Here is a 922,746-nt window from a genome sequence, read left to right as displayed (position 1 = left end):
GTCGGCGCCGACTCCCCGGCGCTCGCCCTCGACGATGATGCGTGCCTGACGGGGGTGGAGGGGAAAGCGCAGCAGGCGCTGGCCGATGTCGGTCACCTTGCCCTTGGGGTCCACGGCGCCCAGGCGGCGCAGCAGCGTCTCCGCGGCCTCGAGCGAGGCGGCCGGAGGGGCCTCGAAGAAGGGGAAGGCGCCGAGGTCCTGGATGCCGGCGGCGCGCAGGGAAAGCACGGTCTCGGCCAGGTCCATGCGGCGGATTTCGGGGGCGTCCTGCTCGGGACGGCCGTCGAAGTCGTGCTGGGTGTAGAGGCGCAGGCAGTGGCCGGAGCGGGTGCGGCCGGCGCGGCCGGCGCGCTGGGTGGCGGAGGCGCGGCTCACCTTGGCGAGCTTGAGGATGGGCAGACCGGACCAGGGCGAGTGCGAGGCCACGCGCGCGAGGCCACTGTCGATGACGGCGGCGACACCGTCGATGGTGACGGAGGTCTCCGCCACGTTGGTGGAGAGGATGATCTTCCGGCGCGAGCTGCGGCGCACGGCGCGATCCTGCTCGGCGGGGGGCAGGTCGCCGTGCAGGGGGAGCAGCTCCATGTCGTGGCGCTCGGCGAACTCGGCGCAGGTGTCGCGGGCGCGGCGGATTTCCCCGGCGCCGGGGAGGAACACGAGCACGTCGCCGTCGAGGCCGTTGGCGTGCAGCCGCTTGATGCCGGAGAGCACCTGGGCATCGAGGTAGCGCTCGTCGGGGGTGGGGAGGTACTCGACGCTGACGTCGAAGCGGCGGCCCTCGGAGCGCAGGGTGGGGCACTGGCCGAGGTAGGCGCTGATGGGGGCGGCCTCGAGCGTGGCGGACATCACCACGATCTTCAGGTCGGGCCGGGGGCCGAGCTGGAGCCGGCGCAGCAGGGCGAGGGAAATATCGGCGGAGAGGTGGCGCTCGTGGAACTCGTCGAGCACGACCACGGAGACATCGCGCAGGGTGGGATCGGACAGGAGGCGGCGGCCGAGGACGCCCTCGGTGACGAAGGACAGCCGGGTCTTGGCGCCGCGCACGTCCTCGAAGCGCACCTGGTAGCCGACGGTCTCGCCCACGCGCTCGCCGATCTCCTCGGACACGCGCTGGGCGGCGAGCCGGGTGGGGAGGCGGCGGGGTTGGAGGACGACGATCTCCTTGCCCTGGCCGATGCCGGCCTCGAGCAGGGCACGGGGCACGCGGGTCGTCTTGCCCGCGCCTGGAGGGGCCTCCAGCACGAGCGAGGAGGCAGCGCGCAGGGTGGTGACGAGCTGGGGCAGGAGCGGATCGATGGGAAGGGCGACGTCGGCCATGGCCAGTTCCTCGATAACGGGGCCCGGGGCCACCGCGCTTCGGGTCTACTCCGGAGTGGGCGCCTTGGACTCGGCCTTCTTGCGGCCGCGCTTGGTGGGTGGCTTGGCGGCCTTCGGCTCGGGAGCGGGCGGGCTCTCGGCCTCGGGCGGCGCGGCGACCTCAGCCGCCGGGGCGGGAGGCTCGGCGGCCAGGGGAGCGGCGGGAGGCTCGGGCTCTGGAGGGTTGGGGGGCGGCGGTGGGACGGGCTCGGCGGACAGGGCCGGTTCCGGGGCGGAGCCGGAGAGCGCCGCGAGTTCGGCCAGTTCGGCGGCACTGGGCTCCTCGGAGTCCGGCTCGCGGGGAGGTGCCTCGCTGAGTTCGATGACCGGTTCCTGGGCTTCGGACGCTGGCAGCTCACCGGACTCCACGAGCGGCAGTCCACGTGCGGCGCGCCTGCGCGGCTTGGCGGCGAGGCCGGAGTTCTCGAAGGCGTCGGGGAGGGGGGCGAGGGCGGCCTCGGCGAGGCAGCGGGCCTGGCGCAGGGCGAGGTCGAGCCGCTTGCCGAGCGCGATGAGCTCGGCGCGCAGGGGGGCGGCCTGCTCGTGGGGAAGCTGCACGGGGGCGAAGCACGACTGCCACTGCGCGTAGGCGGAGGCCACCTGCTCCAGCACGGGGCGCACGAAGGCGAAGTCGTCGCGGGCGAGGATGCGCGAGACGTAGGAGGACTTCAGCCGGCGCTCGTAGCCCGCGACGAACTCCTGGAGGGCGTCGCGGGAGGCGCGGCGCAGCTGGGGGAACTTGAGGTGGGGGAAGAGCGCCTCGATGACGGGGGCGCGGCTGCTCGCGCAGAAGGTGATGCCGGCGTGGACCTTCTCCAGGGTATCGACCCAGGCGTTCTGGAGGGTGTAGGCGAACTCCTCGCGCACCTCTTCCAACTCGGGCAGGTCGCGCACCTTCTCGAGCACGGCCTGGGCGGGGGCGCGCTCGGTGCGGACGATCTGGAGGGCGGTGGAGAGCCACTCCTTCTCGCGCTCCAGGCCCGAGCGGCCCGCGAGCAGCTCGTCGGCGGAGGCGAGGCGCGAGTCGAAGGCCTCGGCGAAACGGACGAGATCGTAGGCTTCGAGGGTGGACAGCGACATGGGGGAGGGGCCTCCAGCGGTACCCGGGCGGGGGGCGGAGATACCACACCCGGGCAGAGGGGGGGCTGGAAGTACCGGGGGCTCAGGGGCCGTCGAGCAGGGTGGCGAGGGCTTCGCGCGCGGTGAAATCGGCGTAGGCGTGATCGGCGCCCGCGGCGAGCAGGTCCTCGGGGGAGAAGTTGCCGGTGCCCACGCCGATGCAGCGGGCGCCGATGCCCTTGGCGGCGTCGACGTCCTTGGGCGTGTCCCCGATGACGACGACCCGGCACGCCTCGAGCGGGACGCCGAGCCGGGCGGCCCCGCTCCGGGCGCCATGCCGGATGAGCTCGACGCGGTTCTCGTGGTCGCAGCCGAAGCCGCCGAAGGAGAAGCGATCATGGATGCCCACGCGGCTGAGCTTGATGCGGGCGCCCTCGCGCACGTTGCCCGTTCCGAGCCCCACGGCGACCCCGGGGCGGGACAGGGCGGCGTCCACGGCCTCGCGCATGCCGGGGTGGAGGCGGTAGTCGCGGTCATCGACGCGGAGGACCTGCTCGGCGAGGTGCTGGAGGTAGGAGTCGATGACGGCGGAGATGGCCTCGGGGGTGGCCTCCACTCCGATGGCGGTGAGCGCCTTGCGCACGATGGCCTGATCCGTCATCCCGGACAGGCTGAAGGAGTCACAGGCATCGCGGCGCTGATAGAGCGCGTGGAAGGCCAGTTCCAGGGAGCGGCGGCCCGAGCCCCCGCTGGTGATGAGGGTGCCGTCGATATCGAAGAGGAGCACGGTGGGGCGCATGGCCTCCATCTAATGAATGCAGGGGCGCGCGGGAAGCGAGGATCACCTCCGGGTGCGTTGTCGCACAGTCCTGGCGGGAGGGCGCCCGGAGGCACGGGTGCTTTTCGAGGACACCGTGCGAGGGAGGGAAACCCGGCGAGAGGCGGGCGGCCGGACGGCCTCGCTGCACTCCGCGTCCCACGAGTGGGGGCGTGCCGCTATTGTTCCGCGGCCATGGCTGGACGCGTCTTCTTCTTCTTGCAGCACGCCACGTATGAGCCTGCGTTCCAGGCCGCCTCGATGGGAGTCACCGCGGCGGCCCAGGGGGACGAGGTGTACTTCGTCTTCGCTTTCGACGCCCTGCGCGCGCTGATGAGGGGCCGCTTCGGCTTGCCGCACAGCGAGCGGGAGCAGGTGGAGAGCGAGCGAGCGGAGAGCCTCGGAGTGCCTGGGCCCGAGCGGATGCTCGCGGAGGCGCGCGAGCTGGGAGCTCGCCTGCTGGCATGTGACACCACGGTAAGAATCTGTGGTTACACGCCCGAGGAGTTGCGGGGGACGCTGGACGAGGTGCTGGAGCTGGCGTCGTTGTGGAAGCTGACGGACGGAGCACGCACCCTCACCCTTTAGGGAGGCGGTGCGTTGAGGCTGGCCGTGCGAACCTGGGAGAGGGTATTGTGGGGCCCATTTCGTGGCCGGACACTTCCAGGCGCGGGGTTCTCTCGCGTCCGCCTTCCGAGGAGCGGTTTCAACAATATGCGCGCCAAGCTGACCTTTTTGCGAGCGCTGGTGGTGGGCACCCTGAGCGGTGTGCTCACCTCGGCCTGCCAGACCTATGACTTCGAGCCGGTGGAGCCGGTCGCCATCGTGCAGACGACGGAGACGCGGAGCATCGAGGCGCGGGCTCGCAAGCCCAACCTGATGCTGCTGGTGGACACGTCCGGCTCCATGACCGCGCCGGTGAACCCCAGCTTGCCGGCGTGCAAGGTCAACGGTGCGACCTGTGGCTCATCGGAAAATCCCTGCGACACCACCAAGTGCCCCACGCGCTGGAGCGATCTGCAGGATGCGATGTCGTCCTTCCTCGATCAGAGTGGGACGATCGCGCGCATTGGCCTTGCCACCTATCCAGACCCGAACGACCCGGAAGGCCTCGGCTGCAAGGCGTCCACCAGCCTCAAGGTGTCCTTGCCACCGGGCGATGTGGAGGACAATGCCTCGCTGGATACGAACGCCAAGAAGGTGAAGGCCGAACTGCTGGCCATCAAGAACTCCGGAGGCGCATTGAAGCCGACGGGCGGTACGCCCACCAGTGAGAGCTTGAAGTACCTGGCGAGGTTGCAGGAACTGCAGGGGGAGGATCGCGCTGACTTCGTGGTGCTTCTCACGGACGGTCTGCCCAACTGCAACTCGAACTACCCATCCCCCTTCGGGTCGCCGGGTTCGACCTGTTTCTGCATCCTGACGGGCGGTTGTTCGGACGACTTCGCGCGGGCGATCGGCTGCCTCGACACGGATGCCTCCGTGGCCGCGGTGAAGGCGCTGCGCAATCCGCAGAACGAGAAGCAGGACATCAGGACCATCGTCATCGGCTTCGGCACGGACTTCAAGGCCAGCACCGATGCGGGACGCCGGGGCGCGGCGACGCTCCAGGGCATGGCCGTGGAGGGTGGATTCGATCGCCAGTGCTCGACGAACGCGGATTGCGGCGCGGACGACACCTGCACCGCCGGCAGGTGCAACCGCCGCTTCTTCCAGGCGGAGAACAAGACGCAGCTGTCGGAAGCGCTCCGGGCGATTGCCGAGAAGGTCATCGCCGAGGCGCCGTGCGAGCTGCGCATCGACCCCTCCGAGCGGCCCACCACCGAGGAGCTGGTGGTGGTCTACCTCAACGGGGAGCGGCTGTCGCCCGGGCCGGACACGTGGGTGTTGAAGGAGGATCTGGGCATCGTGTTCCAGGGCTCCACGTGTGCGCAGATCGAGGCGTCCTCTCCGTCGAATCGCGCGAACATCGAGGTTCGCGCCGTCCAGAAGCGGTAGTTCCCAGGGGTGGCTTTACGTGGTGAGGGGGCGGGGCTATGTCTGCGCCGCCTCCGCCCCGGCCCCCCATGAAGATCACCGTCCTCTCGCGCTCCGCCTCCATTTCATCCACCAAGCGTCTGGTCGAGGCCGGACGCGCGAGAGGGCATCAGGTGCGTGTGCTCAACCCGGTGCGGGTGGAGATGCACCTGGATGGGCGGCGCGCCAACCTGTACTACCGGCGCCGCAAGCTGTCGCCCTGCGACGTGGTCATTCCGCGCATCGCGCAGTCCATCAACAACTATGGCCTGGCGGTGGTGAACCAGTTCGCGATGGGCGGGGTTCCGCTGGTGAACACGGCGCGCGCCATCTCCGAGTCGCGCAACAAGATGCGCTCGCTGCAGTTGTTGTCGGCCAACGGCATCGACATCCCGGCGACGGTGATGGCGCGGGACGCGGCGGACCTGAAGGCCATGGTGGGACTGGTGGGAGGGGTGCCGGTCCTGGTGAAGCTGCTGCAGGGCCAGGAGAAGCGCGGGGTGATGGTGTGCGAGAGCCTCCAGTCGCTGGAAGCGGCGCTCGAGGCCATCCTGGGCCTGGGACACAACCTCATCGTCCAGCAGTACGTGCAGCACTCGGGCAAGGACGTGCGGGTGCTGGTGGTGGGGGGACGGGCGGTGGCGGCGGTGCGGCGCCGGCCGCGGGTGGGGCGGCTGTCCTACACGCTCAACCGGGGCGCGCGGCTGGAGGCGCTGCAATTGACCGAGTCCCAGCGGGTGGCGGCGGAGCGGACGGCCATGCTGGTGGGGCTGGAGGTCGCGGCGGTGGATCTGCTCGACGTGCCGGAGGGCCCGCCCAAGGTGTTCGAGGTCAACAGCTCGCCGGCCCTCGCGGAGATGGAGTCGGCCACGGGGCTGGATCTGGCCCGCATCATCATCGAGCGCGCCGAGCAACTGGAGGCCGGGAGCCCCGGGGTGGAGTCCTCCGAGGCGTGGCCGACGGCCGTGCCGCGGCGCAAGCGGGCCTCCAAGGCCGAGGGGTGAGCCGTAAAGAGGCCTGCGAGCGGGGGAGGGTGGGTGATATAGGGGCGGCGCTGGACAGCCCAGGAGACCGTGCCATGCCGCACATCCGACCCCTCAGCACCCTGGCCGCCGCGGTGGTGGCCCTTGCCTGCACCCAGGGCCACGCCGAAGCCCCCGTGGATCCCGCCACGCTCTACGAGGTGAGCACCGCGGGCACGTCCACGCAGCTCAAGACAGGCGGGCAGGGCACGTTCGTGCTGAGCATCAAGAGCAAGCCGGGCGCGCATGTGTCCGACGAGGCGCCGCTGAAGCTGGAGCTCACGGGGGCGCAGCTCTCCTTCAGCCGGGAGACGCTCGCGTTGAAGGACTCGGTGGCGAAGAAGGCCGAGGGACAGGCCTTCGTGGATCCCCGCTTCGAGGTGCCGTTCACGGCGACGGCCGCCGGCAAGGGCACGGTGGAGGCCAGGCTCACCTTCTTCATCTGCACGGAGCAGTTGTGTGCCCGGCAGAAGAAGACGCTCTCCGTGCCCGTCGAGGTTCTCTAGCCCGTGGTGCGCCAGCGTCCGTCGTCGAGGGGTAGTGAGCGGGGAGCAGAGCGCGAGCGCGCCGAGCAGCGCTACGTCTACGGGGTGAATCCAGTCCTCGAGTCGCTTCGTGCCCATGCACAGCGGGTGGAGCGGCTCTTCATCACCGAGGGGCAGGTGGCGGCGAAGGCCGCGGCGGAGATCCTCAGCCGCGCCAGGGAGGAGGGGATCCGGGTGGAGCGGGTGCCGCGCGAGCGCCTGGCGGCGATGGCCGAGGGGGGCGTGCACCAGGGCGTGGTGGCCGAGCTCAAGGGGTTCGAGTACGCGGAGTTCTCCGAGCTGCTCGAGGCGGCCGCCCAGAGCGAGCGTCCGCCCCTGTGGGTGGTGTTGGACGGCATCCAGGATCCACACAACTTCGGGGCCATCATCCGCTCGGCGCACGCGCTGGGGGCGCATGCCGTGGTCATCGCGAAGGACCGGGCGGTTCCCGTGACGGGGGTGGTGGCCAAGGCGTCCGCGGGGGCGGTGGAGCACTGTCCCATCGCGCGGGTGGTCAATCTGTCGCGGACCCTGGAGGAGTTGAAGGAGGCGGGCGTGTGGATTGCCGCGGCCGACCCTCACTCGAAGGTCCCCTTGTGGAGCGCGCGGCTGGATGGGCCCTTGGCGGTCGTGGTGGGGGCCGAAGGGGCGGGAGTTCGCCCCGGAGTCCTGGAGCATTGCGACTTCCGCCTGCAGATTCCGATGCTGGGTCAGGTGGGCTCACTGAATGCGTCGGTTTCGGCGGCGATTCTGCTATATGAGGCCGCCCGGCAACGGGGCAGTGCGCGTCCGGGTGCCACGAAGTGAACCCCCTGGCGCAAACTGCTTGACTTGGATGGCAGGGGCCTCTACAAGGGCGCCCCTCGACGGGGACGGCAGGTGGCTCCCCGGCGAACGGACGGGCGGGTTGGGGAAGCAGCCGGGCAGTGCAGGATGCCGGTGTAGCTCAGTCGGTAGAGCAACTGATTTGTAATCAGTAGGTCGCGGGTTCAAATCCCGCCGCCGGCCAGGGATGAGGGCCGCGGGTGAGGGCCCGGAAGCGAAGAAAGCAGTAGGAAGAAACAGCGGTTGTGCGGTAGTTGAAGAGCGGTACGGAGGGGTACCCAAGCGGCCAAAGGGAGCAGACTGTAAATCTGCCGGTTCACGCCTTCGTTGGTTCGAATCCAACCCCCTCCATCAGAATCGCGGGAATAGCTCAGTTGGTAGAGCGTCAGCCTTCCAAGCTGAATGTCGTGGGTTCGAATCCCATTTCCCGCTCCAGTTGTTGCAGTCGCAAATACAAGCCCTGATAGCTCAGTTGGCAGAGCGCATCCTTGGTAAGGATGAGGTCACCAGTTCAATCCTGGTTCAGGGCTCCATTTTTCGAGGTGCGTTATGTCCAAGGAAAAGTTCGACAGAAGCTTGCCGCACGTCAACATCGGCACCATCGGCCACGTTGACCACGGCAAGACGTCCCTCACGGCGGCCATCACCAAGGTGCTGGCGAAGACGGGCGGCGCGACGTTCCTCGCGTACGACCAGATCGACAAGGCCCCCGAGGAGCGCGAGCGCGGCATCACCATCTCCACGGCGCACGTGGAGTACAAGACGAAGAACCGGCACTACGCGCACGTGGACTGCCCGGGACACGCCGACTACGTCAAGAACATGATCACGGGCGCGGCGCAGATGGACGGTGCCATCCTGGTGGTGTCGGCCGCGGACGGCCCGATGCCCCAGACGCGCGAGCACATCCTGCTCGCCCGCCAGGTGGGCGTGCCCTACATCGTGGTCTTCCTGAACAAGGTGGACCTGCTGGACGACCCCGAGCTGCGCGAGCTCGTGGAGATGGAAGTGCGCGACCTGCTCAAGAAGTACGAGTTCCCGGGCGACACCATTCCGATCGTGCCCGGCAGCGCCGTCAAGGCGCTCGAGGGTGATACCTCGGAGATTGGCGAGCCGGCCATCCTGAAGCTGATGGAGGCGGTGGACAGCTACATCCCCACCCCCCCAGCGCGCCACGGACAAGCCCTTCCTGATGCCGGTGGAAGACGTGTTCTCCATCGCCGGCCGTGGAACGGTGGCCACCGGCCGCGTCGAGCGCGGCATCATCAAGGTGGGCGAGGAAGTGGAAGTGGTGGGTCTGCGCGCCACGCAGAAGACGGTGGTGACGGGCGTGGAGATGTTCCGCAAGCTGCTGGACGAGGGCCGGGCGGGCGACAACATCGGTGCGCTGGTGCGTGGTCTGAAGCGCGAGGACATGGAGCGTGGACAGGTGCTGGCCAAGCCGGGCAGCATCACGCCGCACACCAAGTTCAAGGCGCAGATCTACGTGCTGAGCAAGGAAGAGGGTGGTCGCCACACCCCGTTCTTCAAGGGCTACCGTCCCCAGTTCTACTTCCGCACCACGGACGTGACGGGCACGGTGAAGCTGCCGGACAACGTGGAGATGGTGATGCCGGGCGACAACATCGCGATCGAGGTGGAGCTCATCACCCCGGTGGCGATGGAGAAGGAGCTGCGCTTCGCGGTTCGCGAGGGTGGCCGCACGGTGGGCGCCGGCGTCGTCGCCGAGATCATCGCCTAGTTGGCTGGTGGGCTTCCTGCCTGCCTCTCCAGTGAGTCAACTCCGAGGGAAAGCTGTTTTAAGCAGCTTTCCCTCGTGTTCATCGAGTCCAAGCCATGCCCAAGGGTAACCGCAGCATCATTTCGCTCGAGTGCACGACCTGCAAGGAGCGGAACTACTACACGACCAAGAACAAGCGGAAGAGCCAGGACAAGCTCGAGCTGAGCAAGTACTGCCCCCGCGAGCGCAAGCATACCGTCCATAAGGAAGGTAAAGTCTAGGTCGGCTGTTTCGGTCGAGTGTTCTCTAGGCCAGTAGCTCCAACGGTAGAGCAGCGGTCTCCAAATCCGCGTGTTGGGGGTTCGAATCCCTCCTGGCCTGCCAGTTGTTTAGTTGCAGGGACCCCCGGTACCCACGTACCGGGGGTTCCTGTGTTTTTCGATATCCAGTCGCACTCAGTCAGCGAGGAATCATGGCAGCGGCATCAGAGGCCAGCCAGCAGGCCAACCGTTCGGGAATGGATCCGAAGCGGCTCGTGGTCATCTTCTTCCTCATCGCGGGTCTCATCTTCGCGTTCTTCCTGGAGCACGTCTGCGGCCTCATCTGGGCGCGCCTGGGGTGGAGCGATCCCGTCATCATCGAGGGTCTCGACTGGACGGTCTCGACGCTCCTGGGCTTCGTGATCGCCGCGGGGCTCGTGGTGGGGGCCTACGTGTACCCCAAGACGCACACGCTCTCGCTGGAGGTCGCCTCGGAGTTGATGAAGGTGACCTGGCCGTCCTGGGAGGAGACCAAGGCGTCGACCATGGCCGTCATCGTCGCGTCGATCGTCGCGGCGATCCTCCTCTTCGGCATCGACACCCTCGCCTACAACCTCATGGTCGAGTGGATTCCTGCCATCTGGGGGAAGTTGTAATGGCGATGAAATGGTACGTGGTCCACACCTACTCCAACTTCGAGAACCAGGCGAAGAAGAGCCTGGAAGAGCGTATCCGCCTCGAGAACCTGCAGGACCTGTTCGGCGAGATCCTGATCCCCATGGAGCAGGTCGTCGAGATGGTGAAGGGCGAGAAGAAGACCTCGCGGCGCAAGTTCTTCCCGGGCTACATCTTCGTGCAGATGGAGCTGAATGATCGCTCCTGGCACCTGGTGAAGAACACCCCGAAGATCACGGGCTTCCCCGGCGCGGCGCAGAACGAGCAGCCCACCCCCATCTCGGATGCCGAGGTGGCCCGGCTCACCTCGCAGATCTCCGAGGGCACGCTCAAGCCCAAGCCCAAGATGCAGTTCTCCGATGGCGACACCGTGCGCGTCATCGACGGCCCCTTCGCCAACTTCAATGGCACCGTGGAAGAGGTCAACGCCGAGAAGGGCCGCGTGAAGGTGCTGGTCAGCATCTTCGGCCGCGCCACGCCGGTGGAGCTGGATTTCATGCAGGTGGAGAAGACCACCGGCTAGTCTCAGTCTTCCCCGGTCGCTCACGCACCGGGGATCCCCAGGGTGGGAGGCCCGCCTGTCAAGCGGGCCGCCACAACCACCCATTCGAAAGGCAGTCGTCAGCCGATGAAGAAGGTCACAGGACAGGTCAAGCTGCAGATTCCCGCCGGCAAGGCGAACCCCGCTCCGCCGATCGGCCCCGCGCTCGGTCAGCAGGGCGTGAACATCATGGAGTTCTGCAAGCAGTTCAACGCCAAGACGCAGGCGGAGGCCAAGGAAGGTCTGATCATCCCGGTCATCATCACCGTGTATCAGGACCGCTCCTTCACCTTCATCCTGAAGACGCCTCCGGCGGCCGTGCTCATCAAGAAGGCGGCGGGCCTGCACACCGAGAAGAAGAAGGGCTCGGGCGCCAAGAAGCCGGGCAAGGAGAAGGTGGGGCAGATCACCCAGAAGCAGCTGGAGGAGATCGCCAAGAAGAAGCTCGAGGACACCACGGCCGGTTCTCTGGAGGCCTGCCAGCGCACCATCGCCGGCACCGCGCGCTCCATGGGCATCGAGATCGTCTAGTTCCCGCCACCTTCACCCTTTTGAATCAAGAGGATTTTCCCCATGCCTCAGTCCGGTAAGAAGTTCCGCGCCGCCGCCGAGAAGGTGGACCGCAACAAGCGTTACAACATCGCCGAGGGCTTCCAGGCCCTGAAGGAGACCACCACTCTCCGCGGCACCAAGTTCGATCAGACCGTCGAGGTCGCGCTCAACCTGGGCGTGGACCCGAAGCACGCGGACCAGATGGTCCGTGGCGCCGTGGTCCTTCCCCACGGCACGGGCGCCACCGTGCGCGTGGCCGTGTTCGCCAAGGGCGAGCGCGCCACCGACGCGGAGACCGCCGGTGCCGACGTGGTGGGCGGCGACGACCTCGCCAAGCGCATCGAGGGCGGCTTCCTCGATTTCGACACCGTCATCGCCACCCCGGACATGATGGGCGTGGTCGGCCGGCTCGGTAAGGTGCTCGGTCCCCGCGGCCTCATGCCCAACCCCAAGGTGGGCACGGTGACCATGGACGTGGCCAAGGCCGTGCGCGATGCCAAGGGCGGTAAGGTGGAGTTCCGCGCCGAGAAGGCGGGCATCATCCACGCCAAGCTCGGCAAGGCCTCGTTCCCCGCGGAGAAGCTCCAGGAGAACTTCAACACCCTGGTGGACCTGGTCATGAAGCTCAAGCCGGCCACCGCCAAGGGCGTCTACCTCAAGGGCGTGGCCATCTCCGCCACCATGAGCCCGGGCATCAAGATCGACACCACCGAGATCCTCGCCCGTCACCGGTAGTCAAGGGTAGGCGAGGGTGGTTGCGGAGTCCTGACGAGGGGGCGTGGCTTCGGTTCACGAAGTCCGCCCCGTTGGTTCGCGACCATCCCCATCACAATTTGCTGGACGTTTTGCGAAGCCGCGGGTATAGCGCCCCGGCTTTTGCAATTGAAGCGCCACGTCGATGAGACGACGCGCTTCAGACATCCCTGGTCCCAGACAGCAGGGATCCGGAGCGGGGTTCGTGCTCTCCGTTGGCAACCGGGCAACCGGTCGGAGGCGCGGGCAGTCCACCGGGTTCAAACGGCTCACCCCGAGCCACCCTGCCGAGACTGGAGGTGCGGTGTGGTGCCTTCCGAGGCTCCTCTCGCTCTGCCACCCTGCGTGGCCCAGGTAATCCAGCCCACCCTCGGGTGGGCGTCGTGAGGAGGTGAAACCAAGTGATCAAGAGCGAGAAGGAAGAACTCATCAAGGAACTCAACGAGAAGTTTTCGCGGGCCCAGACCGCGATCGTCGCTGAGTTTTCCAAGCTGAACGTGGAGACGGTCACCAAGCTGCGCAAGAAGTTCCGCGACGGCAAGGTGGACTACAAGGTCCTGAAGAACACGCTGGCCAAGCGCGCCGCGAAGGGTACCCCGGTGGAGGTCATCGCCGAGGACTTCGTGGGTCCCGTGGCCATCGCCATCAGCTACGACGATGTCGTGGCCCCGGCGAAGATCCTCACGGACTTCATCAAGGATCTCGAGACCATCAAGGTCCGCAGCGCGTCCGTGCAGGGCCGCCGCGTCAACGCCGAGGGTGTCAAGGCCCTGGCGAAGATGCCCGGTCTGCCCGAGCTCCGCGCCCAGCTGCTCGGCATGCTCAACCAGCCGGCTGGCAAGCTCGTTCGCACCATCGCGGCCCCCGGCTCCCAGCTGGCCCGCGTGCTCCAGGCGAACGTGGACAAGCAGCAGCCCAAGTAACCGATTCCAGTAGCAAACCCACCGCACACCTCTGGTCCCGCTCGTTCCGGAAGGAAGAGGGGCCGTTACAAGTTGAAAGAAGGACATTCACATGGCTGACCTGAACACGATCATCGACCAGCTCTCCTCCCTGACGGTCATGGAGGCCGCCGAGCTCGTGAAGAAGCTCGAGGAGAAGTGGGGCGTTTCCGCCGCCGCCGTCGCCGTCGCCGCTGGCCCGGCCGCTGGCGCCGCCGCCGCCGCTCCCGCCGAGGAGAAGACGGAGTTCAACGTCGTGCTGGCCAACGCCGGCGCGAACAAGATCAACGTCATCAAGGAGATCCGCGCGATCACCGGCCTGGGCCTGAAGGAGGCCAAGGACCTGGTCGAGGGCGCTCCCAAGACCGTCAAGGAGGGCGTCAACAAGGACGACGCCAAGAAGATCAAGGACCAGCTCGTCGCCGCTGGTGCCACTGTCGAGATCAAGTAGTTCGTTCTCGGGCAGGCGCCGGGTTTCGGGAAATTCCCGGCGCCTCCTGACCGGTTGAGCAGGCCGGCGTGCCCGGAAAGGGTGCGCCGGCTTTGCCCTTTCCGTATCTCTAAATTTCCCGCTGCCGCTGCGCGTTATCCAAGCTCGTCCCGCCCGAGCTTGCTCGCCCCGGAGTTTGAATGCCGACGCAGATCCAGAACAACTTCCGCGTGCGGAAGACCTTCGCGAAGATCGCGAAGACCATCGACATTCCCAATCTCATCAACATCCAGAAGCAGTCCTACGAGAAGTTCCTCCAGGCGGATATTCCGCCCGAGAAGCGTGAGGACCTCGGACTGCAGGGAGTTTTCAAGTCGGTCTTCCCGATCCGCGACTTCAACGAGACGTCCTCGCTGGAGTTCGTCAGCTACCACCTCGAGAAGCCCAAGTACGACGTGGATGAGTGCCACCAGCGTGGCATGACCTATTCGGCGCCCATCAAGGTCGTCGTGCGCCTGGTCGTTTGGGACAAGGACGAGGAGACCGGCGCCCAGTCCATCCGGGACGTGAAGGAGCAGGAGGTCTACTTCGGCGAAATCCCGCTGATGACCCAGAACGGCACCTTCATCATCAACGGCACCGAGCGCGTGGTCGTCAGCCAGCTGCACCGCAGCCCGGGTGCCTTCTTCGACCACGACAAGGGCAAGAGCCACTCGTCCGGCAAGCTGCTCTACAACGCCCGCATCATCCCGTACCGCGGCTCGTGGATCGACTTCGAGTTCGACCACAAGGACATCCTGTACGTCCGCATCGACCGGCGCCGCAAGCTGCCGGCCACGGTGCTCATCCGCGCCCTGGGCGCGGTGCCCGACACGGCCAAGAAGAATCCTCTGGAGTTCCGCGGCTCCACCGAGGAGATGCTCAACTACTACTACGCCACGGAGACCATCTACCTCCAGGGCAACACCGAGTTCGAGAAGTCGGTGGAGCTGGAGCTGTTGCCCGGTCAGCGCGCCACGCGCGACATCAAGACCAAGACGGGCGACATCATCGTCAAGAAGAACCGCAAGTTCACCCGCGCCGCCATCAAGAAGCTCGAGGCGGCCAAGATGAAGACGCTCCCCATCGACGCGGACGAGCTCTTCACCAAGGTGTCCGCCTACGACGTGGTGGACGAGAACACCGGCGAGGTCATCCTCGAGTGCAACGAGGAGGTCTCCCAGGAGAAGGTGGACGAGCTCCTCAAGCGCGACATCAAGGAGTTCAAGGTCCTCTTCATCGACAACCTCAACGTGGGTCCCTACCTGCGTGAGACGTTGATGATGGACAAGATCGAGACCCCCGAGCAGGCGATCATGGAGATCTACCGCCGCCTGCGCCCGGGCGATCCTCCGACGCCCGAGACGGCCACCAACCTCTTCAGCAACCTGTTCTTCAACCCCGAGCGCTACGACCTGTCCAAGGTCGGCCGCCTCAAGCTGAACTTCAAGTTCGGCCTCGAGGAGCCGCTCGACGGGCAGATCCTCACCAAGCGCGACATCCTCGAGGTCATCCGCTACCTGGTGGACCTCAAGAACGGCAAGGGTGTGATCGACGACATCGATCACCTCGGCAACCGGCGAGTGCGCGCGGTGGGCGAGCTCTTGGAGAACCAGTACCGCATCGGTCTGGTGCGCATGGAGCGGGCGATCAAGGAGCGCATGAGCCTCCAGGAGATCGAGACGCTCATGCCGCACGATCTCATCAACGCCAAGCCCGTGACGGCCGTCATCAAGGAGTTCTTCGGGTCCAGCCAGCTGTCGCAGTTCATGGACCAGACGAACCCCCTGTCCGAGGTCACGCACAAGCGGCGTCTGTCCGCCCTCGGGCCCGGCGGCCTCACCCGCGAGCGCGCGGGCTTCGAGGTGCGCGACGTGCACCCGACGCACTACGGCCGCATCTGCCCCATCGAGACGCCGGAAGGCCCGAACATCGGCCTCATCGCGTCGCTGTCCACCTACGCCCGCGTCAACGAGTTCGGCTTCGTCGAGACGCCGTACAAGAAGGTGGAGGCCGGCTCGGTGACCGGCGACGTGGCCTTCTACTCCGCGCTCGAGGAGGAGAAGCACACCATCGCCCAGGCCAACGCGGAGACGGACCCCAAGGGCAAGTTCATCAACGCCCTCGTGTCCTCGCGCCGCGGCGGTGAGTTCGTCCAGGCCAAGGCCGAGGACGTGGACCTGATGGACGTGTCGCCCAACCAGCTCGTGTCGGTGGCCGCCTCGCTCATCCCGTTCCTGGAGAACGACGACGCCAACCGCGCCCTCATGGGCTCGAACATGCAGCGTCAGGCCGTGCCGCTCTTGCGCACCGCCGCTCCGCTCGTGGGCACCGGCATCGAGGCGATCGTCGCCCGCGACTCCGGCGTCACCTGCGTGGCCCGCCGTGATGGCATCGTGGAGAGCGTGGACGCCGGCCGCATCGTGGTGAAGGCCGACTCCGCCGCGGGCGCCTTCGACATCTCCAGCGAGGTCGACATCTACAACCTCCTGAAGTACCAGCGCTCCAACCAGAACACGTGCCTCAACCAGAAGCCCATCGTCCGCAAGGGCGACAAGGTGAAGAAGGGCGACGTGATCGCGGACGGACCCGCCACCGAGACGGGTGAGCTCGCGCTGGGCCAGAACGTGGTCGTCGCGTTCATGCCGTGGCAGGGCTACAACTTCGAGGACTCCATCCTCATCTCCGAGCGCATCCTCAAGGAGGACGTCTTCACGTCCATCCACATCGAGGAGTTCGAGTGCATCGCGCGCGACACCAAGCTCGGCAAGGAGGAGATCACCCGCGACATCCCGAACGTGGGTGAGGAGGCCCTCAAGGACCTCGACGAGAGCGGCATCATCCGCATCGGCGCCGAGGTGAAGCCCGGCGACGTGCTGGTGGGCAAGATCACTCCCAAGGGCGAGACCCAGCTCTCCCCCGAGGAGAAGCTGCTGCGCGCCATCTTCGGTGAGAAGGCCGGCGACGTGCGCGACAGCTCGCTGCGCGTGCCCCCGGGCGTCGTGGGCACCGTCATCAACGCCAAGGTCTTCAGCCGCAAGGGCGTGGAGAAGGACGAGCGCGCCAAGCAGATCGAGTCGATGGAGGAGGCCAAGCTCCTCAAGGACCAGAACGACGAAATCAAGGTCCTGCGTGACAGCGCCTACAACCGCATCCGCACCATGCTCCGGACGAAGGAAGTCCAGGGCAAGCTCGTGGATGACAAGGGCAAGATCCTGCTGAAGAAGGGCGACATCGTCTCCGACGAGCTGCTCGCCACCGTGCCCTACAAGTACTGGACGGAGATCTCCGTCGGTGACCCGCTCGACGGCAAGCTGCGCGACATCCTGCGCAACCTCGAGGAGACCACCGAGGCCGTGAAGCTGGCCTTCGGTGAGAAGATCGCCCGCATCAAGAAGGGCGACGAGCTCCCGCCGGGCGTCATCAAGATGGTGAAGGTGTACGTCGCCATCAAGCGCAAGCTGGCCGTGGGCGACAAGATGGCCGGCCGCCACGGAAACAAGGGCGTGGTGTCGCGCGTGCTCCCCGAGGAGGATCTGCCCTTCCTCGAGGACGGCCGTCCCGTGGACATCGTGCTCAACCCGCTGGGCGTGCCCTCGCGCATGAACATCGGGCAGATCCTCGAGACGCACCTGGGCTGGGCCGCCAAGGGCGTGGGCGAGCAGCTGCAGCGTCACATCGACGAGAACTACAGCGGCGAGGCCCTCAAGAAGCAGCTCAAGACGGTCTACGACGACGCGGCCTTCGGCCGGTTCGTGGACGGCCTGGACGACGACGAGGTGCAGAGCCTCGCCCGCCGCCTGAAGAAGGGCATTCATGTCGCCACGCCGGTGTTCGACGGCGCGCGCGAGACGGAGATCCACTCGCTCTTCGACGAGGCCCGTCTGCCGCGCACCGGCCAGATGGTGCTCTTCGACGGCCGCACCGGTGAGCCGTTCGACCAGAACGTCACCGTGGGCGTCATGTACATGCTCAAGCTGCACCACCTGGTGGACGAGAAGATCCACGCCCGCTCCATCGGGCCCTACTCGCTCGTCACCCAGCAGCCCCTGGGCGGCAAGGCGCAGTTCGGCGGTCAGCGTCTGGGAGAGATGGAAGTCTGGGCCATGGAGGCCTACGGCGCCGCGTACACGCTCCAGGAGTTCCTCACCGTCAAGTCCGACGACGTGGTGGGCCGCACGCGCATGTACGAGGCGATCGTCAAGGGCGACAACGTCCTCGAGTCCGGCCTGCCCGAGTCGTTCAACGTGCTCCTCAAGGAGCTCCAGTCGCTCGCCCTGGATGTGGAGCTGCTGGAGAGCGCCCCGCCCGAGCGGCAGCGCTCGTTCTCGGGGGACTTCGGCGGCGGCGATAGCGACGACCGCGTGAAGACCGGTACCGAGGCCTAGTTCAGCGTGCCTTCCCCCCGGCGCCCGCTCCCCGAGCGGGCGGGCGCTGGCGGGTGGGCGAAACGAATAAGCGCTCACGCGCTCCAAAGAAGTTCGGAGGCAACGTGAAGGACATTTTCAACTTCTTCGAGAAGCCGAAGGATCCGCTCTCGTTCAACGCCATCCGCATCGCGCTGGCGTCGCCGGACAAGATCCGCCAGTGGTCGCATGGCGAGGTGAAGAAGCCCGAGACGATCAACTACCGCACCTTCAAGCCGGAGCGGGACGGACTGTTCTGCGCCCGCATCTTCGGACCGGTGAAGGACTACGAGTGCAACTGCGGCAAGTACAAGCGCATGAAGCACCGCGGCGTCGTGTGCGAGAAGTGCGGCGTGGAGGTCATCCAGTCCAAGGTGCGCCGTGAGCGCCTGGGCCACATCACGCTCGCCACGCCCGTGGCGCATATCTGGTTCCTCAAGTCGCTGCCCTCGCGCATCGGCAACCTGCTCGACATCACGCTCAAGGAGCTCGAGAAGGTCCTGTACTGCGAGAGCTACATCATCATCGACCCCAAGGCGACGCCCCTGCAGAAGGGCGAGCTCGTCAGCGAGGAGAAGCTCCACCGGCTCTACGAGGAGCACGGCGAGGAGTCCTTCAGCGCGGGCATGGGCGGTGAGGCCGTGCGCGAGATGCTCAAGGCCCTGGACGTCATCCGGCTGTCCGAGGACCTGCGCCGCGACATGCGCGAGACCAACTCGGAGGCCAAGAAGAAGAAGTACGCCAAGCGCCTCAAGGTCGCCGAGGCCTTCCGCATGTCGGGCAACAAGCCCGAGTGGATGATGCTCGACGTCATCCCCGTGATTCCGCCCGATCTGCGCCCCCTGGTGCCGCTCGATGGTGGCCGCTTCGCGACGTCGGACCTCAACGACCTGTACCGCCGCGTCATCAACCGCAACAACCGCCTCAAGCGGCTGCAGGAGCTCAACGCCCCGGACATCATCATCCGCAACGAGAAGCGGATGCTCCAGGAGGCCGTGGACGCCCTGTTCGACAACGGCCGCCGCGGCAAGACGATCACCGGCCCGAACAAGCGGCCGCTCAAGTCGCTCTCCGACATGCTCAAGGGCAAGCAGGGCCGGTTCCGTCAGAACCTGCTCGGCAAGCGCGTGGACTACTCGGGCCGCTCCGTCATCGTGGTGGGCCCCGAGCTGCGCCTGCACCAGTGCGGTCTGCCCAAGATCATGGCGCTCGAGCTCTTCAAGCCGTTCATCTACAACAAGCTCGAAGAGAAGGGCTACGTCACCACCATCAAGAGCGCCAAGAAGATGGTGGAGAAGGAGCGTCCCGAGGTCTGGGACATCCTCGAGGACGTGATCCGCGAGCACCCGGTGCTCCTCAACCGCGCCCCCACGTTGCACCGTCTGGGCATGCAGGCCTTCGAGCCCGTGCTCATCGAGGGCAAGGCCATCCAGCTGCACCCGCTCGTGTGCGCCGCGTTCAACGCGGACTTCGACGGTGACCAGATGGCCGTCCACGTGCCGCTGTCCATCGAGGCCCAGATGGAGGCGCGCGTGCTGATGATGTCGACGAACAACATCCTCAGCCCCGCCAACGGCAAGCCCATCATCGTCCCCACGCAGGACATGGTGCTCGGCATCTACTACATGACGCGCGCGCGTGAGTTCGCCCACGGCGAGGGCCGCGTGTTCGCCTCGCCCGACGAGGTGCGTGCCGCATACGACCACGGCGAGGTGCACCTGCAGGCGAAGATCGTCTGCCGCATCCTCGGCAAGCGCAAGGAGACCACCGTCGGCCGCGTCCTGCTCTGGGACATCGTGCCGCGCAAGGTGGGCTTCGACGCCATCAACAAGGTGCTCGACAAGAAGTCGCTCGGCGGCCTCATCGACCTCTGCTACCGCCTCACCGGCGAGAAGGAGACGGTGCTCCTGGCCGATCGCATCCGGAGCCTCGGGTACACCAACGCCACGCGCGCTGGTATCTCCATCGCGCTCAAGGACATGATCATCCCCGCCAAGAAGCAGACCTTCCTGGAGTACGCGGGCAAGGAAGTGGCGGAGATCGAGAACCAGTACCTCGAGGGCCTCATCACCGACGGCGAGCGCTACAACAAGGTCATCGATATCTGGGCGGAGATCACCGAGAAGGTGGCAGCCGAGATGATGCAGCAGATCTCCCAGGAAGAGGCCGTGGGCGACAAGGACGGCAAGCGCGAGACGCGCAAGCAGCCCTCCTTCAACCCCATCTACATCATGGCCGACTCGGGTGCCCGCGGCAGCGCGCAGCAGATCCGCCAGCTCGCCGGTATGCGCGGCCTCATGGCCAAGCCCTCCGGTGAAATCATCGAGACGCCCATCACGGCCAACTTCCGTGAAGGCCTCTCCGTGCTCCAGTACTTCATCTCCACCCACGGCGCCCGCAAGGGTCTGGCGGACACGGCCCTCAAGACGGCCAACTCCGGCTACCTCACCCGCCGTCTCGTCGACGTGGCCCAGGACGCCATCATCAACGAGTACGACTGCGGCACCATGGACGGCCTGTTCATCGGCGCCCTCGTCGAGGGCGGGGAAATCATCGAGGCGCTCGGCGAGCGCATCCTCGGCCGCGTGGCCCTGGACGACATCCTCGATCCGGTGACCAACGACGTGCTCGTGCGCGCCAACGAGGAGATCGACGAGGACCGCGTCAAGAAGATCGAGAACAGCGGGTTGGATCGCGTGAAGATCCGCTCGGTGCTCACGTGCCAGGCCAAGCGCGGCATCTGCGTGGAGTGCTACGGCCGTGACCTGGCGCGCGGCCGCAAGGTGGCCGTGGGCGAGGCGGTGGGCGTCATCGCGGCGCAGTCCATCGGTGAGCCGGGTACCCAGCTCACGATGCGCACCTTCCACATCGGTGGTGCGGCGCAGCGGCGCGCCGAGCAGTCCAGCCTCGAGAACCGCAACTCGGGTACGGTGAAGTTCTCCGGCCTCAACACGGTGCAGAGGAAGGACGGCAGCCTCGTCGCGATGAACCGCAACGGCGAGCTCGTCATCGTCGACGAGAGCGGCCGCGAGCGCGAGCGCTACCAGGTCATCTACGGCGCGCGCATCCTCGTGAAGGAAGGCCAGAAGCTCGAGGCCAGCACGCTCCTGGCCGAGTGGGATCCGTTCGCCATTCCGCTGCTCACCGAGGTGGGCGGCACCGTGCGCTTCGAGGACATCATCGAAGGCGTCACGATGAACGAGTCGCTCGACGAGGTGACGGGCCTCACCCGCAAGACGGTCATCGAGTCCAAGGACCCCGACGCCCGTCCGCACATCACGCTGCGCGACGAGAACGGCAACCTCAAGGACCTGGTGTCCTCCAAGGGCCAGGCGAGCTACTTCCTGCCGCAGGGCTCCATCATCACCGTCAACGACGGCGATGAGATCCACGCGGGTGAAGTCATCGCCAAGGTGCCTCGCGAGACCACCAAGACGAAGGACATCACGGGTGGTCTGCCGCGCGTCGCCGAGCTGTTCGAGGCGCGCAAGCCCAAGGACGCCGCGTCCATCGCCGAGATCGACGGCGTGGTCTCCTTCGGCAAGGACACCAAGGGCAAGCGCAAGCTCATCATCACCCCCGAGGTGGGCGGCGAGCTGCGCACGGACCTGGCCAAGGAGTACCTGATCTCCAAGGGCAAGAACATCAGCGTGCACGCCGGCGACCGCGTCAAGGCCGGCGAGGCGCTCATGGACGGCTCGGCCAATCCGCACGACATCCTCAAGGTGCTCGGCGAGAAGGCGCTCGCGGGCTACCTCGTGGATGAGGTGCAGGAGGTCTACCGGCTGCAGGGCGTGAAGATCAACGACAAGCACATCGAGGTGATCGTCCGGCAGATGCTGCGCCGCGTGCGCGTCACCGACGTGGGCGACACCAGCTTCCTCGTCGACGAGCAGGTCGAGAAGTGGGTGTTCGAGGAGGAGAACGAGAAGGTCATGGCCAACGGTCAGCGTCCGGGCGTCGGTGAGCCCCTGCTGCTCGGCATCACCAAGGCCTCGCTCTCCACCGAGTCGTTCATCTCCGCGTCCTCCTTCCAGGAGACCACCAAGGTGCTCACCGAGGCCGCCATCAACGGCAAGGTGGACTACCTGCGCGGCCTCAAGGAGAACGTCATCATGGGCCGCCTCATCCCCGCCGGCACGGGTCTGCCCAACTACAAGCACCTCGACATCGAGGTGGAGAGCCCCGCCGACGAGATCTCCGAGATGGAGGCCGCCCTGGCCGCCACCCACGGGGACGACCTGGTGCCGCCGATGTCCTCCGGCAGCCGGTCCGAGGGCTCCCAGAGCAGCGGAGCGGCCTAGCCCTCGCTCCTCGTCTCACTGAAGGAAGTTCGAAGCCGCCACTCCCGTTTTCCCTGGGAGTGGCGGTTTTTTTATGACTCTCAACAGTTTTACAGCTTGACCCGGGTAAGCTGGTTGCACTAACTCGTAAAAACGATGGAGATCGACCCGTGCGCTATCCGGGCGAACATCCAGCAGTGGTCGCAGCGAGCAGCTCGGCGAGCGTGAGCGGTGTTTCACACGATCGAGTGCCTGTTGGCTCGATCGCTCCTTACCCCCCCGCCGTCCTGGCCCCGGCTCGGGACGGCCATGCTGGAGAGTGTGTCATGGACAACGTGGAAATCCCCCAGAAGTACCACCTGGCGGAGACGTTCGAGCGCGTGTGGAGCCAGGCCCTGCTGGCCGTATCTACCGCCGAGGACGAGGCCACGCGCTGTGCGCAGCGAGTGGCGGACCTGGCGGGCTGGAGCCAGGACGAGGTGGTGCGCCAGGGGAGGCTCTTGACGGACCGGCTGACGGGCCACCGCAAGGATCTCGAGCACAACGTGGAGGAGGGAGTTCGGCGCGCTCTGTCGGGCTTCATGATTCCGCGCCGCGATCAGATCCAGGACATCGAGAGCCGGCTCATCCGACTGGCCGAGCGCATCGACGCCATGGGGCAGAGCAAGTGATGCCCACCCCCTCGACCCGTCAGCGTTGGGCCGAGGGGCTGTTCCGCGGTTTGCACGCGCTGGGCGCCGGGTGTGGAAAGCTCCCCCTGGTGGCCGGGGTCGCCCTGGTGTTGTCCGCCCGCGCGGTGCCGCTGTTCACCCCTCCGGAGGCGCCCCGTACGGCCGAGTCCTCCCGCTTCGAAGCAGCGCCTCCCGACGCGGCGCTCATCGACGCGGTGCTCGCCAAGCGTGCTCCGGAGTTGGGTCTCACCCTGCGGCGGCAGCTCGTCCACGCCATCGCCGAGGAGGCGGGCCAGGCGGGGTATGATCCGCTGCTCATCCTGGCGCTCATCGACGTGGAGTCGGACTTCACGGAAGAGGCCGTCTCCGACAAGGGGGCGCGGGGGCTGATGCAGATCAAGCCCAGCACGCTGCACTTCCTCGCGGAGAAGCAGGGGCTGCGGCTGTCGCGCGAGGAGGTGGCCGCGGATCCCGCCCTGGGCGTGCGTCTGGGCATCCGCTACCTGCGCACGCTGCATGATCGCTTCGGGGACCTGGATCTGGCCCTCATGGCCTACAATGCCGGCCCCACGCGCATCTGGTTGGCGAAGAAGGCGGGCGAGCTGGACACCTTCCGCCGCTATCCTCGTCTGGTCCGCCGTGACTTCAGGCGTTTCCGGGAAGGGGAGGGGCTGGGCGGCGATTGGGCCATGGCCCAGAGGGAGCTCGAGGAGCCCTCTCCCGAGGTGAAGGGTCCTTAGCGCGCGTGGAGGGGGCGCGTGCTTGTCCGTCCCGGATGGGTGCGCTATCGCTCTGTTCCAGGAGGAGTCCATCACCTCATGCGCCGCGTCATCTCCGCTCTCATCCTCTCGGTCTTGTTGCCCCTGCCGGCCCTCGCCTCGGTGTTCCTCAACGGGGTGCGCATCGACGGCCTGACGAACCAGACCTTCGACAAGGTCTCCTCCGTCCGCATCGATGATCAGGGCAACATCCACATCGTCGCCCCGGGCTACTCCGTCAAGACGATGGAAGTGCCCGCGCCGGCCCCTGCTCCCGCGGCTCCTCCGGCGGCTCCCGCCGCTCCGGCTCCCACGGCCGCCGCTCCCACGGCCGCTCCGGTGGCTCCCACCGCCCCGCAGACTGCGGCGCCCACCGCTCCCACCCGCATCACCCAGCGCTACTGGCTGGTGACGGAGCAGTCCGCCCAGGGCAAGACGGAGTACGACATCGACCTGTTCATCAACTCCGCGTGGGTGCGCAAGCTGCGCAATGGCGAGGGGCAGGTCATCACGGAGCTCACCCGCTACCTGCGGCCCGGAAGGAACACCGTGCGGATGATGGCGTCCAAGGTGCTCACCGGTCCGCGGCGCAGCCAGTCCGCCGAGCACACCTTCCAGGTCATCATCGGCGAGGGCAACGAGGGCGGTGGCCGGGTGATGATCGACAAGCCCCTCATCCGCTTCCAGCGCACCGCCGCGCAGACCGAGGACGTGACCGAGGAGTTCGTCCTCACCACGCGCTAGCGCGGGAGAGGGTGCCCAAACATGTTCGTCATCGACGACAGATTCCGGGGTCTGCCCGCGGCGCGGGAGCAGGTGCTGCTGGTGCACCAGTCCATCAACTCGCCCCACCTGGCCATTCCCGGCAAGCCCGCGGGGCCCGCGCAGGCCTTCGTGGTGGGCCTGCGCGGCGCGAGCGGCTTCGCCGTCTTCATCTACCTGTTCCTGTCCGAGGCCAGGGATTGCGCGGTGTATGCTCCCTCGCGTCGCGGCACGCGCCTCGAGGAAACCCAACAGCATGAGGCCGAGGCGCTCGCCTTCGTGGAGTCCATGGGCTTCATGATGGACAACGCGCACTACGCTTCCCTGTCCACCGCCCAGCAGGATGAGTTGTTGAAGAGCTTGCCCGTCTTCTACAAGGACCCCAAGCTGGCGCCGGGCACCCGGACTCGGGCCGACGAGAAGCGCACGGCCTCGACGAACCTCGGCCGCCTGCTGGCCTCCTTCTGATTTCCCCTTCCGTGACGAGATTCCCCCCAATGCTCTCCCGCGCTTCCTCCCTCTGGTTCCTCGCGCTCCTGCTGGTGGGCTGCAAGCATGTCCCCACCGACAAGGAGCGCGAGGGCGCCGAGATCCACTACGAGCTGGCCCTGCAGGCCCAGCGCATGGGCAACGTGCAGGATGCCTACAAGTCCCTCCAGAAGTCGTTGGAGCTCAATCCGGACTACCCGGAGGCGCACCACGTCATCGGCATCCTCCTGCACCTGTCGTTCAACCGCCCCGAGGAGGCCATCGAGCACTACCAGAAGGCGCTGGCGCTGCGGCCGAACTTCTCCGAGGCGAAGACGAACCTGGCCAATGTCTATCTGTCCCAGGCGCGCTATGACGAGGCCATCACCCTGTACGAGCAGGCACTCAACGACATGCTCTACCCCACGCCCTTCATCGCGCAGAGCAACCTGGGGTGGGCCCTGTACAAGAAGGGCGACAAGGAGCGGGCGGTGCAGAACATCAAGGCGGCGGTGACGGTCAATCCCAGCTTCTGTCTGGGCTACCGCAACCTGGGCACCATCTACGAGGAAAGCGGCGAGCTTTCCGAGGCATGCCGCTACCTGGGGCGTTATCGTGAGGCCTGCCCGGATGTGGCGGACGCCCACCTGCGTGAGGGCGCCTGCCTGGCGAAGCAGGGGAAGGTGGAGGAGGCGCGCCAGAGCTTCACCACATGCGAGGCCAAGGCGACGAGCCAGAACCTCAAGGACGATTGCCACCGCCTGCTCGAGGCCTTGTAACCAGCGAGTCCCATCCCCGTGGATTACGTCGAATTCGGCAGATATCTGTCCCAGCAACGTGAGCTGCGCGGCCTGTCCCGTGACGAGGTGTCGCGGGTGACGAAGATTTCCCCGAGCCTGATCGCCGCCCTGGAAGAAGGGCAGATCGAGCGGCTGCCCAATCGGGTCTTCATCGTCAACTACATCCGCTCCTACGCCACCGTCATCGGACTGGCGCCCGAGGAGGCCATCCTCCGCTACGAGGAGGTGGACAAGGCGGCTCCCGAGCCCAGTCCGGTGACGCTGGAGCGCGAACGGCGCCGGCGCGCCTGGTTGATTCTCGCGGTGGTGTTGCTGGTGCTCGCCGCTGGCGTGTTCGCGGCCCTGGTGGTGACTGGAAAGGTGGCGCTGCCTCAGCCCCGCCCCTGACGCATGGATCGATACACTGACGAGGCGCTGGTCCTCTCCACCGTGGACTATGGGGAAGCGGACCGGCTGGTCACGCTCCTCACGCGCGAGCACGGCAAGCTGACGGCCTTCGCCGCCGGGGCGCGCAAGAGCAAACGCCGCTTCGCCGGCGCGCTGGAGCCCTACATGCGCCTGCGCGTGCAGCTCGTGGAGACGCGCGGCGCCACGGTGCGCCTGGACTCGGCCGACATCGTCGCGGGCTACTACGCGGCCCGCGCGGATCTCCCCCTCATCGCCCGGGCCCTCTACGCCGTGGAGCTGTGCCGCGAGCTGACGCGCGACCACGAGCCCCACCCGGAGCTCTTCGCGCTGCTCGAGGGCTACCTGCACAAGCTCGATGCGAAGGAGGCGGGCCCCACCTCGCTCTTGGCCTTCGAGCTGTCGGCGCTGGCCCACGCGGGCCTCATGCCGCGCTTCGACTCGTGCTCGCTGTGCGGCGGCGCTCCGGGAGCGCGGCCCCGCTTCGATCAAGCCCATGGCGGCGCGGTGTGCGAGGCGTGCGCGGGCCGGGCGCGCGACGCGGTGGCCATCTCCCCGGAGCTGCTCTCCGGCCTCCGGGCGCTCCAGGACGGCGAGCGCACCCCCTTGCCCGCGGAGCTCCGGGCCCGGGCGCGCGCGCTGCTCAACCTCTTCATCTCCCATCACCTGGGCCGCCGCCTCAAGAGCGTGGACTTCATGGATCAGGTGGGGCTGGACTGACGGCGGGCAGGAGGCGGTACATGGCGCAGGACGAGGCGGCCCCGTTCGACGTGGTGTGTGTGGGCGAGTGCCTGGTGGACTTCCTCCCCACGCGGGCCGGTGAGCGCGTGCGGGACGTGGCCTCCTGGACCCCGGGCATCGGTGGCTCGCTGGCCAACGTGGCCGTGGGCGTGGCGCGCCTGGGAGGCCGCTCGGCCAGCGTGGGCGTGGTGGGCGAGGACGAGTTCGGCCACCTGCTGCGCGAGCGCCTGGCCGCCGAGGGCGTGGACGTGAGCCGCCTGCGCCAGACGGCCGAGGGCCGCACGGGGCTCGTCTTCATCTCGCTCGACGCGCGGGGCGAGCGCAGCTTCTGCTACTTCCGCACGCGCTCGGCCGAGTTCCTCCTCTCCGAGCGGGACGTGGACCCCGCCTTCCTCGCCCGCGCGCGGGTGATGCACCTGGGCACCAACTCCCTGGCGCTGCCCGAGGCGCGCGCGGCGATGTTGCGCGGCGTGGAGGCCGCCCGGGCGGCGGGGCGCATCGTGAGTTGCGATCCCAACATCCGCATCCATGCCTGGGAGGACCCCCAGGTGCTGCGCGAGCTGCTCGGGCGGCTGCTGCCGCGCTGCACGCTGGTGAAGCTGTCCGAGGAGGAGGTGGCCTTCGCCACGGGTCAGCCGGGGCCCGTGGAGGCCCTGCATCACCTGGCGGGCCAGGGGGTGCCGCTGCCCGTGGTGACCCTGGGCGAGGCGGGCGCCGTCTTCCTGTGGAAGGGCCGGGTGGTGCACGTGGAGGCCCCCCGGGCGCGCGTGGTGGACACCACCGGGGCGGGGGATGGGTTCACCTCGGGCCTGCTCCGGGGGCTGTCACGGCGCTACCCGGACGCGGCGGCGCTGGAGCGGGCGTCCCTCGAGGACCTGACCGCCCTGGTCCGCTTCTCGTGCGTGGTGGGCTCGCGCGTGGTGGAGCACCTGGGGGCCGTGGCGGGCCTGCCCACCAGGGCCGAGGTGGCCTCCGCCATGCCCGAGTGGCTGCGCGAGCCGTCTTCCTGAGCCGCCCCCCGCTTTTGGATAGGACACGGAGCACGCGGGCCGTTCTTGACGCTCCTGGACCCCATCACTAGGGTCCGCGGCGCCATGTACTTCCAGGATTTGATCCTCACGCTCCAGAACCACTGGGCCAAGCAGGGTTGCATCATCAACCAGCCCTATGATCTCGAGGTGGGCGCGGGCACCATGCACCCGTCCACCTTCCTCCGTGCCCTGGGCCCCGAGCCCTGGAACGTGGCCTACGTGCAGCCCTCGCGGCGTCCCGCCGATGGCCGCTTCGGCGAGAACCCCAACCGCCTGTTCCAGCACCACCAGTTCCAGGTCATCCTCAAGCCCGCGCCCAAGAACGTCCAGCAGCTCTACCTGGACTCGCTGCGCGCCATCGGCATGGATCCGCTCGACCACGACATCCGCTTCGTCGAGGACGACTGGGAGTCCCCCACGCTGGGCGCCTGGGGCCTGGGCTGGGAGGTGTGGTGTGACGGCATGGAAGTCACCCAGTTCACCTACTTCCAGCAGTGCGGCGGCTTCGAGTGCAAGCCCGTGGCGGCGGAGCTCACATACGGCCTCGAGCGGCTGACCATGTACCTGCAGAACGTCGAGAACGTCTACGACATCGAGTGGGTCAAGGGCGTGAAGTACCGCGAGGTCTTCCACCCGAACGAGGTGGAGATGAGCCGCTACGCGCTCCAGGAGTCGGACGCGCAGATGCTCTTCGCGCTCTTCGACTCCTACGAGAAGGAGTGCAAGCGCCTCATCGAGCGCGAGCTGCCGCTGCCCGCGTATGACTACGCGCTCAAGTGCTCGCACGCCTTCAACCTGCTGGACGCGCGCGGCGCCATCTCGGTGACCGAGCGCGCCAACTTCATCAAGCGCGTGCGCGACAACGCGCGCCTGTGCGCCGAGGGTTACCTGAAGATGCGTGAGAAGCTCGGCTACCCGCTGCTCAAGACGCCCTGGACCGTGGGCGAGCAGCCGCCGGTGCTCGAGGGCAAGCCGGCCAGCGACTACTGGAAGACGGTGACGCTCAACAAGCCCGAGCAGGCGGAGGTGGCCCGTGGCCAGTGAACTGTTGCTGGAGATCGGCGCCGAGGAGATTCCCGCCTCGTTCATCCTCCCCGCGCTGGAGGATCTCAAGCGCATCATCACCGAGCGCGCCGCCGAGGCCCGGCTCCAGCTCGGCGAGGTGCGCACCTACGGCACGCCGCGCCGGCTCGCGGTGTGGGTGAAGGGCGTGGCGGAGCGGGGCGAGGACATCACCCGCGAGGTGCTCGGCCCCAGCGTCAAGGCGGCCTTCGACAAGGACGGCAAGCCCACCAAGGCGGCGGAGAAGTTCGCCGAGAGCCAGAAGGTGGCGGTGGACGCCCTCTTGCGCGTGCAGACGCCCAAGGGCGAATACCTGGGCGCCAAGGTGGAGGAGAAGGGCCGCCCGGCGGCGGACATCCTCAAGGACATCCTCCACGCGGCGGTGCACGGCATCAGCTTCCGCAAGACGATGCGCTGGGGCGACGTGGACCAGGCCTTCGCGCGGCCCGTGCAGTGGGTGGTGGCGCTGCTGGGTGGCGAGGTGCTGCCGGTGGTGCTCGGTGACGTGAGGAGCGGCCGCACCACCTACGGCCACCGCTTCCTGTCGCCCGCGGCCATCGAGCTCGCCCGGCCCTCGGACTACGAGGCCGCCCTGGAGAAGGCGAACGTGGTGCCGGACTTCTCCAAGCGCCGCGCCTCGGTGCTAGAGAAGGTGCGCGCGGCGGCCCAGCAGGCCGGTGGCAAGCTCCTGGAGGACGACTCCCTGGTGGATCAGGTGACCAACCTCGTGGAGCTGCCCAACCCCGTGGTGGGCTCCTTCGAGGAGCGGCACCTGGACTTGCCCCCCGAGGTGCTGGTGCAGGAAATGAAGAGCCACCAGCGCTACTTCTCCGTGGTGGATGCCAACGGCAAGCTGATGCCGCGCTTCATCGCCGTGTCCAACACGCCGGTGCGCGACGTGAACCTGTCCCTGCGCGGCTACCAGCGAGTGCTGCGCTCGCGTCTGGCCGACGGGCGCTTCTTCTTCGACGAGGATCGCAAGACGCCGCTCGAGGCGCGCACGGAGAAGCTGGCGCGCGTGGTGTGGCAGGGCCAGCTCGGCAGCTACGCGGAGAAGGTGGCGCGCATGCGCTCGCTGGCCGTGAAGCTGGCGGAGTCGACGGGCCATGGCGCCCTCAAGTCCACCATCGAGCGCGCCGCCACCCTGTCCAAGGCGGACCTCGTCACCGGCATGGTGGGCGAGTTCCCCGAGCTGCAGGGCGTCATGGGCCGCGAGTACGCCCGCGCGAGCGGTGAGCCGGAGGCGGTGGCCCTGGCCATCTTCGAGCACTACCTGCCGCGCTCGGCCGAGGACTCCCTGCCCACCCAGGACGCCGGAGCCCTGGTGGGTCTGGCCGACCGGTTGGACACCCTGAGCGGCATCTTCGCCATCGGCAAGGGGCCGAGCGGCGCGGCGGATCCGTTCGCCCTGCGGCGCGCGTGCCTCACCACCATCCGCATCGTGCTGGATCGGGGCTACCGCTTCTCGCTGTCCCAGGCGGTGGACGCGGCGCTCGAGCAGCTCGCGCCCAAGCTCGCCAACGTCAAGCGCAAGGCCGGCGAGCCCGCCCCGCGTGAGCAGGTGCTCGAGTTCTTCCGTGGCCGCCTCAAGGCGCTGTGGACGGAGCAGTACCGCACGGACGTGGTGGAGGCGGTGCTCGCCGCCGGCTACGACGATCTCGTGTCCGCCCACAAGCGCCTCCAGGCGCTCGCCAGCATCGTGGGGCAGGCGGACTTCGCCCCCCTGGCGGTGGCCTTCAAGCGCGTGGTCAACATCGTCGAGAAGCAGGGCAAGGACGTGAGCCGCGGCGGCGTGGACTCCCAGCGCTTCACTGACGACGCCGAGCGCCAGCTCCACTCGGCCTTCGTCCAGGCGCGCACCCGCGTGGGTGATCGGGTCAAGGCCGATGACTTCTCCGGAGCCCTCCAGGAGATCACCGGCCTCAAGCCCACCGTGGACACCTTCTTCGACAAGGTCATGGTGATGGCCGAGGACCGCGACCTGCGCGAGAACCGCATCCGGCTGCTCACCGAGGTCGGCACGCTGTTCAACCAGGTGGCCGACTTCTCGAAGATCCAGTCCGAGGCCTGACGGCCGCCGGGCAGGGGAGGAGGGGCCCACCCCGGGCCCACTCGGGGCCCACCCGCCCCGAGGGGCCGGAATAGGCCGGCCCCTTTGTAGTTGCTCGAAGGGAGGGGGGTTCCTACACTCCGCCCCCCTTCCGACATGCGCATCCTCCTCCCCAGCCTCGCGCTCTTCCTCGTCGCGTGCTCCGAAGTCGAGCCGCGACCCCCGCCCACGGATCGCTTCGTCTACCCGAGCGGCATCCATTACCGCTCCGTGGCCGGTTCCACGCGGGGCATCCTCTACGTGTCGAGCGCCAACTTCGACCGGTGCTTCGATCAAGGCACCGTCATGGCGGTCGATCTGGATCGCGTGGGCACGGAGGGCAACCGGCTGCCGCTGCTGAGCGAGTCGGGCGCCAATCCCGCCGCCCCCGTGGTGACGATCGAGCAGCTCAACGTGCCGTCCGAATCCCTGGTCTACATCCAGAGCTATGCCGGGGAGCTGGCCTACTGGGAGCGCACGGACGCGGCGCCTCGCCTCTTCGTGCCGGCGCGCGCCGACGGCGACTTCCTCCACTACATCGACGTGCCGGAGCCGACGCGTCTTGCCTGCGTGGGCAGCTCGGGCAACAACTGCCTCGAGGGCGCGCTGTCGCTCACCCAGCTTCCGGGCCAGACGCAGGATCTGCCCCGCGCGCCCGCGCCCTTCGGCGTGGACGTGGGGGCCGAGGGCGACGTGTGGGTGACTCACCTGAGCGCCGCGGACTCTCCGGCCGGGTCGGCCTCAACGGGTGGCGCCGTCTTCCAGTCCTACGTGGTGCGCCTGCCGGGCGATGAGCCCCGGGTGACCACGTCGGACTTCTTCTCGCTGTCCATTCCGGATCTCCCCCAGGGGGGCAGCAACTCGGTGCTCGTCGACGAGCGCTACGTGTTCGTCTCCGGCCGGTTCGACGGGTATGTGACGAGCAGCTCGGCGGCCCGCCGGTTCCTGCTGCGTGTGCTGGACAAGACCAACCCCTCGCGGCTGCTCGACCCCGGGTTGGATTTGAGCTTCGCGGCGAACGACTCCCGAGGGCTCGCGCTGACGGCGAGGCCCGCGGTGTCGGGGGCGGCCAGCCGCCGGCTCTACATGGCCGTGCGCGGACCGGACTCGCTGCTGATCGTCAACGTGGAGGGCAGTGAAGGGGATTCGCCCCGCCTGACGGTGGTGGGCTCGGTGCCCCTGCCGCTCGGACCCACGGAAGTGAAGCTGGTGCCCCGAGGGGCCGGGCGGGCGGAACTGGTGCTCATCTCCTGCAGCGACGCGGGCGTGGTGGCCATCTATGACCCGGACGTGGGACAGGTCGTGGCCCAGGTGACGGTGGGGCAGATCCGCGGCACCGAGTCGCCCCGGCCCTTCGGCCTCGACGTGCAGCGAGAGGGCAACTCGGCGCGGATCTTCGCCAGCAACTTCGGCGATGGACGCATCTCGGTGATCGACATCCCCAACCTCGACAGTCCCCAGGACGCGCGGCTCGTGGCCTATCTCGGCGCCCGTCAGGACGTGGGGCAGTCCGCGACGTGCAGGGAGGTGCAGCAGTGAAGCGCTTCATGGTGTCTCTGGTACTGGGCCTGGGCGTGCTGCTGTGCGCGTGCACGCAGCAGGCTCCGGTGGCCCTGCCCGCGGGTCTTCAGGGGACGTACGACCTGGTCCTGGTCAATGATCTGCTGTTCGTCACGTCGACGGACCGCAATGAGCTGCGCGTGCTCGAGCTGACGGAGGACGCGATGAAGCGGGGGTATGTGCGCGCCCCCAATCCGCTGGAGCCGCTCGCCATTCCGGTGCTGCCCCGGCCCCAGGCGCTCGCGCGCGACGTGCGCTACGACGCCGAGGGCAATGAGCGCACGGGTTCCTATGTGTACGCGCGCAGCAATGGCTCGGCCATCGTCTCCGTCGTGGACTCCGCCGCAGACAAGCTGCACGAGGTGGCCCGGCTCGACACGCGGCTGCTGACGGGCGTGTCCTCGGGGCCGGTGACGGCCTTCGCGGCGCTCGCCACCGAGCAGGAGGGCGGCTCGAGCACGCTCTACTTCGCCACCCAGGAGACCGCCGGGGCGCGGCTGTGGCGTGCCTCGCTCACCACGGACACCCAGGCCCTGGCCTCCCCCCCGGCGCCCCTCACCGCGGAGCTGCTCCTGGAGCTGGCTTCCGACGAGGCGGTGAGTTCCCTGCTCGTGCTGCCCGATCCCAACCTGCTCGCGGTGTCCACGCGCCGGGGCCAGTCCGGCAACCCGGGAACGAGCTTCATCCTGGAGGTGAACACGAAGGCGCGGCGCACGACGCTCGACTTCGGAGGCGCCCAGGTGCTCCAGCTCGTCACCCACGGCCGGGTGCCCGGAGAGGACACGCAGCCGGAGCGCCGGGCCCCGGGCGCGCGCATCTTCGGCGTGTTGGATCCCTCCAACTGCACCCAGCCCGCCGCCCCCGCTCCGGCCGTCGCATGCCAGTCGGGCATCCTGGCGGCGGACTCCACCACGGGCGCGCTGGCCAAGGACTTCACCGGCTACCCCATGCTGCCCATCAACTCGGGCTCGGGGCTGCCCATGGGCCTGTCGCTGTCCACGAACACCCTGCTGAGCGTGCAGGGCGGCGAGACGCGCGAGGCCGCGGTTCCGCTGCTGGGAATCGTGCCGCTGTCCACGGGCGCCATCCTCTTCTTCGATGCCCTGAACCTCGTCCACCTCAACGTGGGCGCGGCCTGGTTGGCCTCGGAGACGCCGAACACGGCCACCGCCACCATCTCCCTGCTGGATGTCGTGGGCAACAACGTGGATCCCTCCACCCCCGACCGCCGGGCGGACATCGCCTTCGCGGGCACGTTCGGCGTCACCCGGGACGAGGCGTACGTGCTCACCTCCGAGCGCGTGTTGCCCAACGCCTCCCGGTTGGAGCGCGATCCGGCCACCACCACCTTCACGGTCCCCGTCATCGACGCCCTGGAGGATGGGATCGCGCGGCCGAGCGTGCGTCCGGGAGATCTGATCGTGTTGCTTCCCGAGAACACGTCCCTGCCGGCCTGTGCCGAGTCCGTGCTCGTGGGGGAGGTGCAACGCGAGCCCGCGGCCCCCACGGCGAGGCTGGTGCCCGCGGGAGCCCTGCCGGCGGCCTGCGCGGACTACCCGCGCTTCGAGGTCCGCGCCGGGGGTGAGCGCCCGCTCGTGCTCACCGATGCCGCGGGCAACTACCTCCAGCGCATGGGCACGGGCAGTACCTACTCCCGTACCGACACCTTCTTCTTCCACCCCCCGGGCTACGCGGGGCAGGCCACCGGCACGGCCGTGTCCCTGACGGTCACGCGCGACCTGCGCCAGAGCCCCGTGGGCCGGGATCAGAGCTTCGTGGTGACCACCGCGTCCCACTTCTTCCCGTACATCCTCTCGGTGGACCTCGTGAACTACGATGCGCTCCGCGGCTTCCGCCTGCCTGGTCCCGTGGTGAGGGCGAGGGTGGGGGGCACGGACTTCGCCTACATCGTCTATCCCTCCGCCAACGCCATCCTGCAGATGAACCTGTCCACCGTCGTCGCCGGAGCGGCGAACAACCTGTCCTTGGTGCCCTTCCGCTGATTTCGCGTCCCGGGAACGCTCTGTTATCGTCCGGCGCTCCTGGATGAGTGAGTCAAACCGATGATTGACCAGAATTCCCGTCCTGCCCGCAAGGTCGGCATCGCCGACCACCTGTGGGAGACCTACGAAGACATGGCCCAGCAGATGGGCTCGGACCGCGACGCGCTCATCAATCAAGCGTTGTTCATGTTCGCGCGTCTCAATGGCTTCCTCGAGGTGCGCCCGAGCCGCTCCGAGGCGCCCGCCGAGATGGCCTCCGCCGCCCCGGCCACGGCCGCCGCGCGGCCCTCCGCCCCGGCCGCCGCCCGGTCCGCTCCGCCCGTGTTGCAGCCGGTGAGCGGAGGCGGCGCCAAGACGCCCCAGCCGCCGCCCCGCGAGGACACGCCGCTGCCGGCGCCCGCCCCGCAGCGGGCCTCCCCCCGCATCGAGGAGCGCCCCTCGGCCAACACCCTGGACAACGATCCGGCCCGCCGCGAGGTGGCCGAGCGCGTGCTGGAGACCGCCGCCGAGCTCGAGCGCCTCATCAAGGGCAAGAGCAACGAGCCTCGCGAGGAGCTGGACGAGGAGCCCCTGGCCGACGAGCACGACTCGGATCTGGGCCTGCCCGAGGACGAGCCGCTGCCCGAGGACGAGCCGCTGCCCGAGGACGAGGCGCCGCCCGAGGACGAGCCCATGGACCAGGCGGTGGGCGGGCTCTTGCTGTCCATGGACAACGCCGAGCCGCAGAGCATCACCAAGGAGCGCTTCGTGATCGGCCGCGGCAAGCACTGCGACCTGGTCATCAACTCCGGCAAGGTGTCGCGCGAGCACGCCGTCATCGTCCGCGAGGGCGACGACTTCTTCATCGAGGACCTGGGCTCGTCCAACGGCACCTGGTTCAACAAGCAGCGCATCAAGCGCCGCAAGGTCGAGGACGGCGACGAGTACTTCATCTGCAGCGAGCGCGTCCGGCTCACCTATCAGTAGACGCACCGGAAGAAGCTCCGGAGAATCACCAGGAGCGCTGTCTTTTCAGGAAGTTGGGCCGTTGCCTGATTGACGGATGACGGTCTTCCCTGGTTTAGTTGGCCGCCTCCTCCCATCCCCCCGGGGGAGGCGGCCCGCCTTCGATGACGCCTTCTCACATCGCGCTGTGGATCGTCCTGGGCATGGCGCTGGTGATCTCCGTGGTGACGGACGTGCTCCGCCGCCGGATCCTCGACGTCGTCACCTATCCCCTGATGGTGGTGGCCCTGGGCGTGCGCCTGGCGAGCGAGGGGGTGGGTGGGCTGGAGACGGGGCTGGTGAGTGGGGTGGTGTCCGGGGCGGGATTGGCGCTGGTGCTGGTGCCGGCGGCGCTGCGCGGGCGCATGGGGTGGGGGGATGTGAAGTTGATGGCGGGCGTGGGCGCGGTGTTGGGCTTTCCCGCGGTGATGGCCGCGGCGGCCTTCATCTCCCTGGTGGGAGCCCTGCAGGCGGTGGTGACGCTGCTGTGGCACGGCGCCGTCTGGGAGACGTTGGGCGACCTGGTGCGGCGTTGGGCCGTGCGGGTGAGATGGATGCAAGAGGGCGCGGTGGACGCGCCGCGACGCCATATCCCGTATGGCGTGGCGATCGCGCTGGGGACTTTCTGGGCCATGTGGTGGCAGCACGACAGATTGGGGTAGCTCGGATGCGACGCGAAGGAACTCACACGATGCTTGGACGCTTCACCCAGGCCGCCATGATCGGCCTCCTGTTGACCGTGCTGGTCGCCGCGAGCGCGCAGGCCCAGGACAGCTCGCTCATCAACCTGGGCATCGGCGCCCAGAAGGTGCTCTCCATCCCCGGCATGACGCGCATCTCCATCGGCGACCCCGGAGTCGCCGAGGTGAAGGCGCTCGGTCCGGGCCAGGTGCTGGTGCTCGGCCAGGGCGAGGGCAAGACGACGCTGCTCGTGTGGAAGGGCAACGGCCAGCGCGTCACCTACAACATCGCGGTGCGCAAGCAGGATCCCAACGAGGTCAGCTCCGACATCAAGAAGCTGCTCGGGGAGATTGAAGGCGTCAGCATCCGCATCGTGGGGGATCGCATCTTCCTGGACGGCCAGGCGTACACGTCCGCGGACGCCGCGCGCATCGAGGAGGTGGCGGCGCTCTACCCGAACGTGAAGAGCTTCGTGAAGGTGGCGCCCAACGCCAAGAAGCTCGTGGCGCAGAACCTCACCGCCGCCTTCCAGAAGGCGGGCCTGCGCAACGTGCAGGTCAACCCCCAGGGCTCCACCATCTTCCTGGAGGGCTCGGTGGAGAGCCAGCAGGAGATGCAGAAGGCGGAGCTGCTCGTCAAGGCGCTGGGCGAGAAGGTGGAGAACCTGCTCGTCGTGGGCATCAAGAAGATGATCATCTCCGAGGTGCAGTTCGTGGAGATCCGCCGCAACTCGCGCGACCGCTACGGCATCAAGTACCCCACGGACATCGCCGGCACCGTGTCCGCCACGGCCACCATCAACCAGGCGCTCTTCCCGGGCTCCTTCGGCTCGGGCGCGGGCATGGCGTCGCTGGCGGCCGGCGCGGAGTTCGCCGTGGGCTTCCAGGGCAATGACGGCTACGGCCGGCTCCTGGCCCAGCCCAAGCTGGTGTGCGCCAGCGGCGAGAAGGCCGAGTTCCTCGCGGGCGGCGAGGTGCCCATCCCCCTCATCACCCAGAACCAGTTCTCCGTGGAGTACAAGCCCTACGGCGTCATCCTCAACCTGCGCCCCACCGCGGACAGCAACGGCAACATCCAGACGGAGATCGAGGCGGAGGCGAGCGAGCTGGACACCTCGGTGGCCGTCTCCATCGGTGGCTCGGCGGCCATCCCCGGCTTCCGCACCCGCAAGGTGAAGACGAACGTCACCGTGCGCCACGGCGAGACGATCGTCCTGTCCGGCGTGTTCAGCCACGACGAGCAGAAGGCCGTCAGCAAGCTGCCGGGCCTGGGCCACATCCCCATCATCGGGGAGATCTTCAAGAACCGCGCGTTCGACTCCACCAAGCGCGAGCTCGTCATCTTCGTGACCCCGCGCATCGTCACGCCCGACTCGGACAAGATCCACACCCTCATCGAGGACGTGAAGAGCCGCTACAAGCAGGCGCGCTCCGAGGTCACCTTCAACATCTTCGACTGAGCTGCCCGTCGAGGCTCCCCGCCCGCTGTCCGGGCGGCCCGAGGCCGGTCTCCATCCTCCGCGAGGGAGGGGAGCCCGGCCTCGGCGCGTTCAGGGGGGCGGGCGGGCGCGTGGCGGCGCGTCATGTCCCCTTGGTGCCGCACGGGGACGCTTGGTAGCATCCGCGCCCATGTTTCTGATTACGCTCGAGGAGAAGGGTGGCGGCACCGAGCAGATCGAGTTCGAGAAGAACGAGATCACCATCGGTCGCCTGGATGGCAACGACATCCGTCTCGCCAAGGGCAATGTCTCCAAGTACCACTCGAAGATCATTGCCAAGGACGGCAAGTTCATCGTCGTGGACATGAAGTCCACGAACGGCACCTTCGTGAACGGCAAGAAGATCGCCGGGCCGCAGGTGGTCAAGCCGACCGATCAGATCTCCATCGGCGACTACATCCTCAACGTGGAGGCGCTCGAGCTGGAGGCCTCCCAGACGCGCACGGCGCCTCCCGAGGAGGAGTACTACGACGAGGAGCCCGTCGAGGAGGAGCCCTACGAGGAGGAGCCGCCCGCGCAGGAAGCCAACGCGCGCATGCCCGCCTCGCTCGCCTCGGCGCTCGCCAAGAACAGGAAGCGGGTGGATCCCCGGGTGGAGGCCTATACCCGGCTGCAGAAGGAGATCCACGACCGGCTCATCGAGTACCTCGACCTGCGCCGCATGGACATGGACCGGCTCGGGGACGACGAGCTGTGGCGGCGCACCGAGAAGGCCATCAGCGACATCATCGATCAGATGGAGGCGGACGGAGAGCTGCCTCCCGAGGTGGACCGCGAGGATCTGCTCACCGACGTCATCAACGAGGCGCTGGGCCTGGGGCCCCTCGAGGCGTTCCTCGCGTCGGATGAGATCAGCGAGATCATGGTCAACCACGCCAACCAGATCTACATCGAGCGCAAGGGCAAGCTCGTGCTGAGCGAGAAGACGTTCAGCTCGAACCAGGCGGTGCTCGGGGTCATCGAGCGCATTGTCGCGCCCATCGGCCGGCGCATCGACGAGTCCAGCCCCCTGGTGGACGCGCGCCTCAAGGACGGCAGCCGCGTCAACGCCATCATCCCGCCGCTGGCGCTCAAGGGCCCCTGCATCACCATCCGCAAGTTCAAGAAGGACTCGCTGAAGATCCAGGATCTCATCAAGTTCAAGACCGTCACGGCGCAGATGGCCGAGTTCCTGGAGATGTGCGTCAAGGCGCGCAAGAACATCGTCATCTCCGGCGGCACGGGCTCGGGCAAGACGACGACGCTCAACATCATCAGCTCCTTCATCCCCGAGGACGAGCGCATCGTCACGGTGGAGGACGCCGCCGAGCTGCAACTGCCGCAGGATCACTGGGTGCAGCTGGAGAGCCGTCCGCCCAACCTGGAAGGCAAGGGCGCCATCACCATTCGCGATCTGGTGAAGAACTGCCTGCGCATGCGGCCCGACCGCATCGTGGTGGGCGAGTGCCGCGCGGGCGAGACGCTGGACATGCTCCAGGCGATGAACACGGGCCACGACGGCTCGCTCACCACGCTGCACGCCAACACGCCGCGCGACGCCATCGCCCGGCTGGAGACGATGGTGCTGATGAGCGGCATGGAGCTGCCGGTGAAGGCCATCCGCGAGCAGATCGCCAGCGCCGTGCACATCATCGTGCAGCAGACGCGCTTCTCCGACGGCACGCGCAAGATCTGCTTCATCACGGAGATCGCCGGCATGGAGGTGGACATCGTCACCCTCCAGGACATCTTCTATTACAAGCAGGAAGGCTTCACGGACGAGGGCAAGGTGCGTGGCCGCTACGTGGCCAGCGGCTTCGTGCCCAAGTTCTACGATGACCTGCAGCGCAAGGGCATCCCCGTCAACATGAGCATCTTCCGCGAGGACTGACCCCGTCATGCCTACCCTGGTCATCCGTCATCCCGACGGCAGCGAGAGTGAGCAGGAACTGACTGGCGAGCTGAGGGTCGGCCGCCAGGAAGGCACCAACGATTTGATCCTCGCCGAGGGCGGAGTGTCGCGCCGCCACGCCCGCTTCTTCGAGGAAGACGGCGAGGTGAGGGTGGAGGACGTGGGGAGTGCCAATGGCACCTTCGTGGATGGCCAGCGCATCACCGGCCCCACGGCGCTCACGCCCACGTCGGAGGTGGTGCTGGGCGACTATGCCCTGCGGCTCAAGGCACCCGCCCGGCCCGCCGGGGTGCGCCGGAGCGCGAAGCCCGCGGGTGAGGCGGGCGCGGCGCCCGGAGGCGCGAGGCCGGCGCCCACCCGCTCCATCCCCGCCGGAAAGCGGCCTCCCTCGGCGCTCGCCAGGCGCCCTCCGTCCGCCGTGGTGCCTCCCCCCGAGGACCGCGCGGATGGGGAGAAGGAGGACGAGGGCGGGTTCGTTCTCAAGGGCCTCACCGGTCCCTGGGCCAACCAGAAGTACCCGCTCCAGAGCAAGCTCGTCGTGGGCCGGCAGGCGCCCGCCACGGTGCTGCTCGACGACGACTCGGTGAGCCGCCGGCATGCCGAGGTGGAGCTCGGCCCGGACGGGCCGGTGCTGCGCGACCTGGGCAGTGCCAACGGCACGCTGCTCAATGGCGAGCGGGTGGCTCCCCAGGAGCCCATGGATTTGCGGCCCGGTGACGTCATCACCTTCGGCATGGTGGAGGTGGTGGTCGAGCGCACCGGCTCCGCGCCGGCCAGGAAGGGCCGCGCCTCGCGCGCCGAGGCGGCGGGCTCGGAAGTGGCGCCCGCGGCGGCCTCGCGCAAGCGGTTGCTCATCGTGGCCGCCAGCGTGGTGGGCGTGCTGCTGGTGGCGGGAATCATCAAGAGCACCACGGGGGGCTCGGAGGAGGGTGGCTCGGGGGCCCTGGCCGCCCAGGGCTCGCCCGCCGCGGATCCCACCGAGCAGATCCAGGAGTTGCTCAGCCAGTGCCGTTCCTACTCCTCCATGGAGATGGGCGGCGAGCCGGATTGGGGCAGGGCGCAGACGGCCTGTTCGAAGGTGCTCAACCTCGATCCCATCAACTCCGAGGCCGTCTCCCTCATGAAGCGCATCACGCTGGAGAAGGATGCCTCGGAGCAGTTCGCCCAGGGCATCAAGTCGCTCCAGCGCGGCAAGGACGAGGAGGCGCTGGATCTCTTCAAGAAGATTCCCAAGGAGAGCACCTACTTCCGCCGGGCCAAGCCCAAGGTGCAGGAGGCGGTGCTCCAGGTGATGAAGCGCTCCGAGGACGACTGCAAGCGCTACGTGCGCGACTCCCAGTGGAGCGCGGCGGTGCCCCGGTGCGAGCGCTACATGGGCTTCGCCTGCCAGAAGATGTCGCGCGAGGAGCTGGAGCCGCCCATCGGCTTCACCCTGGTGATCGACTCGCGCCGGCGCCTGGGCCGCACCGAGTGGCGGCCGAAGAACAAGCTCTACGTGGACTTCCTCAACGCCCGGCAGAAGTTGGATCCCACCGCCGAGCCCTGGCACTGCCCCGTGTCGGACATCTTCATGGATGACGACGCGGCGCCCAATCCTCGCAAGGTGGTGGAGGAGGCCTTCAAGCAGCGCTACCCCAACAAGTACATGTCCGAGGCGATGCTGGACTACTGGGGTGGACGCGGCAACGAGGCCGTCGCCACGCTGCAGCGGCTGCGCAACAACTACGAGATGGCCCAGTACCACGCGGACGCGGACAAGATGATCGCGGACGTGAACAACGTGGATCAGCTCTTCAAGATCGGCCAGGGCCACCTGCAGAGCGAGGACGTGGAGAAGGCCGCCGAGGCGCTCCATGAGGCGCTGGACGTGGACAAGCGGCTGATGGACAACCTGTTCGAGTCGCGTCCGTCCTTCTACCGCCGCAACATCCAGCAGGACATGGCCGCCAAGGCCATCACCCGCGGCAAGTACTGGGACGAGCGCGGCGACGGGCGCCGGGCCTGCCGCATCTGGAAGCTGGGCTTCAGCTTCTACGCGGGCAACACGGACCTCAACTCGGAGGTGGGCCGGTGCTCCACGCGCGCCCTCAAGGCCTTCAAGACCGCCCAGTCGTGCCAGGACCTGGACCTCGTCCTGGAATACGCCGTGCCCAACGACGGCATGGCGGAGAAGGTCGCCGAGCAGAAGAAGCAGGGCGGGTGTTGACGGGTAGCGCGTGAGCTTCCTACCAACGTGGACAGAGGGGCGTGGGCTCGGTTAAGGCCGGGTCCATGGTCCCCCCTCCCTCGAATGGCGCGCCCCGCCTCGTCCTGATCGACGCCTCCAGCTTCATCTTCCGCGCCTATCACGCCATTCCTCCCCTGACGACCCGCCAGGGGATTCCCACCAACGCCACCCTGGGCTTCACCCGCCAGGTGCTCAAGGCGCTCCGGGAACTCGAGCCCTCCCACGTGGCGCTCGCCTTCGACAAGGAGAGCCGCGCCGAGCGCCAGAAGATCGATCCCAACTACAAGGCCAACCGCAAGGAGACGCCGGAGGATCTGTCCCAGCAGTTCCCCTACATCCGCCGCGTGGTGGAGGGGCTCGCGCTGCCCATCCTGGAGGTGGCCGGCTGGGAGGCGGACGACGTCATCGGCACCCTGGCCCAGCGCGCCGTCGCCGAGGGCTTCGACGTGCTCGTCGTCACCGGGGACAAGGACTTCGTGCAGATCGTCTCCGAGCGCGTGCACCTCTATGATCCGCAGAACGAGCGCTACACCACTCCCTCCGAGGTGAAGGAGCGCCTGGGCATCGAGCCCGCGCAGATGCGCGACTACCTGGCGCTCATCGGGGATGCCATCGACAACGTGCCCAAGGTGCCGGGCATCGGCCCCAAGAGCGCGGTGGAGCTGCTCACCCAGTTCGGGGGCGTGGACGCGCTGCTCTCGCGGCTCACCGAGGTGAAGAAGCCGAAGATGCGCGCGGCCCTGGAGGCGCACCGCGACAGCCTCCTGCTCGCGCGCGACCTGGTGACGTTCCGCACGGACCTGAAGCTGGACGTGAGCATCGCCCAGCTCGTGCGCCAGCCCCTGCGCGAGGAGATTCTGCGCCCGCTCTTCACCGAGCTGGAGTTCTCCGCGCTGCTCAAGGAGCTGCCCGCGCGCGAGCCCACGAAGCTCGAGACGCAGACGGAGCAGGTCACCACGAAGGAGGCACTCGAGGCGCTCGCCACGGCCATCCGTCAGGCGGGGCGGGTGACGCTCTTTCCCGCCTACGAGGGCCTGCCCCTGTCCGCCACGCTGGTGGGGCTCGGGGTGGCGCTGCCGGATGGCACCACGCGCTACGTGCCCCTGCACCACGAGGGGCTGGGCGTGGAGCAGGTGAAGCCCCCGGACTTCAAGCGCGCGCTCGTGGGCGTGCTGGAGGACGAGGGGGTGAAGAAGGGCGGGCATGATCTCAAGGCGCTGTGGCTGCTGCTCGCGCGCGAGGGCATCCAGCTCAGGGGCGGGGAGGAGGACGTCGAGCTGCTGAGCTACCTGCTGGATGCGTCGCGGCGCGATCACACCCTGGAGTTCCTCGCCCGCGAGCGGATGCAGGTGGACCTGCCCGCGCTGCCCTCCACGGGCGGGCGCAAGCCGCGGCCCCTGAAGGAGTTCTCGCCCGCGGAAGTGGCGGTGGCGTACGCGGTGCGCGCGGACGTGGCGCGGCGGCTCGTGCCCGGGCTCCAGGAGGAGCTGGAGCCCCTGGGCCTCAACCGGCTCGCCAAGGAGCTGGAGGTGCCGCTCGTGCCCATCCTCGCGCGCATGGAGGAGCGGGGCGTGAAGGTGGACGTGGCGGCGCTGCGGAAGATCTCCGACAAGGTGGGCGCCGAGTGCGACGCCAAGGTGAAGGAGATCCACCAGCTCGCGGGCACCGAGTTCAACGTGGGCTCCAACCCCCAGCTCGCGGAGGTGCTCTACAAGAAGCTGGAGCTGCCGGTGCTCAAGCGTGGCAAGACGGGCCCGTCCACGGACCAGGAGGTGCTGGAGAAGCTCGCCGAGAAGCACGCGCTGCCGCGCGCCATCATCGAGTACCGCTCGCTGTCCAAGCTCAAGAGCACCTACCTGGACACGCTGCCGGAGCTGGTGACGAAGGACGGGCGCCTGCACACCACCTTCCACCAGGCGGCCACGGCCACGGGGCGTCTGTCCTCGTCGGATCCGAACCTGCAGAACATCCCCATCCGCACCGAGCTGGGCATGGAGATCCGCCGCGCCTTCATCGCCGACGAGGGCCACCAGCTCGTCTCCGCGGACTACAGCCAGATCGAGCTGCGGCTGCTCGCGCACATCGCCGAGGACGAGGTGCTGCTGGACGCCTTCTCCCGGGACGAGGACATCCACAGCCGCACTGCGGCGGAGGTCTTCGGCGTGCCGCAGGCGGAGGTGACGAAGGATCAGCGCCGGGTGGCGAAGATGGTCAACTTCGGCATCGCCTACGGCCTGTCGCCCTACGGCCTGTCCACGCGCCTGAACATCCCCGAGGAGGAGGCGCGCGACATCATCGAGCGCTACTTCACGCGCTACGCCGGCATCAAGCGCTACCTGGACGAGACGGTGCGGGTGGCGCGCGAGCGGGGCTACGTGGAGACGCTCTTCGGACGGCGTCGGCCCATGGGGGACCTGAGCGCGAAGAACCGCCAGGTGGTGCAGGCCGCCGAGCGCGCCGCCATCAACATGCCGATTCAAGGCACGGCGGCCGACCTCATGAAGAAGGCGATGCTGGAGGTGGACGCGGAGCTGGCCCGAAAGAAGCTGCGCACGCGGATGCTGCTGCAGGTGCACGACGAATTGCTCTTCGAGGCACCCGACGACGAGGTGGAGGCCGTGAAGGAGCTGTCGCGCCGGTGCATGGGCGCGGTGATGACGCTCAAGGTGCCGCTCAAGGTGGAAGTGGGGGCTGGAAACACGTGGGCGGACGCGCACTGACGTACGCGCCCGCCCGGAAAAAGTGTCGACCCGTCCGGCCGTCAGAAAGGCTCGCGTGGACCCCCGCCCACGCGGCTTTCAGCGGCCATACCGTGCGCGTTCTCCGAACCCCCGTACGGGAACGCGCCCCGTGAGCGCCTCGGGCCCCCCATGGCCCGTCAGCGCAGCCCCCTTCAACCGCCGGCCCCGGACACCGCCCCCCAAGCGGGGGAGGCGTCAAGCCGGACGGGTCGACCAACCCTTCGAAAAAACTCAGTGCGCCGGTGCGTGCTTCTCCCCGGAGTGCGTCTTCTCGCGCCCCCGGGCGGGCTTCTCGAAGCACTGCACGACGAGCCCCGCGAATGGCACCCGCGGCTTGGGCGCGAAGGGGTTGGCCAGGTGCTCCACCAGCTCCTGCGTCGAGCTGACCGCCTCGTCCAGCGCCTGGTTCACCACCGCGCGCTCCGCGTCCCCTCCGCCGAGCGTCTCCACCGCGTCCAGCATGCAGCGGCGCAGCGCCACGAACTCGTCATTCAGCACCCGCGAGCCGCGCTGGGACGACAGCCGCAGCACCGCGCGCGTCCGGCTCCAGGCGCTGCCCCCCACGCCCTCCAGCGTGCGGCCCACCTCGCGGATGAAGGGCTCCACCACGCTCTCCAATTGGTTGTGGGGAGGAGAGCCGTCCTTGCGGGCCTCCGCGAAGCGCATCCGGCGCCATGCCGCCGCGAGCCGCTCGGGCTGCCCCACGAACACCCTCGCCACCCCTGCCCTTCGCCGTGCGTGCTCCGCCATGACGCCTCTCCTCCCCACTGATGCACGGGGCTTAAGCAAGGCGCTGGCCAACGGCTTCACGCGGCCAATGGACAATGAATTCAGCCACTTGGCGCGGCGCACCGGGGCACCGCCGCGCCCGGTTCTGTAGATTCTACCCGGGGAGAGGGGAACTCAGTGCACGGTGGGCTTCGCCGGACGGGGCAGCGTGTCCTCGTCCTCATCGCGCTCCGCGCCGGGCGGGGAGGCCGGCTCGTACCACTCGGGGATTTCCAATGTCTCGGGCGCGGCCGGGGAGGCGGCCAGGTCCGGGGGCACCAGGGCGGCGCGCTGCTGGGCGAGCTCCGCCTCGAGCGCCTCGCGCATGGCGGCTTCCTCGGCGGCCTCGCGCGCGTCCATCTCGATGAGCCGCTGCTCCTTGATGGCGCGCAGCCTCAGGTACGCCCCCGCGCTGAGCACGATGATGAGCAGCCACAAGAGGGAGGTGCTCGTGGTGAGCGGGAGCCAGCCGTAGCGGGCCGCCAGTCCCTCGCGCCAGGCCTGCTCCTCCACCCACAGCGAGGTGTGGAAGGCCTTGCCGAAGGCCTGCTCGAAGGGCTGGCCCGTGGCGACCTCGTCCACCAGCCGGCCCATGCCCTCGGGGCCGTAGTGCGACGAGAGCCACGCCACGAAGGCCGCGCTCTGCGCGTAGGCGATCTCCACGTCCGTGGGGAGATCCGGCCACTCCTCGGCCAGGTGCTCGAAGCGGAACACCTTCTCCTGCGCCACCGCGCTGAAGAGGGCCGCGTAGTGCGTCATGGACAGGTTCTCCCCGGTGAGGTGCTGCGCGAGCCCCTCCTGGAACCAGCGCGGCCAGCGCGGCGCGAGCTGCCCGAGCGCCACGTGCGCCAGCTCGTGCCGCAGCGTCACCTGGCCCTCGGGGCCCGCGAGCGTCTGGGCGTTGAGCAGGATGATGCGGTGGGCGGGGTAGGCGAGCGCCACCGCCCAGCCGGGCGGCTCTCCTCCGGGCAGCGCGAGCGCCTCGAACTCCTCGCGCCCCATGCCCACGCGCACCTCCGTCGTCCCGGGCCAGTCGCGCCCCAGCACGCTCACGAAGGCGTCGCGGATGGACTCGATGCCGAGGGCGAGCTGGCGCGAGGACTCCTGGGAGCGGGCGGTGTAGAGGATGTGGAAGCGGGGCGTGTCCACCGCGCCGACCACCAGCCCTGGCGGGGCCGTGGGCACCAGGGCGGGCTCCACGTGGCCCTGGGCATGGCCCGCTTCAAGCCGCGGACCGGCGATCTCTTCCTGGGCCCACCCCCGGGGCGAGAGCAACAGCAGCAGCAGCAGGAGCAGGTGGCGCATGGGCGGGCCTCACGTGCCCGAAGACATAGCAGCCTGGGCCCACGCCGCGCCAAGCTCTGTGCCATCCCTTGCTCGCGACGCGTGGCGTCACACGGGGGACTACTCGCCGCTCTGCGCCTTCTTCTGGGTGAGGTAGGCCACGTTGTCCTCGACGCGCGCGTAGTCCTTGTCCGCGAAGGTGCGCCCGCTGAACGTCTCGAGCAGCTTCTGGTGCGCCTCCACCACGGACTTCACCTGGGACTCGAACTGGGTGCGCTGGCGCTTGAGCTCGTTGATGTCCTCCACCACCTGCACCAGCCGCTGGTGCGCGCCGTGGACGATCTTCTCCGCCTGGTGCTCGGCGTCCGCGAGGATGATCTCCGCTTCCTTCTTGGCCGCGCCCTTCATGTCCTCGCTGATGCGCTGGGCGGTGACCATCGTCTCCTGAAGGGTGCGCTCGCGCTCGAGGTGCTGCTCCAGCCGCAGCTGGGTGCGCTTGAGCTCCTCCTTCAGGCCGATGTTCTCCTTGACCACTTCCTCGAACTCACCCGCGATGAGCTCCAGGAAGGCCTCCACCTCTCGCTTGGAGAAGCCGCGCAGGGCGGTCTCGAAGCGCTTCTGCCGGATGTCGAGCGGGGTGAGCTTCATGACCCCGAGTATAGGCCAGCCCTAGGACTTCTCCAGGAACTGCTCCCCGAGCTCCTTCGAGCGGCGCGTGGCCGCCTCCACGGCGTTGATGAGCGTGGTGCGCAGCCCGCCTGCCTCCAGGGTATGCAGGCCAGCGATCGCCGTGCCGCCGGGGCTCGTCACCTGATCCTTGAGCTGGCCGGGGTGCGTGTTGGTCTCGATGAGCAGCTGGGCGCTGCCGAGCACCGTCTGCGCGGCGAGCTTCTGGGCGGTGTAGCGCGGCAGGCCCACCTTCACGCCCGCGTCCGAGAGCGCCTCGATGATGAGGAAGATGTAGGCGGGGCCGCTGCCGGACAGGCCGGTGACGGCGTCCAGGAGGTTCTCCTCCACCACGGTGGTGATGCCCACGGACTGGAAGACGCGGCTGGCCACGGCCATGTCCTCCTCGCTCGCGTGCTCCCCGGGGGCGAGCGCGCACGCGCCCATGCCCACCAGCGAGGGGGTGTTGGGCATGGTGCGGATGACGCGCATGCCCTGGCCCAGCCGCCGCTCCATCACGGAGATGGGCACGCCGGCCGCCACGGAGACGAAGAGCTTCTTCGTGTCCGCCGCGGGCGCCACCTGGCGGAGCACCTTGTCCAGGGCCTGGGGCTTGACGGCGAGCACCACCACGTCCGCCTCGCGCACCGCGGCGACGTTGTCCACGGTGGTGCGCACCCCGTAGGTGCGCCGCAGGCCGTCCAGCCGCTCCTCGCGGCGTCCGGTGGCGATGATGGAGTCGGGCCGCGCGGTGCCGGCGCGCAACAGCCCCTTGATGAGCGCCTCGGCCATGTTGCCGGCGCCGATGAAGGCGATGGTCCGTTCGAGCATCCGCCGGTTCTAGCGCGGAATGGCCCCGGCCGGACGCCGGGTGTGAGCGGATTTTTCCACCGCTCCCCCCGCTCATTTTTTTTGACAGGGGATCCGATCGTGAGACCTTGCGCCCGCTACGAACCTGTAGCGCCTGGACACACACCGAGGTGGACACACCCATGAGCGCGGCGGTTGGGACGAGCTGGAACTGGCGGACCCTGGAGAACGTGGAGGTCGAGTGCACCTATTGCGGTGTGCGCATGGCCCGTCACGAGGGACCGAGCATCAAGTACTTCCGCTGCGGCTCGTGCCACCGTTGGGTGTCGAGTACCTACACGGACGTGTTCCGCGCGGACGCGAAGATGCGTACCCACCCGGTGAAGGACAACACGGAAGGGGACGCGCGCTTCCTGGCGGCCAAGAGCAAGCTGGAGGCGTGGCTGGCGGCGCTGGACGAGCAGGATCCGCACCAGGTGCTGGGCGTGTCGCCGTCGGATCCCATCGAGGTGGTGCGGGCGCGCTTCCGCGAGCTGGCGCTGGCGCAGCACCCGGACCGCGGCGGCTGCGAGGCGAAGATGCGGGAGCTGAACGTGGCGTACGAGAAGATCCTCGGCCACCGCCAGCGCGCGCGCACGCCGGTGCGTCAGCCGGCCGCGGCGCCCGCGCGGGGCCCGGCACTGCCGGCGCGCAGCAGGTAGCCCCAGAAGAGCGCCCCCAGCGCGAGCCCCAGCGAGGCCTTCACCCACCACGGGAAGAAGTCGCCCGGGGAGATGAAGCCCTCCACCACGGCGATGAGGGCGAGGAAGGGGGCGCACCCGAGCACGAGCTTCACGGACTCGCGCCCGCGCAGCACCAGGGCCTGGCCCCGGGGCAGCTCGCCGGGATCGATGAGCGTCTGGCCCACGCGCAGCCCCGCGCCCCCGGCGATGACGATGATGGACAGCTCCACGGGCCCATGGGCGGCGATGAAGTCGAACAGCCTGGCGCCCAGCCCCTCGTGCACGCACAGGGCGGCCACCGAGCCCAGGTGCACGCCGTTGTTGAGGAGCATGAACACCGTGCCCAGGCCGAGCAGCAGCCCCGAGGCGAAGGTGGCGATGGTGACGGTGAGGTTGTTGGTGGCGATGCCCGAGGCCACCGCGCCCGGCGGGGCCACGGACAAGAGGCCGTCCGTCCACAGCTGCTTGCGCGAGATGTAGTCGCGCAGGTTCTCGGGGACGAGCAGCTCCGCGCCCCGGGGCTCGAGCAGCACCACCACCGCGCCCAGGAGGATGCCCAGCAGGAACAGGCCGGCGCTCACGGCCACGAAGGCGCCGTGGGCGCGCAGGGTGCGCGGGAAGTCCTGGCGGAAGAAGGCGAGCAGGGCCGCCCAGCGCTCGCGCGGGGGCTGGTAGATGGCGGCGTAGGCCCGGGCGCACAACTGGTTGAGGAAGCGGTGGACGTCGGTGCCCGGGTGGAAGGTCTGCGCGTGGGCGAGGTCCGCCGCCGCCCGCCGGTAGAGCACGTCGAGCGTGCGCAACTCCTCGAGGCGCAGGGTGCCCGCGCGCTGGCGTGTGAGCAGCGCCTCGAGTGACTCCCAATCCGGACGGCGGCGGGCGACGAAGGCGGGCAGCGAGGAGGCCACGTCAGCGCTCCGCCTGGACGCGCGCGCGCAGGAAGGACTCGGCGCCCCCGGGCATGGCGAGCAGCGTGGCGCGTTGTTGCGCGTCGAGCCCGCCATAGCGCTCCACCAGGCGCGCGCCCAGGCGGGTGCGCGCGGCCGGCTCGAGCCAGGGCGCCCGCGCGAGGAAGGACAGGATGAGCTCCACGTCCCCCGAGGCGAGTCTCGCCGTGGCGCCGGCGGGCGGGAGCGCGGCAGCGGGCGCGGGCGCGGCGGTGTACTTGTCCAGGTCGATGCGCTCCTCGCGCACCAGCAGGGTGCCGGCGAGCAGATCTCCCAGCCGCCGGTGCTGGCGCGTGAGCAGCACGCTCAGGCACCCGACGGCGTAGATGAGCGGGAAGGAGTCCACCACGCGCACGAGGTTGCGCACCGCGCTCTCCAGCACGCCCACGGGCGAGCCATCCACGCGCACCACGCGGATGCCGACGAGCCGCTTGCCGGGCGTCTGGCCCCCCATGAGCACCTCGCACAATGTCCAGTACACCCACTGGGTGGCGAACACGCCCAGCACCATCAGTGTGCGCACCAGGCCGGACAGGCCCTGGAAGAAGCCGACGACGTCACTCACCAGCAGGGTGAAGACGAAGTAGGTGAGCACCCAGAAGGCGAAGAGCAGGGCCAGGTCCACCAGGTAGGCCAGACACCGATAGCCGATGCCGGCCACGGGGAGGGAGAGCGACACGCGCTCGGGCGTGGCGACGTCCAGGCTGGGGGAAGCGGGGGATCTCATGTGTTGGGAAGATTACCTGGAATGGCCACCCTGGCGTGGCTTCTCGTTCCCCGGGAACGGAGGGTTGTCCTGTTCGGACACGCTCCACGGAAGGGGGCCAGTGCCCGCCGCCCAACATCTTCCCGGGCCCATGGGTTCGCCCGTGCACAGTCGCGCGGCACGCGCACTCCGCCGTGGCTGGACAGCGAGACGAGGGATGGCCATTCGTCATGTCGTTGGTCGAGAAGGACCACGGTCGTATCGCGGTCGTCCGGGTGGTGGTTTCATCCCGGTGGTAGTTTGGGAGTAAAGTCGTCCGGGTGACGACAGCAGCACGCAGCACGCAGTCGCAGTGTCGACGGTCGGGCCGGACATCCTCGCGAGCCACAACGCGCACGATTCATCTCGAGATCGCCAGGATGTGGGCCGGACCCTGAGTTTGGTTGGTTTCACTAAAAAAATGGGCAGTACGCCATGATGGCTGGGGGGCCCTCACATGGCAGCGAATCAAGCGGATGTGCGCGTTGGCTTGTTGGAAGGACCTTGGGCGGCCTGGCAGGGTTTGGCCGATGGGTTGAAGGGTGAAGGTCTCAACCTGCTGTGGGTGACGCGCGATGCGCGCACGCTCCTGGATGGGATCGGCACGGATCCTCCGCAGGTGGCCATCCTGGACGTGGAGCCGGGTGGAGACTCGGGCATGGGGTGCTCGAGCATGGAGGGGCTCAACCTCCTGCGCGAGGCGCGCAAGCGCCGGCTGGAGGTGCGGATGCTGGTGTTGTCCTCGGCCAACGCCCAGGACTTCATCTCCCAGTGCTTCGATGAGGGGGCCTCGGGGTATCTCTTCCGGCAGAGCCTCACGTCGAACGCGGTGTGCACGGCCGTCAACGCCCTGGTGCGCGGGGAGCGGCTCTTTCCGGTGCAGCTGTTGCGCAACGACTTCGAGCATTCTCCGGTGACCACCGCCACCGCGAGTGTGCTGCTCACGCTCACGCAGCGCGAGCGCGAGGTGCTCGCCTACGTGGCCGGCGGCGCGGACAACCTGAAGATCGCCGCGCACCTGCAGATCGCCGAGCGCACGGTGAAATCCCACGTGACCCAGCTCTACCGGAAGCTGGGCGCGGAGAACCGCACCCAGCTCGCGTTGCGCGCCTGCCACCTGGGCGTCCGGCCACCGCCGGATCTGTAGCGTTGGACGAATCCGGCCGGGGCGAACACGTCACACACTTGTCAGCCACCGGAGCCGAGAACGTCAGACTCCCCTGGCAGATCAGGGCTCGCGACACCACTGTGTCGTTCCCTTGAGGGCGTCAGGAGGAGGCGGGTCATGCGTGGGGTGATGAGGCTGGTGACGGCACGGGCTGGGCTCGTTCCGTCCAGGCCCTGGCGGTTCGACAAGAGCCCCGCGGGCGGCTTGCCGCGGGTGCGCATCGGACACGTCCCCCTGGACCTGGGCCGCCTGGATGAGGTGCTCCGGGCCGTCGAGGGACTCGTCACGGGCGGACAGGGGGGACGTATCCTCCTGCCGGACGTGGAGCAGGTGGTGCGCGCTGAACGCGACGAGGTGTTGCGCTCGGCGCTCGCCACTGCGGAGTTGTCGCTGGCGGGAGGCCCCGAGATGATCCGCGCCGCCGGGCGCCTGGGGGTGCCCGCGCTCGCCCTGGAGCCGCGAGCGGGCGCGCAGTGGTTGCCGCCGCTGGCGGCCCTGGCGCGGGAGCGGGCCTGGCGTGTCGTCGTGGTGGCCGAGCGTCCGAAGCTCTCGGAGTGGGCGGCGGGCGCGCTGCGCGATCGCTACGGGCTCCTGGCGGTGGGCGTGGCCGCGCCGGACGTGCCGGACAATGGCCGGGGGCCGTGGGTGGACACCTTGATCGATCGCATGGAACTCACGCGGCCCGATCTGGTGTGGGTGTCCATGGACACGCCCAAGCAGGAGCTGTTCTGCCAGCACGCGGCCCAGCGGCTGCACGGGGCGGTGCTGCTGGGAGTGGGCTCGGCGATGGAGTCCCTGCTGGACGGGCGCGGCGGGGCGCGTGCCCGCGGTGTGTTGCGCTCGCCGTGGCGGTGGCTGCTCCAGCGGCTGGCGTTCCAGCGGGTCCTCGCCCACGCTCGCGCCACCTGAGCGCGGCCGGGCGCTGGGGGGTGCTCACGGGCGGGGAACGAGCCGCACGGCGGGCGCCTTGAAGGAGGCGGTGACGGCGCGTCCCTCGGCGAGCCCCAGCTCCTCGCGCGACAGCCGCGTCACCCGGGCCACCAGGGGCACGCCCGCGTCGAGCGTCACGCGCACCAGGGCGCCCTCGGGCACGAGCGAGACCACGGTGCACGCCAGCCGGTTGCGCGCGCTGGTGGGCGTGGCCTCGGGCGGGCCGAGGGTGATGTCCTCCGCGCGCAGGCAGACGAAGACGGCGTCCCCTCCGGGTGTGGACTCCAGGGCGAGCAGGCAGTGGGGGCCCACCTCCACCGTGGCCAGCCCCGCCTCGCGCCGCACCACCCGGCCCGGCAGCACGGTCTCAATCCCCGTCATCCGCGCCACCGCGAGCTCGGCCGGGTGGTTGAACACGTCGGCCACCGGCCCCACCTGGCACACCCGGCCCTGCTCCATGGCGACGAGATCGTCTCCCAACGCGAGCGCCTCGAGCCGATCATGCGTCACCACCACCGTGGGCACGCCCAGTTCGCGCAGCAGCCGCCGCAGCTCGCCCCGGAGTCCCTCGCGCGAGGGTGCGTCCAGCGCCGACAGGGGCTCGTCCAGCAGCAGCAGGCGCGGGCGGATGGCGAGCGCCCGCGCCAGGGCCACCCGTTGCTGCTGGCCCCCGGACAGCTCGCGCGCGCCCCGGCGCTCCAGTCCTTCCAGGTGCAGGAGCGAGAAGAGGGCGCGCGAGCGCTCCTGTCGCTCGGCCACGGGCAGGTGCGCGAGGCCGAATTGCACGTTCTGCTCCGCGCTGAGGTGGGGGAAGAGCGCGTAGTCCTGGAAGAGAAAGCCGATGCGCCGCGCCTGGGGAGGCAGGAAGACGCGGGTGCTCGAGTCGCACCACGTCTCCCCGTGGAAGAGGATGCGGCCGTGCTCGGGCCGGGCCAGCCCCGCCAGGGCGCGCAGCACCGTGGTCTTCCCCGCGCCCGAGGGGCCGAAGAGCACCGCGACCCGGCCCGGCGTGGCGGGCAGCGTCAGGTGGGCCTGGATGGTGGGGCCGTCCCGGAAGCGCTGCTCGAAGTCGATCAGGAGCGCCGCGTCCATGCGCCCTCCCTCCCGCGGCGCAGCCCCTGGGTGAGGGCCAGCACGACGAACGACACGATGAGCAGCACGAGCGACATCCTCCCCGCCGCGTCATAGTCCAGCGCCTGCACCGCGTCGTAGATGGCGATGGAGGCCGTGCGCGTGTGGCCCGGGAGGTTGCCGCCCACCATCAGCACCACGCCGAACTCCCCCAGCGCGTGCGCGAACGTGAGCACCATGCCGGAGAGGATGCCCGTGGCCGCCAGGGGCAGCACCACCCGGAAGAACGTGCGCGCGCGGGACACGCCCAGGCACCACGAGGCCTCGATGAGGCGGGGATCCACGCCCGCGAGCGCGGCCGTGAAGGGCTGCACGGAGAAGGGCAGGCTGGAGATGACGGAGGCGAGCAGCAGGCCCTCGAAACTGAAGGGCAGGGGGTGTCCGGAGAGGGCCTCGAAGGCGGGCCCCAGCGGACCCCGGGGGCCCATGGCCCGCAGCAGGTAGAAGCCGAGCACCGTGGGGGGCAGCACCAGCGGAAGCGCCACCAGGGCCTCGAGCAGGAACTTCCACCGCCACCGCGAACGGGCGAGCCACCAGGCGATGGGCAACCCCAGTGGAAGCAGCAGCATCGTCGTCCAGCCCGCGAGGCGCAGGCTCAACAGCAGGGCGGTCGGGTCCACGCGTCCTCTCGTTCCCGGGGTCCGGACGTCTTATCCGCGAGTGGCCGTCAAGGCCCCGGTTTTCGACCGTCTCGGACCCCACACTGTCCCTCGCGGCATCCGCGTCCCGGCACTCCGGGCCCGAGGGACGGCGACAGGCCTCCGGCCGGGGGACTCTGGAGTTTCTTCCGGACTGTTCGGGAGTGTCCCGGTAAGAAGTTCCACGTTGCGCTGGGGGTGCTCGTCGGGGTTGCATTGACGCGGAGAGTCTTCAACCCGGACAGACCGGGCAACCTTCCGTTTTCCCGAAAGAAAGGAGGGGCCCGGGAAGAGGACCTCACGAGGGGTGTGGGCCCTCCGGGTCCGGCACGCTTCTGGCTTTGAGGCGGGGCATGGCAACCACCTCCAAGCACAGTCATGTCAGGCCGGCCGTCTGGACGACGTGGGCCCCGTCGATGGGTGTTCTGTGCGTGGTCGGCGCACACCTCGTGGCCGCCATGCTGGGTCTGTACACCTCGGCACCCAATGTCACGGTCCTCCAGCCCACGGGCGATGCGTTCCAGGGCCACCTGGAGATCTCCGTCCAGGCGAGTGATGGCCCCACGAGCGCGGGGGTGCGCCGGGTGGAGTACCAGTTCGACTCTTCCTCGGGGGCCTGGACGCCGCTGCGGCTGGAGAAGGAGACGATGACCTACAAGGGTCGCTACGATCTCTCCGCCGTGAAGGGCGGCGGTCATTCCCTGTACCTGCGCGCCGCGGACTTCGCGGGCAACCTGCGCGTCGTGTCCGTCCCGGTGACGGTGAGCCCGGTGGAGGGCGCGGGGCCCACCATGGCGGACGCGAAGCGAGGGCCGCGGGCCGACAAGGGCCCCGCCCAGGGCTGGCCTTCGGAGACTACTGCATCTGGAGTTTCACGTTGAAGGTGTAGATCGCGTTGACCGGCTTGCCCTGGAAGGTCACCGGGCGGTAGCGGCGGCTCTCGAGTGACTCGAGCACCGCCTGATCCATGAAGGGCAGGCCCTTGAGGACGCGGCAGTCGTTCACCTGTCCGTCACGGGTGATGGTGCACTTGGCGATGAGCAGCCCACGCACCCCCGCCTGGAGCGCATCGGACGTGTAGCGCACGGGCACGCCCTCGGAGAGCAGTTGTGGGGGCGTCATGCCGGCGCCGAAGAGAACCACCTCCTCGCCCGTGCCCTGGAGCGAGGGCCCCGGGGGGCAATTCAGGCACGCGGTATCCCCGATCACCTTGCCGATGGCGCTTCCCAGGGGCGAATCCGTGGCCTCGCTGCTCGCCTCCACGTCCGAGGGCGTGGGCTCCACCGGCTCGGGCTCCACCGGTTGGGGCTCGATCGCGGGTGGGGGCGGGATGAGCGAGGGCTGGCGCAGCGTCTTCCGGGGCGCCGGGGGCTTCTTGGCGGCGGGCGCCCTGGGCGGTGGGGGCTTCTGCTCGAGCCGGGGGGGCGTCGTCTGGGGAGGGCCTGCGGGGAGGTGTTGAAAGATCAAGACGTCCGGCTCCTTCGGGGGAGCGACTTCCTGGGCGGCTCCCGACACGAGCAGCGCTCCGCCGAGCACGCCCGCGTGCACCAACAGGGAAACCCAGACGCCCGTGCCGAACCGACCCCTGCCCGCTGCCGACTGCTGGATGACCGACTGAAACATGTGACGCCCTCCGTGGCTGACACACAACAACCTACGGAGTCGCGTGGACGGCGTGGCCTTGGGCCGTCCATGCCTTCGTCATGGTTTCGTCATGGTTTCCAGCTCCAGCCGGTAGCCCACTCCCCGGAGGGTGTGGATGGTGAAGGCGGAGGTGCTCGTCCAGCCGAGCTTCTTCTTCAGGCTGGAGACGAAGTTGTCCACGGTGCGCGGATCCACCACGACGTCGCCCCACACGGCATCGAGGATCTCCGTCCGGGTGAGGGCCCGGTCGCGGTGCTTGAGCAGGAAGGCGAGCAGCTCGAACTCGGTGCGGGTGAGTTCAATCTCCCCGCCCTCGGCGCGGCGCAGCGAGCGCTTGCCCAGGTCCAGGTGGAAGCCCGCGAAGGAGATGACCTGGGGAGGCTCGCCGCCGGAGCGCCGCACCAGGGCGCCCACACGCGCGAGCAGCTCGCGCAGGCGGTAGGGCTTGGTGAGGTAGTCCTGGGCGCCCACCTCGAAGCCCCGCACGATGTCGTCCTCCAGCGAGCGCGCCGTCAGCATCATCACCGGAGTGCGCACGCCGTTCGCGCGCAGGCGCCGGCAGAAGGTGTAGCCGTCCTCGCCCGGCAGCATGACGTCGAGCAGGATGAGTTCGAAGGAGCGCGTGCTCAGCAGGGGCTCGGCCTCGCGGGCGCTCGTGGCCACCACCACCTCGTAGCCCTCGTCCCGGAGGTTGTCACACAGGCCAAGCCGCAGGTTCGCGTCGTCCTCGACGATGAGCACGGAAGGGGAGTTCATGTTCGGGATTCGGGGAAGAGCAGACAGAACGTCGTGCCCTCGGGGCTGGAGTTCTCCACGGAGATGCGGCCTGCGTGCAGGGTCATGATCTTGCGGCACAGCGCGAGCCCGAGGCCACTGCCATGCACCTCGGGACCGTTGGACTCCAACCGGTGGAAGTCGCGGAAGACGTTCTCCCACTCGCCCGGGGGAATGCCGATGCCATTGTCGGAGAACATCACCACGCAGCCGTTGTGCCCGGAAGGGTAGGCGCGCAGGGACAGCTCCACCGGGGTGCGGCGGTTGTAGGCGCAGGCGTTGCGCGCGAGGTTGGCCAGCAGCAGGCGGATGAGCGAGGGGTCCGCCTCGATCTGGGCCTCGCCCACGTCCGCGGTGAGCCGGACGGGGACGGACACCGAGTCCCTCAAGTCCGAGCGGAGCATGCCGACGAGCTCCTCCAGCGTCACGAGGGTGATGCGCGGCTGCCAGCGCCCCTTGTCGATGCGGTTGAACGACAGGATGTTCTCCACGAGGAAGCTCAAGCCGTCGGCGGCCTGGAGGATGCGCTCGGGGTAGGCGCGCGTGTCGGGCGGGGCCTGGGCGAGCTTGCGCTCGAGCGTCTCGGCCATGAGGCGGATGGAGGCCAGCGGGGTGCGCAGCTCATGGGAGACGGTGGCCACGAAGTCGCTCTTGAGCTCCACGTAGCGGTAGCGCCCGCGCTGGGCCACCACGGCGAGCACCCCGATGGCCACCGCGAGCGCGCCGCAGGTGGCCACCAGCAGCGTCTTGAGTCCATGGCGTTGCTCGATGGCCTCCTCGGCCGCGCGCCACTGGGGCACGGACACCTCCAGCCGCAGGGTGTCCAGGGGCAGCACCCAGTCCGAGGAGCTGAGCAGCACCCGTCCATCCGGGCCGAAGTGGCCCCGCGCACGCAGCTCCGTGGCCAGCTCGTCGAGCAGCGGCTCGAGCTCCACGGCGATGCCACGCACGACCACGTCCTGTTGCTGGGGCAGGAGGGTGGGCTCCACGTACCAGCGCTCGCCCAGGAGCGTGGGGCCGGTGAGTCCCTCGGGGAGGATGATGAGGCCCGCGTCGGCCTCGCGCGCGCGGGCCAGGAAGTCGTCGGTGGGCTCGCCCAGGGCGGTGCTCACCTTCACGGTGCGCACGAGCAGGAAGGCGAAGTCGGGCGAGGTGAAGCGCTCGCGCTCGCGCAGCAGATCCCTCTGGAGACCCGCGGAGCGTTGGATGCCACCGAAGTCCTCGGGGAGCCCCTCGCGCAGGAGCGCGCGGACCAGGGGAGGGGTGGCCGCTCCCCGCTGGAGCCGCTCGAGCAGCAGCAGCACGAAGGGCAGCTCCTGCTCGGCGGGCAGCGGGTGCTCCGCGTGATGGCGCAGCAACTCCTCGACGAGCGCGTTGGCGCGCGGGGTCTGCTGGCGCTCGAGGGCCGCCTCCACGTCCCGCAGCCGTGTCAGCCGCTCGCGCCAGGGCTCGGGCATGGCGCCCGAGGTGAGCGCGTGGACGAGCGCGCGGTAATTGCGCCGGGCGGGCGTGTCCGTGCCGGGGGCCGAGTGGGTGGCACGGGGCAGGAACTGCTGCCCGCGGAAGCGCAGATAGTAGCCCTCGCCGGGAGCGAGGGGATTGCCCATGGCGGCATGCAGGGCGGGCAGCTCGCGCTCCAACCGGTGGGCGAGCCGGTGGCGCAGGGACTGGGTGGCGGACTCCTCGAGGGCCTCGCGGCTGGTGCGCAGCTGGGCCCGGGCATCCTCCCGCTCCTGGGAGAAGATCCGTTGCAGGCTCACCAGCCCCCAGAAGAGGGCCAGCAGGCCACAGACGAGGGCGGCGAGGGTGGGGAGGAGCCGGCGCAGCATGCGGAGGCGGGATGCTCCTCAGTTCTTCTTCTTCGCCGCGGGCACGGGGAAGCCGCGCTTGCGCATCAGCGCGTCGATGCCCGCGTCCTTGCCGCGGAAGGAGCGGTAGCCCTCGGCCGGGTCCACCGTGTTGCCCACCGAGAAGACATGCTTCTTCAGCCGGCTGGCCACGTCCCGATCATAGGGGCCCTTGGCCTCGGTGAAGGCCTCGAAGGCGTCGGCGGTGAGCGTGTCCGACCAGAGGTAGCTGTAGTAGCCCGCCGAGTAGCCGTCCCCCGCGAAGACGTGGCCGAACTGGGGCGTGCGGTGGCGCATGACGATCTCCTTGGGCATGCCGAGCCCCTGGAGCGTGTCGCGCTCGAACGCGTCCGGATCGATCTTCTTCGTGCCCGCCAGGTGCAGCTTCATGTCCACGAGCGCGCTCGACAGGTACTCCACCGTGGCGAAGCCCTGGTTGAAGGTGGCCGCCTTGGCGATCTTCGCGACGAGCTCGGGAGGAATGGGCTTTCCCGTCTGGTAGTGCAGGGCGTAGGTGTTGAGCACCTCGGGCGTGTCCAGCCAGTGCTCGAGCAGCTGCGAGGGGAACTCCACGTAGTCACGCACCACGTTGGTGCCCGACAGCGCGGGGTAGTTCACGTCGGAGCTCAGGCCGTGCAGCGCATGGCCGAACTCGTGGAACAGCGTCTCCGCGTCGCTCCAGCTGATGAGGACGGGCTCGCCCGGCTGGCCCTTCACGAAGTTGGCGTTGTTGGAGACGATGGTGGTGATCTCCCCCCGGAAGCGCTCCTGCGAGCGATAGGCGTTCATCCACGCCCCGGAGCGCTTGCCCGGCCGGGCATAGGGATCGAAGTACCACAGGCCCACGTGCTTGCCCTGGGCCTTGTCCTTCACCTCCCAGACGCGCACGTCCGGGTGGTACACGGGCACGTCGTTCACCGGGGTGAAGGTGAAGCCGAACAGCTCGCCGGCCACCCAGAACATCGCCTCGCGCAGCTTCTCCAGCTGCAGGTAGGGCTTCACCTCATTCTGGTCCAGGTCGTACTTCGCCTTGCGCACCTTCTCGGCGTAGTAGCGGTAGTCCCAGGGCTCGATGGTGATCTTGTCGCCCTCCTTCGTGGCGAGCGCCTGCATGTCGGCGACCTCCTGGCGCACGCGCGCGACGGCGGGCTTCCAGACGGCCTCCATCAGCGCCATGGCACGCTCGGGCGTGCGGGCCATGGTGTTCTCCAGCCGCCAGTGGGCATGGGTGGCGTAGCCCAGGAGCTGGGCCCGCTCGGCACGCAGCTGGAGGATCTCGGTGATGATCGCGTTGTTGTCGTGCGTGTCCCCGTTGTCACCCCGGTTGACGTAGTGGCGCCAGACCTTCTCGCGCAGATCCCTGCGGCGCGAGTACGTCAGGAAGGGCTCCATGGACGAGCGCGTGTTGGTGATGGCCCACTTGCCCGCCAGCCCCCGCGACGAGGCCGCCGCCGCCGCGCCCGCGCGCACCGAGTCGGGCAGTCCGTCGAGGTCCTTCTCCGACTCGAGCACCACGGCGTAGCCCTCCTCGTCGGCCAGCACGTTCTGGCCGAAGCTCGTGTAGAGCGACGCGAGGCGCTGGTTGAGCGCCGACAATTGCTTCTTCTTCTCCGCGTCGAGCCGCGCCCCCGAGCGCACGAAGCGCGTGTAGTGGTGCCACACCAGGCGCTGCTGCTCGGGCGTCAGCTTCGCCTTGTCGGGCGACTCGTAGACGGCCGCGATGCGCTGGAACAGCCGCTCGTTCTGGATGATCTCGTCGGAGAGCGCCGCGAGCCGGGGAGCCATCTCCCGCTCGATGATCTGGAACTCCGGCCCGTTGAGCGACGAGCTCCAGATGCCATAGAGGGTGCTCACCTCCTCGAAGCGCTGCCCGAGCCGCTCGAACGCGGCGATCGTGTTCTCGAAGGTCGGCGCCGCCGGCTCGTTCGCCAGGCCGGCGATCTCCCGGCGGTACTCGTTCATCGACGTCTCGAGCGCGGGCCGGAAGTGCTCGATGCGGATTCGATTGAAGGCCGGCACGCCGCCATAGGGTCCGGACCATTGATCCAACAGCGGGTTCGTCTGGGACGACGTCGTTTCCGAGGAAGGAGACATGGTGGGCGCTGGGGGGGTTGCGGGAACGGTGGGGTCGGCCCCACGCCCCTCGTGGGATGTCGCCGTGCAGGCGGCGGAGGCGAGCACCAGGATGCCCGCGCCGGTGAAGAAGAGCTGACGCATGGATGGGTTCTCCGGAGGGGTGGGAGAGGAGGCACCAGAGCTAACACGCCGGCCCGCTGGAGTCGGAAGCCGCCTGATTCTCGTCTCATCGCGTCATGGGGGGTTGACGGCCCTAACGCGACGCGTTAGCACTGGGGTACTTACCCTTGCGGAGGTTTCAAACACATGGCGAAGCACCACAAGCACTCGAAATCCCATCAGTCGCACGCTCCCCAGGCCGCCGAGCCCGCACAGCCGGTGAAGGACGTGGAGGAGAAGGTGGAGGCCGCGGCGCAGACGGCGGCCGAGACGGTGAGTGAGGCGGCCCAGACGGTGAGTGAGACGGCGGTTGCGGCGGAGGCCGCGGCGCAGACGGCGGCCGTGGTGGCGGAGAACGCGGCGCAGACGGCCGCGGGCCGAGTGGAGGCCGCGGCGCAGAAGGCCGTCGAGAAGGCGGAGGCCGTGACGCAGAAGGCGGCGGAGAAGGTGGAGGCCGTGGCGCAGAAGGCGGCGGAGAAGGTGGAGGCCGTGGCGCAGAAGGCGGCCCAGACGGTGGCCGAGGCCGCGGGCAAGGCCGAGGCGGCCGCGGGCAAGGCGGCCGAGGCGGCCAAGGCCGAGGCGGCCAAGGCCGAGACGGCGGTGACCGAGGCGGCGGGTCAGGTGGCGTCCTTCGTGAAGGTGCGCCTGGAGCAGGCCCAGAAGCAGCTGGGGCAGATCGAGGCGGATGCGCAGAAGGCGCTGCAGACGCTGGCGACGATCGGCCGGGAGTCGCGCCGCGAGGTGCTGGGGATGCTGAACGTGAACGATCTGCGCGCCAACCCCACCGTGCAGAAGCTGGAGAAGCAGGCGAGCTGGGTGGGCGGTGAGGTGCGTCAGCGGCTGACGGGGCTGCGCAGCCAGATGATCCAGGTGGTGGGCGGGGTGGCGAGCCAGTCCCAGGTGAGCGCGATCAACCGCGAGCTGGATCGGCTGACGAGCCGGCTGGATTCGCTCGTGTCGCCCGCGAAGCCGGCGGAGCCGAAGCAGCAGGAGACGCCCAAGGCGTAAGCTGCGAATCCCCCGTTGGAGACGAAGCCGCCCGGTGGCCCTCGTTGGGGCTCCCGGGCGTTCGTGTTTTCAGGGCCGGGCCAGTTAGAGGCGTAGGTGGTGAACGGCGCTTGCTGGCACGGTTCCTCGCGATGGATAGTCGTCGTCTGGGCACACATGAGTGGGGACTTCGGGGGAACGCGACGCGTGAATACTTTTGAGTGTCGTAGCTGCAAGCGTCAGTTCCAGAATCGGATACCCATCTGCCCATCCAATTCGGCTCACCTCGTGACACTGCTCAAGACCGCGCAGCCTCAGCTCCTTCCCGCACAGACTCGCCTTGCGAAGAACATGTCGCTGCGCAAGGTGGAGGGCCCGAGCCTATCCAGCAGCACACCGTCCTCTCCAGGAGACTGGACGGAAAGCGATCGGGTGAATCGCACTCAACGCTGGCAGGATGCATGCCTCTACAACCTGAAGGCGAACAACTTCCGTCGCTACACGCGCATCATTGAGCGACGGGATTTCTATCTCTGGTTCTACAAATACTCGGTCGACCAGGGGTGCGAGGCGCGGTGGGCGCTCGCTGCGTCCATCGTGGCCACAGGTGCGCATGAAGTCGCCATCATGAACGCGGCCATAGAGGACCTGGGCCATATGGCTGGGACTGTCGGCAATGAGCTTCAGGGGATGATGCGCGAGGGCAATCAGGTCATCTTCGACAACGTCTTTCCCAAACTGCATGAACTCGTGGCGCGCCAGCTTCAAGGCCGTCCCGCCTTTGAGTGGGACATGCGCACCCTCTCCGAGGAGCAGACCCTCATCCAACCGCTCTACGATGGGGTCTCCCAAGCCACGCGCACCCAGCTCAACCGGATTGCTCGCCTTCAAGGGCTGCCTGGTGCCGTCGCGCACGTCTCACCTGGCGCCGAGGTGAAGGAAGAGCTGCCTTATGTCCGGGGAGGCCGCGTCCCCGCCTTCACGGGCACCGCGCTTACTTCCATTGATGATCGCTGGCACTACGGAATGACCCTGGGCAATCTGTTCACCCCTGGCGGCACGGGCTACAACCCGGCGGTCGACAAGCGCCCAACGGTCTCGGCCGGTTACAAGAGTGGCACCGAGCTGAGCCGAGTGCGCACTCGTCCCAACCTCCACCGGCTCGATGCCGCGCTCGATGGTGGCGGCGTTGGCGCGAGGTGGCTCGGTGAACAAGTTGATGCGCTCCTGCGGCGGCTGACGACCGCCGAACAGGCCGAACTCCTACGGGATCGGAGACCCGATGGGGACCGTTACTCCGTGCGTTGCCGTCTCGGCTCCCGTTCAGTCGTGTTCTCCCTTCTGAGCACTTGGCGCATCAGCCTTGAGGCACAGATGCGTTTCCTGAGCGGATACATTGGTGGGGAAAACAATGGGCCGTGGATTGGCCTACGGTACAGCGAGCTCGCCCCCATCATCCGCCCCTTCAGTCAGGCCGAGAAGAACAGGCTTCATACTCCGGAATGGCAGCGGATCTTCACCCTCGTCTGTGACGATGACACCATCCTGGAGGCCGTTAGGGATCTGGGGCTGCCCGAGCCGCTGCGCACGCAGTGGGTTACCAAGGAGCGGAGTTGGTTTTAGTGGGCACAACGGTTCCCAAGAACGACGTCCCCGGGACACTTGGATGGAGGGTGGCACTGGCTGCCCTGGGGCTGCTGATCGCGGCGCTCCTCTTCTGGTCTCGGACGAGCGCGGTGCTTCCTCCGACGATAGGACACGATGACCTGGATTGGGCGCGAGAAGTCGAGCGGCGCAACAGCACTGGACACGAGTCGGCCGAGGGGATCGTCGCGACCGGAAGCGGATTCTCCGTGGTCGGCCACACCAACTCCCGTCAACCCGGGGTTCGGCAAGCCTGGGTGCTCCACTTCAATAAGGCTCCGCCCCCCCGCTGGGAGAAGGTCTATGGAACGAGAGCACTCGGCACCGCCACCCTGGGCCGAGCCATCGCCTTGCTGCCAGGAGGGGGGCTCGTCGTCGCGGGAGAGGAGCAGGTCGCGGTAGGCCGATTCCGAGGATGGCTTCTCGCGCTCTCCCCGGACGGAGAGACGCTCTGGGAGCGAACCCCGGGCCACGAAGGCCTCAACGGATTCAATGCCGTCTCGGTGCTCGAGGATGGATCCATTGTCGCGGGCGGAGACCAGGACGGAGCGGGCTGGGTGGTGCGGGTGAGCACCCAGGGCGAGCTGCTCTGGGAAGTGAATCTTCCACGGCTCGAGCACATCACCGCCCTGGTGTCGCTCCCCGCTCAGCGTGTGGCCGTCATGGGAACGGCGGAGACCTCGACCACCGGATTGGGAATCTCGAGGCTGTTGCTGCTGCAATCCGATGGCCGGGCCACCGCGGAGCAGCAACTGCCGGTCGAGGGCCAGGGAGAGCTGAACGCGCTCGCCTTGCTGCCGGATGGAGGGCTCGTCGCGACAGGTCGACGGAGCCGTCCGGACTCTCCGGATGGGTCGCTCTGGGTCGTCCGCATGGATCCTCGAGGCACGCTTCTCTGGGATTACGTTCCCGATGATCCCCAGGCGGAGGCAGGCCGGGCCTTGACCGTCTTGCCCGATGGGGGAATCGCCGTGACGGGCTACTCCTGGAAGGAACTGCTGGTCGACCGGGAGGCCAAGGTCTGGCGTTTCTCCGCGGACGGCCACCTGCTCTGGCAGCGGACCTATGAGGGAGATGGAAACGACATGGGCAACGGCATCGCGCGCCTGGCGGATGAGAGCCTCGTGGTCGTGGGCGTGACGAACTCCAAGGGGGCGGGCAAAACGGACCTGTGGACCTTCGGGCTGTCCCCCGAGGGGCAGCAGCTTTGGGAGGATACGTTCGGAGCCCCTTGAATGGAGGAGGAGGGGAGGCACGATGGGAGCGAACGTGGACTGGCGACTCGCGAAGGGCGTGACGCGCATGGTGCTGGTGCGGCACGGGCAGCCGGTGGAGGAAGCGCGGGGCCGGTGCTACGGGCGGCTGGACGTGGGGCTGTCCTCCTCGGGCCGGGTGCAGGCCGAGCACGCCGCGCGGTTCCTGGCCGAGGCCCCCCTGTCACGCGTCTACGCGAGCCCGCTGCGGCGCGCGGTGGAGAGCGCGGCCCCGCTGGCGCAACTCAAGGGGCTGGCGGTGGACACGGAGGCGGCGTTCCAGGAACTCGACTTCGGTCTGCTCGAGGGCCTCACCTATGAAGAGGTGGAGAAGCGCTACCCCGAGGTCTTCGCGGAGTGGATGGCGTATCCCACGCGGGTGCGCTTCCCGGAGGGCGAGAGCTACCCGGAGCTGCGCGAGCGGGTGTCGTCGGCGGCCCGGGCGCTGCGCTCGCGGCAAGCGGGAGAGACGTTCGTGCTGGTGTCGCACGGCGGCGTGAACCGGACGTTGCTCGCCGAGGCGCTGGGCCTGCCGGACGCCCACCTGTTCCGGCTGGAGCAGGGGTACTCGGCGGTGAACATCATCGACTTCCACGGGGACGTGCCCATCGTGAAGTTGATGAACATGACGTTCGGCTGAGCCGCCGGGCAGGGCGAGCGGTGGTATGGAGCGCCGCGAGAAAGGGCTTGCCAGGGGCTTGACGATTCATGACGAAACACCGCTTTTCTCCCGCGGAACGAGAAGCCGTCTACCGCGCGATCAGCGAACGCCGGGACATGCGCCACTTCCGGTCCGATCCCATCGCTCAGGAGATCATGGCGCGGCTGCTCCATGCGGCGCATCTCGGGCCGAGCGTCGGCTTCATGCAACCGTGGCGTTTCATTCGCATCACGGATGCGCGGCTGCGCGGTGACATCGCCGCGCTGGTCGAGCAGGAGCGCGCGCGTACCGCCGAGGCGTTGGGCGCTCGGGGCGAGGAGTTCCTGCGGCTCAAGGTCGAGGGCATCAAGGAATGTCCCGAGCTCTGGGTCGTGGCGCTGATGGATCAACGCGAGCGTTACGTGTTCGGCAGGCGCACCATGCCGAACATGGACCTCGCCTCCGCGAGCTGCGCCATCCAGAACCTCTGGCTCGCCGCACGGGCCGAGGGGATTGGCATGGGCTGGGTGTCACTCTTCGAGCCCACCCGGCTGGCGGAGTTGTTGAGGGCACCGGAAGGCAGTGAGCCGATCGCCATCCTGTGCCTGGGCCATGTCGATGCCTTCTATGAGCGGCCGATGTTGGAACTGGAAGGTTGGGACTCGCGCCGGACGCTGGACGAGCTGATCTGGGAGAACCAGTGGTGGAATGCTTAGTCCTTGAGAAAAAGGGGGGGCGCATTCCGTTGACAGAAGCGCGCCGCCTCCGGTACTTGGCCCCCGACAATTGAATCCATAGCCAGGGGTGCCCGCTATCACGGGCATAACAGGGAAGCCGGTGTGAGTCCGGCGCGGTCCCGCCACTGTCAGTGGGGAGCTACCTCCGAAGTCACCACTCGATGCCTCGGCGTCGGGGAAGGTGGAGGTGGCGCTGAACGCCGTCAGGCGCTCTGAATCCACGAGCCAGGAGACCTACCCAGGGCTGTTCGACCCATCTCTCCGTGGATTGAGAGCGAGGTTGCCATGCCGGGTTTCTCCGGGCGTGGGTGTGGTGCCGTCCTCCGGCATTGCGTCCAGGCCTGCCTTCAATCAGCACCTCTCCCTCCGAGCGCGGGGCTCGCGGCACTCGTCCTGTTGCTGCTGCCTCATCCCGCGCATGCCATGCACCTGGCGGAGGGCATCCTTCCCTTCGGGTGGGCCGCGGGCTGGACGCTCTCCGTGCTGCCCTTGCTCGCGCTGGGCGTCACGCGGTTGCGCCAGCGCATGGCCCAGAGCCCGCTCTATTCGCCCTTCGTGGCGATGCTCGCCGCCGCGGTCTTCGTCGTCTCCTGCATGCCCGTGCCGGTTCCCATCATCGGCACCTGCTCGCACCCGTGTGGCACGGGGCTCGCCGCCGTGCTCATCGGCCCGGTGATGACCGTGCTGGTGACGTTCGTGGCGCTGTTGCTGCAAGCGCTCTTCCTCGCCCACGGAGGGCTCACCACCCTGGGCGCCGACATCTGGTCCATGGGCGTGGTGGGCGGCTTCGTCGGCTACGCCATCTTCCACGGACTGCGCTCCCTGCGCGCCTCGCTCGGAGTGGCGGCCTTCGCCGCGGGCATGTTCTCCGACTGGGCCACCTACGCCATGACGTCCTTCGAGCTGGCCTCGGCGCTGCACGGCGCCCAACCGCTGAGCACCACGCTGGGCACCCTGCTGCTCTCCTTCCTCCCCACCCAGCTTCCGCTCGGATTGCTCGAGGGGGCCTTCACCGCCGGCGCCGTCGTCTTCATCTCCCGCCGCCGGCCCGCCCTCTTGAAGTTCCACGCGCTTCCCGCCGCACCCGCCACGCCATGAAGCCGCTCCTCGCCGAGGCCTCGGGCTGGCCGGGTGTCGACGAGCACGTCGTGCTCCCGTTCGCCGAGGCCGCGGGACGCTCTCCTCAGCCGCCCCTGATTCCGCTGGAAGGGGATGTCCTCCTCTTCGCCTTCCTGTGTGCCGGGCTCGTGGGGGGATTCTTGCTTGGCTATCTCTACCGCTCCCTGTTCGTCGAGACGGGAGAGCGGGCGTGAGCCGCGTGGCCCTGCGCGAGCGGGTGGCCGGGCTGGATGCCCGCCTCAAGCTGGGGGGCGCGTTGTTCGCGCTCCTGGTGGCGCTCGCCGGGCCCGCCCCGTACACCGCCTCGGCGGTGGCTACGCTGGCCCTCCTCGCCTCGCTCGCGGTGGGCGAGCGGGCAGGGGTGTTGTTCCGCCGCCTCGGAGTGGCCCTCTTCTCGGGGCTGGCGCTCTGGGCCCTGCACGGGCTTTTGCGGCCGGAGGCGAGTGGAGCCTGGAGACTCGGGCTGGTGCTGGGGACGCGGGTCGCCGCGGGGGCCACCGTCTTCGGCCTCCTCATCGCGCTCACTCCGCCCTGGGCGCTGGTGGGCGCGCTGCGCGCGTGGCGGGTGCCGGCCCCGCTCGCCGAGGTGCTCGCGCTCGCGGTGCGCTACGCCACCGTCCTCGAGCGGGCGGCCCACACCGCGCGCGAGGCGCAGATCCTCCGCCTCGGCTACCGGGGCGTGCGCCGCGGCGTGCATTCGCTTGGGGCGCTCGGCGGGCTCACCCTGGTCCGCGCGTTCGACCAGGCCCACGCCACCGCCGAGGCGATGGCCGCCCGGGGCTGCCGTGGTGCCCACCTCCCGTCCCCGGGAGAGCGGCCGTGAAGGCGGCGCTCGCACTCGAGGCGCTCGCGGTGGGAAACCCCGGCGGCCCCGCCATCCTCTCCGGCCTGACGCTCGAGGTGCGGCCGGGAGAGGTGGTCGCGCTGCTCGGCGCCAACGGGTGCGGCAAGACGACGTTGCTGCGCGGCCTCGCGGGGCTGGTTCCGGAGCGTGCCGGCAAGGTGTGGCTGCGCGGACAGGTGGCCCCGCGTGGAGCGGTGGCCCGGACCGAAGCGGGCCTGGCGCTCGCCTTCCAGAATCCGGATGACCAGCTGTTCGGCACCACGGTCGGCGAGGACGTGGCCATCGGGCCGATGCATCAGGGCCTCGCCCCGGACGCGGTGCGGGCCCGGGTGGACGAGGCGCTCGCGGCCACCGGGCTGGCCCAGCTGGCGGAGCGCCCCATCGAGGCGCTCAGCTTCGGGGAGAAGAAGCGGGCGTGTCTCGCGGGCGTGCTGGCGATGCATCCGGCGGTGCTGCTGCTCGATGAGCCCACCGCCGGGTTGGATCCGGTGGGCGAGCGCGAGACGGCGGGACTGCTGCGGCGGCTGGCGCGCGAGCGCGACGTGGCCCTGGTCGTCTCCACCCATGCCACCGACGAAGTGCCCTTCTTCGCCGACCGGGTGGCCATTCTCGGCGAGGGGCGGCTGCTCGCCTTCGGTGCTCCCGCGGAGGTCTTCCGGGACGCGGCGCTGCTGGCGCGGGCGCATCTGCGCGCACCGGCCGTCGCCGAGTTGTGGGCCCAGCTCGCTCCCTTCCTTCCCGGGTCGGGGGAGGCCCCGCCGCCCCTCACGGTCGCCGAGGCCGCCCGGCGCCTTCTCCCCCTCCTCGTCCCCACCAGCCAGGAAGCGCACCCGTGAGCACTCCTCGTTCCCACCACGGCATCCTCTTCGTCGGACACGGCAGCCGCGATGCGCAGGCCATCGCCGAGGTGCACCGTTTCGTGGACGCCTACCGCGAGGCCCATCCGGAGCGGCGCGTGGGCCTGGGCTTCGTGGAGCTCACCGAGCCGGCCCTCCCCGAGGCGCTGGACGCCATCGCCTCCGAGGTGCCGGAGGTGCTCGTCGTCCCGCTCTTCCTCTTCACCGCGAAGCACGTGAAGAACGACATTCCGCTGGCGCTTGCCACGGCGCGCGAGAATCACCCGGGCGTGCGCTTCCTCGCGGTGAAGGCCTTCGGCGTCCATCCGGACCTCGCGCAACTGGCCTTCGAGCGCACCCAGGCCCGCACCGGACCGCTCTCGCCCCAGGACGCGGCGCGCACGGTGGTGGTGATGCTGGGGCGTGGCTCGTCGGACCCGGACGCCAATGGCGACTTCTACAAGCTGACCCGCCTCTACGCGGAGGGCAGGGGCTTCGCCCAGGTGCAACCGGCCTTCGTCGGTATCGCGAAGCCCTCGCTGGAAGAGGCGCTGGAGTGGATGGCCCGGGCCCGGCCGGAGCGCATCCTGGTGGCGCCCTACCTCCTCTTCACCGGGGTGCTGCTGCAGAAGATCCATGCCCAGGTGGCCCTCTTCGCCGAGCGTTACCCGTGGCTGCGCGCCGAGGTGGCTCCGCACCTGGCGGACGGGAGCATGGCGCCGCTCGTGCAACACGTGGACCGGCGCATCGAGGAGGCGCTCGCGGGCGGGGTGCCGCTGCCGTGCGATGGCTGCCAGTACCGCGTGCCGCTCGCGGGCCTCCAGAAGAACGTCGGTGGGCTCAAGGCGCTGCTCTGGAGCATCCGCCACCGCGAGACGCACACCCAGGCGGCGCCCCATCCGCACGCCCACCGCGCCATGGAGAAACACGTGCTGGTCTGCGGCAACGCCGACTGCGCCGAGCGCGGCAGCGTGGCGCTGATCGAGGCCCTGCGCCGCAAGCTCAAGGAAGTGGGCAAGGGGCGCACGGTGCGCATCACCCGGACGGCCTGCATGGGCCGCTGTGGCGAGGGGCCCACCGTGGCCGTCTATCCGGATGGCATCTGGTATCGCGGTGTCACCGAGGCGGATGCCCAGGAGCTCGTGGAGGAGCACCTGGTGGGGGATCGCCTCGTGTCCCGCCTGGTCGACAACATCATGCAGTAGTGAGGAGAGCACACATGGCCTGTCATGAGCTGGCGGCGTTGCGGTTGTCGCTGATGAACATCCTGGGAGTGGACGATGACACCGAGCGCCAGCACGAGCTGGCCGAGCTGGGCAGCGCGGCGGAGAAGCCGGGGCCGGTGCGCTCGCTGATGCAGGCGCGCGACATGGCGGGCATGCTGCGCTTCTTCGATGCCTCCCTGGTGGAGTTGCAGGAGAAGGTCTCCGCGACCCGGGCGGATGATCCGAAGATGCCCTACCTGCGCTCGCTCCTCGTGCTGACCAAGTCGGTGGAGCTGGAGCTGAAGCGCCAGAACGAGTCGCTCCATCGGCTGTGGCGCGACCTCGAGGAGGTGCACGACTTCACCCACGAAATCTACCCGAGGGACTAGCACCATGGCCGTCTCCCGCACCGCTCGCATCCTCTCCTCCGCGCCCGTGGGCGAGCGCGGGAGGCTCCTCCACCTGCAACTGCGGGGCGAGGAGGAACTCGGCTTCACCGGAGGCCAGTACCTCATCTTCAACACCGGCGTGCCACGCGCGGATGGCAAGGCGCACAAGCGTGCCTACTCGCTGGTGTCGAGCGACGCGGATCAGCGCACCTTCCGCATCTGTGTCTATCGGCTCGCCGAGGGCTCTGGCTCGGCGATGTTGCACGAGGCACCGGTGGGCGCGGAGCTGCCGTTCAGCGGACCGTGGGGCAGCTTCCTTCCGGATGACTCCACGCCTCGGAACACGCTGGTGGTGGCCACCGACAGTGGCATCACCGCCGCGCTGGGGCTGGTGCACGGCCGCGCCTTCGCCCCGCAGCGCGAGCGGACGCGGCTGCTGTGGTTCTCCGAGTCGCCCACGGTGTTCCTGCCCGCGGAGCAGGCCCGCGAGGAAGTGGAGGCGCTGGGCTGCCGCTTCCAGCACCAGGACTGCCCGCCGCCGGGCCATCCGGAGCGCATCGCGCACATCCAGGCGTTGGCCCTGGAGGCCGCGCGCGCCCATGCGCCCGAGCGCGTCTACCTCGTCGGGGATGGGGCGGTGTTGAGCCCGCTGCGGCAGGCCCTGGTGGAGTCCGGACTGACGATGGAGGCCATCCGGATGGAGTCCTTCTTCAACAATCCCTCCAAGAAGGCCGCGGGATGAGCGAAGCGCCTCCTCCTCGGGACAAGCGCGGCTCACGCACCGGTTTCACCACCGGGGCCTGTGCCGCCGCTGCCGCCAAGGCGGCCACTCGCGTGCTGGCGCGTGGCGAGCGTCTCACTCACGTGGAGACGACGCTGCCCAACCGGCAGACGGTGACGTTCGCCCTGCACCGTTGCGAGTGGGACGGGGAGAAGGCCCTTTGCAGTGTCATCAAGGACGCCGGGGATGATCCGGACTGCACCCACGGCGCGGAGCTGGTCGCCGAGGTGCGGCTGACGGACGACGAAGGCCGGGTGGTGCTCGAGCGGGGCGAGGGCGTGGGGCTTGTCACCAAGGAGGGGTTGGGGCTCGAGGTGGGCAGTCCGGCCATCAACCCGGTGCCGCGCCGCAACATCACCGACATGGTGCTGGAGGAGCTGCCCGAGGGGCGGGGCGCCATCGTCACCATTCACGTCCCTCGAGGTGAGGAGATGGCCCTGCAGACGCTCAACGCGCGCCTGGGCATCCTCGGTGGCATCTCCATCCTCGGCACCAGCGGCATCGTCCGGCCGTACTCCACGTCCGCCTACAAGGCGAGCGTGGTGCAGGCCATCGACGTGGCCCGGACGCGCGGCAACACCGAGCTCGTCTTCACCACGGGAGGCAAGTCGGAGAAGTACGCCATGGGCCTCCTGCCCCACCTGCCGGAGGAGACCTTCATCCAGGTGGGCGACTTCATCGGCGTGGCCATCCGCCATGCCGCCCGGCGTCAGGCGGCGTGCGTCCACATCGTGGGGATGATGGGCAAGCTGTCCAAGATGGCCGATGGGCGCATGCAGACGCACGCGGCCGGCTCCGAGGTGAACATGGAGCTGCTGGCCACCCTGGCCGCCGAGGCGGGGGCGCCGGAGACGCTGGTGGCCGACATCCGGGCCGCCAACACCGCCCGCCACGTGCTCGAGCTGTGCGCGGCCAACGGCCTCACCCACATCACAAGGCTGGTGTGCCAGCGCGTCGTCGAGCAGTGCACCCGTCACGCGGGGGGACCGCTCGAGGTTCGCGCCGTCCTCGTGGATTTCAACGGCACCTTGCTCGGGCAATACCCCGAGAGGAGACACGCGGCATGAACGACATGCGGCAGATGACGACGCTCGGGCGTCGCATCGAAGACGAGAGCTTTTCCATCATCGACAACGAGGCCGGTCCTCATTCCTACTCGCCGGGCGAGTGGCAGGTGGTGCGGCGCATCATCCACGCCACCGCGGACTTCGAGTTCAAGGAGCTGGCCCGCTTCTCTCCCGATGCCATCGCCGAGGGCATTCGCGCCCTGCGTGCCGGCAGCCCGGTGCTGGCCGACGTGAAGATGATCCTCGCCGGCCTCAACGAGGAGCGGCTCGCCTCCTATGGCTGCCGGACGCACTGCTTCATCTCGGATGAGGACGTCATCGCCGCGGCGCGCGAGGCGGGTTCCACCCGGGCCATCGAGTCCATGCGCAAGGCGCACCGGCTGGGGCTGCTCACGGGCGCCATCGTGGCGGTGGGCAACGCGCCGACCGCGCTGCTGGAGGTGGCCCGGCTGGTGAAGGAGGAGGGGGCTCGTCCGGCGCTGGTGATTGGCGTGCCGGTGGGCTTCGTGTCGGCGGCGGAGTCCAAGGAGGCGGTGCTCGAGTTGTCCGTGCCGCACATCGCGGTGCGTGGCCGCAAGGGGGGCAGCACCATCGCCGTGTCCATCATCCACGCGCTGCTGATGCTCAGCGCGGATGGGGTGAAGGCATGAAGCCGGTGGTGGTGGTGGGCATTGGAGACGACGGTTGTCTGGGTTTGTCGGCGCGCGCGGCCAACGCGGTGGCGCAGGCCCGGGTGCTGGTCGGCGGCAAGCGTCACCTGGAGTTCTTCCCCCAGTTCTCCGGGGAGCGCCTCTCCTTCAGTGGCGGCATCGGCCCGACGCTGGAGCGGGTGGCCGAGCTCGCCCTGGAGAATCAGGTGTGTGTGCTCGCCTCGGGGGATCCGCTCTTCTTCGGGATCGGCGCGCAGGTCGCCCGGAAGGTGGGCGCCGAGCACGTGGAGTTCATTCCCCATCCGTCCTCGGTGCAGCTCGCCTTCGGGCGCATCGGCGTGTCCTGGGAGGATGCCGAGGTCATCTCCGTGCACGGCCGCCCGCGCGAGGGGCTGTGCACGCGGCTGCGTCTGCTGGCCAAGGTGGCCCTGCTCACCGACGGTGAGAACTCGCCCCCGGCGCTGGCCCGCCACCTGCTGGAGCACGGCGTGCGCGGCTTCACGGCCTGGGTCTGCGAGAGCCTCGGCAATCCGGAGGAGCGCATCCGCTGCTTCATGTTGGAGTCGCTCGCGGAGTGCACGGACATCGGGCCCCTCAACGTGCTCGTCCTCCTGCGCACGGATCCGAGCTGGCGCCCACCGCCGCGCATGTCCTTCCTCCACGAGGACGCCTTCGCCAAGCGCATGCCCAAGAAGGGGCTCATCACCAAGCGCGAGGTGCGCCTGTTGTCCCTGGCCCAGTTGGAGATCCGCCCCGACAGCGTGGTGTGGGACATCGGCGCGGGCTCGGGCTCGGTGGGCATCGAGGCGGCGATGCTCGCTCCCAAGGGGCGGGTCTTCGCCATCGAGGTGGACCCGGAGGGTGTGAGCTTGTGCCGGGAAAACGCGCTCGCCCATGGGGTGGACAACGTGCGCGTCATCGCGGGGCGCGCCCCGGAGGCCCTCGAGGGACTGGATGCGCCGGATGCCGTCTTCGTCGGCGGCAGCAAGGGCAGCATGCGCGACATCATCGACGTGGCCTTCAAGCGCCTGCGCGAGGGCGGCCGGCTGGTGGTCAACGCCATCACCCTGGACAACGTGGCCGAGGCCTACGCGGCCTTCCGCTCGTACGGAATCACTCCGGACGTGACGATGCTCAACGTGTCCCGCGGCGAGCCGCTCGCGCACTACCTCCGTTACGAGGCGCAAAACCCCATCCACATCTTCGCGGCCACCCGGCCCGCGGCAGCACAGGGAGAAGAGGCATGAGTGGCGTGTTGATTGGCGTGGGAGTGGGGCCGGGGGCGCCGGATCTGATGACGCTCCGGGCGGTGAACACGCTCCGCTCGGCGGACGTCATCGCCATCCCCCGGCGCTCGGTCTACGACGAGTCGCTCGCCTGGCGCATCGCCAAGGAGAACGTGGGCGAGGTGCCCGGCCAGGAGCGGCTCTTCCTCACCTTCCCGATGACGAAGGATCCCGAGCGGTTGCGTCCCGCCTGGGAGGAAGCCTACGCGCAGCTCGCCCCTCGGCTGGCCGCGGGCAAGAAGGTGGCCTTCATCACGGAAGGGGATCCGCTCGTCTACAGCACCTTCATCTACCTCCTGGCGGAGGTGCCCCAGCGCTTCCCCGGGACGCGCACCGAGGTGGTGCCCGCGGTCTCCTCGATCACCGCCGTGCCCGCGGCGGTGCAGGTGCCGGTGGCCGATGGCCAGGAGCGCATCGCCGTCCTGCCGGCCACCTATGGGGTGGAGGACCTCACCCGCGTGCTGCGCGACTTCGACACCGTGCTGCTGATGAAGGTGAGCTCGGTCATGCCCCAGGTGGTGGAGGCACTCGAGCGTGAGGGCTTGCTCGATCGCGCCGTCTACGTGTCGCGGGCTTCCACCGGGCAGGAGAAGGTGGTGCGCGACCTGCGCAGCATCCGCAACGACAAGTGCGATTACTTCTCCATGGTGATGGTGGCGAAGAAGGATCGCAGCGGCGTGCTCGCCGGTCGCTTCGCCCAGACGGCGGAGGTGGCTCGGTGAGCCTGCCCCCGGCACGCAAGCCCTACGCCGTCTACGCCATCACCCTGCACGGGTTGGGCATCGCCCAGCGGCTCCTCGCGGGGTTGCCGGGCGCGGAGCTGTACGTCTCCGAGAAGCTCATGGCCAAGGCCCCCGCGGGCGCCCTGCCGATGCCCCTGCCCATGGGGCCCACCCTGTCGCGCACCTTCACCGCCTACGACTGCCACATCTTCATCATCAGCGTGGGCGCGGTGGTGCGCATGATTGCTCCGCTCCTCGAGGACAAGAAGGTGGATCCGGCGGTGGTGTGCGTCGATGACGCCGCGCGCTTCTCCATCTGCGTGCTGTCGGGACACGTGGGCCGGGGCAATGCCTTCACCGAGCGGGTGGCCGGCGTGCTCGGCTCCACCCCGGTGGTCACCACCGCCTCGGACGTGCGGGGCACCCTCACGGTGGACATCCTCGGGCGGGAGCTCGGCTGGCGGCTGGATGATCTGGAGCGCAACGTCACCCGGGGCTGCGCCGCCGTGGTGAACGAGGCCCCGGTGCTCTTCGTCCAGGAGGCGGGCGAGCCCTCCTGGTGGCCCGAGGACAAGCCGCTGCCTCCGGGCGTGCGCTACACGCGCTCTCTCGATGGGGTGGATCCGGCGGCGTGGGAGATGCTCCTCATCGCCACCGATCGCGACATCCGCGAGACGCACCGCGCCCAATGGGAGAAGGCCGTCATCTACCGGCCCCGCAGTCTGGTGTTGGGCATCGGCTGTGACCGGGGCACCCCGGAGGAGCTGGTGGAGCGGGGCGTGACCCAACTGCTCGCCCAGGCCCTGCTGTCTCCCGCCTCGGTGAAGGCGGTGGCCACCGTGGACTTGAAGGCCGATGAGCCCGCGCTGCTGGCGCTGTGCCAGAAACATGGCTGGGCGCTCCAGACGTACCCGGCCGCCGAGCTGGACGCGGTGCCCGTTCCCACGCCGTCGGAGACGGTGAAGCGGCACGTGGGCACCCGCGGCGTGGCCGAGCCGTCGGCGTTGCTCGCCGCTGGAGCCTCCGAGTTGCTCGTCCGCAAGCAGATCTACACCGAGCCCGGCGCCGGACGCTCCATGACGTTCGCCGTCGCGCGCATTCCTCATTCCCCTCGAAAGGAGCCCGCCCATGGCTGAGGGAGGCATCCTGTCTGTCGTTGGAATTGGCCCGGGCGATGGCGCCCACGTCACCCCCGCCGCCCTGGAGGCCATCCACAAGGCCCAGGTGGTGGTGGGCTACCGCACCTATATCAAGCTCGTGCACCACCTCCTCGAGGGCAAGGAAGTGGTGCAAACGGGCATGACGGAGGAGATCGGCCGGGCCCGCTCCGCGGTGGAGCGTGCTCGGGCCGGTGCCAACGTGGTGCTCGTCTCCTCCGGGGATGCGGGCGTCTACGGCATGGCGGGGCTCGTCTTCGAGGTGCTGCGGGAGATCGGTTGGAAGCGCGGGGATTCCCCCACGCTCAACCTGGTGCCCGGCATCACCGCCGCCAACTCCTGTGCCTCGCGCGTGGGGGCTCCACTGGTCCACGACAGCTGCACCATTTCCCTGTCGGATCTGCTCACGCCGTGGGCCGTCATCGCCAAACGCATCGAGGCCGCCGCGTCGTCCGACTTCGTCATCTCGCTCTACAACCCCGCGAGCGGGCGGCGCACCCGGCAGATCGTGGAGGCCCACTCCATCATCCGCCGCTACCGCGAGGGCTCCACTCCCGTGGCGCTGGTGAAGGGCGCCTACCGCGAGGGGGAGAAGGTGGTGATGAGCGACCTCGATCACTTCCTGGACTACGAGATCGGCATGCTGACCACGGTCATCGTGGGCAACTCCCACACCTTCTTCTTCGAGGGCTACATGGTGACGCCTCGAGGCTACACGCGGAAGTACACCCTCGAGGGAGATGTGCTCCCGGGGCAGCAGCCGGGCCGTTCACTCGTCGTTCGCGAAGAGGAGGTTTGAACCATGGCACGCGTGGGACGTCTGGCGGGTGCGTTGCTCGCCTCCACCGAGGGAGCGTTCTTCCTGGTGGGAGATCTCAAGGAGCCGTGTGACTGGGCCGCGGCGGGCTTCGAGCCGCCCGCTCAGCTTCCCGGGGTGGAGCTGCCCTACGTGCGGCTCTCGCCGGTGCGCCCGGTGGAGGTGGCCGCGCCGCTGCTGGTGATGGAGCTCGAGGGGGAGGCCCTGGCGCGGCTGCTCTTCGAGCGGCTGGTCATCCGCCGCAACGGCTCGGTGTCGGAGCGGCTGTGGCGGCTCGTCACCGAGCACGAGGCCCGGCCGGAAACGGACGCCCGCTGGCTGGGGCTCGTGCCCGGACACGTCTGGGACCTGGTGCGCGACTCCGTCCTGCGCTGCTCGTGAGGAGAAGAGAATGAAGGTCTACATCATCGGTGCCGGACCCGGAGATCCGAAGCTCATCACCGTGCGCGGGGCCGAGCTCGTCGAGCAGTGCCCCGTGGTGCTCTACACCGGCTCGCTCGTCCCGCAGGCGGTCATCGCCCGGGCCCGGCCGGATGCGCGGGTGCTCGACTCCTCGTCCATGACGCTCGAGCAGATCATCGACGTCCTCAAGGAGGCCCATGCCGCGGATCAGGACGTAGCCCGCGTGCACACGGGAGATCCGTCCATCTTCGGCTCCACCGCGGAGCAGATGCGCAGGCTCGTCGAGCTCGGCATTCCCTACGAGATCATCCCGGGGGTGTCCTCCTTCACCGCCGCGGCTGCGGTGCTGGGCAAGGAGCTGACGCTGCCCGAGCTGTCGCAGACGGTCATCGTCACCCGCGCCGAGGGACGCACCCTCATGCCGGAGGGAGAGAAGCTGGAGGATCTGGCGCGCCACCGTGCCACCCTGGCGCTCTTCCTCAGCGCGGGCCTCATCCGTGACGTGGTGGAGAAGCTGCTGCCCTCCTACGGGCCGGACTGTCCCGTCGCGGTGGTGCAGAAGGCCACCTGGCCGGATCAGAAGGTGGTGCGCGGCACGCTGGCGGACATTGGCGACAAGGTGCGCGCCGAGCGCATCAACGCGACCGCGATGATCCTGGTGGGCGAGGTGCTGGAGGCGAAGGACTTCGCCAACTCGCGCCTGTACGACCCGACCTTCACCCATCGCTTCCGGAAGGGGACGGAAGATGCGCCCTGAGCGGCCGTGGCGCATTGCCATCACCGGCGCGGCCGGGGTGGGGAAGACGACGCTCGTGAACGCGCTGGCGAGCCGCCTCGGGCTGCCCCTTGTCCCCGAGGAGACGCGGGAGTTCGTCCTGCGCACCGGCACGCGCCTGGCGCAGTTGCCCGTGCCCGAGCGCGCGCGGGTGCTCCGGGAATTGTGGTCCGTGCGCCGGCGGCGCGAGGAGGAGCGGCACGAGGGCTTCGTGGCGGACAACTGCGCCACGGACTTCGCCGCCTATGCGCTCCAGCACGGGTGCGCGGAGCTCATCCCGGAGTTCTTCGAGTCTCCAGCGCCCGGGGGCCACTACGACGCCGTCTTCGTCCTTCCCTGGGGCGTCATCCCCTATGAGCGGGACGGCGTCCGGAGTGACAGCCCGATGGACGAGATGCGCTACCAGCTCGTCCTCGAGTCGCTCCTGCGCCGCTCCGTCTCAGCCTCGCGGTTGCACTTCGTTCCGGACTCGAGCGCCTCGCTGGAGGAGCGGGTGCGCTTCTGCGAGGAGGCGCTCGGGCGTGGGCGGGACGAGCGCCGGGGCGGCTTCGTGTCCCTGGTGGGCGCGGGGCCGGGCGATCCGGGACTGCTCACCGTGAGGGCGCGCACCCTGCTGCAACAGGCGGAGGTGGTGGCCTACGACGCCCTCATCCCCCCGGCGGTGCTCGCGGAGATCGGCCCCCAGGCGGAACGCATCCTCGTGGGCCACCGCAACCAGGGCTCCACCCAGGCGGGCTACCGGCTGCACCCGGCGGTGCTCGAGCGGGCCCGCGCCGGGCGGCACGTGGTGCGCTTGAAGCAGGGAGATCCGTTCATCTTCGGGCGAGGCGGTGAGGAGGCGGAGGAGTTGCTCGAGGCGGGCATTGCCTACGAGGTGGTGCCCGGCATCTCGGCCGCGCTCGGAGCCGCCGCCTGCGCCGGCATCCCGCTCACCCACCGGCAGTACGCCTCCGACGTCTCCTTCGTCACGGGGCACGACCTCGAGGGGCCTCGCAGCCTCACGAACTGGGAGAAGCTGGGCGTGGCCGCGGGCACGCTGGTGCTCTTCATGGCCACCCGGAAGCTCGCGGCCAACCTGGCCCGGCTGGTGGAGTGTGGACGCAGCCCCCAGACGCCCGCGGCCTACATCGCCGCGGCCACCTCGCCCGAGCAGGTGGTGGTGGTGGGCACCCTGGAGACGCTCGCCGAGCGGGTGCGGGAGCAGAACGTGCTGGGGCCGCCGGCCCTGGTGGTGGTGGGCGAGGTGGTGCGGCTGCGCGAGCGCCTCTCGTGGTTCGAACGACAGGAGCGTGGGACATGAACGCGAGACCGACGAAGGGACTGCTGGTCGTCTACACGGGAGATGGCAAGGGGAAGACCACGGCCGCGCTCGGCGTGGTGTTCCGCGCGCTCGGCCGGGGGATGAAGCCCGCGGTGGTGCAGTTCATCAAGGGCAAGTGGAAGACGGGCGAGCGCACCTACGCGGAGAGCATTCCCGGGCTCGTCTTCCTCACCATGGGACGGGGCTTCACCTGGGAGAGCGAGGACATCTCCCGGGACAAGCGGGCCGCCCAGGAGGCGTGGGCCGAGGCCCGGCGGTTGATGACGAGCGGCGAGCACGAGGTGGTGGTGCTCGATGAGCTGACGTACGTGCTCAACTACGGCTTCGTCCCCGTGGACGAGGTGATGGAGGCGCTGGCGGCACGCCCCTCCCACGTGCATGTGATCATCACCGGGCGCTCCGCTCCGGAGCCCCTGGTGGCGGCGGCGGAGCTCGTCACCGAGATGCGCAACGTGCGCCATCCCTTCGAGAAGGGCATTCCCGCGCAGGTGGGGCTCGACTTCTGATGGACGGCGCCCTCCTGATTCCCCGGCTGGTGGTGGCGGGCACGTCCAGCGGCGTGGGCAAGACGACCGTCATGGTGGCGCTCACCCGGGCGCTCCAGGCGCGCGGCCTGAAGGTGGCCACCTTCAAGTGCGGTCCGGACTACCTCGATCCGAGCTACCACGCGCGCACCTCCGGGGCGCCGTGCCACAACCTCGATGGCTGGCTGATGGGCCGCGATGCCGTCGTCTCCACCTTCCGGCACGCCAGCCAGGGCCACGACGTGGCGCTCATCGAGGGGGTGATGGGGCTCTATGACGGGGCCTCGCCGGACTCGGAGGAGGGCTCGGCGGCGCAGGTGGCCAAGTGGCTGGCGGCGCCCGTTCTCGCGGTGGTGGATGTCTCGGGCATGGCGCGCACCATCGCCGCCATCGGCACCGGGCTGGCGGCCTTTGATCCGGAGTTGAAGGTGGCGGGCCTCTTCGCCAACCGCGTGGGCAGCCGCAGCCACCTGGAGCTGCTCCAGCGCGCGGCGCGTGGCACGGCGGTGCCCGTGGTGGGGGGACTGCCCGCCCAGGAGTCACTCGCCTTCCCCGAGCGCCACCTGGGCCTGCTCACCGCTTCCGAGGAGAGCATCCCCACGCGCAACCTCGATGCCTGGGGCACGCTGCTCGCCGAATGGAATGATCCGGAGGCCTTCCTTCGCCTCGCGCGAGAGGCTCCGGCCTTGCCAGAGGCACCAGCGGAAGACCGCTCCGAGGCCCCCGTCACCTGCCGCATCGCGGTGGCCCAGGATGCCGCCTTCCATTTCTATTACGCGGACAACCTGCGGCGGCTCGAGCGGCTCGGCGCCCAGTGCGTGCCCTTCTCGCCGCTGGCGGACGAGGCACTTCCTCCGGACGTGCACGCCGTCTATCTCGGAGGCGGCTACCCGGAACTGCATGCGCGGCGGCTGGCCGACAACCAGTCCCTGCGGCGTGCCCTCTCCGACTTCGCCGCGCGCGGTGGCCCCATCTACGCCGAGTGCGGCGGGATGATGTACCTCAGCCAGGGCATCCGCACCCTCGATGGCCGGGACTTCCCCATGGTCGGGCTGGTGCCCGGAGTGGCGGTGATGGCGCCCAAGCTCCAGGCGCTCGGCTACGTGGAGGTGGAGACGACGGTGCGCACCGTGCTGGGCGGAGCAGGGCTGCGCTTCCGCGGGCACCAGTTCCGCTACTCCACGCTGGAGGGCGTCCCCGAGCAGGGGGGAGTGCTGCGCATCCGCAAGCGTCGTGGCGGCACCATCCATACCGAGGGCTTCGGCCCGCCCAACGTGCTGGCCTCCTACGTCCACGCCCACTGGGCCTCCAACCCCCTGGTCGCCGAGGGACTCGTGGCTTCGGCACGCGCCTTCAAGGAGCAACGGACATGACGGCCGCCCTCGCCACGCCGGAGGGGGAAGCGCCCTCCCTGGAGCAAGGCGGGCGGGTGCTCGTGGTGCGCTTCGCCCGTCCGCACGCCGTCCTCTCGTGGGCTCTCCTCAACGGAGGCCGCCGGCGTGCCCGGGCGGTGGTGTGGCGGCAGGTGCGTGACGACGATCTCGTCCCGGGCGTGGATCCGCTGGCGCTCCTCACGGCCAGCCTCGGCGAGGAGCCGCCGGAGGAGACGGTGGGTCTGCTCACCTCGCGCGACGTGTCCACCTTCGATGACGTGCACCTCGCTTCGGGGGCGCTCTCGGCGCGCTGCGTGGCCACCGTGGGGCTGGGCAACGCGTTGGCGGCCGGGGATGAGCCCGGGCCCCTGCGGAGCGTGGGCACCATCAACCTGCTGTGCCAGGTGTCCCATCCGCTCTCGGAGAGCGCGCTGGTGGAGGCCCTGGCGCTCGGGGCGGAGGCGCGGACGGCGGCCCTCATGGAGGCGCGAGTGCCCAGCCGCCGCTCCCTGCGGGTGGCCACCGGGACGGGCACCGACTGCATCGTGGTGGCGGCTCCGGAAGGGCCTGGAGGAGAGCAGTACATGGGCAAGCACACCCGGCTCGGCAGCCTGCTGGGCGGGGCGGTGCGAGAGGCCACCGCGCGCGGGGTGCGCCGTTGGCTGGAAGAGCGAGGGATGCGGTGAGCGGGAAGATCGTCCTGGTGGGCGGTGGCGTGCGCTGTGGCAAGAGCCGCTTCGCGCTCGAGCTGGCCCAGAAGTTGGGAACGCGGCGCACCTTCATCGCCACCTCCGAGCCCTTCGACGACGAGATGCGCGAGCGCGCGCGGCGCCACCGCGAGGAGCGGGTCGGCCTCTTCGAGACGGTGGAGGAGCCGCGCCGGCTGTGCGAGGTGTTGGAAGCGGACACGGCGGACGTGGCGGTGGTGGACTGCGTGACGCTGTGGCTGTCCAACCTCCTGCTTCGGGGGGATGAGGCGGAGAGCATCCTCGGCGAGGTGGATCGGCTGGTGGGGGTGCTCCAGCGGCGGCGGAGCGCCACCCTCCTGGTGACCAACGAGGTCGGCATGGGGCTCGTCCCCGAGACGCCGCTGGGACGCACCTTCCGTGACGTGAGTGGGGGAGCGCACCAGCGCCTGGCGGCCGCGGCGGACGAGGTGTACTTCGGCGCGCTCGGGCTGCTGCTGCGGATCAAACCGGGCCACTGGGTGGTGGGGGCGGGCGGATGATGGACGGGGGACTGCATGCGGTCCTGGTGCTGGTGGCCGCGCTCGGGGTGGACCTCGCCTGGGGCGAGCCTCCCACGGTGCTGCACCCCGTGGTGTGGATGGGACGCCTGCAACGGCGCCTGCGCCGGCTGGCGCCCCGTGCGCCCGTGCCCGCTTTCCTCCACGGCCTGGTGATGGCGGTGACGGGTCCCGCCGTCTTCGGACTCGGAGCGTGGGCCCTGCTGCGCCTCGTCTCCTCCTGGCCCCTCGTGCAGCTCGCGCTCGAGGTGTACCTCCTCAAGAGCGCCTTCGCGGTGCGGGCCCTCGCCGAGGCGGGCCTGGCCGTCTTCCGCGCGCTGAGCGAGGGGGATGCGCCCGCGGCCCGCTTCGCCTTGCGCAGCCTCGTGTCGCGTGACACCTCGGGCCTCGAGCCCCCGCTGTTGGCGGCGGCGGCGGTGGAGTCGGTGGCGGAGAACACCTCGGACTCGGTGGTGGCGCCGCTGCTCTTCTACGCGGTGGCGGGCGTCCCCGGAGCGCTCGCGTACCGGGCGGCCAACACCCTGGATGCGATGATTGGCTACCGTGGAGAGCTGGAGTGGTTGGGCAAGGCCGCCGCCCGGTTGGACGACGTCCTCAACCTGGTGCCCGCGCGCCTGTCCGCCGCGCTCCTCGTGCTGGCGTGCGCGCTGTGTGGTGCCTCTCCGGCCCGGGCGGTGATCTCCTGGTGGCGCGACGGCGCCGCCACCGAGAGCCCCAACGCGGGCCGCCCCATGGCCGCGGTGGCCGGAGGGCTGGGGGTGGAGCTGGAGAAGGTGGGGCACTACCGGTTGGGCGCCGGAGGACGCCAGCCGGGCGCGGAGGACATCCGCCGGGCGGTCTTCCTCATGGTGGCGGCTTCGTTGCTGGCCGCGGCGCTGACGGCCGCCTATGTCTATGGGGAGGGGTTCCGTGTTGCCCTCGCCTCGCCCTGAGCTGCACGACCTGACGCCCACTCCGCACGGGGGGGACGCGGCGCCCGGGTGCGTGGACTTCAGCACGGGTGTCTCCCCGCTGCCTCCCCCGGAAGCGGTGCTCGAGGCCTTCCGTGCCGCGGACGTGCGGCGCTACCCGCATCCCACCGGGCTTCCCCTGCGCGAGCGCGTGGCCGGGCTGCATGGGCTGCCGCTCGATGGGGTGGTGGTGGGCAATGGCTCGGTGGAGCTCATCTGGGCCCTGGCTCGTGCCTTCGCCGGACCGGGACGGAGCGCGGTGGTGCTCACCCCCGCCTTCGCGGAGTACGCCCAGGCGGTGCGCGCCAGCGGAGCCACGGTGGAATGCCTCGCCGCCGAGGGGCCGCCCTTCGGGTGGAACCTCGAGGCGCTGCTCTCCATGCTCCGCCGCCACACGCCGTCACTGCTCTTCGTGTGCCGGCCGAGCAATCCCTGCCTCGCCGTCTTCCCGATGGAGGCGGTGCGGGCCGCGGCGGAGGCCTCGCCCGGGACGCTGGTGGTGGTGGACGAGGCCTACCAGCCGCTCTTCGAGGGCGTGCCGCCCATGAGCCCGGGAGGCAATGTCGTGGTGCTGCGCTCCCTCACCAAGGTGTTCGCCCTGCCGGGACTGCGGCTCGGCTACCTGCTGGGAGAGCCACGGCTGCTTCGCGCGGTGCAGGCGTCCCTTCCGCCCTGGAACGTGTCGGCGCCGGCGCTGGCGGCGGGCCGGGTGGCGCTCGACTGTCTCGGGCAGGTGGACGCGGTGAGGGCGGAGGTGGCCCGGCTGCGGAGCGCGCAGCACTCGCTCCTGACCGAGGCCGGTGCCTGGGTGGACGCCTCCGGGGGCACGTTCCTCCTGTGCCGGGTGCCCGAGGCTCGCGCCTTCTCCACGGCCGCGGCCCAGGCCGGCATCCGGGTGCGGGACTGCACCAGCCTCGGCCTTCCGCATCACATCCGCCTCGGCGTGAGACTCGAGGCGGACCATCCCCTTCTGCGCGCCGCCTGGCGGCGTGTCCGGGAGTCGCTCGAATGAAGGCCCGTACCCTGATGATCCAAGGCACCGCCTCCAGCGTGGGCAAGAGCCTGCTGGTGACGGCCCTCTGCCGCATCTACGCGCGGCGGGGCTTCAAGGTGGCGCCCTTCAAGTCGCAGAACATGGCCCTCAACTCCGCGGTGACACCGGATGGAGCGGAGATTGGCCGGGCCCAGTACGCCCAGGCGGAGGCGGCGCGAGCGGTGCCGTGCGCGGAGATGAATCCCATCCTCCTCAAACCGGAGACGACGTCGGGCTCCCAGGTGGTGGTGATGGGCCGGGTGCTGGGGAGCATGCACTTCCGCGACTACCACCGGCGCAAGCCCGAGCTGCGCGAGGTGGTGGGACAGGCCTTGGACGCCCTGCGCGAGCGCCATGAGCTGGTCATCATCGAGGGGGCGGGCAGCCCGGCGGAGGTGAACCTCAAGGATCGGGATCTCGTGAACATGTGGGTGGCCGAGCGAGCCGACGCCCCGGTGGCCCTGGTGACGGACATCGAGCGGGGAGGGGCGCTGGCGGCGCTGGTGGGGACGCTGGAGCTGCTGGAGCCCTCGGAGCGGGAGCGGGTGCGGGCGCTGGTGGTGAACAAGTTCCGCGGCGACCCGGCCCTGTTCGAGGGAGGGGTGCGCTTTCTGGAGAAGCGGTGCGGCATCCGCGTGGCCGGAGTCATCCCCCACTTGGGAGACACGGGCATCGCCAGTGAGGACTCGCTGGACTTGCGCAAGGGAGAGCCGGAGGCGCGGGGTGGGGCGCTGGTGTGCATCCTGAGACTGCCGCGCCTGTCCAACTTCGATGAGTTCGAGCCGCTGGCGCGCGAGCCGGGAGTGGAGGTGCGCTGGTGCGAGCGGCCCGAGGAGCTGGAGGGAGCGCGGCTCGTCATCATCCCGGGCACCAAGTGCACGGCGAACGATCTGGGGTGGCTGCGGCGCACGGGCCTGGCGGGAGCGCTGGTGCGGCGGGTGCACGAGGGCCAACCGGTGCTGGGCATCTGTGGCGGCTACCAGATGATGGGCGAGCGCATCCTCGATCCGTTGGGCGTGGAGTCGTCGGAGCCGGATGTGGCGGGGCTGGGCCTGCTGCCGGTGGTGACGCGCTTCGAGAAGGAGAAGTCCACCGCGCCGGTGTCCTTGCGGCTCGGGGAGGGGCTGCCGGGGATGCGCGCCGCGGGAGGCGCCGAGGTGCGGGGCTACGAAATCCATTGTGGGCAGGTGACGGTGGCGCCGGGCGCACAACCCTTCGGCATGCGGGTGCGGCCTGGAGAGGGCCAGGAGCCCGAGGGGTGCGTGGCACGGGAAGGGAAGGTAGCGGGGACTCTCGTGCACGGCCTCTTCGAGAACGTGCCGGTGCGGCGGGCGCTGCTGTCGGAACTCGGTGTGGTGACGGCGGGTTTCTCACCGGCCGACCCTTACGAGGTGCTCGCCGATCACTTCGCGAGTGCATTGGACCTTACGTACATTGACCAGTTGGTGGGGTTGTGAGCCCCAGGGGGAACGAAATGAGCACGTGGACGGTGGAGACGAAGCGAGGACAGTGGAGCATTCCGACGTCGGACACGGCAGCGGCCAACAGCGCACGAGACAGACAGTCCCGTCTCACCAAGCCCCCGGGCAGCCTGGGGGCGCTGGAGGAGGTGGCGGTGAAGCTGGCCGCCCTCCAAGGCACGACACTGCCTCGGAGCCGGCCCGCGGCGGCCCTGCTCTTCGCGTCGGATCATGCCGTCACCCGTCATGGCGTCTCGCCCTATCCCCAGGCCGTCACCGGGGCCATGGTGGAGAACTTCCTTCGGGGTGGAGCGGCCTCCAGTGTCCTGTGCCGGCACCTGGGCGTGCCGCTGCGCGTGGTGGACGTGGGCGTGATGCGGCCGCTCTCGCCGCCTTCCGTCGAGGGGGTCTCCTTCCGGCGCGATCCGGTGGCGGACGAGCCGGGGGGTGACCTGCGGGTGGAGGACGCGATGAGCGAGGCCACCTTCCAGCGTGCGCTGGCGGCGGGAGCTGCGGAGGTGGACAAGCTTCCGGACGATGTCCGCGTGGTGGTGCTGGGAGAGATGGGCATTGGCAACACCACCGTGGCGGCCGCGGTGGCGGCGCTGCTGCTCGGGCGGGAGGCGGAGGAGGTGGTGGGCAGGGGCACGGGCGTGGACGAGGCGGGCCTGGCGCGCAAGGTGGAGGTGGTGCGGGATGCGGTGCGGCGGCTTCGGGGCGTGAGTCCCGAGCAGGCCGTGCGCTCCGCTGGCGGACGGGACATCGCCGCCCTGATCGGCGCGGCGGCGCGGGCCATCGAGCTGCGCAAGGCCGTGCTGGTGGACGGCTTCATCGTGTCGGTGGCCATGCTGGCGCTGGAGCGGATGGCCCCGGGAGCGCGGGAGTGGATGCTGTTCGCCCACCGTTCGGCGGAGGCGGGCCACCGGCATGTGCTGGAGGCGCTCGGCGCGAGGCCGCTGCTCGAGCTGGGGATGCGGCTGGGGGAGGGCAGTGGCGCGCTGACGGCACTGCCGCTGGTGGACGCCGCGTGCGCGCTTCACGCGGGCATGGCCACCTTCGAGGAGGCCGGGGTTCCAGACAAGGGGCAGGGCTGATGCAACTGCCTCCCATGGTGCGGGGAGCCCGTGCGGCCTTCGCCTTCTATACCCGCATTCCCGTGGGAGGCTTTCCCTACACCCCGGCGGACTGGCAGTGGGCCTCGGGCTGGTTTCCGCTGGTGGGCGCGAGCCTCGGTGGGCTGCTGGCGTTGCTCTGGCTGGCTGTCGAGCGCGCGGGGCCCCTGGTGGCCGCCGCGTTGGTGGTGGGCGTGGGGATGCTGCTCACGGGCGCGCTTCACGAGGACGGCCTGGCCGACACCGCTGACGCGCTCGGGGGCGCGTATGACCGCGCGCGCCTCTTCGAGATCCTCAAGGACAGCCGCATCGGCTCCTTCGGCGCGGCGGCGCTGTGCGTCGTGCTGGTGCTGCGCATCGCGCTGCTGGCGAGGCTCGATGAGACCGCGCCCCTGGCCCTCGTGTTGAGCCAATGCCTGGCACGCACCCCTCCCATCTGGCTGATGGTGAGCCTGCCCTACGTGTCGAGCAATGCGACCTCACGCAGTCAGAGCATGGTGCGCGTGTCCGGAGCCCAGGCGATGCTGGCCACCGCCTGTCCCGTCCTGCTGATGGGTGCGCTGCTCTGGAGGGGAGGGTTGGAGGTGGCCACCGCGTGGGCCCTGCTGGCGGCCGCTGGCCTCACCGCGCTCGTGTGTGGCTGGCGCTTCCGGGTGCGCGCGGGGGGCATCACTGGGGACTTTCTCGGGGCCACGCAGCAGGTGGGGGAGTGCGCCCTCCTGCTCGTCCTGGCGCTGTCACGCGGCGAGATGGCCTGACGACGGGCGTCCCTCCCTCTTCAGGCAATCGCCTGAGTCATTGGGAAGACATTTCTGGATGGGGTAGCCATGGATCACTCCTTCGAGTGATTCGGGAGGATTCGGGAATGATTAGGGTGGCGGTTTGAAAGGAAACATCCATGAACACCCAGACGGATTCCCTCACCGCTCACGCGGGCAAGATCTCTGGCAGCTATCTCACGACCCGGGACGGCACCCAGATCTACTTCAAGGATTGGGGCCCGAAGAATGGCAAGCCCATCGTGTTCTCTCATGGCTGGCCGCTCACCGCGGACGCCTGGGAGGATCAGATGCTGTTCCTGTCGGCGCAGGGCTACCGCACCATCGCCCACGATCGCCGCGGTCATGGCCGCTCGTCACAGCCGTGGGACGGCCACGACATGGACACCTATGCCGATGATCTCGCCCAGCTGACCGCCGCGCTCGGTCTCGAGAAGGCCGTGCATGTCGGCCACTCGACCGGGGGTGGTGAGGTCACGCGCTATATCGGCCGTCACGGGACCTCGCGCGTCGCCAAGGCGGTGCTCATTGGCGCCGTGCCGCCGATCATGCTCAAGACCGACTGGCACCCGAATGGCCTGCCCATGGACGTGTTCGACGGTATCCGGGCCGGGGTGCGCGGTGACCGCTCGAGCTTCATCAAGGAGCTGAGCATTGCGTTCTACGGCTTCAATCGCCCGGGCGTGAAGGTCTCGGAGGGTCTGCGCGACAGCTTCTGGATGCAGGGCATGATGGGTGGGCTGAAGGCCGAATACGACTGCATCAAGGCCTTCTCGGAGACGGACTTCCGCGCTGATCTCGCCAGGTTCGACGTACCGACCCTGGTGATGCACGGCGACGACGATCAGATCGTGCCGATCGACGGCGCGGCGAAGCTCACGGTCTCGCTGGTCAAGGGCGCGCGGCTCAAGAGCTACCCGGGCTTCAGCCACGGCATGTGCTCGATCAACAAGGACGTCATCAACCGCGACCTGCTGGCCTTCATCCAGGAGTAGGGCGAGGAGGAGGGCACGTCCCCCGCCTGTTCGACGGGCCGCGCGGGTTTCCGGATGCGATGGAGCCCACTCTTCCATCGCATGGACCTCTTTGGTTCACTTCTGGGGCACATGAACCTGGACCGTCAGATCCGGCGTATCTTCGGACTCGAGAAGTCCTCGAGTCCTCCGCCGAAGCATCCCCTGGCCGACGAGGATGCAACCCTGGCCTACGCGGGCTATCCCATGTTGCGTCAGGCGGACTGGTTCTTGACCCTCCCCGTATTGGAGTGTTGGCGGGCGGAGCGCACACTTACATTTCCACCAGACTGCTGCGTCTGCTCACGAGCAGCGCATCGGTATCTTCCGGCCCATGCCCATCCAGGCTGGCTGGGTTTTCTCCGCCGCGACCAGGTTCTCACACGGATTCCTCATTGCGAGGAGCATGGGCGTGGCGATGAGGCGCGGCTTCTGGTCGTGGTGAAGTCTTGGAGCGAGTGGGTCTGCCATCTCTCCCTGATTGGACTGAACGAAGTCTTTCTCTCGGAGACTCGGAAACTCAATCAAGCGGGAGACATGCCGCCTCCCTGGCGAGCGTTTCCTGGGTATGGGCCCGTCTCTTCGGGATGGCGGCAGGGCAATGGAGAGGCGTGGTTGCTTCACGCATGGTCCCCATTCTGGAGGAGCTTGCCCGAGGAGGAGCGGGAGCAATACCGACGGCGCTGGGATACTCCCACGGAGTGGCGATTCTGGGTGGTGGACTCCGAGTGAAGGGCACGGGTCGCCGCATGTCCCCTCCGTCCACGCTCCACCGAAGCGCGGGCCCCGCCTGTGCGCTAGAGGGGGTTCTTCCTGGCGCACGGCGTGCTCTCACCTGAGGATCTCGTACTGCACGGGGATGACGCCGAGGTCGGTATTGGCGATCTGCGTGAACGCTCCGTAGGTGAGGTCCAGGCACGTCGCGCCGCCAAAGCCTCCGCGATCATTGATGGTCACGGTGACGGACCGGCCCTGGTAGGACACCTTGACCCGGGTGCCGAACGGCAGGGAGTTGTGCGCGGCCTTGAGCGCCATTCGGTGGAAGGGCTCACCGCTGGCGGTCGGCCATCCCTCGGGGATTTCGCCCACCGCTCCGTACCAGGTGGCGTTGCAGGTGGCGAGGGTGCTCACCTGCGATGCATTGGCGGACGGCACGACCAGGGAGCCCATCAGGCCGAGCAGGCCCATGACGGTCACGGCAATGGTGGTTCGACGGACGATAGTCTTGTTCATGATGGCCTTCCTGTCTTGCTGCCGGGAATCGGGGTAGGTCGCGTCTTCCTGCTTCGGCGGGGACGTGATGCCGCCTAGGAGCAATCGGCTCATTTTTTCGGGTTTAAGCGCGCGTCCCCATGACAGCGTGACGCAAAATTCCAACCTCCCGCGACGGTGACGTCATTCGTGTCCAGTAGTCGCCGTTGACATGAACTCCCTCTTGTCTTTTTCCGCCCGTCCACCTCGCGGTGGCTGTGGATGAGCTTGCTGGCCTCCGTCACGGGCTGCGTCAACACCGAACCCCGGCAGCTCGACGTCGAGCAGTTTCTGGACATCTTCTCTGGTCATGCCCCGAGGGCTTGGCCAACCTGCGCGAGCACCACCCGGACGTGTGCGTCTACACCGCCGCGATGGACGAGAAACTCAACGAGTACAGCTTACCCAGCCGAACCTGGGCGACACGGGAGATCGGCTCTTCGGCACGAGGTAGCGCGAGGCCGTTTGGGCATGCATGCTGCCGGGCATGAGAACCCGCTCCTGGCGGCACGTCGTCATGGCCCTGTCGCTCGTCCTATCTGTTTCGTGTACCACGTCCCCGGAGAAGATTTCCCCGCGACCTCCGATGCAGCCGAAAGTGGTGCGGACGAGCACATTACCCGGGGGCGCACTGAAGATCCGTTTCGAGCAAGTGTCACCGGACCCGGTACTGGAGCGACTTCGAGTAGCGGATGCACGGGTAGTGCTCGCGGACTTCCATGAGTCCTTCCCGAGGCAGGAAGGACGTCGGTTCCGGCTTGTACGGGCCTCCACGAAGCCGGGTTCAGCGGAGTGGGAACTGCGGCTACGCGAGGAGTTCCTCTCCCGTTATGGCCCGTCGCGGCTACCCCTGCCCTCGTCACTGGAGGCGAGCCGCCTCTTCATGGCCCTGAAACTCTCCATCCCCTACATGGGCGACGGAGTGCGCGAAGCAGCATGGGCGCTGTTCAGCTCGCCCCTGTTCCTCTCCAGCGTGACGCTATCTGTCTTCATTTACTTCGCGGCGTGGCTGGCGCCCGAGCCTGTTTTCACCAAGGCCTTCGTGGCGGCACTGACGCTCCGGCTGACACTGGCAGTGGGCGCGTGGGAACTCACCCGGGTTGCTCGGGCCTGCATCCAGCTGTATCAAGAGGCGGAAGCTGCGAGAAGTGTGCAGGACCTCGAAGCAGCGGCCGAGCGCTTCGGCAAGGCGATGGGCGGCACTGGGCTGCGGGTGCTGATGCTGGTGGCCAGTATGGGAGTGGCCAGGGGCTTGCCCGAGGTCCCCACGGGAGGACTCGGAGCGTTGCTGAGTGCGCCCCGGTTCTCGTTGCCCGGAGGGATGACGATGGGCGGCGCGTTGACAGTGCAGATGGCGGCCGACGGCACCGTCATCGTCACGGGAGTGGCAGCGGGCACGGCAGCCGCCACCGTGGGCAGCGTCTGCATGGATGGCTCCGAGAGCCAGGACGGCTACCACTGGCACCACCTCGCCACGAACAAGAACGAAGTCTCCACGCTGAACGGAGGACCCTGGACGCCACTGTTCGAGGAGTTCTTCGCGCTGGCTGGGATGAGCCTTGATGCGGCTGAGAACCTCGTCTATCTCAAGGGCCACAAAGGTCCGCATCCAGCGGAGTATCATCAAGAGGTATACAAGAGGCTCGGCGCGGCGACTGAAGACTGTGGAACCGCCTCTCAATGTAGGAGGAAATTGCAAGCGGCGCTCAGGATGATCGCTGAAGAGGTATGCACCCCGGGGTCACTGCTCCACCGGCTGGCGACGAAATCTCAAGACTGAGGCTGGAGTGGAAGACATGTCCAGGTACTACGAGTTGATGGATGACAGGTATCACCCGGGGCGCTGGCACTTGAGAAGTCCCGTGGATGAGAGGGGTGAGCAGATCAATCCCTGGCAATTCTTCAAGGGAAAACAAATTGAGCTTCAGAGGTCGATCCGGTTCCCCGTGAATCCTGATGGTATGGCGTTGGACTTCTGCTGGGCCGCTTTCTCCATTCCCGTGGTCCACGCTCGATTCGTCCAGCTCTTCGAGCGCCTGGACATCCAGGGCGTGCAGTTCATCCCCGCCCAGGTGGAGGGGCACGCGGGACCCTTTTTCATCCTCAACACGCTGCGCGCGATTCGCTGCATCGACGATGCCCGGTGTGAGGAGGTGCATTACTGGAAGCCCGAGGACGGTCAACCCGAGAAGGTGGGAATGTATCGGGTTGTCGCGGGCTTGCGCATCGACCCGTCGAAAGTGGGGGACGCGCGCATCTTCCGCACCTGGGGATGGTCCCAGGGACTCATCATCTCCGAGGACCTCAAGCAGGCCATGGAGGCGGAGGGTTTCAGCGGCACGCGGTTCGCCGAGGTGTGAATCCTCGGTCCAGGAAGGGTCTTGTCCCGCGCTCTTCGCCCGAGGTGTTGTCCCCCTGGCCCTTCGAGGACTTCCCCAACGCGCGTGGGCGATGTAGCAAAGCACGTCGCGGCGTACAGGCCACACGGGAGGTGGAGTTGAAGAACTCTTCTCATGCAACGACCGGCTTCGCTGTCTCGGAGACCTTCTGGGATGGCTACCTCCGCGCTCACCCGCTGAGCAGGCCCGCGGTGGTACGGCGTCCCTTCCCCGCGCCCCTCACGACACCGGAGGCACTCTTCCAGGGCCTCACCCTGGCCGCGGCGGATGCACGCGCGGGGAGGCCGAATGAACTCCGGCTCTACCTCGGGGACCCGAAGATGGTCTACCGGCACACCTCCGAGTACCTGGGAGACAGGTACTGGGAGCTGCTGCCCCGGGCGGAGGATGGCTCGCTCGGAGGGTATGCGGAGCGGCTCCGCGCGCGGCACGGCTACACCTGCTTCGCGCTGATGCTCAACAACTGCCAGACGGTCGTGCCGGGGCTCTGGTCCCGTCTGCGCGACTTCTACAGTGGCCTCTTCGAGCGCACCGGCTTCCTCCAGGGGGGCACGGACTGCAATCTGTTCGCGGGGAACTACCGGGCGACGCCGTTCGGTGCCCACACGGACGACCAGGATGTCTTCACGGTCATCATCGAAGGGCGCAAGCGGTTCCTGGCTTGGCCACCGAAGGTCTTCCAGGGGATGGAGCAGCCGCTAAACGAGAACCCTCACAACTACCAGCGCCACCGCTCGCGCGCGCGTGTCCTGGAGGGGAAGGCGGGGGACCTCCTCTACTGGCCCCGAGAGTACGGCCATGTCGCGGAGTCGGTGGATGAGGGGCTGGTGACGACGCTCTCCCTGGGGCTGGATCGCGGCTCGACGGCGGCCTCCTGGGTGCAGGCCGCCCTGTCCGAGGTCATCGGCGAAGCCCTGTCCGTGGAGCGACAGGCCGCGCCGCTGCCCTTCGGCAAGAGCGAGCGCTCCAGGGCCGCACGCGCGCTCCCTCGTGACTTCTCCGTGGCGCTCGAGGCCGCCCGGAGCCCGAAGGCGGCACCTCGGCTCGAGCGTGCGCTCCGCCTGCGCTGGCTGGGATGGGTGACGGGCCTGGGGCTGAAGCCGCCGCCTGAAGGTCCCGCCCCGGAACTCGCGAAGAACGACCGTGTACGGGCGGACGCGGGCCACCCCATCCTCTGTGTCCCATGGCATGACGAGCTGCACATCGCCGCCAACGGGTTCTCGGTGGCATTTCCCGGCACGAAGGGGCACGCGGCGTTGATCCGCGCGCTGAACCGAGGCAAGCCGCTCGCCGTGGGGGACGCGCTCGAGCGCTTCTCGGAGCGCGCGACGCGCGCGAGCACGCGGCTGCTGCTGCGCAGGCTGCTGGCCTTCCGCGCCATCGAGAAGCTGCCCGCCGGAGAATGAGCGCGCGCGCCGCCCTTCAATCCGTGGTGTGTGTCTCCAGTGGCTCCATGCCCACGCGGAGTTCCCGGCCGCTCCAGGAGTACGTCAGGCGCTGGCCCACCTCCTTCCAGTCGAAGGACACCGCTCCGCGCCGCGCGTCCCGCAGCTCCATGCGGACGCCCCGGCGCGGATCCTCCGCGATGCGATGGCGAACATCCTGGAGGACGAAGGTGACGGCGTCGCGAACGGCCACGCCGAGGTGGGCCAGGGTGATCTGCCCCCCGTCCAGCACACGCTTCGAAGGGGGAGGGTGGGGCTCGAGGAACCGCTGCCGTCCCGCTCGCATCCGCCCGAACGGCTCGGGCGGTGGTGCCAGGTGGAGCAAGGGTCCCCCCTGGGCCTGCCGGAAGAAATACGGCACGTCGAACCGGTGGAGTTGCGTCCACTCCTCTCGGCTGAACCGGCTCCGGCCTCGCGCATGCCCGGCCGGCGAGCGCCCGGGAGACAGGAACAGCCGATCCAACTCCTCGACGTACACGGCCGTGGGCTTGACCAGGACACGGACGAAGCGCCGCCGAGAGGTGCGCTTCAGGAACCGGACAACCTTCGACTGCTCGAGCAGCAGCAGCGTCCAGAGGTCGAACATGCCGCGGAGGTAGGGGAGGAGATAGGCGCCGTAGCCAATGTTTCCTTCCGTATCGGCCACGACGGAGCGAGCCTCCTCACGGGCCCAGGGCTGTGTCCGTCGTCGCAGGCTCAGCCCGCCACCCCGCGACGGGAAGAAGCACGCCAGCGGGCCTCCGGCGGTACACCACCGCGCCAGACGCTCGAACCCCACATGGTGGTTGCCACGCTCGCGCGCGTCCGAGATCAGCCCCGTCTCCGTGAGCCTGCCAATCGGAGCGAAGAAGAGTTCCAGGTCCACCGGGTAGGGCAAGGGCTGTCGTGTCCCCCGCCGGGTGCCCACCAGGACGTTGCCCGCGTGGAGATCCGTGGCTCCCAGGGCGAAGCACGCGGCGGTGAGTGAGCCGGCGTGGTGCCAGAAGCGCTCGGCTTCGGGGGGGGTGAGCCGGCAGCCCTCGAGCCGAACGCTCCCGGATTGCCGGAGGATCCCCCACTGGCGGGGCTGGGGAATCCATTCCTGCCAACTATAGGCGGACCGGTCGCGGCCCTTGCCCTCGAGGATGCGCATCGTGGGAAGGCGGATGGTGCCGGACGCGGCGGGCAGACGGTTGAGCCACTCGAAGAGCGAGCACGCGGCTCTACCGCGGCCTTCCTGGAGGAAGAGGGCCTCCCCGCTGGCGGGGCGGGGCTTGTAGGCCAGTGCACCTCCCTTGCGAAAGCGCAGCCGCAGCACGCTCTGCCGCCCGTTGTGCGTCTCCTCGGGGTGGGCCCACAGGCCGACCAGGGGCCCGAGCAAGCCTTCCCGACGGAACACTCCCGCGCGCTCGTCGCGGGCGAGCCGCTCGAGGAAGAGCGAGAAGAACGCCTGGAAGCCTTCCAGCAACGTTCGCAGGCCTGGATGGGGACGGCCTTCGTCGGCCGCGGCGCACAAGATGAAGGCGTCCGAGATCAGCGGACCGAACAACTCCCCGTTGGTGACGGTGAGCAGGCGCGGCGCGAGCAACTCCGGGTGCCGTCGCGCCGTGCGCCGACACCAACCGCCGAGCTCCTCGAGGAACTCTCTCAGCGGACGAAAGCGGGGCAGTGCCAGGGTGGAGCGGAGGAGCCGGGCGTCCTCCTCGCCCTGAAGGAGCCTCGCGGCCCGAAGCACTCCCTCCGGACCGCGTTGGGCCACGGGAGGGAAGAAGGAAGTAGCACGGCCCTTTCTCACGGCCTCCACCAGACGGCGGGATTGCGGAGGCAGGGAAAGGGCCGGCCCTGAATGCGACGTCGGAAGCTCCAGCAGCAGGTCGGCCTTCCGGGCCCTCGAGCGACTGGGCTCCACGCGCCGTGTCAGACGCAGTACATCCGAGCGCAGGACCCACGTGCCGTCTTGGACGAAGGCTGCTTCGTCGTCGTCTTCTCCACCTCGCGCATCATCTCAACGAGCTTCTGCTTGGCCTGCTTCGACGACCGGGGGGCCTTCACCTTCGCATGAGCCTTGGGCATGTCAGTCTCCGTGGGACCGCGAGTTGGAGCAGCAAGCATGTTCTCCTTCGTGCGCTTCCGTCAAGCGGGCCACGCCGCTAGCGCGCGGCGCCACGTCCGAGTCGGATCAGCGCCCGAAACCCCTGGAGCCTCTCCAGTACGGCTCTCATGTCATCGCGCGTCATGCCCCTCACGCGAGCACGAAACGGCCGCAGAAGCTCGCCGACACGAACCTCGTGTCCCGAGTTCAATGTCTCGAATAGCCGAGCCACGGCCTTCGCGCTTCCCGCTTCGAGCAGCGCATGCCCGTTGCCGGAGCAGATCCAATGCCTTGCATCCACCTGCTCGAAGAGGATCGGAAACCGCGGGTCCACACGGATGCGGTCTTCATCCTCCAGCCGCCGCCCGTGCAGAGGGGGAGGCACGGGCTCGAAGCCGCCCGCGGTGAGGCGCTTGAGCCAGATGGCCTGGATGTGCCTGCGCGTCTCCCGGGGCCGGCTCACGTCGCGAAACGCGTCCACGGCCTCGCGGAGCGCGCGCGGTAGCTCGGGCGAGAGGGGCCCCGCGCGCGTGAGCACGCCGCGCGCCAGGGGTGAGGCGCTCACCTTCGCCAGACGGGTGTTGCGCCACTCCTGCTCGGAGAGTGAGAGCTCGTCGATGGTGCCACGCAGCAGATCGTCGACGTAGTAGACCGTGGGGTGCTCCGTGCGAGGGATGCCAACGTTCACGCTGGTGGCCACTTCCTCTCCCGCGCTCTCCCCCACGTGGTAGTAGCTCGAGGGCCAATACAGGATGTCCCCGGGCTCCACCTCGGCGACGAACGACTCCTTCAGGTAGGGCGCGTAGTCGAGGACCGTGCTCACCGGCGCGCTCCAGGGCTTCTTCGGCCAGAACCGCATCCGCTTGCGTCCCTTCAGCGCGAAGAGAAAGGTCGTGAAGCGGTCCAGATGGACGCCTACCGGGCTGTGCTCATAGTTGCCGTGGAAGAGCGTCGTGATGGCACCGGACAGCGGCATGCCGACGCGCCGCCACAGCTCCGAGAAGAAGGCCCGCTCCTTGGACCAGAGGCCAAATCCGGAGGAATACAGGCTCGCGATGATGAGGGCGTACTTCCGCGAGCCCAACCGCCCGAGGACGCGGGCCTCATAGGACTCCAGGGAGCCGTCGGACGCACGTGGGAGCCAGGGCTCGAGGAAGAGTTGCTGCTCGCGGTCGATCGTGAATTGGAGGTTCGAGCGCGAGTCCGTGGAGTAGCTCTGCTTCAAGTAGCTCCGGGTCGCACCGGCTGCCGCGTCGAAGACATCCGCGGACTCGAACGGTGACGCGGATGTCCCCTTGTAGAGCACCGGGCGCTTGTTCCAGTAGCGCCGCACGAAGGTATCCCAGTCGAACCTTCTCGTGATCTCGATCCGCGGCATCCGTCAGGCCCCTGTCTCGGACACGAGTTCGATTCCGCGGAGCGCGAGGAGCGTCTCCAGAAGCTCGCGGAGCTCCGTACGCCGGGCCCCTCGCCGCGCCACCCGGCAGAGTTCGCCCACCCGCCGCGCGGCTCCAGACTCCAGCGCCTCGAGCACCTGGATGGCTTCGGTGCTGCCCGAGCCGGGGAATACGTGGCCGTTGACGGCCCAGATCCATTGCCCCGAGCTGTCCAGCATCCGCACGATGTGGCCGCGTGGCGCTCCTCGAACGAGGGAGGAGTCGTCCAGGGGCAGCAACTCCCGGGGAGGAGGAGCCGGCTCAAGCCCACAGGCGCTGACGCGACGGGCCCAGATGATGCGCAGTGCTTGCGGAAGATCCGGGCTGCGCGCCACCTCCTCGAATGCACGGGCCGCGCGTTCCAGGGGCTCGACAGGGGAGCGGGTCCCCTTGCGGCGGCGTCCCGGGTAGTCGAGATAGGGAACCGTGTGATCATGCTCGAGCCGCTGGTCCATGAGCTTCGTGAGGAGCTCCTTGACCACATGGGTCGGGCGGCTGCCCCGCGCGGGAATCCACAGCCGCAAGGCCATGCACTTCTCCCTGCACTCCTCGAGATGGAAGGAGCGCGAGGGCACGTACAGGATGTCTCCCGCCTGGGCCTCCAGCGTCGTCGCTTCGCAGAGGTGACGGTCGAAGCCGACGGTCTCGTTCGGTGGAGCGCCCCAGAGCTTGTCCCAGACACGGATTCGCATCCGACCGTGGAGGACCAGGATGAAGACCGAGTGATGGAGTCGCTTCGCGACGCCCTGCGGTGAACGGGCGAAGTTGCCCACGAGCAAGTCACTGACGATGGGGAGCACGGGGACGCCGACGCGCTCCAGCAGGCCCCGGACGAAGTCCCGGACGTCATTCCAGAGGGAGAAGTCGAGCAGGAGCGGCTGCTCGACGAGGAGCTGGAACCCCTTCTGCCCCAGCAGGGCGGAGGCTCGGCGGATGTAGCCGTCCACGTCCCGCTCCCGGGCTCCGGGGAGGAGCGTGCCAGGGGAGCGCAGTTGCGCGTTCTCGACGAAGAACCGCACGTCGGGCAGGGCCCTGAAGCGTGTGCCATGCCGGAAAGGCTCGCTCGCCGTGATGAGGCTCCGGAAGGCCCGTGCCGACGGGACGACGGGAAGGGCAAGGGGGAGGTGCGCGGGAGCCTTCTCCCAGTGGCGCCGCACGAACGTCTCCCAATCGGGTCCGCTGCTCATTGCTGCCTCGTGGGTGACAGCAGGTAGGTCCGCTCGAGCCGGCGAGCGTATGCGCGCAGCGGCTCGAGTTCCATCTGTTTGCGTCGCTCGTCGACCTGGGACTCCTTCTCGATGGGATACGGGACGAGCCTGCCCTCGTGCTTGCGGAACTTCGTCCCGAAGAGCTGCTTTCTGCCTGTCCGCATGCGCAGCACGTCGGTGAGATAGGCCACGTGCCGAGGGGGAACATCACCTCTCGCCGCGGCGTCCTTGAGCAGGCGCAGACACCGTTGCTGGAAGGCCAGGGAGCAGTCGGCATGCTGGATGAGCCGGCTCGCGGCATCCGCCGCTGCTTTCCCCACCAGGCTTCGCCCGGGCCACCCGTGGAGTGCGATCACCTCGCGCAGCCAGTCGATCGCCGTGGTGTTCAGCGCCTCGAGCTTGCGCTCGAGCGCGCGATCCTTGAAGTCGGTCGCGACCCAACGGGAACGCAGGACGCTGTCGATGCGGTCGAGCCGCAGCAACTGCGCACGCACCTCGCGGTTCAGTCCGCCGTTTTCCTCGCGTGGCTTGCTGGCACCTCCCGGCGGCCGGTGCCGTTTCGCCGCGACGCTGCGCATCCCGTGCCTCCGTCATCACCCATGGGCCAGAAGAAGATAGCCCACGCGTCTCCCATGTGGATGCCTGCCCGGTCCCCGAGTCACCGCCGTGGCACGCATGGCCAGGCACACTGGAGCAAGTCACGACGGAGGTCGGCGAGAATGGACGAAGCGCACGGCCTCCACCACGACCTCGGGCTCCGTGAGCTGCGGGAAGTGTCCGCTCCGGCTGGCGATGATCTGCTTCCCCTGGGGTGACAGTGCGGCGAGGCCCCGCTGGTGTTCCGCCCGTGCGGCGAGGGCTTGCGCCGGGGTGGCCCATGCCATGGCGGGTCTGCCTCCCGTCACGACGACGAGTGGGACGTCTGGGAAGGAGCCCGCGCGCTGGATGAGGTCGACGGTGCGTGAAACGTGTTCCGTCTCTCCGAGTTCATCCTTCCCGAGGATCGCATCGAGCGTGCGCTGGGCGAAACGCTGAAAGCCGCCCTGATGCCTGGCCATGACGCTGACGTCCTCGGGAGCGGTGGCCTCGAGCAGCACCACGCCCGACACCTCCTCTGGGAATGTCCGGGCGAAGAGGTTGACGGCGAGGCCACCGAGCGAATGACCCACCAGGAGGTAGGGCGGAGCCAGGTGGGCGTGACTCAGGAGCGCACGAAGTGACTCGACGATGACCTCTCCGGTCTGCGGGACCACCGGCTTGCCGCTGCCGCCAATACCTGGGCGGTTGTACGCGAAGACGGTCCCCAGCGTGGACAGCGGCTCCAGGACCCTGAACCATCCCTCGATGGGGCCACCGGAACCATTGACGAGCACGAGCGTGGGGGAGCCCTGACCCGCGATGATGTACTCGAGGGTCTGTCCGTTGATGCGGGCGCTCTGCTTCGGGGGAAGAGGCTTCATGATGGGAGGGTGCCATCGATCCGGGCCATGGAGGAACTCTTCGCGATTGTCCTCCAGCCTCCCTATTCCCCCTGGATTCTGTTGAAGGCGCGTCCCGATGCGTTAGACACCTCCGTCTGGAACTGGAGGTGGCGCATGGCCGTGCAAGCTGTCGACATCAAGACCCCCGAGGGAACGCTGGACGCCAGGCTGTACCACCCTGACGGAGAGGGACAGTGGCCGGCGGTGCTCCTGGTCACCGACGCCATGGGCATCCGTCCCGCGTTCGAGGCCATGGCGAACCGGCTGGTGGCGGCGGGCTACGTCGTGCTGCTGCCCAACGTCTACTACCGGGAAGGCCGCGCGCCGCTGCCCGGCCTGACGGAGGGCTCGTTCGAGGACGAGGCGTTCCGCAAGCGCATCTTTGGACTCATTTCCTCGCTCACGCCCGAGCGCATCAAGACCGATGCCGCCGCGCAGCTCGACTTCCTCGCCGCCCAGCCCCAGGTGAAGGGGTCTCGCGTGGGCGTGGTGGGCTACTGCATGGGGGGCGCCATCGCCGTGCGTGTGATGGCCGACTTCCCGGAGCGAATCGTCGCGGCGGCCTCGTACCATGGCGGGCGGTTGGCCACGGATGAGCCTTCCAGTCCCCACCTCCTCGCCAGCAAGCTCAAGGGCGAGGTCTATTTCGGCCATGCCGATCAGGACTTCTTCATGCCCGCCGAGGCCATCGCGCGGCTGGAGGCGGCCCTGAAGTCGGCGGGCGTCAAGCATCAATCCGAGCTCTACGTCGGCGCCCGCCATGGCTTCGCGGTGGAGGGCACGCCCGTCTACGACAAGGATGCCTCCGAGCGGCACTGGCAGACGCTGCTCGCGTTGTTCGGCCGGACGCTCAAGGGCTGAGGCGCTCGACCCCAGGCGCTCGTACCTCGGCTCGCGGGGTCTGGTCCCGCGCCGGGTGGCTATGGCTGCCGTGGCTGCGCGCGTACACCTGGGTGAACTCGGCCCCGAGGAAGAGGATCTGCGCGGAGTAGTAGACCCAGAGCAGCACCACCGCCAGCGAGCCCGCCGCGCCGTAGCTCGACGCCACGGCGCTGCGGCCCAGGTACAGCCCGATGAGGAACTTGCCCAGGCTGAAGAGCAGCGACGTCACGGCTGCCCCCAGCCACACGTCCCGCCAGGACACGTGGGTGTCGGGCAGCAGCTTGTACATCATCGCGAAGAGCACGGTAATGACGCCAAAGGAGATGAGCAGGTTGACGCCCTGCCACATCACCGTCCAGCCGGGCAGCAGGTTGGAGAACCAGGCGCCCAGCGCCGCCAGCACGGCGCTCACCACCAGCGACACCAGCAGCAGGAAGCCAATCACCAGCACCATGGCGAAGGACAGGAAGCGGCTGCGCAGGAAGGCGATGACGCCGTTGCGCGGCTTGGGCTTCACGTTCCAGATGTGGTTGAGCGAGTCCTGCAACTGCACGAACACGCCCGTGGCGCCGAAGATGAGGGCGACGAGACCAATGGTGGTGGCCAGGATGCCCGTGCCCGGCTTGCGCGCGCTGATCATCATCTGCCCGATGACCTCGGCGCTGCTGCGGCCCACCAGATCATCCAGCTGTGCCTGGATCTGCCCCCGCGCGGCTTCCTCGCCAAACACCATGCCCGCCACGCTCACGGCGATGACCAGCACCGGGGCGATGGAGAAGAGGGTGTAGTAGGAGAGCGAGGCGGCGAACATCGGAGCGTTGTCGTCACTCCACTCCGAGACCGCCTGCTTGCCGAGCTTGAGGATGTTCCGGGCACGACGCGCGATCGTCATGCCCAGGCGTTCAGCACATCGTGTGCCAACACCCGGTGCGCCAGTCCGGCCCTCGCGTCCGAGGGAAGCCCCGCCCCCGGGTCCGAGGACTCCCCCACGGGGCCGTAATTCTTTCAGGCCTCTTCCAACACCTCGACGGGATCGCCCACGCGCAACACGCCCCCGTGACGCGGGATGACGTTCTGGCCGAACAGCACCTTGTTGTCGCGGTTGCGGTACGTGGCGAGGGTGCGCAGGGGCTGCTGGTTGGGATCGGCCCGGGCCGTGCTCGCATCCACGTTGATGAAGGTGCAGCGGGAGCACGGCTTGACGAGCCGCATCTCCACCTCGCCGATGCGCAGCCGCTTCCAGCGGTCCTCGGCGAAGGGCTCGCAGCCGCTCACCACGAGGTTGGGGCGGAAGCGTTTCATCTCCACGGGCTGGGGCAGACGCGTGTTGAGGTCGGCGAGCGAGGCCTCGGAGATGAGCAGGATCGGATAGCCGTCGGCGAAGCCGACCCGGTCCTCGGGCGCGGCGTACTTGGGATCCACGGGGCGCTGCATGCGCGCGTCCACGTACACCAGCCGCGCGGGCTCGCGCAGGTACGCGGAGAGCCACCGATCCGCGTCGTCCCCGGCCCAGGCGACCGAGCAGGAGTCTCGCCAGAGGGTGATGTCGAGGCGGGGCGCGTCGGCCGGAGGCACGGCCACCACGAGCTCGGGCATGCCGGGCGCCGACAGGCGGAGGCCCTCGGGTACCGGCACGGCTCGCAGGTGCACGAAGCGGGGCTGCTCGCGTCCCGTCATGAAGGAGCCGTCCGGCCGCACCGCCATCCAGCGGCGATCATGTTGCAGCCCGAGGGGCTCCACCGTGGCGTGGGTCAGCGGCAGCTCCGCGCAGGACTTGAGCGGGTAGATGGACAGGGCGGAAAGCGTGGGCACCTGGCCTTTGTGCCTGATTTCATGCCCCCGCGCACCTGGGCGCCTCCTGGGCAGGAAGGCAGGAGGAGACCGTCCGTCATATTGGCGTTCCCTCCACCTTGACGGAGAAAGGGCCGGGCGGTAATTACCGCTCTACTCATGCTGTAGCGCGCTTCGCTGGCCGCCGAGGACCGGGGGCGCGGTGAGAAATCTCGCCGGGGGCAGTCGGTCCAACGGGGCCGTTGTCCGGCGACACGTACGGCCCGGCCTCGCTCGAGGGGCGGGCCGTTCTTTTTTCCGTCGGGGTCAGCCATGTCCGCGTCTTCCTTGTCATCGCCCGCGTTTTCGCCCGAGGAACTGCGTGCCACCTCCGAGGAGCTGCTCGACGCCCCCGCCGAGCGGGTGCTCGCGTGGGTGGAGCGGCGCTTCGGGGCCCGTGCGGTCATCGCCTCGAGCTTTGGGGCGGAGGACATGGTCCTCATCGATCTGGCGCGAGCCCACGCGCCGAGCGTGCGCCTGTTCACGTTGGATACGGGACGGCTGCCGCCGGAGACCTACGAGGTGATGGACGTGGTGCGCCGCCGCTATGGCGTGGAGATCGAAACGTTCTTCCCCGAGCGCGCGCGGGTGGAGGCGCTGGAGTCCACCAAGGGGTACTTCTCGTTCAAGCAGAGCATCGAGGAGCGCAAGGAGTGTTGTGGCGTGCGCAAGGTGGAGCCGCTCAAGCGCGCGCTGTCGGGGCGGGAGGCGTGGGTGACGGGGTTGCGGCGCGAGCAGTCCGTCACGCGCACGGAGGTCCAGGCGCTCGAGGCGGATGTGACGCATGGCCTGCTCAAGGTGAACCCGCTCGCTCGGTGGACGTCCCGGGAAGTGTGGGCGTACATCAAGGCCCACGGAGTCCCCTACAACGCGCTGCATGATCGCGGCTACCCTTCCATCGGCTGCGCGCCCTGCACGCGCGCGGTGAAGCCGTATGAGGACGAGCGTGCGGGCCGCTGGTGGTGGGAATCGCCCGACAACCGTGAGTGCGGCCTGCACGTGAAGCGCTGAATGAAATCCAGGATCCAGTTCCGAGTGATGGTCTCATGAGCACGCCCGTGGACTTTCCCGTCTGCCTTCGTCTGGAGGGCCGGCGGGTGCTTCTGGTCGGAGCCGGCACCATCGCCGAGGAGCGGAGCCGGCAGCTCGTCGAGGCGGGAGCCCGGCTGCGCGTGGTGGCGCCGGTGGTGGGCCGTGGCATCCGCCAGCTCGCGGACGCGGGCCGTCTGGAGTTGCTCGAGCGCGCCTGGGAGCCCGGAGACACCCGGGGGCAGGAATTGGTGTTCGTGGCCACGGACGACTCGCGGGTGAGCGAGGCCGTGGCGGCCGAGGCCCGCGCGAGCGGCGTGTGGCTCAACACGGCGGACGTGCCGGAGCTGTGTGACTTCACGCTGCCGTCGGTGGGCCGGCGCGGGCCCATCGTCGTGGCGGTGTCCACCTCGGGCCAGGCGCCCGCGCTGGCGCGGCTGCTGCGCAAGCGGTTCCTGGAGCAGGTGCAGCCCGGGCACGTGCGGCTCGCGCGGCTGATGGGGTGGCTGCGCAAGCGTCTGCCGCAGGGGCCCGCGCGGATGCGGCTGCTCAAGGAGCTGGTGGAGGGCGAGGCGGGGGAGCTGCTGGTGAGCGGACGGCGCCGGGAAGCCTGGGCCCGGGTGCGCGCCGCGCTGAAGAACTTTGGAGAGACGACATGAGTCAACACGTCGAGGGCATCGTGTACCTGGTGGGGGCGGGCCCGGGAGATCCCGGCCTGCTCACGCTGCGCGCGGCCCGGCTGCTCGCGAGCGCGGACACGGTGGTGTACGACCGCCTCATCCACCCGGAAGTCCTCACGCATGCCCGGCCCCACGCGCGGCTGGTGTTCGTGGGCAAGGAGGGCGGGGGCGAGTCGGTGGCGCAGGAGGAGATCCACGCGCTGCTCATCGCCCAGGCGCGGCTGGGCCGCTCGGTGGTGCGGCTCAAGGGGGGAGACCCCTTCGTGTTCGGCCGGGGTGGGGAGGAGGCGCTCGCGCTGGAGGCGGCGGGCATCGCCTACGAGGTCGTCCCGGGCGTCTCCAGTGGCCTGGCGGCTCCGGCGGCGGCGGCCATTCCCGTCACCCACCGGGGGGTGTCGGGCTCGGTGACGTTCGCCACCGCGCACCGCACGGGCCAGGCGCCGGACTGGGCGCACCTGGCGGGCGCGGAGACGCTGGTGCTCTTCATGGCGGGCCGCCGGTTGGAGGAGGTGACGCTCGCGCTCATCGCCGCGGGCCGCGCGCCGTCCACCCCGGCGGCGATCGTGGAGGCGGGCACCTGGGCGCACCAGCGCGTGCTCGAGGCGCCGCTGGCGTCCGTCGCCGCGCGGGCCCGGGAGGAGGCGGTGGGTTCTCCCGCCCTGCTGGTGGTGGGCGAGGTCGTTTCCCTCCGGGCCCAACTGCCCACGCTGGCCAGGACGCGGCCGGGCATGGCCGGGCCGGAGCAATTTCTCAAGGTCGAGGCGGGACATGAGTGAGACGTTGGCGGCGAGGCACTCGCACCTCTCGGTGCTCGAGGCGGAGAGCATCCACATCCTCCGGGAGACGGCGGCGGAGTTCGCCCGTCCGGTGATGCTCTACAGCATTGGCAAGGACTCGCAGGTGCTCTTGCACCTGGCGCGCAAGGCGTTCCATCCGGCGCCCCTGCCGTTTCCCCTGCTCCACGTGGACACCACGTGGAAGTTCCGGGAGATGTACAGGTTCCGGGACGAGTTCACGGCGCGCCACGGGTTGAACCTCCTGGTGCACCAGAACAAGAAGGCGCTCGCCGAGGGCATCAACCCCTTCGACCATGGCAGCCAGAAGTACACGCACGCCATGAAGACGCAGTCGTTGCTCGAGGCGCTCGCGCTGCACGGCTTCGACGCGGCCTTCGGCGGCGCCCGCCGCGACGAGGAGAAGTCCCGGGCCAAGGAGCGCGTGTATTCCTTCCGCGACCGGCACGGGCAATGGGAGCCGCGCAAGCAGCGGCCCGAGCTGTGGAACCTCTACAACGGCCGCATCGACGCGGGCGAGAGCATGCGCGTCTTCCCGCTGTCCAACTGGACCGAGCTGGACGTGTGGCACTACATCCTCAAGGAGCGCATCCCCGTGGTCCCGCTGTACTTCGCCGCCGAGCGCCCGGTGGTGAGCCGCAACGGCCAGTGGATCATGGTGGATGACGAGCGCATGCGGCTGCGGCCGGGCGAGAAGCCCGTGAACAAGCGGGTGCGCTTCCGCACCCTGGGCTGCTATCCGCTCAGTGGCGCCGTGGAGTCCTCGGCGGCGTCCGTCGAGGACATCATCACGGAGATGGTGGAGTCCCGCGTGTCCGAGCGGCAGGGCCGGCTCATCGATCACGACGAGGAAGGCTCGATGGAGCTCAAGAAGCGCGAGGGGTATTTCTAAGATGAGCGCCGAGACTCAGGTTCAAGGTAGGACGGACGTCCAGGGCTTCCTCGCCGAGCACGCCGAGAAGGAATTGTTGCGCCTGGCGGTGGTGGGCTCGGTGGACGATGGCAAGTCCACGCTCATCGGCCGGCTGCTCTACGAGTGCAACGGGCTCTTCGAGGATCAGGTGGCGGCGGTGAAGCGCGCGAGCGCGGGCGGGGAGATCGACTTCTCGCTCTTCACCGACGGGCTGCGCGCCGAGCGCGAGCAGGGCATCACCATCGACGTGGCCTACCGCTACTTCTCCACGAAGCGGCGCAAGGTGATCGTCGCGGACACGCCGGGACACCTCCAGTACACGCGCAACATGGCCACCGGGGCCTCCACGGCCGACGCGGCCGTCATCCTGGTGGACGCGCGCCTGGGCATCCTCCCGCAGACGCGGCGGCACGCGTACATCGCCTCGCTGCTGGGCATTCCCTACCTGGCGGTGGCCATCAACAAGATGGACCTGATGGACTTCGATCAGGCGGTGTACGAGCGCCTGACCACGGAGTTCGAGGACTTCTCCCGCACGCTCGGCTTCGAGCAGGTGCGCTTCTTCCCCATCAGCGCGCGCACGGGTGACAACATCACCCAGCCGAGTGCCCGCACCCCCTGGCACGACGGCGAGACGCTGCTCGGGTGGCTGGAGACGCTGCCGCACGAGCGCCGGCAGGAGGACGCGGCCTTCCGCTTCCCCGTGCAGTACGTGCTGCGCCCGGACCTGGACTACCGCGGCTTCGCCGGGCAGATCGTCTCCGGCAAGGTGCGCCTGGGGGACGAGGTCGTCGTGTATCCCTCCCGGCGGCGCACGCACATCGCGTCCATCGACACCTTCGATGGCCGCCTGGAGGAAGCCAGCGCGCCCGCCTCGGTGACGCTGCGCCTGACGGACGAGGTGGACATCAGCCGGGGAGATCTGATCGCCCACGCCGAGCAGCCCCCGCGGGTGCTCCAGGACATGGAGGCCATGCTGGTCTGGTTCGGCGAGGAGCGCCTGGACACCTCGCGCCGCTACCTCGTGAAGCACACCTCCAAGTACGTCCCCGCCCACATCGAGCAGGTGCTCTGGCGCAAGGAGTTGGAGGACTTGTCCGAGCAGCCCGCCCCGACGCTCGGGCTCAATGACATCGCGAAGGTGCGGCTCGTCTGCAAGCGGCCGGTGGTGTGCGATCCCTACCGGGACAACCGCCGCACGGGTGCCTTCATCGTCGTGGATCCGCTCACCAACGACACCGTCGCCGCGGGGATGATCCTCGGCGGCGCGGGCGGGCAGGGCGCCGGCGAGACGCGCTCCCTCGTCTCCGCCAGCGAGCGGCGCGAGCGCCTGGGCCAGTCCGGAGCGGTCCTCCTGCTCACGGGCACCCCCGAGGTGCGTGACGCCGCGCTCCGCCTGGAGCGTGCCCTCTTCGCTCAGGGCCGGCACACCGCCACCGTGCGTGGGGACGCGGAGAACGCCCTCGCGCTGGCCGAGGCGGGACTGCTCGCCATTCTCTACACCCCGGTTCCCCAGGCGCGTCTGGTCTTGAAGGAACAGCTTCGTGGCGCCGGCGTCCCCTGGCTCGAGTTGGAGCCCTCGGAGGACGTGGACACGCAGGTCAAGCGCGTGCTCGACGCGCAGGAGAAGACGTCTTGAGTGCCTCCGTGAATGCATCCTCCATCGCCACCCTGGCCACGCCGCTGGGCGCGGACAAGGGCGCGCTGCTGCAGCGCCTCGTCGAGGGGCTCGATGCCTCGGCGCTCAACTGGCTGAGCGGGTACTTCGCCGGGCTCGCCGCCCGGTCCCTGCCGGTGTCCGCGCCCCAGTCCCAGCCGACGGCCGTGCCCCAGGCCACGCCCCAGACGCCGGTGACCGTGGTCTACGGCACCCAGACGGGCAACAGCCGGCAGCTCGCCGAGCGCCTCAAGCAGCGCCTGGAGTCCGCCGGGGTCGCCGTGCGTATCTTCCGCGCCGGGGAGTACCCCACGCGCGAGCTGAAGAACGAGCGGGTGTTGTACGTGGTCATCAGCACCCAGGGGGATGGCGATCCCCCGGATGACGCGCGCGGCTTCTTCGATTTCGTGATGGGCAAGCGCGCCCCGGCGCTCAACCAGCTCCAGTTCTCGGTGCTGTCGCTCGGGGACTCGAGCTACGCCAGGTTCTGCGAGGTCGGCCGCGTGCTCGACGAGCGCTTCGCGCAGTTGGGCGCCGCGCGGCTGTTCTCTCGCGCCGACTGCGACGTGGACTTCGAGCCGGTCGCCGAGCCCTGGCTGGGACAGGCCCTGGAGCGTGCGCGCACGGAGCTGGGCGCTCCCGTCGCCACCGTGACGCAACTGCCCACCGCGTCCATGGCGCCCACCTTCAGCCGGGAGAATCCCTATCCCGCCCAGGTGCTGGCCAACCAGCGCATCACCGGCCGCGGGGCCCTCAAGGACGTGCGCCACGTGGAGCTGTCGCTCGAGGGCTCGGGTCTGCGCTACGAGCCGGGAGACGCGCTCGGGGTGGTGCCGCGCAATCCCCCCGAGCTGGTGGACGCGGTGCTCTCCACGCTGAAGCTCGATGGCGCCACCGAGGTGTCTCGAGACGGCCGCGCGCTGCCGCTGCACCGCTGGCTGTCCGAGGGACTGGAGATCACCCGCCTGAGCCGGCCCTTCCTGACGAGCCATGCCGAGCGCACCGGTGACGCGGAGCTGAAGCGGCTGCTCGCCCCCGAGAACGCCGCGGGCCTGCGCAAGCTGCTCGACAGCCATCAGGTCATCGATCTGCTCCGGGCCCATCCCGCCGAGTGGAACGCGAAGGAGCTGGTGGGCGCGCTGCGCCGTCTGACGCCGCGGCTCTACTCCATCGCCTCCAGCCAGAAGCGGGTGGGGGACGAGGTGCACCTGACGGTGGCCCGGGTGGACTACGAGGCCTTCGGCACCCGGCACTTCGGCGCCGCCTCCTCCTATCTCTCGACGCGTACGGCGGAGGAGGACGTGGTGGAGGTGTTCATCGAGTCCAACGAGCGCTTCCGCCTGCCGGCGGATCCCTCGCGGGACATCCTGATGATCGGCCCGGGTACGGGCGTGGCGCCATTCCGCGCCTTCGTGCAGGAGCGGGCCGAGACCGGAGCGAGTGGCCGCAACTGGCTCTTCTTCGGCGAGCAGCACTTCCGCAGCCAGTTCCTCTACCAGGTGGAGTGGCAGGAGGCGGTGAAGAAGGGCGAGCTGCACCGGCTGGACGTGGCGTTCTCGCGGGACCAGGGCCAGAAGGTCTACGTCCAGCACCGCCTGCGCGAGAAGGGGCGTGACGTGCACGCTTGGCTGGAAGGCGGCGCCTCGCTCTACGTCTGCGGCGAGGCCCAGCGCATGGCCCCGGACGTCCACGAGGCCCTGATCGACATCTACGTGGCCCATGGCGGCAAGAGCCGGGAAGACGCCCGGGCCCATCTCGAAACCCTGCGCGAGCAGCAGCGCTACCTGCGCGACGTCTACTGAGGCGAGGTCATCCCATGAGCAAGAATCCGACGTCCGCCCCCCTGGCCGAGGTGGAGCACATCAAGGCGCGCAGCCGGCACCTGCGCGGCACGCTGGCGGAGAGCCTGGCCGATCCGCTCACGGGCGCCATCGCCCCGGCCGACACCCAGCTCATCAAGTTCCACGGCAGCTACCAGCAGGACGACCGGGACATCCGCGAGGAGCGCCGGCAGCAGAAGCTGGAGCCCGCCTACAGCTTCATGCTCCGCACCCGCCTGCCCGGCGGGGTGTGTACCCCCAAGCAGTGGCTCGTGCTGGACGAACTGGCGCGCACCCACGCCAACGGGACGCTGCGGATGACCACGCGTCAGGCGTTCCAGCTCCACGGCGTGCTCAAGGGCGATCTCAAGCCCACCATCGCGGCCATGAAAGCCACGCTGCTCGACACCATCGCCGCCTGCGGCGACGTCAACCGCAACGTGATGTGCAATCCCAATCCGGTGGACTCGCGCGCGCACGCGCTGGTGCAGCAGTGGACCCAGCGCCTCTCCGAGCACCTGCTGCCCAAGACGCGCGCCTACTACGAGATCTGGCTGGACGAGGAGAAGGTCGAGGGGGGCGAGGAGGAGCCCATCTATGGCTCCACCTATCTGCCGCGCAAGTTCAAGACGGCCGTCGTGGTGCCGCCCCTCAACGACGTGGACGTCTTCTCCCAGGACCTGGGCTTCATCGCCATCCTGGAGGCGGGGGAGCTGGTGGGCTTCAACGTCGTGGTGGGCGGCGGCATGGGCGCCACGCACGGCGACAACGCGACCTTCCCCCGGCTCGCGGACGTGATTGGCTTTGTCCCGCCCGAGCGGCTGCTCGTGGTGGCCGAGAACGTGGTGAAGGTCCAGCGTGACTACGGGGACCGGACCAACCGCAAGCACGCGCGGCTCAAGTACACCATCGAGGATCGCGGCATCGCCTGGTTCGTGGGCGAGCTGGAGCAGCGGCTCGGCTTCAAGCTGGAGGCCGCGCGCCCCTTCAAGTTCGACCACAACGGGGACCGCTTCGGCTGGACCGAGGGGTACGACGGCAAGTGGAACCTCACGCTCTTTATCGAGAGCGGCCGGGTGGCGGACCGCGAGGGGAGCACGCACCTGACGGGCCTGCGGGAGATCGCCCGGGTGCACCGGGGTGACTTCCGGCTCACGCCCAACCAGAACCTCATCATCGCGGGCATCGCCTCCGAGGACCGGCCGGCCATCGAGTCCCTGGTGGCGGCGCATGGCCTCGCGGGCTACCAGCGCGCGAGCCCCCTGCGGCGCAACGCGCTGGCCTGCGTGGCGCTGCCGACGTGCGCCCTGGCGATGGCGGAAGCCGAGCGCTACCTGCCCGACCTCGTGGGCCTGCTGGAGACGCGCATGGCGGCGCACGGGTTGGAGAAGGACAACATCCACCTGCGCATCACCGGCTGCCCCAACGGGTGTGCCCGGCCCTACCTCGCGGAGCTCGCGCTCGTGGGCAAGGCGCCGGGCCGCTACAACTTGTTCCTCGGCGGAGACGTGCGCGGGCAGCGCCTCAATCGGCTGTACCGCGAGAACATCGACGAGGCGGGCCTGCTGGAGGCGCTCGAGCCGGTGTTCGCCGCGTACGCGAAGGACAGGCGGCCGGGTGAAGGCTTCGGCGACTTCACCGTGCGCTCGGGGCTCGTCGCCAGCCCGGGCTCCTCCCGGGAGGTGAGCGGGTAGAGCAGGGTGCCCGGCATGGCTGGGAGCGCTGCTACCGATGCCAGCGGCGCTCTCTCTTGACGAATTCGTACCACTGTTCCAGTCGACCTGGCCCTCCTCGAGGAGAAGGACACATGCGCTGGCGAGGAGTGCTCACGTTCACGGCATGGATGGCGATGGGGACGGGGTGTTTAGAGACGTGGCGGGAAGGTGGCACCATCGACCGGGCGATGGCGAAGGACCTCTCGGAGGAGATGCACCGGCACGACTGCCACTTGAGTGAGGAGGAGTGGAAGAAGCGATGTCGAGTTCCCCCTGAGGAGTGGAATCAGTCCGGGTGCCCGCATGCGTGTCAGTTCAGGGTCGACCCGTGATGCGTTGGCGTACGCTCCTTGCTGTTCTGCCAGGTATCTTCCTGGTCCTGCCATTGGCATGGGTCATCTATACGGCCATGCTGGGAGGATTTCGGTCGGCTCCCGCGGCGAGGCTTGTCCCGATGCTCTCTCCCGGAGAGCGCCAGAGCCTGATGACCTACGAGCGCCCCTGCGCGGACCGCAAGGACTGTGAGCCACCGCTCGCTTGCTTCTTCAATGCACGGTCCATGTGGACGTACTGCACCGACAGCCGGTGCATGACGGATCAGCAATGCGCAGAGGACATGGTGTGCCGCACGGTGGAGACAGTAAAGGGAGGGCCTCGACTCCGCCAGTGCACGCTCGTGGGTGAGCGAAAGGAGGGGGAGCCCTGCTTGGACATGTCCGATTCACGTGAAGCCTCATGCGAACGAGGCTTCCTCTGCCAGAACCGCCGGTGTGGTCGGCCGTGCCGGGTGGAAGAGCCCGGGAGCTGTCCGGAGGGATTCTTCTGCCGCGAGGGCCTCGATGGGCCTTCCTGCCTGCCCACGTGTGAGGGCCGTACGTGTCCCGAGGGTCAGGACTGCATCCGGCCCAACAGCGAGGAGGGCGTGTCGGTCTGCACGCAGGTGTATGGCCAGAACTGCCAGGAGACCCCCTGTCCCGAGGGCCAGAAGTGCCAGGTGTGGAATACCTACAGCCGCCCCCGCGAAGCCTGGGGAACGTGTCTCATCCGTTGTGGTGAGGAGCACACGCCTGCCTGCCCCGAGGGCTTCGTCTGTCAGATGAGCTATTGCAGGAAGGCCTGTGACCCGGCCGTCCCCGAGGACTGCGGCCCTCATTACAAATGTGACCGTTACTACGAGAAGTTCGCCTGGACGTGCGAGCCGGACATGTGAGGCGCGCGAGGACAGCCCTCTACTGGCGCTGGAGACGGTGTCCCGGAGACGGTGTCATGAACGCCTCCCCGCCCTTTCCGCCTTTCTCCTTCCCGCTGCGGGTGGTGCCAGGTCGCGTCGCTCGAGTTCTTTGACACCCGGATCGGACCAACCGCAAGCACGCGCGGCTCAAGTACACCATCGAGGATCGCGGCATCGCCTGGTTCGTGGGCGAGCTGGAGCAGCGGCTTGGCTTCAAGCTGGAGGCCGCGCGCCCCTTCAAGTTCGACCACAACGGGGACCGCTTCGGCTGGACCGAGGGGTACGACGGGAAGTGGAACCTCACGCTCTTCATCGAGAGCGGCCGGGTGGCGGACCGCGAGGCCGCTTTTGTGGACATACCTCGTAAGTCGGCTACACGGACAGTCGCCGCACATACGGCAGCCCGCGAGTGCATGCGGAGTTGCGCGCCCAGCCCATAGCGCCCAATGTGCTCGCGAGGGATTTCTCTCCCGCGCAACCCAACACCACCTGGGCGACGGACATCACCTACGTGGGCACGCGCGAGGGGTGGCTGTACCTGGCAGAAGTTGGCAGCATAACCCCACTGTCCACGTCAGCGGATCAAGCCCACTCTCGGGCCGTGGTTCCGCCTCAGGCTCCGGGCCGCGCCTGCTTTCGGACCTGCTCCCAGGCCTCGATGATGCGGCGCGTCTCCTCCTGGGCCAGCACCTGCAGCTTGGGCCCGAGCTGAGCGACCTTGTCGGGATGGTACTGCGCCACCAGGGCCAGATAGGCTCGCTTCACCTCCGCCAGCGGCGCTCCGGGCACGACGCCGAGCACCTCCCACGGCGAGGGCGGTGGTGCTTCCGGCGGAGCCTCCTCGCGCGGCTCGGGCTCGGCCTCGGCCTCCACCTCGGGCTCGACCTCCTCGTCATCCGCCTCGTCGGCCGGCGCGAAGTCCGCTCCACACTCGGAGCACAGCAGCCGCTCGTGTCGCTCCCCGGACTCCGCCGGGACAGCGCGAAGGTCACAGCAGTCTCCGCACACGAGGTGGTGACACTGCTCGCAGCGGGCGGCGGAGGAGGCCTCGTCCAGCCCCAACCCACACCGGGGACAGTCGTCGGGGAGCGGTGCCTCCTCGCCACAGCGCACGCAGAAGGCCCACGCCCGGTCGAGGCGGCTCTCGCACTCCACGCACTCCAGGTCGCCAGCCTCCGCGTGCTCCCAGCGCTTCGCCTCGCCACACCACGGACAGTGCGGCATGAGCCACGCCAGCTTCCCCGTGCACTCGCTGGAGTCACAGTCGAACTCCAGCCGGTACCCCCGCGCGACAGGGGAGGGCTCGTTCTCCTCGTCGAACGACTCGCCGCAGGCCCAGCAGCAGTTGAAGCGCTGATGCGAGGGCGCGCCGCAGCCCGCACAGGAAGGGTTGCCGTGCTCGGCCTTCCACGGGACCTCGTCACCACAGGCGGGGCAGAAGCCCATGCACGGCTTCACGTCCGGGTGGGCGCAGGCCTCCCGCGCGGCCCGAGCGGCGCGCTCGCGTTGTCCCCGAGGCGCGGCAAAAGGCGGCGTCTCGCCCCGGTCCGTCAGGACTTCCCACAGGCAGGATCGGCACACCCGTCCCTTCACGTGCCCGCGCTCCTGTCCGGACATGCCCGCGCGCTTGCGGAGGACGCCGGCCTCCAGCACGTGGAGGCCCAGGCACGCCTGGCAGACGGCGTCGCCACATGCCTCGCAGTGCCCGGCGAGGCGCCGGCCCCCGAACCGCAGGATGCCGGGCGTCAGCATCTCCATGCAGCATGGACAGGCTCGCATGCACTTCCTTCGTCGGGTGGGGCCCCGTCCCTGGAGCCGGTGAGTGGAGTCCTCCGGCATGCCTGAATCAGCGTCCGGGGTCCAGAAAGCAGCCGGTCCCGTTCCGGCGGGGTGCCTCCGCCACCGGCCGGATGACTTCAGTGACATCGTCCACTGCCGCGAGCGCCTCGTGGAGCGTGACGGCGGGTGCCTGCTCCCCCTCCGAGCTGACAATCTATACATGTTTTACATGCTCTTTTTGAATCACGGAGAGCTCATGTATTTTCCGTTGCTACGGACCTCCTTCCGGACGCGTCCCAAGCATCGCCCAAACCCCGCCTGTCCCGGAGTCATATCCATGTTCCAATTCCCCACGCGCCTGCTCTCCCGTTCCCTGCTCACCGTCTCCATCGCCCTCGCGGGATGTGGTGGCACCGAGATGGACGAGATGGACGACGCGGAGCAAGTGTCCGACGCCCAGCAGGAGGACCTCGCCCAGGTTGAGTCCGCGGCCTGTGGCCACTGCAACAACTGCGTGCTGCACGCGCGGTGTCTGGCACCCCGTCTGCCCTACGGCCTCAACACCTGGAGCGACAAGGTTGCCATCATCAACAGCAGCACCGCCCGCAAGGGCTGCGTGGCGATGATCCCCTCCTCCCAGTCGGCCGGCCACGTGGCCTACGTGTCGAGCGTGAGCGGCAGCACCATCCGTCTGAACGAGGCGAACTGGAAGGCCGGCACTTGCTCCACTCGCTCCGGCACCAAGTCCAGCCTGAACATCCGCGGCTTCTGGTGCCCCTGAGCGTCCAGCGCTGAGAAAGTGTCAGACGATTTGTACCTGCTGCCCCTGAGCGCCGTCGCGGTGCAGGGGCAGGCTCCCTCTGGTGCTCTACCCGGCCTGAACACAGCACCGCGCCGATCCCCGCCCCTACCAGGGCCAGCGCCGACAAGCGCCACTGCCCCCCTGGTTGCAGCCACACCCCGGCGGCCAGCGCCACCACCGTCACCAACGCGCGGGCTCCACCCACGCGCAACGAGGGAGGCTTCCCTCCGCGCGGCGCCGTGGGCACCTTCTGGACCGATGGAAGGCCCCTCCACCCTCATCGGCTGTGCCGGATGGAGCCTCGCGAGCGCGGTCGCGGGGTTCTTCCCCGACGGGGGCAGCCACCTGGAGCGCTATGCCCAGGTGCTCCCCGCGGTGGAGATCAACTCGTCCTTCTACCGCTCGCACCGGCCGGCCACCTACGCGCGCTGGCGCGACAGCGTGCCCGCCGCCTTCCGCTTCGCGGTGAAGGTGCCCAAGGTCATCACCCACGAGCGTCGGTTATGCGACGCGGAGGAGCCTCTCGCGCGCTTCCTCGAGGAAGTGGGCCACCTGGACGAGAAGCTGGGCTGCCTCCTGGTGCAACTGCCGCCGAGCCTGCGTTTCGAGCGGGCGGTGGCCGGAGCCTTCTTCGAGGCGCTGCGTGCGCGCACGCGGGGGGATGTGGTGTGCGAGCCGCGCCACGAGACCTGGTGCTCGGAGGAGGCACAGCGGCTGCTCGCGGACGTGCGCGTGGGGATGGTGCGCGCCGACCCACAGGTGGTGCCCGAAGTGCCCGTACGGGGCGAGGTCGCGTACTACCGGCTGCATGGCTCTCCCAGAATCTATCATTCGGACTACTCCGAGCCGTACCTGGACGCGCTCGCCCGCGAGTTGTCGGCGCACCAGCGGGTGGGCCGGCGCACCTGGTGCATCTTCGACAACACGGCGAGCTTCGCGGCCGTGCCCAACGCGCTCTCGCTGCTGCGGCGCTAACGCGAAGAGGCGCCCGGAAGCCGCCCGGAGCGCGGGCCGTCACGTCGGACCATGCCAGGTTCACAGCCATTCGTATGCAAGGGTCAGTGGAGAACGCCACGTCGCGCGTTTCTCTCCTCCGAGGTCTCGATGCGTCCTCTCCGTCGACTCGCGGTCAGGCCTCAGCCGCTGATTGGCGAGAGTTGCAAGCTTTGGTCAGCGCTGGAGCGCTTCCGGCACCGGCCGGATGACTTCAGTGGCATCGTCTCTCACGTTCACGGCATGGATGGCGATGGGGACGGGGTGTTTAGAGACGTGGCGGGAAGGCGGAACCATCGACCGGGCGATGGCGAAGGACCTCTCGGAGGAGATGCACCGGCACGACTGCCACTTGAGTGAGGAGGAGTGGAAGAAGCGATGTCGAGTTCCCCCTGAGGAGTGGATGCAGTCCGGGTGCCCTCATGCGTGTCAGTTCAGGGCCGACCCGTGATGCGTTGGCGTATGCTCCTCGCCGTTCTGCCAGTCTCATCCATTGTGGTGAGGAGCACACGCCTGCCTGCCCCGAGGGCTTCGTCTGCCAGATGAGTTACTGCAGGAAGGCCTGTGACCCGGCCGTCCCCGAGGTCTGCGGCCCTCATTACAAATGTGACCGTTACTACGAGAAGTTCGCCTGGACGTGCGAGCCGGACATGTGAGGCGCGCGAGGGCAGCCCTCTACTCGTTGAGGATGTTCCAGGATGCGGGTGTCTAAATGGAGGAGGCAGGGCGGCGACGGCGGCCGCCCTGCCCGGGATGCACTAATGCGACGCGTTGAGGAGGACGCTGCCGCTACCGCCGGTGTAGTTCGCGGTGACGATGTCGCGCTTGCCGTCGCCGTTGAGGTCGCCCACCGCCATGTAGAAGGGGCCGGTGCCCACGGCGAAGTTGCTGGCGGACTGGAGCGTTCCGTCGCCGTTGCCAAGGAGCACGCCCACGGCGTTGGAGCCGTAGAGGGTCCCGGCGATGTCGGCTCGGCCGTCGCCGTTGAAGTCGGCGATCTTCAGATCGCCAGCACCGTTGGCCACGGGGTAGTCGATGGCGGACTGGAACGTGCCGTCGCCGTTGCCGATGAGCACGCTCACGAGCTTGTCGTTGAAGAGGCTGGCGGCGACGTCGGGCTTGCCGTCGCCGTTGAGATCGCCCACCGCCGCGGCCTGCACGAACCTGCCCCCCAGTGAGATGATGATCGTCACTGCCGGCTGGAACGTGCCGTCACCGTTGCCGAGCAGCACGCCCACGTTCCTGCCGTTGTAGTTGCCCGTGACGAGGTCGAGCTTGCCGTCGCCGTTGAGGTCGGCCGCGGCCACGGAGTTGGGAGTGCCAAGCATGAGATAGGTGACGGCAGACTGGAACGTGCCATCGCCGTTGCCGAGCAGGATGCTGACCGTGCTGCCGACGAAGTTGGCGGTGGCGATGTCGAGCTTGCCGTCGCCGTTGAAGTCCGCCACCGCCGCGCCGCTCGGGTCGAAGCTGTTCACGTTGTAGTTGGCGCGGCCCTGGAACGTGCCGTCACCATTGCCGAGCAGGATGCTGACGTAGTGCGTCGCGACGGTGCCGCCGCTCACGGCGAGGTCGGCGTTGCCATCGCCGTTGAAGTCGGCGATCTCCACGAACTTGGGGTTGCTGCCCACCGCGAACGTGCTGGCGGCCCCGAACGTGCCGTCGCCGTTGCCGAGCTGCACGCTCACGAGGTCGGAAGTGATGAGGGTGAAGGCGACGTCCGGCTTGCCGTCGTTGTTGACGTCGCCCACCGCCACGCCGAAGGGCCGGGTGCCGGCGGGGAAGTCCTGGTGGGTCTGGAAGTCGAGGACCGGCGCGCGGCAGGTGTAGCTGCTCGGGGTCTGGGAGCAGATTGTGCCGGTCGCGCAGAGGTTCGGAGCGCAGTGGCACTTGCCGGCCGTGCCGGCATCATAGATGCCGGCGATCTGCGCGGCCGTGAGCTCGGCACCCCAGACAGCCGGCTCGTCGATGAGGCCCGTGAAGAAGCGACCCGAGACCGTGTTCTCGCTGCCGATGGTTAGCGGCAAGGTGCTGTCGCCCAATGCGCTGTTGGGGGCGCTCGTGGAGGTCGCGTCGAGGACGCCGTTGATGTAGAGCTTCACCACGTTGGCGTTGCGGGTGGCGGCCACGTGCGTCCACGTGTTGGCGGGCAGCGTGGTGGTGCTCGAGAGCGTGAAGTTGGTGCCGTTGTTGAAACCGAAACCCAGCTTGCCGCCGCTGATGCCGAAGTTGTACCCGGTCCCGCCGTTCGCGCGGTTCTTGCTGACGATGATCTGCAGCGGGTTGACGTTGGTGGGGTTGATCCAGGCTTCGACCGTCAACGTGGTGGGGAAGGTCAGCGAGGGAGAGTCGGGGATCTTGATGTCATTGGCGCCGTTGAAGACGAAGGCCTGGCCGACCTTGCCGGAGGCGAAGGTGACCCCGCTGCCCAGCGTCCCGTTGAGCGCACCATACACGTCGTCGGCGTTGTCGGCGCCCGCCCAGAAGCCCGTGGGCTGGGGGTGGCCCCCGTAGCAGACGGGGGTCTCGAGGGGCTGCGCGACCCCGCCGATGGGGTCGTCGGTGCGGCTGTCGGTCGTGTCCAGCGTACGACTACAGCCGCCAGCGAGCAGCGCGACGGGCACGGCGAGGCCGAGTGTCGCAAGGAAGCGTACGTGTCTCATGCGGGTCTCCTTATTCGGCCGGGGAGAGCGTGGCGAAGTGGATCGCCATGCGGGCCGGCCCGAGCGGGTGGAAAGTAAAAGATTGCTGCTGACCACGGACTACGGGTTGCTCTCGCTTCACCCGTAGAGTGAGAAGTTATAGCCTTCATGGCAATTTCGACAAACACTACCTCGTGACCGCGGTCGGATTCCTGCCGATTTGGCACAATGACTGCGGTTTTCGCACAACGAAGGCTCGTGCATTTTCCGGCGCGAACCCATCACGTTCGACGTGGAGCCGGACGCGCGTCGGCGGCGACGAATGATCTGTGTATGAAATGAATGGAGCGGTGGGGCTCAGCAGGCTCTGGGGGAGCGCTTCGTCGTCGGCCCCGCGGGCCCGCGCGAGGCTGCGAGGGTATCCGACGGGCTCTCGTCGAAGAGCCTCTTGTATTCGACGCTGAATCGCCCGCCGGACACGAAGCCGAGCGAGGCCGCGACGCCGGCGACGGTCGTCCCCGGCGCGCCTGCGAGCAGCCTTTGTCGCGCAATCTCGAAGCGACGGCGGCGGAGGAACGCACCCGGCGGCATCCCCCGAGCCGCGATGAACGCAGCGCGAAGCGAGCGCTCCGGCACCCCGGCGGCAGCGACGATATCGGCCAGGGAGATGGGCTCGCGGAGCGGGGCGGCAGTCCGTTCCTCCCTGAGGTCGAGCAGTCCCTGCGCGCGAAGAAGGGCCTTTGACTGTACGTCGCGCGCGCCCGCTCCTGCGCCGCCGCCTGGCCTCGCGCTATTCGCGGTTCGCGGCGGCGCGGGCCGCGAGGTCCAGCGCGGGCTCTTCGACACCAGGCCGTTGTTCAGCCGGGCGCTTCCACAATCCAGCGTTCTTGATGCCGAGCTTGTCGGGGTCGAACACCGGCTCGAGCCCGGCCTCCCTCTGGGCCTCATAGTCCTTCAGCGCCACCAGCGCGGGCTTCTGGATGATGAGGATGGCGATGATGTTGAGCCAGGCCATGAGACCCACGCCGACGTCACCCAGATCCCAGGCAACTCCCGCGCTCTTCACCGAACCGTAGGCCACTGACGCCATCATGGTGATGCGCAACACCATGAACATCCATGGCCGGTGCGCCTGACGGTTGATGTAGGTGATGTTGGTCTCGGCCATGTAGTAATAGGCCACGATGGTGGTGAAGGCGAAGAACAGCAGCGCCAGCGCCACGAAGCTCGCACCGTAGCCGGGCAGTACCTGCTCGAAGGAAGCCTGCGCATAGGCGGGGCCCGCACCGACGCCAGGCAGGTTCTCCACGATCGCTTTGCCGCCCGGATCCACCACGTTGTACATGCCGGTCGACAGCAGCAGGAAGGCGGTCGCCGAGCACACGAAGAGCGTGTCGACGTAGACCGAGAACGCCTGTACGTAGCCCTGGCTGGCCGGGTGGGACACCTCGGCGGCCGCCGCCGGATGCGGGCCACTGCCCTGGCCGGCCTCGTTGGAGTACACGCCGCGCTTGACTCCCCACTCCACCGCCAGGCCCAGCACCGCACCGAACGCCGCCTCCATGCCGAAGGCGCTCTTGAAGATGAGCGCGATCATGCTGGGGATCTTGCCGGCGTTGAGGAACATGACCACCAGCGCCACCATGATGTAGGCGAGCGCCATGAACGGCACCACGACCTCGGCGAAGTGGGCAATGCGCTTGACGCCACCAAAAATGATGAACCCGAGCGCCACCACGAGGGCGGCTGCAGTGACGCTGGTTGGCACCTTCCAGGCGTTCTCGACCGCGGCGGCGATGCCGTTGGCCTGCACGCCGGGGAGCAACAGGCCCATGGCCACCACCGTGGCGACGGCGAAGAGCCACGCGTACCACCTCTGCCCCATGGCCTTCTCGATGTAGTAGGCCGGGCCGCCGCGGTACTGGCCCTTCTCGTCGACCTCCTTGTAGATCTGTGCCAGCGTCGACTCGACGTAGGCGGTGGAGGCGCCGAGGAAGGCCGTCATCCACATCCAGAAGACGGCGCCAGGGCCACCGAAGGTGATGGCGGTGGCCACGCCCGCGATGTTGCCGGTGCCCACGCGGCCAGCCAGTGCCATGGTGAGCGCCTGAAACGACGACACGCCGGCCTGCGACTTCTGGCTCTTGAACATCAGCCGCATCATCTCGCCCAGACCACGCACCTGCATGAATCGGGTACGGAGCGAGAAGTACAGCCCCACGCCCAGGCACAGGTAGATCAGCGGACGGCTCCAGACGATGTCGTTGAGCTGTCGGATGAGGTCGGTCATGCGTGCTCCTCTTTCGGGATGGCGGCCGGTGGCGAAGCCGACGGGCGCCGGACCCTAACCCAGGGGAGCGTCGAGAAGGCTGAGAAGGTGTCAGACGATTTGTGCCTGAGGCGGAGGGTCGGGCCGTGCTCGCTCCTGGATGGAGCCTCTGCTCGATTCCACGTCGCGGAGTGATGAGGGCCGCTTCTGACTCGAGGAAGCGCCCCTGAAGTTCTACCCGGCCTGAGCACTGACGGGCTCGGGCCTCGCGCGCCCCCAACTCCGGCGGCCACCGGGGTCTAGACCGAAGAGTGGCCGCAATTGGATGCCCATCCAGCTGCCCGCCAAGGCCAGCGCCGCCCAAGCCCAACCCGACAGGCTGCCCACGGAGATGGCGCTGAAATAAGCACCGATGTTGCAGCCATTGGACAACCGCGCGCCGAAGCCCATGGCCACGCCGCCCAGGAGCGCGCCGGCCCAGGCGCGAAGATCTCCGCCCCAACGCGGGCGGAACACGCCGGACCCCGCGGCGGCCAGGGTCGCCCCCAGCAGGATCGCCACGTCCATGATGCTGGTGATGTCCAGCGAGGTCGCGCGATCCAACTGCGTATTGAAGCCAGGACGCCGCCAGTACGCCCACGAATGGGCATCGATGCCGGCGGCGGTGAACAGCTTCGAACCCCAGAGCGCGAAGGCGGACGTCTCGCCCCAGGGCTTGCCCGCCAGCAGCAGCGTGAGGGCGTTCAACAGCGCCAGGGCCAGTCCGCCCGCCACGAGCAGCCGGGAGGGCGCCTTGACGCCACGACCCAGACGCCAGATCAACCCCAGCACGGCCAGTTGCAGGACGAGCGCCGGGCCGAAGCCGATCAGCCCCTGCAGCGTCACGCCGGGCAGGGTGGGCAGTGACCACCAGAACCCCATGCTCCAGGCGCCGAGCGCCGAACCCAGCACGAACCCCAGCAAGGTGCCGAGCAGCCTGGCGTTGCCGCCGCCCAGCGAATACAGCGTGCCCGACGCGCAGCCTCCGCCCACCTGCATGCCGGCCCCGAACAGCAGCGCGCCGACGGCGAAGCCGATGCCCACCGGCGTCGCGTCCCCGCGCATCGCCTGACCGAAGAGGTGACCCTGGGCCAGCATCGGCAGCATCAGCAGACTGGCCAACGCCAGCATGGCGGCATGAGCCCGGAAGCCGCTGGCATCCCGTTCCTGGATCAGCGCGCGGAAGGCGCCAGCGAAGCCGAAGCTGGTGCGCAGCAGCACCGCGCCGATCCCCGCCCCCACCAGGGCCAGCGCCGACAAGCGCCACTGCCCCCCTGGTTGCAGCCACACCCCGGCGGCCAGCACCACCAGGGCGACGATGCAAGTGGCGGAGATGAGTCGATTGAGCCCGAGCCCCGTGGACACCACGGGCTGGGCAGGCAAGGCGGGGCGACGAAGTGATGAGAGCATGGGCGGGTCCCGGCGAACGGAGCGGCGATACTGCCATGTGGGACGGCAGTGAGCACGGGGTCCCGAGTGGACTGGGCTATAAGTCAGGAGTGGGGACGAGGCGCCGTCCGGTCGGAGCCCACCAGTCGCGCCACGCGCGGGAGACACGTCATGTCCAATCGGGAGCTCATCGTCCTCGGGACCGCCAGCCAGGTGCCGACGCGTCACCGCAACCACAACGCCTACTTCCTGCGCTGGGAGGACGAGGGAATCCTCTTCGATCCGGGAGAGGGCACACAGCGGCAGATGCTGCACGCGGGGCTCTCGGCGAGCCATGTGACGCGCATCTGCATCACCCACTTCCATGGAGACCATGCGCTCGGGCTGCCCGGCATCATCCAGCGCCTCTCATTGGACACGGTGTCCCACTGCGTCGAGGTCTACTACCCGGCCTCGGGGCAGGCCTACTTCGAGCGGCTGCGGCACGCGACCATCTTCGCGGACAAGGCGACCATCGCGCCCAGGCCCATCACGGAGGATGGCCGGCTCGTGGAGACGAAGGGCTTCACGCTCTCGGCGGCGCGGCTGGAGCACTCGGTGGACACCTTCGGCTTCCGGCTGGAGGAGCACGCGCGCGTGCAGCTCATCGCGAGCCGGCTCCAGGAGCACGGGCTGTCGGGGCCCATCGTCGGGGAGCTCCAGCGCAAGGGAGTGGTGGAGGTGGGAGGCCGCACCGTGCGCCTGGAGGACGTGGGCGAGAAGCGCGAGGGACAGGCGTTCGCGTTCATCATGGACACGCGCCCGTGCGCGAACGCGGCGCGGCTGGCGGAGGGCGTGGACCTGCTGGTGTGCGAGTCGACGTACCTCGAGAGCGAGCACCAGGAAGCGCACGACCACTTCCACATGACGGCGAAGCAGGCGGCGGAGCTGGCGCGGGACGCGAAGGTGCGGCGGCTCGCGCTCGCGCACTTCTCGCAGCGCTACGAGGACACGGACGCGTTCGTGCGGGAGGCGCGGACGGTGGTGGAGGACGTGGTGGCGGTACGGGACCTGGACCACGTCGAGGTGCCGAAGCGCGTCCGGGTGTCCTGAGCCACCGCCCGGGCCCTCCGCCCATGTTCGCATCGCTCGAGTTCTTTGACACCCTCTCGCTCGAGGGCGAGCCCTTCCGCCAGGGGATGGTGGCCCTCATGACGCAGATAAGGTTTTTCACTGGAATTCAAGTAATAGCTGGAAGCATAATCTTCCTCGAACCCCCGTCGCCACCTGCTTCGAGGAGAACGACATGTCGCTGCCCCCGCTGCGCGCCCTCGCGCTCACGCTTCCACTGGCTCTCACCGCCGCCACTTCCGCCCCCGCGGCCTCGGGCGCATGGGAAAGCCAGACCTACAACGGAAATGCACCAGGACTCGAGTCCAATCCCCTCAAGGGCTTCGTTCCGTTCGGAGCGGCCACCAATGGCTTCCCGTACAGCATGGAGTGGTATTATCTGCCATTGAATTCACTGATGACGGGAGGCAACTCTTCGTCGGGAACCTACTCGTATAACTGGGCCGGGCTCGACAGTGCGATGGCCGCGGCGGCCAGCCGGGGCAATCAGATCGCCTTTCGCATCTACCTCGACTACCCGGGCCAGGCCGTGGCCACGCCCCAGTTCCTCATCAACGAGGGCCTGCCCATGCGGTCCTACTCGGACTATGGGAACTCGAGCAGCAAGGCGCCGGATTGGAATAACGGCAATCTGATCAAGGCGCTGGAAGCCTTCATCGGCGCGCTCGGCCAACACATCGACGGGGATGCGCGGGTCGCCTACGTGACGGCGGGCCTGTATGGGTACTGGGGCGAGTGGCACACCTATCCGCAGGACTCGGACACGTCCGATGGCAAGCCGAACTGGGAGATGTCCCAGGCGAACAAGGATCGGCTGCTGGCTCGGTACAAGTCCGCCTTCACCCGGACTCACGTGCTGGTGCGCGACCCATTGGCCAGCCAGACCTACAAGAATGACTTCGGCTACCACGATGACTCGTTCGCCTATGAGACGCTGCCAGGCGTGAGCTGGCACTTCTGGCCCAAGATGCAGAGCGCCGGCCTCACGGAGAACTGGCGCAGCCGGCCCATGGGGGGAGAGCAGCGGCCGGAGATGCAGCCCACGATGTGGAACAGCTGGCCCAACCCGGTGGAGTACTACTACGGCACGCCCACCGAGAACGAAGAGACCGCGATCAAGACCACGCATGCCACGTGGCTGCTCAACAACTGGATGTTCAACAACACCCTGAGCTCCACGCAGAGGAACAATGCCCTCCGGGCGCAGAAGCTGCTGGGATACGAGCTGTTCGTCTCCTCCGTCCGGCTGCCCAATCCCACGAAATCCACCCCTCTGTCCGTGGACATCAACCTCGAGAACCGGGGAGTGGCTCCCTTCTATTATGACTGGAAGTTGGAGTTCGTCGTCTTGAACGCGTCCAACACCTGGCTGAAGACCCTGGGGACGACCCAGGTGAACCTGCCCGGGATCCAGCCTGGAAGCGCGGCCTCCACGAAGAGCTTCAGTGCGACCCACGGGCTGAGCGCGGGCACCGGCTACAAGCTGCTCATGCGGGTCGTGAATCCGCTGACCAATGGCAAGTCCGTCAGCTTCGCCAATGCGAAGCAGGGCCAGGACTGGGGGGGCTGGTTGACGCTGGGCTCCTTCGACGTGACGAACTGACGACGGGAGCCGGAACTCGGGACCCCCACCCGAATGCGCCCCTCGTGACCTGGAGCCGGGCCTATAGTGGATCTCTTCGATGAGGGAGGTGAAGGGATGCATGCTTACGTGCTCGGTTTCCAGGAGGTCGACCGCACCCAAATCATGGTTGTCGGGGGGAAAGGGGCGAGCCTGGGGGAGCTTTCCAGGTTGGAAGGGATCCACGTGCCGGATGGCTTCTGCGTTTCGACCGAAGCCTTCAAGCGGATCCTGGGAGAAGCGCCGGCGCTGGGCGAATGGCTCGATCGGTTGTCACGTCTGAAGGCGGAAGATCGGGATGGAATCCGGGAGCTCAGCGCGGAGATCCGCACGCTCATCGAAGGGATGGCCATCCCTGAAGACGTGCAGGAAGCGATCACCCGCATCCTTTCCAGGCTCGGCGAGCAAGCTGCCTATGCCGTCCGGTCCAGCGCGACAGCGGAGGATTTGCCGACGGCTTCCTTCGCGGGCCAGCAGGACACGTACCTGAACGTCATCGGGAAGCCGGCGATCCTGGCGCACGTCAGCCGGTGCTGGGCGTCGCTCTTCACCGAGCGGGCGGTCATCTACCGCCTTCGACACGGCTTCGACCACCGCAAGGTCCACATGGCGGTGGTGGTGCAGAAGATGGTCGCCCCACAGGCGGCCGGAACCTTGTTCACGGCCGATCCAGTGACCTCGAACCGGAAGGTGTCATCCATCGAGGCTGGCTTCGGCCTCGGTGAGGCCTTGGTCTCCGGCCTGGTGAACGCCGATGGCTACAAGGTGCGCAACGGCCAGGTCACCGAGAAGACGGTCGCCACCAAGAAACTGGCGACCTGGGCCTTGGCGGATGGCGGTACGCAGGAACGGGTGCTCGAGCCCGAGCGGCAGAACAGCCCCGTGCTGACGGATGAGCAGATCGTGCGGCTCGAGCGCCTGGGCCGGCGGATCGAAGGGCATTTCGGTCATCCCCAGGACATCGAATGGTGCCTGGCCGACGACGCGTTCTACATCGTCCAGAGCCGGCCCATCACGACCCTGTACCCCATCCCGGATGTGGGGGATCGAGGCAACCACGTCTTCATCTCCGTCGGCCATCAACAAATGATGACCGACCCGATGAAGCCCTTGGGGCTGTCCTTGTGGCAGTTGACCGCCGCTCGTCCCATGTATGCGGCGGGTGGGCGGTTGTTCGTCGATGTCATGAAGGAGCTGGCTTCACCGGCCAGCCGGGGCGTCCTGATGGATGCCCTGGGCCGAGCCGATCCGCTCCTCAAGGACGCCCTCATGACCCTCATCGAGCGGGGCGATTTCATCGAACCGTCGCCCGCGGCTCCACCAGCACCGGGTCCCGCTCAAGGCAAGCCAGGTATGTCGCCCGGGGGTTCCCACCCGCCCATCGACGACGATCCGGCGATCGTCGCCGAGTTGATCGCGAGCAGCCAGACGTCGATCGAAGCGCTGAAGCGGAACATCCAAACGAAATCCGGAGTGGAATTACTGGATTTCATCCTGGAAGACGTTCAGCACTTGAAGAAGAGCTTGTTTGAACCGCGGAGCGTCAGCGTGATCATGGCCGCCATGAACGCTTCGTCTTGGATCAACGAGAAGATGATGGCGTGGTTGGGCGAGAAGAACGCCGCGGACACGCTTTCTCAGTCCGTGCCGAACAACATCACCTCGGAAATGGGGCTGGCGCTCCTGGACGTCGCGGACGCGATCCGGCCTCATCCGGAGGTGATCGAATACCTGAAAAATGCCAGGGATGAAGGCTTCTTGGAGGGTCTGACCCGGTTGGAGGGTGGACAGGCAGCCCACGACGCCCTCTCCGCCTACCTCGACAAATTCGGCATGCGATGCGTCGGGGAAATCGATGTGACGAGGACGCGTTGGCGCGAAAAACCCACGACCCTCGTTCCCTTGCTCCTCGGCAACATCAAGACCTTCGAGCCCGGGGCCGGCAGCCGGAAGTTCGAGCAGGGACGGCAGGAGGCCTTGAAGAAGGAGCAGGAACTCCTGGCGCGATTGAAGCAATCGCCGGATGGGGAGCAAAAAGCCGGAGAAGCGCAACGGATGATCCGTCGGCTCCGGAACTTCATCGGCTACCGTGAATACCCGAAATACGGCATCGTCAATCGATACTTCCTCTACAAGCAGGCCTTGCTGAAGGAAGCCGATCAGCTCGTGCGGGCCCACGTGCTCCATGAAAAGGAAGATATCGGCTATCTCACCTTGCAGGAGCTTCGCGAAGTCATGCGCACGAACCAGCTGGATGGCCAGCTCGTCAGCCGGCGAAAGGACGAACACGAACGATACCGGAAGCTGACGCCACCGCGGGTCATCACGTCCGAGGGTGAGATCGTCGCAGGTGCGTACAAACGAGCGGATCTCCCCGCCGGAGCCCTCGTCGGTCTAGCGGTCTCCTCGGGCGTGGTGGAGGGACGAGCCCGCGTCCTCCTGGACATGGCGGACGCCAACCTGGCAGAGGGGGATATCCTGGTCACCTCCTTCACGGACCCGAGCTGGACGCCCTTGTTCGTGTCCATCAAGGGACTGGTGACCGAGGTGGGGGGACTGATGACCCATGGCGCGGTGATCGCCCGGGAATACGGTCTGCCGGCTGTCGTCGGCGTGGAGCAGGCGACCAGGCTGATCCAGGATGGGCAACGCATCCGCGTGCATGGAACGGAAGGGTACGTCGAGATCCTGCCCTAGCATCCCGTTGGCCGGGGCGTAAACGATTTGTTATCAAGCCGCATGTCACGAGAGCCCCAACCGTACACACACCTCCCCGGCGCGCGGTTTCAACCCCTGGCAACCGCGCTTGGCCTCGAGCGTTACAATCTGCTCGAGGTCAGCGACGATTCGGTCAACTACGAGGATCTCTTCGGCGGCAACGAGGTCGCCTTTGTGGTCCACGAGGGCACGCTCAAGCTGAGCGGACCGACCTACGTTGGCAATGTGGACCCGATGGTGTGCGTCATCGAAGGCGACCTGATCGTCGATGGGCCGCTGGTCATCCGCGACCTCGATCTCTACGTGCCGCTGTGGATCAAAGGCTCGCTGAGCGCGCGTGATCTGTTGCTCAGCGCCGACGCCCAGGTGTTCATCGAGGGCGACCTCGAGCTGACCGGCAACCTCATCACGGATGGCACGGACGCGACCCACCTGGTCGTCCACGGCGAGGCGCGGGTCGGCGCCTGGCTGCGGCCAGGTCACCGCGGTGCGATCTATCTCCCGGCATCGGTGCCCGACCCGATCGAAGGCGATACCCTGGCAGCGCGGCTCGCCACCACGCTCGTCTCGCACGCAAACCGCTCCCTCACCTTGTGCGAGCACGTGCTGGCGGGCCAGCCGCTGCTGCGCGACTGACGCGCGCGTGACCCATTCGAGAAGGCGGCGTTGGGCCCGCTCGCGGTCATGTCATGATGGCTTTGGCCGCGTCCCACGAGCTGGGCGCCGCCTGTGCGCGAGTCCCGCGAGAACGGCCAGACACAGCCCCAGGCCCGAGGGATCCGCGCCCGCCGCGGCACACGGGCCTCCGCGCTCCTCGGGCTGCGGCGGCGCGGGCTGGACTTCTATGCTCACCGTGGCGACCTCGGACTCGAGCAGGCCGTCGGACACCTTGAACCGCAGGGTGTCCGTTCCGACGAAGTCGCTGGTAGGCGTGTAGGTGAGCACTGGAGGCGTCCCCGCGAGCGTGCCGTGCTGGGGAGGCTCGACCAACGTGTACGTCAGCGAGTCCCCGTCGGGATCGCCCGCCTCCAGTCTCACCTCGAGGCGCGAGCCCTGCCTCGTCTGGAGCGCCTGCGTAGAGGCCGCGGGGCCTCGCTCGGCGTAGAGCTCCGCGGGGGCCACGTCGTCCGTGTGGTACCCGCCGGCGACGAGCACCACGCCCGAGTCGAGCCGCACCGCCACGGCCTCACTCCGGCGCAACGCGGCCTGCGGCCCCTGTGTCCACTTGCCGGTCTCCGGGTGGTAGAGCGCCGTCTCCGACAGGACCTGGCAGGAGTTCGTGGTGTCCGAGTCGGACCTGCACGAGTTCCCGCCCGCCACCAGCACCTTGCCCGAGGGGAGCAGGGTGGCGGTGTGCGCGTCCCGCGAGCGCGCGAGCGGCTCGCCCGTGCTCCAGGTCCCACTCGCCGGGTCGTACAACTCCGTGCTGGCGAGGGACACTTTGTTCTTCCCGCCCACGACGAGCACCTTCCCGGAGTCCAGCAGCGTCACCGAGTAGTCGTACTCGCGGTAGACCGAGAGCCCTCCTGTCGGCGTCCACCTGTCCGCGTCGGGGTCGTAGAGTTCGGCCGACGTGGATGCCGCGTCGCCAGGAGCCGCGCCACCGATGACGAGCACCTTGCCTGTCTTGAGCAGCGTCGCAACCGGACGCCACCGCGCGGTCGCCATGCTGGCGGCCGCTGTCCAGACACCGGTCCGCGGGTCGTAGAGTTCGGCGCTCGCGAGCCGCACGGATGACGAGAGTTTGGTCATCCCGCCGACGACGAGCACCTTTCCGGAGGGGAGCCGCACCGCGGTATGCCCAAGCCGCGGCGTGAGGAGGCTGTCCGTCGGGCTCCAGGTGCCGCTCACCGGGTCATACAACTCGGCGCTGGCCACGGCGGTAAAGGAGGGTGGAGGTCCGCCACCCGCGACCAGAACGCGCCCGTCGGGCAGCAGGCTCACCGAAGGGAGCGCGCGCGCCGTGGCGAGGCTCCCGGTCGGGCTCCAGGTGCCCGTGGCCGGGTCATACAGCGCCGCGGTGGTTGAGTACGTCTCCAACAACCCGCCCACGACGAGCACCTTCCCAGAAGGGAGCAAGACCGCGCTGGGCGCCAGACGCCGCGCGAAACTGCCCGTGGTCGACCAACCCGGAGGAGCCGCGAGCGAAGAGCGGAGAGCGGACGACTCGCCCGCCTCATCGAGCGAAGGCGTCGCGGAAGGACTGCCACACCCTGGCAGCAGTGCAACGAACAGGACGAGCAGCGGCATGGTGGAGCGCATGCGCGGACCATAGCGCGGCACTTCGATGCCTCCACAATGCGCCTGCGATGCACACGGCCCCGCACTGTCTGCTCATGTGGGAACGCCTGCCCCCATGACTCACGAGGTCAGCGGCCGCACGAAGTCCAGATCTGGCCCGACCGTCGACGGTGATCGCGCTATGAAGACACGATGAGTCCAGCACGAGGAGAAGGTGTGGGGTTTGTCGGCGACTGGTCCACGCGAATCGTCACCCTCGCCCTGCCGCGTCCGAGCGTGGAGCGGATGCTCGCCCGCGAGCCGCGCCTGGGGCGTGATCTGGAGTTGCTGCCCCAAGGACTGACTCCCGAGGGGAGCCACCCCGTGCTGTTCTCATTCGGCACGCTCCACCGGTCGCGCATGAGCTGGTCTTCCGCGTCCGCCTCCTCCCTGACGTACGAGGAGATGGCCGTGGTGGTGCCCTTCGTGGCCTCGCGGCGGCGGTCGGCGCGCACGGGCACGCCGCTCCCGCGGGTGTATCTGCCCCGGCTGTTCCTCAATGCCTCCATGCCCACGGTGGGGGGCTGGCTGTGCTGGGGCTTCAACAAGGTCCTGGCGCGCATCGGCGACACCCAGGAGGATCCGGGGCGCTATGACGTCCGCTCGCTCGTGGCCGGAACGCCCCTGCTCTCCTTGCAGTGGGAGGCACCCGCGGAGCCCTACCATCCCGTCTCCGAGGTGCCTTCCTTCCAGGCCATGCGGGAGATCCACGAGCAGTCCCTGCTCGGCACGGTGGGTCCGCTGCTGACGTCCGCGCCGTGGACGAAGGATTGGAGCCAGGGCACCGTTCGCGGCCTGTCGGCGGAGTTGCGGCTCTCCGCTCCGTTCGTCCCCGGACTCGAGCCGGGACACCACACCTGTGCGCCGTTGGGACCGGACCACGTCCTGGGTGCCTACCAATTGCGCGTCCCCTTCGTGCTCTCCCTGCCCCGGCTGGAGTGACCGGGGCTCGTTCGTTTCCAACGGGAAGCGGGTTGGGGTGAGGGCATGGGCTTATTCCGGGACGGCCCCCAATACCGGCGTCAAATCCGGCTCGGCCTTCTGCATCGCCCGACGATAAGCCGGCCGCGCGCCGATGCGTTGCAGATAGGCCAGGATGTTCGGCCAGGGCGAGAGATCATACGGCTTGAACAGCCGCATCGTGGTCAACGAGAACACGGTCATGATGTCCGCCGCGGTCAACTCTTCGCCGGCCAGATAGGGCGCCTCCCCCAGCCGCTTCTCCAAGGTCGAGAAGATCAGCTTGAACCGGTCCTTGGCCGTCTGTAGCGGCGCGTTCTTGTCCGAAGGATCGACGCGCTCCAGACTCCTCACCTGCAAGACGACCGGTTGCAGCGTCCCGTTGGCGAAGTGGAACCAGTAGAGATAGTCGGTGAAACCAGGTTCGCCGCGCTTCACGGCGAGCCGGCCATTGCCATGGGTCTGGATCAAATACTCGCAGATCGCCCCGGATTCCCCGAGGACGAGGTCGCCGTCGGTGAGGATCGGCGCCGTGCCCATCGGATGAAGCGCTTTGTACTCCGGCGGGGCCATTCGGTTGTCGGCCCGGCGCTGATAGCGTTTCAGCTCATAGTCGAGCCCGAGCTCCTCACAGAGCCAGACGATCCGCTCCGATTGTGAACGTCCGAGATGATGCAGCGTCAGCATACGAACTCCGTTCTGAACTCCCTTGCCCGACGCATTGTCGTGGTCATGAGCGAACTGTAGGCTGCACGAGTCAGTTGGAAAAGGCGTGCCCGCATACCGGTATGGCGACTACCACCCTCCCCGAATTTCTCCGTGCTCACCGCGAGCGGCTTCACCCCGAATCGACCGAGCGGCGTCGCACTCCCGGACTTCGTCGCGAGGAAGTCGCGGCGCGCGCCGGCGTGAGCGTCACCTGGTACACGTGGCTCGAACAAGGTCGCGGCGGCGTGCCGTCCGACGACGTGCTCGAACGCCTCGCTCGCGCACTCGAACTCGACGACACGAATCGCGAGATGCTGTTCCTGCTCGCTCACGATCGCCCGCCACCGCGCCGCCACACGCCGCCCGCCGAGGTCACGCCGGCGTTGCAGCGCGTGCTCGACAACCTGCACGTGCCCGCGTTCGTGAAGACGCCGACGTTTCAGATCGTCGCGTGGAATCGCGCCGCCGTGGCGGTGATTGGCGATTACGCCGCGATTCCCGAGCGCGACCGCAACATGCTGCGCCGGGTCTTTCATCCCGAAGCCGCCACGTTCCTGCCGCATGCCGATGACATGCGGCGCACGTGCCTCGCCGCGTTTCGCGTCGACATCGCGCGTGCGGGAGCCTCGGAAGAAGCTGCCGCGCTCGTCGACGAGTTGATGGAGACGAGCGCGGACTTTCGCCGGCTGTGGGCCGAGAATGAGCTGCGCACGCACGGTGTGAGGTACAGGCGACTCGTCCGGCCGGATGTCGGCGAGCTCGTGTTCGAGACGTCGGTGTTTTCCGTCGACGACAGCGACGGCCTCAGCATGTTTGTCCTCTCACCGGCGGATGACGTTTCCGCGCGTGGGGTCGAACAGCTGCTCCGCGAGCTTGCCGGGTAGCGGCCTCACACCGGCTTGAGCTCCAGCCTCGAGCACAAGCTGGGCTGGAGCAGTGCCTCGCGCTTCTGCCTCCAGACGGCGCGCGGGGTGGGCTACCGCCTGGTGGAGGTTGCTGAGCTTGGGGAGCTTCTCGTACTTGACGCCGGCTTTCGAGGTGTACGAAGCGGACGGGACCGCCACGGCGCCAGCGCCGCCGCCGGCCTCAGTGAGCTGCCCCTGGACGAGTGCCTCCGCGGGGCCTCAGCGCTGGTTCGCCGCCTTCCATGCCTCCAGCGCCTCGAGGTTGTCTCCCGCCCGGGCGATGGCGAACTGGTAGATGTCCCAACTGGTGACCTTCACCCCATGGTAGTGGGCTCGCGCGCGCGCTTCGGTCTTCAGCCGGAGGATCAGATCGCGATCGCAGGTGGCGAGCTGCGCGCGGAGCGCGGCCTCACGTGCCCGCCGCACGGCGTGGTCGGCCGGTGCCCAGCCCCACAGGTCGATCTTCCAGGGATTGCCGACGAAGTCCTTGAAGTGGAGACCCCAGTAGAGGCCGGCGCCGAGTGGATGCGGATCCACATAGTCGTTGACGTAGTCGGCCTTGTGGAGTCCGAGCCCGATGCCGTGGAACCGCCGGGCGAGTATTCCTCCCAGGGCCATCCATTCCGGCCAGCGTTCGGCTTCGACCGCGAGGTGGATGTCGATGTCGCGCCAGACCATCAGGTCGTACCCGGTGCTGCCCGTCACGCTCGGCTCGCCAAAGGTGTCGCGCAGCAGGGGAAGGAGGCCGGTGTCCGAGAGCAAGGCGTGCGCTTCCTCCCTCAGGGCTCTGGCGGTCTTCGCCCGTTGCTCGGCGGTATCCATACGAGTCTCTTCCCTGAAGAAACGAACCAAGGGCATCGCTTCCGTTTCCGTTCGTGGATGCCTACTCCAGAACCCTGCTATCGTCAGCCTCCCACGCTGGCCGACGGGCGGACGCTCAGTGCTCGCGCGGCCAGAGAGGTCAACTCCTCCCGCGAGGCCCCGAGCCAGGGCAGGATGCCCGGTATGGCACGGATCGCCGTACTGGGAGCGGGTGGAGTGGGCAGCGCGGTGGCGCGGTTCCTCGCTCGCGAGGGACACGCCGTCACCGTCGTGGAGCAGTTCTCGCCCGACCATGATCAGGGCAGCTCGTATGGCTCCTCGCGCATCATCCGCAAGACGTACCCGGATGGCTTCTACACGTCGCTGATGGGCGAGGCCTACCCGCTCTGGGCGGAGCTGGAGCGCGAGGCGGGGGAGCAGCTCTTCGCGCGCACGGGTGGCCTGTTCTTCGCCCCGGTGGGGCACCCGGACCTGACCGCCATCCACCAGGCGCTCGTGGACAACCAGGTTCCCTTCGAGGAATTGGACCCCGTCGCGTGCACGCGGAAGTTCCCCGGCTTCCGGCTGAGGGAAGGGGAGGCGGGGGTGTTCGAGCCCGAGGCGGGCTTCCTCCGGGCCTCCGCGTGCGTGCGCGCGCAGCTCCGCCTCGCGTCGGCGCATGGGGCTCGGGTGCTCGCGGGCACGCGGGTGGAGGCCCTCGAGTCCCGGACGGAGAGCGTCGCCCTCGTGCTCGCGGGGGGCGAGGTGCTCGAGTTCGATCGGGTGGTGGTCTGCGCGGGGCCGTGGACGGCCCGCCTGCTGGCGAGGGTGGTGCCACTGCCGTTCACGGTGACGCGGCAGGTGTACTGCCACTTCGAGCCGACGGAGCCGCTCGAGCGGTTCAGCGCGGAGCGCTTCCCGGTGTGGATCGACTTCGGCACGAACTTCTACGGCTTCCCTCACGACGAACACCTGCCCGGCGTGAAGGTGGCGCTGCACGAGCCGGGCTCGCCCACCGAGCCCCACCGGGTGGACCGGGAGATCCACGAGTCGGACCGCGAGCCCCTGCGCCGGGCCTGCGCGGAGCACCTGCCCGGGTTGTCGCCGCGCGTGGCGTTCGAGAAGGTGTGCCTCTACACGATGACGCCGGACCACGACTTCGTGGTGGACAGGCTGCCCGGAGAGCCCCGGGTGACGGTGGTGGGGGGACTGAGCGGGCACGGCTTCAAGTTCACCGTGCTGCTCGGCCGGATCGCGGCCTGGATGGCCACGGACCAGCGGGTGCCCTGGGAGCTGTCGCGCTTCGCCCTGGCCCGCTTCGCGTGAGCCCTCGGGTGGGATGGGACTACGGCGTCTTCTTCTCGGGCATGGGCGCGGGCGAGGGTTTGCTCGCCGAGGTCGCATCCACGCTGACGAGCTGCCGCCACTGACGCACGCGCGGGCTCCCTCTGCCTGGGCGCAGCCCGGGGGGCTTGTGCCGCCCACGTTGACACCACTGCCCAGTGGTGTTACTTATATTGACACCACTGAGCAGTGGTGCCGAGCCGGGAGAGTCGGCGACAACGTCCGGGAGCGACCGCGGTGAAAACAGGGACAGAGGTGGAGGCTTCGAGCACGGACCTGGCGAGTCTCGGGCTCAACGCCTACGAGAGCGGCGTCTACCTCGCGTTGCTCTCCCGGAGCGGTCAGGGCTCCACGGAACTCGCCGAGCGGGCGCGGGTGCCGCGGCAGCGCATCTACGACGTGCTCCGCTCGCTGGAGGCCAAGGGCCTGTGCGTCGCGCGTGACACCACCCCGCGCACGTTCTTCCCCACGGATCCCGCGACGGCCCTGCCCGCGCTCAGCGCGAAGCGAGCCATGGAGCTCGAGCGCGAGCGCGAGCGGACGGCCGCGGTGGCCCTGGAACTGGCGGCGCAGCTCGGCCCGCTCTTCCAATCGGGGAAGGGGGAGAACGATCCGCTGCAGTACGTCGAGGCCCTGGCCGACCCCGCGCGCATCGCCGCGCAGGCCTTCGCGCTCGCGAGCGCGGCGAAGCACCACGTCCACGCGCTCATCAAGCGCCCCCTCATCCTCTCCTCGGAGCAGAACCGCCGCTTCCTGGAGGTCCCGCTCGAGCGAGGCGTGCGCTACCGCGCGCTCTATGAGCGAGAGGCCCTGGACGATCCGGAGCTGCGCGAGTGGATGGGCTCTCTGAGCAAGAAGGGGCAGCGGATCCGGGTCGTCCACACCCTGCCGGTGAAGATGCAAGTCTTTGACGACGAGGTCGCGCTGCTGTCGATGCAGGACCCGGTGGGTGGCCCGCCCAGCTTCACCGCCGTCGCCCTGCGCCACCGGGGCGCCGTCGCCCTGCTGAACCTCGCCTTCGAGCGGCTCTGGGAAGAGGGCACCCCCTACGAGGACCTATGAGCACCCCCATGGGAGATGAGCACATGACAACCGAGCACGTTAGTACCGCGTACATGGGACCCGAGTACATTGAAGGCTATCGACCGGGTCTCCTGGGCAGGATCGCCGAGTTGCACGGCATCTACTACGCCAAGGTCTGGGGCTCGGGCGTCGAGTTCGAGGGAATGATGGCGCAGGAGCTGCACGAGTTCCTCGCGCACTACCAGGTTGGCCGCGACCTCCTGTTGACGGCCCACGTCGACGGCCGGTTCGTCGGTTCCATCGCCGTCGCGGGCTCGAAGACGGATCAACCGGGGGCGCGCTTGCGCTGGGTCATCGTCGAGGAGGCGTACCACGGCCGGGGCATCGGCAAGGAGCTCCTGCGGCGCGCACTGGAGTTCTGCCGCACCACGGGCTACTCGCGCGTCTATCTCTGGACGGTCGAGGGGCTGCCGCAGTCGCTCGGGCTGTACCTGAACGCGGGCTTCCGTATCGTCGACCGCTTCCCCGACGACCGCTACAGCGTGCCGCGCGTGAACCTGCTGCTGGATCGCGACCTGCCCTGAATGCCGGGCCCAGGGAGGAGAGCTGGCGTCGCCGGGTGGGGTTGCCCGGCGAGCCTGGGTGGAGGGCCTCAGGGAGCGGGCCGGTAGCCCTGGAGGACGGAGGCGTCCGCGGGGTTGAAGGCGTCCGCGGGGGTTCCCGTCCAATCGGCGCGGGGGGCCCGGAGCGGCACCGGGGTCGCGGCCGCCCCGTCACAGATCCGGCTGTTGACCCACTCCAGGGTGGTGCCGCCCTCCTTGGTGGCCACGCTTCCACAGGCCGTGGCGTCCGAGGCGATGGAGTTCACGATCTTCACGCGCGCCGCGGGGGTGGCGTTGTTCTCGAGCAGGATCTCACTGCCCGCGTTCGCGTAGAACGTGGAGTCGTACACCTCCACGTAGCCCTGGGACCACAGGCCCGCGGTCGAGTAGCTGTCGTGCTTCTGGGCGTACGCGCTCAGCACGTTGTTCAACGTCGTGGGCTGGGCGCTGTCATTCCAGAGGCGGAAGTTGCGCTTGTTGCGCAGCGCCACGCAGTTCTCGTAGTAGGCCGCCTGGGACTTGTCATCCCAGCCGCCGTCGGTGTTGTCGAGCGCGGCCGAGTTCAAGAAGGAGATGCCGAAGGCCGAGCGCTCCAACGAGAAGCCGTCCCCGTTCTGGTAGTCACCCGCGGTCGCGGTCGTGAACGTGTTGTTCCGGGCGGTGACGCGGTTGAACACCACGTCATGAGAGGGCAGGGTGGGATCCGTGGGATTCTCGATGGAGACGCCGAAGGGGTAGGCCTCCGTCGGCCAGGTGGCGTCTCCCAGCGTGGCATCCGCGACGAAGTCCTCCACGAGCAGGCCGGACACGTCCTCGATGAAGCGGATTCCCCGCTTGGTGTACTTCCGGGCGTCGGATCGCGACACCTTCGAATCCGAGACGTGGCTCAAGGCGAGACCTTCTCGCACCTGGCTCAGGTGCAGCTCGCTGAGCTGGAGGTGGGACGAGGTGTCGGCCCGGACGCCGTAGTAGTAGTTCTCGGCGCTCAGCCGCTCGATGTCCCAGTAGTGCGCGCCCGTGAACCGCAGGAACGCATAGCTCTTGCCGGAGGCGCCCGGATTGGCCGGATTCCACAGCCCCTTGAAGACGGGCAGCCCCTGACCCAGGTCCACGCCCACCACCTTCTTGTGCAGCGTGTCCGTTCCGCTCGTCGTGAGCGAGAAGGAGAAGGGCGTACTGCTCTGGTAGACGCCTCCCGCCACGTACAGCGTGTCCCCGGGCTGCAGCGTCTGGTTCAGGGTGGTCTGGAGCTGCTCCGCCGAGAACGCCTGGCTCCAGCTGGATCCGTCCTTGGCACCAGCACCCGAGCGGCTCAGGTAGAAGGCCCGGCCGGCGAGCCGCGCCGAGCTGAGCTGCCTCACGTAGAGGTCTCCTCCGGCGAACGTCAGGCGCAGCACGTGTGTGCCCTGGGGGATGTCGACGGGCACCGGCACCTTGTAGCTCTGGAAGGTCCCGTGGCCGCCCGTGGCCGGAAGGGTGACGGGGACTTCGTTCGCACCATCCCAACCGATGCGGACCTCTCCCGTGCCGCTCGGGAGCGAGTAGGAGAGGGCGAACTCGTAGCGTCCGCCCTGCGCCACGTTGACCGTGTACTCCAGCCATTCACCCGGAGAGGCGCGGACCTCGTAGGTGCCCGAGCCCCGGATGCCGATGTCCACCGCCTCGTCCGGCCGGTAATACGTATAGGAATTGACCGCGTCGGAGTCGTGATAGGCCACGCCTTCTCCGCCCTGGTCGAAGTCCTGGGCCTTGATCACTCCTGGAATGCCATTGGCTCCAAACGGCGTCTGGCTCTGCGCGGCGCTCGTCGCCCCGGACAGACACAGACACAGCGCAAGCAAGCGGGGGCGGGCCCCCGGATGAACGCTCCTCGAGATGAATGGCATGGAAGACCCTTTTACACTCCGTGAAATCCAGGAACTCCGTGACAGAAGTTCGTTCCCGTATTAAGCGGAGTACCATGGCTTCTGGCTGAAGGGGAATCTTCTTATACAGACGTCATCTAGAACGGAGGGGGTGGCTCGTCCGCCGAGCTATCGATGATCTTCTTCGCCAGGGCGAAGGAGAAGCCCGCGCGGGCCATGGCGGCGAGGTCCCGCTGCCGGTTGTCCGGCCGGGTCTTCAGGTCGCGCCGGAAGGGCCCCAGCCGTTTCTTGCGCGCCCAGATGCGCGCGGCCTCTTCCTCGGACACCTCCGCGGAGGCCTCGGCCACCTTCTGCTCGACGACCTCCTTGGCCACGCCCTTGAGCTTGAGCTTCTGGGCGATCACCCGGGCGCTGCGGCCCGAGGCGCGCAGCGAATGGGCCTTCGTCTCCGCGTAGGCCTGGTCGTTGACGAGCCCGTTGCGCACGAGCTTCTCCACGAGCGCGTTCACCCAACCGAGCGCCTCGGTGCGCTCGCCGCCGTGGAAGCGCAGGGATCTGTCCACCCTGCGCATGAGCACGGTCTTGAGCTGGCTCACCGTCGCCGAGTACCGCTTGAGGTAGTGCAGCGCGGCGTTCTCCAGGTAGCGCGGAGACACCTTCCGGGGCTGCTTCTTCTTCCCCTGGAGCTGGCCCCGCTCTCTTCCCGTCGACTCATCCATGAGGGGGATGTAACACCCCGGTCCGACCCTGGGTATGGCTCGTTCGCCCGGCGTCCTGGCGTGCGGCTACTCGTAGAAGTCCGGGGCCCTGGGGCGTGGGTGCACGTCGTTGGGGTCATGGAAGAGGACGAGGTCGCCCCCCGTGGCATCGCGAAGCGCCTTGAGCTTGCGGATGGAGGCGATGCCCTGCGCGGGGTCCGGACATTCTCCCGGAGCCAGCTCCTGCTCGAAGTTCTCCCGCAGGTCCCCCGCGTCGGCGACGAGGAGCTTGGTGCCACCGCGGGGTAGCTCGACGAGCAGGGATTGATGCCCCGGCATGTGGCCGGCGGTCAGGATGCCGCGCACGCCGGGCATCAGCTCCCAGTCCCCGTCGACGAGCCGCCACTCCCTTCCGGGCAGCCGCAGATCATCGTCGAACACGGCCGGGTTCCCATGCGCCCCCATGGCGTGCTCGTACTCGAGCCGCTGCATGTAGAGGGCGGCGCGGGTGAAGTGTTTGACGTGGCCGGTGTGGTCGTAGTGGGTGTGGCTGAGAATGACGGCGTGGACGTCCTCCGGTGCGACACCCAGGCGCGCGAGCTGCGGCAGCAGCTCATGTTCCGGCAGGACGATGGGGGCCGCCACCGCGCCCGGTGAACTCAGGAATCGCCGTTCGCGCTGGAGCGGATCCTTCAAACGCGAGGAATCAATCCCCGCATCGAAGAGCACCCATCCGCGCGCCGTCTCCAGGAGATAGGCACAGACCGGCTCGCACATGAGGAGCGAGGGATTCGCCCCCCGCACGGAGACCGATTTCGGGAGGATCTCGTAGCCGCACAGCAGGATGTAGAGTCGGCGGACGTCGGTCATCGGCCTCTTGCCCCGGGGTTCTCATCAAGGGTTGACCTCCGGGCACGCGGGCACAAGCGGGGGCCTTCCCGAGGCAAAGCAGACGGCCGGTCAAACGCTCCCGAGCCCCCGCCCCCTTGGGTGCTCTCGCTTGTCCGCGCCTGTCGGTGACCCAACATTGAGCGCGCTGCATGACACCCTGACAACGGAGAGAAGGCCATGGCCAAAGTCGACAAGGCGGGGACTCGTCCCCTGGCGGTCGTGACGGGTGCCTCGAGCGGGATTGGTTACGAACTCGCCAGGCAGTTCGCCCAGAATGGATTTGATCTGCTGGTCGCCTCGCAGGGGGCGGGCATCGAGGAGGCCGCTCGGGAGTTCGAGCGCCTGGGTGCCCGGGTGTGGAGCGTGCAGGTGGACCTCGCCCAGTACGAGGGCGTGGAGACGCTGTACACGCGGATCCAGGAAGTAGGCCGTCCGGTGGAGGCGATCGCCATCAACGCCGGAGTGGGGGTGGGCGGTGACTTCGTCCGGGACACGGACCTGAAGGCGGAGCTCAACCTCATCAACCTCAACATCACGTCCTCGGTGCACCTGGCCAAGCGCGTGCTCAAGGACATGGTGGCGCGGGGCGCGGGCCGCGTCCTGTTCACCTCGTCCATCGCCGCCGTCATGCCGGGACCCTTCGAGGCCGTGTATGCCGCCTCCAAGTCCTTCCTGCTGTCGTTCTCCGAGTCCCTGCGCAACGAGCTCAAGGACACCGGTGTGACGATCACCGCGCTCATGCCAGGCCCGACCGAAACCAACTTCTTCCACCGCGCGGACATGGATGACACGCGCGTTGGCACGGAGAAGAAGGACAGCGCGGAGCTCGTCGCGCGTCAGGGCTTCGAGGCCCTGATGGCGGGCGAGGACAAGGTGGTCGCGGGCTCGGTGAAGAACAAGGCGATGGCCGCGGTGGCCTCGGTGCTGCCTCAGCCCGCCTCGGCGCAGCTCCACCGGGGCCTGTCGGAGCCGGGCTCGGGCCGCCGGCACTGAGCCCCCGAAGAGGGACGCTGACGGGGAGCGAGCCGGGTGGAGCCTATCGGCTCGCTTCCGTCAGGGTCTTCCACGTCTTCATGGCGAGCCGGGCCATGGCCTGCAGGTCCTCTCGAGTCGCACCATCACGGGCCTGGATGGACATCGCCTGCTGGACGCCCGCGTAGAACCGGGCGATGGGCAGCGGCTCCACGTTCCGTGAAAGCTCCCCCTCGGCCACGGCTCGCTTGAGGCGCTCATGGATGCGCTGGAGGGTATGGGCGCGTTGCTCCACGAGGAGCGCCTTCAGTCCGGCATGTCCCTCATCCCCCACGGAGGCGAGCGTCACCATGCATCCCAGGGGTTTGTCGGGCCTGGGCAGGGCCTCGGCGGAGCAGAGCAGCAAGGACTCGATCGCGTCGCGCGCGGTCGGCGCCTCGGAGAACCCGCCCCAGACCAGGGGACCATGTGCCTCCTGGTACTGCCGGATGGCCGCCTCATAGAGGGCTTCCTTGCTACCGAACGCCGCATAGAGGCTGGGGGAGTTGATGCCCATGGCGGCGCACAGCTCCGCGATGGACGTCGCGGTGAAGCCCTTGCGCCAGAACAACTCCATCGCGGCGCACAGTGCCGCCTCCCGGTCGAACTCTCTTGGGCGGCCACGCTTGGGCGCCCTCTTCTCTTTTTCTGTAGTGGCCGGCACAGAAACCTCTTGACGCTCGTACCTTCATCGAGCATTTTGTGTCGACCATCACAAAAAGGGAACACCATGTCGAAGCTTGCCGGCAAGAAGGCGCTCGTCACCGGAGGCAGTCGTGGAATCGGTGCGGCGATCGTGCGAAGGCTCGCGGCGGAGGGCGCGGACGTCGCCTTCACCTATCAGCGCTCGGCCGAAACAGCCCAGGCGCTCGCGCGAGAGCTCGAGGGGCTTGGGAGGAAGGTCATCGCGCTCCAGGCCGATAGCGCCGAGCCCGCGGCTGTTCAGCATTCCGTCTCGGCGACGGTCGAACGGTTGGGCGGGCTGGACATCCTCGTCAACAACGCGGGCATCGCCCGGGGGGGTCCGCTCGAGGAGATGGCGCTCGAGGACATCGACGCGCTCTTGAACGTGAACATCCGGGCCGTGGTGCTGGCCTCGCGGGCGGCGATCCCGCACCTGCCTCGCGGCGGTCGCATCATCAACATCGGCAGCAATCTCGGCGAGCGCGTGGCCTACGGTGGCGTCACGGTGTACTCCATGACCAAGTCGGCGTTGGTTTCGCTGACCAAGGGCCTGTCTCGGGACCTGGGGCCGCGGGGGATCGCCGTGACCCTGGTCAACCCAGGCTCGACCGACACCGACATGAACCCGGCGAACGGACCGAGAGCCGAGAAGCAGCGCGGGCTCATCTCCTTGGGGCACTACGGCAAGGCGGAGGACATCGCGGCCGCGGTCGCGTTCCTCTCCGGGCCGGACGCCGCTCATGTGACGGGGACCAGCATCACGGTGGACGGGGGACAGAACGCCTGAACCGGCGGGCGCCCCCGTGCGTGGCCCCATCGAGCCCGTTGCTGACCGCGCAACTGGACCGCGTCAGCGAGCCGCCTCCATTCGTTCCAGGCGAGGTGGCCGGCTGGCGTCGACGAGTGCCGCCAGTTCCGCGGGCGTACAGGTGTAGCTGGGCTTGCCGGGTCTCCCGAACGCGACCGGCTCATTCCGGTCATAGAGGGTTCCCTTGGGGACTAGGTCTACCCATACCTGGACGCCATGGTCTCGCCGTAGCTGTTCCAGGAGCCCTGGCTGGATTTGATCCCCGTCCCGCTCCTTCTCCACGATGAAGCGCAGCCTTCGCGGCTCAGCGGCTGCCTTCCAGAACCGGCGGCTCGGGAGCTTGGACACGATCGCTTGCAGTTCCCAGAGGTCGAACGGCTTGCCCTGGACCCACAGGATGTCGTCCGCCCGGCCGCGGACCTGCAGCGTGGTGTTCTGGCCACACGCACAGGGTTGCGTCAGAAGCCTCACCCTGTCGCCGGTCACGTACCGGATCATAGGGGTGGCCTCGGCGGTCAGGGACGTGACGACCAGGTTTCCCGTCTCCCCCTGCGCCACCTCCTGCTCCAGACGATCATCCAGAACCTCCATCCAGAAGTCGCCCCAGGGGTGCAGCCCGTGCCGCGCGCAGTCCATGGCCTGGGGTCCCGTCTCGGTCATTCCATAGTTGTCATACACGGGGACTCCCCAGATTTCGTGTAGGAGCTGACGGCGGTAGGGGGTCAGGGGCTCTCCGCCACAGCAGATGGCACGCAGGTGGGGGAAGTCGCGGCGAGTGTCGAGGCCCGCCATCTCCGCCGCTTCGGCGATCACCACTGCCTGTAGCGACAAGGTGGCCAGGACGCTCACCTGCAGCTTGCGCAGCAACTGGACCACGCGCGGCAGGGGGGTGATCGGGGTCCCGGTGTCCGCGGCAATCACACACGCCCGCTTGCGATGGACCGCCGCCTGGACGAAGTGCGCGATGGAGGAGAGCGCATACGGAAACCGGATGAGCACCCGATCCTCTTCATTGAAGCCGACTCCCCATTCCGCCAGCTGCGTGTGGATCCGCGCCATGCTCTCGCCGCTGTACCAGACGGACACCGGCTCTCCCGTCGTCGCGGAGGTCTCGTGGTACTGCAGGACTTTCTGGCGCGGAACGCATACCAGTCCCTCCGGTGATTGCTGGCGCAGGTCTTCCTTCTTCAAGAAGGGGAGCCGTTTGAAGTCTTCCCAGGACTGGAGCCGCGTGCTCGGCAGATGGTTCCTGTAGAAGGGAGAATTGCGTGCATGCCGCAAGACCAGATTGATGGTTTCCAGTGGGTAGAGTGATGCCATGTTCCCGCTCTCTGGGTGGATGTTCATTCGAGGCGAAGCAGCTCGCGGATGTTCTCGCCGAGGATCCTCTCGCGCTCCGGTTCGGAGATGGGAAGCAGGAGGATCTTCTTGAGCTCCACGGCTGGGTGGGACAGGGGGTACTCGGACCCGAAGAGCACCTTGTGGGCTCCGGCCTTCTTCACCGATTCGTGGATGTGTAGATAGGTGCCGAGCGAGGTCTCCAGGAAGAAGTTGTCCAGCTCGGAGGCGGCGGCCGTCGCCTCCTGGTCGGCCGGTCCATGTCCCATGTGCTCCAGGACGAAGTTCGTGTGAGGGAAGCGCCTGGCCAGCTCGGCGAACCGGGCTGTATCCACCCCCGGGCGCGGCACGACATGCGAGTAGACAGGTACCCCGCGCTCGCCGCAGAGCAGCACCAGGCCGGCGACTGCTTCGCTGTCGAACGACAGCGCGTGAATCAGGGGCGCCAGCTTCAAGCCTCGAAACCCGTTCTTCAGATACTGCTCCAGCTTCTGCACTGCCCGCGGCTCGAGTGGATCCACACAGGCGAGCCCATGGAGCTGGGAGTGGGTGTGGAAGGACTGCTCCACATAGTCGTTGGGTGGAGGCTGGTTGAACGGCTCGGCCTTGCCAGTCAGGTAGTCGCTCATCCGCCTGATATCCAGCATGCCTCCTGGGCCGATGACGCCTTGCTGGATGTCGCTCTGTTCGAGCTGTTCTAGATATTCCTTTGTCTCTCCAAAGAGGGTGGGAGAGACGTGGGCATGTGCATCAATCACCATGGAAGTGCTCAAGAGAAGAGGGAGGGCCGGGAGTGGCTGCTCCCTTCTGTCATTCGGGTTGGAGGCGCGCCGGAAGGGATGTGACGGGCACGAGCCCATCGCTCCAGCAGCCACGCCAACCCCTTGCCTACCCGTCCGAGGCCGTCCCATCACATCGACCTCCTGGCGACTCAGGTACAGGGATCGCGTGGCTCGCTCACACGGGCATGAATCCAGCATGTGCGCACGCGGCCAGCGCGGTCATGAGGGCAGACTGGCTTCTTGAAAACCAGGGGAGATCACAAATGAGACAAAACGAGACGGGCATTCCGCAGGCGGGAGTTGGCGTGCGAGGAGGGAGAGGGCTGCACACCTTCCGTTCCTTGAAGGACATGCTCCTGCGTGGGTGGGATCGTGGGCCCGGACACGAGCATGGACACGGACACGAGCACGGGGGCATCTGGGAAAGGCAACCCTCGTTGGAGCTGTACCACGAGCTGACGGTTGCCTATGCCACCCACAAGATCCGCCGCGTGCTCGATGATGGTCACGAGCAGGTGGATGAGGTCCGGCTGCGTTCCTACAATGGGCAACTGGTGGGACCCACCCTCGAGGTGCGTCCAGGGGACACGTTGAGAGTCCTCCTGAGGAACCAGCTCCCCTTCAAGGAGGAGCTGGTGGGCGATCATCCGCACGTCGGCCCGCATGGTGCCAACGTCACCAACCTCCACTTCCACGGGATGCACGTCTCTCCCGCGGGAAATTCGGACAACGTCCTGCTCGCGATCGGACCCAACCAGGAGCTCGAGTACGAGGTCAAGATACCGGAAGATCACCCCGCCGGCACCCACTGGTACCACGCCCACAAGCATGGCGCGGTGAGCATCCAGCTCGGCAGCGGCATGGCGGGCCCGTTGATCGTGCGTGGCGACATCGACCAGCTCGAGGGCATCCGCGAAGCCAGGGAGCGCATCATCGTCCTCCAGCAGATTCCCTACGGGCGGGTCACGGATCCCTACGACAACACCCGGCAGGCGAACATGGTGGAGGAGTTCTCGCAGCTCTTCGAGATCACCTGGCAGCGTGATCTGGTACCCCAGGGGCGGCGTGTCACCCTCAATGGAGAGATCCTACCGACCTTCCGGATGCGGCCTGGAGAAGTGGAGCGCTGGCGGTTCATCCACGCGGGCATCCACTTCCCGTTCCGGCTCCGGCTGGTCCGCGAGGGCGGCAACCCGGCCACCGAGAGCATTCCCTACTACCTGATCGCCATGGATGGCATCACGACGGGTCGCCTCGACCGGGTGGACGTGACCGAGATGCATCCCGGATACCGCGAGGACGTGCTGGTTCATGCGGTGGGCAGGGATGGCAGGCCTCTGGCGCGGGGAACCTACCTGCTCGTGGACGAGGTGGAGCAGAATCCCGGGGCCCGGGTCCTGGCCCGCGTCGTCGTGGAGGGCCCGCCGAAGATGATGAGGCTGCCCAGGCCGGAGGCGTTGGCCGCGCTGGCTCCGTTCGAACCCATCGGGGACGAGGAACTCACCAGCACGACGCCCCAGGAGGCTCGCTTCGAGGTCCAGATCGTCAAACCGCCTCCAGCTCCGGAGTTCAGGTTCCTGCTCAATGGCAAGGAGTTCAGCCCCCATGATCCCCCGCGCCAGCTCACGCTGGGTGCGGTGGAGGAGTGGGTCGTCTCCAGCGTGGGTGCCGCCGAGTTCTTCCCGGGCCACCCCTTCCACATCCATACCAATCCGTTCCAGCTCCAGGATGCACAGGGAAGAGCCATCTGGAAGGACACGATCTTCGTGCCCGTCGGCCAGCAGGTCCGGTTGCGCACCCGTTACCGGCGCTACATCGGCCAGTTCATGCTGCACTGCCACATCGTGACGCACGAGGATGAGGGCATGATGCAGTTGCTGGAGATCGTCCCGCCCAGACAGGACGCGGGGGGGACGCCCGGTGGTGGTTCGGGCTCGCATCATTAGAGCCCTCTGAAGCGCTCCGCTTCGGCGAGCGCGTCGTGCTCGTACAACCAGTCCATCCGGTGTGCGAGCACGTCGGGCCGGAACCGCTGGGTGAGCCGGAGCCGGGTGTTGCGCTTGAGCACCTGGAGCGGTCGGTCCAGGTGGAACAGTTGCGCACTGCCCCGGGAGGTCATCTGGACCTGGTGGGTCCGGGGCTTGCGCAGCCGCTCGTATTCCTCCAGCGCCTCCTGGGGCCGTCCGGCATGCCGTGTCAGGCAACTCGTCAACACCACCGCGTCCTCGATGGCCTGGGCCCCCCCCTGCGCCTGGAAGGGGAGCATGGGGTGGGCGGCATCCCCCAGGAGCGTGACGCGCCCGCGGCTCCACCGGGGCAGCGGGTCGCGGTCATACAGGGCCCACTTGAACACCCGGTCCGTGGCGCGGATCAACTCCTGGAGGACCGGGTGCCAGCCCTGGAACTCCGAGAGGAGTTCTTCCCGGCTCCCCTCGACCGACCATGACTCCAGGTGCCACGTCCGGGTGGGAACGACCGCGACATAGTTGAGCTGGCGCCCTCCGGAAATGAAGTAGTGCACGAAGTGCCGTCCCGGGCCCCACCAGGACGTCAGGTCACGCTGGAGCCGGAGGCCTTGAATGCGCTCGGCCGGGAGCACGGCGCGGAAGGCCATGTAACCCGAGAAGCGAGGTTGCTCCGGCCCGAAGGCGGCGGTGCGGATGCTCGAATGGATGCCATCGGCGCCGATGAGCATGTCCCCCCACGCGTGGGAGCCGTCCTCGAGTTCCACGCGCACGCCGCCCTCCTCCTCGACGAAGCCGGTACATCGGGCGCCCAGGTGGAGCGGCTCCGGCCCGAGCTCCTTCAGGAGCACCGCGTGCAGGTCGGCCCGGTGGACATGGTAGTAGGGTGCCCCGTAATCCTGGAGACAGCGCGTACCCAGAGGTGTGGAGAAGATGTTCCTGCCGGTGCGCCAACTTTTCACATGGAGCGACCCCGGGGCCACGGCGACGTCGCGCAGCGCCTCCCCGCACCCGAGCTGGACGAGGGTCCGCGTTGCATTCGGGCTCAGCTGGATGCCGGCCCCGACGGGCTGGAGGCGGGGGGCCTGCTCGAACACTCGTGGCTCGAACCCGGCCCGTTGCAGTGCCAGTGCCGCCGCCAGTCCGCCAATGCCGCCGCCGGCGATGAGGATGCGTGGACGGCTCACCATGAGGCCTCCTCCGCGCTCATGGGGCGCGTTTCCGGGGCCTCGGCGCGTGCGAGCTCGAAGGTCTCATGCAGGATGCGCAGGGCCTCGTCCGCCCGACGCGCTTCCACCAACCCGCTGATGCGCAGCTCGTTCACGGCCAGGTCCGACATGGGGATGCCATGCTGGGCGAGGCTGCGGCACACGCGGGCGGCGACCCATGGATCCGAGCGGACGCCGATGCCCACCAGTGACACCTTGCTCAGACCCGTCGAGACCTGGATGGCGGAGGCACCCAGGTAGTCCACGAGCCGTTCCAGCGAGGGTTTCGCACGGAGCAGCTCCCCCTCGGGGAGGGTGAAGGAGATGCTCTCCCGGGTTCCCTCCTGGCGGTGGCGCAGCAGGTCCACGCTCGTGTTCAGCTCGGCCAGCAATTCCAGCAGCTCCGCCATCCGCTCGGGGTGGTGCTCCAGACCCGACAGCTCCACCCGAGCCTGATGGCGCTCACAGGCCAGCCCCGCCAGCACCCGGGCCTCGAACGCCAGCTCCCGGGACACCAGCCACGTGCCTTCTTCCTGCGTGAACGTGCTGCGCACGTGAACCGGAACCTCGTATTTCATGGCGATCTCCACGCTGCGCACCTGGAGGACCTTGGCTCCCAGGGATGCCAGCTCGAGCATTTCCTCGTAAGAGATGGACTTCAGCTTGCGGCCGGAAGGACAGACGCGGGGGTCGGCCGTGTAGATGCCCTCCACGTCCGTGTAGATTTCACAGACGTCCGCGCCCAGTGCGGCCGCCAGGGCCACCGCCGTGGTGTCCGAGCCTCCACGCCCCAGGGTGGTGATGTTGTCGTTGGAGTCCACGCCCTGGAACCCGGCGACCACGGCGATCCGGCCGCACGTCAGGGCCTCGCGGATGCGCTCCTGCTCCACCTGGAGGATGCGAGCCCGGGTGAAGGCGCTGTTGGTGCGCAGCGGGAGCTGATGGCCGAGGAAGGAACAGGCCTGCCCGCCCTCGGCTTGGATGGCCAGGGCGGTCAGCGCGGTGGAGACCTGCTCCCCCGTGGCGGCAATCACATCCAGCTCCCGGGCATCCGGGAGCGGGAGCACCTGGTGGGCCAGACCCAGCAGACGGTTCGTTTCCCCGCTCATGGCACTGACCACCACCACCACGTCGTTGCCCGCCTGCTGACTCGCGAGCGCCAGCCGCGCGACCTCGCGGATGCGCTCGATGTCCGCCACGGACGTGCCACCGAACTTCTTCACGAGCAGGGGACGCCGGCTCCCCGGGTTCTTCTCAGGTGCGCTCATGGGTTGTCTCTCAGGTCTCGATGATGTGCTCGTCGACCTTGATGCCCACGTGCCGTCCAGGCAGGGCCATCTGGCCGAGCAGCTTGTCCCCGGGACGCAGCTCGGTGATGTTCAGTGGCCTGGCTTCGTCCGAGAAGATCCGGACGTGCCAGTCGTCCTGCATGATGACGTTGATGCGCTCGCCGCTCTGGAACTCGGCCTCGATGAGGCGCAAGGGACGCATCTCCGTCTTCATCCGGCCGACGCTGGAGCGGCGCGTGGTCCCGGTGCGGTCGACGATCATCACCGGTGAGCCCGCGCGCAGCTCGCTCATGTAGTCCGTGCGGTTGCCGAAGTTGTAGACGTAGCTGTGCACGGCTCCGGCGTTCACCCGGAAGGGACGCAGCTCCATGTACGGCAGGAAGAAGACCTCGGGGCAGCACAGCAGCCCACCCTGGGAGGTGGAGCCCACCAGGATGCCTTCCGTCGGAGAGAAGAGCGTGGTGGTGTCGATGCAACTGCGGTAGCCCATCCCGATGGGGACGGTGCGCACCAGGGTGGCCACTTCCAGCTTCACCGACGTGCGCTCCAGCCGGCCCAGACGCGAGACGAACTCGCTCAGCGCGCCGTGCGAGCGCGGCGAGAACATGACCCCGTCCGCCCCCACCTCCATCACCCCCAGCGTGACGATGGCGTCGTCCACGTCCGAGGGGGCGCTGATCTCCTTGATGAGCACGGTGTTCGTGGCCTGCAGCGAGGCGATCACCAGCTCCAGCGGGATGTTGGTGGGATCCCGGAAGCGGATCATCAGGTAGTCATGGTGGCTGCCCTCCCGGATGGACTGGTGCAGACTCTCTCCATCGTCCACGTACGCCCGGTAGCACGTCTTCCGTCCCAGCTCCGCCGCCCTGGCCAGCACCTGCGCGTCCGGGCTGGTCACCACGAAGTCCTGGCCGCCCTGGGGCAGGGAGGCGAGTCGCTCCAAATCCTCGGCGTGCTCGGCGTGGAAGACCTTGCGGACGCGCGCCGGGATGACGGGCGCGAGCGCGGACAGGTTGTCCGGGTAGAGGATGAGGCCGGTATACGACAGGTTGAGCACCCGCTCGAGCAGGCCTTCATTGTCTTGGGGGGTGGACAGTCCGGCCGAGTCGAACCAGACGATGAGGGAGCTGGTCTCCTCCGAGCGGTTGCGGTCGCCCTCGAGCCGCTCGAGTCGGATGCGCTCGCGCTTCTGCATGGTGACGACTTCGCTCATGTTGATGATGGTCTCTGGGCTGCTCATGATGATTCCTGTGTGGGAGGATGCCGCGCGGTCCGGACTGCTCGTCGCGCGGCGGCTCTTCAGGAAGAGAGGGGAGAGCGCGAACGTGACGCGCTGCTCACTTCACGGCCTCATCGAAGCTCTGGGCCAGGAAGTGGGCGGCCCCCTGGCTGCTTGTACCGCTCGCCCGCCGGGCGAAGGGAACCGGTGCTTCCGGCACCTCTCCGGAGTCCTCCCGCATGAGTTCCCACAGTTGGTCGAGGAGGGTGGTGGGGGACTCGCGTTGAAAGACATTGCGTCCGACGCACAGCCCGGTGGCGCCGCGGCCCACCGCCTCCCGGGCGAGCGCGAGGAACTCCTCGTCCGAGCACTTCGAGCCACCCGCGAAGAAGACGGAGGTGTGCTCCTGGATGCCATCCAGCAGCACTGGCAGCAGCGCGAGCCTGGCGGGCGCGGCGATCTTGAGCGCATCCGAGCCCAATTCGACGCAGGCGCGCATGAGGTGCCGCATCCGCAGCAGGCGCGGCTCCTCCCGGGCGGTCTCGACCTTGTCGTAGACCATGGTCATCACCGGCAGCCCGTAGTCATGGGCCTCGTCCACCACCCGGCCCAGCATCACCAGGTTGGAGGCGTCGTTCGTCCCGTCGAAGTTGAGCTGCACGGAGACCGCGTCCGCGCCGAGGCGGATGGCTCTCTCCACCGAGGTCAGCATCTCCTTGCGGTTCGGCGAGGCGGACAGCGAGGTCATTCCATTGAGGTGGACCATCACCCCCTGGCCTCGGAGCAGCCCCTGGCAGCCGAGTCGCTCCACCAGTCCCTTGTGGGCGAGGATCCCGGTGATGACCGGATGATGGATCCATCGTCCGATCTGCTCCATCCGCTCCAAGCCCTGGATGGGGCCCATGGTGAGACCATGGTCGATGGGGACAATCACTCCCAGGTTGGACTGCTCGTGCAGGAAACGTGACCAGCGGATCTTCTTCGCAACGCCATCCATGGAGTGCGGCCTCTCGAGTGGGGCCGGAGCTGCACGGATCGGCAACGTTCTCCGGCTCTCGGAGATGGAGGGCGTGAGGGCGGGATGTGATGGGGCCGGGCTCCTGGCAGCCAGGGGGCGGGCCGTTCTCCGGCCGCTGCCACAGCGCGCCTCCAGGCTCCAACGCACGCAATCCAGGCGTCAGCCGGTGCTGACCTCTTCGGCCACGCCCGGTCGCTTGCAGCCCGGCTTCATGCAGGGCTCCACCGCGACCGAGGTCCCGTCCTCTTCAGAAACTGTAGCCCACGCCGAACTGAACGCTGCGCGGCGGTCCCACCAGGCTCGTGGGCCTGCCGAAATTCGGGTTCGCGGGCTCGGTCCCCGGAGGAATGTACCCGTCGTATCCGCCGAAGTTCCTGGTGTTGAGGAGGTTGAAGCACTCGGCGAAGGCGCTGAGCCGGTGGCCTCCCTTGGCGAGCGTGAAGTCCTTGGCCAGCCGGACATCCACCTGGCTGAACTGGAGGAGGCCCCGCGCCCGGCCTCCATTGGTGAGGAGCAAGAACTCGGTGGGACCGTAGCCCCTGGAGGCATCGGTGACGGTGTAGGGCAGGCCGCTGCCCAGGGTGATCAGCGTGGACAGCTTGAAGTCCAGGGGCAGCCCCACGATGCCAGAGAGCACGAGCCGATGGCGCTCGTCATTCCAGGTGGGGGTGACGGGGCTGTCCTTGACGGTCGGATAGTCGAAGTTGAAGTCCGACCCACGCTCCCGGGCGACCCCAAAGGTGTAGGCCAGGGAGGCCCCCCACTGAAAGCCTCCCGCCGAGAGCTCGCTCGAATAGGGCTTCTCCGCCGAGACCTGCACGCTGCTGAAGTCGGCGGTCCGGTCGTCGACCGAGATCATGACAGTGCCGAATCCGCCCGGCACGGGGAGGTAGTCGCGGGTGCCTGTCGACAGACGGTTGGCGGGATAGAAGCCGAGGCCATTCTGGCTACGGATGTGCGTGACCGTCATCGAGGTGTTGACCGGGCCCACCTGTTGCCGGACACCCGCGCTGAACTGGTCACTGAACTGCGGTTTGGTGTCGTTCTCGAGCAGGTAGATTTCCGGGGCGGGGGCCACGCCGCTGCTGATCAGCGAGTTGAGACCCTCCCGGCTCATGTACTCGGGCCGCCAGGCGATGGTCGGCAGCCCGTTGCGGGGGGCGCCGTCCGCCGAGAAAAAGAACGTGCGGACCTGGTACTGAAGGCGAAACCGCTCGTCCACGCCGCTGTTGAACAGGGTGCGATCGTAGTAGCGCCCGGCGCCAGCGAAGAGAACCGTGTGGCCGTTGCCCATCATGTCGAAGGCCGCGCCGAGCCGCGGCTGCACCGCGCCCAGGAAGACAGGGCGCTGCTTGCCGTTGGTCAGGTAGTTCTCGACGCGGAAGAAGTCGGGCCCATTCGTCTGTGCGACGGTCTTCGCGAGCTCCTCCACCGCCGCGCGGACCTCCGCGGGTGTCACGTAGTCGTTGTTCAGGGGGTTGGTCTCGACATCCCAGCGCAGGCCCACGTTCAGGGTCAGCCGCTTGGCGATCTCCCAATCGTCCTGGAGGTACACACCCACCTGCGTGTTGTTGGCCGCCGCCCTCGGGTCACCGACGCCATAGGCGGCCTCGGCCGGGAAGTCGTAGCTGAGGCCGTTCTCGGCATCCTGACGGAAGCGGAACACGGGGTTGCCGAACTGCGTGCGCTCGATCTGGTAGTGCTGGAAGGCGAGCTTGGCGCCCGCCTTCACCACGTGCTGGCCGGCCCAATCGAAGTTCGCGAACGTCGTGTCGTTGCGCAACGTGAAGGACTGCTGGCGGATGTCCTGGCTGGTATCTTGGCCGCCGAGCCGGATGACGCCCTCGTAGTCCTGCCCGACCGCGCCAGAGGACGTGGCGGTCGGGTGCCAGCGCGAGTCGAGGTACTGAAGCGTGGCCTCGTTCGTCAGCGAGCCCAGCCGCAGCTGATGCCGGGCCGTGGCGGTGAGGACATCGTTTCGCACGTCCTCGGCGCTCTCGAAGCTCCGCTGGCCACCGAAGTTGCGGACGTCGGTCTCCCGCCTGAGGCTGGCGCTGACATCCACGGTCTGGTTGTCCGCCGGCCTCCAGGTCAGCTTCCCGAAGCCGAGGTGCTCCCGGAAGGGGCTGGTGAAGCTGCCCTGGAACTGGCCGAACCGGCTCAGGTTCTCCTCCGTCGGATTGCCGAGCGTCACCACGTTCACGCGGTTCTGCACGTTGCCTTCATAGGTCGCGAAGAAGTGCAGCTTGTCCTTCACCACGGGGCCCCCCAACGCCGCCCCGAACTGGGAGCGAAGCTCGTTGGGCCGCACCAGCTCGCCACGCTGCACGGCGAAGTAATCCCGCGCCATCAGCGCCTGGTTCTGGAAATTGAAGAGGAGGTCGCCGTGGAATTCGTTGCCGCCCGAGCGCGTGATCGCGGAGATGATCGCCGAGTTGGCCTGCTCGTACTCGGCCTTGTAGTTCTGCGTGATCACGCGGAACCCGCTGACCGCGAGCTGGGGGAAGGGGTTTCCGCGGCTCGAGTCCTGACCGACCAACCCGCCTTGGATGACGTTGTTCTTGAGACTCACGCCATCCACGAACACGTTGGTGCTGCTCGCCGCGAGCGCGCCAGACGAGAAGTTCTTGTTGAACTCATCGTTGGAGACGCGGACGCCGGGCGCGAGGGCCGCGAAGTTGAGGAAGTTGCGGTTGCTCTGGGGCAGGTTCGCGATCTGTTCGCGGCTGACGTTGGTGGCGACCTCGGAGCTCGAGCTCTCGGGGGTCCTGCCTTGGACGAACAGGGTCTCGCCCTGGCCGAGATCCAGTGCCGCCTCCTCCTCGACGTTGATGTTCAGGTCCACCGTCTGGCCGACCTGGACGGTGACCGTCCGATAGGTTTCCTTGCCATCGGGCTGGGTGACGGTGATGACATACTCACCGGGCGCCAGGCCGGTCAGGTAGAAAGAGCCATCCGCGCGCGCGATCCCCTTCGTCGCGAAGCCGTTCTGGGTGTTCACCGCGAGCACGGTCACGCCGGTGGCCGGCCCGCGGAGCGCGCTGAGGCCAACCCGGATGTCCGCCGTCGTCCTCTGCGCGAGCGCTGGCGCGGCCGTGAGCAAGACGGCGAGGCCCCACACGCTCCGGATGCGCATGACTCGCGACACCCGCGCATTGGAGTCGCGGGCATTGCGAGTCATGTCCTTGATGCTGTCCTCTGAGTGGTCCCGCGAGATTCTGGTCATTCTGCTGCGCCATGTAGACGCATCCCCGCTGGGTGTAAACGGCTTCACGGTGAGGAATGTCCCCTCAGGGTGAAGCAGTGTGAGCTTTGACGCAGTGTGCTCAAGTTGGGACCCCTAGGAGCCGGGCCGGACCCGGCCCGAGGCCGGGGATGGGCCCGGCGAACCGCTACCGCTTCTCCGGTAGGAGGGTGTAGTCGGGGAAGTTGCCGAAGAGGCGCTCGCCAGGAGGGCCCTGCGTCACGGCCTGCACGAGGTAGGCGCCTCCCACGAAGCAGCCCTGCCAGGACTGGCCGATGCCACCGAAGGCCTCCTCCCGGTCGCCGCGGGAGCGGGTGGTGTTGTAGCCCACCTTGAAGGCGCGCAGCTCGGAGGCGATGCGGCGGGCCGTCTCGGGCTCATCGCAGGCCAGCGAGGCCACGAGCGCTCCGTTGGAGACGTTCATCTCCGTGACGAGCTCCTCCTCCGTGTCCACGACGACGATGGAGTCCACCGGGCCGAACGGCTCGTTGTGATAGAGGCGACAGTTCCTCGGCACGTGGAGGAAGGCGCAGGGACCGAGGTAGGCCGACACGTCCTGGTCCGGCAGGAACAGGTCTGGCTCCAGTCGGCCCTTGTACAGGGGAACGGCTCCCTTGGCCTCGGCCTCGCTCATCATGGCGTGCAGCTCCTCGACCTTGCGGCTGTTGATGAGCGGACCGAAGTCCACCGAGGGGGGCTGTGCCGCCGGCGTCTCCCCGAGCAGCGGGTGGCCCACCTTCAGTGACGTGAGCACCGGCAGGTACATCTCGAGGAAGCGGGGCACCAGGCCGCGCTCCACCACGAACCGTGGGTAGGCCGTGCAGCGCTGCTTGCCATACTCGAAGCCCTTCTTGAGCTGCTTCGCCAGTTGATCCCAGTCACTGAAGCGCCAGATGCCGTAGGTGTTGACCCCCTCCATCTCCAGCATGTAGCGCTTCTTGCGATCATAGAGGCTCGCGGCGATGTCGCGCCCGTTGACCTTGCCGCCCACGAAGGACAGGCAGGCGATGTGGGGGTCTCGCACCAGGGCCTCGCTGAGCTTGCCTCCCGAGCCGCTCACGAACGACATCGGGAGCCCGCAGCGGCGGGCGAAGGCCATCGCGAGGGTGAGGGCCAGGAGGCCTCCATCCGTGGGCGACTTGGCGATGACGGCGTTGCCCGCGAGCACCTGGACCAGCGCGGCGTGCATCAACACCGACATGGGGTAGTTCCACGAGGCGATGTTGGAAATGAGCCCGAGCGGCTCGCGGCCCGTCATCATCGAATCGATGTTCTCCACGTACCACTTCACGCCGGAGATGCACCGCTCCACGCTGACGCGCGACTGGGGCACGGGCTTGCCGATCTCCCACGAGAGAAGCAGGGCGAGCAGCTCATGGTTCTCGCGCAGCAGGTCCAGACAGGCGCTCACACGCGCCTTGCGCGTGTCGAGGTCCACCCGGGCCCACTCCTCGGCCTCCTCGGCCGCGGAGGCCACCCCGTGCGTGGCGGTGGTCAGGTCGATCATGGGCAGCAATCCCAGTTGGGAGCCGTCCACCGGAGAGAGATAGGGCTTGCCGTGGCCTGGATTGCCCCACTCGCGGGCAATCAGGTTGAGCACGCGGCCCTGGCTGTCGAAAGCCTCGGGGGCGAGCGCGCGCATGCGAGACAGCAGGAGGGACCACTCAGCGGAAGCAATCAAGGACTTGGGCACAGGGCACCTCCAGGACGCGGCGCGATCGTGACGAATGGCTCCACGCACAGTCCGACGTCGTGCGTCAGAGTTGTGACGTGTGTGCATTCGTCGCAAGGCGCCCCCATGGACGATGGCAGCCGAGGCCCGTCACGAAGGGAGGGCCGGCCTCTCACACCGTGCTCGAGGGGGCCAACCAGGGTGGCGGATGCGCTCTTGGCCGCGCGTGGGCCCGGTGGCTCGGGGGTGGAGCCGCTTCAGGTGAGGCGCCCGTGCTGCTCGAGGTGACTCACCAGTCCCATCAACCCCAGCACATAGCTCTGCTTTCCAAACCCGCCGACCTGTCCGATACACACCGGCGCGATCACCGTGTGTCCGCGGAACTCCTCTCGGGCGTGGATGTTGGACAGGTGGACCTCGACGGTGGGCAGGGCCACCGCGCTCAAGGCGTCCCGGATGGCGATGCTGTAGTGGGTGAAGCCCCCCGGGTTGATGAGGATGCCCCGGGCGGTCTCCATCGCCCCCTGGATCTTGTCGATGAGGGCGCCCTCGTGGTTGCTCTGGAAGAACTCCAGCTCGACCTCGTGCCGCCGCGCGACCTCCGTCAGCACTCGGTTGATTTCCGCCAGGGTGTCCGAGCCGTAGATGTCCCGCTCCCGTCTTCCGAGCAGGTTCAGGTTCGGACCATGGATGACCAGGATTCGCGCCACGGTGTCTCCTTCTCGAGGACCCGTGGATGCCGTACTACGGCGACACCGGGAGGAACCATTGCCCCTGGGGCGGAGGGACTCGTCCGCTCAGCGGGGCGACCGGACCTTGCGGGCACGCACGGCTTCCGTGCCCCCGAGGGAGTCGAGCGCGCGCGCCAGGAGCTTGCGCGCCTCCTCCACCGCGCGGCTCCCATGGTCCCGTCGCAGACGCTCCTCGAGCCCGGCCCGCGCCGCACGGCTCTTGTCGACGGCGGCCTGTCCACGTGAGGACAGGCGCACCCGCCGCACGCGTGCGTCCTCGGACCGCGTCTCCTCGACGTAGCCCAGCTTCTCGAGCTCGGCGATCGTCTTCGACGCGGCCTGCTGGGTCACCTCGAGCAGCGCCGCGAGCTCGCTGATGGATCGGGCACCTCCCAGCAGGTGCTGGAAGACGAACCCATGCGCGTGGCGCAGGCCCGTGAAGCCCGCCGCGTGGATCTCCTCGAGCACGAGGTCGTTCACCCTCATGCCCACGAAGAGGGCGAGGTGTCCCAGATCCAGGGACTCGGGCTGCACGGGGGCGGCTTGCTGGCGGCGTGGCATGGGGAGACCCTTGCATCCACAACCCAGGTTGTGCAATCTGGGTTGTACAACCTGGGTTGTGAAAATGAAGGGAGAACACGCATGTCCACGACGAATCTCGACTTCGCGCGCCGCTACCTCCGTGCCATCGAGGAGGGGGCGACCGGAGAGGCGCTGAGCGCCTTCTTCCACCCCGAGGTGACGCAGCGGGAGTACCCCAACCGGCTCGTCCCTCAGGGGGCGACGAGGGACCTGAGGGCCCTGCTCGAGGCCGGGGAGCGGGGCCAGAAGGTGATGTCCGCCCAACGCTACGAGGTGAAGAACGCGTTGGCCCTGGGGGACCAGGTGGCCCTCGAGCTCGAATGGAGCGGCACACTCAAGGTGCCGGTGGGCTCGCTGCCAGCGGGAGGAACGATGCGCGCATCGTTCGCCGTGTTCCTCACCTTCCGTGACCACCGCATCTACTCGCAGCACAACTACGACTGCTTCGAGCCGTTCTGAGTGTCCACGGAGTCATGGGCCGCTCGCGTCCCGGGAGGGCCTGCCGGAGTGGCGCGCTCGCGGCTCAACCGCCTGTCGCGGTGGGACCCGAGCCGCCCGGCGGGGCCGGCTCCCGAGCGAGCAGCGCCGACAGCTCGTACCCTTCATGCCCCGCGCCGTGCTTCCCGGAGAGGGAGCGCGGGCGCTCCGCGGAGCGCACGCTGTAGCGCGAGGAGGGCGGTTGCGCCGGCAAGAGCGGGGGGCGGGGAGGGAGGATGAAGTCGGAGAGCGAGCGGATGCCCCCCGTGAGGACCGCGCACGCCAGGCGCAGGAAGCCCACCGGGGCAAGTCCTCGTGCATGCACCGCCGCGGAGAGGCCCAGGGAGAAGCTCACGGTCAGGTTGAACACTCCGACCAGGAGGATGCCCGTCACCGCCCAGAGGAAGGACGGCTCCAGGAGCCGCTCGGCACCCAGCGTCACGCCGGCGAAGGCGAGCGTGCCGGCACTGAGCGTGACGTGCCGCACGTCCATGGGCAGGCCGAAGAACCGGCACACCGCGGGGGTCATGCCCAGCAGCAGGCCGAGGCTGACATTGGCGCCCAGGCCGCACGCGTGGTGCGCGATGGCCCTACCCAGCCGCTGGGCCCGATCCTCACCCAGCCAGGCGCGCAGCCCGTGGTGGCGCGCGAGTGCCTCGGGCAGGCGCCGGTAGTGCACCCAGTTCTCCAGCCAGCCGCCGAAGACGCTCGAGCACCACAACAGCACGCCCGTGAAGGCGGCGAAGAGGAGCGTGGCGCTCTTGAATGGGTGGAGCGAGCGCACCACGTACTCCGCCTCGTGCACCTCCAGCAGGGGCCGGCCCCGGATCGCCTGGAGCACCCACCCCACGAGGGTGACGGTGGTCACCACCGCGCCGATGTTGCCGAAGACCGCGGCCAGCTGGGAGCGGGTGATACAGGCGAGCTGCTTCACCAGGCTGTGCATCCCCTTGTCGCCCGCCTTCACGTCCATGGAGGCCGCGAAGGCCGCGGCGGTCATGGACGGTTGCTTGGTGGCCAGGGCGAAGCCGAGCAGTTGGATGAGCAGGAAGCAGACCGCGTAGTTGGTGGCGGCGGCCAGTCCCTCGAAGAAGAGGGGCAGCGCCGCGAAGGTGATGGCCAGCTTGAGCGCGGCGGTGCCCGCGGTGAGCAATCCTCCGCCCGCCGCCGCGCTCACCATCCGGTGGTACTCGTCCTGGGTGGTGGTGATGTAGTGCCGGCCCACCTTGCCCGTGTGCTCGAAGATGCGCCGCGAGATGCTGCGCACGCCGCTGCGGAAGAGCTCCACCACGCCGCGCTCCCGGGTGTGAGCCTGAAGCAGGGAAGAGAGCAGCCGGGTGGCGGCGCGGGGCAGGGAGCGGGGCTCCTCGGGGGCGAGCAGCCAGAGCAACGACTCCAGCCGATCGATCGTGTGGCCCAGTTGCTCGAGCCGGTAGACGAGATCGATACACACCGCGTGTTCATCCATGTGGCACAGCACCTGCCGCGCGGCGGCCCGGCAGCCGGCGATGGCCTCGGCGCAGGCCCTCCGTCTGGCTTCCACCGTGGAGGCCTCCGCGCCCGCTCGCACCGCCATGCGCAGCGCCTCGCACGCGCGCGGCAGGTGGACGAAGGGAGACTGCTCGAGGGACACGGGAGCGAGCCGCGACAGCACGTCGCTCGCCAGCCCGCGGGCACTCACGCGCGCGGCGAGGATGACCACCGCGTCCTCCACCGCCGCCTTCAACGGAGCGAAGGACTCCGCCCCCAGCAGGGAGCAGAGGGCCTCCACGTGCTCCGCGGACAGCTCGTCCAGCCAGGCTTGCCCCTTCTCACCCGGGAGCAGGTTCCACACCAGCGGCGCCAGATCCCGCTCGTCCGGTGCGAGGGGCAGCAGCCGTTGTCCGAGCCGCGTCAGGGCGTCCTCCATGAGGCCCCGGCCCGCGGACAGGCCCGGATCGGTGAGCAGCCGCAGCATCGACGTCTCCGAGAGGACCGAGGCGAAGACACCGCGTACGGCCTTGCTCCACGCGGAGGACTCACCGAGCACCTCCAACAACAACCGCAGACGTGCCGAGCCGGCGGACTCCACGGGGGCCAGCCGGCCGCGCCGTGGCGGCGGGGCGCCTGGCGCCTGGAGCCAGCCGGCCAGCTCCTCCAACCAGGCCATGCGCGTCGCGAGCGGCGCCTGGGGACGGGCAGACGTCAGCAGCGCATGCAACTCGCGCAGCCTTTGATTCGTCTCGGAGTTGCTCGGGTAGTGGGCGAGCAATTGCTCCACTGACGGCGAGGTGAGAACAGACGCGGGGGTCGAGGCGTGAACGGGATATGCGAGCATTGTGGGTTTTGAACTCTGTCATTGGATCAACAGAATGTGAAACAGCGCGCTCGTGCCTGCCTGTTGTCCGGACGTTCTTGGCCGCGAATGAGCTTGCCCCGGTGACGTGAGCGGTAGAGTTCCGCTATCAACCTCCGGGGTGAAGCTCCCAACTCGAAACCCAGTGAACTGGCCGCGTCTTGATCCGCCATCGTCCAGGCGATGGCCTCACAGAGCGGCTGGGAAGGTCTCCTCGCCGTCCGTGGCATGTCAGGGGGTCGTCGTAGTCTCCGCCACGCCTCGCGAGGCGCGGGGCTCGATCCGGGAAGGGTGTATTCAAAGACATGGAAAGTCTGTCTGTGCGTCAATGAGCGCGACGTGAGCAGTGTGCGGAGAAACCAAGACAATTCGAGGGTGGGTGTCACGGGCAGCACTCGTTTCCAAGGAGAGAGCACATGTCGAAGCAAGGCATTCTTCGCGTGGCGGTGTCGGGTGCCACGCTGTGGTGGGTGGGTTGTGGTGACGTGTCCGAGCGGGCGGAGGAGGTGGTGCCGGTCTCCCGGGCGGTAGCGACGCGGGCGGACGTGCCCTCCAGTCCACTGCGGCTGCGGACGCTGGATGACGCGTTGCTCGAGGTGGATGCCGCGGTCCCCGGCTTCGGAGGCATGTACTACGACGAGAAAGGTCAGCTCGTCGTGCGCCTGGTTCACGCTTCCGCGGCTCCGGCCGCCTCACGGGCCATCGCCGCGGTGTTCGGGCAGGAGAAGATCCCGGCGGAGGGTGTGGTGACGGAGCCAGCGGCCCGCACCTTCTCCCAGCTCAAGGCGCTGCACGCGCGCATCACCCCCAGCGTTCTGTCCCAGGCCGGTGTCGTGCTCACGGACGTGGATGAGAAGACGAATCGCGTCGCCATTGGCATCGAGCGGGCCGAGGTGCGCTCGGGCCTCGAGAAGATCATCGAGCGGCTGGGGGTGGCGCGCGACGCCATCGACATCGTCGAGGTGGGCCCCATCCTCCCAACGAACGTGCAGGGCGGCTGGCGGCCCATCAACGGAGGAATCCAGATCGAGACGCCCGGCAAGTACTGCACGCTCGGCTTCCCCGCGCTCCAGGGCGGCACGCTCGGCTTCGTCACCAACTCGCACTGCACCCAGACGCAGGGCGGCGTCGAGTCCACACCCGCCTATCAGGCCGTCTATCCGGACCTGGCTGGCACGGAGACCACCGATCCCGTCTACAGCGGTGGGGGCAACTGCCCCGCGGGGCGCATCTGCCGCGACAGTGACAGCGCCTTCTTCAGCGCCAGTACCCCCGTCAACCCGCTCGTGGCGATGACGCCCGGCGCCTTCAACCTGTCCATCTCCAGCTGGCTGGATGTGCCCGGCAAGGTGCTCTATCCCTCGCAGGGACAGGTCGTCTACAAGACGGGCCGCTCCAGTGGCACCACGAGCGGCACCATCCAGTGGGCGTGTGCCACCGTCAACTCGGGCGGTACGCCACACACCTACTTCTGCAACTACATCGCCACCAGCCCCCAGCAGAACGGCGCGCCGGGTGACAGTGGCTCGCCGGTGTACTTCCTGTCCGGAAACACCGCCCAGTTGACGGGTCTGATGTGGGGCTCGGGCGCCGAGCCGTGGAACTTCGCGTTCGCCCCGCTGGGCTCCATCCAGAACGAGCTGGGCATCGTTCCCTACTGCCAGGGCTTCGTGGGCTGCTGAGCGCCTCGCGATGAAGCGAGTCAGTCAAGCGCACACGGACTGCGCGCGGAATGGTTGCATTGACAATGAATGCGTGTATACTCCAATCACCGGGCGTCTGGGTCAAACCAGACTTCATTTCCCGCGGGACTGTCTGAGTTGAGGACAGTCGTGGTGCGCTGGCGAAAATATTTGGAATCAGGCTGTTTTTCGCCGCCAATGCAAAATTCCCATACATCTTGGAGCGGGGCCGGTGAGACATCCATGCTCCACTCGGCCATGGGGAAAAACCCTCATGGCAGGGATTCCAATGAGTTATGGGTTGGCCCGATAACTGCTTATGTGTCCTGCGTCCAACAGCACCCCGCAGTTGGACAGGAGGACCGCCCCTTGGTTCGCACCCGATTCCTTGCCGCCGCGCTGCTCGCCCTTCCCCTCGCCGCCTGCGAGGTCGACAACTCGCAGCTGCCCGACGGCGCCCAGAAGTTCGACGAGGCCGCTGAGTCCCTTGGTGATGTGCAGGCCTCGCTCGCGGCGCTGCCCTCCGCCAGGGTTGTCGGCGCGGAGAATGACTTTCCCTTCATGATCAGCGGCAAGCTGGGCACCGCCAGTAGCGCCGTGCAGGGACTCGCGGTACGTGACGCGCACAGCCGTGTGAGCGGCGCGCTGCCTGGCATTGCCGCCGTGTTCCGTCTGAATGCCTCGGACCTCGTGGCGAAGCGCTCGCGCGTGGACGAGCAGGGCGTCACCCACATCCGCTACGGCCAGATGATGAATGGCCTGCGGGTGGTGAACGAGGAGCTGCTCCTGCACGTGGCGCCGGACGGCACCATCACCAGCGCCAACGGGACGGCGCGCGGCGGGGAAATCGTCTCCTCCAAGCCGGGCATCTCCGCGGAGGCCGCCGGGTTCGCCGCCGTGAACAACACCGAGGGCAGCCACCTGTCCGCCGGGCGCGCCGAGCTGGTGTACGTGCGCTCCGAGGGCAAGCTGCGTCTGGCCTACGAGGTGGCGCTCAAGGGCGAGGGCCGTGAGCTGCCCATCGACGAGCTGACGTACGTGGACGCGTACCAGGGCACCATCCTGCGGCGCGACTCGAAGATCCACACCGCGCTCAACCGCAAGCTGTACTCGGCCAACAACGGCACCAGCACCCCGGGCACGCTCAAGCGCTCCGAGGGCCAGGCGGCCATTGGCGACACCCACGTCGATCAGAACTACGACAAGCTGGGTGGCACCTACAATTGCTACAAGAACAACTTCGGCCGCGACTCGTACAACAACGCGGGTGCCACGCTCACCAGCACGGTGCACTACAGCACCAACTACGTGAACGCCTACTGGAACGGCACCCAGATGGTGTACGGCGATGGCGACGGCGTGAACTCGACCATGCTCGGTCTGTCCGCGGACGTGACCACGCACGAGCTCACCCACGCGGTGACCTCGAGCGAGTCCAACCTCACCTACTCGGGTGAGTCCGGCGGCCTCAACGAGGCGATGAGCGACATCTTCGGCGCCTACTGCGAGAGCTACGCCTCGGGCACCTGGGCCACCACCAACGCGGTGTTCATGGTGGGCGACGACATCTGGACCCCGGCCACCCCGGGTGACGCGCTCCGCTACATGTACGACCCGGCCAAGGACGGCGCCTCGTTGGACTACTGGACCAGCAGCGCGGGCAGCGTGGACGTGCACTACAGCTCGGGCATCGCCAACCTGGCCTTCACGCTGCTCTCCAAGGGCGGCACGCACCCGCGTAGCAAGTCGACCATCAACGTGACGGGCATCGGCGTGCAGAAGGCGGGCGCCATCTTCTACAAGGCCAACGTGGACCTGATGACGCCCAGCACCACCTTCGCCCAGGCGAAGACGTACACCGAGCAGGCCGCCACGGCGCTCGGCTACTCCACGGCGGACGTCGCGTCCGTCACGGCGGCCTGGAACGCGGTGGGCGTGGGCGTGGTGGTGCCTCCCCCGACGTCCTCCCCGCTGACCAACGGCGTGGCCGTCACCGGCCTCTCGGCCTCCACCGGCGCGGCGAAGTACTACTACCTGGACGTTCCGGCCAGCAGGGCGTCGACCTTCGCCATCAGCGGCGGCACGGGTGACGCGGACCTGTACGTGAAGGCGGGCTCCACGCCGACCACGTCCTCGTACGACTGCCGTCCGTACCTGTCCGGCAACGCCGAGACGTGCAACATCACGGCGAAGAGCGTGGCCACCCGCATCTACGTCATGGTGTACGCGTACTCCTCGTACGCGAGTGTTTCGCTCAAGGGCTCCTACACGCCCTGAGCCTGACCCTGGCCCGGGCGGGGGAGGGCGCCTCCTTCGAGGAATCCTCCCGCCGCTCGGAGCAGTGCAGTGGCGGGCCCCTCACCGGGCGGTGAACCAGGCCAGCGCCTCGCGGGCGATGTCCTCCGGGACGGTGTGGGGTCCGTCGAATTCGCGGTAGAGCACCGAGTAGCCCGCTCCCTGCACTCGCGGGACGATGCGCCGGCTGCACGGTCCGATGCGCAGCACCTCGTCCTTCACCCCGTGGGAGATGAAGATCCGCGGCTCGCCACGCTGCGCCGCCGGGGCGAGGAAGCCCGGTGAGAACGCCACCACGTGGGTGAACAGCTCCCCGTTGGTGATTCCCAGGGACAGGGCATACGACGCCCCATCGGAGAAGCCCTCGAGGGCGAGGTGCCTCGGGTCCACCGCGTAGCGCTCGAAGACGTACGCCAGCGCCCGGTCGATGAAGGCCACGTCCTGCCCGTAGTCGTCCTCGGCGATGATGTCCCAGGTCGGGCCCCGGGACTCCGGCGCGAGCAGCAGGAGGCCCGCCTCGTCCGCGAGCTTCTGCCAGGGGCTGAGTGCGTGGCGCGCATTGCCTCCCGCGCCGTGCAGCATCACCACCAGGGGCGCGGGCTGATCCTCCCGGTACCCCTTGGGCACGTAGAGAAGCCCGTCGCGTCTGGCGCCGAGCCCCAGTGGCCTCAGGCCCCGCTCGGGCGCCTCCACCGTGGGCGGATGGGGGCGCGCGCGCAACTGGCCGGTCTTCGCTTCGTCATGCGGGGCTCGCGCCCGCGTTTCATTGCCTGGCATGTCCTTCGATTCCTTCGAGAAGCTGACTCCACACGCGAGCAGCAGCACGGCTCCGGCTCCGCCCATCCAGGCGAAGACGGCCCGAGCCCCTCTCCGCGCGATACGGGTAGGGGGGGTCATGTCGTCCCTGTCTTCGTCATCCCGCCTCACCGGCGCGACCTGAACTCTGGGCAACACCCCCGCCCCGCGCCTTGCTCCCGTACTGGAGGGGCTCTCTGGCTGGGGAAGCGGCCGGACGAGCGGACCACTGGATGACATGCGCGAGGGGGAGACCGCACCTTGGAGCAGGAGGTGTTCACCATGGCCGACGAACCCATCGACAGGCAGCACCAGCGCGAGCGGGAGCAGGAGCGCCAGCGGTTGCGCGAGCAGGAGGAGAAGGATTTGAAGGTGGAGGCCCACCGGGGGTCACGCCCGCTGGAGGGCTTCGCGGGAGGACACACCACGTGGACGGGAGCGCAGGACGACGAGGCCGCCGCGCGGGTGCACGCGGGAGATGCCGAGGCGTCCTGGCGGGCCAGTGAGCGTCAAGCGCGCCTGGAGCCCGAGCCCGAACGTCGCGACGAAGACGAGGACGCGTAGGGGGCGGGCTGGGGTGATGGTGTCACCGCATTGTCCCGTGCATGGAACAGTGTGTGCAGGGGTTCCGGCTTATGGGTGAAGTGTTGGAGATGTATATCCACTTCACCGGTCGCTGACCGGGGGGCCAGTCCAGCGGGCCAGCCCCTCTCCATCGGGGTTTCGTACACCCCGCCCAACCCTTTCTTTGACGCCATCACCGCGCATCAAGCGCACACCGAGGACAAGATCATGAGCAAGCCCTACAGCCGTCTCGACATCAACAACGCGGCGGTTCTGCTGGTGGACCATCAGGCCGGTCTGCTGTCGCTGGTCCGTGATTTCAGCCCGGACCAGTTCAAGAACAACGTGCTCGCCCTGGCCGACCTCGCGGCCTATTTCAAGCTTCCCACCATCCTGACGACCAGCTTCGAGGACGGCCCCAACGGTCCGCTGATGCCGGAGCTGAAGGAGAAGTTCCCCAAGGCGCCCTTCATTCCGCGCCCCGGGCAGATCAACGCCTGGGACAATGAGGACTTCGTCAAGGCGGTGAAGGCCACCGGACGCAAGCAGCTCATCATCGCGGGCGTCGTGACGGAGGTGTGCGTCGCCTTCCCGACGCTGTCGGCCATCGCGGAGGGCTTCGAGGTGTTCGTCGTGACCGATGCCTCCGGCACGTTCAACGAGGTGGTGCGCCACTCCGCGTGGAACCGGATGTCCGAGGCGGGCGCGCAGCTCATGACGTGGTTTGGCGTCGCCTGCGAGCTGCACCGCGACTGGCGCCGTGACGTCGAGGGTCTGGGGACCCTGTTCTCGAATCACATCCCCGACTACCGCAACCTGATCACCAGCTACAACACGTTCAAGGCGGTCAATGCCGCGCCCAAGGCCATGCCTTGAGGAGGAGGCCCGGAGTCAGGGCGTGGGAGCGGGGGGCTCGGTGGCCCGAGGGGGCTGGATCAGGGGCCAGGCCCGCTTGAGGGTCACGGCGGCGGAGGCGGCGAAGGCCGCCTTCACGCAGTCCCCGGGGAGGAAGAGCAGGGAGCCCCACGCGGCCTTGGGGAGCGGCAGCCCCGCGGAGGCCGCCAGCCAGGGGATGCCCACGGCGTAGATGACGCCGATTCCCCCCAGCACGTTGATGGCGAAGGCGAGCGGCACGGACAGCCGGTGCCAGGCGCGCTCGGTGAGCCAGCCGATGACGAAGGCCGCGGGGACGAAGCCCACGAAGAAGCCGCCCGTGGGTCCCGGGTAGACGGCGAGCCCGCCATGGCCTCCAGCGAGCAGGGGCAGCCCCGCGGCCACGAGCAGGTGGAAGAGCAGCAGGGACAGGCCCGCCTTGCGCGCCCCCAGCGTGGAGCCGGCGAGCATCACGCCCAGCGTCTGCGCGGTGATGGGCACGGGGATGACGGGCAGGGTCAGCGGGGGCAGCAGCCCCAGCGCGGCCATGAGGGCGGCGAACAGGGCGACATGGACGAGATCACGGGTCTTCACGGAGGATCCTCGGCGTCGAAGCAGCGCGCGTCGATGGCCTCGGCGAGCGCGTCGGCGGTGCGCAGGGTCTTGACGAGCAGCGGAACGAGCACGGCCAGCGGGTGGTGCTCCAGGCCGCGAGCACGCTGGGCCTCGCGCACCTCGTGCACCCAGGTGGCCACCAGGGGGATGAAGCGCAGGGTGAGGGCGAGCAGCAGGCCCAGGCGCGCGGGACTCACGCCGAAGCGGGCCAGGGGCCGCAGGGCGCGCTGGAGCGTGTCGAGCTGATCCGAGGCGCGCGTCGTGAGGGAGACGAGCATCGCGAGCAGCACCAGCACCGCGAGCCGCAACACCGCCCGGGTGGCGGTGTCCCAGCCGGACAGCACGCCTTGCAGCACGAAGAGCGGCAGGAGCACCCAGGCGGACAGGGGGAGGACGAAGGCGAGCTCGCGCGGGCCCAGGCGCGCGAGCGCGTAGAGGCCGAGGGTGGTGGCGAGCGCCGCCGCGAGCACGGGCGGCGAGGAGAAGAGCAGCAGGGCGATGGCCGCCCCGAGCAGGCCGAGCATCTTGGCGCCCGCGGGGGTGGCATGCACGGGGGAGGCGCGGTGGACGTAGAGGCCGAGGCTCATGCCATGCTCCGCACGTAGGCGTCGAGCGCGGTGGCGGGCACGTCGTCGTGGACGATCCGGCCCTCGTCGAAGACGAGCACGCGCTCGAAGTCGCGCAGCAGCTCCAGATCATGGGAGACGACGATGGTTGTCTGGGGCAGCTCGTGGATGGCCTGGGCGAAGCGGCGCCGGTTGCGCAGGTCCAGCAGCGTGGTGGGCTCGTCGAAGACGATGTAGCGCGGCGCCATGACGAGCACTCCGGACAGGGCGAGCAACTGCTTCTGGCCGCCACTGAGCAGGTGGGCCGGATGGTGGCGCAGCGCCTCCAGATCGTAGCGCCGCAGGGCGGTGGTGACGCGCTCGGCGATGTCGGCGGGGGACAGCTTCAGGTTCTTCAGCCCGAAGGCGAGATCCTCCTCGACGGTGGGCAGGACGATCTGATGGTCCGGATTCTGGAAGACGAAGCCCACCTGGCGGCGCACGGCGCGCGCGTGCGTGCGGGTGTCGAGCCCGTCCACGAGCACACGGCCACGCTCGGGTACCAGCAGGCCATTGAGCAGCCGCGCGAAGGTGCTCTTGCCGGAGCCGTTGCCGCCCACCACGCCGATGCGGCGCTCGGACAGGGTGAGGTCGAGGCCCCGGAGCACGGGGCGCTCGCCGAAGTGGTGGTGGACGGCGTGAAGCTGGATCATCGCGGCGACGGAAGGCCGCACTCTATAGCGCCTTTTGGGCGCCAGGAGGGGAAGAGGCAGGGGCTCAGGTGGGCGAGGAAGCGAGCCGCACGACCATCTTGCCCGTGTTCTGCCCACGCAGCAGGCCGATGAAGGCCTCGGGGGCCTGCTCGATGCCGTCCACCACGGTCTCCTCCAGGCTCACCTTGCCCTCGCGCAGCCAGCCGGACATGTCGCGCAGGAAGGTGGGGAACTGGTCGCGGTGGTCGGAGACGATGAAGCCGCGCAGCGTCAGGCGCTTGGTCACGGCGAGAAAGAGGTTGCGCGGGCCAGGGGGAGGCGTGGTGGCGTTGTACTGGGAGATGGCTCCGCACAGGGCGATGCGCCCGAAGTTGTTCATCTTCCCGATGGCCGCCTCGAGCTGCTCGCCGCCCACGTTGTCGAAGTAGATGTCGATGCCCTCGGGGCAGGTGCGCTCCAGGGCCTCGGCGGTGGGCCCGGACTTGTAGTTGAAGGCCTCGTCGAACCCGAGCTTCTCGCGCAGGTGCTTCACCTTCTCGTCCGAGCCGGCGCTGCCCACCACACGGCAGCCCTTGAGCCTGGCGAGCTGCCCGACGAGCCCGCCCACCGCTCCCGCCGCGGCGGACACGAACACCGTCTCCCCCTTCACGGGCTTGCCGATGTCGAGCAGGCCCACGTAGGCCGTGTGGCCCGGCATGCCGAGCACCCCGAGGTAGGCCTGGAGCGGCGCCAGCTTGGGGTCCACCTTGGCGTAGCCCTTCGCGTCGCCCACGTTGTACTCACACCAGCCACCACTGCCGACGACGAAGTCGCCTTCCTTGAAGTCGGGCGAGCGCGAGTGCAGCACCTGGCCAACGGTGCCTCCACCCAGGGCCTGTCCGAGCTGGAAGGGCGGAGCGTAGGACTTCGCGTCGTTCATCCGGCCCCTCATGTACGGGTCCACGGACATGAAGTGGTTGCGCACCAGGAGCTGACCCTCCGCGGGCTCGGGGATGCTCACCTCCGTCAGCTCGAAGTTGGCCCGCGTGGGCTCGCCCTGGGGGCGGGACTTCAAGCGGATCTCTCGTCCCTTGTACGCCTTGGTCATTGCTGTTCCTCGCTGTGTGGGTTTCCGTCCGCGTGCCCGATGCCTGGCCCGGGACGCGGGCGGTTGGATGCCCCACGGCGTGGGATGGCTCGCGGAAATGCCACTCAAGTGAGCAGTAGTGGGCAGTTGGAGGCAGGGGGATGCCCGTGCGCCCCCGCGTCATTGCATGTTCCAGACTTGAACCGTCCATCAGGTGCGCTGAGGTCGAGTGCCGATGGAGCGTCTTGGTGAAGGGTCGAACCCGTGACTTCACGCTGCTCGCCGCTCACTCTGGGTGTAGCCTCTCTAGAAATGCCGGTGGACGAGCGCCAACGCCTCGAAGCCCTGACCCGCTCGGGGCTTCTCGATACTGCTCCCGAGCCCGATTTCGATGACATCGTGCGGCTCGCCGCCGAGTCGTGTGGAACGCCCATCGCCCTCATCAGCCTGTTGGACCGGGAGCGGCAGTGGTTCAAGGCGAACGTGGGCCTGGAGGGGGTGGAGGAGACGGATCGGAACATCTCCTTCTGCACCCATGCCATCGAGGGGGAGAGCCTCTTTCTCGTCGAGGACGCGCGGGCGGATGTGCGCTTCGCCACCAACCCGCTCGTCCAGGGGTTTCCCTTCATCCGCTTCTATGCGGGCGCCCCCATCCAGACGGAGGATGGCTACAACCTGGGCACCCTGTGCGTCATTGATCCGCGGCCCCGGACGCTCAGTGACTCCCAGCGTCACATCCTGCTCGGGCTCAAGCGGCAGGTGGAGTTGTTGCTGCGCCTGCGTGCCCAGATGCAGAAGATGAGGGAGCACAACGAGGAGCTGGAGCGGACCCAGGAGAAGATGCGCCTGCTCAACGCGACGCTCGAGGCGGAGATGCGCGAGCGCCAGCGCGTCGAGACCCGGCTGCGCGAGAAGCAGGCCCTGCTGCGCAGCATCCTCACCCACATTCCGTACTCGGTGTTCTGGAAGGACCGCAACAGCGCCTACCTGGGCGCCAACCCGCAGTTCGCGCGGGACATGGGCGTGGCGTCTCCCGCGGAGCTCCTCGGGAAGACGGACCTCGAGCTGCCCCTGCCGCGCGAGCTGGCCGAGAAGTACCGCCAGGATGACGCCGCGGTGATGGAGTCCGGCGTGCCCCGGCTGTCCTTCGAGGAGCCCCTGCGGCTGCTTGGCGCGAAGGAGGATTCCTGGGTGCTCACCAGCAAGGTGCCACTCAAGAACGAGGATGGCTCCGTGCGGGGCATGGTGGGCATCTACGCCGACATCAGCGAGCGCCGGCGCCAGGAGGCGGCGCTGCGCGAGGCCAAGTCGCTGCTGGAGCGCTACGCCGCGAGCCTGGAAGCCCAGGTGCGCGAGGCGCACGAGCGCAACAACTACCTGATGGAGAACTCGGGCGAGGCCGTCTTCATGCTGCACGAGGACGGGCGCGTGCTGCACGTCAACCCCGTGGCGGAGCGGCTGTTGGGCATTTCCGAGGAGCGTCTGCGGGGCACGGTGCTCGAATCGCTGTGCCTGGAGAACGAGCGCGAGACCCTGCGCCAGGCCCTGAGGGAGCTGCTCGCCTGCGGCACGGTGCGCCTGGAGAACCAGGGCCTGCGCTCGGCCACGGGCGAGCGTGTGGTCCTGAGCATCACCGCCTCGCTCCAGGTGACGGGAACGCAGCGGCGGATGCTGCTCGTGGGCCGGGACGTCACCGAGAAGTGGCGGCTGGAGCAGCAGTTCATCCAGAACGAGCGGCTCGCGTCCATGGGCGCGCTGGCGGCGGGCATCGCCCATGAGATCAACAACCCGACGGCCTACGTGCTCTCCAACCTCACCTATCTCCAGGAGTGCCGTGACGAGCTGGAGGCGACCCTGTCGGCGATGCCGGGACTGCCGCCGCGCGTGGGGGAGACGCTCGCGGAGGTGAAGGACATCCTCTCCGAGTCCCTGACCGGAGGCCGGCGCATCCGGGACATCGTGCGCGACATGCGCTTCTTCTCCCATACGGCGGGCGAGGAGGTGGCGCCCGTGGACCTGCATGCGTGTCTGGACGTCGTGCTGCGCATGGCCCACGCCGAGTTGAAGCACACGGCGCGGGTGGAGAAGCACTACGCGAGCGTGCTGCCGCTCGTCCCCGCCAGCGAGGGCCGGCTGAGCCAGGTCTTGCTCAACCTGGTCATCAACGCCGCGCACGCCATGCGCTCCGGGACGCCGGAGCACAACCACCTCCGGGTGAGCACCGGGGTGGAGGGGGATTGGGTGCGCATCGACATCGCCGACACCGGCACGGGCATCCCCCCCGAGGTGCTGCCCCACATCTTCGAGCCCTTCTTCACCACCAAGCCCGCGGGCGCGGGCACGGGGCTCGGGCTGTCCATCAGCCAGTCCATCATCCAGAAGATGGGGGGGGAGATCCGGGTGCGCAGCGAGCTGGGCCGGGGCACCACCTTCGTTCTGCTCCTGCCGGTGAATGGCCGGGGCACGAGCGAGCCCGTGCACGACTGAGGAGGCCGGGTGTCCGCCAGGAACATGGTGTTGCTGCTCTTCACGGCCGTCTGCTTCGCGGGGGGCGGCATCTTCATGAAGCTCTCGGAGGGGGTCTCCCGCCCCCTGCCGACGCTGGCCTTCCTGGGGCTCTTCGTGTTGGGGGCGGTGCTCCAGGCGTTCGCGCTGCGCCAGGCGGACCTGGGCGTCGTGTACGTGGCGGTGCTCGGACTGGAGGCGGCCCTGACGCTCGTCTTCAGCGTGGCGCTCTTCCACGAGAGCCTGTCGCCCAGGCGGCTGCTCGCCGTGCTGCTCATCCTCTGCGGCGTGGCGTTGCTGCGCGGTGACTAGGGGGCGTGGTAGAGGGGCGCCCGTCCCATGTCCGAGCACAAACCCCTGCGTCTGCGCCAGCTCTCCGCTTCCGTCTTCTCCACCATGGACGAGGCGCGCCAGCGCAAGCTCGCCACCGGCGCCGACGTCCTCAACCTGTCCATCGGCAGTCCGGATCTGCCTCCCGCTCCCCATGTCATCGAGGCCCTCGCACGGGCGGTGCGGGAACCGGGCCATTACGGCTACCCGCTCAAGGATCTGCCCGCCTTCCGGGAAGCGGTGGCGTTCGCCTATCAGCGCCGCTTCGGCGTGACGTTGGATCCTGGCACCGAGGTGCTGGGGTTGACCGGCTCACAGGAGGGCCTGGCCCACCTCACCCAGGCGTTCACGGATCCCGGAGATCTCGTGCTGGTGCCGGATCCGGGCTACCCCATCTACACGGCGGGGCCCGTGCTGGCGGGGGCTCAGTTGTATCCGGTGCCCTTGAAGGCCGAGCACGGCCACCTGCCGGACCTGGAGGCGCTGCCGGAGGACGTCAAGCGGCGGGCCCGGCTGTTGCTGCTCAACTACCCGAGCAACCCGCTCGCGGCCATCGTCCAGCCGGGGTTCTTCGAGAAGGTGGTGGCCTTCGCGCGCCGCTACGGCACGGTGGTGTTGCATGACGCGGCCTACAGCGAGCTGGCCTTCGACGGGTACCGGCCGCCGAGCTTCCTGGAGACGCCGGGCGCGCGGGAAGTGGGCCTGGAGTTCAACTCCCTGTCCAAGACGTACAACCTGGCGGGAGCGCGCATCGCGTACGCGGTGGGCAACGCGAGGCTGCTCGGACTGCTCGCGGAGGTGAAGGCCCACCTGGACTACGGGCTGTTCCGTCCCATCCAACTGGCCGCGGTGGCTGCCCTGACGGGGCCGCAGGAGAGCGTGGTCGAACTGGCGGCCACCTACCAGCGGCGCCGGGACGTGCTGGTGGACGGGCTCGTGCGCGTGGGCTGGAGCGTCCCCAAGCCCCGGGCCACCATGTTCTGCTGGGCCCCCATTCCCCGGGGATTCGAGTCCAGTCTCGCCTTCTCCATGGCCCTGCTGGAGCGGGCGGGGGTCACCGTGGTGCCCGGCAGTGGCTTTGGCGCGATGGGCGAGGGGTATGTGCGGCTCGCGCTCGTGCAGGGCGAGGATCGCCTGGCGGAGGCCGTCGAGCGGGTGGCGCGCTCGGGCCTGCTGGCTCACGCGAGCATGTAGCGGTAGAGCCCCTCGGCGACGCAGGCCGGCTTGGGCTCGCCCTCGATCTCGATGGTGGCGATCATCAGGGCCTCGACCCCCTTGGGCAGGTCCTTGAGTTCCTTCAATTCGAGCGCCAGCCGGTAGCGGGCGCCGGACTTGAGGGGGGCGGGGAAGCGCACCTTGTTGAGGCCGTAGTTGAGCACGAGCGAGAAGCCGCGCACCTCGAGGACCTCGAAGAACAGGCCGGCGATGCGCGAGACGGTGTAGTAGCCATGGGCCACGGGCACGCCGAAGGGCGACTCGCGCGCGCAGCGCTCGCGGTCCAGGTGGATCCACTGGAAGTCGCCCGTGGCCTCGGCGAAGCGCGCGATGTCCGCATCCGTGAGCGTCTTCCACTCGGAGTGGCCGAGCTTGCGCCCCACCGCCGCTCGCAGCGCTTCGAGTCCCTCGATGATGGTCTTGTCCGACATGGGCCGTGATTCCTTTCCGTGCACTCGGGTGGATACAAAGCAGAGATGGACGCTTCAGGCGCCGCTATTTTCTGAAGGAGTGTCCTGGCGTCTGGTTTGCGGCTGGATGGGTAGCTCGAGGATGAACGTGGCGCCCTGACCGGGTCCCTGGCTGCGAGCCACCAGCGAGCCACTCATCTCCTGGGCGGCCAGGGCGCTGGAGTGCAGACCGAAGCCGTGTCCACCTTCCCGGGTGGTGAAGCCATGTTGGAAGATGCGCGTGAGCATCTCGGGCGGGATTCCCACCCCATTGTCCTGCACGGAGAGTTGGATCCGCTCGGCGTCGAGGCGTCGCAGGCGCACGGTCACACACCGCTCCTCCTCGGGCACGGACTCCACGGCGTACTTGGCGTTGCTGATGAGGTTGACGAGGATCATCAACACCTTGTGCTTCTCGAGCATCACCGGGGGGAGTGCTTCGAACTGGCGTTCCACCCGGACGGAATGCCGGCCGAGCGCGGCCTGGTTGATGCGCAGGGCATCCTCCAGCAATTCCGCCAGGTCGACCGACTCGTAGAGGTGCTGGGGAGTCCGGGCGTACTGCTGCTGCAACTTGACGATGGCGCCGATGTGCTCGGTGTACCGGTTGACGTCGTTGAGCAGGGTATGGATTTCCTGGCGCTCCTCCTGCATGTGCTTGCCCAGCCGACTGAGGAAGGGCAGCACGCCGCGGCCGCGCTCGTCCTGGGTGAGGAAGGTCGCGAGATCTTGCTGATGCGCCTCGAACAGGCCCACCACGCGCTCCACGCTCTCGACCTTCAGTCCCGCGAGCCGCTCACGGGCCATCAGCGCCGAGGTGTGCACGCTGTTGAGCACGTTGCCCACGTTGTGCAGGACGTTGGTGGCGACCTCGGCCCGGCCCACCTGCCGCGCGGTGTCGACCAGTTGCCGGTGGACCGCTTGCAGCTCCCGGGTGCGCGACTCCACGCGCTGTTCCAGCCCCTCGTTGGCCTGCCGCAAGGCCTCCTCCCGCCGTTGGAGCTCACTGGCCATGCGCTGGAACGCCTGGGCGAGCCGTCCCAGCTCGTCGCCGCGGGAGAGATCCAAGCCGACCTGGAAGTCACCGCCCGCCAGCCGGTCGGTGGCCTGGGTGAAGGCCAACAGGGGGCGGGAGATCTGCTGCTTGAGCACCCAGTACATGATGCCGAGCTCTAGGAGCAGCGACAGCACGCCGAACGCCAGGATGTAGCGTGCCACGCCCAGGGCGGTCGAGGAGACGGCCTGTTCGGGCAGGATCGTCACGAAGATCCACCCGGGCCCCTTGAGCGGGGCCGTGGCGGCGTACTCATTGGATTGGGGCAGTTTCTTGATGACCTGCTCGGGCGAGCGTCGGATGGCCTCCAGGATGGCGTTCACGTGCTGCTGGTAGGGGGTGGGGTTGAACTCGGCGAGCGAGATGCCTGACGCGCCGGTGTTCATCTTCATCGCGGGGTGGGCGAGCAGCTCCCCATTGTCACGCAGGAGCATGTTGTAGGCGCTCGGCAGGTGCTCGTTGATGGTGCGCTCGAGCAACTGCTCGATGAGGATGTCGTGGGTGAGGGTCGCGATGTGCTGGCCGTCCAGATCGACGGGCGTGGAGGCGGAGACGGACCACGTGTGGGCGACGGGGTCCGCGATGATGCCGGTCCAGACGGTCTGGCGGAGTGGATCCTTCTCGGGCGTGCTGAGGGCGTAGAAATCGAACTCGTTGACGTTGAACGAGGGCGTGGCGTCATGGCACCAGGTGGGCTGGGCGGGCCAGTAGAGGACGATCGCGCCGCCGGGAAACGAGATGTACGTGTCCGTGAAGCGCACGTGGAAGGCGGGGCCATACTGCGAGAGCACGTCGTAGGCGGCCAGGAGTGAGCGCTGCAACTGCGCGTCGACGTTCAATCCCCGGGGGAGGAAGAGACAGGGCATCCGGGTGCCATCGAAGCCCTCGAGCCGGCTGCGGGTGGATCCATCGGGCAACTGGACGAACAGCCGGTCGAACGGTGCGCGGGGATCCTCCTGGCGCCAGAAGCGGACCCGTTCCTCGAAGACCTGCTTGAGCAGGGCGTGGTTGTCCTGGGCGAGCACGAAGATGGCCTGTTCGCGCTGCACGCGCTCGAGGACGCCGCGCTCCAATTGGACGAGCGTTTCGGTGCGCAGGGCATTGAAGATGTGGAGGTAGCTGAAGAAGGTGGTCAGCGCGATGATGATCGCGATGCGCACGCCCATGTGGATGAGCGTCGAGCGGGCCAGAGAGGAGGGCGGGGGGGCGGAGGGCGGCGGGGGCATGGAAGAGGATGGGCGTTACCCCCAGGGGGGTGCAGCTGTGGGGAGTTCCGCCGGGCGTCGAGGCCTGGCGGCTCCCGGGTGTGGCTTAGGGCTCGTCGCCGTCGAGAACCCCATTGAGGTTCCGGTCAATCCCGATGCGCTGCCCGGAACCGGGAGGGACACAGGTATAGGTGAGGGCGCCACGGGTGATGGAGACGAGCTGGCGGAGGGCTGCTTCGGAGAGTGGCGGCAGGGCCGCGTGGTCGGGCTTGAACCCGCCGTTGCGCAGGTAGAGGAAGCCCACGGGTCTGGAGGCCAGTTGTCCCTTGGCGACCAGATCGCACTCTCCCACATGGGCGCGCGCCATCAGCAGGTGGAGGCGGGAGAGCGCCTCGGCTGGGGAGGCGTCCGTGAGGGTCACCTGCTGGCCGACGATGGGAGCGAGGTTGCTCTCGAAGGCGAGCATGTACAGCTCCATGTTCGCCTTGGCGGCGAGCCCCTCGGGCGTGTTGGGGATGCCGGAGGGGTTGTCTGGGATGACATCGAAGCTGCTGTTGAAGCGGAACAGGGTGGGGATGGCACCATCGCTGTTGAAGCCGAAGCCGCGGATCTGCTCCCCGAGGAAGGGATCCGCGGGCTGGAGACCGAAGGGGAAGCCGGCGCCGAACATGCCGACGCGCTGGTAGAGGTTGCGCAGGTGGGGCACCTTGGGGAACAGCGGCTCGGCGTCGAAGGACGAGCTGCCGTTGGTGCCGAAGAAGCCGGCGAAGGCGCCTTCCTGGGGGTTGGCGGTGGGGTCGAGCTGGTGGCAGCTGCCGCACGGACCATGGAAGAAGCTGGTGGTGTTGAAGAAGAAGTCGCTTCCCGCCTGCTGCTGGGGGGTGAGGGAGTTGTCCAGGTTGCGGATGGGGTTGGGCGGGTAGGTGATCTGAAGGACGAAGTCGGAGAACTGTTGCATCTCCGCCGGGGAGAGCTGGGCGGAGCGTCCGAGCAGGTCCATGAAGGCGGGGTTGAACTGCTTGAATGCCGCGGCCTCGTCGAGCGCACCGCCATTGGGCTGGGCGTTGGGGGCGTCGTTGCCGCCGGTACGGTCGCCGCGCCAGTGCATGGGTCCGTGGTTTGCCATGCCGCGCAGGCTCTGGGTGAGCAGGGGGCCCTTGAGCGGATGGAAGCCAGGATCCTGACCGAAGGTGGGATCGGTGCCGAACTCAGGCAGCACGGGGACGATGGGGTTGGGGTTGTTCGCCACGGCGGCATCCGGGTTGCCGAGATCCCAGGCGAGGCTGTCGAAGTCGCCGAAGATGTGGCAGCTCGCGCAGGACGAGTCGCCATGGCTGGAGCTCCTCCTGGCGTCGTAGAGGAAGGGGCGGCCGGCCACCACGCTCGGCGGCTCGGGGTTGAACAGGGGCAGGTGGGCGATTTCCCGCTTCGTGGCGGTGTTGACGACGGAGATGGCGTTGTCGAAGCGCGTCAGCACGTACATGCGCCCGCGCGCCTCATCGAGCACCAGGCCCGTGGGGCCGCCGCCGCTCAAGGGGATCTGGTGGGCGGTGTCGGGCACGAAGGTGTCGGCCTCGAGCGCGGCGGTGGAATAGACGCCGAGCTTCGAGGAGCCGAACGCGGCCACGTACAGGGTGGTGCCGTTGGAGCTCACCGCCATGCCAAGCGGCTGGGCGAGGCTCTTGTCGTTCTCGGTGTTGGGGAGGGCGGCGCAGCAGGCGGCGTAGTTGATGTGCTTGTTGAGGTGCCTGGGCGCGACGCCCGAGGCGCTGAGCACCGAGATGCGGCTCTCGTGCAGGTGGCCGCGCAGGCTGGTGCCGGCGAAGGTGCCGGGCCCCTCGAAGCGCAGCTCATTGCGGGCCTCGGTGTTGCTCACGTACACCTTGCCGCTCACCGGGTTGACGGCCATGTTGAACAGGATGGTGCCCACGCCGGAGTAGAAGCCGGACGAGCCCGCGAGCTGTGCCGGGGGATTGGCGGTGGCATCGATGACGAACACGTCCTTGTCCGGCAGGGAGAAGCGCACCTTGTCCGTCCAGGTACGGTTGAGCACGTCGCGCCAGTCCGTGCCGTCGAACTTCACGAGGACGGAGACCTCGGGCCCCCGCAGCCCCTGGGAGTTGACGTTGGGTCCGGGAACGCCGCCCACCGACTCACCGCCATTGGGAACGAGGCTCTCGTGAATGACCGAGCTGCGGTTGCCTGAGTGGAAGACGGCGGCGTAGACGCGCGAGCCATCGGGAGTCACCGCGAGCGCGCGGGGCGTATCGCCAAAGAGGGTGAGGAGGGTGAGGGGGTCGCCACCGAGCGAGGCGCCTGTCCTGTTGGCATCGAAGACCCAGACATCGGCCCGGCCGACGCCCGGCGTGGTGAACTGAGGGTCGAAGGGCACGTTCTGGCCGCGGTGGGCGGCGGTGATGAAGGCGCGGCTCTTGTCCGGTCCGGCGAAGACGATGTCGCGAGGCTCGTCACCGACGAGCAGGGTGCGCACCACGGCGCCGCGGGTGTTCCTGTCGTCGAGCTTCACGATGCTCACGCTGTCGGACAGGTGGTTGACGACCCACACCTCATCATCGCTTCGAGCGGCGACCGCGACCGGCTCGAGGCCGACGGGAATCGACACGAGCGGCACGAGGCCCGATGGCTTGATCTGGAAGACCTCGAGGCGGTTGTCGGGGGTATTGACGGCGTAGAGGAACCGGCCGCTGGGTGACAAGGCGAGGGGTCGCACCTGCCCGCTCTCGAAGAGGGTGAATGGCGCGGCGAAGGCTCCGGTGCTTGCCGCCATGAACAGAAGCCACGTCACGGCGAGGGCTGCTTGGGACACGACCGGAGGAACAGCCTTGATGCGAGCTACCATGCGGCCACCTCGCGGGGAGCGAACCGTAGGATTCCGGGGACGGTGAAAAGACGAAGATACACTGATTCAACGAGCGCTCGATTCCACGGCAGGTCAGCGAGGGAGGGTGAAGCGCCTTGAGCCGGTGGTCGCTGTGCCCTAATGATGATGGCCGTCGCGGCTTCGAAGGACCTTCCCCTCGAGACGTTCGACCCACGAGCGCACCATGCATCGCACCGTGCTGATCATCTTCTTTTCGCTGTGGGTCCTGTCGCCGGGGATGGCGCGAGCGGAGGACGACGTCCTGACGCGGTTCCGGGATTGGTTCTCGGGCATTGGCAAGCCGAAGCCACCGGTGGAAGAGGACCTGGGGGCGCGCAATACCTTCACCATCAATCCCCTGGCGCTCTCGCACTCACAACTTGGGATCGAGTACGAGCGGGCCTTTGGCCGCGGCTTCTCGTTGTACGTGGCGCCGGAGTTCGCTTACGGCCGCACACCGGAAACCTGGAGTCTGGGTTTGTCGGGGACTCTGGGTATCCGGCTCTTCGTGTTGGGCACTGCGCCGAGTGGCATCTACTTTGGCCCCGAGCTGAGTGCGAACTACCAACTTCGCTCACAGGAGCGGGTGCGACGCAGGGGGATTGGGGTGGGGCTGGGCGGGAGCGTGGGCTGGACGCTGGTGTTGTTCAATCGGTTCACGCTCGCCGCGGGCTTCTCGGCCCAGTACCGCTCCATTCCCGACCTGGAGTCCCCGGCGGGGGAGGGTGCACTCCGGGTGGAGATCGTGCCCACGCCTCGTCTGGCCTTTGGCGTGGCGTTCTGAGGCCGCTCACGCGTTGCGTACGAGCTTGCCGAAGGGAGCGAGGGCGAGCAGAGCGAGCTTCACGTGCTGGATGGCGAAGGGGATTCCGATGAGGGTCACGGCGAGCCCCAGGGCGAGCCCGATGTGACTCAAGAAGATCCACACGCCAGCGGCGACGATCCAGAAGACGTTGAGCACACAGCCCAGGGAGCTGGCGCCTGGCACGTCGACGATGTCCTTGCCGAAGGGAAACAAACCGAGTCCGGCGAGCTTGAAGCACTGCACTCCAAAGGGGATGCCGACGATGGTGAGGCAGAGCAGGAGCCCACCGAGCAGGTACTCGAGCGCGATGATGAATCCACCACCGAGTACGACCCACAGGAGATTGAGGAGCAGTCGCATGGAGTGGGAGCTTATCGCGTGGGTGCACACCGAGCGATGGTGGTGCACATGGAAGCGCGAACCCTACAAGCGCTCGTCTCTCTGCCTGCAGCGAGGATGAGCCCGGAACGTTCGAGATGCTGTGTTCCCCAACCACCTTCCCGATGCGCGGGTGGAGTTGACTCCTCGAACGAAGCTGTTAGATACATCAGCCCCTCGGCAAGACGACGTCGCGCAAGCCACATCGCGGTGACGACTTGGCGAGAAAGACGAAATAGGGAGTCGACGAAACACTGTTGACTCAAGACGCGGCGGTGGTAGAAGCCGCGCCCCCACGAACCGGCGACGTCACGCAGGCGACAGAAGGCGGAGAGCGGGGAAGAGGAAGTCGACGAAGGTGGTTGACTCCTCTGGGGCGAAGCGATAGAAGCCGCGCCCCCTCGGAAAGAAAGGCGAAGCCGCACTGGCGGTGGGAGCCTCTGGCCGAGCGAAGCACAACAGAGCGAAATAAGAAGTCGACGAAGCGGTGTTGACTCGAAACGCGGTGGTGGTAGAAGCCGCCTCCCCCCAAGCCGAAGAAGTCACGCAGGTGACGAAAGCGGCGGGCGGGAAAAAAACGAGTCGACGAAGCGAGTTGACACGAGGAGCGGAAAGGCAGTAGGTTCCGCACCCCCGACGAAAGAGAAAAGCAGCTCTCCTTCGCGGTGAACCGAAAAAGCGAGGCGGCAACGGCCGCTTGACAGCGAAAACGGTTCAGAATACAACAGCCGCCCCGCTGGTTGAAAGCGGTGAAGCTGAGAAACACGGTAGCACAGCAGGACAGCCGGAAGCAAGCGGCTCGGTCTTTGAAAACCAGATAGCAAACCCAAAGAAGACAGATTGCGGAAACCGCAGTCAATTCTTGAGACGGGTTCCGCAGCGAGTCGGCGTGAGTCGATTGGCAGGAGCCCTGATGAACACAGCGAAGTCAGGTAACCCCTTAGCCGGGACCTGGCCTAGCCGGTTCAACCCTTCAAAAAATTCAATTGGAGAGTTTGATCCTGGCTCAGAACGAACGCTGGCGGCGTGCCTAACACATGCAAGTCGAGCGCGAATGGAGCAATCCTAGTAGAGCGGCGCACGGGTGCGTAACACGTGGATAATCTGCCTGGGTGTCTGGGATAACCAGTCGAAAGATTGGCTAATACCGGATAAGCCCCCGGGAGCTTCGGCTCTTGAGGGAAAAGGTGGCCTCTGTATACAAGCTATCACATCCAGATGAGTCCGCGGCCCATCAGCTAGTTGGCGGGGTAATGGCCCACCAAGGCGACGACGGGTAGCTGGTCTGAGAGGACGATCAGCCACACTGGAACTGAGACACGGTCCAGACTCCTACGGGAGGCAGCAGTGGGGAATTTTGCGCAATGGGCGAAAGCCTGACGCAGCAACGCCGCGTGTGTGATGAAGGTCTTTGGATTGTAAAGCACTTTCGACCGGGACGAAAACCCGTTGGCTAACATCCAACGGCTTGACGGTACCGGGAGAAGAAGCACCGGCTAACTCTGTGCCAGCAGCCGCGGTAATACAGAGGGTGCAAGCGTTGTTCGGAATTATTGGGCGTAAAGCGCGTGTAGGCGGCTTTGCAAGTCGGATGTGAAAGCCCTCGGCTCAACCGAGGAAGTGCGTTCGAAACTGCAGAGCTTGAGTACCGGAGAGGGTGGCGGAATTCCCCAAGTAGAGGTGAAATTCGTAGATATGGGGAGGAACACCGGTGGCGAAGGCGGCCACCTGGACGGTCACTGACGCTGAGACGCGAAAGCGTGGGTAGCAAACAGGATTAGATACCCTGGTAGTCCACGCCGTAAACGATGAGAACTAGGTGTCGTGGGTGTTGACCCCCGCGGTGCCGTAGCTAACGCATTAAGTTCTCCGCCTGGGAAGTACGGTCGCAAGACTAAAACTCAAAGGAATTGACGGGGGCCCGCACAAGCGGTGGAGCATGTGGTTTAATTCGACGCAACGCGCAGAACCTTACCTGGTCTTGACATCCTCGGAATGCCTCAGAGATGAGGCGGTGCCCGCAAGGGAACCGAGAGACAGGTGCTGCATGGCTGTCGTCAGCTCGTGTCGTGAGATGTTGGGTTAAGTCCCGCAACGAGCGCAACCCTCGCCTTTAGTTGCCGCGCAAGCGGATCTCTAGAGGGACTGCCGGTGTTAAACCGGAGGAAGGTGGGGATGACGTCAAGTCCTCATGGCCTTTATGACCAGGGCTACACACGTGCTACAATGGCCGGTACAAAGCGTTGCCAACTCGCGAGAGGGAGCTAATCGCATAAAACCGGTCTCAGTTCAGATTGGAGTCTGCAACTCGACTCCATGAAGGCGGAATCGCTAGTAATCGCAGATCAGCACGCTGCGGTGAATACGTTCCCGGGCCTTGTACACACCGCCCGTCACACCATGGGAGTCGATTGCTCCAGAAGTCATCTCACCAAGAGGTGCCCAAGGAGTGGTCGGTAACTGGGGTGAAGTCGTAACAAGGTAGCCGTAGGGGAACCTGCGGCTGGATCACCTCCTTTCTAAGGAGACCGGGTGCACGGTCGACGCTTCGGCGCGACAGGGTGCACCAGCGGCGCAAGCCGCCATAGGTCAACCAGGTCAACGTTTCTGCAACTGTCGAGGGTTTGCTGTCTGGTTTTGAGAGGCCGAGCGAAGAGGCTCGGTTCTTTGAAAGAGACGGTAGCTGGAAATCCACTGGGCCTATAGCTCAGCTGGCTAGAGCGCGCGCCTGATAAGCGCGAGGTCGGTGGTTCAAGTCCACCTAGGCCCACCAGTTTCCCACCGGGGAGATTGGGGACGCGACGACAGCCGGCAGGTGGAGGGACAGCGACACATTCAGGGGCTGTAGCTCAGTTGGGAGAGCGCCAGCTTTGCAAGCTGGATGTCGTCGGTTCGATCCCGTCCAGCTCCACAGTTTTCCGACACGCGTCGGAGACGTTCTTTGACAAGTTCATACGAAGGGTAGAAATCAATTTCTGCTGAGAAGTTCTCAGCGTCGATTGAGGTGACAGCCCGGCTGCGATAGCGGCCTGGCGGTGACACGACGACGCATCAAGTGAATTCTTTCGGGTCCGCGGCGAAGAGCCGGGGCCTGGACCTTGGTCTCGAGTTTCAATGCAACCCGCCGGGAGGCGGGCTGATGAGGGATTAAGGTAAGTAAGCTACTAAGGGCGTGCGGTGGATGCCTAGGTGCCAAGAGGCGATGAAGGACGTGGGTGGCTGCGAAAAGCTCCGGGGAGTTGCCAACCGAACGTTGAGCCGGAGATGTCCGAATGGGGAAACCCAGTGAGGTGAAAGCCTCATTACCTCAGTCTGAATCCATAGGGCTGAAGGAGCGAACCAGGGGAAGTGAAACATCTCAGTACCCTGAGGAGAAGAAAACAACGAGTGATTCCCAGAGTAGCGGCGAGCGAAATGGGAGGAGCCTAAACCGGTGTCATGAAAATGGCATCGGGGTTGCGGGTCCGCGGTAGGACTCTGGTTTGTTAGCGGAACCATCTGGAAAGGTGGACCAAAGGGCGTGACAGTCGCGTACGCGAAAACGAACTGGAGCCGAGCGGGGTACCCAAGTAGGGCGGGACACGTGCAATCCTGCCTGAATCCGCCGGGACCATCCGGTAAGGCTAAATACTCCTTGGCGACCGATAGTGAACTAGTACCGCGAGGGAAAGGTGAAAAGAACCCCAGTGAGGGGAGTCCAAAGAACCTGAAACCGCATGTCTACAAGCAGTCCGAGCACTACGGGGCAACCCAGTGCGAGGGCGTACCTTTTGCATCATGATTCGGCGACTTAATGTACGTAGCGAGGCTAAGCCGATAGGTGGAGCCGGAGCGAAAGCGAGTCCGAAACGGGCGACACAGTTGCGTGCATTATAACCCGAAGCGGGGTGATCTACACATGGCCAGGTTGAAGTGAGGGTAACACCTCATGGAGGACCGAACTCATGAAAGTTGAAAATTTCTGGGATGAGCTGTGTGTAGGGGTGAAAGGCCAATCAAACTCCGTGATAGCTGGTTCTCCCCGAAAGATATTTAGGTATCGTCTCGAGTAATTCAATGCTGGAGGTAGAGCACTGGAACGGCTAGGGGTCTCACCAGATTACCAAACCGTACCAAACTCCGAATGCCAGCAATTGTTAGCTCGGGAAGCAGTCAGTGGGTGATAACGTCCATTGGCAAGAGGGGAATAACCCAGACCGACAGCTAAGGCCCCCAAGTCTAGTCTAAGTGAACACTAGAAAGGATGTGGCAAGTCATTGACAACCAGGAGGTTGGCTTAGAAGCAGCCATCCTTTAAAGAAAGCGTAATAGCTCACTGGTCGAGACAGGCCGCGCCGAAAATGTAACGGGGCTCAAGACTAGCGCCGAAGCTTCGGATTGCATGCACCCGGTGCATGCAGTGGTAGGGGAGCGTTGCAACAGCTGAGAAGCTAGACCGCAAGGGCTGGTGGAGCGGTTGCGAGTGCTGATGCCGAAATGAGTAGCGATAAAGGGGGTGGGAAACCCCCTCGCCGTAAACCCAAGGTTTCCTGGGTCAAGTTAATCTTCCCAGGGTTAGCCGGGACCTAAGCCGAGGCCGAAAGGCGTAGGTGATGGCAAGCAGGTTAATATTCCTGCGCCATCTTGTAGACGTTGAACCGAGGAAGGACGGAGAAAGCTAGGCGAGCTGACCGGTGGTTGTGTCAGTCCAAAGGCGTAGGGGTGTCGCGTACGAATAAAGGCGCGGCAGCTATCCCCGAGACCCCATGGCCCCCCTCACGGGGCAAGTCGCTGATGCTCGGCTTCCAAGAAAAGTTCCGCGGGGAGTCTACAGGGTGTCCGTACCGCAAACCGACACAGGTGGGTGAGGAGAAAATCCTAAGGCGCTTGAGAGAACTCTCCTCCAAGGAACTAGGCAAATTTCCACCGTAACTTCGGAAGAAGGTGGGCCTCTGACAGGTGTAGGCGTACAGCCGAAGCCGAGAGAGGTTGCAGAGAAATGGCGGTAGCGACTGTTTACCAAAAACACAGGACTCTGCGAAGGCAAGAAGCCGACGTATAGGGTCTGACTCCTGCCCGGTGCTGGAAGGTTAAGGGGATTCGTCAGCCGCAAGGTGAAGCGATGATCCGAAGCCCCAGTAAACGGCGGCCGTAACTATAACGGTCCTAAGGTAGCGAAATTCCTTGTCGGGTAAGTTCCGACCTGCACGAATGGAGTAACGACTTCCGCGCTGTCTCGGAGAGGGACTCAGCGAAATTGAAATAGCTGTGCCGATGCAGTTTACCCGCAGCAAGACGGAAAGACCCCGTGAACCTTTACTACAACTTGACAGTGACACTAGGGTTCGACTGTGTAGGATAGGTGGGAGCCTTTGAAGCCGGGCCGCTAGGTTCGGTGGAGGCAACGGTGAAATACCACCCTGTCGGATTCTGGTGTCTAACCATGCTCCCTCACCGGGAGTTGGAACACTGTCTGGTGGGTAGTTTGACTGGGGCGGTCGCCTCCCAAAACGTAACGGAGGCGCGCGATGGTTCCCTCAGCCCGATTGGAAACCGGGCGGCGAGTGCAATGGCATAAGGGAGCTTGACTGCGAGACGGACACGTCGAGCAGGTGCGAAAGCAGGTCATAGTGATCCGGTGGTCCTGAATGGAAGGGCCATCGCTCAACGGATAAAAGGTACTCCGGGGATAACAGGCTTATCTCCCCCAAGAGTTCACATCGACGGGGAGGTTTGGCACCTCGATGTCGGCTCATCGCATCCTGGGGCTGGAGCAGGTCCCAAGGGTTTGGCTGTTCGCCAATTAAAGCGGTACGCGAGCTGGGTTCAAAACGTCGTGAGACAGTTTGGTCCCTATCTGCTGTGGGCGTAGGATACTTGAGAGGCTCTGACCTTAGTACGAGAGGACCGGGTTGGAGACACCGCTGGTGTACCAGTTGTCTCGCCAGAGGCATCGCTGGGTAGCCATGTGTCGATTGGATAACCGCTGAAAGCATCTAAGCGGGAAACCGACCTCAAGAACAGGTATCCCGGGCGCAAGCCCCCGAAGACCCGTCGAAGACGACGACGTTGATAGGCCGGGTGTGTAAGCGCGGTAACGCGTTGAGCTAACCGGTACTAATAGGTCGAGAGGCTTACTTTACCTCAATCTCTCAGCAGCCCCACCTCAAGGGGGTGCACGAGACACGAGGCCAAGGTCGAGGCCCCGAGCGAGCGCGAGAGCGCGGCGCCGGGCCCGGAAGAAGGCACGAGAGCTTCGCAGTGGAAGTTGATTTCCCTACCCTTTGTATGAACTGTCCTGTTTTTCCGGTGGCAATGTCGGAGGGGTCCCACCCGTTCCCATCCCGAACACGGAAGTTAAGCCCTCCAGAGCCGATGGTACTCCGCGGGAAACCGCGCGGGAGAGTAGGTCGCTGCCGGATTTTTTTTGAAGGCCCCGAGTCCACACCCCTGGTGTCGACTCGGGGCCTTCGCCTTTGCGGGCTTCGGCAGACCCGACTTCTTCAGCTTCCTCTTTTGGGTCCCATTCTCCAGGCTTCTCGCTGGACGGCCTGGCGGGCCCAATCGCCGTCCGAGGCGAGCCGTCGGCGCCAAGTGGCTGGAACTCTTAGAGAATCGCCGTCGGGAGGAGTTTGACTCCCTCTTCGCGCTCCGTCTAAAGTCCCCGTCTCGTCCGTTTTTCACCCACCGTTTCCCCCTTCAACGGAGCAGTGGCCTCGCAGGGCGGGCGAAACCACGCAATGAAGAAGCCGACCCTATTTGGGAAGTACCTCCTCCTCGAGCGCATCAACGTTGGCGGCATGGCGGAGGTTTTCACGGCCAAGGCCTTCGGCGTCGAAGGGTTCGAGCGCATCCTCGCCATCAAGAAGATCCTCCCGACGATGGCGGAGGACGATGAGTTCATCACGATGTTCATCGACGAGGCGCGGATCAGCGTGCAGCTGAACCACGCCAACATCGTGCACATCCACGAGCTGGGCAAGCACGAGGACACCTACTTCATCGCCATGGAGTACGTGCCCGGGCGTGACCTGCGCACCATTCTCGAGCGCTACCGTCGGCGCAAGGAGATCATGCCCACGGCCCAGGCCGTCTTCCTGGCCTCGAAAATCTGCGAGGGCCTCGATTACGCGCACCGCAAGAAGGACGCCCGCGGCCAGGACCTGAACATCATCCACCGCGACATCTCTCCGCAGAACATCCTCATTTCGTACGAGGGAGAGGTGAAGCTCATCGACTTCGGTATCGCCAAGGCGGCGAACCGGTCGCAGAAGACGCAAGCCGGCATCCTCAAGGGGAAGTTCGGGTACATGAGCCCGGAGCAGGTCCGCGGCCTCCCCATCGACCGGCGCAGTGACATCTTCGCGGTGGGCGTCATCCTCTACGAGATGTTGACGGGAGAGCGGTTGTTCGTCGGTGAGTCCGACTTCTCCACCCTGGAGAAGGTGCGCAACGCCGAAGTGCCCGCTCCGCGGCAGTTCAACCCGAACATCCCCGCCGGACTCGAGAAGGTGTTGATGAAGGCCCTCTCCGGAGAGGCCGATACCCGGTACCAGTGGGGCTCGGACCTGCAGGAGGACCTGATGCGCTTCCTCCTCGCGGGCGATGCCATCTACTCGTCCAAGCACCTCTCGGCCTACATGAAGGAGGCCTTCGCCGAAGACATCCTGCGCGAAGCCGAGAAGATGGAGCGCTATGCCTCCATCGAGCGCCCAGAGCAGATCGAGGCCACCGGCGTCACCGGCGACATGTTGCGTGCTGCCCGCAAGCCGCAGGCGGGCCCCTCCCTGCCGGCGTCTACTCGTTCCGCGCCCTCCTCGGCTCCACCCTCCGCGCGCGCGGAGTATGAATCTCCGTCCGAGGAGGATGAGGAGCCACAGGACGAGGAGATTGGTGCGGGAGACAAAACGCAGATCGTCGATTCCTCCTCCTTTGTTTTTCGAGGACAGGAAGAACGAGAGAGCAAGCGGCCCGCCACCGTCCCCTCCGGGCCTTCGGATAGCGTGCTGGTCGATGACAGCCTGACGGGTGAAACGGCGTACATCGCCGATTCGGAATCCACGTTGGCGCCCTTGGCCCGCAACAGCGGCAAACCCCAGGTGGTCATCGGGGAGGGCGAAGGCTATGCCGGGGCGACGGTCATCGGCCCCGCGCCCACCTCCCGGCCGGAGCCGGAAGAGATGGAGGCCCCCAACGCCACCCGGGTGGGCCCTCCGGGCTCGCGCAGCACCATGTTGAGTCCGGCGCTCACGGGCGAGCGGCCACGGCTGGACGACGAGGATCCCGACACCTACGACGACCCGTCCGAGGATGAACGCACGGACGCCGGGAGAGATCCTCGGGAAGAGGAGATGACGGGACCCATTCACGTCCCGGAAATGGAGCAGGAGGAGCCGCCCGAGAAGGTCGCTCCACTCCCCAAGAAGACGCCCAAGCCCGCCGTCCAGAGCGGCCGGAAGCCGCCGCCCAAGGTGCTCATCGCCAGCGCCGCGGCCGCCGTTGTGCTGCTGCTCGTCGTTCTCGGGGCCGTGTTGTTCTCCGGACCCAGCACGGGCAGCTTGATGATCTCCGTTCAACCCCCGGGCGCCGAGGTCCAGATCGATGGGCAGGCCTACCCCCAGAACAAGGTCATTGAACTGCCGGAAGGCGTCCATTCGCTGACCGCGTCCTCCCCCGGCCACCTGTCGGCTGTTCAAGAAATTCGCGTCACCCCGGGACAGCAGCCTCAGCTCATCTCGCTCGTGCTGAAGCAGGAGCCCTCGGCGCCTGCCACTCCTCCCGCTGATGACCAGGCGGTGGCGGCCACGGGCACCGGGACTCCTTCCTCCAATCCTCCATCCGAGCCGCAGGCTCCCGCCTCCGCTCCGGGCGAAACCGTCGCGGGCACGGGGACCGGTACCACGGCGCCCCCGCCTGCCGCGGAGGAGCCGCCCAAGCCGGCTCTGTTCTCGGCGGTGTTCGTGGGGGAGCCGGGCGGCGCAGAGGTCGAGGTGGGTGGCAAGCGCGTGGGAAAGACGCCCGATGCCACGCTCGCCAATCTCACCGTGGGTAAGACCTACACCTTCGTGGCCACCCGTGCCGGCTACCAGTCCTACTCGGGTGAGTTCCGCTCCAATGGCGAAGAGCAGGTCAAGGTCTCCTTCGTCCTCAAGAAGGAGGAGCCTCCGCCCACGGTCGCCGAGCGTCCCTCGACGCCCAAGCCCGCCGTCGATCGCCCCGCGGCCAAGCCCGCCGCGGCGAAGGTCGCCGCCGCCAAGCCCCAGGCCGTCGCCAAGGGCAAGCTCGCTTGCAGCTCGCGTCCGCTCGGCGCCCAGATCTGGGTGGATGGCAAGTACTCGGGCCGCGATACTCCCGCCGCGCTCGGCAACCCCCTCGTGCTTCCCGTGGGCAGCCATACCATCGTCTTCAAGCTCGGCTCCCAACAGAGCAAGCCCCAGAAGGTGAACATCACCGAAGGGGACATGGCCAAGCTCGTCAACGTGCAGCTCGAGTAGCCTCTCCTGGCAGGCGCTCCCTCCAGTGTTCTCCCCTGGAGGGGGGTCCTCCGCGCCCCCTGTTTCCCGGCCTTGGTTCCGCTAAGGTAAGACCATCATGACGACGACGCCCATTCGCGGAAAGGCCGCCTCGGCCGGCCCCGCTCAGCAGCCTTTCTCCTATCCGCTTCGCCGTGAGTTCGTGGAGCCCGATTGGAAGCGCCTGCCCGGGTACAAGGACGTGACCCAGGCCGAATGGGAAAGCTCCGTCTGGCAGCGCAAGCACACCGTCAAGAACCTCAAGGAACTCCAGGCCGTCCTCGGCTCCCACCTGCCGCAGGAGCTCCTGGCCAGCCTGGAGCGCGATCAGCGTGAGCGCGCGACGATGTCCATCCTCGTGCCGCCCCAGATGATCAACACGATGGATGAGACGGACCTGTGGAACGATCCGGTCCGCCGCTACATGCTGCCCGCCTTCGACGACCGGCACCCCGACTGGCCCAACCACCCCAAGGCCAGCCGCGACAGCCTCCACGAGGCGGAGATGTGGGCCGTCGAGGGTCTCACCCATCGCTACCCCACCAAGGTGCTGGCGGAGATGCTCCCCACCTGCCCCCAGTACTGCGGCCACTGCACCCGCATGGACCTGGTGGGCAATGACGTGCCCCAGGTCCAGAAGCACCGCTTCCACCTCGGCCAGAAGGAACGCTACGAGCAGATGCTCGACTACCTGCGCCGCACTCCCACCGTGCGCGACGTGGTCGTCAGTGGCGGCGACATCGCCAACCTGCCCATCCAGGCGCTCGAGCCCTTCGTCAGCGCCCTGCTCGACATCCCCAACATCCGGGACATCCGCCTGGCCAGCAAGGGCCTCATGGCCATCCCCCAGCACTTCCTCCAGGACTCCGTCCTCCAGGGCCTGGAGCGCCTCGCCAAGAAGGCCAACGAGCGCGGCGTGGACCTCGCGCTCCACACCCACGTCAACAACGCACGCCAGCTCACCCCGCTGGTCGGCAAGGCCGTGCGCAAGCTGCTCGACATGGGCTTCCGCGACGTGCGCAACCAGGGCGTGCTCCTGCGCGGCATCAACGGCACCCCCAAGGAGCTGCTCGAGCTGTGCTTCACCCTGCTCGATCACGCGAAGATCCTGCCGTACTACTTCTACATGTGCGACATGATCCCCAACTCGGAGCACTGGCGGCTGAGCGTGGCCGAGGCCCAGCAGCTCCAGCACGACATCATGGGCTACATGCCCGGCTTCGCCACCCCGCGCATCGTGTGTGACGTGCCCTTCGTGGGCAAGCGCTGGGTCCATCAGGTCGCCGAGTACGACCGCGAGCGCGGCATCTCGTACTGGACCAAGAACTACCGCACCGGCATCGAAGGAGATGACGCCGCGGCGCTCACCCGCAAGTACGAGTACTTCGATCCCATCTACACGCTGCCCGAGTCCGGACAGCAGTGGTGGCGTGATCAGGCCCAGGCGGCGTGATGTCCTCCTCGCTCCCGCCCTCCAAGGGCGCTCCCGCGCGGCCCGCCTCCCAGGCCGGCCGCGCGGTGCTGTTTCCCGAGGCCACCGACGCGCAGTGGGCCGACTGGCGCTGGCACCAGCGCAACGCCGTGCGCAACCTCGCGCAGCTCGAGAAGGTCATCCCCCTCACGCCCGATGAGCGCGCCGGCGTGCAGGAAACCTCCTCGCTCTTCCGCGTGGGCATCAGCCCCTACTACCTGTCGCTCATCGACCGGGACCATCCCCTCTGTCCCATCCGCATGCAGTCCATCCCCGTGCGCGCCGAGGCCCGCGTGCGCCCCGGGGAGCTCGCGGATCCGCTCGGCGAGGACAAGACCCGGCCCGAGGAGGCCATCGTCCACAAGTACCCGGACCGCGTCCTCTTCCTCGCGCTCGACACCTGCTCCGTCTACTGCCGCCACTGCACCCGCCGCCGCATCACCAAGGGCGGCGAGGCGGAGCTCTCCAAGGAGCAGATGCGGCGCGGCATCGAGTACATCCGCCGCCACCCCGAGGTGCGCGACGTGCTCATCTCCGGCGGAGATCCCTTCCTCCTCACCGAGGAGCGACTCGAGGAGTTGCTCGCGCCCCTGTACGACATCCCCCACGTGGAGATGGTGCGCATCGGCACGCGCGTGCCCGTGTGTCTGCCCATGCGCGTCACCGACTCGCTCGCCCGGCTGCTGCGCCGCTACGCCCCCGTCTACGTCGTCACCCACTTCAACCATCCGAAGGAAGTGACTCCCGAGGCGCGCGAGGCCTGCGAGCGGCTCGTGGACCATGGCGTCCCCGTGGAGAACCAGGCCGTGCTCATGCGGCGGCTCAACTCGGACGCGCGCATCATCCAGGAGCTGTCCCACGCGCTGCTGCGCATCCGCGTGCGCCCCTACTACCTCCACCAGATGGATGTGGCCGAGGGCTGCGAGCACCTGCGCACCCCCATCGCCAAGGGCGTGGAGATCCTCCAGCAGCTGCGCGGCCATACCTCCGGACTCGCCGTGCCCCACCTCGCCGTGGACCTGCCCGGCGGCGGCGGCAAGGTGACGCTCCAGCCGGACTACGTGGTGGAGCGCGGCGCGCACGAGACCGTGTTCCGCAACTACAAGGGCGAGCGCTACGTCTACCCCGAGCCGGAAGAGCTCGACTGCTCCTGCCCCTACGACGCCGTGTGGCGCGAGCGGCGCTGGGGGTAGGGCAGGGCGCTCACGGCTCCCCGGCCGGCACCGGTTCGCCCTCGGGCGCTCCGGCCTCGTCCACGGCGGGCATTTCCCCTCCCTCGATCGGCACCTGCTCCTCCGAGGGCAGCCCCGGCTCCACGATGGGCATGGCGCCCTCCGCGCCCTCCTGCTCCACCTGTTGGTCGCTCCCCCAGCCCCGCTCGATCGGAATCTCCCCGGGCGACGACGCCTCCGCGCCCTGCTTGCGCGCTTCCAGCGCCTTCTCCGCGGCATCCACCTGGGCGTTCTGCTTCGGCCCCATCCGGGCCGTCTGCCGCGCGTAGTCCTTGTTCGACACGCCGTGCTTGTCCAGCACCCCCTGCAGGGCCTGCTGCTGCTCCTCGATGATCTGCCGGCGCTCGGCGGTGTTCATCTCGGAGGACTTCTTGCCTCCATGCGCCGCGTTCACCTTCTCCAGCGCTTCCTTCTCGTCACGGCGGATGCGCGCGAGCTTCTCGGGCGGGAGATCCTCCGCGAGCGCGAGCACGGGCACGCTCAGCCAGGTGGACAGCAGCAGGACACTCAGACGGCGGGACATGGAAACTCCTGATCGAACGGGGCTCACCGCTTACCAGCGCTCCCCCGGGTGCTCTGTTTCAGCCGGGCCTTCACCTTGACCATCTCATCCCGGGGGCAGGTCGTCCGGTGGGTCGTGCTCTCGAAGCCACGCCGGGAGAACGTGATGACCACCGGTTCGCCCGGCTCGCATTCGAGTCCCACCATGACCGGGGTTTCCCCCTGATCCTTGCCATTGACCTCGACGGTGGCTTCCTCGGGCTGGGACTCGAGCGAGAGGATGGCCCCCTCGAAGGCGGAGCGCGACTCCTGGATGGGATTGTCGGTGGGCGCCACCTCCCCTTTCACTTCCTCCCTGGCCTCCGTCTCCTCGTCCTCGGAGGTGATGGGCGTCAGGGTGATGTCGCGCGGCCCGGTGCGCACCTCTCCTCGAACGAGGGGCAGGATCAGCAATCCGGCGGCGGCCATCGCGCACAAGGCGGAGCCGAACTTCAACACCGCGGCGACCTTCTGGCTGGCGTGCTCCTGTTGGCTCACGGGTTCTTCCTCCCCAGTCCCGGCTTCATCCGACCACCCGGAAGACTTCCTTCAGCGTCGTGGCGCCGGCGTGCACGCGCTCCAGACCCGCCGCGAGCAGGGACACCATGCCCTCCTTCACCGCCATGTCATGGGTCTGGGAGGTGGGCACCTTGGTGTTGATGCACTCGCGAATGGTCGGAGTCACACGGAGGACCTCGTAGAGCGCGGTGCGTCCCAGGAAGCCCGAGTCCCCACAGCGCTCGCAGCCCGTGGACCCATAGAAAGGACCCGAGGTGGGCAGGCCCGCCGCGTGCAACCGCGCCACCTCCTCGTGCTCCGGTTGGAAGGGCACGCGGCAGTGGGGGCACAGCGAGCGCACGAGCCGCTGCGAGATGCTGGCCACCGAGGCGGACGCGAGCAGGAAGGGCTCGACGCCCATCTCGATGAGCCGGTTGAAGACGCCCGCCGCCGAGTTCGCATGCACCGTCGTCAACAGCAGGTGTCCGCTCAGCCCGGCCTGGATCGCCGTGCGCGCCGTCTCCGCGTCCCGGATCTCTCCCACCATGATGACGTTGGGATCCTGGCGCAGCACCGAGCGCAGCCCTTGCGCGAAGGTGAAGCCCTGCTCGGTGTTCACCTGCGTCTGGGAGAAGAGCGGGACGTCGTACTCGATCGGATCCTCGATGGTGGCGATCCGCGTCATGTCGCCGCGCGTCTCCTTGATGTAGCCGAGCGAGGCGTACAGCGTCGTCGTCTTGCCACTGCCGGTGGCGCCAGCGACGAAGATGACGCCCTGGGGCAGATCGAGCACGCGCTGGAACGGCGCGAGCAACGGCTGGGGAAAGCCCAGGTTGGACAGCCGGGGCAGCCGCACGCTGCTGCGCGCGATGCGCAGGGCCACCGACTCCCCGTGGTTGGTGGGCAACAAGGACACCCGGATGTCCGCGGGGCCCTCGGGGGTTTGAATGGAGAAGTGGCCGTCCTGGGGCCGATCCGTCCGGAAGAGCACCACCTTGGAGAGCACCTTCAAGCGGTTGATGAGGCGTGGGTGGTTCTCCCGGGAGAGCATCATCACCTCCTCGAGCACGCCGTGGACGCGGAAGGCGATGCGCGTGCCCATCTCCAGCGGGTGCACGTGCACGTCGCTGGCTCCCACCCGGATGGCCCCATCGAGCAGGCTATCCACGAAGGCGATCATGTCGGGCTCGGCGCGCAGCACGTAGCGGCGCAGCGTGGCGTTCAGCTCGGCGAGCAGCTCGCGCACGGCGACCGCCACCTCCGCGTTCACCACCTCCAGCGGCGACAGGACCGGGCGTTGCTCGCGGGCCTGGGCCGAGCGGAGGCTCCGGCGCTCCAGCCACCCTCCGCCCACGCCCAGCACCAGCGACAGGCCCAGCAATCCCAGCGGAAGGGTGGAGCGTTCGCGCAGGTGTCCACCCAGCGCCTGGAGGGTCGTCATGTCCCGTGTGGGGTTCTTCACCAGCCAGAGGCTCAGCCCGCCGGCGAGAATCAGCAGCGAGACCACCCAGATGCCTCGCGAGAGGGTGCGCAGGAAGTCGGTCATTCGTGCGCCCAGCCTAGCAAGGCGGAGCAGGAGCGTCGCGGTGGTGTCTACCTCACGGAGCGCTTTCCTCCCGCTTGTGCGGCAACGGGGTGGCTTGTAGAGGCCCGTCCGTGGACTCTTCCTCTCGCCTGCGCCCGGGCCTCGTCTGGTTGATGGCCCTCGCCTCGGGCCTCGCGGTCGCCAACCTCTACTACCACCAGCCCCTGCTCGGAGACATCGGCCGGACGTTCCAGGCCTCGGATCGGGCGGTGGGCCTCGTCGCCACGGTGTCCCAGGTGGGCTACGCCCTGGGGCTGTTGCTCATCGTCCCCCTTGGGGACAGCCTCGAGCGGCGCCGCGTCATCGTCCTCATGACGCTGCTGGTGGGTCTCGCGCTGACGGGCGTGGCCCTGGCCCCCAACCTGCCCACGTTGGTGCTCGCCAGCGGCCTGGTGGGCGTGACCACGGTGGTGCCCCAGTTGCTCGTGCCCTTCGCCGCGCACCTGGCCGCCCCGGAGCAGCGCGGACGCGTGGTGGGGCAGGTGATGAGCGGCTTGCTCATCGGCATCCTCCTGTCGCGCACGGCGGCGGGCCTCGTTGGCGTGCAGTTCGGCTGGCGCTCCATGTTCTGGTTCGCCGCGGGCTTGATGCTGGTGCTCGCCGGGGGGCTGCGGCTCACGCTCCCCCATCAGCCCGCGAGCACCTCCTGGTCCTACCCGGCCTTGTTGCGCTCGCTGGTGGTGCTGGTGCGCGAGGAGCCCGTGCTCCGGCTCCACTCCCTGCTGGGCGCGCTCACCTTCGGGGCCTTCAGCGCCTTCTGGAGCACGCTGGCGCTCCACCTGCACGCCCTGCCTCAGCACTACGGTGCGCGCGTGGCGGGGCTGTTCGGCGTCGTGGGCGTGGCCGGAGCCATCGCCGCGCCCCTGGTGGGCCGCTACAGCGACACCCGCGGGGATCGCCGCATCAACGCCTTCTCCCTGGGCGTCCTGCTCGTCTCCTTCGTCGTGCTCGGCGTGGCGGGCCAGTGGCTGTGGGGCATCGCCCTGGGCGTCATCCTGTTGGACCTGGGCGCCCAGGCCAACCACATCTCCAACCAGGCGCGCGTCTACGCCCTCCGCCCCGAGGCCCGCAGCCGCCTCAACACCGTCTACATGGTGACGTACTTCGTGGGCGGGGCGCTCGGTGCCTGGCTGGGCAGTCTGGCCTGGAGCAACCTGGGGTGGACAGGCGTGTGCGCCGTGGGCGGGTTGCTGCCGCTCGTGGGCTTGCTGATCCTGGGGGCCGCCGCTCCACCGCGCCAGGTGGAGCAGCCCCGGGCGTAGGGCTCGGCCTGGGCTCCCTCGTCCCTCGCCAGTCACTGGGCTCGGCGTGACGTGTCGCCCTGGTCCTGCCCGGTGTTCGTCGCTCCGCCGCTGCCCTGGGTTCCCGTACCCTGGGTGCCCGTGCCCGGTGTCGGCGTGCCGCTTCCCTGGACGTCGCCGGTGTCCGTGCTTCCCGCGCCCACTCCGCCGCCGCCCGTCCCGCCCCGCGAGCTGTCCTCCGGCTTCGGCAGGTTGTCGTGGCCCCTGGCTCCCGAGCCTCCCGTTCCTTGCTGCTTTGTCGCGTCACCAGCGCCGCCCGTTCCCTGTCCCTTCGGGGCCGAGCTCTCGTAGTGATCGGCTCTGCACCCCGCGGTCAGCAGCAGGGCCGCCGTCATGGCGCCAACGAGCGCCACCTTGATTTGCCTCATGGTCGTCTCTCCCTCCCCATATGGGGATGTCCCTTCAAGGGGGAAGCTGGGCGCTGCCGGGAAGGACGACATCACCCCGGGAAACACGCGTCCTCCCGGTGGGTCGCTCACGTGGGAAGGGAGTTGCGGCGCTCAGCGCTGGATCGAAGGCGGAGGATTGGGACGCTTCGGCGGTTCCTCCACGGGGCGGGTGAAGTACAGCCAGGCCGTGAGCGCCAGCAGTGCGAGCACCGCCAGGCGCCGCAGCAAGTCCTCCCGCCGTCTCCTGGGGGAGTCCTCCTCCTCGCGCTCGGCGGCCTGGAGCGCTTGCGTCACCTCGTCGCCCTGTGCGCGCATCCGCCGGCACAGCGCCAGCGTCGCCGCCAGGGCAGGAGGCACTCCCCCGGTGTCCTGCTCGAGCGCCCCAGCCAGGGCCCGTGCCCAGACATCCTCTTCCGCGTCGTTCTCCGGTGGCCGGCAGGGCACGGACGCCGCCCGGGACAACCCCAGCGCCGCGCGCAGGAAGTGGACGGAGAAGGCCTCCGGGGAGATGCCGTAGAAGGCCGCGCTCTCCTCCTGGGAGCGGCCCTGGGTCAGCCGCGTGAGCAGGAAGGCGGCCTCCCGGTAGGGCAGGGCTCGGAGCGCCGCGAGCAGTTGCGCGGTCGAGAAATGGGAGGCGTCGGGGGCAGGGGACACGGGCGCGGCATTCTCCGACATCCGGCGGCTGATTTCTTGAGCCGTGATCAGCCCCCCCTACACTGGCGTCCATGTGGCGACCTGTTGCACTGATGCTGCTCCTGCTCGTGCCCCTGCGCGCGCCCGCCGTGGAGACCATGCGCATCGCCATGGGTGACGCCCAGGGCGAGGTGCGCGTGAGTGGCAAGGGCCTGTCCTTCGGCTCCGATACCGAGGACGCCTCCTTCACTCCCCTCCAGCAGGACGGGGTCGTCGTGCGGCGGCGGGGCTCGCGCCTGGAGCTCAACGGGGCGCCCGTCATCGGCTCCGCGGTGCGCTTCCGCGCCGGAGTGGAGTCGTCGGACGCGGGCACGCCGGGCGACTCGGCCATCCGCGCCGGGGACATGGAGGTGCGCGGCGACGTCGTGGTGCGCCTGTACAAGGACGGGCTCCAGCTCATCAACGTCATCGCCCTGGAGGACTACCTCGCCGCCGTGCTCGGCAGCGAGATGCCCGTGTCCTTCCCCCCCGAGGCCCTCAAGGCCCAGGCCGTGGCGGCCCGCACCTACGCCCTGCAGAAGAAGCTGGAGACCTACGGCGCCCCCTTCCACATGGGCAGCAGCGTGCTCCACCAGGTGTATGGCGGACTCAACCGGGAGGATGCCCGCACCCGCGCGGCCGTGGAGGCCACCCGCGGAGAGGTGTTGACGTACGAGCTCGCCCCCATTGAAGCCTACTTCCATGCCTCCTGTGGCGGCCGCACCGAGTCCGGCTGGGATTCGCTCCAGCGGGACCTGCCCTACCTGAAGGCCGTGGACTGCCCGTGTGGCCGCCTGCCCGCCAGCCGCTGGAGCGCCACCGTCTCCGATGCCGAGCTGCGTGCCGCCCTGGGCCAGTCCACCGAGGGCTTCCGGGTGACGAGCCGCACGTCCACGCACCGGGTGAACCGGGTCAGCGCGGCCGGCGGGGCCTCGGTCGATGGGGTCCAGTTCCGGCGCAAGCTCGGCTACACGAAGCTCAAGAGCCTGGACTTCGACGTGGAGCACACCCAGGGCAAGTGGCACTTCACCGGCCGTGGCTATGGCCATGGGGCGGGCCTCTGCCAGTGGGGGGCCAAGGCGCTGGCCGACAGCGGCAAGTCCTACCGGGACATCCTCCTGCACTACTACCCGGAGACCGAGCTGCAGCAGCTCTACTGAAGCTCCGCCGACACATCCCGTTTCGTCCGAGGCGCCCGGGCTGTTACAAGCGGCTCCCGCCGTGTCCTCCCTGCTCTCCGATTACGACTTCGCGCTCCCCGAGGCGCAGATCGCCCAGGCCCCCCTGGCCGCCCGGGATGCCTCGCGCCTCATGGTGGTGAGCCGCGCCTCGGGCGCGTGGAGCCACCGCCACTTCGCCGAGCTGCCCGAGCTGCTGCGCGAGGGCGATCTGCTCGTGGTCAACGACGCCCGCGTCATCCCCGCCCGGCTGCTGGGCTCCAAGGTGGGCACGGGCGGCCGGGTCGAGCTGCTCGTGGTGCGTCCCGCCGCCGCCACGCTCACCTCCCAGGCGCTTGGCGGTGCCCCCGAGGCGCTCGAGTGGATCTGCCTCGGCCAGGCATCCAAGGGCCTCAAGCCCGGGGCACGCGTGTCCTTCGCCGGTGGCCTGGAGGCCGAGGTGCTGGAGGCGCTCGGGGGAGGGGAGTACCGGGTGCGCTTCCATGCGGCGCCGGGCGCGTCGCTCGCGCGGCTGCTGGACACGGCGGGCCGCCTGCCGCTGCCCCCCTACATCACCCGGCCTCCCGAGGACGCCGACGCCGAGCGCTACCAGACGGTGTACGCGCGGGCCTCGGGCGCCGTGGCCGCGCCCACCGCGGGGCTGCACTTCACCGAGGCCACCTTCGCGGCGCTCGCCGCCCGGGGCATCCAGCGGGTGGAGGTGACGCTGGACGTGGGGCCCGGCACCTTCCTGCCCGTGCGCGAGGAGAACCTGGAGAAGCACCACATGCACCCGGAGCGCTACACCGTCCCCGAGGCCACCGCCCGGGCGGTGAACGCCGCCAAGGCCGAGGGCCGCCGGGTGGTGGCGGTGGGCACCACGGTGGTGCGCACGCTGGAGTCGGCGTGGGATGCCGCGGCCGGAGGGCTGCGCGAGGGTCCGGGAGAGACGTCCATCTTCATCCGCCCCGGCTTCACCTTCCGCGCGGTGGACGTGCTCATCACCAACTTCCACCTGCCGCGCTCCACTTTGGTGGTGCTGGTGAGCGCGCTGCTCGGGCGCGAGCGCACCCTGGCGGCCTACCGGGAGGCGGTCGCCGCCGGCTACCGGTTCTTCTCGTACGGCGACGCGATGTTGGTGACGGAGTAGGGAGACGACAGACGCCATGGCAGAGCCGCGCAAGGAGAAGGGGGACACCCGGGTCGCACCGGGTCTGGTGCGCTACGAGCTGTTGCACGAGGACGCCTCGGGCACCCGCGCGCGCCGGGGACGGCTGCACACACCGCACGGCCCCGTGGAGACGCCCATCTTCATGCCCGTGGGCACCGTGGGCAGCGTCAAGGGCGTGGGGCCGGATGATCTGCTCACGCTCGACGCGCAGATCATCCTCGGCAACACCTACCACCTGATGCTCCGGCCGGGAGACGACCTGGTGGGGCACATGGGGGGCCTGCACCGCTTCATCTCCTGGGAGAGGCCCATGCTCACCGACAGCGGGGGCTTCCAGGTGTTCAGCCTCTCGGAGAAGCGGAAGATCACCGAGGAGGGCGCCGCCTTCCAGTCCCACCTGGACGGGCGCCACCTGATGCTCTCACCCGAGCGCTCCATCGAGATCCAGGAGACGCTCGGCGCGGACATCATCATGGCGTTCGACGAGTGCCCGCCGTCCACCGAGAGCCGGGCCTACCTGGAGAAGTCCCTGGCGCGCACCACGCGCTGGCTGCACCGGTGCGTGAAGGCCTGGAGCCGCGAGCGCTCCTCGCTCTTCGGCATCGTCCAGGGCGGGTTGGATCAGGAGCTGCGCAAGCGGCACACCGAGGAGGTGTGCGCGGTGGACCTGCCAGGCTACGCGCTCGGGGGCTACGCGGTGGGTGAGACGCCCGAGGCCATGTACGAGGGGGTGGCGTACTCCGCGCCGCTGCTGCCCCGGGACAAGCCGCGCTACCTCATGGGGGTGGGCACGCCCGTGGACCTGGTCACCTGCGTGGAGCACGGGGTGGACATGTTCGACTGCGTGCTGCCCACGCGCTGCGCGCGCAACGGCCTGCTCTTCACCTCCGAGGGCAAGCTCGTCATCCGCAACGCCACCTGGGCGAGGGACGAGCGGCCGGCGGACCCGGCGTGCTCCTGCTACACCTGCCGCAACTTCAGCCGGGCCTACCTGCGCCACCTCTTCGTGGCGGGGGAGATCCTGGCCATGCGGCTCAACAGCCTGCACAACCTGCACTACTTCCTCACCCTCATGAAGCAGGTGCGCGAGGCCATCGCCCAGGACCGCTACGCCCAGTTCGCCCGGGACTTCCGGGAGCGGGCCCGGGCCCAGGAGACCGAGCGGACTCGGACGAAGTAGGGCCCCGGGAGGCCGCCGGGAAGGGCGCCCCTGGCCGCCTGCCCGACGAGAATGACGCGGGGCGGAAGTGTCCGGTTTCCTCGGTTTGCTTGCCGGGGGCGTGGGGCTGCTGCTAAGAGGCCCCCCTTTCGGACTTATTCGCCGACCGTGAAAATCAGGGGCGGCGACCCGGTACAAATTTCATCCAGCGACGAGGCGGTTCGTGGCAGACAGCATTCCAATCCTGGCTCAGGCGGCGGGCGGTCCCAGCGGGATGATGAACATCGTCTTCATCATCGGGCTGTTCGCCATCATGTACTTCGTGATGATCCGCCCGCAGCAGAAGCAGCTCAAGAAGCACCAGGAGCTCATCTCCAGCCTGAAGAAGGGCGATGAGGTCGTCACCCAGGGTGGCCTCATCGGGCGCATCCAGAACGTTCTGGAGCGCGAGGTGACGCTCGAGGTGGCCAGCGGAACGCGCATCCGCGTGCTCAAGACGTCGGTGGCCGGGCGCTATGCGGTTCCCGAGGCGGCCGGGGCGACCAAGGCCGAGGACAAGAAGGAGGAGAAGTAATGGATCGCGGCTGGTATTGGAGGCTGAGCCTGGTCATTGGCGTCACGCTGGTGACCCTGTGGCTCCTGATGCCCTCCTATTATTCCTTGTTCAAGGTGGACCGGAGCGAGCGCAACAACCTGGCGGCCATCGAGAAGGCCATGCCCAGCTGGGCGCCTCCCGCCAAGTACCGCATCAACCTGGGGCTCGACCTGCAGGGCGGCATCCACATGGTGATGCGTGTGGACACCAAGACGGCCCTGGAGAAGCGCACCGAGCGCCGGGGCGATCAGATCGCCCGCTACATCAACGAGAAGCAGCTGGGCCAGGTGACGGTGAACACGGACGTGGAGCGGCTGCAGCTCACGTTGACCGCGCAGGACCCCGCCACCATGGACGCCATCGAGAAGGAGGTGCTCGCCACCTTCACCGACTTCACGCGCGTGTCGCGTGACGGCGCCAACCTGGTGCTCACGCCGGACGAGGGCCAGGTCAACCGCTTCCGTGACGAGTCCGTGGATCAGGCGATGCTCGTCATCCGCCGCCGCATCGACAAGTGGGGCGTGGCCGAGGTGGACGTGCGCAAGCTGGGCACGGACGCCATCCAGATCTCCCTGCCGGGCCGCAATGATCCCGAGCAGGCCAAGGAGCTGGTGGGCACCACGGCGCAGCTGGAGTTCCACATGGTGGACGACACCACGGACTTCTTCCGCGAGCACTACCAGAAGACGCCTCCGCCCGAGGGCAGCAACATCACCCTCACCACCGCCGACGGCTTCCCCCAGCTCCAGGGCCCCAACCGCGAGGCGCTCCTGGCGTACGTGAAGGACGCGACGCCCCAGGGCCGCGTGGTGATGCTCGAGTGCATCGCCAGCGCGACGCGCAAGGGCGTGTGCGACAGCTACCGCACCTACCTGCTGGAGAAGGAAGCGCCGCTGACGGGCGAGAGCCTCACCGGCGCGGACGCCTCGCTCAGCCAGCTCAACGAGCCCGAGGTGAACATCAGCTTCGACGCCGCCGGGGCGCGCCAGTTCGAGGAGCTCACCGACAAGGGCGTGGGCCGGCGCATGGCCATCGTCCTGGACGACTACGTGCAGTCGGCGCCGCGCATCAACGAGCGCATCGGCGGTGGCCGGGCGCGCATCACCATGGGCCGCGCGGGAGGCCGTCCGCTGGAGCAGTGGCTGGCGGACGCCCAGACGCTGGCGCTGGCGCTCAAGGCGGGCGCGCTGCCCGCGCCGGTGACCACGGGCGAAATCCGCCAGGTGGGCGCCTCGCTGGGTGACGAGCTCATCCGCAAGGGCAGCCTCGCCGCGGCGGTGGGCGTGCTGTGCGTCATCGTCTTCATGGGGCTGTACTACCGCGCCTCGGGCCTCATCGCGGACGTGGCCCTGCTGCTCAACGGCCTGCTCATCCTCGGGGGCATGGCGCTCTTCAACGCCACGCTCACGCTGCCGGGCCTCGCGGCCTTCGTGCTCACGCTGGGCATCGCGGTGGACGCCAACGTGCTCATCAACGAGCGCATCCGCGAGGAGCTCAGCCACGGCAAGACGGCACGCGCCGCGGTGGACCAGGGCTATGACCGCGCCTTCTGGACCATCTTCGACGCCCACGTCACCGCGATCGTCGCCGGCCTCATCCTCTTCTTCACCGGTACGGGCCCGGTGCGCGGCTTCGCCACCACGATGATCATCGGCCTGCTGGCGTCGCTCTTCACGTCCATCCTCGTGACGCGCGTCATCATGACCTACTTCGTCCACGGCCGGAACGCCCAGACGGTGTCCGTCTAGGCAGCACCTCGGGGTACAGCCGACATGCAGATCCTCAAGAACAAGACGAACATCGACTTCATCGGCAAGCGCAAGCCGGCCCTCTTCATCTCCACGGCGATCAACCTGATCATCCTCGTGGGCATCGCCGTGGTGGGCTTCAACTTCGGCGTGGACTTCGCTGGCGGTACGGTGGTGGAGGTGCAGTTCAACCACCCCGTCTCCGCGAGCGAGGTGCGCCAGCGCGTCGAGTCCACCGGGCAGCTCCATGACGTGTCCGTGCAGAGCATCGGCTCGGCGTCGGAGAACTCGTTCCTCGTGCGCCTGGGCGGCGTGACGCAGCTGACCGAGGAGGGCGCGGCCAAGGCGAGCCAGGCCATCCAGTCGCTCGGGCAGATCGATCCCAAGGCCATCCGCGTGGACCTGGCCAACGGCATCATCAACCTGCGCTCCAAGCAGCCGTTGGACGTGGCGCAGATCGAGAAGACCGTGGAGGGCACCGGCACCGGCGTGGAAGAGGTGCGCGACATCGGCCAGGCGCAGTCCGGTGACTACGACTACCAGGTGGTGGCCAGCGGCATGGCGGACCGCATCCGCGGCGCGCTGATGCAGGGCCAGGCCGCCGACAAGCCGGACTTCGAGATGCGCCGCACCGAGTACGTGGGTCCGCAGGTGGGCAAGCAGCTGCGCAACCGCGGCATCCAGGCGCTGCTCTTCTCCATGGTGGCCATCCTCATCTACGTGGCCTTCCGCTTCGACTTCAAGTTCGGCCCCGGCGCACTGCTCGCCATGGTGCACGACGTCATCATGGTGGCCGGCTTCTACCTGTTCAGCCGCGCCGAGTTCGGCCTCACCGCCATCGCCGCGCTGCTCACCATCGTGGGCTACTCGGTCAACGACACCATCGTCATCTACGACCGCATCCGCGAGGACATGGGCAAGTACAAGGGCAAGCCCCTGCCCGAGGTCATCAACATCGCCGTCAACGACACCCTGGTGCGCACCATCCTCACCTCGGGAACCACGTCGCTCTCGCTCGTCGGTCTGCTCATCTTCGGAGTGGGGGAGATCCGCGACTTCGCCTGGGCGATGCTGGTGGGCATCATCGTGGGCACCTATTCGTCCGTGTACATCGCCAGCCCCGTCACCATCTGGCTGGATGAGCGCGAGCACGCGCGCGGGAAGAAGACGGGCGTCAACCAGCCCACGACGGCCTGAGCTTCCCCGGACCGTCCAGGTAGCGCTCGCCGAGGCCCTCGGGCTCCGTGACTCCACGGACCCGCGGGCCTCGGGTGTTTCCAGGGCATGGGAGGCACCTCGCGCGAGCCCCGTGAAGGCGTGTCCTACCCCCCGGCGAGGGGAGGCGAGCAGGGGAGCGAGCAGCAGGTCAGATCAGTCTGGACAGACCCCCCAGGTAGAGTGATGAAGATTTCTGGCCTGGACGCTTCCACGGTAGGAGGCTCCGGAGCGGAGGTGACTGTGCGTTGGATGATGCCGGAAGTGCCCCAGGAGCAGGCGGCTTCACTGTCCGTGGAGCTGGGTCTCCATCCCCTGCCGGCGCGAATCCTCATCCACCGCGGACTGCGCACCCCCGAGGCCGCCTCCGCCTTCCTGTCCGACCGGCTGGCGGACCTGCCCGACCCCTACCGGATGAAGGGCATGGCCGCGGGCGTGGAGCGGCTCACCCGGGCGCTCCGGGAGAAGGAGCGCATCACCCTCTATGGCGACTATGACGTGGACGGCGTGTGCTCCACGTCGCTCATGGCCCTGTTCCTCCGGGAGCTGGGCGCCCGGCCCGCCACCTACATCCCCCACCGCATGGACGAGGGCTACGGCCTCAACCTCCAGGCGGTGGAGAAGATCGCCGCGGACGGCACGCGGGTGCTGGTGACGCTCGACTGCGGCATCACCTCCGTGGCGGAGATCGCCCGGGCGAAGGAGCTGGGGCTGGACGTGGTGGTGGTGGACCACCACACGGTGCCCCCCACGCTGCCCCCCGCGGTGGCCGTGCTCAACCCCCACCAGCCGGGCTGCGAGTACCCCACCAAGCACCTGTGCGCCGCCGGCGTGGCCTTCAACCTGTGCATGGGCCTGCGCAAGCGGCTGCGCGACGACGGCTTCTTCGCCACCCGCAAGGAGCCCAACCTCAAGGCGCTGATGGACCTGGTGGCCATGGCCACCGTGGCGGACGTGGTGCCACTCACCGGCGCCAACCGCATCCTCGTCCACCACGGCCTGCAGGCGCTGAGCGCGGGCCTGCGCCCCGGCGTCCGGGCCCTCAAGGAGGTGGCGGGGCTCGATGCGGACAGTCCCGTGTCCGCCGGGCAGGTGGGCTACCGTCTGGGCCCGCGCATCAACGCCGCGGGCCGGTTGCATGACGCCTCGCTGGGCTTGCAGCTGCTGTGCTCGGAGACGCTTGAGGCGGCCCGTCCGCTTGCCCAGGTGCTGGATCGGGCCAACGCCGAGCGCCAGGGCCTGGAGAGCAGCATCCTCACCGAGGCGCTCGCCCAGGCCGAGGAGCGCGCCGAGCAGAACGCCCGGGGCTTCGTGCTCTACGCGGACGGGTGGCACCCGGGCGTCATCGGCATCGTGGCCTCGCGCGTGGTGGAGCGCTTCCACCGGCCCACGGTCATGGTCGGGGTGAAGGACGGGGTGGGCAAGGGCTCGGCGCGCAGCATCGAGGGCTTCCACCTGTACGACGCGCTGAGCGGCTGCGCGGACCTGTTCGCCCGCTTCGGCGGCCACAAGCACGCCGCCGGGCTCACCATCGAGGGCAAGCACCTGCCCAGCTTCCGCGAGGCCTTCGAGCGCATCGCCCACCAGCGCCTGACGCCCGAGGATCTCATCCCCCGCTGCAAGGTGGACGCGGTGGTGGGGGTGTCGGAGCTGGACGAGAAGGCGGTGGAGGCGCTGCAGAAGCTCGGGCCCTTCGGGCAGGGCAACCCCGAGCCCGTGCTGGTGCTGCGCCGCCAGGTGGCGCGCCCGCGCGTGCTGCCGCACAAGACGGGCGGCTCGGGGCACCTCAAGCTGGCCCTGGTGGACGCACCCACTGTGGACGCCATCGGCTTCGGCATGGCGGACAAGCTGGCGCTGACCGAGGGTCCCGTGGACCTGGCCTTCCAGGCCGGCTTCGACACCTTCCGCGGCCAGCGCCGGCTGTCCCTCAAGCTCAAGGACTTGCGGATCGCCGCGTAGTTAGAGCAGTGGCGACGGCAAGGGACGCCATTCAAATGGAACGTCGAGTCGGCTGTTCAGCCAGTCTTTGTCTCGCCAATATCCAGACTCGGCATTGAAGACGAGCTGCCCGCCGAAGCGCTGAAACTCGGTTCGCTCTCCATTGAAGAGCAGGAGTGCGTCTTGCGATTCGTTCAGCAGCAGAAGGGACGCATCCAGCAGGAGCCGTCTGAATCCATCCCAGTCCGCATCATGCGCGCGGCGGAAACTGACTGTCAGTGTCGGAGTGAAATGGAATGCGGACTCGATGGTCGATTCCGTCCCACTTTCCGTGGCGCAGATCGAAACTGTGGCGTCGAACAAAAAGAACTTGTCTTCATTCCACGCCAGCCCAGCGAACCGTTCAGCCAGCTTCTTCATGGATTGCATGGGCTTCATGCGAGTGGATAGAAAAAGGTCGTAGTCCAGCGCCATGTCAGCCACCTCTCGGACGGTTCATCAGGGATAGCGCAGGATTATTCTTCCGCCTTTGACCACGATGAGGGGCGCCGCCGCTCCTTCTCATACAGAGTCCACGGCAAAGGAGAGTGCCAGCCGTAGGCGTGCCAGCGTCTCCGGTGGTGGCGCGTTGCTTGGCAGAGCCAGGCACTCCTGTGGGGCCTCCCCGTGCGTGCACGAGAGGTCCAGCCAGTCCTGGGCCGTGTCCCGCGCGCTCAAGTCCCAGGAGGCCCTCACCACCCGGCCCTCCCGCCTTGGCAACTCGAGCGACAAAGGCATGTGCAGCACCAGGTCCGTCAGGGCCGAGACGAACTCCTCCTGGCGTACCTCCACTGGCGGAGGCTCTTCGGCTGGGGCCGTATAGACGAGGGGCTCGCCATGGCCCGTGTCCAAACGGACCTGGGGCCCACTCACGCATCCCGCCAGCCAGGGCACCACCAGTAGCAACCCGAGTCCGCTCCGCTTGTCGTGCATGTGCTCCCCCCACTCCCTGGCTAGGGAGCAAGGTGGAGGCTTTCACAGGGTGGATCTGAAAGGGAGAGGGACGGGGTTGATGACCCCCCTCGCGACACCTCCCCTGAGTGGACTAGGCGATGCCCCATCGCACCCGGCCGGGCGTCAGCAGCGCTCCCGCGCGCGCCAGGTCGTTCATCCGGAAGCGTTCCGCGCGCTTCTCGAAGGCCGTGCGGCACCGCTCCGAGCAGAAGAAATACCGCCGCTTCTTGTACTCCGTGGATGGGCGGCCCTCGGGCGCTTCCAGGTGCTTGCCGCACACCGGGTCCAACTGCCGCTTCTGCGTGCTCTTCATCTCCCGCCTCCCCAACCCCATCGGTCTGACGCGCCGTTACAAAAGCAGCACGCGTGCCAGGAGCGGAGTTCAGTGGATTCGCGGGTTTACACGTGCATCACACCTGAAAGGGACGGTAGATCCCTCCAGCGGGGGGAAAAGTTTTCCCTGATGCGGCGGTGGGATGGCCCGCCCGCTCGGTGCCATGGGGGGAGGGCGGACGAGCGCCCGTCCCCCGTTAGAAGCCGAGGCCGGCGCTCAGGCCCGCGTAGGTGTCGTCCTGGTAGCCGCGCCGGAAGCGCATCAGCTCCAGGCGCCACGCGAGCCGCAGATTCGACGCCGTGGGCAACTTCGTGCGGCCCCGGAGGCCCACGCCGTATTGGATGAGGGGCTTGATGCCCTCCGCTGGCGTCAGCTTGCCGCCCACCTCCACGCGTGAAAGCTCGTAGACGATGCCGCCGCCCACCTGCGCGTAGACGCCGTAGTCCGAGCCCTCCCCGAAGGTCAGCTCGTACGCCGGGGCGAGTGAGGCGTAGTGCCGCTGCACGTCTCCGACGACGAGCGCGGTGCCCTCGCGCTGGCCGACGAAGCTGTAGCGCGCGTCCAGCCAGAGCGCCTCGCGCAGGGGCTCGGAGTTGAGCAGCCGCCCGTACTCCCAGGTGAAGCGTCCGCCGAAGGCGGGCTGCGGATCCCCGAACATCTGCCCGCGCGGGCTGCTCAGCAGCATCACCCCACCGAGCACCTCGAAGGCGATGCCCGTGTTCGGATCATCCATGCGCGCCAGCCGCTCGAAGTCCTTCTCCTCTTCTTCCCCGCGCTCGGCCCGGCGGAAGTCTTCCCGGTCCCTGTCCTCCGAGTCCCGTGCGGGATGGCGCTTGGGACGCGAGGCCGCGTCCTCGTCGTCGGGGTAGGCGTAGGGCGTGTCCTCGGGGGGCGCGCGGCCCCTGCGAGAGGGTGCTTCCTCCTCGTCGTCCGGGTAGCGGTAGGGCTCATCCGGGCCCTGGGCGAGCGCGGGTGAGGTGAGCGCGAGACAGCCCAGGAGGGAAAACAGCGGCCAGGCGGGGGGGGCGCGGGTCGTCATGGGGTGGAGTAGATCGTGGGGCAGTCGCCGGGGACGGTGCTGGCGGGGCAGGCATTGGCGCCGGCCAGGGAGGAGGCGGGGATCTGCAGGATGTTGACGAAGTTGTTGCACACCTGCGCCTGCAGGGTGCTGCCGGCCGGCAGGTGCTGCACGATGGCCTTGGCGGCCACGGCGAGCGTGAAGGACTCCTGCGAGTTCAGGAAGCCGCTGGCGAGCTGGTTGAAGCCGTACTTGTTCCCGTCCGGGTCCGAGTAGGTGTCCACCAGGGCGCGCACCAGCGCCTGGCGCTCGGCATCGGTGCCCGCGGAGCGGTAGAGCGCGTGGGCGATGAGGGTGCCCACCCGGTACTCCAGGCCGGGCGCCTCGGCGAGGTTGGCGTTGAGGAGCTGGTTGTACGTCAGCGCGTCCATGCACCGGGGCGTGGCCAGGTCGCGCGAGGCCACCAGGGCGTCATCGTAGGTGGTGGACAGCACGCGGGTGTTGCAGCCGAAGCGCGTGGCGCACGAGGCCACGTAGGCGTGGTAGTCGGCGATCCCCTCGTCCATGGCCTTGATGACGTTGAGGCCGGGGGTGAAGCCCTCCTGGGACCAGACGGTGAGGGGAGGGGGCAGGGCGCGGCCATCGAAGACGCGGCGGTTGAAGACGAGGTGGGCGTACTCGTGGGTGAGGATGGAGGCGTTGATGGCCAGGGGCGCCTTCTGCAGCGTGTCGAAGGGCAGCACCATGAAGGCGCCCATCGGTGCGAAGAAGAGGGCATTGTCGCGCTGCGGCTTGTCACTGAGCTCCCCGAGGATGAACTCGGGGAAGTAGTAGACGGGCGTCTGGGGCAGCTGCGCCTGGGGCACGTTGGCCACGGTGTTGAAGTACTCCCAGGCCCGCTCCAGGTTGTAGTACGTGGTGGTGACGTTCCAGGAGTGGAAGTCCGCGGGCGTCAGCACCCCCTGGGCGTCGGGGATGAAGCTGGCGGTGATGGAGCGGCCCGAGTCCTTCGTCATCGCACGCCGCAGTGCGTCTTCCGTCGTGGCCGCCTGGACCCCGGGATCGTTGCCGGAGAGCTGGATGCTCGCGCTCCCCACGAAGCGGGCCACCTTGCCCTCCAGGGAGGCGACATCGGTGAGCGTCTTGAGCTCCACCTCCGTGGGCGTGTACTCCCCATTGCTGGAGAGCACGAGGGCGCGCACCTTCGTGGGCTGGCTCGTCTCGGGCGCGCAGGAGACGACGAGCGTCGCGAGCGCCGTGGCGGCGGCTGTCAGCTTTCGGACCATGCCGGGCTTCTTACTACGGGTCCGGCGGGCACCAGAAGCGGGCCGGGAAGCGCGGTACCTTCCTTCCGGAGTCCTTGACGCGTCGTTTCCGCGCTCTCTATGGTGCCGCCCTTTCTTTCCCTCCTGGCAGGCGGTGTCATGGCGGTCCCGTTCATTACCGAGGTCAAGCGAACCCATACGTGCGGGCAGCTCACCAAAGCCCAGATTGGCGAGGAGGTCGTCCTCTTCGGCTGGGTGCAGAACCGGCGTGATCACGGTGGCGCGGTCTTCATCGACCTGCGCGACCGCGAGGGCCTCACCCAGGTCGTCTTCGAGCCGGACATCGCCAAGGAGGCGCACGACCTCGCGGGCCAGCTGCGGCTGGAGTACTGCATCGGCATCAAGGGCAAGGTCGTCTCGCGCGGCTCCCAGGTCAATCCCAAGCTCAAGACGGGCGAGATCGAGATCAAGGCGTCCGATCTCACCATCTTCAACCGCTCCGAGCCCACGCCCTTCCTCGTCGAGGACAACATCGACACCGCCGAGGAGAAGCGACTGGCGTACCGCTTCCTCGACCTGCGCCGCCGGCCGCTGCAGCAGTCGCTGATCACGCGCTCGAAGATGAACGCGCTCACGCGCAGCTACCTCAACGAGCACCGCTTCCTGGAGCTCGAGACGCCCTTCATGGGCAAGTACACCCCGGGCGGCGCGCGCAACTTCCTGGTGCCCAGCCGGCTCAACCCGGGCAAGTTCTACGCGCTCGCCGAGAGCCCCCAGCTCTACAAGCAGCTCTTCATGGTGGCGGGCTTCGACCGCTACTTCCAGATCGTCAAGTGCTTCCGCGACGAGGACCTGCGCCTGGACCGGCAGCCCGAGTTCACGCAGATCGATCTCGAGATGAGCTTCGTCACCCAGGACGACATCTTCACCATCGTCGAGGGGCTCATCAAGAAGCTGTGGGGCGAGGTGCTGGGCATCGACGTGCCCACGCCCTTCATGCGCATGGACTTCGACGAGTCCATGGCGAAGTACGGCAACGACAAGCCGGACCTGCGCTTCGGGCTGGAGCACGTGGTGCTCACGGATCTCATCCGCCAGCACGGCGCCGCGGGCGGCGTGCCCATGATCTGGGAGGCGGTGGAGCAGGGCGGCATCGTCAAGGCGATGGTCATCCCCGGCGACAAGCCGCTGAGCCGCGCGGAGAGCGACAAGCTGGAGGAGTTCGCCAGGCAGAACGGCGCCAAGGGGCTCGCTCGCGCCAAGGTGGGCGAGGGCGGCGAGTGGACCCAGTCCCCGCTGTCCAAGACGATCACCCCCGCGCTGCGCCAGGCCATCACCCAGGCGTGCGGCGCGAAGACGGGCGACCTGATTGTCTTCCAGTTCGGCCGCGAGTCGCTCGTGCACACCGTGATGGCCAACCTGCGCGTGCACGTGGCCAAGAAGCTCGGCCTCATCCCCGAGTACGGCAGCGGCGGCGTGTGGAAGTTCCTCTGGGTGGTGAACCCGCCGCTGTTCGAGTACGACGAGGAGACCAAGACGTGGGCCGCGGCGCACCACGCCTTCACCCGGCCCCACGACGAGGACGTGCAGTACCTGCACACCGAGCCGGGCCGCGTGAAGTGCCATCGCTACGACGTGGTGCTCAACGGCTTCGAGATCGGCGGCGGCTCCATCCGTCTGCATGATCCCAAGGTGCAGGCCGAGGTGTTCAAGGCGCTGGGCATCGGCGAGGAGGAGGCGCGCGCGAAGTTCGGCTTCCTCCTGGACGCGCTGAAGTTCGGCGCGCCGCCGCACGGCGGGCTCGCGCTGGGCATGGACCGGCTGGCGTTCCTGCTCACGGGTGTCGAGTCGCTGCGCGACGTGATTCCCTTCCCGAAGACGAAGACGGGCACGGACCTGATGACGGGCGCGCCGGGCGACGTGGACGATCGCCAGCTGCGCGAGGTGCACGTGCGCACCGCGCCCCTGCCGCAGAAGTAGAGGACTCACAAGCCGATGAAGACGTTCCTCGTGGTGAACCCGCGCAGTGCTGGTGGAGAGACGGGCAGGCGGTGGGCCGAGATCTCGGGCCAGGTGACCCGGGTAATAGGTGACTTCGGCTTCGGGTTCACCGAGGGAGTCATGGACGCGGTGCGGCTGACGCGGGATGCGCTCGCGGATGGCTACGAGTGCATCACCGCGGTGGGAGGCGATGGCACCGTCAACGAGGTCGTCAACGGCTTCTTCGCGGACGGCAAGGCCATCAACCCCCAGGCGGCCCTGGGGCTCATTCCCCGGGGCACCGGGGGCGACTTCCGGCGGGCCTTCGGGTGGGATCTGGAGCTGGACTCCGCCCTGGCGCGGCTGCGCAGCGACAAGACGGAGCCCTTCGACGTGGGGCTCGCCGAGTACGTCAACCACCAGGGGCAGCCGGAGTCGCGCTACTTCGCCAACATCGCCTCCTTCGGGGTGAGCGCCGCCATCGCCCACGAGGTGAACGTGGGCAGCAAGGCGCTCGGCGGCAACCTGAGCTTCCTGTGGGGCACGGTGAAGACCCTGGCGAAGCACAAGGACGTGCAGGTGCGCCTGCAGGTGGACGGGGGCGAGCCCGAGGCGATGGGCATCACCGCCATCGCCGCGGCCAATGGCCGCTACTTCGGCAGCGGCATGTGCGTGGCCCCCAAGGCCGTCACCCACGATGGCCGCTTCGACCTGACGCTCTGGCGCGACTACACCCTGGGCGACTTCGTCATCAAGTCCAAGGGCGTCTACAACGGCGACCACATCACCTGGACGAAGACGCGCTACACCCAATGCCAGACGCTGCGCGCCGAGAGCGACGAGCAGGTGTTCCTGGAGATGGATGGGGAAGTGCCCGGACGGCTGCCCTGCCGCATTTCCATCCTGCCGGGCGCCATCCGCCTCAAGGTGTAGCGCGCGCCCCGCCGGGCCGGGAGCGCCTCCTGGCCCCATGTGCCTGCGAGCTGGTGAGTCTATCCCTCCTCGGCCGCTTGTATGGCGAGGCGAAGCCGCTCACCCTGGCGCGTGCCTGCCATGAGGCCACGGGCATCCACCTCAAGCAGCCCAATGTCTAGCGCCGTGGCCCGGAGGCCAAATGAGAGCGTTGGCGTTTTTATCTCAGTTGCTGAGATCCTTCTTCTTTAGGGGCATCTGATGTGCGATTCGCTGGATGAATTCAAACGTATGGGTGTCCTCACTCGATGCTGAATTCGTCGATATGGAGCAGTTGTTGAACTCGCGAGTCACTGGGGAGTATTGGTTATGGCTGAATTTCATCAGGAACTTGTCAAGATCGTGATTGATAAGGTGCTGTTGTGTGGCAGCGGGGTTCTCGTGTCGCTCATTACCGCCAAGTGGATAGAGCGACACCGGCGCGAACAAGCAATTATCGTCGAGCTGGGCAAGCTCCGTGCGGCAGCTCTCGTACGCCTCATATCGTTTCTTAGCGAGGCAGATTTGTTGCTAAATACCATCCTTTCGCTTGGGCCGTCTGAGGCGCATGCCGGCGCCAGGCAGATAGCAGAACAGCGCTTTGCTGAGCTGAAGGAGAAAGTCAGCGAAACGATAGGAGGGAGTGGGGCAATCCTTAATGATGAAATTGCGCAGGAGATCGCAAGGTATAATTTTCTGGTTTTTGTGGAAGGCGTTGGTGCTTTGAGTGGGACAGATCCAATTGCTCCAAAGGAATTGGAGAACAAAAGGGAGCAGACACGCGAAATGCGCTCCAAGCTGTTGGCGTATCTGCCACCGCTTCAGCCCATTGATCGAAAGCGCAGATGACTAATCCATTGAGGAGCGCCTGTCCGCCATATCTTGAAACACATAGAAGAGGGAAGAACCGTCCCATTCCGACTGGAAGCCGATGATGTTGCTTGCCATTCATGACGCAATCGGGAAGTACATTGGATCGCGCGATGTGTGAGGGGTGAAATGAGCTCCAAGCTGGAAGATCTCCTGAACTCTCTCGAAGCTCTGGCCGGGCAGCATCCCAACGAGCCGGAAGCCGTGGCGACGATCAAGACTGCGGCCAAGGCGCTCCACTTCATCCGGAGCCTCGGCAAGCTGGAGGACTTCTGGAGTTACGAGAAGGTTTTTGGCACCCAAGAGCATTGGCCGAAGCCTCTCAAGTCCTTTTCCAGCAAGGATCAGGCTCGGTCCTGGCTGCAGGCCCAGCCGGATGTTCCCTACGCTGCCGTGGTGGATGTGGCGGGTTCGCTCCATTCCGTCGCCCGCACGCGCGAGGGTGAATGGGTGCTCGTTCGCCTGCCTTCGATCGAGGAGTTGGAGGGCTGAAGGGTCCCGTGGCCCAAGCGCCAGGCCGCGTCACCTGGCCTCGGTGGCGAGCTGCCGGCGTAACTCCTCGGCCAGGGCGAGCTGCTCCGGGCTCGGGGACCGGTTTTGGGCTTCCCGCTCCAGCAGCGTGAGCGCGCGTCGTGGCTCTCCATGCCGGGCATGGAAGCGCGCCAGGTTCAGCAGGGCCTCCTCGGAGTGCTCGAGGGCGAAGGCCCGTTCGAGCATGACCTGGGCCTCCTCGGTGCGTCCCTGCTGGTCCAGCGCCACGCCGAGCAGGCCGTAGGGGCGGCCATACTCGGGGTCGAGCGCGATGGCGTCCCGGGCGCATTGCTCGGCCTCCGCCCAGTGGCCGAGTCTCACCCAGGTCTCGGCGGCGAGCATCTGGAGCACGGTGCTTCGGGGTTGCACCTCGATGGCCTGGAGGGTGAGCGAGGTTGCATCCCGCCAGTCCTCATGCCTCGACTGCACGGCCAGGGCGTTGCCCACGCCGAGCGCGACGAGCATCCCCCATGCGAGCGCGGGCCGAGGCAGACGGGCGGCGAGGAGCGACACGGCATGGGCCAGGGCCACCGTGGCGCCCATGAGGGGCGCGTAGAGCAACCGTTCGCCATACACGGACGGGCCCACCACGAGCAGGTTGGAGATGGGCAGGAACAGCAGCAGGAACCAGGCGACGCCCGCGCTCACCAGGGGCGCCCGGCGCCAGGTGCTCAGCACCAGGGCGACGAGCAGCCCGAGCGCGCCCAGGCCGAGCCAGGCCCCGGCGCTGTCCACCCCCACGGGGGCGCACGCGGGCGCCGAGCACATGTAGAGCCGGCGCAGGGGGTTGGCGATGCCGGCGAGGTACTGGGACCAGAAGATGTCGGCCGCGCCGAGCACGCGCCCGCTCCAGGAAGCGGTGACGAGCGGGTTGGTCATGTCGCCGATGGTCGCGCCGAGGAACGTCCCCAGGGCGTGCTTGCGCATCCCCAGGACGGCTGCCGTCACGATTGCATAGACGCCCAGCCGGCCCCAGGGCTGGGCGCGCCAGCGGCCCGTGCGCAGCGCCTCCATCAAGCACCACACGAGCGGGTAGAGCAGGGCGCTTTCCTTGGAGAAGAGCGCCAGGGTGTAGCAGCCGGCGGCGAGCGTGGCGGCCCGGAGGCCCGGGGTGCGGTGGGCGGCCCAGCCAAGCAGTCCGAAGAGCGCGGCGAGCACATCCGCGCGTCCGACGATGGAGTGCACGGCCTCGGCGGGAGCGGCGAGCGCGGCGAAGAGGGCGGCGGCGGCCCAGGCGGGGGTGTCGCCCGCCCACGAGCGCCACACGCCGAACAGGGCCAGCACGGCGAGCACATGCAGCAGCACGTTGGTGAGGTGGAACACCCACGGCGCGCCGCCGCCCACCCGCGCGTCGAGCACGAAGGTCAGCACCGCGAGTGGCCGGTAGGTGCCAATGGTCCCCGGTGGAACGCGGCCCCAGTAGTCGCGGGTAAAGGCCTCGACGGGAGACACCTCGCCCTGGACGACGGGGTTGCTCACCACGGCGTAAACATCATCCACGACGAAATCCGAGGGCACGGCGCCCGCGTACACCAGTGCCGTCCACGCGCCGAGCAGCACCCACCCTCGTGTCTTCACGGACCGCCTCCTCGCGTGCCGTTATACAAGGTTCCCGGGCTCGGGAATGTCGAGCAGTGGGCCGGGCGGGCGAGCGAGACGCACGCTGCTGGACACAGCAATTCCACCAGGGTTCGATGTGGGCCCCCGGTGTGCCATACCCCCGAGGACGATGCCGCCATCCCGCTTCGCTTCGGCGCTGAGTCGCAGGCACTTCATGACGTGGGCGCTCGGCACGGGGGCCGCTGTCGCCCTCGGCGGGTGCCAGGAGTCACGCGCGCCCAGGGAGTCCAAGGACTCGAAGGTCACGCTCACGTTCTGGAATGGCTTCACCGGTGGCGACGGGGCGTACATCAAGAAGCTCGTCGAGGAGTTCAACCAGACGACACCGGGCATCCAGGTCAAGATGAACATCTACCTGTGGGCCGACTTCTTCCAGAAGGTCCCGGGCGCGGTGATCAGCGGACAGGCTCCCGATGTCTGTGTCATGCACCTCGACGGCATCCCCACCAACGCCGCGCGCAGCATCATCATGCCCATCGATGACATCGCCCAGTCGCTCGGGCTGAAGTCCTCCGATTACACCTCGCAAGAGGTCTGGGAGGGCGGCCTCTACAAGGGCAAGCGCTACGGCATCCCGTTCGACATGCATCCGCTCGGCATGTACTACAACAAGGGCGTCCTGCGACGGGCTGGCCTCGACCCGGAGAAGCCACCGCGCACCGGCGACGAGTACATGGCGGCGCTCGAGCAACTCAAGGGCAAGGGCATCCAGGGCCACTGGATGGCGCCCTTCCTGTTCACCGGGACGTTCCAGTTCGAGTCTCTGCTGTGGCAGTTCGGCGGGGAGCTGTTCGACCCGGGCGTCACCCGGGCGACCTTCGACTCCGACGCCGGCGTGCAGGCGCTGACCTGGCTGGTCGATCTGGTGAAGAAGGGCTACAGCCCGCCGAACGTGGGCCAGGACGCGGACTTCATCGCCTTCCAGAACGGACAGAACGCCTTCAACTGGAATGGCATCTGGCAGATCAACGCGCTCGACGAGGTGCCAGGGCTCGAGTGGGGGGCGGCGCCCATTCCGAGGATCGGCCCCCAGGAGGCCGTCTGGGGTAACTCCCACCAGTTCGTGCTCATGCGGCAGCGCTCGCCGGACGAGCGCAAGCTGGAGGCCGCGCGCACCTTCATCCAGTGGATGAGCCAGCGCTCCGTGGAGTGGCTCGCCAGTGGCAAGATTCCGGTGCTCCAGCGCGTGGCGGAAAGCCCGGAGTTCAAGTCGCTCGAGAAGCAGGGCCAGTTCGCCCGGCAGGCTTCCTACATCCGCTTCCCACCGGCCGTGGCGGGCATCAGTGACGCGCTGGCCATGGTGGACAAGGCCGTGAACCAGGCCGTGCTCGGCAAGGCCTCGCCCGCCGAGGCGCTGAAGGCCGCCGCGGCGCAGGCCACCCAGGTGGTGCGCGACAACCACGAGAAATACGGCGACTGACCTCATGGACACGCAAGCTCCCATCCGGCGCGCGGGACGCGCGACCCCGTACCTCTTCCTGGCTCCGTACCTGGTGCTGTTCGGGGTCTTCGTGGTGCTGCCCGGCCTCTATGGGTTGTGGATCAGCCTGCACGACTGGGACTTCCTGCTGCCGCGCAAACCCTGGGTCGGGCTGCGCAACTACCAGAACCTCTTCTCCCCGGAGTCGCGTGACTTCGGTGACTTCTGGCAGAGCATGAAGGCCACCGGGCTCTTCACGCTCTTCAGCGTGCCCTTCCTCGTCACGGTGCCCCTGCTCGTCGCGCTGCTGCTCAACCGCGAGTTCCCCGGCCGCACCTTCTTCCGCGCCGTCTTCTTCGCGCCCTACGTGCTCGGCGTGGCCGTGGTGGGCGTGCTCTGGCGCTTCCTGCTCGATCCCAACATCGGCCTCATCAACAACATGCTGTCCTCGTCCATCCCGTGGACCACCGACCTGCCCTGGGCCTGGGTGTCGCTGGTGGGCATGACGGTGTGGTGGACGCTCGGGTTCAACGCGATCATCTTCCTCGCCGGGCTGCAGGACATCTCCCGGGAGCTGTACGACGCCGCCAGGGTCGACGGGGCCAACCGCTGGCAGCAGTTCTTCCATGTCACGCTGCCGGGCTTGAAGCCGGTGCTGCTGCTCGTGCTCACGATGACGATCCTCGGCTCGGCCAACATGTTCGGCCAGTCCTATCTCGTCACGCGCGGGGCTCCGGCCAACGAGACGCGCACCGCCATCATGTTCATCGCCGACACGGGCCTGCGCACCTTCCGCATGGGCAACGCCGCGGCCATGAGCTACATCCTCGCCCTCGCGCTGCTCGTGGTGAGCGCCTTCAACTTCCGCTTCCTCCGGCACGAGGACACGTGATGAGTGCCACTCCCGCCCGTTCCCTCCAGCGGCTCTCCTTCTACGTCCTGCTCGCGCTGCTGACGTGGATCTTCGTGGCGCCGCTGCTCTGGATGCTGAGCACGTCGCTGAAGACGAATCCCGACGCGACCCGGCAGCCGCCCTCGTGGATTCCGCACCCCGTCACGACCGGGGCCTACGTCCCCCTGGTCACGATGGAGTCCGAGACGCCGGTGCTGCTCTGGTTCTTCAACAGCCTCGTCGCGGCCACGGCCAACGCGCTGCTCGTGGTGGCCACGTCGGTCCTGGCGGCGTACGCCCTGGCCCGGCTCGAGTTCCCCGGCAGGCGGGTGCTGTTCGGGCTCATCGTCGGGACGTTGTTCATCCCGACCTTCGTGTTCCTCATTCCCAACTTCTTGATCGTGAGCCAGCTCGGCTGGCTCGACTCCCTGTGGGCGCTGATCGTGCCTGGGGCGGGGAGCGCCTTCGGCGTCTTCTTCATGCGCCAGTTCTTCGCGACCCTGCCCCGGGAGCTGGAGGACGCGGCGCTGCTCGAGGGCGCCAATCAATGGCAGATCTTCCTGCGCATCATCCTGCCGCTCGCCCGTCCCGGCATCGCGACGCTGTCCGTGCTGGCCTTCCTCACCAACTACAATGACTTCATCTGGCCGGTGTACGTGTTGTTCAGCCCGCGCAACTTCACCCTCCCGCCCGGATTGTCCATCCTCCAGGGCGCCTACACGACGAACTACCCGGTGATCATGGCGGGCGGCGTCGTCGCCAGCATCCCGGCGATCCTCCTGTTCATCCTCGCCCAGCGGCACGTCATCGAGGGGGTGTCCCGCAGCGGCCTCAAGGGCTGAGCCACTCGAGCTGTGCCGTCACCGCCAGGTGGTCCGACACGCGCTCGGCGAGGGTGTGCTGCTCCCGGAAGCGCAGGGCCCCGGGCGCGAGGATCCAATCCAGCCGGAGCGCCGGACGGCGGGCGGGAAAGGTGGGCTCACCGCCGCCGGGCGAGGGCGCGTGCAGCGCCAGCGCCCCCACCAATTGAGCGAGAGAGCCTGTCGGTGAGTCCCCGGGCGAGTTCAGGTCCCCCAGCACCAGCCGGGGACGCGGAGGGCGCCGCCCGAGTGCCTGGAGCAACCGGGCCACCTGCCGTTGGCGACAGCGCTCGGAGAAGCTGTCCAGGTGCACCGAGACGACGTCGAGCAGGCGGCCCGCGTCCTCCACCGCCGCCACCACGTAGCCCTTGTCCACGGCCCGGTCCGCCTCGAAGGAGTTCCACTCGGGCTCGAGCAGGGGCCGCCGGGAGAGCAGCGCGGTGCCCCGGGCACAGACTCCGGGCAGGTGCAGGTGGGGCCCATGCAGCAGGTGAGGGTAGCCCGCGCGGGTGGCCAGCCGCTCCAGGGGATCCACCGCGCCGCTGAAGAGCCCGGCCCGGTCCACCTCCTGGAGCGCCACCACCTCCGCCCGCTCGCGCGCGAGCAGGTCGGCCATCGCATCCAGGTGGCCGAGCAGCCGCCGGCGTGGGAGCAGGAAGGGCAGGGGGATGGGGATGGACGGCACGCCGTGCGCGATGTTCAGCGTGAGCACCTTGAGCATGCGTCCCGTCCTCCCGCCCGTGTCACGGCGCGAGCTGGAAGTAGAACAGGTCGGCCGAGCCTCGGGGTGTATACATGGCCCCGTCGAAGATCACGGGCGTGCTGAAGTCCGTGCCCACCAGCACGGAGCCACCGGGCTGGGGCGCCAGCTGGAGCACGGGGTAGTAGACCGGGCCGCCCTCGAAGTTCCGGTCGAACAGGCGCGACCAGCGGTGCAGTCCCTCCGGGGTGTACTGGACCACGAAGGCGGTGGGGCCCGCGGGATTGGAGGTGCCCAACACGCCGCCGCCCAGATCGTACATGTCGCCATGGCCGGAGACGGTGATCGCGTCATCGCTGCCCACGGCGAGCTGTTGGACGCTCGCGGGGTAGAGATCTCGTAGCCACGCATCCGAGCCCGTGGCGCTCAGCGCGCCCACGAAGGGACTGGTGTTCTGGGGGGTGGTGGGATCGCCGTCGTCATGGCCTCCGCTGAATTCCGAGTCCTTGAAGACGAAGATGCCGCCCACGTCCGCGATGAAGGCCACGCCGCCCGTGCTCGTCGCCCGGAGGCTCACGACCTCACCCGCCGGGGCATTGGAGAACAACCGCTTCCACACGAGCACCCCGCTCGGGGTGTACTTCGCGATGAAGGGCGTGGCGGCGCCCAGGACCCCATCTCCCAGGTCCGAGAGACGGCTCGCCCGGCCGCCCAGCAGGACGTTGCCAGCGGCATCGGTGCTCACGGTGCGCACCCGCGCCGTGGGCGTGGCGACGGCCGCCTCGAGGGCCCTGGACCAGACGTGCTCGCCCCGCCAGGTGAACTTCGCCACGAAGCCCCCCCAGTACGCGTCGTTCAGGCCGACACTGGCCTGGCCCGCGAAGAGGGGACCGCCGCCGAAGTCCACCACGCCGTAGAAGTTGCCGGCGACCACGAGGCTGCCCTGGGCATCGGTGGCCACCGACTCCGGCAACACCGAGAGGTAGCCGAAGTCATCTCCGGTGCGGCCCGTGTTGGAGACGAAGCCACGCGACCACACCGTCTGTCCGGTGGGCGAGAACTTGGCGATGAAGAGGCTGGGGAAGTAGGGCGCGTTCGTCAGCGAGCCCATGCCCAGGTCGGGCGTGCCGGTGTAGGTGCCCACCGCGAGGATGTTGCCCTCGGGCGTCACGGTGAGCGCCCGGACGGTGACCGCTTGGGTGGTCACCTGCCGGCTCCACAGGGCCGTGCCGCTCGCGTCGTAGCGCGCCAGGGCGAAGCCCTCTCCCGTGGGGAAGGGGGCGTCACCGAACTGGCCCGCGGCCACGAAGCCGCCTTGCGCGTCCGTGGCCAGGGCCCCCAGCCGCTCCGGGCCCACGCCGCCGTAGTGCTTCGTCCACCCGGTGCTCCCTCCGCCCCCGCCCTGGTAGGTGCAGTAGGGGTCCGACTCGAGCGTGACGCGCAGGTGGGGGCGCTGCTCGAGCACGGGCGCGGTGGCCGAGGCGAAGTCCACCCCATCGGACGAATCAGGCAGGAGCGCGAAGCCATACTGCATGTTGGGCGTGGTCATCACGCTCGTCAGGTCGTGCTCCACCCAGGTGCCGGGCGAGATGGCGCCGAAGTTGGCCAGTGCGTCCCCCATCAGCGCTGGCCGGGTGTTCCAGTCGAAGTCCTGCCAGGTGGGGCTGGCGCGGTGGAGCAGCGGGCCGTTGGACGAGCCATCCGTGGCGAACAACCGCAGCGTCACCTGCTTCGGGTGCCAGCCGTCGTCCAGGTTGAAGCCGAACTTGAGATAGCTCTCCAGCCGCGTGGGCGCCGCGTCCACGAGCACGGTCGGTGTGCCGTCGAAGCGGCGCGTGGGCTCGGCCTGGGACGCATACGCGGTCGCGGACGCCAGGCGATCGAAGACCTGGGTGTCCGTGCGCGGCTGGCAGTCCACTGTCGACTCTAAATTGAGAACGAGCTGGGGCTGGTACTGGGCGCGCTCTCGGGAGGCGAAGTCCGCTCCATCGCTCGAGTCCGCCACCAGGGTGAAGTAGATCGGGCCATTGCCGCGCACCGCGGCCGTCACGTCGTAGTCCACCCAGCGACCGCTCGACAGGGCACCCAGGTCACCCAGCGGGGTGGCGCTGTGCGCGGGCGCGTTGTTCCAGGTCAACCCCGTTTCCGACCAGCTATTCTGTGAGGAGAAGACCTTCGGGCCGTCCTTGGTGCCGTCCGTGACGAACAGCCACAACCGGGCCCGCGTCACCTTCCCCGACAATCCACTGATATCGAAGCGCAGGTAGCCTCGCTGTTGGGGCGACAGGTCCACGCCGAGGGTGTCCGCGCTTCCGAAGTTCTGGCTGGGCGCTGTCGCATCCGTGAAGGCGTCGGCGCTCGCGATGAACGCCATGCTCGACTCAACCCCCTGTCTCAACACCGGGAGCGCTCCCTCCTCCGTCTCCGCCCGCTCCTGCGTGCTCGCGCCTCCACAGTGCGTCAGGAGCGCCAGCGCCGCGACGCCCGCCACACACGTCCCTCCCCATCCCATTGCCCTGTTCATCCCGTCCTCCCATGCCGGTAGGGTGTTGCCCGTCGAGGATCTGCACCCCTCGTGCCCCGAGGGGGTTGTCATCGGGAGACGTTGGTGCCAGGGGGCTGCTCCCTTCAGGACAGTTCAAGGCCTCGAAGGGAATGGGAGTGAAAAAGAGTCGACCGGAGTGAGAAGGGCCGGGGATGGCGTGTGGAAAGCGAGTTCATCACGGTCCAGCGCAACGTGCTTCAGCGCAATGCCAGGCGCTGGCATGGAGGGGAACCAACAAGTCACCAGGCTTCTTTGACGGTGCCATCTTGCCCGGCCCGGGGCAGGAGCCTACCTCCTCGTCAACACGGCAAGGAGGTAGGCATCATGCAACGGGTGGCACTCGTCGTCGGGGCCAGCGGCATCGTGGGCAACAATCTGGCCCGGCGGCTCGCCTCGGGGGGGTGGACGGTGTACGGGCTGGCGCGGCGTCCACCGATGGACCTGCCGGGCGTGCATCCTGTCGCCGCCGATCTGTTGCGCCCGGACATGCTGCGCTCGGCCCTCTCCGGAGTGAAGCCGACGCACGTCTTCTTCTGCACCTGGCTGAGGCAGGCCACGGAGGCCGAGAACTGCGCGGTGAACGGGGCCATGGTGCGCAACCTCCTCGAGGTCCTGAGCGGGGAAGAGTCCTTGCAACATGTCGCCCTGGTGACTGGCTTGAAACACTATCTCGGGCCGTTCGAGGCCTACGGAAAGGGCGTGCTTCCGGACACTCCCTTTCGCGAGGAGCAGCCGCGCCTGCCGCTCGAGAACTTCTACTATGTCCAGGAGGATGAAGTCCTCGCCGCGGCCAGGCGGCAGGGCTTCTCCTGGAGCGTGCACCGGCCGCACACCATCATCGGCTTCGCCGTCGGCAATGCCATGAACATGGGGGTGACGCTCGCCGTCTACGCCACGATCTGCCGCGAGACCGGGCGTCCGTTCCTCTTCCCCGGCTCGCCCACGCAGTGGAATGGCTTGACGGATGTCACCGATGCACGACTGCTCGCACGGCATCTGGAGTGGGTCGCGACCGCGGAGGGTGGACGCAACGAAGCCTTCAATGTCGTCAACGGGGATGTCTTTCGTTGGCGGTGGCTGTGGCCGAAGCTGGCCGAGCACTTCGGGGTCCGGGCGGCGGATTACCCGGGCCAGGCCACACCGCTCGAGCGGCAACTGGCTGACGCCGGACCGATCTGGAAGGACATCGCCCGCGAGCACGAACTGGCCGAGAGCGAGCTGGACCGGCTCATCTCCGCGTGGCACACGGATGCCGATCTCGGACGTCCGATCGAATGCCTGGCCGATATGTCGAAGAGCCGCCTGCGCGGGTTCTCGGATTACCAGTACACGCCGGACTCGTTCTTCGAGCTCTTCTGGAAGCTGCGCGAGGCGCGGTTGATTCCCCCCGCTCGGCCAGCGGGCAGTGCCTGAGCCGGTGTTTCGACGCGGCTGGCCAAACCGTGAACTTCGCTGCTTTCTCAGGTATCACCCGCCGTGCGATGTGGCTTACACTGCACAGCACATACACGAGGCGGAACCATCATGAGAACGCGGAGTGCAGTGGCGAGCAGCGGCCTGTGGGGATTGCTGGTGGTGCTCGGAGCGACGGGGGCACTCGCCCAGGGCTCGCAGGTGCCGGCGGCCACGGTGCCACGGCAGGAGGATGCGCCCTCGCGAGTGATTCCACCCCTGCACACCTTCTACCGGGTGGGCATCGCCGCGCGCGCGAACCCCACGGGCCTCTTCACCAACCTCACCTTCCAGGTGCGCTACCGCCTGTACGAGAGCGAGTCGCCCCTGCTGAAGGACAACTACATCGGCCTGGGGCCGGTGGCCTTCGTGAGTCCCGCGCTGGTGCGCGGCGGCATCGGCGTGGAGTTCCAGCCGCTCCCCATCTTGCAGCTCTCCGCCTCCTACGAGGGCATTGGCTGGTTCGGCAACTTCAACTACCTGCAGTCCTTCCCCAGCCCCAACTCGGACGCGAGCGATCGGCGCCTGGCGGAGCTCGGCGGGGTGGGGGGGTCGAACTATGTCTCCAATGGCACCCTGTTCACCCTGGCCGCGCTGGTGCAATTCAAGGTGGGCCCCCTCGCGGTGCGCAGCAACCCGCGCGTCTTCAACTTCAACATGAAGCTGCGCGACGGAGACCGCGTCTTCTACGAGCCGGTGCTGGACGTGGTGGCCCCCAATGGCGGCTGGGTGGCGACCAACGACGCGGACCTGCTCTACCTGGCGGGCCGCTTGTCGGTGGGCGTGCGCTACACGGCCACGGGCAGCTTCTACCAGCCCGAGCACTACCCGGCCGGAGAGACGGACCTCGGGCTCAACCCCGCCATCCACCGGGTGGGCCCCATCATCTCCTACACCTTCTATGACGAGCCCGACCGGCTCTTCAACGCCCCCTCCGTGGTGCTCATCTCCCAGTGGTTCCTCAGCCACCGCTACCGCACGGGCGCGGAGGTGAGCCAGGCCGTGCCGTGGTTCGCGCTCGGCTTCCAATTCAAGGGCATCCCCTGAGTCGAGGGGGTTTTCGTGCTATCCTGGGTGAACCCCAACAACACGTTGCTCAACCAGGAGAGGCCGATGCGAGTGAAGATCCTTGGTGGTTTGCTGGCGATGGGACTGCTGTCCGCGGGCTGTGGTGGATCGGTCGCGGACGTGAGCGCCGATGCCGCGGCGCGGAGCACGGAGCTGACGAGCCAGGAGCAGGCCCTGGCTCCGACCTGTGCGCCCGGCTACACCGCCTACGACGTCTGGGATTGCGAGCGGATGTGCACCGGCTACGGCAACGCCCTGAACCGCTATTGTTACAACGGCACGGATGAGTACTTCGCGGGGAACGTCCTCAAGTCCTGTGGAGCTTGTTACTGATTCACGCCGTGCTTCATCTCCCCGGTCCTCGGGCAGCAACCGAGGCCGGGGGGCCCCGCTGAGGGCCTGCTCTCCGTCTGGCGCGAAGTGTTCCTCGCGGCCGGGAGGCGGGCCCTCCTTCTCCGTCATGTGTTGAGCGTTTCCCGCCCGGAGCCCGTGCGCTCGGGCGAGGGAGCGACGCCATGCACAATCCCGTGTTCTTGTCAATTCAGTGAAAAGCTCATGGGGCCGGTGCCGGCCGCTGGGCTATGAGATTGTCAATGCGCTCGCCCAGGACGACCCTGGGCACACTGTTGTGGAGCCGAGCATGAGCGATAAATACATTCACGTGTCGGAAGCCAATTTCGACGCGGCCGTGTTGAAGGAGCACGGCCCGGTCCTGGTCGATTTCTGGGCGGAGTGGTGTGGCCCCTGCTCGAGGATTGCTCCGGTTCTGGACGAGATCGCCGATGAATACGTGGGCAGACTGACCATCGCCAAGCTGAACATCGACGAGAACCGCTCCATCGCGCAGCGGCATGGCGTCCGGCGCATTCCGGCGTTGCTGCTGTTCAAGCAGGGACAAGTCGTCGCGGTCAAGGAAGGGGTGCCGTCCAAGCCCCAGCTGAGCGAGTTCCTGACCGCCCATCTGTAGTCAAACACAGTCCAACACGTAGAACCCGAGGAAAGGAAAAGCCCATGGCTGGTTCCAGGTATTTCTCATTCATGCAGCGGCAGGATCAGGAGTTCGTCTTCGAATTGACCGATCCCGCGAAGATCCAAGAGGCCCTCGACATCATCTCCGGGAAGGAGACGTTCAAGGTGCACGTCATGGGCAGGCTCGTGAAGAGCCGCAAGCCCTACAACCCCCAGTGGGATTTCCATCTCGATCCGGCCACCATCTCGTTCTTCGCCATGGCCATCGAAGTGTGTGATGCGGACATGAGCTACGTCCAGGATCATCTGGACGAAGCTGGAGGCGCCTTCCTCCCGGGCTTCCACTGGTGCCCGTGGAACTCCAAGCTGCTGCGGGAAGTCACCCCCAAAACCTGACGGCCGAGGAAGGTGTCAGGCAAGTGGCTTGACATCTTCGCCAGCGGCCGGCTGGGGACTCAATTCAGTGTCCCACAGTCGGCGATTCGCTGAACCCGGAGCGCGGCCAGCCGCTCCAGCGGTGCCGCGGTGTCCGGTCCCTCCAGGAGCGCCACCGCGCGGGCGACCGCGTCCAGGGTGGACATCCCGGAGGGGTGTGTGGGCTCGCGCAGCCGGAGCGTCCCGGGGGTGGGCGGCGGCAGCACCAGCCGGGGGAGCGTGCGCAGCGCGGCGATCCGCTGGGTCATCCGCCGTGTCTGTGACCAGCTCCCGTCCAACACCACCAGTTGACTGGGCGCGGGGGCGCCGGGCGGCGCGGTGGGGCCATCGGGAAAGAGCAGCCAGGTGCCGGGCTCGCCGAGCAGGGCGGTGTCGAGCGCCTCGTCCGGAGCGCCATAGGTGAGCAGCCTGGAATTCGTGAGGGCCAGCGTGGCCAGCCGCCCGGTGTTGCTCTTCTTCCGCGGTTCCACCACATGCTGCACGAGGAGGATCCGGGTGCGTGTCTCCACCCGGGGGAGTTCGGCGCACAGGCACAGGTGGGGCGGGAGGTTGCAGCGGTCACAGCGGGGACGGGCGGCGGGGAGGGACATCCTGCGTCATCCTGTTCCGGTGGCGGCGGGAAGAGAAGCGTTCGTTCCTGGGCCACCTCAGGACCCCAGGGGGAGGGACACGGTGAAGAGCGCGCCGCGCTCCGGCTCGCTCTCCACGCTCACGCCGCCGCCCAGCGCGCGGACGATCTCCCGCGTGATGTAGAGCCCCAGCCCCAACCCGCCATAGTGCCGGTCGCTCACCGCGCGCTCGAACTTCTCGAAGATGCGCGCCTGGGCCTCGGCCGCGATGCCGATGCCTTCGTCCCGCACCCCCAGCAGCGCGCGCCCTTCCACCGTGGCGAGCGTCACCTCCACCGGGCGGCCCGCGCCGTACTTCAGCGCATTGGTGAGCAGGTTGGTCACCACCTGCTCGAGCCGCAGCCGATCCCACCGCCCCACCACCGGCGCCTCGGCCAGCCGCAGGCGCAGCGCGCAGTCCGCCTTGGCCGCCTCGGCCTCGAAGGCATGGGCCACCTCGCGCACCAGCGCGGTCAGGTCCACCGGCTCCAGGCGCAGCTCGAGCCGCCCCGTGCTGATGCGCGACACGTCCAGCAGGCCGCTCACCAGCACGCTGAGCTTGCGCGTCTGCGTGCTCACCACGTCCAGCACCGAGCCCACCTGGCGCGCGGGCAGCACGCCGTCCGGCTCCGCGCACACGCGCCGTTGCAGGGCCTGCACCTTGAGCTGGATGGGGGTGAGCGGCGTCTTGAGCTCGTGGCTCGCCACTCCGAGGAAGTCGTCGCGCAGCTGCACCGCTGTTTGCGACGCCGCGTACAGCCGCGCGTTGTCCACCGCGAGCCCCGCGCGCCGGCCCAGATCCTCGGCGAGCCTCACGTCCGCCTCGTCGTAGCGCCGTCCGGACTCCGAGTGGGCGAGGATGAGCACGCCCAGCAGCTTTCCGCGCGCCACCAGAGGCACCGCGAGGAAGGAGCGCAACCCCAACTGACGCGCCATCCCCAGCCGCTCCGGGTCGCCGCCCGTCGCGGCGACGAGCATGTCTTCGGTGACGTCCGGCACCCACGAGGTCTCGCCCGTGCGCAGCACATGGGGCACCCCATGCTGGGCCTTCAGGTTGAGGGCGTAGCGGCGGGCGATCTCCCAGGCGAGCTGCACCTTGGCCGGATCCGCGTGGCTCACCGCGAGCCGGCGCAGCGAGCCGTCCTCCTCCAGCATGTCCACGGCGCACCAGTCCGCGAGCGTGGGCACCGCGAGCCGTGCCACCTGCTGCAGCGTGGCCTCGGCCTCCAGCGTGCTGCCCAGCAGCGCACTCGCCTCGGCGAGGAAGCGGTGGGCGTCGCGGGTGCGGCGCGCGTCGTCGATGTCCGTGGCCGTGCCGAACCACTTGAGGGGGCGGCCGTCCGGCTCGCGCATGCAGGTGGCGCGGGTGAGGAACCAGCGGTAGGCGCCGTCCGCGCGGCGGATGCGGTACTCCACCTCGAAGGGCTCCCCCGTGCGCACGCTGTGTGTCCAGCGCCGCTGGGTCTCGTCGAGATCCTCGGGGTGGATGAGCTGCGTCCACGAGTTGCCCAGTGCCGCCGCTTCCTCCTGGCCGATGTAGTGGGTGAGCACCTGGTTCACGTAGTCGAGCTGCCCGTCGGCGCGGGCGGTCCACACCACCTGGGGCATGGACTCGGCGAGCGTGCGGTATTCCTGCTCGCGCTCTTGAAGGGCGCGCTCCGCCTCCTTGAGCGCGGAGATGTCCTGGAAGGTGACCACGCCCACGGCGGGGCTGCCCTCCATGGCGGGCACCTGCGAGGACTCCACCAGGATGGCGGTGCTGCCGTGTGGGGTGTCCAGCAGCATCTGCAGCCCGCTCACGCTCTCGCCGCGCGCCGTGCGGGCCGAGGCCATCTGCTCGGACGGAATGGGGGTGCCATCCAGGTGGCGCACGGTGACGATGCGGTCGTACTCGGCGCGCGTCTCCGGCCGCGGATAGGTGCCCCCCCACATCCGGTCCGCCGCCGCGTTGGCGAAGGTGAAGCGTCCGCTGCCGCGCTCCACCAGCACCAGCGGGACGGGGATCCGGTGCAGGACGGCCTCGAGCCAGTGCTGCTGCGCGGTGAGGCGCTCGTTGAGGGACTCCGCGTGCTGCTGCGCCCGTAGCTGGGCCGTCACATCCAGGAAGAGCGCGCCCACGGCCACGACGGCGCCATCCTCGCCCCGCACGGGGAAGTAGTTCACCAGCACGTGGCGCCGCTCACCGGTGTGCGAGAAGTCCACGTGCGTGGGCAGCCCCATCAGGGTCTCGCCCGTGCGCAACACGTGCTCCACGCGCTGCTGGATGCGGTGGGCCTCCTCCGGCGGTGACACCTCGTGCACGGTGCGCCCCACCACCTGCTCCGGGGTGCGGCCGATGGCGTGGGCGATCCACGTGTTGCAGCGCACGTAGCGCAGCTCGCGGTCCACCAGCGTCATGCCCACGGGCGCGGCCGCCAGCAGCGCGTCCACCAGGGGCAGGGGCCCCACCGCGCGCTGCACCTCCTGCACCGCCGCCTGCACGCGCGCCGCGCTCTCGCGCTCCAGCAGCTCGCGCTCGCGCCGGCGCATCTCGGCCTCCTCGCGCTGCAACTGCCGGCCACGGCGGTAGAGGTCCACGAAGACGCCCACCTTCGCGCGCAGGATGTCCGGATCGTAGGGTTTGACGATGTAGTCCACCGCCCCGTGCGCGTAGCCCTCGAGGATCGCCCCCTCGTCGCGGCTCACGGCGCTGAGGAACAGGATGGGCGTGGCGGCCGAGCGCTTGCGCTGTTTGATGAGCGTCGCCGTCTCCAGCCCGCTCAGCCCCGGCATCTGCACGTCCAGCAGCACCGCGGCGAAGTCCTCGGAGAGCATGGCCTTGAGCGCCTCCTCTCCGGACGTCACCTTCACCAGGGGCTGGCCCAGCGGCGCGAGCACCGCCTCGAGCGCGATCAGGTTGGGCGGGTAGTCGTCCACCAGCAGCAGCGGAGCGGGCGGCAAGGGGGCGGAAGGGGAGGAGGGCACGGAGGGCACGCGCGGGCGGGGGCAGAAGGAGAACCTCGCACAGAAGCGCGCCAGGCGCGCGGGTTGGCGTGGAGGGGCGGTCTGGCGCCAGACCGTCCTCATAACGCCGAGTCGCGCGCGCGCCCCGGGGCGCTTCCTGCTCGCTCGGAGTGCGGCCCGTTTCCACTTCGCGAGGCAGTCCCCCTGCGAGGGGAGGCTGGGAGGGCGAGCGTCCAAGGACCCCCTGGGGCAGGCGCTCTCGCTTCAGCCAGGGTCTTTCATCGAGGAGCCAGCATCAGGTTTCGCACGGCGGGCCCGGTGGCTGCCTGTCAAGCAGGGCACCTCGTGAAGCCCCTTCTCCCTTCACCCGGGTGGACCCAGACTGGGGGGCGTCGCTGAAGACGCCATTGCAAGACAATCACGATGGAACGCGGGGTGGATGCCTCATCAACCGCGACCGCCATCCGCTTGTGCACGCCATTGCTCGAGGAGCTCCAGGGCCATTTCCCGCGTGGGGACGAATTGAACCGTCGTTCGCGGCGGATCATCCGGTGACCGGGTGAGCGCGGCGGCGATGAGCAGTCCCTTGGCGATGGCCCTGTGCAGCAGTCGCGTATTGAAGAGGATGACTCCCAGGAACCACCCGGGCCGGAGGTTCTCGCTCATGTAGCGTTTGGCCTCCGCGTCCATCCCCATCGACGCCCGCATGTCGCTCAGGACGAAGTAGGGCTGTTGCTCGGCCAGCTCCCGGTAGAGATTCACGATTCGAACGGCTTCCTCCCGCGAGCACTCCCCTTGGATCTTCACCCAGAGCAGATCAGGGGGCTCGAAGCGGAAGGTGTTCGCCCCTATCGTCCATTCACGTGGGCCGGGCGTCATGCGCGGGCCGATGGTAGCAAGAATCGACCCGCGACAACGAAAAGGTTATCCATGGGGAAGTGGCGCGCGCGGGTGCGCGGGCCGCTACAACCAGCAGTGTCCTCACCTCCCTCACTCCCCGTGACACTTCCTCTTTCACGAGACGACATCCGCGCCGCCCACGAGCGCATCCGCCCCTATATCCGCCGCACGCCCGCCTGGAGACTGCCGGACGGAGCGCTGGGACATGACGGCCCGGTGAGCCTCAAGCTGGAGCTGCTCCAGCACGCGGGCTCGTTCAAGCCGCGAGGGGCCTTCAATACGTTGCTGACGCAGCGGGTGCCGGAGGCGGGCGTCGCCGCGGCCTCGGGAGGCAACCACGGGGCGGCGGTCGCCTACGCGGCGAAACGGCTGGGCGTTCCGGCCCGCATCTTCGTGCCAGAGATCTCCAGCCCCGCGAAGGTCGAGGTCATCCGCCGCCTCGGCGCCGAGGTCGTCATCCAGGGGCTGCGCTACTCCGACGCGCTCCAGGCCTGCGCCGCGTACATCGAGCAGACGGGCGCGCTGTCCATCCACGCCTATGACGCGCTCTCCACCATCCAGGGCCAGGGCACCGTGGCGCTCGAATGGGAAGAGGAGGAGCCGGGGCTCGATACGGTCCTCGTGGCCGTGGGCGGAGGCGGGCTGATTTCGGGCATCGCGAGCTGGTGGGCGGGGCGGGGCGTCAAGGTCGTCGGCGTGGAGCCCGAGGGCTCACGGGCCCTGCATGCCTCGCTCGAGGCGGGGCACCCCGTGGACGTGACGGTGGAGTCGATCGCCGCGGATTCACTCGGCGCGCGCAACACGGGAGGGCTCGTGTTCTCCATCGCCCGCGCGGCGGTGGACCATGTGGCGCTGGTGAGCGACGCGGCGATCCGCGAGGCCCAGCGCACGCTCTGGCGGGACTGGCGCATCGCCTCGGAGCCCGGCGGCGCGACGGCCCTGTCCGCGCTGCTGTCCGGAGCCTACCGGCCGCGCCCGGGTGAGCGCGTCGGCGTGCTGCTCTGCGGGGGCAACGTGGAGCTGAGCAAGCTGGCGGAGATCCTCTAAAAGCTCACATGCCCATGCCTCCGTCCACCGGCAGGCCGATGCCCGTGATGAACCGCGAGGCGTCCGAGGCGAGGAACACGGCGGCATCCGCCATGTCCGACACCTCGCCGAGCCGGCCCAGCGGCGTCTGGCCAAGGACGTCGCGGACGGCCGCTTCCGTGCTCGGTGCGAGCCCGAGCTTCACCATGCTCTGGGCGAGCCCGGTGCCCATCTCCGTGGGGACGAGCCCGGGGTAGATGCAGTTGACGCGCACGCCGTAGCCGAGCTTGCCGGATTCCTGCGCGGCAACGCGGGTCATGCGGTCCACGGCCGACTTGGTGCCCGAGTAGCCGGCAACACCCGGCATGGCGATGGTGGCCGATACGGAGGAGATGTTGATGATGCACCCGCCAGCGCCCGCCTTTCCCCCGGGACGCATGGCACGCAGGCCGTGCTTGAGGCCGAGCGCCACGCCCACCACGTTGACGTCCAGCATGCGGCGCAGTTGCTCGGGATCGATGTCCACGACGAGCGCGGAGATCTCGATGCCCGCGTTGTTGACGAGGACTTCCAGCCCGCCGAGCTCCTCCAGGGTACGTGCGACGCCTCGCTCCCAGTCCGCCTCGGATGTCACGTCGAGTTTCACGAAGGAGGCCCGGACCCCCGTTCGGAGCAGAGTGTCCACCGTGGCGCGCCCTTGCTCCTCGAGCAGATCGGCCACCATCACGTCCGCGCCCGCGCGCGCCATCGCCTCGGCGATGCCGGCCCCCAGGCCTCGCGCTCCACCGGTGACCAATGCCCTGCGACCCTTCAAGCTGTAGTTCGTCATTGTAGCCTCCTGTTTAGCAATGCCTATGCCACTGGACTCGCTGGGAGGGAGGCCCTCTTGGAGTGTCAGCCGTGTCGGTGACGCGTCAGCCGTGCCGCGTTCGACGTGTCACTCCCCTGGCGCTGGCGACGGTCGTCCGTCAGGTGACTCTCCACGAGCCCGAGAATGGCTCTGGACTGATATCCCCGTGCCAGTTGGATGACCTTGGTGGAGAACGGACCATACTGCTCACCGAGGTCCGTGAGCTGCGTTGCCCAGTGGAGGATATCCCGCATGCTGCCGGCCAGCGCGAGTTGGTGAAGCACCGCCAGCTGCTCCTGGGGAGGGAGGGTCAGCTGTTGGGCGTTGTAGTCTTGCGCGGCGGGTTGTTGCCGGGGGGGCTCGTAGGTCCAGCTCAATCCCAGGCAGGCGCTCATTTCCTTCAACAGCACCCCGTGATCGATGGGCTTGGCGATGAACGCGTTGGCGCCAGCCGCCAGACTCCTGTCCCGATCATCCTGGGCGGCGCTGGCGGAGACGACGAGAATCGGCACGTCCCGTCCATACGGCAGCTGGCGGATCTGGTGTGTGGCTTCCAGACCATTCATCACTGGCATCATGGTGTCCATGAGGATCAGGTCTGGTTGGAGGCTGCGCACCTTGTCCAATCCTTCGCGGCCGTTCTCCGCCTCGGTCATCTCGAAACCAAGCCGGCCCAGCAACTCGACCACCATTGCCCGGTTCTCGGCCACGTCGTCCACCACCAGGATCTTCTTGCGCGGCCCGTGGTAGCCAGTCACGACGCCGTCCGGTGATGGCGCCGTCGTCTCGCTCTTGACCACCGGCAGCTCCAGCTCGAACCAGAAGGTGCTGCCCTGGCCGACCCGGCTCTCGACCTGGATGTCCGCGCCCATCAGTCGCACGAACTGCCGGCTGATGGCCAACCCCAGGCCGGTTCCCCCCTGCCGGCGCCGCGCCTCGCCCACCTGTTCGAACGGCTGGAACAGGATGCCCAGCTGGTCCTCGCTGATGCCGATGCCGGTGTCCCGCACCTCGAAGCGTATCCGGTCGGGAGCCGTGAAGCGCACGCTCAGCCGTACCTGGCCGCTATCGGTGAACTTGACCGCATTGGAGAGCAGGTTGAGCAGCACCTGGCGCAAGCGCTTTTCGTCGGCCCGCACCCAGGTGGGCAGGTCCGGTGTCATGTCGCAGCTGAAGTCCAATCGCTTCTGCGCCGCCCTGACGCTGATCATCTCGGTGATGGTGCGCAGGAAGCGGGTGAGCTGGAGGTCCGTGACGTAGAGCTCCAACTTGCCCGCTTCAATCTTGGCGAAATCCAGGATGTCGTTGATCAACGTCAGCAGATGCTCGCCGCTTTGTTGGATCACGTTCACCCCCGCGAGCTCCCGTTCACCCAGCCTCTTGTCCCGGCGCAGTAGCTGCGCGTAGCCCAGAATGCCGTTCAGCGGGGTACGCAATTCGTGGCTCATGTGGGCCAGGAACGTGCTCTTGGCGAGGTTGGCTGTTTCGGCCGCGTCCTTCGCGCGCTGAGCCTCGGCGAATACCGTTTCCAGGTGGCCGATGGTCTCGGCCAGGCGCTGCGTCATGATGTTGATGCTGAGGGCGAGCACGCCGATCTCATCGCTCGATTCGACCGTGGCGCGCGCGGACAGATTGCCGGCCGCCACTTGTTCCGCCACGCCGGTCAGACGGTGCACCGGACCGACGATGTTGTGCCGGAACAGGAAGGCCATGGCGAAGCTGAAGATGACGGCCACCAGCCCGCCCGCCACGGCTTGCAGGCGCGCCTTGTCGAGGCTGCTGCGCGCCCGTGCCAGATCGGTCTGCAACTGGGCCTGCTGCCGCTCGGTCACCTTCCCCAGCAGGCCGAGCAGGGTATCCGCCTGCGGCGTGACCTGGGTGCGGTACAGGTACAGGTCTTCATACGCGTGTTCGCCGCCGAGGATGCTGACGAGTTCCAGCGCCAGCTCCGCGAATCCGGCCCGATCCCGCGCGATGCCATCGAGCGTGGCCCGCTGCTCGGCGGACAGCAGGCGGCGCTTGCCGGACAGCTCATTCCAGATCGTTGCGTTGGTCGCCAGCTGGGGCCCGTAGGCCAGCTTGAAATTGAGCTCCCCCGAGGCGCCATAGGCCATCAGGTTGGTCGCCATCGCATCGAACGAGGTCTGGAAGCCCACCATGTCGGCCAGCAGCTCGCGGTTCTGCGGCGAGGCACCACGTGTCTTCTGCGCGTCGATCAGGGCATCGACCTTCTCGAGGATCTGGATCCGCAGCGCTTGAATGTCGACCCGGGCGAGCCGGAGCGCGGGCCGGTTCTTGAGCGGGTTGTCATGAAGCTCGAACAAGTGCTGTGGCAGCTGGACCCAGCGCGTATAGGTTTCGGTCAGTTCGGCCACCCACCTGGCTTCTTCGTCGGGCCAGTTGACGGACATTGCCTGCAGCGAGGCCAGACTGCCCTCGAAGGACTTTCTCGCCATGTGGTATTGCTCGATGTCCAGCGGATCGGACAGCACCAGGTAGCCGCGCACGTGCAGTTGCATCCGCAACAGGCTGGCCTGCGCCTGAGCGGATGCCAGCGTCGCCGGTGCGCGCACGCCCTCGGTGCGTTTGATGTCTTCGGTGGCGCTGCGCCCGGCCATGAAGCCCAGTGCCACGACCAGCAGTGTGACAGCGGCCAGCGTGCCGAAGCCGAGCGTGAGCTTGCGTCCAATGCCTAGGGGATTCAAGCGGTCACAACCCCATCGATGTCCGGTAGGCGCGCCGTTGCCGCTCGCGCCCGAGCCGGAGGGTGATTTCCTCGAAGTCGACGGCGGCCGCCTTCAAGGCCGCTTCCGGGCTCAACTGGCCGCTCTCGGCTTCCGCCAGGTGGACGTCGAGCGCCTGCCAATAGCTGAAGGCGCCGGGAACGCGCAGATAGGGCAACTGGAGCCGGTTGCCGAAATTGTCGGAATAGGCTCGCAGGTAGTCGCGGACGTCCGCCTCGTCCCAGCCCGCCTTCAGGTACGTGTCGAGCTGTCCACTGCCGCTCGGGGGCAGGAAGTGGAAGCGGCGGCCCGGGTCGATGCCATCCCAACCGCGCGCCGCATACACCTGGGACTTCTCCTTGCTCGCCATCAGCGCCAGCAGGTAATAGGTCGCTTCCGGCGCCTTGGAGTACTTCGAAATCACACCCGCCCACGAGCCGCCGGTGGTATTGCCCACCAGGTTCGGCTGTCCGGTCTTGACCCACTTGTGCTGCGCGATGTTGTAGTAGCCGTGGGTACCCGGAATGGGCGCGGCGCCGACCTTTCCCTTGACCTTGCTTCCCTCCTGCTGTGACAGCGCGCCCAGATCGCCCCAGGTGAAGGTGAGCGCGGAGCGCCCCGCCAGGAAGTAGTCCCAGCTCTTTCCCATATCCCAGGTCAGCATCTCCCTGGGCCCGAACCGGACCAGCTCGACCAGCACCTCGAGCGCCCGCACATGGCCGGGGCCATCGATCAGCGGCTTCATGGTCTTCGGATCGAACCAGTACAGCCTGGGATTGTCCGGTCCAATCACGAAGGGCGCCGACAACGACATGAAGTTGAACATGCCCTGCGCACCGGGCTTCAGCCCTATCCCCAGGCCATGGTCCGGCACCCCATCCCCGTTGAGATCGTGGCCGTTGAAGTATTCAGCCACATCCCGGAACTGCTCCCAGGTAGTGGGCATGGCCAACGCATAACCGAACTTCTGCTTGAAGGCGGCCTGGTGCCGTGGGTCCTCGAGCAGGTCGCGGCGGTAGTACATGACCTGCCCATCGTGGTCGTTGGCGACCATGTACTTCTTGCCGCCGTAGGAGAGCAGATCGCGCGGGCCCGGCAGCACCTCCTCGATGTCCCACGCCGGAAAGCGCGGGTCGTTGTAATACTTGTCGTAGGCGATGATGTAATGACCAGCCACCAGTTCGCCCAGCCACCAGGAGCAGGCGATTGCCGCGTCGTACTTGCCAGCGCCATTGAGCACGTCGGAATAGAATTTGTCGAAATGCTCGTTGAACGGAACCGGGACAACCGTGAGGGTGGCGCCCGTGGCGGCCTCGAACTCGTCCTTCAACTCTGGTATGGCCCAGGAGATCGAACCGTTGGTCACGATCACTGTCACGTGCTGGCCGGCGAACGGGCAACTGCCGGGTTTACACGCGGGTGCCACCCGAGGAGGGATGAGGTCGCCTGTCTTGACCACCGTGACCCCGGTACCCTCGGGCTTCAAGCTTCCGGGCAGGATGCGCGCGGGAGCCGGTTGCGCTTCCTTGGATTCTGGCGGCTCGCCGGCTTGTGCTGCTGGAGCAACCAGAAGCGCCAGCAGGATGCCGAGCCACCAACTCTTGGCCCCCCTGTCCGCGGGATGGCTCGACACTCGGATACTGGGCCCGCCTGCCTTCGAGAGTTTCATGAGCATACTCCTATTGCCCGCTAAAGCCCCATCGATGTCCGGTAGGCGCGCCGTTGCCGCTCGCGCCCGAGCCGGAGGGTGATTTCCTCGAAGTCGACGGCGGCCGCCTTCAAGGCCGCTTCCGGGCTCAACTGGCCGCTCTCGGCTTCCGCCAGGTGGACGTCGAGCGCCTGCCAATAGCTGTAGGTGCCGGGAACGCGCAGATAGGGCAACTGGAGCCGGTTGCCAAAATTGTCGGAATAGGCCCGCAGGTAGTCGCGGACGTCCGCCTCGTCCCAGCCCGCCTTCAGGTACGTGTCGAGCTGTCCACTGCCGCTGGGTGGTAGGAAGTGGAAGCGGCGGCCCGGGTCGATGCCATCCCAACCACGCGCCGCGTACACCTGGGACTTCTCCTTGCTCGCCATCAGCGCCAGCAGGTAATAGGCCGCTTCCGGCGCCTTGGAGTACTTCGAAATCACGCCCGCCCACGAGCCGCCGGTGGTATTGCCCACCAGGTTCGGCTGTCCGGTCTTGACCCACTTGTGCTGCGCGATGTTGTAATAGTCGTGGGTACCCGGAATGGGCGCGGCGCCGACCTTTCCCTTGACCTTACTTCCCTCCTGCTGTGACAGCGCGCCCAGATCGCCCCAGGTGAAGGTGAGCGCGGAGCGCCCCGTCAGGAAGTAGTCCCAGCTCTTTCCCATATCCCAGGTCAGCATCTCCCTGGGTCCGAACCGGACCAGCTCGACCAGCACCTCGAGCGCCCGCACATGGCCGGGGCCATCGATCAGCGGCTTCATGGTCTTCGGATCGAACCAGTACAGCCTGGGATTGTCCGGTCCAATCACGAAGGGCGCCGACAACGACATGAAGTTGAACATGCCCTGCGCACCGGGCTTCAGCCCTATCCCCAGGCCGTGGTCCGGCACACCATCCCCGTTGAGATCGCGGCCGTTGAAGTATTCAGCCACATCCCGGAACTGCTCCCAGGTAGTGGGGACGGCCAACGCATAACCGAACTTCTGCTTGAAGGCGGCCTGGTGCCGTGGGTCCTCGAGCAGGTCGCGGCGGTAGTACATGACCTGCCCGTCGTGGTCGTTGGCGACCATGTACTTCTTGCCGCCGTAGGAGAGCAGACCGCGCGGGCCCGGCAGTACCTCCTCGATGTCCCACGCCGGAAAGCGCGGGTCGTTGTAATACTTGTCGTAGGCGATGATGTAATGACCAGCCACCAGTTCGCCCAGCCACCAGGCACCGGCGATGACCGCGTCGTATTTGCCAGTACGATTGGTCATATCGGAAATCAAATTGGCGAACAGTTCCTCGTTCGGCTGGTAGACGATGTTGAGCCTGGCACCTGTGGCGGCCTCGAATTCATCCTTCAACTCCAGCACCGGCCTTCCGATCAGGCGGCTGTTGGCCACCAGCACCGTCACGCGCTGGCCAGCGAAGGGGCAGTTGCCGGGCTCGCACGGTTGCGCCACCCGGGGCGGAACGCTGTCGCCCATCTTGACCACGGACGCGTCCACGGGAGCGGTTTGCATCGATTGTTCCTGGTTCGCGCCCCACGCGGACAACCCGAGCAACGAGAGCAGTCCCCCCAGCCACATCATCTTGCGGCTCATGTCACGTCTCCTCCCGAATACGGGCGAGCGGGGGGCTGAGCGCACGCAGTCCGAGAACCCGCTTGTCGGTCTACTTCTTCTCCCTGCTCATGCGCTCGGCATCGCTTCTCGATAGGTACGGCCGGCCAGACTCGCCACATAGGTCATCAGTTCCAGGGGCTCCACCGGCTTGGCCAGATACATCTGGTATCCCGCGAGGATCGCTCGCGTCCGATCCTCGGCGCGCGCGAACGCCGTCAGCGCCAGTGCCGGCACGGCTCCCCCTTGCTCCTGCGGCAACCGACGTACTTTCTGGATGAACGAGTACCCGTCCTCCCCTGGCATGCCGATGTCGCTCACCAGCACCATCGGATGGAAGTGGGCGAACTCGGCGAGCGCCTCCGCCGCCGAGCACACCGTCCGTACCTCCGCATGGTGCTCCGCCAGAATCAACTCAATCAACTGGCGCGTGTCGGGCTCGTCGTCCACCACCAGCACCCGCACCCCTTCCAGATCCACGAACTCGCTGCTGAGGCTCGAGGAGGCTTGACGCCGGGGCATCATGGCCGCCCGTCCAGCCTTGGCCCCGATATGGATGGCCTCCCTGGGCAACTTCACCGTGAAGCTCGCACCCTGGTTCTTCCCCGCGCTGGCCACCTCCACCGTCCCCCCGTGCAACTCCACCAGGCTCAGCACGATCGCCAGACCCATCCCCAGCCCACCGTGCCGTCGCGTGCTCGACGCGTCCTCTTGCCGGAACGGCTCGAACACGTGCGGCAGGAATTCGGGTTCAATGCCGATCCCCGTGTCGCTCACCGCGAGCTGCACGTGTGGGCCCTGTTGATTCAGCGCCACCTTCACCCGCCCGCCCTGCGGCGTGAACTTGATCGCGTTGCTCACCAGATTCCAGGCGATCTGCTGCAAACGATTCGGATCCGCCATGAGCTGCCCGACCGACGGGTCGAGCTCTTGTTCCAACTGGATGGCCTTCGCCTCCGCCGCCGGTTTCAGCGAGTCCACCACCGCCTCGAGCACTGCCGCCGGACCGACCACCCGCACGTCCAGACGCATCCGGCCGGAGACGATGCGTGACATGTCCAGGAGGTCGTCGATGAGCTGGGCCTGGGCCCGCGCGTTTCGCGCGATCGTCTCGAGCCCGCGACGCAGATCCTGGGTCAAGGGGTGGCGGGAGAGGAGCAACTGCGCCCACCCGAGGATCGAGGTCAGAGGCGTCCGCAGCTCGTGGCTCAGCGTCGTCAGGAACTCGTCCTTCATCCGGCTGGTGCGTTCGATCTCCCCTCGCGCCGCCCGTTCACTGGCCAGGAGCATCTCCCGCTCTTCCTCTATCCGCTTGCGCTCGGAGATGTCCGTCGAGATCCCACAGAGCCCATAGGGGGACCCCGACTCATCATGGAGCGGGCATTTGATCGAGAGATAGGTGTGGAGCCCATCCTCCTGAGGTACGAGCTCCTCTGCTTCCAGCGCCGTCCTGCCCGCCACCACTTGCTGGTCGAGAGTGCGAAATGCGTCGGCAGTCGCCTTGGGGAACAAATCATGGTCGGTCTTGCCGAGGACCGACTCCCGGGTGAGGTGAAACAGCGTCAAGAAGCGGCGGTTGGTCAACAAGTAGCGGCCGTCGACGTCCTTGACGTAGATCACCGCCGTCGAGTTGTCGATGATGGCTTGAAGCAGGCGCTGGCTCTCACGCAAAGCCTCTTCCACCCGCTGGCGATCGGCGATCTCCGCCTTCAGGGTGGTGTTCGCGCTGGCCAGATCGGTCGTGCGCTCCTGCACCCGTTGCTCCAGCTCATCCTGGATGCGCCGCAGTGCCGCCTCTTTCTCGAGGCGCATCGCGATCTCCCGTTGCAGTTGCGCGTTCTTGGCTTCGAGCTGTTTTCGTGCCTCACGCAGGGCCAGGTGCACCCGGGTCCGGGCAACCAGTTCCTCGATCTGGAACGGCTTGGTGACGAAATCGACTCCCCCCGCCTCGAACCCCGCGAGCTTGTCGGCCGCGTCCGAAAGGCAGGTCATGAAGATGACCGGAATCTCGCGGGTGCTTTCAGCCACCTTCAGGCGCCGGCAGGTCTCAAAGCCGTCCAGTCCCGGCATCACCACATCCAGCAGGATGATGTCGGGCCGCATGTGCTCGGCCCGCTCCAATGCTTCTTCACCATCCTGGGCGACCAGCACCCGATAGCCCATGTGCTCCAGATGCTCCACCGCCACGCCCAGGTTGGCGGGGGTGTCATCCACGATCAGAATGGTGAAGGGACAGCCGTCAGGCGTGGTAGTGCTGCTCATGCTCCTCGCCCCCCATGCACCGCGACGGCGGGCTTCGTGGTCCCGGTGCGCTCGGATGCTCGCCTCCCCATCCATGTGCTTCATGTCTCTGGCCTGAAACAGGCTTCCACGGAATGGGTCGGAAGCGCGGCACGGATCGATCCTGCAACTGGAGCGTCATTCCTTTCTCCTGGTGGACGACCCTGGCATGCGCCGCGGCCAACCGATCCTCACAGGCGCAACATGCGCATCCCCAAGGGTCATTCCTCCCAGGGCCGTCTGGTTCTTCTGTTCTCGAGCCCATGAAAGAGAGCGCTCGATACTCCAGGGGCCTGTCTGACGGGTTGCCATGGCCTGACGCCTGCTGGGGCGGATGGCTCCACCGCCAGCCAGACCATGGACGTCAAGGCTCGAACTGCACGACGAAGGACGTCCACCGCGCCCGGCCCTCGAAGGAATCCCGGATGATCCGCAGGCGGTTGGGCGAATCGAACTCGAACCCCGCCAGCGACTCGCTGATGAGATCATCCGCCGCATAGGACGACTCGCCTCCGGCCTGGCCGTTCATTCCCTGCCCGCTGGCGAACACCACCGAGCGGGACTCATCCACCGGGGAGATGGCGGGGTAGGCCTCGTATTCACCCCGGTTCATGGTGACCGGCACCGTCTGCACGCTGGCGCGCGGCCCGAAATCGATCCGCTCCCAGGAGATGTCATTGATGACCGCCGTCGTGCAGCCCGCGCTGGAGCCCGCACCTCGCGAGAAGGAGATCTCCGTGGGAGAGGTGAGCGTGCCCCGCAGGACCCGGTCGCAGAGGCTCGCCGTGCCCGCGTTGGTCACCCGGTGGGTGAAGAGCAGCACGCTGGTGGAGAGGTCCACCGTCGGCAGGCCCGAGACGGTGGCCTCGGTCTGGGTTCCGGTCATCGTCACGCCCGAGCCCCGGGTGACCCGGAGCCCCTCGGCCTCCACCACCTGGAGCGAGCCCTTCCAGCCGACGGCGCAGGCCACGGGCCACTGCAGGTCCACGCGGGTGTACGACTCGGACAGCTTCGCGGTGAAATAGTCATCCTCGCCGAGGATCTTGCCGCTCTGCTCGCCAGTCACCAGCAGGAAGGTGTTGTCCGGCGACACGCGCTGGATGGGAACCTGGAGGAGGCTCTGGGCCTGGCAGGTCGGCTGCAGGTGCTGCACCTTCAGCCCGGTGCCCAGCTCCACCGTATGCCACACGATGTAGACGATGCCCGTCCCCCGTTCGTTCCGGCCACAGGTGAAGGCCTCCCGGGCCGAGAGCATGCAGCGCACGCTCGAGGCGTCGGGATTGGTGCCCGGAGGGCTGATCGAGACGAACAGCATCGTCTTCGACAGATCGAGCTGGGCGGGCGAGATGGGACACGTCACCGAGAGGCCGTCGGCGGGCATCTCACAGACGCCCTTGCGCACCGCCGGCCGGATGGTCTGGTCCTGCTGCGCCGTGGGCACTCCCGAAACCGCGGCGACCAGGGGGAACGTGCCGCCGCTCTTCCCCTTGAAATAGAAGGAGGCGCGGGTCGCGCCCTGGGCGAACACCGCCGCGGACAGAGGGCTGGTGCAACCCGGATCGGAGAAGAACGAGAACCCCGAGCCCGAGAGCGTCACGTTTGTCGGGCCGGCGAAGGGGAGGGGTTTGCCGCCGCCATCGCGCGCCTCGAGCTCCACCAGGGCCGAGCAGCCGCCCGCGGGCAGCGTCTGGGTGGTGGTGACGAAGAAGATGTCCGTCGGCTCGTCGGACTGGCACATGCCCGCGCGGCAGGTGTAGCCCGCGGCGCACTCGTCGCTCTGGGTGCAGGGGTAGCGCCGCGTGTCGGCGCCGGTGGAGCCGGATTGACACCCCTGCAGCACGGCCAGCAGCGCCAGGGCGAGCCAGCAAGACACTCCAGTCCATGGCAACCGCTTCATGGGAAGGCACCTCCGACCACCACCCCGGTCGGAGTGGCTGAAACGCCCACGGGTGCGCCGAGCACCCAGAGGGTTCCTCCCGCGATGGCCGCGGCGCCCGCGACCCCAAAGAGGATGTTGGCCCACCCGCCCTGGGCGCGTGCCCGGGCATCGAGCGCGAAGGCCTCTCGCTGGGTGAGGCCCTGGGTATAGCCCGCCTCGTCCACCGGCGCACCCACTACCCGGGCCCGGGCCTGGTTCGACTGCCAGCCGAGGTACCCGCCCGCCGCGCCCGCGCCCACCGCCAGTCCCAGGCACGCGTAGGCCACGGTCCGCAGGGGCGAGCCCGGTGCCCCCGCCACCCGTGGAAGCTTCTCCGGCAGGGGAGACACGGGCGCGGGTGCTGGCGCGGACGACACGAGCGCGCCAGGAGCCAGGGCCACCAGGGGCGACGCGTCGCTGCCCACCGAGGTGAGCACGGCCCGCCGTTCATCGAGCAGTTCCGCCCACCACTCCACGCGTCCCCCCTTCCTCTCCACGGAGGCCTTGCCCTCGACGAGTGGTTGCTCCTGTGCGCGCCACGCGTCTCCACCCTCGCGCAGATGGAAGCGCACGAGACGGCCCAGGTTCAGCACGTCCGTCTTCACCTGGACCGAGAGCAGGCTGGCCTCCGCGCTCGAGGGCAGCGCCTCCAACCCCAGTGCCGCGCTCTTGTCACTCACCCAGCTTTTCGCCTCGAAGAAGGGCGTGACCACGCGGGGAGCGTAGTCGCCCTCGAGCCGGTGGTCTGGCGCGAGCACCAGCAGTGTCTGGAAGGCGGAGCGGGCCTTGGCCGGTTGTTGGAGCATGCCGGCCACCACGCCCTGGAGTTCGAGGATCTCCAGCAGGGTGTCTCGATCGTTGCCTGGGTGCGCGCGGGCTTGCTCCAGCGCACGGGCCGCGTCCGGGTAGCGCAGCTCCTCGAGGAGCTGGCGAGCACGTGGCAGATAGGGGTTGGAGGTCTCACCCCATGCCGACGAGGTCAGCAACAGGGTGGCAGTGAGTACGACGAATCGATGAAGGGCGACCAAGGTCCCTTCATCTTAATTGGAAATCGGCATCAGCGCGCGCCGGTCGCGGTGCCCGGCCCGTCCACCTTCTGGTGTCCGGTCACCGACACCTCCGTACGGAAGCGCAGCTTGTAGAAGAGGACTCCGCCCGCGCCGGCGATCTTCATCTGCGTGGGCTGCCACTCGCACGGGGTCTGCGTGTAGGCCAGGAAGTCCATCTGGAGCTCATCCAACATGGGGGGCATGTCGGACGGGGAGATGCGCAGGGTCATCACCTTCCCGGCTCGCGCGTCCACCACTGACTGTCCCTTCATCCGCTTCTTGTCTGGCTTCAAGGGGGAGAACTTCACGGTCACCAGCCCCTCGCTCGGACCCGGTGTGGAGTCGAAGCGGTAATCCGCCCTGGCCCGCGGATGGAACGGGGACAGCCTCGCCTTGTCGTCCTCGTTCTTCGGCGGATCCTTCGGCTCCGCCTTGAGCTGGCTGGTCAGGTCCCCCTCTTCCTTCTGGGAGAGGAGCTTGCGTGCGATCACCGTGGTTCCGGAGCGGGTGACCTCGTAACTGCGGGTCAGTCGTCCCTTTACCTTGCCCTCCTTGTCCAGCTCCTCCGTGACCGAGCTCTCCACGCTACGGCAGGCGGGGATGGTCAGCTTTCTCTCCTCCGCCTCGCCCAGGCGTTGGAGGAGGTCATCCAGTGGTGCTTCCGCGCGAGCGGAGACACCGAGGAGCAAGGGAAGAAGGACAAGTGCGCGCATGGCGCGGACATTAATCTCCGCCCGCCTTCGAGCCGCAATCGAATTGAGGTGTCCTCCCGAGGGCATCGCTTCCGTTTCCGTTCGCGGATGCCTAATCCTGAACCCTCCTGGCAGGGTCGCGCCAGGGAGGCTCCCCCTTCGTCTATAGCTCAGGGCCCCCATGTCCACCTGCTCGCCCCTGTGTGACTCATCCTCTTCGTCCTTTTCTCGCGACTGGGAGGGTTTTCGGGAGCCCACCTCACGAGTCCTCAACCATCTCCTCGCGGATTCGCCGCCCCTGTTTCCGAGCGCCTCCGAGGTGCTCCGGAACGAAACCCGTGAGCTTCTGCGACGGGCGGAGTTCCTTCTGCGGCCCGAGCACTGGGGCTCGGGTCCGATGGTGGGGGAGGAGCCCGCATTGGGTGAGGTCCGCGCCCACTTCCAGCGCCTGGCGGCCCAGCCTCCCTTCCACACGACGGCCGCGGGCTCCTGGCGAGGACTCGTGGAACTGGCGATCAGCTATTCCGCCTACACCTTCCGCCCTGGACGAGAAGTGAAGCGGGAGGAGGCCGAGGCGCTCGTCGCGTGGTTTGTCTGTTTCTGGAAGCTCGATGACCTGGTGGACGCGGACCGGAAGTCGATGCCCGCGCACTACCTGCCCGAACTGCGTCGGATCCTCGCCCGGGCCTGGTGGGGGGAGGAGACGTCTCCCCATGGGCTCTCGCCCCAGGAGGAGGATCTGTTCAACTTCCCCTCGCAGGCGGCGGCCCTGTTGCTGTCCCACCGGCGGCAACTGCATGCGCTTGGCCATCCATTGGAAAACCATCCCCGTTACCAGCGCGCGGTGTGGGAGCACATCCTCAACCAGACAGGAGACGTGCCCCGGGTGGACTCCCTGGGCGAGTACTTCGGCGTGCGCCGCATCCGCGGCGGCATGGAGTGCGTCTTCCACATGTTCCTGGCGCTCCAGGGCGTGGAGTGGCGGGACGAGTTCGAGCGCGTCGTCGACGTGGCCAATGTCGTCACCTGCATGACCGATGATCTCTTCTCCGCGCCGCGAGACGCACGGGAAGGCGTGGTGGGCGCGGTGGCCCTGTGCGGCCCCGAGCGCGCGCTGCGCGCCGTGACGTCCCTGCACCAGGAGTTGCTGGAGCGTCTGGAGGGACTCCTGCGCTTCGACAGTGGCCTGTCCACGCGCCTGTTCGTGCGCACGGTGCTCGACGTGGTGCTCGGGATGATCGACTGGCAGGAGCGCAATCCCCGCTACCGCGAGGGGGCACGCTGGCTGGCGGACGTGCTGTGCGCCGGGGCATCGTCCACCGCCGCCGAGCACTGACGGTGGCGGTGCGAGCCGGGCCTCAGAGCACCAGGTTCCGCTCCCAGCCATGCCGGGTGATGAGGATGTTCACGTCGGTGGCCACCTCGGACACGCTGCGCGACACCTCGTCCATCTCACGCGCCTGGGTGAGCGTGTCCACCATGATGCCGCTCAGCTCCTGGATGGCGTCGAAGATCTGCGACACACCCGTGTCCTGCTGACCCACCGTGGCGCTGATCTGCCGCACCGAGTTGGCGCTGTCCTGCACGAGCGTGGTGAGCGAGCGCAGGTTGTCGCCCGTGGCGCGCACCTGCTCCACGCTGGCGTTCACCGCCTCCGAGCCCTTCTCGGTGAGCTCCACCGTCTCGCGGATGGCCTCGGTGAGGCTGGTGAGCATGTCGCGCACCTCGCTGGTCGCCTTGTTGGACTGGTCCGCCATCAGGCGGATCTCCCGCGCCACCACGCCAAAGCCCTTGCCGTGCTCGCCCGAGCGCACCGACTCGATGGCGGCGTTGAGCGCGAGCATGTTGGAGCGCGTGGTCAGGTCCTTCACCACCCGGACGATGGAGTCGATCTGCCGGGCGCGCTCGCTCAACTGGCGGATGCTGCCCGCCATGCCGCTCACCTGCGAGTGGATGGCCTGCAGACTCTCGATGCTGTGCTGGATCGTGGCCTCGCCCCGCGTGCCCAGCTCCTGGAAGCGCGTGGTCTGCTTGAGGATGTTCTCGGCCTTCTGGGCCGTCACCCGCGACGTCTCCTGGATCTCCCGGGCCGTCTCCTGGGCCTGTTGCAGCGCGGCGGCCTGGCGGGTGATGGCCTCGTTCTGCTGGTGGTTGGCGTGGTTCAACTGGGCGGCGCTGCTGCCCAGCTTGCTCGCGGTGCCATCCAACGACAGCGCGAAGTCCCGCAGCTGGTGGTAGGCGCGTGCCGTGGCGCGCGACAGGTCGCCCGTCTCGTCCGTGGTCACCCAGGCCGGCATGCGGGGGGCGCCATTGGCGAAGCCCTCGATGGCGTCGCGCACCGCGAGCGTGCCCTGCTCCTGGTGGCGCGTGAGCAGCCACGCCGCGCACGCGCTGGTGACGAGCATGTAGAGGCTCACGAGCGCCAGCGGGATCTCCGCCTGCTGAAGGGCGCTGGAGATGGCCGCCTGGACCGACGCGAGCAGCCCCACGGGCAGCAGCGCCATCACCTTCGCGTACAGGTCCATGCCCATGCGCACCACGATGGAGGACAGGGAGAGCACCGTACATGTCACGAACAGGCCGAAGCAGTAGGGCAGGTACCAGCTCTGCCGCGGCCAGAGCACGCCCCGGGCGCCCCGCAGTTGCGCCTGGGGGGCGCGGAGAAACTCCTCGACGGCGTGGGGCATGAGCAGGCGCTGCACGAACACGCGCGTCCAGATCATCACCAGCATCATCATCACCAGGATGACGCCCGAGCCCCACGGCACGATGTAGAGCGGCTTGTCCAGGCGCACCGCGAGCCACAGCAGGTAGGCCGAATTACCGAGGTTGTAAGCGGAGAGGATCCACACCTCGAGCTGCTGCGGCAGCTTGAGCAGGCGCACGAGCCGGGCGCCGGGAGCCTCGCCCGGGTTCACGGCGAAGGCGCGATGGGTCAACCACCGCACCAGGCCCAGGGGCGCCATGATGCCGCATACGAGCGCGAACACGGGGATGGGCATCATCGCCACGGCGGCCTGCTCGCGCGGAATCTGGGCGATGAGCAGGATGATGTAGATGGCGCACGGCAGTGAGGTGAACAGGTTGATCTGTTGAAGGATGAACAGCCTCCACGCGATCCGGCCCACCTCCGGGGTGGACACCTGGGGCTGGGCAACGGCGGGGGCGATCATCGACATGGATTCACCAGGGGAGGGTGGCTGGGTATGAATTGTCACGCTGCGTCGGATCTCCAACCCGCTTCCCACGAGGACCTTCGATTTTCCGACACAACAGGGCCGCCGGTACCGGAGCCACGGTTGACCGGATTTTACAGACAATTTTGAACCGTGACACAGGCTTCGCCAGGCAAGAGCCCGAGGACGTCGGCTGATGGACGGGAACGCTCCCGCCGCGCTTGTCAGGCAGCGCTCCTTGGCCCAGGGTCGTCTGGATTCAGCGTTCCGAGGGGGGGAATTCATCAATGGGGAACATTCGCGAAGTGTTCGCCGTGGTGTCCTCGCCCTGGCTCGCCTGCGGGGGCGAGCGGGACTCCGGCGAGTCTCCTTCGACGCCCACGCCCAGCCTCTCGGTGTGTGTCTTAGCAGCCGGTTCGCCAACACCATACGCTCGTCTTCACCTACGCGCCGCGATTGGTGCGCGTGGAGCAGTACGATGACAACGGCGTGTCGGAGGGGTCGCGGGAGCTGAGCTACGACGCCTCCGGACGTGTGTCCCGGGAGCTGTTCTCCGGGGCCATGGCGTTCGCGGACGAAGGCGCCGGCCCGAGGTGGACGGGCCTCCGGGAAGATGCCTCCCGGGAGCCTTGCCGCTGGGATGGCCGCAGCGAAATTTTGAGTTGTGGCTAGAACGATTCTGTTTCAGAATGGATGAATCTTTCCCGCGGATGGCGTGAGAAGTGTTTCAGCACGCACGGGAAGTGTTTTGTCCTGAATCAGGACAGGCCTGTCCTTGAAACAGACAGTCATGTCGCGGAGCGTCAAACACTGTGAATCACAGGTGTTTTTTCCCGGGGTGTAAGGTGGTTTGACATCCCGTGCAGGGTGGCATTTGACATACACACTCCATGTACGGGAAGCCCACGGGCCCGCGGGGCTGTGTTTTCCATGATTTAGCGGGTGGTCCGCTTTGTGCTCAGGGGGAGTCCCGCCCAACGGCACCTCGCCGTTGTCTAGGAGGCATTCCCCGCTTGGTTCGCACCCCCCGTTTCCTTGCCACCGCGCTGCTCGTCCTGCCCCTCGCCGCTTGCGAGGTGGATTCCGTCCCGCAGCCCGAACTGGAGCCGAAGGTCGACTCCCTCGCCACCATCCACGCCGCGCTCGCGGCGCTGCCCTCCGCGCAGATCGCCGGCGCCGAACTGGACGGCACGCCGTACATGATCACCGGCAAGCTGGGCACCGCCACGGCGGAGAAGGGCCTGGCCGCCAACGCGGGTGGCCGTCTCACCCAGGCGCTGCCCGGCATCGCCTCTGTCTTCCGCCTCAACGCCTCGGACCTCATCGCCAAGCGCTCGCGCACCGACGAGAAGGGCATCACCCACGTGCGCTACGGCCAGACCAAGAATGGCCTGCCCGTGGTGAACGAGGAGCTCATCGTCCACATCGCCGCCAACAACACCGTCATTGCCGCCAACGGCACCGCGCGCGACGGTGAGATCGTCCCCGCCAAGGCCCGCATCTCGGAGGAGGCCGCCAAGGTCGCCGCCCTGGACAGCACCGGCGGCCGGCACCTGGAGCTGGAGGGGATTCGGTTGGTGTACGTGCGCTCGTCCGAGGACAACAAGCTGAAGCTGGCCTATGAGGCCACGGTCATCGGCGAGGCCCGCGATGAGATGCCCATCCGCGACCTCGTGTACGTGAGCGCGCTGGACGGTGGCATCGTGGCGCGCCACGCGCAGATCCACACCATCCGCAACCGTACGGTGTACACGGCCAGCAACAAGACGACCCTGCCCGGCACGCTCAAGCGCTCCGAGAATGGCGCCGCCACGGGTGACGCGCACGTGGACGGCAACTACGACGCGCTGGGCGCCACGTACGATTGCTACAAGGACAACTTCGGCCGCGACTCGTACGACAACAATGGCGCGACGCTCAAGAGCTCGGTGCACTACAGCACCAACTACACCAACGCGTTCTGGAACGGCACGCAGATGGTGTACGGCGACAGCAACGGCACGCAGTCGCTTCCGCTGGGCCTGTCGGGCGACGTGACCACGCACGAGCTGACGCACGCGGTGACCTCGAGCGAGTCCAACCTCACCTACTCGGGTGAGTCCGGCGGCCTCAACGAGGCGTGGAGCGACATCTTCGGCGCCTACTGCGAGAGCTACGCCTCGGGCACCTGGTCCACCAGCGACGCGGTGTTCCTGGTCGGCGACGACGTCTGGACGCCGAACACGCCGGGCGACGCCCTGCGCTACATGGCCGACCCGGCCAAGGACGGCGTCTCGCTCGACTACTGGACCAGCAGCGCGGGCAACGTGGACGTGCACTACAGCTCCGGTATCGCCAACCTGGCCTTCACGCTGCTGTCCAAGGGCGGCACGCACCCGCGCGGCAAGTCCGACACCGTCGTGCCGGCCATCGGCGTGCAGAAGGCCGGAGCGATCTTCTACAAGGGCAACACCGACTACTTCACGGCGTCCACCAAGTACGCCCAGGCCAAGACGTACCTGGAGCAGTCCGCCAAGGACCTCTACGGCGCCGAGTCCCCGGAGCTCGCCGCGGTGTCGGCCGCCTTCATCGCGGTGGGTGTCGGCGCTCCCATCACGCCTCCGACCGGCCAGCTCGTGCAGCTCGACCTGAGCGGGGCCAGTGGCGCCCAGCTGCGCTACTACCTGGACGTGCCGGCCTCGAAGGCCTCCACGTTCTCCATCACCGGTGGTTCGGGTGACGCGGACCTGTACGTGAAGTCGGGCACGGCGCCGACCACCTCCTCGTACGACTGCCGCCCCTACAAGAGCGGCAACGAGGAGTCCTGCTCCGTCACGGCCAAGACGGTCGACACGCGCGTCCACATCCTGCTCAATGCCTACAGCGCCTTCTCGGGCGTGACGCTGGTCGGCAAGTACTGAGAACCCCCCGCCTTCGGGCACCGGGTTGAGGACGAACCCCTGGGAGGCATGGCCCTCCCGGGGGTTTCTCGCTTTATTTGAGTGGCGTGAAGCGGATGGCCTGCCCGCCGCCGGGAGCCAGCTTCAGCTTCAGCACGTCGGTCGAGGTCACCGTCTTCTTCTTCTCGACCACCAGGTCGAAGCGCTTTTCGGTGCGGAAGTCGGCCTGATCTCCGTCGCGGTAGATCTCCGCCTGATAGCGCTTGCCCGCGTCGAGGAAGCTGAGCGGCAGCTCGAGCGTGCGGGCTTCTTCGTCCGTCACCGCACCGACGTACCAGTCCTGGCCATGGCGGTCCTTGCGGGCGAAGGTGGCGTAATCACCCGGCTCGCCGTTGATGACGCGCGTGTCCGCCCAGTCGACGGGGACGTCCTTGATGAATTTGAAGGCGGCCGGATACTTCTCGTAGTTTTCGGGCAGGTCGGCGGCCATCTGGATGGGCGAATAGATGACCACGAAATTGGCCAGCTGCCTGGCTTGGGTCGAGTGGATCGGACGGCCCTTCTGACCGGCGAGGCTCAGGATGCCCGGCGTATAGTCCATCGGGCCGGACAGCATGCGCGTGAAGACCAGATTGGCTTCGTGGTCGGGGGCGTTGATCGGGTTGCCCCAGGCATTGTACTCCATACCGCGCGCCCCCTCGCGTGACACCCAGTTGGGATAGGTGCGGCGCAGGCCGGTGTCCTTGATCGGCTCGTGGGTGTTGACAGCGAGCTTGTACCTGGCGGCCTCGGTCACGGCCTTCATGAAGTGGCGCGTCCCTTCCTGGGAGTCCGAGAAGCCATGGTGGATCGTACCGTCCGCCCCCTTGAACTGCACGGTCCCCGCTTCGGTCACGTAGCCCGACTTGACGCTGTCGACGCCGTGCCTGGCGTAGAGCTTGTAGGCCGCGTCCATCTGGTCTTCGTAGTGGGCGGCATTGCCGCCGGTTTCGTGGTGGCCGATCAAGCGCACGCCCTTCTTCGCGGCGTAGGCGCTCAGCGCCGGCAGGTCGAAATCGGGATGGGACTCCGTGAAACTGAAGTCCCCGCCGTTGCCGAACCACTCGCCGTCCCAGCCCTTGTTCCAGCCCTCGACCAGCACGCCGCGGAAGCCGTGCCTGGCGGCGAAGTCGATGTAGCGCTTGACGTTGGCCGTGGTCGCGCCGTGCTTCGGCCCGGTGCCCCAGGTGCTCTTCTCCACGTGCATCTCCCACCACACGCCGACGTACTTGTAGGGTTTGACCCACGACACGTCGCCCAGCTTGTTGGGCTCATTGAGGTTGAGGATCAGGTCGGACATGTAGAGGCCCGGTGCGCTGTCGGAAATCTGCATCGTCCGCCACGGCGTCGTGAACGGGGCCTGGCGCTCCACGGCGGGCCCGGTGGCGCCTGGCGTCAGATAGGCGCGGAACTTCTGCCCGTCCACGCGGCGCAGCCACATGGAAGCGAAGTCGACCAGAGCCGCCTCATGGAAGGCGATATAGACACCCGTGTCGGTCTTCACCGTCATCGGCGTGTTGGCCAGGGCCACCGCATGGAGCGGTGTCTTCTGCACCGGATACTCGAGGTTCTCTCGTTCACCCGCCACGCTCCACCAGGCGGTGGCTTGATCGGCGACGACGAATTCCGTCAGTTCATCGCTGATCTTCACGCTCTTGAGTTGCGGCTGCTCGGGGAACTCGTAACGGAAGCCGACACCGTCATCATAGATACGGAAGACGACGAGTAGGTGACGATCGCCGCGCGCCTTCTGGACCGCATCGACGCGTAGCTCACGATAGCGGTTGCGCACGAACTGCCGCTCACCCCACGGCTGCTCCCACGTCTCGTCATGATCGCTCACCGACTGTTTCGCCAAGGAGAAAGCGCGGTCGAGCTTCGGCGCGTTGGTCAGGACGAAGCCCAGTCGCGACGGCGCGATGACTTCCTTGCCGTGGCGCTTGACGGTGTAGCCGAGCCGTCCGGTGGCATCCAGCAGCACCTCGACGCTCAGCACGTCGCCGGGTGAGGCGGCTCGAGCGATCACCTCATCGGCGACGGTGGCCGCCGATGCGACCGAACCGCCAAGACACAGACATAAAACGAACGCCAGCTTACGAAGACAGGCAATCACAAGCACACCTCTCATGAGGAAAAGAGGTGCGTTCTATTATGTTGTCCGCGGTGACGGAAGACCAAAAACATCATGTATGGGCATCGGGCTCCATCCTCGCGGAGCGAAAGCAGCTAAAAGTAAAGTATGGGCGGAACGAGGGCGACCTCCACCGGAACCGGCAGCGGTGGAAGGTCGAGCGGTCCCCGGCTGCCAGACCCCCTCCAAGGGCAGCTTCTCGAGGACGGTCCCGTCCGAGCCCAGGCGCATGGCACCACGGAAGCCGGGATTGTCTGCATCCATGACCGGGAAACGCGGCGTGCCGCAGGACTTGCCCGAGGGCGTGAGGCCGTGCTGACGCATGGGTTTGCGCGGGTGCGCTGCCGAGAGTTGCAAGCTTTGGTCAGCTCTGGAGCGCCCCCTCCACCGGCCGGATGACTTCAGTGGCATCTTCCACTGCCACAATCGCCTCGTAAAGCGCCTCGTGGAGTTGTCCGGGGTCCTCGGAGAGGGCGAACCCGAGAGCGGAAGCTGCGCGAGCCTTCGAGAAGAGCCGGAGCACCTCCGGCCTCGTTGCTTCATCGCCTTGCTCATCCAGGCAGAGGTACTCGTCATCGAGCCGGGCCGCGAGGCTCTCGATCTTCCGGAGCAGATCGCGAGCCACCTCCCCACCATGGCGGAGGTGCTCAAGTGCGGCGACGACCTCTTCACCTTCAAGACCAACCCGTGAGGCTACAAGCGTGCAGGCAACCAGCGTGGCCTTGCGTTGGCGCGCGGGTGTCGCCTGCCTGAAGCTTTCGGCCAGCTCGGGAGAGATCGAATCCAAGCGGAACATGATCATGGCACCTTCAACGGCGTCACGGGGACCGCTCCGGCTTCCTCAATGGCAGCCGCGCAGGAGGGACAGATCGGACGAGTCGCGCCGACCTCGAGGAGGCGCAATCCGTACTGCTGAGTGAAGTTCACGATGTCGGCCTCCGCGTGACCAAGGCCCGGAGCGAGCGTCTCTCCTGACTTCAGGAGCACACCCGGCCGCAGGTAGCCACGCGGCTCGCTCGTGCCGATCAGCATGCGCTGTGCACCGCTGGCGTCCTCAGCCAGTCCCACGCCCATCGTGATACGCCCCTGTTGAGCGGAAGGAAGCGCGGCCCGCAGCTCTGCCACTCTGGCGGCTGTTCCTCCTAACTCCGTGGCCCCCGGGCGTACCCCGGCTCCGGCTGCGCTGTCCAGCACACTGCCCATCATCAGGATGCTCAAGACCGAGGCGAGGACGGCGTTCTGCACCCCTTTGAGTCTGGCGGCGCGCTCGAAGCTTTGTGCAAGCACGTGGCGCAGCCTCATGCCGCCCGCTTCGCGAGAGGGAATCAACTCATCGAGGAAGCTCCAGCTCACGGTGCAGGCGGGCAGGGAGGTACACACCAGGCCCAGGGCTTGGTCCGCCAGGGGACCACCCGTGGCGGACACCTGAGTCTCCAACTGGCCGAAGAGTGTCCGGGCACGCGCGTCCCCCCGTTGAGAGTCCGCGTACACCTGCTCAAGGTGCGCGGAACGGTGCACCAGCAACACGTCGGAGCCCTTGGCCCGCAGCCGCCCCTGCTCGTCACAGTACAGGGAGTAGTCGAAGGGAGGCGCCACATCCTGGCGCAGTTGCTCGAGTGTTACCGCCTCGTCCTCATCGCAACTGCTGCCTGCGAGCACCAAGCTGAGTCCCGCCAGCACCAGGAGTCGTACCCAGGAATGCATGGCGTACATTCTTGCACTTGCCCGCACGAAGCCTCAATGCCGCTGTGGCCCCCGAGAGGTGTCCCCGAGAGGTGTCAAAGGACCCCCGAGAGGCCCCGAGAGGTGTCAAAGGACTCGAAACGCGGGACTCAAGCCAGAACGAGGCGTGGAGTGGACGGTGAAACCCACCTGCTTCAAGTGCTTCCGCGGACTTGCGAGTTGGCGCGCGCGGTGCATCCGGCCTCGATGTGCTTACGAGGGGGGAAGGGGATGGGTTGGCCGCTGAGGATGTTCCAGGAGGAGGGTTACTACTTCGTCACGTCCAGGTGCTTCCAGGGGCGACTGTTGCTACGCCCCAGCGCGGAGGTGAACGAGGTGGTAGGAGGGGTGCTGGCGCGAGCCGTCCAGCAGAGCGCGGGCACCATCCGGCTGTACGCCTTCACCTTCGCCTCCAATCACTTCCACTTGTTGGTGTGGGCGCGAGGGGCCTCGCTCGCCGGCTTCATGCAGTATCTGCGCACCAACCTGTCCAAGAAGGTGGGCAAGCTGGTGGACTGGAGTGGAGGTTTCTGGGAGCGGCGCTACTCAGCGGAACCGGTGCTGGTCGACACGGCACTGTTGGGCCGGCTGCACTACGTGCTGGCCCATGGGGTGAAGGAGGGCCTGGTGGAGAGGAGTGCGGAGTGGCCGGGGCTCACGTGCCTGCCGCAATTGCTGGGGCCGGCGCGCAGAGTGTTCCAGTGGTTCAACTGGACGAAGCGCTGGAGCAACCGGGGAAGCGAGGACATGGCGGGTGAGGGGCGCTTCGCACAGGAATGGGCCGAGCCGGTGGAACTGGAGCTCGCGCGACTGCCGTGCTGGGAAGGACTGAAGGAGGAGCAGAGGCAGCGTGCGGTGCGGGGGATGGTGGAGCAGGTGGAAGCCAAGGCTCGAACCCGGGGCACGCCTGTGCTGGGGGCGCGAGCCGTGAAGGCGCAGCACCCGCATACCCGGCCCGAGCACCTCAAGAGGAGCCCGAGGCCGTTGGGCCATGCCTCCACGAGGCAGGCATTGAAGGAGCTACGCGAGCAATATCGGGCCTTCGTCGCGGCATTTCGAGAGGCGGCGGTGCGGTGGAGACGGGGGGATTTCTTGGCTTGCTTTCCTCCCTTCTCCTTCCCGCCGCGTGTCGCACCTACTCGAGTTGCTCAAGTTCTTTGACACCCTCTCGGGGCCGCGTGTCGCACCTACTCGAGTTGCTCAAGTTCTTTGACACCCTCTCGGACACCCTCTCGGACACCCTCTCGGGACAGAGCTCAAGTTCTTTGACACCCTCTCGGAGCTCAAGTTCTTTGACACCCTCTCGGGGACACCCTCTCGGGGACACCCTCTCGGCAAGTTCTTTGACACCCTCTCGGCACCCTCTCGGGGCTGTGCCGTGCCTGTCTCTCCTGGGGGTCGTCAGCCGCGCCGCCCGACCCATAGCCCCGCGGCCGTGCCCGCGGCGAGGTGCTTCTCATAGCTCGCGACCTTCGCGTCGATGAGCTCCCGCGCGCGCTGCAGGTCGGCGAGCTGTGCGGCGATGCGCTCCTGGTGCTCGCGGAGCACGACGAGGCGCTCGCGCTCCGTGCCCTCGCCCTTGCGGATGAGGCGAGCGAGCTTCGCGATCGTCGCGAGCGGCATGCCGGAGGCGCGGAAGATGCGGCAGTTCACGATCCACGCGACGTCGGCATCGGTGTAGACGCGGCGGCCGCCCCCGTCCCGCGTGACGGGGAGGGTCAACAGGTTCTCGCGCTCGTAGAGCCGGAGCGCGTGCACCGAGAGCCCCGTGCGCTTCGACACTTCGCCAATCGAATAGGTCATGCCGGAATCCTAGCTGCTTGACCTAGACCGCGGTCTAGCTCGTAGCCTCGTCGCATGACCTCAGCACTCCTCCCCAAGGCACTTGACGTCGTCTCCGGTATCGACCTGGCCGGCCGCCTCGCGATCATCACGGGCGGCCACTCCGGACTCGGACTCGAGACCACGCGCGCCCTCGCCTCCGCGGGTGCACGCGTCGTCGTCGCGGCGCGTGACACCGCCGCCGCGACTCGCGCGGTCGGCGACATCGCGGATGTCGCGGAACTCGATCTCGCCGACCTCGGCAGCGTGCGCCGTTTCGCGGACTGCGTTCTCGCCTCCGGCCCGCCCGTGCACTTGCTCATGGCCAACGCGGGCGTCATGGCGATGCCCGAGACCCGTGTCGGTGATGGCTGGGAGGCACAGTTCGCCATCAACCACCTCGGGCACTTCGCGCTCGTGAACCAGTTGTGGCCAGCGCTCGTGAAGGCGGGAGGGGCGCGCGTCGTGGTGACGGCCTCCGGCCTGTCGCGGATGCACTGGGAGGACCCGCAGTTCGAGCGGGGCTACGACAAGTGGGCGGCCTACCTCCAGTCGAAGACCGCGAACCGCCTCTTCGCCGCCTCGCTCGACCGCCGCGGCGCCCCGCATGGCCTGCGCGCCTTCTCGGCGACTCCCGGCTACATCCTCACGCCGTTGCAGCGGCACCTCAGCCGCGCGGAGATGGTCGAGGCCGGCTGGATCGATTCCTCTGGCGCTCCAGTGGATCCGTCGTTCCGATCACCCGAGCAGGGTGCGGCGACCCAAGTCTGGGCAGCCACGTCGCCCTCGCTTGTTGGGAAGGGTGGGCTGCACTGCGAGGACTGCGCGGTCATCGGGCCGGCGCAGTCGGGGTTGCCCGAGGAAGAGGCCGAGCGATTGTGGGAATACTCGGTGGGGCTCGTCGGCGATTAGCCCCCAGCGGAGGGGACCCGTGAATGCCTCCACATAAAACACTCACATCTTCCTTGGCAGCAACGGCATGATGTGCCGGAACCAGGCAGCATCACGCTGCTTGGTCTGGGCCTGGCGGGCTTGGCCGGGATGCGCCGCCGCAAGGCCAGGTGAAGATCGCCTGGCTCGCCGACAAGACCCAGGACAACAGCATCTCTCCGGCAAACCCGCCGATTTTCCGGCATCATCGCTCTCCCAGATAGAACTCACACAAGGAGAACACGATGACCGGTAGCAGCTCGAACCCATTCTCGCCTTACGTCCCGCCACGGGTCTGGTCCCCGGCCACCCCGTCGGGCGGCGCCTTCGCCAACATCAACCGCCCGATCGCCGGCGCCACCCACGAGCAGGAACTGCCGATCGGCAAACACCCGCTGCAGCTGTATTCGCTCGGCACACCGAACGGCCAGAAGGTCACCATCATGCTCGAAGAGCTGCTCGCGGCTGGCCACAGCGGTGCCGAATACGACGCCTGGCTTATCAAGATCAACGAAGGCGCCCAGTTCGGCAGCGGCTTCGTCGCCATCAACCCGAACTCCAAGATTCCGGCGCTGGTCGACCGCAGCGGGGAGACGCCCGTGCGCGTGTTCGAGTCCGGCTCCATCCTGGTCTACCTGGCCGAGAAATTCGGCGCCTTCCTGCCGAAGGACATCCCGGCGCGCACCGAGACCTTCAACTGGCTGATGTGGCAGATGGGTTCGGCGCCCTTCGTGGGCGGCGGATTCGGCCATTTCTATGTCTACGCGCCAGAAAAGATGGAATACCCGATCAACCGCTACGCGATGGAAACCAAGCGCCAGCTCGACGTGCTCGACCGCCTGCTGGCCGAGCGTCGCTTCGTTGCTGGCGACGAGTACACGATTGCCGACATGGCGATCTGGCCCTGGTACGGCGGCCTTGTGCTGGGCGAACTGTACGGCGCCGCCGAATTCCTGTCGGTACACAACTACCAGCAGGTGCGCCGCTGGGCCGACGAAGTCGCCGCCCGTCCGGCCGTGATCCGCGGCCGCAAGGTCAACCGCGTGCGCGGCGCGCCGGATGAGCAGGTAGCGGAGCGCCACGACGCTTCGGATCTCGATTGATGCAGCCGCTCCACCTCGCCTTGCATGGGCGGCGGCAACGGTTCGAAGCGCACGCCGCCTTCTCGCGGCACGAAGACGCCGTCCGGTAGCACCCGCATACCCGGCCCGAGCACCTCAAGAGGAGCCCGAGGCCGTTGGGCCATGCCTCCACGCGGCAGGCATTGAGGGAGCTACGCGAGCAATATCGGGCCTTCGTCGCGGCATTTCGAGAGGCGGCGGCGCGGTGGAGTCGGGGGGATTTCCTGGCCTGCTTTCCTCCCTTCTCTTTCCCGCCGCGTGTCGCACCTGCTCGAGTTCTTTGACACCCTCTCCGGACACCCTCTCCGTTCTCTACGGCCCGATCTGGATGTCGTCGATGAAGCCGCGGAAATTGCCTGTCGAATCCGGCCGATCGAAGCCGACCAGAATCCTCTTGACGGTTTTTCCTGCCGCAACTCTGCCGATATCGCTCTGCACCAGGTTCCAGCTGTCGCTGACCAGGCGGCCGCCTTTTCCTTGCAACTCCGGGTGCACTCTGACGCCGTGCTGATCGACTGCACCGGAGTCACGCAGACTGGTGCCGTCGTGGAATATCAGGTCAATGGCGACATAGGTGCTGCTGCTCCCTTGCGACTGGGGATAGATCCAATAACTCAGTCGCGTTGAGCTGGTCACAGGTATGTTCACGTCGAAGATCCTGTTGTAGGAATAGGAGCCGCCTTCGGAAGCATTGTCCGTCCCCGCGTAGAGCAGAGCGGTTTTGCCACTGTGCGCCTTTTCGGTTCGGGTGGATGACTCCATGTGGTCCATGTTGCAGCAGTAGCCGCTGACATTTCTCGAGGCCTTGGCATTCGTGAAGAAGTCCAGGTCTACCTTGTCATTCCAATCCGGCTGGCTGAAGATCGACTCGAAGTCCGCGAAGAAGCTCTGCTGGCTGAGGCTGGACCGCGGACCGTCGAACGACGGCGGAGCGTCCGAGGGGTTCGTACCCCACCCGAAGTTCGCAGTCCCAGCGAGCTGGAATTCGAGGGTCGTGTCCCCGTTCAGGGATGACAGGGGCAGCCATGTCCTGGTCGACGGTTGTCCGTTGACCTTCAGGCCGTGGATATAGACGCCGTTCGCTCCAGCACCGTTGCTGTTGAGCGTCAACGTATGTCCGTTGCCCATCTTTATCTGCACGGACGGGAACAAGGGAGAAGTGATGGCGAATCCGCCGAGGCCTGGAATCGAAGGGTAGATCCCGAGGGCCCCCCACAGATACCATGCCGACATCGCGCCCAGGTCGTCATTGCCGGCAAGGCCTTCGGGCTTGTTCGAGAACAGCTCGTTCATGATGCGCCGGACCAGCGCCTGGGTCTTGTAAGGCGCGCCCGCATGGTTATAGGCCCAAGGCGCCCAGAGTTCGACCTCGTTGCTCATGAACGCATAGCCCCCCTGACTCTCCCCACCGTCGTTCAGTTTCTCGAAGTGGCGATCCAGTCGCGCAATCGCTTTTTCGTTCCCGCCCATGCGGTCGATGACGCCGCGATAGTTGTGCGGCACCATCCAGACATATTGCGAGGCGTTTCCTTCCAGCCAGCCCGCCGCGACATTCGGGTTGTAAGACTCATACCAAACACCATCCTCCCGACGCAAATGCGCGATATCACTGTAGTTGGAGTAAAGCGTCTTCCAGGACTGTGCGCGCTGCAGATATTTGTCGCGGCGGACGGTATCGCCCAGTGCGTCGGCGAAGTGTCCGATCGCGGCATCAGCAACGGCGTATTCGTAGGTGACGGCACCGGGAGCCCAAGCGTTGACCGGAACAAAGCCATAGACAAGGTAGCGGTCGAGGTCTTGCCGGGCCAGACAGTTGTTCGTCGGTGACGTCCGGAGTCCCGGCTTCGTCGCGGCGACATCGATCACCTCGAGGGCGGTCGCTGCATCGAACTGACGCCCGCCGAAGGCATGGATGCTGGAGACGATGGCTGCCCCCGGGTCCCCGATCATCACGCAGGAGTCGTTGTTCGCCACCGGCCATTTCGCGAGTCCACCGCCTCCGGCCTGCGCATCGACGATCAAAGAACGGGCCATATCGCTCGCGCGTTTCGGTTCGAGCCATGCGACCAGTTGGATCTGCGAACGGTAGATGTCCCAGCCTGAATAATTGGCGTACTTGTTCCAGCCCTGCGCGGTATAGGTCTTCCCATCGAACCCGATGTACTCGCCGTTCACGTCGTTGAAGACGTTGGGGTGCAGTTGGGTGTGATACAGGGCCGTGTAGAACGTTTCCCGCTCGGCGACGGTCCCCCCCGTCACCCAGATCTTGCTCAGTTGGTAGCGCCAGGTATTTGCCGCGGTGTCTCGGGTGGCGTTGAAATCCCACCCGGGGTTCTCGGCCTCGAGGTTCTTCCGGGCATTCGCCATGCTGACGTACGAAACGCCGACGCGCATCTGCACCTGGCCGCCGGCCGAGAACCGCACCCAGCCGCCGTTCTGCTGAGCAGGCCCCACACGTCTCACGCCCGGAGAAACCGAGTCGCCCTGATAAACACCGAACTGGTCGAACGACCGATCGAACTCGCCGTAGACGTAGACGGTGTAGGGGCCCTTGGTGCCTTCCTGGGTGCAAATGCCGTTCGTGGTGATCGCACCCTGGAACGCACGCTCGCCGAGCAGCTCCAGTTGCGCACCCTTGGCGCCGCCACCCGTACGACCGATGTTCAAGAGAACCGTGCCGGCGCTCGGGAACTGGAACCGGGCCAGGCCGGTCCGCAGCGTGGCCGTCAGCTCGGCATTCACGCCGTTGTTCATGCCTACCCGATAGTATCCCGGGATGGCTTTCTCATTCGTGTGAGAGTATCCGACCTTGTAGTCGTCGAGATGCGTGCCCGGAGATCTTCCAATGGCGCCGACGATCGGAAAAAACGAAAGATCTTGTGCAACCTGGCATCCTGGCCCGCTGATGTGGGTCAAGCTCATGCCCTTCAAGCTGCCACGGTCATATCCATAGCCACCGTATGCCGTGAAGTCTTCGTCTCCGTAAGTCGTGTCGGGGCTGAACTGCACCATGCCGAACGGCAGGGTGGCACCGGGAAACGTGTTGCCGATCGCGCCTCTTCCCGTGCCGTCCTTCGTTCCAATGAAGGGATTGACCCAACGCAGGATGTCGTCGTCTGCCGCCGCCGCGGAAATTTCTTGGTTCGGTGCTGTTCCGGCGTTGGAAGAAAGGCTTTGCGCTTGGCTTCCTTCTTTCTCCGCGCCGCCGCATCCGACCAATAGAAGAGCGGAAATGGCGCTTGATACCCGCCGCAAGTCCAACAGGCGCATCTTGGCTCCAGAAAGGGATGGATGACGCATTTGATGGCGTCCACTGCAATATGACGAAAAGCAATCAGGGTTCAGCCTGATTTTCACAGAATTCTTGTTAATCCGTCAATACAATTTCTTCGATGGAATTTCCAATGTCGAGGGGATTGAAGAATTACTGGGGGGCGGCAACGGTTCGAAGTGCACGCCGCCCTCCCTCCGCGCGAAAGCACCGTCGGAGCGCGGGCAGTTCCTCCAGCATGGCAGGCTCCCGCTCTGGCGTGAGCTGGGAGGCCAGCGAGCGCCCCTGGAAGCGCGCCGGAGTCTCCACGCCCAGCAGCTCCAGCAGGGTGGGCGCCACGTCGATGGCCCGGGCACGCGTGGCCACCTCCCGGCCCTCCGCCACCTTCCCGGGCCAGCGCAGGATGAAGGGCACGCGCAAGGCCTCGCCGCCCCACAGGTGCTCCCCATGGCCCATTCCCCGGTCGCTCTCCTCCAGGTGCTCGCCATGGTCCGACAGCACCACCACCAGCGTGTCCTCCGCGGGCCCCCGCCGCTCCAGCTCCTCCATCGTCCGCCCCACGAATGCGTCGAATGGCGAGCACGCTCGCGTCGTAGTTGGTCACCAGCGCCGTGCTCGGGCGCTTAGACTTGCCCCATGGGCGTGTCCTTCTTCTGGTTGTCTCTCCGCATCCCTCCCGAACTCACCACCAGGGTCGCCACGCGTTTCGCCGAGGCCGTGGCTGCCTCGCCCGTGAGTCCGACCGCGCAGCGGGTGCTCGAGCGCTGGCGCGAGTCTCCCGACTCCCTGATTCCTGAGTTCGTTCCGGATCCCGCTCGTCCCGGTGCGCTGACGCATGCCGAGGGGACCGTGGATTTTGAGGAGTTGTTCCGCCCGGAGGCACTGAGTGGATTCGGGCGAGAATTCTTCCTGAGAGGGGTAGCGCCTGAGGAATGGGGCATCGAACTCGACTGGGAGCGTGCAAGCATCATCATCACCGACCGCATTCCAGCCGCCGCGGCCTTGTACTTCGGACTGGGAGCGGAGCGAGTGGCACGACTCCCGGGCCACTTTGGCGCCCTCTTCGTGGCGCCGAGCGATGTCGGTCAGGTCCTGCCCCTCGTGGACTCCGTGATCGAAACACCCTCGCCGGAGATGCTCACGCGAGCCCGGCGCTGGTTGGACCGTGGCAATAACGAGTTCACCCAACCCGAGGGGCTGTTCGCCTTCATTCCCCGCGCTCTGCGGACCGCGCACGCACGGCATGAAGGATTGTTGCTGCTCACGGCCAGAGGTTGAGCGGCTGTTGCACGGAAGCTGAACCTCCGCGCCGACCGAGCGAGGTGAGCCAGAAGGCAAAACCATGAGCCCGGCTGCCGCGGGCCGACCGAGCCTCAAGGCAGTGTCCTGCGGTTGAAGAATCACCTCTTCCTCGAAGTGAAGATCGATGATGTGAACCAGCAGCCCTGGGCGTGGACGGGCACTTCATTCAGGCTGACACTGGAGGTTGAGCCGCTCCATGCGCTCGTCCGCCCTGACTGTGAGAGACTGCCTATTTCAGGCGTACTTTCAGGTGCTCCACCGTGGCGTTGGGCCGCCTCATGAATGTGTCGAGCAGGCGTTCTTCGACTGCCTGCTGTTCCCAAACAGCCATTTGCTCCAGTCCAATACACTCGTGGGGTTCGGCACTCCTCGAATGACCGTCCAGGTCGAAGATCGTGCAGTTGCGGAAGTCCAATATATCCTGTCTGAATGAGATAATCGGTTGAGTCAGCGGTTCCTCAAGATCTCTCCACCCGATGACCTCCCACAATTTGGGATCCAAATGACGGACAGCCACCTTGAAGAGGATGAGCTTGGATGCAATCCGATCGAGATCTGTATCAGGGCTCTCCGTCTTGTAGTTGTAGAAGGCATCATGCGTTCGCGTCAGTGCCCTCCCGTAGCCGAAAGAGCCGTCCGAGAGGCGGATTCTCAAAAACGTCCCTGGCCTATAAAATCTCGGCATTCGCGCCATTTCTAATACCCTGTGTAAGAGTAAAGTTGACCCCACCGCTCCTTGGCAGCGTCGTGAAACCGTCTGCCCCACGGATTGTCTTTCGCCACGCTGCGGATGACATTCTCGGTCCGATAGCGCTTCTCGGTGTCAGACCAGGCACCACCAAGAGAATCAATCAACTGCTGCTCTCGTCCGCGAATCCGCCAATATGCGACGTCATCATATCTTTTGCTGTAGTCAATAGCGCTCCCAATACAGAGGGCCCCTGGCGCCGCAGCCCCAACAATGATGGGGGAAGCCGCCAGGATTCGACACACGAAGTTCGAAGCGGGGGAGCCATCATCAGAGGGAAAACTGGGGGTGAGCTTCTAATCCCAAGGGAGGGCGGCTCCACCCTGAGTGGCTTCGATTCCCGCCGCCTCCACGCCGTGGCGGAGCGTCAATACGATTCGGTGGACTCACCCCAGGTGCGCTCCCGGTGGAGCCGGGCGCGTAGTTCGGCCACCACCTCGGGATGCGCGGCGGACACCTCGTGCCGCTCCTCGGGGTCCGCTCGGACGTCATAGAGTTCCACGCGCAGCCCCTCGCGCGTGGGCAGTTCCAATAGCTTCCAGCGGCCCAGGTAGAGACCCCGGTGCCTGGCGCGCTCCACCGTCTCCTCCCACTCGGGCTTGAGCGAGAGGTCCCCCGTGCCGGGCTCCGCCCTCATGGTCTCGTAGAGCCAGGGGTAGGGCAGGCGGAACTGTTGGTAGCGCTGGCCATCCCGATCCGAGAACCAGAGGTCCGTCTCGAGGAGCGCGGGCAACTCCTCCAGCACGGCAGGCTCCCGCTCCGGCGTGAGCTGTGAGGCCAGCGAGCGCCCCTGGAAGCGCGCTGGGGCCTCCACGCCCAGCAGTTCCAGCAGGGTGGGCGCCACGTCGATGGCCCGGGCGCGCGTGGCCACCTCCCGGCCCGCCGCCACCTTCCCGGGCCAGCGCAGGATGAAGGGCACGCGCAGCGCCTCGCCGCCCCACAGGTGCTCCCCATGGCCCATTCCCCGGTCGCTCTCCTCCAGGTGCTCGCCGTGGTCCGACAGCACCACCACCAGCGTGTCCTCCGCGAGCCCCCTCCGCTCCAGCTCCTCCATCGTCCGCCCCACGAACGCGTCGAAGGCGAGCACGCTCGCGTCGTAGTTGGCCACCAGCGCCGCCTTGTCCGAGTCACTCGGGGACACGCGCGGTGGCTCCATCTGGGGCGTGGCCCCGAAGCGCCAGGGTCCCCGCTCTCCAGGCGCGAGGAACTGGCCCTCGTGCGGATGCGGCGCGGCGTAGGGGAAGTGCGTCACCGAGGCGAACACGAGCAGCGCGAAGGGCTCGTCGGAGCGGAAGCCGTCGAGCGCGCGGCGGGTGCTCGCCGCGAGCGGGGAGGGGTCGGTGAGCTCGGGAAATTGCTGCCGCTCGGGGAAGAACGAGGGCACGAGCGCGGTCCACGGCAGCAGCGTCACCTGGGTGATGAGCATGCGCTGGCGGATGAGCTCGGGGAAGTTGAAGGCCGGGGCGCTCACGTGCTCGAAGCCCAGCGGCAGGCGCGAGAAGATGTCACCCGCGTAGTCGGACAGCACCTCCGTCCGCCAGCCCGCCTCGCGCAGCGCGGTGGCGAGCGTGGGAAAGGATTGAGCGCGTGCCTCGGGGCCCACCATGGTGTGACGGATGGGGTGCTGGCCCGCCCACTGGGAGCTCAGCAGCGTCGTCCACGAGGGCCCCGTGCGCGGAATCTGCACGAGCGTCTCCTCGAAGTGACTGCCCTCGCGCATGAGCCGATCGATGTTCGGCGACGTCAGGCGGGGATAGCCGTTGCCCGAGAGGTGGTCCGGCCGCAGCCCATCCGAGGCGAGGATGAGCAGGTTGGGGCGGCGGGGCCGCTCGGAGGCCACGGGGCCGGGGTTCCACGCGAGCAGCAGTCCCATGAGGAGCGCGCCCAGGACGGCCACCCCCAAGGGCTTCAGCGCGGCCGGCGCGCGCCGCGGCGTCCGGACCTCCCCTCGGCGCTCCCGCCCGAGGCGCCAGAGCGCCAGCACGGGGGAGATGGTGATGAGCAACGCGGCCAGGGCCCGCCAGGGCGCGGGAGACGTCTGGCTGACCGCCAGCAGCAGGGCCCGTGTCCATTCCGCGCGGGTGTAGAGCGTGGCGGCGTAGAGGTGGGGATGGTGCGCCATGTCCCCCAGGAGCGCGAGCAGCGCGAGGAGCAGGCTTCCGCCGAGCCCCCACAGGAAGGCCGCGCTCCAACGCTTCACGCCCACTCCCCACGCGCCCAACCCCAGGCCGAGCCCCGCGAGCAGCCCCAGCACCGTATGGGCCGTGAGCAGGCGGGCCACCTGACCCAACACCACGTGCCGCCACTCCCGCCACACCAGGGCGGTGAGTTCGGTGTTCTCATTGCCCTGATAGCCCAACTGCATGTTGAGCACGGCACACAGGGTATAGAGGCCGATGAAGGCGCACAGCCCGCCCCGGCAGGCCCAGGTGAGCACACGCACGAAAGGGAGCGGAGTCGCGGGCCTCATCTCTCTGGAGAGGTGCTCATCGGGCAAGCGGTTGACACCCCCTCGCCTGAATTTCAGGCGACCCGCCGGGTGATGTCCGACACCTCGGAGAGAGGCGAGCGGGCATCCTGGGCTCGTCTGGTTGCTCGGGCAGGGTGTCCCAGCGGACAGGATTCATCGAGCCGGCGCGGTCAGCCCCCGCTGCTCGAGAACCGCGAGGACGCGGGCCACGCTCATGTCCACGCTCTCCGAATCACTTCGGATCAAGAGCTCGGGCGACTCGGGCGGCTCGTACGGATCCGAGATGCCCGTGAAGTGGGGAATCTCACCCGCCAGGGCCTTCTTGTAGAGCCCCTTCACGTCTCGACGGATGAGGACCTCCAGGCTGGCTTGCATGTACACCTCGAGGAAGGGGATGCCCTCCTCGGCCGCCAGCCGCCGCACCTCGTCGCGCGAGTCGCGATACGGAGAGATGGCGGCGGAGAGCACCGCGATGCCATGCCTGGCGAGCCGCCGCGCCACGAAGCCGATCCGCCGGATGTTCTCCTCGCGATCCGGCCGGGTGAACCCCAGCCCGCGCGAGAGGAAGTTGCGGATCTCATCCCCATCGAGGATGTCCACGGAGTGCCTGGGCACCAGTCTGCGGCCGACCTCCACCGAGAGCGTGCTCTTGCCCGCGCCGGACAGGCCCGTGAACCAAAGGATGAAGCCTCTCGACCGGACGGCGTCGTCCCCTGATGGTTTCACCACTGCCTCACGTCCCAATCACCCTCGTCTCGAAAGCCGAGCGTCCAAGGTACCACGACCCATGTCTCTCCACATCGAGATGCCGGGCGAGTGAGGTCGAGCTCCGCGCGGGGGGAGGGCGCATTGCCGCCGGTGCGAGGCTGGACCTATCCTCCAGGTCCTTTCTCGAGTCCCCTTCATGACCCATCGACCCCACGTCTACGCGCCCGAGATCTGGAACAACCCACACCCCTTCTATGCGGCACTCCGGAGGGAAGCGCCGGTGAGCCAGGTGGAGCCGGGAGGAATGTGGGCGGTGACCCGCTATGAGGACGTGCTCTACGTCCTCAAGAATCCGCAGCTCTTCTCGTCCGAGGGCTTCCGTTCCGCCGTGCAGCCGGCCTGGCTCGAGCAGCGCAACCCGGTGATCGACTCCATCCTGATGATGGATCCGCCGACCCACACCCGCTTGCGCTCACTCATCACCCGGACCTTCTCGGCTCCGGGCGTGGCCCGCCTGGAGTCTTCCATCCGCGCCTCGGCGGAGTCGATCGTCGCCGACATGCTGGCGCGCCGCCGGGTGGACTTCGTCGAGTCGATGGCCCTGGCGCTGCCCTCGCGCGCCATGGGCGTGCTGCTGGGGCTGGATGCCTCGTTGGCGCCGCGCTTCAAGAGCTGGGCGGACGCGGTGACGGGGGTCGGCATCATCCCCGCGGACGCCACGGAGCGACGGGCCGAGCTGGTCGCGGCCCTGGACGACATGAAGCACCACCTGACCGGCGTCCTGGAGCTGCGCCAACGCGAGCCCGGCAATGACGTGGTGAGTGATCTGCTTCAGGCCAGGGCGCAAGGCGGGGTGATGTCGGATGACGAGCTGATGGGCTTCCTCGTCCTGCTGCTCGTCGCGGGCCTGGAGACGACGTATGACTTGCTGGGGCTCTGCGGGCTGACGCTGGCGGACAATCCAGACATCTGGGCGCGGCTGAAGAAGGACCGGACGCTCGTGCCCAGGTTCGTCGAGGAGGTGCTGCGCTTCGAGTCCCCCTCCCAGTCCACCATCCGCACCACCACCCAGGAGACGGAACTGGGCGGGGTGAAGCTGCCCAAGGGGGCCACGGTGCTCGTGCAGTTCGTCTCGGCCAACCGGGACGAGTCCGTCTACCGCGACGCCCACCGCTTCGACATGGATCGCACGGGCGTGCCGAGTCTGGCCTTCGGCCAGGGCATTCATTTCTGCGTGGGGGCTCCCCTGGCACGGCTGGAGGCGCGCCTGGCCATGGAGGTGCTGCTCGAGCGGTGTGACCGGCTGGTGCGCGAGCCCGGTCCCGTGACGTGGAACGTGGCGGTGACGACCCGTGGGCCCGCGGTGCTCCCCATGGAGCTGCACCCGGCCTGAGTCAGGCCCGCATCAGCCGGCGCGTATGGCGGGCGATCTGCTCCTCTTCCTCGCTCGGGAGGATCTGGATCGTCCCGCGCGAGCCGGGCGCCGAGATGATGCCCTGGCCGTCCCGGTTGCGGGCGTCATCGAGCACCAGCCCCAGATGGCCGAGCATCGCGCAGACCCGCTGGCGCACGATGGGACTGTTCTCGCCGATGCCTCCCGTGAAGACGAGCAGGTCGATTCCTCCGAGCACCGCCGCATAGGCCCCGATCGTCTTGGCGATGCTCCGCACGAAGACCGAGAGCGCCAGCGCCGCCGGAGCATCACCGAAGCCGGCGGCGCGCGTGAGCTCGGACATGTCGCTCGTCCCTCCGGAGAGCGCCTTGAGCCCCGAGTCGTGGTTCACCAGGGACTCGAGCCCCTCGGCATCCGCGTGGCCCTGGCGCAGCAACCAGAGCAGCACGCCGGGGTCGATATCACCCGTGCGCGTGCCCATGGGAATGCCGCCGGTGGGGGTGAACCCCATGGTGGTGTCCACGGAGAGGCCGTGGCGGAGCGCGGCCAGGCTGGCTCCGCTGCCCAGGTGCGCCACGACAGTGCGCTCGGGCACCCGGGGTTTGAGCCGCTCCACGATGGATTCGTAGGAGAGCCCGTGGAAGCCATAGCGCTCCACGCCCTGGTCCCGGTATTGGCGCGGCACCGGGAAGACGGCCGCGTCCTCGGGCAGGGTGCGGTGGAAGACCGTGTCGAAGCACGCGAACTGGGGCACGGACGGGTAGCGCTCGCGCGCGTGGCGGATCAGCTCGAGCGCCGGCGGCACATGGAGGGGCGCGAAGTGCGTCGTCGCCTCCAGGGTGTGAAGGACCTCGTCGGTCAGTGCCCGGTGCTCGCGCAGGTGCGGCCCCCCATGGACGACGCGGTGGCCGATCGCCACGGGTGAGGTGTGGCCGAGGGACTCCAGCCGGTCCATGGCCCGATCGAACGCCTCGCGCTGGGTGGGGTAGGGCGCGGACTTCTCGAACACCTTCTGTCCGTGGGCGTCCTGGAGGGACAGGCTGCCCCGCTCGCCCCCGATGTGCCGCACCGCGCCCTTGAACAGCACGGCCTCATGGCCCTCGCGGTGCGCATACACGCCGAACTTCAGCGAGGACGAGCCACTGTTGATGACCAGCAGGGGGCCGTTCATCGCGCCGTCCAGTTCCAGTCGCGCACCTCCGGCAGGTCCTCGCCATGTTCGGAGACGTGGAGCTTGTGCCGCTGGAGCACCTCCGACAGCCGCTGCTCGGCGTCCTTCACCCGGTGGGCCGTGGTCCGGGAGTGGCGGATCGCATCGAGCGCCAGCGTGTAGCGATCCAGCTTGTTGAGCACGGTCATGTCGAAGGGGGTCGTGGTGGTGCCTTCCTCCCTGTAGCCGTGGACGTGGATGTTGCCGTGGTTGGCCCGGTTGTAGGTGAGCTTGTGCACGATGGTGGGGTAGCCGTGGAAGGCGAAGACGACGGGCTTGTCCCGGGTGAAGAGCCGGTCGAAGTCCTCATCGTTCAGTCCGTGGGGGTGGCCGCCGACGGGCTCCAGGGTGAAGAGGTCCACGACGTTGACGACGCGGACCTTCAGCTCTGGCGCCCACTCGCGCAGCACCGTCACCGCGGCGAGCGTCTCCAGGGTGGGCACGTCCCCCGCGCAGGCCATCACCACGTCCGGCTCGCCTCCCGCCTCGTTGCCCGCCCACTCCCAGATGCCGATGCCCGCGGCGCAGTGGCGCACCGCGCTCTCCATGTCGAGCCACACCGGGGCGGCCTGCTTGCCCGCGATGATGACGTTCACGTAGTTCTTCGTGCGCAGGCAGTGGTCCGCCACGGACAAGAGCGTGTTGGCGTCCGGGGGCAGGTAGATGCGCACCGTGTCGGCGCGCTTGTTGGCCACGTGGTCGATGAAGCCGGGATCCTGATGGGAGAACCCGTTGTGATCCTGCCGCCACACGTGGGAGCTGAGCAGGTAGTTCAGCGAGGCGATGGGCTTGCGCCACGCCAGGTCCCTGGCGGACTTGAGCCACTTGGCGTGCTGGTTGAACATCGAGTCGACGATGTGGATGAACGCCTCGTAGCAGGAGAAGAAGCCGTGGCGTCCGGTGAGCAGATAGCCCTCGAGCCACCCCTGGCACAGGTGCTCGCTCAATACCTCCATGACGCGGCCCTCCACGGAGAGCGACTCGTCCACGTCCTCGTAGCGGGCATTCCACCGCTTGCCGCTCGCCTCGTAGACGGCCTGCAAGCGGTTGGAGGCGTTCTCGTCCGGCGCGAACATGCGGAAGTTGCGCTGGGAGTGGTTGCGGCGCATGACGTCGCGCAGGTACTTGCCCAGCACGCTCGTGGCGCTCACCAGGTGGGAGCCCGGCGTGCCGCACTCCACCGCGTATTCGCGGAAGTGGGGCAGCACGAGCGGCACCAGGAGCTGCCCCCCGTTGGCGTGGGCATTGGCGCCCATGCGCAGCCGCCCCTTGGGCGCGAGCTCCGCCAGCTCCTCGCGGAAGGTGCCGTGCTCGTCGAACAGCTCGTGGGGCCTGTAGCTGCGCAGCCACTGCTCGAGCAGTTTCAAGTGCTCGGGGTTGGTGCGCACCTCGTCGAGCGGAACCTGGTGGGCGCGCCAGGTGCCCTCTACCGGCTTGCCGTCCACGACGGCGGGGCACGTCCAGCCCTTGGGGGTGCGGAGGATCAACATGGGCCAGCGGGGCCGGGTGGCGTCGTTGTTCTCGCGCGCCTGGCGCTGGATGTCGCGGATCTCCCGGTAGAGGGTGTCGAGCACCTCGGCCATCCGCTGGTGCATCGTCCGCGGGTCATCCCCCTCCAGGACGTAGGGGTGGTAGCCGTAGCCGCGGAAGAGGGCCTCGAGCTCGTCCGGGTCGATGCGCGCGAGCAGCGTGGGGTTGGCGATCTTGTAGCCGTTGAGGTGGAGGATGGGCAGCACCGCGCCATCGGAGATGGGGTTGAGGAACTTGTTGGAGTGCCAGCTCGCCGCCAGCGGGCCCGTCTCCGCCTCGCCGTCTCCCACCACGCAGGCGACGATGAGGTCCGGGTTGTCGAAGGCGGCGCCGTAGGCGTGCAGCAGGCTGTAGCCCAGCTCGCCGCCCTCGCTGATGGAGCCGGGCACCTCCGGCGAGTCATGGCTGGGGACACCGTAGGGCCAGGAGAACTGGCGGAACAGCCGCTTCACCCCATCGGTGTTGCGCTCGATGTTCGGGTAGGTCTCCGTGTAGGAGCCCTCGAGGAAGGTGTTGGCGATGATGCCGGGGGCGCCATGTCCCGGGCCAATCACATACATCATGTTGGCCTGGTTCAGCCGGATGATGCGGTTGAGGTGGACGTAGATGAAGTTCAACCCGGGCGTCGTGCCGAAGTGCCCGAGCAGCCGGGGCTTGAGGTCGTCCAGCACGAGCGGGCGCGTGAGCAGCGGGTTGTCCTTGAGATAGATCTGCCCTACCGAGAGGTAGTTGGCGGCGCGCCAGTAGGCGTCGATCTTCTCCAGCTCCGAATCACTCAGTGGACCGGACATGCGCGGCTCCTCGCGGGCGGTGGGGTGTGGCGGGTGCGGCCACGGAGCCGATTACCAGCCGCGCGGGAACCGGGGGTCGCGGGCGGAAGAGGGGCGTTCGACAGATGACGCTGGCGCGAGAAGACCGTTCCAGCTACGCACGCACCGAACACGGGCCGTTAGTCTGTGGTGGAGGAGAGAACAGTGATGACAGAGCACGGTCCAGGTCCTCAGGAGCGGATTTCAACGGGCGTCCCGGGCCTCGATACGGTGCTGCACGGGGGGTTCCGCCGGGGCCGGACCTACATGCTGATGGGGCTGCCGGGCGCGGGAAAGACGATCCTCGCCAACCAGACCTGCTTCCATCACATCCGGCAGGGACTCGGGGTGCTGTACGTCACCTTGTTGGCCGAGTCGCACACGGATCTGGTCTCCAACCTCGAGCCGCTCTCGTTCTTCGATGCTTCCCGCATCGGGCGGGCCGCCACGTACGTGAGCGCCTTCAACGTGCTGGAGCAGGGCGGACTGGATGCCCTGCTCGCGCTCATCCGCAAGGAGATCAAGGCCCGCGACTCCTCGCTGCTCGTGCTCGACGGCCTGGTGGCCGCCGAGGAGATGGCCCCGTCCCCCCAGGCGCTCAAGAAGTTCATCCACAACCTCCAGGTGGTGACGGGCATGTTGGGGTGTACCACCCTCATCCTCACCACGGGCGGTGGCAAGGGGCTGCGCGCCGAGCACACCATGGTGGATGGGTTGATCGTGCTGCGGCAGCGCACGCAGGGCGCGCGCATGCTCCGGGAGCTGGACGTACGCAAGTTCCGGGGCAGCGCGCACCTGCTCGGCTGGCACGGCTTCGACATCACCTCCGATGGGCTCGTCGTCTACCCCCGCCTGGAGTCGCTTCCGCGCGAGGATGTCGCCCATACCCCCTCGGGCCACACGCGGTGCGCCTTCGGCATCGCCGGGCTGGACGCGATGTTGCACGGGGGCATTCCGTCCGGTTCCTCCACCCTGCTGTACGGCCCTCCGGGCAGCGGCAAGACGCTGCTGGGCGTGAGCTTCCTCGCGCAGGGAGCGCGCCAGGGTGAGCGCGGCCACCACTTCGCTTTCTACGACTCTCCGGAGCGCATGCGGGTCCAGGCGCGCGGCGTCGGTCTGGACCTCGATGCCCTGGTCGAGCGCGGAGAGCTCGAAATCAGCTACCACCCGCCCCTGGAGAACGTCCTCGACAAGCTCGGGGTGCAGTTGCTGTCCCTCATCCGAGAGAAGGGCGTGCGCAGGCTCTTCCTCGACGGGTACGACGGGCTGCAGAAGGCCAGTGGCCAGCGGGGCCGGGTCACGCGCTTCCTGGCGGCGCTCGTCAACGAGTGCCGCCAGCGGGACGTGACGTTGATCTACACGGCCGAGACGCCGTCCGCCTTCGGTCCGGAGCTGAAGTTTCCCCTCCAGGGCCTGTCCCTGGTGGCGGAGAACATCCTCTATCTGCGCTCCGTGGAACTGCGCTCCCAACTGCGCCGCTTCATCTGTGCCATGAAGGTGCGCAACAGCGGTTACGATCACTCCTTCCGCGAGTTGATCATCGGGGACAAGGGGTTGGCCGTGGGTGAGATCATCGAGGATGGACAGCAACTCCTGACGGGACAGGCACGGGTCCCGACGCATCGGGGCCAATAGGCATGGGGCCCATCCTCATCGTCGATGACGAATTCGGCATGGTCGAGACCATCAGGGATCTGCTCCAGGACGAGGGCTACCCGACGATGGTGGCGTTCGACGGGCGCCAGGCGCTGGAGTGCATGGCGGCGGAGCGTCCCTCCCTGGTGCTCGCCGACTACATGATGCCGTTGATGAATGGACCCGAGCTGCTGGACGCCATGAAGAAGACGCCCGAGCTGCGGGACATCCCCATGGTCATCATGAGTTCGGCGCCCCCGAGCTTCTGGCGGCACCTGCCGTGTGCCGCCTTCCTGCCCAAGCCCTTCCGGTTGGGGCCCTTGTTGGCGGTGGTCCACCAGGTCATCGGTGCGCCTCCGGGGCGTTAGGCGTCGATGGGGGGCGAGGGGGGATCGGGCTCCCGGTGGAACATCCTCGCCAGGAGCCGCTCCGCGGCGTCCGCGAGCGCGTCGCGAGACAGGCGCGACTCCTCGCCGAAGAAGCGGGTGCCCACGTTGGTATCGAGCACGTGGGTGGCCAGCAACGCGAAGGAGGCCTCCTCGTCGAAGGTCGTCTCGGCCGCCAGCACGCGCTTGCCCGGGTCGAGCCCCTCGTGGTCGAAGCGGCCCTCCCAGCGCTCGCCGAGGGTGACGGAGAAGTACTGCACGGCCACGTTGCCCGGGCGGGACATGTGCGAGACGGCGACCACCGCGCGCAACTGGTCGCGCTCCTCCGGAGTCATCCGCTGCTTCCAGGCCTCGACGGTGGCGTGCATGGTCTCGAGCTGATCCCGCGCGGCGTCCTCGGCGTTGCGCAGCAGATCCGGCGCCTGGGCACGGACATAGGCGGCGAGCGTCCCGGCGGGGACGCTCGCGCTCGAGAGGACCTGGTCGATCAGGTCGCGCGCCTGGCCCAGGAGGCGATGCTGGCGGGTACGCTCCTCGGAGGAGAAGGTCCGCCGCGCGAGGCTGGCCTCGGTGTCGGTGACGAGCCGCCGCAGGGTGGTGAGTCGCTCGCACGTGGCCTCGTCGAGCACGCCGAGCTGGCCCGACAGCAGCACGTAGAGGGCGAGGGGCAGGTGGGCGAGCGACTTGAACTCGTGGTAGCGCCGGGTGCGCGCGGGGCCCTCATGGCGCTCGCCCCGCATGCGCAGGATGAGCAGGTCGTCGATCTGGGCGATGACGGGGCCCATCCCCGCGAGGACGGCATCCCGGCGCGCCGCGTAGGCCTCGCGGAAGGCCGCGTTGAGGGTGGCGAGTGGATCGGAGGATGGCAGCGCGGCGGGCAGCTCGGACATCCTCGAAGCCTAACGCCCCCCCGGTCCGCTCCGCCGCGCCTCGTTCAGACTCCGCCGCATGTGGACATGCGGAATGTTCACCTCCACGAACGGCTCGCCATACACCTCGTAGCCGAGCGTCTCGTAGAAGCCCGCCACGTGGGCACGCGCGTGGAGGGTGACTTCCCGGAAGCCCCGCGCCCCCAGCTCCTCCTCCAGGGCTCGCACCAGCCGGGCCCCCAGGCCGGTCCGCTGCCGCGCGGGCTCGATGGCCATCTGGAAGAGCCTGCCCGAGTGCTCGCTCTCCGGGTGGAAGAGCACGCACCCGACGACCCGCCCCGCGTCCACGGCGACCAGGTGCAGGCTCTGCGCGTCGAAGGGGAACTTCACCGAGGACCGGTCGAAGCCGAGGGGGGCCCTCAGCACCTGGTAGCGCAGCTCCAGCTCCTCCGGGTACAGCGGGTGCTCGGTATCGATGAAGGTCAGCTGCACGGCTCGCTCCTCGCGCGCCCGGGCTCTCGGAGGGGGGCGCGGGGGCGGACCCTACAGCATCTCCCCGGCCGGGGGCGCGGGGGTGAGGATCTCGCAGCCCTCGCGCGTCACCAGCACGGTGTGCTCGAACTGGGCCGACAGGCTCCCGTCCTCCGTGAGCACCGTCCATCCGTCCGGCAGCACCCGGATCTCCGGGCGCCCCAGGTTCACCATGGGCTCGATGGTGATCACCATGCCCGAGCGCAGCGTGATGCCCGTGCCGCGTCTGCCCACGTGCGACACATGGGGCGGCAGATGCATCTGGTGGCCGATGCCGTGTCCGCCGAACTCGCTCACCACGCTGCAGCCCTCCTGGCGGGCGAGCTCCTCGATGGCGGCGCCGATGTCTCCGAGCCGGGCCCCGTGGCGCACCACCGCCACGCCCGCGTCGCGGCATCGGCGCGCCACGTCCACCACATGACGCGCCTCCGCGGACACCTCCCCGATGAGGAACGTCGCCGAGGTGTCCCCGTGGAAGCCCCCGAGGCACGTGGTGACGTCCACGTTGATGATGTCTCCGGGCGCGAGCCGCTCGTCCGGGCGGGGGATGCCATGGCAGACGACGTGGTTGCGGCTGGTGCAGACGGCCGCCGGAAAGCCCTTGTAGCCGAGCTGGCTGGGGGTGCCGCCCCGCCGCGCCGTGTCCTCGCGCACCCACATGTCGATGTCCGCCGTCGAGATGCCCGGGGCGAGCCGGGCCGCGACATGTGCGAGCGTCCCGGCCGCGGCCCGTCCCGCGTGCCGCAGGCGCTCGACGTCCATTCCCTTGAGCAGTGGAATTCCCATGGCGGGCAAGGTGGACCTGGGGCGTCTGGGCGTCCAATGCTGTCTTGGCATTGGGACCGGAGTCCGCAGAGGCGCTAGACTCGGGGCCGTGAGCCTCACGCACCTCCAGTCCTTCGTCGCGGTGGCCGAAGAGGGCCACGTGGGCCGCGCCGCGCGCCGGCTGCACCTGTCCCAGCCCCCGCTCAGCCGTCACATCCTGTCGCTCGAGGACGAGCTGGGAACGCCGCTCTTCGAGCGCACGCCGCGCGGCATGCGGCTGCTGCCCGCGGGTACGGCCTTCCTCACCCACGCCCGCCGCATCCTCGCCGAGGTGGACGCCGCGGTGCTCACCGTGCGCAAGGCCGCGGCGGACGTCCCGGAAACGAACTGACGGCCCCGCGCGCGACGCGGTGCATCGCGGCCGGGTGCCCGCCCCCCCGGCCTGCCGGCCCCCGGTGTTTCGGCGGAGAAGACCTTGGAAGTGTGGCCGCTCGGGCTTACTCTAGAAATAGAGTCCACCGGAGCGCACATGGCCGATTCCTCCCAACTCGATCTCTTCACCGGGGCGCCGAGCCCCACTCCCGCCAAGGGACGGCGGCGCGGGCAGGGCGAGCCCGTCGGTCCCGCCGAGCTGCCCGACGACGTCCGGGCCCTGGGTGAGCGGCTTCCCCCGGCGCTCTACCTGGGCACCTCCTCGTGGACGTTTCCCGGGTGGAAGGGGCTCGTCTACGACCGGGAGGCCACGCCAGCGCGGCTGTCGCGCGAGGGGCTCGCCGCGTACGCCCAGCATCCCGTCCTGCGCACCGTGGGGGTGGACCGGACCTTCTACGCGCCCATCCCCGCCGCCACCTTCGCGGACTACGCCGCCCAGGTGCCTCCGGGCTTCCGCTTCCTCGTGAAGGCCCACGAGGCCTGTACGCTCGCGCGCTGGCCGGTGCATGCGCGCTATGGCGACGTCCGAGGTCAGCCCAACGCCCGTTTCCTCGACGCCGCCTACGCGGCCGACCTCGTCGTGGGGCCGTGTGTCGAGGGCCTGGGGGAGAAGGCCGGGCCCATCGTCTTCCAGCTCCCGCCGCAGGACGTCCAGGAGCTCGGTGGCGTGGGCCCCTTCCTGGAGCGGCTGCACACCTTCCTCGCCGCGCTCCCGCGGGGCCCGCTGTACGCCGTCGAGGTCCGCAACGAGGCCCTGATGACGGACGCCCTGGGCCAGTTGCTCGCCGACGCGGGGGCCTGCCCCGTGCTCGCCGTGTGGAAGAACCTGCCGCCCGCCGAGCGGCAGGCCGTCCGCCTGCGCGCCTTGCAGGCACCCGCGCTCGTGGTGCGTTGGATGCTCCCGCCGAACCTGGACTACGAGGAGGCCCGCAAGCGCTACTTCCCCTTCGACAGGCTCGTGGACGAGGACCCGCGCACCCGAGAGGGCATCGCCCGCGTCGCCACCGCCGCGCTCAACCTGGGCCGGCCTGTCTTCGCCACCCTCAACAACAAGGCCGAGGGCAGCGCCCCCCTGTCCGCCATCCACCTGGCGCGCAGCGTCATTTCACGCACCGCGTCCAGTTCCGCCGTGGCGCCGTGAGCCCCCACCCGGTGTGGAAGGGAGTGGGGCAATGTGTGTGATTGAAGGGGCTTGGAGCATGGCACGTGGCTTGCTGAAGGGGAGGGTATGAGATCGGTCCTTGTTGCGGCTTTGGTGGCACGCATGGCAGCGGCCGGTGGTGCGGGCCCTGGTGCCGAGGCGCAGGCGCAAATCGCGCCAGCGGGTGATACCTGGGAAGACGTGCGTAAACATTTCTCCGCCCTGCGAAACGAAGTCTCCACCTTGGAGGCCGAGTTCCAGGCGGCCCGGGAACAGCGGCGCCTGGACGCGGTGCGTCGGCACGAAGAGGCTGACCGCATGCGTCGTGGCCAGTAACGAGGGGGACGAGGACGCTGGGTTCGATCCGGAGGCGCCGGTGGCGCTGCCGTTGGATGGGAACCTGGATCTGCATCCGTTCCACCCCCGGGACGTGAAGGACGTCGTCACCGAGTATCTCTGGGCGTGCCGTGAGGCCGGGGTGCTCGACATCCGCATCATCCACGGCAAGGGCACGGGCGCGCTGAGACGCACCGTCCAGTCACTGCTCCCCAAGCTTCCCGAAGTGGAGTCCTTCCGGTCCGCGACCGAGGCGGATGGCGGCTGGGGCGCGACCTGGGTGCGGCTCAAGCCCCGGGAGTCCTAGGCCCTAGTGCGTCTTGGGATGGTCCTCCGGAAGAAGTTGCAGGACGCGCCGGTAGAAATCTTCCCGCTCGTGGAGGGGATCCACCGCGTAGCAGCCGCCCGGCGAGCCCTCGGGCCCCGGTGGCACCACGGCCATCACCCGAGCCTTGGGGCAGATGTCCATGCAACTCACCTTGAGCACCTTCACCTCGTCGCCGTGGCCTTCCGCTTCCAGCCGGCGCTCCAGCCACTTCCTCAAGTCCAGGTTCTTGTTGCCCGAGCACTTCTTGCACACGAGCACGAAGCCAGACTTCCAGGGCGGGCGCACGGAACGAGCGTCGGACATGAAGGCAGGGTAACGACCGGCCTTCGCTTTGGCTCGTACACGGCGTGTGGCCCCCTCGGAAGGCAGGGGGCCGGGCGGCCTCAGGACAGCCAGAAGTAGGCGGAGGCGATGAGGGAGCGCTTCTCGGTGACCTTGGCCTTGTTGGCGAGGTCCGCGATCTGCCGATCCTTGGCCGCGTAGCGCTTCTCCTCCTCGTTGCGCAGCGAGGCGAGCTTCTTGCGGTACTCGCGCTCGAGCCGCTCCGCGTGGGCGCGCGCCTTCATGCGCTCGGCGGGATCCTCCTGGGAGCACACGTGGCGGCGCGCCTCCTGCCAGGCCTCGCGCGCGCGCTCCACCGCCTCGCGCGACTCCAGGAGGCAGTCCTCGGCGAAGCGGTCGGCACGCTCGCGCGCCAGATCCAGCTCCAGGGCATTGCGGCGCTCGGCGGCGCGCAGCACCTCGTCCTTGGCGGCCATGAGCGCCTGCTCCTGCATGAGCGTCACGGACACGGGAGGCGGCTGGCGGCGCCGCTCCTCCTTGCCCACCAGCTTCATGAAGTGCTCGCCGTCCTCGAGCGGCAGGGCGCGGAAGCTCTTGCCGTCGCGCTCGAGCACCAGCACCAGGTGGAGCATGCGCTCCTCGGCCTTGAGGCCCGTCGTCTCGCACTTGTAGACGAACCACCAGCCCTCGCTGCCCGCCAGCCGCGCGAGCCGCGCGGGCAGGCCCGCCGCGTTGAGCTGCAGGTAGTTGATGGCGTCGTGCGTCCTGTCGCGCACGGCATAGGCGGCCTTGGCCACCTGGAGCCGGCCCGAGGCGTGGCTGCCCAGCACCGAGCCCGTCAGCGCGCGCGCGCCCTGCTGGCGCTTCTCCAGCGCCTCCTTCGTCTGCGCGCCCGCCATGCGCAGCCGCCGCCGCACGTCCCCGTCGAAGCGCTCCATCAGCACCGAGCGCGCTTCCGTCATGCGCTCGCTGATGCGGCCCTCCATGTCCGAGCGCAGCTTGTCGAACGCGGCGTTGATGTCGTCCGGGTGGCGGCAGGACTGGTAGATGTCGAGGATGCGCCGCTCGAAGTCCACGCCGCTCTCCAGCGCGCCGAGGATTTCATCCGACGCGCCGAACACGCCGTCGAAGAGGTTCAGCTTCTTCTCGAGCAGCTCGTACAGCCGCGCGTCCGCGGCGTTGCGCCGGTTGAGGAAGTTGATGACGAGCACGTCGCGCTGCTGACCATAGCGGTGGCACCGGCCGATGCGCTGCTCCACGCGCTGCGGGTTCCACGGCAGGTCGTAGTTCACCACCAGGTTGCAGAACTGGAGGTTGAGGCCCTCGGCGCCCGCCTCGGTGCAGATGAGGATCTGCGTCTTCTCGCGGAACTCGTTCACCAGCGCGCGGCGCTCCTCGGGGCCACCGGCCGCGTCACCCGAGAGCAGGGAGATCTTCCCCTCGTAGCCGTTCTGCGACAGCAGCGTGCACAGGTACTGCTGGGTGCGCTTGGACTCGGTGAAGATGAGCGCCTTCTCCGGCCAGCCCTGGCCCTTCATCACCTTGAAGGTGCGATCCAGCGCGCGCAGGAGCGCCTCGCCCTTGGCGTTGACCTTGATGGAGTCGGCGAGGTCCGCGTACTGCTTGAGCTCCCACATCTCGTTCTCGAGCGTGCGGATGCTCACGGGCTTGCTGGAGGAGTCCTCCAGCCACTCCTCGCCCTCCTCGGCGAACTGCCTGGCCTCCTCGGGCTCGAAGAAGCCCAGGGCGCGCTGGCCCAGGCGCGCCGCCTCCAGGCGCTTGGTGAGGTTCTCCGAGAGCCGGCGCAGGGTGGGGGCGATGGCGTAGGTGGAGGAGGCCAGGAGCTTGCGGTAGCAGAGCGTGAGCAGCGTCTTCTTGCCCGGCTCGATGGCGGCCACCTCGGAGCGCCGCAGGTACTCGCTCACCTTCTCGTAGAGATCATGCTCCTCGGGCGAGGGGGCGAAGTCCTCCACGATGGAGCGGCGGTTGGTGTAGCGCACGTACTCGCGCACCTGTCGGCGCAGCGTGCGCTGCACGACGGGGGCCAGCCGCTCCTTGAGCTCGGTGGCGACGTCGCCGGGCAGTCCGCCCGTCTCGCCCTCCAGCCGGTAGCGGCTGCGGAAGGCATGCTCGGGGCCCAGGATCTGCTCGTCCAGGAGCGTGACGAGGCCGAACAGCTCCATCAGGTCGTTCTGCAGGGGCGTGGCGGTGAGCAGCAGCTTGGGGCGGCCCTGGAGGGAGGCGCGCAGGGCCTGGCCCGTCTTGTGTCCGGCCTTGTAGGCGTTGCGCAGCCGGTGGGCCTCGTCGATGACGACCACGTCCCAAGGGATCTCCGCCACGAGCGCGGCCTTGTTGGCGGCGAACGGGTGCGAGCAGATGACGGGGAAGGGCTGATCGAAGCAGTTGCCGGTGGCGCGCACGGTGCGGCCGTCGACCATGACGGACTCGAGGTCGAACTTCTCGCGCAGCTCGCTGTTCCACTGCGCGCGCAGCACGGCCGGGGCGAGGATGAGGATGCGCGTCTTGCCCTCGGCCATGAGCTGGGCGAGCACCATGCCGGCCTCGATGGTTTTCCCCAGGCCCACCTCGTCCGCGAGCATGCAGCCGCCGCGCGAGAGCGAGTCCAGGGCGAAGCACGCGGCCTCGAGCTGGTGCGGGTTCAAGTCCACGCGCGCCTCGGCCAGCGCCCCGGCGAGCCGTTCGCGCGAGTCCGAGCTCTTGATGGTGAGCTCCTCCGCGAGCAGCCGCTCGTGGAAGGGCGTCAACGCCTGCGCCTGCTGCCCGGCTTCCGAGGAGAGTGCCTCCTCCGACGCCATCACCGCCGCCGCATCCGCCACCACCCGCAACTCCCTGAATTCCCTCGCCTCCGCCAAGCGCCTGTCTCCGTCCGTGTCGTGCGTCGCTACACAGGCGTGTAGCACGATTGGGCGGCCATTTTGGGGAGCGAAACGCATCTGTAAAGGGGGTCTTCGCGGGGGCCAACAAATCGGCTCCGGCGGACTTGGCACGGATTTTTTTTCGGGAACCCGATGCGCAAACCGGGTCCACGGAGGTTCGTGCGCCTCGCGGAAGCCTGGGGTACATGGGGCTCGATTCACTCCAGGTGGTGCAGGTGTCCACCTCCTGGTGCGCGAAGACCACCTTGACATGGACGCAGCGGACACCGGCGCAACCCCGAGAATCCTACATGACCACCAGAACGCTTCCTCGGAAGCTCATGGCGCTGGGCCTCAGTCTTTTCCTTGTTTCCTGTAGTGTCACCCGGCCCACTGTCGCGGCTTGGGGCCCCACCGGTCAGCACGACCTCGCCAGGTACGCGCTCCTCATCCAGGAGATGCCGGACGGGCGGGTGACGCACGATTGGAAGCCGCTCGAGGACTTCGACCTGACGACGTTCCCGTACACCACGAGCGCGATGAGCTCGAACCGAGGCACCGTGCGCGTCTCCTCGACGGGGCTGGACGAGTACTGCGAAGGCCGACGAGTCCAGTGCGTGGAGGACTGCCTCGCGAGTAGCAGGCCGGTGTGGGTCGGGCATTGGCGATATGACGCCATCAAGATACAGCCGTGGCGCGAAGCCAGGAAGTGGTGGTGTCCAGAGCATTGCATGAAGCAGGCAGACATGTGCAAGCGGCGAATGGGCAAATGGGCCGAGGAACATGCCGCGGAGTTCAATGCGATAGAGCCCGCGGTGGATTGGATCAAGAATCACCGCGAGGAGATTCTCGCGGGATCCGTCATCGTCATCGCCGGAGTCGCCTTCGTTGCCGCGGTCGCCGCCTCGGGCGGAGGTGTTCTCATCCTGATGCCGATCGTGCTCGTCGCGGAGAATCCCCTCGCATTCCCTGCCACCCCACACATCGCGGAGGCGACCTGGTGAGAATCCATGACGCCTTGATAAGCGCATCGCGATTCGCCGCATCCCGGTGGCAAGCAGCTCGACTCGAGGGCAGAGAAGAAGAAAAGCGGCTCTGGCCCCAGGTTAATGAATACAGGGCATTCATCGGCGAAACAGGCCAGGTCTACCTGTTTGAAGACTACCTCAAGGGGATTTCTCCCACGCCACGCCCCCAAGTGAGTCCCGCCCTCGACGCGAGCAAGGATGCGACCTCACATGAGATCATGAGGCTTCTCTTGAAGGCGTTCGACGAGGCGCCTGAACCTGAACAAAAGCAGTCCGCGGCCGTCCTCATCAACCTGGTCAACTTCATCGCCGACACCGAACAACTCGCCGCCGTCGAGGACTACGTCAACAATCGACCCGAGTATGCTCCGCTCGCCATCGCTCATTTCATGAAACGCGACGAGGCGGAGGCCTGGCTGAAGGGGCTCGCGGAGCCACCCAGTCCGGCACGCATACTCATTGGCGATGAGTATTATCTGGCCTGGTATTCTCGTGAAGAGAACGCTCGCGACATGTACCGGGACTACATCATCGAGCCATACATCGAAGAGCTCGCCGCGAGAGGAATACCTCCCGCGACGCCCACATTCGAAACCCGTGCGGAAGCAGAGGGGTGGCTGAAGAACCACCCCGCCTCTCCCTTTGCCTTCGTGTCCATCGCCGGGGAGCACTACCTCGCGGTGCACCACAAGCGGCTGATGCGCCACACGCTCCACCCCGTGGCCTCCGCCCTGACGGAGTGGGAAGAGACGAAGCAGGCCGCCGAGCGTGAGCAGGCCCGGGGTGCGGCGGCGGAGACCGAAGGAAGGGGAGAGTAGCCCCACGCCTCCGTAGCACATGGCACTGGGGCTCCTGAGTTGGAGGTCGTCTGGAGAGCCTCGTCCAGCAGCGAGACCACCACGGACAGGTGCCGGGGGCGCGGGAGCGGGAGTCCAGTTCCACTTCCGAGCATTCTGACCCATCGGGTCTGGACAGCGGTCCTACATCGCGAGTAGGAAGAGTCGCTCTTGGGAGGCATGGACATGAGCGACACGCCAGAGAAGAAGGGACGTCGTCTGGGCTCGTATGAACTGGGTGAGCTGTTCCCGGACATCCCGGAGGACGAAGGGCGCCTCTATGCGGCGCACCATGTCGACACGGGGGAGCCCGCGCTGGTCGTGATGCCGGGCTCTGGCGACGACTGGAGTTCGTCTACCCCCTGGTGTGCGGAAGCCACGAGGTTCACCGAGCCGGACGCCCTTGTTCTTCACCCCAAGCACACGGACCGGGCGAAGCCGCCCAGGTTCCACGAACTGACCCTGGGCTTCATCCGCCTCGCGGGCTCCCTGGCGCAACTCGAGGAGCGGGCGGATGTGCGGGCCCACTTCATGCGTGGGCCACGGCCCATCCGTTCACGGCACCGGGCGACGCGCTGGGGACTCGCGGGCGTGGCCCTGGCGGTGGGACTCGCCTTCTTGCTCTGGCCGCGCACGTCCACGCCTCCGGAGATGCGCGACCGGGCCGATGACACTCCTACCTTCATGAACGGACAGAAGCTCTCTTCGCCAACCATCGCCTATCCGATGCCGGAGAAACCCTTCAAGCAGCAGCGCAAGCCCCCCTGCATGCCCGAAACGGAAGTGGAGATCAGGGGTGGCTGCTGGATGCGCCATCACCGCGATGCCCCCTGCCCACCGGGAACGGCTGAGTACCAAGGTGGGTGCTACGTGGCTGTCAAGAAGCCAGACCCCGAGCCGACCTCCATTCAGCCCTGAGCGCACGTTCCTGGCGGGCCGTTGTCGGCTATACGGAACAGAGGACAACGCTGGAGACAGGCCATGCTGAATGGAAGCGTCATCGGGCTCGCGGAAGCATTGGAACAGGTCACGGAGTATTGGACTCCGCGCATCATCGGGCGAGTCAATGACCAGTACATCAAGGTCGCCAAGCTGAAGGGTGAGCTGGTCTGGCACGACCACGCCGACGAAGACGAAATGTTTTTCGTCATCTACGGCAAGCTGACGATCCAGTTCGAGGATCGCGACGTGTACCTCTCGCCCGGCCAGTTCTGCGTCGTGCCGAAGAAGACCAGACACAATCCCGTAGCCACCGAAGAATGCGGCATCATGCTGATCGAGACCGTCACCACCCTGCACACGGGAGATCTGATCGTGCCGCGAACCGTTCCACTGGAAAAGCAGCTGGGCACATAGGCGGGGGAATGGCTCGGCCTGGGGAGAGGTGAAGCTCAAGCCTCCTCGTCTGGCAAGAGCGTGCGCAGCAGCTCATCGTCGGGACCGAGTGGCCGCCAGCCGGGCGGTGGCGGAGTGGAAAGGAGAGCTGCGATGACCCGCTCGGAGCGCTCCTGATGGGCTTCGGGGGTATAGCCAATCCAGCGGCCGAGTGCCTTGCCAACGGCGAAACGGGCCTGGTCGTCCATGACGGACGGCCAGCCATCGGGGAGACTCTGGGACAGCATTCGAACGAGCACATCTCGCTCGAAGCGCGTCACCTGTTTGCGCTGCTCGGCCTCGGCGAGCAATCCACTCAATACCTGCACCGCGTTGATGTCGTCCTGCCCGAGTTCTTCCGCCAGTGCCACCAGAGGGACGGTGGGGCGCGCTTCGGCAAAGGCGGTGAGCGAGGAGTATCCGCGCTCGCGGACGCGCTCATGGAGGCGCACCTTCCAGTTCCCCTGCCAGGAACGATCCTCGTTCATGGCCCTCTCCAGGGGATGAAGTTCATCGGGACTCCGTACTCCTTCATATTCGCCGCGACGATGTTCAGGATCTCGCTTCGCGTCAACCTCCGACCGGTCGCCATCTCCGCCCCGCGCAGCACACGCATGATCATCCGGTTCCATTCGCCAGCCCACATTCGACCCAGGCGCCAGTCGCCGCCGCCATGAATCGCCTCATGGCTTGCCTGCTCCATCTCGACGCAGAATTTGTCGATGCTCATTTCGCCGGTGAAGCCGCGCTGCTCGAACCACTCGCGGAATTCTCGCGGCAGGACGTGATGTCGCGGTGGCTCGGCCATGCCGGCCCCCGCTCGATCCGTCACGCGCATGCCGCGCACCTCGGGACCGTCGCCCAGTGCGTCACGCACGCCCTTGGGCAGATTGTCATGAGCCTGCGCCATTTGCACCTGGCCGGCCTGAATCCGTACAGCCGCGCTGACCGCAGGAAGGGAGAGGACGCCCGCCTGTACCAATCGGTGCATCATCTCCACCCACTCGGCGGAGACAACCAGCCGCGTGCCCATCATCACGCCATCGCGTCCCACCACCAGGCTCAGTCCGACCGTGGCGGGAGCGGACGGCGGCAGTGAGGGCAGCGAGAACTTCATCGCCGACATCATGGTGACCATCTCGACGAGTTGCGCCAACAACATCACCTGCTCGCCGCGCTTCATTGCGACGCGCGCGGATTCAGCGGCCGAATTGAACTCACCGGAGAGATAGCCCATCAGCGCGGGAATGTCTTTCGCCGCGGCCTCCACCTGCCCTGGCTCCAAGGAGGAGAGCGCGGTCATGGAGGGATCAATCATCTTCTGCCAGCGATCCATGTCTATGAACAGCATCTCCACGCTGATGAAGCCTTGCTTGAGCACGACGTCGACGAAATTGAGGAAGTCGAGCCATGCCGCGAGCAGGAGCGAGCCCATCATGGCTGCTTCGAGTCGTGGGCCGGCGAGGCGGAGGAGGGCAAGTTGCATGTCCGGGTCCTCCACCTCCGAGGCAGTGTTGGCCAGCCGGGTGGCAGTGGCGAGTTCGGCGTCAATGCATTGCCGTTGACGTTCGCCATGGTCGACATAGCGCGCGAAAGGGCCGGCACCCAGGTGGCCTGCCTTGAGTCGGGAGAGTTCTCCAGAGACGCTGCGCATGGATCCGGACACGTCGCCAATAGCACCGCGAAACGCCAGTTGGGCCGCGAGTGCGTGCTGCCACTCAGTCCCCTTGGCGTTGCCAGGGCTCACTGCCGTCACTGCCTCTCGGGAGCCCCGGCGACGGTTCAGCAGTGCTGGCGCGCTGGGCTTGGACTGGGCGGGTGGTCGTGACGCGAGGGGATGCGGAAACTCCTCGCGCGGCCCTTCAGCCAAAGCAGGCTCCGCGGCCTCACGCGGCGTGCTGCGCAGGTTCCTCCCCGATGGTGGCTGAGACGCACAGCCGGTGGACAGCAGGGCCGTGGCGAGCAGCAGGCCCGCCCAGAGGGCTCGCAGCGAGTCGGTGCTCATACCGGTCGGACTCCAGCCACGGGGCACGGGGCGCTACAGCAGTCCCCGCGCCTTCACGTGGAGATAGGTATTGACGGCGGCGGCGCCAAAGCCTTTCGCGGACGCGCGCACGACGAGCGCTCCCGCGTCGCGCAGGGTGAGGGCGGTGCGCTGGTAGTCCTCCTCCAGGCGCGCGGCGGCCTGGCGCGCGTAGGCATCCGGAACGGAGTTGGGAATCGCGGTGGCGGCCGTCTGGAGATCCGCGTCCAGCAGCGAGGCCACTACGGGCAGGTGCCGGGGGCGCAGGGCCAGCGTGCGCGAGAGCAGCGTGCCCGAGGCGTCCGGATCCACCAGGTCCGTGAACAGCACCACCAGTGAGCGGCGCGAGGAGCGTGCGAAGGCGAAGTCATAGGCGCGCCCGTAGTCGCTCTCCTCGAGGGCGGCCTCGGCGCGGTAGAGCGACTCGGTGATGAGGCGCAGGTGCTCGTGGCCCTTGCGCGGAGGCAGGCTCGCGCGCACGTCGCTGGCGAAGGCGAGCACCCCCACCAGGTCCCCCGCGTCCAGGCTCACCTTGGCCAGACGCAGCGCCGCGTCCACCGCATGGTCGAGCTTGCGCCGGCCCTCCACGCGGCCCGCCATGTGCCGCCCACAGTCGAGCATCAGCAGGACGGGCTGGTTGCGCTCGGGCTGGTACACGCGCACGGTGGTGCGGCCCCGCCGCGCCGTCGCCTTCCAGTCCACCGAGCGGTAGTCGTCACCCGGGCGGTACTCGCGCAGGGACTCGAATTCACGGCCCTCGGCGGAGCGGCGCAGGAGTCGTTCGGCGGGCGCGTCCGAGGCAAGCGTGAGCGCGAGCGCCTCGCGCGACAGGGCGGTGAGGTCCGGGTACACCTTCACGCTCTGGGCCGCGGGCACTCGCACCTGCCGCGCGCACAGGCCCAGCGGCCCCAACAAGCGCAGGTGCACGTCCCCCAGGCGCAGGTCTCCCCGCGTGAGGGGCGTGAGCGAGTAGGGAAGGGTGGCGGAGGGGGCCTCGGGAGTGAGGGAGAAGGGCTGCTCGTGCCCGCGCACGTCCACGCCCGTGGGCACCTCGTCGCGCACCCGTCCGCGAAGGGCCCGCGCGCCGCGCGACTCCACCACCAGGCGCACCGTCTGGGCGACGCCCGAGGAGAGCACGGGCTCCACCTCGCGCCGCACCGTCACGTCCGAGGCGCGCGGCGCGGCGAGAAAGTCCCCCACGCACAGCGCGAGCACCGCCCCGTCCAGGGCGAGCGCGAGCCAGAGGAAGACATCCCCCGCCACGGCGAGTGCCGCGGGCACCAGGGCGAGCGCGACGAGGGCCACGGCGAGTCCCGTGGGGACGGGCCGGCCGGCGCTCACCGGGGAACCTGGACGCGCTCCAACGTGTGGCGGAGCACGTCATCCGCGGTGAGGCCCTCGACCTCCGCCTCCGCCTTGAGCAGCAGGCGGTGGTTGAGGACGCTCGGGCACACGGCCTTCACCTCGTCCGGGGTGACGAAGTCGCGGCCGTGCAGGGCCGCGCGGGCCTTGGCCGCCGCGAGCAGCGCCTGCGCCGAGCGCGGCGAGGCCCCCAGGCGCACGCGGGGGTTGGCGCGCGTCTCGCGGATGAGGCGCACCGTGTAGTCGAGGATGGAGTCGTCACAGGCCACGGCCGCCGCGCGCGCCTGCAACTCCAGCAGCGTGGGCGCGTCCAGCACCCGCTCCACCTGGGGCGGGCGGCCCTGGCGCTGGTGGAAGGCGCGCACCATGTCCAGCTCCGCCTCGGGCGACGGGTAGCCCACGCGCACCCGCATCAGGAAGCGATCGAGCTGGGCCTCGGGCAGGGGATAGGTACCCTCGAGCTCCAGCGGGTTCTGCGTGGCGACCACGAAGAAGTGCGCGGGCAGCGCGTGCGCGGTGCCCTCGAGGGTGACCTGACGCTCCTCCATGGCCTCCAGGAGCGCGGACTGCGTCTTGGGCGGGGTGCGGTTGATCTCATCGGCCACCAGCACCTCGGTGAAGATGGGGCCCTTGACGAGCTGGAAGGCGCCCTCCTGGGGCCGGAAGACGTGGGTGCCGAGGATGTCGCTCGGCATCAGGTCCGGGGTGAACTGGACGCGGGTGAAGCCCAGGCCGAGCGCCGAGGCCATGCTGCGCGCGGTGAGCGTCTTGGCCACGCCGGGCACGCCCTCGAGCAGCACGTGGCCCCGCGCGAGGAACGCGGTGACGAGGTCGGCCACGACGTGGGCCTGGCCGAGCACCGTCCCGCTCAGGGCCCGCAGCAGCCGCTCGAGGGAGGAGGCGGCGCTGGCTGGCGCGGGGGACGGCGTCATGGTTGCGGCTTCTCCTTGATGCCGAGCACCGTGCCGGCCACACAGCCCAGCGAGCCCAGCAGGGCGAGGACCGCGCCGAAGCTCGGGGTGGAGTTGTAGATGATCTCCCTGCCCACGGCCGAGGGCACCTCGGTGTGGTCGGTGGAGAGCTTCATGAAGATGAGGCACCAGAGGACGCAGGCGATGGACAGGCCGAGCTGCGCCATCCAGGGCACGAGCACGTTGAGGCGCGGCATGATGCGGCGCACGCGCACGGCAAGCACGCCCACGATGCCGAGCGCGCCCAGGATGGCGATGATGCCCAGGCTCATGAGCCCGAGGATGTCGCCGTCCTCGGCCGTCTCCTTCCAGGGGGTGAAGGCCGAGAGGACCACGGCGACGGCGCTGAAGAAGACGATCTTGTCGGAGCGGCCCAGGTCGCCGAGGAAGTCCTTGAGGTCCGCGGCGAGCTCCTCGGGCGCCATGATCTGCCCGGTGGTGTGGACGGAGGAGGGCGCGGGCCGGGGAGGGACGTAGTTGACGTCGGAGGGATCCAGCTCGGTGGCCGTCTCACGGCGGGGGGGCACGGCGGGACGCGAGCCCGTGGCGCCTCCGGAACGCACGGCCGGGATGGGGCGTCCGTTCGAGGCGCGGGGCGGGGCGCTGCGGACGATGTCCTCCATGGAGCGGATGTTGGTGACGTCATCGGTCGGGGGCACGGCGGGACGCGAGCCCGTGGGCGTGGACACGGCGGGACGCGAGCCCGTGCCGGAGGCGCCCTTGGGGCGCACGCCCGAGGCGGTGGTGACCCGCATGCCCGAGGACGAGACCCGCACGCCCGAGGACGTGGTGACCTTCGTGGGGGCTCCGCGCGTGCCGGAGTTGGTGCTGACGGGCCGGGGCGGAGGCGGAATGGCCGAGAGCGACCCGGTCATCTCCTCTTCTCCCTCTTCCACGAGACTTCTCCGGGGAGCATCCGACGAGATGAACGAGGCATCGATGATGTAGTCGCACGAAGGGCAGATGGCGGTGCCATCCGCGACCTTGATGCCGCAGCCAGGGCATTTCAGGACCGGTACTCCTTGAGACTGGAAAGCGCCCCACATCTTCTGGTGCCCGGGAGCCCCAAGTCAAACGGCAAGCGGGCGCTAACCCCTGGATTTTCGCGGGGAATTGGCCTACGCGAGCGCACCATGAACTCTGTGTATGCCTCGCTCGCCGCCTGGCTGTTGGCGGGGGCCGTGCTCTCGGGTTGTGTCCACTCCTCCCCGTCCCCCACCCAGGAGGAGGCCCTCGCGGAGATCGCCCGGTGGGAGGATCGCCGTTCGCTGGCGGATGGACGGCTGGTGGAGCGGGCGCTGCGGGGCAGCACGCCGGTCCGGATCCGGGCGTTTCTCGCGCTCGCCCGCCTGCAGGCCCCCTCGACACTGGACGCGGTGGAGGTGGGCCTGAAGGACGGCGAGCCCTCCGTGAAGCAGGCGGCCGCCTTCGCCGCGGGGGTGCTCGCGTTGTCGTGGGAGCCCCTCACCCCGGAGGAGAAGTCCCGTCTGGCCCAGGCGCTGCTCGCCAGCGAGTACCGGATGCACCAGGAGGCGGGCGGCGAGGCCCGCGTGTTGGAGGCGGAGCCGGGCGCGTACCTCACGCTGATCGACTCCCTGGGCAGGCTCGGCACGCCCGAGGCGGTGGCGCGTCTGGTGGAGCGGCTGTCGCTCGGGCCCGTCCTCGCGGGTCGCGCGGCCCTGGCGCTCGGGGTGGCGGGGCGCCGGGGCGCGTCGCTGGCGGAAGTCCCGCTCGCCCGGGTGGAGGGGTTGCTCCAGGCGGGCCTGCCCGAAGCCACCCGGTATGGAGGGGCCTATCTGCTGGCGAACCTCAAGCGCACTGACGCCCTGGGCCCGCTGCGTGCCTGCCTGGGGGACGGGGCGCCGGATGTCCGGGCCGTGTGCGCGAAGGGCCTGGGCGACGTGGGCGCCCCGGAGGACGCGGCGGTGGTGGGGGCACGGCTCGCGGACGAGGTGCCACGCGTGGCGGCCGAGGCGGCGCGGACGCTCGCGAAGCTGGCCGCGCGGTGCTCGGGAGACTGCACGGCCCTGGATGCGCTGGCGGGACTCGCACCGGGGGCGGGACGCGTGGCCCAAGGGGACTCCGCCGCGGGCCATGCGTGGCTCGCGCTCGCGCAACAGGGCCTTCCCGAGGCGGGGCGCCGGGTGCTGGTGTCCTTGCGTCGCGCGCTCCAGGAGGCGGCGCCCGGGGCGGTGTCCGAGGGCGCGGCTGGGGATTTGATGAACCTGGACTGCCGTCTGGCGGCGGCGATGGATCGGCAACACGGGCGGCTCGACGAGGTGCTGCGTTGTGGGGGCGGCCGGGTGGCGGAGGCCTCGCGGTTGGCGCTGGGGCTGCGCGAGGTGGCGCAGTCCAGTGCGGCGGGGGGCGCGGGCGAGGGGGTGCGCTACCTGAAGCACGCGGATGCGCGCGTGAGGCTGGCGGCGCTCGCGGCGGTGGCGGCGCGGCCCGTGCCCGAGGCGGCCGGGCCCGTGCGCGAGCTCCTGGCGGGAGAGGACGCGGTGGTGGCGGCCTCGGCGGCGGGCGCGGCCGCGGAGTTGAAGGATCTGGAGGCGCTGCCCGGGGTGCGTGCGCTGGCCGAGCGCGTGCCGCGGGAGCCGGATCTGGCCGAGCCGGTGGCGGCGGGACTCGTGGCGCTCGCGGGGCGGGACGCGGAAGGGGTGTTGCGCGGGTGGCTGGGACATCCGCATGCGAACGTGCGCCGCGTGGCCGCCGAGGCGCTCACCCGCCTCACGGGACAGCCGGTGCGGGCGCCCTGGGTGGAAGTCCCGGAGGAGGCGCACCGTCCCGAGCCCGCGCCGGAGGGAACGTCCCTCATCTTCCGCACCCACAAGGGGGACATCACCGTGGCGCTGGACGCCGAGGCGCCGTTGACGTCGGGCAACCTCGTGGCGCTCGCGCGCCAGGGCTACTTCCGGGGCCTCACCTTCCACCGCGTGGTGCCGGACTTCGTGGCCCAGGGGGGAGATCCGCGAGGGGACGGGGAGGGGGGACCGGGCTACTCCATCCGATGCGAAATCACCCACCGGCGTTATGCGCGGGGGGTCATCGGCATGGCGCTGTCGGGAAAGGACACGGGGGGCAGCCAGTTCTTCTTCACGCACTCGCCGCAGCCGCACCTGGATGGCCGCTACACGGCGTTCGGCGAGGTGACGCGCGGCCTGGAGGTGGTGGATCTGCTGCTGGAGGGCGACACCCTGATCGACGTGGAGGTGTCGCCCTGATGCGGTGAGGCGGGCGGGGCGGGCGTCTCAGCTCGCCACGCGGTTGGGGACCTTGCCGGGCGTGAAGCCGGCCCAGAGCGCGTTCTCCGCGTTCTCCATGTCCTCGACCTTCTTGCGGATGCGCTGCCACTCGGCGTCCTGGATGCGCAGGAAGGCCTCGGCGATCTCGGGATCGAACTGCGTGCCCGAGCAGCGCCGGATCTCATCGCGCGCCACGGACAGCGGCCGCCCCTTGCGGTAGGGACGATCCGAGGTGATGGCGTCCACCGTGTCGGCGATGGCGAAGATGCGCGCCCCGACGACGATGTCCCGGGTCTTGAGCCCCTGGGGGTAGCCCTTGCCGTCCCAGCGCTCCTGGTGGTGCAGCACGATGAGCGAGGCGTCGTGCAGGTAGGGCATCTTCGCGAGGATCTTGTAGCCGTACTCGGGGTGCTTGCGCATCTCCACCCACTCCTCGGGCGAGAGCGGGCCGGGCTTGAGCAGGATGGTGTCGCTCACGCCGATCTTCCCGATGTCGTGCAGGAGCGCGCCCTGCTCCACCACCTCGAGCTGGGTGGGCGTCAGGCCGATCTCCTCGCCGATGCGGCGCGAGTAGAGCGACACGCGGCGCGAGTGCCACTGGGTCTCGGTGTCGCGGTAGTCGAGCGCGCTGATGAGCCCATCGAGCAGGCCGTTGGTGCGCTCGACGACCATGCGCTCCAGGTCGCGGTTGATGGCCGTGAGCTCCGCGTTCTTTTCCGCCACCTCGCGCGTGAGCCGCTCATTGGACTCCACCAGCCGGTAGTGCTCGATGGCCTGGCGCACCGCGCTGGTCAGCTCGCTGAGCGACCACGGCTTGCCCAGCAGGCGGAACACCTCGCCCCGGTTGACCGCCTCGGAGGCGGTGCGGAAGTCCGCCGCCGCCGTGAGCATCAGGCGGACCGCACGCGGATTCTTCTCACGCAGCGTGCGCAAGAGTTCCACGCCGTTGAGCAGCGGCATCATGAAGTCCGTCAGCACCACCTGGAATCCCTGCTCCTTGGCGGCCTGGGCGGGATCCGTGTGGGTGACGACCTCGTAGCCCTCCGACTGGAGGATCCGCGACAGCGCGGCCAGAATGAGCGGATCGTCATCCACTACGAGGATGCGGTCCATGAATACAGCCTCCCAACCCTGAAGAACGGATGTTGAAGAACCGGGCTGTTATACACGGCTTCCCACCCAAAGGTCACACCCTCGGGTCTGCCCTGCCGTGCACCAACCTGCCCGACGAGCCCTCGTGATAGCCCGGGGTTTTCGGAAAATGAGCACCCCCTCGCCTCACGAGCCGCTTGCCTGTCCGGCGGGGGGTGGTCTATGGTGCGCCGCAGTGCTGCACCGTGTTGTAACTCCTTGAAATTTGGAGAGTTCTCCGATGCCTAGAGCCTCCGCAGGGCCGGTCCCGGTGGTGGTCATGGGGTTGGGAGTCATCGGTCAGGAGATCGTCAGGGCGGCCCTGCTTTCACCCGAGGTCGAGCTGCTCGGCGCGATGGACGCCAACCCGCAACTGGTGGGGCGACCCTTGTCGGACGTGGTGGGGGTCGCGGGACTGAAGGGCAAGGTCGCGAGCAGCCTGGAGGCGGCCGTGGGACGGCGCAAGGGCGCCGTGCTGCTGCATGCCACGGGCTCGCGCCTGGAAGGCGTCATGGATCAGCTGCTGCAGGCGATCCAGCTCGGCCTGTCCGTGGTGTCCACCTGCGAGGAGCTGGCCTTTCCCTTCCTCAAGTACCCGGAGCTCGCGCAGAAGCTGGAGCAGGCCGCGCAGCGCGCGGGGGTGGCGGTGCTCGGCACCGGCGTCAACCCCGGCTTCGTGATGGATCGCCTGGTGGCCACGGCGGGCCAGGCGTGCGGTCCGGTGCGCCATGCCACGGTGACGCGCGTGGTGGATGCGCGCCACCGCCGCGAGGCCCTGCAGCGCAAGGTGGGCGCGGGCCTGAGCGAGGAGGAGTTCTTCGCCCTGGTGGACCGCGAGCAGCTCGGCCACGTGGGGCTGGTGGAGAGCGCGGCCCTGTGCGCGCTGGGGCTGGGCATGGACTGCGACGACTTCGAGGAGGAGATCGTCCCCGTGTTCGCCGAGGAGGACATCACCGGAGGCGCCTTCCCGGTGAAGAAGGGCCGCGTGGCGGGTATCTTCCAGTCCGCGGTGGGGCTGGAGGAGGGGCAGGAGCGGGTGCGGTTGGAGTTGACGATCGCGGTGGGCGCGGACGACCCGGGCGATCGCATCGAGATTGAAGCGGAGCCGAAGCTGGTTCTGGAAATCCGTGGGGGGGTGCCCGGCGACCGGGCCACCGCACACATGCTGGTGAATGCCGCCCCGCGCGTGACGGCTGCCGAGGCCGGTCTTCTGACCGTGCTCGAGCTGCCAGCCGGTCGTTAAAGGGAGAGGGACATGCTGGACAAGAATGCGATTGGCCGGGCTTCCCCGCCATTCCTGAACGAGGTGGAGAAGGGCGCCATCCGGCGCTTCGCCGAGTCCCTCGGTGACTACAACCCCATCTACTACGACGAGGAGTACGCGCGCGCCTCGGGCTACCCCACCGTGGTGGCCCCGCCCACGTTCCCCGCGTCCTTCAGCTCGGCGGCGGACCTGCGCGAGCTGCTCGGCGTGGGCATCAAGAGCCTGCTGCACGCCGAGCAGTCCTTCGAGTACGAGCGGCCCATCTTCGCGGGCGATCGCATCTTCGTCGCCACGCGCGTGGCCGAGGTGCTCGAGCGCACGGGGCCCGCGGGCAAGATGGACGTCGCCGTCATCGAGGACGAGGGCCGCGACGAGGAGGGCAACCTGGTGTTCCGTGCCCGCCGCACCCTCATCGTCCGCGCCGCCAAGGAGAATTCGTGATGCCCGCGCGCAAGCTCTACTTCGAAGGCATTCGCGTGGGTGACGAGCTGCCCGCGCTCGCCAAGGCCCCCATCGATCGCGTGCAGCTGTCGCGCTACGCCGGCGCCTCGGGTGACTTCAACCCCGTGCACGTGGACGAGGTGTACGCCAAGAGCGTGGGCATGCCGTCCGTCTACGCCCCCGGTATGCTCGTCATGGGCATGCTCGGCCAGCTCATCAGCGACTGGGCCCGCGGCGGCCAGCTGCGGCGCTATCACGTGCGCTTCATCAAGATGGTGTGGCCGGGCGACACCGTGGTCTGCAAGGGCCGGGTGAGCGACCGCTATGGCGAGGGCGGCCGCTACTTCGTCGAGGTGGAGCTGTGGGCGGAGAACCAGCGCGGTGAGCTGGTGATGAAGGGCCACTCCAGCATCCAGCTCTTCTATTCACTCGAGGACGAGAACCGGCAGCGCTCGGGCCAGTCCCCCATCGTCGTGGACGTGCCGCGCGAGAGCCTCCTGCAGAACGCCGGCACCGCCGCCCCCGAGGGCACCGAGGAGGAGGGCGCGCTGTCGGGCAAGAAGACGACAGGCTCCAAGCCCGCCGCCAAGACCGCCACCGCCCCGGACCCCTCCAAGAAGACCAAGAAATAGGGTCTTTCCCGCCTGTCGGCCGCCCCGCGGGATGGTGGGCATTGTCCCACCCAACGCGAGGCGTCATTCCGGGTTGACTCTAGAATCAATCGACGTAACCTTCCCCTCATCCCACTTGGGGCCACGCGCCTTTTTCCGGCCGTGAGCCCCGTCTTACGGGGTTAGGGGAAGCGCCATGTCCGCCGGCATCAACACGTACAAGATCGACCTTCGGGAACTCTACTTCACGCTGTTCGAGCAGTTCGGCTTCGGCCAGGTCGCCGGACAAGCGCCGTTTGACGCCTGGGGCCCGGATGAGGCCAAGGCGGTGCTCGAGCAGACGTACCGCTTCGCCAAGGACGTGCTCGGGCCCCTGAATGCCTCGGGCGACCGCGAGGGCTGCCGGGTGGAGAACGGCTCGGTCATCACGCCCAAGGGCTTCAAGGACGCGTGGAAGGGCGTCTACGAGCAGGGCTTCAAGTCGATCGCCGCGAGCCCCGAGCACGGCGGCCAGGGCGGCCCGATGATGCTCTCGGTGCTCGTCGAGGAGATCCTCTCGGGCGCCAACTCGGCCTTCAACATGTACCCGGGCCTGGCCTACGGCGCCGCGGAGCTCGTGGCCGAGTGCGGCACGCCCGAGCAGAAGAAGCTGTACGTGGAGCGCATGCTCAACGGCACCTGGGGCGGCACCATGTGCCTGACCGAGCCCCAGGCGGGCTCGGACGTGGGCGCGGCCAAGTCCACCGCGCGCAAGAACGCGGACGGCACCTACAACATCCGCGGCACGAAGATCTTCATCTCCGGCGGAGACCATGACCTCGCCGAGAACGTCATCCACCTGGTGCTCGCGCGTATCGACGGCGCGGTGCCCGGCACCAAGGGCCTCTCGCTCTTCATCGTGCCGAAGATCCGCGTGAAGCCGGACGGCTCGCTCCTGGGTCCCAACGACGTCACCCTGGGCTCCATCGAGCACAAGATGGGCATCCGCGCCTCGGCCACGTGTGTGCTCAACTTCGGCGAGAACGACGGCTGTGTGGGCGAGCTCGTGGGCGGCATCGAGAACGTCGGCATGAGCCAGATGTTCAAGATGATGAACGGCGCGCGCATCGCGGTGGGCATCCAGGGCCTGGCGCTGGCGAGCACGGCCTACTTCAACGCGCTCGAGTACGCGAAGGATCGCAAGCAGGGCGCGCCGGCGCACAAGTGGAAGGATCCCACGGCGCCCCGCGCGGCCATCATCGAGCACGCCGACGTGCGGCGCATGCTGCTGGACATGAAGGCGCACGTGGAGGGCATCCGCGCGCTCATCGTCAAGCTGGCCATGCACACGGACAAGGCGCACCAGCTCTCGGGCAAGGACGACACCCAGGCGGCCTACCACCGCGGCCAGGTGGAGCTGCTCACCCCGCTGGTGAAGTCCTACGGCTCGGATCAGTCCTTCCGGCTGTGCGCCCAGGCCATCCAGGTGTTCGGCGGCGCCGGCTTCTGCCAGGACTACCCGGTGGAGCAGTACACGCGTGACTCGAAGATCTTCTCCATCTACGAGGGCACCAACCACATCCAGGCCATGGATCTGGTGGGCCGCAAGATGGGCCAGGCCGGCGGCGCGCACTTCCAGCAGTTCATGTCGGACGTGGGCGCCTTCATCGAGGCCCAGCGCGAGCACAAGATCTACGGCGAGGCCGTCAAGCAGCTCGCCGCCGCGCAGGAAGGCCTGATGGCCAGCGCCATGGCGATCCTCGGCTGGTCGCAGGATCCGGCGAAGATGACGCTCATCCCGCTGTCGGCCAACCGCTTCCTCAACATGATGTCGGAAGTGGCCGTGGGCTGGCTGCTGCTGGACGCGGCGCTCATCGCCGAGCGCGCGGGCGAGAAGGCCACGGGCGACGAGAAGGCCTTCTACGAGGGCAAGAAGTGGAGCGCGCTGTGGTACGCGCGCAACGTGCTGCCCAACGTGGAGCAGGCCGCGCGCATGATGGCCCTCGAGGACACCTCCTCGGTGGACATCTCCACGCAGGCGTTCGGCTCCATCTGAGCCCGCGCCCACGGGTGTGACGCCCGCCGCCCCCGTTCCTCCTCCTTCCGGGAAGAGGGCGGGGGCGGTTGCTTTGCGGTTGCTTTATTGGGGCTCGCGCACGCCGATGGCGAGCTGTCCGAGTCCCGCGCCCTTGGCCAGCTCCATCACCTGCACCACCGTGCCATGGGGCACGCCCTCGTCCGCCTGGACGATGACGATGGTGTCGGGATCCTTCTGCTGGGCGTCGGTGAAGGCGCGCTTGAGCTCGTCCTCGGTGACGACGTTGCCGCCGAGCACGAATCTCCCGTCCGAGAGGATCGCCACGGACATGTCCGTGGCGCGCGCGGTGACGTCCGTGGCCCCGCCCTTGGGCAGGTTCACCTTGAGGCCCGTCTGGGCTCCGCCGCTGGGCGCCTGCTGGACGATGACCGAGCTGGTCACCATGAAGATGATGAGCAGCACGAGGAAGATGTCGGTCAGCGGGGTGATGTTGATCTCCGCGAACCCGACCTCGTCACCCCCCTCGGAGTCTCCGGGTATCTTTCCCATCGCCATGTGAACGAACCTCAGGTGTCCGAGGGGGAACGTGCTTCCGCGGAAGCCGCGGGGGCGGCGGGAACGATGGCGGCGGGAGCGCCCAGGGGCCGCTCGCGCAAGAGCTCGACGAACTCTTCGCCCAACAGCCGCAGCTCCACGAGCACGCGCGACAGCCGCGCCTGGAAGTAGTTGTAGAAGGCCATGGCCTGCACGGCCACGAGGATGCCCACCGCGGTGGCCACCAGCGCCTCGGAGATGCCCGTCATCACCGCGCCGGTGCCGCCCGTGCCTCCCGCCGCCACGTCCAGGCCCAGATCCTTGAAGGACTTCATGATGCCGGCCACCGTGCCGAACAGGCCCACGAACGGCGTCAGCGAACCGATGGTGGCCAGCAACCACAGGTTGCGGCGCAGGCGCAGGCCCACCTGGGCACGCTCGCGCTCCACCGCCGAGTCCACTCCCTCACAACTGCCGCGCGTGCGCTCGAAGCGATCGAAGCCCGCGAGGAAGATGTCGGCCACGGCGGCGTTGGAGCGCTCGGTGGCGGAGCGGGCCGCGGCGATGTCTCCGCGCAACAGGTGCTTGTGCACGGTGTCCCCGAGCAGCCGGGAGCGCTCGCTCACCCCCCAGAGGGTGATGAGCCGCTCGATGGCCACCACCAGCGCCACCGTGGAGGAGAGCAGGAGGAAGGCGAGGGTGAAGCCGCCGATGCGCAGGTAGTGGAGGATGTCGGAAAGGCTCATACGGGAGTGGCCAGGGAGGTCGCCGGGCGCGAGACTTAAGCCATGAACCGCGCTGCCGTCGCAATCTTCCTGGCCCTCGTTTGTTCGGGCTGTCCCAAGCGCCTGGATTTCGGGCCTCGGGGCCGCATCACCCAGCCCGAGGAGCTCTTCCGCCTCACCCGCGAGGCCCAGGACGTCACGGCCACCCTCCAGGGGGATGGCAAGCTGCGTGTCGAGTCTCCCCAGGGCACGGGCACCGTGTCGGTCTTCCTGGCCGCCTCCCTGCCGGGCCTGCTCCGGGTGGAGATGTTCGACTTCTTCAACCGCCCCATCGCCGTGCTCGTCACCGACGGCCAGCGCTTCGGGCTGCTCCAATTCCAGGAGAACAAGTTCTACCAGGGGCCCGCCACCCCCCAGAACCTGTCGCGCTTCCTGCCGCTCGCCCTGCCGAGCGAGGAGCTGGTCTCCGTGATGCTCGGCCGGGTGCCCTTCATCCCCGCCGAGCGCATGACGCTCGGGGTGGACGAGAAGGAGGCTCTCTATGTCCTCACCCTGGTGCGCGGCGGGGTGTCCCAGGTGCTGCACATCCACCCCCGGCACCTGCGGGTGGTGCGCAGCGAGGTCCAGGGCGCGCGCACCTACGCGCTGGAGTACGGCCGCTTCGAGCCCCAGGGCGACGCCGTCTTCCCCCACCAGGTGACGCTCCGGGCGGCCTCGGCGGACACCTCCCTGGGGCTGCGCTACACCGATGTCACGCTGAATGAGGCCCCGGACCTCACCCTCTTCGATCTCTCCGCCCCCGAGGACGTTCCCGTGGTCGAGGTGGACGAGGGAGGACAGGCCCTGCCCCCGGTCGCCCTGCCGCCCGCCGCGCCGGGCTCGTGAGCGGCTCAAGAAAAGAGCAACCCCCGGCATCTCGGGGTAGAGTGAGGCGACCGGCGGGTCCGTTCGGGCCCCCACGACCGTGACATGGCACAGATCAAGCTCGGCGAACTGCTGATCAAGGCGAATGTGCTCCAGGAGAGCCAGCTCAAGGCGGCGCTCGCGGAGCAGGCGAAATGGGGCGGCAAGCTGGGAGAAATCCTGGTGCGGATGAACTTCGTGTCCGAGGACATCCTCGTCCGGGCGCTCTCCAAGCAGCTCGCCATACCCGCGGTGAACCTGGACGCACTCAAGGAAGTCCCCAAGCACGTGCTCAACCGGGTTCCGGTCCAGACGGCACGGGACTTCGCGCTGTTGCCCATGCAGCTGCGGGATGACGGCAAGACGCTGGTGGTGGCCATCGCGGATCCGCTCAACGTGCGGCAGTTGGACGAGCTGCGCGCCATCACCAAGTGCCGCATCGTCCCCAACGTGGCGGGCCGCACGGCCATCGCGCGTGCCATGGCGCGCTTCTACGAGGACTCGGGCGAACTGGAGGACGCGGACACCAACTTCAAGGTGGTGGACTCCCATGGCCGCACCGTCGTGCGGAACATGAAGGACTCGCCCGCCGCCCAGCCCGCTCCGGCCCCGGCCCCCATGCCGCCCATGGCCTCGCGCGAGTCGCCCTCGGTGCGCTCGGGCGCCAGCCCCGTGGAGATGCTGCGCGGCGTGGAGGAGGTGCAGCGCAAGGAAGTCGCCGCCCTCAAGGCCATGGTGGAGCTGCTCATCGAGAAGGGGGTCTTCACCCGCGACGAGTACCTGGCGAAGGTCAAGCGTTAGGCCGTCCCCCCTCGGTCCTCCATGCGCAAGAAGATCGGCGAGCTCCTCCTCGAGTCCGGCGTCATCAACCCGGAGCAGATCCGCAAGGCGCTCGGTAAACAGCAGCGGACCCGGGCCCGTGGTGTGCGGCTGGGCTCGGTCATCGTCACCCTGGGCTTCGCCTCGCTGCCCGAGGTGGCCCGGGCGCTCGCCCGGCAGGCCAACCTCCCCTTCGTCGAGCTGCCGGAGATTCCCCCCGAGGTGCGCGCGCTCGTGCCGCTCGACTTCCAGATCGAGCATCGCCTCGTGCCCTTCCGGCTCGAGCGCGAGGGGCGCGTGGAGCGGCTGCACGTGGCGGTGGATGATCCCTCGGACCTGCGGCCCGTGGAGGAGCTGAGCTTTCAGCTCAACAAACCCATCCGCGTGCACGTGGCCGCCGAGGACGATCTGGATCGCGTGCTGGAGCTCGTGAGTGGCCGGGTGGTGGATGGGCTCGAGGACGACGGGGATGAGCCGCTGGGAGGGGAGCCCAGCGGCCGGGCCGATGTGTCCATCCTGGATTGGGAGCCGCCTGTCTCCGCGCCGCTCAGGCCCCCGCCGCCTCCTCCCTTCTCCGACGAGGACGAGGACATCACCCTCATCACCCCTCGCGCTGCCACGAAGGCCCGGAACACCGCGCTGCCGCCGCCCCCGCCTCCCCAGGAGAACGGGGAGGTGCTCGATGAGCTGCTCGGTGGGGGGGTGCACGAGGCCGGCGACGCGGCCCCCGAGGAGGAGTCGAGGAAGGGCGTGCCCGTGGTCGTCTTCGGAGGGGCCGCCAAGGGCACGCCGCTGCCGCCGCCCCGGCCCGAGCTTCCCGACATCTCCGAGGAGGACCTGAAGGTGCTCGAGGACCTCGAGCGCATGGCGGATGGCGCCGAGGCGCAGCTGCACACGGAGAAGGTGAAGCCCGCGCGCATGGTGGCCAGCCTCATCCGCCTGCTCATCCGCAAGCGCCTCATCCACGAGGAGGAGTTCCTGGAGGAGCTGTCCCGGAAGTGAAGGCCCGGGCCGGCTGTTCACAGGCCCTCCCGTGCACCCCATGTCCGAACCTCTTCTCGACGTCCGCGGATTGAAGACCCAGCTGTCGCTGGACGCGGGTCCCGTGCTGGCCGTGGATGACGTGTCCTTCTCCCTTCCGCCGGGGGGCACCCTGGGCGTGGTGGGGGAGAGTGGCTGCGGCAAGAGCCTCACCGCGCTCTCGGTGATGCGCCTGGTGCCCGAGCCTCCGGGCCGGGTGGTGGGCGGGCGCATCCTCTTCCAGGGCGAGGATCTGCTCGCGCTCCCCGAGGAGAAGATGCGCCGCAAGCGCGGGCGCCACCTCTCCATGGTCTTCCAGGAGCCGATGACGTCCCTCAACCCCGTCTACACGGCGGGCGAGCAGATCGCCGAGGGCGTGCGGCTGCACCTGGGTCTGTCGCGCTCCGCCGCGCGCGAGCTCGCCGTGGAGATGTTGCGGCAGGTGGGCATCCCCGCTCCCGAGCAGCGCGTGGACAGCTACCCCCACGAGCTGTCCGGCGGCATGCGCCAGCGGGTGATGATCGCCATGGCGCTCGCCAGCGGCCCGGAGCTGCTCATCGCGGACGAGCCCACCACCGCGCTCGATGTCACCATCCAGGCGCAGATCCTCGATCTGCTCAAGCGGCTGCAGGCCGAGCGCCGCATGGCGGTGATGCTCATCACCCATGACCTGGGCGTGGTGGCGGGGCACTGCGACACGGTGGTGGTGATGTACGCGGGCCGCGTGGTGGAGCGGGCCCCGGTGAAGGCGCTCTTCCGGCAGCCAGCGCATCCGTACACCGCGGGCCTGCTGCGCTCCATTCCGGCGCTCCAGACGATGGACGGGCCGCCGGGAACGCGTCCGCGGTTGAAGACGATTCCCGGCATGGTGCCGGGCCTGCACCGGCTGCCCGGGGGCTGCCGCTTCCGCGACCGGTGCGAGCGCGCCCTGGACGTGTGCGCGCGGGTGGATCCCCCCTTGGAGTCCAAGCGCGAGGGCCAGGAGGCCGCATGTCACAACCCGGTGCCCGTGCCATGACCGAGCCCCTCCCCGCCGAGCCCCTCCTCCAGGTGCGCGACGTGAAGACCCACTTCCCGGTGCGGGGCGGGCCGTGGGGGCGCGTGCGCGGCAGCGTGAAGGCGGTGGACGGGGTGAGCTTCGACGTGCGGCGCGGCGAGACGCTCGGGCTGGTGGGCGAGAGCGGCTGCGGCAAGAGCACGCTCGGGCGCACCCTCTTGCGGCTCGTGGGGCCCACGGCGGGCTCCATCCGCTTCGAGGGCCGGGAGCTGACGGGCCTGTCCCAGCGCGAGCTGCGCCCCTTGCGGCGGCGCATGCAGCTCGTCTTCCAGGATCCCTATGCCTCGCTCAACCCGCGCATGTCCGTGCGGGCGTTGCTCGGCGAGCCCTTCGCCATCCACGGGCTCGAGCGGGGTGCCGCGCGCGAGGCGAAGGTGGCCGGGCTGCTGGACATGATGGGCCTGCCGCGCGAGGCCCTGGACCGCTACCCGCATGAGTTCTCCGGAGGCCAGCGCCAGCGCATCGGCATCGCCCGGGCCATCGCCCTGCGACCGGACCTGGTCGTCGCCGACGAGCCCATCAGCGCGCTCGACGTCTCCATCCAGGCGCAGATCGTCAACCTGCTCGTGGATCTCCAGCGCGAGCTGGGGCTCACCTACGTCTTCATCGCGCACGATCTGAAGATCGTCGAGTACGTCTCCACGCGCGTGGCGGTGATGTACCTGGGCCGCATCGTGGAACTGGCGGACGCGGCGGACCTCTACCGCACGCCCCGGCACCCCTACACCCAGGCCCTGTTGTCGGCGGTGCCGGTGCCGGATCCCGAGCGGCGCCGCGAGCGCATCCTGCTCCAGGGCGATGTCCCGTCTCCGCTCGCGCCCCCGCCCGGGTGCGCCTTCCATCCGCGCTGCCCCTTCGCCATGGAGCGCTGTCGGCGGGAAACGCCGCCCCTCTACTCGCTGGAGCGGGGGCATACCGCCGCGTGCTTCCTGGTGGAGAACGACGCGCGCGAGCGTCCGGCCTCTACCCCGGATGCTTCCCCCCGCCACGAGGGAGGGTAGGGTGTTCTGGCTCAGTCACCATCATCCCGAGGAGTACAACCGCACCTATGTGCTCGGGGGCGTGCGGGTATGTGCCCGCTGCCTGGGCACCTACCCGGTCCTGCTGGCCATGCTGGTGGCGCTGTTCAAGCTGCGTGCCCCGCTGACCTGGTCCTGGGATGTGCCGGTGGTGCTCGGCCTCACCCTGCCCGCGCTCGTGGACTGGGCCGTGGGCCGCTTCCGTCCCACCGGGGGCTCCAACGCCGTGCGCACGCTCACCGGAGTGCTGCTGGGCATGGCCCTCGGCCGCTCGCTCTTCATCCACCTCCAGCGGCCCCTGCCCGCGGTGCTCCTGTGGCAGGCGGCCCTGGTGGCGGGCGTCGCCGTGCCCGTGCTTCTCGCTACCTCCCGGAAATCCAACCCGGGCCCCTGAGGGATGACAGCGGCGGCTCTCCCTGTCATTCTGCCCACTTACGGGGCCCGCCGAAGACCGTAGACCTGAATCCTTCTTCATCCGTTGAAGTGGGCGGATGGGATGAGGCGGGGCGCGGGGCCCCGGGCTTGGGGGAATGTTGGAACCGGATCTCTCAGACGAACGGTTGATGCTCGCCTTCCGGGCGGGAGACCCCCGTGCGTTCGAGGTACTGGTGCGCAGGCACCGCACCCCGGTGTTCAACTTCATCTTCCGCTTCACGGGCCACCGCGCCCGGGCGGAAGACGTCCTTCAAGAGACGTGGTTGAAGGTGGTGCGCGGCGCACCGGACTACGAAACGAAGGCGAAGTTCACCACCTGGCTGTACACGATCGCGAGGAACCTCTGCGTGGACAGCGCGCGCAAAGAGAGCTATCGGCAAGCGGCCTCGCTGGAGTCGCCCACGGCGGGCTCCGAGGGAGAGGACAGCCGTCCGCTGGGCGAGGCCCTTCCCGATGAGGGCGCGAGCCCCGAGCGAGGCGCCTACAACGCCCGGGTGAGACCCTTGCTGGAGCGCGCCCTGGCCGGCCTTCCCGAGGAGCAACGTGAGGTCTTCGTGTTGCGCGAGTACAGCGGCATTCCCTTCAAGGACATCGCCGAGGTGACGGGCGTGTCGGAGAACACGGTGAAGAGCCGCATGCGCTATGCCTTGGAGGGCCTGCGACGGCGGCTGGCCGAGCTCGGCGTGGATGGCGATCTGGCAGAGGATGGAAGGACGGTGGCGGGATGAAGACCCAGAATGCCCATGCGCACGAGGAGCGGCTGCTGGACTTCGCCTATGACGAACTGCCGCTGCCCGAGGCCCATGCCGTGGAGCAGCACATTCAAGGTTGCTCGCGGTGCGCGGAGACCCTCCGGGGGATTCGCGGCGTGCGCCGCTCCATGGCCCGCCTGCCCCAGGAGGCCGCGCCCGAGGCGGGACTGGACTCCCTGCTCGCGTATGCGCAGCAGTCGGCTCGCCGGGCCGCGGCGGGCGCGGAGCCCGCCCCACGCTGGTGGCGCCGCCTGATGGCCCCCGCGTTGGGCATGGCGGCCGTGAGCGTCTTCGGGATCGTGGTCCTCCAGGTGAACCGCGACGTGGACCTGAGTCCCTCGCTGCAGAGCCCCGCGCAGGCGCCTGGCTTGCGCGCCAAGGCCGAGGCGGCCTCGGTCCCGGCCCCTGTCGTCGCCCCCGCGCGACCGTCGCGTCTCGCGGAGGCCGAGCCCCTCGCGGCGCCCCAGCGCACCGACAAGCCCGCCTACGCTTCCCCGCGCGACATCCCCCAGATGGCCAAGTCGAAGCCGCTACCCGCGGCGCGAGGCCGGGCCGCTGAGGGAAAGGTCAGTGCGCTGACCGGGATGGGGGGGAGCGCCTCGAAAAGGAAAGGCTCGGTGGACTCCAACGTCGCCTACGACTCCGTCAGCGAGCCGCCAGCGGAGATCGCCCAGGGAATGTCCGAGCCGATGGCCGCGGCCCCCGCCTCCGCGATGGACGACGACAGCTTCAAGAAGGAGGAGGCGAGGCGCGCCCCCTCCGCGGCTCCCCCGCCGCCCGCCGCTCCGGCGAGTCCGCCGGCCCGCGTGGCCAAGGCTTCGCCGCGACCGGAGCCGTCCAAGGCGGGAGTGGATTCCGAGGCGGCTGATGAGGCCGAGAAGGCCGGGGGCGTGTCGGTTTCCAGCGGGCGCTCGGCCTCGCGGGCTTCTCCGTCCCCGGCGGAGCTCGTGCGGCAAGCGGACCTGGCCCTTCGCTCGGGAGATCGTTCCCAGGAAGTCGTCTTCCTGCGCGCGGCGCTGTCCGCTGGCGCCCAGGGGCCTCAGGCCCTGTCGGTGCTCTCGCGGTTGTGCGACGCGGAAGCCGCGCTGGGTCGGCGGCGCAGCGCCATCGAGGTCTGCAGGCGGGTCATGGCGACGGCGCCCGGCTCCAGTGAGGCCCGGTCGGCCCTTCGCGTCTTGGAAGGCCAGCTGCGGTCGCCCGAGCCCGAGGCCGGCGGCGAGGTCGAGAAGCGCTAGTCCCGCCGCACTGACGCGGCACGCCGCCAACTCACGGCGGTACGGACGCGCCCTCGCCGGAGGCCGGAGCGAGCTCCGGATTGTAGGCCCCCCGGAAGACCACGGGCTCGCCGTTCGGTGCCTGGAGCCGCCACGGCTCTCCCTCGGGAGACAGGCCCACCGCCTGGAGCTCGTAGGCCACGCCGCCCTCCACGACATAGAGGAACACCGTGCCTGGCGGAGCCTCCGGGGGCAGGGCCTCGAGCGAGTCCACCTTCTGGATGCGAAAGGGCAGGGACGCGAACGAGCGCGTGCGCACGGGCGTGGGCTGGCCCTGGGCCACCTGCTGGAGCGCCTGTTGCCAGCTCTCCGCGTCCTCGGGGAGGGCGCCGCGGGTCTGGAGCTCTTCCACCATGCGGCCATGGAGCGCCCGGGCCACCTGGAGGATCTTCAGGTTGGCCGAGGGGGTGCTGCGCCCCGGCACGGGTCCCTCATGAGAGTCCCAGAGGGTGAACACCAGGCCCGCGAGGACGAACAGTGACCACAAGAGCCGCGCGCTGCGCCCGCGCAGGCTCTGCACCAGGATGACGCCCATGCCGAGCACGGTGGCGAGCACGGCCAGCACCAGCGCCGGACGCGGTGGCGGCCCGGCGTGGAAGGGCTGCGTCTGGGTGCGCCACAGGTGCTCGAACTCCGCCATGCCGGCCACGACACAGATGGCGGTCAATCCACCGAAGACGATGCCGTGGATGACCCGGAGCGCGAGCGGGGAGGCGGAGGCGGCGCGGGACGGGGCGGGCTTCACGGGAACGGCAGGTTGAGCACGAAGTAGAACGAGTCGTAATAGATCTGGTACGCGCGCAGGAAGGCGTCGATGACGTTCATCTTCTCCTTCCCGTTGCCCAGGTCGACGCTCATCATGACGATGAGGCCGAACACCAGCACCCAGTTGATGAAGGAATACTCCACCATGGCCTGGCCACGACGGGCGCGGCGGCGGAGCGTTCGAGTCGGCACGGGCGTCTTCATGGTTGGTTGTCCTTCGACCCTGAATCGGTTTCGGGGGGAGACTGGAACTTGAAGCGCGAGGGTAGCTGCTCCTCGGTCCCCAGGAACATCTTCTTGTCGTTCGGGGAGGGGCGTACCATGCGGGGCCGGGCATCCACGCCGTAGTCGCGCACCTCCATCACATAGTGGATGGGGGGAAACTCGATCTTCGCCAGGCGGAGGATGGGCACCTCCCGGCTGACCCAGTACCGCTTGATGACGAGTTGACGGTAGCGGACCTCCATCGGCTCGGCCTGCACCGTCCCCGCGAGCGTCATCACCCGCGCGGGCTTGCCCCGGGTCACGCTCGTGTCCGGACCCGCGGACAGCTGCTCGGTGGGCGGAAGGGCCGCCGAGGGCGCTTCCGGTTTGGGCGTCCCCATGAAGTGGGTCACGGCGTCCTGCTCCAGCTCCTGCAACTTCTCGTAGCCCTGGCTGACGAACATCCGCGTCACGCCTTCCGAGCGCAGCCCCACGTCACGCGTCACCAACATGAGGTACTGCGCCAGCGGCGCCTTGAGCTCCGAGTGCCTGCCGAACTCCAACTCCACCCACACCGCGTCCCGCCCTCGCGCGTCCTTCTCCTCGCCGACGACGGCCATGCGCATGAAGCCCTGTTGGGGCCCGCCATCCATCTGGTACGTCACCCACTCCCCGACACGAGCCTCCAGCCGGGCGGGCGCGTTCTCGAAGAGCATCCGGCTCTCGCGGGACAGTTGCGGCGGGGCCGCCGCCACCAGGGCCACCGCCACGGCACACAGCAGCGCGCTCATGGCTTCTTCTCCCGGCGCTGCTGGACTTCGCGCGCGTGCTCCTCGCGCGCCTGGCGCACGGCGTCCGCGTTGGGCATGCCGTCCGGCCGGTCCGTTCCCACCCAGCTCTGCGACACGGCCACCTGCGAGGGCGCCAGCTCCACCAGCGTGGTGACGGTCTGCTCGGCCCCGCGCGTGAACTCGAGCACGATGTTGCGCTGGCCATCCAGCTTGCCTCCGGACTCGCGCACCAGCTTGTAGCCCGTGGCGGTCATCTTGGAGACGAGCTCCTGCCGCACCACGTCCAGTCCCCGCTCCACCACCTGGGTGCGGTGCTGGGTGCTCCCGGCCTCGTCCCTCGAGCCCACGTCCGCGCTGAAGAGCGAGCCCTCGATCTGGATGAAGCGGCCCTTGCCCGCGTCCGGAGGCTTCTCGTACAGCCAGAGATCCTTGAGCACGGTGAAGCCCACGGTCCTGTCCCGCTCGGCCCGCAGCACCACGGCGCGCTGCAGCCCCTCGCGGGTATAGAAGGCCGACACCACGGCCTCGGTCTTCAAGTCTCCCTCCACGACGACCGGGTAGCCCTGCTTCCTCCAGTAGCCCTGGAAGTACTTCGCCACCTTCTCCAGGGAGTCCTTGGTGGTGAAGTAGGCCATGCGGTGGTACTGGCCGTCGATGAGCAGATCATTGCCGATCCGCGTGTGCACGGTGCCAGGGTAGACCGCGAGCTCCTGCTCGGCCCGCGACAGGGGGGCCCAGAGGAGCAACACCAGGAGGGGGAGGGAGCTTACTCGCACGACACCTTCTTCTTGTTCTTGTCCTTCTGGACGCTGGGATCAGGGGCGGGCGTGTTGGGCATGTCCGCCTGCTCGTTCTTGCAGCCCATGAAGCTGTTGCCCCGGGCCATGAACACCTTGCGGTAGAGCGAGTCGTCGTACTTCTGGGTGTCGCGGAACGGGGCGGTGTCGAAGCAGCGCTGGGCGTCGTCGTCCAGGCCGGGATACTCGTTGAGGTTGTTGAGTCCCAACGAGGCGCCGTGCCCCGGCTTGTTGCACTTGTTGCCCTCGGCCGAGGGCTCATAGTTGTTGGCGACCACGAACGGTCCGAAGAAGTCGGGGAACACGAAGTTGGCGATTGCGCCGAGCCCGTCCAACCCCACTTTGTCCGCGTAGTTTCCTACACCCAGGAACGTCATCCGGTCCACCTGCACGGCCATGCCGTGCTGGTCCTTGCCTCCGCTGTGCACGCCCGCCCGCTTGGGGGCCATGACGGCGTTGGCTCCGTCCGGCAGGTGCCAGCCGTTGGCGATGAGGGTGTAGCGGTTCTTCACCGGCAGGTTGCTCAGGTCCTTGCCGCCCCAGTTGTCGACGTCGAAGAAGCCCTTCTGCTCCTGCTGCAGGTAGTTGCGCGGCAGCCCGAGGCTGGCGAGCTTGCTGGTGATCTCCACCTGCACCTGCCCCTTGGTGTTCATCTTGAAGTGGTCGAGGAAGAAGTTGAGCGTCTTGCCCACCGCGTTGCTGGCCTCGTCGCCCGTGCCCCCGTTCCCCTCGAAGACCCGGCTCAGGTCGACGCCCGACACGGTCTGGTTCTCCACCTTCACCTGCACCGGCTCCGCGCCGAGCATGAAGCCGAACTTGCCGTCCGGCTCGAGCGAGTCCAGGTCCTTGTAGCGCTCGGCCGCCTCGTCCACCGCCGCCTTCTGGGCGGTCTCGAAGGCCTTGTCATGGTCCGCGCTGCCGTAGTCGCTCAGCGTGTAGCTGCTCATCTCCCACGCCGTGTAGCGGCTGGCCTCCTGCATCTTGAGCTTCGCCCGGATGATGTCGCTCAGGAACATGCTGAACATGAGGATGGACACCAGGAGGGGCACCACGAGCGCGAACTCCACGATGGCGGCGCCGCGCCGGACGGTCTTCTTGTGTGCGCGTGAGCGGAGCATGACGGTTCTCAGTGGGTGATGATCTTCGCGGGCGTGTCGCGCACGGACTCGGGCAGCGAGTTGGTGAGCTTGTTGATGAGCGGCAGCGACTCCCGGCCCTGCCAGACGGCCGCCAGGCGCGGTCTCCAGTAGGGGTTGAAGAAGTTGGGCTGCTCGGTCCAGTTGCCGGGCCGGTGGTAGTACGTCTGTCCGCGCGAGATGACGCTCATGCCCGAGGAGATCTGGAAGCCGGCGATCTCCAGCTTCTTGCGATCGTTGTCCAGGTCCAGCGTCGTGGACGAGGAGCCCATGGAGAAGGTGAGCTTGCCGCTGTCGTTGAGCAGACCCGGCGTGTTGTGGGTGGCGCCGGTCTGATCCCCCTTGGAGTTGTGCAGCTCGTCCGTGCTCTTGTTGAGCAGCACCCAGGTCGACGGCTGGTTGAAGTCGTGCTTGCGCTGGGCCATCTCCGTGGTGCTGGGGGTGGAGTTGAAGCCCCCTCCGCAGTCCTTCGCGTAGTCGCCGGGCTCGAAGTGCGGGAAGGGCATCAGGCCTTCCCAGGCGTGGTTGGTGTCATCCGGATCGATCCGGGTGTTGGCCACGAACACGGACATCTTGAACAAGCACTTGATCGGCGTGTCCAACAGACAGGGCTTGGTCTCATTGATCCCCACCTTCTCGTCATCATCGTCGGAGGCCTGGCCGGGGAACACCACCCGCCAGTGCGCGCCGCCCTTGCGCTCATGCTTGCTCAAGGCCCAGATGCTCGTCTTGAGCGTGCTGTCCTTGTCCTCGCGCGGATCTCCCCAGCAGTCGCGCCACGTCCGCTTGTCCCCCGAGCTGCGCTGCTTGGGGCAGTAGAAGGGGTTGTTGAGCGGGCCGAGACTGCTGCCCGGCCCCAGCTTGATGTAGTACGGGTCGTCCGAGGCGAGGATGTCTCCCTGGGCGATCATGCCCATGGGGAGGTTGGGCAGGTCGTTCATCTCGCGGATCTTGTTGCGCTTCTTGGACTTGGCCCCCGTCTGGTCCTCATCCGTGCCGTAGCCGAGCTTGTAGGTGAGAAAGCGCGTCTGGCCCCACTTGGGAACGCTGTCGAGGAAGGTCTCCAGGGGCTTGAGCCAATCGGGGATGGGCAGCAGCGCGCCCAGGGTGCGCTTGGTGACCAGGGTCTCCGGGCACAGACTCGTCTTCGCGTCACAGGGAAAGCGCGTGGCGTTGGTGATCCCCGCCATCACCCGCTTGGCGCGGGCGATCTTGCTGGACTCGTCCCGCTCCCTGGGGTCCAGTTCCTTGAAGGGGTTGACCGGCGCGAACGGCGTGCCGTTGGCCTGCTTGTAGTGGGTGCGGTTGTAGAGGCACTGATTGATGACCCCCGCGAGCGTCTGCGGGATGAGGGAGTCCACGTTGGGATCGTTCGCGGCGATGATCGTGTTGGAGGTGCCCAGCACGTAGGTGGACGTGGACATCATCACCGCGGTGGACGCCCCGGCCATCACCCCGTTGAGCATCCGGTGCCCAGGCACCACCAGCCTTCCAATGGCGCGATCGATGGACGGGAAGACCTTCTTCATGACCTCCAGGATCATCCGGACCGCCTTGAAGACGATGTCCAGCGCCTTCATGAGGATGCTGATGTAGGGCAGCTTGTCGAGGACGGCGCAGATGATCTTCCAGCGTCCACTGCGTGAGTCCGAGGGGAAACACGGACCGATGGTGCGCATGAACCCGAAGATGTCCGTCAGGAAGGCCTGGATGGAGAACAGGAACGAGTCGAGCGACTGCCACATCATCGCCGACACGTAGTGCGACACCTGGGTGCGGTTGGTGAACGCGTAGAAGTTGAACGCGCGCGCCTCCATCGCCGCCGTGGAGTAGGCCGCCGCGTCCGCCGTGTTCTGCAGGCGGATGCGCTCGTGCACCCCATGGCCGATGTTCACCGTCGTGATGAGCGCGATGCTCAGGATGAGCATCAACAGGCACGCGAGCACGAGGGCCTGGCCCTCCTGCCGCTTCATGCCTCGTCGAAGAGCACGGGTCATCATGGCGTTACAGTCCCCACTCCGGTTCCAGATGCATCAGCCACTTGTAGTAGAAGTTCGACTGCATCCGCATGCTGTAGGTGGCCGTCAGCGGGATGAAGTAGCGCTTGCCCACGTACTTCGAGAGCAGGGGGATGCTGCCGGTGGCCAGCATCCAGAGCACGGTCATCTCCGGCTGGTAGAGCGAGTTGTAGCCGCGCTGGTGATCGAGTCCCTTGACGGGCACCGCGCCCACCTCGCTCATGCCGCCCTTCTTGCTGGTGATGCGCGCGCTCGAGTCGGTCGTGGGCTTGTAGATGGCACCGCCCAGGGTCACCCCCGCGTTGGCCGCCCACCAGGACGTGAAGATGATCCAGTTGGCGAAGGGCACGCGCAGCTCGTACCAGTAGCGCACCCGGATGCTCAGCACGGTGGCCTTGCGGTAGACCTCCTCGTCGTTGTCCGGCAGCGCCAGGTTGAAGAACTTGGCGAACTTCGACTCCAGCGAGGGCACCTGCGGGTAGGTGTCCGGCCCGTCGAAGTCCAGCTCCTTCCAGCCCGCGCCCGAGCGCAGCTTCCACACGCTCTTGATGGGCGAGTACCAGGAGGGGTTCACCGTGTCGACGCGCACCTGGCCGAAGAGGTTGGAGCCGTTCACCGACGCCGGCACGCTCGAGGTCTGGGTCGAGCCCGCCTTCGGATCATCGCTCTGCTTCTTGTTCGGCCAGGCCAACAGCTGCAGCGCCTCGTCGTAGAGCTGCGCCAGCGCCCACGTCTTGCCCAGGTGGTACAGGGTGTCCGTGCGGCCCATGGTGGGCAGCAGCGCCATGATGGCCGCGTCGTGCATGCGCTCGTTGTTGCCGTTCCACACGATGCCCGTGCGCGCCGCGCAGTACGCCGCGTACTCGGTCATCAACTTCGCCTGCTGCATCATCGTCAGCTGGATGAGACCCAGACCCAGGAAGACCATGAGCGGGAGGACCAGTGCCGATTCGACCGCTGCTTGTCCTGATTCCCGGGATGGGGGGCAGTGTTCACTCATGAATACCGCCATCTAGCGACATCCATGCCAGGGAGTGTATCGGTCAGGTGGCCGTCCGAGGGGAGTCCACCGGCGAAACAACGTGTCAGGTCTCTGGACGGTTGACGCGTGGGGTAGGGCAAGCAGCCAACCGCACTCTCGCGTCTTTGACACCTTCCATGACTACTGGATAACATCGCCGCCCGCTGGTGCCTCGGGCCCCCGCTTTGCAAACAGCTCCCGCACCGCCGCATTCCCGCCCCCCGCGGGCGACCCCCCGCTTTTGGAGGTCCTCAAGACATGCTGAAGGGTAAGACTCCTCTGATCATCGCGCTGGGCCTCGGCCTACTGGCTGGAATCATCGCGTGGTCCGCCATCAAGAAGAAGGAGGCGGACGTACGCCGGGGCTGGAATCTGGTGCCGGTGGTGGTGGCCACGCAGGATCTGCCCGAGGGGACCGTCATCACCTTCGAGATGATCAGCCAGCGGCAGGTGCCCGAGCAGTTCGTCACCTCCTCGGTGGTCAAGCCGGACTCGGCCAACTACGTGGTGGGCCAGAAGGTGCTCGTGGCGCTGCAGACGGGCGACCCGCTGCTGTGGAGCCAGTTCGAGACGACCAAGGCCGCCGAGCGCCTGTCCACCAAGGTGCAGAAGAAGGTGCGCGCGGTCACCATCGACTCGCGCACCACCACGTCGGTGGGGGGCTGGGTGCGTCCCAATGATCACGTGGACGTGATCGGCACCTTCCGCGACCCGCAGACGGACGAGAGCGTGGCGGTGACGCTGCTGCAGAACGTGATCGTCCTGGCCACGGGCAAGGTGACGGGCACCACGAACGTGAACCTCATCCCCGAGTCCCAGCGCGAGTACAACAACATCACGCTGATGGTCATCCCCGAGGAGGCGGAGATCCTCACCCTGGCCTCGGAGCTCGGCAACCTCACGCTGTCGCTGCGCAACGAGGAGGACGTGGACATGATCGAGGAGCGCGGCCGCGCCACCATCACCACGCTCCTGTCGGGCGAGCGCACCCGCGTGCTCGAGCAGAAGCGCCGCGAGATCATCCAGATCATCAAGGGCAGCGCCTCGGAGAAGAGCGCCGTGGGCTCCTCGGGTACTCCCTGAAGCGCCGCTTGATTCCTTCCTCCCCGCTGCTGGCCTCCCCCCGTCGCTGAAGGAAGTCCTCGCCCATGCTGGCCGGAATCGTCCTCCTCCTCGTCACCGGATCGGTCTTCTTCTTCAGCCTGGTGATCTTCACCGTGCTGGCGAAGGCCTACGAGCAGTACCAGGAGCGCTACGTCGTCAAGTCGATGAACGACTTGAGCGACATGTTCCTCTTCATCGATGCCCGTCAGCTGCTGGTGCTCAACATCGCCAGCATGTGCCTTCTGGGCATCCTGTCGTACATCATCTTCAACCCCATCCTGTGCGTGGTGTGCACCATCTTCGGCTTCTTCCTGCCGATCATCCTGGTGAAGCACTACCGCAAGCGGCGCATCAAGAAGTTCAACGTGCAGCTGGTGGACGCGCTGCAGGCCATGGCCAACGCGTTCAAGGCGGGCCTCACGTTCCCGCAGGCCATCGAGCACGTGGCGCGTGAGGCCCAGCCGCCGCTGGCCCAGGAGTTCGGTCTCTTCGTGAAGGAGATCAAGCTGGGCGTGCCCCTGGAGGAGGCCCTCATCAACATGGGCCGCCGGGTGGGCAGCGACGACCTGGAGCTGGTGGTGGTGGCCACCAACATCGCGCGGCAGCTCGGCGGCAACATGGCGGAGATGTTCGAGACCATCTCGAGCGTCATCCGCGAGCGCTTCCGGCTCGAGGGGAAGATCGACGCGCTCACCTCCCAGGGCAAGCTGCAGGGCTGGGTGGTGGCGGCCATGCCGGGCGTGCTCGGCCTGGTGCTCAACTACATGCGTCCGGACCTGATGGAGCCGATGATGGACCACTGGTTCGGGTATGTGCTGGTGACGATCATCGCGCTCATGGAAGTCATGGGCGTGCTCATCATCCGGCGCATCGTCAACATCGACATCTAAGGAACGGCCATGAGCGATGTTCTCACCACGACGCTGATGGGCGGCTCGGCGCTGATGTTCGCGGCGTCCGTGGGCTTCTTCGGGTTCGGCGTCTACCAGAACTACTTCTCGCAGTTCGTCTCGGAGGTGCGCGACGAGTCGGCGGGTGGCGTCGCGGGCTTCAGCTCGGTTGCCATCCGCAAGCTCGGCGTGATGAACCGCCGCTTCATGTGGCCGAGCTACGAGTCCAAGATGCGCCGCAATCTCATCCGCGCGGGTGAGCCCCAGGCCTTCAAGCCCGAGGACATCATGGCGCTGCAGGAGATCTCCGCCGCGGTGGGTCTGCTGGCGGGGCTCATCCTGGTGAACGCCATCGGCGAGAACCTGGCCTGGGCGCTGGTCTTCATGCTGTTCGGCATGTACTACCCGCTCATCTGGGTGAACGATCAGGTGAAGAAGCGCCACCTGCTCATCTCCCGGGCGCTGCCCTACAACCTGGACCTGCTGACGCTGTCGGTGGAGGCGGGCCTGGACTTCACGGGCGCGCTGGCCAAGGTGGTGGAGAAGGGCAAGGCGGGCCCGCTGCGCGAGGAGCTGCAGATCGTCCTCAAGCAGCTCAAGATGGGCAAGACGCGCGAGGAGGGCCTCAAGGCGATGATCGCCCGGGTGGACCTGCCGTCGCTCACCACCTTCGTCACCGCGCTCATCCAGGCGGACAAGATGGGCACCAGCCTCGGCAAGGTGCTGCGCATCCAGTCCACCCAGCTGCGCATCGACCGCACCCAGCGGGCCGAGAAGCTCGCGGGCGAGGCGCCGGTGAAGATGCTCTTCCCGCTCATCGCGTGCATCTTCCCCACGGTGTTCATGGTGCTCTTCGGGCCCATCGTGTTCCAGTTCATGTTCGGCGACGTCGGCAGCTAGCCCGCTCAAGGCCACCGAGCGGGCGGCCACGGTGCGCGACGACATCAACCGGAGCTTTCCTCCCGAGGCGCATCGCTGTCACAATCTGGCGGCCGAGAAGGCCATCGAGCACGGGCCGTGACGCCCGTGCTCGTGTACGAAATGAAGCGGTGACTTCCCATGTCGAACGGTTCCCCTCCCACCCGTCGTCGCCCCACGACCAGTTCCTCGTCGGACGCCCCCTCGGGCGGCGCGCGTCCGCGTCCCACGGCGCGCAGGAGTCCCACCGCCGCCGCCGCGCCTCGTCCCTCCGAGCCGGAGCCCCTTCCCCCGTCGGCCACGAAGCTGGTGTGCACCGCGGGGCCCTGCGCCGGTCAGGAGTTCGGTCTGGAGGATGGCGAGTACGTCATCGGCCGTGCCAACGACAACCCCATCTGCATCCCGGACTCCTCGGTGTCCCGCCGGCACGTGCTCATCCGGCGCCTGGGCGGAGGCTGGACGGTGAACGATCTGGGGTCCGGTAACGGTACCCTGATGAATGGCGAGCCCCTGAGCGAGGAGACGCCCCTGGTCTCCGGCGCCGTGCTCACGCTGGGTGACACCGAGCTCACCTTCAACGACGCCTCCAATGCCACGATGATGATGCCGATGCCCTCGGCACCGCCCGCGCGCCCGGCCCGTACCCGCCCCGCGGCCGCTCCGGCGGCGCCCGCCGCGGAGGAGGAGGAGGGGGACGGAGAGGTGGCGATCGCCCCCCGGCGTCCTCCGCCCCGTCCCGAGTCGCGGGTGCGCCCGGGCCGGGGCCGCACGGCGGCGGCGGATCCCGAGGCGCAGAAGCGCAAGAAGCGCCTGCTGGTGATCTCCGCGTCCGTCTTCGTGCTCCTGGCGGGCGTGCTGCTCGTCATGAAGTTGCAGCAGCAGCGCCAGGCCGAGGCGCAGCGCCAGAGCGCCCAGGCCGCCATGCAGCAGCGCGAGCAGATCGCCGGTCTCTTCCAGGAGGCCAAGAACCTCATCCGCGATGGCAAGTGGTCCGAGGCCAAGGAGCGGCTGCTGGCGCTCAAGGAAGCCGAGCCCGATCACCCGCAGGTGGGCGACTACCTGGCGCGCGTGGAGAAGGAGATTCCCAACCAGCTGGCGCTCGAAGCGGCCCGGACGGCGCTGGAGCAGAACCAGCTCGGCCCGGCGTCCACCTCCCTGGCCAAGGTGTCCCAGGACACCCAGATGTTCGAGCTGGTGGGCTCGTTGCGCCGGGGGCTGAAGGACAAGGCCGACAAGCGCGTGGGCGAGGCCCTGTCGCTCCTGTCGCAGAAGCAGTTGGATCAGGCCAAGGCCATCACCGACGACGTGCTCGTGGCCTTCCCGGAGCACCGCGACGCCAAGGTCGTCAACGAGCAGGCCGCGCGCGCCATCGCGGAGCGTGACGCGCCGCCCCCTCCGCCCACCCCCAAGGCGGTGCCCAAGCCGTGGGAGGTCGCGGTGGATCGCTACCGCGATGGCGATCTGCAGGGCGCCATGGCCATGGCCAACGACTGCGCGGCCAAGGCCCCGCAGTGCAAGACGCTCACGAGCCAGCTCGCGGACTTCGGCATGCTCCACAAGCGCATGGAGGATCTGGATGACCGGGGCCTGACTCGCCTGCTGGAGCTGGACCGGAGGATCACCAACGGCCGCGGCAGCAAGCTCGTCGCCGGGGCCGGCAAGCGCGCCGCCAACAACTATTACAAGATGGCCTCCTCGGCGAAGGTGTCCGGGCAGTGGGGCCGCGCGATGGACTATGCCCAGCGCGCCCTCCAGGCGGACCCGAGCAACACGGGCGCCGCCAACATCGTCAGCGAGATGCGCCAGAAGGCGAAGGACGTCTACATGAGCGCCTACGCCATGAAGGACACCGATCCCGAGGAGGCGCTGCCCAAGTTCCGCGAGGTCATGTCCATGACGTCGCCGGATGACGAGACGCACCAGAAGGCCAAGGGCTGGGTCGAGAAGCTCAAGCGATGAAGAAGCGGCGCGCGACGGGCGAGGCGCCTCCCGCCCCTCCGGCGGGGCAGGGCGATCTGTTCGGCGGGGCTCTGCTTCCCCTGGCTCCGCCGCCGGCGGAGGCCGTGGCGCCCAAGCCGCCCGAGCCTCCCGCCCGGCCCCCCGCGCCCGTGCCGCCCGCGGCGCTGGCAGACGTGTCCACGTCGCTGTCCCCGCTGCCCGGAGCGCCCCCGCGCCCGGCGGCTCCCACGCGCACGGTGCTCACCGTGGGCGAGCTCACCCAGCAGATCAAGACGACGCTCGAGTCGCGCTTCCCCCGGGTGCTGGTGCGCGGCGAGGTGTCCGGCTTCCGGGGCGCCAACGCCCGTGGCCACCTGTACTTCACGCTCAAGGACGCGGAGGCGTCCATCGACGTGAAGATGTGGGCCTCGCAGGCGGCGCGGCTGCGCTTCCACCTGCGCGACGGGCTCGCGGTGGTGGTCGAGGGCAGCGTGGACCTCTACGCGCCCTCGGGCCGCTACAGCCTCATCGCCTTCAAGCTGGAGCCGGAAGGGGAGGGAGCGCTGGCGCTCGCCTTCGAGCAGCTCAAGGCGCGGCTGGCCGCCGAGGGGCTCATTGGCGACAACCGTGTCCGGCCGCCCCGCCCACTGCCCTTCCTGCCCCGGCGCATCGGCGTGGTGACGAGCCGCACCGGCGCGGCACTGCAGGACTTCCTGCGCGTGCTGCACTCGCGCCACCCGCGCCTGTCCGTGCTGTTGTGCGACGCGCGCGTGCAGGGCGAGGGCTCCGCCGAGGAGGTGGCGCGCGGCATCGAGCGCCTGTCGCGCACGGACGTGGACGTCATCGTTGTCACGCGCGGCGGCGGCTCGAAGGAAGATCTCTGGACGTTCAACGAGGAGCGAGTGGCGCGCGCCATCTTCGCCTCGCCCGTGCCGGTGGTGTCCGCCATCGGGCATGAGATCGACTTCACCATCGCGGACTTCGTGGCGGACTGGCGTGCGCCCACCCCCAGCGCGGCGGCGGAGCGGCTCGCGCCGGTGTTGCAGGAGCTGGAGTACGGCCTGGCCACCTGGTCGGTGCGGCTGCGCAAGGCGGCCGAGCGCCGCATGCTGGAGCTGCGCGGCGCCCTGGTGCAGGCGCGCGGCGGTCTGGTGGATCCCCGCCGGCGCCTGTCCAACGAGCGGCTGCGGCTGGCGGACGCCGAGGAGGCGATGACGCGGCAGATGCGGCTGGTGCTCCGGCGGCACCGGGAGGATCTCCGGGCCCACACCGAGCACCTGCAACGCCAGCGGCCCCAGTCACGGCTGGCCGAGCAGCGCGCGCGGCTGGTGCAGCTGTCCGCCCGGCTCAAGGACGCGCTGCGCGCGGACGTGGCGGCGCGCCGGGCCCGGGCGGCGCAGGCCCGCTTGCGGCTGGAGCGGGTGTCCCCGGCGGCGCGGGTGGCCGAGCTGCGCGCCCGGCTGGCCGATCACAAGGCCCGCCTGGTGGCCCTGGAGAAGGACGCGCTCGCCCACGCCCAGCGTCACTTCCAGGGGTTGGAGGGCCGGTTGGATGCCCTGAGCCCCCTCAAGGTCATGTCCCGCGGCTACGCCGTCACCGTCCGGCGGCGCGACGGCGGGGTGGTGCGTTCCATCGCGGACGTCCAGCCCGGCGAGCTGCTCGGCATCAAGTTCGCCGGCGGCGGGGCGAAGACGCTCCAGGGATGCGAGGAAATCGAGGCCACCGTGACGGCCGTGAAGGGTCCGGTGGATTGCTAACCAACCCCCCTCAGGTCCCTCTGGAACCCGGAGAGAGCCTCCTCTATAGAGTCCGCCGGCTCTTTCTCTCGAGGTGGACACGCCGTGGCGAAGGACAGCAGGGGCAAGGGGGCGGAGGCGGTACCCGAACAGTACGGGGACGTGGTGCAGAAGCTCGAGGAGATGGTGGCCCGGCTCGAGGGCGGCACCCTCTCGCTCGAGGAGTCGCTCAAGTCCTTCGAGGAGGGCATCAAGCTGGTGCGCCGGGGTGAGCAGCTGCTCAACGCGGCGGAGAAGCGCATCGAGGAGCTGCTGTCCGCGGATGGACAGGACGAGGTGGTGGCGCTGCAGACGGGCGTGAAGCCCCCGGTGGTGTCCCCGGCGCCCGCCACCCCCGCTCCGGCCCGGAGCAGCCCGGCTGCTTCCCGAGCGGCCACGCCCCCTCCCGAGGATGATGTGCCGTTCTAGTTTGTCCAGGGACGACGACCCCTCACCCCGGCCATCCCATGTCCAAGCCCAAGGTCACCATCGTCGACGATGACCGCGACACGCGCGAGTTGCTCTCGCTCGCCCTGGAGTCCGAGGACTTCGAGGTCAACGCCGCCGCCAACGGTCTGCGGCTCATCGCCTCCCTTCAACTCAAGCGGCCCGACGTCATCCTCATGGACGTGAACATGTCCTGGATCGACGGCTTCGAGTTGTGCAAGGCCGTCAAGAAGAACGAACAGTTCCGCGACATCCCCATCATCTTCATCAGTGGACGTGGGGAGCCCGAGGACAAGCGGCGCGGCGCGGAAGCCGGCGCCGCGGATTATTTCGTGAAGCCCCTGGACCTGGAGGCGCTGATCCGCCGTCTGCGTCAGCTCCTTCCACAGCCCACGCCCGAGGTTACCTGACATGTCGTCTTTCGATCTGGATGCCTACCTGAACACCCAGCAGCAGAGGGTGGAAGCGCTGCTGCGCTCGCGCATGGAGGAGCTGGGGACCCACGTGCCCCCCCGTCTGCTCGAGTCCATCCGCTACTCGCTGCTGGCCGGTGGCAAGCGGCTGCGTCCGGTGTTGTGCCTGAGCTTCGCCGAGGCCGTCCTCCAGCAGAGCACCGTGTCGCGCGTGGTGGAGGACTGCGCGTGTGCGCTCGAGTTCATCCACACCTATTCGCTCGTGCACGATGACCTGCCGTCCATGGACGACGACGATCTGCGCCGGGGCGTGCCCACCAACCACAAGGTGTACGGCGAGGCGATGGCCATCCTCGCGGGCGACTCGCTGCTCACGGATGCCTTCGCCCTGGTGGCCGGCGGCCCCGAGCCGATGCGCGCCACGCTCTGCCGCGAGCTGGCCGTGGCCGCGGGCTCCTCGGGCATGGTGGGCGGCCAGGTGCTGGACATCGCCGAGGATCGGCCGGCCCACATCGACTACCTCACCCGGATGCACCGCCTGAAGACGGGCGCCCTCATCCGCGCCGCGTGCCGCATGGGCGTCATCGCCGCGGGGGGCAGCGCCGACGCGCTCGCCCGCGCGGACGCCTACGGGGACGCGGTGGGACTCGCCTTCCAGATCGCCGATGACGTGCTGGACGTCACGAGCGACGCGTCCACCCTGGGCAAGCCCGTGGGCGCGGACGCCGCCGCCGGACGTCACACCTTCCCGGCGGTGCTGGGCCTGGAGGAGTCCAAGCAGCTCGCGGCGCGCAAGGTGGCCGATGCCATCGCCGCCGTGGCCCCGCTGGAGCCCCGCGCGGGTCCGCTGGCGGCGCTCGCGCGCTACTCGGTGGAGCGCAGCTCGTGACGGAGCGGCTCCTGCCGCGCATCCACGAACCCAAGGACCTCCGGGCCCTGCCCGAGTCCGACCTGCCCCGTCTGTGCGAGGAGCTGCGGGAGGACATCATCACCCTGTGTGGCCGCGTGGGCGGCCACCTGGGGGCCTCGCTGGGCGCGGTGGAGCTCATCGTCGCCCTGCACCGCGTCTTCCACTCGCCCCAGGACGCGCTCGTCTTCGACGTGGGCCACCAGGCCTACGCCCACAAGCTGCTCACCGGCCGGCGCGAGCGCATGGACACCCTGCGCCAGGCCGGGGGCATTTCGCCCTTCCTGGATCCCCGCGAGAGCCCCCACGATGCCCTGGCCGCGGGCCACGCGAGCACCGCCGTCTCCGCCGCGCTGGGCATGCTCCAGGGCCGGCGGCTGCGCGGACTGCCCGGGCACGCGGTGGCGGTGGTGGGGGACGGAGCGCTCACCGGCGGCCTCACCTTCGAGGGGCTCAACAACGCTGGGGGCGCGCACCTGCCGCTGGTGGTGGTGCTCAACGACAACCAGATGTCCATCTCCGCCAACGTGGGCGCCATCCCCGCCCTGCTGCGCACGAGCGGAGCCCGGGCCTTCTTCGAGGGGCTCGGCTTCACCTACCTGGGGCCGCTGGACGGACACGAGCTGCCCACGCTCCTGCACGCGCTGCGCGAGGCGCGCACCTCGTCGCGTCCGGTGGTGGTGCACGCGCTCACGCAGAAGGGCCGGGGCTTTCCCCCCGCCGAGGCGGATCTCCAGACGCGCGGCCACGCCATGGGCCCGTACGAGTGGCGGGATGGGAAGCTCGTGCGCTCGCGCGGGGGCCAGCGCACCTTCAGCGAGGCCTTCGCCTCCGCCGTGGAAGAACTCATGGCGCGCGACGCGCGCGTGGTGACGGTGACGCCGGCCATGCTGGAGGGCAGCGCCCTGGTGCGGCTCCAGCAGCGCTTCCCCGAGCGCGTCTTCGACGTGGGCATCGCCGAGTCGCACGCCGTCACCTTCTGCGCGGGCCTGGCCGCCACGGGACTGCGGCCCGTGTGCGCCATCTACTCGACGTTCCTGCAGCGCGCGTACGATCAGATCATCCACGACGTGTGCCTGCCGGGGCTGCCCGTGCTCTTCGCCGTGGATCGCGCGGGCCTGGTGGGCGCGGATGGCGCCACGCACCAGGGCACCTACGACGTGGCCTCGCTGCGGCCCATTCCCGGCCTCACGATCATGGCGCCGGTGACGGGCGAGGACGTGCCGGAGTTGCTCGCCACCGCGCTCGCGCTGCCGGGCCCCTCGCTCATGCGCTTTCCCCGGGGCACGCTGCCGGAGTGGCCGGCCGGACTCGCGCCCGAGGCACCGGAGACGGGGCGGGGCGCGCGCTGGTTGAAGCGGGCGCGAGCGCCGCGCGTGTGCCTGCTCACCCTGGGGCCGCTCGCCCTGTCCGCGCTGGAGGCCGCCGCGGCGGAGCCGGACTGGAGCGTGGTGGACGCGCGCTTCGTCACCCCGCTGGACGAGGCGGCCGTGCTGGAGGCCGCCGCCTGTGGGCGGCTGGTGGTGGCGGAGGAGGGCACGACGCACGGGGGTCTGGGGAGCGCGGTGTTGGAACTGCTCGTCGCCCGGCGCGTGACGGCCCGGGTGACGCGGCTGGGCATGCCGGATGTCTTCGTGCCCCATGGAGACGCGCGCGTGCAGCGGGCGCAACTGGGCCTGGATGCCGCGGGGTTGCGACGCGCGGCCCAGGCGTTGCTCGAGGAGGACGCACCATGAAGCCGCGCAAGGAGCGGCTGGACGTGTTGGTGGTGGAGCGGGGGCTCGCGGAGTCGCGCACCAAGGCCCAGGCCCTCATCCTCGCCGGCCAGGTGGTCGTCGGGGACCAGCGCGTGGACAAGCCCGGCTCGCTGGTGCCCGTGGAGGCGGAACTGCGGCTCAAGGGCGAGGTGTTGCCCTACGTGTCGCGGGGCGGGTTGAAGCTCAAGGCGGCCATCGATCGCTTCGGCCTGGACATGCGCGGCCGGGTGGCGGCGGACATCGGCGCCAGCACGGGTGGCTTCACCGACTGCCTCCTGCAAGAGGGCGCCGTGCGCGTGCATGCCATCGACGTGGGCTATGGGCAGCTCCACGAGAAGCTGCGCACGGATCCCCGCATCCGCTCGCGCGAGCGCGTCAATGCCCGCTACCTCACCGAGGAGGATCTGCCCGAGCCGGTGGACGTGGTGGTCATCGACGTGAGCTTCATCTCGCTCACGCAGGTGCTGCCCGCGGTGCTGCCCTTCCTCAAGCCCAAGGGCCTGTTGGTGGCGCTCGTGAAGCCCCAGTTCGAGGTGGGGCCGGACCGGGTGGGCAAGGGCGGCGTGGTGCGGGACGTGGCCGCGCGTCAGGAGGCCATCGACTCCACGGTCGCCTTCGTCCAGCGGCAGGGCCTCACGGTGCGCGGGGTGATGGACTCGACCGTGCCGGGCCCCGCGGGCAACGTCGAGGCGCTGCTCGTCGCGGACCGGCCCTGAGCCGAGCGGCGCGGGGGTTCAGCGCTCGGGTTCCGGCGGGGGGAGCTCCGCCGGGGAGCGGTGGCGCAGGAAAAAGGCGGAGAGGAGGGCCAGGACCCCGGCGAAGCCCAGGGTGAGGGTCATGGAGTTCTTCTCCGTGTTGGCGGACGCGAGCAGACACGTCAGGCCCACCAGCCACTGCGCGAGGTTGGCGATGCGATGGAGCGACGCGAGGTCGAGCCATTTGGCGAGGACCGAGACCGCCGCGGGTCCGAGCAGCAGCACGGAGAGCCAGGCCTTGTACTCCTCCGGGACATCGGGCTGGTACACCACCCAGACCCACGCGGCGCTGCCCACGGCCGAGCCCACTCCTCCCAGGAGACCGGTCATGGGCATGGCGACGGCTTGATGCTCGCGGACCCGGGCGAGCATGGCGGGGGTCACCTCGAGCGCGTAGGGAAAGCCCAGCCCCTGCAAGGCTTCCAATGCCGCGCCGCCCACCCGCTGTCCCTCCGTGGTGCTCAGGGTGCACAGCCGCTCGTCCTCCAGCACCTCCAACAGGAGGTCCGCCCGGCTCCGCGCGGACTCATCTGGCGCCAGGGGGAGCGCGAGCCCGTTCACGAAGAACTCCACCTGGTTCGGTGTGACGTCCTCCGAGCGCAGCGCGCCCAGCCGCTCGAGCAGCGGAACGGCCCGGGGTTTGACGTCCGGCACCTCCAGGGAGGAGGGGAGGGACGGAACGTCCTCGGAGGTGACGGTGGACGGGGTGGAGCGGAGGCGTTCCATGCCCCTCAGTCTAGTCATCACGCGGGCCCCCGTGGAAACAGGCGCCGGGCCGGTAGGATGTCCACCCCTTTTGCCCGAGGTCGCATCCATGAAGACTCGAGTCCTGAGCGCCCTGTTCCCCGTGTTGCTGTCCCTTCCAGCGCTGGCCGCCGAGCCCGTGCGTGCGGACCTCGATGGGGATGGCAAGCCGGAGTCCATCACCGTGAAGTGGGACGTGGATCAGGGGAGCTTCACCCTCCAGGTGGGAAGCGCCAGCGTCCGGGCGAAGACCGAGGATCCCAACGAGGGCGGAGTGGAGGTCGTGGACCTGGACAGCGGCGACAAGTGGAAGGACATCGCCATCACCACGGGCCAGACGGACAGCGACCACCGCGTCTTCCTCTATGGCTTCGATGGCAAGACGCTCAAGCCCCTGGGCGAGGTGCACGCCCTGACCGAGGCCAAGGGCAATGGCATCATTCTCTCGGACTCGTGGATGGGCTTCTGGAACAAGCGGGAGAAGTACGTCCTGGACCGCCCGGCGTGGAAGATCCGCGCGGTGCCCCAGCCCCTCTACGCCGTGGGCGTCGAGTGCAAGGTGAAGCAGTCCTTCCCCCTCGTCCAGGGCCGGAGTGACAAGAGGCAGGTGGCCACCCTGGCGCAGGACTCGCGCATCCAGGTGCTCGCCGCGGACACCTCGGGGCGCCCGGGCGAGGAGTTCTACCTCGTGAAGTCCTCCACCGGGCTGTTGGGGTGGGCCTCGAGGGCGGACCTCGAGGGCAAGACCGAGGGCCTGCCCTTCGCGGGGTGAGCCTTCCCCCGGGGAAGGCCGCTCAACGCAGTTGCCGGTACTCGGCGAGCGAGAAGGGCTTCACCAGCTTGCGGCCCGCGCGCATCCAGAGCGTGCCCGCATCGTCCAGGGTCCCGTAGAGGCTCAGGCCGCCGGGGATCTGGTAGCGGTAGAGCAGGCCCTGCTCGGCCGCGTCCGTGGCGAGGATCTCCACCGGGTAGGGGTTGGGGACATCGTTCGTGCCGGGCGAGCTGTTGAACATGAAGAACGCATCGCCCTTCCCGGGCTGGGCGAAGCGTCCCACCAGCGCGCCGGTGGGCGTGAGGGGCTGCTGATCCTTGTTGATGACCCGGCCCTCGGTGAGCGACTTGCGCGTCACGTCCATGAACCAGAAGCGGTTGGAGGTGATGACCGCCAGGCGGTTGTTGTTGGCGTACGGAATCAGCGCGGCGAGGGAGCCCGGAATCGGATCGCTGATCCACAGCCGGGACTGGGGGTTGGAGGCGACGCAGGCGGGGAGGTTCGCCCCGAAGGCACAGGCACGGACGGTCGCCGACCCCTGTTGCTGCGTGCCCAGGTACATCACCGTGCCGGTGTCGTTGAACGCGGTCCAGGCCGCCTGGATGGGACTGAGTTCATCGATCTCGTACAGGCCGAGCTGTTCTCCGTTGGCGGTGGTGCTGGCGTATTTCAGGACCAGCACGCGGAGGTTGACGGTCTCGGTGTGCTCCACGCGCAGGGGCACGAAAACCTTGCCCGCCTGCGGCCCACTGGTGATGTGGACGGGATCTCCGGCGGGCCGGCCGGGAAGAGGGTTGGCCGCTCCGGTGTACTCCCGACTCCATTTCACATCCCCCTTGGGTGTGACCAGATAGAGGCCCGTGATGTTGTAGATGAAGGCGTTGCCGTCGGCGGCCACCACGAGGTTCTCCACCTCGGCGTTGACCGAGTAGGTGACCTTGAAGTTCGCGTCGAGGGAGAGCAGGCCCCGGCCCGGAGTCCAGACCCAGCGAGTGCCCGTGCCGGCCGGCTTGCGGTCGGTGATGAGCGTGGTCGCGTCACAGGGGAAGTTGATCTCCACGCGCTGGGGCGTGTTCGGGTTGTTCTTGTCCACCCGGTAGAGGTACGGGCGGGCGCCATCCATCGCGCAGCCGATGAACGACACGGAGTTGCCGCTGCCATCGGCGACGAAGTAGTCCGGCACCACCTGGCTGTTGGCGTTGGGCGGCTCCACCACCTCCTCCACGGGGAAGAACGTGGCCACCTGGCCCTGGGAGACATTGGTGCGTCCATCCGCGCAGGTGACGCGAGCGTTGAGCGACAGCGGCACCGCGAGGCCCAGCCCGTAGCTCAGCTCGGTATGTGCCAGCTCCACCGGGGTGGGATTGCCGCCGTAGGTCACCTGCTTGATGAACCGGGTGTCGTCGAACAGCTCCAGCCGCTGCACCTGATCGCACCCGGAGGTGGAGATGGAGAGCTTGAAGCTGCGTGCCACGGTGCTCGTCTCCTCCAGGCGCACGGTGACCTGGGGCGGATCCGGAGTGGTGACGGGCGGGGGGTTGTTGCACGCGAGCGCCAACAGGGACACCAGCGCCGAGGCGGGCACTGCCTGACGGAGAGGGGAGTGAGCCATGATGGGGGCGCACTCTAGGTCAGGAGGAGCCGCTCCTGTCAGGCCGGACCGCGTCAAACCTGGAGGGGCAGGTGGACCGAGAAGGTCGTGCCGCCCTGGATCGTCGATTGGGCGCTGACCGTGCCGCCATGCGCGCGGACGATCTGCTCCACGATGTAGAGCCCCAGGCCGATGCTCCGGCCCGCCTTGTCCACACCCTGCCCGCCGCGCTGCAAGGGCGCGAAGAGCAGGGGGAGCAGGGCCGGGGCGATGGGCTCGCCGCCGTTGTGCACCTCGATCAAGGCCTGGTGGGACCGCTTGCGGACCTGGATGTGCACGGGGCTGGGCGCGGGGCTGTACTTCACCGCGTTGTTCACCAGGTTGATCACCACCTGGGAGAGCCGGTCCGAGTCCCACTCGCCGTTGGGCATCTCGTCCATGTCGAGCAGCAGCTCACGCCCCGAATGCGCGAGCTTCACCTCCTCCACGGCGTGCCAGACGATGTCATGCAGCGCCGCGGGCACGCGCTCGATGCGCAGGCCCCCGCCCAGCCGCGCCTGGGTGAAGTCGAGCAGGTCGCGGATCATCCGGTTGGCGCGCTCGGCGCTGGCCTGGATGCGCGCGGCCATCTTCGCCGTCTTCTCGTCCAGGTCCATGCGGCGCAGCATGAGCTGCGTCGACATGAGGATGGCCGAGATGGGGCTGCGCAGATCGTGGCTGACGATGCCGATGAGCTGCTGCTCGAGCTGGATCCGATCCTGGGCCACGCGCTCGCGCTCGGTGCGCTCGCGCGCCAGCCGCACGGCGCTCTCGACGCGGGCGAGCAGCTCGGGGGCGTTGAAGGGCTTGACGAGGTAGTCGTCCGCGCCGGCCTGGAGCCCCTCGATGCGGGCCTCGGTTCCCGCGCGCGCCGACAACAGGATGAGGGGCACGGAGCGGGCGCGGGCATCCTCCCGGAGCTTGCGCAGCAGGCCGAAGCCGTCGAGCCTCGGCATCATCACGTCACTGAGCACGAGGTCCGGCGCCCACTGGAGCACGAGGGCGTACGCCGCCTCTCCATCCTCCACCGTGCGCACCTCGCTGGAGCGCTGGAGCAGGGATTTGATGTAGCCGCGCATGTCCGCGTTGTCGTCGGCGATGAGGATCTTCGGCCGAGAGGGGAGCTGGAACCCCTCGGTCCTGGAGGGCGGGGCGGCGGGCTCGGCCGTGGGGGCGGGCGCCGGGGCGGGGGGACCTTCCACCGCGTCGGGCAACCAGCGCAGCGCCTCCTCGGCGAAGGCCGAGCTCAAGGACTGCGAGCCCAGGGTTTTCTCGCGCGGATCGACGCGGGTGGGATCCAGGTGGGCCTGGCCGAAGGGCAGCTCGACATGGAACGCGCTGCCCTGTCCCTCCACGCTCTCCGCGCGGAGCGAGCCGCCCTGCAACTTCACCAGCTCCTGCACCAGCGCCAGTCCGATGCCCGTGCCCTCGTAGGTGCGGCCCCGGGTGGCCTCCACGCGGTGGAAGCGCTCGAACAGACGAGGCATCTCGGCCTCGGGGATGCCGGTTCCGGTATCCCGCACCGTCAGCCGCACCCGGCCCCCGAGCGGGGTGAGCTGGACCTCGACGCCGCCCTTCAGGGTGAACTTGAAGGCGTTGGAGATGAGGTTGAGGACGATCTTCTCCCAGAAGTCGGTGTCCACGTAGACGGGCTCGGGGAGGGCGGGCGCCGTGACGGTGTACGTGAGTCCCGCCTGGGCCATCGCCGACTCGAAGGCGCTCGCCAGGTCCACGGTGAGCTGGGACAGATCGGTGGGCCGGTAGCTGGCCTGGACCCGGCCCGCCTCGATGCGGGAGAAGTCCAGCAGGGAGTTGACGAGCTTGAGCAGCCGCAGGCCGTTGCGGTGGATGAGCTGCTGCCGCTGGCGCTGCCCGGCGGACAGCGGCTCCAGGAGATCCGCCAGCGAGTCCTCCAGGGGCCCCAGCATCAGGGTCAGGGGCGTGCGGAACTCGTGGGACACGTTGGAGAAGAAGGCCGTCTTGGCGCGATCGATCTCGGCGAGGGCCGCGGCGCGCTTCTGCTCCTCCTCGTACGCCCGGACGTTGGTGAGGGCGGTCGTCACGGTGTTGCCCAGCAGCTCGTAGAAGGCCCGGTAGCTCGCGTCCAGGGCACGCCGCACGCTGACACCCGCCACCAGGCACCCGGTGGGAGAGGCCGCGCCCACCGGCTGCAGGGGAATGAGCAGCGCCTGATGGGGCGGCTCCTCATAGGGCTCGCAGCTCCAGGCGCCGAACCGGCTGCGCAGATCCTCCACCGGCTCCATCCGCCGCGACTCCAGGACACGGGCCAGTGGCCAGCACGGCGCGTCCGGGCCCCCGAGGTCGAGCCCGGCCGGCCGGGCCACGCTGTCCGGCGCGAGCCCCGTGCCTCCGAGCAGCCGGGCATGCCGGCCCGCCTCGTCAAACTGGTAGTAGAGCAGGAAGGGCAGATCGAGCACGGACTCCCCGGCGGCCTGGCTCAGCCGCTCGCCCACCTCGGCCAGGGACTTCACGTCGCCGAGCCGCGCGGCCAGGTGTTGCAGCGCCTGGGTCCTCCGGGCGCTGAGCATCTTGTCGGTGGTCTCGGTGATGGGGTGGAAGAGGCCGCCGACGTTTCCCGTCTCGTCGCGGATGGGGCTGAACGAGAAGGTCATGAACGCCTCCTCGAGGTAGCCGTACCGGTCGAGGATCATGGGCAGGTTCTCGAGGTACGAGCCGGTGCCCGCCTGGGCCCGATCGACCACGGCGCCGACGGCGGGGAGCGCCGAGGCCCAGCACTCGTTGAAGCGCTGCCCCATGGATTGGGGGTGTTTGGCGCCGCAGATGGGGCGGTAGGCGTCGTTGTAGATCTGCACGCGCTCGGGTCCCCAGGCGATCAGGATGGGGAAGGTGGAGGACAGGCAGAGGCTGACGGTGGTGCGCAAGCTCTGGGGCCAGGACTCGACGGGACCCAGGGGCGTGGTGGACCAATCCATGGACCGGATGAGCTCGCCCATCGCGCCACCGCCTGACAGCCAATCCATGCGGGAGGTCCGCGCGGTGTTCTCGAGGTCCATCTCCAAGGGGAGGCCGGGTCGCGTCATGGGGGGCATCATACGGGTCTACCCACGGCGGACCGCGCCCAGGGGCTCGGCTGCCGGGGAGGGGAGGGTTCCCATCGGGTAGGGAGGATGAATCCCTCCCCATGTGTTGGATTCAGGGCAGACGAGAAAGGAAGCGCTTTGTCCCGGGGCCGGTGGGGTTCCTACGTGGGGGAGTTGAATCATGACGCTTGCCCTGACTCGCGCGGTTCGCCACGCTGGCCCCCCACGCGCTTCGACGGCATGATTTGGAGCCGCGCATGACGGCTGACGCTACGTTGGAAAATCGCTGGTCTTTTCACCCCTTAGGAAAGGACCAGGCACCATGGGGGATTCCTTGAGAGCGGAACTGGCGGGGCCTCGTGGCCGCGTCCTGGTGATTGGAGCACGTAAGACCAACGAGGTCCTGCTCGCGCATTTGTCGCATGCGGGCTTCCAGTGGGTCATCACCGAGGACCTGGACGAGTTGCCGCGCCTGGCCGAGTCGTCGCGGCCGGATGCGGTGCTCGTGTCCGCCACGGGCAAGCGCGCCACCGAGGCGCTCGAGGCCATCCGCCGGGATGCCCGGCTGCGCGAGCTGCGGGTGCTGGCGGATCTCACCCGGACGCGCTCGGAGGTGCTGCGCAAGCTGCCCGCGGATGACTGGGTGCGCAACCTCGAGGAGCTCACCACGCGGCTGGACACGGCCCTGCGCGAGCGGCGGCTCATGGCGCGCACGCGCAACCGCATGGAGCGGCTGTTGGAGATCACCCAGGTGGCCACCAGCTCGCTGGAGCTGGAGGACATCCTGCGCCTGGCGGTGGAGAAGGTGGGCGCGGTCATCAACGCGGACCGCTGCTCGGTGGTGCTGGTGGAGGACAGCAACTCGCGCACCGCGAGCGTGGTGGCCACCATGGAGGACCCGGGCCTGTCGCTGGACGTGGACCTGGCGCGCTACCCCGAGCTGCGCCGGGCGCTGGAGACGCGGCAGCAGGTGTTGGTGGAGGAGGCCCAGAGAGATCCGCTCATGGCCGAGGTGCACCCCGCCATGGCGTCGCTCGGCGTGCGCTCCATCCTCGTGCAGCCGCTGGTGTGCCAGGACGAGCTGCTCGGGGCGCTCTTCCTGCGCATCTCCCATGGCACCGAGGGCTTCAACCGGGACGAGCAGGAGTTCGCCCAGGCGGTGGGCGCGGCGCTCGCCAACTGCATCCGCAACGCGCGCCTGCACACCAGCCTGAAGAAGAAGCGCGACGAGCTGGAGCTCGCCTACGTGGAGCGCTACCGCGAGCTGTCGGACGCCAACCGCCGCCTCAAGGACTTGAACCGGCTCAAGGACGAGATCATCGCGGTGTGCAGCCATGACCTGCGCGCCCCGCTGCAGGTTCTGCTGGGCCATGGGCGGCTGCTGCTCGAGGGCGAGCTGGACGAGATGCAGAAGCAGTCCGCCGAGGCGATGATCCGCCAGGGCCGGAAGATCCTCGGGCTGGTGGAGTCGCTGCTGGAGCGGGGCAAGGGGGACGTGGCGCGCCTGTCCATCGAGCCGCGCGTGCTGGACATCTCGGTGCTCTGCCGCGAGAGCGTGAGCGAGCTGGGAATCCTGTCCAAGGAGCGGGGTGTCGCGCTGAGGGCCGAGGCGCCCGAGCGCATGATGCTCATCGGCGATGAGCTCAAGATTCACGAGGTGTTGCAGAACCTCATCACCAACGCCATCCACCACGCGAAGGACGCGGGGCAGGTGGTGGTGCGCGCCTCCCGGCTGGTGCGCCCGGACGGGGACGTGGCGCGCATCGTGGTGCAGGACGATGGCAAGGGCATTCCTCCCGAGGAGCTGCCGCTCGTCTTCGATCGCTACCGCAGCGGAGCCAAGGCGGGCGGTGGCACGGGGCTGGGGCTGGCCATCTGCAAGGAGTTCGTGGAGCTGCATGGTGGGGAGATCTGGGCCGAGGCCCCTCCCGAGGGCGGCGCCGCGTTCATCTTCACGCTGCCCCTGGCGCACGAGGTCCAGCGCGCCGTGCAGAACCTGCCCAACAAGGAGACGACCGAGCAGCCGCGCGTGCTGGTGGTGGAGGACGAGCCGGAGATCGCCGCGGTGCTGGTGGAGGTGCTGCGCTCGCGCTACCGCGTGGACGTGGCGCGGGATGGCGCCGAGGGTCTGGCGCGGGCGCGCTCGTCCAAGCCGGATCTGGTGGTGATGGACGTCTTCCTGCCCAAGCTGGACGGGCTGGACGCGGCCGTGGCGCTCAAGTCCTCCTCGGACACGGCGGGCATTCCCGTCATCCTCCTGTCGGCCCATCAGGGCGTGGCCGACAAGGTGCGCGCGCTCAACCTCGGCGCGGTGGACTACATGAGCAAGCCCTTCAACGCGATGGAGCTGCTCGTGCGCACCGAGCGTGCCCTCAAGCTGCGCAAGGAGGAGGGCGAACTGGAGCGCGCCGCCCCGAGCGCGCGCCGCAGCGGCAATGATGCCATCACCGGGCTCTATGACCGGCGCGGTCTGCTCCTGCGCCTGGATCACGAGGTGGGCCGGGGACGGCGCTACAGCCGGCCGGTGAGCCTCGCGGTGCTCCGTCCGGACCGCCCCGTCGCCAACGAGTCCTTGGTGGGGGTGCCCCCGGTGATACGTGCCCGGCTGCGCACCCAGGACATCCTCGGCCACATGGGGGACGGGGTGCTCGCCATCATCCTGCCGGAGTGCAATGTTGAAGCGGCACGCAATGCCATTGGCCGCCTGCTGCCCGATGTCGAGAAACAGACGCGGATGGAGTACCGCTCGGCGGTGGCGGACGTGAGCCACGACAGCGAGCCTGTGGAGCGCATCCTGGAGCGGCTGGGGGCGCCGTCCCCGGTTCCCCGGTTGTAGAGGCCCCCCTGCGTGGGCGCCGCCTCCGCGCTAGAATCGGAGGCGTGCGCATCCCGCGAAACGCTGCCCGCGCCGTGCCGTTGCTGCTCCTCCTCGGGTGGGGGGCGGCCGCGGCGCCCGTTGCCCGCCGGCCGAAGGCGGATCGCTCGGCCATTCGCGAGGCCACGTCCCCGACGTCCCCAGCGGTCGGCTCCGCGTCGTCCGCCAGCTATGCGCATGCCTTGAAGGCGAAGCTGCTGCACCTGGAGGGTCAACACCAGGGCGCGGCGGACGAGCTGCGGCTGGCGCTGGCCACCGACGAGGCCAACCCCTACCTGCTCACGCGCCTGGGTGAGGAGTACCTGCTCCTGGGAGAGCTGGAGCGGGCGGAGCGGGAGTCGCGGCGCGCGGTGGAGCTCCAGCCCCGCTACTACGAGGCGCGGTTGATGCTGGCGCGCGTGCTGAAGGAGGCGCGCAAATCCCGGCTCGCCCAGCAACACCTGCGCCGCGCCATCCGGCTCAAGCCCCGCGAACCGGAAGCCTACCTGCAACTGGCGCAGCTCCATCTGGAGGCACGGGCCCACGACAAGGCGGTGAAGGCGGTGGAGGCGCTGGCGGCGGCGCTTCCCGGCGAGGTGTCCGGCTACCGGCGGCTCGGGATGGCCCTGGCCGAGCGGGGAGATGCCGTGCGCGCCGAGCGGATGCTCAAGCGGGCGCTGGAGCGCGACCCGGGCGACGTGGAGGCGTTGATCACGCTGGCGCGGCTCAACGAGAAGGCCGGGCGCCTGGCGGCGGCGGAGGAGTACCTGGCGCGGGCGCTGGAGCGCGACCCGGACAACGTGGCGATGTTGGAGGGGGCGGGGCGGCTCGCCCTGCGGCTCGGCTCGTCGGTGCGGGCCCGGGCGTACTTCGATCGGCTGCTGGCGGACGCGGGGGATCCGGAGCTCACCGTGCAGGTGGCGCTGCTGTTCCTGGCCGCGCGGGACAACCCCTCGGCGCTGGAGGTGCTGGACGCGGCGCGGGGGGGCCGGGGCGCGTCGCCGCGCGTGTCCTTCTACGCGGGTCTGGTGCACGAGCGGTTGCGACACTTCGAGCAGGCGGCGGCCGCCTATGCCGAGGTGCCCGATGGCTCGGTGCTGGTGGCGGATGCGCGCTCGCGCCGGGCCCTCTGCCTGTCCCAGGCGGGACGGCACGCGGAGGCGCTGGCCCTGCTCGCGGAAGCGCTCGAGGAGAATCCCGAGGACACCGGCCTGCGTATCCAGCAGGCCCGGGCGGTGGAGCGCGGTGGAGATCCGGAGCGCGCGGTGGCCCTGCTGCGCGAGGCGCTCGGGCGCAAGCGGACACCGGAGCTGCTGGAGGCGTTCGCCTCGACCCTCAAGCGCCAGGGCCGCCCCGGCGAGGCGCTGGCGGCGCTGCGCGAGGCGATCTCCCAGGCCCCGGAGGACGTGGCGCCGCGCTACGTGCTGGCCACGGTGTTGCTGGACATGGGGGACGTGCCGGGCGCCCTGTATTCGATGCGCGGCGTGTTGCGGTTGGAGCCGGACCACGCGGCGGCCATGAACTTCATCGGCTATCTGCTCGCGCAACACGGCCGGGACTTCGCCGAGGCGGAGCGGCTGGTGCGGCGGGCGTTGACGTTGCGTCCGGACACGGGCTCGTTCCTCGACTCGCTGGGGTGGATCCACTACCAGCGTGGCGACTACCCGAGCGCGGTGCGGACCCTGGCGCGCGCGGCGGAGTTGGAGCCCGAGGAGCCCGTCATCCTTGAGCACCTGGGGGATGCCTACCAGCGGGTGTCGCGTCCGGAGGCGGCGGCGGAGGCCTGGAAGCGGGCGTTGGAAGTGCTGGAGCGGATGCCGGAGGCCGCCGATCCCGCGGATCAACGCGCCCTCATCGAGCGGAAGCTGAAGTTGCTATCCACTGGTGCGGCGGGTCGCTAATGTCCCCGGCAGCCATGGCGCGCTTCGACGAGGGGTTCTTCACCAGCAGGGACGGGCTCCGGCTCTATTGGAGATCCGATCAGCCGGAGCAGCCTCGTGCCCACGTGGCCGTGGTGCACGGCTATGGCGATCACATTGGCCGCTACCTGCCGACCATCGAGGCGCTCACGGCGCAGGGCTTCGCCGTGCACGGCTTCGACTACCGGGGCCATGGCCGGGCGGACGGGCGGCGGGGCCACTGCGATGCGTGGCCGGACTATCTGGACGATCTGAACGCCTTCTGGGAGCGGGTGCGCGCGGCGGCGGGCGGCGGCAAGCTCTTCCTGCTCGGGCACAGCCACGGAGCCTTGATGTCCGTGCACCAGTGGGCGAGGGGAGGGCTGCAGGGGCTGAGCGGCATGATGTTGTCCTCGCCCTTCTTCAAGCTCGCCATCACTCCGCCCCGGGTGAAGCTGCTGGCGGCGAAGGTATTGGCGCGGGTGGTGCCATGGGCGCCCCTGCCCACCGAGCTCAAGCTCGAGCAGCTCAGCCGGGACGAGGCGGTGCAGCGCGCGGCGGACGCGGATCCGCTCTACGGCCGGATCGTCACCCCGCGCTGGTTCATCGAGTCGGCGAAGGCCCAGGCGCGGGTGCTGGCGATCGCGCCGGGCCTCCAGGTGCCGCTCCTGCTCTTCAGCGGAGCGGAGGACGGCGTGGCGAAGGTGGAGACCGGACGCGCCTTCTTCGATGCCGTGGGCTCCCGCGACAAGGTGTACAAGGCGTATCCGGGGATGCGCCACGAGCCGCTCAACGAGCTCGGGCGCGAGCAGGTCTTCCGGGACATCTGCAACTGGATCTCCGAGCGTCTCTGACGTAGGTTGGAATCTCACAGCCGAGGCTTCACCGCATGGCACAGGGCGATCAAACGGGCATCATCGGCAAGGGCATCGTCATCCGGGGCAATCTCACCGGGGGCGGCGATCTGATCATCGAGGGACGGGTGGAGGGGCAGATCGCCCTGAAGAACCACCTGACCATCGAGGGCACCGGCAAGGTGCAGGCGGACATCCGCGCCGAGGAACTGACCATCAATGGCGAGGCGAGTGGCAACATCGACGCCTCGGGGCGCGTGGCCATCAACGCGTCGGCGAAGGTGGCCGGAGACATCAAGGCCCCGCGCGTGGTCATCGAGGATGGAGCGGTGTTCAACGGCTCCATCGAGATGGACGTGAAGTTGCCGGACGACATCTAACACGGGCCTCGCGGCCAGCAGCATGCCTCTCGGGAGGGGTGGACAACACTCATGGCGAATACGGTCATCGGTTCGAGCATTGTCATCGATGGGGAGATCTCCGGCGACGAGGACCTGGTCATCCAGGGCACCGTGAAGGGGAAGATTTCCCTCAAGGAGAGCCTCTACGTCGAGGGCAGCGGCGTGGTCGAGGCGGACATCGAGACGCAGAACGTGGAGATCGCCGGCCGGGTCACGGGCAACATCGCGGCCTCGGACAAGGTGGAGCTCAAGACGGACTGCCGCGTGGTGGGCGACATCCGGGCGCCGCGCATCCTCATCGCCGACGGAGCCTCCTTCAAGGGCAACGTCGACATGGACATCCCGAAGGAGCGCTGATCCTTGGCCACCACGAAGGAACTGGCCTCTGGGGCCAACGTCAACAACACCGTGGTGGGTCCCTCCATCCTCATCAGCGGCAAGCTGACGGGTGATGAGGACCTGACCGTGCGCGGCCGGGTGGAGGGGGAGCTCACCCTCAGCCGGACGCTCATCGTGGAGCCCACGGGCGTGGTGAAGGCGAACGTGGCGGTGAAGAACGCCATCATCAGCGGCGTGGTGGTGGGCAACATCAACGCCACCGAGAGCGTGGAGCTCACCCGCGAGGGCCGCATGGTGGGGGACATCCACTCGCCGCGCGTCATCATCGTGGACGGGGCGAGCTTCCGCGGCCGTGTGGACATGGGCGAGGTGGAGCCGGGCCGCGTGCCCGCCGAGCGTCCCGCCCTGCCGCGTCCGGCCCCCGTGCGCACGCCGCTGCGTCCGGGCACCACCGTGGCGCGTCCCGCCCTGCCGGGAGGCCGTCCCACGCCGCCGCCCCCCGCGCCGGCTCGTCCCGCGGCCGCTCCGCCGGCCCGGCCCGCGCCGCCACCGGCTCCGGCGTCCCGGCCCGCGCCGCCTCCGCCGCCCGCCGCCCGGGCCGCCGAGCCGACGCGTCCCGAGCCTCCCCGGCCGCCCCCCGCGGCTCCGCTTCCTCCCACGGTGGCGGAGGGGGCTCGCAAGAAGGTCGTCGTGAAGAAGAAGGGTCGTTGAAGCGTTGGGGGTACCCGTCCCTAGGGGGCGGGTTAGCCAAGGGTGCGGATGAACGCCATGAACGCCGAGAACAGGATCGACGAGGTGGACGCGGAGCCGAGCACCCAGGCGGAGGCCGCGCCCGGAGTGGACGCGGCCGATCCGTCCGGCGCCTCCGCCGATGCCGTACAGGAGCCCACGGGCGCGGTGTCCGGGGGCGAGCAGTCCAACGCCGGGGCCTCGTCCGAGGGCGAGGTTCCCCCGAAGGCCGCTGACGAGAGCCTCGAGTCCGCCACGCTGCGCCGTCGCGGCCACGTGGCGCCCGCCCACCTTCCGTTGGAGCGGATCGACGAGGACACCACCTTCCAGATCCGCCCCGTGGGGGAGTTGTCCGCGCTGGCCACGGATCTGGCGCGGCTGGGCCAGCTCTTCCCGGTGGACGTGCGCTTCCGGCCGCCGGATCGCTTTCAAATCATCTCCGGCTTCCGGCGCGTGGCGGCGCTGCGCTTCCTTAAGCGTGACCGCGTCCTCGCGCGCCTGCACACGGATCTGTCCGACGAGGACGCGCTGCTGCTGGCGCTCGCCTCGGCCATCCATGCCGAGCCGGTGAGCCGCGAGGAGCTGGAGGCACGCCGGGACAAGCTCGAGGCGGAGGGGCGGCTCACGCCCATCGCCCGGGACATGCTGGACAAGGCGCTGGCCACCGACGAGTCGCTGGCGCCGGAGACGGTGGAAGAGGAAGTCGACGCGGACGAGCTGGCCGTGGAGGCCACCCAGCGGCTGGTGGACATCAACCAGGATCTGGCGCTGCTGGCGGACGTGTTCGCCGACCTCGACGAGACGCGCAAGCAGGAGCTGATCACCCAGCTGCGCTACTCCGCGGATCTCGTGGCCTGGCTGGAGAGATTGTGAAGATGGACACGCCCACGCGTGACAGGGACCGGCTGCTGCAACTGCTCACCGAGCGCTCCTTCGAGCGGCGCAAGGTGGTGCTCTCCTCGGGCAAGGAGTCGGACTTCTACATCGACTGTAAGCGCACGGCACTGCTGGCCGAGGGGCACTACCTCATCGGCCGGCTGCTGCTGGATGCGGTGCGCCGCGAGGCTCCCGAGGCCGTGGCGGTGGGAGGCCTGACGCTCGGCGCGGATCCCCTCGCCTCGGCCGTCAGCCTCACGAGCTACCTGGCCCAGACGCCGCTGCATGCCTTCATCGTCCGCAAGGAGCCCAAGGGCCACGGCACGGGCCAGTGGATCGAGGGCATGAAGGCACTCGGGCCCGGCGCGCCCGTGGCCATCCTCGAGGACGTGGTCACCACGGGGGCTTCCACACTCAAGGCCATCGAGCGCGCGCAGGTTGAAGGGCTGCGGGTGCTCGGAGCCTTCGCCCTGGTGGATCGGCTGGAGGGTGGGCGCGAGGCGGTCGAGGCCAGTGGCCACAAGCTCCACACCCTGTTCACCCGCCGGGACTTCATCCCATGAGGATGGGGTTGCGGTTCGGGGCGCTGCTGCTGGCGCTCGCGGGCTGTGTCACCGTGCCTCCCCAGGTGGGGGACTCGGCGCCGGTGAGCAAGGACGAGCGCCTGGAAGAGGCCTACCAGAAGATCCTCGCGCGCTACTCGGGCCGGGATGAGATCTACAAGGGCTTCGACACCATCCTCTTCGCCACGGCGACCTTGCAGACCGAGGCCTTCCGCGAGGCGCGTCTCCAGCGCCAGGCCCACTTCAAGGCGCTGCCGCAGGAGCGCGTCCGGGAGAGTCTCGCCCAGGAGATCTCGGCGGCGACGGGGACGCACGAGCTCTTCCTCGGCGTCTACGTCTACGACTACCACTACGACGACTTCGATCGTCCCAACTCCATCTGGAACGTGGAGCTGGTGACGCCGGCGGGCACGGTGCGGCCCCTGAGCGTGGAGCGGGTGGGCCGGGCGGACATGGAGATGCGCGCCTACTATCCGTACACGGGCGTCTTCTGGGTGGGCTACCGCCTGCGCTTCCCCACGCTCTTCACCAATGGGGCCTTCGTCATTCCGGCCAACGCCGAGTGGGTGATGCTGCGCCTGGCGTCGACGCTCGGCAAGGCGGAGCTGCGGATGCAGACGCGCTGAGGCGGGGCCGTCCGGCTCAGCTCTGCGCGGGGCCCAGCACGGGCGTGGCCGGGGTGAGCGGCTGCGCCGCCTTCAGGAGCGTTTCCAGCAGGGCGGCCGGCGAGGCGTCGTGGACGAAGGGCTGGGCGCGAGTCTCCGGAATGAAGCCTTCCTCCACCGCGCGCCGCATGAGGGCGAGCAGGGGCCCGTAGAAGTCCGCCACGTTCAGCAGGCCGATGGGCTTGTGGTGCAGGCCGAGCTGGGCCCAGGTGGTGATCTCGAAGAGCTCCTCGAAGGTGCCCACGCCGCCGGGCATGGCGATGAACGCGTCGGCGCGCTCGGCCATCATCGCCTTGCGCGTGTGCATGGAGTCCACCAGGTGCAACTCGGTGAGGTTCTTGTGGGCGATCTCCCGGGATTGGAGCAGGTGGGGCAGCACGCCCACCACCTGGCCGCCCTCGGCGAGCACCGCGTCCGCCATGGCGCCCATGAGGCCCACGCTCGTGCCTCCATAGACGAGGGTGAGCCCCCGCCGGCCCAGCTCCGTGCCCAGGGCGCGCGCGGCCTCGAGGTACTCCGGCCGCGCTCCCACGCGCGAGCCACAGAAGACGCAGATGGATCGAATGCTCATGGTTCGGGGCTTTCCTCGAGGTGGGGGGTTCACGGATCGCGGCGTACCACGGTGTCGTGCTTGCCGCGGTGATCGTCGCGCTCCGGGTAGTCCAGCGTGAAGTGCAGGCCGCGGCTTTCCTTGCGCCGGCTGGCGCAGTCGACGATGAGCGTGGCCACCTCGCAGATGTTGCGCAGCTCGATGACGTCCTGGGTGACCTTGAAGCGCCAGTAGTAGTCGCGGATCTCCTCGCGCAACAGCTCCAGCCGGCGGCGCGCGCGCATGAGGCGCTTGTCCGTGCGCACGATGCCCACGTAGTTCCACATGAGGCGGCGGATCTCATCCCAGTTGTGGGCCACGACGACGCTCTCGTCCGAGGCCACCGCGCTGCCCTCGTCCCACTCGGGTGGATCCACCTGGGGCGCGGCGAGGGCGCGCGCCTCCTCGGCGCAGACGGCCGCGGCGCGATGGCCGAAGACGAGCCCCTCGAGCAGCGAGTTGGAGGCGAGCCGGTTGGCGCCATGCAGGCCCGTGTGGGCCACCTCGCCGATGGCGAACAGGCCGGGCAGGGTGGTGCGGCCATTCAAGTCCGTCACCACGCCGCCGCACATGTAGTGGGCCGCGGGCACCACGGGGATGGGCTGCACGGCCATGTCGATGTTGAAGGCCTTGCACGTGGCGTAGATGTTGGGGAAGCGCTCGGAGACGAAAGCCCGGCCCAGGTGCGTCATGTCCAGGTAGACGCAGTCGTCACCGGTGCGCTTGAGCTCGGCGTCGATGGCGCGCGCCACCACGTCGCGCGGCGCCAGCTCCCCCATGCGGTGATAGCGCTCCATGAACTGCGCGCCCCCGCGCAGCCGCAGCTTGCCGCCCTCGCCGCGCAGGGCCTCGCTGATGAGGAAGCTCTTGGCCTCGGGGTGGAAGAGGCAGGTGGGGTGGAACTGGTAGAACTCCATGTTGGCCACCTGAGCCCCCGCCCGGTACGCCATGGCCACCCCATCCCCCGTGGCCACGTCCGGATTGGAGGTGTAGAGATACACCTTGCCCGCGCCGCCCGTGGCCAGCACCGTGCCCTTGCCCAGGAAGCGCTCGATCTTCCCCGAGGGCATGAGCGCGTACACCCCCAGGCAGCGCCCCGGCGCGCCCGGCCCGTGCCGCCGCTCGAGGATGAGATCGATCGCCGCGGTGTTGGGGAAGAAGGTGATGTTGGGCTGCTCGGCACACGCCGCGAGCAGGGCGCGCTGAACCTCGCGCCCGGTGATGTCGCCCGCGTGGACGATCCTGCGCTCGGAGTGTCCGCCCTCGCGCGTCAGATCGAACTCGCCGGAGGCCCGCCGGTTGAAGTCGGCGCCCAGCTCCACCAGCTCGCGGATGCGCTCGGGCCCCTCGCGCACCGTCACCTCCACGGCGTCCAGGTGGTTGAGGTCCGCACCGGCCTCCAGGGTGTCCTGGATGTGCGCCGCGAACGTGTCCGTGGGGGACAGCACACTCGCGATGCCTCCCTGGGCATAGGCGGTGTTGCTCTCCTGGGGCTCGCGCTTGCTGAGCACCGCCACCGTGCCGTGCCGGGCGGCCTGGAGGGCGAAGGACAGGCCCGCGACGCCACTGCCAAGGACCAGAAAATCAAACCGATGGGGCATGTGTGGGAGCCTTAACGACTGTAAGTGCCGGAAACAAGGCGATTTCTTGAGGACTTTCGGGCGGGGAATTAAGGTTGGAGCGCTACCATGCGACCCTTCTTCCTTCCCTTGCTCTGCGCGCTGCTCCTGGCCCCGCTGGGCGCCCGTGCCGAAGGTGGCATCTACCGGTACGTGGAGAAGGATGGAACGATCGTCTACACGAACGTGCCTCCGGGGGGAGCCAAGAAGGCGAGCCGGCTCAAGGGCACCTTCTCCGAGGCGCCCGCGGTCAGTGCGCCGGTGAAGGGCCGCGCGCGCACGCCCGAGGAATTCGAGGCCCACATCACGGCCGCCGCGACGCGCTACAAGATTCCGTCCGCGCTCGTGCGGGCCATCATGCACACGGAGAGCAACTTCAACACCAACGCGCTCTCGCCCAAGGGAGCCAGCGGGCTCATGCAGCTCATGCCCGCCACGGCGTCGGACATGTACGTGCGCGACATCTTCGACAGCCGGGAGAACATCGAGGGAGGGGTGCGCTACCTCCGGGTGCTGGCCAACCTCTTCGAGGGCGACATGGTGAAGATGGTGGCCGCGTACAACGCCGGCCCCGATGCCGTGCGCAAGTATGGGGGCCAGGTGCCGCCCTACCCGGAGACCCAGGCCTACGTGCGCAAGGTGCTCCAGCTCTACTTCCATTACAAGGAACGCGAGCGGCTCTCCAAGGACGAGCCCCGCGGGACGACTTCCGATGCCAACGACGCGCGTGACGGGGCGGGGGCCCAAGAGCCCCGTTGACGAGGACTTCCTCAAGCAGCTCTATCAGGGAGGCGAGTTGCTGGCGCAGGGCCGTCTGGACGAGGCCCGGCGGTTGCTCGAGCGGGCCCACCAGCTCCAGCCCCGCAACGAGAAGGGCCGCAACATGCTGGGCCTGGCCTACTTCAAGCTGGGCCACTTCGACCGGGCGGCGGAAATCTACGAGGCCCTGGTGCGCGACAACCCGGTGGACGCCACGCTGCGCGTCAACCTGGGGCTCGTCTACCTGAAGACCAACGCCCTGCAGCGCGCGATGCGCGAGTTCGCCACCGCGACGGATCTGCAACCGGACCACAAGAAGGCCCACAACTACCTCGGGCTGGCACTGGCCCAGGCCGGCGAGTATGGCCGGGCCCGGCAGCACTTCCTCGTGGCCGGCAGCGAGGCCATGGCCCAGAAGATGGCCCGGGCCATCGCGGGAGGCTCCTTCGCCCGGACGCCCCCCAGGGCCGCCACGCCCGCGCCCGTCCCAGCGTCCGCGGCGCGTCTTCCTCCTCCCCCCTCCGAGGGCCAGTGGGGCGCCCAGTTCGGCCTGGACGAGCTGCCCCCGGCCACCGACGACGAGCTGCGCTTCGCCGAGGACGAGGGACCCGGAGCACTGCCCGCCTCCGACCCGGAAGACGGCGCGCGCGCACCGGACGGGACACCCGGGGACGAGGCCCGAGCGGCCTTCCAGGCCTCGGCCTCGCAGCCGGACGGCGAGCGGTTGCCCGAGTCCCTGGATGGGGCCACGCCCGAGCTGCCCCCGCAGTCGCCGGGCTTTGCTCCCACCGAGGAGGTTCCGCTGCTGGCGGAGCTCACCCCCGCGCTGGCGCTGGAGGGCGCGAGTCCCACGCAGCGGCTGCGCGTGGGCGGTGGCAGCTTCTCCGTCTACGTGGAGGGCGAGCTGCTCACGCGGCTGGAGGGGCTGGTGGCCTTCAGCGGACAGCTCGAGTTCGAGCCGGAGCGCAAGCGCTTCCGGGGCCGCGCCACGGACGAGCCCTTTGGCCAGGGCCCGGCCCGGTTCACGCGGGCGAGCGGCCGGGGCGTGCTCTTCCTGGAGGCCGCCGAGGGGCACTCCTTCCTCGCGACGGACCTGGGGGACACGGGCGTCTACGTGCGCGAGGAGTGCGTCTTCGCCTTCGAGGAGGTGGTGGCCTTCGAGAATGGCAAGGTGCCCTCGGACGTGCCGCCCGACCTGGACCTGGTGTACCTGCGCGGGCAGGGCAGGGTGGTGCTGCGGGTGCGCGGCGCGCTGCGCTCGGTGGGCGTCTCGCCCGAGGCGCCGGTGACGGTGCCCATGTCCTACCTGGTGGGCTGGCAGGGCTCGGTCACCCCCCGGGTGGTGCCGCTGTCCCGGGACAACCCCCCGCCCGGGGTTGGAGTGGAACTGAGCGGCGAAGGATTTGCCCTCATCTCCCTGCCACTCCGCTAGAACGCTCCGCCATGGATCGAGCGGAGCGAGCGGTACGGAAACGGCACAAGAAGGAGGAGCGGGCGCGGCGTCGCGCGGCGCGCCAGCCCAGCATACTGGTGCAGGAGTTCTGGAACCTGCCGAACATGCTGACGCTCGGGCGCATCGTGCTCATCCCCCTGTTCGTCTGGCTCACCTACGAAGCGGACCCGTTCGACTCGCTCCTGGCGGCGGCGGTGTTCGCGGTGGCCGCCATCACCGACATCGTGGATGGCTACCTGGCGCGGCGCTGGAACCTCATCACCGTGGTGGGCAAGTTCATGGATCCGCTGGCCGACAAGCTCATCGCCATGGCGGCCCTGGTGATGATGGTGCGGCTGGGGCGCATCGCGGCCTGGGTCGTCATCGTGCTCTTGGCGCGCGAGTTCATCGTCAGCGGCCTGCGCACCATCGCGGCGAGCGAGGGCATGGTCATCGCCGCGGGGCAGGAGGGCAAGTGGAAGACGTCCCTGCAGCTCGTGGGCATCATCTCCCTGTGCGTGCACTACGAGCACTGGGTGGACATGGGCTTCTACGCGGCGCCGGTGAACTTCAACAAGGTGGGCCAGGTGCTCGTGTACCTGTCCGGGGCGTTCTCCGTGTGGAGCGCCGTCGTGTACTTCCGGGCCTTCCTCTCCATGCTCGCCCGGCGAGGTGGCGGAGGCGGTGAACAGAAGGCTTGACGCCTCCGGATGCGGGGGGTATACCGCCCTCACTTTCGACGGCGCCGCGAGGCAACGCCGGAGGTCATCAGGAGTCGAGACGCGGGAATAGCTCAGCGGTAGAGCATCGCCTTGCCAAGGCGAGGGTCGAGGGTTCAAATCCCTTTTCCCGCTCCACAACTCCAATCTGATGCGGGAATAGCTCAGCGGTAGAGCATCGCCTTGCCAAGGCGAGGGTCGAGGGTTCAAATCCCTTTTCCCGCTCCACACAAAGGCCCCCTGGGAAACCAGGGGGCCTTGTCGTTTGTACGTTTCACCGGGCCGGCACGTCCGCTGACCGCCGTGCTCCCGCCGGACGCGTGGAACGCCCTGGATCGAAGGGCTGCCTGCCCTGCGGAGCGGGGAACTGGAGGGCGGTACCTCCTGCCGCCCCTTTATGCTGTATGAATGGGCCCCGCATGCTTCGCAACCTCCGAGAGCTCTACCAATACCGGGGTCTGCTCCTGAGCCTGACCCAGCGCGAACTCAAGGCGCGCTATCGCAACTCGGTGCTCGGGTTCCTGTGGACGTTCCTCAACCCGATGTTGCAGATGGCCGTCTACACGCTGCTCTTCTCCGTCTACATGCGGCAGAAGCTCGAGGCCTACACGTTCTTCGTGTTCGTGGGCCTGCTGCCGTGGATCTGGTTCTCCAGCTCGCTGAGCGCGGGGGCCAGCTCCATCAGTGACCGCAGGGATCTGCTCACCAAGGTGCGCTTTCCGGCGCAGGTGCTCCCGGCCACCGTGGTGGTCACCAACCTGGTCAACTACCTGCTGTCGCTGCCGTTGATGATCGTGCTGGGCTTCTTCTTCGGCCGCTGGCCCACCTGGCACATCGTGGCGTTCCCGGTGGTGCTGCTCATCCAGTTGTGCGTGACGCTGGCGCTCTCCTACCTGTTGTCCGCGCTCAACGTCTTCTTCCGGGACCTGCAGCAGATCGTCACCAACCTGCTGACGCTCTGGTTCTTCGTCACGCCCATCTTCTACCAGTCCCTCACCATCCCCGAGCATGTGCGCACGTTGGCCGTCCTGCTCAACCCCATGGCGGTGATGGTCACCTCCTACCAGGCCATCTTCTACGAGCAGCGCCTGCCCGACGCGGGGCCCCTGCTGTTGTGGATGGCCATCGCGTTCATGCTGCTCATGTTCGCGTCCGTGCTCTTCGAGCGGCGGCGTGAGGAGTTCGCGGAGTTCGTCTGATGCCCCAGCCCCCCATGGATGCCATCGTCCTGCGCGACGTGGTGAAGAGCTTCCGGAAGAGCACCATCCGAGGCGAGTACACGACCTTCAAGTCCGAGCTGGTGCGCTGGTTGCGCGGCCAGCGCCGGCAGCAGCCGGACACGGTCATCGAGGCGCTCCGGGGCATCAACCTGACCATTCCCCGCGGCAAGACGGTGGGAATCATCGGCCGCAATGGCTCGGGCAAGAGCACGCTGCTCAAGCTCATCACCGGCATCTACTCGCCCACCTCGGGCTCGGTGGAGATCAACGGCCGCATCTCCGCCCTGTTGGATCTGGGCGCCGGCTTCCACCCGGACTTCTCCGGGCGGGAGAACATCTTCATCAACGGCGTCATCCTGGGCCTGTCCCGCGCGGAGATCCGCGCGCGCATGGACGGCATCATCGCCTTCAGCGAGCTGGGCGACTTCATCGACGAGCCGGTGCGCACGTACTCCAGCGGCATGTACATGCGCCTGGCCTTCGCGGTGGCCACGCACGTGGACCCGGAGATCCTCATCATCGATGAGATCCTCGCGGTGGGCGACGAGCACTTCAGCCGCAAGAGCCTGCAGAAGATGACGGAGTTCCAGAAGTCCGGGAAGACGATCGTCATCGTCACCCATGACCTGGGAACGCTGGAGCGCTGGTGCGATCTCGCCGCGTGGATCGACGGCGGGCGCATCCGCGAGATGGGAACTCCCGCGGACATCATCCGCCACTACAAGCAGGCCGTTCATCTGGCCGAGTCCCAGGGCAATCCGATGCTGGCGCCCGCGCTGGCCGCGGATGGAGGCGCGCTCCCCGAACTGGTCACCACCCCCCAGGTGGCCGCCCAGGCGCAGTTGCGGCTGGGCGAGATCCGGCTGCTGACCCGCGAGGGCGTGTCCGCCACCGAGGTGGACACGGAAGACGGGCTGGAGCTTCAGCTCGACTTCTCCACCCAGAGCGAGGTGAAGCTGGGCGGCTTCGGCTGGCGCCTCCAGCGGGCCGATGGCTCGCTCGTGTACGAGACGAGCACGCTCGTGGACGCCGTGCCGCTGCCCCAGCCCCTGCCCGCCCAGGGCATGGTGCGCTTGATGCTGGAGCGGCTCGGGTTGATGCCCGGCCAGTACAAGGTGGCGGTGTCCGCGCTCGCGGCGGATGGAACGCCCTATGAATCACGTCCGGAGGCCTGCACCTTCAACGTGCGCTCGTCCCTGACGGACCAGGGCATCACCCGTCTGCCGCACCGCTGGGAGCTGTTGGCCCACGACGCCGCGGTCGTTCCCTCGACCTCGGAGAAGGCCGTCAGCGCGTGAACACGCGAGTAACCATCGCGTTGGGTGTCGTCCTCTACCGCAATCCACCCGAGGAGCTGCGCCGGCTCGTTGCCTCGCTCGAGCTGTGCCGCGACACCCCGGGCACGCCCTCCTTCCAGGTGCGTTGGTGGGACAACTCGCCCGAGGACTCCCTGCGCGAGTCCCTCGCGCGGCTCGTCCCGGCACCCGACTACCACTTCGCCGGTGCGAACCTCGGCTTCGGGGCCGCGCACAACCGGATGATGGCGGAGGTGTTCGCCTCGCCCGGTGTGAGCCACTACGTCTGCGTGAACCCGGATGGGGTGCTGCACCCGGACTGCCTGGCGCAACTGGTGGAGGAGGCCAGCCGGATGCCCCGGACGGGCCTGGTGGAGGCCCGGCTCTTTCCGGACGAGCACCCCAAGCGCTACCACCCGGTGACGCATGAGACGCCCTGGTGCTCGGGCTGCGTGCTGCTCGTCACCCGGGAGCTGTGGCGGGCCGTGGGGGGCTTCGACGAGCGCTTCTTCATGTACTGCGAGGACGTGGACCTGTCCTGGCGCGCCCGGGCCGCGGGCTTCTCGGTGCGCCTCGCCCCCCGGGCGCTCGTCCACCACTACACCGTGACGCGCGAGACGAGCCGCGCCCGGGAGCTGAGTGTGCGCCGCAGCGCCGCCCTGCTGGGCGCCAAGTACGGCGACTCCGGATTCATGCGGGCCCGCCTCCAGGAATACCAGGCACTGGGAGGCGAGCCCTTCGCCCTCCCTCCGGTGACCCGGACGGAGCGCCGCTTCGCGCGGATCGTGGACTTCGCCCACCTCTTCGACTTCGCCGAGGCTCGCTGGTGATAGGCTCGCCCGATGCGGTACAGGACCCCTCCGGGGAGAGCGTCCAGTTGCGCGCATGGGTGCTCGAGCGCGTGCGGGCTGGCGGCCGTGTGGCCCTGCTCGGCCGGGAGCCGGGATTATCCACTGCCCTGACGGCGGTGAACCACGCGGTGCTCGAGTTGAGCCTGGACGACGGCGCCCCGAGCTCCTCGGCTGCGGCGTTTCCGGCCGAGGCGCGAGAGGCCCTGGCTCGCTTCGCGCCGACCCACGTGGTGCTCCCCCTTCGTTCTTCCTGGCCGCTCGAGACGTGGCTCGAGGTGCTGCGGCGGGAAGTGCCTGGCACAGAGGTTCTCTTCGGCTTCTGGAACGCCGGCTCCGCGGCCCATCTCCTCGCCACGCTCGTGGGCCGGCTTCCCGGGCGGGCGGGGCCCTCCGACGTGGAGGTCTCCCGGCTCCTCGTGGACCGAGGCTTCCATGTGCGGCAGCGGCGAGCACTCCCCGCGCCCGCTGGACTCTCCGGGCTCGCCGAGCGCACCGAGGGGGCCTTCCAGGCCCTGCTGACCCAGCTCAATGCCTCGGCCGAGGCGGACCTGGTCCTCTACGCGGTGGCTTGCGCTCCGGAGCCGAGCCCCGCTCAAGGACACCTCGTCCCCGGGCTCTTGAGCGTCCTGGTCTGGGCGGAGTCCCCCACGCGTCCAGGGCTCCTGGATGAGACGCTGTTTTCCCTCGCCTGCCAGGAACATCACCCCTTGGAGGTGCTCCTGCTCGAGGGCCTGGGCGCCGAGGGGGGCGATGGGGTGGAGCGCCACCGCCAGTTGGGGGGCTTCCAATTCCAACGGCTCGAGGGCGCGTTGCCCGGTGCCTGGACTGAGGCCCTGAGACGGGTCCGGGGCCAGTACGTGGCCTTCCTGGGCGCCGGCAGCGTGGTGTACCCCGCGCACTATGCACGGCTCGTCGACGCGCTCCGGCGGGGCTCCGCCGCATGGAGTGTGGCACGGGCCTTCCGCGCGACCTGCCCTCCCGGCGCACCCGGAGACGTGCCGTACATCGAGAGCAAGCGGCCTTTTCCTCTTGGCGAGCACCTGGAGTTGACCCATCTGCTCCAGGAACCCGAGCTGCTCCAGTCGCTGGTCATCGACCGGACGCGGGTGGGATCCCTGTGCCTGGAGCCGGCTTCCGCGCGAGCGCAAATGGCTCCGTTGCCCGTGCGGCTCCGCGCGCTGTTCGAGCCCCTGTTCCTGGCGGAGGGACTGGCGACGTGCGAGGTGCGCTCCTTCACGTCGGAGCCACCCGCCGCGGAGCGTCCGTCCCCGGACTTCCAGCTCCTCGTTCCATGGCTCGCCGTGGAAGAAGGGCTCGCGCGCGCGCAGGCCGAGGGCGCGAGTGCCCGCGGCCTGCGGTTCCGCGTGGTGGATGGCCTCAATACGCGCCTGCGCGAGCGGTTGCCCTGGCTGCATGGTGCCCTGCGCTCCGTGGCGAGAGGGCTGCGATGATGGACGCTCCTGTTGAAGCGCCACGAGGCGGCCCGGCGCTCTCGCATCTGACCGAGGTGCGTGGCTTCGACATCCCTCCCTCCCACCGGGGGGGAGTGGGACGTGCCATCACCTTCCTCAAGAGGCGGCTGGGCCACGAGCTGGAGCCCCTGCTGCGCGAGTTGTTGACGCCCCAGGTCCACTTCAACACCGCGCTGGCGGCACTCCTCTCCACTCCTGGACCCCACCTCGCCCAGCGGTCCTCCGCCGTCCTCCTTCCCCTGGCGGATCCGACACGCTGGCGCGAGCCGGGGGCGCATGCGCTCTGGCGCGACGTGCTCCTGGAGCCAGTGCTCCACGCATTGAGCCCCCTGCTCCGAGCGCAGCACCAGTGGAACCTGGAGATCCTCCACTGGCTCTCCGAGGCGGGCGCCGCGTGGCCTCCAGGCCAGGGCATGGGAGGCGAGCGGCTGGACGGACTCGAGGCTCGCTGCGATGTGCTCGCCGGGATGGAGCGGCTCCAGGGGTTGCGGCTGGGCGGCCCGCTCTGGCGCGAGATGCTGCGCCGGCAGATCGCCTTCAATCACGCCTGCGTGAGGGCGCTGCGCCGCCTCTCGGGGACCGCAAGGCCAGAGCTGGCGATGCCTTCCCCCGAGGACTACGCGGCCTGGTGCCGCGAGCGGGAACCCGAGGCGCGGGCCCGGGCCGCCGCCGCCGTCGCGCGGCTCGAGCGCCGGCCGCTCCTCAGCCTCATCACCCCGGCCTACCAGACGCCGCCGGACGTGCTGCGTGCGTGTATCGAGTCCGTCCAGGCCCAGTCCTACCCCCACTGGCAGCTGTGCCTCGTGGATGATGGGTCCCGCGATCCCGAGGTGCGGCGCATCGCCCTTCATTACGCACGCGCCGATGCACGCATCCGCTTCGAGCGGCTGGAGCGCAATGGCGGCATCGCCCTCGCGACCAACGCGGCCCTCGCGCTCGCCACCGGTGAGTACGTGGGCTTCCTGGATCACGATGACGTGCTCGCGCCCCACGCGCTCGCCGAGGTCGTCCAGTACCTGGAGGCCCACCCCGACACGGATGTCCTCTACACGGATGAGGACAAGATCGACGCCGGGGGCCGCCGGTTCAACCCCGCCTTCAAGCCAGGCCCCTCGCCGGATCTGCTGCGCGCCGTGAACTACATCTGCCACTTCCTCGTCGTGCGTGCCTCGCTGGTTCGCGAGGTGGGGGGCGTGCGCACGGGCTTCGAGGGCGCACAGGATCATGATCTCGTGCTGCGGCTGCTGGAGCGCACCCCGCGCTTCGCGCACCTGCCCCAGGTGCTCTACCACTGGCGCACGCTCCCGGGGTCGACCTCGCTGGACTCCAGCGCCAAGCCCGCGGCCTCGGACGCGGGACGCCGCGCCGTGGCCGATCATCTGCGGCGCCTGGGCGAGGAGGCGTGGGTGGACGTTTCCTCTCCCGGCCTCTACCGGGTGCGCTATCCCGCGCGGGGCCAGCCGCTCGTCTCGCTCGTGCTCGTGCCAGGGCCCGCGAGCGACTGGACGGAGGAGGAAGTCCGCGGCGTCGTGACGAGGACCGCGTGGCCGAGGCTCGAGGTGCTGCGGCCAGGGCCCGAGGTCCTCCAGGAGCCGCGGGCGACGGCGGCCGCCAACCGGCTGGCCCGTGAGGCACGCGGCGAGGTGTTGGTCTTCCTGCGCTCGGGGTACGTGCCCTCGGAGCCGGGCTGGCTGGAAGAGCTTGCCTCGCAGGCGCTGCGTCCGGAGGTGGGCGTGGTGGGCGCGCGACTGGTGGAGGCCGGGGGCACCCACCGGGGCGGAGCGCTCTGGCTCGGCGCGCGGGGAGAACGGGTGTCCGCCTTCGCGGGGCTGCCGGATCCGTCGCTGACGGCCGCGGGAGGCTCGCACTGGACGCGCAACCTCCTGGCCGTTTCCGGAGACTGCATGGCGTTGCGCCGTGAGGTGTTCGAGCGGCTGGGACGCTTCGATGAGCAACAGGAGTTGAGCGGAGGGGACGTGGCGCTGTGCCTGCGCGCGGTGGGAGAGGGCTTGCGCGTCCTCTACACCCCGCATGCCCGTGTGGTGAGAACCGGAGCATGGCCCGCGGAGGCTCCTTGCCGCGCTTGCCAACTCCCGGTCCCTCATGATCCCTTCCACAACCCCAACCTGTCCCTGGGCCTGGCAGGCACCGGAGGCGTCGTGTTGGGTGGGGCGGAGACAACGAGATGAAGAGCAGTGCGGACGTAGCGGGACTGCTGCGGCGGCTTCGAGCGGTCTCGGGGCCGGAGTTGCTCCGGGAACTGGAGCGGACCGTGGTGCGGGCGCGGCACGAACTGGACATACGCCCCCGGGAAGACGTGGTCCCCCGGAGCCAGGAGGGGTTCTCCTGGGAGGCCACGGGGAGCAACCCGTCGTTCGAGCTCGTCTCCTCGCGGGGCGGGCTGCCCACCGGCTGGGTGTGGCTGCAGGTGCCCCTGCGCCGGGAAGAGGAGACGGGGGAGTCCCTCCTGCTCCGGGTGATGAGCGCCACCAGCGCCGAGGTCATCCGCCTGCCTGCTCCCCAGGAGGGCTTTTCGCGCGCGCTGGTGTTCCTGCCGCGCGACGTGACGGCGCTACGCCTCGACGTGGCCAGCCGGCCCCTGCGCTTCCATCTGGACCGCGTGCGCGTCTGGGAAGTGGGTCACTCCGAGGCGACGCTCCGGATGGCGATGCCCTTGATGACCCGCCTCGTCTCCGAACCGGAGCGGGTGAAGCGCGCGGCGAACAAGTGGTGGGGTATCTGGCGGACCGCGGGCGGTGCGGGCGTGGCGAGGGCCTTGAAGGAGAAGTCCCAGGGCGAGCGGCCGCTCGTGAGCTACGAGAGTTGGATCCAGCAGTACGACAGCTTGGATGACGCGGATCGCGCCGCCATCCGCCGCCGTCTGGAGGGGCTGTCCTACCAACCGCTGGTGTCGGTGGTGATGCCCACGTACGAGACTCCAGGGCCGTTGTTGCGGCTGGCACTGGATTCCGTGCGCCGGCAGCTCTACACGAACTGGGAGCTGTGCATCGCGGACGACGCGTCGCGCTCCGCGCACGTGAAGGCCATCCTCGAGGAGTACGCCCAGAAGGATTCGCGCATCCGCTTCGTGGTGCGGCCTGAGAACGGGCACATCTCCGCCGCCTCCAACTCCGCGCTCGAGCTGGCCCGGGGCGAGTTCATCGCGTTGATGGACCATGACGACGAGCTGCCCGAGCACGCCCTCTACCACGTCATCGAGGAGCTCAACGCCCACCCCGAGGCGGACATCGTCTACAGCGACGAGGACAAGCTGGACATGGAGGGGCGCCGCTTCGACCCCTACTTCAAGCCGGACTGGAGCCTGGAGCTCTTCCGCTCGCAGAACCTCATCAGCCACCTGGGCGTCTACCGCGCGGCGCTCGTGCGCGAGGTGGGCGGCTTCCGGCGGGGGCTGGAGGGCAGCCAGGACTATGATCTGGCGCTGCGCGTGCTGGAGCGCACGAAGCCCGCGCACATCCGTCACATCCCCCGGGTGCTCTATCACTGGCGGGCCATCCCGGGCTCGACGGCGCTGGATGTCAACGAGAAGGACTACGCGGGACGGGCGGCGCGCCGGGCGCTGGAGGAGCACTACGCGCGCGTCAGTGGCGGGAAGATCCGCTACGTCCCGAGCAGCAGCGGCGCGCTGCATGGCTCGGTGTACCCGCTGCCCGAGCCCCGTCCCCTGGTCAGCATCCTCATTCCCACCCGCGATGGGGGCGAGCGGCTGCGCCAGTGCATCGACAGCATCCGCCGGCGCAGCACCTGGAAGCCCTTCGAGTTCATCCTGGTGGACAACCAGTCACGCGACCCCGCCACGCTCGAGTACCTGGCCAGGCTGGAGAGCATGGGCGCGCAGGTGATCTCCTATGACGCCTCCTTCAACTACTCGGCCATCAACAACCTGGCGGCGTCCCGGGCCCGGGGCTCGGTGCTGGCGCTGCTCAATGACGATCTGGAGGTCCTCACCTCGCGCTGGCTGGAGGAGATGGTGGCCCACGCGCTGCGCGAGGACGTAGGCGCCGTGGGTGCGCGGCTCTATTACCCGGACGGGACGCTCCAACATGCCGGCATCGTGTTGGGCATGGGCGTGGATGGCGTGGCCGCCACCCCGCACCGCACCCTGCCTCGCGGACAAGGTGGCTACTTCGGACGCGCCCAGCTCCCACAGGAGTTCTCGGCCGTCACGGCGGCCTGTCTGGTGTTGCGGCGCTCGGTCTTCGAGGAGGTGGGCGGCTTCGACGCCGAGCACCTGCCCGTGGCCTACAACGACGTGGACCTCTGCCTGCGCTTGCGTGAACGGGGCTACCGCATCGTCTGGAATCCTGCCGCGGAGCTGTACCACCATGAGTCCGCGACCCGTGGTCCTGAGGACACTCCGGAGAAAAAGGCTCGCTTTGCCCGGGAAGCGGCATACATGAAACACCGCTGGGCCGCATGGCTCCGGGAAGACCCTTTCTACAATCCCAATCTCGCACTTGACCGGGACGACTTCGGGCTCGCCTGGCCTCCTCGGGTGCGGCGTCCCTGGAGGGAGTGATGCGCAAGTCCGTCAGTTCAAATGGAGCAGGTCCAGAGGAGGGCTCCAGCGGTTCCTCCACCCATGCCCCCTCGAGCGCCACTGTGTCCTCCGCCTCCAATCTATATCGAGCCGCTCTACCTCCGATGTTCAACCCACTGGCTCATCCTCTCTGTCTCTCCGCTCCCCGGTGGCGTGGTGCCGCGTCCGATTGGACCGAGCATGTGCCCTTCGCCTTGTCGCTCGTGGACCTGGCCCGGCCACGGCTCATCGTGGAGCTGGGAACGCGCTCGGGAGAGTCCTACGCCGCCTTCTGTCAGGCCGTGGAGGACTTGAAGCTGCCGTCCACGTGCTACGCGGTGGGCGCCTGGCCCGACGAGCATGCGCCGGAACTCCAGTCGCTCCGGGCGCAGCATGATCCGCTCTACGGTGGCTTCTCACGGCTGCTGGTGGGCTCGCGCCAGGGCGCGCACGAGCGCTTCGAGAAGGGCTCCATCGATCTGCTGCACGTGTGCGCGCTGGACGGTGACGAGTCGTCGCGGCGGGTGCTGGAGGACTGGCTGCCGCGGATGAGCAGCTCCGGACTCGTGCTGTTCCACGGCATCAATCAGCGCGAGAGCGACACGGGGATGTGGAAGCAGTGGAGCGAGCTGGCCATCCACCATCCACACTTCACCTTCGCGCATGGCCAGGGCCTGGGCCTGCTCGCCGTGGGCGCGGAGCCTCCAGAGGGCGTGCGGTTCTTGTTGGAGGCACGGCCGGTCGAATCCGCGCGCATCAAGAGCTTCTTCTTCGGCCTGGGCTCCCGGCTGGTGTTGCAGTCGCAGGCCGAGCTGGCGCGGGAGGCCCAGACGAAACTGGCCGACGAGCGCCAGCAGGGCGAGAAGCTGCGCGAGGAGCTGAAGCAGGTGGTGCAGCGCAACACCCAGGCGGATGCCTTGCTGCGTGCACGCAACCTGACGCTGCGCCTGCACGAAGAAGAGTTGCGCCATTTGAAGGAGGAGCTGCGCACCGCGCGCATGGCGCACGATCACCAGGGCGCGGCCATGCAGCAGAAGCTGACGGAAATCACCGCGCTGCGTGACTCCCTGAACACCATCTCCGCGAGCATCAGCTGGAGGCTGGTCAATCGCTATTGGGCGGCGCGCGAGCGGGTGCTGCCTCCGGGCACCCGGCGGGGACACCTCTATCAGCTCGGCAAGCGGACGCTGCAGCGCGTCCTGCTGGGCGCCGAGGGCCCCCGGGCGGGTGGTCCCCTGGCCCGCGGCCAGGAGTCCGCACCCGCCGCGCGCCCCGTGCCTCCTTCCCAACTGGAGCGCGGCGCTCAATATGCCTTGTGGCTCGAGCGGAACACGCTGACAGAGGCGCAGTTGGCGCGTCTGCGCACGTCGGTGCGCTCCTTCGAGTACCAGCCGCTCATCAGCATCGTCACCCCGGTCTACAACGTGGACGAGGTGTGGCTGCGTAGGGCCATCAAATCCGTCATCCAACAGATCTACCCGAATTGGGAACTGTGCCTGGTGGATGATGGCTCGACCCGGCCGCACATCCTGCCGCTGCTGCGGGAGTACGAGCAGCGGGAGTCCCGCATCAAGGTCATCCACCAGGAGAACGGGGGGATCTCCGCCGCGTCCAACGCGGGGCTGAAGCTCGCCCAGGGAGAGTTCGTGGCCCTGATGGATCATGACGACGAGCTGTCCCCGGATGCCCTGTACTCGGTGGTCCAGCGGCTCAACCAGACGCCGGACGAGGATGTCCTCTACAGTGACGAGGACAAGCTGGATGCCCGCGGCAAGCGCGTGGAGCCTTTCTTCAAGCCGGATTGGTCGCCCGAGCTGCTGCTGTCGATGAACTACCTCTGCCACTTCACGGTGGTGCGCAAGCGCCTGCTCGAGGAAGTGGGCGGCTTCCGCTCTGCGTTCGATGGCAGCCAGGACTACGATCTGTTCCTGCGGCTGTCCGAGCGCACGAAGCGTATCGCCCACATTCCCAAGGTGCTCTACCACTGGCGGATCATCCCCCAGTCCGCGGCGTCCTCGCTGGAGGCCAAGCCCTACGCGCACCAGGCCGCCAAGAAGGCGCTGGAGGAGGCACTCGAGCGCCGTGGACGTCCGGGAACCGTCACCATGGCGCCGAGCGGTGCGTTCTCCGTGCGCTACAAGCTCGAGCAGCGTCCGTTGGTGTCCATCATCATTCCCACCAAGGACAAGGTGGAGCTGCTGCGCCAGTGCGTGCTGAGCATCCAGGCGCGCAGCAGCTATACGAATTACGAGCTGGTGGTGGTGGACAACAACAGCACGGAGCCGGAGACGTTCCGTTTCTTCAAGGAATTGCCGCCTCCGCACCGGGTGCTGCGCGACACGCGGCCCTTCAACTGGGCGGCCATCAACAACTCCGCGGCGGAGCAGGCGCAGGGCGAGTACCTGCTGTTCCTCAACAACGACGTGGAGGTCATCGACCCCGACTGGCTGGAGGCGATGCTGGAGCTGGCCCAGTGGCCGGAGATGGGGGCGGTGGGGGCCAAGTTGCTCTTCCCCAACGACACCCTGCAGCACGCGGGCGTGGTCATGGGCATTGGTGGCGTGGCGAACCATGCCTTCAAGCACCTGGGCGCGGAGCAGCCCGGCTACTTCAACCTGGCCCAGGTCATCCGCGACTACAGCGCGGTGACGGGGGCTTGCATGATGGTGCGCCGGAGCGTCTTCGAGGAGCTGGGAGGCTTCGACGAGCGGTTGCGCGTGGCCTTCAATGACATCGACTTCTGCCTGCGGCTGCGCGAGCGCGGCTACTCCGTTGTCTACACGCCGCACGCGAAGCTCTACCACTACGAGTCCGCCACCCGCGGCACCCTGCATCCGCCCGAGGACGAGCGCTTCATGCGCGAGCGCTGGGAGCAGGTGCTGAAGGGGGGAGACCCCTTCTACAATCCCAACCTCACCTTGCAGCAAGAGGACTTCGGGCTGCGGCTCTGATCAGGGGGACTGGTTGCTGTCGGCCCGGGCGCTCTTCTCGAGCGCCGCCAGCCGCGCCAGGACCTCGCGGCGCCAGGCGCTCTGGGTCCGGGACTCCTCGCGTTGGTGCTCGTAGAGGAGCGCCAGGGAGTCGAGGATGGCCTCGTTGAACTCCACCTGCTTGCGCAGCACCTCGTTGATGAAGGGCTGGAAGGCGAGCCGGAAGGCGCGCTTGGCCCCCACCAGCAGCGGACCCGTCAGGCCGGAGCGGTGGGACGTGGGCGGCTCCGCGTAGCGGCTGTCCTTCTTCTCGCGGGGCGTCTGGAGCAGGGGAGGCCACTCGCTCTGAGCCGGAGCACGCCACGAGGCGTCGAGGAGCTGGCGCACCGACTCCACCTGGGCGGCGGGGGGCGTGGGCAGCCGTCCGGCCTCCTCGGCGAGGCGCTCGGCGAGGGGGGCCGCGGTGAGGAGATCTTCAGGACGCACGGGAGGCTCCGGTGGGCCGCAGGGCCTGGATGAGCGCGGACACGGCGGGCTCCGGCTGGTGGAAGTCGACGGAGAGCAGCCGCGAGCCCAGGTGCGACGTCACCTCGGGCGCGGGGGCCGCTCCCTTCACGTCGCGCACGCCCCAGGCCCGGCTGGAGACGAAGGGCAGGGTGTCGCGGGCGAGCAGCGAGTCCGCGGGGAGGAAGAGCAGGGGAGCGCGCGAGGTGCGCAGCGCCATCTCGAGCGAGGAGGAGCTGGGCAGTGGCCGCGCGGGCTCCCTCGACAGGGGCTCGTCGGGCGAGAAGGCGAGCACCTCCTGGTCACCCACCCGCTGCGTCCGAGGTGCGCGCTGCGTGGGCCGTGGGGAGGGATCCAACGTCAGCAGGCGGCGGGAGGAGAGCCGCTGCGCGAGCCGGAGGGCGAGCCGGGAGCCCGGCGCCTCGGGGAAGGCGGCGAGGCCGGGGCACACGAGCGTCACGCCCGCCGGCTCGTCGACGGAGGGGCCCGGTGGACTCGAGGGGCTGCTCGAGGGGCCCGAGACGAAGGGCTGGAGCGCCTCGCGCACGGCCAGGGCCACGGCTTCCTGGCTCAACCGCGCCACCCGGGCGTGCTGGGCGGCGAGCATCTCCTGCTTGAGGGTGGGGTTGCGCTCCAGCGCCGCGAGCAGCCGCGCCACCTCCAGGGGCTCGTTCGTCAGCGTGGCCACGCCCGCTCCGCCCATCGTCTCGGGCACCGCCGCGGCGCCGTACGCCACCACGGGCACGCCCCGGTACATCGCCTCCAGCAGCGGCACGCCGAACCCCTCGTGCCGGCTCATGGAGAGGTACACCGAGGCCGTCGCGTAGCACGCGGAGAGCTGCGCCGCGCTCACGCGTCCGAGGAACCGCACGCGCTCGGCGCCGAGCATCTCCTTGAGGCCGTACAGGTACGCCCCATAGGGCGTCTCGCGGTTGAGGTAGCCGGCCACGACGAGGCGGGAGTGGGGCTGGTACAGCCGCTGCCAGGCGGTGAAGACGCGCAGCACGTCATCCATGCGCTTGCTGGGCACGGCGCGGCCCACGAAGAGCAGGTTGGCGCACCCGTCCTCGAGCTCGGCGCGCAGCACCGGATCCGGCGCCACGTCGAAGGCGCTCCAGTCCACCGCGAAGGGCAGCTCGGACACGTGTGGGAAGCCCGCCGCCACCAGCTCCTCGGCGCTGAAGCGCGAATAGGCCCAGGCGCGCTCCACCAGGGGCCGCAGGGCGAGCAGCTCCTCCCGCGCGGCCTCACACGCCCGGGCCACCTTGTGCTCGAAGCCCTCGAAGAGCCGGGCCGGGGTGATGTTGTGGTAGATGAGCGCCTTGCGTCCCGGCGCCCGGGCCAGCAGTGGCACCAACCTCGATTCGAAGCTGTGGTGGATGAGCAGCGCGCTCGAGCCGTCCGCCTCGGCCGGATAATCCCGGGCGGGCCGCACGAGGTCCCGGCACGACTCGTCCCACTGCTCCGCGTAGATTTCCGAGGCGTGGCCCCAGCCCCGCAGCAGCTCGCGCAGGTAGCGCACCTGGTTGCCCACCGCGTCGCCCCAGGCGAGCCGGGGCACGAATTGATGGACCGCCCGGGACGAGGAGGGCCCGGCCGTCCGTCTGCTTCTGGGGATTCTCACGATGGCTCCAGCGTGTACCCGGGGTATGCCTGGCGCACAAGGCCGCCTTGACGTCCCGGGGCCCCTTCGCTACTGAGGCGCGCGGTCTTCACTTCTTCACTCTTCGAGTTCGTCGATGAACGTCCTGGTCACTGGTGGTTGTGGTTTCATTGGCTCCAACCTCGTCAAGTACCTGCGCCGGGTGCGTCCGGACTGGACGATCGTCAACCTCGACAAGCTCACCTACGCCGGCAACCTGGAGACGCTCAAGGAGCTGGAGGCGGACCCCAAGCACATCTTCGTGCGCGGGGACGTGGCCAACCGCGAGCTCGTCGAGCACCTCATGGGCGTGCACCAGATCGACGCCGTCATGCACCTGGCGGCCGAGAGCCACGTGGACCGCTCCATCCTGGGCCCCGAGGCCTTCATCCAGGCCAACGTGCTGGGCACCCAGCAGCTGCTCGAGGCCAGCCGCGTGCGCGGCATCAAGCGCTTCCTGATGGTCTCCACGGACGAGGTGTACGGCTCGCTCGGCCCCACCGGCTACTTCACCGAGACCTCGCCGCTGCAGCCCTCCAGCCCCTACTCGGCGTCCAAGACGAGCTCGGATCTGCTCGCGCTCGCCTGGCACCACACCTTTGGCATGGACGTGGTGGTGACCCGCTGCTCCAACAACTACGGCCGCTACCAGTTCCCCGAGAAGCTCATCCCCCTCATGGTGGTCAACGCCCTGCACGACAAGCCGCTGCCCGTCTACGGCGACGGCGCCAACGTGCGCGACTGGCTCCACGTGGAGGACCACTGCTCGGCGCTGCTCACGGCGCTGGAGAAGGGCAAGGCCGGTCAGGTCTACAACATCGGGGGCAACTCCGAGCGCAAGAACATCGAGATCGTCAAGGCCATCCTCGGCCTGCTCGGCAAGCCCGAGTCCCTCATCAAGTACGTGAAGGATCGCCCGGGGCATGACCGGCGCTACGCCATCGATCCGACGAAGATCCGCACCGAGCTGGGCTGGACGCCGGCGCACACCTTCGAGGAGGGCCTGAAGGAGACGGTGCGCTGGTACGTGGACAACACGGCCTGGTGGGAGCGGGTGATGAGCGGCGCCTACCGCCAGTATTTCGAGACGCAGTACCGCACCCGCCTCAATGGCTGAGCAAGGGACTCCTTCCATGCGATTTCTCGTCACGGGTTCCAATGGATTGGTGGGCAGCCGGGTGTGCGCGCTCCTGGAGAAGGGGGGCCACCAGGTGGTGGGGCTGGGCCGTGGGCCGCGGCGCACGCAGGGAGCCTATCGCTACGTGGAGTGCGATCTCACGCGCGACACGGACGTGGCCGCCGCCCTCGAGGACGCGGCTCCCGAGGTCATCATCCATCCCGCCTCCATGACGGAGGTGGACGCCTGCGAGCGTGACCCCGAGCAGGCGTACGCGGCCAACGTCGCCGCCGTCGCCGCTGTGGGCCGGGGCGCGCGCAAGCTGGGCGCGCACCTGGTGCACGTGTCCACCGACTACGTCTTCGACGGTGACCACGGCCCCTACGACGAGCAGGCGCTGCCCAACCCGCGCGGTGTCTACGCGCTCACCAAGCACATGGGCGAGCAGGCGGCGCGGACCTTCGTTCCGGGCTGTGCCATCGCTCGCACGGCCGTGGTGTACGGCTGGCCCGCGGCGGGCCGTCCCAACTTCGGCGCGTGGCTGGTCGGAGCCTTCGAGAAGGGGCAGCAGGTGCGCCTCTTCGAGGACCAGTTCGTCTCCGCGAGCTTCGCGGACAGTGTGGCCGCCATGCTGGTGGAGCTGGGCGAGCGCAAGCTCGGCGGCATCTGGAACACCTGCGGCGCGGACGTGGTGGACCGCGTCAGCTTCGGCCGCTCGCTCTGCGAGGTGTTCGGCTTCGACCCCGGACTCATCACGCCCACCCGTCTGGCGGACATGAAGCTGGCGAGCCCGCGTCCGCTGCGCAGCGGGCTCAAGGTGGACAAGGTCCGCTCCCAATTGAGCACCCAGCCCCTGTCGCTTTCCGAGTCGTTGGCGCGCTTTCACGCGGCGTGGATGGCGCAGCGGGGTGCTTGAACCGGGTGCATCGGGCCGGGTATAGCCCGGTCAGGTCTGCATTCGAGCGCGTCGAGGGCCGGAGTGCATCGCTGAGAGCAGGACCTGCGAGGGACACGTCAATGAAGGGAATCGTTCTCGCCGGGGGTTCCGGCACGCGGCTGTATCCGCTCACGCGCGTGGTCAGCAAGCAGCTGCTGCCCATCTACGACAAGCCGATGATCTACTACCCGATCACCACGCTGATGCTGGCGGGGATCCGGGACATCCTGATCATCTCCACGCCCACGGACCTGCCGCGCTTCGAGGAGCTGCTCGGCTCGGGTGAGCAGTGGGGGGTGAACTTCCAGTACGCGGTGCAGCCCAGCCCGGACGGACTCGCCCAGGCCTTCATCATCGGCCGCGAGTTCGTGGGCAGGGATCCCGTCTCCCTCATCCTGGGCGACAACATCTTCTACGGCCACGGCCTGAGCGAGCAGGTGCAGCGGGCGGGGGCCCGCACCTCGGGCGCCACCGTCTTCGGCTACTACGTGAAGGATCCGGAGCGCTACGGCGTGGTGGATCTGGACGAGAATGGCCGAGCGTTGAGCCTCGTGGAGAAGCCCGCCCAGCCCAAGTCCAACTACGCGGTGACGGGCCTGTACTTCTACGACAACCAGGTGGTGGACATCGCCCGGGAGCTCAAGCCCTCGCCGCGCGGCGAGCTGGAGATCACCGACGTGAACATCGCCTATCTGCGCAAGCAGCAGCTCCACGTGGAGCTGCTGGGCCGTGGCTACGCGTGGTTGGACACCGGCACCCACGAGTCGCTGATGGAGGCCTCCAACTTCATCCAGATCATCGAGCACCGGCAGGGGCTCAAGGTGGCCTGCCCCGAGGAGATCGCCTTCCGCATGGGCTACATCACCGCGGCGCAGGTGGCCCAGCTCGCCCACCCCATGCGCAAGAACGAGTACGGGCGCTACCTGATGGATCTCATCGAGAAGAAGGGAGCGCGGACATGACGCGCCTGGAGACGGCATTGCCCGAAGTCATCCTGCTCGAGCCCAAGCGCTTCGGGGACGATCGCGGCTTCTTCATGGAGATGTTCCATGCGAAGCGCTACGCGGACCTGGGCATCCCGGGCCCCTTCGTGCAGGACAACTTCTCGCGCTCGGCCAAGGGGATCCTCCGCGGCCTGCACTTCCAGGAGCCCAACGCCCAGGGCAAGCTGGTGCAGGTGCTCGCGGGCGCCGTCTACGACGTGGCGGTGGACATCCGCCGGGGCTCGCCGACGTTCGGCCGGTGGGTGGGCGTGGAGCTGTCTGCGGACAACCGGCGCCAGTTGTGGGTGCCCGCGGGCTTCGCGCATGGCTTCTGCGTCCTCTCCGAGAGCGCGGACTTCCATTACAAGTGCACCGACTTCTACTCGCCCGGCTCCGAGCATGGCATCGCCTGGAACGACCCGGACCTGGGCATCCCCTGGCCGGTGACGTCGCCCCTGTTGTCCGCCAAGGACAGCGCCGCCCCGCGCCTCAAGGACGCGCCGCTGCTGCCGGCCTACGCGGGCTGACGCCCCCTCGCGCGGCCTGGGAGTAGACAGGCGAGCACCTCCACTCCAACGGGAGGTGGGGTGAGGTAGGCCAGCCGAGTGCGCATCCTCTTGGGGTTCAGTTCACGGGAGGACGCGCGATGGTCTGGCCTGGCAAGGGGATGAGCTGGAAGGAGTTCTTCACCGAGCTGAAGAACGAGTACGTCAACGACAACGTCAGCAACGTGGCGGGCGCGGTGACGTTCGCCGCCCTGCTCGCCATCTTCCCCTTCCTCCTGTTCCTCGTGGCCCTGGCGGGCCTCATCATCGATCCCGCCCAGGCCCAGGTGCTCATCCAGGAGCTGGGCAAGGTGGCTCCCGCGGCCGTGACGGAGATCCTGGGCCAGCGGATCAATGATCTGGCGGCGAGCAACAGCGTGGGGCTCTTGACGGTGGGCGGCCTGGGCGCGGTGTGGGCGGCCTCGGGCGGCGTGGTGGCGCTCATGGACGCGCTCAACACCGTCTACGACGTGAAGGAGAGCCGGCCCTTCTGGAAGATCCGGGGCATCGCCATCCTGGTGACGCTGTCCGGCGCGGTGCTCTCCATCCTCGCCTCGGCGGCCATGGTGGCCACGCCCGCCGTGGCGGGATGGCTCGGCGAGCCGCTCGGCACCGTGGTGATGTGGCTGCGCCTGCCCTTCGCCGGCCTGGTGATGATGCTGGTGTGGGCGATGATCTACTACGTGCTGCCGGACGTGGAGCAGGACTTCAAGTTCATCACCCCCGGCTCCGTGGTGGGCGTGATGCTCTGGCTGCTCGCGTCCTTCGGCTTCTCCGTCTACGTGCGCAACTTCAGCAGCTACGACGTGAGCTACGGCGCGCTCGGCGGTGTCATCGTGCTGCTCATGTGGATGTGGATCTCCTCCCAGGTCATCCTGCTGGGCGCGGAGATCAACGCGCTGCTCGAGCACAAGTCGCCCGAGGGCAAGGCCCCCGGCGCCAAGCGCCTGGACGAGTCGGGCCCCAATGTCACCAAGGGCGAGCTGCGCCGGGCGGAACAGGAGGAGATTGCCCTGCTCCGCCAGCAGCCGCCCCCCCCGCCGCCCGTGCCCCCGCGCATGTCGCCGCTGAGGGCGGCGCTCACCTGGGCCACGGGCTTCGGCATGGGGCTGTTCCTGATGCGCCGCTCCGAGCGCTAGCGACGCGCGGTGTGCACGGGGTGCTTCGCCGTGTACTCCGCCCAGTTGCCGTTGAAGTCGACGATGGGCTTGCCCGCGCCTTCCAGGCTCCAGATGCGGGTGGCCACCTCGGACACCAGCTCCTGGTCGTGCGTCACGACGATGACCGTGCCGTCGAACTTCTGCAGGCCCTCGGACAGCGCGCTGATGGACTCCAGGTCCAGGTGGTTGGTGGGCTCGTCGAGGATGAGCACGTTGTCCTGGTCGAGCATGAGCTTGCACAGCAGCAGGCGCACCGTCTCGCCTCCGGACAGCGTGTCCGTGGGCTTCATGCGCTCCTCGCCGGAGAAGAGCATGCGGCCCATGACGCCGGAGATCTCCTCGTTGGTGAGCTTCACCTTCACGTCGCGCAGCCAGCCGAAGGCGGTGGTGCCCTTGCGGATGGTGCCGTGGTGGTCCTGCGGCAGGTAGCCCACGCTCGCGTTGTGGCCCCAGATGAGCTTGCCGGTGTCCGGCTCGAGCTGCCCGGCGAGCATCTTCACCAGCGTGGACTTGCCCACGCCGTTGCGGCCGATGACGCAGATCTTCTCGCCTTTCACGATGAGCGGGCTGAAGGGCTTGATGACCTTCTGGCCGTCGAAGGACTTGCTGAGGTCCTCCACGGTGAGCGTCTGCTTGCCGCTGGGCTCCGCCTGATCGAAGCGGATGAAGGGGCGGGCGATGTTCGAGCGCTTCAGGTCATCCGACTTGAGCTTGTCGATCTGCTTGATGCGGCTCTGCACCTGGGAGGCGCGCGTGCCGGCGTGGAAGCGGGCCACGAAGTCCTGCAGCTGGGCGATCTTCTTCTTCTTCTCGCCCACCTCGGCCTCGATGCGGCTGCGCACCTGGGACTTCTGCCGCACCATGTCGTCGTAACCACCCGTGTACTGGATGATGGTCTCGTAATCGATGTCCGCGATGTGCGTGCAGATGGAGTTGAGGAAGTGCCGGTCGTGGCTGATGGTGATGAGCACGCCCTCGAACGCGGTGAGGAACGACTCCAGCCAGCGGATGGAGTCGATGTCCAGGTTGTTCGTGGGCTCGTCGAGCAAGAGGCCCTCGGGCTTGCCGAAGAGCGCCTGGGCGAGCAGCACGCGCAGCTTCAGGCCGCCCGTGAGCTGCTTCATCGGCCCCTCGTGGCTTTCCGTGGGGATGCCCAGACCCTCGAGCAGCGAGGCCGCCTCGGACTCGGCGCTGTAGCCGTCCTCCTCGGCGATCACCATCTCCAGCTCACCCAGCCGGTTGCCGTCGTCCTCGGTGATGTCGGACTTGGCGAGGATGGTGTCCTTCTCCTTCATTGCGTCCCACAGGGCCTTGTTGCCCATGATGACGACGTCCAGGACGCGGTTGTCCTCGTAGCGGAACTGATCCTGGCGGAGGATTCCCAGCTTCTTGGGCCGGGAGATGGTCCCCATGTCGGCTTCCTCGTCTCCGGCGAGGATCTTCATGAAGGTGGACTTCCCCGCCCCGTTGGGGCCGGTGAGGCCGTAGCGGCGTCCGGGCGAGAACGCGACGTTGACGTCCTCGAAGAGCTTCTTGGGCCCGTAGGCCTTGGAGACGTTGGTGATGGAGAACATGGGGGGCGCTTTCTAGCGGAAGGGGAAGGCGTCCGGAAGACAGGTGACGCATCGAGTCGCCGGATGGGCGGCGGACAAAGGTCTACAACCCCCCGGAGGGCCCTTTCATGCCCTCCGGGGAAGTCTCACCTGATACCACCCCGGTCTCCAGGCCCCTGGATGCCCGCCCGGCCACACCCGGGGGCGTCAGTTCTTCTGGAGCCAGAGCGAGCGGGGGCCGCGCAGGACGAACGAGGGCCCGTAGTCGAGGTGCTCGGGCTGGCGCGGCGAGAAGCCCAGACGGGGGGTGCGTGCCATCAGCTCCTGCAGGGCCACCGGGGCCTCCACGCGGGTGAGCGGAGCGCCGAGGCAGAAGTGGATGCCGTGGCCGAAGGACATCAGGCCGGCCGTGTCCCGCCGCGGGTCGAAGCGCTCCGGGTCGGGGAACTTGCGCGGGTCATGGTTGGCCGAGCCGAGCAGGAGCGTCACCGTCGAGTTCGCGGGAATCTTCCCGCCACTCACCTCCACCTCCTGGGTGGTGCGGCGCGACACCGCCAACACCGGCGAGTCGAAGCGCAGGGTCTCCTCGCACACGGCCGCGCAGGCGGCGGGGGAGGGATCGCGCCGCAGCCACTCGTACTCCTCCGGGTGGCGGATGAGGGTGTGGAGGGTGTTGCCCAAGAGGTTGGTGGTGGTCTCGTTGCCGGCGATGAGCAGCAGCACGGTGAAGGCATTCACCTCCTGGGCGCTCAACGCGGGCACGCCGTCCGTCTCCTGCACGAGCAGGGAGATGAGGTCGCCCTGGGGCTGGCGGCGGCGCTCCTCGGCCACCTGGGTCATGTAGGTGAGCATCTCCTCGCGGCTGCGGCCGACCTCCTCCGGCTCCTGGCCCGTGCGCAGGCTCGCGCTCAAGCCGGCGATGAGCGTGTCGCTCCAGCGCTTGAAGTCGCGGCGGCGCACGGTGTCGATGCCGAGCATCTCCGCGATGATGGTGACGGGCAGGGGCGAGGCCAGCCCGTCCATGAAGTCGAACTCGGGGCTGGCCGTCATCTCCGCGATGAGTGCCCGCGACAACTCGCGCACGCGCGGCTCCATCGCGGAGATCTGCTTGGGGGTGAAGGCGCGGCTGACCAGGCCGCGCATCCGCGTATGCACCGGAGGGTCCGAGGTGAGCAGCTCGGCCACCGACTCGACCTGGAAGAAGCCCCGCTTCCGGGTGCCGAGCTGGACATTGGCGGAGGAGAACAGGGCGGGATTCTTCAGGGCGAACGCCACGTCCTCATGGCGGCTGAGCATCCAGGACTTGAAGCGCTCGTTCCAGAACAGCGGAGCCTTGTCACGCATCTCGGCGAAGTAGGGGTAGGGGTGCTGCTTGAACTTCGGATCGAGGAAGTCGAAGCCATCGAGCAGGCTCATGGGACGCTCCGGGAAGAGACGGCGAAGGGCACGACGGCCCGCCCGGGCTCAGTTCTTCTGGAGCCAGAGCGCGCGGGGGCCGCGCAGGAAGAACGAGGCCCCGTAGTCGATATTCTCGGGCTGGCGCGGCGAAAAGCCCAGACGGGGGGTGCGCGCCATGAGCTCCTGCAGGGCCACGGGGGCCTCCAGGCGGGCGAGCGGGGCGCCGATGCAGAAGTGGATGCCATGGCCAAAGGACAGCAGACCGGCCGTGTCCCGCCGCGGATCGAAGCGATCCGGGTCGGCGAACTTGCGCGGATCATGGTTGGCGGACGACACCAGCACCATGAGCGTGGTGTTCGCGGGCACCTTGCCCCCGCTCAGCTCCACCTCCTGGGTGGTGCGGCGGCTGAGCGTCAACACGGGCGAGTCGTAGCGCAGCGTCTCCTCGACCACGGCGGCACAGGCCGCGGGGGTGGGGTCGCGCCGCAGCCACTCGTAGTGCTCCGGGTGGCGGATGAGCGCGGTGAGGGCGTTGCCCAACAGGTTGGTGGTGGTCTCGTTGCCCGCGAGCAGCAGCAGGATGGCGAAGGAGTTGACCTCCGGGGGCGTCAGGGCCTCCTGGCCCTCGCTCTCCTGCACGAGCAGGGAGATGAGGTCGCCCCGGGGCTCGCGGCGGCGCGCCTCGGCCACCTCCGTCATGTACGCGAGCATCTCCTTGGCGTTGCGCACCACGTCCTCGGGGGCCTTGCCGGTGAAGGTGACGTTGCTGGAGTTGACGATCGCGTCGCTCCAGCGCTTGAAGTCGCGGCGGCGCGAGATGTCCACGCCGAGCATCTCCGCGATGATGGTGACGGGCAGGGGCGAGGCCAGCCCGCTCATGAAGTCGAACTCGGGCTGGATCGTCATCTCCGTGATGCACTCCCGGGACAGCTCGCGCACGCGCGGCTCCAGGGCGGAGATCTGCTTGGGAGTGAAGGCGCGGTTGACCCGGCCGCGCAGGCGCGTGTGCACGGGCGGATCCGTGGTGAGCAGGCTGTCCACCCCGTCGAGCCCGGACTCCTGGCTGCGCTCCGTCGGGAGCTTGCCGGCGATGCGGACGTTCGAAGAGGAGAACAGGGCGGGGTTCTTCAGGATGTACGACACGTCCTCGTAGCGGCTGACGAGGGTGGACTGGAGCTTCGCGTCGTAGAAGAGGGGAGCCTTCTCGCGCATCTCCGCGAAGTACGGATAGGGATAGCGCATCACCTCGGGGTTGAAGAAGTCGAAGCGGCTCAGCAGATCCATGTGTGGCTCTCCTCGGAGAGGAACCAGTGGGGTGGGACGGCGGAAGTTCAGGGGACTCAGTTCTTCTGGAGCCAGAGCGAGCGGGGGCCGCGCAGGAAGAACGAGTTGCCGTAGTCGATGGCCTCGGGCTGGCGCGGGGCGAAGCCCAGGCGGGGGGCGCGCTCCATCAACTCCTGCAGGGCCACGGGGGCCTCCACGCGGGTGAGCGGGGCGCCGAGGCAGAAGTGGATGCCGTGGCCGAAGGACATCAGGCCATTGGTGTCCCGCCGCGGGTCGAAGCGCTCCGGGTCGGGGAACTTGCGCGGGTCATGGTTGGCGGAGGCCAGCAACACCATCACCGTGCTGTCCGCGGGCAGCTTGCCCCCGCTCACCTCCACCTCCTGAGTGGTGCGGCGCATGAGCCCGATGACGGGCGAGTCGTAGCGCAGCGTCTCCTCGGCCACGGCGGCGCAGGCGGCGGGGGAGGGATCGCTCCGCAACCACTCGTACGCCTCCGGGTGGCGGATGAGGGCGTGGAGGGCGTTGCCCAGCAGGTTGGTGGTGGTCTCATTGCCGGCGATGAGCAACAGGACGGTGAAGGAGTTGACCTCCTGGGGCGTCAGGGCCGCCACGCCATCGGTTTCCTGGACGAGCAGGGAGATGAGGTCGCCCCGGGGCTCGCGGCGGCGTGCCTCGGCCACCTCCATCATGTACGTGAGCATCTCCCGGGCGCTGCGCTCGACCACCTCGGGCGTCTTGCCCGTCTGCAGCGCGGCATTGCCGGCTTGGATGAGGGTGTCGCTCCAGCGCTTGAAGTCGTGGCGGCGGGAGGCGTCCACGCCGAGCATCTCCGCGATGATGGTGACGGGCAGGGGCGAGGCCAGTGCCTCCATGAAGTCGAACTCGGACCGGGAGGTCATCTCCGCGACGAGCGCGCGCGACAGCTCGCGCACGCGCGGCTCCATGGCCTGGATCTGCTTGGGGGTGAAGGAGCGGCTGACGAGCCCCCTCATGCGCGTGTGCACCGGAGGATCCGTGGTGACGAGGTTGGAGACCGAGCCCAGCTCCTGCACGGTGGCGCGCTCCTCCTGGAGCTTGCCGGCGACGCGGATCTTCGTGGAGGAGAACAGGGCGTGGTTCTTGAGCACGAACGACACGTCCTCGTAGCGGCTGAGCACGTGGGCCTGCAGCTTCGCGTCGTAGTGGATGGGCGCCTTCTCGCGCATCTCCGCGAAGTAGGGGTAGGGGTTGCGCATCACCTCGGGGTTGAAGAAGTCGAAGCGGCTCAGCAGGTCCATGTGTGGCTCTCCTCGGTGAGGAAAACGACGGGGGGACGGCGGAAGTTCATGATGAACGAGAGCAGGCCAGGGAGCGAGCGGGCGCGGAGGCGCACGCCCACCCTTCTTCGTCCCCGTACTCCCTGGCTCGAGGGGGGACGCGCTCAGTTCTTCTGCAGCCAGAGCGCGCGGGGGCCGCGCAGGGCGAACGAGGCGCCGTAGTCGATGTGCTCGGGCTGACGCGGCGAGAAGCCCAGACGGGGGGCACGCGCCATGAGCTCCTGCAGGGCCACGGGGGCCTCCAGGCGCGCGAGCGGCGCGCCCAGGCAGAAGTGGATGCCGTGGCCGAAGGACATCAGGCCGACCGTGTCCCGCCGCGGATCGAAGCGATCCGGGTTGGGGAACTTGCGCGGATCGCGGTTGGCGGCGGACACCACGGCGAACACCGTGGTGTTCGCGGGCACCTTGCCCCCGCTCAGCTCCACCTCCTGGGTGGTGCGGCGCACGACCGTGATCACGGGCGAGTCATAGCGCAGGGTCTCCTCGGCCACGGCGGCGCAGGCGGCCTGCGTGGGGTCGCGCCGCAGCCACTCGTACTCCTCCGGGTGGCGGATGAGGGCGGTGAGGGCATTGCCCAGGAGGTTGGTGGTGGTCTCGTTGCCGGCCAGCAGCAGGAGGATGGCGAAGGAGTTGACCTCCGGGGGCGTCAGGGCCTCCTGGCCCTCGCTGTCATGCACGAGCAGGGAGATGAGGTCGCCCCGGGGCTCGCGGCGGCGCTGCTCGGCGACCTCGGTCATGTACGCGAGCATCTCCTTGGCGTTGCGCACCACCTCCTCGGGCGTCTTGCCGGTGATGCTGGCGTTGCCGGAGTTGGCGATCGCGTCGCTCCAGCGCTTGAAGTCGCGGCGGCGCGAGGTGTCCACGCCGAGCATCTCCGCGATGATGGTGACGGGCAGGGGCGAGGCCAGGCCGCTCATGAACTCGAACTCGTTGCTGGCCGTCATCTCCGCGACGAGCTCGCGCGACAGCTCACGCACGCGCGGCTCCAGGGCGGAGATCTGCTTGGGGGTGAAGGCGCGGTTGACCCGGCCGCGCAGGCGCGTGTGCACGGGCGGGTCCGTGGTGAGCAGGCTGTCCACCCCGTCGAGCCCGGACTCCTGGCTGCGCTCCTTCTGGTGCTTGCCGGCGATGCGGACATCCACTGAGGAGAACAGGGCGGGGTTCTTCGTGACGTACGTCACATCCTCGTGGCGGGTGAGGATGTGGGCCTGGAGCTTCGCGTCGAAGTGCAGGGGCGCCTTCTCGCGCATCTCCGCGAAGTACGGATAGGGGTTGCGCATCACCTCGGGGTTGAGGAAGTCGAAGCGGCTCAGCAGATCCATGATGGGCTCTCCTGTTGGGATGGAGTGATGGGGGGAGTGGTTGTTGTTGGGGGGACGACGGAAGCTCACCGGGGGCGCGGGCTGGCGCCTTCCAGGAAGCAGCGCAGCAGCAGGGCGATCTGCTCGTCGACGGGCGTGGGCTGCCGATCGAGGAATTGCCGCAGCAGGTTGCTCTGCAGCATGCCCAGCAGCAGCGTGGGGTAGTGGGCCGCGTCCTCGGGACGCAGCACCCCTTGGGCGATGCCCTCGGAGTTGATCGAGCCGAGCCGCTCGGTCAGCGAGTTCGCGAGCCGCTGATGGCGATCCAGCTCCTCGCTCGAGGCGGCCACGCGCAGCGCTCTCTCCTCCAGCAGCAGGGAGAGGAAGCGGAAGTGCTTCTGGGCGTGCTCCAGGATGGAGCGCAGCAGGCCATGCAAGCGCGTGCGGTAGGGCGCGCCCCGGCTGCGCTCCAGCTCCGCGTCCAGCACGGCCATCAACTGTTGCGCCTGCGCGTCGAGCAGCGCCTGGAGCAATCGCTGCCTGTCCTCGAAGTAGTTGTAGAGCGTGCCGACCGAGACGCCCACCCGCGCGGCGATGTCCTCCATCCGCGTGGCGGAGGGGCCCTGCTCGGCGATCACCTGCTCCGCGGCCTCGAGGATGGCCACCCGGGCCTCCTCCTTCATCCGCTCCCGGAGGGGCTGAGGCTTGCTTCGTGGTGCTGAGCGGGAACTCATGGCGGTGAATATGATTCAGAAAACGGTAATTCGCAATAGCCCTGTGGGGTGGGGAGAACGGGGGGCTGGTGGTCTGGTGGGAGGGGGGCCGGGCGGAGAGGGGGCGTGCCCGGACGCGGGCACGGGTATAAGGGGACGCACATGGCCGTCCGCTTCGAACTCGTCACCACCGACCCCACGGGAGCCCGCGCAGGCGTGCTGCACACCCGGCGGGGCTCCATCCCCACGCCGGTCTTCATGCCCGTGGCCACCCACGCCTCCTTTCGCCACCTGGGCATGGAGGAGATCAAGGCCACCGGCTCGAAGATCCTGCTGTCCAACACGTACCACCTGATGCTCAAGCCGGGCATCGACGTGTTCCGCCGCTTCAAGGGCATCCATCCCTTCATGCAGTGGGACGGGGCGGTGCTCACCGACTCGGGCGGGTTCCAGATCTTCTCCCTGCCGGAGGATCGGCTGATCACCGAGAAGGGCGCCCACTTCCGCAGCTTCCACGACAACAGCCGGCAGCTGCTCAGCCCCGAGTCGAGCATCGCCATGCAGCAGGCGATCAACTCGGAGGTGATGATGGTGCTGGACGTGTGCATCGACTCGCGCACGGACGAGGCGGGCACGCGCGAGGCGATGGAGCGCACCCACCGCTGGGCGCTGCGCAGCCTCGCGGCGAAGAACCAGGTGGACACGGGCCAGGCGCTCTTCGCCATCGTCCAGGGTGGCGTGCACCCGCACCTGCGCGACGAGAGCGCGGGCTTCCTCACCCAGCACCCCTTCGACGGCTTCGCCATTGGCGGGCTCGCGGTGGGCGAGACGAACGAGGAGCGCAAGATGATGACGGCGCGCGCCGCCGCGCAGCTTCCCCAGGACAAGCCGCGCTACCTCATGGGGGTGGGCACGCCCACGGACCTGCTCGAGGCGGTGCTGCGGGGCGTGGACATGTTCGACTGCATCATCCCCACGAAGATGGCGCAGCAGGGCTACGCCTATACCTTCCAGGGGCTGGTGCGCATCACCCGCCAGGCGTTCCGCCTGTCCGACGAGCCGCTCGACGCGACGTGTGACTGCTACGTGTGCAAGCGCTACAGCCGCGGCTACCTGCAGCACCTGATGAGCGGCAAGCACCACACGGGCTCGCGCATGCTCTCGGTGCACAACGTGCATCACTACCAGATGCTCACCTGGAAGATGCGCGACGCCATCCTCCGGGGCTCCTACGCGCAGGCCTACCGCGAGCTGAAGCAGGCGGTGGCGACGCCCAAGGATCTGAAGGACGCGCAGCTGGAAGCGGGCGCCAACGCGGTGACGCTCAAGGAAGTGGGCTGAGTGGAGAGCCAGAATCCGAGGGACGGGGACTTCGAGCTGGTGACGCTGCGCAATGGGGCGCGCGCGGTGCGCCACCTGGGGCACGGGGAAGTGATGCACCCGGCGACGGGCCCATGGGAGGAGGCCCAGCGGCTCTACGTGGAGCAGCCGCGTCTGGCCGAGCGCCTGCGCACGCCGGGCGAGCCGCTCGTCATCCACGACGTGGGGTTGGGGGCGGCCACCAACGCGGTGGCGGCGCTCACGTGCGCGCGGGAGCTGGGCGCCGAGCGCCGGCGGGGGCTGGAGGTGGTGAGCTTCGAGGTGGACCTGGCGCCGCTGCGGCTGGCGCTGGCGGACGCGGCGGGGTTTCCCTTCCTGCAACCCTTCCGGGAGGCGGCCGAGGCGCTCATGCGCGACGGGGCCTGGGAGGAGGCGGGGCTGCGCTGGCGGCTGCACCTGGGGGATGCGCGGGGGCGGATGGAGGGGGTGCCCAGGGCGGACCTGGTGTTCTTCGATCCGTTCTCCCCGGCGAGCAACCCGGAGATGTGGACGGAGGAGGTGCTGGCGCGGGTGAGGGCGGGGTGCCGGGAGGACGGGGAGGGGGCGTTGCTGATGACGTACAGCGCGGCGACGCCCACGCGGGTGACGCTGCTGCTGGCGGGCTTCTACGTGGGGGCGGGAGTGTCCACGGGGACGAAGGGGGAGACGACGGTGGCGGCCACGCGCCGGGCCGCGTTGGGCTCACCCCTGGGCGAGCGCTGGCTGGAGCGCTGGCGCCGCTCGTCCTCGCGCGCTCCCCACGGGCAGCCGCTGACGCCGGAGGCCGAGGCCCGGGTGCTGGCCCATTCTCAGTGGAGCCAGGGTTGAATCCATGCGGCATAATCCACGACAGGTTCGAATCCCGTTGGGGACACAAAATCCAGCCCGTGGACGACTTGAGCGTGAGCCGTCCCCGGTCGGCCTCCTGGATGAGCTTCTAGATGTTGGCGTAATACAGATCTTCCTGCCTCAGATGAGGTAGCGGGGCCCCACGTAGAGCCGCTTAGGCTGCCGGATGAGCACCAGCGCCACGATCCCCAGGATGAATCTCAGAGGGATAAAGACGAACAGCGCTCCGACGGCGACGGCCACGACGAGTAGGAGCCAAATCCACGGGGCGCCGCTCAAGCTCATCGGCACGCTATGGTCGTATTTGATCATGGCGAACTTCTTGCGATCCATGGTTGCTCCTGATTCGTTGCGGGCGAGCCTTGCAACTCCCATTGAAGGGACTAACCTGCGTGGAGCAGAGCCCTACGCTGTGGCGTCACCCCAGTGTTGGCGGGCAAGCTCCAGCGTCCGCGCGTTCTCGGGCACTTGGCGCAGGAAGCGCTCGCGGGCCTCGGGCGCGGGGAAGTCACTGGCGCGGGCCCGCACACACCGCAGGGCCTTGCGCAAGGTTTCTTCTCCCGCAGCCGCGTCCCCCTGCGCGAAGCATGCTTCCGCCAGCGCCAAGTACATGCCCACCGCGTAGACTCCCTTGCCGCGCATCCGCTCCAACGCCGCCACGCCCAGCTTTGCCACATCCCGTGCCTCTGCGGCACGCCTCTGGGTACGCAGGATTTCACTGAGCACCGTGCGCGCAAACACCATGTAGACCGGGAACGGCACCAGCATTTCACACGCCTTGCGTGCAAAGGACTCGGCTTCGCTCAGCGCGCCACCCGCCGCAGTCATCTGCGCCAGCAAGGCATGGATCATTCCCGGGATGAAGGGATGGGCGCACTCTCGCCCCACCCAATCGAGCGCCCAGACGTGCGCCTCCTGCCGCTCCTCCTGCTCTGGGCTCCTGGACAGCACCGAGCCCAGGACGAACAAGGTGCTCTCCACCAGGAAATGTTGTTCCGTCCGTCTGGCGATGGCCAGTGCCTCTCGAAGCAGCTTCACGGCATCAGGCAGGTCTCCCGCCGCCACCAAGCTCGCCGCCGAGATGACCTGGATGACATTGATGTTCCGCTCCGAGCCCACGGCGCTGAAATCCCGCCGCCCCTGCTCGAACACCGTAAAGCTCCGCCATGGGCTGGCTTCGTAGCAATAGAGGAAGTAGCCCTGCAGCAAGCTCACGACCCCCCGCGCCATGGGAGAGTGGGTCATCACGTCAGCGCCCACTTCCATGAGCCGCCCGAGCAGGGCTTCCACCTTCTGTCGCTCGCCGGACCAGATGAGCACGCCTCCCATAAAGGAGACGGCCTCTAGATAGGCTTCTACCGCCTCGGGCTCTGGTGAGGTGCGCACCAGCAACTCGCCCAGCCCCGCCATCTGCTCCGCATGGGCAACACTGGCGCCGCCGACGAACAGGTTTCCAATCAACCTGCACCACAATGGACTGCCGGCCTTCAATCCGGCCAACGCCGGGATGCCCAGATCCACGGCCCTAGACATCTGCGCCATCCAGAAGAGCACCATGGCCTGGAGCGCCCGCAGCCGGGCGATCTCCTCGCCGCCCACCTCACAGGCCAGGGCCGCCTCCACGCACCGTAGCGTTCCCTGCAAGTCATTGCGCTCGAAGAGCCGCTCCGCGGCCCGGGTGTAGAAGTGAACAGCACGCTCGGACTGCTGTCCCCGCTGAGCATGAGTGGCGAGCACCAATGCATCGGGCTCGCCTATCCGCTCCAACCAGGCCACCGCGAGTTGGTGTCCCAAGGGCCGATGGCTCTCGGGCACCAAGCCATAGGCCGCATCCCATACCAGCGCGTGGCGGAACCGATACTCGGCCGCAATGGGAAAGCGGCTGTCAGGAAGCGGCTCGATGACCTCTTGCTCCACCAATATTTGCAACTGCTGCGCCAGCAGTGCCTGCTCGGTGTGGCGGCCCAACAGCACCTCAACTCCCTCCAACCAGAAGGTGCGGCCGAAGATGCTGCAGGCCAGCAGCACCTGACGTATTCCATGCTCCATCCGCAACAGGCGTGCCTGGAGCACCGCCAACACCGTCTTCGGTGCCTCCTTCCCACGCCCCTCCGCTGCCATGCGGATGAGTTCCTCCAGGAAAAGGGCGTTGCCGTCCGATTGCTCCACCGCCCGCTGCACCACGGACTCGGGTACCTGCGGCCCCAACACCTCACGCGCCAGCCGCGCGCACGCCTTGCGGCTCAGGCCATTGAGAGACAACTCCTGCAGGCGCCTCGCCCATAGTCCCGGGAAGACCTCCTTCACCTCGGGCCGTGCCAGCGCCAGCACGAGGAAGGGCTGCCCAGCTAGTTCCCGCAGCATCCCGTCCACCAGCGTCACCGTCAGCGCATCGCTCCAGTGCAGGTCCTCCAGCACCAGCAGCACTGGTTGCTGCTCACACTCGGCCTTTAAGAAGTCCACCAGCGCACGGCCCACCTGCGTACTCATCAACCGCGGATCCCCGCGCGCTGCGCGCAGCCGGGGGCTGTCCTCCTCGGGAAAGGGAACGGCGCACAGCTCTCCCAGGAACTCTGCTGCCTCCTGCGCCCTGGCTTCGGGCAGGTGTAGGGCCACCCGCAGGTACAACCGCGTCCGCCGTGCCTCCAGGTTCTCCCCTTCCCCCACTTCGCACAATTTCCGTAGTGCTTGGCCCAGCAGGCCGTACGAGGCGCCCGTGTGCATCGGGTCTCCGCGCCCCAGCAGCACCAGTGGCGGCTGCTCCCTACTCTCCAGGCGGCGCAGGAATTCGTGCCGCAGCCGGGATTTGCCCGTGCCGGGTGGGGCCGTCACCAATAGAACTCGGGCGGTAGATTCCTCCACACACGCGGTGAAGGTGAAGTCGAGCAGCGCCAACTCCTGCTCGCGACCCACACACTGGGTAGGCTTGCCCAACAACGGGCGGGATGCGTCGGCATCGAGCCGCTCGCCTTGTAACACGAATGCGCCCGAATCGGAGCGGGCGAGTTGGAAGCCCGGCCCGAGCAACCCGGCCGTGACATCGTCCATCACCACGCTGACCGAAGGCGTGCACTCGAGCTGGCGCAGCAGGCGCCCCGCCCTGTCCATGGCCTCGCCCATCGGCAGCCGCTTGTTGAAGACGCCCAGGCCCATGGTCAGAACCACCGCAGCCTCCGGCCAGCGTTCCTTGAGGGTGAGGGCACAGCGTGCCGCCAGCGCCGCTTGGTCTGTAGCGGAGCCGCGCTCGGCCACCAGCGTGGCCACCAGCGACCCATCCGCTAGCAGTTCCACCTGGGCTCCCGAAAGGGGCGCCAAGTCTGTGCGCAGCGAGTCTCGCCGCGCCAGGCCCTGGTTCCAATCCGTCGTCTCCTCCTGAGAGTTGGCTTCCAGAGACACCAACAGAACACTGATGAGCGACTGCTCGGCCTCCCGCCCACTGTTGAGGCGCGGCTGCGTCCCAGCCGGTGGCAGCAACTCGGGGATGGATTCCACTGTCCCGAGCGCCTCCAACAGGCTGGCGGCGTCCGACAACCTCCGCTGCGGGTCCTTGGCCAGCATACAATCCACCAGCCATTGCAGGCCCGCGGGCAGGCCCGGGCGGAGCGTCTCCAGGCGCGCTGGCTCGGCATGCAGAATCTTGGCCAGCGCAGCGGCGAAGTGCGGCGCAGCGAAGGGGGGTCGACCCGTGAGGCACTCGTACAGCACGCATCCCAGCGAGAAGATGTCCGCCGCAGGAGAAATCTCCGGTGCACTGGAGGCCTGCTCTGGCGCCATGTACCCCGCTGTGCCCACCACCGTGCCCGTCGCCGTCACCGCCATCAGCGTGGGCTCCGCATGGCGCGCCAGCCCAAAGTCCAGCAGCACCACCTGCTCGGGCCGACCCGCCCTCATGAAGAGGTTGGAGGGTTTGAGATCACGGTGGACGATGCCTTGTTGGTGGGCCACCGCAAGCGCCTCTGCAGCCTGGCGCAGCAGGGACAGCGTTTCGGGCAGGCCGAGCGGCTGGCAAGCTAGGCGCCGTAAGAGATCCTCCCCTTCGAGCCACTCCATGGCTAGGTAGGGCTGGTGCGACTCGGTGGATCCATGTGCCACGTAGGCGACGATGCCGGGGTGATGCAGCTCGGACAGCAGCACCGCCTCCCTGTTGAAGCGGTAGGCTCTCTCCGGTGAGGTAACGCCATGCAGTAGCTTGAGGGCGACGGTCCTCCCCGTGGAGGAATCCGCGGCGCGATAGACACAGCCCATGCCTCCCCAGCCCGCCACCGACTTGAGGATGAAGCGACCAGCGATCACTGTCCCATTGGGCAGGGTTCCAGGTGGTTGAGCGGATGATGAGGCGATCTTGTCTTCGTCCATGAGGTGCGTCTGCGCTGGCCATCATATCCGAGCCGTCCTCCATGTCCGAAGTAACACCCGGGCCAGCGTGGAGGCGATGACACCCTCGTTGCAAAAAGCCTACGCCGCAGCATCACCCCAGCACGGGCGGGGCAATCCGAGTCCTGGAGCGCTTGACAGCTGAGGTTGGCCCATGACGGCTGGCGCGCAACTCCACCTTGTGGTAGGTACTTGCTTTGTTTCCCCGGGGGGCCTTATGGACACCAGTGTGGCGCTGAAACTCCGCATTCAGGCGGTCACCGAGAAGGATGTGCTGCTCGGCATGTTCTTCGACAGCTCGATGACGAACCTGGGCTTGCCCCGGTTACGTGGCTCTCCCGCGGTTTGTGTGCATTCCATGCGCATTCGGCTGGCTGCACGAGAAATGCTTGCCTACCCGTAGCGGGTGAATCACATGAAGTGCGGGGGCTCTCCCTCACTTCATGTGCTCGAGGCGCGTGAAACTGCCCTCCCCAGATGAGGTTTGCGAGCGGGCAAGTAGGGGGTAACGGCAGGCAGCGAGCGTGACGCGTACAACCGGCGATGAGCCAGTTGTACCCGATTCTCGGTTGCCGGGTGGAGCAAGTTGTGCGTAGGGAGTCCACACGAGCTGTCCTCGTCGTGCGAGCTAAACGTCGAGGAGCGCAGTGCCCCTCCTGCGAAGAGCACAGCGAAGTGCCGCACAGCATCTATATCCGACGGCCAGCCGGCCTGCCCACCGCGGGCCGCTCGGTTCAGCTCGAGCTGCATGTGCGTCGCTTCCGCTGTCGCAATGCGAGGTGCGCGCGCCGCACGTTCTCCGAACGCCTGCTCGACCTGCTCGCTCCGAGTGCTCGGCGCACGTGCCGACTCGCGCGGGCCCAATGTTCGGTGGGCATGACGGCCGGAGCTGAAGCTGGAGCCAGGCTGCTGGTGCCCCTGGCCATGCCGACGAGTCCTGACACGCTCCTGCGACTCATGCACCGCACTCCACTGCCTCCGTCCACTCCACCCCGGGTGCTCGGCGTGGATGATTGGGCCTGGCGCAAGGGACGCACCTACGGCTCCCTCCTGGTTGATTTGGAGGCGCAGCGTGTCGTCGACCTGCTCCCCGACCGGTCCGCTCCCACTCTGACGTCATGGCGTCGTCGCCATCCTGGCGTCGAAGTGGTGACGCGAGACCGTTCGACGGAGTATGCGCGCGCAACCATGGAGGGAGCACCCCACGCCCAACAAGTCGCGGACCGCTGGCACCTGCTGCTCAATGGGCGGCAGATGGTGGAGCGCTGGTTGGCCGGGGCGCATGCGCGTTTGCGTACACTTCCGCCAGTTTCAAGTGCACACGACTCCGCCAAGCGCCGTCACGCCAGTTTCCCGCGGACTCGGAGCGAGGGGCTGGCTCGTGAGGACAGTCGTGCACGACGCTTTGCCGTCTACCAAGCCGTGCGTGAGCGCCACCTCGCCGGAGAGTCCCTGCTAAAATCAGCCGCACCCTGCGACTGGCGAGGGGAACGGTGCGCAGGTACGCCTCGGCGCCGAGCTTTCCCGAGCGCGCGGCGCGTGTACCGGGTACGAGCATTCTCGACCCCTATCTGAAGCATCTGGCCCACAGACATGCCGAAGGCTGCGAGAACGCATCGGCGCTGTGGCGGGAAATTCGTGCTCTGGGCTTTGGTGGGACGTCACGACAGGTGCATCGCTGGCTACAGATGCGGCGCACCTCGGTGGCTCGATGCCTCGCACCATCAAGCGTCAGATGTACGGCCGCGCCAGCTTCGGCTTGCTGCGCCGTCGAGTGCTGCTCGCGGCCTGAACGCCGCGAGCACATAAAGTGCGGGAGAGCCACAAAACCGGGGCAGGCTCAGTGACGAGCTTCACCCCGGGCTTGTGAAGCCGCGCACATCCTCTGGACGACGGAAAAGGCAGAGTGGTTCTCGTCAGCGCGGCGAACCTAGCCCTTGATGTGACAATCCCTGTCTCTTACATCAGGAAAAGATCATGAAGAAGCAGATTGGAATGATGGCTCTCGCAATGTCGGCGATGCTCTTCTTTGGACCACAGGCGGAGGCCGACTCGCCCAACACTGAGGCAGGCAATCACAGGGACGACGTGGAGGCGGGCCCCATCTATGGCGACACTGCTGCCCCGGGCAAGTGCCCCCAGACGTGCTCCAACAACAGTCGCTACTGGACGGGCCACTGGCGGACGACCGTCAAGAATGAGATGTCCGTCTGCCGGTGTGCCACGCCTCCTTTCAAGCACCTCGTCATCGACGCGGGCTCTTCAGGTACCCGGTTCCTGCTCTACAATGTGGAGCGGGGTCCCCGCGGTTGCCAAGTCAGCCTGTCGTCGGACTTGAGTCCGAACAAGGGCCCGATTGAAGAAGAAGGCTTGGCGGAGATGGACGTGAATGAGGCGGAGAAGATGCTGAAGGCGAAACTCGAGGAGTTGGGCGAGCCTCTGACCAGGGTGGTGCTGTTGGGTACGGGGGGCTTCCGTCAGAAGGGGGTACTCGGGAGTGAGAAGATGCAGGAGTTGAGTGGGCGCCTGGCGCAGCGCATTGATCACATGGCCATCATCTCAGGGGATACGGAGGGCATGCTTGCGTGGAAGGCCACCAAGTCAACGATGAATCTTCCCGTTCAGCCTTTCTCAATTCTAGAGATCGGAGGTGTCTCGGTACAATTTGCCACCGGCAGTATGGACAGTGACTTTACCAGCATCAGTGATGAGGTGGGCTTCAACGTCATCGCCAAAAAGATGAAGAATTGCTTGGAGAATGAGGATCCCTTCACGAACTGCGAGGCCGCCATTAGTCGGCGGCTGAAGGACTCAAGGCTGCTTGAGGTGGGGGGACGGTTTCCGGAAGGTAAACCTCGTCCGGTGTATATGATTGGACCGGAGTCGGCTAAGCTGTTCAATAAAAAGGCAAAATTGCGCCCCGCTGACCTTGCGAAGATGGGAAAGGGGACTTGCCGTCAAGAGAAAGATAGAAAATGTTTGGGTATGGCCCACTTGTCGGCCGTGATGAAAGCGCTGAAGGTTGAGTCCATTCAAAAGGGCGCCGAATCCTGGGCGGAAGGAGCTGCGGTGAACTCCGAGTACTTCCCGAATTGCAAATGAAGATTCAGGCGGGTAAAACCTGCCCCATGCAACTGGGGCAAGCCCACTCATCACGGAACCAAGGAGGGAGATTGGGCGGTACGAGGAGGATCTCTCCCGAATCTTCATGAGGTGACTCTGCGCCAGACTCTTACGCGGTCTCTCCGCTCGGAGAATAAGGATAGAAGACCGGAGAGAAGGTGTCAGACGAATTGTACGAGACGGTTCGTCTGACTCGGGCGGGCCTGTGAGAGACCCATCCCGGAAGAATGGCGTCTCACCGACGGGACCAAGAGCGGAAGCGGACGTCCACGGCCTGCTGGCTCCCTGCGGGGTGGTTGTCCACGGGGACGAAGGGGAGACTACGGTGGTGGCCACCCGCCGGGCGGCGTTGGATTGGACCGCTGGTCACTCACGGGGTGGGGCGCGATGGTCCCAACTCCAGAGGATCCCAGATGTAATCCTCGGTGGGGATCAGCAACATGTTCTTCAGAGCGTGCCGCTCCACGAAGTGAACGAAGCGCGCGGAGACCACTGCGCTGCCTGGCAGGCCGCGGGCGAAGAAGACGTCCTCACCCCGCCAGCTTCCCTCCTCCAGGGCGAAGCCATGGATGGTCTCCACGTTGGTCTCCCTGCACCAGTCGCACGAAAGGGGAGACGCACGCCGGATGCGGCTCTTGGACTCATCCACCGCCGCGCCACCAAAGACAGGAGTGACGTGGAAATAGGGTGGAGGAGAAGAGGCGAGGGGAGAACGCCGTCGGCCGCGAACCCGGACCACCTCGACGGGCTGGAAGTCAGGGAGGCCTGTCAATCCCTCGGCGCGGAACGCCTTCGCGAATGGCTCGGAGACAAGAGCACCACTGCCAGGTCCCCTCACGTAGTCCCCGAAGCCCTCGCCGTTCAGCTTCAGTTCGCCGCGCCGGGGTGGCAACCACGTCCTCATCCCAATGAAGGCGCCACAGCGAGGGCACCGGGGGGCATCACCCAGATTGTCCTCTCCCACGGTCTCGAAGGAGGTGTCGTGGCTGGAGCCAAGGGCATGCCTGAGCACGAAGAAACGGGAGGAAGCATCACGGGCCTCAGAACCCATGGGGAAACCTCGCACGCAAGGAACGCCGGCTGTGAGAGAGCGAAGAAACGCCTCGAACTCCTTCGCGGTCACGGATTTGTGGGTGTCGAGCCAATTGACGACCTCTTCATCGACCTTCCGGTGTCAGTCCTGGTTGCCACAGTGGGCGGCTTCGTCGACGGCACGGGTGACGAAACGTGAGCTGGTGGTCATCCGTTACCTGCTGTGGACCGGGGACAAGGCCGTCCAAGACGCCACGGGACAGGTGCTACATTCAGTGCTGGATGAGCAACGCGCGGAGGAGTGGATGCGGAGCTATGGCGAGGAACTCATCGAGCAGGGACGTCAGCAGGGCCTGGCTCAGGGTCTGGTGCGAGGCAGGGAAGAGGGTCTGGCACGGGGACGTGCCGAGTCCCTCCTGCGGATTCTCGCCTTCCGCGGGATTCACGTGGAGGAAGCAACCCGGCAGCGCATCCTCGACTGCACGGACATGGACACGCTCGACGGCTGGTTCGACCGGGCCCTCCAGGCCATGACCCTGTCCGAGGTGCTGGACGGCGGGGCCCACGCCTCTGGGCGCAAGGACTCGTGACCCGGCCTCCGCTCGCGTGCCTCTGACGTGGTGGCGGCGGTAATCGAACCCATGAACAAGGCCGGGACTTCGTCCGGTACTTGCACACCCCGGTCGCTCACGAGGCAGCCCCGCCGCCCCGCTCCTCGCTGGAAGGGTGCGCGTCACAGCGGAGGGCACGTGGCTTGAACCTGGAAGCAACGGGCCTTGAACCAGCTTGCTTGTGATTACCCGCGAGGATGGCCCTCACGAGTGTCCTTTCATCCAGGGCACCAAACGGAAGAAGTTGTTTCGGAGTCTGTTGTACTGCTCCACCAGTCCGGAGCAGCGACAAGGCCATGATCAACAGGGCACCGAACCCTGCGTGACTGTCGAGAACGATTCCTTCTACAGCCATGCGCCTGTATGAACAAGGATGTATTGTGTTACATAGTCCATTTCATCGAAGGTAGAAGGAATACCGCTGGTCATGTACGCGTTTCTTGAGCATTCCATCTCAAGCCCAATCCAGATTTAAAAGAATGCGAGAAACCACCGTCTGGTTCCAGAAGGAGGACCCGCACGGCCCCGTCGGCCGCGGCCCGAAGGCTTCTCGCGGCGATCCGATGGGGAGCATAAGTAGGACGGAGAGGGCTGTTCGAGGAGGTGTTGGGTCGTCGGTTTGCTGTTTGACATATACGAGTTCTTGTCCCAAAACAGGAAGGGACGGAACTCTCCGTCTGCACTCATTCCAAGAGGTTTGCACCATGATGAAGACACTGAAGATGGGACTGTTCGGACTGGCGCTGGGCGTGGCCGGGGCCCTGGTTCTTCCCTCGACGGAGGCCGTGGCGCAGACGGATCAGGGCAACGCCTCCAACACTGTGTGCTGCTCACGCTGCAACCCCAACTACGTGGGATGCATCGGCAATGGCAGCAACTCGGCGGTGAACGCCGTCTGTGGGATGGTCCGCGCCGTGTGTGAGAACACCTGTAACCGCACCTGCTGACGCGCCACGGGCCGGGCAGGTGTGCGATCTACAGCCCGAAAATGAGCCACGGGGGCGGAGACCGTATTAGAGAGAGCGGTCATGACGACCCAACGCATCTTCATTACAGGTGGTGCCAGTGGCCTCGGCCGGGCGATCGCGCTGCGCTATGCGCGGGCGGGCTGGCGGGTGTGCATCGGCGACGTGAACGCCACGCGCGGCGCCGAGGTGCTGCGTGAGCTCCAGCCGCTCGCGGCCGCGGCGCTCTACCTGCCGTGTGACGTGACGCGCGCGGAGGACCTGCGCGCGGTGGCCGAGCGGCTCACGGCCGACTGGGGTGGGGTGGACGTGGTGGTGAACAACGCGGGCGTCGCCGCGCCGGGCGCCCTCGAGGACGTGCCCCTGGAGGATTGGGAGCGGGTGCTGGACATCAACGTGATGGGGGTGGTGCGCGGCTGCCACGTGTTCACCCCCTTGTTCAAGCGCCAGGGCCACGGCCACTTCGTCAACGTCTCCTCGCTCGCGGGCCTGCTCGATGTGCCCCGCGCCTCCTGCTACAACGCCTCCAAGGCGGCCGTGGTGTCACTGTCGGAGACGTTGCAGAACGAGTTCGCCGGCACGGGGCTGGAGGTGACGCTCGTGTGTCCCTCCTTCTTCAAGACCAACCTCGCCGAGTCCCTGCGCAACGTGGACTCCGCCACCCGCGCGGCGGTGAACCGGGTGCTCGAGCGCTCGAAGGTGTCCGCGGAGGACATCGCCGAGCAGATCTTCCAGGCCGTGCGCGAGCGCACCTTCTACGTCCTGCCCCACGCGCAGGGCCGCCAGGCCTGGCTCATGAAGCGCCTGCTGCCGCGTCCGCTCTACATGCGCGTCATCAACAAGCAGATGCGCCGGATGCGTGGCTCCGACTCCCTCAAGGACGGCTGAGCCTCCATCCCTGGTGGATTCAGTCGAGCCCGTGCTTCCCCGCGGACCAGTACGCCTTCACCTTCTGCGCCGCGCCCACGCCGTCTTGCCGGAGCCGTGCGCGCAGCGCCTGGATGGCCTGCGCCCGACCCGTCATGACGAGGTGCGCGCCCGGATGCCGCTTCAGTGCGGCGCCCAGGCGCTCCGCCACCGCGGGCAGGTGTCCCTCGTCGGGCGCGCGCTCCACCAGGGCGCTGTCCGACAGGTGGAACTCGCGCAGCACCGACTCGGACGCGTCTCGGGAGGAGACCTCGAACACCTGCTCGACACCCTCCGCACCGGCCCGCAGGTTCCGCAGCGTGTGGGCCACGGCGAAGGACGTCTCGTCTCCGAACAGCACCACGGGCCCTTGAAGGGACGAGAGTGCCAGGGAACCGCGAGGCCCCATGAACTGGCAGCGGTCCCCCACCCGCACGTGGCGGCCCCACTCCGCGCCGGGGCTGTTGCCATGGAGGTAGACGAGCAACTGCGTCGCCCCGCGAGCCGAGTCCCACGCCAGGGGCGTGTACGTCCGCATCCCTTCGCGTGGAAGGAACACCTGCACCTTGTCCCCCGCGCTCCAGGAGACGCCGCGCAGCGCCTCGCCTTCCAGCTCCATCCAGCGAAAGCGAGGTGAGACGTCACGCACCTGCGCTACCCGCGCGTCGCGGAACAGGAACCGCCCCAGCATGCCTCCGAGAATCGCCTTTCCTGACGCCATTCCGTATCACTCCCGGGGCTTCCTGCCCCTTTCACGCGGGCCATCCTCGCACCGGCCCGCCAGAGTGGGAATGAACTCGTGTGACGGGAAGATGAAGAAGCGTGAAGCACTCGGGCGCGACCTCCGGAAAGGCGAGGAGAGGACACGTGCCCGGGTGAGGAGCGGGCGGAGGTCCGGATGGCGCTGGACTCCCCCCTATACGCAGCACTCCAGGTACCTGGCCGCGCGTTCCACTCCACGTACCGGAGCAGGCCAAGCCCCACCTCGCTCGCCTCCGCCAGTTCGGGAACAGGCGGGTCGACTGCGCCAGCGCCCCCTCCAACTGTGGTTGGTAGGGTAGGCCCCCAGCTGACACACGTCCCTCTCCCGCGCAAGTGACAGGCTCGCATTCAAGCATCGCCGACGACTTGAACGCCGAATTGTTTGAACCGTGCGAGCGCCTCGTCAGGCGCCACGAGCGTTTCAGGGAGATACAGTCCGCCGTCGGCGGCGGGCCGACCGTCCAACCCCAGGACGCGCTCGATGGCGACCAACACCCCCAGGGCCGTGAGATGCGCATTGCCAGAGGGGCCGGACACCATCGTCCGACGACTGGCCCGCTGACCGTCCCTCAGGAGCCCCTCGATGTCGATGTAGAGGTCATGGGAGGCCTGGCGTCCGGAGCGAGTGCCGAGGGACTCGCCTTGCAGGAAGTCGAAGCGGACGTTCGCCGCGCCGGTGATCGCCGCGAGGCTCGGCACGTCGAGTACGGACATCGGAACACCCTGTACGACGCTCTCATCCGAGAGACGAACAGGTCTCGCGTGCCGTGTAGCGTCAACCCAGGCCCACTTCCCGGCTTCACGTAGCAGCGCCCGGCCGACGAAGTGCTCGACGTCGCCAGCGGTCATCGGGCCAATCGGATCACGAGCGTCGAAGAGCCCCGCCACCTGGATGGAGTCGACACGGCTGAACACTTCGGCTGCCTTGCTCGCAACGAGGGTCAGCACGCCCGCCTGCCAGTGGCCGAGCAGAACGAGGGGGCGTTTCGGGGGTGTTCTCAATGCCGTGAAGGTGATGGGTGCAATGTCCTCGGCCTGCTTCGTGATGCCAATGTGGGCGATGCCCTGCGCGAGAGCGGCGTGGATGAGACTGTCGCCCGGGTCTTGCATGGCCGCGACGATGAGGTCGATGGGCCCCACCTCGCGCAGTCCCCGCGCGGAATCCGCCACATCGAGATGGGCCGTCGTGGCACCGCCCAACTCCTGGGCGAGCGCCGCTCCCTTCTCGGGATTCCGCCCCGCGAGGATGAGTTCGACGTCCTTGCTGACCTTCCTGACGTGCCGCGCGATGGCGCTGCCCACGAGTCCGTAACCGCCTGCGATGAGAATGCGTGACTTCATGACGACCCCCTGTCATCCGCTACCTACCAAAAGTAGGTTACCAGTAGTAATATAGGGCGTGGGTATCCGGGTCAAGCGAACCTCTTCGATGACTCGGGAAGCCAGCGAACGAGCGGAGCATGCATTGGCCACAGCGAAACGAATGGCGAAGGAGCAGCGAAGGCGTCGTGGATGAAGACGGCCGGACGCTGCTGGCCCTTGGTCTACCCCTTCTCTGCGCGCTGGATGGCAGTCGGCGGGGCGACTTCTTGAATTCTTATACGCGGATTATCAGCAGCGCACCCAGCCAATCCGCGACGAGAGCGACCCGGGCATCGATGCTTGCCGCTGCCGCACTCACCCAAAGCATATTGTCTGTCATGGCACGCCGTGCTAGCCACGACGCGACGAGCGCGCCCCGACGTCGATTCGTCATTCATATTCAAGGAGCTCGATCATGAAGGTTGTATCTCAGATTCTTGTCTCGCTGTTGTGCTCGGCCGGTGTTGCGGGCTGCCTCTCGCCAGAGGAGCCGAGCGGTCAGCCCAACACCGCACTCTCGCAGACCGCGGCGGCTGTGACCGACGGCGCCAGCGTGGAGCGCACAGTGCTGCCGCCGCATGATGTCTACGCGGTGAACGCTGGCGGTGACGCGGCGGGTGGCTTCACCGCGGATGACTACTTCACGCAAGGCGACGTGTTCTCGAATGTCTCCCAGCCAGTGAACACCACGGATGTGTACCTCGCGGGGCCGCCCGAGCTCTACTCGGATGCGCGCCAGGGTGGTCAGTTCGGCTACTCGTTCACGGGGCTGAATCCGGGGATCAATTACGCCGTGGTTCTCCACTTCGCGGAGCTGTACTTCTCGTTGCCGGGTCAGCGCCGGTTCAATGTGTCCCTCAATGGTAGGGTGTATACCAACATCGATATCGTTTCTCTCGCGGGCGGTCCGTTCAAGGCAACGACTCTGCTGTACTTCGTGCGTGCGGACGCCAACGGCACCATCAACGTGGACTTTTCGCGCGGAGCGAACGATCAGCCGATGGTGAACGGCATCGAGGTGCGTGTCATCGAGTGAGAACATCGCGCCGCGGGGGGGGGGCGATGCGCATGTTGTCCGGGGGGGCGGCGTCCTTCTGGTTGAAGCAACCGAATCACCGTGCCTCCGCAGGGCGGAAAGCCCTGGACGTGTTCGCGTGCGTGAGGTGTGGAGGCGGGCGGCGGGTTCTGGCGGACGTGAATGAAGCGGGAGGGGAGCGCGCGATGCTGGTGCACCTGGGCCTGCCCCCGGCAGGTGCGAGGCGGGCCCTGGCGCGCGAGTTCCCTCAGTCCGCGGGGTGTTGAGGCTCGAGCCGCCCCAGCCCAGAGCGCCAGGCCCCGCCGCGCACCTGCGGGGAGCGCGGCCAGGGCCGGCGTGTACCCCAACGGGCTGCGCGGCTTCTCCACCTCCTGGCGCACGGCTCGGGCCGCCCCCGTCCGGGACCCTCCTCGGCCCCTGCTCTCCAGTCCACCCCCTCTCCACGGGCCTTCCCTCCTTCCTATGCTCGAGAAGTACGTGACGCGGCTGACGTCGGGCGAGGCGGTGGCGGGCTCGTTCACGCTGTCCGAGCCGCATGCGGGCTCGGATCCTCGTGCCATGCCAACTCAAGGCCCCGGCTGCGCGGCATCGCCCAGGCGCTCGACAGCGCCATCATCGCGGACATCGTGTAGACCTACCCGATGGTCGATTTGTTCCTCATCCTGGTGGACCGCGATGGCGAGGAGATCGAGGTCCGGAGGCGCTTGCTGCCCGTGCGCAAGGCGGAGCACTTGCCGCAATCCTTCAAGCAGTGACTTCGTAACGGTCGAGCCAAGCCGCTCAGGGACCGCAGACCCATTGGCCGACAATATTGGAGGTCGTGCTGCCGCTGCGCTCATGACGCAACGTGGCCGGCCGGGGCGGCGATTCGCCTCCGCCAGTCGCTGGACCCGTGAGGGTAATCCGGAGGGTGTGGCCACTGCCGGTAAAGGTCGCGCCCTTCACCATCCCGTTGAAGCCGCCCGGACTGGAAACGCGCGCCACCACACCGTCAATCTTGACGAGCGCCTCGGCGGGCACCTTCGACGCCACATTCCCGGCGGCAATCAGTAGGAGCGGTCCATTCGCTGTCGTTCCAAAACCGCACCGGAGTTCGCCGTTCAGTGGCTCGTTCTGCATGTCTGACTCTGAAAGCGATGCCAGACCCGGCTGACTGCCCGCTCCCTCAGGAGGGGGTCCACCATCCGTGACGGGCGGTATTGCTGGTGCAGGTGTTTCAGCCACTGTGCCGGTCCCCGTCCCACTGTCCTGGGGTGATGGAACAGCGACGGTGGCCCCGGGTTCACGATGAACCGCCGCGCCATCCGGTCTTGTGCAGCCGAGCAGCAGAAGTCCCGCGGCAAGTGAGCTCATGCTGGCGCGAACGTTTTTCGCGGGCTTCGCCGGGGCCCATTTTCGAGAACGCATGGCGCCAACCTATGGCTCGTCAGGAACGTTCGCCAGTGGGCCCTGGTGTCACCGCGCAATGCCCGACGGCACGTCAGCGAGGTGGCTTCTCCTCCCTGCGAGGAGTGGGTGCTGGCGGACGTGAAGGAAGAGGGAAAGGTGCGCGCGAGATGATGCGCCCCTTGCGCCCCTCGCGACGGTGAAGGGGCGGGGGCTCAGGCGGACGTCGCGTGCCCCACGTGGGAGTAGTCCGGCAGGGTGATGCTCTTGTCGGAGGTGGAGACCAGACGGCCCACCAGCCGGCTGATCACGGGCCGGGTGGCGACGCGCAGCAGCGCGTGCTCGAGGGCGATGCCCGCCCGGGTCTTCGGGTTGGCGAGCCGCGGGAGGCCTGGGGGCAGCGACTGGGCGCGCGTGACGTAGGGGCGCAGGATCGCCTCGTAGGACTCGAACGCGGCGCGATGGTCCGCGTGCCGCGCGAGCTCTCCGGCGAGCACATAGGCGCCCACCATCGCGAGGCTGGTGCCCATGCCGGTGAACCCCGAGGGGCAGTAGCCCGCGTCGCCCACCAGGGCCACTCGGCCCCGGGACCATCTCGGCATCTTCACCTGGGCCACGGTATCGAAATAGAAGTCGGGCGCCGTCTCCATCTCGGACAGCACCCGCGGCACCTCCCAGCCGACATCCGCGAAGACCCGCCGCAGCCGGGCCTTCTGCTCGGCCGGCTCGAGCCTGTCGAGTCCCCGCTCCCGAGTGAAGAAGCCCAGGAAGGCCCGGGTCGTCCCCTGGTTGTCGGGACGAAGGATCACGCTGCGGCTCCCGGGCGCGTTGAGCATCCGGCTCCACGTGCCATCCGAGCCGAGGCGCGGAATGGTGAAGTAGGCGACGTAGGCGCCAAAGCTCTTGATCTCCGCCTCGTCGGCGAACACCAGCTCCCGGGTCTTCGAGCGGAGGCCATCGGCGGCGATCACGAGATCGAACGCGCGCTCGGGCCCCTTGAGGAATTGGACGTGGACCTTGTCTCCCCGCTCGACGAGGCCGGCCACCCGGTCTCCGAAGAGATACTCGGTACCATCGCGCGTGCGCTCGTACAGGAGCTTGGCGAGCTCCCCGCGGAGGATCTCCAGCTCCGCGACCGGGCCTTCCCCGCCGAAGGCCGTCGCGGGGAGCGAGGCGCGCGTGCGGCCCGCCTCATCCACGAAGTGGATGCCCTCCTCCGTGGTGTTCCGCGCGCGGACCTCGTCCTCGAGGCCCATGAGGCGCGCGACCTCCCGGCCTCCGCCGCGCAGGTCCACGTTCTGGCCACCGGTGCGCAATTCCTCCGCGCGTTCCACGAGGGTGGTCTTCATGCCGTAGCGGTTGAGCCAGTAGGCCAGCGCGGGTCCGGCGATGCCCGCTCCGGTGATGAGGATGGATGCGTGTGTCATGAGGTTGCTCCTGCCTGTGTTGACTGCGCTCCGGGCGGCGACCGCGCCGCTGGAGGGTTACTCCTCGGACCGCGCGGGACGGACCGCGGCCCGGTAGAGCTCCACGAGCTGGCCGAGAAAGCGTTCGATCACCTTGCGCTCGGACGCACTGAGCTGGCCGAAGAGCGCCTCCAGGTCGTTGAACGCCGGGGTCATCTCCGCGAGGGCGCGTTGCACGGAGGCCGCGGCCGGCACGACGAGCACCTTGCGCCGATCCGCGTCATGTCGTTCCCGGGAGACATGGCCCGCACGCTCCAGCCGATCGGTGATCTGGGTACTCGCGGCGGTGGTCACCCCGAGTTGTGTGGCCAGGACGCCAGGGGTCAGCGGCCCATGGGTGATCAACTGCTCCATCGCCGCCAGGTCCGTGGCGTTCACCTCCAGGACCTCGCCCAGCTTCCTCTCGATCTGGCGCGTGAGCATGGAGATCTCCTGCAACCGCTGGCCGATCGGATCCTCCGCGACTCGCGCGGCACTGCCCGACAGCCCTCCTCGAGATGAACCCTTTTTCGTCATCGCTGGACCACCGCCGGAGCCCTGTCCGGAAAATCTAAATTTATTTATTACTAAGTTTCTTAAGTATATAGGTATGAGGAGGAGGGCGCGCAAGGGAATCTTCCGGGAGGGGGGCGCGCGATGCTGGAGCACCTGGGCCTGCCCCCGGCAGCGGCCCTCCTCGGCCCCTGCGATCCAGTCCACCACCTCTCCATGGGCCTTCACTCCTGCCTATGCTCCAGTGGTTCGAATCTGGCGCCAGGCAACGCAGAGCAGAAAGACATTCATGACGACGACACTCATCGACGGTTTCAATCTCAGCGCGGAACAGGTGGTCGCCATCGCCCGCGATCCCTCCATCAAGGTCGGTCTGGCGGATTCCGCCCGCGCCGCGCTCAAGGAAAGCCGCGACTACATCGAAGCCACCTGGATGCATGACGAAGCGCCGATGATGTACAGCTTCAATACCGGCGTCGGCCTGCTCAAGGACACCCGCATCAAGGTCGAGCATATCGAGCTGTTCCAGACCCAGGTGATCATGGCGCATGCGGCCGGTCTGGGCGAGCCCTTCTCCGAAGAGGTGAGCCGCGCCACCCTGCTGCTGCGCGCGAACGCCTTCGCCAGCAATTATTCGGCGTCGCGGGTCGAGGTGCTCGACCGCCTGCTGGCCTTCCTGAACGCCGGCATCCATCCGGTGATGCCGCAGAAGGGCTCGGTCGGCGCCTCCGGGGACCTGGCGCCGCTGGCCTACCTGGCCGCCGCCATCACCGGCTTCGACAAGGCGGAAGTGATCTACCAGGGCCGGCGCATGAGCGCGCCGGAAGCGATCGCCAGTGCCGGCATCACTCCCGTCAAGTTCGACCTCAAGGCCAAGGATGCGTCGGCGCTGATCAACGGCTGCACGGTGTCACTGGCGGTGGCGGCGCTGGCCGCGAAGGATGCCCGCGACCTGCTGGCCGACGCCTGCCTGTCGCTCGGCCTGACGCTGGAAGCGCTGCGCGCGGAGATGTCCGGCTTCGACGAGCGCATTCACAAAGCGCGCCCGCATCCGGGCCAGATCAAGACCGCCGCCATCATCCGCAAGCTGCTCGAGGGCTCCACCCGCACCAGCCACGAGGCGCGCGCGGTGCGGTTCCCGGAAGAACTGCGCCGCACCGATATCCCGTACACGCCGCGCATCCAGGATGTGTATTCGCTGCGCTGCGCGCCGCAGGTCTACGGCCCGGTGTTCGATGCGCTCGACTATGTCGACACCATCATCGGCAACGAGATCAATTCCGCCACCGATAATCCGCTGATCTTCGGCAAGGAAGGCGGCGGTTTCGAGATCATTTCAGGCGGTAACTTCCACGGCCAGTACCTGGCGCAGGCCATGGACCTGCTGGCCATGGCGGTGACCGACCTCGGCAGCATCTGCGAGCGCCGCATCGCGCGCCTGATCGATCCCACCCTGTCCTGGGGCTTGCCGCGCAATCTGATGACCGGCATCCGCGGCGTCAACACCGGCTATACGGTGGTGCAGTGCTCGATGAGCGCGCTGGTGATGGAAAACCGCACGCTGTGCATGCCGGGCAGCGTGGACAGCATTCCGGCCAAGGGCAACAGCGAAGACCACATCTCCAACTCCACCTGGTGCGCGCGCAAGGCGGCCACCGTGGTGGCCAACACCCAGTACATCGTCGGCGTCGAAATGCTGATGGCGGCGCAGGGTCTGACCATGACCGAAGCGCTGCTGCCAGGCTTCGTGCTGGGGCAGGGCACGCAGGCGGCGTATGAGGAAGTCCGGCGCCAGCTCCCGGCTTGCCTCGACGGCGACCGCTGGTTCCATGACGATATCGCGACGGCGCGCTCCTTCGTCACCACCGGCTCGGTGCGCGCGGCCGTGGAAAGGAAGATAGGCAGCTTCGCCTGAAGGCAGGGCGCTGCTCACGGACACCACTCCCGAGGAGCCATTCGTACTCGCCCGGCCTCTGCCGAAAGAGCCCTATGGCAGCTCTCCTGCCTATACGGCATCGCGCCTTATCTCTAACAAAAAGAGAATACTGTTCGCTCTTGGATATTCCAGCCTGAACCGATACAGTCACATGCATCGAGCGGATCGCCGCTCCTGATCGGTCACGAAACGGTCACGGGTCGCTCGTCGTGAAGGTCGCGGCACCAACGAAAGGCAATTCAACATGACTGTATTTTCTCGAGTGGGCATGGGCCTTGGGCTCATGGGCCTTCTCGCGTGTGGTGGACCTGGCGACACGCAGGGAATGGACTCCAAGCAGTCGGAGTCCGCGGTAGCGCTGCCGACGTCGCGGTCGTGTACCTCGGTGCCTTGTCTGCCCAACCTGGCACGCTCGGCGACGGTCACCGTCTCGAGCACGACGGGCAGCAGTTCGACCCAGCCCGACACCCGTTGGGCTATTGACAAGGCACTGGACGGCAATCGGGACTCGGTGGATGGCGCCTATGGCTGGTCCTCCATGAGCAGTGGTGCGGAGAACACCACCCAGTGGATCAGCTTTGATTTTGGGGCCCAGCGCTCCGTCAACGAGGTGCAACTCTACGCACGCAATGATGCGACGTATAGCACCGTGCTGGGTGATGGTTTCCCCCGGGACTTCGTCATCGAGATCTCCCAGGACGGGGCGAGCTGGACCCCGGTGGTGACGCAGACCAACTACCCCACCCCCACCGAGCAGCTCCAGGCCTTCCGCTTCGGGACGGTGCAGACCCGCTTCCTGCGCATCCGAGCCACGCGGCTGGATGCTGTCGCGGGCGGGAGCTATTACTTCCAGCTCGCCGAGGTGGAGCTGTATGACAATCCGGACCAGCTCACCTATACCTTCTCGGACGGCGAGCAGGTCGCGCTGACCATCGACGCTGGCGAGGCGGTGGCGAGCGAGGACGTGCTCGTGGCGGATGCCTCGGAGCTGGATGGCCTGTTCCAGGAGTATCAGGCCTATATCAACCAGGTGGGAAGCGCCTCGAGCGGAAGCTCCGAGGGCAGGGTCAGCGGCCTCTCCGCGGGCGTCAACACCCACCAGCGCTGCAAGTTCTGGCAGGTGGGTTGCTGGAAGCGGAAGATCATCGATCCGCGCTGGCCCGACAACACGGTCTACTTCGAGTTCCACCGGGAGGTCAGTGAGGCCAACCGGCAGGCCATCCGTGGCTTCATCAACGACTGGAACAACCGGGTCCCGGTGCGCTGGGTCGAGGACACGTCCCGGTTCTCGCGCGTGATGTTCAAGGTGAAGAACCTCTCGGGCGCTTGTGGCAACTCCATCGTGGGCCGCAGCGGGCTGCCGCAGAAGATTCGTATCGATCCGGACTGCGTCACCCAGCGGACCGTGCAGCATGAGATGGGACACGCGATCGGTCTCATTCACGAGCAGCAGCGGTGCGACCGCGACTCCTTCATCACGGGCATTGGCAGCGACAGCAACAACAAGAAGGAGTGTGGCGCCAAGTTCACCACCTTCGGGCCCTATGACTACAGCTCCGTGATGCACTACCGCTCTGGGACGGCCATCAGCCCACAGCCGCAGGGCAGCGTGGGCGAGCCCTGGAGCCCGGGAGGTCTGCTGCTCGGGTGCCATGATCGGCTCGGCATCCACAAGCTCTATGGGGTGGCGGGGGGGCCGGCTCCTACCTCCACGGATGCGACCGTCTGCAACCTCTCGCGGACCGCGACCGTGACGGTGTCCAGCACGACGGGCTACAGCGCGAGTCAGCCGGACGCGCGGTGGACCGCCAACTGGGCAGTGGAGGGGAACCGCAACTCGGTGTCTACCGGTTATGGCTGGTCGAGCATGGCCGCCTCCAGCGCGGCGACGACCCAGTGGATCCGCTTCCAGTTCCCCACCGAGCGGCGGGTGAGCCGCGTGGACATGTACCCGCGTAACGATGCCACCTACGGCACGGTCGTGGGCGACGGCTTCCCGGTCAACTTCAACATCGAGCTGTCGATGGATGGTGTCAGCTGGACGCCCGTCGTCACCCGCACCAACTACCCGCGGCCCACCGGTGTCCAGACCTTTGAGTTCACGGCGCAATCCGCGCGCTTCGTCCGTGTCCTCGCCACCAACCTTCGGAGCGTGGGCGGCAGTTACTACTTCCAGATCGCCGAGATCGAGGTGTTCTGAACCACGGCCCCGGCCGTGAACCTCCCTCCCGCTGGCTCAGCGCTTCACGTCCGCGCGGGGGAGGACCAGCAGGAACTCGGTGTATTGCCCTTCCACGGAGTCGAGCCGGATCTCTCCCCTGTGCTGCCGGACCACGATGTCATGGCAGATGGCCAGCCCCAGTCCTGTTCCCACTCCCGCGGGCTTGGTGGTGAAGAAGGGGCTGAACACCTTGTCGTGGAGCTTGCGCGGGATGCCGGTGCCGTTGTCGCGGATGAGAAGCCGCACCCGAGCGCCCTCGCTCCGGATGCTCACGGTCACCTCGGGAGTGAAGCCCGGCCCCACCTGCTTCCTCTTCTCCGCCACGGCGTACAGGCTGTTGTTGAGGAGGTTCAGGAGGGCCCGCCCGAAGTCCTGCGGAGCCAGCTTCACCCACCCCAGGTCGGGATCCAGGTCCTTGTGGAAGAGCACCTCCAGGCCCGGGTGGGTGCTCCGAAGACTCTGGGAGCTCAGGCTCAGCTGCTCCTCCACCAGCGCATTCAGGTCCGTGAGCACTCGCTCGTTGGCCCGCACGTGGGAGTGTAGCTGCATGGTGCGCAGGATGCTGTCGGCTCGCTTGCCATGCTCTTCGATCTTCCCGACGTTCTGCTCGAGCCAGCTCAGCAGCTCATCCATCCGCTGAAGCGAGGAGCCCCCCTGGTCTGACGGCTGCTCCTTCAGCTCCTCGCGCAGCTCCTTGACGAGACCCGCCGAGAGCTGGGCGAAGTTGTTCACGAAGTTGAGCGGATTCTTGATCTCATGGGCAATGCCAGCCATCAGGGCACCCAGGGACGCAAGCCGCTCCTTTTCCACCAACAACTCCTGCGCCTCCTCGAGCTGCGTCATCGCCCCCTCGAGCTCGAGATTCTTCTCCCGCAGCTCCCGGGTTCTCGCCTCGATACGGCTCTCCAGCCCTTCGTTGGCCTCCCGCAGGGCCGCCTCGCGCCGTTGGAGCTCGTGGGCCATCAGCTCGAAGCCCCGAGCCAACTGCCCCAGCTCGTCGTCGCGCGAGTCGCGGAAGACGACCTGGAAGTCACCCGCCGTCACCTGATCGGTCGCCTGGGTGAAGGCCCTCAGCGGATGGGAGATCTGCCGCCTCAGCACCCAGGACATGATGAGCAGCTCCATGACCAGTGACGCCAGACCAAAGACCAGGACATAGCGCGCGGCCCCAAAGGCCGCCGAGGACACGGTGCTCTGGGGCAGCACCGTCACGAGGTTCCAGTCCGAGCCCTCCAGCCACGCCACGGCGAGGTACTCGTCGTACTCCGGCAGCACCAGCACGGTTTGTCCGGGCGCGCGGCTCTTCACCCGCTCGAAGATGGTGCGCACATGGGCTCGCTCCTCCGTGGAGAGCGCCTGATCGAAGATGGCGTCCAATGGCCGCTTCTCGTTCAGGATGTCGTAGGCGAAGGCGCCGGTCTTCATCTTCATCCCGGGGTGGACGATGAGCTCGGCCTGGTTGCTGAAGATGAGGTTGTAGGCCCCAGGTGGGCTGTCGTTGAGGGTGCGGGCCTTCAACTCCTCGATGAGGATGTCATGACCGATGGACGCGACGTGGCGGCCGTCCAGATCCACCGGTGTGGCGAGCGAGATGGAGATGGGCTCCACCGTGATGGCCGTCCAGGTCATCCGCCGCTGGGGATTGAGCCTGGGCGTGCTGACGGTGAAGAGCTCGAAGTCAGGGTCCATGTTGGCTGGATCGACATCCCGGCACCACGTCGGCTGCTCCGGCCAATAGATGGCGATCGCCGCCTCCGGCAGGAGGATGTATGTATTCGTGAAGCGAACGTGGAAGGCAGGCCCATACAGGTCCACCACGTCATACGCGGCCAGGATCCGGCGGCGGAAGTCGTCATCGACCGTCACGCCGCTGGGAATGAAGACCCCTGGCATGCGCGTGCCATCGAAGCCCTCGGGGCGATTGCGGATCGTCCCATCCGGCAAGGAGATGAACAGACTGTCGAAGCGGGGCCGGGGGTCCAGCGCTTGCCAGGCCCGAAGCCGCTCCTGCATGGCCTTCCTGAGAACGACGTGGTGGCCCTCCGCTTGAGCGCGGATGGCCTGCTCCTGCTGGCCTCGCCTGAGGGCACTGCGCTCCAGCTGTCCGAGGGCTTCCTCGCGGAAGGCCCTGAAGATGTGGAGGTAGCTGAGGAGGGTGGCCAGGGCGATGATCACCGCGACACGCACGCCCATCTGTGTGAGGGTCGAGCGGGCGAGCGAGGAGCGTGGACGGTGAGCCGACAGCATGAAGAGGCCTCCTGCGCTGCCTGACGAAACCCACCGTTGTGACACGGCGCCCCTCCGGCCCAAGAGGCGCCCGGAAAGCCCAGATACACAATCGCGGATCCCGCGGCAAGGCGGGCCCGTCCCCGGTGGGCTTCACCGGGTTGGGGAGCCGCGCTGACCAGAGCCGCCGGGCTGCATGGCCACGGGGGCCCGGTCCTGGTACCATCGGCGCATGGGGGCAACGTTGAGCTGACGGGAGTCCCCACGAGATGTGCGCACTCAAAGTCCCGCCCCCCGTGCCCCACCCCCTGGAACCAGCCGAAGAGTTGCTGCAGGTGGTGCTCGGCCTCACCGACGGCCTCGTCTTCGAGTTCGACGCCGAGGGTCGCTACCTCGCGGCGTGGGCCGGGTCCGAGGCAATGCTGGCGATGCCACGGGAGACGTTCCTGGGACGCCACATTTCCGAGGTGATGGACCCCGCGACCGCGGCGCGGACCCTGGAGAGCATCCAACGCGTGCTGGCCCGGGGAGAGCCCGAGCGCTTCGAGTACTCATTGGAGCTGGAGGGCGGACGCCGCTGGTTCAGCGCCGATGCGAGGCGGGTTCCCCAGCGTCCGGGCGTGGCCTTCCTGGTCCGGGACATCACCCGGCAGAAGACGCTCGAGCTGAGCCTGCTCCAGGCGGACCGGCTGGCGGCCCTGGGGACGTTGGCCGCGGGGGTGGCGCACGAGGTGAGCAACCCCTTGGGTTACATCTCCTCCAACCTGAACTTCCTCGAGGAGGGACTGGCCGAGGTTCGCCAGGCGCTGGCGGGCGCGCCCGGACTCGACCCACAGGCGCGCACGCTGGAGGAGTGCGCGGAGGCGCTCACCGAGGCACGGCAGGGCATCACGCGCATCCGCAACGTGGTGGGCGACCTGAAGACGTTCTCGCGAGGAGAGGACACGTGCCCGGATGAGGAGCGGGCGGATGTCCGGCGGGCGCTGGAGATGTCGCTCAACATGGCCATGCCGGAGCTCCGGCACCGGGCCCGCGTGGTCTGGCAGGCGCAGGAGGTGCCCCCGGTGCGGGGCAGCGAGTCGCGCCTGGGGCAGGTGTTCCTCAATCTGCTGCTCAACGCCGCCCAGGCCCTCCCCGAGGGCGCCCTGGGAGAGAACACCGTGGAAGCCCACCTGCGGGCCGAGGACGGCAAGGTCGTGGTGGAGATCCGGGACACCGGCCACGGCATCCCTCCCGAGAACCTGAAGCGCATCTTCGAGCCGTTCTTCACCACCCGGCCCGCGGGCGTGGGGACGGGCCTGGGGTTGGCCATCTGCCACAGCATCATCATCGCGATGCGGGGCGAGCTCAGCGTGGAGAGCACCGTGGGCAAGGGCACCTGCTTCCGCGTGCGGCTGCCCACCGACTGACCTGAGCGTGCCCGCGCACAAGCGCATCATCGTGCTGGAACGAGTCCCGGCGCGCGCGTCGGCACGAACGTCACCACCGGAGCCGTCTTCCCCGCGACGGGAAGCGGCTCCGCGGGCTCGAAGCGCAGGGCGTCGTCACAGCGCGTCCGGGTGGCCTCGGACACGAGCAGCGACACGCCGACCTTCTTGGTGAGCCCCTCGATGCGGCTGGCGAGGTTCACCGCGTCCCCGATGACGGTGTACTCGCGGCGCTGCGCCGGGCCCACGTCGCCGATGACCACACGCCCCGTGTGCACGCCAATGCCGATGCGCAGGGGCTCCTCACCGCGCGCCTGGCGCTCGGTGTTGAGGCCCTCCAGCGCCTCGAGCATGGCGAGCCCGCAGGAGACCGCCGCCTGGGGATGGCCAGGCAACTCCAGGGGCGCGCCGAAGTAGGCGAGGATGCCGTCGCCGATGAACTTGTCGAGCGTGCCCCCGTGGCGGAACACCACCTCCACCATGCGCGAGAGGTACTCGTTGAGCAGCCGCACCACCTGGGGGCTCTCCAGGCGCTCGGACAGCGAGGTGAAGCCGCGGATGTCGGCGAACAGCAGCGTCACCTCGCGGTGCTCGCCCTCGGCGTGGCCCTTGCCCACCTCGATGATGCGGCGGGCGACCTCGGGGGAGAAGTAGCGGCCCAGGCGCGTGCGGCGCGTCTGCTCCTGGGAGACCTCGAGCACCAGACGGTACATCTGCCGCCGGGTGAAGCCCGCCACGCCCGCGGCGAGGGTGAGCACCAGGGTGACGCCGGGCAGCGTGTGCTCCACCGGGAGCCCCGCCCGCCAGGTGAGCGCCGTCTCCAGGACGATGCCGAGCCCGGTGGCCAGCACCAGCCTCGGCCAGGAGGTCCCCAGGAGCGCCATGAGCATCCCAATGAGGATGAAGATGCCCACCGAGATGCCCGAGATGACCTGGGCCTCGGCGGAGATGGACACCGACGACCACTGGATGAGGAAGATGGCGGGCATGTCGAGCAGCAGCACCGCGAGGTCCGGCTGACGTCGCACCAGCGGCACGACGCGCGAACCGGCCCACGAGGCCGCGGCGAACAGCAGGTAGGCCGCCACTCCCGCCAGGGGCATGGTCCACTCGAAGAAGTAGACGCACACCAGCCATCCGAGCGCGCCCAGGGTGCGGAAGCGGTACACCCAACGCCCCATGCGCTCGCCCTGCGCCTCGAGCCGCTGGCTCAGGATATCGTCGACCATGGACTCGGGGAGCAGGGGGGCGCGCACGACCTGGCAGGCTAGTCTAGCCCACCCGGCTTCTCCAGGTGACAGGACGGCGCCCATCCTCGATTCCGTGGTTCATGGACTCTGGGCCTCACCCGCCGCGCTCCCGCTGACTCAGTGCCACGCTTCCCAGGATCAGTGCGCCCGCGAGCAGCATGGGGAGCGTCAGTGGCTCGTTCAGCAGCAGCCAGGCCCAGGCCAAGGCGAACAATGGCACCACGTAGGTGACGGTGACCGCGCGTGCCGCGCCGATGCGCTGGATCAAGCGGTAGTACAGAGCGTACGCGAGACCGGAGCAGACCACCCCCAGCGCCCCGGCCGACAGCCAGGAGACTGCCGGAATGGGATGTGACGGCCACGTGGCGACCGCGAACGGCAGCGTCATCAATGCCGCGCACGAGAGCGTGGCCGAAGCAACCGCGCCGGCTGGCAGTCCGGTGAGATGACGGCGCACCATGTTCGCGCCGATGCCGTACAGGAACGCGGCCGTCGTGCCTGCCGCCACCGCCCAGCCGATGCTCGCGCCCGCGACCTTGCCGCTGGCCAGCACCACCACGCCGACGAAGCCCGCGAGCAGCCCCACCACCCGCCGGGTTCCGATGCGCTCGCCATAGAACAGGAACGCCACCAGGGCGGTAAACAGGACCGCCATGCTGTTGGTGATCGCGCCGATACCGGCCGGTGCACGTTGCGCGGCCCAGGCGAACAGCACGAACGGCACCGCGGAGTTGAGGGCGCCAATCAGCGCCAGCTTCGGCCACAGCTTCGGCGTGAAGGCCTTTCGGGCTCGCCACAGGAACGGCACCAGCACGAGCGCTCCCAGGGCCAGCCGGAGCTCCACCAGGGGCAGGGCGCCGAAGTCCTTGGCGGCGATGCGCATGAACATGAAGGACGCGCCCCAGATCGCACCCAGCAGCCCCAGCTCGAGCAGCGTGAGCCAGGTGCCTGGGAGCACGGGAGAGGTCGTACGGGTGAGCGCGGGAGAGCTCATGGAGGTTGCCTGTCCTTGGGCGAGAGCGCCGTGACATCAACGTGGTTGGTGTCTGCCCTCTTATTGCCGCCAGCCATGGCAGCCCACAAGCGCATCTTTTTGCTACCAGCCTCAAATATGATTTGAGGCTCGCCATGGCCCTTCGTACGGACTGGATCCCGGCCCTGGCGGCGTTCGAATCCGCTGCCCGCCACCAGAACTTCGCCCACGCGGCGGAGGAGCTGCACCTGACCGCCAGCGCGGTCAGCCACCACGTTCGCAAGTTGGAAGCGCAGCTCGGTGTCGCCTTGTTCCAGCGGCACGCACGTGGCGTCTCGCTGACGGCGGAAGGCCGCCAGCTCGCCGATGCCGCCAGCAGCGCGATCGCCAACATGGACGACGTCATGCGCGGGCTGCGCGACACGCGGGAAGAGCGAGACCGCGTGCGCATCACCACTCTGCACTCGCTGACCTACACCTGGCTGGTGCCGCGCCTGCCGCGGTTCACCGCCGCGCATCCGCACATCCGCCTCAACGTCGACACCGAATTGGCGCTGACCCGCTTCGAAGAGGGTGGCCCCGATCTCGGCATTCGCTACGGTCAGGGGCATTGGCCGGGATTGACCGCGCACCACCTGATGGACGACGCCCTGTTCCCGGCGGCATCGCCGGCGCTGGCGGGCATCCATGGCGTCCATGAAGCGGCGGATGTCGTTAAGCTGCCGCTGATCTCGGATCTTTCGCTCCAGGGCTGGCAGGACTGGTTCCGCGCCGCGGACGTACGCGGCGCACAGCTCGACGAGCGTTACACCTTCAGCGACACCACGGATGCGCTGAAGGGTGCGGTGCATGGACTGGGTGTTGTGCTCGCGCGCGAGCAGATCGCCGTGCCCTACCTTGCCGACGGCCGCCTCGTGCGGCTGCCCGGGCCCAGCGTGCCCACACGTTTTGGCTACTACGTGGTGTATCCGGCACATCGACGCTTGCGGCCGGCTGCGCGGGCCTTCGTTGATTGGGTGCTGAAGCAGCCAGGCCAGCCCGCCTGATCAGCCTGATCATCGCCCGCCCGCCGGAGGTGTCGCCGGAGGTGTCAGACACTTCCGGCGCTGAGGTGTCCGCGCTGAGGTGTCAGACACTTCCGGCTGGCGGGTAGCGAGCCTGTGCTAGCGTGGGCTGCATCCACGTGACGCGGGTCCGGAGCACGGGCCCTGCGCGGGGGGACATGCGCATGGACACTCGACCCGAGGTCGTTCGTTTTCGTACCTCCGCCGAGAGCGGAGAGACGCGAGAGGTCTCCGCCTGGCGCATGGGCCCGGACCTCTACCTGACGGCTTCCACCCACTTGCTGGGACCCCAGTTCCGGGACGTGCGGCGCGTGGTGGTCCGAGCACCCGGCCAGGCGGAGCAGGTGCTCGTCCTGACGTCGGATGACGAGGCCAACCTGGCGCTGCTGGCCCCGGCGGTGGAGGGCGGCGCTCCGATGGGAGGCTCGGAGCTCGTCGTCGAGGTGCTGGGGGCCACGGCAGACGCGAGGGATCAGTGGTCCCTGCTGGCGGATGCGCCGACGGAGAGTGCGAATTGCCTCGTGCTCCTTTCTCCCGCGCAGGGCGGACAGCCTTTGCTGGGCCGGCTCTCTCCACAGGGGGACATGCTGGAGGTGACCACGAGCCCGGAGGCCAACGTGGACATGCGGGAGCTGCCGGGCTGCCCCGTGGTGCGGGGCGGCAAGGTGGTGGGGCTGGTGACCCAGCGGACGCGAGAGGAGGGCCGGGTGCTCGCCGTCACGGCCTCGACCCTCCTGTCACTCTGGTACCGGCGATGCGGTGCCGGGCCGCAGGGGTGGCGGCAGCGGAGCTTCGCCTACGGGACCATCAAGCTGTTCGTGGCGGCCATCGCGGACGCGGAGGGGTGGAAGCGCGAACTCGCCTCCGTGGACCCTCGGTTGGCTCTGGGGTTCGGGGCCTACCAGCTCTCGGTGACGCAGGCCAGGCAGATGCCTCTGCTCATCTTCCTGCTGCGATGCCTGTTGGGACCACTCGTCACGGTGCTCCTGTTCGACCTGGCGCTCACCGGCCCGTTCCTCGTCTACGCCGACGCGTTTCCCCCTGGCATGCTGGAGGGGATGACGCGGGAGCTCACGATGTCCTACTGCATCGCGATCGTGGGCGCGCTGGGGCTCAGCATGCTCACGGGGGTGGGGGCCGCCGTGGGCGCGGCGACGTTGGGGGGCCTCGCGGGCGCGGTCGCGGTGCTCGTCTCGATCCCATTGAGGGATAGCTCCTGGATCGTGGCGGGCATCACCATGGGAACCATGTGTGGGACGGCCTGTGGTGTGCTGTGGATGCAGCGGGCGGACATCCGGCTCTTGCCCTCCCGGGATCAGCTACAGGCGATGGCGTGGGGACTGGCCGAGAGCCTCGTCCTGGTCGCGTCGCTGAGCCTCATCAGCCTCCAATTCATCCAGGCCCAGCTGTTCTGGGGCATGGAGCGGGAGCGGGCGATGGGCGCCGTGCTCGGCCTGCTGCTCGTCACCCCCTGCCTGCTGGCCTTCTTCCTGCGGCGCAAGGAGGCGCCGGGGCAATGGTTCGGGACCGTCCTGCTGGGCATGGTCGCGGTCTTCGCCTTTCTGGGGGTTGTCCTCCAGCCCATCCTGGCGAGTTCCACTTCCTCTGGTCTCGCGTTCGGCATGAGCGTGGGCCTGCTGGTGGGGGTTGCCGTCTGTGGACTCTTCAGCATGATGCATGCCCTGGCGGAGAACTTTGGCGCGGGTCCGTGGAGCGACCTGGCCCCTGTCCTGGGCAACTGCTTGCTGTTGCCACTGCTGGGCCTTGCCTACGCGGGCTCGGCGGGGCTGTTCCTGTCCCGTCTCTCCTGGTGCCTGCTCACCAGTGGCCTGCTGAGCTTCGTGATGATCACCATCCGCAAGTGGGCGCCGATCCGGGCGCGTCACGTCGGTGCTGGCCAACGCGGTTCGGGGCCATGGGTGAGCCCGGGTGTGTAGAGCGGCGCGCTCACGGCGCGGGCCGCCGGGCCGGAAGTGAGGTGCCAGGTGGACTGCTCGATGCGGGGCCTGGGCCTGGGAAGCGGCCTCGAGGACAATATTACGGAGGCAACAATTGGGGGGCCTGGCCGATATAACCATAGGGCTCTTCACGACTGAGGAGCTTCTCTCCCCACCCGGGATTGATCTTGTTCGAGACCGATCCCTCAAGAGGTTCCGCCATGTCCCGTCTTGGCCTCGCAGCCGCCGTGCTCATCGCGTGCGCGCCTGCACTCGCGTCTCCCCCCGCACTCACCGAAGCTCAACAGCTCGCGTCGGTCAGCACACCGTTCGCCGTGTCGCGCGAGCACATCACTGATGACCTCTATCACTATCAATTCGATCTCCGCGTGGGTTCCACGCCGAATGCACGCGTGCGCATCCACCGCGTCGTTCGTGAGCTCTCGCCGTGGCGGCCGCGCCCGACCTCGCAGGCGGTGATGCTGCTGCACGGAGACTTCGCCAACTTCATCACGAACTTCGTGCCGTCACTCGGCCATCCCGCGTCGTCGGCCCCGGGGCTCGCCCCCTATCTGGCGTCGCGCGGCATCGATGCCTGGGGCGTTGATCGGCGCTGGACGCTGCCCACCACGGACGGTGATATCTCCGATCTGGGCGAGATGGGCATCCACCAGGCGATCGGGGACACCGCTGTCGCGCTCGCCTTCGCGCGGGCGACGCGGACCCTCACTGACCGCGATCCAGGCCGGATCGTCCTCGGCGGATTCTCGCATGGCGCCCAGCTCACCTACGCCTATGCCGCCGCCGATGGCCGCCACATCTCGGCGATCGCGGCGCTCGACATCTACTACGACATCGCTCCCGAGGATGCCGACCTGAAGGCCCTGGCGTGCGCCAATGCCGCGGCGGAACGCGATGCCCTGGCCCAGGGGGTCACCGACTCCAGCAACAGCCTCTTCATCACGGCGGGCCAGTTGGCTCGGAGCGCGCCCGAGGAGACGTCACCCCTGTTCTCCGGCTACACGAATCGCGGAGTGGCGCTCACGCTGTCGGGTCTGACCTGGTGGCTCGCGCCGTACACGCCGGTGTACCACCTGAGTGCGCCCATCTTCGACGCCGAGGGCAATGTCACGGGGTTGCGCGAGTCGTCCGAAGAAGACGTGACCGCGTGGTTCGCCAGCGCGCCGCCGCACCAGTCCATGCTCGAGACCGCGGAGTTCGATGAGATCTGGTGCGGCACGACCCCCAGGCCCGAACTCGCGAAGATCCGCGTCCCGCTCTTCTACCTCGGCGCCGCGGGCGGGTTTGGCGACCACGGGCTGTACTCGACGACGAAGGTCTCGTCGACCGATATCACCACGCACGTCGTTCGCCGGTTCGGGCCAGAGCGAGTGGCCGAGGACTTCGGCCATGGTGATCTCTTGTACGCGAAGGACGCGCCCACACTCGCCTGGGGACCGCTCGCGGCGTGGCTGCGGCGCCACTGACCTTGTTCTTCCGTGAGCTGCCTCTCGTCTGGAGGAGAGGCAGCGCGCGGTGCTCGGACGGGCCGGCTCAGTTGCACCCCTGGCTCGACAGCCAGTTCACGCCACGGGTCCGCTCATTCGTGCCGTTTGTGCCACCGTAGTCCACGTTCGAGAAGGACATGGACACGGAGCTCCCCGTGGACTGGTTGCTGATCTCCATCGTCATGTTGTTGGGAATGAGCGCGGTGGAGTTCGGGTAGTTCGCACCGAGGGAGTAGCGCAACCGGCCGCTCGGCAGACTCCCGCATTTGGCCATCTTGTTCTCGAGCTGTACCCAGTTGCCACGGTTGAAGTTGGCATCCTGTGGCACCAGGTTCGCCCGCCCGCCCCAGCCCCCGAGCTGCGAGCCGATGAGATGCCCCCCGTCATAGTCATTGCTGGGGTTTTCCGCGTCGCCCCACTGCCCCACACTCGTCTGGCAGGAGTCGATACGCGGCGCGGCGACGATCGGCGGCAGGTACTTGTACGCCCGGTTCGGCCGGCCCGCACTGTCGATGAAGAAGTACTCGCCGTCGAAGTTGTGCCAGATGCTCCGGTCGCCCGACGGGAAGTATTTCGGGCAATCGCTGATCACCGCCGCGGTGACCCGCCCGCGGTTGACGTACCCGACTCCGTAGGGCGCCATCGCTTGACGGATCTCCTCCTCCGTGTGGCTCTCGAAGAAGTCCATGAGCCCGCTCGGGCCACCGAAATCCCGCTCGAGCTGACTGGCGACCCCATCGCCGCCCAGGTCCACGTCCTGCACACCTCCGCAACCGACGAGACCCAGGCCCCACACCGCGATGACGGACAGCTTGTCCAGGGTGCGCATTCTCTTGGTTCCTCCTCAGCGAGTGCTTGCTCGGAGTTTCTCAGATACCAAGAATCTGGTATTTCTTGTGTGACTTTTCCGCGAGGAGCCTCGAGCAGTTGCCGTCTCCGAGGGCGCGCGCGTCAGAAGTTCACGCAGAGGGCGGCGCCCGCGTTCTCTCCGTCTCCGCTCGGGCGTCTGGCCTGCCGCAGGATGTCGGTCGAGCATCGGGGTCCCAGGCAGCTCACGGCGAGGAAGACGTCCTCCGCCGGGCTCGTGCCGGGCGCGGGCAGCAGCCAGTAGTTCGTATGCGTTGAATTCCTTCCCACGGGCGGCGGTGGATCCAACCTCGCCACCTCGTCTTCGCTGGGAATCCGCCACTGGCTCCCCAGCTTCGAGCAGAGGGCCTGGACCTCGCTGAACCGGACCGAGCCGCCCCTGAGGGGAATGCCCCAGTTCTTGCCTCGGCTCACGAAGCCCGCCTGGGGATTGAGCGCCTGGACCAGGGCCAGGCTCGTACAACAGAGGACGGCGAGGGGCGGCAAGGGTCCGAGGACCATCAGCGGCCGGATGATGCCGCGCGCAACGGGGCCCATCGCGCGCCAGAGGGATCGCGCGATTCCCAGCGCGACAAGCCCCTCGAGCCCCATGACGAGGAAGACCCCGACGGCGGCGAGATCCCTCGCGGAGCCCACGAGGGTCATCGTCACGCCCCACATGGCCAGCATGAGCACGCCCCCCATCGCCATGATGGCGGTCGCGCCGCGGGGCGTGCTCCGCCAGGGGGACTTCTTCCCCGGCGTCCAGTGGAGCTCCTCCTGGAGCTGTTCGTCGTCGTTCCCCATCATCCAGCCTCCTGACCCACCACTTCAGCACTCGGACGGCTGGGACAGGAAGGGCACCGAGCGTTGGCCTCTCTCCTTCTTCGCGCTCGTTCCTCGGCTCGGCCGTGCGTCACTTCGTGGAGGGCTCGGCCGTGCTGGCGGGCAGGGACTGTCCCTTCACCAGCGCGAACACCTCCTCGTAGCGCCCTTCGGCGAAGGCCCTTCTCAGTTCCGGGAAGCCTCCCTTCCTCAAGGCGCCGAGGTGGCGGTACTTGGCGGAGTGGTAGACGGACACGGCCCAGGCGAGCCGCAGCGCATCGAGTCCGCCGCGCCAGAGGGCGCCATGCACGAGGCAATCGCGGAGCAGATGCGCCGGACGTTGAAGGGCCGCGGGCTTGAGGCGCTTGCCCTCGGCGAAGGCGCGAACGGCCCACAACAAGGCATAGCGCTCTTCCTTCGCCTCCCGTCCCTGGAGGGACGTGGCGAAGCGGTGCTCGATGGGGGCATGCAGGCGAGGCGCGTGCATCCGGGGCAGTGCTTCATGGACGATCATTTCCGGACGCCACACCGCGGCATCCCCCCGGACCAGGCGCGCGCGCCACTCGGTGCGGTAGAGGAAGCGGTGCCCGTCCAATTCGGCCCAGTCCCGGCGGGGCAGGCGATACGCGGGGGCGGTCGGGGCGGAGCTCCGCCAGGCCCGAAGGGTCTGGAGGGCTTCGGGTTCCAGGTACTCGTCCGAGTCGAGATAGAAGACATAGTCATACGAGCCCAAGGCCTCCATGGCGGCGGTCCGGGCGGCTCCGTAGCCCCGCCATGGGCGCGACACGGAGCGGGCGCCCATCTTCCGTGCGAGTTCCACCGAGCCGTCCGTGGACTGGGAGTCGAGCGCCACCACCTCGTCGCAAACGGCGGACAGGCTCGCGAGACACCTCTCTAGGGTGTCACAGTTGTTTCCGTGAATGACATAGCCACCAAGTCTCATGAACCCTGTTTCTCCCGGCGAAACCCAGAGGCCCTGGCCGAGGGCCAGGAATGTGAACTCCGCCTGTCCGCCTCCACGGCTTCCTGACCGGGGCCCATGAGACCCTAGCGAGGCTTCCATGTCATCGCCTGAAGCGGCTCTGGCCGCGGCCGAGGCGGGGTCAGCCGTGCTTCATCACCCAGTCGAGCGCCATGCGCACCCGGGCGGGCAGTTGCCGCCGGGACGGGTACACCGCGAAGAGCTCGCGCGGCTCGACCGTGCGCCCGGTCAGGGTGAGCTGCACGAGCGCCTGGCCCTGTTGCTCGATGGCCTCTTTCGGAGCGCAGACGACCCCCAGCCCCTGCACCGCCGCGGCGATGGTCATCCGCGGATCGTTCACGCGGAGGCGCTCGCATGGCTGGAAATCCTCGACGGAACCATCCCGTCGGCGAAGGCGCCAGACACCGCCGGGCCGCCCGAGGATGGCGGGCACCGAGCCGAGCAACTCGCGATCGAGCTGGGTCCGGCCTTTGAGCGCCTGTTTCACGAACCGGGGCGATGCGGCGAGCGTGAAGGGGACCGACCAGACCCGCCGTGCCACCAGTTCCGCGTCGTGGATGGGCCCCACGCGGAAGGCCAGATCGAAGCCCTCCTCGATCAGGGACACCCTGGCGTTGGTGAGCTCGAGTTCCAGCGTCACGTGGGGGTGCCTGGCCGCGAAGGCGAACAGCGCCGGCGCGATGCGCTGTGAGCCTGTCATCACGGGCGCCGTGACCCGAAGCCGGCCCCTGGGCTCGTCCTCGCGCTCCATGCTCGTGTCGAGCACGGAGGTCAGCCCCTCGAGCAGCGGCCCGGCGCGCTCCAGCAGGCGTTCCCCCTCATGGGTCAGGCCGACACTCCGCGAGGTGCGCTGGATGAGGCGGGCACCCAGCGCTTCCTCCAGCTGAGCCACCCTGCGGCTCACCGTGCTGGTGGGGACTCCCGTGCGCCGCGCCGCCTCCACGAAGCTCGAGTGCCGCGCAACGGCCACGAAGAGCCGCAAGTCGTCCAAGGAGGTCATCCCATTCATGGGATGGAGCTTGCCACACCATCCCATGGCTGGCAGCGGGAGGGTGCGCTACTTCGAAGGCATGAACCTGAAAGATCAGCACGTCATCGTGGCAGGGGGATCGTCTGGAATCGGTCTTGGGGTGGCCAAGGCCAGCCTCGAGGCCGGAGCCTCGGTGACCCTGGTGGGCCGCTCCGCACAGCGGCTCGCCGCCGCCGCCGCCCAGCTCTCGGCGGCACACGGAGTACGTACCTTCGCCGCCGATCTCACCCAGGAGGAGCAGGCCCGGCGGCTCTTCGAGGAGTGTCCGCCCGCGCACCATGTCGTCGTCACGACGGTGGAGCCCTACTATCAACCTGTTCGTCAGCTCGAGCTGGACATGGCGCGCCGAAGCCTCGACTCCAAGCTGCTGGTGGCGCTCCACGTCGCCAAGCATGCACGGCTCGAGTCCCAAGGCTCGCTCCTCTTCACCGGAGGCATCGCGGCGGTGCGACCGGGGCCAGGGGGGTCGGTCGTCGCCGCGGCGAATGGCGCGCTCGTGTCACTCGTGAGGGCCCTGGCCCTCGAGCTCGCGCCCGTCCGGGTGAACCTGCTGTCTCCCGGCTGGGTCGACACGCCCGTGTGGGACAGCTTTGGCGAGGGCGTCAAACAGCAACGCTTCGAGCAGCATGTGCGCAGGCTCCCGGTCGGGCGCGTGGGAGTCCCCGCGGACATCGCCCACGCCGCGCTCTTCCTGATGGGCAACGGCTTCACCACGGGCGAGGTGCTGCACGTGGATGGTGGACACCGGCTCGTGTGAGCCCCCGCGACAAGGTTTTAGGGCCTGTCTCCGCCGCGCAGTAGGCTGCCGCCGCCCCTCGGGCCTGGAGAAAACCCCCATGAAACGACCCTCCCTGACTCCTTCCCTCATCACCGCGTCGGCGGCGCTCCTGCTCTCCGCCGCGCCGGCGCGCGCCCACTTCAGCATCCAGCAGCCGGCGAGCTGGGCGGCGCAGGATCGCCTCGGCAACCCGCAGAAGAGCGAGCCCTGCGGCCAGGCCGATCCCGGGCAGCCGGCCCAGCCCACCGGCGCGGTCACCACCTACCGCCCGGGACAGACGATCACCATCGACCTCACCGAGACGGTCTTCCACCCCGGCCACTACCGCGTCTCGATCGCCCAGGACATGAACTCGCTGCCCGCAGACCCGCCGGTCGTCCCCGGCGATACGCCGTGCGGCAGCACGACCATCAACGCAAATCCGACGCTGCCGCTCCTCGCCGACGGCCTGCTCGTGCACTCCTCGCCGTTGTCCGGTCCGCAGTCCGTCCAGGTCCAGCTGCCGCAGGACTTCACCTGTGACAAGTGCACGCTGCAGATCACCCAGTTCATGTCGAACCACGCGATCAACAACCCCGGCGGTTGCTACTACCACCACTGCGCCACCGTCACGATCGCTCCGCCCAGCGACGGCGGCACGGGCGGCGACGGCGGCACGCCGGGCGACGCGCCGGGCAGCAGCGGCGGTGGTTGTCAGCTCGGCGGCGTTTCCGGCACCGCGGCCGCGCCGGCCGCGGGCCTGCTCATGCTGGCGCTCGGGCTCCTCCGCCGCCGCCGCGCCTGAGCCTCACGTCAGCGCTCCGCGGGGGGTGCTCGAGCGGCCAGGAGGGGGGCGGCTACTTCCGCTCGAGCAGGGCGAGCCGCAGCCCCAGCCCCACGAACACCAGCCCCGTGGCGCGCTTGAAGTGGGTGGACGAGCCCACGCGGTGCTTCGTCCACCGGCCGGCCCCGCTCGACACGAGCGCCACCACCGTGTTCACCAGCGTGCCCGAGGCATTGAAGAGGAACCCGAGCAGGACGAGTTGCGCCGACACGGGGCCGCGCTTGGGGTCCACGAATTGAGGGAGGAAGGCGAGGAAGAACAGGGCCACCTTGGGGTTGAGCACGTTGGTGACGACGCCCTGGCGGAAGATGGCCCACAGACGGGCGCGCTCGACGGTGGGCGCGGCCATTCCGGTGTCGCGGCTGAGGAGCGCGCGCACGCCGAGGTAGAGCAGGTAGGCCGCGCCCGTGAGCTTCACCACCTCGAACGCGAGCGGCACGGCCATGAGCAGTCCCGAGAGCCCCGCGGCGATGGCGAAGGTGTGCACGAGGCATCCGGCCGCGATGCCCAGTGCCGAGACGATGCCCGCCTTGCGGCCCTCGCTCACGCTGCGGGCCACCACGTAGAGCATGTCGGGGCCGGGCGTCACGTTGAGCGCGAGCGTCGCGGCCAGGAAGAGCATCGAGGTCGTCAGGTCGAGCATGGCGAATCTGTATCACACGCCGTTGCACGCGCGGCCCCCCGCCTGCTCACCTGGCTCCGGGAACCCGCTCGAACATCAGCGTCGGCTCGCCCTTGTACGTGCCGCGTGCGAATTCGCGGAACCCGCACTTGTGCGCGAGCTTGAGGGAGGGCTCGTTCCCCGGGTCGATGATGCACACCACGCGCTCCGGACCGAACCTGCCGTCCACCCACCTCAGCGCCGCGCTCACCGCCTCCGTGGCGAAACCCTTTCCGTGCGCCCATGAAGACAGCGCCCAGCCCGCCTCCTTCGCCCCGTCGAACGAGGGGTCGGTCTCCCGCCGGAAGTCCGCGAGTCCCACCTCGCCGACGAACCGGCCCGTGCTCTTCTCGCGCACCACCCAGAACCCATACCCCATCACCGCCCAGTGGCCCACGTAGCGCAGCAACCGGGACCACGTCTCCTCGCGCGTGAACGGCCTGCCGCCGATGTACCGGGTCACCCGCGGGTCACTCCACATCTCGAACGCTTCCTCGAGGTTCTCGCGTCGCGGGCCGCGGAGCGTGAGGCGCTCGGTGTCGATGGCGGGAATGTCGATGGCGGACACGGGCTCCACTCCTTGGGGGTTGAACCCCTCCTACATTACTCGCGAAGCCGTTGCCTTTCCTCACTTGCCCTCGAGTGAATGGTCCTCGGGACCTTTCCGCGGCTCTGGCACACGAGGGCAGGGGATGCTCAGAATACAAAATGCCTGAATCCACCCAGATCGACCTTGGTGGCATCTGGTCGCTCGATGCCGAAGGCCAGCGGCCGGACCTCAAGATCACCCTGCCGGGCGACGTCCATTCCGCCCTGCGGGAGCAGGGCATCATCCCCGAGCCCTATTTCGGCAAGAACGAAGCCGAGGTGCAGTGGGTGGCGCACAAGGACTGGAGGCTCTCGCGTGGCTTCCGGCTGGACGCTTCCGATTTGGAGGGCCGCTGGTATCTCGACCTGGATTTCGTCGATACGGTCGCGACCATCCGCGTCAATGGCGAGAGGGTGCTGGAGGCCGACAACTGCTTCCGCCGCTACCGGCCCGACGTGTCGGAATTCCTCGTCGCGGGGGAGAACACGATCGAGGTTCTCTTGCATTCCCCCATCGAGGCCGGCAAGGCGGTCCATGATCGGCAGCCCTTCGAGGTGCCGTGGACCCGGAACTCGCCGATTCCATACGGAAACATGTTGCGCAAGCCGCAATGCCACTTCGGCTGGGACTGGAACATCGCGCTCGCGCCGCTCGGACTCTATGGCACGGTCAAGCTGCGCAAGCTGGACCCGGCGCGCATCGAATATCTCATGGTCAAGCAGCTCCATCGGGCGAACGGCTCGGTTGAACTCGATGTGGTCCTGACCCTCTTCGCCTTGGACCCTTGCGTGCTGCCAGTCGAATTCCAATTCGATGGCGAGAGGGTGCGGCTCGACTGCGGTGCGAATGCCGGCGAGACGGTGATCCACCAGCGCTTCGTCGTCGAGCGGCCGCGCCTCTGGTGGCCCGCCGGCAGCGGCAAGCAGGAACTCTACGAACTCGAGGTCACGATCCCTGGCGAGACCGTCGTCCGCCAGATTGGCATCCGCACGATAGAACTCATCACCGACAAGGACGAGGCAGGCGCCCGCTTTGCCTTCAGGGTCAACGGCCGCGAGATCTTCTGCAAGGGCGCGAACTGGATTCCGGCCGACGCGCTCTTCTCCAAGACGAGCCCCGAGAAGACCGAGGCGCTCCTGCGGTCGGCGGTCGACGCGAACATGAACATGATCCGCGTCTGGGGCGGAGGCTTCTACGAGCACGACTGGTTCTACGACATCTGCGACCGGCTGGGCCTGATGGTCTGGCAGGACTTCATGTTCGCCTGCAATCTCTATCCCTCGACGCCCGGATTCCTCGACAATGTCGCGGCCGAGGTGGACTACCAGGTGCGGCGGCTCTCGCATCACGCCTCGATCGCGCTCTGGTGCGGCGACAACGAACTCGTGGGCGCGCTCACCTGGTTCGAGGTCTCCCAGAAGAACCGCGATCGCTACCTCGTCTCCTACGACAGACTGAACCGGACGATCGAGGCCGCCGCGAAGAAGGCCCATCCGGAGATCATCTGGTGGCCATCGAGCCCGTCCTGCGGCTACCTCGACTTCGGCGATGCCTGGCATGCCGACGGCTCCGGCGACATGCATGTCTGGTCGGTCTGGCACGAAAACAAGTCGTTCGACCATTACCGCAAGGTCAAGCCGCGGTTCTGCTCGGAATTCGGCTTCCAGTCCTACACGTCGAACCTGCTGATCAGCTGGTTCGCCGAGAAGAAGGACCTCAACATCGCGTCTCCAGTGATGGAGGTGCACCAGAAGAACCCTGGCGGCAACGAGCGCATCGCGGGCACCATGTTCCGCTACTTCAGGTTCCCAAAGGATTTTGCGAATTTTGTCTATCTCTCGCAGATCCAGCAGGGTCTGGCGATCAAAACCGCCGTTGAGTCCTGGAGGTCGCTGAAGCCCCATTGCATGGGCACGATCATCTGGCAGCTCAACGACACCTGGCCGGTGGCTTCTTGGGCGAGCCTGGATTACGGCGGCAACTGGAAGGCCATGCATTATCTGGCACGGCGCTTCTTCGCGCCCGTCGGCATCTTCGCGATCCCGTCAGCCGACGGGAAGGTGATCGACATGGCCATGGTCAACGACACCTCCCAACCCACCGAGGTTTCGGCCGAGTTCTTCACCGTCTCGATGGATGGCCAACGCTCGCCGCTGACTACCGCGCACGGCACCTGCCGGCCGGATGCCGCCTCCACGCTGATTTCGCTGCCAGCCGGCAGCGTGCCCGAGGGGCACCTGCTCGTGTGGTCCTATTCGGCTTCGGACGGTTCGTCGGGCAGAGGGCACCACGTCAACGGCACCTACAAGCAGCTCGAACTGGAGCCGCCGGGGATCTCCGCCCGCACGGTCCGGAGCGCCGATGGCGGCTACGAGCTCACGCTTTCATCCAAGGGGCTGGCACTCTTCGTGATGATCGAGGCCAATACCGAGGGCCGGTTCTCCGACAATGCCTTCGATCTCACCGCGGGCGAAAGCCGGACCATTTTCTTCACGCCGGCAGAACAGGGGGCGGAAGCAGAATTCATCATCCGCGACCTCTACTCCTGCCAGGCGGTCGACTGAGCGTGCCGAGGGGTGGGAAGCGCATGACAGCGCGCGGCCCCGATGCGCGCCGCCTCGCCGATGCACACGCGACCCGGCTCGGGCCACGCGAGCCTTCCTCCCTCGGGTGAAGGCGTGACGTGGGGCGGAAGGCCCTCCTGCTCCAGGACGAGCCGACGCTCCTGGAGGCGCCAGGAGTAGCGCCGCCATGGGGTCTCGTCCTCCACGTCCCGGCAGGGCCGCTCCTCCTGCTCCAGTGCACAGGGCGTCGTGAGTTCGAGCCGCGTGCCATCTCTCGAGAACTGTGTCTGGACGTCACCTGGAGGGGAGAACTCGAAGCCCAGGACCGCGGCCCCGGAGTGGGTCAGACGGACGCTCCGCATGCCCTCCGCCTCCGAGAAGAGGGTCATCCATTGATCCGGGCCGGGGTCCACCTGGGTGAGCTCGACGAAGTCGCCCTCGGGACATCCTCCGGCGGGCCTCCATGCCCCGGTCGCGGAGTCGAAGACGTCGCAGGTGGGCGACGCCTCCGCCTCGAGCCGATGTTGGTAGAGCCACAGTTGCTCCTGGTCATCCCAGAACAGCAGTCGCGCCTGCCTCGGGGCGTCCTGGGGAAGCGGGGGAAGGGAGAAGGGTCCCCTCGGCGCCGAGTCCACCGGACCAAAGCTGAACTGGCGCGAGTCCCAGACAACGATCCGCGCGCCGCCTCGGGACAGGGAGATGCCCAGTTGCTCCGTGCCGCCGCCCTCGACGGGCCGGGACGTGGTGTAGGGGAGCGCCGTGTAACCGCCGCCTTCCGGATCCAACAGCCACTGGTTGTCGACCAGGAGGCGCGAGCCCCCGAGCACCCAGCGCAGTTCCGCGAGAGACTCGGAGGGGCTGGGGGTGGGCGCCACGAGCGGCGCGGGGGGACGGACGTCTTCCCGATGGCGGCACGCGGTGGCCAGGGCACCGAGCGCGAGGAGGGACAGCGAGCGGAGATTCACCATGGGGAGGGGCGGGCGCCTACGTCGTGGCGATGGGGCCGGTGTACTGCGACAGGAAGACCCTGCTCGCGTTGCTCGGAGGCGTGAGGGGCAGGGGACGGATGACGGCCAATTCCTTCAGCTTCTTGATGAGCGCCTTGAGGCCCTCGAGCTTCGCGCCCCGCCAGTGGCTGTCGTGCAGCAGGAGGATGCACTGGGAATGGGGAATCCGGGCATGGGAGGAGGACACCCCGGGGATGCCCTGCCAGTCCCGGTAGTTGACGTGGGCGAAGGTCTTGTTGGGCGCGAACTCCATGTGCCAGCCGAAGTGCGGCACCTTCTCCTGGGCGACGATGGCGCGGACGATGTCGTCGATGAAGCGGCCATCCCCGGGCAGGCGCGCCGCGCGGAAGCCGGGAAACACATCCTGGTGGTTCTTGAAGAGTGTCTCGAAGTCCTCGCGGTTCTCGCGGAAGTCCTTCTGCGGATCGCCGCGGTTCTTCTCGGCCAGGTAGTCCCGGCGCGAGGCGGGGTAGTGGTCGTCCCCGTGGTTGCCCAGGAGGTGGTTGCCCTCGATGGCCTTCTTGACCGCCCGGTACTGCGCGTCCTTGCCGAGCCCATTGCTCGCCGAGCAGAAGAAGAAGGTGGCGGGCACGCCGTTCTCCTTGAGTATCTCCAGGATGCTCTCGGTGCTGGGGTAGGGGCCGTCATCGAACGTCAGATAGATTTCGGGCTTGGGAGTGGTTGTGTCCATGGGCGTGAGTATAGGTCCGAGCCTCGTCCCTCAGGGGCTCGTGTCGGGCGTGCCCTGCCAGGGAGACAGGACGTCGGCCAGGAACTTCTGGGCGCGCGGGTGTTCCGGCCGGCTGAAGAAACGCTCCGGCGTGGTGCGCTCCAGGACGCGGCCCTCGTCCATGAACAGCACGCGGTTGCACACGTCCCGGGCGAAGCCCATCTCGTGCGTGACGACCACCATGGTCATGCCATCGCGCGCCAGCCCCTTCATCGTCTGCAACACCTCGCCGACCATCTCGGGGTCGAGCGCGCTGGTGGGCTCGTCGAACAGCATCACCGGCGGATTCATCGCGAGCGCCCGGGCGATCGCCACCCGCTGTTGCTGTCCTCCGGAGAGCTGCGCGGGGTAGGCGGAGGCCTTGTGCGCGAGCCCGACGCGGTTCAAGAGCGACATCGCCAGCTCGTGCGCCTCTTTCGGCGGGAGCTTGCGGATGCGGGTCGGCGCCAGCGTGCAGTTCTCCAGCGCGGTGAGGTGGGGGAACAGGTTGAACTGCTGGAAGACGAAGCCGATGCGGCTGCGCAGCGCGTTGACGTCGACGCCCTGGCCGTAGATGTCCTGGCCATCCAGCAGGATGCGGCCCTTCTGGATCGGCTCCAGCCGGTTGATCGTGCGGATCAGCGTGGACTTGCCGGAGCCACTGGGGCCGCACACGACCACCACCTCGCTCCGGGTGACCTCCTCGGTGATGTCGACCAGGGCGTGATAGTCGCCGTACCACTTGTTGACGTTCTCGAGCTTGATCATCGCGTTCCCGGGGATGAGGCGCCCGCGGCCAGCCGCCGCTCCAGCCAGAAGGCGAAGCGCGACAGACTGAAGCACAGCACGAAATAGGTGAGCCCCAGCAACAGATAGACCTCGGCCGGCCGGGTCAACAGCTGGGTGTTGATCTGGGTTGCGACGAAGGACACCTCGCCGAGGCTGATGATGTAGCCGAGCGAGGTCTCCTTGATGGTCGACACGAACTGGTTGACCAGCGAGGGCAGCATGTTGCGCAGCGCCTGCGGGAGGATCACCAGCCGCATGGCCCGCAGGTAGTCGAACCCGAGCGAGCGGGCGCTCTCCATCTGGCCCTTGGGGATGGCCTGGATGCCGGCGCGGATGATCTCCGCGAGGTAGGCACCGTCGAAGATCACCAGCGCCGCCAGCATGGTGTTGAACTGGTCGGTCATGTGCCCGGTGATTGTCGGGAGCAGGAAGTAGGCCCAGAACACCACCATCAGCAGCGGCGTGCCGCGCACCACGAACACCACGGCGGTCACTGGCCAGCGCAGGAGGCGGTAGGGCGAGAGGCGGCACAGCGCGAGCACGATGCCGACCGGGAGGGCGAGCACCAGGGCGAGCGCGGCCAGCACCAGCGTCAGCGCGAGGCCCCCGAGCGGACCGTCCGGATACTGTCCGATCAAGTAGTACAGCCAGTAGGTCTGGAGGATCTCCCACATCAGGCGCTCCGCACCGGATGGTGATGGTGGTACCAGGCGGAGACGCCGGTGATGGCGAGCGAGATCATCAGGTAGGCCCCGGTGGCGAAGGCAAAGGACTCGAAGCCGCGGAAGCTGGCGCTCTCCACCTGCTGGGCCTGGTACATCAGCTCGGCGACGCCGATCACCATGGCGATGCTGGTGTTCTTCCACAGGCTGAGCGTCTGGCTGATCAACGGGGGCACCGTCAGGCGCAGCGCCTGGGGGAGGATCACCAGCCGCATGGCGCCGAGGAAGCTGAAACCGAGCGCGCGACTGGCCTCCATCTGCTCCTTGGGAATCGAGCGGATGCCGCTCCGGATGTCCTCCGACATATAGGCGGCGGTGTACAGCACCAGTGCGATCACGGCGCTGGCGGCCTCGACATCGTGCTCGTACAGCCAGACCTTGAGCGGCTCTGGCAGCACCTCTGGCGCGCCGAAGTACCAGAACAGCATGTGCGCCAGGAGCGGCACGTTGCGGATCGCCTCGACGAACACCACGCCCACCGCACGCAGCACCGCGAGCGGCGCGAGCCTGAGCACCGCCACGAGCAGTGCGAGTGGCAGTGCGAACACCAGCGTGATCAACGCGAGCTTGATGGAGAGGACGAAGCCGCTCACGAGCCAGTCGTGGTACTGGCCGGACAGCAGCATCGAGACATCGAATGAGTTCATGGGCCGCTCGGGACGACGGCCCGCCCCGTCGGGGGCGGACCCTCCGCCGGGCTCAGTCGACCTTGTCGGTCTCGATCTTGAACGGGCGGCTCGGGAACTTCATCTTGGTGGCTGGGCCGAACCACCGGGTGAACAGCTTCTCGGCCTCACCCGAGGCTTCCAGGTCACGCAGCACCTTGTTCACCTGCTCCCGGAACGCGGACTCGCCCTTCTTCAGACCCAGCGCGAAGTGCTCGGTGGACAGGTTCTGGGGAAGGATGGCGTAGTCCTTGGCCACGGGGCCCAGCTTGGAGAAGTCGTCGATCAGCGAGGTCTCGTCGTTGACGTAGGCCACGCCCTTGCCCTGCTGCAGCGCGAGGAAGGCCTGCGGACTGTTGTCGAAGGAGACGATGACGGCCGTCGGCACCGCCTTCTTGATGCTCTGCTCCATGGTGGAGCCCTTGACCGTCAGCACCTTCTTGCCGGCGAGCTGCTCCAACTGGGTGATGCCGCTCTGCTTCTTCACCATGACCTTCTGCCCGGTGATGAAGGTGGACAGCGAGAAGTCGATCAGCGCCTCGCGCTCCTTGTTGTGGGTGAGCGAGGCGGCCAGCAGATCGACGCGGCCCTGCTGCAGCTCGGGGATGCGCGCGGACACCGCCAGTTGCTTGAGGGTGCTCTTCACGCCCAGGTTCTTGGCCACCGCGTTGCACAGGTCCACGTCGTAGCCGACGATCGCGCGGCTGGCGGGATCCTGGATGAAGCTGAAAGGCTCATCGGTACCGAGCACGCCACAAGTCAGCTCGCCCTTCTTCTTGATGTCCTGCAACTGGTCGGCGTGAGCCGGCGACAACGGAACCAGCGAGAGGGTACCTGCCACCAGCAACATCAAACGCTTCAGCATCATGGACATCTCCTTCGGGCCGAAGGCGCCGCACGAGGGGGGAGCGGCACGAGTAGGGGGAGGCGCAGCCTAGCCTGGGGCAGTGGAAAGCCCAACAGGCAAGGCGATCGTCGATGCGGGGGGAGGGCGGTCCGCACCGTTGCACCGGGGCGAAGTGCCGCTGTCACCGCACCTGAGCGGGGGCGTGGAGCTCCTCGTGCACGTGGTCGCGCGAGGCCACCGCCACCCAGTCCACCCAGTACCAGGGCGGACTCATGGTGCACTTCGCGCGTGCGTGGAGACCACCTCGTAGAGGTGTGGCTCGAACTTCTCCACCAGCGCCGCCGCGGCCCGCATGTGCGTCTGCGCCTTCGGGTCGCGCAGCATGGCCTCGAAGTGCTCGCGGCTCGCCCACTGCGCGTAGTTGGCCACCCGGGTGCCCTCCTGGTTGCGGTGGAGGTTCGCCGAGATGAACCCCGGCAGGTGCCGCATCACCTCCTGCGTTGCCTCCTCCAGCAGCTTCACCAGCTCGGCCTGCCGCTCGGGCGCCACGGTGAAGACGTTGATGAGGGTGCACACCTCATTGCCGGGAACGATGCGCGTCGTGGTTTCTTCCATGTGATTAGGCTCCTAACTACCAGGGTAAAAAAGGGGCTCAGGGCTCGCGTACGTGAGGGATGCCGGCGGCGACCTTCGTGAGCAGGGCCTTGAGCTGCTGGCGCTCCTCGGCGGACAGGCCGCTCATCAGGTCTGAGGGCTCTACCGTGGGAAGCGCTCGTACTTGTGGAGGCGGTCGGGATCGCCGGAGCGGAGGTCCTCCTCACGCTGGTGCTCGTACTGCCTCCGGTACTCCGCGCGCGTCATGTGGTTGGGCGCGCTGAAGCGCGCCAGTTGCTCGGGCCCGTCATCGAAGGACTCCTCACCACCATCATCCTCCCACGAGCAGACGGGACACACGTCGTACTCCCCACGCCACTCGAACGTGCGAAAGCCGCAGCAGGGGCAGGGCTCGGCGGCCGCGGGGGTACCCTCGACACGGTCTACTTCGACTCCCAGCGCTCGGGCCTCCACGAGCAGCGCCTCGTTGCGCACCAGCTTGCGTGCCTCTTCCTCGGCGATCTCGAAGAAGGTGTCATAGGTCGAGCGCCACAGCTTCGGCGGAGAGCCCGGGCGATGGAGCATCTCCTGGCGGACCGACGCGGGCAGCCGCCACCAGTCTGGCGAGTCCTCGTCCCAGCCCCAGTATTCGTACAGCCCCGATAGCTTCTCGTGCGGAGCGCGGCGGGCCACCACCTCCCGGGCAATGAGCCGGACGAGCTGTTCACGTCGCACTGGAACCCCTCCGCGGCGATGCGAGCCCGCGCTCAGTCCTGCTGACGCGGGGAGTGGTAGTCCTCCGTCCCCAGGTCCGCCAGCGGAACATAAGACGGAGAGGGGGCTGGCACATGGCACAGCTCACGGTGCCACCCGGCTGTGCCAGGGGAGGCACTCGGGAGCGCTCCCGGCATCGGGAAGAACGGCCCCCATTGGCCATCCTCCCGGAATCCTTCGAGGCGGCTGGGCCTCCTCTCTCCACGCGCCGTGGTCGCGCTTTCGGCATGGTTCCTGAATGGATGATGATTCGGCGGCTGGGGCGTTGTACGCGCCCACTGAACGCAGACCATCCGTTACCCCGGGGGAATAGACGTGAACATCGCGACGAAGAGCAACTCCATGAAGCCCGGGTCCGGGCTGCTGGCGGCGACCTTGAGCAGCCTCGTGGCCGTCGCGATGGGAGCGGGCTGCGGCGAAGGACTCGTGGAGCAGGAGCCCCTGGCCCTGCGAACGGCATCGAGGGGGGTGGATGAAGTCTGTACCACCGGCACCTGCGACAACCCCACCAACGGCCAGGGCATCTATGTCTCCCAGGGCTCGGGCTACTGCATCCGCATGAGGGGAGAGCCGAACGTCTTCTGCCCGGAGTCCTTCGACAATCTCGCAGGTGGTGGCATGGTGCTGAGCGGACAGCGCGTCTATGTCGACCAAGGCTTCCCGGCCCAGCCGCACGCCATCGCTCTGAAGGCGGGGGGGTGGTTGGACGGACAGCCCGTCTTCGTGGCCAGTGTTTACGCCAAGGAAGGGGGCCTCATCGTCACCGTGCGCGATGACACCAAGGAGCGGTCTTTGTCAGGGGGTGAGCTGGAAAGTCTGGAGTTCGAGTTCCCCCAAGAGGCGCCCCAGTTCCGGCTGAAACTGCGCCTCGGCAGCGTGGACAACGGCATCCAGCTCTACAAGGCGGACTACGCTCTGGGCGGCAAGAATGTCTGGCAGCCCTACTGCGACGATGACGTAGGGCTGGCCGCGTTCCTTCCCGGCAACCGCGTCCACAGTGTGAGTGCCAGGGTCACGGAGGCCGCGGAGACGACCACCATGGCCTGCCGTACCGGCGCCATCACCACGTGCATGCTCTGGGGCTACCAGCCCTGGACGGAAGAAGGCGCGCAGCGGGACGAGGCCAACATCCTTTATGGCTCCTGTCTGCAGGCAAAGCGCGCCGCCTATTTCGTCGGAAGTGGGGACTTCAAGAGCTACACCGTGGGCGGCACCCCCCTCGCCGTCCAGGACAAGTACGAGATCATGAATGCCGTCATGCCTGGGGTTGAAGCCGTCTGGAGCCCCGATGGGGCGGTCTGCCTGAGCCCGCGGTTCCGCCGGATCCCTCCCCTCGGAGCAGACCCACTCCCCGCGCTTCCCGCCTCACACGAGCTGCCGGAGTGCGACCCCGCTCTGCACAGCGCCGCGAGTCAGGGACAGCTGTCGAAATTGCTCCAGACCAGCGCGCCGCTCGTCACGGGGCCGAGGAACGCGCAGGTCTCCGGGCAAGCCGCGCCTCCACTTCAGCCAGGTAGGGTTCATACTCCCAGCGCAGGAATGGATTGAGTTCGAGGGCCCGTTGGAGCGCGGCCTGGGCCTGCTGAAGGGTGTCGAGACGCTCCGTCCCTTCGGGCACCCGCCGCACCTGGACCAGGAGCAGTCCCCCTCGGATGGCGTGGACGTGCGCCAGCCCTGGATGGAGCCGAAGCGCCAGCTCCACCTGCTTCAGCCCCTCGGCCACGGCCGGGAGCGACGGGCCCGGTGCGGCGGTCTCCGCCAGGTGCCAATACACGCGAGCCAGCTCCTGGTGGGTCTCGTAGTAGGGATACAGCTCCACCGCGCGTCGCGCCTCCGTGAGCGCCTTCTGGAGCAGCGGCGATCCGGAGCCGCCGCGCCGCCGCGCCCACGCCGCCGCCGTCAGCTCCAGCCGGGCGCTCTCGATGCGGCAGGCGACGCAGCCCGCATCGGACTGGAGGGCCCGCGCCAGGGCCCGCCGCCCCTGGTCGAGCGCGGCACCGGGATCACCCCCCTCGCGCAGGGTGTGGGTGGCCTCCAGGGAGAAGCATGTCGCCCGGTAGAGGTGGGTTCGCCGATAGTCCGGGTTGGTACGCGAGGAGCGTTCGAGCAACCGCAGCGCCCTGTCGAGCGCCGGGCGCGGATCCTGGCCCACCGCGAGCAGGTAGCGCGCGGAGGCCAGCTCCGCCATGGAGCCCTCCGTCATCGCCCAGTAGTAGTTCGGGTCGAGGGAGAGGCTCTGCTCCATGGCCTCGAGCGCCGCCTTCACCTCCGTCTCGGGGTTGAGCCCTCGCGAGAGGGTGTACGCCGCCAGCGCGTTGTGCGCGGAGCTCAGGTTCGCGTGCGCGTAGAGGTATTTCGGATCGACTCGCACGGCCTGCTCGAAGCGGCGGACCGCCGCCTGGTACGCGGGGCGCGGATCCTGGCCGTGCTCCCACAGGTAGGAGCCTTGGGAGAGGTGGATGACGCCCAGATCATTGAGCGCCCATGGATGGTTGGGCTGGAGCTCGAGCGCTCGGCCCAACCGGGCGATGGCCTCGTTCCACGAGGCGCCGGGATCCTGGCCGTTGCGTGCCTCGTGCTCTCCGCGCTTGAAGTAGCCGATTCCCAGTGCGTCGTGGGCGGACACATCCCGGGGATTCAACTCCACGGCGCGCAGGCCCGAGGCAATCCACTCCTCCAGGAGAGGCCTCGCCTCCCGGGCCTCGAGCCGATGGAAGTTCGCCCGAAAGCGGCGCATCAGGGCGTAGGCTTTCTGGGTGTACCCCTCCGAGCGCAGCGGCGCCGCCTGGAGGGCCTTCTCGCTCGCCGCCAGCGCACGCTCCAGCGCCAGCTCCTGCGACTTGCCCTGCTTCTCATCGAACTCCGACTGCCGCAGCCACACCTCCGCCAGGGACTCATGGTTCAGCGCGTCACTGCGCCCCAGCTCGAGGGCTTGCTCGTAGCGCTTCGTCGCGTCCTGGAGCCCGGCGCTCGCCGCGTCGTAGCTGAGCTCGAGCCGCTCCACCGCCTGGGCCCGGGCCACGTCTCCCGCGAGCTTCCAGGCCTCCGGCATCCAGGGCGCCTCCTGGGAGGCTTGGGCCGCGGCCCTGGCCGCCACGTCGTACTCCCCGCGGTAGAAAGCAATGAGTCCTTCGAGGTAGCGGGGAGACTCCAGCTCGATGCCCTGGCTGCGCTCGAGCGACCGCAGCGCGGGCTCGAGGTACTGCGTCTCGAGCTCCCGCCGCCGCTGTTCCAGCCAGTCCCCACCGCCTCGGTGCCGCGCGTCCTCGAGCGCCCGGTGGTACAGCTCCCCGAGCACCCGGCCCAGCGCGTAGTGCAGCTCCGGTGAGTCGAGCCCCAGTTGCCGCGCGCGGAGCAGCTCCGCGTGGGCCTGCTCGAACTCGTGCAGCGCCAGGTGGCCACGTCCCACGGCATAGTGGGCGAGCGCTTCGCCCGAGGAGCCCAGGTCATCGCTCCGCCGGGTGGCGATTCGCGTCATGCGCTCGCGCACGAGCTGTTGCTCCCGGCCCGTGTCATGCAGTGGCATCGCGTAGGACAGACGCAAGAACCACTCGATCTCCTTGACCTCCTGCCCGAGCTGCTCGGCCAGCCGAGCGCGCTCCTCGGAGTGCTGCTGGGTGCGCCGGGCCTCCAGCCACGTCCGCGCGCCGAAGGTGGCGAGGATCAGGATGATCGCCAGGGACGCCGCCGAGACTCCCACCAGGACGCGGTGCTTGCGCGCGAGCCTTCGGAGCCGGTACGTCAGGCTCGGCCGCCGCCCGAGGATGGGCTCGCCGTCGATGTAGCGCGAGAGATCCTCGGCCAGCGCGCGAGCGGACGGGTAGCGCTGGTGGGGCTCCTTGCTCAGGCACTTGAGGACGATGATCTCCAGATCCCGCTCGATCTGGGGCACGCGCGTGTGCAGCGACGGCGGCTCCTCATGCAGCACCTTGGCCAGCGTGCCCATGAGCGTGGCGTCGGTGAAGGGCGCCGTGCCCGCCAGCAGCTCGTAGAGCGTGGCACCGAGGCTGTAGACATCCGTGCGGCGATCGATGCTGCCCAGCTCGCCACGCGCCTGCTCGGGCGCCATGTACGAGGGCGTGCCCATCAGCGCGCCAGCCAGGGTGAGCCCATGGCCGTGGCTGGCGTCGTACGCCAGACCAAAGTCCATGACGATCGGGAAGTAGCGCCCGTTCTCGGTGCGCTCGACCATGATGTTGGTGGGCTTCAGATCGCGGTGGATGACGCCCTGCCGGTGGGCCTCGTGGATCGCCGTGGCGACCTCCTGCATGGCCCGCACCTTCTCCTGCTGGGTCATGCGGGTGGCCACCTGGTCCAGCCGCTGGCCCTCCACGAACTGCATGGCGATGTACGCCTTCCCCTGGACGTCGCCGACCTCGTACACCTTGCAGACATTCGGGTGATCGATGCGGGCTTGCGCGCGGGCCTCCTGAAGGAAGCGCATGACCAGCTCGGGATCGGAGCCGCGGATGAACTTGAGCGCGACGGTGCGGCCCAGGCGGCGATCCCGGGCCTTGTAGACCTCGCCCATGCCGCCACGGCCGAGCAGCTCGAGGACGTCGTAGCGCTCCCAGCTCGAGACCGGGAACCCCTCGCTCACGCCGGGGCCGGGAGCCGGCGCCGCGAGGGCCGCCGGGGTCTCACCGGGCATCGTCGGGAGCTCCACCTGCGCGGGGACGGAGGGCTTCTCCGGGACGCGGTTCGAGTCGGGGACCGGTTCTTCAAGAGGCTCCGGCAGGTCCTTCTCCACGTGCACCTCCAGGGTCGTGGCCCTCAGCGGGAGCGCGAGGGATTGCTCCGGCGCGGTGTGGCGGGGACGTCTTCCCCCGTCACCGCCCGGGCAATCCGCTCCGCGTCCGCGGTGGTGATGCCGAGCGAAGCGAAGACGCCACTGACGAAGAGGCTGGCCACGCCTTGAGCCAGGGCTCGGCCTTGCAGTTGCCGCACCAGGGCATGGGAGGCGGGGAGGGCGGCACCCGAGCGCACCAGGGCCGCCAGCTCCGGCCAGAACGTCTCCATGGAGCCCTTGAGGGCTTCCGGGGCATCGACCTCATGAGACGTCGCCGTGTAGTCGACGTGGGCGGGATCCGTCGCGATGCGGTAGAGGGCCGGGTTCTCCGCCGCCCAGCGGATGTAGGCCACGCCCGAGAGCCGGAAGGCCTCGCCCGGGTCGGTGCTCCCCTGGGTCGCCGCGACCATCGCCTCGCCAAGCCGCCGGTTGCCCTCCTCGGCGAGCGCGCGCAACAGCGCCTGGCGGTCCGCGAAGTGCTTGTAGGGAGCGGCGGAGGACACGCCAACGCGGCGGCCGACCTCGGCCACGGTGAGCGCGTCCACGCCTTCCTCGCGGATGAGCTCGAGGCTCGCCTCCAGCAGGGCGCGCTTGAGGTCCCCATGGTGGTAGGGGCGCGTGGGCGTCTTTCGAGTCATGGGTGGCACCGGATTGGACCGGAAACGATGTCCATTGCAAAGTAAGTAAGACTCACTTACTTTCAATCCCGTCGCGGGTCCACCCTTCCTGAGGAGCAGTGTCGATGAGCAGCCAGAACGCGGTGAGTCCACTGCTGCGGTCCCTCTCGCGGCCCCACGGCTTCGAGCCGCTGCGGGTCGAGGGACGGCTTCCCGAACAGCTCCGGGGCACGCTCTTCCGAGCGGGACCGGGCCTCTTCGAGCGCTTCGGCGCGAGCCTCTCGCATGCGTTCGAGGCGGACGGAGCGATCACGGCGGTGCGTTTCGAGGGCGGTGGCGCGCGGGGCGCCTGCCGCATCGTCGAGAGCGCCGGCTACCGCGCGGAGGAGAAGGCGGGGCGGTTTCTCTTCAACTCGGCGGCCTCGTGGCTGGACCGCATGCGCGCCGCGCGCAACGCCACGGCGAAGACGACGGGGAACACCTCGACCTTCTGGTGGCAGGACCGGCTCTTCGCGCTGATGGAGGGTGGACTGTTGCAGGAGATGGATCCGGGCACGCTGGACACGCTCGAGGCCACGGATCTGGGCGTGGTGTCAGGCGCCTTCTCCGCGCACCCGCACCGCGTCGCCTCGCTGCGGACGACCTTCAACTTCGGCGTGCGCTACGGCCCGAAGATGCTCATCGACCTCTACGCGCTGCCGGATGAGGGAGCCCCCTCGAAGCTCGGCACGGTCGAGGCGCCCTGGCAGGCCATGCTGCACGACTTCATCGCGACCGAGCGGCACCTCATCCTCTTCCTGGGGCCGGTGAAGCTCAATCTCCTGCGCGCGATGATGGGCCTCTCCGACTTCACGAAGCTCTTCCAGTGGAAGCCGGAGCTGGGAGCGCGGCTCATCGTCGTTCCCCTGGACGACATCCAGAAGCCCCGCACCTTCGAGCTCGATGCCTTCTGGACCTGGCACTTCGCGAATGCCTTCGAGGAGGAAGGCGGTCCGTGCATCGACCTGTGCCGCTACCCGGAGTTCTCGCTCGACGGCATCGGCGAGGTCGAGGAGAAGGGAGCACCCCCGCTGCTGACTCGCCTGCACCTGGACCTGAAGACGGGGAGGGTGCGGGAGACGAAGCTCTTCGATGCCCCCTGTGAGTTCCCACAGCTGCACCCGCGGGTGCACGGGGCGCGTTACGGCACGCTCTTCGCGCAGACCGAGCGCCAGGGCGCGGACCGCAAGTACCCGGGGATTACGCGCATCTCGCTCGACGGCGGGAGCGGCGCGGAGTGGGCCGTGCCGGCCGGGCATGTGCCGAGCGAGCCCGTGCTCGTGCCGCGCGGCGAGGCGGAGGATGACGCCTTCGTGCTCGACCTCGTCTACGACGCGGCGAGCGACCACTCCTACGTCGCCGTCCTGGACGGACAGCACCTCGAGGACGGTCCCGTGGCGACCGTGCACTTCGATCACCCCATCCCCGTGACGTTCCACGGGGGTTTCGCCGCCGCGAGCTGAGGCACCCCGGCGTACCCGCTCCCAGAAATGCGGAAACACGGCTGATGCCGGGCGCGGCGTGTCAGGTGCCCGCGTCGTGCACCTGGGCCTTGCTCATGACGTGGTCAACCGCCAACTGATGCCACGCCGTTTGAGTGATGCGGGCGAATTGTTGGGGCTCGGAAGCAAAGACGGCGGTGGCCTTTTCCAGCGGGACACCGGTGGCCATGGCCTCGGCCTGGATGACCTCCAGCACCTTGGCCGGAGTGAGGATGAGTCCGTCACGCTTGCAGATGGCGCCCAGTGCCAGGCTGATGCGCAGCCGCTGCCTGGCCTCGGCCCGGGTCCTCTCGTCCGCCAGCCACGTCTGGAGCGACTCCTCCTGATGCTTGTTGCTGAACTTGAGCTTGGTCACGGAGTGACCCTCGCTCGTGGCCCAGCGCAGGCGGATCTCCTCGTCGACCAGCTCCTCGGGGATGTCCACCTGGGTGCGTGCGGCCACCTCATCGAGCACCCGTTGCTGGCCCTCGAGCAACCGTGAGCGCGCGGCCTCCTGCTGCAGTTCGCGCACCACACCGCGCATCACTTCATCCAATGTTGCCCCGCGGCCAAGGGCCTTGAGGAACTCCGGATTCGTTGGATCGGGGTACTTCACCTCGCGCGCGGCCTGGATGAGGAGGGCGAAGCGCGCGGGTTGACCCCGCAGCGCCTCGATGGGGTAGTTCTCGCCCAGGACGAGCTCCACGAGCACGCTCTCGCCCGGCAGGTGACCCACCCACTGCTCGTACAGGCCCGGCAGGAGGGGATCGGGCGCCAGCGGGAGCCAGACGTCGGTGCGCACGCTGAAGGGGATGAGGCGCCCATTCGAATAACCCGCGATATCGACCAGCACCTCATCACCCCAGGTGATGCCCTCCGTGCGGGAACGCATGCGCTCGGAGGCATGCGCGCGCGCCAGTTGCTGGAAGCGCTCCTGGACCCGCTGCTCGGTGATGGGCTCCGGGGCGGGAACGGTGACGGAGAGGCCTTCCAGTGACGGCGCGATCACTGGGGGCAATTGGACCTCACCACCTTGCGCGGCCCTGCGGGCCAGCGAGGTGTTCATCGGAAGACCGGAGCGCTTCTTGGCGGGGGGCGAGGATTTCTGGTTCGAGTCCACGAAGGCATCCTTCCAGACAAGGACCCTACCCGAGTCGCCGGAGGTCCGCATGAGGCACGGGTCCGCCCGTGCCCCCCTGGCGATGTCGAGGCCTGGGTGAAGTGGCCGGACAGGCCCCGCCCGCTCCTCAGGCCATTCGAGTCATGAGCATGGGCCGTGGCTTCGGCCGTGCTTCATCCATGCCCATTCGCGAAGTTCCTGGCGCCCACCGCGCCCGCGAAGCCCTGAGCCAGCGCACTCACCGCGCCCGCGAAGCCCTGGGCCAGGGGCCCGTATCCACTCGCGGCGCCATGGGCCAGCGAGCCCACCGCACTGGCGGTCCCATGGACCAACCCATTCGGCCCCCCCGTGGCGCCATGGGCCAGCGAGCTCACCGCGCTCGCGAAGCCCTGGGCCAGGCCCCCATGTCCACTCGCGGCGCCATGGGCCAGCGAGCCCACCGCGCTGGCGGCCCCATGGACCAACCCATTCGGCCCACCGGTGGCGCCGTGGGCCAGCGAACTCACCGCGCCCGCGAAGCCCTGGGCCAGGCCCCCATGTCCACTCGCGGCGCCATGGGCCAGCGAGCCCACCGCGCTGGCGGCCCCATGGACCAACCCATTCGGCCCCCCCGTGGCGCCATGGGCCAGCGAACTCACCGCGCCCGCGAGGCCCTGGGCCAGGCCCCCGTGTCCACTCGCGGCGCCATGGGCCAGCGAGCCCACCGCACTGGCGGCCCCATGGACCAACCCATTCGGCCCCCCCGTGGCGCCGTGGGCCAGCGAACCCACCGCGCTCGCGATGGCCTGGGCCATGGGCCCGTGTCCACTCGCGGCACCATGGGCCAGCGAGCCCACCGCGCTGGCGGCCCCATGGACCAACCCACTCAGCCCACCCGTGGCGCCATGGGCCAGCGAGCTCACCGCCCCCGCGAGGCCCTGGGCCAGGCCCCCGTGTCCACTCGCGGCGCCATGGGCCAGCGAGCCCACCGCGCTGGCGGCCCCATGCTGCAGCCCAGTCGACCCGCCCGTGGCGCCATGGGCCAGCGAACTCAACGCGCTCGCGATGGCCTGGGCCAGGGGCCCGTGTCCACTCGCGGCGCCATGGGCTAGCGAACTCACCGCGCCCGCGACGCCCTGGGCCAGGGCTCCCGTGGCCCCCGAATGACCCAACGACTTCGTGGAGTCCTGGTGCGGCGTCCGCGCCATCGCGAGAGCATGCAGGATGCCGCCCGGAACGGTTCCGGACTGAAGCACCCCACTCATCAGTTTCTGGCCGATCCCCTTGTTGGCGAGGCCCAGGACGTTGTTGGCGGTCAGCGCGAGGCTCTGTTTGCCGCTGGCCACGTTCGCGAAGCCATCGTTCTGCCCGAGGTGGGAAAGAGCCTGCTTCACGCTGGTGCTGCCAGAAGCCAGCCCCTCCATGAGCTTCGGGAGCGGCTTGGAGAGCTGCGCCAGGGGCTTCTGGGTGGACGTGAAGAGGCCAGGGAGCTGAGCGCGAATGCGACCGGACATGAACGATTATCGCGCCCGGCCTCGCGAAGTTGCGGATCGTTTCTGCAAGACTTTTGCCAATTCTTGAGAAGGGAGAGGAGCGTCTAGGCGGGAGAGACGCCATTTCGCCGGGCGACCTCGATGAGCTGTTCGCGCAGCCAGAGATGCCCGGGGTCCTCCTGGCAGCGCGGGTGCCAGGCCGCCGACAGCGTGAAGTCCGGGAGAGTCAGCGGCAGCTCGAAGCAGTCGAGTCTGTCGGCGAAGCCCGCCAGGAAGCGGGCGGGCAGCGTACACACATAGTCGGTGGCCTCGAGCACCATGGGGGCCAGGGTGTAGGTGTGGACCGAGACCGCGACGGTGCGCTGGTGACCCTGTTTCTCCAGGTGCTCATCCATGAAACCGTGGAAGCTTCCGCCGACGGACGACACGAGCACGTGCTGGAGCCCGCAGTACTCCTCGAGGGTCAAGGTGCCCGTTCCTCGGGGATGTCCCTTGCGCTGGGCCATCCGGAAGCGCTCGTCGAGGAGCTTGCGCATCTTCATCCCCCGGGGAATCGTCCGCTCCGAGCCGAGCAGGACATCCACCTCGCCTCGCTCGAGCAGGCCCGGCAGGAGATCCGAGCGAGGGCTCTGGAACGAGACGCGGATCCCAGGCCCCGCTCCTGAGCGCAGGCGGTGGAGCAGGCCGAGCCCGAGCATCACCACCGCGTTGTCATTCGCCACGATCGAGAAGACGCGCTGGGCGGTCATCGGATCGAAGACCGGTGGGCGCTTGACGATGCGCTCCAACTCCTCGAGGGCCGCTCGCAGGGGCTCCTTCAACTCGAGCGCGCGGGCAGTGAGGGCCATTCCCCGCCCTGTCTCCGAAGGGACGAGCAGCGGATCCTGGAACACCTCGCGCAGCCGGGCGAGTTGGGCGGACAGCGCGGGCTGGCTGAGGCCCAGCCGGGCCGCGGCCCGCGTGACATTGGCCTGCTCGAGGAGCGTGTCGAGCGAAACCAGCAGGTTGAGGTCCACACCGCGAATATCCAGCATGTTGATGGGTCCCATCCAGGTAATCGATTTCAAGCATCCATGGGGCGTCGGTTATTGAAAATTCATTCAAACAAAGGAGACGTCCATGACGATGAATACATTTCTTGGGCCCGCCACGATGGCGGCCCTCCTCACCGCCGTGACGGGCGGCGTGTTCACGGCGACCGCTCACGCCGCCGCGCCCCAGGTGGGAACCCAGGCGCCGGCCTTCTACCGCATGAAGCTGGGCGACTTCGAGATCACGGCGCTCAGCGATGGCACCGTGTTGCAAGCGACGGACAAGGTGTTGACCAACATCCGGCCGGAGCTGATCGCGCCACTGCTGGCCGCCTCGTACCTCACCGCGCCGGTAGAACAGTCGATCAATGCCTTCTTGATCAACACGGGCTCCAAGCTATTCCTGGTGGATACGGGGGCGGGTGAGCTGTTCGGACCGGGAGCGGGCCACCTGGTCACAAACATGCGGGCGGCTGGCTACGAGCCCGAGCAGGTCGACGCGGTCCTCCTCACCCATATCCACACCGACCATTCGGGCGGGCTGGAGCTGGCGGGCAAGCGCGTCTTCCCCAACGCCTTCGTGTACGCGAACAAGCGCGAAGTGGACTTCTGGCTGAATCCGGCCAACGCGGAGACGGCCTCGGACATCCAGAAGCCTCTTTTCCGGCAGGCGATGATCGCGCTGACCCCATACATCGCGGCGGGAAGACTCGGTACGTTCGAGGCGAACACGGAACTGGCACCTGGCATCAAGACCTTCGCTGCTCCGGGCCATACGCCCGGGCATGGCTTCTACGTCGTGGAGAGCCAGGGCCAGAAACTCGTGTTCTGGGGGGACGTGATGCATCAGGCCGCGATCCAGTTTCTCGAGCCCTCGGTGACCATCAAATACGACGTCGACTCCAATGCGGCGGAGACCCAGCGCCAGAAAGCCTTCGCCGACGCCGCGCGGCAGGGCTACTGGGTGGCGATTGCTCACGTCCCATTCCCGGGCATCGGCCATCTGCGCCCCCATTTCAAGGGCTACACCTGGTTGCCAGCCCACTACAGTCGCGCTCCGTGGGGTGGTTCGCCCTGACGGCCGTGCAGCCCCTTTGGGATTCACGGACAGGAGGGTTTGTACTGCCCGCTGTCCACGAGTTGCTTGAAGTAGCGCCAGCTCGTGGCGTTGCCCTGGCCCGCGGGCCACTCGGTGGGGGCGTGTTGGTACTCGGGGAAGGAGCGGGTGACGTAATCCCGGAGGTGCTGGGGCAGCTCGGCCCAGCCGCCCATCAGCTTGCGGCCATGGGTCTGGTAGATGAGCTGGCCCGGTTGGGAGCCCATCTGCATCCAGGGAAGGTAGGGGCCCACGCGCGTCCAGGAGAGGTCCGCGGGGACGGTGTCGAGCCTCGAGTCCTCCAGCGCGGCGCGCGAGACGTAGAAATTGAAGAGCTCGGCGGCCTGGTAGAGGTTGCCGCCGGAGTAGTCCGGGTACTGCGCCACGGGCAGCGGCGAGGGGTAGGCCAGGAGGATGTCGGTGCTGTAGACGACGCGATCCCCGTCCTCGGTGTGCGCCAGCAGGGACGTCTCCTTCTCCCCGAAGCGGTTGTTGACGGGGTCGTTCCACACGTGGACGACGGACACGGACCTGCCGTTGAGCGGGTTGTTCCAGCACTCGAGGATCTCCCCCGTGGTGGGGTCTTCATAGAAGGAGGCCTCGCGGCTGAGCTGCTGGTAGCCCTCCGCCGTCTTCTGGAAGCGGGTGATGTTGTAGCCCTCGAGTTTGAAGAGCACCTTGTTGCTCTGCGTGACGGGGAGACTGCTCTCCTGGACCGACGAGTAGATGAAGCCGGTCCAGTAGAAGACCACCTCCTGCTCGGGATCGAGCGAGCCGCGCGTCTTCACGAAGCCGAGCAGGGTGTCCCCCGGCTGGGACAGATCGAGGGGCGCGCGCGTCTCGGTCTCGCCACACGCCAGCGCTCCCGCGAACGTGAGCGCGTACACCAGGGAATGAACGTTTCTTGCCATGTAGATCTCCTGCACGAGGGGTGGTGGGTGCGCACCGTAACGCACGCGCCCCACCCGCCAGGATGCGCGCGGGCCCACCGGCGCATTATAGAGAGCCCTCGGCGCTGGACCTTCTGGAGGATCTCACCGGATGACGCTGGGAAACATGCAGGGCAAGGTTTGTCTCATCACCGGAGCCACCTCGGGCATCGGACTGGAATCGGCCCGGGCGCTCGCGGCGCAAGGGGCCACCGTGGTGCTGTCGGGCCGTGACCCGGGCCGCGGCGAGGCCGCGCTCGCCGAGGTGCGCCGCACCGTCCCCGACGCGAAGCTCGACCTGATGCTCGCCGACCTCACCTCACTGGCCTCGGTGCGCAAGCTCGCCGGGGACTTCCAGGTGAAGTACTCGCGGCTGGACGTGTTGCTCAACAACGCGGGCCTCATCCTCAACGAGCGCAAGCTGACGGTGGATGGCTTCGAGACCACCTTCGCCACCAACCACCTCGCGCACTTCCTGCTCACCCACCTGCTGTTGGACCTGCTCAAGGCCAGCGGCGCCTCGCGCGTGGTGAACGTCTCCTCCGAGGGCCACCGCCTGGGCTCGCTCGGCTATCTCGACGACCTGCAGGGCGAGCGCAGGTTCAACGGCATCCTGGCCTATGACAACTCGAAGCTGGCCAACGTCCTCTTCACGCGCGCCCTGGCCCGGCGCCTGGCGGGCAAGAAGGTGACCACCAACAGCCTGCACCCGGGCGTGGTGCGCAGTAGCTTCGGCCTCAACAACCAGGGCTTCTTCAAGTTCATCTTCCAGATGGCCGGCCCCTTGATGATCTCCGCCGAGAAAGGCGCGCGCACCTCGGTGTACCTGGCCTCCTCACCCGAGGTGGAGGGCGTGAGCGGCAAGTACTTCTCCAAGTGCAAGGTGGCCCGCGAGTCCAAGGCCGCCCAGAGTGACGAAGGCGCCGAGAAGCTGTGGCGCAAGAGCGCCGATCTGACGGGCGTTGGATGCTGATGCACGAGCGCACCCGGGAACCAGGACGGGGGAGGGGCGGCCTCGAACGGAGGCGCGCCCACGGCCTGACCTCCAGCCCCTACGTCATGCGCCCAGGTCCAGCACCACGCGGCCCTCGATCTTGCCGGCGTGCATGCGCTTGAACACGTCGTTGATGTTCTCCAGCTTGTCGGTGGACACGGTCGCCTTCACCTTGCCCTGCGCGGCGAACTCCAGCGACTCCTGCAGGTCCAGGCGGGTGCCGACGATCGAGCCGCGCACGGTGATGCCGTTGAGCACCATGTTGAAGATGGGCAGCGGGAAATCACCCGGAGGCAGGCCGTTGAGCGAAATCGTGCCGCCGCGGCGCACCATGCCGAGCGCCTGCTCGAAGGCCTTCGGCGACACCGCGGTGACCAGGACGCCGTGGGCGCCGCCAATCTCCTTCTTGAGGTAGGCCGCCGGATCGCCCTCGCGGCAGTTGACGGTGACGGTGGCGCCGAGCTTCCTGGCCAGTTGCAGCTTGCCCTCGTCCACGTCCACCGCCGCCACGTTCAGACCCATGGCCCGCGCGTACTGCACCGCCATGTGGCCGAGCCCACCGATGCCGGAGATCACCACCCAGTCCCCGGGCCGGGTATCGGTGACCTTGAGGCCCTTGTAGACGGTCACGCCGGCGCACAGCACGGGCGCGATCTCGGCGAAGCTCACCTTGTCCGGCAGGCGTCCGACGTAGTTGGCGTTGGCCAGCGCGTACTCGGCGAAGCCACCGTTGACCGAGTAGCCGGTGTTCTTCTGCTGCTCGCACAGCGTCTCCCAGCCCCCCAGACAGTGCTCGCAGTGGCCACAGGCGGAGTACAGCCAGGGAATGCCCACCCGGTCGCCTTCCTTCACGTGGGTGACGCCCTCACCGACCGCCACCACGTGGCCGACCCCCTCATGGCCGGGAATGAACGGCGGACTCGGCTTGACCGGCCAGTCGCCCTCGGCGGCATGCAGATCCGTGTGGCAGACGCCGCACGCGTGGATCTTCACCAGGATGTCGCCGCGCCCGGGGCGTGGGACTTCCACCTCCTCGATCCGCAATGGCTTGCCGAACTCACGGACGACCGCGGCCTTCATGGTCTTGTTCATGTCTGGCTCCCTGTTTGTCTGTAGATGAAACGCTGCGGGTGGATGCTCCGGTGACTGCCTAGAAGAAGCCCAGTGCCTTGGGGGAGTAGCTGACGAGCAGGTTCTTGGTCTGCTGGTAGTGGCTCAGCATCATCCGGTGGTTCTCCCGGCCGATGCCGGACTGCTTGTAGCCCCCGAAGGCCGCGTGCGCCGGGTACTGGTGGTAGCAGTTGGTCCAGACGCGGCCCGCCTGTACTTCACGGCCGACGCGGTACGCGGTCGACGCGTCACGGGTCCACACACCAGCGCCGAGGCCGTACAGCGTGTCGTTCGCGATCTTCAGCGCATCGTCCAGATCCTTGAAGGACGTGACGGAGACGACCGGTCCGAAGATCTCCTCCTGGAAGATCCGCATCCGGTTGTGGCCCTGGAAGATGGTGGGCGCGACGTAGTAGCCGTTCTCCAGCTCACCCCCATGGCGCAGCCGCTCGCCGCCGAGCAGCAGCTTCGCGCCCTCCTGCTTGCCGATGTCCACGTACGAGAGGATCTTCTCGAGCTGATCGTTGGAGGCCTGGGCGCCGAGCATCGTGGCGGTGTCGAGCGGGTTGCCGGTCTTGATCTTCTTCGTGCGCTCGATCGCTCGCTCCAGGAACTCCGCTTGGATCTTCTCGCTGACGAGCGCGCGCGAGGGGCAGGTGCAGACCTCGCCCTGGTTGAGGGCGAACATGGCGAAGCCCTCCATCGCCTTGTCCGCGAAGTCATCGTTCCTCGCGAAGATGTCGTCGAAGAAGAGGTTGGGCGACTTGCCGCCGAGCTCGAGCGTCACGGGGATGAGGTTCTCGGACGCGTACTGCATGATGAGCCGGCCGGTGGTGGTCTCGCCAGTGAAGGCCACCTTCGCCACGCGCTTGTTCATGGCGAGCGGCTTGCCCGCTTCCACGCCAAAGCCGTTCACGATGTTCAGCACGCCGGGCGGGAGGAGATCTCCCACGAGCTCCGCGAGCATGAGGATCGACACGGGGGTCTGCTCCGCGGGCTTGAGCACGACGCAGTTGCCGGCGGCGAGCGCCGGCGCGAGCTTCCACGCGGCCATGAGCAGGGGGAAGTTCCAGGGGATGATCTGCGCCACCACGCCGAGCGGCTCGTGGAAGTGGTAGGCGACCGTGTCCGCGTCCAGCTCCGACAGGCTGCCCTCCTGTGCGCGGATGCAGCCGGCGAAGTAGCGGAAGTGGTCCACCGTCAGAGGCAGGTCGGCGGCGAGCGTCTCGCGGATGGGCTTGCCGTTGTCCCACGTCTCCGCGATGGCGAGCTTCTCCAGGTTCTGCTCGATGCGGTCCGCGATCTTGTTGAGGATGAGCGCGCGCTCGGTGGGCGAGGTCTTCCCCCAGGCTGTCTTCGCGCGGTGCGCGGCGTCGAGCGCGGCCTCGATGTCGCTCGCATCCGAGCGGGGAACCTCACAGAACACGCGGCCGGTGACCGGCGAGATGTTCTTGAAGTACTGGCCCCGCTTCGGTGGCGTCCACTCGCCCCCGATGTAGTTGGCGTAGCGGGACTTGAACTGGACTGGCGAACCCGACGTGTTGGGGGCGGCGTACACCTTGCTGGACATCTGCGCTCCGGGGGTAGGGGCCGCGGAATCGCGGCGGGTCCTGACTCCCTTGTGCAGCGTGCGTGCCGGGCCTTTCTCCTCTCAGTGGGTGTCGCGGGTTGGAGCGGAAGCGGTCACTCGCACGAGTCAGTTGCAGCGTTTCGCGACATGACGCGCGACGTCACATGAAATGGCGCGGGGCGGGCGTGCAATCTCCTGACGGATTGAAACAGAATTCGGAATGTCCAGCTGGGGGCGTCGGTAGCGAACCAGGAGGAGGAACCGGGATGCTCAAACTGGTCGAGCCAGGGCCACGACTCTGGGAGCGGTTCGTGTCGGGGGCCATCGAAGCGGAGGAGCGCGCGCACTCCCTGCTTCGCCGGTGGTCGCGGGCGGTGGAACTGGGGGCGAAGGCGGACGGTCCCTCGCACTCCGAAGGTGTCACCGATGCCGAGCTGCATTCCCGGCGCGAGTCGTTGACCGAGCGATGCGTCGATGCGGTCCAACTCGTGTCGCGGCTCGCCACGGAGACGAGCGCCTCGGAGTTCCGCGCGGTCCTCAGCGATGCGGATGGGGTCGTGGTGCTCGCGCGGGGCGGTGTGGGCGCGTCCCTGCGTTCAGCGGATACGTCGCGGCTGGTGGAGGGCGCACGCTGGGCGGAGAGCACGCGCGGCACGAACGCCATTGGAACCGCGATCGCGGAGGGCGAGGCGGTGGCGGTGGTCGGTCGCGCGCACCTCGAGGAGCGCAACCACGGCCTCGCCTGCTACGCGGCGCCGATTCGAGATCCCTTCGGTGAGCTCGTCGCCGTGCTGGATGTGAGCGGAGCCGTGACCCAGGCCAACCCGCTGCTCGAGGCGCTCGTGCTCGCGTCCGCGCACGCCGCCGAGCAGTCGCTCCGGCTGCGCGGCTATGAGGAGATGCTCGCGGGGGGCCGCCGGAGTCTCGAGGCCCGGCTCGAGGGCTCCGCGTCGCTCCTGGTCGAGGCGCCCGGCGTGATCAGACAGGTGAGCGCGGATGCGGCGGCGAGGCTCGGGCTCCCCCCCGCCTGCGTGATGGGACGGGCCGTCGAGGACGTTCTCTCGTTGTCGTGGACCGCGCTCGTGGAGGCGGCCCTGGGCGGCAGGCCGTGCCGTGTCTCCGGCATGCGTCTGCACCCCGTGCCACATTTCGATGCGCGCGGACGTCCGCTCGCGATCGCCGTCTTCGTCGAGCGTGACGTGCCCCAGGCGCGTCCGGTGGGTCCGCTGCCGGGCTCGTTCGACGTGCTCCTGGGAAGCGACCTGGCGCTGCGGGACGCGAAGCAACGGGCGGCCCGGGTCGCGGGGAGCTCGCTTCCGGTCCTGTTGCTCGCCGAGACGGGCACTGGCAAGGAGTTGTTCGCGCGCGCCATTCACGAGGCCAGTGGCAACGCGTCCGGTCCCTTCCTCGCGCTCAACTGCGGGGCGCTGCCCGCGGGGCTGCTCGAGGCCGAGCTGTTCGGCTACGCACCGGGTGCGTTCACCGGCGCGCTCGCCGCCGGAAGCAAGGGCAAGCTCGGCGTGGCCGATGGGGGAACACTGTTCCTCGATGAGATCGGCGAGATGCCCGAGTCGTTGCAGGCGCTGCTGCTCCGGGTGCTCGATGATGGCCACTACTTCCGGCTGGGTGAGACAAAGCCGCGGGAGTCACGATTCCGGCTCATCAGCGCCACCTGTCGAGACCTGCCCGCGATGGTGGAGGCGGGGAAATTCCGCCGGGATCTCTACTACCGCATCCGTGGCGCGGTGCTCTCCCTGCCGCCCCTGCGCCGGAGGACGGACAAGACCGAGCTGGCGCGCGCTCTCGTGGAGAAGCTCGCCCGGGAGCAGGGCCGCGAGGCGCCCCCGCTGTGTCCCGAGACCGAGCGGCTCATCGAGGCGCACGCGTGGCCGGGGAACGTGCGGGAGATGAAGTCCGCGCTCGCGCATGCCCTCGCGCTCGCGGGAGATGGCGAGCCGCTGGCTCCCGAACACCTCCCCGAGGATGTCGTGGAAACGCCCGGCGCGGCGGTGACGCACGCGGGCGGAGGCAGGAAGGCCGCGGAGGCCCGTGCGCTGCGCGAGGCGATGGCCGCCGCGAACGGCAACCTCAGCGAGGCGGCGCGGCGCCTCGGCGTGGCGCGGAGCACGCTCTACCGGATGCTCGGCCGGCAACACCTCGGATAGAGGGGAGCCGGGCGGCGAGTGGCGGGGTGGGGCGGCCGGCCACTCAGGCGCTCGGCTGGGCGCTCGAGTCCGCGAGCAGCACGTCGAGCTCGCCCGAGTTCTCCAGCTCCAGCAGCTCATCGCTGCCGCCGATGTGCCGGCCCGCGATGAAGACCTGCGGCACGGTCGTCTTCCCCTTCGTGGCGGCGATCATCTCTCCCCGCTTGGAGGGGTCGACGTCGATGACGCACTCCTCGTACATCACGCCCTTCGCATCGAGGATCTGCTTGGCCCGCTTCGAGTAAGGGCAGGTGGACTTCGTGTAGATCTTGACGTGGCTCATGCGGGGAAACGTAAGCACTGTTCCCGCTTGAGAGAGGGGGGGCGTACCTGTACGCCGGAGCAATAGCGAGCCTATTCGCTGTCGGGGGGAGCGGCGATCGCGTGGCGCTCGAGCAATCGCCGCAGCTGGGTGCGGTGCATGCCGAGCGCCCGGGCCGTGGCGGCCACGTTGCCCCCGTGTTGCCGCAGGGCCTGCTCGATGCGGGTCCGCTCGTCGTCATCCAGTTGCCGGGCCCGTGAGGGGGCCTCGCGCGTGGGCTCGGGAGGCTCTGGCGGAGGCGTGGACGGTGGAGGTGCCGCGGCCCCGGTGCCGAACGCGGTGCCGGCTTTCGGGCTCAGGTGGCGCGCCTCCACGCGCGGGGCTTCCTGCATGAGCGCCGCCTGGATGGCGCCGCGGACCTCGACCAGCAGCTCCCGGACGTTGCCCGGCCAGGGCCGCAGCAGACACGCCTCCACGAAGGAGAGGTGCAGCCCCAGCGTGGGGGCCACCTGCCTCACCTCCCGCTGGAGCAGCAGGGCCAGCTCCTCGGGGCGCTGGCGCAGGGGCGGCAGCGTTACCTCCGGGCGGCCGATGCGGAAGTACAGATCCTCGCGCAGCTTGCCGGCCGCCACGAGCGCGCGCAGATCCCTGTTGCTCGCGGAGCAGATGTGGATGTCCACCGTCTTCGGCTTCGCCGCTCCCAGGGCGAGGACCTCCTTGGTCTCGAGCGCCCGCAGCAGCTTGGCCTGCACCGCCAGGTCCAGCTCCACCACCTCGTCGAGGAAGAGCGTTCCGCCGTCCGCCGTCTGGAGGTAGCCCGGAGCATCGGCATCCGCCCCCGAGTAGGCGCCGCGCCTGGCGCCGAAGAGCAGCCGCTCGGCGATGCCCTGGGGAATGGCCGCGCAGTTGACCGCCACGAAGGGCCCCGCGCTCCGCGGCCCGCTCTCGTGGAACGCGCGCGCCACGCCCTCCTTGCCCGTGCCGCTCTCGCCATGGATGTGCAGTGGAAAGCCGAGCTGGGCCGCGCGGGTGACCTCCTCGAGCAGCCCCTGCAGGGCCGGGCCCCGGAGGAAGCCCTCCCGCGTCACCACCCCGCGCCGCTCGAGCGGCCCCACGTCCGCGCAGGGAACGAAGAGCGAATCCCCCATGCGGATGACGCGCTGCGCCTCGCGAGGTGACTGGGCGGGCGCGGGCTCTCCATCCACGACGGTGCCATTCTGGCTGCCCAGATCGGTCACCCAGAAGCGCCGCCCGTCGAACTTGACCCGCGCATGGCGGCGGGACATCCGGGGATCCTGCGCTTCGCCCAGCGCCGGGGAGCCTCGTCCCAGCTCCAGCTCGCCGTCCTTCAACGGCAGGGCCACCGCCATCGCCGTCCCCGCGGCGAACAGCCGCATCAGACCTGGGACGCGCTCCTCGGAAGCCTGCTTGTCACCCAGAATCCCGCTCGGCTTCAGGGTCGACCCGTTCTGTTCCATGCGCGGGGATTATAGGCCGGTGGGTCTGGCACGGCTCGCCGTGCCAGCAACCGTGACGCGCGGCGAGTCAGCGCGTGCTGGGCCTCAGTCTCGCACCTTGCGCACGAACAGCAGGGCGGCGGCGAGCGGTAGCGCGAAGGGCAGGTAGCGCCGCGCGTGGTAGCTCCACGAGTCGACCCGGTCCCCGAGCAGCATCAACAGCCAGTGGCTCGGGTAGTGGTCCGGAAGCCGGTAGGCGAGCTTGCGGACCACTCCGGACAGGCCGTGCAGGGGCACGGCGGTGCCAAAGACAGGTGGCATCGTCTTGTTGGGGCGGCCGTGCATGGGGACCGCCGATGGGCCGCGCTGGGGTTCCGGTGGGAAGCGCGTGTTGGGCCACGGCTGGGGATCCCTCATCATGGGGACTCCCGGCCGGCGCGAGGGCTCGAGGTCGACGCCCCAATAATCCGGCCTCAGCACGGGCTGCATGGATTGGTAGCCGGAGCGCCGCTGGATCGTCTCCGGAGTGGTCACCTCTGGTACGGGTTTCATCAGGCGTCTCCGTTCCTAGTGAAGGGTTGCGTTGGGGAAGAGCGCCACCTTGATGCAGCCGTCCCGCTTCTGGGCGAACGTGTGGTAGCCCTGGGGCGCCTGTTCGAGCGGCAGCCGATGGGTGAAGACCTTGCTCGGGCGGATCCGCCCGGCCCGGACGTGCTCGAGCAGGTGCGGCATGTAGCGCTTCACGCTGGCCTGGCCGGTGCGCATCGTCTGCGCCTTGTTCATGAAGGTGCCGATGTCGACGCCCGCGTACGGAGGGCCGTAGCCCCCCATGAGGGAGATGGTTCCGCCCTTGCGCGTCGCGTGGATGGCGAAGTTGATGGCCTGCGGAGAGCCGGCCTCCAGCTTTCCATAGACGCCGAGCACGCGATGCACCGGCGAGCCCGCCGCCTCGCAGCCCACGGCCTCGATGGTCACGTCGGCGCCGCGGCCTTCCGTCATGCCCTTCACCGTGGTGACGAGGTCGAGATCCTTGAAGTTGAGCGTCTCGACACCGAACCAGTTCCTCGCGAACTCGAGGCGGTAGTCGACATGGTCCACCGCGATGACCCGGCCGGCGCCCATGGCCCAGGCCGACCACATCGCGAACAGACCGACCGGGCCACATCCGAGCACCAGCACGGTCTCGCCTCCCTTGATGTCGCCCATCTCCGCGCCCTGGTAGCCGGTGGAGAAGGCGTCGGTGATGGGGAGGGCGTCGAGGTCCTCGACGTCATCGGGAATCTTCTCGGCGTCCACGCCGATGAAGGGCACGCGGACGTACTCGGCCTGGCCCCCGTCATAGCCGCCCATGGTGTGCGAGTAGCCGTAGATACCCGTCCCCGCGTCGGTCGCCGGGTTGGTGCTTTCGCAGCACGAGGTCATGCCCTGGGTGCAGAAGTAGCAGCCGCCACAGAAGATCTGGAACGGCAGCATCACCCGGTCGCCCTTCTTGATGCCCTGGGCGTCCGGGCCGACCTCCTCGACGATGCCCGTGAATTCGTGACCGAAGGTGAAGCCGATCCGGGTGTCGGGCATGAGCCCGTGCAACAGGTGCAGGTCGGAGCCACAGATCGCCGCGGACGTCACGCGGACGATGCCGTCCTGCGGATGCAGGATCTTGGGATCGGGCTTGTTGCGCACCGCGACACGATAGGGGCCTTCATAGGTAAGCGCTCTCATGCGCCAAGGCTGTGGACGCCACCGGGGATTGCCAATCAGCCGCCTCCCCGGCAGGTCTGCCTTCAGGGGTCTGCCCATTCTGGCCCGCTCGGCTGTCCCTTGACTCGGGGCGCCACCGCTCCGGCCGTGGCCCTCGCCGAGACGCACTTCAGTCTCACCGCACGATTGTATTTTTCATGTTCCCAACAATCGATAATTCAAGAATTACTTGCCTAAGCAGTTAATCGCCAATACCGTGTCTGTCCCTATCACCCAGGAGAACCCAGCATGGCCTTGCGCAACACCCTGTCCCTCGCCGCGTCATCGTTCATCTTCGGATTGTCCTTCGTTGGCTGTAACGCGGGTCCCGAGGCCTGGGAGGACGGAGCTCCCGCAGAGGGCGCGGGTGTCGAGCAACGGGAGCTGTGCTCGCGCCCGACGGACTATCCGTGGGAGGAGCCGGACTTCGCCAACGTCAAGCAGGCGATCACGGTGGCGCGCGACCAGATCTGCAAGCCGTATGTGCAGGGAAGCGCGGGCCCGGACGGGTTCGACAGCCCGGGTCTGGTCTATTACGCCTACAGCCAGGCGGGCTTCAATGTGCCGCGGGTGGACACCTGGGCCATTGACTCCTGGGGCCGCAGGGTGAGCCCCTTGGAGAAGCGCCCGGGGGATCTCATCATCTACCGCGCCTGCGCCGCGGGGAACATCTCGCACGTGTCGCTCTACGTCGGGCGCAACAAGAGCACCGGCGCCCCGCAGGAGATAAAGGCTTTCTACGTGCAAGACGGCGTGGGCGTGTATGACGGCCCCTCGCCGTGCTCCATCCCCTCCACCGCTGTCCGGGTGCAGGGCTGAGCATTCCCGAGGGCGTGATGGGGCGCGGCATGTCCATTCCCGCCGCCCCGGATGCCCTCGAGAGGGAAGAAGAATGCCCTGTCTGGCCTCGAAGCGCGGAGGCCGGACGGGGTGCTTTCTTCCCGTGAAGCCGAGTCTTAGGTTCCCCTCCAGTTCGAGGGAGGGGAATGTCAATGATCATCGGTTCGGTCGCGGTGCTCGCGGCGGTGCTCGCGAGTACGTCGCCTGTCTTGCCTGTCAAGGTTGGCAATGCACTCACACTGCCCGCGCAAAGGCACGCGGTGCGGCTCGAGACCGGAGGGGGGCGACCGGCTACCTGGCTGCTCGCCGTCCAGCAGGAACGAGTGGAGGGGCGAGGCTTGTCCTTCTATCGCTCGGAGGACGAAGGCCGCACGTTCCGCTTCTACGCCCCCATCCAGCCGGATGGAAGCCACGCGGACCGCGCGGATCTGGTCGCGGTGGGGCGGGACGTGGCGCTCGTCTATTCGTGGGAGTCCCCCAGCCTGAAGGCCTCGTCCCGGCATGACGTGTACTTCCAGTGGTGGCGCTACCAGCCGGACACCCATGACTGGGCGCCGGAGCCCGCCGTGCGGATCTTCAACGCGGATGACTCCACGGCCTATACCCGGGCGCTGCTCGCGCGCGACTCGCGAGGCCGGCTGTGGGTACAGGCCTTCCGTCTGGAAGCGGATGGCAGCTCCACGGCGGTGTTGTCCGTGTCCACGGATGGAGGCGCGTCCTTCCAACTCCAGGCGAACCTGGGCCGGGTCAAGCGCCGCGGGGGTGGGCGGCTGTTGAGCGTGGGCTCCAAGCTCGTCTTCCTCTACGCCATGCATGACGGCTTCGAGCCCACGCGCATGCGCATCCGCAGCGACAGCGATCCGGTGGAGTCCTGGGGAGACGTGAAGACCGCCTTCTCCGACGGCATCTACCATGGCGCCGCGTTGAGCGCGGTGGCGGACGGGGAGGGGGGCATGCACCTGGTCTACAAGGACGAGACGGAGCGCCTCTATTACCGTCACTTCGACGGCACGGGCTTTGGTTCGCGCATGCTGCTGGAGTCGTCGCGGGACTGGGCGATGCAAGCGGCCACCACCCGGGTGGGCAGGACGCTGTATGTCTTCTACAACGTCATGCGCTCCGCCGGCAAAGCCTATGAGATCCACGCCCGGACGCTGAAGGATGGCCGATTCAGCGACCCGGTGGTGCTGGACTCGAAGCGGACCTTCAAGGGTTATCCCAATGCGCTGGAGACCCTGCCCGAGGGCGTGGACGACGTGCCCTGCTTCTTCGGCGAGTCCCCCGACGACAACTCGCGGGGGAACATGGTGCGCGTGAAGCTGGACGGGCCCGGCGGCGGCGACTCGGCGGAGCCCCCACGGCCCGAGCCCTCGGACGAGCTTCCTTCTCCGGGCCGGGAGCTCTTCCGCGATGGCTTCTCGCGCGACTCCTCGCACGGACTGGGCTCCGACTGGTCGCTGAGCGGGCTGTGGCTGGCCAATGGCAAGCGCGCGGTGAGCGACCTGGACAACACCGAGGGAAGCAACCAGGCGCTGGCCCCACTCTCGCGCTGCCGGGACTGTCAGGTGGAGGCGTGGTTGCAGCACTTCGCCGCGGACGAGGCGGGCGTGGTGCTGCGCGCCCAGGGGGACGCGTTCTACGCGCTCGTGTATCTGCCCTCGGGGCGCATCCAGATCCGCCGCTATCGCGATGGGAAGTCCACCGTGCTCGCGGAGGCCGCCAGTGGCCAGTCCTCCGCGTGGGAAGGCGCGACCTTCACCCTGGCCGCGTGGGGTACGCAGCCGGTGCGACTGGCCGCCTCCGTCAACGGTCAGGTGCGCCTGAGGGTGACGGACACGAGCTCGGCCGCCCCGAGAGACGAGGGCCTCGCGGGCCTGCTCACGCCCATCGCGGGCATCTGGTTCGATGACTTCCGGGTGCGCGCGCTGGAGGACTGACGGGGCGAGGCCGCCGCCTTCCCTCTGACCAACCCTCTCCCGTGGTTCTTCACCGGGAGTCGCATCTGGACCCGCTCCCCGCGGGTGAAGTGTGCGAGTCTCGCGACGATGCGGTCCCGGAATCGTCTCCTGCTCCTGGTCGTCGTGGGGTTCTTGGCCCTATGGGGTGCGTTCCTCTTGTTCGCCCCTTCTCCGGACGTGGGCACCTCCTCGGAGGTGTCCGCGCCTTCTCGGCCGAGGGCTTCCGTTTCCAGCACCCGGCCCCTGGAGAGGGCGCGTGACTCGCGCGCCGAGGTGCGCACCGAGGGGCGGCCGACCGTGGCCGGGAGTGTCACGCCCGCTGCGCGTGCCCCGTCGGCGCCTTCCCCACAGCCTCCTCGGCTAGAACAGGGTCAGGCGCAGCCCTCGGACGAGGTGCGCTCCGATGATCCCCGGCTGCGAGTGCGCTGGGGGAAACCGGGCCTGTGCGAGGAGGGGACGCGTCCGCTGGTGGACCGCGAGGCGCTCCTGTCGCGCTTCGTGGCCGGACCGGAAGGCGCGGAGCACATCCGCCGTGATCCGGTCCTGCCGGCCTTGTCCGCGGAGTTCGCACGCCAGGAACTCGATCGGGCGCACCGCCTCCTCCGCATTTTGTTGGGGTCTCAGGTGGACGCGGTCCGTGCTCCGTCCGTCTTCCTCTACTCGAGCGTCGAGCAACTCGTGAGCGCTGCCTGTGTCAATCGCGCGACCCGCGGCTACTACGACGGTGCCATCCACGTGGCCACCGAGCGGGATCTCAGCGAGAGCCTGCTTCACGAGTATACCCACCATGTTCTCAACCAGCTCGGCGTGCGCAAGCCGATGTGGCTCCACGAGGGGATGGCGATGCTGGTCGCCCGCGAGACGTGGTGGCAGGACCCGCGGCTCGGGTTGCATGACTGGCTGCCCGAGGGCCATCTGCCCTTCGAGGCCCTGGTGGAAGCCTTTCCCCACACCGCGGATGAACTCTTCGCGGGCGCGGCCTATTACCAGAGCATCGCGATGGTGTTCTTCATTCGTGTCCGTGGAGCACAGCCGGATCTCGGTGTGCTCGTCGAGCAGCTCGCCCGGGGGGAGGTGTCGCCGCGGAGTGCCTTTGCGTACGCGGCCGGACGGGAGGGCCGTGCACTTCACGAGGCCTTCCGCGACTACGTGCACATCCTGCCCGTGGCGTCTCTACCTGGGGCTCCTCCAGAGGGGAGGGGAGAAAGGGCGTTGGAGCAGTAGCCCCGGAGGGGAGTGAGTCCAGGCCGAAGCGGGCTCAGGCAGTTTCGTCGGGCAGGAGCGTGAGCAGCAGTTCATCGTCGGGCCCGAGTGGGCGCCAACCGGGGGGTGGCGGCATGGCGAGGAGCACATCGCCGACCTGATCGACTCGTTCCTTATGGGTTTCTGGAGTAAAGGTAGACCAGAAACCGAGAGCCTTAGCGACCTTGAAACGGTTTGCGTCGTCCAGCACGGCCGGCCATCCATTCGGGAAGCTCTCTGATAGTTCACGCACGAGTTGTCCGCGCACCAGACGCGTGAGCTGTTTTCTTCGTTCTGCCTCGGCCACCAACCCGCTGAACACCTGCACCGCGTTGACGTCGTCCTCTCCAAGCTTCTGGGCCAACTCAACCAGAGGGAGGGTAGGGTGCGCCTCAGCAAAAGCGGTGAGTGAGTCATAACCGCACTCACGGACCCGCTCATGAATGCGGACCCTCCAGTTGCCCTCCCAAGAACGTCCGTCGCTCATCGCTCTGTCCCGGGCGTGGACTCTGGGGTGATGAACTCAGTGCCAGTGAAGAGTTTTCCCCCCACGCGGCGGGCCAGTTCCAACGCGGCTTCGAGGAACACGTCTTCCGAGAGGCCGATGCCCTCCGTGGTTCCCACGATGCCGAGGAGCCAGCGAGTCTCTCCCACGAATCGCAAGATGTCCTTCTTCGTGGACGCGGAAAGATCGTCGCGCCGCCAGAAATAACCGCTGGTTCCAAGCAGGAGCTTGCTGAACGAGTCCTGGGGAGCGGTGAACTCCTGGGAGGAGAGGACAAGCGTTCCTTGAGGGTTCATGAACCGCGCAGCGGTCCACTGCTCAGGCTCTCCCTCCAATTCCAGCGACCAGCTGGCAAGGATGTTGCGCACCGCTTCGATAGCATGTCGGTCAACTACGGGACTGAAGAGGGTGCAGCGCAAGGTTCATGCTCCTCATTTGGGACGTCCTCCAGAGGTTTCTCGTCCTCCAGAATGGCCGGTCTTCACGCGGAGACGGAGTGGGATTACTCTTCCTGGCGGCCACGCAACACCTTCACGGCTTCATCGAAAGCCTCGGCCAGGATCGGCTCCGCCGGGCGATGTGCCTCGAGCAGCGTTGCGTCCTCGGACTGGCCGACGAACTGGAGCAGGATCGCGGCGCGCAGGGAACTGTTGGGTTCTGTGGCCACAATCAGCTTCCGTGCCATGTCGCGCAACTCGGAGCGGAGTTGCGCGGGAAGTGCGGAGAAGAGCCGCTCCTTGTGTTTGATCAACAGGGAGCAGAGACGCTCGGCGTGGTACACGGCTGCCGTCTCCAATCCCAGGGCCTTCTCGCACGAGGCACGGGCTGCGGAGATGAACGAAGGAAGGATGGCAATCGATGCTTCCGGCAACTCTTCCTCGAGGAGTGCGAGGACTCCCGTCTTGTCTTCGATGGGGACGGAGGGGTCGAGCACCCATGTCCGGAGCTCGTCGGGTGCCTTCTCCAGGAGAAGGAGCAGGCTGTTCAAGGCGTTCGGTGCTGGTCGAACAAGCCGCTCCAGACTCTTCCGAACAGGGGGGATCAGGTCTGGATGGCGCTGGCGCCAGAGTTCGTAGGCCACCATGGTGACATCCGCGGAGTTTGGATTGCCCGAGGCAAGCCGCTCCAGTCTCCGTATCAGGCTCGCCCGTGCACCCGCTCCTTCGATGCGTCCCAGCGCCAGGGTGATGGCCTCCGCGACGGATGCTCCATCGTGATCTCTCCGGGCTTCTTCGAGAACGAGCTGTTGTTCCAGTCGCCTGGTGCTGGCTGGACCTCCGAGTTCGCCCAGGCCGAAGACAGCGGCTTGCCGTGCTCGCGAATCAGGGGCTTGCAGCAGTGCTTCCAGCAAGGTTCTTGCCTCCAGAGGTTGCTCGCCAAGCGTCAACAGCAGGGCACGCGCCCGAGCCTCGTCTCCGCTGGAGCAGGCCTCTACCAGCTCGTCTTCCAACTGCTCCGGGTTCGTCCGGCGAGCCATCTCTCACCCATCTTTTCAGGGGCCACTGACGCCTGGAGGCCATGCCTCCGGAGCAGGGAGTGGCTGGGCTCCGACGCGGGCTGCGACGTGCCGCCCATGACCCCTTGAGTCTGTACAGCATCCTAACATCCGGAGTAGGAAAAGGGGAGTTCAGGGAGAGACGGACATGAGCGACAACTCTGATTGGAAGGGCCGCCAGATCGGTCCGTACTTAGTGGGCGAGCGCTACCTGGATATCCCCGAGGACGAGGGGCGGCTCTACGAGGCACACCATATCGGGACGGGAGAGCCCGCGCTGGTGCTGATGCCCGGAAGCGGCGAGGAGTGGCACACCATCACGCCGTGGAGTGCACGAACCACGCACTTCACCGACCCTCCGGCGATTGTTGTGCACGCCGATCGATCGGTTCAGGCGGAGGCGCCGAGCCTCCACGATCTGACCTTGGGGTTCATTCGGGTATCGGGGGGCTTGGCGCTCCTTGATGCTCGGGATGATGCACGGGCCCTCTTCGGGCGGGAGGCTTCGCTACCGGAAGCACCTCTCTGGAAAAGGTGGTGGCGTGTTGCGGGCGCGGGAGTGGCCCTGGTGGCGGGAATCGTGCTGCTACTCTGGCTGTGTGCGCCCGAGCAGTTGGAGACGTGCCCCGAAGCCAGTGAGTGGGCTCGAACCGCGCCCAGGGAACCCATCGTCTTCTCCGATAGAGATGACGCTCCACCCATCATCGGATACCCCATGCCGGAGAAGCCCTTTAAGGAGCAGGCGACACCGCCATGCATCCCTGGGACGGAGACAGAGATCCGGGGAGGATGCTGGAACCAGCACAAACTCGATGCCCCGTGCCCTCGTGGATTGGCCGAGTACCAGGGTCATTGCTACATCCCCGTTAGGAAGAAGGCCCCTGAGCCGCGCTCTGTTGAACCATGATGAGGTGCGTGCTTCTTGCGCCGCGCCAACGACAAGATGAGGAGAACGACTTGATGAAGCGAGAGCCCCAGCGCTAATGCGGGAGAGGCGGCGTTGCGCCCAAGTGCTCTGCTTCGTCGTCTATGGGAACGCTGCCGGGTAGCCATGTGGCGCGCAGCCGCTCTGTTCCAGTCTGTTGCCTGTTGGGTATCCCTACTTTCTCCAGTGGACAAGGGAGAGAAAGGGCAGGATGGTTGTGCTCATGACATCGACTGAACTGATTCAAGAAGAGCTTGCCCGCTTCCTGTCGACCAAAGATCCCGAGGTTCTCTGTGTCAGCGGAGAATGGGGGGTAGGAAAAACTTTCATATGGCAAGCAATGTTGGACAAGGCAAAACAAAAGAGGATGCTCGGATTGATGCGGTATGCCTATGTGTCCCTCTTTGGAATTGGATCGCTCGAAAGTCTAAAATTCACCATGTTCGAGAATTCTGAATTTCTACTTCCGGAGGGCGCAGACAATCTTCTGGCCAAATCGAAAAAGAGTGGAAACTGGTTTTTAGGACTCATGCAAAAAACGACGCCCGTAGCTAACGAGTTGCCATATGTAGGGGGCATTATCAAAAGTGCTGGTCCGCTATTCTTCTCTTTGGTTCGAAATCAAATTGTTTGTATTGACGACCTGGAGAGGCGAAGCCCTGATCTTCCTGTCAAGGATGTGCTTGGCCTGGTTTCTTTTCTGAAGGAACAGAGGAAATGCAAGGTTATCTTGCTGCTTAATGATAAGGAGTTTGATGGGGTTGGTGAGGAGGAATTTAGGAGTTACTTCGAAAAAGTTGTCGATATCGCCGTTAAATTCACGCCGACCCCTGAGGATGCAGTACGGATTGCGCTACCAGGAACGGACAAGGCGAGCCAGTTGATTGGAGAGCATTGCAAGGCGCTGCAAATATCAAATATTCGAATCATCAAGAAGATCGAACGCTTTGTGCGTATTGCTGAGCCACTGGTTGCAATGTTTGATGAAAGGGTTTTTCGGCAGGCCGTTCAGTCACTGGCCTTGCTCGGTTGGAGCAAATACCAGCCCGGAACAGCTCCGTCAATAGATTATCTTAAATACAGGAATAGGTCGGTTGGGTTACCGAGAAAGAAGGATGTCTCTCCGGAACAAGAATCGTGGAATGCGCTTTTGGATGCGTATGGGTTCGTAGGCATGGATGAATTCGATGTCGTGCTGCTCAAAGGAGTTGAGAATGGATTCTTCGATCCAGGGGAGGTTGAGATGCGTGGCGCTGAGCTAGATAGAAAGATCAAGGCGCAAGAGCAGAGTGGGGATTTTGAAAGCGCATGGCGGGCATATCATGAATCATTTGCAGACAATGAAAGCGAGGTGGTTGATGCGATCTACTCTTCTTTCAAGAAGAATGTTCAGGTCATCTCGCCGGTCAACTTGAATGGTGCTATAGATTTGCTCAAAGAGCTTGGGAGTGAACGCCAAGCAGATGAGTTGCTCCGTTTTTACATGGATACAAGAGAGGAAGGGCGAAATTTTTGGGATCTCAGTCAGTATACTTTTGCCGACCATGTGACGAATCCAGGAGTCGTGAAGGCCTTTAACGACAAGCTTCAGACATTTAGGGTTGAAATAAATCCTGTTGAGGTTCTTTTAAAGATTTCCACACAAAATGCATGGAATGAACACGAACTCGTCGCACTGGCGTCACTGCCTTCTGAGGAGTATTACAAGATTTTCAAGTCGCATTCGGGGCGAGAACTCTCAAGAATAATATCCGGTGCCTTGAGCTTTTTGAGGGTTGTTAATGCTTCGGATGAAATGAAGGATATTTCAAGAAAGGCGAAGGATGCGCTAACGCTGATTGGCAAAGAGTCTAAGATCAATGCCCTGCGCGTGAAGAGATTCGGGATCAGAATCAACGAAGATGCCGCAATTTCTGCGCTAGTCAGTCCAGTTGGTCCCAGTAGTGATTGAGGTGGATGCGATTCCTGCCTAGCCCCTTATGATTAGGAAACCGGAGTGCGAATACCATCCTCTTCCTTGGGTATGGTTGCTTTCCGGAAGGTGGTGCTCTCCAATGAGCTTTACACCTGCTCCTATCTGGGTCGAAGAGGAATGCTTTCTTTCCACTGCGCCTAAGTCTGGGCTTACGTGATCAAAATCAGCGAGGCCACGCATACTGATAGTGATGACGTAGAGCGCGAGGCCTGCGCGAGTGCCGTGGCAGCTGGATAGCCTCTATTAGGTAGGAATGGAGAGCGTTGATAGGGCAATGGGGAAACCCCGGTGGCGGCCATCTGCCGCGCTTGCCTGGTCTCACCCCTGAGCAGGGAGCACGGACGGGAGCGCTGTTTGGCTCCTCGCTCGCGCGCTCCCCACGGGAGAAGCAGCTACGCCGGAGGCTGGGACTCGGGGGCCCGCCCACCCACGGAGGGGGGAGGCACGAGCGCGGCCTCCACGGCCGTGTCGGTCTGCTCGGACCAGCGCACGTGGTAGGTGGCGGACTGGCCGTCGAAGCCCTCGGGGAGCGCGACCACCCGCTGCCCGCCGGTCAACTCCGCCGTCCGGGCCAGCACTCCCGCTACGAACGTCGGCAAATCCGCGCCGATGTCCGTCAGCCACACCTCCACCTCCGTCGGCCCCCGCTCCACGATTCGCACCTCACTGCAATTGGCGCTCGTACGGAAGCACAGCCGGGCCTGCGTCAGCGTCCGCCGGGGACCCATCAGCCGGGCCATCCCGAGCAGCGCGCGCCCGAAGAGGGTGGAGAAGTAGCCGTCGATGAACCGCTCACCGAGCGAGTAGTACGCCGCCTCCGCGGGCATCCCCGCGTAGACGTGGTCGGCCGCGATCCGCAGGAACTGCTTCCATTGATCGAGGGTGTAGGTGGGAGAGAGCTTCTGCTCGAGATCCAACCCCGCGTCCGCCAACCGCTGCCTGCATGCGGGCGTGAGGCGGTTCTCGAGGGCTCGGAGAAAGAGCGCTTCGACGGTTCCTGCGTAGACGAGCTTGTCGCCGGTCATAGGAATGCAGGTATAACTGGTCTCGCGGGTCCAAAGCTACATGCCTGTTCAGCAAGCGTGCAGTTATGTACCCTTTGTGTATTCCCTGGTGCGCTGATTCAGCCTCCCCGCGGCGTGTTCTCATGTGGGGAGATCAGCGAGCGCGGATGCACTTTTCCCGGCGGCCGAGAGAGTCACCCGCCTAGACTTCCCTTCTCCATGCAGACGATTGAATCCCCCCGGGCGCCGCTCGCGGCCCTGCTACCCGACCGCTCCGCCGGCCCCCTGGCCTCCGACGACATCCTCACCCGCTTCGTCGGCTGGGTGGAGTCCACGGGCCTGTCCCTCTACCCGGCGCAGGAGGAGGCCATCCTCGAGCTGCTCGGGGGCAAGCACCTCTTCCTCAAGACGCCCACCGGCTCGGGCAAGTCGCTCGTCGCCATGGCGCTGCACTTCAAGGCCATGGCCGAGGGCAAGGTGTCCTTCTACACCTGTCCCATCAAGGCGCTCGTCAACGAGAAGTTCTTCGCCCTGTGCGAGGCCTTCGGCGCGGAGAACGTGGGCCTGCTCACCGGTGACGCGGCCATCAACCGCGAGGCGCCCATCATCTGCTGCACCGCGGAGATCCTCTCCAACCTCGCGCTGCGCGACGCCATGCTGCGCGCCGACTACGTGGTGATGGACGAGTTCCACTACTACGCGGACCGCGAGCGCGGCATCGCCTGGCAGCTGCCGCTCATCACCCTGCCGTCCACCACGTTCCTGATGATGTCGGCCACGCTCGGCGACACGCACCTCATCGAGGAGAAGCTCCAGGAGTTCACCGGCCGCGAGGTGGCGAGCGTGCGCAGCGCCGTGCGCCCGGTACCCCTGGACTTCGAGTACCGCGAGACGCCCCTGCACGAGACCCTCCAGGAGCTCATCCGGCAGGGCAAGGCGCCCATCTACCTGGTGAACTTCTCGCAGCGCGCCGCGGCCGAGCAGGCGCAGAACCTGATGAGCGTGGACTTCTCCACCAAGGAGGAGAAGGAGGCCATCCGTCAGGCGCTCCTGGAGGCTCCCTTCGACACGCCCTACGGCAAGGACTTCCAGCGCTTCTTGCGCCACGGCATCGGCATGCACCACGCGGGCCTGTTGCCCAAGTACCGGCTGCTCGTGGAGCGGCTGGCGCAGACGGGCCTGCTCAAGGTCATCAGCGGCACGGACACGCTGGGCGTGGGGGTGAACATCCCCATCCGCACGGTGCTCTTCACCCAGCTCTTCAAGTTCAACGGCGAGAAGCTCGCCACGCTGAGCGTGCGCGACTTCCAGCAGATCGCCGGCCGCGCGGGCCGCAAGGGCTTCGACACCCAGGGCAGCGTGGTGGCCCAGGCGCCCGAGCACGTCATCGAGAACGTGAAGATCGCCCAGAAGGAGGCCAAGGGTGGCAAGCGTCTGCCGCGCAAGCCTCCGCCGCAGAAGGGCTTCGTCAACTACGACAAGAACACCTTCGAGCGCCTGCAGACGGGGCTGCCCGAGCCGCTCGAGTCCCGCTTCGAGGTGACGCACGGCTTCCTGCTCAACCTGCTCCAGAGCGAGATGGTGGGCGGCGCCGAGGGCTACCAGCGCCTGGTGCGGCTCATCTTCCGCTCGCACGGCTCGGAGTACATCAAGCGGCGCAACCTCAAGGAGGCCGCGGCGTGCTTCCGCACCCTGCGCAACGCGGGCCTGGTGCTCGTGAACAAGGGCGAGGGTGGCTCGAGTGCCACCGTGACGGTGGCGCCGGGCCTGCAGCGCGACTTCTCGCTCAACCAGACGTTGTCGCTCTACCTCCTGGACACGCTCAACAAGCTGGACCACGAGGCGGAGACGTACGCGCTGGACGTGGTGACGCTCGCGGAGTCCATCCTGGAGAACCCCGAGGTGGTGCTCTACGCCCAGCTCCACGAGCTCAAGGGCCAGAAGATCTCCGAGATGAAGGCGCGCGGCATGGAGTACGACGAGCGCATGGAGGAGTTGGAGAAGCTCGAGTGGCCCAAGCCCAACCGGGACTTCATCTACACCACCTTCAACGCCTTCGCGGACAAGCACCCGTGGGTGGGCGCGGAGAACATCCGGCCCAAGTCGATCCTCCGCGACATGTACGAGCGGTACATGACGTTCCACGACTACGTGCGCGAGTACGGCCTGCAGCGCAGCGAGGGCGTGCTCATGCGCTACCTGGGTGACTGCTACAAGGCCCTCACCCAGACGATCCCCGAGCGCTACCGCAACGACGAGCTCAAGGACATCATCGAGTGGCTGCGGGCGATGATCCGCCACGTCGACCAGAGCCTCCTGGACGAGTGGGAGCGGCTGAAGAACCCGGGTGAGGCGATCCTCCCCCGCGCCGAGGCCCCCGAGCGCCGTCCGCAGGAACTCACCGACGATCCCCGGGCCTTCGCGGCACACGTGCGCAACGAGCTGTACCGGCTGGTGCGCATGCTCGGCCTGCGACGCTACGCCGACGCGGTGGCGCTGCTGCGTCTGGACGCGGGCGGCGAGGCGTGGACCGCGGCGAAGCTGGAGGCGGCCATGGCGCCGTACTTCGAGGAGCACGGCAGCGTGGTGCTCACGCCTCAGGCCCGCCGGCCCGCGTACACCCTGCTCAAGGAGACGGGCCCGCGACAGTGGGACGCCCAGCAGCGCCTGCTGGATCCCGAGGGCCATGGCGACTGGATGCTCGACTGCGCCATCGACCTGACCGACCGCAAGGTGGATGACGGACCGCTGCTCATCCTGCGCCGCATCGGTACCTGAGCACCCGGTGGAGGAGGGCAGGGCGGGTCGGACGGGCTCGCCCCACCCACCCCGGGCTCAGAATCGACAGGTGTAGTTCGCGTCGCAGTAGCCCTGGTACGTGCCGCAGACGCATTGCCAGTCATCCGTGCACATCATGTCGGGGCAGAAGGGGCCGTGGCCTCCACCGCCGCCGCCCCCTCCGCCGCCACCGCCCCCAGGGCCATACGTGTACGTGCAGGCGTTTCCATTGCAGGCGGCGGTGGAGGCCGTGGGACACGCGTTCCAGCAATCCGCGACCGTTTCACACAGGCCCTCCGCGCACAGGGGTCCCCAGCTCTGGAGGGTCTCGGACGAGACGGCCTCGGACGAGACGGCCTCGGACGACACGGCCTGGGGGTTGGCGCAGATGGCGGCCGGGGGCGTGGCGGCGGCGGCCGTGGTCAGCAGGACGACGAGCGCGGCGCTCCAGCGTCCGGCGTGGCGAAGCAGGGACATGGCGGGACTCCTCTTCGTTCAGGGGTGGAGCTTCATTCTGTCGCTGGCGTTGGCACCAGGATAGTTCCGTTTCCCCAGTGGATCGGCGCGTGAGGGCGGCCTAGCGTGACGCGTCATGCCTCCCATTCGTCATGTCGATCTGCCGTTGCGCCAGGACGTCCGGCTGTTGGGCCGGCTGCTCGGGGAAGTGATCATCGAGCAGGAGGGCCAGGCCGTCTTCGAGCTGGAGGAGCGCGTGCGCCGCCTCTCCATCGAGCGGCGCCGGGGCCCCAAGTCCGGACGCCGGGCCTCCGCCTCGGAGCTCGCCGCGCTGCTGCGCCGCATGCCCCTGCAACAGGCCGAGCCCGTGCTGCGCGCCTTCTCCACGTACTTCCGCCTCGTCAACCTCGCCGAGCAGAACCATCGCATTCGCCGCACCCGCGAGCATGAGGTCGCCGGTTCCCGCGGCCCCCAGCGTGGCTCGCTCGAGGCGGTGATGCACTCCCTGCGGCAGGCGGGCGTGAGCGCCGCGCGGTTGCGCGAGGTGCTCCAGTCCATGCGCGTCACCCTCACCCTCACCGCGCACCCCACCCAGGCCGCTCGCCGCACGGTGTTGGAGAAGACGTACCGTCTCGCCCGGCTCCTCGAGAACCGCGACCGCTGCCAGCTCACCCCGCGAGAGAAGGCCGACACCCACGCGGCCATGCGCGAGGAGATCTCCGCCCTCTGGCAGACGGACGAGCTGCGGCGCGAGCGCCCCACCGTGGGCGACGAGGTGAAGAACGTCCTCTGGTACGTGGAGGAGGTGCTCGCCGAGCAGCTCGCGCTCATGCCCGAGACACTCGATTGGGCCTTCGAGCGCGCCTATGGCGAACCGCTGGGCGTGCTCGCCACCCCCGTGCGTCTGCACTCGTGGGTGGGCGGGGACATGGATGGCAACCCGCTGGTGACTCCCGAGGTGTTCGCGGACACCCTGCGCGCCCACCGCGCCCGCGGACTGCGCGCCCTGCGCACGCAGATCGCCCGGCTGGGTTGGGTGCTCACCCAGTCCGAGCGCCATACCCATGTGTCCAAGGAGCTGCGGGCCTCGCTCGAGGAGGACGCCCGCGCCCTGCCCGAGGTGATGGCCCGCTATGGCGCGCGCACCGAGGGCGAGCCCTGGCGCCGCAAGCTGCGCTTCATCGAGGGCCGGCTCCAGGCCGCCCTGGTCTACGTCGAGGGCCGCCGCGCCGGCCGCTCCGAGCCGCTTCCCGAGGCCGCCTACCGCTCGCCCGCGGATCTCCTCGCGGACCTGCACCTGCTCGAGCGCTCGCTGACGGAGGCCAAGGCGGGGCACGCGGGCGTGCGGAAGATCCAACGCCTCATCGCCCTGGTGCGCGCCGTGGGCTTCCACCTGGCCGAGCTGGAGGTGCGCGCCCCCGCCGAGGACGCGCGCAGCGCCGCCGCGTCCCTCAAGGGCGGCCCCGCGCCGACGGAGGGCGGCAAGCGCCTGCTGGCCGTGCTCCAGCGCATGCGCGAGGCCCAGTCCGAGTCGGGCGAGGGCTGCTGCCGCACGCTCATCCTCTCCATGGCCTCGAGCGCCGAGGACGTGCTGGCGGCGTTCGAGTGCGCGCGGGCCTCGGGGTTGTGGGACGAGGCGCGCGGGTGCGCCACCGTGGACGTGGTGCCCCTCTTCGAGCAGCTCGGCGCGCTGGATGATGGGCCGCGCGTGCTGCGCGAGCTGTTCACCCATGCCGAGTACCGCCGGCACCTCTCGGCCCGGAACGTCCAGGAGGTGATGGTGGGCTATAGCGACTCGGGCAAGGAGGTGGGGCTGCTCGCCGCGAGCGCCGCGCTTTACCGCGCCCAGTCCTCGCTCACCCAGGTGGCACGCGAGGCGGGGGTGCGGCTGCGCCTCTTCCACGGCCGCGGCGAGACGGTGGCGCGCGGCGGAGGTCCCGCCCAGCAGGCCATCCTCGCGCTGCCTCCGGGCAGCGTCGGTGGCACCTACAAGGCCACCGAGCAGGGCGAAGCGTTGGATCACAAGTACGCCCGGCCCGAGCTGGCCCGGCGCACCCTGGAGCTGGTGCTCGGCGGCGTGCTGCTGCACTCGCTCGACGCCCAGCCGCGCCTGTCCCCGGAGGAGGAGCCCGCCTTCCGCGCGGCCTTCGACGAGCTGGCGGAGATGGGCCGCCGCGCCTACCGCGCGCTCGTCTGGGAGGACGAGGACTTCGTGCCCTTCTTCCAGGCGGCCACCCCCATCGAGGAGATCTCCGCGCTGCCCATCGGCTCGCGTCCGAGCAAGCGCGCCGCCGGCGGTCTCGAGTCCCTGCGCGCCATCCCCTGGGTGTTCTCCTGGACGCAGAACCGCGCCATCCTCCCCGGCTGGTACGGGGTGGGCTCGGCGCTGGAGGAGCTGGGCTCGCGGCCCGGGGGGCTCATGCTGCTCACGCGCATGTACCGGCAGTGGCCCTACTTCCACGCCGTCATCGACAACGTGGCCATGGTGCTCGCCAAGTCGGACATCGCCATCGCCTCGCGCTACGCGGCGCTGGCGCCCGAGTCCACGCGGCCCTTGTGGGAGCGCATCCGCGCCGAGTACTCGCGCACCCGCCGTTGGGTGAAGCGCGTGACGGGCGAGAAGCGCCTGCTCGCCAACAACCGCCAGCTCCAGCAGAGCATCGCCCTGCGCAATCCCTACATCGATCCCATGTCCTTCCTCCAGGTGGAGCTGATGCGGCGCAAGCGCGCGGGGGAGGACCACTGCGATCGGCCCCTGCTCCTCACGCTCGCCGGCATCGCCGTGGGCATGCGCAACACGGGGTGAGGCCCCATCTCCGGGGCCTCCCATCCTCCGAGGCCCCGGAGACGCAGGGAAGGGCGCGCTACCGCACGCAGACGCCCACGCCGGGGTAGTCCTGGAGGGCCCGGCACGTCTGGTCGCTGCCGCAGCCCGGCGAGCCCGAGGGCGCGCGGCACAGCCGGCGGCACACCAGGCCCGCTCCGTCCTTCACGCAGGCGCTGCCCTCCTGGCAGTCATTCACGTACGCGCACGGCTCGCCCTCGGCGATCGTCCCCGCCGTCACGCACACGCCGCCGCTCTTGGGCGAGGGGTAGCACCCGCGCGAGTCCGTGCAGTCACGCGCGAGCACGTCGCACGTGGCGCCGGGCGCGCCACACACCCTCGGCCGCTCGTTGGAGCCCTCGAAGCGCAGCACGTCGATGCAGTCGCGGGGCGCGGTGCACTGCTCGCCGCCGTGGCAGAAGCGCTGGCAGGTGAACGTGGTGCCCCCCGAGGCGGTGGAGCGATCCGTACAGGACAGTCCCGGCGCGCACGTGTCGTAGAAGTCGCCCTCGGCCGTCGCGACGCTCTGGCAGGCGCCGCCCTCGGCCACCGTGCCCGTGCTCGCCGGGATGCAGCGGCGGGCCGTCACGTTGCCGTGCCGCACGTAGGCGCACCGGTTGCCCTCGGGACAGTTCTGCGCCACCGGATCGCACTCTCCCGTAAAGCACAGGTTTCCCAGGCCCCCATCCGCGAGCACGCCCCGCAGGCACACCGCGCCGGCCTCGCAGCCCGTCTGCGCCGCCACGTCGCAATCCGTTTCCCTGCCCGGATCCGGATTCCCTCCGCCTGAAGTTCCTCCATCTCGGAACACTCCGGAATCAGCGCCCGTGCCCGCATCCGGAGTGAGGACATCGCCGCGGCAAGCCGCCATCAGTCCGACGATGAGGACACCGCTGCACACGAACAAATCCGCTCGCATTGACGCTCCCGTTGCAGAGACGAACGGGACTAATAAGACGTCCGAGGAGAAACGGCCCCCCCTTGAACAGGACATGGAGGACAGCGGACACTTCTCTTCACTTCGAGGTCCTCGAGTGGATGCGCTCCCGTGCGGGGCTCCCTATAAAAGGACCTCACCGACTCACACGCCCGAGGGAATCAGTGCGCATGACCACCAAGTCTGCCGATATGACGGAGTCACCGGCGGCGTTGTACGCCAACCGGAGATCTCACGAGCGGGTGGCCGCGACGTTCGACGTCCGCTTCGAGCAGACGCAGGACGCGGCGCGCGCCCTGCGGGCCTACTCGCTCAACCTCTCGGCGGGTGGGCTGTGCCTGCGCACGCGCCGCTCCTACGACGTGGGCTCGCGCGTGCGCCTGCAGATGTCCGTGAGCGGCGAGGATTTCGAGCTCGACGGCATCATCTCGTGGGTGCGGGATGACGCCGAGGCGATCGGCGTGCGCTTCGTGGACGTGAAGGAAGAGGATCAGCTGCGCCTGCAGCGCGTGGTGGGCAGCTTCAAGCGCTAGGCGCGGCCCGCGAGGGGCCACCCGGCGTCAGCCGTGCTGGCCCTCGAAGTCGGTGTAGCGCATCACCGTGCGGTCCACGAACGCGAAGCCGCACGACGCGTAGAAGTTCTGCAGGGACTCCTGGGCGTAGGCGCTCACCTCGATGCGCTTGACGCTCAGGGCCCGGGCGCCGCACCGCTCGATGACCTGCTGGATGAGGGCCCGGCCCACGCCGCGGCGCCGCCAGCTCTCCGTCACCACCAGCTCGTCCACCGTGGCGATGCGCCCGCGCAGCCGCAGCTGTGGCCGGTGTGACAGGGACACCATCCCCACGGGACGATCCTGCGCGTCGGCCGCCACGAAGATTTCGATTTCCGGATGGCTGATGACCCAGTGGACCGTCTGGGCATCCGAGCCATGGGGGTAGCCCATCTCACGCAGCAGCGTGGCGAGGCTCTCGGCATCTCCTCGGCGCGCACGGCGGATGCGGAAGGTCGGCGCGTCGGGAGCAGGGGTTCGAGTGGGCGTGGGTTGCACGGCACCTCAGTCTACACCATGGATCCACCCCCCTCGCAAAGGCCCTGAGCCAGGGGGGCGGGAAAATCAGGGCTGCTCGGAGGCCAGCGCGCGCACGGCGGCGGTGATGTCCCCCTGCTGGGGCACCGACGCCATCTCCAACGTGTCGGCCAGGCCGATGCCCGGCACGAACTTGCCGGCCAGCAGCCGAGGCGGCGCGAGCAGCTTGTAGAACAGCTCCTCCACCGTGCGGCGCACCAGGTGCTCGCCGAAGTTGGTCACCTCGGTGTCCTCGTTGACGAAGAGCACCCGGCCCGTCTTCTCGATGGAGCCCCGGATGAGCTCCCAGTCATAGGGCCAGAGCGAGCGCAGATCGATGACCTCGGCGTCCACTCCCTCGCTCGCCAGGTCGTCCGCGGCCTTCTTGCACAGGGGCAGGGTGCGGCCGTAGCTCACCACCGTCACCTGCGAGCCCGGGCGCACCACCTTGCCCTTGCCGATGGGCACCGCGTACGCCTCGAGCTGCGCGGGCCACTGCGGCTTCCACTGCGAGCGGTCTCCCAAGGGCGCGTCGATGAGCCGCGACAGCTGCTTGTCGTCGTCGGGCTCGCCCGGGATGCGCTCCTCGCCCTTGATGCGCAAGAGCGCCTTGGGCTCCAGGAACATGACGGGGTTGATCTCCTGGCACGCGGAGATCATCAGGCCGTACGCATCCAGCGGGTTGGAGGGGATGACGATCTTCCAGCCGGGGATGTGGGTGGCCATCGCGTCGAAGGAATGCGAGTGGTAGATGGAGCCGCGGATGCCACTGCCCACCGGGGTCTTCACCACCATGGGCAGGTTCCAGTCCCCATGGGTCGCCCAGCAGGTGTTGCCGGCGATCTTCAACAGGTCGATGGTGTTGAAGATGTAGTCGGCGAACTGGATCTCCGCGACGGGGCGCTGGCCGGCCATGGCCAGACCGATGGCCATGCCGATGATGCCCCGCTCGTCCAGGGGCGAGTTCCACGCCGTCTTGAGCCCCTGCGTCGCGGTGAAGACGCCGCCCAGGGGGGCGCCCACGTCCTCGCCGAAGATGTCGGTGACGCCCAGGTTCTCCTCGGCGTAGTGCAGCGCCATGCGAATGGCTTGAGCCATGTTGGCCATGGGTTACTTCCTCTCCGCGTAGATGTGGTTCCAGATGGTCTCGGGGGCCGGCAAGGGCTCCTCGCGCACCTGGCGGGCCAGGGCGGCGATGTCCTCGGTGTAGCGGCCGCGCAGCGCGTCCATGTCCGCCCGCTTGAGCACGCCCTGCTTCTCCAGGCGCTCCTCGAAGCGCGTCAGGCAGTCCTGCTCGCTGCCCACCATGTTCGCCCCCGACGCCGACGAGTGGCCGTACAGGCGCGACACCATGGCCTCCATGAGGAAGGGCTTGCGCTCGCGGCGCACGTACTCCATGGCCTCCTTCAGCTCCTGGTAGGCGACGATCGGATCATTGCCGTCGATCGTCCGGGTGCGGATGTTGAAGGCCTTGCCGCGGTCGGCGATGTGCGTCTCGCCGTGCTGGGTGTCGGCCGGCGTGGAGATGCCCCACTTGTTGTTGGTGACGATGATGAGCACGGGCAGCTCCATGCCCGGGCGCGAGCTCCACACCAGGCACGAGGCGAAATCCCCCTCGGCCGTGCCCGCGTCGCCGCCGGTGACGATGGTGATGCCCTCGCCCCCGTGGCGCTTCTGCGCCAGGGCCGTGCCCGGTGCCATCGTGTACTGCACCTCGATGGGCGAGGAGACCGGGGCGATGTTCCACTCGCGCTTGGAGAAGTGGCCCGCGAAGTTGCGTCCCCCCGAGTACGGGTCCGACGCCGTGTTCTTCATCTGCCGCAAGGCCCCGATGGGCTCCTCGCCCAGCGCGATCATCGTGGCCGACTGCCGGTAGTGCGCGTGCAGGTAGTCGTAGGCCGGGCCCTGGCCCTTCTTCATCAGCAGGCCCAGCGGCACGTTGAAGGCCTCCTCGCCGGGGCCACCAATCCAGAAGTAGCCATGCCCCTGCTTGTACATCTGGATGAGGCGCTCCTCGAGCACACGCGCCTTCACCATCAGGTCATGCATCCGGACCAGCAGCTCCCGGTCGAGCGGCAGTGCTTCCTCTTCGCGGTTGATCAGGCGGGGTTTGGACACGTGCATCTCTCGATCATGGAAGGAGAACGCGCCCCCTATACCGCAAAGGGGCTCCGGAATCTGCCTCGTGAACCCCGGGTCTCCCTCTGGAAGACATGCCGCAACGCGGCACCGGCGCGGCCCGCGCTCCGCGTGTTCCGCGACGGTACGCCCGGTGGGTTGCCCGCCTGCCAGGTTCTCTGGAGACCCGCGGGGGGGGCTCGAGGGGCCTCTCCCCGAGAACGAGGGGCGGCGGGGGCGTCAAGCACTTCCCTGGATCCGCCCAAGACCCCTCCCACCGAGGTCCGGTCCGTCCTCACGTGCCGGGGAAAATACGCTACAGTCCCCAGGTTCCCCATGACTGGATGACGCCGTGCGCGTGCCCCCCGCGCCGGAGGGGATGTTCTGGACTCGCGAGGAGTTGGGCCGGTGGAGACGCAGGGCTGCAGTGCCACGATCAACCGCGTGCGCGTGGGCACCATCCACCACGTCCGCATCGCGGGCGTCATCGATGAGACGTTCCCGCTGACCTCGAAGATCAGGGATCTCGTCGGCTTCATCGTCCTCGATCTGGGCCAGGTGGAGCGCATCAGCTCCTTTGGTGTCAGCAAGTGGATCGAGTTCACCAGCAAGCTGCCCCCCGGGGCCCTGTCGCTCTATCTGGTGAACACGCCCCCGGTGATGGTGGATCAGCTCAACATGGTGGAGGGCTTCGCGGGCGTGGCGCGGGTGCTGTCCGTGCTGGCCCCCTACCTGTGCCGCGCCTGTGGCGAGGACCGGCTGCGGCTGGTGGATCTGCAGGCCGAGGCGGCGGTGATCGCCGAGGGCCGCGCCCCCGTGCACACCTGCCCGGTGTGCGCCGGCAAGCTGGAGTTCGCGGACCTGCCGAGCGAGTTCTTCGACCACGCCCGGCGCCAGCACTTCGGCACGGTGGACCCGCTGGTGATGCGCTACCTGCGCGCCATCATGCCCAGCGCCCCCGTGCCGCTCACCACCCACCTGAAGATCGTCCAGGACGACATCACCTACATCACCCTGGCCAGCGAGCTGACGGGGGACCTCAACGTGCGGCGGCTGGCCACGGGCCTGGAGGGGCGCGTCGCCTTCGACTTCTCCCACGTCTCGCGCGTGGAGCCCGACGCCATTCCCAAGCTGGAGCAGGTGCTCGACACCGCCTCGCGCGGCGCCCAGGTGGTGCTCTGCCGCGTCACGCCGCCCGCGCTCACGGCCCTCGCGCGCTTCGGCCGGCCGCTCGCCGCGCGCATCAACACCCTGTGGCTGCCGAGCGAGTGCCGCCACTGCGGCAACGAGAACCCCCAGCGCACCCTGGCCTCCGAGTACCTCGCCCGGCTGCTCGCCAACGCCAGCCCCGAGCGCGAATGCCCCGTGTGCGGCGGCACCGCGCGCCTGCCCGCCATCCCCCAGCTCGTGCAGCTGCTCAGCCAGGCCTCCCTGGTGGAGACGCGCCTGGAGGACATCGAGGCGCTCGAGCCGCGCGCCCTCAGCCAGTACCTCTTCTCCACGAACGCCGAGCCCTCGGAGAACAACGAGGGCAAGGAGAGCCATTCAGACCTCAACAACGACATCGGCGCCACCCGGCTGCGCGTGCTGCGGCGGCTGGGGCAGGGCGGCATGGCGGAGGTGTTCCTCGCCCGGCAGGCGGGGGTGAAGGGCTTCGAGAAGTACGTGGTGATGAAGAAGGTGCTGTCCCAGTACGCGGAGAACACCGACTTCGTCGACATGCTCTTCGCCGAGGCTCGCGCCAACGCGCGCCTCACCCACCCCAACGTCGTGCAGACGTTCGACATGGGCATGTCCGAGGGCGTGGCGTACATCCTCATGGAGTACGTGCGCGGGCCGGACCTCAAGCGCCTCATGACGGAGATGAAGCGCAAGGGCATCTCCCTGCCGCTCGAGCACGCGCTGCGCATCATCTCCGAAACGGCCGCGGGCCTGCACTACGCCCACAGCTACGTGGACCCGGCCGGCGTCTCCCACCCCGTGGTGCACTGCGACGTCAGCCCCCACAACATCCTCGTGTCGCTCGATGGCGCCATCAAGCTGGGCGACTTCGGCATCGCCAAGGTGCAGGGCGAGGAGGTCGCCCGCTCGGGCGTGGTCAAGGGGAAGATCTCCTATATCTCCCCGGAAGCCGCCGCCGGCCGGCCCCTGGACGCGCGCAACGACGTGTTCTCGCTCGGCGTGGTCTTCTTCGAGCTGCTCACCGGCCAGCTCCCCTTCAAGCGCGACCACGACGCGGCCACGCTCAGCGCCATCGTGCGCGACCCCGCCCCCGTGCCCTCGCAGCTCAAGCCGGAAATTCCCCAGGACGTGTCGGAGATCATCCTGCGCACCCTGGAGAAGGATCGCATGCGCCGCACGCCCTCGGCCGCCGCCCTGCGCGAGGAGATCGAGGCGGTCATGGTCCGCCTCGGCCTGCACTCCTCTCCCGCGGAAGTGGCCCGGTTCTTCCTCACTACGCTGGGGGATCGGCTCGCGGAGTTCGGCCCCATCTCGCCCGCCACCGGCTCGTTCCCCGCCGTGGTGTCGGCCTCGAACAGCCCGACCCGGACCGGACCCTCGCCCATCTTGAAGGGGTCCACCGGAGAGACCCCCATGGAGCCTCCGCCCCCCGGAACGGCCTTGAAAAGCCCGAACTGGACCGGACCCTCGCCCATCCTGAGGGGCTCCACGGGGGAGACGCCGATGGTTCCTCCGCCCCCCGAGACGGTCCTCTCCGCCGTCCTGGCCGCGCCCGTTCCGCCCGCCACCCCGGCCGCTCCGCCTCCGGTCTCGCCGGCCCAGGCCGCCCCCGCGCCCACCTCCCTGGCCGCTCCTCCGCCCAAGGCCGCGCCGGCCCCGCCCGCCATTCCGTCCCCGGCGGAGGCGGTGCCCGCGGCCTCCCGCGCCTTCCCCGTGCGCTGGGTCGTGGCCGGCGTCATCGGATTGCTGGCCCTGATCGCGGTGGGCGTGGCCCTGGCCGTGAGGCGCTCGGATGCGAGCGTCGAGGTGCTCAATCGGGAGCCCGGGGAGCAGCTCTACGTCGCCGGTCTGCGGGTGGAGGATCCCCAGACGCTCGATCCGAAGGAGGTGCGCCAGCGCATCATCTCCACCTCGGTGGAGGGCCGCCTGCGCCGCTTCGGCCTCGCGGTGCGCGAGGACGTCCTCGACGTGCACACCCTCACCGAGACCCAGCCCGTGCCGGGCAGCCAGGGCACGTTGAAGGTGAGCGAGCCCACGGGCTGTCTCGTCGAGGTGGATGGCCGCATGGCGCCGGGAACGACGCCGGTCTCCCTGTCCATCGAGGCGGGCCGGGAGCTGGAGGTGCGCGTGAGCTGCCCCCAGCATCCCACCTGGTCGCGGCGGGTGATGGCGGTGCCGGGACAGGAAGTGGTGGCCGTCGCGCGGGCGCGCGAGCCCGTCACTCCTTGAGAAGGGGCCACGGGGAGACGCGCTCGCGTCTCCCCGTCACCCGGGACTAGGGAGTGAGCCGCAGGTAGAACAGGTCGGAGGCTCCGCGCGGCGTGTACGTCACCCCGTCATGCTGGAAGGGCAGGGCGAAGTCGCCCCCGATAAGCACGTCCATTCCGGTCGTCGGAGCCAGGAGCATCCGGGGCCAGTAGTAATCCCCCGTGAATCCCTCGAGCGAGCGGGACCAGAGGTGCGCGCCCGTCGCGGTGTAGCGCGCCACGAAGGCCGAGTTCGCGACGCGCCCATCTGGGCCCACGACACCACCGCCCAGGTCGACATTGCTGCCAAAACCCGAGACCGTGTAGGTGTCATCGCTCGCCGCGACGAGGTTCAGGATCCGGGTCCCCTTGAGGTCGCGCAGGGCCTTGTCGCCGCCCGTGGCGCTCAGCGTGCCCGTGAAGCCATTGAGATTGCCCGGGTAGCCCTGATCCCACGGAACACCTCCCGTGTACGTCCCGCCTCCGAAGGTGAAGGTGCCGCCCAGGTTGGCGCCGAAGGCCACGTCGCCATTGGGCAGCGGCCGGACGGCGATGACCTCGCCGTAGACCCAGGAGGAGGAGGGGCCCTGGAACACCCGCTTCCACTGGAGCGCACCCGTGGCGCCGTCGTACTTCGCGAGGTAGGGCGAGCTCCAAGCGATCGGCTGCCCATCACCGAGGTCCGCGCCGGAGTTGGCCCGGCCCGCCACGAAGACATGGCCCGCGTTGTCGGTGCTCACCGCCCGGGTCTCCGCCGTGGGCTCGGCAGGCGCCCCCTCGGTGGCACGGGACCAGACGTGCTGGCCCTGCCAGTCGAACTTCGCGATGAAGCTGCCCGGGTAGGCATCCTCGCTGTAGACGCTGTTGCGACCCGCGAAGAGTACGCCGCCTCCGAAATCCACCTCTCCATGGAAGTTGCCCACGACGATGAGGCTGCCCTGGGCATCCGTGGCCACCGACGCCGCCTGGACGGGCCAGTACTGGAGTTCCTGGTCCGGGACGTAGAAGTAGGTGGCGACGAAGCCGTGGCTCCACACGATTTGGCCGGTGGGAGAGAACTTCGCGATGAACGTCCCCGCGGTCCACGCTCCGGGTACCGTGGGCAGCGCGCCCGTGCCGAGGTCGGGCGAGCCGGAGTAGAGGCCCACCACGAGGATGTTGCCCTCGGGGGTGACCGTGAGCGCCTGCGGGCGGACGTTCGCGGTGGTCACCTGCCGCGTCCACAGGGGCGAGCCCGCCGCGTCGTAGCGCGCGAGGGCGAAGCCCGTCTCACCGGGGAAGGGGGCATCGCCAAAGCGGCCCGCCGCCACGAAACCGCCCTGGGAGTCGGCGCCCAGCGCCAGCAGCCGCTCCTCGCCCGCGCCGCCGTAGTGCCGGGTGTAGTTCGTGCGACCCCCCGCCGTGCCCCGGTAGGTGCAGTAGGGGCCCGACTCGAACTCGACGCGCAGTTGGGGATGCCGCTCGGCCGCCGCCGCGTTCGACGACACGAAGTCCACCCCATCGCTCGAATCCGACAGGAGCCCGAAGAAGGTGGCGCCCCGTTGACTGGCCACGGTGCTCGTGACGTCCGCCTCCACCCAGGTGTTGGCCGCGATGGCGCCGAGATCCGCCAGCGGCGGGCCCACGATGGCCGGCCGGGTGTTCCACTCGAAGTCATAGTCCGGCCAGCTCCAGCCGCCCTGGGTGGTGTGCACCCGCGGACCGTTGGAGGTGCCATCCGTGGCGTACAGCCGCACCGTGGCCCGCTTCACGTTCCACGCGTCGAGGTCGTAGATGTACTCGTTGGAGAAGAACAGGTAGGACTCCAAGCGCGTGGGGCTCGAGTCCACGCGCAGCACGGACTCGCTTCCGAAGCGTTGCGTGGGCTGGGCCTCGGACACGTAGGTGTCCCCGTAGGGTTGCTCGGTGTGGCTCTTCGTGTAGACGCGCGGCAGGCAGGTGGGCTCGGAGTCCACCGTGAGCACGAGCTGGGGCCTTCTGTCCGCCCGGCTGTTCTCGCGCGAGGCGAAGTCCACGCCATCCGCCGAGGTGGCCTCCAGGATGAAGGAGTAGTCGCCATCTCCATGCACCGCGGCCGACACGTCGAAGTCCGCCCAGGTGCCACTGGAGAGCGCCCCCTTGTCTTCCAGCCACTGCTGCTCGGAGGTGTACGGCGACCGGTACCAGGTGAGCGTCGAGTCCTGCCAGTCCCAGTTGCGCGTGCCGTAGAGCCGCGGTCCGTCCACGGTGCTGCCCGTGACATACAGGCGCAACCTCGCGTGGACCACCGTGCCCGGCAACCCGGTGACGTTGAAGCGCAGATACCCGCGTTCCTCGGGTGACTGGTCCACGCTCAGCGTTTCCCCGCTTCCGAAGTTCTGCTCGGGCGAGTCCCGGCGCGCGAACGCATCCGCGCTTGGCGTGAAGGTCACCGTCGTGACCAGGGCCTGCTCCACCCGCGAGGCCGGTGCCTCTTTCCGGGGCTCCTCCTGTCCGCTCTCCCCCGTACCGCAGTGGGTCAACAACGCCACCGCCGCCACTCCGCCCATCCACCTCGCGCCCCACCCCCATCCACGTCTCATCGCGTCCTCACCTCGTGATGCGGCTCGTCCGCCGCACACGCGGGGTATGCACCCACTGTGCCCGTGAGTGTCATACGGGTGGAAGACATTGGCTCTTCGGGACGGGTGGTCCCGTGTCACGTTCGTGTCGTGCGCGGCCCACGCGGAGAAGTGGGGTGCCCTGGAAGGCGAGGGACGGAGTCTGTTCGAGGAAGCAGATTTCCGAGGCCGGGCTCCCGCGCGGGGAGGGTGGGCGGCGGCGGTCCGTCTCCTCGCCCTTCGAGGTGCCTCGCTCGTGCCGTGGCTTCTGGCGGGTAGGCGTTGGAGATAGGGTAGGCGGCATGACGTTCACGCGGTGCGTCGTGGTTGCGCGGACCCTGGAGGGCCGCCGGTTTCCGGAGACAGGTGCGTAGAGGGTATGGCCGCGTCCATCATCTTCGACGACTCGCTCTGGCCCCTGCTCGTGTCTCGCTTCGAGGGGCAGGTCTCGGACGAGGCCTATGAGGAGTACCTTCTCCAGGGTTCGCTCTACCTGCGGCGCGGCGAGCCGTACGTCAGTGTGCTCGACACGGCGCGGCTCTCCCTGCCCACGGCGCGTCAGCGCCAGCGCCAGTTCGAGTGGCTGAGCCAACACGCGCAGCCCATGCGCGAGCTGCTGCTCGGCTGCGCGTTCATCATCACCTCGCCCCTCATCCGGCTGACGATGAGCACCGTCTTCCACGTCATGCCCATGCCCACGCCTTATGTGGCCGTGCAGGACATGGCACGGGCGGTGACCTGGGCCACGGACCGGCTGAGGGACGCGGGCCACGCCGAGGCCGCCGCGGGCATCCTCGAGCGCTTCCGCCGCTGACCTCGGCGGAGCGGGGAGAGTGTCGCCCCGCCATCACCGGGAGCGCCCGGATGCCTGGGGGGCTTGCCGGCATCACGCGTCCTCGGGAAATTCGGAGGGAGCGCGAAGGGCCTGAAGGATGGATAATTCATTCCAGGTCCTGGCCGGTCGCCGCGGTGTCTTCCCCATGCTCTTCCTGGCTTCAGACGATGAGTCGAATGTTCCGGGCCCCCGGACGAACCTGGGTCCCGTGGATCCGGGGGCCTCGACGGTCCTGTCCTTCCGCCACCTGCTGTCGGAGGCGATCTCTTCCTTCCTCTCCGAGGCCGGACTGGGCTCCGCGCAGGTGGGCGAGCCCCTCAGCGAGCTGCTCGTGACGCTGTCGCGCTACCGGGAGGAGGGCGAGCCGCTCTTCCCGGTGGCGTTCCTGGGGGACGACCTGGACGGGATGATGCGGGTGCTCAACGGCAAGGATCCGGTGGCGGTGGGAACGGGTCCCCGCACGCGCGAGACGGTGCAGCGGGCGCTCAAGCAGTGCGCACCGCTCGGCCAGGGACGCTGGTGGTCGCTGTACCTGCTGCTCGTGCCCGAGGGCTTTCGCTACGGCATCTTCCGCACCGAGCCCTCGCCGCTGGTGGAGACGCCGCTGGAGCGCATGCGGCGCGCGGGAGATGGCGCCTCGCGCATGGTGGGCGTGCTGCAACTGGCGGAGAACGTCGTCGAGCTGCGCGCGCTGGGCGGACTCACGCGGCACGTGTTCCTGTCGGGCGCGCGGGCGGAGAACCTGCTGCCCACGGTGGCCATGGACGAGCTGGCGCTGGGGTTGACGGCGGACGTGCGCGAGCCGGCGCGAGGCCTCACGCGCGACTTCTACCGGCGCGTGCTCTTCGAGGCCATGCAGTCCTCGCACGGCACGCTGGTGGCGGTGCTGCCCAAGGGGGGCTCGGCCCTGCCGCTCTTCGTGGACGGCGTGCTGCTGGACGCGCCCATCGACATGGTGGCGCGGGTGATGCGCCACCACGAGGCGCCGGAGGTGGAGTCGGCTTCCGCGGTGAGCGCCATGGCGCAACTGCTGCGCGGGATGATGGCCACCGACGGCATCACCCTGCTGCGCTCGGATGGCGTCATCCTCGGCTACAACGTCTTCATCCGGCACCCGGAGACCCTCAGCCGCGAGGCGGCACGCGTGGGGGGCGCCCGGCGGCGCACCTACGAGGTGCTGTGCGGCTGGGTGGGGCGGGAGCTGACCACGGCCTTCTTCCGCTCGCAGGACGGCGCCATCGCCTGCTGCCGGGACTGAGCGTTTCGGCCCTGGCCGTGACTCCGGGCGTGTGACAGGCTCGCGCCGCATGCGAGTCCTCCCCGTCATGCTTCGGGTGTTGAGCGCGGCCACCGTGCTCCTCGTGGGGTGCAAGAACGCCGCGCGGCCACCGCCTCCCCAGGAGCCGGCCCCGCGCACCGGACGCGAGGAAGAGGTCCTGCCGCCGCTCCGGCCCGTGTCGGACTTCTCCACCATCGCCGATCCCCGGGCCCGTTCGATCGCGCTCTTCACCGAGGCCGGCCGGGTCATCACCCATCCGCGATGCACCAACTGCCACCCGGCGGACGGGGTGCCGCGCCAGGGGCTGGAGCAGCGGCGTCACCTTCCCGTGGTGTCCGGAGGGGAGGAGGGCCACGGCCCGCCGGGACTGCCCTGCGCGACGTGCCATCAAGCGGCCAACCTCCCCGTGGTGGGCGAGACGCTGCGCGGCGTCCCCGGCAACCCCAAGTGGGCGCTGGCTCCGGCGGAGATGGCGTGGGTGGGCAGATCCCTGGGCTCCATCTGCGTGCAGATCAAGGATCCGGCACGCAACGGCGGCAAGGATCTGGCGCGGCTGCACCACCACATGGCCGAGGACGTGCTGGTCGCCTGGGGGTGGGATCCGGGGCCCGGGCTCCAGGCGGTGCCCGGCACGCAGCGGGTCTTCGGGGAGCTCATCCAGGCGTGGATCGACACGGGGGCACACTGTCCGGAGCCCTGAGCGCTCCGGGGATTCGAAGCACTCCACCTGATTGTTCAGGATGCCAACCATGCAAGACAAACCGCACGCCCTCGAACAGCCCGTGACGTCCGAGCCCCAGCAGCCGGCGTCCCCGCCGAAGCAGAACAGCCACGGCAGTGCGCGCCCGCCCGCGCTGCTGGACTTCATGATGAAGGACTGGAAGCCGGCCACCACGAAGCCGCCGCCCCGCCTCAAGCACGCGGAGTCCTTCCTGGCGCGGCGCCGGGCCCTGTCCAAGCTGTTTCCCGGGGAGACGCTCGTCATTCCCACCGGGCACGAGAAGGTGCGCGCCAACGACACCCACTACCGCTTCCGCCCGGGCAGCGACTTCTACTACCTGACGGGCAACCTGGAGCCGGACTGCGTGCTGGTGATGGAGCCCAAGCAGGGCGGCGGCCACACGGACATCCTGTTCGTGGAGCCCAACCCCGGCCGGAGCGATCCCACCTTCTTCACGGATCACGTGAAGGGCGAGCTGTGGGTCGGCCCCCGGCTGGGCGTGGAGCAGAGCAAGGCCCGCTACGGCATCGACGAGTGCCGGAGGCTGAACGAGCTGCCCGCGCGGCTGTCGTCCTTGCGGGGCGGGGCGATCCATCCCTGGCGCGTGCTCCGGGGCTTCTCGGCCAAGGTGGACGGCGTGCTGCCCGAGCAGACCGAGAGGGATCGGGCGCTCGCCACGGCGCTCTCCGAGATGCGGCTCCTCAAGGACGCCCAGGAACTGCGCGAGCTGTCCGCCGCCATCGCCTCCACGCATCGAGGCTTCGAGGACGTGATCCGCTCGCTCCGGTCCGCCCAGAGCGAGCGCACGGTGGAGGGCATCTTCAACCTGCGCGCCCGGGAAGAGGGCAACGACGTGGGCTACGGCATCATCGCCGCCTCCGGCCAGCACGCCTGCGTCCTGCACTGGAGGCGCAATGACGGGAAGCTCGAGCCGGGAGAACTGCTGCTCCTGGACGCGGGTGTGGAGGGCAAATCGCTCTACACCGCGGACATCACCCGCACGATGCCCCTCAGTGGCCGCTTCACGAAGGAGCAGCGGGAGATCTACACGCTGGTGTTCGAGGCCCAGGAGGCGGCGTTGAAGGCCGTCAAGCCGGGCGTCGACTTCATGGAGCCCAACCGCGTGGCGATGCGGGTGCTCGCGCAGGGACTGGAGCGCCTGCGCATCCTGCCCACCTCCGCCGAGGAGGCGCTCAAGGACGAGAACCAGTTCCACAAGCGCTACGCGCTGCACAACATCAGCCACATGCTCGGGCTGGACGTGCATGACTGCGCGCAGGCGCGGCAGGAGGTCTACAAGTACGGCAAGCTCCAGCCCGGCATGGTGCTCACCGTGGAGCCCGGCCTGTACTTCCAGGGCGATGACCTGACCGTGCCGGCGAAGTACCGCGGCATCGGCGTGCGCATCGAGGACGACGTCGTGGTCACCGCGCGGGGCATGCGCAACCTCTCCGAGGCCATTCCCCGCGAGGCGGACGAGATCGAGGACTGGATGGCCCGCGTCTGGAAGGAGAGCGACAAGAAGGCGGGTGGCAAGCGCGGAGCCGGGAAGAAGCGCTAGCCCGTCACTGCCCGGCCGTCTTCCGGAGCGCGGCCAGACGCTGGGGCGTCAGGGGCAACTCCCGCGCCCGGAGGCCCGTCGCGTCGAAGACGGCGTTGGCCAGGGCCGCCGCCGTGGGCCCCTGCGCGGCCTCTCCGGCTCCCAGGAAGGGCTCGCCCGGGCGGTCGATGAGCGCGACCTCCACGGGCGGCACCTCCGAGAAGGTGAGCACCGGGTAGCTGCTCCAGTCGCGCGAGAGGATGCGCCGCGTGTCGTGACGGACCTCCTCCTTGAGACACCAGCTCAGGGTCTGGATGAGGCCGCCCTCGAGCTGATTGGTGAGCCCGTCGGGATTGACGATCTCCCCCGCGTCGGCGGCCAGCACGGCCCGCGTCACCCGGAGCGCGTGGGTGGTGGGCTCCACGAAGACCTCGAGCCCCACCGCGCAGTAGCTCGCGAGGTTCTTGTAGCGCGCGAAGGCGAGGCCCCGCCCATGGTGGGGCGGTCGGGCGGAGTCACCCAGGAGCGCCGCCGCCTTGCGCAGGACGTCCTTCGCGCGGGGATCCTCCAGGTGGCGCAGCCGGTAGGTGAGCGGATCCACGCCCGCCGCGTGGGCCAGCTCGTCCATGAAGCTCTCGATGGAGAAGACATTCGCGTGGGCGCCGAGCGCGCGGTGGGACGAGGTCCGCACTGGCATCTCGGTGACGAAGTGCGTGGTCACCCTGCGCCCGGGAAACGCGTAGAGCGGAATGGCGTTGCGATCAGCGGCGTAGTTGGGCGGCCCGCCATTCCTGGGGATGGGCTGGGGAAAGGGCTCGGCCAGGGAGCGGCCCGCGAGCAGGTTGCCGGGCTCTCCCCCCGGGCGCGTGCCATGCGACGTGGACCACAGCTCGTACGTCCAGTCGAGCACGTTGCCCGCCGCGTCCACGCTGGCGCGCACCTTCGTCACCATCGCCGGGCCATAGGGCTCGCACGTGTGCTCGTCCTGGCGCGACCACTGCACCCGGACGGCGCGGCCGGGCAGGGCGCGGGCCAGGAGCGCGGCGTCCGCGGCGGCATCATCCGCCCCGTTGTGGCCATAGCAGCCCGAGCCGCTCAGGTGCCGGCCCCACACCTTCTCCGCGGGCAGGCCCAGCATCTTCGCGATCGCCGCGCTCGTCTCGAAGATGGTCTGGCTGTGGGAGTGGAGCGTCAGCACGTCCCCGTCCCAGTGCGCCACCGCGCACGACGGGCCGATGGAACCGTGCATCACGTACGGGCGGCGGTAGCTCGCCTCCAGGGCGCGCGCCGGGGCGGGACCCTCCGGGCGCTCGGCGTGAGCGATGACCGTGTCCTGGGTCTTCTGTCCCAGAATCCAGGCGTAGGGGTCCTCCGGAAGACGGGCGTGTTCCCGCCACCGGGCGCTCGCCGCCAGGCGCGTCGCCGCCTTGTGGGCCTGCCACTCCTTCTCCGCGATGACGCCCAGGAAGTCCCCGTCGCGCACCACCCCGAGCATCCCCGGCAGCTCCCGCACGGAGGCCACGTCGGCCTCGAGGAGCGTCGCGCCCTGGGACGGGGCCCGCACGACGCGGCCATGCGCCAGCCGGTCGGGACGCAAGTCGTGCACGAAGCTCGGCTCGCCGGAGAGCTTGCCGGGAAGATCCACGCGCGCGATGGGCCGGCCGATGTAGCGCCGCGCTGAGGCGGGCTTGGGCGCGACGGTGCCCGTGGCCTTGCGGTTCCAGGTGCGTCCTCCCATCAAGCGCCAATAGGTGATGGAGCCGCCCCCGGTGGAATCGGTGACGGTGCCGTCCTGGACCGTCAAACGGGTGACCGGAACACCCAGCCGCTCGCCGGCCATGGCCAGCAGGAGAGAGCGCGCCTCGGCGGCGGCGGCGCGCACCGCCGTGCCCCCCTCGGGCATGGACATGCTCCCCGCCGTGGCTCCCTGGCGGGGCGAGTGCCGGGTGTCACCGGAGACGATGACCAGCCGTGACAGCTCGATGTCCAGCTCGTCGGCGCACAGCTGCGCGAAGGCCGTCAACACGCCCTGGCCCAGTTCCACCTTGCCCGTCTTGAGCGTGACCCCGCCGTCCGCACCGATGCGCAACCAGGCGTCGAGCTGGGGATTGCGCTGGAGATCTCCCGGGAGCTTCCCGGGGGCCGTTTGGGCTCCGTGGCCCGGTGGAACCGCCAGGGAGAAGGCCAGCACCAGCGCGCCCTGGAGCACGGCTCGCCGCTCGATGCGCGCGCTCATCGCTGGCGCTCCGCCGCGGCGCGCTGGATGGCGCGCACGATGCGGTTGTGCGAGCCACACCGGCACAGGTTGGCGTCCAGGGCGGTGCGGATCTCCGCCTCGCTCGGCGTGGGCTTTTCCCGCAGCAGCGCCTCGGCCGCGAGGATCATCCCCGGAATGCAGTACGCGCACTGTCCCGCCTGCTCGGCCAGGAAGGCGCGCTGGAGCGGGTGCGGCGTTCCGTCCGGTGCGCGCAGACCCTCGAGCGTGGTGATCGCGCGGCCACTCAGCGAGGCGGCGGGAACGAAACACGAGCGCAGGGGGGCGCCATCGCTCAGTACGGTGCAGGCACCACACTGGCCCACGCCGCATCCATACCTGGCGCCATTGAGCCTCAGCTCGTCGCGCAGGACGTAGAGAAGGGGCGTGTCCTCGTCGGTGTCGATGGAGTGGGTGGCTCCATTGACGGTCAGCGTGAAGGCCATGGCCGAGTCTCCTGCCCGGCGAGCGGGCTCGTGGAGCCTAACAAGCCCCACTCCTCACGCTCTCTCGCTGGCGAGGAGAACCCGGCGAAGTGTCCACTCATGCCATCACGCACCGGCGGGGCTCCGCGACTCCGGACGGCGTCGGGATTGCACGGTGCGCGGGACATACTCCATCTTCCACTCATGGCTCCGCGCCACCCCGATGATCCCGAGTCCACCGAGCCAAACTCCCCGTCCATCGAAGCCGCTTTCCAGGCGGCGCCTCCGGAGATGGTGACGGAGATCCTCGGCGGCGAGCTGCACCTGAGCCCTCGCCCGGCCCGAGCGCACACCAACGCGGCGTCGCGCCTGGGCGCTCTGCTCTCGATGCCCTTCTTGTTCGGCAGAGGGGGTCCGGGCGGATGGGTCATCATCGATGAGCCCGAGCTGCACCTCGGCCCCCGGCCGGACAAGCTCGTGCCGGACATCGCGGGGTGGAGGCGCGAGCGCCTGCCGCGGGCCGTCGGAGGAGAAGACGCCCCGGCGCACTACGACCTCGCCCCGGACTGGGTGTGCGAAGTCCTCTCCGAGCGCACGCGTCGCATCGACAAGGTGCAGAAGATGCGCATCTACGCCCGGGAAGGTGTGCGCCACGTCTGGCACGTGGACCCGATCGCCCAGACGCTCGACCTCTTCCGGCTCGAGGGACGCCACTGGCTGCTCGTCGAGACCTTCGCCGGAGACGAGCGGGTCCGCGCCGCGCCGTTCGAGGCCGTCGAGCTCGAGCTGGCGCTCGTCTGGTCCGAGTAGAGGCGCGGCGGCCTCCCCTCATGTGGAGCGGTCTTCCAGTGGCTTGACGGGTCCATCTGCATTTTCGTGTAGTTCCGGAGCAACGGTTTTTGACTGCGTCGCTTCCGGAGGTGCGCTGTGTCCACTCGTCTTCCTGGCGCTCGCCCTGTGAGCGCGGGGTTGAGCCCCTGCGTTGGCGCCTGGGCCCTCCTCCTCTCCCAATTGTCGTGTGCCTCGGGCACCCCAGGGGACAGCTTCGTGGCTTCCCGCTACCACTCGCTGACGCCCCCACCAGCGCCCAAGGAGCGTGTGGCCGCTCCGGCGGAGCCCGGCCTCGAGTCCGCCACGGTGTACGACGTGGACTTCCTGGAGCCCGGCGCTATCGCCACCCGGCCGGTGCGCATCCCCAGGGCCGAGTTCCAGCAGGCCTTCCTGCGCTTCTCCCGCGACGTGCGCCTGGGGACGAAGATTCCACGAGCGGCTGCCCGGGCGCTGCTCCATCTCCTGCCACCCTCCGAGGGCGTCGAGACGGTGGACAGCCAGGGAGACTGGCTGCTGGAGGTGTACCGCGACCAGGCCTACACCCTGGTGCCCGAGCGCCAGGAGGGCCCGGTGGTCCTTACCCCCGCAGCAGATGAAGCCTTGAGGGTCAGGTACCTCCAGTGGTGCGTGCCCCGGGGAGGAGGCGACTGCCTGGGCCTTCTGGACGACGGGCCCTACCTGCGCACGGATGATCGGCGGGCGTTCGCCCTGGCCCTGGCCTTTGGCCACGTGCTCGACGAGACGCGCGGGGCCCTGGTGCACGAGCTACTGGGCGACGGAGGGCGCCTTGGCCAAGGCCATAGTGACGGCGGAGACGGTGGCCACCTCTCCCCAGGGCCCCCTGGCCGTGGTGCTGCTCAAGAAGGGGCAGGGCAGTGGGGCGGGACAGGCCCCAGGGGGCCGCTATGCGGAAACCGTCATTCGCCACCGGGGCGGCAACCGGCAGGTGGAACTGAGCGACGGCCAGCGCTGGCACTTGCCCCGGGGCAAGTCGGCCGCGGACATTCCCGCCGAGGACAAGGTGGGGGACATGCTCCAGGAGGCCGTCACCCAGGCCGCCAAGAAGTGGGGGCCTCACCGCTTGAGCCAACAGGAGAGAGCTGCCATCAGAGAAGCAGAAAAGCAGGGCGAATACTGGCTGGCGAGACTGCTGGAACGCGAGGCCCGGGGGCGGTTCGTGCACGAAGAGGTGAAAGCCCAGTTGCGAGGCAGCCTTCAGTTCAAACACCAGGGAGTGGACGTGGTTGACCTGAAGACGGGCCGCCAGTACGAGATGCTCTCCGGCACGGAGTCGAATCTGGCTCGTCACGGCAGGCGCATGGCGGGCGAGTTGTTCCGGATGCTCACCTTCTGAGAGGAGCAACCATGGGGTGGCTGGAGAACGTCCTCATTGAGAACAAGGAGATTGAAAACGAGCGGCTGGAGCTGTCGGACAAGAACTCGCTCTATTTCCTTGGCCCCAACCTGTCGCTCAGGAACTGCACCGTTGTCCTGAAAGTGTCCGCCAGGAACCTGATCATCATTGGAGCACGGTTCATCGACTGCACTTTCGAGGTGAAGCAGGAGTTGAAGAACCACCAGCAATGGGTGAAGGCCTCCCTCAAGAGGTGCCGCTTCAAGGGTCGCTTCTCGGGGTGCGACTTCGGGCACTGGCCCGACTACGGTACAGGTTGTGAATATGGGGCCATCGAGGACTGCGACTTCACCGAGGCCCGGCTGGATGGCTGCCGCATCATGGGCTCGGACCCCGCCACCCTTCGCTTTCCCAAGTGGCCCTGCTTCACCCTCCTGGACCCCATTGGGCGAGCCCGCGAACTCAACAGCGTCCAGTGGCCGGGACGCTTTGGCTCTGTTGTCATCGAGGACCTGTACGACCAACCGCCTTCTACCAAGGCCCTGACACTCTTCGCCCCATCCGAGGCGCAGCGGTACGACGCCAACCCGGAAGAATTCCGCGCCATCGTCGAAAGGTTCGACTGCATCCTCTACTGAGGGGCGATCCGGGGTCGCGCGGGGCCTCGCGGAGAGCCCTTGTTGAGGGGCTGCGACGCGACCGAATAGTCCCTCACGCGGAGGAGACGTGCTCGCTCGCGGGGGCCTGAGGGGTCGGGAGCGCCTCGGTGTTGTCGCCGGGGGCCTTCCAGGCGGGCCCGCGGAACACGAGGCCCAGGCGGACGCGCAGTGGGGCGGGGCGGCGCACGTCGCGCAGGATGGCGGCGAACTCGTGGAAGGCGATGCGCACCGGGTTGTACGTCTTCAGGTTGTGGGTGAGGCCATAGACGGGGCGCTCGTCCTCGGCCTGGAAGGTGCCGAAGAGCCGATCCCAGATGATGAAGATGCCGGCGTAGTTGCGGTCCAGGTAGCGCGGGTTGGCGCCGTGGTGCACGCGGTGGTGCGAGGGCGTGTTGAGCACCCACTCCAGGGGCCCCAGCCGGTTCACCGCCTCGGTGTGGATCCAGAACTGGTAGAGCAGGCTGATGGCCTGCTGGGTGACGATCATCACCGGGTGGAAGCCGAGCAGGGCGAGCGGGGCCCAGAACAGCGTGTTCGTCATGGGCGTCCACGTCTGGCGCAGGGCGGTGGACAGGTTGTAGTGCTGGCTGGAGTGGTGCACCACGTGCGAGGCCCAGAAGAAGCGCGACTCGTGATGGATGCGGTGGAACCAGTAGTAGCAGAGGTCGTCGGCGAACAGCAGGGCGACCCAGACGAGCGGCCCGGTGCCCAGCCGCAGCGGGGTGAGCTGGTAGAGCGCGGTGTAGAAGGCGAAGGCGATGCCCTTCCACACCATGTTGATGGCCGAGTAGCCGAGCCCCATGGACAGACTGGCCGCGGTGTCCCGGGCGGCATAGCCCTGGAGGCCCGACTCGCGATGACGCCAGAGATAGAGCCCTTCCACGGCCATCAGGAAGATGAACGCCGGGATGGCGTACAGGGTGAGATCGATGGGCGTGTCGGCCATGGGGAGGCTCCTTGTGCTCAGGCGGGAGAGGAGAAGGCGCGGCGGGAGAGCTGGACGAGCAGGGTGAGCATCGCGCGGTGGTCCGGATTGGCGGGGAGGGCCGCGCCTCCCACGGCCGCGCCCTGCACGGCGTTGAGGATGAGCTCGATGAGCGCATCGAAGCCGGGGTGGGCGGCGGCGACCTCGGGGAAGAGCTCGCGCGCCACGCGGTGCAGGTGGCGGCGGTGGGGCGGGTCCACCACGCTCAGGGCCGCGGCCAGCTCGGCGTCGGTGCGCGCGGCGACGTACAGCTCGATGGCGGCGAGCAGCTCGGGCCGCTGGTAGATGAACCACAGCCGCTCGATGGCCTCGGCGATGCGATCCTCCGCGACGGCCGGCAGGTCGGCGAGCTCGGCGCGGTAGCGGGCGATGAGGAGGGGGAAGAGGCGCTCGACCGCCGCGGCCAGCAGCGCCGCCTTGGTGGGGAAGTGCTTGAACAGGGCCCCGTGGGACACCTCGGCGCGCTGGGCGACCGCGATCGTGGTCGTCCGCGCATAGCCCAGCTCCACGAGGCACTCGACGGTGGCGTCCAGCAGCTTCTGGCGCGTGGAATCCCGGCGCTCCTGCTGGGTGCGCCGGGCGGGCGGCGCTCCGTCGATGGGGAGGAAGGAATCGGACATGTCAGAAGTATGAGTGGCTCCGCCCCAAAAAGAAAGTGAGTACTCACTTCCTGTTTTGGGGCGCTCGTTTCCCTGGACAGAAGGGAGGGTTCCGAGGCCGGGGCGGAGTACCTCCTCGAAGGTACAGACGAACGGGGGAGGGCTTCCTTATTCCTTGGCTGTGACCACGCGGAGCCCGGGCTCGGAGCCGTTGTTGCGCCGCGTGGCGAAGGGAGAGGCGCGGATGTGCCCGTCAGAAGCGGGGGAGCGACAACAAATTGTCTGTGGGACGGCCGTCCGCGTAGGTCCGCAGGTAGGGAGGATTGGCTCGAACGACGAGCACCTGCACGTCGCCTCGATGGTCCTTCACCCGGACGTCCTGCCCCCGATCGATCTTCCTGACCATTTCCGCCCGGGTGTCCTGGCTGCTTTGTCGCGTGGTCGTGTCCAGCCACTTGACGTCCGAGATGTGCTCGTGACTGGTATTGGCCCCAGTGGCCAGACGGATGTGTGTGATGTAGAGCATTGGGTGCGTCCTTTGTCGGGACACGGCCTCGTGCCGTGTTCGAGACTGAAGATGCACCTGGACGATGACCAGGTCTGTACCATCAAGGTGGTAGCAGGCGCTGGCTTCCGGAGCGAAGAAGTGGGGGGATGATCATGATGCGCCTGTCGGACATGGAAAAGTGGGAACGCGATATCGCCAGCGAGTGGGTGGATGAGCTCCAGTTCGCGCAAAGCCTCGCGGATGTGCAGGAGGTCTCCGAGCGACCGTTCCGCCAGATGTTCCAGGCGGATGGCTCGGCCATCTGTCTCTCCCTCCTGGGAGATCCCAGCCGATACGAGTGGCGGACGCGGCTGTCCGCCCCCCTGCTCGAGGACTATTCCGCCTGGGCGTACAGGGATTTCGTGCTCGGCGCCGTGATGCGAAACCCCAACGTTCCCTTGTGTGAAGACGACATGCTCCGGGGCGAGAAGGTGGAGAACACCTTCACCTATCGGCTGAGCCGCGAGCGTGGCATGCGGCTGAAACATGTCTTGTCCGTGGGAATCCTTCGCCCGGGTGAGGCGTGGCACGGAGGCATCACGCTGTACAGCGAGCGCGATCCCTTTCACTCGAGGAGCCGGCAGTTCCTCGAATGGGCGAGGCACCGGATCGAGAATTCTTTCTGGAACATTCGCAGGTTCGCCGATGCGCACCGGGGCCAATTGCTGGAACTCATCTCGAGCCAGACCCATGCCGCCCTGGTCCTGACGCCACGGGCCGAGGAGGAACTGCGAACGGCTCACGCCGAGAGGGTGCTGGAGCGGTGGTTCACCCCTTCCGACCTGGACTCTTCGGGCATTCCCCTCGTCCTGTCGGAGCGGTTGGCCTTGTTGGTGAAGACGCAGGGCGCGGCCAGAGCGGACGCGCGCATCATGGAATGCCCTGGCGCCGACGCGACCCTGCGAGTGGAGTTCAACCCCCTTTGCCCCGTGAATGGACGGGTCTACTGGGAGCTGAGAATGCAGGAGATTCCCCATCCCTTGCCCAAAGCCTGGCGAGATCGGTTGAGCAAGAGGGAGGCGCACATCGCGACCCTCCTGCTTCAAGGCGGACAGAACGAAGACATCGCCGAGGCGGCCGGGTGCTCGGTGGGGACGGTGAAGAAGCACCTGAGCAGGATCTACCAGAAGGTGGGGGCCGATAGCCGGGCGGACTTCATCGCCCGGGCCTCGGTGCGGTCGTGAGCGGCGCCTGGATGGCTCAGTGCGTGGGGTGCTCCGGAGCCTTCCGCGCATCACTGGAGAAGAGCCCCAGGTAGAGCGAGCGGGTGGTGCGCGCGGACAGGAGCATGGCGGACTGTTCCCGCGGGTCCTTCATCGAGCGCAGCAGCCGGGTCAGCTCGGCCACGTGCTCTCCATCCGCCTCCCCATGCCCGCGCAGGAAGGTGACGGCCTTGTGGATGTTGGGGATGTTCCGGGCCGCGAGCAACCGCTCCACCGCCTGGGGCGCGCGATGCACGGCGAGGTACTCCAACACATACGCGGTGCCGAGGAAGGCGAGGGGGATGCCCGCCAGCGCCGTGTACCGGTTCCAGGCGATGTAGGCGTTGACCGCCGGGCAACGGCCCGCCGCCGTGACCCGCTCGGCCGACCAGCCCAGGTTCTTCAGGTCCGAGAGCAGCCAGCGCTCGTGGCCCCGCTCCTCGGCGGCCTTGTGCAGGAACAACTCCCCGAGCGCGGTGTGGCTCCCCGCGCGCTTCATGCGCTCGCCCGACTCCATCAACAACGGCGTCGTCCACCGCACGTAGTGGTAGGCCTGCACCAGGTAGCGGCTGTAGCCGGCCGCGTCGATGCTGCCGTCGAAGAGCTTCCGGGCGGTGGGGTGCGCCTCCAGGTCCTCCACCAGCGTGCGCGCCTCGTGCTCCAGGGTCTCCATCCAATCCATCCGTGACTGCGTTCCATTCTGCGTGTGCATGTACGTCTCCTGTTCGGGGCCGTGGAGCGGTCCCGTTCGTGGGGGTGAAGGGGTGAGGGGAGGGGTGATGAAAAGGCGTCCGGTTCAGGACTCGCGGACGTTCAGCGACTCGAAGTGCGTCAGGGTACGGGCCGGAACCTCATCCAGCGCCGCGACCAGCGGCAGGGAGAAGCGCCGGAAGCCGGAGTCATAGAGCGGGTCGGCGATGAAGCGCGCGCCCATCCTGCGGGCGAGGAAGGACAGGACGCGGGGCAGCCGGAGTCCCTCGAGCCGCCCCTGCCGGGCGCGCTCCCGCTCCAACTCCGTGTAGATGGGCGTGTGCGCGACGGCCGGAGGCGTCTGGGGCGCGAGGGCCCGGGCCCGCCAGTGAGGACTCATCAGGCGTTGATGGCAGGCCACCTGGGCGGCGAGTCGCGCGTCCTCGGCCCAATCCGTGTCCATGTTGGCCGAGGCGATCCAATGCGTCACACCCCGGCGGCGGCTCTCCCGGTAGATCCCGGCCTGCAACCACAGGATCGCCTCGGAGTTGCGCCAGGATTTGAGGATGCACAGGCGCGTGGTCTCCGCGAACACCAGACCCGGTCCCTCCATCGCCGACAAATCCAGCTTGCGCTCCAGGTCGATCCCCAGCCGCCCGCCCATGGCGCGTGCCACCTCGGCGTTGGGCAACAACAACCGAGAGGTGGCCACCGGTGCGTCGCCCGCATAGACGATGAGGTGCACGGTGGTCTCCAGCGTGTCGAAGCAGTTCACCTCCCGCGGCGCGGGCGGAAGGGTGCTTCCGAGCAATCCCAGCTCCGCGCCGAAGACAGCCCAGCGGATGCGCAGCGCATCGTCCAGCTCACGCTGGGTCGTGGCGACGCGACAAGACAGCGGTGTCATGGTTCCCCTCCGTAGGGAATGAGCGACACGGCGTCTCGCCGTGTCTTCTTCCTTTCATTCGCCGCCAGAGGCCCGAGTTCGCCACGCGGTGTTTTTTATTCCGCCCGCTTCTTCCTTCCTGGCTCAACCCCACACGTGGGGTGGCGGACTGTGCGTCGAACTCCCCGGTACCGGAGCGAAGGATGCGGCGAGACACCGTGAGCGCGAGGTCGACCGCACCTGGCGAGGAGAGGGGATGAGGATGCCACCACGAGGAGTACCACCGAAAGATGAACAGGATCTGCACAGACGAGCACTTCGACGAGATCCAGTCACCCTGTCTGATCTCTACGGGTTCTTCGCCCAGCAGATCACCCAGTTCCTGAGAGACGATCTGGGGTGCGAAGAGTACGCGGCTGACAATGCCATTTTCGATACGTTCCTGGCCTACGTGGAGCAGCCCGAGCGGTACGATCCCCAGAAAGGCCGTTTGCTCTCCTACCTGACCCTGGCGGCCAAGTGTCAGGTGAGGGATCGGCGCAGGTCGGAAATATCGACAGCCCGGCGGGAGCGCGAATTTGGCCGCGTTGTCGAACTCTGGCGAAGGACTCCGAAAGAGGAAATGGAGAACCTCGTGGAGGCCATACGTGCACTGGAGCGAATCGTCAAACGAGGTCAGCTGAAGGACGAGCGGGACGTGGCCTTCCTCGGGCTGATCCTGAGAGGGGAGCGGTCCACCGAGCGGTTGGCGGAAGTACTGGGACTGGGTTCATTACCCCTGGAGCAAATGCGGCGGGCAGTGAAGCGGCATCGGGATCGACTCATGAAGATACTGGAGCGTTTCGGAAAGGAGGACTCCGATGAGCCAGCCTAGCTGGTTGAAGACCGCGGCCCGGCGGAGCGAGGAGCACGCGTGGATGCTCGGTCATGTGTTCAAGAAATACCGGCAGCTCGAGCGCAAATCCTCCGAGGAACTCGCCATGCAGTTGGGTTGCTCGTTGGAGACGCTGGCCTGGCTCGCGCTCTGCCACCGTCCCGACGCAGGCCGGTTCGACGAGGAACTGAACGTCATCGCGGAGCGCTTCAACGTGGATCCCAACGGCCTCGCCGAGGTGATCCGACGTGTGGAGGTCGTGGGCGTCCTCACCACCCGCCAGACGACCTGGAGCACATCCACCCATCCGGGCATGTTCGCGGCGTACGATTGGAATGACCATCAGATCATCCGGCAGGATGATTTCTCCTTGTGTGTTTCGGGACATGCCGAGGCCGTGAACAGCAGGGCGTTCTTCCAAGGCAGCCAGCTGATCGGCATCAAACCGCCCGTGCTCATTCGCGTCCCCACGGCCGCGCGAGCCGAAGCCCCACGCCAGGCTCCGCTGATGGGTGCCAGAGCACCTTCTCCTTCGATGCATGCTCGCGACGATGTCACCCCGCCACTTCCGGAACAGGAGTGGAGGAAGTCCCTCGAATTCGGGAAGCAACCCAAGCTCAGCGCGGCGATGGACCCCGAGCTGGACAATGCCGTGGGTTTCACCCACTTCGACTCCACGGCGAGCCACGACGACCTCATCACGGTCCTGGCGACCCGGGAGGACCTCCACCTGCTCTCCTTCCAGACACTCGTGCGGATCAAATCGAAAGAGGACAATCGCTCCTATCTGGGGGTGGTCGTGCGCGGGCCGTTCGCGGAGTCCGATGCCATCTCCGCCGGTTCCACCCTGGCCTTCGGAGTGGTGGTGCAGGGCAAGAAGCTTGCCTACACCTTCGACTACCATGGACGCGTGGAGGTCGAGCTCCTGGGCGAGGAATCGGGTGGAGAGCTCCTTCCGCCTGATCATCGGCCCCGGCCCAGGAGTCCGGTCTTCCTGTTGGGCGTGGAAGAGAGCGCGGTGGTCCTCGGCATGGCGGGTGATCTCTGCCTGGGAACGGTCTCGGGTCATGACCGGATGGAGGCCCGCTTCGATTCCCGGGACAAGTCCATCCTCCCCCGGCACACGGGCATCATCGGGACGACCGGTGGTGGCAAGTCCACCACGGTCGCCACCCTCATCCATCGCGCGCAGGCCGCGGGCATCGCGACCATCGTCTTCGACTTGGAGGGCGAATACACGCACGTGGATGAACCCACGGACCACGCGGCGATGATCGAGACCCTCGAGGGCCGGGGCCAGAAGGCCGAGGGCGTCAAGGATCTCCACATCCACCACCCCACCGGCCGCGACAGCCGCAATCCCGGTCACGACAACCTGCACGGCTTCTCGCTGAACTTCTCCAGCCTGTCGCCCCATGTCATCGCGGAGATCCTCAATCTCTCCGAGGCGCAGCAGGAGCGCTTCCACGAGGCCTATGACGTCACGAAGCTGCTCCTGGAGGACTTCGAGATCTTCCCCCGGCCCCGGAACGAGGAAGACCGTCAGCGCATGCTGGATGTCGATGAACTCACGACGGGCTATCCCCAGATGACTCTCCAGCACCTGCTGGACGTCGTGAGCGCGTACCTCTACAGCCTGCGCTCCCCGTCCAAGCGCAAGGGGGCCTCCGAGGAGTCCACGCCCCGTGGCCCGCGCCTGCTCAGCGAGTTTGGCCGCAACGTGGGCCGTGTGATGGCCCGCGTCTACGCCCAGAGCAGCAAGAACGAGATCAGCTGGACGGCGCTGGCGGGCAAGCTCCACCAGTTGCGTCGGCTGAACATCTTCGACGTCGACACGGCCCCCGGTGTGGACCATGAGGCCATGCTCACGCCCGGGCGGGTGTCGGTGATCGATCTGTCGGGCACGGACTCGCCCCAGCTCAACAACCTCGTTATCGCCGACATCCTCCGAGGGCTTCAGGAGACCCAGGAGGCGCGCTACCAGCGGGCGAGCGCTGGAGGGGAGCCCGTCACCCCGGTCCTCATCATCCTCGAGGAGGCACACGAGTTCCTGTCCGCCAGCCGCATCTCGCAGATGCCGGTGTTGTTCGAGCAGGTGGCGCGCATCGCCAAGCGCGGACGCAAGCGCTGGTTGGGGCTCGTCTTCGTCACCCAGTTGCCGCAGCACCTCCCCAACGAGGTGCTGGGTCTGCTCAACAACTTCATCATCCACAAGATCACGGACAGCTCCGTCATCTCCCGCATGCAACGGACCGTGGGCAGCATCGACGCGGGCCTGTGGGAGCGGGTTTCCCAGCTCGCTCCTGGTCAGGCCATCGCCTCCTTCAGCAACTTCACCCGTCCGTTGATGGTCGCGGTGGACCCCGCCCCCGTGAAGCGCCTGCTCGTGGACTGAGACCCTCCGCCTGGGCGGGAGGCTCCGGTGGGCCTCCCGCTCAGCGCAGGCTATCGCACATGGTCCTCGAGCCCCCGGAGCGGATGCGGAAAGGCCTTGGGGGCATGCGATAGTGTCGCCCCATGAAAACGCTTCGGTTCGTCGCGGGCTGTCTTGTCATGGGGATGATGGGGTGTGGCGGGGACGCGGACTCCGTCGCGCCGGTGAATGTCCGGGTGGTGGAGGGGGTGACGCCAGGCGAGCGCGTCTCGGGCTCGCGGATCCTCCGGGCCACCGCCGAGGACAACTCGGGCACGGTGGCCCGGGTGGAGTTCTCCGTCGCCGGCTCGCCAGTGTGCATGGACGACATCGCACGGCGCTCTGGTTCGACCTTCTCGTGCACCTGGGACTCGTCCACCACTCCCGTAGGCGACCACCAACTCACCGTGAAGGCCCAGGACGCCGCGGGCAACAGCGCCCTCTCCGCGCCCATCTCCATCACCGTCCTGGCGCCCAACCGTGCTCCCACGCTCGGTCCGGTGACCACGACGCGGAAGACCCTCGACGAGGGCTCCGCCGCGAGCCTCGCGGTGACCGCCACGGATCCCGATGGCGACACGCTCACCTATTCCTGGACCCAGAGCCCGTTCGCGCCCCTGGGGACGTTCGCCGAGGGCGGCAACGCCACCCCCTCGTGGACCGCGCCGTTCATCTCCCGCGACACGACCTTCCTTCTGAAGGTGACGGTCTCGGACGGGAGGGGCGGCTCGACCCAGGGCACGGTGTCGGTCACCGTCATGAACGTCCCCGCCCTCAACCAGGCGCCCAGCGTGGACGGGGACATCGTCGCGGACCCCGAGGGGCTCGTCGCGGGCAAGTCACTCCCCCTGTTCATCTCCGCGAGGGATCCGGATGGGGATCCGCTCACCTATTCCTGGACGACGGAGCCTCCAGGAGCGGGGGTTTTCACCTCTCCGGACCAGGCCTCTACCGAATGGCGCTCGGGGGAACTCAGCCAGCCCGCCTCCTATACCCTGAAGGTCACCGTGTCCGATGGCACCAGCTCGGAGAGCCGCTCGGTGCCCGTGCAGGTGGGCATTCCCTCCTATGCCCAGGACATCGAGCCCATCTGGAGTGCGAAGTGCTCGAGCTGCCACAACGGGAATGGCCCCGAGGGACTGAACCTGCAGGTGGGCAAGTCCCACGCCTCGCTGATGGCATCCGGGGGGGGGTCGTGTGCCTCGGTCCCGCGGGTCTCGCCCGGCCGCCCCGAAGTGTCCCTGCTGGTGTGGCGTATCAGTGCCGAGGATTGCGGCATCCGGATGCCCATGGGCAATTCCAGCTACTTCGACTCCAACCAGGGAGAGCTCACCCAGATCCGCTCGTGGATCCTCGCGGGCGCGCTCGACAACTAACGGTGGTTTCGTTCCACCCGAGGGGAGGACCCGATGAACACGGCTGACGAGGCTCAACTGAGCCAACTCGAACAAGACATGTTCAGCGCCATCCGTACACGGGATCGCCAGATGCTCGAGTCCATCCTGGACGAGCGCTTCGAACTGCGCATTCCGGGGAGTCCTATGGCGGATCGCGCCGGATTCATCGAGGCCATCCTCGCCATTCCTGGCACCATCCTGTCCGTCGGGTCCGATGACCTGCGAGTCCATGTCTACGGAGACGTCGGAGTCCTCACGGGCCGGCAGTACGCCCGGGTGCGGTTGGAGGACGGCACGACCGTGGACGATGTAGGTGCCTTCACGGATATCGCCCTCAAGCGCGGAGGACGGTGGCGGATGGTTCTCGCCCACAGCGTCCCGCTGCCGGCCACCCCCTGATTTTTCGCGGGCCCGAATGGGTCTTGCATCCGCTGCGGCAGGGGGGTGATGGCCACTTCAGTCGAGGAGGCCCACGTGGCCCGAGGGTTTGACGACTACATCACCGCTTGCCAACTGGCGCCACGCAATGGGGTCCAAGATGGTGAAGCAGGGCCACTTGGGAAAGCGAAGGGTGGCAGGGTCACAGCGTGGGCGGCTTGCCGTGGCGTCTTCGCGCCCAGCCGCACATCGCGGGCGCGCTGTGGGAATGCTTGCTGGAACTCGGCACTAGGAAATGGGCACTAGCCGCGTTGCGACGTTACCGGGCTCCATGAAGTCCACCCCGTACACGGTGGCCGATTCGAGCCCGGGCTCCGCCGTGGCGGCCACACGCCCCTTGGGGACCGGTAGGCCGCCATGGGGCGAGCCCACGCGAACTAGAACAGGACGATGAGGGCCCAGGCGTGAAAGCAAGGGGCCAAACGCGCTCCAGTAGGGCGAGAGTGAGGAAGACGGGTGCACACAGCGTACCTCCGGAGGCAACGCAGCCAAAAGTCGTCGCTCCGGAATTACTTGGAATTAATGGTACGCTCGTCAAGCCACCGGGTTGGCCAGCGGTGGGAGGAAACCCGGAGAAGGCCCGAGAAGGTGTCAAAGGACTCGTGTTCGGAAGGTGTACAGGAGCGCTGCTCGGCACGGGTGGAACTGCGCTCTTCGAGTAGATCAACGAGGGAGCGGGGCTGGGACATAAGCGCAGGAGCAGGAAAGAGGGGGCTGGAACGTCCAAGTGGTCTCTCTGGAAGTGGAGATTACGTTACTTCGGGGCTAAGTCCGCGAGGGTAGTGGCTCCAGGCACAGCATCTCGAATGAGCACGGTCGGCCGGGTGGTCGGCACATAGATAGGCTCCCTCCTGTCAAATGTTCAGGGCGAATCAGGCCGGAGTTGAAATTCTTCCTCGATAGCTTGAAGGTGTGATTGAATTTCGATCTTGAACGATGGGTACTTACACACGTATCTCGCCCGAGGTGAACGCAGCATATGGACGACAATCTGCCTCGACATTCTGGGGCCACAACGTGTGTGTGCCGGTCGATGCAGGGCAGAATCAGAAAAGCAGGTCGGCTTGGCTCCTACGGTCTATTTCAGGTGAAAGATGGGAACACTCACCCACGGCCCCATTGTACGCGGCATGCTCGCCTCCTCAGGCGCTCTGCGGACGTTTTTTAATTTTTAGAATTCACTCCTGATGTACGCAAGGTTGATTAGGTGGGCTTTAGTTAGAATTCTACTCAAGCCAACCCGCATAAGGACTCTTTTCAATGCCTGAGACGCCTTCAACGACGCCCATGCCTTGGGCAACTGCTCTCTTAGTTGATTACGATAATGTGCGACGAAGAGCACTTCCAGAAATGTGGAAGCACACGGTCCCCAACTTGGGGGAATGGGTGGGATACGCGACCGGCAAGTTCCGGTTGCCATGTCTTATTCGTTTTTATCATGGATGGTATGATGCGCGCCTAAGCCCAACAGCGGAACTACAATCATTCAATAAAGTGCGCAACGATCCGAAGTTGACGGCAATTATTCATGATGCATCACGCGCGGCGGGTGTGCCGGGAGTTGTGAATATTCAAGCTGCTTTTGGTCCATGGAACGACCAAATTCAATTGCCAACAAGCCGGAAACACACGCGAAATGACTGCGAGTTGAATGATTGCCCCAGACACTCCAATCCACTTCAAAAGATTGTTGATACGCTGCTGACCCTGGATGTGGCTCAGTTGAGTGCGGCTGGGGTGGCTGTTAATGTAATTACAAGTGACGATGATTTGACAGCCGCCTTTCGACTGGCTGAGCGCTACATTTTTCCACCTGGAATTGATTTGCCCCCAGGGTTGGCATTGGTAAACAGCAGAAGAAATGGACTGGTGGAGTTTCATTCGTTTCCTTATTCGGCTAGGGCTTGGACCAAGCCTCTTGGCATGAGGTGAGAGCGTGATGAATTCGATTTCTCGTCTGGTGTTGGATGATTTTCAAACGCTCTTGCCTGGTGTCGAGGTGAGCATTGAGGATGATAAATATATATTGATCCGAGATCTGGGAGCCGGCACTGAAGATATTTATGAGTATTCAGCAGTCGCCAACGAACCTGGTCTTAAGCCGGATATCTACATTCGAGCCGGCGGCCCAAATTTCGAACGTTACAGCGATTTTTGGCGGCGGCGCTTGAATTTCCAAAAAATTGGAACACGGATTCGACAGCAACTGGTTGAAAAACTCGAAGGCACGAAGGTAGTAAAGTCGAAACTAGTAAAAAGGGCCTTTACCGACGCAAAAGAAGAACCTCTTTCTAATATTCGAGAATTACTTAACTCAAGTCCGAGTGGTCGGGAGCTTGAACTCCTTTTCGTGAGCGCAGATGGTGGTCGTGGGAAATCGACCATGCTCCGTCAGTTCGTCGTAGAAGAACTGACCAGTGGGGAGGGAAGACTTTATGTTTTTGTTGATATTCACGGGAAGTCGTTTGCCTCTTTGTCTGAGCATATTGCGTTGGAGCTGGACAGGTCCGCCCCGTGGATCACATTTGATGGGTTTCTTCGTCTTCTTTCGATTGGGCTGATTCGTCTTGTTTTGGATGGGTTTGATGAGCTGGGCGTTGAACTCGGAGAAGATATTGTTTTTGAGCGGTTGCAGGATTTTTTGGCGGAGGCGCTGAAGCTTCGGTCTTCCTATGGTAAGTCAATAGCTATTGGAAGGCGAGTGGTCGTTGTGTTGTCTGGTCGTACTCAGTATTTTTCAAATGTGAATCTAAAGCAAAAGCTCTCGCGTTTGGTGGAGGGGGCTTCGACTTGGATTGAGTTTCAACCGTGGTCTCCCGAGCTTGCTGTGAAGTTTGTTCGAGATAATCTCTCCACGCTCATCCCCAGCCCGGAGTATCTGCTTAGCCTAGAGGCAGCGTTAAGTAAAATCGAGAGCGAGCAGTCTCGTTTGTATGGGATTGTCGTGCATCCGGTTGTGCTTAGAGTCTTGGCCGAAGCTGAGGTGTCTTTCGAATCTGTTGGTTTTAGCGCTGCATCCGGGGCGGAACCTGCAATCCGGGGGCTAGTCTCCCTTCTGAGTCACGGAATAGAGGCGTTGATGCTTCGCGAAGAGCGAAAGCACATATCTGCTTCGGGTGTTTCCTTGTTCCCAATAAACATCCAACGTCAAATACTAGAGTTGGTGTGTGCGGAGGTTATAAAGCACAACGAGGATCCGCTGGCATTCGACCCGTTTTATGTCGAATGGTCGGCAACTCTTGTTGCTCAGAATGAGGCTCTGGATCAGGACGCGCAGCGGAGATTGGCTGGAGCAGCTCCTCAGCACGTATTGTTCGGCCTGGGGGGGTCGGCAAAAAGCAAGACGCTAGGTTTTTTGCATCAAACAATCTTTGATGTGATTGGTGGATGGGTGGTGTCAGAGCGCATCAAGAGCTCTGATTCGGTTGCTGCTTCTGCTATTTTGCAGGTGAAGTATTTGAGTGATGAGATGCTGGCCAGTGCCGCACTTCGCCTGCAGCGTGCAGTTCATTCCATGACCAGAACTGCGGATATCACGCAGGAGCTTTTGCAGAGCCGACGTGACCCTACAGTCGCGTGGAATCTCGCCAAGCTATGTTTTGAGAGGCGTTTGGTTGCTGGCAGGCCAGCTATCCCTTCCTCCGGGAAGTGGTCGGTTTCTGGTGCGACATTCGTTCAAATATCCTTTGACCCGCTTGCCATGGAAGGTGCGACGTTTAGCAGGTGTGAGTTTAGTTTGTGTGAACTGTCTCTTCCGACAAATGAACCCGCTCGATTTGAGCAATGCGCCTGGAGTCAATGCAGCTTTTCGTTCGAAGTTGATTCGAAGGCAGTAATTGTTCGAGACTGCAGGGCGACAATGTTGGTGCCTGTTTTGTATGGAAGGGAGTGTGAGATTGTCTCCAACCTGGAGGACTTGGGTGAGTTGTTGGTAGACCAGTTTAAAGGTGTTTCTTTTGTGCAACCTCCGCAGAAGCAGAGGCAGTTGACAGATCGCCAAAAGACAATCGTCCGTTTTGTGAAAGAGCTTCGAAGAAATCAAAAAGTTAAGATTGAACAGGTGAGAAATCGGATGCAGATAGATGAAAGGCTGGTCTGGGAGCTTGTTGGGAGGCTAAAGCAACTGGGTTATATTCGAGAGCACGGCGGTCCACATTCGGGAAAAGAGAGTTATTATCAAGTGGTTGGCGACATAGATGCTGGTGTTGAACAACTTTTTGAGCACGGTGAGTTTTGATGTGTGATGTGTGCGTTGGCATTCCAATTGATGCGTCCTCGATTCTGTTTGATTGGGGGGCTGCATGAGACTTGTGAGATTTCAACTTGAATGCGACAACGTCCTGAGGGGGTAGATAGCTCTCGACTGCATGATTCACTCCAGAAGTGATATACGGATGATTATTGTGCAGGAGGTAGAAGGCGAGGCACACCATGTCTCGTACGAGAAGTTCTCTCCTCATGCTCGGTGAGACTTCGGCGGAGATTCTCTGGTGAATGAGCGCTGTTCCACGATGATGGATGCGTGGAAGGGGAACGCTCATTCTTCGAGGGAGTCGAGGTCCTTTGGTGATACGGCAGCCGCGGGACAGCGCCTCATGGGCCATTGATCGCCCTGAGCTGACATCGAGAGCTGGTTCCTATTTCTAGCGCCAGCGCCAAACGGCAGTCACCGGAAATTCGCGGTTGAGCACGGCGGCACCGGGCTTCGAACTCTCGAACTTGGGGACACGCCCATCTTCGTTGCCCAGCGCGATGCACACGGAAAACCTCCTGGTAGCGCACCACCAGTTTCTCCTCCGCGCCCAGGTCCACTGAAGGCTCCAGGGCGATGAGGGTGTCCCCAACATCAACCCATTTGAAGCGGACGTAGTGTTCCTCCACATCCACTGCGGCCCTGTCCAGGGTCGCGTCGAAGCGCAGGTACGGAGATCCGGAGTCCGCCCGTTGTGCCCGGGTTCATAGCGGCACTGTGAAGCCCGTCATGGCCTCCTGGCCCCTGTCGCGCCGCGCTTTGACAGCCCAGGTCGCGCGAACCCATGCTCGGCTCACCAGGAGCCTCCATGAGCACCATGCGACCCACCACAGAGACCTACGACGCCATCATCGTCGGCGGACGTCCCGCGGGAGCCAGCCTCGCCATGCGTCTGGGCCGCGAGGGCATGCGCGTCCTGATCATCGATCGGGCGAACTTCCCCAGCGCGCCGCCCGTCTCGGTGCCGTTCCTCATGAACAGCTCCATGCGCCTGCTCGACGAACTCGAGGTCCCCGAGTCCGAGTACGCACACGACGCGCCGCACCTGCGCCACTTCTTCGTCGAGTACAAGGACTACTTCCGCGCCCACTACACCGTCTCCGAGGTGGGAGGCCGCGATTACATCTACACCGTCGATCGTGAACGCCTCGACGGCTGCCTTTGGAACCACCTCTCCCGTTTCGACTCGGTCACGCGACTCGAGGGCGCCCACGTCCTCTCGCTCGAGCGCGACACCTCCGGGCGCGTCTCCGGGGTCAAGCTCCGCCTCGAGGACGGCGAGGAGCAGGTGGTCGAGGGCCGCTGTGTCGTCGGCGCCGATGGGCGCTACAGCCTGGTCGCACGTCAGGCCGGTGCGCGCGTCACCGAGCAGCGCACGGATGTCGATACCTCGGCGCTGTATGCCTATTGGTCCGGATTCGCGCCCTACGACGCGGATCCCACCGGCATCCAGATCCACTCCGCGGGTGATGGGTTCTGCATGATCATCATGCCGACCACCCAGGGCCGTGCCGGTGTCGTCTTCCAGGGGCGCTCCGACCGCTTCAAGGTGTCCGGGGATGCCCAGGCCTATTACCTCGAGAGTCTCCGCCGCTATCCCGCGATCTGGCGGCGCCTGGCCCAGGCCACCCAGGTGTCTTCCATCCGCGGCATCAAACGGATGGGAAACCTCTACCGGCAGGCGGGCGGTCCCGGTTGGGCGCTCGTCGGTGACGCCTTCCACCAGAAGGACTCCATCGACGCGCAGGGCATCTATGACGCCCTGCTCGAGGGCAAGCTGCTCGCGGCCGCGCTGGTCGACTGGAAGCGAGGCGCCATCAGCTGGGAACAAGCCATCGAGCGCTATGAGCGGGAAGCGCTCTCGGCCACCCGCGCCATGTTCCACGCCACGCTCGACCGGGTGAAGCGGGAGATCTACACCGAGCTGCCCTCCTGGGCCGCCCGGAGCCTGCTCCGGTGGACGATGACCGACAGCGAGTACATGCGGCGCTTCTCGCTCCTGCTCGCGCGCCGGCTCGACCCGGAAGGGTGGGCCTCGCCTGGCGTCCTTCTCGGCGCAGTGGCTCGTGGGCTCACGAGCGATTTGCGCCGGCTCGTCTCCAGCCCGCGCGGCTGAGCATGAACCCAGACAGACGCCTCACAGGCGCGACCGCGCGCGCACCATGCGCCGCACGGCCTCCGCGAGCTCGGACTCCTTCAGGGCCGCGAAGCCCAACCGCACGGCGGGCACGGGACGCCCGTCGAAGCTGTAGGTGCTTCCCGGGGTGAAGATCACGCCTTCCTCCCGTCCCGCGCGGGCCCAGGCGTCGGCCTCCACGTCTGGCGCGCACCGTGCCCACAGGGCCATTCCCCCCGCGGGGGGAGTGACGGTGAGCGCCCCCGCCAGCTCCCGCTCGAGCGCCTCCACCAGGGCATCGCGCCGGTCCCGGTAGATGCCTCGGAGCTTGCGCACGTGGCGCTGCACCTCGCCCTCCTCCAACAACTCGGCCACGGCCAGTTCCACGGCGAAGTCCCCCTGCCGATCCACCGCCTCGCGCACCCCGAGGGCGTGCTCCAGGAAGGGGCGTGGCGCGGCGAGGAAACCCAGGCGCAAACCGGGCGCCAGCACCTTGGACAGCGTGCCCACGTACAGCACCAGCCCGTCCCGATCCGCGCTCGCCAACGGCAGCACGGGGTGGCCGTCGTAGTGGAACTCGTGATCGTAATCGTCCTCGAGGAGGGCCACGCGGTGGGTGCGCGCCCACGCCATCAACGCGAGCCGCCGCGCCGGGGAGAGGGTCACGGTGGTGGGGTAGTGGTGGTGGGGCGTGAGGTACACCGCGCGCACCGGCGTGCGCCGGGAGAGCGTCTCGAGTGCCTCCACGCGCAGTCCCTCGCCATCCACCGGGACGGGCGCGAGGCGGGCTCCGGCGAGCTGGAGCGCGTGCCAGGCGGGACGGTAGCCAATGGCCTCCACCGCCACGGTGTCCCCGGGGCGCAAGAGGGTGCGTGCCACCAGATCCAACGCCCCCTGACTGCCCCGGGTGATGATGAGCTCGTCCGCGTGGACGGCGAGCCCGCGCAGGGAGGAGAGCATCTCGGCGAGCGCGGCGCGCAGGCGTGGGTGGCCGCGCGCGTCGCCGTAGCCGAGCAGCCGCTTGCCACCGAGCTTCAACGCCCGGCGGTAGGCGCGCGCGAGGGAGGAGGAGGGGAGGAGCCGGACGTCGGGCTCGCCTCCCACCATGACGAGTGCGCCGCGCGGTGACTCGAGGCGCTCACGGCGAAGGGGGGAGGCGGCGGGGAGGGAGAAGCCCACCCGTGAGGGCATGGCCGCGCGGGGAACGCCGGTGGTGGAGCGGGCGGGCACGTCTGGCAGCGTGGGAGAAACGGAGGTGGCCCGGGCCGCCGAGGTGGTGACCCAGCCCTGCGTCGCCAGCTCCTGGTAGGCGGCGAGCACCGTGTTGCGGTGCACGCCCAGGGACTTCGCGAGGGTCCGGCTCCCGGGCAGCGGCGCGCCGGGCGGGAGCCGGCCACGGCGGATGTCCTCCTCCAGCGCGCGGGCGATGCGCACGAAGAGGGGAGTGGGTGACGGAGCATGGAGGTCGAGTGTCAGGTCCCAGCCCTTCATGGGCGGGAGCCTGTTCCGGGCGGTGGGCACTGGTCCATCGGAATTGGAGGAACTGGGTCTGTTGGATGGACCAGTTCGGAGTGATGAACAGGCGCATGAACACACCGCCTCCCAGTGAACGCGGCACCGTCCGCCGGCTCCCGCAGCGCGCCTCCTACGACGAGGCCGTCATCCACTCCATCCTCGATGAGGGCCTGGTGGCTCACGTGGGGGTGGCGGTGGAGGGTCAGCCGTATGTCATTCCCATGGTCTACGGCCGCATCGGACGGCACCTGTACCTTCATGGCGCCTCGGTGAGCCGGCTGGCCCGGCAACTCGCCCAGGGCGTCCCCGTGTGCTTCACGGTGACGTTGCTGGATGGCCTCGTCCTCGCGCGCTCCGCGTTCCACCACAGCGCGAACTACCGCTCCGTGGTGGTGCTCGGCACGGCGGCGCTGGTGACGGACGAGGCGGAGAAGACGCGGGCGCTCGAGGCCATCACGGATCACGCCCTGCGCGGCCGCTGGGCCGAGGTGCGCCCGCCCAACGCCCAGGAGCTGAAGGCGACGTCCGTGCTGCGGCTGCCCCTGAACGAGGCCTCAGCGAAGATTCGCACCGGACCGCCTCGCGACGATGACGAGGATCTGCCGCTCGGGTGTTGGGCGGGGGTGCTCCCGCTGCGCCTGCTGACCCTTCCACCCGAGCCCGCTCCGGATCTCCGTGAGGGCATCCAGCCCCCCGCGGCCCTGTTCGAGTACCGCGCCAGGCAGGGGGGCCCCGTGAAACCCGGATGAACCACCGGGTTGGACGAGCCGTCAGCGGCTCGCTGGTGCGGGGGCGGACAGCTCGGGTCCTCGCCCACTGGCTCGCTGGGCAACCCGGGTCTCGTGGGTGAAGCCATGTTCATCCATCAATCAACCATCGGCCCGGGCGCTTCGGTGACAGGGGTGGGCATTCGTGATTGCGTCCCCCCCAGCGGTGCCGAATGACGAGCCCATCCCGGATTCCTGAGTTCTCCGAAGAAGAGCTGAAGCACCTGCGGCTCGGACAGTTCCTCCAGTTCATGTTGCCCATCGCGGTGGGCTTCCTCCTGGTCTACGCCGTCTTCGCGGTCGTGCTGCGCAGCGTGTCCCTGGTGGGAGGAACGGGGGCGGTGCTGGTGTATACGCTGGCGCTCACGCGCTCCCGGCGGCTGGCGGCCCAAGGGCACTCGGAGCGCGCGGCGCTCCTGAGTGGCTACGCGCTGCTGGTGATGGTGGCCCTCGGGGCGATCTTCGTGCACTTCCTGTTCGCCGCCCTGGTGGTGATGGCCATCGCCGGGGTCGTGCTGGTGCAGCCCTATGCCGAGCGGCCCGCGCTCGCCCGCTACATGTTCGCCGCTTTCGGCGTCGTCGCCTGGGTGGTGGGGGTGGATGTCCTCCTGCCGCCGCTCGTCGAGCAACCCCCGCCAGAGCTCCAGCGCTGGGTGATCGCCCTGGCGGAGCTGGCGAGCGTGGGGCTGATGCTGCGGATGATGTGGGTGGATGCGCTCCGGCTGCGCCAGAGCCTGGCGCGCGCGGAGCAGGCGGTGGCCATCCGCGACGAGTTCCTCTCGGTGGCCAGCCACGAACTCAAGACACCGCTCACGCCGCTCAACCTCAAGCTGCAGGCGCTCCGGCGCGAGCTCTCGGCGGCCTCTCCTTCCGCCTCCCCCGAGCGCAGCCTGGGCCACATCGAGATGGCGCAGCGTCAGGTGAAGAAGCTCGTGGAGTTGGTGGACGATCTGCTTGATGTGTCGCGCATCGGCGCGGGACGGTTGGAGTTGCACCCCGAGAAGGTGAATCTCGCGGCGCTGCTCCAGGAAGTCGTGTGGCGCTTCGAGCCAGAGGCCGCTCGCGCCGGGTCCACCCTCGAGCTGGAGGCCCCCCAGCCGCTCATGGCCTGGGTGGATCCCTTCCGGTTCGAGCAGGTGCTCGACAACCTGTTGTCCAACGCCCTCAAGTATGGGGCGGGCAAGCCCATCCGGGTGCGGCTCGAGCCGCAGGAGGGACGCGCGCTGGTGACGGTCCGCGACGAGGGCATTGGCATCCCCAGCGCGGCGCTCGAGCGCATCTTCCACCGCTTCGAGCGGGCGGTGTCCGGCAGGCACTACGGCGGCCTGGGGCTGGGGCTCTACATCACCCGGAAGATCGTCGAATCGAGCGGCGGCGGCATCGTCGCGTCCAGCGCTCCCGGGCAGGGCGCCACCTTCACGGTCGACCTGCCTCTGGTGGAGGCGGATGCGGCCTCGGCCACTTCCGCGTCATCGCCGACCGGTTCGATGCCTCGCCTCTCGTGAGGGGCGCCAGCCTGGAGCCACCTCATTGCGCTCGACGGTGTTGAGCACAATGAGGTGGGGTCATCCTTCGGCCTGCTGTTCCTCAGGGTCTGGCGAGCAGCTCGACCTCGGCGAGCGACATGCCCGCCGCGCCCGTCAGCGCGAGGCGGTAGTACGCGTAGGTGCCAGGGGTCGCGACCCGGAAGGCGCGCGTCTGCGTGCGCCAGCGGAACGTCTGGGCGCTGCGCTGATCGAGCGTCGTGAAGTTCACCCCGTCGTTCGAGCCGCTCAGCGTCCAGCCGGTCGGGTCGACCGTGCCGGTGCCGGACGTCAGCGTGTAGAAGGTGACCTGCCGCCCGCCCGAGGCGAACTGGTACTGCAACACGGGATCCTCCGCGGTGAAGCTCACTCTCGTGGCCGAGGTGTCATCGAAGAGGTTGCTGATGTTCGTGCCGTCGCTCGACGTGGCCGTGCCGCCCGTCGCGGTGTCGCGCAGCGGGTTCGGGACGTTGCCATCGGTGGTGATCGAGGGCGGCGCGTCCTCGGCACCGGTGCCCCAGCTGGAGGGCGAGGGGCCCATGTCGAAGTCGAGCGTGATGCCGGCGGTGAGCTGCTCGTGCGTCAGGTAGGTCTTCGTCTGCGCCTGCCCGTTGACCCTCAGCGCCTGCACGTAGACGTTCTTCGGGCCGTTGTTTGGCGCGTTGATGGTGATGTCCTTGCCGTTCTCGAGGTGGATGACGGCCTTGGTGAAGAGCGGCGAGCCAATGACGTAGTTCTCGCTGCCCACGCCGAGCGGGTAGAAGCCGAGCGCGCTGAAGAGGTGCCACGCCGACGTCGCGCCATTGTCCTCATCGCCGAGGTAGCCCTGGCCGATGTTGCTGCCGATGAAGAGGCGTGCGAGCGCGTCGCGGACCTTCTCCTGCGTCTTCGCCGGCTGACCGGCGTGAACGTACATGTACGGGATGTGGAACGAGGGCTGGTTGCTCAAGCCGAGCTGCCCCATGCGCACGTCGCGCGCCTCGACCATCTCGTGGATCACCCCGCCGTAGCCGCCGCCGAAGGTCGCCGTCTCCGGCGTGGCGAAGAACTGGTCGAGCTTCGTGGCGAGCCCGGCCCTGCCGCCGTACAGGGCCGCGAGGCCGAGGCCGTCGTACGGCGCGTCGAAGGCCATGTTCCAGCCGTTGGTCTCGGTGTAGTCGTAGCCCCAGACGCGCGGATCGTAGTCTGCCGCTGACTTCGCGAAGGCGCCGCTCGCCGTCCTGCCCTGGAAGAACTGGATCGACGGATCGAACAGGTTCACGTACTGCCGCGAGCGATCGAGGAAGTACTCCGCGTTCTCGACGAACTCCTGGTGGCGCGGGTTGCTCGCGTCCGTGGCGAGCACGCGCGCCATGTTCGCGATGCCGAAGTCGTTCAGATAGCCGGCCATCGCCCAGGACAGACCGGCGCCGAGCGAGTTCGGGGTGTAGCCGAGGAAGATCGACGACTCGAGTCCCTTGCGTCCGACGCCGTTGTTGGTCGGCCGGACCGTGGCGTTGCGCAGGGCCGCGTCGTAGATCGCCTCCACGTCGAAGTTGCGCACGCCCTTCACGTAGGCGTCGGCGAAGGCGACATCCGAGCTCGTGCCGGTCATGAGATCGGCATAGCCGGGCGAGGACCAGCGCGCGATCCAGCCACCTTCCCTGTACTGCTGCGCGAAGCCGTCGATCAGCTCGCCCGCGGTGGTCGGCGTGAACAGCGCGTAGGCCGGCCAGGTCACCCGGTAGGTGTCCCAGAAGCCGTTGTTCACGTAGATCTTGCCGCTCACGATCTTCGCGCCGGTCTGCGTGGGCGTATTGGTGCCGCTCGGCGCCGCCACCGGGCTGGCGTGCGCGTAGACGGGTTCGGCCGCCGTGCCGGTGTTCTCGAAGCCCGAGTTCGGGTAGAGGAACAGCCGATACAGGTTGGAGTAGAGCGTGGTGAGCTGGTCCTCACTGGCGCCCTGGACCTCGATGATGCCGAGCTTCTGGTCCCAGAGCTTCTGGGCGCGCGCCTTCACGTCATCGAAGCGGTCGCCGTCCGCGATCTCGAGCGCGAGGTTCTTCTTGGCCTGCTCGACGCTGATGAGCGAGGTGGCGATGCGCATGGTCACGGTGCGGTCGTCCGCCGGCACGGTGAAGCGGAAGTAGCCGGTCACGTTCGCGCCGCCGCCGCCGGAGAGCATGCCGCTCGTGGACACCGGCCGGTCGAACGTGGCGTAGACGAAGATTCGCGAGGCACCCACCGACAGGCCGCTGCGCGCGTCGGAGTAGCCCGTGATCGTGCGCGACGCGGGGTCGAGGGTGAGCCCGCCGCTGTTGTTGACGTTGTCGAAGATGAGGCTCGCGTCGTCGCCGGGGAACGTGAAGCGGAAGAGCGCGGCGTGATCGGTGGGAGTGAGCTCGGCCTGGACGCCGTTGTCGAACTTCACGCCGTAGTAGTAGGGCCGCGCGATCTCGTTCTCGTGCAGGAAGGAGAGGGCGCGCGTGGCGCGGTTGGCGTTCGGCGTGCCCTTGGCCGCCGAGGGCATGACCTGGAAGCTCTGCCGGTCACCCATCCATGGGCTCGGCTCGTGGCTCAGGGAGAGCGCCTGGAGCGCCGGGTGGTTGTCCGCGTTGTTGCGGCGGTGATACTCGTAGAGCCAGCTCGCCGAGTTCGCGTCGGTCACCGGGGTCCAGAAGTTGAAACCGTGAGGGATCGCCGTCGCGGGGAAGTTGTTGCCGCGCGAGTAGCTGCCGCTCGAGTGGGTGCCGCGCAGGGTGGTCGCGTAGTCCGACAGATGCGTGGGGGCCGTGTGCACGGGTCTGGCGGTGATCCGCACGTCGTCGATCCATCCGCCGAAGCCGGCGACCGGCCCTTGCGGTTGGTCGTAGCCAATCAGGATGCGCTTGATCGTCTTGCCGGCGGCGACGTCACCGATGCGGGAGACCTTGTAGTTCCACTCGTTGGGGTAGAGCGTGCGCGAGGCACCCTGGCCCGCGGGGCTCAGCACCGCGTGGTGCTGGTCGACGGCGTTCAGCTCGCTCAGGTAGGTGCCGTCGTCGAAGGCGAGATCGAGCGCCGCGTAGGTGCTCGGGTAGTTCGGGTTGTTCGTCGCCGCGTCGACGAAGAGCAGGTACGACAGCTCCGTCGTCGGCGTGACCCGCACGTCGACGTCGAAGAGCTTGTTGTAGGAGTAGCCACGGCCGCTCGCCGTGACCGCGCCCGAGAAGCGCAGCGCGTGCGTGCCGGTGAATCCGGCGCCGAGCTTGGAGTTCCACGAGCCGCCAGGGCCGTTGCCGACCTCGCTCTTCATGTCGGTCACTGGCGGCGGCGTGTCATCGCCATTGGAGAGCTGGAGCTCGGCGATCTGCACGATGTTACCGCTGTGGTTGGCGGTGACGTTGAGCCGGTAGTAGGGGTAGGCGGTGGTGTTAGTGAACTCGTAGGTGTGGGTCTCGAAGCGGTCGGCGAACGACTGGTTGCTGCGCTGGTCGAGCGCGGTCCAGCTTGTTCCGTCCTGCGAGCCCTCGAGCGTCCAGGCGGCGGGGTCGCGCTCGGCCGCGTCGTTGGCGGAGGAGAGGGCGTAGCGCTTCACGGCGATGGGCTGCGCGAGCTTGAACTGCACCCAGCCCGTGCTCGTGAACGTCAGCCACTTGGAGTTCACGTCCCCGTCGGCGATGCGATCCGCGGTCTCGTTGGGAGGGTTTTCGCCGTTGGCGGCCACCTCGGCCACCTGATCCATGATGTTGCCGCGGATCCGCGTGTCCTGCTCCCCGGTGACCCCGAAGGACTTCTTCTGTCCCTTCGCGTCGACTTCGACCGTGGAGTTCCAGGTGGGTTGTGGATCCGCGTTCTCGAACGACGTGTAGAAGTCCTGGGGCTCATCGGGGGAACCGCCATCGGTCCCCGCGTCGGTATCGGAGCCCGCGTCGGTATCGGAGCCCGCGTCGATGTCGGAGCCGGCGTCGGCCCCGGGGTTGGGCGGAGGGCCGCAACCGATGGTCGAGGCAACCGCGAGGGTGAACAAGAGAGAGCGAACAGTCATGCGTGAACCCTTGAAGGCATGGGGGGCCGTGCATCCTAGACGAAGCACTCTCTCTGGGGCGCCGCGTAAAACGCGCGAGCGCCAACAAACCGGGCAGGCTCACTCGGGTTCAGTACTTGGAGATATTGACGTCTTCCAGGAACACCTTCTTCACGGGCACCTTCTCCTTCTTGGTGGAGAGGGTGACGTTCTTGTTCTTCTTCTCGTCGAACTGGAGCTTCTCGGAGATCCGTTGTCCGGTGAGCAGATTGGTGCTGGTCTTGCTGCTGCTGCCGGTTGCCCGGTCCACGTGCTCGATGTCCTCGCCGATGAGCAGGAAGCGTTTGTCCTTGGGCTCGAAGCGGAAGCGCAGCAGCGAGTGGGTCATCTCCCGCGAGCCGCTGCTCTGCTCGATGAGGAGGACCCCCTTCTGCAGCTTCACCTGTCCCCCGGCGCCCGGCGCGCTCAGCGTTCCCGCGCAGGTGGTGCAATAGAGGACCTGGTTGGAGGCGCCCGCCCGGCGCAGCGTCGCGCCGTCGGTGAGCAGGACGAGCAGGGCGCGGGCGTGATCGATCGCCACTCCCTCGGAGTCGCTGTCCGGCCCCGCTTGGACCAACTGGAGGACGACGTCCTCGCTGCCATTCCTGTCGAGGTCCCCGCGCACGGTGTCCTCGATCTTCCAGCCCGAGGGAACGAAGTCCTGGGGCGTCTTTCCCTCCTGGGGAACCTTGGAGAGTTCCAGGGGTATGGGCTCCTGCGCCAGGGCGGGAAGTGACAGGGAGAGCAGCAGTCCAAGGACCGTGGGTGTCATTCGCATGCGCGCAGCTTGCCTGAATCCGTCCGGACGCCAAGCAGGGGCATCGCTCTGGCGTGGGCGTTGCACCATGCTGGAGCCCATGATCCTTTCGATTTCCAGGTGGTGCGTGTCATTGCTGTTGTGCACGGGGCTCGTGTTGCCCGGAGTGAGTCGGGCCGCCCAGGAGTCCGCGGCTCCCATCGCGGCCGAGGAGCGTGAGCTTCCCGGGACCCAGGATGATGCACCGCGGCGATTGATGACGGAGCAGGGGTACGCGGACGGCTCGGGGGAGCCCGTGCGTTCGGGAGCCCCCCGGGGCGTGCGCATGCTCGCGGAGGTGGGGGGAGGGCTGGTCACCTCGGCGGCCCTGGGGATCGCCGGTGGGCTCACGGGCGGTCTGCTCTGCCTGGGCGGAGCCCAGGATGACTTCGACGCGCTCCTCTGCCTCATTCCCGCCGGCCTGGGAGCCCTCGCGGGCACGGCGCTCGGTTTTCCCCTGGGCGTGTGGTGGGCGGGGGATGCGGTGGGCGGCGATGGCTCTCTGCTCGCCACGTTCGCGGGCGGCCTGGTGGGAACGCTCGTGGGAGGGATGGTGCTGGGGGTCGCCGCGGTCCGGGCATCGAGCGATGGAGGGTCGGTCCCGGCGCTGACCACGGCCAGCCTCCCGCTGTTGAGCGTGGCGGGCTGCATCGCCGGGTACGAGCTGTCCCAGCGCGAGCCACGCCGGTGGGCGGCGCGCGGGGGGCTCCAGCCGCTGCTGGCCGTCACCCCGAGCGGCGCGGTGCTGGGCCTGAGCGGCCTGTTCTGAGTGACAGGGTGTGCACACCACGGCGCACGCGTGTGCACGGCGGCGTACGGCCGGGCCCGTTCGACGAGCCGCCGTGGATCAGAGGACGTTGCCGCAGCGCTTGCAGTGGCGCGCGTCCAGATCGTGGCCCTCGAGGCCGCAGCCGGGGCAAGCGCGCGGATCGATGGCGTGCTGCCGGGTCGCCTGGGCGAGCTCCACGGACACGATGCCCGTGGGCACCGCGAGGATGCCGTAGCCCATGATCATCAACACCGAGGCGATGAACTGTCCGGGCACCGTCTTGGGCGACAGGTCTCCGTAGCCCACCGTGGTCATCGTCACGACGGCCCAGTACATCCCCCGCGGGATGCTGTCGAAGCCGTTGGCGCTCCCCTCCACCATGTACATCACCGAGCCCATGATGACGACCGTGCTCAGCACGGCCCCGAGGAAGACGATGATCTTCTGCCGGCTGGCTCGGAGCGCGGTGAGCAGCACGTCCGCCTCCCCGAGGAAGCTGGCGAGCTTGAGCACGCGGAAGACACGCAGCAGGCGCAGCACCCGCACCACCAGCAGGGACTGCATGCCGGGCAGCACCAGGCTCAGCACCGAGGGCAGGATGGCCAGCAGGTCCACCAGCCCGAAGAAGCTCGACGCATAGAGCAGGGGCCGGTTCACCGACAGCAGCCGCAGCACGTACTCCAGCGTGAAGAGCACGGTGAAGCACCACTCGAGCACGCGGATGGTCTGCCCATGCTGGACGCGGATGGACTCCACGCTCTCGAGCATCACCGCGAGGACGCTGAGCACGATGGCCCACAGCAGTGCCACATCGAAGGCGCGACCGGCTGGGGTGTCCGACTCGAAGATGATGGTGTGCAGCCGCGCCCGGAGTCCCGACGGAGCGCTCTGCTCGGATGGATGTGGCACGAGGGCAGTCTAGCCCTCCACGGCGCGGCGGGGGCGGAATGCTGTCCGCCCGCCGCGACCCGCCGGCTACTGCGAGCCCGCCTTGGAGCTGCCGGGGGCATGCAGTTGCCGCCGGTCTTCCTTGCCGCCCTTGTTGGGACCGCCGTGGGTGCCGAACTCGCCCGCGTTGCGCTGCTTGGGATATTCCTCGTCGGGCCGCCGCTCGCGGCCCTGACCCGAGACGTCACCCGAGTCAACCTTCGGATACAACTTCTCCTTGTCCTCGTCGGAATGCAGCTTCTCCCTGTCCTGGTCCTGTGCCATCGGGCACCTCCGTGTCCTGGAGGAAACATGGGGATGGAGGACGGGAGCGGCTCAGGAGAGCCGCCGCTCCGCAGGGCGGGCGTGCCGCCGGGCGTTTGGAGAGGGGCCGCCGTTGCCAGCCCGGCTGACGGATTCCCCCCTCGCCGAAGGCTCAGCGCTTCTTGGCCGACTTGCGCGCGGTGGCGGTCTTCACCCGCGCCACGGTCTTCTTCGCCGCGACCGCGGCCCGGGTCACCACCTTGCGCCCGATGTTGCTCACGAGGCCCGTGGCGGTCAGCTTCTTGCGCGCGGGGGCCTTCGTCTCGGGCTCCTCCCGCGCTTGACGGGCAGGGGTCTTGGCGGCGCCTTCTTCCGCCGTCACCTTCCGGGCGGGCTTCGCCTGGGTGGTGGCCTTCTTCGCCCTGGCCACGGGGACCTTGGGCTCCGTGCGCTTCTTCTCCGCGCGGGCGCGGTAGCGCTTCACGGTCTCGGCGTGGGCTTGTCCATAGCCGGCGGGAGCGTCGGGCAGGGCCGCCTTCTCCTCCTCCTTGGTGAGGGCGATCTTGTGTTCTTCATTGCCGAGCCGGGGCCCCGAGCCTTTGTAGGTCTGCGCGGGTTGCTGCGACAAGAAGGGTTCGAAACTGTAGGTTCTCCCCATGGCTCTCTCCTGCCTGCGTGACTGGGATGTTTTAGAAATAAGGAGTGGTCCCTGATTTTGGAATGGGGCCCGCTCAAGGATCCTCGCGCTCCCCGTACCAGGCTTCCTCCTCTTCCCCGTCCAGGTAGCGCACCACGAGGCCCGCCGGCTTGTGCTGGCGAGCCAGCCTGCGACCGCGGTGGATGGCCTGGGTCACGTTGGAATACCGGCCGAGTTGGTGGCTACCCTCGAACCGGACGGACCAGCCCCGGCCATCCGCCGCCACGATCACCCGACGCTGGTGCGTGGCGGAGCCCACCTCGTGCTGCTCGCTCTCCATCCGTCTTGCCAGGCTCATGGAAGCAAACTGTCAACCCGGAGCGGCGGTCGCATTGTCCCAGGGATCAGGGGGGCGGATTCAACTCGCCTGGGAGGGCACCCGGGGCCTCGGCGACAGCAGGTGCCGCCGCGGGCTGGGACAGGCCGCGCTTGAATGAAGCAGCCCCGGGGCTCGATCGGCCCCTGGGGCCCTCCTCCTGCTTGGCGCACGGGCCCCACCAGCGAGCCGGCGTGAGCCAGGGAACGCGGCGTCAGCGGTTGATGTCGTCTTCGCCCGTGCCACTCGTGCTGCTGCTTCCGCCCACGCTGCCGGAGCCGCCCAGGTCTCTGCGCGAGTTCGTGCTTCCGGTGTCGGAGCCGCCCACGTCACTGCCCGAGCCGCCGGTGCTGGAGCCGCCCAGGTCACTGTCCACGCCCGAGGCGTCGGGGCTGAAACCGCCCGGTTCACTGATCTCGCCCGAGCCGCCGGTGTCGCCAGCACCAGTTCCTCCGGTGCCTCCGCCCGTGGTGTCACCACCCGTGGTGCCTCCGGTCGTTCCGGTTCCAGTGGTTCCTCCTTCACTCGTTCCGGTTCCGGTCGTTCCAGCTCCAGTCGTGGTGCCGCCCTGAGACGTATCGGTCCCGCCCGTTCCTTGATTCCCAGCACCGCCCGTCGTCTGACAGCCCACGCCGAAGAGCAGCGCCGCGGACAGCGCACCCACCACCACCGCCTTGATGTGTTTCATGATCTTCCCTCTCCTCCAGTTGGACCACGGTGTGGAGGCTAGGTATGGCTCCTCACGGGTGCATTGGACGTGAAGACAGCTCCCACGCTTGGTGGTGCAGCGGGCCGTACGAGGGCTCGGGGACCGCTTGCTCCAGCGGCGATGGCTCGGGTTCTTCCTTGCTCTCCGAGGTGGAGTTCGACCGGTGAGGGGAGGCCCGGCGCGCGAAGCCGTGAGACTTCGCGCGCCGGGCCCGGTCCGGCTACTTCCAGGTGTCGTTGAGGGTCGCGGTCCCCGAGGCGGGGATCGTGGTCGCGCGGTTGGCGCCGCTCTCCCAGGTGACGTTCCCGGAGCCGTCCTTCTTGATGTACTTGTACTCGAGGGCCGTTGAGCCGGGCAGGCTGAGGGTCACGCTCCACTTCGGGTAGCTGGCCGAGGAGAGGAGGATGGCGGCGCCGGTGTTCCAGTTGCCGATCGCGGCATGGTTGCCCACGAGGTAGATGTTCTGTCCCACGACGGTGCTGGCCGTCACGTTGAAGGTGACGGAGGTGGCCGAGGTGGTGCTCGTGGTGACGCTCAGGGCGGTGCTCTGGGCGGAGGCATTGCCCGCGGTGTCGCGCGCGCGCACGGTGTAGCGGTAGGTCGTGCCGGCACTCAGGTCGCTGTCGGTGTAGCTGGCGGAGACGGGTGAGCCCACCAGCGAGCCATCGCGGTACACGTCATATCCGGCGATGCCGCTGGCGTCCGTGGAGGCGCTCCAGGTGAGCGACACGGAGGAGGACGTCTTGGACGCCGCCGCCAGTCCGGAGGGGACGGAGGGCGGGGTGGTGTCGAGCGCGGGCGCTCCGCTGGAGACGACGCCGTCCTTCACCGTGGAGATGCCCACGGGCAGGAGGTAGTTGGTGCCCTTGTTGTTGTCCCAGGTGCCCTTGCCATCGTTGAAGACACACTCGAGCTGGGTGGCCGCGCCCAGGTTGACGGTGTATTTGGCGTAGCCCGGCACCTCGGAGTTGGCCATGACGTTGCCGGGCACGGTCGTCCACGCGCCGCTGCCGATGCGGAAGTGGATGTATTTGAGGGTGAAGTTGTTGTTGGAATAATAGACGGTGGCGCTGTTGCCCGTCTGGGTGGTGACGGACAGGGCGGCGCTGGGCGCGGAGACATTGCCCGCCGCGTCCCGGGCGCGCACGGTGTAGCTGTAGGCGGTGCTCGGCGAGAGGCCGGTGTCCGAGTAGCTCGTACCCGGGACGGAAGCGACCTGGGTGCCGTTGCGGAGCACCTCGTAGTTCGCGACGCCGTAGTTGTCGGTGGAGGCCGACCAGGCGAGGGCCACCGAGGAACTCGTCGTGCCCGACGCCGTCAGCCCCGAGGGCGTGGAGGGCGGGGTGGTGTCCGGCGTCAGGGTGGCGACGGTCAGGGCGGTGCTCTGGGCGGAGGTGTTGCCCGCCGCGTCCCGGGCGCGCACGGTGTAGCTGTATTGCGTGCTCGAGGAGAGGCCGCTGTCGGTATAGGCCGTGCTGGTGCTCGAGCCCACCTGGGTGCCATCGCGGAAGACGTCATAGCCGCTCACCGCCACGTTGTCCGAGGACGCGCTCCAGCCCAGGGTCACCGAGCGATCCGTCTTCGCCGTCGCGGTCAGTCCCGAGGGAACGGAGGGCGCGGTGGTGTCCACCACGAGGAAGGGATGGGTGCCCTGCACGGTGCCGTTGGGGTCCTCGATGTACTTGCCGCCCACCAGGTTGTAGCGGCCCGAGCCCACATAGACGGACTGGATTTCTCCTCGGGTGACGTTGCCGCGGCTGTCGGTGGCCTCGATGTAGTAGTCGAGGAGCTGGTCGCGGTAGTTGCCCAGGTAGACGTAGTAGAGATCGCCGATCTCCTGCGCGGGCACCTTGGCCATGACGGGCAGGTAGGCCGGCTGCCAGGAGACACCATTCATCACGGGCTTCAGGTCCCGGCGGGTGAGCGGGTAGTCCACCCAGGCGCCCACGCGAGCCGGATCGATGTTGGGAACACCCGCGGCCTTGAGCGCCGCCGGATCATAGACCTTGGGGGTGTTGTCGAGCGGATCGATGCTCTTGTTGGTGTGCACGCGGACGCGGGCCTTGATGGAGGAGATGCCGCTCACGTCGTAGGCGTAGGTGTAGAGGGCGAAGTGGTTGTTGAAGAAGTGGAGCGTCCAGCCCTCGGACTTGTCGGTGTTGGCGCTGCCGGGGTTGTAGGGCCAGCGCTGGGCCCACCAGACGGAGGGGCCCGTCTTGTCCTGGGCGAGGCGCTGCTGGACGTAGGGCTTGGAGAAGTAGAGGGATTGATTGAAGGACAGCGTGGGTTTGACGTTGTCGTCCTGGTTCTCGTCGTAGTAGCCGAAGCCCGAGTCCATGGCGGGCAGCAGGAAGTACCAGGCGAGCTCGGCGGGGTTGGCGCCGCCCGCCCAGTCGTTGTTCATGTCGCCCTTGACGGGGAAGGACATCATCCACGGGTTGAGCTGGTTGCCCGTGTGGGTGATCTGCTTGTCCAGCGCGGAGGTGGGAGCCCAGTGGTTGGGGTGGGCGCCGAGCCAGATCTGCTCGGCGGTCTTCGCGTAGTTGAGGGCGGCCTGGAGCAGGGCGAAGTTGCGCTCGAGGTAGTGCCAGCCGTGCTCGAGCGAGACGGTCATGCCTTCCTGCACGCCGCTGAGGTTCGTCTTGGGGGAGAGATTGAGCCCGGTGGCGGCGTTGAAGGCGGGGAACTGACCCTTCCAGATGCCGAAGGGCAGCTTCCAGTGATGCCATTGGGGATCCGAGGAGGAGTCGCGCGTGTCCACCCACGAGCCGTCCTGGACGTGCACCACGTCGGTGGAGGCGGGGGTGTGGTTGACGAGGTACTCGGAGATGCCCACGCACTGCACGCCATTGGCGCAGGTGACGGAGCGGCCGTTGTACCAGGTGGAGTCGGAGCCGGCGCGTCCGCTCGAGTTGTCGCCGTCATGCGCGATGACGAAGAACTGCCGCTGGGGGACGAGCCCCTCGAAGCTCTTGAGGTTGACGACGTCGACGGTGGCCTCGCCTTCCCAGCCCTCGAGCCAGGAGCCGTTCTGGTTGACGGGGACGCCGACGATGCGCGACTCGGAGCCCGTGGTGGGGTCCACGTAGCGCACCCAGTGAGGGGTGGAGGCGAAGGGGTACTTGTTCTTGATGACCTGCTGCTCGTGGGCCATCTGCGCGCTCACCCAGGAGCCCACGGAGCTGGTGTTCTGGAGGTCGGCGCGGTTGGGCGGGGAGACGAGCGTGTCGGAGCCCGGGTCGTTGAGGTAGGGGTAGTCCTTGAGGGTGCGGGAGAAGTGGTTGTCGCCGATGACGGCCCACTGCACGCCGAGCTTGGAGAGGGTGGGGATGAGGCGCTCGGAGAAGCCGAGCTCGGTGGGGAAGAAGCCCTTGGAGGACTGGAAGGAGCCGCCGAGGAAGTAGGGCTGGGCGAGCGTGGCGCTCTGGTAGATGAGATCCTTGAGGAAGTAGTCCGGACCGACGAGGGGCCCCATGGAGTGGTGGCCGGTGAAGTGGATGAGGTCCAGGGTGCGGTTGCCCGCGGGGGTGAGCAGGGTGCTGTAGCGATCCTTCCAGGAGGAGCCCCAGCTTGCATTGTCATAGCCGGGGACGTTCTTCAGGGTGACGAGATCCTGGACGTTGTTCACCACGGCGCCGGACATGGTGACGTGCACCTGGCCGGTGGGGGCATTGGTCTTCATGTCCGAGGCGACGCTCGGGGGCCAGTACAGGTAGGCACCGGTCTTCGCGTTGTGCGAGTAATAGGTGACGAGGTCATCGTGCGGCATGGGCGCGCCCGATGGCAGGTAATACGTGTAATTGGACGGGGGGTTCTTCTTCAGGTTGATGACCTGCGCGTCATACATGTACCGGATGGGGCCGCCAGTGGACGTGGACGCGTATTGGCTCAGGTCGTAGTACGCCCAGAAGTTGGGCATGTGGTTGTGGTAGACGTGGGCGGCGGCGATCTGCGCGCTCGCGGGCGTGGCGCACAGCAACAGCGCCGACAGGACGGGCCCTATCGACTGCTTCACTCGATGCATGGGGGTTCCTCTGGGGTAAGAGGAGGCGCACCCTAGTGGAGCTGTCCTGGCCTTTCTCGTTTACTCAGGAAAAAATGGCTTGCCGCATCGCGGCAATCGTTCGGGAAGAGCCCGGAATCCGACTGATTCGATTCAGCTCCGGTGTCGCTCGGCTGCGCGGTAGAGCTGGGTCAGGGAGTAGTCCAGGAGTGTCTGTCGCGAGGTCATGTAGCGGCGAGCCCGAAGGAAGGGCAGCCAGACGCGGTTGCCCACGAGAACCTGCGCCTCTTCGAGCTTCTGGCGCGGTATCCACCTGCCGCCCAGATTGCGCACCAGCACCTCGCCCAGGTACGCGCCAATGGCGGGCACCGCGTGCTCGTCAATGGCTTCCCGCAAGCGGCTCTTCGGGAACTCCTCTCGCCAGAAATAGAAGTCGGCATCCGTGAGCGACTCGGGTGTTCCCTTGAAAACCGAGGGTACCTTCGAGTGCAGCAGCGCCACGAGGTGCTCGGCGTAGAGGCTGTACTGCTGGAGGGCGCTCTCTAGATTCTCTACGTCTGGAAGCAGGGCTGAGTCGGTGGGGCGCCACTCCTCGGGCTCGGGTGGTTGCCACGCGTTGAGCTCGGCAATCCTCCGCTGACGCTCGTAACTCGCAGCGCGGTCCACCACACGAGAAAGGAGCGGAGCCAGGTCCGGGTGGAAGCGGGGCTCCACGGGGGCGAGCATGACACTCCGCTCGTGCAAAGTGCGCAGCACGGCGTCGAAGTCGAGGTCCGGCCGGAGGTGGGCGTGGGCGCGGGCTTGGGCGAGCCGTGCCTCCTTGCTGGCGAAATCCGCCACGGTGGGCCATGTCACCAGGAGGACGGAACCATTAGACAGTTCCTCCACCCGGTGGGCTGGAGTGGACAGCATGCGCTCGCGTCCCACGGTTTCCACCAGCTTGGGGCCGAAGACGTTGAGCCAGCACACCTCGTAGATTTTGTCGAAACCGTCTCTGTATTCAGTTTCATCGTCGCGGCCGAAATTGGGAGCGCCCGCCAATGCTCTGTCATCGGTACTGTGGGCCATGGCATAGGTTACGGGGTAGCGAGAGGCCCAGGTGCGCACCAGTTCCACGAAGTGGTGACATCGCTCCGCTTCCGCGAAGAAAGAGAGCGGCTTCACCGTGAGCATGATGCCCAGGTCGGGAGCTCGCGGTGGGAGCCAAAGCCTGAGCCACATGTCCAACGCGGGCCACTCCGTCCGGTAGAGCCCGATGTCCGTTCTGTTCTCATCGCGTTCCTCTTCCAGGGACTTCCAGACGGCGGCGCGGGCGTACTTGCGTTGTCGCTTGCCTTTGACGACGTCCGGCATCCACCCATCGGCGTACTCCTCGAGCGCCTGAAGAACCGGCGCCAGCTCGCGCTCCAGTGGCACTTGTGGACTGAAGACGCCGTCGAAGGTTAGCAGGAGGCTGTCCTCCGGCTTCAAATCGTGCACGCTCATCACCTTCATTGGAATAGCACCTCCACTCCCGGAAAGGCTTTCTTGGTTTCGTTCACGACTGCCCTCAAGGCGCCTACAGCCGTGGGCTTGAGTGCGCCTCCCTCGTAGACGAGGCGGACCCGCTGGACGGGCACCTCGCCAGCTGTGCCGAAAAGACGTTGGAGGGAGTCGCGGCGGATGTCCAGCGTCTCTCCGTACTTCCGCAGAGCTTCCCTGGCGTCCTCAATCATCTGCGCTGCCGCTGCTTTGCTGTCTAGTTCCGAGAAGTTGCGGCTCTTGAAGCTGAACGTCTCCACGCGCCGTGGCCGCCCGCCGAACTCGCTCTCTTCGATGACGAGCACATCCGCGTAGCGCAGGCCGGAACTCGCCTTCCTCACGCCCACCTGCACTTCAACACGGGGCTTGTCGAAATCTCCGAGGAAGCAGCGCTGTAACCGAGGCCTCGTCGCGTCCTCTCGCAGCAGCTTCACCATGTCACGCTCGAAGGCCATCCCCCGGGCAAACCACGCGCGCATCCGCTCGTAAGGCGCCCACTTGAGGGGGCCCTCGGTGGCCGTGCCCTTCACCACCTCCCACTGGCGATTCTCGTAGTAGTCGACGTACTCGCGCCAGCGCGGGTTGCCCCGGGCCTCGGGCGGCGGGGCGTCGAGGGAGGGGCGGTGCTTCTCCAGCACGCCCACGTCCTTGGGAAGACGCGGGCCCGTGGCCTCGAGCTCCGCGGCCGCGAGCTTCGCCTCCACCACTGCCGGCGTGTGGCCGACTCCCTCGTCTACGAGCGAGGCCAGTGTGCCCAGGCGCCCCGCGGCACTGGCCTTCGTAGCGGAGGGGCGTGCGGCCTCCCCGGCACCGGTCTCCGCGCCGGCCTTCAGGGGCTGGGAGCCCGTAGCCCCGGGCTTCGCCCTGGACATGAGCGGCCGAGCCCTGGCCACATCTCCCCCGGCCTCATGCAGCGCCAACGCGGCGTCGGCCCCGCCCACGGCGACGAAGCGGCCTGCCTCCCGGCTCGCTCGAACCTCCCGCACCAGTTCCCGCAGGCCCTCCAGGCTCATCGCCCCTTTGAACTGTCGTGCCGTCTCTGTCAGGGCCCGCAGGCTCGCTTGCGCGACCTCAACCCCGGAAACGATGCGCGAGCGCACACCCGCGGCGCCTTCTGCCTTGGAGAGATTGCGCAGACCCTTGCCACCCGCGATGAGGCCCAGCACCAGTGCCGGAGCCACCTCGCGTGTGCCCTCCTCCAGCTCTCCCCGCCAAAGCAACTTCCCGCCATGGAGGGTGGTGGCGACAGAGTGGTAGGCACCCAGCGGCACACCAAAGGTGAGGTCGTCAAAAGCACTCACCGCCATGCTGTCCGCCGAGGCGTTGCGCACCAACTCCTGCTCGGCCGTGGCGAGGGCCTCCTGGTACTCCGGCGGCAGTTGGAGTCGGATGGGGAGGAAGGCGAAGTCCCGTCCGCCCCCGGCCATGAGTGAGCTGGAGAGCACGTCCTTCCCAGCTCGCGCCAGGCCCCGGCCCAGGTCTCCGAACTCGGAGTCCCGGTCCACGCGGGTCGTGGGCTTCAGACCCCGCTTCTCCAATGCCACCTGGAACGCGGGCAGCAGCGCGAGGGTTTCCGCCAGCCGCTTGTCCTGAGCCAGCAAGAAGAGAATCTCCCTCAAGTCATCGTCATAGGCGGAGTCGACGCTGTAGACGGCAAGCACCTGCGCGTTGAGGCGCCCATAGGCCTCGGGGGCCTTCACGAGGAGGGACTTGCGCTTCTCGTTGAGCTGGCGGGCAATGTCCTCGCGCGGTGGGCCCAGGGCGCCGAGTCGCACGGCGCTCCAGTCGTCCAGCGCCTCCAGCAGCCGGGGCATGTCCACCCGCTCCTGGAGGGCGAGGACTTCCCCGGGCGAGGTGCAGGTGAGGAAGGGGGCCAGTATCTCGTCACTGCTGGATGAGAAGTCAGGCCAGCCCGGGGGCACGGCCCGACCTCCGCACGAGGGCGGGCCTTCGTAAGTGGACCCCGCGCTGGCCACCTCGTACGCAGGCGCCTTGTCAGCGCTCACCAGGGCGGCACCCAACCCGCGAGCGCTCCGGCGGCGGAGCAGTCGCTCCTGCTCGCCCGACTCGGTGGAGAAGAGGGCTTTCTGTTTGCCCCCCTCCTTCGTGGAAGCAAGAACGGAGGAGGCCTTGAAAGGCCGCGTGCTGTTCCCCGTCTCTCGCAACGAGTAGAGGGCGCGCGGGCCTTCTTCAGAGATGCCTCCGCCGGGCCGCGACGCCAGGGTGACGCAGCCGCTCGTCAGCAGCGCGGCCCAAAACAGCAGCGCCGTCCACCCGTGCGCCCGGGCCTCAGCGCGCATGGTCCACCCCCAGTCCCAGGGAGGCGTAGGCGTCCGGGCGCTGCACCCCGTCCGCCCGCAGGTACAGCAGGGTGCCGCCCTCGGCCAGCGCGTACAGCGCGCCGCTGAAGTGCCAGCGCACCTGGCCCGAGTACAGGTGGCGAGCCTCCGGCTGACCGAGGCCCTGCGCCAGCCCACCCAGGGCCACCTCCACGGTGCGGTGGGCCAGCTGCGCGGCGAGGCGCCCGTCCACGTCAACCCTGCTCCAGTCAAACACCTCCGCACCCAGGGAGAGGGACAGGTAGCGTTGCAGCAGGTAGCGCCACCTACCCGCCGTTGAATCCGCGAGTGGAGGCGCGGCCCCAGCAATGGAGGGCGCAGGCTGTTCCGCCTGGGACAGCAGCACCAGCGATTTGGACGTCATGAAACCATCGTAGTGGGGGTGCAAGGGGGCCACACTCTTCGACACCTGAGTTCGATGGCTCACCTGCCGCAGACAGAGGAATCGAACCTCCCGGGGACATGTCTCCATGCCCCCCCACCGGTTTTGAAGCCCCGCTGCCCGGATCGGCAGGGTCCTCGTGGATGTTGGCTTCCCTCTGGATCGGGGTCGGCGGTGCTTCCGGGGAGGTCCATCCGCGTCCGGTCTTCCTGCCCTCAGCCTCTGCGCCTCCTGCCGGAACTGCTCCAACTCCTTCTCCACGTGCAGTGCACCTCCAGGTTTGTGGCCCGGAACTCTCACGTCGACACCTCTCTCGTCACGACGGGGCCCGGCGAGCAGTTACGAACTTGTAGACGGTAGCCCGCGAGACGCCCAGGTAGCGGGCGATCGCCATGACCGTCAGCAGCTCGGCTCTGTGGGCAGTAGGTCCCTAGCACGAGCCTGAGCGGCTCCCGAGCCAGCGCGCGGCTTGCCCTCCTAAGCGAGCAGGCACTGCGGTGACGGGCACTCCCATGTGCCTCCACTGAGCCCCTCCAGCGCGGATTCAGGGGATGACGAGGTGGCACAGGGTGGGAGAGGGCGGGACGACTAACCCGAGTAAAATCAAGGGGAGGGTGGGTAAAGACGCGTGGCACTCAGATTAAGCCTCGAAGTCCTTGAGACTTGGGGACTTTTCGTTTCGAGACCGGCTCGTCCATGAGGTCATGGCAGTGCTCGCGGATTCCCGAGTCCCGGTCTACGTACTCCCCGGCAACCATGATGCCCTGAGCCCCGACGCCGTCTACCATCGGCCGTCCTGGAAGCAGCGCCCCGGTCATTCGGTGGGATAAGCTCAGCCCTGTGGCTGCCGCCGGGGGCGGGTGGCTAGGAGAATGTATTCGGCGTGAACAAGCACTTCTTCGAACGCTTTGAGCGAGAGGTCAGTGGGCGAAGCACTGCGCCTGCATTCGCGATGCTGGGAGTGCTTGCCTCGTACCCGGAAATGGGTCTTGAGCACCTCCGCCCTGGGGAGCGCCTCACGCTCAGTGGATTCATTCCGGGCGAGCCGCTTCGGTTCGGATTCTCCCCGCGAGACCGTGCACTCCTGGAGCAGTTCCACGCACTCTGGCCCATGTGGGTCGACGGACTGGCTGCCAACTGGGCGAACTTGGTCTCGGAGTTCGGACCTCCGCGGATTGAAATTGCCCAAGACGATGAGAACCCGGAGGTGCTGGCCTACTTCGCTGAACTGCTTGCTGACGCGTCCGTAGGGGCGGGGTCGGTCTATATCCGGGGGGGGGAGCCGCGGTGGGAGGGCCCCCTCTCATGGCCGTTGGAGATAGTGGCGCAGTCCTCGGAAAGGCGCCTCATCGAGGTTCTATGGGAGAACGTGTCAGGTGGTGATTCGCTGGTGCGCTGGCTTCCCTTGGAGAAGTCGGCCGTCGGCCATGTGCTCCTGGTTCCCCCGGATATCTCCTTCGTACCAGGTGCGCCAGGGACCCAAGCCTGGGAGATGCCTTCCAGTGCTATCGCTATCGCCTTCGTCTCAGAACGCAAGACCGCGGTGGAAGCGATGGCACTCGGGCTCAAACTCCGCTACCGGCTGGACACGGACGCGGTGCTGGTAGTCCGCACACCCATGAAGAGGCGCGAGGAATGCTGGCTCGCGCTACTCGCCGCGCTGAGCAGTGGTCGTGCACTCGATGAGGCAGTCCTGGTTGCGAGTCGTTCGCTCGCCGTGCCGTTCCTTCTCTCTTCCTGGAAGTTCCTCACGAATGCGAAGTTGGCGGCCTGGGATGAGCAGGGCGCTGCAAGCGAACTCCTTCGATTTTCCGAATTGCTGCGGGACCGTTTCGAATTGGTCGATGTCGTGGTTCCGGAACCGCTGGCTCGTGCTCTGGGGGTGGAGAGCTCTCAGTTGAGCGCCCCTGAACTGGCGGCTGCCCTCCGGCGGTTCTTGTCGGAGCCAGGCGTCGAACGCCAGCCCTGGCTGGGCGCGGCACTCGCGCAGTTGCGTTGGGCTGTACGTGCCGCGGAGGAGGGCTTGGAAGTGCCGCTGTCCCAGAATTCCAGCACTCCCCCTGCTTTGGATCCGAAGCCGCCTCGAAAGCCCCAGCCTCGCTATCTTCAGGCGAACATTTTCTCCACCGACGAGGATGCGGCGGTGCACGAGCCCGGTGCATTGCTGGCCGACCGTACCTACCAACTGGAGGTTCACATTGGGCCGGTGCATTTAGGCTCGCGCTTCGTGTGGAAGCCATTCCCTGAAGCAGACCTGCCTTCATCTCCTGGAGATAATGAACTCACCGTCGTCTTTGCGGACATCTCCGGCGGGCGTAAGCCCCCGCCGCCGCAGTTGGCTCGCATCCATCTACCTCTCGAGGGGGATAGCACTCCCTGCTCGTTCAAGTTTTCCACACCAGCGCTGGAGGGGTTAGATCCGTCCGCTGAGCGCTTCTCCGCGCGTATCGCCGTCTTGTACCGTAATCGAGTCCTTCAGACAGCCTTGCTCTCTGCGCCTGTGGTGTCGTCCGTGGAAGCACGGACGCGAGTATGGCGTGGCGTGGAACAGGACATGGAACTGCCACCTGTTTCTTCAAACGAGGCCTTGGATGAACGGACGCATTTCGACGCTGCGCTCGTGCTAAACCATGATGCAGTGGGTGTCGCGGGCGCCATGGTGGTGGAGGACGAAAAGGCCCGCTGGCTCAATATTGATCAACCGGACCTAGAGGAGTCCATCCGTCAGCTCCGCGCCCGGCTGGATGTGCTGACTCAGAGTGCTGACCGTCCCGTGGGCCTGGAGGATGGGCGCCTTGTCAGTCTCCTTGTGACGCTGGCAAACCAAGGGGCGTTGCTCTGGAGAATTGTGGTCGATCAGCCTGGGGTTGGTCCTGGTTTGCGTCAGGGGAAACGGCTCCAGATCCTCGAGGCGAGATGGGGAACATTCCTTCCCGTTGAGTTCTTCTATGAGTTCCCTGCGCCACACACCAAGGCTCAACTTTGCCCCAACGCCCGGCAGGCACTTGAGACAGGCGAGTGTGACCACGAGTGTCACTGGGACGAGGAACTGGCCGAAAACTACGTGTGCCCTGCGGGATTCTGGGGACTCACCCGCGTTCTCGAGCGGCAGCGCGTAGTCGATCCCGAACAGGCGCGCGGTGATGTGGGGCTGAGGTCCATGCCCAGTCGGGAACTGCGGACCATCCCGCTTTTGCTCAAGGGGCTCGTTGGAGCTAGCCACCGGGTGGACAGCCACGACATTGGCAGCATGGACAAGGTGAGACATGCGCTCAGAACCTTGTGGCCCGACTGCACACAGGAGGTCACGGGGTGGAAGGAATGGGCGAAGGCGGTCCAGCAGCACGCGCCATCCCTTTTGGTGCTCCTCGTCCATACGGGCATAGAGGAGTGCACAGATGTTGCCACCATCGAGATCGCGGATGAGGCGCTCGCGGTCTCGCGTCTCCACGAGCGCCACGTGAGGCAGAAGGACTCCAGTGGCGGCGTCCTCGTGCTGTTGCTGGGATGCAGCCCGGTGCTGCCTGCGGTGAAGTTCCAGAGTGTAGTGGGTCAGTTCCTGTGGGCTGGCCGCGGCTCAGCCGTGGTGGTCAGCAGCATCGCAGACATGTTGGGACGACATGCCGGCCCCACCACCGCAGAGTTACTCACAGGGCTGGGAGATTTGGTGCGCCAAGGGGCCGTGAATGTGGGGGAGGCATTCGTCCGGTTGCGGCGCAAGCTTCTCGCTGGAGGAGATCCGCTCATGCTCGGCCTTGCTGTCTACGGGGACGTAGACTGGTACTTGGTTGCGCCTACGAGTCCGAGGGAGGACGTTGATGCTGAAACTGGAGATGTTGCCAGCCGGATGCGGGGACTGCCTGATTCTGGAGTATGTGCATGATGGGCGGCCCCACCGTATCCTTATCGATGGGGGAACATCCGCTTCGTACCCAGCACTCCGCGCTCGTCTCTCTCTCGAGATACGGCCGCACTTTGACCTGATCGTCGTCACCCATGTGGATGTGGACCACATCGGGGGTGTTCTGGAATTGCTCAGGGACACCACGCTTGGCGTCACCTACGACGATCTGTGGTTCAACGGGTTTCTCCACATGAAGCCCTTTCTGGCTGATGCTCTCGGTTCAGCGGGAGTGGCCACTCCCGCTCGAGAAGGGCATGCCACCGATGATTTGCTCGGCCCCGCTCAGGGGGATGCGCTGGCAGTGCTCGCCAAGGCGGGGCGCTGGAATGAGGCGTTCCACCGAGGCCCTATCGTCGCGCTGGACGCGGGCGCGCTGCCGCGCATCGAGTTGCCGGGGGGCTTAGTGCTGACGGTGCTGTCGCCCACGCCGGCCACGCTTCAGAAGATGGCGCTCGTCTGGTTGCAGGAGGTTCGATCTGCGGAGGAAGAACTGGCCCAGCCTTTCTCGTCAGGAGGGGAGCAGGCGGATCGACTGGGGGGATTGGATGTGAAGGCCTTGGCAGCAGAGCCGGAGCGGCGTGATGATGCACCTGCGAATGGCAGCAGCATCGCATTGCTCGCTGAGTTGGGGCCGCATGCATGCCTTCTTGCGGCAGATGCCTGGCCGAACGTTCTTGCCACGACGATCCAACGGCTGCTCCGGGAGCGCGGGCTGCGCAGGTTGCCGGTTGGCGCAGTTAAGCTGCCCCACCATGGCAGCAAGCGCAACGTCACTCGCGATTGGCTCGATCTCGTGGAGTGTAGTGATTTCCTCATCTCCACGGACGGCACGCGCTTCCGACACCCGGATGCCCAGGCTATCGCCCGGCTCATCTCCGCTAGGCGTGATGTCCGGCTCCACTTCAATTCCGCGTCGCCCTCCGCGCTGCGCTGGCAGTCTGAGAGTCTCCAAGTTCGCTACGGCTTCACTGCCGTGTACCCAGGCAGCGGAGGCGAGTCACTCGCGCTGATTTTGGGCTGAGCATCTCTCGCGAGCCCACAGACTCGCAGTCTCTTGGTACTCTCGTGCCTGCCGGAGAGACTCGCGGTATAGACTGCCTCCGAGGGGAATGCACATGGAGGATGCTGGAGCGGGTAGGAAGCTGGATGTCGCGCAGGAACTGCTGGGCATGGATGGGCCAGGGCGCGCCTCGCAGGCAGCCCAACTCGCGCGAGAGGCCCTCGAGGAGCTGCCGGCGGGGGTCAACAAGGAGGAGCGAGCCCGAGCTCATTCGGTGCTTGGGCAGGCATTGCTCGAGACCGGAGAGAATGCACGTGCGGTAGGGCACCTGGAGGAAGCCCTGCAACTTCTGGCGCCGGACGCGCCCTCTCGGCTCCGGGTTCAGACCCGGATGGCACTGGCCCGCGTGTATGCGGCCATGGTGCGCCACGATGATGCGACCGCCCAGCTCATGCGTGCGGTAGAAGATGCACGCGCCTCTGGCCTCATGGGGCCACTTGCACTGGCCTCGCTGCGCTTGGCCGAAATGGAACGGCACTCAGGTGACGCTCAACGATGGCGTGAGCGCTTGAAAGCTGTCGAGCGTGAGGTGGCGGGTACGCCATGGGAACAGGTTCTGTTGCTGGAGCGACTTCGTCCTACACGCCACGGTGAGCGGCTAGCTAGCGAGGTGATCGAACTCCTGCGGCGGTACGGAGAAGGCTCTCTTCTTGTCAACCCCGCGCTGGAGCAACAACTCGCGATGCTCTTGATGAACCACGTTGAGGAAATCCCGGAGGACGTCCGTCGCAGGCTTTTGGATGGAGTGGGACGCACTCGTGTCGAGCCCGTTGCCCGTGCACGCCTCCTCGCCAGTGATGGCCGGTTGAGCGAGGCGGTTGCACTGCTCCGAGGGGCGCTGTTGAAGGCCAAGTCGGACTCTGAGCAACTGCGCTCCGCCGGTCTGTTGCTTGCTCTTCTCCCGGACGACGCTCGCGACGATCGCCTTCAGGCTTGCGAACTGGTGGAGAAACTGCTGGCCGGTCCAATGGACGATCCCGCCATGCGCTCGGACTTGGCCGCAGCGTTCTGGAAGTGTGCACGCGGGGATCGAAGCCTACTGGACCGGGCTTGGCGTCACGCAGAACATGCGGCAGAGAGACTAGCCGGAGACGCCGTGGCTCTTGAGGTGAACGTACGTGTCTTAGCCAACATCCGAGTGGAGCAGCTCGCATCCGGGGCGTCCACTTCCACACCTGAGCAGATCTCCCTGGCGCTCTGGTTTGAGAAGCCTCTTCCCTTGCCCGCAGCGGAACTTGCTCGCTACCGGCATGAAGCCGCCGCGATCCTTCTCCATCCGGGGCCCTTCGCTCTTCCTCGAGCGCTATCTATAGCCGAACGACTGCTCGGGTTTGTCCCGGACTCGGCTGGAGTACGCGCGACCCGTACCCGGCTCGACTGGGTCCGTTTGAGGAGTGGTCCCCCTACCCAGGAAGGAGCATTGGGGCGGGAGGTTCCACCAGGAACCGGTGGTGTTCGAGGACCCTTTGACGATGCAGCAGCGTGGGCAGTCGCGCTCGCGCAGGGGATGCGTCCCCCCCGGGCCTCTTCCCTTGGGGACGGGGAACTCACGCAACTCGGCGCGCTCATGAGGGCTCGCCCGGACCGCGCGGAGGCGTGCTTGGATTGGATGTTCGAGAACATCTCGCACGGGGCTTCCGAGGACCATACTTCCCTCGCTTTTCTCTTGGCGCTTGGGCCGAGCAGCGCTGTGGGGCCCAAGCTGCTCGAGCGCATCGAGAGTGCGGTGGCCCGGTCTCCAAGCTTTCCGCTGTTGCGATTGAGGGTGCAGATCCTCTCACAGTCGATGGGGTGGGGGGATGAAACGCCCTATACGCGCGCTGCGGACGCGCTACTGGCAGCGGCGCGCACCCCAGAGGAGCGTATCGAGGCGAGCTTCTTCAAGGGGGTCGAGCGGCTGAACGCGCTACAAGTGCTGTCTCCGGCCGATGTACGACGCAGGAGTGTCTTGGATGAGGCTCGTCGGATACTCCTTCAAGCCGTGGAGGAGACCGGATCCGCCCGTGTTCCGGAACACCTTCGCTTCGCCCTGTTCATCTCGGCGGGCAATGCTTGGCGGGAGGGCCACTCGCCTGATGTCGAACGTGCTCTTCGCCTGTACGAACAGGCCAGAATCATAGGGGCACCCAATCGGTTTGAAGCCGCGAAACTTTCGAAGGTTACGGCAGATGCCCTGCTCTTGAGCAAGAGCCCTGGAGATGCCGTGCAAGCCATGCGGTTGCTGGAGCACTCGCTCGGGATTCGGAGGGATGGCCCCTACCGTGCCGAGACGCTGATGTCCGCTGCACGGGCCGAACTAGCGCAGCCAGATCGCCCAGAGGAGGAGCGCCTACGGCGTGCCATCGACAGGCTGGAGGAGGCGCTGCTCCACTGTGATGAGGGAAACCTACTCGGCTTGGCCTTGATGCTGATTGAGCACATCGCTCAGTTCATTCGGCACCGGCCGCACGATGCGACGCTTCACCGGCGGTTGGATGAGCTTGGGCGTCTCGATCCAAAGCTGGCGCAGGAGGCGGTGCGCGCAAAGCGGGGGCTGATAGGGCCGCTGCCGGATGACATGTACCGCTTCGTCAGTGACTCAGCCTCGCATCCGGCTGTTGTTGCCTATCTCGAAGGCACGCGCCCGCTGAAGCGGTCGGAGGACCTCATCGCTGAGATGGGCCTGGAGCCCGAGAGTCCTATGGCCAAGCTGGTCCGGGCTGCGGACGCGCCTGCGGAGGAGCGCACGCCTCAGGCACTGAAATCTCGCGCCGAGCGTCTGTCCCAGGTTGGTGATCCTGAAAAACGCCCGGGAGCGCAGGCCGCGCGCGCGATGTTGCTGGCACATCTCGCCGGGCTCGGACATACCGGCGCAGAGGAGGCCCGGCTATCCGCTGAGGAGGCCGAGCCTCTAGTCCGGGCCATCGAATTGCCGGCTGCGCGCCATCAACTCCTGCTGGAGTTGGCTCGTTTCTGGGTGCCTATAGAGACGTACGTTCACCCGGTCGTTGACTGCGTGCGCGGGGCGCGGCTGTGCCGCGAGGTGCTCGATGATTCCACCGCAAGCGAGACCGCGTCCTTGGACGCGTTACAATGTTTCGCGCGGGCGACGCGCTACCGGAGGGATGGTGACCGGCACGCCCACCTGCGTGAGGCGGCTCGGCTCTACGAGGAGTGTGCACGCCGGTACGAGCAGGCAGGCATGGAGGATGCTGCAGCCCTCATGCGAACGAACCTCGCCGAGGTTCGGGCGGAGCTCCGGACCGGTGGGAGTGAACCAGAGCATCACGAGGGAGTCTCCGCCGCACGTGAGCGCTTGGCCTTGGCCCGCAGCCCCTCGGAGAAAGCGGTCGCACAGGGCAACCTCGCTGTCGAGCTCACGCGCCTGGGCTCGCAACGCCCGCCCCCCGAGGGAGACGCGCTGCTTTCCGAAGCGCGGGGGCTCTTCGAGTCGATGCCGTGGGGTGACGTCCCTGCTCTCAGAAGGTTCTCCGTGGAGAACTTTCAGACCATGTGTCTCGTGGAGATTGCTGTCCGCGCGGGGCAGCGCGCCGAGGCCATTGCGCTGTGGCGCAAGCGCTTGGCCGGCCTGGACCGCAAGACCCATCCGGTCGAATGGGCCATGACCGTCCACAACCTCGCTGACACACTGATCGAGCCCGACCGGCATACAGGAATGATGGATACGCGGCACGTCACCGAGGGACTGCTGTTGTTTGAGCAGGCGCTCCAAGTCCGGACGTTGGAGGCGTACCCCGAATTTCATTGGGAGACCACCGATGACATGGGTCGGGCAATTACGGCGGTGATGCTGAACTGGTCTTCCTCGCTGCCCTGGCCTCGCGAATTGTGGGAACGTGGGGAGCAGGCACTTCGCAGTGCCATTGAGGCGGCCCGGCGGCTTGGAGGGGGCGAGCGACTTGCCAAATCGGCGCTCTCATTGCTCAAGCTCTCGCTCGCGGCCGGCTCTCCCGATCAACTCGAGTCCACAGCTGAATTCGCTTGGACTGCGCTCGACGGAGCCCGACCGTTCCTGCTGGTGGACGAGAGGGCAGGCTTTCAGGAGGCGGTGTTCGCGGCTGATGTAGGCGCCACGCTGGGTCGTGGACTGGCAAGCCGCACCGCTGCGGGGATCATGGAGGGGTTCCACTACGTGTTGGCCGGAGAGTCGGCGGAGCGTGTCCTGCGCTGGCTCGCCCGCGCGTCGGGTGCCGCCCAGCGTGCATTGGCAGGCAGGGTGTCCCGACCCTCTCGCGTGCCACCCGGTGACTGGGTGGAGTGGCTCGAGGCCGTACGTAAGGGGGCCCCGGGTGACGTGGCCCGTGCCCTTGAGAAGGTACGCTTCGCCGAGCCGTCCTTCCTCCGCGGCGAGCCGGACCTGTCCGGGACGTGGAGCTGGTTGCGATCCCGGCCCGGCTCTGCTGCCGTGGCTCTCGTCGGCAGTAACAGGGGATTGATGGCGGCGGTTCTTGAAAATGTGGAGCAGCCCAAGGTCCTGGTGGGAGCGCTTCGGGCTGACTCGCCCCCGGTTGGAGAGGCTGCGGTCGCGCAAGCGCTCAGCGCAGGTGAGAGTGGCCAACCCTATCGTGACCTGCTGGCCTGGACCCAGACGAACATCCTCACCCCCGTGCAGCGACTGCTCCCGTCTTCTCCCGCGCACCTGCTTTGGATTCCTGCTGGCCCTCTCCGATTGTTGGCTCCGGCGGACCTCTGGCCGGCCTCTCCAGTGACGCTTGCGACAAGGCTCGACCTGGAGACGCGTCCATTCCCGGAGCGTCCCCGGCGCACGTTGCTGGCTGTTGCCGATCCCGGGCCTGGCCGGCCAGGGGAACTCAAGGGCGCGGTCAAGATCGGCGCGCAACTCGCCCAATTGGTGTCGGTCGCCGGTACACCGCGTGCATTGTTGAGCCAGGGGGGGAAGTTCGGCACGGCACTGCGCTTGTCGTGCCCGGGGCTTGTGGAGCGCCCAGCTTCTGCCGGAGATGTCCTTCGGGAACTCGCCGAGGCGGACGTGGTCATGTTCCTCTGCCACGGTGGAGTTCAGGGGCCCCGAATGGCGATGCTCCAACTCCTTGACGAGGCGGGCTCAAACTCCGAACTGGCGCTGGAGCAGGTCGGCGCGGACCCTCGCCGCATCGCTGGCGCCACGGTGGTGCTCCTCTCGTGCGAAACGGGGCGCGTGGGGGATTGGCTGCACCGTGCCGCAGGATTGGCTGGAGCCTTCCTGGCGAGCGGTGCCCGGCAGATTATCGCCCCACTCTGGGAAGTCCGGTTGGGGGCGGCGCTGCACGTGGGACGGGCAGTGCTCGATGCGCTTATTCAGGAGCGAGAGCCGTCCCTGGCGCTTCACGCACTCCATTCTCAGGATGTGCAGGCAGGGGGAAGTACTCCCGGGAACTTCGGCCGCGCTTGGTCACTCAAAGCCTTCGTGCATTGGGTGGGGTGAGCCAATGAGTGGGCTTGTGCAGGCTATGAGGAACTTGGCGAAGGCCAGTGCCCTTATCTCCAAGGCTCCGGGGCCAGGAGCCTGCGGCAGGCCTCGGTGGGCCCAGCCAGATAGAGCCGGGACTTGGCGCGAGAGAATGCCACGTAGATGAGCTCGCGCTCGTTCTTCAGGTCCAGCTGATCGAGCCCCCAGAGGATGGTCACCGCAGCCTCCAGGCCCTTGTAGCGCATGGCGGTGTCCATCAGGACGGTACCCTTCGAGCGGTGTATCTGCTCGGCCCATGCCACGCCGTTGGGCAGGGGCTTGTTCTTCAGCAGGTCATAGTAGGTCTGCTTCGACTTGCTGTCCGCCACGAGGATGGCGATCTGCTCCGGGGGTACGCACTCGTCCTTCAGGAGCCTGGCCACCGTCTCGTAGATGAGGTTCGCCTGGTCCTGCAGGCGCGGTGCATTCAGTTGCTCGATGGGCGCGCCCTCGATGTCACAGGCGTCTGTGTCGTCACCGTGGAAGTACCGGTAGGCCGCCTCGTGGATGAAGCGCGTGTTCCGGCAGTTCTTCGTGAGCACGAACGGCCTTTCCTGAATGGGGCACTTGTCCAGGTGCTTATAGACGGCTTGGTTCTGGTCGTAGAAGACCATGAAGACAGGCTCCGGCTTCAGGAGCCGTTTCAGGGGCAGCCAGAAGTCGGGATGGAAGTCCTGCCCCTCGTCCACGATGCACGCGTCGAAGGTCTCCTTCACCACTTGGGTGGCCAGGGCGAGCGCCATGGGGAAGTGGGCATCGAATTTGTCCGCACCCGGGAACGAAGCCCGGGCCTCCTGGAGCACGTCACGCCCTGTCTCGTGCTTGGCGAGCCGCACGGCCCACTCGCACAGTTGATGGAAGTTCATGGGCAGCAGGTTAGGAGTATCGCCCGCTGTCGCCTTGAAGTGCTCGACCAGGGGCTTGGTCACGCACAGCAGGAGCGTGCGTTTCCCCTGCACCGCGAGCTGCCGGGCCTTCTCGATCGCGAGCACGGTCTTCCCCGTCCCTGCGCCACCGCAGATCTTCGCCTCCGTGCGTGAGCCCAGCGAGCGCAGCAGGCGGCTCTGCTCATCAGTCAGGATGATGCGCCGCTCCTCCTCATCCTCGAGAAGAGAGGACATGAGGGCACGCGCGGTGGCCTTCTTGCTGAAAGTCTCCTTCACCGCCTCCAGGCCAGCCTCTCCCAAGGGACGGAAGCGCCGGTCATTGCCAGCCCAATAGCGGCACGCGCGCATGAACCACCCTGGCAGATCATCGAGATCAGCGCGCCCGCCTACGATCTCCGGTGGGATGTCCGAAGCGATCAGGGGGTTCACGTCCACGACATTGGGGAAGAACACCGTGTGACCCTCAAGGATCCGGTCCGCGGAGTTCTTCCAGCGCGGGTGCTTCCGGAGCTCGTCTCGGATGGCGTGCTTCTCGCGCTTGGCCTGCTCCACAGGATTGTGAGGAAGCTTGTTCCTGGTACCGGCCGCGTTCTCGGTGAACCACTGATCGGCCTGGCGGTCACGGATGATTCCTCCACCCTTAACCTCGACGACCAGGAAGCCTCCCTGGGGATCGAAGATGACGAAGTCCGCTTCCCCATCGATCGGAGCAGCGGTCGGGCGCTGGCGAAGGAAGCAGATGGAGTGGAAGACGAGCAGCCGCTGGTCGAGCTTGTCCCGGCAGGCCCGGTAGAAGCGAGCCTCCGCGCGATAGCGAGGGGGAAGGGCGTTGAGCTGCTCCTCGGTGCGATGAGGGATCATCTGGGCCATGGCGTCTCACCCTTCATTCGGCAGGAGCTTCATCTTGTTGGGCTGGTAGAAGGCCTGCCGCTTCGTTCCATCCAGCATTTTCACCTGGAGCGACAGGATCAGGCTCTCGCCTTCCACGCTAGTAATCACGCCCTCCACGCCATCCTCCATGAGGATTCGCCCGCCCACCTCGGGGCGGGGCGGCGCGGCCTGGGGCAGGGACGCACTGGCCAGCCCCCTCCAGCCAGGATCCAGCCGGTATTGGGTGATCAGACCTGCGGGGTTGCAGATGGGGTGGACCACGGAGCTCGCCTCATCCATGGCATATTCCACGACGTACAGCCAGAAGCCGTCTCCCAGCTTCTGGGCCCGATCGAATTGGCCGGGGGACAACCAGACACCGTTCTCGGTCCAGGGGCCGCTCAGTCCCTTGACCTCGATATAACGGGCCCCGCTTCCGTCCACTGACTCAAGGCTGCAGCCCGACGCGTCGTCTCGCGGCGGCTGAGACTGACGGTGCTCGGCGTGCTCATGAGCCAGCACGCGCTTCAGCGCCGCTTGCCGAAGCTCCGCAGCTGCTTGCGGATCGATGTGCCCCTCCGCCGCTTCGGCTCCGGGAACGTTCGGATGAATGTAGGTGACGGCGCGATGGCGGGACACTTCGGTGCCCCTCCTGAAGTTCGTCCGGGTGGAGTGACCGTGGCCTGGCTTGATGGGAGGCAGAATTCCCATGGGGTTCAGGCTCGGTTCCTGGGAGGGGCGCTGCTCGGAGCCGACGAAGGTGCTGCCTTCCGGAGGCACGACGAGCGAGTTAGCCCCGGAGGAAAGCGCCTGCATGGCACCGCTGCTCGCCAGGGCGGACGCCGTGGGAGCCGCCGCCAGCGATTCCGGACGGGGGACAACGAACCCCTCCGCCATGGCCGGAGCGTTCCGAGGTGGAGCTGGACTTCGAGGGGACACACCCCGCCAGCCCGCGCCATTCCTTGGCCGGGGCGACCGGACCCAGGGGCCTTCCGGACGAGTGGGGCCAGGCACGGGCGTCTCCAGGGGAGCCTCCTCGACGTTCTCGGCGGGAACCTCGTCCACGGCGGACTCATCCACGGCGGACTCATTCGAGGGCTCTGGCTCGGGGGGCTGATCCTCGAAAAACGTCGTGGGAGGCTCCGGCTCTAGGTCGGCGGGAGGAAGCCCCCAGGAGTCCTCGCCGGATGGCTGCTCGGTGAGCTGGGGAATCTTGAGCCGTGTCAACAGGCTGTCGATTCCCTTGGGATAGCTCTCAAGGATCTTGGTGAGCGCCGAAGTATCCGAGAGGCGCTGCTCTTCATCGAGCTCCTGTTTGATGGCCTGCGCGAGGTGGAAGGAAGCGAGGTCGGCGGACTCCTCCCGGAGGAAGATCTGGTGATGGGGCCGGTCGACGTAGAAGTCGGCGGCGGCCGAGCCCACCAGTCGCTTTCCCAGCCAGAGTCTCGAGTCCAGCTGTGCCGCCGGAACTACACTGAGGGTGGAGAGCCAGCCCAACGGCTTCGGATCAGCCTTCTCGTGTTCTGCCTGGATGAGGCGCCGCAGTCCCCGGGTGAACTCCTGCGAGCGGAGGAGTTCACCCAGGGTCTCGCAGTCCTCGATAAACCTCGGATCCTGAGATAGCTCCGGCTCCTGGGACAGCTGTTCCTTGAGCTGACGGGACAGCCGCTGCACTTCCGCCGCACGCAGCAACTCCATGGGCACCTCGTCCTGCACCAAGAGCACTGCGCCGGGAGTCAGCTTCTCGGCATACCAGGGGGCATCGTCACGGAGCACCTCGGTGGCCCGTGCGAGCTGGCCCCCCTTCACGGGGAGCCACAACCGGGCGCGCATGGGCTCCAGCATCGCTGCGGTCTCGAAGCTCAGGCTCAGACGGCGAAGCACTTCCAGTACCTGGGTCAGCAGCTTCGGGGGCAGCGGCTCGCCGCTGTGCAGTGCGGCCACGTCCTCAAGCCAGGCGATGAAGTCGTCGTCCTGTGGCAGCTCTCGACGCCCCAGCACGGCATAGCCCTGATCGATCAGAGGCTCCGCGATCCGGAGCTGGACGCGGAGAGGCTCGAAGAAAGGCACATGCTCAAGAAAGACGTGCCGCGGCTGCCAGAAGCGGTGTCTGCTCTTGTCCCAGAGGCAAGGGCGGTTCGCATAGTGGGCCCGGACCTGTTGCACCGCGCCTGGGTTCTTCTGGAAGAGGGTGCCGAAGTACTCGTAGATCCTGGCTAGCGAGTCCCCAAGGGCCTTCATAGCGGTGTCAGGCGCCGCCTGGTGGCTCACCAGCAGGGAGTCGAAGTGCGTCATCACCAGCGCGAGGGGAGCCTCCGAGGGGATGCCTAGCGCCTCACGGAATGAAGCGAAGTCCCTCTTCACGAAGGGCATGAGGGGGCTCTGGCTGGCAACCAGGTGCCCCAGGTGGACCGGGTAGAGCTCCGAGGGCGCATAGAGCCTCGCCTGGGGAAGCTTGGCGGCCGCGTACTGGCCCAACGCGGCCGGATCGGTCTGGGCCGGAAGCCAGCGGCGGTTCGCCAGCGCTTGAGCCAGCGTCACAGGATGACCGTTCCCGTTCCGCACCGTGGCGTCCTTGAGCTCGCTCCAGTGGTCGGCGACATACTCGTAGACACTGATGAGGCTCTCCGAGACGCCTTGGGGGCCCTCGGCCTCGGCCTGCTTGATCAGCTTGTCCACGTGGACGAGCAGGTCCTGCGGGTGGGGCGCTTCGGCCATCCCCAGCGTGGAGAAGAAGGAAAGCCAGTCCGCAGTGGCGTCGGAGTAGGTCGCCTGGGTGTCGGGGATGAGTGCCGTGTCGCCGAGCACGTCCTTTACGAGCTGCTTCCGCGGATCGTAGAGGCTGGTGGCGGGGTAGAGCTTGCCATCGCGGCACCTCACGAGCGGGGCTTGCATGACGAGCTTCTTCAGGGCGGCCCCGCCCTCGTCGCCGGCCTTGCTTGCTTCGGTGCACGCTTTGCGGAGGTTGTCGCGGAGCCAGTCCAGCACCAGCACCTGCTCCGGCGGTGGCATTGCCACGTAGCTGGGCAGGAGCACATTACGGATGAGCAGCTCGCGGCTGAGGCTGAGGACCCCAAGCTTGGTGAAGAGCTTCCGCCGAGCCGTGGAGACCTTGAGAAGGTGCGTCTGCCCGGCTGTGGGTGGCGGCGTGGAGTCCGCAGGCTGGTAGACCTGAGGAGCGTCCAGCCGGACGAGTTGGAGGTCCGCTGTCGGGAAGATCGGCAGTGCGCGCAGGACCTTGATGTGCTGCAGCGTCAGGCTGTCCAGCGAGGCCGGCTGGGAGAGCCAATCGAGAAGCACGTCATGGATCTTGGGGTCATAGCTCTGGGCCTGCTCAGTCCATGCCTTCTGGGAAGCGGCGAGCGCATCGACCAGCGTGGCAGCTCCCAGCTGACGAATACCTCCCTGCGGGTGAGTGAGGGTGAACGCCCGGATGGCGCTGATGAGCCCCTCGGATCCGGTGATCCGGGGGATGCTGAACGCCTCCAGGGCCTGACACAGCTCCGTGTCCCGGGCCTGTTCCTCGGTCAGCAACAGGGGAGTATCCGTCCGGCCAGGCCGATGCAGGTGCCCCCGCTCGTCTGGCACCACGGCGAGTTCCTTCAAGCCGCCCAGGCTCGCGTTGCGTGCTTTCTCGCTGGAGAAGTAGCCATAGAACTCGGTCAGCCAGGGCGTATTCGGAGGCTGAGGGCCGGCGGGATTCCAGGGGCATGGGGAGGCCGCGCCAAGCTGGACGAACGAGGCCTTCACTCGCGCTACCAGGTGGGCGGGCGTCATCTCGATCAGCCCTGCCTGGGGCAGCTCGTTGAGCTGCGTCTCCTTGCGGAACTGTTCCTCCAGGAACCAGTGTGGCTGTCGAACCAGTGCGCGCTCGACCTTGTCGGCCAGGTGGATCGTCCAGGTCCAGAAGGTGCAGAGCTGACCATCCTCGAGGATGGCCAGCGGCAAGCCGACCAGCTCAGCTCCGGTCTTGATGTCCTTCTTGCAGAAGTTGAGCAGGTGGACCACCCATTCACGTCGGCGCAATGCGGGATCCGCCGCCTGCTCCAGCGGAGTACTCACGGGTTGCTTCACGCGCAGCCACTCGCGCAGCGTGGCCGACGTCAGGTAGTTCAGCTTGATGCCAGTTGCGGTGAAGCCCTTCGCGATGTGCGCGGGCAGAGGCGGCTCCGGGATGGGCATGCCCTTTGCTTTTAGCGGCTCCTGCAGCTGGGGTTGCCACTCGGCTGGCGGGGGAACGAGGTCGCCAATCCGGGCCCACGGTGCGGAGGGGCCCACGCAACGGATGACGCGCTCCTGGGCCAGGAGCGTGTAGACGTGCTGGGGGAAGAGCTGCAGCGCTCCCGGCAAGGCCCGTTCGGGATCGGGGAACAGTCGGTAGAGCGTCTCCGCCGAAAGGGTGTTCACCTCCTTGGTCAGCTCAGCGAGTAGGGCGGTGTACGCGGGCGCCACCGCATGTTGCAGCAGCGCCTGGTTCCAGCCGTGCCGAACTCCGTCCTTACCGAGGAGCGACGCATCTGCCGTCAGCCCCTGGCGCGCGGAGTCCACGTCGAAGAAGCCGTTGAGATGCACGGGGAAGCAGCTGTCGCCTTTGGCGAGCGGCAGAGCACAGTAGAGCTTGCCCGGGATGGCCTTGGCCGCGAGTTCCCCACCCGGTCCCTTTTCTAGCCGGGCAGCTGCGCCAGCCCATGGGATCGCCTTCTGCCCGAACTTCTGCATGGCCTCCGCAGCGGCCCGCAGCTCTCCCTTCGGATCTGTAAAGAGGCCGCCCACCACGCGCCAGAGCGCGGTCTGCTGGGCCTTTCCCCGGGTAACTTGGACCTCGTGGAGATAGCTCACGCGTTCAGGGGCCTGGGACGCCTCTTGGGAAGAGCGGCTCATGGCCTGCCGGACACGGCTGCGGTGGGCTTCCACCGTCTCTACATTGAGCGTCTGGACGTGGAGCCGCTGGCGCAGGCGCTTTCCAGGCAGGATCTCGTCCACACGGACTTCGAGGACGTGCTTCAGGAAGAGCAGCAACTCCTCGCCCAACTGGGAGAGCTGCTCAAAGATCTGGTCACAATCCTCCAACGTGAACGGTTCTGGGCAGATCTTGCTCTGGTGCTCTGCCATCCGGAGCGGCAGCCGGAAGACGGTGCCTTCGAAGGAGACCTGCCCGGGCGTCAGTCCCGCCACCTCGAAGGGCCTCAACAGGCCTGGAGACTGCTCCCAGAGCTGGTTGGTCAGCTCGTAGCCAACGGCCGAGCGTTCGGGGTTTCGCCGCGGCAACCGCTTATGCGGATCGAACAGGATGAGCCGATTCCGCGAGAGCAGGCACGGGTAGTCCGTGACGTTGTAGCAGGAGTTGAATCCCAGGCCGAATCGCCCGGTCTTCGTCTCCTCGCCCACCTTGGCGCTGTCGCCGATGCAGCGGATGTTGGCGAAGTCCGTCTCTTTGAAGGGCTTGTCGTTGAAGACGAGCAACGAAGGCCCCTGCAGCACGGTCATCTCCTGTGCGAGCAGGGGTCCCGTGTGCTGGCGCCCATCGAGGATGATACGGACCTGCGAGGCCTCGGCGTCATCGGCATTCTGGATGAACTCCTTCAGGATGCCGACGTTCTTCGGGTAGGTCTGGATGAGCCCTTTGAGCCGGACCGTGAGGGGCTCGTACTGCCCGACGTCATCAAGCTCGACAATCTCATCCTCGGCCATACCGTGTGTTCTCTCCGCGGAAGGGGTCCTGCGCCAAGCTGGGTGAGTGCCGCGATTTTACATCCCGCGCAGTGACGCGGCAGGCAGTCCGCGCCTGACAGCAAAAGCAAAGGCAGGACAATGGCCTTCCTGCGGGCGGCGGACGCAGGGGGGCTGCCGTGTCGCTAAAAGGGCGGTAGGCCCCGCCGCTCCATTGACCGTAGACCTCGCCTTTACACGCCTGTTCTGACTGCGGTCCCATGAGGGGGCGACGCAGGGCGTATGGGTACTTCGGCTCCGGGGTCCCGGGGGCCTCTTGTGATGTGCTGGAGGGCAGGGCTGAGTGAGCACGTCTGCTCGGCAGGCGTGGATACCGCTGCCGCTCGCGGATAGCAGCAGAGGAATGCGCCACTGAGGTTGCTGCCATCAGCCAACTCGGCTGATGCGCGAGATGGGTCTGTGCGCTCGAAGTCTGTACGCAATTTGTACGTAACCGACTGAACGCCTGCGTACCCGTCCGAACACTTGGACTCAGCGGTCCAACGGCCCCAAGTGCCCGTTTTTAGAGGAGAAAAAGGTCGGTAGGACAGAGGAATCGAACCTCCCAGGGACATGCCTCCATGCCCCCCACCGGTTTTGAAGACCGGGCCAGCCACCAGGTCCAGTGGTCCTACCGCGCGCGATTACCGCCACGAGCGCGGCGCCCCGTCAACGCCCGCGTCTCAGTCCAGCCCCCGCTGCCACAGGTCCTCCTCGTCGAGCCCCATCAAGTGTCCGACCTCGTGCATCACCGTGATGCCGATCTGCTCGATGAGCTCCTCGCGCGTCCTCGCGAAGCGCTCGAGGTTCTTCTGGTACAGCACGATGGAGGCCGGGTAGGGGTCGAACGTGCCCAGGATGCTGTGGCGCTCGCCCACCGGCGAGCCCCGGAACACCCCCAGGATGCACGGAGAAAGGGGAGGGGACTCGCCCATCAAGTCCTCGTCCTTGGGAATCTCCTCCACCGCGAGCGTCACGTTGTCCAGGTACTCCTTCACGTGCCCCGGCAGCGCCTTCACCGCGTCCTCGACGGCCTTGTCGAACGCCTCCTCGCCCAGTTCCACCGGGGGCGGGAACTCCTCGGGCGCCAGGGCGCGCGCCCTCGCGAAGTGCCCGAGCGCCCCCTTCCCATCCCCCCGCCGCTCCGCCATCAACCCCAGGTAGTGGTGCGCCCACGGCTCGTCCGGCGCATCGCCCAACAGCTCCTCGAGCGCCGCCTCCGCCTCGCCGAAGCGGCACAGCTCGAACAGGGCAATGGCCCGCTCCAGCCTCGCCTCCACCGAGCGCGGCACGTGCCCGAGCGCCGCCTCCAGGCTCGTCAGGGCCCGCGCACATTCTCCTACCTGATTGAGTCCAATGCCCTCCCAGAGGAGGAACTCGAAGAGCAGCTCGACGTCCCCGGCGCGCTGGGCGAGCTTGCGTCCGCGGGCGCACAGGGCGAGCCCATCCTCCACCGCCTCGCGGTCGTCTCCCACCCGGCCCACCAGGCATTCCGTGGCCGACAGCAGCAGCTCCAGGTCATCCGGGGCGACCTTCACGGCGCGCGAGTAGGTCTCCAGGGCCTCGTCGAGCCGTCCCAGCTCGGTGAGGGCCGCCGCGCGCCAGTGCAGGGCCTCGGTGAGGGAGTCGTCCTCGGCCAGCAGCGCGTCCGCTCCGGCCAGGGCCTCCTGGTGGGCGCCCCGGTCGAAGGCCGCCGCCACCCCCTCGAGCCGGGCCTCCCAATCCGCCGGCGCCCCCCGCTTCGACGTCCGCTTCCCCATGCTCGGCGACATACGAATCCCTTCCGCGCGTTGTCAACGTAGCTCTCGGCTGTTACCTTCCGCCCCCTCCGCACACCGCTCATAAGGGTCCGTGAACATTCTGGTCGTGGATGATGATGTCGAGCTGTGCACCCTGCTCTCGCGCTTCCTCGAGAAGCACGGGTACACCGTCTATTCCGCGTCCGATGCCCTGCAGGCCCTGGACATCCTCGAGCGCCATGACGTGGGGCTCATCATCAGTGACTACCGGATGCCCCACATGGACGGCATCCAGTTCACGGGGATGCTCAAGGCGGACCCCCGGCACCAGGGCACTTCCGTCATCCTCATGACGGGCAACGCCGACGGCAACGTGCAGGACAAGGGCCTGCGCAAGGGCGTGGCGATGACCCTGGAGAAGCCCCTGGACTTCAACCAGCTGCTCAACCTGGTGCGCTTCGCCGAGTAGCGCCCGAGGCGCCCGTGCGTCCCGCCAGCCGTCCGCTCCCCCACATGCCAACCGTTCCGTGTTGACAACCCGGGACCGTCTCTTATTTTGGCGCTCGCCTGGGCCGAGTGCTAACTCAAGGGCTCCTGGCCCACGACGTACATTCATCAATCTTTTCAGGAGGTTACGATGGCAGCGAAGGAGATTTTCTTCCACCAGTCGGCGCGCGAGGCGATTCTGCGCGGTGTGCGGATCCTCTCGGACGCGGTGGCGGTGACGCTCGGCCCCAAGGGCCGCAACGTGGTCATCGAGAAGTCGTTCGGCTCGCCCACGGTGACCAAGGACGGTGTGACGGTCGCCAAGGAGATCGATCTCGAGAACAAGTTCGAGAACATGGGCGCCCAGATGGTCAAGGAGGTCGCCTCCAAGACCAGCGACAAGGCGGGTGACGGCACCACGACGGCGACGGTGCTCGCGCGCGCCATCTATGAGGAGGGCCTGAAGCTGGTGGCCGCCGGCCACAGCCCGATGGACCTCAAGCGCGGCATCGACAAGGCCGTCGAGGTGGTGGTGGCGGAGCTCAAGAAGCTCTCCAAGAGCACTGCCGACAAGAAGGCCATCGCCCAGGTGGGCACCATCTCCGCCAACGGCGACGAGACGATCGGCAACATCATCGCCGACGCCATGGAGAAGGTGGGCAAGGAGGGCGTCATCACGGTGGAGGAGGCCAAGGGCCTGGAGACCACCCTGGACGTCGTCGAGGGCATGCAGTTCGACCGCGGCTACCTCTCGCCCTACTTCGTGACCAACCGCGAGCGCATGGAGACGGTGCTCGAGGACGCCTACATCCTCATCAGCGAGAAGAAGGTCTCGTCGATGCAGGACATGATCCCCATCCTCGAGCAGGTGGCGCGCGCGGGCAAGCCGTTGCTCATCATCGCCGAGGACGTGGAGGGCGAGGCCCTGGCCACGCTGGTGGTGAACAAGATCCGCGGCGTGCTCAACGTGGCGGCGGTGAAGGCGCCGGGCTTCGGTGACCGTCGCAAGGAGCTGCTCAAGGACATCGCCACGCTGACGGCCGGCACGGTGGTGAGCGAGGAGCTGGGCCACAAGTACGACGCCCTGACGCTCAACGACCTGGGCCGCGCCAAGCGGATCACGATCGACAAGGACAACACCACGATCGTCGACGGCGCGGGCAAGCGCGAGGAGATCGAGGGCCGCATCAAGCTCATCCGCTCGCAGACGGAGACGACCACGAGCGATTACGACCGCGAGAAGCTGCAGGAGCGGCTGGCGAAGCTGGCTGGCGGCGTGGCGGTCATCCACGTGGGCGCGGCGACCGAGACGGAGATGAAGGAGAAGAAGGCGCGCGTCGAGGACGCCCTGCACGCGACCCGCGCGGCCGTGGAGGAGGGCATCGTCCCCGGCGGTGGCGTGGCCTACCTGCGCACCCTCGCGGCGCTGGAGAAGCTCAAGCTGGGCGGTGAGCAGGACTTCGGCGTGGACATCATCAAGAAGGCCCTGCAGGAGCCGCTGCGCAAGATCGCCAGCAACGCGGGCCTCGAGGGCGCCGTCATCATCAACAAGGTGCGCGAGGGCCAGGGCGCGTTCGGCTACAACGCCCGCACGGACGTGTTCGAGGACCTGGAGAAGGCCGGCGTCATCGATCCGACGAAGGTGGAGCGCACCGCGCTGCAGAACGCCGCCTCGGTCGCCTCGCTGCTCCTGACCACGGAGGCCATGGTGGCCGAGCGCCCGAAGAAGAAGGCCAAGGGCGCCGGGGCCGGTGGCGCGCCGGACTACGGCGGCGATGACATGGACTACTGAGCCGCTCGTCCACACGGGCTCATGAGGTTCGCGGCCCCGGGTACCTCCCTCACGGGAAGGTGCTCGGGGCCGTGGTTTTTCCGGGGTGGAAGCCGGGGGCTCAGGCGGCGTGGAGCAGGCGTGACAGCTCGCGGCTGAGCTCCGGTGTCTCCAACTCCCGGGGCAGACACCCGGAGGCGCCCGCGCGCAGCGACTCCAGCATCGTCTCCTGGGAGAGGTACTCGGCGAGCACCACGAAGGGCGCCCCCTGGCTCAACTGTCTGGCGAGGGCGAGGGCCTGCCGTCCATGGGCGGCGGCGAAGTCCCAGCTCACCACTACGGCGGCGGGAGGCTCGATGGGGGGGTCGGCCGGGGGCTCGGCGGGGGCGGTGGCCAGAACCCGGGCCTCCAACCCCAGCAGGGCGAGTGCCTCGGTGAGCCGTCGCGCGGAGACCGGGCTGTCCTCGAGCACGTCCACGCGGCGGTTGCCGGGGCGCAGTCCCCGGGGGAGCGGGGCGGCGCTGGTGAGGGCCTCGCGCAGCCGGACGCGCACCTCGCGGATGTCGTCGAAGGGCTTGAGCAGGTAGTCGAGCAGTCCGAGCTCGAGCGCCTCCTGGGCCGTCACGAGCGAGGGGTAGCCCGTCATGAGGATGACGCGGGAGTGGGGATCGAGCTGGCGGGCGCGCCGCGCGAGCTCCAGGCCCGACAGGCCCGGCAGGTTCTTGTCCGTGAGGATGAGATCCACGCGCCCGCGCTCCAGGAGCGCGAGGGCCTCCTCGGCGTGGGCCGCCTCGAGCACCTCGCACTCCCGGCCCATCAAGTCCTTGAAGACACTGCGGATGATCTCCTCGTCATCCACCACCAGCAGGCGGCGGCGGACCGCGGCCGGGGTGGGGGAGGGCGTGAGGGGCGCGGGCGCCGGGAGCGGGGTGGGCGTCGGCTCCGGGGGAGGGAAGCGGACCCGGAAGAGGGTGGTGGGCGCGGGCTGGAGGGACAGCACCGAGGGCGGGGCGAGCTCGAGCTGGGCGTGGTGCTCCTGCGCGATGCGGCGGCACACGGCGAGCCCGAGCCCCGTGCCGCGCTTGCTGCCCGTCACATAGGGCTCGAAGAGGCGGGGGAGCACGGTGTCGGGAATGCCCCGGCCCCAGTCGGCCACGTACAGCACCGGCGCGCCGCCCTCGTGCGTGAGCACCACCTTCACCTGTCCGGGCCCCGTCACCGCGTCGCGCGCGTTGTTGAGGAGGTTGAGGACGAGCTGCTCCAACAGCCGGCCATTGCCGTTGACGGTGAGCTCCTCGGGGGCCTCCACCTGGAGGTGGATGCGCGCGGAGTCGGGGTTGAGCGCGAAGGCGCGCGTGGCGGCCTGCACGTGCGCCACCAGCGACACGGCTTGTTGGGGAGCGGGGCGCTCGCTGGCCAGGCGGGTGAAGTCGGAGATGATCTGCTCCATCCGCTCCACCTGGGCGAGCATCTGCCGCAGGGCGCCGCGCGAGCCGATCTCCTCGGAGAGCATCTGGGTATAGGCCTTCACGCCGAGCAACGGCTGACGCAGCTCGTGCAGCACCTCGGCGGCGAGCTGGGTGGCGCCCTGGCGGGTGCGTTGCAGCTCCGCGGCGGCGGCCCTGGCGGCCCGCAGGTCACCGGCTTCCAGGGCCTGGAGCAGAAGCGCGAGCGAAGCCGGGGTATCCATGGCGTCTCAGCATGACCGAGCCGCTGGCCTGGCCGCAAACGCGGGGGCCCGGATTCCGAGGCCCGGCGTCCCCTGGGCCAGGCGTCCTGGCTGGCCGCTCGTCCTGTACTCAGCCGCCAGTGGGCTGGCTGTGGCGCGCCGGAGGCGTGGCCTCGAGGTCCTTGCCGGCCAGGTACACGACGTTCCGGCCGCCCTTCTTGCCCCGGTACATGGCCCGGTCCGCCAGGTCCAGCAGCGTGGCCTTGTCCTGGGTGTGCTCGGGGAAGCTGGCCACGCCGATGCAGGTGGACAGCGACAGCGCATGGCCCTCGGGGACGAGGAAGCGGTGCTTCTCCACGGCGTGGCGGATGCGCTCGGCCACCTTCATGGCCGCGCCCGAGTCGGTGCCGCGCAGCAGCACCACGTACTCGTCCCCGCCGTAGCGCACCGCCACGTCGCGATCCCGCACGCACCCCTTGAGCACGTGCGCCATCTCCACGAGCAGCTGCGAGCCCATGAGGTGTCCGAGGGTGTCGTTGACCGTCTTGAAGTAGTCCAGGTCCAGGAAGAGCAGGCTGAAGGCGCCGTGGGTCTGCTGGGCGCTCTTCACCTCGCGGTCCAGCACCAGGTGCAGGTAGCGGGTGTTGAAGAGGTGGGTGAGATCGTCCAGGTAGGCCAGGTCCTCCACCTGGGCGAGGCGGCCCTGGTTGCGCAGGGCGAGCGCGAGGCTGCGCGCCAGGAAGCTCGTGGCCTCGGAGATGTCCGCGGGAGGCCGGGAGGGGTAGAGCAGCAGGGCGCACCCGAGCAGCTCCTCCCCATCCTGCGCGGGCACGGCCAGGCCGCAGGGCCAGGGGCCGGGCAGTCCCTCCAGGAGACGCGCCTCGCTCAACGCCGGCAGGTACGGGGCGAGCCGGGAAAGGAGCATGTTCTCGTGGGAGGGGCCCGTCAGGTTCTGCGAGCCCAGCACCCGCGCCTTGCCCTGGGCATCACGCTGCACGAGCACCACCGCGCTGGCCGCGGCCAGGCCGACGAAGGCCGCGCACGTGGTCGTCACCAGGCGGCCGCGATCGAGCGTGGTGGAGATGCGCTGTCCGGTTTCCAACAGCGAGACGTAGCGGCGCAGCGCGGCGTTCTCCTGCAGCAGCTCGCGCGTGGCGAGCGCCCGGTTCACCGCGTGCTGGAGGACCTCGGGGGCCACGGGCTTGACGAGGTACTCGGCGGCGCCGCTCTTGAGGGCGCGCACCGCGGGGTCCACCTTGTCCAGGCCGGTGATGACCACCACCTCGATGCCCGGGTGGTGTTCCTTGGTGTAGCGCAGCACCTCCATGCCGTTGCCCTCGGGCAGCAGCAGGTCCGTCACCACCACGTCGTAGCGGCCGTGCTCCAGGGCCTCCTTGGCCTCGGCGATGGTGGCGACCGTGGTGACCTCATGGCCGACTCCCCGCAGGGAGTCCCCATAGAGGACCCGAGCCATCTTGTCGTCATCGACGAGGAGGAGACGCGCCATCGCACGCGGGGCTTAGCACCAAGGTCCCAACGCTGCTAGCCTGCCCAGGTGCCCCTCTTCGAAAGCGGACGCCGGCTCTGTCTTCTGTTGGAAGCGGGCGGCACGCGCTTCAGCGTCGAGGCCACCTCCGTCACGGAAGTGGCCGCACCGGACCCCGACCAGACGAGCCTGCGCGGCGTGCTGGAGGTCCAGGATCTCTCGGTGCTGCTGGGTGGAGAGCCCGAGCCGACCCCCGGCATGGTCGTGGTGCTGGACGTGAGCCCCACGCTGGCGGTGCGCGTGAGCGCCATCGTCGAGGTGGCCGACGTGACCCGGGCCGTCCACTTCGTGCTGCCCTCGGGGTTGGGCGACTCGCTGGCCGCGCTCAGCCACAGCGCGGTCATGCACAAGGGGCGGCTCTACCTGGAGCTCGGCGCGGACGTGCTGCCCCACGAGCCCGGCATCGTCACGCCGCCCCCCCTGCCCACCCTCCACCTGTTCGGCTTTCCCCCCGAGCGCTCGCTCGTCTTCGAGTCCCAGGGGCGGCTGTTCGGTCTGCCGCTGCCCTTCATCTCCCAGGTGGTGATGCGCGGCGAGTCCTTCAGCGCGCTGCCCGGACGGGGAGGCGCCATCGCGGGGCTCATGCCCCATGGTCAGGTGCTCTGGCCCCTCTACTCGGTACCGGCGCTGCTGGGGGGCCGGGCCGCCGCGGAGGACTTCCTGGTGCTCGCCGAGGTGGAAGGACGGACCCTGGGCCTGTGCGCCTCGCGGGTGATTGGCGTCTATCCGCGCTTCGATCCCACCGGAAATCCCGGGGAGTTCACCGTCTCCGGCGTGCCGGACCCCATCCTCTTCGTGGACCTGTGGCGCATGTTTTCCTGAACCCCGCTTGTTTTCTTGAAGGCGTGGGTAGGCAACCGTAAGCTGCCCGGCCTGCCGGTGGCACGTGACGTGCCACCGTTCACCGAATTCTGAGGGGGAGTGCTCCCCCGAGGCCCGAACCGATGCCCAAGACTCTGCTGGTCGCCGATGATTCGCTCACCATCCGCAAGGTGATCGGGATGATCTTCGCGACCGAGGACTTCCAGGTCACCGCGGTCGACAACGGGCTGGACGCCATCAGCCGGTCGCGGGAGCTGCGCCCGGATGTGGTGCTCGCGGATGTGATGATGCCGGGCAAGAACGGCTACGAGGTCTGCGAGGCGCTCAAGCATGATCCGGCCACGCAGCACATTCCCGTGATGTTGCTGGCGGGTACCTTCGAGGCGTTCGACGAGGCCCGCTCGCGCGCCGCCCGGGCGGATGATCACATCACCAAGCCCTTCGAGAGCCAGGTCCTGTTGGACAAGGTCAAGACGCTGGTGGGTCAGAAGTCCAACACCATGCCCGCGTCCGCCGCCACGCAGGTCACGGCTCCCGGCCCCGCCGCCGCCCAGCCTCGTGCGCCCGCGGCCCCTCCGGGTCCTGGCGCGCCGCGTCCGCCCGGACCGGGCATGCCGGGCCCGGGTGCTCCGCCTCCGGGAATGGCCCGGCCGGGCGGTCCTCCGGGACCGGGTGCGCCGCCTCCGGGCATGGCGCGTCCGGGCATGCCGGGGCCTGGGGCTCCGCCTCCGGGCATGACTCGGCCGGGTGGTCCTCCGGGACCGGGCGCTCCGCCTCCGGGCATGGCCCGGCCGGGCGGTCCTCCGGGACCGGGCGCTCCGCCTCCGGGCATGGCGCGTCCGGGCATGCCGCCCGCGCCTGGGGCACCGCTGCCGGGCATGGCGCGTCCGGGCATGCCGGGACCTGGGACTCCGCCTCCGGGCATGGCTCCGGGTGCGCGTCCGGGCATGCCGGGGCCTGGGGCTCCGCCTCCGGGAATGGCCCGGCCGGGCGGTCCTGCGGGACCGGGCGCTCCGCCTCCGGGCATGGCCGGCGGTCTGCCGCGTCCTCCCGGGGCCGGGCCGCTGCCGGGTGCTCCCGTGGGCCGGGGACGGGATCCCTTTGGTCTGGGAGGCGGCGCGCCGCAGCCCGCTCCCGTCGCGCCGCAGCCCGTCGAGGCCAATGGTCTGGAGGAGCTGTCGCTCGATGAGCCCATCGCTCCGGAGCCCGTCTCGGTCCCCGAGTCCAGGCCCTCGGCGCTCGCCCCTTCCGCGCCTTCCGCCGATGGTGGCGAGGCGCTTCTGCGCGAGGCCCTCTCGAAGGCCTCCCGCGAGGTCATCGAGAAGATCGCCTGGGAGGTCGTTCCCCAGCTCGCCGAGACGATCATCCGCGAGGAGCTGGAGCGGCTCATCAAGGATCGCGAGACGAAGCACTGAGTGCCCAGCCCGCTGACTCCGTGGTTTCTCACCCCGACCGGCCCTCGTCGGGCCGGTCCTTTCACCGGCCCGAGGGGCCGGTTGTGTTTTTTCTATGAGCGACACGACCGAACTGCCGAAGTCCTATGATGCCAAGGAGGTCGAGGCCCGTTGGTATGCCTGCTGGCAGGAGCGCGGCTATTTCCGCGCCGACGCCGACGCCGACAAGCCCGCCTTCAGCATCGTGCTGCCCCCGCCCAACGTGACGGGCAGCCTGCACCTGGGCCACGCGCTCACCGCCACCATCCAGGACATCCTCGTGCGCTGGAAGCGCATGAGCGGCTTCAAGACGCTCTGGGTGCCGGGCACGGACCACGCCGGCATCGCCACGCAGATGGTGGTGGAGCGCGAGCTCAAGCAGACGGAGAAGAAGAGCCGCCATGACCTGGGCCGCGAGAAGTTCCTCGAGCGCGTCTGGGAGTGGAAGAACAAGTACGGCCAACGCATCAACGAGCAGCAGAAGGTGCTCGGCGCGAGCCTGGACTGGAGCCGCGAGCGCTTCACCATGGATCCGGGCGTCTCGGCCGCCGTGCGCGAGGTCTTCGTGCGGCTGTACGAGGAGGGCCTCATCTACCGGGCCCAGAAGCTCATCAACTGGTGCCCCTCGTGCCTCACCGCGCTCAGCGACCTGGAGGTCGAGCACGAGGAGAAGCAGGGCTCGCTCTGGCACATCCACTACCCGGTGAAGGGCAGCGACCGGCGGCTCACCGTCGCCACCACCCGCCCGGAGACGATGCTCGGCGACACCGCCGTGGCCATCCACCCGGAGGATCCGCGCTACCAGGGACTTGTGGGCCAGTCCGTGGTGCTGCCGCTCATCGGCCGGGAAATCCCCATCGTCGCCGACGCCGAGCTGGTGGATCCAGCCTTCGGCACCGGCGTGGTGAAGGTGACGCCCGCCCATGACTTCAACGACTACCAGACGGGCCTGCGCCACAAGCTGCCGCAGATCAGCGTCCTGGACGAGGCGGCGCGCATCAACAGCGAGGGTGGCCCCTATGCGGGCATGGACCGCTACGCCGCGCGCAAGAAGATCCTCGAGGATCTCACCGAGCAGGGCCTGCTGGAGAAGGAAGAGCCGCACAAGCTGTCCGTGGGCGGCTGCCAGCGCTGCGCCACCGTGGTGGAGCCGCGCCTGTCTCCGCAGTGGTTCGTGAAGATCGAGCCCCTGGCGAAGCCCGCCATCGAGGCGGTGGAGCAGGGCCGCACGAAGATCATCCCGGAGTCGTGGACCAACACGTACTTCCACTGGATGCGCAACATCCACGACTGGACCATCAGCCGCCAGCTGTGGTGGGGCCACCAGATCCCCGCCTGGTACTGCGAGGAGTGCAGCCCGCGCCTGGAGGCCACCGGCTCCATCGACTACTCGCGCGCCGAGCCCATCGTGGCGCGCGCGGCGCCGGACAAGTGCCCCAAGTGCTCGGGCTCGCGGCTCACGCGGGACCCGGACGTGCTCGACACGTGGTTCTCCTCCGGCCTGTGGCCCTTCAGCACCCTGGGCTGGCCCGAGCAGACCGCCGATCTGCGCGCCTTCTACCCGAACTCCGTCATGGAGACGGGCCACGACATCCTCTTCTTCTGGGTCGCCCGGATGATGATGTTCGGCCTGCACTTCATGAAGGACGTGCCCTTCCGCACCATCTACCTGCACGCCATGGTGCGCGACGAGAAGGGCGAGAAGATGTCCAAGACGAAGGGGAACGTGATCGATCCCCTCGACATCGTCCTCGGCGCGCCCCCCGAGCAGCTCAACAAGAACCTGCGCAACAAGTACCCCCAGGGCATGCCCCCGCACGGCGCGGACGCGCTGCGCTTCACCCTGGCCTCACTCACCCAGCAGGGCCGCGACATCAAGCTCTCGCTGGACCGCGTGGCCGGCTACAAGGCCTTCGCCAACAAGCTGTGGAACGCCAGCCGCTTCGCCCTCATGAACATGGGCGACTTCACCCTGGACTCCCGGCCCCTCACCGAGCGCCCCCTCACGCTCGCCGACCGGTGGATCCTCTCGCGGCTGCAGCGCACCATCGCCGTGACGCGCACCTCCCTGGAGGCCTACGCCTTCGCCGAGGCCGCCTCCACGCTCTACCAGTTCCTCTGGAGCGAGTTCTGTGACTGGTACATCGAGCTGGCCAAGGGCTCGCTCTACGGCGAGGACGCCCAGGCCAAGGACACCACCCGCGCGGTGCTCGTGTACTGCCTGGAGCGCATCCTGCGGCTGCTCCACCCGTTCATGCCCTTCATCACCGAGGAGATCTGGCAGAAGCTGCCCCTCACCCGGCAGACGGACTCCATCATGATCGCCCCGTTCCCCGAGCCGGACGTGTCGCTCGAGGACACCGCCGCCGAGGCGGAGATCGGCACCGTCATCACCGCCATCGAGGGGCTGCGCAACATCCGCGGCGAGAGCAACCTGGCGCCCTCGGCCCGCATCACCGCGCACGTGCAGAGCGCCGACGCGCGCACCCGCGAGCTGCTCGAGCGCTGGCGGGGGGATGTCACGCGCCTGGCTGGCCTCGGTGAGCTGCACATCGCCGCGCCGGGTGCCAAGCCGCCCCTGTCCGCGGCGTTCGTCAGCGCGCAGTTGGAGATCTTCGTGCCGCTCGCGGGCCTCATCGACGTGGACGCCGAGCGCGAGCGCCTGGGCAAGGAGATCACCCGCTCCGAGCAGGAGCTCGGTGGCATCAAGCGCAAGCTGGACAACCCCAGCTTCGTCGCCAAGGCGCCCCCGGACGTGGTGGAGAAGGATCGCGCCCGCGTCGAGGAGCTCGAGGCCCGCGTGACCAAGCTCCGGGACAACCTGGAGCGGCTCTCGCCCCAGGCCGCGGAGCCCACCTCCGGACAGACGGTGGCGGACTTAGAGGGCCGGGACTCCGCGCCCGCTTCCACTCCCGCGTCCCAGCCCGTCACGGCCGAGATCGTCGGCGTTGACGACGTCGTCGAGGCCCAGCTCGTCCAGGCGGAGGTCATCTCCTCCGAAGCGGTCGTCGAGGAGGACGATGAGGACGATGTCGTCGAAGCCGTCGTCGACACCGAGGATGACGATGAGGACGACGTCGTCGAAGCCGTCGTCGACACCGAGGATGACGATGAGGACGACGTCGTCGAGGCCATTTCCGACGAGGACGAGGACGAGGAGGAGCCCGCGGCGCCTCCTGCCCGGAAGTCTGGGTCCTCCAGGCCGGTGAAGGCTCCGGCCAAGAAGGCGGCGCCCGCGAAGAAGGCTCCGGCCAAGAAGGCGGCGCCCGCGAAGAAGGCTCCGGCCAAGAAGGCGGCGCCCGCGAAGAAGGCTCCGGCCAAGAAGGCGGCGCCTGCGAAGAAGGCTCCGGCCAAGAAGGCGGTGCCCGCGAAGAAGGCCCCGGCCAAGAAGGCGGCGCCCGCGAAGAAGGCTCCGGCCAAGAAGGTGTCCGCGAAGAAGGCGGCGCCCGTTAAGAAGGCTCCGGCCAAGAAGGCGGCGTCGGCGAAGAAGGCTCCGGCCAAGAAGGCGGCGCCCGCGAAGAAGGCCAAGGGAAAGCCGGCGAAGTCCCGCCGGTAGAAAGCCACGGGAGACACGACGCGCATGGATGCCTTCCTGGATCGCCTCATCTCGCTCGCCCTGGAGGAAGACCTCGGGGCGGCGGGGGACATCACCACCCACGCGCTCGTCCCGGCGGAGGCCCTGGGCTCCGCTGAGCTGATCGCCAAGGAGCGGCTCGTCCTCGCTGGATTGGACGCCTTCGCCCGCGTCTTCCAGCAGGTGGACCCCGAGGTCCGCATCGAGTTGCTCTCGTCGGATGGCCAGGAGGTCCAGGATCGGGCGCTCGTGGCCCGGGTCCATGGCCGGTTGCGCTCGCTGCTCACCGCCGAGCGCACCGCCCTCAACATCGTCCAGCGCACCTCGGGCATGGCCACCATGGCCCGCCAGGTCATGGCCACCGTGCAGGGCACCCGCCTGCGCGTGCTCGACACGCGCAAGACGTCCCCGGGCATGCGCTCGCTGTCCAAGCTGGCCGTCAAGGCGGGCGGGGCCTTCAACCACCGCTTCGGCCTCTTCGACGGCATCCTCATCAAGGACAACCACATCGCGGCCGTGGGGGGCTCGGTGCGCGAGGCGCTCCGCCGCGCCCGGGCCAACGCCCCCCAGCTCGTGAAGATCGAAATCGAGGTCACCACCCTGGAGCAGCTCGCCGAGGCGCTCGAGGAAGGCGCCGACGTGGTGATGCTCGACAACATGGACGACGCGCAGATCAGCCGCGCGGTGGAGCTGACGGCCGGCCGGATTCCCCTCGAGGTCTCCGGCGGCATCACCCTGGAGCGGCTGCCCCGGCTGGCGAAGCTCGGCGTGGACTTCGTGTCCATGGGGGCGCTCACCCACTCGGCGCGCGCCATGGACCTGTCCCTGGAGATCCTCCAGGCCCCGTGAGCCGCCTCAGCGTCCGGTTCCGAGGGCCTCCGAGCGGGGGTGTCCCTCGGCGGACGCGGGGAGGTTCATCTCCAGCGCCGCCGCCACGGTGGGTGCCACGTCGGTGGTGCTGATCTGCTGCGTGTACGTGCCCGGGCGCACGCCCTTGCCCGCGAGCACGAAGGGCACCAGTTGATCATACGCGTAGGGCGCGCCGTGGTTGGTGCCAACGGTATCCGCGCTCATGACGTGGAAGGGCTTCACCACGAAGAGCACGTCGCCGCTGCGTCCCGGGTAGTAGCCGCGCCGCAGGGCCGTGGCGAGCCCCGCCATGTCCGGCAGCGTGGGTAGATCATCGCTCGCCACCGCCAGGGAGATGGCGGGCTGCTTCCTCAGCCAGCCCGCCGCGGCGCGCCGCACCGTCGCCCCGTCCACCTTGCCGCCCTCCAGCGTCTTGCCTCCCAGGTACACGTCCAGCTCCTCGACGGTGGCCGTCACGTCCCCACCGAACTGTTGGCGCAGTGCCTCGGTGAGGCCCTTGGACAGCTCCCTCGGGTTCACGCGGTGCGCCTCCATGCCCTGGGCCGTCCAGTACTCGGGCGCCGCCGCGCCACCATGGTCCGCCGAGAGCACCACCAGCAGGTTCGCGCGGCCCCCCGCGGCGCGCTCGGCCAGCGCCACCAGATCTCCCACCGCCTTGTCCAGGCGGAACATCGTGTCCTGCATCTCCCAGGAGTTCGGGCCGTACTGGTGGTAGACGCGATCCGTGGCGCTGAAGCTCACCGCGAGCAGATCCGGCACCTCGTCCTTGCCCAGCCCCTCGCCGGCGATGGCGGCCCCGGCGGCGCGCACCACCAGGTCGAGCGACAACGGGGAGATGGCGAAGGCGCTGTAGGAGTCGGGACCCGGCGCCTTGAGCCCTCCGGTGAGCGGGTGGGGGAAGACGCGCCCGAGCTCGTAGTACCCCCCCTCGTAGGGGCGATCATCCTCGCCGAGGTACTCGGTGCGCGGCCGCACCGGCTCCCACGTCTTGCCGAACCAGGTGGTGGGGGGGTTGGCCGCGTTGAAGTCCTTGAGCCAGCCGGGCAGCTCCTTCGTGTACCAGGTGCCCGTGACGAACTTCCCCACGGTCTCGTCGAACCAGTACGCCTGGCCGAGCCGGCCCGCGAGCGGAATGGCCGAGCGCGCCTTGCCCGACAGGGCCACCGCCTTGCCCTGCTCGTTCGTGGCCAGCCGCAACCGGTCCGCGAGCGTCTCCGCCAGGAGGTTGGCCGGACTCACGTCGTCCTCGGACAGGGGCGCCTCCAGCACCGGGTGCTGCGCGTCCGGGAAGACGCGCGCGGGCTTGCCCGTGGCCCGATCGATGACGCGGTTGTCCACGATGCCATGGCGCCACGGGTTGGCCCCGGTGGCGAGCGTCGCGTGGCCCGGCGCGGTGCGCGGCTTGGCGTAGTCGTAGCGCGCGTACGGGTAGAAGGCCCCCGAGTCGATCAGCTTGCCCAGGCCCCCCTGGAGCCGGGGCCGGGTGCGCAGCAGCAGATCCGAGCCCATCGCATCCACGGTGATGAAGAGCGTCAACCGGGGAGGCTTCGCCCAGGCGGGCAGCGCGAGGAAGAGCAGCAGCAGGGGGAGGGGAGCGCGGGGGCGGAGCATGGGCTCGCATCCTCCACGCCTCGTGCTCAGAAGCAACCAACTCCCAGGGCTCATGCTTCCCGGTCGGACACTGCCTTGTTACGGTCGGCGGGACTCATGGTCGAGGCACGAATCCGAGTCATCTACGGCGACACGGACCAGATGGGTGTCGTGTATCACGCCAATTATTTCCGCTACTTCGAGTTCGCCCGGGGCGAGTACTTCCGCGCGAGGGGTGGCAGCTACCGGGATGTGGAACGCGAGGGACTGATGCTGCCCGTGGTGGAAGCTTCCATCGCCTACAAGTCTCCCGCGCGCTATGACGACGTGCTGCTGGTGCACGTCCGGGTGAGCGAGCTCAAGCGGGCCTCGCTGACCTTCCAGTATGACGTCCGGCGCGAGGGGGCTCCCGAGACCCTGCTGTGCACCGGACAGACCGTTCATGCATGCGTGGGCCGTGACGGCAGGCCCACGCGCCTGCCGCCCGTGCTCGTGCAGTTGTTGCAAACGGCGGCTTGAGTCTCCACCTCTTCACACCCGTTTCCTCAGGAGGAACCCACAATGGATCGCAACCTGGCCATGGAGGTCGTGCGCGTCACCGAGATGGCGGCCATCGCCTCCGCGCGGCTGATGGGCCGCGGCGGCAAGAACGAGTCGGACCAGGCCGCCGTGGACGCCATGCGCCGTGCCTTCGACGCCCTGCAGATCAACGGCACGGTGGTCATCGGCGAGGGCGAGCGCGACGAGGCCCCCATGCTCTACATCGGCGAGGAGGTGGGCCGGCGCCACGCGGATGATCCCTCGGTGGACATCGCGTTGGATCCCCTCGAGGGCACCAACCTGTGCGCCTACGGCCGCCCGGGCGCCATCGCCGTGGTGGCCATGGCCGACAAGGGCAAGCTGCTCAACGCGCCGGACACGTACATGGAGAAGATCGCCGTGGGCCCGCGCGCCCGGGGCGCCATCGATCTGCGCCGCAGCCCCACGGAGAACCTGCGCTCCATCGCGGAGAAGATGAAGGTCTACGTGGCCGACCTCACCGTCATCATCCTCGAGCGCGAGCGTCACGTGGAGCTCATCAAGGAGGTGCGGGCCGCGGGCGCGCGCATCCGCCTCATCGACGACGGGGACGTGGCGGGCGCCATCGCCACCTGCTTCGAGGACACGGGCGTGGACGTGCTCATGGGCACCGGCGGCGCGCCCGAGGGTGTCATCTCCGCCGCGGCCGTGCGCTCGGTGGGCGGGGACATGCAGGGGCGGCTCGTGCCGCGCAACGCCGAGGAAGTCGCCCGTGCCGCGCGCATGGGCATCACCGATATCTCCAAGATCTACTCCGCCGAGGAGCTGGCCAGCGGCGACGTGATGTTCGCCGCCACGGGCGTTACTTCTGGCGACTTCTTGCGTGGTGTGCGCTTCTTCGGCGGCGGGTGCGAGACGCACTCGGTGGTCATGCGCAGCAAGACCGGCACGGTGCGCTTCATCCAGTCCCGTCACAAGTTCGACAAGAAGCCGGGCTACAACTTCTAGGCACTCTCTCAACCTCTTCAGAGCACTTTTCTACCCCTCGGAGACACACACCATGGCTGGCGCCTCTCGCTCCATCGTCATCAACGCCCCCCCCGAGAAGCTCTTCGACGTCATCACCCAGTACGAGAAGTACCCGGAGTTCCTCTCCGAGGTGAAGAAGATCCGCGTCCTCGATCGCAAGGAGAACACGGTCAAGCTCCAGTACGAGGTGGATGTCATCAAGACCATCCGCTACACCATCCTCGTCACCGAGGAGCGCCCCAAGCGCATGTCCTGGACCTTCGTCGAGGGTGAGGTGATGAAGGACAACAAGGGCAGCTGGGTGCTAGAGCCCGACGGCGAGGGCCGCACCAAGGCCACCTACACGGTGGAGCTCGCCCTGGGGCCCCTCGTCCCCAAGGCCATCGTCAACACCCTCACCGAGTCCTCGCTGCCCAAGATGCTGGACTCCTTCAAGCGCCGCGCCGAGGGAACCTAGGTCCCCTCCTCGGTCCACCAAGGAGCGGGCGGGAGACCGGGCCCCCCTCCCGCCGTACCTGTCTTTTCGGGGGGTGCATGACGGGGCCCCAGGCATCGCTTGCGGGCCCGTACAAGTTTATTACAATCTACCTCACGTTCTGAATGTCGGGGGGTGGACGACCCTTGGACAGGGGAACGTTCCACCGGGTCCGGCTGTCGGGTGGAGGACGGACAAGCGGGCTTGCCAGCCCAGGAGTCCTCCAATCGCGAATGGGGCCCTTACTTTGCAGTGGAAGCACCCGTGGCGGCGGCCCCTCCCGAGGGAGTGACGAGCGTCCACAGGGGTACGTAGGTTGAGGGAGAAACCGAACCCATGCTCGACGCCTTCATCATCGAGGAAATCAAGCGCCGGGAACGGAACCGGGATGACCGGGATCGTCCCGTGCTGGAAATCCCCCTGCCTCGGCCCGATGAGCGCCCCCGGCGCCGTTCGGACGCCGAGGATGACGAGAAGCCGCCGCGCGGCGTCGTCATCATCGATCTGCTCGGCTGAGTGCCGGGGGTAGAGCCCCCTGGGCCTTCAGGGCACGAGCAGCATCATGTCCTTCGGGTGGTAGAGGGTCCACAGCGGCCCGGCCCGGAAGTTGAGTGCCTCCAGGACGGCCTGGCGCCAGGCCACGGGAATGGCCTCCTCTCCGTAGAAAGCGCCCAGCAGCGCTCCGGTGACGGCACCGTTCACGTCCGAGTCTCCTCCCCGGTTGACGACGTCCACCAGCGCCGCCTCGAACGAGGGCGCGTGCCACAGCTCCCAGTAGGCCAGGCGGAACGCCACGCGCACATGGTCCAGCTTGCGGTGCATGTGCAGCTCCGGCCAGTACAGCAGCGGATCATTCTGGTTGGAGACCGCCAGGTCCTCCCGGACGTCGGCGGTGGCGGAGGCAACGTCCTTGACGACGGCGCTGATGGTGCGCCCGAGCAGCGCGCTCATCACGGCCAGCTCGCGCAGCGTGGCCTTGATCAGGTCCTCCTTGTTCAGCTTGTCCCCCGCGTGGATCGCATGGGCGATGGAGGCGTTGAGGGTGGCGCACGCCAGCAGACAGCGCGGATCGTAGTGCGTGATCATGCTGTCGGCGAACGAGGCCAGGGCACGCGTCTGGGCGTCCTTGGAATAGAACACGCCGAGGGGCGCGGTGCGCGCCAGGCTGCCGTTGAGCGCCCGCTTGCGCCCGTCCTTGACCCACAGGCGCTGCGAGGCGGCCGCCTTGGGCAGGGTCGACTCGGCCATCTCGGTCAGCACTTCCCGGGTGTAGTCGTCCATGCCCACGGCATGCTGGCGCCACTTCAGGTAGCGGCGCAGCTGGGCTTCCGTGTCATAGGCGCCGGTTTCCCGCAGGCCCCCGGCCAGGCAGCAGGCCATCTGACCGCTCTCGCCCACCTGGCCCGGCTTGAGGGAGAACGGACCGCCTCCGCGCATGTTCCGGTGGACGCCGTCGGACAGGTGCGGGAAGGCCGGGGCGACCAGCCGCCGGCCCTTCAACGTGGTGCCCAGCGCGTCCCCGACGGCGAGGCCCAGGAGGGCGCCCCGGCCTCGCAGGCGTGGGGAGAGGTCGGGAGGGGACTCGGTGGGGCGGCGCGGGGGCATGGCGGGAGAGGGGGCGGGAGTGAAGTGCCCGCGAAGTGTAGCAGTCTGCTTGCGAGCCTGGGGGACGTCCTCTAGAACCCCGCGCCATGACCGAGATCGCTCAAATCGTGGCACGTGAAGTACTCGATTCCCGCGGTAACCCCACCGTGGAGGCCGAGGTGTTGCTGGCGGGTGGGGCCAAGGGCCGTGCGGCGGTGCCCTCGGGTGCCTCCACCGGCGAGCACGAGGCGCTGGAGCTGCGCGACGGCGACAAGGGCCGCTACCTGGGCAAGGGCGTGCGCAAGGCCGTCGAGCACATCACCGAGAAGATCGCCCCCGAGCTGGTGGGCATGGACGCGGCGGATCAGTACGCCGTGGACCAGCAGATGATCGAGATGGACGGCACGCCCACCAAGGGCAAGCTGGGCGCCAACGCCATCCTCGCGGTGTCCATGGCCACGGCGCGCGCCGCGGCGGATGCCCACGGTCTGCCCCTCTACCGCTACATCGGCGGCTCCCAGGCGCGCACCCTGCCGGTGCCCCTGATGAACATCCTCAACGGCGGCGCCCACGCCGACACCCGCGTGGACGTGCAGGAGTTCATGGTGGTGCCCGCGGGCGCTCCCACCTTCTCCGAGGGCCTGCGCTGGGGCGCGGAGATCTTCCACGCGCTCAAGAAGATCCTCAAGGGCCGCAAGCTCAACACCGCCGTGGGCGACGAGGGCGGCTATGCCCCGGACCTGCCGGCCAACGAGGAGGCGCTCAAGCTCATCATGGAGGCCATCTCCGCCGCGGGCTTCAAGGCCGGTGAGCAGGTGTTCCTCGCCATGGACGTGGCCGCCAGCGAGTTCTTCGACAAGGGCTCCAAGAAGTACAAGCTCAAGGGCGAGGGCAAGGAGTTCGACGCCTCGGGCCTGCTCGACTACTACCAGCAGCTCGTGTCGCGCTACCCCATCGTCTCCATCGAGGACGGCATGGCCGAGGACGACTGGGACGGCTGGAAGAAGATCACCGACGTGCTCGGCGGGAAGATCCAGCTCGTGGGAGATGATCTCTTCGTCACCAACGTGGAGCGACTGAGCCGCGGCATCGAGGCGGGCACCGCCAACTCCATCCTGGTGAAGGTCAACCAGATCGGCAGCCTCACGGAGACCTTCGACGCGGTGCGCATGGCCCACAAGGCCGGCTTCACCTCGGTGATGAGCCACCGCTCGGGCGAGACCGAGGACACCACCATCGCGGACCTGGCCGTCGCGCTCGATTGTGGACAGATCAAGACGGGCTCGGCCTCGCGCTCGGACCGCATCGCCAAGTACAACCAGCTCCTGCGCATCGAGCAGGAACTGGGCGCGGGCGCCCGGTACGCGGGCATGAAGTCCATCAAGGGACTGAAGGCCAAGTAGGCCCCGGGTAGACAGACAACCTGAAGAAAGGCGGAGAAGTGGCCGGCACGCAGCAACCCCGCATCCTGGTGTGTAACGATGACGGCTACTTCTCCGAGGGGCTCAGGGCCCTGGTGGACGCGGTCAGTCCCCTGGGCGAGGTGTGGGTGGTGGCGCCCGATCGCGAGCAGAGCGCGGCCTCGCACGCCATCTCCCTCTGGCGCCCCCTGCGCCTCACCGAGGTCCGCGAGCGCTGGTTCTCCGTGGATGGCACCCCCGCGGACAGCGCTTATCTGGCGATCCATCACCTCCTGAAGGATGATCGCCCGAAGATCATGGTGTCCGGCATCAACCACGGGGCCAACCTGGCCGACGACGTCAACTACTCGGGAACGGTGGCGGCCGCCCGCGAGGCGGCGCTGCTGGGCATCCCCTCCATCGCCTTCAGCCTGGTGTCGCGCGCCCCGTTCGACTTCACGCACGCGGCGCGTTTCGCCCGCTCGCTGGTGGCCGCCGCGCTCGCCCAGCCCCAGCTTCCCTCGCGGATGCTCTTGAGCGTCAACGTGCCCTCGGGCGAGCCCCGGGGCTACGCCATCACCCACCTCGGCCGGCACTCGTACGGCTATGACGTGGTGGAGAAGGAAGACCCGCGCGGCCGCAAGTACTACTGGATCGGCGGCAGCACCTACGCGCACGAGGATCTGCCCGGCAGCGACTGCAACGCCGTGCACGACCAGCGCCTCATCTCCGTCACGCCGCTCAACTTCGAGCTCACCGACACCCGCACGTTGAAGGACCTGGAGGGCTGGACCCTCGAGGGCTTCCCGGGCGCGGGCAGGGGAGGGGATTGAGGTTGCGGGGCGCGGCGGCCAGTCCGGCACTGCTCGCGCTGTTCGCGCTCCTGACGGCCTCCGGCTGCGCCGTGGCGCCCGCCGCCCTGCGCCCCTCCGCCGTGCCTTCCTCTTCCGCACCTCCGATCGAGCTCGCCGAGCTGCACGAGCCCCACCCGGAGCTGGAGCTCGTCTCCGAGCCGCCCGTGCCCTCCTCGCGCACCCACACGGTGGCCCCAGGCGAGACGCTCTACCGCATCGCCGTCAACCACCAGCTGAGCGTGGAGCAGCTCGCCGCGGCCAACGGCATCAAGGATCCGCGCACGCTCTCCGTGGGCCAGGAGCTGGTGATTCCCGGTGCTCCCCGGCCCATTCCCGTGGCCACCGAGTCCTCGCCGCCACCCGCGCGCGCACCCGCGACGTCCAACCCCACCACCTCGTCCCGGGGGCCCCTCGTCTCGTCGCCGTCGCGCCGTCCGTCGTCCCGGCCCCCGCCCCAGAAGCCCCCCAGGCCCGTCCCGGAGACGAAGGGCACCCTGGATTGGCCCCTGCGCGGCGTCCTCTACGCGCGCTTCGGCAAGAAGGGCCGCGAGCCCCATGACGGCATCGACCTCGCCGTGCCCGTGGGCTCTCCGGTGAAGACCGCCCAGGAGGGCGAGGTGCTGTACGCGGGGGAACAGCGCGGCTACGGCCTCATCGTCATCGTCCAGCACTCCGCGCACCTCATCACGCTCTACGCGCACAACCGCGACCTGCGCGTGCGCAGCGGCCAGAAGGTGCGCCGCGGGCAGGTGATCGCCACGGTGGGCGAGTCGGGCAAGACGAGCGGCCCCCAGCTGCACTTCGAGGTGCGCGTGGATGGCAAGCCGGTGGATCCGCTCGACTACCTGGGCGCGCTGCCCTCCTCGTGAGTCCCATGTGAGTCCCGTGTGCGTCCGATGATGGACCGAACGGGAGGGGCGCCTCTCTCCGTGCCCCACCCGGAAGCGTCAGGCACTAGAGTGTCGCGCGTGTGCCGTCTCCCGCCGCTGCTGCTCCTCCTGCTCCTGCTCGCCCCGGCCGCCGACGCCCGGCCCGCCTCCGAGGCCCCGGCGCCTCCTACCCCCGAGGCGGAGACTCCCGCGCCCATGCGCCTCGTGCTCCTGCCCCTCAAGGCCGACGCGGAGGCACGTGAGGAAGCCCCTGGCCTGACGGCGCTCATGGCGAGCCGGCTCGCCGAGTCCCCCCGCCTCGCCGTGTCCACCGAGTCGGATGTCCAGGCCGTGCGCACCGCGGGCGCGTGCGCGGACGGCTCGTGCGAGCAGGAAGCCGCGCGCGCCACCAAGGCCCGCTATGTCGTCACCGGCCGGCTCGATGCCTTCGGCTCGCGCTTCCTGCTCACCGCCACCCTGATGGACTCGGAGAGCGGGCGTGCCCTGCTCCGGCCCCGCGCCGAGGTGGCCGCCCGCGAGGCCCTTCCCCGCGCCGCCGTGTCCCTGGCGGATCAGATCCTCGCCACGCTCGTGCCGGACCCCAATGCCCGCGCCACGTCGCCCTTGCCCGAGGAAGGCCGCCCGAGCCAGGGCTCGTTCCTCGCCGGCGTGCGCATCAACAACAGCCTCATCTCCAACCTCTCCACGTTCAACCCCGGCGGCGACGTGGAGCTCGGCTACCAGTTCCATCCCGAGTGGGTGGTGTTCGGCCAGCTGGGCCTCACCTTCGTCACCTCCACGCAGACGGGCACCAAGGGTGGTCTCAACGTGGTGCCCGGCGTGCTCGGGCTGCGCCACTACCACGGCATCGAGAACCCCCTGCGTCCGTACTGGGGTCTGGGGCTGGGCGTGCAACTGTCCTTCGGCGAGTTCGGCATCTTCCGGCAGACGGGCCCGCTGCCCACCGTCATCGGATTCGTAGGGCTCGAGTACCTGTTCTTCAATCACCTCGGCGTGCAGCTCGAGGCCTCCACCAACATCGCCCAGGCGACGCTCGGCCTGGCGGATGGGGGGCTGGGCAGTGGCCTCAACCTCGATCTCAACGCCGGCATCGTCTGGCACTTCTGAGCCTGGAGCCCACCCTCCCATGCATCCGCGCTGGCGCGTCCTGTCCCTGCTCGTCCTCCTGCTCGCGGGCTGCGAGGACGGTCCTCCCAAGCCCGGCCCCAAGGAGCGGGCGGAGGGCTACTACATCAAGGGCACCACCGAGTACCTCCAGGGCAACTTCGAGCAGGCCCTGGCCTCCTTCGGCTCCATGAAGAAGCTGTCCCCGGACGACCCCCGGCTGCCCGCCGCCATGGGCGAGGTCTACCTGTCCATGGGCAAGCTCAACGAGGCGCTCACCCAGTTCCAGCTCGCCCTCCAACGCGATCCCAAGCGTTCCACCAACTGGAGCCGGGTGGGCTTCATCCATGCCCAGCTCGGTCACTCAGAGGAGGCCCAGAGCGCCCTGCGCAAGGCCCTGGCCCTCTACCCCCGGGACTTCAATGCCCTGGAGCAGCTCGGGGAGTTGGCGCTCAAGCGCGGTGAGAAGGACTCCGCCGTGAAGCACTTCCTGCTCGCGGCTGACGCGAGCCCCAACGCCGCCAAGGCCCCGCTCGTGTTGCGCGCCGCCGAGGTGTTCATCGCCGACGGGCGCCACGCCGAGGCCCTGTTGATGCTCGGGGAGTGGACGGGCCCCAAGGGCGTGAGGGATCCGGCGCTGCTCTCGGCGTTGGGAGACGAGCAGGTGCGCGCCGGGCAACTGCTCCCCGCGGCCGAGTCCTACCGCGAGGCGGCGCGCCAGTCGCCGAGGGATCCCACGCTGTGGGAGCTCGTCGGGGAGATCTACACGCGCCTGGACAAGCCGGGTGATGCGCTCGCGGCCTACCGCGAGTCCCTGCGGGTGAAGGAGCGCGCCATCATCCACGTGGCCATCGCGCGCATCCACCTGGGCCGTGGCGAGCGCGAGGCGGCGGAGGAGGAGCTGGGCAAGGCGCTCGAGACGGTGTCGGGCTCGGATGTGCGCGAGCTCATGGATCTGGCCGAGCTGCTCTCGACGCTCGGGCGCAAGCCGGATGCGCTGCGCATCCTCACCAACCTGAGCGCCGAGCCGGACCATGCCCGGGACGCGGAGCTGCAGCGGCGCACCGCGGCGCTCGCCCGGGAGTTGAAGGACGAGGCCGTAGTGCGCGCCGCGTGCGCTCGCCTCGCGGGAGATGGGGGCACGCCCAACAAGAAGTGCCCCTGAGGGCGGGGCTCAGGCCCCTCCGAGGTCTTCTCCGTCCGAGGGGTACTTCAGCGTCTGGTCCTCGTCATTGTCCGAGGGGTACTTCCGCGTCGCGTGTTGTCCATTCTCGGAGGGCTCGGTGCCCTGCGCCTCGAGCAACCGCGCGAAGAAGGGTTTCTGCTTCGTCTCCTGCTTCATGGTGCGCCTCCATGAGGCGAGGGCTCACTGCCTCGCCGGCCTGGGTGATGACGAAGAAACCCGGGGTGGCGCGGGGAAAGTCTCCGACCGGCGTCCACCTGCCTTTCCACCTGGACAGAGACCTGAGGAGCGGCGCGTTCCTGAGATGGAATTTCTGGTCAAACTCCATGTCTGACGTCATTCGGCCTTCCGGCATCCCCGAGCGATGATGCGTGTCCTGACACGCGCGGGTGCCGCGACGGTGGGTGCGCTCAACGCAACTCCGCGCGCTCGAACACGCGGGTGCCGAGCACGAGTGCCCCCCAGCAGCCCAACGCGGCCACGGTCAGCGCCATGGCCGTGAGCAGTGGCACCGCCGCGTCATACCAGAGGAGGTTCGGGCCCAGGACGAGCAGGTCTCGCAGCCTGTCGCGCCCCTCGTACAGGTCGGGGCGGTAGAGCAGCAGCGCGGTGGGGAGCATCGGCAGGAGCCACATCGCGAACGCGATGAGGAGTCCCTGGAACGCGTCACGCACCAGGAGCAGCGGGACGACGAGCACGCAGAGCAGCACCACCGCCAGGGCCGTGAAGATGAGCCCGGCGCCCACTGCTCCCGCGACGCTCACGTCGGAGCCCTCGCCGGTGAAGGGCCGCACGGCGAGCCCCAGGGCCAGGGACATCACCACGCCCACGGCCGTGGAGGCGAGTAGGAGGGGGCCCACCCGGGCCATCAGGAAGGCGCGGCGGGAAATGGGCTTGCTGAGCAGCATGTCGAGGGCCCGGTTCTCGCGTGGCTCGACGAGGGCCCGCATCAGTCCCGCGGCACCGCCGAAGAAGACCATGAAGTAGATGCCGACGTATTCGTTGAGCAGGATGACGGCGCCCATTCCGCGGATGAGGAACGCGCGCTCCATGAAGGTGATGACGGGGGAGGGAAACAGCGGCATGAGCACGGCCGTGAAGACGACGATGGCGATGCCCACGAGCAGGGACACGAGGGGCAGCCAGCCGAGGACATGGCGGGCCTCGATGAGGCGGTAGCGGCGATGAGTGGCCGGCATGGCGTCACACCTCCCACTGGCGCACCCGGAGGGCGCCGAGCGCGAGTACGGCCGCGTTCATTCCCAGCAGGAGGGCAATGGGCGTCAGCACGTGCCCGGGGCGCAGGTCGTCCACGTGGCCGAGCACGGAGATGCCCTGGGTGAGGGGGTTGAAGGCGGAGAGGCCACTCCAGGCGGGGTTGTAGAAGCCCATGAAGGCCATACCCACGAGCAGGCTGAGCACCAGCAGGCTGGCGAGTCCCGCCATGGCCCGCCGCTGGATGAGCACGGACATGAGGGCGCTGAAGCAGACGGTGAAGAACGCGGCGAAGAGGTGCACCGCCATGGAGGCGAAGAAGAGCCCCGCGCGGAACCCGGGCACGCTCCGGGCGAGCAGCGGCGCGGCGGCCAGGTGCGTGCCGACGTAGAGCACCGCCATGACGGCACAGGCCGACAACGTCCGCGTCAGGAAGTACGCGGCGGGCGAGATGGGCTTGGACAGCAGCACCGCGAGCTGCCCCGTCTCGCGCTCCCGGATGAGCAGGCTGCCCGCGAGCACCACCCCGAGGATGAGGATGCACTTGTTCATCGCCAGGTCCGTCCAGATGAACAGGAAGAGGAGGAAGGGATCCGACGTGGAGAACCACCCCCCGAGCGCCGAGCGCACGTGCTCGGGCGGCTTCGCCGCGACGAAGGGCATGGAGATGGCCGCGTAGAGCATCAGGCCCGCGGCCAGCCAGGTCTTGCGCTCGCCGAGCGTGGCCCGCATGTCGAGCCAGAGAAAGCGCGCCTTCATGCGGCCCTCCGCGCGAGCGACAGGTAGAGCTCGTCCATGTTCGCCGAGCGGTGCTCGTGCTTGAGCGCCTCGACAGGGCCGAAGGCGACGAGCCTGCCCTGGTGCAGCGCCGCGACGCGCCGGCACAGCGTCTCGATGTCCGACAGGATGTGGCTGGAGAAGAGCACGGTGACGCCGCGCTCGGAGGACAGGCGGCGCAGGTGAGCGAGCAGCTCGTGGCGGCCGAGCGGATCCAACCCCGAGGTGGGCTCGTCCAGCAGCAGGACGCGGGGTTCGTTGACGAGGGCCTGGGCGAGCCCCACCTTCTGGGTCATGCCGGTGGAGAAGCCGCCGAGCTTCCGGTCCGCCGCGGCCTCGAGTCCGAAGAGCTGGAGCAGCGACTGGATGCGCGCCTCGGCCACGCTGGCGTCGAGGTCGAACATGGCGGCGATGTAATGGAGGAACTGGCGGGCCGTCATGTGGGCCGGGAGCGCGTAGCTGGCGGGAAGGAAGCCACATTGACGGCGCACCGCGAGGCTCTCGTGCACCACGTCGTGGCCGAGCACCCGGGCACCACCCGAGGTGGGACGCGTCAGCCCGAGCAGCATCCGCAGGGTGGTCGTCTTCCCCGCGCCGTTGTGACCCATGAAGCCGAAAATCTCTCCGGGCTCCACGTGGAAGCTCACCCCGTCCACCGCCCGGACAGAGCCGTAGACGCGGGAGAGCCGCTCAATCTCGATGGCATGCATGGCCTTACCTCTTGGAACCCCCGCCTGGGCGCTTGCGCGGGGGCGGAGCAGGGGGAGTGGGCGCGGAGAGACCCGCGATGAAGATGTCGATGACGGCGTCGAGCAGGCGCTCGCGGGAGATGCGGTCTCCGGTGGTGACGAGCCCGGTGTGGTAGTGCAGGAAGCGCATCAGCCCCAGGACGAAGGGCACCGCTTCGATGTCCAGATCGGCGCGGAACTCACCCTGCTCGATCCCCTCGCGCACCCAGCCGCGAATCATCTCCAGTTGGGCATCCGCCTTGCGCGGGTTGTCTCCGGACTCCGCCAGGGTGCGGAGCACCGCCACCTCGGGATCCTCGCGGACGAGCCGCTCGAACAAGGTATCGCGGGCAAGCTCGCGGTAGGAGAAGCGCAGCGTGGCGCGCAGCCGCTCGCGGGGCGACTCCAACACCATCACCTCCGCGGCGTACCGGCGCCCTATCTCCTCGAACAGGGTGCCGATGACCGCGTGGAGCAGGACCTCCTTGCTCTCGAACTCCAGGTAGACGGCCCCCTTGGCGATGCCCGCCTCGCGGGCGATGTCCTCGATGCGGGTACGGCGGAAGCCGAAGCGCTCGAAGTGGCTCTTGGCCACCTGGAGGATGCGCTGGCGCCGGAGCTCGGCGGATGTACGGCCGGCAGGCGCGGCCAATGGGGGAGAAGACGCTGCCATGCGGACAATATGACCAGGTTCGGGTTTTCGGTCAAACGGTCACGAATTGTCTCCACCTCGTGCTGGCGGTGACCCTCCTGTCCAACCTGGGAAAGATGTTCCCGGCGCTGTGCTACCGCCGGGAGGCAAGCCCGCGCGAACGGCTCGCCCTCGCCATTGGCCTCTTTCCACGAGGACTCATCGAGAGCATCCCCACCGCGCTCCTCGTCGTGGGGCCGCCCCCGGTATGCCCGTACCGGCGCCCCCTGGTGGCCGTGGACCTCACGGAAGCCTCCACCTACAGGCGGCCGGACGACGCGTACCCGATGAACAGCTCGCTCGTGAGGCGCGCGCTCTCGCCCTGTTCGGCCTTGCGGATGTAGTCGTTGAGGACGCGTCCCCCCGTGCCCTGGTGCCCGGAGTGGCGCAGGTTCATCCGCGCCCGTCCCACGCCCTTGCCGCCCCGGTGCACGAAGACGACGGTGCCGTCGCGGGCCACCGACTCGATGACGCCCACGTGCGTCACCCCGTCATTGCGCAGGCCATCGCGGTTGCGGTCATACGTCTCGCGAAAGAAGATGATGTCGCCGGGCTGGGGCGTCTTGCGGTGCAGGGCCCCCTTGGCCTGGGCACGCCGGTACATGGCGCTCGCCGCGTTCTCTCCCGGGCGGGTGCCGTGCGAGAGCAGCTCCACCCCCACGGACTGGTAGGCCAGCCGCACCAGTCCCGAACAATCATCCGGGACGCGGTAGGAGGAGAGCGACGCGCCCACGAGGCCCGTGGCGCGCTGGGCCACCCGCCGGCCCCGGGAGGGACGCACCACCTTGCGCTTCGTCTTCGCGGGCGTGGACTTCGCGGGCGTGGACTTCTTCGCGACGGCGCCGGACGTGGTGGACGTTTGTTTCGCCTTCACCTCCGCCGGCTTCGCGGGCGCGCGAGGCGCCGCCAGCGCGGGAGAGGCGAAGGACACGCCCAGCAGGCAGGCCAGCAGGAGCGGACGAAACGTCATGGCGTTCTGATACGGACCCTCCGCTTCGGGAATTCAAGGCTCCCGCGGTGCGTCCGGGTGGCTCCCGCCCGCCTGGTCATCAGGCAACACGGCGCGGCCTCCGGCTCCTCTCTTCGCCCAAGGTAGGCACGATCCGTGTATTACGCGAAAAACGGACCGTGCATTCCGGAGAGGGGAGCGCTCAGTTCTTGCCGCCGGGCAGCTTGCGGTACACGCCCACCACCTGGCCGAGGATCATGGTGGAGCGGAAGTCCGCCCGGTTCACGTAGATGGGCTGCATGGTGGCGTTGGCCGGCTGGAAGCGGATGCGATCGCCCTCGGGGTAGTAGCGCTTGACCGTGGCCTCGTCCTCGATGAGCGCCACCACGATGTCGCCGGGCTGCGCCTGCGCCGCCTTGCGCACGAAGAGGTAGTCCCCGTCGAAGATGCCGTCGTCGATCATCGACTGGCCCTTGACGCGCAGCGCGAACACCTCGCGCCCGTTGCCCCCCAACAGGAAGCTGTCGATGCGGACCGAGTCCTCCGCGTTCTCCTGGGCGAGCAGGGGCGCGCCGGCCGCCACCTTGCCGAGCAGGGGGACTTCCACCATCCCCGATTCCTTCTTCACGCCCAGGCCCAAGAGCAGGCGCGCCCGCTTGGTGGGCACCAGCGAGCGGCTCTGCTGCTCGCCCCGGTTGAGGTAGCCCTTGCGCTCGAGCGCCTTGAGGTGATCGTTCACCCCGTTGGTCGAGCGGATGTCCATCTCCTCGCCGATCTCCCGGATGGTCGGCGGGAAGCCCCGCGACTCGGTCTCCTTCACGATGAAGGCGAGGATTTCCCGTTGACGTTCGGTCAGCTCTTCCATGATGCCCGGCTCCCTCGGCTGGTGGGCAACCCACCTGCGAAACAGGCTTTCAGTCCCAGCATGCTCCCTGAACATACGTATAGAGTCAATGCGTTCAAGGGTCCTCCGGCCCCCCGAGGACGGATGCTGAGGGGGCACCCCGGCTGGGCGTAGACTTGGCCAACCGTGTCCGACACCCGACATACCCTGCTGTTGGTCGATGACGAGCCGGATGTCATCGATCTCCTCCAGCGCATGTTCCACAAGCGCTACCAGGTGCTCTCGGCCTCCTCGGGTCGCGAGGCCCTGGAGCTGCTCAGACGCCACCCCGTGGACGTGCTCATCACCGACCAGCGCATGCCGGAGATGACGGGCATCGAGCTGGTGACGGCCGCGCGCTCCGAGGGCATCGACGTCACGGCGCTGCTGCTCACCGGCTATACCAACCCCGAGGACATCATCGCGGCCATCAACCGGGGGCAGGTCTACCGCTACATCACCAAGCCGTGGGACCTGAACGACCTCGTCTTCACCGTGAAGAACGCGGTGGACTACACCCAGCTGCGGCGCGACAAGGAGCGGCTCTTGCGCCAGCTCCACCAGCGGGTGGAGGCGCTCGACGTGCTCTACGAGGTGAGCCGCGCGAGCGCCGGGGAGCCGCTCGACTACGACGCCATCATCGATCGGGTGCTCGTGGCGATGTCGCGCGTGCTGCCGTACGACTGCGGCGCGGCCCTCATCGCGGTGGGGTGGGATCGCACGGCCACCCTGCGCCTGCGCTGCCAGGGGCTGGCCGTGGGCGAGCAGGCCCTGCTCGGCGTCAAGGAGTCCATGCTGGGCGCCTGGAGCAAGCGCTCGGGGCTGATGTTGTCCGAGGATCGCGTCATCACCCATGTCGAGGGCTCCACGTCCCCGGACACCGCCGCCCCGGTCGTCTGGGGCAGCCAGCTCACCGTGGCCCTCACCGCCGAGGGCCGTCCCGTGGGGCTCTTGTCGCTCTTCTCCGAACGCGCGAACGCCTACTCCGAGGAGGATGGCGCGCTGCTCGACACGCTCGCCAACCGGACGGCCGCCGCCATCCAGGCCCTGCGCGCCTCCGAGGAGGCCTCGCGCCAGCGCATCGAGCGCATGGTGCAGTCCATGGCCGATGGCGTGCTGCTCACCGACGAGAAGAACGAGGTGGTGGTGCTCAATCCCGCCGCGCGCCGCATGCTGCGGCTGGGGGACGGCTCCCTCCCGGACGCCGGAGCGCGGTTGCGCGAGCGGCTCGGGTTCGATCCCTTCGAGCTGGTGCATGGCTGGGAGGCGGGCAGCACCCAGGTGCTGCGCGAGGAGCTCACGCTGGATGCGCGCACCATCCACACCACGGTGACCCCGGTGCACGATGGGCGGGGCGCGCTGCGCGGCGTGTGCGTGGTGCTGCGCGACGTCACCGAGCAGAAGCAGCTCGAGGAGCGCAAGGACGAGTTCGTCCACATGGTGAGCCACGAGCTGCGCACGCCCCTCACCTCCATCTCCGGCTCGTTGGATCTGGTGCTCAACTTCCTCACCACGGACATGAACGAGAAGCAGCGGCGCTACCTCATGCTCGCGCGCGACTCGACGGAGAAGCTCAACGCCATCGTGGATGACCTGCTGGACCTGGCCAAGTTCGCCAAGGGCCGGCTGCGGATGAACTTCGAGTGGACGCACGTGGACGAGCTGGTGCGCCGCGCGGTGGAGAAGTACGGCCCGGCCTTCCAGGCGCGCGGCGTGACGATGACCACCGCCCTGCCGCAACATGGCCAGCGCGCCCAGGTGGATCCCAACCGCATCACCCAGGTGCTCAACAACCTGCTCACCAACGCCGCCAAGTTCACCCCCGAGGGCGGCCAGATGCGGCTGGCGCTCAAGAGCACCTCGGCGGTGCCTGGCTACTTCGCCATGTCGTGCTGGAACAGCGGCGAGCCCATCGCCGAGGAGAACCTGGAGCGCATCTTCGACCGCTTCGAGCAGGCGCGCACCCAGGCCAACCGCACCGTGCGCGGCACCGGGCTGGGGCTGGCCATCTGCCGCAACATCGTGCAGGCGCACGGCGGCCACATCTGGAGCGAGCCGTGCTCGGATGGGGTGCGCTTCATCGCGGTGTTCCCCCTGGAGCCCGGCGCCGAGCCGCCCCGGCCCGAGGAGCTGGACTCCCCACGCAAGCAGGACGCCGCGCCGCGCGGCCTCCTGGTGCTCGTGGAGTCCGATCCGAACATCGCCTTCATCACCAAGGCGCTCTTGCGCGCGCGCGGCTACGCGGTGCGCATCGTGCCCAACGCCGAGGAGGCCCTGTCGCTCGCGCGCACCCTGCCACCGGACGCGATGCTCGTGGATGCCCGGCTGCCCGTCATCGATGGGCTGCGGCTCACGGAGCTGCTCCGGCAGGATCCGCGCACGCGCCTGTTGCCCGTGCTCGTCCTCTCCGCCTTCGACGAGCGCCCGCGCGCCTTCCGGGCCGGGGCGGATGCCTTCCTGTCCATGCCCCTGAGCGCCGAGAGCCTGGTGGCCACCGTGGACTCGCTCGTGCGCGGACGCGCCGGCAAGTCCCAGGGGCGCGTGCTCCTCGCCGACGCCGACGAGAAGATGGCCTCGCTCTGCCACGAGGCGCTCGGCGGCCTCGGCTACGAGGTGCGCGTGGCCACCTCCCTGGTGCTCACCCACCGCGCCCTGGGCGAGTACCGCCCGGACGTGCTGCTGCTCAACGAGCAACTGCCCGATGGCGATGGCTACCACTTCCTCGAGGAGATCAAGGCCGAGCGCGCCAGCGGCTCCATCTCCGTCCTCTTCCTCGCCCCCTCGGCCGACACGTCCATCAAGGTGCGCGCCCTCAAGCGCGGCGCCGATGACGTGCTCGCCAGGCCCTTCGACGCGTTGACGCTCGGCTCGCGCGTGGAGGCGGTGCTGCGCCGCAAGCAGCGCGAGCGCGGCGCCTCGCCCACCACCCAACTGCCCGGTCCGGGCGCCATCGAGCGGGAGATCCAACGCCGCTGCGCCGAGCGCACCCCGTTCGCCTACTGCTACCTGGATCTGGACAACCTCAAGGCCTACCAGGACTACTACGGCCTGGCGAAGGCCGATGGCGTCATCCGCCAGACGGGAGATCTCCTGCGCGAGGTGCTCGCCCGCGAGGGGCTGCCCGGCGACTTCCTCGGCCACATGACGGGGGATGACTTCGTCTTCGTCACCTCCGCCGAGAGCGTGGACCGGGTGTGCCAGCGCGCGCTCGAGGTCTTCGATCGGCTCATTCCGCTCTACTACGACAAGCAGGACCGGGAGCGCGGCTACATCGAGACGCAGGGGCGCTACGGGGACACGCGCCGCTGTCCCATCATGAGCGTGTCGGTGGTGGCGGTGCTCAGCGACAGCGTGCCCGGCCAGGCGCTCACGGAGCTGGCGCGGCGGGCCTCGGACATGAAGAAGCGCGCCAAGTCCATTCCGGGCTCGGTCTACCTGCGCAGTGATCGCGACCAGGCCTTCGTGCGGACGAGCGTGGGATGAGACTCTACCAGCAGCTCATCCTCTTCATGCTGGCCGCCTCGGTGCTGCCCCTGGCGGCCGTGGGCTTCTCGCTGCTGTCGGAAGCCGAGTCGGAGCTGACTCGCCGCATCGTCTCCGAGCAGGGCCTCATCGCCGAGACCACCGCCGAGGCGCTCTCCGGGGAGCTGATGAAGACGGCGGAGGCGCTCGGGCGCTCGGCGGGACTCATCGACTGGGAGCACATCACCACCCCCGCGGAATTCGAGGGCGGGCTGAAGCTGCTCTACGGGCAGTCCTACGCGGTGAGCGCGGTGCTGGCGGTCGACGCGGAGGGCAGGCCCCAGGGGGCGCCGCTCTACCAGGCGGAGGGAAGGAACGACCATCCGGCCTTCGAGCCCACCGCGGCGCTGGCGCTCGCCCAGGCCGTGCCGGTGCGCTCGCTGCGCAAGGCGGAGCGGGGCCAGGTCTTCCTGGGCGGTGTCTACGCGCACCAGCCCTCCGGCCAGACGGCGATGGCCATGGCGGTGAAGCTCGCCGATGGCGAGAACTCCTCCTTCGCGCTCGCCGAGGTCGTCTTCTCCGAGCTGGAGTCGCTCCTGGCGCGGCGCGCGCGGCCCGAGCTCGGACGGATAGAGCTGGTGAAGGTGTCGGCGGGAAGCATCCTGCTCAGCACCCAGGCCGGACGCCGCTTGCAGGCGTTGGAGCCGGCGCTGGCCTCACCCCTGGTGGCCGCGGACGGCACGGCGGGGCGGAGCTTCCGGGTGGAGCCGCTCGCCCTGAGGGTGAGCACCGCGCGGGTGCCCCAGGTGCCCGACTTCGCGGTGGTGGTGTCCCTGGACGAGGCCTCCGTGCTGGCCCCGGTACGGGCCATGCGCCGCACGGTGCTGTTGTTCATCCTGGGCGCCTTCGTGGTGCTGCTCGGCGTGGGGGCGCTCTTCACCCGCCGGATCAACCGCCGGCTGGCCCGCGTGGTGTCCGGCGCGGAGGCGTTCAGCCGGGGCGAGCTGCACCAGCGCGTCCAGGTGGATGGGGATGACGAGCTGAGCGACCTGGCCTCCACCTTCAATGCCATGGGCGGCGAGCTGGAGCGGGCCCGGGAGCGGATGCTGCGCTGGAACGACGAGCTCAAGGCGCGCGTGGACGAGGCCACCGCGGAGCTGAAGACCGCGCAGAGCCAGTTGCTCGAGGCCCAGAAGCTCGCGGCGGTGGGCCAGCTCGGCGCCGGCGTGGCGCATGAGATCAACAACCCCCTGGCGGGCATCCTCGGCAACACGCAGTTGCTGATGCTCGAGCGGGGCGAGAAGGATCCGGACTTCGAGACGCTGCGGAAGATCGAGCTGAGCGCCAAGCGGTGCAAGGACATCACCCAGAACCTGCTGCGCTTCTCCCAGCAACGCGCGCGGCCCGAGCTGCGCCCGGTGGACCTGGGAGTCGTGCTGCGCGACGCGCTCTCGCTCACGGAGAACCAGATTCAGGCGGAGGGCATCCAGATTTCCATGGAGCTGGCGAGCCCGCCCGTGCGGGTGCGGGCGGATCCGGGGCACCTGTCCCAGGTGGTGCTGGCGCTGGTGTCCAACGCGCGCACGGCGATGATGAAGTCCGAGCAGCGCCGGCTCATCCTGCGCACGGGGGAGCGCGACGGGCGGGGCTTCTTCGAGGTGGAGGACACGGGCAAGGGCATCGCGCCCGAGCATCGCTCGCGCGTCTTCGAGCCCTTCTTCACCACCAAGGACGTGTGGAGCAACGTGGGCCTGGGGCTGTCCGTGGCCTGGCGGGTGGTGAGCGAGGCGGCGGGCACCATCGAGCTGCGCACGGAAGTGGGGCAGGGCACCTGCTTCACCGTGTGGCTGCCCAAGGCGTGAGGCGCGCCTGCTGTACACATACATGGGCCTCCAGCCTCTTGTGCTGTCCCGTCTGGCTGTGTCCGTGCATGACCTGAGAAGTCAGGTCGTGCTGGCTCACTCATCCATCCACATTTCGCCGGGGTTGGCGCACAACGCCTGAAAAGGCGCTTGTGCCGCTCTGGCGAGTCGGGTCGGAGTCATGACCTGCGCGGTTGGATTGGGCTTTCCTTTGTCCATGGGCCGTGTTACCCGTCTGGGCACCTCCTGGACGAAACCCATGGAGTATTGCTTGGAGCCACGCATGTCCCAGCCGTCGGATTCTGGCGGGTCCCCGTCTCAACTCACTTTCGAGTCGGGCGGCTACCTCTACTCCATTCAACGTCCCCTGGTGTCGCACCCCGACTACGACACCCTTCTGCTTTCCTCGCGCCAGCTCGCCAAGGGCGGCCCCTTCAAGCTGGTTGTCCTCAAGCCCGTTCACCTGGAACACGGGCGTGAGGCCCGCACGCGAGCCATGGAGGAAGTGCGGCTCTCCAGATCCCTGCGCCACCGCAACATCGCCCCCGTGCTCGGCTCCGCGGTGCACCACGAGGTGGCCTACGTCGTCATGGACATGGGGCATGGCCGCTTCCTGCTCTCCCTCATGGACGCCGCCGTGTCCGTCAACCGGAAGCTGTCGCACGACTTCGCGGCCTATGTCGCCGCCGAGGTGGCGGACGCGCTCGACTGCGCGCACCGGGCCGAGGACGAAGAGGGCCGCCCCCTCCACCTCGTGCACCGGGCCGTGGGGCCCATGCGCATCCGCGTGGGCGACGACGGACGCATCCAGCTCACCAACTTTGGCGCCGCCTATTCGGAGCTGCTCGGCCGCATCCGCACGCCCCCGGACCTGCTCCGGGGAGACCCAGCCTACATCGCCCCGGAAATCCTCCTCGGCTTCTGCAAGCCCGAGGCGAGCCAGACGGACCCGCTCACCCCCAAGAAGCTGGACGGACGGGCCGACGTCTTCTCCCTGGGGCTCGTCCTGCTCGAAATGCTGCTGGCCCGCTACCCGTTGGATCCACCTGACACCCTCTGGCTGGACGTGGAGAGGCGCTTTCCGCCCGAGGTGCGCGGTGAGCGCTCCTCGCTCCTTCCCCTGGAGACACTCGCCAACCGCGTGCTGCACTTCGGCCCGGATGAGGTACAGCGTGCCGCCGAGGAGCTGCCCGCGCCGTTGCGGCGGATTCTCTCCAAGGCACTGCGCCCCCATCCGGACGAGCGTTACCAGACGGCGGGGCAGCTGCGCGACGAGCTGCGCGCCTTCCTCGGCCGCCCGGAACAGCGGAAACCCTTCGGCGCGAAGGAGGCGAAGGCGGAGGCGAATGCCCTGTTCACTCAAGCCTCGAATCTGGAGCGGTTGGATGCCTACCCCGTTGTCGAGCGGGGCATCCTCCCGTTGCCCCCGGACATGACGCTCGAAGGCTCCGACGAGTTCGACGATTGAGGCGCACCATGACCCAACTCCCCAAGACACCGGCCGCACTCGCCCGCCACCCGGGAAGGGTGGCTCGCGAGGCGCGGCAGAGAGCCGCGTTGACGCAGGCGGAAGCCGCCGAGCGGATTGGCCTGGCGACGGAGGTGTACGGACGCCTGGAGCGCGGCAAGATGCTCCCGAGCCTTCCCACCCTGCTGCGGCTGTGCCGGGCCCTGGCCCTGGACGCCAACCCCCTGCTGGGATTTTCCTCGTCGCAGCCGCCCGCCTGGCTCACGCTGGACGCTCCCGCCGTGGACGAGCCTCCCGCGATGCGCCGCCTGCTGCGCACGCTACGCCAGTTGAAGCCGCGCCAGCTCACCGCCCTGAGTCGCGCGGCCAGCGCGATGCTGCCCGCCCCAGCCGCATCGGCCCCACGCGAGGCCAGGCAGCGCGCGCACTGACATGGAATACGAAAGGCTCTCGAAGACCCTCGGGGAGGTGGCCCGTCTCGCCCGCGAGCGGCTGGGGCTCACCCAGGCCCAGGTGGCGCGCCAGACAGGCCTCGCCCCCAACGTCTACGGCCGCATCGAGCGCGGGCACATGATGCCCGCCGTCCCCACGCTGCGCCGCCTCGCCTTGGTGCTCGGCCTCTCCGCCGATGTGCTGCTCGCGCTCACCCCCGCGCAGGTGGCGCCCACGGTGGACGCCCCAACCCCCGAGGGCAACCTGCCCCCGGAACTGCGGCGGACGGTGCGCATGTTGCGTGGCTGGCCCGCCGGCAGGGTGAAGCTCCTCAACCGCATTCTCCGCTCCATCGAAAACACCCCCGAGCAAGAGTGAGGGCTCGAGTCAGGGCCGGAGCCAGGGGCGGCGAGCCGCGGACCATGCGCCCCCGCCGCCTCGGCGTGGGGGGTGATGGCCCGTGCTAGCTTCCGCGTCCTGGAGGTTGTCTCCACCCATGCGAGTCCCGCCTTTCACTCCCCCGAAAAAAGGCGACAGGGTGGGGGAGTACCGGATCGTCGAAGTGCTGGGAGAGGGCGGCTTCAGCGTCGTCTACAAGGTGGAGCGCGCCGGGCTCTTCTTCGCGCTCAAGCTCCTCCGGGCCCGTGCGCTGGAGGGCTGGGGCCAGCGGGAAATCAATATTCTGCGGCACCTGGCGCATCCCAACGTCGTCGGCTTCCATGCCTACGACAGGTGGCCCGTGCCCTTGTATGGCTACCTCTACTTCGTCATGGACTTCGTGGAGGGCCGGACGCTGGAGGATTGGGCGCTGGACGAAAACCCCTCCGCGCGTCAGGTGGCCCATGTCCTCCTCGAGGTTCTCCTCGCGCTCGCGGCGGTGCACGGGCAGGGCGTGTTCCACCGCGACTTGAAGCGAGACAACATCCTCATTCGCGACGCGGACGCGCGGCCCATTCTCGTGGACTTCGGGATTGGGTGGCTCGCGGGCGAGCCCACCGTGACGCGAGATACCCTTCCTCCCGGCACGTGCGAGTACCGCGGCCCCGAGGCCATCCGCTACGACAGGGACCCCGCCAACAAGGGCACGCACTACAGGCCCGACGAGGGGGATGACCTGTGGGCCATGGCCGTCACCTTCTACTGGTTGCTGACGGATGTGCTGCCCTTCGGCACCCGGCGCGAGGGAGGGTTGAATGACAGGATTCTCGCCCTCACCCCCAAGGCCCCGCGCGAGTTGAACCCGCGTGTGCCCGAGGCGCTCTCCAACCTCTGCATGCGCATGCTGGCGAAGGAGCGCGCCGAGCGCTTCGCCGACTGCGCCGAGCTGTGCCGTACGCTGGAGGCGGCCCTGGCTTCCGCCGAGCTGGACGGCCGCTGGGACTTGCCGCTGTTGGACCCGGACGCTCCCGACAGGGCACCCACCGCGTGGGACCCCGACAAGGCGCCGCGCGACGCGGAGGCGTTGGAGGTCCTCCAGTGGAACGTGGCCAGGCCCCGACGTGGACGCAAGGCCGGGCGTAAGCCGGGCCCGGAAGGGGAGAAGCAGCGCACACCCGTGGTGGATGCTCCGGCTCCGCTCCTGGCCGCCGAGTTGCCCGCCGGGGTACAGGTGGCCGAGGAGCCCGCGCCTTCTCCGGAGGCTCTCGTGGCGCTCCTCGCGGACGTGCCTCCGGTCCCCCGAGGCGGAGCCCTGCCGCCTCCCGTGGCCGACGTTGCCCGCCCTGACCCCAGGGCCGCGCCATCGCCCCCTGGTGCGTTGAGGCGAGGCCTCTCCCTCCTCCTGCCCACCAGTGTCGGTGCGCTGCCGGTGCGCTCCGTGGTGGTGGAGGCGGTGAAGCCCGCGGCCCAGGTGGTGGCTTTCCTGGCGGTGGTGGCACTGGCCTGTGCCGCGGCCTTCGTCATCCGACCGCGCATGGCGCCCGTGTCGCCACCCGCTCCGGTGCCCAACGCGACACCTTTCGCGGCGGCGGTTCTTCCTGAAGGGTGGCTGCCAGAGTGCCCCACGCCTCGGGCGTGCCCCGTCGCTGAATTGGCTGTTTCCCCTGAAACGGCTGAAGCTGGAGCGGGCGCGGCGCCACTCGTGGCCTCCACCACCCCCGCGCTCGCCACCGCCATGCCTCTTCGCAAGCAGGAGTCCCGTTTGCCGCCCCAGGAGATGCCCGCGCCTGCGCCTCAGCGCCAGGGCGAGCGCTGCAAGAAGTGGCAGTGCCTCGCCGCGAGCTGCGGCTGGGTACTGGTCGCCTGCACCAGCGGCCCCCAGGTGCGCGCCACGCCGGGGCCCGAGGACTGCCCGGCCGATGCCGTGAAGACCATGAGGGAGGAGTTGAGCCTCGGCCTCAGTGACAGCGTTTCCGCCGACATCCCACCGGGCACACGAGGGGAGGTGGTCACGGTGCGCGCGGGCGACGCAGCCGTCACATTGCCAGCGCAGTACGGCGCGCTGGACGAGGGCACCGTGCTCATCGGGAGGTTCATCCTCGGCAAGGAGCGCGTCTACGGTCGTTTCACGCGGGCGCAAACCCCCAGAGGCAAGACGTACCCCGTGTGCATGGAGATCGCAGCGCCAGGCGGGGCCGGCGAGCCCATCGATGCCGATGCCGGCTCGGATGCCGTCAAGGTCCACGCCCGAGTCCGCCTGTTCGTAACGAACAGATTCGAGTAGGGCGCCCGGGCACTCGACTGCCAGCAGGCATGGGTCCCTCATACAGCGGTGTGTGTTAGACGCCAGCGCCGAAGGGGGCCGCCACGCGCCCCTGGAGAGGTTGACCCCCCGTGCCCTTCGCGTCCTCCGCTGGCCTCCTGTCCTTGGCCCTGCTCACCTCGACCGCTGACGCCGCCGAGCGCCAACCATTGCCCGTGTGCGAAGCGGGTGACATTCGCATCGAAGTGGACGCGAGCGCACCAGGTGGGGGGCCAGCGCTATGCATCACCCCGGAGCTGACGAGCACGCTGCTTTTCGACGCGAAGCTCTCGCGCGTGGAACTGGAGGGGCGCGAGCACTTCCGTCGAGTGACGGAGGCAGTCGATTCGCTCATGGTCGTTCCCTCGGAGGCCATGCGCGACCTGGAGCCGCGGAGGCTCACCGTCTACTTCGCGGATGGAGCGGCCCCAGCGAGCCTTACGTTTCTCCTGGTGGTCCACCCCGCGCGGGCCGCACGGCAGGTGGACGTCATCCGTCAGACACGCCCGGTGGCCTTCTACGAGCAGAAGGCGCGGGATGCGGAGTCGAAGGCCCAGCGCTGCGAGGAGCAGAAGGCTCGCCTCCAAGCTGAGCAGGGCGGCCCGGGCGGACTCCGGGGTCTGCGCACGGCGGGCCTCCTGGACGAGGTACTTGGCGTCACCGTCAAGCAAATCACCGGATACCTCAAGCCGAGGCCGCGGGCTGTGCTGGCTCTGGCGGAGGTGTGGTCCTCCCGCGCCGGGAATGACAAGAAGGGCCGTGTAGCGGTGGAACTGGAGTTGAAGAACCCAGGGACGAAGCCCTGGACGCTCGCGGGTGCCATGCTGCGTGGGGCCAAGGGCGAGGAACTGACGCCACTTCCGGACGCGACACCGGTTTCCATCCTCCCTGGCTTCCCTAGTCGCGTCATGGTGGAACTCGAGGCCACAACGATGCAGGCCCAGGGCGAGTACACCCTGACGCTGTGGGATGCAGACGGGCGCTCAATCATTCTGGAGAACGTCACGTTCCCGTAGCGCCGCCCCGGAACTGGTGGCGCCGCGCCTGAAACTCACCTGTTGCATTCTCCAACCCCTGCCCAACCCAATGACTTGACGGGCGTACCCACATTTCCATGTAATTCTGGAGCGACAGCTTTGTGGTCACGTCGCTTCCGGAGGTGCGCTGTGTCTACCCGTCTTCCTGGCGCTCGTCCCAAGGACGCGCGTCAGAGCCCCCGCGTTGGTGTCTGGGCCCTCGTCGTCGTCCTCTTCCAGTTCTCATGCGCCACGGGCATCCCCCACGGGGGGTTTGCCGGCTACCGCTACCACTCGCTGACGCCCCCACCGGCTCCCAAGGAGCGTGTGGCTGCCATGGCAGAGCCTGGCTTCGAGTCCGCCACCGTGTACGACGTGGACTTCCTGGAGCCCGGCGCCATCGCCACCCGGCCAGTGCCCCTCCCCAAGGCCGAGTTCCAACAGGCCTTCCTGCGCTTCTCCCGCGACGTGCGCCTGGGGACGAAGAGTCCACAAGCGGCCGCCCGGGAGCTGCTTCACCTGCTGCCGCCCTCCAAGGGCGTCGAGATGGTGGACAGCCAGGGAGACTGGCTGCTGGAGGTGTACCGCGACCAGGCCTACACCCTGGTGCCCGAGCGCCAGGAGGGTCCGGTGGTGCTTACCCCCGCGGCGGATGAAGCCTTGAGGGCCAGGTACCTCCAGTGGTGTGTGCCCCGGGGAGGCGGCGATTGCCTGGGCCTGCTGGACGACGGGCCCTACCTGCGTACGGACGACCGGCGGACGTTCGCTCTGGCGCTGGCGTTCGGCCACGTGCTCGACGAGACGCGCCAGGCCCTGGTGCACGAGCTGCTGGACGTGCGGATGATGGTGTCCATGGTCGTCTGGACGGTGGCGCTCTACTGCATGATGTGGGTGGTGCCCGAGCCGACGACCAAGGCCCTGGCCGCTGGCATGACGCTCCTGCTGATGGGCTACCTGGGCCTCCAGACGCTGTACGGCCTCATGGACGGGTGGGCCCGCATGGCCGACACGGCGCACCACGCCACCACCTTCGAGGAGCTGCGCGCGGCGGGCGAGCAATTCGGCAAGGTGCTGGGCGAGGACGCGGCCCGGGCCATGATTCTCGCCGTGGCCACGCTGGGCGGGCACACGCTGGGGCAGGTGCTGCCGAGAGTGAAGTCGCTCCCGCGCTTCAACCTCGCCGGGAAGCAGTTCGAGGCGCAGGGCGGCGCCGGCGTCATGGGGCGCCTGGAGGTGACGGAGGCGGCGCTCGCGACGGAGGGAGCCCTGGCCAAGGCCATTGCGACGGCGGAGACGGTGGCCACCTCTCCGCAGGGCCCCCTGGCCGTGGTCCTGCTCAAGAAGGGGCAGGGTAGTAGCGGGGGACAGGCGCCTGGGGGCCGCTCCGCGGTAACCGTCATCCGTCACCGGGGCGGCAACCGGCAGGTGGAACTGAGCGACGGCCAGCGCTGGCACTTGCCCCGGGGCAAGTCGGCCGCGGACATTCCCGTCGAGGACAAGGTGGGCGATATGCTCCAGGAGGCCGTCACCCAGGCCGCCAAGAAGTGGGGGCCTGACAGGCTGTCGCGCGCCGAGCGAGAAGCCATCGACGAAGCCCTGAAGAAGGGCGAGTACTGGCTGGCCCGGCTGCTGGAACGCGAGGCCCGGGGGCGGTTCGTGCACGAAGAGGTGAAAGCCCAGTTGCGAGGCAGCCTTCAGTTCAAACACCAGGGGGTGGACGTGGTTGACCTGAAGACGGGCCGCCAGTACGAGATGCTCTCCGGCACGGAGTCGAATCTGGCTCGTCACGGCAGGCGCATGGCGGGCGAGTTGTTCCGGATGCTCACCTTCTGAGAGGAGCAACCATGGGGTGGCTGGAGAACGTCCTCATTGAGAACAAGGAGATTGAAAACGAGCGGCTGGAGCTGTCGGACAAGAACTCGCTCTATTTCCTTGGCCCCAACCTGTCGCTCAGGAACTGCACCGTTGTCCTGAAAGTGTCCGCCAGGAACCTGATCATCATTGGAGCACGGTTCATCGACTGCACTTTCGAGGTGAAGCAGGAGTTGAAGAACCACCAGCAATGGGTGAAGGCCTCCCTCAAGAGGTGCCGCTTCAAGGGTCGCTTCTCGGGGTGCGACTTCGGGCACTGGCCCGAGTACGGTACAGGTTGGGAATATGGGGCCATCGAGGACTGCGACTTCACCGAGGCCCGCCTGGATGGCTGCCGCATCATGGGCGCGGACCCCGCCACCCTGCGCTTTCCCAAGTGGCCCTGTTTCACCCTCCTGGACCCCATCAGGCGAGCCCGCGAGCTCAACAGCGTCCAATGGCCGGGGGGTTTTCGCCCGATCATCGTGGAGGGGCAGTATAGGGATCCTCCCTGCACAATGGCCGTGACGCTCTACGCTCCGTCCCTCGCCAAGCGCCGCGAGACGACCGAGGAAGCATTCAGAGCGGTCGTTGAGCAGTTTGACTTCATCGTCTACTGACGGGAGCGCCAGCGCGTCGACGCGATTGACCCCAAGACGGGCCGCCAGTACGAGATGCTCGCCGGAACGGAGTCGAACCTGGCACCGCACGGCAGGCGCATGGCGGGCGAGTTCTTCCGGATGCTCACCTTCTAAAAGGGGCGGTGGCCATGGACCGGTTCGGTAACGTCCTCTTCGAGAACACGGAGATTGAAAACGAGCGGCTGGAGTTGATGGATAAGGAGGCGCACTACTTTCTGGGCCCCAACCTGACGGTGAAGAACTGCACTCTCGTGCTGAAGGTGTCCGCCCGGCGTCTCTTCTTCGATGGAGCGCGCTTTATCAACTGCACCTTCGAGGTGAAGCAGGAGTTGAAGAACCACCAGCAATGGCTGGCGGCGTCGCTGAAGGGCTGCCGGTTCAAGGGACGGCTGTCGGGGTGCGACTTCGGGCACTGGCCCGAGTACATGAGCCTGCCGGGGTTTCAGCACGGCTCCATCGAGGACTGCGACTTCACCGAGGCCCGCTTGCAGGGTTGCCGCATCATGGGTTCAAACCCCGCTACCCTTCGCTTTCCCAAGTGGCCCTGCTTCACCATCCTGGACCCCATTGGCAGAAGCCGTGAACTCAACAGCGTCCAGTGGCCTGGACAAGTTGGTCCTATCATTATTGAAACGCTGCGAAAGCAGCCGCCCGGGACAGTGGCCTTGACCGAGGACGCCACCGCCATTGCGAAGCGGTTTGACACCACCCCAGAAGAACTCCGAGCCGTCATCAAGAAATTCGACTGCATCGTCTACTGACGAGAGCACCAGAGCGTCGACGTGATTGACCCCAAGACAGGCCGTCAGTACGAGATTCTCGCCGGAACGGAGTCGAACCTGGCCCGCCATGGTCGCCGCATGGCGGGCGAGTTCTTCCGGATGCTCACCTTCTGAAAGGGGCGGCCATGGGATGGCTGGAGAACGTCATCTTCAAGAACCAGGAGATTGCCAACGAGCGGCTGGAACTGACGGACAAGAATTCCCTCTACTTCCTCAGCACGGGCTTGACGCTGCGCAACTGCACCGTTGTCCTGAAGGTTCCCGCCAGTCGTCTGGTCATCAAGCAGGCCACGTTCATTGACTGCACCTTCGAGGTGAAGCAGGAGTTGAAGAACTACCAGCAGTGGATAAGTGCCTCCCTCAAGGGATGTCGGTTCAAGGGTCGCTTCTCGGGGTGCGACTTTGGCCACTGGCCCGAGTATGGCAGTGACCCCTGGTTTCAATTCGGCTCCATCGAGGACTGCGACTTCTCCGAGGCTCGGTTGGATGGCTGCCGCATCATGGGCGCAGACCCTGCCACCCTTCGCTTTCCCAAGTGGCCCTGCTTCACCCTCCTGGACCCTATTGGGCGAGCTCGCGAACTCAACAGCGTCGAGTGGCCGGGAGGTTTTCGCCCCATCATCGTGGAGGGGCAGTACAGGGATCCTCCCTGCACAAGGGCCGTAACGCTCTACGCTCCGGCCCTCGCCAAACGGCGAGAGACCACCGAGGAAGCATTCAAAGCGGTCGTTGAGCAGTTCGATTGCATCGTCTACTGATGCGTGCGCCGGACCATAGGGGACCCCAGACTCTCGCCCAACGAAAAAGACGCCATCGAGCAGGCCATGAAGAAGGGCGACTACTGGCTGGCGAGGCTACTCGAACGCGAGGCCCGGGGGCGCTACGTGCATGAAGAGCTAAAACGACAATTCCAACATCTCTATCGTTTCAATCAGCAAGGGGTCGATGTGGTTGACCTCTCGCCGGGCGGATATAAGTACGAAATTCTCTCCGGCACACAAACGAACCTGGCGCGGCATGGCCGCCGTATGGCGGGCGAATTCTTTCGGATGCTCACCTTCTAACAGGGACGGTCATGGACTGGCTCGGTAACGTCGTCTTCAAGGACCGGGAAATCGAAAACGAACGGCTGGAGCTGACGGACAAGAATGCGAACTACATTCTCGGCCCCAACCTGACGGTGAAGAACTGCACCCTTGTGCTGAAGGTGGCCTCCAGGCGTCTGTCCATTGACAGAGCCCGGTTCGTCGATTGCGCCTTCGAGGTGAAACAAGAGTTGAAGAACTATCAGGACTGGATAGGGGCAGCTCTCAAGGGATGCCGGTTCAAGGGGCGCTTCTCGGGGTGTGATTTTGGCCACTGGCCTGAATACAGCAGCCTGCCATGGTGTCAGCTTGGCTCCATCGAGGACTGCGACTTCACCGAGGCTCGCCTGGATGGCTGCCGCATCATGGGCTCGGATCCTGCCACCCTTCGGTTTCCCAAGTGGCCCTGCTTCACCCTCCTGGACCCCATTGGGCGAGCCCGCGAGCTCAACAGCGTCCAGTGGCCTGGACAAGTCGGCCCCATCGTTATCGAAACGCTGGGAAAGCAGCCACCCGGCACAGTGGCCTTGACCGAGGATGCCACCGCCATTGCGAAGCGGTTTGACACCACTCCGGAAGAACTCCGAGCCGTCATCGAGAAGTTCGACTGCATCCTCTACTGACGCGGCAGTGCCGAGGGTTGCGTCTGCCCCGTGTTGGCGGCTCTCCCTCTGGTTGTGTGAACTCAGCGCGCATGCGGATGGCCGCACGACTGAAGCTCGCCTGCTCGCCGCCGCGGAACCACACGAAGGGCGGGAGCGCCACACACGGGGCAGGGCGCCTGCCTCACCGTGTGGCCACCGAAGGTGTGAGGCGCGTGCCCCCGGCTGAGGTAGCTTGCGGTCCCGTATGGACGCTTCCCGCTCTCGCCGGCGCCGCGCGCCCTTCCTGGTCGGACTCCTCGCCATCCTCACGGCCCTGCCCGTGGGCTATTTCCTCTTCCTCCACGACACTCCGACCCCCACCCCGGTCAGCGTGCCCGCGCCCACCTCCGAGGTGCACGCCCCCCCACCTCCGCCCGCCCCGGCGCCTCCGCGCCTGGTGGAGCTGACGCTGCAGGAGATCCGCGGCACCGTCGAGGTGCGCCGGGGCGGCGGCGCGTGGCGCGGAGCCAGCGTGGGCGAGGCCCTGCGCGCCTCCGACGCGGTGCGCACGCTCGCGGGCTCCTACGCGGTGCTCATCGGCGGTGAGGCCGTGGAAGTGCGCATGGAGCCTGGCACCGAGGTGACCGTGGCTGAGCTCACCGACAAGCTCTCGCGGCTGTTGCTCGAGAAGGGCATGACGACGGCGCGGGTGCGCGCCGGCTCCGGCTCCCCTCACGCCCTGGAAATGACGGCCAGCGGCAGTGACGCCGTCGCCCGCTCGCAAGGCGGCGCGTTCTCCGTGAGCAACAACGGCGCGGGCACCGTCGCCCTGGCCACGCTCGAGGGGGAGACCACGCTGTCCGGCCAGCAGCGCAGCGTCCTCGTCCTCGCGGGCCAGCAGTCCGTCGTCCGCCCCGGTCAGGCTCCCTCCGCCCCCACCCCCATCCCCACCAGCCTCCTGCTCAAGGTGAACTGGCCTGATCGTCCCCGCCGGCAGATCCTCGTCTCCGGACAGACAGAGCCCGGCACCCAGGTGCTCGCCAACGGCGAGGGCGTGCTTCCCGACGCCCAGGGCCGCTTCTCCTTCCCCCTCACCCTCAAGGAAGGCTCCAACCCCGTGCACGTCCAGGTCCGCTCCGTGGGCGGTTTACGACAAGAGGAACAACGCGCACTCCAGGTAGACACCACGCCGCCCAAGGCGGTCACCGTCGACCCAGGACTCTGGAATGACCCCGCTCCCCCACCGCCTTGAGTGCAGCCCTTCTAATGACTGTGTTGACCCCTGTTGGCATGGTCTGTAGCTTGCAAGCCAACACCTCAGCGGGAATTCCTGCACAGGGACAATCCAGGTCGGAGCCCTGGAGCACCAGGCCATGAGACGGCGAGTCGAGGGGCCGAAGTCCTCCAGGTGAATGCGGGGTGGGGACGTGCCGCGAGCAGCGGGCACGGGATTGAGCCCAGGCACAGGGAGTCCCCTCTTCTTCGAGCCGGAGGTCCCTCACGATGCCGCGGATGGTTGCTGCTCTGTTGTGCCTGATACCCGCGTGGGCATTGGGGGAGGGGACCGAAGGGGTCCTGGTGGGAACGCCCCGGGTGGTCAACACCTCGCCGGGAGATCAGACGGATCCCCACGTGAGCGGTGAGTGGGTGGTCTACACGAACCAGCCGGTCCGCGACGTCAGTGAAATCCGCTACCACCACCTGACCACGGGCGCGGATCTGCCCCTGCCCACGGGGGGATGGCTCGACTCGCTCGCCGACATCCAGGGCCACCAGGTGGTGTTCACCCGCACGAGCCCCACCGATGCCACCAACCACGTCTACCGCTTCGACGTGGGCATGGGCGGCGTGGCCCAGGAGATCGCGCCGCGGCCCGGCACGGATCGCCGCACCGCCACGGTGGGCGGGCACACGGTGGCCTGGCAGGACGTGGCCATCAGCCCGAGCGCCCTCTCCCCGGAGATCCACGTCTACAACCAGGACACGCTCGCGCTCACCCGGCTCACCGCCGATGCGAGCGTGGACCGCACCCCCGCCGTCAGCGAGGACGGCCGGGCGGTGGTGTGGTCGAAGTGCGCCACCAGCGTGGATGGGTGCGACATCTGGGCGGCGCGCGAGCTGTCGGCCGGCTACCACATCCGTCAGCTCACCGGCTCCGAAGGGGAGGAGACGCAGCCGGACACCAATGGCGAGGTGGTGGTGTACGTGAGCCGCGCCTGGGTCCATGGCGTGTTGGAGTCGGACATCGCCTGGACGTCCCTGGAGGGGGGCGAGGCCCAGCGCCTGTCCCTGCCCGGCACGGACACCAACCCCTCCATCAGCGGTCCGCTCATCGCCTTCGAGCACTGGGATGCGACCAGCCCCACGCCCAACTACGACATCCACCTGTACGATCTGCGCACGCGGATGACCTACCGGCTCACCGAGACCCCGGCCAGCGAGTCGCTCAGCGACATCAGCTATGGTGCGAACGGCCAGGTGCGCCTGGCCTGGGCGGTGCGCCAGAACGGCGAGTACAACGTCTACGCCTACGAGTTCCGCCTGCCGGTGGACTGTCACGAGGCGCCCAGGACCGAGAGCGCGCAGACGGTGTGCGCCACGCCCGGCAACCGCCAGTTGCAGGGGGTGCTCCAGGTGACGCACTCCGCCGGGCAGCCGGTGCCGGTCTCCACTCCCATCTCCGGCCATGGCACGGGGGTGGTGTGCGTGGACAACGGCTACGGGGGCCCGGCCGCCACCTCCGGTTGGGTGTGGCTCGGCGAGGGCGTGGCGGTGGATCCCCACGACTTCGCCCAGGTGCCGGCGGGCGTGGCCCGCAAGGTTCCGCTCCAGGGCTCGCGCCCGCTGTCCGCCGAGGCGCGGGGGCAGGAAGGGAGCACCTTCCGGGTGCGGTTCTACGGCTCCCTGGTGTGCGAGGTGGCGGCACAGGACGCCACCTTCCAGCCCACCGAGGTCCGTCAGGGCGAGGAACTCCGCTCGGAGCGCCTGAGCATCCAGTACGCCCGCGTGGGTGGCTCGCGCTACTTCGTGCGCCTGGGGGACGAGGCCGGAATCGCCTGGCGGTGAGCCCGCGCCGCCCGCCTCCGGGGGTGAGGTGGGGAAACGTGCCGCGCCCCGGCGATAGCATTTCGGGCGCGGCATGGACGCTGATAAATTACCGACACTCTGATCCGTTTCCTGTCAGTCCTGCTGCTCGCGGGCACGGTGGCCTCCGCGGACACGCTCGACATCCTGGGGCCATCGGCGGCCGTGGCGCCCGAGGGGTTTTCCATCGCCCTGGTGCGACGGGACGCCTCGGGCACCCTCGTGTCCGCCGAGGACGCCGCCGTGTCCGCGAGCGGAGCGCGCCTGTTGCCTGGAGCCGGGCAGCCGCCGTTGCGCACGTTCCTCGTCGTCCCGGAGCCGGGTGCGCGGCGGGTGCGGGTGTCCGCCCAGGCCGGGGAGGCGCGGAGCCAGGCCGACTTCACCCTGGGCCCGCCCGCCACCGAGGTGTCGCTGTCGTTGGAGCCGCCCGCGCCCGTGAAGGGACGGGACAAGGAGGCGCGGCTCACGGTGCGCATCCTCCAGCCGGACGGCTCGCCGGAGGACTCCGGGGCGCCGCCCGTGCTGCAGGCCAACGTGGGACGGGTGGAGGCGCTGGTGCGCGCGGGGCCCGGCACCTGGACGGCCCGCTATGTGCTCCCGGACACCCGCTACCCGGAGGTGGCCGTGCTCGTCGCCCTGTCGGCGTGGCCCCACCCCCAGTCCATCCACGGCGCCTATGGCAAGGTGCTGGTGCCGCTGGCCGCCGCGGTGGAGCTGCCCGGCCGCACCGAGCCGAACGCGCAGCTGTCCGTCTCCATCGCCGGGGCGAGCTTCGGGCCCGCGAAGGCCGCCGCGGATGGGCGCTTCCGCCTGCCCGTCATCGTCCCGCCCGGCCATGACACCGCCGAGGCGAGCGTGGTGGACAAGGCGGGCAACGTGCGGCGCACGAAGATGAATCTGGGGCTGCCGCCCACGGACGGGCTGGCGTGCGTCCTCCACCCACAGCGGCTTCCCCCCGACGGCGTCTCCCAGGCCCGGCTGCTGTGCGCCACCAGCGACGCGCTGGGCCAACCGGTGAACCGGGCGCGCGTGGAGGTGAGTGCCCGCCATGGCACCCTGCGCGGGCCGACGCACGCGCAAGGGGGCCTGCTCGAGTGGCGCTACACCGCGCCGGCCTCTCCACCCAGGACGCCGGAGCGGCTGTTGGCCACGTGGCCGGAGCGCGGCGCGGGCTCGCGCGAGGAGCTGCCCCTGCAACTCGAGCAGGGGCCGGTGGCGCGGGTCGCCCTGGAGCTGGCCGAGCCGCTGGTGCACCTCGGCTCGACGGTGCGCGTGACGACTCGCGCCTGGGACGCCGCCGGCCAGCGCAGGCCCGGGGCCGTGGTGCTGCCGCGCTCGCCCCTGGGCACGTTCTCCGCCCCTCGGGAGGAGACGCCCGGCGTCGTCGAGTACTTCTGGAGCGTGCCGTCGCTCGCGCGGGAGCATGAGACGACGCTGGAGGTGCTCGCATATGGCCCGGTCGGCACGGAGCCCGCGCGGCTGAGCGTCTGGGTGGACGAGGGCGTGCTGTACGCGGGCGTGACGGATTCGTGTGGCCTGCCCGTGCCGGAGCAGCCGCTGCGCGTGGGCGACGCGCGGCTGGTGACGGGGGCGGATGGCACGGCAGTGCTCGGCCCCGCGCGCCCGGGCCGGCTGGAGGTCATCCACGAGCGGTGGCCGGGACTGCGGCGCACCCTCGACGTGCTGGCCGAGGGCGGTCCGGTGTTCCCCGTCGATCCGTCCCCGCGCGCGCCCCGGGAGACGCGGCGGGTGCGGCTGGCGCCCGAGGCGCCGGTGAACGTGCGGTTGAAGGTGGACGGCGCGCGGGTGACGTATTGGATGGAGGACGCGACGGGCCGGGTGCTGGAGGGACGCGAGGCCCATGTCTGGTTGTCCGCCGGGGAGAAGAGCGCGGTGGTGGTGGAGGGCGGACGCGGCAGCTTCGTCGTGAAGAACCCGGGCCCCGTGAGCGTGTCCGTGGCGGACGTGGCCACCGGTGTCACGGCGATGGTGGAGGTGCGTCCTTGAGGCGCCGGCTCCTGCTCGGCGCGGCGGTGGGCGTGCTGGCGTGGCCGGGCACCGCACGGGCGCAGCTCGCGCGGCAGGAGCCTCCGGAGCTGGCGGCGGCCATCACCGGGCGCGTGTGCCGCGACGAGGACGCGGATGGGCGGTGTGCTCCCGGCGAGCCGGGCCTGCCCGGCATCCGCCTCGTGCTGGCCTCGGGCCGCGAGGTGCTCACGGACGCCCGGGGCCGCTACCACTTCACCCAGGTGGACGCGCGCGGCCCGGATGCGACGGGCGGCCTGCACCTGCGTCCCGGCCGTCAGCGGCTGCGCCTGGACACGCGCACCCTGCCCGCCGGCAGCATGCCCTCGCCCGAGGCCGTCACGCTCGAGGTGCCCTGGGCCGCCGGGGTGCTCCAGGACTTCGCGGTGCGCTTCCAGGGCGAGACGCCGCCCACCCTGCGGTTCGCCTATGACGCATCGCCGCCCGCCGCGCGGGGCGTGCCGGGCGGGGTGGAGTTCCTCCTGGCGGGCCATGTGGAGCCGCACGAGGAGGTGACGGTCGGCGGCGTGAGCGCGAGCGTGGACGCCCGGGGTGACTGGAGCGCCCGCGTCCAACTGGTGCCCGGGGAGAACGTGCTGCCGCTCGTGGTGCGCGGCACCGGGGGCGCGCTGCGCCTCTTCCAGCAGCGCGTCGACGTGGTGCCCCGCGAGGTCGGCGTGCTCGTCATCCCCCGCGCGCCCGAGCCCCGCGGAGTGCTGCGGCTGCCGGGAAGCAAGGAGCGTCCACCGGCCAGTGGCCTCACGTCGTTGAACGCCGAGTTTCCCCCGGGCACGCGCGTGCGCTCGTCCGAGGGCGAGGTAACGGTGGGCAGCGACGGCTCCGCGCTGCTGCCCCTGGAGCTCGCTCCGGGCGGCAATCCCGTCGTCCTGGAGGTGCAACCGCCCGGCGAGCCCGCCTGGAAGATGACGGTGCCCGTGGAGGCGGTGCGGCGGGACTTCGCGGTGGCCTTGTTGGACGTGGAGGCCACGTTCGCGCCGGCCACCGGGGGCGTGCGCCTGCGCGGACGGGGCTCGGCCCATGTGGAGGCATACCGGGGGCCCTTCTCCCTGGTGGGCGAGCTGGACGTGCGCGACACGGACGTGGACACCTTGCGCGGGCGCCCGCTGGTGGATGCGCTGCGCCCCCAGCTTCCCCGGTTGGATCGGGTGCCGGATCCGGACTGGGTGCTCCCCGAGTGGGGCGATACCTCCGTGGGCCTCACCCCCAATCCGGCCGAGAGCCGCTTGCGGCTGGAGCTGCGTCATGACGCCCTGGGCCGCGTGGGCCTGGGCACGTACCGGGCCCGGTGGGAGGAGGGCGAGGTGGGCCGCTACCACCGTCCCCTGTTCGGCCCCTATGCGGAGCTGGCGACTCAGCTGGGCCCGGTGCGCGCGGGCGTGACGGGCTTCGCCGGGGGGCTGGCGGATCCTCTGCGCGCCCTCGCCGCCCGGCCCGCGTACGAGGAACTGCGCGCCACCGGCGGCAGTCTCTACTACCTGGGCTCGGTGCCCATGGCCGAGGGCTCCGAGGTGCTGCGCGTGGAGCTGCGCGATGGCCTCACCGGCCTGCCGCTCGCCGAGCGGCACCTGGTGCGGCACCGGGACTACGACATCGACTACGTGTCGGGGCGCATCCTCCTGGCGCGGCCGTTGTCCTTCGTGTCGGGCGAGGCGCTGCTGAGCGCCGCCGCTCCGACGGCCGCGCCGGAGCCCGTGCTGTGCGTGGAGTACGCGGTGCTGCGCTCCGGCGCGCCCACGGACGCGGTGGGCGGCGAGGCCTGGGCCGAGTGGAAGGGCGGACGGGTGTCCGTGTCGGCCGTGCGCGAGCGGAGCTACCAACTGCTCACCGGGCATGCGCGCACCACCCTGGGCGCCTACACGCTGCTGGCCGAGGTGGCGCGCAGCGAGGGCGCGGCGGTGTCGCCGGAGTCCTTCGGGGTCTCGGATGACGGGGGACTGTCCTTCCTCCGGCCCTCGCTGGCCTGGGCGCCGGCCGGAGGGGACGCCTTGAGCGTGCGCGTGCGCGGGCCGGGCCTCTTCGGGCGCGGCTCCGTGGATGCGGCGTTCCGTCGGCGCACCGCGGGGTTCTCCGATGGCGCCCACGCCGATCTCCAGTCCTCGCGTCAGCTCTCCCTGCGCGCGGTGCAGCCCCTGGGGCCGTGGCGCCTCACGCTGCTCGGGGATGAGCGCCTCACGGCGGATCCGCGGCGTCCCTTCGAACCGGGGGAGGTGGGGGCGCGCACGCTGGGGCTGGGGCTGGGCTACGAGTGGGAGCGGTGGGGCGTGAGCGCGCAGGTGCGCGACGCGCGGCTGCGCGCCAGCGTGCTGCCCGGCGAGGACACCCTGCTCGAGGGAGGACGGACCTCGGTGGGGCTCGAGGGGCACTACCGGGTGAATGACTGGCTGCGGGTGTCGGCCAGCCACCAGCAGACGGTGGGCCTCCACGGCGAGGGACTCGGCCGGGTGGCGGACACCTTCGCCGCGGTGGGCGCGGACGTGACGGCGGGCGACGCCACGCTGGGGGTTCGCGGAGGCTGGGGGCCCGAGCTGGGGCCGCTCGCGTGGGTGCGGGGCGGTTGGAAGCGGGGCGAGGACGTCTACTACGGCGGCTATTCGGTGGACGTGGACGGGCCGGACTTCGGCGCGCGCCGCATGGTGAGCGGCGCGAGCACCCAACTGGCGGACGGCACCAGCGTCTTCGTGGAGGACGTCGCCTCCCATGACACCCAGGGCATGCGGCTGGCGCGCGCGGTGGGCTTCCAGCGCACCGTCTTCGGCGCCCTGGACCTGAGCGCGCGCTACGAGCGGGGCGTGCGGGGAGTGCTCGACGTGCCGGACACGCTGCGGCGGGACGCGGCGGGGGTGTCCGCACAGCTCGTCCTGGAGCGCCTCCGGCTGGGGGGCCACCTGGAGCTGCGCTCCGAGCGGGGCACGCCCGGACGAGGCTCCAGCGCGCCGGTGGAGCGCCTCCAGACGGTGGCGATGCTCGCCGCGGAGGCCGTGCTGCGCGAGGACCTGTCGCTCTCGGGCCGGATGAACTTCAGCCGCACGGGCGAGCGGGAAGGCGGACGGCTGGAGGCCCGGCTGCTCGAGGGGTACGCCGCCCTGTCCTGGAGGCCGGGGCCCTTCATGGTGGTGGCGCGCTACGGCATCAACCGGGAGCTGTCGCCCGGGGAGCGCCGGGTGTTTGGCGAGCGGGTGCAGCAGATCATTTCACTCCTGCCAGCCGTGCGTCTGGGAGAGCGCCTCGCGCTGGGGGCGGGTCTGCATGCCAGCCGCAGCAACCGGGGCGAGGTTGCGATATGGGTGTTCACCGGCTCGTTGCGCCCCTCGGTGCGAGTGGTGGGCGGACTGGAAGTGGCGGTGGAGGGCGCGGGGCGGTCGGTGTCGACCGACCATGAATCCTTGGGTTCGCTCCGAGGCGAGATCGCCTGGCGCGTGGATGACCGGATGCGGGTGGGCGTGGGCTACACCCTGCTGGGGTTCACCGGAGCGGATTTGTCACAGGAGACCCAGAATGAGTCCGACAGGCTCTACCTTCGAGCGGAGTTCGCCTACTAGGTGGCGCACGCGCGTGCGGCTCGTGTGTCTGGCCGCGGCGGGCGTGCTGGCGATGCTGGCCGCGTCCCGGGCGCACGCGGGATGGCGCGAGGTGACCGCCGTGACGGAGCGGCCCAACGGCGTCCTCGACGTGTGGGGGAAGGGGACGTTCTCGCTGGGCTATCTGGCGGATGGCGGGGGGGGCGCCTACCTGTTCGTGGACGGTGGCGTGGCGCGCAAGCCGAGGGGCTCCGAGGCGAGCGAATCGGTGGGGACCTCCTACCAGCCGGACACGGACTGCTTCGTGAGCGTCAGCTCGTACGGACAGCGCACCTCGATCGGTGCGGATGGAGGGTTGTGTGGAGGTGTCAATCCCAGCACGCCCATCAACTACACGGACGATGGCATCAAACGGGTGAAGCACACGGCCGGGGGCGGTGCCGCCATGGTGACCGATGGCCAGAAACAACACACGCTCTACCTCTCGGACGCGGGTCTCACCACGCCCGCCGATACCTTCTCCGCCGTGTTGAGCCTGGATCAGGACTCGAGATGGGGCGCCCCCTTCGCCGTGGCGCGGGTGGGCGACTCGGTCTACTCCGTCATCGGGGTCTCGGGCTCGGTGCCGGCGGGCATGTGGGAAGCCATTCCCTCCAGGACGAGGGGAGAGTGGAAGCTCGGCACTCCGGAGGCGGGCCTGGTGCAGGCCGTGGAGCTGTTTCCCGTTCAGGGCAAGCCCGTCCCCTTCGCGATGGTGGGCGCGCGTCATGCCTTCATCCGGGGGTCGCTCGACAACACCACCCCTCCGATCGAAGTGGTCCAGGAACTGGGGGCGGGCGAGGAACTCGTCGCCCTGTCCATGAACGTGCGGGAGGGGGGCGATGGGGGCCATGGCTTCGGCATGGCCCTCGTGAAGCAGGCGGATGGCGGCCTCCAGGTGATGAGTCCGGTGCCCATGGAGTCCGAGGAGCGCGCGGGCACCATCTGGCTCCCGCGCGTGATTCCACCGAACGTCCTGACGGCGAAGCTCGAGCAGGTGGCCTGTCATGGCGCGTCCTTCTGCGTCCTCACCGCTCCGGGCGAGACGGTGCACAACGTCTTCACCTACTCCAATGAGGCGGGCCCCGAGCTCGCGGTGCTGGGCTCGGACGGCGGAGTGGTCACGGAGATGGATTTCGAGGAGAACACGAACCTCCAGTTGACCTTCCTGGGCAAGGACTCCGACGGAGATCCGGTGCGGCTCGCCACTTCGTCCTCGGTCACGGGCCCGTGGGAGGTGAAGTCGGTGTCCGGGGCGCCAGGCGAGCCTGTGGTGATGGAGATCTCCACGAAATCCATCTGCCAGACGACGGACGTGGGCCACCTCGAGGTGACGGCCTCCGACGGCCTGGCGGCGCACGCGGTCCGGCGGACGATGCCGGTGAGGGTGCTGCATACGTCGCCCCCGGAGATGCCCCAGGTGGTGCGGTCGGATGGAGGCGTGGTGGGTTCGGGGCAACTCGCGGGTGAGCTGGTCGCGGGCGGCGAGTTCCTGACGCTCGACGCGGTGGGGGACATGACGTCGGCGAAATGCCGCTGGAAGAGCAAGAGCTGGAGTCGGGTGTCCGCGGACGGCCCGCTGCCCATGCCGGACACGGACAACAGCGCCCGCCTCAAGCTCAAGCCCCCGGCCTTCTTCTGCGAGGCGGGAGGCCGGGACTACCAGTACCAGCTCGACGTGATGGACGAGGGCGACCTCTCCAACTTCCAGCGCTACACGGTGCACCAGAAGCCCTGGGGTGCTCCGGAGCCCGTCTTCATCCCGGACGGCGTCGTGCAGCGGGTGCGCTCAGGAGAGCGGGTGGAGTTGTCCCCCGAGAAGCCGCACGGCTGCGCGAACACGCCCGGGTTTCCCGGCATGGTGAGCCGCTGGGAGGTGAACCTGGATGGGGGCGGGGTGCCGGGACCGGAGCTCTCCATCCAGAAGCGGGAGGGCGGCGCCGTGACCAGCTTCCCGGTGGACGCAACGGGGCTCGTGATCCAGACGACCGCCTGTCAGCCCCCGGCCCAGGTGCGGGTCCTCGCCACGAGCGCGGTGGGCGCCGATCGCGGAAAGCCTTCCCACCGGGATCTCCTCATCGAGTCGGCCTGGACGCCGCTGAGGAATGACTCGCTCCAGGTGTCGTTGAGCGAGAGCGCCCAGACGCTGCGGGTGGACTCGCCCCTCGACTGCGAGGTGGAGCGCAAGCTGAGTGCGAACCTGCGCCTGGAGCCGGAGGACGCGAACGTGCCGACACGGACGACGAACGTGGCGGTGCCGGGCGAGTGGTCGCTGACGGACCTGGACTGCGGGCTCTACCATCTGCGCGCCACCCTACAGGACTCCACGGGCAGCTCCGTGGAGCAGCAGGAGCGCTCGATGGTGCTGCCCGGCCCGGGGGTGTCCCTGGAGGCTCATCCCCAGAATGGGATGAAGGCCGTCTGTGGCCAGGGCGCCACCCTGTCCCTCGCGTCCCTCGTCACCCCCACGCCGGGGTTCTGCCAGACGCCGGACTACACCTGGACGTATGAGTCGGCCGTGGAACTCGAGCAGCTCTCCGAGCCGGATGGCACCATCCGGCTCGTCACGAAGGAGAAGGAGCTGGACGCGCTGCTCGGCGGCTCCGTGCGGGTGGGCGTGACGGCGAGCAAGGGGCCCGCGCGCACGGAGCTGTCGTTCGACGTGCCCATCTCCGTGGATCCCTTCGTGACGGTGGGCCGCCGCTCCGAGCTGCCCGTCGCCTCGGAGACGGGCCTCGTGAGCGTGCTGGTGGATCTCACCAACACCACGGCGTGTGACGTGAGCGGGGCGCGCTACGTGGAGCACCTGGAGGGGCTCGCCTACGTGGAGGGCAGCGCGACGCTCGACGGAGCGCCCGTGGAGACGCACTGGAATGGCCACGCGCTCCAGGTGGACGGGCTGCTGCTGGCGGGCGGCGCCACCCGGACGCTCGGCTACGTGGCGCGGCCGCTCCTGGTGGGCGAGCGCCGCATGTGGGGCGAGGCCAGCAAGGGTGACGTGCGCCTCTCCGTGTCCGAGGGGAACGAGCCGCGTCCGTCCGGCTGTGGGTGCGCCAGCGCGGAGTCGGGGCCGCTGCTCTTCGTGCTCGCCACGATGGGCGCGGCCCTGCGCCGCCGCCGCCGGTGAGGGCCGCGGCGTGCGGGCGCCCTACAGCCCGAAGCTGATGCGGCGGCGGCTGCCGGGCTCCTCGCGCCGCTCCTCCAGCACGCCGAGCAGCTCCAGGCCCCGCAGGGTGGCGAGCCCCTCGCGCTCGGACAGCTCCGTGAGGGTGAGCAGATCCTCCACCGTCTTGGTGCCGTCCGCGTACGCCAGCAACAGGGCCTGCTGTCCCTTCAGCTTCAGCTCGTGCAGGGCATAGGGGGGGGCGGCCGAGGGGAAGAGACGGCGGGAGCGCGGCATGTGCTGGCGCAGTGCCACCAGGGGCTCGGAGCGCTGGATGCCCTCGAGGATGAGATCGCCGGGGAAGAGCGACAGGGCTACCCGTCCCGCGCTGGGGGGACGCAGGGCGCTGAAGCCATAGGCGCCTTCCGTCCACGGGAAGGTGGACCAGAGCACCTCCTTCACCTGCTCCTCGAGCACCTGCTGGCGCCGCCGCGCGTCCACGAGCCCCAGCCGCGCGAGCGCCTCGCTGGAGCGCAGGTTCTGTTCCCGGGCGAGCGCGAACGCCGCCTGGGCCTGGGCCTCGCTCACCACGCCACGGCGGACGCAGAAGCGCAGGAAGCGCTCCGGGGCGAGGTTGGAGGCGGCGTACACCGGCCGCCCGGCCTCGAAGTAGACGACCTTCTGGGTGGTGCCCTGCCGCAGCTTGAGCTCTCCGCTGTGGCGCGCCTCATAGTAGGCGTTGAGCAGGCGGGGGACGCTGGTGTCCTTGAGGTTTCCGGAGAGCGACCACGCGGGAGGCGCGCGCGTGCGGGGCGCGGTGCTGGGCGTCTTGCTCCACACCTTCTCGCGCTCCCCGAAGGGCAGGGCGAGTCCGGGCTCGGGCTCGGGCTCCGGCGTCTCGGAGGAGGACTCCCGTGGGGGAGGGAGATCGTCGGCGGTGGGCTCGGGGAAGGGTGACTCCTCGGCGGGACCGAGCGCCTCCAGGGCCTGGAACTCCTCGACGGAGACGACGGACGTGGAGGACGACTCCTCGGTGGGTCCGGTCGCTTCGGCGAGAGGCGCGGGAGGGGACGGCTCCTCGGCGGCGGGCCCGAGTGCTTCCAGGGCCTGGAGCTCCTCGGCGGAGACGACGGGCGTGGGAGGCGGCGCCTCGTCCGTCCCGAGTGCCTCCAGGGCCTGGAGCTCCTCGGCGGAGATGGCGGGGGTCGGGGGTGGCCCCTCGTCCGTCCCGAGCGCTTCCAGGGCCTGGAGCTCCTCGGCGGAGATGGTGGGGGTCGGGGGCGGCGCCGTGTCCGGCCCGAGTTCCTCGAGGGATTGAAGCTCCTCGGCGGGGAGGGCGGACGTCGCGGGGGGCTCCTCCTCGTCCGGTTCGAGCGCCTCCAGCTCCTGCAGTTCCTCCTCGGGCGGCTCCTCCGGGGCGAGGGGTTCTTCCCGCGCGTCGGGGGAATCGAGCGAGGAGAGATCCACGAGCCCCGCGAGCTCCACCGTCCTGAGGGTGATGGGGGTCTCCCGGACGAACGCGGGCGTCGACTCCACGAAGGAGCGGAACGGAGGGAGCGGAGGAGGAAGGGGTCGCTCCTCGTCGCTCAGCGGATCCTGCGCCTCCTCGATGACGGTGAGGCCCTGGATGACGGGGGACGAGGGCTCGGCGGGCGCGAAGAGGGGCTCATCCTCCTCGGTGACGGCGAAGCCCGGCTCGTCGTCCAGCTCCATGAGCGTGGCGTCCTCGAAGACGACGACCTCGTCGGAGTCGTCGTCGGAGGGCGGGGGGGGCGGGGGGCTGTCCAGGCCGCACACCTGCTCGACGTACTCCAGCAGGTGCAGCAGCTCGAAGGGCTTCTCGAAGAAGGCACGCGCGCCGTGCACCTCGGTGGCCTCGCGGGCGAAGCGATCGCCCTTGAAGACACCGCTGACGGCGATGGCGGGAATGGCGTTGTCCCGGAGCGCGGAGAGCACGGCGCTGCCCCGCATGTCGGGCAGGAGCAGATCCACCACGGCCGCCTCGAAGGCCTGCGGACGCACGAGGGCCAGCGCGGCTTCGCCGGTATGGACGGCCGTGGCCTCATGGCCGCGGCTTTCGGCCGCGGCGACCATGAGGGAAGCCAGCTCGGGGTGATCCTCGACGATCAGCAGTCGCGCCATGGGGGCCGGGCACCATATAGCATCCGCGTCATGGACGTTCAGGGCTTCCATCATCTGGCCATCCAGGTACGCGACGTGGAGCGGGTCACCGCCTTCTACCGGGACGTCCTGGGTCTGAGAGAACTGCAGCGCTACTTCCGGGCGGACGGCTCGCTGCGCAGCGTGTGGGTCGGGGTTCCCGGCGGCGGCTTCCTCGCCTTGGAAGCGGTGGCGGGCGAGCCCGAGGCCGGCTCCTTCCGCCACGAGCGGCCGGGCCTGTTGCTGCTCGCCCTGCGCATCGCTCCGGCCGAGCGGGCCCGGGCGGTGGAGACCTTCGCGCGCGCTGGGATTCCCTTGGAGCACGAAACGCGCTGGACGGTGTACGTCCGGGATCCCGAGGGCAACCGGGTGGCGCTCAGCCATCACCCGGAGGATCCGGTCTCCTGAGAAAGCGGATGGCCGCCTGGCGCGTCTTGCGGAGAGCGCCAGCGGGCGGCTACAAGCCCAGGCCGTCATGCGCCTGGGCGAACTGCTCCTCCACGAAAAGCTCATCACCCCCGAGGCGCTGGAGGAAGCGCTCGAGTCCCAGGTCGTCCACGGTGGACGGCTGGGGACGAACCTCGTGGAGCTGGGCCTGCTGTCCGAGCAGGAGCTGGCGCGCGTGCTCGGCCAGCAGCACGGCGTGTCCGCGGCGTCGGGCGAGATGGTGCCGGATCCGCGAGCGCTGGCGCTCGTGGACCCGAGCGACGCGGACGACAAGGACTACCTGCCCATGCGGGTGGACGCCACGCGCATGAGCGTGGCGATGCTCAACCCGGGGGATATCGCCACGCGCGACGCGCTGGCGTTCAAGACGGGCAAGCGCGTGGTGCCGGTGGTCATCCCCGAGTTCCGGATGAACCAACTCCTGCGGCGCTACTGCAAGGCGTTCCGCGCGATGCGTTCCATCGACATGAACGCGGTGCGGCCCTCGCGGGCGAAGCAGGAGGAAGAGAAGGCGATCTCGCGCGCGCGGAGCGAGGATCTCATCAGCGAGGAGGAGTTCCAGTCGCTCTACGCCCAGGCGCTCAAGGGCGGGCGCGCGGCGAGCCAGGAAGAGCCGGTGTTGGATCTCGTGGAGACGGTGGAGGAGGAGCCGGCGCCCGAGCCCGTTTCCGAGCCCGTCCTCGAGCCCTCCGAGACCATCCTCGAGGGGGAAGTGCTCGAGCCCGAGCCGCTCCCGGAGCCCGAGCCGCTCCCGGAGCCAGTGCCGCCCGTGCACCGCGAGGCGCCGCGGCGCATGTCGGTGCTGGAGCTGGAGGAGGTGCCGCGCCCGAGGGTGCCCGCGCCGGAGCAGGTGTACACGCCGCTCACCTTCGCCGAGGCCCAGGCGGAGCTGTCGCGCAGCGTGGATCGCGAGCAGGTGGCGACGACGGTGCTGCGCTTCGCGCTGGGCAAGTGGAAGCGGTGTCTGTTGTTGAGCGTGCAGGGCAGCCTGGTGACGGGCTGGCGCGGGATGGGGCAGGGGGTGCGCGAGGCGGCGGTGCGGCGCATGGGCATTGGCCTGCAGGGGCCGAGCACGTTCCGGCTGGTGCGCGACACGCGTGCGCACTACGTGGGGCCGGTGAGGCGGGACGCGGCCTCGGGCCTGTTCTACAAGCTGCTCACCGGGGACTATCCGACGACGGCTGTCATCCTCCCGCTGCTCGTGCGGGGCAAGCTGGTGCACATGCTGTACGTGGACAATGGCCCGGGGCAGCTCACCCCGCCCGACGTGGGTGAGCTGCTCATCCTCTCGCAGGGCGTGGGCCGCTCGTACGAGGCGATGATCCGCCGCCGCAAGAGCGCGTGAGGCGCGAGCGGGGGGGGGAACCCGCGCTTGCCACCACTCAATACGGCGTGACGCGGAAGAGTCCCGCGCCATCCACCCGGCTGCCCGAGTAGGGCTTCTCGATGGAGACGAACGAGTTCACCTGGAAGGGCTTCGCGGCGGGATAGCCCTCGCTGTCGAGCACGGACTCGAGGACGTCCTGCTCGCGCAGGTTGAAGAAGAACATGCGATCGGGACTGCCATTGGTCCCCATCCCGAGGCGCAGGCCCATGAAGCGAACCCTTCCAGCGGACGTGGCCTCCAGGACGAACTCGGCCGTCGTGCCATTCAACGCCGGAGCGACGCGGCTCGTCAGGGCCTCGGAAGGCATCCCTCCGAACTGCAGGGTGACGGGGCCCGTGGTCACGTGCAGCCGGCGCACGTATCCATCGCTCGACTTGCTGAGCGTGGAGGTCTCGAAGCTCAGGGTGAAGGGCACCGTCTGACCCGCCAGTGAGTCGAACAGGAGGCCATCCCGAGGATCCGAGGAGGCGGCCTGAACCTGGATGTCGCCCGAGATGGAGCCTCCGCTGTCCACGTGGATGCCCACGTCCGCGCTTCCCTCGCCCTGCAGCTTGAACAGGAAACGCACCTGGGACGTCGCTCCCTTCTCGATGGAGAACGACAAGGGATTGGGAGAGATCAACTCCGCCTGCAGCCGCTGGCCCGGCTCGTTCGCGCGCTCCAGCTGCCACCCGCTATGCAACCGGATGGAATAGGCGCCGATGGCGAGCGGCACGCTCACGGTATCCGCCGACGTGTCCGTGATGAGGATGTTCTGCTGGGGGCCCATGATTTCGAACGCCGCGCCCACCAGCTTGAAAACCCTGCCGTCCGCGCTCGTCGCCGTCAGGGGAAGCTTCAACGTGCCTTCCGTCTCCGGCGTCTGTGTTTCGGTTTCCGTTACTCCACCACAAGCCACTGCCATCAGCGCCAGCACATACGCGCCGAGCTTCCACATCCGCATGGTCTCTACCCCCTCTTGGGTGCTCAAACCTATAGAGGAGGGCTCTGTTCATTGTCAAACAGGACGGAATCTTCCAGCTCCACCGTCCATGTCCCGGTGCGTCACGGCGGGGTGGGCGTCGCGTCGAAGGTCAACTGCTGGCCGGGCTCCAGCCGGAAGCTCTTCTCCCAGCGGCCCTCCCCGGAGGTGACGACGAGCTGGTGCTCTCCCTCCCACGGAGACAGCTTGCGCCCCGCCTTGTGTCCATCCAGCAGGATGACGGCGCCCGGAGGCGCGTTCACCTGCACCGAGCCCCGGCCCAACAGGAAGCGCTCGGTCGTCACGCCCTGGGGGTTCACGGTGAGGGTGCGGGTGGTGCGCACGCCCTTGGCGGGGATGCTCAACTCCAGCGTGTGGGCACCGGGCGGCAGCGGCACCGACAGGGGCGTGTGGCCCAGCGGCTTGCCCCCGAGCGACACCTCCACCTCGGGCAGCACGAAGAGCTGGAGCCGGGTGGTCACCGGAGCGCTCCCGGCCGTGGGCGCCTCCGCGTCCCCGGGCACGGGCGGCGAGGGAAGCGTGCCCGCGGCGAGCACCACGGAGTCCGAGGCCGAGGAAGCCTCGGTGTCCGGCGCGGTGGCCACGGCCGGGACCGTGTCCGAGGGCGCGTCCGGCGCCTGGGCCGTCGCCTCCGGCGGGGGCTCGTCCCGAGGGGGCGGCTGCGCGGAGGGCTCCGCAGTGGCGACAGGGGGGGCCACGGGCGCGGCGGGCGGCACCCGCTCGCCCGAGAGCCACACGAAGACGCCTCCCGCGGCCACGACGGCGAACGCGATGGCCAGCGCGCCGGCGATCAGGGGCAGGTGCGAGCGAGGCTTGCCCGGCGCGGGCGCCGGGGCCTGCTCCTGCTTGGGCGCGGGGGACGGGGGGCGCTGCCGCGGGCGGACGGGAGCGGGCTCCGGCTCCTCGCGGGGCAGGGGCTTGGCCACGCCCGGACGGGCATGCCGGCCGGTGATCTCCAGCACCGAGTCCACGGCGTCCGCGTCCTCGTTCTCGAAGGGCACGTCCACGAAGTCGGTGCTCACGTCGACCGCGATGTCCGGAGCGGCGGGGGGAAGCGGGGCCGCCATGGCGCCCGAGGGCCGCCGCGGCGGGGCCGTGACGGCCAGCATCGCTCCCGAGCTCCCGGGCGAGGCGCGGCGTCCCACTTCCGCCAGCCCCATCTCCAGCATCTGGTGCCGCGTGGCGCGCGCATCGCGGTCCGGCGGGAAGAGCTGGGCGAGGAACTCGGCGAAGACGCTGGCCGGGGGGATGACGCCATCGACGGCGGCCAGCAGGGCCTCGCGGAACTCGAGCGCGTTGGCGTAGCGCTCGTGGACGCGCTTGGCGGTGGCGCGCGTCACCACCGCGGCGAGCTCGCGCGGTACATCGTTGGGCAGGGCGGGCAGTGGCGCGGAGAGCACCGCCTGATCCCCATCCGGCGCGTCGTGGAAGGGCATGTGCCCCGACAGGCACTCGTGCAGCAGCAGGCCCAGGAGGAACACGTCGGTGCTCGGGGTCATCGCTCCCCGGCCGCCGTTGAGCTGCTCGGGGGCGCTGTAGTTGCGGCGGTTGCGCACGCGCCGGCCGGTGCGCTCGCGGGGCGCGACGCTCAGGGCGCCATAGCCCGTCACCTTGCACACGCCATTGAAGGAGACCATCACCGTCTCCGGCCGTACGTCCCCGTGCACCAGCGGCGTGCCATCGTCGTTGCCCGCCAGGTGCGCGTAGTGCAGCCCCATGGCCACGTCCGAGGCGATGAGCGCGGCGAAGGCGGGGGGGATGCGCGGACGCACCTCCAACACCCGGCGCAGGGACTCGCCGTTGGCGAACTCGGTGATGCGCGCCAGGCCGGGCTCGAGCTGGGCCAGGCCATGCACGCGCAGGATGTTGGGGTGCTCGAGCGCCGAGGCGCGCTGGGTCTCGCGCTGGAGCTGCACGGAGAGCTCCGCGTCCCGGGCCACATCGGGCGGTGCCCACACGAGCACCACCGGCCGGGGCGCCCGGCCCTCCTCGAGTGCGAGCCCGAGGAAGGCCCGCGAGCCCTCTCCCGAGAGAAGAGGCCCCAGGGAATGGTAGCGAACCGAATTCATTGGGGCCCCATGCTAGAGGTCCCGGCCCGGGCTTCGCTAGGGCCCCTGTCTAGAAAGGCAGGGTAACGTGGTAGCCGTAACGTCCGCGCCGCACCAGCAGCAACACGCTGCGGCTGCCCCGGGCCGACAGGAGCGCTTCCTGGAAGGCCGCGGGCTCGGCCGTGGGCTGGTTGTTGATGCGCGTGATGAGATCTCCCGGCTCCAGGCCCACCTCGTCCGCCGCCGAGCCGGGACGCACCGACTGCACCGCCATGGCGCCGCGCACCGGCTTCACCCGCAGTCCCAGCCGGTTCCAGCCCAGCGCCTCCACGAGCTGGGGAGGGAACTCCACGGGGGTCACCTGGAGTGTCTTCGCCTCGCCATCGCGGAAGACGACGAGGGGGAAGGCGGCGCGCGCGGGGTAGCCGCGGGCGCGGGTGACGTAGTCCTCGGCGTCGGAGATGCGGGAGCCGCCCATCTCGGCGATCACATCGCCCCGGCGCACGCCCGCCTGCTCGGCGGGGCTGCCCGGCTCCACCTCCCGGGCGACGACGCCGTAGGTGCGATCCCAACCGAGCTGCCGGGCCAGCCGCGGCGACAGCCCCTCCACCTCCAGGCCGACCCAGGCGGGGCGCACCTTTCCGAAGCGGGTGAGCTCCTCCATGATGCGGCGCACCTTGTCCGCGGGGATGGCGAAGCCGATGCCCTGGGCGCTCGCGAAGATGGCGGTGTTGATGCCGATGACGTCGCCGTCCACGTTGAGCAGCGGACCGCCCGAGTTGCCCGGGTTGATGGCCGCGTCCGTCTGGATGAAGTCGTTGTAGGTGCGCCCGTCCGCCTTGAAGGTCCGGCCCGTGGCGCTCACCACGCCCGACGTCACCGTCTTGCTCAGCCCGAAGGGGCTGCCGATGGCCACCACCGTCTCGCCGATCATCAGATCCGCGCTGGTGCCCAGCTTCGCCGCGGGCAGGGGCTGCTTGGAGTTCACCTTGAGCACGGCCAGATCGTTGTTGGCGTCGCTGCCCACCACCTCCGCTTCCAGCTCACGCCCGTCGGCCAGCACCACGTGGATGGCGGAGGCACCCCGGATGACGTGATCATTGGTGATGATGACGCCGCTGGCGTCCACGAGCACCCCGCTGCCCAGCCCCTGGGTGCGCTGGGCCTGCGGTGGCGCGCCGAAGAACTCCTCCATGATGGAGCGCCGTCCACGGAACGGGGACTCCACCTCCTGCTCGGTCCCGATGAAGACAACGGCGGGGGACACCTTCTGCACCACCTCCACCACCTCGTTGCGCCGCCGGGCCAGGTCCGCCCGGGCCTCGCCTCCCACCACCGCCAGCACCGCCAGCATCCCCAGGCCCCTGAGCACTGCTTGGGTCGTCTTCACGTCCTTGGTCTCCTCTGTTGCGCGGACGCCCCGCGGCAGGCGGGCCGCCCGTTGAATGTCGGGAACTCCGCAATGATAGCGGCATTCCCCAAAACGGGCTGGACGGGTGGGGGGGCCGCCTGACTGGATGGGGGATCTATGAGTCTCGTCCTCGTGGTGGACGATGAGCCCGCGGTGCTCGAAGTTCTCAGTCAGGTGGTCGAGGATCTCGGTCACGATGTGATCCAGGCGCGTGATGGCGAGGAGGCCTGGAGCCTCGCGCGCGCGCGCCGGCCCCAGCTGGTGGTGACGGACCACATGATGCCGCGTCTGAGCGGCCTGGATCTGTGCCGACGCATGCGCGGCGACGAGCTGCTGGGCCCGGTGCCCATCATCCTGTTGAGCGCGGTGCTTCCCCACGGAGCGCCCGAGGCCTACGCCTTCCTCCACAAGCCCTTCGAGATCACGGATTTCGAGGGGCTGGTGCGCAAGGCGCTGGCGCACGCGCCCAAGCCCAAGCCGCTGGAGGGCACGTCCGCGGTGGAGCGGTTGGGAGACTGGGTGGCCGAGGGCTTCGCGCGGCCATTGTCCTCGGCGCGCTCCGAGCTGGAGCGGCTGAGCGAGCAGGGCCGGGCGGACGGCGAGGCGCTGCACCGGCTCGGCGAGCACCTGCGGACGCTGGAGGGCCTGACGCGCGACTTCCAGGAGGCGGCGCACCTGGCGGCGCACGCGGTGACGCTGCGGCCGGTGATGGCGGATCTGGGGGCCCGGTTGCGCCAGTCGTTGGAGTCCTCGCGCCAGCGCCTGCCCGGGGTGCGCTTCAGCGAGCAGGTGCCGCGCGAGCCGGTGGAGCTGCGCTTCGATGCGGAGCGCGTGCAGCGCATGCTGGACGCGCTGCTGGAGCAGGCGGGGCGGCATGGGGGCGAGGTGCGGGTGGAGCTGGAGTCCACGCCCTCCATGGTGACGATGCGGGTGAGGGATCAGGGGCCGGAGCTGACGGACGAGGATCGGCAGCGGCTCTTCGAGCCCTTCCGGGCCCAGGGCTCGACGGGAAGACTGGGGCTGTACATCGCCTCGGAGCTGGCGCGGCTGCATGGAGGGGGGCTGTCGGTGGAGTCCACGGGCCGCGAGGGCACGACGTTCTGCGTGGTGCTGCCCCGGGGTTGAGCGGAGGTGGTGGTACGAGCGCCTGCCCCAGGTTCGTGGGGAGAAAGGGTGGGATGACGTTTGCGGGCTGGCGATCTTCCCGAGGAAGTCCGGCGGCTCATCGCCGAGAACATCGACTCCGTGGAGCAATTGGAGATCCTGCTGCTGCTGTTGCAGCACCCGGAGAGGGTCTGGAACGCGGAGTCGGTGGCTCGCGAGCTGCGCATCTCCCCGCTCTCCGCGGGCGAGCGGCTGGAGGACCTGACCTACGACGGGTTCCTGACGCGGGCCGACGGCGGCGAGGCCGGGTACCGTTACGGTCCGGAGAGTGCCGCGCTGGATGCGGCGGTGCGCGGTCTGGCCACGGCGTATCCCACGCGCCGGGTGACCGTCATCAACCTCATCTTCTCCAAACCGGTCGACAAGATTCGAACCTTCGCCGACGCCTTCCGGCTGCGGAAGAAGGGGGATGACAATGGCTGATGCGGTCTTCCTTCTGTGCGCGGTGACGAGTCTGGCCTGCGCGGTGTTGCTGCTGCGGGGCTATGCCCGCAACCGGGTGCGCCTGCTGCTGTGGAGCAGTCTGTGCTTCGTCGGGCTGGCGGTGAACAACGCGCTGCTGGTGCTGGACAAGCTGGTCTTCCCCGGCCGGGATCTGCTGTTGTTTCGCAACCTGTCCGGGTTCCTGGCGCTCGCGCTCCTGGTGTATGGCCTCGTGTGGGATTCCGAATGAACGATTTCCTCTCCGGCATGACCTCGGGTCTGTGCCTCGTCGCGGGGCTGTTCTTCCTCCGCTTCTGGAGGAAGACGGGTGATCGCTTCTTCGGGTTCTTCGCCGCCTCCTTTTGCATGATGGCGTTGCACCGGGTGATGATGATGCTCCTGAGGGGCAGCGAGAACGAGCACGTCCTCGTGGTGTATCTCATCCGGCTGCTCTCCTTCGTGCTCATCCTGGTGGCCATCGCGGACAAGAATTGGGCGAGGCCTCGCGGCAATCGCCGGACGACGAGGTGAGGCGCCCCCGCCGCGCGGGCGGCTCCGCGCGCGAATGATTCAATTCTGACGACGGCAGGCACTCCAGGACAAAGGAGTGTTCGCGGGGCCTGGTGCTATTCATTTCCTTGTACCAGGAGACAACCCATGCCGACACCGCATCGCGCCTTCGTCGTTTTGTCATTGGCCGCCCTTCTGGGGGGTTGTGACTCTGAAGTGCCGTTGGACAATCAGGGGAGGGGCGGCGCGAGCCGGGGAGAGGCTTTGATTCCCGAGCAGCCCGCGCTCGGGGATTCTTGCGCGGACGCCATGGGCCCGGGCACCTACAAGGGCTATACGTGCGGCACCTCGTCCCACTTCATCACCACCGAGAGCATCTCCTGTCAGGATGCGCGCCGCAAATGCATGCGCAAGGCCGAGGCCAATCCCGGGACGAGCTTCTACTGTACGTGGAATGACCGGCTCGTCTACCGCAAGGAGGTGGCCGCCGGGGCCTGCAATCCGCTCGTCTGCCAGATCTCCTCGGGAACCGGCACGTACCAGGGCTACATCTGCGGCTCTCACAACTTCGTCACGACCAACAACATCCCCTGCCAGTACGCGCTGGACAACTGTGCCCTCAACGCCGCGAACAATCCCAGCCGGAGCCTGGTCTGCACGTGGAATGGCATCGAGGTCTTCCGCAGGGAACTGGTCCCAGGCAGTTGCAATGGCCTGCCGTGATCCGCTGCTTCGCACGGGGGCCGATAACGAAGGGCCGAAAGGCTTTCCATCACCGAGGGACTGTCATGATGCGCCGCCTGCTCATCCTTGAAGTGTTTCTGCTGGCCGCCGGTTGTGGGGGGGGCCTGGCGCCTCCCGAGGAAGAAGACCCGGGGCCTGGGACCGTGAAGAACAGCCTGGCGTTCTTCGATTACAGCGCCTCCAACACCCACAGCGCGCAGGACCCCGACAACTCGGCGAGCAGTGAGCTCTCCCTGACCAAGGGGGAGACGATCATGCTGGGGACCTGCGGGTTGACCGACAGCGCGTTCACGGGCGATACCTACCTTCGCCTCTACGGCTCATCGATCCAGGTGGCCGCCAGCGATGACTCCGAAGCCTGTGGATGGGACTCCACGGGCTCCCGAATCGTCTATACGGCCCTGGTCTCGGGGATCTACACGCTCCGGGCGGGATGCTTCGACGTCGGCGCCTGCTCGGGCACGGTCGCGCTCTCTCGCCGCAAGGCGACCTTCACCGCTCCCAGCTTGAGCAACACCCACAACGCGACCGTCAATACCTTCAACAAGCAGTATTACTTCAACGGAGGAGAGGTCATCCGCGTCAGCACCTGTGGCACGACGGCCTTCGGTGCCAGCGCCAGTGGGGACACCCTCCTGCGGCTCTTCCGGCAGAGCAACGGCGGCTACACGGCCGAGGTCGCGAACAACGACAACGCGGGAGCGGCCTGCGCGAGCGCCGCCGAGCTCGTCTATGCCGTGCCCTCCGCCGGGTACTATCAGATCCGGGTGGGCTGCGCCGCCAACACGGCGTGCAGCGCGACCGTCGCGGTCTACATCGAATAGCGCTGGGCCCCATGGGTCCGCCCCGCCGGGGAGGGGGGCGGCCGGATGCACGGCGGAACGCGCGGGCTCTGCCTTCTCAGGAACTCAACCGTAGGGCATCGCGGATCGCCCGTTCGACGGGCGAATAGGCGGCGTCCGGCCGCTCGAGCCGCAGCGGCTGCGTGGGAAGCAGCGGCGGCTGCGCGAGGAACCGCGGTCGCGTCCCGTGATGGGGCTGGGCCGAATGAACGAGGAAGGGATGGCAGAGATAGACGGTTCCCGCCTCCCCGGTGGCCAGCACTTCCGGCAGAGCCTCCGTTTCGGCGAAGCCGTTGGCGGCCAACTCACGCAGGGTGAGACCGGCTTCTCCTGCTGGCGCCAACCTGCGGGCCATCTCCAGATGGGAGCCGACCCGGATCCGCGTAGGCGCATCCTTCTCTCCCACATCGGAGAACAGGAAGAGCATCAGCAGCGCCCGTCCTTTCGACGTGACGTTCGCGCGCCAGGACATGAAGTCGGGATCCTCGGTTCCAAAGCTGACATCGATGTGCCAGCCGGCATCACCGGGGTCCTCGGAGGAGGGGAAGCGGATGGGGAAGGTGCCGAGTGTCGCGCGTGGCGCCCACCGTCCCGGTCCAACCAACTGGTCGAAGGCCCGATGCAGGAGGGGGGTATTGGCGGCCTCGACGAAAGGCGCCTGTCCGTATTGGTTCAGCCGGATGACCGGCCGGGTCCAGGTGGACGGCTCCTCTGGATGGCAGCCCGTGTCCCGCCACAAGATGGCGCGGGCCTCCTCGGCCAGTTGCCGGGCAAAGGCCTCGTCGATCCTGACGAAACCCTCCTCGATGAACCGCTGAACCCGCGCATCGCTCAGCGCCTGTGCGTTCTGATGGAGTGTCATGGAGGGAAGGGTGACGCCCCGCGCGTTCGTCACGCCCAGGCCTTGCGGACCTCGGCGTAGTAGTTGCGGAAGAACGGCACCATCGCCGCGCGGTTGCTGTCGACGATCGCCAGGAGCTCGGGTGGCAGAACGAACTCTTCTTCTCCCAGCTCCGCGTAAAGCGAGTCCAGCATCTGCTTGTAGAAGCGCGGGAAGGCGCGGTGCCAACCGACCTTCGGCAGCCGGATGCCGTGCTCCCAGCCCATGGCCAGGTAGTGCTTGAGCGCCTCCGCGCGCGCCTCCTCCAGCGTGTAGAGGGAGATCGGCTTGCGCTCCGGCGGGAAGTCCTCGTTGATGAGCCCGGGTTGGCCACACAACCGCCGCGCCAGGTGCTGGCCAAGCAGCGGCGACAGGAACAAGCCGTCGCGGTACGTGCCGGTGAGCAACCACAGGCCCTCCAAGGACGTCGGGCCAATCAGTGGGCACGTGTCGACCGTGACGGGCCGGTTGCCCGCCTGCCACCCGACGAGCTGTGCCGCACAGAGATCCTGATCGATCTGTTCGAGCACACACTCGAGCAGGAAGAACATGTCCGCGGGGGTGGTGCGCAGCATCGGCCGCGCCATCAGGATGTTCGTCGCGCCGAAATAGAGCTGGTTGCCCGCGCGGGGCAGGCCGTGGAGGCCGCAGGCGAACGCGCGGTTCGGTGTCCGCACCACGTGCTGGAGCGTCGGCCTCGGCGTTTCGAGCAGCAGGGACGTACCGCCTCCACAGAAGATGCGCGGGATGCGGCGGGCGAGCTCCGGGAGCTCATCGAGCACGGCCTGGGTTCCAACTCCCATGGCGAGCACGACACGGGGCGCCGCGAGTGTGCGCCCGTCCTGGAGCCGGACCCCGGTGATGCGTCCGCCCTGGACATCGAGCGCCTTGAGCGTCCCGTCCACCAGCGACAGCTTCGGGGACTGCTCGAGCACCAGGGTGAGCCCCCTCAACAGGCGGCTGGCGTCCACCGAGCCCTCGCGAGGCAGGAAGAGCGCCCGCTTGGGCCGGCAGTCCTCCGCGGGGTTCAATCCGGGAACCTGGTTCGGGTCGAGCTCCTCACAGGGCTCTGCGCCTTCCTTCACGGCTTGTTGAATCGCGGCGTAGTTCTCGTCCTCGATCGTCCCGGATTTCGCGTTGCTGAACACGATCGTGCCCGGGTTGATGTGCACCTGCTCGGAGGAGGGCAGCTCGCTGTTGAGTTCTTCGAGCCACGCGGGCCAGAGGCGCGCGGCGAGCATTCCCTTGGCCAGTTTTGCGCGGCCCGGGGCCGTGCGCAGCAGTGGCGCCGTCACCTCGCCATAACAACCGAGCATCGCCCCCGCGGCCGCGGACGCCCCTGCGGTTCGCGCCACGGGACCCACCACGGCGATCCTCAGCTGCGGATCCTGTCGAGAGAGTGCACGCGCGGTCGCCAGGCCCAGCGCGCCGTTGCCCGCTACCACGATGTCATAGGTGTTCATTCGCTCGCCGGCCCTCGGCAGGTCAGAAAAGTCAGTCATTCGCCGGCGCTCGCGATGGTGCCCGCCGCGTCCGCTGCTGCTGGACACGGCGGGCGGGCCATCAGGCCGACCAGGAAGTCAGGTCAGGCCTACTTCTTCTTCGTCTCGACGACGTAGGGCGGCCACCACTGGCGCTCCGCGCTCGACCCGCACGTCACGCTCGGCGCCTGCAGCTTCTGCTTGTCGGCCACCAGGTTCTTCACGGTCTCAAGCCACTTCGTTCCATTGCTCATGCGGCTTCTCCTTACTGCCAGGTTGGCTCTACGAGGGTACTGCGTACAAGGGTGTCGAGCCCGGAGCGGAGCTGGCGCCGCGCCTCGTCGTGATCGACGCGACCGCCGACGACCTCGAGGTACGCCCGCTCCATCTCGGGGAACGTGAGCCCATCGCTGAGCTCGAAGATCAGCCACGCGTTCAGATCGAGCCAGTGGATCTTCGGCGACCCTGGCGAGAACACCATCAGGCACTCCCCCTGGGTCGAAGGACGCGCCCGCACGCCGTTGACCTTGCGGTAGGCCGCCCGGGTGGGATCGCCCGCGCTCGTGGCAGGGGCCACCTCGCCAAAGACCTCGCGATCGACAGGCGAGAGCGAATCGCTCAGCCACCGGACGAACTCCCGTCCCTGGGGCGTGAGCAGGTGCGACCAGGCGTTCTGGAGCCGCTCTCCGAGGTAGCGCGCCCGGTCGATCGAGCGCCCGAAGCGGGACGCGTTGTCATTGTTCACCACCGACATCGCATGCGGGCGCACGACGTAGGCCGACGGGTCGCCGAAGCGGTCGATCAGCGCGCGATCCGCCGAGAGCGCGGCCGCCTTGAAGAGCGAGAGGTGCACGTACACGTGGTAGGCGAACACCGTGCGCACGATGGACCAGCGCACGTTGCGCCAGGGCACCTGGATCGTCTCGTTCGGCTCGGCCGCGACCGAGACCGAGCGGGTGGCATCGAAGAGCTTCATGTGGAGCCCCTCGTGCAGGAGGCACCCGGCGATGTCCCAGGGGTTGCCGAGATCCTCGAGCGACAGGAAGATCGTCGAGGGCGTCAGGTCGCCCCCCGCGGCCGACAGGACGGTGCCACCCTCGAGGCGGGCGCTGAGCAGCGCGATGGCCTCGATGTGCGTGAGCGCGGCCGCGCCCGAATGCGGCAGCAGCTGCGAGAGCAGCTCGATGGAGTCCTGGATCTTCCGCTGGGCGGACGCGTCCGGGCTCAGCAGTGTCCCGCCACTCGTGGGGTTCGCCCCGAAGATGCCATCGAACGCCGAGTGGAGCGCCTTGGAGTAGGGGTCTGCCGGCCTGGCCACGTCCCACAACCACTTCGGCACCTCCGAGCCCACGCGCCAGCGCGACGGCATGCGCGACTCGCACAGGCCGAGCGGAAGCGCCTCGAGCGCCCCGGGCAGCATCTCCTCGAGCGGGTGGGGCGACGCCAGACGGCCGGCCTCGAGGTCGGAGAAGGCCCGCTCGAGCATCAGCCGCACGAGGGGATCGAAGAAGATGCGGCGCGCGTCGGCATCACCGAGCGCCTCCACCGCGGCCGCGGCGCGAGCGATCGACGGCAGCCGCTCGGCGAACAGCTCGAGACCAAAGCGATAGCGGGCCAGCACCTTGGCGAGGATCCTCGGCGAGTCCCCGAAAAAGGGGTGGTCCGACAACGCCTTGTCCGACGCGTGCACGGCGTCCGAATGGTTCTTCACGGCGACACCCCTTCCACGGACCGGGTCCCCGTGGAGACCCGCTCGATCATTCCGCTCGACACGAGTCCCTCGAGGGTGGGGGCGAGCTGCGCCCAGGCGTGCTCGGTCCCGAGCCCCAGCGAGGCGGCGTACCCGGAGAGCACCTCGTGCTCGGTCTTGTCCTCGCAGAGCTCGAACGCGAGCCAGGCCGCGAGGTTCAAGGTGACGATCTTCCGCGAGGCCGGATCCAGGGCGAAGAGCACCTGGGTGGAGGGCGAGCGGCGCAGGGAGAGGCCCTGGCCCTGCCGATAGCGAGCGGAGGAGGGCGCCTGGCTGGGGGCCGGCGGCGCCTCGGCGGTGGCCTCGGCGCGGGACACGGGCCGCTCACCGACGAGGGCCGCGAGGGGACGGATCGTGTCCCAGAGCCACGCGACCAGCTCGCGTCCGTACGGCGTCACCCGCGGAGACAGGGGCCCCGAGAGTTGCTCGTGCAGGTACTCGAGCCGCTCCTGTGCCCGGGAGAAGGGGGACGTGGTCTTGTTGTTCACCACCGACATGGCGTGCGCCGGTGCGTCGTAGTCGTGAGGCGCGCCGAACTCGGCGTGGCACGAGGGCCCGAGGTTCTGCACGGCGGCGCGAAACACCTGCATGTGCGCGTACGCGTGGTAGGCGAAGACGCTGTTGGAGAGCGCCGTCTTGCGCCCCCACGGCAGCTCGATGGGTCCGTCCTCCGTCACGATGGCGCCCGTGCGGATCAGATCCGAGAGCTTGAGGTGGATCCCCTCGTGCAGGATGTGGCCGGCGGTGTCCCAGGGGTTGTCCAGCTCATCGGGGTCGATGAAGATCATGCACGGGGTGCCGTCCCCCCCGGAGCCCGTGAGCATCCGGCCCCGCGGACCACGGATGTTCGCGACGGCAATGGAGTGGAGGTGCTGGAAGACGCTGTCGGCTATCCGTGGCACGAGCCGGTAGAGCAGGGCGCATGCGCGCTCGAGCCCCTCGATCATGCGCGGCGTCGGGCGGATGATCTCGACACTGCTCTCGGCGCCCGGCATGAACCCCGTGCGAATGCTCTCGCGCAGCAGGTCGCCCACGTGCGTCGGCTCGTCCGGGAGATCCCACACCCAGGTCCGCCTGGCCGGCCCCACGGCGAAGTCGCGCTTCATCGCCCCGCGCGAGACGCCCATGCTCCGGTCTCGAGCGAGTGACGTGAGCGCCTCGCCAAGAAGCCAGGGCAGCGACTCGCTCGACGCGCCGGCCGGTCCCGTCGTCTCCAGCCGGTTGATCGCTGCCTCCAACTCCGCCCGCACCAGCAGGTCACCGAAGAGAACGTCCGCCGACTCGACGTCCAGCCCCTCGATGCGGCTCGAGAACTCGCGGAGCCGCTCGTCCCGCCGCGCCAGCACCTCCAGGGCGAACTTGTAGCGCTCGATGACGCGCCCCACGATCCTCGACGAGTCTCCGAACTGCTCATGCTGCTGAAGCCGCCCGTCGAGTTGCTGGATCACTTCCCCTGGTTGCACGCTGTTGTCTCCTCGAATCCCGGCCAGCCCAGCATTGCCTCGTGATGTTACTGGGCCAAATGATCCTGCCGCAAGGGTGCCTCGCGAAGACGGAGGCGCGGCATGGTTTCCACGGCCTCCCAGGGCGTGGGCGGGAACCGAGGCGGCGTCAGTAGGTCCGATAGTAGATCAACTGGCCGGCCTCTCCCGGCTTCGCGCCCTCGCTGGGAAGGAAGATGCTGACGGCGATGGCCCTCTGTCCGTTCGGCGCGGTCAAAGCGGTGAAGGAGGGATTGGCGAACGCCGTGCTGCCCTTGTCGGTGCGCATGTTCAGCGGCTCGGCGTTTCCCGTCTGGTGGTCGAAGATGAAGACACGCCAGGAGCCGAAGTCGTTCTTGGTGTACTGCCCTTCGATGAGGCCATAGACATTTTGTTTGTAGTGCAGGGCATCCCTGTCGCCGATGTTGCCCCCGACCCCCCAGTACAACAAGGAGTTGTCCACGTTGTTCTGGGCGCTCGTGCTCCAGGAATTGAAGTTCGTCAACCGTCCGAGTTGCTGCCGGTCCCGGTCGCAGTTCCAGTAGTAATGGCCGCCCACATCAATGGTCGAGTGGTCGACGTCGGGCAGGAATTGCACCGAGTAGAGGTTGGGCGTTCCCTCCGCGCAGGAGGACAGGGTGCGCGACGTGTCGAAGCTGCGCGAGGCCACGCCGTTGAGCAGGTCACCGCGGTTCGCGTAGTAGCGGAACGCGATGTGATTGTTCGGCTCCTGCTCCCAGGCAAGCACGTAGGAGCCATTGGGCATGGCCCGGATGTCGGGCTGGGAGGCGTTCGTGCCAAGCTCCCGGAGAAAGGTCCAGTTGATGAGATCGCTGGAGGCGGCCACGCTGACGCGCGGGCTTCCATTGATATAGGTATGGTAGACGGCCAGGTAGCCACCGGCGGGATCCTTGATGAGCTTGGCGGTGTCCATGGAACGGCCCGCGCTGTCCGTCGCTCCGTATCGGCGCGCATTCGCCTGGGTGACGTTCTCGACGAGGACGCGCAACTCGCCCCGTTGCGCGTCCGACGGCGCCGCGACCACTCCCGTGGCGGAACCTACGCTTGCCAGGAATGAAATGCCGAAGAGAAGAGTCCGCGCTCGCCGATGAACAGTCAATGACATGAAGACCTCGCTGATGACATGAAATACTTGTCAGAGAAACTCCATCCTCACCATCTCCCACGATTTTGTCGTTGAGAAGTTATATTGTCAAACTGAATTTATACCCTGATACGGTTGTTGGTTTCTTGTTATTTGAGAGTTGTATTCCGCCGGCCCGATGGGTCGAGGTACCAGTCGAGGGCATCGAACGGCGCCGTGCTTTTGGTTTCGTGGAGTTCCCGAAACACGACGAGCCTTTGGTTGCTATCGATCAGCGCGCGAATCGTTGGCCACTTGCAGCGCCGCGGTCCCCAGCCCACGAGGGCCAGGCGTGCCCGGGTGCCGGGGCGTCCGGCGGGGTGGGGGGCTCGGGAGCGGGACTCACGGGGCCCTCCGCGCGGGCGGTGCCCGTCCCCGGGTAGGAGGGTGGATACTACACGGAGGGTAGGGGGACGGGCACGGCCACGCGCGGCACGAGGGTCTCCTCACGGGGCACGGGGAGGTACTCCTCCTGACACCTCGCGTCGAACGCAATGGAACGGGTCGACAAACCCGAGGGCGATCGACAAAGTGCGACGGTCGCCGACTCGGGGCCCACGATCCGCGTGCGCACCGCGTCCGATGACCACCGTGCGAAAGAAGGAAGGAAACATGGCGAACATCAAGGATCCGGAAAACACCATCATCATGGAGACGACCAAGGGAAAGGTCGTCATCGAGCTGCGCCCCGATCTCGCTCCGAACCACGTGGCCCGCATCAAGGAACTGACGCGCGAGGGCGCCTATGACGGCGTCGTCTTCCACCGCGTGATCTCCGGATTCATGGCCCAGACGGGTGACGTCAAGTTCGGCAAGTCCACGGGCCCCGAATTCAACCCGGGCCGCGCCGGCATGGGCGGCTCCTCCAAGCCGGACCTGAAGGCCGAGTTCAGCAGCGCCAACCACGGCCGCGGTGCGTGCTCGATGGCGCGCGCGCAGAACCCCAACTCCGCCAACTCGCAGTTCTTCATCGTCTTCGACGACGCGTCCTTCCTGGACCGTCAGTACACCGTCTGGGGACAGGTGATCGAGGGCATGGAGAACGTCGACAAGATCAAGCGCGGCGAGCCCGTCGTGGATCCCGACAAGATCGTCTCCATGAAGGTCGCGGCGGACGTCAAGGGCTGAGCGGCGCCACCGCCGTCCAGACGCGGCGGGTGCCGGCGTTCTCCCGGCTCCGCCGCGCGGAGGCGTGCCCCGGTAGCCCCGGGCCACGCCTCGATTCATCGGCTGCTCTTCGGCCAGGCGCGTCCCTGGACACCGTTCCCCCAGCGTCGAGGGCGACACAGGTTTCCCGTGTGTTCTCTCCCCAAGAAGGGAGTGCACCCGGGAGGATTCCATTTCTGCCAGGAACTGGCTGGAAATCGACGTCGAGCGGAGTGGTGCCGGGCTGAGGGCCCGGGGGCTGGGCTCTCGCCAGGAGCAGCCCGGGATGCACCTGCTTGGCCCCGGCTTCGATGTGGACGCGCTGCATGCGCTCGCCAGGCGCCTGAAGACGGCGGCCGAGAGAGGCTTGCCGCTCGAGCCCGAGCTCGCACGGCAGGTCCAGGCGCTCCACCGGGCCCTCCTCCAGGGAGAGCTCCAGGCGGTGCTCGCACGTCTGCGCGAGGCCTCCGGTGGAGGGCCCGTCCTGCTGCGGCTCATGCTCCAGGATACGGACCTCCAGGGCTTCCCCTGGGAGGCCCTCTGTGAGCCCGGGAGGGACTTCGAGTTCCTGGGGAACTCGGCGAGCCTCCTGCCGGTGCGAGGCGTGCGCTCGCCCGAGCCCTGGCAGCCGCGCGAGGTGCGGGGCGCGGTGCGGCTGCTCGCCCTCGCGCCGCTGCACCCCCAGTCCCTCTCCCGGTTGCAGGGGACGCTTCACGAGAGTCTCGCCTCGGGTGAGGTCGAGTGGCTCGAGCCCCTCACGGGTCCGAGGTCCCGCGAGGCCGCCCTCTTCGAGCGCCTGAGGCGCCAGCCCGAGCCCCACATCCTCCACTTCATCGGACATGGGGGGGTGCACGAGGGCAGGCCCGTTCTGCGGCTGGCGGACGAGGAGGACGAGGAGCGCTGGGTGCCCGTGGAGCTGCTGGCGCAGCAGCTCCATGGAGCGTGGGGCCAGGGCCCCCTGCGGCTCATCGTCCTGGAGGCCTGTGAGGGAGCGAGCCCCGGCGCCCTGGCGAGCGCGGCGGAGCTGCTGGCGCGCACCGCGGCGGATGCCGTCGTCGCCTACCTCTGGCCGGTGAGGATGGACGTGGCCCTTCGCTGCTCGCGTGCGTTCTACCGCGCGCTCACGAGTGCGGCCCGGGAGGAGGGTGACGTGGCGCTCAGCCTCAACGAGGCCCGGCGCAGCGTCCTCGCGGAGCTGGAGGGCAGTGCCGAGGCGTTCTCCCCCGTGCTGTACCTGCGCGGACGCGATCCGGTGCTGTTCGATTTCAAGACGCGCAAGGTCTCGCCTCCACCCCTCGTGGCCGCACGGACGGAGGCGTCCCCCCCGCCTCCCGCCCTGGGGCGGCTGCTGGAGCAACCCTTCACGCTGCTGTTGGGAAACCGCTGGGAGGAGGAGGCACCCGACTTCCGGGGTCTGCGCGAGCGGCTTCAGGGCGAGCTCACCCAGAAGGAGCTCCCCGTGCCACGCGAATCGCCACTGAGCACCCTGGCGCAGCACTTCGCATTGCGCATCGGGCAGGAGGAACTCGACTACGAGTTCCAGGAGGTGTTCGGCCAGGCGGATTTCATGCCCCCCCTGGTGCGGCTGTTGGCGCGGCGTCTCGGGACCGGGGTGCACATCACCCTGCTGCGCCTGCCCCTGCTGGAGCAGGCCATCGCCGAGCTGCATCCACGGCTCACGCTCTACGTCCTCCAACCCTCCTCGAACGCGGACGGCCACGCCGTGATGATGCGGCGCGAGGCGGGCGGCGTCCGCTGGGAGCGGTTGCGCAAGGTGCCGAGCGAATTGGATACCGAGCGGGACGTGGTGGTGCTCCGGCTCTGCTCCGGCTACCTGCCAGCCCACCTCTTCAGCCATCCATTGATCACCGAGGATGATTACCTGCTGGGCGTCCGTGGCCTGTCGAGCCTGCTGCCCTTCGAGCTCGTCGAGCCCATCCAGAGCGCCCTGAGCCTGCGTCCGCTCCTGCTCACCGGGATGTCCATGTTGGACTGGAGCCACCGGATGCTGCTCTACCAGCTCTTCGGCAGGCGCACGCTGATGCGTGGCAGCATGGCCGTCCTCGATCCCAGGAGCCACGAGCAGGAGCTGTGGGAGGAGGGCAGGGGACTGCCTGGACGGACCGGGGTGAGGGCGCTCGAATCGACGGACGTGGAATTGGAGGACTGGCTCGAGGCGCTGGCGGCCGGGGGGCACGGATGAGTGGCTCCGCCAATCCCTTTCTGGGACCCCAGCCCTACCGCGCGAGCGAACGAGACCGCTTCTTCGGCCGCGAGGAGTCCACGCGCAGGCTGGTGCAAGGCATCCTCTCCTGGCCCTGCTTCCTGCTCTTCGGTCCCTCGGGCGCGGGCAAGTCCTCGTTGATGCGGGCCGGAGTGATTCCCCTGCTGGAGGAGAAGCATGAGTTCCGCGTGGTCCGCGTCGAGGGCTGGCTGGCCAGCCACGCGCCCCTCGAGTGGCTCGTCCAGGCGATGTTCGCGGACCTGCGCCTCGGTGCGCCGCCCGCGGGGATGCGCCCGGACGAGGCGCTCGAGGAAGCGGTGCGGCTGGCGGAGCGGCGCTCGGACCGGCCGGTGTTGCTCTACCTGGATCAGCTCGAGCAACTCCTCCTTCCCGGGCGAGACCCGGAGCAGACGGACGCGTTGCTCGAGGGCCTGGTGCGTCTGGTCCGCAGCCCCTTCCGGGGACTTCAGCTCGTGCTGCTGCTGCGCGAGGACTACCTGGGGCGTTTCCGGGAGCGGTTGCGCGGCGCGGCGGAGTTGTTGGAGCACGGCAGCCGGCTCGGCCCGCTCACGGTGCGCGAAATGGCGGAGGTGGCGCGCCGGCTGGCGGCCTCCGGCACCCCGGCGCAGCACTGGCCCCCGCGCGAGCTGCTGGAGCTGATGCTTCAGGTCCGGGTGCCGGGACAGGACGCCACGGAGGAGGCGGAGGTGCAGGCCGCCTTCGCGCAGATCGTCTGCCGCGCCCTCTGGGAAGAGCGCGCCGCTGGGACGGAGGTGCCGGGGCCGGTGGCGGCCGAGCCCATCCTGCACCGCTACCTGGATGCGACGTTGGAAGGGCTGGGGCCGCTGGCGGGGGATGCCCGGCGGCTGCTGGAGGAGCACCTGGTGGCCAGCGACGGCAGCCGGGCGTTGCTGACGGAGCGGCAGGCCCAGGCCGCGCTCCCGCCGGGACAGGCCGAGCGGGTGCTGACCACCTTGGAGAGCACCGCGGTGCTGCTGGCCGGAGAGCACCACGGCAGCCGCTACTTCGAGCTCGGCCACGACTGGCTGGCGAGGAAGGTCTTCGAGCTGCGGCGGGAGCGGCTGCGGGACGAGGAGTCACGGCGGGAGCTCGAGCGGGAGCGGGCCCGCTGGCGGCGGTTGCGGCGCATCTCCGTGGTGGCACTGGTGGTGGCCGAGGTGATGGGGGGCCTGTTGCTGTGGGCGCTGGCGCAGACGGAGCGGGCCCGCAACCAGTCCTTGATGTCGGGGTCGCGGGAGTTGCTCGAGCGCGACCAGTCCGCGATGGCGATGAAGCTGCTGCTCGAAGTTCGCCGGCCGGAGCGGGTCTGGGGGTGGGCATCCCTCGCGCACGGAGCCCTGGCGAGTAGCACTCCCGAGGTGACGTTCCGCGCCCCGGGAGTGGTCTACGCGGCCCGTTTCAGCCCGGATGGCCAGCACGTCGTCATCGCCAGCGCGAAGGGGACGGCGCAGATATGGCGGACGGATGGCACGGGCCAACCCGTGGAGTTGAAGGGACGAGAGGGGTATTTCACCTCCGCGGCCTTCTCTCCGGATGGCCGGTTCGTCGTCACCGCCTTGTCGGACGGCACGGTGCTGGTGTGGCGAGTGGACGGGATGGGTCAGCCCGTGGAGTTGAAGGGACACACCAAGCCGATCATGAGCGCCACCTTCAGCCCGGATGGGCGGTTCGTGGTCACCGCGTCCTTCGACAGGACGGCGCGCGTATGGCGGGCGGATGGAGCGGGCCAACCCGTGGTGCTGAAGCACGCGGCACAGGTGTACTCCGCCGCCTTCAGTCCGGACGGGCGGCGCGTCGTCACCGCCTCGTGGGATGGCACGGCGCGCGTGTGGAGGGCGGATGGAATGGGCGAGCCCCTGGTTCTGCGGGGACACGCGGGACAGGTCCTCTCCGCCGCCTTCAGCCCGGACGGCCAGCACATCGCCACCACTTCCTGGGATGGGACGGCACGCGTGTGGCGAGCGGACGGCACGGGTCAGCCCGTGGTGCTCAGGGGGCACGTGAGAGCAGTCATGTCCGCCGCCTTCAGTCCGGACGGGCGGCGCATCGTCACCGCCTCGTGGGACGGCACGGCGCGCGTGTGGCGGGCGGATGGAGCGGGCGAGCCCGTGGTGCTCAAGGGGCATAGGGCGCGGGTCGCTTCCGCCGTCTTCAGCCCGGATGGACGGTTCATCGCCACCGCTTCCTGGGACGGCACGGCGCGCGTGTGGCGGGCGGATGGAACGGGCCAGCCCGTGGAGTTGCAGGGGCACAAGGGGGTGGTCACATCCGTCCTCTTCAGTCCGGATGGGCAGCGCGTCGTCACCGCCTCGTTTGACGGCACGGCGCGCGTATGGCGAGCCGAGGGCTCGACGGAGCCCAGGGTGCTTCGTGGGCATGTGGATTCGGTCTCCTCCGCCGCCTTCAGCCCGGACGGCCAGCGCATCGTCACCGCTTCCTGGGACGGCACGGCGCGCGTGTGGCGGGCGGATGGGACGGGCGAGCCCCTCGTATTGCGAGGACCCAAGGTGCAGGTGCAAGCCGCCGCCTTCAGCCCGGACGGCCAGCTCATCGTCACCGCTTCCTGGGATGGGGCAGCCCGTGTGTGGCGGGCGGATGGAACGGGCGAGCCCCTCGTGCTGCGGGGGCACGAGGGACAGGTCCTCTCCGCCGCCTTCAGCCCGGACGGCCAGCACCTCGTCACGGCGGGCAGCGATGGGACAGTGCGGGTGTGGCGGGCGGATGGAACGGGCGAGCCCCTGGTGTTGCGAGGACATGTGGGACAGGTCCTCTCCGCCGCCTTCAGCCCGGACGGTCAGCGTGTCATTACCTCGGGAGAGGACGGGACGGCTCGGGTGTGGCGGGCGGATGGGACGGGCGAGCCCCTGGTGCTCATGGGGCAAGGGGGCGCGGTCATGTCAGCCACCTTCAGCCCGGACGGCCAGCGCATCGTCACCTCGGGAGAGGATGGAACGGCGCGGGTGTGGCGAGCAGATGGGACGGGCGAACCTCTCGTTCTGCGGGGGCACCAAGGACCGATCCGGTCCGCCGCCTTCAGCCCGGACGGCCAACACCTCGCCACCTCGGGAGAGGATGGGACGCGGGTGTGGCGGGCGGACGGATGGGGCGAGCCCCTCCTCCTGCAGGGACACACCGGGCCGGTCCTATCCGTGGCCTTCAGCCCGGATGGCCGGCAACTCATCACGGCCGGCAGTGACTGGACAGCGAAGCTCTGGACCCTCCTGTCGATTCCGCAACTCCAGCAACGTCTGCGTCAGGACAACAAGGACTGCCTGCCGCCGGACCTGCGCGAGACCTACCTCAATGAGCGCGAAGCGCGGGCCCAAAGGCGTTTCGCCGACTGCGAGCGCTCCCAGGGCCGTACTGCTTCCTGAACGCGCCGAAAGCCTCCTGCCTATTTCGTGGCTCGCCGGAGCTGGAGCCGGACCGCCGGATCTCCCAGCAGGAGATAGCCTCGCAAGTCATTGCGGAGCATCCAGAGATAGCCGAGCCGCTTGGGATCGGTGGGATCCGGCCGCTCCTCCTCGAGCGCCTCCTGCCGCTCCTGGTAGACGGACATCAGGCTGTCATTCACGTCCCGGAAGGAGCGCATCAGCGCATCGAGCGCGACCCCCACCCGGCTGCCCTTCGCCAGGACCTCGAGCGCCGAGAGGATGCGAGACGCGCGGCTCTCGGCGAGGTTGACCGGGTTGGCGAAGCCGAAGTTCCAGGCCAGATCACTGTGCCCCACGAAGGCCAGGGGACCGAGCGGATTGGCCAGCAGGGCCTGGGGAAGCGCGGCGAGGAAGGGAGGCTCCCCGGGCCGGGGCAGGCTGTCGAGCACGGCCTCGGGGCGGCCCGGGAAGAGCTTCTGCTTCGCCAGCATCGACAGCCAGGCGTGGAAGGTGCTCTTGCGCGGAGTGGCCGCCCCGAAGCACGCCACGCAGAACCACACGCCTCCGGGGAGGAACGACGATTGCCGGACCGTGTCCGCGGTGAGCTCCAGCTCGGGCGTCAGACAGAGTGCGCCCTGCCGCGCCCGCTGCTGCTCGGCGGAGGCCCAGCCGCCACTCGGCGCCCCCAGCCCATGGGACACCGAGAGCAACACCCCCGAGCGCACCGCCCCCGCCACGCGTGGCAGCGCCTCTGGCTCTTCGCCGCGGAGGACCTCGAGCCGCCTCGCGAGCTGCTTGGGGAGCCATCGCGCCTCCACCATCTTCCGGCAGGGCTCCATCAGGAGCTGGTGGCCCTGCACGGTGGCCTTCGAGCCATCCGCGGCCGTGTAGAGCAAGACGTCGGCGGCCTCGGCCTGCTCGGAGGCGTGCTCGTGGGCCAGCACCTTGTCCACATAGGCGCGATGGCTGGCGAGCTCCGGTGCTCCCTCCGGCGTCGCGAAGTGCAACCGTCCCACGAAGGCGCCCTGGGCCAGCACGTGCTGGAGTTCGAAGGAGACCTGCTCCGGACTCCCGAGCACCAGCAGGTATCTGGGCCGCTCCTCCGAGGGGACGCGCTCGTCCCGATACACCCGTTCCCTCCAGGCGACTGCCTGGACCGCGTCCATGTCCGGCGGCACCCGGTAGAGCTTCACCTCCGCGTCCTGCTGCCGCGCCCGGTACTCCACCAGCGGGGCAATGGCTCGCAGCAATTGGTCACCCTCGCCCCCTTCGGGCGCGATCACGCCCCAGCGCTGCTCGGGCAGTGCGTTGGGGTCCGCGTCGGGTCTGTCGAGCAGGGGGACCTCCGCCCGCCGTGGCAACCGCTCGGGCCGGGGGGCGCCCTCGACGGACGCCGGATCCAGCCCGGAGGGCAGACTCGGCTGATGATCATCGGCCCTGGCGAGCAGGAGCTCGAGTGTTTCCTGGAGTGGTTCCGACACGGTGTGCTGCTCTCCCTGGGGTCATCGCTCTCCGCCCGGCAGCGAATAGAGGAGGTTCATGGCGAACCCCAGCTCCCCGGATGCTCTCCCCACGAGGGTCCAGTTCATGCCACCGGACACGGCCACCCCGCTCCGCCCGAGGGGAAGGCTGGCACCCCACTGCGCCTGGAGGTAATTGCCAGGCCGGCTCGCGAGGCTGAGGACACGCACCTGTGCGTCCTGGCCGAGATGGCCCCTCAAGCCGATGCTCGAATGCAGTCTCGGCAGGCCACGCGGGAGCCGTGCCCTCACGGCCAGCGCGGCGGCCAGGGACACGCCCAGGGCCCGCGTGTCTTCCTGAATCAGGCAGTCCGGGCCGAGCGAGGCCATGGCGTCGATCCGCCACGGGGCGCGCGCATCCTTGATGAAGCCGTACGTCCCAGCGCCCAGGAGCGCCGCTCGAAAGGGCACGGTGCTGGAGCGGGTCGCGGGAACATCCAGTTGCACGTTGAGCCCTCCGTGGGAGGTGTCGACCGCGCCCTGGAAGTCGCCGAGGGCCTTCTGGTACGGGGCGCTCGCGGACGCCGCGGCCAGGAGGCGGGTGGGAAGCTCCGGGGAGCAGGCGGCGAGTCCCTCGAGCGTGACGGGTGTGGCGAAGAGGGCGTCGAGACACCGTGCGCGCTGCGCGGGAGTGAGCGTGTCGAGCGCGCGCCTCAAGTCCTCACGAAACCAGCCCTCGGTGGTGAGCACTTGACGCCAGGCCTGGAGCAGCGAGGCCGATAGGGACTCGAACGCGCGGTGGGCCGCCGCGGCGCCGACGAAGTCGAGGTTGGCCCTCACGCCGAAGAACTCGGGCAGCGGCGATTCCTGGAAGGGCGCGGGCAGCACGACACCGATATCGAAGAGACGCGAGTGCCGCACGAAGGAACCTCGGCCCGTGCTCGAGATGGCGAGCGGGTTGACCGAGAACGAGAGGAGAGCGACCCGGTTGGAGGGGGTGACGACGATGCCCAGCGAGGCCCCCGCGAGCCCGACCGTCTGGACCTGGGCCGGGGCATCGATCTGGCCGGGCGTGCCGGCGATTCCAGCACCGAGGATCGGTTGGATCGCCTCGGGATGGATGACCTCGACGGCCTCGTCCTCCTGGAGACGGAGCCCGAGGCGTGATTCCTCCACCGGGAAGGCGCTGGTCAGGCGGGCACAGGCTTCCTGCTCAGTCGAGGGGCAGCTCGCCGCTCCAGGACAAATGGGTTGCAGTGCGCGATAGCGCTCCAGACAAGGCGTTGGAGCCTGTGCCACGACGAGTGCCAGGACGGCGACAATCATGAAGGAGTTCCCCTGCCCGAATTTCTCCCCGGGGGCAGGAATTGACCAGCGGGCCAGGAGGGCAGGGCATTCGTGAGCCAGGGACACCCGTTGGCACGGTGTTCACTCAAGGTGAACAGTGGGTCATGACTGGCTCTGGCGATCCTCGCGGAGGGGTGTCACCTCCTCGGACGCTCGAGGTGGCCCCAACGGTGACCAGGGGGGCATTCCCATTCTCGCGCTCGAAGGAGGAACCCCCCATGCCAGACTGGATGATCAAGATCGAGAGGAAGAACCAGAGAAGAAGAAAAGCATCCAGGCTCTCTCGTATCGACTTCACTCCCAATCCCCAGGAAGCTCTGGCGGGCGACGTCATCAACTGGAAGAACACCGACACCGAGCCCCACTGGCCGGCTCCGTTCGATGAGTATGGGAAGCTGAACAAAACGGGCTACATGACGCATAAGATTCCGCCAGGTGCGACGTCCGACATCGGGTTCTCTCCTGATGCGGCCGACAAGGGCAAGGAACTCGAGTATGGCTGTGTGCTGCACCCGGGTGAAAAAGGCATCATCAAGGTGCTGCTGAGTCCGCCGGTCCTGGTTCTGCGGAGCCTCCTGTTCGTGACCCTGGCGGTGTTGCTCCAGCCGCTCCCGGTGTACGCCGAAGGGTCCTTCGTGCCTTGTCCGGAACCCGGCGCTCTTCCCCTCTACAAGATGCCGGAGATCACGCGGGATCCCGCGAAGAAGACCTTGCAGGCGGTGATCACGGTCCGGGATGAAGAGCGGCTCGTGTGGTTCCGGTCGGGCGACGAACCTGGTGCTCCCGCCTTCTGCGCGCCCCAACGCCTGCGATTCTTCACGGGCCCCGCTTCATCCAACAATTCACAGAGCGCCCCAACGGCGCAGGGGCTGCCCGAACCGGTTCCCGGGCCGACACTCCGGGCACGGGTGGGGGACTGGGTCAACATCACGTTTCTCAATCATGTGGACGTGAATAATTTCCAAGGCTCGCTCGACCGGGGTGATCAGGGCCTGGGCTGCGACCAGGTCAAGAGCCAAGACCCGTACCCAGCCAAGAACAACGAGATGCCCAACTGCTTGCACGGGTCGAGCACCGCCAATCTGCATTTCCATGGGCTCCACGTCACCCCCAACACGACCGGGGACAATGTCCTGCTCATGATCCGGCCCTCGCCGAGGGACCCGAAGGGCAACCCGCAGGTGACGGAGGCCTCGGTGAAGGACGTCTTCAAGCGCGTTTTCGACAAGTGCGAAGCCAAATCGCCTCCCAAACACTGGGAGGAGCTCCCAGCGGAGTGGCGCAAGAAGCAGGAGACCCTGCTGCGGAAGTATGACGAGACCGGGCCGTACCAGGGCAAGTACCGCCCTCTTCCCGAGGCGGCCCAGTTGTGGCCTCGGAACAAGATGGCGATCGAGCACGGCTTGTGGCCGCAATACCAGATGGGGGCGTACCCCTACTGTTTCAACATCCCGGAGTACAAGGAGAAGAACGGCAAGCCGGAGGGGGTCCGGATGGGACAGGCTCCGGGGACCTACTGGTACCACGCACACAAGCACGGCTCGTCGGCCCTCAACGTCGCCAATGGCATGGCCGGAGCCTTCATCATCGAGGGGGAGTACGATGACACGCTGAGGGCTTTCTACAAGCCCAAGGGGGGATTGACGGAACAGGTGCTCGTCATCCAGCAGATCGGCGTCTCTTCCAGCCTGATTGCTCCACCGGGACCCACCCGGCCCTTGTTGTCCATCAATGGCCGACGCCAGCCCGTCATCGAGATGAAACCGGGCGAGGTTCAACTGTGGCGCTTCGTGAACGCCGCGTGGGTGAGTGGCGTTCAATTCTTCGACCCGAAGAGCTACGACCCCAAGAACACCACCGAGTGGCGCCAGACCGCGCGAGATGGCATCCAACTCAGCCCGGAAAACTACGCGAGAGCCGCGAAGGACAATCCACCCTTCCTGCTGTCACCTGGGAACCGGGTGGACCTGCTCGTCAAGGCTCCCGCGGTTGCTGGGAGGTATGATCTGCGGTTCGCCGATGCCATCAGCACCAACACCCCACAGGACAAGGTCAATGATCCGATCCTCCTGACCATCCAGGTTTCAGCGGCCCCCAGCGTGGACATGCCGTTCCCCTCGAAGGAGGACTTTCCCAAGCTTCCCAGCTTCCTGGAGGACATCGCCCCCGAGACGATCCACATCTCGCGAGAAGTCACCTTCAACACCAAGGTGACGCCAGTCGAGGGCAAGGCTGCCCTGAGAGATGAAACGATTGACGATAGGCTATTCAAGGACCAGACGATCTCTCAGTCCATGCTTCAGGACACCGCGGAGGAGTGGACGCTCCTCAACACGACTCTCCCGCCACCGGGCGTCGCGCATCCCTTCCACATCCACGTCAATCCATTCCAGGTGATCGAGGTCTTCGATCCCAACGATCCCAGAGAGCAGGGAGCGAATTGTTACAAGGCCGAGGACCCATCCACCTGGAAGTCGTGCCAACCCCCCCTCGAGAAGCCTTATGTCTGGCGGGACACGATCGCGATTCCAGCGGCACGGCAGATGGGGGAGGTTGTCGTCCCCGGCCATGTCAAGATGCGAACCCGTTTCGACGACTTCCCCGGCCTGTTCGTCCTCCACTGCCACATCCTCATCCACGAGGACCACGGAATGATGCAGTTGATCCAGGTCGTCCCCAACAATGTGATGATCAAGCATCACTGAAACGGGACACGCCGGAGGCGGATGACGAGCCCGAGCACCGACAGGGCCATCATCGCGAATCCCCCGGGGCCGCCCGTGGAGCAGCCCCAGCCCAGGGGCGCCTCCAGGGGGCCGCCGTCATCGGGAGTGCCCGCGTCGGGAGCCGTACCCGCGTCGGGAGCAGTACCCGCGTCGGGAGGGGTTCCCGCGTCCGGCGGAGTGTCAGGCGCACCGCCATCGGTCCCCGCGTCGGGGGAGGGGATTGTGCCTCCCGGGGTGCACTCTCCGCCGGGAAGCGGGGCGGGTGCTCCGTCCGTGTTTCCGTCCTTGGGCAGGATGAGGACACCATCCGAGGACACATAGGTGGCCAGGCCCGCGCCGTTGGTCGCGCGAATGGTGACGTAGTAGCGCTGCCCGGGAAGGAGGTTGAGGTCGTACAGGGTGTACGACACCACCAGCCCGACGGGTTCGAACCCGCGCACCTCGGTGCCACACGGCCGGGTACCGACGGCGAGCGAATAGCCGATGATGCTCGACTCGGGATCGGAGAAGCCAGGCGGCTGGCTCCAGTCGCTCTGGAGGATGCCGGCGTAGTCCTGCTCGTCCTTGTCGATGCCAATCCCATCCAGGACGGTCCCCGGACGCGGTGGCGAGGTGTCCGGCTGTTGGCTCCAGGCGGCGAGCGGGAGAAGGGCGAGACTGGCGGCCAGGCCGCCGCCGAGAGCGCGAGGGAACACGGATTCCTCCAGGAATGAGCACGACGTGTCCCGCAGCCTCTCCAAGAAGACCGCGGGGCGCCAGCCCCGGAGCCCACGAGCCCGTTCACCCACGCGCGGGGTGAACCTCAGGCCTGGCGGCGGGTGCCGCCGAGGGGCAGCTCGAGGGTGGCGGTGGCGCCCTGGCCCGGCCCTTCGCTGTCCACCGTGAGCCGTCCGCCCAGCAGCCGGGCCGCCAGCGCGCTGGAGTGCAGGCCGGTGCCGTAGGTGTCCTTGCGGGTGCTGAAGCCTTGCGTGAAGAGGCGCTCGCGGACTTCGGGAGTCAGGCCCTCGCCATTGTCCACCACCTGGATGCGGGCCCACCCGCCCTCCGCCGTCAGCCGCACCTCCAGGCGCCGTGCTTGCTCGGGCACGGACTCCAGGGCCGCGCGGGCGTTGTTGAGCAGGTTGGTGAGGATCTGCAGCACGCGATGCCTGTCCACCCGCGCCATGGGCAGCGCGGAGAGCTCCTTCGTCACCGACATGGGGAAGTGCCGCGCGGCCAGCATGTGCAGGGCTTCCTCCACCAGTCCGGCCAGGTCACACTCGTCTGTCAGCACCGTGGACGTCGCGTAGGTGCGCTGGGTCTGGATGATGGTTCCCACCCGGCTCACGTGTCCGTGCAAGGACTCGAGGCTGTTCCTCAACGACTCCTGCTCGCGCAGCAGCTCGCCCGCGAGCGTGGACAGGTAGCCCGGCAGGATGCTGCCGCGTGGATCCTCGGTGAGGAAGTTCGCCAGGCGATCCTGGCTCTCCACGAGGAGATCCGCGACCTGCTTCACCCGGCCCACGCGCGAGGCATTCACCGAGTCGCGGAGCAGATCCGTGTCCACCACCACGCTGGTGAGGGCATTGCCGGCCTCGTGGAGGATGTTGGAGGCGACCTCCGCCATGCCCGCCACGCGCGCCGTCTCCACCAGGTGTGCCTGGGCTTGCTTCAGCTCGCGGGTGCGCGCCTCCACGCGCTGCTCCAGCTCGTCATTGGACTGACGCAGGGCCACCTCGGCCCGCCGCACCTCCGAGTACAGGCGCGCGTTCTCCATGGAGATGGCGGCCTGGGAGGCGAGGTGCCGCAGCAGGACGAGGCGGCCCGGGGAGAAGGCCTCGGTGGCCAGGTCGTTCTCCAGGTACAGCAGTCCGCCGAGCTCCTCGGGGCGTCCGAGGGGAAGGCACAGCACGCTGCGCGCCGGGCCACTGGAGAGGTACGCATCGGAGGAGAAGGCGTGGGGCTGGGCGGTGTCGTTGATGAGGACGTGCTCGCCCGAGCGCCGCACGTACGTCAGCAGCGACCAGGGCAGGGGCCGGGCGGACTCTCCCTCCAGCAAGGCCTGGGGGGAGAAGGTGTCCACGAGGGCCGCCACCTCCAGCGTGTCATGGCGTGGCACCAGCAGCGCGCCGCGCTGGGCGCCGGCGTTCTCCAGCGCCACCCGCATGAGTGTATTCACCAACCGCTCCAGGACGATCTCACTGGAGATGGCCTGCTGGGCCTTGACGATGGAGAGCGCATCCAGGTGACTGGTCTGGGTGTCGTAGCTGGTGCTGGAGTTCTGTGCCTTCGCGGAGGGCGAGCCCAGGGCGGGCCACTTCTCCTCCAACTGCCGCGCCTTGCCCTCGGCCCCCCACAGCCACCAGCTCTCCCGGGCCTCCCTCGCGAAGAGCAGGGCGGTGGTGGACAGCCCTCGCTCCTTCCAGAAGCGCGCGGTCAGCTCACTCACCAGGGCCACGTTCAGCAGCGAGCCCTGCTCGCGGGCGGAGCGGATGGCCTCCTCGTACGCGAGGCTGGCTTTGTCCGGCTGTTCGTTCAGGCGCGCCCACTCGGCGTACACCAGTCTTTCGGCCGCGCGGAAGTTCTCCGGGCAGTTCCCGGCCCACTCGGCCAGTTGCCGGTGGTGGTGCTCGATGCGCTCCAGGTACTCGAGCCGCCGTGGCGGCGGGGCATCCCGGCAGCACGCCGCCAGGGTCAGCGCCCGGAAGAGCTGGTAGAGATAGGAGAAGATCTGTCCGGCGTTGGACCAGACCAGCTCCGAGATGCCCTCGAGCGTCTGGTGTGCCTCCTCATGCGCGCCAGAGATGAAGCGCGCCATCGCCTTCACGATGCCGTAGCTGGAGCGCAGCGGCACGACCTCGCCCTCGAGCAGCCGCGTTTCGAAGGCCTGCTCGTCGAACCCATCTCCGTTGAGGGTGGTGAGGGCGTCGGAGCGGCCTTGGAGCTGTGCCACGTAGCGCTGCCAGACCACCATCATCTGGGCGACATCCCAGAAGCCCACCTTGGACGCGAAGTCGTAGCCCGCGAGGGCTTCGCGTTGCACCTCCGCCAGCTCGCGTCCCACGGCCAGGGGAATCAGCGTGCTGTGGTTGTAGCAGAGGCAGGCATTGCGGAACTCACCCGCCAGGACGGACTGCTGGATGCCCCGGAGGATGAGCTCCCGCGTGGAGGCGAACGGACTCACCCACACCCCGTTCATCGCCCGGGCGTGGAGCGCCTCTCCTTGATAGGCGGCGTTGCCCTGGAGGGCGGCGAGCCGGCAGGCGAAGTCGCTGAACGCCAGGCCTTCCCGGTAGCGCTTGAAGACGTTGCTGCTCAGGTAGCCGAACCACGCGTACGCATGTGCGGAGGCCTCCACGTTTCCATGCTGGAGGCAGAGCGTCACCATCCGGCAGATGTGGAAGACATGCAGGCTCCTGCGGCAGAAGAACGCGGGGGCGAACAGGGCCGAGAGGACGTTCATGACGGCCTTCATGTCCGGATCCCTCATGGGCGGCAGCTCGAGGAGACTCTCGACGGAGCGCGTCCCCAGCAGGGACCACACCTCCTCATAGGCCGTCACCACCTCCTCCCAGGAGGGGTCCGGCGGCAGGGGCATGCCGAACTTCTCCAGGCACTCCAGCAGGCAGTCGATGGCGCCATGGGGATCACTGGCCTGCAGGAACAGATCGCTCTCGAGGCGATAGGCGGCCTCCATCTCCGCGCGGGTGCGAGCCCGCGGCAGCAGCTCCTCCAACAACCGGCGCGCCTCGGCGACATGGCCGTTCATCACCTCGCTGGTGGCCTGACCCAGGCACAGCTTGAAGGCCAGCTCCCGCTCTGCTTCCCAGGGATCGCCGGGCAGCAGGGTGAAGGCGGTGGCGAAGTGGGTCACGGCCGAGCGGTGGGCACAGGCGGCCTTGGCCTTCCCACCCGCCTCGGCATTCAGGTACGCCAGGCGGTAGCGCTCCGCGTCGTCCTTCATCAACTCCGTGCCGGCGTTGAGGTGTCCCACCACGTCGAAGAGGCGCTCGCGCAGCTCCTCTGGCGAGAGGCTCTCCAGCAACTGACGCCCGATGCGCAGGTGGACGGCCTGGCGCTCCTCCTCGGGGATGAGGCCATGGGCGGCCTGTTGGATCCGGTCGTGCGAGAAGCGGTAGCGCGAGCCCTCCATCCGCACCAGCAGCTCTTCCTGGAGCGCGGGCTCCAGCTCCTGCTCCACCTGGGACTCTTCCTGGTGGGAGAGCAGGGCCAGCATGCGCGTGGGGAAGACATTGCCCACGCACGCGGCCAGGCGGAGCAACCGCCGGGCCGGCTCGGGCAGCAGCAGCAGGCGGCCCGCCATGAAGTCGATGACGTTGTCCGAGTACCCCTTGGCCCGGACTCCGTCGACGTCCCAGCGCCAGCCGCCCTCCGGGACACGCTCCACCAACCCATCCTGTTGGAGCGTCTGCAGCAACTGGAGGAGGAAGAAGGGGTTGCCGCACGTCTTGTCCTGGACGAGGGAGGACAGGCGCACCACCAGCTCGTCGGCGGCTCCGGGGAAGGCATCCGCCACCAGCCGCCGCGTCTGCTCCAGCGACAAGGGCGCCAGGTGGATGTCCCCCAGGATGGCCCCCTCCGTGCGCGCCTCGGCCAGGGTCCTCGCCAACGGGTGGGAGGGGCTCACCTCGTTGTCCCGGTAGGCGCCGAGCACCAGCAGGGGCGGCGTGTCCGGGTGCGTGACGAGGTAGCGCAGCAGCTCGAGGCTGGCGACGTCCGCCCATTGCAGATCGTCCAGGAAGAGCACCAGGGGGCGCTCGGTGCTGGCGAAGACGCCGAGGAAGCGCTGGAAGACGCGGTTGAAGCGGTTGCGCGCCTCCACCGGGGGCACGTCGGCGAGCACGGGCTGCGCGCCAGCGAGCTGCTCGAGCTGGGGCACCAGGTCCACCAGCGCCCGTCCGTTGCCCTCCCACGCCTCCAACAGCCGCCGACGCCAGTCCGCGACCTCCTCGTCGCTGCCGGCCAGGAGCTGCCGCACCAGCTCCCGGATGGCCTGGGCCAGGGTGGCATAGGGCACGTCGCGCTGGAGCTGGTCGAACTTGCCGCCGAGGAAGAAGCCGCGGTGCCGCAGCACGGGGCGGTGCAGCTCGCGCGCGACGGAGGTCTTCCCGATGCCGCAGTAGCCATGGACGAGCACCCACTCGGTCCGGCCCGTGCGGGCCACCCGCTCGAAGGCCGCCAGCAGGGCTTCCACGTCCGCCTCGCGTCCGTACAACCGCTGGGGAAGCTGGAAGCGGGCGGGGAGATCCCGGCTGCCCAGGGCGAAGGGCTCCAGCGCTCCGTGCCGCAGCGCCTCCTGGCACCACTCCAGATCCGCCCGCAGTCCCTCGGCGCTCTGGTAGCGCTCCTCGGCCACCTTGGCCAGCAGCTTCATCACCACCGCCGAGAGCGCGGGGGGAAGGGAGGGCACCAGCTGGTGAGGAGGGTGGGGTGACTGGGCCAGATGGGCGTGGAACCACTCCAGCACGTCCTGTCCCCGGAAGGGCAGCTTGCCCGTGAGCACCTCGTAGAAGGAGACACCCAGCGAATAGAAGTCTGTGCGGTAGTCCACCGTGCGGTTCATCCGCCCCGACTGCTCCGGGGACATGTAGGCCGGAGTGCCTTCGATGAGCGAGTGCTGGAGGGTGGCCTCCACGTGCTCCACCCGCTGGGGGGTGGCGATGCCGAAGTCGATGAGCCAGGCCCCGCCCGAGGGTGACACGAGGATGTTGGCCGGTTTGATGTCCTTGTGGATGACCCCGCGCCGATGGACCTCCGCCAGGGTGGCCGCCAGGGAGATGGCCAGCTCGAGGAACCGGGCGGGCGCGAGGGGGGAGGCGGTCTGTGCCGACAGGGCCGTGCCCCCTACATCCTCCAGCAGGAGGACGGGGCGCTCCTGGAACTCGCGGTGCGCGTAGGCGGCGAGCACCCCGGGGGTGCCCCGCAGGCGATGGAGGATGTCGTACTCGCGCTGGTAGCGGGCGCGCTCGCGCGGGCCGGGGTGCCGGGCGCGCGGCGTCTTGACGATCACCGGCAGTCCGTCGGCGTCGCGCACCGCGCGGTAGAGGACGTTGTTTCCCGTCTCCTGCAAGGAGCCCAGGAGCGTGTAGCCCGGGATGACGAGCGGAGCGAGGGAGGTAGGGGAATCGCTGACGATCATGGGTGGAGCTCTGCCCTTCCCCGAGGAGGCGGGCGTGAAGGCGAACCATACCGCACCAGGACGTGGCCCCATCACGCCTTACTCCACGTGCGTCCCGGGGGGCGCGCGGGCCCACGCAGGGGGAACCCAGGGACGAGGCCCGCGGGGGGGCCCGGTGGCGGGGGGCGGTGCTGGGGGAGGCCAACCGTTGACGAAGACACGCACGGGGCGTTGGGCAGAGGTCACTGCACGGCCTCCAGGGCCATGGCTTGCGCGCTACTGCACGCCTTCTCGCCCGCGTGATTGAGATTCTCGCGCGGTTCAGCACCATGACGGTCCCCCGTCTCACGCGGAAGGACATCTCATGAACGCCCAACAGGCCCGGGAACTCTACGAGCGGTACCTGACTCGCCTCTATGTCCAGCGCGATGTCGAGAGCATGACGGACTTCTTCGCTCCCGACGTCGTGGCGCAACCCCTGCCAGCCGGCGTCCCGGCGGGTGTGCCGGGATTGAAGCTCATGGCGCGCGTGTGGTTGGAGTCCTTCTCGGACATTCAATTCACCATCCGTTCCTTCCTGTATGATCAGGACATGGTGGCCGTGCGCCTGCTCGTGACGGGCGTGCACACCGGCAGCTTCATGGGCATCGCCCCCACCGGGCGGCGCGTGGAGATCACCGATCATCCCCACTTCCGGCTGCACAACGGCAAGGTCGTCGAGATCTGGGATCAGCTGGACATGATGTCCTTGTTGCAGCAACTCGGCGCGCTCCCGCCCGCCGTGCAGGCGGCCTGATCTCTCGTTGAAACCCGGAGCACGTGTCTCGGACCTGACGTCTAGCGTCCCGCGCCGGGAGTGCGAAGCCCCTTCATGGAAGAGAGGAAACTGGGCAGGGGAGCACGCCCCTCGGTGGAGGGCGCCAGGAGCGTGCTCGTCTCCAAGCGAAGCAGGTACCATCCTGCCAACAGCCATGAATCCAATCGCGGGCTATTCCATCCGGGAGACGCTGTTCACCAGTGCGAAGTCGATCATCTACCGCGCGACGCGCACCGCGGATGCTCGGCCGGTCATCGTGAAGGTGCTCAACGCGGAGTTCCCCAGCACCGAGCAGGTCGCCCGTCTTCACCGCGAGTACCGGCTGACGCGAGCCCTCGCCATGGAGGGTGTCATCGAGGTGCTCGGACTGGAGCGCTTCGGCACGAGCGTGGCCATCCTCCTGGAGGACTTTGGGGGTGAGTCGCTCACCCGGCTCCACCAGGGTCCCATGGCGCTCCCCCGCTTGCTGGGCATGGCCGCGCGGCTGGCGGACATCCTGGGTCATGTCCACCAGCGTCAGGTCATCCACAAGGACATCACCCCCTCCAACATCGTCTGGAATCCGAGCACCGACGTGCTCAAGCTCATCGACTTCGGCATCGCGACGGAGCTGCTGCGCGAGACCCCGGCCGTCTTCGGTCCCGGGGTGTTCGAGGGAACGCTTCCCTACATGTCTCCGGAAGCGACGGGCCGCATGAACCGGGCCATCGACTACCGCACCGACCTCTACTCGCTCGGGGTCACCCTGTACGAGCTGCTCACCGGGCAGCTCCCCTTCACGGCGGACGATCCGATGGAGCTCGTCCACTGTCACATCGCACGTGTGCCGGTGCCTCCTCACGAGCTGGTGCCGGGCCTGCCTCCTGTCGTCTCCTCCATCGTGATGCGCCTGCTGTCGAAGCGGGCGGAAGACCGCTACCAGAGCGCCTTCGCGCTGGCCCGGGATCTCCGGCGCTGTCTCCAGGACTTCCAGGCCACCGGCGGTGTCGCCCCCTTCGAGCTGGGGCGCGGAGACGTGCCCGAGCGCCTGCAGCTCTCGCAGAAGCTCTACGGCCGCCAGCGGGAGCTCGAGGAGTTGCTCGCGACCTTCGACAGGGCGTCCCAGGCAAGGGCGGAGCTGATGCTCGTCGCCGGCTACTCGGGCATTGGCAAGAGCGCGCTCGTCCACGAGGTCCACAAGCCCATCGTGAAGCGCCGGGGCTACTTCGTTTCCGGCAAGTTCGATCAGTTCAACCGGGACATCCCCTATGCCTCCCTCCTCCAGGCGTTCCAGGAGCTCATGCGGCAGCTCCTGGCCGAGCCCACGGAGCGGCTGGCGCACTGGAAGGAGAAGCTCCTCGGAGCGCTGGGCCCGAACGCCTCGGTCATCGTCGACGTCATTCCCGAGGTCGCGTTCATCCTCGGGCCCCAGCCGCGGGCCCCCGAGTTGTCGTCTCCTTCCGAGGAGCGCAACCGCTTCCACCTGGTCATGGAGGGCTTCGTCCGGACCTTCGCCGGGCCGGAGCACCCGCTGGTGGTTTTCCTCGATGACCTGCAGTGGGCCGACCAGCCGTCGCTCGAGCTGCTCGAGCGATTGCTGACCGAACCGGGGACACGGCACCTGCTCGTGATCGGCGCCTATCGCGACAACGAGGTGGACGCGTCGCACCCGCTCCTTCCAGCGCTCGCGCAGATGCGCAAGGCGGGTACCCCCGTGAGCACCATCACCCTCGGCGCGCTGGGGCGAGAGCACTGCCTCGAGGTGCTCGTCGATGCACTGGGCCGCCCCCCCGCGGAGGTCGAGCCGCTGGCGGAGCTGTGCCTGCGCAAGACGGAGGGCAACCCTTTCTTCCTGGGGCAGTTCCTGCTCTCGCTCCATCAGGAGGGGATGATCCGCTTCGACGCCCAGGCCGGCGGGTGGGCGTGGGACATGGACCGGATCGTCCACACGCCCATGACGGACAACGTCGTGGCGCTGATGGCCACGAAGATCCAGAAGCTGCCAGAAGACACGCAGCGCACCCTCTGTTTGGCGGCGTGTATCGGCAATACCTTCGATTTGAAGACGCTCGCCATCGTCGATGAGCGCTCTGCCCAGCAGACGGCGGACTCGCTCTGGGCGGCGCTGCGCGAGGGGCTGCTCCTGCCCCTGGGGGACGCCTACAAGTTCATCGAGGATCGCTCCGCCGCCGCGGCCTTCCTCGTCCACGACGAGGCGTCTGGAGCGGGCGTGAGGGTCGCCTACCGCTTCCTGCATGACCGCGTGCAGCAAGCGGCCTACTCGCTCATCCCGGAGGACGCGCGGCGGGAGGTCCACCTGCGCATCGGCCGCATGATGTGCTCGGCGCTCACCGCCGAGGAGCGGGACGCGGAGATCTTCACCATCGTGGGGCACCTCAACCAGGCCGCGGAGCTGCTCACCGGGCAGGCGGAGCGGGATGAGGTGGCGGCGCTCAACCTCCTGGCCGGGCGCAAGGCGCAGTCCTCCGCCGCGCATGTGGCCGCGCTGGGCTACCTGGAGATGGGGCTGTCGCTGCTGGGCCCGGAGTGCTGGACGCGGTGTTACGAGCAGGCACTCCGGCTCCACACCCACGCGGTGGAGGCGTGCTTCCTGTGCACGGACTTCCAGCGCATGGAGCACCACGCCGCCGAGGTGCTGGAGCATGCCCGCGGCACAATCGATCAGGTCCGGGTCTACGAGGTGAAGATCGAGGCCTCTATCGTCCAGAACCGGTTCAAGGACGCGGTCCTGGCCGCGCGCCGGAGCCTGGCCCTGCTCGGCATCACGCTGCCGACGCAACCGACCCCCGAGGATGTACAGGCCGCCCTCGCCAGGAACAAGGCGCTCCTCGGAGAGCGCAGCATCGAGGCGCTCATCGATCTGCCCCTGATGACGAATCCCGTGATGCTCGCGGCGTCACGCATCTTCGCCATCAGTGCCTCCCTCATGTACGCCACGGATCCGATGCTCTGGCCCATCGCCGTGCTCCGGCAGATCGAGATCGCGGTCGAGCACGGCAACACGGGGGTGTTGGTCTATGGCTATGCCGCGTACGGCCATGTCCTCGCGGCCGTGCCGGGCGATTTCGACTCCGCCTATGCGTGCGGGAGGCTGGCATTGCGGCTGCTCGAACGCTACGAGGCCCGGGAGTACAGCGCGCGCACACGCTACGTCTGGTTCCAGTTCATCCAGCACTGGAAGGAGCACGTGCGGGACTCCCTCTCCGGCCTCCAGGCCATCTACCAGACGGGATTGGAGGTCGGGGATCTCGAATTCGCCGGGTGGAGCGTGGAGGGCCAGGCCATCCATGCCCTCTTCGTTGGACAGGAGCTCGCGGAGCTGGATCGGAGCACCACCAGCCGGGCCGAGTCCCTCGCGCAGATCAAACAGGCGAGCGCGCTCCAGTACCTGCAGATCCTGCATCAGGTCATGCAGAACCTGAGGGGCCTGTCCGGGCAGCCCAGCCTGCTCATCGGCGCCGCGTACGACGAGAGCAAGATGCTGCCGGTCCACCTCGAGCGGGGCGATGCCTTCGGGCTCGCCCTGCTCTTCATCCACAAGCTCGAGCTGTGCGTCCTCTTTGGACGCCATGCCGAGGCGCTCGAGAACGCCGTGAGGGCCGAGCCCTACATGGGAGCGGTCGTGGCGAGCACCATGGTTCCCAGCTTCCACTTCTTCGGCACGCTCGCGCGCCTGGCGCTCCACGATGGGATGGCTCCCGGGGTGCGGGAGCGCGCGATGGAGCGCATCAACGAGAGCGTGGAGAAGATGAAGGGGTGGGCCGGGCACGCGCCGATGAACTACGGGGCGAAGCACGCGTTGATGGAGGCGGAGCGCCACCGTGTGCTGGGCCGGACGGAGCAGGCCCGGACGGAATACTACCGGGCCATCGCGCTCGCCCGGGAGCACGAGTACCGCAACGACGAGGCGCTCGCGACGGAGCTCTTCGCCGCCTTCCTGCGCCAGCGCGGGGAAGGGGAGGTCGCGCGGCTCTTCCTCGCCAAGGCGCGCCACCTCTACCACCTGTGGGGGGCCGAGGCGAAGGTGCGGGAGCTCGACGAGGCCTTCCCGGAGCTGCGGGTGGCGGCCCTGGGAGGGGAGGGGCACGTGTTGCGCACCTCCGTGAGCAGGACCACCACCTCCGAGGGCTCCCACGCGTCGCGGGCCCTGGACCTGGCGAGCGTCCTCAAGGCCTCGCAGGCCATCTCCGGGGAGGTGGTCCTCCCCGAGCTGCTCAAGAAGCTGGTGCGCCTCGTCGTCGAGAACGCCGGAGCCCGCTCGGGGCTGCTCGTGCTCGAGGGCGAGCGGCCGCTCATCGCCGTGGCGCGGGGCTCACCCCAAGGCGATGCCAGCGCCGTCACGCTCCACGAGAGCCTGGAGCAGCTCCCGGTCGAGTTCTCGCGCGCCATCCTGCGCTATGTGGAGCGCACGCACGAGGTGCTGGTGCTCGGCGATGCGTCGAAGGCCGAGGCCTTCCAGTCGGACCCCTACGTCGTGGCGCACCGCCACAAGTCCGTGCTGTGCATGCCCATCCTCCACCAGAAGAAGCGCGTGGGCCTGCTCTACCTGGAGAACGAGCTGCTCGCGAACGCCTTCACGCCCGACCACTGCCAGGTGCTCTCGCTGCTCGCCGCGCAGGCCGCCATCTCCCTGGAGAACGCCAAGCTCTACGACACGCTCGACACGCGGGTGAAGGAGCGCACGCGCGAGCTGTCCGAGACGCTCCAGCGCCTCCAGCAGACCCAGAAGCAGCTCGTCCTCCAGGAAAAGCTCGCGTCGCTCGGCAGCCTCACCTCGGGCATCGCGCACGAAATCAAGAACCCGCTCAACTTCGTGAACAACTTCGCCGAGCTCACCGTGTCGCTCGTCTCCGAGCTGCGCGAGGAGCTCCACCCCCGGGACCGCGCGGTGGATTCCGCCGCGGTGGAGCAGCTCCTCGGGGATCTGGAGCACAACGCCACGAAGATTCACGAGCACGGCACCCGCGCGGACCGCATCGTCCAGGCGATGCTCGAGCACGCGCGCACGGGTCCCGGGACGATCCGGGAGGCGAACGTCAACGAGCTCGTCCGCGAGTACGTGCACCTCGCGCTGACGAGCCATCGGGCGAACAGCGCCCATTCCATCCCCTCCAGCGCGCTGCACACCGGCTTCGACGAGTCCCTGGGGATGGCCATGGTCGCTTCCGAGGACCTCGGGCGCGTCATCCTCAACCTCACCCACAACGCCCTCTATGCCCTCGTGGCCCGCGGCCGTGAGGTGGGCCACGGCTTCACTCCGCTGCTCGAGGTGACGACGCGGGACCTGGGGGACCGGTTCGAAATCCGCGTCCGCGACAACGGCGGCGGCATCCCGGCGCAGGCGAAGGGGAGGATCTTCACCCCCTTCTTCACCACCAAGCCGCCCGGACAGGGGACCGGGCTCGGCCTGTCCATCAGCCACGACATCGTCGTCCAGGGCCATGGCGGGACGATGACCTTCACCTCCGAGGAGGGCGAGGGCACGGAGTTCGTGGTGGCGCTGCCGAAGCGCGCGAGCGCCACCACCTGGGGCCAGCACTAGATGCTGGTCGAGTTCAGGACCTGCGAGGGCACCAGGTACTGGTAGGCCCAGGGGCGCTGGGTATTGCGCAGCGCGATCTGCGACCCGGCCTGCTTGAGCGTGTCCTGGAACCGGCCAATGAAGCCATTCACCCGCGGGTCCGTGAAGTCTCCCGGTTGGTATTGGCCGAGCTGGTCGAAGTGGTAGGTGGCCATCGTGTACATGGCGCTGAGCTGCATCAACGCGACCGAAGGCGGCGGCATGAGGCCGCGCAACATGTAGGTGTCCAGCAACGTGGCGCTTTGCCCGGTCGCGTTGGAGAGCGGGGGCCCGTACATGGCGGGAGTCATGTTCGGAGCGAAGGCGAGCTGCCCGTACTGCGGGTAGTTCAACGCCGAGTGCAGCGGGCCGCTCGCCCAGATGATGCGCTGAAGCAGCTGGGCGAGCTGCTCACGCGAGCCGAGCCGGTCCGGCGCGCCCTTCAGGTGGGCTCCCGCCGCCGAGGTCAGCTCCGCCATCCAGTCCTGGAGTTCCGTGTCGCCCGCGACCGCGGCGTCGCTCACGTAGTACACATCGACGTACTGGGAGACGAAGGTGCCAATCGCCTCCCACAGGAGCATCCCGTCGTCGCGGAACGGGTACTCCGCGAGCGCCGAGTCCTTGTCGAAACCACGGGAACGCAACTCGCGCGGGTGATCCCAGGCCTCGATGGACCACGGCTCGACGTGGGCCTGCGGATGGCCCGAGTAGCTGCGCGCGAGCAGTTGCTTGTCGCCCGGCACGCCTCCGGCGAGCAGCTTCGTCGCGACGCCCGTCGTGTTGATCAGCTTCTCGCGCCCCTGCAGGTTGTTGAACACCACGTAGCGCAGATGCGGCTTGAGCAGCACGGCCAACGGATGGCGCACCGACAGCGTGCGGGCCAAGGCGACGACCACCCCCTCGAGGGCGAAGTGGGTGCCGCACAGGTGCGGGCCCATCTCATGGACGTTCACGTCCGCGGTCTGGAACATCATCTTCGCCATGCGCCACGCTTCGCCGTCCTTGGGCGTATAGACGTTCGTGGCGACCGGCTGCTGCCCCAGTTGGATCGCAGCGGCCCGCGGTCTTCCCTGGTCATCGCTGAAGAACAGCCCGATCGCTGGCACGATGTATTTGGCGAGCCCCTGGGTGGACTGCAGGGTCACTCCCTCCAGGATGGCGTAGTCACACAGGAACAGCCTGCCCGCGGCGGCCAGGCCCGCGAGGGTCTGTCCCTCGGGGAGCACACCAGCGAGGCGGGCATCGTCCACGGCGAGCTTCGCGGGAATCTTCTCGAGCTTGCGCAAGGCAACCGGGTTGAGGCCCGCGACCCGCTGCCAGGCGAAGTAGCGATCGTCCTCCCAATAGGGCAAGCACTCGGGCTGCTGCGGGAAGCCCTCGAAGAGCTTCACGTAATCGTCGAACGAGCTGAAGGTGGAGTTCTTCGCGATGAACGCCGCGGCCTGCGTCGCGGCCTTCGCCAGCTCCGCCCCCACCGCCGCCCGCTCTGTCAGGTACTTCTCGCCAGGCCACTCCGGAGCGGGGAGTTGGAAGGTCCACCCGACCGCGATCTCCTGGTCCGTTGGATTCTCGGAGATCTTCTCCTTCAGCATGGCGAACGGGGGGAGGTAGTCGTGGTCCCAGACATACTGAGCCCGGAGGGCCAGGATGTCATTGCTCCGTTGCTGGGGGTTGGAATCCTGCTGGGGCAGGCAAGGCACATCAGGAAGGGAGCCATTCGGGTCGGTCAACGGCATGGAATCACCACGAGAGAGGAGAAGTGGGGTGGAGCGGGAAGGAATATGCGCAAGACGCCGCGGGGGCTGTGATGCGGCTCACAATCTCGAGGTGAATCCTATCACCGCGCGCCCGCCACTTGGCTGTGGCGGGCGGCGTCTATAGCGGTCGTTCGACGGGCTGCTCCTCACGAAGCGTGTTGGGGTCAAACCTTCGCGGACCCGCCGGAAGGGGACTTCTCTTTTGTCACTACCCGCGGTGGACGCAATAGAGCTTGCTGTTGAATGCCGCGAGGGCCGGGGTGGTGGACGAGGTCAGGGAGAACCTGGTGAACGAAGTCCAGGAACTCCCATTGAAGGTCGCGTGGTACAGGTCTTCAACTCGGCCAAGACGCTGGAGGGCGCTTCTATTTCGCGATCCACGCCGCGAAGCGCTCGTCGAGGAGCGGCGCCGCCTTGTCGACGGCGTCCCACGTGTCGTCATCGAGCTTCGGCTGGTCGTGACCGAACGGGCCCGCGCGCTTTCCGAACGTCTTCTTGAGGTCGGCCGTTATCCAGAGGCCGTTCATGTTGTGGAACCAGCGCCACGCCATCTCGCGCAGCCCCGGCACATCACGGAGGTGATCATCCCAGAGGCCACGCACGAGCGCCTGCTTCACGAACTCCGACCCCTTCGCCTCGCGTGTCTTGATCGCCGCGAGCAGCGCACGGTGCACTGGGAATCGCGAGGTGTCGAGAAGGCCTCGTGTCACGGCATAACCGACGAAGAGCCCGGTCGTGACGTCTGGATACCGCACGAGCGCGCCCGCGCTCTTCACGGAGAGGGTGACGGAGAGCAACTCCTCGAACTCGAACTCGAGCCACACGTGCTCCGCGGTGTCGAGCGGGTAGGTCCAGTAGGCGACGGTGAGCTCATCCTCGTTCGTGAAGGCGGCCCGGCGGCCGGTGGGCGGGCCGAGCAACTTCGTGACCTCCGCCTCCGAAGCCGCCTTCCACGGTACGTCCAGGAGATTCTCGCCAATCCCCGCTCTCACCCACGCGTAGGAGACATAGGGGATGAACGTCTTGGATGTCTTCGGGATCGGCGGATAGGCCTCGTTCAGGATGTCGTGAGAGAGGACGAGTTCGACGCCGTGCCTGGTGGCCGCGACGTTCACCGCGTCATTGTTCTCGCTGGTGGACGGTGGAACCTTCTTGCCGAGCACTCCAGTCACGTAGGCGATGACCTCGGGGGCATCCGCGCGCTGTCCGAGGAGTGACGCCAGCCGCTGCGTCTTCGGACCGAGCTTCTTCATCACCGGGGTCGGCGCGAACGTGTGTGCGGCAACGGCCGCCGCGGGCGGGGGCGCGGCGTCTCCGTCGAGCCAGGCCGCGAAATCGAAGGACTTCGCCTTCGGCGCCTTGACCTTCTTCGCTTTCAGCCACGAAGCCAGCGCCTTGCGCCCGGACGCCCCCTCTTCGTCGTCGAGCTCATGGATCTCCGTCTCGCCCCGGGACCACAGGAGCAAGAACTCCTCGAGGCTGTTCGCGACCGTCCGCGCCTCGCCCTCCGAACCGAGCAGCGCCACCGCGTGCGGAGCGTTGGCGCCGGTGTTCACGAGCGCGAGCAGCGAGCCGTCAGGAAGACTCAGGAACGCGAAGGCGTCGCGGCGGAGCTGGTCCGCCTGCTCGGGGTTCCACTCCCTCGGAATGGCCTCGGCCACGAGCGCATCGAAACAGCCCAGCGTTCCGTGGGTCTGCTGACCCATCCAGTCGCCGACGTCCTTGAGCAGCGGCGGAACCTCATGACCTCTTGGGGGCTTGGTGAGCTTGACAGTGTAGTTCGCCATTCCATCAGCTTCGGTCATGGGCTCGATGCCGTAAAGATTCGGCTCGGCCCTCCTGGCGGAGCGCCTCGAAGCAGGGAGGAAGTCGGGGACCAGGTGGCAACTGGACCCGGTGGAGCGAAGGCGGCTCGTATTAGCAGTGATACAAACCTAGAGAAAAAAGAGGATGCCTCATATCAGGGGGGTTGTTTTTTATTGGCGAAAGAAGGAACTCTTCAGCCGACTCCCGCTGCCCGGCCAAGGGGATTCCTGAGAGGATTCTAAGCCAGGCATCGGCGGGATTCCTGAGAGGATTCTAAGCCAGGCATCGGCGGGATTCCTGAGAGGATTCTAAGCCAGGCGCTACAGCTCGCCCATACAGGGGCTGCGCATATTCGCCGCCAGTCCACTCCTGCTCGCCCACACGAACGCTCCCCGCAGGGGCTTTCCTCAGAGATTTCTTGGCTATGGCCACATGACAGGCTCTCCCCCGAAAGAGCTCGCGAGGTTACGGATTTGCTTTACTTCATTGGCTCTCTTTCACTATGAGGCCCCTCCCTTGGCTGTCGTCTCGGAAGCACTTCGAGCCCTCGCGGAGTCGCGCGATTTCGATGCGGCCTGGCCAAGCCCTTGTTACCAAGCGCTCGAGCGCATGCTCGGGCAGTAGTTGTCCGAATAGATTCGATAGCCTTTAGCCTTTGCGTCACACCTCGCCCCGGCGGATTCAGCCCATACATATGCCCAGCCGGGCATCCAGCAGTCATGGCTCGTGAGCCAGCCACAATCACACACCACCACGGAAAGGGAGTCATGGAAGATTCCGTGAAGTTCGAGCCCAGGTTTTGCGTCACGGCGCCCGTCGAGGCGCTGGTGAGCGATCTCGGCATGTCAGGGGAGCGGTAATGTCCGGGATTGCCGGGTGGATTGATCGCGAACGCGATCTGAGGTCCGAGGGGCTGACCGCATCCCAGCTCGTGGCGGCGCTCGTCACGCGTGGGCGTCACGGCGAGGGACTGTGGCTGAGCCCACGGGCCGCATTGGGGCAGCGGACGGATGCCGTCTGGGTAGGGACGGCCCAGCCAGCTGTGATCGAGCAGAACGGCCAGGCGATGGTTGCGGCGGTCTGTGATGGGTACCTTCACAACGCGGACGACCTGTGGGCCGCCGCGGCTGCTGGCTCCCGTACGGGAGGGCCACCGTCGGTGGCCGAGGTTGTGCTGCATGCGTACCTGCGGTGGGGGCACGAGGCGGTGGAGCGGCTGGAGGGCAACTTCGCCTTTGCCATCTGGGACGTTCGGACCGAGGAGTTGCTGCTGGGACGAGACCGGCTGGGCATCAAGCCGCTGAGCTATGCCCCGCTACCCCATGGCGTCGTGTTCGCTTCGGAGGTCGCGGCCCTGGCGGCGCACCCCCTGGTGACTCCGGAGATCGACGACAATGGGCTGTGCGCTCTCCTTACCCAGTTGCGCAGCCCTGGGCGCGGGGCGCTGCGCGGCGTGTACGAAGTGCCGGCGGGTTGTACGGTCCGCTTCACGCGCGACCGGGAGCTCCACCGCCGGTACTGGACGCTGGAGGCCCACCCCCACACCCTCGGCCGCGAGGACACCGTAACGCGGGTCCGTGAGCTGCTGGTTGACGCCATCCGCCGAGATTTGCGCGGCCTCGAGCCCGCGGTCCTGCTCTCGGGTGGTCTGGACTCCAGCGCGCTGACGGGTCTGATCGCCAACAACTCCAGCACGCCGCCGCGGACGTTCACGGTGATGTTCGGCAACACGGCGGCCGCGGTGCCCGATCGACCGTTCGCCGAAGAGGTTGTCCGGATGTGGGGCTGCGAGCACCATGAGATCGCGGTCCGCCCACAGGAGCTGTCTGATCCAGTGATCCTGTCGTCCGTGCTCGCGGCGAAGGACCATCCGTCGCCCTTCGGGGACAAGAACATCACCCCGTTCATCTTCAGCCGGCGCGTCGCGCAGCTGGCGCCAGTGGTCCTCAGCGGAGAGGCCGCTGATGCCATCTTCAGCGGCCTCTCCGGTGCGACCGACGGGATGCGCGAGCCCTCCATGTTTCCGTGGATCGCGCGAGCCCGCGGTTTCGGCATGGAGTACGGAATTGGCACCGGCCTGTTCGACGAGGCGCTCCTGCGCTCGGTGGATGCCGCCGGCTACCTGGAGCGGCTGTATCGCGAGGCCAAGGCGGAGGTACCGCAGCTCGCGGGCTCCCCCGCCGTCGACCGTGCGGCGCGGGAGGTGGACTACCTCCATATGACGCGCCTGTTGGAGCAGGCGGTCTATCATTCGGAGCGGCTCGGAGCGGCGGCGGGGCTTCAGGTTCGATTCCCGTTCGCCGACCACCGCCTGTTCTCTTATCTGTACAACGTTCCCTGGCAATTGAAGCGCTTCGACGGACGTGAGAAGAGTCTGCTCCGGGCCATTGCCAAGGACCTGGTGCCCCAGTCGGTGCTCACGAGGGCCAAGGTTCCCTACCCAATCACCTACGACGCGCATTACAAAGCCTCGCTCGTCACCCGACTGCGGATGCTGCTCGATGACTCGGCTGCTCCCGTACGTCCGCTGATTGACCTTCGTCGCGCCGCGGAAGTCATCGAGAACCAACGCCTGCTCGACCGCGGCGGCTGGCTCGGCCGGGCTGACGTCGAGATGGTCCTCCAACTCGACAGCTGGCTTCGTCGATTGCGTGTACGCGTCAATCTCTAGTCTCTTCACAAGGCAATAGAATATGTCGACGACATCAACAGGTGACCTCTACCGGCTGTTCTCTGATCAGGCCGCCAGGTTTGCCGCCCGGGATGCGGTGCGTGACCAGCGCGGCGGTTTGACCTACGCGGAGCTTGCCCACCGCGCGGATGTGCTCGCGGTGGCGATCCGCGAGCTGTGTCCGAAGCCGGGTATCCGCATCGGTATACACATGGGACGCACGGCCGACGTGGTGGTGGCGGTGCTCGCGATCATCTCGACCGGCCACACGTACGTGCCGCTCGATCCGGCGTACCCACTCGAGCGGCTCCAGTTCATGGCCAGCGACAGTGGACTGTCAGTCGTCATCTCCGACCGGGAGGTGCCTGACGGACTCGGCGTCGCGCGCGTGCTTCGTCTGGACCGGGTCGACTGGTCCGTGGACGTCCCCGCCGCACCGGGGGTCGAGGCCGATCCCGAGAGCGCCGCCTACGTCATCTACACCTCGGGTTCGACGGGAGTACCGAAGGGCGTGGAGGTACGCAGGCGCAGCGTGGTGGCGCTGGTGAACGCCGTGTGCTCGCGGCACTCGTTTGGCGAAACCGACGTGTGGACGCTCTTTCACTCCTACTGCTTCGACTTTTCGGTTTTCGAGATGTGGGGAGCATTGGCCACGGGTGCCACCCTCGTGGTGGTGCCGGCGGAGGTCGCCGCCTCGCCGCGCGCCAGTGCCGAGTTGCTCGTACGGGAGCGGGTCACGGTCATGAACATCGTGCCGTCGGTCTTCCGCTACCTGACCGCCGCCGCGCGGCAGCTCGCGCAGCGCCCCGTGACCGTGCGCCGCATCATCTTTGGTGGCGAGTCGATCGACGTGGCCGACGCCCGCTCCTGGCGGGAAGCCATCCGCGCCGACTGCGAGTTCATCAACACCTACGGCATCACGGAAACCACGGTGTTCGTCACCACTCGACCGCTGCTGCCCGCCGAGCTCGAGTCCACCGGCGATGACCGCGAATTCGCCACCGATCTCGGCGAGCCATTGAATGGCTGGGAGCTTCAGGTCCTCGACGAGGGTGGCGCCCCCGTCGAGCCGGGAGGGATTGGCGAGATCTGGGTTGCCGGTGATGGAGTCGCTGTCGGCTACCTCAACCGGCCCGAACTCACCGCGGAACGGTTCCGCCAGCTGGCGCTCCCGGGCCATCCGCCGAGGGTTTTCTACCGCAGTGGTGACCTGGCCACGCGGACGAAGAACAACGTGTATTGCTATTCGGGTCGAGCCGACGATCAGGTGAAGATCAACGGCTTCCGGATCGAACTCGGAGAGGTCGAGGCGGCGCTGCGCAAGGCCTCCGGGATCCGGGACCTGGCGGTGGTCTGTACCCGTAGCCGGATAGGCGGCCGGATGTTGTCGGCCTTCTACGTCGCCGACGCCGTTTCGACGCCGGAACTCACCGCGCTGGCCCGCGCGACGCTCCCCGCCCACATGGTGCCCGGACGATTCGTCCAGTTGGCGGAGCTGCCGCGCAACGCGTCCGGCAAGACCGATCGGCGGGCGCTGGCGGAGCGCCAGTAGCCCCGCCCAGACCCGCCGCCATTCCCGAGGAATCCGATGAGCAAGAAACCCCGTAACTTCTCCAGCGACCCGAACCGGCCCAGCTTCCTGGAGGAGCTCTATCAAGGCAGGTTTCGCTGGGACCTGATCCGAGACTTTCCCGTCCAGGAGGCACAGGACCGGGCGAAGGGCGACCGCCTCGTCGAGCAGTTGACCGCTCTGCTTCGCGAGCGAATCGACCCCACGGCCGTCGACCGCGACCGCCAGCTCCCCGAGGGCTTCCTCGCGGAGATGGCCACGCGCGGCTACTTCCGGCTGCAGGCGAATCGAGAGGTCGGCGGGCATGAACTCTCGCACTACAATACCTTCCGGGTCGTCCAGGCGGCCGCGAGTTGGTGCACGCCGGTTGCACTGTCGATCGCGATCGAGAACGCGCTCGGCGCCAGCGCGTTCCTCTCGGTCGTGCCCGAGGGGCCGCTGCGTGAGCTGTTGAGCGCGCATGTTGCGCGCGGCGGCCTCTCGGCCAGCGCCGACAGCGAGCCCCAGGGGGCGGCGAACCAGCGCCGCGCCACCACCGCCACGCGAGTCGAAACGGCGGATGCCTATCTGCTGAACGGCCAGAAGGTCTTCGTGGGGCACGCGCCCGTCGCCGAGCTGGTCAGCGTATCGGCGACGATCCGCGAAAACGGCCAGGAGCGGGTCCAGATGTTCTTCGTGCGGACCGACAGTCCTGGCGTGACCGCCGGACAGTGGCACGAGTACATGGGGATCAAGGGCTTCCCCAACGGCTGGCTGAACTTCGACAACGTGCTCGTCCCGGCGAGCCAGATGTTCGTGGAGCGCGCCTCCGAGCACCAGGTCCGGGTGACCCCGGAGACCGCGAAGATGGTGGCTCGGGGCCGGCTGCACCTCATCGCGGCGCCGTCGCTGGCGATCGCCAAGCTGTGCGTGCAATGGGCGCGAGACTTCGTGCTGCGGCGGGAGATCGACGGCCGGAAGCTGGCGGACTACCAGGAGATTCAGCTGCAGCTGGCGGAGTCGCTCGCGCAGACCTTCGCGATCGAGGCGATGTCGCAGTGGTGCCTGCTCCCGGATGACCAGGATCGGCGGCTCAATCAGCGCTTCGAGCAGAACGCCGCCAAGAACGTCAGCTCGCTGCTCTGCTGGGATGTCGTCGAACGGACGATGTCGCTGCTGGCCGCGGAGGGCTATGAGACCGCGCACAGTAAACAAGAGCGGGGCGCGCCGCCGGTCCCGGTCGAGCGGTTCCTGCGCGACGCGCGCAACCTGCGGATCTCCGGGGGCGTGGACTTCCAGATCGACAACTGGATCGCCCGGATGTCGATCCTGTCGTACTACTACCCCGAGCCCGATCACGCGGACGAACTGGCGAAGAACGAGCCCGTCCGGCGCGATTTCGACGGTGCCGTCCTCTCCGGCCGCAACCTCGGCCATCTCCGCTGGGTCGCGGACGAGGTCCATCGGTTCGGCGCGACCTGTCTGGAATTGGCGCGCAACAACCCAGACCGTGCCTCGCTGATGGAGCGCGAGCGGACGCTCATCCTGCTCACCAGCATTGCCCGGGAACTCCTCGTCATGTCCCTCACGCTCGCTCGCGCCTCCAAGATGGCCGCGACCGGCGACGACAGCGGGCAGGAGCTGGCCGACGTGTATTGCGTATCGGCCGGACACCGCATCGCCGATTTGCGTCGCCGGCTCTCCGCCGACCTTCCCGCCCATGTCTCATCGCTCAATGCCTCCTGGCTGAGCGGCACTTCCCTCGAGCACCTCACTTCCGACGCCGCCACCGGCTCCCGGCGCTGACCGGTCAAGAAAGAACAACCCATGAACACCGCACCACAACAGATTCCTCTCTCCGTCGGACAAGAGGCCATGTGGATTGGCTGGAAGCTGGATCCCGGCCAATGGTCGCACATCATCCCGACTCCATTCCTGGTGCGCGGCACGCTCGATATGACGCGGCTGCGCGCGGCCATCGCGGCACTGGGAGAGACCTACCCGCAGCTTCGGGCACGGATCTCGTCGGGCTCCGACGGGCTCGTGTTGGATTGGTCCGACGCGCCGCCCATCGAGGTGCGGGAGTCGACCTTCGTGGGCGACCGCGACGCGGCCATCCGCCGGACCTGGCAGCTCCCTTTCGACCTTCGTCGAGGACCGTTGGCCCGGGTCGATGTGTTGCATGGGCCGGACGAGACGGTCCTGCTGCTCGCGATACACCACATTGTGTATGACGGGGCCTCGATCCTGATCCTGCTCGATGCCTTGCGCCGGGCCTACGCGGGCGAGTCGCTGTCTCCAGCCGACCCCACCGAGGCGTTGACGGCGTACGCTCGCCGCTCGCGGGAGCTGGCCGATACCACCGCCGGGGATGCGTCCCGGGAGTACTGGCGCCGGGTCCTGGGCGCGCCGACCCCGGAGTTCTCCCTGCCCGCCACCGTCGACACACCGCAGTACACCGTGCGGAGTGAAACGCTCGAGCCACGGCTCGTCGCCGACTTGCGCGGCCGCGCCGAGGACCTGGGCGTTTCCTATGTCACCGTCCTGATGGCCGGCTATTTCGCGCTGCTGCGCCAACACACCGGCGCCGAGGACGTGCTCGCGTTCCTGCCATTCCACGGGCGGACCACCGAAGCGCTGCGCGACCGGATTGGCTACTTCGTGAACGCCTTGCCGATCCGCGGTGAGGTGCGCGCTTCGGACAGCTATGCCGATCTGGTGCACCGCCTGCGCGGCCGGGTCAAGGATGCGATGCGGCACGGCGAGCTGCCGCTGCCGGCCATCATGCGAGCCGCTGGGCTGACCGGCCCGGCCGCCCGTGCCCGGACCCACCAGACCGTATTCCAGTACTGGAACGCGGGATTGCGTGATGACGTCGATGTGCGGGCACTGCGGCTGTGCGCTCCCGAGGCGGTTGCCACCTTGAGCCTGCTGGACATGGAAAGCAGCGCGGGGTTCACCCTCGCCGTCATGGTCCGCGAGGACAGCTCGGGAACGCATGTGCTGTGGAAGGATCCGGCCGGGGCCGTGGGACCGACCAGGGTCGCCACTCTGGCGGCCGACTACCGCGCGATCCTGCGCGAGCTGAGTACGAACCCGAACGCCGCGCTGCCCGCGCTGGCCGCGCCGAGCCCGACAGCTCCTTCCACCACCAGTGCCATCAGTGCCAGCCCCGCGGCCGCGTACCCCGCCGAGGTCGCCGCGATGGTTGGCGTCTGGCAGGAGGTATTGGGGGTCGGCGGGATCACCCCCGAGGACTCGTTCTTCGAGCTGGGCGGGCATTCGCTGCTCGCGGAGAGTCTGGTTCTCGCGGTGTCGCGTCACTTCGGCACGGAGGTCTCGATCCGGACGTTGTTCGAGTACCCGCGCCTGGCCGACTTCGCGGAGCAGGTCCGGGCGTCGAAGCCGGACGTGGCCGCAGAGAAGAGTTCTCCGCCCGCTGCCTCCGCCGTGGAGGTCCCAGCGTCCAGCTTCCAGCAGCGCATCTGGTTCGCCGAGCGGGTGGAGTCCGGCCGTGCCGCCTACAACGTCCCGCTGGCGTGGCGGGTTCCCGGTGGCGGCCTCGATGCGGTGGAGTTGTCCCACGCTCTGGCCAGGATGGTGGCGCGACACGAGTTGCTCCGCACCGCGTTCCAAGAGCGCGACGGCGAGTTGTGGCAAGTCGTCGGCGAGCCGTGGTCACCCCACGTCGACAGCGTGGACCTGCGCGATCGCGCGGACTCGGAGGCGGCGCTGCGCGACTGGCTGGCGGGTGCCTCGAACCATGCGTTCGATCCGACGTCTGGACGCCTGCTGACCGCGGCCCTCGTTGAGCTCCCCGGGGCCGATCAGCTGGTTTTCTTGTGTCTGCACCACCTGCTGTGGGACGGCGAGTCGATGGGGGTCCTGCTGCGGGAGCTGAACGCCTGTTACAGGCCCACGGCCGCCGGCAGCACGGTGGTCGTGTCTGCTCCGCCGGCAACCGACTCCGGTCTCCCGTCGGTCGTGCGCGCCGCCTCGGCCCATCAGGAACGCATGTGGTTCGTCGACCGGTTCGAGGCCGGCCACGTGTATCCGACGTCGCCCGTGTACCACAACCTGCCGCTGTTCCTTCGGGTCGACCGTCTCGCCGCCCCCGACGTGCTGGCCAAGGCGCTCGACACGGTCGTACGGGCACATGAGTCCCTGCGCACCGTGCTCGACAGCGTCGATGGCCGGATCGTGCAGCGAGTGCGGGCCGAGGCGACGGTCAGCCCACAGTGGCTGCCGGCGCAGCCCCGGGTGGCGGGCTCCGGTGTGCCCCAGGTACTGCTCGACTGGGCGGCGGCCCCGTTCGAGCTGACGAGCGGTTCCCTGCTACGGGTCGCCGTGTTGCCCGGGGAATCCGGTGACGGCTGGCTGGCACTGGTTGGCCACCAGGCGGTGGTCGATCGCGCCTCGCTGCGGCTCATCGCCGAGCAACTCCTGGCTGGCATGTCCGGTCAGGCCCCCGTCCAGAGCAGCTTCGCCAACTGGTTGGATGAGGTCTCGGCCGAGGTCAAGGCCAGGCACCTGGACGCCCGTGCGGAGCGGCTGCAACCCACCGTCGATCCGCTGCGGCTCCCCGAGCGGCGGACGCGCGAGGCGATCCACGTCTACGAGGAGCGGCGCATCGCGTTCTCGTTGCCCGCCGCCCTCGCGGGCAATGTGGGGCGGCTTGGCTTCAGCGCCTCGGACGTACTGCTGGGCGCCTTCGCCGCGCTGCTCGGCTGGTATTCCGGCCAGCAGGACATGGTCATCGGCGTCAGTCACCCCGGGCGGCGCGCGGCGACCCGGCATGTGGTCGGCCCGCTGTCCAACATGTTGCCGGTGCGGCTGCGCCCGACCGTGGACATGCCTTTCACCGCGCTCGTCGCGCAGACGGCCGCCGAGACGGCCCACGCCCGAGCGCATGATCAGGCGTTCTTCGACGAGCTGGTACGCCGGGTCGATCCGTCCAAGGACATGAGCCGTACGGCCTTGTTCGACGTGCTGTTCACGTACTCCGAGGAGCCCGGGCTGAGTCGTACCGCCGACGGCCTCGTCGCCCAGGAGGTTCAGACGGCCAGCGGATACGGCAAGTACGATCTGCACCTGTTCCTGCAGCCGGGCTCCGGCGCGATCGATGGCTGGCTTGTCTTCAATGGCCGGTACTTCGACGACGACCAGTTGCAGGCGATGACCGAGCACTATCGCGCGCTGCTCGAGCAGCTCATCGCCGCGCCCGAGCGGGCGATCGGTGATGCCGATCCGTTGACCGAGGACGAGCGGAGCACCCAGCTGATGGTGTGGAACGCCACCGATGCCGGGTACCCCGAGACGGCGGTCCACGAACTCATCCGGCAGCGGGCACTCGCCCGGCCCCAGGCGGTGGCCATCACCGCGGGGGACATCTCGCTGACCTACCGCGAGCTGCTGGACCGGGCCGAGACACTGGCGCGGGCGCTGGTGGCGAAGGGCGTCGGCCGTGGCGACCTGGTGGCCCTGCTGCTGCCGCGCGGCCCCGAGCAGGTCCAGGCGATTCTGGCCGTCCTGCTGGCCGGCGCCGGGTACCTGCCGATCGATCCCGCGCTGCCCCGTGATCGCGTGCAGTTCATCCTCTCGGACTCGGGCACCCGGTGGGCCATCGTGGCCAGCGATGCGGTGATGCATCCGGGTCTGGACGGCTTCGCCGGACAGGTCATGCACCCGACACAGTCCGATGGCGTCGGGGCGGCGCTGCCGCGGGTCGCGCTGGATTCGCCGGCGTACTGCATCTACACGTCCGGGACGACGGGCCGGCCCAAGGGCGTCGTGATCACGCATCGCAACCTCGTCCGGCTGATGCACAACGACCGCTTGCCGTTCAGCTTCGGTGCGTCCGACGTCTGGACGATGTTCCACTCCTACGCCTTCGACTTCTCGGTATGGGAGTTGTTTGGTGGCTTGAGCCACGGCGGGCGGGTGGTGCTGGTCTCCGAGCAGCAGGCGAAGGACCCCGAGCAGTTCTGGGAGCTGCTGCAGCGCGAGCGCGTCACGGTCCTCAACCAGACGCCCAGCGCGTTCCGGCGGCTGCTCGGGTTCAAGCCCCAGTCTCCGAGCAGCCTCAGCCGGTTGCGCTACGTCATCTTCGGCGGAGAGGCGCTGCGTCCGGCCATGCTCGGACCGTGGATGGAGCGTTACCCGCATGTGCGGCTGGTCAACATGTACGGCATCACCGAGACCACCGTGCACTCGAGCATCCGCACGGTGACCCGGGCCGACGTCGACTCCGACGCCAGCATCATCGGCACGCCGATCCCCACGACGACGCTCCTGCTGCTGGACCCGGTCACCCGCCGCCGGCTGTTGCCCGTCGGCGCGGTGGGAGAGATCTTCGTCGGCGGCGCGGGCGTCGCCGGTGGCTACCTGAACCGGCCGGAACTCACGGCGCAGCGCTTCGTCGCCTCGCCCGTCGGCTCCGGCACCCTGTTCCGCAGCGGGGATCTCGCTCGCTACACCCCCGACGGCGCGCTGCACTTCATTGGCCGCGCTGATTCCCAGGTGCAGCTGCGGGGCTACCGCATCGAGCTCGGCGAGATCGAGTCCTGTCTGCGCGAGCATCCCGCGGTCGTCGAAGCCGTCGTCATCGCCGAGGAGGATCGCCTCGTCGCGATCGTCCAGGGCCGGGCAGGGGTCGCCTTGGCCGAGCTGCGTGTCCACCTGGCACGCAAGCTGCCCGAGTACATGATCCCGTCGGTGTTCCAGGTCGTCGACAAGATGGTGCTGACCTCGAACGGCAAGCTCGACGTCGCCGCCGTGCGTGCCCGTGCCGTCGCGCTGGACAGCGCCGCCGGACCCGAGCCTCGCACCCCCACGGCTGTCGCCATGGCGGGCATCTGGTCCGAGCTGCTCGGTGTCGACGGGGTGTCCGCCGATGACTCCTTCTTCGCCCTCGGTGGTCACTCCATGCTGGCGGTCCGGCTGGTCAACCAGCTCCGCCGGCGGTTCAAGGTCGACCTGCCGATGAAGACGCTGTTCGAGCGTCCCCGGCTGCAGGAGCTCGCGGACCTGATCGATCAGAAGATCGGCGGGCAATCCGCCGGGCAGCCCGGAGCGTCCTCGGCGCGCGCCGCGGACGAGTTGGCCGCCACCGCCTTCCAGCGGCGCCTGTGGCTCGCCGAGGCCGTTGACGAGCAGACCCGCAACAACGTGGTCCTGGCCTGGAAGGCAGCTGGCAAGCTCGAGGGTGAGCTGCTGGGCCGAGCCCTGACCCAGCTCGTGGCCGGGCACGAGTTGCTGCGGACGGCGTTCGTGGCCGACGACGACACCGTCCGGCAGGTGGTGAACGGCGGATGGCGGCCCGAGGTGGAAATGCTGGACCTGCGCGCCTCGCGCGACCCCGACGCCGGGCTGGCGCGGTGGCTCGACGAGGCCGCCAACAGGCGATTCGATCTCGCCTCGGGCCGGCTGCTGCGAGTGGCCGTGGCCGACCTCGGCGCGCGGGGGCACGCGCTCCTCTTGTGCCTGCACCACCTCGTCATCGACGGTGAGTCCGTCCCCGTGCTCCTGGCCGAGCTGGACCGTTACTACCGTGCGGCCGTGGCCGGTGAAACCGCGGCGCCGCCAGCCGTGCAGTACCGGGACTTCGTGGCCGCGCAGGAAGCCCTCCAGGACACGGCACGGCGCAAGGCCGAGCTGGACTATTGGCAGCGCAAACTGGCCGGTGCACCGGCGAGCCTGGCGTTCCCCACGCCGGTTCCGGCGGGTCCCAACGGCGCTGTTCGCGTGCCGCTCCCGGCGGATCTGCCCGAACGGCTGAAGCCGCTGCAGACCCAGCACGGAGTCACGTGGTTCATGGCGTTCGGCGCCGCGCTGGCCGTCGCGCTGCACCGGTGGACGGGACAGCGCACCGTCACCCTGGGGGTGCCGGTCTCGACCCGGGATCCCGCCAGCTTCGCTGGGCTGCTCGGACCCTGCCTGAACACGCTCGTGCTCCGCTCGGATCTGGCCGCCGACGCGACCCTCGGTGACGCGCTGAACGCGATGCGCGCCGAGATGCTCGGTGCGCTCGAACACGCCGGGGCGCCGTTCGAGGAGGTCGTGAACCGGCTCTCCCCGGCCCGCGGCGTGGGGCACACGCCCTTCATCGACGTGACGCTCAACATGAACCTGCGCAGCGCCCGGCGGGCCTCGCTGGGCGGGGCCGAGCTGACCCCGCTGTTCTTCGACTCGCTGTGGTCTCACGAGGCGAAGTTCGGTTTGACCCTGACGGTCGCCGAGCAGGACGGCGAGCTCACCGCCATGCTGTCGTATCAGGGGCAGCGGGTGTCGGCCGCGGACGCCGAGGCACTGGCCGGCAACATTGCCCGGCTGCTCGGCGAGTTCACCCAACCGCCACGCGGCCGCTCTTCCAAGGGCATCACGACGAGCGCCACCGATGACCGGGTGCAGTACCGGCACTTCGTCGCCGCGCAGCTCGCGCTGCGCGACAGCGTGCAGCGCCGCAACGATCTGGCCTACTGGGAGAACAAGCTGGCGGGTGCCCCGGCCTACGTGGAGTTCAGCGCCCCGGTGGAGCCTGGGCCCCACGGCTTCGTGACGATCCCGCTGCGCGCCAACCTGCTGGAGCGGCTGCGACCGCTGCAGGCCCGGTACGGCGTCACCCCGTTCATCGTCGCGGCGACGGGCCTGGTCGCTCTGCTCCACCGCTGGACCGGCCATGCCGACGTGGTGATCAGCAACCCGATCGCGAACCGTGACAACACGGACTTCGCCGAGCTGCTGGGGCCGTGCCTGAACACGGTGGTACTGCGCTCCCAGCTCGCCCGCGACGCGACGTTCCTGGACGTCTTGCACGGCATGCGCGCGGAGGTGCTGGAGGCTTTCGAGCACGCGGAGGCACCATTCGAGGAGGTGGTGGAGCGGCTCAACCCGCGCCGTCGACCCGGTCGGACTCCGTACGCGGACGTGTCGCTGACCTTCAGCGCCGCGCCGGCACAACCCGCCTCGCTGGCCGGGCGCCCGTTGCAGGCCGCCGACATCAGCCACGCGGGTGCTGGCTACGCCGGCAAGCTCGGCCTCACCGTGAGCTTCGCCCTGGACGGTACGAAGCTGTCCGGCGCCGTTGCGTACCATGGGGCGCGCTATCGCCCCGATGACGTGGAGCGCTTCGCCACCATGCTGGGCCGGCTGCTGGAGCTGATGCCGGACCACCTGGACCAGCCGGTGGCGGCGCTCGATGTCGCCGAGGACGAGCTCGCGCAGCTGCGCCGGTGGGAGCGCGGACCCGAGCCCGAGCCGATGACGCCGGTCCCCGCGCTGGTGTTGCGGCACGGCCGCGACCGGGCCTCGGCACCGGCCGTCGAGTCGCTGCGTGGAACGCTGGACTACCAGGGACTCGTCGGGCGTGCACGGGCGCTGGCGGCCCGGATCCGGCCGAGGTTGCGCGGCGCGGACCCGGTGGTCGCGCTGCTGCTGCCGCGCGGCGAGGACTTCACGGTGGCGATGCTGGGAACCTGGCTGGCTGGCGCGGCCTTCTGCCCGATCGACCCGGCGTGGCCAGACAGCCGGGTGAGGTTCGTGCTCGGCGACCTCGACGCGCCCGTGTTGCTCACCGACGAGGCAGGCGCGGCGCGGTCGGGCTCCGTGCCGGCCATCCGCGTGGACGAGACCGACGCGACCGGCGGGAGCACCGAGGCGGACGACCCGGACTGGAGCGCCGGATCCACCGCGTACGTGATCTACACCTCCGGCACCACGGGCGAGCCGAAGGGCGTGGTCGTCACGCACGGGGGGCTGGCCCAGCTGATCCAGTGGACCGCGCGCCGCTACGCGATCAGCGGCCGCGACCGCTGCTCGCATCTGTTGAGCGTCGGGTTCGACGCCTCCCAATGGGAGGTCTGGTACACGCTGGCGATTGGTGCCTGCCTGGTGCCGCACGAGGCGCCGGTCGTCGCATCGACGGTCGGAGCCTGGCTGGACCAGCACCGCATCGACATCGCCTTCCTGAGCACGCCGCTCGCGGAGGCCGTCTGGCGGGCTGGGAATGGCCCGAAGGGGCTGCGCTGGATGTTCATCGGCGGTGCCGCGCTCTCGGAGTGGCCGCCACCCGGGCTGCGCTACGGGGTATGCAACGCCTATGGCCCCACCGAGAACACGGTGGTCGCCACGGTCCACGACCTCGAGGCGGAGCCGCGGCCTCCCATCAACCGGATCGGCCGGCCCATCGCTGGGGTCCGCCTGCTCGTGCTCGACCCACAGGGGCGCCGGTGTCTCGTGGGCGTCCCCGGTGAGATCTGCCTGGCTGGCGGCGGTCTGGCGGCCGGCATTCTCCGGCGGCCAGATCTGACCGCTGACCGGTTCCGCTCGGTGGAGCTCGATGGCGAGTCGATCCGGATCTACCGGACCGGCGATCTTGGCCGCTGGCTCACCGATGGCACCGTCGAGTACCTGGGCCGGGCCGACCGGCAGCTCAAGCTGCGCGGGTACCGGATCGAGCCCGGCGAGATCGAGCAGGTGCTGCTCCGCCAGCCGGAGGTGGCCCAGGCGGTTGTCCATGGTGATCCGCGACAGACCCCCGCGCTGGTGGCCTACGTGATTCCCAGCCAGGCAGACCGCACCGACACCGCGCGGTTGCTGGCGCGACTGCGGTCCAGCTTGCCGGCCTACATGGTCCCCGAGGCCGTGGTGTGGCTCACGGAGCTGCCCCTGAACACCAGCGGCAAGGTCGACGTGGCCCGTCTGCCCCGTCCGGCCCGAGCGGACCTCGTTGGCGGGAGCGGATTCATCGCCCCTGGCAGCGAGCTCGAGCGCCGCATCGCCGCGGTGTGGTCGGAGGTGCTGGGCACCCAGGAAGTCGGTGCGCACGACAACTTCTTCGACCTCGGCGGCAACTCGCTGAGCCTGGCCCGGCTGCATGGCCGGCTGGTCGCGGAGCTGGGCCGCGACATCCCCATCGTCGACCTGTTCGAACACCCCACCGTGGCGGCGCTCGCCACGGCCTTGGAGAACGGTGAGCAGCTGGCACCGGTCCGGCCACGCCGTGCGGCCCGGCCCGTTCGCCGCGGCCGAGGCACTACGGATGGAGCCTGACATGAGCAGCCTGGAAGACAGTTCGCTTCGGCTCAAGCGCCAGCGCACCCTGCGGGTTCTGCTCACCGCCGAGTTCATGTCGATGCTGGGGACCCAGCTCAGCGCCGTGGGGATGCCGTGGCTGGTGCTTCAGCTCACGGGCTCGTCGCGCGACATGGGCCTGGTCATGGCGGCGCAGCTGGCGGCCATCGCCGTGTTCGGCGTGTTCGGTGCGTCGCTCGTGGGCCGCATGGGCCCGCGGCGGGTGATGCTCGTCGGCGACACCGTCCGAGGGCCACTCGTCGCCCTCCTGCCGCTGCTCTACTACCTGGGCTGGTTGAACATCGGCGTGTTCATCGTCGTGATGTTCGCGGTCGGTGCGTTCTACGCGCCCTACCTGGCCAGCCAGCAGTCCATCCTGCCGCTCGTGGTGGGAGAGGACGAGGCCCTGCTGAGCAGGGCGACCGCGACGCTGCAGACCGCCACACGGCTCAGCGTGCTGATCGGCCCGCTGCTGTCCGGCGTGCTGATCACCGCGCTGGGCGCCCCCGTGGTGCTGATGCTGGACGCGGCGTCCTTCGTGGCGTCGGCGGTGCTGCTGCGGCTGTATCTGCCCCGGACGGAGCCGGGCATGGAGCCGGTCAAGGCCGGTCGCCAATCCGTGGGCGCGGGAGCGCGCATGCTGCTGTCGGACCGGCTGGTCGGGAGCTGGTCACTCGGGCTCGTGATCGGTGAAATGGTCTGGCAGGCCCTGTTCGCCCTGCTGCCCGTCATCGCCCTCACCCAGCAGCACGGCTCTCCGATGGTGGCGGGTGTGTTGCTGGCGATGTTCGGCGGCGGAGCCGTCACCGGGACGCTGCTGGTGGGGCTCCTGCTGCGGCGAGTACCCGCGCTGACCCTGGCGGTGGCGGGCCGGGTGGCGCTGGGCCTGGCCTTCGTCATGCTGCTCTTGCCGTTGAGCATCGAGGCCCTGGCGGGTTGCTTGTTGCTGGCCGGCTTGCTGAACGGAGTCTCCAGCGCTCCGATCGCGGCGGTGCGCGCCCTGCGCATCCCGCCAGCGAAACGCACCGAGAGCCTGACTGTCGCCACCGCGCTCGCGCTCGCGGCGGGGGCGTTGGGCTGGGCCCTCGCGGGCACGGCGGCGCAGAGTGCTGGGCTGCCGGCCATCTTCCATGCCCTGGCCGTCCTCCAAGTCATGGCCGCGGCGCTGTTCGTGTTCGGCGCCAGGGCCCCGGCCCAGGAAACCCAGAAAGGCTGACCATGGCACTTCCATCCCCCTTCGATGCACTTCGCCCCGGCTGGACGCCCCAGTCCGTGGGTGCCCCCCTGAGCGGGGTCCCGGACCTCGCCGACATGATCGCGGCCGGCATCCTCACCGGGGGCTCGCGACCGGCCCTCACCGACCGCGACGGCACCCACTCCTACACCGAGCTCGACCAGGCGGCCTCCGCGCTCGCGCTCGAGCTGTACGCCGCTGGAGTCCGGCCGGGGACGCCCGTGGTCATCCACTGCTCGCTGTCGCGATGGGCGGTGGTGGCGATGCTCGGCGTGCTCCGCACGGGCGCGCAGTACGTGCCCGTGGACGCTTCCTTCCCGGTCGAACGGCGCACGGCGATGATCCGAGAGAGCGGCGCGGTCGTTGCCGTCGTCGAGCCGCGGTCGCGTACCGAGCTCCCCCCCGGCTGCACCTTCCAGACCGTGCTTCGGATCCCGACGCACCTCGATGGGACGACACCGGCTTCGCCGCCGCGCCACGAGCCCCACCTGGCCGCGTACACCCTGTTCACCAGCGGGTCGAGCGGGGTGCCCAAGGGCGTGGTGGTGTCCAGGCACTCCCTGGCGTACTCGACCCAGGCCCGGCTGGCGTACTACCCCTCGGCCCCGTCGGTGTTCCTGCTCTGCTCGTCGATCTCCTTCGACAGCTCGGTCGCCGGCATCTACTGGGCGCTCGCCACCGGGGCGCACCTCGTCATCCCCAGCCCCGCCGTGGTCGACACCGTCGCGATCCGCGACGCGTGCCAGCAGTACGCCGCCTCGCATGTCCTGCTCATCCCGTCGCTCTACCGCATCCTGCTGGAGAGCGACGAAGACGACAGCCTGTCCTCGCTGCGGGCGGTGATCGTCGCTGGCGAAGCCTGCCCACCGGAGCTGGTACGGCGCCACTTCGACCTGCTGCCCGATGTCGCGTTGTACAACGAATATGGCCCCACCGAGTGCACGGTCTGGGCCCTCGTCCACCAGTGCCAGCCGAGCGATGGTGACGCCACCTCAGTGCCCATCGGCCGGCCCATCCCCGGCACCGAGGTCTACCTGCGAACCGACAACGGACCGGCCGCGACCCATGAGCTCGGCGAGCTGTGGCTCGGCGGCCCCGGAGTGGCTCTCGGTTATACGGCCGAGCCGGCCACCTCGCGGGGAGCGCACCGGCTCTACCGCACCGGAGATTTCGCCCGGCTGGATGAGCGGGGCCTCGTGCATTATCACGGCCGCCAGGACGGGCAGCTCAAGCTCGCGGGTGTCCGGCTCGAGCTCATGGAGGTCGAACACGCCCTGAGCGCGGCTTCTGGCGGCCGGAGCAGCGCGATCGGCGTGGTTCGTCAGGCCGGCACCCCGATCGCACTCGTCGGCTTCGTCGTCTCGGCACCCGGCGAGTTGCAACCGATGGCGCTGCGGCGCCACATGCGCGGCATGTTGCCGCACGCCGCGGTGCCCGCGGCATTCTGCGCCATGGACCAGCTTCCCTGTCTGTCCAACGGCAAGCTCGACAGGCGCGCACTCGACCACATGGCAGCAATCCACATCGCAGCGTCCTCCTCATCGGCGCTCCAGGGAAGCACGACATGACCGACATCGCTTACGAGGACAATGACCAGAGCCGATACATCGCCGTCACCGGCATGGCGGGACGATTTCCCGGAGCCGCCAGCGTGACGCAGTTCTGGCGGAACCTGTGCCAGGGCATCGAATCCATTTCGGTGCTCGGCGATCAACGCGACCCGGCGCACCCGGAGTACGTCCCGGCGTATGGCGTGCTCGCGGGGGCGGCCGAGTTCGACGCGGAGTTCTTTGGCTACTCGCCGAACGATGCGCTGATCCTCGATCCGCAGCACCGCCTGGTGCTGGAGTGTGCGCACGAGGCGCTGGAGAGCGCCGGGTACGGCGGCTCCGGCCGGCCGGTGACCGGGGTCTTCGTCGGCGGCTCCGGCACCCACTACGCCGAGCACGTCCGGGCCCGGCTCGACCAGCTGCCCTTCGTCGACGAGTGGCAGCTCCGGCAATCCACGGCCGTGGACTTCCTGAGCAGCCGGATCGCCTACCAGCTCGGGCTGACCGGTCCGGCCGTGACGGTGCAGACGGCCTGCTCGACTTCGCTGGTGGCCGTGCATGTCGCCATTCAGGCGCTACTCGCCGGCGACTGCGACATGGCGATCGCGGGTGGGGCGAGCGTGATCGCGAGCCTGCCGCGGATGCGGTACACGCCCGGCGGCATCGTGGCCCCCGACGGACACTGCCGGACCTTCGACGCGGCCAGTGCCGGGACGGTCAGTGCCAGCGCCGTGGGGTTGGTGGTGCTCCGTCCGCTGGCCGACGCGCTCGCCAGCGGCGACCACATTCACGCGGTGATTCGTGGTTCGGCCATCAACAACGACGGCCGAGGAAAGATCGGGTTCACCGCGCCCAGTGTTTCAGGGCAGGTCGAGGTCGTCCGAGCCGCGCACGACGTGGCCGGGGTCCACTCCGACGAGATCGGCTACGTGGAGGCGCACGGTACCGCCACCGCGCTGGGCGACCCGATCGAGGTCGCGGCGTTGACCAAGGCGTTCGGTGCGGGGAGCGGCTCGCGCGACCGCTGCTGGATCGGCTCGGTCAAGACGAATATCGGCCACGCCGATGCCGCGGCCGGCGTCGTGGGGCTGATCAAGACCGTGCTCGCCGTCGAGCACGGCGTGCTGCCCCCGAGCTTGCACTTCGAGCGGCCCAATCCGGCGATCGACTTCGCCTCGTCGCCGTTCGAGGTCAACACCCGGCTGCGCGAGTGGGGCACCCCGGGCCTCCCTCGGATCGCTGGCGTCAACGCGCTCGGGGTGGGCGGTACCAATGCGCACGCCGTGGTGGCGCAGGCCCCCACTGCTCCCGAGGTCTCGGAGGGGCGGTCGCATCAGCTTCTCGTGCTGTCGGCGCGCACCCCCAGCGGCGTCGAGACGGCGGCGCGTCAGCTCGCCGACCACCTGCTGGCCCATCCGGACGTCAACCTCGCCGACGTGGCGTGGACCCTCCAGACCGGTCGCACGGCGTACCCGCATCGCCGGTTCGTGGTCTGCACCGACGCGAGTGAGGCGGTCGCCGCGCTCCGCGGGGGCAGCCTCGAAGGCAACATCGCGAAGGCGGTCGGTCCCGCGCCGGTGTTCATGTTCCCGGGGCAGGGGGGCCAACACGTTGGCATGGCCGCCGCGCTCTACCGTCAGGAACCGGAGTTTCGCCGTGGCCTGGACCAGATCGCCGAGCTGGCGGGCCCGTCACTGGGGCTGGACCTGCGCGACGTGCTGTTCCCCGAAGGCGAGCGCCAGCGCGACCTCGCCGGACAACGGCTGGACACCATCGCCGTCAGCCAACCCGCGGTCTTCGCCGTCCAGTACGCGATGGCCCAGCTCCTGATGTCCTGGCGGCTGCGGCCGGGTGCCGTGGTCGGGCACAGTCTGGGGGCCTACGCGGCCGCCTGCGTGGCTGGCGTGTTTTCCCCGGCCGACGCCGTCAAGCTGGTGGTCGAGCGGGGACGGTTGCTCGGTCTGGTCCCCGCTGGCGGTATGGCCGCCGTACGGCTGTCCGAGGCCGAGCTCACGCCACTGCTGCCCGGAGGACTGTCCGTGGGCGCGGTCAATGGACCCCGGCAGTGCACGGTCACTGGCCCCGTTGAACAGGTGACCCGATTCGTGCGGGAGCTGACGGAGCGAGCGATCGAGGCCCGCGTCCTGCGGATCGCGACCGCCGGGCACTCCTCGCTCGTCGAGCCGATCCTCGACCGGTTCGCGGAGGTCGTCGCCGGCCTGCGCCTGAACCGACCCGAGTTGCCGATGCTCTCCGACACCACGGGAACCTGGGCGGACCCCGACATGCTGCGCACGGTGGATTACTGGGTGGCGCACCTGCGTCAGCCGATCCGGTTCGGCGAGGCGCTGTCTACCCTGTTGGCGGCGGAGAACCGGGTCCTGGTCGACGTCGGGCCCGGACGTACGCTGCAGACACTCACCCGGCAGCATCCGGATTTCGAGGACCGGCACGTCGTCGTGAACGTGTTGCCGCACCCCGTCGATGCCGTCTCTGACCTGGGCACTGCCCTCACCGCCATGGGCAAGCTCTGGGCGGGTGGCGCCAGCGTCGACCTCACCGCTCTGCATGCGGGCGAGCGTCGCCGGCGAACCCCGCTGCCCACGTACCCGTTCGAGCGGCGTCACTACCTGGTGCCTCCACCCGAACATGCCCGCCCCACCGCCACGGGCAGCACTCCTGCCTCCTGGATCGGTGCGAGGGCCCAAGGGACACCCGATGCGGGAACGCGCCGCGACAACCAGCCCCATGCACCGGTGCTGGCCGCGATCCTCATGGCGTTCGGCAAGGCGCTGGGGGTGCCGGACATCGAGGCGCAGGACAGCTTTTTTGATCTCGGTGGCGACTCGCTGATCGCGACCAAGGTTGCCTCCTGGGCGCGGACGGAGTTCGCGGTCGCGGTAACGGCCGCCGACATCCTGCGCAGCCGCAACGCCGCGACGCTCGCCGCGGTGATCTCGGAACGCCGGGACGGCGCCGCCTCCTCCGTCGAAAGGATCAACCCATGAGCGACAAGAGCCCATGGCTGGTGGGTAAGACCCTCCCTGGAGATCCCCCGGTTCGCCTGTACTGTTTCCCGCATTCGGGAGGCCTGCCTGGCGAGTATGTCCGGTGGGGTCGCGAACTGCCCGGCGTTCAGCTCTACGGAGTCTGTCTGCCGGGGCGTGGGGAGCGCGTCGCGGAGACGCCACCGGCCAGCATGCAGGAGCTCGTTGACCGGTTCCTCGCTGAAACCGACCTGACCCCGCCCTTCGTTCTCTTCGGTCACAGCCTGGGTGCACTCGTGGCATTCGAGGTGGCCCGCGAACTGGCCGTCCAGGACCGGCCGCTCCCCGAGCGGCTCATCGTGTCCGCGTACGCCGCCCCGCACCTGCCTCGGACGGCCTCCAACCTGCACGCCTTGCCAGACGCGAGCCTGGCCAGGGCCATCGGCGAACGCTACGGAGCAATCCCTCCACACGTCATGGCGGACCCCGAGCTGCTCGCCCTGCTGCTACCGGCCTTCCGGGCGGACTTCACGATACTGGAGACGTATCGCTACAAGCCGGGGACGCCTCTGACGGTACCGCTGGAGGTGTTTGGCGCCGAGCAGGACGCCGTGTCGCTGGAACAGCTCGAACTCTGGCGTGACCACACCACCTCGGACTTCCGGCTCCATCGCTTCGCTGGCGGCCACTTCTACTTCCGGGAGAATCCGCGGGCGCTCATCGAGGTACTGGGTGCCGTTCTGGGTGTGTAGGGCGAACACCTCGAGCGGTGGAGGCTCGGAGGCTAGGGTCCACCTTCCCGCTCGACTGAAACCTCGATGATGGTGCCCGCCACGACCATGGGCGCCAGAGCACAGAATGTGACGCGCCTGCTCGCGCTGTCATATAGGAAGCTCAATTCATCGAGCGTATAGCGTGGGCGGCCGGTCTCCTCGAGGAACTCCTGGAGCGCCACGGTCGCCCTCTGTTTGAGCGCGCTTGCTTCCGCTGGCGGCAATACTTCGGACAGCCCTACCTCGCGGCCAGTGCGGCGATCCCAGGTTCCACAGGTCAGTTCGTTATTGGCGTGAGCACCACCTGAGAATTCCGTAAAGCCTTTGTAGGCTGACAGGTAGGACTCTTCGAGGTGGGCAATTCGCACTGCACGCTCGAACTCGGCGGATGCCGCGACGAGTTCACTCTCCTCCACGGTGAGTGCCGTTGGCAGTAGCTCCAACCCGCTTCGCGAGTCCCGAAGTCCGTCAGTGCAGTAGTGGGGCCCGCATTGCGTCGTGACGATGATGTCTCCCACCTGCTCGCGCTGGCCAGAAGAAGGCATGGAGCGGGCGCGAAGCATGGCCGTCGTAGGTACGGCGGAAGGAGGCGTGGGAATGATCTCGCTTAGACGCACCAGACGGGTGCGCCTTCTGTCTTCACGAGCCTCCGTGGAGGCGTTGCTCGCCCCAGAGTCGGGCAGGAGGCCTCCGTCGCCTACCACAGCACCCGAGTCCTGGGGGGCGGCACCGCAGCGGCAGCCCGTGTGTGCCAGGACACCTCCCACGAGCAGCGCCATGAAAAGCCGCCGCATCAGGGCCTCCTTCCCCCTGTGAACGTTCCACTGTTTCATGGCGCTTTGCCTCTCAGTCATTGCCCACATCGAGCGGCGTCTTCGAACCGGCACGGGCCATGACCCTGTTCCGGTAGCCCTGTGCTCTGGGCCCGCTTCCATTGTAGGCGCGCACTGCCTCCTTCCAATCTCGCTCCACTCCTTCGTATTTGACGAACAACCAACGAATGGCTGTGCGCAGCCAGAAGTCGTAATCCTCGTGCAGATCCCGCGAGTGACCCATGAGGTTGAGCCCTTTCTTGTCGCGAAACTTGAAGAACTTCTCCATGGCGGCCACGAACTTACGGCCCTGCCAGGAATAGAACTCAGCTCGCTTGAGCCCCGCACTCTTGTGCTCCTGCTTCAGTTTGTCCAATCCATGGGGAATGAATATCTCCTTGTGTGCCATTTCTTCCATCATCAGGAGTTGTTGTTCTTCGGCGGAATCGATTGCTTGAATGATGTTGAATCGTGCCTTCAAGAAATGATGTTCGCTCGTTGACCAGTCATAGGGCGGCAGTGAAAGATGTTCGCCAGATGTCCCCATGCGGCTCTCCTCGAAAGCCATCGACTTGATGATATTTGGGTCAAGTGAATTGGAGGGGGAGAGTTTCTTGCTATAGTGGTCAACCCATTTGGCAATGGTCTTGTCAAATCGATTGTACATGGTCTGTCGGACCAGCATCCGGCTAAGTACTTGCTGTCGGCCAGCGATTTGATTTCTCTGCCGGGCGAGTTCTTTCTCGAGGACTTCCTGCTGCGCTTGCCAGCCTTTGGTGTTGTTGAATTTATCGTACTCGCTCTTTTTCTTGATGTGTGCGTCGATCTTCTGCTGATGCCCGAGCAGTTGTGTCTGATTGGTTTTGATTTTCTGCCGCTGTTCTTGTAGCCCAACATCATAGCGGCGAAGGCCATTGACTGCGGAGTACTCAGGTTCAAGCTCGGCCTTGGGTACATTCTTGAGCTTGACAGTCGCATCGGGCGAAGTCCCGTTCCAGTTTGTCACCACCACGAAGGTGTTGGCCTTGATGAGACCGCCATCCAGAGAACTCAGGGCTTTGAATCTCATGCCGTTCATCTCTTGTGCTGCGATGTCAATCATCTCCGCCATGTTCCTCCCCGGTGTGCGTAGTGCAGATTCCTGACGCGATTCAGGAGTTGTAGGTTCGTGTAATGCTCCCATGCGAGCTTTGGGCTTGGCAAGTGAGGGAGACGTGCGACGTGGCCGCGAATGCCACGGCCAGCCGCTACGACGTGATGGTGCGTGACTTCACCGCATCACCCCTCCTGGAGCGGCAGTTGCACCGTGAAGGTCGCTCCGCCGCCAGGCGTGTCCGTCACGGAGATGGAACCCCCGTGCGCCTCGACCACCTGGCGCGACACCCACAACCCCAGGCCCAGGCCCCCGAAGTGCCGCGCGGAGACGGCGCGCTCGAAGCGGTTGAAGATGCGCGCCTGGTGCTCGGGCTTCACGCCCATGCCGTGGTCCACCACGTCCAGGCGGGCGTGGCTCCCCTCCCGGCGCAGCCGCACCTGCACCGGCTTGCCCGCGCCGTACCGGGCCGCGTTCGACAGGAGGTTGCGCAAGAGTTGCCCCAGGCGGGTGGCGTCGAGCCGGCCGGGCAGACTCGCCTCTGACTCGAGCGAGAGGGCACACTCCTGCCGGGCCAGCTCCTCGCGCATCTGCGCGACGCCATCCGCGACAAGCACCGCCAGGTCCACCGGCTCCAGCTTCAGGCGCAACCGGCCCGCGGCCACCAGGGACACGTCCAGCATCGTCTCGATGAGGCCCGCGAGCCGTTGGATCTGCCGGCGCACCGCGAAGATCCGCTCGCTCACGAGCGTGCGCACCTCGCCGGGCAGCGTCCGCTCCAGTGACTCGAGTTGAAGACGCAAGGCGGCCAGGGGCGTCTTGAGCTCGTGGCTGGCCACCGACAGGAAGTCGTCACGCGCGTGGACGGCTTCTCGCAGGCTCACCTCGCGGGCCTCGTGCGCCGCGGCTTCCCGGCGCATGCGCGCCAGCTCCAGGTGGGACTGCACTCGTGCCAGCAACTCCCGCGCGCTGAAGGGTTTCACCAGGTAGTCGTCCGCTCCGGCCTCGAGCCCCTCGACGGAGGCCTCCTCGCCGGCGCGAGCCGACAGCAGGATGAAGGGCACGGTCTTGAGGGCGTCGGTTGCCCGCACCTCGCGCAGCAGGCCGAAGCCGCCCAGCCGGGGCATCATCACGTCCGAGAGAATGAGGTCCGGCGGGTGGGCCCGCATCAACTCCAGGGCCCGGGCGCCATCCCCCACGGCCTCCACCTCGAAGGCGGGGTGCAGCAGCCCCGTGACGTAGGCGCGCATGTCCGCGTTGTCGTCCACGACGAGCACGCGGGCCCGGGAGCCGGTGGAGGCCGGTGCCGTGGCGGGGGGCGCTCGCCGCGGGTCCGCTTCCGAGCGCATCCAGCCCAGCGCCTCGGCGACGTAGGGCTCGGCGCGTGCTTCCGTCGTTCCGGCTTCTTCCTCCGCGAGCACGTGCCCGCTGGGAAGATGGGCGGTGCCCAACGGCAGGTGGGCGGAGAAGGTGCTGCCCTCGCCGAGGACGCTCCGCACGTGGACGTTGCCGCCGTGCAGCTTGACGAGTTCCTGCACCAGGGCGAGCCCGATACCACTGCCCTCATGGCTGCGCGCGCGCGCCCCCTCCACCCGCTGGAAGCGCTCGAAGATATGGGGCAGGGCCTGCTCGGGAATGCCGGTGCCGGTGTCGCGCACCCGCAGGACGGCCTCGGCTCCCTCCGCGCGCAAGCTCACCGTGATGCCTCCCTCGAAGGTGTACTTGAGCGCATTGGACAGCAGGTTGAAGACGACCTTCTCCCAGGCCTCGCGATCCAACCAGACGGGCTCGGGAACCTCCTGCAGGTCCACGGTGAGCAGGAGCCCCGCGCGCCGGGCGGCCGACTCGAAGTGGCTCACGAGCTCGGCGGTGAAGGCCGCGAGCGCCGTGGGCTGGAAGGCCACCTTCGCCCGGCCCGCCTCCAGGCGGGAGAAGTCCAGCAGGCTGTTGACGAGCTTGAAGAGGCGCACCCCGTTGCGGTGCACGAGCGACAGGCGCTCGCGCTGGCGGGAGGGCAGGGGCTGCTCGCCATCGGCGAGCGCGTCCTCGAGTGGGCCGAGCATCAGCGTCAGGGGCGTGCGGAACTCGTGGCTGACGTTGCTGAAGAAGGCCGTCTTGGCCCGGTCCAGTTCCGCGAGCTGCTCGGCGCGGCGCTTCTCCTCCTCGTAGGCCCGGGCGCGGGCCGCGTCCGCCGCCACCTGACGCGCGAGCAGTTGCAGGAAGTCGCGGTAGCCCTCATCCAGGGGCAGCCGGGGGCTCAGTCCCGCCACGAGCACCGCGTTGGTCGCTTCGCTCGAGCCCAGGGACACGGGGAGCAGCAGCGCCCGGGTCGCCGGCTCGGGCCAGGGCCCTCCGGGCAGCGCGCCCAGGCGCGAGCCCAGGTCCTCGACGAGCACTTCGCGGCCCGAGCGCAGGACCTCGGTCAGGGGCCAGGGAGCGTCCTCCGCGAGCGCCAGCTCCACCGGCGCGGCTGGCCCGCCACGTTCCACCCCCGTGCTGGCGACGAGCCGCGCCTTGCCCGCTTCCACCGCGTAGAGCAGCGCGAAAGGCACGTCCGCGCCGGCCTGGGCGAGCACCTGCTCCAGGGAGCGGAAGACGCCCTCCACGTTCTTGTCGAGCGCGGTGCGGATGGACAGCTCGCGGATCGTCTTGAAGCGCCGGTCGCTGAGCACCTGGCGCGTCGTCTCGCTCGCGATGGTGAAGACGCCCACGAAGCGGCCCGTCTCATCGCGGGTCGGGATATAGGACCAGGTGAAGAAGCACTCCTCCGCGAAGCCCCGGCGCTCCAGGAAGACACACAGATCCTGGACGTACGAGGGGATCCAGGTGGTCCTCACGCCCTCGAGCATGGGTTCCAGGACGTTCCACACCTCGGTGAGTGCCTGCCGCGCGGGCACGCCGACGGAGGTGGGGTGCTTGCTTCCGAGGATGGGACGGAAGGCGTCGTTGTACATCAGGACGTACTCGACCCCCCAGTACAGCGCGATGGGGTAGGGCGAGCCGAGCATCGTGCTGACCGAGGTGCGCAGGGACGCGGGCCAGCCCTCGACGGGGCCCAGCGGCGTGCGGCTCCAGTCCACGGAGCGCAGGAGCGCGCCCAGCTCGCCTCCGCCCGCGAGCACCGTGTCCACGTCGCTCATGGCCGTGCTCCTGCCTGGTTGGGGGGCACCGGGGCCGTGCGGGGCAGGCGCACCCGGAAGGTGGTTCCCTCGCCCGCGCGCGAACGGACCTCGATGGTGCCACCATGCGCCCGCACGATGTGGTCCACGATGTAGAGCCCCAGCCCCACGTTGCGGCTCGCGTTGTCTCCCGTCTTCTCTCCGCGCTGCATGGGCTGGAAGAGCCGGGGCAGCAGCTCCTCCGGGATGGGGACTCCCTCGTTGTGCACCTCGAACACGACGGTCTCCGCTTCTGCGTGAGCCTTCACCCGGACAGGGGTCCCGGGGGGACTGTAGTGCAGGGCATTGCCGATGAGGTTGGTGAGCACCTGGGCCATCCGGTCCCCATCCCAGTGGGCCTGACCGTCGCCGCGCTGCTCGAGCAGGATGACGCGCTCGGGGTGGGCGACCTGCAGCTCGTCCACCACCTGCCGGCCGAGGGCATGGACGTCGAGGGGCACGGGGTGGATGGGCAGGCCTCCGCCCAGGCGGGCCTTGGTGAAGTCGAGCAGATCCCGGATCATCCGGTTGGCGCGCTCCGCCGACGCGAAGATGCGCCCGAGCGACTTGCGCTGCCGCTCCTCGAGCTCCGTGCCGCGCAGCAGCGTCGTGGCCGTCAGGGTGATGGCGGCCAGGGGGTTGCGCAGATCATGACTGACGATGCCGATGAGGTGCTGCTCGAACTCGGCGCGATCCAGGGCCAGCCGCTCGCGCTCGGCCCGCTCGCGCGCCAGACGCAGGGCGCCTTCCACGCGCGCCATCAGCTCGCGGGCGCTGAAGGGCTTCACGAGGTAGTCATCCGCTCCGGACTGGATGCCTTCCACCGTGGCCTCCTCGCCGGCGCGCGCGGACAGGAGAATGATGGGAATGGCCGCGGTCCTCGGGTCCGCCCGGAGCGCACGCAGCAGGCCCAGGCCATCCAGCCCCGGCATCATCACGTCCGAGAGCACGAGGTCCGGCAGCCGCTCCCGGACCGCCTCGAGCGCCGCCCGTCCATCCGCCACCGCCTCGACCGTGAAGCGCGTCTCCAGGAGGCGGCGCACGTAGCCGCGCATGTCCACGTTGTCGTCGGCGAGCAGGATGTAACCACCCGGGGCCGGACCTCGCCCGGGAGGTGCCTCCAGCGCGGCGGGAGCGCGCACGGGAGCTGGGGGAGGGGAGGCGAGCCAGCTCGAGGCCTCGTCGAGGAAGGGCGCCGCGCCGGGTGCGGTCGACTCCCGCGGGCGTGGAGCCTCGAGCCGCTCGCGCGGCAGGTGGGCGAAGCCGGTGGGAATGCACACGGTGAAGGTGCTGCCCTGGCCTGGCGTGCTGTGCACGTGCACGTTGCCGCCGTGCAGCTTGACGAGCTCGCGCACCAGCGACAGGCCGATGCCGCTGCCCTCGTGGCTGCGGCCCCGCGCGCCCCGCACCTGGTGGAAGCGCTCGAAGATGCGTGACTGCTCCTCGGGGGGGATGCCCGTGCCGGTGTCGCTCACGGACAGCTCCACGTGATCGCCCCGCCAGCGCAGGCGCACCGCGATCTCCCCCTCGAAGGTGAACTTGAACGCATTGGAGATGAGGTTGAGGACAACCTTCTCCCACATCTCCCGGTCCACCCAGATGGGCTCTGGCAGGGGCTCGCACTCCACCCGCAGGCGCAACCCCACCTTCTCCATGGCCGAGTCGAAGGCGCTGGCGAGCCCCGCGGTGAGGACGGCGAGGTCCGTGGATTGGTAGCTGGCCTGGACACGGCCCGCCTCGAGGCGGCTGAAGTCCAGGAGCGTGTTGACGAGCTTGAACAGGCGCAGGCCATTGCGGTGGACGAGCGCGAGCGCCTGACGCGCCTCGTCCGGCAGCCGGCCCGTGGCCAACAGCTCCTCCAGTGGGCCGAGCATCAGCGTCAGGGGCGTGCGGAACTCGTGGCTGACGTTGCTGAAGAAGGCCGTCTTGGCCCGATCCAGCTCGGCGAGGGCCTCGGCGCGCTGTTTCTGCTCCTCGTAGGCCCGTGCATGGGCGAGGGCGGTGGACAGGTGGCTTGCCACGAGTTGCAGGAAGCCCTGGTACTTGTCGTCGAAGTCGAGCCGGGGGCTCAGACCCACCACGAGAAAACCCGCCAGGGACTGGCCGGTCTCTCCCTCCACGGGCAGGACGAGGGCCCGGGTGGGCACCGGGAGGTCTTTACCCGCGAGCGCCGGGAGCAGGCGCTGGGGCAGTGGCGCCACCTGGACGGGCCGGCGGGTGGCGAGGACCTCGTGCACGGGCCAATCCTCCTGGGCGGTGGCCAGGTCCAGCACGGGCGGGAGCGTGGAGAGTTCCTCCTCACGCAGCCCCCGGGCCGCCACCCGCGACGCGTGTCTGCCCTCCGCGTCGCACAGGTATAGAAGCGCGAAGGGCAGGTCATTCGGGTTGCCGTCGAGCGCCCGTATCGCCAGCCGTGCGGCCTGCTCCATGCTCCGGGCCTGGAACGAGTCCGCCGCCATGCGCTGCAGGGTGTACAGCCGCCGCTCTCCCAGTACCTGGCTGCTCGTCTCCTGGACGGTGACGAGCACGCCGCCCCGCCCTCCGGCATCATCGGGAATGGGGCTGTACGAAAAGGTGAAATAGGTCTCCTCGAAGAAGCCCTTGCGGTTCATCAGCAGCAGCAGGTGCTCGGACCAGGTGGCGGGGCCGCCTCGGAGGACGCCCTCGGCCATGGGACCGATCGTGGACCAGATCTCCCTCCAGACTTCCGCTCCCGGCGCACCCATGGACGCGGGGTGCTTGTCCCCCAGGATGGGCCGGTAACCATCGTTGTAGAGTTGGACAAGATGCTCTCCCCACCACATCAACATGGGGAAGCGGCTGCCCAGCACCACGCCGACCATGGTGCGCAGGGCGGCGGGCCAGGTGTCCACGGGTCCGAGTTCCGTGCGTGACCAGTCAATGGCACGCATGAGCGCGCCCATCTGCCCACCGCCCGCGAACACTTCCGCGGCGGTGGCGGGCGCCTGGGACTCTGGGGGATTCTGGCTCATTCGGCTGTGATCTGACTTCGTTGACGTCAACTACCAGCCAGGGTGCACATCCCTCACCCTGTAAACCACGGGTTCGTGCCGGAATCGTGTTCGTGCGAGGACATTCGGCTCGGAGCTCCCCGGGCACATCGCCATGCCATCCCTCCGTGTCATGCACGATGCTCACGCCCTCGCCCGAGGAGGGAGCTGTTCGGCGACCCCTCGCTCGTTCGTGGTCCGGGCGGGGTGTTGCGGCCGACGCCTCGCGCCGAGGCCCTGGTGCCCGCGGTCCATCGCGCGCTGACCGACCTGGCCGCGGTGGCGCGGCCCGTGCCACCGTAGGTAGCGCCCTCCCGTCATTCCCCCGCGCGGGGAATCTGGGTGGGCGTGAAGGATGGCCCGAGCACGCGGGGGCCGTCCGGGCTCCACAGGACGGGATCGATGCACATCCGGCGAGCCGTCCGCTCCGGATTCCACGCATGGTAGACGATGACGTCCTGGCCGTCGGGGCCAGTGACCACGCAGTTGTGCCCGGGGCCGATCACCCGGTCCGTCACGGTCCGCAGCAGCGGAGGGACGCCGGTCGGCTCGACCCATGGCCCGAGCGGGTGATCGGCCACGGCGTAGGCGACGCCGTACGTGGGCTCCAGCCAGGAGCCGCCGGAGTAGAAGCAGTAATAGCGGCCCTCGTACTTGCGGATGAACGGGCCTTCCAGCGTGTGCCAGTCGTAGAGCTGCCCATACATCTGCCGTTGGCGCAGGAACACCTGCCAGTCGTCACTGGGCCGCAGGATGGTGCGGGACTGCCCGCGCAGCCGGGTCATGCCGTCGAGCACGTTCACGGCGAGCATGGTGCCGACCCGGTCTCCCTCGAGCACGTCCCGGGCGTGGAAGAGGTACCAGGTGCCGTCGTCGTCCCGGAAGGGGCTCGCGTCGATGGCGAAGCGTTCGTCCGGGGTGAGGTTGACGCCCTGATCGACGAACGGGCCCGTCGGATGATCGGCGACGGCGACCCGCAGGTGGTGGCCGACGTCCCCATGGCCCACGGAGTAGTACATCCACCAGCGGCCATCCGCCTCGGCGACTTCGGGTGCCCAGTAGTCGCCGCCCAGCTCCGGGGGCAGCAGCTCGAGGGCGCCCCCCACGCTGCGCCAGGTGACGAGATCGGAGGAGGTGAGCACCTCGAAGGCGCGCCCGTCGACCACGCGGCCGGTGCCGTAGGCGACATAGCCTTCCCCGACCCGCAGGACGAAGGGATCCGCGAAGTAGGCGTCGTGCACCGGATTGCGGTAGCGAATGGGCATGAGGCGATGACTACAACGTGAGGGCTTCGCCCGCCACGAGGCGATTCGCTCGACGCGGAGCGGCATCGCTCGCCAGCGGATAATTCGAGGGGCCCCGTGGGCCGTTCTTGCTGAAGCGAGGTGGGTCGCGTTGACTGCCGCCCATGGGAATCTGGTCGAAGAAGAGCATCGCTCAATTGCAGCAAGAGGAAGGTCACGGACATGGGTTGCGCCGCACGCTCAGCGGCCTCAACCTGGTGATGCTGGGCGTGGGAGCGATCATCGGCGCGGGCATCTTCGTGGTGACGGGCACGGCGGCGGCCCAGCACGCGGGGCCGGCCATCATCCTGTCCTTCATGCTGGCGGGGTTGGGCTGCCTGTTCGCCGGACTGTGCTACGCCGAGTTCGCGGCGATGATTCCGGTCGCCGGGAGCGCGTACACCTACGGGTACGCCACGATGGGCGAGCTGGTCGCGTGGCTCATCGGGTGGGATCTCATGCTCGAGTACCTCTTCGCCGCGTCGGCGGTGGCGGTGGGCTGGTCCGGGTACTTCACCGCCTTCCTGCGTGACCACCTGCACATCGCGCTGCCCCATGCGCTGGTGAACGCTCCGTTCGACGTGGCTCCCGGAGGGCACGTCCCCCATGCCACGGGCGCGCTCATCAACCTGCCCGCCGTGGTGCTGGTGGGGGTGATGACCGTGCTGCTCATCACGGGCATCCGCGAGTCGGCCCGCGCCAACAACATCATCGTCTTCGTGAAGCTGGCGGTGGTGCTGCTCGTCATCGGCTTTGGCGCGCCCCACGTGGATTCCGCCAACTGGACGCCCTTCATCCCGGAGAACACGGGCAACTTCGGTCAGTTCGGCTGGAGCGGGGTGTTCGCGGGGGCGGGTGTCATCTTCTTCGCCTATATCGGCTTCGATGCCGTCTCCACGGCCGCGCAGGAGACGCGCCATCCCCAGAAGGATCTGCCCGTGGGCATCCTGGGAGCGCTCGGCGTCTGCACGCTGCTGTACATGCTCATGTCGCTGGTGATGACGGGGCTGGCGCCCTACAACACCCTCAACGTCCCCGAGCCAGTATACGTGGCGATCTCCAAGGCAGGGCCCTCGCTGGGGTGGCTGCGGCCCATCGTGAGCCTGGGAGCCATCGCCGGACTGGCCTCGGTGGTGCTCGTCATGCTGATGGGCCAGGCGCGCGTCTTCTACGCGATGTCGCGGGATGGCCTGCTGCCTCCTTTCTTCGGCCACGTGCACCCGCGCTTCCAGACGCCCCATGTCGCCTCCCTCATCACGGGGGGCGTGGCCATGTTGGTGGCGGGGTTGTTCCCCATCGGCCTGCTGGGAGAGCTGGTGTCCATCGGCACCTTGTTCGCCTTCATCGTCGTGTGCGCGGGCGTGCTCGTGCTGCGCTACCGGCGGCCGGAGCTGCACCGGCCCTTCCGCACGCCCTTCGTGCCGCTGGTGCCCGCGCTGGGCATCCTCACCTGTGGCAGCCTCATGCTGGGTCTGGGCCTGCCGACCTGGATGCGGCTCGTGGTGTGGATGGGGCTCGGCCTCGGCCTCTACTTCGGTTATGGCCGCAAGCACTCGCGCGTCGGCCACGAGGAGGCCGTGCCGGCCAGCCCCAGCGGGACGCGCTGAGGAGTGGCTTCCGCAAGAGGGCTTGGACACCTGGGGACCGTGGAATCGGATTAGGGTGCGCGCCCATGAGGAGGGCTCTCGTCCCATGAAACATGCCTCGCTCAAGAGGTATGGCCTGGAAGCATTCGGCTTGTGCGTGTGGCTCGCGGTCCTGGGGCGGGTCTTCACCCACTTCGATCCGGGCAGTCAGGCATTGGTGACGTGGAACTCGGACACGGCCATTCCGGTGCTCCAGTCCAATGACCCCGTCTTCGACACCTTCCGCCTGTACTACTATGGCCAGGATCGCCTCGGCGCCTGGCCCTGGCTCCTCGCCCAGGCGTGGCGCGCGCTCACCGGTTTCGACTGGACGCCCCACCGGCTGTTCCTCTGGCATGCCACCTGGGCCTGTGGGGCGTGCCTCGCGCTGCGGGGCCTCCACCGGCAGGTGGGCTGGGTGCTCGCGGCGTGCTTCGCGGCCCTGGTGCTCCTGTCACCGCTCTGCCACGCGTACCTGTTCGATCTGGGTCAACCCTATGGGTGGCAGCTCACGGCGTTGTTTCTCGCGGGGTGGGCCTTCAACCGCCTCGTCGAGGCACTCGCCCGGCCAGCTCCGGGCCGGGTCACCTGGGGCTGGGCCGGCCTGGCCTTGCTCTTCTCCACGCTGGCCTGCTGGACCTCTCCCATCTCGGGTCCGTTGTTGCTGGTGGGTCTGGTGGTGCAAGGGACCCTGGCCAGCGCGCTGAGCCCACCGGGACGCGCCCGCTGGCGCCCGTGGCTGTGCCTGCTCCCCTTGGTGGTGGGCTTCCTCTTCGAGGCCAGAGCGCGCTCCGTCTTCCACCGCTTCTCCCGTGCTCACTTCAATCATGGCTACCGCACGAACTTGCGGCTGGATCTGGATCACCTCCTGGAGAACGTGCATGGGCTGTTCGCGACGTTCTTCGCGCAGGCGCTCGCGCCACTCGTCGTCCTCGGGTGGCTCCTGGGGTTGATGACGCTGGGCTTCCTGTTGCACCACCTGCGCTGGCGCACGCTGGCGGCCCGCTCCGCTCCAGTCGAGCTGGCCGCCCTCACGCTGTCGCTCGCCGGAGCGGCGCTCGGCAACCTGCTGCTGTGCCTGGTGGTGCAGCACGTGCGCGAGAATGGCTACAGCATCCGCTATCTCGTGCCCTCCTTCGTGCTGGGGGTGTTGGCGGCGCTCTCGGGCGTCCTGTTCCTGTTGGGGCAGGTGCCCGCCCTGCGCGAGCGGATGGGGGTGCTCTGCGCGGTGTTCGCCGGAGGGCTGGTGGCGGGCGGCCTCCTGCTCGTGAAGCCGCGCCTCGAGAATCCCTATCTGGCGACGGCCCAGGCGGTGACGGACACACTGGTGGTCCGTGCCCCGGGCGCGGTGCTGCTCGGTGGCTACTGGGACAGCTATGTCCTGGGGGGCCTGGATCCCGCGCGCCGCCTGCCCACGGTCGTGCTGGAGGGGGATTATCTGCGCACCCCCTTCTGGGTGTCGCGGGTGCGGGAGGCGGATGAGGTGTTGGTGTCCCTGGCCCAGTCTTCCCAGCCCGAGACCATCCCGGATCCTCCGGCGTGGCTCTTCCAGCATGGCACGCCCTTCCAGCTCGTGGATGCACGCTGGCTTGAGCGCGCTCCCTTCCGGATCGCGCGGTATCGCGGGGTGCGGGACGACACCCGGCCCGTGCGGCTCGAGCCCTCGCGGGGCTTCACGCCGTGCGAGACCGGTGCGTCGCTCACCGTTCACTTCGACCCGCCCGTCCAGCGCGGGCTGCTGGTGATGGGCGCCGAGACGCCACCGGAGGGAATCGAGGTGGAGGCTCCCAGTGCGCCCGAGGCGCGGTTGGAGGGCGTGGCGGGGGTGTGGTGGCTGCACCTGAACTCGGGAGAACAGCCCCTGCGCCAGGTGTCCCTGCGGGTGCGCTCCGGGAGTGTGGCCCAGCCGTGTGGGTTCAGGGGAGCGGCGCTCGTGACGGGCGCGCCGCTCGCGTCCCCTACGCCTTGAAGGACGCGCCTCGGGAGTTCAGGGAATGAACGCCTCGTTGGCGACGCCCGGCCCGAGCCGGGTCTGCACCGCGCCGCCCGGGACGTAGATCGTCGAGCCGATGGTGGCCGCGCCGGTGCCGTGGCGCGGCGTCGGCATGGGCGCGAGCACCTGCCAGGAGTCGCTCACGGTGTCATAGGCCTCGGTGTCGGCGTAGACGCCCAGGGAGCCCGGGGCCGGATTGCCCTCGCCGCCGATGACGTAGATCTTCGTGCCGACCGCGGCCGCCGCGACCCCTCCGCGAGGGGTTGGCATGGCCGCGCGTGACGACCAGGTCCCCGTCGAGAGGTTGTAGGCGAAGACGGTGCCCTTGACGTTCTCGACGCCGTTGGCGCGTCCACCGAGCACGTAGAACGTGCCGTCCACGACGGCGCCGCCGACGTGATCGCGCGGCTCGGGCAGGCTGGGCAGGGTCTCCCAGGTGTCCTGGGCGACGTCGTACGAGGAGAAGGTCGCCACCGTGTCCTGGAATTCGGGCGCGAGCGAACGCAGCCCGCCCGCGAGGTAGATCTTCGTGCCACTCACGCCGACGGCCGCGCTGCCGCGCTCGGTGCTCGCGGGCATGGGGGCCCGCTCCGTCCAGAGGTTCGTCCGAGGATCGAACTCGAACACGTTGCCGACGGCGGTCCAGGGGAAGTCGCTGACCATGCCGCCGACGACGTAGATCTTCTCACCCACCACCGCGATGTTCGGATGGTTCATGGGCAGGGGAAGGGGAGCGGCCTCGGTCCAGGTATTGGAGGGGGGATCGTAGACGGAGACGCGCCCGGTGTTGGCCGTATCGACACCGGCGATGACGTAGACCTTGCCGCCGAGCGCGACGACGCCGTGCTCCTGCCGTGGACCGTTCTGGAGGGGCGCGAGCCCGGTCCAGCGCGACGAGTCCGAGGGCGGCGTGCCAGGTCCGGGTTCGTTGCCGTCACCGCAGGCGAGCGAGAGCAGGCAAAGACAGAGGGACAAGCAGAGGGTGGAGAGGGGACGCATGTGGCGCTTCCTGGGTGGGGGAATGATCCTCGCCAATCTGCGTCCGCCGCGTTCGTGGCACAAATCAAACGGGTAAATGTTCGGCATACATGGCGTGCATGAGCCCGTCCCTCGTGCCGGTGAGTCGCTCGACGCCCCCGCCACCTCGCGAAGGGAGCTGGTGCGGTGGTTCTAAGGAACGAATCGCGTGGGGTAGTGTGCCCGCGTGAGTTCCCCCTTCCTCGATGTGCCCGAGTCCAGTTGGGTGGCGTCCAACACCCTGTCCTTCGCCATCCGGGACAAGTACCCGGTGAGTCGGGGGCACACGCTGGTGATTCCGCGCCGGCTCGTGGCCTCCTGGTTCGAGGCCACGCCCGAGGAGCAGCGGGCCCTCTTCGAACTGGTCGACGTGGTGAAGCGCGGCCTGGATGGAAATGACCCGAAGCCGGACGGGTACAACCTGGGCATCAACGTGGGTGATGCGGCGGGGCAGACGGTACCGCACCTGCATGTGCATGTGATTCCGCGCTACCAGGGAGACATGGCGGACCCGCGGGGTGGGGTGCGCCACGTGATTCCGAGCAAGGGGAACTACCTCAGGCTTCCGACGAAGCCACTGGCCACGGGAGGCGTCAAGGATCCCTTCCTCTGGCACCTGGAGCCGCTCTTCGCCCAGGCCACGGACGTGTCGGTATTGGCGGCCTTCGTGCAGGAAAGCGGCCTCGCGGTGCTGTACGCGCTGGTCCAGGACGCCTTGTCGCGAGGCGCGCGGGTCCGGCTGCTGACCGGGGACTACATGTCCATCACCGGGGCATCCGCTCTTCGCCAACTCCTGGACTGGATGAACGCCAACCAGGCGCAGCGGGAAGAGGGGGCGGGCGTGTTCGAGGCACGGATCGTGGAGGTGAAGGACATCGGCCGCGCATTCCATCCGAAGTCCTGGCGCTTCGAGGGACCCGAGCTGGCGGTCGCGTTCGTGGGCTCGAGCAACGTCTCCCACTCGGCGCTGAAGACAGGTATCGAATGGAACCTTCCCGTCGAGCGTGACCAGAACCCCCGGGCCTACCAGGATGCGGTGGACGCCTTCGAGGAATGGTGGTCGCGGGCCAGACACTTCGACGCGGCATGGATCTCCCGGTACGAGCGGGAAGCGGCTCGATCACGACCACCCCGTCAGGCCCTACCGCCCGAAGCGGAAGGCTTCGTGGAAGAGCCGGTGCCCGTGCCCAGGACACGCGAGCCCCACGGGATTCAACGGGAAGCACTCGCCGCGCTCGAGAGCAGCCGTCAGAGAGGGAGGCCGCGAGCACTCGTCATCATGGCGACGGGCCTGGGCAAGACCCTCGTCGCGGCAATCGACATCTCGAAAGTCGAGGCCGCGTTGGGGCGGCGCGCTCGCGTCCTGTTCCTCGTGCACCGCTCTGAATTGCTGATGCAAGCCGCGGCGACGCTCCGCTCCTACCTCCCGCACTCGGAGTTTGGTTGGTTCGTCGGCGCCCGGAGGGAACTGGACGCCGATGTGCTCTTCGCCTCGGTACAGAAGCTCTCGCGCCCTGAACACCTCGCATGGCTGAGCGGGGTTCCGCCTTTCGATTACGTCGTCATCGACGAGGTTCACCATGCCTCGGCGCCGGGCTACCGTGGCATCCTGGCGTGCTTGCGGACCACCTTCCTGCTCGGGCTGACCGCGACCCCGGAGCGGACGGATGCAGGGGACATCTTCGGCCTGTTCGAGGACAATGTCGTCTACCGGGCCGACCTCGCGGAAGGCATTTCACGCGAGCTGTTGGTGCCCTTCGCCTATCATGGATTGAAGGATGACGTCGCCTACGAGAACATTCCGTGGCGCAACCGGCGATTCGATCCAGCGAGGTTGGCGGCGGCGGTACAAACAGAAGCTCGAATGCGGAAGATGTGGGAAGCCTGGGAGCAACACCCGGCGACCCGGACTCTGGTGTTCTGCGCTTCCGTGCCTCACGCCGAGTATGTCCGTGACTGGCTGCGGCAGAAGGGTGTACGGACCGTGGCGGTCCATTCCGGAGCGGAATCGGATGACCGAGCGGAGGCCCTGTCCCGTCTGGTCAACGGCGGCCTCGATGCCATCTGCGCCGTGGATATCTTCAACGAGGGAATCGATCTTCCAACCGTGGACCGGGTGGTGATGCTGCGCCCCACCGAGTCTCCCGTGGTCTTCATGCAACAACTCGGACGAGGTCTGCGCAAGGCTGACAAGAAGACGTCCGTCACGATCATCGACTTCGTGGGCAACCACCGGATGTTCCTGGACCGTGTCCAAACCCTGCTCTTCCTTGGCGCGGGTCCCTCGGTCCCATTGCTCCAGGACTTCCTTGTCCATGACAAGGAGCCAACCCTTCCGCCGGGCTGTTCCGTGGAGGTGGAGTTGGAAGCCAAGAGGTTGTTGGCGAAGCTGATGCCCAAGGGGAGCAGCGAAGTCGCGCGGATGTACCGCGAGCTTCGGCACGCCTGGGGAAGACGACCCTCGATGGGAGAGCTGTACCGTCTGGGCTATCTCCCGTCGACTCTGAAGCAGGGCTGGTTCCAGTTCGTCGGGAGCCAGGGAGATTTGACGAGCGCGGAAGCGAAGGCCCTGGAGAATCGAGGCAAGGACTGGTTCGAGGCTCTCGAGAGCACCCCGATGAGCAAGAGCTTCAAGATGGTGGTGCTCCAGGTGCTCCTGGATGCTCATGCTCTCGAAGGAGGAATGCCACTCGCGGAACTGGCCTCACGCAGCTTGAGCCTGCTCCGACAGCGTCCCGAGTTCGGCAAGGATCTGGAAGGGGTCAAGTCTCTCGAAGACGCGAACGCGCTGGACCCGCGGCGCTTCCTCACCTATTGGAAGACGAACCCGATCAATGCGTGGAGCAGTGAGCAAGCCTGGTTTCGCGTTGATGGGGAGCGATTTGTCTCTCTCCTCCCCATCGGAGCGGAAACACGGGATGCTTTCCATGCCATGACCCAGGAACTGGTGGATTACCGGTTGGCGAGGTACGTGGGCCAAGGGCACGCGAGCACCCATCCAGATGGCTTCGACGCCAAGGTGATCCACAACTCCAGCGATATGCCCATCCTGATGCTGCCTTCACGAAGCGGACGGCCGGGCATCCCCGACAGCAAGAAGGAGGGGCCAGTCCCTGTCACACTGCCTGATGGCAGTCGATGGAAGTTCCTCTTCGTGAAGATCGCCGTCAACAAGGCCTGGCCGGCGGGCGCGGCCATGGAGACCAACCGGTTGCCAGAGTTGCTCCGCCAATGGTTTGGTCCCAAGGCGGGCGCCTCGGGAACTTCCTTCCAGGTGCGCTTCCGGAAGGACACGAGCGGCTGGCATCTCGAGCCGCTCGGGGCATCGGTCATCCCGCTACGTCGCATGAAGGCGCTCGTCACGTTTCCCAGCTTGAAAGCCGCCGCGGGCGCTGCCCGCGATTCGGTGGTGAGTGCACCCGAGGAGGGGGGCGTCCATCTGCCACTCGTGTCGAGTGCGGACGAACTTTTCGCCGTACGTGCGTCGGGCGATTCCATGAAGGGTGGGGAGCGGCCCATTCGGGACGGGGATTGGTTGGTGATGCGGTACGTCCGGGGCATGGGTGTTGGCGCGCTGAGCGGACGTGTCGTGCTCGTCCAGGTGCCTGACGCCTCGGGGCATGCCTACCAGCTCAAGCGCATCGTGCAACATGGCGCGCATTGGCTCCTTCGCTCCGATAATCCAGACCATCCTTCTTTCGAGGTGACGGAGGGGGTGACTCCCATCGCGCAGCTGGTAGAGGTCATTCCTCCAGAGCGAGTGGGCCCCTTTACTGGCGTGCTGCTCGACGACGAGGGCGCCATGCGCGCGTTCGGACTCCCCTCGGCTCCGAAAACGGGGCGTTACCATGGCCATTTGTTCCTCTGCGTCGACCAGCCGGGCCGCCTCAAGACACCTGAGCGCCTCGAGCTGATCATCTCCGGTCGAAATCCAGCGGAGACCGCCTTCGTGCTGACGTGCATGGAACCTGGTGGCCCCTGGAGGTACGCCGGTGTTGCACGCTGGAATGAGAGTGAAGGAGCCTGGGTTCTTCCTGAGCCCGTCGACTCCGATACCTGGAAGGCGCTCGGTGCTCCTTTCGATGTCAGATAGGTCTTCTCTGATTCTCATCGGGCTTCTGGCGTTCCCGCATCGACGCTGGTGGGGATGCCAGGGTGGGGTTTCGGTACGGGCCAGAGGCACTTGGCTCCATACGCGACCGTCTGGGGTGGGCAGTTCGGCGGCCTGTCCCAAAGCCGAAGCCAACACGCGCCGGAGACCTCCACTTCGAGCTTCGCCGTGCACGGTGCCAGCTTCTGGTTCTGCATGGGCAAGGGGGCCTCCGTGGATGGCTCGGAGGCGGGACCGACATGGACATCCGTCACCCAACTCCTGTTGACCCTGGCGTCTCTGCGCGCGAGCGTCATGGGCACCATCGCCAGCAGCACCGCCGTGGCGAGTGCGAGCCTCCGCGGCCAATGGCGTCTTCTCTCCTCGCGGGCCGCACGGGGGAGGGGAGGAAGAGGAGAGAACGTCCAGGAGGGTCTGGGTCCCTCGGGCCGCAGGATGCGCCGCTGGGGTTTGTCTCCTTCCTGCTCTGGTGGCACCTCTTCCGTGTCGAAGATGGGAATGTCCCACTCCCCCAGTGCACGTGAAGCCGCGTCGACCAGCGCCGCGTGGACCTCCGCGCCACTCGCGTAGCGCTCGCGCGGGTTCTTCGCCAGCAGGCGGACAATCACCTCGCTCAGGGCGCGAGGTACCCGGGGATTGACGTCCACGGGCACGGGCACTCGCTGGTGGACGATGGCGTACTGCAACAGGTCCGATGGCAGCCACTCGGAGAAGGGGTAATGCCCGGTGGTGGCCCGATACAGGCACACGCCCAGGGCGTACAGCTCGGTCCGTCCATCACGCGCATGCAAGGCGAGCTTGAGCGCGTAGAAGTCGCCCGGATGGTCCATGTCCTCCACGCGGTAGACGGCGCCCTGGCCGCCCACGCCCAAGGACTCCACCACGCGCCAACGGCCCACTTGCGTTCCTGGCTCCAGGGCGTCCGGATACACGGCCATCTTTCCAGGGTTCATGCGCAGACACTCCTTGAGCAGTGTTTCCGGTGGAATCGAAGGCCGCGGCATCACCCCGCGCATTCGCCCCACCTCCCGAGTCGCTCCTGGGAGCCTACCTCCTCCGTCTGGCCCATTGAACCGCTTCCTCCGACTTCTCGTACGGCTTGTCCTTCCGGGGGGAGCAATCCCAACCCGCGTCAGGTCGTCTCTTGTGCGCCAGGGTGGTTCATGCACCCCGGTGTCTGTTTTTCACTGTCAGCCTTTCTTTCTCTTCTCTCCGTGATGGAGGATTTTTTCAATAAGAACAGATTCTCCATTGTTGATTCTCTTTTCTTGAGATATAAGTACTTCCAACTTTTCCCGAGGAGCTGGAATGTTCCGTGGCGTTGTCTCGATGAGTGGAAAGTTCGCGGTGGTTCTGGGTTCGATGCTGGCGCTCGGTGGGTGCACCGAGGTGGAGCAGGCGCCCGCGGAGGAGGCGACGCAGCAGGCCGTGGTGCGCGGCTGCGCGACGCAGGAGCTGAGCGCCGAGGAGAAGCAGAGCGTGGAGCAGGCCCTGGCCGGCCGTGTGCGGGCGCAGGCGCGCGCCGCGGGCTCGGTCAACATCAAGGTCTACTGGCACGTCATCAACAACGGCACCAGCACCTCGCAGGGCAACATCTCGGACGCGGATATCGCCAGCCAGATCTCCGTGCTCAACGCCGCCTACAAGACGACGCCCTTCACGTTCACCCTGGTGGGCACGGACCGCACCACCAACTCCTCCTGGTACACGTGCAGCGGTGGCGCCTGTGAGAAGAAGATGAAGGCGGCGCTGCGCAAGGGTGGAGCGGGCGACCTCAACGTCTATTCCAACAACATGGGCCAGGGCCTGCTGGGCTGGGCGACCTTCCCCTCCAGCTACGCCTCGCAGCCGAGCCTGGACGGCGTGGTCATCCTCTACAGCTCGCTGCCCGGCGGCAGCGCGGCGCCCTACAACGAGGGCGACACGGCCACCCACGAGGTCGGCCACTGGCTGGGCCTGTACCACACGTTCCAGGGCGGCTGCACCACCACGGGTGACTACGTGAACGACACCCCGGCCGAGTCCTCCGCCGCCTACGGCTGCCCGACCGGCCGCGACACCTGCACCACCGCGGGCGTGGATCCCATCACCAACTTCATGGACTACACCGACGACTCGTGCATGAACACCTTCTCCGCCGGTCAGAACGACCGCATGGACTCGCTGGTGCAGCAGTACCGCGGTCTGTGATTCGAGCCTGAGTTTCCGAAGGACCGACGCCGGGGCGCTCCAAGCGCTCCGGCGTTTTGCTTTTCATCCCGAGCGCCTTTCCAGGCGCGGCATCGCTCATCCGGCCCGGACGAAGTACGCGACCGTCAGCAGGAGGGACAACCCGGTGACGCCGAGCCGCAGGTGCCGGGAGTCCATCCGCCGGGCGAGCCGAGCGCCCGCGTAGCCCCCCACCACGGCGGCGCCCAGCACGAGCAGGGTTTCTGGCCAGGACACCGCGCCCAGCACGGCGAAGCAGAGCACGGCGATGGTGTTCGTGGCGGTCACCAGTAGCGCCTTGAGGGGGTTGAGGACCTTCAAGTCCGAGCGGCCCAGCAGGCTCCAGACCGCCATCATCATGATGCCGACCGCGCCCCCGAAGTAGCCGCCATAGATGGCGAGCAGGAACTGGAGCGAGAGCAGCACGGCGGGGGAGGCGCGGACCCGCGGGCCGGGCATGAGGCCCGGCCGGGCCCCGAGCGCGAACACGCCGCTGGCCAGCAGGAGCAGCCAGGGCAGGAGCTGGTCGAAGGCGGCACGGGGGGTGAGCACCAGCAGCAGCGCGCCCACGAGGCCCCCGGCCAGACTCACCGCCACCAGGGCGCGCAGCGACACGCCTCGCGGGGGCGAGAGGTCGGCGCGATAGGCCCAGGTGCTGGCGAGTCCTCCCGGGAAGAGGGCGACGGTGCTGGAAGCATTCGCGACGACCGAAGGCACACCGGCCAGGACGAGGGCGGGGAGGGTGACGAACGTGCCACCTCCCGCCACGGCGTTCATGGCCCCCGCGAGCAGGCCCGCACCGAGGAGCCAGGGGGTCGTGGAGAGCAGGTTCATGGCGTGAGCTTGCGGACGTCCCTCCCTCCGGACAATGTGGAAGAAGCGCGGGCAGCCTTCGCTTCTCACGAAGGCAGGAGGAGCGATGGGCTTGGACCTGACGGATCTGCGGCTGTTCCTCCTCGTGGTGGAGGCGGGCAGCATCACCCATGGGGCGGAGCGGGCCCACCTCGCGCTCGCCTCGGCCAGCGCACGCATCCGCGGACTGGAGGACGAGCTGGGCGTGGCGTTGCTGGAGCGCGAGCGGCGCGGGGTACGGCCCACGCCGGCGGGCCGGGCGCTGGCCCAGCATGCCCGCTCCGTGCTGCGGCAGGTGGAGAACCTGCGCGGTGAGCTCGGCGGCTACGCGGGTGGGGTGCGGGGCCAGGTGCGCCTGCTGTCCAACACCGCGGCCCTCACCGAGTTCCTCCCCGAGGCGCTCAGCGCCTTCCTCACCGCGCATCCCGAGGTGGATGTCGAGCTGGAGGAGCGGCTCAGCCATGAGATCGTCCAGGCGGTGGCCGAGGGGCGGGCCGAGGTGGGGCTGGTGGCGGACACGGTGGAGCTCGGCGCGCTGGAGACGTTCGCGTTCCAGGAGGACCGGCTGGTGGTGGTGGTGGCGCGAGGGCACCCGCTCGCGGCGCGCCGGACACTCGCCTTCGCCGAGGTGCTCGACGCGCCCTTCGTGGGCCTGGGCGAGGGCAGCGCGCTCCAGGAGCACCTGGCGTGGCATGCGGCGCGTCTCGGCCGGCGGCCTCGCTACCGGGTGCGCCTGCGCAGCTTCGATGCGCTCTGCCGCATGGTGGAGCGCGGCGTGGGCGTGGGGGTGATTCCGGAGGCCGCGGCCCGGCGCTGCCAGCGCTCGATGGCGATCCGCCGGGTGGCGTTGAGTGACGCCTGGGCCACACGCAGGCTCATCCTGTGCGTGCGCGACCACGCGGCCCTGTCCGTCCAGGCCCGGCTGCTCGTCGACGCACTCCGGGCGGATGGGTCCAGCCGGGGTGGACGCGGATGAGCCATTGGATGGGCCATGCGTTGAAGGAGGTGAGCGGACGAGCATGCGGTGCCTCGCGTGGAGGCATCGGGTGTGGGGCGGAGTAGCCCCCCGGTGGGGGAATGCCTAGTTCATCAGGACGGCTCCGAGAGGGCTTCGCAATCCACACGGGGAGGGACCGATGAGGCACTGGATGCGGGTGGGCTGCATGGTGTTGAGCGCGAGCGCGATGGCGTGTGCGAGCCAGTTGGCCCGTTCACCGGCGCCCACGAGCGCGGACGAGGCCGCTCCCGTCGCGGTGAGCGTCGGCGGCGGTGGCGGGGCGACCGTGGACACGGGACAGTTCCCCACGGAGGAGAACACCGTGGCGGAGCCCGCGGGGGCGAAGCACGAGCTCTATGAGCAGGTGGCCCGGGAACTGAACATCAAGCGTGAGAGGCCCAAGAGCCTGGACGAGGGCGTGGGCGGCTCGGGCGGCTCGGCGGAGGAGAAGCACCTGTGCGCCAACGCGCTGAACTCCTCCGAGCAGGTCACGGTGGTCTCCGGCATCATCAACTTCCGCTCCAGCGGGCTGGTGGTGGTCGACGTGCCGGGCAAGGGACCCGTGAAGCTGCGCACGGATGACGTCACCTGCACCGTGCAGGCGGGCAATGCCCTGCCTCCCGAGGCCCTGAGCGAGGGCACCGAGGCCCGCGTGGCCTACGTGGAGGACGCGGGAGAGCCCACGGCGCGGGTGATTCGCGCGGAGCCCATGCGCTCCCTGCGTTAGCCGTTCACGCCCCGCGTGGGCCCGTTTCCCAGGCTCACCTCAGGACGTCGACGACATACCAGAGCAGCGCGGTCCCGAGGCTGAAGGGGACCACGGGGGCCACCCCTCCCGAGGAGGAGAACACCCCCACGTCCCAGGACAGCAGGGAGAACGCGGCCGTCACCACCCAGGTGGTGCCCAGGGCGAGCAGGCGCATCGTGGGACGTTCAGGCCGGGGCAGGCGCTGGAGCACCCGGTGCTGGAAACCGCCATCGGACAGCTCGGACGGTGGCCGCCGCTGGAGCATTGATTGGATCCAGGCCTCGTCATCATGGCCGTTCATGGGGTCTCCTCGAATCGCCGGCGCAGCTTCTCCTTCGCGCGCGCGACGTGGGTCTTGAGCGTGCCCAACGGGCAGTCGAGCACGACCGCCGCCTCCTCGTGGGTCAGCTCGTTGGCGTAGGTGAGCACGAGCGCGGCCCGCTCGCGTGGCTTGAGCGTGGAGAGCGCCCGCTCCAGATCGTAGCGCTCCAGGAGCGCGTCCGGCAGGTACACCGCGGAAGGGAGCTCCTCCTCCACCGTGGGTAGCGCCAGGGGCTCATTTCGGCTGCCCCGATCATGGCTGAAGTACGCGTTGCAGGCGATGCGATAGAGCCAGGAGGAGAACTTCGCCCCGCCCCGGTAGCCGCGCAGCCCTCGATAGGCCCGCAGGAAGGTCTCCTGCGCCAGATCATCCGCCTGCGCCACGTCTCCCCCGGTCAGCCGCCGCAGCAGGCCGCGCACCGCGGACTGGTGCCGCGCCACCAGCTCGCCAAAGGCGCCCCGGTCATCCCGCGTGAGCACGCGCGTGATGAGCTCGGAATCCGAAAGGGTTTCAGGAGGCGAGGACATGGCTCTCGACGGCTACAGCGGGGACTCGGGCGAGAGGTGCGACGCGAGCGGACTCCGGCCCTGCTGCAGGCGCCAGACGAGCAGATGTCCCAGGCCGAGGAAGAAGAGCGTCACCCCCACGCCCCAGGCGCCCTCCGAATCCGGAAGGACGGCCAGGAAGATCGTCAGCCCCACGCCCGTCGTGGACAGGATGATGCCCCGCCGCAGATCCGAGGGCTTCTTGGGCGCGGGCGCGAGCAGCCCAGGAGGAATCTCCGCCCCCTTCTCCACCATCATGCGCACCGTCTGGTGGAGCTGGTGGTGCTTGCGGTTGCTGGCCAGCAGCCACGCGAGGAAGCCCATCAGCAGGCTGCTGAAGAGGGAGACGCTGATGATGGCGGGGGCGATGTCGGGATCGCTCTCGCGCGCCCGCCGCTCGCGATCCTTGAGGAGCTCGAAGAGCTGCTTGGACTCGAGCCGGCCCTCGGGATCGATCCGCTGGGCCTCGGACTCCAACCGCTGGATGTCCGACTCCAGCTCCTGGCGCTGGGCCTCGAGCCGAGGGGACTGTGGCACGGTGGGAGGCGGGGTTGCGAGGGGCGCTTCAGGCGCCGCGGGCGCTTCCGGTGCGGGTGTGGACTGGGCCCAGGCGGGGAGGGAGGCCAGGAGGCACAGGGTGAGCAGCTGGGATTTCATGAGGGAGTCCTCTCGTCGGTTTTATCGACGGGAGGACTCCCGGTCCCAGCCTCTTGGATTCAACCCCGGATTTTTTTCCGCGCCGGTGCTCAGGGATGGCTGAGGGGGTTGGCGGGATCCGTCCCGTTGGTCCGCTCGTCACCGTCCAGGTGCCCGTCGAGGTCGCGATCGATGCCGATGCGCTGGCCCGAGCCCGGAGGCGTGCAGGTGTAGGTCAGCGCCCCCAGCCCCGTGGTCACCATCAGGCGCAGGGCCGCGTCGGCCAGGAGGGGCTCGGCGTGCCGGTCGCTCTTGAACATCCCGTTGCCCACGTAGGCGAAGCCCACCTCGTTCTGGGCGTTGCGGCCCTTGGCCACCAGGTCGCACTCGCCGACGTTCGCGCGCGCCACCAGGAGGTTGACGCGGGGGCCGGCCACCATCGCGTTGAGGGGGGTGAGCGTCACCTGCTGTCCGACGATGGGCGCCAGGTTGGTGTCGAAGGCCAGGAGGAACTCCGCCATGTCCAGCTTGGCCTGGTGGCCCGCGGGCGTGTTCGGAATGCCGACCGAGTTGAAGATCGGATCGTGGTCGAACCCGCTGTTGAAGCGCATCATCGTATCGATCGAGCCGTCGCTGTTGAAGCCGAAGCCACGGATCTGATCGCCCATGAAGGGGTCCGCGGGGAGGAAGCCGAAGGGGTAGGCCACGCCGAACATGCCGATCTTCTGGTACAGGTTGCGCAGGTGCGGCACCTTGGGAAAGAGCGCCGTCGCGACGAACGCCGAGCGGCCATCCGTTCCGAAGAAGCCCTTGAAGGGACCCGCGCCGGGGTTGGCGTTGGGATCCAGCCGGTGGCAGGACTGGCACGGGCCATGGAAGAAGCTCGTGGTGTTGAGGAAGAAGTCCTTGCCCGCCTGCTGTGCCGACGTGAGCGAGTTGTCCAGGTTGCGCACGGGATTGGGCGGATAGACGACCTGGAGGATGAACTCCGAGAACCGCTGCATCTCCGCCGGGGTGAGCTGGGCGGAGCGTCCGAGCAGATCCATGAACGCCGGGTTGAACTGCTTGAACGCCTCGGTCTCGTTGAACGCGCCGCTGTCGGGCTGGGCGCTCGTCGCCGTCTCCCCGCCGGAGCGGTCCCCCCGCCAGTGCATCGGACCGTGGTTGGCCATGCCGCGCAGGCTCTGGGTCGCCAGCGGACCCTTCACCGGGTGGAAGTTGGGATCCTGGCCAAAGGTGGGATCGGTGCCGAACTCGGGCGGCGTCGTGACGATGGGGTTCTTGTTGAGCTTGTAGGCCGCATCCGGGTTGCCCAGGTTCCAGTCCAGGCTGTCGAAGTCGCCGAAGATGTGGCAGCTCGCGCAGGACGAGTCGCCATGGCTCGAGCTCTTGCGCGCGTCATAGAGGTAGGGGCGGCCAGCCACCACGCTCGGCGGCTCGGGGTTGAACAGGCGCAGGTGGGCGACCTCCTGCTTCGTGGCGGTGTTGACGACGGAGATGGCGTTGTCGAAGCGCGTCAGCACGTACATGCGCCCGTTGGTTTCATCCAACACCATGCCGGTGGGGCCGCCGCCGCTCAGGGGGATCTGGTGGGCGGTGTCGGGCACGAAGGTGTCGGCCTCGAGCGCGGCGGTGGAATAGACGCCGAGCTTCGAGGAGCCGAACGCGGCCACGTACAGGGTGGCGCCGTCGGCGGTCACCGTCATGCCGAGCGGCTGGGCGAGGCTCTTGTCGTTCTCGGCGTTGGGGAGGGCGGCGCAGCAGACACCATAGTTGATGTGCTTGTTGAGGTGCCTGGGCGCGACGCCCGAGGCGCTGAGCACCGAGATGCGGCTCTCGTGCAGGTGGCCGCGCAGGCTGGTGCCGGCGAAGGTGCCCGGTCCCTCGAAGCGCAGCTCATTGCGGGCCTCGGTGTTGCTCACGTACACCTTGCCGCTCACCGGGTTGACGGCCATGTTGAACAGGATGGTGCCCACGCCGGAGTAGTAGCCAGACGGGCCCGCGAGCTGCGCCGGGGGATTGGCGGTGGCATCGATGACGAACACGTCCTTGTCCGGCAGGGAGAAGCGCACCTTGTCCGTCCACGAGCGGCCCAGCGAGTCGAGCCAGTCCGTGCCGTTGAACTTGACGAGGACGCCGGTCTCCGGCGCTGGCTTTCCCTCGAAGTTGACGTTGGGGCCGGGGACGCCGCCCACCGACTCGCCGCCGTTGGGCACGAGGATCTCGTGGACGATGCTGGTGCGGTTGCCCGAGTGGAACGCGGCGGCGTAGACGCGCGAGCCATCGGGCGTCGCGGCGAGCGCGCGGGGCGTGTCGCTGAAGAGGGTGACGATCGACAGCGGGTTGCCCGCGAGCGAGGTGCCCAGGTTGTTGGCATCGAACACCCAGACGTCCGCCCGGCCGATGCCCGGCGTGGAGAACTGGGGATTGAAGGGCACGTTCTGGCCACGGTGCGCGGCGGTGATGAAGGCGCGGCTCTTGCCCGTCCCGGCGAAGACGATGTCGCGAGGCTCGTCGCCCACGAGCAGGGTACGCACCACGGAGCCCCCATGCCCATTCGGGGAGAGATCCACGACGCTCACGCTGTCGGACAAGTGATTGACGACCCAGACCTCGTTGTCACTGCGCGCCGCCACCGCGACGGGCTCCAGTCCAACGGGCACCGAGGAGATGTGGAGCAGGCCCGTGGGCAGGACCTGGAAGACCTCGAGCCGGTTGTCCGGGGTGTTGACGGCGAAGAGGCGGGTGCCAGAGGGCGAGAGAGCAAGCGGCCGGACCTGACCGCTTTCGAAGAGGGTGAAGGGCGCCGCGCACACCTCGCGTCCCACCAGGCCTCCCACGAGGAGCATCGCGGTCAGGACCGTCTTCCACACATCACGCTGCAACGCCATGTCTCTGGCTTTCATGCCACCTCCACGCCGAGTGCGAATCCCTGTTCGCGAATACAGCGAAGAAAGAAAAGAATGGCCAGGATGGTGCGCTTTCACGACGTGTTCTGTAAAGGACGGATCGCCGGACAGGGCGAACAGGCGGCCTTTTCCGCTTATGGCATTGAATGGCTGTCACCCCCGGTGAGAAGGTGCGAGGACAGCGAGTACGTTTGTCACTCCCTGTGTCTGGCTGGTGTCGGGGGGGAGTGGGCCTCACCCCTTCCGCCGCTCGCCCGAGAGCTGGCGGCCAGCCGGAAAGCAAGGGCGGGATGTCTGACTTCAAGAAGCAGACACGGTCCTCGTACCGCGGGGCACCCGGGAGAGACCCTCTTCATCGCGGCACGGCGGGCCTGCTAGGGTGCGCAGCCCCATGAAACCCATCTTCTGCCTCATCCCCGCCCTCATGCTCGTGCTGCCGGGCTGCATCTACGTCCGTGACGCCACGCATTCTTCTTCCTCCAGGAAGGGAGTCCGGTCCCAGTCCCGGCCGGAGTGTCATCCCAGCGAGTACTGGGATGGAGACCAGTGCCGGCACAAGGGCAAGGGCCGCGGCGCGCGCAAGCACGACCACTGACGCCCGGGCCCAGGCACCTTCCCTGGGGCTGACGCCCTGGATTTAGAAGTCCAGGTATGGGATGCCGCCGCCCGTGAGGAGCCGGTGGATGAATGAGCCGGTCCCCGCGGACCCCGTGCCGTAATCCGTGGAGACGCGGAGGAGATCCTCGCCAGGGAAGACGAGACCGGCCGGCCGCTCGAGCGCGAACAGCATCACCCGCTCCAGGAACCGTCGGGCCTCCGTCCGCCAGACCTCCTCGCCGGTGTACCGATAGAGGTCCACGAAGAATCCCCCCAGGCCCGCCATGCCCGCGAAGTTGGTGGGAAACACGGTGTAGTTGCCCGCGAGCGACGACGCGATGCTCCGCGCCTCCCGGGCGTACCGCTCGTCCCGGAGCACGTCGTAGAAGCGCAGCGCGACACAGCCAATGCCCGCGCTCCCGATATGCCAGTACGGGTAGAACACCGACTCCCGCCGGGAGCGGTGGAACCGTGGATGACCGTTGCTCCGCTCGGCACTCGACAGATCGAAGTCCAGGAGCCGGATCGCGGCATCGAGGTGCTCCTGTCGCCCGGTCGCCTGATGGAGCTTCAGACAGAAACAGGCGAGCCCGGAGGCGCCATGCGCCAGGCCATGGTAGACATCTCCGTTGTTCTCGAAGAAGTACCCTTGTGCGGATGACTGGAGGCCTGGCTTCAGCGTGTCGAAGACCTGGATCGCCCGCTGGAGATACCGCTCATCCCCGAGCCGGTCGAAGAAGAACAGATTCGTGAGCCCGAATCCGCCACCTCCGTAGAAGAGATCGGCATTCTCGAAGAGCAGGGGAGAGCGCGCCGCGACATCCAGGAGCGCCTCGGCCTCTTTCCTCCGCCCCAGTTCCAGCAGCGTCCACGCGATTCCAGCACTGCCGATGTAGAGACCGGGTGCGTAGCGTTGGTTGTCGATCTGCGAAGACTCGCGAAGCAGGGCCTCGAGAAAGCTCTCGGGAGGCGGCCTGCCCACGCGTTGGAGGAAGAGCGCGATACCAGACGCGCCATAGGCGGCACTCAAGCGATTGGTGGTGAACCGGCGGTAATCCGTGGGCAGATCCAGGGGATCCTCCCCCGTGTGGATCTGGTCGACGATGTAGCGGACGATCCCCTCGAGGGACTCTCGCAACGCGTCGTCATCGCGACGGGGAGTGACTGGCCGCGCCGAGCGGATGCCCCCCAAGCTCCGCTCCGCCTCGGCCAGCAGCTCGTCCGCCCGCTGGAAGTCCTGCTCGATTCCGAAGATGAGCCGCACGAAGGCTTCCGGGATGCCCTTCTCCTGGGCGAAGTGCGTGAGCATGGGCTCGCGCTGGTGGGGGGCGAGCGTGAAGAAGGGGGTGGGAGGGTAGAGGAAATCACCGAGCACCCGGCTCAAGGCATGGTGATCATCCCGGAAGGTGGGAACAGAACCCGCGGGTTTTTCCACTCCGAAGCCGGGTGTGAACAGCCGGATGACGGGTCCCTGATCCGGGTTCTGGAGGTCGAGCGCGGCCTCGAAGTCGATGAACGTGAGCTGATCGCGCTCCAGGTCGAACAGGATGTTCTTCGGGGAGATGTCCTGGATGACCACGCCCTGTGAGTGGATGGTGCGGAGCGCGGAGATGAGCTTCCTGGACACCGTGAGGAATGTCTCACCGAAGCGCCTCACCTCGTCGGCACCCGGCGTGGGCGACGCGACGAGGGACAGTTGTCCGGAGGCGATGTGGGCACTGAGCTTCCTGCCCCGCGCGAGCTCCATGACGAGGAAGCTGTGCTCCCAGTCCTGGAAGAAGTCGAGCGCACGGGGGGCCAGTCCCGTTGCCTCCAGCCGCTTGAGGATCCGGTACTCGTTCTCGAGACAATCGACGGCGTCACAGGGGTTCTTGCGCCCCCGGTTCACCAGGGGCCGGGCCTCCTTGAGCACCACCTCCGCCCGGGACGTCAGATCGAGGCACCGATAGACTCCTCCCTTGGAGGAAGAACTCATGGCCGAGAGAGCCTTGTAGCGGCCATGGAGGAGGGGTTCCTCGGTGGCCCCCTGGTCGTCATCCGGGAAGGGATCGATCACTCCCGGGGGCAGGGTGAAGAAGGGGGGGCGTGGATCCGGAAGCAGGCGGCCATCGGTCATCCGCAGGTGGGGCACCTGCTCTCCGTAGGCGTTGAGGCGCCGCAGGCCCCGGAATGCACCGTAACGGTAGAAGAGGACGTGGCTGCCTTTGTACCGCTTGTCCGACAGGATATAGGGGCCCACGAAATCCTTCGTGACGCAGTGCAGTTGCTCCAGGATCCGCTTCATCTGACCGACATCCGCGGGATAGAGGGTGATGAATTTCCCGCTCGCGCCCCGTGCCCACATGTGGGAATTGCTCAAGTCGAGCACGAACTCGTCGACGAGCACCTTGAAGGCCACCCGCTCGGCGACGAGCAGGGGGACGACCGTCGTCAGGAGTTCCCGGGCGCGATCGTGCGCCGTGGACACATGGATCTTGAAGCCGGTGTCTGGGAAGGAGGGCTCGGGGGGTTGGGCCTCGCACCAGATCCCCGGCTTCCTTCCGATCGTCCAGGATGCTGGTAGCAAACGAGCCAGAAGCTCCCGGAACCCGGCGCTCTTCGATTGATAGGCATCCAGGCTCCCGTAGCGCTCCGGATGCAGAAGCGTGAAGAGATGGATGTTCTCCCGTGCCCGCCGCTCAATGCCGCGCATGCATCCTCCCCGGACCTCCCGAAGGCAGATGCCCTCGGGAGGTGCTTTCCTGTCAACAGGTGGCGCTGCACCTCGACTGGTGCCTGCTCACTAACACAGCAGGAGACTCAGGCTCGAACTTGCTTCACAATTAACCAAGCTGACGTTGGAGGCCGTGGCCTCCTGCCCTCCATCCGCCGAGTCGCCTCCAACTGCCTCCCCACCTGTATCCGCGGGGAGCTTCTGCAATGCGAGGACGTTGTTCATGACCAACCGCCTTTCGATTCGCCACCATGGCGAGTTGCTGAACGTACCGGTGAGAAGATACGGATTCAACCGCCGGGACTTCTGGGCCGAAGAACACATCCATTGAGAGACAGTCTGGCGCCGTGCTAGTCAGCCGCGGTGAGGTTCTTCGAAAGAGGGGTGAACGGATGCGGCTCGGGATGTTCTGTGCGGTGGGTGCCCTGCTGGGGGCGATGAGCGGTGAGTCGAGGGCGGCGGCCCCGTCCGCCTATGACGCGGTCGATCCGTTCATTGGAACGGGCGGCAAGGGCCACACCTTTCCCGGCGCGGTCGCGCCCTTCGGCATGGTGCAACTCAGCCCCGACACCGACGTGCGACCGTTCAAGCAGAGCTACGACTGGGCCGCGGGGTACCGTCACGATGATCCGACGATCCTGGGCTTCTCGCATACCCACTTCTCCGGCGCGGGCCACTCGGACCTGGGTGACGTGTTGCTCACCCCGTTCTCGGGTACGGTGAAGCTGGATCCAGGCGAGGCGGACAAGCCGGGCTCGGGCTACCGCTCGCGCTTCAGCCACGACGGGGAGGTTGCCCGGCCGGGCTACTACGCCGTCACCTTGTCGGACTCGCGCGTGCGCGCCGAGCTGACGGCGGGGCCGCGCACCGGGATGCACCGCTACACCTTCGAGGGCAAGGCGCCGGCGGGCGTGCTGCTGGATCTGCGCTCGTCCATCTACAACTACCCGGGCAAGGTGCTGTGGTCGCGCGTGCGCGTGGCACAGGACGGCACGGTGACCGGCTACCGCGAGACGCGCGGCTGGGCCCCCGGGCGCAAGCTCTTCTTCGCCATCCGCTTCAACAAGCCGCTCGTCTCCCACTCCCTGCACGATCGCGATGAGGCGATCGTCTACAAGGGCTTCCGCCAGCCGGGGCGGACCCCCGCGGACAAGGCACAGCTCGAGGGGCGCGCGCTGGAGGGCGTCTTCGAGTTCGGCGAGCTGGATGGCCCGCTCATCGTCAAGGTCGCCATTTCCGCTGTCAGCGAGGACAACGCCCTGCTCAACCTGGACAGCGAACAGGCCGGCTTCGACTTCGAGGCCCTGCGCGGTGCCACCCGCGCGGCCTGGGAGCAGGCGCTGGGGGCGGTGGAGCTCGACGCGCCCGCGCCGATGCGCACCAGCGTCTATACCGCCCTCTATCACAGCCTGATCGCCCCCAGCGTGTTCACCGACGCCGACGGCCGCTATCGCGGCCCGGATGATCAGGTACACAAGGCCGAGGGCTTCACCTTCCACTCGACCTTCTCCCTGTGGGACACCTTCCGGGCCGAGCACCCGCTGCTGCTCCTGGTCCAGCCGGAGAAGCGCAACAGCGACATGGTGAATTCGCTGCTCGCCTCCCAGCGGCACAGCCCCTACGGCATCCTGCCCGTCTGGCAGTTCCACGGGCTCGAGACCTGGACGATGATTGGCTATCACTCCGTGCCGGTGATCGCCGATGCCTGGCTCAAGGGCATCCGGGGCTTCGACGCGAACGCCGCGCTGGACGCCATGGTCAAGAGCGCGACCTACGCTCCCTATGGGGGACTCGGGGACTACATGTCCCTGGGCTACGTCCCCATCGACAGGGAGCCGGAGGCCGCGTCCAAGACCGTCGAGTATGCCTATGACGACTGGACCATCGCCCGCATGGCCCGCGCCCTGGGCAAGGAGGACATCGCCCGGACCTTCGAGGCCCGCGCGGGCAACTGGCGCAACACCTTCGATGCCAAGAGCGGCTTCATCCGTGCCCGCCGGGCGGACGGGGCCTTCCGCACGCCCTTCGATCCCACCGCCATCAACTATGGCAGTGATTACACCGAGGGCAACGCCTGGCAGTATTCCTGGTTCGTGCCGCAGGACCTGGGGGGGTTGATCAAGGCCATGGGAGGTGACGCGGCGGTCGTCAAGAAGCTCGACACCATGTTCGAGTACGACATCTCGAAGCTGGATTACTCGCACGCCGAGGACATCGCCGGGCTGATCGGCCAGTACATCCATGGCAACGAGCCCAGCCACCATGTCGCGTACATGTATTCCTTCGCCGGGGCGCCGTGGCGCACCCAGGCCCGGCTCAAGCAGATCGTCGACAGCCAGTACAAGCCCACGCCGGATGGGCTGTCGGGCAACGACGACCTGGGCCAGATGTCCTCCTGGCTGGTCTTCACCGCGCTCGGCTTCTATCCCGTCACGCCCGGCTCGAACGAGTATGTCATCGGCCGCCCCTTCGTGGAGCGCGCGGCGCTGAACCTGCCCAACGGCAAGCGCTTCACCGTGACGGCCGAGGGCCTGTCGGAGGCCAATGTCTATGTCGGCAAGGTGTCGTTGAACGGCCGCCCGCTGGAGCGCGGCTTCCTCCGGCACGAGGAACTCCTGGCGGGAGGAAGCCTGCACTTCGTCATGCAGGCGAAGCCCAATACGTCCTGGGCGACCAAACCCCAGGCGAGGCCGATGAACAAGGCGCCCTGAGCAGGTACGGACCATGCGCGCTGAGATTCTGGCTCATCGGTGGGCGGCGCTGCGGCTGGCCGCCGCGCTGCTCACCACGAGCTGTGCCTCGCTGACTCCGAGTCCGGACGTCGTCAGGGCGAGTTCGGACGAGGCCGCTCCGCGCGCATGGGCCTGTGGGGAAGCCGTCCCTCACAGTCCTCCCAATTGCGGAGGCCAGCACGTGCCTCCGGGTTGGCCCGACTTCTCTTCCGATGATGGAGAGGCGCTCCTCGCCCCCTTCCTGACGTGTGCCTCGCCTGCGGAGTTCCTCGCGTTGCAGGACAGGGTGGACATGCCCCGGTTGGTGGCGCGGCTGGATGATTGGGGCGCCGTGCGGCTCGGGTCACTGGGAACACCGCTTGTCCGAAGCCAGGTCCGAGCACTCGGGAGCCCCTGTGGCCAGGGGTGGTGCGGCGAAGAGCCCCGGGGAACGCCTCACCTCGAAGGACGCCCACGCGGCGGCGCGCCCGGGAAGTCTGGCCTCCCTGGTGGACGAACACGCGGGCCTCACCGCGGAGGTGGTGGGGGCCAAACTGGCGTGGGTGGAGTCCGAAGCTGTGGGCCCACGTCTGCCCAGGGACGTGGTGGTGCTGGAGAAGCAACGCCCCTCTCTCGAGTCGCCACCATTCGAAGCGCAGAGCAACCCGCGTTGGCCTGAGTATGTCGCCTATTACGAGAGGCGTCTTGGGGAGCTCAAGCAGGGCATGGCGGTCGAAGGGCCCCTGCGCTGGGCACCCTACGAGAAGATGTGGCATGGTTTCGCCCGAGGTCTGGCCTTCGAGCGTGCCATGTTGAAGCTGTTGTACGCTGACGCGGAGCTGCCCCGGGCACAGCGCCGCTTTCTCGCGGATTTCGACATACCTCGTATTGAGAGATACGTGGGTGTGAGAAAGCCGGGCCCCGGCTTGCGCTTCGTGGATGTGCTCGTCGTCGAGGAGAGCGAGTTCGCTGGGCGACCACCTCGCGTCGAGACGTTCAGCTTCAAGAGCCGGAATCTCGTGCTGCTGGAGGAAGAGGCTTTGACAGCACAGATGATCGCAGACGTGAGAGAGGCCCTGGGATATTACGGCGAGACATTAGACATCCGCCGACTATCCCTGAAGCATCTTCTCCCGGAAGGAAGCAGAGTGCTGGTTCCGAGGGTTCGCCTTATCTACGAGGACGGCGGACTCAAGCCCAAGCGCGTAGACGTGTTGAAGAGAGCAGTGAGAACAGCTCAGGAAAAGGCTCCGGGAGTGGAGGTGTTGTTCCAATGAAGGTGTTGAAGTTTCATGACTTGAGGCAGGAGGACCACCTTCGACTCACTTTCGACGGAGCCTTCGACCAACAAGCGGCCTTGGAACAGGAGTTGGAGCCCTTTCTGCAGGCACTCGAAGACCATGCCGACGGGTGGATGCCCGATGTCGTCAATGGCAAGCGGCAGCGGAAATATTCTCGTCCCTCCTGTTGGCGGTCCTTGGAGGAGCGGCGTGATGGGAACAGCACAGCCCTGGGGTTCTATCGCACCACATGGCCCGCTCTGGACATGATGCTCTGGCTCTGGCTGCCCCCGCGACCTCCCGAACTGCAGATCACGGTCAACGTGCAACCGCTCTCTTTGTTCACGGAGGAGAAGCGCTGTCGCCAAATCGTGGACATGGTGCGTGCATGGGCTTCTCGCTACCCGGTCTCCCATGCGGCTGCCCACAGTGGTGATGACAAGGAGCTGACTTATCTTCCCAGTCTTGGTCTGGACGATGAGGCGCGAAACAGAGACGGTTTCGACAAAATCTACGAGGTATTCTGGCTCAACGTCTTCGGTCCGAAGCTGGTGGCCACCGTCGGCCGCGAGCGCATGCTCTCCACTCCGGCTCACCTCGTGGAGGAACTGCCCAACGGCTCCGTCCTCCTGGTGACGAGGCCCACGGCCGCGGACTTCGCCAGCGATGAATCACGTGAGGCTCAGGCTCGTGCCCATGTCCACCTCCGCCCGGACCTCGACTACGACACCGTGCTGCGCACCCTCCGCGCGCGCAGTGCCAGGCTCACTCCCGTAACTCCCCAATTCCACCCGGATGTGGCGCCGCTCCTCTCACGTGTGGTGGAGCATGTCGTCAGCCACGAGCGCCAGCAGAGGATCTCCGAGCTCAACGCCTGGCTGCCGCCCGAGCCCGGGGAGTGGCGCTCCGCCGATTCCGCCCTGCCTCCGGATGTGGAGGATCCGGAGCGGACGCTCGAACACTACAGCTCCCTCGCCGAACTCCTGGTGGCATTGCTGCACACCGAAGTGGCCTCCGTCTTCGAGGCGACGCCCGAGTCGCTCACGGACGTCGACTTCTATTTCTGGCGCGAGGAGTTCCCGACCAGCCGTCTTCGGGAAGTCATCGAGGAGCGCGCGGTCCCCGCCATTGGTGCGTACCTGGGCCAGGTGCTGGTTCGCCACCTGGGCGGTCAGTGGATACCGCGCGGGAATCTCATGGAGGCTCAGGTGCTCGTGGGCAACCGGGTCTGGTTGCCCTTCGTGAGGGCCCACCACTACATGCGCTCGCGACAGGCGCTGTTGGACTGCTCCCTCACCCAGCTCTACCGCGTGGCCGAACGGCATCGCTCCTGAATAGGAGCGCGCGCTACGGCCGCTCGGACTTCAGCATCCAGCCGATCATCTTGTAGAGCAGTCGGGCGCCCACGTTGCCGTCCCACTCGCCGCCCTCGGGATCCGGGGCGACCTCGGTGAGGTCGAACCCGACGATGGTCCGCCCCGAGCGCACCACCCCGGAGATGAGCGCCACGGCCTCGGGGAAGGACAGTCCGCCCGGCACCGGCGTTCCCGTGTGCGGGCACAGCGTGGGATCCAGCCCGTCGATGTCGAAGGACAGGTACACGTGCTGGGGGAGCTGCTGGACGATCTCATCCACCTGGCGGTTCCACGGAATGCCATCGAAGCGCTTGCGCTGCAGCTCCGTGTCGAAGAAGGCCTTCACGCGGCCTCCCGAGGACTCGATGTAGCGGTGCTCGTCCTCGCTCATGTCGCGGATGGCCACCTGCACGAGGCTCTTCACCCCGGGAATGCGCTCGGCCACGTTGTGCATGATGGAGGCGTGCGACCAGGCGAAGCCCTCGTACGCGTCGCGCAGGTCCGCGTGCGCATCCAGGTGCAGCACGCCCAGGCCGGGGTACTTCTCCGCGTGCGCCCGGATGATGCCGTAGGAGATGGAGTGGTCCCCGCCCACGGCGCCCACCCGCTTGCCCTTGCCGAGCCACTCCTTCGCCGTCTGGTACACCGCCTCGTGAAGCTGCTCGCACAGGCCGTTGACCTCCTTGGAGGCGGCCATGAGCTCGGGCTGGGAGGCATCGATGCCGCCCGCCTCGATGATGGGCACGGCGCGCTCCTTGGCGCGGGTGTTCCAGGCGCGCCACTGCTCGGGCTCGGGCAGCAGGGCGATGCCCCGCTCGTAGGGACGGCCCGTGTCCACGTCGAAGAGGTCCACCTGCCGGCTGGCCTGCAGCACGGCCGAGGGACCGTCCGAGGTGCCTCCGCCATAGCTGGTGGTGGCCTCGAAGGGCACGGGGATGAGGACGACGTGGGCCTCCTCGGGCGTGTGGGGGAGGCCGAAGATGCCGGAGTCCTGGGGAGCGGCGGCGCTGGGATCGAAGGCGGCGGGCATGGTGGCGGCGGAGGATAAGGGCCCGGGCCGCCAGCGCAACGGTCCCGTGGGGGGTTCTTCGCCCGCCCAAGGGGCCGCCAGGCCCCGTGCGGCCTTGCATGCACGCCCGAAGCCCGGCATGGATGGTGGGATGAACGCCCGCCCGCCCGCGTCCACCATGCCGAGCCACCGACTCTCCGTCGCGCCGATGATGGATTGGACCGACCGGCATGACCGCTACTTCCTGCGCCTCATCTCCAAGCGCACGCGGCTGTACACCGAGATGGTCACCACGGGCGCCATCCTGTACGGCGACAAGCCCCGGCACCTGGACTTCTCCAAGGAAGAGCACCCGCTGGCGTTGCAGCTCGGCGGCAGCGACCCGGCCCAGCTCGCCGAGTGCGTGCGCATCGCCGAGCAGTGGGGCTATGACGAGGTGAACCTCAACGTCGGCTGCCCCTCGGATCGGGTGCAGAACGGCATGTTCGGCGCGTGCCTCATGGCGAAGCCGGACCTCGTGGCCCGCTGCGTCGAGGCCATGCGCGGCGCGACCCGTCTGCCCGTCACCGTCAAGCACCGCCTGGGCATCGATGACCTCGACTCGTACGATCTGTTGACCCGATTCGTACGCACGGTGAGCGGGGCGGGGTGCGACACCTTCATCGTGCACGCGCGCAAGGCCTTCCTCCAGGGTCTCAGCCCCAAGGAGAACCGGGAGATTCCCCCGCTGCGCTACGAGTGGGTGCGCCAGCTCAAGGCGGACTTCCCCCACCTGACCCTCTCCCTCAACGGGGGCGTGAAGTCCCTGGAGGAGGCCCGGGCACACCTGGAGTGGGCGGATGGGGTGATGATCGGCCGCGAGGCGTACCAGAACCCCTACATGCTCGCCCTGGCGGACTCGGTCATCTTCGGCGAGACGGCCCCCGCGCCCACGCGGCGCCAGGTGGTCGAGTCGCTCCAGCCCTATGTGGAGGAGTTGCTCGCGCGGGGCGAGTACCTGTCGCGCGTCACGCGCCACATCCTGGGGCTGTTCGCGGGACTGCCGGGTGCGCGGGGCTGGCGGCGGGTGCTGAGCGAGCGCGCCAACAAGCCCGGGGCGGGCCTGGAGGTGCTGCGGGATGCGCTCGCGCAGGTGCCGGCCCACGTCCTGGACGCGCCCGCCACGCCGTCCCCGTCAGGGGCTGTCCCCGGATCCCGGAGCGAAGGGGTCTCCGACGGCGTACAGGCGCAACCAGCCGCGCTCGCGCAGGAAGCGCTGGAGCCGTCCGCGCAGCGCCGCGTGTAGCTCGAGCGGCGACAGTTGCCAGACTTCTCCGAGGAGGGCCGCGTCCCGCGAGGCCCCCGCCGGAACGAGCCGCAGCACGAGGATCGCCTGCCGCGCGCAGGCCTGGGCCCCCACGGACCCTTCGTCGGAAGGAGGCGAGGCGATGGCCTGGACGCGCGCCGGGGCCGCGAGCCGGTTGAGCAGCGAGGCCGCGAGCTCGGCGACGCCCTCCTGGGGAGACAGGCAGATGATCGTCCAGGGTCCCGGTGGCGAGGCGCGGGCGGGCCGCTGGAGCCAGCGGAAGAGGCAGACCGCGAGCGCCGCGCCCAGCAATTGGGAGACGACGAGCGTCTCCACGTCCAGCGGGTGCACGGCGCTCGTCTGGCTGCTCGCCGCGCGCGCGAGGACGAGGGCGGGGTTGGCCAGGGAGCGCGAGTCGGTGAACCACACGGTGGCGGCCACGTAGGCGGCCACCGCGAAGGGCGTGGCCGAGGGGCGGTTGCGCGCGCACCCGCGCACCACGACGAGCAGCCCGAAGGTGGAGACGAGCTCCGTGAGGAAGTGCGCCGAGGTGGCGGCGGGCGCGAGGACGGTGAGGAGCAGGGGCTCGCCGCACATGAGGTGGGCGATCAACCGGCCCGCCAGTCCTCCCGAGAACTGGGCGAGCACGTAGAGGGGGACGTCCTTCCAGGGGGTGCCATCCTCCAGCGCGTCGGCGAAGGTGAGGGCGGGATTGAAGTGGGCGCCCGACAAGGGCCGCAGCACCAGCGAGAGGCACGCGAGCACCGCGCCCGCCGCCAGCGACATGAAGAGCCGGCCCTCCGTGGCGCTCACGCCCAGGTGCTCGGCGCCATGGTGGGCTCCCTCCAGCGCCACCACCAGCAGTCCACAGCCCAACGCCTCGACCACGAGGCGGCGGGGTCTGTTCACGTGTTCCTCGGTGGGGGTCGCGAGGGCCGGTTCCGCTGAGACCATTGGCATGGCTCTCCGCTCAAGGGGGGGTGGGGGACACCGACGGTATGTCACGCTCCAGGGGGGAGCAAAGAGACACGTGCGTGTCTGTTCACTCCCACCGCAGTACGAGCTTGCCCACCGTCTCGTTGCCCGCCATGCGGGTGATGGCCTCGCGCGCCTGCTTCATGGGGTAGATGGCGTCCACCACGGGGGTGAGCGCCTTCGAGTGGAAAAGGGGCAGGAGGCTGCGCTCGGCGGCCTGGACGAGGGCCATCTTCTCCTCGGGCTGCCGGCTGCGCAGCACCGTACCGGTGAGGTGCAGCCGGCGGGCGAGGATCACCTCCAGGTCCACTTCCGCCTGCCGGCCCGCCACGAGTCCCACCAGCAGCACCCGTCCCTGGAGGGCCATGGCGCGCAGCGTCTCCGGCAGGTAGTCCCCGCCCACGAGATCCAACGCCAGGTCCACGCCGCGCCCGCCCGTGGCCTCCTTCACGGCGTCCGCGAAGCGTGGGGGCTGGGTGTCACACAGCACCGTCTTCTCCACGCCCCACTCGGTGGCCCGCGCGAGCTTCTGCGCGTTGCGCCCCGTGCCGAGCGCCCGCGCTCCCATGGCGCGGCAGATCTGCGCCGCCGCCGAGCCCACGCCACTGGCCACCGCGTGGATGAGCACGGACTCGCCCATGCGCAGGCCGCCCTGGAGCACGAGCGCGTCAAAGGCGGTGAGGTACGCCTCGGGCAGCGCCGCGGCCTGGGTGAAGTCGAGCGGGGAGGGCACGTGCATGGCCTCGCGCTCGTGGGTGATGAGCTGCTCGGAGAAGGCCCCGCCGCCCACCAGCCCCATCACCCGGTCGCCCACCTGGAAGCGGCGCACCGCCGGGCCCACGGCCAGCACTTCGCCCGCGTACTCCAGGCCCGCCACGTCCGCGGGGACTCCCGGCGGCGCGGCGTACCTGCCGTGGATTTGAAGCAGATCGGCGCGGTTGAGCGCCGTGGCGTGCACGCGCACGAGCAATTCCGAGCCGAGGGGAGTGGGCGCGGGGCGCTCCTCGAACTCGAGCACCTCGGGGCCGCCAGGACGGGTGATGCGAAGGACCTGCATGGAAGGATTCTCCGGGAGAGCGCCTCTAGCCGAGCAGGCGGGTGACGAGGGTGAAGTACGTGAGCAGGGTGATGTTGTCGGAAATGGCGAGCACCAGCGGGGCCGAGGCCAGGTGCGGATCCACCCGGAAGCGCTGGAAGGCGAAGGGCAGGAGGGCGCCCAGCCCCGCGGCGAGCGAGGTGGAGAGGGTGATGGCGATGAAGAGCACGAAGGGGAAGGCGAGGTGGGGGGAGTAGAAGCTGCCCAGCAGCGCCACCACCCCGGCGGCCATCATCCCGGCGAGGCTCGTGCCGAGCACCTCGCGGCGCACCTGGGGCACGTCCACGCGCTGGTTGGCAATCATCGACGCGGACACGGCGGTGGTCTGCACGCCCAGGCTCTCGGAGAGCACGAGCACCATGGGGATGAAGGCGGCCACCACGACGAGCCGCTCCACCGTCTGCTCGAAGAGCCGCGACACGGTGGCCGCGAGGAAGCCGCCGCCGATGTTGACGAGCAGCCAGGGAAAGCGCCGCAGGGCCATGTGCACCGGGCGCGTCTGCGTCATCTCGTTCTCCGGCAGACCGACGAAGCGGAACACCTCGTCGCGCACGCGGCCCTCCACCTCGTCGAAGAGGGTGTCGGAGAAGGTGTCGACGAAGTTGCCCACCTCCACCACGCCGACGATGCGGCCCTCGGCATCCACCACCGGGAAGGCCAGGAAGCGGTAGGTGACGAAGAAGTCCTCCACCAGCGAGTCCGGCGCGTCCACCGGCAGCTTCACCACGCGGGTGAACATGAGCGAGGCGATGCGCTCGTCGGGCGCCGCGCGGATGAGCTTGCGGATGGGGACCACGCCCACCAGTCGGCCCGCGGGATCGCACGCGTAGCAGTAGAAGATCTCGTTGCTGCCGGGCGCCGCGCGCATCTTCTCCAGGGCCTGGGCGACGGTGTCCTCGACGCCCACCGAGACGAAGTCACGGGAGAGCCGGTCACCTTGCAGGAGGAAGTGCGCTTCACCGGGGGCGTCCACGCGCGGGACTCTAAACGCGCTGGCCGTGGGCCACATCAAGGCTTATGAGTACGCCGTGGCCATGAATGTTCGAGAGTGCTCCATCTGCCGGAAGCCGGTCGCTCCGCGTGCCGAGAACCCGGCGTTTCCGTTCTGCTCCAAGCGCTGCCGCATGGTGGACCTGGGGCGCTGGCTCGGCGAGGAGTACCGGGTCCCGGATCGTCAGGTGGACGAGCAGGAGGACGAGCTGCCGACGGATCAGCACCCGGACCGGACGCCCGGAGACGCCTGAGCGAGAGCCGTTGCCGGCGGGACCGTTGGGGTGCCCCACGGCCGGGGCCCTGGTCTCCTGGCAGGGGAATAGACAGGGAACCCCTGGAGTCCGGGCAAGGGGGGCGGTATACGGGCGGGCGTGAAACGTGCCGTGAAACTCATCGCCAGCCTGGTCGTGACCCTGCTCTTCTCCTGGTGGGCCTTTCGGGAGACGAACTGGGAGTCACAGATGTCCAGCCTGAAGTCGGCCAACTACGCGTGGGTGGTGCCGTACTTCGGCATCCTGTCGCTCATCCACGTGGCGCGCACCCTGCGCTGGGGCTGCCTGCTGTCGGGGATGGAGCGGGTGCCGTTCGGCAAGCTGAACGAGGCGTCCGGCATCGGCTTCATGATGCTGCTGGTGCTGCCGTTCCGGTTGGGTGAGTTCGCCCGGCCCCTGCTCATCGCTCAGCGTAGCTCCATCCGGCGCAGCGCGGCGATGACCTCGGTGGTGCTCGAGCGCATCACGGACGGCATGTTCGTGGCCGTGATGATGCGCCTGCTGCTCTTCTTCGTGCCGACGAACGTGCCTGGCATGCGCTACGTGAAGCTGGGTGCCAACCTGATGTTCGCGGGGTTCGGGGGTTTGCTCGTCTTCCTGCTGTTCGCGCTGTGGCACCAGGAGCGCGCGGTGCAACTGGTGCGCTCGACGGTGGGCCGGGTGCTTCCAGGCCTCGCGGACAAGGTGGCGGACGTGGTGGACACGTTCGTGGGCGCCATGCGGCAGTTGCCCGGGCCTCGCCAGATGGTGGGCTTCTTCCTCTACACGATCATCTTCTGGGCGCTTAACGGCGCGGGCATGGCCGTGCTGTCGCGCGCGTTCGGCGCCATGAACCTGACGCTGTTCCAGGCCTACGTGCTCAACTGCGTGCTGGTGGTGGGCATCATGATTCCCGCCGCGCCCGGCATGCTCGGCACCTTCCAGGCCGCCATGAAGGTGGGCCTGTCGCTGTTCTTCCCCGCCTCGGTGGTCAACAGCACCGGGCTGGCGTACGCGAACGTGCTGTGGCTGTGCCAGATGTTGCAGCAGGTGGGCTTCGGGCTCCTGCTGATGTCCATGGGCCACCAGTCCTTCAAGGACATCGCCGGCAAGCTGAACAAGGAGCAACAGGCCTCCTCGCTGCCCTCGGCCTGAGCTTGCGCTCAGGGCCGCGGGAAGACCCGGTCCCCCATGGCAAGACCTCTGGAACTTGGATTGGACACCTTCGGGGATGTCACCCTCGGCCCCAACGGCGAGCCGCTCTCGCAGGCCCAGGTCATCCGCGACGTCGTGGCGCAGGCCGTCCTCGCCGACGAGCTCGGCCTCGACTTCTTCGGCGTGGGCGAGCACCACCGCGCCGACTTCGCCGTCTCCGCGCCCGAGGTCGTGCTCGCGGGGATCGCCACGCGTACGAACCGCATCCACCTCGGCTCGGCCGTGACGGTGCTGAGCTCGGATGATCCCGTGCGCGTGTTCCAGCGCTTCTCCACGCTCGATGCCCTGGCCAAGGGGCGTGCGGAGGTGATCCTCGGGCGCGGCTCCTTCACCGAGTCCTTTCCGCTCTTCGGCTACGAGCTGCGCCAGTACGAGACGCTGTTCGAGGAGAAGCTCGACCTCTTCGCGGCGCTGCTCCGCGAGGAGGCCGTGACGTGGCGGGGCACGACGCGCGCCGCCCTCCAGGGGCAACGCGTGTTCCCGAAGATCGAGACCGGTTCGCTCAAGACCTGGATCGGCGTGGGGGGAAGTCCGGAGTCGGTGGTGCGCGCGGCCCAATATGATCTGCCCATGATGCTGGCCATCATCGGCGGCGACCCCGTGCGCTTCAGGCCCTATGTCGAGCTCTACCACCGCGCCTTCGGGCAGCTCGAGCGCCCCGTCCAGCCGATCGGCGTCCATTCACCTGGCTACGTGGCCAGAACGGACGCGGCGGCGCGCGAGGAGTTCTGGCCGCACTACAAGCGGATGCGCGACCGGATCGGCGCCGAGCGCGGCTGGCCTCCGATGAGCGCGGCGGAGTTCGAGCGGGAAGTCGAGCAGGGCTCGCTCTACCTCGGCTCTCCCGAGACAGTCGCGCGCAAGATCGCCGCGACGGCCAAGGCCCTCGGCCTGTCCCGCTTCGACCTGAAGTACAGCGCGGGCCCGCTGCCGCACGACAAGCTCATGCGCTGCATCGAGCTCTATGGCCGCGAGGTCGTTCCCCTCGTGCGGGACATGCTCGGCTGAGAGCCTCGCGGGCCTCCCTTCGCACTCACCACGGTGAGCCTCACGTCGCCGCGATCCACCGAGCCCTCCTCGAGCAGTGGGCTCCGCGAACCCGACAGGTGCTTGTCGAAGAAGGCGACCAGGTACTCCCTCATCAACTCGAGGCCACGGGCGGCCTCGAGCGTTCCAACCTCCAGCGCGTCTTTCGGATCGACGCCAAAGCTCCGCATGAGCTCGAGCCCGAAGGGAAGGTCGCTGAAGCTGGCATGTCCGGCCGTGGGGAACGTCAGCTCGTAGCCGACCGCGCGAAGCGCGCGGAGGAACTCCTGGTGCGTTCCGTCCTTCTGCCCCGAATGCATGAGCAGGAAGGGCTCGTCGCAGCCGCGCGAGTAGTCCTTGCCCTGAAACGTGCCATCCAGATTCGCGCCGGCCTTCACCCGGTCGTCGCTCACGCAGGAGTTTCCCGCGGTGGCTCCACCGAAGGAGTGCCCGAGCATCCCGATCCGGTCGAGGTCCAGCCTTTCGGTGAATCTCCCCCGCGGCTCCGCGCCATCCATCCGCTCCAGCTGGTCGAGCACGAATCGCGCATCCGCCAACCAGACCTCGGCCACGGGGTTCGCGTTGAACAGCCCGAGTTCGACGGTCTGCCGGGCCACGCCGCCGTCGGGGAAGACCACCGGGCCGCTGGCATGTGTGTGTGAGATGGCCGCGACCACATACCCATGGCTCGCGAGCTCTTCGGCGAAGCCGGAGTACAACGCGGGCGCCATGCCGTATCCGGGGGACAGCACGAGAACGGGGAACCGCTCGGTCGAGCCCGCCAGCGGAGCCTCGAGCACGGCGTGGCCGTAGAAGAAATCGAAGAACCGTGAGGGGAGCTTCCGTGACGTCGCCGCCAACGCCCCCTCGTAGGTGTCGAGGAAGTACGAGCCCGGCTGTACGTGCGGCCGAGGGACCGAGGGGTACCAGAACCGGACCATCAGCTCGCGGTTCTCATGGACGGCCCCACTGAAGGTCTCCCGGCGTGCCGCGTCCTTCCAATGGTAGACGGTCGTGCCCACCGCGTGAGTCCCTCCTGGCATGGGCAGCCTCACGTGGGCGCGACCAGCCGCCACGATACGATCACAGCCGGTGAGCCTCTCTCCCGAGGTGGTGCTGATCCTGAATGTCAGGCGAGCCGCGTCGAGGTGCAGCACGCCCGCGTCCACCAGGGCGGGAATCGAGAAGCGAAGTACCCGGTCTGGGTGGCCATCCGCGTTCACGTCCCGTTGCTCCAGCATCTCGAGCGCGCCTGCCGTCCTGGAACCGTCTGGACTCTCCAGGGTCGCGGTGCGCGGGTCGACCTCGCCCGCGGCCAGACCCTCGGTGGACAGGACCGCTACCTCCAGGTTCGCGTTGGCCTGGAGATCGACTTCATTCGGGAACTGCCCAGGCAGGAGATCCACTCCCACCGTTGCCACACATCGATCGTCTGGCGGCGGCTCCACCTCACCGGAGCCGCCACAGCCGCTGAGCCAGCCAATGCCCATCCACAGGAGAACCGCGCCCTCCATCTTTCGCATACACGCACTCCCTCAGTCGAAGCTCAGCCCAAACGTATGTAGTGGTTTCAACCCGTCATCGAACCGGTGAGCGAACTGGTAGTAGAGGCTGAGCGGGAGGTATCCGCCCACGTTGAGGCGGAAGAACGCGGCCCCCCCGGCAACGCGGTGCCAGTGTCTTCCGGTATTGTCGGCCGCGAGGGCGGCCTGGGCGAAGCCTTCCAGATCCAGCTCACGCACGTGCACCGACGGAAGGAGGTACGCCAGCGAGGACCACCCCCGATCGATGATCAGCGGCACCCTGTAGCGCACCCCACCGACCGCCGCGTGGTTGACGAACAGGGAGAAGTCTTCGTAGCCGCGAAGCGGCTCCTGGAAGGTCGCGCCCGGTGGCAGGAAGGTGTCCCGCGGCTCCCGAGGTGGGGCGGCTCCGATGTTGTACAGGCTCATTCCCTGGGAGAACCCTCCGAGCTGGAGCAACTCCTGGCTCGAGCCCGGCATGGCACGTGCCGTCACCTTGAGCTCCAGCTCGTCGCGCCGCAGGACGGGAAGCGGCAGGAAGACAGTCATTGCCCCGCGCAGATCGAACAAGCCCTCCGTGCTCACCTGGGAGGGGAACGCCGCACCGGACAGGGAGAGGACGAGCCCGCGGCGATTCACATACGCGGTGGAATCCACCACCGAATAGCCCGCGGAGAGCCGGGGTCCGGCCAGACGCACGTGCCGGGAGGAGGAATGCTCCGTCGCGCCGAGCGTCCGATCGAGCAACTCCCCCGCGAACCGCAGGTCGATGGAGTTCCACCAGGACCTCGAAGCGGAGATGCTCGCCGTCCAGTCGAGCAGGGCACCGTCGGTGCTCCGGCTTCCGCTCACGTCCAGGTACCACGGCGCGAGCTGGTAGTTGCCATAACTCAGCGACAGGTTCGTCCGCATGTTCTCCGAGTCGAAGGAGAACCAGGCGAGGTAGTTGTGGAACCCGAGCCGGTCAGCCCCCTGAAGCCGAGCCATGCCCACGAGGCGATTCCACCGCACGGACCCGTTCGGCGCCTGCGTGTTCCACAGGCCGAGGAGGGGCAGGTGCATCGTCGGACGCAACAGCCCGTCCAGCGGCGCGTACGGCTCGTCGGAGAGGACCTCCACCTCGGGGGGCGTGTCGTTCGGTAGGGCGCCACTCGCGCCGAGCACCTTGGACAGCTCGAGGCTCCCCGGGTCCGAGGCCGCCGGGGGCGGAGCCGAGGACGTGGGGGAGGGAAGGGCGAGCTCGTCCAGCGACCAGCTCAGGCCCTCCCGGTTCAGGAGGAGCACGCGCGACCCGTCCAGCGGCGAGGGATCCATCGCGATCCACGGCACGTCGCTGAGCCGCTGGACGTGTCGGTCCTCGAGATCGAGCAGATGCACCTGGGCGAGCTTCTCGTGCTCGCGCAGGAACACCAGCCGACGCCCATCCATCCAGCGCGACCCGAGGTTGAAGCGGCCATCGAAGGTGAGTTGCTCGATCGCGCCGTCCGGTCCGCGGACGAAGAGATCGAAGCCACGCCCCGTCCAGCGGGAGAAGGAGATGCGGTCCCCCGTGGGCGAACAGGCTGGCGCCGCGAGCGACTCCGTCCCGGTGAAGTTTGTCAAGGACGTGCGCGTCCCGGTCTCGAGCTCCAGCTTCACGAGGTTGGCGGTGTCTCCCTTCACCTCGACGTAGACGTACGACGAGCCATCCGGGTGGATCGCGCCACCGACGCCCTCGATCCCATCCCAGAGCCGCACCACCTCTCCGGTCCGCGCGTCCACCTTCCAGAGCCGGGCGATGAAGTCCCCCAGTTCGGAGTAGTCGGCGCTGACGAAGAACAGCCAGCGGCCATCGGCGGTGAAGCTCATGCCGCTCGTCGCCGTGGGCCCGGCGGCGACCCAGCGGCGCCCCGGAAGGAGGGGCTTCAGGGTCCGCTCGAAGCGGATGGCACCCGACCGCTCCTGGATGCGCAGCGTGGCCGTCGCGTCCAGGCCGGAGCGGATGAGCGCCACCGCGCCATCCGCGGGCGACACGGCGAGCCGGGCTTCACTTCCGAGCGAGGCCTCCAGCACGCGCTGCTCCGCGGGGCGCGTGCGCGGATGGAAGGTCCCGGCGAGCTCCTGGTTGTACTCCTCGAGCAGCCCGTCGATGGTCTTGCCGTACACCTTCGAGAACCGCAGCGTCACCCCGAGCAGGGAGATGATGGAGTGGCCCTGGAGATCTATCAGCTCCCAGAGCTTCTCCTCGCCGTACTTCCGGGCGAGGAAGTCAATGAAGTAGCTCCCGGCGAGGTAGGGCCCATTGGGGACGTCGCGGGCCCCGAGCAGGTCTCCAGCGCCGATGCGGCCTCCTCGCTGCTGCAGGAAGGAGTGGTACCACCCGCGCCACATCGGGCTGTTCAGGCGCCCCTGGCCCTCCGCGAAGGTGGCTTCGTACCAGGTGGCCAGTCCCTCGCTGAACCAGGCGTCCAGCACGGCATTGGGCGACCAGACGTTGCCGGTGACCAGGTCGATCGCGCTCCACGGTCCGTCGGTCTGCTGCAGGTGCACGTAGTGCACCGCCTCGTGGCAGGCGATGGCCTCCATGTGCGTCAAGGGCACGCCGAGCAGCATGATCTGCTCCGCGTTCACGGAGGTGCCCAGCACCATGTGCTCGGACAACCCGAACGCGGCCGGCTGCACGTTCGCGTTGTTGAGCACGGCGGGGGTCAGATAGATCACCGGTCTGGCTCTCCTGGAGCGGCTCCGGGCATGCGCCCGCAGGGGCTTCAGGCACCGCTCCAGCTTCGCCACGAGCCGGTAGGCGTTCTGCTTCTGGCTCGCCACGTAGTACACGTCGAGCTCCGGGGTCTCCAGCTTGCGGACGTCCTGGTGTGCGAAGCGGGTCGTCACGTGCTGCTGGAATCTGGGCCCGGAGCAGCCGAGTGCGCCGAGCAGCAGGAGACTGGAGACGAGCAATCGGTTCATGTGGATCTGTCCTCTGTCGGCCCGCGGCGCACCCTGCCAGCACCGGCGAGGCCGCACATCGGGCTCGGGCCGGGGCCGCCGCTCCGTCTGGAGGCGGAGTGCCGCACCGGCCTGGAGACGGTGGGAGGCCCGGCGCTCGCGTGGCAAGCTCCCGCCGTGATGCGTTCCGTTCGTCCATGGCACCGCCTCCAATGGAGGCTGACGCTCGCCTATGCGGGGGCGACGCTCGCGGCCACGGTGTTGCTCTTCTTCGCGCTGCTCATGGCGCTGGGCTACCTCCTGCTCCGCACCGAGTTCCCCGTCATCGCGATGGCGGAGGAAGCGCTGGCGTTCGCGCCGCGGCTGGCACCCGCGCTGGTGTCGCGCCCTCCCGATGTGGCGGTCCTGCAGGAGCAGCTCTCGCGTGAGTTCGCCCGGGTCCGTTCCACCGGGCTTCCCAAGGGTCCCATCGAGGTGAAGCTGGAAGTAGCGGGTCCTCGCCAGGGGGTCGCGCGCGTGTTCGACTCCTCCGGTGGCGAGGTGCTGACGCTCTCGGTCGAACCGGAGGGTCTGGTCCGGGTCGCCGAGTCGGCGCGCACCGACGAGGAGACGGTCCTGCTCGAGCGGGCCTTGAGCGGAGCGAGCGAGCCCGAGCACCTGGCTTCACGCGGTGAGGACGGCGGCAGCTTCTTCGCCGCACCCATCCGCGGCCAGGACGGCCGGGTGCTCGGGGCCGTGGTGGTGCGGCTCGATGCTCCCTTCGCGATGAGCGACTTCGCCGCGTCCGTGGTGCGGGTGATCACCTCCAGCGGGGTGGTGCTCGCGCTGCTCAGCGGGCTGGCCAGCTTGCTCTTCGGCGCGTTCGTCACGCGCCGGCTCGTCCGCCGTCTCCAGCCGATGATCGACGCGACCGGCGCCTGGGCTCGAGGGGACTTCGAGGCGGTGGCCAGGGTTCCGGGAGCGGACGAGCTCGCGGCGCTGGCCGAGCATCTCAACCAGATGGCCGGTGAGTTGAGGACCCTGGTGGCGCTGCGCCAGGAGCTCGCCGCGAGCGAAGAGCGCAACCGCCTCGCGCGCGACCTCCACGACACGGTGAAACAGCGGCTGTTCGCCACCGCGATGCAACTCGGCGCCGCCCGGACGCTGCTGCCGCGCAATCCGGAGAAGGTGGAGGCCCACCTGGTGCAGGCCGGCGAGCTGGTGGGCGAGTCGCAGCGCGACTTGATGGCCATCCTGCGGCAGCTCCGGCCCTCTGCTCAACGGGAGTCCTGGACGGTGCAGCTCTCCCGCGAGGTGGAGACCTGGTCCAGGCGCACCGGCATCAGCGCCGAGACGCACCTGTCCGAAGACGCCTTGCCCGCGCACGTCGCCGAGGCCCTCACCCGCATCGTTCAGGAAGGCCTGGCCAACATCGCGCGTCACAGTGGGGCATCCCGTGCGCGGGTGTCGCTCGAGCGCGCGGGTCCGTCGCGGTATACCCTCGAGATCGAGGACGATGGCCGGGGGCTGCCAGCCACCCGCTCGGGCGGCATGGGCCTGGACATCATGCGTGAGCGGGCCGAGGCACTTCCGGGGGGAGGTTTCTCCATCGGCTCCGAGGAGCGTAAGGGCGTTCGGCTCCAGGTGATCTTCAACGCCCAGGCAGACGGGAGCTGAACCCATGTCCTCTTCGATCACCGTCCTCATCATCGATGACCACACCGTCGTCCGGCAGGGCGTGCGCGCACTGCTCGGGGCGCAGGAGGACATCGAGGTCGTGGGTGAGGCGGGCTCCGGTGAACAGGCCCTCGAGCTGGCGCGTGAGCACGCCCCCGACGTGGCGTTGATGGACCTGATGATGCCCGGCATGGGCGGTATCGAGGCGACACGGCGGCTGAAGGAGGTGAGCCCGCGCACCCAGATCCTGATGCTCACCTCGTACCACGAGGACGAGCACATCCTCCCGGCACTCCGGGCCGGTGCGCTCTCGTACCTCCTCAAGGACGCGAGTGCCGACGAGCTGGTCCAGGCGGTGCGCAAGGCGGCCGGTGGCGAGGCCACCCTCTCTCCGCGGGTCGCGAGCCAGGTCATCCGCTCGCTGCGCCAACCCACCCGGGAGCGGGAGACCCCGCCTCTTCATTCCCAGCTCAGCGAGCGGGAGCGACAGGTGCTGCTACTCGTCGCCGACGGCCTCACCAACACGGACATCGCCCAACGGCTGGGCATTGGCGAGAAGACGGTGAAGTCCCACGTGAGCAACATCCTCGGAAAGCTCCAGGTGGAAGACCGCACCCAGGCCGCGGCCTTCGCCTGGCGCGAAGGACTCAAGCAGCGCTGATGGCGCTGTCGCGGGAGCGTTTGGGCGCTCAAGGCAGTTGGTGGACGCGGTCCTCGAAGTCCTGGGTGAAGCGCTGCCCGTCCTCGTCCACGAGGGGTTGGCCGACCGCGTCCACCGCGGTGGTGCAGGGGTACGGGTTGGCGGCCTGGGCGGCGGGCCGCACGAACATGGGCTGCACGAGCCACGTGCCCCGGGCGTTCGCGTAGGCGTTGCACATGAGCTGGACCTTGTTGCGGTTGAGGGCGAGCTTGAGCCGCGTCGCGTCCTGCATGAAGGCCAGGTCCGTGTCCGAGTCCCCGGCCGCGAAGACCTGGCGCTGGCGCTCGTCCGGTTGACGCGCGAGCTGCTGCTCCGTGGGCAGGTGGTAGATGGCCTTGTTGATCCAGCAGCGCTTGCCCTGGTCGTAGGTGATGAGGGTGTCGTCGCCATCGGCCACGGGCCCGCAGCCCTGCAGGTGCGCCGTCAACCGTCCCTGGGCGTCCGTCACCGAGCGGATGCCCACCACCCGGTTGGGTTTGACACCGATGAGCTGCTCGGAGACGGCGTCGATGACGAACTGGGGCGAGGCGGTGAGCACCCAGACGTCGAAGCCGTTGTCCTGCATCGTCTCGACGAGGTCCACCATCTCCTCGTACACCCGCACGTGGTAGGCGAGCCCCGTGACGCTCCCCACCGTCTGCGTGGTGCCGACGGGATTGAAGGCGTTCTCCGCGTAGGCGGACCGGGCGAAGCCGCGAACCTCCTCGGGGGTGTAGCCCGCCTGGAGCTGGGCCACCCAGGCGTAGGCGGTATTGAGGGTGAGGGTGATCTGCTTGTCCCAGGCCCTCTGGGCCGCCCGCGTCTTGCCGCTGGAGTAGATGCTGACGAGTTCGTCGGCGCACGCGGCGTGTTCGCTCGTGCGCAGGGGCTGCCCCGGCTCGCCGGCCAGGTCACACGCGGTGGAGAGCGCCGCCCGGGCCTCCGCCGTCAGGTGGCGGCTGGTGGTGCTCCAGTCCTTGCCCGTGGGTTGGCGCACCTTGTCGTGCCGGAGCATCCAGAAGAAGGTGGCGTCTCCCAGATCGTTCTTCACCACGGTGTTGTCCCAGTCGAACACGGCCACGGGGCGGTTCCTGGGATCGAACGCCGGGCTGGTGATCCCCACGTCCCGAATCAGCGCGTTGAGCCGCTCGCGGTTGTCCGGCAGCCAGCGTCCGATCTTGTCATCCAGCAGCCGCCGGGGCGTGGCGGGGCCATCCCCGCCCTTGGGACCAGCGGGCCCTTCGGGTCCCGGCGGGCCCATACAGGCGAGGGGCGCGCTGGCGAGACAGCCGGCCAGGAAGAGCAGGGACAGCTGTCTGTAAATGGGGACGCAGTGGGGGATGGGCATGGGCGCATTGTCGATTCCCCCCGAAGCCACATCAATCAAGGTTGGCCCGCGTCCGTGCTCCCGGAGGCACTCGCTCCCCGGCACCAGGAGAGTTCCTGGCGGAGGACCTCCAGGGGCACCGCGAGCTGCACGCCGAGGTGGTCGTTCATCGCGCTCGTCCCCGCGTATTCCAGGACGCGGGCGAGCTCCGTCTGGCCCTGGCTCTGCGCCTCGAAGCGCGCCAGGGCCATGGCCGCGCCGATGGCCTTCGCCATGTCCGCCGTCCGCTCCGCGTCCGGCCCCTTCAGGCCCAACGACAGCGCGAAGTCCGAGCTCACATCCAGGTTCAGCCGCGCGCGGGGCGCCAGTTGCTTCAGCCGCTCGCCCAGGGCCCGCTGCTCCGGCGGCAGGCTGTCCGCCAGTCGCTCCACGGACACCACGCCATACACGTCTCCATAGGCATACTGGCCGCCGAGCACCGGCGGCTCCGAGGAGCCCCGGCCCTCGATGCGCTCCAGGATGCCGTGCACCTCCTCCGGCGTCCGGCCGATCACCAGCATCGAGTCGCCCCAGGTGCCCACCGCCGCCGTGTCGCCCTGGCTCGGGGTGGGGGGCCTGGCCGGCACGTAGACGCGGCCCTTGTCACCATGCTCCGAGGCCCGCCACTGCCCCGGCAGGAGCGCCTCCATGCGTGCCTGGCCGAACTGTCCGGAGATGACGAGCCCATCATCCATCACGGCCACCCGGTCCACGCCCTCGAGCGGATCCACGCCCGCGTGCTGGCGGAACGCCTCCAACTGCTCGCGTGCCTGGGGCTGCATCAGCAGGCACTCCAGCAACAACTCCCCCAGGGGCGAGTGCCGCACCGCGTTGGCCTCGATGACGACGGCGGTGTGGTTCTCGCCGCGCGGCAGGGCCTCGAGGAAGGGGTCCACCGGCTTGGGCGGCTCGGTGCCCGCGTCGTGCGCGGCCGGGGGCACATAGGTGGTCCGGGCGAGCCTGCGCCGCATCGCCTCGTTCGAGTTCGCCGCGGCGAAGCGCACCGGGCGCGGGGGCGGAGGCGGGGGTTTGTCCTCCGTGAGGCGCATCGCGACGATGCCCAGCGCGAGCAGCACCAGCGCCAGGGCGAGCCACGGCCAACGCCGCCGGTTCATGTCAGTAGTCCTTTCCCTCGAACCACCAGCAGCCCACCCCCATCACCGCCAGCGCGTAGGCGAAGGCACCCACCAGCAGCAGCCCGAGCACGCCGGGCACCAGGGGCTCGGCTCCGGCCAGCGCCGCGCCGGTGGAGGCGAGGGTGGACAGCCGGGGCTGCGGCATCGTCAACAGGAGGAAGCCCTCGCGCAGCAGCCCCTCGTTGATCATCGGGGCGATCGCGTCGCGCTTGCCCGCCACCACGCCTCCGCCGAGCGAGAACAGCCCGAGCGCCGCGCTCAACGAGGCACTGCGCGCGAAGGTGGCCGTGGTCAACATCACCGCGTACACGGGCGCGAAGGCCGCGCACGCCAGCAGCGACGACTGGAGCAGGCCCGGCATCCACACTCCCGTCTTGAAGCCCAGCAGCACGGTGAGCCCGCCAGCTCCGTAGAGCGCGCCGCCCACCGCCAGCGTCATGACGCCCAGGAAGGTGCCGGCGATCAGGTGCCAGCGCTGCAGGGGCAGGGCGAGCAGGTGCTCGATGCGGCCGGGCGACAGCAGCGAGGGCGCGAAGTCCGCGCACGCGACGATTCCGAAGAGCAGGCCCCAGTAGAAGAGGCCGTAGGCGGCGGCCACGAAGACGGGCCGAAGCGCCACGTCCACCGCGTTCACCTCGATGCCGAGGGGGCCGCCGAACAGGCGCGTGGCGGCCAGGGCCCCGTCCACCACCTCCAGCCGCAGGCCGATGGCCATCAGGATGAGCACCCAGGTGATGCCCAGGAGGAAGGCCAGGATGAGCTTGCGCGCGACCGCCTCGCGCAGGACGTACAGCGCCACTCTCAGCACGTGCCTCATGCCGCGACTCCCACGGTGGACAGCAACACCTGCTCCAGATCCTGGCCCTCGCGCCGCAACTCCATCATCAGCGCGCCCGAGGCCCGGGCCCGGTCCAGCGCCGCGTTCAGCTCCGGCAGCCCCGGCGCCTCCAGGTGGTAGAGGCCCTCGCTGTCCCCCGGCTGGAAGCCCGCGGCCGCCAGCGCGCCCGCGTCCACGCCCGGGGCGAAGCGCACCGTCCACCGCACCCCGCCGCGCAGCAGCTCCTCCAGCCGGCCCTGCCGCACCACCTGGCCTCCCGAGAGGATGGCCACCCGGTCGCACACCCGCTCGGTCTCCGCCAGCAGGTGCGAGTTGAGGAAGAGCGTGGCCCCGCGCCGCACCTCCTCCTGGAGGATGCGCCGCACCTCCACCCGGCCCATGGGATCGATTCCATCCGTGGGCTCGTCGAGGATGAGCAGCTCGGGGTTGCCCAGCAGCGCGGAGGCGAGGCCCAGGCGCTGGCGCATGCCCTTGGAGAACTCACCGATGCGCTGGCGCGCGGCCGTGGCCAGGCCCACGCGCTCGAGGAGCTGGCCGTGCACGCGGGCGTCGGGCACCAGGTCCTTGAAGCGGGCCATCATGTCCAGGAAGCCGAGGGCACTCCAGGAGTGGGGCAGGTGCAGGCGCTCGGGCAGGTAGCCGATGCGCGCGCGGACGTGGGCGTCCAGCGGCGAGCCTCCCAGCACGCGCACGGTGCCGTCCGTGGGCTGGATGATGCCCAGCAGGCTCTTGATGAAGGTCGTCTTCCCCGCGCCGTTGGGACCGATGAGTCCGAAGGCACTGCCCTCCGGCACGCTCAGATCCACCCCTCGCAGGGCATCCACCGGCGGACGCAACAGACGCCGGTACCTCTTTCGCAACCCCGTCACTTCGATGGCCGACACGGCCCGTGAGTCTTTCCCGGCCGTGGGCGCTTGTCGAGCGAGGGCCGGTCAGAGCTCCTCGTTGAGCCAGCGGACGATGGCCTCGCGCAGGGAGCCGGGGCGGTCCGAGGCGGGCCGCGCGCCGAAGAGCCGCTCCACCTCGGCGTACACCGGGGCCTTCTCGCGGCTCATGGCCGGGTGACGGGACGACTGCGGCGTGGTCGCCCTCACGGCGTGCCTTCCCCGTTGGGAGGGCGGACGTACTTGGCGAGCAGATCCTCCACCGCCTCGCGCAGGTACTCGCTCTGATGGATCCGGGTGCGGCGGGCGAGTTCACGCAGCTTGTGGACCTGCTCGATGGGGACGAGCACGTGGGTGGAAACCACGGACTCCGAGGCGTCGGGACCGTTCGAATCGGCCGAAGCCGGGGTGGCCTCGGGGCTCATCGGGCTGGCGCTGGCATCCTGCATCGGAACTACCTCCTCGTTACTGCTACAGGCCACTACCGGCCTGTGGGCGGCATTAGGGGGGCAGGCAGGGGAGCCGTCAAAAAAACCACTTCCCCGGACGCGCACTTGACGTCCGCGCGAGCCGCCTGCTACCTGCCGATTCCAGTAAGGGGAGTAGTTCGCGCCGGGAGTGAACGGCGCCGGGGAGCTCGACACACTGGCCCGTGAGGGCCCGGGCCCCCACCTCGCCAGCGCGCGAGGCGAACGAGACCTTCGGACAGGGTTCAACCTGGCCGAGGTCCGTCGTGCGCGCGAGCGCTCCCAACGACTTCCTCGGCCCGAGTGGTGCGACAAGGAGTGTCGTGGCGATGGAAGCGATTATCGGTTCATTCATCCTCGTGGCCGCCAGTGAGATGGGGGACAAGACCCAGCTGCTGGCCTTCTCGCTGGCGACGCGCTTCCGCAAGCCGTGGGTGGTGCTCGCGGGCATCTTCGTGGCCACGCTGGCCAACCACGCCCTGGCGGCGGCGGTGGGAGACATCGTGTCCTCGTATGTCCCGCCGCGGGTGATGGCGGGCATCCTGGCGGTGCTCTTCATCGCCTTCGGCCTGTGGACGCTCAAGCCCGATACGATCGAGGACACGGCGAGCCCGGCGCGCTTCGGTCCCTTCCTGACGACCGTGGTGCTCTTCTTCCTGGCGGAGATGGGGGACAAGACGCAGCTGGCCACGGTGGTGATGGCGGCGCGCTACCAGTCGCTCACGCTGGTGACGGTGGGCACCACGCTGGGGATGATGGCCGCCAATGGGCCAGCGGTGTTCCTCGGCGACAAGCTGGCGGCCAAGGTCCAGATGAAGTGGGTGCGCTGGACGGCCGCCGCGCTCTTCTTCTTCTTCGGCATCGTCTCCCTGGTGGCCGCGGTGCGGGGAGGCTGAGCCCAACCGCACCCGGGGCGATGACGAGAGACGCTGGCAGCCGGCGGGGCTCACGGTCCGTCGGCTCCCGCATGCCCTCGCATGGTTGCCCTCTCGCCTCCGCCGAGAGTTGAGCACGCCGCCGACCGATGCCTGCCTTCCTTGAGGCCGCCCTGCCTTGACGCGCTCGGACCAGGACAACACGTTCTTGGGTATGAAACCAGCGGCGGTCTTGATTCCAAAACACGATGACGCGTGGGAGGTCGGGAAATACGGCCCCATCTGGCCGAGGACCCCGGCGTGCTACGGCTTCACCCTTATCGCCAACGTCAAGCCGGGCAGGGCGGAGGCCATCCGTGGCTATGGGCACAAGCTGGCGAAGGCGCTGGAGGGTGACCCCGAACTGCTCGCGCCCCTCAAGCTCCACTACCTGCGCTGGGTGCTCTTCGACGACGACACGCGGTTCATGTACCAGGGCATCTTCGATACCGACTTCGACAAGTACACCGATGACGCGATCGTGCTCTTCAAGAAGGCCGGCGTCGACACGGTCTTCGAGAACCTCGAGGGCTTCCCGATGGACTGGAAGACGAACCCCGAGGCGTTCATCAAGTTCGTCCGGAAGCACCAGTGCCCGAGCTTCATGGAGTACGGCGAGTATCCGTATGTCACCTCCGACGAAATCAAGAAGGCCCTGAAGCTCAAGGCCGCCTTCTCCGAGATGCTCGAACAGATGCAATGAGGCGGATGGCGCCTCTGTGAGGACACGGTCATGAGCGAACCCGCGCGGACGTACAACCAGGAGCATGTGCCGCGGAAGTACGTCAAGGGCCGGCGCCGCGTCAGCGTCTACATCTCATGGAGCTACCCGGGCGAAGCCAACCGGGATGTGACCGAGATGGATAACCGCTATTCGACCATGACCGAGGTCCGCCGGGTGCTCTGGCCCGAGTATGAGTCCCCGAGGTTCGCGGACCCGTTGATGTTCCAGCAGGGGATCGCGGGCTCGCTGGAGTTGTTCTTCTGGGCCTGGGCGCGGTTCCAAAAGGTCATCCAGGAGACCACCGGGCACGGGGTCCCCGTGTTCCAGCGCGTCGATCAGGCCGGCTTCAGGCTCCCGCTCGACGAGCGGGTCCTCGCTGACGCCGACACGTTGCTGGTCTTCGGGTTGGACCACATGGTCACCGAGCAGGACGCCTCCACGGAGGAGATCGAGGCCGTCCGGAACTTCCTCGAGAGGGAAGGCACCTGCCTCATCATCGGTCCCCATCATGACGTTGGGGCCTCGCCGGAGATGGCGGAGCGCGCGATGGAGTACGCCCACCACGGTGACGCGTTGGTGCCCCGCCAGCAGCGCTTCGGGCGGTACACGCGCTCGCTGATGCGGGGGCTCGGAATCCCCGTCGAGAATCGGCACGGTCTCCGTCCCGCGGTGATGGCCGGGAGCCGCCGGATTGCTCCGCTGACGGTCATGCGGGAGCTGGATACGCGCGGCTGGCTCGAGGGAGTCACGAACTTCAACTTCCACCAGCATCTGCCGCACTACGCGGTGACGGACGGAGCGACGGAGGCCATCCATGTCCTGGCCAGGCAGCCCATCGACACGTCCAGGCCACATCCGTTCACGCTGGCCGGCAACCAGGAGTTCAATGCGCTCGTCTGGATGCCGCCGAGCGGCAACCGGGGCGGGGATGTGCTGGTGGCCGACTCCACGGTCTTCAGCACCTTGTTCGGCCACGACGAGAGCCTGGAGCGCTTCTGGAGGAATCTCGCCACGGCGAACTGAAGTCAGGAGGGGTCATGAGTGACGTCGCGGACACACCTCTCGAGCTGGATGACATCCAGAGCGGAACCCTCCGCCCTCGACCCACTCCCTATGCGGCGACCTACCTCCTGCTTCGGATCGACGACCGCGAGGCGGGGCGCAAGCTGATGGAGCGGCTGAGCACCGCGGTGGCCTCGGCGGGCAACCCGCGCAGCCCGGTGGGCGATACCTGGCTGAGCGTCGCGCTCACGTTCCACGGATTGAAGGCCCTGGGGGTCCCACAGGCTTCGCTCGACAGCTTCGCGTGGGAGTTCAGGCAGGGAATGGCCGCGCGCGCCGAGGCGCTGGGAGACACGGGCGAGAGCAGTCCCGAGCACTGGGAGAAGCCGCTCGGGACGCCGGACGTCCACGTCGTGCTCGTGGCCGTTGCCCCGGACGCGCAGCGGTTGGAAACGGCGCTCGCTCGCGTGCGGAAGGCGATCGAGGAGCTGGACGGGGTCGAGGCGATCTGGCGCCAGGACTGCCATGCGCTGCCCACTCAGCGGGAGCCCTTCGGGTTCCGGGATGGCATCAGCCACCCCGCCATCGAGGGGAGCGGCATCCCCGGGACCAACACCCGGGAGAGTCCGTTGAAGGCCGGTGAGTTCGTCCTCGGCTACCCCGACGAGATGGGTGGCCTCCCCCCGATGCCCCAGCCCGAGGTCCTGGGGCGCAATGGGACGTACGTCGCCTTCCGCAAGCTGTATCAGCGCGTGGCGGCGTTCCGTCAATACCTGAGGGCGAACTCCTCCAGCCCCGAGGATGAGGAACTCCTCGCGGCCAAGCTGATGGGGCGCTGGCGCAGCGGCGCCCCCCTGGCTCTCTGCCCGTTCCATGACGCCCCCGAGCTGGGGGCCGACCCTCGACGCAACAATGACTTCCTCTACCGGCAGGACGACCCGACGGGATACGTGACTCCTCCCGGATGTCACATCCGGCGGGCGAATCCGCGAGACGCTTCCGTGGCTGGCGTCGTCCGCTTGCACCGGATGATCCGCCGCGGAACCGCCTACGGCCCAGCGCTCCCGGAAGGTGTCATCGAGGACGATGGCGCCGACCGGGGACTCATGTTCGCCTTCATCGGGGCTCATCTGGGCCGGCAGTTCGAGTTCGTCCAGTCGGAGTGGGTCGACAGCGGTGAGTTCCTCGGACTGGGGTCCATCAAGGATCCCGTTGTCGGGGCCAGCGAGGGCGCCGGCTCCTTCTCCATCCCGCGCCGGCCGATTCCGAGGCGCCTCCAGGGCCTGCCGCGGTTCGTCGTCACCCGGGGTGGTGAGTATGGCTTCATGCCCGGACTGCGCGCCCTGCGCTGGCTCGCCGACCTTCGGACATGAAGAGGCCGACGACGCTGGGCAGGGCGCGCTCCTTCCGTGACGAATCCGCTTGCAAACAGCGTGGGTCCGGAACACTCATCGCGCGCTTTTCCCACCCGAGGAGATGACGACATGAAGCGAGTGCTGGGTGTGCTGGCGGGACTGCTGGCGATGACGGCGGTGGCCAAGCCCGTGCAGAAGCCGGTGGTCTATGAGCTGGAGGGAACGAAGTTCGAGGGCGTGCTCGTCTATGACGACGCCGTGAAGACTCCCCGTCCGGGGCTGGTGCTGGTGCCCAACTGGATGGGCGTCACCGAGCCCAACGTGAAGCAGGCGGTCCTGGTGGCGGGCAAGCAGTACATCGTCTTCGTCACCGACCTGTATGGCCAGGGCGTGCGTCCCAAGAACACCGATGAGGCGGGCAAGGCCGCCGGCGCGGTGAAGGGCGACCGCAACCTCATGCGCGCGCGCGTGAACAAGTCCCTGGACGTGCTGCGCACCGAGGGCAAGGCGGTGGGGCTCGACGCGAAGAAGCTGGGCGCCGTCGGCTTCTGCCTGGGCGGCACCACCGTGCTGGAGCTGGCGCGCAGCGGCGCCCCCGTCGCCGGCGTGGTGTCCATCCATGGCGGCCTGGACGCGCCCCTTCCCGCCGCCGAGGGCGCCATCACCGCCAAGGTGCTCGCGCTGCACGGGGCCGAGGATCCCTTCGTTCCCCCCGCCGAGGTGAAGGGCTTCGAGGACGAGATGCGCAAGGCCAAGGCCGACTGGGAGCTGGTGTCCTACGGCGGCGCCGTGCACAGCTTCACCGATGTCGACGCCAACGCCGCGGGTCAGGCCCAGTACAACGCCAAGGTGGCCAGGCGCGCCTACCTGGCGATGAACAACTTCTTCGCCGAGGCCTTCGCGAAGTAGTCACCGTGGGGGCTCGCGTGTTCCCTCCGCGAGCCCTTCGTGGGTAGGAAATGTCTTCCGACAGGGCAATGTGTTTCCCATCGCCCTGTTCGCTCCCAGTGCGAGGGGTGGGGTTCACCCGGCACTTCAAGTGCATCGGCCGCCGGACGGACGAGGAGCCGGGAGGCGTGGGTGCGCGTGAGCAAGTGGTCACTGGCGGTGGGGTTCGTGTGGGGCCTGGCGATGCTGGGCGGGTGTGGAGAAGGCGCCTGGCCCGAGGAGGCGGTGGACTCGCTGAAGACCCAGGCGCAGGCCAGGAGCGCTACGCCCACCCCGGCGTGTGAGCCCGAGACCTTCTCCTACGATGTCCAGGTTCATCCCTCGGATGACACCTCCGTCACCGCGGACGCGCCCAGCTCGTTCTTCGGGATGTCCCGGACGCTCCTGTCCGACGCCAATCCCCGGCAGGAGGCGTACCTGCGCTTCACCACCGCCTTCAAGGGCTTCCAGCGGGCCCGGTTGCTCCTCCACGTCGCGGACGGTTCCTCCGATGGCCCCGCCCTGTATGCCACCGAGTCCACCTGGAACCAGAACGCGCTGACGTGGAGTACGCGCCCGGCTCCACGAGGACAGGCCCTGGGCAACCTGGGCACCGTCACCGCCGGCGCCCAGGTGGAGTACGACGTGACCGCCGCCGTGGCGAACGGGGGCACCGCGCACGCCTTCGTCCTCGTGCCCGACAGTGGCGATGGCACGGACTTCTATTCGAAGGAGGAGCCCCGGTACGAGCTGCAACCGGTGCTCGTGCTCACCTTCACCACCAGCGCCTGCACCCGTCAGGGCAGCGGGGGGACCGTCACCGGCATCTCGCGAGAAGGCGGTCCGGGGGACGAACAGGCGAGGGACCTGGCCCTGGATGCGAACGGCGGGTTCGTCATCGCGGGCGAGTCCAGCACGGACCGGCGGGGGCTGACGCTCTCGCGCTACCGCGCGGATGGGAGCCGGGAGTGGTCGCGTGTCTTCGCTCTCGAGGACGGCTCGTCCCTGAACCCCTCCCGGGTGACGATCACCCCCCTGGGCAACATCCTCGTGGTGGGCCATTACGCGGGCTCGCCCGATCTGGGCACCGGGCCGCTCCCCGCGGCCCTCGGGTCGAACCTCTTCATCGCCAAGTTCACGCCCAACGGCAGGCCGGTGTGGCTCAAGGGCTTCGGCACGGGCGATGGGCGGACGCCCTCGTCCGTCTTCGCCTTCGCCGTGGCCACCGATGCCCAGGGCAGCCTGCTCGTCACCGGCTACTTCCACGGCGCCATGAACCTGGGCGGCACCACCCTGGACGCGGGCAGCCGCAGCCGCGAGCCCTTCCTGCTTCCGGGGATGTTCCTCGCCCGGTTCTCCTGGGAAGGCGAGCACCTCTGGTCCCGCGCCTGGGACGCGGGCAGCCTGGGCACCGAGGGGCATGCGCTGGCGACGGACAGCGCGGGCAACGTGCTGCTCGGTGGCGTGGTGAGCCCGGACTTCATCACCGGCGACAGCGAGCTGGGGGCCACGGGCGCGCGGACTCCCTTCGTCGCCTCCTTCTCCCCGGCCGATGGCCAGTTGCAATGGTCACGGCCGCTCCAGGGGGCCAGCGGGCTCGTGAAGGGACTGGCGGTGCTGGCCCGGGACGCGGTGGCCTTCACCGGGCAGTTCAGTGGAGCCTTCCGCTTCAACGAGCAGACGGTGTCCAGCTCTCCGTCGTCGGACCTCATGCTGGGCGTCCTGGATGCACAGGGCGCGGATCGCTGGGCTCGCCGGTATGGAGGGGAGGAGGCCTCGGAGTACCCGCGGCGGCTGGCCACGGACGCGGCGGGCAACCTCGTGGTGATGGGGGTCGCCTCGGGCGTCGCGGACCTCGGGGGCGGACCGATCAGCCCCTCCTGGTACGACGTCCACGGCTTCGTGGCCAGCTATGGCCCCACCGGCGAGCACCGCTGGTCCCGGAGCCTGAACTCGTGGATGGAGCCCTCCCTGCTGGGCGTGCGGCCCTCGGGCGAGACGCTCGTCGGGGGCCCCTTCGAAGGACCGATGACGTTCGCCGGCACGACGTACACCCCCGTGGGGGCGTCGGACTCGCTGTGGCTGCGGCTGGCGCCTTGAGGGGCGCGGTCACCGGGGAATGTGCTGTTCGAGCGGCAGGGTGACACGGAAGGTCGATCCCTCTCCGGCCCTGCTGCTCGCCTCGATGCTCCCGCCATGCTGCTCGGCGATCTTCCGGCAGATGGCGAGGCCGATCCCCGTGCCCTCGTAGCGCTCGCGGCCGTGCAGCCGCTGGAACAGCTGGAAGAGGCGGTCGGTGTATTTCTCGTCGAAGCCGATGCCGTTGTCCTCCACCGCCAGGACGAACCGCTGGCCCCGGGCGTCCACCTGTCCGTGAACGCGCAGCACGGGAGGCACTCCCTCGCGGCGGAACTTGAGGGCGTTGCCCATCAGGTGGCGCAGCAACTGGCGCATCTGCGTGGTGTCGGCCTCGAGCACGGGCAAGGCCTCGAGCGTGACACTCGCCCCCGTCTGCTCGACGGTGCTCTTCAGCTCCTCCAGCACCTCGCGGGCGACGACGGACAGGTCCACCCGGGTGAAGGGCCGGGCCTTGGACGACACCCGGGAGTAGGTGAGCAGATCGTCGAGCAACCGGCGCATGTGCGCCGAGGCCCCCTGCATCCGCTCGAGGCAGTCGCGGCCCTCGGGGCCCAGCGCCTCGGAGGAGAGCTTCGTCAGACGCTCACCGAAGGCCAGGAGCTTGCGCAGGGGCTCCTGCAGCTCGTGCGAGGCCACGTGGGCGAAGCGCTCCAGCTCCTGTCTGGCGCGCTCCAGGCGCTGCTGGGTCACCTTGTGCTCGGTGATGTCGGTGACGATGACGGTGAAGCCCACCACCTGGCCGTCCCGCGAGATGGGGCCCACCTGTCCCGCGTACCACTCGGAACCCACCTCGAACCGGCTCTGGACCTCGAACGGATGGGGCTTCCCGGTGGAGCGCACCTCGAGGAAGGCTCGGCGGCACTTCTCGGCCGCCTCGGGGTTGAGCCAGTCGTAGAGGGGCTTGCCCACCACGCGCTCCAGCGGGAGCTGGGGTTGGACGTAGTTGATGAAGCGGATGCGCCCGTCCAGATCGCAGGTGAACATGTAGCCAGGCGCCTGGGCGAGCAGCTCCCGCACCCCGAAGAGCTCCTCCGTGGGGGACTGCCGCGCCTCCTCCCGAGGCCCACTGCTCGCGTCCATGATGTCTTGCCCCCGCCGGGAGCGCCCGGCCGCTTCATCGTAGGCAGCCGCCTGGGGGCTGTAAAGCAACCCACGGAGAGCCCTTGCCTTGACGCGAGCCGGCACGGCATAGGCATCCCCGCGCATGATTGACTACGACCCGCATCGCTGGTGGACGTACTTCCATTACCTCCGGGGCTCGATGATCAAGGAGATCGTCTACCGGGTGATGGCCTGTGTGCTGTGGTCCGTGGGGGTGACGGCCGTCCATCTCCATGTTCGCCCCATGGACATCCCGGCCACGGTGCACACGCTGGCGGGCATCTCGTTGAGCCTCCTGCTCGTCTTCCGCACCAACTCCTCCTACGACCGCTTCTGGGAGGGGAGGAAGCTGTGGGGCGGCATCGTCAACGAGACGCGCAACCTGGCGCGCGCCGCCAGCGTCTTCCTGCGCGAGGATGCGGCCCTCTACGGCGCGCTGGTGCGCTGGACCACGGCCTTCCCGTACGCGTCCGCCGCGGCGCTCCGGGGGAGCCCGGTCGATCTGGGGCCCCGGGCGGCCGAGCTGCCGCCCGAGCAGGTGGCGAGGGTGCGCGACGCCCAGCACGTGCCGCTCGCCGTGGCGCGGCGGATGAGCGAGGTGCTCGACGAGGGCCGGCGCCGCGGCCACTACGCCGAATACGTCCAGTTGCAGCTCGACCAGAACGTCCAGCTCCTCATCGACTACCTGGGTGGCTGTGAGCGCATCCACAAGACGCCCATGCCCTTCGCGTACATGCTGCACTTGCGCCGGGCGCTCGTCCTGTACTGCTTCTCGCTGCCCCTGGCCCTGGTGGACGCGTTCGGGTGGGCCACGGTGCCGGCCACGTTCGTCGTCGCCTACCTCTTCTTCGGCATCGAGGAGATCGGCGTGGAGATCGAGGATCCCTTCGGCAACGACGACAACGATCTGCCCCTCGAGCGCATCTGCGACACCATCCAGAAGAACCTGACGGCGCTGCTGCCCGCCGAAGGGGACGCGCCCCAGGTCAGTCCCACCCCCTGAGGGCCACGCTCGCGCGCCGCCACAGCAGATCCACCCGCTGGCGGTGCAGGGTGGCGAGCACCCGGCCACCCACGATGACGAGCCCCGTGAACGTCATCACCCCGAAGCCGACGCGGTGATCCCTCAGCCCGGCGTGCACGAGCGTGGCCGCCACGTCGAGCGTGAGGAACAGCGTGCCCAGCGCCAGATAGGCGCGGATGCGCAGGGCCATGCCCACCATCACTCCCAGCAGACACACCGCGCCGAAGAGGACGGCGTACGTGCCGTCCTCGGCGAGCCCGAGCCGCAGCGTCAGCTTCGCCGCCGCGGGCACGTACAACAGCAGGCCGCCCACCACGCGCACGGCGTTCCTCGCCGCCTGGGGGAGGCTGCTCGTGAAGAGCTGCCCCAGCATCAACAGCAGCAGGCCGAGCGGCGCCAGGTAGACCTCGACGCCCTCCAGGTCCATGGAGAGCGCGGCCACGAGCAGCGCCGCGTTGCAGGCGGCCGCCGCGAGCGAGCCGAACAGCCGGCTGCGCTCCACCGCGCCCAGCGCCGCGTACAGGAGGCTCGAGCCGCCCGCGAGCAGCGCCGCCTCGCCGGTGGCCTCGCTCGGAAGCACCAGGGCCATGCCCAGGGGCAGCAGCGCCGCGAACCGGCGCGTCGCCAGCGCCACCGGGGGAATGCCCGCCCGCCGCGCCAGCACCGTTACCCCCACCAGCACGAAGCCGAGCACCAGGGCGAAGAGCGCATCGTGCTCGGGGCGTAGATCCCGCGCGTACAAGAGCCGCACGAGCGCGTACACCCCCACCGCCGCCACCTGCACGAAGTACACGTGCCGGCCCGTCCGCTCGCGCCAGGCGCAGTGCAGCGCCACCGCCACCGCGAGCCCAAGGGCGCCCAACGCCAGCGGCAGGGCGCTCTCGTCCGGAGGACTTCCCTGGGCCGCCATCAGTGCGAGCAGGGCTCCGGTCAGCACCAGCCACGCATCCCGGCCCCAGGCGAGTCCCCCGGTGAGATCCTCCCGGGTGGCGCGCAGCCAGCGGCCCGCGGTGTGCGCGAGCGCCGCGACCCCCGCCACGCCGAGCGTGAGCGCGGGGCCGTGCAGGGAGAGGAGGTCCGTGTACTCGTCGCGGCTGCCGAGCCCGGCGACGAACGCCACGAGCGCCACCGAGAGTCCCGTCACCGCCGCGAGGCCCGCGCTCATCGTGCCCCACGCCGCGCCCAGTCCGGCCAGGGCGCCCTTCCACTGCGCCGCGCCGAGGAACAGCGTGGTGGCGAGCAGCGCCAGGGTCACGGGCAGGGCCACGCTCTGGCTCCAGGCCGCGTCCCAGCTCCGCATGACGGCCTCGACGAGCACCCAGGGCATGGCCACCTCCGGCTTCGGACTTCCTCCGGTGGCCAGGGCGTACAGCAGCGCGTGGACCCCGTAGAACAGCGCCCCGAGCTGGGCCTGGACCCGGGACCGTTCCGGGTCGTGCTTCCTCCACCGGGCCACGTGGGGGCTCAGGAACACCGCCAGGAGCCCCACGAGCGCGAGCACCGGCCCCGGCCAGACGGAGAACCGGGGCTCGCGGTGTGCCAGGGCATGGACGAGCAACAGCAGCGCCCCTCCGCACACCAGACGCCCCAGGGCCCGCGCCCGGCTCGCGCTCAGCAGCAGCAGTCCGGCCCCGAGCGTGAGCACGGCCGCCTCCAGCCCGGGTTGGAGGAACGCCGCCAGGAAGACGAGCTCCGCGGCGAATCTCGCCCACCACTGGAAGAGGTTCGCGACATGGGGAAGGAAGCGGTGCCGGGCCTCCACGCGGGTGAGCACCTGGCCCACGCCAGCGTAGACGAACCCCGCCGCGGCGATGCCCCCGAAGGCGCGGTACCACACCGAGGCGAGGGTTTCCCCGGACTTCAGCCACGCCCCACGAGCGAGCCACGACAGGCCCTGGGTGAGTTCCAAGGTGTCGGCGCGAATCCACCGGCCTCCCGGTGGATCCATCGCCACGAGCGCATGTCCCAGGGGCGTGCCCTGCACGGCCCACAGCGCGGCGCCCGGCAGACCCAGCAGCAGGGCCGCCTTCACGAGCGGCCGCGACTCGAAGGCCGTGGCGAGCAGCAGGGCCAGGAGCGCGGCCCCCAGGGGGAACAGGGGCGGCACCACCGTCAGCGCGCGGGACAGGACGGGCCCGCCCACGAGGAAGGGATCCCCCGCGAGCAGCACCGCCAGCACGGCCACTCCCGCGAAGGGGACGTACTGGTACAGGGGGCCGTGGCGCTCGTTCTCCAGGAGGAGTCCCAGGGCTGGGCCGAAGCGCCGCGTGGCGAGCGCCAGCAACCAGAGCCCCCCACCGATGCACGTCAGCCGCAGGGCGACCACGTCGGGAGGCAGCGGGCGCCCCAGGCGGTTGAGCACCGCGGTGAGCGCGATGAAGAGGCCCACGGCGGCGAGCGTTCCCACCGAGCCGCGCAGGCGCCACGTGACGAAGCCTCGCGACAGGAAGGCCAGCGCCGCGCCCGCCACGAGCAGCGCGCCCGCGAGCACGACGTGGGGGCGGCCCTGCTCGGTGGGAAACACCATCCACGTCGCGAGCAACAGCAGGGAGAACACGCTCCCCACGAGGGCCGCGGAGGCGAAGCCATCGGTGTACAGCGCCCGGCCGGATTCGGGGAAGGGCAGCCGGGGCCATCCAATCAACCGCCGGCCCTTGGGGCGCGGCTCCTGGGAGCTGGCCTCCCCGTGGCGCAGGGTCGCGATGATGGAGAATCCCAGCGCCACTCCCGCGAAATGCAGGGCGCGGACGTCGAGGAGCAACCCCACCGGGACGAAGCGGACGAGGGGCAACCAGAGCGCGGTGGCGAGCGCCCAGGCCGCCAGGGTGCTGACGATCCGGCTGCGATCCCGTCTCGCCCGCAGCAGCAGGAGCCCCGAGAGGAAGAGGGCCGGAGCCGCTCCCAGGACAACCTCCTGGAGGGCGTCCAGCGTGATGGGCGCGTGCGGCAGGAGCTTCTCCGCGTCCACATCGAGCAACAGCGTGGAGCACAGGGCCCCCAGCGCGGCCACCGCGAGCGAGAGGTCATCCAGGGGCAGGAACTCATCCGTCTTGCCCGCGCGACGCAGCCACGCGTCCTGGAGCAGACCGGCTCCGGCGTAGAGCGCCGCCATCACGCCGAGCAGTCCCAGGGCCGGAGCGGGGCCAGGCACCCCGAGCATGTCGACGAGCGCCAATCCACTCACGAGCGCCCCGAGTCCTCCCAGGTAGTGCAGGCCCCTCCAGCGATAACCTCCCGTGAGGTGCGCGGAGAGAGTCACCAGCGCGCCCGCTACGAGGGAGGGCCTCGGATCGTCCGAGCCCTCGCCCAGGACATCGAACGAGGTCAGGGCCAGCGAGGCCACCGAGAGCGCCACGCTCCAACCCAGAAAGCGCAGGCGGGCCGGTTCAATCACGCGCGCCACGGGCAGCAGTCCCGCGCCTACGACCGCGAGTCCCACCATCCACGCGCGGGGCTCTTCGGGGGTGCCCAAGCGCGCCAGCAGGACACTGGCCAGCGCCAGGGACAACACCCCGGGATGCGCGAGCGCGGGGCGCCGGGGCTCGAGGACGAAGAAGGCCAGCGCCGCCACCAGGGGGGTGAGGGCCGAGGCGAGATCCACGTCGGGTGCCGCTCCGGGCGACAGGCCGAGGGCCACGGAGGCACTGGCGAGCGCTCCGCAGGCCACCACCGCGTGCCCGATTGTCTCCACCACGGGGGCCGCCCGCGGATGGGTCTCGTGCGCGAGCGGCTGGGCCGATACGCCCGCGACCACCGCGGCGAGCACCATGCCCCAGAGTGTCATGCCACTCAGGAGCGGATTGCCCGGGGAGAGGGCGGCGAAGCCCTCCGGCGCGCTCGCCACCGTGAAGAGCGCCAGGGCGGCGGCACCGTAGAGGCCGGTGGAGAGGACCGCCAGCGAGGCCCGGCTCGCGGCTTCCTTCCGGACGCGCCACGCCGAGGCCGCCAGCGCCGCCACGCCCACGAAGGCGCAGAGGGTACGGGCCTCGGGGGCCTCGTCCAACGCCATCAACGGCAGTCCGGCCAGGAGCGAGGGAATCAGCGCCCCCCCGAGCGACACTGGGGACGCTCCGTACAACAGCCGCGCCGTGGGCCGCAGGGTGACGAGGCCCAGCCCGGTGAGTCCGGCGGCCACGGCGCCTCCCAGCAGGGACTCCAGCGCAACGAGGGAGGACAGCGCGACGTAGACGACCGGCAGCAGCGCGATGCCGATGCTCGCGAGCACCCGTCCCACCGAGGCCGAGCGCCGGGAGAGGAACACGCCGAGCCCGATGAAGGCCGCGTGGTAGGCGAAGAGGGCGCCCGTCACGAGCAGTTGCCGGGGCACGCCCCCGAGTGCCCGCCACGCCTCGCGCACGCCCATCAGCGAGCCGCCGAGCACCAGCACCGCGCCGAGGAACCACCAGACATACTCGTGCAGCCTGGGCGCGGTGTCGCTCGTGTCCGCCGTGTCGCCATCGAGCGCGGCCATCGCCTCCAGGCCGCCCAGCGCGCCCGCGTCCACGCGGTGGAAGAGCGCCTGCCCCGAGTCCGAGGCGAGATCCAAACCGTCCTCCTCACCGGGGGGACGGCGCTCGCGCCGGAGCGCCTGTTGCCGGGCCTCGCGCTCCTCGCGGGCCCTGTCCTCCAGCGACTGGAAGAACGATCGGCCCCAGGTGGGGCGCCAGTCCTCGAGCGCCGCGAGCTTGTCGGCGAGCGCGTCGGCCTTCTGCTCCAGCGTCAGTGGCTCCTCGAGCAGGGGGGCCGCGACGCTCATGGCGGTTGCGCCCACCAGCGCATCGGAGAGCCGGGTCGCGGTGGGCTCGTCGAGCAGCCGCGTGGCGCGCAGAGCGGAGATCTTCCGCTGGAGCCGCTCCTGGACGAGCGACTCCAAGCTGTCCGAGGTGAGGGGTTGGAGCGGGGCGCCACACACCGGACAGGTGGACTCGGGCGCCTCGAGGCGGGGTTCGGCGCAGGTCAGACAGAGCATGGGCACGGACAACACTAGACGGTTTACCCTCCGGCCCGAAAGCGGGGGGCGCCTCACGCGCTCGTGCCGCCCCGTTGCCGGGCTTCCTCGGCCCACCGGCTCTCGAGCTCGCCCCAATCCACGACGGCCCCCAGCCGCGTGAGCACCGCGTACAAGCCGAAGCGCAGGCGGAACAGGAACAGGAAGCGGCCGGGGAGCGAGAGCTTCGCGAGGAACCGCTTGTCCCGGAGCAGTTGTTGGGCTTCCAAACTCGGCCCCGGGTGCATGGCGTGGGCGCTGCGCTCGAGCAGTGGCGCGAAGAAGCCGCGCAGCAACGTGCGCAGCATCACTTGCCCCTCCGCGTCCCTGGGGGGTCTGGCGCCGAGCGCCTCCAGGGCCTCGCTCATTCCCGGTGACTCGTCGGCGCGCACGGCCTCGAGGAGCGCCGAGAAGGCGAGCACCGTCGCGGGATCGAAGCGGCGGACGCAGCCGAAGTCATAGACGACGACACGGCCATCCTCGCGGAAGGCGTAGTTGCCCGGGTGCGGATCTCCGTGGAAGAGGCCGTGCCGGTAGAGCATCCCGACATAGAAGGAGAACAGCGCGACGCCCATCCGGTCCCGGATCGCCTGGGACGGATTCGCCTCGAGGAACACATCGAGGGAGCGCCCGGGCGTCCAGCGGGTGGTGAGCACGGTGGGGGCGCACCAGTCGGGCTCGACAGCGGGGATCAGAATCGTCTCGTCGTCCGCCAGCAGCCGCGCGAAGGTGGCCTGCCGCTCGCGCTCCAGGGAGAAGTCACACTCCTCGAGCATCACGGTGCGGGCCTCCTCGATGAAGCCGCGCACGGACGCGGCGGCCCCGGGGACGAGCAGGCTCGCGAACGTGGAGCCGGCGCCCGCGGTCCGGAAGTCACTGCGGAACGCCTCGTCGATGCCGGGGTGCCGCACCTTCACCGCGACCTCGGTGCCCTCGGGAAGACGCGCCCGGTGCACCTGCCCGATGCTCGCGACGGAGATGGGCTGGCGCTCGAGCCCCGCGAGCAACAGATCCGCGCGCGCCCCCAGGGCCGTGCGCAGCTCCGCCTCCACCTGGGGAAACGGGCTGGCGGGGGAGGCCGTCTGCAAGACGGAGAGCAGTCCGCGAAGCTCCTCCGGGAGCGTCGGATCAATGTAGCCGAGGATCTGACCCGCTTTCATCGCGAGGCCCTTCAGCTCACCGAGCCGCGACACGAGCTGGGAGACGGCGAGCGCATCCGCCGCCGCGAGCCCCTCGCCCTTGCCGCGCAGCCGCCCGCCGAGCGCCGAGAACGCCAGCCCCGCGGCCCCGCGTCCCGTCTTCCACAACCGCTCGGCACCAGAGCGGGTCAGGCTCCGCTCCGTTCCGAGCAGCCGTTCCCGAAGCGACTTCGCCTGATCATCCTCTTTCACTTCCAGCCTCCGTTCACACCATATCCCTGGGGCGCTCGTGCACGGCCACGGGGTTGTTCCTGGTGAACAGGGAGACGTTATAGAAGCCCGCCATGGACAAGAACCTGATGGCGGACCTGCGGGGGTTGGAGGCGTTGTTGGAGCGGGCGAGGACAGAGGCGTCCTCCTTCCTGAACCGGCTCGACGAGCTGCCTCCCGCGGTGAAGGCCACGCCTCGGGAAGCGCTGTCCCTGCCCGAGCAGGGGCTGGGCGCGGAGCCGTCCCTGCGGCTCTTCATGGACCGATATGGGCAGGAACTCGGAGGGAGCGCGGGGCCCCGCTATTTTGGTTTCGTCCAGGGCGGGACCACCCCCGCGGCGCTGGCGGGGGATTGGATGGTGAGCGCGCTCGATCTCAACTCCTCTCATCCGGGAAGCTCCGCCGCGCCCCAGGTGGAACAGGAGACGCTCCACATGTTGCGCCAGCTCCTGGCCCTGCCCGAGACCTTCTCCGGCGGCTTCGTGTCGGGGGCGACCATGTCGAACTTCGTGGGCCTGGCTTGCGCGCGGCAATGGGTGGCCCGTCAGCTCGACGTGGACGTGGCCGAGCAGGGACTCTACGCGCTGGGGCCCATTCCCACCCTGAGCGCCACGCCTCATTCCAGCACCCTCAAGGCACTGTCCATGCTCGGCATGGGACGCGGCTCCCTGGTCCGGGTGCGCGCCCAGCCGGGGCGGGAGGCCATGGAGGTCGAGGCGCTCCGTGCCCAGCTCGACGCCCTGGGCGGCAAGCCATGCATCGTCGTGGCCAGCGCCGGAACGGTGAACACCGGGGATTACGATGACCTGGAGGCGCTTGGCCGGCTCAAGGAGCGCTACCCGTTCTGGTTGCATGTCGATGGCGCCTTCGGAGGCCTCGTGGCGTGCTCGCCCGAGCTCGCCCATCTGACGCGTGGCCTGGAGCTGGCGGACTCGGTGACGGTGGACGCGCACAAGTGGTTGAACGTCCCGTATGACTCCGCCTTGCAGTTCACCCGCCACCCGGAGCTGCTGCTGGAGATCTTCCGCAACAACGCGCCCTACCTCGATGTGCGGCAGGGGCCTGCCCCGTTCGCGGATCAGGGGCCGGAGAACTCGCGCCGCTTCCGGGCGTTGCCCGCGTGGATGACCCTGATGGCTTATGGCCGCTCGGGGTATCGGGACATCATCGAGCGCGACTGCCGGCTCGCGCGCATGTTGGGCGAGCGCATCGAGGGCTCCACCGCTTTCAAGCTGCTGGCCCCCGTGCGGCTGAACATCGTCTGCTTCACCCTGCGCCAGGAGGGGAGTGCCACCCAGGAAGACATCCGGGCCTTCCTGGATCGGCTCCGCGATGATGGGCGGGTCTTCCTCTCGCCGACCGTCCTGAACGGGGTGCCGGGGATGCGTGCCGCCCTCTCCAACTGGAGGACCACGGAGCGGGACATCGAGACCGCCTGGTCCGCCCTGCTGGAGATGGCCTCCCAGGGCTGTCCGGCGCCCGCCCGCTGACCTGGGGCGACTTGTCCCGTGCGGGGCAGATGCACCTACACGGCAAGCGATGCCGGGGGGCGGACGGGGTTCTGTCCGCGTGCCAGCCCCTATAGTGGCGGCTCTTCTGCTTGGGAGCCGTCATGCGCCGCCGTACCTTCCTCGCCGCTCTTCCCGTGGGTCTCTCGGCCGTCGCCCAGGCGACGTCGGAGCAGCCCAGGCCCACGCCGCCCACCGCGCCCATTCGCACCACCGATGACGCTCCCGCGCCGGCTCCCTCCCGGGCCGACGCCGGAGCCGTGAACCCGAACCTGAAGCGGCCCGATGTGCGCTCTGGGGATCGCATCGCCGGGGCGAGCTACGCCAGCCGCTCAGCGGCCTGGGGCATGAATGGCGCGGCCGCCACGGCGCATCCCCTGGCCACCCTGGCCGCGCTCGACATCCTGCGCGCGGGGGGCTCGGCGGTGGACGCGGCCATCGCCGCCAACGCGGTGCTGGGCTTCGTGGAGCCGGTGAGCTGCGGAATCGGCGGGGACTGCTTCGCCATGCTGTGGGATCCCAAGGCGCGCAAGGTGGTGGGACTGAATGGCTCGGGCCGCTCGCCCCGGGGCCTGTCCCTGGAGGAGGTGCGCCGGCGCGCGGTGAAGGGGTACGTGCCCCGCGTGGGCATGACGTCGGTCAGCGTGCCCGGCGCGGTGGATGCCTGGTGGTCCCTGCACCAGCGCTATGGCCGACTGAAGTGGGCGGAGTTGTTCCAGCCGGCCATCGCCCACGCGCAGGCGGGAGTCCCCCAGGTCCAGACGATTGGCTACTACCTCGGCCGCAACCTCGCGCGCTTCCTGAAGCCGGACTCGGGAGTGGAGGAGACGGCCAACGCCGAGCGCGTCTACGGCCCGGGCGCCGCGGCGGCCGAGGGGGACGTCTGGCGCAACCCGGATCTGGCGCGCACCTACCAGCTCATCGCGCGGGGCGGGCGGGACGCCTTCTACGCGGGTCCGATCGCGCAGGCCATCGAGCGCTACTTCCGCCGCATCGGCGGTTGGATGACGCGCGCGGACCTGTCCGCCCACCACTCGGAGTGGACCGAGCCGCTGTCCACCGACTATCGCGGCGTGGACGTCTATGGGCTGGCACCCAACAGCCAGGGGCTGAGCACCCTGCAGATGCTCGGCATCCTGCGCCACTTCGATCTGCGTGGCATGGGCTTCCAGAGCGCTCAATCCATCCACCATCAGGTGGAGGCCAAGCGGCTGGCGTTCGAGGACCGGGCCCGCTACTTCGCCGATCCCACCTTCTTCCGCGCGCCGCTGGAGCAGCTCAACAGCCCCGCCTACGCGGCCGAGCGCGCGAAGCTCATCCGCGCCGATCGGTTGCTGGAGCGCGTGATGCCGATGGACGCGCCGAGCCGGGGCGACACCACCTATCTGTGCACCTCGGACAAGAACGGGATGATGGTGTCGCTCATCCAGTCCAACTTCCGGGGCATGGGCTCGGGCCTGGTGTCGGACGGAACGGGCGCGGGCCATCCCACACTGGGCTTCATGTTCCAGGACCGGGGCGAGCTGTTCTCGCTGACCGACGGGCACCCCAACCTGTATGCGCCCGGCAAGCGGCCCTTCCAGACGATCATCCCGGGCTTCGCGGTGCGCGGGGGCGAGCCGTGGCTGGCGTTCGGCGTCATGGGGGGAGACATGCAGCCCCAGGGACAGGCGCAGATCATCATCAACATGGTGGACTACGGGTTGGACTTGCAGGCGGCCGGGGACAGTCCCCGCTGGCACCACGAGGGCTCGTCCGAGCCCACGGGCGAGGCACAACAGACGCCGGGCCTGCTGCGTCTGGAAACGGGCGTGCCCGAGGCGACGAAGAAGGCGCTGGTAGCGCTCGGGTGGAAGCTGGGTGAGCCGGATGGGGGTTTTGGCGGCTACCAGTGCATCGAGCGCCGGCCGGGCCGTTACGGCGCGGCCACGGAGATGCGCAAGGATGGCGTGGCCCTGGCCTACTGAGCCAGGTTTGGGGGGCACGAAGAACAGATCACCGAGGTACTCATGCGGATCGCTGTCTCGGGCACTCATTTCGCGGGTAAGTCGACGCTTGTCGAGGAGTTGTCCGTCGCTCTTCCGGAGTACACCGCCGTCGAGGAGCCCTACTACCTTCTAGAGGAAGAAGGGTACGAGTTCGCCGATCCGCCCTCGCTGGAGGACTTCGAGGAGCAGCTTGAACGATCCCTCACGAGCCTGGCGTCAACCGGGTCGAACGTGATCTTCGACCGGTGCCCAGCAGACTTCCTGGGTTACCTGCTCACGCATCGTGATGCCGATGCGTTCGAACTCGAGGCGTGGCTGCCACGTGTGCGATCCGTGATCAAGACACTGGATCTCATCGTCTTCGTGCCTGTCGAAGGTCGGGATCGGATGGCGCTTCCTCGAGCGCAGGATGCCCGCTTCAGGCTTCAAGTGGACGAGAGGCTCAGCGAAATCATCCTGGAGAATTCGCTCGACTTCGACGTTGAGGTGCTCCCGGTGGAGGGCGCTCCTCACCAGCGCTTGCGGCAGGTGCTGAACCATCTCCGCGGCGGTCGGAGCGACTGACCCCAGCGGCTGTTCTGGGGCATCAGGCGCGCCGACTGGTGGCACGGCTGTTGGACCAGGCCCGCGAGGAGACGGCCGCGGAGTGCTTCGCGGACACCGGGCCGCCGTCTATCCTCCGCGGCATGTCGAACTCCTCGCAGGTCCGTGTCGCCGTCGTCCAGGCCGCTCCCGTGCTCTTCAATCTCGAGGGAACGCTCGAGCGCGTCGCCTCGTGGACCGCCCGCGCCGCCCACACCGGCGCGCGCCTCGTGCTCTTCCCGGAAGCGTTCATCCCGGCCTATCCCCGCGGACTCGGCTTCGGCTTCGTCGTGGGCAGCCGGAGCGATGCCGGCCGACGGCTCTGGCAGCTCTACAACGAGCAGTCCATGGAGATCCCCGGCCCGGCCATCGAGCGCCTCGGAGGCATCGCCCGCGCGCACGGCGTCTTCCTTTCCATCGGCGTCATCGAGAGGGATCGCCTCACGCGCGGAACGCTCTACTGCACGCAGCTCTACTTCGGGCCCGATGGAGCGCTGCTCGCCAAACACCGCAAGCTCAAGCCCACCGGCTCCGAGCGTCTCATCTGGGGTGAGGGCGATGGCAGCACGCTGTCGACGGTGGACACGCCCTTCGGCCGCATCGGCGGGCTCATCTGCTGGGAGAACTACATGCCGCTCGCTCGGGCGGCCATGTACGCCAAGGGCGTCGACATCTACCTCGCCCCGACCGCCGACAGCCGCGACACGTGGCAGGCCACCATGCGCCACATCGGCAACGAGGGCCGGTGCTTCGTGCTCGGGTGCAACCAGTTCGTCACCCGCGACATGTACCCGCCCGAGGTGCTCCGCGAAGAGGCCCTCCCCGCCGAGACCCCGCACATCATGTCCCGGGGCGGCAGCGTCATCATCTCCCCGTTCGGCGAGGTGCTCGCGGGCCCGCTCTGGGGCGAGGAGGGCGTGCTGACGGCCGACCTGGACCTCGGGATGCTGACGCGGGCGCGGCTCGACTTCGACCCCTGCGGCCACTACAGCCGACCCGACATCTTCCGCCTGGAGGTGGACGAGCGCGAGCGGCCCGGTGCGACGTTCCTCCGTCAGGAGTCTCCGTCGCCGGGGGACAGCTCGGGATCCTGACAGGGAAAGCGGGGCAGCAGCAGCCGGAAGGTACTGCCCTGGCCGAGGGTACTGCTCACCTCGATGCGTCCCCCCATGGCCTGGATGATGGACTGGGAGATGTTGAGTCCCAGTCCCGTGCCCTCGCCCGCGGGCTTGGTGGTGAAGAAGGGGGTGAAGAGGCGCGCGAGCACCTCGGGCGCCATGCCCCGCCCATTGTCTTCCACCTCCACCACCACCAGGCCCTTGTTGCTCACCCGCGACGCGATGCGGATCCGGTTGTGCCGGGGCGCGCTCTGGACGAAGGCCTGGAGCGCGTTGACCAGCAGGTTCACCAGCACCTGGCCCAGGCGGGCCGGATTGCCCAGCACCTGTGGCACCGGCTCCAGCTCGAGCTCCCAGTGCGTGTGCCCCTCCAACTGGTGGCGCACCATGCGCAGCGCGCTGCCGATGACCTGATGGATGTCCATGGGCTCGACGCGCTCGTCATCCGCGCGCGCGAAGGTCCTCAGGTCCTGCACGATGGTGCGCACGCGCCCCGTGCCCTCGAGCGCATCGGCCACCGCCTCGCGCAGCTCGTCCAGCGACAGCCGCGAGGCGTCCTCCTGGGCGAGCTGCTCGCGCAGGAAGCAGAGGCTCGCGTTGACATAGGACAGCGGGTTGTTGATTTCGTGCGCGACGCTCGCGGCCAGGGTGCCCACCGTCACCATCCGGTCCGCCATCCGCAGATGGGCCTCCATGCGCTTGTGCTCGCTCACGTCGCGGATGACGCCGACGAGGAAGGGTTGGCCCTTGGCGCTGGTGAAGCTCGCCTTCAGGGTGACGAGGGTGCGGGTGCCCCGCGCGCCGTCCGTGTGGGTCTCCTCGTTCTCGTTGGCCTGGCCGGTGGTGAAGACCTGTTCATCCTGTTGCCAGAAGACGTCCGCCTCGTGGGGGGGCACGAAGTCATGGTCGGACCTGCCGAGCAGGCTCTCCGGGGAGGCGCCCATGAAGCGGCAGAACGCCTCGTTGGTGAGGACGAACCGGTGCTGCCGGTCCTTCACGAAGACAGGCTTCTGGATGGCGTTGAGTGTCTTGTGCAGGAAGTCACGTGCCTCGTCCAGCTCGGCCCGTGTCTGGAGATACTCCAGGGACGTGCTCGCCAGCAGGGTGAAGGCCCTCAGCCAGGCGAGGTCCGTGGAGGCCACCTTCAAGGGCGCGTCATGCATCAGCACCAGGGCCCCGAGCACTTCCTCCCGTGAATTCCTCACACTCATGCCCAGCACGCCCTGGGGGCCCAGGCGCCGCAGCCATCCATCCTCGGGAAACCGCGCGTGCGCGTCCTCGGGGCAATGAAAGACGTCCTGGCGCAAGATCTCGTCCAGCACGCTGCCCCGGGGCATGACGGCGGGCTCCTCGTGGGACTGGCCCCGGCTCCAGAGCGCGAGCGGGTGGAGCAGCTCCTCGCCGGGGCTGCGCCGCACGAGCACGGCACTGGTGACGCCGAAGATGTCGGCGACATGCCGGACGAGCCCGTGCAGGAGCGTGGGGTCCGTGCCCGATCGGCGCCTGGACAGCAGCACCTGGAGCGCTGCTTCCGAGGAGACCCTCCGGACGGCCCCCTCTGGATTCTCGGACCCAGCGCCTCCGGACGCCGTCGTATCCATCAATCCTCTCCTTTGATTCTCAATCGATACGGTGCCCCGGGCCGGGTGCTCACGCGAGAATCCGGCCATAATGACATATTTCCGCTTCATTGGAAATCACACCCCGCCTGCTCTTCCTCCAAGGAGAGACACGGCGTGAGAAAGCCCGTGCCCTCGGTGGAGAAGGCAGACGCGGGGGCGGGTGGACTTCTACGGGATGTCAGGGATTGCCCGTCTGGTGGGCGGCTCGACGAGAGGAAGGAGAGACAGGGCGGCGGGTCGTTTCAATGCGAGACGTAACCCAGGTGCCCATCGGGACGCACCAGGAGCGAGCTCCAGGCGCCCAGGCCCGGCACCTCGCGCGACAGCTCGGCGGTGAGTGGGGTCGTCCAGCCGCGCCAGGACGTGGGCAGCTCGACATGCGAGGAGGCAGGCCGGCGCAGCAGCAGCCACTTGCCCTCGTGCAGCAGGGAGTAGAGCGAGCGCGACGTGCCTGCCTCACCGCACAGGGGCTGGTCGGCCAGGCGCGTGCCACAGACGCCGGGCTCCACCTTCAGTCCCTCCGGGGCGGGCAGGGGAGGGGAGGGGTAGGCCACGTCGAAGGCGGAGATCTGCTCGGCGAGCACGCGGTTGACGGGGGGCCAGGTGAGCAGCGCCGAGAAGGTGTCGCGCAGGGCCATTCCCGCCGGGTTGAACTGGGTCATGAGCGCCGTCTGGCTCAGCGTGTTCTGGATGAGCCGCGCGCCCACGGGGTGGCGCTCGTGGTGGTAGCTGTCGAGGAGCGACACGGGCGCGAGGCCGCGCAGCACGCCCGCCAGCTTCCAGCCCAGGTTCATCGCGTCCTGGAGCCCCACGTTGAGGCCCTGTCCACCCGCCGGCATGTGGATGTGGGCGGCGTCACCCACCAGGAACACGCGGCCCTCGCGGTAGCTGCTGGCATGACGCGTCTCGTTACCGAAGCGAGACAGCCACATCGGCGAGTGCATCCCGAAGTCCGTGCCCACCACCTCGCGGGTGGCGCCCGCCAGCTCCTCCAGGGTGACGGGCTCGGACAGCGGGACGTGCTGGCGGCCGGGAGAAACCACCACGATGCGGTGATGGACGCCGTCGCCCAGGGGGACGAGCATCGCGCCGCCGTTCGGGCTCGTGCGCGACATCACGGGCCCCGGGGGCGGCTGCGCGAGGACGACATCCCCCAGCATCTGGGTGCTCGTCACGTCGGTGCCCGGGAAGGGGATGCCCGTGAGCGTGCGCACCGCGCTGCGCGCGCCATCCGCGCCCACCACGTACCGGGCCCTCACCTGGAACGTCCCGTCCTCCCGCTCCCCCTCGAGCCGCACGCCCTCGGCGTCCTGCCACAGCCCGCCGACGCGGTAGCCGCGGTGCAGCGCCACGCCCACCTCCCGCGCGCGCTCCTCCAGGAGCGCCTCGGTGAGCGCCTGGGGGATGAACAGCGAATAGGGGAACGTCGTGTCCAGCACCGAGAAGTCCAGGCGCGTGTCCAGCCCCGCGTAGTGCCCCGTCGGCAGGGGCGTGCCGCGCGCCAGGAACCGCTCCGCCAGCCCCCGGAGCGCCAGGATCTCCAGGGTGCGCGGGTGGACGGACAGGGCGCGTGACTGAGCGATCCGCTCCTTCCTGCGCTCGAACACCGCCACCTTCACGCCCACCAGGGCCAGCTCGCTGGCCAGCATCAACCCCACCGGGCCTCCCCCCACGACGGCCACTTCCACCTGCTCTCGTGTCATCACCGCCTCCAATCTAACACCGTTAGTTGTGGACTAACGGTGTTAGGCTGTCAAGCGCGGGCCCGGAGGAGTCATGCGCATTCAGAGGGAGCAGGTGGTGCGGGAGGCGCTGGTGTTGTTGGACGAGGCGGGAATCGAAGGGGTGACGATGCGCAAGCTGGCGCAGCGCCTGGAGATCCAGGCGCCGTCGCTCTACTGGCACTTCGCCAACAAGCAGGCGCTGTTGGATGGGATGGCGGACGCGCTGGTGGAGCCGGTGGCGCGCGACGTGGAGCCCACGCTGCCCTGGGACGAGGAGCTGCGGCGGGTGGCGGCCGGGCTGCGGCGGGCGCTGCTGTCGCGCCGGGACGGGGCGCGCGTCTTCGCGGGCACCTATATCGTCACGGAGAACATCCTGCGCGTGAGCGAGGCCCTGATGGGGGCCTTGCGGCGCGCGGGCGCCTCCTCGCGTGTGGCCGCCTGGGGCTGCTTCTCGCTCGTCTATTATGTGATCGGCTTCTGCATGGAGGAACAGGCGCTCGATCCGCGCTTCAACCCCGAGCCCGTGGACCTGCCCCGGAGCCGCGCGCGCTTCGCCTCCTTCCCCCAGGAGCGCTTCCCCCACGTGCTCGCGGCGCTCGACGCCATCTTCGACACGGACCTCGACACGCGCTTCGCCTTCGGCCTCGAGCGGTTCATCACCGGCCTGCGGGCCGAGCTCCCCGGCGCCTCTTCGTCCTGATTCCAGCAGGAACGCGGAATGCTGATGACGCGGCTTGTCGGGTGCGCCTGCCTGGTGTATTGGGGCTGGATTTTTACACCCCCATTGCAAGTCGTCCCTCCGCCCATGTCCTTCTCCTCGCACATCGAGTTCCAGGTCGATTCGCCCCCCGCGCTGCCCCCGGGCTTGCTGGCGTTGGAGGCCCAGGGCGTGGGGGGCGGGGCTTCCCGGGAGTGGGAGGCGCGGGGCGTGGGCTTCCGGCGGGTGGAGGAGGTGTCCGTCACGGACTGCGTGGTGGCGCACCTGGAGGCGGAGGAGGTCGACGCCGTCTTCGGGATACCGGGGGGCAACATCGCGCCCTTCCAGCAGGCGCTGCGCCGGCATGGCGCCATCCGCTTCGTCATCGCCTCGCACGAGGGGGGCGCGGCCTTCATGGCGGACGGCTATGCGCGCGCCACGGGCAAGCTGGGCGTGTGCCTGGTGACGGCGGGCCCGGGGGCCACCAACGCGCTCACGGGCGTGGCCTCGGCGCACCTGGACGGCGTGCCGCTCCTGGCCATCAGCGGGCAGGTGGCCACGGATCGCTTCGGCCTCAACGCCATCCAGGAGAGCACGGGCACGCACGGGGTGAACACGGTGGAGGTGTTCCGCCAGGCGAGCGCGGTGTCGGCGGGCATCGTGGACGCGCAGAGCTTCCAGCGTCTGCTGGCGCGGGTGATGCGGGTGGTGCATGGGCTGCCCGGTGGGGCCGCGCACCTGAGCATCCCCTCCAACATCGCGCGCCAGCGCATCCGCCACGCCCTGCTGCCCACCACCCGGGGCGCCTTCCGCGCGCGCCCGCCCGCGGCGGCCCCCGAGGATCTGGACGAGACCTTCCGACTGCTGCGCACCGCGCGCCGGCCGCTCATCGTCCTGGGCTCCGGGGCGCGCGAGGCCCTGGGGAGCCACGGCGAGGCCTTCACCGCCTTCGTCTCCGAGCAGGGGATTCCCGTGGCCACGAGCCTGCGCGGCAAGGGGCTGTTCTCCGAGGACGAGCCGCTGTCGCTGGGGGTGCTGGGGCTGGCGGGCAGCCGGCGCGCGGAGGCGTATGTGCGCGAGGGCGTGGACGTGCTGCTCGTGCTGGGCAGCCGGATGGGGGAGTGGGCCAGCCGGGGCTTCAACAAGCACCTGCAGGCCATCGACAGTGTCATCCAGGTGGATGCCCAGTCGGCCCACATCGGGCAGTTCCTGCCGGTGCGCCTGCCCATCGTCGCGGACGTGGGCTCGGTGGTGACGGGCCTGGTGGAGCGGGGGCGGCGGAGCGGCCCTCCCGGGGGAGAGCGGCTGCGCGAGCGCTGGTCGCGGATGGTGGAGTCGCGCGAGCCCGTGCCGAGCCTCCGCGCGCCCCAGGCCGAGGGCATGGTCAAGCCGCAGCAGCTCATGGCCGAGCTGAACGCGCACCTGCGTCCGGACATGGACCTGTACATCGACATGGGCAACTGCACGGGCTGGGCGTCGCACCTGCTGCGGCTCACGCCCCCCACGCGCATCTTCTTTCCGTGCGGCTTGTCCTCCATGGGCTGGTCCTGCGGAGCGGTCATCGGCGGCAAGCTGGGCCGGCCGGAGCGGGCCGCGGTGGCCATCACCGGGGATGGCGCGTTCCTGATGAATGGCACGGAGCTGCTGACGGCGTCGCGCTACCGGGTGGGCACGGTGACGCTGGTGCTCAATGACAACTTCCTCGGCATGGTCAACCACGGGGAGCACGCCCAGGACGCCACGGTGCCGCTGGAGGACGACTTCTACGGGCTGGGAGATCCGGACCTCGCCGCCTTCGCCGAGTCGCTCGGTGCGCGCGCGTATACCGTGGATGGGCCGGGGCAGCTCGCGGCGCTGTTGCCCGAGGTGTTGCGCCGCGCGGACGAGCTGGGACAGCCGCAGGTCATCATCGCGCGCGTCGACTACCGCGAGGTGCCGCCGTACGGGGACCGGTTCGCCGCGGTGGCCTCGGACGGCAGGTAGACAGGTCCGCCATGTCGGGTGACTTCGCGCTGTTGGGTGTGGGGGCGGCGGTGCCGGAGCAGGTGCGCCGCAATGACGATCCCCTCTTCGAGCCGCTGCGGCGTGCTGCGGCCCGGGGTGGAGGGGAACATGCGCTCTTCTATGGCAACCGGGAGCGCCGGGTGCTGGCGCCCGGGGAGTCGCTGGCGGCGCTCACGGCCAGGGCCGGGCGGGTGGCGCTGGAGGACGCGGGGGTGCGGCCCGAGGCGGTGGAGCGGCTGTATGGCTACGTGTCCGTGTCGGAGTTCGTCTCGCCCAACGCGCTCTACGCGGTGCACCGCGAGCTGGGGTTGGGGCAGGGGACGCTGGTCATCCCGGTGCAGGCGGACTTCACCAACTTCCTGATGGGCGTGGTGCTGGCGTGGGAGGCGTTGCGGGCGGGAAGCATCCGGCACGCGCTGGTGGCGGTGGGCTCGGGGTGGACGCGCAACATGGACTACGGCCAGGGCCATGCCATCGGCATCGGGGATGGGGCGGGCGCGGCGGTGGTGGGGGCGGGCGAGCGCCTGGTGTTGGTGGACTGGGCGGCGGACACCTTCAGCGGCGAGTACGGCGCCATGACCATGGCGTCGCGTCCTGGCTCGGGGGTGGAGCATCCCACGTATGGCATTGCGCCGGATGCGGGCATCCAGGCCTTTCTGTCCTCGGGGATGGATGGGCCGCCGAGGCTCGTGGCGCGGTTGCTCGCCAGGCATGGCATCCACCGCGACGACGTCACGCTCATCTCCCACCAGGCCACGCGCAAGCTGATGGACCACTGGGCGGCGCAGCTCCGCCCGCGCGAGTACCTGGATACCTACGAGGACTTCGGCAACATGGTGCACGCCTCGCTCCCCGTGACGCTGGCGCGCTTCCATCGCGAGCTGCGCACGAAGTACCTGGTGATGGTGGGTCTGGGTATCGGCGCGCACCAGTTCGCCCTGCTCGTGCGTGTCTGACGTGGATGGTCACCTACCGCGGACGGGTGCCAGCAAGGGATCTCGTCGTGGTGGGCAACCGGTTCGCGAGCAGGTCGGCAATCTCCTGGAGTGGCGTGGTGTCGTGGTCGAGCAACCATGCCGTGAGGGCCAGGGAGTGCTCGACCTTGTTGTATTCGAGCGTGTTGCCCGAGAGTTCCGAGAAGAGATCGCCGAGGAGCCGGGGGGCGTCGATGTCCTGGAGGAAGTCCCGGGTCTTGGATTTGCGGTAGTAGTCCGCGTTGGATGCGTGCGTGTCGATCCATGTTTGAATTTGAGCGGGCGTGGTCTGTTTGTCCTCGAAGCCGGGCTGTCCGTTGATGACCGACGAGAGGGCCCCCGCGTGAAGCAGATAGTTCTCGTAGGTCCTCCGCTGGAGGAAGCTGACCTTCCCTTGACTCAATCGGACGAGATCCTCTCTGGCTTTCTCGGGGCGGAGTTCGCGGTCGAAGATGAAGGCGATGGCGGGCGGAAGCAGCGCTTGGCCCTGGGTGAGCTTCTCATAAAGACGGAAGGCGGAGCGGGCGTCCTCCGAGTCGAAATCTCCGGTATGGAGGACTCCCACGATGCTCACTCCGGACAGCGGGCATTTGAGCATCTTCTGGACGATGAGCGGAAAGCAGATCTCCTCGGTCTTGCCCTCGACCCACAGGATGCTGTCCGAGCCAAAGACATCCGACAGACGGGATCCGACTTCCATGAGCAGGGCCCGGAGATGTTGCGACTCCCGAGCATCGGCCTTCTCGATGGCGGTTGACCCCTCCTTCTTGCGGAGGATGTGGATGGTGGAAGGGTTGCTGGCGGAGATGAGGTCAGGCGAGTGGGTCGAAACGATGTACTGGTGCTGTGGGTGCTCGCGAAAGATCTCGATCAGGGCGCGAGATGCACCGGGGTGGAGAAAGCTGTTGGGCTCGTCAATGATGAGGACGCGCGGGCTCTCGGCGGTCACCAGAACATAGAGCATGGCAAGGACTTGGCTGATGCCTGTTCCACTCTCCGTCAGTGGAACAGCCAGATCCTCTCGTTCCAAAGCGGGGTCGTATGACCAGACGAGAATCTCGACTTGCTTTGCTCCCATGGGGCGCACCGTGATGCGCTCCACTTGGGGGAGTACGCGTTTGACGAGCTGGTTGTATCGCTGGAAACGAGCGGGATTGCTTTGGAGGATGTTCAGGACTTCTGGCAGGTTGCTCGCATCGGGCACGAGTTCACGGTTGGGTCCGAACGTTGAGATTCCTACGTTCATGCGTTCGGCACGGAAACTGTATATTCCAGACAGGAAGTGCTCGCCGATAGCATTTTCGAGGGGTTTGTAGATGTTGTTGCCGTGGAGGTCGCCCTGTACGTGAAGAAAACTGCATGTTGGCTGGTTGTCTTTGTTTGTTTTTATGAGTAGCCACTGAATCGGTCCGCTTGATATCCTTTCGTAGCAGCCGAAGGCGGGATCGGAGGTTGTTGCGAATATCACCGAGCTTGGATGCTTTTCGAGCGTGACTTGAATGACTTCATTTTGAAGAAGCTGGAAGAGTGGCATCGTGCCTGAATTGCTCAGTGCCCTCGGGGGATTCTTGGGGTAGGGAATGACCCATGTTGTTTTGTGAAGGCTCATGAACTGAAGCACTTCCGTCAAGCTGAGGATAAGGCGGAAGCGCGCGCGTGAATGCTCATTGAGTGCATGGGCGGGCGTCGGAAGGGTCGTCAGGCTGCGATGCGGCTTATCTTGGAATCGAAGCCCCAACCCCTCCAGGAGGGCGGTCTTCCCGGCGTTGTTTTGTCCCGTCAGGATGTTGAAGCCGGGCTTGAATTCGATGGGGCCCGAATCTTGATAGCTTTTGTAATTATAAAGCTGGAATTCCGATAGGTACATGGCTGTTGATTTTCTCCAGGAGAGATTCAAGATCCTGTCACAATTCTTCTCCCTGTCCACCCCGTTGTTGTCCTCGGTCTGGATCCAACCGCTCCTCCTACGTTGCTCCCGCTCTACCGAGGGCGTGCGCCGCCCCGTCTCCCCAACGGCTCCTTGTTCTTCTATGCTCCATGAATGACCGCACCTCGGCTCCGCGCCTTCTTCCTGCTGCTCCTACCCTGGGGGCTCGCCACGCTGGGTCTCAACGCGCTGTTTGGTGGGGACGTGGTGCACCAACTCTGGATGATGGGGGCTCCGTCCGTGCCAGGCACCATCCTCTCCAGTTCCGTGCTGCGGGACTCCTCCAGAGAGGAGGCAGGTTACAAATGGGTGGTGCATACCGCTACACCGTAGATGGGCGGACCTACGAGGGCGAGCGCTATCGTGACAATCCCTCGACATTCTCTCGCCGGGGGGGCTGGACGAACTGGCCGGGCGCTACCCACCGGGAGCCCTCGTGCCGGTGTTCTATCGCCCGGAAGCCCCGGAGGACGCTGCCCTCCTGCGAGGCCTGGAAGGGGCCGATTTGCTGTTCTTGCTCTTCGTGGCGACCCTCACGCTGCTGGGGTTCCTCGGCATGTACGCACTGGTCTATTTCTCCCGGGCACAGGCGGCCCAAGTGGCCGAGTTCGTAGTCGATGGCCGTACCCACGTCACACTCAACGCGCTCAGCCCCATGGTCACCGGGTGGTGCGTCATGGCCGGCGTGGCGCTCGTGCTGTACCCCCTGTTAGGGTTGGCCACGCAGTTCCATCCATCGCTGCGCACTGCGGGGCTCGCCTGGGGCTTCGTGCTCACTTGTGGCGTGCTTGTCACATGGTGGACCCAAGCGCGGATGGTCTCGGGGGAGTGGGATCTCATCCTCGATGAATGCAATCGGCGCTTGTCCCTGCCGCCGATGAAGAACCAGAACGGGGCGTTCGAGCGCCCGGCGCGGGTCGAACTTGACTGGACACGAGTCCAGGCCGTCACCTTGGAACGGCACACCCGCAAGGATGACAAGGGTGACACCTCGACGCACTACCGGCCCACTGTCACCTTCCTGGACGCGCGAGGCGAGGTCCAGCGCGAGCCCATTGCCGAATGGAGCCTTGAGGGCCGCGCCAGCGCGCTCGTGCTCTGGTTGCAATCGCGGCTCGCGAACTCCACGCCCGGCCGCGAGCCATGACCACCTTGACGATCCTCGCGCATCGGCCTTTCCTGGAGGTGAAGCTCAGGCTTTTTCGTCAGGCAGGAGCGTGAGTAGTAGCTCGTCGTCAGGTCCGAGCGGCCTCCACCCGGGCGGTGGAGGTGAGGCGCGGAGCGCTGCCCTGGCTTGCTTGACACGCTCCTTATGCGTTTCCGGTGTGTAGGTCGTCCAACGGGCGAGTGCATGGGCGGTAGCGAAGCGGGTCGAGTCGTCCGACACGGCCGGCCAGCCATTCGGGAAATGCTGAGACAGTTCGCGCACGAGTTGTCCGCGCACCAAACGCGTGACCTTGCGGCTTCGCTCCGCTTCGGCGACCAACCCGCTGAACACCTGCACTGCCGCGATGTCATCCTCGCCAAGCTCGTCCGCCAATGCCACCAGCGAAGCGGTGGGGCGCGCATCAGCGAAGGCCGTGAGAGAATCGTAACCACGTTCGCGAACCCGTTCGTACAGGCGAGCCTTCACGTTGCCCTGCCAGGCACGTCCGTTGCTCATTTTCCTCTCCAAAGGGTGAAAGTCAGACTTCTTTGTCAGGCAGTAGAGTGAGCAGCAACTCGTCGTCGGGCCCAAGGGGACGCCAGCCTGGGGGCGGTGGCGTGGCGAGGAGGGCTGTTCTGACCTGTCTGACACGCTCCTTATGGGTTTCAGGGGTATCGGCAATCCACGAGCCGATCGCCTTGGCGACTTTAAAGCGATTGGCGTCATCCAGCACGGCCGGCCAGCCGTTGGGGAGACACTCGGACAATTCGCGTACAAGTACATCACGCACGAAGCGTGTGGTCTGCTTGCGCTGCTCCGCCTCGGCGAGCAACTCGCTCAACACCTGCATCCCGGCGACATCGTCCTCGCCAAGCTCCTCAGCCAGCGCCACCAGCGAGGCTGCAGGGCGTGCGTTCGCGAAGGCGGTGAGCGAATCGTAGCCGCGCTCACGGACCCGTTCGTACAGGCGGCCCTTCCAATTCCCCTTCCAGGAATGGTCCCGGCTCATAGTCCTCTCCAGGAGGTGAAGTTCAGGCATCCTCGTCGGGCAGGAGCGTGCGCAGCAACTCGTCGTCAGGGCCGAGCGGGCGCCAGCCTGGGGGCGGCGGTGTAGCGAGCAGGGCTGTCCTGACCTGTCTGGCGCGCTCCTTATGGGTTTCCGGGGTGTAGGCAATCCACGAGCCGAGTGCCTTGGCGACCTTGAAACGGTTGGCGTCGTCCAGCACGACCGGCCAGCCATCGGGGAGACTTTGAGACAACATGCGCACGAGCACACCGCGAGCAAAGCGCGTGACCTGCTTGCACTGCTCCGCCTCGGCGAGCAATCCGCTCAACACCTGCACCCCGGCGACGTCGTCCTCTCCAAGCTCCTTGGCCAGCGCCACCAGCGAGGCAGTGGGGCGCGCTTCGGCAAAGGCGGTGAGCGAAGTGTACCCGCGCTCGTGGACCCGCTCATGCAGGCGAATCCTCCAGTTGCCCTCCCAGGAACGCCCACCACTCATCGCCCTCTCCAAGGGATGAAGTTCATCGCGAGGTTGTACTCCTCCATGCGCTCCGCGACGATGTCCAGCACCTCGTTGCGCGTCAACATCCGTCCAGCCGTTACCTCGGCTTCGTGCAGCGCCTCCATGATCATCCGGTTCCATTCGCCGGGCCATTGGCGGCCCAGCTTCCAATTCCCACCGCCGTGGATGGCCTCGTGGTTCGCTCGCTCCATCTCGACGCAGAACTGGTCGATGTCCATCTCGCCGGTGAAGCCTCGTTTCTCGAACCACGCGCGGAACTCCTTGGGCAGCACGTGGTGTCGCGGGGGCTCGTTCATGCCGGCCCCCGCTCTGCCCGTCACGTGCATGCCCCTCACCTCGGGCCCATCGCCGAGCGCCTCGCGCACACCCCGGGGCAGCTCGCCGTGAGCCTGCGCCAGCATCGCCTGGCCCGCCTGAATCCGCACGGCGGCACTGACGACGGGTACGGAGAGGACGCCCGCCCGCACCAGGTGGCGCATCATCTCCACCCACTCGGCGGACACCACCAGGCGCGTGCCCATCATCACGCCGTCGCCTCCCACCACCAGGCTCACGCCGAGCAGAGCGGGAGCGGACGGAGGCACCGAGGGCAGCGAGAACTTCAACGCCGAGAGCAGGGAGAGCGCCTCGATAGTCTCCTTGAGCAAGAGCACCTTCTCGACCCTCTCCGCCCCCTTGCGCGCGACTTGGAGGGTGGCGGTGAACTCGCCGGTGAGGTGGCCCACCAGCACCGGGACGTCTTGCGCCGCGGCCTCCACCTGCCCGGGCTCCAGGGAGGAGAGCGCCGTCATGGCGGGCTCGAGCCGCTGCTGCCAACGCCCCAGGTCCGCGAACATGCGCTCCACGCTGTAGAAGTGCTGGGTGCACACCGCGTCGGCGAGGTGGAGCAAGTCGAGCCAGACGGAGAGCAGCAGAGAGCCGAGCAGGGAGGCCTCGAGCCGTGGCCCGGCGAGGCGCAGCAGGGCGAGCTGCATGTCCGGGTCTTCCACCTGCGAGGCGGCGGTGGCGAGCCGGGTGGCGGCGGCGAGCTGGGTGTCCATCCACCGCTGTTGCCGGGCGCCATGGTCCACGTAGCGGACCAGAACGCCGTTGCCGCCAATACCCCGCCCACCAGCCTGGAGTCTGGAGAACTCGCTGGAGAGGCGGCGGGTGGTGCCTGACACGTCGAGGATGGCACGGCGAAAAGCCAACTGGGCCGCGAGGGCGCTCTGCCGCGCTTCCCTCTGGGCGCTGTCCGAGCCCACCGCCGTCGACTCCTCCCGGGAGGATTGGCGCCGGTATGGCCGCCACGGTGCTTCGGGCTCGGACGGGGAGAGGAGGGCGCCCGGAGTCTCGACGCTGGACCCCGCGGCCGATATGAGCGGCGCCGTGTAATGCAGGCTCATCCTACTGGGCTCCGGTGGTGGCAGCGACACGCAGCCGGTGGACAGCAGGGCCAGGACGAGCAGGCCCACCCACGTGGCCCACGACGAGTCAGCGCGCATGGATCCCCCCCAGCCTCACGGAGGCGAAGGCCCCCTTGCCGCACTCTACTCCTTCTTGTGGGTGTCTCGCCCTTCGGACAGGGAGCGTACGAACTTCGCGTCGATGCCGTGGATTCTCAGCTTCACCAACTCCTCCGGTGTCAGCTTCGTGTACCCCGCCTCGCGCATCTCCCGGATGAACTCCGGCGTCACCCCGTGGATGCTCATGGCGAGGAGATCCTCCAACTCCAGGGCCTTGTAGCCCTCGGCCGCCAGCGCGCGGATGCGCTCGGGCGTCACGCCATGGATGCGTGACTGGATGAGCTTCGCGAGCGTCAGCTTCGTGTAGCCGTGCTGGGTGAGCGACTGGATATACCCGGGCGTCACCTGGAAGATGCCCACCTGGATCAGCTCCTCCAGGGGAATGTCCTTGAAACCGAGCGCCGACAATTCCTTCACCCGTGCCGGGGTGATGTCGAAGACGGCCAGCAGGTAGTGTTTGTCCGGAGCAATGGCCGAATAGCCCAGCGCGGCCATGGCTCGGACATATTCCTCATTGTGTGTGAAGCGCAGGTGTCCCGCGCCCTTCGCGTCGGAGAAGCGCCCCTCGAAGGAGAAGACCCCCGCCTCGCGCTCGAGCCGGAAGGGCGCCGTGCCGCCATCCGCGATCGACAGGCCCTGGAAGGAGGCGAGGGGCACCGTCATGTTCAACTGCTGCGTTGTCTTTGGTTTCTCCGTCGACGTGCGCAGGAACAGCTCGAGCGTGTCTTTCCTGACGTCGGCCGTCCAGGTGCCGGTGATCGACGGCTCGGCGAACACCGGAGTGGCGGCGAAAAGCACCCACGTGAGCAGCGAAAAGAAGAGGGACGAGACTTTCATGGGACGGACTCCTCCGGGCGGACGCCGCGATGGACCCGGTCCAATATACGAACTTCTTCGTAGAAATCAACGAAGCCCTTCGTAGATACTCGGTCCACAGCGGGCGGGACGAGATGCGCGGTGCCAGGGTGTGGGCCCGCCCAGGGCCTGCTTTCTCGGATGCCCGTCAATGCATGGAGCGCTTGAGAACGGTGAGCCGCGTGCCCAGCTTCCAACACATGGAACGACAACTTCGGACGGTCCCTGTTTGGATGTTGTTGCTGCTCGCCCCCGTGGTGGCCTTCGCGCAGAGCGGGCCCTCCTCCGGTGACGAGTCCTTGAACCAGCAGGTCGCCCACAGTCCCCTGACCTGGTCCTGGGTGGTGATGCTCGCCGTGGCCGTGGTGGCCTTCGTGGCCTACACCGTGAAGATCTCCAGGAACCATCGGCCCCCGGATCATCCCGTCCCCTGATCCCACCCGCCGGGCGTGGTATGGGTCCTCGCTCTGGAGGGCCTCGCCGTGGCCAGACGCACCAAGGGTCAGTATTCCCCCGCGCTCTTCGATGTCGCGCAGGACATCGTCGGGGGCCTGCCGATCAAGCTCATCGAGCAGTGGCTGGGCAGCGAGCAGACCCACGTGGACGCGCTGCGCCTGCTCCAGTCCTTCCAGGTGAAGGGCTACAACGTCGTCTCGGACTCGGCGGGACTGACCCGCCTGTCCCAGCAGCGGGGACTCATCGAGATCCTGGCGCTCATCGATCAGCCCAAGCAGCTCGTCCATGGACTGGGCACCGCGCTGGGCGGGCGGGGGGTGGGTATCTGGGCGGCCGACAATACCCAGATGTTCTACCCGCCCTCGGTGCGCCCCGAGTCGCTCGTGTCCATGCTGTTGACGCTCCAGGACGAGATCCACCGCGGCTGTCAGATCCGCATTGGCCTGGGCGCGCACTTCGGCGAGTTCTACGGTCTCAGCGGGGGCTTGTACGGCGCGCAGTCCGATGCCATCGAGGAGCTGGCCGAGAATCACACCGAGGGCGGGGAGATCGTCATCACCCAGGCCCTGCGTGAGCTGCTGCCGGAGGGGCACGCCTTCACCCTGGCACCCAAGGACGCGCCGCCGTCGCTGCTCGGCCCGTGCTGGGCGGTGGTGGATGGGCCCCGCCTGACGGACCTCCGGCGCTCGAGCGAGCCCTATCCCATCCCGTACTCCCAGGCCTTCCATGCGGATCTACTCGCCTACCAGTCTCGCCTGGAGGACGTGGCCTTCGGCAAGCACCTGGCCGGCAAGTACCTCCAGCACAAGACGGTCGTGCTCATCGAGCGCGAGGCCCAGCAGGCGGACACGCCCGAGCTGGCCCTGTTCGACAACCTCTCGCTGTCCGCGAGGATGAAGGACACGGGCCTGCGGCACCTCGCCTCCCACCAGGGCGAGGAGGTGAAGGTGGTGGGCCCCCTGGGCATCTACGTGTTCGACGCCATCCCCGCGGCACTCGGCTTCGCCCAGCTCTTCCGCCGCGAGCTCGCACGCGAGGACATCTCCTGCCGCATCGGCATCGACGTGGGGCCGGTCCTCCTGTTCGAGCTGTCCTCGGGAGGCCGGGACATCGCGGGCATGCCGGTGAACATCGCCTCGAAGCTGGCGCAGGACCTGGGCCGCCCGGGTGGGCTGTACCTGAGCGAGGCCCTGGCGGAGCACGTGGACCTGGAGGGCTTCACGGAGCGGCGCGCCACCGTCTCCGGCGTGGCGCTCACCTTCCATGAGGGCTGAGGCCCGGCGCGCCGTCCTCCCCGCTCACCGGGCGGGGGTCGTTCCCGTGGGCGCCTGGGCGGCGTCCTTCTCCGCGAGCCCCGCGTAGACGGCATCCCGGATGGCGGCCGGGAACGCCCCGGACATGCCCTCGAAGGCCGTGTTCGTCAGCGCGACGACGCTCAGGCGCTGCTTCGGATCGACGAACCAGCTATGCCCGTAGGCGCCTCCCCACTGCCAGGTGCCCACGGACTGGGGCGTGCCCGCCTTGGCGGGATCCACGAGCACCGAGCCACCGAAGCCGAACGTCCACCCCGGGTTCGCGGGCATGTCCAGCGAGCCGATCTGGCCGGTCGTCGCCTGGGTGGCCGTCGCGGGCTTCAGCACCGGCGCGCCCCCCGCGCGCACCGCCTCCAGGAACTTCAGGAAGTCACCGGCCGTGCCCACCATGCCGGCGCCCCCCGAGGGGAACGAGCGGGTGTTGAGCACCCGCCCGGGGACGAAGCGCACGCCACTGGCGCCCAAGGACACGACATGAAGCTCGCCCATGCGCACGGGCTCCGGCTTGCCGTCCGCGTAGGGCGTGGCGAGCCGCTTGGGCTCCTTCACCGTGAAGCCGGTGTCGCGCAGGCCCAGGGGGCGGGTGACGAGCCGCTCGACGACCTTGGGCAGCGGGGCGCCTCCCGCGCGAGCCACCACCGCGCCCAGCACGTCGATGGCCACGGAGTACCCCCAGCGCGTCCCGGGCTCGTAGGACAGGGGCACCGAGGCGATGCGGCGGAGGTTCTCCTCCAGGCCCAGCCCGGGCGCATCCAGTCCGTCCGAGACGCCCGCGCGGTGATAGGGGCCGTCCTCCGGCTCCAGGATGCCGTAGCTGAGCCCCGCGGTATGCGTCAGCAACTGGCGCACCGTGATGACGGCCTCGCGGCCATCCGCGAGCCGGGGCCGGAAGTCGGGCAGCCACCGCGTCACGGGATCCTCCAGCCCCAGCTTGCCCTGGTCCACGAGCGCCAGTGCGGCCGCGGACACCAGGGGCTTGCTCATCGAGGCGAGCCGGAAGACGGCGTCCTCGCGCAGGGGGATATGCGCCTCGCGATCCGCCTCGCCCGCGGCCCGGTGGTAGATGACCTTCCCATCCCGAGCCACCAGCACCACCGCCCCCACCACGCGCTTGTCGGCCAGCGCCTGCTCGATGACCGCGTCCAACCTCGCCGACACCGCGCGCTCCTCGGCGGCGGCCAGCCCGCTCAGCAACAGCCCCAGCGTGACGGCAGCGGATATGCTTCCAACCTTCATGCGCATCGACGAACCTCCCTTTATTCGTAGTGAACGTTCGGGAAATAAAGGCGGGTCGGGGAAATTTCAGAGTAATCGTTATGAAAAAAGCCAATCCCACGGAGGGCCGGGGCCGGGGTCGGCCTCGGGAGTTCGATCGGAGCGCCGCGTTGGAGCGGGCCATGGAGGTGTTCTGGGAGCGGGGCTACGAGGGGGCGTCCATCGCGGATCTCACCGAGGCGATGGGCATCACCGCCCCCAGCCTGTATGGGGCCTTCACCTCCAAGGCGGAGCTGTACCGGGAAGCCCTGGAGCTCTACCAGCGGACGCATGGGTCGGCGGGCGTGCCCGCGCTGGTGGAGGAGCCGACGGCGCGGGGTGCCATCGCCCGCGTGTTGGAGGAGGCGGCGCGTGCGTTCGTCGACCCCCGGCATCCGCACGGGTGCATGGTGTCCACGGCGGTGCTCAACTGCGCGACGGAGAACCAGCCGGTGGCCCGGCATGTGGCCGGGCTGCGCGAGACCTCGCTGGAGCGGCTCCAGGCCCGGTTCCAGCGGGCCATCGTCGAGGGGGAGCTGCCCTCCACCACGGATGCCGAGGGCCTCGCCCGGTTCTTTGGCGCCATCCTCCAGGGCATGTCCGTGCAGGCCCGGGATGGCGCGAGCGAGGAGGAGCTGCGGAAGATCACCTCGCTCGCGCTGAAGTGCTTTCCCCGGAGGTGACAGGTGGCGGTGTCGGAGCTGCCCAGCGGGTTCGCTCTTCGGGTAAAGGGGAAGGAGTTCAACAAGGACGGTCATTCATCGATGAAGCGAAACACTCGCGTTGAACCCCGCTCCGCTCCCTTCCACGGACTCCTGACGGTGGGCCTGCTGGCGCTGTCCCTGGGAAGTGGTGCGTGCTCCGATGCCACGGATACGGCTTCCCGCCGGGGGGCCAACGTCCCCTGGACGGAATACCAGGCGGAGGATGGCAAGACGAACGCGACGGTGCTCGGACCCAGTCGGACGCGCTATGACCAGGCGTTCATCGAGGCCGAGGCCATCGGGCGAAAGGCGGTCCGCCTGGACAAGACGGGCGACTACGTGGCCATCACCGCGAAGAAGGCGGCCAATTCCATCGTCGTGCGTCTGTCGATTCCGGACTCGCCGGACGGTGGTGGCATCGATTCAACCCTGGGCCTCTATGTGAATGGCAAGCGCGTCAAGACGCTGGCGGTGACTTCGCGCTACTCGTGGGTCTACGGCGGTGAGGAACTGCGGACCCCCAACACCCCCAGCGCGGGCGAGCCGCATGCCTTCTTCGATGAGACGCGGGCGTTGCTCGAGCCGATTCCAGAGGGCGCGGAGGTGAAGCTGCAGAAGGACGCCCAGGACAGCGCGGCGTTCTACGTCATCGACCTCATCGACTTGGAGCAGGTCGCCGCGCCGCTCGAGAAGCCCGCGGACCTGGTGTCCGTCACCGAGTACGGCGCGCTGCCGGACGACAACGTGGACGACGGCGAGGCCATCCAGAACGCCATCGACGGGGCCGTCGGGGAAGGGAAGAAGGGGCTGTGGATTCCCCGAGGCACCTACCTCGTCAACCAGGTGAAGCAAGGCCAGCTGGGCCTGTCGCTCAAGGGCATCGAAATCCGGGGCGCGGGCATGTGGCACACCACGCTCAAGGGCGCCAAGGCCACCTTCTACTGCTGGGGGGAGGGTGGCTGCCGCTTCTCCGACTTCTCCATCCTCGGCGAGGTCGACTTCCGCGACGACGACATCCCGAACAACGGCTTCAACGGCGGGGTGGGCAAGAACACGAGCATCGAGAATGTCTGGGTGGAGCACGTCAAGGTGGGCTTCTGGTGCGGCACGGACGCGGACCCCTACGGCACGGATGGGCTGGTGGTACGCCACTCGCGCTTCCGCAATCTCTACGCGGACGGCATCAACCTGGCCAACGGCACGCGCAACTCCGTGGTCGAGCACAGCCACTTCCGCAACACGGGGGATGACGCCATGGCCATGTGGTCCAACAAGGGGGCGGGAGATCCCGCGAGCCACGACAACGTCTTCCGCTACAACACGGTGCAGATGCCCTGGCGGGCCAACTGCTTCGCCATCTACGGGGGCTACAACAACACCCTCGAGAAGAGCGTGTGCGAGGACGTGCTGACCTACTCGGGCATCCTCATCGACAACGAGTTCGGCGCGCACCCCTTCGCCCCGACGACGACCCTCGAGGACATCTCCCTCATCCGCGCGGGGGGTCTCATGTTCGGCATGAACCACGGCGCGCTGCGGTTCTTCACGCGCCAGGGCCCCGTCAACGACATCACCGCGAGGAACATCGACATCATCGACTCGACGTTCGCGGGCATCCAGTTCCAGAACCACCCGGACAGCCAGGGCGCCACGTTCTCCAACCTCCTGCTCGAGAACGTCTTCGTCACGGGCTCGCGCACCTACGGCATCGAGGTCCTCGGCGAGGCGGGGGGACGGGCGAGCTTCGAGGACGTGGTGGTGAAGGACTCCGGGAAGGGCTCCCTCCACGCCCCGGGCGTGCCGGGGTCCTTCTTCGACAAGCGCTCGGGCAACATGGGCTGGTAGCACCCGCTCCGAGAGGACGGCCTCCCGGTCCGGGCCCGGCGGGGCCGCCCGTGCTTGACGCGGGGCGGCAAGTGACACGCGCGGTCAACTCCGCAAGCGTCCTGAGGGGAGTTCTGCCCACTGTTTGACATTGAGCGGCGCCGAATTCGTTGGGTTCGCCGGGGAAATTGGGGATGCTCCCGCGCCGTTACCCCCTCAGGAGGCAGAACCGAATGCGTCACGTGTTCATGGCGATCAGCCTCGCCACCACCCTGGTTGTTCCCACTGTCGCCGCCGCGGAGACCGTGGCCATTTCCTGCGGCACCGTGGGTAAGGAGTTCGAGCTCTGCAAGCAGGGGGCGGAGGCCTGGGCCAAGAAGAGCGGCCACGAGGTGAAGCTCGTCAGTGGCTCCACGGATGCCAGCGAGCAGTTGACGGTATTTCAGCAGCAATTGTCCACGGGCTCCTCGGACATCGACGTCTTCCGGGTGGACGCGGTGTGGCCCGGCATCCTCGGTGCCCACTTCATCGACCTGAAGCAATACATTCCGGACGAGGTGGTGAAGCAGCACTTCCCGGCCATCGTGGAGAACAACACGGTGGACGGCAAGCTCGTGGCGATGCCGTTCTTCACGGACGCGGGCGTGCTGTACTACCGCAAGGACTTGCTGGAGAAGTACAAGCAGAAGCCCCCCACCACCTGGCAGGAGCTGGCCACGACGGCCAAGCTGGTGCAGGACGCCGAGCGCAAGGGCGGCAATGAGAAGATGGTGGGCTTCGTCTTCCAGGCGAAGGCGGCCGAGGCGCTCACCTGTAACGCGCTGGAGTGGATCGACTCCTTCGGGGGCGGGGCCATCGTCGACAAGAATGGCAAGGTCAACATCGACAATCCGAAGGCGGTGGAGGCGCTGAAGACGGCGGCCTCGTGGATTGGCACCATCGCGCCCCAGGGCGTGCTCTCCTACGAGGAGGAGGGCGCGCGCGGCGTCTTCCAGTCGGGCAACGCGGTGTTCATGCGCAACTGGCCCTACGCATGGGCGCTGGCCAACTCGCCGGACAGCCCCATCAACGGCAAGGTGGGCGTGGTGGCGCTGCCCAAGGGCGGAGCGGACGGCAAGTCCACCGGCGCCCTGGGCGGCTGGAACCTGTCGGTGTCGAAGTACTCCAAGCACCAGGAGATCGCCGCGGATCTGGTGAAGTACCTCACGAGCACCGAGGAGCAGAAGCGCCGCGCCATCCTCGGCTCCTTCAACCCCACCATCGTCAGCCTCTACAAGGACGCGGACGTGCTGAAGGCCAATCCCTTCTTCGGCACGCTCCTGGACACCTTCACCAACGCGGTCGCGCGGCCGGCGAAGGTGACGGGGGCCAAGTACAGCCGCGTGAGCGCGGACTTCCGCAACACCGTGCACTCCATCCTCTCCGGTGGCGCGGCGCAGGCCGACGCCAAGGTGAAGGATCTGCAGAAGAAGCTCGAGCGCATGGGCAAGAACGGCAAGTGGTGAGCTCGCCCCTGGCGTGAAGAAAAAGGGCCGCCCCTGTCTCCAGGGGCGGCCCGATGTTTTTCCAGGGGGGAGCTTCAAGCTACCAGTTGTTGCCGCCGCCGTTGGTGATGGTGAAGCCGCCGTTGCTCTGGTTGACGGCCTTGCCGCTGGGCGCGTTGTTCACCGTCACGTTGCTGAACGTGGCCCCGCCCTTCGCCGTGGACAGCACCTGGATGCCGTAGGTGGTGGGGTTGGTGATGGTGACTTGATCGAACAACACGTTGGTGAAGGCGCCCCCGTTGTTGTTCTGGATGCTGATGCCCTGGTAGGTCGGGTCGACGATGTCGACGTTCTTGATGGTGATGCCGTTGGTCGGGTTCTGGTCGCCGCGCAGCCAGATGGCGCCGAACTGCTGACCACCCCAGTAGGTGCCACCGGTGCGGGTGAGGGTCAGACCGTCGATCGTCGCGGACTCCATGGGGTAGGGGTTGAACTCGGAGCTCACGGTCAGGCCGGGGTAGGTGAGCACATCCGCGGCGGTGCTGTTCTCGATGCGGTTGCCGACGCCGCCGTAGATGGCGTACGCGGCGGCGCGCCAGACGATCTGCACGCTGCAGTTGCGGATGACGTTGTTGCGGTCCGGCTGCGGGTAGAGGTCCGTCGCGGACCAGATGGCGAAGGCGTCATCGCCGGTGTTCCGGGCGTGCGAGTTCTCGATGACGCTGTCCTTGGTGCCGTTGCACAGGTTGATGCCGTCCGCGCCGGTGTTGCGGATACGCACGTTGCTGATGCGCAGGTTCGTCGACTCGGAGGGGCCGCCGACCCAGTAGCCGCAGTGGACGTGCTCGATCCACATGTTCTCGATGACGGTGTTCTTGAAGGCCGAGTTCACCCAGGCCTTGCCGCCCTGGGTGCGCAGGCCGTCGGTGTTGCCGAAGATGGCGAAGTCGCGGAACTTCGAGTCATCGCCGGTGATGATGAAGCCCGTCTGACCCCAGCCCGCGTCCTCGGCCAGGCTGGCGTTGTAGAGCCGGGTGTGCCACAGGCCCGCGCCCTGGATGGTGACGCCCTTGACCTGGATCTTGTTCGTCTGATCGTAGATGCCCGGCGGCAGGTAGACGCCCGTGAACTTGCCGGCCTGGACCGCCCAGATGGCCTGGCTGATGGCGTTGTCGTCGGCGATGCCATCGTTGGGGATGGCGGGCTCCCAGCCATTGCCCGCCTGGGTGACGTCGACGTAGCCCGCGGGCTTGGCGATCGGCGCCGCGACGAGCTCGAGGTCGATGAAGTCGATGGCGTAGTACGGGGAGGTGTCGCCCGAGTCCTTCTGCAGGCGCACGGTGGCGCCCGCGGGGATGGTGGTCTTCAGCAGCTTGCTGGACTCGTCGTAGATGCGGCGCGGGGGGCCCGCCGAGGGGTTGTTGTACTGGGTGGCGTCGTCCCCGTAGACCCAGGCCTCCTTGGAGGAGAGGGTGAGGGTGTCCACCTTGCTGCCGTTGACGTAGAGGCTGAGGGTGGCCCGGGTGCCGCCACCGCTGGGCGCGTCGGGGATGCTGTTGCGGATGACGATGGCGTTGGCGGGCGCGGTGGTGGTCCACTGCACGTAGTGGCCGGTCGAGCTGAGCACCACGGCCTTGCGGCCGGAGGCCTCGCCCGGGATGGTGCCGAGCGCGCGGCTGGGACCCTGCACCTGGGCGTTGGTCGTCCCGTCCTCGGCCTCGTACTCGATCCACGGCACGCGGGCGCCGCGGCCGACGTAGAAGCTGGAGTTCAGCGTGTTGTTGCTCTCCACCGCCTCGGAGATGGCGTTGGCGGGATCGATCGTCGCGACCAGGGTGTGGTTGCCGTTGGTGGCCGTCCAGGAGCCGCCGAGGCTCACGACGGCCGAGGCGCCCGCGGCGAGCGCCGTGGAGGTGACGCCCGAGAGGTTCGTCGTTCCGTCGATGGTCAGCTTGATGGCGGCGGAGCTGCCGGCCGCGTCGAGGCCCTGATTGGCGACGGTCACGTTGAAGGTGACCGGGCTGCCCGCGGTGGGGTTGGCCGGATTCTGGGAGATGGACTTCACCACGAGGTCCGGGCCGGGCTGCTGCGTCACCGTGAGGTTCTTGGTGGCGCTGTTGTTGGCGTCGTTGAACTCGGCGATGGCGTTGTCCGGGTCCACGACGGCGGTGACGGCGTAGGTGCCATTGGCGGTGGACCAGGTGGCGTTGGCCGTCAGGGTGGCGCTCGCGCCGGCCGCGATGGACGTCGTGGTGGGCAGCGTCGAGGCGGCGATCTCCTGGTTGTTCACGCGGAAGGAGACCTTGTGGACACCGCTCGGGCTGGCGGCCGTGCCGGCGTTCCTCACCACGGCCTTGAGGGTGATGGCCTCGCCCTCCTTGGGCGGGTTGCTCGCCGCGCTCCACTGGATGTCGGCCACGGTCAGATCGGCCTTCTTGGCGGCCGTGGCTCCGACGGTGATGTAGTCCAGGTTGACGTTCGCGATGTCGCCCGCGTCGTACTGGTAGGCGATCGAGTTGCCACCGGCGTTCAGATAGAAGGTCTCGACCTTGGTGGCCCAGACGTCCCAGTTGCCGGTGGTGGGCAGGGCGCTCTGCGCGCTGCGCGTGCCGTTCACATAGACGGAGAGGTTGGAGTCGGTGAAGCCGTTGCCATAGCGCAGGCCCACGTCATACCAACCCGCGCTGGTGACGGAGACGTTGAAGCGGGTGCTCGCGCCCTGGGCCCAGTAGCCCTCCACGAAGCCCGAGCCGCTGTAGTTGGCGTGGTTGGTGGTGGTCGCCGCGCCGCCGCTCAGGGTCGCCGCTTCCGCCTCGTACTTGGAGCCGCCCGTGCCCGCCGTCGTGTAGTTGGCGGTGAGGGTGGCCGCGGCCGCGGTCGTCTTGTACGTGGTGGACGCCGAGGAGATGTTGCCGAAGTTGGCCGCGATGCCACCCGACCAGGAGCTGAAGACCTGACCGGTGGGCGCCGGGTTGGCCGAGATGTTCACCACGGTGTCGGCCGCGTAGGCGCCGCCACCCGTGCCGTTGTTGACGGTCAGGGCATAGGTCGCCGTTCCACCGGCCGGCGAGCCGAGCACCTGGAACTCCGCGACCTGCGCGCCGGGGGCGCCCGAGTTCGACGCGAAGCGCAATTGGAGCTCGCTCGCGGTGGTGCTCAGGGGAATGGTCACCTGATTGCCGCTCGCGGGATTGAAGGTGTAGTCCGCCGCGGCCACCAGGGTGGCGAAGGTGCCACTGGCGGAGTTGCGCCCCAGCACCGTGATGTTCTGGGTGCGGGTGCCCCAGACGCTGTCCGGGTTGAGCTGCAGCACCACGGCGCTGACCGTGTGGCTGGCGCCGAGGTTCACCGTCAGGGTGTTGGGATAGGCATTGGGCGCCCCTTCCCAGTAGGTGCCGCGGTTGCCGTCGTTCGCGTTCGCCGCGACGTAGACCTGCGTATAACCCGAGGCCGTGATGCTCTTGCCGAGCGCGACGTTCTGGTCCAGCTTCGAGGCCACCACGCCCATGCCGGGGAGCGCGGACGGCTGCTGCTGGGGACCGCAGGCGGTCATCATTTGAAGCAAAATCAATCCAGCACCGGGCCCGGTGCGAGCCCAATGCCGTGCGTGCCTGTCCTTCACTGAGACCTCCAAGGGGGTAAGGGCGTGACACACGCCCACTTGTGTCTTCCAGGTGCGTTGGAAGTTCAGCTCTAGAGAGCCTCAACGCATTTTTCAGGTTATTCCATGTTAACCATGAATAAAAGGAATACCTGCCCAGGCAGAAAATTTCACTGGCTCTGGGCTCGCCGCGACCGGGCAAGACGCAGCAAGCCAAGGAGGGCCCAGGGCCACAGCGCCGCGGACGCCGCCGCCTGGCAGCCACAACCCGAGGGAGAGCCGGGCTCGCTGGGAGCGGGGTTGCCGGAGCCCGCGTCGGGCTCCACGCCTCCATCGCTCTCTCCCGGCGGCACGAACGAGGACTGGGCGACGTAGATGGCGGAGCCCCATTCCTCCTGGTCGTCCTTCGGCGGGGCCAGTCCCGCGCAGAAGGAGATGTCCCCGCGGTCGTTGATCATCGGGGCGCCGCCGAAGACGGGATTCGAGGGCGTCTCCTGATCCACGCGCGCGGAGCCGAGATCCGAGGGGAGGAGATCGTGCTCCGTCACCACGGGCTTGAGGGACGCGCCATCGCTCACCCACACCGCGCGCAACCCATCGGCGCGGAACGCACGGAAGACGACGAGCCCTTGATCATTGATGTCCGGCGGGAAGAGTTCCAACTCCTTGATGTCTCCCTGGCCGTCTTGCGCGAGCGTTTTCAGCTCGGCCCCATCCCACAAGAAGAGCGCGGTGGATTGCTTCCCCGACGCATCGCGCAACGACGCCAGGAACGCGACCTGCCCCTGGTTGTTGAGCGCGGGTTGGACCGAGGCGAAGCGGTAGATGGAGGAAGAGGAGTCGCGCCCGCGGGACTCCGCGATGAGGTGGGACGTGCCATCCGGGTTCCACACGCGCAGCTCCTGGAACCACTCGGTGGTGTAGCTCTGCAGATCCACCGCGGCGACGAGCTGTCCCAGATCGTTGAGGTTGGGCGAATAGAGGTAGGTATAGGGGCTGGCCGCGTCGAGAGTGCGGTCCTTGGCGAGGAGCGTCGCCTCGTAGCGACCTTCCCGAGGGGTGTACAGGGCGTAGGCGTTGCCGTTTCCGACCCGGGCGCGGGCCGCGAACTGCTGCGCCTCGTTGAGGACGAGGCTCGACCAGTAGGAGGCGCCCAGTGGCTCGCGGATGACACGGACCTGCTTCGGGTCGTCCACGTTCAACAGGTAGATGCCATTCTCTGTGGTGTCGACGCTCGCGCCCGTGACGGCGAACACCACGTTGCCCCGTGAGTCGAGGCTGGGGTCCCCCATCCGGACATCCGGGTCGGTGCTCGGCAGGGTGTAGATCCGCTCTCCCTTTCCCTCCACGCCATACCAGAGGCTCGGGGAACCCTCGGGAGTGATGGCCAGGGTGAAGCCCACCCTCCGGTCCTTCGTGATGGGAAGCGTATAGCTGCCGGAGAGCAGGGCGCCCGGCTCCAGGTTGTAGGCTCCGGAGCCATTGCCCACCATGTTGGTCCGGGCCTGGAGCAGGAAGGTGTACTCCGGCAGCGCGGCGAGGGCCGGCGCCGCGAGCAGGAGCGTACCCAGGGCGGCGAACAGGGGATTCCGATCAACCAATGCACGGTGTTTCATGGCACTTCACCTCTGCTGTGCGGGGAATCACTTGCCGCGCGAGCGCAGCCACTTCTCCAAGCCCACCACCGGCAACACCACCATTCCCGCGAGCACCGAGAGGCCGACATCCTCGAGCGACAGGGGCGCGGAGCCGAAGAGCCGTTGCAGGAAGGGCACGTACATGAAGGCGGCCTGGAGCAGCACCAGGATCCCGATGCCCACGAAGAGGGTGTGGTTGCTGAACAGGCCCACGGCCCGCAGGGAGCCCGCCAGGGTGCGGCACAGCCACAGGTAGAAGATCTGGAAGCTGATGACGGTGTTGACCGCCATCGTCTGGGCATGGGCCAGGGCCCGCGTGGGCTGTCCGGCGCCGTCCTGGCGGTACGCCCAGAGGAACAGCCCGAGCGCCCCCGCGGCCATCAGCAGCGCCACCAGGCCCGTGCGCATCACCACGAAGTGGCTGAGCACGGGCGCGTCCGGGGCCCTCGGTGAGCGCTGCATCACGTCGCGCTCACGCACCTCGAACGCCAGGGGCAGCGCCAGGGTGACGGTGGCCACCAGGTTGATCCACAGCAGTTGCGTGGGAAGCATGGCCATCAACGGCACCCACTTCCCCTCGACGTGCTGGATGGGGAAGAAGGCCACCCCGAACATGAGGATGAGCGCGAGGCCCAGGTTGGTGGGCAGCACGAAGGCCAGGGACTTGATGAGGTTGTCGTAGACGCGCCGGCCTTCCTCCACCGCCGCGACGATGGAGGCGAAGTTGTCGTCCGTGAGCACCAGGTCCGCCGCCTCCTTGGACACCGCCGTGCCGGTGATGCCCATGGCCACGCCGATGTTGGCCTGCTTGAGCGCGGGCGCGTCGTTGACGCCATCGCCCGTCATGGCCACCACCTGTCCCTTCGCCTGGAGCGCGCGCACCAGCCGCAGCTTGTGCTCGGGCGCCACCCGCGCGAACACGTTCGTGTCCGCCACGACCTCGGTCAGGCGCGCGTCATCCAGGGTGGACAGCCGCGCGCCCGTCATTCCCGGCCGATCCGGGGCGTGGATGCCCAGCAGCACCCCGATGGCCTCCGCCGTGGCCTGGTGGTCGCCGGTCATCATCTTCACGCGGATGCCGGCGGCGTGGCAGGCCTTCACCGCCGCGAGCGCCTCCTCGCGGGGCGGATCGATCATTCCCTCCAGCCCGAGCAGCGTGAAGCCTCCCTCCACGTGCTCCATCCGCAGGTCGTCTCCGAGCGAGGGCGCGGCCTTCTGGGCCACCGCGAGCACGCGCATGCCCTGGCGCGCCAGGCGCTCCACCTCCGCCAGCACCGGCTCCGGGCCGCCCTCCAATGCGCAGCGGCGCAGCACCACCTCGGGAGCGCCCTTGAGGAGGATGCGCCGGCCCTCGGGCTCCCCCGCGTGGAGCGTGGCCATGAACTGGTGCTCCGATTCGAAGGGGATGGCGTCCACGCGGACGTGGCGCGTGCGCTCCGCCTCCAGGCGCAGGCCGACTTTTTCCGCGGCCACCACCAGCGCGCCCTCGGTCGGGTCTCCTGTCATCTCCCAACGGCCGTCCCGGGAGTGGAGCGCGGCGTCGTTGCACAACGCGCCCGCGAGCAGCAGCGCGCGCACGTCCTCGGGAGGGGGCTCCACCGGCTGGCCCTCCACCTGGAGCTGCCCTTGCGGCGCATAGCCCACCCCGCTCAGGGTGTAGCGCCCGCGAGGAGTCCACATCGCCTGCACCGTCATCTCGTTGCGCGTGAGGGTGCCCGTCTTGTCCGTGCAGATGACGGTGGTGCTGCCCAGGGTCTCCACGGCGGGCAGCTTGCGGATGACGGCGCGGCGGGCCGCCATGCGCTGCACGCCGATGGCCATCGCGATGGTGACGATGGCGGGCAGGCCCTCGGGAATCGCGGCCACCGCCAGGGTGATGGCCACCAGGACGGCCTCGCTGAGATCGTAGCCGCGCACCAACCCCACGCCCAGCAGCACCCCGGACAGGACGATGATGGCGCCGGTGATGAGCTTGCCGATGTGCTCGAGCGCCAGGGTCATGGGCGTGCGCAAGTCGGTGGCCTGCGCCAGCAGGTGCGAGATGCGGCCCAGCTCGGTGGCTCCGCCAGTGGCCACCACCACCGCGGTCGCCGCTCCGGACGTCACCAGCGTGCCGCCGAAGGCCACGCTCGCGCGATCTCCCAGCTCCGCGTCCTCCGCGACGGCGTCCACCTGCTTGCGCGAGGGCACGGACTCTCCGGTGAGCGCGGCCTCCTCGATCTGGAGGTTGCGCGCGCGCAGCAGCCGCAGGTCCGCGGGCACCCGGTCTCCGGACTCCAGGTGCACCACGTCCCCGGGGACCAGGTCCGCGGCCGGCACGGACTGCTTGTGCCCGCCGCGCAGCACGGGCGTGGTCTGCGGCACCATCTGGCTGAGCGCCTCGATGGCCTTGCCGGCGCGGTACTCCTGCACGAAGCCCACGAGCGTGTTGAGGACCACCACGGCGGCCACCACCAGCCCGTCCGTCACCTTGCCCAGCAGGACGGCCAGCACCGCGGAGGCGATGAGCACCCAGATGAGAGGGCTGTTCACCTGCCGCCACAGCAGGGTGAGCACGCCATCGCCCCGCTCGCGCTTGAGCACATTGGGTCCGTGGCGGGCGAGCCGCTCCCGGGCCTGCTCGTGCGAGAGCCCGGCCTCCGTGCTCTCCACCCGGGACAGCACGGACTCGGGGTGGAGGGCATGCCAGGGAGCCGTGTGTCCGGACGTGCCCGGCGGAGGCCGGGTGCCCGTCTGCTCCTGGGACGTGGTGGGATCCTGCATCGCGCGCGCTCCTCACTCCGGGGAAATCCCGAGGATGCCCTGGCTCCTGGAACGGGTGCTACCAGGAGTTCGGTTCTCATCGCGCGAGAGCGGACGCGGGGTGTCTACTTCCGGGTGAATGGGATGAGGCAGCGGGAGGCGAAGACGTCATCCTCTGCTCGCTGTCCGGGCTCACCGCCGTCGCCTCCTGGGAGGTCCGGCGACGGTGTGGCCACCGGGATGCATTGAGCTCGGGCGGGGAGGGTGCCTGGAGCCTCGACGCTGGGCGTCGCCGAGCTCGTTCGAACCCCGAGGGCAAAAAAAAACCCCGGAATCACTCAGGGAGTGACTCCGGGGCCTTGGCCAGGGTCGGACTTGAACCGACTACCTGCGGATTATGAGACCGCCGCTCTAACCAGGTGAGCTACCTGGCCATCAGGTAATGGCGGCGCCCTTCTACTTCTCCTCCTACCGCCATTGCAACTACTGAATCCGGGCGAGCGGAGGTGTCGGACGCGCGACCACGGGCGGCTCTATACCACAGGGCTCGCCGAGGGCAACGAGAAGGATGCACTCGCCGGTGGGCTCTCTTCCAGCGTGGCCCCGCCACCTGCGTGGTCCGTGCCCAGGAGACCAGGCTGCCAATAGGGTACCCAATTGGAGTGGCTACCCATCAAGGGTGGTCATCGTCAGGGGGGAATTCCCATGAAGCTGGGCTGGACGGCGGTGCTGCTGGTGCTCCTTGCCGGGTGTGCTACCGCTTCTCGGGTTGTTCGCCTGGACACGGGTCAGGCCGACACTCTCGTTTTCACCCTACGCTCCGGTGCCGAGCCGGTGAACTTGAACGGCGACGAGTTCAAGGAGGCCGTGGCGAAGCGTGCCAGAGAGGTTCGGCCCTCCACTCGGCCCCAGGAAGCCGCCCGGAAGTTGTTCGAGGTCGAGGCGCGGAGTGGTTCGTACACCTACGAGACACGCAGCCGCCGCGTCACTCCGCTCAGGCCGGACGAACATCTGGAGGGGGCACCACCGGGGGCGGAAGTGGAGTTGACTCGCGCCTACCTGCGCTGGTGTGAGCGCACCGGCAGGCCCGGAGACGGCCTCCGCCTGTTGACGGAGAGCCCCGTCGTCAACGGAGACGGCCGTTTCGCTCTGGCCCTCGCCCTCGCCAAGGGGGCCGTGCTCGACGAGATGCTGGCGGCGTTCAAGGACATGACCGACCCCCACGCCATGGTGTCGGCGGTACTCTGGACCTGGACGACGTACATGGTCCTCATCTCGATTCCCGACGTGACGGTTTCGAAGGGTCTCGCGGCGGTGATGACCGCCACCCTCATCTCCTACGTGGGCGTCGACACCTTCTGGGGCCTCGTCGTGGGCTTCAAGCGGCTGATGGACGAGGCGGATCGGGCCGCCACGTTCAACGCGCTGCGCGAGGCCGGGGAGCGGTACGGGAAGGTCATGGGCCGCAACGCGGCGCGAGCGTTCGCCATGTTGGCCACGGTGGCGCTTGGCAACACCGCGACGGGGTTGGCTGCGAAGGTGCCGACGCTGCCCGGTGCGATGCAGGCGGCGGCGCAAGCGGAGACTCAGGTGGGTATCCGCCTCGCGGCAGTGGGGGAGGTGGAGTCGGTTGCCGTGAGTGCCGAGGCCGTTACCATCACCCTCGCCCCCAGTGCGGTCGCAATGTCGGCCAGAGAGGGTCGAGGCAACGGCCATGTCACGGGTGAGGTGACAAGAGGCGCGTCGGATATCCACGTTGACAAGGTGGTCAACAGCAACATGCCGCACGCGGCGGAACGTGCGGTTGAACGGGCTGGTTTCTCGAGCGTGCAGGATGCTCGCGCGGCCTTGCAGGAGTTCGGCCGGCAGATCGAGAAGTCGGGGCTTCCGCCCGGAACCATTCGGGACACGGCCCACGCGGACCGCGTCATCGTTCCTGGCTTTGGCCGAGGTGGTGCGGTCGTCTATCAGCTCAGGGATGGTGTATTGAAGCTGAAGACCGTTTTGCAGTGGAGGCCGTAATGGGGCAGACGGATTCCAAGAAGAAGTTCGGGCGCTTCGAACTGAGAGTCTCCGAAGACGATCAGGACGTGGCTTATTTGCGCCTCCCGAGTCACCCCGGTGAGACCTGCAAGATGTCGAAATCAATCAGGCTGGCCGAACTCATGGGGTCCTACACGGGCCCCGATGTGGTGCTCGACTTCGACCAGGATGGAGTCCTGGTTGGAATTGAGATCCTGGCGTGATGGCCCGTCGATGAAGACACGCATGGCCCCGCTTTGAGCTGAGCACCCAGTGGTGGGCCTCTACTTCCCCTTCGGCGCGGGCCCGCACCAGTGCATCGGCAACGAGCTGGCCCTCATGGAGTCGCAGCTCATCCTCTCCATGAGGGCGCAGCGCTACCGCCTGGAACTGGAGCCGGGGCAGAACATCCGTCCCCGCCCGGCCATTGCCCTGGCGCCCAACCCCTCGCCCCGCATGCGCGTCACCCCCGTGGGCGCCGCCTCCTGAGGCGCGAGCCGCCCCGGTGGTGAAGATGGGCCGCGGCGGTTCGCCTGATGTTCGGTTCCGGCATCGGCGCGAACGCCGCGGGCGCTTACTGAACACAGACAGCGGATGCCGGGCGGTGAACGCCCCCTCGCAGGGCTGCCCTGCCGGACGATTCCATCCCCTGGTCAGGTCTGCTTCTCCTTCGGGCATGTGAGCCAGCGCCTGCCCTTCGTCCTCTTGTTCAGAGCCCGAGAACTCATCGGCACCTGAGAACAGAATTGATGCATCGGGCCCCTGTGTCGACCATGTGCGTCGTAGGAACCGGTGTACATGTGTGCTTGATGTAGGGAGATGAAGTCGCCGTGTGGGCTGAAGTTCAATGGTGCATGAGGAGCGGAGTCGCCGCCATGAGATGCGGACGGCTGCTGCTCTGAATTGCTGATCGAGTTGAGCGAACGCACGAAGACAACGCGCGTGAGTCAATTCGGCATGGGGATGGGGAAGATGTCATGAAAGCAAAGCAGGGGTTGATGGTGTTGGGGGTTGTGCTGTCCGCGGGGTCCGCGCTCGCGGTACCCAAGACGATGACCGAGGCGCTTCCTCAGGAGAATACGGTCCTCCTCAGGTTGGCGGAGACGGATCAGGGCAAGAACGCGCTGAAGTTCATCCTGAGCCTGGGCACCTACCAGGATCACGCGGATCCCACGAAGTTCTATTACTCGCCCACGTTCCGGGTGTCACCCAACCCCGCGGGCGCGGCGACCGTGGTCGCGAATGACTCGGCCATCGCGCGCCGCAGCGAGATCGACACCATCAGCAAGGAAATCAGCCTGCTGGCCACCGAGGAGTTCATGGCGATCCGGAGGGCCTACTCGGTCCTCACGGCCAAGCTCCAGGATCCGAAGTTGACCCAACAAGAGCGCGATACCATCAACGCTGCTCGGACCAAGCTCGCGGCGGAGTTGGAAGTACTCAAGACCCGCGCCCAGAACAACGAGAGCGAACTGCCCTCCTATGTGCTGGACGCCAAGTACGGCCGCATGGCGGATCTCTTCGGCCTGTCCGGATTCCCCCTCTCGTCCTCGGACGTCAAGGACGTGTCGGTGCGCACGAAGCAGCTGGGAGACCTCAGCCAGTCCAATGGCGGCATCTTCTCCGGCAACGTCTATTCGGGCTTCACTCCGGAGGAGATCGAGTACCTGAAGTTCTACAAGCAGGTCCGGGCCGATCTGGGGCTGTACCAGGTGAGCCTGGTCAAGCTCCCCATCCAGAGCATTTCGTACTTCTCGCTCGCGGAGACCATGACCGGGAGCAATGATCAACAGCGTATCGGCGTGCCGCTGTTCCGCTCCATGAAGGGGAGCGGGGATGGCTCCTCGGGGACGTACAACTTCGACCTGACGCTCGACGGTGCCGAGAAGTTCAGTTCCGCGCCTCCCCCCATCGTCGTGCCCGTGGGGCTCAAGGCCCAACTGACGGTCCGCCCGCCCGCGTTGAAGGCAAGGCTCTCGTGTGACTTCACCACGGGCTGGTCCGTCCAGGGACGCGCGGACATCAAGGATGGATTGATCATCTTCAACGATGACATCTACTCCTCGATGGTGGCGAAGTCGGTGGCGGAGACGAACAAGCCCTGCCGGGTCCACGTCGAGGGGGGTGATGGCAGCGCGGCGCAGCTCGTCTACGCGCAGTCCCTGGTGGCGCTGCAAGAGCGCTTCACGAACCTGTACTTCGAGCGCGTCTCCCTCTCCTATAGCGAGAAGCTGACCTACTGGGACAAGGTGCAGGAGGACATCGCGGCACACCGTCACCAGGGGGCAAACGATGGCTGGTCCAGTCTCTTCGGGAGCGCGCGCACCCTCGGGTACATCGGGACGATTGTCGGAGCCTTCTCCAATGCGGCGCGCTTCTACTGGCACACCAACACCCAGAACATCCAACACCTGAACACGGTGAAGTTCGAGCAGGAAATCATCATCGACCAGAACAAGCAGATCAACGTCGAGTTGGGGACGGCCGACATGTGTCTGGCCTGGAACCCTGGCCTGAAGCGGTACCTCGCCTGCACCCCATCGGAGTGGTCCACGAGCCAGCCCGTCGAGGACGCCTATTCGGAAGCAAGGGACTCCTATCTGTGCGACGAGAACGATACGACGCCGGAGTGCGCGGAGCACCGCAACCAGGATGCCCCCGTGGACGACCAGGGGAACATCGAGTCGGAGGACCCTCCGCCGCCTCCTCCTGAGGTCTCGCTGCCAGACGAAATCTGACCCACAGTTATTGAGAGTCGAATGCTGTTCAGTGGCCAGCCCCTTCGAGGGCTGGCCAAGTGCTTTGTGTTGGACTCAATATCCTTGGAGAAGAACATGCGCTTGCATTGGGTGATGGCCGCCGTGATCGCGTTTCCAGCGGTTGCCTTGGCCGCCGAACTCCCCGAGTATATCGGGAAGCTCCGGCGTACGACGACCTCGGAAAACGTCTACCGGCTGCATGTGTCGTATGCGGGAGCCGATGTGACGGACAGTCTTGCCCCGGAGCTGAAGAACGCCTTGCAGAAGCAGTTGAATGTGTTCGCGGCGAGTGGTGTCTCCGTGCCATCCAGCCCCCTCGTGAACATGAACGTGGACGTGCTCAATGGGCTTCAACTCGCCATCGAATTCCGTCACGTCCTGTCGTCGCAGCGGGCCTACCTGTCCTGCTTCCAGGCGTGGTACCTGTCCCTCCCGCCCGCGGACGTCGACGTCCCGAGCCGCACGGTCCTCGCCGGGAACTTGAGTGAGGCCTCGGCGGAAGCCAGGCAGGAGCTCGCGACCGTCTACGCTCCGCTCTTCGCTCAATTCATCCGGCAGGAGTACGTCCAGTGCGCTCCCCGGTTCGAGCAATTCGAGATTCCGGACGACAACGGTACGTTTCTCTATACGGGCGTCACCCGCTGGCTCAATGGGACCCTCACTCCGAGCTACGCGAATTTCGCGACCTTGCTCGAGCCGAGCAAGCCTGGCTTCAATGCCGCGCGAAACAATACGCTCGCCCAGGTTCCGCGGCAGGAGTACCTCATCACCTGGCTGAGCGGAGTCAAGGCGAAGGCCACCCCGCGGGACTATTTCGAGAGCTTTCCGCTCGTCACGAATGTGGAGGATGAAAACGCGAAGCCGGCATTCCTGGCGTTGAGCGCGCTTCGTCACTGGGCAGCGAGCGACGACGTGGCGGCGTATCTCGATCGAGGTGTGCTCACGGATGAGCTCGCGACCGGGTTGCGTCACGTGAACGTCGTTCTGGAGGCCTGCTACCCGCTTGTCGATGGGCAGCAGGTGTACCGCTGTGGAGCCAAGGAGGATGTGGGCTCACGTCTCGTGAGATTCACGCTGGCCAACGACGCGGTGGGATCGTTCGGGTTCCTCGTGAAGCCGTGAAGTGTCGAGGAAGGAGCCAATCATGACGAAGAATCGCTTGGGGCTCATCGCCGGGCCCTTGGGAATACTCGTGCTCGTCGGAATGTCCTGGAGGGACGCGTGGGTGTCTGACCAAACCGCGCCCGCCGGCAGGGTGAAGGAGTCGCGGCAGGCCAGCAAGCCCAAGGAGGGTCAGGCGCAGCGCCCACCGCCGCCCCGTGCACGGGAGGCCGAGGTCCAGCGGCGGGAGGAACCCTCGAACGAGGAGGGCCGATTCCTGGTGTTGGGAAAGAAGCAGCAGATCAAGCTCGAACTCGACAAGCTTCAACTTCATCGTGTCTTCGACGATGGCACCACGCAGTACACCTACGAGGGGGGGACGGTGGTCACCATCCTCCCCGATGGGGAAGTCCTCCTGCTTCCGGAGGAGATCTAGGAGCCCATGATGCGGAGCCCCGTGGTCGCATTGTTGCTGAGTCTTCCGTCGCTTGCCCTCGCGGATCCCCTGGTCGTCCTTCCCAACACCCTGGTCGTGGCGGAGGAGGACGGACGGCAGTTCATTTCAGTGCGGGAGAACGGTCCGGAGATCGAGGCGAGTATTCAGTTCGTCACCAGTTGGAGCGAGTCCATCGGTCTGCTCCGGGCGCGCCAGGGAGAGGCCTTTTATGACCTGGACGTGGTGAAGGTGGATGTCCTTCCCACCCGTATTGAGCTCGCGTCGTCTTTTTTCACCCAGGACAATCCGGCGTTGGTGGATGTCCGGTTCGAGTACGGCGTGAACAGGGCGACGGCCAGGTTCCGCTTCAACAGGGACTATGACGTCCGTCAAATCCGTGAGGCGTTGACCTTCCCGGCCTCGCTTGGAACCGTGGATGGCCGGGTCATCTGTCTCGGGTCCCTGGTGAGCCCGCAGTGTGATGCGGACATCAAGCGCATCCCGCTCATCAACCCGCGGGCCGTACGGATGAATCCCGCGGAGAATCTGCCCAGGGCGCACTACGTCTACCTCCGTGCCTATGCCACGCAGCTCATGATGACGGCGACACCCTATCTCTCCGAGGCGTTCTCCAACACTGTCCGGGCGCGCTACTGGGCGGGTGGAAACTGCGAGCAGGTGGGAATCGAGTGGCATCGGGACGCCTGCCTCATCGCACGCCGTTACTCCGGCGCCTCGCACGTCTCCCTGGGTGAGGCGATCCTGGGGTTGAGGCTGCAACTCTACCCGGAGGCGTCCTTCGAGGACGGAGAGGGCTTCCTGGTGGAGGGCGCGCATTTCGGTCTCCGTCATCTCAACTCGAAGTTCGATTTCGAGAGGCTCCGCCAGAAGCTGGACCAGGAGTTCGTGCTCGAGAACTCCGTGAGAAACATCCGTTCCGCGCTTCCGCTCGTCAATCCCGTGGAGGGCCTGCATCGCTGGCGCTTCGACATCCAGGGAAATGCCCTGTCCTGGAGAGGGCGGAAGATCGCGCTCGCGTCCGGTTCTCACATGCGGGGAGAGACCCAGCTCATGCTCTGGACGGGCGGGCGAAGGTACCGTGTCCCCGTGAGCTACAGTGTCCACCTGGGCTTCACGTATGATCCCCTGGCGCGAAAGGTGACACTCGAAGACGTCCACGTCGAGAACCTGAAACTCCTTGGACAGGATTCGCCAGGCTACAACCCAGCCGTCCGATACCGGAGCGACGTGGAATTTTTCATCAACGGTTACTTCACATCCGCACGGGAGAAGGCAAAGATTACCAGGAGTATCGAGGTTTTCCTGACACGGCTTCAGAATGAACACACCGGGTTCGAACCTTTCCTGAATCCTTGAACTGGAGAACCGCGATCCCAAGCGAAGCGCCCACAAGGAGTGGGAGTGATGACGGGATGCTGGACTCTCCTGGTGTTGTCCCTGGGTGTCTGCCTGTCCGGGTGTGCGGAAGTTCCCGTGAGACAGGCTGGCACCAATATCGAGGGTGGTTTTGAATACCCAACGGGTGGCGGAGGCGGGACGGTGGATGGCGGAAGTGGGCCGTCGTGTGTGGATCTCGACAAGGATGCGTCATTCGAATCCGTCGTGGACAGACTCGAGTCGCAAGGCCTCGTCCATGGCCGCGCGATCGCGCTTGGGTTGTTCGTGAGGGCGGGGCGGCTCGACGCGGGGATGGCGCAGTGCCCGTGAGCTACCCGCCGCCTCGCTCCTCCAGCAGCGCCAGCCAGTCCCGGCGCGTGTCCCCGAAGGCGAGGAAGGACGGGTTGGTGAGCCGCTCCTTGTTGTAGGCCAGCCGGCGGCCCTCGGTGTCCGTCACCGCGCCGCCCGCCGCTTCCAGCACGCACTGCGCCGCCGCCGTGTCCCACTCGCAGGTGGGCTGGAACCGGGGGTAGAAGTCCGCCTTGCCCTCCGCGATGAGGCAGAACTTGAGCGAGCTGCCCATGTTGGCCGTCCTCGCGGTGGGCAGCCGCGCGAGCAGCGCCTCCACGCGCGGTCCCGCGTGATCCCGGCTCGCCACGATGACCAGCCGCTCGGGATCGGCGGGCCGCGTGTGCAGTTCCACCGGTGCCTGGCCCGCGTCCGCCCGGAAGGCGCCCTGGCCCCGCCGCCCCCAGTACGTCACGCCCGAGACCGGCACATGCACCACTCCCAGCTCGGGCTCCGTCCCGGAGATGAGGGCGATGTTGACGGTGAACTCGCCGCTGCCCTTGATGAACTCCTTGGTGCCATCGAGCGGATCCACCAACCAGTAGCTGCTCCACTCGCGCCGCCCGGTCAGCTCCCGTTCGTCGGATTCCTCGGACAGCACCGGCAGCTCGGGCGTCAGCCGCCGCAGGGCCTCGACGATAAGGGTGTGCGCGGCCTTGTCCGCCGCCGTGAGCGGGGAGTCGTCCGCCTTGTGCTCGACGTCCAGCCGCCCTCCATGAAACCGCAGCGTGGCGCGTCCCGCCTCGCGGGCCACGTCGCACACCGCGGCCGTCAACGCTTCCTCTGTCCGGCTCATGCGCGCTCCCTCAGTCCTCCTCGCCGGAGGGCTTCACGGTGGAGGAGGGGACGAGGGGCCGATCGAAGGACTTGTCTGGAAGCCCCTCGGACGCGGCCCGGAGCCGCTGGGCCAGCAGCTCCACCGTCGGCCCTTCCTGGAGGCTCACGGGAGGTAGGGGCACTCCCGTCTTCTCCCGCACCTGGGTCATCACCGTCATCCCGGTGCGCCAGTCGCCGCCCAGCTCGAAGAAGTTGTCGTAGATGCCCACCCCGGTGATGCCCAGCATCGACTCCCACACCTTCGCAATGGACTCCTCCACCGCGTCGCGCGGAGCCACATAGGCGGTCTCCAGGGCGGGGCGGGACGCCTTGCGCGCGGTGCTCGGGTCGGAGGCGGCGGGCTCGGCCCGGGGCGTGCCGTGCTCCGGGGGGCGTGGCGGCGGCTGGGGCGTGGCGGAGGCGGACGGGTCTCGCGGGGTGACGGCCACCCGGGCCACGCCGCCGAGCGAGAGCACGCCGGTGAACAGCTCGGCGCCCTCGGCCGCCGTGATGGGCCGCGAGCCCAGGGGGCCCACGGTCGACGCAAACGCGTCCGCGTCGCCGGCCCAGCCGTCCCAGTCCACACTCACCCACGGCACTGGCGAGCGCTGCGCCTGGCGCAGGGCGAACGCGTCCACGAAGTTCATGGCCGCGGCATAGGCGGCGCTCGCCCCGCGCCCGTACACCGCCGCGAGCGACGAGGCGATCAGGCAGAAGTCGAGCGGCCGGCCTCGCAGCACCTCCTCGAGCGCGTACAGGCCGCGCACCCGGCTCTGGAAGAGGACGCGCACGTCCTCTTGCGTCAGGTCCGCGAGGGAGCGCGAGAGCGAGGGGTTCATCGCGCCCACGCAGAACACCACCCCATGGAGCGCGCCGAAGTGGGCGAGCGTCTCGTCGAGGGCGGTCCGGAGCTGATCCCGATCCCCCACGTCCGCGCTGATCACCCGCACCTCGGAGCCCAGGGCCTCGAGTGCCCGCACCTGGTGGATCCGCCGCGAGAGCGGATCGCTCGCGTCGTGGGTCGCCAGCCAGTCCTCCCAGAGGGTGCGCTCGGGCATCAAGGAGCGGCTGACGAGCACGAGCCTTGCCCGGGCGTGCCGCGCGAGCGCCTCGGCGTGGCTGGAGCCCAGGGTGCCGAAGCCCCCGAGCACGAGGTAGACGCCCCGCTCGCGCGGGGACAGCGGACCGGGCACGCGCGCGGAGGACTGGGTAGCCTCGGGGAAGTCGATGGGCGCGAAGGCGCGCACGTGGCGCTGCTGGCCGCGGTACACGACGTCCTCGCCGGACGAGGCCGCGGCGCACTCGGACAGGAGCCAGCCGGCGAGCCGGGCCTCCTGCCAGCTTCCGGGCGCCGGGAGGTTCACGTCCACCGAGCGGCAGGCGACGTGTGGGGACTCGCGGGACGCGGCGCGCACGGCCCCGAGCACCGTGGCTCGTTCGGGGCAGGGGGTCTCCTCGCCCAGGGCCTGCATGCGGTGGGTGAGCACCACGAGCGACAGGGGCCGGGGCGCCTGGCGCCCGAGGGCCTGCAGCAGGAACATCAGGGACTGGAATCCCCCCTCCTGGGCCGGCTCGAAGGCCGCCTCCAGCTCGCCGGAACTCCCAGGGGGAAGGAGGCTCCAGAGGTGCAGCACCCGGTCGGGCGCGAGACCCTGGGGGAGCAGCAAGCGCAGCAGCAGATCGTAGTCCGCCGCCTCCGTGGGCTGGAGCGACCAGTGGTGTTCACCGAGCTGGGCGAGGCGGGGACCGGGGGTGAGCAGGATGACGCGCTGACCGGCCCCCTCGAGGCGCTGCTTCAGCCGGGCCCCGATTCCCTCCGGCCCGGGGGGCTCGGGCAGCAGCAACCACCAGCATGCCCGGGGGGTGTCCCAAGCCGCCGAGGGAGGGAGGGTGGGCCGCCACGAGGGAAGCGAGAAGCCCCCTGGCATGTCCTGCTCGGCATCCATGGTGGTGGGGGGCTCTCGCGCTCAGGAAGCGCGGGGCAGCGTGCGGCGGGCTATTCCATCCTCCGCGTCGTCCGACTCGTAATAGAGGGTCGCCCCTCCCTCGTCGTAGACGACCAGCACGCGCTCGCTCTGGTCCAGCAGGCCGGTGGCCGCCGCGGCCGCCTTGCGGACCAGCGGATCGGCTCTCAGGGGGCGCTTCTTGGTGTTGCCTGTACGTACGGACGCACTGGGCATGGGGGTTGATGACTCCTTGAGCCCGCCCGTCAGGGAGGGGGGGGTCCCGTGCTATAGCCAACGGAGGACTTCGTTGACAAGCGCTTGACATGCCCTGCCTGGAAACGAGGTAAGGAAGCGGCATGAATCGCCGTGTCCTCGCCGTCCTGGTGTTCACTCTCTGTCTCTGCACGACGGCGAGCGCCCAGACCCCCCGTTCCGCCGAGCTGTCGGCCTCGACCACGCCGCCCTGGTTTCCCCGGGCCGCCTCGCTGAGCGTGTCCCTGCGCGAGGGCGCGGTGCTGCCCGAGGCCCGCGTCCAGTGGCAGTTGCTGTTCTTCCGCAGCCGGAAGGACTCGCTCGGGTTGCTCATCGAGCCCTCGGTGGCCTTCGCCGCCGCCCGGCCCGCTTCCATCCCGGACGCCAGCGGCGCGCTCACCTCGCTCCAGCTCTACTCGCTCCTGTTCGGCGTGGGGTACACCAACCGCACCGAGTCCGGCCTGGAGTGGGGCTTCCAGGTGAGCACGGGTCCCACCTGGACCCGGGGGCGCTTCACCACCTCGCCTGCCCGGGAGTCTGCCTGGATGGGCCTGCTGGAAGGCCGCGCGCGGATCGGCTACCGCTTCGGTTCCGTTGGCTCGGGAATCACGGTAGGGTATGGTGATCCCTACAACTACAAACGTTCGAGCCGCTCCCGGCCGTTCATCGGGGGCCTGCAACTGGGTCTGTACGCGGACTGGCGCTAGGCCCCACTGGATCCTGTGCCCCCTGGCGGGGTGAAGTGTGTACTGAAGATGCTCGAGCCTCTCAGCCTGCATATCGGCCGGTTCCATCGGGAGCGGACGGAGTACGAGCGGACGCTGCCTCCCGCCCTGCTGGTGTACACGCCCGCGCTCGGGGCGGAGCGGGTTCCGGACGATGCCGACTCGGACCGGCAGTTCCGCACCCTCAGCCATGTGTCCAAGCCCATGATGGGGGTGGGCGAGCCGGTGGTGTTCCCGGTGATCAAGACGCGGGAGAATGCGTTCGGCCGGGGCATTACCGTGGGACGAACGGGCAACAACGACGTGGTGCTCGAAGATGGTACGGTGTCGCGCTTCCACGCGTGGTTCCAGCGTGAGAGCCAGGGGGGCTATCTGCTCACCGACGCGGGCTCGAAGAACGGCACGTTCGTGGAGGGGGTGCGCCTGCTGCCACGGCGCGCGTGTGCCCTGAACGACGGAGCGCGCGTGCGCTTCGGTCATGTGGAGCTGACGTTCTATCTGGCCAGTGGCTTCACGAAGGTGCTCGCGCGGCGTCTGGGTCCGTGAGCTTGTCAGCCCTCGCGGGGGCTTCGTAACGTAAGATGGGACCCCTCGACGAGGGAGCAGGGAGCGTTCGCGGTGCCATTGACGACAGAGGCGTTCGGCCTGACGGATGTGGGCCGGAAGCGGCAGCACAATGAAGATGCGATGCTCGTGGACGCCCCGCTTGGCCTGTTCATCGTGGCCGATGGCATGGGCGGCCACGCGGCGGGTGAAGTGGCCAGCTCGCGCGCCACCGAGGTGGTGCGCCAGCACATGGTGTCCAACCGCCATCTGCTCAAGGACTTGAGCACCAACACGAGCCAGGACGCGCGCAACGCGGCCCAGGCGCTGATGGAGGTGGCCATCCAGCGCGCGTGCGCGGACATCTTCCGCATGGCCCTGTCCGATCCGTCCAAGCGCGGCATGGGCACCACCTTCGTGTGCCTCGCGGTGAGCGGGAACAAGGGCGTCATCGGCCACGTGGGCGACTCGCGCATCTACCTGGTGCGCCATGGCCAGTGCCACCGGCTCACCGAGGATCACACCCTGGTGGCCGCCCAGCTCAAGGCCGGCACCATCACCAAGGAACAGGCCGCCACCTCCCAGTACCGCAACGTCATCACCCGCGCGGTGGGCATCCAGGAGTCCGTCCAGGTCGACACCCTCATCGTCGATCTCTTCCCGGGCGATCTCTTCCTGCTGTGCTCGGACGGCCTGCACGGCTACCTGGACGATGACGAGGTGTTGCCGCTCGTGCAGGGCTCCACCCCGGTGGACCTGCCCAAGCGCTTCGTGGATCTGGCCAACGAGCGAGGGGGCAAGGACAACATCACCGCCGTGGTGGTGAAGGTGTCCGGCGAGGGCACCCTGGAGGCGGAGACGAGCGAAGCGCAGAGCCGCATGGAGGCGCTGCGCAAGATTCCGCTCTTCCGCCACCTCACCTACAAGGAGCAGACGGCGGTGTTGTCCATCGCCACCACGCGCACCTTCCCCGCCGGCCGGGAGATCGTCGTGGAGGGCCAGCCGGGCGAGGAGCTCTTCGTCGTCATCCGTGGCCGGGTGGTCATCGAGAAGAGCGGGGTGGAGATCGCCGAGCTGCGCCCGGGCGGGCACTTCGGGGAGATGGGGCTCATCGACAACGCCCCCCGCTCGGCCACCGTGCGAGCGGTCGAGCCCACCCGCACCATGGTCATCTCCCGCTCGGATCTCATGGGGCTGATGAAGCGCGAGTCCATCCTCGCGGTGAAGATGCTCTGGAGCTTCGTGCAGGTGCTGTCGGATCGTCTGCGGGCCACCAACTCGGAGCTGAGCGAGGCCCGGCAGGAACTGGCGGTGGCCCAGGCCATCCAGCCCTTCGCCGAGGAATAGGGCCTCCAGGACAACTCCGGGCCGGAATGAAAGGCCCGGAATGTCCGTTGGCAGGCCGGTCGCGGGGTGAACGTCCTCGCGCCGTCCGCCCACACCATGCGCAAATGGCTCGTCATAGGTCTGGCCTTCGCCATGCTGTCCGTGGCGGTGGCGGTGTCGTGGCCCCGCTCCGGCGTCCCGGCGTCCACCGGGGGCGCGGGGGCTCCCGCGGTCCGCGCGCTGCCCGAGTTCGAGCCGGTGGAGGTGTCCTCCGGCGCGTCCGAGGGGCTCACCCTCACCGGGCGGGTGATGGATCCCTCCGGCCGGCCCGTGGCGGACGCGGAGGTGTCGCTCGCCGCGAGCGCGCAGAAGACGCTCACCTCGGTGCGCTGTGACGAGTGTGGACAGGCGCTGCTGGCCTGTCCGGCGCGCGAGAGCGGCATCCACGCGTGGGCCTTCTTCGAGCAGGCCCGGGGTTTTCTCCAGGCGCGGGCCAGCACGCGCACGGACGCGCAGGGCCGCTTCCGCTTCGATCACCTCTCCGGCGTGTCCTTCTCCGTGTGGGCCCGGGCCGGGGGCTTCGGTGCCGCCCTGCGCGAGCGCGCGGCCCCGGGAGAGCCGGTGGAGCTGTACCTGTCCTCGCCCCGGAGCATCGGCGGGCAGGTGGTGGACGACGCGGGCCGGGGTCTGCCGGGCGCCCGGGTGTACGCGGTGTCGCGCAAGGTGCCCGTGCCGTCCGAGGCGGTGACGGGTCCGGAGGGCTCCTTCACCCTGTCGGGGCTCGGCGAGGGGCCCTTCTATGTCGTGGCCTCGGCCCAGGGCTTCCTGCCCTCGGTGGAGCACCAGGTGGAGGCGGGCCCGCGCCCCGTGCGGTTGCGTCTGGAGCCCTCGCGCACCCTCGAAGTCCACGTCACCCACCGGGGCCAGCCCGTGGAGGCCACGGTGCGGCTGCGGGCGGATCACCTCGCCCGCGAGGCGCGGACCGAGCGCGGCGTGGTGCGCTTCGAGGACCTGTACCCGGACTCGCTCGTGGTGTCCGCCGAGGCGGGGGCGCTCGGGGCCGAGCCGCGCACCCTGACGCTCAGCGAGCGCCTCACGCGGGTGACGCTCGAGCTGGAAGAGGCCGGCACGCTGCTCGTCACCGTGGTGGACGAGGCCGGGCAGCCGGTGCCCTCGCCGACCCTGGTGCTGCGCACCTCGCGCGGCCCCCTGCCCATCCACACGCAGAAGCCCCAGACGGGCGCGCTGGTGCAGTTCGGCCCCCTGGCCGTGGGGGACTACGTGCTGGAGGGCAAGGCGCCAGGCTACCAGGACGCGCAGCTGCCCGCCCGCGTCAAGCCGGGCGAGACGACGCTGGAGCTGGAGATGTCGCGCGCCACGACCATCTCCGGCCAGGTGTTGGATCAGTACGGCCGGCCCGCGCCCAACGTGTCGGTGCTGGTGCAGCCCACCGGGGAAGCGGTGCTCGCGGACGAGGAGGGCCACTTCTCCGTGCCCGTGCCCACGCCGGGCCTCTACGAGCTGCACGCGCACCACTCCGAGTGGGGCGGCGGACAGGTGAAGGCGACGGCTCCGGCGGAGGGCGTGAAGCTGGAGCTGGAGCCGCGCGCGGCGCTGGAGGTGACGGTGACGTCCGAGGGGCGCCGGGTGGAGGGCGCGGACGTGATGTTGTGGGTGGAGAGCGAGGGCATCTTCCGCAGTGACTCCACCTCGGGCTCCGATGGCGTGGTGCCCATGCGCGGCCTGCCCGCGGGCACCTACGCGCTGGTGGCCACGCACCCGGACTACCTGCCCTCGCCCCGGCAGAACGTGGTGGTGGAGGACGGGCAGACCCAGCGCGTGACGGTGTCGCTCGAGCCCGGGGCCGTGCTGCGCGGCGAGGTGGTGGACACCCAGGGCGTGCCCATCGCGGGCGCGACGGTGTCGGTGCTGCCCCGCGCGTCCGAGGCCGTGACGACCGATGCCCGGGGGCAGTTCGAGATGCGCGCCCTCAACCCCGGACGCCCCTATCTCGTGGAGGCACGGCACTCGGCGTACGACCAGGGCGAGCGCGTGCAGGGCTCGGCCGGAGGCGAGCCGGTGCGGGTGGTGATGAATGCGCGCACCCTGTTCCGCGGCCGCGTGGTGGCCGAGGACGGCGAGCCCGTGCGCCACTTCCAACTGGAAGAGCACGAGGTGACGAGCGCGGACGGGCGCTTCGAGGTGGCGCTGTCCACCGTGGAGGATCGCGTCATCGTGTCCCTGGAGGCGCCGGGCTTCGTGCCGCTGACGGTGGACAAGCCGGCGCGGCCCAATGATCTGGGCGAGCTGGTGCTGCAGCGAGCGGCCCAGGTGACGGGCCGGGTGCGCGACGAAGGCGGAGGGCCCGTGGCGGACGCGGTGGTGGGGTGTGACGCGTGCGATGACTCGGTGATGACGGGGCCGGATGGCAGCTTCACCCTGGCCAGTCCCTCCTTCGTGAGGAAGTTCAACGTCTCCGCGCGCAAGGGGCGCCTGAGCGCCTCGGCGCCGTTCTCCACGGAGGAGCGCCGCCCGCTGGAGCTGGTGCTCAAGCGCGCCACGCGGCTGTCCGGCACGGTGTACCAGGCCAACGGCACGCCCGCGGCGGGCATCCAGGTGGAGGCCATCAACACGGAGCGCTCAGAGCCGCTGAGCATCGTCACCGGGCCGGATGGGCGCTACTCCGTGGACGTGGCCCCGGGCAGCTACCGCTTCATGATGGGCGCGGGGCGCGAGTTCTCCGGTCAGACCGTGTTGCTCATCCAGGTGGGGGAGGGGGAGCAGCAGGTGAATTTCGGGCCCGCTCCCGGCACGCACCCGTTGACGGTGGTGCTGCAGCCCGGACGGGGAAGGGTGCTCTGGGTCGTCGCCGGGGACATGCGCGGGGTGACCCGTCCCCAGCAGGAACTGGCCCGGGTGGCCTACGGGCAGGTCATCTTCCAGCCGACGAGCGAGCGCGTCCTCCTGCAGGGCCTCGCCCCGGGGCGCTACACCCTCATCTGGGCGAGCCTGCACACCGACGAGGAGCCCCCCGTCGCGCGCACGGTGGATCTGCCCTCCTCGGCGGAGGTTGTCCTCACTCCCTGAGTGAAGTGCTAGCGTCGGTGGCATGCGCCCGCCTCTCTCTCGCGTCCATGCCCTGCGGCTGCGCAACCGCTGGAAGTTCATCCTGCTGGTGACGGCGCTCGCCACCGTGGGCGCGGCGCTCTGCCAACGCCACGGTTGGCTGCGGATTCATGACGCCGAACTCGCCGCCTATGATCAGGGGCTCACCTTCTTCACCCGGGGCCATGCGCGCTCGCGGGACGTGCTCATCGTCGGCATCGACGATCGGACGTTGCAGGGCATCCGCGACAACGCGCGCTACGTGCGCAACTACGGCGTCTATCCGTACTCGCGCAACCTGTGGGCCCGCGTCTTCGAGCACCTCATGGACGAGGGAGCCCGCGCCATCGTCTTCGACGGGGTGATGGACGAGCGGGGCACCGACGAGAGCAACGACCTGGCGCTGGTCCAGGTCCTGGAGGAGCGCGGCATTCCGCTCACCCTGGGCTTCAGCGTCAACGCGGGCCAGCCGCCCCTGCCCCGGGTGGAGCCCGTCAACCGCTTCCCCCGGCCTCCCGCCCGCGAGGGCCCAGCTCCCTCGCTCCCCGGGGCCGGGCTGGCCCCGGATCCCTTCGCCGAGCCGCAAGAGTCTCCAGCGCTCGCCCCCGAGGACGTGGCGCGGGCGCTCGCGCTTCCCGTGGAGCATCCCGGACTCGTGCTGCCCGCGCTGGTCCAGAAGCCGGGCGGCACCGGACCCCGGCTCCCCCTGCACCCCGTGCCGCCCCTGCCCATGCTCGTGCCCTCCGTGCCGGGCTTCGGTCTCGTGACGATGGAGGAGGACGCGGATGGGAAGCTGCGCCGCACGCGCTTCGCGTACTCGGACGGGGCGAACACGTACGCCACGCTGCCGCTGGCCGCGGCGGTGGATCTCCTCGGCGCCGAGCGGGTGGAGCTCGCACCGGGCCGGCTGCGCCTCGGTGCCCGGGAGCTGCCCATCAACCTGGACGGCACGGCGGAGCTGGACTTCGGCGGCCCGTGGCAGGAGCGCTTCCAGGCCATCAGCGTCTACGCGGTGCTGGAGGACTGGGCGCGCCGCCGGGAGCATCGCGAGCGGGGCACGCCCTTCCTCCCCGTGCTCCCCGAGGGCACGTTCCGCGACAAGGTGATCGTCGTGGGGGGCCTGTCGGTGGGCACCAGCGACGTGAAGGCTACCCCCTTCCAGAGCGAGGCCCCCGGGCTCGTCAAGCAGGCGGTGGTGCTCGAGGCGCTGCTGTCCGGGGGCTTCATCACCCAGGCGCCCTTCGCGCTGTCGCTGCTGCTCACCTGCGCCGTGGCGCTGCTGTCCGTGGCGCTGCTCACGCTCGCGCGCTCGCCTCTCCTGGAGATCGTCTGGCCGCTGGCGCTCTGCTTCGGCTTCTTCCTCTTCACCGGCGTGTTCCTCGAGCACGGACGGGTGCACGTGCTCAGCGCCATGCCCATCTACGCGGGCGTGTTCGCCTCCCTGGCCTCGGTGGCCGTCAACCACATGTTCGCCAACCGCGAGCGCGAGCGGCTGCGCCAGTCCTTCAACCGCTTCCTGGACAAGACGCTGGTGGATCAGCTCGTCGAGCAGCAGCGGCTGCCCTCGCTGGAAGGCGAGACGCGGGAGATCACCGCCTTCTTCTCCGACATCCGCGGCTTCTCCACCTTCAGCGAGCGCTTCAAGGACGATCCCCGCGCCCTGGTGACGCTGCTCAACCGCTACCTCACCCGGGTGAGCTCGGTGCTCATGGCGCACGGGGCCTGCCTGGACAAGTACATCGGCGACGCGGTGGTGTGCCTCTTCGGCGCTCCCTTGGACATGGCCGACCACGCGGTGCGCGCCTGCCACGCGGCGCTCGCCGTGCGTGACGAGGTGGACGCCCTGCGCGCCGAGCTGCGCGCGGAAGGCCTGCCCGACGTCTACACCCGCATGGGCCTCAACTCCGCGGAGATGTTCGTGGGCAACTTCGGCAGCGAGCACCTGCTGGACTACACCGCCATCGGCGATGGGATGAACCTGGCCGCCCGGCTGGAGGGCGCCAACAAGGCGTACGACACGGTCATCCTCATCGGCCCGCGCACCTATGCCCTGGCACGCGAGCACATCGAGGCACGCGAGTTGGATCGGGTGCGGGTGGCGGGCAAGGCGGAGGTCGTCACCATTCATGAACTGCTCGCACGCAAGGGCGCGCTGTCCGCGGCCCGGCGCGCCACCGTGGAGCGCTACGCCGAGGCGCTCGCGCTCTACCGCGCCGCCTGCTTCGAGCCGGCGATGCGCGTGTTGGAGGCGACGCTCGCGGCGGATCCGGAGGACGGCCCCAGCCGGGCGCTCCTCGCGCGCTGCTCGCATCATGTGTCCCATCCCCCTGCCATGCCCTTCGAGGGCGTGACGAACCTGGAGAAGTGACGTGAGGCCCCAACGACTCTCCTTCTGGCTGGCCCTGGTGGGTCTGTCCCTCGGCGGCCCGGCCCTGGCCGCCGAGCAGCCCGTCCGCACGCTGTACGTCAAGGCGAAGAACACCCACCTGAAGGCCTCGGGCAGTCCCACCGCGGACACCCTCCGGGTGCTGCAACCGGGCCAACCGGTGAGCTACCTCGGACGCGAGGGCACCACGTCCTGGCACCGCGTGTCGGTGGCGGCCGACCAGGGCCCGCTCCAGGGCTTCATCTACCAAGCCAATCTCTCCTCCTCGCCCCCCGCGCTGGAAGTCCTCAGCAAGGATCCTCAGAAGCCCCTGTCTCCCGAGGCCTTCGCGTCCTCGGGTGCGGCCATCAAGGCGATCGGCCCCGGCACCATCGAGTTCGGCAAGACGCTGGAGCACTCCGAGAGCGTCCAACAGCTCATCCGCCTGTCCGAGCTGGCCAGCCAGATACAGGACGCCGACGTGGCCGCGTACGCCCGCGCAGGCGGGCTGCCCGAGGTGGTGGGTGAGGGCGGGGTGACTCCGCCCCGGCCGGTCAAGGCACAGAACAAGAAGCGCAAGGGGAAGAAGTGATGCGCCGCCATCTGCTACTCGTCGCCGTGTGTCTGCCGCTGTGCGGCTTCGGCTCCTGCACCCGCTTCATCCAGGCGGACCAGCAGGCCAAGGTCCGCGCGAGCGAGATGCGCCAGGAATGCGTGGCCCTGCGCGAGCGGGTCATCACCTTCGAGGAGGAGCGCTCGTTCGGAGACGCGGTGAGCGCCCAGTGGGTGAGCGAGGGCGGGGGCCTCACCACCCAGGGCGATCCCGCGGCGCTGCATGTGCAGCTCAACAAGATTGGCAGGAACCTCGCGGCCCAATCCAGCCGGCCGCACCTGCCCTGGGTGTTCGGCGTGCTCCAGTCCGAGGGCGTCAACGCGGTGAGCGGCCCGGGTGGCTACGTCTTCGTGTCCGAGGGGTTGCTCGCGCGGCTGGACAACGAGGCCCAGCTCGCGGGCGTGCTGGCACATGAGATCGCCCACATCACGGGCAAGCACGCCCTGAACGAGTACCAGGACTATCTCGTGGGGCAGTGCGAGAACGCGGCGAAGGTCGAGGAGGGGAGCGCGTACCAGGAGGCGACGGCGCGGGTGGTCTCCTCGGCCGGGCAGCGGCTGGGACAGGGGATCCAGAACCTGTCCCAGGTGCTTCCGGCGAGTACCCTGCGGGACGCCTTCGCGCGGGCGGGCAGCAAGGCCCAGGGCTTCGACTTCGACCAGTCGGGCCGGGAGTTCATCCGCGCCGTCACCCGGGGCTTCGTCGAGCGCATCAACCGCCAGGGCTTCCGCCAGGAGGACGAGTTCGCCGCGGATCTCCAGGCGGTGGAGCTCATGGCGGCGGCCGGCTACGCGCCCGGCGAGTACGTGACCTTCCTGGCGAAGCTGCCGGAGCGGGGCGGGCTCTCCACGCCCCATCCGGCGAAGACGGAGCGGCAGGTCCGGCTGCTCAAGCACCTGGAGCGGCTGCGCGAACAGAACCTGGCCGCGGACTTCACCACGCCCGTGGACCTGGCGGGCACGAAGGTCGTGCCCCTCCGGGACGAACTCCTGGACCGGAGGAACCGCACCGCCACGCGCTGAGCACGAGCCGCACGCGTGTCAGGGATAGGTCGCGGGGAGCAGGGTGTCGCCCAGCTCTCCCAGCTTCGCCTGGTCGAAGCTCGTGTTGCTCATCACGATGACGGTGTGGCCGTCGGCCAGGACCCGGCGGGCCAGGACTCGAAAGCCGCCGGTCGAGCCGCTCTCCCACGCCACGCGGCGCTCGGCCCCGGCGATCTTCTCGAGCCGCGTGCGACCGCCCAGCGCGTAATGCTGTTCGGGAACGAGGACGGTCATCAGGGCCTCGCGCGAGGCGGGCGTGAGCACCTTGCCATCCAGCACTCCGTCCATCAGCTTCAGCAGGTCCTCCGCCGTGGTGGAGTACCCGCCGGCCATGGCCATGAAATCGGGAGTGGGCGAGACCTTGCGCTCGGGCGTGGGCGTCAGCCTGGCATAGCCCCTGGCCATGTCTGGCACCTTGGACAAGTCTCCCGAGTGGATGCCGCTGTGCTTCAGGCCGAGCGGCCGGGTCAGGAAGTCCCGGACCAGGACCGCATAGGACTTGCCGGAGACCCGCTCGACGAGGGCCTTCACGATGATCCAATTGGAGTGGGAGTAGTCCCACGCCTCTCCTGGTTGGAAGGCCAGGTCGCCACTGGCGTAGCGGCGCACGGCCTCCATCTGCTCCAGTTCGACACGGCCGATGGAAGGATCCGCCTTGTGGGCGGCGATGATCTGGTTGGGCACGCCACTGGAATGGCTCATCAGCCGGCGCAGCGTGAGTTGGGCGCCGGTGTCGGCGCGGTAGTCAGGCAGATAGGTGGTGATCGGCGCATCCAGCGAGAGCTTGCCCTGATCGACCAGCTTGAGCACGACGATGGACGCGACCCACTTGGAGATCGAGCCGACCTCGAAGCGGGTCCTCGGGGTGACGGGCACGTGGGCCTCGGCGTCGGCGAGGCCGAATGTCTGGACGTCCTCCACGTGGCGGCCCCGGCCCACCAGGACCACGCCGTTGAAGCCGTGCTCGGTGGCGAACCGGCGGGTGATTTCCCGGTAGTCCTCCGCCTCCGCCCTGGTGCCGAGGGCAAGGGTAGCGGCCATGAGCAGTCCCGCGAGTGCACGTCGCATCATCTTCCTTTCGTCGTCCTCCCTCGTACTACGGTGTGAGGCTCGTGCCGCTTGCATGCCGGGTCCACCCGGGCCACGAACACCTCCCGGGTGCCGCGGGAGGACACTCCCGGGTGGTCCGGTCCCGCGAGAAGGTTGCGAGCCCGGGCCATGGCGCGTAAGGAACGCGGCATGAACGCTTCGGCTTTGCAGGGGCGCCGGGTGATCGTCGGAGTAGGCGGCGGCATCGCGGCTTACAAGGCGTGCGAGCTGGTGCGGGAGCTGGGCCGCGCCGGGGCCCAGGTGCGCGTGGCCATGACGGAGGCGGCCCAGCAGTTCGTCACGCCGCTCACCTTCCAGGCGCTCAGCGGCCACCCGGTGCTCACGGACTATTTCGATCCCTCGCAGGAGGGCAACTTCGGCCACCTGGATCTGGCGCGCTGGGCGGACCTGTTCGTGGTGGCCCCGGCGACGGCGGACCTGATGGCGCGCATCCGCGCGGGACTCGGCGGCGACGCGGTGACCACGTCGCTGCTCGCCTTCCGAGGGCCGGTGCTGCTCGCGCCCGCGATGAACGTGGCCATGTGGGACAACGAGCGGACCCAGGAGAACCTCGCCGGGCTGCGCGCCTCGCCCCGTTTCCACTTCGTGGGCCCGGGGGCGGGAATGCTCGCGTGCGGAGACGTGGGCGCGGGCCGGCTCGCGGAAGTGCGCGACATCGTCGCGGCGGCCAAGGAGCTCTTCGCCCCGGGGCCGCTCGCGGGCCGGCGGGTGCTCCTCACCGCGGGGCCCACGCGCGAGTACCTGGATCCCGTGCGTTTCATCTCCAACCCCTCGACGGGGAAGATGGGGCTGGCGGTGGCGCGGGCGGCGCGGAGCCTCGGGGCGCACGTCACGGTGGTGCTCGGTCCGGTGGGCGAGGTGGATCGGACGGGCCTGGAAGTCGTGGACGTGGTGGGCGCGGAGGACATGGCGCGCGAGGTGCTCGCCCGGGTGGAGGACGTGGACCTCTTCATCGCGTCCGCGGCGGTGAGCGACTGGAAGCCCCAGACGCGCGCGGAGCACAAGGTGAAGAAGACCGAGGGGCCGGAGACGCTGACGCTGGTGCGCACGCCGGACGTGCTCGCCGAGGCCTCGCGGCGGGTGGCGGGGCGCGAGCGCAGGCCGGCGCTGGTGGGCTTCGCGGCGGAGACGCAGCGGGTGTTGGAGTACGCGCGCGGGAAGCTCGAGCGCAAGGGGCTGGACGCCATCGTGGCCAATGACGTCACCGCCCCGGGCGCGGGCTTCGGCGTGGACACCAACCAGGTGACGGTGCTCACCCGCGACGGGGGTGAGCATGCGCTGTCCGGCACCAAGCACGAGGTGGCTCGCGCCCTGCTGGACCTGGTGCGGGGCTACCTCCCCGCGCTGCCTCAGTAGGCGCTCCAGCCTCCGTCCGCCGTCACGACCGTGCCGTTGACGAAGGACGACTCCTCCGAGGCGAGGAACAAGGCGACCCGCGCCACCTCGTCCGGATGGGAGTTGCGGACATTGAGCGCCAGGCCGGGCCCCATCCGCTCCATCACCGCCGCGGGCACCTTGCTCATGTCCAGCCCGGCGGCGATGTTGGTCATCATTCCTCCGGGGGCGATGGCGTTACAGCGGATGCCGGCCTTGGCGTAGAAGAATCCGGTGTTCTTGGTGAGGCCAATCACCGCGTGCTTGCTCGCGGTGTAGGCCGCTCCGGCGCGCGCGCCCTGCAGGCCTCCCACGGACGCGATGTTGATGATGTTGCCCGCCTTCTTCTCGAGCATGATGCGCAGGGCGCTCCTCATGGCGCGGAAGGGCGCCGTCAGGTTGATGCTCATCAGGCGCTCCCACATCACGTCCGTCACGTCGCCCACCGGGCTGAAGTCATCCATGACGCCCGCGTTGTTCACCAGGATGTCCAGGGTGCCGTGGGTGCTCAGGGTCGTCTCGAACATCTTGTCGAGGTCCGCCTGCTGGGAGATGTCGACGTGCAGCGGAGTCACGACGCCGCCCGCGGCCCGGATTTCTCCGGCCAGGCTCTCGAGCCCCGCCGGGTTGATGTCGGTGGCGACCACGCGGCTGCCTTCGGCGGCGAAGAGCCGGGCGATGGAGCGGCCCAGGCCCGAGGCCGCGCCCGTGACGATGGTGACCTTGCCTTCTAGTTTCTTCATGGAGGAGTTCCCGAGGAGGAGGGGGGAGGACGGCGACTGGATGCGGACTTCTCTCGTGTCACTTCGGTTGTTTCCGACGGTGAGCCACTCGGGTCACCGCCGGGCGGAGACGGGGGCCAGCCACACTCCGACGAGCGCGTCGACCAGTCCGGCCGCGGTGGACTCCCACGTCGAGCGGGGCGGGGCGGTGCCCTCGTGCAGCGCGCGTTCCCGCTCGGCGCACATGTGCACGATCATCAACCGGCTCATGTAGCCACGCTCCTGCTGCACCTCCGCGGGGAGCCGCGGGACCAGCCGGAAGGTGCCCTCGATGGTCTGCTGCATCGAGGGCGAGGAGATCGCCTCGTTGATTACGAGCTCCCGGAAGGAGGGATGGGTCATCACCTGGGCGATGAACCGCGCGTACCAGGAGGGGCTGCCCAGCGAGGCGAGGTGCTCGGTGATCGGCCGCACGAGGCAGGACGCCCAGTCGCGCAGGTCCGGCGAGCCGGAGATCTCCGCGAGCAGCTCCGTCCGCCGCCGTTCGATCGACTCGAAGTGCCGGCGCACGATCGCCACCACGAGATCATTCTTGGAGCCGAAGTGGTAGCCGACCGCGAAGTTGTTGGACTGGCCCGCCGCCTCGCTCACCTGGCGGTTGGAGACCGCCTCCACGCCGTGCTCGGCGAACAGCCGCTCCGCGGTGACGAGGATGAGTTCGCGGGTCTCGCTGCCCCGGTCGGATTTGCTCGGACTCACCCGCGCACCCGGACCTGTTTGCTGTCGTCGGCACTCATCATGACCTCCGGGGAGAGCCCGTCCTCGAGCCCACGTGAGGATGATTAAGTCGAACGACTGATGAAGTCAATTGACTTAATCGGTAACGTGAACTTCCACCTCACCTGCCGTAGATGCCGTCGCCAGCGCGTTGCGGATCATGGGCATGGAATGGAGAAGTCATGGGGCTCCGGAAGGTGTAGTCCATGAACGCGGAGTATGAATGGGTTCACAGACCGGTGGGGTGGGGTTAGAAGGGGTCTGCCACCTTCACCCCTCCAGGGAGCCGCCCATGAGCCAGTTGTCTCCTCCCACGCTGCCGCAGAATGACACCCCGGACAACCGCGCGAGCCGGGCGCGAATACTGGCCGAGAAGCAGACCCAGTACGTGTTCGACTACCCGGCCATCGTCGCCGGGCTGCCCATGGCGGCGGCGCCCGTCCCCGTGGACATCTCGCTCAACTGGGCCATCCAGATCGCCGGGACGGCCATCCTGCTGGGGGAGAACTTCGTGGATGCGCTGCTGCCCAACCTCTTCAGCTTCGACGTGCAGATCCCCGTCAAGCTCGGCCCGGGGACCTCGAGCGCGACCACGGCCGCCATCTACACCGAGGCCGCCCCTCCGGAGGCGAGCGTGTTCGACGCCTCGCTGAAGAACCGGGATTTCGACAAGCGCGACGTCCTGGCCTTCCAGTCCATGCTGAGCGATGCGCGTGAGGAGCTGGCGGGGCTTGCCCAGAACGCGCATGCGCGCAAGGTCACGCGTCCACCGGAGGGCGCGCCGGGTGGCGACGGGGTGCTCGACACACCCGCGAACGCGGGGGCGCCGATGCTCGACAAGACCCTCGGGCAGGATGCCAAGAGCATCGAGTCCTGGCTGTCCCAGCTGGTCAAATCCGTGCTCGACTTCGTGCTGACGAAGGCGGGCCTCTACGGGCGCGCCACGGATCTGCAGGACTACGACGCACAGTTCCGCAAGGTGGTGCTGCCGTGGACCGCGGGCGTGTACCTCACGGACGAGGCGTTCGCCGCGCTGCGTGTCGCCGGCCCCAACGCGGGCATCCTCCAGCGGGCGACCCTCGCGGATCTCGCGCAACTGCTGCCCTCGGACGCGCTGTTCCAGCGCATCACGGGAGAGACGGGGTGGACGCGCGAGCAGGCCGTGGAAGCCGGGCACTTCTACCTCGTGGACTACAAGGCGCTCGCGCAACTGGTGCCGGGCACCACGCCTCAGCAGAAGTATGTGTTCGCGCCCAAGGCCCTCTTCTATGTGCCGCGCCTGGGAGGGGGCCGGGGCTCGCTGCGCCCCGTGTCCATCCAGATCGGTCAGGACACGAGCAGCCCCGTCTTCTACCCGGACGGAGGGCTCGCGTGGACGCTCGCCAAGACGTGCGTCAACATCGCGGATGGCAACTACCACGAGCTCATCAGCCACCTGGGGCTCACGCACCTGCTCACCGAGCCGTTCGTGCTCGCCACCGAGCGGCAGTTGGATCCACAGCATCCGCTCTACGTCCTGCTCACTCCTCACTTCGCGGGCACGCTGTTCATCAATTACAGCGCGGCGACCTCGCTCATCACCCCGGGAGGGCCGGTGGACAAGCTCCTGGCGGGCACCATCGACTCGTCCAACCAGGTGGCCGCCAACGCCGTGAAGGCGGTGCGCTACAACGAGTCGTTCTTCCCCGAGAAGCTCGCCCGTCAGGGCATCGGCTCACCGGAGGAGCTGCCCGACTACCCCTACCGTGATGACGCGCTGGCCCTCTGGAAGGCCATCCATGAATGGGTGTCGGATTACACCGCGCTCTACTACTCCGGGGAGGCGGACGTGGTGGGCGACTACGAGTTGCAGGCCTGGGTACAGGAACTGGTGAGCGCCGGGCACCTGCAGGACATCGGCGAGGGGGGGGCCGGTGGAACGCCGTGCATCTCCACGCTCGACTACCTGTGCAAGCTGCTCACCCAGATCATCTTCACCGCGAGCGTGGAGCACGCGGCGGTGAACTTCCCGCAGCGCACCGCGATGAGCTACACGCCGGCCATTCCACTCGCCGGCTACGCACCGTTCCCGGGCCCGGCCACTTCGGGCGCCGAGGCGACGCAGTTGTTGGATCTGCTGCCTCCGCTCAACCAGTCCATCCTCCAGCAGGCGGTGTTGGCGGGCCTGGGCAACGTCTATTACACGGTGCTCGGCGAGTACGGGGGCCAGATGTCGGATCCCCGGGCGCTGCTGGTGCTGGGCAAGTTCCAGCGCGCATTGCAGTCCATCGAGAAGCACATCCAGGCGGCCAATACCGTGGGAGGGCGCACGCCCTACGCGACGCTCCTGCCCTCGGCCATTCCCCAGAGCATCAACATCTGAGCGACGGGGGGAGCAGGGGGCCGCGGGCGGAGTCACGCCTCCGCCCGCGCCTGCCCGCCGGCCCCTGGAGGCCGGCGGAGTGAAGGCGGTGCTGGCTCAGGGGAGCCGGAACACGCGCAGGTTCTCTTCTCCCTTGCGCACGTAGACGAGGGCGTCGTGCGTCGCCAGGTAGAAGAAGCGGTTCTTGACGAGGTCGTGCCATCCGCCGAAGGCGCCGGCCTCGTACTGTGGCGCCTCGCGGAGCTTGAGGGCCACCGGGTCGACCTCGAAGGTCCGGTACTCGAAGCGCCCATCCCCGTCGCGGTCGTACGGGAACGCGGCGATGTAGCGATTGAGCGGTGGCACGTAGGTGAAGATCATTCCCTCGAAGTAATCGGTATAGGTGCGTGAGAGCTCGAGGTCGTGCTCCAGGTTGAGGAAGTCCCACTTCCCCGTGTCCATGTCGACCGTGATCAGCCTCGGAGGGAAGGTTTTGTGTTGCGACTCGGGGTAGGGGAAGCTCACCAGCTTGCGATCGACCCGGACCATCTGGGCGAAGAACCACACGGGGGGAGTGATGACCTCCCAGTTCCAGGACTGGTCATCGGTGTCGAAGGACCACCACTTCGAATAGTCGTAGTTCTCCGTGGGACCGAAGAGGTAGCGGTGTTTCACCTCGTCCCAGAACGTCCAGCCGGCCGAGCCGCCGTATCCCGTCACTCCGTCGTAGGTGGCCCCCGGGGTGTTGAAGGGGTTGTGGCGCTTCCAGGTATGGGTGGTCAGGCTGTAGCGCCACATCCGCCGGACGCCAAAGGCCACCTCCTGGAGGTCCGGGTTGTAGACGAGCCCGTTGTACGTGTGGCGGGCCACCGGGTGGCCGGTCGACGCGGCGGGCCGGGCCGGGTCGAAGAACTCATCCGCGTAGACGTCACTGTCCGGGTGGGCCTTGGCGTACTCCGCGGCGGGCGGGTAGTAGCTGTACGTGTTCCCATAGACGACCCCCGTCCAGTTCGCCGGGTTGTCGGGGAGCTGCTCGATGCTCCAGCGCATCTTCGCCATGTCGAAGCGGTAGAGGCCGTTGTTGGAGCTGTCGGCGTGCCCGCCGCCGAAGGCCCACCAGCGGGCGCCAGGCGCGTCGACCGCCACGCCGGAGTAGGCGTTGATGACCGCGGCGATCCCCCCGGAGCCGAGATCCCGGAAGCCAGGAAGCGCCGCCTTGACCTCCGCGTCCAGCGAGGTGAGCGGCGTTCCGGCGACCTCGATCCACCGCCCCTTGGGGACGAGCGCCCACGACGCCGCGTTCACGAGCCCCGTCGTGTCACGCCCAGGTGTCCACACGTTGCCCGTGAGCGTGCCGGTGTCCGTGCCGGTGCCCCAGGTGAACGAAGGCGGAGTGCCCCCATCGGGTGCGGGAGTGCCGCTGTCGGGTAGAGGAGTCTCGCCGGACGAGCCCTCCGACGGCGAAACACAGCCAGCGAACACGCCCGCGACGGAGAGCGCCAGGAAGAGACTCCAAGATGACGAACGTCGGCCCAGACGGACTGCACTCATGCTTCACCTCTCGGTGGGATGGCTGAACGGCCTCGCTACGTGCGGAAGGCACTCTCGTGAGCCCTCCCCATTGACATGGCTCAGGGCGTGTAGAGCTCCACCGAGCCGAGCTGCTCACCATTGCCGTCGTCCCCTCCCGCGACGAGCACCTCACCCGACGGCAACAGCGTGGCCGTGTGGGAGCGGCGCGAGTGCGCCAGGACACCCGCGCTCGTCCAGACACCGCTGGCCGGGTCATACAGCTCCGCCTGGGCGTTGCCTCCACCCACCACCAGCACCTGGCCGGAGGGCAACAGCGTGGCCGTGTGGGAGCGGCGCGAGTGCGCCAGGACACCCGCGCTCGTCCAGACACCGCTGGCCGGGTCATACAGCTCCGCCTGGGCGCTGCCTCCACCCACCACCAGCACCTGGCCGGAGGGCAACAACGTGGCCGTATGATCATCGCGAGGCGTCGACATCGAGCCGGTCGGCGTCCAGGTGTCGGTGCTCGGGTCGTACACCTCCGCATCGGCGGAAGTGCTCGAGTAGCCGCCGCCCGAGAGGAGGACCTTTCCGGAGGGAAGCAGCGACAGGGCCGACCCCATCAGGAGCCGGGAGTTGCCCCGGGCGGGGCTCCAGCTTCCCGTCGCTGGCTCGTACAGCTCCACGAAGCCAGGACCGGCGGGGTTCGCGGCAACACCTCCCACCATCAGCACCTGGCCCGAGGGCAGGACCACCGCCTGGGGGAACTGCCGATAGGCGAACGTGGAGCCGGTGGGAGTCCAGACGCCGGTGCCCTCGTCATAGAGCTCCGCCGCGTTCGAGAAGCGGGCCTCCCCCATGCTCAGGACCTTGCCCGTGGGAAGCAATACGGCGGTGGGGCCGATGCGCGGCGCACTCATGGAGCCGGTGGACGTCCAGGTGCCCGTGGCTGGATCGTAGATCTCGGACGAGCTCAGGCCCTCTATAGGCTGGACGCTGGAGCTGACGCCACCGGCGACCATCACCTTCCCGGAGGGGAGCAGGGCCGCCGCGTGGCTGGAGCGGGCCGTGCGCAGGGGCCCCGTGGAGCGCCACGTTTGATGAGCCGGGGGAGTCTCGGAGTCGTTCCCCCCGCCAGGAGGGGGCGGCGGCACGACTCCCAGGAAGTCCACATCGAAACATCCCGTGGTGAGGGCCAATGACAGAATGATTCCAGCGCGAGCGGCGAGCCTCATGCGTGAACTCCTCGGTGGGCCAGACTCCTGGCCGAGGCAGCCTATACGAGAACCTCACGCGATATTCATTGAAATACATTTCGGAGTCGAACGCGACTCCAATCGCAGCGGAACAATCCGCCCGCCGGGCTCCCGCGAATGCACTCGGAAGCCCGGGGCCGCCCCTCGTCACTGCTTGGTGAACGTCAAGTCATCGAGGTTGAACGCGTCACCAAAACGCAGCTGGAGGATGTGCTTGCCAGCCTCCAGGTTCACCTGCGTGCTCACCGTCGTATAGGTCTGCCATTCTCCGGTGTTCGGCACGGCGAGGGTGCCCACCTTCTTTCCGTCGAACAGCAGGCGCAACGAACTGCCATTGGCCGTCTGCGACGCGACCCGGGCCGACACGGTATACGTGCCGCTCGTCGCCACGTTCACCGTGTACTCCACCCACTCCGAGGTGCTCACCCAACCGACGTGGAAGCCTCCGCTGGGAATCGTGCCGACATCGACACCTTCGTTCGGCCGGTACGCGCCGCCTTCGTTCTGCGGGCTGCCATCGCTGTACGCCACGCCTTGCGCACCGTTGTCGTAGTCCTCCGCCTGGATCCGTCCCGGAATCGCCAGCGGTGTGGCGAAGCGTGGCGTGCCGTGCTGCTTCGTCTGCTTGACCAGTTGGATCGTGCCGTCGCCGTTGTAATACAGCTTGTCGGCGCTGACCGAGCGGAGCCAATCATTCCCCGACAGCATGCTCGTGTGGTAGAAGGCATACCACTGCCCCTTGTACTGCACGATCGAGCCGTGGTTCGTATAGCTGTCGGTGGAGTCGATGTAGATGCCACGATAGGTCCACGGACCGAGCGGGCTCGTGCTCGTGGCGTACCGCATGCGGTTGTGGTCGCCGTTCTCGTCGTGGTTGTCCGAGTACGACAGGTAGTAGATCCCGTTTCGCTTGTGCACCCACGAGGCCTCGTGGAAGTCGACCAGGCCCTGCATGGTTTGCATCTGGCCGTCGATCTCCATCATGTTGGCCTTGAGCTTGCCCCCCTTGGCGATGCCTCCCCCCCCGTAATACAGATACGCTTGGCCATCGTCATCGACGAACACCGCGGGATCGATCAGCGATTCGAGTCCCTGGATGTACCCCTGCACGGTGAAGTTCGCGGCGGGCTGCGTGCTCGTCGCCACGCCGATCTTCCAGGTGTTGTTCCAGTCCGTTCCGCTGGGATGGGGGAAGTAGAAGTAATAGATGCCGTTCTTGTAGGCCACATCGGGCGCCCACATGAAGCCGCCCTCCGGCCTTCCCCAGGGCACGTTGGCGGCGCGCAGGATCTCGCCGTGATCGACCCAGTTGACCATGTCGTCCGTCGAGTAGACATGGTACTCGTCCATGAGGTCGGCACCGCGCGGTGGGGCGATGTCGTGCGATGGATAGACATAGAGCCGTCCGTCGGCCCAGACATGCGCCGAGGGATCGGCGGTATACATGTTGCGGAAGATCGGGTTCTGTGGGTCGCCGACGGTCTGCGCGACCGCCGGGGACACGGCGAGCGACACACCGGTGAGCACCAGCGACAGCATGCAACGCCTGGTCATGGATGGCTCCTGGGATGAGGGGAGCACGCTCGCTCCCGTATGCCCATCCCTTTCTGAAGGAGATTACATGGTATTCCGGGTCAACCTGGATCTCAATGATAATCCAGAGCGGGCCCCTGTCCTTCAGTCGGTGAGCGTTCGATCCCTCTTTTGGGTGATTTCCATCAAGGCCTGACACGCTACCCTGAGTGCGCGTTCGGGACGCCTTGAGCCAAGAACGCCCCATCGCTTTCGACCCCACGAAGTACCATTGGGGTCAGCCATGGGGCGTCTGGTGGCCTGGACTGTTTGTCATTCTTCCAGCGGCCGGGGTTCAGCTCAGTCGATCGGGATCGGACGGCACGTCCTGCCGTCACAGTAGTACCCCTCCGGGCAGGGCTGGGGGACATCCACCTTGCACATGGGCAGCATCTGCTCCTGGCTGGCGAGGTCGGACTCCGTGTCCGTGGCCTCATCCACCGGGCCACCACAGCCCACCAGCGCGATGACCGCAACGAACCCCAGCCCCTTGAACAACATGTCTCTCAGCATTGCGTTCCTCCAGTTGAGGTCCCGAGGATCCTCCACTCCCGAAGGAAACGTCAATGCATCAAGCTGCCCCGAGCAGGAGGCGCGCCAGGCCCCCACGCCGAGCAGAATCAAGAACAGCACATCCATGACGGGTTGGTTGAACCTCAGGCCGCCCAGGCGGGGGATGCGCTCAACGAATTCCGGGTCCACCAAGGCGGTGCCTGGAAAGAGGATGGAGCCGGCCTGGGTCACCCAGTAGAGCGACGCGAGGAGCGTCCCGGGGAGACCAGTGCGGGTTGCATGCCTCGAGGGCATGGAGCACCGCACGTCGCGCTCCATGCGCACCTGTCCCCCGCGCCGCCGACGTCAGGGCCCCCATTCGAGTCCGACCATCAGGCGGTACTGGCGGTAGGCGAACGGAGTGCCGCGCAGCTGCGGGATGGGCACCACCATGTCCGGCTTGAACTCAAGCCAGGTGCTCGGCGCCACCCGGACGGCCGCGCTCAGGGCGCCCAGGCCCAGATACGCCCCCACGGAGCCCATCGGCGCGCCCACCGCGCTGAACAGCAGCAGGCTCGTCCCCAGATGCACCGTGGTGCGCAGCTCCACGCCCTCTACCTGCGTCCAGCGGTAGATGCCCGAGCCCACCAGGCTCAAGACTCCGGGCGCGAAGGAGCTGGAGAGCAGATCGATCCACGGGTTGAACTCCAGATCCACCCCCAGCGCGAGGTGGGCGAGCGGTGCCCAGCGGACGCCCGCGTCCACGCTCAGGGCGGAGCGGTCGAGGGAGGCGCCGGCCGCGACGTGGAGGCGGGGAACGAACGTCTCGGGCGTCCCGGCGGGCGCGGCGGAGGGCAGGGCGGCGGCAACCAGAGCGAACCAGAGCAGGAGGGGCCGTTTCATGGCCGTCCCCGGTGGCCCTCGCGGCGCTGTCGCTGGCGGAGCAGGCCGAGCCCCGCCAGGAGGGCGCCCGCGGAGAGCGCGCCGGGCGCGGCGGCACACCCTTCGGAGCGGGTGGGGCTCGTGACGTAGCTCTCCAGCGCGCCGCACCAGCCATTGCCGACGGAGCACCCGGGCGCGACCTGGAGGTAGCCCTGGAGCACGGCGTCCGCCCGCGCCAGGCGCCCCTGACGTCCCCCGCTCCCGTCGGCCAGGGCGGTCAGCAGGTCGGCCGAGGCCTGGGTGGCCGCGGCCACTCGCGCCTGACCGGGCGCGTCATCGTCCGTGCAGCGGTCGAAGGCCGAGACGTGCGCCCGGCCATCCCGTGCCGGGTTGTAGTCGGGGGCGAGCGCGGGGTCGACGTAGTTGAAGACGCTCCAGATCTGCCGCATGTCGGGCGAGCGGTAGATGTGGGTGAAGCTGTCCTGGAGCGCGTGAAGGGCGCGTCCGAGCCGGTAGGCGTAGCGCGGCAGCGGCACGAGCGCGCGCTGGTACTTGAGGGCGAGCTGGACCGGCTCGGTGGCGTCCAGGTCGACGGCCTCGGCGTCCCCCAGTGCGAGCGCCACCTGCTCCAGGATGGAGTCGTGACACGCCTGGGCGGCCTGGACGTCTCCGGCCGCGAAGTCCTGGTCCGACGTCCGCAGGCAGTGCTCGGGCTGCGAGGTGGGGGCGAGGTCCACCTCCACGTGCTCGGGCAGATCCGTGGCGGCGGCACCATGGAGGTCGTTGTCTCGGACCCCGGCCAGCATCGCCACCGTCCACGCGTCGCGAGCCGTCGGCAGGTGGAAGGGCAGGTTGTCCACGAGGACCTTCTGTCCGGCCGTCGGCACGGGCGGCAGCGCTCCGTCCGGCCAGCCCGCCCGTGCCAGCGCGGCGGCGGTGATCCGCTCGTGGCAGCCCTCCGTCACGGGCGTCTCGATGGTGTACGCGCGTGCCGTGGTTGTACCGAGAATGAGGGCGGCCAGCAGCGTCGAAGCAGCCAGCGGAAGGTAGCGGCGGAGGGAGGGCACGTGTGGAAACCGAAGAGGCCAGACTGTACCACCGGGCGGGGCTTGGGAGGAATTGGCCCCGGGGCGCGAGGTCGCGGCTGCTCGCGGAGCAGGCCGTGCACCGGGCGGACAAGGCCCGGCGGGCGACCTCGATTGGAGGCGGCGGGAATCGAAGCCGTGAATCAAGAAATGGACCTGAGAGGTCAGGTAAGATGCCCTGCCTATTCAGGGCCACTTCGTAAATGGCGCTCAAGCACGCGATAGACTGGCAGCGTGCCAACGTTGGCACTGAAATTCACCCGCCCGGTGGCAGGGCCCTCTTTCACCGGGGCGCGCTCTTCGTTGCCTCCCTTGTATCCGTGCAGCACGATCTGGCTTCCACGAATGCCGTATTGGGCGTGTGTATCCTTCCAACAGGGCCGCGAACCCACAGCAGTTCCAGTGCGCGCCTTGAGGCCTGCGGCTACTCCGTGGCAGCACCCGCCTTCGGCGTTGCCCGCGCGACGGGGAGGACGGCACACCGCACCTCAAGGAGTGGTGCGCCCGCCAATCTCCGGGAAGCGCTCGTAGGCCCGCTTGAGTGCGTCCAGGTGGGCGGGGTTGTCCAAATCGAGCGGCGCATCGGTGAGTTTGACAACCCACCCGCCCGTCGCGGTACGCCGTGAGCGCGACAGCAGCTCCGCGTCGCGCGTCAGGTCTGGGAAACCGATGGCTCGTTCGGCAGCGGGCGACCAGTAGTTCAGCCACCCTAGGTGATGCGGAATCTCAGGCGAGCGTATGGCAGTGGGGGATTTGATCACCGGCAAGCCACGAGGAGGCGTCTCCAGATCGTCTGGCAGATTCTTCGTCTGGCGCGCGATGTCCACCCCCGCGTTGAAAGGCGTTGCATGCCCCCAGAATGCGCGAACACCCTCCGCTATGGCCTCCAGCACCTCTACTGCCGCCGCGATGCCGGTTGCGTCGAGCGGCAGGACCGCATGGACTTCAAACTGTGCCTGTCCTCCCGGGGAAATCCCCGCCGGGCTGTTCCATCCAGACACCGTTACCCGGTAGTTCTCGTCGCCATTGCAAATGAGCCGAAACCCCCTTCCGGTCGGGCGCCCCTGGGCGAGCCATGCCTCGCGCTGCGGTAGCCGGATGAGCTTCCCTTCGCGGGAAATCGTCCACTCCATGCGCAAGCCAGGGAACGCGCGCTCCATTCCATGAACAACGGCTAATGGGCGGACATCGTTGCTCACGAGTGCAGGTGCATAGACAATAATGGCAATGTCCGTCTCTTGTGTCGCAGGCATTTCAGCACCACTCCATGACGACGATGAAGCCAGTGAGTCGTCGATCCGCGAGCTCCAGCGCGGCTTTGTGCGCGGCGCTGCGCACGCCGACCCGGAAGTTGAATCCACAAGCCAGAGCAAGGGCTCGCTCATACTGCAACTCCGGCACTTGGTCCTCGATCACAATCCGCCGAAGGTCAGGCGGGTACGTGTCGAAGTTGTCGGTCTTGACCTCCCACAGCGTGCGCGTGGCCAGTTGCAGCGCGTCGAAGTCTTTCCCATTCACGAACACATCCCCGCCGGGAAAACTGTTGTTCGGAATTCCGTCGGCGCACTTGTTGTGCAATTTATTACCGCCGCGATGGTACGGCCGTGGGACGGGCTCGCACCTATTGCGATCTCGCTCCGAAGTTTCGGGTGGCTCCACAGGAGGAACATCCGGCCCCTTTGGCTCTGGCTTGGGCTTCTGTTCCGGCGAGGCGGGCTTCGCTATAGGCACCGGGCGTATCTCGGGCTCCGGGCGCGTCTCAGGTGCGGGCCTAACCTGGGGACGGCCTTTCCTCAGCTCATACGCCTCCAGGGCCTCTTTGATGGCGAAGCCCACGACCACCACGCCCATCACCACCACCGCTCCCACCGCAATTTCCGGTGCTGCCAGGACGCAGACACCCAAGCCCACGGCAGCGGCCCCAGCATGGGCCACCGAACATCTTCCCGTGAGGTCGTGAAACTCAACCCGGTCATGGTCGAGGGCCTGATAGCACCTCTCCGCCAGTACGGGCCAGGGCTGCGACGCCTCCTGGACCACGCACCGTCCCCCATCCGTCCAGGGTAGGGCCGCCGCTCGCTGGAGGTTGGCGTACCTCGGCTCCCAGTCCACGGGCTCTTCCGGACTCGGCGCTGACGTGGCGCAGGCGGAGACATGGAGCAGCAGTGCGATGCATGCTCGGAAACGCATGGCTACATCCTCCAATTTAGTGACGACCCTATGAGTTCTGGCGGGGCCATTCGGAATATGCCATCGCACTCCGACACCGAGGATGCGCGGAGGATCCACGAGCAAGGTGGCTTGGCGTGGGCCTCGGGTGTGGCTGGGCTGGTGTCAAAGGACTCGAAACGCGGGACCCAAGCCAGAACGAGACGGGGCGTGGACGGTGGAACCCACCCGCTTCAAATGCTTCCTCAGCCTTGCGAGTTGGCGCGCGTGGTGCGTCCGGCCTCGATGTACTCACGAGGGGGGAAGGGGATGGGTTAGCCGCTGAGGCTCCAACCCTCTCCCTCAATACGGCCCCCATCCCGCCTATACGCCGGGGCTGAACCGTGCACTCCGGGTGACACCCGCCCTCCATGCCGTACAGCCCATGGCACACCCTCCCCAACGCCCCCAGGCATCGGGGCATGGCGTGGTCCCTGCTATCCCCGTGGGCATGACCAAGTGCCTTCCTGTTCTCGTCGTCACCCTCCTGGGCTGTCAGGCCGAACCCGAGCTCGTGGAGGTGGCCGTGAGCGACCTGCCCCAGCCCGCCCTGCGCATCACGCGGGAGTTGCATGACGACGACGAGTCCGCCTCCATCTGGTTCATCCAGGACTCCACGCTCGGGCCCTGCCATCGCGTGCCCGCCGCGACCCGGCTGACCGCCAACGGGCGGGACTTCGTGATGAAGAGCCCGGGAGGCACTTCCTCCACCACCACGAGCACCGGGATCCGCTGGTCTTGTACCGTCCCCTGGTTCATGGGAGCCCCCCTCCCGGACGAGCCGCGCACCGAGTTCATCCTCTCGGATGGCAGGGGCTCGCGCCGCGCCGTCTTCCAGTCCCTGCGCGCCCCCCGCTCCTTCCGGATCAAAAGTCCCGAGCACGCCACGGCGCGCCCCGGCCAGGAACTGGAGCTCGAGTGGTCCCCGGCGACGGACCAGATCGATGGGGTGGGGTTCTCCCTGCGCCAGGAAGACGGCACCATCCTCAGCTATCAGCAGACCCGCCGGAGCGAGGGCAACCGCCTCTTCATCACCTTCAACCCGACCGCGGCGGGCCACTATCGGGTGACGGCGACGGGCTTCGCCCATGCGGGCGAGGAGAGCTGTGAGGACTTCAGGGGATGCGAGGCCGTCATCGACCTTCCCTATGCTCAGCCGCTCTCGGTGCCCCTCATCCTCGAGGCCCCCTGAGCGGGGCCCGCCGGGCCGAGACGAGCAGCAGCGCGACGAGTCCCGCTCAGGCCACGAAGTCTCCCGCGCCGCCTCCGGACGTCCCGCACGCGCAGCCCCGGGGCGCGTCGTCCACGACCGTCTCCGACACCGAGGCCTGGAAGGCCAGCTGCGTCTCCCCTCCGTCATCGTCAAGCACCCGGGTGCCCACGGGGGTGAGCCCACTCCTCAGTGAGCCGCGTGGGGCTCGGCCGGCTGGCGCACGTCCTGCCCGCGCGCATCGAGCGCGCCCGGACTCCGCCGGTTCACTCCCGCGGGCGTGCGCCGGTCCCGCGAGCGTTGTAGACGAGCGCGTCAGAGCGGCCGTATTCGGCGAAGACGGCGATCGCGTCACTCCGCAGCACTCCCGAGGTGACGCTGATTCCGCGGCCCTCAAGCTCCGCTCTCCAGTCCGTGGGCATGGGCCCTTCGTCGAAGCCCGTGAGCGCCTCGCACTCGGGGCCGTCGCCCGCGATGAGCAGGTGTTTGACCCCCGACCAGACGAGCGCGCCATAGCACATCGTGCAAGGGCGCCAGTTGACGACCAGCTCGAGTGGGCGACCGCCAGCCGAGCCAAGATCCCAGGTCCCAAGACGGGCCTGGGCGAGCGAGAGCGCCATGACCTCCGCATGCACGGAGGACAGGCCCGAGCTCAACACGACGTTGACGCCGACCGAGACCAGTTCACCCGTCGCGGGGTCGACCACGAGCGCGGCGAACGGCCCGCCGTTGCCCTCCTTGTAATTGCGCGCGGCGAGCCTGTTGGTGAGGCGGACGCGATCCTCGGCGGTCGGCAGGAGCGCGTTGTACGTGTGCAACTCTTTCACGAGCCAGCCGGGCAGCTGGGCGTTGACTCGTGTCGCGAAGGGATGTGTTTCTTTCATGATCGCTCCGGCCGGACGTGCTCGAGGCGCTGGGCAGTTGGAGCCAGTTCGTGGGGATGCTTCCGGTTCATTGACTCACCTCTTCCTGCCTCACCTCCCGCTTCATGGCTTTGATATGCCACCATTCATTGAAACCCCGCGATGGCAGGCTCGGCATCCGGAGGACGGTGAAGGGGGCGTCCCGGCGGTTCTGTTCCGGGTAGGCACTGCCGTCGGGAACGCGGAAGAACTCGTAGTCGAACTGATCCTCACGCTGCTTGATCCACTCCTCGACCTGCGTCTCACTGGCGGCGAGCGCCAGTCCGTATTCATGGTCGAGATAGTCCGGAAGCGAGACCCAGACCTCGAGCTGGTTCCAGTCGGAGAGCCGGGGAAGGGAGAGCTCGGTGACGGAGGCGCGGTCCTTGAACAGCGTCGCGCCGAGGCCAAACGTTTTGGGGGGGCCCCCCTCGAGGGGGATGGCGTAGAAGAAGAGGCGCTTGCCCTCCGGGTGCTCCGTGAGCTGCCGGGGCCGGAAGTAGAGGTAGGCGGAGGAGTCGAAGCGGGCGGCGACCTTCTCGCTCCACCGGCGGTACATGGGCAGCAGGACGGTCGAGTAGGTGGACTGCTCCTCGCGCAGCTCGGCGGGGGGCTCACATTCGCTATCGAAGCAGAAGATGTTCGGCTCCATCGGCTCACGCAGGTCGATGCCTCCGATGCAGGCATGGGGTTCCTTCATCACCCCTTCGGCCGCTTCCGGGCCGGCCCATCCATACTGATCGAAGTCAGAGTAGATGCCGCCGGCCTCGATGAGCTTCAGGGTGAAATCGTAGACGCGGGCCTTGGCGAGCTTCCCGTGGCAGCCCAGCAGGATGACCGGACGGCGCGGAGACTCCATGTCCTCCTGGGTGGGCTTCTGCTGCCTGAGGGAGGTGAGCCACTGGAAGAGGCTCTCGAAACGTCCGCTGGCGAAGCTGGCCCGGACCAGGGCGGCGTAGGCCTCGCTCACCATGGCGGCCTGCGACATGGAGGCGGGGGTCGGGTCCATGCTGTCGGCCGCGAGCGCTCGATGCAGGAGCACGTTGGCTTCCTCGGGTCTGCCCGCGCTCAGGGCGTCCTTGCCCTGGGCGAGGAGCGGCCTGAGCTCGAGAGGTGTGCGGCTGAGGAAGCGCAGCGAGGCCCACCCGGTGACAGGCGGCTGGTCCACGAACTCCACGTCTCCATTGGAGATCTTCACCTTGCGTCCGGGATAGGCGGTGACCTTCGCCCACTCTCCGTCGATGGAGCGCAGCTCGAGCGGCTGGTTCATGTTCAGGAGGAAGAGGGCCTTCGCCGAGGTACTCCGCTCCTGGCGGATTCGCAGCCCCACGGCCGCGGAGTAGACCCGGGGACCTTCCGCGCTCGTCTTCTCCTCCTCGCTCAGGGTGAGGAGGGAGGCGACGGGGAGATCGGGAAGGGGCGCGAGTCCAGGCAGGGCCCCCGAGGTCGTGGGCGGCTTGCTTCCATTGAAGGCCGCGAGCGCTTCGAGCAGCCGTTGGAGGCGGGCCTCCTGGGGGAAGTGCTCGAAGGCGCCGCGGGCGAGCCGCTCGGCCTGGAGGAACTCGGAGCGGGTGAGAAGCGTGGCGAGGTGCTCCGCGTAGTGCTCCACGGCGGGGGGGTTCTCACTCACGGCTTCCGCGGGGACGAAGCCGAGGAACCTACCCTCGTAGATCAGGGCGACGTGACCCGGGCGGACCCAGGGCGCGTGGGCCGGGGTCAGCGCTTCGACGGCATCCCCAAAGCCCTTGGTGGAACCGGCCGGTTGCAGCCCCGTTCCGATGGGCTGCTCGACGGGGACGGTGGTCGTCTGGATCCATCGAGGCTCTCCCTTGAGAGGATACGGCGCGACACAGCTCTCGGACAGGTAGAGGTCCGCGCCGCTGCCCTGGGCTTCGAGGGTGTGCAAACGATCGTTGAAGGAGCCGCCCTGGACCTTGAGGATGGTTCCGAAGGAGAGGGAGCCCTGGCCCTCGGAACCCCAGCGGGAGGAGTAGGTAGGGGTCGCGATACAGATGATCTGGACGGACCGGAGTGCATCGCTGGTGCAGCCCGAGGCGAGGAGGTACAGGCCAAGCTGGAGCGGGAGGACGCGGGCGCGTGTCATGGCACTCGCCAGCATACCCGGACGCTCTCTCCGCGCGATTCCATCCGGCCAGGCGCCGAGCCGAAGCCCCGAGCCAGGGCGCACGGCCTACTCGCCCCACTCCACGAGGAGCTGGCGGGGCCCGCGGTGGAGGAGACTGGGCAGGTAGGTGACGGGCGCGCCGGGAGACAGGCGCAGGTCCGGAAGACGCTCGAGCATGAGCTCGAGGGTGATGTGAGCCCCGAGCCGCGCGAGCGGTGCGCCGATGCAGTAATGGACGCCGTGGCCGAGGCCGAGGTGGCGCACGGCAGTGGGGCGATGGATGTCGAAGCGCTCGCCCTGCTCGAAGATCTGCTCGTCGCGGTTGGCGGAGGCGAAGAGGGGGAGCACCCGGCTCCCGCTGGGCAGCGACGTGCCCGCGAGCTCCACCGGCTCCGTCGTCGTGCGCATCATGCCCACGATGGGAGGATCGAAGCGCAGCGTCTCCTCGATGGCGTTGCGGATGAGGGAGGGGTCCTCGCGCAGCTCCCGCCAGAGGCCGGGGTGGCGCAGCAGGTGGTGGAGCGCGTTGGTGAGCAGGTTGGTGGACGTCTCGTGGCCGGCGAACAAGAGCACGGAGATCAGCGCCACGAGCTCCTCGGTGGTGAGGGGGCGCTCCCCCTCGGTTCTCGCCTCGAGCATCGAGGAGATGAGGTCATCGCGGGGGGACTCGCGGCGGTCCTCGACGAGGTCGCGCAGGTAGATGCGGAAGTTGGCCACGCCCTGGGCGACGCGCAGGTGTTGCTCGAGAGGCAGGGGGGTGAAGCAGAGCTTTTCGTCTTCGCACCACTGTTTGATGCGTGCATGGTCCGCTTCGGGGATGCCGAGCAGCTCCGTCGTCACATACATGGACACGGGGGTGGCGAGACGGGCGACGAGGTCGGCGTCGCGCGTTCCGCGCGTCAGTGTGTCGAGGCAGGTGGTGGTGACACGCCGGATCCGCGGCTCCAGGGATTGGACGCGAGCGAGGGTGAAGGCCTTGCCCAGGAGGGTGCGCAGGCGCGTGTGGGCGGGCGGGTCATCACCCAGGAGGGGGTAGTCCGGCGTGTAGCCCGCGGACTCGAGGATGGCCCACACCTCGGGGGGAGGAGCGACAGGGGGGCGGAGCGTGTCTCGCGAGCTGAAGCGCCTGGCATCCTTCAGGACCGCCATCACGTCCTGGTATCGGCTGACGAGCCAGAGCTGGAAGGCGGGGACGAAGGTGACGGGGGCCTCGCGGCGCAGCCGCGCGTAGAACGGGAACGGATCTTCCTGGAAGAGGGGATCGAGAGGGGTGTACTCGAGTCCGAGAGAAGGGGCGGGCATGGCCCCATCTTGTCTCAGTCGTGCCGGGTCGCGCCGCTCGAGTTCTTTGGTACCCTTCCTGGCGCTGGCGACCCTTCCATTCGACCTTCAGCGCGAGAAAGACATTCATGTCCCACCATCCCCCCGTGCAGCCCCTGCCTCAAGAGCCCCTGGGACGCTTCCGCCATTACCGCGGCGGCGAGTACGAGGTGATCTGCCATGCACGGCACAGCGAGACGGAGGAAGAGCTGGTGGTGTACCGCCAGCTCCATCCCGACACCGGGTTCTGGGTGCGCCCGAAGACGATGTTCTTCGAGGACGTCGAGCATGAGGGGATCCTGCAACCGCGCTTTCGCAAGATTGAAGGCTGAAGAAGGCCAACTCAAGGTGTCAGGCGACTCGTAGGGCCCATGCTTTTTGGAATCAAGACTTCAGGAAGTTATTGTTCTCGCTGAACCGTTGATGGTGCCAGAAGGGGTAGGCGGGAGGCGTGGCGCTCGCCGCGTCGAGCTTCGCCACCTGCTTCGTGGTGAGGTTCCAGCCGAGCGCGCCCAGGTTCTGGCGCAGTTGCTCCTCGTTGCGTGCGCCGATGATGACGCTGGCGACCGTCGGCCGCTGCAGCAGCCAGTTGATGGCCACCTGCGGCACCGTCTTGCCGGTCTCCGCCGCCACCTCGTCGAGCGCATCCACGACCCGGTAGAGGTGCTCCTCGGGGATCTCGGGGCCGCCCGCGGCCGTCTGGGCGTTCTGGAGCCGGGTGCCCTCGGGCAGGGGCTGGCCGCGGCGGATCCTGCCCGTCAACCGGCCCCAACCCAGCGGGCTCCAGACGACCGCGCTGACCTTCTGGTCGAGCCCCAGGGGCATCAGCTCCCACTCGTAGTCGCGCCCAACGAGCGAGTAGTACGCCTGGTGGGCCACGTAGCGCGCGAGGTTGTGGCGCTCCGACACGGCCAGCGACTTCATGAGGTGCCAGCCCGGGAAGTTCGAGCAGCCGAGGTAGCGGAGCTTCCCGGCGCGCACGAGGTCGTCGAGCGTGTTGAGTGTCTCCTCGACGGGGGTGATGGGGTCGAAGCCGTGGAGCTGGAAGAGGTCGATGTAGTCGGTGCCCAGGCGGCGCAGGCTCCCCTCGACCGCGCGGATCAGGTGGTAGCGCGACGAGCCCACTTCGTTGGGACCGGGGCCCGCGCGGAGGGTGGCCTTGGTGGAGAGGATCGCCCGCTCACGGCGGCCCTTGAGCGCCTGGCCAAGGATCTCCTCGGCCATTCCGCCCGAGTACACGTCGGCCGAGTCGAACATGTTCAGCCCGCAGTCGAGTGAGATGTCGACGAGCCGGGTGGCCTCCTTCACGTCGCTGCTGCCAAAGCCCTTGAAGAACTCGTTGCTGCCTCCAAACGTCCCCGTGCCGAGACTGAGGACGGGAACCTTGAAGCCCGAAGCGCCGAGTTGTCTGAATTCCATGGGGGAGACCTGCTTGTTGGGAGCCCGCGTTCGTGCGGAGCGGTCCCCAAGTTACCCGCGCGAACAGAGAGGATTCCAGGGCACGGCAGTAGACTCGTCGCCCTACCGGGTCTTCATTCGCTCGAATCCCTATCAGCGTAGACGGGCGTCTGATGCTTCGAAGGCTTGGCCGGCGGCCGGGTCTTGGGAATAGTGGCGGCCTCAACGCAGCTCCTGGGAGGACAACCATGGACGACTCTTCGAACTCCGCGGGCGGCGTGGCCGCCGGGGCCGTGGTCGAGCACGACGTCGAGATCAAGACCCCTGCCGGTACGGCCGACGCCGCCTTCTTCCACCCGTCGGGCAGCGGCCCGTGGCCGGGCGTGCTGCTGTGGCCGGATGCCTTCGGCCTGCGCCCCGCCATGCGCGACATGGGTCGGCGGCTGGCGGCCGAGGGTCATGCCGTTCTTGTGCCCAACCCCTTCTACCGCACCCGCAAGGCGCCGGTGTTCTCGCGGCCGATGGACTTCGCCGTCCCCGCCGACCGCGAGGAGATCATGAAGGTCGTGGGCACGCTGAATCAGGACACCACCTTCACCGATGGTGGCGCCTTCCTGTCCTGGTTGGACCAGCAGCCACAGGTGAACAAGCGCGCCAAGATCGGGGTGCAGGGCTACTGCATGGGCGGGCCGCTGACCATCCGTACCGCCTCGTTGTCGGAGCGGGTGGGCGCGGGCGCCTCGTTCCACGGCGGCGGCCTGGTCACCCAAGCGCCTGACAGCCCCCACCTGCTGGCCCCGAAGATCAAGGCCGAGATGCTGATCGCCGTCGCCGCCAACGACGACGCGCGCGACCCGCAGGCCAAGGTCAGGCTCAAGGAGGCGTTCGACGCCGCCAAGGTGAAAAACAAGATCGAGGTCTACAACGGCGCCGAGCACGGCTGGTGCGTGAAGGACATGGCCAGCGGCATCTACAACGAGGCCGCGGCCGAGAAGGCCTGGGCCGAGCTGTTGGCGCTCTACAAGCGCGCCCTGGTCTGATCGGGACCCGCGTTCGAGATGACGGCCGCCTCCTCGAGGTTTCGGCACGCCAGACGACAGGCACTTTGGCCGCGAGGCACGTCAGCTCCGTTGACACCCACCGGGTCCGGCGCACGGGCACGGAGCTCGAACAGGTAGCGCCGCTGCCGGTCATGGGGTAAGCGTGCGGGCACCCTACCCGGTAGGCGGTTGAATCAAGGCACCCGGACCCGTAAACCACCCTCGTGAGCGAAGCCCCCCATCCCTCGCAGGCGTTGAGCGAAGTCCTCGAGGATCTGCGCCGTCACCTCCTCTGGCAGCAGGAGGAGGGTGGCCGGTTCCTCCAGGTGGACGCACGTGTGGCCGCGGAAGCGCGTGCCGCGGGTCTCCCCCGGCCAGCGGCCCTGGCGCGCCCCCCTGTGGCCAGCAAGCCCGCCCCCGCACCCCAGGCGCCTCCCCCGGTGGCCCCTCCGCCGCCCCCTCGTGCGGCGGCCCCCCAGGCCGAGCGCCCCCCCGCGCCGCGAATCCAGACCCCTCCGCCTCCCGCCCTCATCGAGGTGCCGCCCCAGGCGCGTCCGTACGCGGGCGCGCTGCCGGGCGTGGTGGAAGGCGAGCGGCCCCGTCTGGACGACATCCGGCGCGAGCTGGGGGACTGCCGCCGGTGCAAGCTGTGCACGGGCCGCAAGAACATCGTCTTCGGCTCGGGCAACCCCCGCGCGGAGCTGGTGTTCGTGGGCGAGGGTCCCGGGGAGACCGAGGATCAGCAGGGCGTGCCGTTCGTGGGCGCCGCGGGCCAGCTGCTCACGAAGATGATCGAGGCGATGGGCTACCGCCGCGACGACATCTACATCTGCAACGTGGTGAAGTGCCGCCCGCCGGGCAACCGCAACCCCGAGCCGGACGAGGTGGCGGCGTGCGAGCCGTTCCTGCGCGCGCAGCTCAAGGCCATCCAGCCCAAGGCCATCGTGGCGCTGGGCAAGTTCGCGGCGCAGACGCTGCTGCGCGACAACACGCCCATCACCCGGCTGCGCGGCACCTGGCGCCAATACGAGGGCATCCAGCTCATGCCCACCTTCCACCCGGCCTACCTGCTGCGCCAACCGGCGGAGAAGCGCAAGGCGTGGGAGGATCTCCAACAGGTCATGAAGTTCTTCGGCAAGCCATCCGGGCAGCGCGGCTGAACCCAGGGTGGGCTTATCCGGGAGGGGACGCACATGAAGGGAGTACTCGAGACGCAGGAGATGCACTCACCGGCGCTGGAGGGCAACCCGCTGGGAGACCCGGCGCGGCGGGCACTGACGGTGTACCTGCCACCCGGTTATGCCGCGGGCACCCGGCGCTACCCGGCGGTGTACTTCCTCAACGCCTACAGCGGCAGCGGCAGGACGTGGACGAACTTCTCGCCGTTCTCGCTGAGCGTGCCCGAGCGGCTGGACGCGCTCGTCGCGGCGGGCTCCATTCCGCCCGTCATCGGCGTGTTCCCGGATGGGTGGACGTCGCTGGGCGGCAGCCAGTGGGTGAACAGCGACGCCATCGGCCGCTACCGTGACTTCCTGGCCAAGGACGTGCTGGGCTTCGTGGACCGCACGTACCGCACGCTGCCCAAGGCGCTCTCTCGCGCGGTGGTGGGCCACAGCTCGGGCGGCTACGGCGCGCTGGTGATGGGCCGCTACCACCCGGATCTCTTCTCGCACCTGAGCGCCCAGTCGCCCGACGCCTACTTCGAGTACTGCTACCTGCCGGATCTGCCCAAGACGGCCTCGGCGCTGCTCAAGGCGGGTGGGGTGGAGGCCTGGTACTCGGACTTCGTCCAGCGCTCCCGGGAGACCAAGGCGCGCGGCGAGGACTTCTCCATCATCAGCGCGCTAGCCATGGCCGCCGCCTACTCGCCCAAGAAGGGCGAGCCGCTCAACCTGGAGCTGCCCTTCGACACGCAGACGGGCCGGCTGCGGCCGGAGGTGTGGAACCGCTGGCTCGTGCACGATCCGGTGCGCTTCGTGCCCAAGTTCATCGACGCGTTCCGCAAGCTGAAGACCGTCTTCATCGACTGCGGCACGCGTGACGAGTTCAACCTGCGCTGGGGCGTGCGGATGGTCGCCGAGGACTTCAAGAACGGGGGCGTCGAGGTGACCCACGAGGAGTTCGAGGACGGCCACATGGGCGTCAACTACCGCTTCGAGCGCTCGCTGGCGGTGATCGGCCAGCGGCTGGTGCTCGACTAGCGGCGCGCTCAATCCATCGCGGCACAGGCGGGAGGTACGGTGATGTTTGGCTCGTTGTTGATGGCGGTGCTCATGGCCGGGGAGCCGGCGGAGCTCACGAAGCACGAGGTGAAGACGCTCACGCTGCAACTGCCCTCGGACTGGAACCAGTCCGAGGCGGATGGCACCCAGCGCTTCGCCGACCCGTCGGGGGATGCGTACGTGCTGGTGGACGTGGGCGCCGTGCAGAGCGCGGGCATGAAGCCGCAGGCGTGCGTGGACAAGATCCTCACCGCCATGGGCGGCAGCGAGGGCTGGAAGCCGCTCAAGCTAGGCAAGGCCCCGGCGGCGCGGCGCGTGGACTCGGACACCACCCCGGATGGGGCGGAGTCGGTGCGCACGGTGACGTACGTGGGGTGCGACGGGAAGACGACCTGGTCGCTCGTCTTCCACATGGACACGAAGGAGCGCGAGCACTTCGATCCGCTCGTGGAGAAGATCGCGGGCAGCGTCGCGTACGCCAAGGCCGCGCCCACGAAGAAGGGCAAGTAGGCTTCACGCGGGAGCGGGGCAGCGCATGGACACGGGGCTTCAGGGCAAGAGCGTCCTCGTCACCGGGGGCGCGGGCGGAATCGGCAGCGCGGTGGTGCGCGCCTTCGCCGAGGAGCAGGCGAAGGTGGCGGTGCACTACCACCAGAGCGCGGGCAAGGCGGAGGCCCTGGCGCGGGAGCTCGGCGGCGTGGCGCTCCGGGCGGACCTCACCTCGGAAGCCGACGTGGACGCGCTGGTGCCCGCGGCGGTGAAGGCCCTGGGCCGGCTGGACGTGCTGGTGGCCAACGCGGGCGTGTGGCCCCCCGCGGACGAGCCCGTGTGGAAGATGCCGCTCTCGCGCTGGCGCCGCACCCTGGCGGAGAACCTGGACAGCGTCTTCCTGAGCTGCCGCGCCTTCCTGCGCCACGTGGAGACGACGGGCTCGGGCAACATCATCCTCATCGCCTCCACGGCGGGCCTCTTCGGCGAGGCGGGCCACTCGGACTACGCGGCCGCCAAGGGCGCGCTGGCCAGTGGCTTCCTCAAGAGCCTGAAGAACGAGCTCAACCGCATCGCTCCGCTCGGCCGGGTGAACACCGTGTGCCCCGGCTGGACGGGGGTGGAGCGCAACCAGCACAAGCTCACCGATCCGGCGTTCGTCGAGCGGGTGACGCGCACCATGCCCTTGCGCAAGCTGGGCCGTCCGGAGGACGTGGCCCGGGTGGTGGTGACGCTCGCGTCCGATCGCATCTCCGGCCACGTCACCGGCGAGGTCATCACCGTGGCCGGCGGCATGGAAGGCCGCGTCCTGCACGAGTCCTGAGGCCCCGCCTCACGCCAGGGGGCTGGTCGTCGGGACGGCTTCCTGGGGCTCGCGGGTGACGCGCACCGCCAGCCCCAGGGCGAACATCAACAGCAGCGCGGCGCACAGGAAGGGCGCCCCGGGCTGATGGATGCCGCGCTCGGGGGCGATGGCGTACGCGAACGTCTGCGTGAAGAGCCCGGGGCCCATGAGGCCCGCGACGCCCATCAGGCTGGAGAGCGCGCCCTGGAACTGGCCCTGCTCGGAGGGCGCGATGCGGCTGGTCATCAGCCCCTGCGACGCCGGCGAGAAGAAGCCCCACAGGGCCATGATGGGAATGCCGAGCCCGCAGAAGAGCACGGGGCTCGGCGCCAGCGCGTAGACGGAGAAGCCCACCGCGCCGAACACCAGCCCCATCATCAACGTGCGCCGCTCACCCAGGCGCTTGACCACGGGCCGCACGAGGCCGCCCTGCACCACCAGCGAGCACAGCCCCGAGCCCGCCAGCGCGAGCCCCACGGCGCGCTCGTCCCAGCCGAAGCGGTAGCCCGCGTACAGCACGAACACGCTGGGCAGCGCGATGTGGGCCAGGTTGTTCAGGAAGTGCACGCTCACCAGCCCCAGCACCTCCGGGGTGGCGCGCAGCCGCAGCAGGGCGCCCACCGGATTGGCCCCGCTCCAGCGGAAGGGCTTGCGCTTCTCGGGAGGCAGGGACTCGGGCAGGACGAACAGGCCATACAGGGCATTGGTCAGGCTCAGCGCCGCCGACACCCAGAAGGGCAGGCGCGGATCGATTCCCCCCAGCAGCCCGCCCAGTCCGGGCCCCAACACGAAGCCCACCCCGAACGCCGCCCCGAGCATCCCGAAGCCCGCGGCGCGCTTGTCGCTCGGCGTCACGTCCGCGATGTAGGCGCTTGCCGTGCTGATGCTCGCCGCGGTGATGCCCGCGATGACGCGGCCCGCGAACAGCCAGCCCACCGTGGGCGCCCAGGCCATGAGGATGTAGTCCAGCCCCATGCCCACGTTGGACAGCAGGATGACCCGGCGGCGGCCATAGCGGTCCGACAGCGCCCCGAGCACCGGCGAGAAGACGAACTGCATGAGCGCCCAGGCCGTGGAGAACACGCCGAAGAGCTGGGCCGCCCGGCTCGTGTCTCCGTCCATGAAGCCGACGAGGAGCTTGGGCAGCACGGGGATGATCATTCCCATCGCCAGGATGTCGAGCAGGACGGTGATGAAGATGAAGGCCAACGCGGCACGGCGTGGGGCCCCGGATGCGAGGGGAGCGGTCATGGGCGCCCCCGTCCTATCACTTCCCGGGGCGTCCTGCCCGGAGGGCCGGGGAACCCGTCTCGCCGGGGAGACTCAGTTCGTCACGGTGAAGCGGATGACGAGCGGCACGCCGCCCAGTCCTCCCCCCTGGCTTTCGCTGTAGGGCGTGGCGCGCAGCACGTGGCTGCCCACGGCGCGCGCGCTGAGCGTGCCCAACCGGTAGGGCGCGGTGTCGTCGTCGGATGCGGCCCCGTCGTAGACGAAGCGGACGCTGCCCACCTTGGGCTCATAGGTGACGGCCTCGATGGCGGGATGGAGGATGCCCCAGGCGGCGAGGTCGGACAGATCGATCGTCGCCCCATTGTACAGCGGGGCGAACCCCGGTACGGGCTGGCCCGTGTCCGCATTGACGAGGAGCAGGGCGGTCACCGCCGTCACCACGTTGGGCAGGTTCGGACTGTTGGCGGTAATGGTGAGGGTGTTGCCCCCGAAGGTGCGCACGCTGAAGCCCGGGAACTGCTCGTTGTAGAGCCGGGACATGTCCTGCAGGGTGCGCAGCGCGTAGAGCTCGCCCAGACGCACCACGTTGTCATGATCGCTGCGCCAGTGCACCCCGGCGAACAGGCGCGCCACGCCGATGTTCGACGCCAGCTTGTCCAGCTCGTCGTACATCATCAGGGGGCCACCCTCGTAGGGCGCCAGGGCCAGGCCGTCGTCGACGACCACCTCGGGGTTGCGCAGGGGGAAGTTCGAGTAGAAGGCCTTGAGCATCGTCACCCCCGCGCCGATATAGGTGGAGTGACCCGAGCCATAGGCGGGGTGCAGCGGAGCCGCCTCGGGGAAGGCCTGGGAGAGCAGGTAGGTGCCGCCTCCGGACAGGCCCCGCGTGGCGTTGAGCTGGGCATTGCGCGCGAAGACGAGCGGGAGCACCGGGGAGTTCAGCAGCTCTGGGTTGATGGGGTAGGGCTGACGCCCCGCCAGCAGGTTGTCCACGTGGCCGCCGAACTCCTCCGGGCGCAGCCGCCGGTGCACCAGCCACTTCTGGAACCAGTCCGCGCGCAGGGCGGTGTTGGTGACGAGCACCGCGGCCGACTGGGCGTCGGAGTTGCCGAAGGTGACGAAGGCCTCCTGCTTGAGGTACTGGCGGTAGGGGCTCAGCTCGTCGAGCGCCCGGAACGAGGACTTGGGATCCGGATCGTAGTTGCCATTGGCCAGGAAGTCGCCCTGGCGTGCCAGCAGCAACGCCGCGCTCAAGGTGGACTCGAGAGGGTAGTCCGTGTGCACGTACTCGGTCAGGTCGCGGGCGTTGCGGATGTGCCGGCGGAGCGGTTCATACTCGTCGCGCTCGTCGATGAGGCCTCCATTGAGGGTGGGGACCCGGCCGTTCTGGATGTCCAGCCACTCGGCGAACTGGGTGACCCGATCATCCCCGCTGGGGCGCACGAGGTTGCGCTGGGGGAGCGTCTGGTAGCCCGTGGGCTCATCGCGGAAGAGCACGAACGGGCCGGCGCTGTAGGGGATGTCCTTGATGAGGAATTGCGACAGGAAGGGGCCCTTGAGCGCCCCCTCCACGTCCGCGCGGAAGATGACCTCGGGCGTCACCACGCCGTTCGCCTTGGCGCCGCGGTACAGTCTCAACTGATTGAGCCGCTGGGCGGCGGCGGCGATGAGCGGTGAGGTGGTGTACTCGTCGAAGTTCACGTCGCGCGCCAGTGCCATCCAGTACAGCTCGTCCATTTCTCCCGCCGTCTCGTTGCTGGCGTAGCGGGGCGCGGGCTGGATGGCCGTCGCCTGGGGATCCGCTCCCTCCAGCGTGAAGGCGTAGGCGGCCTGGGGGTTGACCAGCTTGCGCTCGCCTCCGAGAGGAATGGCCTCGAAGTCGAGCGGATTGCCCGTCCGCAGCGCGGACAAGTACTGCTGATAGGCGGGGAGGGAGACATTGCCGAGCGCGTCGTGCGGCAGCCCCTTCGTGTAGTTGGCGAAGCGCGTGGAGTAGCGCTGCTCATCCCCATTGTTGGGATGCTCGGGCAGTGGCTGGTTTCGCTGGGCGTTGGCGGCATCCACCCGGATCTGCCGGGCACGCTCCGCGCGCGATACGTCTCCGATCTGTGCTTCCGCGGCAGTTGAAACAGACATCAACAGCGGAATCACGGGGAACAAGAGTGGGATTCTCATCCGAGGCACTCACCATCAGGGCATGTGGGGGTACACCTGGGGCGCTCGGGAAAAACGGGCGGAGGTGGGCACCAGGTGCCTTGTTGATAGCACTTCGCCGTGAAGTATTTTCCTGACCGGATGAACAGATGAGAGGGATTTGTTGAGTGCTGGGTCATGCCATTCCCTGTCGTGGACTTGAGACGTCGTGTCTCGAATAGACAGGCGAATTGAGGAGCAGGATAGACTTGCGGCGTTGAAGTGTTTGTCCGGTCTACGTGGCGGTTCGAGGCCGCCTGCCCCCGGGACGCCGGGCTCGCCCCCCGGGGCTGCTTGCGGAGTTCGTTTCGGAGCGATAGAGCTAGGAACGTGATGACCCGCTTCGCCGCACTCCTTCTCGCCCTCCTGGTCTCGGGGCAGGCCGCCTTCGCCGGCGGGAGTGAGCGCGTGTGCCGTTACACCGGCCGCCGGGTCGCTCCATGCGCGGCGTGCCCCGGCAAGAAGCAGATGCAGGACGCCCGGCTGCTCGCCCAGGACTGCTGCGAGCTGCGTCAGGGTCATCCCCTGGACGTGGGAGCCCGCCTGCCCGCCGTCGACGCGCAGATCCAGGTCCACTGGGTGGAGCTGCCCGAGGGCATCGACTGGGCGGCTCCCTCGCCTCCCGAACAGCCGGGGCTCCGCTTGCGCTCCGGGCACGACCCGCCTCCGCGCGAGCGCCTGTTCCTCTCCCTGCGTCAGCTGCTGATTTGAGCCGGTCTCCGTCTCCGTCTCCGTGAGGGCCTCGCGCCACTCCGGACACGCGAGGCGTGCGTCCAGAAACCGTTGCTCGACTCATCTCTTTCGCGGAACACCTTCCATGTCTCTTTCGATGAAGCTGCTGACCGGCGCCCTGGCGCTCGGTCTGTCCGCGTGCGCCCTGAGCGCCGCGGAGCGTGCCCCTTCCTTGCTGGATCCCTCCAACCCCGCGGCGCCCGAGTCCCCCATGCGGGCCATGCTCGCCCTGCACGGCTCGCCCTCCGCCGCGCCTCCCGCCACGCTGGCCCAGGCCGAGAAGACTCCGGACGCCGGAACGCCCTCCTCGGCCCTCTACGTGTGTCCCATGCATCGGGACGTCACCTCGCACGAGCCGGGACGCTGCCCGAAGTGCGGGATGAAGCTCGTGCTCCAGGCCCCTGCCGCGCCGAAGGAGAGCGCCTCCCGGGAGGGGCTGGCGCCGGGCGCGTCCTCCATGCAGGGTGGTTCCCCATGAACCGCCTCCTGCTCACGGCGGCCGTGTGCCTGTCCGCCATGGGCTGCGCGACGCTGTCTCCCGAGCGGGGACACGCGGAGCTCGGAGCCCTGGTGCAGGAGCGGGTGCGGGTGTCCACGGGCTGGGAGAAGGGCTCGCCTCCGGCCGAGGCCGTGCGCGAGCGCGTCCACGCCCTGCTCCAGGACGGACTCACGCGAGAGGAGGCCGTACGCTTGGCGCTCGTGAACAACCCGGGGCTCCAGGCCTCCTACGAGTCACTCGGCGTCTCCCAGGCGGACATGGTGGAGGCGGGGCTGTTGCGCAACCCCACGCTGGGCGCGGCGGTCGGCTTCCCGAACACGCCAGGTGTCGGCCCCCGCCTCGAGTTCTCCCTCGTGCAGGACGTGCTCGATCTCTTCATGCTTCCGGCGCGCAAGCAGATCGCCCGGCAGCAGTTCGAGGCGGACGTGCTGCGCACCGCCCATGAGGCGCTGGCCGTGGTGGCCGAGACGCGCGAGGCCTATACGGCGGTCCAGGCGGCCGACAAGCTGCTGCGCTACCAGACCCAGCTCGTGGCCGTCTTCTCGGCGGCGGCCGAGCTGGCGCGGATGCAGCACGAGGCGGGCAACATCCCCGAGTTGGATCTCTCCCTCTCGCGCGCCGCCTGGCAGGAGGCCCGCGTGGGCCTCGCCCGGGAGGAGCTGGCGCTCGTGGAGAGCCGGGAGCGGTTGAACCGGATGCTCGGGCTGTGGGGCGAGGACACGGAGTGGACCGTGAGCGAGTCCCTCCCCGAGCCGCCCGCCGAGGAGCCCACCCTGGAGCACCTGGAGCGGCTCGCGATCGAGCGGCGCCTGGACATCGACGCCGCGCGCAAGGACGTGGCGTTGATGGAGAAGGCCGTCTCCCTGGCGCGCGGCTCCCGTTTCTTCGGCACGGTGGAGGTGGGCGTGGACGCCGAGCGCGAGTCGGATGGGCTGCGCATCATCGGCCCGAGCCTCGTGTTGGAGCTGCCCCTGTTCAATCAGCGGCAGGCGCTCATCGGCGGGCTGGAGGCGCGCGAGCGTCAGGCCGGGCGGAAGCTGACGCAGCTGTCCGTCGATGCCCGCTCCGAGGTGCGGCAGCGGCGGGCGGCGCTGCAGACGGCGCGGCGGTTGGTGGAGCACTACAAGGTGGAGTTGTTGCCCGTGCGCCGGCGGGTCGTGGAGCAGTCGCAGCTCCAATACAACGCCATGGTGTTGAGCCCGTTCCAGCTCCTCGAGGCCCGGCAGGAGGAGGTGCGGACGTATCGGGAGTACGTGGAGACGCTGCGGGACTATTGGAATGCCCGGAACGCCCTGGAGAACGCGGTGGGTGGCCGGCTGACGGACGACGTGGGAGAGAAGCGATGAGCGAGACGAAGGGATTGAGCCGGCGGCGCTTGCTCGTCGCCAGTGGCCTGGGCATGGCCGGGACCACGCTGTTGTCGACCACGCAGGCGCGGGCCCAGGAGCCGTTCTCCGGGACGCCGGCGCGCGAGGGCTCGGCGGCGGACACGGGCAAGCCCCAGGCGAGCGGCAAGCACCTGCCCCCGGGGCGGCCCGGCCGGGACTACACGCCGGTGGTGGTGCCCAACGGCACGAAGCTGCCCTGGAAGCTGGTGGACGGCGTGAAGGTCTTCCACATGGTGGCCCAGGAGGTGGATCACGAGTTCGCGCCGGGGCTCCAGGCGCGGTGCTGGGGCTACAACGGCCGCGTGCATGGCCCGGTCATCGAGGCGGTGGAAGGCGACCGCGTGCGCTTCTACGTCACCAACCGGCTGCCCGCGCCCACCACGGTGCACTGGCACGGGCTGCTCCTGCCCAATGGCATGGATGGGGTGGGGGGACTCAACCAGAAGGCCATCGCCCCCGGCGAGACGTTCAAGTACGAGTTCACCCTGCGCCAGTCGGGCACGCTGATGTACCACTCGCACCACGACGAGATGACGCAGATCGCCCTGGGCATGACGGGCATGTTCATCGTCCACCCCCGCCAGCCGCCGCGGGGGCCCAAGGTGGATCGGGACTTCGCGCTGATGCTGCACGAGTGGCGTCTGGACCCGGGCGCCCGGCGGCCCAACCCCAACGAGATGACGGACTTCAACCTGCTGACGATCAACGGCAAGGCCTTCCCGGGCACGGCGCCGCTGGTGGTGAAGAAGGGGCAGCGGGTGCGCATCCGGCTGGGCAACCTCGGCCCCATGGACCATCACCCCATCCACCTGCACGGCTACCAGTTCCGCATCACCGAGACGGACGGGGGACGCGTCCCCGAGTCCGCCCAGTGGTCGGACACCACGGTGCTGGTGCCGGTGGGCAGCACGCGCGGCATCGAGTTCGTGGCGGACGAGCCCGGGGACTGGGCGATGCACTGCCACATGACCCACCACGTGATGAACCAGATGGGGCACGGCATGCCCAACCTCATCGGCCTCAAGCCCGAGGGCTTCGACGAGAAGGTGCGCGAGATCTTGCCGGACTACATGACCATGGGCCACACGGGCATGGGGGAGATGGAGGACATGGGCATGGCCGTGCCGGCCAACAGCATCCCCATGGTGGGCGGCAAGGGCCGCTACGGCGGCATCACCATGGGGGGCATGTTCACGGTGCTCAAGGTGCGCGAGCACCTGGAGGGCTACGGAGATCCGGGCTGGTATGACAACCCGGTGGCCACCCTGGCGAGCACCGCGCAGAAGGCGGACCTGCTGCGCGACGGCATCGACGTGAACGCCGACCCCGGCGTCACCGACGGCGGCGCCTGAGCCGCCATCCCCTCACTTGCCGAGGAACCCGAGCAGTGCCTCGTGCCACTTCTCGGGGGCCTCGAAGTGGGGGATGTGCCCCACGTTGGGCAGCTCCACGAGCGTGGCGCGGGGGAAGGCCTTCGCCGCGCGCCGGCCCAGCTCCGGGTACTGGCCCAGCTTCGTGAGGGCCTCGGGCGACACGCGCGCCCGGCCAATCGTGGTGCGATCCGCCTGCCCGATGACGAGCAGCACCGGCGCCGTCACCTGCGGGAACTCATGCACCACCGGCTGCTGGTAGATCATCTGCTCGGTGGCGGCGGACACCCACGCCAGCCGCGGGTACTCGCCCCCGAGCGTCTGGCGGTAGATGACCTGGACATACTCCTCGTACTCGGGACGCCACGTGACGTAGTAGGTCTTCTGGTACTTGCGCACCGACTCCTCGGTGGTGTCGAGCTGGCCCTTGTAGAGCTCCTCGGTGGAGCGCCAGGGCACGAGGACGCGGTAATCCTCCAGGCCGATGGGATTCTCCAGGATGAGGTGCGTGGTGCTCTCCGGGAACAGGAGCGCGAAGCGCGTGGCGAGCATGCCGCCCATGGAGTGCCCCACGATGGCGGCCTTGGAGATGCCGAGCTTCTCCAGCACCCGCTTCGTCTGGGTGGCGAGCAGGTGGAAGCTGTAGTCGATGGCCGGCTTGGAGGATTTGCCGAAGCCGAGCTGATCCGGCACCACGACGCGGTAGCCCGCCTGGCCGAGCGCGCGGAGGGTGTCGCGCCAGTAGGCGCCGAAGAAGTTCTTGCCGTGGAACAGCACGACGGTGCGCCCGTTGGCCTTGCCGCTCGGGGGCACGTCCATGTAGGCCATGCGGACGTCCTGGCCCTGAATCGTCAGCGGGAGGAACTGGACGGGGGCGGGGTAGGCGTAGCCCTCGAGCGCGATACCGAGCGGCTCGGGGGCCTTCTTCTCCTGGGAGAGGGCGGGCAGGGCACTCAGCAGCAACGCGAGGGTGAACACGGAGCGGATCGCGGAGGTCATGCCCGAGGAATACCGCCTCGGTGGGCTCTTCGAGCACGGAAGCGTGATATCGCGTGGATCCGGTCTTCAGTGTTCAACAAGGAGCCGTCATGGGGACGGAGTGGAAGCGCGGTATGGATCTGCGTGCCTACAACCGTGAGGCCTGGAACCGCCAGGTAGCCAAGGGGGATCGGTGGACGATTCCCGTGGGACCCGAGGTGATCGCCGCGGCGCGCCGGGGGGAGTGGAGCGTGGTGCTCACCCCGTGCAAGCCCGTGCCGCGCGAGTGGTTCGGCTCGCTGGCGGGCAAGGACGTGCTGGGCCTGGCGAGCGCGGGTGGTCAACAGTGTCCGGTGTTCGCCGCCGCCGGGGCCCGCGTCACGGTGTTCGACAACTCGCCCGCCCAGCTCGCGCGCGATGCCGAGGTGGCCGAGCGCGAGGGCCTCAACATCCGCCGCGTGGAAGGTGACATGCGCGACCTGTCCGCCTTCGCGGACGAGAGCTTCGATCTCATCTTCCACCCCTGTTCCAACTGCTTCGCGCCGGAGATCCGCCCCGTGTGGCACGAGGCCTTCCGGGTGCTGCGCCCGGGCGGCGTGCTGCTCTCGGGCTTCTCCAACCCCATCGTCTTCCTGTTCGACCCGGAGCTGGACAAGCAGGGCGGGCCGCGGCTCAAGTACCGCATGCCGTACTCGGACGTGGCGAGCCTCACCGACGAGGAGCGGCGCCGCTACACCGACGAGGGCGAGCCCCTGTGCGTGGCGCACTCGCTGGAGGATCAGATCGGCGGGCAGCTCGACGCGGGCTTCCTGCTCACCGGCTTCTACGAGGACAAGCACACCGAGGGAGACCGGCTGTCGGAGTACCTGTCGGGGTTCTGCGCCACCCGGGCGCTCAAGCCCGCCTCCCGGTAGCGGGGGCGTCGCGGGGAAAATGCCCCGCCAAATCCTCCAGGAATAATCCCGCCCCGCGTCGTACTAGCGATGGGGCGGGGAGTTCGGGACCCCTGGAGATGACGACATGCGGAGTATTCTGCGCGGTGCGTTGGCATCGCTCGTGATGGTTTTTTCGGCCGCGAACGCGGGCACGCTGCCGGTGCCACTGTTCCCCCAAGAGACGAACCAGTGGTGCTGGGCTGGCAGTGGCCAGATGATCATGAATTATCTGGGCGCCACGCGGGTGTCCCAGTGTGATCAGGCCAACCGGCGCCTGGGACGCTCGGATTGTTGCAACAGTCCCGTGCCCTCGGCGTGTGTACAGCCCGGCTGGCCCGAGTTCGAGAAGTATGGCTTCGCGTACAACACCACGTCCAACAGCGCGCTGAGCTGGTCGTCGCTGGTGAGCGAGATCAACGCCAACCGGCCCGTGGGCTTCTCCTGGGGATGGACTGGTGGCGGCGGACACATGATGGTGGCCAGCGGGTATCTCACGCTCCTCAACACCAATTATGTCTACGTCAATGATCCGTGGGCGCCCAACGTGGGGGATCAATACTATATCACCTACTCGGAGTACGTGAGCGGCGCCGATCACGTTCACTGGCGCGACTACTACAACATCCGCGAGAACCCGCCCTGCTACAGCGACTTCCACAATCTGTCCGCGAGCAGCTTCCAGGGGTGTTTCGACCACCACGCCTGGCGTGATCGCTGGCCGGTCACCCTGACCGCGTACAACTCCTCGGGCAGCCGGTTGATGGCGGGCTCCTTCCAGGCGGCGGGGAGCCGTCCGGTGCGCGTGTTGATGACGACGCAGCAGTTCCAGTCCTACTTCGAGACCTACCGCGCCCAGGGCTGGCGTCCGGATCGGGTCAGCGTGCTGCCCACGTCCAGCGGCCCGCTCTTCTCCGTCATCTGGGCGCCCATCGACGGCGCGTTCCTCTCCCTGGCCAACCTGACCGAGGCCGAGATGTCCGCGAAATGGAGCGAGATGTGGAACGCCGGCTACCTGAACGTGGACCTGGCCGTCTACAACGACAACGGCGTCATCCGCTTCTCCGGCGTCTGGGTGAAGAAGGCCCACAACGGCTACGCCACCTACTGGCACATGACGGCGGCGGACTTCGAGTCGAAGAAGCAGAGCTTCGCGGCCCAGGGCCTCATGCCCGTGCGCTTCAACTCCTACTCCACGCCCAATGGCATCCGCTACGCGGCCACCTGGCACCCCTCGTCGTCTGGCTTCTATCAGGCCTACAACATGACGAGCGCCGGCTATCAATCCACCTACGACTACGTGGCCGGGTTGAATCAGGGCTACCGCCTGTCCCACGTGAGCGCGCTGGACGGCGTGCTGTCCGCCCTCTGGACGAAGTAGCCGCCCGGCCTTTTCTCCCTCTCGATTCTGGAAAGACATCCCATGAAGAACCTCCTGCTGTCCGCATGCCTCCTCGTCCTGGGCTCCGCCCCCGCCTCCTTCGCGCAACCCGATGACGCCCGCGCCGCCGCGGCCCGCACCCTCCAGGACTTCGCTGGACGGGTGAGCGCCTCCAACGCCCGCTCCCTGGGATTCCAGGGCCCGGAGGAGGCGGGGACCGGAACCCTCGGCGAGCCCCTCGCGGTGTTCATGGTCTCCCTCGAGCAACTCCAGCGCTACCAGGGCGAGGACCCGGGCCGGCTGCTGCGCGATCTCCATCGCGTCGTCTACCCGGTCCAGGTGGAGGGCGAGGTCCGCTCCCTCGTGGAGGTCCAGTCCACCCGGGGCCGGTGGGAGACGGTGCAGCTCGGCGGCGCCCAGAAGAGCCGCCTGCTGGAGAAGCACCGGCGTGGCGTGATGCGCACCGCCGGGGCACGCGCCTCGGACTTCTTCGAGCTGCGCGTGCCCGCCCTCCACCTCGTCTTCCTCGCCCACCACGGCGCCGAGGGACTCGTGGTGACGCCGTTGCTCGATGAGGCTTCCCTGGGGCTGCGGGCCGGCCAGCCGGAGCTCGCCAGTCAGGTCTTCTCCCGGCTCGCCCCCCGGGCGCGCGAGACGCCCCTGCTCGTGCCTTGAGCTGTCTCTCGACGAGGAGTGAAGTCCCCGGAGGCCCTTTCGCCGGGATGCGTCCCATGCGAAGTAGTGCCCTCGTGGACTTCCCGTTTCGATTCACCCGCACCCGGAGTCCGGCACGGACCCCCGTCCCCGCGAGCGCCACGCCCGGCGCTCCCGGCTCCGCGCGGGAGTTCCAGGAGGTGGTGGCCCGCTGCCAGCCTCAACTGGAGGAGCGCGCCCGGTTCCTGTGCCGGGGCCGCAACCCCTCGGATGCGAAGGACCTGCTCCAGGACACCTACGAGCGGGCGTTCCGCGCCTTCCACACCTATGACCGGTCCGCGCCCCCCCTGCCGTGGCTGGCCTCCATCCTCGTCAGGCGATTCCTCGACATGTGCCGGCAGGACAAGCGCCATCCCCAGCAGGAATTCACCGAGGGCCTGGACGTTGCCAGCGAGGAGGCGGCTCCGGCGGAGACGTGGGCGGGCTATACGCTGGAAGACGTCTGGCGCGCGGTGGAGAAGCTGCCGGAGGAATTCCGGGACGTGGTGCGGTTGAAGGACATGGAAGGTCTGTCGTACGCGCGCATCGCCGAGCAGCTCGGCATCGCCCCCATGACGGTGGGCACCCGGTTGTTCCGGGCGCGCAAGCGGCTCAAGGACATCCTTCTCGAGCAGGCACAACCCGGAGGTGTCGAGTGATGGCTTGCGAGCGGATCGCCGCCTTCGTGGATGGAGAGCTGTCCACGAGCGAGGCCGAGGAGTTCCAGGCCCACCTCGCGGGGTGCGCCGACTGCCAGGCCGCCCTGGAGGATCAACTCCAGGCGAGTCTCGCCGTGCAGTCGGCCGCGGCCTCGCGCCGTGCCCCGCGCCGCGAGCCCTTCCGCCCCTCCTGGGCCCACCGCACCACCCGGATGTGGAGCGCGGGCGTGGGAATGGCGGCCCTCGTGCTGCTCGGCCTGCTGGCGGCGTGGTGGATGCGGCCCGCGTCCCCCGAGGTGGGGGCCCAGCTGCTCGCGCTCGCGCCGACGCGCTCCCTGGACGGCCGGCTTGGCTACCCGGGCCTGGATGGCTACCGGAGCTCCGGCACGCTGCGCGATGGGGCCTCGGGCTCCGCGGAGCTGGATGTGAAGCTGCTGGCGCGGCTCGAGGAGCAGGGGGACTTCCACGGCCTGGCGACGGCGTACCTGCTCGCCGGTGAGTTCGAGCGCGCCGAGAAGGCCCTGGAGCGTCTGCCGCCCTCGCCGGACGTGGACAGCGATCGCGCGTTGGCGGCGCTGGGCCGGGGCGAGCCCGAGCGGGCCCTCGAGGCGCTGGATCGCGCGCTGAGGGCGGCGCCAGAGCACGCGCGCGCCCATTGGAACCGCGGTGTCGCGTTGCGCGCGATGTCGTTGGAGCTGGCCGCCGCCATGGAGTTCCAACACGTGGCGGACCGGGGCGAGCCGGGGTGGAGCGAGGAGGCGAAGCGGCTGGCGGAGGGGCTGCGCGCGAGCGCCGCGTCCCGGAGCCGTGCGTGGACGGACATGAACGCCGCGGGCATGGCGCTCGCGCTGGAGGGACGGACGCCGCCGGCCGCGATGGTCCGCCGCAATCCGGACCTGGCGCGGCTCTACCTCTACCATGCGATCCGCGCCGCGGTGTCCCGGGAGCAGGTGCTCGCGCTGGCACCGCTGGCCAGCGCCCTGGACGCCGCGGCCCGGAACTCCACCGCTTCCAACTATGTGCAACGCGTGGCCCGGGCCGACTTCGCGCGCCGCGCACCGCTGGCCCGCACGTACCGCGCGCTGTTGGAGGATGCCCGGGCCCTGTCGGGCGAGGAGGCGCAGGGGTACCTCACGCGCCTGCGCCGCGCGGGCGAGCGGGAGTTGCTGCTCGGCGCCATCCTCCTGCTGCGCGTCGAGCGCCAGCACCTGGAGGAGTTGCGCGCGCTCGTCGAGGAGTCGGGCGAGGCCGTGTGGTACCGCGCGCCGCTGGTGAAGGCCCAGGTGGCGGAGGATCTGGCGCATGGAGACGGCGCCCGGGCCGAGCAGCGGCTCGTGGCGGCGATCGACGAGTGCCACCGGGCCCGGCTGGAGTACCGGTGCGTGTCGCTCCAGGCGGAGCTCAGCGGCCTCTACAACCAGTTGGATCGCCGCCAGGAGGCGATGGGGCCCGCGCGCGCGGCGCTGGACGTGGCGCGCCGCCTCGGGGACTGGCACCACGAGGAGGTGCTCGTGCTCGCGCTCATCAACAGCGCGCGCCTGAGCCACGAGCCCGCGCTCGCCCGGGCCTACCTGGACGAGTACCTGCAACGGCAGCCGGAGGACTGTGAGCGGCGCGCGGACTACCACCATCAACGCGCGCTCCTGGCCATCGAGGCGCTGGACGTGGCGGAGGCCCGGCGCGAGGTGGCGCGGGCCCGCGAGTGCGCGGCGCCGCCCTCCCTGTTCGAGCTCGCCGTCTACGGAGATCTCCTGCGCTTCGGCACGACCGCGGACGAGCGCGCGTACGTGGCGCGGCGGGTGGAGCTGTTGCGCGAGGATGCGTCGTTCACGCCGGGCGCGCGCCTGCTGCTGGATCAGATGGCGGCGCGCATCCTCATCGAGACGGACCGGCGCGAGGGGCAGCGGCGCCTGCGCGAGGTCATCGCGGCGGCCGGGCCCATGCGGGCCACGGACATCGAGGCGCGCAAGGCCTGGTCCTACGCCCACCAGACGCTGGTGATGGACGCCGGGAAGGCGGGGGAGTTCGACGAGGCCCTCACCGTGCTCGCCGCCGGACAGGAGCGCGCCGCGCCGGCCTCGTGCCTGCTCGCCGTGGCGGGGCAGGACGAGCGCGTCCTCTTCGTGGCGCGTGGCTCCCGGGGTGACGTGCGGGGCGAGTACCTGGGGCAGCGCACCCGTCCGCTCCTCGAGGACTTCCCCGCGGTGCCTCCGGCGGTGCTGGAGGGGCTCACGGGGTGTGACGCCGTGCGGGTGCTCGCCGAGCCCGTGCTCCTGGGACGTCCCGGACTGCTGGGACCCGAGCGGGCCTGGAGCTACCTGGTTCCCGGGGGCGGAGAGGGGAAGGGGCCCGAGGCCGGACTGCCTCCCAAGCACGTGGTGGTGTCGGATGTGGAGCCGCCAGCTACGCTCGGTCTGCCGCGCCTGCTGCCGTGGAACCGCGCGCCGCGGCCGGGAGAGGTCCTCCTGCGGGGCGCGTCGGCCACCCCCGACGCGGTCCTCGCGGAGCTCGAGGACGCCACCGAGGTGGAGTTCCATGCGCACGGCTTGATCCGCTCGGGCTTCTCCGACGCGTCCTTCCTCGCGCTGTCTCCCGAGCCCGACGGCCGCTACGCGTTGACGGTCTCGGACCTCCAGGGGATGTCGCTCCGGGGCGCGCCGCTGGTGCTGCTCGCCGCGTGCCGCGCGAATGGGGGCGCCTTGCGCTACTACGCCGTGGCGAGCCTGCCCGCGGCGTTCATCCAGGCGGGTGCCCGGTCCGTGGTGGCTCCCGCCTCGCCCATCCCCGATGCCGAAGGGGGCGCCTTCTTCCAGGCCCTGCTCGACGAGGTAGGGCGGGGAGCCACACCCGCCCAGGCCCTGGCGAGGACGCGCTCCGTCTGGCTGCGTGACCGGCCGGCCCCCTGGGTGTCGGAGCTCGTGCTTTTCGAATGAGGGAATATCCATTTCCCCCGGCGTAGAGAGGGTGGACGTTCACCTTGAACAGCAGGGGAGATGGGTCATGAAGCAGGGTGTGCTCGTGGTGATGCTGCTGAGCGGCATGGCGGGGAGCGCGGGAGCGGCGGAGCTTTCCTGGGGGAGAATCTCGCCCTCGGGGAACGTTTTCACGCGGGCGGCCATCGAGGACGATGTCTTCCAGCGCGTGGGGCCCGAGACCTTCGATCTCGCGGTGCGGCCGAGGGATGGGCGGGGACTGCTCATCTACCGGTATCACCGCGCCAGGATGAGCGCGTTCCTGGTGGAGCGCGTGGCGGAGATCGACATCCCGATCAGGACGGGGGGGTTCAGCAGCGTGTCCGATTCGAGGATCGTCCTGACGCCCGAGGGCTACAAGAAACCCATTCCGCCCCAGCCTCCTGGAGGGGAGCCCGTCTGGGAGCTGCCCGCCGTGGAGCGCCGGGCCGCCCTCGCGGCCGTCTGGGCCGTCGATCCGGGGGGGACGGTGATTTCCATCGGACAACTCCCGGCGGTGACTCGCTGAGCGCCTGACTCCCCGCCCACCAGGGAAGGCAGCGCATTTCTCCCCCGGGCAAGGGCGCGGTAGCGTGCGGGCCGGATGGACAACGCCCTGATTCGCGCGCTCGTGTGTCTTGCTCTCCTGTGGTCCGTGACGGTTCGGGCGGAGGAGGGGAGACCCGACGCCGCCGCCCGCTCTCGCACCGTGCTCCTGCTGGGTGACAGCCTGATCGTCACCAGCTTCGGAGAGTCCCTCGAACAACTGCTCAACGCGCAGCCGGGATTGCGCGCGGTGCGGCGGGCGAAGTCCTCCACGGGACTGGCCCGTCCCGACTTCTTCGACTGGATGAAGGTCGGGCGGGAGGAAGTGGAGCGCCATCAACCCGACGTCGTCGTCGTCATCCTGGGCGGCAACGATGGGCAGGGGCTCACGGATGAGCAGGGCAAGGCGAAGGTGCAGTGGGGCGTGTCCGGGTGGGAGGCCGCCTATCAGCAGCGGGCCACGGAGTTCCTGCGCACGTTGTCGGCGCCGGGGCGCAAGGTGCTCTGGGTGGAGTTGCCCTTCACCGGCCTGCCCCGCTTCGAGCGCAAGCTGGAGATCATCCGCCGGGTGCTGCGCGAGGCGGTGCGGAGCGACAGCGCGTCGACGCACCTGGAGACGCGGCCCTTCTTCGTCGATGCCAGGGGCCACCTGCTGCGCGAGGCCCCCGTCGAGGGTTTCCGCAAGCCCATGCGGCTGCGCATGGCGGATGGGGTGCACTTCACCGTGGCCGGGGGCCGCTACTTCGCGAACAAGGTGCACCCGGTGGTGATGTCGTTGCTGGAGGCCCCCCCCGAGCAGGCCGTCGCCCCGATCGGCACGGGCTCGCGTGAGGCGGGGAGCACCTCGCTCGTGCCCTCTCCCCTGGTGCGCGGCACCCCGTGACGGGGGAGCGCACACCGGACATCACCTCGGCATCGTCTCCGGCGAGGCCCGCCGGTCCAGGCTCAGCAGGCCGGGCGACCAGAAGCCCAGGAGACTGAGACATCCGCCGAGCACGCCCTGCAGCACGAAGAGCCAGCGGATGCCAATCAGCTCGCCGATCGGAGTGGCGGCAGCCAGACCCATGGGCGCCGCCAGACCCGTGACGGTGCTGAGCAGCGAGAAGATGCGGCCCTGCAGGTGGTTGGGGATGGTTGTCTGCAGCAGGGTCGTGAGCGGAGCGTTTCCGAGGATGAAGGCGGCGGCGCTCACCACCCACCATGCCACGGCGAGCCAGAAGAAGTGGCCAGGCGCCAGGGCTGTCAGGGCGAGCGCGAAGCAGGAGACGGCGAACCCCCAGAGCACCCACCGCACGTGCCGCCGCGGCGCGAGAGCCGTGACGGCCAGGCCGCTCACGATCATGGCGAGGCCCGCGAGCCCCTCCATCAGCGCCACCCCTTCGGCGCCGCCCGCGAAGTGCTGCTTCACCAGCAGCTGCACCAACGTGAAGGACGGCATGATGACGAGCACGACGACCCCCAGGAGCACATAGAGGGGTCGCAGGCCGGGATGGTTCCAGACCAGCCGGACTCCCTCCTGGAACTCCGCCCAGATGCCGGTTCTCCCACCCTCCGGCGCGTCGGGTTGCGGAATGCGGAAGACGAGGAGCGGCACGATTCCGATCAGCGCCGTGATCACGTCGATGCCCAGCGCCAGCCCGATGGGCATGATGCCGAGCGCCATGGCGCCGAGCGGCGCGGCGGCGACCGTCATCAGGCCGATCAGGGTCTGATTGAGCCCGGCCGCGCGCGGCAGGAAGCCGTGAGGCACCAGCATGGCCGTGCTCGCCGCGGCGGCCGGGGACTGGAACGCCTGCATGGCGCTGCGGATGAACATCATGGTGTAGATGTGCCAGAGCTCCACCCGCCCGGTCAGGAAGAGCGTGATCAGCAGCAGCATGCAGAGCGCGCTGACGCTGTCCGCGGCGATCATCAACATGCGGCGGCTGTAGCGGTCGGCGAGGGTGCCTCCGAGAGAGCCGAGCAGGGCTTGCGGCAGGAGCGCCGCCATGCCCGCCGTCGCCAAGGTCGAGACGCTGCCGGTGGTGTCCGTGATCCACCAGAGCAGGACGAACTGGGTCAGGGCGGAGCCGATCAACGAAAGCGCCTGGCCGGTGAAGATGGCCCAGAACCGCCACTGCCAGCCGGGACCCGGATCCCGATGGGCGGCCGCGGGCGCTTCGTCGAGCGCGGTGAAGGACTGCATCGCAACCTCACATCTGGTATCGAAAGCGTCACTTCTGCCCCGGTGCGCGGCAAACCGTGACGCGGGGCGGCGTGCCTCACGTGCCCGAGACGTCCGGAGGGGGCGGGGCCGCCTTGCGCTTGGGAATCAACGAGCGGCGCGGGGAACCCTTGATGGCGTAGCCCAGCAGCATGGACATGGGCAGCAGCATGCCCAACCCCTGGGTGAGATCCTTGGGCGGATGGACCACGGCGCCGAGCGCCATCGCGGCGAAGAGCAGACCACACACCAGGCGTATGAGAAGGGCGTTCACCGCGTTGCTCCTTGGGGGCGGAAGGCGGAGATAACCCTATCAATTCCGAGCCGCACGGGATCAATTCTTGACGCGCCCGGTCGACGCAAGCCCCCTTCACTGGGGGGCCGGGGAATCCCTGTCGTCGTTCTGTTAAAGTCGCTTGCTCTCTCGACCGCTGTGCGGGGCCGCGCTCGACGGCCTCTCCAGGAGGTTCTCCATGCATCTGCTTCACAGGTCAGGCCTGGCACTCGCCACGGCCTGCGCGGCGCTGCTTTGCGTCAACGGCGAAGCCCAGGCCGCGGGTCCCGGCGTGGTCTTCATCCATGGGACGGGCGATCAATCAGTCAGCTCGGCGACGACGGGCTATTGGACGCAAAGCGCCCTCACCACGATGAGCAATGGTCTGCCCTACCTCGTCGTGGGCTATCCCGGTGCCTCCTGCGCGGGCTTCAGCCAGTGCAGCTGGGGCTCCATCGTCGACCAGATCGTCCCCTGGGTGAACGCCAAGGGCATCACCAGCTTCACCGTCATCACCCACTCGAACGGCTCGAGCCCGGTGCGCTACATGCTCGGCCACACCGGCGCGGTGAGTGCCCAGGGCAACGTCGTCAGTGCCGTGACGAGCAAGATTTCCCAGGTCATCTTCTCGGCGCCGGACCTGGCGGGCACGCCGCTGGCCGACAAGGTGACCACCAGCGGCTCCTTCCTCAACATCGCCAACAGCGTCGTCGAGTTCTTCGGCGGTGGCAGCTACAACAACCCGGCCGTGGTGCAGCAGCGCACGGACAACATGCGCCTCTACAACTCCAACGGCACCTTCGCCGGAGCCCAGGGGGCCACGTCGGTGGGTGGCAAGCCCATCTCCGTGGTGCGCGGCAACAAGGTCTACGCCAACCTCTTCTCCAGCGACGCGCACTGCGGCGGCTATCTCTACGCCGTGGGCCTCAAGGCGGCGGCGCTGTTCGGCTGGGGCAGTTGGAACGCCAGCACCGATGGCTTCATCGGCGCGGACAGCTCGGGCTACTTCGGCAACATCATCATCGACGATGGGCGCCTCAACCATCACCAGTCGCGCCGGGGCTGCCACAACAGCGGCGCGCTCATCGCGAAGAAGGTGGCCAACGCCCCCATCCCCGCGCCCTCGCAGCAGACGTGGACGCCGGAGACCAACGTGCTGGCCGCCGGTCAGGCCTGCAACAACTACTACTCGGGCTACGCCTACGACTACTCCACCGGGAACACTGTCTGGAAGTACGGCTGCACCAGCGAGGATCTCAAGAACGGCTACCCCGAGCCGGACTGCCTCGTCGCCTACGGCTACTCCAGCTCCTACCGCATCCCCAGCACCGAGAGCTGGAACCCGTATCTCAATCCCGCCAGCTACTCCACCGCGGGCGCGGTCTGCCCCGACTCGTGGCAGGGCGATGGCATCTGCGACGCGTGCCTGGTGGCCAAGTATGGCTTCGACGCCGCCGTGGGCTCGACGGGCGCCAGTGACTGTGTCCAGGCGCCTCCGGGCGGCTCCAACTTCTGCGGCGCGCTGTCCTGGGACTACACCCTGAACCGCGAGAACTACTCCGTCGTCGAGGCCCTTCACTGATGCTCCCCCGAGAGTCCAAGACCATGACCTTTCCACGCTCCCTCGTTCAGTCCTCCGGCTGGGCCCTGGCGGTGGTCCTCCTCGGCGGCTTCACCCCGAATGCCCCGGAGTCCTCGTCCTCCATGAGCCTGGCCACGAGCGCCCGGCGCGTCGCGGGCGATGTCGCTCCCGCGCGTCTGTTCCCGCGCGAGGTGCGTGAGCCCCTCGCTCCGGGCCTCGTCTCGGTGTCCAACCCCGGCGCGCCCCAGCAGCCGCTCGTGCCGCCCCTCGCGCCGGAGACCCGGAGCTCCAAGTCCACCGTGCTGCACGTGGCTCCGGGCTCGGCGCCCCAGCAGCTCTCGCTGCCCATCGACACGCCCGAGGACGCCTGGGTGATGTTCATCCCCAAGGGCACGGACGCCCAGCGCGGCGAGCAGGCGCTGCGCGACATGTCGATGTTCGACCCCCGTGGCGTGCGCGCGGACGTGCGCGCGGCGCGCTCCGCCGATGAAGCCCTGGGAGTGAATGCCTCGCGACTGAAGGCTGAGGGCATCTCCCGGCCCGTCACCCTGATGCGCATGAGCCGGGAGATGAGCGCGGGCGCCTATCAGGTGCGGGTGGGCGCCGAGGCGGCCCGCGTGGGCATGGCCATCGAGGTGCGCCTGCCGTCCTCGCCCACCGAGCTGTCACTCACCGCCTCGGCCATGCAGTTCTTCCCGGGCGAGGAGGGCTACGTGACGGTGGACCTGCACTCCACGGCCCGCCTGGACAAGGTGCGCTTCGAGGCCACGCTCTACAACCCGCGCTTCGAGCGGGACCGGACGGTGCCGGTGGTCCAGGTGGGCCAGGAGTACCGGGCGCTCGTCTCGCGTGTGCTGAGCGAGCGCGATGAGCCCGGTGCCTGGGTGCTCGAGGTCCGCGCGACGGGCCGCTCGGAGGGCAAGGACTTCGACCGCCTGGCGCAGACGTCGGTGGGCTTCGCGGTGCCCACGGCGCGCATCGTCTCGGCGGGGCGTCCGCGCCTGGTGCGCGACGCGGCTGGCAAGGTGGCGTCCTTCGAGGTGGACGTGGTGCTGGAGAGCCAGGCGCGCGATCGCTACGAGGTGTCGGGCACGCTGGTGGCCACGGATCGCCGGGGCGCGGAGCGGCCGGTGGCCGAGGCGCAGGTGACGGACCAGCTCGGAGTGGGCTCGCACACCCTGACGTTGCGCTTCGACGCGGGCCAGGTGGGCCTGTCGCGCATGGAGGGCGCCTATGCGCTGCGCGAGCTGCGGCTCTTCTCGCTGGGCACCAACGCCCTCTACCACCGCCTGGGCCGGGGCCTGGAGCTGCGCATGCCGGCGGCGAGCGTCGCCGAGTTCGCCGCGCCGGTGATGACCCCCGCCCTCGAGCACCGGCTGAAGGCGGGCGACTTCAACGTCCTGCCGTAGTCCCGCGCTGGCCGGCTGCTGGCCTGCCCACCGGCGGTCGGGCCCTCTGGCGCCCGGCCGCCCCTCGAGCCTCTGGCGCCCCGCTCCGCGCTCCGTATGCCCAAGCGGGCGGGGGAGCGGTCGCGGCCAGACGCCGTCCCTCCCGAAATGTTCCTCAGCCCCCCATGCCTGAGTCGCGCGGAAGCCGGAAGGCTTTTCCCGCGCGGCGGGTTCGTGTGCTCGGTTCGTGTGCTCTTTGTGGACTGATGAACGGATCCGCCGGCCGCGAGCCGGGTCTGGAATGGGAGCGATACGTTTGGGTAAAAGCGCCACCGGGCTGGATCAGTTGCCGTTCCAAGGTATGGGAGAGGGGGGCACGGGCCCTCGTGGAAATATGTCGGTGACTATTGACTATCAGAGGATCTTCAACCTCTCGCCCAACCCCTACATGATCCTGGACCGTGAGCTGCGCTACGTGGCGGCCAACGAGGCCTACCTGCGCGTCACGGCGAGCCGGTTCGAGGACATCGTCGGCCAGCACATCCTGGCGGCGTTTCCCAATGATCCGAACGATCCGGACAACCTCCCGGCGCGACTGCTGCGCGAGTCGTTCGAGCGGGTGCTGAAGCGACGGACGCCGGACACGCTGGCGCTCATCCCCTACCGGGTGCCCCTGCATACGCCCGAGGGCATCGTCGTCCGGGAGCGTTTCTGGAGCGCCACCCACACGCCGCTGCTCGACGAGGGGGGCGAGGTGGCCTTCATCCTCCAGCACACCGTGGACGTGACGGAGTTGCAGGAGCTCAAGCGCACGGTGCGTGCCGCGCGGGTGGCGCAGGAAGACGGGCCCCTCCGGGATCAACTCGAGGCCGGTGTGCTCCACCGCGCGCGCAGTGTCCAGGACGCCAACCGCACGCTGGATGAGGAGCGCAACCGGTTGCGCCGGCTGTTCGAGCAGGCGCCGGGTTTCGTGACGGTGCTGCGCGGGCCCGACCTCGTCTTCGAGATGAGCAACCCCGCCTACTTCCAGCTCGTGGGCCACCGGGACATCCTCGGCAAGCCGATCCGCGAGGCGCTCCCGGAGACGGTGGAGCAGGGCTTCCCGGCGCTGTTGGAGAAGGTGCTCACGACGGGGGAGCCGTTCGTCGGCCGGGGCATCCTGGTGCGCCTGCAGCGCACGCCGGACGCGCCGCTCAGCGACGTGTACGTCGACTTCGTGTACCAGCCCATCGTCGAGCCGGATGGGACCATCTCGGGCGTCTTCGCCCAGGGGCAGGACGTCACCGAGCAGAAGCGCGCCCAGGACGAGCTGCGCCGCTACCAGGAGCACCTGGAGGAGCTGGTGCGCGAGCGCACCCAGGCGCTCGAGCAGAGCGAGGCCGAGCGGCGCGAGACCGAGGCCGCGCTGCGGCAGGCCCAGAAGATGGAGGCGGTGGGCAAGCTGACGGGTGGGGTGGCGCACGACTTCAACAACCTGCTGCAGGTCATCGGGGGCAACCTCCAGCTCTTGCAGAACGAGGTGGCCGGCAATGAGCGGGGCCAGCGGCGCCTGCAGACGGCGGTCGGCGCGGTGGATCGCGGCGCCAAGCTCGCCGCGCAGCTGCTCGCGTTCGCCCGGCGCCAGCCGCTCGAGCCCGTGGTCATCAACCTGGGCCGCCTGGTGCGCGGCATGGATGAGCTGCTGCGCCGCGCGCTGGGCGAGGACATCGAGGTCGAGACGGTCATCTCCGGCGGGTTGTGGAACACGTTCGCCGATGCGAACCAGTTGGAGAACGTCATCCTCAACCTGGCGATCAACGCCCGGGACGCGATGGAGGCCCACGGCCGGCTGACGATCGAGGCGAGCAACGCCATGCTCGACGATCACTACGCCCAGTTGCACCAGGACGTGGTGCCCGGCCAGTACGTGCTGCTGGCCATCTCCGACACGGGCTGCGGCATGTCTCCCGAGGTGCTCGAGCGCGCGTTCGAGCCCTTCTTCACCACCAAGCCCGAGGGCCGCGGCACGGGGCTGGGGCTGAGCATGGTGTACGGCTTCGTCAAGCAGACGGGGGGCCACGTGAAGATCTACAGCGAGGTGGGCCACGGCACGACGATGAAGATCTACCTGCCCCGCGCCTTCCAGGCGGAGACGGCGCCGGCCGAGGTGCTCGAGGGGCCCATCGAGGGGGGCAACGAGACCATCCTGGTGGTGGAGGACGACGTCGCGGTGCGCACCACGGCGGTGGAGATGCTCACGGAGCTGGGCTACCGGGTGCTCAAGGCCGGGGATGCCCAGAGCGCGCTGGCCATCATCCAGAGTGGCATGCCGGTGGATCTGCTGTTCACCGACGTGGTGATGCCCGGCCCGGTGCGCAGCCCCGAGTTGGCGCGGCAGGCCAGGCACTTCCTGCCGGAGCTCGAGGTGCTGTTCACGTCGGGCTACACGGAGAACGCCATCGTCCATGGCGGGCGGCTGGATCCGGGTGTCGCGTTGCTGGTCAAGCCCTACCGGCGCGAGGACATGGCGCGGAAGATCCGCATGATGCTGCGCAACCGTCAGCAGCGGCAGAGCGCGCGGGACATGCTGGCGCTGCGGCGCGAGCGGGTCCGGGCCGCGCGTGCCCCCGAGCCGCCGAAGAAGACGCGCCTGCGCGTGCTGCTCGTAGAGGACGACGAGGACATCCGCACGTCCGCGTACGAGTTGTTGGGCATCCTCGGGCACGACGTGCTGGCGGTCCCGAGCGCGGAGGAGGCTCGCGCGGCGCTGTCCACCAGCCACTTCGACGTGCTGTTCACCGACGTGAGCCTGCCGGGCATGTCGGGCGTGGAGTTGGCGCGCGAGGCGGTGCGGCGCGTGCCCGGCCTGCGCGTCATCGTCGCCTCGGGGTATGGGAACGCGACCGAGGGCCTGGACAAGGGCTTGAGCGCCGTGGTGCTGCCCAAGCCCTATGCGCTGCAGCAGATCGAGCGCGCGCTGGAGCAGGTGGGGGAGGGCCTCTAGACGGGGGAGATCTCCCGGCGGCGGAAGGGGCGCTCCACCTTCTTGTTCGCCGAGCGCTTGAGGGCACGCGCGAGCAGGCGCCTCGTGTCGCGGGGATCCACCACGTCGTCCACCATGGCGAGCGCGGCGGTGCGCTCGATGCGGATGTGCTGGCGCAGGCCCTCGGCGAGCTGCTTCTTCATGGCCTCGGCGGCCTCGGGGCTTTCGGCGCCCTGCAGGAGCTTGCGCGCGGCGATGGCCACCATGCCCTCGGCGCCCATGACGCCGATCTCCGCGCCGGGCCAGGCGATGAAGAGATCCGGCTCGAAGGCCCGGCCGTTCATGACGTAGTAGCCCGCGCCGTAGCCCTTGCGCACCACCACGGTGAACTTGGGCACGGTGGCGCTGGCGGCCGCGTACATCATCTTCGCCCCGTGGCGGATGATGCCCTGCTGCTCCACCTTGGTGCCCACCATGAAGCCCGGCACGTCCTGGAGGAAGAGCAGCGGCACCTGGAAGGCATCACACAGGTTGATGAAGCGCGCCGCCTTGTCCGCCGCGTTCACGTCCAGGATGCCGCCCAGGTACATGGAGTTGTTGGCCACGATGCCCACGGGCCAGCCGTCGATGCGCGCCAGGCCGGTGATGAGGTTGCGCGCGAAGCGGGGCTTGAGCGGGAAGAACTTGCGCTCATCCACCAGCGACAGGATGACCTTGTGCATGTCGAACGCCTGGCGCGGGCTGTCGGGCACCACGGTGAGCAGGGACTCGTCGCGCCGGTCGAACGGGTCCGCCGTGGGCCGGCGCGGAGGCCGCTCCTCGCAGTGCGAGGGGAAGAAGGACAGGTACTCACGGATGGCGCTGAGGCAGGTGGCGTCGTCGGGGTACTCGGCGTCGGCCACGCCGGACACCTCGGTGTGCACCTTCGAGCCGCCCAGCTCCTCCTCCGTCACCTTCTCGCCCACCACGGACTCCACGAGGTAGGGGCCACCGAGGGCGAGCGAGCTGGTGCCCTTCACCATGGGCACGAAGTCCGCGAGCGCCGGGATGTAGGCGGTGCCGGCGGCGCCGGGGCCCACCATGGCGGCGATCTGGGGCACCACACCGCTCATCACCACCTGCTCGCGGAAGAGGTAGCCGGTGTCCGCGAAGCCCGCGAGGCGCCGGGGGTCCACGTCGCCGCCCGCCTCCAGGCGCGCGCCCGCCGAGTCGACCAGCCACACCATGGGGATGCGGTGCTTGAGGGCCAGGTCGCGCATGCGCGCCACCTTGCGCTCGCCCACCGTGCCGATGGAGCCGCCGAACACCGTGAAGTCGTAGATGGCCGCCGCCACGGACCGTCCGTCGATCTCCCCCACGCCGGTGATGACGCCGTCCGCGGACGAGGGCCGGGAGGGGTCCTCCTCCTCGGGCAGGTGGCCATCGGCTCCGGCGAGCAGGCCCATCTCCTCGAAGGTGTTCTCGTCGAAGAGCCGCTGGAGGCGCTCGCGGGCGGTGAGCTTGCCCTTGGCGTGCTGGCGCTCGATGCGCTCCGGTCCTCCCAGGCCCTCGTTGCGGCGGCGCTGCTCCTCGAGCTTCTCCACCCGTTCCTTCATCTTCATGGTGTGGCCTCCCCGGCAGGACTGGCGGCTACCTTGCCAGAGCGGCGCGCCGGGCCGGAAGAGGGGAGGGGCGTCTACGGTCGCGGCTTGTGCAATCGCGCGAGCTCGCGATCCAGGGCGGCGGCGAACTGCTGGCGGTCCTGCGAGGAGAAGCCGCTGGGGCCCCCCGTCATCACGCCGCTCTCGCGCAGCTCCTGCATGAAGTTGCGCACGGACAGGCGCTCGGAAATGTTGTCCTCGGTGAACAGCTCGCCGCGGGGATCGAGCACGACGACGCCCTTGGGCACGAGCAGGGCCGCGAGCGGGATGTCCTGGGTGACGGCGAGATCTCCGGACCGGGCCTGCTGCGCGATGTACTGGTCCGCGACGTCGAGCCCGCTGCCCACGCGCACCGAGGAGACGAGCTCCGAGCGGGGCAGGGAGAGCGTCTTGTTGGCCACGAAGACGATGGGGAGCCCCAAGCGCTGCGAGGCGCGCAAGAGGATGTCCCGCACGGGACCGGGACAGGCATCGGCATCCACCCAGAGTTTCATGTCGCCGCCCATCCTCTCATGTCCTCAGCGCGTCTTCAGGAGGACAGGCGGCGCACCCACTGGAAGTAGGTGGCGCGCGGGTCCTCGAGGGGATCCCGGAACAGGGCGCGCACCTCGGCGCGCTCGACCCGGCCCGTCTCGAAGCCCTGGTAGAGCGTGTCGCCCAGCAGGTAGCCCAGCGCGTGGCTGACGCCATGGAAGAGCCGGTCCTTGCGCAGGGGCAGCAGCTTCACCGCCTCGTCCGGCACCTCCACCTCGGCCGCCTTGTGCGCGAGCACGAACGCGGCGATCTGCCGCTCCACGCCCCGGGCCTGGCCAAAGCGCAGGGCCCACTCGCCGGCCCCCACGCAGACGCGCCGGGGGTTCACCAGCTTCGAGCCGAAGAAGCCCAGCGCCTCCTCCACGCAGCGCGCGTAGAAGGCATCCGAGGCCCGGCGCGGCGCCTCCATGGCGTCGCCCACGGCGCAGTGCCGCACGAAGTGCGCCGCCTCCTCGGCCGCGTGGTTGAGGGACAGCGACGCCAGGTACGCCGTGCGCGCCCGGGGGATGTAGTAGCTCTCGCGCGAGAGGATGTGCCGGCGCAGCTGCACGAGCTCACCTTGGGTGAAGCGGCCCCGCTGCTGGATGCGCTCGAGCGCGTCTCCCTCCGCCGCCGTCACCACCTCGGCCTCGTCCAGCCAGCGGCCCACCGGCACGCCCGCGAGCCGTCCGATGAGGCCCGCCATCTCCCGGAAGCGCTCGGCGGCGCCGCGTTCACGCAGCGGCGAGTCCCCGGACTCGGCCTCGAGGTAGTCCAGGAAGCTCTGCTGGCACACCACGGGCGAGGCGTTGAGCAGGCACAGCGCCCCATCCGTCAGCTCCACCGCCTGGGCCGCGCCCACCTTGCCCTCGCGGGCGAGCCGCCAGTAGACGCCCTCGGCGTTCTGGTACACCACGAGCCCCTTGAGGCCGTGCGCCTCGCCGAGTGCCCGCTCCACCTGGGCGGGGAGGTGGCAGGGCGCCACGTGGTACTGGCCCACGAGCACCACCACCCGGGGGGAGTCCTCGGCCCGAAGTGCCCGGGCGATGCGCTCGGCCGCGTACGCGTCCCGGAGTTCCAGGGAGCGCTCGCCCTGGGCGCGGCGGTCGATGCCCACCACGCGCAGGCGGTGGCGCCGGGCGTAGGCGAGCAGCGTGCGCGCCCCGGACCAGGCACCTTGTCCCGCGCCGAGTCCCAGGCGGGAGAGCAGGGCGCGCTCGGTGAGGCGTCCGGCCAGGTACGCGTCGACGGACGCCTGGTGCCGGCCCTCCACGCACTCGAGCGCGAGCACCACCGGGCGGCCCGCCTCCCGGACGCCCTCCACGAGGTTCAGGTAGGTCTCCTGCGCGAGCGGCAGCGTATGGTAGTCGCCCACGTAGATGACGTCCGCGGCGCGCACCTGCTGGGAGACGGCGTGGGCGGAGAGGATCTGGCGGTAGTCGGAGGTCCGCCGGCGGTAGCGGGCCTCGTAGGCGCGAAAGGCCGCCGACTGTCCTTCGACGGCCCGGGCGATCTGGGCCTTCTGGCGGCGGAACAGGGCGAGGTGGAGGGCGAGCGACGCGCGCATGGGCGGTCACCACTCGCATGCACCCGCCGGACCGGCAAAAATTCAGCGACCGCGTCCCCCTTCCTTGACGCGTCCGGGCCCACGGTGGACGATCCGAATCCCCGTGGCCTGCTCACGCCCCCGCTCCATCCTCCTCGCGCTCGTGCTGCTCGTGGCGCTGCCCGTCCACTCGCAGGAGAAGTCGACCCTGCTTCACAACCCCCCGGATCAGGCGGAAGCCGGCCAGGCCCTGGTGGTGGATGGCGTGCTCACCGGCACCCAGCGCATCCTCCGCGTGGTGCTGCGCTACCGCGGCTCCGGCGAGCCCTACACCGAGACGCCCATGGAGTTGCAGTACGGCGATCTCTACCGGGGAGTCATTCCGGGCACGCACCTGGCCGCTCCCGGGGTGGAGTACTACGTGGAGGGCTTCACGCCCGGTGGAGAGCGGGTGCCGCTCTTCAAGAGCGCCACGCGTCCGGCCCGGGTGCTCGTCGCGGGCGCGGAGCCTCCGGCCCGGGTGCCGCCCCTGTCGACCCGGACGCCCCCGGAGCCGGAAGCCCCCCCGCGTGCGCCCCCCGCTTCGCGAGCCCCCGAGCCCGCGAAGTCCGCGCGCAAGCCCGAGCCCACCCGGTCCGAGCCCGCGCGCAAGCCCGAGCCGGCCCGGAAGTCCGAAGCCGATGACGCCATGGCGGCGCTCAACGCCGAGCTGCCCGCGGACACGGAGCCGGCCGCCGCGCCCCCGGCCCCGGAGCGGCCCTCGCGCCCGCTTCCTCCCGAGCCCGCCCCCGTCGAGTCGGCGCGCTCGCAGATGGAGGAGGATCTGGCGCTCTACACCGCCGAGGACACGCTGGCGCTGGCCACGCGGCACGAGGAGTCGGTGAAGAAGGTGCCCGCCATCGCCGCCTCGTTCGGGCGCGAGCAGATCCGCTCACTCGGGGCGCGCACGGTGGCGGACGTGCTGGACGTGGTGCCCGGGCTGTCCATCAGCCGCGACGTCCAGGGCTTCCACCGCACGGCCGTGCGCGGCCTGCGCAACGACGCCGAGGTGCTCTTCCTGCTCAACGGCCACCGGCTCAACAACTTCTTCGACGGCAAGGCGCTGATGAACCTGCCGGTGGACAACCTCGAGCGCATCGAGGTCATCCGGGGTCCGGGCTCGTCGCTGTATGGCGCGGGGGCCTTCCTGGGCGTGGTGAACCTCGTCACGCAGCGCGAGGAAGGCCTGTTCTCCTCCGCCTCGGTGGGCGGTGTGCCCAAGAAGGTGGAGCAGGGGCTCGCGCCCGCCGCGGATCTGCACCTGGCCGGTGCGCTGGGGCTCGATCGTCTCAAGCTCTTCGGGGACGGGGACGTCTGGTACCAGGAGGGGGGCTCGACGGCCGTCGAGAAGGACGCGCTCGACGCGGACACGCTCGCGCAGAAGCTGCGCGAGCCGTTGGAGCCCGCGGGCTACACCCATGATGACCGCTTCCTGCTCAACCTCGGCCTGGGCGCCGAGTACGCGCTCTCCTCGCGCAACCGCCTCACCGCGTCCGTGCGGGTGATGTCCGAGGACCGCGCCGCGCTCCTGGGCCTGTTCGACACCATGGGTCCGGGCTCGCGCCTCAAGTGGATGATGTTGCTGGGTGACATCACCTACGAGCGCCAGGTGAACGAGCAGACGCGGGTGCGCGCGCGCCTGTCCGCGGATCGGCAGTCCACGGACCGGCTCTTCCAGATCGGTCCGGACAACTTCCGCACCGGCCCGGATGATCGCACCCAGCTCTTCTCCGAGGGCATGCTCGAGCAGACGCTCGTCACCGTGAGCTCCCTGGGCGCCAGCGTGGACGCGGACCTGTCGCTCTTCGAGGGCAACCGCCTGTCCTTCGGCGCGGTGGGGGAGCTGCAGACGCTGGACGACTACTCCTACCTCACCAACTACACCTCCGACAGCCGCCGGCGTGACGAGCTGGCGCCGCCGACGGGGCTCGTGGACATCCAGGACATCGCCGAGGGCGCGGTCTCGCGGCGGCTGGCGCTCGGCGCCTTCGTGCAGGACCAGTGGACGGTGGTGGAGCCGCTCACGCTCACGCTCGGCCTGCGCGCGGACGTGACCCAGTTGCCCCTGGTGGACAAGGACAGCCTGGCCATCACCGGCACGCACCTGGTGACGAGCCTCAACCCCCGCGCGGGGCTGGTCTTCTCGGCCACCGACTCGCTCGTGCTCAAGCTGCTCTACGGCCGGGCCTTCCGTCCGCCCACGCTCCAGGAGCTGCTCGAGCAGATCCCCAACACCTACTACAACCAGGGCCGCTTCGTGGGGAACCCGGGCCTGCAGCCCGCCGTGGTGGACACGATCGAGCTGGGCGCGGACCTCATCCAGACGGCGGGCGAGGCGCGCGTGCGCCTGCGCGGCAATGCCTTCTACGAGGGCTTCTCCCATCCCATCGCCGCGGTGGACACCTCGGGCAACATCGTCCCGGTGCGCAACCGCGAGCTGGGCGTGCGCGTGTACGGCGTGGAAGGCGAGGCCCGGCTGGAGGCCAGCAAGCGCGCCACCGCCTGGGTCAACGCGAGCCTCTTCCGCGCCGAGGACCTGGAGCTGCCCGCCAACCACCTCTACCTCACCGACACGCCCCAGGCGCGCTTCAATGCCGGCATCTCCATGCCCATTGGAGACGTCATCAACTTCGATCTCGTGGTGCGCGCGGGCGCCGAGCGGCGCAACAACACGCGCTCGGTGCTGGAGCTGGTGCGCCGCTACCGGATCCCCGCCTACAACCTCATCACCGCGCAGGTGCGCACCGAGCCCATCGCCGATCACTTCGAGCTGGCGCTGCTGGTGCAGAACGTCTTCGACTTCGACCTGCGCGATGATGTGCCCCGTCCGGACCGCATCCCCAACCTGCTTCCCCGCGAGGGCTTGTCCGCCTTCCTGACCTTGAGGGCCCACCTGTGATGTCCCGACCGTTCACCGTCGCGCTGCTGGCGCTGGCCCTGGCTCCGGGCCTGAGCTGCCTGCGCTACAACGATCAGTGCCAGCCCCTGGTGGAGGATCCCGAGACGGTCCTCGGCAACCTGGGCGTGGATGTCTACCTGGACCGCATCTACACGCGGCATGACAACCATGCGCTCGGGCAGCTCGCCGCGGACGCGCTGCGCCACGCCGAGGATGCTTCCCGGGCTCCCGCGGACCTGGGCATCCTCAACGGAGGCGCGCTCCGGGCCGAGGGCCTGTGCGTCACCCGCACGTCCATCCCCCGGGGGCCGCTGAAGAATGGCCTCCTGCACGAGGTGATGCTCTTCGAGAACTTCGTGGTGACGGTGGACCTCACCGAGAAGCAGCTCGTGGCCATGTTCGAGCACTCGGTGGAGGGACTCTCGCCGGCGGGGCAGCCCATCCTCGCGCCCTCGGGCGCCTTCCTGCAGGTGTCCAAGGACATCAAGATGCGCGTGGACTGCTCGCGCCCGGTGGGGCAGCGCGTGCAGGAGCTGAGCGTGAACGACCGGCCGGTGCCCTTGCCCCCGCGGGACAATGCCCCGTACTACCGGGTGGCCATGTCGTCGTTCCTGGCGCTGGGAGGAGACGGCTACGGCGCCATCTTCAAGGACGCGGCCTCCGACGTGGCGCGCAACCCCGTCACGGCGAGCTCGTCCGCGGGCCGGACCTCGGACGTGACGCTCACCGAGGCCTGGATGCGCAGCCAACACGCCGACCCGAAGCCCCCCTTGTACGAGGAGGAGCGCGTCGTCTTCGAGAACTGCGCGAAACCCTCCCGGCCCGTGGTGCGCTAGGGCCGGGAAGGGTGCTTCGGTCCTACGTCCCGTCCGACGAGCCGTCGGGGCGGGGCGGCGGGGCGCCGAAGACATCGTTGGGCGAGGGCATCTTGCGCAGATCGCCCCGGGCCACCTTCCAGGCCTGTTGGACGATCCACGACAGCGAGCGGTCCTGCCGCGTCGCCTCGCGCTGGATTTCATCCAGCATGTCTTCGGGGAAGTAGAGGCTTTGTTTTCGATGATCAGTAGCGGCCATGGGCTCTTAGGACCTTCCTTCCTCACGTGGGTCCTGCCGCTCGTCACCCGTCACGTCGTTGACGGCGGGGAACGACTTGATGCGGTCACGAGCGATCTTCCAGGCCTGCTGGACGACCCACGAGAGCGAACGGTCCTGACGGTTGGCTTCCTCCTGGATCTCCTTGAGCATCTCCTCGGGGAAGTAGAGGGACTGCTTGCGCTTGTCGGTGCCTGCCATCCTGGGTCTCCGGAACGGATACGAGGTGACGACCTGAACACACTGGAGCCGTTATCCGACAGACCTCCCGACGGGTCAACGGTTTAGGAGTGTGTCCCCACCGTATGACGCCGGGTATTCCGCGTGTGCGAAAAAAGCCCGCGAAAAGAGAACGCCCCGGATCCTGGCAGGCAGGATCCGGGGCGTTCCGGAAAGAAGGACCGCCAGGACGTGTCCCAGCGGCCCCGTGGGCCCAGAGGGGGAGGGGGGGGACCCCTAGGCCCAACTCCGTTGAAAATCCATCATTGTAACCCTTCGTGTCGCCCGGCCATTCCGCCCCCGCCCTCTTTTCCCCGACCGTCGCGACCCCCAGGAAGAGCATAGGAATCGTCTTGGGCTGCTTCAACCAGCCGCATCTGGTGTAACCCGGCCCGCGCGATTCTGATTCCCTCGCGTGTTCGATGCCGGTCATGGGTGAGACGAGCCTCTTGTTTTCGCGAAACCTCTCGGGGTGCTACCGCCAGCTCGGCCTCGCGGGAGGCTCGGTGCTGCTGGCCGTCTCGGGGGGAGCGGACTCGTGCGCCCTATTGGTGGGAACGGCGCTCGTGCGCGAGGCGCTGTCGCTGCGGGTGGAGGTGGCCACGCTCGACCATGGTCTGCGGCCCGAGGCCCGGCGGGACACCGAGGCGGTCGTCCGGCTGGCGGCTCGATGGGGGCTGCCGTGTCATGTCCGCGAGCTGGGCCTGCGGCCGGGTCCGGGAGTGGAGGAGCGGGCCCGGCACGCCCGCTACACGGCGCTGGAGGCGTTGCGCCGCGAGCGGGGGTTGGACGCAGTGGCCACGGCGCACACGGCGACGGACCAGGCCGAGACGCTGCTCATGCGGCTGTTGCGAGGCACCGCCCTGCGCGGTGCCATCGGCATCCACCGGGCGCGCGCCGCGCTCGTCCGTCCGCTCATCGGGTGCACGCGCGAGGAGGTGGAGGCGTTTCTCGCCGAGCAGGGCACGAGCTTCGTGCACGACAGCATGAACGAGGACAGGACCTTCCTCCGGGTGCGGTTGAGGCACGATCTGCTGCCCGCGCTCTCCACGGCCGTGGGCTTCTCGGTGGTGCCGCACCTGGCGGCCTTCACCCGCCTGGCGGCCGAGGACGAGGCGCTGCTTGCTCGCATGGCCGACGAGGCCTGGGGCCGGCTGGTGCTGCCGGATGGGAGTCTGGACGCGGTGGGCGTGCGCGCCCTGGAGCCCGCGCTGCGCCGCCGGGTGCTCGTCCGCCTGTTGACCGAAGCCGGGGTGGAGGTGGATGGGCCCTCGCTCGCCCGGGTACTGGACGCGGTGGCCGACGGGGGGACGGTGACGCTGCGCGGAGGGCACCTGCCCGGGGGCCTCCAGCTCATGGCCATGGGGGGACGGGTGCGCTGCGTGCGCCGGGAGGAGCCCGCGCCCGAGGCCGCGGCCTGCCTGGTCCTGGAGGGAGAGGGGAGCCAGGGGGTGCAACCCGGAACGCAATGGCACTTCGGGGTGGGGTCAGGGACACCGCCCCTGGGGGCGCTCGCCCTGTCCCTACGGGAGGAAACCCGGTGGCCGCTCATGGTGAGGACGCGCCGCGCCGGGGATCGGGTGCGCGGCCCCGCCGGCTCCCGGAAGCTGCAGGACGTGCTGGTGGACGGCCGCGTTCCCCGCGAGCAACGGGACCGGGTGCCGGTCGTCACGGACGCCGGGGGGAGTGTGCTCTGGGTACCAGGGGTGTGGAATTCGCCGGACGCGGGCGCTGTACGGCTGTATCTCTGGGCGCTGCCTCCTGGCACGGGCATGCGCGGGGGCTGTGCGTTATAGAGTTCGGACACTTCGGGGGCGTGCCAGAAGAGGAACCCCCAAAATAGTTGAGGCGTTTTTGTTGTTGCTGTTACCGTCAGATACACGGGCAATACGCCCGGTGTCGTGACAACCGGTCGGAAGTGTTGGGCTTTTCCGTCCGTGCCCACCTCTGCCGCCGAGCACCGAAAGGGCTGCTGCCACGTGCGTTCGACTTACAAAACCATCGGCCTCTGGGTCATCCTGATCGTCCTCTTCGTCGCCTTCTACAACTTCTTCAACACCAACGGCGTGCAGGTGGAGGAACCGACCTTCACCCAGTTCCTCGCCAAGGTGGAGGACAAGAAGGTCCGCGAGGTGTCGGTCAAGGGGAATACCTACACGGGGAAGTTCTCCGACTCGCAGACGGACTTCCGCACCACGGGTCCCGCGCCGGACGCGGCCATCCTCGAGCAACTGCGCAAGAACGACGTGGACGTGAAGTACGAGCGCGAGGAGCAGAACAGCCTCTGGCTCACCGTGCTCGGTCAGTGGATGCCCGTCGTCTTCCTGTTCCTCTTCTTCATCTTCTTCATGCGCCAGCTGCAGGGCGGTAGCGGCAAGGCGATGACGTTCGGTAAGTCCAAGGCGCGGCTGCTCAACGAGAGCCACAACAAGATCACCTTCGCGGACGTGGCCGGCGCGGACGAGTGCAAGGAGGAGCTCGAGGAGATCGTCGCCTTCCTCAAGGATCCCAAGAAGTTCACCAAGCTGGGCGGCCGCATTCCCAAGGGCGTGCTGATGATGGGCCCGCCGGGAACGGGCAAGACGCTGCTCGCCCGCGCGGTGGCCGGTGAGGCGGGCGTGCCCTTCTTCTCCATCTCCGGCTCGGACTTCGTGGAGATGTTCGTCGGCGTGGGCGCCAGCCGCGTGCGCGACCTGTTCGAGCAGGGCAAGAAGAACGCCCCGTGCATCATCTTCATCGACGAGATCGACGCCGTGGGCCGTCACCGTGGCGCGGGCCTGGGCGGCGGACACGACGAGCGCGAGCAGACGCTCAACCAGCTCCTGGTGGAGATGGACGGCTTCGAGTCCAACGAGGGCGTCATCCTCATCGCCGCCACCAACCGTCCGGACGTGTTGGACCCGGCGCTGCAGCGTCCCGGCCGCTTCGACCGGCGCATCGTGGTGCCGCGCCCCGACCTCAAGGGCCGCCTGGGCGTGCTCAAGGTGCACACCCGCCGCGTGCCGCTCGCCCCCGAGGTGGAGCTGGAGGTCATCGCCCGCGGTACCCCCGGCATGACGGGCGCGGACCTGGAGAACCTCGTCAACGAGTCGGCGCTGATGGCCGCGCGGCAGAACAAGGAGCGCGTGGACCTGAGCGACTTCGAGGCCGCCAAGGACAAGGTCTTCATGGGCCCCGAGCGCAAGTCCATGATCATGACCGAGAAGGAGAAGCGGAACACCGCCGTGCACGAGGCGGGTCACGCGATCATCGCCAAGCTGCTGCCCGGCTGCGATCCTCTCCACAAGGTCACCATCATCCCGCGCGGCCAGGCCCTGGGTCTCACCTGGAGCCTGCCCACCGAGGACAAGGTCAACGGCTACAAGAAGCAGATCCTCGATCAGATCTCCATGGCCATGGGCGGCCGCATCGCCGAGGAGCTCATGTTCAACGAGATGAGCTCGGGCGCCTCCAACGACATCGAGCGCGCCACGGAGACGGCGCGCGCCATGGTGTGCCGCTGGGGCATGAGCGAGAAGCTGGGGCCCCTGGCCTTCGGCAAGAGCGACGGTGAGGTGTTCCTCGGCCGCGACTTCAACTCCTCCAAGGACTACTCCGAGGAGACCGCGCGGATGATCGATGCCGAGGTGCGCAGCATCGTGATGAGCTGCTACGAGAAGGGCAAGGCGGTGCTCACCGAGAACCTCGAGGGCCTCAAGCGCGTCACCGACGCCCTGGTGGAGTACGAGACGCTGGACGCCGAGGACGTGAACATCCTCCTGCAGGGCGGTCAGCTCACGCGCGAGCGCCCGCCGCCCCGCGTCATGGCCCCGCCCACCAAGTCCACCGAGAAGAAGGACAAGCGGAAGATCCTCGACGCGCTCGAGGGACTGCCCAACATGGAGCCGAACAAGGCTTAAAGCCGCGGCCCTCCGCTCGGGTAGAACCCAGGCCCTCTCCACTCTCGTGGGGAGGGCCTTCGTCTTTTCCGCACGTCCCGCCGGAGCCGCTCCGCCCATGATTCGAGCCCGTCCCGTCCGCCTCGATCGCCCCGCCGACCTCGAGCCCGCCCTGCTGCGCCTGGGGCTGTCCCCCTCCGCCCGCGCGGAGCTGCGCGAGAAGGTGCCCGCGCTGCACGTGCTGCTCACGGGGCTGGAGGGCGAGCAGGGCCGCGTGCTCACGGAGCTCCTCGCCAGCGGCACCCACCCGGGGCGCGAGGAGTGCCCCTCGTGGATCGCGGGAGAGGCCCTTACCCGGCCCGGCACGGGGCTGCTCTCCGGACGCAAGGAGCAGTTCGAGCGCGTGGTGGCCCGCGCCCGCGCACGGCCGGAGCTGGCCGGACTCGCCGACGCCGTGGCGCGCGTGCTGGAGGCCGCGCGGCCCCCGGTGCCGTTGACGCTCGGGGGGCGCACCTTCACCTTCGGCGCGCGCACCCACGTCATGGGCGTGGTGAATGTCACCCCGGACAGCTTCTCCGACGGAGGGCGCTACCTGCGCGCCGAGGCCGCCGTGGCCCACGGGCTGCGGCTGGCCGAGGCGGGCGCGGACGTGCTGGACGTGGGGGCGGAGACCACGCGGCCCGGCTCCGCCCCCGTGCCCGCCGAGGAGCAACTCGCGCGGTTGATGCCGGTCATCGAGGGGCTGCGCACCCGCACGGACGTGCCGCTGTCCGTGGACACCACCCTGGCGGCGGTGGCGCGCGAGGCGCTGCGCGCGGGCGTGGTGCTCGTCAACGACATCAGCGGGTTCCGGTTCGATCCGGAGCTGCCCCGGGTGACGGCCGAGGCGGGCGCGGCCTGCTGCCTCATGCACATCCAAGGCACCCCCGAGACCATGCAGCTCGCCCCCCAGTACGGGGACGTGGTGGACGAGGTGCTCGACTTCCTGGAGGAGGGCGTGGCGAGGGCCGTGGCGGCGGGCATTCCGCGCGAGCGCGTGCTGGTGGACCCCGGCATCGGCTTTGGCAAGACGCTGGGGCACAACCTCTTCCTGCTCAGGCGCCTGGGAGAGTTGCGCGTGCTGGGCCTGCCCGTCCTGGTGGGCACCAGCCGCAAGAGCTTCCTCGGGAAACTGGCGGGAGGCCGTCCGGTGGATCAGCGGCTGGCGGCGACCCTGGGCTCCGTGGCCGCCGTGGCCGCCGCGGGAGACGCGGACTTCGTCCGGGTCCATGACGTGACCGAGGCCCGGGATGCCCTCGCGGTGGTGGACGCCGTGCGCGGGGCGCTGGATGGCGGCTCGCTCTACTAGAGGGCGATGCAGGCCCACCATGAACGCGAAGGTGCGACCCGTACCGACCGCCCTGGAGTGCGAGCCCATGTTGTGGAGTCGCACGCTTGTCCAGGGAACTTCCACTCCCTAGCTTCGGGCTCTGTGGAGGGCACGCTATAAGCCCTCTGGCGTGGGCGGACCGGCCCGCGTGGCCGGCCAGGGAAAGGTGGAGCGGTAATTTTATGGCGTACAGGATGAACATGCCCCCGAACGAAGAGAGGGCGTCGCAGCGGCTGTTCGGCACGGATGGAGTGCGGGGTGTCGCCAACGTCTACCCGATGACGGCGGAGGTCGCGATGCAACTGGGCCGCGCGCTGGCCCACCTCATCCGCAATGGACCGCACCGCCACCGCGTCATCATCGGCAAGGACACGCGCCTGTCGGGCTACATGCTGGAGCAGGCGCTCGCCGCGGGCCTCATCTCCATGGGCGTGGACGTGGACCTGGTGGGTCCGCTGCCCACGCCGGGCATCGCCAACCTCACCACCTCCATGCGGGCCGACGCGGGCGCCGTCATCTCCGCCTCCCACAACCCGTACCAGGACAACGGCATCAAGTTCTTCTGGCGCGACGGCTTCAAGCTGCCGGACGAGACCGAGGCGAAGATCGAGGAGCTGGTGGCCAGCGGCGCCATCGACTCCATCCGCCCCACGGCGACCAAGATTGGCCGGGCCTTCCGCCTGGAGGACGCGCGTGGCCGCTACATCGTCTTCCTCAAGACGACCTTCCCGCGCGAGCTGACGCTCGAGGGACTCACCGTGGTCGTCGATTGCGCCAACGGCGCCGCCTACAAGACGGCCCCCGCGGTGCTCGAGGAGCTGGGCGCCAAGGTCATCACCCTGGGCGTGCAGCCGGACGGCAAGAACATCAACCACAAGTGCGGCGCGCTCCACCCGGAGAACCTCGCCAAGTGCGTGGTGAAGAACGGGGCGAACCTGGGCATCGCGCTGGACGGCGACGCCGACCGCCTCATCGTCGTGGACGAGAAGGGCCAGGTCGTGGATGGCGACGCCATCATGGCCATCTGCACCGGCGAGCTCGTCACGCGCAAGGAGCTCAAGAAGAAGACGCTCGTGGCCACGGTGATGAGCAACATCGGCCTGGAGCGCGCGGTGGCCAACTACGGCGTCAAGGTGGTGCGCACCAAGGTGGGTGACCGCTACGTCGTCGAGGAGATGCGCAAGAACGGCTACAACCTGGGCGGCGAGCAGAGCGGCCATCTCATCTTCTCCGACCACACCACCACGGGCGACGGCACCCTCGCGGCGCTCCAGCTGCTCGCCGTGATGTGCCGGCAGCAGAAGCCCGTGAGCGAGCTGGCCTCCATCTTCCAGCCCGTGCCCCAGACGCTGCTCAACGTGGTCGTCAAGAACAAGCGCGAGCTGGGCGAGCTGCCCACGGTGATGCGCGCCATCCAGGACGTGGAGAAGAAGCTGGGCAAGGACGGCCGCGTGCTGGTGCGCTTCTCCGGCACCGAGCCCAAGGCCCGCGTCCTCATCGAGGGCACGGACGCCGCCCGCAACGAGCAGTACGCGCAGCAGATCGCCCAGGAGCTGTCCACGGCGCTCAACGGTTGACATCCCCTCCCGGGCCGCGAATAGAAGGGCGCGCGCCCGGGCGGAAGCGGTGTAGGACTTCCGCCCGGTGTGCCCTCGTGAGGGAGAGCGGCCGAAATGGGACAGCGACTGGGTGTGAATGTGGACCACGTGGCGACGCTGCGGCAGGCGCGTCGCGTGTCGTATCCGGATCCGGTGACGGCCGCCGCCATGGCCGAGCTGGCCGGTGCCGGGCAGATCACCATCCACCTGCGTGAGGACCGCCGCCACATCCAGGAGCGCGACCTGCGCATCCTGCGCGAGACGGTGCAGACGCTGCTCAACCTGGAGATGGCGGCCACCCAGGACATGGTGAAGATCGCCTACGAGCACAAGCCGGACGTGGTGACGCTCGTGCCCGAGCGGCGCGAGGAGCTCACCACCGAGGGCGGCCTGGAAGTCAACGGCCAGAAGGACGCGCTCGCGAAGACGATCAAGAACCTCAAGGACGGGGAGATCACCGTCTCGCTGTTCATCGACCCGGACCTGGATCAGGTGCGTGCCTCCCACAAGGTGAACGCGGACCGGATCGAGCTGCACACCGGGCGCTACTGCGAGGCGCGCAACGAGCGCGAGCGCGAGCGCGAGTTCAGCCGCATCGTGGACGCGGCCAAGGCGGGCGCGCGGCTGGGCATGGGCGTGGCCGCGGGCCATGGGCTCAACTACGACAACGTGCGCCCCATCGCGCGCATCCAGGAGATCGACGAGCTGAACATCGGCCATGCCATCGTCGCGCGCGCCGTGCTCGTGGGCTTCGAGCGTGCGGTGCGCGAGATGCTCGAGCTGATGCGCAACCCGGGCTAGGGGCGAGCACGCGCGCCATGGCGATCATCGGCCTGGGGTTGGACATCTGCTCGGTGGCCCGCATCCAGCGCATCCTGGACGGGGCCCGCGCCGAGCGCTTCCTCGAGCGCGTGTACACGCCGGCCGAGCGCGAGCTGTGCAACGCGCGCTCGGACAAGGCGAGCGCCTACGCGGCGCGCTTCGCCGCCAAGGAAGCGCTCATCAAGGCCCTGGGCGCCCCCAAGGGCCTCACCTGGCACGACATGGAAGTGGTGCGCGCGGGCGGTCCCCCGGGCTTTCGCCTGTCGGGTGTGGCGCGCATGGAGATGGAGAAGCGGCGCGCGGAGGCATTCCTCGCGCTCACCCATGACGCGGGCGTCGCCGCCGCCACCGTCGTCCTGCAAGAGAGGAGCTGAACGTCATGCGCCGTGTCCTCACCGCTGATCGGATGCGCGCGGCCGACCGCGCCGCCGGAGACCAGTTCGGCATGCCGTCCCCCTTGTTGATGGAGAACGCCGGACGGGAGCTGGCGGAGGTGGCCCGGGCACTGGGCTCGCCGGGTGGGCGCTTCCTCGTCGTGTGCGGACCCGGCAACAACGGGGGCGACGGGCTGGTGGCGGCGCGCCTGTTCCATGCCTGGGGCCGGCGGGTGACGCTGGTGCTCGTGGGGCCCCGGGAGAAGCTCACGCCGGACTCCCAGCGCAACCTGCTCGCCCTGGGGCCCTCGGGCCTCGAGCCCCAGGCGCTCGGGGAGGTGGAGGAGCCACGGGTGGGGGACGTGGTGGTGGATGCCATCTTCGGCACCGGGCTCACCCGGCCTCCCAGCGGAGAGTTCGCCAAGGCGATCGAGTACGTGCGCCGTTGGCGCGCGGCGGGAGCGAAGGTGGTGGCCGCGGACGTGCCCTCGGGGTTGCACTCGGACACCGGAGCGCCCTTCGAGCCGTGCGTGGAGGCGGACGCCACCGTCACCTTCGGCTTCCTCAAGCAGGGACAGGTGTTGGAGCCCGGCGCCACGCTGTGCGGCGAGGTGCGGTGCGTGGACATCGGCATCCCCGCCGAGGCCGTCGAGGCCCACGCGGGCGCGGAGGTCTTCCTCGTCGAGGAGGCCGATGCCCGGGGAGCGATCGCCCCGCGCCGCTCGGACACCCACAAGGGCACCTACGGGCACGTGCTGGTGGTGGCCGGCAGCCTGGGCAAGTCCGGGGCGGCGGCCCTGAGCGCGTTGAGCGCCCTGCGCGCCGGAGCGGGGCTCGTCACCGTGGCCACGCGCGCCCAGGTGGTGGAGTCGGTGCTCGGCCATGCCCCCGAGCTGATGGGCTGGCCCCTGGAGGATCGCGGCCCCCTGGGCCGGGCGGACCTGGAGTCCCTGCTCGCCGCGGCGGCTCAGAAGGACGCGCTCGTGGTGGGCCCTGGCATCCCCCGGGGAGAGGAGACGACGGCGCTGCTGGGCGAGTTGCTCGAGCGCGTGGACGTGCCCGTGGTGCTGGACGCGGACGCGCTCAACGCCGTCTCCACGGACCTGGGAGTGCTGCGCCGGGCGAAGGGGCCCGTGGTGCTCACGCCCCACCCGGGAGAGATGTCGCGGCTGTCCGGTCTGCCCACGAAGGAACTGCAGAAGGACCGGGTGAAGGTGGCGCGGGACTTCGCGCGCACGCACGGGGTGACGCTCGTGCTCAAGGGGGCGCGCACGCTCATCGCCCACGCGGATGGCACCGTGTACGTCAACCCCACGGGCAACCCGGGCATGGCCACCGGCGGCACCGGGGACGTGCTCAGCGGGGTGCTGGGCGCGCTGCTCGCCCAGGGCCTGAAACTCCCCGAGGCCGCCTGGACGGCCGTGTACGCGCACGGGCTGGCGGGAGATCTCGCCGCCGAGCGGCGGGGCCGGTTGGGCCTCATCGCCTCGGACGTGGTGAAGGGGTTGTGCTCGGTGTGGACGCGGTGGGAGCGATGAGCGCGCCCACGCGGAGCCACACGGTGCGCTCGGGCTCGCCCGAGGAGACCCACGGCCTGGGGGTGCGGCTCGGGCGGTTGCTCCAGCCGGGAGACTTCGTGGGGCTGGTGGGCGATCTGGGCGCGGGCAAGACGCACCTGGTGCGCGGCGTGGCCGAGGGCGCCGGAGTGGAGCGCTCGCAGGTGGCCAGCCCCACCTTCGCCATCGTCTACCCCTACCAGGGGCGCCTGACGCTGTACCACGCGGACCTCTACCGGCTGGCCGACTACGACGAGCTGTACGCCACGGGCTTCCTGGACATGGTGGGCGGCGAGGGCGCGCTGCTGGTGGAGTGGTTGGATCGCATCCCCGAGGCCGCGCCGCGTGAGTACCTGCGGCTCACCCTGCGCGAGGTGGGCGAGGAGTCCCGGGAGCTGGTGGCCGAGGCCTGGGGCGCGCGGCCCGCCCGGTTGCTCGAGGACTGGTTGCTGGCCGAGCGCTGACCGGGCCACACGGGCGGCGCCCGGACGTACGTGCAGCGAACAACAGATGAACGGGCCGTGCGCTCCGGAGCGGGGGGGTTGGCATATCCTGCGCCCATGAGCCCCTCCCACGCCCTGAAGTGGTTCCTGCTCATCCCACTCGCCAGTGTGGTGCTGGTGGGGTGTGGCGCCATCGAGCCTCCGCCTCCGGAATACCCCCACGCCACCGTCACCTTCGACGTGACGGTCCCCGACGGGACACCGGCCGAGGCCGTCATCACCGTCCTGGGCTCGCATGCCTCGCTCGGCGGGAACGTGGCCCCGGGCTTCTACCTGCGCCGCCAGGCCGACGGGCACTACACGGGGATGGTGCGCCTCCCGGTGGACGCGGAGGTCTCCTACACGCTCTGGCGGGAGGACGTCTGGATGCCGGAGCTGTCCACCGAGGGCTCGCCCATGCCGCCCCGTTCCTTCCAGGTGAAGGGGAACATGACGGTGAGCGCCCAGGTGGCCCGCTGGGGGGAACCGCTCCAGGGTCCCCCGTCTCCCTAGGGCCGCCTCGCCGCCCGGGACTCAGTGCCGCGGGTCCAGCTCCTGCACCTTCCACTGGTGGAACACGAGGCCGCTGTCCACGCCGATGACGCTGTCCTCGGCCACCTCGTGCCAGTGGTCCTCGCCCGACAACCGCTCACTGGCGAGCACGAACTGCTCGAGCCGATCCCCCGGCTTGGGCGCTCCCACGTCCTTGCGGTGGGGGCAGCGGCCCGTCTCGGGGGCGGTGTCCGACAGGAAGAGCGAGCGGTTGCGCCGCGTGGCCACCATCACGTCCCCGTTGGTCACCAGGAAGTTCATGGACGAGCCATCCTGCCCGGGCTCATCCGTGAGGCGCGACACCAGCCCCATCGTCTCCGCCAGCGCCCGGGCCACCTTCTCCACGCACGCCGGGGCCTCGAAGTGCTGCCCCTGCTCGGCCAGCCGGGTGAGGAAGAGGTAGAAGCAGCGCTCGGTGTCCGTGGCTCCCTGGATGAGGGCGCGCAGATCCTCCCGGATGAGCGCTTCCATCGCCGCCTGGTGCCGGGCGAAGTTCCTCACCGTCCCGTTGTGGACGAAGCACCACCGGCCATGGGTGAAGGGGTGGGCATTGCGCTTCTCCACCTGGCCCACGGACGCCAGACGGATGTGCGCCACCACCGTGCGCGAGGACACCCGGCTGCTGACCCGCTCGAAGTCCGGGTCGCAGTGCGCCGGACCCAGTCCGTGCGCGACAAACGGATTGTCTCCCGCTTCATAGGCGGCGATACCCCACCCATCCTTGTGCTCCCGCGACTGACGCAGGAGGGAATTCTTCTCCGTGACCAGGGAAGGATGGACGGCGACGGGAATAGCGGATCGGAAACCAAAGAGGCGGCACATAGGCTTGCTTGTTTGATGATAACGGCCGGCCCAGGGCGGAAGTTCCCTCGAATGCCTCTTGTGCAACCAGAATCATGCACAAAGGGCTCGTTCCTGCTCTACCACGACATGGCCTCCCTTGATCACAATCCGCGCGTGATTGATTCCCAGGTGATAGGGAAGGTGGCGATAGTTTGAACACGAAAAGATGACAAGATTGGCGGGGTCGCCCACGGCGATGCGTCCTTCGGACTTCAAACCCAGCGCGAGCGCGGCCCCCCGGGTGGCGGCCCAATAGGCCTCGGCGGCCGTCAGCCCGTTCTCCAGGCAGGCGAGCCCCAGGGCGAGGGGAAGGTTCTCGCTCATGGCCGAGCCGGGGTTGAGGTTGGTGCCGAGCGCCACGTTGACGCCCGCGTCGCGCAGCTTGCGCCCGGGGGCATAGGGGCGCACCCGGAGGAAGAGGGTGGCGGTGGGCACGAGCACGGCCGACACCCCCGCGGCCGCCAGGGCCTGGATGCCCGCGTCGCTCACCTGCTCCAGGTGATCCGCGCTGGCCGCGCCCAGCTCGGCCGCCAGCTCCGCGCCTCCCGAGGCGCCGAGCTGATCCACGTGCAGCCGCAGCTGCAACCCCCGCTTCCGGGCCGCCAGCAGCACGCGGCGCGCCTCCGCGTGCGTGAAGGCGCCCTGCTCGACGAACACGTCGCAGAAGCGCGCCAGGCCCTGCTCGGCCACCGCGGGGATGATCTCCTGGATGCACAAGTCGAGGTAGGACTCGCGCCACTCGCGGTACTCCTCCGGCACCGCGTGTGCGCACATGAGGGTGGGGATGAGCTCCACGGGCTGGAGCGTGGACAGCCGCTGCACCACCCGGAGCATCTTCAGCTCGTCCTGGAGCGACAGGCCGTAGCCGCTCTTCACCTCGGCGGTGGTGATGCCGTACTCGAGCATCAGCTGGAGCCGGGGCAGGGCGAGCCGGATGAGATCCTCCTCGCTGGCGAAGCGGGTGGCGCGCACGGTGTTGGCGATGCCGCCGCCGGCCTGGGCGATCTGCAGGTAGGTGGCGCCCTGGCAGCGCAGGTCGAACTCCGCCGCGCGCTCGCCGGCGAAGACGGCATGGGTGTGGGGGTCCACGAAGCCCGGGCCCACGAACTGGCCATGTGCGTCCAGCACCCGGGTGCTGGGGCCCACCGCGCCCGGGGGCAGGGCGCTCTCGGAGCCCACGTACCAGACCTTGCCGCGGCGCACGCCGACACAGGCATGGGGCTGGGGCGTGAGGGCGCGCTCGGCGGGCTCCTGGGGGGAGCCCTCCACGGTGAGCACCTCGGAGGTGTTGCGGATGAGCAGCTCCAGGGTTTCCATCGTGTCACTCGGTGAGGCCGGGGATGCGCACGCCCCGGGTGCGCGCCGTGTCATGGGCCTCGGAATAGCCCGCGTCGGCGTGGCGCAGCACGCCCATGGCGGGATCGGACGTCAGCACGCGCTCGATGCGGCGCGCGGCCTCGGGGGTGCCGTCGGCGACGATGACCTGGCCGGCGTGCAGCGAATAGCCCATGCCCACGCCCCCGCCGTGGTGGAAGGACACCCACGAGGCCCCGTTCACCGCGTTCACCAGGGCGTTGAGGATGGGCCAGTCGGCCACCGCGTCCGTGCCGTCCTTCATGGCCTCCGTCTCGCGGTTGGGCGAGGCGACCGAGCCGCAGTCCAGGTGATCCCTCCCGATGACGATGGGGGCCTTGAGCTCGCCCTTGCGCACCATCTCGTTGAAGCGCAGGCCGGCCTTCGCGCGCTCGCCATAGCCCAGCCAGCAGATGCGCGCGGGCAGGCCCTGGAACGCCACGCGCTCGCGCGCCAGCGTGAGCCAGCGGCGCAAGGACGCCTTCTCCGGGAACAGCTCCAGCACCGCCTCGTCCGTGCGGCGGATGTCCTCGGGGTCTCCCGAGAGCGCCACCCAGCGGAAGGGCCCCATGCCCTCGCAGAAGAGCGGGCGGATGTAGGCGGGCACGAAGCCGGGGAAGTCGAAGGCGCCCTCCAGCCCGGCCAGCTGCGCCTGGGCCCGGATGTTGTTGCCGTAGTCGAACACGTGGCTGCCCGCGCGCGCGAAGTCCAGCATCGCCTGCACCTGCACGGCCATGGACTGGCGCGCGCGCTCCACGTAGCCCTGGGGGTCGCGCTGGCGCAGCTCGGCGGCGGCCTCGAGCGACAGGTCCGCGGGGATGTAGCCGTTGAGCGGATCATGCGCGCTCGTCTGGTCCGTCACCAGGTCCGGCTTGAGCCCCCGCTGGTACAGCTCGCGGAACACCTGGGCGGCGTTGCCGATGACGGCGATGGAGCGGCCCTGGCGCCTGGCCTGCGCCTCCTTCACCAGCGCGAGCGCCTCGTCGAGATCCTTGGCGACGACGTCGAGGTAGCGCGTCTCCACGCGGCGCCGGGCGCGCGTGGGATCGATCTCCACGCCGAGGAAGACGGCGTTGTTCATGGTGGCGGCCAGGGGCTGGGCGCCGCCCATGCCGCCGAGGCCGCCGGAGAGCACGAGCCGGCCGGACAAGTCATCCGAGCCGAAGTGGACGCGGCCGGCCTGGGCGAAGGTCTCGTAGGTGCCCTGGAGGATGCCCTGGGTGCCGATGTAGATCCACGAGCCGGCCGTCATCTGGCCGTACATCATCAGCCCCTTCTTCTCGAGCTCGAAGAAGTGGTCCCAGTTGGCCCAGTTGCCCACGAGGTTGGAGTTGGCGATGAGGACGCGGGGGGCATCGGGGTGGGTGCGCAGGATGCCCACGGGCTTGCCGGACTGGACGAGCAGGGTCTCCTCGTCGGTGAGGCGCTGGAGGCTCGCGACGATGCGCTCGAACGAGGGCCAGTCGCGCGCGGCCTTGCCGATGCCGCCGTAGACGACGAGATCCTCGGGGCGCTCGGCCACGTCGGGATCCAGGTTGTTCATCAGCATCCGGAGGGCGGCTTCCTGGACCCAGCCCTTGCAGGACAGGGTGGTGCCACGGGGGGCACGAATGGTGCGGGACATGTGTTCCTCAGGGGTCCTTTGTGTCCGGACAGTAACCGAAGAGGTGGGCGGATGCGCGTTCCGCGACGGCGGATTGTACGAAATCGCCTGCAATTCTCAGGGCTTGTGGGGCGCTCGGCGTGAGGTGACGAACTCGTGGGCGCGATCGAGCAACTTCATGACCGCGCGCTCGTGGTCCCCGCCGCACTCGCGCAGGAATGACACGTGCCAGCCCTCGTAGCGCGCCGCGGGTTCCACCTCGTCGAGCCAACGCCGGAAATCACGCCACTCCTGATCCGTGCCACCGTTGAACTGCGTGTTGGAGGCCCAACCGATGGTGAACGCGACGAGCGACTCAACGGTGTCAAAGCCGGTGACGGACCAGAGTCCCCGTCCTTCCAAGATGGACTCGCGTGCGTGCAGCAGGGCATCCATGAGCCCCACCTGGCGCCCCTGCCACTTGTCGGCAAGAGGCACCTCCTTGCCCACCTTCCATTCACTCATGGCGCTGTCACCACTTCATGAAGGACCTGGCTCACGCCTGATGTTCCGAGTCTCGTCATGTATTCCGTCAGTGGGAGGCCCTTCAGACCAGTATAGGCATCAATGACTTTATCCCCGAGCTTCACGGCGAGATGATTGCCTGTGATCGCGACTTGATAGCTCTTGACCAAGGCGCCCTTGGTGGAAATGTCGTTGAAACTCAGCAAGCCGGACTCTCCTTCGACCCTGAAGCGGATGTACTCAGGCCGTTGACCCAGCTTGGTCAATCCCTCGTGAACGGTTCGTGCGACCCGCTCGCACTCGCCCGCCTTGCGGTTGGCGATGCTGAAGGCGTTCTGGAACGCCACCAGCCACCCCGGCATCCGTCCGATGTCCTGGAGCGCCAAGTACTGGTCGACGACACACACCATGTCCCCCGCCAGCAGGCACGCCTTGAGCCGGGCCCGGATCGAGTCGTCCCCCGGTAAGGGGGGATTCCCGAGCACCCGCAGGGGGAGCAGGCAGAGCAGCAGCAGGGCGGGGCACGCTCCACTCCGTGTCGGGGTCGGGACCCTCATGGCGGACGCCGCCTGAAGCTATAGCTGTTTGAAGGCGGCGTTGAGGTTCGTGGCGTTCTTCAGGATCAGTGAGCTCAGGCCGAGCAGATCCGCCGGCGTGATCTGCTCCTTCGCCGAGGTTGTCTTGATGGCATCACCCAGCTCTTGCAGGCCCTGCCTCAAGGGGCCGAGCGCCTCCAGGGCAATCCTGCCTTTATTCACACCCTCGTCGAGCTTGGCCAGCAGCGCGCCGTGCTGCTGCGACAGATTGGACATCGTCGACGCGTTGGGGGCGAAGGCGAGGCTGTTGCCTACTTGCTGGGCTGGGGCCGAGGCATGGGCCGGGGTTGGCGTCTGTGGGGCTGGGGCGTTCAGGCTACCCACCAGCCCGCTGAATTGCTGCAGCAGGCCGCCCAGTTGCTGGAGCGTCGAGGCGGGGGCGGGGGGCGCACTCGTTCCGGCGACGCCTCCAGTGCCCGCCACGGAGGGCTGGGACACGGCATGGCCCGCGCCCGCTGGTGAACCAAACTGCTGGGAAATGAGCTTGCTCAAATCGCCATCGCGGATGCTGCCCTGCTGAACTTTCTGGCTGAGCTCGCCCACCTGCTGGGCCAGGGTCATCTGGGCTTCGGACGGCTTCTTGGACGAGAACGCTGAGAAGAAAGAGAAGACGCCTGGCTTGTCCAAGGCCTTCATGACCGTGGACTGGTGCTCCGCGAGCATCATGCTCAGGTTCTTCGTGTCGTCCGGCATGAACTGCTCTTTCGCCGAGGCTTCCCCGGAGGCATGGGCCAGCTTCTGCGCGCTCTCCATCAAGGGGCCCAGTTCCTCCTGGGAAATCCTTCCCGCCTTCAAGCCTCCGGCGATCCGGCCCAGCAACTCCCCCTGCTGCTGATTCACGAAGGACAGCACGGCCTTGGCCCTGTCGGGGGCCAGGGGGCCGTTGCCCGTTGCCTGCGTCTGGGCGGACGCCTGTACGTTTCCCGAGGTCTGGGGCCTGGACTGGTGGGCCGGACCCGTCACCCCAGCATGGGCGTTCGGCTTGGAGACCGTGAAGCTGTCCTGTGGCGCGGAGGCCGATGGAGTGTGGACGTGGCTGGAGGTGCCAGCCGCGTGGGTCGTCCCCTGCTGCTTGCCGGCGGTCTCCTCGGGCTTGCCTGGTGCCTGGCTGGTCTGTGCTTGCGCCGGAGTGTTCCGGGGTGGCAGCGGGGGGGCTGAAGTGTTTCTGGTCGAGGAGATCGTCACGAGAGACTCCGGTTGTTCCGAACCCATGAACCACTCGGTGAGGTCATTTCCTGATAATCCGAGAAAAAGACAGGAAAGCAGTCATCCATGGATATATGGAATATTGCGTATTCATGAAATAACACAAACGTTCGTGGATTTCCCAGGGTTTCTGTAGTCGTGACCCGATGGGGTTGCGCCACGGCGTCATCGGCTCAGGAGACACGGGACGTCCGGGTCATTCCGTGCTAGGCGCCGCGCCATGAGCCGCATCTACCGTTCGCTTCCTCCCGCTGGTACCCGCATCGGTCTCGCCTTCTCGGGCGGTCTCGACACCCGCGCCGCCGTCGCGTGGATGTCCCGCAAGGGACTCGACGTGTACGCCTACACGGCCGACCTCGCCCAACCCGACGAGAAGAACCCCGCCGACATCCCCCCCATCGCCCTGGGCCACGGTGCCAAGCAGGCCAGGCTCGTGGACTGCCGCGAGGCCATGGTGCGCGAGGGCCTCGTCGCCATCCAGTGCGGCGCCTTCCACCTGTCCGTGGGCGGCAAGAAGTACTTCAACACCACGCCGCTCGGCCGCGCCGTCACCTCCACCGCCATCGTGCGCGCCATGCGCGAGGACGGCGTGCACGTCTTCGGCGACGGCAGCACCCACAAGGGCAACGACATCCAGCGCTTCTACCGCTACGGCATCCTCGTGGACCCGGCGCTGCACATCTACAAGCCCTGGCTGGATCCCGAGTTCGTCAGCGCCTTCGGTGGCCGCAAGGAGATGAGCGAGTACCTGCACTCGCTCCAGCTGCCCTACCGCATGGGCACCGAGAAGGCCTACTCCACCGACGCCAACGTGCTGGGCGCCACGCACGAGGCCAAGGATCTGGAGCACCTGGACAAGGGCATGAACATCGTGGAGCCCATCATGAGCGTGGCGCACTGGCGCCCCGAGGTGGACATCCGCGCCGAGCGCATCACCGTGGAGTTCGCCCAGGGCCTGCCCGTGTCCCTCAACGGCAAGCGCTTCGACTCCCTCTTCGAGCTCTTCCTGGAGTGCAACCGCATCGGCGGGCGGCACGGTCTGGGCTCGAGCGATCAGATCGAGAACCGCGTCATCGACGCCAAGAGCCGTGGCATCTACGAGGCCCCCGGCATGGCGCTGCTCCACATCGTCTACGAGCGCCTGCTGTCCTCCATCCACAACGAGAACACGACGGATCTCTACTTCACCCTGGGCCGCCGGCTCGGCCGGCTGCTCTACGAGGGCAAGTGGTTCGATCCCGAGGCCCTGCTGCTCAAGGACTCGCTCACCCGGTGGGTGGCCCCCAGCATCACCGGCAGCGTCACCCTGGAGCTGCGCCGCGGCGACGACTACACGCTGCTCGACACCCAGGCCGAGCACATGGCCTACGATCCGAGCAAGCTCTCCATGGAGAAGGTCGAGAGCGCCTTCAGCCCCGAGGATCGCATCGGCGCCCTGGAGATGCAGAACCTCTCCGTGGGCGACAACCGCAGCCTGCTCCTGCACCACCTGTCCAGCGTCCGCCGCCTGCCCGGCGCCACCGGCACCGGCATCTCGCAGCTCCTGGAGGAAGGCGAGGAGAGCTGAGCCGTTCCAAGGGCCTCCCGGAAGGGGGGCCCCGCCCGGTTGCTCAGGCCTCGCGTGAGAACGAGAAGGAGCCGTACACCGAGACGAATCCCGTCGCCACCAGGCCCACGAGGAACAACATGGGCCCCCACGACAGGACGCCGTTGAAGATCATCCACGACAGGCACACCACGAGCACCCCCAGGGGGGCGAAGCGCAGCGGCTCGGGACGTGGTACCTCCGGGCGCAGCGCCATCAAGCCCAACACCCCGACGAGCAGCAGCGCCACGAAGACGGCCAGGGGCTGATCCCAACCCGCGTCGTGCGGCATGTCGAGCAGGTTGTAGACGACGTCGGACGAGGCGGGTGTCTGGTCCATCACGCGCAATTGCGGCGGCCCCGCGCTCGGGCCCCGGAGGGTCGCGGAGGTGGGCCTGGACTCCCAGGAGAGGAACAGCGACAGCAGGCACAACGCCACGCCGGCGAGCGCCACGGGGGCCAGTCCGACCCGCAGCTGGCGCGGATCGAAGAAGCGGCTCCAGCCATCCTCTCCCACGTACACCTTGCGATACTGATCGAAGCCGATCAACGCCGCGCCTCCCGCCCACAACACCGGGGTGATGCCCACGCCGAGCATCCGGAGCGCCAGCACCGCCACCACCACCGCGTACAGCGCGGGCACCGCCGGGTGCAGCAGGGAGTCGGGCACCCAGTCCACCAACGCGTGCCGCTGGTCCACTGCGCGCAGCTCCCGCGCCACCACCAGCCAGCCTCCCGCCAGCGTCACCAGCGACCAGAGCGGTCCGACGTCCGCGAAGAAGGGGAGGATGGAGAGCACCACCGCCACCGCCAGCAGCCCCACGCCCAGCACGCTCGGCGAGTGGGCCGGTACGTGCGCCAGCCAGATGGGACCGTCGTAGGGCGGACCCCGGGGCTCCTCCGGCTCCGCGCGCTCCGGTTCCCGCGCGACGCGTCTGACCGGAGCGATCTCGGGCTGCTCGTCGGTCTCATCTCCAGGAAGGGCGGCGCGCGCCGGTGCGTCGCGCCTCTCGGCCGCAAGGGCGGGCCGGGCGCCGGTGCGGCGCGCTCCGGGCGGGGGCGTGGGCATCTTCGCCCCACAGTTCTCGCAGTAGCGCAGGGCGACGTCCCGCGCGATCTCTCCGCACTCCTGGCACTGCATGGGTATGGCCTCCGCTCCCCGGGTCCTTCACGCCGCCCCGAGCCGGAGCGGCGCCTGCCGACTCACTGCTTCGCGGTGGGCCCTTCCGCGGTCAACTCCTTCATCCACGTCGCCAGCGTCTGCGGATCGATCGGGCCCACGTGCTTGCCGCGGATGATGCCCTGGCGGTCGATGAAGTACGTCTCCGGCACGCCCGCCACCCCGTAGTCCACCGCCATGCGCGAGCGCGGATCCACCAGCTGCGGGAAGCTCGCGCCCATCTGCATCAGGAACTGCCGCGCGTTGTCCTCGGTGTCCTCGAAGACGATCCCCAGGAAGCGGGCCTGGTGGCCGAACTCCCGCGCGCCCCACTCGAGCACCGGATGCTCCATCTTGCAGGGGCCACACCAGGACGCCCAGAAGTTGAGCACCACCGGCCGGCCCCGGAGCTCCGCCAGGCTCACCCGCTCGCCGCTGTCCAGCGCCGCCAGGGTGAAGGAGGGCGCCGGCTGGCCCTTGAGCATGAAGGGCACCTCGTGCGGGTTGCGCCCGAAGCCCTTGTAGAGCACCCCCACCAGCGCCAGACACAGCGCGATGAAGCTCAGCGTGATGCGCCACTTCATGCCGTCCCCCGGTTCATCTCACCCGCCTCGGGAGGTGCACCCGCCACGGGGGCGCGCGACTCCACCACCGCCCGGGCCCGGCGCGCCGGCCACAGCGCGATGAGCGTGCCCAGCACCAGCAGCGGGATGCTCCACCAGATCCACCCCACCAGCGGGAAGATCCACGCGTTGAAGCTCGCCGTGCCCCGGTCCTCGGAGAAGGCCATCAACGACAGATACAGGTCCTCCTTCGGCGTCGAGCGCACCGCGGGCGTGCCCACCGGATCCGTCATCGTCTCGTAGTAGTTCATCCGGGGGGCCATCTCGCTGACCTCGCCGTTGGGGGCCGTCACCTCCACGCGCGTGGCCACGAAGGTGCGGTGCGGCTCCTTGCCACTCGTGAGCCCCAGGTACTTCACCCCGTAGTCGCCAATCTTCAGCGTCTGGCCCACGCGCACCGTGCCCGAGGTGCGCGTCACGTAGGCGGACGAAGCGCCCACCGCCACGAGGATGACGACGATGCCCAGGTGGACGATGTAGCCGCCGAAGCGCCGGCGCGCCTTGGTGGCGCTGCCCACGAGCGCCGTGACGAAGCCCTCGCGGTGCTCGCTCATGCGCACCTTCACCGGCAGGAAGAGCTCGCGCAGGGTGATGACGGTGACGAAGCCCGCCAGCCCGAAGGTGAGCAGCGGATAGAAGCCCCTGAGGCCCCCGGCGAGGCACGCGGCGACGATCGCCACGCCCACCGCCGCCGGAATCCAGAAGCGCTCCCTCACCGTCTTCGGATCCGCGCTGCCCCAAGGCAGCATCGGCCCCACGCCCATGAGGAAGAGCACCATGACGCCGCCGGGCACCGCCATCTTGTTGAAGTACGGCTCGCCCACGCTCACCTTGATGCCGCGCACCGCCTCGGAGATGAGCGGGTAGAGCGTGCCGAGCAGCACCGTGAAGGTGATGGCCACGAACACCAGGTTGTTCACCAGGATGGTCGTCTCGCGCGACAGGAGCGACTTGATCTGGCTCTCGGCCACCAGCAGCGGCCCGCGCACGGCCAAGAGCGCGATGGACACGAAGAGCAGGATCGCGATGAACACCAGGAACGTGGGCCCGATGTCCGACTGGGTGAAGCTGTGCACCGAGTTGAAGATGCCCGAGCGCGTCATGAACGTGCCCAGCACCGTGAGCACGAAGCTGGAGAGCACCAGGCTCAGCGTCCACAGCTTGAGCATCTTCTTGCGCTCGTGCACGAGCGTGGAGTGCATGAAGGCGGTGGACGTCAGCCACGGCAGGAAGGACGCGTTCTCCACCGGATCCCACGCCCAGTAGCCGCCCCAGCCGAGCACCGCGTACGCCCACCACGCGCCCAGGATGATGCCGATGGACAGGAACAGCCAGGCGAAGAGCGTCCAGCGCCGCAGGGGCGCCATCCACGCATCCCCCATCTCCCCGCGCAACAGCGCCGCCACCGCGATGCCAAAGGGCACCGTCATGCCCACGTAGCCCAGGTACAGCATGGGCGGGTGGATGATCATCAGGTAGTGGTTCTGCAGGAGCGCGTTGGGGCCCGGCCCGTCCGGAGGCACCGGCGACATCGCGTGGAAGGGGTTGGCCGGCCCCGCGATGAGGAAGCTGAAGAAGACGCCCACCGCGAGCATGGTGCCCAGCGCGAGCGACATGTAGCGCGCGTGCTCGCGCCGGTGCGTGAGGGCGAACGCCAGCACGTAGCCGCCCATGATGAGGCCCCAGAAGAGGATGGAGCCTTCCAGCGCGCTCCACAGCGAGACGATCTTGTAGATCGTCGGCGTGGCGCGGCTGCCCACCTGCGCCACGTACTGGACGCTGAAGTCATCGGTGAGCAGCGCCCACTCCATGACGAGGTTGGCGCCCACCATGCAGGCCGCGAAGCCGTACACGCAGCGCAGCACCCAGGGGAAGGCCGCGTCGTTGCGGCGCATCCCGCTGACCAGTCCCACCAGCGCCCCGAAGCTCGCGAACGCGAGCCCCCCGAGCACCAGCGCGTAGCCGAGTGTCGCCGTCACGGAGTCCTCGCCGCCGTGGTGGCTTCCTGCTTCTGCATCTCCTCGAACATCTTCTTCACGTCGTCATCCGTCTTGGGCGCCCGGTACTCGTTGGAGTGGTTCACCATGAGCCGGCTGCCCTGGAACGTCTGGGACGCGTCGAAGGTGCCCTCCACCACCACGCCGATGCGCTCGCGGAACATCTGCGGCGGCACCTCGTTGGTGCGCACGAGCACCTGGGGCGCCCCTGGCTTCTCGTCGTCCATGACGCGGAAGTGCAGGGTGGTGTGCTGCTCGTCCCACTGGATGCTGCCCGGCTGCACCTGGCCGCCCAGGCGGATGATGGGGCCGTAGGCCTTGGAACCCTGGGCCAGCATCTCCGAGGGCCGCCAGTAGTAGACGAGGTTCTCGCCGATGTTGCCAAAGGCCACCAGGGCCAGGCCGCCGCCGGCCACCAGCAAGGCCACCACGGCGATGAGACGGTTGCGCGTCTGCTGCGTCATGGCGCTACTCCTTCGACTCGTTCACGGCCTTGCCGGGACGGCGCAGCCACAGGGACAGGGCATAGAGCGCGAGCGAGCCCCAGGCGATGGCGTAGGAGCTCCAGATGTAGCCCCAGCCTCCCTGGATACGACCCACGCCCACCTCGGCGAGCACGAGACCGGTGTGCATTGCCGACATCATCAAACCACCTCCGAGGCATTGGCGCGCGTGTCCGTGGGCAGCGCCGAGGGCAGGGCCACCTCCGCCTCGCGCGTGGCGAGGGCGATGCGGTAGCGGTGCAACAGGAAGAGCACGAGCAGGATGAGCGAGGCCCACGCGTTGACGCGCAGCGCCAGCACCATGTCCGGATCCACCGTCTTGGGCGTGGACTGCACCTGGTGCAGGCTGCGCCACCACTGCACGCTCTTCCAGACGATGGGCATGTTGATGCCGGAGATGATGCCCACCACCGAGCTCCACACCGCGCGCTTCTCCGGATCCTCCACGAAGCGGCGCAGCGCCGTGTAGCCCACGTACGTCACCAGCATGATGGCCATGGCCGTCAGCCGCGGATCCCAGTCCCAGTACACGCCCCAGGTGGGCTTGCCCCAGATGGACCCGAGCACCAGGCCGTAGGTGCCGAACAGCAGCCCGATCTCGGCCGCCGCCTCCGCCAGCGCGTCCGTCTTCCAGCTCGCCTTGAAGAGGTAGGCGATGCAGCAGCCGAAGTTGATGACCAGCGCCAGCATCGCCATCCACATGGCCGGCACGTGCACGTAGATGATGCGGTAGACGTGCCCCATCTCCCGCTCGGGCGGCGTCCAGACGAGCCCCATCCACGACCCCAGCGCCAGCAGCACCACCGCCGCCCCCGTCATGGCGTAGAGCGCCGGCCGGGCGTTGAAGCGCGAGCCCACCGGCGCCCACTTCACGCCCAGGTAGATTCCCAGCGCGACGGACCCCAACGCCGCCGTCGTCGATACCAGCTGCAGCACCGTGTTCATGACGATTTCAGTCCTCGATGACCCGGGGGAAGAGCGCGAAGCCTAGCCCCCAATAAATCAGGTTGAACCCGGAAAGCAGCCCGTACCATGAGGCGAGCTGTTCCATGGGATCACCCTGGAGCACCAGTGACGTCGCCTTGGCGGCGGCGAGCAGTGCCGGAATGATGAGCGGGAACAGCAACAGCGGAAGCAGCACATCTCTTGCCCGCGCGTTGCTGGCGATGGCCGAGTACACCGTGCCCGGCGCGCTGATGGCCATGCAGCCGAGCACCAGGGTGAGCGCGAAGGGCAGGGGGCCCATGGTCACCTGCACGCCATAGAGCGCCACCATGACGGGGATGAGCAGCGCGCCCAGCGCCACGAGCAGGAGCGTGTTGCCCACCGCCTTGGACAGGAAGATGGCGCGCGCGTCCGCCGGGGCCAGCCGCAGCCCGTCCAGGGTGAGGTTCTCCTGCTCCACCCGGAAGGACTCGCCCAGGGCGAGCACGCTGGCGAAGAGCAGCGCGAGCCACAGGTAGCCCCCGGCGTTGCGCGCCAGCAGCTTCGTGTCCGGCCCCACCGCGAACGAGAAGAGCAGCAGCGTGGCGAGCGCGAAGAAGATGAGCGCGTTGAGGCGCGCGCGCGTTCGCCACTCGATGAGCAGATCCTTGGCCAGCAGGACTCCCACCGATCTCGGCAGGGAGATGGCGCGCCCGGGCCTCATGCCGCCACCGCCCGTCCATCCGACAGGTGTAGCCGTTCCTCGCACAGGCTCAGTCCCTGCTCGATGAGGTGCGTGGCCAGCACCACGGTGACTCCGGAGTCCTTCAGCTCGCCGATGATCTTCTCCATGGCCTGGATGCCCGAGGGATCCAGCTCGCCGAAGGGCTCGTCCAGGAGCGCCACCGCGGGCGTCTTGAGCAGCAACCGGGCGATGGCCAGGCGCTTGCGCATGCCGGCGGAGAACTGGCGCACGGGGCTCTGCGTGCGCTTCGTCAGGCCCACCTTGGCGAGCAGCGTGTCCGCCACGTCCGTGGGGGACTCCATCCCGAGCAGTCGCGCGAGCACCATCAGGTTCTGCCGGCCGGTGAGGTCCTCATAGAGGAAGCTCGCGTGGGACAGCAGGGCGACCTCGCGGCGCACGCTGTCGCGCTGGGCCACGCAGTCCAGGCCCCGCACCTCCACCCGGCCATGGGTGGGGGAGAGCGCCGTGGCCACCAGCCGCAGGAGCGTCGTCTTTCCGGAACCGTTGTGACCGGTGAGCAGCAGCGAGCGGCCCTGGGGCAGGGCATAGCTCAGGCGCGCGAGCGCCCAATGGCGGCCATACCGCTTGCTGACGTCGTGGAGGGCGAGCGCGGGGGGCGCGGCGGGGGAGGCGTCCATCGGCGGGAGCGTTCGTAACTGGAAACTTCTTCGCACTCCAGCGAAAGCACCTCCGGCTGCCTGGATAGGAGACGGGACGCACGGTCAACGAAGGTTGCCCCGCGGGGTAGGAGATCGCCCTGGGAGGGCACTTTCCCCCTCCCGGGCTCCTCCTTGCCCTCTCCCTACATCCGCCTACGAAGTGGAAGTTTTTTCAGAGCCCGAGACACGTGTCTTCAGCTCTCCCGGCCCCGAGAGCAGGCGGCCAGCCGTGCACGGCCCCCCTTGTCTTCGGCGGAACGCATGCTCTTTCCGGCCGAAGACACCTCACTTGCACCGATCTTTCCGCGTGGACTTCATGGTGAGGGAACAGACTTACCCTTCTCGATGACTCGCTTGCCCGGTGTGGGCGGGCCTCGTGGATGGCACACCGTGTGCAAACCATCCGGGGCGGGAAGCATGCGGCGTCATCTGGAGAGGAATCAGCGATGGACATGCGAGGGGTTGTTCGGAGGGCGATGAAATCCGCGGCGGCCGGGGTGTTGCACCACAGCGGGCTGCGCAAGGCGCTGGCGGCCTACCGGCGGCACCAGTCGGGTGGGCGGCGGATCCTCATCGTCAGCTACCACCGGGTGGTGGAGGATTTCTTTGGTGAACTGCAGCGCTCCATTCCGGGGTTGCTCATCTCCCAGGAGACGTTCCGGCGCCACCTGGAGGGCCTGTCGGCGGCGGGCTACAAGTTCGCGACGATCGGCGAGGCGCTGGACGTGATGTCCGGGGCCCGCACCGCGCACGAGGACCTGTGCGTCGTCACCTTCGACGATGGCTACCGGGACGTGTACCGCTATGCCTATCCCGTCCTGAAGGAGATGGGCGTGCCGGCCATCACCTATCTGCCGGCGGATCTCATCGGCACCAACCACCGCTTCAACCATGATCGGCTCTTCCACCTGGTGAGCAGCGTCCAGGCCAAGGGCTACCAGCCGCTGTTCGACGTGCTGCCCGAGCCGGCCGCGGGGCTGATGGTGGAGGTGATGTCCGGGCGCAAGCGCCTGTCCGCGGCGCTCGATGACTTCATCGGCGTGCACTCCTCGGCCACGCTCATGGACACCATCCGCGCGCTCGAGGAGCGGCTCGGTCCAGACGCGCAGCTGATTCCCGAGCAGGGCGACTTGATGAACTGGGACGAGGTGCGCGCCATGTCGCGCGACGGCTTCGAGTTCGGCGCGCACACGCTCGGCCACGTGGTGCTCACGCACGAGCCGCTCGACGTGGTGGAGCGCGAGGTGCGCGAGTCCAAAGCGGTCATCGAGCGGGAGCTGGGCAAGCCCGTGCGCGACTTCGCCTACTGCAACGGCTGGTACTCGGACGACGTCATCGACGTGCTGATGCGCAACGGCTTCCGTTCGGCCGTCACCACCGAGGACATGAACAACCGCATCGGCGGCAACCCCTTCACCCTCAAGCGCAAGGTGCTGTGGGAGAACTTCAGCGTGGGGGTGACGGGCGGCTACTCGTCGAGCCTCACGGTGTGCCAGCTGGATGACTGCTTCGGCACGCTCGGCATGCGCGAGCCGGTGCTGGGCCGGCGTCCGCAGCGCCTCAAGAAGGAGGGACAAGAGGTCCTTCCGTCCGGGGCCAACACGCCCAATCCCATCATCATGACGGAAGGAGCCGCCTGGTGAGTGAGAAGTCGGGGTCCGCCGCGCCCGCCGCTTCCTTCATGGGGAAGGCGGGCCCCCTGGTGTTGGCCCGGTTGTTCACCGCCGGGCTGACGTTGTCCATTCCGCTGGTACTGGCGCGGGTGCTGAGCCTCGAGGAGTACGGCACCTACTACCAGCTCTTCCTCATCGCCACGACGCTCTACTACGTGCTGCCCTTCGGGGTGGTGCAGAGCCTCTACTACTTCCTGCCGCGAGCGGAGGAGAAGCGGCCGTGGCTGGGGCAGACGCTGCTCTTCATGTCCGGCGCGGGGGCGGTGGCCGCGGCGCTGGTGTGGGGACTGCTCGGCCTGGTCGCCAACCATTTCGGCAACCCGGCGCTGCTCGAGCACCGGGCAACATTGGCGCTCTATACCGCCTTCCTGCTCGGCTCCTTCCCGCTGGAGATTTCCCTCACCAGCCAGGGCAGGACGAAGCAGTCGGCGATCGTCTATCTCGTGTCGGACGCCGTGCGCGCGGCCGCCATGGTGGTGCCGTGCCTGTTGGGCACGGGCCTGCATGGGATGATGCTGGCGGTGGTGGGCTTCACCTTCCTGCGCTTCGTGGCCACGTGGGTGGTGGCGTTGCGGGGCACCACCGGACCGCTGATGCGCTCGGAGCTGTGGCGTCAGCAGCTCGTCTACGCGGCTCCCTTCGGGGCGGCCATGGCGCTCGCGATTCCACAGCAGAACGCCCACCTCTATATGGTGGCGGGCGTGGTGAGCCCGGCCCTGTACGCGCTCTACCGCGTGGGCTGCTTCCAGTTGCCCGTGGTGGATCTGCTCTACACGCCCACGAGCGAGGTGCTCATGGTGCGCCTGGGCGAGCTGGAGAAGCAGGGCCGTCTGGAGGAGGGCGTGGGAGCGTTCCGCGAGGCCGCGGGCAAGCTGGCCTTCCTCTTCCTGCCCTTCGCCGCGTTCCTCTTCGCCGCCGCGCCCGAGTTCATCGGGGCGCTGTTCGGCGCGAAGTTCCTGCCCGCCGTGCCCATCTTCCGCGTGAGCGTGGTGGGCGTGGTGCTCGCCATCCTGCCCATGGACGGGGTGCTGCGCGCCCGGGGACACACGCGGGCCATCTTCCTGTCCTACCTCATCAAGGCGGTGGTGACGGTGCCGCTCGTCTGGGTGGGGGTGCGCCAGTTCGGAATGATGGGGGGCGTGGTGTCGTGGGCCCTGGCGGAGCTGGTGGGCAAGTGCTCGCTGCTCGTCCGGGTGCCGGCGGCCCTGTCCACGCCGTCGCTGCGCCTGCGCATCCGGGACATCATCCCCTGGCGCGAGCTGGGCAAGGCGTCGCTCGCCGCGTTCGCCGCCGCCGCGGTGGTCTTCGTGCTGCGCCTGGGGACGGAGCATGCCTGGGGGGGTCTGCCCGAGGGCTTCGTCTGGAGGACGCTGCCGTTGGCCGTGGCCGGACTGCTGTTCGTGCTGGGCTATGTGGGTGTTCTGTATGCCACGGGTGTGCGGCCGCTCGGGCTGCTCGCGCGTGCCCGCCGCGGCGGGTGATCGCGCCGAGCTTCGACTACCCGACACCGGGAGTTGCGGGGGGACTCCCGGCCCTCGGGGGGCATATCTAGCTTGGGGCTCTATTCAACAGGGGAGAGGCGTGATGGGGATCGATGCGATGTCGCTGTACCGGCTCGGACACAAGCTGCACCGGAGGGGCGTGCCTGTTCTTCCCGCGGTGCTGCGCAAGGCCATCCACTTCCTGCATGGTTCGTATCTGCCGCCCGAGGCGGAGATCGGCGAGGGGACACAGCTGGGTTATGGCGGCATGGGCATCGTCATCCACAAGGACGCGAAGATCGGGCGCCACTGCCTCATCTCGCACCAGGTGACGGTGGGCGGCCGCTCGGGGCTCAAGGATCTGCCGGTGATCGGCGACTACGTGCGCATTGGCGCGGGCGCCAAGATTCTCGGCAACGTGCGCATCGGTGACTTCGCCATCATCGGCGCGAACGCCGTGGTGGTGAAGGACGTGGCGCCCGGCTCGGTGGTGGGTGGCATTCCGGCCCGGGAGATCCGCAAGGATCCGGATCCGCTCGCCACCTACGAGCGGGAGATGGGCCTGCGGCCTCCGATGGCTCAGCGCAACGAGGTGGTGCAGTCCATCCCGTCCGCCGCGCGCTAGCGCCCGAGGAGAGTCCACATGCGAGTGCTCCTCGTTGGCGACTATCCGCCACCGCATGGTGGCGTGGCGGTCCACGTGCAGCAACTGCACGACTCCCTGCGCGAGCGCGGAGTGGAGTCAGTGGTGTTGGACATCGGCAAGGGCGGCCGTCCGGCCCCGGGCGTCATCTCCGTGCGCACTCCGGCCCAGTACGCCCGGCGGCTCGCGGGGTTCATCCGCGAGGGGTGGACGGTGCATGTCCACACCAGTGGGAACAATCCGAAGGCGTGGGTGCTCGCGGCCACCGGGGCCCTGCGCGTCCCTGGCTCCAAGCGCGTCATCACCCTGCACTCGGGGCTGTTGCCGGACTACCTGGCCGCGTCCCCGTCACGGCGGGCGTTCGCTCGCCTGGTGCTCATGGGCTACTCCCACGTGGTGGCCGTGTCCGAGGCGGTGCGCGCGGCGCTCGTGCGCTGCGGAGTCCCCGCGGAGAAGATCCTCGTGTACCCGGCCTTCTGCGGCTCGCAGGTGCGTCCGGGCGAGGTGACCCCGGCGATCCAGGCGGCTCGCGAGCGCCGTCAGGTGCTGCTGGCCATGGCGCACCACCCCTCGCCCGTCTATGGACGCGGGTTGATGTTCCGCGCGTTGCGCCAGCTCGCGGACGCGCGGCCCGGCGTGGGGCTCGCGGTGTTCGGACCGGGAACGCATTGCGAGGAGTTCCAGCGGGACGCCCGGGAGCACGGGGTCGAGTCGCTGCTGGAGAACCTGGGGGAGCTGGCGCACCCGGAGGCGCTCGCGTTGATGAAGCGCTGCGACGCCTTCATCCGGCCCACCACGCATGACGGGGATGCCATCTCCGTGCGCGAGGCGCTCGCGCTGGGGGTGCCGTGCGTGGCGAGCGACGTGTGCACCCGGCCCGAGGGGACCTTCACCTTCCGCGCGGGCAGCGCGGAGGAGCTGACCCGGCGGGTGCTGCAGGCCCTGGACGCCGGACCCGCGCGGGTGGTGTCGCCCGATGCCGGACCGGTCTTGATGAAGCTTTACGGTGATTTGACTCAATCGACGATTGTCGGAGGCGAGCTACATGCGGCGCAGTGAGGAAATGGATCTGGCCCGCCGGGCCCTTCGTGGCAGGGATCTGGTGGTGTTCTCGAACGACTGGGATGGGGACCCGCTGTCGAAGGTCCACATCATGCGCATCCTCTCACGCGACAACCGCGTGCTCTGGGTGAACAGCATTGGCAACCGGGCGCCCAAGGCCAACGCGCATGACGTCAAGCGCATCTGGAACAAGCTGGCCAAGTTCACCGAGGGCGTGCGCGAGGTGGAGCCCAACCTCTTCGTGCTCGCGCCGCTGGCGGTGCCCTTCTACGGCTCGGAGGCGGTGCGCGCGTTGAACCGCTCGCTCCTGCGCGCCCAGGTGCAGCGCGCCATGCGCCAGCTGCACTTCAAGCGGCCCATCTCCTGGTCCTTCCTGCCGGCCTCGGCGCCGGTGTCCGGACGGCTGGGCGAGGAGTTCGTCGTCTACCACTGCGTGGACGAGTTCTCCGCCTTCAGCGACACCAACGGGCGCCACATCGCGGAGATGGAGCAGCAGTTGCTCAAGCGCGCCGACCTGGTCATCACCTCGGCCGAGCGCCTGCGGGAGAACAAGGCGCGCGTCAATCCGAGCACGGTGCTGGTGCGCCACGGCGTGGACTTCAACCACTTCGTGAAGGCCTGCGACGCGTCCACGCCCATCCCGGCGGACATCGCGAACCTGCCCAAGCCCATCCTGGGCTTCTTCGGGCTGGTGGCCGACTGGGTGGACACCGAGGCGATCGCCGCGGCGGCCAAGGCGCACCCCGAGGGCTCGGTGGTCATCATCGGCAAGGTGGCGCCGGACGTGGATCCCTCGGCGCTCAAGGCCCTGCCCAACGTGCACTTCCTCGGCCGCAAGTCCTACTCGGAGCTGCCCGGCTACTGCCGCGCCTTCGACGTGGCGCTCATGCCCTTCCGGGTGAACGAGCTCACGCTCAACGCCAACCCGCTCAAGGTGCGCGAGTACCTGGCGGCCGGCCTGCCGGTGGTCTCCTCGGACATCCCCGAGGTGCGCAAGGTGGGGTTGTGCAAGCTGGCCACGGACGAGGCGGACTTCGTGCGGAAGATCGACGAGTGCCTCGCCGAGGGGGCCGGCCCGTCCCGTGAGCGCGCCGAGCGCATCCGCCACGAGAGTTGGGAAGCCAAGGTGGAGGAGATCCGCCAGCATGTGGGCGAGGCCATGGTGAAGGCCGGTCGCGGGCTGTAGGCCCTCGGGCCCCAGGGGTTCATCGGTTCAGCACCGCGCGCCGCCTCCCGAGAGAAGGGGGGCGGTGGCGCGGTTTTTCCGTGCTCGGGAGTGATGGCGGGAGGGGGGCGAGTCCGCCTAGTATGGCGCTTCGCGGCAATCGGCCGGAATCGTTCATGGGCTACGTCCACATCATCCGAGACTTCGCATCGCCCCAAGAGGGGATTTCCCGCACCGTGCGCATCTACACCCCGGACGCGTATGACCACGCGCCGGAGCGGCGCTTTCCGGTGCTCTACATGCACGACGGGCAGAACGTCTTCGCCCACCCCGAGTCGGCCATCTACGAGACGTGGTGTGCCAACGCCACCCTGGATGCGCTCGTGGCCGAGGGGCGGGTGGAGCCGTGGATCATCGTCGCCGTGGACTCCACGCACAACCGGCTCGCCGAGTACTCGCCCTGGGACGAGCCACGCAGCCACGTGCGGGCACAAGGCGAGCCCTACGTGCGCTTCGTCACCCAGACGCTCATGCCCTACGTGGACTCCGTCTACCGCACCCGCACGGGCCCCGAGTCGACGGCCGTCATGGGCTCGTCGCTCGGGGGGCTCATCTCCCTGTACATGGGCTGGCGGCACCCGGAGCTGTTCGGCCGCATCGGGGGCCTGTCGCCCTCGGTGATGTGGGGGTGGGGCCGCTTCTTCTCGGAGTGGACCCGGCACACCCGGCGCTGGTCGCGCATCTACCTGGACGCCGGCCTGCACGAGACGGTGGATCCCGTGGGCTACGTCATGCGCTACGGCGAGGCCACGCGCGACTTCTACCACCACCTCAAGGGCCTGGGTTACGGCGACCACGAGCTGGCGCTCGTGCTCGAGCCGGGGGGCCACCACCACGAGAAGGACTGGCAGCGCCGGCTCCCCCTCGCGATGAACTGGCTATTGAGCTGAAGCGCCGCGCGGGCGGCGCCCCGTTCAGCTCCGGGCCTGGACGAGCCGCATCGCCTCGCGCATCGCCTCGATGTCCCGGTGGCGGGTGAGGTACATCTCATCCCCCAGGGCGCTGGTGAAGACGGAGGGCAGGGTGGTGTGCTGCAGGAGCGTCTCGCCCAGCCGCGCCACCACCTCCGAGTGCCCGTAGCGGTAGGTGCGGCCGGTGCGCCGGGCGATGTGACACACGTGGTACTTGGGCTCGTAGCGATATCCGCTCAGGTCCTCGCCGGTGATGAGGCGGGCCCACAGCCGGTACACGTCCGTGTCCCCCGCGTAGTTCATCATGTCCGTCACGAAGGCGCCGGGGGGCCGCAGGTTGGCCTCCAGCGCGACGAAGCTGCCGTCCTCGAGGCGGAAGAACTCCAGGTGGAACCAGCGCTCGCGCAGGCCGAGCGCCTCCACCATCTTGCGCCCCATGTCGTCGAGCGCCGAGGGCAGCTGCCGGTGGCTCCAGATGGCCAGGTCGCGCTGCTCGAGCACGGACTCCATGATGCCGTCGCTGTACTCGTGGCTGGTGGTGAAGACGATGTGGCCGTTGCCGTCCACGAGCCCGTCATAGGTGACGATGGTGCCCTTGACGAAGGACTGGGCCACGTAGCCGGCGAGCGATGGCCCGCGGAAGGCCTCGTCCACCTCCGCCTCGCTGGACACCTTGAAGGTGCGCGCGGCGCCCACGCCCACGTCCGGCTTGAGCACGAGCGGGTAGCCCACGCGGCGGGCGAAGTCCTTCACCCCGGCCGCGTCGCGCACGGCGATGGCATCGGGGTGGGGCAGGCCCGCCTGCTTGAACAGGTCATGCATGCCCAGCTTGGAGCGCAGCCGGGCGATGTCCGCGGGCAGCAGGCCCGGGACGTGGAAGGCCTCGCGCAGGTGCGCCTCCACCTCCAGCCACGTCTCGTTGAGCGAGTCGATGCGGTGGATGCGCCCGTGCCGCCAGGTGAAGTAGCCCACGGCGCGCACCAGCGCCTCGGTGTCGTGGAGGTTGGGGGTGAAGAAGTACTCCGACAGCGACTCGCGCAGCTCCCGCCGCAGGGCATCATAGGGGCAGTCCCCCAGACCCAGGACGTTGACGCCCCGTTCGCGCAAGGCGGCCACGAAGTGGAAGAAGTGGGGCGGGAACTGGGGCGAGATGAAGACGACGTTCATGGCGGGCCCTTGACGGCGACTCCTTCGGGAGGGGGGAAGGGTGCACGATACCCGACTTTTTCCAGTCTTACAGGGGAGAGTTGACGCGAGGCGGCATGTCCGCCGGGTCGCTCCCTTGCGCCTGCCCGCTCGCGAGTTACCGAGACTTGACACTCCCTTGGGGCCAGCGTTAGTTAGTTTCCCGTTACTAACTATCTCGGCCGAGGAGCTGCCCAAGAGGGCGGGGCCTGCGGGAGTGACGGTATGCGGAAGTTTCATCTTCATCGACAGGGCAGGGCGTTCCAGGGCGTGGTCGTGGGCGGGCTGGTGCTGACGTTGGGCGCGGGCTGTGGGTCGCGGGTGGACGCGGCGGAGAACAAGCCCCAAGCCGCGGCGCGTCAAGCCGCCGCGGAGAGCGCGGTGAAGGCGGACACGGTGCCGGTGGGCGAGCAGAAGGTGCCGCGCTTCCTCACGCTCACCGGCTCGCTGCTGGCCAACGAGGACTCGGACGTGGCCGCGGGGGTGACGGGCAAGGTGCTGTCCGTGCACGTCGAGCGCGGCAGCGTGGTGAAGAAGGGGGACGTGCTGGCGAAGCTGGACGCGCGCGCCTCCTCCGCCAGCCTCGAGGAGGCCCGGGCGCAGGTGGTGCAGGCCAAGAGCCAGCAGGTGCTGGCCAACGCCGACTGCGAGCGCAACGAGAAGCTCTTCGCCAGCGGCACCATCTCCGCGGCGGATCATGATCGCGCCCAGGCGCAGTGCCGCAACGCGGCGGCCCAGGTCGCGGGCACCCAGGCGCGCCTGGCCCTGCTGGAGATCAACGTGGCGGACGCCTCCATCCGCGCGCCCTTCGACGGCGTGGTGGCCGAGCGCGCGGTGTCCGTGGGCGAGTACGTCCAGCCGCCCTCCAAGATCGCGACGCTGGTGTCGTTGGATCCGCTGCGCCTGCAGCTGTCGGTGCCGGAGTCCTCGGCGGCGTTCATCCAGAAGGATCAGCCGGTGGAGTTCACCCTCACGGCGGCGCCCAACGTGGTGCACAAGGCCAAGGTGACGTACGTGGGCGCGGGCCTGCGCTCGGGCAGCCGGGACCTGGTGGTGGAGGCGCTGGTGCCCAACAAGGAGCGCGCGCTGCTGCCGGGCCAGTTCGCCACGGCGCGCGTGCAGCTGGGCGAGCAGCCGATGCCGGTGGTGCCGCGCACGGCGCTGGTGGACGAGGGCGGGCGGCGCAAGCTCTTCGTGGTGAGCGATGGCCGGCTCGAGGAGCGCTTCGTGCAGGTGAGCGAGGGCTCTGGAGACGAGGTGGGGGTGATGGCGGGCGTGCGCGTGGGTGAGCGCGTGGTGGCGGTGGCGCGGCCGGAGCTGCGCGACGGCGTGAAGCTGCAGTAGTCCGAGGGTCTCGATCCATGCAATGGCTCGCCAGTATTTGTGTCCGTAAGCCCGTCCTCGCGTCGGTGCTCATCCTGCTGATTCTCGTGCTCGGCGGCGTCGGCTACTCGAAGCTCACCGTCGATCGTTTCCCCAAGCTGGACTTCCCCACCGTGGTGGTGGTGACGCGTCTGCCGGGCTCCGCCGCCGAGGAGATGGAGACGGACATCACCGACAAGGTCGAGGAGGCGGTCAACACCGTCGCCGGCATCGACGAGCTGTCCTCCATCACGTCCGAGGGCGTCAGCACGGTCATCATCACGTTCGTGCTGGAGAAGGACGTGGACGTGGCCGTGCAGGAAGTGCGCGACCGCATCAATCAGATCGCCTACGAGCTGCCCAAGGACGTGGAGACGCCGATCGTCCAGAAGTTCGATCCGGACGCCGTGCCCGTCATCATCCTGTCCCTGCAGTCCAACCGGCCGGTGCGGGAGATCACCGAGTACGCGGACCGCGTGCTGCGCCGCCGGCTGGAGACGGTGCAGGGCGTGGGACAGGTGTCGCTCATCGGTGGCACCAAGCGCCAGGTGAACGTGTGGTTGGATCCGGTGAAGATGCGCGCGGCGGGCGTGAGCGCGGCGGAAGTGCAGCGCGCCATCGCCGGTCAGAACATGTCGCTGCCGGGCGGCAGCATCGAGACGGGTCCGCAGAACCTCACCCTGCGCCTGCGGGGCCGCGTCACCAGCGTGGAGGAGATGGGGCAGCTCGTGCTGCGCGAGAACGGGGGCAACATCCTGCGCGTGCAGGACGTGGCCCGGGTGGAGGACGGCCAGGAGGAGGCGACGACGGCGGCCCGGCGCGATGGCAGTCCGGCGGTGCTGCTGTCCATCCGCAAGCAGTCGGGTGAGAACACCGTGTCGCTCGTGCAGGAGGTGCGCCGGCGCGTGGGCGAGCTCAACGCGACGCTGCCGCCGGGCTACACGCTGGACGTGGTGCGCGACAACTCGGAGACCACCATCACCAGCGTGCACGCGGTGCAGGAGCACCTCATCCTCGGCGCGTTCTTCGCCGCGCTCGTGGTGCTCCTGTTCCTGGGCAGCTGGCGCAGCACCGTCATCTCCGCGCTCGCCATTCCCGTGTCCATCATCGGCACCTTCGGGATGATGCAGATGGCGGGGCTCAACCTGAACACCATCAGCCTGCTGGCGCTCGCGCTCGCGGTGGGCATCGTCATCGACGACGCCATCGTGGTGCTCGAGAACATCCACCGCTTCATCCACGAGAAGAAGCTCAAGCCCTTCCCGGCCGCCATCCTGGCCACCAAGGAGATCGGCCTCGCGGTGCTCGCCACCACGCTGTCGCTCATCGCGGTGTTCCTCCCGGTGGCCTTCATGGGCGGCATCCCCGGGCGCTTCCTGGCCAGCTTCGGCTGGACGATGGCCTTCTCCATCGCCGTGTCGCTGGTGGTGTCCTTCACGCTCACGCCCATGCTGTGCGCGCGCTGGCTGGTGGGCGGCGCGGCGGGGCCCGACCATGGGCATGGCCGCAAGCCGCTGCTCGAGCGCATCACGGACAAGGTCTACTCGCCCATCGAGCGCGCCTACGAGCACGCCCTGCGCTGGGTGATGGCGCACCGCTGGGTGGCCGTGGTGGCGTCGGTGGCCGCGCTGGGCTCGTGCGTCCCCCTGGCGAAGTCGGTCCCCGCGGGCTTCCTCCCCAAGAGCGACGAGGCCCAGTTCCAGGTGTCCCTCCGCACGCCGGAGGGCACGAGCATGGAGACGACCCTCCTGGAGGCCGAGCGCGTGGCGCGGGAGATCCGCGAGACGATTCCGGAGACCACCTCCACGCTGGTCACCATCGGTGACAACACGGACAAGACGCCCAACGTGGCGGCGCTCTTCATCAAGATCGTCAACCCGGATCAGCGCACCGATACCCAGGACGACATCATGAACCGCGTGCGCCGGGACATCACCTCGAAGCTGCCCAAGGAGTACCGGGTGAGCGTGACCAACGCGCCGTTGTTCGGCGGCGGTGGCACCCAGGCCGCGGTGCAGTACGTGGTGCGCGGGCCCGACTTCGACGAGCTGGGCAAGCAGGCCACGATCCTCATGGAGAAGCTCAAGAGCATCGACGGCGTGGTGGACGTGGACAGCAACCTCATCATCGGCAAGCCCGAGGTGAGCGCGTACATCAACCGCTCGCGCGCCGCGGACCTGGGCGTGCAGGTGTCCGACGTGGCCACCACCATGCAGATGGTGGTGGGTGGCCTCGAGGTGTCCAACTACGCGGAGGCCGGCAACCTGTACGACGTGCGGCTGCGCGCCGAGCGCGATGCGCGTGACAGCATGGAGGCGCTCTCGCAGCTCACCGTGCCCTCCACTCGCCTGGGCTCCGTGCCGCTCACGGACGTGGTGACGCTCCAGCGCGAGGAAGGCCCCTCGCAGATCAACCGCATGAACCGTCAGCGGCAGATCATGATCAGCGCCAACACGGTTCCGGGCGTGAGCACCGGCCAGGTCGTCGAGCAGTTCAACAAGCTCATCGCCGACACGCAGATGCCGCCGGGCTACTCGGCGGCTCCCGCGGGCATGTCGCGCGAGATTGGCCGCACGTTCCAGAACTTCATCGTGGCCTTCGGCATGGCCTTCGTCTTCATGTACCTCATCCTCGCGGCGCAGTTCGGCTCGTGGATCCACCCCATCACCATCCTCTTGTCGCTGCCCCTCACCGTGCCCTTCGCGCTCATCTCCCTGGTCATCTTCAGGCAGCAGCTCGACATGTACTCAATGCTCGGCCTGCTGGTGCTCTTCGGCGTCGTGAAGAAGAACTCCATCTTGCAGATCGACCACACCAACCAGTTGCGCGGCGAGGGACTGCCGCGGCTGGAGGCCATCGTCCACGGCAGCAAGGACCGCTTGCGCCCCATCCTGATGACCACGTTGTCCTTCGTGGCGGGCATGCTCCCGCTGCTGTTCTCCCGCGGCGTCGGCGCGAGCTTCAACCAGGCCACCGCTGGCGTGGTGGTGGGTGGCCAGACGCTGTCGCTGGTGCTCACGCTGCTGGTGACCCCCGTGGCGTACTCGCTGATGGATGACGCGTCGTCGTGGTTCAACCGCAAGTTCGGCTCCAAGCGCACGCCCGAGGAGACGGGCGAGGCCGAGGTGGAGCGGGCCTATGGCGGCGACACCCTCGCCGAGCTGCGCCCGGCGCACGGCAAGGAGGCCGCATGATCTCCCTGCTCACGGTGATGTCCCTCGCCCTGGGGGCCGCTGAAGCCGCTGAAGCCACCGAGCCCACGAACCAGCCGGTGCTCACGCTCAATCAGGCCCTCGAGGAGGCGCGCGAGAAGAACCTGGACCTGAAGGTGGCGCGCGCCCGGTTGGATCAGGCCCTGTTGCAGACGCGCCGGGCCTGGGCCGGCTACCTGCCCACCATCACGGTGGGTGGCAGCTACACGCGCAACTCCGCGGAAGCCGTCTTCGCGCTGCCCGGCGGTGGTGAACCGATCACCATCCAGCCGTATGATCAGCTCGGCGCCCAGGCCGAGGTGCGCCAGGCCATCATCGCGCCGACGCTGTGGCCCGCCATCCGCAACGCGGGCATCGCCCAGGAAGTGTCCACGCTGAACACGGAGTACTCGCGCCGGGAGATCCTCTTCGGCGTGACCCAGGCCTACTTCAGCGCGGCGAGCCTCCAGGAGGCCATCCGCGCCACGCAGTTCCTCCTGGAGGTCAACCAGGCGCGCGAGAAGGACACGCAGACCCGCTTCGACGCGGGCACCGTCACGCGCGTGGCCCTGTTGCGCGCGCAGCTCGACCGGGCGCGCGCCGAGCAGGATCTGATCCGGGCGCGCAACTCCTATGACTCCGCGCGGCTGGCGCTCGCCACGCTCCTGCAGCGCGAGTCGCCGAACTTCTCCCTGCAACTGCCCGAGGTGCCCGAGGTGCCGGCGGTGGACCAGGAGCTGTCCCGCAAGGCGCAGGATGCGCGTCCGGACGTGCTCGCCGCGCGGCGCAACCTGGACCTGGCGGTGGGCCGCCGCACCGGCGCGTGGTTCGCCTACCTGCCCAATGTGGGCTTCTCGGGCGTCTACCGGGTGACCAACGCCGCGGGCTTCACGGGCCAGGCGGGCACGTGGACGTTGACGCTCAACGGCTCGTGGACGCTGTGGGACGGCGGTCTGCGCGAGGTCGCCCTGCGCGAGGAGTCCGCCCGGGTGGCCGAGGCCTCCGCCCTGCAGACCCAGGCGGAGACCCGGGTGACCCAGGAAGTGGCCACGGCGCGGCTGGATTACGACAACGCCCGCTCCAACCTGTCCAAGGCCGAGGAGGCCCTGGCGCTGGCGCGTGAGACGCAGCGGCTCACGGAGATCAGCTTCAAGGCGGGCGTGGCGACGTACCTGGAAGTGGCGGACGCCAACTCCGCGCTGACCAACGCCGAGGTGAGTGCCATCTCCGAGCGTTTGCAGACCTCGCTCGCCGCCCTGCGGCTGCAGCGCGCCGCCGGCCTCTTCGCCGCGGACGTGAAGGACTGATGTGCCCGGGACTCCGCTCGCCCTCGTGGTGAGCGGAGTCCTCGTCTTTCTTCAGGAAGGCCCGGCGGGACGTGCCGCCCGTCCGGTGAGGATCGCCTCCAGCCGCGCGTAGCGGCGCACCAGCCGCGCGTAGTCCGCGGGGCGGATGTCGCGCTGCTCCAGGGTGCGGATGAGTGCTTCCCGCTCCGCCAGGTAGTCCGCCGCGCTCAGCCCACAGCGCTGTTCCACGAGCCGTGCCGCCTCCTCCTCGGGCAGCTCGGGGGAGATGCCCAGGCGCTCATGCATGTGCCGCCGCAACTGGCGCCCCAGCTCCGGCACCAGCTCCCGCTCCACCCGGGCACGCCGCGCGAGCCAGCCCAGGGAGCGCACGTACTCGAGCGACGAGCGGTGCCGCTCTTCCACCAGGGGCCGGGGCGTACCGAAGCGCGTCCCCCGGGACACCGCGTAGAGCAACCCCACCGCCAGCAGCTGCGCCGCGAAGAGCCACAGGGCCCGGGCCGACGGGGGCTCCCGGGCGGGCTCCAGTCCCTGGTGGTACTCGTCGAAGCCGAGGGGCCCGCGCACCGCCAGCGCGTCCCAGAAGCGCAGGTTGTCCAACATCTCCAGCCGCCGGTTCTCCGCCAGATCCGTCCCCGCCAGCACGTACACCGCGCCGCGCCCCTCGGGCACCCGCCACGCCACCGCCATGCCCCGGGCCCCCGCGAGGGGCACCGCCTCGGGCCGGTCCACCGTGAGGCCCTGATCCAGCGACACGCGCAACCTCTCCAGCTCCTTCGTCGCGCCCACGGGCCCCCAGACGCGCACCGTCGTTCCCGTGAGATCCTTCTCCCCGGGCCGCAGCCCCTCGGCGTTCGCGGGCACCAGGGGCGCCTCGGACAACGGAAGCCAGTCCTCCAGGGCCGAGGGCCGCAGCCCGGCCTCCCTCGACGCGAGGTAGACGAGGGTTCCGCCCCGGGACACCCACTGGCGCAGGGCCCGGGCCTCGGCGGGCGTCATGGACCGGCCCAGGGGCGTGGCCACCACCAGCGTGCGCAGCTCGTCGGACAGCGGGGCGCCCTCGAACGACTCTCGAAGCGTCGACACCCGGGCTCCCGACTCCTCGAGGTACAGGTACAGCGCCCGGAGCCCCAGGGCCCCTGGGTTGTCCACCGAGGGCCGCGTCGAGGGGGGCGCTGCCTGGTTCGTCGCGAGCCCCAGCGCGAGCGCCAGCGTCACCAGCACGCCGTAGAAGGCCACCCACCGGGCCGTCTTCATGCCGTTCCTCCCACGAGGCCCTGGTGCAACCGCTCCACCTCGTCCACGAAGCGCGCCGCGTCCTCGGCGGGCACGGGCTCGAGCGAATAGAAGGCCCGGTCGTACCAGCGCACCAGCCGCTCCACCTCACCCGTGACGTGGGCGGGAGCGCCTCGTCCCGGCAGCTCCTCCACCAGCTCCCGGTTCGTCCTCACGCGATCCGGTCTCGCCAACCGCCGCGACTCCAGCGAGGACAGCAGCGCCAGCAGCCCCTCCCGGATGGCCGAGCGCGGCTGGGACGCCAGGGCCGCCCGGGCGCGCTTCAGGTGCTCCCCGGGCGGATCGAGCCGCATCGGGACGGGCGCCGCGTCCGGGCGGCCCGCTCGCTTCGTGGGTGCCCGCCGCCAGGAGCGCAGGCGCAACGCGGTGAGGAGCACCACCGCGATGCCCAACACCAGCACCAACGTGCGCGTGCTCGTCGCGAAGCTCTGCGCGCCCCGCGTCTGCAACAGCTCCTCCAGCCAGCCGCGCACCATGCGCAGCAAGCGCTTGAGCACGTCTCCCTGGCGTTGCCGGGCCTGGGCGAACTCGGGCCGGGAGAGGATCTCCTCCAGCCGTGCCCGATCGGTCGTTCGCGCGGAGGCACTGGCGTTCTCCTCCTCGAGCGGGGTGCAGACTCCCTGGAGACGAACGCGGACCGTTTCCACGTGCTTGGAGGGCGTGTCGTCGCCGGGCGCGCGTAGCGGCAGACCCTGCCACCGGGCCTCCAGCGCCTCGAGGGCGCCTTCCACCGCCTCGGGCTCGCTCCGGGCCAGCTCGGAGAGTTCCTGGAGGTCCCGCTCGGCGTCCGGGCAGGGCAGGGCCGCGAGCCACAGCAAGGCGAGCCCGATTCTCATGCGGCCCCCACGGGCTGGGCGAGGGAGGGCGTGGAGGCGTCCAGACGGCGCTCGATGTCCAGGCCCTCGCGGCGCACGCGCATGTCCAGGTAGAGCATCGCGTACACGACGAGGCCCAGGGGGTTGAGCACCGCCTGTCCCACCACCTGCAACAGCTCCGCGGGGATGAGGATGAACTGGGGCGCGAGCGAGAGCAGGGGCTGGCTCGGGTCGCGGTAGGCGAACTGGATGACGAGCGCGGGCAGGCCGAACAAGGCGCTCACGGCGAGGAGGATGAGCGACACCACGGTGACGAGCAGCATCGCCCGCACCGTCACCCGCCCGATGAAGCCGGGCTCCACCCGGCCCGAGAGCAGCTCGCCCGAGCGGCGGAAGGAGCGCGCCGCGGGGAGGTCCTCCATGGCGAGCACGGGCGCGAGCAGGGAGAAGCGCAGGAGGTACCAGAGCAGGGCGCCCACGAAGCCCAGCGACACCACGATGACGCCGCCGATGAGCAGGGCCGCGCCCGCCAGTTGCGGCGCGCCGCGGCCCGCCTGGGCGACGAGCACGCCGCCGCCGCCGAGCATCAGCCCGCCCGGCAGCATCATGAGCAGGAGGATGCCCATCCCCCACAGCAGCGAGAGCAGATAGGCGCCGGTGAGGGCGCCCAGCCGTTTCCAGGCCCGCTGGAGGCTGGACGCCGGAGCCGCCTCGTCCCCGAGCTGGGTGGGCACCACGTAGCGCGCCACCACCAGGGTGTTGAGGTAGTAGAGCCAGAGGGACACCAGGAAGACGCCCCCGAGCGACACCCCGGTGCGCAAGAGCGAGGCGCTCAGCTCCTCCAGGTCTCCACCGCGCGTCTGGAGCACGAGGTTCTCTTGGAGTGTCAACTGGAGGACCTTGGTGAGGATGTAGGTCGTCAGGTTGAAGCCGAGGCTGAGGAGGAAGAGGGGCCGGAAGTGCCTGCGCCAGAAGGTGGCGGAGCGGTCGATGATCTCACCGAGCGCGAGGGGTCGCAGGTCCGAGAGGGGAGGGCTCACGGGGGGAGAGCATACCCGCTGGCCCTTGGCGGGAGGGCGCGGCATTCTGCGCGGCCATGGGACGCATTTTCGAGACCCGTAAGACGACGATGTTCGCCCGCTGGAACAAGATGGCGAAGCTGTTCACGCGCATCAGCAAGGACATCGCCATCGCGGTGAAGGCCGGAGGCCCGAGCCCGGACAACAACCCCGCCCTGCGCCGGGCGCTGCAGAACGCCCGCCACGGCAACATGCCGAAGGACAAGGTCGAGGCGGCGATCAAGCGCGCGAGCGGCCAGGACGTGAAGAACTACGAGGTGGTGCTGTACGAGGGCTACGGCCCGCACGGCATTCCCATCATCGTGGAGACGGCGACGGACAACGTGGTGCGCACGGTGGCCAACGTGCGCCATGCCTTCAAGGATGGCGGCGGCAACATGGGCAACACGGGGAGCGTGGGCTTCCTCTTCCAGCACATGGGGGTGTTCCGCCTGTCGCCCGAGGGGGTGGATCAGGACGCGCTGGAGCTGGATCTGATCGACCACGGGTTGCAGGAGATGGGCGAGGGGACGGGCGAGAAGGGGGAGAAACAGCTCATCATCCGCTGTGCCTTCAACGACTTCGGCCGTCTGCAGCACGCCATCGAGGAGAAGGGGCTGTCGCCCTTGTCCGCGGAGTCCGAGTACATCCCCCTGAACCCGGTGACGCTGCCCGAGGAGCAGGCCCAGGAGGTGCTCAAGGTGGTGGACAAGCTCGAGCAGGACGAGGACGTCCAGCGGGTGTTCCACGGCCTGGCGTGACGAAGTTGCCATCACTCTTCGCAGAGGGTCCTGCCCGGGTCTTCCGGCCCTGGGCGGGAGTTCTCCTCTCTACCGTGCCCCTCATGTCCTGCCACGTGGGCATGGGGGGCCACGTCGTACCGAGTCATTACGCGCAATCCTTCGACTCGGCCTCGAGTTCCTGCAGGACCAACCCGGCGCTCTGCGTCCAGGTGGCGGGTGAGGAGACGGTCATCCCTCGCGCCGGGCAACGGCTGGCCGAGTTCGGTACTGCGGTTGGCACGATCCGGGCGGCATTGGGTCCCGAGCAGGAGGCTCGCATCAATCAGGTGCTTTCGGAGTGCGCCAACGAGGCTCGCTTGAAGGTGCTCCTTGAGCACATGGATGGCAAGAGCCCCACTCCGGTGGAGTGTGACGAGAAGAAGAAGTTCGGAGGCAAGGTCAGGACGCGAGCCCAGTTCTTTGGCGAGGAAATGCACCGGGCCGCGTTCCAATGCGTCCAGGAGAAGCTGAGCGTGTTGCGCCCGGGTGGCTTCAGCCTAGAGCCTCGTTACCGCTACGACCAGCGGACCAGACAGCGCGAGTTGATCAGCGCAGAGGAGGAGCAGGCCCTGCTGGAGGAGGGATGTTTCAACGAACTGAAAGGCACGATCAAGCCAGACGTCGTCATCCACTCGGGTGATCCGCTCCAGCCGCAAGCCGTCTATGACTACAAGTTTCCTTGTAAAAACACGGACAAAGCCTTTTGGTGCCAGTATGCCCAAGGGCCGTATGCTGGCCTCTGGCAAAACGCCGTATACAAGGAAATATTGGGTATACAACCCCATCAGGTTCTTCCATGGATAGGAGTTGTGCCATGAGAGAGTACGCGCCTCGCATTCGCCTCAAGGCTCAGGCTGGATTCGGCCTATTGCGCGACAGCCTGAACTTTTCTTTTTTCATCCGGCACTCCCACCAGGAGATAGCGCGCGGGGTGCTTCGTTCCCTGGAGATATACCTTCAGGCGGTGGGACCCCGGGCGCTCGGCAAGTACTTCGATGAAGAAGGGTACATGCAGGATCTCAATGATGTCGAGTGGAAGCGCATCCGGCGTGAATTGCTTGAGGCTGAATGGCCCATGTTCATGCTGCGAGATGAGTCCAGCAGCGAGGACCGGTATGGATTTGAATATGCCGGTAAACCGCTTGGCACTCCGTCCTTGGCAGACAAGCCGGATGCGGCATGCGCGGTGAGCTTCTGGCTCCCCACCGAATACCTGGAGGAGCACGGCCCGGAGCGGGTGCGTGAGCTGGCATTGCAACTGGCCGCTCCGCTCCCTTTTTGCTTTGGACAGGCGGGCCTCGCCTTCAACGGCGCCACGAACCTGATGGGCGTCATGCGGTTAATCCACCAGCGGTGCTTCCGCTACCCGGGCATGGACATTCCTGATCTGGGCTGGCTTTCGTGGCGCCTGGGGACGAAGGTACGCGGCCCCTCGTGGATGACCTTCCTGGGCCAGCCGGTGCTGGGTGAACTGGGTGGTGCGACGCAACTGCGTTCCCGCCTGTCCTCACCGGGAACCACGGTCCAGGAAATGGAAGGGGAGCGCGCCGTCGTCACCCTGGGTCCATGGCCAGACGCGGGAGACACCGAGCAGGGCCGCACGCTCCCCGCCTATCGCGAACTGGCACGCGTGCTGGAGCCCTGGCTCTATTACGACACTCACAATTACGGATTCGAGTTCCCTTCCGAGGACGTACGCCGCTGGGAACGCCGCTTCCTCGATTAGGGTATACGAAACAAATGCACCCATGTGGATGACTGCATCGACCAGGGAGCTAATTTCCGCTGCGCGGGGTCGATTCCTGCCGTTGCGGCGAGCGGCTCATTTTGTTCAACGACTTGCTGTTCGCGGACGAAGACGTGCAGCGGGTGTTCCACGGCCTGGCGTGACGAAGTTGCCATCACTCTTCGCAGAGGGTCCTGCCCGGGTCTTCCGGCCCTGGGCGGGAGTTCTCCTCTCTACCGTGCCCCTCATGTCCTGCCACGTGGGCATGGGGGGCCACGTCGTACCGAGTCATTACGCGCAATCCTTCGACTCGGCCTCGAGTTCCTGCAGGACCAACCCGGCGCTCTGCGTCCAGGTGGCGGGTGAGGAGACGGTCATCCCTCGCGCCGGGCAACGGCTGGCCGAGTTCGGTACTGCGGTTGGCACGATCCGGGCGGCATTGGGTCCCGAGCAGGAGGCTCGCATCAATCAGGTGCTTTCGGAGTGCGCCAACGAGGCTCGCTTGAAGGTGCTCCTTGAGCACATGGATGGCAAGAGCCCCACTCCGGTGGAGTGTGACGAGAAGAAGAAGTTCGGAGGCAAGGTCAGGACGCGAGCCCAGTTCTTTGGCGAGGAAATGCACCGGGCCGCGTTCCAATGCGTCCAGGAGAAGCTGAGCGTGTTGCGCCCGGGTGGCTTCAGCCTGGAGCCTCGTTACCGCTACGACCAGCGGACCAGACAGCGCGAGTTGATCAGCGCAGAGGAGGAGCAGGCCCTGCTGGAGGAGGGATGTTTCAACGAACTGAAAGGCACGATCAAGCCAGACGTCGTCATCCACTCGGGTGATCCGCTCCAGCCGCAAGCCGTCTATGACTACAAGTTTCCCTGCAAGAACACATCCGAATTTGGTTGGTGTCTGTATTCTCGGGGTCCGTACGCGGGTCGCAGGCAAAACGCCGTGTACGAGGAAGTCCTGGGTACGCGACCCTCCCAGGTCCTTCCATGGATAGGAGTCATCCCATGAGCAATCACGTTCCACGCATTCGCCTCATGGCACAGGCCGGATTCAGCCTGCTTCGCGATAGTCTGAATATTTCTTTCTTCATCCGGCACCCTCACCAGGAGATAGCGCGCGGAGTACTTCATTCCCTGGAGATATACCTTCAGGCGATGGGACCCCGGGCGCTCGGCAGGTACGCCGATGAAGAGGGCTACTTTCAGGATCTCAATGATGCCGAGTGGAAGCGCATCCGGCGTGAATTGCTTGAGGCTGAATGGCCCATGTTCGAGCTCCGAGATGAGTCCAGCAGCGAGAGTCGGTATGGTTTTGAATACGCTGGTAAACCGCTCGGCTCTCTGTCCTTGTCCTTGACGGATGAGCCGAATGCGGCATGCGCGGTAAGCTTCTGGCTTCCCACCGAATACCTGGAGGAGCACGGCCCGGAGCGGGTGCGTGAGCTGGCATTGCAACTGGCCGCTCCGCTTCCCTTTTGCTTTGGACAGGCGGGCCTCGCCTTCAACGGCGCCACGAACCTGATGGGCGTCATGCGGCTAATCCACCAGCGGTGCTTCCGCTACCCGGGCATGGACATTCCTGATCTGAGCTGGCTTTCGTGGCGCCTGGGGACGAAGGTACGCGGCCCCTCCTGGATGACCTTCCTGGGTCAGCCGGTGCTGGGTGAACTGGGTGGTGCGACGCAACTGCGTTCCCGCCTGTCCTCACCGGGAACCACGGTCCAGGAAATGGAAGGGGAGCGCGCCGTCGTCACCCTGGGTCCATGGCCAGACGCGGGAGACACCGAGCAGGGCCGCACGCTCCCCGCCTATCGCGAACTGGCACGCGTGCTGGAGCCCTGGCTCTATTACGACACTCACAATTACGGATTCGAGTTCCCTTCCGAGGACGTACGCCGCTGGGAACGCCGCTTCCTCGATTAGGGCAAGCGTGCCTCCCGGCTGGCTCCGCGCACTCGGGCTCCATCCCCGCGTCCCTTCTCGGGTATAGTCACCTACCATGCACTCCGTCCGCAGTCGGCTCCTGGCCGCCTTCCTGGTGCTCGCGCCGGGCCTTCCGGCCCTCGCCGCCGAGCCGTCCGCCTCCGCGGCCCCCACCGCCATGGATGCCCCCACTCAGGCGCCCTCGGGCCTCCACGGTCATCGCTATGCCTTCGTCGGCGGGGGGGTGTTGCTGCTGGGCGGCATCGGCTTTGGCTACTTCGCCCAGGGCGAGGCGGCTCGCGCCCGGAACCTCGCCTCGGCGAGCGAGTCCAGCGCCGCGCTGGGCCGCGCCCGCGCGCAGGCCGCCACCGCCAACGTGCTCTACGGGCTCGCGGGGGCCACGCTCCTCTACGGGCTCGTGTTGGAGCTGCTGCCCGAGCCCGCCGCCGAGAAGGCGAGTCTCACCTTCCACTTCTGAGAGCAGACACCATGCGCCTTCCGTTCACCCCCGGGCTCCTCGTCTGCGCCGTGGCGGCCTCCGGGTGTTTCATCTCCGAGAACCCCGTGCCGCCCCAGGTCTGCGCGCAGGACGCCGATTGTCCCTCCACCCACCGCTGCGTCACGGTCTCCGAGGGCGAGCGCCTGTGTGAGGTGCTCTATCCGCCCGCGCCCCTGGACTTCGATGCCGGGAGCCCCCCCGACGCCGGGCCCGCGCGCACCCCCACCTGGTGCAATGACATCCAACCGGTGATGGCCGCCAACTGCGTGTCCACGTGTCACGGCGCGACGACGACGGGCAGCGGCCACCCGGAGTTCCGGCTCGACGTGTACTCGTCCGCCTCGCCCAAGGGCGCGCTCGAGATGGCCGAGCTCATCAAGGTCCGGACGGTGGATCAACGCAACATGCCGCTGGGCGTTCCCCCCACCTCTCTCTCCGCCGAGCGCGATCTCATCAAGCGCTGGGTGGCGGCCGGCTCCCCCTTCTGCGACGACGCGGGCACTCCCTAGGGTCATCATGAAACGCATCCGCTCGAGCATTCTGGCCCTGGGGACCGCCATGGCCACGGGCTGCACCATCGAGGCCCCTGATTTCACCGGCAAGTCGTGCGCTGCCGCGGCCGACTGTCCCGCGCCCTTGACCTGTGTCGCGGCACGTCCGGGAGAGGGGCGCACCTGCGAACTGCTACGGGGGCCCGGAATCGCCGAGCCGCCTGGCGGGCCGGTGCCCACCTGGTGCAATGACATCCAACCGGTGATGGTGGCCGGGTGCGTGGCCGGGTGTCATGGCGCCTCGGGCATTGGCCCCAAGGGCTTCCGGCTCGACGTGTACGAGGGCGATGGGGGCGTGCTGGGTGCCCGAGACATGGCGGCGCGCATCAAGGCGCGCGCCGTCACCGAGCGCAACATGCCGCCTCCGGGCAGCACCGAGTTCACCGAGGAGCAGCGGGTCCTCCTCGACCGGTGGGTCACTGGAGGCGCGCCCCTGTGTGGAGACGAGGGGACGGCCGACGGGGGCACTCCGGATGGGGGTTCTCGCGACGGTGGCGCCTAGCGCCCGCCCGCCGCCTCTCGTGGCGGCAAGGGCCGTCTTCCTCCACTGGTAGAGCAGGCGGGCACCCGAGCCGTTGTCGGCCGGGCTGGCCCCATATGTTCCCGGTGTGTCTTTGGCAAGTCTGTACATCCCGGGGACAGGGTCCCAGTTTTCTGCCACGCGGGGGGGGAGGGTTCCCGCGCTCAGAACCGAAAGGTTCTCACGCAACCAACAAAAGGAGCGGCACATGCGGAAGCTGATGGCGGCGGTGATGGTGGTGTCGGGTCTGGGGCTGGTGACGGGGTGCGAGCGCAAGGGCGACGTCCAGCGGCAGCAGGAGAACGTGGCCGAGGCCCAGCGCGAGGTGGCCGAGGAGCAGCGCGAGGCGAGCCAGGACATCGCCGCCACCGCCCAGGACAAGCAGGAGGACGTGGCCGAGGCCCGTCAGGATCTGGCCGAGGAGCAGAACAAGCTCGCCGACAAGCAGTACGAGCAGCTCTCCGATAACCAGGATACGGCCACGGGTGGCAGCGGCATGGTCAGCGACAAGCAGGCGAAGCTGGAGGAGGTGAAGGGCACCATCCAGTCGGCGTCGGGCAACAACCTCACGCTCATCGTCCCCGACAAGGACAATCAGCTCATGCGCTTCAAGTCGGACTCGCAGGTGAAGGTGATGCGTGACGACAAGGCGCTGTCCCTGTCCAACCTCAAGGCGGGTGACGAGGTCCGCGCGTCCTACCAGATCGACCCGAATGGCCAGATGCTGCTGCGCAGCGTCGAGGTCACCAAGACGAGCGCCAAGAGCCTGCCGGACATGCCCGACACGGCCAAGTAGCGCTTGATGTCTGGAAGACAGCACGGCCTCCGCTCTCGGGCGGGGCCGTGTTTTTTTATTCACCGCACGCGCTCCCGGGCATCCTGTTCGAGGGGGATGCGTGCGTGCGTGTGCTCGTGCGTCAAGGCTTCTCCTGATGGGGGGCGGAAGCCAGTTTTCTTTCAGGGCCCATGGAAAGGGACCGTGTCGGGGAACAAAACCTGAAAGGGAATGGCACATGCGTCAATGGATGATCGCGGCAGTGGCGGTGACGGGGCTGACCCTGACGATGGGGGCTCAGGGCGTGGCTCATGCCCAGGGGCAGGAGCGCGGCACCATGCAGGCGGACCGACCCATGAACTCAGGGGCAACCTCGGGCCGGGGGCCTCTCGATCGGATGCTGGCGCCATTCGAGGATGAGACCGGGGCCTCCGTCGTCACGCTTCCGACGCCGGGCTGGAGCAACGACAACCAGGCCACGGGCCAGGGTCAAGGTCAGGGCTCGGGTCAGGGCCAGGCCGCGGGTCAGGGCCAGGGCACGGGCGGCAGTGGCATGTTCAGCACCGACACGTTGCAGGAGAAGGGCGTCATCCGCTCGGTGTCGGACAAGGGGATGACGATCTCCGTTCCCAAGAAGAATCGCATCGTGACCCTGCGCGTGGATGATCAGGTGCAGTTGCTGCGCGATGACCAGCCCCTGGCCCTGTCGAGCCTGCAGGTGGGCGACGAGGTGCGGGCCACCTATCAGTTCAATGAGGATGGGGACAAGGTGCTGCGCGGCCTCGAGGTGACCAAGGAGCGCGCCGAGCAAGCCAAGAAGAAGAAATAGGGTGCCCGCGCGGCGCGGGGGACGGACATCGCGTCCGCTCCCGCGTGCCCCGCGAGGAATGCTTGAGCTGGAGCGCGCGAGGCCCGAGACTCACAGGCCATGCTTCCCTCGATGCAGGATGTGATGGAGTTGCACCGGCGCTGGTGCATCGCGGACGGGCACGCGGACTCGCTGATGTGGAATCGCGACCTCTGCGAGCGCTCTTCCGAGGGGCACGTGGACTTTCCCCGCCTGCGCGAGGTGGGGATGAAGTTGCAATGCTTCACGATCGTCACCCGTGGCTTTCCCTTCATCGGCGGCTTCGAGACCTTCGCCCTGATGCGCGGGTGGCCCCGGGCGGCCCGCGCGAGTGAATGGTCGCGCGCCCTGTGGCAGATCGAGCGCCTGGAGGAGTTCTGCCGCCGCTCCGAGGGGCAGGTGGGCATCGCCACCACGGGACGCGCACTGGAGGACAACCTCGCGCGGGGGCGGCTGTCGGCCGTGCTCGGCATCGAGGGCGCGCATGCGATCGAGGGGCGGGTGGAGCGCGTGGCGGAGCTGCACCAGCGCGGTGTGCGCTTCATGGGGCTCACGCACCTGTCCAACAACGAGGCGGGAGGCTCCTCCTTTCCGCTGATGGGCAACCGGCCCCTGTCCCCCCTGGGGCATGCGGTGCTGGAGGAGATGGCGCGCGTGGGCATGGGGGTGGATCTGGCCCACGCCTCCGAGCGGACGCTGACGGACATCCTCGCCCACCCCACGGCCCGTGTCTTCTCCTCCCACACGGGGGTGCGGGGCGCGGGGGGGGGCTGGCGCAACCTCTCGGACGAGGTGCTGCGGGGCATCGCCCGGCGCGGCGGCGTGGTGGGCATCATCCTCGCGCCCGTGTACCTGGGGGGAGACGCCCTCGATGATGTCGTGCGCCACATCGAGCATGCGCTGGACGTGATGGGGGAGGAGGGGGTGGGGATCGGCTCGGACTATGACGGCATGGTGGCCCTGCCCAAGGGCATCCACGACGTGACGGACCTGCCCAAGCTCACCCAGGTGCTGCTGCGCCGGCACCCCGAGGCGCTCGTGGAGCGCGTGCTCGGCGGAAACTTCCGGAGGTTCTTTCGCGAGACCCTGGGCGGTTGACTTGGGTTGACCGGACCCCCGGCGCCTGGGATCGTCCCGCGCCGTGATGAATCGCACCTGGGTCCTCTCTTCGTTGCTGCTTGGCTCCTTCCTCCTGTCCGCGTGTGGCGCCAAGGCGGGCGATGCGTGCAAGGACAGCTCGGTGTTCAGCTGTGCCTCCGAGAAGGAGGCGCTGGAGTGCCGCAACGCGCAGTGGCGCGCGCTGCCGTGCCGGGGAAGCGAGGGGTGCGACGAGGCCTCGGGCAAGGTGGTGTGTGACATGCGCGGCAGCGTCGAGGGGGATGCGTGCGCGCTCACCGCCGAGGGCCGGGGGTTGTGCACGGAGGATGGCAAGGGCGTGCTCGAGTGCCGCATGGGCACGCTGGTGCGCACCCGGACGTGCGGCACGTGCACCATGGACAACGCGCTCGTCAGCTGCGTGCCGTGAGCCCGGGGCTCACAGCTCCGCCAGGAAGCGCTCGAGCACGGCGTTGAAGGCCTCGGGCCGCTCCTGGTTGGCCAGGTGGCCCGCGTCCGGGATGATCTCCAGCCGCGCGCCGGAGATGAGGTCCGCCATCTGCCGGGCCTTGTCCGGCGGGGTGAGGGCGTCCTTCTCGCCCACCACCACCCGCGTCCTCGCGCAAGAGCGCCATGCTGGCGTAGCCGCCCATGGACACGCCGCCCACCACCGCCGACTCCACGCCCAGCGCGAGCAGCACGGGCGCTCCGCGGCCCTCGTCGCGGTAGTGCAGGGGGACGCCCTCGACGGTGAGGGTGGGCATGGGTGCTCCCGGGAAGAGGGGTTAGAGCCAGTGCTTGCGCCGGAACCAGAACATGAGCCCCGTGGGCAGGCCGACCACCGACAGCATCATCAGCCAGAAGAAGCCCCGGTGGGACAGGAAGTCGAAGTTCTGTCCGAAGAAGCCCGTGATGAAGGACAGGGGCAGGAAGATGGTGGAGAAGATGGTGAGCTGCTTGGTGATGTCGTTGGTGCGGTTGGCCACCATGGACAGGTAGCCGTCCATCACGTTGCCCAGCAGATCCCTCCCGGAGTCGATCTGCTCGTACAGCCGCACCAGGTGATCGTACACATCGCGGAAGTAGAGCACGGTGCGCTCGCTCACGTTGGGGATGCCCCGCCGCACGAGAAGCCCCACCACGTCGCGCTGGGGCGAGAGCACCCGGCGCAGTGTCACCAGCGCGCGTTTCATCGCGAAGACGCGCTGCAGGTGCTCCGGCTGGGGGTTCTCGAAGACCGCGGACTCCAGGTCCTCCAGCTCGTCGTTGAAGCGGTCGAGGATGGGGAAGTTGCCATCCACCAGCGCGTCCGTGAACAGGTAGAGCAGCACGTCCACGCCGCGGCCCAGGGTGGCCTCGGGATCGGCGCGGATCCGCTGGCCCACCGCCTCCAGGCCCGGAAAGGGCAGCTCGTGCACGGTGATGATCCAGTCCGGGCCGAGGAAGAAGTGGTGCTCGTGCAGCGTCAGCTCGCACACCTCGTCCGCGAGCGCGGTGAACCCCTGGAGCACGATGAACTGGTGGTTCGGGTACTCCTCCAGCTTGGGCCGCTGGTCCAGGTGCAGACAGTCCTCGATGGCCAGCCGGTGCAGGCCGTAGCGCTCACCCAGCCGCGCCATCACCTCCTCGCTGGGTTGGAGGACGTCGATCCACTTGCGCCCCGGCTGTTCGAGCAACTCCTCGCCTCCGGTGAGGACGCGACCTTCGTTCAGCAGCAGGACCTGGATCATGCGCGCGAATGCATAGATCGCACCCCCGCCGAAGTCGAGTACAGTGGGAGGCGCCGTGTCCGCCGATACCTCGCCCCCGCCCGCGCTGTCTCCCCGGCTCGAAGAGCTCCTGCACTCCCTCTCGGATCAGGCTTTCGCCCAACGCATGCGCGAGGTGTACGCGGCCGCGGGCCAGGCGATTGTCCGCCTGAGCGATCTGGATCTGCTGAAGTACGAGTCGGCCAGCGTGGAGGACAGTCCGGATCTCTCGCTGTGGGAGGAGATGGCGCCCGTCATCCGGGACACGGTGATGGACGTCAACCGGCTGCTCAACGTCATCCGCGAGCAGTGCGCGTCGCGGCCAGCGGCGAGCGCCTCGGGGGGGGAGGTGCCCCTGCAGGCCAGCGTGGAGGCCCGGCGCGCCAAGGACGCCACCGAGCTGCTCCAGGGCTGGATGCAACAGCTCGCCCAGGGCATCACCCAGCTCGGCGAGACGATGCGCAACCCCGCGGTCGTGTCGGACCGGTGGACGCTGCTGGCGGAGATCCAGCGGCTGCGCGAGCGCTTCCGTGAGCAGATTGGCAACCTCGTCTTCGAGTCGGCCAGTGCCTTCGGGCCGGTGACGCGGCAGCAGGTGGTGCCCGGACACGAGGCGGAGGTGCAGGCGGCGGTGATGGTGCGGGCGATCGTGGCGGACCTGTCGCGCATCGTCGCGGCGCGGCTGGGCCGGGTGCGCGAGGCCGAGCCCGAGGACGTGCAGTGGAACGCCCAGCAGTTGCAGACGGAGCTGGATGCGTTCGGGCGCACCGTGGCCTACCGCCACCTGCGCGCCCAGGACAAGCGGCAGATCATCGAGCTGCGCGGCCGGGTGGGCAAGCTCGCCCTCCAGGCGTCGCTGCCCAAGCAGGAGCTGCTGGCGCTGATGGAGGAGCTGGATGGCTTCGTGCGCTCGCTCTCCAGCGTGAACAAGCGCCAGATGCTCATCGCCCATGACCGCGAGGTGTGGGCGGGGTGCGGCGTGCGACTGGAGCGGGCCGTGGGGTTGTTGGGCACGGAGCCCTCCGCGGCGGCTCGCACCGTGGCCGAGGCCGCCGCCAGCGCCCAATCCCTCTACGGGCGTGATCCCTCGCTCGACGCCTTCCTGCGCAAGGCGCGCAAGACGCAGCTCGCCCAGCTGTCCGTCCCCGAGCTGCGCACCACGATCGAGTCCCTCCAGTCGCTCCTGGCCGGCCTGGACGTCCTCTGAACCTGGACGCCGCCCGAAACCCGGGTGGTTCAGACACGAATCTTTCCACTGCGGTTTCAATTATGTATATGGCCTGTACGCAGGGCCCGGAGACGTGTGTGCCCAAGGGGGTGTCCTGATTCAGGACAGCCTGTAGCGGATTCGGACACCCAAAATGGAGGGGTGTTAATCACCTTGAATTCCTGGGGTTTTTTTTCGAGGTGTAAGAAGGTTTTACGACGCGGTGCGGAAAAGGCGTGACATTCACGCTCCACAGCGACTCGCCGGGAGAGTTCACAAGACTGTCATTCCCAGGCTTTGGCGGCTGGCCCGGTTCCTGCTCATGGGGAGTGGGCGTGTGACGGCATCCCCGCTGTCGCCCAGGAGGAGTCCCCCCAGTGACTCGTATTCGCTTCCTTGCCGCTGCGTTGCTCGCCCTTCCCCTCGCCGCCTGCGAGGTCGACAACACCCAGCTGCCCGAGGAGAAGTTCGATGAGGCCGCCGACCTCGGCGACATCAAGGCCGCGCTCGCGGCGCTGCCCTCGGCCCAGGTCGCTGGCCAGGAGGCCAACGGCATCCCCTTCATGATCACCGGCCAGCTGGGCAAGGCCGACGAGGTGCAGGGTCTGGCCGCTGGCGCCGGTGGCCGCGTGAGCAAGGCGCTGCCCGGCATCGCCGCGGCGTTCCGCCTGAACTCGGCGGACCTGGTCGCCAAGCGCTCGCGCACGGACGAGCAGGGCGTGACCCACATCCGCTACGGCCAGACGAAGAACGGCCTGCCCGTGGTGAACGAGGAGCTCGTCGTCCACATCGGCCGGGACAACACCATCATCGCGGCCAACGGCACGGCGCACGACGGTGAGATCGCCCCCGCCCGCGCCAGCATCTCCGAGGAGGCCGCGAAGGTGGCCGCCCTGGACAGCACCACCGGCCGCCACCTGCAGGTGGACGGCATGCGCCTGGTGTACGTGCGTCCTTCCTCCGACGCCAAGCTGAAGCTGGCCTATGAGGCCACGGTGAGCGGCGAGGGCCTCGACCTGCCCATCAAGGACGCCGTCTACGTGAGCGCCCTGGATGGCTCCATCCTCGCGCGTCACTCGAAGATCCACTCGGCGCTCAACCGCAAGGTGTACACGGCCAACAACGGCTCCAGCACCCCGGGCACGCTCAAGCGCTCCGAGGGTGGCGCGGCCACGGGTGACGCCCACGTCGATGGCAACTACGACAAGCTGGGTGAGACGTACAACTGCTACAAGAACAACTTCGGCCGCGACTCGCTCAACAACGCGGGCGCCACGCTCATCAGCACGGTGCACTACAGCCGCAACTACACGAACGCCTACTGGGACGGCACCCAGATGGTGTACGGCGACAGCGATGGCGTGCAGTCGGCTCCGCTGGGTCTGTCCGGTGACGTGACCACGCACGAGCTCACCCACGCGGTGACCGAGAACGAGTCCAACCTCACCTACTCGGGTGAGTCCGGTGGCCTCAACGAGGCGCTCAGCGACATCTTCGGCGCCTACTGCGAGAGCTACGCCTCGGGCACCTGGGCCACCACCAACGCGGTGTTCATGGTGGGCGACGACGTGTGGACGCCGAACACCGCGAACGACGCCCTGCGCTACATGTACGACCCGGCCAAGGACGGCGTGTCGCACGACTACTGGACCACCAGCACCAAGAACGTCGACGTGCACTACAGCTCGGGCGTGGCCAACCTGGCCTTCACGCTGCTCTCCAAGGGCGGTACGCACCCGCGCGGCAAGTCCACCATCAGCGTGCCGGCGCTCGGCGTGCAGAAGGCCGGCGCCATCTACTACAAGGCCAACACCGAGTACTTCACCGCCTCCACCAACTACGCCCAGGCGAAGACCTACCTCGAGCAGGCCGCAGCGGCGCTCTACGGCGCGGGCTCGGCGGAAGTGGCCGCGGTGACGGCCTCCATGCAGGCGGTGGGCGTCGGTGGTGCCACCACGCCTCCCAAGACCGTCTACCTGAACCAGACGAACCTGAGCGCGGCCACCAATGCCTCGCTGAGCTACTCCCTGTCCGTGCCGGCCAACAAGGCGCCCACCTTCGAGATCTCGGGTGGCACGGGTGACGCGGACCTCTACGTGCGCGCGGGTGCGGCTCCGACCACGACCACCTACGACTGCCGTCCGTACAAGACCGGCAACGCCGAGGTGTGCGACCTGGCTGCGAAGACGACGACCACCACGTTCTACGTGCTGGTGCGCGCCTACAGCTCCTTCTCGGGTGTGACGCTGAAGGGCAGCTACTAGTCCCTCACGAGCACTTGAGCTGAAGATGAACCCCTGGGAGGCCCCGCCTCCCGGGGGTTTCGTTCTTGCGGGCCTTCCCGCCGGGCCGGGAAGGGGGGTGTCCTGATTCAGGACAGCCTGTAGCGGATTCGGACACCCCAAATGAAGGGGTGCTAATCACCTTGAATTATTGGGTTTTTTTTCGAGGTGTAAGAAGGTTTTACGACGCGGTGCGGAAAAGGCGTGACATTCACGCTCCACTGGGACTCGCCGGGAGAGTTCACAAGACTGTCATTCCCAGGCTTTGGCGGCTGGCCCGGTTCCTGCTCATGGGGAGTGGCGTGTGACGGCATCCCCGCTGTCGCCCAGGAGGAGTCCCCCAGTGACTCGTATTCGCTTCCTTGCCGCTGCGTTGCTCGCCCTTCCCCTCGCCGCCTGCGAGGTCGACAACACCCAGCTGCCCGAGGGTGCCCAGAAGTTCGATGAGGCCGCCGATTCCCTCGGTGACATCCAGGCCGCGCTCGCGGCGCTGCCCTCGGCCCAGATCGCCGGCCAGGAGGCCAACGGCATCCCCTTCATGATCACTGGCCGTCTCGGCACGGCTGACGCCGCCCAGGGTCTGGCCGCCGGTGGCCGCGTGAGCAAGGCGCTGCCCGGCATCGCCGCGGCGTTCCGCTTGAACTCGGCGGACCTGGTCGCCAAGCGCTCGCGCACGGACGAGCAGGGCGTGACCCACATCCGCTACGGCCAGATGAAGAACGGCCTGCCCGTGGTGAACGAGGAGCTCGTCGTCCACGTCGGCCAGGACAACACCATCATCGCGGCCAACGGCACGGCGCACGACGGTGAGATCGCCCCCGCCCGCGCCAGCATCTCCGAGGAGGCCGCGAAGGTGGCCGCCCTGGACAGCACGGTCGGCAGCCACCTGCAGGTGGACGGCGTGCGCCTGGTGTACGTGCGTCCCTCCTCCAACGCCAAGCTCCAGCTGGCCTATGAGGCCACGGTGAGCGGCGAGGGCCGTGACCTGCCCATCAAGGAGGCCGTCTACGTGAGCGCCCTGGATGGCTCCATCCTGACGCGCCACTCGAAGATCCACTCGGCCATCAACCGCAAGGTGTACACGGCCAACAACGGCACCAGCACCCCGGGCACGCTCAAGCGCTCCGAGGGCGGCGCGGCCACGGGTGACGCCCACGTCGATGGCAACTACACGCAGCTGGGTGCCACCTACGACTGCTACAAGAACAACTTCAACCGCGACTCGCTCAACAACGCGGGCGCCACGCTCATCAGCACGGTGCACTACAGCCGCAACTACACGAACGCCTACTGGGACGGCACCCAGATGGTGTACGGCGACAGCGATGGCGTGCAGTCGGCTCCGCTGGGCCTGTCCGGTGACGTGACCACGCACGAGCTCACCCACGCGGTGACCGAGAACGAGTCCAACCTCACCTACTCGGGTGAGTCCGGCGGCCTCAACGAGGCGCTGAGCGACATCTTCGGCGCCTACTGCGAGAGCTACGCCTCGGGCACCTGGGCCACCACCAACGCGGTGTTCATGGTCGGCGACGACGTGTGGACGCCGAACACCGCGGGTGACGCGCTCCGCTACATGTACGACCCGGCCAAGGACGGCGTGTCGCACGACTACTGGACCACCAGCACCAAGAACGTCGACGTGCACTACAGCTCGGGCGTGGCCAACCTGGCCTTCACGCTGCTCTCCAAGGGCGGCACGCACCCGCGCGGCAAGTCCACCATCAGCGTGCCGGCGCTCGGCGTGCAGAAGGCCGGCGCCATCTACTACAAGGCCAACACCGAGTACTTCACCGCCTCCACCAACTACGCCCAGGCGAGGACCTACCTCGAGCAGGCCGCCACGGCGCTCTACGGCGCGGGCTCGGCGGAAGTGGCCGCGGTGACGGCCTCCCTGACGGCGGTGGGCGTGGGCGTCTCGGCTCCTCCCCCCACGGCGACCGCGCTGACCAACGGCGTGGCGAAGACGGGCCTGGGTGCTTCCTCGGGCAGCGAGCTGTACTACTACCTGGACGTGCCGGCCTCGGTGGCCTCCACCTTCACCATCAGCGGTGGCACGGGTGACGCGGACCTGTACGTGAAGACCGGCTCGCAGCCGACGAGCTCCTCGTACGACTGCCGTCCGTACAAGTCCGGCAACGCCGAGAGCTGCACCGTCGCGGCGACCTCGACGGCCAAGAAGGTCTACGTGACGCTGCGCGCCTACAGCACCTTCTCGGGCGTGTCGCTGACCGGCAAGTACTAGTCCTCGGAGCGGGTGTGAACCCGAGCTGAGCTGAAGACGAACCCCTGGGAGGCCCCCACCTCCCGGGGGTTTCGTTCTTGCGGGCCTTCCCGCCGAGCCGGGAAGGGTGTAGGTGCGGCGGACCGTATGGCACCTCCCCGTCCCCTGCGTGAAGCGGACCTCTCCCGAGTGGAGGGTGTCTTCACCGATGTCGATGGCACCCTCACCACCGCGCACCGGTTGCGCTCCACCACCATCCGCGCCCTCGAGCGCCTCACGGACGCGGGCTTCAAGGTGGTGCTGGTGACGGGCCGGCCGGCGGGCTGGGGCGAGGCCTGGGCCCGCACGCTGCCGGTGGAGGGCGTCATCGCGGAGAACGGTGGCCTGTTCTTCCTGCGCGGCGCGGGAGGACGGCTGCGCAAGGTGTACGCGGAGTCCCCGCGCGTCCGGGCCCCCAACCGCGAGCGGCTCCAGGCGGAGGTGGCGGCGGTGCTGCGGCAGGTGCCGGGCGCGCGATTGTCCGTGGACAGCGCCTATACCGAGGTGGACCTGGCGGTGGACTGGAACGAGGAGGCGCGGCTGGGCGAGGCGGGAGCCGAGCGCCTGGAGGCCCTGCTGCGCGCGCGGGGTGTGACGGCGGTGCGCTCGTCGGTACACATCAACTGCTGGCTGGGCCGCTTCGACAAGCGCTCGGCGGTGCGCCGCTTCCTGAAGCTCGCCTGGGGGGTGACACCCGTGCCGGGCGAGCCCCGCTTCGTGTACGTGGGGGATAGTTTCAATGACGCTCCGATGTTCGGGGAGTTCGCCCTGAGTGTCGGGGTGGCCAACGTGCGGCGGGTGCTCGAGCGCATCGACACGCCGCCGGCCTTCATCACCCGGGCGGAGGAGGGCAGGGGCTTCGAGGAGCTCGTGCGGGCCCTGCTCGCCTCCAGGGGAGTCAAAAGGGGAGTCAGACCGTGAATGTCGTGAAGTTGGAGCTCGCACCGGGGCTGGGCCGTCACCTGCGCGCGGGGCACCCGTGGGTGTTCCGCAAGGCGCTCGCCCAGGTGCCCAAGATTCCCCCGGGCAGCGTGGTGGACCTGGCGGAGAACGGGAAGTTCGTGGCGCGTGGCTACTTCGATCCGCACTCGGCCATCGCCGTGCGGGTGCTCACGCGCAACCCCCGCCAGGCCATCGACGCGGCCTTCTTCGCCCAGCGCGTGAAGCAGGCGCTCGCCGAGCGGCGCTCGCTCATCGACTTGAAGGACACGGACAGCTTCCGGCTCCTGCACGGCGAGGGGGATGGGCTGCCGGGCGTGATCGTGGACCTGTATGGCCGCTACGCGGTGCTCAAGCTGTACTCGGCGGGCCTCACGCCCTACCGAGGGCTCATCGTCGAGGCGCTCAAGGCGGCGGTGCCCGAGCTCCAGGGCATCATCGGCCGGGACGAGGTGGGCCGGGACGACGTGGAGGACGACGACGGCCGGGGCGCGGGGCGGATGCTCTGGGGCGAGAAGGCGCCGGAGTTGCTCACCATCCGCGAGCGCGGGGCGACGTTCCTCGTGGACGCCTGGAAGGGGCAGAAGACGGGCTTCTTCCTGGATCAGCGCGAGAACCGCTACCTCATCCGGCGGCTGGCCGAGGGCCGCGACGTGCTCAACTGCTTCTGCTTCAGCGGCGGGTTCTCGGTGAACGCGGCGCTGGGCGGGGCGAAGAGTGTGTTCTCGGTGGACCTGGATCCGGAGGCCATCGCCCTGGCGCGCGAGAACTTCACGCGCAACGGCCTGCCGGCGGAGAAGTATGACTTCCTGGCGGCGGACGTGTTCAAGCTCCTGGCGTCCTTCCGCGAGGAGGGCCGCACGTTCGATCTCATCATCCTGGACCCGCCCGCGTTCGCGAAGAGCCAGAAGGCGGTGCAGGCGGCGATCGACGGGTATGCCTCGCTCAACCGCCAGGCGCTGGGGCTGTTGCGGCCCGGAGGCCTGCTGGCGACGGCCTCGTGCTCGGCGCGCGTGGGCCCGGACGACTTCCTGGGCGCGGTCAAGGAAGCGGCCTTCAAGGCGGGAGTGGACCTCGCCCTGGTGGAGGAGCGCTACCAGCCGCCCGATCATCCCATCCGGTTGCAGTTCCCGGAGGGCAAGTACCTGAAGTTCTACGTGATGGCGTCCGTGTGAGGGGCGGCCCGGGGGCGGGCGCCCACGGGCCTCAGTTCTTGAACACGCGCGAGGCCACGCGGTCGAGCACCTCGGTGCTCCACTGGAGGCTGGCCTTCATGAGCTGGTCCATGTCCTGCTGGAAGGTCTCCACCGAGGGCACCGAGGCGTAGGAGCGGCTGAGGAACAGGCTCTTGTTCTCCGGCTCGTAGTCCACCACGCCGCCGCCAGTGGGGGTGCCGGCCTTCTCCTCGGCGTTGAAGCCCTCGAGGATGCCGGGCTTGGGGCGATCCCGGAACTTGTAGACGAGGGCGCTCGCCTCCAACTGCTGCGTCTTGCCGTGGTACTCGAAGTAGAGCTGGGCCTCGCCGATCACCGCGCCACCAAACCCCTGGGGGTTGAGGCCCTCGCTGGGTTGCTTGAGGGCGAGCAGGTACGCCTGCACCAGTTTCTGCGCTTCGTCGCGAGTCATGGGTCCTCCCCCTCCAAGAGGGGTGTGTCATCTCTCCAGAGGTTAACAGCAGCGCGCGGGAGGCCGCGAGGAATGCACCGCGCTTCGCCGCGGGAGGCACATGGGCCGTCGCGCCGCGTTAAGCTGCCGCCCCCTATGGTCCTCAAAGGTCAGTACCTCGAGCGCCCGGCGCTCATCCCCGTGGGGCGTGAGGTGATGGAGGGCGTGGCACACCGGGGGCAGGTGCGTCCTCCGCTGCTCGTGCTGTCGCCCACGCCCGAGGAGGGAGGCGGCATGGATCATGTCATCGGGGCGGAGCTGGCCTTCGCCGCGGCCACGGCGGACCATGCCACGCTGCGCTTCAACTACCGCGGCGTCGGTGGCAGCCAGGGCGAGCGCGGCACGGGCGCGGCCCTCGTCGACGAGGCCGAGGCCGCGTTGACGGTGGTGTTGGAGAACGCCCAGGCCCCCACGGCGGCGGTGGCCGCGATGCATGGCAGTGCCCGGGTGGCGCTCGGGCTGCGGGCGCGGCATTCCGGGGTGGCGGGCCTGTGTCTGGTGAGTCCGCGCGGGGTGACGCCCGGGGAGCTGACGGGCCTGGGGCGGGAGCTGCTCGTGGTGGTGGGCGAGCTGGACACCACCCTGTCGCGCGCCGAGCTGGCCCGGGCGGTGGACGCGGCGGGCGGCACCCTGGAAGTCGTGGAAGGGGCGGGCGCCCACCTCCACCATGCCCTCCCGATCGTCGGCAGGCAGGTGCGCGCCTGGTTGAAGCGGCTGTCGGGCAACTGACCGATGCCGCGTAAACCATTGAATCCACTAGCACTCCCCGGCCGGATGACGGCTTGTCCTCCGGGCGGGAAAACGAGCAGATTCGAGTGAGACCCAATCGTTCCGCGGTTCGTTCGTAGGGGTCGTCACGAAGGAGCACCCATGCCCATGAAGCGTTGGATCCTGGCGAACGCGGTGTTGGCCCTGGCGCTGGCGGCCTGCGCGTCGCCTCCGGAGTCCTCGGAGACGGCGGAGCGAGCGGCCCTCGAGGCGGACACCTCGCGGCGCGTGCTGTCGGAGGAGGAGCCCCACGGCATCGTGGTGGACTTCAAGGATGGCACCTCGCAGGAGGAGATCGACGCCTGGGAGGCGGAGTGGGGGGTGGATCTCACGTACAACTCCGTGGAGGGGCCGCGCTCGGGCGTGACGATCGCGCACGGGGTGGAGGACGTGGACGCGGCGCTCGAGCGCATCCGCCAGCACCCGGCCGTGGAGTCCGCCGAGCCGCTGCGCGTGTACCGGGTGCCCGTGGGCGAGGAGGCCGTGTTCGAGGAGCCGGCGCCGGCGCTCGACAAGGAGGGCTTCCAGCCGAACGATCCCGAATATCCCCGGCAGTGGAACCTGCGGATGATCCACATGCCCCAGGCGTGGCAGCGCAGCCACGGCAAGGGCGTGGTGGTGGCGGTGCTGGACACGGGCATCGCCTACGAGGACCACGACGATTTCAAGCAGGTGCCGGACCTCAAGGGCGTCCGGTTCAAGAAGGGGTATGACTTCGTCGGTGACGACACGCACGCCAATGACGACCATGGGCATGGCACGCACGTGGCGGGCACCATCGCGCAGGCGACGAACAACGGGGTGGGCGTGGCGGGCGTGGCGTTCGAGGCGACGCTGATGCCCGTGAAGGTGCTCAACCACTTCGGCGCCGGCACGTCGGCGGACATCTCCGATGCCATCCGCTTCGCGGCGGACAACGGCGCCCAGGTCATCAACATGTCCCTGGGTGGTGGGGGCTACTCGCAGGTGATGGCGGACGCCGTGGCGTACGCCCGGAAGAAGGGCGTCACGGTGGTGGCCGCGGCGGGCAACGCGGGCCGTCCGCGGGTGGAGTTCCCCGCGGCCTATCCGGGCGCGGTGGCGGTGGCCGCGGTGGGCCCGAGCGGCGTGCGCGCTTTCTACTCGTCCTATGGCCGGGAGCTGGACATCGCGGCGCCGGGTGGAGACAAGCGCCAGGGTGACGCGGGCGGCATCCTGCAGAACACGATCGATCCGCGCGACGTCTCGCGCTCCGTCTATGCCGCCTATCAGGGCACGAGCATGGCCACGCCCCACGTGGCGGCGGTGGCGGCGCTGCTCTACGCCGAGGGTGCCAGCGGACCGGACGAGGTGGAGCGGGCCCTGTTCGCGGGCGCGGCGCGCGCGGGGGGGCAGACCTGGACGGAGGAGTACGGCCACGGGCTGCTGGATGCCGAGGCGTCGCTCAAGGCGCTGGGCGGCGCGAGCTCGCGCTGGCCGTCGCTGTGGTGGGCCCTGGCGTTGCTGGCGCTGGTGCTGCTGACGCTGCGCGGGCGTGAGCGTCCGGGCTACCTCAACATCCTCCTGCGGCCGAGCTTCCTCGTGCCGCTGGTGCTGGCCACCGTGGGGGCGTTCTTCCTCCGCTCGTGGGTGGGCGGTGTCCCGGGCGCGGCGGGCGAGGTGGTGCAGGTGGCCTGGCTGCCCATTCCCGACTGGCAGCGCATCATCTTCGGCACCCGCACGGTCAGCCCGCTCTTCTACAGCGCGCTCATCCCCCTGGTGCTCTCCATCTTCGCCATCAAGTTCAAGGGCCTGCGCCCCGCGCTGGGCGGACTCGCGCTGGGCTTCGCTGGCTTCCTCGCCTACACCGCCTGGGTCAAGGCGCCCGCGCTGGCGTGGATGCCCTTCACCTTCATGGCCCGGCCCTGGCTGGTGGTGAACGTGCTCATCTGCCTCTTCATCTCGCGCGCCATGCTGCGCCGGGAGTCGCCATGAAGCTCACCGGACGCGTGATGTTCCGCGACATCGAGACGGGCGTCTGGGTGCTGGAGGGCGATGACGGCCGCACCTACCAGCTCGCGGGCGGGGACCGGAAGATCAAGAAGGACGGCCAGCGCATCGAGGTGCAGGGAGACGTGGACCGTGACGCGGTCACCGTCGCGATGGTCGGCCCCGTGTTCACCGTGAGCTCGTACCGCTTCCTCTGAGGCCCGTCCTCATCCCTCCAGGGCGCGCGCGAAGGACACCACGCTGCGCGTCAGGGAGGGAAACCCCATCTCGCGCGCGAGCTGGGACAGCTGCCGCCGGAACTGCGGCTCGGGGGGAAGGGGCTCCTGGGTGCCCACCAGGAGCAGGTTGATGAACTCCGACGCGCCGCGCAGCATCGCGCAGTCCTCGAAGCAGCCGGCGAAGGTCCGCACCCGCCACGCCACCTTCGCCGGATCCTCCAGGGCGATGTTGAGCACGGCGACGCCCCCCGGCTGCAACCGGCGCCGCACCGCCTCGAGGAAGAGCGTCTCCTTCAGGTGCTCCGGCGTCCCTTCGCCCGCGAACGCATCGAGGAGGATGAGATCGTAGAGCGGCCCGCGCTGCTCCATGAAGTGGGCCGCGTCCCCGAGCTGGATGTGCAGCCGCTCGTCCTCGTGGACGTGGAAGTAGCGCCGGGCCACCTCCACCACCACGGGGTTGAGCTCCACCACGTCCACCCGTGTCCGGGGCAGACACCGGTGCAACAGCCGGGGGAAGGCGCCTCCCCCGAGTCCCACCACCAGGACACGCGAGCGCCCCTGGGTGAGCGCGAGCCCGGCGGTGGCCACCCGCACATAGCTCGTGGGCACCGCCAGGGGATCGCTCTTGCGCAGCGCGCTCTGGATGGCGCCACGGGGACTGTCGAAGCGGAGCGTCCGCAGGTCACCCGCGTCCACCACGAACACCGTTCCGAGCGGCGAGGGCGCTTCGTGGACCACGGTGGCCGAGGCCCTCGGGCTCATTCGCGGCCTCGCCGCCCGCTGGCGGGCTCCATGCTTCGATCTCGAGTCGGACATGCGCGGGAAGCGACTTTCTCACATCAACACGTACGACTGGGGCTGCAGCGGTTCGGGAACGGGCTCGCCCAGGGCCTCGCGCAGTCCCCGTTCCGCGGTCCGGGCCATGGCCAGCAGGGGCAGTCCATTGGGCACGTGGGCGAAGGGGTTCTCCAGCTCGTCTCCCAGCGCGTCCAGTCCGAAGAAGGTATAGGCCAGGATGGCGGCGAGCACCGGGGCCATCCACCCGAGCAGCTCCGCCAGCCCGAAGGGCAGCAACAGGCAGAACAGGTAGGCGGTGCGGTGCAGTAGCACGGTGTAGGCGAAGGGCAGGGGGGTGAAGCGGATGCGCTCGCAGGCGGTCATCACCGAGGACAGCCCGCCAACGCGCTCGTTCAAGGTCTGCCAGGGGATGTCGGTGAGCCGGCCCGTGCGCCGCAGGGTGGCGAGTTCCCGGGCCATCTCGCGCAGCAGCGCGTCCGGCGGGTTGGTGCTGGCCTGGACCCGAGCCAGCTCGTCGGGAGCGAGGACGCGGGCGAGGTTGTCGCCTTCGTCGTGCCCGCGCAGATACCCGGCGAGCGCATGGGCGAAGGCGATGCCGTGATGGACGAGCCGCCGTGCGTCGTGACGTCCTCGCACGGCAGTTCCCGGGTCCGCGCCGTCGTCGAGCAGGGCCACGGCATCACGGGCCAGGGAGCGCAGCTCGATGATGAGCGCGCCCCAGTGCTTGCGCGCCTCCCACCAGCGGTCGTAGCTGGCGTTGTTGCGAAAGCCCAGGAAGATGGAGAGCGCGAGCCCCAGCAGGGACATGGGGACGGCGGTGCTGGAGGGCAGGTGGAGCCACCCATTGCGGATGGCCAGGACCGCGAGGCAGGACAACAGCGAGATCCCCAGTACCTGGGGCAGCACGAGGGGAAGCACCGAGCCGCGCAGGATGTAGAGCAACTGCCAGGCGGTGGGACGAGGGCGGATGATCATGGTGGAGTTGCCGGGGCGTGTGGGTCATCGCCCCGCGAGGTGCCTCCCTGGCATACTGTGTTCCCCGCGCATGTCCAACACAGACCGAGTCCGCTTCGACAGCTCGAGATGGCCCCTGCTCTCCCTCGGCTTTCCCCGGGCCCTTTCCCCCGAGGAGTACGAGTCGTTCCTCGTGACCCTGGGCGAGCACCTGGAGCGCGCCGAGCAGAAGCTCATCCTCCTCATCGATCTGCGCCAGATCTCACGGATGTCCATGGACCCGGAGCAGCGCCAGCGTCAGTTGGCGTGGTTCAAGGTGCATGAGGCCCACCTGCGCGAGCGGATCCTGGGCGCGGGAATCATCCTCGCCTCGCCCCTGGCCCGGCTGGCTCTCCGCGCCATCCTGGCGGTCCTGCCGCTGCCCACGTCCGTGCTCACCTTCTCCACCCCCGAGGAGGCCGAGTCCTGGGTGGCCGGACTCCTCCAACAGGCGGGGCGGCAGCCTGCCCGGTGAGGCGAATGACGGCGGATGTCGGTGGCTTCCCCGCCCGGGGACATTAGTATGCGCTCCTACCTCTCGCTGTAAGGAGCCTTCACCGTGGCCGGATCCAGCCTGCTCGCCCTGATCGACGACATCGCCACCCTCCTGGACGACGTGTCGGTGATGACCAAGGTGGCGGCGCAGAAGACCGCCGGGGTGCTGGGTGATGACCTGGCGCTCAATGCCCAGCAAGTCACCGGCGTGAATGCCGACCGGGAGCTGCCGGTGGTGTGGGCGGTGGCCAAGGGCTCGATGCTGAACAAGGCCATCCTGGTGCCCGCGGCGCTGGCCATCAGCGCCTTCGCGCCCTGGGCGGTGACACCACTGTTGATGGTGGGCGGTCTGTACCTGTGCTTCGAGGGCTTCGAGAAGCTGGCGCACAAGTTCCTGCACAGCCATGACGAGGACGAGGCCCACCACAACAAGCTGGTGCAGGCCGTGGGCGATCCGAAGGTGGACCTCGTGGCGCTCGAGAAGGAGAAGATCAAGGGCGCGGTGCGCACCGACTTCATCCTTTCGGCCGAGATCATCGCGATCTCGCTGGGCGTCGTGGCCAACGCGCCCTTCATGACCCAGGTGCTGGCGCTGGTGGGTGTGGCCGTGCTGATGACCGTGGGCGTCTACGGACTGGTGGGAGGCATCGTCAAGCTGGACGACGCGGGGCTCGCGCTGAGCCGTCAGACGGGCGAGGGGGCCTGGCCGCAGACGCTGCGTGGCCTGGGCAGGGGCATCCTCAAGGCGGCGCCGCTGCTCATGAAGTTCCTGTCGGTCGCCGGCACCGCGGCCATGTTCCTCGTGGGCGGAGGCATCCTCACGCACGGCATCGAGCCGCTGCACCACGCCATCGAGGGCGTGGCCCAGGCCGCGGGCGTGCTGGGGGCGCTCGTGTCGCCGCTGGCCAATGCCCTGGTGGGCGTCCTCGCCGGCGCGCTGGTGCTGGGCGTGGTGAGCGTGGGCTCGCGCGTGCTGGGCCGTGGCAAGGAGAAGAAGTAGGCCCGCGCTGTCCCTCTCCCCCGTGAAAGACGAAGGGCGAAGGGAGCGGAGAGCCCGCCCACCTTCGCCCTCGGGTAAAACCCGGACGCCGCTTTCACCGCCGCGGCGCCTGGGGGGTTCTCAGCCCTCGCGCTCCTCGCGCTTGCGGTCACGCTCGGCGCGGTAGCGCTCGCCCGAGGCCAGCGCCTTCTTGCGCATGCGCACCGACTTGGGCGTCACCTCGACGAGCTCGTCGTCGGCGATCCACTCCAGCGCCTTCTCCAGCCCCATCTCGCGAGGAGGCGTGAGGATGACGTTCTCGTCGCGGCCGGCGGCGCGGATGTTGGTGAGCTTCTTCTCGCGGCAGGCGTTCACGTTGAGCTCGGAGGGGTGCACGTGCTCGCCGATGATCATGCCCTCGTAGATGGTGACGCCGGCGCCCACGAACAGGTGGCCACGCTCCTGGATGCTGAAGAGCGCGTAGGGCACCGTCTCGCCCAGGCGGTCGGACACGATGGCGCCGTTGGCGCGCTTGGGGATGTAGCCGAACCAGGGCTCGTAGCCGTCGAACTGGCTGCTCATGATGCCCTCACCCCGGGTGATGGTGAGGAACTCCGAGCGGAAGCCGATGAGGCCGCGCGCGGGGATGCGGAACTGCAAGCGGGTGCGGCCACCGCCCAGCTGGGCCATGTCCGTCATGCGGCCCTTGCGGGGCCCGAGGCGCTCGGTCACCGCGCCCACGCTGTTCTCCGGCACGTCGCAGAAGAGCAGCTCCATGGGCTCGTGCAGCACGCCGTCGATCGTCTTCGTCACCGGCTCGGGGTTGGAGGCCGTCAGCTCGTAGCCCTCGCGGCGCATCGTCTCGATGATGACGGCGAGCTGCAGTTCGCCACGGCCCACCACGCGGAAGGCGTCCGGCGTCTCGGTGTCCTCCACGCGGATGGACACGTTGCGGTAGGCCTCGCGGTACAGGCGCTCGCGCAGGTTGCGGCTGGTGACGTACTTGCCTTCCTTGCCCGCCAGCGGCCCGTCATTGACCTTGAAGATCATCATCATCGTGGGCTCGTCCACGGTGATGCGCGGCAGCGCCACGGGCTTCTCCGCGTCGGCGATGGTGTCACCGATGGAGATGTCCTCGATGCCCGCGATGGAGACGATCTCTCCGGGGCCCGCGTCGGGGATCTCCGTGCGCTTGAGGCCCTGGAAGCCGTAGAGCTTCACGATCTTGCCCTGGGCGATCTTGCCGCCCTCGCGCATCACGGCCACGGGCATGTTGGCGGTGATCCGCCCCGCCTGGACGCGGCCCACCGCGAGGCGGCCCACGTAGTCGTCATAGTCCAGGTTGGCCACGAGCAGCTGCAGCTGCTCCTGCTGCGGCGCGGGCGGAGGCGAGATGTGCGAGAGGATCGCCTGGAAGAGCGGCTCGAGCGTCTTGCCCGGCACTTCCAGGCTCGTGGAGGCCTGGCCCTGGCGCGCCACCGTGTAGAGCACGGGGAACTCGAGCTGGTGCTCGTCCGCGCCCAGGTCGATGTAGAGCGAGTAGACCTGATCCAGGATGTCCTTGGCCCGGGCGTCGGCGCGGTCGATCTTGTTGATGACGAGCACCGTCTTGAGGCCCATGCCCAGCGCCTTGCTGAGCACGAAGCGCGTCTGGGGCAGGGGACCTTCGGCCGCGTCCACCAGGAGGATGACGCCATCCACCAGGCGCAGGCCGCGCTCCACCTCACCGCCGAAGTCGGCGTGGCCCGGGGTGTCGATGATGTTGATCTGCTTTCCCTGGTAGGTGACGGCGGTGTTCTTCGCGAGAATGGTGATGCCCTTCTCGCGCTCGAGGTCGTTCGAGTCCATCACCCGTTCGGTCAGGGCTTCGTTGCTGCGGAAGATGCCCGCCTGGCGAAGCATGTGGTCGACGAGGGTGGTCTTGCCATGGTCGACGTGGGCGACGATGGCGACGTTGCGGATGTTCTCTCGGGCAATCATGGATGCGGGGGATCTGCGGGGGGAGGGCCGAGGCACGAAGCCCGGCGCAAGAAGTCGTGGTGGGCAAGGCGCCCAGGGCCCCAGGGGGCCTGATGGAACCCCTCAGAAACGCGAAGGGCGGGCGCTTATATGCCGTGAGTCCTTCCCCTGCAACGTGGCTGGACGAAAGGCGTGCCGACAGCCAGTCCCTGGCTCCGGCGCGGCCCCTCGAGCCCAGCCTCCTCCCACCAGGTAGGTGTGGAGGCGATATGCCCCCCTGCGGCCCGAGGCTACGGGAAGGCCGAGAACTGCTCGTGCTCGGAGGTGCGGTAGCGCGCCGGAGGGGGCATGAGGTGGTGCTCGCTCAGGAAGCGCTGCACCCGCCGCTCGACGGTTTCCCGGTATTCCAGGGGAGCCACGTGAGTCCCCTCGGGCAGCAGGAGCAGCTCGGCCCCCGGGATGTGGGCGGCCATCCGACGAGACAGCCAGGCGGGGGTGAACTTGTCGAGCTTGCCGGCGATGACGAGGGTGGGGACGTTCACGCGCGGCAGGTGCCGCCAGGCGTTGTGGTGGGCGGCCGAGCGCAGGGTGCGCACGAAGACGACCGGGTCCATGTTGGCCAGGTGCGCGAAGTAGGGGATGAGGTCGCTCTTGGTGAGCAGGGAGCGGTTCATCTCCACCGACAGGGCGACTTCCAGGGCCAGCGGGGTGCTGAGCAGGGCGCGGGTGAGCCGCGCCACGCGGTCCGGGAAGTGCTCCACGGTGAATTTGATGAAGGGGAAGAGCCGCTTGAGCAGCGGGCCGTCGTGGAAGGTGTCGAGCAGGGTGCCGTAGCTGCCGCACACCAGCACGAGCCCCTTCACCCGCTCGGGAAAGCGGCGGTGGAACTCGAGCGCCACCTGCACGCCCATGGAGTGGCCGAAGAGCACGGCCTGCTGGATGCCCGCCGCGTCCATCACCCGGTTGAGGTCATCGCAGGTATAGGACAGGCCGATGCGGTTGCGCTTGTCCGGCACGCCCGAGCGGCCATGGCCCCGGTAGTTCCAGCGCAGCACGCGGTGGTGGCGCGCCAGCGCGGGCTCGAGGTACTTCCACACGAAGCCGTCGCAGCCCAGGCCATCGCACATCACCGCGCCGGGCTCGCCCGTTCCACTCACCTGGTAGTACAGCGCCGCCCCATCGGGAACGGTGAGGAAGTCCTGCCGGAAGAGATCGCTCATGGTGTCATGCGTCCGCCTCGGCGTCGGGTGGAAGACCCGCGTCGAGGCCGTAACGGGCGATCTTCAAGATAAGGTTGGAGCGGCTGATGCCAAGCTCCCGGGCGAGCCGGCTCTTGTTGTTCCCAGTACGCAACAGTCCCTGGTGGATCATCTCCCGCTCGAGCGCCTCCACGGCCTCGTGCAGGCTGCCGGTGAGGCGGGGGAGGGGAGAGGACGAGCCCCCGGGCGACACCGCGTCGCGGATGCGGCTGGAGATGAGGTCGGCGGGCAGCAGCTCCAGATCCCCTCCGAGCACCAGCAGGCGCTCCATCTCGTTCTCCAGCTCGCGCACGTTGCCCGGCCAGGCATAGCGGCCGAGCAGGGCGAGCGCCTCGGGGGACAGGCCGCGGGCGCGCTGGCCCTCGCGGTGGTGCTTGCGCAGGAAGTGGTCCACCAGGAGCGGCAGATCGTCCCGGCGCTCGCGCAGGGGCGGCAGGTGCACGCGGATGACGTTGATGCGGTAGTAGAGGTCCTCGCGGAACTCGCCGCGCTTGACCATCTCGCCCAGGTCCTTGTGGGTGGCGGCGACGACGCGCACGTCCACCTCGCGCGGCTGGGTGCCGCCCACGGGCAGGAAGGTGCCCTCCTGGAGCACGCGCAAGAGCTTCACCTGGAGCGCGGGCGACATGTCGCCCACCTCGTCGAGGAAGAAGGTGCCGGTGTCGGCGGTCTCGAAGAGGCCCTTCTTGTCGCGCACCGCTCCGGTGAAGGCGCCGCGCATGTGGCCGAACAGGGCGCTCTCCAGGAGGTTGTCGTTGAAGGCCGAGCAGTTCTGCACCACGAAGGGCGCGTTGCGCCGGGGGCCGTTGTCGTGGATGGCGCGCGCTACCAGCTCCTTGCCCGTGCCCGACTCGCCGTTGATGAGCACGGTGGCCTCGGAGTTGGACACCTTCTCCAGCACCTTGAAGATTTCCTGGAGCGCGGCCGAGCGGCCGATGATGTGCCCGAAGCGCGCGTTCGCGCCGCCGCGGGCGGGCGCCTCCTGGGCACGCTCCACCTCACGGGCGCGCTCGGCCTCGTAGGCGGCGATCTCCCCGGTGCCGTACTCGAGCAGCACGGTGAGCTTCTCCAGGTTGTCGTCATCCAGCACGAGCAGCCGCTCCACGGCGCGCTCCACGTCCAGGGCCGCCGGTTGCAGCTCGCGCAGCCGCGCCCGGAGGCCTTCGCGCGCGCCCGCTGTCAGGGGCTCGCGCAGCAGGCCCTCGACGAAGAGGAACCCCTCGTACTCGTCCTGCACGTACAGCGGCGCGGCCACGAGGCTGAACTGGAGATGGCAGGGCTGCACGATCGCCCGGCGCAGGCGCCGATTGCCCAGGAACTGCTCGTGCAGCTCGCGCACCGATTGGTTGCAGCGCCGCAGCCCCTCGCGCGAGTTGCGCGCGAGCCGGCAGCAGGCACTGGCCGCGGAGGCGATGGCCTCGCCCCGGTTCCAATCCAGCACCTGCCCGTGCCGATCCGCGAAGTGCAGCTCCGCGCGCCACCACTTGCGGATGATTTCCCGCAGCATGATGATGCTCTGAAGGTTCTGATGCCGCTCACGGTCCATTTGCCGTGGCTTGGGAATGTTCAACAAGAGGAGACCTTGAGCCCGCGAGGTTCGTCGATTCTACCCACCTGGCGCCCCCACGTGTGGGCGCGGTGGAATACCCTGCACCCGTGACTCCTCCTCGTCATCCGCACGCAGCGTCCTCCCATGACCATGATCACTCGCACGAAGAGGCGTGTGGTGGCCATGGGCACGGCCATGGACACGGTCATGGACAACCCCCGAGACCCCCGCCTCGTTCCTTGAAGGAGGAGCGGCGCAAGGATCGCAACCGCCTGCTCGTCGCGCTGGCGCTCACGGGCACCATCGCCGTGGCGGAGGCGGTGGGGGGATGGCTCACCCGCTCGCTGGCCCTGCTGTCGGACGCGGGCCACATGCTCACCGACATCAGCGCGTTGGGCTTGAGCCTGCTCGCCCTGTGGTTCTCCGGCAAGCCGGCGGACCAGAAGAAGACCTACGGCTACTACCGGATGGAGATCCTCAGCGCGCTGCTCAACGGCGTGCTGCTGTTGGTCATCACCGTGGGCATCGTCCTGGAGGCCTGGGAGCGCTTCCGCTCGCCCACCGAGGTGAACCTGGGGCCCATGGCGGTGGTGGCCACGGTGGGCCTCATCGCCAACCTGCTGGCCCTGAACTTCCTGCACCACACGCACTCGATGAACGTGCGCGGGGCCTTCCTGCACGTGCTGGGCGACACCCTGTCGAGCGTGGGCGTGCTGGTGGGCGCGGGGGTGATGTGGTTGACGGGCTGGTACATGGTGGACCCGCTCATCTCCGTGCTCATCTCGGTGGTGATCGTCGTGGGGGCGGTGCGGCTGGTGCGCGACGCGGTGGACGTGCTGCTCGAGGCCGTGCCCGCGCACGTGGACATGCCCCAGGTCAAGGAACTGCTGCTCAAGGTGCAGGGCGTGCGCGACGTGCATGACCTGCACGTGTGGACGATCGCCAGTGGGATGTACGCGCTCTCGGCGCACCTCGTGGTGGCGGACCCGAAGGTCAGCAACAACGACGACATCCTCTCGGCGGTGAAGCACGAGCTGCTCGAGCGCTTCAAGATCGATCACACGACGATCCAGATCGAGAGCGAGACCTACGCCCACGTGGGCGAGGTGCACTGAAACTCGGGGGCCCTCCGGGGGCCGGTACCGGGAGGACCCCAGACCTCGGGTCCTCTCGCGGTACCGGCTCCGGTTCACCTCACGCCCGGCCGGCGGCCTGGCGTCCGCGGCGGGACACCGCGTCGACCGAGGCGGCCACGAGCAGCACGCTGCCCGTCACCATGAACTTCACCGACGAGGAGAAGGCCAGCAGATCCATGCCGTTGGCGATGGAACCGATGACCAGCGCGCCCAGAATCGCCGACCAGGCCGAGCCGCGCCCGCCGAAGAGGCTGGTGCCGCCGATGACCGCCGCGCCGATGGAGTTGAGCAGCACGTCGCCGCTGCCCGAGGACTGATTGACGGCGAGCAGACGCGAGGCGGCGAGCATGCCGCCCGCGGCCGCCAGGGTGGAGCCCATCGCGAAGATGGTGATGCGGATGAACTCCACGCGGATGCCCGCGCGGCGCGCCGCCTCGGCGTTGCCGCCCACGGCGAACACGTGACGGCCAAAGCGCGTGTTGCGCAGGAGCAGCTCCAGCGCCACCACCACGCCCGCGAAGATGAGCGTGGCCAGGGGCAGGCCGCGGTCTTGCGTGAAGATGCCCACCGCCACCACCACCGCCCCGCAGATGATGATCATCCGCAGGGCCACGTTGCGCAGGGGCGCCTGGATGAGCCCCAGGGACGCACGCCGCCGCCGCTCCAGGAACACGCTGCCCACGTAGGTGGCGATGATGACCGCCACGATCGCCCAGGACACGGGGGTGGAGAAGAACGTCGAGGTCAGCCCGGTGATGACCGGATCGTACAGGTTCACGCTGCCGGTGGAGCCCAGCACCGAGAACAGCGCGCCCTGCCAGGCGAGCGAGCCCGCCAGGGTGACCACGAAGGAGGGCACCTTGAAGCGAGTCACCCACGTGCCCTGGAAGGCGCCGATCGCCGTGCCCGTGGCGAGCCCCGCGAGCAGCGCGGGCACCGCCGGCACGTGCATCTTCACGTTGAGGATGGTCATCACCGCCGCGGCCAGACCGCTCACGGCGCCCGCCGACAGGTCCGTCTCCCCGAGCAGCAGGATGAGGACGATGCCCGCGGAGATCATCCCCATGGCGGAGATCTGCAGCATCAGGTTGGTGAGGTTGATGGCCGACAGGAACCGCTCGTTGGCCAGGTAGAAGATGATCCAGATGGCGCTCAGGCCGATGATGACGGGCAGGCTGCCCAGCTCACCCTGGGAGACGCGGCGGCGGAACCCCGCCCACGCTCCCGCCAGGCCCGGCGCGTCCTGGATCAACCGGGGATCGATCGCGGTTTGATTCGCGGAGCTCATGCTTCCTCCATCTTCAGCGTACTGGCGACCTGCGCGGGCCGGGCTCCGGTGATGGCCGCGACGACATCCACTTCCTTCACGTTCTTCACATCGAAGGTGGCCACGCGCTTGCCCAGCCGCATCACGATGATGCGGTCGGCCACCGAGAACACGTCCATCATGTTGTGGCTGATGACGACCACGCCCAGCCCCTGCTCGCGCAGCCGCCGGATGAGATCGAGCACCTGCCGGGTCTGTGCCACGCCGAGCGCCGCGGTGGGCTCGTCCAGGAGCACGACCCGGGGCGAGCCCATCATCGCGCGCGCCACCGCGATGGTCTGCCGCTGACCACCCGACAGCGCCGCCACCTGCGTGCGCACGCTGGGGATGCTCACCGCCAGCGTCTTGAGCAGCGACGAGGCGCGCTGCTCCATGGCCGTCTCATCCAGCCAGCCAAAGGCGTTCCCCTCCTCGTGGCCGAGGTAGAGGTTGCCCACCACGTCGAGGTTATCGCACAGCGCGAGGTCCTGATACACGGTGGCGATTCCGAGCGCCGATGAGCGCTTGGGCGTGCCCAGCGTCACGGGCTTTCCATCGAAGAGGACCTCTCCCTCGTCGATGGGGATGCTGCCCGAGATGATTTTGACAAGGGTTGATTTTCCCGCCCCGTTGTCTCCCACCAGGGCCACGACCTCACCCGGGTGGACCTCGAAGTCCACCTGGCTGAGGGCCTGGACGGCCCCGAATCGCTTGGAGATGTTACGGAGCGCCAGCAGCGCGGTCGCCGTCATGGGTGCCTCGTATCCTTACTGCAGCTGCGCCTGCGCACAGGCTGCCTGGAAGGAGCCCTCGCAGATCTGCGCCGTCGTCCAGAAGCCATCGGCCACGATGGTGGACTTGATGTTGTCCTTGGTCACCGCCACCGGCGTGAGCAGCACGGAGGGCACGTCCTTCTGGCCGTTGTTGACCTTGCCGTTGACCTTGCCCGCCGCCGGCTGGCCCCCGCGCGCGAGCGCCACCGCCAGCTCCGCGGCCGCCTCGGCCTCGGCCTTGATCGCCTTGTACACCGTCATGAACTGCTCACCGGCGACGATGCGCTGGATGCCCGCGAGCTCCGCGTCCTGGCCCGTCACGGGGGGCAGGGGGTTGATGCCCGCGGCCTTCATCGCGGCGATGGCTCCACCCGCGGTGCCGTCGTTGGCGCAGTACACGCCGACGATCTTGTCCTTGCCCAGCTGGGTGATGGCCTGCTCCATCTGCTGCTGCGCCTTGTCCGGGCTCCAGTCCGGCGTGTCGTACTCGGCGCCGATCTTCGCGCCGCTGCCGTCCAGCACGCTGTGCGCGCCGGCCTTGAACATGGCCGCGTTGCTGTCGGTGGGCGAGCCGTTGATCATGACGATGGTGCCGTCCGACTTGCCGTCCGCCTTGAGCTTGTCCGCGAGCGCCTGGCCCTGCAGCTTGCCCACCTTCTCGTTGTCGAAGGAGATGTAGTAGTCCACGTCCGCCTGGGCGATGAGGCGGTCATAGCTGATGACCATCGCCTTGGACTGGCGCGCGCGTCCCACGATGGCCGCCGCCGACGCCGCGTCCACCGGATCCAGCACCAGCACCTGCGCGCCGTTGGTGATGGCCGCCTCGGCCTGGTTCTGCTGCTTGGCCGCGTCCTGATCCGCGTTGCTATAGATGACCTCGCACTCGGCGCACAGCTCCTTCACCTTGCGCTCGAAGTGCGGCCGGTCATGCGACTCGTACCGCGACGTCTTGGACTCGGGCAGCAGCAGGGCGATCTTCGCGCCCGCGGGCTTGGCCGGGGCACCACCGCCCGCCGGGGTGGACTCCTTGTTGTCCTTACAGCCCGGAGTCAAGAGCATCAGGGCCGCGAGCGCCGAAGCGCCGAATGGGGGGAAGTAGCGCGTGTTCACTTGTGCCTCGTTCTTGTGAAAAAACCGTGTCGGGAGCGACAAAGGCGCGCGCATCCTCCCTGTCCCCTCGGGCCGCTGCAAGTCATAGTCCTATGCCGCGGTGCGGCGTAGGGTCGCCGAGTCCGTCCGGAAGTAGACTCTCTCGAAAGTTGATGCTCCCTCCGCGACACTTCTCTTCCAGACGCACCCTGGCTTTCTGGTTCGTCGGGTTCTCGTTGCTCGCCCTGGCCGTCTGCGCCCGGCTCGCGGACGCGCGCAACGTCTTCACCGGGGAGCACGTGGAGCTGGTCGCCACGGACTCGCACTACTACGTGCGCTTCGCCCACCTCCAACAGGCCGCCTTCCCCCGCTTCGCGCCCTTCGATCCGTACATCAATGCACCCGTCGGCGCGTCCATCATCTGGCCCCCCCTGCACACCGGGCTCGTGGCCCTCTTCCTGCGGCTCGCTCCCGAGGCCCCCGAGCGCGCCGCCGCCTGGGTGGATCCGGTGCTCTCGCTCTGCGGGTTGGTCCTGCTGTCACTCCTCGTGAGGCGCTGGCGCGGCGAGGCCGTCGCGCTCGGGGTGCTCGCCCTGCTGGCCCTGGTGCCGGCGGCGGTGGAGGCGGGGGCGCTCGGCAACGCGGACCACCATGTCCACGAGCCCTTCCTCGCCGCCCTCTGCGCGCTGCTGCTCGGCCAGGCGTTGAAGACGCGCGGCGTCATGCTCGGAGCCGTCACGGGCGCGGTGCTCGGGCTCGCGCCGCTGCTCACCACCAGTGGCTTCGTCCTGCTGCCGGGCCTCGCCGCCTCGCTCCCCGTCGCCGCGTGGCTCCAGCGCGAGCGGGTGGGGGCGGGTGTGGGCCGGGTGGGGCTCGCCCTGGGCGTGGGGACCGCCGGGGTGCTGGCCCTGGGCGTGGTGCTGTTCGGCGAGCCCCGCTCGCTCGCCTACCACGGCCTCACCGCCTTCGCGCCCCTGCTCGCCCTGGGGCTGTGGTGTGGGGCCTCGGGGCTGGCCCTGCTCCTGGAGCGCCACCGCGGAGGGTGGCTGTCGCTCGGCCTCGCCGTGCCGTGCGTCGTGCCGTTGCTGCCGGAGCTGTCCCGGGCCTGGCAGCACCTGCGGCGGGGGGATCCGCTCCTCGCCCTCGTCATGGAGTCCACGCCGCTGTGGAAGGATCCGGAGTTCGCCGGACAGTTGCTCGGCCCGGTGCTGGTGCTGCTGCCGGTGGGGCTCGTCGCCGTGAGCGCGCGGGCGTGGAAGGAGCGGGACGCGAGCGCCGCGCCCCTGGTGCTCGGCGCGCTCTCGCTTGGCGCCGCCGCGCTGCTCCAGGCCCGCTTCTCCCAACCCTTGATGGGGTGCGCGGCCCTGTGCGTCGCGGTGGGGTGGGAGGGCTTGTTGCGCGGCGCGGCGCCTCGCGTCCGGAGCGTCTCGGCCGTCGCGCTGGGGCTCGCGGGACTGCCCCTGCTCGCCGGGGCCTTGCCGCACCCGCGACAACCCGATGCCAGTCCCATTGGCCGCGTGCGCTCCACGATGGAGTGGATGCGCGAGCACACGCCCGAGCCCTCGCCG

739 protein-coding genes, 12 tRNA genes, 3 rRNA genes, 7 pseudogenes and 1 riboswitch (2 of these 762 running past the window's edge) are annotated in these 922,746 nt (G+C 68.3%); of the genes and pseudogenes, 435 read left to right on the top strand and 326 right to left on the bottom strand.

The annotated features are described in order from the left end of the window. The 3 genes from hrpB to F0U63_RS31040 form a co-directional block, all read right to left on the bottom strand. Positions 1-1,317: the 5' portion of an ATP-dependent helicase HrpB gene (hrpB, locus tag F0U63_RS31050; protein ID WP_395835365.1), read on the bottom strand. 1,248 nt of this gene lie to the left of the window's left edge; the window shows 1,317 of its 2,565 coding nt (coding positions 1-1,317); it begins with the start codon at positions 1,315-1,317; its stop codon lies off the left edge, out of view. Between the two features lie 45 nt (positions 1,318-1,362). After that, positions 1,363-2,436, bottom strand: coding sequence for a hypothetical protein (locus F0U63_RS31045; RefSeq protein ID WP_395835363.1), 1,074 nt, complete (start codon positions 2,434-2,436; stop codon positions 1,363-1,365). 82 nt (positions 2,437-2,518) lie between these two features. Then, positions 2,519-3,223, bottom strand: a complete 705-nt coding sequence (locus F0U63_RS31040; protein WP_395835361.1) for an HAD family hydrolase — start codon at positions 3,221-3,223, stop codon at positions 2,519-2,521. A 204-nt stretch (positions 3,224-3,427) separates the two neighbouring features. Here F0U63_RS31040 and F0U63_RS31035 point away from each other — a divergent pair, with 204 nt between their 5' ends. The 38 genes and pseudogenes from F0U63_RS31035 to polA all read left to right on the top strand — a co-directional run bounded on the left by F0U63_RS31035 (position 3,428) and on the right by polA (position 44,570). Continuing rightward, positions 3,428-3,820, top strand: a complete 393-nt coding sequence (locus F0U63_RS31035; protein WP_395835359.1) for a hypothetical protein — start codon at positions 3,428-3,430, stop codon at positions 3,818-3,820. A 126-nt stretch (positions 3,821-3,946) separates the two neighbouring features. Then, entirely contained in the window at positions 3,947-5,230 is a 1,284-nt protein-coding gene (gene cglB, locus F0U63_RS31030; RefSeq protein WP_395835357.1) for an adventurous gliding motility lipoprotein CglB, read from the top strand. A gap of 38 nt (positions 5,231-5,268) precedes the next feature. Further along, on the top strand, positions 5,269-6,252 hold the full coding sequence (locus tag F0U63_RS31025) for a RimK family alpha-L-glutamate ligase (protein ID WP_395835355.1): 984 nt from the start codon (positions 5,269-5,271) through the stop codon (positions 6,250-6,252). 74 nt (positions 6,253-6,326) lie between these two features. Next, positions 6,327-6,776, top strand: a complete 450-nt coding sequence (locus F0U63_RS31020) for a hypothetical protein (RefSeq protein ID WP_395835353.1) — start codon at positions 6,327-6,329, stop codon at positions 6,774-6,776. A gap of 6 nt (positions 6,777-6,782) precedes the next feature. Continuing rightward, positions 6,783-7,601 carry a 23S rRNA (guanosine(2251)-2'-O)-methyltransferase RlmB gene (gene rlmB / locus F0U63_RS31015; RefSeq protein WP_395835351.1) on the top strand — a complete coding sequence of 273 codons (819 nt, stop codon included), beginning with the start codon at positions 6,783-6,785 and terminating at the stop codon, positions 7,599-7,601. A gap of 128 nt (positions 7,602-7,729) precedes the next feature. Continuing rightward, positions 7,730-7,802, top strand: a tRNA-Thr gene (locus F0U63_RS31010). Between the two features lie 85 nt (positions 7,803-7,887). Further along, positions 7,888-7,970 (top strand) — tRNA-Tyr (locus tag F0U63_RS31005). Between the two features lie 8 nt (positions 7,971-7,978). Then, positions 7,979-8,054, top strand: a tRNA-Gly gene (locus F0U63_RS31000). A 22-nt stretch (positions 8,055-8,076) separates the two neighbouring features. Continuing rightward, a tRNA-Thr gene (locus F0U63_RS30995) sits at positions 8,077-8,152 on the top strand. A gap of 16 nt (positions 8,153-8,168) precedes the next feature. Next, a pseudogene (gene tuf / locus F0U63_RS30990) lies at positions 8,169-9,360 on the top strand (elongation factor Tu). Between the two features lie 95 nt (positions 9,361-9,455). Then, positions 9,456-9,620, top strand: coding sequence for a 50S ribosomal protein L33 (rpmG, locus tag F0U63_RS30985; RefSeq protein WP_071904109.1), 165 nt, complete (start codon positions 9,456-9,458; stop codon positions 9,618-9,620). A gap of 27 nt (positions 9,621-9,647) precedes the next feature. After that, positions 9,648-9,723: transfer RNA gene (locus F0U63_RS30980), tRNA-Trp, on the top strand. 88 nt (positions 9,724-9,811) lie between these two features. After that, positions 9,812-10,255, top strand: coding sequence for a preprotein translocase subunit SecE (gene secE / locus F0U63_RS30975; RefSeq protein WP_395835349.1), 444 nt, complete (start codon positions 9,812-9,814; stop codon positions 10,253-10,255). After that, the gene (gene nusG / locus F0U63_RS30970) at positions 10,255-10,797 is read left to right on the top strand and encodes a transcription termination/antitermination protein NusG (RefSeq protein ID WP_002628234.1); all 543 of its coding nucleotides are present in this window, start codon (positions 10,255-10,257) and stop codon (positions 10,795-10,797) included. Before secE ends, nusG begins: the two co-directional genes overlap by 1 nt. 105 nt (positions 10,798-10,902) lie before the next feature. Further along, positions 10,903-11,346, top strand: coding sequence for a 50S ribosomal protein L11 (rplK, locus tag F0U63_RS30965; RefSeq protein ID WP_002628235.1), 444 nt, complete (start codon positions 10,903-10,905; stop codon positions 11,344-11,346). 42 nt (positions 11,347-11,388) lie between these two features. Further along, positions 11,389-12,102 (top strand): 50S ribosomal protein L1, encoded by a 714-nt coding sequence (gene rplA, locus F0U63_RS30960; protein ID WP_002628236.1) that lies wholly within the window; start codon positions 11,389-11,391, stop codon positions 12,100-12,102. 419 nt (positions 12,103-12,521) lie between these two features. Further along, the gene (rplJ, locus tag F0U63_RS30955; RefSeq protein ID WP_002628237.1) at positions 12,522-13,043 is read left to right on the top strand and encodes a 50S ribosomal protein L10; all 522 of its coding nucleotides are present in this window, start codon (positions 12,522-12,524) and stop codon (positions 13,041-13,043) included. A gap of 91 nt (positions 13,044-13,134) precedes the next feature. Continuing rightward, positions 13,135-13,512 (top strand): 50S ribosomal protein L7/L12, encoded by a 378-nt coding sequence (gene rplL / locus F0U63_RS30950; RefSeq protein ID WP_020918723.1) that lies wholly within the window; start codon positions 13,135-13,137, stop codon positions 13,510-13,512. Between the two features lie 179 nt (positions 13,513-13,691). Next, on the top strand, positions 13,692-17,918 hold the full coding sequence (gene rpoB, locus F0U63_RS30945) for a DNA-directed RNA polymerase subunit beta (protein WP_395835345.1): 4,227 nt from the start codon (positions 13,692-13,694) through the stop codon (positions 17,916-17,918). Between the two features lie 104 nt (positions 17,919-18,022). Beyond that, a complete protein-coding gene (gene rpoC, locus F0U63_RS30940) occupies positions 18,023-22,240 on the top strand; it encodes a DNA-directed RNA polymerase subunit beta' (RefSeq protein ID WP_395835343.1) in 4,218 nt (1,405 codons plus the stop codon). Between the two features lie 305 nt (positions 22,241-22,545). Beyond that, positions 22,546-22,890, top strand: a complete 345-nt coding sequence (locus F0U63_RS30935) for a hypothetical protein (protein WP_395835341.1) — start codon at positions 22,546-22,548, stop codon at positions 22,888-22,890. Then, positions 22,890-23,630 (top strand): lytic transglycosylase domain-containing protein, encoded by a 741-nt coding sequence (locus F0U63_RS30930; RefSeq protein WP_395835339.1) that lies wholly within the window; start codon positions 22,890-22,892, stop codon positions 23,628-23,630. Before F0U63_RS30935 ends, F0U63_RS30930 begins: the two co-directional genes overlap by 1 nt. A 78-nt stretch (positions 23,631-23,708) precedes the next feature. Continuing rightward, positions 23,709-24,392: a hypothetical protein gene (locus tag F0U63_RS30925; RefSeq protein WP_395835337.1), complete on the top strand. Its 684-nt coding sequence runs from the start codon at positions 23,709-23,711 to the stop codon at positions 24,390-24,392. A 21-nt stretch (positions 24,393-24,413) separates the two neighbouring features. Further along, the gene (locus F0U63_RS30920) at positions 24,414-24,878 is read left to right on the top strand and encodes a social motility and stimulation tgl protein (RefSeq protein WP_395835335.1); all 465 of its coding nucleotides are present in this window, start codon (positions 24,414-24,416) and stop codon (positions 24,876-24,878) included. Between the two features lie 29 nt (positions 24,879-24,907). Beyond that, positions 24,908-25,657, top strand: coding sequence for a social motility TPR repeat lipoprotein Tgl (gene tgl, locus F0U63_RS30915; protein WP_395835333.1), 750 nt, complete (start codon positions 24,908-24,910; stop codon positions 25,655-25,657). Positions 25,658-25,675: 18 nt separating this feature from the next. Continuing rightward, a complete protein-coding gene (locus F0U63_RS30910; protein ID WP_002628246.1) occupies positions 25,676-26,065 on the top strand; it encodes a RodZ family helix-turn-helix domain-containing protein in 390 nt (129 codons plus the stop codon). Positions 26,066-26,068: 3 nt separating this feature from the next. Beyond that, entirely contained in the window at positions 26,069-26,803 is a 735-nt protein-coding gene (gene recO / locus F0U63_RS30905; RefSeq protein ID WP_395835331.1) for a DNA repair protein RecO, read from the top strand. Positions 26,804-26,823: 20 nt separating this feature from the next. Next, on the top strand, positions 26,824-27,834 hold the full coding sequence (locus F0U63_RS30900; RefSeq protein ID WP_395835329.1) for a carbohydrate kinase family protein: 1,011 nt from the start codon (positions 26,824-26,826) through the stop codon (positions 27,832-27,834). 84 nt (positions 27,835-27,918) lie between these two features. Next, complete coding sequence (glyQ, locus tag F0U63_RS30895) at positions 27,919-28,899, top strand: glycine--tRNA ligase subunit alpha (RefSeq protein WP_395835327.1); 981 nt, start codon at positions 27,919-27,921, stop codon at positions 28,897-28,899. Then, complete coding sequence (gene glyS, locus F0U63_RS30890; protein ID WP_395835325.1) at positions 28,889-30,988, top strand: glycine--tRNA ligase subunit beta; 2,100 nt, start codon at positions 28,889-28,891, stop codon at positions 30,986-30,988. The genes glyQ and glyS overlap by 11 nt, the downstream gene beginning before the upstream one ends. A 135-nt stretch (positions 30,989-31,123) precedes the next feature. After that, the gene (locus F0U63_RS30885) at positions 31,124-32,545 is read left to right on the top strand and encodes a YncE family protein (protein ID WP_395835323.1); all 1,422 of its coding nucleotides are present in this window, start codon (positions 31,124-31,126) and stop codon (positions 32,543-32,545) included. Positions 32,546-32,553: 8 nt separating this feature from the next. Further along, entirely contained in the window at positions 32,554-34,569 is a 2,016-nt protein-coding gene (locus F0U63_RS30880; RefSeq protein ID WP_395835321.1) for a hypothetical protein, read from the top strand. 60 nt (positions 34,570-34,629) lie between these two features. Continuing rightward, positions 34,630-35,535, top strand: a complete 906-nt coding sequence (locus F0U63_RS30875; RefSeq protein WP_395835319.1) for an FHA domain-containing protein — start codon at positions 34,630-34,632, stop codon at positions 35,533-35,535. A 143-nt stretch (positions 35,536-35,678) separates the two neighbouring features. Continuing rightward, positions 35,679-36,215: a prepilin peptidase gene (locus F0U63_RS30870; protein ID WP_395835317.1), complete on the top strand. Its 537-nt coding sequence runs from the start codon at positions 35,679-35,681 to the stop codon at positions 36,213-36,215. A 29-nt stretch (positions 36,216-36,244) separates the two neighbouring features. Then, on the top strand, positions 36,245-37,693 hold the full coding sequence (locus tag F0U63_RS30865; protein ID WP_395835315.1) for a type II and III secretion system protein family protein: 1,449 nt from the start codon (positions 36,245-36,247) through the stop codon (positions 37,691-37,693). Positions 37,694-37,862: 169 nt separating this feature from the next. Beyond that, on the top strand, positions 37,863-39,602 hold the full coding sequence (locus tag F0U63_RS30860) for an ATPase, T2SS/T4P/T4SS family (protein ID WP_395835313.1): 1,740 nt from the start codon (positions 37,863-37,865) through the stop codon (positions 39,600-39,602). A gap of 7 nt (positions 39,603-39,609) precedes the next feature. Continuing rightward, the gene (locus F0U63_RS30855) at positions 39,610-41,829 is read left to right on the top strand and encodes an FHA domain-containing protein (protein WP_395835311.1); all 2,220 of its coding nucleotides are present in this window, start codon (positions 39,610-39,612) and stop codon (positions 41,827-41,829) included. A 65-nt stretch (positions 41,830-41,894) separates the two neighbouring features. Next, complete coding sequence (gene polA / locus F0U63_RS30850) at positions 41,895-44,570, top strand: DNA polymerase I (protein ID WP_395835309.1); 2,676 nt, start codon at positions 41,895-41,897, stop codon at positions 44,568-44,570. Between the two features lie 252 nt (positions 44,571-44,822). Here polA and F0U63_RS30845 read toward each other — a convergent pair whose 3' ends face one another. The 4 genes from F0U63_RS30845 to proC all read right to left on the bottom strand — a co-directional run bounded on the left by F0U63_RS30845 (position 44,823) and on the right by proC (position 48,140). Next, on the bottom strand, positions 44,823-45,341 hold the full coding sequence (locus tag F0U63_RS30845; protein WP_395835307.1) for a hypothetical protein: 519 nt from the start codon (positions 45,339-45,341) through the stop codon (positions 44,823-44,825). Positions 45,342-45,494: 153 nt separating this feature from the next. Beyond that, entirely contained in the window at positions 45,495-46,664 is a 1,170-nt protein-coding gene (locus tag F0U63_RS30840; protein ID WP_395835305.1) for a peptidase MA family metallohydrolase, read from the bottom strand. A 99-nt stretch (positions 46,665-46,763) separates the two neighbouring features. After that, the gene (locus F0U63_RS30835) at positions 46,764-47,291 is read right to left on the bottom strand and encodes a DivIVA domain-containing protein (RefSeq protein WP_002628268.1); all 528 of its coding nucleotides are present in this window, start codon (positions 47,289-47,291) and stop codon (positions 46,764-46,766) included. A gap of 21 nt (positions 47,292-47,312) precedes the next feature. Continuing rightward, positions 47,313-48,140 carry a pyrroline-5-carboxylate reductase gene (gene proC / locus F0U63_RS30830; protein WP_395835302.1) on the bottom strand — a complete coding sequence of 276 codons (828 nt, stop codon included), beginning with the start codon at positions 48,138-48,140 and terminating at the stop codon, positions 47,313-47,315. A gap of 161 nt (positions 48,141-48,301) precedes the next feature. Between proC and F0U63_RS30825 the strand changes: the two genes are divergently transcribed. Next, the gene (locus F0U63_RS30825) at positions 48,302-48,820 is read left to right on the top strand and encodes a J domain-containing protein (RefSeq protein WP_395835300.1); all 519 of its coding nucleotides are present in this window, start codon (positions 48,302-48,304) and stop codon (positions 48,818-48,820) included. Here the strand turns inward: F0U63_RS30825 and F0U63_RS30820 are convergent. After that, positions 48,766-49,746 carry a stage II sporulation protein M gene (locus F0U63_RS30820; protein WP_395835297.1) on the bottom strand — a complete coding sequence of 327 codons (981 nt, stop codon included), beginning with the start codon at positions 49,744-49,746 and terminating at the stop codon, positions 48,766-48,768. The genes F0U63_RS30825 and F0U63_RS30820 overlap by 55 nt on opposite strands. Before the next feature lies 1 nt (position 49,747). Further along, on the bottom strand, positions 49,748-50,512 hold the full coding sequence (locus tag F0U63_RS30815; protein ID WP_395835295.1) for an RDD family protein: 765 nt from the start codon (positions 50,510-50,512) through the stop codon (positions 49,748-49,750). A gap of 475 nt (positions 50,513-50,987) precedes the next feature. On the opposite strand from F0U63_RS30815, the gene F0U63_RS30810 reads away from it, so the two are divergent. Together F0U63_RS30810 and F0U63_RS30805 are read left to right on the top strand one after the other, a co-directional pair. Continuing rightward, on the top strand, positions 50,988-51,677 hold the full coding sequence (locus tag F0U63_RS30810) for a LuxR C-terminal-related transcriptional regulator (protein WP_395835293.1): 690 nt from the start codon (positions 50,988-50,990) through the stop codon (positions 51,675-51,677). A 138-nt stretch (positions 51,678-51,815) separates the two neighbouring features. Next, entirely contained in the window at positions 51,816-52,607 is a 792-nt protein-coding gene (locus tag F0U63_RS30805; protein WP_395835291.1) for a WecB/TagA/CpsF family glycosyltransferase, read from the top strand. A gap of 24 nt (positions 52,608-52,631) precedes the next feature. Here F0U63_RS30805 and F0U63_RS30800 read toward each other — a convergent pair whose 3' ends face one another. Both F0U63_RS30800 and modB read right to left on the bottom strand, forming a co-directional pair. Then, positions 52,632-53,720 carry an ABC transporter ATP-binding protein gene (locus F0U63_RS30800; protein WP_395835289.1) on the bottom strand — a complete coding sequence of 363 codons (1,089 nt, stop codon included), beginning with the start codon at positions 53,718-53,720 and terminating at the stop codon, positions 52,632-52,634. After that, the gene (gene modB / locus F0U63_RS30795; RefSeq protein WP_395835287.1) at positions 53,702-54,379 is read right to left on the bottom strand and encodes a molybdate ABC transporter permease subunit; all 678 of its coding nucleotides are present in this window, start codon (positions 54,377-54,379) and stop codon (positions 53,702-53,704) included. Before modB ends, F0U63_RS30800 begins: the two co-directional genes overlap by 19 nt. A gap of 371 nt (positions 54,380-54,750) precedes the next feature. On the opposite strand from modB, the gene F0U63_RS30790 reads away from it, so the two are divergent. Further along, the gene (locus tag F0U63_RS30790; RefSeq protein ID WP_395835285.1) at positions 54,751-55,278 is read left to right on the top strand and encodes a hypothetical protein; all 528 of its coding nucleotides are present in this window, start codon (positions 54,751-54,753) and stop codon (positions 55,276-55,278) included. Here the strand turns inward: F0U63_RS30790 and F0U63_RS30785 are convergent. From F0U63_RS30785 to F0U63_RS30770, 4 genes are all read right to left on the bottom strand, one after another. Then, a complete protein-coding gene (locus F0U63_RS30785) occupies positions 55,253-56,020 on the bottom strand; it encodes an energy transducer TonB (protein ID WP_395835283.1) in 768 nt (255 codons plus the stop codon). The two genes, F0U63_RS30790 and F0U63_RS30785, sit on opposite strands and share 26 nt — an antisense overlap. Positions 56,021-56,098: 78 nt before the next feature. Continuing rightward, entirely contained in the window at positions 56,099-56,797 is a 699-nt protein-coding gene (locus F0U63_RS30780; RefSeq protein WP_395835281.1) for a response regulator transcription factor, read from the bottom strand. Continuing rightward, a complete protein-coding gene (locus tag F0U63_RS30775) occupies positions 56,794-58,644 on the bottom strand; it encodes a sensor histidine kinase (protein WP_395835279.1) in 1,851 nt (616 codons plus the stop codon). The genes F0U63_RS30780 and F0U63_RS30775 overlap by 4 nt, the downstream gene beginning before the upstream one ends. An 18-nt stretch (positions 58,645-58,662) precedes the next feature. After that, the gene (locus F0U63_RS30770; protein ID WP_395835277.1) at positions 58,663-60,879 is read right to left on the bottom strand and encodes a M3 family metallopeptidase; all 2,217 of its coding nucleotides are present in this window, start codon (positions 60,877-60,879) and stop codon (positions 58,663-58,665) included. 165 nt (positions 60,880-61,044) lie between these two features. On the opposite strand from F0U63_RS30770, the gene F0U63_RS30765 reads away from it, so the two are divergent. The 31 genes from F0U63_RS30765 (at position 61,045) to F0U63_RS30615 (ending at position 89,001) form a co-directional block, all read left to right on the top strand. Then, positions 61,045-61,905, top strand: a complete 861-nt coding sequence (locus F0U63_RS30765; protein WP_395835275.1) for a hypothetical protein — start codon at positions 61,045-61,047, stop codon at positions 61,903-61,905. Positions 61,906-62,235: 330 nt separating this feature from the next. Then, complete coding sequence (locus tag F0U63_RS30760) at positions 62,236-63,507, top strand: hypothetical protein (protein WP_395835273.1); 1,272 nt, start codon at positions 62,236-62,238, stop codon at positions 63,505-63,507. 50 nt (positions 63,508-63,557) lie between these two features. Then, entirely contained in the window at positions 63,558-64,763 is a 1,206-nt protein-coding gene (locus tag F0U63_RS30755; RefSeq protein WP_395835271.1) for a hypothetical protein, read from the top strand. A 22-nt stretch (positions 64,764-64,785) separates the two neighbouring features. Further along, positions 64,786-65,421 (top strand): histidine phosphatase family protein, encoded by a 636-nt coding sequence (locus F0U63_RS30750; RefSeq protein WP_395835269.1) that lies wholly within the window; start codon positions 64,786-64,788, stop codon positions 65,419-65,421. A 68-nt stretch (positions 65,422-65,489) separates the two neighbouring features. Continuing rightward, positions 65,490-66,137, top strand: a complete 648-nt coding sequence (gene bluB, locus F0U63_RS30745; RefSeq protein WP_395835267.1) for a 5,6-dimethylbenzimidazole synthase — start codon at positions 65,490-65,492, stop codon at positions 66,135-66,137. Positions 66,138-66,206: 69 nt separating this feature from the next. Continuing rightward, positions 66,207-66,415, top strand: a riboswitch (cobalamin riboswitch). Between the two features lie 28 nt (positions 66,416-66,443). Further along, complete coding sequence (locus tag F0U63_RS30740; RefSeq protein WP_395835265.1) at positions 66,444-67,256, top strand: energy-coupling factor ABC transporter permease; 813 nt, start codon at positions 66,444-66,446, stop codon at positions 67,254-67,256. After that, positions 67,253-67,471, top strand: a complete 219-nt coding sequence (locus tag F0U63_RS30735; protein ID WP_395835263.1) for a hypothetical protein — start codon at positions 67,253-67,255, stop codon at positions 67,469-67,471. Before F0U63_RS30740 ends, F0U63_RS30735 begins: the two co-directional genes overlap by 4 nt. Next, a complete protein-coding gene (locus tag F0U63_RS30730; protein WP_395835261.1) occupies positions 67,468-68,100 on the top strand; it encodes a CbiQ family ECF transporter T component in 633 nt (210 codons plus the stop codon). Before F0U63_RS30735 ends, F0U63_RS30730 begins: the two co-directional genes overlap by 4 nt. Further along, the gene (locus F0U63_RS30725; protein WP_395835259.1) at positions 68,097-68,957 is read left to right on the top strand and encodes an energy-coupling factor ABC transporter ATP-binding protein; all 861 of its coding nucleotides are present in this window, start codon (positions 68,097-68,099) and stop codon (positions 68,955-68,957) included. Before F0U63_RS30730 ends, F0U63_RS30725 begins: the two co-directional genes overlap by 4 nt. Then, positions 68,954-70,162 (top strand): CbiX/SirB N-terminal domain-containing protein, encoded by a 1,209-nt coding sequence (locus F0U63_RS30720; RefSeq protein WP_395835257.1) that lies wholly within the window; start codon positions 68,954-68,956, stop codon positions 70,160-70,162. The genes F0U63_RS30725 and F0U63_RS30720 overlap by 4 nt, the downstream gene beginning before the upstream one ends. 14 nt (positions 70,163-70,176) lie before the next feature. Continuing rightward, complete coding sequence (locus F0U63_RS30715) at positions 70,177-70,551, top strand: DUF3209 family protein (RefSeq protein ID WP_395835255.1); 375 nt, start codon at positions 70,177-70,179, stop codon at positions 70,549-70,551. A gap of 4 nt (positions 70,552-70,555) precedes the next feature. Continuing rightward, complete coding sequence (locus F0U63_RS30710; RefSeq protein ID WP_395835253.1) at positions 70,556-71,293, top strand: FAD-dependent oxidoreductase; 738 nt, start codon at positions 70,556-70,558, stop codon at positions 71,291-71,293. After that, positions 71,290-72,399 (top strand): cobalt-precorrin-5B (C(1))-methyltransferase, encoded by a 1,110-nt coding sequence (locus F0U63_RS30705; RefSeq protein WP_395835251.1) that lies wholly within the window; start codon positions 71,290-71,292, stop codon positions 72,397-72,399. The genes F0U63_RS30710 and F0U63_RS30705 overlap by 4 nt, the downstream gene beginning before the upstream one ends. After that, positions 72,396-73,049: a precorrin-8X methylmutase gene (locus tag F0U63_RS30700; protein WP_395835249.1), complete on the top strand. Its 654-nt coding sequence runs from the start codon at positions 72,396-72,398 to the stop codon at positions 73,047-73,049. The genes F0U63_RS30705 and F0U63_RS30700 overlap by 4 nt, the downstream gene beginning before the upstream one ends. After that, on the top strand, positions 73,046-74,296 hold the full coding sequence (cbiE, locus tag F0U63_RS30695) for a precorrin-6y C5,15-methyltransferase (decarboxylating) subunit CbiE (protein WP_395835247.1): 1,251 nt from the start codon (positions 73,046-73,048) through the stop codon (positions 74,294-74,296). The genes F0U63_RS30700 and cbiE overlap by 4 nt, the downstream gene beginning before the upstream one ends. Continuing rightward, positions 74,293-75,057, top strand: coding sequence for a precorrin-2 C(20)-methyltransferase (gene cobI, locus F0U63_RS30690; RefSeq protein WP_395835245.1), 765 nt, complete (start codon positions 74,293-74,295; stop codon positions 75,055-75,057). Before cbiE ends, cobI begins: the two co-directional genes overlap by 4 nt. Continuing rightward, positions 75,054-76,193, top strand: a complete 1,140-nt coding sequence (locus F0U63_RS30685) for a cobalt-precorrin 5A hydrolase (protein WP_395835243.1) — start codon at positions 75,054-75,056, stop codon at positions 76,191-76,193. The genes cobI and F0U63_RS30685 overlap by 4 nt, the downstream gene beginning before the upstream one ends. Further along, on the top strand, positions 76,186-77,013 hold the full coding sequence (gene cobJ / locus F0U63_RS30680; protein WP_395835241.1) for a precorrin-3B C(17)-methyltransferase: 828 nt from the start codon (positions 76,186-76,188) through the stop codon (positions 77,011-77,013). Before F0U63_RS30685 ends, cobJ begins: the two co-directional genes overlap by 8 nt. A 3-nt stretch (positions 77,014-77,016) precedes the next feature. Beyond that, a complete protein-coding gene (locus F0U63_RS30675; RefSeq protein ID WP_395835239.1) occupies positions 77,017-77,412 on the top strand; it encodes a precorrin-3B C(17)-methyltransferase in 396 nt (131 codons plus the stop codon). A gap of 10 nt (positions 77,413-77,422) precedes the next feature. Further along, complete coding sequence (gene cobM, locus F0U63_RS30670; RefSeq protein WP_395835237.1) at positions 77,423-78,190, top strand: precorrin-4 C(11)-methyltransferase; 768 nt, start codon at positions 77,423-77,425, stop codon at positions 78,188-78,190. Beyond that, positions 78,180-79,508: a uroporphyrinogen-III C-methyltransferase gene (cobA, locus tag F0U63_RS30665; protein ID WP_395835235.1), complete on the top strand. Its 1,329-nt coding sequence runs from the start codon at positions 78,180-78,182 to the stop codon at positions 79,506-79,508. Before cobM ends, cobA (F0U63_RS30665) begins: the two co-directional genes overlap by 11 nt. Continuing rightward, the gene (gene cobO, locus F0U63_RS30660; RefSeq protein WP_395835233.1) at positions 79,505-80,035 is read left to right on the top strand and encodes a cob(I)yrinic acid a,c-diamide adenosyltransferase; all 531 of its coding nucleotides are present in this window, start codon (positions 79,505-79,507) and stop codon (positions 80,033-80,035) included. The genes cobA (F0U63_RS30665) and cobO overlap by 4 nt, the downstream gene beginning before the upstream one ends. Further along, positions 80,035-81,426: a cobyrinate a,c-diamide synthase gene (locus F0U63_RS30655; RefSeq protein WP_395835231.1), complete on the top strand. Its 1,392-nt coding sequence runs from the start codon at positions 80,035-80,037 to the stop codon at positions 81,424-81,426. The genes cobO and F0U63_RS30655 overlap by 1 nt, the downstream gene beginning before the upstream one ends. After that, positions 81,423-82,112 (top strand): adenosylcobinamide amidohydrolase, encoded by a 690-nt coding sequence (locus tag F0U63_RS30650; protein ID WP_395835229.1) that lies wholly within the window; start codon positions 81,423-81,425, stop codon positions 82,110-82,112. The genes F0U63_RS30655 and F0U63_RS30650 overlap by 4 nt, the downstream gene beginning before the upstream one ends. Beyond that, on the top strand, positions 82,109-82,654 hold the full coding sequence (cobU, locus tag F0U63_RS30645) for a bifunctional adenosylcobinamide kinase/adenosylcobinamide-phosphate guanylyltransferase (RefSeq protein ID WP_395835227.1): 546 nt from the start codon (positions 82,109-82,111) through the stop codon (positions 82,652-82,654). Before F0U63_RS30650 ends, cobU begins: the two co-directional genes overlap by 4 nt. Continuing rightward, positions 82,651-83,604, top strand: a complete 954-nt coding sequence (gene cbiB, locus F0U63_RS30640) for an adenosylcobinamide-phosphate synthase CbiB (RefSeq protein ID WP_395835225.1) — start codon at positions 82,651-82,653, stop codon at positions 83,602-83,604. The genes cobU and cbiB overlap by 4 nt, the downstream gene beginning before the upstream one ends. Continuing rightward, positions 83,582-84,634, top strand: coding sequence for a pyridoxal phosphate-dependent aminotransferase (locus tag F0U63_RS30635; protein WP_395835223.1), 1,053 nt, complete (start codon positions 83,582-83,584; stop codon positions 84,632-84,634). The genes cbiB and F0U63_RS30635 overlap by 23 nt, the downstream gene beginning before the upstream one ends. Further along, on the top strand, positions 84,631-86,112 hold the full coding sequence (locus tag F0U63_RS30630) for a cobyric acid synthase (RefSeq protein ID WP_395835221.1): 1,482 nt from the start codon (positions 84,631-84,633) through the stop codon (positions 86,110-86,112). Before F0U63_RS30635 ends, F0U63_RS30630 begins: the two co-directional genes overlap by 4 nt. Positions 86,113-86,129: 17 nt before the next feature. Beyond that, positions 86,130-87,209 carry a nicotinate-nucleotide--dimethylbenzimidazole phosphoribosyltransferase gene (cobT, locus tag F0U63_RS30625; RefSeq protein WP_395835219.1) on the top strand — a complete coding sequence of 360 codons (1,080 nt, stop codon included), beginning with the start codon at positions 86,130-86,132 and terminating at the stop codon, positions 87,207-87,209. Continuing rightward, complete coding sequence (locus F0U63_RS30620) at positions 87,209-87,985, top strand: adenosylcobinamide-GDP ribazoletransferase (protein ID WP_395835217.1); 777 nt, start codon at positions 87,209-87,211, stop codon at positions 87,983-87,985. Before cobT ends, F0U63_RS30620 begins: the two co-directional genes overlap by 1 nt. A 140-nt stretch (positions 87,986-88,125) precedes the next feature. Next, complete coding sequence (locus F0U63_RS30615; RefSeq protein WP_395835215.1) at positions 88,126-89,001, top strand: alpha/beta fold hydrolase; 876 nt, start codon at positions 88,126-88,128, stop codon at positions 88,999-89,001. Between the two features lie 849 nt (positions 89,002-89,850). Here F0U63_RS30615 and F0U63_RS30610 read toward each other — a convergent pair. Next, positions 89,851-90,252 (bottom strand): septal ring lytic transglycosylase RlpA family protein, encoded by a 402-nt coding sequence (locus F0U63_RS30610; protein WP_395835213.1) that lies wholly within the window; start codon positions 90,250-90,252, stop codon positions 89,851-89,853. A gap of 320 nt (positions 90,253-90,572) precedes the next feature. On the opposite strand from F0U63_RS30610, the pseudogene F0U63_RS30605 reads away from it, so the two are divergent. From F0U63_RS30605 to F0U63_RS30590, 4 genes and pseudogenes are all read left to right on the top strand, one after another. Beyond that, positions 90,573-90,724: pseudogene (locus tag F0U63_RS30605) on the top strand (uracil phosphoribosyltransferase); the annotation flags it as partial. A gap of 429 nt (positions 90,725-91,153) precedes the next feature. Beyond that, positions 91,154-92,050 (top strand): AHH domain-containing protein, encoded by an 897-nt coding sequence (locus F0U63_RS30600; RefSeq protein WP_395835211.1) that lies wholly within the window; start codon positions 91,154-91,156, stop codon positions 92,048-92,050. A 16-nt stretch (positions 92,051-92,066) separates the two neighbouring features. Then, the gene (locus F0U63_RS30595; RefSeq protein ID WP_395835209.1) at positions 92,067-92,630 is read left to right on the top strand and encodes an imm11 family protein; all 564 of its coding nucleotides are present in this window, start codon (positions 92,067-92,069) and stop codon (positions 92,628-92,630) included. Positions 92,631-92,767: 137 nt separating this feature from the next. After that, positions 92,768-94,075, top strand: a complete 1,308-nt coding sequence (locus F0U63_RS30590) for a JmjC domain-containing protein (protein ID WP_395835207.1) — start codon at positions 92,768-92,770, stop codon at positions 94,073-94,075. Between the two features lie 16 nt (positions 94,076-94,091). Here the strand turns inward: F0U63_RS30590 and F0U63_RS30585 are convergent, their stop codons facing one another. The 6 genes from F0U63_RS30585 to F0U63_RS30560 form a co-directional block, all read right to left on the bottom strand. Further along, a complete protein-coding gene (locus F0U63_RS30585; protein WP_395835205.1) occupies positions 94,092-95,828 on the bottom strand; it encodes a DUF4135 domain-containing protein in 1,737 nt (578 codons plus the stop codon). 182 nt (positions 95,829-96,010) lie between these two features. Further along, complete coding sequence (locus tag F0U63_RS30580) at positions 96,011-96,166, bottom strand: hypothetical protein (protein WP_395835203.1); 156 nt, start codon at positions 96,164-96,166, stop codon at positions 96,011-96,013. A gap of 77 nt (positions 96,167-96,243) precedes the next feature. Next, positions 96,244-97,563 carry a JmjC domain-containing protein gene (locus tag F0U63_RS30575; protein ID WP_395835201.1) on the bottom strand — a complete coding sequence of 440 codons (1,320 nt, stop codon included), beginning with the start codon at positions 97,561-97,563 and terminating at the stop codon, positions 96,244-96,246. A gap of 3 nt (positions 97,564-97,566) precedes the next feature. Next, positions 97,567-98,808, bottom strand: a complete 1,242-nt coding sequence (locus F0U63_RS30570) for a hypothetical protein (protein WP_395835199.1) — start codon at positions 98,806-98,808, stop codon at positions 97,567-97,569. Next, positions 98,805-99,407, bottom strand: a complete 603-nt coding sequence (locus F0U63_RS30565) for a DUF6624 domain-containing protein (RefSeq protein WP_395835198.1) — start codon at positions 99,405-99,407, stop codon at positions 98,805-98,807. The genes F0U63_RS30570 and F0U63_RS30565 overlap by 4 nt, the downstream gene beginning before the upstream one ends. A gap of 120 nt (positions 99,408-99,527) precedes the next feature. Continuing rightward, on the bottom strand, positions 99,528-100,289 hold the full coding sequence (locus F0U63_RS30560) for an alpha/beta fold hydrolase (protein ID WP_395835196.1): 762 nt from the start codon (positions 100,287-100,289) through the stop codon (positions 99,528-99,530). A gap of 135 nt (positions 100,290-100,424) precedes the next feature. Here F0U63_RS30560 and F0U63_RS30555 point away from each other — a divergent pair, with 135 nt between their 5' ends. Beyond that, on the top strand, positions 100,425-101,171 hold the full coding sequence (locus F0U63_RS30555; protein WP_395835194.1) for a dienelactone hydrolase family protein: 747 nt from the start codon (positions 100,425-100,427) through the stop codon (positions 101,169-101,171). On the opposite strand, the gene F0U63_RS30550 is transcribed toward F0U63_RS30555, so the two are convergent. Together F0U63_RS30550 and F0U63_RS30545 are read right to left on the bottom strand one after the other, a co-directional pair. Then, entirely contained in the window at positions 101,161-102,084 is a 924-nt protein-coding gene (locus tag F0U63_RS30550) for a YihY/virulence factor BrkB family protein (protein ID WP_395835192.1), read from the bottom strand. The two genes, F0U63_RS30555 and F0U63_RS30550, sit on opposite strands and share 11 nt — an antisense overlap. A gap of 113 nt (positions 102,085-102,197) precedes the next feature. Further along, on the bottom strand, positions 102,198-103,004 hold the full coding sequence (locus F0U63_RS30545; RefSeq protein ID WP_395835190.1) for an MOSC domain-containing protein: 807 nt from the start codon (positions 103,002-103,004) through the stop codon (positions 102,198-102,200). Between the two features lie 291 nt (positions 103,005-103,295). Here F0U63_RS30545 and F0U63_RS30540 point away from each other — a divergent pair, with 291 nt between their 5' ends. The 10 genes and pseudogenes from F0U63_RS30540 to F0U63_RS30495 form a co-directional block, all read left to right on the top strand. Beyond that, on the top strand, positions 103,296-104,033 hold the full coding sequence (locus tag F0U63_RS30540; protein WP_395835188.1) for a phosphoadenylyl-sulfate reductase: 738 nt from the start codon (positions 103,296-103,298) through the stop codon (positions 104,031-104,033). A gap of 35 nt (positions 104,034-104,068) precedes the next feature. Then, a complete protein-coding gene (locus tag F0U63_RS30535) occupies positions 104,069-104,710 on the top strand; it encodes a bifunctional precorrin-2 dehydrogenase/sirohydrochlorin ferrochelatase (protein WP_395835186.1) in 642 nt (213 codons plus the stop codon). Beyond that, positions 104,707-105,507, top strand: coding sequence for a uroporphyrinogen-III C-methyltransferase (cobA, locus tag F0U63_RS30530; RefSeq protein ID WP_395835184.1), 801 nt, complete (start codon positions 104,707-104,709; stop codon positions 105,505-105,507). The genes F0U63_RS30535 and cobA (F0U63_RS30530) overlap by 4 nt, the downstream gene beginning before the upstream one ends. Next, positions 105,500-106,417 (top strand): sulfate adenylyltransferase subunit CysD, encoded by a 918-nt coding sequence (gene cysD, locus F0U63_RS30525; protein ID WP_395835182.1) that lies wholly within the window; start codon positions 105,500-105,502, stop codon positions 106,415-106,417. The genes cobA (F0U63_RS30530) and cysD overlap by 8 nt, the downstream gene beginning before the upstream one ends. A gap of 1 nt (position 106,418) precedes the next feature. Continuing rightward, on the top strand, positions 106,419-108,077 hold the full coding sequence (locus F0U63_RS30520) for a GTP-binding protein (protein WP_395835180.1): 1,659 nt from the start codon (positions 106,419-106,421) through the stop codon (positions 108,075-108,077). After that, positions 108,074-109,897 (top strand): assimilatory sulfite reductase (NADPH) flavoprotein subunit, encoded by a 1,824-nt coding sequence (locus F0U63_RS30515; protein ID WP_395835178.1) that lies wholly within the window; start codon positions 108,074-108,076, stop codon positions 109,895-109,897. The genes F0U63_RS30520 and F0U63_RS30515 overlap by 4 nt, the downstream gene beginning before the upstream one ends. 14 nt (positions 109,898-109,911) lie before the next feature. After that, positions 109,912-111,609 carry an assimilatory sulfite reductase (NADPH) hemoprotein subunit gene (cysI, locus tag F0U63_RS30510; protein ID WP_395835176.1) on the top strand — a complete coding sequence of 566 codons (1,698 nt, stop codon included), beginning with the start codon at positions 109,912-109,914 and terminating at the stop codon, positions 111,607-111,609. A 733-nt stretch (positions 111,610-112,342) separates the two neighbouring features. Next, positions 112,343-112,840 carry a hypothetical protein gene (locus F0U63_RS30505; RefSeq protein ID WP_395835174.1) on the top strand — a complete coding sequence of 166 codons (498 nt, stop codon included), beginning with the start codon at positions 112,343-112,345 and terminating at the stop codon, positions 112,838-112,840. A 140-nt stretch (positions 112,841-112,980) separates the two neighbouring features. Continuing rightward, positions 112,981-113,250: pseudogene (locus F0U63_RS30500) on the top strand (sulfite reductase); the annotation flags it as partial. Further along, positions 113,235-113,411 (top strand): annotated as a pseudogene (locus tag F0U63_RS30495) (IS3 family transposase); the annotation flags it as partial. The pseudogenes F0U63_RS30500 and F0U63_RS30495, both read left to right, overlap by 16 nt. Before the next feature lie 62 nt (positions 113,412-113,473). On the opposite strand, the gene F0U63_RS30490 reads toward F0U63_RS30495, so the two are convergent. Further along, a complete protein-coding gene (locus F0U63_RS30490) occupies positions 113,474-114,640 on the bottom strand; it encodes a DnaJ family molecular chaperone (protein WP_395835172.1) in 1,167 nt (388 codons plus the stop codon). 337 nt (positions 114,641-114,977) lie between these two features. Between F0U63_RS30490 and F0U63_RS30485 the strand changes: the two genes are divergently transcribed. Next, the gene (locus tag F0U63_RS30485; protein WP_395835170.1) at positions 114,978-115,421 is read left to right on the top strand and encodes a CHAP domain-containing protein; all 444 of its coding nucleotides are present in this window, start codon (positions 114,978-114,980) and stop codon (positions 115,419-115,421) included. Positions 115,422-115,700: 279 nt separating this feature from the next. Beyond that, the gene (locus tag F0U63_RS30480; protein WP_395835168.1) at positions 115,701-116,417 is read left to right on the top strand and encodes a DUF72 domain-containing protein; all 717 of its coding nucleotides are present in this window, start codon (positions 115,701-115,703) and stop codon (positions 116,415-116,417) included. A gap of 776 nt (positions 116,418-117,193) precedes the next feature. On the opposite strand, the gene F0U63_RS30475 is transcribed toward F0U63_RS30480, so the two are convergent. The 4 genes from F0U63_RS30475 to F0U63_RS30460 form a co-directional block, all read right to left on the bottom strand. Next, on the bottom strand, positions 117,194-119,098 hold the full coding sequence (locus tag F0U63_RS30475; RefSeq protein WP_395835166.1) for an FG-GAP-like repeat-containing protein: 1,905 nt from the start codon (positions 119,096-119,098) through the stop codon (positions 117,194-117,196). Between the two features lie 336 nt (positions 119,099-119,434). Further along, positions 119,435-119,923, bottom strand: a complete 489-nt coding sequence (locus F0U63_RS30470) for a helix-turn-helix domain-containing protein (RefSeq protein WP_395835164.1) — start codon at positions 119,921-119,923, stop codon at positions 119,435-119,437. Beyond that, a complete protein-coding gene (locus tag F0U63_RS30465; RefSeq protein ID WP_395835162.1) occupies positions 119,868-121,367 on the bottom strand; it encodes an alanine/glycine:cation symporter family protein in 1,500 nt (499 codons plus the stop codon). Before F0U63_RS30465 ends, F0U63_RS30470 begins: the two co-directional genes overlap by 56 nt. Positions 121,368-121,580: 213 nt before the next feature. Continuing rightward, on the bottom strand, positions 121,581-122,795 hold the full coding sequence (locus F0U63_RS30460; protein ID WP_395835160.1) for a YeeE/YedE thiosulfate transporter family protein: 1,215 nt from the start codon (positions 122,793-122,795) through the stop codon (positions 121,581-121,583). Positions 122,796-122,945: 150 nt separating this feature from the next. Here F0U63_RS30460 and F0U63_RS30455 point away from each other — a divergent pair, with 150 nt between their 5' ends. The 4 genes from F0U63_RS30455 to F0U63_RS30440 all read left to right on the top strand — a co-directional run bounded on the left by F0U63_RS30455 (position 122,946) and on the right by F0U63_RS30440 (position 128,859). Then, positions 122,946-123,866 carry a ribonuclease Z gene (locus F0U63_RS30455; protein ID WP_395835158.1) on the top strand — a complete coding sequence of 307 codons (921 nt, stop codon included), beginning with the start codon at positions 122,946-122,948 and terminating at the stop codon, positions 123,864-123,866. A 193-nt stretch (positions 123,867-124,059) separates the two neighbouring features. Continuing rightward, the gene (locus F0U63_RS30450; protein WP_395835156.1) at positions 124,060-125,487 is read left to right on the top strand and encodes a DUF4832 domain-containing protein; all 1,428 of its coding nucleotides are present in this window, start codon (positions 124,060-124,062) and stop codon (positions 125,485-125,487) included. 66 nt (positions 125,488-125,553) lie between these two features. Further along, entirely contained in the window at positions 125,554-128,202 is a 2,649-nt protein-coding gene (gene rph, locus F0U63_RS30445) for a rifamycin-inactivating phosphotransferase (protein ID WP_395835154.1), read from the top strand. Between the two features lie 42 nt (positions 128,203-128,244). Beyond that, positions 128,245-128,859 (top strand): hypothetical protein, encoded by a 615-nt coding sequence (locus tag F0U63_RS30440; RefSeq protein WP_395835152.1) that lies wholly within the window; start codon positions 128,245-128,247, stop codon positions 128,857-128,859. 51 nt (positions 128,860-128,910) lie between these two features. Here the strand turns inward: F0U63_RS30440 and F0U63_RS30435 are convergent, their stop codons facing one another. Continuing rightward, positions 128,911-130,506: a kelch repeat-containing protein gene (locus F0U63_RS30435; RefSeq protein WP_395835150.1), complete on the bottom strand. Its 1,596-nt coding sequence runs from the start codon at positions 130,504-130,506 to the stop codon at positions 128,911-128,913. A 150-nt stretch (positions 130,507-130,656) separates the two neighbouring features. On the opposite strand from F0U63_RS30435, the gene F0U63_RS30430 reads away from it, so the two are divergent. Beyond that, a complete protein-coding gene (locus F0U63_RS30430) occupies positions 130,657-131,445 on the top strand; it encodes an acetoacetate decarboxylase family protein (protein ID WP_395835148.1) in 789 nt (262 codons plus the stop codon). A 51-nt stretch (positions 131,446-131,496) separates the two neighbouring features. Here the strand turns inward: F0U63_RS30430 and F0U63_RS30425 are convergent, their stop codons facing one another. Then, a complete protein-coding gene (locus F0U63_RS30425; protein WP_395835146.1) occupies positions 131,497-132,150 on the bottom strand; it encodes a glutathione S-transferase family protein in 654 nt (217 codons plus the stop codon). A 101-nt stretch (positions 132,151-132,251) separates the two neighbouring features. On the opposite strand from F0U63_RS30425, the gene F0U63_RS30420 reads away from it, so the two are divergent. Continuing rightward, positions 132,252-133,055, top strand: coding sequence for a helix-turn-helix transcriptional regulator (locus F0U63_RS30420; RefSeq protein WP_395835144.1), 804 nt, complete (start codon positions 132,252-132,254; stop codon positions 133,053-133,055). 240 nt (positions 133,056-133,295) lie between these two features. On the opposite strand, the gene F0U63_RS30415 is transcribed toward F0U63_RS30420, so the two are convergent. Continuing rightward, entirely contained in the window at positions 133,296-133,898 is a 603-nt protein-coding gene (locus F0U63_RS30415) for a hypothetical protein (protein WP_395835142.1), read from the bottom strand. A 183-nt stretch (positions 133,899-134,081) separates the two neighbouring features. Here F0U63_RS30415 and solA point away from each other — a divergent pair, with 183 nt between their 5' ends. From solA to F0U63_RS30400, 3 genes are all read left to right on the top strand, one after another. Then, positions 134,082-135,203 (top strand): N-methyl-L-tryptophan oxidase, encoded by a 1,122-nt coding sequence (solA, locus tag F0U63_RS30410; protein ID WP_395835140.1) that lies wholly within the window; start codon positions 134,082-134,084, stop codon positions 135,201-135,203. A gap of 255 nt (positions 135,204-135,458) precedes the next feature. Further along, positions 135,459-136,283, top strand: a complete 825-nt coding sequence (locus F0U63_RS30405; protein ID WP_395835138.1) for a TrmB family transcriptional regulator — start codon at positions 135,459-135,461, stop codon at positions 136,281-136,283. A gap of 53 nt (positions 136,284-136,336) precedes the next feature. Then, entirely contained in the window at positions 136,337-136,828 is a 492-nt protein-coding gene (locus F0U63_RS30400; protein WP_395835136.1) for a GNAT family N-acetyltransferase, read from the top strand. 68 nt (positions 136,829-136,896) lie between these two features. Here F0U63_RS30400 and F0U63_RS30395 read toward each other — a convergent pair whose 3' ends face one another. From F0U63_RS30395 to F0U63_RS30385, 3 genes are all read right to left on the bottom strand, one after another. Next, a complete protein-coding gene (locus F0U63_RS30395; RefSeq protein ID WP_395835134.1) occupies positions 136,897-138,687 on the bottom strand; it encodes a carbohydrate-binding protein in 1,791 nt (596 codons plus the stop codon). Between the two features lie 161 nt (positions 138,688-138,848). Beyond that, positions 138,849-139,430: a regulatory protein RecX gene (locus F0U63_RS30390; RefSeq protein WP_395835132.1), complete on the bottom strand. Its 582-nt coding sequence runs from the start codon at positions 139,428-139,430 to the stop codon at positions 138,849-138,851. Positions 139,431-139,496: 66 nt separating this feature from the next. Beyond that, positions 139,497-140,279, bottom strand: coding sequence for an N-acyl homoserine lactonase family protein (locus F0U63_RS30385; RefSeq protein WP_395835130.1), 783 nt, complete (start codon positions 140,277-140,279; stop codon positions 139,497-139,499). A gap of 198 nt (positions 140,280-140,477) precedes the next feature. Here F0U63_RS30385 and F0U63_RS30380 point away from each other — a divergent pair, with 198 nt between their 5' ends. After that, positions 140,478-141,293, top strand: coding sequence for an SDR family NAD(P)-dependent oxidoreductase (locus F0U63_RS30380; RefSeq protein WP_395835128.1), 816 nt, complete (start codon positions 140,478-140,480; stop codon positions 141,291-141,293). A 43-nt stretch (positions 141,294-141,336) separates the two neighbouring features. Here F0U63_RS30380 and F0U63_RS30375 read toward each other — a convergent pair whose 3' ends face one another. Next, positions 141,337-141,888, bottom strand: a complete 552-nt coding sequence (locus F0U63_RS30375; RefSeq protein ID WP_395835126.1) for a TetR/AcrR family transcriptional regulator — start codon at positions 141,886-141,888, stop codon at positions 141,337-141,339. A 153-nt stretch (positions 141,889-142,041) separates the two neighbouring features. Here F0U63_RS30375 and F0U63_RS30370 point away from each other — a divergent pair, with 153 nt between their 5' ends. Continuing rightward, positions 142,042-142,782 carry an SDR family NAD(P)-dependent oxidoreductase gene (locus F0U63_RS30370; RefSeq protein WP_395835124.1) on the top strand — a complete coding sequence of 247 codons (741 nt, stop codon included), beginning with the start codon at positions 142,042-142,044 and terminating at the stop codon, positions 142,780-142,782. Positions 142,783-142,845: 63 nt separating this feature from the next. On the opposite strand, the gene F0U63_RS30365 is transcribed toward F0U63_RS30370, so the two are convergent. Then, on the bottom strand, positions 142,846-144,123 hold the full coding sequence (locus F0U63_RS30365; protein ID WP_395835122.1) for a phenylacetate--CoA ligase family protein: 1,278 nt from the start codon (positions 144,121-144,123) through the stop codon (positions 142,846-142,848). Positions 144,124-144,146: 23 nt separating this feature from the next. Further along, entirely contained in the window at positions 144,147-144,902 is a 756-nt protein-coding gene (locus F0U63_RS30360; RefSeq protein WP_395835120.1) for an amidohydrolase family protein, read from the bottom strand. A gap of 284 nt (positions 144,903-145,186) precedes the next feature. Between F0U63_RS30360 and F0U63_RS30355 the strand changes: the two genes are divergently transcribed. After that, entirely contained in the window at positions 145,187-146,869 is a 1,683-nt protein-coding gene (locus F0U63_RS30355) for a multicopper oxidase family protein (protein ID WP_395835118.1), read from the top strand. Here F0U63_RS30355 and F0U63_RS30350 read toward each other — a convergent pair. From F0U63_RS30350 to F0U63_RS30315, 8 genes are all read right to left on the bottom strand, one after another. Beyond that, positions 146,866-148,077: an FAD-dependent monooxygenase gene (locus F0U63_RS30350; protein WP_395835116.1), complete on the bottom strand. Its 1,212-nt coding sequence runs from the start codon at positions 148,075-148,077 to the stop codon at positions 146,866-146,868. The genes F0U63_RS30355 and F0U63_RS30350 overlap by 4 nt on opposite strands. After that, the gene (locus F0U63_RS30345) at positions 148,071-149,363 is read right to left on the bottom strand and encodes an aspartate kinase (RefSeq protein WP_395835114.1); all 1,293 of its coding nucleotides are present in this window, start codon (positions 149,361-149,363) and stop codon (positions 148,071-148,073) included. Before F0U63_RS30345 ends, F0U63_RS30350 begins: the two co-directional genes overlap by 7 nt. 10 nt (positions 149,364-149,373) lie before the next feature. After that, a complete protein-coding gene (locus tag F0U63_RS30340) occupies positions 149,374-150,624 on the bottom strand; it encodes a 3-dehydroquinate synthase II (protein WP_395835112.1) in 1,251 nt (416 codons plus the stop codon). 97 nt (positions 150,625-150,721) lie between these two features. Beyond that, positions 150,722-151,600 (bottom strand): class I fructose-bisphosphate aldolase, encoded by an 879-nt coding sequence (locus F0U63_RS30335; protein WP_395835110.1) that lies wholly within the window; start codon positions 151,598-151,600, stop codon positions 150,722-150,724. A 268-nt stretch (positions 151,601-151,868) separates the two neighbouring features. Continuing rightward, a complete protein-coding gene (locus tag F0U63_RS30330; protein WP_395835108.1) occupies positions 151,869-154,802 on the bottom strand; it encodes a TonB-dependent receptor domain-containing protein in 2,934 nt (977 codons plus the stop codon). Between the two features lie 211 nt (positions 154,803-155,013). Beyond that, on the bottom strand, positions 155,014-156,507 hold the full coding sequence (locus tag F0U63_RS30325) for an aldehyde dehydrogenase family protein (protein WP_395848451.1): 1,494 nt from the start codon (positions 156,505-156,507) through the stop codon (positions 155,014-155,016). 287 nt (positions 156,508-156,794) lie between these two features. Then, positions 156,795-157,247 carry a type II 3-dehydroquinate dehydratase gene (gene aroQ / locus F0U63_RS30320; RefSeq protein ID WP_395835106.1) on the bottom strand — a complete coding sequence of 151 codons (453 nt, stop codon included), beginning with the start codon at positions 157,245-157,247 and terminating at the stop codon, positions 156,795-156,797. Positions 157,248-157,334: 87 nt separating this feature from the next. Beyond that, a complete protein-coding gene (locus tag F0U63_RS30315; protein WP_395835104.1) occupies positions 157,335-157,829 on the bottom strand; it encodes a MarR family transcriptional regulator in 495 nt (164 codons plus the stop codon). A gap of 81 nt (positions 157,830-157,910) precedes the next feature. On the opposite strand from F0U63_RS30315, the gene F0U63_RS30310 reads away from it, so the two are divergent. Beyond that, positions 157,911-158,309 (top strand): nuclear transport factor 2 family protein, encoded by a 399-nt coding sequence (locus F0U63_RS30310; RefSeq protein WP_395835102.1) that lies wholly within the window; start codon positions 157,911-157,913, stop codon positions 158,307-158,309. Between the two features lie 64 nt (positions 158,310-158,373). Here F0U63_RS30310 and F0U63_RS30305 read toward each other — a convergent pair whose 3' ends face one another. Beyond that, complete coding sequence (locus tag F0U63_RS30305; protein WP_395835100.1) at positions 158,374-160,644, bottom strand: site-specific recombinase; 2,271 nt, start codon at positions 160,642-160,644, stop codon at positions 158,374-158,376. Between the two features lie 434 nt (positions 160,645-161,078). Here F0U63_RS30305 and F0U63_RS30300 point away from each other — a divergent pair, with 434 nt between their 5' ends. Together F0U63_RS30300 and F0U63_RS30295 are read left to right on the top strand one after the other, a co-directional pair. After that, positions 161,079-162,344 (top strand): hypothetical protein, encoded by a 1,266-nt coding sequence (locus F0U63_RS30300; RefSeq protein ID WP_395835098.1) that lies wholly within the window; start codon positions 161,079-161,081, stop codon positions 162,342-162,344. 369 nt (positions 162,345-162,713) lie between these two features. Further along, positions 162,714-164,621, top strand: a complete 1,908-nt coding sequence (locus tag F0U63_RS30295) for a M4 family metallopeptidase (protein WP_395835096.1) — start codon at positions 162,714-162,716, stop codon at positions 164,619-164,621. 81 nt (positions 164,622-164,702) lie between these two features. Here F0U63_RS30295 and F0U63_RS30290 read toward each other — a convergent pair whose 3' ends face one another. Further along, on the bottom strand, positions 164,703-165,416 hold the full coding sequence (locus F0U63_RS30290) for an alpha/beta hydrolase (protein WP_395835094.1): 714 nt from the start codon (positions 165,414-165,416) through the stop codon (positions 164,703-164,705). A 300-nt stretch (positions 165,417-165,716) separates the two neighbouring features. Here F0U63_RS30290 and F0U63_RS30285 point away from each other — a divergent pair, with 300 nt between their 5' ends. Both F0U63_RS30285 and ycaC read left to right on the top strand, forming a co-directional pair. Continuing rightward, positions 165,717-165,998: a hypothetical protein gene (locus F0U63_RS30285; protein ID WP_395835092.1), complete on the top strand. Its 282-nt coding sequence runs from the start codon at positions 165,717-165,719 to the stop codon at positions 165,996-165,998. A 228-nt stretch (positions 165,999-166,226) separates the two neighbouring features. Continuing rightward, a complete protein-coding gene (ycaC, locus tag F0U63_RS30280) occupies positions 166,227-166,874 on the top strand; it encodes an isochorismate family cysteine hydrolase YcaC (protein ID WP_395835090.1) in 648 nt (215 codons plus the stop codon). A gap of 15 nt (positions 166,875-166,889) precedes the next feature. Here the strand turns inward: ycaC and F0U63_RS30275 are convergent, their stop codons facing one another. Genes F0U63_RS30275 through F0U63_RS30260 form a run of 4 tightly spaced genes read right to left on the bottom strand, consistent with a single transcriptional unit; the run spans position 166,890 to position 169,831 of the window. Beyond that, complete coding sequence (locus tag F0U63_RS30275) at positions 166,890-167,465, bottom strand: biotin transporter BioY (RefSeq protein ID WP_395835088.1); 576 nt, start codon at positions 167,463-167,465, stop codon at positions 166,890-166,892. Next, positions 167,462-168,073, bottom strand: coding sequence for an energy-coupling factor transporter transmembrane component T family protein (locus F0U63_RS30270; protein ID WP_395835086.1), 612 nt, complete (start codon positions 168,071-168,073; stop codon positions 167,462-167,464). Before F0U63_RS30270 ends, F0U63_RS30275 begins: the two co-directional genes overlap by 4 nt. Next, complete coding sequence (locus F0U63_RS30265) at positions 168,070-168,765, bottom strand: energy-coupling factor ABC transporter ATP-binding protein (RefSeq protein WP_395835084.1); 696 nt, start codon at positions 168,763-168,765, stop codon at positions 168,070-168,072. The genes F0U63_RS30270 and F0U63_RS30265 overlap by 4 nt, the downstream gene beginning before the upstream one ends. Positions 168,766-168,808: 43 nt before the next feature. Then, positions 168,809-169,831, bottom strand: coding sequence for an NADP-dependent oxidoreductase (locus F0U63_RS30260; protein ID WP_395835082.1), 1,023 nt, complete (start codon positions 169,829-169,831; stop codon positions 168,809-168,811). A 291-nt stretch (positions 169,832-170,122) separates the two neighbouring features. Here F0U63_RS30260 and F0U63_RS30255 point away from each other — a divergent pair, with 291 nt between their 5' ends. Genes F0U63_RS30255 through F0U63_RS30245 form a run of 3 tightly spaced genes read left to right on the top strand, consistent with a single transcriptional unit; the run spans position 170,123 to position 173,839 of the window. Continuing rightward, the gene (locus F0U63_RS30255) at positions 170,123-172,297 is read left to right on the top strand and encodes a PAS domain-containing protein (RefSeq protein WP_395835080.1); all 2,175 of its coding nucleotides are present in this window, start codon (positions 170,123-170,125) and stop codon (positions 172,295-172,297) included. Positions 172,298-172,306: 9 nt separating this feature from the next. Continuing rightward, a complete protein-coding gene (locus F0U63_RS30250) occupies positions 172,307-172,627 on the top strand; it encodes a DMT family transporter (protein ID WP_395835078.1) in 321 nt (106 codons plus the stop codon). A gap of 27 nt (positions 172,628-172,654) precedes the next feature. After that, positions 172,655-173,839 (top strand): aminotransferase class I/II-fold pyridoxal phosphate-dependent enzyme, encoded by a 1,185-nt coding sequence (locus tag F0U63_RS30245; protein WP_395835076.1) that lies wholly within the window; start codon positions 172,655-172,657, stop codon positions 173,837-173,839. Here the strand turns inward: F0U63_RS30245 and F0U63_RS30240 are convergent. The 3 genes from F0U63_RS30240 to F0U63_RS30230 form a co-directional block, all read right to left on the bottom strand. Continuing rightward, the gene (locus F0U63_RS30240; protein WP_395835074.1) at positions 173,824-174,291 is read right to left on the bottom strand and encodes a MaoC family dehydratase; all 468 of its coding nucleotides are present in this window, start codon (positions 174,289-174,291) and stop codon (positions 173,824-173,826) included. The genes F0U63_RS30245 and F0U63_RS30240 overlap by 16 nt on opposite strands. A 54-nt stretch (positions 174,292-174,345) precedes the next feature. After that, on the bottom strand, positions 174,346-176,529 hold the full coding sequence (locus F0U63_RS30235; protein ID WP_395835072.1) for an ATP-binding protein: 2,184 nt from the start codon (positions 176,527-176,529) through the stop codon (positions 174,346-174,348). Positions 176,530-176,674: 145 nt separating this feature from the next. After that, on the bottom strand, positions 176,675-179,428 hold the full coding sequence (locus F0U63_RS30230; RefSeq protein WP_395835069.1) for a beta-propeller fold lactonase family protein: 2,754 nt from the start codon (positions 179,426-179,428) through the stop codon (positions 176,675-176,677). A gap of 205 nt (positions 179,429-179,633) precedes the next feature. Between F0U63_RS30230 and F0U63_RS30225 the strand changes: the two genes are divergently transcribed. After that, positions 179,634-180,233, top strand: a complete 600-nt coding sequence (locus F0U63_RS30225; RefSeq protein WP_395835067.1) for a hypothetical protein — start codon at positions 179,634-179,636, stop codon at positions 180,231-180,233. 6 nt (positions 180,234-180,239) lie between these two features. On the opposite strand, the gene F0U63_RS30220 is transcribed toward F0U63_RS30225, so the two are convergent. Continuing rightward, positions 180,240-180,614 (bottom strand): YccF domain-containing protein, encoded by a 375-nt coding sequence (locus F0U63_RS30220; protein ID WP_395835065.1) that lies wholly within the window; start codon positions 180,612-180,614, stop codon positions 180,240-180,242. A gap of 1,001 nt (positions 180,615-181,615) precedes the next feature. Here F0U63_RS30220 and F0U63_RS30215 point away from each other — a divergent pair. From F0U63_RS30215 to F0U63_RS30180, 8 genes are all read left to right on the top strand, one after another. Continuing rightward, positions 181,616-183,151, top strand: a 16S ribosomal RNA gene (locus tag F0U63_RS30215). 177 nt (positions 183,152-183,328) lie between these two features. After that, positions 183,329-183,405: transfer RNA gene (locus F0U63_RS30210), tRNA-Ile, on the top strand. A 65-nt stretch (positions 183,406-183,470) separates the two neighbouring features. Continuing rightward, positions 183,471-183,543, top strand: a tRNA-Ala gene (locus tag F0U63_RS30205). A 243-nt stretch (positions 183,544-183,786) separates the two neighbouring features. Further along, positions 183,787-186,753 (top strand): 23S ribosomal RNA (locus F0U63_RS30200). 163 nt (positions 186,754-186,916) lie between these two features. After that, a 5S ribosomal RNA gene (rrf, locus tag F0U63_RS30195) occupies positions 186,917-187,033 on the top strand. The 16S, 23S and 5S rRNA genes sit together here with 2 tRNA genes alongside, the layout of an rRNA operon. A gap of 318 nt (positions 187,034-187,351) precedes the next feature. Continuing rightward, positions 187,352-190,105: a protein kinase gene (locus F0U63_RS30190; protein ID WP_395835063.1), complete on the top strand. Its 2,754-nt coding sequence runs from the start codon at positions 187,352-187,354 to the stop codon at positions 190,103-190,105. Positions 190,106-190,202: 97 nt separating this feature from the next. Beyond that, on the top strand, positions 190,203-191,576 hold the full coding sequence (locus tag F0U63_RS30185; RefSeq protein ID WP_395835061.1) for a KamA family radical SAM protein: 1,374 nt from the start codon (positions 190,203-190,205) through the stop codon (positions 191,574-191,576). Further along, positions 191,576-192,787, top strand: a complete 1,212-nt coding sequence (locus tag F0U63_RS30180; RefSeq protein ID WP_395835059.1) for a KamA family radical SAM protein — start codon at positions 191,576-191,578, stop codon at positions 192,785-192,787. Before F0U63_RS30185 ends, F0U63_RS30180 begins: the two co-directional genes overlap by 1 nt. Before the next feature lie 10 nt (positions 192,788-192,797). Here F0U63_RS30180 and F0U63_RS30175 read toward each other — a convergent pair whose 3' ends face one another. The 3 genes from F0U63_RS30175 to F0U63_RS30165 are packed head-to-tail and all read right to left on the bottom strand — an operon-like array spanning position 192,798 to position 195,410. Continuing rightward, entirely contained in the window at positions 192,798-193,349 is a 552-nt protein-coding gene (locus tag F0U63_RS30175) for a hypothetical protein (RefSeq protein WP_395835057.1), read from the bottom strand. A gap of 23 nt (positions 193,350-193,372) precedes the next feature. After that, positions 193,373-193,864 carry a PEGA domain-containing protein gene (locus tag F0U63_RS30170; protein WP_395835055.1) on the bottom strand — a complete coding sequence of 164 codons (492 nt, stop codon included), beginning with the start codon at positions 193,862-193,864 and terminating at the stop codon, positions 193,373-193,375. Between the two features lie 25 nt (positions 193,865-193,889). Next, entirely contained in the window at positions 193,890-195,410 is a 1,521-nt protein-coding gene (locus F0U63_RS30165) for a GspE/PulE family protein (protein ID WP_395835053.1), read from the bottom strand. Positions 195,411-195,562: 152 nt separating this feature from the next. On the opposite strand from F0U63_RS30165, the gene F0U63_RS30160 reads away from it, so the two are divergent. Next, positions 195,563-196,711, top strand: coding sequence for an MFS transporter (locus tag F0U63_RS30160; protein ID WP_395848450.1), 1,149 nt, complete (start codon positions 195,563-195,565; stop codon positions 196,709-196,711). Positions 196,712-196,743: 32 nt separating this feature from the next. Here the strand turns inward: F0U63_RS30160 and F0U63_RS30155 are convergent, their stop codons facing one another. Beyond that, positions 196,744-197,118, bottom strand: coding sequence for a hypothetical protein (locus F0U63_RS30155; protein ID WP_395835051.1), 375 nt, complete (start codon positions 197,116-197,118; stop codon positions 196,744-196,746). A 132-nt stretch (positions 197,119-197,250) separates the two neighbouring features. Then, positions 197,251-197,814 carry a hypothetical protein gene (locus F0U63_RS30150; protein ID WP_395835049.1) on the bottom strand — a complete coding sequence of 188 codons (564 nt, stop codon included), beginning with the start codon at positions 197,812-197,814 and terminating at the stop codon, positions 197,251-197,253. A gap of 50 nt (positions 197,815-197,864) precedes the next feature. Between F0U63_RS30150 and F0U63_RS30145 the strand changes: the two genes are divergently transcribed. The 7 genes from F0U63_RS30145 (at position 197,865) to recJ (ending at position 206,815) form a co-directional block, all read left to right on the top strand. Further along, positions 197,865-198,971, top strand: a complete 1,107-nt coding sequence (locus F0U63_RS30145) for a SpoIID/LytB domain-containing protein (RefSeq protein WP_395835047.1) — start codon at positions 197,865-197,867, stop codon at positions 198,969-198,971. Between the two features lie 61 nt (positions 198,972-199,032). Then, on the top strand, positions 199,033-200,118 hold the full coding sequence (gene queA / locus F0U63_RS30140) for a tRNA preQ1(34) S-adenosylmethionine ribosyltransferase-isomerase QueA (protein WP_395835045.1): 1,086 nt from the start codon (positions 199,033-199,035) through the stop codon (positions 200,116-200,118). Between the two features lie 16 nt (positions 200,119-200,134). Beyond that, positions 200,135-201,319, top strand: coding sequence for a tRNA guanosine(34) transglycosylase Tgt (gene tgt, locus F0U63_RS30135; RefSeq protein WP_395835043.1), 1,185 nt, complete (start codon positions 200,135-200,137; stop codon positions 201,317-201,319). A 202-nt stretch (positions 201,320-201,521) separates the two neighbouring features. After that, positions 201,522-201,872, top strand: a complete 351-nt coding sequence (gene yajC, locus F0U63_RS30130) for a preprotein translocase subunit YajC (protein ID WP_395835041.1) — start codon at positions 201,522-201,524, stop codon at positions 201,870-201,872. Further along, positions 201,872-203,641 (top strand): protein translocase subunit SecD, encoded by a 1,770-nt coding sequence (gene secD / locus F0U63_RS30125; protein WP_395835039.1) that lies wholly within the window; start codon positions 201,872-201,874, stop codon positions 203,639-203,641. Before yajC ends, secD begins: the two co-directional genes overlap by 1 nt. Positions 203,642-203,665: 24 nt before the next feature. Beyond that, positions 203,666-204,838, top strand: coding sequence for a protein translocase subunit SecF (gene secF, locus F0U63_RS30120; RefSeq protein WP_395835037.1), 1,173 nt, complete (start codon positions 203,666-203,668; stop codon positions 204,836-204,838). Positions 204,839-205,108: 270 nt separating this feature from the next. Further along, positions 205,109-206,815, top strand: a complete 1,707-nt coding sequence (recJ, locus tag F0U63_RS30115) for a single-stranded-DNA-specific exonuclease RecJ (protein WP_395848449.1) — start codon at positions 205,109-205,111, stop codon at positions 206,813-206,815. Here recJ and F0U63_RS30110 read toward each other — a convergent pair whose 3' ends face one another. The 5 genes from F0U63_RS30110 to F0U63_RS30090 form a co-directional block, all read right to left on the bottom strand. Then, positions 206,816-207,268, bottom strand: a complete 453-nt coding sequence (locus tag F0U63_RS30110) for a SitI3 family protein (protein WP_395835035.1) — start codon at positions 207,266-207,268, stop codon at positions 206,816-206,818. Between the two features lie 87 nt (positions 207,269-207,355). Continuing rightward, a complete protein-coding gene (locus tag F0U63_RS30105) occupies positions 207,356-207,766 on the bottom strand; it encodes a hypothetical protein (protein ID WP_395835033.1) in 411 nt (136 codons plus the stop codon). 112 nt (positions 207,767-207,878) lie between these two features. Continuing rightward, a complete protein-coding gene (locus F0U63_RS30100) occupies positions 207,879-208,100 on the bottom strand; it encodes a YHS domain-containing protein (RefSeq protein ID WP_071905139.1) in 222 nt (73 codons plus the stop codon). A gap of 217 nt (positions 208,101-208,317) precedes the next feature. After that, positions 208,318-209,160 (bottom strand): hypothetical protein, encoded by an 843-nt coding sequence (locus F0U63_RS30095; RefSeq protein WP_395835031.1) that lies wholly within the window; start codon positions 209,158-209,160, stop codon positions 208,318-208,320. Beyond that, the gene (locus tag F0U63_RS30090; protein WP_395835029.1) at positions 209,157-210,425 is read right to left on the bottom strand and encodes a hypothetical protein; all 1,269 of its coding nucleotides are present in this window, start codon (positions 210,423-210,425) and stop codon (positions 209,157-209,159) included. The genes F0U63_RS30095 and F0U63_RS30090 overlap by 4 nt, the downstream gene beginning before the upstream one ends. A 138-nt stretch (positions 210,426-210,563) precedes the next feature. Between F0U63_RS30090 and aspS the strand changes: the two genes are divergently transcribed. From aspS to F0U63_RS30070, 4 genes are all read left to right on the top strand, one after another. After that, positions 210,564-212,384: an aspartate--tRNA ligase gene (aspS, locus tag F0U63_RS30085; RefSeq protein ID WP_395835027.1), complete on the top strand. Its 1,821-nt coding sequence runs from the start codon at positions 210,564-210,566 to the stop codon at positions 212,382-212,384. Positions 212,385-212,399: 15 nt separating this feature from the next. Continuing rightward, on the top strand, positions 212,400-213,317 hold the full coding sequence (locus F0U63_RS30080) for a diacylglycerol/lipid kinase family protein (RefSeq protein WP_395835025.1): 918 nt from the start codon (positions 212,400-212,402) through the stop codon (positions 213,315-213,317). A gap of 348 nt (positions 213,318-213,665) precedes the next feature. Further along, positions 213,666-214,184, top strand: a complete 519-nt coding sequence (locus tag F0U63_RS30075; protein ID WP_395835023.1) for a hypothetical protein — start codon at positions 213,666-213,668, stop codon at positions 214,182-214,184. A gap of 150 nt (positions 214,185-214,334) precedes the next feature. Beyond that, positions 214,335-214,697 carry a hypothetical protein gene (locus F0U63_RS30070; RefSeq protein ID WP_395835021.1) on the top strand — a complete coding sequence of 121 codons (363 nt, stop codon included), beginning with the start codon at positions 214,335-214,337 and terminating at the stop codon, positions 214,695-214,697. A gap of 30 nt (positions 214,698-214,727) precedes the next feature. Here the strand turns inward: F0U63_RS30070 and F0U63_RS30065 are convergent, their stop codons facing one another. Continuing rightward, positions 214,728-216,314: a tetratricopeptide repeat protein gene (locus F0U63_RS30065; RefSeq protein WP_395835019.1), complete on the bottom strand. Its 1,587-nt coding sequence runs from the start codon at positions 216,312-216,314 to the stop codon at positions 214,728-214,730. Positions 216,315-216,510: 196 nt separating this feature from the next. On the opposite strand from F0U63_RS30065, the gene F0U63_RS30060 reads away from it, so the two are divergent. The 3 genes from F0U63_RS30060 to F0U63_RS30050 are packed head-to-tail and all read left to right on the top strand — an operon-like array spanning position 216,511 to position 219,510. Next, positions 216,511-217,776 (top strand): ABC transporter substrate-binding protein, encoded by a 1,266-nt coding sequence (locus F0U63_RS30060; protein WP_395835017.1) that lies wholly within the window; start codon positions 216,511-216,513, stop codon positions 217,774-217,776. A 4-nt stretch (positions 217,777-217,780) separates the two neighbouring features. Beyond that, entirely contained in the window at positions 217,781-218,668 is an 888-nt protein-coding gene (locus F0U63_RS30055; protein ID WP_395835014.1) for a carbohydrate ABC transporter permease, read from the top strand. Beyond that, positions 218,668-219,510 (top strand): carbohydrate ABC transporter permease, encoded by an 843-nt coding sequence (locus tag F0U63_RS30050; protein WP_395835012.1) that lies wholly within the window; start codon positions 218,668-218,670, stop codon positions 219,508-219,510. Before F0U63_RS30055 ends, F0U63_RS30050 begins: the two co-directional genes overlap by 1 nt. Here F0U63_RS30050 and F0U63_RS30045 read toward each other — a convergent pair. From F0U63_RS30045 to F0U63_RS30035, 3 genes and pseudogenes are all read right to left on the bottom strand, one after another. Beyond that, on the bottom strand, positions 219,500-220,249 hold the full coding sequence (locus tag F0U63_RS30045) for an endonuclease/exonuclease/phosphatase family protein (protein ID WP_395835010.1): 750 nt from the start codon (positions 220,247-220,249) through the stop codon (positions 219,500-219,502). The genes F0U63_RS30050 and F0U63_RS30045 overlap by 11 nt on opposite strands. Positions 220,250-220,271: 22 nt before the next feature. Then, positions 220,272-222,146 (bottom strand): DNRLRE domain-containing protein, encoded by a 1,875-nt coding sequence (locus F0U63_RS30040; protein WP_395848448.1) that lies wholly within the window; start codon positions 222,144-222,146, stop codon positions 220,272-220,274. A gap of 27 nt (positions 222,147-222,173) precedes the next feature. Next, a pseudogene (locus F0U63_RS30035) lies at positions 222,174-222,602 on the bottom strand (DNRLRE domain-containing protein); the annotation flags it as partial. 495 nt (positions 222,603-223,097) lie between these two features. Between F0U63_RS30035 and F0U63_RS30030 the strand changes: the two are divergent. The 5 genes from F0U63_RS30030 to F0U63_RS30010 all read left to right on the top strand — a co-directional run bounded on the left by F0U63_RS30030 (position 223,098) and on the right by F0U63_RS30010 (position 226,658). Further along, positions 223,098-224,186 carry an SDR family oxidoreductase gene (locus tag F0U63_RS30030; RefSeq protein WP_395835007.1) on the top strand — a complete coding sequence of 363 codons (1,089 nt, stop codon included), beginning with the start codon at positions 223,098-223,100 and terminating at the stop codon, positions 224,184-224,186. Between the two features lie 111 nt (positions 224,187-224,297). Further along, the gene (locus tag F0U63_RS30025) at positions 224,298-225,272 is read left to right on the top strand and encodes a hypothetical protein (protein WP_395835005.1); all 975 of its coding nucleotides are present in this window, start codon (positions 224,298-224,300) and stop codon (positions 225,270-225,272) included. Between the two features lie 66 nt (positions 225,273-225,338). Further along, entirely contained in the window at positions 225,339-225,626 is a 288-nt protein-coding gene (locus tag F0U63_RS30020; protein WP_395835003.1) for a hypothetical protein, read from the top strand. A gap of 307 nt (positions 225,627-225,933) precedes the next feature. Next, the gene (gene trxA / locus F0U63_RS30015; protein WP_395835001.1) at positions 225,934-226,260 is read left to right on the top strand and encodes a thioredoxin TrxA; all 327 of its coding nucleotides are present in this window, start codon (positions 225,934-225,936) and stop codon (positions 226,258-226,260) included. A gap of 44 nt (positions 226,261-226,304) precedes the next feature. Next, positions 226,305-226,658, top strand: a complete 354-nt coding sequence (locus F0U63_RS30010) for a calmodulin (protein ID WP_395834999.1) — start codon at positions 226,305-226,307, stop codon at positions 226,656-226,658. A gap of 59 nt (positions 226,659-226,717) precedes the next feature. Here F0U63_RS30010 and F0U63_RS30005 read toward each other — a convergent pair whose 3' ends face one another. The 3 genes from F0U63_RS30005 to F0U63_RS29995 form a co-directional block, all read right to left on the bottom strand. After that, entirely contained in the window at positions 226,718-227,287 is a 570-nt protein-coding gene (locus tag F0U63_RS30005) for a tRNA-uridine aminocarboxypropyltransferase (RefSeq protein WP_395834997.1), read from the bottom strand. Positions 227,288-227,344: 57 nt separating this feature from the next. Further along, a complete protein-coding gene (locus F0U63_RS30000) occupies positions 227,345-230,269 on the bottom strand; it encodes a PAS domain S-box protein (protein ID WP_395834995.1) in 2,925 nt (974 codons plus the stop codon). Between the two features lie 426 nt (positions 230,270-230,695). Beyond that, the gene (locus F0U63_RS29995) at positions 230,696-231,010 is read right to left on the bottom strand and encodes a hypothetical protein (RefSeq protein ID WP_395834993.1); all 315 of its coding nucleotides are present in this window, start codon (positions 231,008-231,010) and stop codon (positions 230,696-230,698) included. A 237-nt stretch (positions 231,011-231,247) separates the two neighbouring features. On the opposite strand from F0U63_RS29995, the gene F0U63_RS29990 reads away from it, so the two are divergent. Next, positions 231,248-232,195: a threonine/serine dehydratase gene (locus tag F0U63_RS29990; protein ID WP_395834991.1), complete on the top strand. Its 948-nt coding sequence runs from the start codon at positions 231,248-231,250 to the stop codon at positions 232,193-232,195. A 4-nt stretch (positions 232,196-232,199) separates the two neighbouring features. Here the strand turns inward: F0U63_RS29990 and F0U63_RS29985 are convergent, their stop codons facing one another. The 8 genes from F0U63_RS29985 to F0U63_RS29950 form a co-directional block, all read right to left on the bottom strand. Next, a complete protein-coding gene (locus F0U63_RS29985) occupies positions 232,200-233,003 on the bottom strand; it encodes an SDR family NAD(P)-dependent oxidoreductase (RefSeq protein ID WP_395834989.1) in 804 nt (267 codons plus the stop codon). Between the two features lie 65 nt (positions 233,004-233,068). Continuing rightward, the gene (locus F0U63_RS29980) at positions 233,069-235,729 is read right to left on the bottom strand and encodes an ATP-binding protein (protein WP_395834988.1); all 2,661 of its coding nucleotides are present in this window, start codon (positions 235,727-235,729) and stop codon (positions 233,069-233,071) included. A gap of 4 nt (positions 235,730-235,733) precedes the next feature. Further along, on the bottom strand, positions 235,734-237,416 hold the full coding sequence (locus tag F0U63_RS29975; RefSeq protein WP_395834986.1) for an ABC transporter substrate-binding protein: 1,683 nt from the start codon (positions 237,414-237,416) through the stop codon (positions 235,734-235,736). 20 nt (positions 237,417-237,436) lie between these two features. Continuing rightward, the gene (locus F0U63_RS29970) at positions 237,437-239,020 is read right to left on the bottom strand and encodes an ABC transporter substrate-binding protein (RefSeq protein ID WP_395834984.1); all 1,584 of its coding nucleotides are present in this window, start codon (positions 239,018-239,020) and stop codon (positions 237,437-237,439) included. A gap of 87 nt (positions 239,021-239,107) precedes the next feature. Next, entirely contained in the window at positions 239,108-241,300 is a 2,193-nt protein-coding gene (locus F0U63_RS29965; RefSeq protein WP_395834982.1) for a response regulator, read from the bottom strand. Positions 241,301-241,682: 382 nt separating this feature from the next. Beyond that, positions 241,683-243,215, bottom strand: a complete 1,533-nt coding sequence (locus tag F0U63_RS29960; RefSeq protein ID WP_395834980.1) for a hypothetical protein — start codon at positions 243,213-243,215, stop codon at positions 241,683-241,685. Then, complete coding sequence (locus F0U63_RS29955; RefSeq protein ID WP_395834978.1) at positions 243,212-244,264, bottom strand: hypothetical protein; 1,053 nt, start codon at positions 244,262-244,264, stop codon at positions 243,212-243,214. The genes F0U63_RS29960 and F0U63_RS29955 overlap by 4 nt, the downstream gene beginning before the upstream one ends. A gap of 29 nt (positions 244,265-244,293) precedes the next feature. Beyond that, positions 244,294-244,998 carry a hypothetical protein gene (locus F0U63_RS29950; RefSeq protein WP_395834976.1) on the bottom strand — a complete coding sequence of 235 codons (705 nt, stop codon included), beginning with the start codon at positions 244,996-244,998 and terminating at the stop codon, positions 244,294-244,296. Between the two features lie 397 nt (positions 244,999-245,395). On the opposite strand from F0U63_RS29950, the gene F0U63_RS29945 reads away from it, so the two are divergent. Continuing rightward, a complete protein-coding gene (locus F0U63_RS29945) occupies positions 245,396-246,313 on the top strand; it encodes a terpene synthase family protein (RefSeq protein ID WP_395834974.1) in 918 nt (305 codons plus the stop codon). 22 nt (positions 246,314-246,335) lie between these two features. On the opposite strand, the gene F0U63_RS29940 is transcribed toward F0U63_RS29945, so the two are convergent. Then, positions 246,336-248,156: a methyl-accepting chemotaxis protein gene (locus F0U63_RS29940; protein WP_395834972.1), complete on the bottom strand. Its 1,821-nt coding sequence runs from the start codon at positions 248,154-248,156 to the stop codon at positions 246,336-246,338. Positions 248,157-249,166: 1,010 nt separating this feature from the next. Here F0U63_RS29940 and F0U63_RS29935 point away from each other — a divergent pair. Continuing rightward, a complete protein-coding gene (locus F0U63_RS29935; RefSeq protein ID WP_395834970.1) occupies positions 249,167-251,053 on the top strand; it encodes a M4 family metallopeptidase in 1,887 nt (628 codons plus the stop codon). 73 nt (positions 251,054-251,126) lie between these two features. Here F0U63_RS29935 and F0U63_RS29930 read toward each other — a convergent pair whose 3' ends face one another. The 3 genes from F0U63_RS29930 to F0U63_RS29920 form a co-directional block, all read right to left on the bottom strand. Then, positions 251,127-253,190 (bottom strand): glycoside hydrolase family 97 protein, encoded by a 2,064-nt coding sequence (locus F0U63_RS29930; RefSeq protein WP_395834968.1) that lies wholly within the window; start codon positions 253,188-253,190, stop codon positions 251,127-251,129. Positions 253,191-253,566: 376 nt separating this feature from the next. Continuing rightward, complete coding sequence (locus F0U63_RS29925; RefSeq protein WP_395834966.1) at positions 253,567-254,004, bottom strand: hypothetical protein; 438 nt, start codon at positions 254,002-254,004, stop codon at positions 253,567-253,569. After that, on the bottom strand, positions 254,001-254,906 hold the full coding sequence (locus F0U63_RS29920; RefSeq protein ID WP_395834964.1) for a hypothetical protein: 906 nt from the start codon (positions 254,904-254,906) through the stop codon (positions 254,001-254,003). The genes F0U63_RS29925 and F0U63_RS29920 overlap by 4 nt, the downstream gene beginning before the upstream one ends. Before the next feature lie 249 nt (positions 254,907-255,155). On the opposite strand from F0U63_RS29920, the gene F0U63_RS29915 reads away from it, so the two are divergent. Further along, positions 255,156-256,085 (top strand): transposase, encoded by a 930-nt coding sequence (locus F0U63_RS29915; protein WP_395834962.1) that lies wholly within the window; start codon positions 255,156-255,158, stop codon positions 256,083-256,085. 240 nt (positions 256,086-256,325) lie between these two features. Here F0U63_RS29915 and F0U63_RS29910 read toward each other — a convergent pair whose 3' ends face one another. Beyond that, positions 256,326-256,727: a MerR family transcriptional regulator gene (locus F0U63_RS29910; protein ID WP_395834960.1), complete on the bottom strand. Its 402-nt coding sequence runs from the start codon at positions 256,725-256,727 to the stop codon at positions 256,326-256,328. Positions 256,728-256,781: 54 nt separating this feature from the next. Between F0U63_RS29910 and F0U63_RS29905 the strand changes: the two genes are divergently transcribed. The 3 genes from F0U63_RS29905 to yghU all read left to right on the top strand — a co-directional run bounded on the left by F0U63_RS29905 (position 256,782) and on the right by yghU (position 258,778). Continuing rightward, on the top strand, positions 256,782-257,657 hold the full coding sequence (locus tag F0U63_RS29905; RefSeq protein ID WP_395834958.1) for an SDR family NAD(P)-dependent oxidoreductase: 876 nt from the start codon (positions 256,782-256,784) through the stop codon (positions 257,655-257,657). A gap of 72 nt (positions 257,658-257,729) precedes the next feature. Beyond that, a complete protein-coding gene (locus F0U63_RS29900; protein ID WP_395848447.1) occupies positions 257,730-257,810 on the top strand; it encodes a PEP-CTERM sorting domain-containing protein in 81 nt (26 codons plus the stop codon). 110 nt (positions 257,811-257,920) lie between these two features. Beyond that, entirely contained in the window at positions 257,921-258,778 is an 858-nt protein-coding gene (gene yghU, locus F0U63_RS29895; protein ID WP_395834956.1) for a glutathione-dependent disulfide-bond oxidoreductase, read from the top strand. Positions 258,779-259,108: 330 nt separating this feature from the next. Here the strand turns inward: yghU and F0U63_RS29890 are convergent, their stop codons facing one another. After that, complete coding sequence (locus F0U63_RS29890; RefSeq protein ID WP_395834954.1) at positions 259,109-262,066, bottom strand: GH92 family glycosyl hydrolase; 2,958 nt, start codon at positions 262,064-262,066, stop codon at positions 259,109-259,111. 154 nt (positions 262,067-262,220) lie between these two features. Beyond that, the gene (locus F0U63_RS29885; RefSeq protein WP_395834952.1) at positions 262,221-262,628 is read right to left on the bottom strand and encodes a sulfatase; all 408 of its coding nucleotides are present in this window, start codon (positions 262,626-262,628) and stop codon (positions 262,221-262,223) included. A gap of 75 nt (positions 262,629-262,703) precedes the next feature. Between F0U63_RS29885 and F0U63_RS29880 the strand changes: the two genes are divergently transcribed. Beyond that, positions 262,704-263,345, top strand: a complete 642-nt coding sequence (locus tag F0U63_RS29880) for a hypothetical protein (protein ID WP_395834950.1) — start codon at positions 262,704-262,706, stop codon at positions 263,343-263,345. Positions 263,346-263,598: 253 nt separating this feature from the next. On the opposite strand, the gene F0U63_RS29875 is transcribed toward F0U63_RS29880, so the two are convergent. The 3 genes from F0U63_RS29875 to cysC all read right to left on the bottom strand — a co-directional run bounded on the left by F0U63_RS29875 (position 263,599) and on the right by cysC (position 267,313). Beyond that, positions 263,599-264,054, bottom strand: coding sequence for an Imm26 family immunity protein (locus F0U63_RS29875; protein ID WP_395834948.1), 456 nt, complete (start codon positions 264,052-264,054; stop codon positions 263,599-263,601). A gap of 430 nt (positions 264,055-264,484) precedes the next feature. Continuing rightward, a complete protein-coding gene (locus tag F0U63_RS29870) occupies positions 264,485-266,587 on the bottom strand; it encodes a sulfatase (protein ID WP_395834946.1) in 2,103 nt (700 codons plus the stop codon). Between the two features lie 153 nt (positions 266,588-266,740). Next, a complete protein-coding gene (gene cysC, locus F0U63_RS29865) occupies positions 266,741-267,313 on the bottom strand; it encodes an adenylyl-sulfate kinase (RefSeq protein WP_395834944.1) in 573 nt (190 codons plus the stop codon). A gap of 178 nt (positions 267,314-267,491) precedes the next feature. Between cysC and F0U63_RS29860 the strand changes: the two genes are divergently transcribed. Continuing rightward, positions 267,492-268,688, top strand: coding sequence for a cytochrome P450 (locus F0U63_RS29860; RefSeq protein WP_395834942.1), 1,197 nt, complete (start codon positions 267,492-267,494; stop codon positions 268,686-268,688). Between the two features lies 1 nt (position 268,689). Here F0U63_RS29860 and F0U63_RS29855 read toward each other — a convergent pair whose 3' ends face one another. Both F0U63_RS29855 and F0U63_RS29850 read right to left on the bottom strand, forming a co-directional pair. Further along, positions 268,690-269,859, bottom strand: coding sequence for an acetate/propionate family kinase (locus F0U63_RS29855; protein WP_395834940.1), 1,170 nt, complete (start codon positions 269,857-269,859; stop codon positions 268,690-268,692). Then, the gene (locus F0U63_RS29850) at positions 269,856-272,219 is read right to left on the bottom strand and encodes a phosphoketolase (RefSeq protein WP_395834938.1); all 2,364 of its coding nucleotides are present in this window, start codon (positions 272,217-272,219) and stop codon (positions 269,856-269,858) included. Before F0U63_RS29850 ends, F0U63_RS29855 begins: the two co-directional genes overlap by 4 nt. 186 nt (positions 272,220-272,405) lie before the next feature. On the opposite strand from F0U63_RS29850, the gene F0U63_RS29845 reads away from it, so the two are divergent. Both F0U63_RS29845 and F0U63_RS29840 read left to right on the top strand, forming a co-directional pair. Continuing rightward, positions 272,406-273,872: an RAD55 family ATPase gene (locus F0U63_RS29845; protein ID WP_395834936.1), complete on the top strand. Its 1,467-nt coding sequence runs from the start codon at positions 272,406-272,408 to the stop codon at positions 273,870-273,872. Between the two features lie 2 nt (positions 273,873-273,874). Beyond that, the gene (locus F0U63_RS29840) at positions 273,875-274,240 is read left to right on the top strand and encodes a response regulator (protein ID WP_395834934.1); all 366 of its coding nucleotides are present in this window, start codon (positions 273,875-273,877) and stop codon (positions 274,238-274,240) included. Here the strand turns inward: F0U63_RS29840 and F0U63_RS29835 are convergent. From F0U63_RS29835 to map, 3 genes are read right to left on the bottom strand one after another with little or no spacing between them, the layout of a single operon-like run. Further along, positions 274,237-275,148: a hypothetical protein gene (locus tag F0U63_RS29835; RefSeq protein ID WP_395834932.1), complete on the bottom strand. Its 912-nt coding sequence runs from the start codon at positions 275,146-275,148 to the stop codon at positions 274,237-274,239. The two genes, F0U63_RS29840 and F0U63_RS29835, sit on opposite strands and share 4 nt — an antisense overlap. 9 nt (positions 275,149-275,157) lie before the next feature. Then, positions 275,158-275,619, bottom strand: coding sequence for a GNAT family N-acetyltransferase (locus F0U63_RS29830; protein ID WP_395834930.1), 462 nt, complete (start codon positions 275,617-275,619; stop codon positions 275,158-275,160). Positions 275,620-275,670: 51 nt separating this feature from the next. Continuing rightward, positions 275,671-276,444 carry a type I methionyl aminopeptidase gene (map, locus tag F0U63_RS29825; RefSeq protein WP_395834928.1) on the bottom strand — a complete coding sequence of 258 codons (774 nt, stop codon included), beginning with the start codon at positions 276,442-276,444 and terminating at the stop codon, positions 275,671-275,673. Between the two features lie 88 nt (positions 276,445-276,532). Between map and F0U63_RS29820 the strand changes: the two genes are divergently transcribed. The 3 genes from F0U63_RS29820 to F0U63_RS29810 all read left to right on the top strand — a co-directional run bounded on the left by F0U63_RS29820 (position 276,533) and on the right by F0U63_RS29810 (position 278,639). Next, the gene (locus tag F0U63_RS29820) at positions 276,533-276,814 is read left to right on the top strand and encodes a LysR family transcriptional regulator (protein ID WP_395834925.1); all 282 of its coding nucleotides are present in this window, start codon (positions 276,533-276,535) and stop codon (positions 276,812-276,814) included. Between the two features lie 138 nt (positions 276,815-276,952). Beyond that, complete coding sequence (locus tag F0U63_RS29815) at positions 276,953-277,996, top strand: DUF72 domain-containing protein (RefSeq protein WP_395834923.1); 1,044 nt, start codon at positions 276,953-276,955, stop codon at positions 277,994-277,996. A 325-nt stretch (positions 277,997-278,321) separates the two neighbouring features. Beyond that, the gene (locus F0U63_RS29810; protein ID WP_395834921.1) at positions 278,322-278,639 is read left to right on the top strand and encodes a Smr/MutS family protein; all 318 of its coding nucleotides are present in this window, start codon (positions 278,322-278,324) and stop codon (positions 278,637-278,639) included. A gap of 3 nt (positions 278,640-278,642) precedes the next feature. Here F0U63_RS29810 and F0U63_RS29805 read toward each other — a convergent pair whose 3' ends face one another. Together F0U63_RS29805 and F0U63_RS29800 are read right to left on the bottom strand one after the other, a co-directional pair. Continuing rightward, a complete protein-coding gene (locus F0U63_RS29805) occupies positions 278,643-278,963 on the bottom strand; it encodes a (2Fe-2S) ferredoxin domain-containing protein (protein WP_395834919.1) in 321 nt (106 codons plus the stop codon). 80 nt (positions 278,964-279,043) lie between these two features. Next, positions 279,044-281,758: an SNF2-related protein gene (locus F0U63_RS29800; RefSeq protein WP_395848446.1), complete on the bottom strand. Its 2,715-nt coding sequence runs from the start codon at positions 281,756-281,758 to the stop codon at positions 279,044-279,046. A 371-nt stretch (positions 281,759-282,129) separates the two neighbouring features. Here F0U63_RS29800 and F0U63_RS29795 point away from each other — a divergent pair, with 371 nt between their 5' ends. From F0U63_RS29795 to F0U63_RS29780, 4 genes are all read left to right on the top strand, one after another. Next, entirely contained in the window at positions 282,130-282,822 is a 693-nt protein-coding gene (locus F0U63_RS29795; RefSeq protein WP_395834917.1) for a hypothetical protein, read from the top strand. Then, positions 282,819-283,664 (top strand): hypothetical protein, encoded by an 846-nt coding sequence (locus F0U63_RS29790; protein ID WP_395834915.1) that lies wholly within the window; start codon positions 282,819-282,821, stop codon positions 283,662-283,664. The genes F0U63_RS29795 and F0U63_RS29790 overlap by 4 nt, the downstream gene beginning before the upstream one ends. A gap of 204 nt (positions 283,665-283,868) precedes the next feature. Next, complete coding sequence (locus F0U63_RS29785; RefSeq protein ID WP_395834913.1) at positions 283,869-284,600, top strand: hypothetical protein; 732 nt, start codon at positions 283,869-283,871, stop codon at positions 284,598-284,600. Positions 284,601-284,663: 63 nt separating this feature from the next. After that, entirely contained in the window at positions 284,664-285,038 is a 375-nt protein-coding gene (locus tag F0U63_RS29780; RefSeq protein WP_395834911.1) for a cupin domain-containing protein, read from the top strand. 35 nt (positions 285,039-285,073) lie between these two features. Here F0U63_RS29780 and F0U63_RS29775 read toward each other — a convergent pair whose 3' ends face one another. The 5 genes from F0U63_RS29775 to F0U63_RS29755 are packed head-to-tail and all read right to left on the bottom strand — an operon-like array spanning position 285,074 to position 290,287. Further along, positions 285,074-285,544 (bottom strand): NUDIX hydrolase, encoded by a 471-nt coding sequence (locus F0U63_RS29775; protein WP_395834910.1) that lies wholly within the window; start codon positions 285,542-285,544, stop codon positions 285,074-285,076. After that, complete coding sequence (locus F0U63_RS29770) at positions 285,541-287,061, bottom strand: DUF2380 domain-containing protein (RefSeq protein ID WP_395834908.1); 1,521 nt, start codon at positions 287,059-287,061, stop codon at positions 285,541-285,543. Before F0U63_RS29770 ends, F0U63_RS29775 begins: the two co-directional genes overlap by 4 nt. Positions 287,062-287,094: 33 nt before the next feature. Then, positions 287,095-288,420, bottom strand: a complete 1,326-nt coding sequence (locus F0U63_RS29765; protein WP_395834906.1) for a DUF58 domain-containing protein — start codon at positions 288,418-288,420, stop codon at positions 287,095-287,097. Next, complete coding sequence (locus F0U63_RS29760) at positions 288,417-289,373, bottom strand: AAA family ATPase (RefSeq protein ID WP_395834904.1); 957 nt, start codon at positions 289,371-289,373, stop codon at positions 288,417-288,419. The genes F0U63_RS29765 and F0U63_RS29760 overlap by 4 nt, the downstream gene beginning before the upstream one ends. Next, positions 289,370-290,287, bottom strand: a complete 918-nt coding sequence (locus tag F0U63_RS29755) for a hypothetical protein (RefSeq protein WP_395834902.1) — start codon at positions 290,285-290,287, stop codon at positions 289,370-289,372. Before F0U63_RS29755 ends, F0U63_RS29760 begins: the two co-directional genes overlap by 4 nt. Positions 290,288-290,545: 258 nt before the next feature. Between F0U63_RS29755 and F0U63_RS29750 the strand changes: the two genes are divergently transcribed. Then, positions 290,546-292,636 (top strand): peptidylprolyl isomerase, encoded by a 2,091-nt coding sequence (locus tag F0U63_RS29750; protein WP_395834900.1) that lies wholly within the window; start codon positions 290,546-290,548, stop codon positions 292,634-292,636. A 27-nt stretch (positions 292,637-292,663) separates the two neighbouring features. Here the strand turns inward: F0U63_RS29750 and F0U63_RS29745 are convergent, their stop codons facing one another. Further along, positions 292,664-293,770 carry an HD domain-containing phosphohydrolase gene (locus tag F0U63_RS29745; RefSeq protein WP_395834898.1) on the bottom strand — a complete coding sequence of 369 codons (1,107 nt, stop codon included), beginning with the start codon at positions 293,768-293,770 and terminating at the stop codon, positions 292,664-292,666. Positions 293,771-294,029: 259 nt separating this feature from the next. Here F0U63_RS29745 and F0U63_RS29740 point away from each other — a divergent pair, with 259 nt between their 5' ends. From F0U63_RS29740 to F0U63_RS29725, 4 genes are all read left to right on the top strand, one after another. Beyond that, a complete protein-coding gene (locus tag F0U63_RS29740; protein ID WP_395834896.1) occupies positions 294,030-295,031 on the top strand; it encodes a dihydrodipicolinate reductase in 1,002 nt (333 codons plus the stop codon). 12 nt (positions 295,032-295,043) lie between these two features. Next, entirely contained in the window at positions 295,044-295,493 is a 450-nt protein-coding gene (locus F0U63_RS29735; RefSeq protein ID WP_002624318.1) for a MaoC family dehydratase N-terminal domain-containing protein, read from the top strand. Next, entirely contained in the window at positions 295,493-296,125 is a 633-nt protein-coding gene (locus F0U63_RS29730) for a MaoC family dehydratase (RefSeq protein WP_395834894.1), read from the top strand. The genes F0U63_RS29735 and F0U63_RS29730 overlap by 1 nt, the downstream gene beginning before the upstream one ends. A gap of 175 nt (positions 296,126-296,300) precedes the next feature. Further along, positions 296,301-298,139 carry an acyl-CoA dehydrogenase gene (locus F0U63_RS29725; RefSeq protein ID WP_395834892.1) on the top strand — a complete coding sequence of 613 codons (1,839 nt, stop codon included), beginning with the start codon at positions 296,301-296,303 and terminating at the stop codon, positions 298,137-298,139. A gap of 84 nt (positions 298,140-298,223) precedes the next feature. Here the strand turns inward: F0U63_RS29725 and F0U63_RS29720 are convergent, their stop codons facing one another. Next, positions 298,224-298,676, bottom strand: a complete 453-nt coding sequence (locus F0U63_RS29720) for an ExbD/TolR family protein (protein WP_395834890.1) — start codon at positions 298,674-298,676, stop codon at positions 298,224-298,226. 11 nt (positions 298,677-298,687) lie between these two features. Next, positions 298,688-299,401 carry a MotA/TolQ/ExbB proton channel family protein gene (locus F0U63_RS29715; RefSeq protein ID WP_395834888.1) on the bottom strand — a complete coding sequence of 238 codons (714 nt, stop codon included), beginning with the start codon at positions 299,399-299,401 and terminating at the stop codon, positions 298,688-298,690. A gap of 42 nt (positions 299,402-299,443) precedes the next feature. On the opposite strand from F0U63_RS29715, the gene F0U63_RS29710 reads away from it, so the two are divergent. The 8 genes from F0U63_RS29710 to F0U63_RS29675 all read left to right on the top strand — a co-directional run bounded on the left by F0U63_RS29710 (position 299,444) and on the right by F0U63_RS29675 (position 306,620). Next, a complete protein-coding gene (locus F0U63_RS29710; protein ID WP_395834886.1) occupies positions 299,444-300,265 on the top strand; it encodes a DUF4292 domain-containing protein in 822 nt (273 codons plus the stop codon). Positions 300,266-300,349: 84 nt separating this feature from the next. Further along, entirely contained in the window at positions 300,350-301,084 is a 735-nt protein-coding gene (locus F0U63_RS29705) for a hypothetical protein (protein ID WP_395834884.1), read from the top strand. 21 nt (positions 301,085-301,105) lie between these two features. Beyond that, complete coding sequence (locus F0U63_RS29700; protein WP_395834882.1) at positions 301,106-302,104, top strand: hypothetical protein; 999 nt, start codon at positions 301,106-301,108, stop codon at positions 302,102-302,104. A 40-nt stretch (positions 302,105-302,144) separates the two neighbouring features. Next, complete coding sequence (locus F0U63_RS29695) at positions 302,145-303,140, top strand: ABC transporter ATP-binding protein (protein WP_395834880.1); 996 nt, start codon at positions 302,145-302,147, stop codon at positions 303,138-303,140. After that, positions 303,113-304,180, top strand: coding sequence for an ABC transporter ATP-binding protein (locus F0U63_RS29690; protein WP_395834878.1), 1,068 nt, complete (start codon positions 303,113-303,115; stop codon positions 304,178-304,180). The genes F0U63_RS29695 and F0U63_RS29690 overlap by 28 nt, the downstream gene beginning before the upstream one ends. Position 304,181: 1 nt before the next feature. Then, a complete protein-coding gene (locus F0U63_RS29685) occupies positions 304,182-304,592 on the top strand; it encodes a DUF2085 domain-containing protein (protein WP_395834876.1) in 411 nt (136 codons plus the stop codon). 136 nt (positions 304,593-304,728) lie between these two features. Beyond that, a complete protein-coding gene (locus F0U63_RS29680; protein ID WP_395834874.1) occupies positions 304,729-305,361 on the top strand; it encodes an RNA polymerase sigma factor in 633 nt (210 codons plus the stop codon). After that, positions 305,358-306,620 carry a zf-HC2 domain-containing protein gene (locus tag F0U63_RS29675; protein WP_395834872.1) on the top strand — a complete coding sequence of 421 codons (1,263 nt, stop codon included), beginning with the start codon at positions 305,358-305,360 and terminating at the stop codon, positions 306,618-306,620. Before F0U63_RS29680 ends, F0U63_RS29675 begins: the two co-directional genes overlap by 4 nt. A 31-nt stretch (positions 306,621-306,651) precedes the next feature. Here the strand turns inward: F0U63_RS29675 and F0U63_RS29670 are convergent, their stop codons facing one another. Genes F0U63_RS29670 through F0U63_RS29640 form a run of 7 tightly spaced genes read right to left on the bottom strand, consistent with a single transcriptional unit; the run spans position 306,652 to position 313,382 of the window. Then, positions 306,652-307,404: a hypothetical protein gene (locus F0U63_RS29670; RefSeq protein WP_395834870.1), complete on the bottom strand. Its 753-nt coding sequence runs from the start codon at positions 307,402-307,404 to the stop codon at positions 306,652-306,654. Then, positions 307,401-307,628, bottom strand: coding sequence for a hypothetical protein (locus tag F0U63_RS29665; RefSeq protein ID WP_395834868.1), 228 nt, complete (start codon positions 307,626-307,628; stop codon positions 307,401-307,403). Before F0U63_RS29665 ends, F0U63_RS29670 begins: the two co-directional genes overlap by 4 nt. Continuing rightward, positions 307,625-308,419, bottom strand: coding sequence for a hypothetical protein (locus tag F0U63_RS29660; protein WP_395834866.1), 795 nt, complete (start codon positions 308,417-308,419; stop codon positions 307,625-307,627). The genes F0U63_RS29665 and F0U63_RS29660 overlap by 4 nt, the downstream gene beginning before the upstream one ends. After that, positions 308,416-309,195 carry a hypothetical protein gene (locus tag F0U63_RS29655; RefSeq protein ID WP_395834864.1) on the bottom strand — a complete coding sequence of 260 codons (780 nt, stop codon included), beginning with the start codon at positions 309,193-309,195 and terminating at the stop codon, positions 308,416-308,418. Before F0U63_RS29655 ends, F0U63_RS29660 begins: the two co-directional genes overlap by 4 nt. Further along, positions 309,186-310,334, bottom strand: coding sequence for a TadE/TadG family type IV pilus assembly protein (locus F0U63_RS29650; protein ID WP_395834862.1), 1,149 nt, complete (start codon positions 310,332-310,334; stop codon positions 309,186-309,188). The genes F0U63_RS29655 and F0U63_RS29650 overlap by 10 nt, the downstream gene beginning before the upstream one ends. 8 nt (positions 310,335-310,342) lie before the next feature. After that, the gene (locus F0U63_RS29645) at positions 310,343-312,325 is read right to left on the bottom strand and encodes a pilus assembly protein TadG-related protein (RefSeq protein WP_395834860.1); all 1,983 of its coding nucleotides are present in this window, start codon (positions 312,323-312,325) and stop codon (positions 310,343-310,345) included. A gap of 31 nt (positions 312,326-312,356) precedes the next feature. Beyond that, positions 312,357-313,382 (bottom strand): TadE/TadG family type IV pilus assembly protein, encoded by a 1,026-nt coding sequence (locus F0U63_RS29640; protein ID WP_395834858.1) that lies wholly within the window; start codon positions 313,380-313,382, stop codon positions 312,357-312,359. A 267-nt stretch (positions 313,383-313,649) separates the two neighbouring features. Between F0U63_RS29640 and cpaB the strand changes: the two genes are divergently transcribed. The 10 genes from cpaB (at position 313,650) to F0U63_RS29590 (ending at position 324,256) form a co-directional block, all read left to right on the top strand. Next, the gene (gene cpaB, locus F0U63_RS29635) at positions 313,650-314,474 is read left to right on the top strand and encodes a Flp pilus assembly protein CpaB (RefSeq protein ID WP_395834856.1); all 825 of its coding nucleotides are present in this window, start codon (positions 313,650-313,652) and stop codon (positions 314,472-314,474) included. Between the two features lie 65 nt (positions 314,475-314,539). After that, complete coding sequence (locus F0U63_RS29630; protein ID WP_002624351.1) at positions 314,540-315,385, top strand: type II secretion system F family protein; 846 nt, start codon at positions 314,540-314,542, stop codon at positions 315,383-315,385. Positions 315,386-315,394: 9 nt separating this feature from the next. Then, positions 315,395-316,285, top strand: a complete 891-nt coding sequence (locus F0U63_RS29625) for a type II secretion system F family protein (RefSeq protein WP_395834854.1) — start codon at positions 315,395-315,397, stop codon at positions 316,283-316,285. A gap of 159 nt (positions 316,286-316,444) precedes the next feature. Beyond that, the gene (locus F0U63_RS29620; protein WP_395834852.1) at positions 316,445-318,262 is read left to right on the top strand and encodes an FHA domain-containing protein; all 1,818 of its coding nucleotides are present in this window, start codon (positions 316,445-316,447) and stop codon (positions 318,260-318,262) included. Next, a complete protein-coding gene (xseA, locus tag F0U63_RS29615) occupies positions 318,259-319,998 on the top strand; it encodes an exodeoxyribonuclease VII large subunit (protein WP_395834850.1) in 1,740 nt (579 codons plus the stop codon). The genes F0U63_RS29620 and xseA overlap by 4 nt, the downstream gene beginning before the upstream one ends. Positions 319,999-320,082: 84 nt before the next feature. Beyond that, positions 320,083-320,445, top strand: a complete 363-nt coding sequence (gene xseB / locus F0U63_RS29610) for an exodeoxyribonuclease VII small subunit (RefSeq protein ID WP_395834848.1) — start codon at positions 320,083-320,085, stop codon at positions 320,443-320,445. Between the two features lie 38 nt (positions 320,446-320,483). Continuing rightward, positions 320,484-320,873, top strand: a complete 390-nt coding sequence (locus tag F0U63_RS29605) for a PleD family two-component system response regulator (RefSeq protein ID WP_095988432.1) — start codon at positions 320,484-320,486, stop codon at positions 320,871-320,873. 1 nt (position 320,874) lies between these two features. Continuing rightward, entirely contained in the window at positions 320,875-321,765 is an 891-nt protein-coding gene (locus F0U63_RS29600; protein WP_395834845.1) for a polyprenyl synthetase family protein, read from the top strand. Next, positions 321,762-323,519, top strand: coding sequence for a 1-deoxy-D-xylulose-5-phosphate synthase (locus tag F0U63_RS29595; protein WP_395834843.1), 1,758 nt, complete (start codon positions 321,762-321,764; stop codon positions 323,517-323,519). Before F0U63_RS29600 ends, F0U63_RS29595 begins: the two co-directional genes overlap by 4 nt. Next, positions 323,516-324,256 carry a TlyA family RNA methyltransferase gene (locus F0U63_RS29590; protein ID WP_395834841.1) on the top strand — a complete coding sequence of 247 codons (741 nt, stop codon included), beginning with the start codon at positions 323,516-323,518 and terminating at the stop codon, positions 324,254-324,256. Before F0U63_RS29595 ends, F0U63_RS29590 begins: the two co-directional genes overlap by 4 nt. Positions 324,257-324,274: 18 nt before the next feature. On the opposite strand, the gene F0U63_RS29585 is transcribed toward F0U63_RS29590, so the two are convergent. Further along, positions 324,275-325,021: a hypothetical protein gene (locus F0U63_RS29585; protein WP_395834838.1), complete on the bottom strand. Its 747-nt coding sequence runs from the start codon at positions 325,019-325,021 to the stop codon at positions 324,275-324,277. An 88-nt stretch (positions 325,022-325,109) separates the two neighbouring features. Here F0U63_RS29585 and F0U63_RS29580 point away from each other — a divergent pair, with 88 nt between their 5' ends. Continuing rightward, the gene (locus tag F0U63_RS29580; protein ID WP_395834836.1) at positions 325,110-325,811 is read left to right on the top strand and encodes a hypothetical protein; all 702 of its coding nucleotides are present in this window, start codon (positions 325,110-325,112) and stop codon (positions 325,809-325,811) included. 22 nt (positions 325,812-325,833) lie between these two features. Here the strand turns inward: F0U63_RS29580 and F0U63_RS29575 are convergent, their stop codons facing one another. Beyond that, positions 325,834-327,423, bottom strand: coding sequence for a hypothetical protein (locus F0U63_RS29575; protein ID WP_395834834.1), 1,590 nt, complete (start codon positions 327,421-327,423; stop codon positions 325,834-325,836). 53 nt (positions 327,424-327,476) lie between these two features. Next, positions 327,477-330,503 carry an ATP-binding protein gene (locus tag F0U63_RS29570; protein WP_395834832.1) on the bottom strand — a complete coding sequence of 1,009 codons (3,027 nt, stop codon included), beginning with the start codon at positions 330,501-330,503 and terminating at the stop codon, positions 327,477-327,479. 322 nt (positions 330,504-330,825) lie between these two features. Here F0U63_RS29570 and F0U63_RS29565 point away from each other — a divergent pair, with 322 nt between their 5' ends. The 9 genes from F0U63_RS29565 to F0U63_RS29525 are packed head-to-tail and all read left to right on the top strand — an operon-like array spanning position 330,826 to position 339,643. Continuing rightward, on the top strand, positions 330,826-333,339 hold the full coding sequence (locus F0U63_RS29565) for an ATP-binding protein (RefSeq protein WP_395834830.1): 2,514 nt from the start codon (positions 330,826-330,828) through the stop codon (positions 333,337-333,339). 44 nt (positions 333,340-333,383) lie between these two features. Next, entirely contained in the window at positions 333,384-335,258 is a 1,875-nt protein-coding gene (locus tag F0U63_RS29560) for a tetratricopeptide repeat protein (RefSeq protein WP_395834828.1), read from the top strand. 14 nt (positions 335,259-335,272) lie between these two features. After that, positions 335,273-336,109 carry a lysophospholipase gene (locus F0U63_RS29555; RefSeq protein ID WP_395848445.1) on the top strand — a complete coding sequence of 279 codons (837 nt, stop codon included), beginning with the start codon at positions 335,273-335,275 and terminating at the stop codon, positions 336,107-336,109. 35 nt (positions 336,110-336,144) lie between these two features. Continuing rightward, complete coding sequence (gene bacN / locus F0U63_RS29550) at positions 336,145-336,489, top strand: bactofilin BacN (protein WP_002624368.1); 345 nt, start codon at positions 336,145-336,147, stop codon at positions 336,487-336,489. A gap of 51 nt (positions 336,490-336,540) precedes the next feature. Then, positions 336,541-336,867 carry a polymer-forming cytoskeletal protein gene (locus tag F0U63_RS29545; RefSeq protein ID WP_002624369.1) on the top strand — a complete coding sequence of 109 codons (327 nt, stop codon included), beginning with the start codon at positions 336,541-336,543 and terminating at the stop codon, positions 336,865-336,867. Between the two features lie 3 nt (positions 336,868-336,870). After that, entirely contained in the window at positions 336,871-337,560 is a 690-nt protein-coding gene (locus tag F0U63_RS29540) for a polymer-forming cytoskeletal protein (protein ID WP_395834826.1), read from the top strand. A gap of 57 nt (positions 337,561-337,617) precedes the next feature. Continuing rightward, positions 337,618-338,451 (top strand): ParB N-terminal domain-containing protein, encoded by an 834-nt coding sequence (locus F0U63_RS29535; protein ID WP_395834824.1) that lies wholly within the window; start codon positions 337,618-337,620, stop codon positions 338,449-338,451. A gap of 2 nt (positions 338,452-338,453) precedes the next feature. Then, positions 338,454-339,017, top strand: a complete 564-nt coding sequence (gene pyrE / locus F0U63_RS29530; RefSeq protein WP_395834822.1) for an orotate phosphoribosyltransferase — start codon at positions 338,454-338,456, stop codon at positions 339,015-339,017. Beyond that, positions 339,014-339,643: a hypothetical protein gene (locus tag F0U63_RS29525; RefSeq protein ID WP_395834820.1), complete on the top strand. Its 630-nt coding sequence runs from the start codon at positions 339,014-339,016 to the stop codon at positions 339,641-339,643. The genes pyrE and F0U63_RS29525 overlap by 4 nt, the downstream gene beginning before the upstream one ends. 16 nt (positions 339,644-339,659) lie before the next feature. On the opposite strand, the gene F0U63_RS29520 is transcribed toward F0U63_RS29525, so the two are convergent. Next, positions 339,660-340,253 (bottom strand): TIGR00730 family Rossman fold protein, encoded by a 594-nt coding sequence (locus tag F0U63_RS29520; protein WP_395834818.1) that lies wholly within the window; start codon positions 340,251-340,253, stop codon positions 339,660-339,662. A gap of 29 nt (positions 340,254-340,282) precedes the next feature. Next, entirely contained in the window at positions 340,283-341,872 is a 1,590-nt protein-coding gene (gene nadB / locus F0U63_RS29515; RefSeq protein WP_395834816.1) for an L-aspartate oxidase, read from the bottom strand. Positions 341,873-341,959: 87 nt separating this feature from the next. Between nadB and F0U63_RS29510 the strand changes: the two genes are divergently transcribed. The 12 genes from F0U63_RS29510 (at position 341,960) to F0U63_RS29455 (ending at position 357,129) form a co-directional block, all read left to right on the top strand. Beyond that, a complete protein-coding gene (locus tag F0U63_RS29510) occupies positions 341,960-342,649 on the top strand; it encodes a transglycosylase SLT domain-containing protein (RefSeq protein WP_395834814.1) in 690 nt (229 codons plus the stop codon). Then, complete coding sequence (locus F0U63_RS29505; RefSeq protein ID WP_395834811.1) at positions 342,603-344,081, top strand: tetratricopeptide repeat protein; 1,479 nt, start codon at positions 342,603-342,605, stop codon at positions 344,079-344,081. Before F0U63_RS29510 ends, F0U63_RS29505 begins: the two co-directional genes overlap by 47 nt. Positions 344,082-344,092: 11 nt before the next feature. Beyond that, positions 344,093-344,782 (top strand): CDP-diacylglycerol--glycerol-3-phosphate 3-phosphatidyltransferase, encoded by a 690-nt coding sequence (pgsA, locus tag F0U63_RS29500; RefSeq protein WP_395834809.1) that lies wholly within the window; start codon positions 344,093-344,095, stop codon positions 344,780-344,782. An 81-nt stretch (positions 344,783-344,863) separates the two neighbouring features. Further along, positions 344,864-344,938 (top strand) — tRNA-Gly (locus tag F0U63_RS29495). A 15-nt stretch (positions 344,939-344,953) separates the two neighbouring features. Further along, positions 344,954-345,028: transfer RNA gene (locus F0U63_RS29490), tRNA-Gly, on the top strand. Between the two features lie 191 nt (positions 345,029-345,219). Next, positions 345,220-345,999 (top strand): ABC transporter permease, encoded by a 780-nt coding sequence (locus tag F0U63_RS29485; protein ID WP_395834807.1) that lies wholly within the window; start codon positions 345,220-345,222, stop codon positions 345,997-345,999. Beyond that, positions 345,999-347,318, top strand: coding sequence for an ABC transporter ATP-binding protein (locus F0U63_RS29480; RefSeq protein ID WP_395834805.1), 1,320 nt, complete (start codon positions 345,999-346,001; stop codon positions 347,316-347,318). The genes F0U63_RS29485 and F0U63_RS29480 overlap by 1 nt, the downstream gene beginning before the upstream one ends. Then, a complete protein-coding gene (locus F0U63_RS29475; RefSeq protein WP_395834803.1) occupies positions 347,315-348,145 on the top strand; it encodes a glycosyltransferase family 2 protein in 831 nt (276 codons plus the stop codon). Before F0U63_RS29480 ends, F0U63_RS29475 begins: the two co-directional genes overlap by 4 nt. A 149-nt stretch (positions 348,146-348,294) precedes the next feature. Further along, positions 348,295-349,617, top strand: a complete 1,323-nt coding sequence (locus F0U63_RS29470) for a glycosyltransferase family 2 protein (RefSeq protein ID WP_395834801.1) — start codon at positions 348,295-348,297, stop codon at positions 349,615-349,617. Continuing rightward, positions 349,614-351,827 (top strand): glycosyltransferase, encoded by a 2,214-nt coding sequence (locus tag F0U63_RS29465; RefSeq protein WP_395834799.1) that lies wholly within the window; start codon positions 349,614-349,616, stop codon positions 351,825-351,827. Before F0U63_RS29470 ends, F0U63_RS29465 begins: the two co-directional genes overlap by 4 nt. Further along, positions 351,824-354,178: a glycosyltransferase gene (locus F0U63_RS29460; protein ID WP_395834797.1), complete on the top strand. Its 2,355-nt coding sequence runs from the start codon at positions 351,824-351,826 to the stop codon at positions 354,176-354,178. The genes F0U63_RS29465 and F0U63_RS29460 overlap by 4 nt, the downstream gene beginning before the upstream one ends. A 203-nt stretch (positions 354,179-354,381) precedes the next feature. Then, positions 354,382-357,129 carry a glycosyltransferase gene (locus F0U63_RS29455; protein ID WP_395834795.1) on the top strand — a complete coding sequence of 916 codons (2,748 nt, stop codon included), beginning with the start codon at positions 354,382-354,384 and terminating at the stop codon, positions 357,127-357,129. Here the strand turns inward: F0U63_RS29455 and F0U63_RS29450 are convergent, their stop codons facing one another. Both F0U63_RS29450 and F0U63_RS29445 read right to left on the bottom strand, forming a co-directional pair. Then, positions 357,130-357,594 carry a hypothetical protein gene (locus F0U63_RS29450; RefSeq protein ID WP_395834793.1) on the bottom strand — a complete coding sequence of 155 codons (465 nt, stop codon included), beginning with the start codon at positions 357,592-357,594 and terminating at the stop codon, positions 357,130-357,132. After that, the gene (locus F0U63_RS29445; RefSeq protein ID WP_395848444.1) at positions 357,584-359,230 is read right to left on the bottom strand and encodes a glycosyltransferase; all 1,647 of its coding nucleotides are present in this window, start codon (positions 359,228-359,230) and stop codon (positions 357,584-357,586) included. The genes F0U63_RS29450 and F0U63_RS29445 overlap by 11 nt, the downstream gene beginning before the upstream one ends. A gap of 121 nt (positions 359,231-359,351) precedes the next feature. Here F0U63_RS29445 and rfbB point away from each other — a divergent pair, with 121 nt between their 5' ends. The 5 genes from rfbB to F0U63_RS29420 all read left to right on the top strand — a co-directional run bounded on the left by rfbB (position 359,352) and on the right by F0U63_RS29420 (position 363,975). Beyond that, entirely contained in the window at positions 359,352-360,371 is a 1,020-nt protein-coding gene (rfbB, locus tag F0U63_RS29440; protein ID WP_395834791.1) for a dTDP-glucose 4,6-dehydratase, read from the top strand. Between the two features lie 16 nt (positions 360,372-360,387). Next, on the top strand, positions 360,388-361,287 hold the full coding sequence (locus F0U63_RS29435; RefSeq protein ID WP_395834789.1) for an SDR family oxidoreductase: 900 nt from the start codon (positions 360,388-360,390) through the stop codon (positions 361,285-361,287). Positions 361,288-361,388: 101 nt separating this feature from the next. Further along, positions 361,389-362,270: a glucose-1-phosphate thymidylyltransferase RfbA gene (rfbA, locus tag F0U63_RS29430; protein WP_395834787.1), complete on the top strand. Its 882-nt coding sequence runs from the start codon at positions 361,389-361,391 to the stop codon at positions 362,268-362,270. Continuing rightward, positions 362,267-362,818, top strand: a complete 552-nt coding sequence (rfbC, locus tag F0U63_RS29425; protein WP_395834785.1) for a dTDP-4-dehydrorhamnose 3,5-epimerase — start codon at positions 362,267-362,269, stop codon at positions 362,816-362,818. Before rfbA ends, rfbC begins: the two co-directional genes overlap by 4 nt. A 119-nt stretch (positions 362,819-362,937) precedes the next feature. Further along, the gene (locus F0U63_RS29420; protein ID WP_395834783.1) at positions 362,938-363,975 is read left to right on the top strand and encodes a YihY/virulence factor BrkB family protein; all 1,038 of its coding nucleotides are present in this window, start codon (positions 362,938-362,940) and stop codon (positions 363,973-363,975) included. On the opposite strand, the gene F0U63_RS29415 is transcribed toward F0U63_RS29420, so the two are convergent. The 6 genes from F0U63_RS29415 to F0U63_RS29390 all read right to left on the bottom strand — a co-directional run bounded on the left by F0U63_RS29415 (position 363,972) and on the right by F0U63_RS29390 (position 371,531). Continuing rightward, positions 363,972-365,570, bottom strand: a complete 1,599-nt coding sequence (locus F0U63_RS29415; protein ID WP_395834781.1) for an ABC-F family ATP-binding cassette domain-containing protein — start codon at positions 365,568-365,570, stop codon at positions 363,972-363,974. The genes F0U63_RS29420 and F0U63_RS29415 overlap by 4 nt on opposite strands. A gap of 186 nt (positions 365,571-365,756) precedes the next feature. Next, complete coding sequence (locus tag F0U63_RS29410) at positions 365,757-366,965, bottom strand: cytochrome P450 (RefSeq protein ID WP_395834779.1); 1,209 nt, start codon at positions 366,963-366,965, stop codon at positions 365,757-365,759. Positions 366,966-367,013: 48 nt separating this feature from the next. Then, positions 367,014-368,231 carry a cytochrome P450 gene (locus F0U63_RS29405; protein ID WP_395834777.1) on the bottom strand — a complete coding sequence of 406 codons (1,218 nt, stop codon included), beginning with the start codon at positions 368,229-368,231 and terminating at the stop codon, positions 367,014-367,016. A 56-nt stretch (positions 368,232-368,287) separates the two neighbouring features. Then, a complete protein-coding gene (locus F0U63_RS29400) occupies positions 368,288-369,508 on the bottom strand; it encodes a cytochrome P450 (protein WP_395834775.1) in 1,221 nt (406 codons plus the stop codon). A 143-nt stretch (positions 369,509-369,651) separates the two neighbouring features. Further along, positions 369,652-370,869 carry a cytochrome P450 gene (locus F0U63_RS29395; protein WP_395834773.1) on the bottom strand — a complete coding sequence of 406 codons (1,218 nt, stop codon included), beginning with the start codon at positions 370,867-370,869 and terminating at the stop codon, positions 369,652-369,654. Between the two features lie 65 nt (positions 370,870-370,934). Next, positions 370,935-371,531 carry a TetR/AcrR family transcriptional regulator gene (locus tag F0U63_RS29390; protein ID WP_395834771.1) on the bottom strand — a complete coding sequence of 199 codons (597 nt, stop codon included), beginning with the start codon at positions 371,529-371,531 and terminating at the stop codon, positions 370,935-370,937. Between the two features lie 192 nt (positions 371,532-371,723). Here F0U63_RS29390 and tgt (F0U63_RS29385) point away from each other — a divergent pair, with 192 nt between their 5' ends. After that, the gene (gene tgt, locus F0U63_RS29385) at positions 371,724-372,902 is read left to right on the top strand and encodes a tRNA guanosine(34) transglycosylase Tgt (RefSeq protein WP_395834769.1); all 1,179 of its coding nucleotides are present in this window, start codon (positions 371,724-371,726) and stop codon (positions 372,900-372,902) included. Then, positions 372,903-373,748: an MnmC family methyltransferase gene (locus F0U63_RS29380; RefSeq protein WP_395834767.1), complete on the top strand. Its 846-nt coding sequence runs from the start codon at positions 372,903-372,905 to the stop codon at positions 373,746-373,748. It begins immediately after the preceding gene. Between the two features lie 141 nt (positions 373,749-373,889). Here the strand turns inward: F0U63_RS29380 and F0U63_RS29375 are convergent, their stop codons facing one another. Continuing rightward, positions 373,890-374,102, bottom strand: coding sequence for a hypothetical protein (locus F0U63_RS29375; RefSeq protein ID WP_395834765.1), 213 nt, complete (start codon positions 374,100-374,102; stop codon positions 373,890-373,892). Between the two features lie 72 nt (positions 374,103-374,174). Beyond that, positions 374,175-378,125 carry a protein kinase gene (locus tag F0U63_RS29370; RefSeq protein ID WP_395834763.1) on the bottom strand — a complete coding sequence of 1,317 codons (3,951 nt, stop codon included), beginning with the start codon at positions 378,123-378,125 and terminating at the stop codon, positions 374,175-374,177. A 247-nt stretch (positions 378,126-378,372) separates the two neighbouring features. Here F0U63_RS29370 and F0U63_RS29365 point away from each other — a divergent pair, with 247 nt between their 5' ends. The 3 genes from F0U63_RS29365 to F0U63_RS29355 all read left to right on the top strand — a co-directional run bounded on the left by F0U63_RS29365 (position 378,373) and on the right by F0U63_RS29355 (position 381,245). Then, entirely contained in the window at positions 378,373-378,546 is a 174-nt protein-coding gene (locus tag F0U63_RS29365) for a hypothetical protein (RefSeq protein ID WP_395834761.1), read from the top strand. A gap of 140 nt (positions 378,547-378,686) precedes the next feature. Next, the gene (locus tag F0U63_RS29360) at positions 378,687-379,718 is read left to right on the top strand and encodes an ISL3 family transposase (RefSeq protein ID WP_395834759.1); all 1,032 of its coding nucleotides are present in this window, start codon (positions 378,687-378,689) and stop codon (positions 379,716-379,718) included. Between the two features lie 402 nt (positions 379,719-380,120). Further along, on the top strand, positions 380,121-381,245 hold the full coding sequence (locus tag F0U63_RS29355) for a mannan-binding protein (RefSeq protein ID WP_395834757.1): 1,125 nt from the start codon (positions 380,121-380,123) through the stop codon (positions 381,243-381,245). Positions 381,246-381,636: 391 nt separating this feature from the next. Here the strand turns inward: F0U63_RS29355 and F0U63_RS29350 are convergent, their stop codons facing one another. Then, positions 381,637-381,846, bottom strand: a complete 210-nt coding sequence (locus F0U63_RS29350) for a hypothetical protein (RefSeq protein ID WP_395834755.1) — start codon at positions 381,844-381,846, stop codon at positions 381,637-381,639. Between F0U63_RS29350 and F0U63_RS29345 the strand changes: the two genes are divergently transcribed. From F0U63_RS29345 to F0U63_RS29330, 4 genes are all read left to right on the top strand, one after another. Next, the gene (locus F0U63_RS29345; protein WP_395834753.1) at positions 381,832-382,497 is read left to right on the top strand and encodes a hypothetical protein; all 666 of its coding nucleotides are present in this window, start codon (positions 381,832-381,834) and stop codon (positions 382,495-382,497) included. The genes F0U63_RS29350 and F0U63_RS29345 overlap by 15 nt on opposite strands. Further along, complete coding sequence (locus F0U63_RS29340; RefSeq protein WP_395834751.1) at positions 382,484-382,888, top strand: hypothetical protein; 405 nt, start codon at positions 382,484-382,486, stop codon at positions 382,886-382,888. Before F0U63_RS29345 ends, F0U63_RS29340 begins: the two co-directional genes overlap by 14 nt. A 725-nt stretch (positions 382,889-383,613) precedes the next feature. Beyond that, complete coding sequence (locus F0U63_RS29335; protein WP_395834749.1) at positions 383,614-383,856, top strand: hypothetical protein; 243 nt, start codon at positions 383,614-383,616, stop codon at positions 383,854-383,856. An 81-nt stretch (positions 383,857-383,937) separates the two neighbouring features. Next, positions 383,938-384,762 (top strand): SDR family oxidoreductase, encoded by an 825-nt coding sequence (locus tag F0U63_RS29330; protein ID WP_395834747.1) that lies wholly within the window; start codon positions 383,938-383,940, stop codon positions 384,760-384,762. A 19-nt stretch (positions 384,763-384,781) separates the two neighbouring features. On the opposite strand, the gene F0U63_RS29325 is transcribed toward F0U63_RS29330, so the two are convergent. After that, positions 384,782-385,501 (bottom strand): siderophore-interacting protein, encoded by a 720-nt coding sequence (locus tag F0U63_RS29325; protein WP_395834745.1) that lies wholly within the window; start codon positions 385,499-385,501, stop codon positions 384,782-384,784. 389 nt (positions 385,502-385,890) lie between these two features. Continuing rightward, complete coding sequence (locus tag F0U63_RS29320; protein ID WP_395834743.1) at positions 385,891-386,883, bottom strand: hypothetical protein; 993 nt, start codon at positions 386,881-386,883, stop codon at positions 385,891-385,893. A gap of 436 nt (positions 386,884-387,319) precedes the next feature. Between F0U63_RS29320 and F0U63_RS29315 the strand changes: the two genes are divergently transcribed. After that, positions 387,320-387,940 carry a malectin domain-containing carbohydrate-binding protein gene (locus F0U63_RS29315; protein WP_395834741.1) on the top strand — a complete coding sequence of 207 codons (621 nt, stop codon included), beginning with the start codon at positions 387,320-387,322 and terminating at the stop codon, positions 387,938-387,940. A gap of 780 nt (positions 387,941-388,720) precedes the next feature. Here F0U63_RS29315 and F0U63_RS29310 read toward each other — a convergent pair. From F0U63_RS29310 to F0U63_RS29300, 3 genes are all read right to left on the bottom strand, one after another. Beyond that, complete coding sequence (locus tag F0U63_RS29310; protein ID WP_395834739.1) at positions 388,721-389,059, bottom strand: hypothetical protein; 339 nt, start codon at positions 389,057-389,059, stop codon at positions 388,721-388,723. 482 nt (positions 389,060-389,541) lie between these two features. Then, a complete protein-coding gene (locus F0U63_RS29305; RefSeq protein ID WP_395834737.1) occupies positions 389,542-390,753 on the bottom strand; it encodes an FAD-dependent monooxygenase in 1,212 nt (403 codons plus the stop codon). 57 nt (positions 390,754-390,810) lie between these two features. Next, positions 390,811-391,308, bottom strand: coding sequence for a MarR family winged helix-turn-helix transcriptional regulator (locus tag F0U63_RS29300; protein WP_395834735.1), 498 nt, complete (start codon positions 391,306-391,308; stop codon positions 390,811-390,813). Between the two features lie 265 nt (positions 391,309-391,573). Between F0U63_RS29300 and hutH the strand changes: the two genes are divergently transcribed. Further along, the gene (gene hutH, locus F0U63_RS29295; RefSeq protein ID WP_395834733.1) at positions 391,574-393,199 is read left to right on the top strand and encodes a histidine ammonia-lyase; all 1,626 of its coding nucleotides are present in this window, start codon (positions 391,574-391,576) and stop codon (positions 393,197-393,199) included. Between the two features lie 346 nt (positions 393,200-393,545). Next, on the top strand, positions 393,546-395,420 hold the full coding sequence (locus tag F0U63_RS29290; RefSeq protein ID WP_395834731.1) for a discoidin domain-containing protein: 1,875 nt from the start codon (positions 393,546-393,548) through the stop codon (positions 395,418-395,420). A 36-nt stretch (positions 395,421-395,456) separates the two neighbouring features. Here F0U63_RS29290 and F0U63_RS29285 read toward each other — a convergent pair whose 3' ends face one another. After that, a complete protein-coding gene (locus F0U63_RS29285) occupies positions 395,457-397,688 on the bottom strand; it encodes a sensor histidine kinase (protein ID WP_395834729.1) in 2,232 nt (743 codons plus the stop codon). A gap of 248 nt (positions 397,689-397,936) precedes the next feature. Between F0U63_RS29285 and F0U63_RS29280 the strand changes: the two genes are divergently transcribed. Continuing rightward, the gene (locus tag F0U63_RS29280) at positions 397,937-399,076 is read left to right on the top strand and encodes a sensor histidine kinase (RefSeq protein ID WP_395834727.1); all 1,140 of its coding nucleotides are present in this window, start codon (positions 397,937-397,939) and stop codon (positions 399,074-399,076) included. 26 nt (positions 399,077-399,102) lie between these two features. On the opposite strand, the gene F0U63_RS29275 is transcribed toward F0U63_RS29280, so the two are convergent. Continuing rightward, positions 399,103-400,323 (bottom strand): adenylate/guanylate cyclase domain-containing protein, encoded by a 1,221-nt coding sequence (locus F0U63_RS29275; protein ID WP_395834725.1) that lies wholly within the window; start codon positions 400,321-400,323, stop codon positions 399,103-399,105. 115 nt (positions 400,324-400,438) lie between these two features. After that, positions 400,439-401,338: a DMT family transporter gene (locus tag F0U63_RS29270; RefSeq protein WP_395834723.1), complete on the bottom strand. Its 900-nt coding sequence runs from the start codon at positions 401,336-401,338 to the stop codon at positions 400,439-400,441. A 134-nt stretch (positions 401,339-401,472) separates the two neighbouring features. On the opposite strand from F0U63_RS29270, the gene F0U63_RS29265 reads away from it, so the two are divergent. From F0U63_RS29265 to F0U63_RS29255, 3 genes are all read left to right on the top strand, one after another. After that, entirely contained in the window at positions 401,473-402,363 is an 891-nt protein-coding gene (locus F0U63_RS29265; protein ID WP_395834721.1) for a LysR substrate-binding domain-containing protein, read from the top strand. A gap of 182 nt (positions 402,364-402,545) precedes the next feature. Next, positions 402,546-404,318: a hypothetical protein gene (locus F0U63_RS29260; protein ID WP_395834719.1), complete on the top strand. Its 1,773-nt coding sequence runs from the start codon at positions 402,546-402,548 to the stop codon at positions 404,316-404,318. Positions 404,319-404,539: 221 nt separating this feature from the next. Further along, positions 404,540-405,805 (top strand): alpha/beta hydrolase family protein, encoded by a 1,266-nt coding sequence (locus F0U63_RS29255; RefSeq protein WP_395834717.1) that lies wholly within the window; start codon positions 404,540-404,542, stop codon positions 405,803-405,805. Positions 405,806-405,872: 67 nt separating this feature from the next. Here F0U63_RS29255 and F0U63_RS29250 read toward each other — a convergent pair whose 3' ends face one another. From F0U63_RS29250 to F0U63_RS29235, 4 genes are all read right to left on the bottom strand, one after another. Then, the gene (locus F0U63_RS29250; RefSeq protein ID WP_395834715.1) at positions 405,873-406,655 is read right to left on the bottom strand and encodes a DNA/RNA non-specific endonuclease; all 783 of its coding nucleotides are present in this window, start codon (positions 406,653-406,655) and stop codon (positions 405,873-405,875) included. Positions 406,656-406,777: 122 nt separating this feature from the next. Beyond that, the gene (locus F0U63_RS29245) at positions 406,778-407,482 is read right to left on the bottom strand and encodes a hypothetical protein (protein ID WP_395834713.1); all 705 of its coding nucleotides are present in this window, start codon (positions 407,480-407,482) and stop codon (positions 406,778-406,780) included. 106 nt (positions 407,483-407,588) lie between these two features. Beyond that, complete coding sequence (locus F0U63_RS29240; protein WP_395834711.1) at positions 407,589-408,440, bottom strand: glycosyltransferase family 2 protein; 852 nt, start codon at positions 408,438-408,440, stop codon at positions 407,589-407,591. 160 nt (positions 408,441-408,600) lie between these two features. Further along, on the bottom strand, positions 408,601-409,479 hold the full coding sequence (locus F0U63_RS29235; RefSeq protein WP_395834709.1) for a LysR family transcriptional regulator: 879 nt from the start codon (positions 409,477-409,479) through the stop codon (positions 408,601-408,603). Between the two features lie 70 nt (positions 409,480-409,549). On the opposite strand from F0U63_RS29235, the gene F0U63_RS29230 reads away from it, so the two are divergent. Both F0U63_RS29230 and F0U63_RS29225 read left to right on the top strand, forming a co-directional pair. Continuing rightward, complete coding sequence (locus tag F0U63_RS29230; RefSeq protein WP_395834707.1) at positions 409,550-410,266, top strand: SDR family oxidoreductase; 717 nt, start codon at positions 409,550-409,552, stop codon at positions 410,264-410,266. A gap of 79 nt (positions 410,267-410,345) precedes the next feature. After that, positions 410,346-411,071: an SCE4755 family polysaccharide monooxygenase-like protein gene (locus F0U63_RS29225; RefSeq protein WP_395834705.1), complete on the top strand. Its 726-nt coding sequence runs from the start codon at positions 410,346-410,348 to the stop codon at positions 411,069-411,071. A gap of 52 nt (positions 411,072-411,123) precedes the next feature. Here F0U63_RS29225 and F0U63_RS29220 read toward each other — a convergent pair whose 3' ends face one another. Continuing rightward, positions 411,124-411,753, bottom strand: coding sequence for a LysE family translocator (locus F0U63_RS29220; RefSeq protein WP_395834703.1), 630 nt, complete (start codon positions 411,751-411,753; stop codon positions 411,124-411,126). A 46-nt stretch (positions 411,754-411,799) separates the two neighbouring features. Then, positions 411,800-412,339, bottom strand: coding sequence for a GNAT family N-acetyltransferase (locus F0U63_RS29215; RefSeq protein WP_395834701.1), 540 nt, complete (start codon positions 412,337-412,339; stop codon positions 411,800-411,802). Positions 412,340-412,479: 140 nt separating this feature from the next. Between F0U63_RS29215 and F0U63_RS29210 the strand changes: the two genes are divergently transcribed. Continuing rightward, positions 412,480-414,924, top strand: coding sequence for a glycosyl hydrolase 2 galactose-binding domain-containing protein (locus F0U63_RS29210; RefSeq protein WP_395834699.1), 2,445 nt, complete (start codon positions 412,480-412,482; stop codon positions 414,922-414,924). Here the strand turns inward: F0U63_RS29210 and F0U63_RS29205 are convergent. The 8 genes from F0U63_RS29205 to F0U63_RS29170 all read right to left on the bottom strand — a co-directional run bounded on the left by F0U63_RS29205 (position 414,900) and on the right by F0U63_RS29170 (position 420,992). After that, positions 414,900-415,892: a hypothetical protein gene (locus F0U63_RS29205; RefSeq protein ID WP_395834697.1), complete on the bottom strand. Its 993-nt coding sequence runs from the start codon at positions 415,890-415,892 to the stop codon at positions 414,900-414,902. The two genes, F0U63_RS29210 and F0U63_RS29205, sit on opposite strands and share 25 nt — an antisense overlap. A 16-nt stretch (positions 415,893-415,908) precedes the next feature. Continuing rightward, positions 415,909-416,622, bottom strand: a complete 714-nt coding sequence (locus F0U63_RS29200) for a polysaccharide deacetylase family protein (protein ID WP_395834695.1) — start codon at positions 416,620-416,622, stop codon at positions 415,909-415,911. A 30-nt stretch (positions 416,623-416,652) separates the two neighbouring features. Beyond that, positions 416,653-417,408, bottom strand: a complete 756-nt coding sequence (locus F0U63_RS29195; RefSeq protein ID WP_395834693.1) for an amino acid ABC transporter ATP-binding protein — start codon at positions 417,406-417,408, stop codon at positions 416,653-416,655. After that, positions 417,405-418,103: an amino acid ABC transporter permease gene (locus F0U63_RS29190; protein ID WP_395834691.1), complete on the bottom strand. Its 699-nt coding sequence runs from the start codon at positions 418,101-418,103 to the stop codon at positions 417,405-417,407. Before F0U63_RS29190 ends, F0U63_RS29195 begins: the two co-directional genes overlap by 4 nt. After that, positions 418,103-418,798 carry an amino acid ABC transporter permease gene (locus tag F0U63_RS29185; protein WP_395834689.1) on the bottom strand — a complete coding sequence of 232 codons (696 nt, stop codon included), beginning with the start codon at positions 418,796-418,798 and terminating at the stop codon, positions 418,103-418,105. Before F0U63_RS29185 ends, F0U63_RS29190 begins: the two co-directional genes overlap by 1 nt. Positions 418,799-418,850: 52 nt before the next feature. Further along, positions 418,851-419,684, bottom strand: a complete 834-nt coding sequence (locus F0U63_RS29180) for an ABC transporter substrate-binding protein (RefSeq protein WP_395834687.1) — start codon at positions 419,682-419,684, stop codon at positions 418,851-418,853. Between the two features lie 249 nt (positions 419,685-419,933). After that, positions 419,934-420,278, bottom strand: a complete 345-nt coding sequence (locus tag F0U63_RS29175; protein WP_395834685.1) for an antibiotic biosynthesis monooxygenase family protein — start codon at positions 420,276-420,278, stop codon at positions 419,934-419,936. 141 nt (positions 420,279-420,419) lie between these two features. Further along, entirely contained in the window at positions 420,420-420,992 is a 573-nt protein-coding gene (locus F0U63_RS29170) for a CPCC family cysteine-rich protein (protein ID WP_395834683.1), read from the bottom strand. Between the two features lie 354 nt (positions 420,993-421,346). Between F0U63_RS29170 and F0U63_RS29165 the strand changes: the two genes are divergently transcribed. After that, positions 421,347-422,579 (top strand): ADYC domain-containing protein, encoded by a 1,233-nt coding sequence (locus F0U63_RS29165; protein ID WP_395834681.1) that lies wholly within the window; start codon positions 421,347-421,349, stop codon positions 422,577-422,579. On the opposite strand, the gene F0U63_RS29160 is transcribed toward F0U63_RS29165, so the two are convergent. Both F0U63_RS29160 and F0U63_RS29155 read right to left on the bottom strand, forming a co-directional pair. Next, positions 422,488-425,781: a protein kinase gene (locus tag F0U63_RS29160; RefSeq protein WP_395834679.1), complete on the bottom strand. Its 3,294-nt coding sequence runs from the start codon at positions 425,779-425,781 to the stop codon at positions 422,488-422,490. The genes F0U63_RS29165 and F0U63_RS29160 overlap by 92 nt on opposite strands. A 23-nt stretch (positions 425,782-425,804) precedes the next feature. Then, positions 425,805-426,458, bottom strand: a complete 654-nt coding sequence (locus tag F0U63_RS29155; RefSeq protein ID WP_395834677.1) for a TetR/AcrR family transcriptional regulator — start codon at positions 426,456-426,458, stop codon at positions 425,805-425,807. A gap of 104 nt (positions 426,459-426,562) precedes the next feature. Here F0U63_RS29155 and F0U63_RS29150 point away from each other — a divergent pair, with 104 nt between their 5' ends. Then, positions 426,563-427,939: a carotenoid oxygenase family protein gene (locus tag F0U63_RS29150; RefSeq protein ID WP_395834674.1), complete on the top strand. Its 1,377-nt coding sequence runs from the start codon at positions 426,563-426,565 to the stop codon at positions 427,937-427,939. 61 nt (positions 427,940-428,000) lie between these two features. Here F0U63_RS29150 and F0U63_RS29145 read toward each other — a convergent pair whose 3' ends face one another. From F0U63_RS29145 to F0U63_RS29135, 3 genes are all read right to left on the bottom strand, one after another. Continuing rightward, on the bottom strand, positions 428,001-429,077 hold the full coding sequence (locus F0U63_RS29145) for a peptidylprolyl isomerase (protein ID WP_395834672.1): 1,077 nt from the start codon (positions 429,075-429,077) through the stop codon (positions 428,001-428,003). A gap of 173 nt (positions 429,078-429,250) precedes the next feature. Next, positions 429,251-430,570: a hypothetical protein gene (locus F0U63_RS29140; RefSeq protein ID WP_395834670.1), complete on the bottom strand. Its 1,320-nt coding sequence runs from the start codon at positions 430,568-430,570 to the stop codon at positions 429,251-429,253. An 83-nt stretch (positions 430,571-430,653) separates the two neighbouring features. Further along, the gene (locus tag F0U63_RS29135) at positions 430,654-431,583 is read right to left on the bottom strand and encodes a LysR family transcriptional regulator (protein ID WP_395834668.1); all 930 of its coding nucleotides are present in this window, start codon (positions 431,581-431,583) and stop codon (positions 430,654-430,656) included. Positions 431,584-431,668: 85 nt separating this feature from the next. Here F0U63_RS29135 and F0U63_RS29130 point away from each other — a divergent pair, with 85 nt between their 5' ends. Then, positions 431,669-432,658, top strand: a complete 990-nt coding sequence (locus tag F0U63_RS29130) for an MBL fold metallo-hydrolase (protein ID WP_395834666.1) — start codon at positions 431,669-431,671, stop codon at positions 432,656-432,658. Positions 432,659-432,681: 23 nt separating this feature from the next. On the opposite strand, the gene F0U63_RS29125 is transcribed toward F0U63_RS29130, so the two are convergent. Further along, positions 432,682-433,587, bottom strand: a complete 906-nt coding sequence (locus F0U63_RS29125; protein ID WP_395834664.1) for a DUF1838 family protein — start codon at positions 433,585-433,587, stop codon at positions 432,682-432,684. Positions 433,588-433,717: 130 nt separating this feature from the next. Between F0U63_RS29125 and F0U63_RS29120 the strand changes: the two genes are divergently transcribed. After that, the gene (locus F0U63_RS29120; protein ID WP_395834662.1) at positions 433,718-434,578 is read left to right on the top strand and encodes an SDR family oxidoreductase; all 861 of its coding nucleotides are present in this window, start codon (positions 433,718-433,720) and stop codon (positions 434,576-434,578) included. A gap of 84 nt (positions 434,579-434,662) precedes the next feature. Here the strand turns inward: F0U63_RS29120 and adhP are convergent, their stop codons facing one another. After that, entirely contained in the window at positions 434,663-435,691 is a 1,029-nt protein-coding gene (gene adhP / locus F0U63_RS29115; RefSeq protein ID WP_002624490.1) for an alcohol dehydrogenase AdhP, read from the bottom strand. A gap of 58 nt (positions 435,692-435,749) precedes the next feature. After that, positions 435,750-437,279: an aldehyde dehydrogenase family protein gene (locus F0U63_RS29110; protein ID WP_395834659.1), complete on the bottom strand. Its 1,530-nt coding sequence runs from the start codon at positions 437,277-437,279 to the stop codon at positions 435,750-435,752. Positions 437,280-437,545: 266 nt separating this feature from the next. Here F0U63_RS29110 and F0U63_RS29105 point away from each other — a divergent pair, with 266 nt between their 5' ends. After that, the gene (locus F0U63_RS29105; RefSeq protein WP_395834657.1) at positions 437,546-439,444 is read left to right on the top strand and encodes a sigma-54-dependent Fis family transcriptional regulator; all 1,899 of its coding nucleotides are present in this window, start codon (positions 437,546-437,548) and stop codon (positions 439,442-439,444) included. A gap of 43 nt (positions 439,445-439,487) precedes the next feature. On the opposite strand, the gene grxC is transcribed toward F0U63_RS29105, so the two are convergent. The 4 genes from grxC to F0U63_RS29085 all read right to left on the bottom strand — a co-directional run bounded on the left by grxC (position 439,488) and on the right by F0U63_RS29085 (position 442,921). After that, positions 439,488-439,766: a glutaredoxin 3 gene (gene grxC / locus F0U63_RS29100; RefSeq protein ID WP_395834655.1), complete on the bottom strand. Its 279-nt coding sequence runs from the start codon at positions 439,764-439,766 to the stop codon at positions 439,488-439,490. Positions 439,767-439,837: 71 nt separating this feature from the next. Beyond that, positions 439,838-441,223: a sigma 54-interacting transcriptional regulator gene (locus F0U63_RS29095; protein ID WP_395834653.1), complete on the bottom strand. Its 1,386-nt coding sequence runs from the start codon at positions 441,221-441,223 to the stop codon at positions 439,838-439,840. An 84-nt stretch (positions 441,224-441,307) separates the two neighbouring features. Beyond that, entirely contained in the window at positions 441,308-441,754 is a 447-nt protein-coding gene (locus tag F0U63_RS29090) for a hypothetical protein (RefSeq protein ID WP_395834651.1), read from the bottom strand. Between the two features lie 15 nt (positions 441,755-441,769). Then, complete coding sequence (locus F0U63_RS29085) at positions 441,770-442,921, bottom strand: zinc-dependent alcohol dehydrogenase (RefSeq protein WP_395834649.1); 1,152 nt, start codon at positions 442,919-442,921, stop codon at positions 441,770-441,772. A 267-nt stretch (positions 442,922-443,188) separates the two neighbouring features. Here F0U63_RS29085 and F0U63_RS29080 point away from each other — a divergent pair, with 267 nt between their 5' ends. The 3 genes from F0U63_RS29080 to F0U63_RS29070 all read left to right on the top strand — a co-directional run bounded on the left by F0U63_RS29080 (position 443,189) and on the right by F0U63_RS29070 (position 446,961). Then, the gene (locus F0U63_RS29080; RefSeq protein WP_395834647.1) at positions 443,189-443,758 is read left to right on the top strand and encodes a C40 family peptidase; all 570 of its coding nucleotides are present in this window, start codon (positions 443,189-443,191) and stop codon (positions 443,756-443,758) included. A gap of 359 nt (positions 443,759-444,117) precedes the next feature. After that, positions 444,118-445,716, top strand: coding sequence for a hypothetical protein (locus F0U63_RS29075; RefSeq protein ID WP_395834645.1), 1,599 nt, complete (start codon positions 444,118-444,120; stop codon positions 445,714-445,716). Between the two features lie 177 nt (positions 445,717-445,893). Next, entirely contained in the window at positions 445,894-446,961 is a 1,068-nt protein-coding gene (locus tag F0U63_RS29070) for a hypothetical protein (RefSeq protein WP_395834643.1), read from the top strand. A 34-nt stretch (positions 446,962-446,995) separates the two neighbouring features. Here the strand turns inward: F0U63_RS29070 and F0U63_RS29065 are convergent, their stop codons facing one another. From F0U63_RS29065 to F0U63_RS29055, 3 genes are all read right to left on the bottom strand, one after another. Next, a complete protein-coding gene (locus F0U63_RS29065; RefSeq protein ID WP_395834641.1) occupies positions 446,996-447,466 on the bottom strand; it encodes an NUDIX hydrolase in 471 nt (156 codons plus the stop codon). Beyond that, a complete protein-coding gene (locus tag F0U63_RS29060) occupies positions 447,463-447,903 on the bottom strand; it encodes a hypothetical protein (RefSeq protein WP_395834639.1) in 441 nt (146 codons plus the stop codon). Before F0U63_RS29060 ends, F0U63_RS29065 begins: the two co-directional genes overlap by 4 nt. Before the next feature lie 83 nt (positions 447,904-447,986). After that, positions 447,987-448,961, bottom strand: a complete 975-nt coding sequence (locus F0U63_RS29055; protein ID WP_395834637.1) for a hypothetical protein — start codon at positions 448,959-448,961, stop codon at positions 447,987-447,989. A 166-nt stretch (positions 448,962-449,127) separates the two neighbouring features. Here F0U63_RS29055 and F0U63_RS29050 point away from each other — a divergent pair, with 166 nt between their 5' ends. Both F0U63_RS29050 and F0U63_RS29045 read left to right on the top strand, forming a co-directional pair. Continuing rightward, complete coding sequence (locus tag F0U63_RS29050) at positions 449,128-449,886, top strand: hypothetical protein (RefSeq protein ID WP_395834635.1); 759 nt, start codon at positions 449,128-449,130, stop codon at positions 449,884-449,886. 241 nt (positions 449,887-450,127) lie between these two features. Then, complete coding sequence (locus F0U63_RS29045; protein WP_395834633.1) at positions 450,128-451,855, top strand: hypothetical protein; 1,728 nt, start codon at positions 450,128-450,130, stop codon at positions 451,853-451,855. 416 nt (positions 451,856-452,271) lie between these two features. Here F0U63_RS29045 and F0U63_RS29040 read toward each other — a convergent pair whose 3' ends face one another. Further along, positions 452,272-452,904 (bottom strand): DUF2378 family protein, encoded by a 633-nt coding sequence (locus tag F0U63_RS29040; protein WP_395834631.1) that lies wholly within the window; start codon positions 452,902-452,904, stop codon positions 452,272-452,274. Between the two features lie 198 nt (positions 452,905-453,102). On the opposite strand from F0U63_RS29040, the gene F0U63_RS29035 reads away from it, so the two are divergent. Beyond that, positions 453,103-455,661 carry a DEAD/DEAH box helicase gene (locus F0U63_RS29035; RefSeq protein WP_395834629.1) on the top strand — a complete coding sequence of 853 codons (2,559 nt, stop codon included), beginning with the start codon at positions 453,103-453,105 and terminating at the stop codon, positions 455,659-455,661. Between the two features lie 57 nt (positions 455,662-455,718). On the opposite strand, the gene F0U63_RS29030 is transcribed toward F0U63_RS29035, so the two are convergent. Further along, positions 455,719-456,138 carry a hypothetical protein gene (locus F0U63_RS29030; RefSeq protein WP_395834627.1) on the bottom strand — a complete coding sequence of 140 codons (420 nt, stop codon included), beginning with the start codon at positions 456,136-456,138 and terminating at the stop codon, positions 455,719-455,721. Between the two features lie 115 nt (positions 456,139-456,253). Here F0U63_RS29030 and F0U63_RS29025 point away from each other — a divergent pair, with 115 nt between their 5' ends. Further along, on the top strand, positions 456,254-458,923 hold the full coding sequence (locus F0U63_RS29025) for a phosphoenolpyruvate carboxylase (RefSeq protein WP_395834625.1): 2,670 nt from the start codon (positions 456,254-456,256) through the stop codon (positions 458,921-458,923). Between the two features lie 58 nt (positions 458,924-458,981). Here the strand turns inward: F0U63_RS29025 and F0U63_RS29020 are convergent, their stop codons facing one another. Beyond that, positions 458,982-459,686 (bottom strand): hypothetical protein, encoded by a 705-nt coding sequence (locus F0U63_RS29020; protein WP_395834623.1) that lies wholly within the window; start codon positions 459,684-459,686, stop codon positions 458,982-458,984. 362 nt (positions 459,687-460,048) lie between these two features. Here F0U63_RS29020 and F0U63_RS29015 point away from each other — a divergent pair, with 362 nt between their 5' ends. Next, complete coding sequence (locus F0U63_RS29015; protein ID WP_395834621.1) at positions 460,049-460,411, top strand: TIGR02266 family protein; 363 nt, start codon at positions 460,049-460,051, stop codon at positions 460,409-460,411. A gap of 27 nt (positions 460,412-460,438) precedes the next feature. Here F0U63_RS29015 and F0U63_RS29010 read toward each other — a convergent pair whose 3' ends face one another. From F0U63_RS29010 to F0U63_RS29000, 3 genes are all read right to left on the bottom strand, one after another. Then, complete coding sequence (locus F0U63_RS29010; protein WP_395834619.1) at positions 460,439-460,927, bottom strand: GNAT family N-acetyltransferase; 489 nt, start codon at positions 460,925-460,927, stop codon at positions 460,439-460,441. A gap of 66 nt (positions 460,928-460,993) precedes the next feature. Next, complete coding sequence (locus F0U63_RS29005; protein WP_395834617.1) at positions 460,994-462,052, bottom strand: alpha-ketoacid dehydrogenase subunit beta; 1,059 nt, start codon at positions 462,050-462,052, stop codon at positions 460,994-460,996. 3 nt (positions 462,053-462,055) lie between these two features. Beyond that, complete coding sequence (locus F0U63_RS29000) at positions 462,056-463,063, bottom strand: thiamine pyrophosphate-dependent dehydrogenase E1 component subunit alpha (protein ID WP_395834615.1); 1,008 nt, start codon at positions 463,061-463,063, stop codon at positions 462,056-462,058. 408 nt (positions 463,064-463,471) lie between these two features. Here F0U63_RS29000 and F0U63_RS28995 point away from each other — a divergent pair, with 408 nt between their 5' ends. Then, positions 463,472-466,474, top strand: coding sequence for a serine/threonine-protein kinase (locus F0U63_RS28995; protein WP_395834613.1), 3,003 nt, complete (start codon positions 463,472-463,474; stop codon positions 466,472-466,474). A gap of 46 nt (positions 466,475-466,520) precedes the next feature. Here F0U63_RS28995 and F0U63_RS28990 read toward each other — a convergent pair whose 3' ends face one another. Further along, complete coding sequence (locus F0U63_RS28990) at positions 466,521-469,052, bottom strand: DNRLRE domain-containing protein (RefSeq protein WP_395834611.1); 2,532 nt, start codon at positions 469,050-469,052, stop codon at positions 466,521-466,523. A gap of 397 nt (positions 469,053-469,449) precedes the next feature. Here F0U63_RS28990 and F0U63_RS28985 point away from each other — a divergent pair, with 397 nt between their 5' ends. From F0U63_RS28985 to F0U63_RS28970, 4 genes are all read left to right on the top strand, one after another. After that, positions 469,450-469,884, top strand: a complete 435-nt coding sequence (locus tag F0U63_RS28985) for a hypothetical protein (RefSeq protein WP_395834609.1) — start codon at positions 469,450-469,452, stop codon at positions 469,882-469,884. A gap of 166 nt (positions 469,885-470,050) precedes the next feature. Further along, positions 470,051-471,163, top strand: coding sequence for a hypothetical protein (locus tag F0U63_RS28980; RefSeq protein ID WP_395848443.1), 1,113 nt, complete (start codon positions 470,051-470,053; stop codon positions 471,161-471,163). Between the two features lie 49 nt (positions 471,164-471,212). Then, the gene (locus tag F0U63_RS28975; protein WP_395834607.1) at positions 471,213-471,884 is read left to right on the top strand and encodes an Isoquinoline 1-oxidoreductase subunit; all 672 of its coding nucleotides are present in this window, start codon (positions 471,213-471,215) and stop codon (positions 471,882-471,884) included. Between the two features lie 49 nt (positions 471,885-471,933). Next, positions 471,934-473,466, top strand: a complete 1,533-nt coding sequence (locus F0U63_RS28970) for an aminopeptidase P family protein (RefSeq protein ID WP_395834605.1) — start codon at positions 471,934-471,936, stop codon at positions 473,464-473,466. A 4-nt stretch (positions 473,467-473,470) separates the two neighbouring features. Here the strand turns inward: F0U63_RS28970 and F0U63_RS28965 are convergent, their stop codons facing one another. Both F0U63_RS28965 and F0U63_RS28960 read right to left on the bottom strand, forming a co-directional pair. Further along, entirely contained in the window at positions 473,471-475,681 is a 2,211-nt protein-coding gene (locus F0U63_RS28965; protein WP_395834603.1) for a molybdopterin cofactor-binding domain-containing protein, read from the bottom strand. Further along, positions 475,678-476,145 carry a (2Fe-2S)-binding protein gene (locus tag F0U63_RS28960; protein WP_395834601.1) on the bottom strand — a complete coding sequence of 156 codons (468 nt, stop codon included), beginning with the start codon at positions 476,143-476,145 and terminating at the stop codon, positions 475,678-475,680. The genes F0U63_RS28965 and F0U63_RS28960 overlap by 4 nt, the downstream gene beginning before the upstream one ends. Positions 476,146-476,328: 183 nt before the next feature. On the opposite strand from F0U63_RS28960, the gene F0U63_RS28955 reads away from it, so the two are divergent. The 3 genes from F0U63_RS28955 to F0U63_RS28945 all read left to right on the top strand — a co-directional run bounded on the left by F0U63_RS28955 (position 476,329) and on the right by F0U63_RS28945 (position 478,947). Continuing rightward, positions 476,329-476,934 carry a Uma2 family endonuclease gene (locus tag F0U63_RS28955; RefSeq protein ID WP_395834599.1) on the top strand — a complete coding sequence of 202 codons (606 nt, stop codon included), beginning with the start codon at positions 476,329-476,331 and terminating at the stop codon, positions 476,932-476,934. 808 nt (positions 476,935-477,742) lie between these two features. Next, on the top strand, positions 477,743-478,309 hold the full coding sequence (locus F0U63_RS28950) for a hypothetical protein (protein WP_395834597.1): 567 nt from the start codon (positions 477,743-477,745) through the stop codon (positions 478,307-478,309). An 11-nt stretch (positions 478,310-478,320) separates the two neighbouring features. Continuing rightward, complete coding sequence (locus tag F0U63_RS28945; RefSeq protein ID WP_395834595.1) at positions 478,321-478,947, top strand: hypothetical protein; 627 nt, start codon at positions 478,321-478,323, stop codon at positions 478,945-478,947. Positions 478,948-479,020: 73 nt separating this feature from the next. Here F0U63_RS28945 and F0U63_RS28940 read toward each other — a convergent pair whose 3' ends face one another. The 3 genes from F0U63_RS28940 to F0U63_RS28930 all read right to left on the bottom strand — a co-directional run bounded on the left by F0U63_RS28940 (position 479,021) and on the right by F0U63_RS28930 (position 481,078). Continuing rightward, on the bottom strand, positions 479,021-479,914 hold the full coding sequence (locus F0U63_RS28940) for a sterol desaturase family protein (protein WP_395834593.1): 894 nt from the start codon (positions 479,912-479,914) through the stop codon (positions 479,021-479,023). A gap of 17 nt (positions 479,915-479,931) precedes the next feature. Beyond that, a complete protein-coding gene (locus F0U63_RS28935) occupies positions 479,932-480,573 on the bottom strand; it encodes a TetR/AcrR family transcriptional regulator (RefSeq protein ID WP_395834591.1) in 642 nt (213 codons plus the stop codon). A gap of 232 nt (positions 480,574-480,805) precedes the next feature. Then, the gene (locus tag F0U63_RS28930) at positions 480,806-481,078 is read right to left on the bottom strand and encodes a DUF3892 domain-containing protein (RefSeq protein WP_395834589.1); all 273 of its coding nucleotides are present in this window, start codon (positions 481,076-481,078) and stop codon (positions 480,806-480,808) included. An 893-nt stretch (positions 481,079-481,971) separates the two neighbouring features. Here F0U63_RS28930 and F0U63_RS28925 point away from each other — a divergent pair. Next, complete coding sequence (locus F0U63_RS28925; protein WP_395848442.1) at positions 481,972-482,283, top strand: helix-turn-helix transcriptional regulator; 312 nt, start codon at positions 481,972-481,974, stop codon at positions 482,281-482,283. Between the two features lie 16 nt (positions 482,284-482,299). On the opposite strand, the gene F0U63_RS28920 is transcribed toward F0U63_RS28925, so the two are convergent. Together F0U63_RS28920 and F0U63_RS28915 are read right to left on the bottom strand one after the other, a co-directional pair. Further along, positions 482,300-483,013, bottom strand: coding sequence for an iron-containing redox enzyme family protein (locus F0U63_RS28920; protein WP_395834587.1), 714 nt, complete (start codon positions 483,011-483,013; stop codon positions 482,300-482,302). Between the two features lie 84 nt (positions 483,014-483,097). Next, positions 483,098-483,895, bottom strand: a complete 798-nt coding sequence (locus F0U63_RS28915) for a GNAT family N-acetyltransferase (RefSeq protein WP_395834585.1) — start codon at positions 483,893-483,895, stop codon at positions 483,098-483,100. Between the two features lie 235 nt (positions 483,896-484,130). Here F0U63_RS28915 and F0U63_RS28910 point away from each other — a divergent pair, with 235 nt between their 5' ends. The 7 genes from F0U63_RS28910 (at position 484,131) to F0U63_RS28880 (ending at position 495,364) form a co-directional block, all read left to right on the top strand. Then, a complete protein-coding gene (locus F0U63_RS28910; protein WP_395834582.1) occupies positions 484,131-484,748 on the top strand; it encodes a sigma-70 family RNA polymerase sigma factor in 618 nt (205 codons plus the stop codon). A gap of 508 nt (positions 484,749-485,256) precedes the next feature. Further along, entirely contained in the window at positions 485,257-487,143 is a 1,887-nt protein-coding gene (locus F0U63_RS28905) for an ATP-binding protein (RefSeq protein ID WP_395848441.1), read from the top strand. A gap of 122 nt (positions 487,144-487,265) precedes the next feature. Beyond that, on the top strand, positions 487,266-488,537 hold the full coding sequence (locus F0U63_RS28900; protein WP_395834580.1) for an Ig-like domain-containing protein: 1,272 nt from the start codon (positions 487,266-487,268) through the stop codon (positions 488,535-488,537). A gap of 33 nt (positions 488,538-488,570) precedes the next feature. Further along, complete coding sequence (locus tag F0U63_RS28895; protein ID WP_395834578.1) at positions 488,571-488,957, top strand: nuclear transport factor 2 family protein; 387 nt, start codon at positions 488,571-488,573, stop codon at positions 488,955-488,957. A 1,425-nt stretch (positions 488,958-490,382) separates the two neighbouring features. Further along, positions 490,383-490,928 carry a hypothetical protein gene (locus F0U63_RS28890; RefSeq protein WP_395834576.1) on the top strand — a complete coding sequence of 182 codons (546 nt, stop codon included), beginning with the start codon at positions 490,383-490,385 and terminating at the stop codon, positions 490,926-490,928. Positions 490,929-490,932: 4 nt separating this feature from the next. Beyond that, the gene (locus F0U63_RS28885) at positions 490,933-493,233 is read left to right on the top strand and encodes a hypothetical protein (protein WP_395834574.1); all 2,301 of its coding nucleotides are present in this window, start codon (positions 490,933-490,935) and stop codon (positions 493,231-493,233) included. 823 nt (positions 493,234-494,056) lie between these two features. Beyond that, positions 494,057-495,364 (top strand): NAD(P)/FAD-dependent oxidoreductase, encoded by a 1,308-nt coding sequence (locus F0U63_RS28880; RefSeq protein ID WP_395834572.1) that lies wholly within the window; start codon positions 494,057-494,059, stop codon positions 495,362-495,364. Positions 495,365-495,385: 21 nt separating this feature from the next. On the opposite strand, the gene F0U63_RS28875 is transcribed toward F0U63_RS28880, so the two are convergent. Then, positions 495,386-496,855, bottom strand: a complete 1,470-nt coding sequence (locus tag F0U63_RS28875) for a PLP-dependent aminotransferase family protein (protein ID WP_395834570.1) — start codon at positions 496,853-496,855, stop codon at positions 495,386-495,388. Positions 496,856-496,950: 95 nt separating this feature from the next. On the opposite strand from F0U63_RS28875, the gene F0U63_RS28870 reads away from it, so the two are divergent. Together F0U63_RS28870 and F0U63_RS28865 are read left to right on the top strand one after the other, a co-directional pair. After that, a complete protein-coding gene (locus F0U63_RS28870) occupies positions 496,951-497,628 on the top strand; it encodes a pyridoxamine 5'-phosphate oxidase family protein (protein ID WP_395834568.1) in 678 nt (225 codons plus the stop codon). 191 nt (positions 497,629-497,819) lie between these two features. Next, positions 497,820-499,151 carry a sensor histidine kinase gene (locus F0U63_RS28865; RefSeq protein WP_395834566.1) on the top strand — a complete coding sequence of 444 codons (1,332 nt, stop codon included), beginning with the start codon at positions 497,820-497,822 and terminating at the stop codon, positions 499,149-499,151. Positions 499,152-499,233: 82 nt separating this feature from the next. Here the strand turns inward: F0U63_RS28865 and F0U63_RS28860 are convergent, their stop codons facing one another. Continuing rightward, complete coding sequence (locus F0U63_RS28860; RefSeq protein WP_395834564.1) at positions 499,234-503,175, bottom strand: GH92 family glycosyl hydrolase; 3,942 nt, start codon at positions 503,173-503,175, stop codon at positions 499,234-499,236. Positions 503,176-503,284: 109 nt separating this feature from the next. Beyond that, positions 503,285-503,971: a hypothetical protein gene (locus tag F0U63_RS28855; protein WP_395834562.1), complete on the bottom strand. Its 687-nt coding sequence runs from the start codon at positions 503,969-503,971 to the stop codon at positions 503,285-503,287. A 79-nt stretch (positions 503,972-504,050) separates the two neighbouring features. On the opposite strand from F0U63_RS28855, the gene F0U63_RS28850 reads away from it, so the two are divergent. After that, complete coding sequence (locus tag F0U63_RS28850; RefSeq protein ID WP_395834560.1) at positions 504,051-504,758, top strand: hypothetical protein; 708 nt, start codon at positions 504,051-504,053, stop codon at positions 504,756-504,758. A 78-nt stretch (positions 504,759-504,836) separates the two neighbouring features. On the opposite strand, the gene F0U63_RS28845 is transcribed toward F0U63_RS28850, so the two are convergent. From F0U63_RS28845 to F0U63_RS28795, 11 genes are all read right to left on the bottom strand, one after another. Next, positions 504,837-505,667, bottom strand: a complete 831-nt coding sequence (locus F0U63_RS28845; RefSeq protein ID WP_395834558.1) for an ion transporter — start codon at positions 505,665-505,667, stop codon at positions 504,837-504,839. 66 nt (positions 505,668-505,733) lie between these two features. Then, complete coding sequence (locus tag F0U63_RS28840) at positions 505,734-505,970, bottom strand: hypothetical protein (RefSeq protein ID WP_395834556.1); 237 nt, start codon at positions 505,968-505,970, stop codon at positions 505,734-505,736. Positions 505,971-506,121: 151 nt separating this feature from the next. Continuing rightward, entirely contained in the window at positions 506,122-506,607 is a 486-nt protein-coding gene (locus F0U63_RS28835) for a hypothetical protein (protein WP_395834555.1), read from the bottom strand. A gap of 73 nt (positions 506,608-506,680) precedes the next feature. Further along, positions 506,681-506,944 (bottom strand): DUF2188 domain-containing protein, encoded by a 264-nt coding sequence (locus F0U63_RS28830; protein WP_395834553.1) that lies wholly within the window; start codon positions 506,942-506,944, stop codon positions 506,681-506,683. A 232-nt stretch (positions 506,945-507,176) separates the two neighbouring features. Beyond that, positions 507,177-507,650 carry a hypothetical protein gene (locus F0U63_RS28825; protein ID WP_395834551.1) on the bottom strand — a complete coding sequence of 158 codons (474 nt, stop codon included), beginning with the start codon at positions 507,648-507,650 and terminating at the stop codon, positions 507,177-507,179. Positions 507,651-507,891: 241 nt separating this feature from the next. After that, on the bottom strand, positions 507,892-511,695 hold the full coding sequence (locus F0U63_RS28820; protein ID WP_395834549.1) for a carbohydrate-binding module family 20 domain-containing protein: 3,804 nt from the start codon (positions 511,693-511,695) through the stop codon (positions 507,892-507,894). Between the two features lie 132 nt (positions 511,696-511,827). After that, positions 511,828-513,168 (bottom strand): hypothetical protein, encoded by a 1,341-nt coding sequence (locus tag F0U63_RS28815; protein ID WP_395834547.1) that lies wholly within the window; start codon positions 513,166-513,168, stop codon positions 511,828-511,830. Next, positions 513,165-515,495, bottom strand: a complete 2,331-nt coding sequence (locus tag F0U63_RS28810; RefSeq protein WP_395834545.1) for a hypothetical protein — start codon at positions 515,493-515,495, stop codon at positions 513,165-513,167. The genes F0U63_RS28815 and F0U63_RS28810 overlap by 4 nt, the downstream gene beginning before the upstream one ends. Then, positions 515,485-515,898 (bottom strand): hypothetical protein, encoded by a 414-nt coding sequence (locus F0U63_RS28805; protein WP_395834543.1) that lies wholly within the window; start codon positions 515,896-515,898, stop codon positions 515,485-515,487. The genes F0U63_RS28810 and F0U63_RS28805 overlap by 11 nt, the downstream gene beginning before the upstream one ends. 67 nt (positions 515,899-515,965) lie before the next feature. Continuing rightward, positions 515,966-516,053, bottom strand: a tRNA-Sec gene (locus F0U63_RS28800). A 179-nt stretch (positions 516,054-516,232) separates the two neighbouring features. Further along, positions 516,233-516,322 carry a hypothetical protein gene (locus F0U63_RS28795; RefSeq protein ID WP_395848440.1) on the bottom strand — a complete coding sequence of 30 codons (90 nt, stop codon included), beginning with the start codon at positions 516,320-516,322 and terminating at the stop codon, positions 516,233-516,235. Between the two features lie 477 nt (positions 516,323-516,799). Between F0U63_RS28795 and F0U63_RS28790 the strand changes: the two genes are divergently transcribed. The 3 genes from F0U63_RS28790 (at position 516,800) to F0U63_RS28780 (ending at position 526,305) form a co-directional block, all read left to right on the top strand. Beyond that, complete coding sequence (locus F0U63_RS28790) at positions 516,800-519,799, top strand: hypothetical protein (protein ID WP_395834541.1); 3,000 nt, start codon at positions 516,800-516,802, stop codon at positions 519,797-519,799. Next, entirely contained in the window at positions 519,735-520,841 is a 1,107-nt protein-coding gene (locus F0U63_RS28785) for an MBL fold metallo-hydrolase (protein ID WP_395834539.1), read from the top strand. Before F0U63_RS28790 ends, F0U63_RS28785 begins: the two co-directional genes overlap by 65 nt. 370 nt (positions 520,842-521,211) lie before the next feature. Then, positions 521,212-526,305 (top strand): CHAT domain-containing protein, encoded by a 5,094-nt coding sequence (locus F0U63_RS28780; protein ID WP_395834537.1) that lies wholly within the window; start codon positions 521,212-521,214, stop codon positions 526,303-526,305. Between the two features lie 53 nt (positions 526,306-526,358). On the opposite strand, the gene F0U63_RS28775 is transcribed toward F0U63_RS28780, so the two are convergent. The 4 genes from F0U63_RS28775 to F0U63_RS28760 all read right to left on the bottom strand — a co-directional run bounded on the left by F0U63_RS28775 (position 526,359) and on the right by F0U63_RS28760 (position 535,555). Then, positions 526,359-528,086 carry an NERD domain-containing protein gene (locus F0U63_RS28775; protein WP_395834535.1) on the bottom strand — a complete coding sequence of 576 codons (1,728 nt, stop codon included), beginning with the start codon at positions 528,084-528,086 and terminating at the stop codon, positions 526,359-526,361. 6 nt (positions 528,087-528,092) lie between these two features. Further along, positions 528,093-533,777 carry a sacsin N-terminal ATP-binding-like domain-containing protein gene (locus F0U63_RS28770; protein WP_395834533.1) on the bottom strand — a complete coding sequence of 1,895 codons (5,685 nt, stop codon included), beginning with the start codon at positions 533,775-533,777 and terminating at the stop codon, positions 528,093-528,095. 558 nt (positions 533,778-534,335) lie between these two features. Further along, positions 534,336-534,431, bottom strand: a tRNA-Sec gene (locus tag F0U63_RS28765). Between the two features lie 47 nt (positions 534,432-534,478). Further along, positions 534,479-535,555, bottom strand: coding sequence for a metallopeptidase family protein (locus F0U63_RS28760; RefSeq protein WP_395848439.1), 1,077 nt, complete (start codon positions 535,553-535,555; stop codon positions 534,479-534,481). 91 nt (positions 535,556-535,646) lie between these two features. Between F0U63_RS28760 and F0U63_RS28755 the strand changes: the two genes are divergently transcribed. Together F0U63_RS28755 and groL are read left to right on the top strand one after the other, a co-directional pair. Then, entirely contained in the window at positions 535,647-536,003 is a 357-nt protein-coding gene (locus F0U63_RS28755; protein WP_043433682.1) for a response regulator, read from the top strand. 168 nt (positions 536,004-536,171) lie between these two features. Then, positions 536,172-537,812: a chaperonin GroEL gene (gene groL, locus F0U63_RS28750; protein ID WP_395834530.1), complete on the top strand. Its 1,641-nt coding sequence runs from the start codon at positions 536,172-536,174 to the stop codon at positions 537,810-537,812. 100 nt (positions 537,813-537,912) lie between these two features. Here groL and sinK read toward each other — a convergent pair whose 3' ends face one another. Then, on the bottom strand, positions 537,913-539,481 hold the full coding sequence (gene sinK, locus F0U63_RS28745) for a hybrid histidine protein kinase/response regulator SinK (protein ID WP_395834528.1): 1,569 nt from the start codon (positions 539,479-539,481) through the stop codon (positions 537,913-537,915). Between the two features lie 109 nt (positions 539,482-539,590). Then, the gene (locus F0U63_RS28740) at positions 539,591-540,967 is read right to left on the bottom strand and encodes a diguanylate cyclase (protein ID WP_395834526.1); all 1,377 of its coding nucleotides are present in this window, start codon (positions 540,965-540,967) and stop codon (positions 539,591-539,593) included. A 48-nt stretch (positions 540,968-541,015) separates the two neighbouring features. Here F0U63_RS28740 and F0U63_RS28735 point away from each other — a divergent pair, with 48 nt between their 5' ends. The 4 genes from F0U63_RS28735 to nadC all read left to right on the top strand — a co-directional run bounded on the left by F0U63_RS28735 (position 541,016) and on the right by nadC (position 547,684). Next, entirely contained in the window at positions 541,016-541,828 is an 813-nt protein-coding gene (locus tag F0U63_RS28735; RefSeq protein WP_395834524.1) for a chemotaxis protein CheW, read from the top strand. Positions 541,829-541,950: 122 nt separating this feature from the next. Next, complete coding sequence (locus F0U63_RS28730; protein ID WP_395834522.1) at positions 541,951-543,243, top strand: PleD family two-component system response regulator; 1,293 nt, start codon at positions 541,951-541,953, stop codon at positions 543,241-543,243. A 94-nt stretch (positions 543,244-543,337) separates the two neighbouring features. Beyond that, positions 543,338-546,817 (top strand): valine--tRNA ligase, encoded by a 3,480-nt coding sequence (locus tag F0U63_RS28725; RefSeq protein ID WP_395834520.1) that lies wholly within the window; start codon positions 543,338-543,340, stop codon positions 546,815-546,817. Positions 546,818-546,841: 24 nt separating this feature from the next. Then, positions 546,842-547,684, top strand: coding sequence for a carboxylating nicotinate-nucleotide diphosphorylase (nadC, locus tag F0U63_RS28720; RefSeq protein WP_395834518.1), 843 nt, complete (start codon positions 546,842-546,844; stop codon positions 547,682-547,684). A 6-nt stretch (positions 547,685-547,690) separates the two neighbouring features. On the opposite strand, the gene F0U63_RS28715 is transcribed toward nadC, so the two are convergent. Then, entirely contained in the window at positions 547,691-549,316 is a 1,626-nt protein-coding gene (locus F0U63_RS28715) for an alkaline phosphatase family protein (protein ID WP_395834516.1), read from the bottom strand. Positions 549,317-549,412: 96 nt separating this feature from the next. Here F0U63_RS28715 and F0U63_RS28710 point away from each other — a divergent pair, with 96 nt between their 5' ends. The 4 genes from F0U63_RS28710 (at position 549,413) to F0U63_RS28695 (ending at position 551,834) form a co-directional block, all read left to right on the top strand. Beyond that, complete coding sequence (locus F0U63_RS28710) at positions 549,413-549,814, top strand: acyl-CoA thioesterase (protein ID WP_395834514.1); 402 nt, start codon at positions 549,413-549,415, stop codon at positions 549,812-549,814. 42 nt (positions 549,815-549,856) lie between these two features. Further along, positions 549,857-550,822, top strand: a complete 966-nt coding sequence (glpX, locus tag F0U63_RS28705; protein WP_395834512.1) for a class II fructose-bisphosphatase — start codon at positions 549,857-549,859, stop codon at positions 550,820-550,822. Between the two features lie 52 nt (positions 550,823-550,874). Beyond that, a complete protein-coding gene (locus F0U63_RS28700; RefSeq protein WP_395834510.1) occupies positions 550,875-551,300 on the top strand; it encodes a type II toxin-antitoxin system RatA family toxin in 426 nt (141 codons plus the stop codon). Between the two features lie 354 nt (positions 551,301-551,654). Further along, positions 551,655-551,834, top strand: coding sequence for a hypothetical protein (locus tag F0U63_RS28695; protein WP_071902205.1), 180 nt, complete (start codon positions 551,655-551,657; stop codon positions 551,832-551,834). A gap of 27 nt (positions 551,835-551,861) precedes the next feature. On the opposite strand, the gene F0U63_RS28690 is transcribed toward F0U63_RS28695, so the two are convergent. Next, positions 551,862-552,923 carry an ADP-ribosylglycohydrolase family protein gene (locus F0U63_RS28690; RefSeq protein ID WP_395834508.1) on the bottom strand — a complete coding sequence of 354 codons (1,062 nt, stop codon included), beginning with the start codon at positions 552,921-552,923 and terminating at the stop codon, positions 551,862-551,864. Between the two features lie 86 nt (positions 552,924-553,009). On the opposite strand from F0U63_RS28690, the gene eno reads away from it, so the two are divergent. The 5 genes from eno to F0U63_RS28665 all read left to right on the top strand — a co-directional run bounded on the left by eno (position 553,010) and on the right by F0U63_RS28665 (position 558,315). Then, entirely contained in the window at positions 553,010-554,305 is a 1,296-nt protein-coding gene (eno, locus tag F0U63_RS28685; protein ID WP_395834506.1) for a phosphopyruvate hydratase, read from the top strand. Between the two features lie 38 nt (positions 554,306-554,343). Further along, positions 554,344-555,135 carry a 5'/3'-nucleotidase SurE gene (gene surE, locus F0U63_RS28680; protein WP_395834504.1) on the top strand — a complete coding sequence of 264 codons (792 nt, stop codon included), beginning with the start codon at positions 554,344-554,346 and terminating at the stop codon, positions 555,133-555,135. Positions 555,136-555,137: 2 nt separating this feature from the next. Then, positions 555,138-556,025, top strand: coding sequence for a LysM peptidoglycan-binding domain-containing M23 family metallopeptidase (locus F0U63_RS28675; RefSeq protein WP_395848438.1), 888 nt, complete (start codon positions 555,138-555,140; stop codon positions 556,023-556,025). A gap of 99 nt (positions 556,026-556,124) precedes the next feature. Further along, entirely contained in the window at positions 556,125-557,153 is a 1,029-nt protein-coding gene (locus F0U63_RS28670; RefSeq protein ID WP_395834502.1) for a hypothetical protein, read from the top strand. Between the two features lie 19 nt (positions 557,154-557,172). Further along, positions 557,173-558,315: a tetratricopeptide repeat protein gene (locus F0U63_RS28665; protein WP_395834500.1), complete on the top strand. Its 1,143-nt coding sequence runs from the start codon at positions 557,173-557,175 to the stop codon at positions 558,313-558,315. A gap of 9 nt (positions 558,316-558,324) precedes the next feature. Here F0U63_RS28665 and F0U63_RS28660 read toward each other — a convergent pair whose 3' ends face one another. The 7 genes from F0U63_RS28660 to lexA all read right to left on the bottom strand — a co-directional run bounded on the left by F0U63_RS28660 (position 558,325) and on the right by lexA (position 563,558). Further along, entirely contained in the window at positions 558,325-558,492 is a 168-nt protein-coding gene (locus F0U63_RS28660) for a microviridin/marinostatin family tricyclic proteinase inhibitor (protein ID WP_395834498.1), read from the bottom strand. Between the two features lie 251 nt (positions 558,493-558,743). Next, complete coding sequence (locus F0U63_RS28655) at positions 558,744-559,532, bottom strand: ABC transporter permease (RefSeq protein ID WP_395834496.1); 789 nt, start codon at positions 559,530-559,532, stop codon at positions 558,744-558,746. A 4-nt stretch (positions 559,533-559,536) separates the two neighbouring features. After that, positions 559,537-560,307: an ABC transporter permease subunit gene (locus F0U63_RS28650; RefSeq protein ID WP_395834494.1), complete on the bottom strand. Its 771-nt coding sequence runs from the start codon at positions 560,305-560,307 to the stop codon at positions 559,537-559,539. Beyond that, positions 560,304-561,035 (bottom strand): ABC transporter ATP-binding protein, encoded by a 732-nt coding sequence (locus tag F0U63_RS28645; RefSeq protein WP_395834492.1) that lies wholly within the window; start codon positions 561,033-561,035, stop codon positions 560,304-560,306. The genes F0U63_RS28650 and F0U63_RS28645 overlap by 4 nt, the downstream gene beginning before the upstream one ends. 4 nt (positions 561,036-561,039) lie before the next feature. Further along, complete coding sequence (locus F0U63_RS28640; protein ID WP_395834490.1) at positions 561,040-561,705, bottom strand: TetR/AcrR family transcriptional regulator; 666 nt, start codon at positions 561,703-561,705, stop codon at positions 561,040-561,042. A gap of 298 nt (positions 561,706-562,003) precedes the next feature. Further along, positions 562,004-562,714: a CHAP domain-containing protein gene (locus F0U63_RS28635; protein ID WP_395834488.1), complete on the bottom strand. Its 711-nt coding sequence runs from the start codon at positions 562,712-562,714 to the stop codon at positions 562,004-562,006. A gap of 181 nt (positions 562,715-562,895) precedes the next feature. After that, on the bottom strand, positions 562,896-563,558 hold the full coding sequence (lexA, locus tag F0U63_RS28630) for a transcriptional repressor LexA (protein ID WP_002630426.1): 663 nt from the start codon (positions 563,556-563,558) through the stop codon (positions 562,896-562,898). Between the two features lie 165 nt (positions 563,559-563,723). Between lexA and F0U63_RS28625 the strand changes: the two genes are divergently transcribed. From F0U63_RS28625 to F0U63_RS28540, 18 genes are all read left to right on the top strand, one after another. Beyond that, a complete protein-coding gene (locus tag F0U63_RS28625; RefSeq protein WP_395834486.1) occupies positions 563,724-567,059 on the top strand; it encodes a response regulator in 3,336 nt (1,111 codons plus the stop codon). Then, positions 567,056-568,900 carry a sensor histidine kinase gene (locus F0U63_RS28620; RefSeq protein ID WP_395834484.1) on the top strand — a complete coding sequence of 615 codons (1,845 nt, stop codon included), beginning with the start codon at positions 567,056-567,058 and terminating at the stop codon, positions 568,898-568,900. Before F0U63_RS28625 ends, F0U63_RS28620 begins: the two co-directional genes overlap by 4 nt. Positions 568,901-569,183: 283 nt before the next feature. Next, a complete protein-coding gene (locus F0U63_RS28615) occupies positions 569,184-570,368 on the top strand; it encodes a protein kinase (protein ID WP_395834482.1) in 1,185 nt (394 codons plus the stop codon). An 8-nt stretch (positions 570,369-570,376) separates the two neighbouring features. Next, positions 570,377-570,799: a helix-turn-helix transcriptional regulator gene (locus tag F0U63_RS28610; protein ID WP_395834480.1), complete on the top strand. Its 423-nt coding sequence runs from the start codon at positions 570,377-570,379 to the stop codon at positions 570,797-570,799. Between the two features lies 1 nt (position 570,800). Next, positions 570,801-571,178, top strand: coding sequence for a helix-turn-helix domain-containing protein (locus tag F0U63_RS28605; protein ID WP_395834478.1), 378 nt, complete (start codon positions 570,801-570,803; stop codon positions 571,176-571,178). A gap of 118 nt (positions 571,179-571,296) precedes the next feature. Next, positions 571,297-573,462 (top strand): protein kinase, encoded by a 2,166-nt coding sequence (locus F0U63_RS28600; RefSeq protein ID WP_395834476.1) that lies wholly within the window; start codon positions 571,297-571,299, stop codon positions 573,460-573,462. A 110-nt stretch (positions 573,463-573,572) separates the two neighbouring features. Next, on the top strand, positions 573,573-574,496 hold the full coding sequence (locus tag F0U63_RS28595; RefSeq protein ID WP_395834474.1) for a DUF2381 family protein: 924 nt from the start codon (positions 573,573-573,575) through the stop codon (positions 574,494-574,496). 150 nt (positions 574,497-574,646) lie between these two features. Continuing rightward, the gene (locus F0U63_RS28590; RefSeq protein WP_395834472.1) at positions 574,647-576,329 is read left to right on the top strand and encodes a hypothetical protein; all 1,683 of its coding nucleotides are present in this window, start codon (positions 574,647-574,649) and stop codon (positions 576,327-576,329) included. Positions 576,330-576,340: 11 nt separating this feature from the next. Next, entirely contained in the window at positions 576,341-576,967 is a 627-nt protein-coding gene (locus tag F0U63_RS28585; protein WP_395834470.1) for a hypothetical protein, read from the top strand. A 149-nt stretch (positions 576,968-577,116) separates the two neighbouring features. Next, positions 577,117-577,749, top strand: a complete 633-nt coding sequence (locus F0U63_RS28580) for a hypothetical protein (protein ID WP_395834468.1) — start codon at positions 577,117-577,119, stop codon at positions 577,747-577,749. 146 nt (positions 577,750-577,895) lie between these two features. Next, positions 577,896-578,528, top strand: coding sequence for a hypothetical protein (locus F0U63_RS28575; RefSeq protein ID WP_395834466.1), 633 nt, complete (start codon positions 577,896-577,898; stop codon positions 578,526-578,528). A 66-nt stretch (positions 578,529-578,594) separates the two neighbouring features. Continuing rightward, positions 578,595-578,834 carry a hypothetical protein gene (locus tag F0U63_RS28570; RefSeq protein WP_395834464.1) on the top strand — a complete coding sequence of 80 codons (240 nt, stop codon included), beginning with the start codon at positions 578,595-578,597 and terminating at the stop codon, positions 578,832-578,834. Positions 578,835-578,845: 11 nt separating this feature from the next. After that, the gene (locus tag F0U63_RS28565; protein ID WP_395834462.1) at positions 578,846-579,478 is read left to right on the top strand and encodes a hypothetical protein; all 633 of its coding nucleotides are present in this window, start codon (positions 578,846-578,848) and stop codon (positions 579,476-579,478) included. A gap of 226 nt (positions 579,479-579,704) precedes the next feature. Continuing rightward, positions 579,705-580,691 (top strand): hypothetical protein, encoded by a 987-nt coding sequence (locus F0U63_RS28560; RefSeq protein WP_395834460.1) that lies wholly within the window; start codon positions 579,705-579,707, stop codon positions 580,689-580,691. Between the two features lie 326 nt (positions 580,692-581,017). Next, positions 581,018-582,505, top strand: coding sequence for a TolB family protein (locus tag F0U63_RS28555; protein ID WP_395834458.1), 1,488 nt, complete (start codon positions 581,018-581,020; stop codon positions 582,503-582,505). 138 nt (positions 582,506-582,643) lie between these two features. Beyond that, on the top strand, positions 582,644-584,530 hold the full coding sequence (locus F0U63_RS28550; RefSeq protein WP_395834456.1) for a hypothetical protein: 1,887 nt from the start codon (positions 582,644-582,646) through the stop codon (positions 584,528-584,530). After that, on the top strand, positions 584,527-588,108 hold the full coding sequence (locus F0U63_RS28545; RefSeq protein WP_395834454.1) for a flagellar motor protein: 3,582 nt from the start codon (positions 584,527-584,529) through the stop codon (positions 588,106-588,108). The genes F0U63_RS28550 and F0U63_RS28545 overlap by 4 nt, the downstream gene beginning before the upstream one ends. Before the next feature lie 13 nt (positions 588,109-588,121). Continuing rightward, positions 588,122-591,253, top strand: a complete 3,132-nt coding sequence (locus F0U63_RS28540) for an MYXO-CTERM sorting domain-containing protein (protein ID WP_395834452.1) — start codon at positions 588,122-588,124, stop codon at positions 591,251-591,253. A 21-nt stretch (positions 591,254-591,274) separates the two neighbouring features. Here the strand turns inward: F0U63_RS28540 and F0U63_RS28535 are convergent, their stop codons facing one another. Then, positions 591,275-593,371 carry a DUF4388 domain-containing protein gene (locus F0U63_RS28535; protein ID WP_395834450.1) on the bottom strand — a complete coding sequence of 699 codons (2,097 nt, stop codon included), beginning with the start codon at positions 593,369-593,371 and terminating at the stop codon, positions 591,275-591,277. Between the two features lie 30 nt (positions 593,372-593,401). Between F0U63_RS28535 and F0U63_RS28530 the strand changes: the two genes are divergently transcribed. Together F0U63_RS28530 and F0U63_RS28525 are read left to right on the top strand one after the other, a co-directional pair. Continuing rightward, positions 593,402-593,797: a VOC family protein gene (locus F0U63_RS28530; protein ID WP_395834448.1), complete on the top strand. Its 396-nt coding sequence runs from the start codon at positions 593,402-593,404 to the stop codon at positions 593,795-593,797. 67 nt (positions 593,798-593,864) lie between these two features. Continuing rightward, the gene (locus F0U63_RS28525; protein ID WP_395834446.1) at positions 593,865-595,181 is read left to right on the top strand and encodes a hypothetical protein; all 1,317 of its coding nucleotides are present in this window, start codon (positions 593,865-593,867) and stop codon (positions 595,179-595,181) included. Positions 595,182-595,218: 37 nt separating this feature from the next. Here the strand turns inward: F0U63_RS28525 and F0U63_RS28520 are convergent, their stop codons facing one another. From F0U63_RS28520 to F0U63_RS28510, 3 genes are all read right to left on the bottom strand, one after another. Beyond that, positions 595,219-596,166: a hypothetical protein gene (locus F0U63_RS28520; RefSeq protein ID WP_395834444.1), complete on the bottom strand. Its 948-nt coding sequence runs from the start codon at positions 596,164-596,166 to the stop codon at positions 595,219-595,221. 101 nt (positions 596,167-596,267) lie between these two features. Continuing rightward, positions 596,268-598,274: a serine/threonine protein kinase gene (locus F0U63_RS28515; protein ID WP_395834442.1), complete on the bottom strand. Its 2,007-nt coding sequence runs from the start codon at positions 598,272-598,274 to the stop codon at positions 596,268-596,270. A 49-nt stretch (positions 598,275-598,323) separates the two neighbouring features. Next, entirely contained in the window at positions 598,324-599,607 is a 1,284-nt protein-coding gene (locus F0U63_RS28510) for a trypsin-like peptidase domain-containing protein (RefSeq protein ID WP_395848437.1), read from the bottom strand. A gap of 174 nt (positions 599,608-599,781) precedes the next feature. Between F0U63_RS28510 and F0U63_RS28505 the strand changes: the two genes are divergently transcribed. The 6 genes from F0U63_RS28505 to F0U63_RS28480 all read left to right on the top strand — a co-directional run bounded on the left by F0U63_RS28505 (position 599,782) and on the right by F0U63_RS28480 (position 603,329). Continuing rightward, complete coding sequence (locus F0U63_RS28505; protein WP_395834440.1) at positions 599,782-600,789, top strand: ATP-binding protein; 1,008 nt, start codon at positions 599,782-599,784, stop codon at positions 600,787-600,789. 60 nt (positions 600,790-600,849) lie between these two features. Next, positions 600,850-601,251, top strand: coding sequence for a hypothetical protein (locus F0U63_RS28500; protein WP_395834438.1), 402 nt, complete (start codon positions 600,850-600,852; stop codon positions 601,249-601,251). Continuing rightward, positions 601,244-601,501 carry a DUF5985 family protein gene (locus F0U63_RS28495; protein ID WP_395834436.1) on the top strand — a complete coding sequence of 86 codons (258 nt, stop codon included), beginning with the start codon at positions 601,244-601,246 and terminating at the stop codon, positions 601,499-601,501. Before F0U63_RS28500 ends, F0U63_RS28495 begins: the two co-directional genes overlap by 8 nt. Then, positions 601,498-601,782 (top strand): DUF5985 family protein, encoded by a 285-nt coding sequence (locus F0U63_RS28490; RefSeq protein ID WP_395834434.1) that lies wholly within the window; start codon positions 601,498-601,500, stop codon positions 601,780-601,782. The genes F0U63_RS28495 and F0U63_RS28490 overlap by 4 nt, the downstream gene beginning before the upstream one ends. Before the next feature lie 243 nt (positions 601,783-602,025). Beyond that, complete coding sequence (locus F0U63_RS28485; RefSeq protein ID WP_395834432.1) at positions 602,026-602,484, top strand: hypothetical protein; 459 nt, start codon at positions 602,026-602,028, stop codon at positions 602,482-602,484. 65 nt (positions 602,485-602,549) lie between these two features. Beyond that, a complete protein-coding gene (locus tag F0U63_RS28480; RefSeq protein WP_395834430.1) occupies positions 602,550-603,329 on the top strand; it encodes a hypothetical protein in 780 nt (259 codons plus the stop codon). Between the two features lie 76 nt (positions 603,330-603,405). Here F0U63_RS28480 and F0U63_RS28475 read toward each other — a convergent pair whose 3' ends face one another. The 6 genes from F0U63_RS28475 to F0U63_RS28450 form a co-directional block, all read right to left on the bottom strand. Continuing rightward, the gene (locus F0U63_RS28475) at positions 603,406-604,242 is read right to left on the bottom strand and encodes a phytanoyl-CoA dioxygenase family protein (protein WP_395834428.1); all 837 of its coding nucleotides are present in this window, start codon (positions 604,240-604,242) and stop codon (positions 603,406-603,408) included. Next, on the bottom strand, positions 604,239-605,729 hold the full coding sequence (locus tag F0U63_RS28470) for an NAD(P)/FAD-dependent oxidoreductase (RefSeq protein ID WP_395834426.1): 1,491 nt from the start codon (positions 605,727-605,729) through the stop codon (positions 604,239-604,241). The genes F0U63_RS28475 and F0U63_RS28470 overlap by 4 nt, the downstream gene beginning before the upstream one ends. Positions 605,730-605,818: 89 nt before the next feature. Then, positions 605,819-605,962, bottom strand: a complete 144-nt coding sequence (locus tag F0U63_RS28465) for a hypothetical protein (RefSeq protein ID WP_395834424.1) — start codon at positions 605,960-605,962, stop codon at positions 605,819-605,821. Between the two features lie 11 nt (positions 605,963-605,973). Then, positions 605,974-607,419, bottom strand: a complete 1,446-nt coding sequence (locus F0U63_RS28460; protein WP_395834422.1) for an aKG-HExxH-type peptide beta-hydroxylase — start codon at positions 607,417-607,419, stop codon at positions 605,974-605,976. Beyond that, entirely contained in the window at positions 607,416-608,921 is a 1,506-nt protein-coding gene (locus F0U63_RS28455; protein ID WP_395834420.1) for an aKG-HExxH-type peptide beta-hydroxylase, read from the bottom strand. Before F0U63_RS28455 ends, F0U63_RS28460 begins: the two co-directional genes overlap by 4 nt. Before the next feature lie 148 nt (positions 608,922-609,069). After that, complete coding sequence (locus F0U63_RS28450) at positions 609,070-609,984, bottom strand: hypothetical protein (RefSeq protein WP_395834418.1); 915 nt, start codon at positions 609,982-609,984, stop codon at positions 609,070-609,072. Positions 609,985-610,695: 711 nt separating this feature from the next. On the opposite strand from F0U63_RS28450, the gene F0U63_RS28445 reads away from it, so the two are divergent. From F0U63_RS28445 to F0U63_RS28435, 3 genes are all read left to right on the top strand, one after another. Then, positions 610,696-611,211 carry a peptidylprolyl isomerase gene (locus F0U63_RS28445; protein ID WP_395834416.1) on the top strand — a complete coding sequence of 172 codons (516 nt, stop codon included), beginning with the start codon at positions 610,696-610,698 and terminating at the stop codon, positions 611,209-611,211. A 304-nt stretch (positions 611,212-611,515) separates the two neighbouring features. Continuing rightward, complete coding sequence (locus F0U63_RS28440; RefSeq protein WP_395834414.1) at positions 611,516-613,432, top strand: CHAT domain-containing protein; 1,917 nt, start codon at positions 611,516-611,518, stop codon at positions 613,430-613,432. Further along, positions 613,429-616,848 (top strand): hypothetical protein, encoded by a 3,420-nt coding sequence (locus F0U63_RS28435; RefSeq protein ID WP_395834412.1) that lies wholly within the window; start codon positions 613,429-613,431, stop codon positions 616,846-616,848. The genes F0U63_RS28440 and F0U63_RS28435 overlap by 4 nt, the downstream gene beginning before the upstream one ends. A 20-nt stretch (positions 616,849-616,868) precedes the next feature. On the opposite strand, the gene F0U63_RS28430 is transcribed toward F0U63_RS28435, so the two are convergent. Continuing rightward, a complete protein-coding gene (locus tag F0U63_RS28430) occupies positions 616,869-618,329 on the bottom strand; it encodes a hypothetical protein (RefSeq protein ID WP_395834410.1) in 1,461 nt (486 codons plus the stop codon). A 21-nt stretch (positions 618,330-618,350) separates the two neighbouring features. Then, complete coding sequence (locus F0U63_RS28425; protein ID WP_395834408.1) at positions 618,351-619,634, bottom strand: hypothetical protein; 1,284 nt, start codon at positions 619,632-619,634, stop codon at positions 618,351-618,353. A 239-nt stretch (positions 619,635-619,873) separates the two neighbouring features. Between F0U63_RS28425 and F0U63_RS28420 the strand changes: the two genes are divergently transcribed. Further along, positions 619,874-622,360: a multicopper oxidase domain-containing protein gene (locus F0U63_RS28420; RefSeq protein WP_395834406.1), complete on the top strand. Its 2,487-nt coding sequence runs from the start codon at positions 619,874-619,876 to the stop codon at positions 622,358-622,360. Here the strand turns inward: F0U63_RS28420 and F0U63_RS28415 are convergent. Both F0U63_RS28415 and F0U63_RS28410 read right to left on the bottom strand, forming a co-directional pair. Further along, the gene (locus F0U63_RS28415; RefSeq protein ID WP_395834404.1) at positions 622,354-623,076 is read right to left on the bottom strand and encodes a fibronectin type III domain-containing protein; all 723 of its coding nucleotides are present in this window, start codon (positions 623,074-623,076) and stop codon (positions 622,354-622,356) included. The two genes, F0U63_RS28420 and F0U63_RS28415, sit on opposite strands and share 7 nt — an antisense overlap. 107 nt (positions 623,077-623,183) lie before the next feature. Then, on the bottom strand, positions 623,184-628,520 hold the full coding sequence (locus tag F0U63_RS28410) for an AAA family ATPase (protein WP_395834402.1): 5,337 nt from the start codon (positions 628,518-628,520) through the stop codon (positions 623,184-623,186). Between the two features lie 343 nt (positions 628,521-628,863). Here F0U63_RS28410 and F0U63_RS28405 point away from each other — a divergent pair, with 343 nt between their 5' ends. Together F0U63_RS28405 and F0U63_RS28400 are read left to right on the top strand one after the other, a co-directional pair. Further along, complete coding sequence (locus tag F0U63_RS28405) at positions 628,864-629,295, top strand: ester cyclase (RefSeq protein WP_395834400.1); 432 nt, start codon at positions 628,864-628,866, stop codon at positions 629,293-629,295. A 175-nt stretch (positions 629,296-629,470) separates the two neighbouring features. After that, a complete protein-coding gene (locus F0U63_RS28400; protein WP_395834398.1) occupies positions 629,471-634,858 on the top strand; it encodes an AAA family ATPase in 5,388 nt (1,795 codons plus the stop codon). Here the strand turns inward: F0U63_RS28400 and F0U63_RS28395 are convergent. After that, positions 634,855-636,612 (bottom strand): lipoxygenase family protein, encoded by a 1,758-nt coding sequence (locus F0U63_RS28395; RefSeq protein WP_395834395.1) that lies wholly within the window; start codon positions 636,610-636,612, stop codon positions 634,855-634,857. The genes F0U63_RS28400 and F0U63_RS28395 overlap by 4 nt on opposite strands. 386 nt (positions 636,613-636,998) lie before the next feature. After that, positions 636,999-638,420, bottom strand: coding sequence for a hypothetical protein (locus tag F0U63_RS28390; RefSeq protein WP_395834393.1), 1,422 nt, complete (start codon positions 638,418-638,420; stop codon positions 636,999-637,001). 878 nt (positions 638,421-639,298) lie between these two features. Here F0U63_RS28390 and asnB point away from each other — a divergent pair. The 8 genes from asnB to F0U63_RS28350 are packed head-to-tail and all read left to right on the top strand — an operon-like array spanning position 639,299 to position 660,252. Then, positions 639,299-641,110: an asparagine synthase (glutamine-hydrolyzing) gene (gene asnB / locus F0U63_RS28385; protein WP_395834391.1), complete on the top strand. Its 1,812-nt coding sequence runs from the start codon at positions 639,299-639,301 to the stop codon at positions 641,108-641,110. Positions 641,111-641,132: 22 nt separating this feature from the next. Next, positions 641,133-642,662 carry an amino acid adenylation domain-containing protein gene (locus tag F0U63_RS28380; protein ID WP_395834389.1) on the top strand — a complete coding sequence of 510 codons (1,530 nt, stop codon included), beginning with the start codon at positions 641,133-641,135 and terminating at the stop codon, positions 642,660-642,662. A gap of 36 nt (positions 642,663-642,698) precedes the next feature. After that, a complete protein-coding gene (locus F0U63_RS28375) occupies positions 642,699-644,465 on the top strand; it encodes an acyl-CoA dehydrogenase family protein (RefSeq protein ID WP_395834386.1) in 1,767 nt (588 codons plus the stop codon). A gap of 21 nt (positions 644,466-644,486) precedes the next feature. Beyond that, a complete protein-coding gene (locus F0U63_RS28370; protein WP_395834384.1) occupies positions 644,487-653,708 on the top strand; it encodes an amino acid adenylation domain-containing protein in 9,222 nt (3,073 codons plus the stop codon). A 1-nt stretch (position 653,709) separates the two neighbouring features. Then, a complete protein-coding gene (locus F0U63_RS28365) occupies positions 653,710-654,945 on the top strand; it encodes an MFS transporter (RefSeq protein ID WP_395834381.1) in 1,236 nt (411 codons plus the stop codon). A 2-nt stretch (positions 654,946-654,947) separates the two neighbouring features. After that, a complete protein-coding gene (locus tag F0U63_RS28360; RefSeq protein WP_395834379.1) occupies positions 654,948-656,531 on the top strand; it encodes an amino acid adenylation domain-containing protein in 1,584 nt (527 codons plus the stop codon). Next, positions 656,528-659,521 (top strand): type I polyketide synthase, encoded by a 2,994-nt coding sequence (locus tag F0U63_RS28355; RefSeq protein ID WP_395834377.1) that lies wholly within the window; start codon positions 656,528-656,530, stop codon positions 659,519-659,521. Before F0U63_RS28360 ends, F0U63_RS28355 begins: the two co-directional genes overlap by 4 nt. Beyond that, positions 659,518-660,252 carry a thioesterase II family protein gene (locus tag F0U63_RS28350; RefSeq protein ID WP_395834375.1) on the top strand — a complete coding sequence of 245 codons (735 nt, stop codon included), beginning with the start codon at positions 659,518-659,520 and terminating at the stop codon, positions 660,250-660,252. Before F0U63_RS28355 ends, F0U63_RS28350 begins: the two co-directional genes overlap by 4 nt. A 32-nt stretch (positions 660,253-660,284) precedes the next feature. On the opposite strand, the gene F0U63_RS28345 is transcribed toward F0U63_RS28350, so the two are convergent. The 5 genes from F0U63_RS28345 to F0U63_RS28325 form a co-directional block, all read right to left on the bottom strand. Next, positions 660,285-660,818, bottom strand: a complete 534-nt coding sequence (locus F0U63_RS28345) for a hypothetical protein (RefSeq protein WP_395834373.1) — start codon at positions 660,816-660,818, stop codon at positions 660,285-660,287. 301 nt (positions 660,819-661,119) lie between these two features. Further along, complete coding sequence (locus tag F0U63_RS28340) at positions 661,120-662,187, bottom strand: hypothetical protein (RefSeq protein ID WP_395834371.1); 1,068 nt, start codon at positions 662,185-662,187, stop codon at positions 661,120-661,122. Positions 662,188-662,363: 176 nt separating this feature from the next. Continuing rightward, entirely contained in the window at positions 662,364-665,318 is a 2,955-nt protein-coding gene (locus tag F0U63_RS28335) for an ATP-binding protein (protein WP_395834369.1), read from the bottom strand. Beyond that, positions 665,315-667,765, bottom strand: a complete 2,451-nt coding sequence (locus F0U63_RS28330; protein ID WP_395848436.1) for an ATP-binding protein — start codon at positions 667,763-667,765, stop codon at positions 665,315-665,317. Before F0U63_RS28330 ends, F0U63_RS28335 begins: the two co-directional genes overlap by 4 nt. Before the next feature lie 899 nt (positions 667,766-668,664). Then, the gene (locus F0U63_RS28325; protein WP_395834367.1) at positions 668,665-669,612 is read right to left on the bottom strand and encodes a glycoside hydrolase family 43 protein; all 948 of its coding nucleotides are present in this window, start codon (positions 669,610-669,612) and stop codon (positions 668,665-668,667) included. Between the two features lie 143 nt (positions 669,613-669,755). Between F0U63_RS28325 and F0U63_RS28320 the strand changes: the two genes are divergently transcribed. Then, complete coding sequence (locus F0U63_RS28320; protein ID WP_395834365.1) at positions 669,756-671,237, top strand: amino acid permease; 1,482 nt, start codon at positions 669,756-669,758, stop codon at positions 671,235-671,237. An 85-nt stretch (positions 671,238-671,322) separates the two neighbouring features. Continuing rightward, positions 671,323-673,224, top strand: coding sequence for a hypothetical protein (locus F0U63_RS28315; RefSeq protein WP_395834363.1), 1,902 nt, complete (start codon positions 671,323-671,325; stop codon positions 673,222-673,224). 18 nt (positions 673,225-673,242) lie between these two features. Here the strand turns inward: F0U63_RS28315 and F0U63_RS28310 are convergent, their stop codons facing one another. After that, the gene (locus F0U63_RS28310) at positions 673,243-674,247 is read right to left on the bottom strand and encodes a Kelch repeat-containing protein (protein ID WP_395834361.1); all 1,005 of its coding nucleotides are present in this window, start codon (positions 674,245-674,247) and stop codon (positions 673,243-673,245) included. Between the two features lie 205 nt (positions 674,248-674,452). Between F0U63_RS28310 and F0U63_RS28305 the strand changes: the two genes are divergently transcribed. Next, entirely contained in the window at positions 674,453-678,358 is a 3,906-nt protein-coding gene (locus F0U63_RS28305; RefSeq protein WP_395834359.1) for a DEAD/DEAH box helicase family protein, read from the top strand. Positions 678,359-678,372: 14 nt separating this feature from the next. Here F0U63_RS28305 and F0U63_RS28300 read toward each other — a convergent pair whose 3' ends face one another. Continuing rightward, positions 678,373-679,329, bottom strand: coding sequence for a hypothetical protein (locus tag F0U63_RS28300; RefSeq protein ID WP_395834357.1), 957 nt, complete (start codon positions 679,327-679,329; stop codon positions 678,373-678,375). Between the two features lie 376 nt (positions 679,330-679,705). On the opposite strand from F0U63_RS28300, the gene F0U63_RS28295 reads away from it, so the two are divergent. After that, positions 679,706-680,566, top strand: a complete 861-nt coding sequence (locus F0U63_RS28295; protein WP_395834355.1) for a zinc metalloprotease — start codon at positions 679,706-679,708, stop codon at positions 680,564-680,566. 96 nt (positions 680,567-680,662) lie between these two features. Here the strand turns inward: F0U63_RS28295 and F0U63_RS28290 are convergent, their stop codons facing one another. Beyond that, on the bottom strand, positions 680,663-681,418 hold the full coding sequence (locus F0U63_RS28290) for a sulfite exporter TauE/SafE family protein (protein ID WP_395834353.1): 756 nt from the start codon (positions 681,416-681,418) through the stop codon (positions 680,663-680,665). 85 nt (positions 681,419-681,503) lie between these two features. Between F0U63_RS28290 and F0U63_RS28285 the strand changes: the two genes are divergently transcribed. Together F0U63_RS28285 and F0U63_RS28280 are read left to right on the top strand one after the other, a co-directional pair. Continuing rightward, positions 681,504-682,412 (top strand): LysR substrate-binding domain-containing protein, encoded by a 909-nt coding sequence (locus tag F0U63_RS28285; protein WP_395834351.1) that lies wholly within the window; start codon positions 681,504-681,506, stop codon positions 682,410-682,412. A gap of 160 nt (positions 682,413-682,572) precedes the next feature. Further along, positions 682,573-683,160: a hypothetical protein gene (locus tag F0U63_RS28280; protein ID WP_395834349.1), complete on the top strand. Its 588-nt coding sequence runs from the start codon at positions 682,573-682,575 to the stop codon at positions 683,158-683,160. A 34-nt stretch (positions 683,161-683,194) separates the two neighbouring features. Here F0U63_RS28280 and F0U63_RS28275 read toward each other — a convergent pair whose 3' ends face one another. From F0U63_RS28275 to F0U63_RS28260, 4 genes are all read right to left on the bottom strand, one after another. Then, the gene (locus tag F0U63_RS28275) at positions 683,195-683,482 is read right to left on the bottom strand and encodes a hypothetical protein (RefSeq protein WP_395834347.1); all 288 of its coding nucleotides are present in this window, start codon (positions 683,480-683,482) and stop codon (positions 683,195-683,197) included. Then, on the bottom strand, positions 683,479-684,030 hold the full coding sequence (locus F0U63_RS28270; protein WP_395834345.1) for an RNA polymerase sigma factor: 552 nt from the start codon (positions 684,028-684,030) through the stop codon (positions 683,479-683,481). Before F0U63_RS28270 ends, F0U63_RS28275 begins: the two co-directional genes overlap by 4 nt. A 12-nt stretch (positions 684,031-684,042) precedes the next feature. Beyond that, positions 684,043-684,705 (bottom strand): DUF6249 domain-containing protein, encoded by a 663-nt coding sequence (locus tag F0U63_RS28265; protein ID WP_395834343.1) that lies wholly within the window; start codon positions 684,703-684,705, stop codon positions 684,043-684,045. An 89-nt stretch (positions 684,706-684,794) separates the two neighbouring features. After that, positions 684,795-687,590 carry a YncE family protein gene (locus F0U63_RS28260; RefSeq protein ID WP_395834341.1) on the bottom strand — a complete coding sequence of 932 codons (2,796 nt, stop codon included), beginning with the start codon at positions 687,588-687,590 and terminating at the stop codon, positions 684,795-684,797. A gap of 394 nt (positions 687,591-687,984) precedes the next feature. Here F0U63_RS28260 and F0U63_RS28255 point away from each other — a divergent pair, with 394 nt between their 5' ends. Then, positions 687,985-688,188: a hypothetical protein gene (locus tag F0U63_RS28255; RefSeq protein ID WP_395834339.1), complete on the top strand. Its 204-nt coding sequence runs from the start codon at positions 687,985-687,987 to the stop codon at positions 688,186-688,188. Between the two features lie 42 nt (positions 688,189-688,230). Here F0U63_RS28255 and lanKC read toward each other — a convergent pair whose 3' ends face one another. Both lanKC and F0U63_RS28245 read right to left on the bottom strand, forming a co-directional pair. Then, positions 688,231-690,882 carry a class III lanthionine synthetase LanKC gene (gene lanKC / locus F0U63_RS28250; protein WP_395834337.1) on the bottom strand — a complete coding sequence of 884 codons (2,652 nt, stop codon included), beginning with the start codon at positions 690,880-690,882 and terminating at the stop codon, positions 688,231-688,233. Between the two features lie 90 nt (positions 690,883-690,972). Then, on the bottom strand, positions 690,973-691,128 hold the full coding sequence (locus F0U63_RS28245) for a class III lanthipeptide (RefSeq protein WP_395834335.1): 156 nt from the start codon (positions 691,126-691,128) through the stop codon (positions 690,973-690,975). A 167-nt stretch (positions 691,129-691,295) separates the two neighbouring features. Here F0U63_RS28245 and F0U63_RS28240 point away from each other — a divergent pair, with 167 nt between their 5' ends. From F0U63_RS28240 to F0U63_RS28230, 3 genes are all read left to right on the top strand, one after another. Then, positions 691,296-693,614 (top strand): GH92 family glycosyl hydrolase, encoded by a 2,319-nt coding sequence (locus F0U63_RS28240; protein WP_395834333.1) that lies wholly within the window; start codon positions 691,296-691,298, stop codon positions 693,612-693,614. A 380-nt stretch (positions 693,615-693,994) separates the two neighbouring features. After that, on the top strand, positions 693,995-694,891 hold the full coding sequence (locus F0U63_RS28235) for a hypothetical protein (protein WP_395834331.1): 897 nt from the start codon (positions 693,995-693,997) through the stop codon (positions 694,889-694,891). Next, the gene (locus F0U63_RS28230; RefSeq protein ID WP_395834329.1) at positions 694,888-696,228 is read left to right on the top strand and encodes a hypothetical protein; all 1,341 of its coding nucleotides are present in this window, start codon (positions 694,888-694,890) and stop codon (positions 696,226-696,228) included. Before F0U63_RS28235 ends, F0U63_RS28230 begins: the two co-directional genes overlap by 4 nt. Before the next feature lie 13 nt (positions 696,229-696,241). Here F0U63_RS28230 and F0U63_RS28225 read toward each other — a convergent pair whose 3' ends face one another. Then, entirely contained in the window at positions 696,242-697,279 is a 1,038-nt protein-coding gene (locus tag F0U63_RS28225) for an agmatinase family protein (protein ID WP_395834326.1), read from the bottom strand. Between the two features lie 130 nt (positions 697,280-697,409). On the opposite strand from F0U63_RS28225, the gene dusA reads away from it, so the two are divergent. Beyond that, a complete protein-coding gene (dusA, locus tag F0U63_RS28220) occupies positions 697,410-698,543 on the top strand; it encodes a tRNA dihydrouridine(20/20a) synthase DusA (protein WP_395834324.1) in 1,134 nt (377 codons plus the stop codon). Here the strand turns inward: dusA and F0U63_RS28215 are convergent. The 3 genes from F0U63_RS28215 to F0U63_RS28205 form a co-directional block, all read right to left on the bottom strand. Beyond that, positions 698,433-699,452: an aquaporin gene (locus tag F0U63_RS28215; protein ID WP_395834322.1), complete on the bottom strand. Its 1,020-nt coding sequence runs from the start codon at positions 699,450-699,452 to the stop codon at positions 698,433-698,435. The genes dusA and F0U63_RS28215 overlap by 111 nt on opposite strands. A 133-nt stretch (positions 699,453-699,585) precedes the next feature. Continuing rightward, positions 699,586-700,575 carry an NAD(P)H-quinone oxidoreductase gene (locus F0U63_RS28210; protein ID WP_395834320.1) on the bottom strand — a complete coding sequence of 330 codons (990 nt, stop codon included), beginning with the start codon at positions 700,573-700,575 and terminating at the stop codon, positions 699,586-699,588. 25 nt (positions 700,576-700,600) lie between these two features. Then, the gene (locus tag F0U63_RS28205; protein WP_395834318.1) at positions 700,601-701,587 is read right to left on the bottom strand and encodes a magnesium transporter; all 987 of its coding nucleotides are present in this window, start codon (positions 701,585-701,587) and stop codon (positions 700,601-700,603) included. 61 nt (positions 701,588-701,648) lie between these two features. Between F0U63_RS28205 and F0U63_RS28200 the strand changes: the two genes are divergently transcribed. The 3 genes from F0U63_RS28200 to F0U63_RS28190 all read left to right on the top strand — a co-directional run bounded on the left by F0U63_RS28200 (position 701,649) and on the right by F0U63_RS28190 (position 704,081). Next, positions 701,649-701,858 carry a DNA gyrase inhibitor YacG gene (locus F0U63_RS28200; RefSeq protein WP_095992299.1) on the top strand — a complete coding sequence of 70 codons (210 nt, stop codon included), beginning with the start codon at positions 701,649-701,651 and terminating at the stop codon, positions 701,856-701,858. A gap of 120 nt (positions 701,859-701,978) precedes the next feature. Then, positions 701,979-703,013, top strand: a complete 1,035-nt coding sequence (locus F0U63_RS28195; protein ID WP_395834315.1) for a lysylphosphatidylglycerol synthase transmembrane domain-containing protein — start codon at positions 701,979-701,981, stop codon at positions 703,011-703,013. Positions 703,014-703,049: 36 nt separating this feature from the next. After that, positions 703,050-704,081, top strand: coding sequence for an LLM class flavin-dependent oxidoreductase (locus F0U63_RS28190; RefSeq protein WP_395834313.1), 1,032 nt, complete (start codon positions 703,050-703,052; stop codon positions 704,079-704,081). On the opposite strand, the gene F0U63_RS28185 is transcribed toward F0U63_RS28190, so the two are convergent. Together F0U63_RS28185 and F0U63_RS28180 are read right to left on the bottom strand one after the other, a co-directional pair. Then, complete coding sequence (locus F0U63_RS28185) at positions 704,036-705,622, bottom strand: alpha/beta hydrolase family protein (RefSeq protein ID WP_395834311.1); 1,587 nt, start codon at positions 705,620-705,622, stop codon at positions 704,036-704,038. The two genes, F0U63_RS28190 and F0U63_RS28185, sit on opposite strands and share 46 nt — an antisense overlap. Positions 705,623-705,634: 12 nt before the next feature. Further along, positions 705,635-708,568 (bottom strand): TolB family protein, encoded by a 2,934-nt coding sequence (locus F0U63_RS28180; protein ID WP_395834309.1) that lies wholly within the window; start codon positions 708,566-708,568, stop codon positions 705,635-705,637. Between F0U63_RS28180 and F0U63_RS28175 the strand changes: the two genes are divergently transcribed. Both F0U63_RS28175 and F0U63_RS28170 read left to right on the top strand, forming a co-directional pair. Beyond that, entirely contained in the window at positions 708,569-710,203 is a 1,635-nt protein-coding gene (locus tag F0U63_RS28175; RefSeq protein ID WP_395834307.1) for a histidine kinase, read from the top strand. Between the two features lie 4 nt (positions 710,204-710,207). Beyond that, on the top strand, positions 710,208-710,864 hold the full coding sequence (locus F0U63_RS28170) for a response regulator (RefSeq protein WP_395834305.1): 657 nt from the start codon (positions 710,208-710,210) through the stop codon (positions 710,862-710,864). 28 nt (positions 710,865-710,892) lie between these two features. On the opposite strand, the gene F0U63_RS28165 is transcribed toward F0U63_RS28170, so the two are convergent. The 6 genes from F0U63_RS28165 to F0U63_RS28140 are packed head-to-tail and all read right to left on the bottom strand — an operon-like array spanning position 710,893 to position 715,555. Next, complete coding sequence (locus F0U63_RS28165; RefSeq protein WP_395834303.1) at positions 710,893-712,230, bottom strand: haloacid dehalogenase-like hydrolase; 1,338 nt, start codon at positions 712,228-712,230, stop codon at positions 710,893-710,895. A 35-nt stretch (positions 712,231-712,265) separates the two neighbouring features. Further along, on the bottom strand, positions 712,266-713,363 hold the full coding sequence (locus tag F0U63_RS28160) for a hypothetical protein (RefSeq protein WP_395834301.1): 1,098 nt from the start codon (positions 713,361-713,363) through the stop codon (positions 712,266-712,268). Between the two features lies 1 nt (position 713,364). Continuing rightward, a complete protein-coding gene (locus F0U63_RS28155; RefSeq protein WP_395834299.1) occupies positions 713,365-714,201 on the bottom strand; it encodes a hypothetical protein in 837 nt (278 codons plus the stop codon). Continuing rightward, complete coding sequence (locus F0U63_RS28150; RefSeq protein WP_395834297.1) at positions 714,198-715,106, bottom strand: ABC transporter ATP-binding protein; 909 nt, start codon at positions 715,104-715,106, stop codon at positions 714,198-714,200. The genes F0U63_RS28155 and F0U63_RS28150 overlap by 4 nt, the downstream gene beginning before the upstream one ends. Positions 715,107-715,154: 48 nt before the next feature. Beyond that, positions 715,155-715,316 (bottom strand): hypothetical protein, encoded by a 162-nt coding sequence (locus F0U63_RS28145; protein WP_395834295.1) that lies wholly within the window; start codon positions 715,314-715,316, stop codon positions 715,155-715,157. After that, complete coding sequence (locus tag F0U63_RS28140; protein WP_002631559.1) at positions 715,313-715,555, bottom strand: ribbon-helix-helix domain-containing protein; 243 nt, start codon at positions 715,553-715,555, stop codon at positions 715,313-715,315. The genes F0U63_RS28145 and F0U63_RS28140 overlap by 4 nt, the downstream gene beginning before the upstream one ends. A 347-nt stretch (positions 715,556-715,902) precedes the next feature. On the opposite strand from F0U63_RS28140, the gene F0U63_RS28135 reads away from it, so the two are divergent. The 6 genes from F0U63_RS28135 (at position 715,903) to F0U63_RS28110 (ending at position 722,595) form a co-directional block, all read left to right on the top strand. After that, on the top strand, positions 715,903-716,469 hold the full coding sequence (locus F0U63_RS28135; RefSeq protein ID WP_395834292.1) for a TMEM165/GDT1 family protein: 567 nt from the start codon (positions 715,903-715,905) through the stop codon (positions 716,467-716,469). 211 nt (positions 716,470-716,680) lie between these two features. Then, positions 716,681-717,190 (top strand): hypothetical protein, encoded by a 510-nt coding sequence (locus tag F0U63_RS28130; protein ID WP_395834290.1) that lies wholly within the window; start codon positions 716,681-716,683, stop codon positions 717,188-717,190. Between the two features lie 30 nt (positions 717,191-717,220). Then, positions 717,221-718,234, top strand: coding sequence for a hypothetical protein (locus F0U63_RS28125; protein ID WP_395834288.1), 1,014 nt, complete (start codon positions 717,221-717,223; stop codon positions 718,232-718,234). 14 nt (positions 718,235-718,248) lie between these two features. After that, positions 718,249-719,586, top strand: coding sequence for a Dyp-type peroxidase (locus F0U63_RS28120; protein ID WP_395834286.1), 1,338 nt, complete (start codon positions 718,249-718,251; stop codon positions 719,584-719,586). 111 nt (positions 719,587-719,697) lie between these two features. Then, on the top strand, positions 719,698-720,477 hold the full coding sequence (locus tag F0U63_RS28115; protein WP_395834284.1) for a dienelactone hydrolase family protein: 780 nt from the start codon (positions 719,698-719,700) through the stop codon (positions 720,475-720,477). Between the two features lie 177 nt (positions 720,478-720,654). Continuing rightward, complete coding sequence (locus tag F0U63_RS28110; RefSeq protein ID WP_395834282.1) at positions 720,655-722,595, top strand: DNRLRE domain-containing protein; 1,941 nt, start codon at positions 720,655-720,657, stop codon at positions 722,593-722,595. Between the two features lie 9 nt (positions 722,596-722,604). Here the strand turns inward: F0U63_RS28110 and F0U63_RS28105 are convergent, their stop codons facing one another. After that, positions 722,605-723,714 (bottom strand): ATP-binding protein, encoded by a 1,110-nt coding sequence (locus tag F0U63_RS28105; RefSeq protein WP_395834280.1) that lies wholly within the window; start codon positions 723,712-723,714, stop codon positions 722,605-722,607. Between the two features lie 124 nt (positions 723,715-723,838). Between F0U63_RS28105 and F0U63_RS28100 the strand changes: the two genes are divergently transcribed. Next, a complete protein-coding gene (locus F0U63_RS28100; protein ID WP_395834277.1) occupies positions 723,839-724,738 on the top strand; it encodes a bestrophin family protein in 900 nt (299 codons plus the stop codon). Here F0U63_RS28100 and F0U63_RS28095 read toward each other — a convergent pair. Together F0U63_RS28095 and F0U63_RS28090 are read right to left on the bottom strand one after the other, a co-directional pair. Beyond that, on the bottom strand, positions 724,722-729,728 hold the full coding sequence (locus tag F0U63_RS28095) for a hypothetical protein (RefSeq protein ID WP_395848435.1): 5,007 nt from the start codon (positions 729,726-729,728) through the stop codon (positions 724,722-724,724). The genes F0U63_RS28100 and F0U63_RS28095 overlap by 17 nt on opposite strands. 53 nt (positions 729,729-729,781) lie before the next feature. Next, positions 729,782-731,137 (bottom strand): ABC1 kinase family protein, encoded by a 1,356-nt coding sequence (locus F0U63_RS28090; protein WP_395834275.1) that lies wholly within the window; start codon positions 731,135-731,137, stop codon positions 729,782-729,784. 92 nt (positions 731,138-731,229) lie between these two features. Between F0U63_RS28090 and F0U63_RS28085 the strand changes: the two genes are divergently transcribed. The 4 genes from F0U63_RS28085 (at position 731,230) to F0U63_RS28070 (ending at position 736,327) form a co-directional block, all read left to right on the top strand. After that, a complete protein-coding gene (locus F0U63_RS28085; RefSeq protein WP_395834273.1) occupies positions 731,230-732,645 on the top strand; it encodes a pyridoxal phosphate-dependent decarboxylase family protein in 1,416 nt (471 codons plus the stop codon). 122 nt (positions 732,646-732,767) lie between these two features. Beyond that, positions 732,768-734,630, top strand: coding sequence for a gamma-glutamyltransferase family protein (locus F0U63_RS28080; protein ID WP_395834271.1), 1,863 nt, complete (start codon positions 732,768-732,770; stop codon positions 734,628-734,630). 42 nt (positions 734,631-734,672) lie between these two features. Beyond that, a complete protein-coding gene (locus tag F0U63_RS28075; protein ID WP_395834269.1) occupies positions 734,673-735,215 on the top strand; it encodes an AAA family ATPase in 543 nt (180 codons plus the stop codon). A 38-nt stretch (positions 735,216-735,253) separates the two neighbouring features. After that, positions 735,254-736,327 carry a carbon-nitrogen hydrolase family protein gene (locus F0U63_RS28070; RefSeq protein ID WP_395834267.1) on the top strand — a complete coding sequence of 358 codons (1,074 nt, stop codon included), beginning with the start codon at positions 735,254-735,256 and terminating at the stop codon, positions 736,325-736,327. Here F0U63_RS28070 and F0U63_RS28065 read toward each other — a convergent pair. Both F0U63_RS28065 and F0U63_RS28060 read right to left on the bottom strand, forming a co-directional pair. Continuing rightward, positions 736,288-737,952: an ATP-binding protein gene (locus F0U63_RS28065; RefSeq protein WP_395834265.1), complete on the bottom strand. Its 1,665-nt coding sequence runs from the start codon at positions 737,950-737,952 to the stop codon at positions 736,288-736,290. The two genes, F0U63_RS28070 and F0U63_RS28065, sit on opposite strands and share 40 nt — an antisense overlap. A gap of 263 nt (positions 737,953-738,215) precedes the next feature. Next, on the bottom strand, positions 738,216-739,676 hold the full coding sequence (locus F0U63_RS28060; RefSeq protein ID WP_395834263.1) for an FAD-dependent monooxygenase: 1,461 nt from the start codon (positions 739,674-739,676) through the stop codon (positions 738,216-738,218). Positions 739,677-739,749: 73 nt separating this feature from the next. Between F0U63_RS28060 and F0U63_RS28055 the strand changes: the two genes are divergently transcribed. The 3 genes from F0U63_RS28055 to F0U63_RS28045 all read left to right on the top strand — a co-directional run bounded on the left by F0U63_RS28055 (position 739,750) and on the right by F0U63_RS28045 (position 743,354). Continuing rightward, positions 739,750-740,397 (top strand): TetR/AcrR family transcriptional regulator C-terminal domain-containing protein, encoded by a 648-nt coding sequence (locus tag F0U63_RS28055; RefSeq protein ID WP_395834261.1) that lies wholly within the window; start codon positions 739,750-739,752, stop codon positions 740,395-740,397. A 105-nt stretch (positions 740,398-740,502) separates the two neighbouring features. Continuing rightward, positions 740,503-742,377 (top strand): thiamine pyrophosphate-binding protein, encoded by a 1,875-nt coding sequence (locus tag F0U63_RS28050; RefSeq protein WP_395834258.1) that lies wholly within the window; start codon positions 740,503-740,505, stop codon positions 742,375-742,377. A gap of 11 nt (positions 742,378-742,388) precedes the next feature. Next, positions 742,389-743,354 carry a 3-oxoacyl-[acyl-carrier-protein] synthase III C-terminal domain-containing protein gene (locus tag F0U63_RS28045; RefSeq protein ID WP_395834256.1) on the top strand — a complete coding sequence of 322 codons (966 nt, stop codon included), beginning with the start codon at positions 742,389-742,391 and terminating at the stop codon, positions 743,352-743,354. Positions 743,355-743,367: 13 nt separating this feature from the next. On the opposite strand, the gene F0U63_RS28040 is transcribed toward F0U63_RS28045, so the two are convergent. After that, positions 743,368-745,269 (bottom strand): AAA family ATPase, encoded by a 1,902-nt coding sequence (locus F0U63_RS28040; protein WP_395834254.1) that lies wholly within the window; start codon positions 745,267-745,269, stop codon positions 743,368-743,370. Positions 745,270-745,413: 144 nt separating this feature from the next. Between F0U63_RS28040 and F0U63_RS28035 the strand changes: the two genes are divergently transcribed. Both F0U63_RS28035 and F0U63_RS28030 read left to right on the top strand, forming a co-directional pair. After that, positions 745,414-745,632, top strand: coding sequence for a hypothetical protein (locus F0U63_RS28035; RefSeq protein ID WP_395834252.1), 219 nt, complete (start codon positions 745,414-745,416; stop codon positions 745,630-745,632). 103 nt (positions 745,633-745,735) lie between these two features. Beyond that, positions 745,736-746,446 carry a hypothetical protein gene (locus F0U63_RS28030; RefSeq protein WP_395834250.1) on the top strand — a complete coding sequence of 237 codons (711 nt, stop codon included), beginning with the start codon at positions 745,736-745,738 and terminating at the stop codon, positions 746,444-746,446. Between the two features lie 45 nt (positions 746,447-746,491). On the opposite strand, the gene F0U63_RS28025 is transcribed toward F0U63_RS28030, so the two are convergent. The 5 genes from F0U63_RS28025 to F0U63_RS28005 are packed head-to-tail and all read right to left on the bottom strand — an operon-like array spanning position 746,492 to position 750,314. Then, positions 746,492-746,962, bottom strand: a complete 471-nt coding sequence (locus F0U63_RS28025) for an NUDIX hydrolase (protein WP_395834248.1) — start codon at positions 746,960-746,962, stop codon at positions 746,492-746,494. A 22-nt stretch (positions 746,963-746,984) separates the two neighbouring features. Next, positions 746,985-747,455 (bottom strand): NUDIX hydrolase, encoded by a 471-nt coding sequence (locus tag F0U63_RS28020; protein WP_395834246.1) that lies wholly within the window; start codon positions 747,453-747,455, stop codon positions 746,985-746,987. 22 nt (positions 747,456-747,477) lie between these two features. Beyond that, positions 747,478-747,948 carry an NUDIX hydrolase gene (locus F0U63_RS28015; RefSeq protein ID WP_395834244.1) on the bottom strand — a complete coding sequence of 157 codons (471 nt, stop codon included), beginning with the start codon at positions 747,946-747,948 and terminating at the stop codon, positions 747,478-747,480. Next, positions 747,945-749,456, bottom strand: coding sequence for a DUF2380 domain-containing protein (locus F0U63_RS28010; protein ID WP_395834242.1), 1,512 nt, complete (start codon positions 749,454-749,456; stop codon positions 747,945-747,947). The genes F0U63_RS28015 and F0U63_RS28010 overlap by 4 nt, the downstream gene beginning before the upstream one ends. A 45-nt stretch (positions 749,457-749,501) precedes the next feature. Continuing rightward, complete coding sequence (locus tag F0U63_RS28005; protein WP_395834240.1) at positions 749,502-750,314, bottom strand: hypothetical protein; 813 nt, start codon at positions 750,312-750,314, stop codon at positions 749,502-749,504. Between the two features lie 251 nt (positions 750,315-750,565). Between F0U63_RS28005 and F0U63_RS28000 the strand changes: the two genes are divergently transcribed. After that, entirely contained in the window at positions 750,566-750,766 is a 201-nt protein-coding gene (locus F0U63_RS28000) for a hypothetical protein (protein ID WP_395834238.1), read from the top strand. Between the two features lie 48 nt (positions 750,767-750,814). Next, positions 750,815-752,062: a family 3 adenylate cyclase gene (locus F0U63_RS27995; protein WP_395834236.1), complete on the top strand. Its 1,248-nt coding sequence runs from the start codon at positions 750,815-750,817 to the stop codon at positions 752,060-752,062. Positions 752,063-752,086: 24 nt separating this feature from the next. Here the strand turns inward: F0U63_RS27995 and F0U63_RS27990 are convergent, their stop codons facing one another. Then, on the bottom strand, positions 752,087-753,343 hold the full coding sequence (locus tag F0U63_RS27990) for a serine hydrolase domain-containing protein (protein WP_395834234.1): 1,257 nt from the start codon (positions 753,341-753,343) through the stop codon (positions 752,087-752,089). A gap of 74 nt (positions 753,344-753,417) precedes the next feature. On the opposite strand from F0U63_RS27990, the gene F0U63_RS27985 reads away from it, so the two are divergent. The 3 genes from F0U63_RS27985 (at position 753,418) to F0U63_RS27975 (ending at position 757,388) form a co-directional block, all read left to right on the top strand. After that, entirely contained in the window at positions 753,418-754,038 is a 621-nt protein-coding gene (locus tag F0U63_RS27985) for a TetR/AcrR family transcriptional regulator (protein ID WP_395834232.1), read from the top strand. An 81-nt stretch (positions 754,039-754,119) separates the two neighbouring features. Then, a complete protein-coding gene (locus F0U63_RS27980; RefSeq protein WP_395834230.1) occupies positions 754,120-755,904 on the top strand; it encodes a glycosyl hydrolase family 28-related protein in 1,785 nt (594 codons plus the stop codon). Between the two features lie 212 nt (positions 755,905-756,116). Next, entirely contained in the window at positions 756,117-757,388 is a 1,272-nt protein-coding gene (locus F0U63_RS27975) for an ABC transporter substrate-binding protein (RefSeq protein ID WP_395834228.1), read from the top strand. A 79-nt stretch (positions 757,389-757,467) separates the two neighbouring features. On the opposite strand, the gene F0U63_RS27970 is transcribed toward F0U63_RS27975, so the two are convergent. The 4 genes from F0U63_RS27970 to F0U63_RS27955 all read right to left on the bottom strand — a co-directional run bounded on the left by F0U63_RS27970 (position 757,468) and on the right by F0U63_RS27955 (position 765,781). After that, on the bottom strand, positions 757,468-760,923 hold the full coding sequence (locus F0U63_RS27970; protein ID WP_395834226.1) for a CARDB domain-containing protein: 3,456 nt from the start codon (positions 760,921-760,923) through the stop codon (positions 757,468-757,470). A gap of 215 nt (positions 760,924-761,138) precedes the next feature. Further along, positions 761,139-762,584 (bottom strand): MXAN_5453 family MXYO-CTERM-anchored protein, encoded by a 1,446-nt coding sequence (locus tag F0U63_RS27965; protein ID WP_395834224.1) that lies wholly within the window; start codon positions 762,582-762,584, stop codon positions 761,139-761,141. A 27-nt stretch (positions 762,585-762,611) separates the two neighbouring features. Next, a complete protein-coding gene (locus tag F0U63_RS27960; RefSeq protein ID WP_395834222.1) occupies positions 762,612-765,368 on the bottom strand; it encodes a cation-translocating P-type ATPase in 2,757 nt (918 codons plus the stop codon). A 339-nt stretch (positions 765,369-765,707) separates the two neighbouring features. Next, a tRNA-Ile gene (locus F0U63_RS27955) sits at positions 765,708-765,781 on the bottom strand. A 271-nt stretch (positions 765,782-766,052) separates the two neighbouring features. On the opposite strand from F0U63_RS27955, the gene F0U63_RS27950 reads away from it, so the two are divergent. From F0U63_RS27950 to F0U63_RS27920, 7 genes are all read left to right on the top strand, one after another. After that, complete coding sequence (locus tag F0U63_RS27950) at positions 766,053-767,369, top strand: hypothetical protein (protein ID WP_395834220.1); 1,317 nt, start codon at positions 766,053-766,055, stop codon at positions 767,367-767,369. Next, the gene (locus F0U63_RS27945; protein ID WP_395834218.1) at positions 767,369-767,593 is read left to right on the top strand and encodes a DUF2283 domain-containing protein; all 225 of its coding nucleotides are present in this window, start codon (positions 767,369-767,371) and stop codon (positions 767,591-767,593) included. Before F0U63_RS27950 ends, F0U63_RS27945 begins: the two co-directional genes overlap by 1 nt. A gap of 52 nt (positions 767,594-767,645) precedes the next feature. Beyond that, on the top strand, positions 767,646-767,858 hold the full coding sequence (locus F0U63_RS27940; RefSeq protein ID WP_395834216.1) for a cytochrome P450: 213 nt from the start codon (positions 767,646-767,648) through the stop codon (positions 767,856-767,858). A gap of 488 nt (positions 767,859-768,346) precedes the next feature. Further along, positions 768,347-770,107 (top strand): hypothetical protein, encoded by a 1,761-nt coding sequence (locus F0U63_RS27935; RefSeq protein WP_395834214.1) that lies wholly within the window; start codon positions 768,347-768,349, stop codon positions 770,105-770,107. Positions 770,108-770,191: 84 nt separating this feature from the next. After that, complete coding sequence (locus F0U63_RS27930; protein WP_395834212.1) at positions 770,192-771,250, top strand: hypothetical protein; 1,059 nt, start codon at positions 770,192-770,194, stop codon at positions 771,248-771,250. A gap of 22 nt (positions 771,251-771,272) precedes the next feature. Next, entirely contained in the window at positions 771,273-771,665 is a 393-nt protein-coding gene (locus tag F0U63_RS27925) for a hypothetical protein (protein WP_395834210.1), read from the top strand. Positions 771,666-771,671: 6 nt separating this feature from the next. Further along, the gene (locus tag F0U63_RS27920) at positions 771,672-773,042 is read left to right on the top strand and encodes a hypothetical protein (protein ID WP_395834208.1); all 1,371 of its coding nucleotides are present in this window, start codon (positions 771,672-771,674) and stop codon (positions 773,040-773,042) included. A 352-nt stretch (positions 773,043-773,394) separates the two neighbouring features. Here the strand turns inward: F0U63_RS27920 and cysQ are convergent, their stop codons facing one another. The 3 genes from cysQ to F0U63_RS27905 are packed head-to-tail and all read right to left on the bottom strand — an operon-like array spanning position 773,395 to position 776,407. Next, positions 773,395-774,207, bottom strand: coding sequence for a 3'(2'),5'-bisphosphate nucleotidase CysQ (gene cysQ, locus F0U63_RS27915; protein ID WP_395834206.1), 813 nt, complete (start codon positions 774,205-774,207; stop codon positions 773,395-773,397). Positions 774,208-774,217: 10 nt separating this feature from the next. After that, a complete protein-coding gene (locus tag F0U63_RS27910; RefSeq protein ID WP_395834204.1) occupies positions 774,218-776,173 on the bottom strand; it encodes an SDR family oxidoreductase in 1,956 nt (651 codons plus the stop codon). 21 nt (positions 776,174-776,194) lie between these two features. Then, on the bottom strand, positions 776,195-776,407 hold the full coding sequence (locus F0U63_RS27905; RefSeq protein WP_395834202.1) for a hypothetical protein: 213 nt from the start codon (positions 776,405-776,407) through the stop codon (positions 776,195-776,197). A gap of 122 nt (positions 776,408-776,529) precedes the next feature. Between F0U63_RS27905 and F0U63_RS27900 the strand changes: the two genes are divergently transcribed. From F0U63_RS27900 to F0U63_RS27870, 7 genes are all read left to right on the top strand, one after another. Next, complete coding sequence (locus F0U63_RS27900; protein WP_395834200.1) at positions 776,530-777,132, top strand: hypothetical protein; 603 nt, start codon at positions 776,530-776,532, stop codon at positions 777,130-777,132. A 48-nt stretch (positions 777,133-777,180) separates the two neighbouring features. After that, positions 777,181-777,696: an FHA domain-containing protein gene (locus tag F0U63_RS27895; RefSeq protein WP_395834198.1), complete on the top strand. Its 516-nt coding sequence runs from the start codon at positions 777,181-777,183 to the stop codon at positions 777,694-777,696. Positions 777,697-777,768: 72 nt separating this feature from the next. Further along, the gene (locus F0U63_RS27890; protein WP_043433722.1) at positions 777,769-779,040 is read left to right on the top strand and encodes a Stp1/IreP family PP2C-type Ser/Thr phosphatase; all 1,272 of its coding nucleotides are present in this window, start codon (positions 777,769-777,771) and stop codon (positions 779,038-779,040) included. A gap of 96 nt (positions 779,041-779,136) precedes the next feature. Beyond that, positions 779,137-782,106, top strand: coding sequence for a carboxypeptidase regulatory-like domain-containing protein (locus tag F0U63_RS27885; protein WP_395848434.1), 2,970 nt, complete (start codon positions 779,137-779,139; stop codon positions 782,104-782,106). 22 nt (positions 782,107-782,128) lie between these two features. Further along, on the top strand, positions 782,129-784,492 hold the full coding sequence (locus F0U63_RS27880) for a CHASE2 domain-containing protein (protein WP_395834196.1): 2,364 nt from the start codon (positions 782,129-782,131) through the stop codon (positions 784,490-784,492). Between the two features lies 1 nt (position 784,493). Continuing rightward, on the top strand, positions 784,494-785,081 hold the full coding sequence (locus F0U63_RS27875; RefSeq protein ID WP_395834194.1) for an SH3 domain-containing protein: 588 nt from the start codon (positions 784,494-784,496) through the stop codon (positions 785,079-785,081). After that, entirely contained in the window at positions 785,081-786,124 is a 1,044-nt protein-coding gene (locus tag F0U63_RS27870) for a M48 family metalloprotease (RefSeq protein ID WP_395834192.1), read from the top strand. The genes F0U63_RS27875 and F0U63_RS27870 overlap by 1 nt, the downstream gene beginning before the upstream one ends. An 18-nt stretch (positions 786,125-786,142) precedes the next feature. Here F0U63_RS27870 and F0U63_RS27865 read toward each other — a convergent pair whose 3' ends face one another. Further along, complete coding sequence (locus F0U63_RS27865) at positions 786,143-787,216, bottom strand: serine hydrolase domain-containing protein (protein ID WP_395834190.1); 1,074 nt, start codon at positions 787,214-787,216, stop codon at positions 786,143-786,145. A gap of 168 nt (positions 787,217-787,384) precedes the next feature. On the opposite strand from F0U63_RS27865, the gene coaBC reads away from it, so the two are divergent. Further along, positions 787,385-788,611, top strand: a complete 1,227-nt coding sequence (coaBC, locus tag F0U63_RS27860) for a bifunctional phosphopantothenoylcysteine decarboxylase/phosphopantothenate--cysteine ligase CoaBC (protein ID WP_395834188.1) — start codon at positions 787,385-787,387, stop codon at positions 788,609-788,611. Here coaBC and F0U63_RS27855 read toward each other — a convergent pair. Then, entirely contained in the window at positions 788,605-789,372 is a 768-nt protein-coding gene (locus F0U63_RS27855) for an SDR family oxidoreductase (protein ID WP_395834186.1), read from the bottom strand. The two genes, coaBC and F0U63_RS27855, sit on opposite strands and share 7 nt — an antisense overlap. 93 nt (positions 789,373-789,465) lie before the next feature. After that, the gene (locus tag F0U63_RS27850; RefSeq protein ID WP_395834184.1) at positions 789,466-790,110 is read right to left on the bottom strand and encodes a TetR family transcriptional regulator; all 645 of its coding nucleotides are present in this window, start codon (positions 790,108-790,110) and stop codon (positions 789,466-789,468) included. Between the two features lie 310 nt (positions 790,111-790,420). On the opposite strand from F0U63_RS27850, the gene F0U63_RS27845 reads away from it, so the two are divergent. Further along, positions 790,421-792,490, top strand: a complete 2,070-nt coding sequence (locus F0U63_RS27845) for a lipoxygenase family protein (protein ID WP_395834182.1) — start codon at positions 790,421-790,423, stop codon at positions 792,488-792,490. A 96-nt stretch (positions 792,491-792,586) separates the two neighbouring features. On the opposite strand, the gene F0U63_RS27840 is transcribed toward F0U63_RS27845, so the two are convergent. From F0U63_RS27840 to F0U63_RS27800, 9 genes and pseudogenes are all read right to left on the bottom strand, one after another. After that, positions 792,587-794,020: a hypothetical protein gene (locus F0U63_RS27840; RefSeq protein WP_395834180.1), complete on the bottom strand. Its 1,434-nt coding sequence runs from the start codon at positions 794,018-794,020 to the stop codon at positions 792,587-792,589. A gap of 80 nt (positions 794,021-794,100) precedes the next feature. Further along, the gene (locus F0U63_RS27835; protein WP_395848433.1) at positions 794,101-794,901 is read right to left on the bottom strand and encodes a Kelch repeat-containing protein; all 801 of its coding nucleotides are present in this window, start codon (positions 794,899-794,901) and stop codon (positions 794,101-794,103) included. 6 nt (positions 794,902-794,907) lie between these two features. After that, positions 794,908-795,216 (bottom strand): annotated as a pseudogene (locus F0U63_RS27830) (kelch repeat-containing protein); the annotation flags it as partial. A 168-nt stretch (positions 795,217-795,384) separates the two neighbouring features. Next, the gene (locus F0U63_RS27825) at positions 795,385-796,791 is read right to left on the bottom strand and encodes a family 43 glycosylhydrolase (protein WP_395834178.1); all 1,407 of its coding nucleotides are present in this window, start codon (positions 796,789-796,791) and stop codon (positions 795,385-795,387) included. Between the two features lie 318 nt (positions 796,792-797,109). Then, positions 797,110-797,322 (bottom strand): hypothetical protein, encoded by a 213-nt coding sequence (locus tag F0U63_RS27820; protein ID WP_395834176.1) that lies wholly within the window; start codon positions 797,320-797,322, stop codon positions 797,110-797,112. Between the two features lie 345 nt (positions 797,323-797,667). After that, positions 797,668-798,204 (bottom strand): hypothetical protein, encoded by a 537-nt coding sequence (locus F0U63_RS27815; protein ID WP_395834174.1) that lies wholly within the window; start codon positions 798,202-798,204, stop codon positions 797,668-797,670. Next, positions 798,201-799,250, bottom strand: a complete 1,050-nt coding sequence (locus F0U63_RS27810; protein ID WP_395834172.1) for a hypothetical protein — start codon at positions 799,248-799,250, stop codon at positions 798,201-798,203. Before F0U63_RS27810 ends, F0U63_RS27815 begins: the two co-directional genes overlap by 4 nt. A gap of 506 nt (positions 799,251-799,756) precedes the next feature. Beyond that, on the bottom strand, positions 799,757-800,521 hold the full coding sequence (locus F0U63_RS27805) for a DUF5953 family protein (RefSeq protein ID WP_395834170.1): 765 nt from the start codon (positions 800,519-800,521) through the stop codon (positions 799,757-799,759). A 1-nt stretch (position 800,522) separates the two neighbouring features. Beyond that, on the bottom strand, positions 800,523-801,179 hold the full coding sequence (locus F0U63_RS27800; protein WP_395834168.1) for a DUF6310 domain-containing protein: 657 nt from the start codon (positions 801,177-801,179) through the stop codon (positions 800,523-800,525). A gap of 724 nt (positions 801,180-801,903) precedes the next feature. Here F0U63_RS27800 and F0U63_RS27795 point away from each other — a divergent pair. Then, complete coding sequence (locus tag F0U63_RS27795) at positions 801,904-802,668, top strand: hypothetical protein (protein WP_395834166.1); 765 nt, start codon at positions 801,904-801,906, stop codon at positions 802,666-802,668. A 46-nt stretch (positions 802,669-802,714) separates the two neighbouring features. On the opposite strand, the gene F0U63_RS27790 is transcribed toward F0U63_RS27795, so the two are convergent. The 4 genes from F0U63_RS27790 to F0U63_RS27775 all read right to left on the bottom strand — a co-directional run bounded on the left by F0U63_RS27790 (position 802,715) and on the right by F0U63_RS27775 (position 807,015). Continuing rightward, positions 802,715-802,858, bottom strand: coding sequence for a hypothetical protein (locus F0U63_RS27790; RefSeq protein WP_395834164.1), 144 nt, complete (start codon positions 802,856-802,858; stop codon positions 802,715-802,717). Positions 802,859-802,952: 94 nt separating this feature from the next. Further along, complete coding sequence (locus F0U63_RS27785; protein ID WP_395834162.1) at positions 802,953-803,570, bottom strand: nucleoside deaminase; 618 nt, start codon at positions 803,568-803,570, stop codon at positions 802,953-802,955. 67 nt (positions 803,571-803,637) lie between these two features. After that, positions 803,638-805,692, bottom strand: coding sequence for a hypothetical protein (locus tag F0U63_RS27780; protein WP_395834160.1), 2,055 nt, complete (start codon positions 805,690-805,692; stop codon positions 803,638-803,640). Positions 805,693-805,779: 87 nt separating this feature from the next. After that, positions 805,780-807,015, bottom strand: a complete 1,236-nt coding sequence (locus F0U63_RS27775; protein WP_395834158.1) for a cytochrome P450 — start codon at positions 807,013-807,015, stop codon at positions 805,780-805,782. Positions 807,016-807,122: 107 nt separating this feature from the next. Between F0U63_RS27775 and F0U63_RS27770 the strand changes: the two genes are divergently transcribed. Then, positions 807,123-807,365: a DUF1653 domain-containing protein gene (locus F0U63_RS27770; protein ID WP_395834156.1), complete on the top strand. Its 243-nt coding sequence runs from the start codon at positions 807,123-807,125 to the stop codon at positions 807,363-807,365. Between the two features lie 52 nt (positions 807,366-807,417). Here the strand turns inward: F0U63_RS27770 and F0U63_RS27765 are convergent, their stop codons facing one another. Next, positions 807,418-808,452, bottom strand: a complete 1,035-nt coding sequence (locus F0U63_RS27765; RefSeq protein ID WP_395834154.1) for an aldo/keto reductase — start codon at positions 808,450-808,452, stop codon at positions 807,418-807,420. Between the two features lie 227 nt (positions 808,453-808,679). Between F0U63_RS27765 and F0U63_RS27760 the strand changes: the two genes are divergently transcribed. The 5 genes from F0U63_RS27760 to F0U63_RS27740 all read left to right on the top strand — a co-directional run bounded on the left by F0U63_RS27760 (position 808,680) and on the right by F0U63_RS27740 (position 813,005). Then, positions 808,680-809,471 (top strand): dienelactone hydrolase family protein, encoded by a 792-nt coding sequence (locus F0U63_RS27760; protein ID WP_395834152.1) that lies wholly within the window; start codon positions 808,680-808,682, stop codon positions 809,469-809,471. Between the two features lie 224 nt (positions 809,472-809,695). Continuing rightward, positions 809,696-810,631: a uracil-DNA glycosylase family protein gene (locus tag F0U63_RS27755; protein WP_395834150.1), complete on the top strand. Its 936-nt coding sequence runs from the start codon at positions 809,696-809,698 to the stop codon at positions 810,629-810,631. Positions 810,632-810,664: 33 nt separating this feature from the next. Continuing rightward, positions 810,665-811,672, top strand: coding sequence for an alpha/beta hydrolase (locus F0U63_RS27750; protein ID WP_395834148.1), 1,008 nt, complete (start codon positions 810,665-810,667; stop codon positions 811,670-811,672). A gap of 42 nt (positions 811,673-811,714) precedes the next feature. Beyond that, positions 811,715-812,203, top strand: a complete 489-nt coding sequence (locus F0U63_RS27745; protein WP_395834146.1) for a hypothetical protein — start codon at positions 811,715-811,717, stop codon at positions 812,201-812,203. 25 nt (positions 812,204-812,228) lie between these two features. After that, a complete protein-coding gene (locus F0U63_RS27740) occupies positions 812,229-813,005 on the top strand; it encodes an SDR family NAD(P)-dependent oxidoreductase (RefSeq protein ID WP_395834144.1) in 777 nt (258 codons plus the stop codon). Positions 813,006-813,014: 9 nt separating this feature from the next. Here the strand turns inward: F0U63_RS27740 and F0U63_RS27735 are convergent, their stop codons facing one another. Together F0U63_RS27735 and F0U63_RS27730 are read right to left on the bottom strand one after the other, a co-directional pair. Then, positions 813,015-814,277, bottom strand: coding sequence for a TCR/Tet family MFS transporter (locus F0U63_RS27735; protein ID WP_395834142.1), 1,263 nt, complete (start codon positions 814,275-814,277; stop codon positions 813,015-813,017). A 72-nt stretch (positions 814,278-814,349) separates the two neighbouring features. Beyond that, entirely contained in the window at positions 814,350-816,431 is a 2,082-nt protein-coding gene (locus tag F0U63_RS27730) for a hypothetical protein (protein WP_395834140.1), read from the bottom strand. A gap of 348 nt (positions 816,432-816,779) precedes the next feature. Here F0U63_RS27730 and F0U63_RS27725 point away from each other — a divergent pair, with 348 nt between their 5' ends. From F0U63_RS27725 to F0U63_RS27710, 4 genes are all read left to right on the top strand, one after another. Next, positions 816,780-817,160 (top strand): hypothetical protein, encoded by a 381-nt coding sequence (locus F0U63_RS27725; protein WP_395834138.1) that lies wholly within the window; start codon positions 816,780-816,782, stop codon positions 817,158-817,160. A 106-nt stretch (positions 817,161-817,266) separates the two neighbouring features. Beyond that, positions 817,267-817,659, top strand: a complete 393-nt coding sequence (locus F0U63_RS27720; protein ID WP_395834136.1) for a heavy metal-binding domain-containing protein — start codon at positions 817,267-817,269, stop codon at positions 817,657-817,659. After that, complete coding sequence (locus F0U63_RS27715) at positions 817,656-819,026, top strand: TolC family protein (RefSeq protein ID WP_395834133.1); 1,371 nt, start codon at positions 817,656-817,658, stop codon at positions 819,024-819,026. The genes F0U63_RS27720 and F0U63_RS27715 overlap by 4 nt, the downstream gene beginning before the upstream one ends. After that, positions 819,023-820,420, top strand: coding sequence for a multicopper oxidase family protein (locus F0U63_RS27710; RefSeq protein WP_395834131.1), 1,398 nt, complete (start codon positions 819,023-819,025; stop codon positions 820,418-820,420). Before F0U63_RS27715 ends, F0U63_RS27710 begins: the two co-directional genes overlap by 4 nt. A gap of 12 nt (positions 820,421-820,432) precedes the next feature. Here the strand turns inward: F0U63_RS27710 and F0U63_RS27705 are convergent, their stop codons facing one another. Further along, entirely contained in the window at positions 820,433-821,437 is a 1,005-nt protein-coding gene (locus tag F0U63_RS27705) for an alpha/beta fold hydrolase (RefSeq protein ID WP_395834129.1), read from the bottom strand. Between the two features lie 113 nt (positions 821,438-821,550). Between F0U63_RS27705 and F0U63_RS27700 the strand changes: the two genes are divergently transcribed. The 7 genes from F0U63_RS27700 to F0U63_RS27670 all read left to right on the top strand — a co-directional run bounded on the left by F0U63_RS27700 (position 821,551) and on the right by F0U63_RS27670 (position 829,461). Then, complete coding sequence (locus F0U63_RS27700; RefSeq protein WP_395834128.1) at positions 821,551-822,330, top strand: class I SAM-dependent methyltransferase; 780 nt, start codon at positions 821,551-821,553, stop codon at positions 822,328-822,330. A gap of 106 nt (positions 822,331-822,436) precedes the next feature. Further along, a complete protein-coding gene (locus F0U63_RS27695; protein ID WP_395834126.1) occupies positions 822,437-823,729 on the top strand; it encodes a C39 family peptidase in 1,293 nt (430 codons plus the stop codon). Between the two features lie 42 nt (positions 823,730-823,771). Continuing rightward, entirely contained in the window at positions 823,772-824,404 is a 633-nt protein-coding gene (locus F0U63_RS27690; protein WP_395834124.1) for a hypothetical protein, read from the top strand. Positions 824,405-824,460: 56 nt separating this feature from the next. Then, the gene (locus tag F0U63_RS27685) at positions 824,461-825,081 is read left to right on the top strand and encodes an RNA polymerase sigma factor (protein WP_395834122.1); all 621 of its coding nucleotides are present in this window, start codon (positions 824,461-824,463) and stop codon (positions 825,079-825,081) included. Then, complete coding sequence (locus F0U63_RS27680) at positions 825,081-828,014, top strand: CHAT domain-containing protein (protein WP_395834120.1); 2,934 nt, start codon at positions 825,081-825,083, stop codon at positions 828,012-828,014. The genes F0U63_RS27685 and F0U63_RS27680 overlap by 1 nt, the downstream gene beginning before the upstream one ends. A gap of 67 nt (positions 828,015-828,081) precedes the next feature. Further along, complete coding sequence (locus F0U63_RS27675) at positions 828,082-828,561, top strand: hypothetical protein (RefSeq protein ID WP_395834118.1); 480 nt, start codon at positions 828,082-828,084, stop codon at positions 828,559-828,561. Positions 828,562-828,636: 75 nt separating this feature from the next. Next, a complete protein-coding gene (locus tag F0U63_RS27670) occupies positions 828,637-829,461 on the top strand; it encodes a DUF459 domain-containing protein (protein WP_395834116.1) in 825 nt (274 codons plus the stop codon). 21 nt (positions 829,462-829,482) lie between these two features. On the opposite strand, the gene F0U63_RS27665 is transcribed toward F0U63_RS27670, so the two are convergent. Continuing rightward, entirely contained in the window at positions 829,483-830,763 is a 1,281-nt protein-coding gene (locus F0U63_RS27665; RefSeq protein WP_395834114.1) for an MFS transporter, read from the bottom strand. Positions 830,764-830,839: 76 nt separating this feature from the next. After that, positions 830,840-831,055 carry a hypothetical protein gene (locus tag F0U63_RS27660; RefSeq protein WP_395834112.1) on the bottom strand — a complete coding sequence of 72 codons (216 nt, stop codon included), beginning with the start codon at positions 831,053-831,055 and terminating at the stop codon, positions 830,840-830,842. Positions 831,056-831,254: 199 nt separating this feature from the next. Here F0U63_RS27660 and F0U63_RS27655 point away from each other — a divergent pair, with 199 nt between their 5' ends. The 3 genes from F0U63_RS27655 (at position 831,255) to F0U63_RS27645 (ending at position 837,008) form a co-directional block, all read left to right on the top strand. Continuing rightward, positions 831,255-832,637, top strand: coding sequence for a hypothetical protein (locus F0U63_RS27655; RefSeq protein WP_395834110.1), 1,383 nt, complete (start codon positions 831,255-831,257; stop codon positions 832,635-832,637). A gap of 23 nt (positions 832,638-832,660) precedes the next feature. Beyond that, positions 832,661-834,046: a hypothetical protein gene (locus F0U63_RS27650; RefSeq protein ID WP_395834108.1), complete on the top strand. Its 1,386-nt coding sequence runs from the start codon at positions 832,661-832,663 to the stop codon at positions 834,044-834,046. A gap of 373 nt (positions 834,047-834,419) precedes the next feature. Continuing rightward, positions 834,420-837,008: a response regulator gene (locus tag F0U63_RS27645; RefSeq protein WP_395834106.1), complete on the top strand. Its 2,589-nt coding sequence runs from the start codon at positions 834,420-834,422 to the stop codon at positions 837,006-837,008. Here the strand turns inward: F0U63_RS27645 and F0U63_RS27640 are convergent. The 3 genes from F0U63_RS27640 to F0U63_RS27630 all read right to left on the bottom strand — a co-directional run bounded on the left by F0U63_RS27640 (position 837,005) and on the right by F0U63_RS27630 (position 840,707). Further along, positions 837,005-838,588, bottom strand: coding sequence for an acyl-CoA carboxylase subunit beta (locus tag F0U63_RS27640; RefSeq protein WP_395834104.1), 1,584 nt, complete (start codon positions 838,586-838,588; stop codon positions 837,005-837,007). The two genes, F0U63_RS27645 and F0U63_RS27640, sit on opposite strands and share 4 nt — an antisense overlap. 74 nt (positions 838,589-838,662) lie before the next feature. Then, the gene (locus F0U63_RS27635) at positions 838,663-839,121 is read right to left on the bottom strand and encodes a YaiI/YqxD family protein (protein WP_395834102.1); all 459 of its coding nucleotides are present in this window, start codon (positions 839,119-839,121) and stop codon (positions 838,663-838,665) included. 35 nt (positions 839,122-839,156) lie between these two features. After that, positions 839,157-840,707, bottom strand: coding sequence for a ChaN family lipoprotein (locus tag F0U63_RS27630; protein ID WP_395834100.1), 1,551 nt, complete (start codon positions 840,705-840,707; stop codon positions 839,157-839,159). 103 nt (positions 840,708-840,810) lie between these two features. Here F0U63_RS27630 and F0U63_RS27625 point away from each other — a divergent pair, with 103 nt between their 5' ends. Beyond that, complete coding sequence (locus tag F0U63_RS27625) at positions 840,811-843,624, top strand: TonB-dependent receptor plug domain-containing protein (RefSeq protein ID WP_395834098.1); 2,814 nt, start codon at positions 840,811-840,813, stop codon at positions 843,622-843,624. Then, positions 843,624-844,460: a 5'-nucleotidase C-terminal domain-containing protein gene (locus F0U63_RS27620; RefSeq protein WP_395834095.1), complete on the top strand. Its 837-nt coding sequence runs from the start codon at positions 843,624-843,626 to the stop codon at positions 844,458-844,460. The genes F0U63_RS27625 and F0U63_RS27620 overlap by 1 nt, the downstream gene beginning before the upstream one ends. Before the next feature lie 22 nt (positions 844,461-844,482). Here the strand turns inward: F0U63_RS27620 and F0U63_RS27615 are convergent, their stop codons facing one another. After that, positions 844,483-844,698 carry a TIGR04563 family protein gene (locus F0U63_RS27615; RefSeq protein WP_395834093.1) on the bottom strand — a complete coding sequence of 72 codons (216 nt, stop codon included), beginning with the start codon at positions 844,696-844,698 and terminating at the stop codon, positions 844,483-844,485. 6 nt (positions 844,699-844,704) lie between these two features. Beyond that, a complete protein-coding gene (locus F0U63_RS27610) occupies positions 844,705-844,917 on the bottom strand; it encodes a TIGR04563 family protein (RefSeq protein ID WP_002628981.1) in 213 nt (70 codons plus the stop codon). Between the two features lie 440 nt (positions 844,918-845,357). Here F0U63_RS27610 and tilS point away from each other — a divergent pair, with 440 nt between their 5' ends. The 9 genes from tilS to F0U63_RS27565 all read left to right on the top strand — a co-directional run bounded on the left by tilS (position 845,358) and on the right by F0U63_RS27565 (position 855,527). After that, positions 845,358-846,731 (top strand): tRNA lysidine(34) synthetase TilS, encoded by a 1,374-nt coding sequence (tilS, locus tag F0U63_RS27605; protein WP_395834091.1) that lies wholly within the window; start codon positions 845,358-845,360, stop codon positions 846,729-846,731. A 183-nt stretch (positions 846,732-846,914) separates the two neighbouring features. Next, positions 846,915-848,834 (top strand): ATP-dependent zinc metalloprotease FtsH, encoded by a 1,920-nt coding sequence (ftsH, locus tag F0U63_RS27600; protein WP_395834089.1) that lies wholly within the window; start codon positions 846,915-846,917, stop codon positions 848,832-848,834. 97 nt (positions 848,835-848,931) lie between these two features. Next, complete coding sequence (gene folP, locus F0U63_RS27595) at positions 848,932-850,161, top strand: dihydropteroate synthase (protein ID WP_395834087.1); 1,230 nt, start codon at positions 848,932-848,934, stop codon at positions 850,159-850,161. Between the two features lie 203 nt (positions 850,162-850,364). After that, positions 850,365-851,759, top strand: a complete 1,395-nt coding sequence (glmM, locus tag F0U63_RS27590; protein WP_395834085.1) for a phosphoglucosamine mutase — start codon at positions 850,365-850,367, stop codon at positions 851,757-851,759. A gap of 96 nt (positions 851,760-851,855) precedes the next feature. Continuing rightward, positions 851,856-852,581: a pyridoxine 5'-phosphate synthase gene (locus F0U63_RS27585; protein ID WP_395834082.1), complete on the top strand. Its 726-nt coding sequence runs from the start codon at positions 851,856-851,858 to the stop codon at positions 852,579-852,581. Between the two features lie 17 nt (positions 852,582-852,598). Further along, positions 852,599-852,976 (top strand): holo-ACP synthase, encoded by a 378-nt coding sequence (acpS, locus tag F0U63_RS27580; RefSeq protein WP_395834080.1) that lies wholly within the window; start codon positions 852,599-852,601, stop codon positions 852,974-852,976. 5 nt (positions 852,977-852,981) lie between these two features. After that, positions 852,982-854,514: an NAD(P)H-hydrate dehydratase gene (locus F0U63_RS27575; RefSeq protein WP_395834078.1), complete on the top strand. Its 1,533-nt coding sequence runs from the start codon at positions 852,982-852,984 to the stop codon at positions 854,512-854,514. Continuing rightward, entirely contained in the window at positions 854,511-854,996 is a 486-nt protein-coding gene (gene tsaE, locus F0U63_RS27570; RefSeq protein WP_395834076.1) for a tRNA (adenosine(37)-N6)-threonylcarbamoyltransferase complex ATPase subunit type 1 TsaE, read from the top strand. Before F0U63_RS27575 ends, tsaE begins: the two co-directional genes overlap by 4 nt. Before the next feature lie 96 nt (positions 854,997-855,092). Next, positions 855,093-855,527, top strand: a complete 435-nt coding sequence (locus F0U63_RS27565; RefSeq protein WP_395834074.1) for a hypothetical protein — start codon at positions 855,093-855,095, stop codon at positions 855,525-855,527. A gap of 21 nt (positions 855,528-855,548) precedes the next feature. On the opposite strand, the gene F0U63_RS27560 is transcribed toward F0U63_RS27565, so the two are convergent. The 6 genes from F0U63_RS27560 to F0U63_RS27535 all read right to left on the bottom strand — a co-directional run bounded on the left by F0U63_RS27560 (position 855,549) and on the right by F0U63_RS27535 (position 861,317). Then, positions 855,549-856,388, bottom strand: a complete 840-nt coding sequence (locus F0U63_RS27560) for a class II glutamine amidotransferase (protein WP_395834072.1) — start codon at positions 856,386-856,388, stop codon at positions 855,549-855,551. A gap of 72 nt (positions 856,389-856,460) precedes the next feature. Then, positions 856,461-857,726 carry an imidazolonepropionase gene (gene hutI, locus F0U63_RS27555; RefSeq protein WP_395834070.1) on the bottom strand — a complete coding sequence of 422 codons (1,266 nt, stop codon included), beginning with the start codon at positions 857,724-857,726 and terminating at the stop codon, positions 856,461-856,463. Between the two features lie 4 nt (positions 857,727-857,730). Beyond that, entirely contained in the window at positions 857,731-859,386 is a 1,656-nt protein-coding gene (hutU, locus tag F0U63_RS27550; protein ID WP_395834068.1) for a urocanate hydratase, read from the bottom strand. A gap of 96 nt (positions 859,387-859,482) precedes the next feature. Continuing rightward, the gene (locus tag F0U63_RS27545; RefSeq protein ID WP_395834066.1) at positions 859,483-859,869 is read right to left on the bottom strand and encodes a hypothetical protein; all 387 of its coding nucleotides are present in this window, start codon (positions 859,867-859,869) and stop codon (positions 859,483-859,485) included. Then, the gene (locus F0U63_RS27540) at positions 859,866-860,279 is read right to left on the bottom strand and encodes a hypothetical protein (protein ID WP_395834064.1); all 414 of its coding nucleotides are present in this window, start codon (positions 860,277-860,279) and stop codon (positions 859,866-859,868) included. Before F0U63_RS27540 ends, F0U63_RS27545 begins: the two co-directional genes overlap by 4 nt. Before the next feature lie 165 nt (positions 860,280-860,444). Next, entirely contained in the window at positions 860,445-861,317 is an 873-nt protein-coding gene (locus tag F0U63_RS27535) for a hypothetical protein (RefSeq protein ID WP_395834062.1), read from the bottom strand. A gap of 574 nt (positions 861,318-861,891) precedes the next feature. Here F0U63_RS27535 and argG point away from each other — a divergent pair. After that, entirely contained in the window at positions 861,892-863,238 is a 1,347-nt protein-coding gene (gene argG, locus F0U63_RS27530) for an argininosuccinate synthase (RefSeq protein WP_395834060.1), read from the top strand. 43 nt (positions 863,239-863,281) lie between these two features. Here argG and F0U63_RS27525 read toward each other — a convergent pair whose 3' ends face one another. The 8 genes from F0U63_RS27525 to ccmA form a co-directional block, all read right to left on the bottom strand. After that, positions 863,282-864,397, bottom strand: coding sequence for a hypothetical protein (locus F0U63_RS27525; protein WP_395834058.1), 1,116 nt, complete (start codon positions 864,395-864,397; stop codon positions 863,282-863,284). Positions 864,398-864,459: 62 nt separating this feature from the next. After that, positions 864,460-864,999 (bottom strand): TlpA family protein disulfide reductase, encoded by a 540-nt coding sequence (locus F0U63_RS27520; protein ID WP_395834056.1) that lies wholly within the window; start codon positions 864,997-864,999, stop codon positions 864,460-864,462. Continuing rightward, on the bottom strand, positions 864,996-867,017 hold the full coding sequence (locus F0U63_RS27515; protein ID WP_395834054.1) for a heme lyase CcmF/NrfE family subunit: 2,022 nt from the start codon (positions 867,015-867,017) through the stop codon (positions 864,996-864,998). Before F0U63_RS27515 ends, F0U63_RS27520 begins: the two co-directional genes overlap by 4 nt. Next, positions 867,014-867,499, bottom strand: a complete 486-nt coding sequence (locus F0U63_RS27510; protein ID WP_002629003.1) for a cytochrome c maturation protein CcmE — start codon at positions 867,497-867,499, stop codon at positions 867,014-867,016. The genes F0U63_RS27515 and F0U63_RS27510 overlap by 4 nt, the downstream gene beginning before the upstream one ends. Before the next feature lie 4 nt (positions 867,500-867,503). Beyond that, the gene (locus F0U63_RS27505; RefSeq protein ID WP_002629004.1) at positions 867,504-867,668 is read right to left on the bottom strand and encodes a hypothetical protein; all 165 of its coding nucleotides are present in this window, start codon (positions 867,666-867,668) and stop codon (positions 867,504-867,506) included. 11 nt (positions 867,669-867,679) lie between these two features. Further along, a complete protein-coding gene (ccsA, locus tag F0U63_RS27500) occupies positions 867,680-868,483 on the bottom strand; it encodes a cytochrome c biogenesis protein CcsA (RefSeq protein WP_395834052.1) in 804 nt (267 codons plus the stop codon). Positions 868,484-868,490: 7 nt separating this feature from the next. Further along, positions 868,491-869,186 carry a heme exporter protein CcmB gene (locus F0U63_RS27495; protein WP_395834050.1) on the bottom strand — a complete coding sequence of 232 codons (696 nt, stop codon included), beginning with the start codon at positions 869,184-869,186 and terminating at the stop codon, positions 868,491-868,493. Then, the gene (gene ccmA, locus F0U63_RS27490) at positions 869,183-869,845 is read right to left on the bottom strand and encodes a heme ABC exporter ATP-binding protein CcmA (protein ID WP_395834048.1); all 663 of its coding nucleotides are present in this window, start codon (positions 869,843-869,845) and stop codon (positions 869,183-869,185) included. The genes F0U63_RS27495 and ccmA overlap by 4 nt, the downstream gene beginning before the upstream one ends. Positions 869,846-870,393: 548 nt before the next feature. Between ccmA and F0U63_RS27485 the strand changes: the two genes are divergently transcribed. The 6 genes from F0U63_RS27485 to F0U63_RS27460 all read left to right on the top strand — a co-directional run bounded on the left by F0U63_RS27485 (position 870,394) and on the right by F0U63_RS27460 (position 876,840). Then, on the top strand, positions 870,394-871,509 hold the full coding sequence (locus tag F0U63_RS27485) for a polysaccharide deacetylase family protein (protein ID WP_395848432.1): 1,116 nt from the start codon (positions 870,394-870,396) through the stop codon (positions 871,507-871,509). Next, on the top strand, positions 871,506-873,020 hold the full coding sequence (locus tag F0U63_RS27480) for a lipopolysaccharide biosynthesis protein (protein ID WP_395834046.1): 1,515 nt from the start codon (positions 871,506-871,508) through the stop codon (positions 873,018-873,020). The genes F0U63_RS27485 and F0U63_RS27480 overlap by 4 nt, the downstream gene beginning before the upstream one ends. Before the next feature lie 103 nt (positions 873,021-873,123). After that, positions 873,124-873,645 carry a serine O-acetyltransferase gene (locus tag F0U63_RS27475; RefSeq protein ID WP_395834044.1) on the top strand — a complete coding sequence of 174 codons (522 nt, stop codon included), beginning with the start codon at positions 873,124-873,126 and terminating at the stop codon, positions 873,643-873,645. Positions 873,646-873,663: 18 nt separating this feature from the next. After that, positions 873,664-874,722 (top strand): glycosyltransferase family 4 protein, encoded by a 1,059-nt coding sequence (locus F0U63_RS27470; RefSeq protein ID WP_395834042.1) that lies wholly within the window; start codon positions 873,664-873,666, stop codon positions 874,720-874,722. Beyond that, positions 874,709-875,911 (top strand): glycosyltransferase, encoded by a 1,203-nt coding sequence (locus F0U63_RS27465; protein ID WP_395834040.1) that lies wholly within the window; start codon positions 874,709-874,711, stop codon positions 875,909-875,911. Before F0U63_RS27470 ends, F0U63_RS27465 begins: the two co-directional genes overlap by 14 nt. Before the next feature lie 155 nt (positions 875,912-876,066). After that, on the top strand, positions 876,067-876,840 hold the full coding sequence (locus tag F0U63_RS27460; RefSeq protein ID WP_395834038.1) for an alpha/beta hydrolase: 774 nt from the start codon (positions 876,067-876,069) through the stop codon (positions 876,838-876,840). 24 nt (positions 876,841-876,864) lie between these two features. Here F0U63_RS27460 and F0U63_RS27455 read toward each other — a convergent pair whose 3' ends face one another. After that, positions 876,865-878,028 carry an acetyl-CoA carboxylase biotin carboxylase subunit family protein gene (locus F0U63_RS27455; protein WP_395834036.1) on the bottom strand — a complete coding sequence of 388 codons (1,164 nt, stop codon included), beginning with the start codon at positions 878,026-878,028 and terminating at the stop codon, positions 876,865-876,867. Between the two features lie 243 nt (positions 878,029-878,271). On the opposite strand from F0U63_RS27455, the gene F0U63_RS27450 reads away from it, so the two are divergent. Genes F0U63_RS27450 through F0U63_RS27440 form a run of 3 tightly spaced genes read left to right on the top strand, consistent with a single transcriptional unit; the run spans position 878,272 to position 883,906 of the window. Next, a complete protein-coding gene (locus F0U63_RS27450; RefSeq protein ID WP_395834034.1) occupies positions 878,272-879,390 on the top strand; it encodes an efflux RND transporter periplasmic adaptor subunit in 1,119 nt (372 codons plus the stop codon). A 17-nt stretch (positions 879,391-879,407) separates the two neighbouring features. Beyond that, the gene (locus F0U63_RS27445; RefSeq protein WP_395834032.1) at positions 879,408-882,602 is read left to right on the top strand and encodes an efflux RND transporter permease subunit; all 3,195 of its coding nucleotides are present in this window, start codon (positions 879,408-879,410) and stop codon (positions 882,600-882,602) included. Next, positions 882,599-883,906: a TolC family protein gene (locus F0U63_RS27440; RefSeq protein WP_395834030.1), complete on the top strand. Its 1,308-nt coding sequence runs from the start codon at positions 882,599-882,601 to the stop codon at positions 883,904-883,906. Before F0U63_RS27445 ends, F0U63_RS27440 begins: the two co-directional genes overlap by 4 nt. 51 nt (positions 883,907-883,957) lie before the next feature. On the opposite strand, the gene F0U63_RS27435 is transcribed toward F0U63_RS27440, so the two are convergent. Genes F0U63_RS27435 through F0U63_RS27425 form a run of 3 tightly spaced genes read right to left on the bottom strand, consistent with a single transcriptional unit; the run spans position 883,958 to position 887,054 of the window. Next, the gene (locus F0U63_RS27435) at positions 883,958-885,160 is read right to left on the bottom strand and encodes a DUF4350 domain-containing protein (RefSeq protein ID WP_395834028.1); all 1,203 of its coding nucleotides are present in this window, start codon (positions 885,158-885,160) and stop codon (positions 883,958-883,960) included. After that, positions 885,157-886,035 carry a DUF4129 domain-containing protein gene (locus F0U63_RS27430; RefSeq protein ID WP_395834026.1) on the bottom strand — a complete coding sequence of 293 codons (879 nt, stop codon included), beginning with the start codon at positions 886,033-886,035 and terminating at the stop codon, positions 885,157-885,159. Before F0U63_RS27430 ends, F0U63_RS27435 begins: the two co-directional genes overlap by 4 nt. After that, the gene (locus F0U63_RS27425) at positions 886,032-887,054 is read right to left on the bottom strand and encodes a hypothetical protein (RefSeq protein WP_395834024.1); all 1,023 of its coding nucleotides are present in this window, start codon (positions 887,052-887,054) and stop codon (positions 886,032-886,034) included. The genes F0U63_RS27430 and F0U63_RS27425 overlap by 4 nt, the downstream gene beginning before the upstream one ends. Positions 887,055-887,110: 56 nt before the next feature. Between F0U63_RS27425 and F0U63_RS27420 the strand changes: the two genes are divergently transcribed. The 12 genes from F0U63_RS27420 to F0U63_RS27365 all read left to right on the top strand — a co-directional run bounded on the left by F0U63_RS27420 (position 887,111) and on the right by F0U63_RS27365 (position 896,214). After that, on the top strand, positions 887,111-887,833 hold the full coding sequence (locus F0U63_RS27420) for a YebC/PmpR family DNA-binding transcriptional regulator (protein ID WP_395834022.1): 723 nt from the start codon (positions 887,111-887,113) through the stop codon (positions 887,831-887,833). A 74-nt stretch (positions 887,834-887,907) separates the two neighbouring features. Next, positions 887,908-888,672, top strand: coding sequence for a hypothetical protein (locus F0U63_RS27415; RefSeq protein ID WP_395834019.1), 765 nt, complete (start codon positions 887,908-887,910; stop codon positions 888,670-888,672). Beyond that, positions 888,669-889,580: a DUF3396 domain-containing protein gene (locus tag F0U63_RS27410; protein ID WP_395834017.1), complete on the top strand. Its 912-nt coding sequence runs from the start codon at positions 888,669-888,671 to the stop codon at positions 889,578-889,580. The genes F0U63_RS27415 and F0U63_RS27410 overlap by 4 nt, the downstream gene beginning before the upstream one ends. 238 nt (positions 889,581-889,818) lie before the next feature. Further along, positions 889,819-890,583 (top strand): hypothetical protein, encoded by a 765-nt coding sequence (locus F0U63_RS27405; RefSeq protein ID WP_395834015.1) that lies wholly within the window; start codon positions 889,819-889,821, stop codon positions 890,581-890,583. Then, positions 890,580-891,497 (top strand): type VI immunity family protein, encoded by a 918-nt coding sequence (locus tag F0U63_RS27400; protein ID WP_395834013.1) that lies wholly within the window; start codon positions 890,580-890,582, stop codon positions 891,495-891,497. Before F0U63_RS27405 ends, F0U63_RS27400 begins: the two co-directional genes overlap by 4 nt. Positions 891,498-891,573: 76 nt before the next feature. Next, positions 891,574-891,975 (top strand): hypothetical protein, encoded by a 402-nt coding sequence (locus tag F0U63_RS27395; protein ID WP_395834011.1) that lies wholly within the window; start codon positions 891,574-891,576, stop codon positions 891,973-891,975. A gap of 11 nt (positions 891,976-891,986) precedes the next feature. Beyond that, positions 891,987-892,505, top strand: coding sequence for a hypothetical protein (locus tag F0U63_RS27390; RefSeq protein WP_395834009.1), 519 nt, complete (start codon positions 891,987-891,989; stop codon positions 892,503-892,505). A gap of 7 nt (positions 892,506-892,512) precedes the next feature. After that, a complete protein-coding gene (locus F0U63_RS27385; protein WP_395834007.1) occupies positions 892,513-893,049 on the top strand; it encodes a hypothetical protein in 537 nt (178 codons plus the stop codon). 226 nt (positions 893,050-893,275) lie between these two features. Beyond that, positions 893,276-893,863: a hypothetical protein gene (locus F0U63_RS27380; RefSeq protein WP_395834006.1), complete on the top strand. Its 588-nt coding sequence runs from the start codon at positions 893,276-893,278 to the stop codon at positions 893,861-893,863. 217 nt (positions 893,864-894,080) lie between these two features. Next, positions 894,081-894,671 (top strand): hypothetical protein, encoded by a 591-nt coding sequence (locus F0U63_RS27375; RefSeq protein WP_395834004.1) that lies wholly within the window; start codon positions 894,081-894,083, stop codon positions 894,669-894,671. A 111-nt stretch (positions 894,672-894,782) separates the two neighbouring features. Beyond that, a complete protein-coding gene (locus F0U63_RS27370) occupies positions 894,783-895,787 on the top strand; it encodes a dipeptidase (protein WP_395848431.1) in 1,005 nt (334 codons plus the stop codon). Positions 895,788-895,833: 46 nt separating this feature from the next. Further along, positions 895,834-896,214 carry a hypothetical protein gene (locus F0U63_RS27365; RefSeq protein WP_395834002.1) on the top strand — a complete coding sequence of 127 codons (381 nt, stop codon included), beginning with the start codon at positions 895,834-895,836 and terminating at the stop codon, positions 896,212-896,214. A 9-nt stretch (positions 896,215-896,223) separates the two neighbouring features. On the opposite strand, the pseudogene F0U63_RS27360 reads toward F0U63_RS27365, so the two are convergent. Both F0U63_RS27360 and corA read right to left on the bottom strand, forming a co-directional pair. Next, positions 896,224-896,436 (bottom strand): annotated as a pseudogene (locus F0U63_RS27360) (alpha/beta fold hydrolase); the annotation flags it as partial. A gap of 133 nt (positions 896,437-896,569) precedes the next feature. Continuing rightward, positions 896,570-897,514, bottom strand: a complete 945-nt coding sequence (corA, locus tag F0U63_RS27355; RefSeq protein WP_395834000.1) for a magnesium/cobalt transporter CorA — start codon at positions 897,512-897,514, stop codon at positions 896,570-896,572. A gap of 55 nt (positions 897,515-897,569) precedes the next feature. On the opposite strand from corA, the gene F0U63_RS27350 reads away from it, so the two are divergent. The 5 genes from F0U63_RS27350 (at position 897,570) to F0U63_RS27330 (ending at position 905,398) form a co-directional block, all read left to right on the top strand. Next, a complete protein-coding gene (locus F0U63_RS27350) occupies positions 897,570-898,739 on the top strand; it encodes a hypothetical protein (protein WP_395833998.1) in 1,170 nt (389 codons plus the stop codon). 377 nt (positions 898,740-899,116) lie between these two features. Then, on the top strand, positions 899,117-901,003 hold the full coding sequence (locus F0U63_RS27345; RefSeq protein ID WP_395833996.1) for a M4 family metallopeptidase: 1,887 nt from the start codon (positions 899,117-899,119) through the stop codon (positions 901,001-901,003). A gap of 361 nt (positions 901,004-901,364) precedes the next feature. Continuing rightward, on the top strand, positions 901,365-903,266 hold the full coding sequence (locus F0U63_RS27340) for a M4 family metallopeptidase (protein ID WP_395833994.1): 1,902 nt from the start codon (positions 901,365-901,367) through the stop codon (positions 903,264-903,266). A gap of 126 nt (positions 903,267-903,392) precedes the next feature. Further along, positions 903,393-904,205, top strand: coding sequence for an HAD-IIB family hydrolase (locus F0U63_RS27335; RefSeq protein WP_395833992.1), 813 nt, complete (start codon positions 903,393-903,395; stop codon positions 904,203-904,205). After that, positions 904,202-905,398 carry a class I SAM-dependent rRNA methyltransferase gene (locus F0U63_RS27330; RefSeq protein WP_395833990.1) on the top strand — a complete coding sequence of 399 codons (1,197 nt, stop codon included), beginning with the start codon at positions 904,202-904,204 and terminating at the stop codon, positions 905,396-905,398. The genes F0U63_RS27335 and F0U63_RS27330 overlap by 4 nt, the downstream gene beginning before the upstream one ends. A gap of 31 nt (positions 905,399-905,429) precedes the next feature. Here F0U63_RS27330 and F0U63_RS27325 read toward each other — a convergent pair whose 3' ends face one another. Further along, positions 905,430-905,849 (bottom strand): hypothetical protein, encoded by a 420-nt coding sequence (locus tag F0U63_RS27325; protein WP_395833988.1) that lies wholly within the window; start codon positions 905,847-905,849, stop codon positions 905,430-905,432. Between the two features lie 135 nt (positions 905,850-905,984). Between F0U63_RS27325 and F0U63_RS27320 the strand changes: the two genes are divergently transcribed. The 3 genes from F0U63_RS27320 to F0U63_RS27310 all read left to right on the top strand — a co-directional run bounded on the left by F0U63_RS27320 (position 905,985) and on the right by F0U63_RS27310 (position 908,821). Next, entirely contained in the window at positions 905,985-906,617 is a 633-nt protein-coding gene (locus tag F0U63_RS27320; protein ID WP_395833986.1) for an alpha/beta hydrolase, read from the top strand. 141 nt (positions 906,618-906,758) lie between these two features. After that, positions 906,759-908,609 carry a S8 family serine peptidase gene (locus F0U63_RS27315; RefSeq protein ID WP_395833984.1) on the top strand — a complete coding sequence of 617 codons (1,851 nt, stop codon included), beginning with the start codon at positions 906,759-906,761 and terminating at the stop codon, positions 908,607-908,609. Next, positions 908,606-908,821, top strand: coding sequence for a DUF5818 domain-containing protein (locus tag F0U63_RS27310; RefSeq protein ID WP_395833982.1), 216 nt, complete (start codon positions 908,606-908,608; stop codon positions 908,819-908,821). Before F0U63_RS27315 ends, F0U63_RS27310 begins: the two co-directional genes overlap by 4 nt. Positions 908,822-908,830: 9 nt before the next feature. On the opposite strand, the gene F0U63_RS27305 is transcribed toward F0U63_RS27310, so the two are convergent. Then, on the bottom strand, positions 908,831-909,604 hold the full coding sequence (locus tag F0U63_RS27305) for a spermidine synthase (RefSeq protein WP_395833980.1): 774 nt from the start codon (positions 909,602-909,604) through the stop codon (positions 908,831-908,833). Between the two features lie 72 nt (positions 909,605-909,676). Further along, positions 909,677-910,615 (bottom strand): bestrophin family protein, encoded by a 939-nt coding sequence (locus F0U63_RS27300; RefSeq protein WP_395833978.1) that lies wholly within the window; start codon positions 910,613-910,615, stop codon positions 909,677-909,679. Positions 910,616-910,685: 70 nt separating this feature from the next. Between F0U63_RS27300 and F0U63_RS27295 the strand changes: the two genes are divergently transcribed. Further along, positions 910,686-911,108 (top strand): hypothetical protein, encoded by a 423-nt coding sequence (locus F0U63_RS27295; RefSeq protein ID WP_395833976.1) that lies wholly within the window; start codon positions 910,686-910,688, stop codon positions 911,106-911,108. An 84-nt stretch (positions 911,109-911,192) separates the two neighbouring features. Beyond that, the gene (locus F0U63_RS27290) at positions 911,193-912,128 is read left to right on the top strand and encodes a DUF808 domain-containing protein (protein WP_395833974.1); all 936 of its coding nucleotides are present in this window, start codon (positions 911,193-911,195) and stop codon (positions 912,126-912,128) included. Between the two features lie 120 nt (positions 912,129-912,248). On the opposite strand, the gene typA is transcribed toward F0U63_RS27290, so the two are convergent. The 3 genes from typA to F0U63_RS27275 form a co-directional block, all read right to left on the bottom strand. Then, positions 912,249-914,087: a translational GTPase TypA gene (gene typA / locus F0U63_RS27285; RefSeq protein WP_395833972.1), complete on the bottom strand. Its 1,839-nt coding sequence runs from the start codon at positions 914,085-914,087 to the stop codon at positions 912,249-912,251. Positions 914,088-914,356: 269 nt separating this feature from the next. Next, entirely contained in the window at positions 914,357-915,286 is a 930-nt protein-coding gene (locus F0U63_RS27280) for an alpha/beta fold hydrolase (RefSeq protein ID WP_395833970.1), read from the bottom strand. A gap of 4 nt (positions 915,287-915,290) precedes the next feature. Continuing rightward, on the bottom strand, positions 915,291-916,871 hold the full coding sequence (locus F0U63_RS27275) for a sigma 54-interacting transcriptional regulator (protein WP_395833968.1): 1,581 nt from the start codon (positions 916,869-916,871) through the stop codon (positions 915,291-915,293). Between the two features lie 110 nt (positions 916,872-916,981). Here F0U63_RS27275 and F0U63_RS27270 point away from each other — a divergent pair, with 110 nt between their 5' ends. Next, positions 916,982-917,989, top strand: coding sequence for a cation diffusion facilitator family transporter (locus F0U63_RS27270; RefSeq protein ID WP_395833966.1), 1,008 nt, complete (start codon positions 916,982-916,984; stop codon positions 917,987-917,989). A gap of 79 nt (positions 917,990-918,068) precedes the next feature. Here F0U63_RS27270 and F0U63_RS27265 read toward each other — a convergent pair whose 3' ends face one another. Genes F0U63_RS27265 through F0U63_RS27255 form a run of 3 tightly spaced genes read right to left on the bottom strand, consistent with a single transcriptional unit; the run spans position 918,069 to position 921,199 of the window. Further along, positions 918,069-919,298 carry a sugar ABC transporter permease gene (locus F0U63_RS27265; RefSeq protein WP_395833964.1) on the bottom strand — a complete coding sequence of 410 codons (1,230 nt, stop codon included), beginning with the start codon at positions 919,296-919,298 and terminating at the stop codon, positions 918,069-918,071. Next, positions 919,295-920,068: an ATP-binding cassette domain-containing protein gene (locus F0U63_RS27260; RefSeq protein ID WP_071901987.1), complete on the bottom strand. Its 774-nt coding sequence runs from the start codon at positions 920,066-920,068 to the stop codon at positions 919,295-919,297. The genes F0U63_RS27265 and F0U63_RS27260 overlap by 4 nt, the downstream gene beginning before the upstream one ends. Positions 920,069-920,083: 15 nt before the next feature. Continuing rightward, complete coding sequence (locus F0U63_RS27255) at positions 920,084-921,199, bottom strand: sugar ABC transporter substrate-binding protein (RefSeq protein WP_395833962.1); 1,116 nt, start codon at positions 921,197-921,199, stop codon at positions 920,084-920,086. Between the two features lie 152 nt (positions 921,200-921,351). Here F0U63_RS27255 and F0U63_RS27250 point away from each other — a divergent pair, with 152 nt between their 5' ends. Next, on the top strand, positions 921,352-922,746 hold the 5' portion of the coding sequence (locus F0U63_RS27250) for an STT3 domain-containing protein (RefSeq protein ID WP_395833960.1). 699 nt of this gene lie beyond the right edge of the window; 1,395 of the gene's 2,094 nt are visible here — the first part of the coding sequence; its start codon is at positions 921,352-921,354; its stop codon lies beyond the right edge, outside the window.

Origin of the sequence: Cystobacter fuscus (genome assembly GCF_044360685.1) — a bacterium.
Classification (GTDB): Bacteria; Myxococcota; Myxococcia; order Myxococcales; family Myxococcaceae; genus Cystobacter; species Cystobacter fuscus_C.
The sequence above is the reverse complement of the archived record's forward strand: the minus strand, read 5'-3'. Positions and strand labels throughout refer to the sequence as shown.

Bases quoted from the DNA above. Each gene is read 5' to 3' on its own strand.
- F0U63_RS28530 (WP_395834448.1), top strand. From the start codon at position 593,402: ATGGACGTTCAGGGCTTCCATCATCTGGCCATCCAGGTACGCGACGTG.
- F0U63_RS29240 (WP_395834711.1), bottom strand. From the start codon at position 408,440: ATGAGACTTGGTGGCTATGTCATTCACGGAAACAACTGTGACACCCTA.
- rpmG (WP_071904109.1), top strand. From the start codon at position 9,456: ATGCCCAAGGGTAACCGCAGCATCATTTCGCTCGAGTGCACGACCTGC.
- F0U63_RS27305 (WP_395833980.1), bottom strand. From the start codon at position 909,604: ATGAGCCCGAGGGCCTCGGCCACCGTGGTCCACGAAGCGCCCTCGCCG.
- F0U63_RS27980 (WP_395834230.1), top strand. From the start codon at position 754,120: ATGAAGCGAAACACTCGCGTTGAACCCCGCTCCGCTCCCTTCCACGGA.
- F0U63_RS31045 (WP_395835363.1), bottom strand. From the start codon at position 2,436: ATGTCGCTGTCCACCCTCGAAGCCTACGATCTCGTCCGTTTCGCCGAG.
- F0U63_RS28965 (WP_395834603.1), bottom strand. From the start codon at position 475,681: ATGAGCGCGCGCATCGAGCGGCGAGCCGTGCTCCAGGGCGCGCTGGTG.
- F0U63_RS28535 (WP_395834450.1), bottom strand. From the start codon at position 593,371: ATGGCGCGACTGCTGATCGTCGAGGATCACCCCGAGCTGGCTTCCCTC.
- F0U63_RS29320 (WP_395834743.1), bottom strand. From the start codon at position 386,883: ATGAAGTCACGCATTCTCATCGCAGGCGGTTACGGACTCGTGGGCAGC.
- F0U63_RS28820 (WP_395834549.1), bottom strand. From the start codon at position 511,695: ATGCATCGAGTGAAGCAGTCGATAGGGCCCGTCCTGTCGGCGCTGTTG.
- F0U63_RS27715 (WP_395834133.1), top strand. From the start codon at position 817,656: ATGAACCGCCTCCTGCTCACGGCGGCCGTGTGCCTGTCCGCCATGGGC.
- F0U63_RS28860 (WP_395834564.1), bottom strand. From the start codon at position 503,175: ATGACTGTTCGCTCTCTCTTGTTCACCCTCGCGGTTGCCTCGACCATC.
- F0U63_RS29285 (WP_395834729.1), bottom strand. From the start codon at position 397,688: ATGCTGTCGGCTCACCGTCCACGCTCCTCGCTCGCCCGCTCGACCCTC.
- F0U63_RS27420 (WP_395834022.1), top strand. From the start codon at position 887,111: ATGGGACGCATTTTCGAGACCCGTAAGACGACGATGTTCGCCCGCTGG.
- F0U63_RS28200 (WP_095992299.1), top strand. From the start codon at position 701,649: ATGAATGTTCGAGAGTGCTCCATCTGCCGGAAGCCGGTCGCTCCGCGT.
- F0U63_RS28480 (WP_395834430.1), top strand. From the start codon at position 602,550: ATGATGCGCCGCCTGCTCATCCTTGAAGTGTTTCTGCTGGCCGCCGGT.
- F0U63_RS30190 (WP_395835063.1), top strand. From the start codon at position 187,352: ATGAAGAAGCCGACCCTATTTGGGAAGTACCTCCTCCTCGAGCGCATC.
- F0U63_RS30225 (WP_395835067.1), top strand. From the start codon at position 179,634: ATGCATCGCACCGTGCTGATCATCTTCTTTTCGCTGTGGGTCCTGTCG.
- F0U63_RS29265 (WP_395834721.1), top strand. From the start codon at position 401,473: ATGGCCCTTCGTACGGACTGGATCCCGGCCCTGGCGGCGTTCGAATCC.
- F0U63_RS28915 (WP_395834585.1), bottom strand. From the start codon at position 483,895: ATGACACCGCTGTCTTGTCGCGTCGCCACGACCCAGCGTGAGCTGGAC.
- F0U63_RS29645 (WP_395834860.1), bottom strand. From the start codon at position 312,325: ATGAAGCGGCAGGAGGGCCAGGCCCTCGTGCTCGCGTGCCTGTTGATG.
- F0U63_RS27975 (WP_395834228.1), top strand. From the start codon at position 756,117: ATGCGTCACGTGTTCATGGCGATCAGCCTCGCCACCACCCTGGTTGTT.
- F0U63_RS30615 (WP_395835215.1), top strand. From the start codon at position 88,126: ATGAACACCCAGACGGATTCCCTCACCGCTCACGCGGGCAAGATCTCT.
- F0U63_RS27265 (WP_395833964.1), bottom strand. From the start codon at position 919,298: ATGAGCTCCGCGAATCAAACCGCGATCGATCCCCGGTTGATCCAGGAC.
- F0U63_RS28425 (WP_395834408.1), bottom strand. From the start codon at position 619,634: ATGATTGTCGCCGTCCTGGCACTCGTCGTGGCACAGGCTCCAACGCCT.
- F0U63_RS28850 (WP_395834560.1), top strand. From the start codon at position 504,051: ATGATCCTTTCGATTTCCAGGTGGTGCGTGTCATTGCTGTTGTGCACG.
- F0U63_RS28100 (WP_395834277.1), top strand. From the start codon at position 723,839: ATGATTGACTACGACCCGCATCGCTGGTGGACGTACTTCCATTACCTC.
- F0U63_RS27390 (WP_395834009.1), top strand. From the start codon at position 891,987: ATGCGCCTTCCGTTCACCCCCGGGCTCCTCGTCTGCGCCGTGGCGGCC.
- F0U63_RS28010 (WP_395834242.1), bottom strand. From the start codon at position 749,456: ATGCGCGCTGACTCGTCGTGGGCCACGTGGGTGGGCCTGCTCGTCCTG.
- F0U63_RS30010 (WP_395834999.1), top strand. From the start codon at position 226,305: ATGGCTGGTTCCAGGTATTTCTCATTCATGCAGCGGCAGGATCAGGAG.
- F0U63_RS29015 (WP_395834621.1), top strand. From the start codon at position 460,049: ATGACCACCAAGTCTGCCGATATGACGGAGTCACCGGCGGCGTTGTAC.
- F0U63_RS27630 (WP_395834100.1), bottom strand. From the start codon at position 840,707: ATGCGCGCGTCGCTCGCCCTCCACCTCGCCCTGTTCCGCCGCCAGAAG.
- F0U63_RS29110 (WP_395834659.1), bottom strand. From the start codon at position 437,279: ATGTCCAGCAAGGTGTACGCCGCCCCCAACACGTCGGGTTCGCCAGTC.
- F0U63_RS30600 (WP_395835211.1), top strand. From the start codon at position 91,154: ATGGCCCTGAAACTCTCCATCCCCTACATGGGCGACGGAGTGCGCGAA.
- F0U63_RS28880 (WP_395834572.1), top strand. From the start codon at position 494,057: ATGAGCACCATGCGACCCACCACAGAGACCTACGACGCCATCATCGTC.
- F0U63_RS27300 (WP_395833978.1), bottom strand. From the start codon at position 910,615: ATGATCATCCGCCCTCGTCCCACCGCCTGGCAGTTGCTCTACATCCTG.
- F0U63_RS28810 (WP_395834545.1), bottom strand. From the start codon at position 515,495: ATGCGCGCTGAGGCCCGGGCGCACGGGTGGACGGCGCTGCTGTTTTGG.
- cbiB (WP_395835225.1), top strand. From the start codon at position 82,651: ATGATGGACGGGGGACTGCATGCGGTCCTGGTGCTGGTGGCCGCGCTC.
- F0U63_RS28585 (WP_395834470.1), top strand. From the start codon at position 576,341: ATGGGGTGGCTGGAGAACGTCCTCATTGAGAACAAGGAGATTGAAAAC.
- F0U63_RS30565 (WP_395835198.1), bottom strand. From the start codon at position 99,407: ATGCGCAGCGTCGCGGCGAAACGGCACCGGCCGCCGGGAGGTGCCAGC.
- F0U63_RS27985 (WP_395834232.1), top strand. From the start codon at position 753,418: ATGAAAAAAGCCAATCCCACGGAGGGCCGGGGCCGGGGTCGGCCTCGG.
- F0U63_RS29870 (WP_395834946.1), bottom strand. From the start codon at position 266,587: ATGAGGCCCGCGACTCCGCTCCCTTTCGTGCGTGTGCTCACCTGGGCC.
- F0U63_RS30325 (WP_395848451.1), bottom strand. From the start codon at position 156,507: ATGCGCGCGCTCGCCCCCGAGGCTTTCGACAGCCAGGGCCGCGTGCTC.
- F0U63_RS27765 (WP_395834154.1), bottom strand. From the start codon at position 808,452: ATGGAATTCAGACAACTCGGCGCTTCGGGCTTCAAGGTTCCCGTCCTC.
- F0U63_RS30260 (WP_395835082.1), bottom strand. From the start codon at position 169,831: ATGACCAAGGCGTACAAGGGACGAGAGATCCGCTTGAAGTCCCGCCCC.
- solA (WP_395835140.1), top strand. From the start codon at position 134,082: ATGGCACGGATCGCCGTACTGGGAGCGGGTGGAGTGGGCAGCGCGGTG.
- F0U63_RS30825 (WP_395835300.1), top strand. From the start codon at position 48,302: ATGAGCGCGGCGGTTGGGACGAGCTGGAACTGGCGGACCCTGGAGAAC.
- F0U63_RS30155 (WP_395835051.1), bottom strand. From the start codon at position 197,118: ATGAGGCAAATCAAGGTGGCGCTCGTTGGCGCCATGACGGCGGCCCTG.
- F0U63_RS29630 (WP_002624351.1), top strand. From the start codon at position 314,540: ATGCTGGCCGGAATCGTCCTCCTCCTCGTCACCGGATCGGTCTTCTTC.
- F0U63_RS29940 (WP_395834972.1), bottom strand. From the start codon at position 248,156: ATGTCGATGATCGCCCCCGCCGTTGCCCAGCCCCAGGTGTCCACCCCG.
- F0U63_RS29125 (WP_395834664.1), bottom strand. From the start codon at position 433,587: ATGGCAAGAAACGTTCATTCCCTGGTGTACGCGCTCACGTTCGCGGGA.
- F0U63_RS30100 (WP_071905139.1), bottom strand. From the start codon at position 208,100: ATGAAGAGCACGCAGAAGCGGCAGTTGGACCCGGTGTGCGGCAAGCAC.
- F0U63_RS28190 (WP_395834313.1), top strand. From the start codon at position 703,050: ATGGCAAGACCTCTGGAACTTGGATTGGACACCTTCGGGGATGTCACC.
- F0U63_RS28780 (WP_395834537.1), top strand. From the start codon at position 521,212: ATGGCACTGGCCCGCGTGTATGCGGCCATGGTGCGCCACGATGATGCG.
- F0U63_RS30930 (WP_395835339.1), top strand. From the start codon at position 22,890: ATGCCCACCCCCTCGACCCGTCAGCGTTGGGCCGAGGGGCTGTTCCGC.
- aspS (WP_395835027.1), top strand. From the start codon at position 210,564: ATGGCGGTCCCGTTCATTACCGAGGTCAAGCGAACCCATACGTGCGGG.
- F0U63_RS28605 (WP_395834478.1), top strand. From the start codon at position 570,801: ATGGAATACGAAAGGCTCTCGAAGACCCTCGGGGAGGTGGCCCGTCTC.
- F0U63_RS27370 (WP_395848431.1), top strand. From the start codon at position 894,783: ATGCAGGATGTGATGGAGTTGCACCGGCGCTGGTGCATCGCGGACGGG.
- F0U63_RS30330 (WP_395835108.1), bottom strand. From the start codon at position 154,802: ATGACTCGCAATGCCCGCGACTCCAATGCGCGGGTGTCGCGAGTCATG.
- F0U63_RS29415 (WP_395834781.1), bottom strand. From the start codon at position 365,570: ATGTTCTCCATCACCAACGTCTCCAAGGCCTACGGGCCCAAGAAGCTC.
- F0U63_RS29230 (WP_395834707.1), top strand. From the start codon at position 409,550: ATGAACCTGAAAGATCAGCACGTCATCGTGGCAGGGGGATCGTCTGGA.
- F0U63_RS29355 (WP_395834757.1), top strand. From the start codon at position 380,121: ATGAAGAAGCAGATTGGAATGATGGCTCTCGCAATGTCGGCGATGCTC.
- F0U63_RS29465 (WP_395834799.1), top strand. From the start codon at position 349,614: ATGATGGACGCTCCTGTTGAAGCGCCACGAGGCGGCCCGGCGCTCTCG.
- F0U63_RS29140 (WP_395834670.1), bottom strand. From the start codon at position 430,570: ATGTCCGGTCGCATTCGCGCTCAGCTCCCTGGCCTCTTCACGTCCACC.
- F0U63_RS30715 (WP_395835255.1), top strand. From the start codon at position 70,177: ATGGCCTGTCATGAGCTGGCGGCGTTGCGGTTGTCGCTGATGAACATC.
- F0U63_RS28660 (WP_395834498.1), bottom strand. From the start codon at position 558,492: ATGAAGCAGGAGACGAAGCAGAAACCCTTCTTCGCGCGGTTGCTCGAG.
- F0U63_RS30870 (WP_395835317.1), top strand. From the start codon at position 35,679: ATGACGCCTTCTCACATCGCGCTGTGGATCGTCCTGGGCATGGCGCTG.
- F0U63_RS27260 (WP_071901987.1), bottom strand. From the start codon at position 920,068: ATGACGGCGACCGCGCTGCTGGCGCTCCGTAACATCTCCAAGCGATTC.
- F0U63_RS27775 (WP_395834158.1), bottom strand. From the start codon at position 807,015: ATGCCCGCCCCTTCTCTCGGACTCGAGTACACCCCTCTCGATCCCCTC.
- rplK (WP_002628235.1), top strand. From the start codon at position 10,903: ATGAAGAAGGTCACAGGACAGGTCAAGCTGCAGATTCCCGCCGGCAAG.
- F0U63_RS28760 (WP_395848439.1), bottom strand. From the start codon at position 535,555: ATGGGGAAGCGGACGTCGAAGCGGGGGGCGCCGGCGGATTGGGAGGCC.
- F0U63_RS28060 (WP_395834263.1), bottom strand. From the start codon at position 739,676: ATGACACGAGAGCAGGTGGAAGTGGCCGTCGTGGGGGGAGGCCCGGTG.
- recO (WP_395835331.1), top strand. From the start codon at position 26,069: ATGGATCGATACACTGACGAGGCGCTGGTCCTCTCCACCGTGGACTAT.
- F0U63_RS29575 (WP_395834834.1), bottom strand. From the start codon at position 327,423: ATGGCTCACTCCCCTCTCCGTCAGGCAGTGCCCGCCTCGGCGCTGGTG.
- F0U63_RS27395 (WP_395834011.1), top strand. From the start codon at position 891,574: ATGCACTCCGTCCGCAGTCGGCTCCTGGCCGCCTTCCTGGTGCTCGCG.
- F0U63_RS30935 (WP_395835341.1), top strand. From the start codon at position 22,546: ATGGACAACGTGGAAATCCCCCAGAAGTACCACCTGGCGGAGACGTTC.
- F0U63_RS27905 (WP_395834202.1), bottom strand. From the start codon at position 776,407: ATGCCCAGTGCGTCCGTACGTACAGGCAACACCAAGAAGCGCCCCCTG.
- F0U63_RS29370 (WP_395834763.1), bottom strand. From the start codon at position 378,125: ATGGACGAAGACAAGATCGCCTCATCATCCGCTCAACCACCTGGAACC.
- F0U63_RS28435 (WP_395834412.1), top strand. From the start codon at position 613,429: ATGAGTGGCTCCGCCAATCCCTTTCTGGGACCCCAGCCCTACCGCGCG.
- F0U63_RS27835 (WP_395848433.1), bottom strand. From the start codon at position 794,901: ATGAGTGCGCCGCGCATCGGCCCCACCGCCGTATTGCTTCCCACGGGC.
- F0U63_RS28520 (WP_395834444.1), bottom strand. From the start codon at position 596,166: ATGCGGATGTGGAAGCTCGGCGCGTATGTGCTGGCGCTGATGGCAGTG.
- F0U63_RS29815 (WP_395834923.1), top strand. From the start codon at position 276,953: ATGGCCGATTCCTCCCAACTCGATCTCTTCACCGGGGCGCCGAGCCCC.
- F0U63_RS28910 (WP_395834582.1), top strand. From the start codon at position 484,131: ATGAGGATGCCACCACGAGGAGTACCACCGAAAGATGAACAGGATCTG.
- F0U63_RS27695 (WP_395834126.1), top strand. From the start codon at position 822,437: ATGCGGAGTATTCTGCGCGGTGCGTTGGCATCGCTCGTGATGGTTTTT.
- F0U63_RS29770 (WP_395834908.1), bottom strand. From the start codon at position 287,061: ATGAGCACCGACTCGCTGCGAGCCCTCTGGGCGGGCCTGCTGCTCGCC.
- cobA (WP_395835184.1), top strand. From the start codon at position 104,707: ATGAGTCAACACGTCGAGGGCATCGTGTACCTGGTGGGGGCGGGCCCG.
- F0U63_RS27385 (WP_395834007.1), top strand. From the start codon at position 892,513: ATGAAACGCATCCGCTCGAGCATTCTGGCCCTGGGGACCGCCATGGCC.
- F0U63_RS30790 (WP_395835285.1), top strand. From the start codon at position 54,751: ATGGCAACCACCTCCAAGCACAGTCATGTCAGGCCGGCCGTCTGGACG.
- F0U63_RS28710 (WP_395834514.1), top strand. From the start codon at position 549,413: ATGGTCGAGGCACGAATCCGAGTCATCTACGGCGACACGGACCAGATG.
- F0U63_RS27865 (WP_395834190.1), bottom strand. From the start codon at position 787,216: ATGATGCGACGTGCACTCGCGGGACTGCTCATGGCCGCTACCCTTGCC.
- F0U63_RS30185 (WP_395835061.1), top strand. From the start codon at position 190,203: ATGACGACGACGCCCATTCGCGGAAAGGCCGCCTCGGCCGGCCCCGCT.
- F0U63_RS28420 (WP_395834406.1), top strand. From the start codon at position 619,874: ATGCCAGACTGGATGATCAAGATCGAGAGGAAGAACCAGAGAAGAAGA.
- F0U63_RS30570 (WP_395835199.1), bottom strand. From the start codon at position 98,808: ATGAGCAGCGGACCCGATTGGGAGACGTTCGTGCGGCGCCACTGGGAG.
- F0U63_RS29965 (WP_395834982.1), bottom strand. From the start codon at position 241,300: ATGAGCAGCACTACCACGCCTGACGGCTGTCCCTTCACCATTCTGATC.
- F0U63_RS28805 (WP_395834543.1), bottom strand. From the start codon at position 515,898: ATGACGTCCAAATCGCTGGTGCTGCTGTCCCAGGCGGAACAGCCTGCG.
- glpX (WP_395834512.1), top strand. From the start codon at position 549,857: ATGGATCGCAACCTGGCCATGGAGGTCGTGCGCGTCACCGAGATGGCG.
- ccsA (WP_395834052.1), bottom strand. From the start codon at position 868,483: ATGAACACGGTGCTGCAGCTGGTATCGACGACGGCGGCGTTGGGGTCC.
- F0U63_RS29910 (WP_395834960.1), bottom strand. From the start codon at position 256,727: ATGACCTATTCGATTGGCGAAGTGTCGAAGCGCACGGGGCTCTCGGTG.
- sinK (WP_395834528.1), bottom strand. From the start codon at position 539,481: ATGGATACCCCGGCTTCGCTCGCGCTTCTGCTCCAGGCCCTGGAAGCC.
- F0U63_RS27295 (WP_395833976.1), top strand. From the start codon at position 910,686: ATGTCCAACACAGACCGAGTCCGCTTCGACAGCTCGAGATGGCCCCTG.
- F0U63_RS29700 (WP_395834882.1), top strand. From the start codon at position 301,106: ATGCGCAAGAAGATCGGCGAGCTCCTCCTCGAGTCCGGCGTCATCAAC.
- F0U63_RS28600 (WP_395834476.1), top strand. From the start codon at position 571,297: ATGCGAGTCCCGCCTTTCACTCCCCCGAAAAAAGGCGACAGGGTGGGG.
- F0U63_RS27640 (WP_395834104.1), bottom strand. From the start codon at position 838,588: ATGAAGATGAAGGAACGGGTGGAGAAGCTCGAGGAGCAGCGCCGCCGC.
- F0U63_RS29390 (WP_395834771.1), bottom strand. From the start codon at position 371,531: ATGAAGGAGGAGGCCCGGGTGGCCATCCTCGAGGCCGCGGAGCAGGTG.
- F0U63_RS30555 (WP_395835194.1), top strand. From the start codon at position 100,425: ATGGCCGTGCAAGCTGTCGACATCAAGACCCCCGAGGGAACGCTGGAC.
- F0U63_RS29960 (WP_395834980.1), bottom strand. From the start codon at position 243,215: ATGAAGCGGTTGCCATGGACTGGAGTGTCTTGCTGGCTCGCCCTGGCG.
- asnB (WP_395834391.1), top strand. From the start codon at position 639,299: ATGTCCGGGATTGCCGGGTGGATTGATCGCGAACGCGATCTGAGGTCC.
- F0U63_RS28370 (WP_395834384.1), top strand. From the start codon at position 644,487: ATGAACACCGCACCACAACAGATTCCTCTCTCCGTCGGACAAGAGGCC.
- F0U63_RS28815 (WP_395834547.1), bottom strand. From the start codon at position 513,168: ATGAAGGTGATGAGCGTGCACGATTTGAAGCCGGAGGACAGCCTCCTG.
- F0U63_RS28295 (WP_395834355.1), top strand. From the start codon at position 679,706: ATGAGTGGAAAGTTCGCGGTGGTTCTGGGTTCGATGCTGGCGCTCGGT.
- F0U63_RS28265 (WP_395834343.1), bottom strand. From the start codon at position 684,705: ATGAAATCCCAGCTGCTCACCCTGTGCCTCCTGGCCTCCCTCCCCGCC.
- tgt (WP_395835043.1), top strand. From the start codon at position 200,135: ATGGCAGAGCCGCGCAAGGAGAAGGGGGACACCCGGGTCGCACCGGGT.
- F0U63_RS27335 (WP_395833992.1), top strand. From the start codon at position 903,393: ATGGCACCTCCCCGTCCCCTGCGTGAAGCGGACCTCTCCCGAGTGGAG.
- F0U63_RS30005 (WP_395834997.1), bottom strand. From the start codon at position 227,287: ATGTCCCTCCCCGCCGCCCGTCCCCGCTGTGACCGCTGCAACCTCCCG.
- F0U63_RS29525 (WP_395834820.1), top strand. From the start codon at position 339,014: ATGAGGATGGGGTTGCGGTTCGGGGCGCTGCTGCTGGCGCTCGCGGGC.
- F0U63_RS30450 (WP_395835156.1), top strand. From the start codon at position 124,060: ATGTCGCTGCCCCCGCTGCGCGCCCTCGCGCTCACGCTTCCACTGGCT.
- F0U63_RS30480 (WP_395835168.1), top strand. From the start codon at position 115,701: ATGGAAGGCCCCTCCACCCTCATCGGCTGTGCCGGATGGAGCCTCGCG.
- F0U63_RS28395 (WP_395834395.1), bottom strand. From the start codon at position 636,612: ATGCCGTTGACCGACCCGAATGGCTCCCTTCCTGATGTGCCTTGCCTG.
- F0U63_RS29105 (WP_395834657.1), top strand. From the start codon at position 437,546: ATGCTCAAACTGGTCGAGCCAGGGCCACGACTCTGGGAGCGGTTCGTG.
- F0U63_RS30060 (WP_395835017.1), top strand. From the start codon at position 216,511: ATGACGTGGGCGCTCGGCACGGGGGCCGCTGTCGCCCTCGGCGGGTGC.
- F0U63_RS30305 (WP_395835100.1), bottom strand. From the start codon at position 160,644: ATGCTCGCATATCCCGTTCACGCCTCGACCCCCGCGTCTGTTCTCACC.
- F0U63_RS28115 (WP_395834284.1), top strand. From the start codon at position 719,698: ATGAAGCGAGTGCTGGGTGTGCTGGCGGGACTGCTGGCGATGACGGCG.
- F0U63_RS29570 (WP_395834832.1), bottom strand. From the start codon at position 330,503: ATGACGCGACCCGGCCTCCCCTTGGAGATGGACCTCGAGAACACCGCG.
- F0U63_RS28695 (WP_071902205.1), top strand. From the start codon at position 551,655: ATGCTCGACGCCTTCATCATCGAGGAAATCAAGCGCCGGGAACGGAAC.
- F0U63_RS27410 (WP_395834017.1), top strand. From the start codon at position 888,669: ATGAGAGAGTACGCGCCTCGCATTCGCCTCAAGGCTCAGGCTGGATTC.
- F0U63_RS28400 (WP_395834398.1), top strand. From the start codon at position 629,471: ATGAATCCAATCGCGGGCTATTCCATCCGGGAGACGCTGTTCACCAGT.
- rplL (WP_020918723.1), top strand. From the start codon at position 13,135: ATGGCTGACCTGAACACGATCATCGACCAGCTCTCCTCCCTGACGGTC.
- F0U63_RS29310 (WP_395834739.1), bottom strand. From the start codon at position 389,059: ATGCAGAACGAGCCACTGAACGGCGAACTCCGGTGCGGTTTTGGAACG.
- F0U63_RS29130 (WP_395834666.1), top strand. From the start codon at position 431,669: ATGACGATGAATACATTTCTTGGGCCCGCCACGATGGCGGCCCTCCTC.
- F0U63_RS30245 (WP_395835076.1), top strand. From the start codon at position 172,655: ATGTCCGAGCACAAACCCCTGCGTCTGCGCCAGCTCTCCGCTTCCGTC.
- F0U63_RS29580 (WP_395834836.1), top strand. From the start codon at position 325,110: ATGAAGACTCGAGTCCTGAGCGCCCTGTTCCCCGTGTTGCTGTCCCTT.
- F0U63_RS30255 (WP_395835080.1), top strand. From the start codon at position 170,123: ATGCCGGTGGACGAGCGCCAACGCCTCGAAGCCCTGACCCGCTCGGGG.
- F0U63_RS27700 (WP_395834128.1), top strand. From the start codon at position 821,551: ATGGATCTGCGTGCCTACAACCGTGAGGCCTGGAACCGCCAGGTAGCC.
- F0U63_RS29195 (WP_395834693.1), bottom strand. From the start codon at position 417,408: ATGATCAAGCTCGAGAACGTCAACAAGTGGTACGGCGACTATCACGCC.
- F0U63_RS30770 (WP_395835277.1), bottom strand. From the start codon at position 60,879: ATGCGTCAGCTCTTCTTCACCGGCGCGGGCATCCTGGTGCTCGCCTCC.
- F0U63_RS27840 (WP_395834180.1), bottom strand. From the start codon at position 794,020: ATGAGTGCAGTCCGTCTGGGCCGACGTTCGTCATCTTGGAGTCTCTTC.
- F0U63_RS28490 (WP_395834434.1), top strand. From the start codon at position 601,498: ATGAACGATTTCCTCTCCGGCATGACCTCGGGTCTGTGCCTCGTCGCG.
- F0U63_RS27540 (WP_395834064.1), bottom strand. From the start codon at position 860,279: ATGGTGTGTGTCGTCGACCAGTACTTGGCGCTCCAGGACATCGGACGG.
- argG (WP_395834060.1), top strand. From the start codon at position 861,892: ATGAGCCGCATCTACCGTTCGCTTCCTCCCGCTGGTACCCGCATCGGT.
- polA (WP_395835309.1), top strand. From the start codon at position 41,895: ATGGTCCCCCCTCCCTCGAATGGCGCGCCCCGCCTCGTCCTGATCGAC.
- F0U63_RS30860 (WP_395835313.1), top strand. From the start codon at position 37,863: ATGTTTCTGATTACGCTCGAGGAGAAGGGTGGCGGCACCGAGCAGATC.
- F0U63_RS30235 (WP_395835072.1), bottom strand. From the start codon at position 176,529: ATGGGCGTGCGCATCGCGATCATCATCGCGCTGACCACCTTCTTCAGC.
- F0U63_RS31020 (WP_395835353.1), top strand. From the start codon at position 6,327: ATGCCGCACATCCGACCCCTCAGCACCCTGGCCGCCGCGGTGGTGGCC.
- F0U63_RS29715 (WP_395834888.1), bottom strand. From the start codon at position 299,401: ATGAGCCTTTCCGACATCCTCCACTACCTGCGCATCGGCGGCTTCACC.
- F0U63_RS28920 (WP_395834587.1), bottom strand. From the start codon at position 483,013: ATGCACACGCAGAATGGAACGCAGTCACGGATGGATTGGATGGAGACC.
- ccmA (WP_395834048.1), bottom strand. From the start codon at position 869,845: ATGGACGCCTCCCCCGCCGCGCCCCCCGCGCTCGCCCTCCACGACGTC.
- F0U63_RS28615 (WP_395834482.1), top strand. From the start codon at position 569,184: ATGTCCCAGCCGTCGGATTCTGGCGGGTCCCCGTCTCAACTCACTTTC.
- F0U63_RS27575 (WP_395834078.1), top strand. From the start codon at position 852,982: ATGCGCCGTGTCCTCACCGCTGATCGGATGCGCGCGGCCGACCGCGCC.
- rfbC (WP_395834785.1), top strand. From the start codon at position 362,267: ATGACGCGCCTGGAGACGGCATTGCCCGAAGTCATCCTGCTCGAGCCC.
- F0U63_RS27440 (WP_395834030.1), top strand. From the start codon at position 882,599: ATGATCTCCCTGCTCACGGTGATGTCCCTCGCCCTGGGGGCCGCTGAA.
- F0U63_RS29400 (WP_395834775.1), bottom strand. From the start codon at position 369,508: ATGGACCTGCTGAGCCGCTTCGACTTCTTCAACCCCGAGGTGATGCGC.
- F0U63_RS27710 (WP_395834131.1), top strand. From the start codon at position 819,023: ATGAGCGAGACGAAGGGATTGAGCCGGCGGCGCTTGCTCGTCGCCAGT.
- F0U63_RS28280 (WP_395834349.1), top strand. From the start codon at position 682,573: ATGAGGCACTGGATGCGGGTGGGCTGCATGGTGTTGAGCGCGAGCGCG.
- F0U63_RS29190 (WP_395834691.1), bottom strand. From the start codon at position 418,103: ATGTGGGAGATCCTCCAGACCTACTGGCTGTACTACTTGATCGGACAG.
- F0U63_RS28725 (WP_395834520.1), top strand. From the start codon at position 543,338: ATGAGCGACACGACCGAACTGCCGAAGTCCTATGATGCCAAGGAGGTC.
- F0U63_RS30240 (WP_395835074.1), bottom strand. From the start codon at position 174,291: ATGTCGGACAAGACCATCATCGAGGGACTCGAAGCGCTGCGAGCGGCG.
- grxC (WP_395834655.1), bottom strand. From the start codon at position 439,766: ATGAGCCACGTCAAGATCTACACGAAGTCCACCTGCCCTTACTCGAAG.
- F0U63_RS28935 (WP_395834591.1), bottom strand. From the start codon at position 480,573: ATGTCCGATTCCTTCCTCCCCATCGACGGAGCGCCGCCCGCCCGGCGC.
- F0U63_RS29095 (WP_395834653.1), bottom strand. From the start codon at position 441,223: ATGGAACAGAACGGGTCGACCCTGAAGCCGAGCGGGATTCTGGGTGAC.
- F0U63_RS30050 (WP_395835012.1), top strand. From the start codon at position 218,668: ATGAGTGCCACTCCCGCCCGTTCCCTCCAGCGGCTCTCCTTCTACGTC.
- F0U63_RS29480 (WP_395834805.1), top strand. From the start codon at position 345,999: ATGCCCCAGCCCCCCATGGATGCCATCGTCCTGCGCGACGTGGTGAAG.
- F0U63_RS27900 (WP_395834200.1), top strand. From the start codon at position 776,530: ATGAATCGCCGTGTCCTCGCCGTCCTGGTGTTCACTCTCTGTCTCTGC.
- F0U63_RS28260 (WP_395834341.1), bottom strand. From the start codon at position 687,590: ATGAAAGCCAGAGACATGGCGTTGCAGCGTGATGTGTGGAAGACGGTC.
- F0U63_RS29620 (WP_395834852.1), top strand. From the start codon at position 316,445: ATGTCGAACGGTTCCCCTCCCACCCGTCGTCGCCCCACGACCAGTTCC.
- F0U63_RS27445 (WP_395834032.1), top strand. From the start codon at position 879,408: ATGCAATGGCTCGCCAGTATTTGTGTCCGTAAGCCCGTCCTCGCGTCG.
- F0U63_RS28665 (WP_395834500.1), top strand. From the start codon at position 557,173: ATGCATCCGCGCTGGCGCGTCCTGTCCCTGCTCGTCCTCCTGCTCGCG.
- F0U63_RS30775 (WP_395835279.1), bottom strand. From the start codon at position 58,644: ATGCTGCGCCGGCTCCTCCCCACCCTCGCCGCCCTCGTCTGTGGCCTG.
- F0U63_RS28560 (WP_395834460.1), top strand. From the start codon at position 579,705: ATGGACGCTTCCCGCTCTCGCCGGCGCCGCGCGCCCTTCCTGGTCGGA.
- F0U63_RS29485 (WP_395834807.1), top strand. From the start codon at position 345,220: ATGCTTCGCAACCTCCGAGAGCTCTACCAATACCGGGGTCTGCTCCTG.
- F0U63_RS29270 (WP_395834723.1), bottom strand. From the start codon at position 401,338: ATGAGCTCTCCCGCGCTCACCCGTACGACCTCTCCCGTGCTCCCAGGC.
- F0U63_RS28015 (WP_395834244.1), bottom strand. From the start codon at position 747,948: ATGAGTGGTGGGCGTTCCTGGGAGGGCAACTGGAGGATTCGCCTGCAT.
- F0U63_RS27970 (WP_395834226.1), bottom strand. From the start codon at position 760,923: ATGATGACCGCCTGCGGTCCCCAGCAGCAGCCGTCCGCGCTCCCCGGC.
- proC (WP_395835302.1), bottom strand. From the start codon at position 48,140: ATGCTCGAACGGACCATCGCCTTCATCGGCGCCGGCAACATGGCCGAG.
- cpaB (WP_395834856.1), top strand. From the start codon at position 313,650: ATGCTGAAGGGTAAGACTCCTCTGATCATCGCGCTGGGCCTCGGCCTA.
- F0U63_RS30350 (WP_395835116.1), bottom strand. From the start codon at position 148,077: ATGGTGAGCCGTCCACGCATCCTCATCGCCGGCGGCGGCATTGGCGGA.
- F0U63_RS30805 (WP_395835291.1), top strand. From the start codon at position 51,816: ATGCGTGGGGTGATGAGGCTGGTGACGGCACGGGCTGGGCTCGTTCCG.
- F0U63_RS28510 (WP_395848437.1), bottom strand. From the start codon at position 599,607: ATGCTGGCGGTGCTGGCGGTGGTGGGAGGCGAGGCCCGGGCGGACCTG.
- F0U63_RS29205 (WP_395834697.1), bottom strand. From the start codon at position 415,892: ATGGTGAATCTCCGCTCGCTGTCCCTCCTCGCGCTCGGTGCCCTGGCC.
- hutH (WP_395834733.1), top strand. From the start codon at position 391,574: ATGACGACGACACTCATCGACGGTTTCAATCTCAGCGCGGAACAGGTG.
- F0U63_RS27465 (WP_395834040.1), top strand. From the start codon at position 874,709: ATGCGGCGCAGTGAGGAAATGGATCTGGCCCGCCGGGCCCTTCGTGGC.
- F0U63_RS29235 (WP_395834709.1), bottom strand. From the start codon at position 409,479: ATGACCTCCTTGGACGACTTGCGGCTCTTCGTGGCCGTTGCGCGGCAC.
- F0U63_RS30425 (WP_395835146.1), bottom strand. From the start codon at position 132,150: ATGCTGACGCTGCATCATCTCGGACGTTCACAATCGGAGCGGATCGTC.
- F0U63_RS30070 (WP_395835021.1), top strand. From the start codon at position 214,335: ATGAGCTCCAAGCTGGAAGATCTCCTGAACTCTCTCGAAGCTCTGGCC.
- F0U63_RS27400 (WP_395834013.1), top strand. From the start codon at position 890,580: ATGAGCAATCACGTTCCACGCATTCGCCTCATGGCACAGGCCGGATTC.
- secE (WP_395835349.1), top strand. From the start codon at position 9,812: ATGGCAGCGGCATCAGAGGCCAGCCAGCAGGCCAACCGTTCGGGAATG.
- cobA (WP_395835235.1), top strand. From the start codon at position 78,180: ATGCGCCCTGAGCGGCCGTGGCGCATTGCCATCACCGGCGCGGCCGGG.
- F0U63_RS28515 (WP_395834442.1), bottom strand. From the start codon at position 598,274: ATGAATTCGGTTCGCTACCATTCCCTGGGGCCTCTTCTCTCGGGAGAG.
- F0U63_RS28000 (WP_395834238.1), top strand. From the start codon at position 750,566: ATGTTGTTGCTGCTCGCCCCCGTGGTGGCCTTCGCGCAGAGCGGGCCC.
- F0U63_RS28335 (WP_395834369.1), bottom strand. From the start codon at position 665,318: ATGAGCGACGTGGACACGGTGCTCGCGGGCGGAGGCGAGCTGGGCGCG.
- F0U63_RS28775 (WP_395834535.1), bottom strand. From the start codon at position 528,086: ATGGCCCAGATGATCCCTCATCGCACCGAGGAGCAGCTCAACGCCCTT.
- F0U63_RS29840 (WP_395834934.1), top strand. From the start codon at position 273,875: ATGGGGCCCATCCTCATCGTCGATGACGAATTCGGCATGGTCGAGACC.
- pyrE (WP_395834822.1), top strand. From the start codon at position 338,454: ATGGACACGCCCACGCGTGACAGGGACCGGCTGCTGCAACTGCTCACC.
- F0U63_RS29225 (WP_395834705.1), top strand. From the start codon at position 410,346: ATGAAACGACCCTCCCTGACTCCTTCCCTCATCACCGCGTCGGCGGCG.
- F0U63_RS30765 (WP_395835275.1), top strand. From the start codon at position 61,045: ATGGCGAAGCACCACAAGCACTCGAAATCCCATCAGTCGCACGCTCCC.
- coaBC (WP_395834188.1), top strand. From the start codon at position 787,385: ATGAACGCTTCGGCTTTGCAGGGGCGCCGGGTGATCGTCGGAGTAGGC.
- F0U63_RS30620 (WP_395835217.1), top strand. From the start codon at position 87,209: ATGCAACTGCCTCCCATGGTGCGGGGAGCCCGTGCGGCCTTCGCCTTC.
- F0U63_RS29970 (WP_395834984.1), bottom strand. From the start codon at position 239,020: ATGAGCCGCAAGATGATGTGGCTGGGGGGACTGCTCTCGTTGCTCGGG.
- F0U63_RS27450 (WP_395834034.1), top strand. From the start codon at position 878,272: ATGCGGAAGTTTCATCTTCATCGACAGGGCAGGGCGTTCCAGGGCGTG.
- dusA (WP_395834324.1), top strand. From the start codon at position 697,410: ATGAACGCCCGCCCGCCCGCGTCCACCATGCCGAGCCACCGACTCTCC.
- F0U63_RS27525 (WP_395834058.1), bottom strand. From the start codon at position 864,397: ATGCAGTGCCAGGAGTGCGGAGAGATCGCGCGGGACGTCGCCCTGCGC.
- F0U63_RS29290 (WP_395834731.1), top strand. From the start codon at position 393,546: ATGGACTCCAAGCAGTCGGAGTCCGCGGTAGCGCTGCCGACGTCGCGG.
- F0U63_RS28940 (WP_395834593.1), bottom strand. From the start codon at position 479,914: ATGGCCGACACGCCCATCGATCTCACCCTGTACGCCATCCCGGCGTTC.
- F0U63_RS29375 (WP_395834765.1), bottom strand. From the start codon at position 374,102: ATGGATCGCAAGAAGTTCGCCATGATCAAATACGACCATAGCGTGCCG.
- F0U63_RS27545 (WP_395834066.1), bottom strand. From the start codon at position 859,869: ATGAGTGAATGGAAGGTGGGCAAGGAGGTGCCTCTTGCCGACAAGTGG.
- F0U63_RS30740 (WP_395835265.1), top strand. From the start codon at position 66,444: ATGCCGGGTTTCTCCGGGCGTGGGTGTGGTGCCGTCCTCCGGCATTGC.
- F0U63_RS29305 (WP_395834737.1), bottom strand. From the start codon at position 390,753: ATGACACACGCATCCATCCTCATCACCGGAGCGGGCATCGCCGGACCC.
- F0U63_RS27315 (WP_395833984.1), top strand. From the start codon at position 906,759: ATGCCCATGAAGCGTTGGATCCTGGCGAACGCGGTGTTGGCCCTGGCG.
- F0U63_RS29420 (WP_395834783.1), top strand. From the start codon at position 362,938: ATGGTCTGGCCTGGCAAGGGGATGAGCTGGAAGGAGTTCTTCACCGAG.
- F0U63_RS28635 (WP_395834488.1), bottom strand. From the start codon at position 562,714: ATGACGTTTCGTCCGCTCCTGCTGGCCTGCCTGCTGGGCGTGTCCTTC.
- F0U63_RS30465 (WP_395835162.1), bottom strand. From the start codon at position 121,367: ATGACCGACCTCATCCGACAGCTCAACGACATCGTCTGGAGCCGTCCG.
- F0U63_RS27460 (WP_395834038.1), top strand. From the start codon at position 876,067: ATGGGCTACGTCCACATCATCCGAGACTTCGCATCGCCCCAAGAGGGG.
- F0U63_RS27895 (WP_395834198.1), top strand. From the start codon at position 777,181: ATGCTCGAGCCTCTCAGCCTGCATATCGGCCGGTTCCATCGGGAGCGG.
- F0U63_RS29185 (WP_395834689.1), bottom strand. From the start codon at position 418,798: ATGAACTCATTCGATGTCTCGATGCTGCTGTCCGGCCAGTACCACGAC.
- F0U63_RS29005 (WP_395834617.1), bottom strand. From the start codon at position 462,052: ATGGCCAACATGGCTCAAGCCATTCGCATGGCGCTGCACTACGCCGAG.
- glmM (WP_395834085.1), top strand. From the start codon at position 850,365: ATGGCGTACAGGATGAACATGCCCCCGAACGAAGAGAGGGCGTCGCAG.
- F0U63_RS29920 (WP_395834964.1), bottom strand. From the start codon at position 254,906: ATGCATTCCTGGGTACGACTCCTGGTGCTGGCGGGACTCAGCTTGGTG.
- F0U63_RS30375 (WP_395835126.1), bottom strand. From the start codon at position 141,888: ATGGAGTTGTTCTGGCGCAAGGGCTTCACCGCGACGTCCATCGCGGAG.
- F0U63_RS27585 (WP_395834082.1), top strand. From the start codon at position 851,856: ATGGGACAGCGACTGGGTGTGAATGTGGACCACGTGGCGACGCTGCGG.
- F0U63_RS30105 (WP_395835033.1), bottom strand. From the start codon at position 207,766: ATGCACGACAAGCGGAGCGGACTCGGGTTGCTACTGGTGGTGCCCTGG.
- F0U63_RS27365 (WP_395834002.1), top strand. From the start codon at position 895,834: ATGAATCGCACCTGGGTCCTCTCTTCGTTGCTGCTTGGCTCCTTCCTC.
- F0U63_RS30365 (WP_395835122.1), bottom strand. From the start codon at position 144,123: ATGGCATCACTCTACCCACTGGAAACCATCAATCTGGTCTTGCGGCAT.
- F0U63_RS31040 (WP_395835361.1), bottom strand. From the start codon at position 3,223: ATGGAGGCCATGCGCCCCACCGTGCTCCTCTTCGATATCGACGGCACC.
- F0U63_RS29625 (WP_395834854.1), top strand. From the start codon at position 315,395: ATGAGCGATGTTCTCACCACGACGCTGATGGGCGGCTCGGCGCTGATG.
- F0U63_RS30815 (WP_395835295.1), bottom strand. From the start codon at position 50,512: ATGAGATCCCCCGCTTCCCCCAGCCTGGACGTCGCCACGCCCGAGCGC.
- F0U63_RS28970 (WP_395834605.1), top strand. From the start codon at position 471,934: ATGCAAGACAAACCGCACGCCCTCGAACAGCCCGTGACGTCCGAGCCC.
- F0U63_RS28900 (WP_395834580.1), top strand. From the start codon at position 487,266: ATGAAAACGCTTCGGTTCGTCGCGGGCTGTCTTGTCATGGGGATGATG.
- F0U63_RS30575 (WP_395835201.1), bottom strand. From the start codon at position 97,563: ATGCCGCGGATCGAGATCACGAGAAGGTTCGACTGGGATACCTTCGTG.
- F0U63_RS29435 (WP_395834789.1), top strand. From the start codon at position 360,388: ATGCGATTTCTCGTCACGGGTTCCAATGGATTGGTGGGCAGCCGGGTG.
- F0U63_RS27825 (WP_395834178.1), bottom strand. From the start codon at position 796,791: ATGACCAGGCGTTGCATGCTGTCGCTGGTGCTCACCGGTGTGTCGCTC.
- F0U63_RS30415 (WP_395835142.1), bottom strand. From the start codon at position 133,898: ATGGATACCGCCGAGCAACGGGCGAAGACCGCCAGAGCCCTGAGGGAG.
- F0U63_RS29795 (WP_395834917.1), top strand. From the start codon at position 282,130: ATGACCACCAGAACGCTTCCTCGGAAGCTCATGGCGCTGGGCCTCAGT.
- F0U63_RS30920 (WP_395835335.1), top strand. From the start codon at position 24,414: ATGTTCGTCATCGACGACAGATTCCGGGGTCTGCCCGCGGCGCGGGAG.
- F0U63_RS30580 (WP_395835203.1), bottom strand. From the start codon at position 96,166: ATGCCCAAGGCTCATGCGAAGGTGAAGGCCCCCCGGTCGTCGAAGCAG.
- F0U63_RS29030 (WP_395834627.1), bottom strand. From the start codon at position 456,138: ATGTCCCTGCTTCGCCACGCCGGACGCTGGAGCGCCGCGCTCGTCGTC.
- F0U63_RS29080 (WP_395834647.1), top strand. From the start codon at position 443,189: ATGGCCTTGCGCAACACCCTGTCCCTCGCCGCGTCATCGTTCATCTTC.
- rfbB (WP_395834791.1), top strand. From the start codon at position 359,352: ATGAACGTCCTGGTCACTGGTGGTTGTGGTTTCATTGGCTCCAACCTC.
- typA (WP_395833972.1), bottom strand. From the start codon at position 914,087: ATGATTGCCCGAGAGAACATCCGCAACGTCGCCATCGTCGCCCACGTC.
- F0U63_RS29775 (WP_395834910.1), bottom strand. From the start codon at position 285,544: ATGAACGAGGATCGTTCCTGGCAGGGGAACTGGAAGGTGCGCCTCCAT.
- F0U63_RS27950 (WP_395834220.1), top strand. From the start codon at position 766,053: ATGAAGCTGGGCTGGACGGCGGTGCTGCTGGTGCTCCTTGCCGGGTGT.
- F0U63_RS30810 (WP_395835293.1), top strand. From the start codon at position 50,988: ATGGCAGCGAATCAAGCGGATGTGCGCGTTGGCTTGTTGGAAGGACCT.
- F0U63_RS29260 (WP_395834719.1), top strand. From the start codon at position 402,546: ATGGACACTCGACCCGAGGTCGTTCGTTTTCGTACCTCCGCCGAGAGC.
- nusG (WP_002628234.1), top strand. From the start codon at position 10,255: ATGGCGATGAAATGGTACGTGGTCCACACCTACTCCAACTTCGAGAAC.
- yghU (WP_395834956.1), top strand. From the start codon at position 257,921: ATGACCGGTAGCAGCTCGAACCCATTCTCGCCTTACGTCCCGCCACGG.
- F0U63_RS27680 (WP_395834120.1), top strand. From the start codon at position 825,081: ATGGCTTGCGAGCGGATCGCCGCCTTCGTGGATGGAGAGCTGTCCACG.
- cobI (WP_395835245.1), top strand. From the start codon at position 74,293: ATGAGTGGCGTGTTGATTGGCGTGGGAGTGGGGCCGGGGGCGCCGGAT.
- F0U63_RS29200 (WP_395834695.1), bottom strand. From the start codon at position 416,622: ATGGACACAACCACTCCCAAGCCCGAAATCTATCTGACGTTCGATGAC.
- F0U63_RS29605 (WP_095988432.1), top strand. From the start codon at position 320,484: ATGTCCAAGCCCAAGGTCACCATCGTCGACGATGACCGCGACACGCGC.
- F0U63_RS30460 (WP_395835160.1), bottom strand. From the start codon at position 122,795: ATGCTCTCATCACTTCGTCGCCCCGCCTTGCCTGCCCAGCCCGTGGTG.
- F0U63_RS28160 (WP_395834301.1), bottom strand. From the start codon at position 713,363: ATGAACCGGCGGCGTTGGCCGTGGCTCGCCCTGGCGCTGGTGCTGCTC.
- rpoB (WP_395835345.1), top strand. From the start codon at position 13,692: ATGCCGACGCAGATCCAGAACAACTTCCGCGTGCGGAAGACCTTCGCG.
- F0U63_RS30760 (WP_395835273.1), top strand. From the start codon at position 62,236: ATGTCGCTGCGCAAGGTGGAGGGCCCGAGCCTATCCAGCAGCACACCG.
- F0U63_RS30505 (WP_395835174.1), top strand. From the start codon at position 112,343: ATGTCCGATTCACGTGAAGCCTCATGCGAACGAGGCTTCCTCTGCCAG.
- F0U63_RS29520 (WP_395834818.1), bottom strand. From the start codon at position 340,253: ATGAGCATTCGATCCATCTGCGTCTTCTGTGGCTCGCGCGTGGGAGCG.
- F0U63_RS30800 (WP_395835289.1), bottom strand. From the start codon at position 53,720: ATGGACGCGGCGCTCCTGATCGACTTCGAGCAGCGCTTCCGGGACGGC.
- F0U63_RS29805 (WP_395834919.1), bottom strand. From the start codon at position 278,963: ATGTCCGACGCTCGTTCCGTGCGCCCGCCCTGGAAGTCTGGCTTCGTG.
- tilS (WP_395834091.1), top strand. From the start codon at position 845,358: ATGCCGGTCATGGGTGAGACGAGCCTCTTGTTTTCGCGAAACCTCTCG.
- F0U63_RS28045 (WP_395834256.1), top strand. From the start codon at position 742,389: ATGTCGGGTGACTTCGCGCTGTTGGGTGTGGGGGCGGCGGTGCCGGAG.
- F0U63_RS27735 (WP_395834142.1), bottom strand. From the start codon at position 814,277: ATGACCGCTCCCCTCGCATCCGGGGCCCCACGCCGTGCCGCGTTGGCC.
- F0U63_RS28955 (WP_395834599.1), top strand. From the start codon at position 476,329: ATGGCTCCGCGCCACCCCGATGATCCCGAGTCCACCGAGCCAAACTCC.
- F0U63_RS29315 (WP_395834741.1), top strand. From the start codon at position 387,320: ATGAAGGTTGTATCTCAGATTCTTGTCTCGCTGTTGTGCTCGGCCGGT.
- F0U63_RS30845 (WP_395835307.1), bottom strand. From the start codon at position 45,341: ATGGCGGAGCACGCACGGCGAAGGGCAGGGGTGGCGAGGGTGTTCGTG.
- corA (WP_395834000.1), bottom strand. From the start codon at position 897,514: ATGATCCAGGTCCTGCTGCTGAACGAAGGTCGCGTCCTCACCGGAGGC.
- F0U63_RS28225 (WP_395834326.1), bottom strand. From the start codon at position 697,279: ATGCCCGCCGCCTTCGATCCCAGCGCCGCCGCTCCCCAGGACTCCGGC.
- F0U63_RS28210 (WP_395834320.1), bottom strand. From the start codon at position 700,575: ATGCAGGTCCTTCGCATCACCCGTCCTGGCGGCCCCGAGGTGCTCGAG.
- F0U63_RS29880 (WP_395834950.1), top strand. From the start codon at position 262,704: ATGGGCGTGTCCTTCTTCTGGTTGTCTCTCCGCATCCCTCCCGAACTC.
- F0U63_RS27945 (WP_395834218.1), top strand. From the start codon at position 767,369: ATGGGGCAGACGGATTCCAAGAAGAAGTTCGGGCGCTTCGAACTGAGA.
- F0U63_RS27455 (WP_395834036.1), bottom strand. From the start codon at position 878,028: ATGAACGTCGTCTTCATCTCGCCCCAGTTCCCGCCCCACTTCTTCCAC.
- F0U63_RS30175 (WP_395835057.1), bottom strand. From the start codon at position 193,349: ATGTCCCGCCGTCTGAGTGTCCTGCTGCTGTCCACCTGGCTGAGCGTG.
- F0U63_RS28120 (WP_395834286.1), top strand. From the start codon at position 718,249: ATGAGTGACGTCGCGGACACACCTCTCGAGCTGGATGACATCCAGAGC.
- F0U63_RS29600 (WP_395834845.1), top strand. From the start codon at position 320,875: ATGTCGTCTTTCGATCTGGATGCCTACCTGAACACCCAGCAGCAGAGG.
- F0U63_RS29850 (WP_395834938.1), bottom strand. From the start codon at position 272,219: ATGTCCGGTCCACTGAGTGATTCGGAGCTGGAGAAGATCGACGCCTAC.
- F0U63_RS29890 (WP_395834954.1), bottom strand. From the start codon at position 262,066: ATGCGCCTGTTGGACTTGCGGCGGGTATCAAGCGCCATTTCCGCTCTT.
- F0U63_RS27325 (WP_395833988.1), bottom strand. From the start codon at position 905,849: ATGACTCGCGACGAAGCGCAGAAACTGGTGCAGGCGTACCTGCTCGCC.
- F0U63_RS28740 (WP_395834526.1), bottom strand. From the start codon at position 540,967: ATGGCGCGTCTCCTCCTCGTCGATGACGACAAGATGGCTCGGGTCCTC.
- F0U63_RS29695 (WP_395834880.1), top strand. From the start codon at position 302,145: ATGTCCGAACCTCTTCTCGACGTCCGCGGATTGAAGACCCAGCTGTCG.
- cysI (WP_395835176.1), top strand. From the start codon at position 109,912: ATGAGCAAGAATCCGACGTCCGCCCCCCTGGCCGAGGTGGAGCACATC.
- F0U63_RS27320 (WP_395833986.1), top strand. From the start codon at position 905,985: ATGGTCCTCAAAGGTCAGTACCTCGAGCGCCCGGCGCTCATCCCCGTG.
- F0U63_RS28410 (WP_395834402.1), bottom strand. From the start codon at position 628,520: ATGATCGTCAGCGATTCCCCTACCTCCCTCGCTCCGCTCGTCATCCCG.
- F0U63_RS30440 (WP_395835152.1), top strand. From the start codon at position 128,245: ATGTCACGAGAGCCCCAACCGTACACACACCTCCCCGGCGCGCGGTTT.
- F0U63_RS28830 (WP_395834553.1), bottom strand. From the start codon at position 506,944: ATGAGCCTGGCAAGACGGATGGAGAGCGAGCAGCACGAGGTGGGCTCC.
- cobJ (WP_395835241.1), top strand. From the start codon at position 76,186: ATGGCTGAGGGAGGCATCCTGTCTGTCGTTGGAATTGGCCCGGGCGAT.
- F0U63_RS28140 (WP_002631559.1), bottom strand. From the start codon at position 715,555: ATGCAGGATGCCAGCGCCAGCCCGATGAGCCCCGAGGCCACCCCGGCT.
- F0U63_RS28310 (WP_395834361.1), bottom strand. From the start codon at position 674,247: ATGCGTCCCCTCTCCACCCTCTGCTTGTCCCTCTGTCTTTGCCTGCTC.
- xseA (WP_395834850.1), top strand. From the start codon at position 318,259: ATGAAGAAGCGGCGCGCGACGGGCGAGGCGCCTCCCGCCCCTCCGGCG.
- F0U63_RS29680 (WP_395834874.1), top strand. From the start codon at position 304,729: ATGTTGGAACCGGATCTCTCAGACGAACGGTTGATGCTCGCCTTCCGG.
- ycaC (WP_395835090.1), top strand. From the start codon at position 166,227: ATGAGCAAGCCCTACAGCCGTCTCGACATCAACAACGCGGCGGTTCTG.
- F0U63_RS28125 (WP_395834288.1), top strand. From the start codon at position 717,221: ATGAGCGAACCCGCGCGGACGTACAACCAGGAGCATGTGCCGCGGAAG.
- F0U63_RS29180 (WP_395834687.1), bottom strand. From the start codon at position 419,684: ATGATGCTGAAGCGTTTGATGTTGCTGGTGGCAGGTACCCTCTCGCTG.
- F0U63_RS28875 (WP_395834570.1), bottom strand. From the start codon at position 496,855: ATGAAGGGCTGGGACCTGACACTCGACCTCCATGCTCCGTCACCCACT.
- F0U63_RS28085 (WP_395834273.1), top strand. From the start codon at position 731,230: ATGGACAAGAACCTGATGGCGGACCTGCGGGGGTTGGAGGCGTTGTTG.
- F0U63_RS30020 (WP_395835003.1), top strand. From the start codon at position 225,339: ATGCGAGTGAAGATCCTTGGTGGTTTGCTGGCGATGGGACTGCTGTCC.
- F0U63_RS30705 (WP_395835251.1), top strand. From the start codon at position 71,290: ATGAGCGAAGCGCCTCCTCCTCGGGACAAGCGCGGCTCACGCACCGGT.
- F0U63_RS30075 (WP_395835023.1), top strand. From the start codon at position 213,666: ATGGCTGAATTTCATCAGGAACTTGTCAAGATCGTGATTGATAAGGTG.
- F0U63_RS27565 (WP_395834074.1), top strand. From the start codon at position 855,093: ATGAGCCCCTCCCACGCCCTGAAGTGGTTCCTGCTCATCCCACTCGCC.
- F0U63_RS29535 (WP_395834824.1), top strand. From the start codon at position 337,618: ATGAACGCCGAGAACAGGATCGACGAGGTGGACGCGGAGCCGAGCACC.
- F0U63_RS29505 (WP_395834811.1), top strand. From the start codon at position 342,603: ATGCCAACGACGCGCGTGACGGGGCGGGGGCCCAAGAGCCCCGTTGAC.
- F0U63_RS27740 (WP_395834144.1), top strand. From the start codon at position 812,229: ATGGACACGGGGCTTCAGGGCAAGAGCGTCCTCGTCACCGGGGGCGCG.
- F0U63_RS30750 (WP_395835269.1), top strand. From the start codon at position 64,786: ATGGGAGCGAACGTGGACTGGCGACTCGCGAAGGGCGTGACGCGCATG.
- F0U63_RS30880 (WP_395835321.1), top strand. From the start codon at position 32,554: ATGGTGTCTCTGGTACTGGGCCTGGGCGTGCTGCTGTGCGCGTGCACG.
- F0U63_RS31035 (WP_395835359.1), top strand. From the start codon at position 3,428: ATGGCTGGACGCGTCTTCTTCTTCTTGCAGCACGCCACGTATGAGCCT.
- F0U63_RS27935 (WP_395834214.1), top strand. From the start codon at position 768,347: ATGAAAGCAAAGCAGGGGTTGATGGTGTTGGGGGTTGTGCTGTCCGCG.
- F0U63_RS28840 (WP_395834556.1), bottom strand. From the start codon at position 505,970: ATGGCACAGGACCAGGACAGGGAGAAGCTGCATTCCGACGAGGACAAG.
- F0U63_RS30110 (WP_395835035.1), bottom strand. From the start codon at position 207,268: ATGGCGCTGGACTACGACCTTTTTCTATCCACTCGCATGAAGCCCATG.
- F0U63_RS29720 (WP_395834890.1), bottom strand. From the start codon at position 298,676: ATGGCGATGGGAAAGATACCCGGAGACTCCGAGGGGGGTGACGAGGTC.
- F0U63_RS29460 (WP_395834797.1), top strand. From the start codon at position 351,824: ATGAAGAGCAGTGCGGACGTAGCGGGACTGCTGCGGCGGCTTCGAGCG.
- F0U63_RS29660 (WP_395834866.1), bottom strand. From the start codon at position 308,419: ATGAGCGCGCTGCTGTGTGCCGTGGCGGTGGCCCTGGTGGCGGCGGCC.
- F0U63_RS28905 (WP_395848441.1), top strand. From the start codon at position 485,257: ATGGGTGCCAGAGCACCTTCTCCTTCGATGCATGCTCGCGACGATGTC.
- F0U63_RS28610 (WP_395834480.1), top strand. From the start codon at position 570,377: ATGACCCAACTCCCCAAGACACCGGCCGCACTCGCCCGCCACCCGGGA.
- F0U63_RS27665 (WP_395834114.1), bottom strand. From the start codon at position 830,763: ATGCAGTCCTTCACCGCGCTCGACGAAGCGCCCGCGGCCGCCCATCGG.
- F0U63_RS30165 (WP_395835053.1), bottom strand. From the start codon at position 195,410: ATGACCGACTTCCTGCGCACCCTCTCGCGAGGCATCTGGGTGGTCTCG.
- F0U63_RS29740 (WP_395834896.1), top strand. From the start codon at position 294,030: ATGCCTAGAGCCTCCGCAGGGCCGGTCCCGGTGGTGGTCATGGGGTTG.
- cysD (WP_395835182.1), top strand. From the start codon at position 105,500: ATGAGTGAGACGTTGGCGGCGAGGCACTCGCACCTCTCGGTGCTCGAG.
- F0U63_RS27675 (WP_395834118.1), top strand. From the start codon at position 828,082: ATGAAGCAGGGTGTGCTCGTGGTGATGCTGCTGAGCGGCATGGCGGGG.
- F0U63_RS30455 (WP_395835158.1), top strand. From the start codon at position 122,946: ATGTCCAATCGGGAGCTCATCGTCCTCGGGACCGCCAGCCAGGTGCCG.
- F0U63_RS27990 (WP_395834234.1), bottom strand. From the start codon at position 753,343: ATGCGCATGAAGGTTGGAAGCATATCCGCTGCCGTCACGCTGGGGCTG.
- F0U63_RS27610 (WP_002628981.1), bottom strand. From the start codon at position 844,917: ATGGCAGGCACCGACAAGCGCAAGCAGTCCCTCTACTTCCCCGAGGAG.
- F0U63_RS28350 (WP_395834375.1), top strand. From the start codon at position 659,518: ATGAGCGACAAGAGCCCATGGCTGGTGGGTAAGACCCTCCCTGGAGAT.
- F0U63_RS30655 (WP_395835231.1), top strand. From the start codon at position 80,035: ATGGACGGCGCCCTCCTGATTCCCCGGCTGGTGGTGGCGGGCACGTCC.
- F0U63_RS27960 (WP_395834222.1), bottom strand. From the start codon at position 765,368: ATGCAGGATCCCACCACGTCCCAGGAGCAGACGGGCACCCGGCCTCCG.
- map (WP_395834928.1), bottom strand. From the start codon at position 276,444: ATGGGAATTCCACTGCTCAAGGGAATGGACGTCGAGCGCCTGCGGCAC.
- F0U63_RS28655 (WP_395834496.1), bottom strand. From the start codon at position 559,532: ATGCCGGCCACTCATCGCCGCTACCGCCTCATCGAGGCCCGCCATGTC.
- F0U63_RS28465 (WP_395834424.1), bottom strand. From the start codon at position 605,962: ATGAGCAATGGAACGAAGTGGCTTGAGACCGTGAAGAACCTGGTGGCC.
- F0U63_RS29065 (WP_395834641.1), bottom strand. From the start codon at position 447,466: ATGAGCGACGGACGTTCTTGGGAGGGCAACTGGAGGGTCCGCATTCAT.
- F0U63_RS30090 (WP_395835029.1), bottom strand. From the start codon at position 210,425: ATGGTCCGAAAGCTGACAGCCGCCGCCACGGCGCTCGCGACGCTCGTC.
- F0U63_RS29335 (WP_395834749.1), top strand. From the start codon at position 383,614: ATGATGAAGACACTGAAGATGGGACTGTTCGGACTGGCGCTGGGCGTG.
- F0U63_RS28620 (WP_395834484.1), top strand. From the start codon at position 567,056: ATGAGACTCTACCAGCAGCTCATCCTCTTCATGCTGGCCGCCTCGGTG.
- F0U63_RS27750 (WP_395834148.1), top strand. From the start codon at position 810,665: ATGAAGGGAGTACTCGAGACGCAGGAGATGCACTCACCGGCGCTGGAG.
- F0U63_RS29950 (WP_395834976.1), bottom strand. From the start codon at position 244,998: ATGCGCGCACTTGTCCTTCTTCCCTTGCTCCTCGGTGTCTCCGCTCGC.
- F0U63_RS29735 (WP_002624318.1), top strand. From the start codon at position 295,044: ATGCTGGACAAGAATGCGATTGGCCGGGCTTCCCCGCCATTCCTGAAC.
- F0U63_RS30055 (WP_395835014.1), top strand. From the start codon at position 217,781: ATGGACACGCAAGCTCCCATCCGGCGCGCGGGACGCGCGACCCCGTAC.
- glyQ (WP_395835327.1), top strand. From the start codon at position 27,919: ATGTACTTCCAGGATTTGATCCTCACGCTCCAGAACCACTGGGCCAAG.
- F0U63_RS28095 (WP_395848435.1), bottom strand. From the start codon at position 729,728: ATGCTCTGTCTGACCTGCGCCGAACCCCGCCTCGAGGCGCCCGAGTCC.
- F0U63_RS28700 (WP_395834510.1), top strand. From the start codon at position 550,875: ATGGCTGGCGCCTCTCGCTCCATCGTCATCAACGCCCCCCCCGAGAAG.
- nadB (WP_395834816.1), bottom strand. From the start codon at position 341,872: ATGCCCCATCGGTTTGATTTTCTGGTCCTTGGCAGTGGCGTCGCGGGC.
- F0U63_RS29760 (WP_395834904.1), bottom strand. From the start codon at position 289,373: ATGACGCCGTCCCCCGCGCCAGCCAGCGCCGCCTCCTCCCTCGAGCGG.
- hutI (WP_395834070.1), bottom strand. From the start codon at position 857,726: ATGGAAACCCTGGAGCTGCTCATCCGCAACACCTCCGAGGTGCTCACC.
- F0U63_RS30315 (WP_395835104.1), bottom strand. From the start codon at position 157,829: ATGCCACGCCGCCAGCAAGCCGCCCCCGTGCAGCCCGAGTCCCTGGAT.
- F0U63_RS27910 (WP_395834204.1), bottom strand. From the start codon at position 776,173: ATGGATGCCGAGCAGGACATGCCAGGGGGCTTCTCGCTTCCCTCGTGG.
- F0U63_RS29325 (WP_395834745.1), bottom strand. From the start codon at position 385,501: ATGGCGTCAGGAAAGGCGATTCTCGGAGGCATGCTGGGGCGGTTCCTG.
- F0U63_RS29120 (WP_395834662.1), top strand. From the start codon at position 433,718: ATGACGCTGGGAAACATGCAGGGCAAGGTTTGTCTCATCACCGGAGCC.
- F0U63_RS30230 (WP_395835069.1), bottom strand. From the start codon at position 179,428: ATGGTAGCTCGCATCAAGGCTGTTCCTCCGGTCGTGTCCCAAGCAGCC.
- F0U63_RS28075 (WP_395834269.1), top strand. From the start codon at position 734,673: ATGCGGATCGCTGTCTCGGGCACTCATTTCGCGGGTAAGTCGACGCTT.
- F0U63_RS30385 (WP_395835130.1), bottom strand. From the start codon at position 140,279: ATGACCGACGTCCGCCGACTCTACATCCTGCTGTGCGGCTACGAGATC.
- F0U63_RS28525 (WP_395834446.1), top strand. From the start codon at position 593,865: ATGCGCCTGGGCGAACTGCTCCTCCACGAAAAGCTCATCACCCCCGAG.
- F0U63_RS29860 (WP_395834942.1), top strand. From the start codon at position 267,492: ATGACCCATCGACCCCACGTCTACGCGCCCGAGATCTGGAACAACCCA.
- F0U63_RS28985 (WP_395834609.1), top strand. From the start codon at position 469,450: ATGGCCGCGTCCATCATCTTCGACGACTCGCTCTGGCCCCTGCTCGTG.
- F0U63_RS30560 (WP_395835196.1), bottom strand. From the start codon at position 100,289: ATGAAGCCTCTTCCCCCGAAGCAGAGCGCCCGCATCAACGGACAGACC.
- F0U63_RS28405 (WP_395834400.1), top strand. From the start codon at position 628,864: ATGAACGCCCAACAGGCCCGGGAACTCTACGAGCGGTACCTGACTCGC.
- F0U63_RS29050 (WP_395834635.1), top strand. From the start codon at position 449,128: ATGAGCGACAACTCTGATTGGAAGGGCCGCCAGATCGGTCCGTACTTA.
- F0U63_RS27670 (WP_395834116.1), top strand. From the start codon at position 828,637: ATGGACAACGCCCTGATTCGCGCGCTCGTGTGTCTTGCTCTCCTGTGG.
- F0U63_RS27650 (WP_395834108.1), top strand. From the start codon at position 832,661: ATGACCTTTCCACGCTCCCTCGTTCAGTCCTCCGGCTGGGCCCTGGCG.
- F0U63_RS29330 (WP_395834747.1), top strand. From the start codon at position 383,938: ATGACGACCCAACGCATCTTCATTACAGGTGGTGCCAGTGGCCTCGGC.
- F0U63_RS28005 (WP_395834240.1), bottom strand. From the start codon at position 750,314: ATGAAAGTCTCGTCCCTCTTCTTTTCGCTGCTCACGTGGGTGCTTTTC.
- F0U63_RS28865 (WP_395834566.1), top strand. From the start codon at position 497,820: ATGACGAGCCCATCCCGGATTCCTGAGTTCTCCGAAGAAGAGCTGAAG.
- F0U63_RS30835 (WP_002628268.1), bottom strand. From the start codon at position 47,291: ATGAAGCTCACCCCGCTCGACATCCGGCAGAAGCGCTTCGAGACCGCC.
- F0U63_RS29410 (WP_395834779.1), bottom strand. From the start codon at position 366,965: ATGAGCCTGCTCGATGGCTTCGACTTCCTCGATCCGAAGTTCAAGCAG.
- F0U63_RS30925 (WP_395835337.1), top strand. From the start codon at position 23,709: ATGCGCCGCGTCATCTCCGCTCTCATCCTCTCGGTCTTGTTGCCCCTG.
- F0U63_RS30610 (WP_395835213.1), bottom strand. From the start codon at position 90,252: ATGAACAAGACTATCGTCCGTCGAACCACCATTGCCGTGACCGTCATG.
- F0U63_RS28170 (WP_395834305.1), top strand. From the start codon at position 710,208: ATGTCCTCTTCGATCACCGTCCTCATCATCGATGACCACACCGTCGTC.
- F0U63_RS30095 (WP_395835031.1), bottom strand. From the start codon at position 209,160: ATGACGACCCGCGCCCCCCCCGCCTGGCCGCTGTTTTCCCTCCTGGGC.
- F0U63_RS30025 (WP_395835005.1), top strand. From the start codon at position 224,298: ATGAGAACGCGGAGTGCAGTGGCGAGCAGCGGCCTGTGGGGATTGCTG.
- F0U63_RS28930 (WP_395834589.1), bottom strand. From the start codon at position 481,078: ATGCTCTACATCACACACATCCGTCTGGCCACTGGGGCCAATACCAGT.
- F0U63_RS29565 (WP_395834830.1), top strand. From the start codon at position 330,826: ATGGGGGATTCCTTGAGAGCGGAACTGGCGGGGCCTCGTGGCCGCGTC.
- F0U63_RS29985 (WP_395834989.1), bottom strand. From the start codon at position 233,003: ATGACGAACTACAGCTTGAAGGGTCGCAGGGCATTGGTCACCGGTGGA.
- F0U63_RS28165 (WP_395834303.1), bottom strand. From the start codon at position 712,230: ATGCCCATCCCCCACTGCGTCCCCATTTACAGACAGCTGTCCCTGCTC.
- F0U63_RS29690 (WP_395834878.1), top strand. From the start codon at position 303,113: ATGTCACAACCCGGTGCCCGTGCCATGACCGAGCCCCTCCCCGCCGAG.
- F0U63_RS27780 (WP_395834160.1), bottom strand. From the start codon at position 805,692: ATGACACGCGCCCGCGTCCTCCCGCTCCAGCTTGGCCTGTACCTCCTC.
- F0U63_RS29555 (WP_395848445.1), top strand. From the start codon at position 335,273: ATGGCGCGCTTCGACGAGGGGTTCTTCACCAGCAGGGACGGGCTCCGG.
- F0U63_RS30285 (WP_395835092.1), top strand. From the start codon at position 165,717: ATGGCCGACGAACCCATCGACAGGCAGCACCAGCGCGAGCGGGAGCAG.
- F0U63_RS27435 (WP_395834028.1), bottom strand. From the start codon at position 885,160: ATGAAGACGGCCCGGTGGGTGGCCTTCTACGGCGTGCTGGTGACGCTG.
- F0U63_RS29835 (WP_395834932.1), bottom strand. From the start codon at position 275,148: ATGTCCGAGCTGCCCGCCGCGCTGCCATCCTCCGATCCACTCGCCACC.
- F0U63_RS30345 (WP_395835114.1), bottom strand. From the start codon at position 149,363: ATGAGCGCACCTGAGAAGAACCCGGGGAGCCGGCGTCCCCTGCTCGTG.
- F0U63_RS30550 (WP_395835192.1), bottom strand. From the start codon at position 102,084: ATGACGATCGCGCGTCGTGCCCGGAACATCCTCAAGCTCGGCAAGCAG.
- F0U63_RS30900 (WP_395835329.1), top strand. From the start codon at position 26,824: ATGGCGCAGGACGAGGCGGCCCCGTTCGACGTGGTGTGTGTGGGCGAG.
- F0U63_RS28690 (WP_395834508.1), bottom strand. From the start codon at position 552,923: ATGCCCCCGCGCCGCCCCACCGAGTCCCCTCCCGACCTCTCCCCACGC.
- F0U63_RS29875 (WP_395834948.1), bottom strand. From the start codon at position 264,054: ATGCCGAGATTTTATAGGCCAGGGACGTTTTTGAGAATCCGCCTCTCG.
- F0U63_RS29175 (WP_395834685.1), bottom strand. From the start codon at position 420,278: ATGGAAGAAACCACGACGCGCATCGTTCCCGGCAATGAGGTGTGCACC.
- F0U63_RS28345 (WP_395834373.1), bottom strand. From the start codon at position 660,818: ATGCCTTCTTCTGGCCAGCGCGAGCAGGTGGGAGACATCATCGTCACG.
- F0U63_RS28870 (WP_395834568.1), top strand. From the start codon at position 496,951: ATGAACACACCGCCTCCCAGTGAACGCGGCACCGTCCGCCGGCTCCCG.
- F0U63_RS29155 (WP_395834677.1), bottom strand. From the start codon at position 426,458: ATGACTCGAAAGACGCCCACGCGCCCCTACCACCATGGGGACCTCAAG.
- F0U63_RS30220 (WP_395835065.1), bottom strand. From the start codon at position 180,614: ATGCGACTGCTCCTCAATCTCCTGTGGGTCGTACTCGGTGGTGGATTC.
- F0U63_RS28975 (WP_395834607.1), top strand. From the start codon at position 471,213: ATGCGAGTCCTCCCCGTCATGCTTCGGGTGTTGAGCGCGGCCACCGTG.
- F0U63_RS30030 (WP_395835007.1), top strand. From the start codon at position 223,098: ATGCAACGGGTGGCACTCGTCGTCGGGGCCAGCGGCATCGTGGGCAAC.
- F0U63_RS30650 (WP_395835229.1), top strand. From the start codon at position 81,423: ATGACGGCCGCCCTCGCCACGCCGGAGGGGGAAGCGCCCTCCCTGGAG.
- F0U63_RS27615 (WP_395834093.1), bottom strand. From the start codon at position 844,698: ATGGCCGCTACTGATCATCGAAAACAAAGCCTCTACTTCCCCGAAGAC.
- F0U63_RS28020 (WP_395834246.1), bottom strand. From the start codon at position 747,455: ATGAGCCGGGACCATTCCTGGAAGGGGAATTGGAAGGGCCGCCTGTAC.
- secF (WP_395835037.1), top strand. From the start codon at position 203,666: ATGCAGATCCTCAAGAACAAGACGAACATCGACTTCATCGGCAAGCGC.
- F0U63_RS28330 (WP_395848436.1), bottom strand. From the start codon at position 667,765: ATGGAGCAGGCCGCACGGCTGGCGATACGGGCGCTCGACGGCAACCCG.
- F0U63_RS28025 (WP_395834248.1), bottom strand. From the start codon at position 746,962: ATGAGCAACGGACGTGCCTGGCAGGGCAACGTGAAGGCTCGCCTGTAC.
- cbiE (WP_395835247.1), top strand. From the start codon at position 73,046: ATGAAGCCGGTGGTGGTGGTGGGCATTGGAGACGACGGTTGTCTGGGT.
- F0U63_RS30080 (WP_395835025.1), top strand. From the start codon at position 212,400: ATGAAGACGTTCCTCGTGGTGAACCCGCGCAGTGCTGGTGGAGAGACG.
- F0U63_RS30595 (WP_395835209.1), top strand. From the start codon at position 92,067: ATGTCCAGGTACTACGAGTTGATGGATGACAGGTATCACCCGGGGCGC.
- F0U63_RS30310 (WP_395835102.1), top strand. From the start codon at position 157,911: ATGTCCACGACGAATCTCGACTTCGCGCGCCGCTACCTCCGTGCCATC.
- F0U63_RS27705 (WP_395834129.1), bottom strand. From the start codon at position 821,437: ATGACCTCCGCGATCCGCTCCGTGTTCACCCTCGCGTTGCTGCTGAGT.
- eno (WP_395834506.1), top strand. From the start codon at position 553,010: ATGACCGAGATCGCTCAAATCGTGGCACGTGAAGTACTCGATTCCCGC.
- F0U63_RS28180 (WP_395834309.1), bottom strand. From the start codon at position 708,568: ATGAACCGATTGCTCGTCTCCAGTCTCCTGCTGCTCGGCGCACTCGGC.
- F0U63_RS30180 (WP_395835059.1), top strand. From the start codon at position 191,576: ATGTCCTCCTCGCTCCCGCCCTCCAAGGGCGCTCCCGCGCGGCCCGCC.
- tgl (WP_395835333.1), top strand. From the start codon at position 24,908: ATGCTCTCCCGCGCTTCCTCCCTCTGGTTCCTCGCGCTCCTGCTGGTG.
- F0U63_RS28270 (WP_395834345.1), bottom strand. From the start codon at position 684,030: ATGTCCTCGCCTCCTGAAACCCTTTCGGATTCCGAGCTCATCACGCGC.
- F0U63_RS29300 (WP_395834735.1), bottom strand. From the start codon at position 391,308: ATGACGAAAAAGGGTTCATCTCGAGGAGGGCTGTCGGGCAGTGCCGCG.
- F0U63_RS28565 (WP_395834462.1), top strand. From the start codon at position 578,846: ATGGACTGGCTCGGTAACGTCGTCTTCAAGGACCGGGAAATCGAAAAC.
- F0U63_RS29545 (WP_002624369.1), top strand. From the start codon at position 336,541: ATGGCGAATACGGTCATCGGTTCGAGCATTGTCATCGATGGGGAGATC.
- F0U63_RS28835 (WP_395834555.1), bottom strand. From the start codon at position 506,607: ATGGGGAGAACCTACAGTTTCGAACCCTTCTTGTCGCAGCAACCCGCG.
- F0U63_RS27880 (WP_395834196.1), top strand. From the start codon at position 782,129: ATGCGCCCGCCTCTCTCTCGCGTCCATGCCCTGCGGCTGCGCAACCGC.
- F0U63_RS30885 (WP_395835323.1), top strand. From the start codon at position 31,124: ATGCGCATCCTCCTCCCCAGCCTCGCGCTCTTCCTCGTCGCGTGCTCC.
- F0U63_RS27620 (WP_395834095.1), top strand. From the start codon at position 843,624: ATGTCCCGACCGTTCACCGTCGCGCTGCTGGCGCTGGCCCTGGCTCCG.
- F0U63_RS31025 (WP_395835355.1), top strand. From the start codon at position 5,269: ATGTCTGCGCCGCCTCCGCCCCGGCCCCCCATGAAGATCACCGTCCTC.
- F0U63_RS30875 (WP_395835319.1), top strand. From the start codon at position 34,630: ATGATTGACCAGAATTCCCGTCCTGCCCGCAAGGTCGGCATCGCCGAC.
- F0U63_RS28470 (WP_395834426.1), bottom strand. From the start codon at position 605,729: ATGACTGACTTTTCTGACCTGCCGAGGGCCGGCGAGCGAATGAACACC.
- F0U63_RS29705 (WP_395834884.1), top strand. From the start codon at position 300,350: ATGGCACAGATCAAGCTCGGCGAACTGCTGATCAAGGCGAATGTGCTC.
- F0U63_RS30355 (WP_395835118.1), top strand. From the start codon at position 145,187: ATGAGACAAAACGAGACGGGCATTCCGCAGGCGGGAGTTGGCGTGCGA.
- F0U63_RS30535 (WP_395835186.1), top strand. From the start codon at position 104,069: ATGAGCACGCCCGTGGACTTTCCCGTCTGCCTTCGTCTGGAGGGCCGG.
- F0U63_RS28135 (WP_395834292.1), top strand. From the start codon at position 715,903: ATGGAAGCGATTATCGGTTCATTCATCCTCGTGGCCGCCAGTGAGATG.
- F0U63_RS29255 (WP_395834717.1), top strand. From the start codon at position 404,540: ATGTCCCGTCTTGGCCTCGCAGCCGCCGTGCTCATCGCGTGCGCGCCT.
- F0U63_RS30865 (WP_395835315.1), top strand. From the start codon at position 36,245: ATGCTTGGACGCTTCACCCAGGCCGCCATGATCGGCCTCCTGTTGACC.
- F0U63_RS30840 (WP_395835305.1), bottom strand. From the start codon at position 46,664: ATGCGCCACCTGCTCCTGCTGCTGCTGCTGTTGCTCTCGCCCCGGGGG.
- F0U63_RS27510 (WP_002629003.1), bottom strand. From the start codon at position 867,499: ATGACGCAGCAGACGCGCAACCGTCTCATCGCCGTGGTGGCCTTGCTG.
- F0U63_RS29785 (WP_395834913.1), top strand. From the start codon at position 283,869: ATGAGCGACACGCCAGAGAAGAAGGGACGTCGTCTGGGCTCGTATGAA.
- F0U63_RS28445 (WP_395834416.1), top strand. From the start codon at position 610,696: ATGGCGAACATCAAGGATCCGGAAAACACCATCATCATGGAGACGACC.
- F0U63_RS27280 (WP_395833970.1), bottom strand. From the start codon at position 915,286: ATGAGCGATCTCTTCCGGCAGGACTTCCTCACCGTTCCCGATGGGGCG.
- F0U63_RS27520 (WP_395834056.1), bottom strand. From the start codon at position 864,999: ATGAAGTGGCGCATCACGCTGAGCTTCATCGCGCTGTGTCTGGCGCTG.
- F0U63_RS27635 (WP_395834102.1), bottom strand. From the start codon at position 839,121: ATGAAACTCTGGGTGGATGCCGATGCCTGTCCCGGTCCCGTGCGGGAC.
- rplA (WP_002628236.1), top strand. From the start codon at position 11,389: ATGCCTCAGTCCGGTAAGAAGTTCCGCGCCGCCGCCGAGAAGGTGGAC.
- F0U63_RS27495 (WP_395834050.1), bottom strand. From the start codon at position 869,186: ATGAGGCCCGGGCGCGCCATCTCCCTGCCGAGATCGGTGGGAGTCCTG.
- F0U63_RS27310 (WP_395833982.1), top strand. From the start codon at position 908,606: ATGAAGCTCACCGGACGCGTGATGTTCCGCGACATCGAGACGGGCGTC.
- F0U63_RS28325 (WP_395834367.1), bottom strand. From the start codon at position 669,612: ATGCCCATTCGCTACCGCAATCCGGTGCACGACGCCTACTTCGCGGAT.
- F0U63_RS29090 (WP_395834651.1), bottom strand. From the start codon at position 441,754: ATGAAACCCGTACCAGAGGTGACCACTCCGGAGACGATCCAGCGGCGC.
- F0U63_RS27770 (WP_395834156.1), top strand. From the start codon at position 807,123: ATGTCCCACCATCCCCCCGTGCAGCCCCTGCCTCAAGAGCCCCTGGGA.
- F0U63_RS27275 (WP_395833968.1), bottom strand. From the start codon at position 916,871: ATGGACCGTGAGCGGCATCAGAACCTTCAGAGCATCATCATGCTGCGG.
- F0U63_RS29585 (WP_395834838.1), bottom strand. From the start codon at position 325,021: ATGGAACGCCTCCGCTCCACCCCGTCCACCGTCACCTCCGAGGACGTT.
- F0U63_RS28925 (WP_395848442.1), top strand. From the start codon at position 481,972: ATGGAATGCCCTGGCGCCGACGCGACCCTGCGAGTGGAGTTCAACCCC.
- F0U63_RS28575 (WP_395834466.1), top strand. From the start codon at position 577,896: ATGGGATGGCTGGAGAACGTCATCTTCAAGAACCAGGAGATTGCCAAC.
- F0U63_RS29085 (WP_395834649.1), bottom strand. From the start codon at position 442,921: ATGAGAGCGCTTACCTATGAAGGCCCCTATCGTGTCGCGGTGCGCAAC.
- F0U63_RS29045 (WP_395834633.1), top strand. From the start codon at position 450,128: ATGACATCGACTGAACTGATTCAAGAAGAGCTTGCCCGCTTCCTGTCG.
- F0U63_RS30270 (WP_395835086.1), bottom strand. From the start codon at position 168,073: ATGAGCCTCGGCCTCTACGTCCACCGCGCCTCCCCCGTGCATGCCACC.
- F0U63_RS27855 (WP_395834186.1), bottom strand. From the start codon at position 789,372: ATGAAGAAACTAGAAGGCAAGGTCACCATCGTCACGGGCGCGGCCTCG.
- acpS (WP_395834080.1), top strand. From the start codon at position 852,599: ATGGCGATCATCGGCCTGGGGTTGGACATCTGCTCGGTGGCCCGCATC.
- F0U63_RS29915 (WP_395834962.1), top strand. From the start codon at position 255,156: ATGGGTTGGCCGCTGAGGATGTTCCAGGAGGAGGGTTACTACTTCGTC.
- F0U63_RS28155 (WP_395834299.1), bottom strand. From the start codon at position 714,201: ATGAGGCACGTGCTGAGAGTGGCGCTGTACGTCCTGCGCGAGGCGGTC.
- F0U63_RS28730 (WP_395834522.1), top strand. From the start codon at position 541,951: ATGCCCAAGACTCTGCTGGTCGCCGATGATTCGCTCACCATCCGCAAG.
- hutU (WP_395834068.1), bottom strand. From the start codon at position 859,386: ATGTCCCGCACCATTCGTGCCCCCCGTGGCACCACCCTGTCCTGCAAG.
- F0U63_RS28050 (WP_395834258.1), top strand. From the start codon at position 740,503: ATGTCCTTCTCCTCGCACATCGAGTTCCAGGTCGATTCGCCCCCCGCG.
- F0U63_RS28990 (WP_395834611.1), bottom strand. From the start codon at position 469,052: ATGAGACGTGGATGGGGGTGGGGCGCGAGGTGGATGGGCGGAGTGGCG.
- recJ (WP_395848449.1), top strand. From the start codon at position 205,109: ATGATGCCGGAAGTGCCCCAGGAGCAGGCGGCTTCACTGTCCGTGGAG.
- tsaE (WP_395834076.1), top strand. From the start codon at position 854,511: ATGAGCGCGCCCACGCGGAGCCACACGGTGCGCTCGGGCTCGCCCGAG.
- F0U63_RS30420 (WP_395835144.1), top strand. From the start codon at position 132,252: ATGGCGACTACCACCCTCCCCGAATTTCTCCGTGCTCACCGCGAGCGG.
- F0U63_RS27820 (WP_395834176.1), bottom strand. From the start codon at position 797,322: ATGCTGAGAGACATGTTGTTCAAGGGGCTGGGGTTCGTTGCGGTCATC.
- F0U63_RS27760 (WP_395834152.1), top strand. From the start codon at position 808,680: ATGGACGACTCTTCGAACTCCGCGGGCGGCGTGGCCGCCGGGGCCGTG.
- F0U63_RS28035 (WP_395834252.1), top strand. From the start codon at position 745,414: ATGACCGCACCTCGGCTCCGCGCCTTCTTCCTGCTGCTCCTACCCTGG.
- F0U63_RS29855 (WP_395834940.1), bottom strand. From the start codon at position 269,859: ATGAACGGCCCCCTGCTGGTCATCAACAGTGGCTCGTCCTCGCTGAAG.
- F0U63_RS28300 (WP_395834357.1), bottom strand. From the start codon at position 679,329: ATGAACCCTGGAAAGATGGCCGTGTATCCGGACGCCCTGGAGCCAGGA.
- F0U63_RS28365 (WP_395834381.1), top strand. From the start codon at position 653,710: ATGAGCAGCCTGGAAGACAGTTCGCTTCGGCTCAAGCGCCAGCGCACC.
- F0U63_RS30150 (WP_395835049.1), bottom strand. From the start codon at position 197,814: ATGTCGGAGAATGCCGCGCCCGTGTCCCCTGCCCCCGACGCCTCCCAT.
- F0U63_RS28650 (WP_395834494.1), bottom strand. From the start codon at position 560,307: ATGAAGGCGCGCTTTCTCTGGCTCGACATGCGGGCCACGCTCGGCGAG.
- trxA (WP_395835001.1), top strand. From the start codon at position 225,934: ATGAGCGATAAATACATTCACGTGTCGGAAGCCAATTTCGACGCGGCC.
- tgt (WP_395834769.1), top strand. From the start codon at position 371,724: ATGGCCGTCCGCTTCGAACTCGTCACCACCGACCCCACGGGAGCCCGC.
- F0U63_RS30335 (WP_395835110.1), bottom strand. From the start codon at position 151,600: ATGGATGGCGTTGCGAAGAAGATCCGCTGGTCACGTTTCCTGCACGAG.
- F0U63_RS27965 (WP_395834224.1), bottom strand. From the start codon at position 762,584: ATGAAACACCGTGCATTGGTTGATCGGAATCCCCTGTTCGCCGCCCTG.
- F0U63_RS28255 (WP_395834339.1), top strand. From the start codon at position 687,985: ATGAAACCCATCTTCTGCCTCATCCCCGCCCTCATGCTCGTGCTGCCG.
- F0U63_RS30855 (WP_395835311.1), top strand. From the start codon at position 39,610: ATGCCTACCCTGGTCATCCGTCATCCCGACGGCAGCGAGAGTGAGCAG.
- F0U63_RS27870 (WP_395834192.1), top strand. From the start codon at position 785,081: ATGCGCCGCCATCTGCTACTCGTCGCCGTGTGTCTGCCGCTGTGCGGC.
- F0U63_RS28360 (WP_395834379.1), top strand. From the start codon at position 654,948: ATGGCACTTCCATCCCCCTTCGATGCACTTCGCCCCGGCTGGACGCCC.
- F0U63_RS29360 (WP_395834759.1), top strand. From the start codon at position 378,687: ATGAGCCAGTTGTACCCGATTCTCGGTTGCCGGGTGGAGCAAGTTGTG.
- F0U63_RS28240 (WP_395834333.1), top strand. From the start codon at position 691,296: ATGCGGCTCGGGATGTTCTGTGCGGTGGGTGCCCTGCTGGGGGCGATG.
- F0U63_RS30710 (WP_395835253.1), top strand. From the start codon at position 70,556: ATGGCCGTCTCCCGCACCGCTCGCATCCTCTCCTCCGCGCCCGTGGGC.
- F0U63_RS30700 (WP_395835249.1), top strand. From the start codon at position 72,396: ATGAACGACATGCGGCAGATGACGACGCTCGGGCGTCGCATCGAAGAC.
- F0U63_RS27505 (WP_002629004.1), bottom strand. From the start codon at position 867,668: ATGCACACCGGTCTCGTGCTCGCCGAGGTGGGCGTGGGTCGTATCCAG.
- F0U63_RS28495 (WP_395834436.1), top strand. From the start codon at position 601,244: ATGGCTGATGCGGTCTTCCTTCTGTGCGCGGTGACGAGTCTGGCCTGC.
- F0U63_RS28315 (WP_395834363.1), top strand. From the start codon at position 671,323: ATGAAACATGCCTCGCTCAAGAGGTATGGCCTGGAAGCATTCGGCTTG.
- F0U63_RS27685 (WP_395834122.1), top strand. From the start codon at position 824,461: ATGCGAAGTAGTGCCCTCGTGGACTTCCCGTTTCGATTCACCCGCACC.
- F0U63_RS29800 (WP_395848446.1), bottom strand. From the start codon at position 281,758: ATGGCGTCGGAGGAGGCACTCTCCTCGGAAGCCGGGCAGCAGGCGCAG.
- F0U63_RS29845 (WP_395834936.1), top strand. From the start codon at position 272,406: ATGACAGAGCACGGTCCAGGTCCTCAGGAGCGGATTTCAACGGGCGTC.
- F0U63_RS29275 (WP_395834725.1), bottom strand. From the start codon at position 400,323: ATGGTCGACGATATCCTGAGCCAGCGGCTCGAGGCGCAGGGCGAGCGC.
- F0U63_RS30630 (WP_395835221.1), top strand. From the start codon at position 84,631: ATGAAGGCCCGTACCCTGATGATCCAAGGCACCGCCTCCAGCGTGGGC.
- F0U63_RS29730 (WP_395834894.1), top strand. From the start codon at position 295,493: ATGCCCGCGCGCAAGCTCTACTTCGAAGGCATTCGCGTGGGTGACGAG.
- F0U63_RS27815 (WP_395834174.1), bottom strand. From the start codon at position 798,204: ATGAAACGGCCCCTCCTGCTCTGGTTCGCTCTGGTTGCCGCCGCCCTG.
- F0U63_RS30675 (WP_395835239.1), top strand. From the start codon at position 77,017: ATGGCACGCGTGGGACGTCTGGCGGGTGCGTTGCTCGCCTCCACCGAG.
- F0U63_RS29650 (WP_395834862.1), bottom strand. From the start codon at position 310,334: ATGCTCCGCTCACGCGCACACAAGAAGACCGTCCGGCGCGGCGCCGCC.
- F0U63_RS27380 (WP_395834006.1), top strand. From the start codon at position 893,276: ATGCGGAAGCTGATGGCGGCGGTGATGGTGGTGTCGGGTCTGGGGCTG.
- F0U63_RS27655 (WP_395834110.1), top strand. From the start codon at position 831,255: ATGCATCTGCTTCACAGGTCAGGCCTGGCACTCGCCACGGCCTGCGCG.
- F0U63_RS28440 (WP_395834414.1), top strand. From the start codon at position 611,516: ATGCACCTGCTTGGCCCCGGCTTCGATGTGGACGCGCTGCATGCGCTC.
- F0U63_RS30400 (WP_395835136.1), top strand. From the start codon at position 136,337: ATGGGACCCGAGTACATTGAAGGCTATCGACCGGGTCTCCTGGGCAGG.
- F0U63_RS28375 (WP_395834386.1), top strand. From the start codon at position 642,699: ATGAGCAAGAAACCCCGTAACTTCTCCAGCGACCCGAACCGGCCCAGC.
- F0U63_RS27560 (WP_395834072.1), bottom strand. From the start codon at position 856,388: ATGTGCCGCCTCTTTGGTTTCCGATCCGCTATTCCCGTCGCCGTCCAT.
- F0U63_RS27785 (WP_395834162.1), bottom strand. From the start codon at position 803,570: ATGAAAGAAACACATCCCTTCGCGACACGAGTCAACGCCCAGCTGCCC.
- F0U63_RS27920 (WP_395834208.1), top strand. From the start codon at position 771,672: ATGATGCGGAGCCCCGTGGTCGCATTGTTGCTGAGTCTTCCGTCGCTT.
- F0U63_RS30370 (WP_395835124.1), top strand. From the start codon at position 142,042: ATGTCGAAGCTTGCCGGCAAGAAGGCGCTCGTCACCGGAGGCAGTCGT.
- F0U63_RS30380 (WP_395835128.1), top strand. From the start codon at position 140,478: ATGGCCAAAGTCGACAAGGCGGGGACTCGTCCCCTGGCGGTCGTGACG.
- F0U63_RS29150 (WP_395834674.1), top strand. From the start codon at position 426,563: ATGAGCAGCCAGAACGCGGTGAGTCCACTGCTGCGGTCCCTCTCGCGG.
- cobT (WP_395835219.1), top strand. From the start codon at position 86,130: ATGAGCACGTGGACGGTGGAGACGAAGCGAGGACAGTGGAGCATTCCG.
- F0U63_RS29280 (WP_395834727.1), top strand. From the start codon at position 397,937: ATGTGCGCACTCAAAGTCCCGCCCCCCGTGCCCCACCCCCTGGAACCA.
- F0U63_RS29725 (WP_395834892.1), top strand. From the start codon at position 296,301: ATGTCCGCCGGCATCAACACGTACAAGATCGACCTTCGGGAACTCTAC.
- F0U63_RS28275 (WP_395834347.1), bottom strand. From the start codon at position 683,482: ATGAACGGCCATGATGACGAGGCCTGGATCCAATCAATGCTCCAGCGG.
- F0U63_RS28320 (WP_395834365.1), top strand. From the start codon at position 669,756: ATGGGAATCTGGTCGAAGAAGAGCATCGCTCAATTGCAGCAAGAGGAA.
- F0U63_RS29035 (WP_395834629.1), top strand. From the start codon at position 453,103: ATGCAGACGATTGAATCCCCCCGGGCGCCGCTCGCGGCCCTGCTACCC.
- F0U63_RS29750 (WP_395834900.1), top strand. From the start codon at position 290,546: ATGAACTCTGTGTATGCCTCGCTCGCCGCCTGGCTGTTGGCGGGGGCC.
- F0U63_RS29755 (WP_395834902.1), bottom strand. From the start codon at position 290,287: ATGACCGGGTCGCTCTCGGCCATTCCGCCTCCGCCCCGGCCCGTCAGC.
- secD (WP_395835039.1), top strand. From the start codon at position 201,872: ATGGATCGCGGCTGGTATTGGAGGCTGAGCCTGGTCATTGGCGTCACG.
- F0U63_RS29675 (WP_395834872.1), top strand. From the start codon at position 305,358: ATGAAGACCCAGAATGCCCATGCGCACGAGGAGCGGCTGCTGGACTTC.
- F0U63_RS29905 (WP_395834958.1), top strand. From the start codon at position 256,782: ATGACCTCAGCACTCCTCCCCAAGGCACTTGACGTCGTCTCCGGTATC.
- F0U63_RS28055 (WP_395834261.1), top strand. From the start codon at position 739,750: ATGCGCATTCAGAGGGAGCAGGTGGTGCGGGAGGCGCTGGTGTTGTTG.
- F0U63_RS29975 (WP_395834986.1), bottom strand. From the start codon at position 237,416: ATGAAACTCTCGAAGGCAGGCGGGCCCAGTATCCGAGTGTCGAGCCAT.
- F0U63_RS28105 (WP_395834280.1), bottom strand. From the start codon at position 723,714: ATGGACGCGAGCAGTGGGCCTCGGGAGGAGGCGCGGCAGTCCCCCACG.
- F0U63_RS30160 (WP_395848450.1), top strand. From the start codon at position 195,563: ATGGCCCTCGCCTCGGGCCTCGCGGTCGCCAACCTCTACTACCACCAG.
- F0U63_RS29745 (WP_395834898.1), bottom strand. From the start codon at position 293,770: ATGGACCGCATCCTCGTAGTGGATGACGATCCGCTCATTCTGGCCGCG.
- adhP (WP_002624490.1), bottom strand. From the start codon at position 435,691: ATGAACAAGACCATGAAGGCCGCGGTCGTCCGTGAGTTCGGCAAGCCA.
- F0U63_RS30430 (WP_395835148.1), top strand. From the start codon at position 130,657: ATGAGTCCAGCACGAGGAGAAGGTGTGGGGTTTGTCGGCGACTGGTCC.
- F0U63_RS28245 (WP_395834335.1), bottom strand. From the start codon at position 691,128: ATGAACAACGTCCTCGCATTGCAGAAGCTCCCCGCGGATACAGGTGGG.
- F0U63_RS29780 (WP_395834911.1), top strand. From the start codon at position 284,664: ATGCTGAATGGAAGCGTCATCGGGCTCGCGGAAGCATTGGAACAGGTC.
- F0U63_RS30390 (WP_395835132.1), bottom strand. From the start codon at position 139,430: ATGGATGAGTCGACGGGAAGAGAGCGGGGCCAGCTCCAGGGGAAGAAG.
- F0U63_RS29665 (WP_395834868.1), bottom strand. From the start codon at position 307,628: ATGAAGACGCCCGTGCCGACTCGAACGCTCCGCCGCCGCGCCCGTCGT.
- F0U63_RS28290 (WP_395834353.1), bottom strand. From the start codon at position 681,418: ATGAACCTGCTCTCCACGACCCCCTGGCTCCTCGGTGCGGGCCTGCTC.
- F0U63_RS27690 (WP_395834124.1), top strand. From the start codon at position 823,772: ATGAAGAACCTCCTGCTGTCCGCATGCCTCCTCGTCCTGGGCTCCGCC.
- F0U63_RS30360 (WP_395835120.1), bottom strand. From the start codon at position 144,902: ATGGTGATTGATGCACATGCCCACGTCTCTCCCACCCTCTTTGGAGAG.
- F0U63_RS28980 (WP_395848443.1), top strand. From the start codon at position 470,051: ATGCTCTTCCTGGCTTCAGACGATGAGTCGAATGTTCCGGGCCCCCGG.
- F0U63_RS28770 (WP_395834533.1), bottom strand. From the start codon at position 533,777: ATGGCCGAGGATGAGATTGTCGAGCTTGATGACGTCGGGCAGTACGAG.
- groL (WP_395834530.1), top strand. From the start codon at position 536,172: ATGGCAGCGAAGGAGATTTTCTTCCACCAGTCGGCGCGCGAGGCGATT.
- F0U63_RS29710 (WP_395834886.1), top strand. From the start codon at position 299,444: ATGAACCGCGCTGCCGTCGCAATCTTCCTGGCCCTCGTTTGTTCGGGC.
- F0U63_RS27845 (WP_395834182.1), top strand. From the start codon at position 790,421: ATGAGCCAGTTGTCTCCTCCCACGCTGCCGCAGAATGACACCCCGGAC.
- nadC (WP_395834518.1), top strand. From the start codon at position 546,842: ATGGATGCCTTCCTGGATCGCCTCATCTCGCTCGCCCTGGAGGAAGAC.
- F0U63_RS30785 (WP_395835283.1), bottom strand. From the start codon at position 56,020: ATGTTTCAGTCGGTCATCCAGCAGTCGGCAGCGGGCAGGGGTCGGTTC.
- F0U63_RS30520 (WP_395835180.1), top strand. From the start codon at position 106,419: ATGAGCGCCGAGACTCAGGTTCAAGGTAGGACGGACGTCCAGGGCTTC.
- F0U63_RS28570 (WP_395834464.1), top strand. From the start codon at position 578,595: ATGAAGAAGGGCGACTACTGGCTGGCGAGGCTACTCGAACGCGAGGCC.
- pgsA (WP_395834809.1), top strand. From the start codon at position 344,093: ATGGATCGAGCGGAGCGAGCGGTACGGAAACGGCACAAGAAGGAGGAG.
- F0U63_RS29345 (WP_395834753.1), top strand. From the start codon at position 381,832: ATGGATGGTCTCCACGTTGGTCTCCCTGCACCAGTCGCACGAAAGGGG.
- F0U63_RS27475 (WP_395834044.1), top strand. From the start codon at position 873,124: ATGGGGATCGATGCGATGTCGCTGTACCGGCTCGGACACAAGCTGCAC.
- F0U63_RS30300 (WP_395835098.1), top strand. From the start codon at position 161,079: ATGTCGAAGCAAGGCATTCTTCGCGTGGCGGTGTCGGGTGCCACGCTG.
- F0U63_RS27430 (WP_395834026.1), bottom strand. From the start codon at position 886,035: ATGAGAATCGGGCTCGCCTTGCTGTGGCTCGCGGCCCTGCCCTGCCCG.
- cysQ (WP_395834206.1), bottom strand. From the start codon at position 774,207: ATGAGCCGGACAGAGGAAGCGTTGACGGCCGCGGTGTGCGACGTGGCC.
- F0U63_RS27925 (WP_395834210.1), top strand. From the start codon at position 771,273: ATGACGAAGAATCGCTTGGGGCTCATCGCCGGGCCCTTGGGAATACTC.
- F0U63_RS30475 (WP_395835166.1), bottom strand. From the start codon at position 119,098: ATGAGACACGTACGCTTCCTTGCGACACTCGGCCTCGCCGTGCCCGTC.
- F0U63_RS30735 (WP_395835263.1), top strand. From the start codon at position 67,253: ATGAAGCCGCTCCTCGCCGAGGCCTCGGGCTGGCCGGGTGTCGACGAG.
- F0U63_RS29250 (WP_395834715.1), bottom strand. From the start codon at position 406,655: ATGCGCACCCTGGACAAGCTGTCCGTCATCGCGGTGTGGGGCCTGGGT.
- F0U63_RS28080 (WP_395834271.1), top strand. From the start codon at position 732,768: ATGCGCCGCCGTACCTTCCTCGCCGCTCTTCCCGTGGGTCTCTCGGCC.
- F0U63_RS28505 (WP_395834440.1), top strand. From the start codon at position 599,782: ATGAGTCTCGTCCTCGTGGTGGACGATGAGCCCGCGGTGCTCGAAGTT.
- F0U63_RS28645 (WP_395834492.1), bottom strand. From the start codon at position 561,035: ATGCATGCCATCGAGATTGAGCGGCTCTCCCGCGTCTACGGCTCTGTC.
- F0U63_RS28825 (WP_395834551.1), bottom strand. From the start codon at position 507,650: ATGAAACACATCAAGGCGGTGGTGGTGGGTGCGCTGTCCGCGGCGCTG.
- cglB (WP_395835357.1), top strand. From the start codon at position 3,947: ATGCGCGCCAAGCTGACCTTTTTGCGAGCGCTGGTGGTGGGCACCCTG.
- F0U63_RS28715 (WP_395834516.1), bottom strand. From the start codon at position 549,316: ATGCTCCGCCCCCGCGCTCCCCTCCCCCTGCTGCTGCTCTTCCTCGCG.
- F0U63_RS27745 (WP_395834146.1), top strand. From the start codon at position 811,715: ATGTTTGGCTCGTTGTTGATGGCGGTGCTCATGGCCGGGGAGCCGGCG.
- bacN (WP_002624368.1), top strand. From the start codon at position 336,145: ATGGCACAGGGCGATCAAACGGGCATCATCGGCAAGGGCATCGTCATC.
- F0U63_RS30145 (WP_395835047.1), top strand. From the start codon at position 197,865: ATGTGGCGACCTGTTGCACTGATGCTGCTCCTGCTCGTGCCCCTGCGC.
- F0U63_RS29395 (WP_395834773.1), bottom strand. From the start codon at position 370,869: ATGGATCTGCTGAGCCGCTTCGACTTCCTCAACCCCGAGGTGATGCGC.
- F0U63_RS29245 (WP_395834713.1), bottom strand. From the start codon at position 407,482: ATGATGGGGAACGACGACGAACAGCTCCAGGAGGAGCTCCACTGGACG.
- F0U63_RS27720 (WP_395834136.1), top strand. From the start codon at position 817,267: ATGTCTCTTTCGATGAAGCTGCTGACCGGCGCCCTGGCGCTCGGTCTG.
- F0U63_RS28285 (WP_395834351.1), top strand. From the start codon at position 681,504: ATGGGCTTGGACCTGACGGATCTGCGGCTGTTCCTCCTCGTGGTGGAG.
- F0U63_RS28945 (WP_395834595.1), top strand. From the start codon at position 478,321: ATGGGGTGGCTGGAGAACGTCCTCATTGAGAACAAGGAGATTGAAAAC.
- F0U63_RS27645 (WP_395834106.1), top strand. From the start codon at position 834,420: ATGTCGGTGACTATTGACTATCAGAGGATCTTCAACCTCTCGCCCAAC.
- F0U63_RS27470 (WP_395834042.1), top strand. From the start codon at position 873,664: ATGCGAGTGCTCCTCGTTGGCGACTATCCGCCACCGCATGGTGGCGTG.
- F0U63_RS27730 (WP_395834140.1), bottom strand. From the start codon at position 816,431: ATGAGAATCCCACTCTTGTTCCCCGTGATTCCGCTGTTGATGTCTGTT.
- F0U63_RS29135 (WP_395834668.1), bottom strand. From the start codon at position 431,583: ATGCTGGATATTCGCGGTGTGGACCTCAACCTGCTGGTTTCGCTCGAC.
- F0U63_RS29055 (WP_395834637.1), bottom strand. From the start codon at position 448,961: ATGGCTCGCCGGACGAACCCGGAGCAGTTGGAAGACGAGCTGGTAGAG.
- cobM (WP_395835237.1), top strand. From the start codon at position 77,423: ATGAAGGTCTACATCATCGGTGCCGGACCCGGAGATCCGAAGCTCATC.
- F0U63_RS28230 (WP_395834329.1), top strand. From the start codon at position 694,888: ATGAAGGTGTTGAAGTTTCATGACTTGAGGCAGGAGGACCACCTTCGA.
- F0U63_RS28390 (WP_395834393.1), bottom strand. From the start codon at position 638,420: ATGGCGAACTACACTGTCAAGCTCACCAAGCCCCCAAGAGGTCATGAG.
- F0U63_RS30290 (WP_395835094.1), bottom strand. From the start codon at position 165,416: ATGCCAGGCAATGAAACGCGGGCGCGAGCCCCGCATGACGAAGCGAAG.
- F0U63_RS28380 (WP_395834389.1), top strand. From the start codon at position 641,133: ATGTCGACGACATCAACAGGTGACCTCTACCGGCTGTTCTCTGATCAG.
- F0U63_RS28960 (WP_395834601.1), bottom strand. From the start codon at position 476,145: ATGGCCTTCACGCTGACCGTCAATGGAGCCACCCACTCCATCGACACC.
- F0U63_RS30340 (WP_395835112.1), bottom strand. From the start codon at position 150,624: ATGAGCAGCCCAGAGACCATCATCAACATGAGCGAAGTCGTCACCATG.
- F0U63_RS29210 (WP_395834699.1), top strand. From the start codon at position 412,480: ATGCCTGAATCCACCCAGATCGACCTTGGTGGCATCTGGTCGCTCGAT.
- cobO (WP_395835233.1), top strand. From the start codon at position 79,505: ATGAACGCGAGACCGACGAAGGGACTGCTGGTCGTCTACACGGGAGAT.
- F0U63_RS29925 (WP_395834966.1), bottom strand. From the start codon at position 254,004: ATGATCATGTTCCGCTTGGATTCGATCTCTCCCGAGCTGGCCGAAAGC.
- F0U63_RS28855 (WP_395834562.1), bottom strand. From the start codon at position 503,971: ATGCGAATGACACCCACGGTCCTTGGACTGCTGCTCTCCCTGTCACTT.
- lanKC (WP_395834337.1), bottom strand. From the start codon at position 690,882: ATGCGCGGCATTGAGCGGCGGGCACGGGAGAACATCCATCTCTTCACG.
- F0U63_RS29590 (WP_395834841.1), top strand. From the start codon at position 323,516: ATGAAGCCGCGCAAGGAGCGGCTGGACGTGTTGGTGGTGGAGCGGGGG.
- F0U63_RS30485 (WP_395835170.1), top strand. From the start codon at position 114,978: ATGTTCCAATTCCCCACGCGCCTGCTCTCCCGTTCCCTGCTCACCGTC.
- F0U63_RS28340 (WP_395834371.1), bottom strand. From the start codon at position 662,187: ATGATTGACATCGCAGCACAAGAGATGAACGGCATGAGATTCAAAGCC.
- bluB (WP_395835267.1), top strand. From the start codon at position 65,490: ATGACGAAACACCGCTTTTCTCCCGCGGAACGAGAAGCCGTCTACCGC.
- rfbA (WP_395834787.1), top strand. From the start codon at position 361,389: ATGAAGGGAATCGTTCTCGCCGGGGGTTCCGGCACGCGGCTGTATCCG.
- F0U63_RS29640 (WP_395834858.1), bottom strand. From the start codon at position 313,382: ATGGCGGTATTCATGAGTGAACACTGCCCCCCATCCCGGGAATCAGGA.
- F0U63_RS30045 (WP_395835010.1), bottom strand. From the start codon at position 220,249: ATGCTCAAGGTGCTCACGCTGAACATCGCGCACGGCGTGCCGTCCATC.
- F0U63_RS29510 (WP_395834814.1), top strand. From the start codon at position 341,960: ATGCGACCCTTCTTCCTTCCCTTGCTCTGCGCGCTGCTCCTGGCCCCG.
- F0U63_RS30490 (WP_395835172.1), bottom strand. From the start codon at position 114,640: ATGCGAGCCTGTCCATGCTGCATGGAGATGCTGACGCCCGGCATCCTG.
- F0U63_RS28895 (WP_395834578.1), top strand. From the start codon at position 488,571: ATGAACACGGCTGACGAGGCTCAACTGAGCCAACTCGAACAAGACATG.
- F0U63_RS27885 (WP_395848434.1), top strand. From the start codon at position 779,137: ATGCGCAAATGGCTCGTCATAGGTCTGGCCTTCGCCATGCTGTCCGTG.
- F0U63_RS29405 (WP_395834777.1), bottom strand. From the start codon at position 368,231: ATGGATCTGCTGAGCCGCTTCGACTTCTTCAACCCCGAGGTGATGCGC.
- F0U63_RS28355 (WP_395834377.1), top strand. From the start codon at position 656,528: ATGACCGACATCGCTTACGAGGACAATGACCAGAGCCGATACATCGCC.
- F0U63_RS30540 (WP_395835188.1), top strand. From the start codon at position 103,296: ATGTCCGCGTCTTCCTTGTCATCGCCCGCGTTTTCGCCCGAGGAACTG.
- F0U63_RS29025 (WP_395834625.1), top strand. From the start codon at position 456,254: ATGCCTCCCATTCGTCATGTCGATCTGCCGTTGCGCCAGGACGTCCGG.
- F0U63_RS30780 (WP_395835281.1), bottom strand. From the start codon at position 56,797: ATGAACTCCCCTTCCGTGCTCATCGTCGAGGACGACGCGAACCTGCGG.
- F0U63_RS28785 (WP_395834539.1), top strand. From the start codon at position 519,735: ATGCTGAAACTGGAGATGTTGCCAGCCGGATGCGGGGACTGCCTGATT.
- lexA (WP_002630426.1), bottom strand. From the start codon at position 563,558: ATGGAAGAGCTGACCGAACGTCAACGGGAAATCCTCGCCTTCATCGTG.
- F0U63_RS28185 (WP_395834311.1), bottom strand. From the start codon at position 705,622: ATGCGAAAGATGGAGGGCGCGGTTCTCCTGTGGATGGGCATTGGCTGG.
- folP (WP_395834087.1), top strand. From the start codon at position 848,932: ATGATTCGAGCCCGTCCCGTCCGCCTCGATCGCCCCGCCGACCTCGAG.
- F0U63_RS28580 (WP_395834468.1), top strand. From the start codon at position 577,117: ATGGACCGGTTCGGTAACGTCCTCTTCGAGAACACGGAGATTGAAAAC.
- F0U63_RS28065 (WP_395834265.1), bottom strand. From the start codon at position 737,952: ATGGATACGACGGCGTCCGGAGGCGCTGGGTCCGAGAATCCAGAGGGG.
- F0U63_RS27375 (WP_395834004.1), top strand. From the start codon at position 894,081: ATGCGTCAATGGATGATCGCGGCAGTGGCGGTGACGGGGCTGACCCTG.
- F0U63_RS29040 (WP_395834631.1), bottom strand. From the start codon at position 452,904: ATGACCGGCGACAAGCTCGTCTACGCAGGAACCGTCGAAGCGCTCTTT.
- F0U63_RS29220 (WP_395834703.1), bottom strand. From the start codon at position 411,753: ATGCTCGACCTGACGACCTCGATGCTCTTCCTGGCCGCGACGCTCGCG.
- F0U63_RS27805 (WP_395834170.1), bottom strand. From the start codon at position 800,521: ATGCCTGCGACACAAGAGACGGACATTGCCATTATTGTCTATGCACCT.